At 64.1% G+C, this 898,159-nt stretch carries 876 protein-coding genes, 3 tRNA genes and 20 pseudogenes (2 of these 899 only partly in view); 365 read left to right on the top strand and 534 right to left on the bottom strand.

Annotation, left to right across the window (positions count from 1 at the left end; genetic code table 11):
• The 4 genes from ACVI1L_RS34230 to ACVI1L_RS34215 form a co-directional block, all read right to left on the bottom strand.
• Positions 1–1,426: the 5' portion of an adenylate/guanylate cyclase domain-containing protein gene (locus ACVI1L_RS34230; protein WP_456784918.1), read on the bottom strand. 350 nt of this gene lie to the left of the window's left edge; the window shows 1,426 of its 1,776 coding nt (coding positions 1–1,426); its start codon is at positions 1,424–1,426; the stop codon falls past the left edge of the window.
• Between the two features lie 169 nt (positions 1,427–1,595).
• The gene (gyrA, locus tag ACVI1L_RS34225; RefSeq protein WP_076828593.1) at positions 1,596–4,322 is read right to left on the bottom strand and encodes a DNA gyrase subunit A; all 2,727 of its coding nucleotides are present in this window, start codon (positions 4,320–4,322) and stop codon (positions 1,596–1,598) included.
• A gap of 223 nt (positions 4,323–4,545) precedes the next feature.
• Positions 4,546–4,944: a DUF2306 domain-containing protein gene (locus tag ACVI1L_RS34220; RefSeq protein WP_456784917.1), complete on the bottom strand. Its 399-nt coding sequence runs from the start codon at positions 4,942–4,944 to the stop codon at positions 4,546–4,548.
• 259 nt (positions 4,945–5,203) lie between these two features.
• A complete protein-coding gene (locus ACVI1L_RS34215; protein ID WP_057018508.1) occupies positions 5,204–5,698 on the bottom strand; it encodes a single-stranded DNA-binding protein in 495 nt (164 codons plus the stop codon).
• A gap of 449 nt (positions 5,699–6,147) precedes the next feature.
• On the opposite strand from ACVI1L_RS34215, the gene ACVI1L_RS34210 reads away from it, so the two are divergent.
• The 4 genes from ACVI1L_RS34210 (at position 6,148) to ACVI1L_RS34195 (ending at position 11,586) form a co-directional block, all read left to right on the top strand.
• The gene (locus tag ACVI1L_RS34210; protein WP_076828596.1) at positions 6,148–6,894 is read left to right on the top strand and encodes an outer membrane protein; all 747 of its coding nucleotides are present in this window, start codon (positions 6,148–6,150) and stop codon (positions 6,892–6,894) included.
• A 259-nt stretch (positions 6,895–7,153) separates the two neighbouring features.
• Positions 7,154–7,813 (top strand): outer membrane protein, encoded by a 660-nt coding sequence (locus ACVI1L_RS34205; RefSeq protein WP_076828598.1) that lies wholly within the window; start codon positions 7,154–7,156, stop codon positions 7,811–7,813.
• A 373-nt stretch (positions 7,814–8,186) separates the two neighbouring features.
• Positions 8,187–11,174: an excinuclease ABC subunit UvrA gene (gene uvrA / locus ACVI1L_RS34200; protein WP_456784916.1), complete on the top strand. Its 2,988-nt coding sequence runs from the start codon at positions 8,187–8,189 to the stop codon at positions 11,172–11,174.
• A gap of 10 nt (positions 11,175–11,184) precedes the next feature.
• Positions 11,185–11,586, top strand: a complete 402-nt coding sequence (locus ACVI1L_RS34195) for a barstar family protein (RefSeq protein WP_456784915.1) — start codon at positions 11,185–11,187, stop codon at positions 11,584–11,586.
• 88 nt (positions 11,587–11,674) lie between these two features.
• Here the strand turns inward: ACVI1L_RS34195 and ACVI1L_RS34190 are convergent, their stop codons facing one another.
• The 5 genes from ACVI1L_RS34190 to ACVI1L_RS34170 form a co-directional block, all read right to left on the bottom strand.
• The gene (locus tag ACVI1L_RS34190) at positions 11,675–11,974 is read right to left on the bottom strand and encodes a VOC family protein (protein WP_456784914.1); all 300 of its coding nucleotides are present in this window, start codon (positions 11,972–11,974) and stop codon (positions 11,675–11,677) included.
• 186 nt (positions 11,975–12,160) lie between these two features.
• On the bottom strand, positions 12,161–12,493 hold the full coding sequence (locus ACVI1L_RS34185) for a PRC-barrel domain-containing protein (RefSeq protein WP_141340418.1): 333 nt from the start codon (positions 12,491–12,493) through the stop codon (positions 12,161–12,163).
• A 262-nt stretch (positions 12,494–12,755) separates the two neighbouring features.
• A complete protein-coding gene (locus ACVI1L_RS34180) occupies positions 12,756–13,694 on the bottom strand; it encodes a YVTN family beta-propeller repeat protein (protein ID WP_456784913.1) in 939 nt (312 codons plus the stop codon).
• A 2-nt stretch (positions 13,695–13,696) separates the two neighbouring features.
• Positions 13,697–14,236, bottom strand: coding sequence for an SRPBCC family protein (locus ACVI1L_RS34175; protein ID WP_456784912.1), 540 nt, complete (start codon positions 14,234–14,236; stop codon positions 13,697–13,699).
• 158 nt (positions 14,237–14,394) lie between these two features.
• The gene (locus ACVI1L_RS34170; protein WP_456784911.1) at positions 14,395–15,159 is read right to left on the bottom strand and encodes an AAA family ATPase; all 765 of its coding nucleotides are present in this window, start codon (positions 15,157–15,159) and stop codon (positions 14,395–14,397) included.
• 81 nt (positions 15,160–15,240) lie between these two features.
• On the opposite strand from ACVI1L_RS34170, the gene ACVI1L_RS34165 reads away from it, so the two are divergent.
• On the top strand, positions 15,241–15,564 hold the full coding sequence (locus ACVI1L_RS34165; protein ID WP_057018517.1) for a hypothetical protein: 324 nt from the start codon (positions 15,241–15,243) through the stop codon (positions 15,562–15,564).
• A 292-nt stretch (positions 15,565–15,856) separates the two neighbouring features.
• On the opposite strand, the gene ACVI1L_RS34160 is transcribed toward ACVI1L_RS34165, so the two are convergent.
• From ACVI1L_RS34160 to ACVI1L_RS34145, 4 genes are all read right to left on the bottom strand, one after another.
• On the bottom strand, positions 15,857–16,732 hold the full coding sequence (locus tag ACVI1L_RS34160; protein WP_253590296.1) for a DNA-binding protein: 876 nt from the start codon (positions 16,730–16,732) through the stop codon (positions 15,857–15,859).
• A gap of 4 nt (positions 16,733–16,736) precedes the next feature.
• Positions 16,737–18,377, bottom strand: coding sequence for an acyl-CoA synthetase (locus ACVI1L_RS34155; RefSeq protein ID WP_456784910.1), 1,641 nt, complete (start codon positions 18,375–18,377; stop codon positions 16,737–16,739).
• A 210-nt stretch (positions 18,378–18,587) separates the two neighbouring features.
• On the bottom strand, positions 18,588–18,989 hold the full coding sequence (locus ACVI1L_RS34150; RefSeq protein WP_456784909.1) for an SPW repeat protein: 402 nt from the start codon (positions 18,987–18,989) through the stop codon (positions 18,588–18,590).
• Positions 18,990–19,169: 180 nt separating this feature from the next.
• Positions 19,170–20,114: a tetratricopeptide repeat protein gene (locus ACVI1L_RS34145; RefSeq protein ID WP_456784908.1), complete on the bottom strand. Its 945-nt coding sequence runs from the start codon at positions 20,112–20,114 to the stop codon at positions 19,170–19,172.
• A gap of 100 nt (positions 20,115–20,214) precedes the next feature.
• Between ACVI1L_RS34145 and ACVI1L_RS34140 the strand changes: the two genes are divergently transcribed.
• A complete protein-coding gene (locus ACVI1L_RS34140) occupies positions 20,215–20,487 on the top strand; it encodes a GNAT family N-acetyltransferase (protein WP_229189821.1) in 273 nt (90 codons plus the stop codon).
• 11 nt (positions 20,488–20,498) lie between these two features.
• On the opposite strand, the gene ACVI1L_RS34135 is transcribed toward ACVI1L_RS34140, so the two are convergent.
• Entirely contained in the window at positions 20,499–21,290 is a 792-nt protein-coding gene (locus ACVI1L_RS34135; protein WP_141340426.1) for a fumarylacetoacetate hydrolase family protein, read from the bottom strand.
• Between the two features lie 101 nt (positions 21,291–21,391).
• Entirely contained in the window at positions 21,392–21,805 is a 414-nt protein-coding gene (locus ACVI1L_RS34130) for a DUF3597 domain-containing protein (protein ID WP_057018523.1), read from the bottom strand.
• A gap of 287 nt (positions 21,806–22,092) precedes the next feature.
• Between ACVI1L_RS34130 and ACVI1L_RS34125 the strand changes: the two genes are divergently transcribed.
• The 3 genes from ACVI1L_RS34125 (at position 22,093) to ACVI1L_RS34115 (ending at position 24,050) form a co-directional block, all read left to right on the top strand.
• Positions 22,093–23,004, top strand: coding sequence for a DUF2189 domain-containing protein (locus ACVI1L_RS34125; RefSeq protein ID WP_076828616.1), 912 nt, complete (start codon positions 22,093–22,095; stop codon positions 23,002–23,004).
• Between the two features lie 82 nt (positions 23,005–23,086).
• On the top strand, positions 23,087–23,227 hold the full coding sequence (locus tag ACVI1L_RS34120; protein ID WP_156436338.1) for a hypothetical protein: 141 nt from the start codon (positions 23,087–23,089) through the stop codon (positions 23,225–23,227).
• A gap of 7 nt (positions 23,228–23,234) precedes the next feature.
• Positions 23,235–24,050, top strand: a complete 816-nt coding sequence (locus tag ACVI1L_RS34115) for a lytic murein transglycosylase (protein ID WP_076828618.1) — start codon at positions 23,235–23,237, stop codon at positions 24,048–24,050.
• Positions 24,051–24,195: 145 nt separating this feature from the next.
• On the opposite strand, the gene ACVI1L_RS34110 is transcribed toward ACVI1L_RS34115, so the two are convergent.
• Complete coding sequence (locus ACVI1L_RS34110; protein ID WP_057018525.1) at positions 24,196–24,480, bottom strand: hypothetical protein; 285 nt, start codon at positions 24,478–24,480, stop codon at positions 24,196–24,198.
• A 723-nt stretch (positions 24,481–25,203) separates the two neighbouring features.
• Here ACVI1L_RS34110 and ACVI1L_RS34105 point away from each other — a divergent pair.
• The 4 genes from ACVI1L_RS34105 (at position 25,204) to ACVI1L_RS34090 (ending at position 28,380) form a co-directional block, all read left to right on the top strand.
• On the top strand, positions 25,204–25,356 hold the full coding sequence (locus ACVI1L_RS34105) for a DUF1127 domain-containing protein (protein ID WP_016846063.1): 153 nt from the start codon (positions 25,204–25,206) through the stop codon (positions 25,354–25,356).
• Positions 25,357–25,466: 110 nt separating this feature from the next.
• Positions 25,467–26,900 carry a methylenetetrahydrofolate--tRNA-(uracil(54)-C(5))-methyltransferase (FADH(2)-oxidizing) TrmFO gene (gene trmFO, locus ACVI1L_RS34100; protein ID WP_456784907.1) on the top strand — a complete coding sequence of 478 codons (1,434 nt, stop codon included), beginning with the start codon at positions 25,467–25,469 and terminating at the stop codon, positions 26,898–26,900.
• Between the two features lie 5 nt (positions 26,901–26,905).
• Positions 26,906–28,009, top strand: coding sequence for a serine/threonine protein kinase (locus tag ACVI1L_RS34095; protein WP_456784906.1), 1,104 nt, complete (start codon positions 26,906–26,908; stop codon positions 28,007–28,009).
• A gap of 86 nt (positions 28,010–28,095) precedes the next feature.
• Positions 28,096–28,380 (top strand): DUF1488 family protein, encoded by a 285-nt coding sequence (locus tag ACVI1L_RS34090; RefSeq protein WP_456784905.1) that lies wholly within the window; start codon positions 28,096–28,098, stop codon positions 28,378–28,380.
• Here the strand turns inward: ACVI1L_RS34090 and ACVI1L_RS34085 are convergent.
• Genes ACVI1L_RS34085 through yajC form a run of 5 tightly spaced genes read right to left on the bottom strand, consistent with a single transcriptional unit; the run spans position 28,377 to position 32,669 of the window.
• The gene (locus ACVI1L_RS34085; RefSeq protein ID WP_229193121.1) at positions 28,377–29,240 is read right to left on the bottom strand and encodes a phytoene/squalene synthase family protein; all 864 of its coding nucleotides are present in this window, start codon (positions 29,238–29,240) and stop codon (positions 28,377–28,379) included. The two genes, ACVI1L_RS34090 and ACVI1L_RS34085, sit on opposite strands and share 4 nt — an antisense overlap.
• Positions 29,237–29,620, bottom strand: coding sequence for an Mth938-like domain-containing protein (locus ACVI1L_RS34080; protein WP_018271534.1), 384 nt, complete (start codon positions 29,618–29,620; stop codon positions 29,237–29,239). The genes ACVI1L_RS34085 and ACVI1L_RS34080 overlap by 4 nt, the downstream gene beginning before the upstream one ends.
• Before the next feature lie 6 nt (positions 29,621–29,626).
• Positions 29,627–30,661 carry a protein translocase subunit SecF gene (gene secF, locus ACVI1L_RS34075; protein WP_168858627.1) on the bottom strand — a complete coding sequence of 345 codons (1,035 nt, stop codon included), beginning with the start codon at positions 30,659–30,661 and terminating at the stop codon, positions 29,627–29,629.
• Between the two features lie 10 nt (positions 30,662–30,671).
• The gene (gene secD, locus ACVI1L_RS34070) at positions 30,672–32,273 is read right to left on the bottom strand and encodes a protein translocase subunit SecD (protein ID WP_016846892.1); all 1,602 of its coding nucleotides are present in this window, start codon (positions 32,271–32,273) and stop codon (positions 30,672–30,674) included.
• 39 nt (positions 32,274–32,312) lie between these two features.
• Positions 32,313–32,669, bottom strand: a complete 357-nt coding sequence (yajC, locus tag ACVI1L_RS34065) for a preprotein translocase subunit YajC (protein ID WP_026192737.1) — start codon at positions 32,667–32,669, stop codon at positions 32,313–32,315.
• A gap of 190 nt (positions 32,670–32,859) precedes the next feature.
• Between yajC and ACVI1L_RS34060 the strand changes: the two genes are divergently transcribed.
• Both ACVI1L_RS34060 and ACVI1L_RS34055 read left to right on the top strand, forming a co-directional pair.
• Positions 32,860–33,843: an ATP-binding protein gene (locus tag ACVI1L_RS34060; protein WP_456784904.1), complete on the top strand. Its 984-nt coding sequence runs from the start codon at positions 32,860–32,862 to the stop codon at positions 33,841–33,843.
• A 191-nt stretch (positions 33,844–34,034) separates the two neighbouring features.
• Entirely contained in the window at positions 34,035–35,063 is a 1,029-nt protein-coding gene (locus ACVI1L_RS34055; RefSeq protein WP_057016162.1) for an IS110 family RNA-guided transposase, read from the top strand.
• Positions 35,064–35,518: 455 nt separating this feature from the next.
• Here ACVI1L_RS34055 and ACVI1L_RS34050 read toward each other — a convergent pair whose 3' ends face one another.
• Both ACVI1L_RS34050 and ACVI1L_RS34045 read right to left on the bottom strand, forming a co-directional pair.
• The gene (locus ACVI1L_RS34050) at positions 35,519–36,910 is read right to left on the bottom strand and encodes a LysM peptidoglycan-binding domain-containing M23 family metallopeptidase (RefSeq protein WP_076828627.1); all 1,392 of its coding nucleotides are present in this window, start codon (positions 36,908–36,910) and stop codon (positions 35,519–35,521) included.
• Positions 36,911–37,020: 110 nt separating this feature from the next.
• On the bottom strand, positions 37,021–37,677 hold the full coding sequence (locus ACVI1L_RS34045; protein WP_057018533.1) for a protein-L-isoaspartate(D-aspartate) O-methyltransferase: 657 nt from the start codon (positions 37,675–37,677) through the stop codon (positions 37,021–37,023).
• A gap of 536 nt (positions 37,678–38,213) precedes the next feature.
• Between ACVI1L_RS34045 and ACVI1L_RS34040 the strand changes: the two genes are divergently transcribed.
• Entirely contained in the window at positions 38,214–38,591 is a 378-nt protein-coding gene (locus tag ACVI1L_RS34040; RefSeq protein WP_026192734.1) for a response regulator, read from the top strand.
• A 108-nt stretch (positions 38,592–38,699) separates the two neighbouring features.
• Here ACVI1L_RS34040 and surE read toward each other — a convergent pair whose 3' ends face one another.
• The 12 genes and pseudogenes from surE to ACVI1L_RS33980 form a co-directional block, all read right to left on the bottom strand.
• Complete coding sequence (gene surE, locus ACVI1L_RS34035; protein ID WP_028332131.1) at positions 38,700–39,467, bottom strand: 5'/3'-nucleotidase SurE; 768 nt, start codon at positions 39,465–39,467, stop codon at positions 38,700–38,702.
• 79 nt (positions 39,468–39,546) lie between these two features.
• Entirely contained in the window at positions 39,547–40,575 is a 1,029-nt protein-coding gene (locus tag ACVI1L_RS34030) for a flagellar biosynthesis protein FlhF (RefSeq protein ID WP_316398359.1), read from the bottom strand.
• A 13-nt stretch (positions 40,576–40,588) separates the two neighbouring features.
• On the bottom strand, positions 40,589–41,920 hold the full coding sequence (gene serS, locus ACVI1L_RS34025) for a serine--tRNA ligase (protein ID WP_141340436.1): 1,332 nt from the start codon (positions 41,918–41,920) through the stop codon (positions 40,589–40,591).
• Between the two features lie 202 nt (positions 41,921–42,122).
• Positions 42,123–42,920, bottom strand: coding sequence for a twin-arginine translocase subunit TatC (tatC, locus tag ACVI1L_RS34020; RefSeq protein ID WP_038381092.1), 798 nt, complete (start codon positions 42,918–42,920; stop codon positions 42,123–42,125).
• Positions 42,917–43,438, bottom strand: a complete 522-nt coding sequence (gene tatB, locus ACVI1L_RS34015) for a Sec-independent protein translocase protein TatB (protein WP_229192060.1) — start codon at positions 43,436–43,438, stop codon at positions 42,917–42,919. The genes tatC and tatB overlap by 4 nt, the downstream gene beginning before the upstream one ends.
• Before the next feature lie 160 nt (positions 43,439–43,598).
• Positions 43,599–43,832, bottom strand: coding sequence for a twin-arginine translocase TatA/TatE family subunit (locus tag ACVI1L_RS34010; RefSeq protein ID WP_016846882.1), 234 nt, complete (start codon positions 43,830–43,832; stop codon positions 43,599–43,601).
• A gap of 156 nt (positions 43,833–43,988) precedes the next feature.
• Positions 43,989–44,879, bottom strand: a pseudogene (gene scpB, locus ACVI1L_RS34005) (SMC-Scp complex subunit ScpB); the annotation flags it as partial.
• Positions 44,880–44,901: 22 nt separating this feature from the next.
• Complete coding sequence (locus ACVI1L_RS34000) at positions 44,902–45,723, bottom strand: segregation and condensation protein A (protein WP_050420355.1); 822 nt, start codon at positions 45,721–45,723, stop codon at positions 44,902–44,904.
• Positions 45,720–46,742 carry a beta-N-acetylhexosaminidase gene (nagZ, locus tag ACVI1L_RS33995; protein ID WP_456784903.1) on the bottom strand — a complete coding sequence of 341 codons (1,023 nt, stop codon included), beginning with the start codon at positions 46,740–46,742 and terminating at the stop codon, positions 45,720–45,722. The genes ACVI1L_RS34000 and nagZ overlap by 4 nt, the downstream gene beginning before the upstream one ends.
• Before the next feature lie 46 nt (positions 46,743–46,788).
• Positions 46,789–48,255, bottom strand: coding sequence for an SPOR domain-containing protein (locus ACVI1L_RS33990; protein ID WP_456784902.1), 1,467 nt, complete (start codon positions 48,253–48,255; stop codon positions 46,789–46,791).
• A 118-nt stretch (positions 48,256–48,373) separates the two neighbouring features.
• On the bottom strand, positions 48,374–50,170 hold the full coding sequence (argS, locus tag ACVI1L_RS33985; RefSeq protein ID WP_456784901.1) for an arginine--tRNA ligase: 1,797 nt from the start codon (positions 50,168–50,170) through the stop codon (positions 48,374–48,376).
• A gap of 9 nt (positions 50,171–50,179) precedes the next feature.
• On the bottom strand, positions 50,180–51,388 hold the full coding sequence (locus tag ACVI1L_RS33980) for a deoxyguanosinetriphosphate triphosphohydrolase (protein WP_456784900.1): 1,209 nt from the start codon (positions 51,386–51,388) through the stop codon (positions 50,180–50,182).
• 138 nt (positions 51,389–51,526) lie between these two features.
• Between ACVI1L_RS33980 and erpA the strand changes: the two genes are divergently transcribed.
• Positions 51,527–51,856, top strand: coding sequence for an iron-sulfur cluster insertion protein ErpA (erpA, locus tag ACVI1L_RS33975; RefSeq protein WP_016846874.1), 330 nt, complete (start codon positions 51,527–51,529; stop codon positions 51,854–51,856).
• Between the two features lie 63 nt (positions 51,857–51,919).
• Here erpA and ACVI1L_RS33970 read toward each other — a convergent pair whose 3' ends face one another.
• Positions 51,920–55,048, bottom strand: coding sequence for an efflux RND transporter permease subunit (locus ACVI1L_RS33970; RefSeq protein ID WP_456784899.1), 3,129 nt, complete (start codon positions 55,046–55,048; stop codon positions 51,920–51,922).
• A gap of 3 nt (positions 55,049–55,051) precedes the next feature.
• Positions 55,052–56,185 carry an efflux RND transporter periplasmic adaptor subunit gene (locus tag ACVI1L_RS33965; protein WP_057018545.1) on the bottom strand — a complete coding sequence of 378 codons (1,134 nt, stop codon included), beginning with the start codon at positions 56,183–56,185 and terminating at the stop codon, positions 55,052–55,054.
• A 236-nt stretch (positions 56,186–56,421) separates the two neighbouring features.
• On the opposite strand from ACVI1L_RS33965, the gene ACVI1L_RS33960 reads away from it, so the two are divergent.
• Positions 56,422–56,847: a GNAT family N-acetyltransferase gene (locus tag ACVI1L_RS33960; RefSeq protein WP_057018546.1), complete on the top strand. Its 426-nt coding sequence runs from the start codon at positions 56,422–56,424 to the stop codon at positions 56,845–56,847.
• Positions 56,848–56,892: 45 nt separating this feature from the next.
• Entirely contained in the window at positions 56,893–57,690 is a 798-nt protein-coding gene (gene xth, locus ACVI1L_RS33955; RefSeq protein ID WP_316398364.1) for an exodeoxyribonuclease III, read from the top strand.
• Positions 57,691–57,711: 21 nt separating this feature from the next.
• Here the strand turns inward: xth and ACVI1L_RS33950 are convergent, their stop codons facing one another.
• The 3 genes from ACVI1L_RS33950 to ACVI1L_RS33940 all read right to left on the bottom strand — a co-directional run bounded on the left by ACVI1L_RS33950 (position 57,712) and on the right by ACVI1L_RS33940 (position 62,135).
• A complete protein-coding gene (locus ACVI1L_RS33950; RefSeq protein ID WP_026192730.1) occupies positions 57,712–58,548 on the bottom strand; it encodes a tetratricopeptide repeat protein in 837 nt (278 codons plus the stop codon).
• Positions 58,535–60,259 (bottom strand): dihydroxy-acid dehydratase, encoded by a 1,725-nt coding sequence (gene ilvD, locus ACVI1L_RS33945; RefSeq protein ID WP_018271516.1) that lies wholly within the window; start codon positions 60,257–60,259, stop codon positions 58,535–58,537. Before ilvD ends, ACVI1L_RS33950 begins: the two co-directional genes overlap by 14 nt.
• Positions 60,260–60,518: 259 nt before the next feature.
• Complete coding sequence (locus ACVI1L_RS33940) at positions 60,519–62,135, bottom strand: diguanylate cyclase (protein WP_456784898.1); 1,617 nt, start codon at positions 62,133–62,135, stop codon at positions 60,519–60,521.
• Positions 62,136–62,613: 478 nt separating this feature from the next.
• Here ACVI1L_RS33940 and ACVI1L_RS33935 point away from each other — a divergent pair, with 478 nt between their 5' ends.
• The gene (locus ACVI1L_RS33935; RefSeq protein WP_016846867.1) at positions 62,614–62,796 is read left to right on the top strand and encodes a hypothetical protein; all 183 of its coding nucleotides are present in this window, start codon (positions 62,614–62,616) and stop codon (positions 62,794–62,796) included.
• 252 nt (positions 62,797–63,048) lie between these two features.
• On the opposite strand, the gene ACVI1L_RS33930 is transcribed toward ACVI1L_RS33935, so the two are convergent.
• The 4 genes from ACVI1L_RS33930 to ACVI1L_RS33915 all read right to left on the bottom strand — a co-directional run bounded on the left by ACVI1L_RS33930 (position 63,049) and on the right by ACVI1L_RS33915 (position 68,903).
• On the bottom strand, positions 63,049–63,963 hold the full coding sequence (locus ACVI1L_RS33930; protein ID WP_076828643.1) for a hydroxymethylglutaryl-CoA lyase: 915 nt from the start codon (positions 63,961–63,963) through the stop codon (positions 63,049–63,051).
• A complete protein-coding gene (locus tag ACVI1L_RS33925; RefSeq protein ID WP_456784897.1) occupies positions 63,960–65,969 on the bottom strand; it encodes an acetyl/propionyl/methylcrotonyl-CoA carboxylase subunit alpha in 2,010 nt (669 codons plus the stop codon). The genes ACVI1L_RS33930 and ACVI1L_RS33925 overlap by 4 nt, the downstream gene beginning before the upstream one ends.
• Before the next feature lie 14 nt (positions 65,970–65,983).
• Positions 65,984–67,588 carry a carboxyl transferase domain-containing protein gene (locus ACVI1L_RS33920; RefSeq protein ID WP_057018551.1) on the bottom strand — a complete coding sequence of 535 codons (1,605 nt, stop codon included), beginning with the start codon at positions 67,586–67,588 and terminating at the stop codon, positions 65,984–65,986.
• Positions 67,589–67,730: 142 nt separating this feature from the next.
• Positions 67,731–68,903: an isovaleryl-CoA dehydrogenase gene (locus ACVI1L_RS33915; protein ID WP_028332150.1), complete on the bottom strand. Its 1,173-nt coding sequence runs from the start codon at positions 68,901–68,903 to the stop codon at positions 67,731–67,733.
• A gap of 191 nt (positions 68,904–69,094) precedes the next feature.
• Here ACVI1L_RS33915 and ACVI1L_RS33910 point away from each other — a divergent pair, with 191 nt between their 5' ends.
• Positions 69,095–69,748 (top strand): TetR/AcrR family transcriptional regulator, encoded by a 654-nt coding sequence (locus tag ACVI1L_RS33910; protein ID WP_057018553.1) that lies wholly within the window; start codon positions 69,095–69,097, stop codon positions 69,746–69,748.
• 2 nt (positions 69,749–69,750) lie between these two features.
• Positions 69,751–70,245: an Lrp/AsnC family transcriptional regulator gene (locus ACVI1L_RS33905; protein ID WP_057018554.1), complete on the top strand. Its 495-nt coding sequence runs from the start codon at positions 69,751–69,753 to the stop codon at positions 70,243–70,245.
• A gap of 34 nt (positions 70,246–70,279) precedes the next feature.
• Here the strand turns inward: ACVI1L_RS33905 and ACVI1L_RS33900 are convergent, their stop codons facing one another.
• Positions 70,280–70,585 carry an ETC complex I subunit gene (locus ACVI1L_RS33900; protein ID WP_016846428.1) on the bottom strand — a complete coding sequence of 102 codons (306 nt, stop codon included), beginning with the start codon at positions 70,583–70,585 and terminating at the stop codon, positions 70,280–70,282.
• 243 nt (positions 70,586–70,828) lie between these two features.
• On the opposite strand from ACVI1L_RS33900, the gene ACVI1L_RS33895 reads away from it, so the two are divergent.
• The gene (locus tag ACVI1L_RS33895) at positions 70,829–71,992 is read left to right on the top strand and encodes an OpgC domain-containing protein (RefSeq protein WP_050384313.1); all 1,164 of its coding nucleotides are present in this window, start codon (positions 70,829–70,831) and stop codon (positions 71,990–71,992) included.
• Positions 71,993–72,179: 187 nt separating this feature from the next.
• On the opposite strand, the gene ACVI1L_RS33890 is transcribed toward ACVI1L_RS33895, so the two are convergent.
• From ACVI1L_RS33890 to ACVI1L_RS33865, 6 genes are all read right to left on the bottom strand, one after another.
• Positions 72,180–73,997 (bottom strand): carbamoyltransferase family protein, encoded by a 1,818-nt coding sequence (locus ACVI1L_RS33890; protein ID WP_456784896.1) that lies wholly within the window; start codon positions 73,995–73,997, stop codon positions 72,180–72,182.
• 987 nt (positions 73,998–74,984) lie between these two features.
• Complete coding sequence (locus tag ACVI1L_RS33885) at positions 74,985–75,761, bottom strand: cyclase family protein (RefSeq protein ID WP_092083424.1); 777 nt, start codon at positions 75,759–75,761, stop codon at positions 74,985–74,987.
• Between the two features lie 799 nt (positions 75,762–76,560).
• Positions 76,561–76,637 (bottom strand) — tRNA-Pro (locus ACVI1L_RS33880).
• A 119-nt stretch (positions 76,638–76,756) separates the two neighbouring features.
• Entirely contained in the window at positions 76,757–77,236 is a 480-nt protein-coding gene (locus ACVI1L_RS33875) for a DUF192 domain-containing protein (RefSeq protein WP_456784895.1), read from the bottom strand.
• A 122-nt stretch (positions 77,237–77,358) separates the two neighbouring features.
• Positions 77,359–78,021 (bottom strand): cold-shock protein, encoded by a 663-nt coding sequence (locus tag ACVI1L_RS33870; protein ID WP_057018559.1) that lies wholly within the window; start codon positions 78,019–78,021, stop codon positions 77,359–77,361.
• 209 nt (positions 78,022–78,230) lie between these two features.
• Positions 78,231–78,992, bottom strand: a complete 762-nt coding sequence (locus ACVI1L_RS33865; protein ID WP_076828654.1) for an SIR2 family NAD-dependent protein deacylase — start codon at positions 78,990–78,992, stop codon at positions 78,231–78,233.
• Positions 78,993–79,243: 251 nt separating this feature from the next.
• On the opposite strand from ACVI1L_RS33865, the gene ACVI1L_RS33860 reads away from it, so the two are divergent.
• Positions 79,244–79,405 carry a hypothetical protein gene (locus ACVI1L_RS33860; protein ID WP_162832435.1) on the top strand — a complete coding sequence of 54 codons (162 nt, stop codon included), beginning with the start codon at positions 79,244–79,246 and terminating at the stop codon, positions 79,403–79,405.
• A gap of 435 nt (positions 79,406–79,840) precedes the next feature.
• On the opposite strand, the gene ACVI1L_RS33855 is transcribed toward ACVI1L_RS33860, so the two are convergent.
• Together ACVI1L_RS33855 and ACVI1L_RS33850 are read right to left on the bottom strand one after the other, a co-directional pair.
• On the bottom strand, positions 79,841–80,026 hold the full coding sequence (locus ACVI1L_RS33855; RefSeq protein WP_057018561.1) for a hypothetical protein: 186 nt from the start codon (positions 80,024–80,026) through the stop codon (positions 79,841–79,843).
• A 254-nt stretch (positions 80,027–80,280) separates the two neighbouring features.
• A complete protein-coding gene (locus ACVI1L_RS33850; RefSeq protein WP_456784894.1) occupies positions 80,281–80,724 on the bottom strand; it encodes a GrlR family regulatory protein in 444 nt (147 codons plus the stop codon).
• A 75-nt stretch (positions 80,725–80,799) separates the two neighbouring features.
• Between ACVI1L_RS33850 and ACVI1L_RS33845 the strand changes: the two genes are divergently transcribed.
• From ACVI1L_RS33845 to ACVI1L_RS33825, 5 genes are all read left to right on the top strand, one after another.
• Positions 80,800–80,973 carry a hypothetical protein gene (locus ACVI1L_RS33845; RefSeq protein WP_018271496.1) on the top strand — a complete coding sequence of 58 codons (174 nt, stop codon included), beginning with the start codon at positions 80,800–80,802 and terminating at the stop codon, positions 80,971–80,973.
• 68 nt (positions 80,974–81,041) lie between these two features.
• Entirely contained in the window at positions 81,042–81,269 is a 228-nt protein-coding gene (locus ACVI1L_RS33840; RefSeq protein ID WP_076828658.1) for a hypothetical protein, read from the top strand.
• Positions 81,270–81,482: 213 nt separating this feature from the next.
• The gene (locus tag ACVI1L_RS33835) at positions 81,483–81,689 is read left to right on the top strand and encodes a hypothetical protein (protein WP_456784893.1); all 207 of its coding nucleotides are present in this window, start codon (positions 81,483–81,485) and stop codon (positions 81,687–81,689) included.
• Between the two features lie 814 nt (positions 81,690–82,503).
• A complete protein-coding gene (locus ACVI1L_RS33830; protein ID WP_016844600.1) occupies positions 82,504–82,956 on the top strand; it encodes a VOC family protein in 453 nt (150 codons plus the stop codon).
• Positions 82,957–83,302: 346 nt separating this feature from the next.
• Complete coding sequence (locus ACVI1L_RS33825) at positions 83,303–83,944, top strand: glutathione S-transferase family protein (protein ID WP_456785644.1); 642 nt, start codon at positions 83,303–83,305, stop codon at positions 83,942–83,944.
• A gap of 18 nt (positions 83,945–83,962) precedes the next feature.
• Here the strand turns inward: ACVI1L_RS33825 and ACVI1L_RS33820 are convergent, their stop codons facing one another.
• Both ACVI1L_RS33820 and ACVI1L_RS33815 read right to left on the bottom strand, forming a co-directional pair.
• Positions 83,963–84,211 (bottom strand): hypothetical protein, encoded by a 249-nt coding sequence (locus tag ACVI1L_RS33820; RefSeq protein ID WP_456784892.1) that lies wholly within the window; start codon positions 84,209–84,211, stop codon positions 83,963–83,965.
• A gap of 130 nt (positions 84,212–84,341) precedes the next feature.
• On the bottom strand, positions 84,342–84,599 hold the full coding sequence (locus ACVI1L_RS33815) for a PilZ domain-containing protein (protein ID WP_057018566.1): 258 nt from the start codon (positions 84,597–84,599) through the stop codon (positions 84,342–84,344).
• A 297-nt stretch (positions 84,600–84,896) separates the two neighbouring features.
• On the opposite strand from ACVI1L_RS33815, the gene ACVI1L_RS33810 reads away from it, so the two are divergent.
• The 8 genes from ACVI1L_RS33810 to ACVI1L_RS33775 all read left to right on the top strand — a co-directional run bounded on the left by ACVI1L_RS33810 (position 84,897) and on the right by ACVI1L_RS33775 (position 90,417).
• Entirely contained in the window at positions 84,897–86,240 is a 1,344-nt protein-coding gene (locus ACVI1L_RS33810; RefSeq protein ID WP_456784891.1) for a molecular chaperone, read from the top strand.
• Positions 86,241–87,266: 1,026 nt separating this feature from the next.
• Positions 87,267–87,506: a hypothetical protein gene (locus ACVI1L_RS33805; protein ID WP_456784890.1), complete on the top strand. Its 240-nt coding sequence runs from the start codon at positions 87,267–87,269 to the stop codon at positions 87,504–87,506.
• Between the two features lie 289 nt (positions 87,507–87,795).
• Positions 87,796–88,059 (top strand): hypothetical protein, encoded by a 264-nt coding sequence (locus ACVI1L_RS33800; protein WP_456784889.1) that lies wholly within the window; start codon positions 87,796–87,798, stop codon positions 88,057–88,059.
• A gap of 242 nt (positions 88,060–88,301) precedes the next feature.
• Positions 88,302–88,580, top strand: coding sequence for a hypothetical protein (locus ACVI1L_RS33795; RefSeq protein WP_456784888.1), 279 nt, complete (start codon positions 88,302–88,304; stop codon positions 88,578–88,580).
• A 181-nt stretch (positions 88,581–88,761) separates the two neighbouring features.
• On the top strand, positions 88,762–88,893 hold the full coding sequence (locus ACVI1L_RS33790; RefSeq protein WP_456784887.1) for a hypothetical protein: 132 nt from the start codon (positions 88,762–88,764) through the stop codon (positions 88,891–88,893).
• Positions 88,894–88,993: 100 nt separating this feature from the next.
• Positions 88,994–89,167 (top strand): hypothetical protein, encoded by a 174-nt coding sequence (locus ACVI1L_RS33785; RefSeq protein ID WP_456784886.1) that lies wholly within the window; start codon positions 88,994–88,996, stop codon positions 89,165–89,167.
• 454 nt (positions 89,168–89,621) lie between these two features.
• Complete coding sequence (locus ACVI1L_RS33780) at positions 89,622–89,813, top strand: hypothetical protein (protein ID WP_456784885.1); 192 nt, start codon at positions 89,622–89,624, stop codon at positions 89,811–89,813.
• A gap of 16 nt (positions 89,814–89,829) precedes the next feature.
• The gene (locus tag ACVI1L_RS33775) at positions 89,830–90,417 is read left to right on the top strand and encodes an ATP-dependent DNA ligase (RefSeq protein ID WP_456784884.1); all 588 of its coding nucleotides are present in this window, start codon (positions 89,830–89,832) and stop codon (positions 90,415–90,417) included.
• Positions 90,418–90,632: 215 nt separating this feature from the next.
• Here ACVI1L_RS33775 and ACVI1L_RS33770 read toward each other — a convergent pair whose 3' ends face one another.
• The 14 genes from ACVI1L_RS33770 to ACVI1L_RS33705 form a co-directional block, all read right to left on the bottom strand.
• A complete protein-coding gene (locus ACVI1L_RS33770; RefSeq protein WP_456784883.1) occupies positions 90,633–91,010 on the bottom strand; it encodes a DUF1515 family protein in 378 nt (125 codons plus the stop codon).
• Entirely contained in the window at positions 91,007–91,270 is a 264-nt protein-coding gene (locus tag ACVI1L_RS33765; RefSeq protein ID WP_456784882.1) for a hypothetical protein, read from the bottom strand. The genes ACVI1L_RS33770 and ACVI1L_RS33765 overlap by 4 nt, the downstream gene beginning before the upstream one ends.
• Before the next feature lie 49 nt (positions 91,271–91,319).
• Positions 91,320–91,721 carry a hypothetical protein gene (locus ACVI1L_RS33760; protein ID WP_456784881.1) on the bottom strand — a complete coding sequence of 134 codons (402 nt, stop codon included), beginning with the start codon at positions 91,719–91,721 and terminating at the stop codon, positions 91,320–91,322.
• Positions 91,718–92,968 (bottom strand): peptidoglycan-binding protein, encoded by a 1,251-nt coding sequence (locus tag ACVI1L_RS33755; RefSeq protein WP_456784880.1) that lies wholly within the window; start codon positions 92,966–92,968, stop codon positions 91,718–91,720. The genes ACVI1L_RS33760 and ACVI1L_RS33755 overlap by 4 nt, the downstream gene beginning before the upstream one ends.
• Before the next feature lie 107 nt (positions 92,969–93,075).
• A complete protein-coding gene (locus ACVI1L_RS33750; RefSeq protein ID WP_456784879.1) occupies positions 93,076–93,336 on the bottom strand; it encodes a hypothetical protein in 261 nt (86 codons plus the stop codon).
• 342 nt (positions 93,337–93,678) lie between these two features.
• Entirely contained in the window at positions 93,679–94,041 is a 363-nt protein-coding gene (locus tag ACVI1L_RS33745) for a hypothetical protein (protein ID WP_456784878.1), read from the bottom strand.
• Positions 94,042–94,046: 5 nt separating this feature from the next.
• A complete protein-coding gene (locus tag ACVI1L_RS33740; protein WP_456784877.1) occupies positions 94,047–95,903 on the bottom strand; it encodes a hypothetical protein in 1,857 nt (618 codons plus the stop codon).
• A gap of 49 nt (positions 95,904–95,952) precedes the next feature.
• Positions 95,953–96,321: a hypothetical protein gene (locus ACVI1L_RS33735; RefSeq protein ID WP_456784876.1), complete on the bottom strand. Its 369-nt coding sequence runs from the start codon at positions 96,319–96,321 to the stop codon at positions 95,953–95,955.
• A complete protein-coding gene (locus tag ACVI1L_RS33730; protein ID WP_456784875.1) occupies positions 96,318–96,884 on the bottom strand; it encodes a hypothetical protein in 567 nt (188 codons plus the stop codon). Before ACVI1L_RS33730 ends, ACVI1L_RS33735 begins: the two co-directional genes overlap by 4 nt.
• The gene (locus ACVI1L_RS33725; protein ID WP_456784874.1) at positions 96,881–97,285 is read right to left on the bottom strand and encodes a hypothetical protein; all 405 of its coding nucleotides are present in this window, start codon (positions 97,283–97,285) and stop codon (positions 96,881–96,883) included. Before ACVI1L_RS33725 ends, ACVI1L_RS33730 begins: the two co-directional genes overlap by 4 nt.
• On the bottom strand, positions 97,282–97,722 hold the full coding sequence (locus ACVI1L_RS33720) for a hypothetical protein (protein WP_456784873.1): 441 nt from the start codon (positions 97,720–97,722) through the stop codon (positions 97,282–97,284). Before ACVI1L_RS33720 ends, ACVI1L_RS33725 begins: the two co-directional genes overlap by 4 nt.
• Positions 97,723–98,160 (bottom strand): hypothetical protein, encoded by a 438-nt coding sequence (locus tag ACVI1L_RS33715; RefSeq protein ID WP_456784872.1) that lies wholly within the window; start codon positions 98,158–98,160, stop codon positions 97,723–97,725. It abuts the gene before it with no gap.
• Between the two features lie 6 nt (positions 98,161–98,166).
• Positions 98,167–101,673, bottom strand: a complete 3,507-nt coding sequence (locus tag ACVI1L_RS33710) for a host specificity factor TipJ family phage tail protein (RefSeq protein ID WP_456784871.1) — start codon at positions 101,671–101,673, stop codon at positions 98,167–98,169.
• Positions 101,658–102,107, bottom strand: a complete 450-nt coding sequence (locus tag ACVI1L_RS33705) for a hypothetical protein (RefSeq protein WP_456784870.1) — start codon at positions 102,105–102,107, stop codon at positions 101,658–101,660. Before ACVI1L_RS33705 ends, ACVI1L_RS33710 begins: the two co-directional genes overlap by 16 nt.
• 1,401 nt (positions 102,108–103,508) lie before the next feature.
• Between ACVI1L_RS33705 and ACVI1L_RS33700 the strand changes: the two genes are divergently transcribed.
• Positions 103,509–103,817: a DUF1330 domain-containing protein gene (locus tag ACVI1L_RS33700; RefSeq protein ID WP_456784869.1), complete on the top strand. Its 309-nt coding sequence runs from the start codon at positions 103,509–103,511 to the stop codon at positions 103,815–103,817.
• 122 nt (positions 103,818–103,939) lie between these two features.
• Here the strand turns inward: ACVI1L_RS33700 and ACVI1L_RS33695 are convergent, their stop codons facing one another.
• The 15 genes from ACVI1L_RS33695 to ACVI1L_RS33625 form a co-directional block, all read right to left on the bottom strand.
• Positions 103,940–104,464: a DUF1833 family protein gene (locus tag ACVI1L_RS33695; protein WP_456784868.1), complete on the bottom strand. Its 525-nt coding sequence runs from the start codon at positions 104,462–104,464 to the stop codon at positions 103,940–103,942.
• A 2-nt stretch (positions 104,465–104,466) separates the two neighbouring features.
• Positions 104,467–104,838, bottom strand: a complete 372-nt coding sequence (locus ACVI1L_RS33690) for a hypothetical protein (protein ID WP_456784867.1) — start codon at positions 104,836–104,838, stop codon at positions 104,467–104,469.
• A gap of 1 nt (position 104,839) precedes the next feature.
• Positions 104,840–107,050 (bottom strand): hypothetical protein, encoded by a 2,211-nt coding sequence (locus ACVI1L_RS33685; RefSeq protein ID WP_456784866.1) that lies wholly within the window; start codon positions 107,048–107,050, stop codon positions 104,840–104,842.
• Positions 107,050–107,415, bottom strand: coding sequence for a phage tail assembly chaperone (locus ACVI1L_RS33680; RefSeq protein WP_456784865.1), 366 nt, complete (start codon positions 107,413–107,415; stop codon positions 107,050–107,052). Before ACVI1L_RS33680 ends, ACVI1L_RS33685 begins: the two co-directional genes overlap by 1 nt.
• A complete protein-coding gene (locus ACVI1L_RS33675; protein ID WP_456784864.1) occupies positions 107,412–107,873 on the bottom strand; it encodes a hypothetical protein in 462 nt (153 codons plus the stop codon). Before ACVI1L_RS33675 ends, ACVI1L_RS33680 begins: the two co-directional genes overlap by 4 nt.
• A 108-nt stretch (positions 107,874–107,981) precedes the next feature.
• Positions 107,982–109,196: a phage tail tube protein gene (locus ACVI1L_RS33670; RefSeq protein ID WP_456784863.1), complete on the bottom strand. Its 1,215-nt coding sequence runs from the start codon at positions 109,194–109,196 to the stop codon at positions 107,982–107,984.
• Between the two features lie 20 nt (positions 109,197–109,216).
• Positions 109,217–109,672, bottom strand: coding sequence for a hypothetical protein (locus ACVI1L_RS33665; RefSeq protein ID WP_456784862.1), 456 nt, complete (start codon positions 109,670–109,672; stop codon positions 109,217–109,219).
• A gap of 11 nt (positions 109,673–109,683) precedes the next feature.
• Positions 109,684–110,151, bottom strand: coding sequence for a hypothetical protein (locus ACVI1L_RS33660; RefSeq protein WP_456784861.1), 468 nt, complete (start codon positions 110,149–110,151; stop codon positions 109,684–109,686).
• Entirely contained in the window at positions 110,151–110,441 is a 291-nt protein-coding gene (locus ACVI1L_RS33655) for a hypothetical protein (protein ID WP_456784860.1), read from the bottom strand. Before ACVI1L_RS33655 ends, ACVI1L_RS33660 begins: the two co-directional genes overlap by 1 nt.
• Complete coding sequence (locus tag ACVI1L_RS33650) at positions 110,441–110,818, bottom strand: hypothetical protein (protein ID WP_456784859.1); 378 nt, start codon at positions 110,816–110,818, stop codon at positions 110,441–110,443. Before ACVI1L_RS33650 ends, ACVI1L_RS33655 begins: the two co-directional genes overlap by 1 nt.
• The gene (locus ACVI1L_RS33645; RefSeq protein ID WP_456784858.1) at positions 110,815–111,210 is read right to left on the bottom strand and encodes a hypothetical protein; all 396 of its coding nucleotides are present in this window, start codon (positions 111,208–111,210) and stop codon (positions 110,815–110,817) included. The genes ACVI1L_RS33650 and ACVI1L_RS33645 overlap by 4 nt, the downstream gene beginning before the upstream one ends.
• Positions 111,211–111,217: 7 nt before the next feature.
• Complete coding sequence (locus tag ACVI1L_RS33640; protein ID WP_456784857.1) at positions 111,218–111,577, bottom strand: phage fiber-tail adaptor protein; 360 nt, start codon at positions 111,575–111,577, stop codon at positions 111,218–111,220.
• Entirely contained in the window at positions 111,577–112,197 is a 621-nt protein-coding gene (locus ACVI1L_RS33635) for a head-tail connector protein (protein WP_456784856.1), read from the bottom strand. The genes ACVI1L_RS33640 and ACVI1L_RS33635 overlap by 1 nt, the downstream gene beginning before the upstream one ends.
• 66 nt (positions 112,198–112,263) lie before the next feature.
• Positions 112,264–112,713, bottom strand: a complete 450-nt coding sequence (locus ACVI1L_RS33630) for a hypothetical protein (RefSeq protein ID WP_176531140.1) — start codon at positions 112,711–112,713, stop codon at positions 112,264–112,266.
• Between the two features lie 98 nt (positions 112,714–112,811).
• Entirely contained in the window at positions 112,812–114,125 is a 1,314-nt protein-coding gene (locus ACVI1L_RS33625) for a phage major capsid protein (protein WP_456784855.1), read from the bottom strand.
• 192 nt (positions 114,126–114,317) lie between these two features.
• Here ACVI1L_RS33625 and ACVI1L_RS33620 point away from each other — a divergent pair, with 192 nt between their 5' ends.
• Positions 114,318–114,518: a hypothetical protein gene (locus ACVI1L_RS33620; protein ID WP_456784854.1), complete on the top strand. Its 201-nt coding sequence runs from the start codon at positions 114,318–114,320 to the stop codon at positions 114,516–114,518.
• 14 nt (positions 114,519–114,532) lie between these two features.
• Here the strand turns inward: ACVI1L_RS33620 and ACVI1L_RS33615 are convergent, their stop codons facing one another.
• The 5 genes from ACVI1L_RS33615 to ACVI1L_RS33595 all read right to left on the bottom strand — a co-directional run bounded on the left by ACVI1L_RS33615 (position 114,533) and on the right by ACVI1L_RS33595 (position 119,345).
• Positions 114,533–115,402 carry a S49 family peptidase gene (locus ACVI1L_RS33615; RefSeq protein ID WP_456784853.1) on the bottom strand — a complete coding sequence of 290 codons (870 nt, stop codon included), beginning with the start codon at positions 115,400–115,402 and terminating at the stop codon, positions 114,533–114,535.
• Positions 115,395–116,741, bottom strand: a complete 1,347-nt coding sequence (locus ACVI1L_RS33610) for a phage portal protein (RefSeq protein ID WP_456784852.1) — start codon at positions 116,739–116,741, stop codon at positions 115,395–115,397. Before ACVI1L_RS33610 ends, ACVI1L_RS33615 begins: the two co-directional genes overlap by 8 nt.
• Positions 116,741–118,495, bottom strand: coding sequence for a terminase TerL endonuclease subunit (locus ACVI1L_RS33605; protein ID WP_456784851.1), 1,755 nt, complete (start codon positions 118,493–118,495; stop codon positions 116,741–116,743). The genes ACVI1L_RS33610 and ACVI1L_RS33605 overlap by 1 nt, the downstream gene beginning before the upstream one ends.
• Positions 118,495–118,986 (bottom strand): hypothetical protein, encoded by a 492-nt coding sequence (locus tag ACVI1L_RS33600; protein WP_456784850.1) that lies wholly within the window; start codon positions 118,984–118,986, stop codon positions 118,495–118,497. The genes ACVI1L_RS33605 and ACVI1L_RS33600 overlap by 1 nt, the downstream gene beginning before the upstream one ends.
• Positions 118,987–119,063: 77 nt before the next feature.
• Complete coding sequence (locus ACVI1L_RS33595) at positions 119,064–119,345, bottom strand: HNH endonuclease (protein WP_456784849.1); 282 nt, start codon at positions 119,343–119,345, stop codon at positions 119,064–119,066.
• Between the two features lie 265 nt (positions 119,346–119,610).
• Between ACVI1L_RS33595 and ACVI1L_RS33590 the strand changes: the two genes are divergently transcribed.
• Entirely contained in the window at positions 119,611–120,618 is a 1,008-nt protein-coding gene (locus ACVI1L_RS33590; protein ID WP_456784848.1) for a PAS domain S-box protein, read from the top strand.
• A 94-nt stretch (positions 120,619–120,712) separates the two neighbouring features.
• Here ACVI1L_RS33590 and nusG read toward each other — a convergent pair whose 3' ends face one another.
• The 12 genes from nusG to ACVI1L_RS33530 are packed head-to-tail and all read right to left on the bottom strand — an operon-like array spanning position 120,713 to position 126,787.
• On the bottom strand, positions 120,713–121,423 hold the full coding sequence (nusG, locus tag ACVI1L_RS33585; RefSeq protein WP_456784847.1) for a transcription termination/antitermination protein NusG: 711 nt from the start codon (positions 121,421–121,423) through the stop codon (positions 120,713–120,715).
• Entirely contained in the window at positions 121,372–122,625 is a 1,254-nt protein-coding gene (locus ACVI1L_RS33580) for a helix-turn-helix domain-containing protein (protein WP_456784846.1), read from the bottom strand. Before ACVI1L_RS33580 ends, nusG begins: the two co-directional genes overlap by 52 nt.
• A 55-nt stretch (positions 122,626–122,680) precedes the next feature.
• Entirely contained in the window at positions 122,681–122,917 is a 237-nt protein-coding gene (locus ACVI1L_RS33575; RefSeq protein ID WP_456784845.1) for a hypothetical protein, read from the bottom strand.
• Positions 122,914–123,165 carry a hypothetical protein gene (locus tag ACVI1L_RS33570; protein ID WP_456784844.1) on the bottom strand — a complete coding sequence of 84 codons (252 nt, stop codon included), beginning with the start codon at positions 123,163–123,165 and terminating at the stop codon, positions 122,914–122,916. Before ACVI1L_RS33570 ends, ACVI1L_RS33575 begins: the two co-directional genes overlap by 4 nt.
• Entirely contained in the window at positions 123,162–123,467 is a 306-nt protein-coding gene (locus ACVI1L_RS33565; RefSeq protein WP_456784843.1) for a hypothetical protein, read from the bottom strand. Before ACVI1L_RS33565 ends, ACVI1L_RS33570 begins: the two co-directional genes overlap by 4 nt.
• On the bottom strand, positions 123,464–123,658 hold the full coding sequence (locus ACVI1L_RS33560) for a hypothetical protein (RefSeq protein ID WP_456784842.1): 195 nt from the start codon (positions 123,656–123,658) through the stop codon (positions 123,464–123,466). Before ACVI1L_RS33560 ends, ACVI1L_RS33565 begins: the two co-directional genes overlap by 4 nt.
• The gene (locus tag ACVI1L_RS33555; RefSeq protein ID WP_456784841.1) at positions 123,655–125,064 is read right to left on the bottom strand and encodes an MT-A70 family methyltransferase; all 1,410 of its coding nucleotides are present in this window, start codon (positions 125,062–125,064) and stop codon (positions 123,655–123,657) included. Before ACVI1L_RS33555 ends, ACVI1L_RS33560 begins: the two co-directional genes overlap by 4 nt.
• Complete coding sequence (locus ACVI1L_RS33550; RefSeq protein WP_456784840.1) at positions 125,061–125,450, bottom strand: ABC transporter permease; 390 nt, start codon at positions 125,448–125,450, stop codon at positions 125,061–125,063. The genes ACVI1L_RS33555 and ACVI1L_RS33550 overlap by 4 nt, the downstream gene beginning before the upstream one ends.
• A gap of 41 nt (positions 125,451–125,491) precedes the next feature.
• Complete coding sequence (locus ACVI1L_RS33545) at positions 125,492–125,977, bottom strand: HNH endonuclease (RefSeq protein WP_456784839.1); 486 nt, start codon at positions 125,975–125,977, stop codon at positions 125,492–125,494.
• Positions 125,977–126,243, bottom strand: a complete 267-nt coding sequence (locus ACVI1L_RS33540; RefSeq protein WP_456784838.1) for a DUF2312 domain-containing protein — start codon at positions 126,241–126,243, stop codon at positions 125,977–125,979. The genes ACVI1L_RS33545 and ACVI1L_RS33540 overlap by 1 nt, the downstream gene beginning before the upstream one ends.
• Positions 126,240–126,392 carry a hypothetical protein gene (locus ACVI1L_RS33535; protein WP_456784837.1) on the bottom strand — a complete coding sequence of 51 codons (153 nt, stop codon included), beginning with the start codon at positions 126,390–126,392 and terminating at the stop codon, positions 126,240–126,242. Before ACVI1L_RS33535 ends, ACVI1L_RS33540 begins: the two co-directional genes overlap by 4 nt.
• Entirely contained in the window at positions 126,389–126,787 is a 399-nt protein-coding gene (locus ACVI1L_RS33530) for a hypothetical protein (RefSeq protein ID WP_456784836.1), read from the bottom strand. Before ACVI1L_RS33530 ends, ACVI1L_RS33535 begins: the two co-directional genes overlap by 4 nt.
• Positions 126,788–127,018: 231 nt before the next feature.
• Here ACVI1L_RS33530 and ACVI1L_RS33525 point away from each other — a divergent pair, with 231 nt between their 5' ends.
• Positions 127,019–127,720 carry a S24 family peptidase gene (locus ACVI1L_RS33525; protein ID WP_456784835.1) on the top strand — a complete coding sequence of 234 codons (702 nt, stop codon included), beginning with the start codon at positions 127,019–127,021 and terminating at the stop codon, positions 127,718–127,720.
• Here the strand turns inward: ACVI1L_RS33525 and ACVI1L_RS33520 are convergent.
• Complete coding sequence (locus ACVI1L_RS33520) at positions 127,717–128,151, bottom strand: hypothetical protein (RefSeq protein ID WP_456784834.1); 435 nt, start codon at positions 128,149–128,151, stop codon at positions 127,717–127,719. The two genes, ACVI1L_RS33525 and ACVI1L_RS33520, sit on opposite strands and share 4 nt — an antisense overlap.
• Before the next feature lie 123 nt (positions 128,152–128,274).
• Here ACVI1L_RS33520 and ACVI1L_RS33515 point away from each other — a divergent pair, with 123 nt between their 5' ends.
• Positions 128,275–128,559: a hypothetical protein gene (locus ACVI1L_RS33515; protein WP_456784833.1), complete on the top strand. Its 285-nt coding sequence runs from the start codon at positions 128,275–128,277 to the stop codon at positions 128,557–128,559.
• Positions 128,560–128,767: 208 nt separating this feature from the next.
• On the top strand, positions 128,768–128,983 hold the full coding sequence (locus tag ACVI1L_RS33510) for a hypothetical protein (RefSeq protein WP_456784832.1): 216 nt from the start codon (positions 128,768–128,770) through the stop codon (positions 128,981–128,983).
• On the opposite strand, the gene ACVI1L_RS33505 is transcribed toward ACVI1L_RS33510, so the two are convergent.
• The 4 genes from ACVI1L_RS33505 to ACVI1L_RS33490 all read right to left on the bottom strand — a co-directional run bounded on the left by ACVI1L_RS33505 (position 128,980) and on the right by ACVI1L_RS33490 (position 131,230).
• On the bottom strand, positions 128,980–129,729 hold the full coding sequence (locus tag ACVI1L_RS33505; protein ID WP_456784831.1) for a hypothetical protein: 750 nt from the start codon (positions 129,727–129,729) through the stop codon (positions 128,980–128,982). The two genes, ACVI1L_RS33510 and ACVI1L_RS33505, sit on opposite strands and share 4 nt — an antisense overlap.
• Positions 129,723–130,175 carry a hypothetical protein gene (locus ACVI1L_RS33500; RefSeq protein ID WP_456784830.1) on the bottom strand — a complete coding sequence of 151 codons (453 nt, stop codon included), beginning with the start codon at positions 130,173–130,175 and terminating at the stop codon, positions 129,723–129,725. Before ACVI1L_RS33500 ends, ACVI1L_RS33505 begins: the two co-directional genes overlap by 7 nt.
• A gap of 243 nt (positions 130,176–130,418) precedes the next feature.
• Positions 130,419–130,493 (bottom strand) — tRNA-Glu (locus tag ACVI1L_RS33495).
• Positions 130,494–130,885: 392 nt separating this feature from the next.
• On the bottom strand, positions 130,886–131,230 hold the full coding sequence (locus tag ACVI1L_RS33490) for a hypothetical protein (RefSeq protein WP_229189471.1): 345 nt from the start codon (positions 131,228–131,230) through the stop codon (positions 130,886–130,888).
• A 153-nt stretch (positions 131,231–131,383) separates the two neighbouring features.
• Here ACVI1L_RS33490 and ACVI1L_RS33485 point away from each other — a divergent pair, with 153 nt between their 5' ends.
• On the top strand, positions 131,384–132,616 hold the full coding sequence (locus ACVI1L_RS33485; RefSeq protein WP_456784829.1) for a hydantoinase/carbamoylase family amidase: 1,233 nt from the start codon (positions 131,384–131,386) through the stop codon (positions 132,614–132,616).
• Here the strand turns inward: ACVI1L_RS33485 and ACVI1L_RS33480 are convergent.
• A complete protein-coding gene (locus tag ACVI1L_RS33480) occupies positions 132,613–133,494 on the bottom strand; it encodes a sulfite exporter TauE/SafE family protein (RefSeq protein ID WP_347340168.1) in 882 nt (293 codons plus the stop codon). The genes ACVI1L_RS33485 and ACVI1L_RS33480 overlap by 4 nt on opposite strands.
• Positions 133,495–133,881: 387 nt before the next feature.
• Here ACVI1L_RS33480 and ACVI1L_RS33475 point away from each other — a divergent pair, with 387 nt between their 5' ends.
• The 4 genes from ACVI1L_RS33475 (at position 133,882) to ACVI1L_RS33460 (ending at position 138,841) form a co-directional block, all read left to right on the top strand.
• Positions 133,882–134,919 carry a PrsW family glutamic-type intramembrane protease gene (locus ACVI1L_RS33475; RefSeq protein ID WP_028342108.1) on the top strand — a complete coding sequence of 346 codons (1,038 nt, stop codon included), beginning with the start codon at positions 133,882–133,884 and terminating at the stop codon, positions 134,917–134,919.
• 79 nt (positions 134,920–134,998) lie between these two features.
• The gene (locus ACVI1L_RS33470; protein WP_456784827.1) at positions 134,999–136,858 is read left to right on the top strand and encodes an acyltransferase family protein; all 1,860 of its coding nucleotides are present in this window, start codon (positions 134,999–135,001) and stop codon (positions 136,856–136,858) included.
• Between the two features lie 88 nt (positions 136,859–136,946).
• Positions 136,947–137,519 (top strand): HdeD family acid-resistance protein, encoded by a 573-nt coding sequence (locus tag ACVI1L_RS33465; protein WP_092083436.1) that lies wholly within the window; start codon positions 136,947–136,949, stop codon positions 137,517–137,519.
• A 236-nt stretch (positions 137,520–137,755) separates the two neighbouring features.
• A complete protein-coding gene (locus tag ACVI1L_RS33460) occupies positions 137,756–138,841 on the top strand; it encodes a 3-deoxy-7-phosphoheptulonate synthase (protein ID WP_057018573.1) in 1,086 nt (361 codons plus the stop codon).
• A 66-nt stretch (positions 138,842–138,907) separates the two neighbouring features.
• Here the strand turns inward: ACVI1L_RS33460 and ACVI1L_RS33455 are convergent, their stop codons facing one another.
• The 4 genes from ACVI1L_RS33455 to epmA are packed head-to-tail and all read right to left on the bottom strand — an operon-like array spanning position 138,908 to position 141,557.
• Positions 138,908–139,153, bottom strand: coding sequence for a hypothetical protein (locus ACVI1L_RS33455; RefSeq protein WP_225644401.1), 246 nt, complete (start codon positions 139,151–139,153; stop codon positions 138,908–138,910).
• Positions 139,154–139,196: 43 nt separating this feature from the next.
• A complete protein-coding gene (locus ACVI1L_RS33450; protein ID WP_225644190.1) occupies positions 139,197–139,448 on the bottom strand; it encodes a hypothetical protein in 252 nt (83 codons plus the stop codon).
• Positions 139,417–140,508 (bottom strand): lysine-2,3-aminomutase-like protein, encoded by a 1,092-nt coding sequence (locus ACVI1L_RS33445; protein ID WP_057018574.1) that lies wholly within the window; start codon positions 140,506–140,508, stop codon positions 139,417–139,419. The genes ACVI1L_RS33450 and ACVI1L_RS33445 overlap by 32 nt, the downstream gene beginning before the upstream one ends.
• Positions 140,505–141,557 carry an EF-P lysine aminoacylase EpmA gene (gene epmA / locus ACVI1L_RS33440; RefSeq protein ID WP_456784825.1) on the bottom strand — a complete coding sequence of 351 codons (1,053 nt, stop codon included), beginning with the start codon at positions 141,555–141,557 and terminating at the stop codon, positions 140,505–140,507. Before epmA ends, ACVI1L_RS33445 begins: the two co-directional genes overlap by 4 nt.
• Positions 141,558–141,973: 416 nt before the next feature.
• Here epmA and efp point away from each other — a divergent pair, with 416 nt between their 5' ends.
• From efp to ACVI1L_RS33425, 3 genes are all read left to right on the top strand, one after another.
• Positions 141,974–142,540: an elongation factor P gene (efp, locus tag ACVI1L_RS33435; protein WP_016844580.1), complete on the top strand. Its 567-nt coding sequence runs from the start codon at positions 141,974–141,976 to the stop codon at positions 142,538–142,540.
• A 128-nt stretch (positions 142,541–142,668) separates the two neighbouring features.
• Positions 142,669–144,273, top strand: a complete 1,605-nt coding sequence (locus ACVI1L_RS33430) for a M23 family peptidase (protein WP_456784823.1) — start codon at positions 142,669–142,671, stop codon at positions 144,271–144,273.
• Positions 144,274–144,601: 328 nt separating this feature from the next.
• Positions 144,602–145,024: a DUF805 domain-containing protein gene (locus tag ACVI1L_RS33425; RefSeq protein WP_159109549.1), complete on the top strand. Its 423-nt coding sequence runs from the start codon at positions 144,602–144,604 to the stop codon at positions 145,022–145,024.
• Between the two features lie 21 nt (positions 145,025–145,045).
• Here the strand turns inward: ACVI1L_RS33425 and ACVI1L_RS33420 are convergent, their stop codons facing one another.
• The 3 genes from ACVI1L_RS33420 to ACVI1L_RS33410 form a co-directional block, all read right to left on the bottom strand.
• Entirely contained in the window at positions 145,046–145,939 is an 894-nt protein-coding gene (locus ACVI1L_RS33420; RefSeq protein ID WP_141341095.1) for a dihydrodipicolinate synthase family protein, read from the bottom strand.
• A 146-nt stretch (positions 145,940–146,085) separates the two neighbouring features.
• A complete protein-coding gene (locus tag ACVI1L_RS33415; RefSeq protein ID WP_229162440.1) occupies positions 146,086–146,592 on the bottom strand; it encodes a cupin domain-containing protein in 507 nt (168 codons plus the stop codon).
• Positions 146,593–146,633: 41 nt separating this feature from the next.
• Positions 146,634–147,113 carry a carboxymuconolactone decarboxylase family protein gene (locus tag ACVI1L_RS33410; RefSeq protein WP_057018579.1) on the bottom strand — a complete coding sequence of 160 codons (480 nt, stop codon included), beginning with the start codon at positions 147,111–147,113 and terminating at the stop codon, positions 146,634–146,636.
• 206 nt (positions 147,114–147,319) lie between these two features.
• Here ACVI1L_RS33410 and ACVI1L_RS33405 point away from each other — a divergent pair, with 206 nt between their 5' ends.
• Complete coding sequence (locus tag ACVI1L_RS33405) at positions 147,320–147,784, top strand: MarR family winged helix-turn-helix transcriptional regulator (protein ID WP_245311608.1); 465 nt, start codon at positions 147,320–147,322, stop codon at positions 147,782–147,784.
• 55 nt (positions 147,785–147,839) lie between these two features.
• The gene (locus ACVI1L_RS33400) at positions 147,840–149,075 is read left to right on the top strand and encodes a lytic murein transglycosylase (RefSeq protein WP_057018581.1); all 1,236 of its coding nucleotides are present in this window, start codon (positions 147,840–147,842) and stop codon (positions 149,073–149,075) included.
• 98 nt (positions 149,076–149,173) lie between these two features.
• Here the strand turns inward: ACVI1L_RS33400 and ACVI1L_RS33395 are convergent, their stop codons facing one another.
• The 7 genes from ACVI1L_RS33395 to ACVI1L_RS33365 all read right to left on the bottom strand — a co-directional run bounded on the left by ACVI1L_RS33395 (position 149,174) and on the right by ACVI1L_RS33365 (position 157,001).
• The gene (locus tag ACVI1L_RS33395; protein ID WP_076828684.1) at positions 149,174–149,992 is read right to left on the bottom strand and encodes an SDR family NAD(P)-dependent oxidoreductase; all 819 of its coding nucleotides are present in this window, start codon (positions 149,990–149,992) and stop codon (positions 149,174–149,176) included.
• Positions 149,993–150,010: 18 nt separating this feature from the next.
• Positions 150,011–151,852 (bottom strand): single-stranded-DNA-specific exonuclease RecJ, encoded by a 1,842-nt coding sequence (gene recJ, locus ACVI1L_RS33390; protein WP_456784821.1) that lies wholly within the window; start codon positions 151,850–151,852, stop codon positions 150,011–150,013.
• A 153-nt stretch (positions 151,853–152,005) separates the two neighbouring features.
• Positions 152,006–152,725 carry a haloacid dehalogenase type II gene (locus tag ACVI1L_RS33385; protein ID WP_057018584.1) on the bottom strand — a complete coding sequence of 240 codons (720 nt, stop codon included), beginning with the start codon at positions 152,723–152,725 and terminating at the stop codon, positions 152,006–152,008.
• Positions 152,726–152,852: 127 nt separating this feature from the next.
• Positions 152,853–153,851 (bottom strand): class II fructose-bisphosphatase, encoded by a 999-nt coding sequence (glpX, locus tag ACVI1L_RS33380; protein WP_050420275.1) that lies wholly within the window; start codon positions 153,849–153,851, stop codon positions 152,853–152,855.
• A 79-nt stretch (positions 153,852–153,930) separates the two neighbouring features.
• Positions 153,931–155,250 (bottom strand): homoserine dehydrogenase, encoded by a 1,320-nt coding sequence (locus ACVI1L_RS33375; protein ID WP_456784819.1) that lies wholly within the window; start codon positions 155,248–155,250, stop codon positions 153,931–153,933.
• 38 nt (positions 155,251–155,288) lie between these two features.
• Positions 155,289–156,509: an LL-diaminopimelate aminotransferase gene (locus tag ACVI1L_RS33370; protein ID WP_016842955.1), complete on the bottom strand. Its 1,221-nt coding sequence runs from the start codon at positions 156,507–156,509 to the stop codon at positions 155,289–155,291.
• A gap of 216 nt (positions 156,510–156,725) precedes the next feature.
• Positions 156,726–157,001: a hypothetical protein gene (locus ACVI1L_RS33365; RefSeq protein WP_057018586.1), complete on the bottom strand. Its 276-nt coding sequence runs from the start codon at positions 156,999–157,001 to the stop codon at positions 156,726–156,728.
• A gap of 291 nt (positions 157,002–157,292) precedes the next feature.
• Here ACVI1L_RS33365 and ACVI1L_RS33360 point away from each other — a divergent pair, with 291 nt between their 5' ends.
• Complete coding sequence (locus tag ACVI1L_RS33360; protein ID WP_456784817.1) at positions 157,293–159,101, top strand: PHA/PHB synthase family protein; 1,809 nt, start codon at positions 157,293–157,295, stop codon at positions 159,099–159,101.
• Positions 159,102–159,174: 73 nt separating this feature from the next.
• Positions 159,175–159,573, top strand: coding sequence for an MAPEG family protein (locus tag ACVI1L_RS33355; RefSeq protein WP_316397214.1), 399 nt, complete (start codon positions 159,175–159,177; stop codon positions 159,571–159,573).
• Positions 159,574–159,623: 50 nt separating this feature from the next.
• On the opposite strand, the pseudogene ACVI1L_RS33350 reads toward ACVI1L_RS33355, so the two are convergent.
• The 6 genes and pseudogenes from ACVI1L_RS33350 to ACVI1L_RS33325 form a co-directional block, all read right to left on the bottom strand.
• A pseudogene (locus tag ACVI1L_RS33350) lies at positions 159,624–160,201 on the bottom strand (class I SAM-dependent methyltransferase).
• A gap of 14 nt (positions 160,202–160,215) precedes the next feature.
• Positions 160,216–161,196 carry an N-acetyl-gamma-glutamyl-phosphate reductase gene (gene argC / locus ACVI1L_RS33345; RefSeq protein ID WP_456784815.1) on the bottom strand — a complete coding sequence of 327 codons (981 nt, stop codon included), beginning with the start codon at positions 161,194–161,196 and terminating at the stop codon, positions 160,216–160,218.
• Between the two features lie 120 nt (positions 161,197–161,316).
• Positions 161,317–162,363, bottom strand: coding sequence for an N-acetyl-gamma-glutamyl-phosphate reductase (gene argC, locus ACVI1L_RS33340; protein WP_057018591.1), 1,047 nt, complete (start codon positions 162,361–162,363; stop codon positions 161,317–161,319).
• Complete coding sequence (locus ACVI1L_RS33335) at positions 162,360–163,034, bottom strand: FMN-binding negative transcriptional regulator (protein ID WP_456784813.1); 675 nt, start codon at positions 163,032–163,034, stop codon at positions 162,360–162,362. The genes argC (ACVI1L_RS33340) and ACVI1L_RS33335 overlap by 4 nt, the downstream gene beginning before the upstream one ends.
• Before the next feature lie 342 nt (positions 163,035–163,376).
• On the bottom strand, positions 163,377–164,366 hold the full coding sequence (locus ACVI1L_RS33330) for an MBL fold metallo-hydrolase (RefSeq protein WP_057018593.1): 990 nt from the start codon (positions 164,364–164,366) through the stop codon (positions 163,377–163,379).
• Between the two features lie 148 nt (positions 164,367–164,514).
• Complete coding sequence (locus tag ACVI1L_RS33325) at positions 164,515–165,045, bottom strand: DedA family protein (RefSeq protein ID WP_028332199.1); 531 nt, start codon at positions 165,043–165,045, stop codon at positions 164,515–164,517.
• A 185-nt stretch (positions 165,046–165,230) separates the two neighbouring features.
• Here ACVI1L_RS33325 and ACVI1L_RS33320 point away from each other — a divergent pair, with 185 nt between their 5' ends.
• The 4 genes from ACVI1L_RS33320 (at position 165,231) to ACVI1L_RS33305 (ending at position 169,772) form a co-directional block, all read left to right on the top strand.
• Complete coding sequence (locus tag ACVI1L_RS33320; RefSeq protein ID WP_456784811.1) at positions 165,231–165,599, top strand: hypothetical protein; 369 nt, start codon at positions 165,231–165,233, stop codon at positions 165,597–165,599.
• A 126-nt stretch (positions 165,600–165,725) separates the two neighbouring features.
• The gene (parE, locus tag ACVI1L_RS33315) at positions 165,726–167,786 is read left to right on the top strand and encodes a DNA topoisomerase IV subunit B (RefSeq protein ID WP_316397211.1); all 2,061 of its coding nucleotides are present in this window, start codon (positions 165,726–165,728) and stop codon (positions 167,784–167,786) included.
• Between the two features lie 226 nt (positions 167,787–168,012).
• The gene (locus ACVI1L_RS33310; protein WP_028332202.1) at positions 168,013–168,804 is read left to right on the top strand and encodes an outer membrane protein; all 792 of its coding nucleotides are present in this window, start codon (positions 168,013–168,015) and stop codon (positions 168,802–168,804) included.
• A 197-nt stretch (positions 168,805–169,001) separates the two neighbouring features.
• Positions 169,002–169,772 (top strand): SDR family NAD(P)-dependent oxidoreductase, encoded by a 771-nt coding sequence (locus ACVI1L_RS33305; protein WP_016842941.1) that lies wholly within the window; start codon positions 169,002–169,004, stop codon positions 169,770–169,772.
• Between the two features lie 39 nt (positions 169,773–169,811).
• Here ACVI1L_RS33305 and ACVI1L_RS33300 read toward each other — a convergent pair whose 3' ends face one another.
• Positions 169,812–171,056 carry an FAD-dependent oxidoreductase gene (locus tag ACVI1L_RS33300; protein WP_456784809.1) on the bottom strand — a complete coding sequence of 415 codons (1,245 nt, stop codon included), beginning with the start codon at positions 171,054–171,056 and terminating at the stop codon, positions 169,812–169,814.
• Between the two features lie 72 nt (positions 171,057–171,128).
• The gene (locus ACVI1L_RS33295; protein ID WP_456784807.1) at positions 171,129–172,625 is read right to left on the bottom strand and encodes a caspase family protein; all 1,497 of its coding nucleotides are present in this window, start codon (positions 172,623–172,625) and stop codon (positions 171,129–171,131) included.
• 225 nt (positions 172,626–172,850) lie between these two features.
• Between ACVI1L_RS33295 and ACVI1L_RS33290 the strand changes: the two genes are divergently transcribed.
• The 4 genes from ACVI1L_RS33290 (at position 172,851) to ACVI1L_RS33275 (ending at position 177,974) form a co-directional block, all read left to right on the top strand.
• Positions 172,851–173,804 (top strand): helix-turn-helix transcriptional regulator, encoded by a 954-nt coding sequence (locus tag ACVI1L_RS33290; RefSeq protein WP_456784806.1) that lies wholly within the window; start codon positions 172,851–172,853, stop codon positions 173,802–173,804.
• A 251-nt stretch (positions 173,805–174,055) separates the two neighbouring features.
• Positions 174,056–174,748 (top strand): helix-turn-helix transcriptional regulator, encoded by a 693-nt coding sequence (locus tag ACVI1L_RS33285; RefSeq protein WP_456784805.1) that lies wholly within the window; start codon positions 174,056–174,058, stop codon positions 174,746–174,748.
• A gap of 251 nt (positions 174,749–174,999) precedes the next feature.
• A complete protein-coding gene (locus ACVI1L_RS33280) occupies positions 175,000–176,493 on the top strand; it encodes a DEAD/DEAH box helicase (protein WP_057018600.1) in 1,494 nt (497 codons plus the stop codon).
• A 413-nt stretch (positions 176,494–176,906) separates the two neighbouring features.
• Positions 176,907–177,974: a GGDEF domain-containing protein gene (locus ACVI1L_RS33275; RefSeq protein WP_038386764.1), complete on the top strand. Its 1,068-nt coding sequence runs from the start codon at positions 176,907–176,909 to the stop codon at positions 177,972–177,974.
• A 119-nt stretch (positions 177,975–178,093) separates the two neighbouring features.
• On the opposite strand, the gene ACVI1L_RS33270 is transcribed toward ACVI1L_RS33275, so the two are convergent.
• From ACVI1L_RS33270 to ACVI1L_RS33235, 8 genes are all read right to left on the bottom strand, one after another.
• A complete protein-coding gene (locus tag ACVI1L_RS33270) occupies positions 178,094–178,561 on the bottom strand; it encodes a TfoX/Sxy family protein (protein ID WP_456784804.1) in 468 nt (155 codons plus the stop codon).
• Positions 178,562–178,738: 177 nt separating this feature from the next.
• The gene (locus tag ACVI1L_RS33265; RefSeq protein WP_456785643.1) at positions 178,739–179,128 is read right to left on the bottom strand and encodes a HesB/IscA family protein; all 390 of its coding nucleotides are present in this window, start codon (positions 179,126–179,128) and stop codon (positions 178,739–178,741) included.
• A 158-nt stretch (positions 179,129–179,286) separates the two neighbouring features.
• Positions 179,287–179,658 (bottom strand): SUF system Fe-S cluster assembly protein, encoded by a 372-nt coding sequence (locus ACVI1L_RS33260; RefSeq protein WP_016845787.1) that lies wholly within the window; start codon positions 179,656–179,658, stop codon positions 179,287–179,289.
• Entirely contained in the window at positions 179,655–180,902 is a 1,248-nt protein-coding gene (locus tag ACVI1L_RS33255; RefSeq protein ID WP_092083469.1) for a cysteine desulfurase, read from the bottom strand. The genes ACVI1L_RS33260 and ACVI1L_RS33255 overlap by 4 nt, the downstream gene beginning before the upstream one ends.
• Positions 180,899–182,221, bottom strand: coding sequence for a Fe-S cluster assembly protein SufD (sufD, locus tag ACVI1L_RS33250; protein WP_456784803.1), 1,323 nt, complete (start codon positions 182,219–182,221; stop codon positions 180,899–180,901). Before sufD ends, ACVI1L_RS33255 begins: the two co-directional genes overlap by 4 nt.
• Before the next feature lie 17 nt (positions 182,222–182,238).
• The gene (gene sufC, locus ACVI1L_RS33245; RefSeq protein ID WP_076828722.1) at positions 182,239–182,991 is read right to left on the bottom strand and encodes a Fe-S cluster assembly ATPase SufC; all 753 of its coding nucleotides are present in this window, start codon (positions 182,989–182,991) and stop codon (positions 182,239–182,241) included.
• Between the two features lie 57 nt (positions 182,992–183,048).
• Positions 183,049–184,545 (bottom strand): Fe-S cluster assembly protein SufB, encoded by a 1,497-nt coding sequence (gene sufB, locus ACVI1L_RS33240; protein ID WP_038380064.1) that lies wholly within the window; start codon positions 184,543–184,545, stop codon positions 183,049–183,051.
• A gap of 94 nt (positions 184,546–184,639) precedes the next feature.
• Positions 184,640–185,797: a cysteine desulfurase family protein gene (locus ACVI1L_RS33235; RefSeq protein ID WP_456784802.1), complete on the bottom strand. Its 1,158-nt coding sequence runs from the start codon at positions 185,795–185,797 to the stop codon at positions 184,640–184,642.
• A gap of 460 nt (positions 185,798–186,257) precedes the next feature.
• On the opposite strand from ACVI1L_RS33235, the gene ACVI1L_RS33230 reads away from it, so the two are divergent.
• Positions 186,258–186,905: an alpha/beta hydrolase gene (locus ACVI1L_RS33230; protein WP_016843213.1), complete on the top strand. Its 648-nt coding sequence runs from the start codon at positions 186,258–186,260 to the stop codon at positions 186,903–186,905.
• Positions 186,906–187,003: 98 nt separating this feature from the next.
• Here ACVI1L_RS33230 and ACVI1L_RS33225 read toward each other — a convergent pair whose 3' ends face one another.
• The 3 genes from ACVI1L_RS33225 to ACVI1L_RS33215 form a co-directional block, all read right to left on the bottom strand.
• Positions 187,004–187,333 (bottom strand): DMT family transporter, encoded by a 330-nt coding sequence (locus ACVI1L_RS33225; RefSeq protein WP_028332217.1) that lies wholly within the window; start codon positions 187,331–187,333, stop codon positions 187,004–187,006.
• Positions 187,334–187,336: 3 nt separating this feature from the next.
• Positions 187,337–188,014, bottom strand: a complete 678-nt coding sequence (locus ACVI1L_RS33220) for a glutathione S-transferase family protein (protein WP_229159502.1) — start codon at positions 188,012–188,014, stop codon at positions 187,337–187,339.
• Positions 188,015–188,096: 82 nt separating this feature from the next.
• On the bottom strand, positions 188,097–189,200 hold the full coding sequence (locus tag ACVI1L_RS33215) for an anhydro-N-acetylmuramic acid kinase (RefSeq protein ID WP_456784801.1): 1,104 nt from the start codon (positions 189,198–189,200) through the stop codon (positions 188,097–188,099).
• 152 nt (positions 189,201–189,352) lie between these two features.
• Between ACVI1L_RS33215 and tyrS the strand changes: the two genes are divergently transcribed.
• Both tyrS and ACVI1L_RS33205 read left to right on the top strand, forming a co-directional pair.
• Positions 189,353–190,606 carry a tyrosine--tRNA ligase gene (tyrS, locus tag ACVI1L_RS33210; RefSeq protein WP_057020016.1) on the top strand — a complete coding sequence of 418 codons (1,254 nt, stop codon included), beginning with the start codon at positions 189,353–189,355 and terminating at the stop codon, positions 190,604–190,606.
• A 56-nt stretch (positions 190,607–190,662) separates the two neighbouring features.
• Positions 190,663–191,910, top strand: a complete 1,248-nt coding sequence (locus ACVI1L_RS33205) for an MFS transporter (RefSeq protein WP_057020015.1) — start codon at positions 190,663–190,665, stop codon at positions 191,908–191,910.
• Positions 191,911–192,585: 675 nt separating this feature from the next.
• Here the strand turns inward: ACVI1L_RS33205 and ACVI1L_RS33200 are convergent.
• Entirely contained in the window at positions 192,586–196,290 is a 3,705-nt protein-coding gene (locus tag ACVI1L_RS33200) for a hypothetical protein (RefSeq protein WP_456784800.1), read from the bottom strand.
• A gap of 227 nt (positions 196,291–196,517) precedes the next feature.
• Between ACVI1L_RS33200 and ACVI1L_RS33195 the strand changes: the two genes are divergently transcribed.
• Positions 196,518–197,243 (top strand): peroxiredoxin, encoded by a 726-nt coding sequence (locus ACVI1L_RS33195; RefSeq protein ID WP_199805340.1) that lies wholly within the window; start codon positions 196,518–196,520, stop codon positions 197,241–197,243.
• A gap of 100 nt (positions 197,244–197,343) precedes the next feature.
• The gene (locus ACVI1L_RS33190; protein ID WP_057020011.1) at positions 197,344–198,699 is read left to right on the top strand and encodes a M23 family metallopeptidase; all 1,356 of its coding nucleotides are present in this window, start codon (positions 197,344–197,346) and stop codon (positions 198,697–198,699) included.
• Between the two features lie 70 nt (positions 198,700–198,769).
• Here the strand turns inward: ACVI1L_RS33190 and ACVI1L_RS33185 are convergent, their stop codons facing one another.
• Together ACVI1L_RS33185 and ACVI1L_RS33180 are read right to left on the bottom strand one after the other, a co-directional pair.
• Positions 198,770–198,973 carry a hypothetical protein gene (locus ACVI1L_RS33185; RefSeq protein WP_076832286.1) on the bottom strand — a complete coding sequence of 68 codons (204 nt, stop codon included), beginning with the start codon at positions 198,971–198,973 and terminating at the stop codon, positions 198,770–198,772.
• A complete protein-coding gene (locus ACVI1L_RS33180) occupies positions 198,970–199,845 on the bottom strand; it encodes a DUF6502 family protein (protein ID WP_057020009.1) in 876 nt (291 codons plus the stop codon). Before ACVI1L_RS33180 ends, ACVI1L_RS33185 begins: the two co-directional genes overlap by 4 nt.
• Before the next feature lie 308 nt (positions 199,846–200,153).
• On the opposite strand from ACVI1L_RS33180, the pseudogene ACVI1L_RS33175 reads away from it, so the two are divergent.
• Together ACVI1L_RS33175 and ACVI1L_RS33170 are read left to right on the top strand one after the other, a co-directional pair.
• A pseudogene (locus ACVI1L_RS33175) lies at positions 200,154–201,376 on the top strand (glycosyltransferase family 4 protein); the annotation flags it as partial.
• 6 nt (positions 201,377–201,382) lie between these two features.
• Positions 201,383–202,705 carry an O-antigen ligase family protein gene (locus tag ACVI1L_RS33170; RefSeq protein WP_456784799.1) on the top strand — a complete coding sequence of 441 codons (1,323 nt, stop codon included), beginning with the start codon at positions 201,383–201,385 and terminating at the stop codon, positions 202,703–202,705.
• A 221-nt stretch (positions 202,706–202,926) separates the two neighbouring features.
• Here ACVI1L_RS33170 and ACVI1L_RS33165 read toward each other — a convergent pair whose 3' ends face one another.
• Positions 202,927–204,162, bottom strand: a complete 1,236-nt coding sequence (locus tag ACVI1L_RS33165) for an ABC transporter substrate-binding protein (protein ID WP_456784797.1) — start codon at positions 204,160–204,162, stop codon at positions 202,927–202,929.
• Positions 204,163–204,322: 160 nt separating this feature from the next.
• Between ACVI1L_RS33165 and ACVI1L_RS33160 the strand changes: the two genes are divergently transcribed.
• The gene (locus ACVI1L_RS33160; protein ID WP_456784796.1) at positions 204,323–206,476 is read left to right on the top strand and encodes a carbamoyltransferase C-terminal domain-containing protein; all 2,154 of its coding nucleotides are present in this window, start codon (positions 204,323–204,325) and stop codon (positions 206,474–206,476) included.
• Here the strand turns inward: ACVI1L_RS33160 and ACVI1L_RS33155 are convergent.
• From ACVI1L_RS33155 to ACVI1L_RS33135, 5 genes are all read right to left on the bottom strand, one after another.
• Positions 206,436–207,371 (bottom strand): DMT family transporter, encoded by a 936-nt coding sequence (locus tag ACVI1L_RS33155; protein ID WP_076832278.1) that lies wholly within the window; start codon positions 207,369–207,371, stop codon positions 206,436–206,438. The genes ACVI1L_RS33160 and ACVI1L_RS33155 overlap by 41 nt on opposite strands.
• Before the next feature lie 83 nt (positions 207,372–207,454).
• A complete protein-coding gene (locus ACVI1L_RS33150; RefSeq protein WP_057020005.1) occupies positions 207,455–208,324 on the bottom strand; it encodes an NAD(P)-dependent oxidoreductase in 870 nt (289 codons plus the stop codon).
• 3 nt (positions 208,325–208,327) lie between these two features.
• Positions 208,328–209,459, bottom strand: a protein-coding gene (gene prfB, locus ACVI1L_RS33145) for a peptide chain release factor 2 (RefSeq protein WP_143029616.1) whose coding sequence is annotated in 2 segments (ribosomal slippage) — positions 208,328–209,389 and positions 209,391–209,459 — 1,131 coding nt in all. Because the reading frame shifts where the segments join, the coding sequence is not laid out codon by codon here.
• Positions 209,460–209,565: 106 nt separating this feature from the next.
• Positions 209,566–212,067: a penicillin-binding protein 1A gene (locus ACVI1L_RS33140; protein WP_456784795.1), complete on the bottom strand. Its 2,502-nt coding sequence runs from the start codon at positions 212,065–212,067 to the stop codon at positions 209,566–209,568.
• A gap of 237 nt (positions 212,068–212,304) precedes the next feature.
• Entirely contained in the window at positions 212,305–213,615 is a 1,311-nt protein-coding gene (locus ACVI1L_RS33135) for an N-acetylmuramoyl-L-alanine amidase (protein WP_057020002.1), read from the bottom strand.
• Positions 213,616–214,320: 705 nt separating this feature from the next.
• Here ACVI1L_RS33135 and ACVI1L_RS33130 point away from each other — a divergent pair.
• The 3 genes from ACVI1L_RS33130 (at position 214,321) to ACVI1L_RS33120 (ending at position 219,800) form a co-directional block, all read left to right on the top strand.
• Positions 214,321–217,503 carry an Rne/Rng family ribonuclease gene (locus tag ACVI1L_RS33130; protein ID WP_456784794.1) on the top strand — a complete coding sequence of 1,061 codons (3,183 nt, stop codon included), beginning with the start codon at positions 214,321–214,323 and terminating at the stop codon, positions 217,501–217,503.
• A 106-nt stretch (positions 217,504–217,609) separates the two neighbouring features.
• Entirely contained in the window at positions 217,610–218,842 is a 1,233-nt protein-coding gene (locus ACVI1L_RS33125) for an NAD(P)/FAD-dependent oxidoreductase (RefSeq protein ID WP_253623917.1), read from the top strand.
• Positions 218,843–219,039: 197 nt separating this feature from the next.
• Positions 219,040–219,800, top strand: a protein-coding gene (locus ACVI1L_RS33120; RefSeq protein ID WP_210185730.1) for an IS5 family transposase whose coding sequence is annotated in 2 segments (ribosomal slippage) — positions 219,040–219,385 and positions 219,385–219,800 — 762 coding nt in all. Because the reading frame shifts where the segments join, the coding sequence is not laid out codon by codon here.
• Positions 219,801–219,813: 13 nt separating this feature from the next.
• Here ACVI1L_RS33120 and ACVI1L_RS33115 read toward each other — a convergent pair.
• Both ACVI1L_RS33115 and ACVI1L_RS33110 read right to left on the bottom strand, forming a co-directional pair.
• A complete protein-coding gene (locus ACVI1L_RS33115; RefSeq protein ID WP_057020000.1) occupies positions 219,814–221,148 on the bottom strand; it encodes a dicarboxylate/amino acid:cation symporter in 1,335 nt (444 codons plus the stop codon).
• Between the two features lie 219 nt (positions 221,149–221,367).
• Complete coding sequence (locus ACVI1L_RS33110) at positions 221,368–222,555, bottom strand: pyridoxal phosphate-dependent aminotransferase (RefSeq protein WP_310879403.1); 1,188 nt, start codon at positions 222,553–222,555, stop codon at positions 221,368–221,370.
• 227 nt (positions 222,556–222,782) lie between these two features.
• Here ACVI1L_RS33110 and ACVI1L_RS33105 point away from each other — a divergent pair, with 227 nt between their 5' ends.
• From ACVI1L_RS33105 to ACVI1L_RS33060, 10 genes are all read left to right on the top strand, one after another.
• A complete protein-coding gene (locus ACVI1L_RS33105) occupies positions 222,783–224,189 on the top strand; it encodes a M48 family metalloprotease (protein WP_057019998.1) in 1,407 nt (468 codons plus the stop codon).
• A gap of 87 nt (positions 224,190–224,276) precedes the next feature.
• The gene (locus tag ACVI1L_RS33100; protein WP_057019997.1) at positions 224,277–225,044 is read left to right on the top strand and encodes a DsbA family protein; all 768 of its coding nucleotides are present in this window, start codon (positions 224,277–224,279) and stop codon (positions 225,042–225,044) included.
• A 391-nt stretch (positions 225,045–225,435) separates the two neighbouring features.
• The gene (locus ACVI1L_RS33095; RefSeq protein ID WP_229163207.1) at positions 225,436–226,254 is read left to right on the top strand and encodes a DUF1236 domain-containing protein; all 819 of its coding nucleotides are present in this window, start codon (positions 225,436–225,438) and stop codon (positions 226,252–226,254) included.
• Positions 226,255–226,589: 335 nt separating this feature from the next.
• On the top strand, positions 226,590–227,063 hold the full coding sequence (aroQ, locus tag ACVI1L_RS33090) for a type II 3-dehydroquinate dehydratase (protein ID WP_057019994.1): 474 nt from the start codon (positions 226,590–226,592) through the stop codon (positions 227,061–227,063).
• Between the two features lie 52 nt (positions 227,064–227,115).
• Entirely contained in the window at positions 227,116–227,613 is a 498-nt protein-coding gene (gene accB, locus ACVI1L_RS33085) for an acetyl-CoA carboxylase biotin carboxyl carrier protein (RefSeq protein WP_057019993.1), read from the top strand.
• 24 nt (positions 227,614–227,637) lie between these two features.
• On the top strand, positions 227,638–228,996 hold the full coding sequence (gene accC, locus ACVI1L_RS33080; RefSeq protein ID WP_028344933.1) for an acetyl-CoA carboxylase biotin carboxylase subunit: 1,359 nt from the start codon (positions 227,638–227,640) through the stop codon (positions 228,994–228,996).
• 99 nt (positions 228,997–229,095) lie between these two features.
• Positions 229,096–230,625: a sensor histidine kinase gene (locus ACVI1L_RS33075; RefSeq protein ID WP_246786695.1), complete on the top strand. Its 1,530-nt coding sequence runs from the start codon at positions 229,096–229,098 to the stop codon at positions 230,623–230,625.
• The gene (locus ACVI1L_RS33070) at positions 230,622–231,062 is read left to right on the top strand and encodes a response regulator (protein WP_057019991.1); all 441 of its coding nucleotides are present in this window, start codon (positions 230,622–230,624) and stop codon (positions 231,060–231,062) included. The genes ACVI1L_RS33075 and ACVI1L_RS33070 overlap by 4 nt, the downstream gene beginning before the upstream one ends.
• Positions 231,059–232,150 (top strand): sensor histidine kinase, encoded by a 1,092-nt coding sequence (locus ACVI1L_RS33065; protein WP_076832255.1) that lies wholly within the window; start codon positions 231,059–231,061, stop codon positions 232,148–232,150. The genes ACVI1L_RS33070 and ACVI1L_RS33065 overlap by 4 nt, the downstream gene beginning before the upstream one ends.
• Positions 232,151–232,386: 236 nt before the next feature.
• On the top strand, positions 232,387–233,001 hold the full coding sequence (locus tag ACVI1L_RS33060) for a hypothetical protein (protein ID WP_141342711.1): 615 nt from the start codon (positions 232,387–232,389) through the stop codon (positions 232,999–233,001).
• A gap of 25 nt (positions 233,002–233,026) precedes the next feature.
• Here the strand turns inward: ACVI1L_RS33060 and ACVI1L_RS33055 are convergent, their stop codons facing one another.
• From ACVI1L_RS33055 to ACVI1L_RS33025, 7 genes are all read right to left on the bottom strand, one after another.
• Positions 233,027–233,341: a BA14K family protein gene (locus tag ACVI1L_RS33055; protein WP_456784793.1), complete on the bottom strand. Its 315-nt coding sequence runs from the start codon at positions 233,339–233,341 to the stop codon at positions 233,027–233,029.
• 11 nt (positions 233,342–233,352) lie between these two features.
• Positions 233,353–233,661, bottom strand: a complete 309-nt coding sequence (locus ACVI1L_RS33050; protein WP_141342709.1) for a hypothetical protein — start codon at positions 233,659–233,661, stop codon at positions 233,353–233,355.
• An 8-nt stretch (positions 233,662–233,669) separates the two neighbouring features.
• Positions 233,670–235,142: an efflux transporter outer membrane subunit gene (locus ACVI1L_RS33045; protein WP_076832244.1), complete on the bottom strand. Its 1,473-nt coding sequence runs from the start codon at positions 235,140–235,142 to the stop codon at positions 233,670–233,672.
• A complete protein-coding gene (locus ACVI1L_RS33040; protein WP_456784792.1) occupies positions 235,143–238,427 on the bottom strand; it encodes an efflux RND transporter permease subunit in 3,285 nt (1,094 codons plus the stop codon).
• A gap of 3 nt (positions 238,428–238,430) precedes the next feature.
• The gene (locus ACVI1L_RS33035; RefSeq protein ID WP_057019984.1) at positions 238,431–241,538 is read right to left on the bottom strand and encodes an MdtB/MuxB family multidrug efflux RND transporter permease subunit; all 3,108 of its coding nucleotides are present in this window, start codon (positions 241,536–241,538) and stop codon (positions 238,431–238,433) included.
• Positions 241,535–242,842: an MdtA/MuxA family multidrug efflux RND transporter periplasmic adaptor subunit gene (locus ACVI1L_RS33030; RefSeq protein WP_375166486.1), complete on the bottom strand. Its 1,308-nt coding sequence runs from the start codon at positions 242,840–242,842 to the stop codon at positions 241,535–241,537. The genes ACVI1L_RS33035 and ACVI1L_RS33030 overlap by 4 nt, the downstream gene beginning before the upstream one ends.
• A 177-nt stretch (positions 242,843–243,019) precedes the next feature.
• Positions 243,020–244,465, bottom strand: a complete 1,446-nt coding sequence (locus tag ACVI1L_RS33025; RefSeq protein WP_018271403.1) for a DASS family sodium-coupled anion symporter — start codon at positions 244,463–244,465, stop codon at positions 243,020–243,022.
• A gap of 223 nt (positions 244,466–244,688) precedes the next feature.
• Between ACVI1L_RS33025 and aat the strand changes: the two genes are divergently transcribed.
• Complete coding sequence (gene aat, locus ACVI1L_RS33020; protein ID WP_076832236.1) at positions 244,689–245,369, top strand: leucyl/phenylalanyl-tRNA--protein transferase; 681 nt, start codon at positions 244,689–244,691, stop codon at positions 245,367–245,369.
• 137 nt (positions 245,370–245,506) lie between these two features.
• Here the strand turns inward: aat and ACVI1L_RS33015 are convergent, their stop codons facing one another.
• Complete coding sequence (locus ACVI1L_RS33015; protein WP_168857922.1) at positions 245,507–246,508, bottom strand: DUF2155 domain-containing protein; 1,002 nt, start codon at positions 246,506–246,508, stop codon at positions 245,507–245,509.
• A gap of 257 nt (positions 246,509–246,765) precedes the next feature.
• Between ACVI1L_RS33015 and ACVI1L_RS33010 the strand changes: the two genes are divergently transcribed.
• From ACVI1L_RS33010 to ACVI1L_RS32995, 4 genes are all read left to right on the top strand, one after another.
• Positions 246,766–247,545 carry an SDR family NAD(P)-dependent oxidoreductase gene (locus tag ACVI1L_RS33010; RefSeq protein WP_253608832.1) on the top strand — a complete coding sequence of 260 codons (780 nt, stop codon included), beginning with the start codon at positions 246,766–246,768 and terminating at the stop codon, positions 247,543–247,545.
• Between the two features lie 111 nt (positions 247,546–247,656).
• Entirely contained in the window at positions 247,657–248,598 is a 942-nt protein-coding gene (locus tag ACVI1L_RS33005; protein WP_168857920.1) for an alpha/beta hydrolase, read from the top strand.
• Between the two features lie 164 nt (positions 248,599–248,762).
• Positions 248,763–249,986 (top strand): SLC13 family permease, encoded by a 1,224-nt coding sequence (locus tag ACVI1L_RS33000; protein WP_076832228.1) that lies wholly within the window; start codon positions 248,763–248,765, stop codon positions 249,984–249,986.
• A gap of 114 nt (positions 249,987–250,100) precedes the next feature.
• Complete coding sequence (locus ACVI1L_RS32995; protein ID WP_229193149.1) at positions 250,101–250,535, top strand: hypothetical protein; 435 nt, start codon at positions 250,101–250,103, stop codon at positions 250,533–250,535.
• 247 nt (positions 250,536–250,782) lie between these two features.
• Here the strand turns inward: ACVI1L_RS32995 and ACVI1L_RS32990 are convergent, their stop codons facing one another.
• Positions 250,783–251,001 (bottom strand): hypothetical protein, encoded by a 219-nt coding sequence (locus ACVI1L_RS32990; protein WP_076832225.1) that lies wholly within the window; start codon positions 250,999–251,001, stop codon positions 250,783–250,785.
• Between the two features lie 122 nt (positions 251,002–251,123).
• The gene (locus tag ACVI1L_RS32985; protein WP_076832223.1) at positions 251,124–252,062 is read right to left on the bottom strand and encodes a GlxA family transcriptional regulator; all 939 of its coding nucleotides are present in this window, start codon (positions 252,060–252,062) and stop codon (positions 251,124–251,126) included.
• Positions 252,063–252,202: 140 nt separating this feature from the next.
• Here ACVI1L_RS32985 and ACVI1L_RS32980 point away from each other — a divergent pair, with 140 nt between their 5' ends.
• Positions 252,203–252,889: a DJ-1/PfpI family protein gene (locus ACVI1L_RS32980; RefSeq protein WP_456784791.1), complete on the top strand. Its 687-nt coding sequence runs from the start codon at positions 252,203–252,205 to the stop codon at positions 252,887–252,889.
• 373 nt (positions 252,890–253,262) lie between these two features.
• Here ACVI1L_RS32980 and ACVI1L_RS32975 read toward each other — a convergent pair whose 3' ends face one another.
• Positions 253,263–253,673 carry an NADH:ubiquinone oxidoreductase subunit NDUFA12 gene (locus ACVI1L_RS32975; RefSeq protein ID WP_456784790.1) on the bottom strand — a complete coding sequence of 137 codons (411 nt, stop codon included), beginning with the start codon at positions 253,671–253,673 and terminating at the stop codon, positions 253,263–253,265.
• 268 nt (positions 253,674–253,941) lie between these two features.
• Here ACVI1L_RS32975 and ACVI1L_RS32970 point away from each other — a divergent pair, with 268 nt between their 5' ends.
• The gene (locus tag ACVI1L_RS32970) at positions 253,942–254,502 is read left to right on the top strand and encodes a BA14K family protein (protein WP_456784788.1); all 561 of its coding nucleotides are present in this window, start codon (positions 253,942–253,944) and stop codon (positions 254,500–254,502) included.
• 67 nt (positions 254,503–254,569) lie between these two features.
• On the opposite strand, the gene ACVI1L_RS32965 is transcribed toward ACVI1L_RS32970, so the two are convergent.
• Positions 254,570–255,466 (bottom strand): DMT family transporter, encoded by an 897-nt coding sequence (locus ACVI1L_RS32965; RefSeq protein ID WP_456784787.1) that lies wholly within the window; start codon positions 255,464–255,466, stop codon positions 254,570–254,572.
• A 180-nt stretch (positions 255,467–255,646) separates the two neighbouring features.
• Between ACVI1L_RS32965 and ACVI1L_RS32960 the strand changes: the two genes are divergently transcribed.
• On the top strand, positions 255,647–256,051 hold the full coding sequence (locus ACVI1L_RS32960; protein WP_028332273.1) for a response regulator: 405 nt from the start codon (positions 255,647–255,649) through the stop codon (positions 256,049–256,051).
• 19 nt (positions 256,052–256,070) lie between these two features.
• Positions 256,071–258,308: a CHASE3 domain-containing protein gene (locus ACVI1L_RS32955; RefSeq protein WP_456784786.1), complete on the top strand. Its 2,238-nt coding sequence runs from the start codon at positions 256,071–256,073 to the stop codon at positions 258,306–258,308.
• Between the two features lie 6 nt (positions 258,309–258,314).
• On the opposite strand, the gene ACVI1L_RS32950 is transcribed toward ACVI1L_RS32955, so the two are convergent.
• Complete coding sequence (locus ACVI1L_RS32950; RefSeq protein ID WP_456784785.1) at positions 258,315–259,208, bottom strand: DMT family transporter; 894 nt, start codon at positions 259,206–259,208, stop codon at positions 258,315–258,317.
• An 807-nt stretch (positions 259,209–260,015) separates the two neighbouring features.
• On the opposite strand from ACVI1L_RS32950, the gene ACVI1L_RS32945 reads away from it, so the two are divergent.
• On the top strand, positions 260,016–263,789 hold the full coding sequence (locus ACVI1L_RS32945) for a vitamin B12-dependent ribonucleotide reductase (protein WP_456784784.1): 3,774 nt from the start codon (positions 260,016–260,018) through the stop codon (positions 263,787–263,789).
• Between the two features lie 332 nt (positions 263,790–264,121).
• Positions 264,122–264,697, top strand: coding sequence for a Swt1 family HEPN domain-containing protein (locus ACVI1L_RS32940; protein WP_456784783.1), 576 nt, complete (start codon positions 264,122–264,124; stop codon positions 264,695–264,697).
• Positions 264,698–264,843: 146 nt separating this feature from the next.
• On the opposite strand, the gene ACVI1L_RS32935 is transcribed toward ACVI1L_RS32940, so the two are convergent.
• Positions 264,844–265,551: a L,D-transpeptidase gene (locus ACVI1L_RS32935; protein WP_168859022.1), complete on the bottom strand. Its 708-nt coding sequence runs from the start codon at positions 265,549–265,551 to the stop codon at positions 264,844–264,846.
• A gap of 352 nt (positions 265,552–265,903) precedes the next feature.
• Between ACVI1L_RS32935 and ACVI1L_RS32930 the strand changes: the two genes are divergently transcribed.
• Positions 265,904–266,599 (top strand): hypothetical protein, encoded by a 696-nt coding sequence (locus tag ACVI1L_RS32930; RefSeq protein ID WP_456784782.1) that lies wholly within the window; start codon positions 265,904–265,906, stop codon positions 266,597–266,599.
• 283 nt (positions 266,600–266,882) lie between these two features.
• Positions 266,883–267,137: a hypothetical protein gene (locus tag ACVI1L_RS32925; protein ID WP_063790162.1), complete on the top strand. Its 255-nt coding sequence runs from the start codon at positions 266,883–266,885 to the stop codon at positions 267,135–267,137.
• A 206-nt stretch (positions 267,138–267,343) separates the two neighbouring features.
• Here the strand turns inward: ACVI1L_RS32925 and ACVI1L_RS32920 are convergent, their stop codons facing one another.
• The gene (locus tag ACVI1L_RS32920; RefSeq protein ID WP_456785642.1) at positions 267,344–268,468 is read right to left on the bottom strand and encodes a metallophosphoesterase; all 1,125 of its coding nucleotides are present in this window, start codon (positions 268,466–268,468) and stop codon (positions 267,344–267,346) included.
• Between the two features lie 181 nt (positions 268,469–268,649).
• Between ACVI1L_RS32920 and ACVI1L_RS32915 the strand changes: the two genes are divergently transcribed.
• Positions 268,650–269,735, top strand: a complete 1,086-nt coding sequence (locus tag ACVI1L_RS32915) for a hypothetical protein (RefSeq protein ID WP_456784781.1) — start codon at positions 268,650–268,652, stop codon at positions 269,733–269,735.
• Between the two features lie 13 nt (positions 269,736–269,748).
• Here ACVI1L_RS32915 and ACVI1L_RS32910 read toward each other — a convergent pair whose 3' ends face one another.
• Positions 269,749–269,889 (bottom strand): hypothetical protein, encoded by a 141-nt coding sequence (locus ACVI1L_RS32910; protein ID WP_156436497.1) that lies wholly within the window; start codon positions 269,887–269,889, stop codon positions 269,749–269,751.
• 84 nt (positions 269,890–269,973) lie between these two features.
• Between ACVI1L_RS32910 and ACVI1L_RS32905 the strand changes: the two genes are divergently transcribed.
• Positions 269,974–270,969, top strand: coding sequence for an LLM class flavin-dependent oxidoreductase (locus ACVI1L_RS32905; RefSeq protein ID WP_229192674.1), 996 nt, complete (start codon positions 269,974–269,976; stop codon positions 270,967–270,969).
• Between the two features lie 38 nt (positions 270,970–271,007).
• On the opposite strand, the gene ACVI1L_RS32900 is transcribed toward ACVI1L_RS32905, so the two are convergent.
• Positions 271,008–272,225: a S1C family serine protease gene (locus tag ACVI1L_RS32900; RefSeq protein ID WP_456784780.1), complete on the bottom strand. Its 1,218-nt coding sequence runs from the start codon at positions 272,223–272,225 to the stop codon at positions 271,008–271,010.
• Between the two features lie 274 nt (positions 272,226–272,499).
• On the opposite strand from ACVI1L_RS32900, the gene ACVI1L_RS32895 reads away from it, so the two are divergent.
• On the top strand, positions 272,500–272,850 hold the full coding sequence (locus ACVI1L_RS32895; protein WP_076832150.1) for a zinc ribbon domain-containing protein YjdM: 351 nt from the start codon (positions 272,500–272,502) through the stop codon (positions 272,848–272,850).
• Positions 272,851–272,861: 11 nt separating this feature from the next.
• Here ACVI1L_RS32895 and panD read toward each other — a convergent pair whose 3' ends face one another.
• The 7 genes from panD to ACVI1L_RS32860 all read right to left on the bottom strand — a co-directional run bounded on the left by panD (position 272,862) and on the right by ACVI1L_RS32860 (position 279,190).
• Positions 272,862–273,251, bottom strand: coding sequence for an aspartate 1-decarboxylase (gene panD, locus ACVI1L_RS32890; RefSeq protein ID WP_456784779.1), 390 nt, complete (start codon positions 273,249–273,251; stop codon positions 272,862–272,864).
• A 242-nt stretch (positions 273,252–273,493) separates the two neighbouring features.
• Entirely contained in the window at positions 273,494–273,796 is a 303-nt protein-coding gene (locus tag ACVI1L_RS32885; RefSeq protein ID WP_057019963.1) for a putative quinol monooxygenase, read from the bottom strand.
• Positions 273,797–273,908: 112 nt separating this feature from the next.
• Complete coding sequence (locus tag ACVI1L_RS32880; RefSeq protein WP_076832148.1) at positions 273,909–275,192, bottom strand: cystathionine gamma-synthase family protein; 1,284 nt, start codon at positions 275,190–275,192, stop codon at positions 273,909–273,911.
• A 183-nt stretch (positions 275,193–275,375) separates the two neighbouring features.
• On the bottom strand, positions 275,376–275,636 hold the full coding sequence (locus ACVI1L_RS32875; RefSeq protein ID WP_057019961.1) for a PepSY domain-containing protein: 261 nt from the start codon (positions 275,634–275,636) through the stop codon (positions 275,376–275,378).
• 128 nt (positions 275,637–275,764) lie between these two features.
• A complete protein-coding gene (locus ACVI1L_RS32870) occupies positions 275,765–276,502 on the bottom strand; it encodes an ROK family protein (RefSeq protein ID WP_456784778.1) in 738 nt (245 codons plus the stop codon).
• 228 nt (positions 276,503–276,730) lie between these two features.
• Positions 276,731–277,468, bottom strand: a complete 738-nt coding sequence (locus ACVI1L_RS32865) for a DUF6065 family protein (RefSeq protein ID WP_456784777.1) — start codon at positions 277,466–277,468, stop codon at positions 276,731–276,733.
• A gap of 9 nt (positions 277,469–277,477) precedes the next feature.
• Positions 277,478–279,190: an autotransporter domain-containing protein gene (locus ACVI1L_RS32860; RefSeq protein ID WP_456784776.1), complete on the bottom strand. Its 1,713-nt coding sequence runs from the start codon at positions 279,188–279,190 to the stop codon at positions 277,478–277,480.
• Positions 279,191–279,195: 5 nt separating this feature from the next.
• On the opposite strand from ACVI1L_RS32860, the gene ACVI1L_RS32855 reads away from it, so the two are divergent.
• A complete protein-coding gene (locus tag ACVI1L_RS32855) occupies positions 279,196–279,381 on the top strand; it encodes a hypothetical protein (protein ID WP_456784774.1) in 186 nt (61 codons plus the stop codon).
• A gap of 1,095 nt (positions 279,382–280,476) precedes the next feature.
• Here the strand turns inward: ACVI1L_RS32855 and ACVI1L_RS32850 are convergent.
• Positions 280,477–281,199, bottom strand: a complete 723-nt coding sequence (locus ACVI1L_RS32850; protein ID WP_309143568.1) for a substrate-binding domain-containing protein — start codon at positions 281,197–281,199, stop codon at positions 280,477–280,479.
• A gap of 81 nt (positions 281,200–281,280) precedes the next feature.
• Positions 281,281–281,415 (bottom strand): annotated as a pseudogene (locus ACVI1L_RS32845) (helix-turn-helix domain-containing protein); the annotation flags it as partial.
• Positions 281,416–281,531: 116 nt separating this feature from the next.
• Between ACVI1L_RS32845 and ACVI1L_RS32840 the strand changes: the two are divergent.
• Together ACVI1L_RS32840 and ACVI1L_RS32835 are read left to right on the top strand one after the other, a co-directional pair.
• A complete protein-coding gene (locus ACVI1L_RS32840; RefSeq protein ID WP_456784773.1) occupies positions 281,532–281,939 on the top strand; it encodes an alpha/beta fold hydrolase in 408 nt (135 codons plus the stop codon).
• Positions 281,940–281,969: 30 nt separating this feature from the next.
• Entirely contained in the window at positions 281,970–282,335 is a 366-nt protein-coding gene (locus tag ACVI1L_RS32835; RefSeq protein WP_456784772.1) for an alpha/beta fold hydrolase, read from the top strand.
• A gap of 272 nt (positions 282,336–282,607) precedes the next feature.
• On the opposite strand, the gene ACVI1L_RS32830 is transcribed toward ACVI1L_RS32835, so the two are convergent.
• Both ACVI1L_RS32830 and ACVI1L_RS32825 read right to left on the bottom strand, forming a co-directional pair.
• Entirely contained in the window at positions 282,608–283,276 is a 669-nt protein-coding gene (locus tag ACVI1L_RS32830; protein WP_456784771.1) for an FMN-binding negative transcriptional regulator, read from the bottom strand.
• Between the two features lie 86 nt (positions 283,277–283,362).
• On the bottom strand, positions 283,363–283,605 hold the full coding sequence (locus tag ACVI1L_RS32825; protein ID WP_057019953.1) for a hypothetical protein: 243 nt from the start codon (positions 283,603–283,605) through the stop codon (positions 283,363–283,365).
• A 589-nt stretch (positions 283,606–284,194) separates the two neighbouring features.
• On the opposite strand from ACVI1L_RS32825, the gene ACVI1L_RS32820 reads away from it, so the two are divergent.
• The 7 genes from ACVI1L_RS32820 (at position 284,195) to ACVI1L_RS32790 (ending at position 287,354) form a co-directional block, all read left to right on the top strand.
• Positions 284,195–284,368 carry a hypothetical protein gene (locus ACVI1L_RS32820; RefSeq protein ID WP_016840760.1) on the top strand — a complete coding sequence of 58 codons (174 nt, stop codon included), beginning with the start codon at positions 284,195–284,197 and terminating at the stop codon, positions 284,366–284,368.
• A gap of 10 nt (positions 284,369–284,378) precedes the next feature.
• A complete protein-coding gene (gene pdxY / locus ACVI1L_RS32815) occupies positions 284,379–285,251 on the top strand; it encodes a pyridoxal kinase PdxY (RefSeq protein WP_456784770.1) in 873 nt (290 codons plus the stop codon).
• A gap of 18 nt (positions 285,252–285,269) precedes the next feature.
• Positions 285,270–285,896 carry a LysE family translocator gene (locus ACVI1L_RS32810; RefSeq protein ID WP_076832123.1) on the top strand — a complete coding sequence of 209 codons (627 nt, stop codon included), beginning with the start codon at positions 285,270–285,272 and terminating at the stop codon, positions 285,894–285,896.
• Entirely contained in the window at positions 285,896–286,240 is a 345-nt protein-coding gene (locus ACVI1L_RS32805; protein ID WP_456784769.1) for a tRNA-binding protein, read from the top strand. The genes ACVI1L_RS32810 and ACVI1L_RS32805 overlap by 1 nt, the downstream gene beginning before the upstream one ends.
• Before the next feature lie 140 nt (positions 286,241–286,380).
• Positions 286,381–286,611: a DUF6894 family protein gene (locus tag ACVI1L_RS32800; RefSeq protein ID WP_028332292.1), complete on the top strand. Its 231-nt coding sequence runs from the start codon at positions 286,381–286,383 to the stop codon at positions 286,609–286,611.
• A 9-nt stretch (positions 286,612–286,620) separates the two neighbouring features.
• Positions 286,621–286,794 (top strand): hypothetical protein, encoded by a 174-nt coding sequence (locus ACVI1L_RS32795; protein WP_229193178.1) that lies wholly within the window; start codon positions 286,621–286,623, stop codon positions 286,792–286,794.
• A 323-nt stretch (positions 286,795–287,117) separates the two neighbouring features.
• Entirely contained in the window at positions 287,118–287,354 is a 237-nt protein-coding gene (locus ACVI1L_RS32790) for a hypothetical protein (RefSeq protein WP_016840755.1), read from the top strand.
• Positions 287,355–287,443: 89 nt separating this feature from the next.
• Here ACVI1L_RS32790 and ACVI1L_RS32785 read toward each other — a convergent pair whose 3' ends face one another.
• Positions 287,444–287,629, bottom strand: a complete 186-nt coding sequence (locus tag ACVI1L_RS32785) for a hypothetical protein (RefSeq protein ID WP_016840754.1) — start codon at positions 287,627–287,629, stop codon at positions 287,444–287,446.
• A 128-nt stretch (positions 287,630–287,757) separates the two neighbouring features.
• Here ACVI1L_RS32785 and ACVI1L_RS32780 point away from each other — a divergent pair, with 128 nt between their 5' ends.
• Positions 287,758–288,486 carry a class I SAM-dependent methyltransferase gene (locus ACVI1L_RS32780; RefSeq protein WP_456784768.1) on the top strand — a complete coding sequence of 243 codons (729 nt, stop codon included), beginning with the start codon at positions 287,758–287,760 and terminating at the stop codon, positions 288,484–288,486.
• A 104-nt stretch (positions 288,487–288,590) separates the two neighbouring features.
• Here ACVI1L_RS32780 and ACVI1L_RS32775 read toward each other — a convergent pair whose 3' ends face one another.
• The 3 genes from ACVI1L_RS32775 to ACVI1L_RS32765 form a co-directional block, all read right to left on the bottom strand.
• Complete coding sequence (locus tag ACVI1L_RS32775) at positions 288,591–288,797, bottom strand: hypothetical protein (protein ID WP_057019948.1); 207 nt, start codon at positions 288,795–288,797, stop codon at positions 288,591–288,593.
• Between the two features lie 104 nt (positions 288,798–288,901).
• Positions 288,902–289,126 (bottom strand): hypothetical protein, encoded by a 225-nt coding sequence (locus ACVI1L_RS32770; protein WP_456784767.1) that lies wholly within the window; start codon positions 289,124–289,126, stop codon positions 288,902–288,904.
• Between the two features lie 392 nt (positions 289,127–289,518).
• Positions 289,519–290,100 (bottom strand): septal ring lytic transglycosylase RlpA family protein, encoded by a 582-nt coding sequence (locus ACVI1L_RS32765; RefSeq protein ID WP_143271147.1) that lies wholly within the window; start codon positions 290,098–290,100, stop codon positions 289,519–289,521.
• Between the two features lie 379 nt (positions 290,101–290,479).
• On the opposite strand from ACVI1L_RS32765, the gene ACVI1L_RS32760 reads away from it, so the two are divergent.
• Complete coding sequence (locus tag ACVI1L_RS32760) at positions 290,480–291,556, top strand: hypothetical protein (protein WP_456784766.1); 1,077 nt, start codon at positions 290,480–290,482, stop codon at positions 291,554–291,556.
• A 75-nt stretch (positions 291,557–291,631) separates the two neighbouring features.
• On the opposite strand, the gene ACVI1L_RS32755 is transcribed toward ACVI1L_RS32760, so the two are convergent.
• On the bottom strand, positions 291,632–292,261 hold the full coding sequence (locus tag ACVI1L_RS32755; RefSeq protein WP_016843930.1) for a L,D-transpeptidase: 630 nt from the start codon (positions 292,259–292,261) through the stop codon (positions 291,632–291,634).
• Between the two features lie 175 nt (positions 292,262–292,436).
• Between ACVI1L_RS32755 and ACVI1L_RS32750 the strand changes: the two genes are divergently transcribed.
• The gene (locus ACVI1L_RS32750; RefSeq protein ID WP_016843931.1) at positions 292,437–292,820 is read left to right on the top strand and encodes a hypothetical protein; all 384 of its coding nucleotides are present in this window, start codon (positions 292,437–292,439) and stop codon (positions 292,818–292,820) included.
• 85 nt (positions 292,821–292,905) lie between these two features.
• Here ACVI1L_RS32750 and ACVI1L_RS32745 read toward each other — a convergent pair whose 3' ends face one another.
• Together ACVI1L_RS32745 and ACVI1L_RS32740 are read right to left on the bottom strand one after the other, a co-directional pair.
• Entirely contained in the window at positions 292,906–293,688 is a 783-nt protein-coding gene (locus ACVI1L_RS32745; protein WP_456784765.1) for an SDR family NAD(P)-dependent oxidoreductase, read from the bottom strand.
• Between the two features lie 34 nt (positions 293,689–293,722).
• Positions 293,723–294,313, bottom strand: coding sequence for an NADPH-dependent FMN reductase (locus tag ACVI1L_RS32740; RefSeq protein WP_057019944.1), 591 nt, complete (start codon positions 294,311–294,313; stop codon positions 293,723–293,725).
• Positions 294,314–294,509: 196 nt separating this feature from the next.
• Between ACVI1L_RS32740 and ACVI1L_RS32735 the strand changes: the two genes are divergently transcribed.
• The gene (locus tag ACVI1L_RS32735; RefSeq protein WP_057019943.1) at positions 294,510–294,761 is read left to right on the top strand and encodes a hypothetical protein; all 252 of its coding nucleotides are present in this window, start codon (positions 294,510–294,512) and stop codon (positions 294,759–294,761) included.
• Between the two features lie 164 nt (positions 294,762–294,925).
• Positions 294,926–297,007 carry a methyl-accepting chemotaxis protein gene (locus ACVI1L_RS32730; protein WP_456784764.1) on the top strand — a complete coding sequence of 694 codons (2,082 nt, stop codon included), beginning with the start codon at positions 294,926–294,928 and terminating at the stop codon, positions 297,005–297,007.
• Between the two features lie 149 nt (positions 297,008–297,156).
• On the opposite strand, the gene ACVI1L_RS32725 is transcribed toward ACVI1L_RS32730, so the two are convergent.
• Together ACVI1L_RS32725 and ACVI1L_RS32720 are read right to left on the bottom strand one after the other, a co-directional pair.
• Positions 297,157–298,320: an acyl-CoA dehydrogenase family protein gene (locus tag ACVI1L_RS32725; protein WP_310884735.1), complete on the bottom strand. Its 1,164-nt coding sequence runs from the start codon at positions 298,318–298,320 to the stop codon at positions 297,157–297,159.
• Positions 298,321–298,552: 232 nt separating this feature from the next.
• Positions 298,553–299,230 (bottom strand): nitroreductase, encoded by a 678-nt coding sequence (locus ACVI1L_RS32720; protein WP_310884736.1) that lies wholly within the window; start codon positions 299,228–299,230, stop codon positions 298,553–298,555.
• Positions 299,231–299,380: 150 nt separating this feature from the next.
• Between ACVI1L_RS32720 and ACVI1L_RS32715 the strand changes: the two genes are divergently transcribed.
• The gene (locus tag ACVI1L_RS32715; RefSeq protein WP_021079659.1) at positions 299,381–299,629 is read left to right on the top strand and encodes a hypothetical protein; all 249 of its coding nucleotides are present in this window, start codon (positions 299,381–299,383) and stop codon (positions 299,627–299,629) included.
• Between the two features lie 126 nt (positions 299,630–299,755).
• On the opposite strand, the gene ACVI1L_RS32710 is transcribed toward ACVI1L_RS32715, so the two are convergent.
• Positions 299,756–300,001 carry a hypothetical protein gene (locus ACVI1L_RS32710; protein ID WP_076832093.1) on the bottom strand — a complete coding sequence of 82 codons (246 nt, stop codon included), beginning with the start codon at positions 299,999–300,001 and terminating at the stop codon, positions 299,756–299,758.
• 71 nt (positions 300,002–300,072) lie between these two features.
• Complete coding sequence (locus ACVI1L_RS32705) at positions 300,073–301,041, bottom strand: AraC family transcriptional regulator (protein ID WP_168857006.1); 969 nt, start codon at positions 301,039–301,041, stop codon at positions 300,073–300,075.
• Between the two features lie 312 nt (positions 301,042–301,353).
• Here ACVI1L_RS32705 and ACVI1L_RS32700 point away from each other — a divergent pair, with 312 nt between their 5' ends.
• The 3 genes from ACVI1L_RS32700 to ACVI1L_RS32690 are packed head-to-tail and all read left to right on the top strand — an operon-like array spanning position 301,354 to position 302,697.
• Positions 301,354–302,148, top strand: a complete 795-nt coding sequence (locus tag ACVI1L_RS32700; RefSeq protein WP_456784763.1) for a DUF2336 domain-containing protein — start codon at positions 301,354–301,356, stop codon at positions 302,146–302,148.
• 4 nt (positions 302,149–302,152) lie between these two features.
• Positions 302,153–302,455 carry a PilZ domain-containing protein gene (locus tag ACVI1L_RS32695; protein WP_057019938.1) on the top strand — a complete coding sequence of 101 codons (303 nt, stop codon included), beginning with the start codon at positions 302,153–302,155 and terminating at the stop codon, positions 302,453–302,455.
• A gap of 50 nt (positions 302,456–302,505) precedes the next feature.
• Complete coding sequence (locus ACVI1L_RS32690; RefSeq protein ID WP_057019937.1) at positions 302,506–302,697, top strand: hypothetical protein; 192 nt, start codon at positions 302,506–302,508, stop codon at positions 302,695–302,697.
• 25 nt (positions 302,698–302,722) lie between these two features.
• Here ACVI1L_RS32690 and ACVI1L_RS32685 read toward each other — a convergent pair.
• Positions 302,723–303,598, bottom strand: a pseudogene (locus ACVI1L_RS32685) (MBL fold metallo-hydrolase).
• A 109-nt stretch (positions 303,599–303,707) separates the two neighbouring features.
• Between ACVI1L_RS32685 and ACVI1L_RS32680 the strand changes: the two are divergent.
• The 3 genes from ACVI1L_RS32680 (at position 303,708) to ACVI1L_RS32670 (ending at position 306,368) form a co-directional block, all read left to right on the top strand.
• Complete coding sequence (locus ACVI1L_RS32680) at positions 303,708–304,619, top strand: dienelactone hydrolase family protein (protein ID WP_456784762.1); 912 nt, start codon at positions 303,708–303,710, stop codon at positions 304,617–304,619.
• Between the two features lie 65 nt (positions 304,620–304,684).
• A complete protein-coding gene (locus tag ACVI1L_RS32675) occupies positions 304,685–305,659 on the top strand; it encodes a glycerophosphodiester phosphodiesterase family protein (RefSeq protein ID WP_168857004.1) in 975 nt (324 codons plus the stop codon).
• 76 nt (positions 305,660–305,735) lie between these two features.
• On the top strand, positions 305,736–306,368 hold the full coding sequence (locus ACVI1L_RS32670) for a DapH/DapD/GlmU-related protein (protein ID WP_168857003.1): 633 nt from the start codon (positions 305,736–305,738) through the stop codon (positions 306,366–306,368).
• 1 nt (position 306,369) lies between these two features.
• Here the strand turns inward: ACVI1L_RS32670 and ACVI1L_RS32665 are convergent, their stop codons facing one another.
• Entirely contained in the window at positions 306,370–307,992 is a 1,623-nt protein-coding gene (locus ACVI1L_RS32665; protein ID WP_456784761.1) for an ABC-F family ATP-binding cassette domain-containing protein, read from the bottom strand.
• 159 nt (positions 307,993–308,151) lie between these two features.
• Between ACVI1L_RS32665 and ACVI1L_RS32660 the strand changes: the two genes are divergently transcribed.
• Positions 308,152–308,595: a DMT family transporter gene (locus ACVI1L_RS32660; RefSeq protein ID WP_310884743.1), complete on the top strand. Its 444-nt coding sequence runs from the start codon at positions 308,152–308,154 to the stop codon at positions 308,593–308,595.
• Between the two features lie 10 nt (positions 308,596–308,605).
• Here ACVI1L_RS32660 and ACVI1L_RS32655 read toward each other — a convergent pair whose 3' ends face one another.
• Positions 308,606–309,310 carry a GrlR family regulatory protein gene (locus tag ACVI1L_RS32655; RefSeq protein WP_057019933.1) on the bottom strand — a complete coding sequence of 235 codons (705 nt, stop codon included), beginning with the start codon at positions 309,308–309,310 and terminating at the stop codon, positions 308,606–308,608.
• A 285-nt stretch (positions 309,311–309,595) separates the two neighbouring features.
• Between ACVI1L_RS32655 and ACVI1L_RS32650 the strand changes: the two genes are divergently transcribed.
• The 4 genes from ACVI1L_RS32650 (at position 309,596) to ACVI1L_RS32635 (ending at position 314,757) form a co-directional block, all read left to right on the top strand.
• Entirely contained in the window at positions 309,596–310,687 is a 1,092-nt protein-coding gene (locus ACVI1L_RS32650) for a hypothetical protein (protein WP_229191687.1), read from the top strand.
• Positions 310,688–310,832: 145 nt separating this feature from the next.
• Positions 310,833–313,607, top strand: coding sequence for a xanthine dehydrogenase family protein molybdopterin-binding subunit (locus tag ACVI1L_RS32645; RefSeq protein ID WP_456785641.1), 2,775 nt, complete (start codon positions 310,833–310,835; stop codon positions 313,605–313,607).
• The gene (locus ACVI1L_RS32640; protein WP_456784760.1) at positions 313,604–314,128 is read left to right on the top strand and encodes a (2Fe-2S)-binding protein; all 525 of its coding nucleotides are present in this window, start codon (positions 313,604–313,606) and stop codon (positions 314,126–314,128) included. Before ACVI1L_RS32645 ends, ACVI1L_RS32640 begins: the two co-directional genes overlap by 4 nt.
• A gap of 11 nt (positions 314,129–314,139) precedes the next feature.
• A complete protein-coding gene (locus ACVI1L_RS32635; protein ID WP_456784759.1) occupies positions 314,140–314,757 on the top strand; it encodes an Isoquinoline 1-oxidoreductase subunit in 618 nt (205 codons plus the stop codon).
• 16 nt (positions 314,758–314,773) lie between these two features.
• Here the strand turns inward: ACVI1L_RS32635 and ACVI1L_RS32630 are convergent, their stop codons facing one another.
• From ACVI1L_RS32630 to ACVI1L_RS32610, 5 genes are all read right to left on the bottom strand, one after another.
• Positions 314,774–314,923: a hypothetical protein gene (locus ACVI1L_RS32630; protein WP_092086355.1), complete on the bottom strand. Its 150-nt coding sequence runs from the start codon at positions 314,921–314,923 to the stop codon at positions 314,774–314,776.
• A gap of 63 nt (positions 314,924–314,986) precedes the next feature.
• Positions 314,987–315,808 (bottom strand): tetratricopeptide repeat protein, encoded by an 822-nt coding sequence (locus ACVI1L_RS32625; protein WP_076832067.1) that lies wholly within the window; start codon positions 315,806–315,808, stop codon positions 314,987–314,989.
• A gap of 32 nt (positions 315,809–315,840) precedes the next feature.
• Positions 315,841–316,527, bottom strand: a complete 687-nt coding sequence (locus tag ACVI1L_RS32620; protein WP_456784758.1) for a substrate-binding domain-containing protein — start codon at positions 316,525–316,527, stop codon at positions 315,841–315,843.
• Between the two features lie 5 nt (positions 316,528–316,532).
• Positions 316,533–317,237 carry a hypothetical protein gene (locus ACVI1L_RS32615; RefSeq protein ID WP_057020062.1) on the bottom strand — a complete coding sequence of 235 codons (705 nt, stop codon included), beginning with the start codon at positions 317,235–317,237 and terminating at the stop codon, positions 316,533–316,535.
• Positions 317,238–317,419: 182 nt separating this feature from the next.
• Positions 317,420–318,454, bottom strand: coding sequence for a glutamine synthetase beta-grasp domain-containing protein (locus tag ACVI1L_RS32610; RefSeq protein ID WP_024581543.1), 1,035 nt, complete (start codon positions 318,452–318,454; stop codon positions 317,420–317,422).
• A gap of 539 nt (positions 318,455–318,993) precedes the next feature.
• On the opposite strand from ACVI1L_RS32610, the gene ACVI1L_RS32605 reads away from it, so the two are divergent.
• Positions 318,994–319,200, top strand: a complete 207-nt coding sequence (locus tag ACVI1L_RS32605) for a DUF2735 domain-containing protein (RefSeq protein ID WP_456784757.1) — start codon at positions 318,994–318,996, stop codon at positions 319,198–319,200.
• Between the two features lie 90 nt (positions 319,201–319,290).
• Here ACVI1L_RS32605 and ACVI1L_RS32600 read toward each other — a convergent pair whose 3' ends face one another.
• Complete coding sequence (locus ACVI1L_RS32600) at positions 319,291–319,602, bottom strand: MliC family protein (protein WP_057019926.1); 312 nt, start codon at positions 319,600–319,602, stop codon at positions 319,291–319,293.
• An 85-nt stretch (positions 319,603–319,687) separates the two neighbouring features.
• Between ACVI1L_RS32600 and ACVI1L_RS32595 the strand changes: the two genes are divergently transcribed.
• Entirely contained in the window at positions 319,688–320,431 is a 744-nt protein-coding gene (locus ACVI1L_RS32595; protein ID WP_076832061.1) for a tyrosine-protein phosphatase, read from the top strand.
• Between the two features lie 84 nt (positions 320,432–320,515).
• On the opposite strand, the gene ACVI1L_RS32590 is transcribed toward ACVI1L_RS32595, so the two are convergent.
• Both ACVI1L_RS32590 and ACVI1L_RS32585 read right to left on the bottom strand, forming a co-directional pair.
• Positions 320,516–320,722, bottom strand: coding sequence for a hypothetical protein (locus ACVI1L_RS32590; protein WP_035634033.1), 207 nt, complete (start codon positions 320,720–320,722; stop codon positions 320,516–320,518).
• 134 nt (positions 320,723–320,856) lie between these two features.
• Complete coding sequence (locus tag ACVI1L_RS32585) at positions 320,857–321,546, bottom strand: SGNH/GDSL hydrolase family protein (RefSeq protein WP_456784755.1); 690 nt, start codon at positions 321,544–321,546, stop codon at positions 320,857–320,859.
• A gap of 125 nt (positions 321,547–321,671) precedes the next feature.
• Here ACVI1L_RS32585 and fabG (ACVI1L_RS32580) point away from each other — a divergent pair, with 125 nt between their 5' ends.
• Together fabG (ACVI1L_RS32580) and ACVI1L_RS32575 are read left to right on the top strand one after the other, a co-directional pair.
• Positions 321,672–322,352 (top strand): 3-oxoacyl-ACP reductase FabG, encoded by a 681-nt coding sequence (gene fabG / locus ACVI1L_RS32580; protein ID WP_456784754.1) that lies wholly within the window; start codon positions 321,672–321,674, stop codon positions 322,350–322,352.
• Positions 322,353–322,401: 49 nt separating this feature from the next.
• Entirely contained in the window at positions 322,402–322,611 is a 210-nt protein-coding gene (locus ACVI1L_RS32575; RefSeq protein ID WP_456784753.1) for a hypothetical protein, read from the top strand.
• Positions 322,612–322,888: 277 nt separating this feature from the next.
• Here ACVI1L_RS32575 and ACVI1L_RS32570 read toward each other — a convergent pair whose 3' ends face one another.
• Positions 322,889–323,233 (bottom strand): hypothetical protein, encoded by a 345-nt coding sequence (locus tag ACVI1L_RS32570; protein ID WP_168856996.1) that lies wholly within the window; start codon positions 323,231–323,233, stop codon positions 322,889–322,891.
• Between the two features lie 133 nt (positions 323,234–323,366).
• Between ACVI1L_RS32570 and ACVI1L_RS32565 the strand changes: the two genes are divergently transcribed.
• The 3 genes from ACVI1L_RS32565 to ACVI1L_RS32555 all read left to right on the top strand — a co-directional run bounded on the left by ACVI1L_RS32565 (position 323,367) and on the right by ACVI1L_RS32555 (position 324,855).
• Positions 323,367–324,050, top strand: coding sequence for a DUF2161 domain-containing phosphodiesterase (locus ACVI1L_RS32565; protein ID WP_456784752.1), 684 nt, complete (start codon positions 323,367–323,369; stop codon positions 324,048–324,050).
• Positions 324,051–324,157: 107 nt separating this feature from the next.
• Positions 324,158–324,457, top strand: a complete 300-nt coding sequence (locus ACVI1L_RS32560) for a putative quinol monooxygenase (protein WP_168856994.1) — start codon at positions 324,158–324,160, stop codon at positions 324,455–324,457.
• 89 nt (positions 324,458–324,546) lie between these two features.
• On the top strand, positions 324,547–324,855 hold the full coding sequence (locus ACVI1L_RS32555) for a hypothetical protein (RefSeq protein WP_016843036.1): 309 nt from the start codon (positions 324,547–324,549) through the stop codon (positions 324,853–324,855).
• Between the two features lie 136 nt (positions 324,856–324,991).
• Here ACVI1L_RS32555 and ACVI1L_RS32550 read toward each other — a convergent pair whose 3' ends face one another.
• Positions 324,992–325,615, bottom strand: coding sequence for a GNAT family N-acetyltransferase (locus ACVI1L_RS32550; protein ID WP_168856993.1), 624 nt, complete (start codon positions 325,613–325,615; stop codon positions 324,992–324,994).
• A 140-nt stretch (positions 325,616–325,755) separates the two neighbouring features.
• Positions 325,756–326,154: a PaaI family thioesterase gene (locus ACVI1L_RS32545; RefSeq protein ID WP_057019919.1), complete on the bottom strand. Its 399-nt coding sequence runs from the start codon at positions 326,152–326,154 to the stop codon at positions 325,756–325,758.
• A 149-nt stretch (positions 326,155–326,303) separates the two neighbouring features.
• On the opposite strand from ACVI1L_RS32545, the gene ACVI1L_RS32540 reads away from it, so the two are divergent.
• The gene (locus ACVI1L_RS32540; RefSeq protein ID WP_057019918.1) at positions 326,304–327,089 is read left to right on the top strand and encodes a cobalamin-binding protein; all 786 of its coding nucleotides are present in this window, start codon (positions 326,304–326,306) and stop codon (positions 327,087–327,089) included.
• A gap of 193 nt (positions 327,090–327,282) precedes the next feature.
• Here ACVI1L_RS32540 and ACVI1L_RS32535 read toward each other — a convergent pair whose 3' ends face one another.
• Together ACVI1L_RS32535 and ACVI1L_RS32530 are read right to left on the bottom strand one after the other, a co-directional pair.
• The gene (locus ACVI1L_RS32535; RefSeq protein ID WP_456784751.1) at positions 327,283–328,560 is read right to left on the bottom strand and encodes an ArgE/DapE family deacylase; all 1,278 of its coding nucleotides are present in this window, start codon (positions 328,558–328,560) and stop codon (positions 327,283–327,285) included.
• A gap of 54 nt (positions 328,561–328,614) precedes the next feature.
• Entirely contained in the window at positions 328,615–329,307 is a 693-nt protein-coding gene (locus ACVI1L_RS32530; protein WP_371852173.1) for a pyridoxamine 5'-phosphate oxidase family protein, read from the bottom strand.
• Positions 329,308–329,412: 105 nt separating this feature from the next.
• Between ACVI1L_RS32530 and pdxR (ACVI1L_RS32525) the strand changes: the two genes are divergently transcribed.
• Genes pdxR (ACVI1L_RS32525) through ACVI1L_RS32515 form a run of 3 tightly spaced genes read left to right on the top strand, consistent with a single transcriptional unit; the run spans position 329,413 to position 331,380 of the window.
• Positions 329,413–330,927: a MocR-like pyridoxine biosynthesis transcription factor PdxR gene (gene pdxR, locus ACVI1L_RS32525; RefSeq protein ID WP_456784749.1), complete on the top strand. Its 1,515-nt coding sequence runs from the start codon at positions 329,413–329,415 to the stop codon at positions 330,925–330,927.
• A gap of 46 nt (positions 330,928–330,973) precedes the next feature.
• A complete protein-coding gene (locus tag ACVI1L_RS32520) occupies positions 330,974–331,123 on the top strand; it encodes a hypothetical protein (protein ID WP_167350431.1) in 150 nt (49 codons plus the stop codon).
• An 11-nt stretch (positions 331,124–331,134) separates the two neighbouring features.
• Positions 331,135–331,380 (top strand): DUF6719 family protein, encoded by a 246-nt coding sequence (locus ACVI1L_RS32515; RefSeq protein WP_210262764.1) that lies wholly within the window; start codon positions 331,135–331,137, stop codon positions 331,378–331,380.
• A gap of 51 nt (positions 331,381–331,431) precedes the next feature.
• Here the strand turns inward: ACVI1L_RS32515 and ACVI1L_RS32510 are convergent, their stop codons facing one another.
• Both ACVI1L_RS32510 and ACVI1L_RS32505 read right to left on the bottom strand, forming a co-directional pair.
• Complete coding sequence (locus tag ACVI1L_RS32510) at positions 331,432–331,839, bottom strand: hypothetical protein (RefSeq protein ID WP_057019915.1); 408 nt, start codon at positions 331,837–331,839, stop codon at positions 331,432–331,434.
• Positions 331,840–331,878: 39 nt separating this feature from the next.
• Entirely contained in the window at positions 331,879–332,256 is a 378-nt protein-coding gene (locus ACVI1L_RS32505) for a hypothetical protein (RefSeq protein ID WP_143271143.1), read from the bottom strand.
• A gap of 212 nt (positions 332,257–332,468) precedes the next feature.
• On the opposite strand from ACVI1L_RS32505, the gene ACVI1L_RS32500 reads away from it, so the two are divergent.
• Positions 332,469–332,693, top strand: coding sequence for a hypothetical protein (locus tag ACVI1L_RS32500; RefSeq protein ID WP_076832039.1), 225 nt, complete (start codon positions 332,469–332,471; stop codon positions 332,691–332,693).
• A 43-nt stretch (positions 332,694–332,736) separates the two neighbouring features.
• On the opposite strand, the gene ACVI1L_RS32495 is transcribed toward ACVI1L_RS32500, so the two are convergent.
• Positions 332,737–333,294 (bottom strand): CreA family protein, encoded by a 558-nt coding sequence (locus ACVI1L_RS32495; RefSeq protein WP_028332339.1) that lies wholly within the window; start codon positions 333,292–333,294, stop codon positions 332,737–332,739.
• Between the two features lie 223 nt (positions 333,295–333,517).
• Here ACVI1L_RS32495 and ACVI1L_RS32490 point away from each other — a divergent pair, with 223 nt between their 5' ends.
• The 5 genes from ACVI1L_RS32490 (at position 333,518) to ACVI1L_RS32470 (ending at position 338,121) form a co-directional block, all read left to right on the top strand.
• Complete coding sequence (locus tag ACVI1L_RS32490; protein WP_456784748.1) at positions 333,518–335,248, top strand: L,D-transpeptidase family protein; 1,731 nt, start codon at positions 333,518–333,520, stop codon at positions 335,246–335,248.
• Between the two features lie 102 nt (positions 335,249–335,350).
• Entirely contained in the window at positions 335,351–335,920 is a 570-nt protein-coding gene (locus ACVI1L_RS32485) for a glutathione peroxidase (RefSeq protein ID WP_057019911.1), read from the top strand.
• Between the two features lie 171 nt (positions 335,921–336,091).
• Entirely contained in the window at positions 336,092–337,099 is a 1,008-nt protein-coding gene (locus ACVI1L_RS32480) for a polysaccharide deacetylase family protein (protein ID WP_076832034.1), read from the top strand.
• 17 nt (positions 337,100–337,116) lie between these two features.
• The gene (locus ACVI1L_RS32475; protein WP_456784747.1) at positions 337,117–337,674 is read left to right on the top strand and encodes a dihydrofolate reductase; all 558 of its coding nucleotides are present in this window, start codon (positions 337,117–337,119) and stop codon (positions 337,672–337,674) included.
• 18 nt (positions 337,675–337,692) lie between these two features.
• Complete coding sequence (locus tag ACVI1L_RS32470; protein WP_456784745.1) at positions 337,693–338,121, top strand: hypothetical protein; 429 nt, start codon at positions 337,693–337,695, stop codon at positions 338,119–338,121.
• A gap of 109 nt (positions 338,122–338,230) precedes the next feature.
• Here the strand turns inward: ACVI1L_RS32470 and ACVI1L_RS32465 are convergent, their stop codons facing one another.
• The gene (locus ACVI1L_RS32465; protein ID WP_057019907.1) at positions 338,231–338,683 is read right to left on the bottom strand and encodes a DoxX family protein; all 453 of its coding nucleotides are present in this window, start codon (positions 338,681–338,683) and stop codon (positions 338,231–338,233) included.
• Positions 338,684–338,839: 156 nt separating this feature from the next.
• Positions 338,840–341,149 (bottom strand): NADP-dependent malic enzyme, encoded by a 2,310-nt coding sequence (locus tag ACVI1L_RS32460; RefSeq protein WP_057019906.1) that lies wholly within the window; start codon positions 341,147–341,149, stop codon positions 338,840–338,842.
• A gap of 232 nt (positions 341,150–341,381) precedes the next feature.
• Here ACVI1L_RS32460 and ACVI1L_RS32455 point away from each other — a divergent pair, with 232 nt between their 5' ends.
• A complete protein-coding gene (locus tag ACVI1L_RS32455; RefSeq protein WP_456784744.1) occupies positions 341,382–343,373 on the top strand; it encodes a hypothetical protein in 1,992 nt (663 codons plus the stop codon).
• Positions 343,374–343,550: 177 nt separating this feature from the next.
• Here ACVI1L_RS32455 and aspS read toward each other — a convergent pair whose 3' ends face one another.
• Positions 343,551–345,326, bottom strand: coding sequence for an aspartate--tRNA ligase (gene aspS / locus ACVI1L_RS32450; RefSeq protein ID WP_456784743.1), 1,776 nt, complete (start codon positions 345,324–345,326; stop codon positions 343,551–343,553).
• A gap of 200 nt (positions 345,327–345,526) precedes the next feature.
• Between aspS and ACVI1L_RS32445 the strand changes: the two genes are divergently transcribed.
• Positions 345,527–346,993, top strand: a complete 1,467-nt coding sequence (locus tag ACVI1L_RS32445) for a protein adenylyltransferase SelO (RefSeq protein WP_456784742.1) — start codon at positions 345,527–345,529, stop codon at positions 346,991–346,993.
• A 109-nt stretch (positions 346,994–347,102) separates the two neighbouring features.
• Here ACVI1L_RS32445 and ACVI1L_RS32440 read toward each other — a convergent pair whose 3' ends face one another.
• A complete protein-coding gene (locus tag ACVI1L_RS32440; protein ID WP_456784741.1) occupies positions 347,103–348,092 on the bottom strand; it encodes a zinc-dependent alcohol dehydrogenase family protein in 990 nt (329 codons plus the stop codon).
• 101 nt (positions 348,093–348,193) lie between these two features.
• On the opposite strand from ACVI1L_RS32440, the gene ACVI1L_RS32435 reads away from it, so the two are divergent.
• The 6 genes from ACVI1L_RS32435 to ACVI1L_RS32410 all read left to right on the top strand — a co-directional run bounded on the left by ACVI1L_RS32435 (position 348,194) and on the right by ACVI1L_RS32410 (position 353,518).
• Positions 348,194–349,093 carry a LysR family transcriptional regulator gene (locus tag ACVI1L_RS32435; protein ID WP_456784740.1) on the top strand — a complete coding sequence of 300 codons (900 nt, stop codon included), beginning with the start codon at positions 348,194–348,196 and terminating at the stop codon, positions 349,091–349,093.
• Positions 349,094–349,210: 117 nt separating this feature from the next.
• Positions 349,211–349,414 carry a hypothetical protein gene (locus tag ACVI1L_RS32430; protein ID WP_253590428.1) on the top strand — a complete coding sequence of 68 codons (204 nt, stop codon included), beginning with the start codon at positions 349,211–349,213 and terminating at the stop codon, positions 349,412–349,414.
• A gap of 25 nt (positions 349,415–349,439) precedes the next feature.
• Positions 349,440–349,934, top strand: a complete 495-nt coding sequence (locus ACVI1L_RS32425) for a YciE/YciF ferroxidase family protein (RefSeq protein ID WP_028344824.1) — start codon at positions 349,440–349,442, stop codon at positions 349,932–349,934.
• A 280-nt stretch (positions 349,935–350,214) separates the two neighbouring features.
• Positions 350,215–350,736, top strand: coding sequence for an OsmC family protein (locus ACVI1L_RS32420; RefSeq protein ID WP_456784739.1), 522 nt, complete (start codon positions 350,215–350,217; stop codon positions 350,734–350,736).
• A gap of 333 nt (positions 350,737–351,069) precedes the next feature.
• Positions 351,070–352,293, top strand: coding sequence for a chromate efflux transporter (gene chrA / locus ACVI1L_RS32415; protein ID WP_456784737.1), 1,224 nt, complete (start codon positions 351,070–351,072; stop codon positions 352,291–352,293).
• Between the two features lie 112 nt (positions 352,294–352,405).
• Positions 352,406–353,518 carry an acyltransferase family protein gene (locus ACVI1L_RS32410; RefSeq protein ID WP_310879481.1) on the top strand — a complete coding sequence of 371 codons (1,113 nt, stop codon included), beginning with the start codon at positions 352,406–352,408 and terminating at the stop codon, positions 353,516–353,518.
• A 151-nt stretch (positions 353,519–353,669) separates the two neighbouring features.
• On the opposite strand, the gene ACVI1L_RS32405 is transcribed toward ACVI1L_RS32410, so the two are convergent.
• Together ACVI1L_RS32405 and ACVI1L_RS32400 are read right to left on the bottom strand one after the other, a co-directional pair.
• Positions 353,670–357,137, bottom strand: coding sequence for an ATP-binding protein (locus tag ACVI1L_RS32405; RefSeq protein WP_456784736.1), 3,468 nt, complete (start codon positions 357,135–357,137; stop codon positions 353,670–353,672).
• A 382-nt stretch (positions 357,138–357,519) separates the two neighbouring features.
• The gene (locus ACVI1L_RS32400; protein WP_456784735.1) at positions 357,520–358,242 is read right to left on the bottom strand and encodes a hypothetical protein; all 723 of its coding nucleotides are present in this window, start codon (positions 358,240–358,242) and stop codon (positions 357,520–357,522) included.
• A 733-nt stretch (positions 358,243–358,975) separates the two neighbouring features.
• Here ACVI1L_RS32400 and rnd point away from each other — a divergent pair.
• Positions 358,976–360,124 (top strand): ribonuclease D, encoded by a 1,149-nt coding sequence (rnd, locus tag ACVI1L_RS32395; RefSeq protein ID WP_057019895.1) that lies wholly within the window; start codon positions 358,976–358,978, stop codon positions 360,122–360,124.
• A gap of 356 nt (positions 360,125–360,480) precedes the next feature.
• Positions 360,481–360,684: a cold-shock protein gene (locus tag ACVI1L_RS32390; protein WP_016847412.1), complete on the top strand. Its 204-nt coding sequence runs from the start codon at positions 360,481–360,483 to the stop codon at positions 360,682–360,684.
• A 77-nt stretch (positions 360,685–360,761) separates the two neighbouring features.
• Here ACVI1L_RS32390 and purN read toward each other — a convergent pair whose 3' ends face one another.
• Both purN and purM read right to left on the bottom strand, forming a co-directional pair.
• Entirely contained in the window at positions 360,762–361,412 is a 651-nt protein-coding gene (gene purN / locus ACVI1L_RS32385) for a phosphoribosylglycinamide formyltransferase (RefSeq protein ID WP_229190833.1), read from the bottom strand.
• Positions 361,409–362,482 (bottom strand): phosphoribosylformylglycinamidine cyclo-ligase, encoded by a 1,074-nt coding sequence (gene purM, locus ACVI1L_RS32380; RefSeq protein WP_141340454.1) that lies wholly within the window; start codon positions 362,480–362,482, stop codon positions 361,409–361,411. The genes purN and purM overlap by 4 nt, the downstream gene beginning before the upstream one ends.
• 160 nt (positions 362,483–362,642) lie before the next feature.
• Between purM and ACVI1L_RS32375 the strand changes: the two genes are divergently transcribed.
• The 4 genes from ACVI1L_RS32375 to ppx all read left to right on the top strand — a co-directional run bounded on the left by ACVI1L_RS32375 (position 362,643) and on the right by ppx (position 367,801).
• A complete protein-coding gene (locus tag ACVI1L_RS32375; protein ID WP_028332358.1) occupies positions 362,643–363,185 on the top strand; it encodes a CDP-alcohol phosphatidyltransferase family protein in 543 nt (180 codons plus the stop codon).
• A gap of 87 nt (positions 363,186–363,272) precedes the next feature.
• Positions 363,273–363,950: a P-loop NTPase family protein gene (locus ACVI1L_RS32370; RefSeq protein ID WP_168856980.1), complete on the top strand. Its 678-nt coding sequence runs from the start codon at positions 363,273–363,275 to the stop codon at positions 363,948–363,950.
• 131 nt (positions 363,951–364,081) lie between these two features.
• Positions 364,082–366,286: an RNA degradosome polyphosphate kinase gene (locus ACVI1L_RS32365; RefSeq protein ID WP_310884760.1), complete on the top strand. Its 2,205-nt coding sequence runs from the start codon at positions 364,082–364,084 to the stop codon at positions 366,284–366,286.
• Between the two features lie 12 nt (positions 366,287–366,298).
• The gene (ppx, locus tag ACVI1L_RS32360; RefSeq protein WP_057019891.1) at positions 366,299–367,801 is read left to right on the top strand and encodes an exopolyphosphatase; all 1,503 of its coding nucleotides are present in this window, start codon (positions 366,299–366,301) and stop codon (positions 367,799–367,801) included.
• Positions 367,802–367,804: 3 nt separating this feature from the next.
• On the opposite strand, the gene ACVI1L_RS32355 is transcribed toward ppx, so the two are convergent.
• Complete coding sequence (locus ACVI1L_RS32355; RefSeq protein WP_057019890.1) at positions 367,805–368,644, bottom strand: TerC family protein; 840 nt, start codon at positions 368,642–368,644, stop codon at positions 367,805–367,807.
• Positions 368,645–368,756: 112 nt separating this feature from the next.
• Positions 368,757–369,179, bottom strand: coding sequence for a nucleoside-diphosphate kinase (ndk, locus tag ACVI1L_RS32350; protein ID WP_016847423.1), 423 nt, complete (start codon positions 369,177–369,179; stop codon positions 368,757–368,759).
• A 346-nt stretch (positions 369,180–369,525) separates the two neighbouring features.
• Here ndk and ACVI1L_RS32345 point away from each other — a divergent pair, with 346 nt between their 5' ends.
• The 3 genes from ACVI1L_RS32345 to ACVI1L_RS32335 all read left to right on the top strand — a co-directional run bounded on the left by ACVI1L_RS32345 (position 369,526) and on the right by ACVI1L_RS32335 (position 372,152).
• Positions 369,526–369,789 (top strand): hypothetical protein, encoded by a 264-nt coding sequence (locus tag ACVI1L_RS32345; protein ID WP_018271306.1) that lies wholly within the window; start codon positions 369,526–369,528, stop codon positions 369,787–369,789.
• A 210-nt stretch (positions 369,790–369,999) separates the two neighbouring features.
• Positions 370,000–370,182, top strand: a complete 183-nt coding sequence (locus ACVI1L_RS32340) for a hypothetical protein (RefSeq protein WP_038377182.1) — start codon at positions 370,000–370,002, stop codon at positions 370,180–370,182.
• Positions 370,183–370,289: 107 nt separating this feature from the next.
• Complete coding sequence (locus ACVI1L_RS32335; protein WP_076831987.1) at positions 370,290–372,152, top strand: ABC-F family ATP-binding cassette domain-containing protein; 1,863 nt, start codon at positions 370,290–370,292, stop codon at positions 372,150–372,152.
• 268 nt (positions 372,153–372,420) lie between these two features.
• On the opposite strand, the gene ACVI1L_RS32330 is transcribed toward ACVI1L_RS32335, so the two are convergent.
• The 3 genes from ACVI1L_RS32330 to ACVI1L_RS32320 all read right to left on the bottom strand — a co-directional run bounded on the left by ACVI1L_RS32330 (position 372,421) and on the right by ACVI1L_RS32320 (position 375,056).
• Positions 372,421–372,975, bottom strand: a complete 555-nt coding sequence (locus ACVI1L_RS32330; RefSeq protein WP_083715152.1) for a hypothetical protein — start codon at positions 372,973–372,975, stop codon at positions 372,421–372,423.
• 101 nt (positions 372,976–373,076) lie between these two features.
• Positions 373,077–373,529 (bottom strand): DNA polymerase III subunit chi, encoded by a 453-nt coding sequence (locus tag ACVI1L_RS32325; protein WP_028335176.1) that lies wholly within the window; start codon positions 373,527–373,529, stop codon positions 373,077–373,079.
• Positions 373,530–373,544: 15 nt separating this feature from the next.
• The gene (locus ACVI1L_RS32320) at positions 373,545–375,056 is read right to left on the bottom strand and encodes a leucyl aminopeptidase (protein ID WP_456784734.1); all 1,512 of its coding nucleotides are present in this window, start codon (positions 375,054–375,056) and stop codon (positions 373,545–373,547) included.
• Between the two features lie 369 nt (positions 375,057–375,425).
• Between ACVI1L_RS32320 and lptF the strand changes: the two genes are divergently transcribed.
• The 8 genes from lptF (at position 375,426) to ACVI1L_RS32280 (ending at position 385,561) form a co-directional block, all read left to right on the top strand.
• Positions 375,426–376,592 carry an LPS export ABC transporter permease LptF gene (lptF, locus tag ACVI1L_RS32315; RefSeq protein WP_016847429.1) on the top strand — a complete coding sequence of 389 codons (1,167 nt, stop codon included), beginning with the start codon at positions 375,426–375,428 and terminating at the stop codon, positions 376,590–376,592.
• Entirely contained in the window at positions 376,589–377,686 is a 1,098-nt protein-coding gene (gene lptG, locus ACVI1L_RS32310; protein WP_168856977.1) for an LPS export ABC transporter permease LptG, read from the top strand. The genes lptF and lptG overlap by 4 nt, the downstream gene beginning before the upstream one ends.
• A 77-nt stretch (positions 377,687–377,763) precedes the next feature.
• Entirely contained in the window at positions 377,764–380,181 is a 2,418-nt protein-coding gene (locus ACVI1L_RS32305) for an LPS-assembly protein LptD (protein ID WP_456784733.1), read from the top strand.
• Between the two features lie 73 nt (positions 380,182–380,254).
• Positions 380,255–381,211, top strand: coding sequence for a SurA N-terminal domain-containing protein (locus tag ACVI1L_RS32300; protein WP_456784732.1), 957 nt, complete (start codon positions 380,255–380,257; stop codon positions 381,209–381,211).
• 17 nt (positions 381,212–381,228) lie between these two features.
• Positions 381,229–382,230, top strand: coding sequence for a 4-hydroxythreonine-4-phosphate dehydrogenase PdxA (gene pdxA, locus ACVI1L_RS32295; RefSeq protein ID WP_076831975.1), 1,002 nt, complete (start codon positions 381,229–381,231; stop codon positions 382,228–382,230).
• Positions 382,231–383,085: a 16S rRNA (adenine(1518)-N(6)/adenine(1519)-N(6))-dimethyltransferase RsmA gene (gene rsmA / locus ACVI1L_RS32290; protein ID WP_057019884.1), complete on the top strand. Its 855-nt coding sequence runs from the start codon at positions 382,231–382,233 to the stop codon at positions 383,083–383,085.
• Positions 383,086–383,104: 19 nt separating this feature from the next.
• A complete protein-coding gene (locus tag ACVI1L_RS32285; RefSeq protein WP_028344804.1) occupies positions 383,105–384,163 on the top strand; it encodes an alcohol dehydrogenase in 1,059 nt (352 codons plus the stop codon).
• A gap of 291 nt (positions 384,164–384,454) precedes the next feature.
• Positions 384,455–385,561: a hypothetical protein gene (locus ACVI1L_RS32280; protein WP_141343073.1), complete on the top strand. Its 1,107-nt coding sequence runs from the start codon at positions 384,455–384,457 to the stop codon at positions 385,559–385,561.
• A 59-nt stretch (positions 385,562–385,620) separates the two neighbouring features.
• On the opposite strand, the gene gmk is transcribed toward ACVI1L_RS32280, so the two are convergent.
• The 9 genes from gmk to ACVI1L_RS32235 all read right to left on the bottom strand — a co-directional run bounded on the left by gmk (position 385,621) and on the right by ACVI1L_RS32235 (position 394,638).
• Positions 385,621–386,274: a guanylate kinase gene (gene gmk, locus ACVI1L_RS32275; protein ID WP_076832200.1), complete on the bottom strand. Its 654-nt coding sequence runs from the start codon at positions 386,272–386,274 to the stop codon at positions 385,621–385,623.
• Positions 386,275–386,277: 3 nt separating this feature from the next.
• Positions 386,278–387,165, bottom strand: coding sequence for a YicC/YloC family endoribonuclease (locus tag ACVI1L_RS32270; protein ID WP_141343071.1), 888 nt, complete (start codon positions 387,163–387,165; stop codon positions 386,278–386,280).
• A gap of 212 nt (positions 387,166–387,377) precedes the next feature.
• A complete protein-coding gene (gene mltG / locus ACVI1L_RS32265) occupies positions 387,378–388,628 on the bottom strand; it encodes an endolytic transglycosylase MltG (protein ID WP_076831963.1) in 1,251 nt (416 codons plus the stop codon).
• Between the two features lie 226 nt (positions 388,629–388,854).
• Complete coding sequence (fabF, locus tag ACVI1L_RS32260; RefSeq protein ID WP_057019881.1) at positions 388,855–390,120, bottom strand: beta-ketoacyl-ACP synthase II; 1,266 nt, start codon at positions 390,118–390,120, stop codon at positions 388,855–388,857.
• Positions 390,121–390,216: 96 nt separating this feature from the next.
• The gene (locus ACVI1L_RS32255; RefSeq protein ID WP_002716125.1) at positions 390,217–390,456 is read right to left on the bottom strand and encodes an acyl carrier protein; all 240 of its coding nucleotides are present in this window, start codon (positions 390,454–390,456) and stop codon (positions 390,217–390,219) included.
• A 289-nt stretch (positions 390,457–390,745) separates the two neighbouring features.
• Positions 390,746–391,483 (bottom strand): 3-oxoacyl-[acyl-carrier-protein] reductase, encoded by a 738-nt coding sequence (gene fabG, locus ACVI1L_RS32250; RefSeq protein WP_141343070.1) that lies wholly within the window; start codon positions 391,481–391,483, stop codon positions 390,746–390,748.
• A 21-nt stretch (positions 391,484–391,504) separates the two neighbouring features.
• The gene (fabD, locus tag ACVI1L_RS32245) at positions 391,505–392,458 is read right to left on the bottom strand and encodes an ACP S-malonyltransferase (RefSeq protein ID WP_225159083.1); all 954 of its coding nucleotides are present in this window, start codon (positions 392,456–392,458) and stop codon (positions 391,505–391,507) included.
• Between the two features lie 441 nt (positions 392,459–392,899).
• On the bottom strand, positions 392,900–393,925 hold the full coding sequence (locus ACVI1L_RS32240) for a fatty acid desaturase family protein (protein WP_456784731.1): 1,026 nt from the start codon (positions 393,923–393,925) through the stop codon (positions 392,900–392,902).
• Positions 393,922–394,638: a TetR/AcrR family transcriptional regulator C-terminal domain-containing protein gene (locus ACVI1L_RS32235; protein WP_456784730.1), complete on the bottom strand. Its 717-nt coding sequence runs from the start codon at positions 394,636–394,638 to the stop codon at positions 393,922–393,924. The genes ACVI1L_RS32240 and ACVI1L_RS32235 overlap by 4 nt, the downstream gene beginning before the upstream one ends.
• A gap of 337 nt (positions 394,639–394,975) precedes the next feature.
• On the opposite strand from ACVI1L_RS32235, the gene rpsF reads away from it, so the two are divergent.
• The 4 genes from rpsF (at position 394,976) to rplI (ending at position 397,435) form a co-directional block, all read left to right on the top strand.
• Positions 394,976–395,440 carry a 30S ribosomal protein S6 gene (gene rpsF, locus ACVI1L_RS32230; RefSeq protein ID WP_029083529.1) on the top strand — a complete coding sequence of 155 codons (465 nt, stop codon included), beginning with the start codon at positions 394,976–394,978 and terminating at the stop codon, positions 395,438–395,440.
• A 6-nt stretch (positions 395,441–395,446) separates the two neighbouring features.
• Complete coding sequence (gene rpsR, locus ACVI1L_RS32225; RefSeq protein WP_016844287.1) at positions 395,447–395,686, top strand: 30S ribosomal protein S18; 240 nt, start codon at positions 395,447–395,449, stop codon at positions 395,684–395,686.
• Positions 395,687–395,812: 126 nt separating this feature from the next.
• Entirely contained in the window at positions 395,813–396,781 is a 969-nt protein-coding gene (locus ACVI1L_RS32220; RefSeq protein WP_456784729.1) for a hypothetical protein, read from the top strand.
• Between the two features lie 51 nt (positions 396,782–396,832).
• Complete coding sequence (gene rplI, locus ACVI1L_RS32215) at positions 396,833–397,435, top strand: 50S ribosomal protein L9 (protein WP_057019875.1); 603 nt, start codon at positions 396,833–396,835, stop codon at positions 397,433–397,435.
• 49 nt (positions 397,436–397,484) lie between these two features.
• Here rplI and ACVI1L_RS32210 read toward each other — a convergent pair whose 3' ends face one another.
• The 3 genes from ACVI1L_RS32210 to ACVI1L_RS32200 form a co-directional block, all read right to left on the bottom strand.
• Complete coding sequence (locus tag ACVI1L_RS32210) at positions 397,485–397,946, bottom strand: PaaI family thioesterase (protein WP_028344793.1); 462 nt, start codon at positions 397,944–397,946, stop codon at positions 397,485–397,487.
• A complete protein-coding gene (locus ACVI1L_RS32205) occupies positions 397,943–398,548 on the bottom strand; it encodes a TetR/AcrR family transcriptional regulator (protein WP_456784728.1) in 606 nt (201 codons plus the stop codon). The genes ACVI1L_RS32210 and ACVI1L_RS32205 overlap by 4 nt, the downstream gene beginning before the upstream one ends.
• Before the next feature lie 89 nt (positions 398,549–398,637).
• The gene (locus ACVI1L_RS32200) at positions 398,638–399,597 is read right to left on the bottom strand and encodes a hypothetical protein (protein ID WP_456784727.1); all 960 of its coding nucleotides are present in this window, start codon (positions 399,595–399,597) and stop codon (positions 398,638–398,640) included.
• Between the two features lie 258 nt (positions 399,598–399,855).
• Between ACVI1L_RS32200 and ACVI1L_RS32195 the strand changes: the two genes are divergently transcribed.
• Positions 399,856–401,109, top strand: a complete 1,254-nt coding sequence (locus tag ACVI1L_RS32195) for a class I SAM-dependent methyltransferase (protein WP_456784725.1) — start codon at positions 399,856–399,858, stop codon at positions 401,107–401,109.
• A gap of 20 nt (positions 401,110–401,129) precedes the next feature.
• On the opposite strand, the gene ACVI1L_RS32190 is transcribed toward ACVI1L_RS32195, so the two are convergent.
• Complete coding sequence (locus tag ACVI1L_RS32190; RefSeq protein WP_168856966.1) at positions 401,130–401,300, bottom strand: hypothetical protein; 171 nt, start codon at positions 401,298–401,300, stop codon at positions 401,130–401,132.
• 185 nt (positions 401,301–401,485) lie between these two features.
• Between ACVI1L_RS32190 and ACVI1L_RS32185 the strand changes: the two genes are divergently transcribed.
• The 4 genes from ACVI1L_RS32185 (at position 401,486) to ACVI1L_RS32170 (ending at position 405,557) form a co-directional block, all read left to right on the top strand.
• On the top strand, positions 401,486–401,608 hold the full coding sequence (locus tag ACVI1L_RS32185; RefSeq protein ID WP_256520498.1) for a hypothetical protein: 123 nt from the start codon (positions 401,486–401,488) through the stop codon (positions 401,606–401,608).
• 292 nt (positions 401,609–401,900) lie between these two features.
• Complete coding sequence (locus ACVI1L_RS32180) at positions 401,901–403,403, top strand: replicative DNA helicase (protein ID WP_057019871.1); 1,503 nt, start codon at positions 401,901–401,903, stop codon at positions 403,401–403,403.
• A 48-nt stretch (positions 403,404–403,451) separates the two neighbouring features.
• A complete protein-coding gene (gene alr, locus ACVI1L_RS32175; RefSeq protein ID WP_456784724.1) occupies positions 403,452–404,756 on the top strand; it encodes an alanine racemase in 1,305 nt (434 codons plus the stop codon).
• Between the two features lie 30 nt (positions 404,757–404,786).
• Positions 404,787–405,557 carry an exodeoxyribonuclease III gene (locus ACVI1L_RS32170; protein WP_456785640.1) on the top strand — a complete coding sequence of 257 codons (771 nt, stop codon included), beginning with the start codon at positions 404,787–404,789 and terminating at the stop codon, positions 405,555–405,557.
• 63 nt (positions 405,558–405,620) lie between these two features.
• Here the strand turns inward: ACVI1L_RS32170 and ACVI1L_RS32165 are convergent, their stop codons facing one another.
• Complete coding sequence (locus ACVI1L_RS32165; RefSeq protein ID WP_229193590.1) at positions 405,621–406,865, bottom strand: IS4 family transposase; 1,245 nt, start codon at positions 406,863–406,865, stop codon at positions 405,621–405,623.
• A gap of 445 nt (positions 406,866–407,310) precedes the next feature.
• On the opposite strand from ACVI1L_RS32165, the gene ACVI1L_RS32160 reads away from it, so the two are divergent.
• The 9 genes from ACVI1L_RS32160 to ACVI1L_RS32120 all read left to right on the top strand — a co-directional run bounded on the left by ACVI1L_RS32160 (position 407,311) and on the right by ACVI1L_RS32120 (position 417,125).
• Positions 407,311–408,036 (top strand): sulfite exporter TauE/SafE family protein, encoded by a 726-nt coding sequence (locus ACVI1L_RS32160; RefSeq protein ID WP_028335150.1) that lies wholly within the window; start codon positions 407,311–407,313, stop codon positions 408,034–408,036.
• A gap of 442 nt (positions 408,037–408,478) precedes the next feature.
• Entirely contained in the window at positions 408,479–408,766 is a 288-nt protein-coding gene (locus ACVI1L_RS32155) for a hypothetical protein (RefSeq protein WP_057019868.1), read from the top strand.
• A gap of 172 nt (positions 408,767–408,938) precedes the next feature.
• Positions 408,939–409,553: a hypothetical protein gene (locus ACVI1L_RS32150; protein ID WP_456784723.1), complete on the top strand. Its 615-nt coding sequence runs from the start codon at positions 408,939–408,941 to the stop codon at positions 409,551–409,553.
• 96 nt (positions 409,554–409,649) lie between these two features.
• On the top strand, positions 409,650–411,119 hold the full coding sequence (gene radA / locus ACVI1L_RS32145) for a DNA repair protein RadA (RefSeq protein ID WP_057019866.1): 1,470 nt from the start codon (positions 409,650–409,652) through the stop codon (positions 411,117–411,119).
• A gap of 188 nt (positions 411,120–411,307) precedes the next feature.
• Entirely contained in the window at positions 411,308–411,943 is a 636-nt protein-coding gene (locus ACVI1L_RS32140; RefSeq protein WP_026192677.1) for a CvpA family protein, read from the top strand.
• Positions 411,944–411,968: 25 nt separating this feature from the next.
• Positions 411,969–413,519, top strand: coding sequence for an amidophosphoribosyltransferase (gene purF / locus ACVI1L_RS32135; RefSeq protein WP_430641119.1), 1,551 nt, complete (start codon positions 411,969–411,971; stop codon positions 413,517–413,519).
• 156 nt (positions 413,520–413,675) lie between these two features.
• A complete protein-coding gene (locus ACVI1L_RS32130; protein WP_057019864.1) occupies positions 413,676–414,416 on the top strand; it encodes an SDR family NAD(P)-dependent oxidoreductase in 741 nt (246 codons plus the stop codon).
• Positions 414,417–414,609: 193 nt separating this feature from the next.
• On the top strand, positions 414,610–415,749 hold the full coding sequence (locus tag ACVI1L_RS32125; RefSeq protein ID WP_456784722.1) for a hypothetical protein: 1,140 nt from the start codon (positions 414,610–414,612) through the stop codon (positions 415,747–415,749).
• A 149-nt stretch (positions 415,750–415,898) separates the two neighbouring features.
• On the top strand, positions 415,899–417,125 hold the full coding sequence (locus ACVI1L_RS32120; RefSeq protein ID WP_076831917.1) for an ABC transporter substrate-binding protein: 1,227 nt from the start codon (positions 415,899–415,901) through the stop codon (positions 417,123–417,125).
• A 124-nt stretch (positions 417,126–417,249) separates the two neighbouring features.
• On the opposite strand, the gene ACVI1L_RS32115 is transcribed toward ACVI1L_RS32120, so the two are convergent.
• A complete protein-coding gene (locus ACVI1L_RS32115; protein ID WP_456784721.1) occupies positions 417,250–417,825 on the bottom strand; it encodes a DUF2147 domain-containing protein in 576 nt (191 codons plus the stop codon).
• A 51-nt stretch (positions 417,826–417,876) separates the two neighbouring features.
• Positions 417,877–418,541, bottom strand: a pseudogene (locus ACVI1L_RS32110) (DUF3313 domain-containing protein).
• A gap of 236 nt (positions 418,542–418,777) precedes the next feature.
• Here ACVI1L_RS32110 and ACVI1L_RS32105 point away from each other — a divergent pair.
• The gene (locus ACVI1L_RS32105; RefSeq protein WP_256520504.1) at positions 418,778–419,014 is read left to right on the top strand and encodes a nuclear transport factor 2 family protein; all 237 of its coding nucleotides are present in this window, start codon (positions 418,778–418,780) and stop codon (positions 419,012–419,014) included.
• Between the two features lie 33 nt (positions 419,015–419,047).
• On the opposite strand, the gene ACVI1L_RS32100 is transcribed toward ACVI1L_RS32105, so the two are convergent.
• From ACVI1L_RS32100 to ACVI1L_RS32060, 9 genes are all read right to left on the bottom strand, one after another.
• Entirely contained in the window at positions 419,048–420,295 is a 1,248-nt protein-coding gene (locus tag ACVI1L_RS32100) for an MFS transporter (protein ID WP_057019856.1), read from the bottom strand.
• Entirely contained in the window at positions 420,292–421,674 is a 1,383-nt protein-coding gene (gene der, locus ACVI1L_RS32095) for a ribosome biogenesis GTPase Der (protein WP_076831908.1), read from the bottom strand. Before der ends, ACVI1L_RS32100 begins: the two co-directional genes overlap by 4 nt.
• 153 nt (positions 421,675–421,827) lie before the next feature.
• The gene (locus ACVI1L_RS32090) at positions 421,828–422,385 is read right to left on the bottom strand and encodes a hypothetical protein (RefSeq protein WP_456784720.1); all 558 of its coding nucleotides are present in this window, start codon (positions 422,383–422,385) and stop codon (positions 421,828–421,830) included.
• A gap of 37 nt (positions 422,386–422,422) precedes the next feature.
• Complete coding sequence (locus ACVI1L_RS32085) at positions 422,423–423,079, bottom strand: tetratricopeptide repeat protein (protein WP_028335134.1); 657 nt, start codon at positions 423,077–423,079, stop codon at positions 422,423–422,425.
• Between the two features lie 359 nt (positions 423,080–423,438).
• Positions 423,439–425,037 carry a class I adenylate-forming enzyme family protein gene (locus ACVI1L_RS32080; RefSeq protein WP_456784719.1) on the bottom strand — a complete coding sequence of 533 codons (1,599 nt, stop codon included), beginning with the start codon at positions 425,035–425,037 and terminating at the stop codon, positions 423,439–423,441.
• Positions 425,038–425,047: 10 nt separating this feature from the next.
• A complete protein-coding gene (gene panB / locus ACVI1L_RS32075; protein ID WP_456784718.1) occupies positions 425,048–425,869 on the bottom strand; it encodes a 3-methyl-2-oxobutanoate hydroxymethyltransferase in 822 nt (273 codons plus the stop codon).
• A 2-nt stretch (positions 425,870–425,871) separates the two neighbouring features.
• Complete coding sequence (locus ACVI1L_RS32070; protein WP_057019851.1) at positions 425,872–426,456, bottom strand: NnrU family protein; 585 nt, start codon at positions 426,454–426,456, stop codon at positions 425,872–425,874.
• Positions 426,457–426,648: 192 nt separating this feature from the next.
• Positions 426,649–427,260 carry a hypothetical protein gene (locus tag ACVI1L_RS32065; RefSeq protein WP_456784717.1) on the bottom strand — a complete coding sequence of 204 codons (612 nt, stop codon included), beginning with the start codon at positions 427,258–427,260 and terminating at the stop codon, positions 426,649–426,651.
• A 99-nt stretch (positions 427,261–427,359) separates the two neighbouring features.
• Positions 427,360–428,046 (bottom strand): TetR/AcrR family transcriptional regulator, encoded by a 687-nt coding sequence (locus ACVI1L_RS32060; protein WP_456784716.1) that lies wholly within the window; start codon positions 428,044–428,046, stop codon positions 427,360–427,362.
• A gap of 79 nt (positions 428,047–428,125) precedes the next feature.
• On the opposite strand from ACVI1L_RS32060, the gene ACVI1L_RS32055 reads away from it, so the two are divergent.
• Positions 428,126–429,271 carry an FAD-dependent oxidoreductase gene (locus tag ACVI1L_RS32055; protein ID WP_456785639.1) on the top strand — a complete coding sequence of 382 codons (1,146 nt, stop codon included), beginning with the start codon at positions 428,126–428,128 and terminating at the stop codon, positions 429,269–429,271.
• A gap of 61 nt (positions 429,272–429,332) precedes the next feature.
• Here the strand turns inward: ACVI1L_RS32055 and ACVI1L_RS32050 are convergent, their stop codons facing one another.
• Entirely contained in the window at positions 429,333–430,952 is a 1,620-nt protein-coding gene (locus ACVI1L_RS32050; RefSeq protein WP_456784715.1) for a peptide chain release factor 3, read from the bottom strand.
• A gap of 153 nt (positions 430,953–431,105) precedes the next feature.
• On the opposite strand from ACVI1L_RS32050, the gene sugE reads away from it, so the two are divergent.
• A complete protein-coding gene (gene sugE, locus ACVI1L_RS32045; protein ID WP_016839884.1) occupies positions 431,106–431,420 on the top strand; it encodes a quaternary ammonium compound efflux SMR transporter SugE in 315 nt (104 codons plus the stop codon).
• A 60-nt stretch (positions 431,421–431,480) separates the two neighbouring features.
• Here sugE and ACVI1L_RS32040 read toward each other — a convergent pair whose 3' ends face one another.
• The 7 genes from ACVI1L_RS32040 to ACVI1L_RS32010 all read right to left on the bottom strand — a co-directional run bounded on the left by ACVI1L_RS32040 (position 431,481) and on the right by ACVI1L_RS32010 (position 438,034).
• The gene (locus tag ACVI1L_RS32040) at positions 431,481–432,485 is read right to left on the bottom strand and encodes an inorganic phosphate transporter (RefSeq protein WP_057019847.1); all 1,005 of its coding nucleotides are present in this window, start codon (positions 432,483–432,485) and stop codon (positions 431,481–431,483) included.
• Positions 432,486–432,584: 99 nt separating this feature from the next.
• Positions 432,585–433,229: a DUF47 domain-containing protein gene (locus ACVI1L_RS32035; RefSeq protein WP_456784714.1), complete on the bottom strand. Its 645-nt coding sequence runs from the start codon at positions 433,227–433,229 to the stop codon at positions 432,585–432,587.
• A gap of 145 nt (positions 433,230–433,374) precedes the next feature.
• The gene (locus tag ACVI1L_RS32030) at positions 433,375–434,343 is read right to left on the bottom strand and encodes a branched-chain amino acid ABC transporter permease (protein WP_057019845.1); all 969 of its coding nucleotides are present in this window, start codon (positions 434,341–434,343) and stop codon (positions 433,375–433,377) included.
• 1 nt (position 434,344) lies between these two features.
• Positions 434,345–435,208: a branched-chain amino acid ABC transporter permease gene (locus ACVI1L_RS32025; RefSeq protein ID WP_016839880.1), complete on the bottom strand. Its 864-nt coding sequence runs from the start codon at positions 435,206–435,208 to the stop codon at positions 434,345–434,347.
• Between the two features lie 64 nt (positions 435,209–435,272).
• On the bottom strand, positions 435,273–436,502 hold the full coding sequence (locus ACVI1L_RS32020; protein ID WP_057019844.1) for an ABC transporter substrate-binding protein: 1,230 nt from the start codon (positions 436,500–436,502) through the stop codon (positions 435,273–435,275).
• Between the two features lie 40 nt (positions 436,503–436,542).
• On the bottom strand, positions 436,543–437,286 hold the full coding sequence (locus tag ACVI1L_RS32015; protein WP_076831885.1) for an ABC transporter ATP-binding protein: 744 nt from the start codon (positions 437,284–437,286) through the stop codon (positions 436,543–436,545).
• Positions 437,279–438,034 carry an ABC transporter ATP-binding protein gene (locus ACVI1L_RS32010; protein ID WP_016839877.1) on the bottom strand — a complete coding sequence of 252 codons (756 nt, stop codon included), beginning with the start codon at positions 438,032–438,034 and terminating at the stop codon, positions 437,279–437,281. The genes ACVI1L_RS32015 and ACVI1L_RS32010 overlap by 8 nt, the downstream gene beginning before the upstream one ends.
• A 340-nt stretch (positions 438,035–438,374) precedes the next feature.
• Between ACVI1L_RS32010 and ACVI1L_RS32005 the strand changes: the two genes are divergently transcribed.
• Together ACVI1L_RS32005 and ACVI1L_RS32000 are read left to right on the top strand one after the other, a co-directional pair.
• Positions 438,375–438,530 (top strand): hypothetical protein, encoded by a 156-nt coding sequence (locus ACVI1L_RS32005; protein WP_253587048.1) that lies wholly within the window; start codon positions 438,375–438,377, stop codon positions 438,528–438,530.
• 3 nt (positions 438,531–438,533) lie between these two features.
• Positions 438,534–439,151 carry a hypothetical protein gene (locus ACVI1L_RS32000; protein WP_456784713.1) on the top strand — a complete coding sequence of 206 codons (618 nt, stop codon included), beginning with the start codon at positions 438,534–438,536 and terminating at the stop codon, positions 439,149–439,151.
• Between the two features lie 45 nt (positions 439,152–439,196).
• On the opposite strand, the gene ACVI1L_RS31995 is transcribed toward ACVI1L_RS32000, so the two are convergent.
• The 3 genes from ACVI1L_RS31995 to ACVI1L_RS31985 form a co-directional block, all read right to left on the bottom strand.
• Positions 439,197–439,565 (bottom strand): ArsC family reductase, encoded by a 369-nt coding sequence (locus ACVI1L_RS31995; protein WP_085967190.1) that lies wholly within the window; start codon positions 439,563–439,565, stop codon positions 439,197–439,199.
• Positions 439,566–439,663: 98 nt separating this feature from the next.
• Positions 439,664–440,173 (bottom strand): cytochrome P460 family protein, encoded by a 510-nt coding sequence (locus tag ACVI1L_RS31990; RefSeq protein WP_076831881.1) that lies wholly within the window; start codon positions 440,171–440,173, stop codon positions 439,664–439,666.
• A gap of 20 nt (positions 440,174–440,193) precedes the next feature.
• Positions 440,194–441,234: an alpha/beta fold hydrolase gene (locus ACVI1L_RS31985; RefSeq protein WP_168855625.1), complete on the bottom strand. Its 1,041-nt coding sequence runs from the start codon at positions 441,232–441,234 to the stop codon at positions 440,194–440,196.
• Positions 441,235–441,398: 164 nt separating this feature from the next.
• On the opposite strand from ACVI1L_RS31985, the gene ACVI1L_RS31980 reads away from it, so the two are divergent.
• The gene (locus tag ACVI1L_RS31980) at positions 441,399–442,952 is read left to right on the top strand and encodes a winged helix-turn-helix domain-containing protein (protein ID WP_141342296.1); all 1,554 of its coding nucleotides are present in this window, start codon (positions 441,399–441,401) and stop codon (positions 442,950–442,952) included.
• Between the two features lie 36 nt (positions 442,953–442,988).
• Here ACVI1L_RS31980 and ACVI1L_RS31975 read toward each other — a convergent pair whose 3' ends face one another.
• A complete protein-coding gene (locus ACVI1L_RS31975; RefSeq protein ID WP_456784712.1) occupies positions 442,989–443,753 on the bottom strand; it encodes an SDR family NAD(P)-dependent oxidoreductase in 765 nt (254 codons plus the stop codon).
• 42 nt (positions 443,754–443,795) lie between these two features.
• Between ACVI1L_RS31975 and ACVI1L_RS31970 the strand changes: the two are divergent.
• A pseudogene (locus ACVI1L_RS31970) lies at positions 443,796–444,654 on the top strand (LysR substrate-binding domain-containing protein).
• 156 nt (positions 444,655–444,810) lie between these two features.
• Here ACVI1L_RS31970 and ACVI1L_RS31965 read toward each other — a convergent pair.
• Positions 444,811–445,452, bottom strand: coding sequence for a glutathione S-transferase family protein (locus ACVI1L_RS31965; RefSeq protein ID WP_456784711.1), 642 nt, complete (start codon positions 445,450–445,452; stop codon positions 444,811–444,813).
• 411 nt (positions 445,453–445,863) lie between these two features.
• Positions 445,864–447,192 carry a dicarboxylate/amino acid:cation symporter gene (locus tag ACVI1L_RS31960; RefSeq protein WP_076831866.1) on the bottom strand — a complete coding sequence of 443 codons (1,329 nt, stop codon included), beginning with the start codon at positions 447,190–447,192 and terminating at the stop codon, positions 445,864–445,866.
• Between the two features lie 140 nt (positions 447,193–447,332).
• Between ACVI1L_RS31960 and ACVI1L_RS31955 the strand changes: the two genes are divergently transcribed.
• Positions 447,333–447,491 (top strand): DUF5993 family protein, encoded by a 159-nt coding sequence (locus tag ACVI1L_RS31955; protein WP_016842788.1) that lies wholly within the window; start codon positions 447,333–447,335, stop codon positions 447,489–447,491.
• Positions 447,492–447,499: 8 nt separating this feature from the next.
• A complete protein-coding gene (locus tag ACVI1L_RS31950) occupies positions 447,500–448,045 on the top strand; it encodes a disulfide bond formation protein B (RefSeq protein ID WP_456784710.1) in 546 nt (181 codons plus the stop codon).
• 5 nt (positions 448,046–448,050) lie between these two features.
• On the opposite strand, the gene ACVI1L_RS31945 is transcribed toward ACVI1L_RS31950, so the two are convergent.
• On the bottom strand, positions 448,051–448,755 hold the full coding sequence (locus ACVI1L_RS31945) for a glutathione S-transferase family protein (protein ID WP_168855628.1): 705 nt from the start codon (positions 448,753–448,755) through the stop codon (positions 448,051–448,053).
• Between the two features lie 79 nt (positions 448,756–448,834).
• Between ACVI1L_RS31945 and ACVI1L_RS31940 the strand changes: the two genes are divergently transcribed.
• Positions 448,835–449,716, top strand: a complete 882-nt coding sequence (locus ACVI1L_RS31940) for an SDR family oxidoreductase (protein ID WP_141342291.1) — start codon at positions 448,835–448,837, stop codon at positions 449,714–449,716.
• A gap of 32 nt (positions 449,717–449,748) precedes the next feature.
• Here ACVI1L_RS31940 and ACVI1L_RS31935 read toward each other — a convergent pair whose 3' ends face one another.
• Entirely contained in the window at positions 449,749–450,093 is a 345-nt protein-coding gene (locus ACVI1L_RS31935; protein ID WP_026192671.1) for a Lin0512 family protein, read from the bottom strand.
• A 62-nt stretch (positions 450,094–450,155) separates the two neighbouring features.
• The gene (locus ACVI1L_RS31930) at positions 450,156–451,352 is read right to left on the bottom strand and encodes an MFS transporter (RefSeq protein WP_456785638.1); all 1,197 of its coding nucleotides are present in this window, start codon (positions 451,350–451,352) and stop codon (positions 450,156–450,158) included.
• Positions 451,353–451,469: 117 nt separating this feature from the next.
• Between ACVI1L_RS31930 and ACVI1L_RS31925 the strand changes: the two genes are divergently transcribed.
• A complete protein-coding gene (locus tag ACVI1L_RS31925; RefSeq protein WP_456784709.1) occupies positions 451,470–452,411 on the top strand; it encodes a LysR family transcriptional regulator in 942 nt (313 codons plus the stop codon).
• A gap of 48 nt (positions 452,412–452,459) precedes the next feature.
• On the opposite strand, the gene ACVI1L_RS31920 is transcribed toward ACVI1L_RS31925, so the two are convergent.
• The 5 genes from ACVI1L_RS31920 to ACVI1L_RS31900 form a co-directional block, all read right to left on the bottom strand.
• Positions 452,460–453,164, bottom strand: a complete 705-nt coding sequence (locus tag ACVI1L_RS31920) for a PA1136 family autoinducer-binding transcriptional regulator (protein WP_141342288.1) — start codon at positions 453,162–453,164, stop codon at positions 452,460–452,462.
• A gap of 155 nt (positions 453,165–453,319) precedes the next feature.
• The gene (gene hchA / locus ACVI1L_RS31915; RefSeq protein WP_076832194.1) at positions 453,320–454,195 is read right to left on the bottom strand and encodes a glyoxalase III HchA; all 876 of its coding nucleotides are present in this window, start codon (positions 454,193–454,195) and stop codon (positions 453,320–453,322) included.
• Positions 454,196–454,295: 100 nt separating this feature from the next.
• On the bottom strand, positions 454,296–454,991 hold the full coding sequence (locus ACVI1L_RS31910) for a GNAT family N-acetyltransferase (RefSeq protein ID WP_456784708.1): 696 nt from the start codon (positions 454,989–454,991) through the stop codon (positions 454,296–454,298).
• Positions 454,992–455,114: 123 nt separating this feature from the next.
• On the bottom strand, positions 455,115–455,759 hold the full coding sequence (locus ACVI1L_RS31905; protein WP_456784707.1) for an O-methyltransferase: 645 nt from the start codon (positions 455,757–455,759) through the stop codon (positions 455,115–455,117).
• Between the two features lie 26 nt (positions 455,760–455,785).
• Positions 455,786–456,418, bottom strand: a complete 633-nt coding sequence (locus ACVI1L_RS31900) for a PadR family transcriptional regulator (RefSeq protein WP_456784706.1) — start codon at positions 456,416–456,418, stop codon at positions 455,786–455,788.
• A 192-nt stretch (positions 456,419–456,610) separates the two neighbouring features.
• On the opposite strand from ACVI1L_RS31900, the gene ACVI1L_RS31895 reads away from it, so the two are divergent.
• Entirely contained in the window at positions 456,611–456,964 is a 354-nt protein-coding gene (locus ACVI1L_RS31895) for an MmcQ/YjbR family DNA-binding protein (protein ID WP_057019824.1), read from the top strand.
• Between the two features lie 21 nt (positions 456,965–456,985).
• On the opposite strand, the gene ACVI1L_RS31890 is transcribed toward ACVI1L_RS31895, so the two are convergent.
• Together ACVI1L_RS31890 and ACVI1L_RS31885 are read right to left on the bottom strand one after the other, a co-directional pair.
• Entirely contained in the window at positions 456,986–457,552 is a 567-nt protein-coding gene (locus ACVI1L_RS31890) for a hypothetical protein (protein WP_018271230.1), read from the bottom strand.
• 90 nt (positions 457,553–457,642) lie between these two features.
• Positions 457,643–458,608, bottom strand: a complete 966-nt coding sequence (locus ACVI1L_RS31885; protein ID WP_456784705.1) for a GlxA family transcriptional regulator — start codon at positions 458,606–458,608, stop codon at positions 457,643–457,645.
• A gap of 205 nt (positions 458,609–458,813) precedes the next feature.
• Between ACVI1L_RS31885 and ACVI1L_RS31880 the strand changes: the two genes are divergently transcribed.
• Entirely contained in the window at positions 458,814–459,455 is a 642-nt protein-coding gene (locus ACVI1L_RS31880) for an HD domain-containing protein (protein ID WP_456784704.1), read from the top strand.
• 7 nt (positions 459,456–459,462) lie between these two features.
• Here the strand turns inward: ACVI1L_RS31880 and ACVI1L_RS31875 are convergent, their stop codons facing one another.
• Positions 459,463–459,921: an SRPBCC family protein gene (locus ACVI1L_RS31875; protein WP_057019819.1), complete on the bottom strand. Its 459-nt coding sequence runs from the start codon at positions 459,919–459,921 to the stop codon at positions 459,463–459,465.
• 77 nt (positions 459,922–459,998) lie between these two features.
• Between ACVI1L_RS31875 and ACVI1L_RS31870 the strand changes: the two genes are divergently transcribed.
• Complete coding sequence (locus ACVI1L_RS31870; RefSeq protein WP_456784703.1) at positions 459,999–461,090, top strand: adenylate/guanylate cyclase domain-containing protein; 1,092 nt, start codon at positions 459,999–460,001, stop codon at positions 461,088–461,090.
• A gap of 5 nt (positions 461,091–461,095) precedes the next feature.
• On the opposite strand, the gene ACVI1L_RS31865 is transcribed toward ACVI1L_RS31870, so the two are convergent.
• Positions 461,096–461,281: a hypothetical protein gene (locus tag ACVI1L_RS31865; RefSeq protein WP_050386687.1), complete on the bottom strand. Its 186-nt coding sequence runs from the start codon at positions 461,279–461,281 to the stop codon at positions 461,096–461,098.
• A 155-nt stretch (positions 461,282–461,436) separates the two neighbouring features.
• Here ACVI1L_RS31865 and ACVI1L_RS31860 point away from each other — a divergent pair, with 155 nt between their 5' ends.
• Together ACVI1L_RS31860 and ACVI1L_RS31855 are read left to right on the top strand one after the other, a co-directional pair.
• Positions 461,437–462,657: a helix-turn-helix domain-containing protein gene (locus ACVI1L_RS31860; RefSeq protein WP_456784702.1), complete on the top strand. Its 1,221-nt coding sequence runs from the start codon at positions 461,437–461,439 to the stop codon at positions 462,655–462,657.
• A gap of 133 nt (positions 462,658–462,790) precedes the next feature.
• Positions 462,791–463,438 carry a Vgb family protein gene (locus ACVI1L_RS31855; RefSeq protein ID WP_057019817.1) on the top strand — a complete coding sequence of 216 codons (648 nt, stop codon included), beginning with the start codon at positions 462,791–462,793 and terminating at the stop codon, positions 463,436–463,438.
• A 12-nt stretch (positions 463,439–463,450) separates the two neighbouring features.
• Here ACVI1L_RS31855 and ACVI1L_RS31850 read toward each other — a convergent pair whose 3' ends face one another.
• The 3 genes from ACVI1L_RS31850 to ACVI1L_RS31840 all read right to left on the bottom strand — a co-directional run bounded on the left by ACVI1L_RS31850 (position 463,451) and on the right by ACVI1L_RS31840 (position 466,459).
• Positions 463,451–463,783 carry a hypothetical protein gene (locus ACVI1L_RS31850; protein ID WP_456784701.1) on the bottom strand — a complete coding sequence of 111 codons (333 nt, stop codon included), beginning with the start codon at positions 463,781–463,783 and terminating at the stop codon, positions 463,451–463,453.
• A gap of 159 nt (positions 463,784–463,942) precedes the next feature.
• Entirely contained in the window at positions 463,943–465,160 is a 1,218-nt protein-coding gene (locus ACVI1L_RS31845) for an MFS transporter (protein ID WP_456784700.1), read from the bottom strand.
• 132 nt (positions 465,161–465,292) lie between these two features.
• Positions 465,293–466,459, bottom strand: a complete 1,167-nt coding sequence (locus tag ACVI1L_RS31840) for an ABC transporter substrate-binding protein (RefSeq protein ID WP_456784699.1) — start codon at positions 466,457–466,459, stop codon at positions 465,293–465,295.
• 213 nt (positions 466,460–466,672) lie between these two features.
• On the opposite strand from ACVI1L_RS31840, the gene ACVI1L_RS31835 reads away from it, so the two are divergent.
• Positions 466,673–467,239 (top strand): AAA family ATPase, encoded by a 567-nt coding sequence (locus tag ACVI1L_RS31835; protein WP_057019814.1) that lies wholly within the window; start codon positions 466,673–466,675, stop codon positions 467,237–467,239.
• Between the two features lie 8 nt (positions 467,240–467,247).
• Here ACVI1L_RS31835 and ACVI1L_RS31830 read toward each other — a convergent pair whose 3' ends face one another.
• The gene (locus ACVI1L_RS31830; RefSeq protein ID WP_076831821.1) at positions 467,248–467,799 is read right to left on the bottom strand and encodes a carboxymuconolactone decarboxylase family protein; all 552 of its coding nucleotides are present in this window, start codon (positions 467,797–467,799) and stop codon (positions 467,248–467,250) included.
• Between the two features lie 136 nt (positions 467,800–467,935).
• The gene (gene bamA / locus ACVI1L_RS31825; protein ID WP_456784698.1) at positions 467,936–470,446 is read right to left on the bottom strand and encodes an outer membrane protein assembly factor BamA; all 2,511 of its coding nucleotides are present in this window, start codon (positions 470,444–470,446) and stop codon (positions 467,936–467,938) included.
• Between the two features lie 284 nt (positions 470,447–470,730).
• On the opposite strand from bamA, the gene ACVI1L_RS31820 reads away from it, so the two are divergent.
• Together ACVI1L_RS31820 and ACVI1L_RS31815 are read left to right on the top strand one after the other, a co-directional pair.
• Positions 470,731–471,453, top strand: a complete 723-nt coding sequence (locus tag ACVI1L_RS31820) for a response regulator (RefSeq protein ID WP_092089826.1) — start codon at positions 470,731–470,733, stop codon at positions 471,451–471,453.
• Positions 471,450–472,790 (top strand): ATP-binding protein, encoded by a 1,341-nt coding sequence (locus tag ACVI1L_RS31815; protein ID WP_456784697.1) that lies wholly within the window; start codon positions 471,450–471,452, stop codon positions 472,788–472,790. Before ACVI1L_RS31820 ends, ACVI1L_RS31815 begins: the two co-directional genes overlap by 4 nt.
• Before the next feature lie 32 nt (positions 472,791–472,822).
• Here ACVI1L_RS31815 and ACVI1L_RS31810 read toward each other — a convergent pair whose 3' ends face one another.
• Positions 472,823–473,320 (bottom strand): MarR family winged helix-turn-helix transcriptional regulator, encoded by a 498-nt coding sequence (locus ACVI1L_RS31810; RefSeq protein WP_371852172.1) that lies wholly within the window; start codon positions 473,318–473,320, stop codon positions 472,823–472,825.
• 119 nt (positions 473,321–473,439) lie between these two features.
• Here ACVI1L_RS31810 and ACVI1L_RS31805 point away from each other — a divergent pair, with 119 nt between their 5' ends.
• Both ACVI1L_RS31805 and ACVI1L_RS31800 read left to right on the top strand, forming a co-directional pair.
• A complete protein-coding gene (locus ACVI1L_RS31805) occupies positions 473,440–473,841 on the top strand; it encodes an Ohr family peroxiredoxin (RefSeq protein WP_456784696.1) in 402 nt (133 codons plus the stop codon).
• A 96-nt stretch (positions 473,842–473,937) separates the two neighbouring features.
• Positions 473,938–474,342, top strand: coding sequence for a cupin domain-containing protein (locus ACVI1L_RS31800; RefSeq protein WP_456785637.1), 405 nt, complete (start codon positions 473,938–473,940; stop codon positions 474,340–474,342).
• Positions 474,343–474,393: 51 nt separating this feature from the next.
• Here the strand turns inward: ACVI1L_RS31800 and ACVI1L_RS31795 are convergent, their stop codons facing one another.
• Positions 474,394–475,911 (bottom strand): MFS transporter, encoded by a 1,518-nt coding sequence (locus ACVI1L_RS31795; RefSeq protein WP_076831810.1) that lies wholly within the window; start codon positions 475,909–475,911, stop codon positions 474,394–474,396.
• 214 nt (positions 475,912–476,125) lie between these two features.
• Here ACVI1L_RS31795 and ACVI1L_RS31790 point away from each other — a divergent pair, with 214 nt between their 5' ends.
• Positions 476,126–477,034: a LysR family transcriptional regulator gene (locus tag ACVI1L_RS31790; protein ID WP_456784695.1), complete on the top strand. Its 909-nt coding sequence runs from the start codon at positions 476,126–476,128 to the stop codon at positions 477,032–477,034.
• 181 nt (positions 477,035–477,215) lie between these two features.
• Here the strand turns inward: ACVI1L_RS31790 and ACVI1L_RS31785 are convergent, their stop codons facing one another.
• On the bottom strand, positions 477,216–478,127 hold the full coding sequence (locus ACVI1L_RS31785; RefSeq protein ID WP_456784694.1) for a LysR family transcriptional regulator: 912 nt from the start codon (positions 478,125–478,127) through the stop codon (positions 477,216–477,218).
• 125 nt (positions 478,128–478,252) lie between these two features.
• Here ACVI1L_RS31785 and ACVI1L_RS31780 point away from each other — a divergent pair, with 125 nt between their 5' ends.
• Complete coding sequence (locus ACVI1L_RS31780; protein WP_456784693.1) at positions 478,253–479,692, top strand: MFS transporter; 1,440 nt, start codon at positions 478,253–478,255, stop codon at positions 479,690–479,692.
• Positions 479,693–479,712: 20 nt separating this feature from the next.
• On the opposite strand, the gene ACVI1L_RS31775 is transcribed toward ACVI1L_RS31780, so the two are convergent.
• Positions 479,713–480,906 carry an MFS transporter gene (locus ACVI1L_RS31775; protein WP_456784692.1) on the bottom strand — a complete coding sequence of 398 codons (1,194 nt, stop codon included), beginning with the start codon at positions 480,904–480,906 and terminating at the stop codon, positions 479,713–479,715.
• Positions 480,903–481,685: a GNAT family N-acetyltransferase gene (locus tag ACVI1L_RS31770; RefSeq protein ID WP_456784691.1), complete on the bottom strand. Its 783-nt coding sequence runs from the start codon at positions 481,683–481,685 to the stop codon at positions 480,903–480,905. Before ACVI1L_RS31770 ends, ACVI1L_RS31775 begins: the two co-directional genes overlap by 4 nt.
• A gap of 103 nt (positions 481,686–481,788) precedes the next feature.
• Here ACVI1L_RS31770 and ACVI1L_RS31765 point away from each other — a divergent pair, with 103 nt between their 5' ends.
• Complete coding sequence (locus ACVI1L_RS31765; protein WP_253587073.1) at positions 481,789–482,688, top strand: LysR family transcriptional regulator; 900 nt, start codon at positions 481,789–481,791, stop codon at positions 482,686–482,688.
• A gap of 129 nt (positions 482,689–482,817) precedes the next feature.
• On the opposite strand, the gene ACVI1L_RS31760 is transcribed toward ACVI1L_RS31765, so the two are convergent.
• Entirely contained in the window at positions 482,818–483,615 is a 798-nt protein-coding gene (locus ACVI1L_RS31760) for a DUF899 domain-containing protein (protein ID WP_456784690.1), read from the bottom strand.
• 217 nt (positions 483,616–483,832) lie between these two features.
• Here ACVI1L_RS31760 and ACVI1L_RS31755 point away from each other — a divergent pair, with 217 nt between their 5' ends.
• From ACVI1L_RS31755 to ACVI1L_RS31725, 7 genes and pseudogenes are all read left to right on the top strand, one after another.
• Positions 483,833–484,342 carry a MarR family winged helix-turn-helix transcriptional regulator gene (locus ACVI1L_RS31755; protein ID WP_456784689.1) on the top strand — a complete coding sequence of 170 codons (510 nt, stop codon included), beginning with the start codon at positions 483,833–483,835 and terminating at the stop codon, positions 484,340–484,342.
• Positions 484,339–484,680 (top strand): annotated as a pseudogene (locus tag ACVI1L_RS31750) (EamA family transporter); the annotation flags it as partial. The gene ACVI1L_RS31755 and the pseudogene ACVI1L_RS31750, both read left to right, overlap by 4 nt.
• A gap of 190 nt (positions 484,681–484,870) precedes the next feature.
• A complete protein-coding gene (locus tag ACVI1L_RS31745) occupies positions 484,871–485,233 on the top strand; it encodes an EamA family transporter (protein WP_456784688.1) in 363 nt (120 codons plus the stop codon).
• A 165-nt stretch (positions 485,234–485,398) separates the two neighbouring features.
• Positions 485,399–487,495, top strand: coding sequence for a YncE family protein (locus tag ACVI1L_RS31740; RefSeq protein ID WP_456784687.1), 2,097 nt, complete (start codon positions 485,399–485,401; stop codon positions 487,493–487,495).
• 91 nt (positions 487,496–487,586) lie between these two features.
• Positions 487,587–488,054 carry a carboxymuconolactone decarboxylase family protein gene (locus ACVI1L_RS31735; RefSeq protein WP_057019801.1) on the top strand — a complete coding sequence of 156 codons (468 nt, stop codon included), beginning with the start codon at positions 487,587–487,589 and terminating at the stop codon, positions 488,052–488,054.
• Positions 488,055–488,219: 165 nt separating this feature from the next.
• Complete coding sequence (locus ACVI1L_RS31730) at positions 488,220–489,092, top strand: GNAT family N-acetyltransferase (protein WP_456784686.1); 873 nt, start codon at positions 488,220–488,222, stop codon at positions 489,090–489,092.
• A gap of 70 nt (positions 489,093–489,162) precedes the next feature.
• Positions 489,163–489,660 carry a peptide deformylase gene (locus ACVI1L_RS31725; protein ID WP_456784685.1) on the top strand — a complete coding sequence of 166 codons (498 nt, stop codon included), beginning with the start codon at positions 489,163–489,165 and terminating at the stop codon, positions 489,658–489,660.
• Between the two features lie 124 nt (positions 489,661–489,784).
• Here the strand turns inward: ACVI1L_RS31725 and ACVI1L_RS31720 are convergent, their stop codons facing one another.
• The 5 genes from ACVI1L_RS31720 to ACVI1L_RS31700 all read right to left on the bottom strand — a co-directional run bounded on the left by ACVI1L_RS31720 (position 489,785) and on the right by ACVI1L_RS31700 (position 494,738).
• The gene (locus ACVI1L_RS31720; RefSeq protein ID WP_456784684.1) at positions 489,785–491,047 is read right to left on the bottom strand and encodes a serine hydrolase domain-containing protein; all 1,263 of its coding nucleotides are present in this window, start codon (positions 491,045–491,047) and stop codon (positions 489,785–489,787) included.
• Between the two features lie 189 nt (positions 491,048–491,236).
• The gene (locus tag ACVI1L_RS31715; protein ID WP_057019799.1) at positions 491,237–491,710 is read right to left on the bottom strand and encodes a VOC family protein; all 474 of its coding nucleotides are present in this window, start codon (positions 491,708–491,710) and stop codon (positions 491,237–491,239) included.
• Between the two features lie 115 nt (positions 491,711–491,825).
• Positions 491,826–492,950, bottom strand: coding sequence for an MFS transporter (locus ACVI1L_RS31710; protein WP_456784683.1), 1,125 nt, complete (start codon positions 492,948–492,950; stop codon positions 491,826–491,828).
• Between the two features lie 47 nt (positions 492,951–492,997).
• Positions 492,998–494,026, bottom strand: coding sequence for an adenosine deaminase (locus tag ACVI1L_RS31705; protein ID WP_456784682.1), 1,029 nt, complete (start codon positions 494,024–494,026; stop codon positions 492,998–493,000).
• A 175-nt stretch (positions 494,027–494,201) separates the two neighbouring features.
• The gene (locus ACVI1L_RS31700; RefSeq protein WP_057019797.1) at positions 494,202–494,738 is read right to left on the bottom strand and encodes a helix-turn-helix domain-containing protein; all 537 of its coding nucleotides are present in this window, start codon (positions 494,736–494,738) and stop codon (positions 494,202–494,204) included.
• A gap of 423 nt (positions 494,739–495,161) precedes the next feature.
• Between ACVI1L_RS31700 and ACVI1L_RS31695 the strand changes: the two genes are divergently transcribed.
• Positions 495,162–495,815, top strand: coding sequence for a glutathione S-transferase family protein (locus ACVI1L_RS31695; protein ID WP_456784681.1), 654 nt, complete (start codon positions 495,162–495,164; stop codon positions 495,813–495,815).
• 77 nt (positions 495,816–495,892) lie between these two features.
• On the opposite strand, the gene ACVI1L_RS31690 is transcribed toward ACVI1L_RS31695, so the two are convergent.
• Positions 495,893–497,068 carry a serine hydrolase domain-containing protein gene (locus ACVI1L_RS31690; RefSeq protein ID WP_456784680.1) on the bottom strand — a complete coding sequence of 392 codons (1,176 nt, stop codon included), beginning with the start codon at positions 497,066–497,068 and terminating at the stop codon, positions 495,893–495,895.
• 382 nt (positions 497,069–497,450) lie between these two features.
• Between ACVI1L_RS31690 and ACVI1L_RS31685 the strand changes: the two genes are divergently transcribed.
• Positions 497,451–498,596, top strand: coding sequence for an NAD(P)/FAD-dependent oxidoreductase (locus ACVI1L_RS31685; RefSeq protein ID WP_456784679.1), 1,146 nt, complete (start codon positions 497,451–497,453; stop codon positions 498,594–498,596).
• A gap of 370 nt (positions 498,597–498,966) precedes the next feature.
• Positions 498,967–499,206 carry a hypothetical protein gene (locus ACVI1L_RS31680; RefSeq protein WP_456784678.1) on the top strand — a complete coding sequence of 80 codons (240 nt, stop codon included), beginning with the start codon at positions 498,967–498,969 and terminating at the stop codon, positions 499,204–499,206.
• A gap of 253 nt (positions 499,207–499,459) precedes the next feature.
• Here the strand turns inward: ACVI1L_RS31680 and ACVI1L_RS31675 are convergent, their stop codons facing one another.
• Positions 499,460–500,356 carry a LysR family transcriptional regulator gene (locus ACVI1L_RS31675; RefSeq protein ID WP_456784677.1) on the bottom strand — a complete coding sequence of 299 codons (897 nt, stop codon included), beginning with the start codon at positions 500,354–500,356 and terminating at the stop codon, positions 499,460–499,462.
• A 286-nt stretch (positions 500,357–500,642) separates the two neighbouring features.
• On the opposite strand from ACVI1L_RS31675, the gene ACVI1L_RS31670 reads away from it, so the two are divergent.
• Together ACVI1L_RS31670 and ACVI1L_RS31665 are read left to right on the top strand one after the other, a co-directional pair.
• On the top strand, positions 500,643–501,377 hold the full coding sequence (locus tag ACVI1L_RS31670; protein ID WP_456784676.1) for an SDR family NAD(P)-dependent oxidoreductase: 735 nt from the start codon (positions 500,643–500,645) through the stop codon (positions 501,375–501,377).
• A 36-nt stretch (positions 501,378–501,413) separates the two neighbouring features.
• Positions 501,414–502,016: an NADPH-dependent F420 reductase gene (locus ACVI1L_RS31665; protein ID WP_456784675.1), complete on the top strand. Its 603-nt coding sequence runs from the start codon at positions 501,414–501,416 to the stop codon at positions 502,014–502,016.
• 167 nt (positions 502,017–502,183) lie between these two features.
• On the opposite strand, the gene ACVI1L_RS31660 is transcribed toward ACVI1L_RS31665, so the two are convergent.
• Positions 502,184–502,840, bottom strand: a complete 657-nt coding sequence (locus ACVI1L_RS31660; protein WP_456784674.1) for a glutathione S-transferase — start codon at positions 502,838–502,840, stop codon at positions 502,184–502,186.
• A gap of 109 nt (positions 502,841–502,949) precedes the next feature.
• On the opposite strand from ACVI1L_RS31660, the gene ACVI1L_RS31655 reads away from it, so the two are divergent.
• Positions 502,950–503,513 carry a TetR/AcrR family transcriptional regulator gene (locus ACVI1L_RS31655; protein ID WP_456784673.1) on the top strand — a complete coding sequence of 188 codons (564 nt, stop codon included), beginning with the start codon at positions 502,950–502,952 and terminating at the stop codon, positions 503,511–503,513.
• 958 nt (positions 503,514–504,471) lie between these two features.
• Here ACVI1L_RS31655 and ACVI1L_RS31650 read toward each other — a convergent pair.
• Both ACVI1L_RS31650 and guaA read right to left on the bottom strand, forming a co-directional pair.
• Entirely contained in the window at positions 504,472–508,533 is a 4,062-nt protein-coding gene (locus ACVI1L_RS31650) for a HigA family addiction module antitoxin (RefSeq protein ID WP_456784672.1), read from the bottom strand.
• 111 nt (positions 508,534–508,644) lie between these two features.
• A complete protein-coding gene (guaA, locus tag ACVI1L_RS31645; RefSeq protein WP_456784671.1) occupies positions 508,645–510,255 on the bottom strand; it encodes a glutamine-hydrolyzing GMP synthase in 1,611 nt (536 codons plus the stop codon).
• Between the two features lie 137 nt (positions 510,256–510,392).
• On the opposite strand from guaA, the gene ACVI1L_RS31640 reads away from it, so the two are divergent.
• Positions 510,393–510,764, top strand: a complete 372-nt coding sequence (locus tag ACVI1L_RS31640; RefSeq protein WP_057019785.1) for a nuclear transport factor 2 family protein — start codon at positions 510,393–510,395, stop codon at positions 510,762–510,764.
• 180 nt (positions 510,765–510,944) lie between these two features.
• Positions 510,945–511,277, top strand: coding sequence for a DHCW motif cupin fold protein (locus ACVI1L_RS31635; protein WP_057019784.1), 333 nt, complete (start codon positions 510,945–510,947; stop codon positions 511,275–511,277).
• Between the two features lie 200 nt (positions 511,278–511,477).
• Here the strand turns inward: ACVI1L_RS31635 and ACVI1L_RS31630 are convergent, their stop codons facing one another.
• Positions 511,478–511,927 carry a winged helix-turn-helix transcriptional regulator gene (locus ACVI1L_RS31630; protein WP_057019783.1) on the bottom strand — a complete coding sequence of 150 codons (450 nt, stop codon included), beginning with the start codon at positions 511,925–511,927 and terminating at the stop codon, positions 511,478–511,480.
• A gap of 114 nt (positions 511,928–512,041) precedes the next feature.
• Between ACVI1L_RS31630 and ACVI1L_RS31625 the strand changes: the two genes are divergently transcribed.
• Positions 512,042–513,316 carry an MFS transporter gene (locus ACVI1L_RS31625; RefSeq protein WP_063790159.1) on the top strand — a complete coding sequence of 425 codons (1,275 nt, stop codon included), beginning with the start codon at positions 512,042–512,044 and terminating at the stop codon, positions 513,314–513,316.
• 137 nt (positions 513,317–513,453) lie between these two features.
• Here ACVI1L_RS31625 and ACVI1L_RS31620 read toward each other — a convergent pair whose 3' ends face one another.
• Together ACVI1L_RS31620 and ACVI1L_RS31615 are read right to left on the bottom strand one after the other, a co-directional pair.
• The gene (locus ACVI1L_RS31620; protein WP_057019782.1) at positions 513,454–514,752 is read right to left on the bottom strand and encodes an RsmB/NOP family class I SAM-dependent RNA methyltransferase; all 1,299 of its coding nucleotides are present in this window, start codon (positions 514,750–514,752) and stop codon (positions 513,454–513,456) included.
• 22 nt (positions 514,753–514,774) lie between these two features.
• Positions 514,775–515,197, bottom strand: a complete 423-nt coding sequence (locus tag ACVI1L_RS31615; protein WP_057019781.1) for an MAPEG family protein — start codon at positions 515,195–515,197, stop codon at positions 514,775–514,777.
• A 392-nt stretch (positions 515,198–515,589) separates the two neighbouring features.
• On the opposite strand from ACVI1L_RS31615, the gene ACVI1L_RS31610 reads away from it, so the two are divergent.
• The gene (locus ACVI1L_RS31610) at positions 515,590–516,426 is read left to right on the top strand and encodes a metallophosphoesterase family protein (RefSeq protein ID WP_456784670.1); all 837 of its coding nucleotides are present in this window, start codon (positions 515,590–515,592) and stop codon (positions 516,424–516,426) included.
• A 6-nt stretch (positions 516,427–516,432) separates the two neighbouring features.
• Here the strand turns inward: ACVI1L_RS31610 and ACVI1L_RS31605 are convergent, their stop codons facing one another.
• On the bottom strand, positions 516,433–516,780 hold the full coding sequence (locus ACVI1L_RS31605) for a hypothetical protein (protein WP_456784669.1): 348 nt from the start codon (positions 516,778–516,780) through the stop codon (positions 516,433–516,435).
• A gap of 53 nt (positions 516,781–516,833) precedes the next feature.
• Positions 516,834–517,856: an NADP-dependent oxidoreductase gene (locus tag ACVI1L_RS31600; RefSeq protein WP_076826615.1), complete on the bottom strand. Its 1,023-nt coding sequence runs from the start codon at positions 517,854–517,856 to the stop codon at positions 516,834–516,836.
• Positions 517,857–518,558: 702 nt separating this feature from the next.
• Between ACVI1L_RS31600 and ACVI1L_RS31595 the strand changes: the two genes are divergently transcribed.
• The 6 genes from ACVI1L_RS31595 (at position 518,559) to ACVI1L_RS31570 (ending at position 525,718) form a co-directional block, all read left to right on the top strand.
• The gene (locus tag ACVI1L_RS31595; RefSeq protein ID WP_456785636.1) at positions 518,559–520,529 is read left to right on the top strand and encodes an AMP-binding protein; all 1,971 of its coding nucleotides are present in this window, start codon (positions 518,559–518,561) and stop codon (positions 520,527–520,529) included.
• Positions 520,526–521,311, top strand: coding sequence for an ABC transporter ATP-binding protein (locus ACVI1L_RS31590; RefSeq protein WP_057019778.1), 786 nt, complete (start codon positions 520,526–520,528; stop codon positions 521,309–521,311). Before ACVI1L_RS31595 ends, ACVI1L_RS31590 begins: the two co-directional genes overlap by 4 nt.
• A gap of 9 nt (positions 521,312–521,320) precedes the next feature.
• Positions 521,321–522,250 (top strand): branched-chain amino acid ABC transporter permease, encoded by a 930-nt coding sequence (locus ACVI1L_RS31585; RefSeq protein ID WP_082653982.1) that lies wholly within the window; start codon positions 521,321–521,323, stop codon positions 522,248–522,250.
• Positions 522,251–522,265: 15 nt separating this feature from the next.
• Complete coding sequence (locus ACVI1L_RS31580) at positions 522,266–523,393, top strand: branched-chain amino acid ABC transporter permease (protein WP_456784668.1); 1,128 nt, start codon at positions 522,266–522,268, stop codon at positions 523,391–523,393.
• Positions 523,394–523,475: 82 nt separating this feature from the next.
• A complete protein-coding gene (locus tag ACVI1L_RS31575) occupies positions 523,476–524,801 on the top strand; it encodes an ABC transporter substrate-binding protein (protein WP_057019777.1) in 1,326 nt (441 codons plus the stop codon).
• 74 nt (positions 524,802–524,875) lie between these two features.
• The gene (locus ACVI1L_RS31570; RefSeq protein ID WP_057019776.1) at positions 524,876–525,718 is read left to right on the top strand and encodes an ABC transporter ATP-binding protein; all 843 of its coding nucleotides are present in this window, start codon (positions 524,876–524,878) and stop codon (positions 525,716–525,718) included.
• 76 nt (positions 525,719–525,794) lie between these two features.
• Here the strand turns inward: ACVI1L_RS31570 and guaB are convergent, their stop codons facing one another.
• The gene (gene guaB / locus ACVI1L_RS31565; RefSeq protein ID WP_028344677.1) at positions 525,795–527,285 is read right to left on the bottom strand and encodes an IMP dehydrogenase; all 1,491 of its coding nucleotides are present in this window, start codon (positions 527,283–527,285) and stop codon (positions 525,795–525,797) included.
• Between the two features lie 184 nt (positions 527,286–527,469).
• The gene (locus ACVI1L_RS31560; protein WP_018271177.1) at positions 527,470–527,721 is read right to left on the bottom strand and encodes a hypothetical protein; all 252 of its coding nucleotides are present in this window, start codon (positions 527,719–527,721) and stop codon (positions 527,470–527,472) included.
• Positions 527,722–527,860: 139 nt separating this feature from the next.
• Here ACVI1L_RS31560 and ACVI1L_RS31555 point away from each other — a divergent pair, with 139 nt between their 5' ends.
• On the top strand, positions 527,861–529,348 hold the full coding sequence (locus tag ACVI1L_RS31555) for a DHA2 family efflux MFS transporter permease subunit (protein ID WP_028344675.1): 1,488 nt from the start codon (positions 527,861–527,863) through the stop codon (positions 529,346–529,348).
• Positions 529,349–529,414: 66 nt separating this feature from the next.
• Here ACVI1L_RS31555 and ACVI1L_RS31550 read toward each other — a convergent pair whose 3' ends face one another.
• From ACVI1L_RS31550 to ACVI1L_RS31540, 3 genes are all read right to left on the bottom strand, one after another.
• Positions 529,415–529,696 (bottom strand): hypothetical protein, encoded by a 282-nt coding sequence (locus ACVI1L_RS31550; protein ID WP_156436486.1) that lies wholly within the window; start codon positions 529,694–529,696, stop codon positions 529,415–529,417.
• Between the two features lie 246 nt (positions 529,697–529,942).
• Positions 529,943–530,632 carry an RlmE family RNA methyltransferase gene (locus ACVI1L_RS31545; RefSeq protein WP_456784667.1) on the bottom strand — a complete coding sequence of 230 codons (690 nt, stop codon included), beginning with the start codon at positions 530,630–530,632 and terminating at the stop codon, positions 529,943–529,945.
• A 166-nt stretch (positions 530,633–530,798) separates the two neighbouring features.
• Positions 530,799–531,842 carry a Ppx/GppA phosphatase family protein gene (locus ACVI1L_RS31540; RefSeq protein WP_310882393.1) on the bottom strand — a complete coding sequence of 348 codons (1,044 nt, stop codon included), beginning with the start codon at positions 531,840–531,842 and terminating at the stop codon, positions 530,799–530,801.
• A 217-nt stretch (positions 531,843–532,059) separates the two neighbouring features.
• Here ACVI1L_RS31540 and ACVI1L_RS31535 point away from each other — a divergent pair, with 217 nt between their 5' ends.
• Complete coding sequence (locus ACVI1L_RS31535) at positions 532,060–534,432, top strand: xanthine dehydrogenase family protein molybdopterin-binding subunit (RefSeq protein WP_456784666.1); 2,373 nt, start codon at positions 532,060–532,062, stop codon at positions 534,430–534,432.
• Positions 534,433–534,598: 166 nt separating this feature from the next.
• On the opposite strand, the gene ACVI1L_RS31530 is transcribed toward ACVI1L_RS31535, so the two are convergent.
• Positions 534,599–535,402 (bottom strand): hotdog family protein, encoded by an 804-nt coding sequence (locus ACVI1L_RS31530; protein WP_168855677.1) that lies wholly within the window; start codon positions 535,400–535,402, stop codon positions 534,599–534,601.
• A gap of 135 nt (positions 535,403–535,537) precedes the next feature.
• Between ACVI1L_RS31530 and ACVI1L_RS31525 the strand changes: the two genes are divergently transcribed.
• The 3 genes from ACVI1L_RS31525 (at position 535,538) to ACVI1L_RS31515 (ending at position 539,067) form a co-directional block, all read left to right on the top strand.
• Positions 535,538–536,038, top strand: coding sequence for a YaiI/YqxD family protein (locus tag ACVI1L_RS31525; protein ID WP_168855678.1), 501 nt, complete (start codon positions 535,538–535,540; stop codon positions 536,036–536,038).
• A 4-nt stretch (positions 536,039–536,042) separates the two neighbouring features.
• Complete coding sequence (locus tag ACVI1L_RS31520; protein ID WP_456784665.1) at positions 536,043–537,860, top strand: ABC-F family ATP-binding cassette domain-containing protein; 1,818 nt, start codon at positions 536,043–536,045, stop codon at positions 537,858–537,860.
• 127 nt (positions 537,861–537,987) lie between these two features.
• Complete coding sequence (locus ACVI1L_RS31515; RefSeq protein WP_028335030.1) at positions 537,988–539,067, top strand: D-TA family PLP-dependent enzyme; 1,080 nt, start codon at positions 537,988–537,990, stop codon at positions 539,065–539,067.
• 111 nt (positions 539,068–539,178) lie between these two features.
• Here ACVI1L_RS31515 and ACVI1L_RS31510 read toward each other — a convergent pair whose 3' ends face one another.
• Complete coding sequence (locus ACVI1L_RS31510; protein WP_057019769.1) at positions 539,179–540,081, bottom strand: LysR family transcriptional regulator; 903 nt, start codon at positions 540,079–540,081, stop codon at positions 539,179–539,181.
• Positions 540,082–540,174: 93 nt separating this feature from the next.
• Here ACVI1L_RS31510 and ACVI1L_RS31505 point away from each other — a divergent pair, with 93 nt between their 5' ends.
• A complete protein-coding gene (locus ACVI1L_RS31505) occupies positions 540,175–541,392 on the top strand; it encodes an MFS transporter (protein WP_057019768.1) in 1,218 nt (405 codons plus the stop codon).
• A gap of 98 nt (positions 541,393–541,490) precedes the next feature.
• Here ACVI1L_RS31505 and ACVI1L_RS31500 read toward each other — a convergent pair whose 3' ends face one another.
• The 9 genes from ACVI1L_RS31500 to ACVI1L_RS31460 form a co-directional block, all read right to left on the bottom strand.
• The gene (locus tag ACVI1L_RS31500; RefSeq protein WP_316396974.1) at positions 541,491–542,711 is read right to left on the bottom strand and encodes a BaiN/RdsA family NAD(P)/FAD-dependent oxidoreductase; all 1,221 of its coding nucleotides are present in this window, start codon (positions 542,709–542,711) and stop codon (positions 541,491–541,493) included.
• A 2-nt stretch (positions 542,712–542,713) separates the two neighbouring features.
• Positions 542,714–543,631 carry an SDR family NAD(P)-dependent oxidoreductase gene (locus tag ACVI1L_RS31495; protein ID WP_028344663.1) on the bottom strand — a complete coding sequence of 306 codons (918 nt, stop codon included), beginning with the start codon at positions 543,629–543,631 and terminating at the stop codon, positions 542,714–542,716.
• Between the two features lie 259 nt (positions 543,632–543,890).
• Positions 543,891–544,037, bottom strand: a complete 147-nt coding sequence (locus ACVI1L_RS31490) for a hypothetical protein (protein ID WP_229191194.1) — start codon at positions 544,035–544,037, stop codon at positions 543,891–543,893.
• Positions 544,038–544,229: 192 nt separating this feature from the next.
• On the bottom strand, positions 544,230–544,709 hold the full coding sequence (locus ACVI1L_RS31485; RefSeq protein WP_456784664.1) for a MaoC family dehydratase: 480 nt from the start codon (positions 544,707–544,709) through the stop codon (positions 544,230–544,232).
• 13 nt (positions 544,710–544,722) lie between these two features.
• Entirely contained in the window at positions 544,723–546,447 is a 1,725-nt protein-coding gene (locus ACVI1L_RS31480; protein ID WP_456784663.1) for an AMP-binding protein, read from the bottom strand.
• A 130-nt stretch (positions 546,448–546,577) separates the two neighbouring features.
• Positions 546,578–547,465, bottom strand: coding sequence for a 3-hydroxyisobutyrate dehydrogenase (gene mmsB / locus ACVI1L_RS31475; protein ID WP_076826580.1), 888 nt, complete (start codon positions 547,463–547,465; stop codon positions 546,578–546,580).
• 25 nt (positions 547,466–547,490) lie between these two features.
• The gene (locus ACVI1L_RS31470) at positions 547,491–548,573 is read right to left on the bottom strand and encodes an enoyl-CoA hydratase/isomerase family protein (RefSeq protein ID WP_456784662.1); all 1,083 of its coding nucleotides are present in this window, start codon (positions 548,571–548,573) and stop codon (positions 547,491–547,493) included.
• Positions 548,570–549,715 carry an isobutyryl-CoA dehydrogenase gene (locus ACVI1L_RS31465; RefSeq protein WP_229191190.1) on the bottom strand — a complete coding sequence of 382 codons (1,146 nt, stop codon included), beginning with the start codon at positions 549,713–549,715 and terminating at the stop codon, positions 548,570–548,572. Before ACVI1L_RS31465 ends, ACVI1L_RS31470 begins: the two co-directional genes overlap by 4 nt.
• 125 nt (positions 549,716–549,840) lie before the next feature.
• Positions 549,841–551,337: a CoA-acylating methylmalonate-semialdehyde dehydrogenase gene (locus ACVI1L_RS31460; protein ID WP_057020030.1), complete on the bottom strand. Its 1,497-nt coding sequence runs from the start codon at positions 551,335–551,337 to the stop codon at positions 549,841–549,843.
• 121 nt (positions 551,338–551,458) lie between these two features.
• On the opposite strand from ACVI1L_RS31460, the gene ACVI1L_RS31455 reads away from it, so the two are divergent.
• Positions 551,459–552,373, top strand: coding sequence for a LysR family transcriptional regulator (locus ACVI1L_RS31455; protein WP_225641331.1), 915 nt, complete (start codon positions 551,459–551,461; stop codon positions 552,371–552,373).
• Between the two features lie 164 nt (positions 552,374–552,537).
• Here the strand turns inward: ACVI1L_RS31455 and ACVI1L_RS31450 are convergent, their stop codons facing one another.
• Positions 552,538–553,149 (bottom strand): TetR/AcrR family transcriptional regulator, encoded by a 612-nt coding sequence (locus ACVI1L_RS31450; protein ID WP_057019760.1) that lies wholly within the window; start codon positions 553,147–553,149, stop codon positions 552,538–552,540.
• Between the two features lie 60 nt (positions 553,150–553,209).
• Positions 553,210–553,761: a PaaI family thioesterase gene (locus tag ACVI1L_RS31445; RefSeq protein ID WP_168855686.1), complete on the bottom strand. Its 552-nt coding sequence runs from the start codon at positions 553,759–553,761 to the stop codon at positions 553,210–553,212.
• Between the two features lie 221 nt (positions 553,762–553,982).
• Between ACVI1L_RS31445 and ACVI1L_RS31440 the strand changes: the two genes are divergently transcribed.
• Positions 553,983–554,753 (top strand): enoyl-CoA hydratase, encoded by a 771-nt coding sequence (locus ACVI1L_RS31440; protein ID WP_316396978.1) that lies wholly within the window; start codon positions 553,983–553,985, stop codon positions 554,751–554,753.
• A 182-nt stretch (positions 554,754–554,935) separates the two neighbouring features.
• Here ACVI1L_RS31440 and ACVI1L_RS31435 read toward each other — a convergent pair whose 3' ends face one another.
• From ACVI1L_RS31435 to ACVI1L_RS31425, 3 genes are all read right to left on the bottom strand, one after another.
• Positions 554,936–556,348, bottom strand: a complete 1,413-nt coding sequence (locus tag ACVI1L_RS31435) for a sensor histidine kinase (RefSeq protein ID WP_253587112.1) — start codon at positions 556,346–556,348, stop codon at positions 554,936–554,938.
• A 141-nt stretch (positions 556,349–556,489) separates the two neighbouring features.
• On the bottom strand, positions 556,490–557,749 hold the full coding sequence (locus tag ACVI1L_RS31430; RefSeq protein WP_057019756.1) for an MFS transporter: 1,260 nt from the start codon (positions 557,747–557,749) through the stop codon (positions 556,490–556,492).
• A gap of 229 nt (positions 557,750–557,978) precedes the next feature.
• The gene (locus ACVI1L_RS31425) at positions 557,979–558,641 is read right to left on the bottom strand and encodes a hypothetical protein (RefSeq protein WP_233475336.1); all 663 of its coding nucleotides are present in this window, start codon (positions 558,639–558,641) and stop codon (positions 557,979–557,981) included.
• Between the two features lie 177 nt (positions 558,642–558,818).
• Between ACVI1L_RS31425 and ACVI1L_RS31420 the strand changes: the two genes are divergently transcribed.
• The 3 genes from ACVI1L_RS31420 to ACVI1L_RS31410 all read left to right on the top strand — a co-directional run bounded on the left by ACVI1L_RS31420 (position 558,819) and on the right by ACVI1L_RS31410 (position 562,364).
• Positions 558,819–558,986, top strand: a complete 168-nt coding sequence (locus ACVI1L_RS31420) for a hypothetical protein (protein WP_168855689.1) — start codon at positions 558,819–558,821, stop codon at positions 558,984–558,986.
• Between the two features lie 635 nt (positions 558,987–559,621).
• Positions 559,622–560,818, top strand: coding sequence for an acetyl-CoA C-acyltransferase (locus ACVI1L_RS31415; protein WP_456784661.1), 1,197 nt, complete (start codon positions 559,622–559,624; stop codon positions 560,816–560,818).
• A 241-nt stretch (positions 560,819–561,059) separates the two neighbouring features.
• Positions 561,060–562,364, top strand: coding sequence for an MFS transporter (locus ACVI1L_RS31410; RefSeq protein ID WP_168855690.1), 1,305 nt, complete (start codon positions 561,060–561,062; stop codon positions 562,362–562,364).
• Positions 562,365–562,391: 27 nt separating this feature from the next.
• Here ACVI1L_RS31410 and ACVI1L_RS31405 read toward each other — a convergent pair whose 3' ends face one another.
• The 3 genes from ACVI1L_RS31405 to ACVI1L_RS31395 all read right to left on the bottom strand — a co-directional run bounded on the left by ACVI1L_RS31405 (position 562,392) and on the right by ACVI1L_RS31395 (position 565,704).
• A complete protein-coding gene (locus ACVI1L_RS31405) occupies positions 562,392–563,708 on the bottom strand; it encodes a carbohydrate porin (protein WP_456785635.1) in 1,317 nt (438 codons plus the stop codon).
• 48 nt (positions 563,709–563,756) lie between these two features.
• Positions 563,757–564,776 carry a transporter gene (locus ACVI1L_RS31400; RefSeq protein WP_456784660.1) on the bottom strand — a complete coding sequence of 340 codons (1,020 nt, stop codon included), beginning with the start codon at positions 564,774–564,776 and terminating at the stop codon, positions 563,757–563,759.
• A gap of 142 nt (positions 564,777–564,918) precedes the next feature.
• Complete coding sequence (locus ACVI1L_RS31395) at positions 564,919–565,704, bottom strand: acetoacetate decarboxylase (RefSeq protein ID WP_456784659.1); 786 nt, start codon at positions 565,702–565,704, stop codon at positions 564,919–564,921.
• Between the two features lie 221 nt (positions 565,705–565,925).
• Here ACVI1L_RS31395 and ACVI1L_RS31390 point away from each other — a divergent pair, with 221 nt between their 5' ends.
• Positions 565,926–567,089: a patatin-like phospholipase family protein gene (locus tag ACVI1L_RS31390; RefSeq protein WP_456784658.1), complete on the top strand. Its 1,164-nt coding sequence runs from the start codon at positions 565,926–565,928 to the stop codon at positions 567,087–567,089.
• Positions 567,090–567,198: 109 nt separating this feature from the next.
• Here ACVI1L_RS31390 and ACVI1L_RS31385 read toward each other — a convergent pair whose 3' ends face one another.
• Positions 567,199–568,758 (bottom strand): acyl-CoA carboxylase subunit beta, encoded by a 1,560-nt coding sequence (locus ACVI1L_RS31385; RefSeq protein ID WP_057019749.1) that lies wholly within the window; start codon positions 568,756–568,758, stop codon positions 567,199–567,201.
• The gene (locus ACVI1L_RS31380) at positions 568,688–569,662 is read right to left on the bottom strand and encodes an IclR family transcriptional regulator (protein ID WP_057019748.1); all 975 of its coding nucleotides are present in this window, start codon (positions 569,660–569,662) and stop codon (positions 568,688–568,690) included. Before ACVI1L_RS31380 ends, ACVI1L_RS31385 begins: the two co-directional genes overlap by 71 nt.
• A gap of 129 nt (positions 569,663–569,791) precedes the next feature.
• Between ACVI1L_RS31380 and ACVI1L_RS31375 the strand changes: the two genes are divergently transcribed.
• The 4 genes from ACVI1L_RS31375 to glsA all read left to right on the top strand — a co-directional run bounded on the left by ACVI1L_RS31375 (position 569,792) and on the right by glsA (position 575,419).
• On the top strand, positions 569,792–570,013 hold the full coding sequence (locus ACVI1L_RS31375) for an acetyl-CoA carboxylase biotin carboxyl carrier protein subunit (RefSeq protein ID WP_076826552.1): 222 nt from the start codon (positions 569,792–569,794) through the stop codon (positions 570,011–570,013).
• A gap of 153 nt (positions 570,014–570,166) precedes the next feature.
• Positions 570,167–571,330: a TAXI family TRAP transporter solute-binding subunit gene (locus tag ACVI1L_RS31370; protein ID WP_057019746.1), complete on the top strand. Its 1,164-nt coding sequence runs from the start codon at positions 570,167–570,169 to the stop codon at positions 571,328–571,330.
• Positions 571,331–571,473: 143 nt separating this feature from the next.
• A complete protein-coding gene (locus ACVI1L_RS31365; protein WP_057019745.1) occupies positions 571,474–573,537 on the top strand; it encodes a TRAP transporter permease in 2,064 nt (687 codons plus the stop codon).
• A 22-nt stretch (positions 573,538–573,559) separates the two neighbouring features.
• Positions 573,560–575,419: a glutaminase A gene (gene glsA / locus ACVI1L_RS31360; protein WP_456784657.1), complete on the top strand. Its 1,860-nt coding sequence runs from the start codon at positions 573,560–573,562 to the stop codon at positions 575,417–575,419.
• A gap of 189 nt (positions 575,420–575,608) precedes the next feature.
• Here glsA and ACVI1L_RS31355 read toward each other — a convergent pair whose 3' ends face one another.
• From ACVI1L_RS31355 to ACVI1L_RS31285, 15 genes and pseudogenes are all read right to left on the bottom strand, one after another.
• Positions 575,609–576,136, bottom strand: a complete 528-nt coding sequence (locus ACVI1L_RS31355; protein ID WP_057019743.1) for a carboxymuconolactone decarboxylase family protein — start codon at positions 576,134–576,136, stop codon at positions 575,609–575,611.
• 578 nt (positions 576,137–576,714) lie between these two features.
• On the bottom strand, positions 576,715–577,074 hold the full coding sequence (locus ACVI1L_RS31350; protein ID WP_057019742.1) for a Zn-ribbon domain-containing OB-fold protein: 360 nt from the start codon (positions 577,072–577,074) through the stop codon (positions 576,715–576,717).
• The gene (locus ACVI1L_RS31345; RefSeq protein ID WP_057019741.1) at positions 577,071–578,207 is read right to left on the bottom strand and encodes a thiolase family protein; all 1,137 of its coding nucleotides are present in this window, start codon (positions 578,205–578,207) and stop codon (positions 577,071–577,073) included. Before ACVI1L_RS31345 ends, ACVI1L_RS31350 begins: the two co-directional genes overlap by 4 nt.
• Before the next feature lie 124 nt (positions 578,208–578,331).
• On the bottom strand, positions 578,332–579,498 hold the full coding sequence (locus ACVI1L_RS31340; RefSeq protein ID WP_028344637.1) for an acyl-CoA dehydrogenase family protein: 1,167 nt from the start codon (positions 579,496–579,498) through the stop codon (positions 578,332–578,334).
• 11 nt (positions 579,499–579,509) lie between these two features.
• On the bottom strand, positions 579,510–580,709 hold the full coding sequence (locus ACVI1L_RS31335) for a CaiB/BaiF CoA transferase family protein (RefSeq protein ID WP_057019740.1): 1,200 nt from the start codon (positions 580,707–580,709) through the stop codon (positions 579,510–579,512).
• 163 nt (positions 580,710–580,872) lie between these two features.
• Positions 580,873–581,082, bottom strand: a complete 210-nt coding sequence (locus ACVI1L_RS31330; RefSeq protein ID WP_057019739.1) for a hypothetical protein — start codon at positions 581,080–581,082, stop codon at positions 580,873–580,875.
• Between the two features lie 143 nt (positions 581,083–581,225).
• On the bottom strand, positions 581,226–582,764 hold the full coding sequence (locus ACVI1L_RS31325; RefSeq protein ID WP_456784656.1) for a class I adenylate-forming enzyme family protein: 1,539 nt from the start codon (positions 582,762–582,764) through the stop codon (positions 581,226–581,228).
• Between the two features lies 1 nt (position 582,765).
• Positions 582,766–583,935 carry an acetyl-CoA acetyltransferase gene (locus ACVI1L_RS31320; RefSeq protein WP_028344634.1) on the bottom strand — a complete coding sequence of 390 codons (1,170 nt, stop codon included), beginning with the start codon at positions 583,933–583,935 and terminating at the stop codon, positions 582,766–582,768.
• A 45-nt stretch (positions 583,936–583,980) separates the two neighbouring features.
• Positions 583,981–584,631: a bifunctional 4-hydroxy-2-oxoglutarate aldolase/2-dehydro-3-deoxy-phosphogluconate aldolase gene (gene eda / locus ACVI1L_RS31315; RefSeq protein ID WP_456784655.1), complete on the bottom strand. Its 651-nt coding sequence runs from the start codon at positions 584,629–584,631 to the stop codon at positions 583,981–583,983.
• The gene (locus tag ACVI1L_RS31310; protein WP_057019736.1) at positions 584,628–585,584 is read right to left on the bottom strand and encodes a sugar kinase; all 957 of its coding nucleotides are present in this window, start codon (positions 585,582–585,584) and stop codon (positions 584,628–584,630) included. Before ACVI1L_RS31310 ends, eda begins: the two co-directional genes overlap by 4 nt.
• A gap of 156 nt (positions 585,585–585,740) precedes the next feature.
• Positions 585,741–586,727 (bottom strand): D-erythronate dehydrogenase, encoded by a 987-nt coding sequence (gene denD / locus ACVI1L_RS31305; protein WP_028344631.1) that lies wholly within the window; start codon positions 586,725–586,727, stop codon positions 585,741–585,743.
• A gap of 52 nt (positions 586,728–586,779) precedes the next feature.
• A complete protein-coding gene (locus ACVI1L_RS31300) occupies positions 586,780–587,703 on the bottom strand; it encodes a carbohydrate ABC transporter permease (protein ID WP_057019735.1) in 924 nt (307 codons plus the stop codon).
• Positions 587,696–588,656: pseudogene (locus tag ACVI1L_RS31295) on the bottom strand (carbohydrate ABC transporter permease). Before ACVI1L_RS31295 ends, ACVI1L_RS31300 begins: the two are co-directional and overlap by 8 nt.
• 109 nt (positions 588,657–588,765) lie before the next feature.
• The gene (locus ACVI1L_RS31290; RefSeq protein ID WP_057019733.1) at positions 588,766–590,085 is read right to left on the bottom strand and encodes an ABC transporter substrate-binding protein; all 1,320 of its coding nucleotides are present in this window, start codon (positions 590,083–590,085) and stop codon (positions 588,766–588,768) included.
• 76 nt (positions 590,086–590,161) lie between these two features.
• Positions 590,162–591,229, bottom strand: a complete 1,068-nt coding sequence (locus ACVI1L_RS31285; RefSeq protein ID WP_028334988.1) for an ABC transporter ATP-binding protein — start codon at positions 591,227–591,229, stop codon at positions 590,162–590,164.
• Positions 591,230–591,435: 206 nt separating this feature from the next.
• On the opposite strand from ACVI1L_RS31285, the gene gntR reads away from it, so the two are divergent.
• From gntR to ACVI1L_RS31265, 4 genes are all read left to right on the top strand, one after another.
• The gene (gene gntR / locus ACVI1L_RS31280; protein ID WP_168855702.1) at positions 591,436–592,464 is read left to right on the top strand and encodes an HTH-type transcriptional regulator GntR; all 1,029 of its coding nucleotides are present in this window, start codon (positions 591,436–591,438) and stop codon (positions 592,462–592,464) included.
• A 210-nt stretch (positions 592,465–592,674) separates the two neighbouring features.
• The gene (locus ACVI1L_RS31275) at positions 592,675–594,513 is read left to right on the top strand and encodes an IlvD/Edd family dehydratase (protein ID WP_141339954.1); all 1,839 of its coding nucleotides are present in this window, start codon (positions 592,675–592,677) and stop codon (positions 594,511–594,513) included.
• Between the two features lie 111 nt (positions 594,514–594,624).
• On the top strand, positions 594,625–595,359 hold the full coding sequence (locus ACVI1L_RS31270; protein ID WP_057019730.1) for an SDR family oxidoreductase: 735 nt from the start codon (positions 594,625–594,627) through the stop codon (positions 595,357–595,359).
• Positions 595,360–595,371: 12 nt separating this feature from the next.
• Positions 595,372–596,118, top strand: coding sequence for an SDR family NAD(P)-dependent oxidoreductase (locus ACVI1L_RS31265; protein ID WP_057019729.1), 747 nt, complete (start codon positions 595,372–595,374; stop codon positions 596,116–596,118).
• Here ACVI1L_RS31265 and ACVI1L_RS31260 read toward each other — a convergent pair.
• The gene (locus tag ACVI1L_RS31260; protein ID WP_456785634.1) at positions 596,115–596,975 is read right to left on the bottom strand and encodes a LysR substrate-binding domain-containing protein; all 861 of its coding nucleotides are present in this window, start codon (positions 596,973–596,975) and stop codon (positions 596,115–596,117) included. The two genes, ACVI1L_RS31265 and ACVI1L_RS31260, sit on opposite strands and share 4 nt — an antisense overlap.
• Before the next feature lie 105 nt (positions 596,976–597,080).
• Between ACVI1L_RS31260 and ACVI1L_RS31255 the strand changes: the two genes are divergently transcribed.
• From ACVI1L_RS31255 to ACVI1L_RS31240, 4 genes are all read left to right on the top strand, one after another.
• Positions 597,081–597,983 (top strand): DMT family transporter, encoded by a 903-nt coding sequence (locus tag ACVI1L_RS31255; protein ID WP_456784654.1) that lies wholly within the window; start codon positions 597,081–597,083, stop codon positions 597,981–597,983.
• An 85-nt stretch (positions 597,984–598,068) separates the two neighbouring features.
• Complete coding sequence (locus ACVI1L_RS31250) at positions 598,069–598,749, top strand: site-2 protease family protein (protein WP_038384092.1); 681 nt, start codon at positions 598,069–598,071, stop codon at positions 598,747–598,749.
• Positions 598,750–598,851: 102 nt separating this feature from the next.
• Positions 598,852–599,259, top strand: a complete 408-nt coding sequence (locus ACVI1L_RS31245; RefSeq protein WP_057020029.1) for a hypothetical protein — start codon at positions 598,852–598,854, stop codon at positions 599,257–599,259.
• A gap of 194 nt (positions 599,260–599,453) precedes the next feature.
• Positions 599,454–600,689 carry an ABC transporter substrate-binding protein gene (locus tag ACVI1L_RS31240; RefSeq protein ID WP_456784653.1) on the top strand — a complete coding sequence of 412 codons (1,236 nt, stop codon included), beginning with the start codon at positions 599,454–599,456 and terminating at the stop codon, positions 600,687–600,689.
• Between the two features lie 139 nt (positions 600,690–600,828).
• Here ACVI1L_RS31240 and ACVI1L_RS31235 read toward each other — a convergent pair whose 3' ends face one another.
• From ACVI1L_RS31235 to ACVI1L_RS31205, 7 genes are all read right to left on the bottom strand, one after another.
• Complete coding sequence (locus ACVI1L_RS31235; protein WP_057019725.1) at positions 600,829–601,620, bottom strand: TonB family protein; 792 nt, start codon at positions 601,618–601,620, stop codon at positions 600,829–600,831.
• A gap of 11 nt (positions 601,621–601,631) precedes the next feature.
• Complete coding sequence (gene exbD, locus ACVI1L_RS31230; protein ID WP_456784652.1) at positions 601,632–602,096, bottom strand: TonB system transport protein ExbD; 465 nt, start codon at positions 602,094–602,096, stop codon at positions 601,632–601,634.
• Between the two features lie 3 nt (positions 602,097–602,099).
• Positions 602,100–603,146 (bottom strand): tonB-system energizer ExbB, encoded by a 1,047-nt coding sequence (exbB, locus tag ACVI1L_RS31225; protein ID WP_456784651.1) that lies wholly within the window; start codon positions 603,144–603,146, stop codon positions 602,100–602,102.
• Positions 603,147–603,149: 3 nt separating this feature from the next.
• Positions 603,150–603,839 (bottom strand): Fe2+-dependent dioxygenase, encoded by a 690-nt coding sequence (locus tag ACVI1L_RS31220; protein ID WP_028334318.1) that lies wholly within the window; start codon positions 603,837–603,839, stop codon positions 603,150–603,152.
• A 20-nt stretch (positions 603,840–603,859) separates the two neighbouring features.
• Positions 603,860–606,427 (bottom strand): TonB-dependent receptor, encoded by a 2,568-nt coding sequence (locus ACVI1L_RS31215; RefSeq protein ID WP_456784650.1) that lies wholly within the window; start codon positions 606,425–606,427, stop codon positions 603,860–603,862.
• A 259-nt stretch (positions 606,428–606,686) separates the two neighbouring features.
• A complete protein-coding gene (locus tag ACVI1L_RS31210) occupies positions 606,687–606,926 on the bottom strand; it encodes a hypothetical protein (RefSeq protein ID WP_028344615.1) in 240 nt (79 codons plus the stop codon).
• Positions 606,927–607,053: 127 nt separating this feature from the next.
• Positions 607,054–607,515: a MarR family winged helix-turn-helix transcriptional regulator gene (locus ACVI1L_RS31205; protein WP_016841339.1), complete on the bottom strand. Its 462-nt coding sequence runs from the start codon at positions 607,513–607,515 to the stop codon at positions 607,054–607,056.
• Between the two features lie 182 nt (positions 607,516–607,697).
• On the opposite strand from ACVI1L_RS31205, the gene ACVI1L_RS31200 reads away from it, so the two are divergent.
• The 3 genes from ACVI1L_RS31200 (at position 607,698) to ACVI1L_RS31190 (ending at position 612,627) form a co-directional block, all read left to right on the top strand.
• Positions 607,698–608,867: an efflux RND transporter periplasmic adaptor subunit gene (locus tag ACVI1L_RS31200; protein ID WP_456784649.1), complete on the top strand. Its 1,170-nt coding sequence runs from the start codon at positions 607,698–607,700 to the stop codon at positions 608,865–608,867.
• Complete coding sequence (locus tag ACVI1L_RS31195; RefSeq protein WP_310884787.1) at positions 608,864–612,016, top strand: efflux RND transporter permease subunit; 3,153 nt, start codon at positions 608,864–608,866, stop codon at positions 612,014–612,016. The genes ACVI1L_RS31200 and ACVI1L_RS31195 overlap by 4 nt, the downstream gene beginning before the upstream one ends.
• A 104-nt stretch (positions 612,017–612,120) precedes the next feature.
• Positions 612,121–612,627 carry an invasion associated locus B family protein gene (locus ACVI1L_RS31190; RefSeq protein WP_225160697.1) on the top strand — a complete coding sequence of 169 codons (507 nt, stop codon included), beginning with the start codon at positions 612,121–612,123 and terminating at the stop codon, positions 612,625–612,627.
• A gap of 10 nt (positions 612,628–612,637) precedes the next feature.
• Here ACVI1L_RS31190 and ACVI1L_RS31185 read toward each other — a convergent pair whose 3' ends face one another.
• The 3 genes from ACVI1L_RS31185 to ACVI1L_RS31175 form a co-directional block, all read right to left on the bottom strand.
• Positions 612,638–613,045, bottom strand: a complete 408-nt coding sequence (locus ACVI1L_RS31185) for a GNAT family N-acetyltransferase (RefSeq protein WP_018271115.1) — start codon at positions 613,043–613,045, stop codon at positions 612,638–612,640.
• Positions 613,046–613,219: 174 nt separating this feature from the next.
• A tRNA-Gln gene (locus ACVI1L_RS31180) sits at positions 613,220–613,293 on the bottom strand.
• 181 nt (positions 613,294–613,474) lie between these two features.
• Positions 613,475–615,955, bottom strand: coding sequence for a penicillin-binding protein 1A (locus tag ACVI1L_RS31175; RefSeq protein ID WP_456784648.1), 2,481 nt, complete (start codon positions 615,953–615,955; stop codon positions 613,475–613,477).
• Between the two features lie 557 nt (positions 615,956–616,512).
• On the opposite strand from ACVI1L_RS31175, the gene ACVI1L_RS31170 reads away from it, so the two are divergent.
• A complete protein-coding gene (locus ACVI1L_RS31170) occupies positions 616,513–616,848 on the top strand; it encodes a hypothetical protein (RefSeq protein WP_456784647.1) in 336 nt (111 codons plus the stop codon).
• Positions 616,849–616,966: 118 nt separating this feature from the next.
• Here ACVI1L_RS31170 and ggt read toward each other — a convergent pair whose 3' ends face one another.
• The 8 genes from ggt to ACVI1L_RS31130 form a co-directional block, all read right to left on the bottom strand.
• Positions 616,967–618,703 carry a gamma-glutamyltransferase gene (gene ggt / locus ACVI1L_RS31165; RefSeq protein ID WP_456784646.1) on the bottom strand — a complete coding sequence of 579 codons (1,737 nt, stop codon included), beginning with the start codon at positions 618,701–618,703 and terminating at the stop codon, positions 616,967–616,969.
• A gap of 84 nt (positions 618,704–618,787) precedes the next feature.
• Complete coding sequence (locus ACVI1L_RS31160) at positions 618,788–620,287, bottom strand: amino acid permease (RefSeq protein ID WP_456785633.1); 1,500 nt, start codon at positions 620,285–620,287, stop codon at positions 618,788–618,790.
• A 146-nt stretch (positions 620,288–620,433) separates the two neighbouring features.
• Entirely contained in the window at positions 620,434–620,742 is a 309-nt protein-coding gene (locus tag ACVI1L_RS31155) for a BA14K family protein (protein ID WP_141340573.1), read from the bottom strand.
• 136 nt (positions 620,743–620,878) lie between these two features.
• Positions 620,879–621,376, bottom strand: a complete 498-nt coding sequence (locus ACVI1L_RS31150; RefSeq protein ID WP_225641599.1) for a c-type cytochrome — start codon at positions 621,374–621,376, stop codon at positions 620,879–620,881.
• A 34-nt stretch (positions 621,377–621,410) separates the two neighbouring features.
• Positions 621,411–622,688 carry a sulfite dehydrogenase gene (gene soxC, locus ACVI1L_RS31145; protein ID WP_456784645.1) on the bottom strand — a complete coding sequence of 426 codons (1,278 nt, stop codon included), beginning with the start codon at positions 622,686–622,688 and terminating at the stop codon, positions 621,411–621,413.
• A gap of 221 nt (positions 622,689–622,909) precedes the next feature.
• Positions 622,910–623,380: a DUF1801 domain-containing protein gene (locus tag ACVI1L_RS31140; protein ID WP_310884792.1), complete on the bottom strand. Its 471-nt coding sequence runs from the start codon at positions 623,378–623,380 to the stop codon at positions 622,910–622,912.
• Between the two features lie 157 nt (positions 623,381–623,537).
• The gene (locus tag ACVI1L_RS31135; RefSeq protein ID WP_229189745.1) at positions 623,538–624,494 is read right to left on the bottom strand and encodes a catechol 2,3-dioxygenase; all 957 of its coding nucleotides are present in this window, start codon (positions 624,492–624,494) and stop codon (positions 623,538–623,540) included.
• Between the two features lie 181 nt (positions 624,495–624,675).
• Positions 624,676–626,568 carry a putative bifunctional diguanylate cyclase/phosphodiesterase gene (locus tag ACVI1L_RS31130; protein ID WP_309249272.1) on the bottom strand — a complete coding sequence of 631 codons (1,893 nt, stop codon included), beginning with the start codon at positions 626,566–626,568 and terminating at the stop codon, positions 624,676–624,678.
• A gap of 397 nt (positions 626,569–626,965) precedes the next feature.
• Between ACVI1L_RS31130 and ACVI1L_RS31125 the strand changes: the two genes are divergently transcribed.
• The 3 genes from ACVI1L_RS31125 to ACVI1L_RS31115 all read left to right on the top strand — a co-directional run bounded on the left by ACVI1L_RS31125 (position 626,966) and on the right by ACVI1L_RS31115 (position 629,912).
• On the top strand, positions 626,966–628,714 hold the full coding sequence (locus ACVI1L_RS31125; protein WP_137479616.1) for an ATP-binding protein: 1,749 nt from the start codon (positions 626,966–626,968) through the stop codon (positions 628,712–628,714).
• A 98-nt stretch (positions 628,715–628,812) separates the two neighbouring features.
• Positions 628,813–629,391, top strand: a complete 579-nt coding sequence (locus ACVI1L_RS31120; protein WP_456784644.1) for a peroxidase-related enzyme — start codon at positions 628,813–628,815, stop codon at positions 629,389–629,391.
• 8 nt (positions 629,392–629,399) lie between these two features.
• Positions 629,400–629,912 carry an MgtC/SapB family protein gene (locus ACVI1L_RS31115; RefSeq protein ID WP_057019712.1) on the top strand — a complete coding sequence of 171 codons (513 nt, stop codon included), beginning with the start codon at positions 629,400–629,402 and terminating at the stop codon, positions 629,910–629,912.
• Here ACVI1L_RS31115 and ACVI1L_RS31110 read toward each other — a convergent pair.
• Entirely contained in the window at positions 629,873–630,499 is a 627-nt protein-coding gene (locus tag ACVI1L_RS31110; RefSeq protein ID WP_057019711.1) for a ParB-like protein, read from the bottom strand. The two genes, ACVI1L_RS31115 and ACVI1L_RS31110, sit on opposite strands and share 40 nt — an antisense overlap.
• A 436-nt stretch (positions 630,500–630,935) precedes the next feature.
• Between ACVI1L_RS31110 and ACVI1L_RS31105 the strand changes: the two genes are divergently transcribed.
• The 6 genes and pseudogenes from ACVI1L_RS31105 (at position 630,936) to ACVI1L_RS31080 (ending at position 635,759) form a co-directional block, all read left to right on the top strand.
• Positions 630,936–631,277: a hypothetical protein gene (locus tag ACVI1L_RS31105; protein ID WP_057019710.1), complete on the top strand. Its 342-nt coding sequence runs from the start codon at positions 630,936–630,938 to the stop codon at positions 631,275–631,277.
• Between the two features lie 181 nt (positions 631,278–631,458).
• The gene (locus tag ACVI1L_RS31100) at positions 631,459–631,758 is read left to right on the top strand and encodes an acyl carrier protein (RefSeq protein ID WP_024582229.1); all 300 of its coding nucleotides are present in this window, start codon (positions 631,459–631,461) and stop codon (positions 631,756–631,758) included.
• A 9-nt stretch (positions 631,759–631,767) separates the two neighbouring features.
• Positions 631,768–632,244, top strand: a complete 477-nt coding sequence (locus ACVI1L_RS31095) for a 3-hydroxyacyl-ACP dehydratase FabZ family protein (protein WP_057019709.1) — start codon at positions 631,768–631,770, stop codon at positions 632,242–632,244.
• Positions 632,237–633,421, top strand: coding sequence for a beta-ketoacyl-ACP synthase (locus tag ACVI1L_RS31090; RefSeq protein WP_057019708.1), 1,185 nt, complete (start codon positions 632,237–632,239; stop codon positions 633,419–633,421). Before ACVI1L_RS31095 ends, ACVI1L_RS31090 begins: the two co-directional genes overlap by 8 nt.
• 106 nt (positions 633,422–633,527) lie before the next feature.
• Positions 633,528–634,805 carry a beta-ketoacyl-ACP synthase gene (locus ACVI1L_RS31085; RefSeq protein ID WP_028344597.1) on the top strand — a complete coding sequence of 426 codons (1,278 nt, stop codon included), beginning with the start codon at positions 633,528–633,530 and terminating at the stop codon, positions 634,803–634,805.
• A gap of 17 nt (positions 634,806–634,822) precedes the next feature.
• Positions 634,823–635,759: pseudogene (locus ACVI1L_RS31080) on the top strand (lipid A biosynthesis lauroyl acyltransferase).
• A gap of 102 nt (positions 635,760–635,861) precedes the next feature.
• On the opposite strand, the gene ACVI1L_RS31075 reads toward ACVI1L_RS31080, so the two are convergent.
• The 7 genes from ACVI1L_RS31075 to ACVI1L_RS31045 form a co-directional block, all read right to left on the bottom strand.
• Positions 635,862–636,971 (bottom strand): polyamine ABC transporter substrate-binding protein, encoded by a 1,110-nt coding sequence (locus ACVI1L_RS31075; RefSeq protein WP_456784643.1) that lies wholly within the window; start codon positions 636,969–636,971, stop codon positions 635,862–635,864.
• A 6-nt stretch (positions 636,972–636,977) separates the two neighbouring features.
• The gene (locus tag ACVI1L_RS31070) at positions 636,978–638,147 is read right to left on the bottom strand and encodes an aminotransferase (RefSeq protein WP_456784642.1); all 1,170 of its coding nucleotides are present in this window, start codon (positions 638,145–638,147) and stop codon (positions 636,978–636,980) included.
• An 8-nt stretch (positions 638,148–638,155) separates the two neighbouring features.
• On the bottom strand, positions 638,156–638,485 hold the full coding sequence (locus ACVI1L_RS31065) for a rhodanese-like domain-containing protein (protein WP_016848419.1): 330 nt from the start codon (positions 638,483–638,485) through the stop codon (positions 638,156–638,158).
• 136 nt (positions 638,486–638,621) lie between these two features.
• Positions 638,622–640,547 (bottom strand): potassium transporter Kup, encoded by a 1,926-nt coding sequence (locus ACVI1L_RS31060; protein ID WP_456784641.1) that lies wholly within the window; start codon positions 640,545–640,547, stop codon positions 638,622–638,624.
• A 155-nt stretch (positions 640,548–640,702) separates the two neighbouring features.
• Entirely contained in the window at positions 640,703–642,601 is a 1,899-nt protein-coding gene (locus ACVI1L_RS31055; protein ID WP_456784640.1) for a potassium transporter Kup, read from the bottom strand.
• 112 nt (positions 642,602–642,713) lie between these two features.
• Positions 642,714–643,544 carry an OmpA/MotB family protein gene (locus tag ACVI1L_RS31050; RefSeq protein ID WP_016848417.1) on the bottom strand — a complete coding sequence of 277 codons (831 nt, stop codon included), beginning with the start codon at positions 643,542–643,544 and terminating at the stop codon, positions 642,714–642,716.
• 28 nt (positions 643,545–643,572) lie between these two features.
• A complete protein-coding gene (locus tag ACVI1L_RS31045) occupies positions 643,573–644,346 on the bottom strand; it encodes a motility protein A (RefSeq protein WP_016848416.1) in 774 nt (257 codons plus the stop codon).
• Between the two features lie 373 nt (positions 644,347–644,719).
• Here ACVI1L_RS31045 and ACVI1L_RS31040 point away from each other — a divergent pair, with 373 nt between their 5' ends.
• Together ACVI1L_RS31040 and ACVI1L_RS31035 are read left to right on the top strand one after the other, a co-directional pair.
• Positions 644,720–645,700, top strand: coding sequence for an NADPH:quinone oxidoreductase family protein (locus ACVI1L_RS31040; RefSeq protein WP_456784639.1), 981 nt, complete (start codon positions 644,720–644,722; stop codon positions 645,698–645,700).
• 297 nt (positions 645,701–645,997) lie between these two features.
• Positions 645,998–646,186, top strand: coding sequence for a hypothetical protein (locus ACVI1L_RS31035; RefSeq protein ID WP_016848414.1), 189 nt, complete (start codon positions 645,998–646,000; stop codon positions 646,184–646,186).
• Positions 646,187–646,192: 6 nt separating this feature from the next.
• Here ACVI1L_RS31035 and ACVI1L_RS31030 read toward each other — a convergent pair whose 3' ends face one another.
• Positions 646,193–646,504, bottom strand: a complete 312-nt coding sequence (locus tag ACVI1L_RS31030) for a hypothetical protein (protein ID WP_229189756.1) — start codon at positions 646,502–646,504, stop codon at positions 646,193–646,195.
• A 42-nt stretch (positions 646,505–646,546) separates the two neighbouring features.
• Between ACVI1L_RS31030 and ACVI1L_RS31025 the strand changes: the two genes are divergently transcribed.
• On the top strand, positions 646,547–646,780 hold the full coding sequence (locus ACVI1L_RS31025) for a hypothetical protein (protein ID WP_057019701.1): 234 nt from the start codon (positions 646,547–646,549) through the stop codon (positions 646,778–646,780).
• Between the two features lie 20 nt (positions 646,781–646,800).
• Here ACVI1L_RS31025 and ACVI1L_RS31020 read toward each other — a convergent pair whose 3' ends face one another.
• A complete protein-coding gene (locus ACVI1L_RS31020; protein ID WP_456784638.1) occupies positions 646,801–648,072 on the bottom strand; it encodes an NAD(P)/FAD-dependent oxidoreductase in 1,272 nt (423 codons plus the stop codon).
• Between the two features lie 42 nt (positions 648,073–648,114).
• Positions 648,115–649,778: pseudogene (locus tag ACVI1L_RS31015) on the bottom strand (thiamine pyrophosphate-binding protein).
• A 137-nt stretch (positions 649,779–649,915) separates the two neighbouring features.
• On the opposite strand from ACVI1L_RS31015, the gene ACVI1L_RS31010 reads away from it, so the two are divergent.
• Both ACVI1L_RS31010 and ACVI1L_RS31005 read left to right on the top strand, forming a co-directional pair.
• The gene (locus ACVI1L_RS31010) at positions 649,916–650,065 is read left to right on the top strand and encodes a hypothetical protein (RefSeq protein WP_456784637.1); all 150 of its coding nucleotides are present in this window, start codon (positions 649,916–649,918) and stop codon (positions 650,063–650,065) included.
• Positions 650,066–650,659: 594 nt separating this feature from the next.
• Entirely contained in the window at positions 650,660–652,150 is a 1,491-nt protein-coding gene (locus tag ACVI1L_RS31005; RefSeq protein WP_225160670.1) for a methyl-accepting chemotaxis protein, read from the top strand.
• Between the two features lie 151 nt (positions 652,151–652,301).
• Here ACVI1L_RS31005 and ACVI1L_RS31000 read toward each other — a convergent pair whose 3' ends face one another.
• The 5 genes from ACVI1L_RS31000 to ACVI1L_RS30980 form a co-directional block, all read right to left on the bottom strand.
• Positions 652,302–653,447 carry an acyl-CoA dehydrogenase family protein gene (locus tag ACVI1L_RS31000; RefSeq protein WP_456784636.1) on the bottom strand — a complete coding sequence of 382 codons (1,146 nt, stop codon included), beginning with the start codon at positions 653,445–653,447 and terminating at the stop codon, positions 652,302–652,304.
• 12 nt (positions 653,448–653,459) lie between these two features.
• Entirely contained in the window at positions 653,460–654,287 is an 828-nt protein-coding gene (locus tag ACVI1L_RS30995; protein ID WP_456784635.1) for an SDR family NAD(P)-dependent oxidoreductase, read from the bottom strand.
• Between the two features lie 217 nt (positions 654,288–654,504).
• Positions 654,505–654,909, bottom strand: a complete 405-nt coding sequence (locus ACVI1L_RS30990; protein ID WP_076826486.1) for a MaoC family dehydratase — start codon at positions 654,907–654,909, stop codon at positions 654,505–654,507.
• Positions 654,906–655,361, bottom strand: coding sequence for a MaoC family dehydratase N-terminal domain-containing protein (locus tag ACVI1L_RS30985; protein WP_028344581.1), 456 nt, complete (start codon positions 655,359–655,361; stop codon positions 654,906–654,908). The genes ACVI1L_RS30990 and ACVI1L_RS30985 overlap by 4 nt, the downstream gene beginning before the upstream one ends.
• Before the next feature lie 7 nt (positions 655,362–655,368).
• On the bottom strand, positions 655,369–656,553 hold the full coding sequence (locus tag ACVI1L_RS30980; protein ID WP_253587148.1) for a lipid-transfer protein: 1,185 nt from the start codon (positions 656,551–656,553) through the stop codon (positions 655,369–655,371).
• 95 nt (positions 656,554–656,648) lie between these two features.
• Between ACVI1L_RS30980 and ACVI1L_RS30975 the strand changes: the two genes are divergently transcribed.
• The 3 genes from ACVI1L_RS30975 to ACVI1L_RS30965 all read left to right on the top strand — a co-directional run bounded on the left by ACVI1L_RS30975 (position 656,649) and on the right by ACVI1L_RS30965 (position 659,719).
• Positions 656,649–657,443 (top strand): TetR/AcrR family transcriptional regulator, encoded by a 795-nt coding sequence (locus tag ACVI1L_RS30975; RefSeq protein ID WP_456785632.1) that lies wholly within the window; start codon positions 656,649–656,651, stop codon positions 657,441–657,443.
• On the top strand, positions 657,373–658,929 hold the full coding sequence (locus ACVI1L_RS30970; RefSeq protein WP_456784634.1) for an acyl-CoA synthetase: 1,557 nt from the start codon (positions 657,373–657,375) through the stop codon (positions 658,927–658,929). Before ACVI1L_RS30975 ends, ACVI1L_RS30970 begins: the two co-directional genes overlap by 71 nt.
• Positions 658,930–659,122: 193 nt before the next feature.
• On the top strand, positions 659,123–659,719 hold the full coding sequence (locus tag ACVI1L_RS30965; protein WP_057019693.1) for a DUF2889 domain-containing protein: 597 nt from the start codon (positions 659,123–659,125) through the stop codon (positions 659,717–659,719).
• A gap of 116 nt (positions 659,720–659,835) precedes the next feature.
• Here ACVI1L_RS30965 and ACVI1L_RS30960 read toward each other — a convergent pair whose 3' ends face one another.
• Both ACVI1L_RS30960 and ACVI1L_RS30955 read right to left on the bottom strand, forming a co-directional pair.
• Positions 659,836–661,449 carry a winged helix-turn-helix domain-containing tetratricopeptide repeat protein gene (locus tag ACVI1L_RS30960; protein WP_456784633.1) on the bottom strand — a complete coding sequence of 538 codons (1,614 nt, stop codon included), beginning with the start codon at positions 661,447–661,449 and terminating at the stop codon, positions 659,836–659,838.
• Positions 661,450–661,528: 79 nt separating this feature from the next.
• Entirely contained in the window at positions 661,529–661,792 is a 264-nt protein-coding gene (locus ACVI1L_RS30955) for a hypothetical protein (RefSeq protein WP_456784632.1), read from the bottom strand.
• A gap of 25 nt (positions 661,793–661,817) precedes the next feature.
• On the opposite strand from ACVI1L_RS30955, the gene ACVI1L_RS30950 reads away from it, so the two are divergent.
• Complete coding sequence (locus ACVI1L_RS30950; protein ID WP_456784631.1) at positions 661,818–662,831, top strand: methyltransferase; 1,014 nt, start codon at positions 661,818–661,820, stop codon at positions 662,829–662,831.
• A 92-nt stretch (positions 662,832–662,923) separates the two neighbouring features.
• Positions 662,924–664,264, top strand: coding sequence for an MFS transporter (locus ACVI1L_RS30945; protein WP_456784630.1), 1,341 nt, complete (start codon positions 662,924–662,926; stop codon positions 664,262–664,264).
• Between the two features lie 15 nt (positions 664,265–664,279).
• Here ACVI1L_RS30945 and ACVI1L_RS30940 read toward each other — a convergent pair whose 3' ends face one another.
• Together ACVI1L_RS30940 and ACVI1L_RS30935 are read right to left on the bottom strand one after the other, a co-directional pair.
• Entirely contained in the window at positions 664,280–664,750 is a 471-nt protein-coding gene (locus tag ACVI1L_RS30940) for a carboxymuconolactone decarboxylase family protein (RefSeq protein ID WP_225641455.1), read from the bottom strand.
• Entirely contained in the window at positions 664,747–665,100 is a 354-nt protein-coding gene (locus tag ACVI1L_RS30935) for a cupin domain-containing protein (protein WP_456784629.1), read from the bottom strand. The genes ACVI1L_RS30940 and ACVI1L_RS30935 overlap by 4 nt, the downstream gene beginning before the upstream one ends.
• Positions 665,101–665,243: 143 nt before the next feature.
• Between ACVI1L_RS30935 and pdxR (ACVI1L_RS30930) the strand changes: the two genes are divergently transcribed.
• A complete protein-coding gene (gene pdxR, locus ACVI1L_RS30930; protein ID WP_456784628.1) occupies positions 665,244–666,698 on the top strand; it encodes a MocR-like pyridoxine biosynthesis transcription factor PdxR in 1,455 nt (484 codons plus the stop codon).
• Here pdxR (ACVI1L_RS30930) and ACVI1L_RS30925 read toward each other — a convergent pair.
• Positions 666,676–667,503 (bottom strand): SDR family NAD(P)-dependent oxidoreductase, encoded by an 828-nt coding sequence (locus tag ACVI1L_RS30925; protein ID WP_057017274.1) that lies wholly within the window; start codon positions 667,501–667,503, stop codon positions 666,676–666,678. The two genes, pdxR (ACVI1L_RS30930) and ACVI1L_RS30925, sit on opposite strands and share 23 nt — an antisense overlap.
• A gap of 267 nt (positions 667,504–667,770) precedes the next feature.
• Here ACVI1L_RS30925 and ACVI1L_RS30920 point away from each other — a divergent pair, with 267 nt between their 5' ends.
• Entirely contained in the window at positions 667,771–668,124 is a 354-nt protein-coding gene (locus tag ACVI1L_RS30920; RefSeq protein ID WP_082653787.1) for a hypothetical protein, read from the top strand.
• 178 nt (positions 668,125–668,302) lie between these two features.
• Positions 668,303–668,935: a TerC family protein gene (locus ACVI1L_RS30915; RefSeq protein WP_057017273.1), complete on the top strand. Its 633-nt coding sequence runs from the start codon at positions 668,303–668,305 to the stop codon at positions 668,933–668,935.
• A 63-nt stretch (positions 668,936–668,998) separates the two neighbouring features.
• Here the strand turns inward: ACVI1L_RS30915 and ACVI1L_RS30910 are convergent, their stop codons facing one another.
• From ACVI1L_RS30910 to ACVI1L_RS30895, 4 genes are all read right to left on the bottom strand, one after another.
• Positions 668,999–669,718: an RraA family protein gene (locus ACVI1L_RS30910; protein ID WP_028344569.1), complete on the bottom strand. Its 720-nt coding sequence runs from the start codon at positions 669,716–669,718 to the stop codon at positions 668,999–669,001.
• A 403-nt stretch (positions 669,719–670,121) separates the two neighbouring features.
• The gene (gene pssA, locus ACVI1L_RS30905; protein WP_057017306.1) at positions 670,122–671,003 is read right to left on the bottom strand and encodes a CDP-diacylglycerol--serine O-phosphatidyltransferase; all 882 of its coding nucleotides are present in this window, start codon (positions 671,001–671,003) and stop codon (positions 670,122–670,124) included.
• Positions 671,004–671,080: 77 nt separating this feature from the next.
• Positions 671,081–671,779 carry a phosphatidylserine decarboxylase gene (locus ACVI1L_RS30900; RefSeq protein ID WP_016846296.1) on the bottom strand — a complete coding sequence of 233 codons (699 nt, stop codon included), beginning with the start codon at positions 671,777–671,779 and terminating at the stop codon, positions 671,081–671,083.
• Between the two features lie 53 nt (positions 671,780–671,832).
• A complete protein-coding gene (locus tag ACVI1L_RS30895; protein ID WP_456784627.1) occupies positions 671,833–673,821 on the bottom strand; it encodes an ABCB family ABC transporter ATP-binding protein/permease in 1,989 nt (662 codons plus the stop codon).
• A gap of 213 nt (positions 673,822–674,034) precedes the next feature.
• Here ACVI1L_RS30895 and ACVI1L_RS30890 point away from each other — a divergent pair, with 213 nt between their 5' ends.
• On the top strand, positions 674,035–674,640 hold the full coding sequence (locus ACVI1L_RS30890) for an LOG family protein (RefSeq protein WP_456784626.1): 606 nt from the start codon (positions 674,035–674,037) through the stop codon (positions 674,638–674,640).
• A 160-nt stretch (positions 674,641–674,800) separates the two neighbouring features.
• Here ACVI1L_RS30890 and ACVI1L_RS30885 read toward each other — a convergent pair whose 3' ends face one another.
• From ACVI1L_RS30885 to cysS, 4 genes are all read right to left on the bottom strand, one after another.
• Positions 674,801–675,178: a VOC family protein gene (locus tag ACVI1L_RS30885; protein ID WP_456784625.1), complete on the bottom strand. Its 378-nt coding sequence runs from the start codon at positions 675,176–675,178 to the stop codon at positions 674,801–674,803.
• Positions 675,179–675,287: 109 nt separating this feature from the next.
• Complete coding sequence (cimA, locus tag ACVI1L_RS30880; protein ID WP_076826463.1) at positions 675,288–676,886, bottom strand: citramalate synthase; 1,599 nt, start codon at positions 676,884–676,886, stop codon at positions 675,288–675,290.
• Positions 676,883–677,389, bottom strand: a complete 507-nt coding sequence (locus ACVI1L_RS30875) for a GNAT family N-acetyltransferase (protein WP_168859235.1) — start codon at positions 677,387–677,389, stop codon at positions 676,883–676,885. Before ACVI1L_RS30875 ends, cimA begins: the two co-directional genes overlap by 4 nt.
• Positions 677,386–678,801: a cysteine--tRNA ligase gene (gene cysS / locus ACVI1L_RS30870; RefSeq protein WP_168859234.1), complete on the bottom strand. Its 1,416-nt coding sequence runs from the start codon at positions 678,799–678,801 to the stop codon at positions 677,386–677,388. Before cysS ends, ACVI1L_RS30875 begins: the two co-directional genes overlap by 4 nt.
• A gap of 294 nt (positions 678,802–679,095) precedes the next feature.
• Between cysS and ACVI1L_RS30865 the strand changes: the two genes are divergently transcribed.
• Positions 679,096–679,419: a hypothetical protein gene (locus tag ACVI1L_RS30865; RefSeq protein ID WP_057017266.1), complete on the top strand. Its 324-nt coding sequence runs from the start codon at positions 679,096–679,098 to the stop codon at positions 679,417–679,419.
• A 143-nt stretch (positions 679,420–679,562) separates the two neighbouring features.
• Entirely contained in the window at positions 679,563–680,729 is a 1,167-nt protein-coding gene (locus ACVI1L_RS30860) for a DUF2865 domain-containing protein (RefSeq protein WP_076826456.1), read from the top strand.
• A gap of 7 nt (positions 680,730–680,736) precedes the next feature.
• Here the strand turns inward: ACVI1L_RS30860 and ACVI1L_RS30855 are convergent, their stop codons facing one another.
• The 3 genes from ACVI1L_RS30855 to ACVI1L_RS30845 form a co-directional block, all read right to left on the bottom strand.
• A complete protein-coding gene (locus tag ACVI1L_RS30855) occupies positions 680,737–682,488 on the bottom strand; it encodes an NAD+ synthase (protein WP_456784624.1) in 1,752 nt (583 codons plus the stop codon).
• A gap of 149 nt (positions 682,489–682,637) precedes the next feature.
• A complete protein-coding gene (locus ACVI1L_RS30850) occupies positions 682,638–682,991 on the bottom strand; it encodes a diacylglycerol kinase (RefSeq protein ID WP_028334253.1) in 354 nt (117 codons plus the stop codon).
• Positions 682,992–683,040: 49 nt separating this feature from the next.
• Positions 683,041–684,429, bottom strand: a complete 1,389-nt coding sequence (locus ACVI1L_RS30845; protein ID WP_028334252.1) for a class II 3-deoxy-7-phosphoheptulonate synthase — start codon at positions 684,427–684,429, stop codon at positions 683,041–683,043.
• A 155-nt stretch (positions 684,430–684,584) separates the two neighbouring features.
• On the opposite strand from ACVI1L_RS30845, the pseudogene ACVI1L_RS30840 reads away from it, so the two are divergent.
• Positions 684,585–685,509: pseudogene (locus ACVI1L_RS30840) on the top strand (alpha/beta hydrolase family protein).
• 186 nt (positions 685,510–685,695) lie between these two features.
• On the opposite strand, the gene ACVI1L_RS30835 reads toward ACVI1L_RS30840, so the two are convergent.
• The 6 genes from ACVI1L_RS30835 to ACVI1L_RS30810 all read right to left on the bottom strand — a co-directional run bounded on the left by ACVI1L_RS30835 (position 685,696) and on the right by ACVI1L_RS30810 (position 690,585).
• Positions 685,696–686,049, bottom strand: coding sequence for a cupin domain-containing protein (locus tag ACVI1L_RS30835; protein ID WP_057017263.1), 354 nt, complete (start codon positions 686,047–686,049; stop codon positions 685,696–685,698).
• Positions 686,050–686,106: 57 nt separating this feature from the next.
• A complete protein-coding gene (locus ACVI1L_RS30830) occupies positions 686,107–686,316 on the bottom strand; it encodes a DUF2934 domain-containing protein (RefSeq protein ID WP_057017262.1) in 210 nt (69 codons plus the stop codon).
• 473 nt (positions 686,317–686,789) lie between these two features.
• Positions 686,790–688,175 (bottom strand): glutathione-disulfide reductase, encoded by a 1,386-nt coding sequence (gene gor / locus ACVI1L_RS30825; RefSeq protein WP_456784623.1) that lies wholly within the window; start codon positions 688,173–688,175, stop codon positions 686,790–686,792.
• 215 nt (positions 688,176–688,390) lie between these two features.
• Positions 688,391–688,921, bottom strand: coding sequence for a DUF2059 domain-containing protein (locus ACVI1L_RS30820; RefSeq protein ID WP_057017260.1), 531 nt, complete (start codon positions 688,919–688,921; stop codon positions 688,391–688,393).
• A 23-nt stretch (positions 688,922–688,944) separates the two neighbouring features.
• Complete coding sequence (gene rpiA, locus ACVI1L_RS30815) at positions 688,945–689,643, bottom strand: ribose-5-phosphate isomerase RpiA (protein WP_456784622.1); 699 nt, start codon at positions 689,641–689,643, stop codon at positions 688,945–688,947.
• A 108-nt stretch (positions 689,644–689,751) separates the two neighbouring features.
• A complete protein-coding gene (locus ACVI1L_RS30810; protein WP_057017258.1) occupies positions 689,752–690,585 on the bottom strand; it encodes an SDR family NAD(P)-dependent oxidoreductase in 834 nt (277 codons plus the stop codon).
• A gap of 76 nt (positions 690,586–690,661) precedes the next feature.
• Between ACVI1L_RS30810 and ACVI1L_RS30805 the strand changes: the two genes are divergently transcribed.
• The 6 genes and pseudogenes from ACVI1L_RS30805 (at position 690,662) to ACVI1L_RS30780 (ending at position 697,250) form a co-directional block, all read left to right on the top strand.
• Positions 690,662–691,342, top strand: coding sequence for an HAD hydrolase-like protein (locus ACVI1L_RS30805; RefSeq protein WP_168858326.1), 681 nt, complete (start codon positions 690,662–690,664; stop codon positions 691,340–691,342).
• Between the two features lie 161 nt (positions 691,343–691,503).
• Positions 691,504–691,980 (top strand): hypothetical protein, encoded by a 477-nt coding sequence (locus tag ACVI1L_RS30800; RefSeq protein WP_456784621.1) that lies wholly within the window; start codon positions 691,504–691,506, stop codon positions 691,978–691,980.
• Between the two features lie 255 nt (positions 691,981–692,235).
• Positions 692,236–693,271, top strand: a pseudogene (gene moaA, locus ACVI1L_RS30795) (GTP 3',8-cyclase MoaA).
• 342 nt (positions 693,272–693,613) lie between these two features.
• Complete coding sequence (locus ACVI1L_RS30790; RefSeq protein ID WP_028334243.1) at positions 693,614–694,153, top strand: TRAP transporter small permease subunit; 540 nt, start codon at positions 693,614–693,616, stop codon at positions 694,151–694,153.
• Entirely contained in the window at positions 694,150–695,751 is a 1,602-nt protein-coding gene (locus tag ACVI1L_RS30785; protein WP_057017254.1) for a TRAP transporter large permease, read from the top strand. Before ACVI1L_RS30790 ends, ACVI1L_RS30785 begins: the two co-directional genes overlap by 4 nt.
• A gap of 299 nt (positions 695,752–696,050) precedes the next feature.
• Positions 696,051–697,250: a M20/M25/M40 family metallo-hydrolase gene (locus ACVI1L_RS30780; protein ID WP_456784620.1), complete on the top strand. Its 1,200-nt coding sequence runs from the start codon at positions 696,051–696,053 to the stop codon at positions 697,248–697,250.
• A 33-nt stretch (positions 697,251–697,283) separates the two neighbouring features.
• Here ACVI1L_RS30780 and ACVI1L_RS30775 read toward each other — a convergent pair whose 3' ends face one another.
• The 7 genes from ACVI1L_RS30775 to ACVI1L_RS30745 all read right to left on the bottom strand — a co-directional run bounded on the left by ACVI1L_RS30775 (position 697,284) and on the right by ACVI1L_RS30745 (position 704,472).
• The gene (locus ACVI1L_RS30775) at positions 697,284–698,612 is read right to left on the bottom strand and encodes a sensor histidine kinase (protein WP_456784619.1); all 1,329 of its coding nucleotides are present in this window, start codon (positions 698,610–698,612) and stop codon (positions 697,284–697,286) included.
• Positions 698,613–698,614: 2 nt separating this feature from the next.
• Positions 698,615–699,289, bottom strand: a complete 675-nt coding sequence (locus tag ACVI1L_RS30770; RefSeq protein ID WP_057017251.1) for a response regulator transcription factor — start codon at positions 699,287–699,289, stop codon at positions 698,615–698,617.
• Between the two features lie 388 nt (positions 699,290–699,677).
• Entirely contained in the window at positions 699,678–700,766 is a 1,089-nt protein-coding gene (locus tag ACVI1L_RS30765; protein WP_028334238.1) for a TRAP transporter substrate-binding protein, read from the bottom strand.
• A 240-nt stretch (positions 700,767–701,006) separates the two neighbouring features.
• Positions 701,007–702,095, bottom strand: coding sequence for a TRAP transporter substrate-binding protein (locus ACVI1L_RS30760; RefSeq protein WP_092084399.1), 1,089 nt, complete (start codon positions 702,093–702,095; stop codon positions 701,007–701,009).
• 308 nt (positions 702,096–702,403) lie between these two features.
• Entirely contained in the window at positions 702,404–702,553 is a 150-nt protein-coding gene (locus tag ACVI1L_RS30755; protein ID WP_229160782.1) for a hypothetical protein, read from the bottom strand.
• Positions 702,554–702,846: 293 nt separating this feature from the next.
• The gene (locus ACVI1L_RS30750) at positions 702,847–703,977 is read right to left on the bottom strand and encodes an Mrp/NBP35 family ATP-binding protein (RefSeq protein ID WP_057017247.1); all 1,131 of its coding nucleotides are present in this window, start codon (positions 703,975–703,977) and stop codon (positions 702,847–702,849) included.
• A gap of 57 nt (positions 703,978–704,034) precedes the next feature.
• Complete coding sequence (locus ACVI1L_RS30745; RefSeq protein WP_016843272.1) at positions 704,035–704,472, bottom strand: VOC family protein; 438 nt, start codon at positions 704,470–704,472, stop codon at positions 704,035–704,037.
• A 203-nt stretch (positions 704,473–704,675) separates the two neighbouring features.
• On the opposite strand from ACVI1L_RS30745, the gene ACVI1L_RS30740 reads away from it, so the two are divergent.
• The 4 genes from ACVI1L_RS30740 to ACVI1L_RS30725 all read left to right on the top strand — a co-directional run bounded on the left by ACVI1L_RS30740 (position 704,676) and on the right by ACVI1L_RS30725 (position 708,526).
• Positions 704,676–705,548, top strand: coding sequence for an NAD(P)-dependent oxidoreductase (locus ACVI1L_RS30740; RefSeq protein WP_076826435.1), 873 nt, complete (start codon positions 704,676–704,678; stop codon positions 705,546–705,548).
• A 294-nt stretch (positions 705,549–705,842) separates the two neighbouring features.
• Positions 705,843–707,450 (top strand): sensor histidine kinase, encoded by a 1,608-nt coding sequence (locus tag ACVI1L_RS30735; protein WP_057017245.1) that lies wholly within the window; start codon positions 705,843–705,845, stop codon positions 707,448–707,450.
• Between the two features lie 256 nt (positions 707,451–707,706).
• A complete protein-coding gene (locus tag ACVI1L_RS30730; RefSeq protein WP_028334232.1) occupies positions 707,707–707,910 on the top strand; it encodes a DUF1289 domain-containing protein in 204 nt (67 codons plus the stop codon).
• Positions 707,911–707,935: 25 nt separating this feature from the next.
• Complete coding sequence (locus ACVI1L_RS30725) at positions 707,936–708,526, top strand: TIGR02281 family clan AA aspartic protease (protein WP_253587164.1); 591 nt, start codon at positions 707,936–707,938, stop codon at positions 708,524–708,526.
• 22 nt (positions 708,527–708,548) lie between these two features.
• On the opposite strand, the gene catC is transcribed toward ACVI1L_RS30725, so the two are convergent.
• Together catC and ACVI1L_RS30715 are read right to left on the bottom strand one after the other, a co-directional pair.
• Positions 708,549–708,839: a muconolactone Delta-isomerase gene (catC, locus tag ACVI1L_RS30720; RefSeq protein WP_253587165.1), complete on the bottom strand. Its 291-nt coding sequence runs from the start codon at positions 708,837–708,839 to the stop codon at positions 708,549–708,551.
• 87 nt (positions 708,840–708,926) lie between these two features.
• Positions 708,927–710,504, bottom strand: a complete 1,578-nt coding sequence (locus ACVI1L_RS30715; RefSeq protein ID WP_456784618.1) for a 4-hydroxyphenylacetate 3-hydroxylase N-terminal domain-containing protein — start codon at positions 710,502–710,504, stop codon at positions 708,927–708,929.
• A 252-nt stretch (positions 710,505–710,756) separates the two neighbouring features.
• Here ACVI1L_RS30715 and ACVI1L_RS30710 point away from each other — a divergent pair, with 252 nt between their 5' ends.
• The 5 genes from ACVI1L_RS30710 to ACVI1L_RS30690 all read left to right on the top strand — a co-directional run bounded on the left by ACVI1L_RS30710 (position 710,757) and on the right by ACVI1L_RS30690 (position 715,162).
• Entirely contained in the window at positions 710,757–711,317 is a 561-nt protein-coding gene (locus ACVI1L_RS30710) for a hypothetical protein (protein ID WP_456784617.1), read from the top strand.
• A 52-nt stretch (positions 711,318–711,369) separates the two neighbouring features.
• Positions 711,370–711,894: a flavin reductase family protein gene (locus ACVI1L_RS30705; protein WP_456784616.1), complete on the top strand. Its 525-nt coding sequence runs from the start codon at positions 711,370–711,372 to the stop codon at positions 711,892–711,894.
• A 70-nt stretch (positions 711,895–711,964) separates the two neighbouring features.
• Positions 711,965–712,834: a dioxygenase family protein gene (locus ACVI1L_RS30700; RefSeq protein WP_456784615.1), complete on the top strand. Its 870-nt coding sequence runs from the start codon at positions 711,965–711,967 to the stop codon at positions 712,832–712,834.
• Between the two features lie 66 nt (positions 712,835–712,900).
• Complete coding sequence (locus ACVI1L_RS30695) at positions 712,901–714,079, top strand: muconate/chloromuconate family cycloisomerase (RefSeq protein WP_456784614.1); 1,179 nt, start codon at positions 712,901–712,903, stop codon at positions 714,077–714,079.
• A 165-nt stretch (positions 714,080–714,244) separates the two neighbouring features.
• A complete protein-coding gene (locus ACVI1L_RS30690; protein ID WP_229191310.1) occupies positions 714,245–715,162 on the top strand; it encodes a LysR family transcriptional regulator in 918 nt (305 codons plus the stop codon).
• 9 nt (positions 715,163–715,171) lie between these two features.
• Here the strand turns inward: ACVI1L_RS30690 and dusA are convergent, their stop codons facing one another.
• Complete coding sequence (dusA, locus tag ACVI1L_RS30685) at positions 715,172–716,167, bottom strand: tRNA dihydrouridine(20/20a) synthase DusA (RefSeq protein WP_456784613.1); 996 nt, start codon at positions 716,165–716,167, stop codon at positions 715,172–715,174.
• 135 nt (positions 716,168–716,302) lie between these two features.
• Between dusA and ACVI1L_RS30680 the strand changes: the two genes are divergently transcribed.
• Positions 716,303–717,403 carry a site-specific integrase gene (locus tag ACVI1L_RS30680; RefSeq protein WP_456784612.1) on the top strand — a complete coding sequence of 367 codons (1,101 nt, stop codon included), beginning with the start codon at positions 716,303–716,305 and terminating at the stop codon, positions 717,401–717,403.
• Positions 717,404–717,412: 9 nt separating this feature from the next.
• On the opposite strand, the gene ACVI1L_RS30675 is transcribed toward ACVI1L_RS30680, so the two are convergent.
• The 12 genes from ACVI1L_RS30675 to ACVI1L_RS30620 form a co-directional block, all read right to left on the bottom strand.
• Positions 717,413–717,643 carry a DUF2274 domain-containing protein gene (locus ACVI1L_RS30675; protein WP_456784611.1) on the bottom strand — a complete coding sequence of 77 codons (231 nt, stop codon included), beginning with the start codon at positions 717,641–717,643 and terminating at the stop codon, positions 717,413–717,415.
• Positions 717,644–717,646: 3 nt separating this feature from the next.
• Entirely contained in the window at positions 717,647–718,846 is a 1,200-nt protein-coding gene (locus ACVI1L_RS30670; protein WP_456784610.1) for a TrbI/VirB10 family protein, read from the bottom strand.
• 86 nt (positions 718,847–718,932) lie between these two features.
• Positions 718,933–719,958: a P-type conjugative transfer protein TrbG gene (gene trbG / locus ACVI1L_RS30665; protein ID WP_456784609.1), complete on the bottom strand. Its 1,026-nt coding sequence runs from the start codon at positions 719,956–719,958 to the stop codon at positions 718,933–718,935.
• Entirely contained in the window at positions 719,955–720,659 is a 705-nt protein-coding gene (trbF, locus tag ACVI1L_RS30660) for a conjugal transfer protein TrbF (protein WP_456784608.1), read from the bottom strand. The genes trbG and trbF overlap by 4 nt, the downstream gene beginning before the upstream one ends.
• Positions 720,660–720,662: 3 nt before the next feature.
• Positions 720,663–721,820, bottom strand: a complete 1,158-nt coding sequence (gene trbL, locus ACVI1L_RS30655) for a P-type conjugative transfer protein TrbL (protein WP_456784607.1) — start codon at positions 721,818–721,820, stop codon at positions 720,663–720,665.
• A 9-nt stretch (positions 721,821–721,829) separates the two neighbouring features.
• Positions 721,830–722,582: a P-type conjugative transfer protein TrbJ gene (gene trbJ, locus ACVI1L_RS30650; RefSeq protein WP_456784606.1), complete on the bottom strand. Its 753-nt coding sequence runs from the start codon at positions 722,580–722,582 to the stop codon at positions 721,830–721,832.
• 26 nt (positions 722,583–722,608) lie between these two features.
• Positions 722,609–725,194: a conjugal transfer protein TrbE gene (gene trbE, locus ACVI1L_RS30645; protein WP_456784605.1), complete on the bottom strand. Its 2,586-nt coding sequence runs from the start codon at positions 725,192–725,194 to the stop codon at positions 722,609–722,611.
• Complete coding sequence (locus tag ACVI1L_RS30640; RefSeq protein WP_028343946.1) at positions 725,188–725,445, bottom strand: VirB3 family type IV secretion system protein; 258 nt, start codon at positions 725,443–725,445, stop codon at positions 725,188–725,190. The genes trbE and ACVI1L_RS30640 overlap by 7 nt, the downstream gene beginning before the upstream one ends.
• Entirely contained in the window at positions 725,445–725,804 is a 360-nt protein-coding gene (locus ACVI1L_RS30635; protein ID WP_456784604.1) for a TrbC/VirB2 family protein, read from the bottom strand. Before ACVI1L_RS30635 ends, ACVI1L_RS30640 begins: the two co-directional genes overlap by 1 nt.
• A gap of 19 nt (positions 725,805–725,823) precedes the next feature.
• Entirely contained in the window at positions 725,824–726,807 is a 984-nt protein-coding gene (gene trbB / locus ACVI1L_RS30630; RefSeq protein ID WP_456784603.1) for a P-type conjugative transfer ATPase TrbB, read from the bottom strand.
• On the bottom strand, positions 726,800–727,357 hold the full coding sequence (locus tag ACVI1L_RS30625; RefSeq protein ID WP_456784602.1) for a CopG family transcriptional regulator: 558 nt from the start codon (positions 727,355–727,357) through the stop codon (positions 726,800–726,802). Before ACVI1L_RS30625 ends, trbB begins: the two co-directional genes overlap by 8 nt.
• A 12-nt stretch (positions 727,358–727,369) precedes the next feature.
• A complete protein-coding gene (locus ACVI1L_RS30620) occupies positions 727,370–729,397 on the bottom strand; it encodes a conjugal transfer protein TraG (protein WP_456785631.1) in 2,028 nt (675 codons plus the stop codon).
• Between the two features lie 626 nt (positions 729,398–730,023).
• Here ACVI1L_RS30620 and ACVI1L_RS30615 point away from each other — a divergent pair.
• Positions 730,024–730,542, top strand: coding sequence for a hypothetical protein (locus ACVI1L_RS30615; RefSeq protein WP_456784601.1), 519 nt, complete (start codon positions 730,024–730,026; stop codon positions 730,540–730,542).
• Positions 730,539–731,156, top strand: coding sequence for an RES family NAD+ phosphorylase (locus tag ACVI1L_RS30610; RefSeq protein WP_456784600.1), 618 nt, complete (start codon positions 730,539–730,541; stop codon positions 731,154–731,156). The genes ACVI1L_RS30615 and ACVI1L_RS30610 overlap by 4 nt, the downstream gene beginning before the upstream one ends.
• Here ACVI1L_RS30610 and rlxS read toward each other — a convergent pair.
• Together rlxS and ACVI1L_RS30600 are read right to left on the bottom strand one after the other, a co-directional pair.
• Entirely contained in the window at positions 731,153–733,120 is a 1,968-nt protein-coding gene (gene rlxS, locus ACVI1L_RS30605; RefSeq protein ID WP_456784599.1) for a relaxase/mobilization nuclease RlxS, read from the bottom strand. The genes ACVI1L_RS30610 and rlxS overlap by 4 nt on opposite strands.
• Positions 733,121–734,336: 1,216 nt before the next feature.
• Positions 734,337–734,648: a DUF736 domain-containing protein gene (locus tag ACVI1L_RS30600; RefSeq protein ID WP_456784598.1), complete on the bottom strand. Its 312-nt coding sequence runs from the start codon at positions 734,646–734,648 to the stop codon at positions 734,337–734,339.
• A gap of 265 nt (positions 734,649–734,913) precedes the next feature.
• On the opposite strand from ACVI1L_RS30600, the gene ACVI1L_RS30595 reads away from it, so the two are divergent.
• Both ACVI1L_RS30595 and ACVI1L_RS30590 read left to right on the top strand, forming a co-directional pair.
• Positions 734,914–735,252, top strand: a complete 339-nt coding sequence (locus ACVI1L_RS30595) for a hypothetical protein (RefSeq protein ID WP_456784597.1) — start codon at positions 734,914–734,916, stop codon at positions 735,250–735,252.
• Positions 735,253–735,316: 64 nt separating this feature from the next.
• Positions 735,317–735,565, top strand: coding sequence for a hypothetical protein (locus ACVI1L_RS30590; protein ID WP_456784596.1), 249 nt, complete (start codon positions 735,317–735,319; stop codon positions 735,563–735,565).
• Positions 735,566–735,648: 83 nt separating this feature from the next.
• On the opposite strand, the gene ACVI1L_RS30585 is transcribed toward ACVI1L_RS30590, so the two are convergent.
• From ACVI1L_RS30585 to ACVI1L_RS30565, 5 genes are all read right to left on the bottom strand, one after another.
• Positions 735,649–735,900 carry a PilZ domain-containing protein gene (locus tag ACVI1L_RS30585; RefSeq protein WP_225641530.1) on the bottom strand — a complete coding sequence of 84 codons (252 nt, stop codon included), beginning with the start codon at positions 735,898–735,900 and terminating at the stop codon, positions 735,649–735,651.
• Positions 735,901–735,955: 55 nt separating this feature from the next.
• Positions 735,956–736,366, bottom strand: coding sequence for a hypothetical protein (locus ACVI1L_RS30580; RefSeq protein ID WP_456784595.1), 411 nt, complete (start codon positions 736,364–736,366; stop codon positions 735,956–735,958).
• Positions 736,367–736,790: 424 nt separating this feature from the next.
• Positions 736,791–737,330, bottom strand: coding sequence for a S26 family signal peptidase (locus tag ACVI1L_RS30575; protein ID WP_456784594.1), 540 nt, complete (start codon positions 737,328–737,330; stop codon positions 736,791–736,793).
• Positions 737,320–737,538, bottom strand: a complete 219-nt coding sequence (locus ACVI1L_RS30570) for a helix-turn-helix domain-containing protein (protein WP_035633119.1) — start codon at positions 737,536–737,538, stop codon at positions 737,320–737,322. Before ACVI1L_RS30570 ends, ACVI1L_RS30575 begins: the two co-directional genes overlap by 11 nt.
• 157 nt (positions 737,539–737,695) lie before the next feature.
• Positions 737,696–738,505, bottom strand: a complete 810-nt coding sequence (locus ACVI1L_RS30565) for a DNA -binding domain-containing protein (protein WP_456785630.1) — start codon at positions 738,503–738,505, stop codon at positions 737,696–737,698.
• A gap of 274 nt (positions 738,506–738,779) precedes the next feature.
• Here ACVI1L_RS30565 and ACVI1L_RS30560 point away from each other — a divergent pair, with 274 nt between their 5' ends.
• Positions 738,780–739,085: a hypothetical protein gene (locus tag ACVI1L_RS30560; protein WP_456784593.1), complete on the top strand. Its 306-nt coding sequence runs from the start codon at positions 738,780–738,782 to the stop codon at positions 739,083–739,085.
• A 204-nt stretch (positions 739,086–739,289) separates the two neighbouring features.
• On the opposite strand, the gene ACVI1L_RS30555 is transcribed toward ACVI1L_RS30560, so the two are convergent.
• The 10 genes from ACVI1L_RS30555 to ACVI1L_RS30510 all read right to left on the bottom strand — a co-directional run bounded on the left by ACVI1L_RS30555 (position 739,290) and on the right by ACVI1L_RS30510 (position 752,430).
• Positions 739,290–740,300 (bottom strand): ArdC family protein, encoded by a 1,011-nt coding sequence (locus ACVI1L_RS30555; RefSeq protein ID WP_456784592.1) that lies wholly within the window; start codon positions 740,298–740,300, stop codon positions 739,290–739,292.
• Between the two features lie 266 nt (positions 740,301–740,566).
• Entirely contained in the window at positions 740,567–741,103 is a 537-nt protein-coding gene (locus tag ACVI1L_RS30550) for a hypothetical protein (RefSeq protein WP_456784591.1), read from the bottom strand.
• 143 nt (positions 741,104–741,246) lie between these two features.
• Positions 741,247–741,882 (bottom strand): acyl-homoserine-lactone synthase, encoded by a 636-nt coding sequence (locus ACVI1L_RS30545; RefSeq protein ID WP_456784590.1) that lies wholly within the window; start codon positions 741,880–741,882, stop codon positions 741,247–741,249.
• A gap of 191 nt (positions 741,883–742,073) precedes the next feature.
• Positions 742,074–742,865 (bottom strand): autoinducer binding domain-containing protein, encoded by a 792-nt coding sequence (locus ACVI1L_RS30540; protein WP_456784589.1) that lies wholly within the window; start codon positions 742,863–742,865, stop codon positions 742,074–742,076.
• Between the two features lie 90 nt (positions 742,866–742,955).
• Complete coding sequence (locus ACVI1L_RS30535; RefSeq protein WP_456784588.1) at positions 742,956–746,042, bottom strand: alpha-mannosidase; 3,087 nt, start codon at positions 746,040–746,042, stop codon at positions 742,956–742,958.
• A complete protein-coding gene (locus ACVI1L_RS30530) occupies positions 746,039–747,292 on the bottom strand; it encodes an AGE family epimerase/isomerase (RefSeq protein ID WP_456784587.1) in 1,254 nt (417 codons plus the stop codon). The genes ACVI1L_RS30535 and ACVI1L_RS30530 overlap by 4 nt, the downstream gene beginning before the upstream one ends.
• 136 nt (positions 747,293–747,428) lie before the next feature.
• Positions 747,429–748,319, bottom strand: a complete 891-nt coding sequence (locus ACVI1L_RS30525) for an SDR family oxidoreductase (protein ID WP_456784586.1) — start codon at positions 748,317–748,319, stop codon at positions 747,429–747,431.
• A 52-nt stretch (positions 748,320–748,371) separates the two neighbouring features.
• Entirely contained in the window at positions 748,372–749,592 is a 1,221-nt protein-coding gene (locus tag ACVI1L_RS30520) for a serine hydrolase domain-containing protein (protein WP_456784585.1), read from the bottom strand.
• 52 nt (positions 749,593–749,644) lie between these two features.
• The gene (locus tag ACVI1L_RS30515; protein WP_456784584.1) at positions 749,645–751,027 is read right to left on the bottom strand and encodes an MFS transporter; all 1,383 of its coding nucleotides are present in this window, start codon (positions 751,025–751,027) and stop codon (positions 749,645–749,647) included.
• Between the two features lie 185 nt (positions 751,028–751,212).
• Positions 751,213–752,430 carry a carbohydrate porin gene (locus tag ACVI1L_RS30510; protein ID WP_370144979.1) on the bottom strand — a complete coding sequence of 406 codons (1,218 nt, stop codon included), beginning with the start codon at positions 752,428–752,430 and terminating at the stop codon, positions 751,213–751,215.
• Positions 752,431–753,100: 670 nt separating this feature from the next.
• On the opposite strand from ACVI1L_RS30510, the gene ACVI1L_RS30505 reads away from it, so the two are divergent.
• Both ACVI1L_RS30505 and ACVI1L_RS30500 read left to right on the top strand, forming a co-directional pair.
• Positions 753,101–754,612: an AMP-binding protein gene (locus ACVI1L_RS30505; RefSeq protein WP_456784583.1), complete on the top strand. Its 1,512-nt coding sequence runs from the start codon at positions 753,101–753,103 to the stop codon at positions 754,610–754,612.
• A 4-nt stretch (positions 754,613–754,616) separates the two neighbouring features.
• Positions 754,617–755,825 (top strand): TetR/AcrR family transcriptional regulator, encoded by a 1,209-nt coding sequence (locus tag ACVI1L_RS30500; protein ID WP_456784582.1) that lies wholly within the window; start codon positions 754,617–754,619, stop codon positions 755,823–755,825.
• Positions 755,826–756,231: 406 nt separating this feature from the next.
• Here the strand turns inward: ACVI1L_RS30500 and ACVI1L_RS30495 are convergent, their stop codons facing one another.
• From ACVI1L_RS30495 to ACVI1L_RS30485, 3 genes are all read right to left on the bottom strand, one after another.
• On the bottom strand, positions 756,232–756,423 hold the full coding sequence (locus ACVI1L_RS30495; protein ID WP_028342770.1) for a hypothetical protein: 192 nt from the start codon (positions 756,421–756,423) through the stop codon (positions 756,232–756,234).
• Between the two features lie 244 nt (positions 756,424–756,667).
• Positions 756,668–756,913, bottom strand: a complete 246-nt coding sequence (locus ACVI1L_RS30490; RefSeq protein ID WP_456785629.1) for a thermonuclease family protein — start codon at positions 756,911–756,913, stop codon at positions 756,668–756,670.
• Between the two features lie 661 nt (positions 756,914–757,574).
• Positions 757,575–757,820, bottom strand: coding sequence for a LuxR C-terminal-related transcriptional regulator (locus ACVI1L_RS30485; RefSeq protein ID WP_456784581.1), 246 nt, complete (start codon positions 757,818–757,820; stop codon positions 757,575–757,577).
• Between the two features lie 641 nt (positions 757,821–758,461).
• On the opposite strand from ACVI1L_RS30485, the gene ACVI1L_RS30480 reads away from it, so the two are divergent.
• Together ACVI1L_RS30480 and ACVI1L_RS30475 are read left to right on the top strand one after the other, a co-directional pair.
• Positions 758,462–758,668 carry a hypothetical protein gene (locus ACVI1L_RS30480; RefSeq protein ID WP_456784580.1) on the top strand — a complete coding sequence of 69 codons (207 nt, stop codon included), beginning with the start codon at positions 758,462–758,464 and terminating at the stop codon, positions 758,666–758,668.
• A gap of 10 nt (positions 758,669–758,678) precedes the next feature.
• Positions 758,679–759,350 carry an SOS response-associated peptidase gene (locus ACVI1L_RS30475; protein WP_456784579.1) on the top strand — a complete coding sequence of 224 codons (672 nt, stop codon included), beginning with the start codon at positions 758,679–758,681 and terminating at the stop codon, positions 759,348–759,350.
• Between the two features lie 8 nt (positions 759,351–759,358).
• Here ACVI1L_RS30475 and ACVI1L_RS30470 read toward each other — a convergent pair whose 3' ends face one another.
• On the bottom strand, positions 759,359–759,571 hold the full coding sequence (locus ACVI1L_RS30470) for a hypothetical protein (protein ID WP_080686856.1): 213 nt from the start codon (positions 759,569–759,571) through the stop codon (positions 759,359–759,361).
• Between the two features lie 343 nt (positions 759,572–759,914).
• On the opposite strand from ACVI1L_RS30470, the gene ACVI1L_RS30465 reads away from it, so the two are divergent.
• The 3 genes from ACVI1L_RS30465 (at position 759,915) to ACVI1L_RS30455 (ending at position 762,042) form a co-directional block, all read left to right on the top strand.
• Positions 759,915–760,805, top strand: a complete 891-nt coding sequence (locus tag ACVI1L_RS30465) for a 3'-5' exonuclease (protein WP_456784578.1) — start codon at positions 759,915–759,917, stop codon at positions 760,803–760,805.
• Positions 760,806–760,976: 171 nt separating this feature from the next.
• Positions 760,977–761,201 carry a hypothetical protein gene (locus tag ACVI1L_RS30460; protein WP_456784577.1) on the top strand — a complete coding sequence of 75 codons (225 nt, stop codon included), beginning with the start codon at positions 760,977–760,979 and terminating at the stop codon, positions 761,199–761,201.
• A gap of 445 nt (positions 761,202–761,646) precedes the next feature.
• On the top strand, positions 761,647–762,042 hold the full coding sequence (locus ACVI1L_RS30455) for a hypothetical protein (protein ID WP_245311447.1): 396 nt from the start codon (positions 761,647–761,649) through the stop codon (positions 762,040–762,042).
• Between the two features lie 336 nt (positions 762,043–762,378).
• On the opposite strand, the gene ACVI1L_RS30450 is transcribed toward ACVI1L_RS30455, so the two are convergent.
• Positions 762,379–762,501: a hypothetical protein gene (locus ACVI1L_RS30450; protein ID WP_456784576.1), complete on the bottom strand. Its 123-nt coding sequence runs from the start codon at positions 762,499–762,501 to the stop codon at positions 762,379–762,381.
• Positions 762,502–762,523: 22 nt separating this feature from the next.
• On the opposite strand from ACVI1L_RS30450, the pseudogene ACVI1L_RS30445 reads away from it, so the two are divergent.
• Positions 762,524–762,872 (top strand): annotated as a pseudogene (locus tag ACVI1L_RS30445) (SOS response-associated peptidase family protein); the annotation flags it as partial.
• Positions 762,873–762,956: 84 nt separating this feature from the next.
• Here ACVI1L_RS30445 and ACVI1L_RS30440 read toward each other — a convergent pair.
• Positions 762,957–764,549, bottom strand: coding sequence for a recombinase family protein (locus ACVI1L_RS30440; RefSeq protein ID WP_456784575.1), 1,593 nt, complete (start codon positions 764,547–764,549; stop codon positions 762,957–762,959).
• 510 nt (positions 764,550–765,059) lie between these two features.
• Here ACVI1L_RS30440 and ACVI1L_RS30435 point away from each other — a divergent pair.
• Positions 765,060–765,860, top strand: coding sequence for a TetR/AcrR family transcriptional regulator (locus ACVI1L_RS30435; protein WP_456784574.1), 801 nt, complete (start codon positions 765,060–765,062; stop codon positions 765,858–765,860).
• Between the two features lie 7 nt (positions 765,861–765,867).
• Here the strand turns inward: ACVI1L_RS30435 and ACVI1L_RS30430 are convergent, their stop codons facing one another.
• On the bottom strand, positions 765,868–766,653 hold the full coding sequence (locus ACVI1L_RS30430) for an enoyl-CoA hydratase/isomerase family protein (RefSeq protein WP_456784573.1): 786 nt from the start codon (positions 766,651–766,653) through the stop codon (positions 765,868–765,870).
• Positions 766,654–766,681: 28 nt separating this feature from the next.
• Between ACVI1L_RS30430 and ACVI1L_RS30425 the strand changes: the two genes are divergently transcribed.
• Entirely contained in the window at positions 766,682–768,697 is a 2,016-nt protein-coding gene (locus tag ACVI1L_RS30425; RefSeq protein WP_456784572.1) for an AMP-binding protein, read from the top strand.
• A 102-nt stretch (positions 768,698–768,799) separates the two neighbouring features.
• On the opposite strand, the gene ACVI1L_RS30420 is transcribed toward ACVI1L_RS30425, so the two are convergent.
• Complete coding sequence (locus tag ACVI1L_RS30420; RefSeq protein WP_456784571.1) at positions 768,800–769,609, bottom strand: enoyl-CoA hydratase/isomerase family protein; 810 nt, start codon at positions 769,607–769,609, stop codon at positions 768,800–768,802.
• A 132-nt stretch (positions 769,610–769,741) separates the two neighbouring features.
• On the opposite strand from ACVI1L_RS30420, the gene ACVI1L_RS30415 reads away from it, so the two are divergent.
• The 10 genes from ACVI1L_RS30415 to ACVI1L_RS30370 all read left to right on the top strand — a co-directional run bounded on the left by ACVI1L_RS30415 (position 769,742) and on the right by ACVI1L_RS30370 (position 780,996).
• The gene (locus ACVI1L_RS30415; protein WP_456784570.1) at positions 769,742–771,283 is read left to right on the top strand and encodes a class I adenylate-forming enzyme family protein; all 1,542 of its coding nucleotides are present in this window, start codon (positions 769,742–769,744) and stop codon (positions 771,281–771,283) included.
• Complete coding sequence (locus ACVI1L_RS30410; RefSeq protein ID WP_456784569.1) at positions 771,280–772,461, top strand: thiolase C-terminal domain-containing protein; 1,182 nt, start codon at positions 771,280–771,282, stop codon at positions 772,459–772,461. The genes ACVI1L_RS30415 and ACVI1L_RS30410 overlap by 4 nt, the downstream gene beginning before the upstream one ends.
• Positions 772,461–772,877: a Zn-ribbon domain-containing OB-fold protein gene (locus tag ACVI1L_RS30405; protein WP_225648255.1), complete on the top strand. Its 417-nt coding sequence runs from the start codon at positions 772,461–772,463 to the stop codon at positions 772,875–772,877. Before ACVI1L_RS30410 ends, ACVI1L_RS30405 begins: the two co-directional genes overlap by 1 nt.
• Positions 772,878–773,044: 167 nt before the next feature.
• Positions 773,045–774,652 (top strand): carboxyl transferase domain-containing protein, encoded by a 1,608-nt coding sequence (locus ACVI1L_RS30400; protein WP_456784567.1) that lies wholly within the window; start codon positions 773,045–773,047, stop codon positions 774,650–774,652.
• 15 nt (positions 774,653–774,667) lie between these two features.
• A complete protein-coding gene (locus ACVI1L_RS30395) occupies positions 774,668–776,668 on the top strand; it encodes an ATP-binding protein (protein ID WP_456784565.1) in 2,001 nt (666 codons plus the stop codon).
• 31 nt (positions 776,669–776,699) lie between these two features.
• Positions 776,700–777,470, top strand: coding sequence for an enoyl-CoA hydratase/isomerase family protein (locus ACVI1L_RS30390; protein WP_063790085.1), 771 nt, complete (start codon positions 776,700–776,702; stop codon positions 777,468–777,470).
• A gap of 93 nt (positions 777,471–777,563) precedes the next feature.
• Positions 777,564–778,766 (top strand): ABC transporter substrate-binding protein, encoded by a 1,203-nt coding sequence (locus ACVI1L_RS30385; RefSeq protein WP_456784564.1) that lies wholly within the window; start codon positions 777,564–777,566, stop codon positions 778,764–778,766.
• A 108-nt stretch (positions 778,767–778,874) separates the two neighbouring features.
• Positions 778,875–779,669 carry an enoyl-CoA hydratase/isomerase family protein gene (locus ACVI1L_RS30380; RefSeq protein WP_456784563.1) on the top strand — a complete coding sequence of 265 codons (795 nt, stop codon included), beginning with the start codon at positions 778,875–778,877 and terminating at the stop codon, positions 779,667–779,669.
• A gap of 4 nt (positions 779,670–779,673) precedes the next feature.
• The gene (locus tag ACVI1L_RS30375) at positions 779,674–780,492 is read left to right on the top strand and encodes an SDR family oxidoreductase (RefSeq protein WP_225648249.1); all 819 of its coding nucleotides are present in this window, start codon (positions 779,674–779,676) and stop codon (positions 780,490–780,492) included.
• 84 nt (positions 780,493–780,576) lie between these two features.
• Positions 780,577–780,996: a DUF2000 domain-containing protein gene (locus ACVI1L_RS30370; RefSeq protein WP_057017218.1), complete on the top strand. Its 420-nt coding sequence runs from the start codon at positions 780,577–780,579 to the stop codon at positions 780,994–780,996.
• A gap of 209 nt (positions 780,997–781,205) precedes the next feature.
• On the opposite strand, the gene ACVI1L_RS30365 is transcribed toward ACVI1L_RS30370, so the two are convergent.
• On the bottom strand, positions 781,206–782,000 hold the full coding sequence (locus ACVI1L_RS30365; RefSeq protein ID WP_456784562.1) for an enoyl-CoA hydratase/isomerase family protein: 795 nt from the start codon (positions 781,998–782,000) through the stop codon (positions 781,206–781,208).
• Between the two features lie 189 nt (positions 782,001–782,189).
• Between ACVI1L_RS30365 and ACVI1L_RS30360 the strand changes: the two genes are divergently transcribed.
• A complete protein-coding gene (locus ACVI1L_RS30360; protein ID WP_456784561.1) occupies positions 782,190–782,699 on the top strand; it encodes a ParB N-terminal domain-containing protein in 510 nt (169 codons plus the stop codon).
• Positions 782,700–782,918: 219 nt separating this feature from the next.
• Here the strand turns inward: ACVI1L_RS30360 and ACVI1L_RS30355 are convergent, their stop codons facing one another.
• From ACVI1L_RS30355 to ACVI1L_RS30320, 8 genes and pseudogenes are all read right to left on the bottom strand, one after another.
• A complete protein-coding gene (locus ACVI1L_RS30355) occupies positions 782,919–783,320 on the bottom strand; it encodes a Zn-ribbon domain-containing OB-fold protein (RefSeq protein ID WP_225648246.1) in 402 nt (133 codons plus the stop codon).
• 83 nt (positions 783,321–783,403) lie between these two features.
• On the bottom strand, positions 783,404–784,600 hold the full coding sequence (locus tag ACVI1L_RS30350) for a thiolase C-terminal domain-containing protein (protein ID WP_456784560.1): 1,197 nt from the start codon (positions 784,598–784,600) through the stop codon (positions 783,404–783,406).
• Positions 784,597–785,115, bottom strand: coding sequence for a CoA transferase (locus tag ACVI1L_RS30345; protein WP_456784559.1), 519 nt, complete (start codon positions 785,113–785,115; stop codon positions 784,597–784,599). Before ACVI1L_RS30345 ends, ACVI1L_RS30350 begins: the two co-directional genes overlap by 4 nt.
• Positions 785,116–785,185: 70 nt before the next feature.
• Positions 785,186–785,758, bottom strand: a pseudogene (locus tag ACVI1L_RS30340) (CaiB/BaiF CoA transferase family protein); the annotation flags it as partial.
• 176 nt (positions 785,759–785,934) lie between these two features.
• On the bottom strand, positions 785,935–787,158 hold the full coding sequence (locus ACVI1L_RS30335) for an ABC transporter substrate-binding protein (RefSeq protein ID WP_168858314.1): 1,224 nt from the start codon (positions 787,156–787,158) through the stop codon (positions 785,935–785,937).
• A gap of 27 nt (positions 787,159–787,185) precedes the next feature.
• Positions 787,186–788,115, bottom strand: a complete 930-nt coding sequence (locus tag ACVI1L_RS30330; RefSeq protein WP_456784558.1) for a PDR/VanB family oxidoreductase — start codon at positions 788,113–788,115, stop codon at positions 787,186–787,188.
• Positions 788,116–788,147: 32 nt separating this feature from the next.
• Entirely contained in the window at positions 788,148–789,467 is a 1,320-nt protein-coding gene (locus ACVI1L_RS30325) for a Rieske 2Fe-2S domain-containing protein (protein WP_057017212.1), read from the bottom strand.
• 13 nt (positions 789,468–789,480) lie between these two features.
• On the bottom strand, positions 789,481–789,807 hold the full coding sequence (locus ACVI1L_RS30320; protein WP_168858313.1) for a hypothetical protein: 327 nt from the start codon (positions 789,805–789,807) through the stop codon (positions 789,481–789,483).
• 206 nt (positions 789,808–790,013) lie between these two features.
• Between ACVI1L_RS30320 and ACVI1L_RS30315 the strand changes: the two genes are divergently transcribed.
• Complete coding sequence (locus ACVI1L_RS30315) at positions 790,014–790,508, top strand: MarR family winged helix-turn-helix transcriptional regulator (RefSeq protein ID WP_057017211.1); 495 nt, start codon at positions 790,014–790,016, stop codon at positions 790,506–790,508.
• Between the two features lie 21 nt (positions 790,509–790,529).
• Here the strand turns inward: ACVI1L_RS30315 and ACVI1L_RS30310 are convergent, their stop codons facing one another.
• The 4 genes from ACVI1L_RS30310 to ACVI1L_RS30295 are packed head-to-tail and all read right to left on the bottom strand — an operon-like array spanning position 790,530 to position 795,862.
• A complete protein-coding gene (locus ACVI1L_RS30310) occupies positions 790,530–791,723 on the bottom strand; it encodes a CaiB/BaiF CoA transferase family protein (protein WP_057017210.1) in 1,194 nt (397 codons plus the stop codon).
• A gap of 10 nt (positions 791,724–791,733) precedes the next feature.
• A complete protein-coding gene (locus ACVI1L_RS30305) occupies positions 791,734–793,971 on the bottom strand; it encodes an acyl-CoA dehydrogenase (RefSeq protein ID WP_057017209.1) in 2,238 nt (745 codons plus the stop codon).
• Between the two features lie 13 nt (positions 793,972–793,984).
• Positions 793,985–794,794: an enoyl-CoA hydratase/isomerase family protein gene (locus ACVI1L_RS30300; RefSeq protein ID WP_225648237.1), complete on the bottom strand. Its 810-nt coding sequence runs from the start codon at positions 794,792–794,794 to the stop codon at positions 793,985–793,987.
• Positions 794,795–794,851: 57 nt separating this feature from the next.
• Entirely contained in the window at positions 794,852–795,862 is a 1,011-nt protein-coding gene (locus ACVI1L_RS30295; protein ID WP_156436202.1) for a FadR/GntR family transcriptional regulator, read from the bottom strand.
• Between ACVI1L_RS30295 and ACVI1L_RS30290 the strand changes: the two genes are divergently transcribed.
• From ACVI1L_RS30290 to ACVI1L_RS30275, 4 genes are all read left to right on the top strand, one after another.
• Positions 795,800–796,939, top strand: coding sequence for an acyl-CoA dehydrogenase family protein (locus ACVI1L_RS30290; RefSeq protein ID WP_057017207.1), 1,140 nt, complete (start codon positions 795,800–795,802; stop codon positions 796,937–796,939). The genes ACVI1L_RS30295 and ACVI1L_RS30290 overlap by 63 nt on opposite strands.
• Before the next feature lie 71 nt (positions 796,940–797,010).
• Positions 797,011–798,195, top strand: coding sequence for an ABC transporter substrate-binding protein (locus tag ACVI1L_RS30285; protein WP_456785628.1), 1,185 nt, complete (start codon positions 797,011–797,013; stop codon positions 798,193–798,195).
• Between the two features lie 232 nt (positions 798,196–798,427).
• Entirely contained in the window at positions 798,428–800,218 is a 1,791-nt protein-coding gene (locus tag ACVI1L_RS30280) for a thiamine pyrophosphate-requiring protein (protein WP_057017206.1), read from the top strand.
• Between the two features lie 12 nt (positions 800,219–800,230).
• The gene (locus tag ACVI1L_RS30275; RefSeq protein WP_456784557.1) at positions 800,231–801,049 is read left to right on the top strand and encodes an SCO family protein; all 819 of its coding nucleotides are present in this window, start codon (positions 800,231–800,233) and stop codon (positions 801,047–801,049) included.
• A 168-nt stretch (positions 801,050–801,217) separates the two neighbouring features.
• Here the strand turns inward: ACVI1L_RS30275 and ACVI1L_RS30270 are convergent, their stop codons facing one another.
• Complete coding sequence (locus tag ACVI1L_RS30270) at positions 801,218–801,436, bottom strand: DUF3606 domain-containing protein (RefSeq protein ID WP_082653783.1); 219 nt, start codon at positions 801,434–801,436, stop codon at positions 801,218–801,220.
• A 196-nt stretch (positions 801,437–801,632) separates the two neighbouring features.
• Here ACVI1L_RS30270 and ACVI1L_RS30265 point away from each other — a divergent pair, with 196 nt between their 5' ends.
• Complete coding sequence (locus ACVI1L_RS30265; RefSeq protein WP_057017204.1) at positions 801,633–801,998, top strand: PRC-barrel domain-containing protein; 366 nt, start codon at positions 801,633–801,635, stop codon at positions 801,996–801,998.
• 356 nt (positions 801,999–802,354) lie between these two features.
• Here ACVI1L_RS30265 and ACVI1L_RS30260 read toward each other — a convergent pair.
• The 7 genes and pseudogenes from ACVI1L_RS30260 to ACVI1L_RS30230 form a co-directional block, all read right to left on the bottom strand.
• Positions 802,355–802,603: pseudogene (locus ACVI1L_RS30260) on the bottom strand (HEAT repeat domain-containing protein); the annotation flags it as partial.
• Between the two features lie 244 nt (positions 802,604–802,847).
• On the bottom strand, positions 802,848–803,798 hold the full coding sequence (locus ACVI1L_RS30255; RefSeq protein WP_456784556.1) for a sensor histidine kinase: 951 nt from the start codon (positions 803,796–803,798) through the stop codon (positions 802,848–802,850).
• Positions 803,799–804,471: 673 nt separating this feature from the next.
• Complete coding sequence (locus tag ACVI1L_RS30250; protein WP_076826395.1) at positions 804,472–804,858, bottom strand: response regulator; 387 nt, start codon at positions 804,856–804,858, stop codon at positions 804,472–804,474.
• 79 nt (positions 804,859–804,937) lie between these two features.
• Positions 804,938–805,300: a PRC-barrel domain-containing protein gene (locus tag ACVI1L_RS30245; RefSeq protein WP_057017299.1), complete on the bottom strand. Its 363-nt coding sequence runs from the start codon at positions 805,298–805,300 to the stop codon at positions 804,938–804,940.
• Between the two features lie 329 nt (positions 805,301–805,629).
• Positions 805,630–805,959, bottom strand: coding sequence for a hypothetical protein (locus ACVI1L_RS30240; protein WP_430641130.1), 330 nt, complete (start codon positions 805,957–805,959; stop codon positions 805,630–805,632).
• A 36-nt stretch (positions 805,960–805,995) separates the two neighbouring features.
• Complete coding sequence (locus tag ACVI1L_RS30235) at positions 805,996–806,196, bottom strand: hypothetical protein (protein WP_057017201.1); 201 nt, start codon at positions 806,194–806,196, stop codon at positions 805,996–805,998.
• Positions 806,197–807,088: 892 nt separating this feature from the next.
• Positions 807,089–808,516 carry a TAXI family TRAP transporter solute-binding subunit gene (locus tag ACVI1L_RS30230; RefSeq protein WP_057017200.1) on the bottom strand — a complete coding sequence of 476 codons (1,428 nt, stop codon included), beginning with the start codon at positions 808,514–808,516 and terminating at the stop codon, positions 807,089–807,091.
• A gap of 79 nt (positions 808,517–808,595) precedes the next feature.
• Between ACVI1L_RS30230 and ACVI1L_RS30225 the strand changes: the two genes are divergently transcribed.
• Positions 808,596–808,754, top strand: a complete 159-nt coding sequence (locus ACVI1L_RS30225; RefSeq protein ID WP_156436199.1) for a hypothetical protein — start codon at positions 808,596–808,598, stop codon at positions 808,752–808,754.
• 103 nt (positions 808,755–808,857) lie between these two features.
• Here the strand turns inward: ACVI1L_RS30225 and ACVI1L_RS30220 are convergent, their stop codons facing one another.
• Positions 808,858–809,175, bottom strand: coding sequence for a hypothetical protein (locus tag ACVI1L_RS30220; RefSeq protein ID WP_057017199.1), 318 nt, complete (start codon positions 809,173–809,175; stop codon positions 808,858–808,860).
• Positions 809,176–809,199: 24 nt separating this feature from the next.
• Positions 809,200–810,309 carry a DUF1236 domain-containing protein gene (locus ACVI1L_RS30215; protein WP_456784555.1) on the bottom strand — a complete coding sequence of 370 codons (1,110 nt, stop codon included), beginning with the start codon at positions 810,307–810,309 and terminating at the stop codon, positions 809,200–809,202.
• Positions 810,310–810,532: 223 nt separating this feature from the next.
• On the opposite strand from ACVI1L_RS30215, the gene ACVI1L_RS30210 reads away from it, so the two are divergent.
• Positions 810,533–810,760 carry a hypothetical protein gene (locus ACVI1L_RS30210; RefSeq protein WP_057017197.1) on the top strand — a complete coding sequence of 76 codons (228 nt, stop codon included), beginning with the start codon at positions 810,533–810,535 and terminating at the stop codon, positions 810,758–810,760.
• A gap of 254 nt (positions 810,761–811,014) precedes the next feature.
• Here ACVI1L_RS30210 and ACVI1L_RS30205 read toward each other — a convergent pair whose 3' ends face one another.
• The 5 genes from ACVI1L_RS30205 to ACVI1L_RS30185 all read right to left on the bottom strand — a co-directional run bounded on the left by ACVI1L_RS30205 (position 811,015) and on the right by ACVI1L_RS30185 (position 814,549).
• On the bottom strand, positions 811,015–811,527 hold the full coding sequence (locus ACVI1L_RS30205) for a PRC-barrel domain-containing protein (protein WP_057017196.1): 513 nt from the start codon (positions 811,525–811,527) through the stop codon (positions 811,015–811,017).
• 147 nt (positions 811,528–811,674) lie between these two features.
• Entirely contained in the window at positions 811,675–811,881 is a 207-nt protein-coding gene (locus tag ACVI1L_RS30200; protein WP_156436198.1) for a hypothetical protein, read from the bottom strand.
• A gap of 21 nt (positions 811,882–811,902) precedes the next feature.
• Complete coding sequence (locus tag ACVI1L_RS30195; protein ID WP_057017194.1) at positions 811,903–813,003, bottom strand: glycosyltransferase family 4 protein; 1,101 nt, start codon at positions 813,001–813,003, stop codon at positions 811,903–811,905.
• 129 nt (positions 813,004–813,132) lie between these two features.
• A complete protein-coding gene (locus ACVI1L_RS30190) occupies positions 813,133–813,342 on the bottom strand; it encodes a hypothetical protein (protein ID WP_057017298.1) in 210 nt (69 codons plus the stop codon).
• A gap of 934 nt (positions 813,343–814,276) precedes the next feature.
• A complete protein-coding gene (locus tag ACVI1L_RS30185; RefSeq protein WP_456784554.1) occupies positions 814,277–814,549 on the bottom strand; it encodes a hypothetical protein in 273 nt (90 codons plus the stop codon).
• A gap of 330 nt (positions 814,550–814,879) precedes the next feature.
• On the opposite strand from ACVI1L_RS30185, the gene ACVI1L_RS30180 reads away from it, so the two are divergent.
• Both ACVI1L_RS30180 and ACVI1L_RS30175 read left to right on the top strand, forming a co-directional pair.
• Complete coding sequence (locus tag ACVI1L_RS30180) at positions 814,880–815,134, top strand: hypothetical protein (RefSeq protein WP_244558747.1); 255 nt, start codon at positions 814,880–814,882, stop codon at positions 815,132–815,134.
• Between the two features lie 136 nt (positions 815,135–815,270).
• Positions 815,271–815,711, top strand: a complete 441-nt coding sequence (locus ACVI1L_RS30175) for a hypothetical protein (protein ID WP_057017192.1) — start codon at positions 815,271–815,273, stop codon at positions 815,709–815,711.
• A gap of 136 nt (positions 815,712–815,847) precedes the next feature.
• Here the strand turns inward: ACVI1L_RS30175 and ACVI1L_RS30170 are convergent, their stop codons facing one another.
• Positions 815,848–816,492, bottom strand: coding sequence for a response regulator transcription factor (locus ACVI1L_RS30170; RefSeq protein ID WP_026192607.1), 645 nt, complete (start codon positions 816,490–816,492; stop codon positions 815,848–815,850).
• A gap of 72 nt (positions 816,493–816,564) precedes the next feature.
• On the opposite strand from ACVI1L_RS30170, the gene ACVI1L_RS30165 reads away from it, so the two are divergent.
• The 4 genes from ACVI1L_RS30165 to ACVI1L_RS30150 all read left to right on the top strand — a co-directional run bounded on the left by ACVI1L_RS30165 (position 816,565) and on the right by ACVI1L_RS30150 (position 820,127).
• Entirely contained in the window at positions 816,565–817,911 is a 1,347-nt protein-coding gene (locus ACVI1L_RS30165) for an ATP-binding protein (protein WP_307720384.1), read from the top strand.
• 462 nt (positions 817,912–818,373) lie between these two features.
• A complete protein-coding gene (locus ACVI1L_RS30160) occupies positions 818,374–818,658 on the top strand; it encodes a hypothetical protein (protein ID WP_141340134.1) in 285 nt (94 codons plus the stop codon).
• A gap of 699 nt (positions 818,659–819,357) precedes the next feature.
• Positions 819,358–819,660, top strand: a complete 303-nt coding sequence (locus ACVI1L_RS30155; RefSeq protein ID WP_456784553.1) for a hypothetical protein — start codon at positions 819,358–819,360, stop codon at positions 819,658–819,660.
• A 131-nt stretch (positions 819,661–819,791) separates the two neighbouring features.
• Positions 819,792–820,127: a nuclear transport factor 2 family protein gene (locus tag ACVI1L_RS30150; protein WP_057017189.1), complete on the top strand. Its 336-nt coding sequence runs from the start codon at positions 819,792–819,794 to the stop codon at positions 820,125–820,127.
• A gap of 1,220 nt (positions 820,128–821,347) precedes the next feature.
• On the opposite strand, the gene ACVI1L_RS30145 is transcribed toward ACVI1L_RS30150, so the two are convergent.
• The gene (locus ACVI1L_RS30145; protein ID WP_076826379.1) at positions 821,348–821,533 is read right to left on the bottom strand and encodes a DUF3606 domain-containing protein; all 186 of its coding nucleotides are present in this window, start codon (positions 821,531–821,533) and stop codon (positions 821,348–821,350) included.
• A 124-nt stretch (positions 821,534–821,657) separates the two neighbouring features.
• Between ACVI1L_RS30145 and ligD the strand changes: the two are divergent.
• Together ligD and ACVI1L_RS30135 are read left to right on the top strand one after the other, a co-directional pair.
• Positions 821,658–822,576 (top strand): annotated as a pseudogene (gene ligD / locus ACVI1L_RS30140) (non-homologous end-joining DNA ligase).
• Positions 822,577–823,035: 459 nt separating this feature from the next.
• The gene (locus ACVI1L_RS30135; RefSeq protein WP_233475604.1) at positions 823,036–823,233 is read left to right on the top strand and encodes a hypothetical protein; all 198 of its coding nucleotides are present in this window, start codon (positions 823,036–823,038) and stop codon (positions 823,231–823,233) included.
• A gap of 896 nt (positions 823,234–824,129) precedes the next feature.
• On the opposite strand, the gene ACVI1L_RS30130 is transcribed toward ACVI1L_RS30135, so the two are convergent.
• A complete protein-coding gene (locus ACVI1L_RS30130; RefSeq protein WP_076826377.1) occupies positions 824,130–824,405 on the bottom strand; it encodes a photosystem reaction center subunit H in 276 nt (91 codons plus the stop codon).
• A 1,283-nt stretch (positions 824,406–825,688) separates the two neighbouring features.
• Positions 825,689–826,417: a Crp/Fnr family transcriptional regulator gene (locus ACVI1L_RS30125; RefSeq protein WP_057017186.1), complete on the bottom strand. Its 729-nt coding sequence runs from the start codon at positions 826,415–826,417 to the stop codon at positions 825,689–825,691.
• Positions 826,418–826,618: 201 nt separating this feature from the next.
• Here ACVI1L_RS30125 and ACVI1L_RS30120 point away from each other — a divergent pair, with 201 nt between their 5' ends.
• Positions 826,619–826,873: a hypothetical protein gene (locus tag ACVI1L_RS30120; protein ID WP_057017185.1), complete on the top strand. Its 255-nt coding sequence runs from the start codon at positions 826,619–826,621 to the stop codon at positions 826,871–826,873.
• Positions 826,874–827,200: 327 nt separating this feature from the next.
• Here the strand turns inward: ACVI1L_RS30120 and ACVI1L_RS30115 are convergent, their stop codons facing one another.
• The 6 genes and pseudogenes from ACVI1L_RS30115 to ACVI1L_RS30090 all read right to left on the bottom strand — a co-directional run.
• Positions 827,201–827,557: a hypothetical protein gene (locus tag ACVI1L_RS30115; protein ID WP_076826375.1), complete on the bottom strand. Its 357-nt coding sequence runs from the start codon at positions 827,555–827,557 to the stop codon at positions 827,201–827,203.
• A 503-nt stretch (positions 827,558–828,060) separates the two neighbouring features.
• Positions 828,061–829,203 carry a nucleotidyltransferase family protein gene (locus ACVI1L_RS30110; RefSeq protein ID WP_076826373.1) on the bottom strand — a complete coding sequence of 381 codons (1,143 nt, stop codon included), beginning with the start codon at positions 829,201–829,203 and terminating at the stop codon, positions 828,061–828,063.
• 208 nt (positions 829,204–829,411) lie between these two features.
• Positions 829,412–829,702, bottom strand: a complete 291-nt coding sequence (locus tag ACVI1L_RS30105) for a DUF3363 domain-containing protein (protein WP_283805961.1) — start codon at positions 829,700–829,702, stop codon at positions 829,412–829,414.
• Between the two features lie 52 nt (positions 829,703–829,754).
• Positions 829,755–830,099, bottom strand: a complete 345-nt coding sequence (locus ACVI1L_RS30100) for a DUF3363 domain-containing protein (RefSeq protein ID WP_082653780.1) — start codon at positions 830,097–830,099, stop codon at positions 829,755–829,757.
• 21 nt (positions 830,100–830,120) lie between these two features.
• Complete coding sequence (locus tag ACVI1L_RS30095) at positions 830,121–830,501, bottom strand: hypothetical protein (RefSeq protein WP_057017180.1); 381 nt, start codon at positions 830,499–830,501, stop codon at positions 830,121–830,123.
• 122 nt (positions 830,502–830,623) lie between these two features.
• Positions 830,624–831,274: pseudogene (locus ACVI1L_RS30090) on the bottom strand (4-hydroxyphenylacetate 3-hydroxylase C-terminal domain-containing protein); the annotation flags it as partial.
• Positions 831,275–831,314: 40 nt separating this feature from the next.
• Between ACVI1L_RS30090 and ACVI1L_RS30085 the strand changes: the two are divergent.
• On the top strand, positions 831,315–831,920 hold the full coding sequence (locus ACVI1L_RS30085) for a MarR family winged helix-turn-helix transcriptional regulator (RefSeq protein WP_076826370.1): 606 nt from the start codon (positions 831,315–831,317) through the stop codon (positions 831,918–831,920).
• 637 nt (positions 831,921–832,557) lie between these two features.
• On the opposite strand, the gene ACVI1L_RS30080 is transcribed toward ACVI1L_RS30085, so the two are convergent.
• Positions 832,558–832,923: a helix-turn-helix transcriptional regulator gene (locus ACVI1L_RS30080; RefSeq protein ID WP_076826368.1), complete on the bottom strand. Its 366-nt coding sequence runs from the start codon at positions 832,921–832,923 to the stop codon at positions 832,558–832,560.
• Between the two features lie 470 nt (positions 832,924–833,393).
• On the opposite strand from ACVI1L_RS30080, the gene ACVI1L_RS30075 reads away from it, so the two are divergent.
• Positions 833,394–834,428 carry a helix-turn-helix domain-containing protein gene (locus ACVI1L_RS30075; protein WP_456784552.1) on the top strand — a complete coding sequence of 345 codons (1,035 nt, stop codon included), beginning with the start codon at positions 833,394–833,396 and terminating at the stop codon, positions 834,426–834,428.
• Positions 834,429–834,651: 223 nt separating this feature from the next.
• Here ACVI1L_RS30075 and ACVI1L_RS30070 read toward each other — a convergent pair whose 3' ends face one another.
• From ACVI1L_RS30070 to ACVI1L_RS30060, 3 genes are all read right to left on the bottom strand, one after another.
• On the bottom strand, positions 834,652–835,083 hold the full coding sequence (locus ACVI1L_RS30070; RefSeq protein WP_143270785.1) for a hypothetical protein: 432 nt from the start codon (positions 835,081–835,083) through the stop codon (positions 834,652–834,654).
• Positions 835,084–835,144: 61 nt separating this feature from the next.
• Entirely contained in the window at positions 835,145–836,254 is a 1,110-nt protein-coding gene (locus ACVI1L_RS30065) for an HlyD family secretion protein (protein WP_076826714.1), read from the bottom strand.
• Between the two features lie 126 nt (positions 836,255–836,380).
• Positions 836,381–837,820, bottom strand: coding sequence for a DUF1254 domain-containing protein (locus tag ACVI1L_RS30060; RefSeq protein ID WP_076826366.1), 1,440 nt, complete (start codon positions 837,818–837,820; stop codon positions 836,381–836,383).
• 382 nt (positions 837,821–838,202) lie between these two features.
• On the opposite strand from ACVI1L_RS30060, the gene ACVI1L_RS30055 reads away from it, so the two are divergent.
• Together ACVI1L_RS30055 and ACVI1L_RS30050 are read left to right on the top strand one after the other, a co-directional pair.
• A complete protein-coding gene (locus tag ACVI1L_RS30055; protein WP_456784551.1) occupies positions 838,203–839,633 on the top strand; it encodes a DUF1254 domain-containing protein in 1,431 nt (476 codons plus the stop codon).
• Positions 839,634–839,831: 198 nt separating this feature from the next.
• Entirely contained in the window at positions 839,832–840,269 is a 438-nt protein-coding gene (locus ACVI1L_RS30050; RefSeq protein WP_076826362.1) for a DUF2721 domain-containing protein, read from the top strand.
• A 196-nt stretch (positions 840,270–840,465) separates the two neighbouring features.
• Here the strand turns inward: ACVI1L_RS30050 and ACVI1L_RS30045 are convergent, their stop codons facing one another.
• From ACVI1L_RS30045 to ACVI1L_RS30025, 5 genes are all read right to left on the bottom strand, one after another.
• Positions 840,466–841,122 carry a hypothetical protein gene (locus ACVI1L_RS30045; RefSeq protein WP_194295334.1) on the bottom strand — a complete coding sequence of 219 codons (657 nt, stop codon included), beginning with the start codon at positions 841,120–841,122 and terminating at the stop codon, positions 840,466–840,468.
• 88 nt (positions 841,123–841,210) lie between these two features.
• Complete coding sequence (locus ACVI1L_RS30040) at positions 841,211–841,957, bottom strand: outer membrane protein (protein WP_076826360.1); 747 nt, start codon at positions 841,955–841,957, stop codon at positions 841,211–841,213.
• A gap of 129 nt (positions 841,958–842,086) precedes the next feature.
• Positions 842,087–842,929, bottom strand: coding sequence for a helix-turn-helix domain-containing protein (locus tag ACVI1L_RS30035; RefSeq protein ID WP_076826358.1), 843 nt, complete (start codon positions 842,927–842,929; stop codon positions 842,087–842,089).
• A 237-nt stretch (positions 842,930–843,166) separates the two neighbouring features.
• Positions 843,167–843,520 (bottom strand): HdeA/HdeB family chaperone, encoded by a 354-nt coding sequence (locus ACVI1L_RS30030; protein ID WP_076826357.1) that lies wholly within the window; start codon positions 843,518–843,520, stop codon positions 843,167–843,169.
• A gap of 199 nt (positions 843,521–843,719) precedes the next feature.
• On the bottom strand, positions 843,720–844,439 hold the full coding sequence (locus tag ACVI1L_RS30025; protein ID WP_057017172.1) for an outer membrane protein: 720 nt from the start codon (positions 844,437–844,439) through the stop codon (positions 843,720–843,722).
• Between the two features lie 48 nt (positions 844,440–844,487).
• Between ACVI1L_RS30025 and ACVI1L_RS30020 the strand changes: the two genes are divergently transcribed.
• A complete protein-coding gene (locus tag ACVI1L_RS30020) occupies positions 844,488–844,715 on the top strand; it encodes a hypothetical protein (RefSeq protein ID WP_057017171.1) in 228 nt (75 codons plus the stop codon).
• Positions 844,716–844,725: 10 nt separating this feature from the next.
• Here ACVI1L_RS30020 and ACVI1L_RS30015 read toward each other — a convergent pair whose 3' ends face one another.
• The 4 genes from ACVI1L_RS30015 to ACVI1L_RS30000 all read right to left on the bottom strand — a co-directional run bounded on the left by ACVI1L_RS30015 (position 844,726) and on the right by ACVI1L_RS30000 (position 847,559).
• Positions 844,726–845,667, bottom strand: a complete 942-nt coding sequence (locus ACVI1L_RS30015) for a hypothetical protein (RefSeq protein ID WP_244558743.1) — start codon at positions 845,665–845,667, stop codon at positions 844,726–844,728.
• 228 nt (positions 845,668–845,895) lie between these two features.
• A complete protein-coding gene (locus ACVI1L_RS30010; RefSeq protein WP_194295333.1) occupies positions 845,896–846,198 on the bottom strand; it encodes a hypothetical protein in 303 nt (100 codons plus the stop codon).
• Between the two features lie 59 nt (positions 846,199–846,257).
• Positions 846,258–846,743, bottom strand: a complete 486-nt coding sequence (locus ACVI1L_RS30005) for a helix-turn-helix domain-containing protein (protein WP_076826353.1) — start codon at positions 846,741–846,743, stop codon at positions 846,258–846,260.
• Positions 846,744–847,148: 405 nt separating this feature from the next.
• Complete coding sequence (locus ACVI1L_RS30000; RefSeq protein ID WP_229189072.1) at positions 847,149–847,559, bottom strand: helix-turn-helix domain-containing protein; 411 nt, start codon at positions 847,557–847,559, stop codon at positions 847,149–847,151.
• A 235-nt stretch (positions 847,560–847,794) separates the two neighbouring features.
• Between ACVI1L_RS30000 and ACVI1L_RS29995 the strand changes: the two genes are divergently transcribed.
• Positions 847,795–848,610 (top strand): AraC family transcriptional regulator ligand-binding domain-containing protein, encoded by an 816-nt coding sequence (locus ACVI1L_RS29995; protein WP_244558742.1) that lies wholly within the window; start codon positions 847,795–847,797, stop codon positions 848,608–848,610.
• 2 nt (positions 848,611–848,612) lie between these two features.
• A complete protein-coding gene (locus tag ACVI1L_RS29990; RefSeq protein ID WP_229189074.1) occupies positions 848,613–848,789 on the top strand; it encodes a helix-turn-helix domain-containing protein in 177 nt (58 codons plus the stop codon).
• Between the two features lie 156 nt (positions 848,790–848,945).
• On the opposite strand, the gene ACVI1L_RS29985 is transcribed toward ACVI1L_RS29990, so the two are convergent.
• Complete coding sequence (locus tag ACVI1L_RS29985; RefSeq protein WP_076826352.1) at positions 848,946–849,431, bottom strand: DUF992 domain-containing protein; 486 nt, start codon at positions 849,429–849,431, stop codon at positions 848,946–848,948.
• Positions 849,432–849,871: 440 nt separating this feature from the next.
• Here ACVI1L_RS29985 and ACVI1L_RS29980 point away from each other — a divergent pair, with 440 nt between their 5' ends.
• Positions 849,872–850,507, top strand: a complete 636-nt coding sequence (locus ACVI1L_RS29980) for a hypothetical protein (protein WP_371852119.1) — start codon at positions 849,872–849,874, stop codon at positions 850,505–850,507.
• Between the two features lie 1,009 nt (positions 850,508–851,516).
• On the opposite strand, the gene ACVI1L_RS29975 is transcribed toward ACVI1L_RS29980, so the two are convergent.
• The 4 genes and pseudogenes from ACVI1L_RS29975 to ACVI1L_RS29960 all read right to left on the bottom strand — a co-directional run bounded on the left by ACVI1L_RS29975 (position 851,517) and on the right by ACVI1L_RS29960 (position 855,670).
• Positions 851,517–852,197, bottom strand: a complete 681-nt coding sequence (locus ACVI1L_RS29975) for a cupin domain-containing protein (protein WP_253623980.1) — start codon at positions 852,195–852,197, stop codon at positions 851,517–851,519.
• A 90-nt stretch (positions 852,198–852,287) separates the two neighbouring features.
• Positions 852,288–853,598 (bottom strand): tetratricopeptide repeat protein, encoded by a 1,311-nt coding sequence (locus tag ACVI1L_RS29970; RefSeq protein ID WP_253623981.1) that lies wholly within the window; start codon positions 853,596–853,598, stop codon positions 852,288–852,290.
• On the bottom strand, positions 853,595–854,470 hold the full coding sequence (locus ACVI1L_RS29965) for a glycine reductase (RefSeq protein WP_456784550.1): 876 nt from the start codon (positions 854,468–854,470) through the stop codon (positions 853,595–853,597). Before ACVI1L_RS29965 ends, ACVI1L_RS29970 begins: the two co-directional genes overlap by 4 nt.
• Before the next feature lie 19 nt (positions 854,471–854,489).
• Positions 854,490–855,670, bottom strand: a pseudogene (locus ACVI1L_RS29960) (MFS transporter).
• A gap of 34 nt (positions 855,671–855,704) precedes the next feature.
• On the opposite strand from ACVI1L_RS29960, the gene ACVI1L_RS29955 reads away from it, so the two are divergent.
• Entirely contained in the window at positions 855,705–856,730 is a 1,026-nt protein-coding gene (locus ACVI1L_RS29955; protein ID WP_456784549.1) for an AraC family transcriptional regulator, read from the top strand.
• Positions 856,731–856,864: 134 nt separating this feature from the next.
• On the opposite strand, the gene aspT (ACVI1L_RS29950) is transcribed toward ACVI1L_RS29955, so the two are convergent.
• Together aspT (ACVI1L_RS29950) and aspT (ACVI1L_RS29945) are read right to left on the bottom strand one after the other, a co-directional pair.
• On the bottom strand, positions 856,865–858,559 hold the full coding sequence (gene aspT / locus ACVI1L_RS29950) for an aspartate-alanine antiporter (protein WP_456785627.1): 1,695 nt from the start codon (positions 858,557–858,559) through the stop codon (positions 856,865–856,867).
• Positions 858,560–858,585: 26 nt separating this feature from the next.
• Positions 858,586–860,277: an aspartate-alanine antiporter gene (gene aspT / locus ACVI1L_RS29945; RefSeq protein ID WP_057017161.1), complete on the bottom strand. Its 1,692-nt coding sequence runs from the start codon at positions 860,275–860,277 to the stop codon at positions 858,586–858,588.
• Between the two features lie 363 nt (positions 860,278–860,640).
• Between aspT (ACVI1L_RS29945) and aspD the strand changes: the two genes are divergently transcribed.
• A complete protein-coding gene (gene aspD, locus ACVI1L_RS29940) occupies positions 860,641–862,266 on the top strand; it encodes an aspartate 4-decarboxylase (RefSeq protein WP_168856808.1) in 1,626 nt (541 codons plus the stop codon).
• 105 nt (positions 862,267–862,371) lie between these two features.
• Here the strand turns inward: aspD and ACVI1L_RS29935 are convergent, their stop codons facing one another.
• The 12 genes from ACVI1L_RS29935 to ACVI1L_RS29880 form a co-directional block, all read right to left on the bottom strand.
• On the bottom strand, positions 862,372–863,109 hold the full coding sequence (locus tag ACVI1L_RS29935; RefSeq protein ID WP_057017159.1) for an outer membrane protein: 738 nt from the start codon (positions 863,107–863,109) through the stop codon (positions 862,372–862,374).
• 215 nt (positions 863,110–863,324) lie between these two features.
• Positions 863,325–863,570 carry a hypothetical protein gene (locus tag ACVI1L_RS29930; protein WP_157343962.1) on the bottom strand — a complete coding sequence of 82 codons (246 nt, stop codon included), beginning with the start codon at positions 863,568–863,570 and terminating at the stop codon, positions 863,325–863,327.
• Positions 863,571–863,800: 230 nt separating this feature from the next.
• Entirely contained in the window at positions 863,801–864,094 is a 294-nt protein-coding gene (locus ACVI1L_RS29925; RefSeq protein WP_456784548.1) for an HdeA/HdeB family chaperone, read from the bottom strand.
• Between the two features lie 23 nt (positions 864,095–864,117).
• Positions 864,118–864,414 carry an HdeA/HdeB family chaperone gene (locus tag ACVI1L_RS29920; RefSeq protein ID WP_229189089.1) on the bottom strand — a complete coding sequence of 99 codons (297 nt, stop codon included), beginning with the start codon at positions 864,412–864,414 and terminating at the stop codon, positions 864,118–864,120.
• A gap of 53 nt (positions 864,415–864,467) precedes the next feature.
• Complete coding sequence (locus tag ACVI1L_RS29915) at positions 864,468–864,896, bottom strand: universal stress protein (RefSeq protein WP_456784547.1); 429 nt, start codon at positions 864,894–864,896, stop codon at positions 864,468–864,470.
• 187 nt (positions 864,897–865,083) lie between these two features.
• Positions 865,084–865,506 carry a hypothetical protein gene (locus tag ACVI1L_RS29910; protein ID WP_456784546.1) on the bottom strand — a complete coding sequence of 141 codons (423 nt, stop codon included), beginning with the start codon at positions 865,504–865,506 and terminating at the stop codon, positions 865,084–865,086.
• A 29-nt stretch (positions 865,507–865,535) separates the two neighbouring features.
• Complete coding sequence (locus tag ACVI1L_RS29905) at positions 865,536–866,420, bottom strand: DUF2950 domain-containing protein (protein ID WP_456785626.1); 885 nt, start codon at positions 866,418–866,420, stop codon at positions 865,536–865,538.
• Positions 866,421–866,464: 44 nt separating this feature from the next.
• Complete coding sequence (locus tag ACVI1L_RS29900) at positions 866,465–868,195, bottom strand: DUF3300 domain-containing protein (protein WP_456784545.1); 1,731 nt, start codon at positions 868,193–868,195, stop codon at positions 866,465–866,467.
• A gap of 87 nt (positions 868,196–868,282) precedes the next feature.
• A complete protein-coding gene (locus tag ACVI1L_RS29895) occupies positions 868,283–869,593 on the bottom strand; it encodes a TAXI family TRAP transporter solute-binding subunit (protein WP_210262741.1) in 1,311 nt (436 codons plus the stop codon).
• Positions 869,594–869,696: 103 nt separating this feature from the next.
• Entirely contained in the window at positions 869,697–870,110 is a 414-nt protein-coding gene (locus tag ACVI1L_RS29890; protein ID WP_057017153.1) for a hypothetical protein, read from the bottom strand.
• Positions 870,111–870,134: 24 nt separating this feature from the next.
• Positions 870,135–871,367, bottom strand: a complete 1,233-nt coding sequence (locus ACVI1L_RS29885; RefSeq protein ID WP_253587210.1) for an HlyD family secretion protein — start codon at positions 871,365–871,367, stop codon at positions 870,135–870,137.
• Positions 871,360–871,797 (bottom strand): hypothetical protein, encoded by a 438-nt coding sequence (locus ACVI1L_RS29880; protein ID WP_194295332.1) that lies wholly within the window; start codon positions 871,795–871,797, stop codon positions 871,360–871,362. Before ACVI1L_RS29880 ends, ACVI1L_RS29885 begins: the two co-directional genes overlap by 8 nt.
• Positions 871,798–871,952: 155 nt before the next feature.
• Here ACVI1L_RS29880 and ACVI1L_RS29875 point away from each other — a divergent pair, with 155 nt between their 5' ends.
• Complete coding sequence (locus ACVI1L_RS29875) at positions 871,953–872,408, top strand: hypothetical protein (RefSeq protein WP_057017151.1); 456 nt, start codon at positions 871,953–871,955, stop codon at positions 872,406–872,408.
• A 22-nt stretch (positions 872,409–872,430) separates the two neighbouring features.
• A complete protein-coding gene (gene ppk2 / locus ACVI1L_RS29870; protein WP_456784544.1) occupies positions 872,431–873,231 on the top strand; it encodes a polyphosphate kinase 2 in 801 nt (266 codons plus the stop codon).
• A gap of 42 nt (positions 873,232–873,273) precedes the next feature.
• Here the strand turns inward: ppk2 and ACVI1L_RS29865 are convergent, their stop codons facing one another.
• The 3 genes from ACVI1L_RS29865 to ACVI1L_RS29855 form a co-directional block, all read right to left on the bottom strand.
• Complete coding sequence (locus tag ACVI1L_RS29865) at positions 873,274–873,708, bottom strand: hypothetical protein (protein WP_057017289.1); 435 nt, start codon at positions 873,706–873,708, stop codon at positions 873,274–873,276.
• Between the two features lie 91 nt (positions 873,709–873,799).
• Entirely contained in the window at positions 873,800–876,550 is a 2,751-nt protein-coding gene (locus tag ACVI1L_RS29860) for a decarboxylase (protein ID WP_456784543.1), read from the bottom strand.
• Positions 876,551–876,735: 185 nt separating this feature from the next.
• Complete coding sequence (locus ACVI1L_RS29855; protein ID WP_456784542.1) at positions 876,736–878,430, bottom strand: SulP family inorganic anion transporter; 1,695 nt, start codon at positions 878,428–878,430, stop codon at positions 876,736–876,738.
• Positions 878,431–878,592: 162 nt separating this feature from the next.
• On the opposite strand from ACVI1L_RS29855, the gene ACVI1L_RS29850 reads away from it, so the two are divergent.
• Positions 878,593–879,480, top strand: coding sequence for an alpha/beta hydrolase family protein (locus ACVI1L_RS29850; protein ID WP_168856815.1), 888 nt, complete (start codon positions 878,593–878,595; stop codon positions 879,478–879,480).
• Between the two features lie 27 nt (positions 879,481–879,507).
• Positions 879,508–880,089, top strand: coding sequence for an invasion associated locus B family protein (locus ACVI1L_RS29845; protein WP_456780919.1), 582 nt, complete (start codon positions 879,508–879,510; stop codon positions 880,087–880,089).
• A gap of 16 nt (positions 880,090–880,105) precedes the next feature.
• On the opposite strand, the gene ACVI1L_RS29840 is transcribed toward ACVI1L_RS29845, so the two are convergent.
• The 3 genes from ACVI1L_RS29840 to ACVI1L_RS29830 all read right to left on the bottom strand — a co-directional run bounded on the left by ACVI1L_RS29840 (position 880,106) and on the right by ACVI1L_RS29830 (position 883,164).
• Positions 880,106–880,525 (bottom strand): response regulator transcription factor, encoded by a 420-nt coding sequence (locus tag ACVI1L_RS29840; RefSeq protein WP_456784541.1) that lies wholly within the window; start codon positions 880,523–880,525, stop codon positions 880,106–880,108.
• A gap of 124 nt (positions 880,526–880,649) precedes the next feature.
• A complete protein-coding gene (locus ACVI1L_RS29835) occupies positions 880,650–881,282 on the bottom strand; it encodes a response regulator transcription factor (protein ID WP_253640141.1) in 633 nt (210 codons plus the stop codon).
• A 118-nt stretch (positions 881,283–881,400) separates the two neighbouring features.
• Complete coding sequence (locus ACVI1L_RS29830; protein WP_456784540.1) at positions 881,401–883,164, bottom strand: sensor histidine kinase; 1,764 nt, start codon at positions 883,162–883,164, stop codon at positions 881,401–881,403.
• A 332-nt stretch (positions 883,165–883,496) separates the two neighbouring features.
• On the opposite strand from ACVI1L_RS29830, the gene ACVI1L_RS29825 reads away from it, so the two are divergent.
• Positions 883,497–884,165 carry a helix-turn-helix domain-containing protein gene (locus tag ACVI1L_RS29825; RefSeq protein WP_456784539.1) on the top strand — a complete coding sequence of 223 codons (669 nt, stop codon included), beginning with the start codon at positions 883,497–883,499 and terminating at the stop codon, positions 884,163–884,165.
• 6 nt (positions 884,166–884,171) lie between these two features.
• Here ACVI1L_RS29825 and ACVI1L_RS29820 read toward each other — a convergent pair whose 3' ends face one another.
• Both ACVI1L_RS29820 and ACVI1L_RS29815 read right to left on the bottom strand, forming a co-directional pair.
• Positions 884,172–884,441: a potassium channel family protein gene (locus tag ACVI1L_RS29820; RefSeq protein WP_456785625.1), complete on the bottom strand. Its 270-nt coding sequence runs from the start codon at positions 884,439–884,441 to the stop codon at positions 884,172–884,174.
• Between the two features lie 171 nt (positions 884,442–884,612).
• Positions 884,613–885,689: pseudogene (locus ACVI1L_RS29815) on the bottom strand (AI-2E family transporter); the annotation flags it as partial.
• Between the two features lie 404 nt (positions 885,690–886,093).
• Between ACVI1L_RS29815 and ACVI1L_RS29810 the strand changes: the two are divergent.
• Positions 886,094–886,513: a hypothetical protein gene (locus ACVI1L_RS29810; protein WP_456784538.1), complete on the top strand. Its 420-nt coding sequence runs from the start codon at positions 886,094–886,096 to the stop codon at positions 886,511–886,513.
• Between the two features lie 36 nt (positions 886,514–886,549).
• Here the strand turns inward: ACVI1L_RS29810 and ACVI1L_RS29805 are convergent, their stop codons facing one another.
• Together ACVI1L_RS29805 and ACVI1L_RS29800 are read right to left on the bottom strand one after the other, a co-directional pair.
• The gene (locus tag ACVI1L_RS29805) at positions 886,550–886,867 is read right to left on the bottom strand and encodes a hypothetical protein (protein WP_456784537.1); all 318 of its coding nucleotides are present in this window, start codon (positions 886,865–886,867) and stop codon (positions 886,550–886,552) included.
• Positions 886,868–887,307: 440 nt separating this feature from the next.
• Positions 887,308–887,952 (bottom strand): ATP-dependent Clp protease proteolytic subunit, encoded by a 645-nt coding sequence (locus ACVI1L_RS29800; protein ID WP_141342514.1) that lies wholly within the window; start codon positions 887,950–887,952, stop codon positions 887,308–887,310.
• Between the two features lie 619 nt (positions 887,953–888,571).
• Here ACVI1L_RS29800 and ACVI1L_RS29795 point away from each other — a divergent pair.
• Positions 888,572–888,694, top strand: coding sequence for a hypothetical protein (locus ACVI1L_RS29795; RefSeq protein WP_256520575.1), 123 nt, complete (start codon positions 888,572–888,574; stop codon positions 888,692–888,694).
• Positions 888,695–888,724: 30 nt separating this feature from the next.
• Here the strand turns inward: ACVI1L_RS29795 and ACVI1L_RS29790 are convergent, their stop codons facing one another.
• The 10 genes from ACVI1L_RS29790 to ACVI1L_RS29745 all read right to left on the bottom strand — a co-directional run bounded on the left by ACVI1L_RS29790 (position 888,725) and on the right by ACVI1L_RS29745 (position 897,892).
• Entirely contained in the window at positions 888,725–889,717 is a 993-nt protein-coding gene (locus ACVI1L_RS29790) for a formate dehydrogenase subunit gamma (RefSeq protein ID WP_057017138.1), read from the bottom strand.
• Positions 889,718–889,758: 41 nt separating this feature from the next.
• Complete coding sequence (gene fdh3B, locus ACVI1L_RS29785) at positions 889,759–890,355, bottom strand: formate dehydrogenase FDH3 subunit beta (RefSeq protein ID WP_011088224.1); 597 nt, start codon at positions 890,353–890,355, stop codon at positions 889,759–889,761.
• 13 nt (positions 890,356–890,368) lie between these two features.
• Positions 890,369–893,311 carry a formate dehydrogenase subunit alpha gene (locus ACVI1L_RS29780; protein ID WP_200844576.1) on the bottom strand — a complete coding sequence of 981 codons (2,943 nt, stop codon included), beginning with the start codon at positions 893,309–893,311 and terminating at the stop codon, positions 890,369–890,371.
• 2 nt (positions 893,312–893,313) lie between these two features.
• Positions 893,314–893,532, bottom strand: a complete 219-nt coding sequence (locus ACVI1L_RS29775; protein ID WP_028345027.1) for a twin-arginine translocation signal domain-containing protein — start codon at positions 893,530–893,532, stop codon at positions 893,314–893,316.
• A gap of 29 nt (positions 893,533–893,561) precedes the next feature.
• Positions 893,562–894,341: a Cro/CI family transcriptional regulator gene (locus tag ACVI1L_RS29770; protein WP_253623993.1), complete on the bottom strand. Its 780-nt coding sequence runs from the start codon at positions 894,339–894,341 to the stop codon at positions 893,562–893,564.
• Positions 894,342–894,470: 129 nt separating this feature from the next.
• The gene (locus ACVI1L_RS29765; RefSeq protein ID WP_456784536.1) at positions 894,471–895,088 is read right to left on the bottom strand and encodes a DUF3306 domain-containing protein; all 618 of its coding nucleotides are present in this window, start codon (positions 895,086–895,088) and stop codon (positions 894,471–894,473) included.
• Positions 895,085–895,600 (bottom strand): DUF3305 domain-containing protein, encoded by a 516-nt coding sequence (locus tag ACVI1L_RS29760; RefSeq protein ID WP_456784535.1) that lies wholly within the window; start codon positions 895,598–895,600, stop codon positions 895,085–895,087. Before ACVI1L_RS29760 ends, ACVI1L_RS29765 begins: the two co-directional genes overlap by 4 nt.
• A complete protein-coding gene (locus tag ACVI1L_RS29755; RefSeq protein ID WP_456784534.1) occupies positions 895,597–896,604 on the bottom strand; it encodes a DUF6352 family protein in 1,008 nt (335 codons plus the stop codon). Before ACVI1L_RS29755 ends, ACVI1L_RS29760 begins: the two co-directional genes overlap by 4 nt.
• A complete protein-coding gene (locus ACVI1L_RS29750; protein WP_456784533.1) occupies positions 896,601–897,140 on the bottom strand; it encodes a DUF6505 family protein in 540 nt (179 codons plus the stop codon). Before ACVI1L_RS29750 ends, ACVI1L_RS29755 begins: the two co-directional genes overlap by 4 nt.
• On the bottom strand, positions 897,137–897,892 hold the full coding sequence (locus tag ACVI1L_RS29745; protein WP_229189510.1) for a biotin/lipoate--protein ligase family protein: 756 nt from the start codon (positions 897,890–897,892) through the stop codon (positions 897,137–897,139). Before ACVI1L_RS29745 ends, ACVI1L_RS29750 begins: the two co-directional genes overlap by 4 nt.
• 152 nt (positions 897,893–898,044) lie before the next feature.
• On the opposite strand from ACVI1L_RS29745, the gene ACVI1L_RS29740 reads away from it, so the two are divergent.
• A protein-coding gene (locus ACVI1L_RS29740) for a 4Fe-4S binding protein (protein ID WP_456784532.1) crosses the window boundary here: on the top strand, positions 898,045–898,159 show its 5' end (the start). Its footprint extends 1,856 nt past the window's final position; only the first 115 of its 1,971 coding nucleotides appear in the window; the start codon lies at positions 898,045–898,047; its stop codon lies beyond the right edge, outside the window.

The following is an 898,159-nucleotide window of genomic DNA, read 5'->3' as shown; positions in this document are numbered from 1 at the left end:
CGGGAAGCCCGGCAACTCTGTAGACGCTGCCTCTGGCGGTCCATGCGCGATATGAATTCGGATTGAGAGCGACCGCCCGGTCGGCCAATTCGATCTCACTCTCACAATCGCCGACCATGTACGCCGAGGTGAGGGAAACCCAGGCTAATGTTTCCGCATCACCATCGTCGATGCTCAATGCCAGGCGAAGCAGCCGGACCGCTTCCTTGCGGTCAAATTGAGGATCGACGGCATGCCCCCAAAGGATGTTCTGCATGTGGGCGAGACCTGCCAGAGCGGCGACAAAGCCGAACCGGGGGTCAAGCTCCAAAGCACGATGCGCCAGCCTGATCGCCTCGGCCAACCCGTCGGCGGTCATCAGGTAATGCTGCTGCATGGCGCGGAGATAGAAATCATAGGCGGTGAGGTTCTCCGGTCGCCGTGCCGACAGGCCGATTTCGATCTGCAGCAATTTTGGTTGAATGGCCGAAACGACGGCGACGGTCACCTCGTCCTGGAGAGCGAATATGTCCGTCAGGTCACGCTCGAACCTGTCTGCCCAGATGTGCGTTCCGGTAACCGCATCGATCAACTGCCCGGTGATGCGAACCTTCCCCGCGGCCTTGCGCACAGACCCCTCAAGGACATAGCGGACGCCGAGCCTGCGGCCGACCTCCTTGATATCGACCGCCCGGCCCTTGAAGGTAAAACTCGAATTTCGGGCGATCACGAACAGCCATTTGAAGCGCGACAGCGCCGTGATGATTTCCTCGACCATTCCGTCCGCGAAGTATTCCTGCTCGGGGTCGCCGCTCATATTCTCGAACGGCAGCACGGCGATCGACGGCTTGTCAGGGAGCGCCAGAGCTTGCGCGCTGTCGACCGGCGGCTCGGTCGGGGCGCTAGCGGGATGGCCCGCGTTTATCCTCAATCGCCACGCGCGCATCGGCTCAGCAATGTTCTTCAGGTTCTGCGAGCCCATGTCCTCGAACACGGCATCGACCTTGCCGCGGATTTGACGTTGCGCATCGTCCGAGATGCAGATCCCGCCGGGCTCCGCGATCCCTTCAAGGCGGGCGGCGATATTGACGCCGTCTCCAAAGATATCGTTTTCATCGACGATGATGTCGCCGACGTGGATGCCAATGCGGAATTCGATCCGCTTGAGTTGCGGCACCGTGGCATTTCGCCCGGCCATTGCGCGCTGGACCTCAATGGCGCAACGCACCGCATCCACGACACTGCCGAACTCGGCGAGCACGCCGTCGCCCGTGTGCTTGACGACCTTGCCACGGTGTTCGCTGATCTTGGGATCAGCGAGTCCATGCTGACACTCCCTCAGCCGGACGTGTGTCCCTTCCTCGTCCAGGCCGGTCAGCCGACTATATCCGGCCACGTCAGCCGCCAGGATAGCTGCAAGCCGCCGCTCAACGCGATGATCGGTCACAACGGCCTCCCGAAATCGGTAGATCCGCCGGACCCCATCAAAGCATAGGGCGTTGCCCTTGGGCTAGGGGCGTACGGCAGGCCCGCCGGATTTCGCGGGCCCGTCAACGGGCGCGCCTGTTGCGCGCCCGTTGGCTGCATTCGGGCTGGGGTTCTCCGAAACGGCGGCGCTAGCCGCCGTTGCCGTTTTCGCCGTTTTCCTCTTCAGGAATGTGCTCGACCGAGACCACGTGCTCGTCCTCGGCGGTGTCGAACACGATCACGCCCTGGGTCGAGCGGCCGGCGACGCGGATATCGGCCACCGGGCAGCGGATCAGCTGACCCTTGTCGGTGACCAGCATGATCTGGTCGGCGTCCTCGACCGGGAACGACGCCACCAGGTTGCCGTTCCGGTTGTTGACGCTCATCGCGACGATGCCTTTGCCGCCGCGGCCGGTGGTGCGGTACTCGTAGGACGAGGTCCGCTTGCCATAGCCGTTGACGGAGACGGTCAGCACCACCTGCTCGGCCGCCGACAGTTCGGCATAGCGCTCCTGCGACAGCTGGATCGCATTCGCGGTCTCCTCGCCCTCGGCCTCGACCGGCTCCTCGGTCGCGGCCTCGCCGGCCACGGCGCGGCGCATCTTCAAATAGGCCGAGCGCTCGTCCGAGGTGGTCTCGACATGGCGCAGGATCGCCAGCGAGATCAGCTTGTCGGCCTCGGGCAGCGCAATGCCGCGCACGCCCATCGAGGTGCGGCCGGTGAAGACGCGCACATCGGTGACCGGGAAACGGATGCACTGGCCGCCGGCGGCGGTCAGCAGCACGTCGTCATGCTCGGTGCAGATCTGGACGTCGACGATCGCCTCGCCTTCCCCGAGCTTCATGGCGATGATGCCGGAGCGGCGCACGTCGACGAAGTCGGACAGCTTGTTGCGGCGAACGGTGCCGCCGGTCGTCGCGAACATCACGTCGAGATTGGCCCAGGAGGATTCATCCTCCGGCAGCGGCATGATCGTCGTGATGCGTTCGCCCTGCTCCAGCGGCAGGATGTTGATCAGCGCCTTGCCGCGCGCGTTTGGCGCGGCCATCGGCAGCCGCCAGACCTTCTCCTTGTAGACCTGGCCGCGCGACGAGAAGAACAGCACCGGCGTGTGCGTGGAGGCCACGAACAGGCGCGAGACGAAATCCTCGTCGCGGGTCTGCATGCCGGCGCGGCCCTTGCCGCCGCGGCGCTGCGCCCGATAGGTCGACAGCGGCACGCGCTTGACGTAGCCCGCATGCGACACGGTGACGACCATGTCCTCGCGCTGGATCAGGTCCTCGTCCTCGACCTCGCCTTCCTGCTCGATGATCACGGTCTTGCGCGGGGTGGCGAACTGCTGCTTCACCTCGGCCAGTTCGGTCTTGACGATGCCCTGCACGCGGGCACGCGAACGCAGGATGTCGAGATAGTCGGCGATCTCGGCCGCGAGCTTGTCGAGCTCTTCGGAAATCTCGTCGCGCCCCAGCGCGGTCAAGCGCTGCAGGCGAAGGTCGAGGATGGCCCTGGCCTGCTCCATCGACAGCCGCAGCGTGCCGTCCTCGTTGATGCGATGCCGGGGATCGTCGATTAGCGTGATCATCGCCTCGACGTCGCGTGCCGGCCAGTCGCGCGACATCAGGGCCTCGCGCGCGGTGTTCGGATCGGGCGAGGTCCGGATCACGCGGATGATCTCATCGATGTTGGCGACCGCGATCGCAAGGCCGACCAGGATGTGGGCGCGGTCGCGCGCCTTGCCGAGCAGGAACTTGGTCCGCCGGGTCACCACCTGCTCGCGGAACGCGACGAAGATGGTGAGCAGGTCCTTCAGATTCATCGTCTGCGGACGGCCGGAATCCAGCGCCAGCATGTTGGCCGGGAAATTGGTCTGCAGCGGTGTGAATCGGTAGAGCTGGTTCAGCACCACGTCGGGCACCGCTTCGCGCTTCAGCTCGATGACGACGCGATAGCCGTCACGATCGGACTCGTCGCGCAGGTCCCCGATGCCCTCGATCTTCTTCTCTTTGACGAGATCGGCGATACGCTCGACCATCGTCGCCTTGTTCACCTGATAGGGAATCTCGGTGATGATGATCGCTTCGCGATCCTTGCGGATGGTGTCGATCGTCACCTTGCCGCGCATCACGATCGAGCCGCGGCCGAGGTGGTAGGCGCTGCGAATGCCCTGACGGCCGAGGATGACGCCGCCGGTCGGGAAGTCCGGTCCGGGAATGATGTCAATCAGTTCGTCGATCGTGAGCGCCGGATTGTCGATCAGCGCCACGCAGGCGTCGACGACCTCGCCGAGATTGTGCGGCGGGATATTGGTCGCCATGCCCACGGCGATGCCGCCGGCGCCATTGACCAGAAGGTTCGGGAACCGGGCCGGCAGAACCGACGGCTCTTTCTCGGAGTTGTCGTAGTTCGGCTGGAAATCGACCGTCTCCATGTCGATGTCAGCCAGCACTGCGAGCGCCGCCCGGGTCAGCCGCGCTTCGGTATATCGATAGGCGGCCGGCGGATCGCCGTCGACCGAACCGAAATTGCCCTGGCCGTCGATCAGCGGCACGCGCAGTGAGAAATCCTGCGCCATGCGGACCATCGCGTCGTAAATCGACTGGTCGCCATGCGGGTGATATTTACCGATCACGTCGCCGACGACGCGGGCGGATTTGACGTATTTCTTGTCCGGCGTATGTCCCTGCTCATGCATCGAATAGAGGATGCGCCGGTGCACCGGCTTGAGCCCGTCGCGCGCATCGGGCAGCGCACGCGACACGATCACGCTCATCGCGTAATCGAGATAGGACTTCTTCATCTCGTCGAGGATGGAAACGGGACGAATATCTGAGGGTCCCGGCGGCTCGCCGGGCTTGTGGTCGTCGTTATCGGACAAAGGGGAAATCCGGTCGGTTCTACTGGGGAATCATATAGCCCATCGGAGGCCTGATAACCACCCTTGCGCGGCTCCGGCAAGCCGTTTTTCCGTTCGTTTTTTCATGCACTTACGGGGGAGCGCCAAGGTTCCCACGGCTTGGTCGGGAAGCGCGTGGCGAATGGCGAACAGCAATGGAAAAATCCCCTATTCGCCACCCGCCATTCGCTACTTGTCTCTCCCGTCAGTGGCCGAAGACCACCGCGTGCATGATCCGCCCGGGGATGAAGGTGAACAGTCCGGCGATGAGCAGTGCGCCAAAGAAGATGCCGATCATCATGAACCTGTGGCGGCGGACATTGTGGCTCCGTGCGGCCGTGACGCCGAGCGCCAGCATGGCGAGCGAGAAGATCGACAGCAGGTGGATCGGGCTCCAGGGACCGACCAGCTGGATCTGATGGATCCAGAACGAGCTTCCGGCGACCACCAGCATCAGGATCACCCAGATCCAGCCCAGGGTCCGGTGCGGCAGCGTGCCCTTGGGGGCGGCGAGCTGGATGGAGCCGAGCACGAAGGCGGCCATCGCGGCAAAGGCGTGGAGCGGGATCGCAGGCGCGGTGTCGAGCAATGGCGCGAGGCTCATGATGGCCGGCCCTCGGGTGAAGCTCGCGGCCAAGCATCAAATGCCGCAGGCCAATGTAAATATCATTTACATCAGGCTGTGTCAAAGTCCAGGGAACCCGCATCCCTTTACGTCGAACCACCGACGTTCTGACAGAGAGTTACCGGGTTATCCTCATATTCCACACGAGGAAATTGCTGGTGCCGATCGCAACGACCGTTCCGGGAAATGATCTTCACGGAACGGCGCCTGACGGAATCGACGGAAGCGCGACCGCTGCTCAGAACGGGATGTCGTCGTCCATGTCGCTGTTGCGGCTGCTGCCACCACCCGCGGCGACGGCGCGGCGCGGCGCCGAGCTGACCGGTCCGGCCGAACCGAAATCGCTGCCGCCATCATCGGAGAAGCTGCTGCCCCCACCGCCACGCCCGTCGAGCATGGTGAGGTTGGAGTTGAAGCCCTGCAGCACGACTTCGGTCGAGTACTTCTCGACGCCGCTCTGGTCGGTCCATTTGCGGGTCTGCAACTGCCCCTCGATGTACACCTTGGCGCCCTTCTTCAGATACTGCTCGGCGACCTTGCAGAGGCCCTCGTTGAAGATCACGACGCGGTGCCACTCGGTCTTTTCCTTGCGCTCGCCGGTGCCCTTGTCGCGCCAGGTTTCCGAGGTGGCGATGGAAAGGTTTGCGATCGGACGGCCGTCCTGCGTCCGCCGGATTTCCGGATCCTTGCCGAGGTTTCCCACCAGGATCACCTTGTTCACGCTTCCCGCCATCGCATCATCTCCACTCAAAAACCGGGCGTCCGGACATTCGGCCGCCACTCTCAACCTTCGCCACTTACGTCGCAGGCGTCGTGGATGACCCTATACGCCGGTGCCGGCTCGCCGCCTTTGCCGTCGCGCCGGTTATCCACGATATTCGAGATATAGCATCGGATCCGGCGTCGTTCCAGTTTTGTTCGCCACAACCATCCGTAGAAGCGGCCAGTGCCGTCGGAGCGGCAGTCGATCTCGGTGCAGGCCGACGCTCGGCAGCAAGATTTAGGAAAACAACAAACAAATCAGCAGCTTGCCTTATCGATACTTCTCCCGCGAGTGTTGCATTTGGGAGACTGCGTTTGCGGTTGAATCAGCGTATAGCTCCAACCATGGCGCGGGCGCTCGCGTCTGGGATCGTGCTTCGGGACCGTTTGGAAGCCGATCGGGGTGCTGGGGGATTGATAATGAAGAAGTTTTTGCTCGGTACGGTTGCTCTGATTGCGTTTGCTGCGCCTGCCGCGGCTGCCGATCTCGCTGCGCGCCCGTACACCAAGGCGCCGCCGCCCGTGGTTGCCCCGATCTATGACTGGACCGGCTTCTACATCGGCGCCAACGGCGGCTGGGGCTCGAGCCACAATTGCTGGGACCAGCTCCCGGCCGGCATCTTCCTCGCATCAGATGGTTGCCATGATGCAACCGGCGGCGTCGCCGGTGGCCAGATCGGTTATCGCTGGCAGGCTGGCGCCTGGGTGTTCGGCCTCGAAGCGCAGGGCGACTGGGCTGACCTGAAGGGCAGCAACAACAGCGCGATCTTCCCGGGCCTGTTCACCAACCAGTCCAAGATCGACGCGTTCGGCCTGTTCACCGGCCAGATCGGTTACGCCGTCAACAACGTGCTGCTCTACGCCAAGGGCGGCGCGGCGCTGACCGACAACCGCTTCAACACCTACTTCACCCCAACCGGCGTGCTGGTCGGCAGCGCCAGCGACACCCGCTGGGGCGGCACCGTCGGCGCCGGCATCGAGGTCGGCTTCGCGCCGAACTGGACCGCGGGCATCGAATACGACCACCTGTTCATGCAGGACAAGACCTATAACCTGATCGCCCCCAACGGCACGCTGAACAGCACCATCCGCGATCGCCAGGACGTCGACCTCGTTACCGTCCGCGTGAACTACAAGTGGGGTGGTCCGGTCGTCGCGCGCTATTGATCGCGCCAGGCCGATTGATCCAGACGAAAGGCCGGCCTCGCGCCGGCCTTTTTGTTTGCGCGCCTGTTTGTGCGCCGGCTTTTTCGTTGCGTGTGCACGCGCACCTCACCGGGGGCCGTTTTCGGTGCGTTGTGGTTTCGCGGATACACACGTTCCGGCATTTCTCTGTAGAAGCACCAGCACGTCACGCGACACTGCTGTGACGCTCTCTTCAAGATATCTGAAGGGACAACAAGAAAATGGGACTGGGACTTTGAAAATGAGGACTGTTTTGCTGGCCTCGGCCGGCATGTTTGCACTGAGCGCTTTTGCACCGGCAATGGCCGCCGACATGGCGGCACGCGCGCCTTACGTGAAGGCTCCGCCGCCGGCCGCGATCTACAACTGGACCGGCTTCTACGTCGGTGGCTTCGGCGGCTACGCCAGCGAGAACTCCGGCACCCCGAGCATGGAAGGCGGCTTCGGCGGCGGCACCATCGGCTACAACTGGCAAGCCGGCAACATCGTGTACGGCCTCGAGGTCGACGCCGCAGGCGCTGACATCGACGCATCGGTCTCCGCGCTCGGCGTCACCGCCCGCAGCAAGATCGACTCGCTCGGCACCGTGCGCGGCCGCCTCGGCTTCGCCGTCGACAAGGTGCTGTTCTATGGCACCGGCGGTTACGCCTGGGCCAACAACGAGGTCAGCGTCACCGCGCTCGGCGTGACCGCCTCGCAGAGCAACTTTCACTCCGGCTGGACCGTCGGCGCCGGCGTCGAGGCGTTCATCGCGCCGCAGTGGTCGATCAAGGGCGAATACCTGTATCGCAGCCTCGACAGCGAGAACTATTTCGGCGTGCCGTCCGGTACGCTCGAGCTGCACAGCGCCCAGTTCGGCGTCAACTATCACTTCGGCGGCCCGATCGTCGCCAAGTACTGAGACAAGTACTGAGCGAATTACTAACCGCCATCGGCGGTCAGATCGCACTGAAAGGCCGGCCTAGCGCCGGCCTTTTTGCGTAAGCGCGTTTTCGAGCGAAGTGGATTCCGGTTCGTGTCAAGAAAACGCGTCACAGCAGGAATCCAGAGCTCCCGTTCCGATCCCATCGAAGCGGGAAACGGCTCTAGCGGAACCGGCGCTGCTGACGGCTGCTGCCATCAGGCAAACTATCCGTTGATGGACGCGACTCAGCACTGGAAATTGTCCACCGTTCTTCCTACGTTCCAGTCTTCACACCCCATCGGCGCAAGGTCCCGGCATCACCGGCGATGCGCGCCCAAAAGGCGCCAAGCATGCGCCCGGAACTGTCGCTATGGATGAAGTGCTCAAGGCGAAGCGCCAACAGAACGCCAGCTCCTCATCGCGCGCCATCACGATCCGTGGCGCGCGCGAACACAATCTGAAGAACATCGACGTCGAGATTCCCCGCGACAAGCTCGTGGTGTTCACCGGGCTGTCCGGCTCCGGCAAATCGTCGCTCGCGTTCGACACCATCTATGCCGAGGGCCAGCGCCGCTACGTCGAATCGCTGTCGGCCTATGCGCGCCAGTTCCTCGAGATGATGCAGAAGCCGGATGTCGACCAGATCGACGGCCTGTCGCCGGCGATCTCGATCGAGCAGAAGACCACATCGAAGAACCCGCGCTCGACCGTCGGCACCGTCACCGAGATCTACGACTACATGCGCCTGCTCTGGGCGCGCGTCGGCGTGCCCTATTCGCCGGCCACCGGCCTGCCGATCGAGAGTCAGATCGTCTCGCAGATGGTCGACCGCGTGCTGGCGCTGCCGGAAGGCACCCGCCTCTATCTGCTGGCGCCGGTCGTGCGCGGCCGCAAGGGCGAGTACAAGAAGGAGCTCGCCGAGTACCTCAAGAAGGGCTTTCAGCGCGTCAAGATCGACGGCACCTTCTACGAACTGTCCGAGGCGCCCGCGCTCGACAAGAAATTCCCGCACGACATCGACGTCGTGGTCGACCGCATCGTGGTGCGCCCCGACCTCGCCCAGCGCCTCGCGGAAAGCTTTGAGACCGCGCTGAAGCTCGCCGAGGGCCTCGCCGTGATCGAATACGCCGATGCGCCGGCGGCGGCCGCCCAGGACGACAAGAAAGAGGACAAGAAGAAGACCGCGAAGATCCACGACAAGAGCGGTCCCGAGCGCATCCTGTTCTCGGAGAAGTTCGCCTGTCCGGTCTCCGGCTTCACGATCCCCGAGATCGAGCCGCGCCTGTTCTCGTTCAACAACCCCTATGGCGCCTGTCCGGCCTGCGGCGGCCTCGGCGTCGAGCAGCATATCGACGAGGACCTGGTCATCCCCGACAAGGAGCTGACCTTGCGCAAGGGCGCGATCGCGCCCTGGGCGAAATCGTCCTCGCCCTACTACATCCAGACCCTGACCGCTCTCGGCAAGCACTACAAGTTCACGCTCGACACCAAGTGGAAGGACCTCACCAAGAAGGTCCAGAACGCGCTGCTGCACGGCTCCGGCGACGACGAGATCAAGTTCTCCTATGAGGACGGCGTCCGCTCCTACGACACCAAGAAGCCGTTCGAGGGCGTCATCACCAACATCAACCGCCGCTACCGCGAAACCGAGAGCGAGTGGGCGCGCGAGGAGCTCGGCAAGTATTTCTCCGACGTGCCCTGCGAAGGCTGCAACGGCCACCGGCTGAAGCCGGAGGCGCTGTGCGTCAAGATCGGGGCCAAGCATATCGGCGAGATCTCCGAGCTCTCGGTCAAGCGCGCCGGCGAATGGTTCGAGACGGTGCCGGAGGCGCTGAACGCGCAGCAGAACGAGATCGCCGCGCGCATCCTGAAGGAAATCCGCGAGCGCCTCACCTTCCTGCTCGACGTCGGCCTGAATTACCTGACGCTGTCACGCTCCTCCGGCACGCTGTCCGGCGGCGAGAGCCAGCGCATCCGCCTCGCCTCGCAGATCGGCTCGGGCCTGACCGGCGTACTCTACGTGCTGGACGAGCCGTCGATCGGCCTGCACCAGCGCGACAATGCCCGCCTGCTCGACACCCTCAAGAGACTCCGCGACCTCGGCAACACCGTGGTCGTGGTCGAGCATGACGAGGACGCCATCCGCCTTGCCGATTACGTGCTCGACATCGGGCCCGGCGCCGGCATGCATGGCGGCCACATCGTCGCCGAAGGCACGCCCGACCAGATCATGCGCAACCCGAAATCGCTGACCGGCAAGTATCTCACCGGCGAGCTGTCGGTGCCCGTGCCCGACCGGCGGCCGCCGAACCACCGGCGCACCATCAAGGTCGTCAACGCCCGCGGCAACAACCTCAAGAACGTCTCGGCCGAAATCCCGCTCGGCCTGTTCACCTGCGTGACCGGCGTCTCCGGCGGCGGCAAGTCGACGCTGCTGATCGACACGCTGTACCGCGCCATCGCCCGCAAGCTGAACAACGCCAGCGAAGGCGCCGCGCCGCACGACCGCATCGAGGGCCTCGAGCACATCGACAAGATCATCGACATCGACCAGTCGCCGATCGGCCGCACGCCGCGCTCCAACCCCGCGACCTATACCGGCGCCTTCACGCCGATCCGCGAATGGTTCGCCGGCCTGCCGGAGGCGAAGGCGCGCGGCTACGAGCCCGGGCGCTTCTCTTTCAACGTCAAGGGCGGCCGCTGCGAGGCCTGCCAGGGCGACGGCGTCATCAAGATCGAGATGCACTTCCTGCCGGACGTCTACGTCACCTGCGACACCTGCAAGGGCAAGCGCTACAACCGCGAGACGCTGGAGGTCCTGTTCAAGGGCAAGAGCATCGCCGACGTGCTCGACATGACGGTCGAGGAAGCCGCCGAGTTCTTCAAGGCGGTGCCGCGCGTGCGCGAGACCTTCCAGACCCTGCACCGCGTCGGCCTCGACTACATCCATGTCGGCCAGCAGGCGACGACGCTGTCGGGCGGCGAAGCCCAGCGCGTCAAGCTGGCGAAGGAATTGTCAAAGCGCGCCACCGGTCGCACGCTCTACATCCTGGACGAGCCGACCACCGGCCTGCACTTCCACGACGTCGCAAAACTGCTCGAGGTGCTGCACGAGCTGGTCGCCCAGGGCAACACGGTGGTCGTGATCGAGCACAATCTCGAAGTGATCAAGACCGCCGACTGGGTGATCGACCTCGGCCCCGAAGGCGGCGACGGCGGCGGCGAGATCGTCGCCTGGGGCCCGCCCGAGGACATCGTCAAGGCCCCGCGCAGCTACACCGGCAAGTTCCTGGCGCCGGTGCTTAAGAAGGCGAACAGCAAGCCGAGGAAGAGCTCAGCGAGCGAGGCGGCGGAGTGACACAGGCCGGGTGAGCGAGCCGCAAACATTCATCTCGTTCGAAGATGAGGGCGCGTCGTCCCCTGCAGCGGTGCGCGCCAGCATCCTTGAAAATGTGACGAGCAAAGCGGCGCTCTTGGCCACGCTCGCTGCACAGCTCGAATTTCCCGGTTACTTTGGGAGCAATTGGGATAGGTTCGAGGAATGTATCCGCGATCTCTCGTGGTTGCCGCACGGTCCCGTGCTTGTAATGCATGCTGATGTGCCGCTGGTTGGCGACCTGCCGAACGCGATGACCTACGTTGCGATACTGAATGACGCTGCTCGCAAAATGTCAGGATCGAAAGACCATCCGCTTTCGGTTGCATTTCCCCTCAGATATCGCGACCAGGTCATGTGGCTGCTTCGAGCAGACCAGGCCCGTAGCAAGTAGCCTGGATGAGCGAAGCGATATCCGGGGCCTCTCGCGGCCAACAATGTGACCGGTCCCGCATATCGCTTCGCTCATGCGGGCTACACACTTAGCTCCCACGGTAGGTGGCGATCTGCCAGACGTTGGCCCAGGCATCCCGCACCATCGCGCGTCTGTCGCCATAGGGCGTATCCGCAGGCGGCTCGATCGATTCAGCGCCTGCCGCGATCGCCCGCCGATAGGTCTCGTCCGCGTCTCGAACATAGACGTAGAGAAAGGCCGACATCGCCTCGCGGACGCCTCCGCCGTCGCTGATCAGGATGATCGAGTCTCCGATCCGGATTTCCGTTGGCGCGCCGGAGCGGACTTCGCCCTGCGCATCGAAAACGTCTCGAAGAAATCTGGCCAAGCCAGTGAGGTCGCGGGTGACAATTCGCGGTATGACGGAAGGCCAGCCTGCGGGCTTGAATTGGGGCATGTGCCTGACTTAGTAGCCCGCATGAGCGGAGCGATATGCGGGGTCTATCAGCCGAGCAAGTTGACCGCTCCCGCATGTCGCTTCGCTCATGCGGGCTACGGTCTCTCAACCGCTCTGCTACACCGCCCAATAGTTCGGGTGCGTGTACGATCGCGAGCGGTCGCCCCAGTCGAATTCGTCGCCGTCGAATTCGGAGGGTCCTGACCGCAGATCATCCAGCGTCACCTCGGCCTCGAAGGCCTGCCGCACAGGATCGAATCGCAGCGCGGTCCATCTGACGGGATAGTGGTGGTGGGTACTCAGCACGCCTCCGGTCTTGATGATGGCATAGGCCACCGTTCCGCTCACCTTGTCGAGCATCAGCCGCTCGATCGACCCGAGCTTGGCGCCATCGCGCCCGAAGACGCAGACATGCTCGACCCGGTCACTGGGCACCAAGGTATGATGCATGGCATCCTCCCTGTGTTCCGCTTATTTGCCCGATAGTATATGCCTGCCGCGCTGGCGAGCCAATGGGGCGCGGCTCGGCGACAGGCCGCAGGGGCCGGTTGGCTCTATCCTGCGGCGGCGGACGCTTGCACAATTTCGGAATAATAAAAACGTACCGCTGATTTGCCCGACGCGTCAAGTCGCTTTTCCGAGTCTCGACGGCAGCCTGCTCCTTTGCATGGGGTTGTTTTCGATATTTTGGGACACCCCACGCACCTTCCCCCTACTCCGTCCGTCTGAGGAACGCCCCGAACGCGCGCGGGCCGTCGCCGACCTTGACCTCGCCAATCACCTTCAGCTCGGCGGCGTCGATCATGCTCAGCGTGTTGCTTTCCCAGTTCGCGACCAGGATACGCTTGCCGTCGGCGGTCGCCTCGATGCCTTCGGGGTAATCGCCGACCGTGATCCGCTTCACGGGCTGCAACGTCGCGAGGTCGAACACGCTGACCTTGCCGTCATACTGATCGGTGACGAAGCCGCGGCCCTGCGCCAGCGCAACCGCATAGGGGCGCAGACCGACATGGACGCGGCCGATCTCACGGGCGGTCGCGATGTCGATCACCGAGACGTCGTTGGTGCCGACATTGGCGGTGTAGGCGCGCTTGCCATCGGCATCGATGGTGACACCAAACGGCCGACTCCCGACCTTCACGATCCCCCTCCGCTCGCGCGAGGCGGTATCGATGATGGAGACGCTGTCATCGTCGCGATCCGCCGACAGCAGCAGCAGCCCATCCGGTGTCACCGCCAGCCCGGACGGCGATGCACCGACTGCGATACTTGCGACGACACGCCGCTCTCTGGCATCGATCACCCGCACCGCGGCGGCGTACCAGTCGGCGACATAGACCATCGCGCCGTCGGGCGCGACCGCGATGCCGAGCGGCCCGCCGCCGACATCGACCCGGCCCACCACCTTTCGCGCCGACGCGTCGACCACCGTGACCGCCTTGGCATCCGGGCTGGTCACATAGGCGAAGCGGCCGTCATTGCTGACAGCAACGCCGGCGGGCTTGCCGCCGATCGCGATGGTCGCAACCGGCTTCGAGGTCGCGAGATCGACCACGGTAAGGTCGTCGCTGAGCTGGTTGGTGACGAACGCCTCTTCGGCGCGCGCGGCGCCGAGGCTGGCAAGCAGCGCGACGAGCGCAATCGCGCGCACGCTCAGGTCCCGCTCTCGATCTTCTTCTTCAGCGCTTCGAGCCCGGCCTTGTAGAGCCCGCTCACCGCCTTCACCGCGGCCTCGTCGCTCAGCTCCGGCGGCGGGTCGTTGTTGGGAAAGCCGCGATAGAACGCGCCGTTCCATTCCAGCTTCGACTTGCCGTCGGGCGCCGGCGACACCGTCAGCGTCGAGGAATAATTGGTGACCGGCAGCACCTTCACGTCGACCGCCGTGATCCGGTACGAATAGCTCATCATCTCCGGCTCGTATTTGTAGAGCTCCTCGTCGACGGTGGCGCCCGGCCCGAGCGTCAGCCGCCGCTTGGCGCCGATCTCGTTGCCCTTCTCACCCTCGGTCTTGGTGACGCCGGCGAGCCAGCTCATGTCCTGGAAATTGCCAATCACCGCCCACACCTTGGCCTGCGGCGCATCGATCTCGATGGATTCCCGCACCTTCTGGCGGGTCGGCCCATGGGCCCAGGCGGCCCCCAATACGGCCAATGCCGCCACCACCACGAAAGTCCGTGCGATCGTCCGCCTCATCCTTGGTCCTCTCCCGATGTGTGTCGGCCCTGCGCCGCCTGGCGCATGCCGCAGTTTATGATTGGAGGTTCTAGACTAGACCGGCAACCTGCTTCTTGCACCAGAGCGAACTCGCACCCGCCGGCTTCCCCGGGAGGCAAGCCTGCCGGGCGGTGGTCTCAGTCCTCGATCGCCGCCTCGACGAACCCCTTGGGGTCGTCGCAGAACTCGCGCATCAGCCGGTAGTGATCGGTGTCCTTCAGGCCCACCGGCTCCAGCCCACATTTGGTAACCCGCAACAGCGTCGCGTTCGGATACGCCATCAGCATCGGCGAATGCGTCGCCATGATCACCTGGCAGTGGCCGGTGCCGTTCATCTGGTGCAACAATTTGAGGAATTCGACCTGACGCGACGGCGACAGCGCGGATTCCGGCTCGTCGAAGATGAAGATGCCCTGCCGCTTGCAACGCTCGTTGAAGAAGCGCAGGAAGCCCTCGCCGTGGGAATAGGACAGGAAGTTCGGCGGCACGTCCCCGACATCCAGCGCGGCCTCGTCGACGTAGCGCGCCACCGAGAAAAAACTCTCGGCGCGGAAGAACCAGCCATTCGTGATCTTAGGTAGCCAGCTGGCACGCAGCGCCGACGCAAGCGAGCCGCCCATCTTCTCAACGGCATTGCCGTGGTCGACCGCGCGATAGCCCTTGCCGCCGCCGGCGTCATCATAGCCGGCCATCACGGCGATGCCTTCGAGCAGCGTCGATTTGCCGGTGCCGTTCTCGCCGACGATGATCGTGATCGCCTTGTCGAAGCTCAGCTCGAAATCGTCGCGCAGCAGCGGCAGTACGAACGGATAGGCATCGCGGTTCGGAATTCGCGCAGGATCGAGCCAGACCCGCTTCAGATACGGCGCAGGCATGTTGATCGGGCGGTTTCGTCTGGCCATGTGCGCGGATCCGGGGAAACAATGGCGGGCGGCCCAGTTTATGATAAGAGCCCGCAACAATCCTAGATGGCCGGATGCCCCATGCCCAGCAAGTCTTACGCACTCTTCCGCAAGGCGATCCTCAACGAACAGCAAGCGGTCTGCATCTATGACGGCCGGCCGCGCGAACTCTGCCCGCACATCATCGGCCACAACAAGAGCGGTGAGGAGGTCGTGCTGGCCTGGCAGTTCGCCGGCTCGAGCTCGGGCCAACTGCCGCAATGGCGCTGCCTGCGGCTCGCTCACGTCACCGACATCAGCCTGCGCAACGGTCCTTGGCACGAGGGCGGATCGCACCGCACCGAGCAGACCTGCGTCAGCGAGATCGATCTCGACATCAACATCGATGTCCGCAAGCGGCGGTGAGCGGCCCATGCGCCCCCTGGTCAAGAGAGGGCGGCGAAGGCGGCAAGCCTCGGACAATTCATGTCGCGAGAATGCGGATATGTGACTCGCAGATCGCGCAACAAATTAGGTGTCGTCCCGGGCAAGCGAAGCGCGACCCGGGACCCATAACCACCGAAGGTCATTATTGCATAACGCTGGAGCCACAGCTCGCTTCGACAACGAATGTCTGTGGTTATGGGACAGCGGAGGCCGCGGCGCGATATCGGCTCCGGCGAACGCCAGGACGACCGCCGGGAGAAAGCACCCGCCCCTACGGCTGCTCCGCCTCCTCCAGCACTTCCAGCGCCAGCTCCATCGTCATCAGCACCGGATTGTCGCCGCGCACCAGGCGTCCCTCGGCGATGCCGCCGAGATAGTCGACCAGTGCGATGTCGAGTTCGGCATGCAGCCGGCCATCCGCGTCCGGTGCGATCTCGCCCGCGGTCACCGCGAGCTCGGTCGCGAAGGGCACCACGCTGTGGCCTTCGGTGAAGACGGCGCCGATGGTCGAGCCGACGCCGCCATGCAGCCGCGCGCGCAGGATGCCGTGCTGGCGGCAGAAGCCTTCCAGCGCGCAGGCAAAATCCTGGTTCGGCCTCAGCCGCAGCGCGAAGGCATGGCTCGTGGTCCTGGCCCCACGCGGCTCGGCTGCGACCGGACCGAACAGCTTGAAATTGGTTTCGCTGTCCGCCTCGGCCAGGAACGTCGCGCCGTCAATCCCGAACGCGTTCACCTCGAACGGCTCGGCGACAATGGTTTCATCCGGCAGCATGTGGCCGCCATTGAAACGGCCGTCGGCCTCAGTCCACAGGCCGTGGCAATGAAAGAACGGCGCGCCGTCGCGTTCGCCGAAGGTCAGCGCCGCGAGCTTGAGCCGGGTCACGCCGTCGGGACGGAACGTGTCGCTGTAGAACGCAGCGTTGACGCCATCCTTCGACAGCGCCGGCATCACATAGGCGAACGGCCCGAGCGCGCCGCTTTTCGCGCTCAGGACGCCGCTGCAAAAGCCCTCCGCCGCAAAGCCGCGGCGCACGGCTTCGAGCAAGGGAATGCCGGCCTCGAGCACGAATGAAAAGGCGCGGCCGCGCGCGCTGACCCATTGGATGCGCTCTGGATGCGGAGCGCCAGGCTGGGCGATGCTGCGCATCGCCTCACGCTCCCGTCGATTTGGCGATCACCTCGAGCAATCCGCGCGCCTCGAGTTCGTCGCGGATCAGCCGCTTCGGCACCTTGCCGTAGCCGGACTTCGGCAGCGCCTCCCAGAAGAAGAAGCGTTTCGGCATCTTGTAGCGCGGCACTTTTGGCGCGAGATAGGCGGCAAGCTCCGCCTCCGCGACCGCCTCGGCGCCCTCGCGCGCGACGCAGACGGCGACGCCGACCTCGCCCCAGAAGGGATCGGGTACGCCGAGCACCGCGACCTCGCCGACCGCGGGATGGGTCAAGAGCTTCTCCTCGATCTCGCGCGGATAGATGTTGGAGCCGCCCGAGATGTACATGTCGGAGGCACGGCCGGTGATGTAGACGAAGCCCTCCTCGTCCATGTGGCCGAGGTCGCCGGTGCGGAACCAGCCGTCGCGAAACGCCTTCGCATTGGCCTCGGGGTTGTCGTAGTAGCCCGCGAACACGCCGGGACCGATCACGCAGATCTCGCCGGTCTCGTGCGCTTTCAGCTCGCTGCCATCGTCGCCCTGGATCGAGACCTGCATCCCGGTGCGCTCGAAGCCGCAGGTGCCGATCCGCGCATGCGGCCCGTCCTCTGGATCGTGCAGGCCGGGCGGCAGCACGGTGATGTTGCCGGTGACCTCGCCGAGACCGAAATACTGCACCAGCACGCCACCGAGCTTGTTCAGCGCCGCCTTCTGGTCCTCGCGATACATCGGCGCGCCGGCGTAGATGATGTAGCGCAGCGAGGAATGGTCGTGCTGGTCGGCGGCGGGATGCTCGACCATCATCTTCAGGATGGTCGGCACCGTGAACATGTTGCTGACGCGATGCTTGGCGATCAGCCGGAAGGCTTCGGCGATGTCGAACTTCTCCGACGGCAGCAGGATGGTCGGCACGCCGCGCGCGGTCTGCACCAATTGATGTACGCCGGCGCCATGCGACAGCGGCGCCACCACCAGCGAGGCGTCCTCTTCCGTGGTGCCGGGCATCAAGTCGGCGAGATGGTTGGTGATGACGAAGGCCATCTGGCCATGGGTCAAGACCGCGGCCTTGGAGCGGCCGGTGGTGCCGGAGGTGAAGAAGAACCAGCAGGGATCGTCATAGTCGACGGCAACGTTCTCGACCACAGCGCCGGCGTGCTTGGCGATGACGTCGCCGAGCGTCGCCTCGCCGAACGTGCCCTCCTCCCCGATCCGCCAGACGAATTCGAGCGCGGGATTGGCGGCCGCCTTGGCATGTTCGGGGAAGTCGGCGTGGCACAGAAACGCCTTGGCGCCGGAGGCCGCCGCGAGATAGGCGACCTCGTCCGGCATCAGGCGGAAATTGGTCGGCACCCAGACCGCGCCGAGCCGGAAGGCCGCGAACATCGACCAGAACATCTCGTCGCAGTTCTTGGAATGCACCAGGATGCGGTCGCCCTTGACGATGCCGCGCGCCGCCAATGCCGCCGCCAGCGCCGAGACGTTCTGGTCGATGTGACGCCAGGACCAGGCCTTCTCGTTCCAGACGAAGCCGGGGCGATCGCCGTGGCGGCGGGCGTTCTGGGTCAGGATGTAGGCGAGGTTCATCACCCGGCGCGACACCCGCGCGATCCCGCCGCGCGGCGCGGCAGCAGCCGTCCCGCTCATTGCCGCCCCGCCGATACGCACAACAGACAGGGCAAGGTCAGGACGATCATCGGGTATTTCCTCGGTCAGAACCGGGCGTCTTCAAGCGCCGCAAGGGATTGGTACCGCCCGGTTTATCGCCAAGCCGCCGCCTTCGGCAAGGCCCGCCGGGCGCGGCCCGATGATACCGCGCGCCGGCGGCGGTCAACCCGTTGTTTTCTGCCCAGCCCGCTACTGCGTGTGCTTGGCAAGTTCCTGCTCGCTCAGGTTCCAGTCCTGCCACAGCTGCAACGCGCCTATAAAAGCGACCAGCGCGCCGAGCAGGATGTGCCAGAACTGCAGCGCGTGGTCCTCGGCGTAACCAAAGACCATGGGCGATGCCATCAGCCAGATACCGAGCAGGATGCTGGCCACCTCCTCCCAGCGGTGCAGCGCGACATATTCGAGCTGGGCGATGCCGAGCACCAGCATGCCGACGATGAAGCTGTTGAGGACGAGGTGGCTGCGCTCGATATCGACGGCGCCGCTCACCTGCATCGGAAACCAGGGCGAGACCATGATCAGCACGCCGAGCAGCATGCCGAGCCAGTCCTCCCAGGGACGGTGTGTGTTGAAGAAACGATTGTCCGACATGACGAACCTCCTCCGACAAGAGGCATACGTCGGCGGCCGGCTCCGCCACTCCGTACCAGACGACCATCCAGCCGCATCAGGGGCGTATGTCTGTCATCAAACGTAATCGAACTGCATCCATCCGCAAGGCCCGTCCCGCGTATGTGCGACGCGGCAGGTGCGATCGTTGCCGGCAGGATGTCACCGCGCTCCGCCGAGCCGCGCCAGCGCTCCCTTGGCGCTCTGCAAATCGGGCTGCAGCTCGAGCGCCTTGCGGAAATCGGCCGCCGCGCCCTTCTTGTCGCCGAGCCGCAGCTTGGCCTGGCCGCGATTATTCCAGGAATAGACGTCGTTCGGATCGTATTGCAGCGCCTTGTCGTAATCGGCGAGCCCGCCCTTGTTGTCCCCTTGAAAGAGACGGATCATGCCGCGGTTGCGCCAGCCGCGCGCATCGGTCGGCGCGATCCTCGCAGCCTCGCCATAGTCGGCGGCGGCGCGATCGAGCTGCTCGGTATCGCGATAGACATTGCCGCGGTTGATGTAGGCGAGCACGTTGGGCTCGAGCTTGATCTCGGTGGTGAAGTCGGCGATCGCATGCGCCGCGTCGCGCTTGCGGTAGTAGACGAAGCCACGATTGCCATAGGCGGTGGCGAGCTGCGGATTGTATTTGATGGCGAGGCTGAGATCGGCCAGCGCGCGGTCGAGATCGCCCTTGTTGAGCCAGGCATCGCCGCGATTGTTGTAGGCCAGCGCAAATGCCGGATCGATGCGGATCGCCTCTTCGTAATCGGCAATCGCATGATCGAGATCGCGCTTGAAGGCGTAGACGCGGCCGCGATTGGTATAGGCGCAGGCGTAGGCGGGATCGAGCTTGATGGCCTCGTTGGGGTCGGCGAGCGCTGCATCGAGCTCGCGCTTCTCGGTCAGCCCATGGCCGCGATTGCAATAGGCCCCGGCCAGCCGCTTGCCGGTCTCGGTCTTGCCGTCGATCACCGTGGTGCAGGCGGCCACGCGGTCGCCGGGCGCCGTCGTCATGCCGACGCAGGTCTGCCAGCTCGGATCGTCGCCGGCGGCGGCTTGCGGCGGGTCTGGAAGCGTCAACGCGGCGCCGAGCAACACGGCGGTCAGGCAGGCCAAAATGCGCATATCGTCAATCCGCAAATGCCAATTTGCGGGTTGGTCGCGGCTTTGCATCGGCGGGTTCACACGCTTACATCAGGGCCTGCGAATCAACCGGGATTTTGCGATGGCCGCCGTCCGCGACAACAGGGACCAAAACCGCTTCGAACTCGACACCGAGGGCGGCCTCGCTTTTGCGAATTACCGGCGGACGCCCGCGGCCGTGATCATCACCCATACCGAGACACCGCGCGCCCTGCGCGGCCGCGGCATCGCATCGGAGCTGGTCAGGGGGGCGCTGGAGCTGATCCGCACCGACGGCCACAAGGTGATCGCCGGCTGCGGCTTCGTGGTCGACTACCTCAACAAGCATCCGGAATACGCGGATCTTGCAGGTTAGAGCCCTGCCCCTCAGACGATCTTGATCGACATATCGGGCAGGCCCTCGAGCTTGCACAGCAACACGTCGCCCTTGACGACCGGGCCGACATTCTCCGGCGTGCCAGAATAGATGATGTCGCCGGCCTTCAGCTCGAAGGCCTCGGAAAGCTTCGCGATCTGCTCGGCGACGCTCCAGATCATGTTCTTCAGATCCGAGCTCTGCCGCACCGTGCCGTTGACCGCGAGCGATATCGCACCTTGCGTGAAGTGGCCGGTCTTATCAGCCGGATGGATCGGCCCCAGCACTGCGGCATGATCAAAGCTCTTGCCGATCTCCCACGGCTTCTTTTCCGCCGCCATGCCGTTCTGCAAATCGCGCCGCGTCATGTCGAGGCCGAGCGCGTAGCCATAGACGTGGTCGAGCGCCTTGTCGGCTGGGATGTTGGTGCCGCCGGATTTCAACGCGGCGACCAGCTCGACCTCATGGTGATAGTTCTTGGTCAGCGACGGATAGGGATGATCGGCGACCGTGCCGATCGCGACATTCTGGATCGCGTCGGTCGGTTTCTGGAAGAAGAACGGCGGCTCGCGGGTCGGATCGGAGCCGCGCTCGATCGCATGCGCCGCGTAGTTGCGGCCGATGCAGTAGATGCGGCGGACCTGGAACACTTCGCTGGCGCCAACGATCGGGATCGTCACCGCCGGTACCGGAAACATCGCCTTCGACGCGGTCTCGGCATGGGCCGGCGCGGATTGCGCGGCGGCGCCGGCCAGTGCGAGGGCGCCGGTCGCAAGCATCGTCCGGCGATCGAGATCAGTCATGAGCGTTCTCCTTCTTGTTCGCCGATCTATAGATGCTCGCCGATCGATAAAAAAGGCCCGCGCTGGCGCGGGCCCTGGCCGTGGGCGGGATGATGATCCGCTCAGTGCTTGATGTCCGGGGGCAGCTTGCCGCCATTGGCCGCGAGCTTCGTCATCACCTGCTTGTGCAGCCAGATGTTCATGCTGGCGGAATCGCTGGTGTCGCCGGAGTAGCCGAGCTCCTTGGCGAGCTCCTTGCGCGCCGACAGGCTGGAGTCGATGTCGAGCGCCTTCATCAGGTCGACGATCGAGGTGCGCCATTCGAGCTTCTCGCCCTTCGCGGCCACCGCCTTGTCGAGAATGGGGGCGACGTCAACGGACTGCGCGGGCGCTGCGCCGGCCGGCACCGCTGCAGGAGACGACGATGCACTGCCGGATCCACCGGCGGGAGCTGCGCTTGTGGCCGATCCGCCTGCGGGCGCGGCGCTGGCGCTGCTACCGAAGATCGCGCCCATGATTTTTCCGAAAATGCTCATCGTTCGCTCCCAAGACTGTTGAGATGTGAAAGCCAGACGGCGCTGGGACGCCTGACCGCGGTCGCAGTTGAAGTCTATAGCCCCCTCCATAGCTTGCCAATGCGACATTCACTTAAGCGTGAGTGCTTTTGCCACGGTTTGGGAGTAGCCTTGCCGAACAGTTCGCGACACGGCCAGTTCCCTGCTCTGTCTTTCGCGTCTGGCTTGCTCGTGATCGCTTCGAGAGGCGGTACGTTTGTGCCCTGTTGCGGGCGCAGAATGCGACCGCCCAGAGGGAGACAACGACCATGGCCACGTCATACCAAGGCAATGTCAGTTCGATGACGCAGAGCGGACAAGGCGCCGCGTCTGCGCCGGTCATCCGCACCATCGGCCTGTCCGATTTGCATCATGCGCTGCGTCTCGGCTGGGAAGACTTCAAGGCGGTGCCAAGTCACGCCATCGTCCTCTGCCTGATCTATCCGGTGCTCGGCCTCGTGCTTGCGCGGACCGTGCACGGCTATTCCGTGCTGCCCCTGCTGTTTCCGCTGGCCGCGGGCTTTGCCCTGCTCGGCCCGTTTGCCGCCATCGGCCTCTACGAAATGAGCCGCCGCCGCGAGGACGGCGGGGAAGCATCTGCGTGGGATGCCATGGAGGTATTCCGCTCACCGTCATTCGGCGCGATGCTTGGGGTCGGAACGCTGCTTTTCGCACTGTTCGTGACCTGGATCGCCACCGCCCAGGCCATCTACACGGCGGTGTTCGGCTATGAGACCGCGGCCAACATTCCCGATTTTGCCGCGCGCGTGCTGACCACCCAGCAAGGCTGGTGGCTCATCGTGGTCGGCTGCGGCGTCGGCTTCCTGTTCGCGCTCGTCGCGCTTTGCATCAGCGTGATCGCCTTCCCCATGATGCTCGACCGCCAGGCGACCGCCGGCGAAGCCATGGTGACGTCGATGCGCGCCGTCGCACAGAACCCGGTGCCGATGGCGGCCTGGGGCCTGATCGTGGCAGTGCTGCTGGTGCTGGGCACGATCCCGTTCTTCCTCGGGCTTGCCGTGGTCATCCCGCTGCTTGGTCACGCCACCTGGCATCTCTATCGCGAGGTCATCGTCAAGGATCCGAATGCGCGGCCGGTGATCCCCGAACCGCGCGAGCGCAAGCCCGCCGCGGACTTCCCGGCCAATCTGTTTCCGTGGCGGCGCAGCGATCGCGGCTAAGCGCCGCTAACCGGATTCGTAAACGTCAAAGCAACCGCCGGCCGATATGTTCGGCCGGCGGTTTGTCGTTCAGGATCGTCAAATGGGTGTGAAACTGGCGTGGCATTTGCAGCGCGGCCTGAGAAAAAGCGGCTCGGTCACGAGCCTTGTTTTGGCCGCTGTTGCCGCGAACATACCCGCCGCCTTGCGCGACCAATCGATGACATCGCAGACTCCGGAGTGAATTGCCTATGACCTCTCGCTCTTGCTTTCGTACGCTCGCCATCGGCGCGTGGCTCCTGACCTCGACAGCATCGGCGCTGGCCGCTCAATGCGGCACGGGCACGTTCGAATCCTGGCTCGACGATTTCAAGAAAGAGGCTGCGACGAAGGGCATTTCGCAGAACGCGATCCAGGCCGGGCTGGCTGGCGTCACGCAGGACAAGGCGATCCTCGCCCGCGACCATTCGCAGCAGGTGTTCAGCCAGACCTTCGAGCAATTCTCGGGCCGCATGGTGCCGCCGCGGCTCAATCGCGGCTCCGACATGATGAAGCGCTACGGCTCGGTACTGTCGCGAATCGAGGAGGCCTACGGCGTACCGGGCGAAATCCTGGTCGCGATCTGGGGACTGGAGACCGATTTCGGCGTCAACACCGGAAAGTTTCCGACCATACGTTCACTGGCGACGCTCGCCTATGATTGCCGCCGCTCCGACATGTTCAAGGCCGAGTTGATGGATGCCTTGCGCATCGTCGAGCGCGGCGATCTGCCGCCGCAGGAGATGCGCGGCGCCTGGGCCGGCGAGATCGGCCAGACTCAATTCATGCCGTCGTCCTACATCAAGTTTGCGGTCGACTTTGACGGCAACGGCAAGCGCGACCTCCTGCACAACGTGCCCGACGTGCTGGCGTCGACGGCGAACTATTTGAAGAGCTATGGCTGGAAGAAGGGCAAGGGCTGGGAGCCCGGCAGCGAGAATTTTGCGGTGATCCAGCAGTGGAACAAGAGCGAGGTGTACGCCAAGACGATCGGCTACTTCGCCACCCAGCTCGCCAAGGCTCCGTAGCGCTTTCACACCAGCTCGCGTGGCGCAGCGAGCCAAGGACGAGGCCACCCTTCTGCTCTGACTAGATCAAAGCCGGTCCAGCTACGGATGAATCAAAAAGGGCCGACTGCCCCAGGCAATCGGCCCCTATCGCCATGATCAAAACCTACTTCGCCATGCTGGCTTCGGCAGCCTTGCTGAGATGCGCGCCGCAAGCACCCCACTGGTTGTTCAGCATCGCGTCCTGAGCGAGCGAGACTTCCTTCTCCGCCGCGAATTTGACCTCATTGTCAGCCATAGCTTCGACTGCAGCTTCGGTCTTGCCGAGATTAGCACCGCTGCAGCCGAGGCCCGCGTGATGACGATGCGCGGCCTGAGCGGGAGCGACAGCGTAGGCAACGGCAGCCACGGTGGCTGCTGCGATCAATGTCTTAATCATGGGATGATCCATCTGTTGTTCTTGGACAGATCCCAGCGTGATTGCGGAATCTGCGGAACGATTATTCGCTGTTCCCGACACCGTTCAGAATGAACTTCGCGCGATACAAACGTGATGAGCGCTGCGCGCGCATCGCGCATGCGTTGCATAGTGTTTTGATTACATGTCGGTAAGGAAGCGGCGCCGCAATAGCTTTGCTCGACGTGTTCACTTCAATCGAGCTGCACTTCCGATAATCAGCAGCGCGCTCGCGCGGCAGGCGAAAAATCTGAGCGGGCGGAAGGGCCGAACTACCTCCGAGGTCAATGCGACTGATTGACGCTGCGTCCGCCTAGGTGCCAACCCTATCATGCTATGAATATTAAATCATTCATACAGCAATATTCCGCATGCGAATCACGCATGGAACACGCCGCCGTGATCTGGCGTCAGCCGAGCGCCATCCCTTGACCGAACGGTCTGTAATTACCATATGAACGGCGTAGTTCAAGTCACCGCCATTCTCCTAACACACTGATCTCAAGAAGATTTTGACGCCGTCGCCCGGCTCTGCGGAACTTTGGTCCACTGGACCTGGCTCGATGCGCCAAACGGTTAACCGGAACTTACTGCCGCTATGCGTTTTGAGCTTAGCTGCATCGCAACATCGGAACTACCGCACTGCACTATATCATCTATATTCACTTCAACGATGAGGCTTTTGAAAAGCTGAATCAGAATTACTAGGAGACTACCATGTTGCTCTCGCTCATCCGCATGATCCAGGCTTTCCGGGATTATCAGCGCAATGTCAGCGAACTGTCCCAGCTCAGCGATCGCGAACTCGCCGATATCGGCCTCGACCGCTCGGACATTCCGCGCGTTGCCGCCGGCACCTACAACGGCTAATCGGCCGCAAGCCATCTGCTAAACGGATAACGCCCGCTTCCACAGCGGGCGTTGTCGTTTGTGGTGCGGTTTCAGATGCATATGAGATCAAAACGCGCTAACGCTGCGCGATGACACCGCATCAATCCCCTTCCCAACCCGTGCACATCGTGGGCGCGGGGCTCGCCGGCTCGGAAGCCGCCTGGCAGGTCGCCAATGCCGGCGTCCGCGCCGTGCTGCACGAAATGCGCCCGCACCGGATGACCGAGGCGCATCGGACCGAAGGCTGCGCCGAACTGGTCTGCTCGAACTCCTTCCGCTCCGACGATGCCGCCAACAACGCGGTCGGGCTGCTGCACGCGGAGATGCGGCGGCTGGGCTCCCTGATCATGCGCTCGGCCGACGCCAACCAGGTGCCCGCCGGCGGCGCGCTGGCGGTCGACCGCGACGGCTTTTCGGCCGCCGTCACCAAGGCGCTCAACGAACATCCGCTGATCGAGATCAGCCGCGAGGAAGTCGCAGGGCTGCCGCCGGCCGACTGGAGCAACGTCATCGTCGCGACCGGCCCCCTCACCTCGGCACCGCTTGCCGACGCCATCAGGCTTCTGACCGACGAGAGCGCGCTGGCATTCTTCGACGCGATCGCGCCGATCGTGCACAAGGATTCCATCGACATGTCGGTGGCCTGGTTTCAGTCGCGCTACGACAAGGTCGGCCCCGGCGGCACCGGTGCCGACTACATCAACTGCCCGATGACGAAGGAGCATTATGACGCCTTCGTCGCGGCGCTGCTCGACGGCGAGAAGGTCGACTTCAAGGACTGGGAGACCAACACGCCCTATTTCGACGGCTGCCTGCCGGTCGAGGTGATGGCCGAGCGCGGTCACGAGACGCTGCGCCACGGGCCGATGAAGCCGGTGGGATTGACCAATCCGCATAACCCGACCGTCAAGCCGTATGCGATCGTCCAGCTGCGGCAGGACAACAAGCTCGGCACGCTCTACAACATCGTCGGCTTCCAGACCAAGCTGAAGCACGGCGCGCAGCAGCGCGTGTTCCGCACCATCCCCGGCCTCGAGAACGCGGAGTTCGCCCGCCTCGGCGGCCTGCATCGCAACACCTTCCTGAATTCGCCGAAGCTGCTCGACGGTCAGCTGCGTCTGCGCGCGCAGCCGCGGCTGCGCTTCGCCGGGCAGATGACAGGCTGCGAGGGTTACGTCGAGTCGGCCAGCGTCGGCCTGATCGCCGGCCTTTGTGCCGCCGCCGACATGCGCGGTGCCGCGCTGACGCCGCCGCCGGCGACGACCGCGCTCGGCGCGCTGCTCGGCCACATCACCGGCGGCCACATCGAAACGATCGAGGCCGGTTCGCGCTCGTTCCAGCCGATGAACATCAATTTCGGTCTGTTCCCGCCGCTGGCCAGTGCGCCGACCAAGAAGCCGGACGGCTCGCGGCTGCGCGGCAACGAGAAGACCGTCGCCAAAAAGCAGGCGATCAGCGCGCGCGCGCTCGCCGATCTCGACCACTGGATCGCAGAGCATCTGCGCGTTGCGGCAGCGGCCTGACAGTCATGAGCTTGCCGAAAGACGATGACGCCACCCTGTCGGTGCGGTGGAGCCAGGGCGTGCTGCTCAAGCGCGACGTGTTCTCGACCGTCGAGCGCGGCCGCTTCCGCGCCGATGACGGCGAGGTCGACGGCGTGCTGCGCCGGCTCGATCAGGTGCCGTTCTGGTCGTTCGCCCTGGCGCTGCATCTGTTCTCCCGCGAGCGCCGCGCGCTGACCTTGGCGCGCGACCTCGACGTCGGGCCGAAGCTGTTGTGGGCCGGCCGTCGCGCGCTGGTCCGTGGCTTCATCGACGGCGCGGCGCTGCATCTGGCGAAGCCGCACGGCGACGTCGCCTATTTTCGTTCCGCCAAGGCCGCGTTGCGCAAGCTGCATCGCGCCGGCATCTGCCACAACGATCTCGCCAAGGAGCAGAACTGGCTGGTCGGCCGCGATGGCTGCGCCTACCTCACCGACTTCCAGCTTGCCGCCTGCTTCAAGACCCGCAGCCGACTGTTCCGCATCGCCGCCTATGAGGATCTGCGGCATCTGTTGAAGCACAAGCGCAGCTACGCGCCGGAGGCGTTGACGCCGAAGGAGCGCAAGGTGCTCGCAAAGAAGTCCGCGGTCGCCAGCATCTGGCTCAAGACCGGCAAGAAGGTCTATCAGGCGATCACGCGCGGCATCTTCAATTTCACCGACCGCGAAGGCGGCGGCCGGAGGCTGGTCAACGACGCCCCGGTATTGATCGATCTGATCCGCAAGAATCCGCAGGTGCGCGACACGGCGATCGTCGCCTTTGCCGACCGGCGCGTCGGCGTCGGACTCTACGCCTTCGTCGAGGCGGACCAGTCCGCGCTGGAAAAGACTCTGCGCAGTGAGCTTACCGCAGCCGGGGGCGTCAAGCCGCCCGAACACATCCAGGTCGTGCATGCGCTGCCGCGCGATGCCGCCGGCAAGCCGCGCACCGAAATCCTGCAGCTCGTCGCCATGAACCAGATCGACCTGATCGAACCGATGATGCGCAGCGACGCCGATCGCGAGTTCCTCAAGGATATCCTCGAGCAACGCAAGAATTTGCGCGACCGCTTCAATTTTGAAGTCGCCGAGATGGACCGGCCGGCAGGTTAGAGCGCGCTTCTCGGCGCGTGGCCCTCGACAAACGCGGCGCGAAGCTTCACTCTTTGCGAGGGGTAGCGCGTCGAGGGACAAGTTTAATGCCACTCACCCGTGGCCGGATCGGGGGATACGATTCCGAACGACTGGCGTTCGGATTCACCATGATGAACGGCGACCATGAAATCGAATGCCAGATCAGCGACGCCGCACTGGACGAGCTGGCCGGCACGCGCGGAACGGCGAGCATGGCGCGGCAAGCCCAGTTCGTTGCGCTGCGCGACGCGGTCGAACAGATCGCATCCGACGTCTATGACAGCGGCCCGATGGTCAAGGGCAGAACGATCCGGATCTTCACCAAGCACATCTCGAAGGAGCAGATCTAGCGACCGAACTCCTCCGTGCGCGCGGCTCGCCACAACGTCCAGAGCGTGCGCAGGCGCGAAACCGGCTTCGGCGAGAACGGGTCGTAGTCCTCCCTCCTCGCCCGGTTCAACTCTCGCCTCACGCAAGCGAGCGGCAGGAAGATCGGCCTCACGCCGGACGGGACATCCGCAAGCAGCCCGAATGCGGTCTTGAGATGGCCCTGGGCCTCGTCCGCAAGCTGATCGATCGCGGCACGGATGTTCGGCGTCACCTTGCCGGCAAACACCTCCTCCTTGCTGCCGCCGTGCTGCTGCAGCAGCTGTAACGGCAGAAACAGCTGCTGCCGTGCGGCGTCGCGTCCGAACGAAGCGATGACCTGCGCCATGCCCTGGGCAAGACCCGCATGACGGGCCAGGTGATCAATCGCCTCCGACGGTCGCGCCACCACGCGCGTAGCCTGCGAGAACAGCACTGAGGCCGTGGCGTCGAGATAGCCCTCGAGCGCGGCCAGCGACGGCATCGGGTCGTTGTAGAGATCGAACTGGTGCTCCTCGACCAGCTGCGAGAATGGTGAGACCGGCAGACGGTGATTGCGGATCGTGTGCAGCAGTTCTGCCGCGACCGGATTGCCCTCGACGCCGCCATGGCCCGCGCCGGCCAGCATGTCGGTCCACCATTGCAGCCGCATCTCGCCGGGCAGCGGCTGGCTGACCTGCTCGTGCACGCGCGAGACCTCGATATTGAAGGCGTAGATCGCAAGCATCGCGCGCCGTTCCGGACCTGGCAGGAACAAGGTCGACGCGTAGCGCACGAAGTCATGGCTCCGCACCAGATCGGCGCAGAAGGCCGCGCCGTCCTTCGGCGCCTCCGTCGCGCTCATGGCACCGCGATCAGCGCCGCCGCGACGCGACGCCGCTCGCCCAGCATGATGTTGTAGGTGCGGATCGCAGGTCCCGTCTGCATCGGATCGAGCACCACCCGCACGGCCCGCAGGGCCTCGCGCAGGCCCTTCGGCGGGACCCAGACGTCGGTGCCGGTGCCGACGATCAGCGTGTCGATCGCATTGGCGGCCGCGAACACCTTTTGCAGCGAGTACTCGTCGATCTCCTGCGGCCTGGTGACCGGCCAGGCCCAGATCGAGTCAGGCAGGCACAAGAGCGAGCCGCGGTGCGACATATCGGCAAACGCGAAGCCGCCCTTGCCGTAGGCCTCGATCGGCGCCGACCTCGGAAGATGGGGAGCGTCCGAGGAGTTGCTCATGACCGGCTACTTCTTGGCTGCCGCCGTGTCCGGCTTCTTGGCCGGCGCGTCCTGCGCCGCCTCTCCACCCCGCGTGGTGTGAACACCGAGATAGATCAGGATCGGCGCCGCGATGAAAATCGAGGTGTAGGTGCCGACCAACACCACGCCGAACATCATGACCGCGGTGAAGCTGTGGATCGCCTGGCCGCCGAACAGCAGCAGCGCGAGCAAAGCCAGCGTCACCGTGACGTGGGTGATGATCGAGCGCGACAGCGTCGAATTGATCGATTCGTTCAGCAGCTGCGGCATCGGCATCTTTTTGTAGCGCCGCAGCATCTCGCGGATGCGATCGTAGATCACGACGGTGTCGTTGAGCGAGTAGCCGAGAATCGTCAGCAGCGCCGCGATGCTGGTGAGGTCGAAATCGACCTGGGTGATCGACATGAAGCCGATCGTGAGCACGATGTCGTGGACATTGGCGATCATGGCGCCGAGCGCGAACTGCCATTCGAACCGGAACCAAAGGTAGATCAGGATGCCCATGATCGCGAACATCAGGCCGATCATGCCGTAGGCCAGCAGTTCGCCGGAGACGCGCGGTCCCACCACCTCGACGCGACGGTAGTCGACGGATTCGCCGAGCGCGCCGCGCACTTTCGTCACCGCATCCTGCTGCGCCTTGTCGCCGCCGGGCTGCTCGGCGACGCGGATCAGGACTTCCGCCGGACCGCCGAACTGCTGCAGCTGCACCTCGCCGAGGCCAAGACCGTTCAAGGTGGTGCGCATCGCGGCGATGTCGGCGGTGCCGGATTTCGCCTGCACCTCCAGCAGCGTGCCGCCCTTGAAGTCGATGCCGAAATTCAGGCCGTGGGTGAAGAACAGCGTGATGGCAAGGATCGAGAGCAGCGCCGAGATCGGGAAGCTGATGCGGCGAAAGCGGGTGAAATCGAAATGGGTGTCGTCCGGCACGATGCGCAGCGGCGGCAGCAGGCCGAGCGCCGCGACCACGGTCAACACGGCGATCAGGATGCCAAGGCCAATGAGAACGGTATGAGTCACAACAGGCCTCTCAGATCGGCACGGTTTGCGGCCGCTTCCACCGCACCCAGCCGGCGACGATCAGGCGCGTCAGGGTAAAGGCGGTGAACACCGTGGTGATGATGCCGATGCCGAGCGTCACGGCAAAGCCGCGGACCGGTCCGGTGCCGATGTAGAACAGCACGGCGGCGGCGATGAAGGTGGTGATGTTGGAGTCGAGGATGGTCGCCAATGCCCGCTTGAAGCCGGCGTCGATCGCCGAGATCGCGTTGCGGCCGCCGCGCAGTTCCTCGCGGATGCGCTCGTAGATCAGCACGTTGGAGTCGACCGCGATGCCGACGGTGAGCACGATGCCGGCGATGCCCGGCAACGTCAGCGTGGCGTTGAGCAGCGACAGCAGTCCGAAGATCATGGCGACGTTGATCGCCACCGCGATGTTGGCGAACACGCCGAACAGCCGATAGGTGATCAGCATGAACACGATGACCAGGATCGAGCCGACATAGGCCGCGAGCTCGCCCTTCTCGATCGAGTCCTGCCCGAGGCCGGGACCGACGGTACGCTCTTCGATCACGGTCAGCGGCGCCGGCAGCGCGCCGGCACGCATCAGGATCGCCAGATCGTTGGCCGACTGCACCGTGAAGCTGCCGGAGATCTGGCCCTGTCCGCCGGTGATCGGTTCACGGATCACGGGTGCCGAGATCACCTTGTTGTCGAGCACGATCGCAAACGGCTGGCCGACATTTTCGGCCGTCGCCTGGGCAAATTTGCGCGCTCCCGACGTATTGAACTTGAAGCTGACGATCGCCTCGCCGGTGCGCTGGTCAAAGCCGGGCTGGGCATCGGAGAGCTCGCCTCCGGAAACCAGAACCTGCTTCTTGACGACATACGGAACCGGCGGCGGTGACGCGCTCATCAAGAGCTCGGAGTCCGGTGGCAGGCGGCCCTGCTGGGCCTGGTCCGGCGACACCGAGCTGTCGACCATGCGGAATTCCATCTTGGCGGTCTTGCCGAGCAGCTCCTTCAGGCGGGTCGGATCCTGCAGGCCCGGCACCTGGACCAGGATGCGGTCGGTGCCCTGACGCTGGATCACCGGCTCGACCGTGCCGAGCTCGTTGACGCGCCGTTCGACGATCTGGATCGATTGCTCGATGGTCTGCCGGATGCGCTCGGTGATCGCGGCCTGCGGGACCGTCAGGCGGATCAGGCCGCCGCCGGCGTCGGCAACCTCGAGGCTGCGCTGGCCGCTGGAGCCGAGCAGGCCGCCGAGCGGCTGCGACAGCTCGCGGAGCTTCGACAGCGCCGTCGCCTGGTCGCCTTCCTTGGAGATGCGGACTTCCACCGCGTCGTTACGCGTGTTGAGGCCGGTGTAGCCGATCTTGGCTTCACGAAGCACCTTCCGGACATCGTCGCGGATCTGGTCGAGCTTCTCCTTCTTCACGTAGTTGGAGTCGACTTCGAGCAGCAGATAGGAGCCGCCCTGCAAATCGAGGCCGAGGACCAGGCGCCGCTGCGCCCAGGCCGGCCAGGTCTTCACCTGCGCTTCGGGGAAGAAATTGGGCACGGCGCACAGGCAGACCACCAGCGCTGTCAGGATAATCCCCAGCGCTCGCCACCGCGTGAAATACAACATCGAGTTGACCCGTCAGATTCCAAAAAGGCGCCGCGGCAATCAGCTCGCGGACGCCTCGTCCTTGGCGTCGCCCTTCGCCGGCTCACCCTTGGTACGCACACCCGAGATCATCTGGCGCATCTGGCGCACGCGAACGCCGTCCGAAATCTCGAACTCGATCTGGTCGTCGTCGACCACCTTGGTCACCTTGCCGACCAGGCCGCCCGAGGTCACCACGGTGTCGCCGCGGCGGATGTTCTTCACGAGGTCCGCATGGTCGCGCACCTTCTTCTGCTGCGGGCGCAGAATCAGGAAGTACATGATGACGAAGATCAGCGCGAATGGCAGCAGCGACATCAACATGCTGTTGGTGTCACCAGTCGCTCCAGCCTGGGCAAACGCAGGAGTAATCAGCATTCGGACGATCCTCGGATAAGACGGGAAAGAACCGGCAGCGCCCTCGGATTCGGGGCGGTATGGCGGTCCGGACAAATTCGCGCGGACTATAGCGGCCGCGGTCCCAATTGCAACGTTAACGGACCCTCATTTAGGGCGCTTGCGGGACCGCCGCCAGCCCGATAAGGCTGCGCCGTCAGGAACTGGACAAATGCCGAAAAAAGCCAAGAAAACGACCAGTAAAACAACCCGCAAAACCACCCCCAAGGCTGCCGCCAAGCGCGCTGAAAACGCCGCGACAAAACGCCCGGTAACGGCGCTCGACGGCGCAGCGGCCGAGCGGATCGCAAACGCCCTGGAGGTCATCGCCGGCCGCCTCGCGGACGCCTCCCCGGCCCTCGATCCGGCCGAGAGCTTCGGCGCCGCGGACGCCTTCGTCTGGCATCCGGACGGGCGCCTCGCCCCGGTGCCGCGCGTCAGCCGCGTCGAGATCGGCCTGCTCAAGGGCGTCGACCGGATGCGCGATATCCTGATGGAGAACACCGAGCGCTTCGCCGACGGCCTGCCCGCCAACAATGCGCTGCTCTGGGGCGCCCGCGGCATGGGCAAGTCGTCGCTGGTCAAGGCCACCCATGCCAGCATCAATCTCGACCGCAAGCCGGCCGACCGGCTGAAGCTGATCGAGATCCACCGCGAGGACATCGAGAGCCTGCCCGGCCTGATGGAGCTGCTGCGCAGCTCGTCCTTCCGCTTCATTGTGTTCTGCGACGACCTCTCGTTCGACGGCAACGATGCCTCATACAAGTCGCTGAAGGCCGTGCTGGAAGGCGGCATCGAGGGGCGCCCCGACAACGTCATCCTCTATGCGACCTCGAACCGGCGGCATCTGCTGGCGCGCGAGATGATCGAGAACGAACGCTCGACCGCGATCAATCCCGGCGAAGCGGTCGAGGAAAAGGTGTCGCTGTCGGACCGCTTCGGCCTCTGGCTCGGCTTCCACCGCTGCAGCCAGGACGAATACCTCGCGATGGTGAGGGGCTATTGCGACCATTACGGCATCAAGATCGCCGAGGACGAACTCGAGCGCGAGGCGCTCGAATGGTCGACCACCCGCGGCTCGCGCTCGGGCCGCGTCGCCTGGCAGTACACGCAGGAACTCGCAGGCCGGCTCGGCGTGCGGCTTAGTGGCAATTAACAGGAATGGGAGGCATAGCCCTCCCGTCATCGCCTGTGTAGATGGGGTAACGGGCCGGCCGCCCGCTCGCTACGGCGCAATTTGGAAGCGCGCTCGCGAGCGGCCTGTTGGTTGGAAGGCGGTCGTCCCTCAAACTGATGGTGTTCAACGGAGTCGGGCAAGCCCGCTCCAAGCATCATTAAGGGACGACCATGTACCACTATGCAGGAATTGACGTGTCTTTGGAATGCTCGAGCGTTTGCCTTGTCGATGGGACAGGCAAGATTTTGCGCGAGACGAAGGTTGCGAGCGAGCCGGCGGCGCTGATCGCCTGGTTCCGGTCGCTGGGTCTGGTACTGGAACGGATCGGGCTGGAGGCAGGCCCCTTGTCGCAATGGCTGTATGCGGGTCTGCGAGACGCAGGGCTTGCGGTCGAGCTGCTGGAAACGCGGCACGTTCGCGAAGCCTTCAAGTCGATGCCGGTGAAGACGGACCGCAACGATGCCCGCCGGATCGCGCAGTTGATGCGGCTCGGCTGGTTCCGGCCGGTGCACTGCAAGTCGGTCGCGGCGCAGGAGACCCGCGCCATCCTGACGGCGCGCAAGCTGCTGCAATCCAAGCTTCGCGATGTCGAGAACAGCCTGCGCGGCATACTTCGCGGTTTTGGCCTGAAGGTCGGTGCGACCACCGAGCGCACGTTCGCCGGGCGCATCCGCGAGCTCGTGACCGGCCATCCCGGACTGGAGTTGGTCGCGGCGGCGCTGCTCCAAGCCCATGCGGTGCTGCTGCGGGAGTTCAAGAGCCTGGACAAGCACACCCAGAAGCTCGCCAGGACGCATCCATCCGCCAAGCTCCTGATGACAACGCCGTCCGTTGGTCCGATCGTGGCGCTCACCTATGCCGCGGCGATCGACGACCCGAAGCGCTTCCGCTCCTCGAAGGCCACGGGAGCCCACTTTGGGCTCACCCCGAAGAAGTACCAGTCCGGTGAGACCGACTACACCGGCCGCATCAGCAAGATCGGGGATGCCTCCGTGCGCGAGGCGCTCTACCAGGCAGCTCACGTCATGCTGACCAAGCCGGTCAAGAATTGCTCGGCATTGAAGAGCTGGGCGATGCGGATCGCCCGGCGCGCAGGCATGCGCAAGGCCAAGGTAGCGCTGGCTCGCAAGCTCGCCGTGATCCTGCATCGCATGCTCGCCGACACCAAACCGTTCAACCCGATGACCAAGGCCATCTAGCCAGGAGCAGCAATCGGTTCCGGGCGGGCCACGACACCAGGCTCTCCCCGAGCGAAGTCCCTCCGCTGGGACGATGGATCCGGTCAGGCCGCCATCCGGGAAGTGGCTCACGACCACGCAATCCGTAGATTGGCCGGCCGGCTCCTCAATGCACCCCATCAGGCGACGGCCTTCGCGCCGATCCCGTACAGAAGCAAGTGCCCGGCGAGTGGATGACGCGAAAAGGGATTGACTAACCAAGGCCCGTTACAGAAGCCCGGATGAAGCGCAGCGCAATCCGGGATCGGTGCACGCCGCGGGTGAGCTCCCGGATTTCGCTTCACTCCATCCGGGCTACGCGGCTGAGCGGCAAGTAATCGTCGCTGCAATCGTCAAAACAAAACGGGGGAGGCTTGCGCCTCCCCCGCTGTCTTTGTTGTGAGACTTGGAAGTCCCTTGAAGTCCCGACGCGTAGCTTACGCGCCGTTGAGGAACTGGAGCGGATCGACCGGCGACGATCCCTTGCGGATCTCGAAGTGGAGCTGCGGCGAACCCGCCTCGCCGGACTGGCCCGACTTGGCAATTACCTGACCGCGCTTGATGGTATCGCCGCGCTTCACCAGGATTTCGCTCGCATGGGCGTAGGCGGTGACGTAGCCATTGGAATGACGGACCAGCACGAGATTGCCGTAGCCCTTCAGCTCATTGCCCGAATAGGCGACGACGCCGTCTTCGGCAGCTTTCACCGGCGTACCCTCGGGCACCGCGACGTTGATGCCGTCATTGACCTTGCCGTTGGTCTTCGAGCCGTAGGCGGTGATGACCTTGCCGCGCACCGGCCAGCGGAACGTCGGCAACGCGCCGGTGGCCTCGCTCGACTTGGTGACGACGGGCGCTTCAGCGGCGGCCGCCGGCTGCTCGACCGTCGCGGTTGGCTGGACCAGCCGCGCGCTCTGCTGCGGCAACGCGGTTGCAACAACCTTCGGGGCCGCGACCGCCGGCGCCGGAGCCACGGCAGCAACCGGCGCGGCGGCAACAGGTTGCGCAACGGGCGCGGGTGCCGCCATCGCCGTCTTGGCGCCGGGCACCACGAGCTTCATGCCGAGGCTCAGCCGGGCCGACTGGTCGAGGTTGTTGGCGCGGGCGAGCTCGGCCACCGGGATGTGGTGCTGACGCGCGATGCTGTGCAGCGTGTCGCCGCGATTGACATAGTGGACGCCGGCGGGCGCGGCTGCCACGGCGACAGGGCGCGCGGCCGGTGCGGCCATTGCCGGCGCCGCGGCCGATGCGGTCGGACGCGGAATGACCAGCTGCTGGCCGGGCGACAGCGCGCGCGGTCCCTTGTAGCCGTTGGCGCGCAGGATCTCGGCGGTCGAGACGTTGTAGCGGCGTGCCAGCACTTCCAGCGTATCGCTGGTGCCGACGATGATGGTGGTGCCGTTGTGCCCGGCAGGGGCTGCGGCGACCGAATGCGGAACGGTGCCGGTGGATTCGATCTGCGGACGCGCGGGCGGCGGCGTGTAGGACGAGACCCCGCGCCCTCCTCCGGAGACGCCGGCATTGCCATTGGCGACCGGATAGGACTGCGGCGCCGCTGCGACCGGCGGCGGCAACGGCTGTGACTGGTATTGCGAATACTGCGGTTGCGTTCGCGGCCGCGCGTATTGCGGCAACTCGCGCGGCGGCGGCGCCTGCTGCACGGTGCCGGTCGGCTGCGGATCAAACGCAAACGGATTTTGCGAGTAGGAGTTTTGCGAGAAGCGCGACGACATATCGGCGCTGCAACCGGCAAAAGCCATGGACATCAGCGTCAGCACCGCAACCTGCGGTACGCGACGCGAGCGAAGCAACTCAACAACCCCAGACATGGTTACTCACTCGTACGCAACAAAAGACTGTTTTGAGTAAACACGTACCGAGTAAATAACCGCTTAACCCTGCGAATAAGGCGTTGGTGCCAAGCAGCAAATCGCCAAATTTACAATTCGCGCGCGATTCCCGGCAACGCCGGCACAAAGCGGACGTCGACCAATTCCTTGCGGTCGAAGCGGTTCTCGGTCCGCACCACGCGGACGAGGGTCTGGATACCCTGATGCGGCCCGACCGGGGCGATCAGGATGCCGCCGGGTTCGAGCCGCTCCAAGAGCTTCTCCGGGATCTGCTCCATCGCCGCGGTGACGATGATGCGGTCGAAGTCGCCTGCCCCGGCCGGAACGTCGAAACCGTCCCCGAGCAGCACCTCGATATTGTAATAACCCAGCTTTTCGAGGCGCTTGCGGGCGCCGTCGGCCAGCGTCCGGTAGCGCTCGATGGTCAGCACCTGCTTGCACAACCGGGACAGCACGGCCGCCTGATAGCCCGAGCCGGTGCCGATTTCGAGCACGCGATGGTCCTTCTGCAGTTTCAACTGCTCGGTCATGTAGGCCACGACGAAAGGCTGGCTGATGGTCTGCCCACAGGCGATCGCAAGCGCGCTGTCGCGATAGGCCTCGTTGCGATCGCGCGGATCGACGAAGACCTCGCGCGGCACCTCCTCCATCGTACGCAGCACCGCCTGATCGCTCACCCCACGCCGCCGCAGGGTCAGCTGAAACATCATCTTCTCGGTCGGATCGGGGTTCACGGCCATGTTCATCAGCGTCTCTGGGCGGCAGCGCGGAATCTTGCCCTCTAGTGTGCTGAATGCGAAGTTCGTGCGATTTCGCGGCAGCCACTTTCACGAACTTCGCATTCATAAAGCACACTAGAATCATAAGTTTGCTAGTGTCCTTATCGAATCCGAAGTTCGCTCCGAAGGTGCGGCAAATGATGCGAACTTCGGATTCGGGACACTAGATGCCATTGAAATCCGAAATACCGCGTTAAGGAAAAATTTCCCGTCGCGTTTTGTTCCCGGCCAGGAACCATCGCCAGATTTGGCATTGGCGCCGGCCCGGCCCCCTCACATATAATTGGCGGCGATGCGCAGTTAACGTCTGGGTGGCGCAGATCAGGGCGCTCGTAGGGCCAACACACCTCGTTGGCTGTTGGGCAAATCTTGCGCAGCAAAGCCCGCCAGCGCGATGCGGAAAACGCTGTGGCGCGCCGGAAAAGGACCAATTCCCGAACGTTTGCATTGCGCGCTGTAATGTTATTTGCGAGCCTGATTCAGGGAAGGGCAAGGATTCCATCATGACAGCGATACGGCCGGCGGGCTGTTCAGTTTTCCTCGTAGAGGACGAGGTCATGATCCGGATGATGGTCGCCGATATGCTGGAGGAACTCGGCCATAGCGTTGCGGCCGAGGCCGGCGAGATCGGCGAAGCGGTCAAGCTTGCGCAATCGACCGAATTCGACCTCGCGATCCTCGACGTCAACGTCAATGGCAAGGTGATCACCCCGGTCGCCGAACTGATCAACGCCCGCAACCGCCCCTTCATCTTCGCGACCGGCTATGGCTCGTCCGGCCTGCCTCCGGAGTATCGCGACCGTCCGGCGCTGCAAAAGCCCTTCCAGCTGGAAACGCTGGCCCAGGTGATCTCCAGCGCGATGAAGGGCGCGCCGGTCTAGCCGCAAGTTGCGCGCGTAGCCCGGATGGAGCGAAGCGTAATCCGGGGACTTCACAATACGGGTTCCGGATTTCGCTTCGCTCCATCCGGGCTACAGATTCCCCGAGGATTACTTCAGCGTATCAATCAGCGTTTCCGAAAATGCTTCATCGGTGCGGTCGAGCCGCAGCGGTGTGACCGAGACGTAGCGCGCCGCAAGCGCGGCGAGATCGGTGCCTTCGGCCGGCGCATCCATCATCGCCGCGCGCTCGAAGCCGATCCAGAAATACGGATTGCCGCGTCCGTCGTGACGGCGATCGATCTTCAGGAACCCCTGATTGCGCTTGCCCTGCCGCGTGATCCGGATGCCCTTGACGTCATCGGGCATGCAGGACGGGAAGTTGACGTTGATCACGGTGTTCCTGGGGACGCCGGCGCCGATCACCTTGCGGATGATGTCGGGCCCGAATTTCAGCGCGGTGTCCCACAGCGGCGCATTGCGCGTCTCAATCGAGAATTCCTGCGACAGCGCGAATGACGGAAAGCCCAGAATGGTGCCTTCGAGCGCGCCGGCGATGGTGCCGGAATAGACCACGTCCTCGGCGACGTTGCGGCCCTTGTTGACGCCGCTCAGCACGAGATCGGGCAGCTTGTCTCCGAGAATGTGGCGCGCGCCCATGATGACGCAATCGGTCGGCGTGCCGCGCACCGCGAAGTGACGCGGGCTGACTTCGCGGAGACGCAGCGGATCGTTGAGCGACAGCGAATGCGAGACGCCGGACTGATCGAGCTCGGGGGCAACGATCCAGACGTCGTCGGACAACGCGCGTGCGATCTGCTCGACGACCTGCAGGCCTGGAGCATGGATGCCGTCATCATTGGTGCAGAGAATTCGCATCCGTCAAAGTGCCTTTTGTTCCGATTCGGCGCGGGTATCTTACGCTGCGGCTTCTTGAGTTGACTGCCGTCTTAACCGGCTAGGGCCGCGGAGGCAAACCTGGCGATGGCCCGCGCCATCGTGCCGACGTCACGCGCCATGGACGGACAAATCGCGCGCTGCCGGCGATCTTGCGCTCGAACACCGGCCAGGCTGCTCTGGCCGGCCGCCGAACAACCGCGATCACGGGCGTTGGCCGCGGCGCCTCCGGCACTTTGACCCGTGGGGTCTGACGCAGTTCGGCCCCGAGCCCCCGGGACGCGACAGCTTCTGACCTTGGAGGCTCGGGCTTGGCAGGTTCAGGCTTTGCTTCAACCTTGGGAGCTTCAGATTTGAGAGCTTCAACCTTGGGAGCTTCAACCTTGGGCGGCTCAACCCTCCGAGCTTCCGGCCTGGCCGGCTCAAGAGCAATTGGTGCGGTTTGGCGAGGCTCAGGCTTGGGAGGCTTCGGAAGCTCCGATGTGGGGAGCTCGGACTTGATGGGATCGGCCGTGATGGGATCGGCCTTGGCCGGCGCGGTCGTGAGCGACTCAGCCTTCGGAGCTTGTAACGCGCGAGACTCAGCCCTGGACGGTTCGGGGGCGACCGAAGCCGCTTGGGGGAGCTCGGACCGCGCCGGCTCGACCTTCCGAGGCTCAACCCCGAGCGGTTCGGGTTTGGGCGGCACCGGAGCGAGCGCTTCGCCCGGCGCCGTCGCAGCCGATTTCGATTTCAGCCTGGCCAGCAGCTCCTCGATCGAGGGCACCGATGTCGCGTCAAGCGGCGCGCGCGGCGCGGCCGGCGGCGTCGCCCGGACCGGCGGTGGCGGCGACGCAATCGGTGCAGGTGGTGGCGGCAGATCTGCCGGCGCCAATTGGGCGAACTTGCCGCGCGCGATCTCCAGCGCCTTGTCGAAGTCGGGCCTGTCGATCCAGGCCTTCGATTGCACCTCGGTCACGCGCGCGTCCCACAGGCGCGCGGCCTCGATGTCGTAATAGCCCATCTGCTTCTGATTGATCAGCTGCAGACCGTGGCCCGTGACGGCCCATTGTCGACCTAGCCAGTGGATGTCACGGTGCAGCGGCATCACACTGGCCCTCGCCTCACATGCCGTGCTCGATGACCTTGAGCCCGCCCATATAGGGCTGCAGCACATCGGGCACCGCGATCGAACCATCCTGCTGCTGATAAGTCTCCATGACGGCGATCAAGGCCCGCCCGACCGCCGTGCCGGAGCCATTCAGCGTATGCACGAAGCGCGGCTTGCCGTCGGGGCCGCGATAGCGCGCGTCCATGCGACGGGCCTGGAAATCGCCGCACACCGAGCAGCTCGAAATCTCGCGATAGGCGCCGCCATCGCCCTGCCCCGGCATCCACACTTCGATGTCGTAGGTCTTCTGCGCGGAGAAGCCCATGTCGCCGGCGCACAGCGTCATTACGCGATAATGCAGGTCGAGCTTTTGCAGAACCTGCTCGGCGCAGGACAGCATGCGCTCGAGCTCATCCTTGCCGGCTTCCGGCGTCGTGATCGACACCAGCTCGACCTTTGTGAACTGGTGCTGGCGGATCATGCCGCGCGTATCGCGTCCCGCCGCGCCGGCTTCGGCACGGAAGCAAGGCGTCAGCGCGGTGAGCCGCATCGGCAGCTCCTTCTCGTCGAGGATGGATTCGCGCGCGAGGTTGGTCAGCGAGACTTCGGCGGTCGGGATCAGGCCGAGGCGCTCGCTGCGCAGATCGGCATTCGGCGACGCGAGCAATTCGCCCTTGATCGCCCAGAACTGGTCGTCCTCGAATTTCGGCAGCTGTCCGGTGCCGAACATCACGGCGTCGCGCACCAGCAGCGGCGGATTGATCTCGGTATAGCCATGCTCGCCGGTGTGCAGGTCGAGCATGAATTGCCCAATCGCGCGCTCGAGCCGCGCCAGCCCCTTCTTCAGCACGACGAAACGTGCGCCGGACAGTTTCGCCGCCGCCTCGAAATCCATATAGCCGAGCGCGGTGCCGAGATCGTCATGCAGCTTCGGCGCAAAGCCGTAGTCGCGCGTCTTGCCGTACACATGGTGCTGGACGTTGCCGTGCTCGTCGGTACCGTCGGGCACCTCGTCGAGCGGCAGGTTCGGAATCGACGACAGCTCTTTGGTCAGCTGTTCATCGGCCGTCTTCGCCGCCGCCTCGAGTTCTGGCATCGTGGTCTTCAGCTCGGCAACTTCAGCCATCAGCTTGGCCGCGCGCGCCTCGTCCTTTGCCTTCTTGGCCTCGCCGATCTCCTTCGAGGCCGCATTGCGCCGCGCCTGGGCCTTCTCCGACGCCAGGATCGCCGCCCGCCGCTTCTCGTCAATCGCCAGCAGCGACGGCGACAGGGCCTCTAACCCGCGGCGCTTCAGGCCGGCGTCGAAGGCTGTCGGGTTGTCGCGGATCGCTTTGATGTCGTGCATAAGTCAGTCCTGGCAGGCTATGCGTAAGCAACCAACATTGCGTTGGCAAACTACGGTTTGCAGTTCCACTACCACGACCGTCATCGTCAGCGAAAGCGGGTGATCCAGCATTCCAGAGACGTCGGCGTGTCACCGAGAAGCCGCGGCGTACGGGATACCCCGCTTTCGCGGGGTATGACACCGACTGTGAGGTGAAATCACCCTATTCGGCCGGATTGGTCGCCCCGGACGACGCATTCGAGGTCGCGGCCTTCTTCTCCACGATCCGGACCGCGATAATGGCGCCCTCGTAGAGCGCGAGCAGCGGGATCGCGAGCGAGGCCTGGCTCAGCACGTCGGGCGGCGTCAGCACGGCGGCGATGATGAAGGCGATCACGATGAAGTAGCGCCGCTTCTCCTTCAGCATCTTCGAGGTGACGATGCCGATGCGGCCGAGCAGCGTCAGGATCACCGGCAGCTGGAACGCGATGCCGAAGGCGAAGATCAGCGACATCATCAGCGAAAGATATTCGCCGACCTTGGGCAGCAGCTGGATCTGCGCGGTCTCCGCGCCGCCGGCCTGCTGCATGCCGAGCGAGAACCGCACCAGCATCGGCAGCACAACGAAATAGACGAGCGCCGCGCCCATCACGAAGAACACCGGAGTGGCGATCAAATACGGCAGGAACGCGTTGCGCTCATGCCGGTAGAGACCGGGCGCGACGAATTTGTAGATCTGGGTGGCGACGATCGGAAACGAGATGAAGCCGGCGCCGAACAATGCGAGCTTCAGCTGGGTGATGAAATATTCCAGCAGCGCGGTGTAGATGAACTTCGAATTCTCCGGCCCCGCGATCCAGACGAACGGCCAGACCAGCACGTTGTAGATCTGCTTGGCGAAGAAGAAGCAGATGATGAAGGCCACGCCGAAGCCGAGCAGCGCCTTGATCAGCCGCGAGCGCAGCTCGATCAGGTGATCCATCAAGGGGGCCTTGCTGGCCTCGATGTCTTCGGCGCTCATGACGCCCTCGCGTCCTTGAGCGCGTCGGGCTGTACCGGCGTCACGTCCTGCGGCGCAGGCTCGGCCTTCACCTCATTGGTGATCGCAAGCGGCTCGCTGGCTGCCGCGTGCGCCTCGGCCTCGACGAAGGTTTCCGGCGTCGGCTCGACGGGAGTCGTGGGCGTCACCGGTGTGTCACTTGACGCCACCGGTGCGTCGATTGCGGACGCGACCTGCGCATCGACCGGCTTGTCGATCTGCAGGGCGTCGCTGACGTCCTTCTGCAGCGAGGTCATAATGTTGCCGCTGGTGATGCCGGTTGCGGCCTCCTTGACCTCGTCAAAGCTCTTTTTGAGGTCGGCCATCTCGGCCTCGCGCATGGCTTCCTGGAATTGGCCCTGGAATTCGGAGGCCATCTTGCGGGCCTTGCCCATCCATTGCCCGACCATGCGCAGCACGCCCGGCAGTTCTTTCGGGCCGATGGCGATCAGCGCGACGACCGCGATGACGACCAGTTCACTCCACCCGATATCGAACATGAATTCTTCCGCCTAAGCGCGCCGCCATCGGCCCCATCGCTCCTAACAGGATCTGGGGCTGCCGGCGCCTTTTCTCAATCGGCGTCCATAGCGCGTCTGTGCGACGGCGTCACCGTTTCGCGCAAGAAAAAACGTCGAAATATGCGTCAGTACAAGCGCGTTAGACGGCCTTGCTGCCGACGTCCTGGCGCGCGGCCGACGTCGCCGCATTGTGATCGATCGACTTGGTGGGCTCGGTCTTCTCGGCGACCTTGTCGTCGTCCTGCATGCCCTTCTTGAAGGCCTTGATGCCCTGGGCGACGTCACCCATCAGATCGGAAATCTTGCCGCGTCCGAACAGCAGCAGGACCACTGCGATCACGACGATCCAGTGCCAAATGCTCAACGAACCCATCCTGCAACCCTCCAGAAATGGCCGGCGGACCGGCCTGAACTTTGCCGGAAGGTAGGCCCGCGGGGTGTCAAAAACAAGGACCTCGGCCGCGGCAAATCGCTGTCGCGGCTACGTAATATTGCTAGGCTTAACCGGGAATATTCAGGCCTTCTCGCCCTTGTCCTCGGTGGCGGCGTCATCACCCGCGTGGTCGGCGCGGTCTTCCGGCTCGCCGGTGTCAGGTTCGGCCGCATCCGCGTCAGAGGGAACGTCCGCCTCGACCTCCGCTTGGGCGGTCGTTTCGACCTCAGCAGTCCCGACCTCATCAGTCGTTTCTGCGTCGGCCTTCGGTTCCTCGGCTTCCAGCTCGACGGCCGGCGCCAGCAGCAGTTCCAGCGTATCACCCGGCTCGAGCGGCTCCTCGTCCTCCCGCAGCGTCGCGTCATCCGACGGCGACGGAACGGAAAATCCGGTCGGCAGACGCGAGTCGAGCAGACCCGTGCCCTTCAGCTCCTCGAGCCCCGGCAGGTCGCCGAGCGCTTCCAGGCTGAACTGCGACAGGAACGCGTCGGTGGTTCCGAAGGTGAGCGGACGGCCCGGCGTCTTGCGCCGGCCGCGCGGGCGGATCCAGCCGGTCTCGAGCAGCACATCGATCGTGCCCTTCGACGTGACCACGCCGCGAATCTCTTCGATCTCGGCGCGAGTCACCGGCTGGTGATAGGCGACAATCGCAAGCACCTCGATCGCGGCACGCGACAGCTTTCGGGTTTCGGTGCTTTCGCGCGTCATCAGCCACGACAGATCGCCGGCGGTGCGGAACGTCCACTTGTTGGCGACACGCACCAGGTTGACGCCGCGCGGCGCGTATTCCGCCTGCAGCTGCGCGAGCGCCGCCTTGACGTCGACGCCGTCGGGCATCCGCTTTGCCAGCGTTGCCTGATCGATCGGCTCGGCCGATGCAAACAACAGGGCTTCCAGGAGCCGCAATTCCTCAGGACGCGCCACCGGATCCATAGGAGAAACCTCCTCCTCGGGCTCTTCTCTGCGCACTTCCGCCAAGCTTGCCATGGGCTTGCTCTCCTTCTTCCACTTACTCAACCGACAGGTCCGGCGCTGCCATTGCGGCCTGCGCTTGACGCTTTCGGAAATAGATCGGCGCGAACGCCTGCTTCTGGTTGATCTCCATCTCGCCCTCGCGAACCAGCTCGAGGGCGGCAGCGAAGCTCGATGCGAACACCGTCGCCTTCTGGGTGGGATCGGCGACGTAATTCATCAGATACTCGTCGAGGCAGCTCCAGTCCTCGGCGATGCCGACCAGCCGCTCCAGCGACGCACGCGCTTCGGCCAGCGACCATACGGTACGCTTTTGCAGATGAACCGTCGTCAGCACGCGCGACTGGCGCTGCGTGGCGTAGGCCGACAGCAGGTCGTACAGGGTCGCGGTGAACTTCGGATGCTTGATCTCGGCGATCGATTCCGGATTGCCGCGCGGAAAGATATCGCGCTGGAACTGGGGCCGGTTCATCAGCCGGTTCGCCGCCTCGCGGATCGCCTCCAGCCGGCGCAACCGGTTGGCGAGCGCGGTCGCCATTTCCTCGGCGCTCGGCCCCTCCGCGCTCGGCGGCTCGGGCAGCAGGAGCCGCGACTTCAGGAACGCCAGCCACGCCGCCATCACCAGATAGTCGGCCGCAAGCTCGAGGCGAATCTTGCGGGCAGCCTCGATGAACGAAAGATACTGGTCGGCAAGCGCAAGGATCGAGATCTTCGACAGGTCGACCTTCTGCTGCCGCGCCAGCGTCAACAGCAGGTCGAGCGGGCCCTCATAGCCCTCGACGTCGACCACCAGCGCCGGTTCGCCCTCGGCGAGGTCGGCCGGCCGCCCGGTATCAAACGAAAGAATTTCAGCGGTCATGCCGTCCCTACCCGATCCAACAACGCATCCAGTTCAGCCCGTGCCGCCTGCCGGTCGAGCGGCTCAGGCGGCTTGCGCGCGGCGAGCGTCGCCTTGGCGCGCTCAAGCGCCTTGCCGGTCAGTTCCGGCGTTTCGCGTGCGACCTCGCGCATCTCGTCAATATTGCCGTTGCAGTGCAGAACCATGTCGCAACCGGCGGTGACGATGGCGCGGGTCCGCTCGGCAATCGATCCGGCCAGCGCATTCATCGACACGTCATCACTCATCAACAAACCCTGGAACCCGATCAGGCCGCGAATCACCTGTTCGATGATTGTCGCAGAAGTCGTCGCCGGATGGACGGGGTCCAGCGCGCTAAACACAACATGTGCAGTCATGGCCATCGGCAGGTCCGCAAGCGGCTGGAACGCGGCAAAATCGGTCCGTTCCAGCTCGGCCCTGGCGGTATCAACGGTCGGAAGCCGGAAATGGCTGTCCGCCGTGGCCCGGCCATGGCCGGGAATATGCTTGAGAACCGGCAGTACCCCGCCCTGTTCCAGCCCGTCCGTGACCGCGCGGGCGATTGCCGCGACCTTGCCGGGTTCAGTTCCATAGGCCCGGTTGCCGATCACCGCGTCCGCCCCGGCCACGGGAACATCGGCCAAGGGCAGGCAATCGACGGTGATTCCGAGATCGGTCAGATCGGCCGCAATCAGCCGTGAACTGAGCCGGGCTGCCGCAAGCCCGAGCTTCGGATCGATGTCGTAGAGCGCCCCAAAGCTCGCGCCCGGCGGATAGGCCGGCCAATGCGGCGGGCCGAGCCGCTGCACCCGCCCGCCTTCCTGGTCGATCAGGACCGGGGCATCGGCGACGCCGACTGCGGACCGGAGTTCCCCAACAAGAGCCGCCACTTGGGCAGGACTCTCGATGTTGCGCTTGAACAGGATGAAGCCCCATGGCCGCTCGGCGCGAATGAATTCGCGTTCGGCGTCGTTGAGGATCAGCCCGGATATGCCCGTGATGAATGCGCGGTTCGTCATTCGGCCGATTAGGCCGTATGCAGCTCACGGGTCAAGGAAACGGCCTTTAATTTCTTTGGATGAGGCACTGCGGTCCACCCGCCGACATCAGGCTCTTGCACACTTGGCTCGCCTCTTCCGAGGACGCGAACGGGCCCGCGAAGGCGCGGTAGTAGACGCCTTTCTCTCCGAGATCGACGCGCTTCACCACCAAGGGCTGCGAACCGAGCACGTTGCGATACTTGCCCTGCAGCGTCCGGTACGACGCCTGGGCGTCTGCCTCGTTCTTCTGCGAGGAGACCTGGACCAGATATCCGCCGCCCCCAACCGGAGCCGCCGAGGTCGAGGCCACCCGGGTCGGAGGTGCGGCCGGAGCCGCCTCAGCCTGGCCGGGAACAAGCGACATTGGCGAGTTGACGCTGGCGTTGGCCGCAGCCGGGTTGCCGCGCGACACCGGAGACTTCGCCGCCGCCGGAGGTTTCGCCGGCACGGTTGCGGTGGCCTGCGTGCCATCGGGCGTATCGCCCTTGACCGAAAGCGTGCGGACCTTGCGCGGCTCGTTGTTCGGCAACGTGCCGTTCGCGGTGATCGGCGCCGGCGCCGGCTGTGCCGTCTGCACGCTGGCGGGCGGCGGCGGATTCGCATTGGCGTTCAGCGGCGGAAACACGACGCGCGGTCCGGCGGTCTTCGAATTGACGTCGACCGGCGTCTCTTCGCGCGACACGATCTTCTCGGTGCTGTCGCCCGTCGCCATGCGGTCCGGCGTCTTGGCCGGCGCGTCGGCCTGGGCCGGGATCACCTTGGTCGGCGTGTTGTCAGCCTTGATGATCGGCGGCTCACCGCTGCGGGGCGAGCCGACATAGGTCCGGTAGGCATACGCGCCACCGACACCGAACACGCCGAGCGCCAGCACCGCGGCGACCGTTATCAGGCCGCTGCGCCGCCGGCGGGGCTCGGGTTCTTCCTCGTAGGCCTCCTCATAGGCGTAGGGATCGTCCGGATAGGCGGGATCGCGCTGCAGGTCCTGCTCGCCGGCTTCCAGCTGGCCGTAGAGCGCGTCGTCATAGCGCGACGGATCCTGACTCTGACCGCCACTCTGATAGTGCGGCTCCTCGTCAAATGCCTCCGGCTGCCGAGGGGCCTCGACCGGCCGATACTGCGCCACCGGCGCGGGCGCGGGCTGCGCCTGCTGAGCCGCGTAGCGATGCAACGGATGCACTGGCTTCGGCTGGTAGTCCTGCTCGGGCTCTTCGTCTTCGATGTTCTGCACGGGAGGCGGAGCGACAGCCTCCTGCCGCGCGCGCTGCATCCAGGGCGGCGGGCCCGCGGCCGGCGCATCCTCGTCCGCGGCCTGCGGCTCGTATTGTTGCGGCCGCGCGTTGGCGCGCGACTGCAGCGGTCGCGGCGGCGGCTTGTTCGCGCTGCCGAAGGGATCCGTCTGGCCGATCAGCCGTGCCAGTTCGGCAAGCGGATCGCTGTCGGCCTTGGAAGCCGTGTCGGCGGGAAAATGTCGGTCCTGATATCGATCAGCCATTGTGATCATGCATCCCCTTCGGGACAGCGCCAAGATCGCCGGCACAGCCGGTCCGAACGAGTTGGCCCCTGCCAGATGCCCTCACAAATCCCCACTCGTGAGGGCCTAATGCCCCTGCCTACCGCATCTCGGTCGGAGCGTGGACGCCTAGAACAGCTAAGCCCGATGCCAGAACCGAGACGACGCCCTGAACCATTGCCAGTCGCGCCCTCGTGATCTCTGCATCATTATTGATAATGAAGCGTAAATAGGGCAAATCGCGCCCCTTGGTCCAAAGCGCATGAAATTCACTGGCCAAATCATAGAGATAAAAAGCGATTCGGTGCGGCTCATGTGCCACCGCGGCAGCCTCGATTATCCGCGGATAAAGCGCAAGCCGCTTGAGCAGCTCGAGCTCGGCCGGGTCGGTCAGCCGCTCGACCGTAGCATTACGGAGATAGGCCAGCCGGGCCTCATCGGTCTCGGGCAGATCGGGAACCGCTTCCTCCCGCGCGTTGCGGAAGATCGAATGGCCGCGGGCGTGGCCGTACTGGACGTAGAACACCGCGTTGTCTTTTGACTGCTCGATCACCTTGGCGAGGTCGAAATCGAGCACCGCGTCGTTCTTGCGGAACAGCATCATGAATCTGACAGCGTCGGAGCCGACCTCGTCGACCACGTCGCGCAGCGTGACGAATTCGCCGGACCGCTTCGACATCTTCACCGGCTCGCCGTCGCGCAGCAGCTTCACGAGCTGCACGATCTTGACGTCGAGCACAGCCTTGCCCGCGGTCACCGCCTTCACGGCGGCCTGCATGCGCTTGATGTAGCCACCATGATCGGCGCCGAACACGTCGATCAGATTGGTGAAGCCACGCTCGAATTTGTAGCGGTGGTTGGCGATGTCGGATGCGAAGTAGGTGTAGGAGCCGTCCGACTTGATCAGCGGACGATCGACGTCGTCGCCATAGGCGGTGGCGCGGAACAGCGACTGCTCGCGGTCCTCGTAGTCCTCGACCGGCTTGCCCTTCGGGGGCGGCAGGCGGCCCTCGTAGATGTCGCCCTTGGCGCGCAGGAAATCGATCGTCTCGGCGACCTTGTTGTTGCCTGACGTGATAAGCGAGCGCTCGGAGAAGAACACGTCGTGATGGATATTGAGCGCGGCGAGATCGCCCTTGATCATCTCCATCATCATCGCGATCGCCTTGTCGCGCACGATCGGCAGCCACTCGGCTTCGCTCATGTCGAGCAGCTTCTTGCCATATTCCTTGGCGAGTGCCTCGCCGACCGGCACGAGGTAATCGCCGGGATAGAGCCCTTCCGGGATCGCGCCGATGTCCTGGCCCAGCGCCTCGCGGTAGCGCAGGAACGCCGAGCGCGCGAGCACATCGACCTGAGCGCCGGCGTCGTTGATGTAGTATTCGCGGCAGACGTCGAAGCCCGCGAATTGCAGCAGGCTGCACAGCGCGTCGCCGAACACGGCGCCGCGGCAATGGCCGACATGCATCGGTCCGGTCGGGTTGGCCGAGACATATTCGACATTGACCTTCTCGGCCTTGCCGATGTCGCTGCGCCCGTAAGCCGAGCCGGCGGCCAGCACGGCACGCAGCGCGTCCGCCCAGACCTGCGGCTTCAAGGTCAGGTTGATGAAGCCGGGCCCGGCGACATCGACCGAGGCCACCAACGCATCGGCGCGCAGCCGGTCGGCGATCTTGTCGGCGAGTTCGCGCGGCTTGGCCTTGGCATCCTTGGCGAGCACCATCGCGGCATTGGTCGCCATGTCGCCATGGCTGGCGTCGCGCGGCGGCTCCACCACGACGCGGGACAGATCGATGCCGGCGGGCCAATTGTCCTCGGCTGCGACAGCGGCACAGATCGCGTGCACGCGCGTCAGCATGTCGGCAAAAAGGTGTGGTGAAGCAGTGGTGTCGGCCATGGCAGGGCGCTAACGCAAATCCGGGGTCGAGTCAAAAAGCCTTTGATGCTCGATCAGGGCGAAACGGTCGGTCATCCCGGCAATGAAATTGCCGATCCGCCTGTTCCGAGCGCTCCCGGTCTCCTGCACGCTGCCCTCGATCCATTCCGCCGGCAGGTCTTCAGGCGATTGCAGGTAGCGCTCGAACAGGTTGCGGACCACCTCCTCCGCCTCCCCCATCACCAGCATCACCCGCTTGTGGCGATACATCCGCCGGAACAGGAACGCCTTGATCGCCGCCTCCTGCTCCGCCACCTCGGACGGAAACGCAATCAGCGGGGCATTGTGGTGGCGCACGTCGTGGGCCGATTGCGGCTGCGCGGCCGCGAGGCGCCGGCTCGCCTCGTTGAAGACCGCGCTGATGAAGTGTGAGATCAGCTCACGCACCAGTTCGGCGCCGCGCCGGACCTCGTCGAGCCCGGGATAGTGGCGGTCGATCTCGGCGATGATGTCGGCGGTCAGCGGCATCTCTTTGAGGTCGTCGACCGCGAAAAGACCGGCACGCAGGCCGTCATCGATGTCGTGCGCGTCATAGGCGATGTCGTCGGCGAAGGCCGCGATCTGCGCCTCGAGCGAGGCATAGCTCCAGAGCTCGAGGTCGTGGCCCTTGTTGTAGTCGGCAATTCCGATCGGGATTCCACTCCCTAGGTAGCGGCCGGCCGGTGCGCCACCGCGTTCGGTCAACGGACCGTTGTGTTTGACGATCCCTTCGAGCGATTCCCAGGTCAGGTTCAGCCCGCCGAATTCGGGGTAGCGATGCTCCAGCGAGGTGACGACCCGCAGCGCCTGCGCATTATGGTCAAAGCCGCCGTCATCCCTGAGGCATTCGTCGAGCGCCCGCTCCCCGGCATGGCCGAACGGCGGATGGCCGAGGTCATGCGCCAGCGCCAGCGTCTCGGTCAGGTCCTCGTCGACCCCGAGCTGGCGGGCCAGCGCCCGGGCGATCTGCGCGACCTCCAGCGAATGGGTCAGCCGCGTGCGGTAGTGATCGCCTTCGTGGAAGACGAAGACCTGCGTCTTGTGCTTGAGGCGGCGGAACGCGGTGGAATGAATCACCCGGTCGCAGTCGCGCCGGAACGGGCTCCGGGTCCGGCTCGGCGGCTCCGCGACCAGCCGGCCGCGGCTGCGATCGGGGTCGCAGGCATAAGGCGCGCGGGGGGCAGCCATTCCGACCGACACTGTATTTTAGTCCTTATCCATTTGATTCCATGGTCCGACGCACTTAACTATGACTGAGGCGGCCGACCAAATGAATTGGGGATGACGCCGGGCCTGATCCGGATCGGATCATGCTCAAATAGGGTTTCGGAGACCGACATGACTGCTGCCATCACCGTCAGCGAACGGGCCGCCCGCCGGATCGGGCAGATCCTCAGCAAGGAAGGCGAAGGCGCCAAGCTGCGCATTTCGGTCGAGGGCGGCGGCTGCTCCGGTTTCCAGTACAAGTTCGACGTCGAGCGCACCCAGGCCGATGACGACCTCGTGATCGAACGCGACAGCGCGGTGGTGCTGATCGATCCCGCCTCGGTCCCGTTCCTCGCGGGCTCGGAGGTCGACTTCGTCGACGACCTGATCGGCGCCTCGTTCCGCGTCGTCAATCCGAACGCCACCGCCTCCTGCGGCTGCGGCACCAGCTTCTCGATCTAACGCTTCGCGATCCCGGGCGGTTTCTCCCGGCGCGCCGGTTTCCGGCTCGCGCCGAATGCTCGGCTATTCCGCCGCGACCACCTGCGGCCGCTCGACGTCGCCGCCCGCCTCGGCTTGCGGGTCGAGCTTGCGGCGCAGCCTGCGGTCGATGCGGTCGAGATAGATGTAGATCACCGGCGTGATGAACAGCGTCAGCAGCTGCGACACGCAGAGGCCGCCGACCACGGCGACGCCGAGCGGTTGACGCAGTTCGGCGCCGGCACCCGCGCCGAGCGCGATCGGCAGCGTGCCGAAGATCGCCGCGAACGTCGTCATCATGATCGGACGGAAGCGCAGCAGTGCCGCCTCGCGGATCGCGTGCTCGGCGCTGAGGCCGACCCGGCGACGCTCCAGCGCGAAGTCGACCATCATGATCGCATTCTTCTTGACGATGCCGACCAGCATCACGATGCCGATCATCGCAATCACAGACAGCTCCATCCCGAACATCATCAGCGTCAGGATCGCGCCGATACCGGCCGACGGCAGGCCGGAGATGATGGTGATCGGGTGGATGAAGCTCTCATAGAGAATGCCGAGGATCACGAAGGCTGCGAACACCGCGGCGAGGATCAGCACGCCCTGCCCGCGCAGCGAATCCTGGAACACCTGCGCGGTGCCGGAGAAGCCGGTCACAATCGTCGGCGGCAGGTTCGCGGTCTGCTCGAGTTCGGTGATCTTGTCGACCGCGTAGCCGAGTGAGGTGCCCGGCGCGAGGTTGAACGAGATCGTCACCGCCGGCTGCTGGCCCTGGTGGTTGATCTGCAACGGCCCGACCGTCGGCACCAGCCTCGCCACCGCATCCAGCGGAATGGTCTGGTTGTTCGCGGTCTTCATGTAGAGCTTCGAGAGGTCGGACGGATCGACGCGGAACTGCGGCTGCACCTCGAGGATGATCTGGTAGTCGTTCGACGGCATGTAGATGGTGCCGACCTGCCGCGCGCCATAGGCGTTGTAGAGCTGGTTGCGGACCTGATCGACGGTGACGCCGTAGACCGCCGCCTTCTCGCGGTCGATGTCGACCGTCATCTGCGGGTTCTTGATGTACAGGTCGGTGGTAACGTCGAGCAAGCCCGGAATCTTCTCGATCTTGTCGCGCATCTCGGGCGCCAGCCGGTACAGCGCCTCGGTATCGCCGCTCTGCATCACATACTGATACTGGCTCTTGGAGATGCGCCCGCCGATGCTGAGGTTCTGGATGCTCTGGAAGAACGCCTGCATGCCCGGGATCTCGCGCGCCTTCTGCCGCAGACGGCCGATCACCACGGTGGCGTTGTCACGCATCTTCTGCGGCTTCAGCGCGATGAACAGACGGCCGTAATTCGCCGTCGGATTGGGACCGCCGGAGCCGACCGTAGAGTTGATGTACTCTATCGCCGGATCGGTCCGCAGCACCTCGACCAGCGCCTGCTGGCGCACCTTCATCGCCTCGAACGAGGTGTCGGTCGCAGCCTCCGTCACGCCGATCAGAAAGCCGGTGTCCTCCTGCGGGAAGAAGCCCTTCGGCACGATCATGTAGAGGTAGATGGTGCCGCCCAGCGTAGCCAGCGTCACCACCAGCATCAGGGCCTTCTTGGCCAGCACCCAATCCAGCGCCCATTCATAGGCCCGCAGCCAGGCCTCGAACATCGCCTCGAACGCCCGCAGCACGACGTTCGGCCGCTTGGTCGCGTCATGCGCGCGCAGCACACGGGCGCACAGCATCGGCGTCAGGGTCAGCGACACGAAGCCGGAGACGATGATCGCAACCGAGATCGTCACCGCGAATTCGCGGAATACGCGGCCGACGATGCCGCCCATCAGCAGCACCGGGATGAACACGGCGATCAGCGAGAAGGTGATCGAGATGATCGTGAAACCGATCTCGCGGGCACCCTTCAGCGCCGCCTCGAACGGCTTCATGCCGTGCTCGATGTGGCGGACGATGTTCTCCAGCATGACGATGGCGTCGTCGACCACGAAGCCGACCGAGAGCGTCAGCGCCAGCAGCGTCATGTTGTTGATGGAGTAATCCAGCGCGTACATCGCCGCGCACGTGCCCAACAGCGAGATCGGCACCGCGAGCGCCGGGATGAAGGTGGCAGAGGCCGAGCGCAGGAACAGGAAGATCACGAGGATCACGAGGCCGATCGCGATCAGCAGGGTCTCCTCGACGTCGCTGACCGCCTGGCGGATCGAGACCGAGCGGTCCATCATGACCTGCATGGTCACCGAGGGCGGGATCGCGGCGCGCAGCGCCGGCAGCTTGGCCAGCACGGCGTCGACCACCGCCACGGTGTTGGCGTCGGGCTGCTTCTGGATCGCGAGCACGATCGCCCGCTCGTCGTTCATCCAGGTCGCGATCTTGTCGTTCTCGACGCTGTCATAGACCTTGGCGATCTCGTCGAGCCGGACCGGCGAGCCGTTGCGCCAGGCGACATAGATCTGGCGGTAGTCGGCCGCCTTGTCCATCTGGCCGGAGGCCTGCAGCGCGACGTCCTGCTTGGGGCCATTCAAGGTACCGACCGGCGTCGACGAATTGGCGCGCGACACCGCGGCGCGGATATCCTCCATCGAGACGCCGCGCGCGGCGGCGGCCTCCGGATCGGCCTGAACGCGGATGGCGAATTTCTGCGCGCCGTAGATCAAGACCTGGGCGACGCCCGGCAGCTGCGACAGTGCCTGCCCGATCGTGATGTCGCCGTATTCGTTGACGCTCGACAACGGCAGCGTCGCCGAGCCGAGCGAGACGAACAGCACCGGGAAGTCCGCCGGGTTCACCTTCCGGAAGCTCGGCGGGATCGTCATCTCGATCGGCAGCCGGCGCTGCGCGATCGTCAACGCGGTCTGCACGTCGAGCGCGGCGGCATCGATGTTGCGGTTGAGGTCGAACTGGATGGTGATGACGCTCGTGCCCTGCGAGGAGTTCGAGGACATCGAGGAGATGCCGGCAATGGTCGAGAGCTGGCGCTCGATGATGCCGGCGACCGAGGCCGCCATGGTGTCGGCGCTGGCGCCGGGCAGGGTCGCGGTCACCGCGATGGTCGGGAAGTCCACCTTGGGCAGCGCCGAGACCGGCAGCAGGCGGAAGCCGAACACGCCGAATGCGATGATCGACGCCGTGATCAGCGTCGTCATGACCGGGCGGCGGATGCAAAGCTCGGAGAGCGTCATCGGTCAGGCTCCGGCCTTGCGCGCCCGCAGTTCAACCCGCGATCCCTCCGAGAGCAGCAGCTGGCCGTCAACGACGACGCTTTCATCGCCCGCCAATCCGTCTGAGATCACCGATGAGCCCTGGAAGGTGCGATCGACCTTGACCGGCCGGACCTTGGCAACGCCGTCCTTGACGACGAAGACGAAATTGCCGTTCTGGCTGCGCTGCACCGCGACCGTCGGCACCACGACCGCGTCTTCGCTGCGGATGATCAGCTTGGTCTGCACGATGGTGCCGGGCCAGAGCGTCTCGCTCTCGTTGTTCATGATGCCGCGCACGGTCACCATGCCGGTGGTCGCGTCGACGGCGTTCTCCACCATCGCGACCTTGCCGCGCTCGGAGCGCTGGTGGCCGGGAATGGTCGCGATCACCTTTGAATCGCCCTTCCCCATGGCGTCGCGCAGATCGACCAGCGCCCGCTGCGGAATCGCGAAGGTGACGTAGACCGGTGCCATCTGGTTGATGACCGCGAGCGGCTGGGTGTCGGCGGGGCGGACGAAGTTGCCGACCTTGACGTTGGCGGCGCTGATCCGTCCCGCGAATGGTGCGCGGATGACGGTGTAGCTCTTCTGGACGCGGAGGTTCTCCAGCGCGAAGCGGTCGGCCTTGATGGTGCCGATCAGGACGTCGGACTGGGTCTTGGCGTTGTCGAGGTTGACCTGGGTGGTCGCACCCTTGCCGACCAGTTCGGTGTAGCGGCGGAGGTCGCGCTGCGCGCCCTCGAGCTGGGCCTGGTCTCGGGCCAGGACGCCCTCGGCCTGTTCGATCTGCGCGTCGATCTGCCGCGCGTCGAGGGTGAACAGCAGGTCGCCTTCATTGACCCTGGCGCCGTCCTCGAAATGCACCGAGACGATGGTGGTCTCCAGCCGCGACTTCAGCGCCACGCTGGAGATCGGCGTGACCTGTCCAATGGCATCGACATCGACCGGAACCGATTTGCGTTCCGCCTTAGCGAGATCCACGGACACCACGCGCGGCCGCGCCGTCCCTTGCGCGGTGGCGGCGCCGCCACCCATCCATGAAGTGCGGGTCATGTAAGCCGCCCCGGCCGCAATGCCGAGAACAGCGACAGTCAGAACCAAATTGCGTTTTTTCATAAGTTTTGCACGTGCGCCGCCGGCTTCCCTTGAAGGCCGGTGCGCGTCGTCACTCCCCCATCGGCAATTGTTGCGCCTTGTTTCCTGCGAGGGTTAGCACAGGCGGACCGCCCATGGTATGCCACCTAAGTGAAATAGTGCGGCTTCAATCCGGTGATTTGCATGCGCATCGCCGGACGTTTTGAGTAACCGGGCCGCATCCGTTCTGCTTCATTGAGCTTTCGAATCGCGACCTTATGTCCACCTCCGTCCTTGTCTGCCCCTGGGAAGAAGCTCGCGAACGCTCCCGTGCCATCCGCTACAGCGTCTTCGTCGAGGAACAGCGGGTGCCGGTAGAACTGGAATGGGACGACATGGACGCATCGAGCTGGCATGCGCTGGCGTTCGCCGACGACGGTGCGCCCTTGGCCACGGGCCGGCTGCTGCCGGACGGTCATATCGGCCGCATGGCCGTGCTCAAAGCGGCGCGCGGCACAGGCGTAGGCGCCCGCGTGCTGGACGCGCTGATGGCCAAGGCGGCCGAACTCGGCTATCCGGAACTGATCCTCAACGCGCAGACGCACGCGGAGCCGTTCTACGCACGCGTCGGCTTCGAGCGGATCGGCGCGGAATTCGAGGAGGCCGGCATCCCGCACATCGAGATGCGGAAGCGCCTGGTCTAAGCGGGGCGGCGCTCGGTCACGTGCCCCCACAATGAAGGAAGTCCGATGGCAGTTCGCATCGCTACGTGGAACGTCAACTCGGTCCGGCAACGGATCGAGCTTCTGGTCAGCTGGCTGAAGGAGTGCTCCCCCGACATCGTCTGTCTGCAGGAGATCAAATGCGTCGATGATGCGTTTCCCCGCCTCGAGGTCGAGGCGCTCGGGTACAATGTCGTCACCCACGGCCAGAAGACCTTCAACGGCGTCGCGCTGCTGTCGAAGCTGCCGTTCGACGAAACCAAATCGGGCCTCGCCGGTGACGACGAGGACGCCCATGCCCGCTTCCTCGAGGGCGTCGTCACGCTGAAGCAGGGCGTGATCCGGGTCGCGTGCCTTTATCTGCCCAATGGCAACCCCGCCAATACCGACAAATATCCGTACAAGCTCAAGTGGATGTCGCGGCTTCTTGAGTACACGCGGGAACGGCTGAAGGCCGAGGAGCCGTTGATCCTGGCCGGCGATTTCAACGTCATCCCGGCCGCGCGCGACGTCTACAATCCCGCCGCCTGGGCCGATGACGCCCTGTTTCGGCCTCAGACCCGCGAGGCCTTCCAGTCGCTGCTCGGCCTCGGCCTGACCGACGCGCTGCGGGCGGTCAATGACGAGCCGGGCCAGTACACTTTCTGGGACTACCAGGCCGGCGCCTGGCAAAAGAACTGGGGCCTGCGCATCGACCACCTGTTGATGTCGGCACAAGCGAGCGACCGGCTGATCGACGTCGGCATCGACAGCTATGTGCGGGCTTGGGAGAAGCCGTCCGACCATGTCCCGGTCTGGGCCGATCTCGATTTCGAGATCGCCTGACCCCGCCGGCCGGCGGGAAGATCAATCCCGGCGGCCCTGCACCCAGTGCTCGAGCATCTGCAGCGCCATCGCGCGATCGTCCTCGGAGGCCTTGGCGATCGCCCGGTTGTAGCTTTCCTTGATCCAGGCCTCATCCGGCGTCGCGCTGTCGCGCGCCAGCGTCAGCCACATCAGGCCGCGGGCCCGCTGCGGCGGCAGGCGGTCGCCGTTGAACAGCATCTGGCCGAGCAGCGCCTGCGCCTGATGCTGGCCCTTCTGGGCGGCAAGCCCGAGCCAGCGCGCGCCGTAGCGGAAGTCGTCCCGCGAGGCGTCCGGCGTCTTCAGGTAGAGCCGGGCAAGGTCGTATTGGGCGTCGGCATTGCCGAAATAGGACGCGGCATAGGAGAACATCTCCCGCGCCCGCTCGGTGTCCGCCTTCACCTTGGAATTGGGAATGCCGCTCAGATAGTAGCGGCCGAGCGCGACGAAGGCGTTGGCCACGATCGAGGCCTGCGGTGCCGACGGCGAATCCTCGGCATGCGCATTGGCGATCCGGCTGAAATATTCGAAGGCGCGCATGTCGTCCTGGATGACGCCGTCGCCCTCGGCGTACATCTTGCCGAGCTTCCACTGCGCGACGGGGTGGCCGCCTTCGGCCTGGTACTGCAGCGTGCTGAACGACGAGGTCGGCGAGGTCGCCGCAGGCGCCACTGGAGTGGCGGCCCGTTTCAGCGCGCCGGCGGTCCCCGGCTGCGGGGAAACCACAGGAAGAACCGTATCTTGTGGGTTGACCGGTGCGCCGTCGAATCCGAATCCGGGGCCCGCCACCGGGATGGCCCCTAACGCAAACGCCAATATCGTACGCCTAAACGTCCGCATAACACTGTTTCTCGTACGCGCCACCCGGATGGGTGACTGCGCCATCCACCGCCGGCCCCACTTGCTCGGCGTACTTCCACAGCGCACCAGATGTATGGTTCGTCGCGCGAGGGGCCCATTTGGTCTTACGATTTGCGAGTTCGGCGTCGCTCAAATTTACGTTAAGGGTGCCGGCGACCGCATCGATCTCGATGATGTCGCCGTCTTGCAACAACCCGATCGGCCCGCCGACGGCCGCTTCAGGTCCAATATGTCCGATGCAGAAGCCACGGGTGGCGCCGGAGAACCGGCCATCGGTGATCAGCGCAATCTTGCCGCCCATCCCCTGCCCGGTCAGTGCCGCCGTGGTCGCCAGCATCTCCCGCATGCCGGGACCGCCCTTCGGCCCCTCGTAGCGGATCACGATAACCTCGCCTTCCCTGTAGGTGCGCTTCTGCACCGCCTCGAAGGCGTCTTCCTCGCGGTCGAAGCACCGGGCCGGACCGGTAAACCTCAGGTTGGACATTCCCGCGACCTTCACGATCGCACCCTCCGGAGCGAGATTACCCTTCAGCCCGACAACCCCACCCGTCACGGTGATCGGATTGTCGGCGGGCCGCACCACATCCTGGTGCGGATTCCATTTCACGCTTTTGAGGTTTTCGGCGATCGTTCGGCCAGTGACGGTCAGGCAATTCCCGTGCAGGTGGCCATTGTCGAGCAGCGTCTTCATCAGCAGCGGAATGCCACCTACTTCAAACATGTCTTTGGCAACATAACGGCCGCCCGGCTTCAAATCCGCGACGTAAGGAGTCTTTTTGAAGATTTCGGCAACGTCGAACAAATTGAATTTAATGCCGCACTCATGGGCAATCGCCGGCAGGTGCAGCGCAGCATTGGTCGAACCACCTGAGGCTGCAACCACGGCCGCAGCATTTTCAAGGGCTTCGCGGGTGACGATGTCGCGGGGCCGGATGTTTTTCTCGATCAGCTCCATCACCTTCTCGCCGGCGGCGGCGCAGAAGGAGTCGCGGATCTCGTAGGGCGCCGGAGCCCCGGCGGAATACGGGAGCGCGAGGCCAATCGCCTCGGAGACGGTCGCCATGGTGTTGGCGGTGAACTGGGCGCCGCAGGCGCCGGCCGACGGGCACGCCACCCGCTCGATCTCGTCGAGGTCCTCGTCCGACATGGCGCCGACCGAGTGCTTGCCAACCGCCTCGAACATGTCCTGGACGGTGACCGGCTGGCCGCGGAAGTTGCCGGGCAGGATCGAGCCGCCATAGATGAAGATCGACGGAACGTTGAGGCGGACCATCGCCATCATCATGCCCGGCAGCGACTTGTCGCAGCCGGCGAGCCCGACCAGCGCGTCATAGGAGTGGCCGCGGACCGTCAGTTCGACCGAATCGGCGATGCATTCGCGCGACGGCAGCGACGAGCGCATGCCGTCATGGCCCATTGCGATGCCGTCGGTGACGGTGATGGTGCAGAACTCGCGCGGCGTGCCACCGGCCGAGGCCACGCCCTTCTTCACCGCCTGCGCCTGGCGCATCAGCGAGATGTTGCAGGGAGCGGCTTCATTCCAACATGAAGCAACGCCGACAAAGGGTTGATGAATCTGGGCTGTCGTCAGCCCCATCGCGTAGAGATAGGACCGGTGCGGAGCGCGTTCGGGCCCTTCCGTCACGTGACGGCTGGGCAGCCTGCCCTTGATGTTCGTCTTGGCGTCCATCGCGACCCTGTTCCCGGCGCTCTTTCCTCCATCAACGCCGGAACCCGAAAAAATGTCCCGCCGTCGGAGCGCTGGCTATTCAGCTACGTGAATATCCTTTCATGTCGGGGTGTGGCTAAAAAGCGGCGCGACTACGGACCGGGTGCTTTTAAGGTTAAATGTTCAGGCACCGTTGCAACATCGCAACAATCGTGGCCGCCGGGCAACCATGTATTATCAGTCCTTATAGGGACCTGACGGGGACCCGACCGCCTGCAATTTACCCGGCGGCCAGCTTCGGTGGCGACGGAGGTGACCAGCACTCCGTGCGATTCCTGCCGTGCTCCTTGGCCTGGTAGAGCGCCGCATCGGCAGCCTTCATTAGGGCATCGATCCCCGGCATGCTTGTGAGCGCCTCGGCAACGCCGATGCTCACCGTGAGTGATACCGGCCGATCATCCGCACCCACCGTCAGCGCTTCCGCCCTCTTGCGGATGCGTTCGGCGACGGTTCGGGCGCGCGACAATGTGGTCTCCGGCAGCAGGACGGCGAACTCCTCGCCTCCAACGCGGCCGACGACGTCGGACTTGCGCTTGCCCCGAATGCATATCCCGGCAACAGCCTTGATGGCCTCGTCACCGACCGCATGTCCGAAGCGGTCATTGATGCTCTTGAAGTGATCGATATCGACCATCAGCACGGATACCGAACGATAGTAGCGCTGGAACCGGCTCCACTCCGCATCCAGCGTCGCCAGGAAGTGCCGACGGTTGAACAATCCGGTGAGCGGATCGGTGGTCGCGAGCACCTCCAGCTGCCGTGCGTTGCGTACGAGATCGGTCACGTCGACGAAGGTCAGCATGCGACCGCCGTTTGCCATGGTCGAGCAATGGATCCTGATATGGCGGCCGTCCGGCGTCTGCACGTCGCGCTTGTGATCGCCTGCCTTGATCTCCGCAATCCGCTTCGCAGGAAAGGCCCTGATCTGCTCCGGGGTCGCGCCCGTCGGAACGGCGCGGCGGTTGCGCGTGAGCAGTGTGATGTATGCCGGATGCCGCGCGACCTCCTCCTCGCTCACTTCCCAGAATTCCCGCATTCGCCGATTGAGGAAGATCGCATTGAGATCGCGGTCGAGCAGGACGACGCCGTCTTCGACGTTCTCGAGCGCGCCGGTCAGCACCTTCAGCTTGTCGGATGCGCGCACGATGTCGGTCACGGGCGTGTAGCTCACCATCCGGCCGCCGTCGGGCAGCGGCGTGCACTGACATCGAACCACGTCGCCATTGCTGCGCCTGAGATCGATCGGGCTCGGGTCCCCGACGTTCACGAGGCGGACGCGCTCGGCAACATAAGCTTCGAGCTGCGCGGCCGGCAGCTCGTAGGCCATGGTCTTGCAGCCGTGATGCATCAGGTCGGTGAAGCTGGGGTTGCGGTCGGCCACCTCGTCCGGAAGCCGCCACATGTTCCGAAACGCGCGGTTGATGAACTGGGCCTTCAGCTCCACGTCCAACAGCAGGATGCCGACGGGTATCTGATCGAGCGCCGCGCGCAGCGCCAGCATGTGCCCGCGCAGAATATCGCCGCTGCGCCGCTCCGGAATGGCGGCCGGCGCAGGAGCGGCAGGCGTGGGCGCCGCAGCGTTGGCCTGCTGCTCTTCAAAAACCAGGCCGAGCTGGCGGTCCGATTGCCACAGCCGTTTGCATGGCTTCACCTGATTGCTGCCGACGAGCAACAGTTGAATGTGATCGGGAATGCCAACGACACTTTCGAGTTCCACGGTGGCGCCCGTCTCCGTGAGCTGGCGGACCGTGCAGTCGAAGGCCGACCGGCCGAAGTTGAAGACGATCTTTCCGGCCAGAAACGTTCGGCCGCGGGAAGCTGACACCTGTCCGGACATAGCGAGAATCCACCTGGAGCAATTGCGAGCCCCTCACCTCAGCACGTTTGAGTCACCAAGCCATGAACGCTTTCGGGAGGGTTTAATCGGGAGCCGAGCCGATGACGCCGGCTGTGTGCGCCGCAAAACGGGTTCCATCCGGCGGAAGGACCTCGCTCGTAGGGAGGAGCGAAGCGATACCCATCATTTGCGCCGCGGATACTGAATTGATGGGCTTCGCTGCGCGCTACCGATCCGATTACGGCTCCGCCGCATCGTCCTCATATCCGAGCGCTTCGATTTGCCTCCGGAATTCCTCGACACGCTCATGCGCTTCCGCCTTCGCTGTTCGAGCTACGGCGGACAAGTCGCTCCCATCAATCGGTCAAAGTCACTGCCGGGAAGAATTTAGTTCTACCCTATAATTATGCTGTGTTAGACGCAGTCCGAGTAGTAGCGTCGCAACTCCCTCAGTAACAGTGTCAGGGAAACGCCCGCCATGTCTGCTCTCCAAGCAAAGCTGGAACGATTTGAGATCCTCGCCGACGAATGCGAGCTGATCGCTAGCAGGACGCTGGATGGGAGCAACCGCGAGCTATACCAGCGGTTGGGGGGGCATTATCGCGAGCTGGCGACCGATATGAGGGCCGTGATCGCGACGATCAATGCTCCGGCGGCGTAAGAAAAAGGGCCGCTCGAAACAACAAGCGGCCCAAGTCTAGGGAGGAAACGCCCTCAAGGAGGGCGGCGATAGCGCGAGGCGCTGTCGCACGATATGCATATGGGTTGAGAGTCCAGCTTCGGGAGCCCAGACTGCGCAAGCCAGGGGCGCGACTATGTGCCTTGAATCTGCGCTTCGCAGCGCATAAGTCCGAGCGCGACCGCCGAAGATTGAGGCGGCTGCAATCCCAAATCGCTCCAAGCATCCCACAATTTACGATTTGGCGAGCCGCGTGCGCTTCGCGTTGAGCGCGGACGCAACACGGCTGACCGGCGGACGGCCGAGCAAGCCGGCCATCTCGTTGGTCGCGGCCAGCAGTCTGTCCATATCGATCCCGGTCTTCACGCCCATGCCCTCGAGCATGTAGACGACGTCCTCGGTCGCAACGTTGCCGGTGGCGCCGGGGGCGTAGGGGCAGCCGCCGAGCCCCCCGGCGGCGGCATCGATGACGCGAACACCCTCTTCCATGCCGGCATAGAGATTGGCCAGCGCCTGGCCGTAGGTGTCGTGGAAGTGCATCGCAAGGTTGCCGACCGGCAACTCGGAACCGACCGCACGCAGCATCTGTTTGGCCTTCAGCGGCGTGCCGACGCCGATGGTGTCGCCAAGCGAGATCTCGTAGCAACCGAGATCCCACAGCGTCACCGCGAGGTCGGCGACCGCCTTCGGCTTGATCTCGCCGTCGAACGGACAGCCGAGCACACAGGAGATATAGCCACGCACCTTGACGCCGTCGGCCTTGGCGCGCGCCAGCACCGGCTTGAAACGCTCGATCGATTCCGCGACCGAGCAATTGATATTGGCGCGGGAAAAACCTTCGGAGGCCGCCGCGAACACCGAGACCACCGCGGCGCCGGCCGCGCGCGCGGCGTCATAGCCCTTCTCGTTCGGCACCAGCACGTGGAATTCGGCGCCCTTGATGTGACTGACGCCGCGCAGCACCTGGTCGGAGCTCGCCATCTGCGGGATCGCCTTCGGCGACACGAAGGCGCCGACTTCGACGGTATTGAGCCCGGCCGCCACCAGCGCCTCGACGAAGGCGATGCGCGCCTCGACGCTGACCGGCGTCTTCTCGTTCTGCAGGCCGTCGCGCGGCCCCATCTCGACGAGTTGGATCTGATCGCTCATGACGCGGCCGCAGGTTCGACTTCGGCAAGCTCGACGCCCTCGCCGACGATGTCGCCGACCCTGCATTTGAGCTTCTTCAGCAGCCCGGCATAGGGCGCGCGCAGGGTCTGCTCCATCTTCATCACTTCCAGGGTGAGGATCGGGGCGCCCTTCTCCAGTGTCGCGCCCTCCTCGGCCAGCAGCGCCACCACGGTGCCCGGCAAGGGCGCCACGATCTTGTCCTCGCCGACCTGCTCCTCGCTCTCGCCGCCGAACGGATCGACCCAGTGCAGGTCGAAGCGGCCGTTGCGGGTGCGCAAGTAAAGCTCGTGGCCCTCGATGACCGAGGCTATACGCGACTTGAGGCCGTTGAGCGTCAGGTCGAAGCCGTCATCGCCGGCTGACGAGATGGCGAAGACGAGTTCGCGCCCGCCGACGGAGAGCGTCGACGGTCCGTTGCCATAGTGCAGCGTGATGGTCTGGGCAGGCTCATGGCCCTGCCGGAACGAAAACACCCGCTGACGGCGGCCGACCGGCATCCAGCCGAAGGCCTGCCAGGGCGAGTTGGCCTCGCGTCGCGCCGCCTTCTGCTCGTCGTTGACGATCGCGGCCACCGCCGCGCAAAGCTCGAACTCGCCGGCCGTGCCCGTGCTCGATGTCAGGTTCTTCAGCTCGCGCTCGATGAAGCCGGTGTCGATCGCATTGGCTCGCGTATCCTTGTGCGTCACCAGCGCCGACAGGAACGGGATATTGGTGACGATGCCGCGGACATCGGTCTCCTGCAGTCCGCGATTGAGCTTGTCGATCGCGCCCTCGCGCGTCGGCGCCCAGGCGATCACCTTGGCGAGCATCGCGTCGTAGTACGGCGAGACGTTATCGCCGCTGCGATAGCCGGCATCGATGCGCAGGCCGTCGCCTTCCTGTGGCGTGCGCCAGGTCTTGATGCGGCCGACCGAGGGCATGAAGTTCTTCTGCGGATTCTCGGCGTAGACCCGCGCCTCGATGGCGTGTCCGTTCAGCCTGATCTCGTCCTGCTTCAGCGGCAGCGCCTCGCCGAAGGCGACGCGGAGCTGCCATTCGACGAGATCGACGCCGGTGATCAGCTCGGTGACGGGATGCTCGACCTGCAGGCGGGTGTTCATCTCGATGAAGAACACGTCCTTGCCGTCGGAGACGAACTCGATGGTGCCGGCGCCGATATAGTTGACCGCGCCGGCGGCCTTGCGGGCGGCCTCGCAAACCGTCTCGCGTTGCGCGGCGTTCAGCGTCGGCGACGGCGCCTCCTCGATCACCTTCTGGTGACGGCGCTGCAGCGTGCATTCGCGCTCCCACAGCGAGAGCAGATTGCCGTGGCTGTCGCCGATGATCTGCACCTCGATGTGGCGCGGGTTCTGCACGTATTTCTCGATCAGCATGCGGTCGTCGCCAAACGCCGCCTTGGCCTCGCGCTTGGCGCTGGTGATCGCGGCCGTGAGCTCAGCCGCCGAATTGACCACGCGCATGCCGCGCCCGCCGCCGCCGGCGGACGCCTTCACCAGCACCGGGAAGCCGATCCGGTTGGCGGCTTCCGCCAGCGTCGCCTCGTCCTGGGCCTCGCCGTGATAGCCCGGCACCAGCGGCACGCCGGCCTTCTCCATCAGCGCCTTCGAGCCGGACTTCGACCCCATCGCCGTCATCATCTCGGCGGTCGGACCGACGAACACCAAACCTGCTTCAAGACAGGCATGCGCGAACTCGGCATTTTCAGACAGGAAGCCGTAGCCGGGATGCACCGCCTCGGCGCCGGTCTCCTTGGCGGCCGCGATGACGCGCTCGATGTTGAGATAGCTGTCGCGCGCCCGGGCAGGCCCGAGCAGCACGGCCTCGTCGGCGAGCGCGACATGCATCGCGTCGCGGTCGGCCTCGGAATAAACAGCGACGGTGCGCAGCCCCATGGCGCGCGCCGAGCGGATGACGCGGCAGGCGATCTCGCCGCGGTTGGCGATCAGAAGGGTGCGGAAACGCCGGGTGAGTTTTGAGCGGTCCATGGTCAGTTCCTGGGTCACATCCTGAACAGGCCGAACTTCGTCGGCTCGATCGGGGCGTTGGCTGCCGCCGACAGGCCGAGCCCGAGCACGAGGCGCGTATCAGCCGGATCGATCACGCCGTCATCCCACAGCCGCGCCGTCGCGTAATAGGGATTGCCCTGCTTCTCGTATTGCGCGCGGATCGGCTCGCGGAACTTGTCTTCCTCTTCCGCCGACCAGCTCTCGCCCTTGGCCTCGATGCCGTCGCGCCGCACCTGGCTCAGCACCATCGAGGCCTGCTCGCCGCCCATCACCGAGATGCGTGCATTCGGCCACAGCCAGAGGAAGCGCGGGCTGTAGGCGCGGCCGCACATGCCGTAATTGCCGGCGCCGTAGGAGCCGCCGATCACGACGGTGAATTTCGGCACCCCGGCGGTGGCGACCGCCGTCACCAGCTTGGCGCCGTCGCGCGCGATGCCGCCCGCCTCGTACTTCTTGCCGACCATGAAGCCGGTGATGTTCTGCAGGAACACCAGCGGAATGCCGCGCTGGCAGCACAGCTCGATGAAATGCGCGCCCTTCAGCGAGCTCTCGCTGAACAGGATGCCGTTGTTGGCGATGATGCCGACCGGATAGCCAAAGATATGGGCGAAGCCGCAGATCAGCGTGGTGCCGTAGAGCTTCTTGAACTCGTCGAATTCGGAGCCGTCGACGATCCGCGCGATGATGTCGTGCACGTCGAACGGTTTTCTGCCGTCGGCGGAGACCACGCCATAGATCTCCTCGGCCGGAAACAGCGGCTCCTGCGCAGGGCGCATGTTGAGCTGTGCCTTCACCGGCTGCTTCAGCGTGCCGACGATGCGGCGCGCGATCCCGATCGCGTGGGCATCGTTCTGGGCGTAGTGATCGGTCACGCCGGACTGCCGGGAGTGGACATCGGCGCCGCCGAGTTCTTCGGCGGTGACGACCTCGCCGGTCGCGGCCTTCACCAGCGGCGGACCACCAAGGAAGATCGTGCCCTGGTTGCGTACGATGATGCTCTCGTCGGACATCGCCGGCACATAGGCGCCGCCCGCGGTGCAGGAGCCCATCACGATCGCGATCTGCGGGATGCCCTGCGACGACATCTGGGCCTGGTTGTAGAAGATGCGGCCGAAATGCCGTTCGTCGGGAAAGATCTCGTCCTGCAGCGGCAGGAAGGCGCCGCCGGAATCCACCATGTAGACGCAGGGCAGATTGTTCTGCCGCGCGATGTCCTGGGCGCGCAGATGCTTCTTCACCGTCATCGGGTAATAGGTGCCGCCCTTGATGGTGGCGTCGTTGGCGACGATGATGCATTCGCGGCCCGAGATGCGCCCGACGCCGGTGATCACGCTGGCCGAATGCACGTCACCGCCATAGAGCCCGTTGGCGGCGAGCGGCGACAGCTCGAGAAATGCGGTGCCGGGGTCGACCAGGAGATCGACGCGATCGCGCGCCAGCATCTTGCCGCGCGAGGTGTGCCGCTTGCGCGAGGTCTCGCCGCCGCCGCCGGCCACCTGGTTGAGCTTGCCGCGGAGCTCCGCGACCAGGCCGCGCATCACCTCGGCGTTGCGGGCAAATTCAGAAGATGTGGGATCGATCGTCGAATGAAGCGGCATCGGTGTTTGCACGTTTCGTTGGAGTATCGGTGGGGTTCAAGGTCAATCATCGTGCCGGGGTGAGCACAACTGCCACCACTGGTGCGGTGACAGCCCCTCACCCCGCCCCTCTCCCCGCAAGCGCGGGGCGAGGGAGAAGACATCAGGCTGTCTTGGCGAACAGTTCGCGGCCGATCAGCATGCGGCGGATCTCGCTGGTGCCGGCGCCGATCTCGTAGAGCTTTGCGTCGCGCAGCAAGCGGCCGGTGGGATAATCGTTGATGTAGCCGTTGCCGCCGAGCAGCTGGATCGCATCCAGCGCGCATTGGGTGGCCTTCTCCGCGGCATAGAGGATGGCGCCGGCGGCGTCCTCGCGCGTGGTCTCGCCGCGATCGCAGGCCTTCGCCACCGCGTAAACATAGGCGCGCGAGGCGTTCATCGTGGTGTACATGTCGGCGACCTTGCCCTGCACCAGCTGGAACGAGCCGATCGGCTCGCCGAACTGCTTGCGCTCGTGCACGTAAGGCAGCACCACGTCCATGCAGGCCTGCATGATGCCGATCGGCCCCGCCGCCAGCACCGCGCGCTCATAGTCGAGACCGCTCATCAGCACGTTGACGCCGCGGCCGACCTCGGAGAGCACGTTCTCCTCCGGCACCTCGCAATCCTCGAACACCAGTTCGCAGGTGTCGGAGCCGCGCATGCCGAGCTTGTCAAGCTTCTGCGCGGTGGAAAATCCCTTCATGCCCTTTTCGATGATGAACGCGGTGATGCCGCGCGGGCCGGCGTTCGGATCGGTCTTGGCGTAGACCACCAGCGTATCGGCGACCGGGCCGTTGGTGATCCACATCTTGTTGCCATTGAGGACGAAGCGGTCGCCCTTCTTGTCGGCGCGCGTCTTCATCGAGACCACGTCCGAGCCCGCCTGCGGCTCCGACATCGCGAGCGAGCCGACATGCTCGCCCGAGATCAGCTTCGGCAGGTATTTGCGCTTCTGCGCCTCGTTGCCGTTGCGGCGGATCTGGTTGACGCAGAGGTTGGAATGCGCGCCGTAGGACAGGCCGACCGAGGCCGACGCCCGCGAGATCTCCTCGACCGCGATGCAGTGCTCGAGATAGCCGAGGCCCGAGCCGCCATACTCCTCCTCGACGGTGATGCCGTGCAGGCCGAGCGCGCCGATCCTGGGCCAGAGGTCGCGCGGAAACTGGTTGCTGCGGTCGATCTCGGCGGCGCGCGGCGCGATCTCGTTGGTCGAGAAATCATGCACCGTCTCGCGGATCGCATCTGCGGTCTCGCCAAGGTCGAAATTGAAGATTGCCGCCTGGTTCGAGGCCATGATCCCTCCCGTGAGATTCATCTTGCAATTAAACGATCATACGTTTTTTTCTTGGCTTCGCAAGCAATCGTGCTATGGTTTGCGCGCGAAATCCGCAGTTCATTGAATTCACTGGGATTTCATGCGATATACATACGGTCGTTCGCTTGTTTCCTGGTCTCCCTGGCAAGCCAACACCCTCCGAGGCCCCGATGGCACGCACGATCGGCTCACACGGCCCCACCACGCTGGAGGCGATCCGCAAGGCCGGCGTGCGCCTGATCTTCGAGCACGGCTACGAGGCCATGAGCCTGCGCCAGCTCGCCGCCGAGGTCGGCATCCAGGCGGGCTCACTCTACAACCATATCTCAACCAAGCAGGACCTGCTGTTCGATCTGGTCCAGGACCATATCAACGACTTGCTGCGCGAGCTTGACCTTGCGCTGGAGGGCAAGGCCGATCCGGTCGAGAAGCTGCGCGCCTTTGTCGCGTTCCACGTCACCTACCACATGACCCGCAAGCGCGAGGTCTTCATCGCCAATTCCGAGCTGCGCAGCCTCGATGCGAAGAACTACGACGCGGTGGTGGCGCTGCGCGGCGCCTATGAGCAGCGGCTGGCGCAGATCCTCACCGACGGGGTGGCGGACGGCGCGTTCGAGGTGGTCGACATCCAGGTCGCGACCTTCGCGATCCTGGCGCTGCTCACCGGGCTGTGCACCTGGTACCGCCCCGGCGGCCGGCTGACCCGCGACGCCATCATCGCGGCGCATGAGAAGCTGGTGCTGTCGGGCGTCGCGCCGCGGGCTGCGATCGGCCAGGCGAGCCACGGCAGCGACAGCCGGCGCGCCGCCGTGGCGGGCTCGTAGCCGTGACCGAGCGCCCACAGCTCGATGACATCGATCTGCGGATCCTGTCCGAGTTGCAGCGGGACGGCCGGATCAGGATCAACGAGCTCGCCGAACGGGTCGGCATCACCGCCCCGCCCTGCCTGCGCCGGGTTCGCGCCCTGCGCAGCCGCGGCGTGATCCAGGCGATCCGCGCCACGCTGGACGAGCGGCTGCTCGGCTATGAGGTGACGACCTTCGTGCTGATCCAGCTCGACAGCCAAACCCTGAGCGCGATCGAGGCGTTCGAGGCTGATGTGGCGGCCGTGCCGCGCTTCCTGCAATGCTGGCGGATCTCGGGCGATGCCGACTTCATGCTCCGATGCGTCGCGCCCAGCGTCGACGAGATGCGCCAGCAGCTGCTGCAATTCGCCGGCCTGCCCAATGTGCGTAAGATCAGAAGCTTTCCGGTGCTCGGCGTCTCCAAGGACGCGCCGCTGCCGATCCCGGGCGCCCTCGCCGCGCCCGCGGCGAGCTGATCGGGGCGCTAGTCTGGACTTAGTGGGTCCAACCTTAGTGGGTCCAAGGCTCCCAGCGGCGGAACGCGAAATTGTCGGCATAGGCGATCTGGCGGTGCGCCGAATCCTTCGGCTCGATCACCTGGTAGGCGATGCCCTTGCGCTCGCAATAGGCGACCGCCTCTTCCTTGGTCTCGAACTGCAGCGTCAGCTGCTGCTTCATGTCGGTGGACGAGGTCCAGCCCATCAAGGGCTCCACGGAGCGCGGCTGCTCCGGCTCGTAGTCCAGTTGCCACTCTTTGGTCTTGGCACGTCCCGATTGCATCGCGTTTTTGGCGGGCTTAAAAATGCGTGCGGTCATGGATGGTCGGCCCCGTGGGATGTGCGACATGGAAGCGATTTGAAGGAAACCGCCGGGATAGTATAGAGACACCTATCAACGATCTGATCGGTGATTCCTCGATCTCGGAGGCAGCCTTCGCCGGACCGGTATAGTCATTCTACCGCGCTGTGACAATCTGGCCTCGGGAGGCTTCCCTTAGCAGTCCCCCGGTCCCGCGGCGCGATCTTCTCGACAAGCATCACCTCGAGGAAACGGCGCGCCATGGAAATCCACGCTACCCTGCCCGAAAAAGGACGTGACCTCCGGCTCGACCTGTTCCGCGGGGTCGCGAACTGGGCGATTTACCTCGATCACATCCCCGACAACGTCGTGAACTGGATCACGACGCGGAATTACGGCTTCAGCGACGCCGCGGACCTGTTCGTCTTCATCTCCGGCTACACCGCCTCCTTCGTCTATGCCCGCATGATGCTGGAGCGCGGCTTCATCGTCGGCGCCACCCGGCTGACCAAGCGGGTCTGGCAGCTCTATGTCGCCCACATCATCCTGTTCGTGATCTACATCGCCTCGATCAGCTATCTGGCGCTGCGCTTCGGCGATTCCGAGATCATCAACGAGTTCAACGTCGCCGGCCTCGTCGACAACGCCACCGAGACGCTGCGCCAGGGCCTGTTCCTGAAATTCAAGCCGGTCAATCTCGACGTGCTGCCGCTCTATATCGTGCTGATGGGCCTGTTCCCCCCGGTGCTGTGGTTCATGCTGCGGCGGCCGAACTGGACCATGGCGGCCTCGCTCGTGCTGTGGCTGGTGTCGCGCCACCAGGGCTGGAACCTGCCGGCCTACCCGGCCGGCAGCTGGTACTTCAATCCGTTCGCCTGGCAGGTGCTGTTCGTGTTCGGCTCATGGTGCGCGATGGGCGGCGCCCGCAACAACATGCGCATCATCAACTCGCGCTACACGCTGTGGTTTTGCATCGCCTATATGATCTTCGCGCTGATCATGACGATGGCCGGGCGCTTCCCGGACTTCGGCGCCATGTTCCCGGACTGGCTCTATTCGGCCTTCAACCCGAACGACAAGACCAACCTCGCACCGTATCGCTTCCTGCACTTCGTGGTGATCACGGTGCTGGTGATCCGCTTCATCCCGAAGGACTGGGCGGCGCTGGAGTGGAAGGTGTTCGATCCCCTGATCGTCTGCGGCCAGCAGTCGCTGGCGGTGTTCTGCGTCGGCGTGTTCCTGTCCTTCGTCGGACATTTCGAGCTCTCGATGAGCTCGGGCTCGCTGTTCGCGCAGATCTTCGTCAGCATCTCCGGCATCGCGATCATGACGATCGTGGCCTATTACATCTCGTGGTCGAAGCGGCAGGACAAGCCGGTCAAGCCGCCGGCGGCAAAACCCACGGCGCCGGCGAAGGCGGCGTAAGTCCCTTATTTTTGAGCAAGGCCGCGCAAACGCTTCGCGTTTGTCGCGGGGAAAACCGCTTCGCACTTTTCCGGGCCATGCTCTAGAGCATTTTCGGTTCTGATTGAATCAGAACCGAAGCTCTAGATTCTTGTTTTGACGCGTTTTCTTCACGCGAACCGGTGCCCACTTCGCTCGAAAACGCTCTCTAGCCGGCGCGACTGGTGTCCTGGGTGGTCGAGGAGACGATGGTAGCGACGTCGCCGAACGTCGTCATCACGGGCGTGACGACCTTGTGCATGGCGGTCTTCGACACCAGCGTGTCATGCATCACGAGGTTGTCGATCCCGGTGGTGAGGAAGCAGCTCACCGCGTCCTGCGGCGTCTCGATGATCGGCTCGCCCTTGACGTTGAACGAGGTGTTGATCAGGACCGGCACGCCGGTCAGCGCCTCGAACTCCTTCAGCAGGCGATAGAGCATCGGGTTGGTCTCTTCCCGCACGCTCTGCACCCGCGCCGAACCGTCGACATGCACGATCGCCGGGATCTTGTCGCGCCATTCCGGCCGCACCGGCTTTGCGATCAGCATGTAGGGCGAGTCCTCCTCGCCTTCGAAGATCTCCTTCATGCGCTCGGCCAGCACGATCGGCGCGAACGGCCGGAAGGCCTGGCGGTGCTTGACCCGGCTGTTGAGGATGTCCTTCATCTCGGCCCTGCGCGGATCGGCGATCAGGCTGCGGTTGCCGAGCGCGCGCGGACCGAACTCGGAACGGTCCTGAAACCAGCCGATCACGCGCTGGTCGGCGAGCAGCTTTGCGGTGTCGCGGCAGATATTGTCGCAGCGCTTCGCGTCGATCTGGATGCGCACCAGGAAGCTTTGCAGCGCGGCGGCCACCTCGGCGTCGCTGTAGCGCCGCCCGACATAGGCGTGGTCCATCACGAACGAGCGGCGCTGCTTGAGCACCTCGAGCCAGCCGTAATAAGCGCAACCAATCGCGATGCCGTCGTCGCCGGCGGCGGGCTGGATCCAGATGTTTTCGAAACCCGACTCGCGCGCGATGCGCCCGTTGGCCACGCAGTTCAGCGCGACGCCGCCGGCGATGCAGAGATTTTTCGCGCCCGTGGTCTCGCGCAGCCAGCGCGCCCGCGCCAGCAGCACGTTCTCGGTATCGTCCTGCACCCGCCAGGCGATGTCCTCCCAGTGCCGCATCGTCGGGCTCTTGTCCCAGCTGCCGCTGTCGAGCACGAAGGGCTGCTGGTTCTCGGCGCCCCAGAACGGCACGTGCAGCTTGCCGTCCTTCATCTCGAGCAGATGGCCGACCTGCTCATGGCGGCCATAGGGCGCCAGCCCCATCAACTCGCCGCACTTGTTCCAGTCGCCGAACACATAGGTCGAGACCCGGCTGTACAGCGCCCCCAGTCCCGGCATGTTGTAGAACTCGTCCGACAACAGCCCCCGCGCCGGCTCCATCCAGACCTTCTTCAGGCATTCGAGCCTGGCGTCGTCGAACCTGTAGTAGCTCTCGGACTCGCGGGCCAGCGGCGACGCCTCATCTTCGGAGCAGGACTCCATCGCGTCGGCCCGATAATTGCCGACGCCGTCGACGATCATCACGACGCCGTCCTTGAATGGGGACACCGCGAACGCGCTGTAGGCATGCGCGAGGTGGTGCGAGATCGACACCACCTTGTCGGATTTGGAACGAAACAGCGGGTGCTTGATTGCCTCGTTGCGTTCGGCGATCGGCAAGAAGCCCGGCATATCCTGGTGGAGCATCCGCTCCTCCATCTCGGGCACCGGCAGGATGTAGCTGTTGCGCACCACGAGATCGACGTCGTCGAGGGTGATGCCCTCGGCCGACAGGCAGTAGTCGACGACTTCCTTGTAGAAGCCGGAGGCGTGCTTCTCGCGGGTGATGCGCTCCTTGGAGATCGCGTAGGCGATCGCGCCGTCACGCAGCAGGCAGGCGCTGACGTCATGGTCGTAGACGTTGAGACCAAGGACGTAAGTGTGTTGTTTCGGCATGGGCACTCTTTGGAAGGATACAGCAACGCTCAGAGAACAGGATCGTGTCGACTTCAAGTTCTCGCCGGCATTTTCCGAGGTTCTCATACCTCTGCTTCTGCGATGCACAAATCAAATCGGCGCAACGCAAGATGAACAGAATGAACGGCGGATGAACGACAAGATGAGCGCAGCAACGACAGCATCCTCTGCAGGCGGGACTGTAACTTGACCTTACCTGTTGGTCTCAATAGAGTCGTTAAAGCTCGCAAGAACCTTAGTGAAAATATTGTCTTAGCATGCACGAACCGAATGCCGGTGTCGCGCGTCTAAGCGAGACAGCCAGCATCAGTTCAGATGTTTGGAAGTGGACTGGAGATCTTCAGAATGACTAAACGCTACAATATCCTGACTCGTTGCCTGGCAGCAGTCGCTTTGTTGTTCGTCTATGTCGCAAGCACCTCCGCCATCCTGGTCGGCGCCACTACGTCGTCTGCGCAAGCGCAATGGCGCGGACGCGGCGGCTGGGGCTATCGCGGCGGCGGCTGGGGTCGCGGCCGCGGATGGGGTTATGGTCGCGGCTATGGATACGGACGCGGCTATGGCTACTACGGTGGTGGGCCCCGTTGCTGGTGGACCCCGCGTGGCGTTCGCGTTTGCCGGTGGTAACAACCGCCCGGTCGACACAAGCGATATTAAAGACATGAAATCAGGTGCGTCGGTCCCGACGCACCTGATTTGCTTTTTGGGGTTGGTTCACCTGCCGGGCTTGGCTCAGCTGCGGCACGCAAGAAAGAGCCCCGGAGACGCCGGGGCTCTAGTCACGGGAGAGAACGCTTCCGAAATCGGGACGCGAGGACGAGCCGGCGGCCCGATCACCCAATGCATCTACTGCGTGCATTAAAGCAGATTCGGCTGCCTCAGGCTGTAGCCGTGCCCCAACAACCCTCCGTAATGCACAGCCTGTCCACCGGTTCCCGAAGCTGGCCGATCACAACCCCGGCGCGCCTAGCCGTCGAGGATGGCGACCGCCCTCGTCCAGCCCGCCGACGCGCGCTCGATCTTCACCGGGAAGCACGACACCATGAATCCGGTCGACGGCAGCTGCTCGAGATTGTGCAGCTTCTCGATGTGGCAGTAACCGATGTGCCGCCCGGCCTTGTGGCCTTCCCAGATCAGGCTGGCGTCCCTGGTCTCGGCGTATCTCTTCGCGGTGAAGACGAACGGCGCGTCCCAGCTCCAGCCGTCGATGCCGGTCAGCCGCACGCCGCGCTCGAGCAGATACATCGTCGCCTCGTAGCCCATGCCGCAGCCCGAATTGACGTAGTCGGGCTGGCCATATTTCGCGCCCGCGCTGGTGTTGACGACGACGATCTCGAGCGGCGACAGCGTGTGGCCGATGCGCTTCAGCTCGGCTTCGACATCCTTGGCGGTCGCGACATAACCGTCAGGCAGATGGCGGAAGTCGAGCTTCACGCCCGGCTGGAAGCACCACTCCAGCGGCACCTCGTCGATGGTCCAGGATCGCTCGCCGCGGTTCATGGTCGGATGGAAATGCCAGGGCGCATCGAGATGCGTGCCGTTGTGGGTGGAGAGCGAGACCTGCTCGACGGCCCAGCCCTGTCCGTCGGGCAGGTCCTCCGCCTTCAGTCCATCGAAGAACTGCAGCATGCGCGGCAGCCCCTGCTGGTGATCGATATACTGGATGGTCGGATGGTTGCCGGGCGGATCGGCCGGAACGTCGTTCTGCAGGGGAACGGAGATATCGATCAGTCTGCGCGCCATGGTGCTTTTCTCGCGGATTGGTCTTGTCGGGCCGAACTACCCTGCCAGCGCGCGCGCGTTATCGGCAAGCCACATCCGCTCGAGTTCGCGCAGCTCACGATGTCGTGGCTTGGGCTGCGGCAAGGCGGCGCAACGTTGAACCTATCCCCCGCCGGCACGACCCATTGGCACTGGGGATTTCAGGGCCCAGTATTTCGACGGCGCCGTCTGGACGAGCATATTCCGTCCAGGCGGCGTTGTTGCCTCAGGCGAGACAATCCGGCCGAAGCTTGGTTACCCGTGCCGGAACGCTGTTCACGCACAGAGAGCCACGGAAACAATACGTGTGCTGATGTCGTGCGGATTGCTGGTGGTGTTGCCACGCCGATACAGAGATACCCCCGCAACGATGCTAACCAACCTGCATCTGAACCAAGACGGGGTTGCGTCGTGTCGGGATTTGATCACTGGAACGGTGCAAATAGAGCCTACTCGTCCGCCGAAGCGCCACATCTGCGCGATGAGCAGCAGCAGTTCGACCGCTATCACAAATTCGACGACCCCATCTCGCGACCGCCGGAGAGTGGCTCAAGAACCGTGATCCTAGATCGCTACAACCCGCCGGCTCGTTGATCTGGTCAGCGCCCGGGCGGCTGAAGTTGCGAGCAGTGGAGCGCGGGCGCTTCGGTCCCGCGCTTGCTATTTCAGGGTGCCAACCGACCGCGATTTGCGGACCAGGTCAGGCGCGAATGCCGAGCATGCGCCAATCATAAACATCGCGTCTACCGACGGAGCGTCTCTGTTAAGTCTTTGATTTGGATGGTCGGGGCAGCTGGATTCGAACCAACGACCTGCAGTACCCAAAACTGCCGCGCTACCAGGCTGCGCTATACCCCGACATTTCCGAGAAGCCCCGTGGATACACGCTTCAGCCATCGCCAGCAAGGCACCGGTGCGGGACTTCGTGCGGCGAATCCGGCACCGGTTTCCGCCGGAAATCGCCTCAAAACCGGCTGCTAACGGCCGCCGAACAGCGGATGGGCAACCCGGTCGCCGGGCTGAATGCCGTATTTCTGCGCGGTCCCGGCAATCACCTCGAGCACGCCCTTGGCGAGCCCGCGCGACGGAATGATCCGGGTCGAGAGCGGCTCGGTGTTTTCCGCGATCCGCAGGATGCGCCCGTCGGCGCGGATGAAGATCATGTCGAGCGAGATGTAGGTGTTCTTCATCCACATCGACACTTCCTGCTCCGGCGAGAAGTCGAACAGCATGCCTTTGCCGTCCGCGAGCTCCTTCCGGTACATCAGGCCGGTCTCCTTCTCCTGCTCGGTGGTTGCCATCTCGACCGAGAAGACGTGCACGCCCGATTTGGTGACGATCTCGAGCGGCTGGACGCTGGCGGCCCGCGCGGCCGGAGCCAGCAGTGCAGCGAACATGATCACGAGGCAGGCCATCAGCCACGAACGATGGCGTCCAACAATGCGAACGAAATTCATCGACAAATACTCACACCGGGGAAGATTTTCCGGCGGACCCTAACCCGACGATTGCGGCAAATGCCAGAGCCGAGACGGCTCGCCGGCGGCTCACGTTTCCGTCAGGGAGGATCAGACCCGGATCAGTGCGACGACAGCGCCGACGGACCGGTCTCCGGGTGGATCTCGGCGGCCATCATGCCCTTGGAGCCGGGCCCGAACCGCACCAGCACGTATTGGCCGGGGCGCAGTTCGGTCATGCCGAAGCGACGCAGCGTCTCCATATGCACGAAGATGTCGGGCGTGCCCTCGCCGCAGGTCACGAAGCCGAAGCCGCGCAGCCGGTTGAACCACTTGACCTGCGCGCGCTCGAGCCCGCTGGTCGCGGTCACCGTGACATGGGTGCGCGGCGGCAGCATCTGCGCCGGATGGATTGCCGTCGATTCGTCCATCGAGACGATGCGGAAAGCCTGGTAGCCCTTCGCGCGCTGCACGCATTCGACGACCAGCCGCGCGCCTTCATAGGCGGTCTGATAACCGTCGCGCCGCAGCACGGTCACGTGCAGCAGGATGTCGGGCCAGCCATTGTCGGGGACGATGAAGCCGTATCCCTTCGAGGCGTCGAACCATTTGATGACGCCGGAAACTTCGACGAGGTTGGCCGCTGCGTCGCCGAGGCCTGAGAAAGCATCCATCGCCGGATCGCGTGGCGCGCTTCCATACTCGCCTTGACCAATCCTGCTTTGCCCAACTCCGCCCATCGGCGGTCCGCCGAGCTTCTTGGACTCAAATCCGTCCGACCCCATGACCCCGGACCCCACACATCAAATGCAGATCGCCGTCGTTGCGGCGCACCCTGTACACGCTGCTCTCCATGACCAACTCACTCGGACTGATTTGGACGCGGCGCGAATCTCTCAACCAAAAGATAACACTCCCGCTTGCGGGGCATAGCTAAAAAACGATTCTTGCGGGAACTATGAACAGACTTGCAGAGCCGCGAATCAATCAGGCATCAATTGCCTACGAAAGGACCAAGCGTGTCGCCGATGTCGTGGCGGATCACCAGATCGGCGATGTCGTCCTGATCGGTCGGCTCGTTGTTGATGATCACGAGCCGCGCACCGCTCTCCTTCGCCATCATCGGAAAGCCTGCGGCGGGCCACACCACAAGCGATGATCCGATCGCCAGAAACAGGTCGCAGTGCCGGGAGAGTTCCGCCGCGCGGCGCATCGCATCCTCGGGCATCGATTGCCCGAACGAGATCGTCGCGGTCTTCACCGGATCGCCGCAGTCCGCGCAGTCGGGGGCGCTGCCCGTCTTGTCGAACTGCTGCTTCACCCACGACAGCTCGTAGTCCTTGCCGCAGCCGATGCAGCGGCCATAGGTCGTGTTGCCGTGCAGCTCGATCACGTCGTCGGCCTTGAAGCCCGACGCCTGATGCAGATTGTCGATGTTTTGCGTGATGATGCCGGGAACCTTGCCGGCCCGGTAGAGCGACGCAAGCGCGCGATGCCCACGACCGGGTTTGGCCGCCGCAAACGTCTGTTCCATCGCAAAGCGGCGCCGCCAGGACTCGTCGCGCGCGTCCTGGCTGGCGACGAACTCGTCGAACGGAATTGGTCGGTTGCGGGTCCACAACCCGCCGGGCGAGCGGAAATCGGGAATGCCGCACTCGGTGGAGATGCCCGCCCCGGTGAAGGGCACGATGGACGACGCCTCCGCAATCATGTTGCCGAGCTGCTCGACGCCGCTGCGCAAGTCTTTTGCGATCACTAAAAACAATCCGGTTGGCCGCAGCGACTATAGCACGGCCCGACCGATTGCGAGCTCAACCGTTGCGCGAGCGATCGGCTGCGAGCGGCGTGTCTTGATCGATCGGCTTGCGATCAGCTGCGTCGGCGCCCCGCTTGGTCGCTCTTCCAGCGCCTCAGCATCATCACATTCCTGCACTGGCTGCTCCGCATTGACGCCCAATTCGCCGACGCCAATGCGCCCGGGACAGGACCACGGCCAGGAGGATGGGCATGACCGATCAGGAAGACCGCGTCGCGCGCGAGCGCGAGGAGATCGTCGCACGCGTTGCCAGCTTCAGGGCGACGCAGCAGAAGTTCGAGCGCGATCGCCAGGAATATTACGACAACACGCTCGGCAATGCCTGGAGTGGATTTCAACGCAAGACCGCTTGACGCAAGACCGCTTGATGCCCTTGCCAGGCGACCGCGTTCATGGTCCGGGCGCCATGAGGCGCAAGTGAGAAAGCCCCGAGCGGCGTGCTCCGGGCTTACGGCTATTGCCAGTGCCGCCGTGCGATGGTTGCCGCAAACGCAGTTCCGGTTCCCTCGAGCGTTTTCCGTTCCGATCGGATCGCTCGAAAACGCGCCAGCCATACGATAGCGCAAAGCTACCATCGGTTAGCGCTGGAACAAAAATACAACCTCAGAGATTAGCTTGGCGGTGAACGAGGTTGGCATCAATGCCGGCATGGATGGAACTGCTGCTTAACGTGATGGGCTTTGCCGGCTTCATCGGCATCGCGATGTATCACAAGCATCCGAATGGGAAGCTGCCCGACTGAGCGTCGGCGGCGCGTCTCGGCTTGCCGCTCCCCCGGCTTGCCGTCTTCAGTTTGCCTTCCGGGCCTCTCCCGCGGTCCGGACCAGCCGGTCCGACTTCACCAGCACTTTGCCGCTCTCCGGCTGCGGCCGCAGCCAGAAGCTGATCACGACAAAAGCCGAGCAGAACAGCAGCCCCACCACCATCACGCGCCGGTGGGTCGGTCGATCAGCACTGTGGAACGATGGCATCATGGCTGTCACCCGCAGCCATCCCAATCGCAATCGCAGGTGGAGACAACACGATGCTGCTCTTAACCTAACCAGGTAGGGTTAGCGGTGGCCGGGTAACGCCTCGTCCGGATCTCCCGATCGGCGGCCGCAGCGGGATTCACAGCGATATCCCCTGCTTGTCCGCAGCAAATCCACAACGCCAGCGGGTCCAATTATCCAACGAAATACGCATCTTGCTGCGCGCTTGTCCACAGCCTCGCGCCGCGTGCGCGCATTCAGGCATCGGCGAGCCATTTCAGGGTGGCCCGGAAACCCAGGCTGCGGGTTCCAACCAGCACGGTTCCGAACACCTCAGCCTCGTCGCCGCTGAATGTGCCGGAGAACCCGCTCGTCACTTCCTGTCCGGCGAACAGCGGACGGGTGAACGGGTCCGCGAAGGGCGAATGCTGGTTGGTGCTGAGATGTCCCTTCCAGGTGCCCTCGCCGGCCGTATAGGCCCCGATTGACCAGAAATATGGCCCGCCGCCGATCAAGAGGCCGTCGCGCAGGATCAGGATGCCGCTGTCGCGACCCTTCACGCCGTCGGTCATGTGGATGTGGATCGAATAGAGCCCGTTCTTCATCGATCGCGCCGCCCGGTCCTGGCGGCCCGCAGTATGGCTCCAATCCGGCCGGCGTGCGAGCAGGCCGATACCGCCCGGCCCTCCGAATCGGCGCAAAAAGGCAGCTCCCCGGGCGCTTACAAATCGTTAAGAAACCCCTGACAAGGTTCGATCCTCCGGAGGGAGAGAGCCATGCTCGTATACCCCGTACCTGTCGAAGTGACGCAAGCCAGAGTGCAGCTCGTCGTCGACCAGACGGCGAAGGAGCAGCCGCGCATCATCAATGAGGATGTGCTGGATGTCTTCGCCGCGAAGAACCAGGCCGACCGTGAAGCGGTCGAGACCATCCTCGACATCAAGGTGTGAGAGCGGCAGTAGCCGACAGGAACCTCTCGACTGCGCACGGGTCATCCTGGTGACGCCAGGAGGCACCCATGTGCAAGCTGATCGCGGTCACCGTCTTCACCCTGATATGCGGCGGGGCCTTTGCCCAGGATATTGGTCCAGCGCCGCAGAGCGGCATGGAACGGCCTGAAAACACCAACGGAGCCACTCAGAGCGGCGCGATGGACACCACGGGGATGGATGTGAAGCGGGCCAACAAATCCGAGATGAAGAACACGGCAAAGGGCGCGGCAAAAAGGGACGACGCAAAAAAGTAGGTTCCCACGACGGAACGTCCGGGAAGCTGCGACCTTAAAAAACGACCTTGAAAAAAAGACGCGACCATCAAAAAAAGGAAGGAACGAGTCTCTCGTTCCGCCGTTATTTTGGCGAGCGGTACAACGAGGGAGAAATCCACCGGAAATATCAGCTCAACAAGCCCCGTCAGCTTACTTCGGTAACTGGCGGGGTTTTGTTTTGTGGAGGCGCCCATGTACGCCCTGTTCCGCGGCAAGACTCAGCTCGGAAGATCGTTCGCGACAGAGAAGGAAGTTTGGGAGGCGGCGCTGATCGACGGTCTTGTCGAGGATGTTCCGGTCGCAGACGAACTGGGTGGCCAGATCCTGCCTGCCGGACATCGCGTCGAGCGGGTCGATGAATACGAGCCGCAGCCCGATTGGAAACCCGGACGTTCCTGACGCCGGTCAGCCAATTGGAGGAACCAGCCGGCCGAAACGACATGCACATCGCGCGTGGTGCCGACAGCTCACCGCCCTGTCGGCTTTGGAAGGCCCCGCGAATTCCCCTCGCGGGGTCTTTCCTTTGAACCTTTCGCTCGCCGCGAAGACATAAAGGGCGCTGGGGGATTTCAGGGCCCAGCATCCGGCGCAGCGCTGTGGGACGAACATACTCCGTCTACGCGGCGCTGTTGCATTTTACAAATTCAACCTTAAGTTTGGTGTCCAACAGTTGACGGCTCACGCCCTGAGAGATCCCCAGTCCGTCAGCTGGGAAAGCCCCGCATCCAGCCTGCGGGGCTTTCTATTTTCCGGACCCAGGAACCTTCCGCGCGCAGCGACATTGTCTGCCCGGTTGCCGGCACGATCTCCCCAAGGCCGGTCGGCATAGACCTCGCGAGCCCACTCGCGGGGTTTTGCGCTTTAGAGGCCGTCCAACCTCGCGCGTCCTTGATTGGCCGTGATCGGCAATCGGTGCGATAGAGGCCGCGCCTCCAAGGCTCGACCACAAGCCCCGTCCCAGAAATTTCGCTGGGCGGGGCTTTCTTGCATCCGCTGCTGCGCAAGCGTGTCGCGGCACGTCCCGTCCATATCCGGCCGCGTGATCGCGCGGCGCAACCGGAGCCAACGCTCGCGAAGGCGTGAGCATGCAAAGGCGAAATGCGATCGGCAAAACTCGCGCTAACCCCTGCCCCGCGTCGCGTTTTGCTGCTATTCCTTGCCCCGTCTCGCCCGAGCCCAAACAAAATCTCTGAATCTGCAGGAGGATAAGAAAATGCGCTATCTGCACACCATGCTGCGCGTCCGCAATCTTGATGTCGCGATGAAATTCTATCAGGACGCGCTGGGGCTGAAGGAAGTGCGCCGCATCGACAATGAGAAGGGCCGCTTCACGCTGGTGTTTCTCTGCGCAGAGGAAGACCTCCATCTGCTCAAGTCCCTACCGCAGACCCGCGGCGCGCCGCTTGTCGAGCTGACCTACAATTGGGATGAGGAGAAATACGGCGAGGACCGCCATTTCGGCCATCTCGCCTACGAGGTCGACGACATCTACGCGACCTGCGAGAAGCTGATGAAGATGGGCGTCACCATCAATCGTCCGCCGCGCGACGGCAACATGGCGTTCGTGCGTTCGCCCGACCTGCACTCGATCGAGATCCTGCAAAAGGGCGAGCCGAAAGCTCCGGCCGAGCCGTGGGCATCGATGCCGAACACCGGCCATTGGTAAACACCGCGCCCGCTCCTACGTTCCTGTCGGCGTTTCGCCCTTGCTGAAGCGCCGAACGATCGCGAGGAACGCGACACGATCGTTGACGTTGCTCCCTCACAAGCATGCGAGGAGGCAACGATGGGAAGAGGAATTTTGCTTTGGCTGTTGGGTGTGCCGATCCCGGTGATCATCGTGTTGTGGTTGTTGTTCGGTCACTGACGGCGTCTTGATGCATCGCTATCAACAAGGCTCTGCCGCTATGCGGCGGAGCCTTTTTTTGCTCTCGGTACAATTCACCCCGCGCTTTTCCCCGACGCTTCAGCTATGAACGCGCGCAAAGCACAACAGCGGGAAGAAACGCGTGATGGACGGTAAGCCGCAACTGACGATCTGGGGTCGGGCCAACTCGGTCAACGTGCAGAAGGTGCTCTGGTGTCTCGCCGAGCTCGACCTCCCCTATCAGCGCATCGATGCCGGCATGCAGTTCGGCAAGAACGATCAGCCCGACTATCTCGCGATGAATCCGAATGGCCGTGTCCCGACGCTGGTCGACGGCGACTATGTGCTGTGGGAATCCAATTCGGTGATGCGCTATCTCTGCATGGCCTATGGTCATGGCGCGCCGCTCTATCCGCAAACGCCCAAGGCGCGCGCCGCCGTCGACCGCTGGCTCGACTGGACGCTGTCGACGCTGCAGCCGGTCGACCGGCCGGTGTTCTGGGGGCTGGTGCGCACGCCGCCGGAGAAGCGCGATATGGTCCAGATCCAGAAGGACGCCGATGCCGAGGGCGTGGTGTGGCGCGTCGTCGAGGCGCAGCTTGCAAGGCGCCGCTTCATCGAGGGCGATCAGTTCACGATCGCCGACATCGCGCTCGGCGCCTTTGCGCGGCGCTGGCTCGGCGTCGAGGGCGTCACCAAGCCGAAGCTGCCCCATCTCGAACGCTGGTTCGGTGAGATCGCGGGGCGGCCGGCCTTCGTGCGCTTCATCGCGCCGCCGATGTCGTGAGCGCGGGCGGCAAGCCGCTCAACGCCCGCCGCTGGACATCCCGCCACCGACGCTGACGGCACCACCGAGCTTCACGCAGGTGTCGGAGCCTTCCACCTTGACGAAGCCGGGTCCGTACGATGCGCATGGAATACTCCGCGTCGCGGATTTCGACGGCAAGGTTTTGCCGGCGTCAGCGGGCGTCTGGAAATTGCGGCGGTCGCCCTGCTGGGCGAACGCGGCGGCGGGAAGCAGGACGGCGATGATGGCAATGCAGATCTTGCGCATCCGGCCTTTTATCCCACGCCGCCGGACGAGGCTAGCTCATGATGCGATCGGGAAGGATCGCAGCATGAGCTAGCTCTTTTCTTGAGCATGATCTGTTCGGAAAACCGGATCCACTTTTCCGGATCATGCTCTACCGCACGAACTTGACGCCGAACGTCCTGCCCTCGCGCCACACCACTTCGCAGGCGCGCCCGGTGCGGGCGTCGCGCGAGAACGCCAGCCGCAGCTTTGCCGGCAGCGTGTTGTTGTCCTGGACCGTGATCTTGGCGCCCGACGAGGACATGTCCTCGACCACGCAGGGCCGCGCGGCAAATCCGCCGTCGAGCGTGATCCAGCCGGATTGCCGCAGCGATTTGCGCGTTTCGCGCTTCCTGGTCCCTGGAGACATCACATCATCCCGAGCCTAGCCGTATCGCCGCTAACTTACCAAAGGGTTGCGAAACAGCTGCGGATTGCAGCGATCCGCCGACCCGTGCACAACGGACGAGACGGCGCGGCGAAAGCGTCCGTCCGAGCACAATGCGTTGAGTTGGCTGGATTTCCGGCTGGCCATGATGGCGCTCCCTAGCGGCGCGGCGAGCCCGTCAGGCGATGCTGTTGATATCTCGGGATAATCCGTAATTTATTGACTTCGGCCGGCCACTCCTCCGATGCTGGCGTGCAACAAAACGTCCAACAGGGTCCGATGCCGGAGCGTCTTACCAAGCGAAACGGGTACTGGCATTTCGTGCGTCGCGTGCCGCCGGAATTCGCCGCGGTTGACCCACGCGGCATCGTCAAGCAGTCGACCAAGATCCGCATCGCAGACGATCGGTCGGGCATCCGTGCCGGCCGTGTCGCTGATCAGCTCAATATCGACCTGGAGGCCTCCTGGAGAGCGGCCGCCGGCCAGGGAAGCCGGAACGCCCTCGTCGCGCTCGAGGAGGCCCGGCAGCGGGCACAAGCTCTACAGCTGACCTACAGGCCGGTTGATGACGTTGCCAAGGAAGCCCTCGCCGAGATCCTCCGCCGGATCGACGCCTTGGCAGTGGGCGATCGACGGCATGATCCTGCCACGGCCGCGGCGACCCTCGGCGGCGTCGAACTCCCCGAAATCATGCTGTCCGGCCTGTGCGATGAATTCGAGGTCGCCAAGAAAACCACGATCGCCAGGATGTCGCCTGGCCAGTTCAAGAAATGGAAGAACGGCAAGAAGCGCGCGATCGAGCTGCTGATCACCGTCGTTGGCGATAAAGCCATCACGCGGCTGACGCGCGACGACGCGCTGAAATATACCGACCACTGGACCGAGCGTGTTGTCGATGGCGAAGTCCTGGCCGCGACTGCAAATCGCAACCTGACGCACATCACAGGCATGTTGTCGGCCGTCTCCAAACGGCACCGGCTCAATCTGGATCGCGTGTTCGCCGGCGCCAGGCTCGAGGGTGAGGCGTCGCGGCCTCGGCCACCCTTTTCGCCTTGGTGGATTGTCAACCGCCTCCTCGCGGCCGGCGCCCTTGAGACCATGAACGACGAGGAACGCGCCGTAGTCATGGTGATGGTCAATACCGGCGCTCGGCCGAGCGAGATCATTAACCTGCGCCGCAAGCACATCGTGCTCGACGCGCCGATTCCGTTCGTCCGAGTGCGGCCGGACGATCGCGTCCTCAAGACGGTATTCTCCGATCGAGATATTCCGCTGGTCGGGATCTCGCTTGAGGCTATGCGGCAGTTTCCCGATGGCTTCCCGCATTACCGAGATAAGGGCGATACACTCTCGGCCGCGGTGAATGCTTATTTTTCTGATCATGGACTGCGCGAGACGGACAGCCACACGCTCTATTCGCTGCGGCATGGCTTTAAGGACAGGCTGCGCAGCGTCGAAACGCCTGACGAGCTCAAGGACGAGCTGATGGGCCATGACACCAAAAAGCCAAAGTACGGCGACGGTCATGGGCTCGATCTGAAGTGGAAGTATATTCAGCTCATAGCGCTGGCGCCGGGGATGCATGTCCCCGCTCCGCTGCAGCTGGTGGCGGCAGCAAGTTAGGCCGTCCAATGCCAGACCGGCCGTCTTAAGCCCGATGCCCGTCTCTCTCAGGCCGGCGGCCGAACTGCTGCAAGTCTGGCAGCACCGCCCTCTTGGCAGAGGCGACCGATCTCACCCGCGGGTGCGCAAGCTGAGCCGAAGTTTGCGTGTCAGCCGATCAGCAGCCACCAAGTGGCGAGAGCAAATGCAATGAATGACACTCCGACTAATCCGAGAAAGCTATAGTCTAACGCGTCCAAATGGCTCGGCTTGAGCATGGGCTCCCCCACTTCCGGAGAAACCGGCCCCAGCGCCCCGGGGAGAGCGCTTAGGCCGATAGGTTGGTCCCACTCCTCGTCGTACCGATCTAAACTACGTTAATTGCAAGTTGTTCCCGAACGGAGACGGCCCCAGCGCTTGGGAGCACGCTGGGGCCATCGGCCTTCCACTCACACTGTCCGAATGCGGTTTGGTCGGCGGGATGGTGAGAGCTGCATTCGGATGACAGACGAACAAAGCTCGGCCACGTTCGTTCCTAGCTGCCATATAAAACAGATGCTTAACGGGCGCGCCCGCAGGCTCGCCCTGCGGCGAACTGTGATCGGCGGCGACAACTCAAGAACGACTTCGTTGTTATCCATCGGGGAGAGCACGATGGGATGTTCGACGTGCCTGACGTCTGCGACAATCCTCAAGGCAAAAACTACCGATGCCCGGTTTGCGGTGAGATTGCTGTGACCGTCTCTGCTCAGGGGGCCGCGTTTTTGTCTCGCGCGCTATCTGACCTCACCTGCCCCAATGGACACAGACTCATAATTACACCAGGGGGCAAAGTCGTGGCTGCCCGAAGCTCGAGAACAGACCAATGTTAGACCCCACTGCAGAAACGGCGCGTCTGATGAAGGTAACGGAGGCGATCGTCGCTGAGCTGGACCGCCAGGGCGTTGCCGAAGCTGTCGCCGACCTCGGTTTCGACCCACTCGAGCTGGCCCGGGTAGTAATCCGCGCGGCGGACGGTGACGTGGTGCCTTTTCGGAGGCCCTAGACATGGTCGAGCCCAAGATCACCCTGGGCGAGATGCGCCAGTCCGGCGCCCGCGGCCTCCTCGTCTTCTGCTCGGACCACCGCTGCAGCCATTCCGTCGAGCTGCCGCCGGGCAAGGTCGATCAGTGGCCGGACCGCGTGCGCCTCTCCGACCTCGAGCCCCACTTCACCTGCATCGCCTGCGGCAGGCGCGGCGCCGATGTACGGCCGCACTTCTCGCAGGCGAGGATGGGGATGCGCTGAGGCATGCCAAGAAAGACGCCGTTGAAGGGCGGTTTGGGCAACCGAGGAACACTAAGCGGGCTTTATTGTTATGCTGCCATTATGACGCCAACCGTCACTGTTCATTTTACCTGTCCCGGCTGCCGCATCGTCTATTCGGCGATCCAGGAACGCAGCGCAACCCATACGAACACTTCTGGGAGCTTCGATTGCCGGCAATGCGGAATGCTTGTTCACCACTGGGCCGGGCTCTACGACTATAACGAATGGAGAATCGTTTCCCTTGCGACCAAGCAACCCAAGATGAGAAATGAAATACGTGGGTGACCGCCCCTACTCCGACCCTGAGAAAGCCGCCCGCAGGATCATGGAGCACGCCCGCGCATTCGAGCCCGTGCAGGACGGCCGGATCTACATCGAGAAGATCAACTATCCGATGCTGTACCAAGACAAGGCGACGCCGGCCGAGTATTGGGCTGGCCTGGAGTACGCCAAGGATCAGGGTTGGCTCGAGTACCACGAGAGCGGGACGTTCATCAGGATGACCCAGGCCGGGAAAGACCTATTCGCCTAGCCCAAAAACGGGTGCTGTCCGTATTCATTGCCCCCGCGTCCTAGTTGTCCTAGTTCGGATTGGCTACCGAGGGGGCCAACACATGTTCCGGTCCCATCATTTTCCATGCGACACCATCCGTTCTCGGCCTTGAGCTAGATCAAAGGCTCCGTGGTTCTCTGTGGGTGAACGGAGTTCCGAAGGTCTTATTGCCCGGCGAGTTCCATGTGTGATGATCTCCCTGATTTCTGGGAGGACTGCCCATGAAGGACATGCAAGCCCACTTGGAAAAGCTCCGTACCGAGGCTGAGGAGTGCGAGCTAATCAGCAAGCTGGCGACCAACGCCTCCAAGAAGGAGCTGTTCGCCAAGATGGCCGCACATCACAAAGCGCTAGCCGATGAGGTCGAGCGGGCCATGCTAGATCGAAAGATTGAGGAACTTGTAACTTACACGAAACTTACATTCCCGTTCCGCAGGAACCCTAGCCGGGAGGGGATATATGGGAAAGAAACGTCGTCGTCGTCGCGTCATTCAAACTAGTTCGCTTGAAGCGCGCCTCGTAGAGCGCGCCCAAGAGTTGCGCGATCGGGCCGCAGCAATGGCCCCCGGTATCGAGCGAGAAGCGCTTATGAAGCTGGCGCGGCAAGCCGAAGCTGGGGCGAGCATGAGCGAGTGGCTACGCGCTCCCGCGATTCAATCATCGACCTAGAAGGGATTTCAAGTGAAAGGATTATTGATCGCCGCTGGCATTATTTTTGTTCTTTACGTCATCGATCAGCATTTCAATCACGGTCAATACACCGATGCCGTTCAGCGCATGGCGGCCCAGATGAGGCATTCTTTTGGATTGTAGGCTGCCTCGGTTGGAGCGCGGCTGAGAGATTCTCATAGTTCAATGCACGCCCCCATGGAACCCGTTTGATATGCGTCGTTGCTGACAACGGGAGACGACGATGCCCCATCGTAAATTCCGCGCATTGGAGCGCGAATGCCATTTACAGGCCGCCCTTACGGGGCATAAAGAGACCAGCGACGAACTCCGAAAAATGGAGCGCGAGTACAAGGTTATCGCTGATTGGTTAGAGGCGCGTCAGCAAGCGGACCAACAACCGCCCTCCGAAGAGTAAGGCCGCCTGAGTTGGCGGCCCTAAAGGGCGAACGCGCTAGCCGCCGTCAACACTGACAGCAAAAGCAACAGCAAGATTACGCGCTCTGTCCGCTCCATCATGAGGCCCTGTGTTAGCGGGCTCTTTCATTTTAATGGAGCTACCTATAGGCGCCCCGCGGCTTACGCGCCGAAGAAGTGACCTCCCAAAGAAACGGCCCCAGCGAGGGGTCCAGCTGGGGCCTAGTTTAGACTTATCGGGCGCGCGTGAGCTGCCCCTAGCGGCAACCACGCGAATGGACCGCATAAATATGGTACCGGACATAGTTGCCGGGACAACTGCACGCCCGCGCATGGGCCTATGCTTTGAGAACCGTTCGACTAAAGTTGATGGGGCCGATTCACATGGTTCAATGCCTGGCGACGCTATCCTGTAAGTCTATTGCTCGATTGGAATTCGCAGATGGTGGTTGCAAATGGAATTTATTGGACGCCCGATGCGAGGCCGCTTCCTCGTTCGGCAAGGTGGCAATGGTTGGATGGTCTACGACAGCGAGCTCAAAGGACCAGCCCAGATAGAAAAGAACGGGGCATTCGCCGAGAAGCTGACAAAACAACAAGCTGAGATTCTCGCGGAGCGACTGGCGACTCGCAAACCCGCCTCATGATACCTACCTTCGGGGCATGCCAAAATTCGAGTTCTGCTTGCCGACCGTTGGAAAGGCGGTCCCGGCCGGCCCGGAGTGGTTCCACGAGATCAAGTACGACGGCTACCGCCTGCGCCTCGAGCGTGACGGAGATCGCGTCCGGCTGATCACCAAGGGCAGCCACGACTGGACGAAGCGCTTCCCGTGGATCGTGGAAGCTGCCCTCAAGAACCGCCAGAAGCAGTTCGTGATTGACGGCGAGGCCGTAGTCCGCGGCGTCGATGGCTACTCGGACTTCAACGCCCTGCACTCAGGCAAGCACAATGCCGAGGTCGAGATGCTGGCTTTCGATATCCTCGCGATGGACGGCGACGACCTGAGGGATCTACCGCTCTCGATGCGCAAGACGAACCTGCAGCGGTTGCTTGCCCGCCGGCCGGAGGGCATCTTCCTGTCGGATTTCGAACAGGGCGAGATCGGACCTGACCTCTTCCGAAAGGCCTGCGAGTTCGGGTTCGAGGGTCTGGTGTCAAAGCGATCGGATCGCCCCTATCGCGGCGGTCGGTGTCCGCACTGGATCAAGGTCAAGAACAGGACGCATCCGGCGATGTCGCGGGAGTTTTGAGTGGCCAAAGACGCATTTGACCAATGGTGGGAGTGGGCCAAGAAACCACGAAATTCAAACTTGGAGATCGACGTTAGCATCTGGCGCCCTGTCTCCATGCTCTCCCCCGCAGATCGGCTTGACCGTCGGAAGGTCAATGAAGCCGTGGCGCGGCACAAGGAGCCCGACGCCGGTTAGGGCGCCGGGCTCAGGTCTGGTGTTCTCACGCCGCCTCATCACCGTTTAACGTGAAAGTCGACGAAGCTCGTCAAAATCCAGCCAACGCCACCACTCAACAGAACAGCCAGCCAATAGAGCCACCGACTAGCATTGCGCACGCCAGTGGCCTGCACCTGAACATTCTGGACGGCCTGGACGGTCGGCTTCATGTCGGCGATATCTTTGGTCGCAGTCGCGAGCTGCGCGCCCATGGTTGTCATCTCGGCGCGCAGCGCATCGACCTTTTGATGCAGATCCTTTCGTCCGTCCGAGGCCTTCGCCTCCATCTGCGTCCAGGTATGCAGCAGGGTCGCGACGGTCGACTCGAGGCCGCCGATCTTCGCGGCCATCTGCAGCAGGGCAGCATTCACGCTGCTAGCGTCATCACCGCTCATTTCGGCTTCTTCCACTTCAACAGGCTAAGGCGCGGCGCCAACTTTTCCGCCGGCGCGATGTTCTCGCAGGCCACGCCGTCAACGCGGCCGATCCGCTCGCGGACGTCCTGGTATTGGCAGACGGCGCGACGCAGGCAGGCATTGACCTTTGCCAGCGCCGCGCGGTCGGTTTTCCAGAGCCGCTCGATCTCGCCGGCGTCGAGATCGCGATCCGGCGTATCGACCGGCGCGCGCTCGCAGGCCGCGACGTCCGCCGGCATCGGGGGAATGTTCGGCGCGTCCGGAGGCGGAGGCTGCAGCTTGTCGACGCTACCTGACGCCACGCACCCGGCGAGACATGTCGCGAGTAAAACACTTGTTAGGATTAGCCGGCGTTGCATCGATTGCCCCCTGGTTGGATTTGAACTGCTCCTCGGCCGCCGCGGCACGCTTGGCATCGCGCTGCTGCAGAGCGTTGGCGAAAACGAGCTGGCGATTCTTCTCCTCGAGGCGCGCCTGCAATTGAGCATTCTGCGCGGCGACCTGCGCCGCCCCGCACTTGGCATCGGCCGAGCTAAAGCCGACGTTGTAGAGATGCGCACCGCCGGCGATCACGGCCCCCCCGGCGATGACAGCCAGGCTGCCGGCGAACAGCGCGCCGGCGGCAAATGGCGAGAGGTTGACGCCGGCGAGGCCCGCCAGGCGCATGAGGATTGCGACGATCCAGCTCATGCGTGTTTCCCCGCGCGATAGTCAGCCAGACGACGCTGCTCGAGCTGGTGCGCCACGAACCAGACCAGGACGCCGAGGCAGGCGACGACGGCCAGGGCAGCGACGCCGATCGCGATCGCCTGGATCGCGCCAGGCGTCAGGCCGAGGGCGCCGACCGCGTCCTTTGCCGCCGACACCTGCGTCGCGCGATCGGTCAGCCAGGCGAGCACGCCGCCGCCGGCGAGGCCGCTCGAGCTACCGAAGATCTTGCCGGCCCATTTCTTGGCCCGATCGGTCAGAGCGATTGTCTGCGAGCCCTCGCCGCGGAGATCCTCGACGGTCGCGCTCGCCCGCGTCTCGGCGACCTGGCGCGCTGCCTGCGGTTTGCCGAGCTCGGCGATCAGCTGCTCGTCGATCGCGGGCGTCAGCGGCAGGCCACGCGCGTTGCGATAGGCCAGGATCATTCCCTCGGTCCGGCCCTGCGGCGATTGCTCGCCGTCGACCTGGCCGACGTCGTAATAGCCGAGCTCACGCAGCCGCCGCTGGACATAGGCGACGGCGTCCGGATCGACCGGCGCCGGCGTCGTTGCGAGCTTGGCATGCTCATGCGGATGCGAGGCAGCGAGGCCATGCTCGAATAGCGCCGCCTCGTCGTCGCGACGGATACGCAGGCCCTTGCTGTCGGGCCATAGCCGTTTCATCGACCGGATCAGGCCGGGGATCTTGGCGAGATCGCCGCTACCGATCGCCGCCTTGATCTGGCGCATCTCCGACCAGCGCGCGCCAGGCTTGTTAAAGCCGCCGGCGTCGCGATTAAACGCGAGCGAGAGGATGACGCCTTTGCAATCTGGCGAGAGCTCGTCGAAGCCCGGCAGCAGGCGCCGGCAGATCGCCAGATAGCGCGGGATGTCATGGCTCGAGAAAACCTCGAGCGCGACGTCCCACGGGATATCGACGACGCCGCGCAGCTTCCGCGCCAGCGCGGCCGCGGCCTGCCCCGTAACGCCGCAGCACTTCTCCAGCGCCTTCAACATCGCATCCGGGATCTTGCCCGACCAATCGGCCAGGAACTGCTGCCGCGTCGTCTGGCCGACGTCATAGCCACAGGCGATCGTCACGCCGGACTGTTCGCCAGGCCAGGTTGGCCACCGCAGATGCTTTGAATACCAGGCCTCGCCGGTAACCTCGGCGCTGACGATCAAGTCAAACGCCGCACGGGAGATCCCATGCAAATCGATAGCGCTCGCAGAAATGACTGCGTTGGTCATCGTGGTAGTCCTTTTGTTTCAGAAGAAAGCGCCTTCAGCGAAGGTTTTCGCTAGAGCAAGAAGGTCGCCGACGTTGTGCGGAGTGGTAGAGCGGACGCGAGGAACTTCTAACTTGCTAAATGCATATCTTGCTGGGCATCACTTGGCAGCGTGAAGCGATGTACAGAGAAAGTATCATAGATCAATTGAGGGAGATCGAACGTCAGGTAGTCGAGGGAGAGCGTCAGCTGGCCGAATGCGAGGCACGCCTTGCTGAACTGAAACGACAGAATCAAGACATAGCCGGCACGCAGCGCGAGCTTAAGATGCTGCGCAACAACCACAGCCAATTCGAACAAGAGCGGCAGCGTCTGCTGTTCCTGCTTCACCCGTAGTGATTTAAGAGCGGAAGCGTCGTAACACCTCAGGGGCACTGGGCTTCGGCAAGCCATATTGCTCGGCGCGCTCCTCTGCCAAGTGTCTGTACGCAGCAGCTTGGTTCAGTAGCACTGATCTGAACGATTCATTCTCTTCAGAGGCTGCTAACCGCTCGAACTCAACAGCCCGATCCAAGTATTCCGTAAGCATCTTCATAACTGAAAACCACCGCACGAGCGCCCTCAGAGCAAGTGTCGCGCTTTCGAACAAGACCTGTCAATCACATCGACGCGGTGGGTAAGTCGAGCCTCTGCCTTCAAGTTAGTCATTTTAGTTTTTGTGCTGCGGCCCGGTCAGACCAGGGCATTTGCGCGTATCAACAGTTGGTCGACTTGTGCGTCGGAGAGGCCGACGACCGCGATCATGTGCTGCACCAGAGGATCTGCGCGCCGGATCTCGGTCGCGAGATCCCATTCCTCCTGGACGTTCGCATCCGCCGCGATCGCGGCCTTGACCGCAGCCCATGTGCCGAGCTCGTCGAAGGCCCGTTTCAGGCCGAGCTTGGTGCAATAGGACGGCACCGGCGCCGGCGGATTAAGAAATGCAATCACCGCCGGGTCGTCGTCGGCGACCAGTTCGGTCACCATCGGCGCCGGTTGCTCACAGGCAAACCATCCGACGATGGCGCCATCGCTGTTTCGCTGTACAAATCCCATCTGCTTCATCCCTCCAATGGATCGAACCAACCGCGCGTAAAGCAGCGGTAAGACGTGTTCGCATTGGATGATCGCGCGGCGATCTGCGCTGATGTATCGGTCCAGATGCGCAAGTCGTTTGCGTTGCCGGAAGTGGCCGTTGATGCTTCCAAACCGTTCCCGCCGACCGAATAGCTAGGTGCGTTGTCGGTAAGGCCGGTTTCGTGCGTCCACCAAACGGTGTTTTGCGCGGGGTTCCACGCAATGACGTTCAGCAGGGCTTGCACCCTGACGCCGGTCGGACAACTGGCGAGCGCGAACGTCTGCAACGTCGTTCCGATCGTCGTGGTTACATCCAGCGCCGAACCGGGCCAGAAAAACTCCCTGCCCCGCTGCAAAAGTGCCGAGAAATTGACGCCGCTATTGAACCACACGACGCCAATGCGACGGAATAACGTATATCCGGCAGGCATCGTCGGCGCGGTCGCGCTCTTTGACATGAGCGCGTCGACGGTCGACGTCGTCGGATTCTTTATCACGAAGACATGGTAGAAGCCGTTCGCAAGCGACCCGGTATCGAGGCAGCCATTGTTGTTGCCCGCCGCCCATGCCGAACTCGACTTAATCAGCGCAGCACTGAGGACGATCATGTCACCCGCGTTTCGATCGCAAGCGACACCGGCGCTGACGCTGAACGTCGAGACGGCGCCTGGCGATGTAATCTTCAAGCCGGACAGATGGCCGAGCATCAAACCGGGAATACCGAGATTGACGATCGCAGCAGGCTTGTTGGTCAGATCGGACAGGTTAGCTGTCGATGACAGGTCGCCGGCGCCGGGCTGACCAACCCGGTTGAAATTCCAATCGTTGAACGTGCCGGCGCCGGCAAACTTATCCCTGAACATGAGCAGAGCGCCGGTCGACGGATCGTAAGTGCAGACACCCTCCTGCCAGTTGCCAATGTTGGCATTGGACGAAGCGCGAAGGCGAACGCCGTTCTGGTATGACAGGTCCGTCTGCGTCGTAAACCCGACGCTGCCGGCGCCGATCGTGATCGAGCTCGTGCTGGTGCCCTCGGCCGTGCTCTGGCCGATCAGCCGCCATTTACCCGCCGCGACATCAGTCGCAAACGTTCCCGATACGTGCGCGACCAGGCACTGATAGATGTTTTTATTGATCGGATGCACCACGACGCTCGCCGGAGGGCCAGCAACGTAGTTCTGTCCCGTCGCCCATGTCGCCGTTTGCAGCCACGGCAGCGGACCTGTTGGGCCGGTATCGCCTTTGCTGGCGAGCAACGCCCAATAGGTCGGATCTGGCGGCGCATGACCGGAGCTCGAGGCCGCCTGAATCCAGACGTAGGACGAACCGCCGATCGTGGCGACGTCCATCAGGTTGTAGGCCTTGGCATTGTCGTAAGGCGCCGGGATGCCGAGACCCCGATAAATCCCGAGGTAGGTCCATGCGCCGGCGACATGAACCCACATTTTTCCGGTCGAAGGCTGCAGCGCGAATTGACCGTCCGAGCCGAGCGAGGGATCAGGCGCAGCGAGCGCCGCGTCGACGAACCAGAAAAAGCCGGTCGTGTTCAGCGCCGCGACGAGCGTCGAAACATCAGCCATCGCCTGCGCGCCGGCGATGCGCTGCGGCGACATTTTCCAGACGACATAAGCGACGTCGGCTTGCGCGCCGCCGCCCCACGGCGGAATGACGAGATGCGTCGGATCGGTAACATCGGCGATGATCGTCTGAAAATTGCCGATCTGCAGGACGTCGCCAGGCCGAACATTCGTGCCTGACCAGATCGTCGCTGAACCGGAAACAATCGTACCGCCGGCCGCGACAGAAACCGTCCCGGTCGAATAACTGGCAAGTGCCGTCATCTCGAGAAACCCCTCGAATGCAGTTTGTTTGGCTGGTTGAGTGTTGAGGCTACGGCAGCAGCGCGAGCCGCTGGTCCTCGTAATGCGCTGGAACGTTGTTATCCGCGAGGATCTTGGTCAGCTCCTCCAAGGTCCGCGCATTGCGCACGGCGACGACGAGGCCCCTGCGCCGGTTTTCCTTGACCATGAGATCGTCAGGCTTGGCGAGGATGATCGCCGCGAGCTCCTGCGCGGTCTTGCCCTCGATGCGCGCCGCCTCTTCGAATTCTGCGGTCGGCGCGGCGCCGCCCAGGACCGACAGCGCCAGCATATGCTTGCGGGAATGCGCAATGTCGTGGCCGTCGACCATCAGGAATGTGTTGATCCGGCGCTCCGCGCGCTTCTTCTCCTGGACGAGGGGCGAGATGCTGATTTTCATCGCGCGACCACCTCGAAGGCGCCGACCTTGTACGGCTGCGCGGCAACGATGGTTACCCGGAACGTGCCGGCCTGGTCGATCGCGAACTCGAGGCCGCCGTCGACAACGTCCTCCTGATGCACCAGCCTGTTCTCAAACCAAACATAGACCGTGAACGCTTCCGGCTGGACCGTCAGATGCAGCGCATCGACGCCGTCCGCCTCGATCGGCCGGATCTCGCCGCTGATGACGACCTCCGGCTTAGGCCGGATCTCCGGCGGATCAGTCGACAGGTCGACATAAGCCTCTGTGATGTCGACATTGCCGTCATACAGAATGTGATCGATGCCGGCCTCCGTGAACGATTTGGCGATTTCGTCCATCGGCCTCGCGGCGTCGAGAATGACCTGCGTTATAAATCCGGTCTCGTCGTGCCGGATGAGCGTCTTGGTCTTATTGACCGCCTCCGGCTCGTCGACCGTGACCGTCACGGCCTCCGGACTGACCGTGACCGCCTGCCCGCCGACCGTCGCCGGCGTATAGCCATGCACGGCCCATGCCGCGTCGAGTGTTACCCCCGTCACCCTGCGATCCTCCTGAACAACGAGAAATAGAGCCGTCCCTGTTGGTTGCCGAATTTGAACCGAAACACGATGGACGAGGTCGTCACGGCCGCGTAGATCCAGAAATCAGTGCCGCCGCCGCGGTAGGCTTCGCACTGCAAATATTGCGTGCCAGGGTTTAGAAGGATGCTCGGATCGCAATAGCCCAGCATGAACGGCGGCGCGTCGAGCGTCTCTCCGAAATTCAATTGAGCGGTGCTGTCGTTGATGCTGTCCAGCGTGCCACTCAAATAGAACTGGTGACCGGACCAGCGGGAATCGAAAACGGTCTGGTCCAGATTGGCGAGCGCTGCATCAACGCCCGGCTTGCTGACCACCAGCCTGGCGCTCGGTCCGCCCTGCATAAAAATCCGCTGCGTCACCCGAGGCTCCGATTGAAGATCATGTAGTCGACATAAATGCCGTAGGACTCGGACAGCGAGTTGTTGAAAATCATCTGGTTGTTTTGGATGCGGAAGCCGTTCGATATCTCGTAAAACACCGTGCCCCCTATGGTGATGTCCCTCGGCACCGCCATATCCAGGCGGTAGGGATACGACACCACTCCAGAGTCAATGTAGGTCCGGAACGCGACGAACGGATTCTGCGGCAGCGTCGCCGGATAAGGTACCGCAACATCACCGCTCAGTGCCGGCAGGAAGATGCTGCCCGACATGATGACCTGCTCGTTCTTGACGTCCGATTTCAGCAGGAACTGCGCTGCAGCAGTCGCCGTAACGACGTCGACGCCAGGCACGGAAAGCCAGGCGCCATATTGCCCAAGGCTCGGATGCAGGCCCATCAAAAAGCGGCGAGCCACTTACCAGACCTTCCAGGCGACATAGAACAGGTTGAACGCCAACCCATGCAGCCGAGAATATCGGGCGAACACCAGGCCGGAGTCATCCGGAGTAAAGCCATCCCTCGCGCACAACACGGCGAAGGGCGATCGCTGAATTGCGGTTGAGCTGTTGGCGTCCCGCATGACGAGCGTCTGCCCGTATCCTGCAGTCCCTGACGTGATGCTATAGGGGACAATGTCCACAGCTGGCGGCGTGGGGTAACTGCCGGAGTAAAACACCTTTGCACCGCTCAGAAACGTGTAAGCCGGAATGAGACCGACCTCGAGCGGCCTGCCCTGGTTCAACCGACTGTCCAGCGACAGGTATTTGTAGTCGACGGCCGGCGGAAACCGCGCGTCAAATCCCGACTTCGACACTGTGACGCGAGAGGCATCGATATAGATCCGGACCGCCATGTCCGATCACTCTGAAATAATCAGCGTGCCGGCCGTCAGGTTGATAACCATCTTGCCGTCCGAGCTCTGGATGATGCCGGCTGTCAACGTGCCGACATTGGCCGTGATCGCGCTCAAAACGCCGATATTCATCATGCGCGCGGTAACCGTGCCGTCGAGGTACATATTCCCGGTAAAGCCGATCGACGCGACGCCGTTGATTGTGCCGATCGTCCAGACCGGCAGCGGCGCCCCGCCGTTCACGCTCGGCAGCTGGACCTGGAATTTATCGGCAACGAAGATGACGGCGGACGTGCCGGCGCCGCCGTTCACCAGCTGGATGCCGGTCACGTAGCCGTTGACATTGAGCTGCAGCGACCAGGCCGCCGCAGCATAGCCGTCCAGCGTCGCGATCGCCGTTGAATGCTGGTCGATCGACGCATTGACGTCGCCAAACTCGGCCGTGACCGTCGTCTCGAGATCCGCGACGGCCTGCTGCGCGTTGACCGCAACCGTCTGTACGGTAGCGATCTGCGCGAAGGCCGCGCCGACGCGCGCCGACATTTCCGAGCGGATAGTCTTTTTGTCGAGCCAGTTGCGTGCGTCCTGGTCCGCCGCGGTCGACGCGATCAGCTGCAGGGCGGCATTGATCTCGTCATTGTCCTGGTCGGTGACCGCCGTGACCTGATTTTTCAGGGCCGTATTGAAGGACTCAAGCGTGACCATGCCAGGCGATAGCTTGACCGTCGGCGCCTCGAGGTCGACGGTCGAATAGGCCCCGCGCATCGTCGCATTGACCGCCTGGACGCGCAGGCGCACAGCGGCCAGGCTGATGACCGTATCGAACTGGTTTTCGGCCCCCTCATAGACCTGCGTCCAATTCTTGCCCTCGTCATAGGAGACGCCGGCGACGTAGTAGATCGCGCCCGCGGTCGGAAACCAGCTGGCGAACAGCCGCGGCTCGGCCGTGCCCTGGCTGATGTAGGCATTGAGGCCGAACACCAGCGGGACCTTGTCGTTTGACGGATATTGCGCGCTCGGCAGCACCGGCGGATTGCCGAGATCCGTCGCATGAACCCGCTCGTCATCGACCACCATGTTGAGCGTGAACTGATCGCCGTTCGGCGAGCCGTCCAGGACAACGCAGAGCCGCGATTGGCTGACGCCCGTGCCGAGGTCGAATGACGGATACTCGGCACCATCCTCGCGCGCCAGGACGGCCGCCAGTGTGGTCGCCTGCGCGGCCTCGGCCGTCGCCAGGCTGGCGGCATCCAGAACGGCATGCCCATTGTCGACGCCTCGGCTGCACAGCACCGGGCCAAAGAATTTCCCGTTCGGTTTCCGCAGGCGGATATAGAACGGACCGCTATCCCAGACCGGCGCCGGATTGAGCGCCAGTGTCGCGCCGGCGACGCCCACGACGGCGCCGCCGAAACCATAGTTTTCCGGCAGATCGGACTGCACCCTGACGACAGATCCGCGCGTGATCGCCCTGCCCTCATACTCCGAGCCGAGCGCAACGTTTTCGCGCCGATAGATCGACTGCAGGTAATAGAACGCGCATTCCCGAAACGCCTGGTCACGGTTGACGATGCCGTCGACGCGCTTGGTCTCGGCATTGACCGACGTGAACGTGTCGCTATCCGGCGGATACTGCACCTGCGCCGGCCGCCATGTGCTTTCGTCGACATACTCGACCACGACGGCGTCGGGATCTTCCTCGCCGAGCATGGTGAAACTGACCTGCATCGAATCCCGCACGATCTCGCGATCGGTCAGCAGCATGGTCGGCACGTCGCGCCACTCGTCGCGGACGATCGACACGGTATCGCCGAGCCAGAAATGCTGCGCGCGAGACGGCGCGAGGATCTTGTTCAGCGCATCCGGCACGGCGACGGCCGTCGTAAACCGATAATCGAACGTGTCGCCGCGCGCATCGCAGCCGGCGGCATGGGTCACGACGGCATTGAAATCGACCTTGCCGATCGACAGGCCCGATCCGTATTGCCCGCTCGTCACCGCGTCGAGAAACGCCCATGCTGGGTTGCGGGTCGCCTGCGTCACAAACGCCGCGCCGTTCCAGACCGGCAGCTTGCGAGTGCCCAGCACGCCGAACTTGTAGGAGCCTTGCGTCGACTGCGAAGCTTTCAACCGGATCGCGATCGTCGAGACGTCCGCAAACGAATTGTCCCCCTGCAGAAACGACCGGAGGCCCGCCCAGAGCACCGAGTTGCTGCCGCCGGTTCCGGACAGCTCGCCGTCCTCGCGGCGAAAGCGGACGAGATAACGGCCAGGGACGACGTCGACCTTGACGCTGTCGCGAACCGGCGCCTGCGAGGCGTACTGGCGCACGATCGAAAACAGCGTGACGAAAGGCCCGGTCTGCGCGCCGGCATTGTCGCAGGTCGCATATTCCGCCGTCAGACCGACGTTGGAGTAGCCGATCGTGCCATCCTTGCCGTTGACCGTGAAGCAGCCCGCCGCGAACACGAAATCGACGGCCAGGGATTGCGCCAGCGTCCCGGCCGGGTTGGCGGCGAACGGTCCGATCCAGTCACCAGGCGACCGCGCCGAGGCGCCGAACGGGTTGCCGTTCGCGTCAAACTGGCCGCCTGACGTGCCAGTCCCCGAGGGCAACTGTTGACCGCTGACCTCGGCCGACTGGTCGACGTTGGTCGGAAACAGCGTGACCGGATCACCAGGCCCATAAAAGGCGATCTGCGCATCCGTGAACGCCGCTGCGATTCCGTTGGTCTGATCCCAGAACACGGTATCGTCGACATAGACCGCCTCATATTCGATGCTGCCCATGGTCGGCGACAGCAGGACGTTGAGGTATTGATCGTTGGCGACGAACTCGCCCCAAGGCGTCACGGCGAAATCCGGGTAGTCCTTTAAGCGGCCATACCAAACCGGCAAGGGCTGGCCGAGCTTGGCTACGTTGCCCTGCGCCGCGACCGAATAAATCTGGTCCTGCGTCGCGGTCGGCGTATTGGTCGCGCCGGCCTTTGGCGCCACCAAGGCATTGACCAGCAGCGAGCCGCCGATGCCGATCGCCGCCGTCGTCGCGAGCGCGCCAAACGTGCCGGCGCCGAACAGCGCGGGACCGGCCCAGATCGCAAAGGCCGAGACCGCGACGAGCGCGACTAGGCCGATCACCTGCTTGACCGCATTGCCGCCGCCCTGGCCGCCGCCGAGCGGATAGGACATGAAGCGGACCGCGTCGGCCGACCCGATGCGCCGCGACCGCCAATCCCGGCGCAGCACGGCCTCGCCGTTGATCTCGAGCACGGTCGGCAGGCCTTTCTTGAACTGCCAGCCGAAATCCCGATCGCGCTTTGCCCAGCCGGTTCGCCGCAGAAAGGCCGTGACGGTCTCTCTCGGCCGCGGCTCGGCCCGGCCGACCTCGAGGCCAGGCATCACCAGATGCAGCACCGGCTGACGCGCCGCGTCGCTGCGCCGCTCGCGACGAGCTCGCGGACGCTCCGGCGAGCTCGCCGGCGGCTTTGGCAATCGTTTCACAGATCCGTGCATGGCACCGGCTCAAAGAACATAAGCTTTTTCCAACCCACCTGGCGCAGCGCCAGGACAGTCTCGCAAGCGACGCCCGTCAGGCCGTCGCAATGAATTACCCGACCCTCCTGGCGCAGCCAGACGCCGATATGCGCGGGAAAGCGCGCATGGGCCATCAGCACCAGCGCGCCGTCAGCGGCCATCACCAGGCCGCCAGGGCCGTCCGGCGCCTGGCGCCAGCGCGCGCGCTCCGGATGCCCGGCGATCTCCTCGAGCACCCAGCGCCGGCTGAAATCGGCCGGCACCGCGATTTGCGGCAGCTCGCGGCCGAACAGCTCGCGCTGGACATGGCAGGCGAAATCCCAGCAGTTGCGGGACTGCCAGGCCCACGGCTCGCCGATCAGGGGCGACAGGAATGAAGAACGGTTAATGGACAAGAGCCCGTAGCCTTCCAAACGGCTTGGCAGGTAACTTGACGATAGGTCAGTTCATTGAGAAAGAGCGGACGTCGGTCGGTTGACCGCGATCGGCGGCTTTTGACCCTACCCGGACATCGCCGGGCGTTCGGCGACGAGTATCGGACACACGCTCGAAATCACGCTCGCGAAGGGGCGGCAGCCCTGATTGTTCGGCATCCGCAGCAGATCCTTCAAGCCCTGCGCATCAATCAACGATGAAATTTGGCGCTGGCGTTTGGCCAGTGGAGCGTGGTGCGTCTGGGGTCCATCACGTAGGGTCCTGCCGCGCGCGGAGATACCAACCGAGGGGCACCGACGATGACGGGAGGGCGCAGTGGCGTTTCGAAACTCGCTGCCATGGCCAGTGCCATCGATGGCGCCGCGATCAGGCTCGCGAGAATGAGAGCAGTAAGTAACTTATGAGTTCGCATGAAGCTTCCGACAAAGGAGTTACTATGCACACGCTAAGGTGGGAAGCGCGGACGAAAGTTACTACGTTAACGCTTGCATGACTGGTGCGACGTCCGACCACCGGCCTGAGACTAAACGTAACCTCTGCGCAGCCCCTCTCGCCGTATGCTGGTTTGCCATCTGCCTGCGTGCGGGTGCGGGTCACGCAACGGTGAGCATACCGATTTGCCGTTCGCGCAGCCGTGATTTTTCACTGAGTGTCTTTTCCCAAGCGCATACCTACGTAATTCTTGTCCAAAAAAGAATTCAAAGGAAACGCTTTCAACAGAGCAGCCGATTCTAGCCAGCGCGAATGCTCCGCACGAAAACAACAACCGTTCCGGAGTACGACTGTGAGTGGATTCAGGACTTCTATTATTGCAGCGATTATGTCGATTGGCGTGATAAGTTCTGCAAGTGCCCAGTGCCCGACGTGGGCGAATTCAAATCCGGCTTCGTTTCAGGCGCAATACCCAGATAGGGATGTGCTAAACGATTGCGAGTTAACGCCAGCAGGCAGAATGGGCCTGGAACTGCCTGGCGGCGCGGCTCCGTTGTTTGGGCCCAACAGGGCTTATGGGGCAATGCTTGGCGTTGCTCAACACCACAGCTTTCGGCACGGATCGCGGTGAGTATCTGAAGATAAACCCGAATGGTCGGATTCCGGCTCGTCTCTCGTGATCTTCGACCGCCGCTTGTGGCCCGCTGCTAACCTTCACGGGAGCCACCGCAGCGTCCGGTATCCGGCGTATAGCGGACCAGCCCTGAAACAGGGTTGAAGTCGCAGTTTGACCCTGAACGGACCTCGACGCTCGATTAGCTTGGCCCCGCTGCGCCACTACCCTCAAGCTCAACGGTGTCGTCAATCCAACGGAACCATCGGCACGCAGAGCAATTCAACTGCCAGTGGCCCCTTTTGATTTCAGAATGCAAGATGAGGAGGACAACATGCCGAACGGGTATTGGATCGGGCGCATCGATGTGATCAAACCCGAATACACCAAAGCCTACGGCCCCGCCCTCACGGCGGTGCTCCGTAAATACGATGCGAAATTCCGGGTGCGCGGCGGCACCTTCGAGGCGGTGGAGGGCAAGGCGCGCGAGCGCAACATCGTAATCGAGTTCAAGGACTACGAAACCGCGCTCGCCTGCTACCGCTCACCTGAATACACCAAGGCAAGGGAACTGCGCGCGGGAGCCGTGGACATCGATATCATCGTGATCGAAGGCTACGACGGCCCGCAGCCCACGGATTGAGCCCCGCTTTGGCGGCGCGGTCGTTCGCATCGCTGAAAGTCTCCCAACTCTGACACTGCCCAACTCTGTTGTAACGTCGCCTTTCGAAGGGAGAGCCGACCTTCTTGCCGGACGTCCCGCCATTAGGGCAGCAGGCTCGGAAACTTGATATAGTCGTAATTCTTTGTCAGCCGCGGAAACCGCTTGTTCTGCAGGTTTTTGACCATGACCGTCCCGGTTAGCGACGCAGCGACCATCTGGACGCTGCGCAGCTCGAATTCGATCGGCCCATAGGCCGGCTCGGTCAGGTCGCTGCCGAGGTACTCGCGATAAAGCACCTGGATATATTCGCGCGTGCCCTGCGCCGCGCGGATCTTCGGCACCAGCTCGCGGTTGACGTTATCGATCTTGATCGTCGTCGACGGCGGCTGGCCTTCCTTTTGCTCCGGATAACCGGCCTCGAATGGGCAGGCGATAAAGGTCACGCTCTCGCCGCCGTTGCGCGGCGCGCCGGCCTCGAGCCCAAAGGTCATATCGTCGCCGACATTGGCGACAACCCGCGCCGGCTGGTCGAATGACGACTGCCAGAGCTCGAGCGTGTAATAGATCCGTGCGCTAGGCGGACAGGAGGCATAGGCCTCGAGCAGCGCTTCATTGTGTGTCGGCATGGCTAGACGTCGTAAACCCGGAGCGTCATGCGAACGTCGACCAGGTCCGGATTCGGCCAGCTCGCGACCAGGTTGGTTCCCGGCTTGATGAACTGGCAGACCTTGTTCGCCAGTGACGTTCCGAGCCAAACGTCGATGGTGAATCGAGCGGTCCCGAGGTTCAGCGTCGTCTTAACCCACTCGACAAACGTGTCGTAGTCGGCCGCGTAGAAGCGAACCGTCTGCGTCACCGTACCGACATTGTCGCCAGGCCGCGCACGCTGCCGCGTGTTGCCTTGCTCCATATCGGTCGAGATCGGATCGCGCATGCGCTGCAGGCCGAAACCGTCTTTGAGGATGACGGCGTTTGCGATCGGGAATGCCGGCAAAGCCATCTTATTGCCCCGTGAAAGGTTTGACGCCGTACTGGCTGCCGAGCACGCGCCGGCCAGTCCCGGTCGACAGCGAGTCGCCGACCGCGCCATCGACCATCTTGCGCAACGTCACGCTGATATCGCCACTCGGCGACTGCTCGACGGTCGGCGTCGCATCCGTATAGTTGTTGATGGTGACCTGCGGCGGCCGGCCTCCGCCGGCGCTGGCGCCGAGCGCAGCCATCTGGCCCGGCGTAAAGACGCCCTCGCCGCGCTGCGCGATGATCGGCACCTCGTTTCCGGCGATGCCCCCAGTGTGGAAACGCGGAGCGTCGTCGAAATAGGCGCGATGGACGTAACGCATCGACGTCGGCTCCGAGCCGATGATGCCGCCCGTGTGGTAGAGGCCGCCGAGGCCGCCGCTAAAGCCCGTCGACGACGTTGCGCCGCCGCCGGCGCCGCCGAACGAGAAGCCGCCGAGGCCAGACGACGCCATCTGCAGCGACCGCATCAGCGGCTCGACGATCGTGATTTTAATAATCATCTGCTCGATCGCCTTGACGATCGCATTCGACATATCGGTAAAACCCTGCCCGGCTGACTTCGCGCCGGTCGTGATATCGGTCAGGCCATTGACCAGGTCGCTCTCGATCGAGGACGAGATCCCCTTAAAGGCATTGTTGGTACGGATTGCCGCCGCATAGGTGCTATCCAGCGCGGCCGGAACATCGTTCCCATAGATGCCTTTGAGCTGCGAGGCGATCGCGACGTCGTCGGACGACAGAAACGCCGTCTTGCTGCTGAAATCGATCTGTGAGCTCGCCTTGGCCCGCGCCAGGGCATCCGCAGCAGCAGCGGCGCGATCGCGCAGCTCGGCAAACCGCGCGGCCTGTGCGGCCGTTTCTTTGCCGCCGTTAGCCTGCACCGCTGACGTCTCGGCGGCCGTCGCGCGGAAAGCGGCGAGCGCGGCGTCGCCGAGCCCGACCGCCCTCGTATCGGCCTCCTGGACCTCGGTATGCTTGCGCAGTGAGTTGATCGCCCGGTCTACCGGATCTTCCCCCGTGTCTTTGCTCGCAACGTTGGACCGCGAACCGAACTGCAGGCCCGTCAGGCCCGCCTGCATCGACTTGAGCGATGCCGCCTGGTTCTGCCAGGCCCAATCGCTTTGCGCGGTGCTCGTGTCAGTGATCGAGGCGCCCGTCCCGGCGTACCATTTGATCTCATCCGGCGAGAGAGATCTAAATTTCGCTAACGGCTGGTTGGCAGCGACGACGCCGAGCAACTTGACCCAACCGTCCCAGAGCGAGCCCGCATTCGAGAGCTCGTCAACCGCCTGCTTGGCCTCCGGCGTGATATCGATCCTAAGCCCGACCGTTTGATCCGCGTTGGGTCCGCCGACGCTGTTGGACAAGGCGCTCAGCTGCTCGTTTGCAGCCTTCTCGATCGAGTCACGGTCGAGCGACTTGAAGAATTTCGCCGCCCGCTCGATCAGGTCATCCATGACCGGCAGCAGGCTCGCGGCAGCCTCTTTCATGTAGAGCGACCACTGCACCGAACTCTTACGCCACTCCGCATCGAAATCGGCGGCCCTCTTGACCGTCTCGTCGTCGATGACGACGCCGGCGGCCTGTGCCTGGTTGCCGAGATCCGCCATTGCGCCGGCGCCCTGCTGCAGCAGCGGCACCCATTCCTTGGTAAAGCCAAGCATCTGCGCGATCGCGGTCGCGTCCTGCGGATTGCGCGCGCGGCTGACCAGGTCGGCCGAGATCTGCAGCAGCTGGTTCTGGCTAATCAGCTGCCCGTTTGCGTTGCGCAGGCTGACGCCGTTGGCATCGAACTCTTTCGAGAGCGAATTTGCATTGCGCTGTGCATCGTTGAGCAGCTGCGAGGACTTCTCCAGCCCGGCGTTGACCTGGCTCTCGGTCAGGCCGGCGATCTGGCCGCCGAACTGGATACCCTGCAGATCCCTAAGCGACAGGCCGACGCGGTCGGCAAGCGTCCCCATATCGGCGAGCGACTTGTTAAAGCTGACGATATAGTCCAGCGCCTTATTGACCGTCGCGGCAGCCGCGACAGCGCCGGCGCCGAGCGCGATCAGACCGACGTTAAAATCGGTCGCCGCGTCCGTGCCGCGCTGCGCGGCGCCGGCGGCGCTGTCCATCGCCCGCTCGTAATCGGATGCGCCCTGCGTGTTCGCATCAATGACGAGCTCGGTCACGACCTGGTCGGCCATCACTCCTCCGTTTGCAGCTTTGAGTAATCGACCAGATAGAGATCATCGAGCATTTCGAGGATCTCGAGCTCCCAGGGAGCCAGGTCGGTTTGTGTCCGACGCAGGAAAGCGTCGATGTCCTGCCATTCGATCGGCGACAGCGCGAAGCCGTTGCCGCCCTTGCGGCGGCGCAGCCGGTCATAGATGCGCCAGAGGTAACTCAGCGCCCGCGGAATCGGCGGGATCGTTAGGATCGCTTCCCGCTCGGCCTTGCGCTTGGGATCTCGTGTGCGCTGGACCAGGCCCTCGAGGACCTGGCGATAGGTCTCGCCGGCGTCGCCGGCCCTCGAGGACAGCAGAAAGCTGCGCTCGGCGAACGCCCTCAAGTCTGACTTGAGGGCCTCGTAAAAGCCCGTTCGCTCGTCAGGTAGTCGGTCACCTGGACGAAGAAACTACCGAGCTCCGGCCGCAGGAAAAGGTTGACGGCGTTCTCGAGCGTGAACGGGATAGGATCTGGCGAAACGATCGTGAAGGTCGGATTTGGCGACCAGCCGACAATGCGCCGGCAGACCTTGGTCACGTTCTGCCGGCGCCGATCGGCGACCGTCTCATCCTCGGTTTTCCACTTGCGGCCGTTGACCTGCGCGAACTCGATCGCCTTCTCCTTCTCGATCGCGTCGCGGCTCGATTCATTGTTGAGCGCGATCGTCTGCGGATGCGCGGGACCGGCGAGCTCGATCACCCAGCCGATCGGCGTATCCGTGCCGGGCTTGCGGATCTGTAGCTTGAACGTGTCGACGGGCAAATGTGCCGAGAGATCGAGGATTGCGGATGCTTCAGTCATTGTCGGTTGCCTTTTGTCGGAAAGGTTGGCCGCAGGGTCCGACAACCCTGCGGCCGGTTCTCGCGAGAACATTCCATCGGCGTATGGTCGGCGCCAATCACTCAAACGCTACGCTGCAGTGGTCTGGAACGAGATCATGCTGTTATTGCCGGTCGCCGAGGTATCGATGCCGACCAGCGCCGGCGGGATCTGGATCGTCTGCGTGCGACCGCCGCCCTGCTTGGAGAGCGCCGAGGGATCGACGCCGCCGAGCGTGAAATTCGGCACCGTGATCGACATGAAATCTTTCGGCTCGCTCATATTGTCGACGGCCAGGATGTTGAGCGAATACTGCGTTTCGTCGACGAAATCGGCGAGCAGCTGCAGATCCTTGCGCAGCATGGTCAGATTGATCGAAACCCGCAGCGGCCCCGTGAACACGTCAGGCGCATATTTGATGTTGCCGGAGCCGAACGTATCCGGCGCGCTCGGCTGGATATCGAGCGACACATCGAACGAGGTCAGCTCGACCAGGTCGACGCCGCCGAGCCGGATCGTCGCGTCGACGACAGCGAACGGCGTTCCGGCCGCCGCCGCCGGATTGGTGAAGTATGCGGCATCCAACGGCCGGATCTTGCCGGTCCCGATGCCGCCCGGATCGAACGTGATGATCCCGTTCGGCGTCATCGAAAACTTGCCCGTGCCCCACACGAAATCGTCGAGCACGGTCGCCTTGCCGATGTCGCTCTCGAATTCCTCGAGCCCGAAATAGCGCCGGACCAAGGCCGCCGGGTTGGTCAACCGCTTGCCCGGCCGCGTGAGCGTGCAATTCGTATCCGGCGCCGCGTTGACGATCAGCGTCTCCGGCACCGTGATCTTGTTCGCGGAGAGCGCCGAGATCCGCAGGTTGCGATTATTGTTGCCGGCATCCGGCAACCCTGCGCCGCGGATGATATCGCCGACCTTGAACCCCATGTCGATCGGCGAGCCCGCGCCGAACACGAAGCCGTCAGCGACGGTCGTCAATGACGTGAAATCGGCCTGCGTCTTGCTAAACGGCGTCGCATCCCAGGTACCGCGCATGATCGCCTCGAGGATCGCGTCATGCGAGCCGAGCCACATTTCCGCGTTGTAGCTCGACGAGGTTTTCTGCGTGCCGTGACGGCCGCGGATCGACATGCCGTCGTTACGAATCGTCTGTGATTCCGTGGCAGCTTTCGAGAGCTTGGCACCAGTACCGCCGGAGATCGGCAGCACGGTAGCGCCGGCGCCGCCGGCGGCGACCTGGCCGAGGCCGGCCTGCGCCTTGTAGGCGATGCGGCCGGCGGAATTGCTTTGATACATGCGTCAGTCTCCTGTTTGGGTCAGCCGATGAAAAAGAACTGGAACGGAATCACGACGACGAGGCCGAACCAGTTGCCATCGTCAGAGGCGCTGTCGCCGCCCTGGACGGTCGGCCCCTCGCCGTTCTCGCCCCAGCAGCGCACGCACGCGCCCGGCCCGTCGTTGTAGAACGTCGCATCCTTGAACAGGTCGCCAGCCTGGCCGGCGAGCGCGAGATGCGCGGCGAACCCGTAACCCTTCGGCACGAACACGTGCACGAAGATGTTGCCGGTTATCAGCCAGGTCTGGTTGCCGGGCGTGCCGACGCCGCGCTTGCGCCGCAGCGTCTCGACGACCTCGAAATAGCACCAGGGCACGCCCTGCGGCGGCCAGGGCGTCTGCGGCGGATCTTCATTCTGGAACGAGCTCGGCGCCGCATTGAAGCCAGCTTCATAGCGCGCGCGCATCGCTGCGACGGCGCCGGCATAATCAGCCATGGGATTGACCTCTAGCGTGCACGGATCTCGAGGGCCGGCTGACGAACCAGCCAGGCCTGCCGCGCCTTGTCCGACATGCGGCGCCGGCCGGCCTTGATCTGCCGCGAGAATGCAGCATAGGCCGCGATGTCGCCGAACCGGACCGGCATGAACGTGAATTTGACCGCGGCGCGATTGCCGTATCGCGCGGCAACGATCAGCGCGGTCTCTTGGTAGATCTTCGGCGCGACCTTCATTTTCATTCGGCCGATCTCGATTTTCCGCGCGTAAGGGACCGGGTTGGAAATGTTGATCTGGTCGCCGCGCCGGAAGGCGGAAACGTCGCTGACGACATGACCATTTAGAAAAACTGTGTGGCTATCCCGGTAGAGACCGGGATGCGGATCGCCGACCGAACCAACCGGCGACCGTTGCCGCAGCGTCTCGAGCGCGAAATCGACGATGTCCTGCATCGCCAGATAACGGAAAACGATCCGCATCAGCCGTCGACCGAAACGATCTCATCATGCGGCCCGGTAACGATCTCCTCGACCTCGGTCGGAACCAGATCGTTGAGCGCATGGTCCTGCTGCTCCTGGTTGATCCGATCGAGCATTTTTTTCCGTGCCTTCAACAGCGCCCGCTCTTTCGCCGCCTGGAACGCCTTGCGCGCGTTGAGCCCGGCCAGGTCGCCCGTGATGACAAATCGGGCCTCTTCGCCGGTCGAGATCCCGTTGCGCGCAGTGTCGAGCTTGCGCTGGTAGTCGGCCTCGTCGAACACCTTGCCCATCAGCCGCGGACCTGAATCTCGAGAGCGATGATCTGCCCCTGAATCCGCCTGGTCGCGTCGTCGACGCCCTCGATACTGACCTCGGCGCCGGCGATCACCAGAAAATCGCGCTTCGACAACGGCAGCATGGTCGACAAGGCAACCTTGCCGTCCGGCACCGGCGCCGAGGGATCATTCAACAGGATGACGTGTCGATCGCCCTGCTGGATCTCGCCGACGATATCCTCCGGCTGATAGCCCTTGACCTTCGCCAGGACGGCCGCCTCTTTCGCAACGGCGCGCGCCGGCCCGACGCCGGCGTAACGGCGGACCAGGACGGTCTCGCCGTTCTCCTCGAGCGCGCGGATATGCTGGTGGAGGGACTCGTCCGGCGTCACTGGCCGTCAACCTGGCTGGTAATGACCTGGCCGACCTCGGAGCCGCTCGAGCCGGCCTCGCCATCGTTTGGGCCGCCGTTGTCCCCCGCGATCATCGTGCCGAGCAGCTGCTCGAGCTGCGCCGCGTTGTTCTCGAGCTCGCCGGCGTGCCCCTGCAGCGCCCTATGTTGCTCGTCGATCTTGTCCAGCACGCGGTCATAGCGCTGGCCCGTGACGCCGATATCCGCCTCGAGCTTCTTCGCCCGCGCCAGGCGCGAACGCATGCCGGCGAGCTCGATCGGCCGTTTGATGTCGATCATGTCGATTCCCTCCAGGATCTCCGGATGCCGCTCGAGCAGCTCGAGCCGCAATTTCAGATGCGCGATCGCGACCAGCGCCGTGACGCGGTCCATCGCGAGCTCATTTCGCGTGAATGCGCAGCTTGACGACGCGCTCGAGCTGATGCCCCCTCGCCGTCTCGATCCGGTTCGCAATGCTGTAGACGCGGCCGAGCTCGCCGCCGGTCAGCGTCACCAGGGCGACGGTCGCCGAGCTGCTCGAGGCGCTGGCGACGATGCCCTGCGGCAGCACGTAGCTCGAGGCCTTGATCCCGTCCGCCGGCGTCACGGTCTCGCCGGCCGCCAGGCGTGCGCGCTCGGCCGCCGAAAGCAGGACGTCGGACCAATCGAAACCGCGCTCGACGACCTCCTCCGGCGCCTTGGCAGGCCAGAACAGCAACGTCCGCGCGTTCCGCGGTGCCTTGAGGACGCGATCGGCCATCACCAGACCTCCGACAGCATCAGCAGCGTGACGGCGTCAGGGATCAGCGTCTTGACGTCCGGCGACAACTGCCAGGCCTTGTCGCTGACGCCGATGACGAGATCCCGCACCAGCGCCGGATTCGTCTCGCCGACGCTGTAGAGATGCCGGATCTGCAACAGGATGCAGGTTTTCACGACCGCCGGCAGATCCTCGAGATCCTCGTAACCGGCGTCGAATTCGATGACGATCGGCTCCGGCGCATGCGAGAACGCGAGCGGCCAGGACATGCCGAATTTCGGAAAGATGCGGACGCTATCGCCGGCGGTTTGCACGACATAGTTCGCGGGATCGAGCGTCTGCTGCGTCTCGGTCGCCCAATCGACAAACTTGATCGAATGGATCGCGTCATAGACGACCGGCGCGATCGGGATCTCGATCATCGGCCGCCAGCATGGCAGCACCCATTGGAACGTCCGCGGCACAAATGCGCGCTGGACCAGGGCCTCACAATGCCCCGTCGCCGCGCCGATCAGGCCGGAGATCAGGGCGTCATTTTTCGTGCTCGATACGCGCAGCTGCGCCTTGGCCTCGTCGAGAGTGACGGGATAGCCCGCCGGACGCTGAGAGATGCGGAGCATGTCAGGAAGCCCTGCCTGAAAAGGGAGAAGCGCCTCGGCCTGGTGCGGCCGAGGCGCGAGGCTGGATCAGCCGACGACCTCGTCGACGGTTGCCGCATCATTGTCGGTTGCGAAACCGTACCGCGCATCGAAGCCCAGCACAGAACAGCCGACCAGGCTCGCGGCGACGGCCGGCGTCACCGACACCTGGAAAAAGCCGAAGCCGTTATTGATGTCGAGGTCCTCCTGCTTGAGGTTGACCAGGACCTGCTTGTTATCGTCGGCACCGGCTTTCGTCAGCTGCGTGATCGCCTTCCCGACGATGTCCTTTGCGCCGGCGCCGGCGGCCGAGGTCGCCTGCTGGATCTTGGCATCGACGGTCGCCGCAGCGCCGAGCGCGCCAACCGAGATCACGGCCATATAGTTGTGGAATTTGCCGGCATCGATCCAGCCCGTGGTCAGCGCAGCAGCCGACGATTGCGGGTTGATCGAGTCGACTACGCTGACGCGCTGCGACGGTTTGAGATTGGTGTGCATTTGCACCCTCATGGTTTCAGGAACAGGAAACGCGGCCGTTACTCGCGCCGGCCAGGTCAGGCCGGCGCGCCGTTGTTATCCGACGAGCTCGAGCTCGATCAGCGCGCCTCGAGGGCGACGAAATGCGACTTGGTGTTGACGCCCTTGGCAGGCTGGACCGGCGCCGACAGGTAAGGCTGGCCGCCCATCCGGAAGATCCAGCGGAAGGCCGCCAGGTTGTAGTCAAAGAACAGATGGATCGAGGCGGCGAAATCGATGCCGCCGCCGGACTTGGTCGCGAGCGCATAGCCCGAGAGGTCGACGCAGGTCAGATCGCCGAGGTCGCCGAGCGTCGCACTGTGCTCGTTGAAGATCAGCGGACGGCCGAGGAAAACGCCGCCGTCCGGCGCGCCGGCAAGTGGTTGATTCAGCGGCAGCCAGGCCGGCACGTTGCCGATCGTCAGCTGACCGATCTGCGGCAGAATGTCGGAATTGCCGAGCCACATCGGCCGGCCGCCCATCCGCAGCAGACGTGAATACATCTTGAGGACGTTGGGGACCGTGATCGTATCGGCCGCCTGCCCGCCCTCCTTTGCGACGGTCACCAGCGCCGGCGCGTTCATGAAGCCGAGCGGCTTGCCCTTGCCGTCGCCGGTCATGACGGCCTCGAACGCCTTCCAGCGGATCGCGTTGGCGGCCTGGTTGAAGATCCGGTTCTGCAGCCGCGGCGCATCGTCGAGGACCTCCTGCGAGGCCAGCACGAAGGCGTAGAGCTCATGCAGCTGGACGATTTCGCCGGTCATCGCGGCCTTGTCCGCGATCATCTGCGTGCCCTCAGAGCGCCAACGCGCCTGGACGCCGGAGGCACCCCAAGGCGTGGTCTCATCCCTTGCGATCGCGATCGAGTTGCCCTGCGTCGGCTCCGGATTGCAGAAACCGAGGAGGTTCTGGTCGTCAAAAACGAGCGCCCAGATCTGTTCGCGATACTCGGTCGGCACCAGGAAGCCCTCGCCGCTGCCGCCCTGGTTCTGCTGGAAATTGGTCGGCGCCGCGCCGAGACGCGGATCGAGGCCACCGCCGGTCATCGCGGTCCGAACGGAAACCGCAAATTCCGCGACGCTGCGGAAACCGCCGGTCCGCTCCGGATTGATATCGTTGACGACCGTCGCGAGCGCCGGACCGCCGAGCGTGGTCGAGGAGCCAAACAGCGCCGTGCGGCGCAGCTTCTTTTCCTCGACCGCGATCTGCTTGTCGAGCTCGGCGACCTCCGCCTCGAGCGCGTCGACCTTGGTCTCGAGCTCGCCGACCTGCGCGGTCTCGGCGTCGGTCAGGGTTGCCTTGCCCTGCAGCGTATTGAGCTGCTCGAGCGCGGTTTTGCCATCCTTTGCCCTATTGGCGCGGGCCTGACGCAGCTGCTTGATGTCCACTCGCATGGATCAGTGACTCCTGGTTGGTTAGGTGGCTTGCCTGGACGGAGAAAGAGCCCGCGTTCCCGCTGTCCAGGCGACGGCGCGGGTCGAGCAACTCAGGAACTGAAACGGGAACGTAGCCTTGGCAGATCGCCTAAAATGGGCGCCCTCTGCTCGGCGCCAGGAACGATCGGGTTACCTGGCGCATATGCTGTTATGAGTGCGGAAGACTATTTGGAAATGGCCGAACATTACCGGCGCGCCAAGGATGCGGCCGAAGACGATTTCACACGGTACTATCTAGAGCAGATGGAAAAAAGCTACCGGGTCTTGGCTGCGAGTGAAGCTGTGTTGGTGACCTCCGAAAAGACGCTTGGATCACTAAAGAGCCCAAATGACCCATCGGACCCGCAGTAACAACGCGCCCTCTTCTAGTCGAACGCCAGCGCCGATCGCCGGCGGGAACTCGAGCGCGGCGCGCGCTGCTGCAGCATGCCGCTGATCACCTGGTCGAGCGTCGCGATCCGGTCGGCCATGCCGCGCGCAACAGCCTCGCGCGCGCCGACCATGCGGCCTTGACCAAACTCCTCGCGGACCTTGGTCTGCGTCACGCGCCGGCCGCTCGCGACCGCCTTGATAAAATCGGCGCCAGCCTCGTTTGCGCGGCCCTGCAGATAGGCCTTGGCGTCATCCGACAGCGGCGCGAATGGATGCGCCTCGTTTTTCAGCGGCGACTGTTCCGACCGGACGATCGTCATCTTGAGGCCGACCTGGTCGAGCCATCCGGAAATGTCCTGGTGCATAATCATCGCGCCGATCGAGCCGACGTCGGCAGACGGCGCCATGACGAGCTCAGTGCCTTGCGAGCCCAGCCAATAGGCCGCCGAGCCCATCAGCGTGTTTGCAATCGCAACAACGGGCTTTTTGGCAGCCGCGGCGGCGACCGCATTCGCGGCCTCGACGGTGCCGGCGACAGTGCCGCCAGGACTGTCGACGTCGAGGATGATGCCGGCGACGTCCTGGTCATCGGCGGCGCGTGTGACCTGCGCTGCAATGCTGGAGAGGCTCGAGCCAAACCAGCTGCCGCGCGGCGTCAGGCCGCCGGCGACCGAGACCAGTGCGATTTTGCCCGCCGAGCTCGAGGCCTGCGCCGCCACGGCTGCAGCCGCCGCCTGGCGCTGCTCGGCGCGCGCGAGGCAATCGGCCAGCGCCGAGACCTCAAGCGCGACCAAGGCGTCGATCGACGTCAGCTGCGTCAACACCTGGCGCAGATCCGGCGCCGCGGATTCGATCTTAATCATTGTTGCCGTCCTCGCTTGGAGAGCTCGAGCCGCCGCCGGCGCCGGTCTTGTCGTCGACGCCCTGCGCGCCGCCGGCCGAGTCCTTTGTCAGCGGGTTTTTGTAGTCATTGCCGCCGGGATCAGTCCGCGGCGACATGTTCTCAAACCGCAGGATGTCGTTTGCAGACAGCCATTCGCCCTGGCGGCCGATCAGATAGGCCCGATAGCGATTCAGTAGATCGCCGCGCAGCAGGCCGAAAAAGTTGAACTCGAAAAACAGATCGCCGTTTTCGTTGTCGAGCAGCAGATCCCGCTCGACGCCCTGCTCGATCTCGATCGCGAGCGGCGCGACGCAGCCGACGACGAAATCGAGCGACTGCTGCTCGACGTTGTTATTCGTCGCGCGCTTGAGGCGCGACGCGCGATGCAGCGGATAGCTCCAAAGGCCGAAAACGGCAGTGTCGGCGGCGTCCTCGGTCTCGAGCAGCTGCGCCTCGGAATTCGTCACCTTGATCGGGTTATATTTGACGCCATGCGTCAAAAGCCGGTCCTTGTGCCGGTTCATCCCGGTCCCGGCAGCGCGCCAGTTTTCCAGAAACTGGTTTCGATCTTCCTTGTCCTTAAACACGCCGGGATGCTCGAGAGTGCCGCCGGACTGGCCGTTGTTCTTAAACCAGATGTCGCCATACTCATGGACGGCGATCGCGCGCGCAAAGACATGCTTCGCGCTACGGAAAATCGGCTCGCCGAGTAGGCCATCCTCGCGCAGCGGATTCGAGCGGATATGCCAGAGCTCGTCGTCGCGATAGGTCGTCTGTTTGAGCTGCGCGCCGTGGACGACCGTCGTCGGCGGATTGAACGTGTAATACAGCCGGCCGTCGATCCCGCGCTCGACCATCGCCAGGCGCCGCGGATGCAGCCACTCGAGGCCGCCGACGGCGTAATATTCCGACGCGCGCGGATCGCCAGGCGGCAGGATCGCGCAATAGGAATTCCGATAGTAAGAAACGTTCCAGGCGAGCTCGCCGACGAGCTCGGCCGGCGTCTGACGGGCGTTCGGATTGGCGGCAAACAGCCTGGTGACCGGATGATCCGGCAACGCCTCGCGCGCGCCGTTCGCGCCGCGCCGATAGACAGACGCCGGCAACGATTTCATGGCCGACGAAAGACCATGACGGACGGCCTGGACGGCGCCGAGCTGGCTGACGTTGCCGTCAGTGACCTCGACGCCGGCGAGCGACATGCGACCGCCAAAGTCCGCCCAATACTGCGGATCGCTCATGTCGCGCGGCGCGCCAGGATCAAACGCATTCGCGACAGCGCGGAACGCCGAGCCAAGCCCGCTCCTCAAAATTCCCATCAGACCACCGTCAGGATATCAGCGCCGGTCACCAGCAGCCCGGCCGTTGGATTCCAGCTCATGAGGATCGCGGCCTCGAGCAACGCGATAAACGGGTCGATCTTGGCCCGGCCGGCGACCTGTTTGGTCACCATGTCCGCGTTGCCTCGGCGCTCGGTCTTGGCGTTGCCGACAACCCACGACATGAGACCTTGCCCGGCATGCCAGAACGTCGCATCGGCGAGTTTGAAATCGAGGCCATAGACCGCCGGCGCGAGTGCCGACCCCTGCAGCAGGCGCCGCAGCATGTCGTCGGTCACGCCGACCGCGGTCAACGCCTCGATAATCGCAGCAGCCTGGTTCGGATCAATGCCGACGCCGTTTTTCTGCGGCAGCAGGCCGCTCGCGACGATGCGCGCGACCAGGACGCCGAGATCCGCGATCGCGTCCGCCATATCGACGATCGTCAGCGACCCTTCCTCGACAAAATCATTCAGTTGGCTTGCGATATCCTTGCGCCGTTCCAGGACGATCGGATCTGCCCACGCATAGGACCAGGACAACCAATGGCGCGTACCGCGCTCGCGGCCGATTACCGCCAGGCCGAGCAGGTCGTCGCGACCGCCGGAGTCGATTCCGATCGTGACGACTTCGCAGCGCGTCAGGATCGCGTCGAGATCGAGGCCCTGGATAACCTGCGCATCCCAGAGATCCGCGCCGCCCCAACCCTCGTTATTGATGCCCTGGCCGATCTCGATATTGAGATGCTGCGAGGCCCAGATCCGGATCGCCTCCTCGCCCTTGTCGCGCTCGCCTTCCCAATCGGCGACGAGCTCGGCCAGCGCCGGACCGGAGCGGCCGAGGTTCGGCATCACCATCGGCCAGTTGACCGGGTCCATCCAGCGCGGCTCGACGCCCTTTTTCCGCTCCTCGCGCGTCAGCGTCGCGATGTCCGGCGGAAATTCGTACAGCAGCGGCAACATTGGCCGGATGACCTTGCCGCGATAATTACCGTCGCGGACGTTGCGCGCGAATTTCAGCTCGGATTTGAAAATCCCGGCCGGAACGTCGTCGCTTTGCGTCGTCGTCATGACGAGCAGGCCTTCCGGTGTCTTGTCGAGGCCGCCGCGGATCTGGCGCAGCACCTTGGCGCCCTTTGCGTTGAATCCGAGCAGATGGATCTCGTCGAGCAGCACGAAAAACAGGCCCATCGCGCCAGTAAGGATGTTGACGTCGAAGGTTTTGACCTGCGCCTCGGCCTTGGTGACCAGGTCCTCGATCATCATCTCATGATCGTGCGTGCGGAAACGCCGCTTGAGATCCGGCGACTCCTCGATCATGCCGACCGCCTGGTCATATGCGCGCGTCGAGATCGCCTGCGTCGGACCGACAAACAGCGCTTTCCCGCGCGGTCGGCGGTTCATCAGCATCGAGACGATCAGCAGCGCGGCCGAGTTGGTCGTTTTCGACGATCCTTTCGGCACCAGCGCGAGAATGTCGCGGATATAGCGGACTTGGTTGGCTGCATCCCAGCTCCCGAACGCGGCCCGCACCAACTCGCGAAACCAAGGGCCGGAGGCCGTTCGCATCTTTGGCTTGCCTGGAACGTCAGGCAGCTGGATCTCGTCATAGAACGCCTGCGCGATGTCCGCCTCGCCGGCGAACAGCGGCAGATCAGGCATCAGCGAGCGGCCGTCGCGGATGCGCTCGGTCCAATCGACGCGGGACAGATCCCACGGCACGATGCTAGGCGCCGCGACGGCCTCGATCGGCATCAGTGCGAGGTCCCTTCCTGCTGGCGGCGCATCATGAGCTCGCCGAGCGGCGTGCCGACGTCGGGGTTATGCGCCGCAGCGAGCGCGGCAGCCTTCTTGCCGACCTTCTCGGCCGGCGCCGGCTTGTCGGCGGCCTTCGCAGGTTTCTGCGTCTGGCCGTACAGCATGAGATCGTTGCGCTCGAGATACTTCCAGAATTCTCGGATCGCCGAGATGTTGCCGGCGTTGACGCCGTCCATCAGCTTGACGCCGACATGTGCGACCAGGCGATCGCGCGCGACTTCCTTAAACTTGAGCTCTGAAAAATAATGCTTGCGCAACGTCGGCTGCGTGATGAACAGCGCCGCTGCGATCCGTTCATTGCTCCAACCGAGCGCGACTAACAGGCTGACGCGATTCCGGTTTTGCTGGTTGGCAACATGCTCCGGCCGACCACGCCCGCCCCAGTTGGCCGGCACAGGATCGCCGAACAGGTCGAAAACTTCGGCCATGATGAAAAAAAACCGTCAATGTGAGATGGGCCGGTCCGGGGAGGCGCATCGGCGAAGGAATTGCCCACCCCCCACCCTCAGTCCCAGACGCCGCGCGTGTGCAGGCTAATCTGCTCCTCGCGCTGCTTGTCGCGATTGTGACAAGCCTTGCAGAGCGTCTGCAGGTTGGTCTCATCCCAGAACAGGCGCTCGTCGCCACGATGCGGGATGACATGGTCGCAGACCAGCTGTGACGTGTTCGGTTCGACCCTGCCGCAGGCCTTGCGCTGGCACGTGTAGCGATCGCGCAGAAAGATACGGAGACGTAGCGCCTGCCAGCGCGCGAGCTTGTACCAGGCTTTCCAAGATGGCCGCGGCATTCCACAAAAGGAAAAGCCGACCACCTTGCGATGATCGGCCTTGAGTCTAGCGAGGAGATGCCGTCCTTTGGAGGACTCACGGCCGCTTTCGGGTCGCTAACAGTTGACGGATAGGTTAAACGCGGATGATGGGGCCTCAGTTGGGGTCTCTTTGGTTCCAGCTCAGGTCGACTTCCGCTGCTGGCCCACCGGAGGCATTTAGGCCTTTTTGGTGCTATGATTGGTCGCTAACGGCAGTGCAGCATCTACATTTCGGGAATTCTCATTGACATCCAAAGACCAGTCGGGACTTCAACGCAGGCCTCCCGTCAACGAGCCGGCTCGCGAACGCGCCGAGCGCTTGGCCAATTTGCTGGCCTCCATAGTCGAATCCAGCGACGACGTGATCGTTAGCAAAAATCTAGACGGCATTATTACAAGCTGGAACAAGGCGGCCGAGCGCATCTTTGGCTACTTGGCCTCCGAGGCGATCGGTCGGCCCATTACGATTGTGATCCCGGAGGACCGACTGAGCGAAGAACGTGAGATCCTAACGCGCATCCGACGTGGTGAACGGATCGACCACTTCGAGACGGTTCGGCGACGTAAGGATGGTAGCTCAATCGTCGTTTCGCTCACTGTTTCTCCCGTCAAAGATGCCCACGGCAACATCGTTGGCGCATCGAAGATTGCTAGGGATATCACCGAGCAGAAGCGGGCTCAGGAGCAGATTGGCATTCTCGCTCGCGAGGCGGAGCACCGAAGCAAGAACATCCTCTCGAACGTACAGGCGATCATCAATCTTTCTCAGTCCGACACTTCCGAAGGCCTCAAGGAGGTGATCAGCGGGCGCATCCAAGCGATGGCAAATGTTCACTCGCTGTTCGTTGAAACGCGCTGGATAGGCGCCGAAGTCTCGGCGATCGCCAAGCAAGAACTCGCCCCCTATCTCGATGAACACGGCACGCGGGTTCGGATGGACGGTCTGCAAACCGTGTTAGAGCCTACCGCCGCGCAAGCGGTTGCTGTTGTCCTGCATGAGTTGGCGACCAATGCTATCAAGTATGGAGCGCTATCCAACAAAAGCGGCCGGATAGAATTGGACTGGTCGCGCGCCGATGATGGACAGCTGGTGCTCCGCTGGACCGAACTAGGCGGGCCCAGGGTAGAGGCGCCCCAACGCAAGGGCTTTGGCAGTCGCCTCATCGAAGGAACGATCAAACCACTCGGCGGCAGGTTGCGCTTTGACTGGCGCTCGGAAGGGCTCAATTGCGAAATCGCCGTTCCGACGTGACATACCAACCAAACTTGCGGCGCGCTTCGCGCGTCCGCCTGGAGTCAGGCTCCGCACTTTTAGCCAAGCTGCCGCGCATGCACCGCACCGCGAATTAGATCAGCTCGATCTGCGCCTCGGTCAAACCGCTTACCTTGACGCCGTGCTTTCCGTCGCTGACTAAGACGCTGAGTCGGCCTTTTGAGTCAATTCGCTCGATCAGCGCGCGAAAGCCGGAGAACAGGCCCTCGGCGACGCGGATCTCGCGCCCTACTCTCATTTCGGTTTGGTCTTTGACCTCGGCGACACTGATGAAGCCATAGCGCAGGAAGAGCTGCGCCAGAGCCCATCGACGTCGTGACGGCAGCATGTTCTCGATTTTGACAATGTCACGCAGCAGCTGCATCTCGGTCGGGTTGAGCCACGATCGAAGCTCTCCGAACTCGAGTAGATTGTCGACGTCAGGAATGCTGCGGATCTCACCGAGACGACCGAGCTCGAAATCAGGCAGGAAGATCAAGCCAGGCAGAAACGGCTTTTCGATCCGCCTGCCGAGATGCGGCCGCCGAGCCGGCTGGCCGCTACCGCGTTCGACGAAATGAACGACAGTCGGCGACCAACCGCTGATGCAGCGCTCGCCGAAAGCCTTGATGACCTTTGCGTCGCGACCAGGCATGACCTGCAGCACGCGCCAGCTCTCCGGCGTCGCCGGCACTGACAATCGACCGGAGGCCTCGACATAGCCGACGATCTGCCCCTTGCGGTATTGCATGTTCATTCGCTCTCCCCTGCGACTTGCCACGTCCCATCGCGGCGCGGCGGCCACGGCGCCGGCACGCGAAAGCCCTGTTTTGACTTCCTCAAACGGAAATTCGGGTTCGACGCCGAAACGCCGTGAACGCTCGGATCAAACGGCTCGAGGAAGATTCGCTCCGTCTGCGGCTCGGCGCCGGTCCAGAGCGCCAGGCGATCGCGCCAGGCGGCGAACTGCGGCGTCCCGAGGTCGACGACCTGCCAGGCCTCGCGATCGGCGCCGGCAAACTCAGCCATCGCGACCAGGTCAGCGCGCTCCGAGAGCCGCGTCCAGATGCCCTCACCGAGACCCTGCTCGCGGATGATGCGCAGCTCGCGCCGCTCGGCGATCAGCATCGCCACCGCCAAGCCATTGAGCTCGTCGCCCTGCACGAACCGTCGTTGCGGCGGCGCAGCCTTTGCCGGCGTAGCGCCAGGCGCCGGGAATTCGCGAAAGCCTCGCGTCCGCACCCAGAGATGAAAATTCATCGGCCTGCGCTGTTTGAGCTCGCGCAGTTTCGCCATGTAGAGCGGCACGGCATGACCGCACCAGGCGCGATCGTCCTGCGTCAGCTGGCGGAACTCCTCGAGCGCCAGGTCGCGCCGCATGACCTCGTGGCCGACATAGCCCTCGAATGCTGTCGCGAACTCGATCGGCTCGCTTTCCTCGATTGCCTTGTGATCGTCCGGAAATCCCCCGGAGGGGGACTTAGGGGGATCTTCCGGTTCAGGTTCAGAGATTAGGTGGTCGCACAGCTGCGAGGGCTGGCCGAGGGCTAACGGAGTCCTGACCGTTTCGGCCTCGGAATTTAGCCCTTGCTGCCAGCTAGGGCTAATCACCCTTGAATTTGTAGGCGATTCGTCAACACAGCGCCCGGCGGCCCTCGCCTCGATCGCATCGGTATCGGCGTCGACCAGCAACCGGATCAGATCCGTGGTGCGCTTGCCGCGACCTTCGCCATTGCGGCGGCCGTTCTCGTCGAGCCATTGCGCCGCCCGGCCAATCGCGCCGACCTCCTCGAGCCAGGCAAGCCGCCGACGAACCGTGTCCTGCGACAGATCGCAGTCCGACGCCAGCGACGGAATGCCGACCCAACAGAGACCATCGCCGTCGACATACTGCCCGATCGCGCGCAGGACGCTTTTTGCGTAAGGGTTGCCGAGCTCGAGATTGCGCGCCCAGGCCGTCGCCTCGTCCGAGGCGATGCGTCGCGCCCGCTTTTTCGCGGTCGTCATAACTTTGATTCCTGATGAAAGAGTCGGTTCGACGCGACGCAACAGCACTGAATTTTCACGCTGCAGGCGCCTGCAGGATGCGATCGGCGATCTCCTCGCCGGTCATGCGCGACGGCGCGCCGACCTCGACCGCACGCGCCAGGCGAACAAGCCATTCCGGCCGCAGGCCGCGCGGCGACAGTTCGCCGAGCTCTTTGCCCTTGACGACCAGCCAGCAGATCGCGTCCGCGAGCCGCATAGCCTCCGGAGTTTCCGCGGTCAGCGCCCGCAGCAAGGGCCGGGCGCGGCTCATGTCTGCACCTCCAGTCGCGCGTCACAAGACGGCGTCGCATCGCAGTGGATGCGCTCCTCGTCACGCCAGTATTCCGTCCAGTACTGATCGCGCCCGCCCTCAAATTCGCGCCGGCCAACCTTCACCATGTCGCAGCGAACGCAAGATTGCTCGGTTTTGAGCGGAAATCGGACCTTCTGGCCCCAACGGTGCCGGGTCGAGCCCGGATTGATGTTCGCAACTTGCGAAGTTTCCACCGCTGGGGTCATCGCTCCGCCTCACCCAGCAGATCGCCTTGCTGTTCGATCTCGGCGCCGCCGGCATAGCGCGTGGCGATCAGCGCACGTGCCACAAGGTGCCAGACGTGGATTCGCAGCCGCGGGTAGTCCCTCACCTCGCCGGAACGCTGGCAAAGACCGCGATCGAGATCGTCTCGCGACCGGCCGCGCAGCGTCTCGACGGCGTAGCGGCCAATGATGCGCGTACCGCCATTATTGCGGATGCGCATGCGCGCGATCTCAGTCACCTTGTTCGTGATGGCGGAATGCAGCTCGACCCGAACGACGATCATTGCCTCAACGCCCCTTTAATGCGCGCCTCGTTCTGCTGCAGCCATCGCAGCGTGTTCGCAGCGGCCTCTAGGCCATCGCGTTGGTACTGCGCGGCGGATGGATTCAGCTTGGTCCTCGCGCCACTGCGTCGATCTTTGATCTCGGTCTCGACGGCGGAGATTTGGCGGGTCAGCGAGATTCTGTCCGTCATACGCGCGGCTCAAGCCTTGGCTGCCCCGTGCGCTGGCCCGATATTTCGGCCGTCACCCGCTGGCGGCGCAGAAACGCCGGAATGTCGAGACCATCGTCGTTTGAATTGACTCCAGGTCGGTTCGCCGGCGGCTCGGCTGTATCGGCGCGGCCGGCAGCGACGGCGACGCTCGAAACGACTTCCCCGATCGGCAACGAGGCAACGTCGGTCGGTCGGGCTGGAGGATCGCCGGCGTGAGCTCCGGCGTCCGCAAACTGAGAGGCGGTAGCGGCCTGGTTGCCCCACGCATCCCAACCGGCCGGCAAGGGGTTCTCGGCATCGATGCGCGCGAACAGCTCGAGCACTGGCACGCCGCCGCCCATGGCAGCGATGATGTGCCGGTAATGCTCCGGCTTGCGCGAATGGCCGAGCGGGCGCGAGCGTTCGCGATGGTTGGAGCCGAACTTCTCGCCGGCCGCCGGTTTCGGCAGGCCCTTGCCGCGCTTGAACAGCAGCAGCAGCTCGTCCTGGTCGCGCACCAGGACGGCGCCGCCGGCCTCGTCAGGATGATCGTCGTCGTTTTTGGTCCAGACGAACGCCGTCGAATAGGCCTCAAAGCCCCATGCCAGCGCGACGGCCGAGGCTAGCGGCATCTGCGCGCGAACCTTGATGACCTCGCCGGTCCGCAGATCCGTCGCCTCGATCTCGGCCTCATGCCAGGCGAGCAGATGCGCGCGCGGAATCCAGAGAAACAGCCAGGCGTCCGGCAGGGCCATGTCCTTAACCGGCAGATCGCAGATCTCCGACCACGCCATGGTCGGATAGTGGTTTTCATAGGAGCGGCTGGTCACGCCTTGGTTTCGATGCCAGGGCGGATCGGCGTAGATGATCGGATACTTGCGGCCGGTCGGCTGCAGCGCCGAGGCGTCGGAGAGCGCCCTCGCCAGGCCGCGGCGATGCTCCCTGCCCTTTTCCTCGGCGGCGATCTTGGTCAGATCCATCGCGACGCGACTGGCACCGGCGCGCATTTCCTGCTCATGCCGGCCGAGCGCCGCCTCGAATTCGGCCGCATCCATCGCAGCCAGGCGTTGCGCCTTGGACGATAGCTTGCGGTCGATCCCGGCCTCCGCCAGCGTCGCCGGCCGCTCGGTTACCTGTTCCTCATCGGAACAGGTAGAACGCGACTGGTAAGGCCGGCCGCCCTTGGCGAGGCCGACAGTCGCTTTCTGCTCGGCAACGAGCTCGCCGAGGCGACGCTCCGCCCGAAACCGGATCTGCGCCGCCTGGATCTCGAGGTTGAGGTTTTTCGCGACCTTGGCGGCCAGGCGCATGGCCTCGGCCTGGTCGCGGACCGTCATGACCTCGTCAGCTGCAACCGCTTCGGCCAGCGCGCGACAGGCTGCCTCATATCGGACGAGCTCGGTCACGATGCGGCGTCCTCCTCATCATCGACGATGATGGCGACGCCGTCGCCGCATTGGGCGATGGCGGCGACGCTGCCCTCGAGCATATCGAGGTGAAGGTTGATCGCGTCCTCGGCGATAGCGGTCACCTTGTCGCGCGTCGCAACGGAAAAGGCGGCCAGACGCGCCGCCGTGCTTGGCCGGACCGAGATCAGCACGCCCTCGCCGCCGAACCCGGCGAGCATGCCGCCCTGCGTCACGGTTGACAGCTCGCCGCGCTCGACCAAGCCCTGCATCAGCCGGTTCGCGTTGTTTGGCGAGCAGTCCATTGCCTCGGCCAACGTGCGGCGCGACGGCATCACGCCATGTCGGCCGACAAACTCGGTAATCGCGGTCAGCGCGTCGACCATGCGACGCGTCAGCCCCATGCCTTCTGATGCGGGAACGTCGGTCAAAACGGAACCTCCTGCGGAAACGGAATGTCGTGAACGCGCATCAGCTCGAGGACGATCTGCTCGAGTGAAGGGATCGCCGAGCGCGGCCGGCGGTTCTTCATGTTTTGCTTGTGGGTGCACCAGGCGAGATTGTCGTCGCGGTTGTCGAGCGTTTGCCCGTTGCCGTGGTCGACGTGATGCGTCCGCATGAACCGCTCGGAGCGCGGATCTCGGACGATCTTGATCTCGCGATGTTGACGCAGCGTCGCGCGATCAGGCCCGACGTTGCGCTTCGCGTAGAGCTGCCAAGGCGTGCGCGAGCCCCAAGACACGTTCCAGGTATTTCTCGACAGCCAGTCGTAATCGCAGGCGTCGACCAGCGACCAGATGTTATCCCGCGCCGACAGGATGATCCGGCGCCAGGGCGTCAGTCCGGAATCGAGCAGCTGCTCGATCGAGACGGTCTCGCTCGGCCGCACAGCGCTGGCGAATGAGCCGTGCATCACAGCATCCCCAGCGCCTGCATGTAGGTCTCGAGGATCGCCTCGTCGGCCTCGCGGTCAATCGGGTCCTGCTGTCGGATTCTGATGATCGCGCGCAGCGCCTTGACGTCGAAACCGTTGCCCTTTGCCTCGGCGAACACGTCGCGGATATCGTCGGTGATCGTCTTTTTCTCCTCGGTCAACCGCTCGACCCGTTCGATGATCGATTTCAGCTGGTCCTTGGCGATCGTCGTCGCGCGGGTTTCTGCCGCCGGTTTCCTGGTCATCGGCGCACCCAGCGAAAGCCGGCGCCGATATCAACCTGTGCGTCCCGCTTCGGCCAAGCGATGGCGCTCAGAACAGCCGCTAGACCGAGGCCGAGAAAGATGCCCATCAGCGTGTAGAGCTGCGGGTCTGAAAGCCGCTCGGTGATCATGGAATAATCCCCCTCTCCAGCGCGGCAAGCCGACGCTGCGCCGCCTCCATGTCCACGCGTACCTTGGCGATTTCGTAGGTTCGGCGCATGGCGACCGCCCACGGCTGATTGCTGCCCCTTGTCATGGTCAGGAGCACGAGGTCGCCAACGTCGCTGTTGATCAGCCGGTCCAGCGCCTCGAAATCCGGCGCCGCCTTTCCGGTTTTCCACCGGTAACAATCGCGCTCGGACCGCCCCGTCCGAACGTGCATTTCCCATATAAAATCAGCCTTGAATCGCTTTTGCAGCACGTCGAGTACGCGCAGCCAGGACTGACGACTTCGTCGCGCTTTACTGACGACTTTGTCAGTGGCGGGATTTGACTGTTCCCGCGCGGGTTTTACGCTGCGGGTCATGTGTTCAGTTGCTCTGCGTTTTCTGTGCGGGGACCGACCCCGACCCAATCGTTCGGCGTTACGGCACCGGACGTCAGCTCAAAGATCGTGGCCATCGCTCTGGCGGCGGGCTCACGCTCGCCAGCCCGGTAGCGTCGCACCGTCTCACCGGACCAGCCTGCCCTTTTGCCAAAGGCAGCATTGGTCTCCCCCGTCGTCGTCATCCAGGCAGCGAATCGCATGAGGACGAGCATGCACCATTATGGTGCCAACACAATGGAAATATGCACCAATCCGGTGCGTTCTCTGTGCACCAATTCGGTGCCAAACCCCTTTTCCATGAAGGGGAAATATCCAAACGGCCTTGAAGGGGCGATGGCCCGAGCCAACCTGTCATCGGTCAAATTGGCCGAACTGGCCGGCACGTCACGCCAGCAGATCAACAAGCTGACGAGCGGCGAACGGGAAATGACGGCCATCTGGGCCGAGCGTCTGGCGCCGCTCCTGAAAGTCCCGCCGGAGAACTTGGTATTCCCTAACCTTCGGCGCTCGCGCGTCCCCCTAATCTCGTGGGTTAGCGCTGGCCGGGCTTTTCAGCAGGAAGGCGTCCGCAAGAGCGACGTCAAGAAATACATCACCACTGCGGATCTGCCCAAAGGCGAGTGGTATGCCCTTGAGGTCGATGGCGATAGCATGAACCTGATCGCGCCGGAGGGCAGTTATATTTTCGTCAATCGGGCCGACCAGAACCTGGTCAACGAAGGCTTTTATGTTTTTACCATCGGCGCCGGCGAGACGACCTTCAAACGTTACCGCGCTGCCGAACGTGGACGTCCCGCTCGGTTGCAACCATATTCAACGAATCCCGATCATGAAACGATGATTCCGACCGAGCAGACACTCGTATTCGGCCGCGTTGGGCTCGTCCTCAACGACCTGATTACGCGCCGCTAGGCTGCTGGAGGCGGAGCATTGATCGACCGCTTGAACCGGTCGATGTCCCTGAATTTCACTGTCGTTCCTTGCATGACCGCCTCGACCGAACCATCGGCCGTGACGCGATAAGGAATGCCTGCGAGCACGCCATCCGGCTCAAACAGCTTTGGTGCGCGATCAATGACGACAGTGCTCGTTCTTCCGCCCAGCCAGGACGAGTGACGCAACTTGCGAGGATCAGTATCCCTTAACGATGCCGGCCCAGGGGTCTCGCGCGACGCGAGAAGCCGTTCCATCCGCAGATCTCGCGAGCAGAGTACCAGGACGAGCGCGATCAGCGGAGAAATCACGAGCGCGATTAGGAACCAGATACCCGCATTGCGGCCACGCTTATCGGCAGCAACGGCCGGTATAATCGCAAGCAAAAGCCAAATGATCAAAATTGCCATTCAGCGACTATAGGTTACGCATGACCTCTAGTTGTACGCACCAAATTGGCGTCAAGCAGGCATTGACCACGCACCATTTTGGTGCATGATCGCTTCCCGTGAAAAACAAATGGGAAACCAACAATGCGACGTACGTCCTGCAACCGCCTTCCCGCCGCCAGCCGCGCACCAACCATTCAGGCAACCGTTCCAGACTACATTGATACCGCGCTCGTAAAGCCACGTTCACCACTTTCGCCGAGCGAGACGGTCCAGCGTATGGCCGATGACATGCGCGCCGCCTCCTATCGCGAAGGCGGCATCACCGAGGACGATCTCGAGCGGCTGGGCTTCACTCGTGCGCAGATCAAAGCCCACGCCGCTGATGCGCGCGCGCTGGCCCATCAGCTCGCCGGCCCGTGTCTTTGAGCACGGCCGTCCTGATGAGGCGCCTTCAACGCAATCACTACATCGCGCTTGCGCTGCTCGAATACAGCCCATTCAAGCGGCACCCGCGCGGTGGCTGGCGGTTCGGCGCCCGGAGGATCACCAGCGAAATGGCCGACCGCCTGATCGCCTGCGGTCGCGCGCAAATCGTGGGCGACAGGCTGCAGCTAGTAAGGCCGGAGCCTCGTGCATGAGCGCGCAGGTCACCGAGAAACGACTGCTCGACGCTATCGCGCTCGTCTCCGAGGTGATCATTCTGCATGGGGAAAAATACGCGCCGCTACTTGATCGCCTCGAGCAGGAGCTCGAGGCGATCAAACGCTATGAAGATCCGGTCAGCCGCGCTCGGCGATACCTTGAACAGCATGCATCGGAGCGACGAGGCATTCAGCGGGCGGTTCTTTAGGCATGGCCAGCTATCGCGCGGAATCGCAACGGGGCTTCCATCAGAGTAAATACGTCGGCTCCAACCGAGGCGATTAACGCCCGGTCCTCTTCTCTGATATCCGCGTTTTCATCGTAAACAGCCTCGCGTTTCACGTCAGGGAACGGAGACATGAGGTCATAGAACATAGCGAAGTGCTGCGTTACTACCTGACGATGAGCAAGGGTCGCCAAGAAGTGTTCCGGTCGGCTTTGCGTTTGGTCCAAAATAACTGGAAGGCGATAGCGACGACCGCTCTTGCCGAGGAATTCTTCAGTCGGACGCAAACGAGCACCAACAATCTCGCGCGCTCTTTCAAACACAACCGTCCGAAAATCGTATTCGTTCTGACGCCGCAGCTCATAAACGTAATCAGCCACCGAGCGAGACGCGTTGGCGACTAAGCAAATCACCTGCGGCAAAGCCTCCTGGCTATCTGCTGTTGCCGACACTCTCCCATTGGAAAAGACGCAGCGGTATCGGTGGCAAAATTCGTTCAGCCTTTGGCTGACGTGTCGGCTAAGACTGACGCCAGCATTTGTCAGACGCATTGCCGCGAAGCCTGCGTCATGGGCAAGAAGGTGGTCGCCCACGGCTTCAATCACAACCGATGTGAGTTCGCCGTCGCCGTATGCAACGGGCACGGTGACTTCATAGCCCAGACTTGTTTCTTGGGCTGAGACCAGTGACCTTACCGCCGCTTCAATTTCGGAAGCCTTCATCACCATTTCGAAAGCTCCAACTGAATCCCCCGAGGAGGAGATAATACGCGAAATCGGCAACCGACATTAGCCGTGACCAAAAATTCGTGCAGCCAGTGGTTAAATGGGCGCACGCGATTGTCGGCTTCCGCTTCCATCTTCGGCCACCTTTGCCAGTGGGTGCCACCGATCTTGGCGGGCGCCAAGAGGTTGCGATGAAAACGGGCCGGATTGACGTCCAACGCCAGAAGCCGTTCATTCCGGAACACAAGCGAGAACCCGTATTTTGGTGGCTCTCGCAGCTTATGTGCCGTGACGATGACGCGCCCCCTTAAGCGGAGCGAGCCGGGCACATGAACGCGCATGTAAGCCTGAGAATAGTCGGCTTGATTCGCAGAACGCCAGCGGGGCGCGTGGGAAGCGACTTTTTCCGACGTAAGGAACTCACTCACCAGTTCGTCAAAGGTCGCCATTACACCAGCCCCGCCGACTATCGGCGTGATTTTGCAGCACAACCAAAAGTTAGCCTAGACTGGTCGCGCTAGCGAAGATCGGTTGCGGTGTTTAGCCCTTCGTAGACCCTTCGGTTTCCAACCTTGCCGGAACATGCAGGGAACAGATGTACTCTGGCCGCGTCCAACAAAACGTGCAACAAGCAAACAGCAAACCACGTAAGCTGTTAATATCATTGCATGATTTTGGTGGATATAGCGCAATGGCGCTCCCTAGCGGAATCGAACCGCTCTCTCCACCGTGAAAGGGTGGCGTCCTAACCGATAGACGAAGGGAGCAAAACTCCCGGCAAATCAATACGTTAGACGTGAGATGCGCCGGACTGGCCACAGCCCTCAAGCCGCGACGGGCGAACGTATAGTGGCGATTGGCCGGGCGGGCAAGCGTTCAGAACGCTTTTCCCGGCTTGCAGGTCACAGGGAAGGACATCTGGAGATCACCTGCAGGACAATCCGGCCTCGATCGAGGTCCAGAAGCCGCAATGCGTCGGCACATGCGCATGCGCCCGCGAGCCCCCGACGTGAATCAGGATTGCGGCAGCAAGCGCGACGACGACGACGGGAACAATAAATCTTCGGATCGACATGGGCCTGCGCATCGACCGACATCGTGGCCTAACTAAGGCCTGCGAGCCGGCTGGATGTCCAGGAACAGCGCTCAGCGCCAGCCGCTAGTGATTGCTGGCGACGTCCTGACGATTATTCGGCTGCGCCGCCACAGGCGTCCGCTTGATGCAGGTGCTGCAGATCACGAGCTTGCGCGCCAGCCGGTCGTCGGCATCCGCTTCCGACAGTTGCGCCGGCGATGCCTCCGCCACCGCAGGCGACGCATTCCGCGCATGGCGCCGCGGCTGCGGGAGATTGGGATCCTGTCCGGCACCGTCCCAGGCCAGCGGACCTGTCCCCGGCGGCGGCGTGGTCATGCTGTATTGCTGCGAGACCTGCGCGCAGGCGCCGACAGCGATCGGAAGAAACAGCACAGCGGCCTTGCGAGCCCAGTTCCGGAATGCAGACATGATCACACTCTCACGCTATTCGTACTGCGACCTAAGAGCAGAACCGCTAAGAAATCGTTTGCCCTGATTGTTCCGTCGCATCCAACCGCGTCGGCATCAAGACGGGATTGAGGCGCCAAGGCGCAAATCAAGACGGCAATCCGGAGTCCAATCATGCCAGGCATCAACGGTCGCTTCGACGGCAAGCGCGTGCTCGCCGATCTCAACGCGCTGCGCGCGATCGGCGCCTACAAGACCGGCGTGCACAAGCCGACATTCTCGGAACCGCATCTGCGCTCGCTCGACTGGCTCGCGACGCGTTTGCCCGACGCCAATCTCACCGCAACGATCGACGGCATCGGCAATGTGCTCGGCTCCAGCGCGAAGGCGGGGCCAAAACTGCTCGCCGGCTCGCACCTGGAGAGCCAGAACCATGCGGGCTGGCTCGATGGGCCGCTCGGCGTGATCTACGCGCTCGAGGCGGCGCGCGTCATCAACACCGACCCGGACGCGAACGGCGCGGTCGAGGTCGCCGCGTGGTGCGACGAGGAAGGACATTTCGGCAGTTTCCTCGGCAGCCGGTCGTTTGTCGGCGCGGTGACCGAAGCCGACATCGACGCAGCCCGCGACCGCTCCAGCGATCGCACCATGCGCGATGCATTGCGCGACGCAGGCTTCGCCGGCCGCCCGCGCCTTAATGCCGAGGCCAGCCGCCATATCGGCTATCTCGAAGCGCATATCGAGCAAGGCGACACGCTGGAGAGTAGCGGACTCAAGATCGGCGTCGTCACCTCGATCGTCGGCATCTGGCAGTACCGCATCACGTTCGCCGGCGAGCAGAACCACGCCGGCACCACGCGGATGGCGGTGCGCAGGGACGCCGGCCTCGGGCTGGCGCGGTTCTGCGTCGCGATCGACGACAGCTTCCCTGCCCTGTCGGGACCGCGCACGGTGTGGACCACCGGCCGCATCACGCTGGACCCAGGCGCACCGAGCATCATTCCAGGCGGCGCCGAGATGCTATTCCAGATTCGCGACGACAATCCCGAAGTGATCGGCCGCCTCGAACAACAGCTGCATCGCCTGGCGGCCGAGGCCACCGCTCAGGGCCGTTGCGGTGTGAAGGTTGAGCGCATCCGCACCGGGGTGCCCGCGATGATGACGCCTGCATTCCAGGATGCGATCGAAGCCGCGAGCGCAGCCTGCGCCGGCGGCAAATCGATCCGCATGCCGAGCGGCGCCGGCCATGACGCCCAGGTCCTCGCCACCATCATGCCGGCGGCGATGCTGTTCGTGCCGTCGATCGGCGGCATCAGCCATCACTGGAGCGAGAACACCGACGACGCCGATATCGTCACGGGTGCCGAGGTCTTTGTCGAAACCTGCCGGCGCCTGCTCGCAGGTTAGAGCACCTTCAGGTCGGACCGCCCCCGGTTGCCCGACTTCAGCGAAGCCAACGCGTGCGAGTCCTGCACGGTGCTTCTCCTCGCGGTGAAGAAAACGTACAGCAAGCAGATGTCGATCAGGATCGTGCCGGCCATGACGCCGTAGGCCCACGGGCTTTCCATCAGCTTCACTTCGATCAATACGCGCGACAGGCCGAATCCCACGACCCACGCATCAAAGCTCATGCAGATCCGGCGAAACGTCTCGGCGTCCAGCCGCCGGATCAGCCAGGCACCGAGCGGTATGCCGAGGACAACGCAGGGAACCAGCACAAACAGGATGCTCCGGCTCTCGTCGATGAACAGACCGAGCTTGTAATACGCGATTGCAGTCAGGCTGGACTCCGTCACCCGAACCAGTGCGAGACCGGCCCGAAACTCATCTTTGACGAGGCCCTGATTGTTGAAGAGGATCGCCAGCGGCGGGCCCGAAATGGTCGTGACCGAGTACAAGATCCCGAGCATCGTTCCGAAAGGCAAACCGACCAGCCATTTCGACTGGATCGGCCTCCGCCAACCGGCCGCCTGCAGCAGAATGAGCGGCAGAATGATCGAGTAGGTGGCGAACTTGGTCCAGCCGGGCTGAAGCGACGTCAGCGCAAAGGCTCCGACCGCGATGCCGGGCAGCATGCCGATGAGAATAGGCAGCACGCGCCGCCACACGGCCGGAACGCCGCTCAGATTGATGCACAGGACATACAGATTGACGAAGACTTCGACGATGACCACCGCGGGATTGAGGACGCGGTTGGTGTAGAAGACGAGTGCGACCGGCACCGTGAGCGAGGAAAACCCGTAACCAAGCGCGCCATTTACAAACGCCGCAAACAGCGCGATCACGGCAAGAACGATCGCAGCAAAATCAATCGAAAGCATCTCTGGCTTTTACCGGATCAGTCGCCTTGCCCACGGCATTATAGCCCAACGACGGGGACGCGGTGCCGAAAGCTGATCGGACCCACAGGCCGCGATCCCGGAATCGTCGGGCTACCAAAGCTCCTGCGCCTGGAACGCCATGGACCTGGCGCTTGGCAGGAACCTGTCCGGGAGCCGCCCTAGGCCCTTAGCTGATCAAGGTCCGCAACGGCACTTTCCAACCCGCTTTCGTAAGGCACCGTGGCATATTGGTCACGAGAACGGCATCAGACCGATTTGCAATCCGCTGAACTTGCTGCCATTTCTTCGGCACGCATCGCTTTGGTGCCATTAAAGGGGCCCGTCCGGCTCATGTTGTTGCTTGAGTCGCTTCCAACCGTCATCGGCGCCGCCGCCATTGCCCCCGCATTGCTGGTGTTGTGGCTGGTCATCGCCGCTGACGAGCGCCCCGGACCGCCGGTTCAGGTGTGGCTCGCCTTCGTGCTCGGCGCGGCCAGCATCTCCCTGCTCGGCTTGGCGCGAATTCCGTTCAATGCGCTGCTTGCCATTCCCGACAATCCCTGGGCGACGCAGGCGGTGCGTGCAGCTTTCGGAGTCGCGGCACCGGAGGAGATCGTCAAGGTGCTCGTCATCGTCGTCATCTCGACGCGGCGCCGCGCCTTCGCCGATCCGATGGATACGGTGGTCTATGGCGCGGCCGCCGGACTTGGATTTGCCGCCTATGAGAACCTCGCCTATCTGGTCCAGCACAAGGACATGTGGCGCGCGCTCGCGGCATTGCGCAGCGTGCTCACGGTGCCGTTCCACGGCGCGCTCGGCATCATCGCCGGCGCCTATCTTGCGATCGCGCGCTCCGGTGGCGCGCTCGGCGCTTACCGGGGTCACCGCGACTGGGCGCGCATGACGAATTGGGCGCTGGTGCTGGTCGCGCCGGTCGCGCTGCACGCGGCGTTCGATTTTCCGCTGCTCGCGCTCCAGCGCATCCCCGATCTCGGCTCGACCACGCGGCTGCTGCTCGGCTCGGCCAGCGTGCTGATCGGCTTCTCCTCGATCGGCTTTGCAATCCGCCTGGTGCGACGCCTCGGCAAGCATCATGCGCCGCGCACCGACGTTGCGCGCGAGCGGCTCAGCCAGCTCCGGCGGATGTGGGCGCTGCTGCTGATCGGCGGCGGCGCCGGCTTTGCCGGCGTCTCCTTCCTGCTCACCTCGCTGCATCATTGGTACGTCAATCCCGAGCGCAATGCGTCGTTCATCCTGGTCCCGATCGGCTTCACCTCGATCCTGATCGGACTGGCGCTGCTCATCGCGACCACCGCCGTCTACTTCCTCGGCCGCAACCGGATGCGGACTGCCTCGGAGGGCTTTCCGTCCGCTCCCGGTCAAAGCTAGCGCCCCGGCCGGCACCGCTCCCCTTGCAAAACAACCTCGGCGGGTTCAGGGAGAGACACAGACCAGGCGCGAGAGGACGATGGGGCACAACTACAAGAATTATCGGCCGGATATCGACGGCCTGCGGGCCGTTGCCGTCTCGTTGGTCGTGCTCGGCCACGCGTTCCCGCAATATGTTCCCGGGGGTTTCGTCGGGGTCGACATCTTCTTCGTCATTTCCGGCTACCTGATCACCGGGATCATCTATGGCGACATTCAGAACGGGAGCTTCAGCCTTGCGACGTTCTATGCGCGTCGCATTCGCAGGATTTTTCCCGCCCTGATCGTCGTCTTGATCGCCGCCTTCATCGCCGGATGGCAACTTCTGATGCCGAGCGAGTTGGTGGCCCTTGGAAAGGAGATTGCGGCAGGCGCGGGTTTCTCGGCAAACCTGCTGTTCTATTCGGAGGGTGGCTATTTCGATGCGGCCGCGCAAACGAAGCCGCTGCTCCATCTCTGGTCGCTCGGCATCGAGGAACAGTTCTATCTTGTCTGGCCTTTGCTGCTGTGGGCGCTGATGCGATGGCGGATCGCCGCCGCCGCTCCCCTTGCCCTGATCTTCATCGCATCGCTTGTCGCAAATATCCTGGTCGTTCGAACCAACCCTGAAGCCGCATTCTACCAGCCGTTCACGCGGGCGTGGGAGCTCGCGGCCGGAGCATTGGTGGCCGTCTGCCTGCCCAACGGATTCTCCGCGGCGCGCGACCTTCTCGGATGGTTCGCGCTCGCGGTGATCGCTGCGGTAACCGCATTCTATTCGCCCTCCATGACCTACCCCGGGATCGCAGCGGTGGCGCCGGTCGCCGCAGCTGCCGCCCTCATCATGTCAGGTCGCAATCGATTTCTCTCGACCCGTACCGCGGTCGCGATCGGGCTGATCAGCTATCCGCTCTACCTCTGGCATTGGCCGATCCTGGTTTTTGCGGCGAGCTTCAAAGGTCGTCCCCTGACTTTGGCCGAGAACGGGCTGGCCGTTGGGGCCAGCTTCATTCTGGCCTGGGCAACCTATCGCTACGTCGAGCGCCCAATCAGGTTCGGGCAGTGGCGGGTGACGCCGGTCCTTGCGGCATCGATGGTGGCCGTTGCATCGGTGGGAGCATTGGCGATCGTCGACGGCTTTGCCTTTCGGCTTCCGGCGATCGTTCGCGAAGCCGGCGCCATGACCGTATCCAGGGACTTCCTGAGATACGGCGAATGTCATATCTCCGCTTCCGCCGATCCCGCGTTTGATCCGAGTTGCGTTGACGCCAGCAAGCGCCCGCTTGTTTTCGTATGGGGCGATTCGACCGCCGGCATGCTTGCCGCCGGGCTGCGGCAAGTCCAGGGCGATCAATTCGGGTTAGCCCAGTTCACCGTCAATTCCTGCCCGCCACTCTTCACCGCGCAGGCCGAGACCATTCCGTTTTGTGTTCAAACCAATCGCCACATCGTTGCTGCGGTTGCCCGCTCGCACCCCGATGTCGTGCTTCTGCACCTGGCGTGGAGCAAAGAACCCACCGCCGACGATCTCCGCCCGACGATTGTCGCCCTCAGACAGGCCGGCGCCGCCCGTGTCATCCTGGTCGGCCCTGTCCCGGTCTGGACCGACACGGTGCCCCATCTGACGGTGCAATATTTCCTGCGCCATCATACATTGATCCCGGAACGCAGCCACGATGTGCGATCGACCAAGCAGACTGACGACAGGATTGGGCAGATCGCCGCCGATCTCGGGATCGAATATCTGTCGCCCTATGACGAGCTCTGCAACGCGGACGGATGTCTGACGAGGGTCGGGACCAGCGCAAACGACCTGGTATCGGCCGACTTCCTGCATCTGTCGCCGCGCGCCTCGCGATATCTGGCGGCCAGGCTTGTGCCAAGGATTCTGGCTGTCGAAAACCGCCATGCAGAAAGATGAGCGCACAGCTATTGCCGCCGCAACTGACGGGCTGACCATTTATAACCGGTTAGGATAGACTGCACACGCGCAGATCCGGAGAGCCGCGATGACCCTGTCCAACGACCTCGACAAGCTGCGATCGGAAATGCAGGCCGCGGTGAAGGCGCACTGGAAGGCGTTCCTGTTCGAAGGCATCCTGCTGGTGATCCTCGGCATCGCCGCGATGATCGTGCCGACCTTCGCAAGCCTCGCCGTCACCATCTTCCTCGGCTGGATGTTCCTGATCTCAGGGATCGGCGGGCTGATCGTGACGTTCTGGGCGCGCAACATGCCGGGCTTCTGGTGGTCGCTGATTTCGGCCGCGCTCGCCGTGCTGGCCGGCATGGTGCTGCTCGCCCGTCCGATGCAGGGTGTGCTGACGCTGACCATCGTGGTCGGCGCCTATTTCGTCGCCGAGGGCGTCGCCACCGTCATGTACGCGCTGGAGCACCGCCGCGAATTGTCGGGACGCTGGTCCTGGCTGCTGATCGCCGGCCTGATGGACATCGTGATCGCCTTCTTCATCATCGCGGGCTTGCCGGAATCCGCGGGATGGGCGATCGGCCTCCTCGTCGGCCTCAATCTGATGTTCGGCGGGGCGACCCTGATCGGCATGGCGTTGGCGGCGCGCAACACCTGACGCCGAACCGCGGGGGGCTTGCATTTGGGGGGTGACAGCCCCAAATCCCTGCGCTATAGAGCCGCCCCATGATCACCGTCGCCACCAGCTATTTTTGGTACTTTAGCTACGACAGCTCGCTGGCGGCAGGAGGATCGCGCTCAATCTGAAGAATTGCAGCAAACGTCCAAAACAAGCCGCCAGACCTGGCGGCTTTTTTGTGTGCCGGCAGGTCCCGAAATCCAAAGGAGCCAGCCGTGTTGAGTACGACAGACGATCTTCGCATCAAGGAATTGAAAGAGCTCAGTACGCCCGAGGAGGTGATGCGGGAGGTCCCGCGCACCCTGACGGCGACCCGGGTGGTGATGGGCGCCCGCAACGCCGTCCACGCGATCCTGAACGGCACCGATGACCGCCTGCTGGTCGTCGTCGGCCCCTGCTCCATCCACGATCCCGCGGCGGCCGTCGATTACGCCGAGCGCCTCGCCAGCCTGCGCGAACAGCTCGCCGACCGCCTCGAGATCGTGATGCGGGTCTATTTCGAGAAGCCGCGCACCACCGTCGGCTGGAAGGGGCTGATCAACGATCCCGATCTCGACGGCAGCTTCGACATCAACAAGGGCCTGCGGCTCGCCCGCAACGTGCTGTCGGCGGTGAACAATCTCGGCCTGCCGGCCGGCACCGAATTCCTCGACATGACGACGCCGCAATACATCGCCGATCTGGTTTCCTGGGCCGCGATCGGCGCGCGCACCACCGAGAGCCAGATCCATCGCGAGCTGGCTTCCGGCCTGTCCTGCCCCGTCGGCTTCAAGAACAGCACCGACGGCGGCGTGCGGATCGCGGCGGACGCGGTGAAGTCGGCCTCGCACCCGCATCACTTCATGGCGGTCACCAAGGGCGGCCGTTCAGCGATCGCCGCGACCAGCGGCAACGAAGACTGCCACGTCATCCTGCGTGGCGGCCGGGCGCCGAACTATGATGCCGCGAGCGTCGATGCTGCCGCCGCCGAGCTCGGCCGCGCCGGTGTCGCGGCGCGGCTGATGATCGACACCAGCCACGCCAACAGCAGCAAGAAGCCGGAGAACCAGCCAGCGGTTGCCTCCGACATCGCGCGCCAGGTCGCAGGCGGCGAACAGCGCATCATCGGCGTGATGATCGAGAGCAATCTTGTCGCGGGACGCCAGGACGTCGTGCCAGGCAAGGCGCTGACCTACGGCCAGAGCATCACGGATGGCTGCATAGACCTCGGGACGACGGCTGACGTGTTGAAGCAGCTGGCCGATGCCGTCGACGCAAGGCGCAGCGTGCGGCGTGACGGCCTGCAGGAGCGTTCGGCCTGACGCGGCCGAACGGATTGAGCGTTGCCGGCGGGGCGAATATCGCGCCTCGCCGGTCAGCTGCGTGGGTTAGCAACCGCGGCAGATGCTCTTGATCTTCCTGTCGAGCGCCGCGTCTTCCTTGTTGGCCTGACTGTTCGGATCGCTGATATTCTTCTCGCTGCCAACGTCGCCGCGGCGCGGCTGACGATGTCCGATCGGCGCCTCCGGGACCGTCCCGCCCTTCTGCATGGAGGACGATCCGCCCTGTTGCTGCGCCCAGGCTTGGGAGATGCCAAGCTGGGGCGCTCCGGCCGCAACCATCATCAGAGCCATCAACAAAACTGTCTTCCGCATCTCGCGTCTCCGCTTCTCAACCCTATCGCGCCCGTTCCGGCACCTCGACGGTAGCACAGTTGCGTCGCCCCTGCGCTGCGCAATCCTGTACCTTCCGTATATCGGCCATCGTGCCAAGGAGCCAGATTCCCGCGGCGACCAGCACCACAAAGAAGCCGAACATCACAGCATTTTCGATGCTGCGGTTGCCCTCATCCTCGGGCGGCTCCTGCCGTCCGTCCCCGGCCCCGCTCATCGCCGCCTCAGGATTGCGGCGGGTAAAGATGAACGTCACCACAATAATCGACGATACGGTAGCGCCGTTCCATCGGATCTTCACGTTCGCGGGAAGCCGGCTGCGACAAATAGCTCGGGCCGATCGGCGCCTTGCCGTGGCCGCCGGGGATGTCGAGCACATAATCCGGCTGACAAAGTCCGGACACACGCCCGCGCAACGCCCGCATCAGTTCCTGCCCGGCTTCGATCGTGGTGCGCAAATGCGCTGTGCCGGGCGCAAGGTCGCCGTGATGCAGATAATAGGGCTTGATCCGGCACTCGACGAAGCCGCGCATCAGCGCCTCGAGCGTCGCAGCATCATCATTGACGCCGCGCAGCAGGACGGACTGGCTTACCAAGGGAATGCCGGCGTCTGCAAGGCGCGCGCACGCTGCGCGGGCATTGTTGCTCAGCTCACGCGGATGGTTGGCATGGATCGCAATCCAGGTCGTCGCGCCTTCGACCCGCAGTGCCGCGATCATCTCGGGATTGATACGGCCCGGATCGGCGATCGGAACACGGGTGTGGAGGCGAACGATCTTCACATGATTGATGTCGGCGAGATCGGCCATGATCTCGGTCAGCCTGCGCGGCGACAGCATCAAGGGATCGCCGCCGGTCAGGATGACTTCCCAGATCTCCGGATGGCTGCGGATGTAATCCAGCGCCGCACGGTAGGCGTCATCGGACAAGGCCGAGGCCTTTCCCGGCCCGACCATTTCGCGCCGGAAACAGAACCGGCAATACACCGCGCAGACATGGACGAGCTTGAACAACACCCGATCGGGATAGCGATGCACGATTCCGGCGACCGGCGAATGCGCATCGTCGCCGATCGGATCGGCGTTCTCGCCCGGCTGCTCGACGAGTTCGTCGGCGCTCGGGATGAACTGCCGCGCGATCGGGTCGGCGGGATCGGCCGGATCAATCAGCGCGGCGAGCTCCGGCGTCACCGCGACCGCGTAGCGCGCAGCAACCCGCTCGAGCCCGGCCAGTGCTGCGACCGGCGCGAGCCCGGCATCGACCAGCTCGCGCGGCTGTCGCAGCGTCGCCGCCAGTTTTGCATCGATCCTGTTCATGTCTCTCCCGCAGGCGGCGTCCAGACCACCTGATCAATTCGTGGCGCGCCGCTCGCCAACATCACCAGCCGGTCGAAGCCGAGCGCGACGCCGCTGGCCTCCGGCATCTGGCCGACCGCGGCAAGGAAATCGTCATCGAGCGGATAGCGCTCGCCATAACGGCGGGCCTTCCCATCCATCGCTGCGGTGAAACGATGGCGCTGCTCTGCCGCGTCGGTCAGCTCGCCGAAGCCGTTGGCGAGCTCGACGCCGCAGGCATAGACCTCGAAACGCTCGGCGACGCGCTGATCGCCGGCCTTGGTGCGCGCCAGCGCGGCCTCTGGCGACGGATATTCGAACAGCACCGTCAGACGGCCCTGTCCCAGATGAGGCTCGATATGATCGACCAGCACCTTGCTGAAGATATCGGACCAGGTGTCGTCATCTGCAACCCGCACCCGCGCTGCTGCAGCCGACGCCAGCGCTTCGCGGTCGCCTTCGCCGCCTGAGATCGTCGCCAACAGATCGATGCCGGCGAAGCGCTCGAAACCTGCCGCGACCGTCAACAACTCCGGCTCCGCAAACGGATCGGCCGTCCTGCCGCGGAATGAAAACCGGCCGATCCCGGTCGCCTGAGCCGCATGGGCGATCACCACGATCGTGTCGGCCATGATGGCGTCATAGCCGGCATTGGCGCGGTACCATTCCAGCATGGTGAATTCGGGCAGATGCAGGTCGCCGCGCTCGCGGTCGCGGAACACCCGCGCGAACTCGTAAATCTTCGGCTCGCCGGCCGCGAGCAGCTTCTTGCAGGCGAACTCCGGCGAGGTGCGCAGATAGCGGGGCGCATGTGAGCCATCGGCCTGCCTGAGCTCGGTGCGAGGAGCGTGCAGATGGGTCTCGTTGCCCGGCGAGATCTGCAGGATCGCGGTCTCGACCTCGGCAAATCCCTGCTCCTCGAACCAGGCGCGCAGCGCTCGCGTGATCGCCGTCCGCGCCTGCAGGAACGGCCTGCGGTCGGCATAGCGCTGCGGCATCCACCAGGGCGACGGCCGGTCATGAGCTGTCATCGCCAGAGCATCCTCACGGATTCAACATCAACGAGCCGCCATCCGCACTCAAGAGTCCCGCGCAACCGATTGATTCCACACAAATTCATAAGCCTACACAGCCCGAGCCTCCGCGGAACGCAGCGAGGCTGATCCCTTCTTGTCGAAAGACGCGCACCTTGTCCATGCGCGCGCGTGGCTGAACCTGAACCACGGCTCGCGCGTCCCATCCGCAGATTCGATGAAACGGATGAGCCCATGGCCGAAAAATAGGGCCGATCGGGACGGCCGGGACGGTTGGCAACCTTGCGAATTCGGCCGCAAAAGACTGGCATCTCAGGGACAAATCAGTATGTTGCAGCCCGAAATCGCCGCCATGGCCGAGGGGCTGCCGATCCGGTTGGCGCCCTTAGGCTCTCAAATTCAGGAAAACACCTTTGAAAGTCATCGCCAGTTCCATCCGCAAGGGCAACGTCATCGAGCAGGACGGCAAGCTCTATGTGGTCCTGTCCGCCGAGAACATTCATCCCGGCAAGGGCACCCCGGTCAGCCAGATCGAAATGCGCCGCATCGGCGACGGCGTGAAGGTCTCGGAGCGCTACAAGACCACCGACCAGGTCGAGAAGGCCACCGTCGAGGACCACAACTACAACTACCTCTATGAAGATGGCGACGGCTTCCACTTCATGAACAACGACAACTACGACCAGGTCCAGGTCTCCAAGGAGATCGTCGGCTCGTCCGCGCCGTATCTGCAGGAGAACATGACCGTGAAGCTCTCGATGCACGAGGGCAACCCGGTCGCGATCCAGCTGCCGCAGCGCGTGACGCTGGAAGTGGTCGAGACCGAGCCTGTGACCAAGGGCCAGACCGCCTCCTCGTCCTACAAGCCGGCCATGCTGTCCAACGGCCTGCGCACCGGCGTGCCGCCGCACATCACCACGGGCACGCGCATCGTGGTCATGACCGAAGACGGTTCCTACGTCGAACGCGCCAAGGACTGAGCGCTTGAGGCGCGGTGGGATTTGAAATGAATCGTCACCGCGCCTCAACTTGTTGGTTAAGCGTCAACTTTACCGAAAACCGCTACACACTTTTCCGGAACTTGCTTTAGTCTTACGGGCGATCAGACATGAGCCCGGGGTGTGCAGTGAACAGGAAGGTGGTCAGCTTCGTCAGTTGCTGGCTGGCAGCCCTGCTCTCGCCTCTTCCCGGCGCCCATGCCGACGAATTCCGAACGCCATCGATCTCGGCCACGCGGGTCGAATGGCGCGCCGTGCTCGACCAGCTGCGGCAGGAGATCGGCAGCCGCCCGGCCATCGCCGCCGGCTTCACTTTCGCAGGCCAGCGCCGCGTGCCCGCCACCGATCCGCGGGCGACGCCTGCGCTGGTGCAGTTGAACGCGGTGACAGCGCCGCTGTTTCCCGGCATTGCGCAGAGCCCGATCCCGGTGCTGCTGCCGCTCGACCCCGCAAGCTATCTCGACGCGCGGCAAAACGGTGCGCTGGACAGCCTGTCGATCGCGCGCTACCAGGCCGACTTCCGCGCGGTCGATTTCTTCCATGCCGGTGCATCGGGCTACGATGCCGTGTTCTCGCTCGACCCCGGCGCCGGCGACGGCCTGCCGCCGCGGACATTTGCAAAGCCGGTCGAGGTGCAGATTTCCGGCTCGATCCTGGTTTACGACCTCGCCGACCGGCTCGGCGGCAAGGGCGAGCCGGTCAGGACGCTGGCCGCGCAGTTTCCGGACCTGCGCCGCTTCATTCGCGAGGGCTATGTCCGCTACGCCTTCACCCGCTTCGGAATTCCCTATGTCGTCTCGATCCAGTGCCTCGACAGCGCGCCGCGGCCGAAGCGGCTGGCCTGCCGCGAGGCCTATCCGGTCGCCGAGCGGTTTCTGAGGGCCCTGCGCATTGTCGGCGGCCAGCCGTCACGGCCACGCAGCGACGTCGCCTCCGACATCGCCGAGCGGCCGGCCGCGCAATCCGCCGACTTCACCTACCACCCGAGCGGCGACATCGTCGCGGGCAGCGGCGGCCGCAGGCAACAAGGCGGCCACGCCGACTTCACCGTCTATTCGCAGATCCGCTTTCCGCTCGAGAAGGCGCCGGCCTTCGCCCACTCGCAATCCTTCGCCAAGCGCAAGCCCGGCGCGGCCATCGACACGTATCCCTGGCAAGACAATTTCTGCGAGGCGCGCAGCTTCGAGGTCGGCCAATGCGCCAGCGGCTACGGCCATCAGGGCCAGGACATCCGCCCCGGCGCATGTCCTGTCGACAGCAAAGATGGCTGCGACCCCAAGCAGCAGGCGGTCGTTGCGGTGCGCGACAGTATCGTGATCCGCTCGGCGCAGCAGCAGGCCGCGACGTTGCAGGTCAACACCCGCACCGAGCATGTCCGCTTCCGCTACATGCACATGAACCCGTCAGTGATGGATGCAGACGGCCTGCTCAACGGACGCCGCGTCAGCGAGGGCGAGAAGATCGGCGTGGTCTCGAACTATCTCGACCACCCCAACGGCACATCGCGGCATCTGCATTTCGACGTCCAGCTGTTTACGCGCGACGGCTGGCTGTGGGTCAATCCCTACACCACGCTGGTGTCGGCCTATGAGCGGCTGATCCGTGGCCGCGGCCGCGAGATCGGACCGGAGCCCGGGCTTGCAGCCGCCGTGGCCCATGCCCTGCCCGACGACGTCGTGCATCGCATCGACACCCAGGAAGGCGGCGGCAATTAGAGTGTTGTCGAGCGAAGGGGACACCGGTTCGGGGCGCACTGCCAAAATATCGAAAACAACCCCATGCAAAGTAGCCGGCGGCTGCCGTCGTTCGACACGACAACTTGACACGTCGGGCAAATCAGCGGCATTATTCCATTATTCCGAAATTGTGCAAACGCCCACCGCAGGTTCCATTCGGAATCGCATCGATGCGCGCCATGTCGCGGCGACAATTGCCAGCTTGAATGATCATGATGGAAGCAGCAATCCGCGGGAACCTGTCCCGCTTTGACCGTCGGACGCAAGTCTCTATCAGATGCCCATTCAGGCTGGACCACAACCAAGCATGCTCTCGACCTTCCGCTGGTTCTTTCTTTCGGTGAAAGGCCGCATCAGCCGGCAGGAATTCGGCCTGGGATTTTTCGGTCTCGTGCTGGTCGACATGCTCATCATTCGCATCGGCGTAAGGCTCGACCACGGTCCGCGGTATTATGACAGCAGCCCGCCCGCCGACGACCTGTCCGTCCTGCGCTTGCTGCTCATGTTGTCGTTGTGGCCGTTCGCCGCGATCCTGGTGAAGCGGCTGCACGACCTCAACGTCTCGGGCTGGTGGGCGCTGACGATCCTCGCCGTTCCCCACCTCGCCGCCGCGCTGCACGTCAAATACTGGGTCCCCTATCTGGCGCTCGTCGCAACGCTGAGCGTGCTGCCGGGATCGAAGGGTGACAACCGGTTCGGCCGCGACCCGCTGGCGCGCGCCGGCATCTAGCGCCCTCCGCCGTGGTTGCGATCAGTCGATCTCCATCGCAGCCAACGCCTCCTTGACGCGCCTCTGAGCGTCCGCGGGCAGCGGCAATATCGGACGTGGAGGCTCGGCCGCGCAGACCCCTCTGAGATTGGCAAGTGCGTAGACAACACGCAGACTGGAATATGTCCTGAACAGATCCCAAATCGGCTGCAGACGCGCGTTGAACTCTCGCGCCCGGGCCGCATCGCCGCTCCTCGCGGCGCGAACGATGTCCACGCAGACCTTCGGGAAGATTCCTGCGACAACGCTGTACCAGGTATCTCCGCCCGCCAGCAGCGCCTCGGTGCAATTCCAGTCGGCGCTGTAACCCAACGCAACGCCGTCCGGAACCACAGCCCGCAATTCCCTGAGATGGCCCGCCACGGTCGAAGCATCCAGCGCCGGACTTTTCACCGCGACGATTCCCTCGACCCGGCTCAGACGGCCGATGAGAGCCGGCGTGAATTGAAAATGAGTCGTTCCGGGATTGTCATAGATGCAGATCGGCAACCCGCTCTCGCGGGCCACGGTTTGAAAATGCTCAAAGACCTCGTCATCGGTTAGCGGGGTATAGGAAACCGCCGCCAACAGGCCCGCCGTCGCGCCGGCATCACGCGCATCTTGAGCCAGCCGCACCGCATCGTCGGTGCGCAGTGCGCCGATGCCAACCAGTATTGGTGTGTTGCCGGCCGCCGAGGCGATGGCCGCTTGCACGGCGCGCCGCCGCTCATCACGGCTGAAATAGGGATATGAGCCGGTACTTCCGAGCAGCCCGACCGAATCCACCTTCGCCGCAATCAAGGGGTCGAGCAAGGCGCGGAGCGCGCCTACATCGACCCGCCCATCCCGGCTCGAAGGTGTTATCGGGAAGGCAGAGAGCCCCTTCAGGCTGATCATCGATTTGTCCCTCGTCGGCAACCGTCGCCGCAACCTGTCGTGCAATCAATCGACACGCCCCGTTGCGCGCAAGGTCCAGTTTCACGCGAACTGGGCCCCAAACTGGTCCAGTGCGCACGTCTTGCAGAGCGAGCGCCCACCGATCGCTATTCGAGCATCGTGGTCAGCTGCGCGCCCTCGTCCGCCACGAACACCGCGATCAGTTCCGCCGGCTCCGTCGTGCTCGCATTGGCCGAGACCATGTGGGTCGAGCCCGGCGGCTCGAAGAAGGACTGGCCGACCTTGAAGGTCTCGACCGGCCCGCCACCGAGCTGGGAGCGGATTTCACCCTTGGTGATGTAGGCCGTCACCGAACCGGAATGGCGGTGCGGCGGCGTGAAGCCACCGGGACCATAGAACACGCGCACCACCGTGACACGCTTGCCCGCCACATTGGGCAGCGCGTGCGAGGTGATGACCTCGACCTTGTCGAGCGGTGACGCCGCATTGGCGCTGGCGCACAGCGGCGCGATCACAGAAGAGATCGCGTCCATCGGGGTCGGCACTGCCTTGCCGATCACGAAGGCGGAGGCCAGTCCCGCGATCACGGCCAGCGCGACCGGCCGCGGCGGCCGCGCGAATGGAAGGGATGGTGTCATTGCCATCGAGGTCATTGCTTTTCTCCCTGTCGGTTGCCGTTTGATCCGCCTCGACGTTACGAAGCCGCCGCGTCTGCACGCTGCCGGCGCGGCGGCGGCGTCCAGCGATAGGCCGCGCCGAACCGGTTCCAGACATTGATCGATGCGATCGCCGAGGTCAGGTAAGTCAGCTCCTGCTCGGAAAATTCGGTGGTGGCCTGCGCATAGACCTCGTCGCTGACGCCGTTCGGCAGGGTCGTCAACGCTTCGGTCCAGGCCAGCGCGGCGCGCTCGCGCGGCGTGAACTGCGGCGCCTCGCGCCACACCACGACGAGGTTCAGCTTGTCGGCGGGCACGCCGAGGCTCTCGCCCTGCAGGATGTGATACTGCACGCAGAACGCGCAGCCGTTGATCTGCGAGGCGCGCAGCTTGACGAGTTCGAGCAGCTGCTTGTCGAGGCCGGCCTTCGCCGCGAACTGGCCGAGCGCGCGCACCGCGGCGAAGACGTCGGGCGCGAGCTTCTCGAAGTCGGTGTATTCCTTGCGGGCATGTGACATTGGCCTAGCCTCATGTTATCAGTGTACTGAGATATTATCAGAGCTCTGATATCGTCGGCAAGATGCGGACATCGGCAAAGGCGGCAGCACGCGACATGGCGGCAATGCGGAAACGAGGCAAATCGGGCACCGCCGAGCGGCGCCCGGTCGGAAAAGCCGCCGGTCGACGGGCCGCAGCGAATGCGGGATCGAGCGCAGGCGACGTCATGTTCGCCCCTTCCGTTCCGGCGCCGGGCGAAGGCAAGCGCGGCGAGCAGGGCTATCTCGCCTATCTGCTGCGTCAGGCCCACGCGGCCTCGCGGCTGTCGATGGAGCGCCAGCTGGGACGGCTCGGCGTCACCTCGCCGCAATTCGTCGTGCTGACGATGCTGAAAGCCTATCCGGGGCTCTCAGGCGCCGATCTGGCTCGCGTCGCGCTGCTGACGCCGCAGACCGTCAGCGTGATCATCCGCAACCTCGAGCGCGACGGCGCGATCGGCAAGACGCCGCACCCCGTCCACGGCCGCGTGTTGCAATGGACCCTGACCGGCCATGGAACCGCGCTGCTGGAGAAATGCCGGCAGATCGCCCAGGCCCAGGAGCGGCGGCTCGCCGCTAGCCTCGACGCGAGGTCGGAGCAAATTGTCCGGCAATGGCTGTCAAAAATCGCCACAGATTTGCAAGATACATAGCTCCTGCGGCGGCGTGGCTTTTGGCTCACCCGATCGGCGCCGCTACACTGGCCCGATGAAACAGCCTGATTCTCCGAAATCCCCTGCCCGCCGCGCCGTCCTGATGGCTGGGCTCGCGGCCGGCGTGGCGCTCGTCAATCCGCTCGGCGCGCTCGCCGCCGCCCCTCCGGGCTTCGACCAGTGGCGCGACAATTTTCGCGCCCGCGCGCTCGCAAAAGGCATTTCGGAGGCGACCTGGAATCGCTGCATGGGGCGGATCGAGCCCGACATGAGCGTGTTCAGGCAGATGCGTAACCAGCCTGAATTCCACGAGCAGATCTGGCAGTACATCAATCGCCGCGTCTCCGACTGGCGGGTCATTCACGGCAAGGAGGCGCTGAAGAAGAACGAGGCGCTGTTCGGCCGGATCGAACGCGACTTCGGCGTCGAGCGCGGCACGCTGCTCGCGCTGTGGGGCGTCGAGTCGGCCTATGGCGATCCGCTGGTGCAGCAGAACCACATGACGCCGGTGTTTCCCTCGCTGGCGGCGCTCGCCTGGAACGAGCCGCGCCGCAAGGCCTATTGGGAGACCGAGCTGATCAACGCGATGAAGATCGTGCAGCGCGGCTGGAGCACGCCTGAGGAGATGAACGGCTCCTGGGCCGGCGCGATGGGTCATTCGCAGTGGATGCCGGAAGTCTGGCTCAATGTCGGCTTCGACTATGACGGCGACGGCAAGGTCTCGCCGTTCGGCCGGCCCGACGACGCGCTGGGCTCGACCGCGAAATATCTCGTCAACCGCGGCAAGTGGCACCGCGGCGAGCATTGGGGCTACGAGGTCCGCGCGCCCGGCGGCGGCACCGGCGGCAGCCGCACCTATGCGGCCTGGGCCAGCGCCGGCGTCGTCAGAGCCGACGGCCAGCCGTTTCCGCAGCCGAACGCATCAGCGCAACTGTGGATCCCGGTCGCGGGGGGCCCGGCCTTCCTGCTCGGTCCGAACTTCAATTCGGTGAAGAGCTACAACCCGTCGATGAACTACGCGCTGGCGATCTGCCATCTCGGCGATCGCTGCCTCGGCGGGCCGCCCTTCATCCAGCCCTTCCCGGGCTCGGAGCGCGCGCTGACGCTCGCCGAGGTGCAGGAGATGCAGACGCGGTTGACCAAGGCCGGCTTCGACACCGGCGGCACCGACGGCCGCGTCGGCAACGACACCATGAAGGCGATCAAGGATTTTCAGATCAAGATGGGCCTGTTGCCCGCCGACGGTTACGGCGGGCTCAAGGTGCTGGCGCGGCTACGGCAAGGCGGGTAGCCATCATGCGATCCGCGTAGCCCGGGTGAGCGAAAGCGATACCCGGGGACGCATTTCCCGCATATCGCTCCGCTCATGCGGGCTACGACAGTTCGCTCCTACCGGCTCGCAGGCTGCCGCACGACGCCGCCGGCATTCATGCCGCCGTCGATCACGAGCTCGCTGCCTGTGACGTAACGCGACGCGTCGGAAGCGAGATAGAGCACGCCCTGGGCGATCTCGATGGCCTGGCCGGCGCGGCCCAGCGGTGTTGCGAACCTCGCGCGCTCCTCCGGATCGATCGGCGCGTTCTGGCCGGCGCCGGTCGCGCCGGTCGGGATCTTGCCCCAGATCGGCGTGTCGATGATGCCGGGATGCACCGAGTTGACGCGGATGCCGTCGCCGATCTGCGCGCATTCCATCGCGATCGACTTGGCGAACAGCCGCACCGCGCCCTTCGTCGCGCTGTAGCCGGAGAGCGTCGCCGCGCCGCGCAGGCCGGCCAGCGACGACATCATGATGATGGAGCCGCCGCCATGCTTGCGCATCAGCGGCAGCGAGTGCTTCACCGACAGGAATACGCCGTCGATATTGATGGCGGTCTGGCGGCGCCAGTCCGCGAGCGACATCTCGACAATCGAGGGCGCTCCGATGCCGATGCCGGCATTCGAGACCATGATATCGAGGCGGCCATGGCGCTTGCCGATCTCACTGATGATTTCGATCCAGCGCTCCTCGCTGGTGACGTCCTGCGGCAAGAAGGTCACGTTCCGCCCGGCCTTGGTGAGCCGCGCGGCGAGCTCGGGTCCCCTCAACTCATCGATATCGGTCGCAATAACGGTCGCGCCTTCCTGCGCGAGCAATTCAACGATGGCCTCGCCAATGCCCGATGCGCCGCCGGTCACCAGCGCGACCTTGCCTTCAACCTGTCCTGACATGTCCTCTCCCAACGTTTCTTATCGGATCACCGTCGGGCCCTGATCCGGCACCGCGACGTCGAGGACACGGAATTGCACACGTTCGGTGCCTTGCCAACGGTCGACCGCAAGAGAGCCCGCCACGTGCAATTGCTGGCCGCGATTTTGCGTCAAGGCGCTGCCGAGCTTCTGTCCGACGGAGCGGAAGGCGATACCGTTGACGATGGAGCCGTCGCCGGACTTGAAACGCAGCCGCAGATGCGCCTGCCCGACCTCGTCGGCATAGACCAGCTGATGCGACGGCAGCGCGATCACCGGCTCCGGATTGGCGCTGCCGAATGGACCCGCGCGATTGAGCGTCGCGGCGAACTCCGGCGTCACCGCGCGCGCGCTCACGGCGCCATCGATGAACAGCTCGTTCTCGTGCCGCGAATTGGCGACGTCGGCCGCCAGCGCGCTCTCCATGTAAGCGCGGAATTCGGCGAGCTTCTCCTTGCGCAGCGTGACGCCGGCCGCCATCGCGTGCCCGCCGCCCTTCATCAAAAGGCCGTCGTGCACCGCCTGCCGCACCGCCTTGCCGAGATCGACGCCGCCGATCGAGCGGCCCGATCCGGTGCCGATGCCGCCGGGCTCCAGCGCGATCGCGAACGCAGGACGCGCGAACTTCTCCTTCAGCCGCGCCGCCACAAGCCCGACCACGCCGGGATGCCAGCCTTCCGCCGCGGTGACGATGACAGCGCCCTTGTCCTCGAGCCCGAGCGAAGCCAGCGCCTCGGCCTCGGCCTGCGCCTCGGCCGCCTGCTCGATCACGCGCCGTTCGGCATTGAGGCGATCGAGCTCGGCCGCGATCCGCGCAGCTTCCGAGATATCGCCTTCGAGCAATAGCCGCACGCCGAGATCGGCGCGCCCGATCCGGCCGCCGGCATTGATGCGCGGTCCCAGCATGAAGCCGAGATGCCAGGCCTCCGGCGGGCCGTTCAGGCGCGCGACATCCATCAGCGCGGTGTGGCCGACATGGTCGCGGCGACGCATCGCGATCAGGCCCTTGGCGACGAAGGCCCGGTTGAGCCCGATCAGCGGCGCGACGTCGGCCACGGTGCCGAGCGCGACGTGATGCAGCACGCTGAGCAGGTCCGGCTCCGGCATCTCGCCGGTCCAGAAGCCGCGCTGGCGCAGTTCGCGATTCACCGCGACCAAGGTCACCAGCACGAGGCCGACCGCTGCGAGATGGCCGAGCCCGGAGAGATCGTCGGGCCGGTTCGGATTCACCAGTGCATCGACCTCGGGCAACACATCGCCGGTCTGGTGATGATCGATCACGACGACCGACATCCCGAGCTTCCTGGCTTCCGCCAGCGGCTCGATGCTGGTGGTGCCGCAATCGACCGTGACCAGCAGCGTCGCGCCCTTCGCCGCCAGCGCACGCACGGCGTCGACGTTCGGCCCGTAGCCTTCGAAAATGCGGTCGGGAATGTGGATCAGCGGGTCCAGCCCGCAGTGGCGCAGATGCCAGGTCAGCAGCGCGGCCGACGTCGCACCGTCGACATCATAGTCGCCGAAGATCGCAACCTTCTCAACGCGCACCGCGGCATCCGCGATGCGCTTGGCCGCGTGCTCCATCTCGGTGACCGTGTGAGGATCCGGCATCAGCTTGCGGATGGTCGGGTCGAGGAAGTCGGGAACCTCGTCGATCCCGACGTCGCGCCCCGCCAGCACGCGCGCCAGCATTTCCGGCAATTGATAGCGCTGCACGATCGCGAGCGCCCGCGCCGCCCCGCGCGCATCCAGCCGGTCGCGCCAGAGTTTTCCGGTCAGCGACCGCGTCACGCCGAGGAACGCCTGTGGCGCCTCGACGGGCAGTGCGGATGCGTGCAGCGTCATGAGCCCTTCCGAACAGAGCGTTTTCAAGCGAAGTGGGCACCGGTTCGCGTGAAGAAAACGCGTCAAACAAAAATCCGGAACATCGGTCCTGATCCAATCAGGGCCGATGCGTCCGGCAGGAATCGTAACGCTTCGATGATTTGTGGACCAGTTCTAGCAGCCCATTCGGCTGGCGATTTCCCCGAAATCCTTGGCCACGATGTCCCACTCGCCGGTGGCCTCGAAATCGTACTTCTGCAGCGGACCGTATTCGGTCGGACGCGCCACGAAGGCGGTCTTCAGGCCGAGCTTCTGCGCGTGCTTCAGGTCGTAATTGTGGGCGGCGACCATCATCACCTGCTCCGGCGGCAGGCAGAGCAGCTTCGCGGCGCCGAGATAGGTTTCCGGATCGGGCTTGTAGTGCTCGAACAGTTCGGCCGACATCACGAGGTCCCAGGGTAGGCCTGCGAACTTCGCCATGTTGGTGAGCAGCGCGACGTTGCCGTTGGAGAGCGGCGAGATGATGTATTTGGTCTTCAGCCGGGTCAGGCCGGCGACGCTGTCGGGCCACCCGTGCAGGCGATGCCAGCCCAGCGTCAGATGCTGCAAATCGGCCTCACTCAGCCCCTTGATGTCGAATTGCGCGACGAGTTTTTCCAGCGAGCGGCGGTGCAATACGTCGAGGATGACGTAGCCGTTCTGCGGGTTCTTGCGCACCTCGTCCATCGAGGCCGCATAGACCGCGCGCCAGCCATCGACCAGCGCGGTCCAATCGGCCTTGATGCCGCGCGTCTCGCCCCATCTGGTGAAGTCGTTGATCAGGCTGGTGCGCCAGTCGACCACGGTCCCGAACACGTCGAACACCAGCGCCTTGACCCCGGACAGATCGGACATGCGCGTCTCCCTTGTTGTTGTTTTTGGTCCGTCGTTCCGGGGCGATGCGAAGCATCGAACCCGGAACCTCGAGATTCCGGGTTCGCGCTTCGCGCACCCCGGAATGACGGTTGTTGTAGGCTCGTCCTCAGTCCAGGTGGAATTTCTCGAGCTGCCGATGCTCGGCCTTGATGTAGCGCACGGTGCCGGTGACCGAGCGCATCACGACCGTCTCGGTCTCGATCACGTCCTTCTTGAATTTCACGCCGGTCAGCAGCGAGCCGGTGGTGACGCCGGTAGCGGCGAACAGGCAGTCGCCCTTGGCCATGTCCTCGATGCCGTAGATCATCTTCGGATCGGTGACGCCCATCTTGTGCGCGCGCTCGCGCTTCTCCTCGGTGTCGAGGATCAGGCGGCACTGCATCTGGCCGCCGATGCAGCGCAGCGCGACCGCCGCGAGCACGCCCTCGGGCGCGCCGCCGGTGCCGATATACATGTCGACGCCGGTCTCATCGGGCTTGGCGCAGTGAATGACGCCGGCGACGTCGCCGTCGGTGATCAGCTGCACGGCAGCGCCGGTCGAACGCACGCTGTTGATGATGTCGGCATGGCGCGGACGATCGAGCACCAGCACGTTGATGGCGGTCGGGTCGACGCCCTTGGCCTTGGCGAGCCGGCGGACATTGTCGGCCGGCGGCGCGTCGAGTTCGATCACATTCTTGGCGTAGCCCGGGCCGATCGCGATCTTCTGCATGTAGACGTCGGGCGCGTGCAGCAGCGTGCCGCCATCGGCCATCGCCATGGTGGCGATCGAGCCCGGCATGTTCTTGGCGCACAACGTGGTGCCCTCGAGCGGGTCGACCGCGATGTCGACCTTGGGGCCGGCATTGAGGCCGACCTTCTCGCCGATGAACAGCATCGGCGCCTCGTCGCGCTCACCCTCGCCGATTACGACCGTCCCCTCGATCGGCAGCTTGTTGAGCTCGCGCCGCATCGCGTCGACCGCGGCCTTGTCGGCGGCCTTCTCCTGGCCGTGGCCACGCAGCCGCGCGGCCGACACCGCAGCGCGCTCCGTCACGCGCACGATTTCGAGCGTCAGGATGCGCTCGAGCAGCATCTGCGGCGGAACGGAAATATGGGTCGACATCGGCGTACTCCTTAAGCCTCTGGGACAGGCCAGCCTGCCCGCATCAATCGTCTCACGCCCGACCCGTTCAGGCCATGCGCTAGTTTTTCTCGATCCGGATCACCTGCGGCCGGCCGCTGATGACCTTATCGCGCTGCACTGCGGCCAGCGCACGATGCACGGCATCCTCGCTGGTCGCATAGGTAATCAGAATGACCGGGACCGGTGAAGGTTTTTTGGCCGCACCGTTCACATCGACGCCATCCGGGTGCCGTTGCACGATGGATTCCAGAGATATCTTCTGTTCCGCCAGCCGGGTGGCGATTGTTGCGGCAGTGCCTGCAAGATCACGCGCCATCAGGCGGATATAATAGCCGCCTTCATGGCGTTCCATCGGCGCCTTGGTGGTGTCGCGCAACCGCTCCACCGGACGGCCGAACGGCTTGGCGCGGATGCCGCGGGCGACGTCGGCGATGTCGGCGACCACGGCGGAGGCCGTCGCGCCGCCGCCGGCGCCCGGCCCCACCAGCGTGATCGGCGGAATCCCCTCGCCGTCGATCGCGACAGCGTTGGTGACGCCCATCACCTGCGCGATCGAGGATGATTTCGGCACCATGGTCGGATGCACGCGCTGCTCAATGCCCTTTGCCGTGCGCACCGCGACACCGAGCAGCTTGACGCGGTAACCGAGTTCCGCGGCGGCCTTGAGGTCTTCCGGCGTGATCGAGGAGATGCCTTCGACGTAAACCGCGCTTTCCGCGACCTTGGTTCCGAAGGCGAGGCTGGCCAGGATCGCGAGCTTCTGCGCGGTGTCATGACCATCGACGTCGAACGACGGGGTGGCTTCGGCATAGCCGAGACGCTGGGCGTCCTTCAGACACTCCTCGAACGACAGGCCCTCCTGCTCCATCCGGGTCAGGATGTAATTGCAGGTGCCGTTGAGGATGCCGTAGACGCGGTTGACGCTGGTGCCGGCGAGGCCCTCACGCAGCGTCTTGATGACCGGGATCGCCGCACCGACCGCCGCCTCGAAATTCAGCGCGCCGCCGTGCTTCTCGGCAGCCGCGGCGAGACGCAGTCCATGCTTGGCGATCAGCGCCTTGTTGGCGGTGACGACCGACTTGCCGGCCTTCAGCGCGGTCTCGATCGCGGACAGCGCGGGATCGCCGGCGCCGCCCATCAATTCGACGAAGCAGTCGATATCGGGATCTTCGGCGAGCGCCTCGGGGCTCTTCGCCCAGGCGATGCCGCGCAGGTCGAGGCCGCGCTTCTTGGCTTTCGAGCGCGCCGTGACCGCGACGACGCGAACGCCGCGGCCGCTGCGCTCGGCCAGCGCACGTCCTTGCGTTTCGATGAGGCGGACGACATCGGCACCGACGGTGCCGAGCCCCGCTATGCCCACGTTCAGGGGTGCGACCATGGATTTAAGGGACCTGGAGATTAAGCAACCTGGAAGGATTAGCGTCGGTTGGCGAGAGGAACGACGTTGTGCAACGTTTCGATGCCGCTTTCAAGGAAGCGGCGCACGCCGCGCGCGGCCTGCCGGATGCGCTGCTCGTTCTCCACCATCGCGATGCGGACATAGCCCTCGCCATGTTCGCCGAACGCCACGCCGGGCGACACCACGACGCCGGATTTCTCCACCATCAGGGTCGCGAACTGCATGCTGCCGACCGCCTCGAACGCCTTGGGCAGCGGCGCCCAGGCGAACATCGAGGCCTGCGGCGGCGGAATGTCCCAGCCGGCGCGACCAAATGACTCGACCAGCGCATCGCGGCGCTTGCGGTAGGTGTCGCGCATCTCGCGGATGCAGTCGTCGGGACCGTTCAGCGCCGCGGTCGCCGCCACCTGGACCGGCGTGAACGCGCCGTAATCGAGATAGGATTTGACCCGCGCCAGCGCCGCGATGATCCGCTCATTGCCGACCGCAAAGCCCATGCGCCAGCCGGCCATCGAGAACGTCTTCGACATCGAGGTGAACTCGACGGTGACGTCGATCGCGCCGGGCACCTGCAGCACCGACGGCGGCGGATTGTTCTCGTCGAAATAAACCTCGGCATAGGCGAGATCGGACAGGATGAAGATGTCGTGCTTCTTCGCGAACGCGACGAGATCCTTGTAGAAGTCGAGGTCCGCGACGTAGGCGGTCGGGTTCGACGGATAGCAGACGATCAGCGCGATCGGCTTCGGGATCGAATGGATGATCGCCCGCTCGACCGCCTCGAAGAACTGCGGCGTCGGCTCCGAGGGCACCGAGCGGATCACGCCGCCCGCCATCAGGAAGCCGAAGGCATGGATCGGGTAGCTCGGATTGGGGCACAGCACGACGTCGCCCGGCGCCGTGATCGCCTGCGCGACGTTGGCAAACCCCTCCTTCGAGCCAAGCGTCGCAACCACCTGGGTGTCGGGGTTGAGCTTGACGCCGAAGCGGCGCGCATAATAGGCGGCCTGGGCCTTGCGCAGGCCGTTGATGCCGCGCGAGGCCGAGTAGCGGTCGGTCCGCGGCTTGCCCAGCGTCTCCTTGAGCTTCTCGATCACATGCGGCGGGGTGGGCAGGTCCGGGTTCCCCATGCCCATGTCGATGATGTCGGCCCCGGCGTTGCGCGCGGCCGCCTTGGCCTGGTTGACCTTCTCAAAGACATAAGGCGGCAGACGGCGAATGCGGTAAAAATCTTCCATGGGACCCTTGCTCCGACAACCGCGATGCCAGAATCGACCCCCTTGGCGTAGTTTGCGGAAGCCGGCTCGGCCTCTGACAGAAATCGCACTGAATCAATGACTTAGAGCGAATTCAGGCGCACGATCTGGGGGCTACTGCCGGATCTGCGGTTGAACTGGGTTTCTTTTAGCACGGACACCGGGCGGCGCCAGCGCTGATCGGCCGTTTGTCGGGCGCTACTTCCCGCTTTGGGCAGCCGTCGAGGCCTGGCGCGCGCGCGCGGCAATCAGCTCCTGCTCGATCTTGGCCTGGTCCGCCGGCTTGATCGTCGGATCGGCGCGGTCGGGCGGAAGATCATGGACCGGCAGGTAGCCGGCGGCGTCCTTCTCGCGCGCCGGCGCATCGGCCGGCATCGTCATATCGGCGATCGTGCTCGAGCACCCGCTCAGCGCCACCAACGACGCGAGCAGCACTGCGGCCGCGAGCCCCCTGTTCATTCGATCGATCGGCATGCGCCGAATTGTCCCCAACAAGCTAGCGCGCACGTCGCACGTTGCCGACACGGGTCGCACTGGTACGAGCCTTGCAGCGTCCCCGCTGCGTTAATTTCGACTTTAGCGTTTCAAACCATTGTCGCCCGAAACGCTTAAAGCGGAAACACCAAAAGCGACCCCTGAGGCTTCAATATGACGGAACAAAGATTTTTTCTCGCACCGCAACAGAGCGAAATGCTGGATTTTGACTGATTTGCGTTGCCGCACCGCGCGATGACGCCCTCCAAACGACGCGATATTGTACCTCAGATGAGCAACGTTAGTACCGACACCCAGGCCACCCCGAAATTCAACGCCGAAGCCTTCGCCATGAACATCGCGCGGGCGATGGAGAGCAGCGGCCAGGCGCTGGCAGCATATCTCAAGCCGCGCCAGACCGGAGAAGTCCGGGACAAGCCGCCGAATGAGCTCGGTGAGGTCATCAAGACCTTCAGCGTGATCGCCGAATACTGGCTGTCCGACAAGGAGCGCGCCTCGTCGCTGCAGATGCAGCTCGGCAAGGACTATCTCGATCTCTGGGGCGCGGCGGTGCGCCGCATGGCAGGCGAGGCCGATGCCAAGCCGGCGATCGCCCCGGCCCCGCGCGACAAGCGCTTCCAGGATCCGGAATGGAAGTCGAACCAGTTCTTCGACTTCATCCTGCAGCTCTATTTGCTGACCGCGAAATGGGCGCAGCAGCTGGTCCATGACGCCGACGGGATCGATCCCCACACGCGCAAGAAGGCCGAATTCTACGTCCAGCAGATCACCAACGCGCTGGCGCCGTCGAATTTCGTGCTGACCAATCCGGAGGTGCTGCGCGCCACCGTCGAGACCAATGGCGACAATCTGGTGCGCGGCATGAAGATGCTGGCCGAGGATATCGAGGCCGGCCACGGCACGCTGCGGATCCGCCAGTCCGACTCGAGCAATCTCGAGGTCGGCGTCAACATGGCGACGACGCCGGGCAAGGTGATCTTCCAGAACGAGCTGATGCAGCTGATCCAGTATTCGCCGGCGACCGAGAACGTGCTGCGCACGCCGCTGCTGATCGTGCCGCCCTGGATCAACAAGTTCTACATCCTCGATCTGCGCCCCGAGAAATCCTACATCAAATGGTGCGTCGACCAGGGCATCACGGTGTTCGTGATCTCCTGGGTCAATCCGGACAAGGAGCTCGGCAAGAAGACCTGGGCCGACTACATGACCGAAGGCCCGCTGACGGCGATGGACGTCATCGAGAAGGTCACCGGCGAGATGAAGGTGCATACCGCCGGCTATTGCGTCGGCGGCACCCTGCTCGCCTCGACGCTCGCCTATCTCGCCGAGAAGCGCCGCCAGCGCGTGACGTCGGCGACGTTCTTTGCCGCGCAGGTCGACTTCACCCATGCCGGCGATCTCCTGGTGTTCGTCGACGAGGACCAGATCTCGGCGCTCGAACGCGACATGCAGGAATCCGGCGTGCTCGAGGGCAGCAAGATGGCGATGGCCTTCAACATGCTGCGCTCGAACGACCTGATCTGGTCGTATGTCGTGAACAATTATCTGAAAGGCCAGACGCCGTCCTCGTTCGACCTGCTGCACTGGAATTCGGATGCGACGCGGATGCCGTCGTCGAACCACTCCTACTACCTGCGCAACTGCTATCTGGAGAACCGGCTGTCGACCGGCACCATGGTGCTGGACAACACGCTGCTCGATCTGTCGAAGGTGAAGGTGCCGGTCTACAACCTCGCCGCCCGCGAGGATCACATCGCGCCGGCGGAATCGGTGCTCTACGGTTCGCAGTTCTTCGGCGGCCCGGTGAGATATGTGCTGTCCGGCTCCGGCCATATCGCCGGTGTGGTCAATCCGCCCGCGTCGAACAAGTACCAGTACTGGACCAACGACAACATCAAGGACATGAAGCTCGCCGACTGGCTGAAGGCCGCCGAGGAGCACAAGGGCTCGTGGTGGCCCGACTGGCGCGGCTGGCTGGAAAGCCATGACCCGGAGACGGTCCCGGCGCGCATGGTCGGCTCCAACGGCACGCAGGTGCTCGAGGACGCCCCGGGCAGCTATGTCCGCGTCCGCGCGTAGCGCCAACTCTTCCGCTCAGCTATAAACAGACGGTCCCGACGGTCGGGAATCGAATTCACGTGAGGGGGAGACGATGACGCGCGAACTGTTCTGGCTGTCACTGACGGTGATCCTGACCGGGCTGTTGTGGATCCCCTACATCATCAACCGCTGCCAGGTGCGCGGCCTCTCCGCCGCCATGGGCAACCCCTCGCGCAACGACAAGCCGCACGCGGAATGGGCCAACCGGCTGATGTTCGCCCATGACAACGCGGTCGAGAACCTCGTGATCTTCGCGCCGCTGGTCCTGATCCTCAACGCGGCCGACTATTCCACCAAATGGACCGTGCTCGCCTGCGCCGTCTATTTCTGGGCCCGCCTCGCCCACCTGATCGTGTACACGCTCGGCCTGCCGGTGTTCCGCACCCTGGCCTTTACGGTCGGCTTCCTCGCCCAGGCGGTGCTGGCGCTCGCGATCTTCAAAGTCGTCTGAGCTCCGACTTCCCGCCGGTTGCGGCGACAGCCGCGCCGGCGCGGCATCAACTAGCCGCCCTTGCGCACCACGATGTGCAGCATCGTCGCGGGCGCCTCGTCAAAGCTCTTGATCTCGCTGGTGTCGGACGAGACTTGCGTCCACGCCCCTGACGCGGCGTAGGTCGCAGCGAGCCAGTCCGCCGCGGGATAATTGTAGTAGCGGCCGATGCTGTCGCGGCCATCGCCATGGCCGATCTTGTAGCTCGCGTAGAAAACGCCACCGGGTTTCAGCGCCCGATGATGCCGGCCAATTCGTCGCGCGGCACGTGCAGCAGGCAGGCGCTGGCCCAGACGCCGTCATAGGCTTCGCGGTCCTCGAGCTCATCGAACAGCATCGCCTCGACGGGATGTTTGATGCGGCGCGCCGCGACCTCGGCCATCTCGGGCGACCCGTCGGTCGCACGCAGCACAAAGCCTTCGGCGAGCATGACGGCGGCATGATTGCCGGCGCCGCAACCGAGTTCGAGGATCGCGCCGCCCGGCGGCAGCAGCTTCAGAAAGCCGATCAGCCGGGTGGACGGGGCTTTCGCCCACCCGGCATAGGCCTCGGCATTGCGCCGATAGAACTGCAGCGTGGCGTCGTCCACGATCCGCGTCGCCGTCAGCTGTCGGCCAGCCCGAGCATCAGCCGCATGTTCTGGACCGCGGCACCCGAGGCGCCCTTGCCCAGATTGTCGAGCCGCGCGACCAGCACCGCCTGGCGGTGCTTGTCGCTGGCGAAGACGTAGAGCTCGAGCTGGTTGGTCTCGTTGAGCGCCTCCGGCTCGAGCCGCCCGCCCTTGGCGGCCTCGTTCTGCAGCGGCATCACCGAGACATATTTGCTGCCCGCGTACCACTTCGCGAGAACAGCCTGCAGGTCGGCACCGGTCACCTTGCCCGGCAGCGCGTCGAGTTGCAGCGGCACCGAGACCAGCATGCCCTGCCGGTAGTTGCCGACCGACGGGATGAAGATCGGCCTTCGCGTCAGATGCGAGTAGAGCTGCATCTCCGGCACGTGCTTGTGCTCGAAGCCGAGGCCGTAGAGTTCGAAGGCCGGCGCCGAGCCGTCCTCGAAGCTGGCGATCATCGACTTGCCGCCGCCCGAATAGCCGCTCACCGCGTTGACGGTGACGGGATAATCCGCCGGCAGCACGCCGGCATCGACGATCGGCCGCAGCAGCGCGATCGCGCCGGTCGGATAGCAACCCGGATTGGAGACCTTCTTCGCGTTACGGATCTTGTCGGCCTGGTCGGGCGCGAGCTCGGGGAAACCGTATGCCCAGTCGGGCGCAACGCGATAGGCCGTCGAGGCGTCGAGCACTTTCGGCGCGGCATTGCCCATCGTGTCGATCAGCGCCACGGTCTCCTTGGCGGCCTCGTCAGGCAGGCAGAGGATCACGAGATCCACCTCCTCCATCAGCGCGCGCTTTGCGCCGGCGTCCTTCCGCTTGTCCTCGGCGATGTGCTTCACCGCGACGTCGCCGATCGCGTGCAGCCGTTCCTGGATACCGAGGCCGGTGGTGCCTGAGCCGCCATCGACGAACACGGTGGCCTTGGTCGCACCGCTCCTGGTTTTCGGTTGGTTGGTGTCGGTGAGGGTCATGGCACGTTCCTTTCGAGCTCGTTCGTTTCGTTTAACACATCTGGCCGCGCCTGCGCCGCCAACGGGGATGAGCAGTTATCCTTAGATTGAGCGCCCCTCGCCAGCGACAACAACCCCCGCTCATGGAAACAGCGCGATCTGCTCCAGTCCGGTGGTTTCGGGCAAGCCGAACATCAGGTTCATGTTCTGGATCGCCTGTCCGGCCGAACCCTTCACAAGATTATCGAGCGTCGAGAGCACGATGGCGCGGTTCTTGATCCGGTCGGCGACGACGCCGATCTGAACATAATTCGAACCACGCACGTTCTGCGTCTGTGGCAGCACACCCTTCTTCGTCACATATACGAACGGCTCGTTGGCGTAGGCCCTTTCCAGCTCGGCGCGCAAATCGTCCGGCGTAGCCCCGTTGAGCTTGACATAGGATGTGCAGAACTCACCCCGCGCCATCGGAATGAGATGCGGGGTGAAGTTCACCGTCACAGCCGAGCCAGCGGCCGCGCCAATCTCCTGCTCAATCTCCGCCGAGTGTCGATGGCTTCCGATCGAATAGGGCGACAACCCTTCGCCGGCCTCGCTGAACAGCGTGTTCTGCTTCAGTCCGCGTCCGGCGCCGGTGACGCCCGACTTTGCGTCGATGATGATGTCGTCGACGTCAATCAGCTTTGCCTTCGCCAGCGGAACAAGCGCCAGCAGCACCGCCGTCGGATAGCAGCCGGGACAGGCTACCAGCCGCGCGGCCGTGACCTCCTCCCGGTAGAGTTCGGTCAGCCCATAGACCGCCTCGTCCTGCAATTCGAGCGCCCGGTGCTCATGCCCGTACCATTGCGCGTAGCTGTCTTTGTTGCGCAGCCGGAAATCCGCGGACATATCGAGGATCTTGATTCTGGGATTGGCTTTCAGCACCGCGGCGATGATCTCTTGCGTCGTCCCGTGCGGCAGTCCGCAGAACACGGCATCGAGCCGCGTCCAGTCGACCTTTTCCCATTCCACGAGTTTTGGCAGGTCGAGCATGAAGAAGTGAGGAAACACCTCGCTCATCGTCTTGCCGGCATGGGTGTTAGCGGTAAGCGCGGTGATTTCGGCATTCGGGTGCCGCGCCAACAGGCGCACCGCGTCGGCGCCGGTGTAGCCGGACGCGCCCAAAATTCCGATTTTCTTCTTCGTCATTGCTCGCTCCTCGGAAGCGTAGTCATCTCGGTCTGTATCAGCGCGAAAGCCTGCGGGCGCACCTCGCGCATCAAGGCCGCGATGTCCTGGGCACCGGCTTCGGCCTGCAAAGCGAGCGTGTTGCCGACCGCCGCGAAATCGGTTTCAGACTTGTGCTGGTTCAGCTTGAAGCTGCCCTCCACCTCTTCCACCATCATCTCGAGACCCACGATGGCCTTCTTCATGGTTTCCAGCCTCGCGGCGGTCATCTTGCCCGACACCCACGGCTTTTTCGGCAGCAGCCGGTCCTCGAACTTGGCGCTCAGCGCGTCGATCTGAACGGCAAGCTCGTCATCCGACAACGTCCGCACCGGCCCGGTCAGATGCACCGCCTGATAGAGCCAGGTCGGCACCTGATCGGGTGACACGTAACAGTCCGGCGAAACATAGGCGTCGGCGCCGGTAACGGCCAGCAGCCAAGGTGACCCGCCCGCCAGCTTTACCAGCGGATTGTGACGGGCAACATGAAACAGCGCCCGCGGCGTCCCGTCGGCGGCGTAAGTCAAGTAGAACGGGAGCGCGGAGGCGATCGGCTTGCCGCCGTCCCACGCGCAGGCCATGCCGAAACCACGCGCTTCCGCGAAGGCAAGGCTCGCGGCACGGTCAGGCTTGAAGGGCGGTGGCGTATACATTGTCAAAGCTCCTGCATGACGAAGGAGCCGCCAGATCGAACCGCGTGTCTTTTTCAGGAGAGCGCCGCGGGATCGGGTCCGGCGGCAGAGGCGATGGTCTTAAACGCGAGCGACCGCCCATACCGCGATAATGCGGCGGCGGCGGGCAATGATGATGGTCGCGGCGTTGATCATGGGCGCGGCTATAAGGCCGCGCCCCCTTGACGTCAAGATTTGCTTTCGTCATTCCGGCGCGCGCGCCTTGCGCGCGAACCACAGATGCGCAATTGCGCATCGGGGAATCCAGAGGTTGCGGCGCGAGATTCCGGGTTCGATGCTTACGCATCGCCCCGGAATGACACCTTAAATCGCCGGATTCCACGGTGCCGGCACGACGCGATAGCCGCTGCCGTCCTTCACCACATGGCCGAGGCCCGGGAACGGATAGTGGAAGCCCTGCACCTGGAGCCGCTCGGCAACCACCATGTCGTAGATGCGGCGGCGGGTCTTCTCCGCCACGTCGCCGTCCTGGTCGAAGAACGCATGCCAGCCGGGGTTGGTCGCGAACAGGTTCGGATTGTTGGTGACATCGGACTGGATGAAGACCTTGTCCGGGCCCGAGGCCAGCACGTAGGAGGTGTGGCCCGGCGTGTGGCCGACGGTCTCGACCGAGGTCAGGCCCGGCGCGATCTCCTTGCCCCACTCGTACGGCGTGACCTTCTTCTTCAGGCCGGCTTCGAAGATATTGCGGTTGTTCTTGAACAGGCCCTGCATGCGGCCGGCCGGCGCCCGGCTCATCTCGCCGTCGTCCATCCAGAACTTCCACTCGGTCGCCGGCACCAGCACCTCGGCATTCGGGAATGCCGGCGTGCCTTCGGCGGTCAAGAGGCCGTTCACGTGGTCGCCGTGGAAGTGCGAGATCACGACCATGTCGACATTCCTGGGATCGAAGCCGGCGGCGACGAAATTGTCGGCGAACAGGCCATTGGCGCCCTTCGTGCTGGCCTTCGCCAGCGCGCCATTGCCGGTGTCGATCACCACCAGCTTGCCGCCGGTGTTGAGCACCAGCGGTGCGAACCAGATCGTCATCATGTCGCGCGGCATGAACGCCTTCTCCAGCGCCGCGTTGACGTCGTCCCGCTTCGCATTGGGGATGAAGGAGTCTTCCAGCTTGAAGACATTCTTGCCATCGGACACAACGGTGACGAGGATGTCACCGACCTTGTAACGATAGAAGCTCGGCGCCTGCTTGTCGGCAACCGGCGCCACAGCGCCCGCAGGAACGGTTGATAGCAACGGTGCGGCGGCGATGCCGGCAGCGCCGGCGAGAGCATGACGTCGTGTCAATTCCATGTGCTGTCCTTCCCAGTGAAACTGCGCCCGATGAATTCGCGCCCGGTGGGCGCGGTTGTATCAGCGTTTCGATACTCGCGCGATGCCGACAGCGCGAGCGGTTACCCTCCCGCCTAACCCCTGCAGGTCGGCCTTATTCCGGAGCTTGCTACACCACCCGCCACACCCACTCGATGGCATGGGCAATGACGTCGCCGAACAGCAGCAGTGCCGCCGACCAGACCAGCGCGGAGACGAAATTGGCGATCTGGAATTGCCAGTACGACATCTCGAAAATGCCGGCCGCAAGCGGCACCGAGGCGCGCAGTGGACCGAAGAAGCGGCCGATGAAGATGCTGGGCACGCCCCAGCTCTTCACGAAGGCCTCGCCCCGCGGCAGGATCTCCGGGTAGCGCGACAGGGGCCACATCTGCGCGACCTGCTCCTTGTAGCGATAGCCGAACCAGTAGGAGACCCAGTCGCCGAGCGCGGCACCAACGCCGCCCGCGATCCAGATCGGCCAGAAGCTGATCCCGCTGACGCCGATCAGGGCGCCGATCGCGACCAGCGCGCCCCAGGCCGGAACCAGCAATGAAATGAAGGCGAGCGATTCAGCGAACGCCAGCAGCATGACGATCGGAGCGGCCCAGGCCTGGTGGTGCCGCACGAATTCGGCCAGGGCCCGCGCAAGGTCTTCCATCTCGTCGTGTGCCTTCCCGCTCCGTTGAACCTCGAATGAACCTTTCTAGCGGCACGCAGCCTAAGAACAGGTAAGCCAGCCGATTGCGTGACATCAAGTCACAAAGGCGGGGATCGACCGTGATTTCCCGTAAGGCCCCTGAGGTCCAGGTTGGCATCTCCCTCACAAGAAAAAGGAATGACTGGATGATCGGATCGCTGATGATGTGCGTGAGCGTTCTCGTCCTGCTGTTCGGAATGCTCGCGGGCATCGCCATGGGTATCCAGCACGACTTCACGTTGGGACCGGCGCATGCGCATCTCAATCTGGTCGGCGGCGTGCTGCTGTTCCTGTTCGGCCTCTACTACCGGCTGGTGCCGGAAGCGGGCAGCATGCTGCTCGCCAGAATCCAGGGCTGGCTGCATATCGTCGGCGGCGTCCTGTTCCCGGCCGGCGTGGCCGCCGTGCTGCTGAAGGGACCGTCGTTCGAGGCGGCGCCGATCGTCGGGTCACTGCTGGTGGTCGCCGCCATGGTTCTGTTCACGGTCATTGTAATCCGCACCTCGCAGGCGTAATCGCGGTTTCCTATCTATGGGGATGGCCGGGCTCCAGGGCGCGGCCGTCCCCATTGGCAGCCCATCCGTGGCATAGTCAGAGCAACCGATTCGCCGCGCCGTGACCGGCGCGCCACTTGAAGAACCATGGCCAAATCATTGAAGTCGAACGCCAAAAGTAAATCTGCCGACGATCTGTTCGGAGCCCCGGAACTGAAGGGACGCGCCCCGGCGAAGGCTGCTTCGCGATCCGCTGGAAGCGCCGAAGCCGGCTATACGGCGGCTGACATCGAGGTGCTGGAAGGGCTGGAACCGGTCCGCCGGCGCCCCGGCATGTATATCGGCGGCACCGACGAGAAGGCCCTGCACCACCTGTTCGCCGAGGTGATCGACAACTGCATGGATGAGGCGCTGGCGGGCCACGCCACCTTCATCGACGTGGAGCTGACCGCCGATGGCTTCCTGACCGTGACCGACAATGGCCGCGGCATTCCGGTCGACCCGCATCCGAAATTCCCGAAGAAGTCGGCGCTCGAAGTCATCATGTGCACGCTGCACTCGGGCGGCAAGTTCGACTCCAAGGTCTACGAGACCTCGGGCGGCTTGCACGGTGTCGGTGTCTCCGTGGTCAACGCCCTCTCCTCGCGGCTCGAGGTCGAGGTTGCGCGCAGCGGGCAGTTGCATCGCATGACCTTCGAGCGCGGCCACCCCAAGGGCAAGCTCGAAGACCTCGGCAAGGTCAACAACCGCCGCGGCACGCGCATCCGCTTCAAGCCGGACACCGACATTTTCGGCGCCAAGGCGGCTTTCAAGCCGCAGCGTCTGTTCAAGATGACGCGCTCGAAGGCCTATCTGTTCGGCGGCGTCGAGATTCGCTGGCACTGCGACCAGGAGCTCCTGAAGGGCGTCGAAGACGTCCCGTCGGAAGCCAAGTTCCACTTCCCCGGCGGACTGAAGGATTATCTGGCCGCGGCGATCCACGCCGATACGCTGGTGCATCAGGATATCTTCTCCGGCAAATCCGGCCGCAGCGGCGCGCATGGCGCCTGCGAATGGGCCGTGGCCTGGACGGCCGATGCCGACGGCTTCCTGTCGTCCTACACCAACACGGTGCCGACGCCCGATGGCGGTACGCATGAATCCGGCCTGCGCAGCGCATTGTTGCGCGGTCTGAAGGACCACGCCGAACGCGCGGGCCAGGGCAAGCGCGCGGCGTCCATCACCTCGGAAGACGTGATGGTGGGCGCGGCCGTGATGCTCTCGGTGTTCGTGCGCGAGCCTGAATTCCAGGGCCAAACGAAGGACCGCCTCGCCACCGCCGAAGCGCAGCGCATCGTCGAACAGGCGATGAAGGATCCGTTCGACCACTGGCTGTCAGGCAATCCGAACCAGGCCAACCGGCTGCTCGATTTCGTGATCGATCGCGCCGAGGAGCGGCTGCGCCGCCGCCAGGAAAAGGAGACCGCGCGCAAGACGGCCGGCAAGAAACTGCGTCTGCCCGGCAAGCTCGCCGACTGCTCCGACGCCGGTACCGAAGGCTCTGAGCTCTTCATCGTCGAAGGTGACTCGGCCGGCGGCAGCGCCAAGCAGGCGCGCGACCGCAAGACGCAGGCCGTGCTGCCGCTGCGCGGCAAGATCCTCAACGTCGCCTCTGCCGGCAAGGACAAGCTGACCGCCAACGCGCAGCTCTCCGACCTCGTGCAGGCGATCGGCTGCGGCACGCTCGCGCATTACCGCGAAGAGGATCTGCGCTACCAGCGCATCATCATCATGACCGACGCCGACGTCGACGGGGCGCACATCGCATCGCTCCTGATCACCTTCTTCTACCGGCAGATGCCGCGGCTGATCGACGAAGGGCACCTCTATCTGGCGGTTCCGCCACTCTACAAGCTGAAGCACGGCACCAAGTCGATCTACGCCCGCGACGACGCGCACAAGGACGAGCTGCTGAAGAGCGAGTTCAACGCCAACGCCAAGGTCGAGGTGAACCGCTTCAAAGGCCTCGGCGAGATGATGCCGGCGCAGCTGAAGGAAACCACGATGGATCCGGCCAAGCGCACGCTGCTGCGCGTGGTGCTACTGGCCGACGATCGCGAGGGCACCGCCGACTCGGTCGAGCGGCTGATGGGCACCAAGGCCGAAGCCCGCTTCGCCTTCATTTCCGACAAGGCCGAATTCGCCAGCGACGACCTACTCGACGTCTAGGCCCAACCGATTGATCTGAAATGAATTTCCGGCCGCCCCCAGATTGGGGCGGCCGTTGCCATTTTGCCCGTTCGGAGAGCCCCAGTGGCTTCGTTTTCGGCCGGATGTGTCTCACCAGCAACAGCATTTCCGGCGGAACCACGTATAGTTCGACCATGAGTTTCGGGAATCGGTGCCAGCGCACTCCCCTGAGCGACCTGATCGAACGCTAGTCGAGGATTTGGATATGAAGAAGATTTTGCTCGCTCTGACCGCGGTTGCTGCGATGACGGCATCGGCGTCGGCTGCCGATCTGGCCGCCCGCCCCTACACCAAGGCTCCTGCCCCGGTTCCGGTCGCTCCGAGCTGGACCGGCTTCTACATCTTCGGCGGTGGCGGCGGCGGCGTCTGGGATGCTGACACGGGCGTCCAGTCGACCGTGACGGGTGCGCCGATCCTCGGCTTCAACCAGCGCCAAGGCGGCGATGGCTGGTACGGCACCGTCGGCGCCGGTTACGACTGGCAGACCGCCAACAGCTGGGTCATCGGCGTGTTCGCCGACGGTCAGTTCGGCAGCCTGAAGGGCACCATCCAGGATCAGGGTCCGTTCGTCGCCGGCAACATCAAGAACGACTACAGCTGGGCGGCTGGTGCGCGCCTCGGCTACCTGATCGCGCCGAACGTCCTGTCCTACGTCAACGCCGGTTACTCCAGCTCGCACTGGAAGGGCACCACGCTGTTCAACACCGCGAGCGCGCTTCCCTCGGGTCTGCACACCAACGACTTCGATCGCGGCGGCTGGTTCGTCGGCGGCGGCGTCGAGAACAACCTGAACATCTTCGGCATCACCGCGCCGGGCTGGTTCATGAAGACCGAGTATCGCGCCGCTTACTACGACAACAAGAACATCTCGGAGCTGGTCGACGGCACCAACATCTCGAACGGCCGCGACATCACCTTCAAGCCGCTTGTCCAGACCATCAGCACCTCGCTGGTCTACCGTTTCAACTGGACCGGTCCCGTTGTCGCCAAGTACTGAGCTGCGTACTGATCCCTGCTGAGATAGCAGACCAAAAGCCCCGGCATTGTCCGGGGCTTTTTTGTTGCCCGAACGTCATGGAAATCGCCCGACGCGCAAGCCCGCCGGCGCAGGGCGGACCGGCTGTAGCCGATCTGGTCAGCGCCGTGACGATCGGGCACTCTCGCGCCCGGTTCAAACCTCAGCGGACAACAACAATGAAAAACGGACAGTTTGATCTCTCGGGCCGGGTCGCCATCGTCACCGGCGGCAATGGCGGCATCGGGCTTGGCATGGCGCGCGGCCTGGCGGACGCCGGCGCGGCGGTTGCCGTGGTCGGCCGCAACGAGGCGAAGTCAAAGGCCGCCGTCGAGGATCTCGGCAAGCGCGGCGCCAAGGCGATCGCGGTGGCAACCGACGTGACCGACAAGGCCGCCGTCGCGGCCATGGTCGAACGGGTCGTTCGCGAGCTCGGCCGGATCGACATTCTCGTCAACAACGCCGGCATGAGCATCCGCAAGCCTCCGCACGAGCTCGAACTGGAGGAGTGGAGCAAGGTGATCGACACCAACCTCACCAGCGCGTTCATGTGCTCGAAGGCGGCTTATCCGGCGCTCAAGGCGTCGGGGCACGGCAAGATCATCAATATCGGCTCGATGATGTCGATCTTCGGTGCGAGCTTCGCCGCGGCCTATGCCGCGAGCAAGGGCGGCATCGTGCAGTACACCCGCGCCTGCGCCAACGCCTGGGCTCCCGACAACATCCAGGTCAACGCCATCCTGCCCGGCTGGATCGATACCGACCTGACCAAAGGTGCGCGCCAGCAGGTGGCCGGGCTGCACGAGCGCGTGCTTGCGCGCACGCCGGCGGCACGCTGGGGGGCGATCGACGACTTCGCAGGCATCGCTGTGTTCCTGGCATCGCCCGCGTCGGACTTCGTCACCGGCACCGCGATCCCCGTCGACGGCGGCTATTCGGTGATGGCCTGAAAACACAGCAACCCGGCGCTTGCGAGCGCGGCGCGCAGTTCAGCCCGCGGCCGGCGAATGCACGTGCTCCGGCCGCACCCCGACGGCGACCAGACGTGCGGTGAGGCCCTGCAGCCAGGGCATTGCCGTGATCAACCGCAGCGCCAACGGCACCGGCTGATCGCCGGCCTTCAGCGCCGCGCTGATGATGTTGTTCTGCGCGATCACCTGCATGCGCTGTGTCACGCGCACCGGGAATTCGCGGCGCCGCCGCACCGCATCGAGCTCGTCTTCCGACGGCACGCCGTGAACGAGCTTCGCCGCCAGGATGTTGGCGGTCGCGACGGCATCCTGCACCGCGAGGTTGACGCCGACGCCGCCGATCGGCGACATCGCATGCGCGGCGTCGCCGATGCAAAGCAGGCCGGGACGGGTCCAGCGCGTCAGGCGATTGATCGCGACCGTGAGCAGCTTGACGTCGTCAAAGCTCTTCACGTCGGCAAGGCCGGCCTTGAGGATCGGCGCCAGCCGCAGCACGTCGTCGAGCAGCGCCGGCAATCCCCTCGCCTTCACCGCCTCGTATTGGCCCTTGGCGATCACATAGGCGCATTGCCAGTAGTCGCCGCGATCGAACGTCACCATCATCTTGCCGTGCTCGACGCGGGCGAACAAATTCTCGGTCTCATGCGGACGCCGCCCGACGCGAAACCACAAAACGTCCATCGGCGCGCCGATCTCCTCGACGTCGAGGCCGGCGCGCTCGCGCACGATCGAATGACGTCCGTCGCAGCCGACGGTGAGATCCGCCTCGATCTCGACCGGGCCGTCGGGCGTGTTCGCGCGCACGCCCGCGACAGCATCGCCGCGCCGGATCAGATCGGTCGCCTCGGCCTTCATCAGCACCTTCAGCGAGGGGAAGCGCTTGCCGCTCTCGCGCAGGTAATTGAGGAAGTCCCACTGTGGCATCATCGCGATGAAGGGGTATTTGACGCTGAGGCGGCGGAGGTCGGCGATCCGCACCGAGGTGCCGCCGAACATGCCGTCGAGCGTCTGGATGTCCTGATGCGGCAGCCTCAGGAAGCCGTCGATCAGGCCGAGTTCGTCCATCACCTGCAGGGTCGACGGATGCACGGTGTCGCCACGGAAGTCGCGGAAGAAGTCGGCGTGCTTCTCCAGCACCACGACATCGACTCCGGCGCGTCCGAGCAGATAGCCAAGCATCATGCCGGCCGGCCCACCACCGACCACGCAGCAGCGCGCCCTGATCTGACGCGTGTTCGGCCCTGCCGGATTGCCTGCATCCATGATGCCGTCCTCACCGCTGCCTCGCCCCTCAGAATCCGATTGTAACGCGGATCTGGCGGCAAGGATGCAAGGCTAACGCCTGAAGGTCTTGATTTCCGACACGCTGCCGTCGCGATAGGTCAGCTCGACCGAGACCGCCCTGGTCTGCGGCGCAAGCTTCAGATAGGGCTGCGCGTCAGACGGGATCGCGCTGGGATCGCGCGAATTGCAGGATGGCATCTTCAGGACCTTGTCCGGCACCGCGGTGTCGATGCCGATGCGCACCTCGCGGATCGCGCAGCGATACGACATCAGGTGCGTATAGTAGACCAGCAGCCCGTTGAACTCGCGGAATGACAGCCAGCTGGTCGCGGTCATGTCGAGGATCTTGCGCTGGTCGCGGATCAGCGCGGCGTCGGGATCGAACTTGATCGGGAACGGCCCCTGCATCATGCCTTGCGTATCGACATAGCGAATCTCGATCGTGGCGGCCGGCGCATCGGCCGGCAGCTCGACCGACGGATTGGGCATCCGCTTGCGCGTGCGCGGATCGAGCGTGTCGATGAAGCCGGTTTCGCGGAAATCGCCGCTGTCGCCGATCCGCCAGGAAATCCCGAGCGTCGGATCGGCGATCGAGAACACCACGGTCCAGCCGCCATTGTGCCGCGAGAAGCTCGCGATCGGCGCGTTGATCGAATCCTCCTTAGGCAGCTTCGGCACCGCGACCGGCGGCAGCGCGGCCACCTGCTGCAGCGACGCGGACGGCTTGGCCGCCTCGGCCTGCCCCTTCGCGATCCCGTTCAGGAAGACATCGTCGACCATCTGGTCGAAATAGACCGGGATCTGCTTGTGCTTCACGGTCTCGGCCATCTCGCTGACCAGGCGCCGCGTGCGCTGCGCGACTTGCACGAGATTCTCGCCGGGCTGCAGCAGCTCCTTGGCGAAGGTCCGCGTGAACACCGAATTGGGATTGGCATCATCGTTCGAAAGACGGTCGAGCGCGGTCTGGCGCGGCCCCGCCGAGAACACCGAGAACACGCCCTCCGGCAGTTGCGTCATCGGCGCGAGGCCACCGCCGCCGGCGACCGCGCGCGTGCCGGCGCGCTCGAACGGATTGTTGCGGCAGGCGTCGAACACCAGGATCGAGGTGCGCGCCTTCTTGTTCTGCAAGCGCTCGACGATGCGGTCGGCGAGAACAGAGGCGTCGCGCACCAATTCCTCCTGCCCTTCGGTGGCGGCCGGGACGTCGGTCGGCAGCAGGAAATTCTGGCCGGCGATCTCGAAGCCGTGGCCGGCATAGAAGAAGAACGCGGTATCGCCGGGTTCCACGGAGCGGTCGAACGCGAGCAGCGTCTCGGAGAACGCCTGCCGGTTGAGGTTCTCGGCTACCATGACGCTGAAGCCGAGCTGCTTCAGCGTGTCGCCCATGGTGCGAGCGTCGTTGACCGCCTTCTGCAGCCTGGGCACGTTCCTGTAGTCATTGTTGCCGATCACCAGCGCGACGCGCTTTTCGGCCTGGGCGGGTGCGGCCGATGCGACAAATGCAACCGCCCAAAGGATCGCCGAAAGTCTCGAAAGCCAGCTCTTCATCCCGTTTCCCCGCCTGCACGACAAATGCGCCGCCCGTGCGACCGCCGTCTAATAGTCGGACCAGCCGTTTCGCCGGTTCAAGGCCGGCCGCGGACGGCCGTTCCGGCCGGCCACGCCGAAATGAGGGATCCGATTTGTCTTAGGTCAAGTTTCTTTTTACGGCCCGCGTGATAGATTCGAGCCTCCATCCGGTTCGAGCTCTCCGCACGTCGCAACGGCTTTTCCGTGCACACATGGTCTACTGATCAAGTCGATCCCAAGGATCGCTTCGACTATTGGCGCGAGGTCCGCGCCAAGGGGCTGTTCGGCGTCACCGCCGAGCTGGAAGCCGACCGGCGCCGCGACTTCTTCGGCGAGTTCTCGCTGCGCAAGCTCGGCGATGCCGGGCTGGTCGAGCTGCGCGCCTCGCCGTACCGTGTCGAACGGCGCACCGGCGACATCGCCGACGCGGCCAGCGACAGCCTGTGCATCTATCAGCAGCTTGGCGGCGGCGGCTGGTTCGGCGGCGCGCGGCTCGATGAATTTGCCGTTCGCGACGGCATGTTCGCGACCAGCTACTCGGACCTGCCCTATCGCACTGTCCCCCTGCACGACGACGGCTTCCACCTGCGCATCATCAAGGTCCCGGTCGCGAACATCGTCCCGCCGGGCGCCGAGCTCGGCGAACTCGTCCCCAGGCCGGTGCAGGATGAGACTGCGCTGCGGGCCCTGCTGGAAGCATGCTTCCGCGACCTCATCGAGAGCAACGATGCCGCGGCGGCGGGCACGGCGCCGACGGTGCAGGCGCTGGCGCATATCGCGCTGATCGAGCGCGGCATCATGCGGCCGAAGAGCCGGCTCGCGCAGCAGGCCTTGCGAACCGCCCATTTGTCGCTGGCCCGGCGCCTGATCCGGCGCCACCTGGCGCGTGCGGCGCTGTCGCCAACCCTGATTGCCGGCCTGCTCGGCATCTCGGTCCGTCATCTGCACATTCTGTTCGAGGAAACCTCGATGAGCTTCTCGGAGACCGTCACCGCGCTCCGGCTCGAACAAAGCCGCCGCCTGCTCCGCGAGCAGCCCAGGCAGACGATCGCCGAGGTCGCCTTTGCCTGCGGCTTCGAGAGCCTTGCGACGTTCTACCGCCTCTTCAATGCATCCGAATCCATGACGCCGGGCGACTATCGCGCACAAACGGCCTGAGCGCCCGTCCGGACCGGCCGGGACACCGCGCTCGCAATTCGCCGAAGCTTGGCCGCGCCCCCTTCACCTCCTTGAACTTCACATCGCCGCGCGATCCGACTTTCGCTGAACCGAAGTGATCAGCCTGCGCGCATTGAGAAGATATTTTCCGGCCATTTCGCCAAACCACTGCGGCGCTTCGCCCGGGTTCGGCACCGCAAATTTCCTTACCGGCGACGCGCGCGCTCATGCAGAGCGAGGGATCAGTCACGATGCGCGGTAAGCACGGGGATCACAGCCAGGAAACGCCAGCTACAGGCGCGACGCGCATTTATCTCGATGCCGCGGACCTGCGAGAGGATCAAATCCCGGCATCTGAGCCAGCCCGTCAGGGCTCAGCGGCGACCGGCAATCACGGCTGGACGCCGCTGCTCGAAGCTTGCCTCGCCGACTTCAAGGAAGCCACGGAGGCCGGTGATACCGCTTGCATTCCTGCGCTGGTCAAGATCGTGGCGGACCTTGCGCTGATCGAGCGCGGTGTGATCAGGCCGGGCAGCCGCCGGGCGCAGCAGGCGCTGCGCGTCGGCCGGCTCAGCCTCGCGCGCCACCTGATCACGCGCCATCTTGCCAAGCCAAGCCTGTCGCCAGGGATGGTCGCCGGCATGCTCGGCGTCTCGGTCCGCTACCTGCACGTCTTGTTCGAAGCGACCGGGACGAGCTTTTCGCAGACCCTCACCGCCCAGCGCCTGAGCGAGAGCCGAAGGCTGCTTTGCGAGAAGCCGCCGCGGCCGATCGCCGACATCGCCCTCACCTGCGGGTTCGGCAGCCTCGCCACCTTCTACCGGATATTCGGCGCTTCCGAAGGCCTGACGCCCGGCGGATTCAGGATGAAAAGCAGCGCGGAAGCCCCCGCTGTGGCCTCGCCGTCCGGGGCGGGGGTCGTGATTCATTTGACCGCCAAATGACGAAAAGACGCGTATTTCAGTCAAAACGTTAAGCTTTTTCGGCCATCCGGCCGGTTCCAAGATTGACTTTACCGCTTTCGCCCCTATGTTGCGGGCAACGCGGCCCTCGGATCGAAACGCGATTCGTCAGGTTTGCCGTCCGTCGGCGTTAGTCAGAGCCCCCGAGCTTTATAGAAAAGCGAGCCGTTTCGGGGCCGAACGCGACAGCCTTTTACCTGCGATGCCGAACGGCGGTTTCGACCAGAGGCTCAATGTCTTTTTCCAATCTAGGCCTGTCCGATAAGGTCCTCGCCGCAGTTGCGGCCACCGGTTACACCAATCCCACTCCGATCCAGGAACAGGCAATCCCGCACGTTCTCGCCCGGCGCGACGTCCTCGGCATTGCCCAGACCGGCACCGGCAAGACCGCTGCCTTCGTTCTCCCGATGCTTACCCTGCTCGAGAAGGGCCGCGCCCGGGCACGGATGCCGCGCACCCTGATCCTCGAGCCGACCCGCGAGCTTGCCGCGCAGGTGAAGGAGCAGTTCGACAAATACGGCGCCGGTCAGAAATTGAACGTGGCGCTCCTGATCGGCGGCGTCTCGTTCGGCGACCAGGACTCCAAGCTGATGCGCGGCGTCGACGTCCTGATCGCTACGCCCGGCCGCCTGCTCGACCACACCGAACGCGGCGGATTGCTGCTCACCGGCGTCGAGCTGCTGGTGATCGACGAAGCCGATCGCATGCTCGACATGGGTTTCATCCCCGACATCGAGCGCATCTGCAAGCTCGTCCCGTTCACGCGGCAGACCCTGTTCTTCACCGCGACGATGCCTCCGGAGATCAGCCGCATCACCGAGGCCTTCCTGCACAATCCTGCGCGGATCGAAGTCTCCAGGCCCGCGACCACCGCCGTCACCGTGACGCAATTGCAGGTCCCGGCCGGTCGCGAAGCGCATGACAAGCGCGAGATCCTCCGCCGCCTGCTGCGCGATGCCAAGGATCTCAACAACGCGATTATCTTCTGCAATCGCAAGCGCGAAGTCGCCGTCCTTCACAAGTCACTCCAGAAGCACGGCTTCAGCGTCGGTGCCCTGCACGGCGATATGGATCAATCCGCCCGCACCGCGGCCCTCGATCAATTCCGGAAGGGCGAGATTCCGCTGCTCGTCGCCTCCGACGTCGCCGCCCGTGGTCTCGACATTCCCGCGGTGAGCCACGTCTTCAATTTCGACGTACCGCACCACCCCGACGACTATGTCCACCGCATTGGCCGTACTGGCCGCGCCGGACGCACCGGTACTGCGATCTCCATCGTCACCTCGCTCGATAGCAAGTCGATGACCGCGATCGAGAAGCTGATCGGCCAGCCGATCCCGCGCGCTGAGGGCGACTACACCGTTCACAGCGAAGCCTCCGACGAGGACGCCGCGCCGCGCCGCTCGCGTGGCCGCGAAGGTTCGCGCGATGGTGCCCGCGGCGGCCGCAAGCCGCGCCGCGAGCGCGAGGCGCGCCACGGTGAACGCGAGCCGCGTCACGGTGAACGCGAAGCGCGTCACGAGCGGGAGCCCCGCGAGGAGCGCGCAGCGAAGCCGGAGCGTGAACCGCGCCACGGCCGCAATTCGGCTCCGCAGGCCGCTCCGTCGCACGTGCCGTCGATCGGGCGTGCCGAGCCACGGCGGCCGCAGCGCGAGGTGGACCATGAGCCCGCCGATCATTCGCACCTGCCCGCCTTCCTGCTACGACCTGTGCGCGCACGCGCATAAGGCCTGCTCTGATGCCGCCGCGCCAGCGGCGGTATTCCGGACACTTCTGTTACCGCCCACGACCGGCGCACGCGCTGATCCTCAGCGTTTGAAGCAAATGCGCCCAGTTTGCGCCTCGCACCAAAGCGCGATGAGATTTGCGCGAAGCGTCATCGCGCCTTAGCTCGTTGTTTGAGCATGATCTTTTCGGAAAACCGCTGCGCACTTTTCCGGATCATGCTGTAGCGAGCAAACGAAAAGCGCCCGAAAGTGGCGCTCAAGGCGGACAAACATCGGGCGCGCCGCATGGTCGCCGCAGCCGGCTTCCCCGTACACTGTTTACCTTGCCTTCACTCTCGTCCCGTACCCTCGCCCCAATAGTTTAGTCATTGCTGCCGGGTTTAATCGGCATTGCGTGCATTGAGGACGTGACAGTGGTCAAGCTGCTGGACGAACACGAACGTACGTTGGCCTTTGCCGAAGTCGCGCTTGGCCAGATCCGCTCGCTTCGCCAGACCGCAGTCCCCCGCAACTATGAAATCTGGTACGTCTACGCGACCGGATACAACGCGCCGCTCAACAAGGTCATCAACGAGACGCTGGCGCGCAGTGGCAAGCTCTCTGAATCCGATCTCGAGCAGATCTACGAAACCTACCTTTCGCACATCAAGACCTCGGACCGCATCGACAAGGTCGGCGCGCGCGTCATCGGCGAGATCGACGCCGTCATGAAGCTGATCACCGATGCGCTCGGCGTGTCCGCGACCTATGACGCCAGCCTCGTCGGCGCCAGCGATAAGCTTGCGAGCGCGACCACCCGCGATCACATCAAGGCAATCGTCGATAGCCTGGCGAAATCGACGCGCGAGATGCGCGAGACCAATCAGGCATTGGAGAACCGGCTCGCGCTGTCGAAGTCGGAGATCAGCGACCTGCAGCATAGCCTCGAGGCGATCCGTGCCGAGAGCCTGACCGATCCGCTCACCGGCCTCGGCAACCGGAAATATTTCGACCGCTCGATCGACATGGCGGTGCAAGCCGCGCTCGCCAGCGGCGAGCCGCTGTCGCTCCTGATGTTCGACATCGACCACTTCAAATCGTTCAACGACTCCTACGGCCATCTCACCGGCGACCAGGTGCTGCGGCTGGTGGCACAGTCGCTGAAGCAGAACATCAAGGGCCAGGACATCACCGCCCGCTATGGCGGCGAGGAATTCGCAGTGGTGCTTCCCAACACGGCGCTGCGGCAGGCGCTGACGGTCGCCGACCACATCCGCCGCGCCGTGATGGCCAAGGAGCTGAAGAAGAAGTCGACCGGCGAGATCCTCGGCCGCGTCACGATCTCGGTCGGCGTCTCCATGCTGAAGCCGACTGACGACACCGACTCGCTGATTGAGCGCGCCGACGCCTGCCTCTATGCCGCCAAGCGCGCCGGCCGCAACCGTGTGATCTGCGAGGCCGATCCGGAATACAGCACCGAGATCCAGACCCGCGTGGCGTGATCTGGTCGCTCAACTGCCTCCACCGTCATTGCGAGCGAAGCGAAGCAATCCACCTGCCGCATATGCGGATCCATGGATTGCTTCGCTTCGCTCGCAATGACGTGGATGGATTGGCTGCCTCAGGATGCGGATCGCTTCTTTGCCGATCGCTTCTTCTTGGCCGATGGCCTCTTCGCGACCGCCTTTTCTGCCGTAGCTTTCTTGCCTGCAGTCTTCTTCGCAGGCGCCTTCGACTTTCGCGCAGCCGCTCGTTTCCTCGGCCGCTTGCGCAGGGCGGCGCGCAGGGCGGCGCCGAGTGCCGACCGTGCCCAGACCGCGAGTTCTTCCGAATCATCGAACAGCCGTGCCGGCAGCTGCCAGTAGGAGTTCACCGTGACGGTCTTCGACCGTGTCTGATACTGGAATGGCCCGCAGCCCTCCGCCTCAAATTGCGGGATGGTCTGCTCGTCGGCGCGGAAATAAAGCCCGGCCCGCAGGGCCAGCGCGAAATTGGTGCCGTCAGCCGAGATGCCATAGCCGGAGAACATCCGGCGCAGCGTGACCGGGCCGAAATCGGTGAACAGGTCGGTGAGGAATTCGCGGTCCATGTGCCAATCGCCCCCGTTTCTGTCGCCTCATGGTAAGGAGCACGTCTCCATCCATGTCATTGCGAGCGTAGCGAAGCAATCCATCGCGCAACAAGCGGAAACATGGATTGCTTCGCTACGCTCGCAATGACGGGCAACACAGGTGCCGATCACACAACAATCGATATGCGGACGTCTCTAGACCGTGGCCGGCTTGAGCTGCACCGATTCGCCGCAACCGCAGGCGGAAACCTGGTTCGGGTTGTTGAACACGAACTGGGCCTGCATCTTGTCGGCCACATAGTCCATCTCGGTTCCAAGCAGGAACAGCACGGCCTTCGGATCGACCAGGATCTTCACGCCCTTGTCCTCGACCACTTCATCAGTCGGACGGATCTCGTGAGCGTATTCGACGGTATAGGACTGTCCGGCGCAGCCGCCATTCTTGATGCCGACGCGCAGCCCGACGATCTCGGAATCCGCGCGCTTGGTCAGCTCGGTGATCCGCTCCGCGGCGGCATCGGTCAGTTTCATGACCTGCGGGCGCGGCCGCTTCGGCTTGGCTGGGGTTGGTGAAGATTGCGTCATGTCACTCATGTGGTCAGTCCCAGCGGCAAATCAATTGCCGATCTTCTTGAGCCTAAGTCCAATCCGTAAAGGTTCTTGATCAGAACCTTTACCTCTTGTTCTGACGCGTTTTCTTCACGCGAACCGGCATCCACTTCGCTCGAAAACGCTGCGACGCATCACCACATATTGAGGACGAGGCGTGCCTCGTCCGACATCCGGTCCGGCGTCCAGGCCGGATCCCACACCAGATTGACGTTGACGACGCCGACGCCGGGAACGCTGGCGACCGCGTTCTCCACCATCTGCGGCAGCTCGCCGGCGGCCGGGCAGTTCGGCGTGGTCAGCGTCATCATGATGTCGACCGAGCGATCATCCTTGAGATCGACCTTGTAGATCAGGCCGAGTTCGTAGATGTCGGCCGGGATTTCCGGGTCGAACACCGTCTTCAGCGCCGCGACGATCTCGCCGCTCATGCGCTCGGTCTCCTCCGCCGGCAGTGCCGAGGTGGTTTCCATGGTGGCCGTCTTGACTTCGGCTGTATCGGTCATGCGAACAATTCCCGCGCCTTGATCAGCGCCTGCGCCAGATGGTCGACTTCTTCCCTGGTATTATACATCCCGAAGGATGCACGGCAGGTGGCCGTCACGTTGAACCGCTCTAAAAGCGGCATCACGCAATGCGTGCCGGCGCGCACCGCAATACCCTGGCGGTCGATCACGGTCGCGACGTCATGGGGATGCGCCCCCTTCATCTCGAACGAGATCACCGGTCCCTTGTTGCGGGCGGTTCCGATCACACGCAGCGAGTTGATCTCGCGCAAGCGCTCCTGCGCATAGGTAAGCAGTTCATGCTCATGCGCGGCGATGCGCTCCTTGCCGATCGAATTGACGTAGTCGATCGCAGCCCCCAGCCCGATGGCCTCGACGATCGGCGGCGTCCCGGCCTCGAACTTGTGCGGCGGATCGCCATAGGTGACCCAGTCCTTGGCCACCTCACGGATCATCTCGCCGCCGCCGTTGAACGGCCGCATCGCCACCAGATGCTCGTGCTTGGCATAGAGCGCGCCGATGCCGGTCGGTCCGTACACCTTGTGGCCGGTGAAGGCGTAGAAATCGCAATCGAGGTCCTGGACGTCGATCGGCAGGTGCACCGCACCTTGTGCGCCGTCGACCAGCACCGGGATGCCGCGGTCGTGCGCCAGCCGGATCACGTCCTTGACCGGAACCAGCGTGCCGAGCGCGTTCGACATCTGGGTGATCGCGACGATCTTGGTGCGCGGGGTCAGGAGCTTCTCGAACTCCTCGATCAGGAAGTTGCCCTCGTCGTCGACCGGTGCCCACTTGATCACGGCACCATGGCGCTCCCGGAGGAAATGCCAGGGCACGATGTTGGAGTGGTGCTCCATGATCGAGAGGACGATCTCGTCGCCCTCCTTGATGTTCACCCCGCCCCAGGACGACGCCACCAGGTTGATCGCCTCGGTGACGTTGCGGGTGAAGACGATCTCTTCATTGCGGCGGGCGTTGATGAACTGCGCGACCTTGCCGCGGGCGCCCTCATAGGCCTCCGTCGCGGCATTGGCGAGGTAATGCAGGCCGCGATGCACGTTGGCGTATTCGCTCTTGTAGGCCTCGGTCATGCGGTCGAGCACCGCATTCGGCTTCTGCGCCGAGGCCGCGTTGTCGAGATAGACCAGCGGCTTGCCGTAGATCTGCATGGCGAGCGCCGGGAAATCCTGCCGCACCAGTGCGACGTCGTAACTGCCGTTGGCGACCGCCTTGTGCATGCTCACGCCCTCGCCTGAAGCCAGCGCTGCGCGGTGGCAATTGCGACCTCGCGCAATGCGTCGCTGGCGATGGTCTCGATCGCCTCGCCGACGAAGGCCTGGATCAGGAGCGCCTGCGCTTCCTTCTCGGGCAGTCCGCGGGCGCGCATGTAGAACAGCAGGCTCTCGTCGAGCGCGCCGGTGGTCGCACCGTGACCGCAGGTGACGTCGTCGGCGAAGATCTCGAGTTCGGGCTTGTTGTCGGCCTCCGCGTCGTCGGACAGAAGCAACGCACGGGTCATCATCTTGGCGTCGGTCTTCTGCGCGTCGGGGCGGACGATGATGCGGCCCTGGAACACCGAATGGGCGCGGTCGTCGACAACGGCACGGAAGATCTCGCGGCTCGCGCAGTGCGGCACCGCGTGATCCATGAACAGCGTGGTGTCGGCGTGCTGCTTGCCGTTGATCAGATTGACGCCGTTGGTCTCGACCGTCGAGCCCTCGCCGGCGCAGGTCACCGCCAGCTGATAGCGGCTGACATGACCGCCCGAGGTCAGGCCGAAGGTGTTGAAATGGGCATGCGCGCCGAGCGACACCGTCGCCGAGGAAATGTTGAAGGCATCGACGCTGTCTTCGACCAGGCGCACGTGATCGAGCCGTGAATTGTCACCGATCGCAACAACCAGTCCGTCATGGGTCTGGTAGGCCTTGGCGCCGTCGGCGGCGAGATAGCTCTCCACCAGCGTCACGCCGGTATCGCGGCCGAGCCGGAGCAGCGACCGCGTGAACGTCGAGGCCGGCGCAGTGCCGGATGCGACATGCACGATGTGCAGCGGCCGGGTCAGCACCGTGCCGTTGGCGACGTCGATGACGACCCCGTCGGTCGCCATCGCGCCATTCAGCGCGATCATGGGGTTGGCAACATCGGACGCGAGAGCCTGCGTCGCGACGATCTCATCGCCGGCTTCCAGCGCAACGCGCAGCGGATTGATCGAGAGCCCTTTCTCCAGATCCTGCCAATCGGAGAGATCAGGCGCGAACGCGCCGTCAACCAGCACCAGGCGCCGGACGCCTTCGATCGCGCGGGCCTGTACGACCGCCCTGGCGCGGCTCAGCGCGGCATCATCCGGGGCCGCCGCGAGCGGCAGCACCTCGCGCATCAGCGCGCGCAGGTCGGTGTATTTCCAGTCCTCGATCCGGCGATGCGGCAGGCCTGATCGTTCATAAGCCTCGAAGGCCTGGCGCCGCTGATCGGCGATCTTGCCCTCGCCCGGCAGACGGTTGCGCACCACGGCGAATGCATCGCCCAGCGCGCGCCCGGTCTCGGTCTTTGCAACAACGTTCATCACAAAACCCGCGTTTGTCAGGCAGCGTCTTCGAACTGCGCGTAACCGGACTCTTCCAGCTCCAGCGCCAGTTCCTTGCCGCCGCTCTTCACCACCCGGCCCTTCGACATCACGTGCACGAAGTCCGGCACGATGTAGTTGAGCAGCCGCTGATAGTGGGTGATCACGACCATCGCGCGCTCCGGCGAGCGCAGTGCGTTGACGCCGTCGGCCGCGATCCGCAGCGCGTCGATGTCGAGGCCGGAATCCATTTCGTCGAGGATGCAGACGGCCGGCTCGAACAGCGCCATCTGCAGAATCTCGTTGCGCTTCTTTTCGCCGCCGGAGAAGCCGACATTGACGCCGCGCTTCAACATGTCCTGCGGAATGTTCAGCGACTTGGCGACCTCGCGGACCTTCTTGAGGAAGGCCGGCGACGAGATCTCCTCCTCGCCGCGCGCCTTGCGCTGGGCGTTGAGCGCCGCGTGCAGGAAATTCCAGGTGGTGACGCCGGGGATCTCGACCGGATACTGGAACGCCAGGAACACGCCCTTGGCGGCGCGCTCGTTGGGCTCCATCTCCAGCAGGTCCTCGCCCCTGAACAGGATCTGCCCGCCGGTGACTTCATAGCCCGGCTTGCCGGCGATGACGTGGGAGAGCGTCGACTTGCCGGAGCCGTTCGGCCCCATGATCGCGTGCACCTCGCCCGGGTTCACCGTGAGCGACAGCCCGTGGAGGATCTCACGCTCCTCGACACGAACCTGCAGATCTTTCACTTCAAGCAGAGACATCTGATTTTTCCTGAGCATCACCCCGAGGCGCGTCGGCCGCGCCGTTGGCGGGATGGATTAGCCAACCGAACCTTCAAGGCTGATCGAGATCAGCTTCTGCGCTTCCACCGCGAACTCCATCGGCAGTTGCTGCAGCACGTCCTTCACGAAGCCGTTGACGACGAGGCCGACGGCTTCCTCCTGCGAGAGCCCGCGCTGGATGCAGTAGAACAGCACGTCCTCGGAAATCTTCGACGTCGTCGCTTCATGCTCGAACGTCGCCGAGGAATTCTTGGCCTCGACATAGGGCACGGTGTGCGCGCCGCATTTGTCGCCGATCAGAAGCGAGTCGCAGGCGGTGTAGTTGCGCGCGCCGGTGGCCTTGCGGTGCGCGCTGACCAGGCCGCGATAGGTGTTCTGCGACTTGCCGGCGGCGATGCCCTTGGAGATGATCCGGCTCGACGTGTTCTTGCCGAGATGGATCATCTTGGTGCCGCTGTCGACCTGCTGGAAGCCGTTCGAGATCGCGATCGAGTAGAACTCGCCGCTCGAATTGTCGCCGCGCAGGATGCAGCTCGGATATTTCCAGGTGATCGCCGAACCGGTCTCGACCTGGGTCCAGGAGATCTTCGAATTGCGACCACGGCAGTCGCCACGCTTGGTGACGAAATTGTAGATGCCGCCCTTGCCTTCCGAATTGCCCGGGTACCAGTTCTGCACCGTCGAATATTTGATCTCGGCATCGTCGAGCGTGACGAGCTCGACCACGGCGGCGTGCAGCTGGTTCTCGTCGCGCTGCGGCGCGGTGCAGCCCTCGAGATAGGAGACGTAGGAGCCCTTGTCGGCGATGATCAGCGTGCGCTCGAACTGGCCGGTGTTGCGCTCGTTGATGCGGAAATAGGTCGACAGCTCCATCGGGCAGCGCACGCCCGGCGGCACGTAGACGAACGAGCCGTCGGAGAACACAGCCGAATTCAATGTCGCGAAGTAATTGTCCGAGGTCGGCACCACGGTGCCGAGATATTTCTGCACCAGCTCGGGATGCTCGCGGATCGCCTCCGAGATCGGCATGAAGATCACGCCGGCCGCCTTCAGCTCCTTCTGGAAGGTGGTCGCAACAGAAACCGAATCGAACACGGCGTCGACCGCGATCTTGCGGTTCGGCGTCTGCTCGCCACCGGGCGGCGGCTCGACGCCCTCGAGGATCGCGACCTCGCGCAAGGGGATACCGAGCTTCTCGTAGGTCTTGAGGATTTCCGGATCGATCTCGTCGATCGAGGACAGCGTCTTCTTCGGCTTCGGCGCCGCGTAGTAGTAGATGTCCTGGTAGTCGATCTTCGGATAGTCGACGCGCGCCCAGGTCGGCTCGGTCATGGTCAGCCAGCGGCGATACGCCTCCAGGCGCCATTCCAGCATCCAGGCCGGTTCGTTCTTCTTTGCGGAGATGAAGCGGACGGTGTCTTCCGACAGCCCCTTCGGGGCCTTGTCGGACTCGATCAGCGTCTCAAACCCATATCGATACTGGTCGACGTCGATGCGCCGGACGCGCTCGACCGTCTCTTGTACAGCAGGCATTCAATCCTCCGCTCGCGGTTTCAAGGACCGCGGTGGATCTCAAGTTCCGAAAATCTCTTACGATGCTTTGATGACGAAATCCGCTTAGAACAGTTCAAGCTGTGTTTCGTCGTCCCCCCTTAACTAAGGTATCGGCGAGCTTTCGCCAAGCCTTGAGGGTCAAATCCACGTCTGTCTCCGTGGTAGACCAGCCAAGACTGAGCCGCACCGCTCCCTGGGACACCTCCGAACGGTATCCCATTGCCTCTAGCACGTGGGATGGCTGGACCTTGCCCGACGAGCAGGCGGAGCCGGACGAGACCGCGATTCCCCCAAGGTCGAACCCGATGACCGCCGTCTCGGCCTTCATTCCGGGCGCCGTGAACAGAACGGTATTAGGCAACCGCTTGACGTCATCGGAGAACACCAGCACGTCCGGCGTCTGCCGCAGCCCGTGCTCGAGCCGGTCGCGCAGTCCCCTGACGCGGGCTGCATCGGCCTTCAGCGCCGCCATCGCGGCCTTGGCGGCCGCACCGAACCCGGCGATGCCGGCGATATTCTCGGTCCCTGCCCGCCGCCCGAGCTCCTGCCCGCCGCCGCGCAGAAACGCCTCAAGGCCCTCGACGCCCTCGGCGAGCACCAGCGCGCCTGCGCCCTTCGGTCCGCCGATCTTGTGCGCCGACAGCGTCACCAGGTCGGCCTGCGTCGAGGCCAGATCGAACGGGATCTTGCCGAACGCCTGGATCGCATCGACATGCAGCAGCCCGCCAGCCGCATGGACGATTTCGGCGACATCAGCCACCGGCTGAATGGCACCGGTCTCGTTGTTCGCCAGCATCACCGAGACCAGAGCCGGCGGACCATCGGCCAGCAGTGCGCGCAGATGGTTGAGATCGATCACACCGGCCCGCGTGACATGGATTGCGGAGGTCGCCTCCGTCGCAAACCGACCGCCCGCGAGCACGGACGCGTGCTCGATCGCCGACACCAAGAGCCGCTGCACCGGCGCGCCCGCAGCGCGGCGCAATCCCGGCGTCAGTGCGAGCGCATTGGCTTCGGTCCCACCGGAGAGAAACACGACGTCCTGCGGCCGTCCGCCGACCGCCTTCGCCACGGCATTGCGGGCATCCTCAAGCAGCCGTCGCGCCCGCCGTCCCTCGCTGTGCACCGAGGACGGGTTGCCGATCAACTCCCACGCCGCAGCCATCGCCGCCTTCGCCTCCTGGCGAAGCGGCGTGGTGGCATTCCAGTCGAGATAGACGCGATCGTCCATGGAGCTATCCGCGGCAACCACCATGGTTGCGGCCTTCACTGCGAGATAACGACAGTTAACGACCGAGACCAGATCAGACGTCACCGGCACGGGAGATTTTTCCCGCGCGGCGGGAGCCTCGCTGCCGCGAGACACGGCGTTCGTGATCCCTTGAGCACGATAGCATTATGACAGGCTGAAACGTCAGGTAGCCTCCGAAGCAATCCGGCCGTGTCGATCCGGATCGCCGTCGCCGCGTCGGCAACGTGCGCGTCGCGACGCGGATTCGCGACCGCCAAGCGGCACAATTTCCTTGATTTTTGCCCCTTGCGTCATGCTAGAAGGCCTCCAGCGTGCCGCGCGGCGGTGCCTGCGCCGATTTCATCACGAGCTGCTCTGTTCGCGAACCGTCGCTGAAGATGGCTCCAACCGGTTGATTGATCGACGTCAATCAAGGGAACGCGGCAATCAAGGGAACACAATGCCTGAAGTCATTTTCACCGGCCCTGCTGGCCGTCTCGAGGGCCGCTACCACCCGGCCAAGCAGAAGAACGCGCCGATTGCGATGATCCTGCATCCGCATCCGCAGTTCCACGGCACGATGAACCACCAGATCGTCTATCAGTGCTACTACGCGTTCGCGCATCGCGGCTTCTCGGTGCTGCGCTTCAACTTCCGTGGCGTCGGCCGCAGCCAGGGCTCGTTCGATCACGGCACCGGCGAATTGTCCGACGCCGCGAGCGCGCTCGACTGGGCGCAGGCGATCAATCCGGAGGCCCGTGCCTGCTGGGTTGCGGGCTTCTCGTTCGGCGCTTGGATCGGCATGCAGCTTCTGATGCGCCGGCCGGAGGTCGAGGGATTCATCTCGATCGCGCCGCCCGCCAATCTCTACGACTTCTCGTTCCTCGCGCCCTGCCCGTCGTCGGGCCTGATCGTGCACGGCGACAAGGATGCCGTGGTGCCGCCCAAGGACGTCAACACGCTCGTCGAGAAGCTGAAGACGCAGAAGGGCATCGTGATCGACCAGCAGGTCATCCCCGGCGCCAACCACTTCTTCGACGGCAAGCTCGAGCCGCTGATGGAGACGGTGACCGGCTATCTCGACATGCGTCTCGCCAACGTGCGCTGACGACGCCGACCTTGTAGCCCGCATGAGCGAAGCGACGTGCGGGTCGCGGCCGACAAGACCCCGGATATCGCTGCGCTCATCCGGGCTACGGCACTGACCTATTCCGGCGCCAGCTTCAGCGCCGCAATCCCGACCAGCACCAGCGCAATCCCCGCGACCTTCATCGGGTTCAAGGCCTCGTTGAACAGCAGCACGCCCATGGCCAGCGTGCCGGCCGCGCCGATGCCGGTCCACACCGTGTAGGCGACGCCGACACCGAGCACCTGCAGCGCGCGTCCGAGCAGGAACACGAACGCGGCGAGCAGCAGCAGCGAGACCAGCGTCCAGCCGAGCCGCGTATAGCCTTCGGCATATTTCATCGAAATCGCCCAGCCGACGTCCAGCAGGCCGGCGACGACGAGCGCGATCCACGCAACCGAATGCGACATGGCTTACGCGGCGAGCTTCAGCATATGCGCGCGGTGGCCGACCAGGAACGCATGCAGCAGCGCCGGATAGTCAGGCGACACCGCACTGCGTACGCTCGGCCGCTGTGCCAGCGCGCTGCGCCAGGCGCGAAGTTTTGGCGTGTGCGTGAAAACAGCGAGATCGGTCAGCTGGTCGAACAGATCGAAATAGCGGAAGATCGGCGCGAACACCGCATCCACCAGACTGAAATTCTGGCCAGCGAAGAACGGACCAGCGCCGAGTGCGGCCTCGACGCGCGCGAATTTTGCCACGACCGCCTGCCGCTTGCTCTCGAAGGCCGCGGCATCGGTGGCAGTCTCGAGCCCCCAGAGATCGCCGAGAATGGCCGAGCCGAACTCCATCCAGGCGCGATGCTCGGCGCGCGTGAGCGCGTCCTCGGGATGCAGCTTGGCGCCGGCCTGCGTCTCCTCGATGTACTCGCAGATCACATTGCTCTCGAACAGCGCGACCTCCTTGCCGTCGTCGCGCGTCACCACCAGCACCGGCACCTTGCCGAGCGGCGAGATCTTCAGGAACCAGTCCGGCTTGCTGGCGAGATCGATGTCGATCCGCTCGAACGGCACGCCCTTCTCGCGCAGCGCGATCACCGCGCGTTGCACATAGGGGCAGAGCTTGTGGCTGATCAGTTTCAGGGCGGCCATGACGAATCTCGCGTTCAATGCAACTGCATCGAATTAAATGCAACGGCATGGAACTGTCAAGGTAGATGCATTTGCATCTAAATCACGGTCGCGCGATAATGCCCCCGGTCATCGGGATCGGCACCCCCGTTGTGGAAGGGTAGCTCAGAGGCAGGCCCTTCATGCCGCGCGCGGCAAGGAAGCCGAACGCCTGCGCCTCGATCGCATCCGCCGCCCAGCCGAGCGCCTCGGCCGGCTCGACGGTCGCCGGCGCGAGGCGCTCGCGCAGCATCCGCAGCATCGTGAGGTTGGAGGCGCCGCCGCCACAGATGATCCAGCTTTTCGGCTGTTTCGGCAGCAGCGGCACGACGCGGGCGATGGCCGCGGCCGTGAAGGCGGTCAACGTCGCGGCGCCATCGGCCGGCGCCACGGCGCCGAGCTTGAGACTGGCGAAGTCGTTGCGGTCGAGCGATTTCGGCGGCGGCAGCGCAAAGAACGGCAGCTTCAGCGCCTGTGCGATCCAGGCGTCGTCGGGCTTGCCCATTGCGGCGAACTTGCCGGCGGTGTCGAACGGCTGATGCATCTGACGGAACATGAAGTCATCCAGCAGCGCATTGCCCGGCCCGGTGTCGCAGGCGATCAGCGTGTCCGTGCCGTCGATATAGGTGATGTTGGAGACGCCGCCGATATTGACCACGACGATCGGCCCCTCGCGGTTCAGCGATTGCGCCAGCGCGCGGTGGTAGACCGGCACGAACGGCGCGCCCTGCCCGCCGGCCTCGACGTCGGCGGCACGGAAATCGTGCATCACCGGAATGTGGATCACCTTGGCGAGCGCCAGGGCATCGCCGATCTGCACCGTCAACCTCCGCTCGGGGCGATGCAGCACGGTCTGGCCATGGAACCCGACGATGTCGATGTCCTGGGCCGAGATCCGGTGCTGTGCCGTGAAGCTGGCGACTGCCTCGGCATGGGCCGTGGTGACGGCCTGCTCGGCCTGCCGCAAAATCCCCGGCCGGGCGTCGCGCCGCGACAGATGGACCGCCTCCGTCAGCGCCTGGCGCAGCAGGCTGCGCTCGCCTTCGGTATAAGGCCGATAGCCCGAGGGGCCGAAGGCCTTGATCTGGCGGCCGTCGGTCTCGATCAATGCCACGTCGACCCCGTCGAGCGAGGTGCCGCTCATCAGACCGAGTGCCGTTAACATCATGCTGGAAGCGCCCCAGCCGGGAACCCCCGGCTTGTCTCAAACAAGTACATCCTATAATGCCACTGCGCGTCCGCCTGCGGCAGCCTCAAGCATCAAGGTTCCGCAAATAGATGCAAAAACCGTAAAACAAGAATGATCTGGCTCGCCGACAAATGACTGCATTTAAATCGGATTTCCTGAACACTTTACAGGAACGCGGCTTCGTCCACCAGTGCTCCGATTTCGAGGGCCTCGACGCGCTTGCCGCGAAGGGCCAGGCGACCGCCTATGTCGGCTATGACTGCACCGCGCCGTCGCTGCACATCGGCAACTTCCTCACCATGATGATGCTGTACTGGCTGCAGCAGAGCGGCAACAAGCCGATCACGCTGATGGGCGGCGGCACCACGATGGTCGGCGACCCCTCCGGCAAGGACGAGACGCGCGCAATGCGCACGGTTGCGGAGATCGAAGCCAACAAGGTCTCGATCCGCGGCGTGTTCGCCAAGGTGCTGCGCTATGGCAACGGGCCTTCCGACGCCATCATGCTCGACAATGCCGAGTGGCTGACCAAATTGAACTGGATCGAGATGCTGCGCGACATCGGCCGGCACTTCTCGGTCAACCGCATGCTGACCATGGACTCGGTGCGGCTACGGCTCGAGCGCGAGCAGGAGATGAGCTTCATCGAATTCAACTACATGGTCTGCCAGGCCTACGACTTCGTCGAGCTGTCGCGCCGCGCGGGCTGCCGGCTGCAGATGGGCGGCTCCGACCAGTGGGGCAATATCGTCAACGGCGTCGATCTCGGCCGCCGCATGGGCACGCCGCAGCTGTTCGCGCTGACCACGCCGCTGCTCACCACCGCCTCCGGCGACAAGATGGGCAAGACCGCCAAGGGCGCGGTGTGGCTCAACGCCGACCAGTTCTCGCCCTACGATTTCTGGCAGTACTGGCGCAATGTCGAGGACGCCGACGTCGTCAAGTTCCTCAAGCTGTTCACCATCCTGCCGATGAGCGAGATCAGCAAGCTTGCGGCGCTGGCCGGCGGCGAGATCAACGAGGCCAAGAAGGTGCTGGCGACCGAAGCGACCGCCCTGCTTCATGGCCGCGATGCAGCGAACGAAGCCGCCGAGACCGCGCGCCGCACCTTCGAGGAAGGTGCGCTGGCCGAAACCTTGCCGACGGTGGAAATTCCGCGCGGCGAATTTGAAGCCGGCGTCGGCGTGCTGGTCGCCTTCGTCAAGGCCGAGCTCGTCGCTTCCAACGGCGAAGCGCGCCGGCAGATCAAGGGCGGCGGCCTGCGCGTCAACGATGCAGCCGTGACCGATGAGAAGATGCTGCTGACTTCGGCCAATCTCACGCCGGAAGGCGTGGTGAAACTGTCGCTCGGCAAGAAGCGCCACGTCCTGCTGAAGCCTGCATAGGCGCATTCGCATTTGTCGGTTGTCGGGAGCGCGGAAAGCGCGCTCCCATCTTTCCGATGGACCAGACCACGCCTCCGAACGACACGCTTGCAACGCCGGCGAAGCAGTCCCGCGTCGCGCTGAACGTGCTCGCGCTCTGCTTCGTGCTGTCGGTGCTTGGGCGCGGCCTTAGCGACAGCTTCACCGTTTTCCTGAAACCGATCTCGGAAAATTTCGGCTGGGACCGCGCCTCTGTGGTGTCGGTCTACTCGCTGACCTGGCTCGCCAGCGGCCTGACCGCGCCACTGGTCGGACGCCTGTTCGACCGCTCGGGTCCGCGCCTGGTCTATGCGCTCGGCCTCTCGCTGCTCGGTTGCGCCTTCCTCGTCGCCTCGCGCGCGCAAGCGCTCTGGCAATTCCAGCTCAGCGTCGGCCTCTGCGTCGGTTTCGGCACCGCGCTGATCGGCAATGTGTCGAATTCGATCCTGCTCGGCCGCTGGTTCGGACCACGCCTGCCGACCGCGATGGCCGTGATGTATTCGGCGACCGGCGCCGGCCTGTTGCTGCTGTTGCCGCTGTCGCAGGTTCTGATCGACCGGATCGGCTGGCGCGAGGCCTATCAGGTGTTCGGCGTCGGCGCGCTCTGCCTGCTTGTTCCGCTGGTCTTTCTGCCGTGGCGGCTGCTCGCCGGCGGATCGCCGCATATCGTCCGGAAAGCGGAAAGCAGCTTGGCCGACGAAGGCTGGACACTGCTCAGCGCGATGCGCCACCACGCCTTCTGGGCGCTGTTCTCCACCTTCTTCTTCACCGCGATCGCGATGTATGCGCTGACCGCGCAGATCGTCGCCTATCTGATCGATGTCGGCTTCCCGCCGCTACAGGCGGCAACCGCCTGGGGCTTCTCCGGCGTCGCGCTGTTCGTCGGCATGCTGGGCGTGTCCACCCTCGACGGCATCATCGGCCGCCGGCCCTCGGTCTTGTTCAGCTACGGCGTCTCGATCCTCGGCATCATTCTGCTCTGGCTGTTGCAGTGGTATCCGAACTACTGGCTGCTGACCGGCTTCATCATCTGCTTCGGCAGCATGATCGGCTCGCGCGGCCCGTTGATCACCGCGACCGCGCTGAAGATATTTCGGGGCGAGCGCGTCGGTACGATCTACGGCACGATCATGATCGGCAGCGGCCTTGGATCAGGGCTAGGCTCATGGGGCGGCGGCCTGATCCACGACTGGACCCACAGCTACAATCCGCTGATCGCCTTCGCGCTGGTCAATGTGGTGCTCGGCCTGATCCCGTTCCTGGTGGTGCCGGCGCTGCGACGGTGAGTTCGGACGCGTCCGCTTGCCCCTGCGGAGGCGATGTGGAATCCGACACGAACGCATGCCGGCCTTGGGCCAACGCCTTTGGGCCGACAGGCGGCATTCGCGAAATGAAACAGGCCGCCAACAGCAGCGGCCCTAGTCGATGGCTCCAATTCCTTGATTGCGAGAACCGACTCGAGCAGGCTTGTAAGCCCGGAAGTCGATCCTCTGGTCCGGTACTGCTAGCCGCAGCGACGAACTCTCCGGACCGATCCGTCGTCACGCTCGATCGTGACGGTGCGGCATCCGCGATATCCGCGATCATACCCGTAGGCGCGATAAGCGGGTCGATCGTAGTCTCGGTAGTAACGGGGCTCCGGGCCCACTCTCACGCCGCCGAGCGGAGTATCAACGGCAACCTGAGCTGACGCGGGTGCAATGGAGATCGGCGTGGCCATAGCGAAACCGGCGACCGCCAGTACACCAGCCAATAACAGGGCTCTCATGAGAGTTCCTCCTGAGTTGTTGAATTGCTCTCCAACATCCCAGACAGGGCAAGGTTCCTGCGCGAACTTCATCCGGGCGGCGGGCCGCTCGGACTTGGTCGCAGCCTCGGATGAATGCGGACAGGAACCCGCCGCTGCGCGTCAGCGCGCGAGCTCGACCGACCTTGAAAGCAGGCGTCGATGAGCGAGCGTTCTAGTTGTTCGTCGTCGGCAGATCGTTCGGGCCGTACTGCTTGAACTCGAAGATCTTGCGCGTCAGGCCGGGCGCCAGCGCGGAGATCGGGTTGACGCGCAGCACCGGCGCGCTCGGCGTTCCCACCACTTCATACGTCACGCCGATCAGGCCTTCATTGCTGCCGGCGCCGAGGAAAATCCCGAAGAACGGGATCTGGCCGAACATGTTGTTCAACCCGTACATCGGAATGAAGGTGCCGTTCATCCGCACCTGGTTTCCGATATAGTCGATGCTGCCTTCGATGGTCGCGCCGATGGTCGGTCCCTTGACCACACCATTGCGGATCGAAAGCTGGCCGCTCTGGCGCGTGAATTCGGCGCGCAGCGCGTCGAACCCGATGCCGTTCTGGGTGCTGACCGGCCCGCCGGCAACGGCGCGATCGAGTTGGGTTTCGCCCTTCACCGAGAATCCGGTGATATTGATGAGCCCCTCCCTGGGGCTCGGCTCGGGGATCGGCGGCTCCATCGCGAGCGTAAGCTGGCCGCCGACCACCTTCGAATAAGTATCGATGAAGCGCAGGAACGCACCGGCGTCGCTGGTCTGCAGATAGATCACCTCGCGGCCCTGCTGGCGTCCGCGCATATCGACCGTGACGGGGGTGTCGCGGCCGACCTTGCCGCTCAGCGTGAACGCCTTGAAGAACCCGTTGCGGCGCGAGACCTTGGCGTCGACGCTGCGCAGCGCTTCGCCGTTGAATCCTGCGACCGCGCCGAGTTTCAGATCGACATCGAAATCGGTGGTCCTGGTCTTGCTCTTGGGATCGCTATCGCGGCCGGAGATCGCGGACTTCAGGAAGCCGCGACCGTCGAACACGTCGCCGCGCATCGTGACCTTGATCACGCCGTCGGGACCGCGATCGGCCCGCAGCGAGGTCTTGTCGCCTTCCGACGGCGCGTAGGTCGGGAAGTACGCATTCATGAGATCGCCGTTCTGGTCGACCTCGAGCGCCCCCTTGATCGACACGCCTGCGCCGTCGATCGAGATATCCTCGAACCGGGTCGATTGCCCCTTCGGCACCACGTTGAAGGTCGCTTTGCCGGCACGGCCCTGCGCCTTGACCCAGCCCGGCAGGATGTTGTCGAGCTTGAGCTGGGTCAGGTCGGCCTCGACGCCCATCTTGGTGGTGGGATTGTCGCCGCTGCCAATCTTGCCGCTCAGCTTGATCGGGATCGCGCCCGAGACCGCGGGACCGAGATCAAGCCCGAGGCGCGCGCGGCTCGCATCATCCAGCGTCGCCTGCAGCTTGACGTCAGCGTCGCCTTCGGCCGGCTTGCGGTAGTCGAGCGAGGCCGCCTGCCCGTTGATCTTGACATCGCCCTTGACCTGGAAACCGGCATTGCTGGCGATCACCTTCAGCGCGTTGGCTTCGAGCTTCTGGTTCATCACCAGCTTGTCGACGGCAACGCCGGCGATGTCGGCGGTGACCGAGTAGAGCGTATCGGCCTTGGTCAGCTCGCCCTTCACGGGCATGCCGAGGTTGATCGTCGCGGTGACGTTGCCCTTGCTGGCGTTGGGATCGATCGGCGGACCGGAGAGATCGCTGAGCCGGTCGGAGGCGAGGATTTCGGCGGCAGCCGGCACCGGACAGTCGACCCGGAACTTGACCTTCGACGGTGACGGCTTCGGCGCCATGTCCGGCACCTCGAAGGTGAAGTCCGACAGCGTGATCTTGCGGCCCGCCGGCGTGTCGGCAATGCCCTGGTTGATGGTCACGGTCGCGCTGCGTCCGGTCACCCTGGCCTTCAGATCCGCGTCATGCACCGCGGGCATCTGGTCCACCGGACGCACTGTGACACCGGAGGCGACAATGTTGACCGAGAGGCCGTCATCCGGAATCGGCGGTCCCTTGCGCGACAGGTTGTGCACCGGCGAATTGACGCCGACATCGATACGCTGGAGCGTGCCGCGGTCGATCCGCTCGAGCACCCATTCGCGAACCTCGGGCACGATGATGACCGGCCACATCCGTTTCAGGGCCGAGGCCGACATCGGCGTGCCGGCGAATCCGAGCTGCAGCCGCGGCTCGCCGGAATAGTCGATGCTGCCGGTTCCGGCGACGCCGATCTCGCCATTGGAGATGTCGGCCTGGGTCAGCAGCACGCGCTTCTTGTCGGTGTCGAACCGGAAGCCGATGTTGATGCGATTGAAGATCAACGGCGGTTCGTTCTTGTCGGCGCCGGCCAGCACGATGGTGCCGCCCGACAGGCCGGCCTGCCAGTCGGTGACGTTGTCGTTCGGCGGCTCGAGATGGCCGAGCAGCGTGATGCGATTGGCGCCCGAGACGACCTTGATCGGCGCCAGCAGTACGCGCCGGCCCGAATCCCATTCCACGCTCATCTCGGCGGAATCGATCGGCATCGGGTAGTCGGGCGTGTCGGTGTCGATGATGTTGCCGGCGCCGACATTGATCTTGCCGCGGAAGTAGGTCGGCAGGCCGTCGCGGCCGAGCTCACCCTTCATCTCGCCCGACAGCGGCAGGTCGGCGGTGTAGGTCAGATCCTTGGTCCTGAGCGCGAGCAGGATGTTCCGGGTGGAAACCTTGTCGGCCTTGATGTCGACCGAGCGCACGCCGTTCTGCTGTGGTCCGACCAGCACGCGCACCGACCAGGGCTTTGCGCCCTCCTCGCCGAAGCTGAGCGCGACGCCGCCGCCGCTCGGGCGCCGCAGGCTGAGGCTGATGTTCTCGAAGCTCCATTTGTTGCCGCGCTGCTGATCGTCGACGACGAGATTGCCGTTCTTCAGGCCGATCTCGTTGAGGTTCTGCCCGTCGAGGCCGGTCATGCTGAGGCTGTCGAGCCAATCGAGACCGGCGAGCAGGCCGCTCTGGGCCGAATCGGGCGCGCCCGCGGAGGGCTCGGCGGCAGCTGGCGGCGAGGCAACCGGCGGCGGCGGGGCTGCGGGTGTCGGACGCGGGAATGTCGGCGGCATCCCCGCCTCCCGCTTGGAGGCAACGCCGGTGGCCAGCGGTTTTGCGGTGTCGCCGGCGGACACGGTGACATTGCCGTCGGGCGTGATGCGCACCGACAGCTCCGCATCGACCAGATTGAGGCTCTCCGCCCGCAACTGGCCCATCAAGAGCGCGGTTCCCGACAGGCGCACTTCGGCCTTGGGCGCGCTCGCAACCACCGCATGGTCGCGGTCGCGGACGATGATGTCGCGGATGCGCACCGCGATCCTGACGCGGCCGGCGCGCTCGATCTGCGTTCCGCCGACCTCGACCGTGTTGCCGTGGCCGATATTCTCCTCGATCGCCGCGGCGAGCCACGGCGTCGCCATGTCGAGATTGATCGGGCCGGCGCCGAGCCGCCACCACAGCCCGCCGAAGCAGGTCGCGAACATCGCAACCAGCACCACGAGGACCAGTCCGATGCGACGGATCCAGCGCTCGCCGTTCAACCAGCGCCGCATGCCGGAGCAGAAATCGGTGAAGCGATGCAGGTTGGTGTGGGAACGCGCCAGCAATTGCCGCGCACGGTTGCCCGCCGCCTCATCCTGCTCGTCCCACGCAGCGTCGTCCTCCCATTGCGAGAGATCAGCCCCGGCGCGCGGATTTGGACCCTGCGGCGACGTGTTCCTTGCCATTGCCTCTCGGTGCTGACGGCGAAGCTGATCGCCGCCATCGGGGCGCCCGTCGATCCGTATCGAGCGCTCCTGTGCCGGCATCGCCGCCTATCCTCGCCTAATCATGTTACTCGCCGATGGCCCCCAGAGCGGACCAAACCAACCAATCAAAAGCCAATTCAGCAAGCGGACGGGTCACGCGTCGAATTCCTTGTCACCATACTCCGTGGCCATCAAACTTGCCCAGCGGCCGGTGCGAATCCGGCCGCCGCCAATAAGACCGCAATACCCCAATGGTTGAGCTTCGGAAAGCGACGAAAGGAAGGCGTATGTCCAAGAAAACGCGCAAGAAATCCTCCAACACAACCGGGAAGCGGGTCGCAACAAAGGTTGCGCGCGCCGCAAGCGCAAGCACTGGGAAGTCCGCGACGAAAACCCGCACAGCGGTTGCGAAGAAGGCAGCGGCCAAGAAAACAACTAAGAAAACGACCAAGGCGACCGCAGCGGGTGTTCGAAGCAAAGCCTCGCACAAGGCGGCATCGAAACCGTTAAAGCGAGAGCCGGCCGCGACCGTGACCAGTTCGTCCGCCGTCACACTTGCCGAGGGCGCCGCGGCGCCTGGCTTCAACCTGCCGCGCGACGGCGGGGACAGCGTTTCGCTGAAGGATTTTGCCGGCAAGAAGCTGGTGCTGTTCTTCTACCCCCGCGCCGACACCCCCGGCTGCACCCGGGAGGCGATCGATTTCACCCGGCTCAAAAGCGAGTTCGTAGCGGCAGGGACCGAAGTGGTCGGCATTTCCGCCGACACGGTTAAGGCGCAGGAGTCATTTCGAAACAAACACCAGCTGTCGGTGCCGTTGGTCTCGGACCCAGCCCACCAGATGCTGGAGGCCTATGGCGCCTGGGGCGAAAAATCCATGTATGGCAGGACCTTCATGGGAATTATTCGCACGACGGTTCTGGTCGATTCCGGTGGAAAAATTGCCCGGATCTGGCGTCATGTGAAGGTCGACGGCCACGCCGAAGCGGTATTGGCGGCTGCCCGGGCGCTCTGATCGGACGGGTTCCGTTTCCTGAAAATTAACCATGACGGGCTCAAATCGGCCCCGCAAATTAGCCGTACGGAGCTTGGTCCGACCGGCCGCGGGAGTACCGATGTCGAGCCGGTCCGGACACCACAAACACCATCATCCGCAGGACCATGGCCGGACGCCGGTACGCCGTCCGGCAGCCCATCACCCCGCACCTGCCGCCGCGGCGGTGGCGGCCTCCGGCGAGGGCTATACACTGGTCCATGCCGGCAAGCAGGTCCGGTTCGGGCCGGTGGTGTTCTGGATCATCGTCGGCACCGTGGTGCTGCTCGGCATGTGGTCGGCGGCGACCGCGACCTATTTCGCGTTCCGCGACGACGTACTGACCCGGCTGATCGCGCGCCAGGCCGAGATGCAATACGCCTATGAGGACCGCATCTCGGAGCTGCGCGCCAAGGTCGACCGCACCACCAGCCGCCAGCTGCTCGACCAGGAGCAGTTCGACCAGAAGCTCGACCAGATCATGAAGCGGCAGTCGACGCTGGAATCGCGCGCCACCGCGCTCGGCGCGATGCCTGACGTCACCAGCACCGGATCGATCAAGCCGCAGGGCCGCGCCGAGGCGGCGCCGTCCTCGGGCACCCTGAAACCCTCCCCGATCAGCGACACCGTGATCTTCGTGGCGCCGCCGGATCGCGAGGCACGGCTGGAATCGCGCGCGCCACTGATCGCCAAGACGCAGCCGAACCAGTTCGCCAAGGCCCAGGGCGTCGACAACGTGCTGGTCCGCCTGCAGACCTCGCTTGACCAGGTCGAGCGGCGCCAGGTTGCCGCGCTCGCCTCGGTCGAGGACAGCATCGATTCCAGGGTGCGCCGGATGCGCGGCGTGATCTCCGATCTCGGCCTCAACATGGCGCAGCTCGAGGCGGCGACGCCGCGCTCCGGCATGGGCGGGCCCTTTGTCCCTGTGAAACTCTCTGCCGACGCCGGCGCGTTCGAACGCCAGCTCTATCGCATCAACATCAACCGGGCACAGATGCAGCGACTGAACCAGACGCTGGCGCTGGTGCCTTACCGCAAGCCGGTGGTCGGTGAAGTCGAATTCACCAGCGGCTTCGGCGTGCGCTCCGACCCCTTCCTCGGCCGGCCGGCAATGCATACCGGCCTCGACTTCCGCGCCGCGCAAGGCGATCCGGTGCGTGTCACCGCCAACGGCAAGGTGGTGTCGGCGGGCTGGGCCGGCGGCTATGGCCGCATGGTCGAGGTCGATCACGGCAACGGGCTCTCGACCCGCTACGGCCATCTCTCCGAGATCGGCGTCAAGGTCGGTGAATACGTCAAGATCGGCCAGGTGATCGGCGCCGTCGGCTCGACCGGCCGCTCCACCGGTCCGCATCTGCACTATGAAACCCGCATCGACGGCGAAGCGGTCGATCCGCAGAAATTCCTCCGCGCCGGCGTCCGGCTCAGCGCCGGCTAGCTCAATCTCACGATGATCGATCTGAAGATCGGCGCAAGCGGTCTCGCTTGCGCCGATCTTGTTTGTGGTTTCAGCGGCGGCCGCCGCCCATGCCGCCGGGCGGTCCGCCACCGCCGAATCCGCCGCCGGGCCCGAACGGACCACCACCGCCGCCGCCAGGGCCGTTGCCCTGGTCGTTGCCGCGCTTCTTGACCTGCGCGCCCGCGAGCGACGTTCCGGCAAGCCAGAACGCTGCCAACAGCGCGCGGCGCGAAATGACCGGCGGGCGCTTCACGCTGCACCGCCTTCGTCGGCATCGTCATCGACCGGACCATCCGGCCCCTCGCGGTAGATGTAGATGCCGAAATTCAAGCGATAGTCGCCGCCCTTGTCTTTTGCGAGCGCGCGGTTGGCCTCGCGGTTGGCGACCTTGAGCGCCTCCATCGCCAGCTCGCGCGAGCGGCCCTCGAGCCGTTTCGCCAGCTTCGCCGACAGGCCGTCGTAATGCACCGCGCGTTCGAGGAAGCGCGGCGCGGCCGACGACACGTTCATCTCGGCGGCCGCCACGTGATCATGCAGGTTGCGGCCGAGATAGTGCCATTTGCGGTCGTCGTCGCCATGCGGCACGAAGGCCTCCTCGACCAGCATGATCTCGTCGTCGTCATTGATGGTGACGAGCTTGCGGTCGAGCCATTCGTCCAGCACGGCGCGCGGCCGCACATCCTTGGTGATCGATTCGACCAGCGTCTCGAACGACGGCGCGCCTCCGTCCGCGGTGCGCGGCAGCGGCAGTGGATCGCCCTTGGCATCGGTGAACTCGGGCCCGGCCAGCCAGCGCGCGATGATCGCGCTGGTGCGCGACAGCGTCGCCGGCACCGCATTGACCGGCGCGCCGGCGCCGCGCAGCCGCGCCACCTCCTTGCGGTGGATGCCGGTCAGCAGGCTGACGCGGCTGTCGGTCTGCTCCTTGCCCTCGAGCGCGAAGTCGTGCTCGGCGACGTTGACATAGAGCTCGCGCAGCAGCTGGGTCAGCGCCGGAAACGTCATGCCGCCGCGGATGCAAAGCCGCACCAGCGGGCGCAACATCCGCGCCAGCGGCGCATGCAGCTTCGCTGCGGCGATCGGAGCGAACGATCCCACCTTCGACTTCGGGGCCTTGGCATTCATGCCTAACTTTTAGCCGTCCGCGCCGTGGGACACAATCCCACCTCACTTGACGTGTGATATTTTCCCACTTGAAACAAAATCATCTCCGGACAAGGTTCGCGCGCTCGCCAGCGGGTGTCACGGAGTCCGGCACCGCCGCCATCGCCACGGACCGCTCCATGACGTCTGCCCGATTCGACCTTGCGATCGCGGAAGCCTGCCGGATCGCCCAGGTTCCGTTTGAGGAGTTCGTGTCGACGGTGATGGCGGGCGGCTATCCCCGCCTGCCGGGCGTTGCGCCCGGAACGCCGCGCCGCTTCGACGAAACCGACCTGCTCGCGCTCTATCGTTACCTCGATGAAACAGACATGAACTCGCCGATCATGCGCGGCGGCCTGCGCCGCACCGTCGACTGGTTCAAGCACAAGCTCAACGCGGCGACCTCGCTCGAATTCATCATCGCCTTCCTGCGCTCGATTTATCTGCTGCCGACCAGCGTTAAGCTGATCGAGAACCGGACCGAGGGCCTCGAATACATTCCGACCGACTTGCGCCATCTCGAATTGTTCGGCGATTTCCTGCTCGAGCCCGGCTTCTACAGCTATCAGGACACCTCGGCCCTGACCCGGTTGCCGCCGCCGCGGGTCGATGCGCGCGACTACGACGTCATTCTCGTCGACACTCCGACCCGGGTTGCGATCCAGCGCCGCCCGGGCGCAAAGGTGATTTGCGTCGTGCACGACCTGTTGCCGATCACCGATCTCAAGCTGGACGACATCGCGACACGCCTGTTCCTGTCGCGTCTTTACACCAGCGTGAATCAGGCTGACGAGCTCGCCTTCGTCTCGAACTACAGCATGAACCGCTTCCGCGCCCTGCTCCCGCAATATGCGCACATTCCGGCGCGAGTGGTCTATCCGCGGACCCGTTTCGACGTCGCGGAAGCGCCGCTTGCGGCGGCGCCAACCGCCGTCCCGGCACGGCCGAGCTTCGTCGTCATCGTTTTCAAACGAGCCCCGCAAGAACCTCGCCGCCGTCATCCGCGCCTTCCGCAAGTTGCCGGAGGCCGATCTCGTCGTGATCGGCTATGCCGGTGGCGCCAACCAGGCGCGCAACCTGCCGAAGAACGTCCGTTTCTCCGGCTATGTCGACGAGCACGAGAAGGCGGCATTGATCGCGGACGCGCACGGCCTGATCATGCCGAGCCTCGCCGAAGGCTTTGGCGTCCCGATCATCGAGGCATTCGCGGCCAACACTCCTGTGCTGTGCTCCGAATGCCGTGTTCCGTGAGGTCGCGGGCGAGCTTGCCGACTATTTCGATCCGTTCTCGACCGACTCGATCTGCGCCTCGGTGCGACGCGTGCTGGCGCAGCAGGAGCAATGGCGCGACCGGATCCGCGCGCGGCGGGCCGAGCTGGCCGAGCGCTTCGGCCACCACACCCAGGCGCGCGACCTGCTGTCGCATCGTGCTGCCCCGGACGTCGCGGCCGCTGCTGCGGCGCTCACCGCCGCGATGGCGACCTTCAACGGTGCAACCGCGCACGGCGTGTAACCGGTCATGAGCACCGATTCCGACGCCATTGGTCTCGCAATCGAACCGCCAGCACGATGGCGCGATCGCGTCCGCACCTGGTCCGCCTCAGTCGCCTATGTCCGCGCCACCGATACCCTGATCGCCTTGGCCACGGCGTCGCTACCCTGGTCGACCACGGCACTCGCCGTCTTCATGCTGCTCTGGCTTGTCGCCGTGATCCCGACCATCGACTGGGAGCAGTTCGTGCTCGACCTCGCGCGGCCTTCCTTTGCGTTGCCGATCGCGCTGGTCGCACTCGCCGTGATCGGTGTGGCGTGGTCGGAGACGAGTTGGGCCGAGCGGCTGCAGGGCATCAAGCCGCTCGGCAAGCTGCTGCTGCTGCCGTTCCTGCTCGGCTACTTCCAGCGCTCGCAACGCGGGCTCTGGGTGTTCCTGGCCTTCCTGGTGCCCTGCACGGTGCTGATGATCCTGTCCTGGATCGTGCTGGCGCTGCCGCAGCTCAAGCTCGCGCACACCGCATCCGACGGCGTGCCGGTCAAGAACTACCTCGACCAGAGTCAGGAGTTCGCGCTCTGTGCGTTCGCGCTGGCACTGCCGGCATTGACGACGGTGCGGGCCCGGCAATGGCGCTTCGCTGCCGGCGCCATCGCGCTGATGCTGCTGTTCGTCGCCAACATGCTTTATGTCGTCTCGGCGCGGACCGCGCTGGTCTACATGCCGGTGCTGTTGATCCTGTTCGCGTCGCTGCATCTGTCGCGGCGCGCCACGCGGCTGCTGTTCGCCGGCGTCGCGGTCACCAGCCTCGTGGTCTGGACCACGTCTCCCTACCTCCGCCAGCGCATCGCCGACGTCGGCATCGAGTATCGGGCCCACGATACGTCAGGCATCGCTTCCACGGCGCAGCGCCTGACCTATTGGCGGAAGTCGGTGAAGTTCATCGGCGAGGCGCCGTGGCTCGGGCACGGTACCGGCGCGATCAGGCGCATGTTCACGCAGGATGCCGTCGGACAAGCCGGCCTTGAGGCCGAGGTGATCAACAACCCGCACAACCAGACCCTTAATGCGGGGGTCCAGTGGGGGCTGATCGGCATCCTGCTGCTCTACGCGATGTGGATCACCCATGTCAGGCTGTTCGCCGGGCGCGATCTCGCGAGCTGGATCGGACTCGCCGTGGTCGTGCAGAACATCACAAGCTCGCTGCTCAATTCGCATCTGTCCGATTTTCACGAGGGCTGGATGTACGTGATCGGCGTCGGCGTCGCCGGCGGCAGGGCGCTCCGCGCCCGCCGGCTGGAAAGGATTTTGGCGGACAGTGCCGCGGCAGGCGGGTTGAAGCGGCTTGTATAATCCGGAGCTGCATCTGCTCGCGCCGTGTGTGACTCACCGGTGGCGCAACAAATTCAGCGTCGTCCCGGCGTAGGCCGGGACCCATTACCACCGAAGACGATTGTTGCGCGACGCTAGGGCCACAGCTTCCTCACCAACCCAATCCTGTGGTTATGGGTCCCGGCCTACGCCGGGACGACCGTGGTGTTTGCCGAGCGAGCATCGGCTTCATCACTCCCCGCCTACCGCGACGCCTCGTGCCCGACCTCGCCGGTGATGACGTCACCGAACAGCTCCCACGCATCGCCGTTGAAGCGCATCAGCTGCATCTGCTCGATCGGGAAGTAGTCGTCGGGAGAGGTGTTGACCATGACGCCCGGCAGCATCAGGTCGGAGTGGAAGTTCTTCAGGTTGGCGGCCTGCTTCATCACGTTCTCGCGCGTGAGATTGTCGCCGCATTGCTTCAATACCTGCATCATCGCCTCGGCCTGGACATAGCCATAGAGGTTGTTGGCATTGGCCTTGTCGCCGTCGGCGTAATACTTGTCCATGAAGGCACGCCAGCTCTGCACCGCCGGATCCTTGTCCCAGGTCGGATCGGTCGGGTCCTTCAGATAGGCGGTCGAGATGATGCCCTTGGAGAACTCGAGCCCGGCCGGCTTCAGCACCGAGGCAACCGAGGTCGCGGTGTTGGCGAGGAAGAATTTCGGCTTCCAGCCGAGCTCGCCCACCTTCCGGATCGCCTGCGCCGAGCCTTTCGGCGCCGCCCAGGAGAAGAAGATGTCGGCGCCGGAATCGTGCAGCGCGACGATCTGCGAATCGATCGAGGGATCGGAGACCTCGTAGGACTTGTCGGCGATGATCATGCCGACCTTGTCGCCGAGCCCGTCCTTCAGGCCCTTGAACTGATCCTTGCCGGCATCGTCATTCTGCCAGAACACCGCGATCTTGCTGTCGGGGAATTTGTCGCGAATGTACTTTGCGTAGATGCGGCCCTCGCTCTGGTAGTTGGGCTGGAAGCCCATCGTCCAGGGAAAGTTCTTGGGATCACCGAACTTGGTGCCGCCGGAGGCGACGAACAATTGCGGCACCTTCTTGGCATTCATGTATTTCATGATTGCCGAATTGGACGGCGTGCCGAGCGGCTGGAAGATCAGCAGCACCTCGTCGCTCTCGACCAGCTTGCGCGCCTGCTCGATCGCCTTCGGAGGCGAATAGGCGTCGTCGTAGCTGATAAAGTTGATCTTGCGGCCGTTGATGCCACCCTGCTCGTTGGTCATCTTGAAGAACGCGGCCTCGGTCTTGCCGATCACCCCATAGGACGACGCCGGGCCGCTGTATGGCATGATGTTGCCGATCTTGATTTCGCCATCACTCGCCCCGGGATCGTATTTCTTCTGCGCGGTGGCCGAGGTCGCGATCAGTGCCGCACTTGCGAACGCCGCGATTGCGCCAATATATCCGAAACGAGCCGGCATCGTTTTCTCCCGATTTTTGTCGTTGGTTTTGGCGGCAAGTCTCGCAAGAGACGCATGTGCTGGCAAGCGCTGGGTTTTTCCGTTGGGCGAAACGGCATTGTTGCCTGGCGCTATTTATGATTGAAGGTCGATCTGGGGATCACGAGTCGAGGCGTTCTGATTGCGTAAACCGGACATCCGTACCGGTCCGCGGCATCCGCATCTTGCGGCCGCGGGCTATGAGATCACGCGCCGCCTCAGCGAGTCTGCGCTGGCGAAGCGTGGCCTGCACAAGGCCAATGGCGCGTTCGCGCAGCGCACGATCGCCTCGATCCGCGAAAAGCTGCAGCGCGGCGAGACCGTCTATATCGCAGGCCTCGCCTGCCCCGGCACGCACAATACCGGCGTCGCGCTGGTCGAGATCACCCAGAAGGACGGACCGCGCCTGATCGTCAACAACGAGGAAGAGCGCTTCTCCGGTAACAAGCACACCAACGAGTTCCCGCAACACGCGCTCGACGACATGCGCAAGGTGTTGCAGCGGATGGGCCGCGACATCGGCGATATCGCCGCCTTCGTCACGACATGGGACTATCCGGCGCTGCTGGCGATGCTGATCCGCACCTCGCTCGAGGAAGCGCCGGCCAGCCTCAAACTGCTGCGCGCCCCGATCGCACCGGCGATCAATCTGCGCCAGCTGGATCAGGTGCGGCGGCTGTCGCACCGGCTCGGCAGGATGTACGGGCTCGACAAGCAATTGCCGCTGATCTGCATGCCGCATCACGACAATCACGCCTGGTACTCGTTCACGGCCTCGCCATTCGCCGATGCGCGCGAGCGTGTCGCGATCGCGGTGCTCGACGGTACTGGCGACGTCGGCTCGATCTCGCTCTATGTCGCCGAGAACGGCGAGATGAAGCAGCTCTATTGCAACGAGAGCCTGTTCGACTCGCTCGGTGCTTTCTACACCGTGATCTCATCCAGCCAGGGCGGCTGGACTTGGCTGTCCAGCGAGGGACGCTACATGGGCGCCGCCGCCTGGGGCGACATGAACCGCGCCACCAATCCGTATTATCAGCGCTTGAAGGCGGTGCTGCAGCTCGGGCCCAACGGCAGCGTGCAGCTCAATCGCGCGATGGCCAATTGGTACGCCGATCCCGCCGACAATCCCTATCGTCAGCCGCTGATCGACATTCTCGGCCCGCCGCTGCGCCCGGACCAGCTCTGGAATCCAGACGCCGTGCTGCGCGTCGAGGACATCAATCACCGCCCCGACACCAAGGACCGCGTTGATAAGGCAGCCGCGACGCAACTGGTGTTCGAGGACGCGATGATCCATGTCATCGACCATCTCCTGCGCACCACCGGCACCGACCGCCTGGTGCTGACCGGGGGCGTCGCGCTGAACGCGCTCGGCAACATGCGGCTGCTCGAGCATTTCGACGAGGCGTGGTTCGAGCGGGCGCAGCAGCGCAAGACGCGACTGCATATGTGGGTGCCGCCGGTGCCCGGCGATCCCGGGGTGCCGATCGGCGCCGCCTGGCTGTTCGCGCATATGGCGGGCGCGCCGCGCGGCGCGCCGCTGTCGCACGCATTCTATTGCGGCCTGCCGCCCTCGAACGCCGACATCACCGCGGCGCTGCATGCCGACGACATCGCCTCGACCGAGATCGGCAATGTGGCGACGTCAGAAGGGCGCGATGCGGTTGCCGACCTGATGGCGTCCATGGTCGCGCAAGGCGGTGTGATTGCGATCTATCAGGGCGCCGCCGAAACCGGCCCGCGCGCGCTCGGCCATCGCTCGATCCTCGCCAATCCCTGCGATCCCGAGGTGCGCGAGCGGCTGAACGAGCGCGTCAAGTATCGCGAGGCGATCCGGCCGCTGGCGCCGATGGCGACGCTGCGAGCTGCGCGCGATTATTTCGAGCTGGAAGACGGCGCCTCCGACGCTGACTACAACGCCTATAACTACATGGTGCTCACGGCGCATTCGAAGCCCGAGGCGCGCGCGAAGATTCCGGCGGTGGTGCATGCCGACGGCACCGGCCGCATCCAGATCGTGCGCGAGGCCGACGATCCCCTCACCTATGCCTATCTGAAGGCGCTCGGCCGTCATATCGGCGTCGAGATGTCGGTCAACACCTCGTTCAACGTCGCAGGTCCGATCGCGCAGACGCCGGCGCAGGCGATGGACACGCTGCGCCGCTCCAAGGGGCTCGATGCCGTGGTGTTGGTCGCCGACGACGGCACCGCCTACGCCGCCTGGCACGGCGGCGAGCACGACAGCGGCCGCTTCAGCGGATGGTATGCGGCGTGGAAGCAGGCGCGCGGCTGAACCAAACCAGCACGCGGCCGTCGATCAAGAGCAGCGCGCTCGCGATCACCAGCGCGCCGATCACCTCGCGCAGTGCGATCGGCTCGCCGAGCACGAGATAGCCGAGCAGCATCGCGGTGACCGGAATCAGCAGCGTCACCAGCATCACATTGGTCGCGCCGGAGCGCTGCAGGATCTGAAAGAACACGATATAGGCCAGCGCCGTCGACAGCGCCGCGAGCCCGAGCACGGCGAGCCATGTCGCGGGATGCGGCATCGGCAACAGCCACGGCCGATCGACGACGGCGGCGATGGGCGCCATCAGCACCGCCGAGGCCATCATCTGGAACGTCGCGGTGCCCAAGGGCGGCACGCGCTGCGGCAGCCGCCGTCCGACCAGCGCCGCGATGCCGTAGCTGAAGGCGCCTGCGAGGCACAGCAGGATGCCGATGCCCTGCCGGCTCTCGAAGCCGAGCGCATCGCCATGCAGGATCGCAACCCCGATCAGCCCGACCAGAACGCCCGCCACGCGGCGCGCTTGCAACCGTTCCTCGCCGGCCGCCGCCATCACGACCACCGCGAACAGCGGCGTCGTCGCGTTGAGGATCGAGGCCAGCCCGCTCGGAATATAGGTCTGCCCGAACACGATCAGCGCGAACGGCAGCACATTGTTGAACAGCCCCATCGCAACGAACGGCGCCCAGCCGGACAGGCTGCGCGGGAATTCGATTCCGGCGGCCCGCAGCAGCGGCAGCAGGATGATCGTGCCGAGCACGACGCGCAACAGCACCAGGGTCAGCGGCGGCAATTCGCGCAGGATCACGCCGTTGAAGAAGAACGAGCCGCCCCAGAGTACCGACAGCAGGACAAGCAGCCCCCAGTCGCGGCGATCGATCCAGTTGTCGGCGGAAGGCATGTCGGGCACTCACCTGCAGTCGGACAGGTGACTAGGGCAGCGCCGCGAATATTCCCACCCGATTTCCGACAATGGCGGCCCGCCTATTTCGGCCGCGACACGATCTCGATCATCTGGCCCTCGTCGGCGTCGGGCGCATGGGCCTTCGCCTTGTCGTAGGCGGCGAGCGCGGCGCGGCTCACGGGCACGCCGGGCAGCAAGGTCTCGGCGAGCCGCACGGCGTAGTCGGCATCCTTGTGGCGCAGCGCCGCGGTGAACGATGCGCCGGAGAAGTTGCGGTCGATCATCCGCTTGGAGTGGCGGATCACCTGCGGGCTCGCCACCGCGCCGGTCGCCAGCGCCTCGGCCACCAATTGCATGTCGAGGCCCGCCTGCTCGGCGATCGCCACGCCCTCGGCGAGGCTTGCGATCTGCACCGCGCCGATCAGGTTGTTGATCAACTTGAACACAGTGCCGGTGCCAACCGCGCCGAAATGGCGGATCGTGCTGCCAATCGGCGCTAGGAACGGCCGCGCCCGATCGAGATCGGCGGGATCAGCGCCCACCAGCAGCGTCAGCTTGCCGGCCGCCGCCGCCTCCGGCAGGCCGGTGACCGGGCAATCGATGTAGACCAAGCCACGGCTCTGCAGTTCGCGCGCCATCTCGACCGTGTGCTGGTACGAGACCGTGGAGCATTCGATCGCGAGCGTGCCGGCCTTCATGTTGGCGGCGGCGCCGTCCCTGGTCAGCCAGACCGCGCGCGAGGCTTCGTCGTCGGCGACCATGGTCACGACAGCATCGGCGTCGATTGCGGCATCCTCCGGCGAGGTCGCCCACAGCGCGCCGCGAGCGATCAGGTCCGCGGCCTTGGCCTTGCTGCGGTTCCACACGGCGACCGTGAAGCCGGCATCGAGGTAACGGCCGGCCATGCCGTGGCCCATGCGTCCCAATCCGATGAAAGCGACGCGCGGCATGGGCTAATCCACATCCTCAACGGAGCCGGGCCCGGTGCCGAAGGCACGCTGCGCCAAGGTCGCCGCCATGAATTCATCGAGGTCGCCATCGAGCACCCCCGACGTGTCGGAGGTCTGCACACCGGTGCGCAGGTCCTTCACCATCTGATAGGGCTGCAACACATAGGAGCGGATCTGGTGACCCCAGCCGATGTCGGTCTTGGCGGCCTGATCGGCGGCAGCCTGCTCCTCGCGCTTCTTCAGCTCGATCTCGTAGAGCCGCGCGCGCAGCATGTCCCAGGCCTGCGCCCGGTTCTTGTGCTGCGAGCGGCCGGCCTGGCAGACCACCGCGATGCCGGTCGGGATGTGCGTCAGGCGCACCGCCGACTCGGTCTTGTTGACGTGCTGGCCGCCGGCGCCGCCCGACCGCATGGTGTCGGTGCGAACATCGGACTCCTTGATCTCGATCTTGATGGAGTCGTCGATCACCGGGAAGATCTGCACCGACGAGAACGAGGTGTGCCGCCGCGCGTTGGAATCGAACGGCGAGATGCGCACCAGGCGATGCACGCCGGCCTCGGTCTTCAACCAGCCATAGGCGTTGTGGCCGGAGATCTGGATGGTGGCGGACTTGATGCCGGCTTCTTCACCCTGGGACTCTTCGAGGAACTCGATCTTGAAACCGTGCTTCTCCGCCCAGCGCGTGTACATGCGCAGCAGCATCTGCGCCCAGTCCTGGCTCTCGGTGCCGCCGGCGCCGGCATGGACTTCGAGATAGGAATCGAACTTGTCGGCCTCGCCCGACAGCAGCGCCTCCAGCTCGCGCCGGGCGACCTCCTTCTTGAGGTCCTTGAGCGCCTTCTCGGCCTCGGTGACCACGCCCTCATCGTTCTCGGCCTCGCCGAGCTCGATCATGCCGATATTGTCCTCGAGCTCGCGCTCGACCTTGCCGATGCCTGAGAGCGCGTCCTCCAGTGAGGTACGCTCCTGCATCAGCCGCTGGGCCTTCTGGGGATCGTTCCAGAGATTGGGGTCTTCTGCGAGCTTGTTCAGCTCAGCGAGGCGTGCCGTCGATTGTTCGACGTCAAAGATGCCTCCTCAGCAGCCCGACTGACTGCTTGATCTCTTCAACAAGGCGTTCGATTTCCGCGCGCATGGTCTTTCAGGTGTTGGCTAAAAAGGTTCCGGGGGATGTAGCGACCGGCGCGGCAAAGCGCAATCGACTTGGCCGCACTATCCCGGCGATTTGGCCGGACAGGCCGTTAGTAAAGCCCCCCGGTTCCCGGACGCATGAAGAAGCCGCCATCCGGCTGCGCCCCATTCTGCGACGGCTGCGGGCCAGTCGCAGGGCCGCGCCCATCGGCATCGGCGACGCCGATGACCGAATAGTTCTCCGGCGGCGCGGTGCCCGGCTTGAAGGCTTCGAGGATGGTGTTGCCGCCGTCGCCGGGACCGGCGCGCATGCCGGACTTGGCGTCGACGCGGATCAGCTTGATGCCGGCCGGAACCTTGAACGGCGTCGGCGGCTTGTCGGCCAGCGCAAGCTTGAGGAAGTCGCGGGCGATCGGCGCTGCGACGTGGCCGCCGGTGGCGGCGCGGCCGAGATTGCGCGGCTTGTCGTAGCCCATGTAAACGCCGACTGCGAGATCCGGCGAGAAGCCGACGAACCAGACGTCCTTCTCGTCGTTGGTGGTGCCGGTCTTGCCGGCGATCGGCTTGCCGACCTCCTTCACGACGGTTGCGGTGCCGCGCTGGACCACGCCTTCCATCATCTCGGTGATCTGGTAGGCGGTCATCGGATCGAGCACCTGTTCGCGACGGTCGACCAGCTGCGGCTCCGGCTGGCTCTTCCATCCCCCCGGCGCGTCGCAGCCGCGGCATTCGCGGGTGTCGTGCTTGAAGATGGTATGGCCGTAGCGATCCTGGATGCGATCGATCAGCGTCGGCTTCACCCGGCGGCCGCCATTGGCGAACATCGAATAGGCCGTGACCATACGCATCACCGTCGTCTCGCCGGCACCGAGCGCATACGACAGATAGTTCGGCAATTCGTCATAGACGCCGAAGCGCTTGGCGTATTCGCCGACCAGCGGCATGCCGATGTCCTGTGCGAGCCGCACCGTCACGGTGTTGAGCGAGCGCTGCAGCGCGTTGCGCAGCGTGGTCGGGCCGTAATACTTGCCGGTCGAATAGTTCTCGGGACGCCACACGCCGGCGCCCTGCCCCTGATCGATCTCGATCGGCGCGTCGATCACGGTGGTCGACGGCGTATAGCCGTTGTCGAGCGCCGACGAGTACACGATCGGCTTGAACGACGAACCCGGCTGCCGGTAGGCCTGCGTCGCGCGGTTGAACTGACTCTGGTCGAACGAGAAGCCGCCGACCATCGCGAGCACGCGGCCGGTCCACGGATCCATCGCCACCATCGCGCCGGACACTTCAGGCAATTGCCGCAGGCGATACTGGCCTTCGACCGCGTTGCCTTCCTTGGTCACCAGCGGATCGGCGTAGATCACGTCACCCGGCTGCAGCACCTGCGAAACCGCGCTCGGCGCCTTGCCCTTGGTCTTGGCCCAGCGCACGCCGTCCATCGTGATGATGCCGGTCTGCCGCTCCTTGCTGACCGCGCCGCCGAGCTCGCGGCCCGGCTGGAAGCCGATCCGCGCCGACTGATCGCTGGTCTCGAGCACGACGGCCATCCGCCACGGCGAGATGTCGGACAGCGACTTCACGTCGGCAAGCTTGACGCCCCAGTCACCGGAAATGTCGAGCTTGTGCAGCGCCCCGCGCCAACCCTGCGCCTCGTCGTAATTGACGAGCCCCGCGACCATGGTCTTGCGCGCCATCACCTGGATCTTGGGATCGAGCGTGGTGCGCACCGACAGACCACCCTCGTAGAGCTTCTTTTCGCCGTAGCGCTCGAAGATGTCGCGACGGACCTCCTCGGCGAAATATTCGCCGGCGAAGATATGCGCGCCGTTCGAGCGGCTGGTGACGTTGAGCGGGTCCTTGCGCGCCTTGTCGGCGTCGGCCTGCTTGATCCAGCCGTTCTCCAGCAGACGATCGATCACATAATTGCGGCGCTCGATCGCGCGGTCACGGTTGCGCACCGGATGCAGCGCCGCCGGCGCCTTCGGCAGCGCGGCGAGGTAGGACGCTTCCGCGATCGTCAGCTCGTTGACCGACTTGTCGAAATAGACCAGCGACGCCGCCGCGATGCCGTAGGCACCGAGGCCGAGATAGATTTCGTTCAGATAGAGCTCGAGGATGCGGTCCTTGGAATAGGCGCGCTCGATGCGCATCGCCAGCAAGGCTTCCTTGATCTTACGGCTGAACGAGACCTCGTTGGTGAGCAGGAAGTTCTTCGCGACCTGCTGGGTGATGGTCGAGGCGCCCTGCGGGCGACGGTTCGAGCCGTAGTTCTGCGCATAAAGGATCGCAGCGCGCGCCATGCCCTGATAGTCGATGCCGCCGTGCTCGTAGAAGTTCTTGTCTTCGGCGGCGAGGAAGGCGTTGATCACGAGCTTCGGCACCGCCTGGATCGGCAGATAGAGCCGGCGCTCCTTGGAGTATTCGCCAAGCAGCGCGCCGTCGGCGGCATGCACGCGGGTCATCACCGGCGGCTCATAGTCCTGCAGCTGCGAGTAGTCGGGCAGATCCTTGGAGAAATGCCAGATGGCGCCAGCGACGGCGGCGACACCGACCAGGAACACGACGGTTCCGGCGGCGAACAAGAAACCCATAAACCGCACGAGCAGTCGCATTATCGACGTTCCGTTCCTACCCTCCGGCGCTCAGTCGTCAGAAGCGCCTGTCCAAAAGTGCGAAAGCCTCACACAACGAAGCTTTGGCCCAGCGAGCCACCTTGCGCACGCGAGTATACAAGAGCCGCCGGACAATATGGTCGATTCTGCGGACCTGCGGTCCATTGTCTATACCGTCGCGGCTGTGGCCAAACTAGGGCTTCGGCGCAACGGCCCCGGCTTTTCAGCGAGCCGATTTCACTTTGCCGACCCGGCAGTTGCCAGCCGTTTGGCGAAGAACGTGTCGATCGCCTGCACCATCGAGCCGACCGCCTTGTTCCGCCAGCTCTCCGAGACCAGGTGCTCGAGGTCCCCCTTGTTGGAGACGTAGCCGATCTCGACCAGCACGGACGGCACGTCGGGCGCCTTCAGCACCCGGAAGCCGGCCGATTTGAGCGGATGCTTGTGCATCCGCACCGTGGTCTTCATCTCGTCCATCAGAAGACGGGCGAAGCGATTGGAAAACGTCTTGGTTTCACGCTGCGCGAGGTCGATCAGGATGTCGGCGACCTCGGTCGGTTCGTCGGTCAGGTTCACCCCGCCGATGGCGTCGGCCTTGTTTTCCGCCTCCGCCAGCCGTTCGGCCTCGGCGTCGGAGGCCTTGTCCGACACCGTGTAGATCGTGGCGCCCTGGGCATCGCCCTCGCGGCGCGGCAGGGCGTCGGCGTGGATCGAGACGAACAGCGCCGCGGACTGGGAGCGCGCGATCTTCACCCGATCGTTGAGCGGGATGAAGGTGTCGTCGGACCGCGTCATGACCACCCGATACTTGCCCGACTTCTCGATCCGGTCGCGCAGGGCAAGGCCAAAGCCGAGCACCAGGTTCTTCTCGGTCTGGTCGCCGGATTGCGTGCCGTTGTCGATGCCGCCGTGACCGGGATCGATCACGATCAGCGGGCGCGCGTCGGTGACCGCGACCGGCGGCAGCGCCGCCGAGGTGACGGCCGGAATGGTGGCGGTGGTGGATTCGGAAATCGCCGGTTTCGATTCGGGCCGGCTCGCGGGCGCCAGCGACTGCACGAAGCTGGTGCGGTCGACCTCCTCGAAGTCCAGCACAAGCCGCGGCGGCTGGCCGTTGGCGGCGTCGAGCACGTAGGAATTCGCGATCTTCACCGGTCCGGTCAGGTCGAACACGATCCGCGAGCCGCCGGGCATCACGAGGCCATAGCGGAACGCCTTCACCAGGCCCCGCCCCGCCGAGCCGGTGCCGGCCGCGAGCTGAAAATCGACCTGCGGGATATCGACCACGACGCGGTAGGGGTCAGCCAGCGGGAAGGCGCGAAATTCGATCTTGCGGTCGAGGTCGAGGATGAATCGGGTCTGCTTGGCGTCGCCGGCGAGCCTGGCGCCGGATGCGACCGGGAAATTCGGGGAGCTCGCGGCCGGCGCAGGCGGGCTGTTCTGCGGGCCCTCAGCGGCGCTCGGGGCGCCGGCAATGGCAAACACCGATGTTGCGGCGCAAAATAGCCCGCATCCCAGAAAAACAAGGTGTTTTGCGCGGTTCGCCACCCGATTCGTAGCCTCCCAGCTGCTTCTTACCGCATTAGAACCACACGGTTAATCGCCCCCTAATGACGCTCCGGCGAAAAGAACCGAGTGTTGCGGCGGCGTGACGCTTCCCTTGCACGCGGCGGTCAATCCACGTATGTACGAGGTGCTGACGGCTAGTACTCCCGGTTGTGTCGCGTTCAGCCTCCCGGTGCAGCGGTGGAACCTTCCTGATCGAAGATCCCGCCGTGTTTTTCCGGTCCCTCCCCAGCCAGCGCCGCGCGCGGCTGACACGGAGTGGCGGATTCAAGCCCGAGCGGCGTCCGGTCCCAGGCACACTCCCTCGCCAGAGGGACGGTTTGAGACACGGCATAACCGATTATCCGGTCCCTTGGGGCCTCGATATGCGATGGCCGGCAGGCGCTTCGGCGCCAGACGGGGCTTTCAGCAAAAGATACGGCGGTATTTTTCGCCGCCAACATGTTTAGACGGGCCGACGCTTAATGCGCCAGACTGCATTGCCGACCAGGATCCCCCGAATGATCGCGCTGACGCGAGGTGAAAACTTCGCCCGTCGCATCATCCCGGTGAGTTCCCGTCCGGCGCTGCGCCGCGAGATGCGTTTCGGCCTTCCCCTCACCCCCGAATCAGGTGGACCGTCGCGTCACCGGGCGGCGCAGTTTGCGCGCGCCATGATCCGCGCCCGCCGCCGTCAAGAGCTCCAAAATGCCCAACAAGATGTTGATCGATGCCACCCACCCGGAAGAGACCCGGGTCGTCGTGGTCCGTGGCAATCGCGTCGAAGAGTTTGATTTCGAGACCGCCCAGCGCAAACAGCTGCGCGGCAACATTTATCTCGCCAAGGTTACGCGCGTAGAGCCGTCGCTGCAGGCCGCCTTCATCGAGTATGGCGGCAACCGGCATGGCTTCCTGGCCTTCAGCGAAATCCATCCCGACTATTACCAGATCCCGGTCGCCGACCGTCAGGCGCTGATCGAGGCCGACGAGCGCGCCCATCGCGAGGCCGAGGAAGAGCACGAGAACCGCGGCCATCGCCGCCGGTCGCGCCATCGCAATGCCCGTCGCCGCGGCCATGGCGAGCGCGTCCAGAGCGAGGTGATCGAGGGCGCGAACGACACCCAGGCGCTGCCCACCATCGAGGCCCACGAACATCCCGTCGATGCCGAGCATCATGAACATGATGCCGGGCACCACGATCACGGCGTGGTCGCCCACGAAGGCCACGAGCATGAGGCGCATGATCATGCGCATCACGAGGACCATGAGCATCACCATGATCATGACCACGACGATCATGGCGACCACGATCATGGTCACGACGACCATCACGATCATGCCCATGATCACGACCACGCCCCCGAGGTGAGCGAGGCGGCGGTTGCCGACGCCCCCTCCGACCCCGTCGTTGCGGTGGTCGAAGCCTCCGCCGCGTCGGCCGCGCCCGAGACCGTCGAGACGGTCGAGGTCAATCATGAGCCCGAGCGCGCCCATGAGGAGCAGATCGAGGAAAACGCCGCGCATGCCGACGACGCGCCGCATGTGGCTTCCGACGAGGTTCACGCCGATGAGCACGCGGTCGCCGAATATGGCGCGCTCGCCGAGGTGGTCGCGCCCGAGACCGGGCCTGGCGACGAGGCCGGCGAAGATGACGAAGAGGATGACGGCGAGGAAGGCGAGGAAGAGGACGTCGTCGAGTCGGTCGGCGGCGACGACGTGCTCGAGGAGGTTCCGGAGCGCCCGTTCCGTCCGCGCCGCCAGTACAAGATCCAGGAAGTGATCAAGCGCCGGCAGGTGATGCTGGTGCAGGTCGTCAAGGAAGAGCGCGGCAACAAGGGCGCCGCGCTGACCACCTATCTGTCGCTCGCCGGCCGCTACGCCGTGCTGATGCCCAACACCGCGCGCGGCGGCGGCATCAGCCGCAAGATCACCTCCGCCCAGGACCGTTCGCGGCTGAAGGAAGTGGTGCAGGATCTCGACGTGCCCGAGGGCATGGGGATCATCCTGCGCACCGCCGGCGCCTCCCGCAGCAAGCCGGAGATCAAGCGCGACTTCGAATACCTGATCCGGATGTGGGAAACGGTGCGCGACCTAACGCTGAAGTCGCAGGCGCCGACGCTGGTCTACGAGGAAGGCTCGCTGATCAAGCGCTCGCTGCGCGACCTCTACAACAAGGAGATCGACGAGATCCAGGTGGCGGGCGAAGCCGGCTATCGTGAAGCGCGCGACTTCATGAAGATGCTGATGCCGGCCAATGTGCGGGCGGTGAAGCAATATCGCGACGGCCAGCCGCTGTTCTCGCGCATGGGCGTCGAAAGCCAGCTCGACGCGATGTTCTCGCCGACCGTGCAATTGCGCTCCGGCGGCTACATCGTGATCAACCAGACCGAGGCGCTGGTCTCGATCGACGTCAACTCCGGCCGCGCCACGCGCGAGCACCATATCGAGGACACCGCGCTCAAGACCAATCTGGAAGCGGCGGAAGAAGTCGCGCGCCAATTGCGCCTGCGTGACCTCGCCGGCCTGATCGTCATCGACTTCATCGACATGGACGAGAAGCGCAACAACCGCGCGGTCGAGCGCAAGCTGTCCGACTGCCTGCGCCAGGACCGTGCGCGGATCCAGGTCGGCCGCATCTCGCATTTCGGCCTCTTGGAAATGTCGCGCCAGCGCATCCGTGCCAGCGTGCTCGAAAGCTCGACGGAGCCCTGCCCGCAATGCGGCGGAAGCGGTCACGTCCGTTCGGTCTCGTCGGTGGCGCTGCAGCTCTTGCGCGGCATCGAGGAGATCCTGATGAAGGGCGCGACCCACAATCTGGTGGTCCGCACCCGCACCGACGTCGCGCTCTACGTGCTCAACCACAAGCGCGGCCATCTGCGCGATCTCGAAGACTCCTTCCGGGTTTCGCTGTCGATCGTCGCGGATGCCACGGTGCATGGCCAGCAGTCCTACATCATCGACCGCGGCGAGCAGGTGCATACACTCGAAGCCGCCAAGGCGCTGCTCGCTGCGCAGGCTGCCGCTGCGCCGGCCCAGGCCGAAGAGGCCGATGACGAGGAAGAACTGTTCGAATACGAGGCCGAGCTCGAAACCGACGAGACCGAGGGCCTCGCCGACGAGCGGGCGGCCGGCGATGAATCGGGCTCCGCCGAGGGCGAAGGCGACGGTCAGCGCCGCAAGCGGCGCCGCCGGCGCCGCGGCCGCGGTGGCGGCAGCGAGGCGCGTGAAGGCGCCCAGCAGCCGCGCGAGGACGGCGATCTCATGCATGTCCTGCCCGAAGGCACCGAGGCGGTTGCCGCCGCCGATGCCGAAGGTGATGAGGACGAAGGCGACGAGCAGCAGAGCGCTGCCCGCGACGACCAGGCCGGCAATGGCGATCGCCGTCCGCGGCGCCGCGGACGCCGTGGCGGCCGGCGCCGGCGCGGCAGTGGCGGACCGGATGACGGTCTCGCCGGATCGATCTCCGATGAGTTGAGCCCGGCGGCGACGTCGGAGGCCTCCGACGCAGTCGCCGATTTCGATAGCCATGATATGGAGCCGGCTCCCTCGCTGGCGCAGCCCGAACTGGTCGCCGAGCCGCCGGAGTGGCAGCCGACCGAGGTCGCGCCTGTCGAGCCGGTCGCGGCACCCGAGCCCGAAACCCCCGCGGCGTCTGCCGCCGAGGACACTGCCGAAGGTGACCGCGCGCAGCGTCGCCGCTCGACGGTGCGCGAAAAGGTCAACTTCGCATCGCCCCCTCAGCCCGAGGCATCAGCGGCGCTGGTTCAAAGCCCGCCGGAGGAAGCTGCCCCTGAGCCGGCCGCGGCTGCTCCGGAGCCGGCACCGGCCGCTGCGGCCGAGGCTCCGGCCCGCAAGGGCTGGTGGTCGCGCCGCTTCGGCGGCGGCAACTAGCACCACCTGCAAGTCAGAACGCCCGGCTCACGCCGGGCGTTTTTATTGAACAGGCAATCCGTTCGTCAGACGCCGGCGTAACGAAGCCTGACGGAGACGGATCCCAATGCAAAGCGCGATCGTTCTTGGCGGCGGCATGGTGGGCGTCAGCACGGCGCTGCATCTGCAGCGCCGCGGCTGGTCGGTGACGCTCGTCGACCGCAAGGATCCGGGCCGCGAAACCAGCTACGGCAATGCCGGCATCATCCAGAGCGAGGCGGTGCGGCCCTACCCGATGCCGCGCGATCCTGCCGTCCTCGCCCGGATCGCGATGGGGCGCACCAACGACGTGCGCTACCGCCTGGCTTCGCTGCCGCAGCACGCCGGTCCGCTGCTGCGCTATTGGTGGAACTCGACGCCCGAGCGGCACCGTGAAGCCACCATCGCCTGGGCGCGCCTGATCGCCTACGCCACCGCGGAGCACGACACGCTGATCCGCGATGCCCATGCCGACAATCTGATCCGCCGCGCCGGCTATCGCCTGCTACATCGCGACCCGGCCGCGCTCGAACAGGCCATTGCGATCGCCGAGGAGAACCAGCGCGACTTCGGCGTGACGTTTCGCGTGCTTGATGGCCGCGAGCTCGCCAAGGCGGAGCCGTTGCTGCGCGACGACCTGCCCGGCGCCATTCACTGGCTTGGGCCCTGGACCGTGTCGGACCCCGGCGGGCTTGTTTCCGCCTATGCCGGACTGTTCGAGCGTCTCGGCGGCACGCTGTTGCGCGGCGATGCGCAGACGCTGACGGAGACGACGTCCGGCTGGTCGGTCGACACCAGTGGCGGCCGGATCGATGCCGCCCATGTCGTGGTCACGCTCGGCCCGTGGTCACCGCAATTGCTCCGCAAGTTCGGCTACCGGATCCCGCTGGTGCGCAAGCGCGGCTACCACATGCACTACCAGGGCGGCCGCTCGCTCGACCTGCCGCTGGTCGACACCGCGAACGGCTATGCGATGGCGCCGATGGCCAAGGGCATCCGCATCACCACCGGCGCGGAGCTGACCAGTCCCGACGCACCGGCGACGCCGATCCAGCTCGGCTACGCCGAAGTGGCCGCGCGCGAGCTGATCGAGATCGGCAGCCGCGTCGAGCCCGAGCCGTGGTTCGGTACCCGCCCCTGCACGACCGACATGCTGCCTGTGCTCGGGCCGGTGCCGCGGCATCGCGGGCTGTGGGTGAATTTCGGCCACGGCCATCAGGGCTTCACGCTCGGCCCCGCGACCGCGCGGGTGCTGGCCGAAACGATGAACGGCGAGGCATCCGCAGTGGACACCTCGCCGTATCGGCTGGACCGGTTCTGAGACGTCGAAGCAGACTTAGAGCGTTTTCGAGCGAAGTGGATACCGGTTCGCGTGAAGAAAACGCGTCAAAACAAGAATCTAGAGCCCCGTTCCGATTCCATCGGAACCTGAAAAGCTCTAGGACCGATCGACATTCAGGATTCCCAAGCGGTTTGATCGCTGATTCATAGAGTTCCGTGATTCGAGACACGGAGCAGATGGTGGCGGCGAAACGATATGAGCTGACGGAGGCGCAATGGGCGAGGATTGCGCCACTGCTGCCGGGGAAAGCTGGCGACCCGGGACGTACGGCTGCGGACAATCGACTGTTCGTCAACGGATGTTTGTGGGTTTTGCGATCGGGCGCACACTGGAGCGACCTGCCGGAACGGTACGGCAAGTGGAAAACGGTGCATCAGCGCTTCAGCCGCTGGTGCCATGCCGGCGTCTGGGAGCGCGTGTTCGCTGCTCTGACCGCCGATCGCGACAACCAGTATCTGATGATCGACAGCACCATCGTTCGCGCCCACCAGCAGGCGACGAGCGGAAAAGGGGGGCCAAAGATCAGGCGCTGGGGCGTTCCCGAGGTGGACTGACCACCAAGATCCACATGCTGGCTGATGCGCTCGGCCGTCCGCTCCGCTTCATCGTCACGGCTGGGCAAGTTAATGACATCACCCAGGCGCCGGCACTGCTCCACGGCCAAAGCGGCGATGCCGTGCTCGCCGACAAGGCCTATGACAGCAACGCCCTGCGTGCGATCATCGCGGAAATCGGCGCAACGGCGGTGATCCCGTCAAACCGCACCCGCAGGATCATCATTCCGCACGACGCCGACGCATACAAACAGCGCAACCGCATCGAGCGCTGCTTTTGCCAGCTCAAACACTTCCGACGCTTGGCAACCCGTTATGACAGGCGATCTGACAACTTTACCGGCTTCATCCATCTCGCTGCCGCAATGATCTGGATGCAATGAATGTCGATCGGTCCTAGTCCGTCGTCAACGCGGTCTCCATGTCGGTTGGGTCGACCTGTTTGGCGAGATTGGCATTGAGCTTGTCGCGGTCGAGCTCACCCTCCCACCAGGCGACGATCACGCAAGCCACGCCGTTGCCGCACAGATTGGTCAGCGCGCGGCACTCGCTCATGAACTTGTCGATGCCGAGCACGATCGCCATGCCCGGCACCAGCCGCGGATCGACCACCGCAAGCGTCGCCGCCAAGGTGATGAAGCCGGCGCCGGTGATGCCGGAGGCGCCCTTCGAGGTCAGCATCGCCACGATCAGGATGGTGATCTGCTGGCTGAAGGTGAGATCGAAACCCAGCGCCTGTGCGATGAACAGGGTCGCCAGCGTCATGTAGATGTTGGTGCCGTCGAGGTTGAACGAATAGCCCGTGGGCACCACGAGGCCGACCACCGATTTCGAGCAGCCGAGCCGTTCGAGCTTCTCCATCAATGACGGCAGCGCGCTCTCGGAGGACGAGGTGCCGAGCACGATCAATAGCTCGTCCTTGATGTAGGCCAGGAACTTAAAGATCGAGAACCCCGCGATCCGCGCGATGATGCCGAGCACCACGAACACGAACAGCGCGGCGGTCAGATAGAACGTCGCGATCAGCCCCATCAGGTTGAGGATCGCGCCGGTGCCGAACTTGCCGATGGTGAAGGCCATCGCGCCGAACGCGCCGATCGGCGCCGCCCGCATCACGATCGAGATGACGCCGAACACGGCGTGCGCGGCGTCGTCGATGAACGAGCGGATGGTGTGGCCGCGCTCGCCGAGGCCCATGATCGCGAAGCCGAACAGCACCGAGAACAGCAGCACCTGCAGGATCTCGCCCTGCGCGAATGCACCGACCACGGTGTCGGGAATGATGTGCAACACGAAGTCGACGCTCTTCTGCGCCTCCGCCTGCTTGGCATAGCCGGCAACCGCCTGCGCATTCGCCGCCGCATTGCCGAAGCCGGCACCCGGCCTGACCAGATTGCCGACGAGCAATCCGATCACCAGCGCGAAGGTCGAGACGACCTCGAAATACACCAGCGCCTTGACGCCGATGCGGCCGACCTTCTTGGCATCTTGTATATGGGCGATGCCCGACACCACGGTGCAGAAGATGATCGGCGCGATCACCATCTTGATCAGCTTGATGAAGCCGTCGCCGAGTGCCTTGATCCACTCGTTGGTGGCAAGGCCCGGCCACAACCAGCCGACCAATGCGCCGAGCACGATCGCGATCAGGACCTGGACATAGAGAACTTTATACCACGGCTTGCTGCCGGCGCTCGCCGGCGCAGCCGTGACAACGGTTGCCGTTGCCATGTGTCACTCCCCCTCAGAAATGGCGGAAACAGCCAAGATCAACTTGGCGGTTCAAGTCAAATGGAACTGTGTGGGCCCTGCCGCTTATCCGCGATGATCCGCGCGCCACAGTGCCGGCGAAACCACGGCACTGCGCTGCGAAACCGATCCGAAAGGCAAAGCGAACGCCGGAAGGCTCTTGATGGCTCTTGGAGTTTGAAGGCTCCTGGAGTTCGCGGGCTATTTAAGCCAATGCGCGATCCGTGCAACTGCTTCCTGCATCTCCGCGGCCGAGCGTGCATAGGAAAAACGGATGAAGGCGCGGCCGTGGATCGGATCGAAATCGACGCCGGGGGTCGCCGCGACATGCGCCTTCTCGAGCATCTCGCTGGCGAAGGCGAAGCTGTCGGAGGTGAAGTCGGAGACGTCGGCATAGAGGTAGAACGCGCCGTCAGCGGGAAGGAATTTGGTCAGGCCGGCCTTCGGCAGCCCTTCGATCAGGATGCGGCGGTTCTCCTGATAGCCGCGCTTGATCGCCTCCATCTCCTCGCGGCCTTCGAACGCCGCTTCGGCCGCGATCTGCGACAGGGTCGGCACCGAGATCGACAGGTTCTGCTGCAGCCGCTCGATCGGCCGCACCAGCACGTCGGGCACCACCATCCAGCCGACACGCCAGCCGGTCATGCAGAAGTACTTCGAGAACGAGTTGATCACGAGCGCGTTCGGCGACAGTTCGGCGGCCGTCACCGCAGGGAACGCGTAGTCGAGCCCGTGATAGATCTCGTCGGAGATGAAGCGGATGCCGGCGCTGTCGGCGGCTGCCATCAGGGTCGACAGCGCCTCGCGCGACATCATGGTGCCGGTCGGGTTGGCAGGGCTGCCGACCAGCACGCCCTTCAGCGGCGCCTTGCGATGGGCGGCGAGCAGCGCCTCGCCGGTCAGGGCATGGCGGGTGTCGCCGGAGGTTTCGATCAGCACCGGCTCGCAGCCCAGCGCGGTCAGGATATGCCGGTACGGCGGATAGCCCGGCACGGTCACGGCGACCCGGTCGCCCGGCTCGAACATCGCAAGAAACGCCAGGATGAATCCACCCGACGAGCCGGTCGTAACGATGATGCGTTCCGCGTCGACCGCGCAACCATACGTGTCGCTGTAGTGCCGGGCGATGCGCGCGCGCAGCGAGGGAATGCCGAGCGCCGAGGTGTAGTCGATCCGCCCGTCCGCAAGCGCGGCCTGCGCGGCCGCGATCGCCGGCTTCGGCGCGCCTGCGGCGGGCTGCCCCACCTCCATATGGATGACATGGCCGCCGGCGGCCTCGATTCGCGCGGCGGCCGCCATCACGTCCATCACCATGAACGGCGGAACATCGCTCCGTCCGGACGCTGTCAACAGGCTGCTTACACGGTCTCTCGGTGTCGCTTCACGCATGGATTTCTGCTATTGCACGGCCGCTGCCGAATTCGGGTTCCCGTTACCGGCTGCCGCCCAAGACTGGCCGCATTCGGTGGCTCCTTATAACGCTTTCAGGCCTAGTGAATACCCGGTTCGCGTGAAGAAGAACTGCAAAAACAACAGACTGCGCCACGCGCCTGATCCGGTCGGGCCCGGAACACGGACTTGTGCCGGCGCGTCCAGTCATCGCCGATAGATCGCCCATGCTGTTCCGCCTCGCGCTTCGCACCAGGACCTTCAAGCTGACCGCGCTCATGACCGCGGTTGCGCTCGCGGTCGGCCCCGTGGTCCCTGCGCGAGCCCAGCAAAAAGGCCCGCCGGTGCTGCGCGACACCGAGTCCGAGCAGCTGTTGCGCGAATACACAAGGCCGATCCTGCGCGCCGCCGGTCTGGAGAAGCAGAACATCCAGATCGTGATCATCAACGACGGCTCGTTCAACGCCTTCGTCGCCGACGGCCGGCGCATCTTCGTCAATTACGGCGCGCTGCTGCAATCGGAGACGCCGAACCAGATCATCGGCGTGCTGGCGCACGAGACCGGCCACCTCGCCGGCGGCCATCTCGCCAAGATGCGCGAGCAGCTGGCGCAAGCCCAGACCCAGATGATCATCGCGATGCTGCTCGGCGTCGGCGCGCTTGCCGCGGGTGCGGGCGGCCGCGGCGGCGGCAATGGTCTCTCCAGCGCCGGCGCCGCGGCGATCTCGGCGCCGCAAGCGGTCATTCAGCGCACGCTATTGTCCTATCAACGCCAGCAGGAAGAGAACGCCGACCGCGCCGGCGTCAAGTTCCTGAATGCGACCGGACAATCCGCCAAGGGCATGTACGAGACGTTCAAGCGCTTCACCGACGAGAGCCTGTTTGCCTCGCGCGGGGCCGATCCCTATCTGCAGTCGCATCCGATGCCGGTCGATCGCGTCTCCGCGCTGCAGGAACTGGCGCGCTCCAGCCCCTATTGGGACAAGAAGGACGATCCGGCGCTGCAGCTGCGCCACGACATGATGCGCGCCAAGATCTCGGGCTTCATGGAGCGGCAGGACACGGTCTACCGCCGCTATCCGCTGTCCAACACCAGCCTGCCGGCGCGCTATGCACGCGCGATCACGACCTATCTGCACGGCGATCTGCGCTCGGCGATCGCGCAGATCGACGGCTTGATCCAGGTGCAGCCCAACAATCCCTATTTCCATGAATTGCGCGGCCAGGCGCTGCTCGAAGGCGGCCGGCCGGCCGAAGCCATCGCGCCGCTGCGCCGCGCAGTGCAGCTCTCCAGCAATTCGCCGTTGATCGAGATGCTGCTCGGCCAGGCGCTGGTCGCCTCGGACAACAAGGCCTACACCGACGAAGCGATCAACATGCTGCGTGCCGCGGTGGCGCGCGAGCCCGAGGCGCCGCTCGGCTATACCCAGCTCGCGATGGCCTATGGCCGCAAGGGCGACTATGCCCAGGCCGACCTCGCCTCGGCGCAGGCCGCCTATCTCCGCGGCGACACCAAGACCGCCCGCGATCTTGCGTCACGCGCCAAGACGCGGTTCGCGATCGGCACGCCCGGCTGGGTCAAAGCTGACGACATTGTGAGCGCCAAGCCCATGCCGGGTCAGAAAAACAACTAGAAATAAACCGTAGTTCCATACAACGATCACCTAAACCGGCTCACGGCCCCGCCGTTTTTTTGAGCCACCGCGAACAAGGATTTTGTCATGCCAGCGCTTCGTTTTCTTGCCCCTGCCCTGCTCGCGCTCGGCGTTTGCGCCGCGCCGCTTCCGGCGTCCGCGCAGAGCTTTACCGACACCCAGCGCGGCGACATCGAGACCATCGTGCGCAACTATCTGATCGCGCACCCGGAGGTGCTCGAAGAGGCGATGAACGAGCTGAGCAAGCGGCAGGCCGCCGCCGAAGCCGAGAAGCATGAGCAGAGCGTCGCCAAGAACGCCGACACCATCTTCAATTCGCCGCGCGGCGTCATGCTCGGCAACAAGGACGGCGACGTCACCTTCGTCGAGTTCTTCGACTACAATTGCGGCTACTGCAAGCGCGCGATGTCCGACATGCTCGATTTGATGAAGGCGGATTCGAAGCTGAAGGTCGTGCTGAAGGAATTCCCGGTGCTGAGCCAAGGCTCGGTCGAGGCCGCGCAGGTCGCGGTCGCCGTGCGCATGCAGGATCCGACCGGCAAGAAGTATCTCGATTTCCACCAGAAGCTGCTCGGCGGCCGCGGCGCCGCCGACAAGGCGCGCGCGCTGGCGGTCGCCAAGGAGGTCGGTCTCGACATGGCGAAACTCGAGAAGGATATGGCGAGCCCCGAGGTGAAGGCGACCATCGAGGAGAACTTCCGCCTCGCCGAATCCATGGGCATGAACGGCACACCGAGCTACGTGATCGGCAAGCAGGTCGTGATCGGCGCCGTCGGCGTCGACAACCTCAAGGAAAAGATCGGCATCGCCCGCTGCGGCAAGGCGACCTGCTGATCGCCGCTCCGACAGCGCGCATCGCGTACAAGATCCGGCTGCGATGCAGCCGGATTTTTTGTGGCCGCCACCGAACCGATTCCGCGCGGGTCGCAACCAAGGGCCGTCACCAACGACGCAAGTCGCGCGAGGCCGAAAATATAGCGCGACCTAATCTCGAGATCGAAGAGCATTTCGGCGGCTTCAATTTCGGCGGCGGCAACGGCCAGCTCGATCATGCGGGCGCGGAGTTCGACTGGGCCTGCGGTTGAAGCATCCGCGCATTCATCTCGCGCGTTCATCGCGCATTCACCTCAAGAACAAACCGCAAGGAACCGCAAATCAACAGGAACATCGCACATGCTCTCCCGTTGTCGGCGCGGGCAATGCTGAAAAACGAGGAGGAATTGCGATGTCTAACCGCTTTCTGATTTCGGTCGCGGCGGCGGCTTTGATCGCCGGCACCGGTTTCGCGAACGCACAGGGCGCCGGCGGCGCCAACAAGGAAACCGGGGCCGGTGGTGGTGCGACCACGCAGCAGTCTGCACCGTCCGGTGGTGCGTCATCGGGCACCATGCAGCATGACAAGAGCGGCATGAAGGGTTCCGAGCATTCGACGACCGGTGAGTCGAGCACCAAGGGTGCGGAGTCCGACAAGTCCGGCACGGCCACCAAGGGCGCGCAGGACAGTACCCAAAAGTCGAAGGGCATGAGCTCGGAGAACGAAGCGACCAAGGGCTCCAAGGAGGGCTCGAAGGACATGAAGGCCGAAGGTCGCGACAAGAGCGGCAACATGAAAGCCGAGGAGCGTGACAAGAGCGGCAAGATGAACGCCGAGGGCCGCGACAAGAGCGGTGCCGGTGCCACGACCAACCAGAACGCTCAGACCAAGAGCCCGGCCGACCCCAACCGCGCGCAGACCAACGACACGAGCCGCACGCAGACCACGACCGGTAACGCGGCAACGTCGGCCACCGCGGCTCCGCCGCCCGAGAAGCGCACCCAGATCACGACCGCGATCAAGTCGGAGCACGTGACCGAAGCCACCAACGTGAACTTCAATGTGGCGGTCGGCACCCGCGTTCCGGCTGACGTTCACTTCTACCCGGTGCCGGAGCGGGTCGTGACGATCTACCCGCAGTGGCGCGGCTATCAGTTCATCCTGGTCAAGGGCCGCTACGTGATCGTGCAGCCTGAGACCCATGAGATCGTCTACATCATCGAGGGCTAAACCGGCCTCGGTGCGAGGGCGCCCAAACGGGCCCTCGCCTTCATCTCGACCCCGCCCCTTCGGGGCGGGGTCTTGCTTTCGGCCGCACCCCGCATCGCGCCGGTGGATGGCGGGCCGGAGCGCCCGCTGAAGGCAGCTTCCGCAAGATTTGGTTAATCAGCATTTTCCGCAGGTTAGGGCAGGCACCTAACAGGGTGGAGGAAGTTGTTGAAGACGTTCCGATTTCACCTAAAGACTTCCCCTTCGGCCGGTTGTTACCTATAACCCGGCCCACTCCACCCCTTGTCGGACCCCCTCTCGGAACCTTTGGCCGGAACTTGGCAGGAAACTCTGGAATGGCTGCTGCCGGAACGATCTATGTGCTGAACGGCCCGAACCTCAATCTGCTGGGGACGCGCGAGCCGGAGACCTACGGCCATGCGACCCTCGCCGATGTCGAGAAGCTGTGCGCGGACACCGCGCGCCAGTTCGGGCTGAGCGCCGACTGCCGGCAGTCCAACCGCGAGGGCGAACTGATCGACTTCATCCATGAGGCCCACGCCAAGAAGGCGGTCGGCATCATCATCAACGCCGGTGGCTACTCTCATACCTCGATCGCGCTGCATGACGCGCTGATCGCGGTCAAGATCCCCGCGGTCGAAGTTCACGTCAGCAACATCCACGCCCGCGAAAGCTTCCGACACCACTCGTTCACTGCTAAAGCCGCCTTCGCGTCACTTTGCGGCTTCGGCATCGACGGCTACCGGCTTGCGATCATCGGCCTCGCCACCAGGATCGGCGTCAAGATCGACGCCAAGCCAAAGACTTAATCGTCAATCCTGACGTTCCCCGTCACCAGACAAAGATTTTGGATCACAGAGCATGGCGCGCCAGCCAGACGACAAATCAACCGCAAAAAAGAACGACTCCAAGAGCGACGACAGCGCCCTCATTCGCGAACTCGCGCTGCTGCTTGCGGAAACCAATCTGACCGAGATCGAGATCGAGCGTGCCGGCCTGCGTGTCCGCGTCGCGCGCAACATCAGCATCGCGGCCTCGGTGCCCGCCGCCTCCGTGGCGGGCGTTGCCGCACCGGCCGCCATTGCCGTCCCGGTGGCTGCGGCTGCGACCGATCTCGCCAAGCACCCGGGCGCCGTGCCGTCGCCGATGGTCGGCACCGCCTATTGGGCGCCCGAGCCGGGCGCCAAGCCGTTCATTGAAGTCGGCACCAAGGTCTCCGCCGGCCAGACGCTTCTGATCATCGAGGCGATGAAGACGATGAACCAGATCCCGTCGCCGCGCGCGGGCACCGTGACGCAGATTCTCGTCGAGGACGGCCAGCCGGTCGAATTCGGCGAGCCGCTCGTCATCATTGAATAGCTTCCGTCAACACCAGGCGCTGCGATGTTCGACAAGATCCTCATAGCCAATCGCGGCGAGATCGCGCTTCGCGTGCTGCGCGCCTGCAAGGAGCTCGGCATCTCGACCGTCGCGGTGCATTCCACCGCCGACGCCGACGCCATGCATGTGCGGCTCGCCGACGAGAGCGTGTGCATTGGCCCGCCGCCGTCGAAGGATTCCTATCTCAACGTGCCGGCGCTGCTCGCGGCCTGCGAGATCACCGGCGCCGACGCCGTGCATCCCGGCTACGGCTTCCTGTCTGAGAACGCGCGCTTCGCCGAGATCCTCGCCGACCACAATCTGGGCTTCATCGGACCGAAGGCCGAGCACATCCGCCTGATGGGCGACAAGATCGAAGCCAAGAAGACCGCCAAGCGCCTCGGCATTCCCGTGGTGCCCGGCTCGGACGGCGCGGTGACCTCGGAGGCCGACGCGCTCGCGATCGGCAGAGACATCGGATTCCCGGTGCTGGTCAAGGCGGCGGCCGGCGGCGGCGGCCGCGGCATGAAGGTCGCCCATACCGAGGCTGACCTCGCGCTCGCGCTCTCGACCGCGGCCAACGAGGCCAAGTCGGCGTTCGGCGACGCCTCGGTCTACCTGGAGAAATACCTGCAGAAGCCGCGCCACATCGAGATCCAGATTCTCGGCGACGGCCGCGGCGGCGCCATCCATCTCGGCGAGCGCGACTGCTCGCTGCAACGCCGTCACCAGAAGGTCTGGGAGGAAGGCCCCTCGCCCGTGCTCGCGGCGGCGGCGCGCGCCAGGATCGGCGAGACCTGCGCCAAGGCGATGCGGGACATGAAATATCTCGGCGTCGGCACCATCGAATTCCTCTACGAGGACGGCGAGTTCTATTTCATCGAAATGAACACGCGCATCCAGGTCGAGCATCCCGTCACCGAAAGCATCACCGATATCGATCTCGTGCTGGAGCAGATCCGGATCGCCGCCGGCGGCGACCTTCCGGCCAAACAGGACGACATCGCGATCATCGGCCACGCCATCGAGTGCCGCATCAATGCGGAGAACCCGCAGACCTTCCGTCCCTCGCCCGGACGGATCACGCAATTCCATCCGCCTGGCGGCCTCGGCGTGCGGATCGATTCCGCCGTCTATCAGGGCTATGTGATCCCGCCCTATTACGACTCGCTGGTCGGCAAGCTGATCGTGCACGGCAAGACCCGCGGCGAATGCCTGATGCGGCTGCGCCGGGCGCTGGACGAGATGGTGGTCGACGGGATCGAGACGACGCTGCCGCTGTTCCGCGCGCTGGTGCGCGAGCCCGACATCATCGAGGGCGACTACCACATTCACTGGCTGGAGCAGTACCTCGCCGGCCAGCCATCCGACGCCGCAAAATAGTTCGGAACTCCGTGGAACCCAGCCCTTCCTCAAACGTACTATAGGGTTATTGGCTTTCCACGGGGACGCGTTGAATCCCACTCCCATAGCGAGATCGTCGTGACGCTCGTTTCACGACGCCGGTCGACGTTACAGATCCTCCTGCTATCGGCGGGATTTTTCGTGCTGGTCGCGGTCAGCGTGGCGTCCGTCCTGCTGGTCAACAAGGCGCGCGAGGACAACGCCTGGGTGATTCACACCGTCGAGACCGACAGCCAGATTGCCAACCTGCTGCTCGACATCAGGCGCGCCGAAAGCGCGACCAGGGCGTATCTGCTGACATCAGCACCACAATACCTGTCCGAGTACCAGTCCGCGGCAGCAGGAGTCCCGGCCGCGCTCAACCATCTCCAGATGATGACCGTGGATAATCCGGCGCAGGTTGCCAATGCCGCGAAGCTCAAGGCCGCCGTCGAGCAACGGCTGGCCGAGTTCGCGCTCAGCATCGAGCGCGTCAAGAACAACGACACGGCGACCAGCATCGACGTCCTGCGCAAGACCACATCGACCGATGCGGTCGAGGCGATCGTCCGGATCGCCCGCGACATCCGCACCGAGGAGGATCGTCTGCTGGTGCTGCGCACCGCGACGGCGGACAAGACCCAGGTGCTGGCCTCCTCCGTCACGATCGCCGGCTCCTGCATGGTGCTGGCGCTCGCCGCTCTCTCGGTGGTGCTGCTGCGGCGATCGTCGCGGGCGCGCGACGAGGCCGAGGCCAGGTTGCGCGACAGCAACGTCAATCTCGAAACCATCGTTGACGAGCGCACCTCCGACCTGCGCGAGGCCAACGAGGAAATCCAGCGCTTCGCCTATATCGTCAGCCACGATCTGCGCTCGCCGCTGGTCAACATCATGGGCTTCACCAGCGAGCTCGAGGAACTGCGCGGCGACATCTTCAAGCGGATCGCCACGCTCAATCGCGCCGCCTCGCTGGCGCCGGCGATGCCGGAAGACGCGACCGATGTGGCCGAGCCAGAGCTCGAAGGCTCCGACAAGCAGCTATCCGACGACTTCAATGAATCGCTCGGCTTCATCAAATCGTCGATCGCCAAGATGGATCGCCTGATCAGTGCGATCCTCAATCTCACCCGCGAGGGCCGCCGCGAGTTCAAGCCCGAACGCATCGATCTGTATGAGCTGATCGACGGCATCGTCAAGACGATGGCTCACCAGGCCGTCGAGGCCAACGCGACCGTCGAGGTCGGCGCGCTGCCCAATATCGTCAGCGACCGCCTCGCGCTGGAGCAGATCTTCTCCAATCTGATCGACAACGCCCTCAAGTACCTCAGGAACGGCGTTCCCGGCGAGATTTCGATCGAGGGCCGCACCAAGCTCGGCTTCGCGATCTTCGAGGTCACCGACAACGGCCGCGGCATCGATCCGAAGGACCACCAGCGCATCTTCGATTTGTTCCGTCGGGCCGGAACCCAGGACAAGCCCGGTCAGGGCATCGGGCTTGCCCATGTCCGCGCACTTGTGCGCAGACTGGGCGGCACCATGTCGGTAGCATCGGAACTTCACAACGGCAGCACCTTCACGATCACGCTGCCCATCAATTGGTCAGGCAAGAACCGGGACAAAGTGACATGAGTGATCCAGTCACCATCATCATGATCGAAGACGACGAGGGCCATGCCCGCCTGATTGAGCGGAATATCCGGCGCTCGGGTGTCAACAATGAGATCATCCCGTTCACCAACGGTACAGAGGCGGTCAACTACCTGTTCGGCAAGGATGGCAGCGCCGTCGAGCGCAAGGGCCAGGCCCTGCTGATCCTACTCGATCTCAATCTGCCCGACATGACCGGCATCGATATTCTGAGGCGGGTCAAGGAGAACAAATATCTCAAGTCGACGCCGGTGGTCGTGCTGACCACGACCGACGACTCCCAGGAGATCAAGCGTTGCTACGAGCTGGGTTGCAACGTCTACATCACCAAGCCGGTGAACTACGAAAGCTTCGCCAACGCCATTCGTCAGCTTGGCCTGTTCTTTTCCGTGATTCAGGTGCCGCCGGCTGCCGTATGACCAGCGCAACGCCGACACTGCTCTACATCGACGACGACGCGGCGCTGGCGCGCCTCGTCGAACGCGGGCTGACGCGCGCAGGCTACAAGGTCGTGCACGCCGCAAGCGGCCAGGAAGGCCTCGATCGGCTCGCCCAGGGCGGCATCGACGTCGTCGCGCTCGATCAGTATATGCCCGGCCTCGACGGGCTGGAGACGCTGGAGCAGATCCTCAAGATACCGGACGCTCCGCCGGTGGTGTTCGTCACCGCGTCGCAGGATTCGGCGATCGCCGTCACCGCACTGAAGGCCGGCGCGGCGGACTATCTGGTCAAGGACGTCAGGGGCGAATTCATTCCCCTGCTCCAGGTCGCGGTGAACGGCGCGATCCGGCAGGCCGCGCTCCAGAAGGCGCGCGACGAAGCCGAGGCCGAGGTGCACGCCTCGCGCGACCGCTATGCCGCGCTCGCCGCGGAGCGTGAGGTCCTGCTCCGCGAGGTCAACCATCGCGTCGGCAATTCGCTGCAGATCATCGCCTCGTTGCTGCATCTGCAGGCCAACTCCGCAAGCCAGCAGGATGTGAAGGCCGCGCTCACCAACGCGATGGGGCGCGTCGCGGCCGTCGCACAGGTGCACCGCCGCCTCTACACCTCGCACGACTTCAAGACGGTGATGCTCAACCAGTATCTCGAGGCGCTGCTCGAGGATCTCCGGCGATCGGCCGAAGGCAACAAGATGTCGCGGCTGACCTTGAAGGCCGACCCGATCGAGATCGATCCCGACCGCGCGGTAGCGATTGGCATCATCGTCAACGAGCTGGTCATGAACGCCGTGAAATACGCCTATCCCGACGGCGCCGGCCCGATCCATGTCGAGCTGAAGCCGCAAGGCGACGATCTGCAGCTCGCGATCAGCGACGACGGGGTCGGCTTTTCCGATAAGGCCGATCCGCGCGGCACCGGCATGGGCCAGCGGATCGTCAGCGCGATGGCAGCCAAGCTCGATGCCAGCGTCGAGCGCGACCCCGGCCACAAGGGCACCCGCTTCGTGGTGCGGTTCGCCCGCGTCAGCCCGGCGCTCGACAAGTCGACAAGCGCCGCCGCCAGCTAATGCCGCCAATTTCAGCAAATTCGATTGATTTGTCCGGTTCGCTTTAACGACTGCGTCATGCTGTTGATGAATCGCGGCGCGCCAAGCCTGACCGATTAAGGAAGTTCTGGGCGTCCCTTGCGATGCTTGTGCCGACTGCTTGGCAGGAGCGGCACGCGATGTTCGGGCGCAGGCCAATTTTTGGAAAGAAGCAAGAGACGACCCAAGAGACAAACTCGGGCGAGCTCAAGGAGACCGTGCGTCCGGCGCCGGGCGCCGAGGGCGCGACGCCGGCTTTTCACAAGCAGCAGTGGGATCACCCGCTGATCGGGTCGATGCTGCGCGATGCAGGCTTCGCGCCTGCTGACGAAGCCAGCATCGTGCCGACGGCAGACAATCGCCTTGCCGTGTTCGCGGCGGCCAACAAGCGATTGCAAGACCGCACCGAGACCTTCAACCGCGACATGACGGCGCGGCACGGCCACTGCCACGCGGTGCCGTTCCTGGTCATCGACCAGAAGATCTGGGATGGACCGCATGGCGCGTTTCTCTACGCGCAGATGGGGCTGATCGGCTACGACGAGTGGAACGTGATCATGCTGGCAGGAGATCCGCAGACCACGGCGTCATGCGGCCTCGCAGGCCATCCCGGCTTCCTTCCATCCGTGACGCAAGTCATGACCGAGCATGTGATCACGTGGAAGGCGCGGCACAACGCTCTGCTCGAGACGTACGGAATCACCACGACCGGTGGCCGGGATATCTCGCACGAACAATACGAGATGGAAAAGGACACCTTGCGCAACGAAATCATCGACAAGGCCGGCTGGATGAAGCTGCGCATCATCGACAAGCTCTTGCGCAAGGCCTAGAGGCATCAAGCCTTTGCGAAGCGCCTCACTCGTGCCTGCCGCGGTGCCGGCGTGCGCGGTGCGGACGGCAGTCCTGGCACGGCGCGCCAAACACAACCTGCGACGGATAGGGTCGCGCGGAATGCCACGGCGTCGAGCCGAACAGGCCGGCCGCGCTGAAGGGATCGGCCGCGAAATTGCCGGGGAAATAGCCGTTGCTGCGAAAATCCCGGTCGTCGTCCCTGCCGTCGAAATACGCGCCGCCGGCGCTGCCGTAGCGCAACGGCCGCTGCTGGGCCGATGCCGCGGCTACGCTGAGCGCGATGGCGGCGCAGGCGATCAATCCTCTCATGGCGATCATGGCCAGAACCCTCATTGCGGAAGGGTGCCCCAGTCGCCCTTCCAGGCGATCAGGCGTCCCTTGCCGAATTGCAGATAGAGCCCGTCGCTGCGCCTCGACAGCACGCTGCCCCTGACATTGGGCAGCGCGACGAACAATTCATTGCCCGGCGTGCCGCGCACGTAATTCAGGGGAACGCCGAGCGACCGGCTGGCCTGGTCGGCGCTCATGCCGAAGGCGAGCGGAACGCTGTTCGGTGGCCGCTGCTGCGCGCGGGACGCGCCGGTCGATGCGCCGAGCCCGATGACGAGGGCAACGAGGAGTGCCGCGAAACGCTGCATGGCTGACCTCATGGCACTGCCGCCGCCAGCGTACCGGCGGGCGTCCAGCCGCCGCCGAGCGCCTGGAACAGGCTGCTCGCCGCGAGCAGCTTGTTGAGCCTGACCGTGACCAGATTGTTCTCGGCGGTGAACAGCGTCTGCTGCGCCTGCAGCACCGTGATCAGGTTGACCGTGCCGCCGCGCAGCTGCGTCTCGGCGACCTCGAACGCCTTGCGCGAGGCGGCGACGACGTCGGACTGCAGGCGCTCCTGCAATGTGTACTTCTGCAACGCGATCAGCGCCTTCTCGACATCGGCGAAGGCCGACAGCACCGCCTTGCGATAGGCCTGCAGGTTTTGCAGCTGCTGCCCCTTGGCGAGCTTGAGCTGGCTCTCCAGCAGGAAGCCGTCGAACAGCGGCTGGGTCAGCCCGGCGGCGAGCGTGTAGTACCAGGCGCCGGGCGCGAACAGCGCGGCGAGCGCCGCGCTCTGGAAGCCGGTAGTGCCGGTCAGCTGGATCTGCGGAAAGAATGCCGCGCGCGCCGCGTCGACGCTGAAATTGGACGATGCCAGCTGCGCCTCGGCCTCGCGGACGTCAGGCCGCTGGTAGAGCAATTCCGACGGCAGTCCCGGCGTGACGCGCGGCACCGCGATCTGCGTGGTGGACCCGCCGCGCACCTTGAAATCGGCCGGCGCGCGCGCCACCAGCACGGCGAGCGCCGCGGTGTTCTGCCCGACCGTTACCTCGAGCGGCGGGATCGCCGCGCGCTGCGTGGCGACCAGCGCCTCCTGCTGCGACAGATCCAGCTGCGAAGCGGTGCCGCCCGCAAATTGCGACTTGATCAGCGCAAGGATGCGCTCGGCCGCCGCGAGGTTGCGGCGGGTGACCTTGATCTGGTCCTGCGCCGCCAGCAGCTGGAAATAGGTATTGGCGACCGTCGCCATCGTGGTCAGCGCGACCACCTCGCGATTGTAGCGCGCGACGGTCGCGCTCTCCTCCGAGGCCGACAGCGTCGCGCGGTTCTTGCCCCAGAAATCGACGATGTAGCTTGCGCTCAGCCCCAGGCTGTACTGCGAGAAAGTGCCGCTGGTGCCGAACGACGAACTGGATCCCGTTGCCACACGCTGACGCTCGGCGTTCGCCGATCCGGAGATCGACGGCAGCAGCGCGGCGCCGGACACGCCGACCTGGGCGTCGGCCTGCACGATCTGGGCGATCGCCACCGCGATGTCGAGATTGTAGAGCTGCGCGGACTCCATCAGCCCGGTCAGCTCGGGCGAGCGGAAGCCGCGCCACCAGGCAAGCGCCGGAACAGCCGCGTCGGCATCGCCTTTGGCCGCAGTCTTGTAGCTCGCCGGCACTTCGAGGCTGAGCTCCGGCTTCTCCGCCCCGGGAATACAGCCGGACAGACCGAGGCTGAGGCCGCCGAACGCCGCCACGCGCAGAAACCGGATCGGCTTGCGCATCAACTGAAGATTTCGCAACGCTGTACCTGTCGGCATTTACTCGCCCGGTTGAAGTGAGGAGCCCGGCGTCCGCATCGCGCCGCCACGGCGCGCGCGCTGGGCCCACAGGCGGAACCGGTCGAGATAGAGGTAGATAACCGGCGTCGTGTAGAGCGTGAGGACCTGGCTCAGGATCAGGCCACCGACGATGGCGATGCCGAGCGGCTGCCGCAGCTCGCCGCCGTCGCCCATGCCGATCGCCAGCGGCACCGCCCCGAGCAGCGCGGCCATCGTCGTCATCATGATGGGGCGGAAGCGCAGCAGGCAGGCCTCCCGGATCGCCTCGAGCGGCTCCAGCCCGCGCCTGCGTTCCGCCTCCAGCGCAAAGTCGATCATCATGATGGCGTTCTTCTTCACAATGCCGATCAGCAGGATGACGCCGATCAGCGCCATGATACTGAACTCGGTCTTGAATGCCATCAGCGCCAGCAAGGCGCCCACACCCGCCGAGGGCAATGTGGACAAGATGGTCAGCGGATGGATGTAGCTCTCGTAGAGCATGCCCAGCACGATGTAGATCGCCACCAGCGCGGCCAGGATCAGGAACGGCTGGTTGCTCAGCGAGTCCTGGAACGCCTTGGCGGTACCCTGGAAGGTGCCGCGGATCGTGGCCGGGACCCCAATCCGGTTCATGGTCGCCTCGATGCTGCCGACCGCCGTGCTCAGCGACACGTTCGGCGGCAGGTTGAACGAGATGGTGTTGGCGACCAACAGACCCTGGTGATTGACCGCAAGCGGCGTCGCGCCCTGCTTGAATGCTGCAACTTCCGACAGCGGGATCATGGTCTCGCTGCTGGTGGAGACGGCCGATCCGGTCGAGGCAACGCCCTTCCCGGTCGAACCGATCGAGTTGGTGGCCTGGTTGCGCGCGGCCTGGGCGTTGGCTGCACTGGCCGCGCTGGAGTTGCCTGGGGCGACGACCGTGCCTGCCACCGCGTTGGTCGATTGCGAGCCGCCGACCGATCCGCCGGACGTGCTGATATAGACGTCCTTCAGCGTCTCCGGGTTCTGCCAGTAGCGCGGCGCGACCTCCATGATGACGTGATACTGGTTGCGCGCGACATAGATCGTCGACACCTGCCGCTGGCCGAAGGCGTCGTAGAGGGTGTTGTCGATCTGGCTCACCGTGATGCCGAGCCGGGCCGCGGCGTCGCGGTCGATCACGAGATCGGATTCCAGGCCCTTGTTCTGCTGGTCGCTGTTGACGTCGGCGAGATCAGGATCGCGCTGCAGGGCCGCCGCGATCTTCGGCGTCCATTCATTGAGCTCCTCCAGCGTCGATCCCTGCAGCGTGTACTGATACTGCGCGTTCGAGGCCCTGCCCCCGACCCGGATGTCCTGCACCGCCTGCAGGAACAGGCTCGCGCCCGGCACCACCGACATCTCGCGGCGCAGCCGCGCGATCACGCCGTCGGCGCCGATCTTGCGCTCATCAAGCGGACGAAGCGAGACGAACACGAAGCCGGAATTGGTCTGCCCGCCGCCGGTGAAGCCGACCGCCGTCTCAACCGCCGGATCGCGCTTGATGATGCCGACGAACCGCGCGAGCTTCTGCTGCATCAGCTGGAACGACACGCTCTGGTCAGCCTGGATCGAGCCGACCAGCCGGCCGGTGTCCTGCTGCGGGAAGAAGCCCTTCGGGATCACGTCGTAGAGATAGAAGTTGAGGCCGAACACCGCCGCCAGGATCAGCATCACCGACAGCGGATGCGCCAACGCCGCGGTCAGCGTTCTGCGGTAGAAATTTAGCATCGCCTCGAAGAAGCGCTCGCTCGCCCAATAGAGCCGGCCATGGCTGCCGGCGTTGGGCTTGAGCAGCACGGCGCACATCATCGGCGTGGTCGCCAGCGAGACCGCGAGCGAGATCAGGATCGAGATCGAGATCACCATCGCGAACTCGCGGAACAACCGCCCGACGATGCCGGCCATCAGCAGGATCGGGATGAACACCGCGATCAGCGAGATGCTCATCGACAGCACGGTGAAGCCGACCTCGTTGGCGCCCTTCAGCGCCGCCTCGAGCGGGCTCAGACCGTCCTCGATGTAGCGGGTGACGTTCTCCAGCACCACGATGGCGTCGTCGACCACGAAGCCGGTCGCGACCGTCAGCGCCATCAGGGAGAGGTTGTCGAGGCTGTAGCCGAACAGGTACATCGCCCCGAAGGTCGCAACCAGCGACACCGAGACCGCCACCACCGGAATGAAGGTGGCCCGCGCATTGCGCAGGAAGGCGAACACCACGATGATGACCAGCAGCACCGCCAGAACCAGGGTTCGTTCGACGTCCCGGAGCGAGGTGCGGATGGTGGTCGAACGGTCGACCGCAAAGCCTATATCGATCGCCGGCGAGACTGACGCCTGCAGCTGCGGCATCACCCCCTTCACGAGGTCGACGGTACTGATGATGTTGGCGTTCGGCTGCCGGTAGAGGATGATCAGCACCGCCGGCTTGCCGTTCGCGAGACCGGCATTGCGCAAATTCTCGACGCCGTCGGCCACCTCGCCGACGTCGGAGAGATGAACCGGCGCGCCATTGCGGTAGGCCACGATCAGCGACTTGTAGTCGCCGGCCTTGTTGGCCTGGTCGTTGGCGTAGACCTGGTAGCGCTGGTCGCCGACGTCGATGCCGCCCTTCGGGCTGTGGGCGTTGGCGCTCGACAGCGCCGCGCGGACGTCTTCCAGACCGATGCCGTATTTGTAGAGCGCCTGCGGGATCAGATCGACGCGCACGGCCGGCAGCGAGCTGCCGCCGACCACGACCTCGCCGATGCCCTCGACCTGCGACAGCTTCTGCGCCAGCATCGTGGAGGCGGCGTCGTAGAGATCGCCGCGCGTCAGCGTATCCGACGTCAGCGTCAGGATCAGGATCGGCACGTCGGCCGGGTTGACCTTGCGGTAGGTCGGATTGCTGCGCAGGCTGGTCGGCAGGTCGGCCCGCGCCGCATTGATCGCGGCCTGCACGTCGCGCGCCGCGCCGTTGATGTCGCGGTTCAGCCCGAACTGCAGCGTGATGCGGGTCGCGCCCACCGAGCTCGACGACGTCATCTCGGTGACGTCGGCGATCTGGCCGAGATGTCGCTCGAGCGGACTTGCGACCGTGGTCGCGACATCCTGCGGGCTGGCGCCGGGCAGCGTCGCCTGCACCGAGATGGTCGGGAAATCCACCTGCGGCAGCGGCGACACCGGCAGCTTGAAGAACGCGACAATGCCGGCCGCCGCAAGCCCGAACGTCAACAGCGTCGTTGCCACCGGCCTACGGATGAAGGGCGTTGACGGATCCATGGCTCAACGCGACCCGCTCGCCTCGCCGATCTCGTCCGCCCGCCCGGCAAACCGCAGCGCGAGGCGATCGAACCAGAGGTAGATCACCGGTGTCGTGAACAGGGTCAGCAGCTGGCTCACCAGGAGGCCGCCGACGATCGAAATGCCGAGCGGATTCCGCAGCTCGGACCCCGCGCCGCTGCCGAGCATCAGCGGCAGCGCGCCGAGCACAGCTGCCATCGTCGTCATGATGATCGGCCGGAACCGCAGCAGGCAGGCCTGATAGATCGCCTCCCGCGGCGGCTTGCCCTCGTTGCGCTCGGCATCGAGCGCGAAGTCGATCATCATGATCGCGTTCTTCTTCACGATGCCGATCAGGAGGATGATGCCGATGATCGCGATGATCGTGAGATCCTGTCCGGCCATCATCAGCGCCAGCAGCGCGCCGATCCCGGCCGAGGGCAGCGTCGAGAGGATGGTTAAAGGATGGATGAAGCTCTCATAGAGCACGCCGAGCACGATATAGACCGTGATGATCGCGGCGAGGATCAGGAACAGCTGGTTGGACAGCGAGGACTGGAACGCCAGCGCCGCGCCCTGGAAGCTCGTGATCATGCCGAGCGGCTGGTTGATGTCGGCCTGCGCCTGCTTGATCGCCGTCACCGCCCCGCCGAGCGAGGCGCCGGGCGCCAGGTTGAACGAGACGGTCGCCGACGGGAACTGGCCGAGATGCGAGATCTGCAGCGGCGCGGTCTCCACCCGCATCTTGGCCATCACCGACAGCGGCACCGGCGTCGAGCCCACCGATGACGGCAGGTAGATCGACGACAGAGAGTCCAGCGAAGTCTGCAGCGACGGATCGGCCTCGAGGATCACGCGGTACTGGTTCGAATTGGTGAAGACGGTCGAGACGATGCGCTGGCCGTAGGAATCGTACAGTGCGTTGTCGATCGTCGCCGGCGTGATGCCGAATCGCGCCGCCTGGTCGCGGTCGATGTCGACGAACACCGAAAGCCCCTGCGCCGAAATATCGCTCGTGACATCGCTGAGCTGGGGCAATTCCCGGAGCTTGTCGACCAGCTTCGGCGTCCATTCCGCAAGCTCGTTCGGATCGGCATCCTGCAGGATGAACTGGTACTGCGTCCGGCTCACCGTGCCTTCGATGGTGAGGTCCTGGACCGGCTGCATGTAGAGCGTGATGCCGGTCAGCGCCGCCGTGCTCGCCTTGATCCGGTCCATGATCGTCGAGACATTGGCCTTGCGCTGCTCATGCGGCTTCAGATTGATCAGGATGCGGCCGCTGTTCAGCGTGGTGTTGGTGCCGTCGACGCCGATGAACGACGACAGGCTCTGCACGTCCGGATCCTTCAGGATCGCGCTGGCGAGCCGCTGCTGCCGCTCGGCCATCGCCGCATAGGACACCGATTGCGGCGCCTCGGAGATCGCCTGGATCACGCCGGTGTCCTGCACCGGAAAGAAGCCCTTGGGGATAACGACGTAGAGCAGCGCCGTCAGACCAAAGGTGGCGAGCGCGATCAGCAGCACGAAGGTCTGGCGATCCAGCACCCAATTGAGCATCCGGGCGTAGATCGCAATGACGGCATCGAAGCCTTCGCGGCTGAGCCGCTGGAAGGTGTTTTCCCGCGCCATGGCCTCCGGCTTCAGTAGCTTGGCGCAGGCCATCGGCACCAGGGTCAGCGACACCACGGCCGAGATCAGGATCGTGACCGACAGCGTGATGGCGAATTCGCGGAACAGGCGGCCGACGACGTCGCCCATGAACAGCAGCGGGATCAGGACCGCGATCAGCGATACCGTCAGCGAGATGATGGTGAAGCCGATCTGCTCCGACCCTCGCAGCGACGCCTCGAGCGGCGACTCGCCCTCCTCGATGTAGCGCGAGATGTTCTCGATCACGACGATGGCGTCGTCGACCACGAAGCCGGTCGCGATCGTCAGCGCCATCAGCGACAGATTGTTCAGGCTGAAGCCGAACAGATACATCGCGCCCAGCGTGCCGACCAGCGAGAGCGGCACCGACAGGCTCGGGATCAGCGTGGCGCGGGTCGAGCGCAGGAACACGAAGATCACAAGCACGACCAGAATCACGGCGAGCGACAGCTCGTATTCGACGTCGCGCACCGAGGCCCGGATCGTGACGGTGCGGTCGGTCAGGATATTGAGGTCGATCGCGGCCGGCAGCGTGGCCTGCAGCTGCGGCAGCAGGTCCTTGATGCCCTGCACCACCGAGATGACGTTGGCGCCGGGTTGGCGCTGGATGTTGAGGATGATCGCCGGCGTCTCGTTCATCCAGGCGCCGAGCTTGTCGTTCTGCGCGCCGTCGACGACGTTGCCGACATCGCTGAGGCGGACCGGCGAGCCGTTCTTGTAGGCGATGATCAGCGAGCGGTAGTCGCTGGCATTGCGGATCTGGTCGTTGGCATTGATGGTGTAGGCGCGCATCGCGCCGTCGAAGTTGCCCTTCGGCGTGTTGACGTTGGCGTTGCCGAGCGTGGTGCGGAGATCGTCGATGTTGAGGCCATAGGCCGCGAGCTTGCGGATATCAGCCTGGATGCGCACCGCGGGCCGCTGGCCGCCGCTGATGCTGACGAGGCCGACGCCCGGCAGCTGCGAGATCTTCTGCGCCAGCCGCGTGTCGACGAAATCCTGTACCTGGGTCAGCGGCATGGTCTTCGAGGTCAGGCCGAGGGTCAGGATCGGCGCATCGGCCGGATTGACCTTGGCGTAGATCGGCGGCGCCGGCAGGTCCGACGGCAACAGATTGCCCGCGGCATTGATCGCGGCCTGCACCTCCTGCTCGGCGACGTCGAGCGAGATCGACAGGCCGAATTGCAGCGTGATCACGGACGAGCCCGCCGAGCTCACCGAGCTCATCTGGGTCAGATTCGGCATCTGGCCGAACTGCACCTCGAGCGGCGCCGTCACCGACGAGGTCATCACGTCGGGGCTCGCGCCCGGATAGAAGGTCTGCACCTGGATGGTCGGGTAGTCGACCTCCGGCAGTGCCGCGACCGGGAGAAATCTGAATGCCAGCATGCCCGACAGCATGATGGCGATCATCATCAGGGTCGTCGCTACCGGCCGCAGGATGAATGGCCGCGACGGGTTCATTTCTTCTGCCCGTCCTCGGACCGCTTGTGATGGCCGCCTCCGGGATCAGCGCCGTCCTTACTATCTCCCTTGCCGTCTCCCTTCGCCGCCCCCTTGGCCGCAGCGGCAGGGTTCGCGGCATCGGCGGCGGAGCGCACCACCACCTTCGCACCCTCGCGCAGCTTGTCGGCGCCGTCGATCACGATGCGATCGCCGGCCACGAGCCCGGACAGCACCTCGACCCGGTCGCCGTCGGTGACGCCGAGCTTGACCGGCCGAACCGAGACCGTGCTGTCGGCGTTGACGAGATAGACGAAGGTGCCGGGGACACCGCGCTGGATGCCGGCGGTCGACATCGTCGTCGCATCCTTGTGGGTATCGAGCAGCAGGCGGACGTTGACGAACTGGTTCGGAAACAGCGTGCGCTTGTCGTTCTCGAACTGCGCCCGCAGCTTGATGGTGCCGGTGGTCGCATCGATCTGGCTGTCGAAGGTCTGCAACGATCCCTCGGCGAGCTTGTTGGCGCCGCTGCGGTCATAGGCCGCCGTCGGCAGCACCGCGCCCTCCCTCAACCGCTTCGAGACCGCCTGCAGATTGTCCTCCGGCAGCGTGAACAGCACGCTGATCGGCTCGAGCTGCGTGATCACGACGAGGCCGTTGGTATCGCCGGGCGTCACATAGTTGCCGAGATCGACCTGGCGCAGTCCGACGCGCCCGTTGATCGGCGACACGATGTGACAATATTGCAAATTCACCTCGGCCGACTTCACCGAGGCGCGATCGGCCTCCACCGTGCCCTGGTACTGCGCGACCAGCGCGACCTGGGTATCGAGCGTCTGATGCGGCACGGCGTTCTGCGCGGCGAGGTTCTGGTAGCGGGTGAGATCGACCTGGGCGCCCTTCAGCTGCGCCTCGTCGCGGGCGAGCTGGCCCTTGGCCTGCGCCAGCGTCGCCTCGTAGGGGCGCGAATCGATCTCGGCGATCAGGTCGCCCTTCTTGACCTCATCGCCCTCCTTGAAATCGATCTTCATCAGATAGCCGCTGATCTGGCTCCTGATCGTCACGGTCGCGAGCGACGTCACGGTGCCGAGCGCATTCAGGCTGACGCCGATATCGCCCTTGCCGATCGTCTCCGGTACGATCGACATCGGCCCGGCGTTGCGCCCGCCACCGGCCTGCGGCGGCGCGGCCTGCTGCCGCGTCCACCAGACGATGCCGGCAAGCACCGCCAATACGAGACATCCCGTCAGAAACCCCCGCCAACGCGATCCTCGCCTGGTTCGCTCGGGCGCCACAATCGACGGGTCTTTGATCTGCTGGTCCATAACCTGCCCACGAAGAAACACGAATGAGCTCGCGCGGCTCTATGTGTCCCCTGAACTCCGCGCGCGCCACATCCGACGAAGCATTTTGAAGGCTTCTGCCGGACAAAGCGCGTTAAGAATTGTAAGGATAGCGGCTCTTCCCGGTCGGCCGCTGTTTCTCGCTGGATTGTGGCTATTTTACCCGATCATTTGTAACCAGGGCAACACGATCAGCAACAATCCGGCAAAGTAGATCAGGCCGAAGATCAGCCCGAATTTCCAGAAGTCGCCTTTGCCGATATAGCCGCTGCCGTAATACATCGGCGCCGGTCCCGTGGCATAGGGCGAAATCACGCCCATCAGGCCCAGCGAATAGACGCAGAGCAGCATCAAGGTCTGCACCGACAGGCCGGGAATGCTGGAGCCGACGGCGAGCACCACCGGCAGCACCGCGGCGGTATGCGAGGTGATGCTCGAGAAGAAATAGTGGATCCAGAAGAAGAAGGTGACGAGCAGGATCATCCCGACCAGCGGCGACGTGCCGGAAAGCGGCTTGGCATAGCCCTCGGCGACCCATTTGATGAAGCCGATCTCGTTGAGGCCGGACGACAGCGTGAGCAGCGAGGTGAAATAGAAAAATACCTCCCACGCACTCTTCTCCGCGACGATGTCCTCGAACGCGATCACGCCGGTCAGCAGCATCAGCGAGATCACGACGAACACGACCGTGGTCGCGTTGATGAAATTCGAGCCGAGCAGCGGCACGCTGATGTTGGGATTGGAGCCGCAGATCCACAGGAACATCGCGAGCACCACCAGCACCGCCATGATCCATTCGTGCCGCGACGGCGGCCCCATCTTGGCGAGCTCGCCCTCGCTCCAGGTCACGATCTCGGGGCTCTCCTTGATCTCGGGCCGGCAGACCAGATAGCTGAGCAGCGGCACCAGCAGCAGCAAGAGGATCCCGAGCGGCGCGAAGCCGATGAACCATTGCGACCAGCCGACCTCGATGTTGACGAGCTTCTTGGCGATCGAGAGCGCGGCGGCGTTCGGCGCCAGCGCGGTCAGGAACAGCGAGCTGGTGACGGCCGTGGTCGCGAACGCGGTCCACATCACGAAGGTGCCGATCTTGCCCGCGGTCGGGCCGGGCTCGGAGCCGTAGATGCGCGGGATGTTGCTGACGATCGGATAGATGGTGCCGCCGGAGCGCGCGGTGTTGGACGGCGTCGCCGGCGCCAGCACGAGATCGGAGAACGCCACCGCATAGCCGAGCCCGATGGTGCGGCGGCCGAGGCCGCGCACCAAGAGCAGCGCCAGCCGGCGGCCGAGCCCGCTCTTGCGATAGCCGATCGAGAACACGAAGGCGCCGACGATCAGCCACACCGTGCTCTCGGAAAAGCCGCCGAGCATCCAGCGCAGCGATTTGTTCGGGTCGTGCTCGACATAGCCGCCGATGCCGGCGACCGTCAGGCCGATCAGACCGACCGCGCCGACCGGCATCGATTCAAGGATCAGCCCGGTGATCACGGCGGCGAACACCGCGAAATAGTGCCACTGATTGGCGTTCAGCCCCGAAGGCACCGGGACCAGATAGATCACAAGCCAAACCAGCAACGGCGCAAACGTCCGCCATGACCATTTCATGCAGCGTCCCCCTCACCTGTGTCGATTGTCGGGCGCGCAAGCCGCCGTGTCCCGGCAGCGCCGCCATCTTTTTGTTGCAATCTAGCACGACCGCGCAGTCCGTCTCGGGAAACTGCTGCGGAACGGCGCGGCTTGTGGAGGAACCAGCGCGTTTCGTCAACACGTAGCGTCCCGGTGGCAGCCCCCATCGCAAGACCGCCCGCGCTTTGCTATCCTTGGCGGTATGACGTCACGCGACTCCGCCTCCTCCGAGATCACGCCCGAGGTGCTGCTGCGCGCCTATGCCTGCGGCATCTTCCCGATGGCGGAGAGCGCCGACGATCCGACCCTGTTCTGGGTCGAGCCGGAATTGCGCGGCGTGATTCCGTTCGACGGCTTCCGTGTCGCCTCCCGCCTGGCGCGCACCGTGCGCTCGGATGCCTTCACCGTCACCGTCGATACCGCGTTCAAGGCCGTGATCGCCGGTTGCGCGGCGCCGCAGCCCGGCCGCGACGACACCTGGATCAACAGGCGCATCCGCGATCTCTATGTCGGGCTGTACGCGTCGGGCCATTGCCACAGCGTCGAGGTCTGGCAGGACGACAATCTGGTCGGCGGGCTCTACGGCGTCAGCCTCGGCCGCGCCTTCTTCGGCGAAAGCATGTTTCACACCACGCGCGACGCATCGAAGGTCGCGCTGGTGCATCTGGTGGCGCGGCTGATCGCGGGCGGGTTCGAACTGCTCGACACGCAATATGTGACGGAGCACCTGAGGACGTTCGGCGCGATCGAGATCTCGCGGCGCCGCTATCGCGCGCTGCTCGACAAGGCGATCACGGGCGCGCCGGCGGATTTCCGCAAGCTCGACGCCACCCAGCCGGTCAAAGGTGCCGACGCGCTGGCAATCATCGCCGAGCGCAATTGAACGGTTGATCGCGTAGCCCGGATGAAGCCAACGGGTCGCGCGAACGCGCGCCCGATGACAGGCTCCGCGCAATCCGGGACAAGTCTCTCCGCGGAGAGAAACCCGGATTTCGCTGCGCTCCATCCGGGCCGTGCTTGCTAGTTCCCAAACAATCCGCCGAACAACCCGCCCGGCCGCTGCTGTTGCTGGGGCGGCGGAGGTGGCGGCTGCTGCTGCTGGTATTGCGGCTGTGGCGGCGGACGCGGTGCGGCCTGCTTCGGCGGCGCGCGCTTCTGGGCCGGCGGCGGCGGAGGCGTCGGCGCCTTCGGCGGATCGGGTGCGGCGGTCACGATGGTCTGGTCCGGCCCTTTGCAGTCGGTAAGCCAGATGTCGTAGATCGGATGCTCGACGCCGTGCAGGCCGGGGCTTGCCGCGAACATCCAGCCCGAGAAGATCCGCTTCACCTCGCCCTGCAGCGTGATCTCGTCGACCTCGACAAAGGCATCGGTGTTGGCGGCTTCCGTCGATGGCCTCGTGTAACAGGCATCGGTCTTCACCCGCAGCGCGCCGAACTGCACGGTCTCGCCGATATCCTCGTCGAAATTGATGATGCGCCCGGTGATCTTGTCGAGACCGGAGAAGCTCGCCTTCTTGTTGGTGATCTTGGTCGACGGCGGCTCCTGCACGACCTCGTCGCCCGGCTGCAACGTGGCAGGCGTCTGCGGCGGGGTGCCTGGGGGCGTGCCCTTGGGACGCTGCCCCGGCGGCAGCGGGTTGGCGCCGGGCGGCGTATTGGCGACGGCGGGACCGCCGGGTTGCGGCGGCTGCACGGCGACACCGGGCTGGGTGCCCTGCGGAGCCACCGTCGAGCCCGGCGGCGGCGCCAGCGGCTGCGACTGCACGCTGCCGGGCGGCGGCACCGCCTGGCCTGGCGGCAGCGCCCGCGGCTGTGTCGGCAGTAGACGGCCGCGCGGCAATTCCGGCACTTCCTCGTCGTCGTCGCTGGGAGGAGCCGGCTGACCACGCGGGATCGAGCCGGGCGGACGCGGCGCGGGATCGGAGAAAATCGTTCCGATCTGCGCGCGCGCGGGCGGCGCAAGCGAGATGGTTGAGGCGGCAACCAGGGCCGCAAAGCCAGTCAGGGCAACGGTTCGAAGCATCTCGCGCGGCTTTAAAGGGCGAATCGGGCTCGCGACAGTCTACCTTGATATCGGCCGCTCGCAGGCCACCGGTTAACACGCCGAATACGGCGGGGAAAGGGCACCCGGCCACCTCTCCCCGGTCCACTGGGCAGCCTCAGGTCACCCTCTGGTCACTCCTGGGAACACGTGTGATAGTCCTCACGCTGAAGCCACGCCGCCGCGCGTGAAAACCAGGAAAATCCGGATCGAACCGGACCAGCCAGAGGAAACCCACCATGCCCGATCGCATCAGGCTCGACGGCCGGGTCGCCGTCGTCACCGGGGCTGCCGGCGTCATCGGAACCGCCTCGCTTCAACTGCTCGCCGAACGGGGTGCGCGGATTGTCGCAGTCGACCGCAAGGGCGCCGATCTCAAGGCCGCCATCAAGGACCTGCCCGCCTCGGCCGAGGCCCTCGCAATCGAAGCCGACGTCACCGACGAGAACGAGGTCAAGGACTATGTCCGCGCCGCCGTCGACCGCTTCGGCACCATCGATGCCTTCTACAACAACGCCGGCGTCGAGGGCGACATCAGGCCGATCCCCGAATATTCGCTGGAGAGCTTTCGCCGGGTGCTCGACGTCAATGTGGTCGGCGTCTTCCTCGGCATGAAGCATGTGCTGCCGGTCATGCTGAAGCAGAACAAGGGCAGCATCATCAACACCGCCTCGATCGCCGGCCTTGTGGGATCGCCGATGATCGCGGTCTACAGCGCGAGCAAGCACGCGGTGATCGGGCTGACCAAGAGCGCGGCCTGGGAATGCACCGGCACCGGCGTGCGGGTCAATTGCGTCTGCCCCGGCATGATCGAGAGCCGGATGCTGAGCACGATCCTGCAGGGCCGCTCCGGCGGCAACGCGCCGCCGCCGATCGAGAAGATCGTCGACCGCATCCCGGCGCGCCGGCTCGGCCTCGCAAGCGAGGTCGCCTCCATCGTCGCTTTTCTTGCCTCCGACGAGGCGAGCTACGTCTCCGGCTCCGCCTACACCGTCGACGGCGGCCGCACCGCCGCCTGACACGACCGTCATTCCGGGATGGTGCGCAAGCACCAGACCCGGAATCTCGAGATTCCGGGTTCGATGCTTCGCATCGCCCCGGATTGACATCACCAAAAGAAGGTCCTCCCAATGCCCGTCGTTCTCGATCCCGATGCCGCTGCCGTCTACAAGGCGTTCCAGGAGGCCGGCCGTCCCGCCTATGAGACGCTGACCGCGCCGGAAGCGCGCGACTATTATCGAGCCGCCCGCGTCGTCTCCAATCCCGAGCCTCCCGCGTTGGAATCGAGCAAACCGCTCGCGATCCCGGCGCCGCACGGCACGATCCCTGCCCGCATCTACACGCCGAACACGCTGCGCAAGAAAGACGGGCTCGCGCCCTGCCTGGTGTTCTTCCACGGCGGCGGCTGGGTGATCGGCGATCTCGATACCCATGAGGTGGTTTGCCAGAAGCTTGCCCATGAGGGCGAGCTGATCGTGATCTCGATCGATTACCGCCTCGCGCCCGAGCATCGTTTCCCTGCCGCGGTCGATGACGCCGTCACCGCGACCCGATGGGTCGCCGCCAATGCCGGGGATCTCGGCATCGACGTCGCGCGCCTGATCGTCGGCGGCGACAGCGCCGGCGGCAACCTCGCGGCGGTGGTTGCCCTGACCGCCCGCGACGGCGGGCCGAAGCTCGCGGCCCAGCTGCTGATCTATCCCGCGACCGATTTCTCGCGGAAGCATCCCTCGCATCGCGAGCCCGAGACCAGCATCCTCCTGACGCATTCGGTGATCGGCTGGTTCGCCAACCATTATCTCGGTGACGCCGACAACAACGACTGGCGTGCCTCGCCGGCGCGCGCGAAGGACTTTGCCGGCTTGCCGCCGGCCTATGTGCTGACCGCCGGCGCCGATCCGCTCCGCGACGAAGGCGACGAGTATGCGAAATTCCTCAAGGACGCCGGCGTGCCGGTGACCTATCGGCATTTCCCCGGCCAGTTCCACGGCTTCTTCACCATGGGCAAGCTGCTCAATCAGGCCAATATCGCGGTGACCGAGATCAGCGCCTGGCTGAAGACGCTGGGCTGAGCAATCGGACCCGCGGCGACGTGGCTGGCGTCGTTCCCGATCGGGGCTCGCGAGCGCATCGCGAGCCTCTTGCGGCGTTAGTGCGCCTTGAAGTTCCCCACGCCGCGCGATAGTGCCGCCGTCAGCGCTTCACGCCGCCGGGCACTCCAGCCATCGAGATCGACTTGCTCACGCCACTCCTCGTCTACGGTATCCCGCTCGATTTCATCCTGTTCGCGCTGACGCTGCTCGGCGTCGCGATCTTCCATCACCACACGCTCGCGGTGGCGCTGACGGGCCTTGCCGCGATCGTCGCCTACAAGCTGCTGTTCGCGGGCTTTGCGAAATTCGGCGCCGGCCTGCCCGGTCTCGCGCATCACATGGAGCATGAGTGGGTCACGCTCGCCAACCTGTTCCTGCTCCTGATGGGCTTTGCGCTGCTGTCGCGCCATTTCGAGGAGAGCCGCATTCCCGACGAGATGCCGGCGCTGCTGCCCGATGACTGGAAGGGCGGACTGATCCTGCTGGTGATCGTGTTCGTGCTGTCGGGCTTCCTCGACAATATCGCGGCCGCGCTGATCGGCGGCACCGTGGCCCGCCACGTGTTCCGAGGCCGCGTCCATATCGGCTATCTCGCGGCGATTGTCGCCGCATCGAATGCCGGCGGCGCCGGCAGCGTCGTCGGCGACACCACGACGACGATGATGTGGATCGACGGCATCAGCCCGCTCACGGTCGTGGAGGCCTATGTCGCAGCCATCGTCGCGATGCTGGTGTTTGCGGTGCCGGCCTCCCTGCAACAGCACCGCTTTTCCCCGATCGTGAAGGATGCACCGTCCGGCCTTAGAATCGACTGGGCGCGGGTTGCGATCGTGGCCGTGATCCTGCTCGCCGCGCTGACGGCCAATGTGACGGCCAATCTGAAGTTCCCCGCGCTGCTCGATACGCTGCCCGTGCTCGGGCTCGCGGTCTGGGCCGCGATCCTGGTCACCTCGGTGCTGCGGCGGCCGGACTGGTCGGTGATGCCCGAGACGCTGAAAGGCACCGTCTTCCTGCTCGCGCTGGTGACGGCGGCCTCGATGATGCCGGTCGAAAAATTGCCCACCGCATCGTGGCAGACCGCGCTCGGGCTCGGCTTCGTCTCGGCGGTGTTCGACAATATTCCCCTAACCGCGCTGGCGCTGAAGCAAGGCGGCTATGACTGGGGCTTCCTCGCCTACGCGGTCGGATTTGGCGGGTCGATGGTCTGGTTCGGCTCGTCGGCGGGCGTTGCGGTGTCCAACATGTACCCGGAAGCCAAATCGGTGGTCCGCTGGATCACCCAGGGCTGGCCGATCATGGCGGCCTATGTCGTCGGCTTCTTTGTGATGCTCGCACTGCTTGGCTGGCATCCCGACGCGCCACATTGACGCAACACAATGCTGCAGTGCACAATTGCGCTTGCCTCAAAACTGTGGAAAATCGAGACAATTCCGTTGACATTGCTAAACTCCATTCGCCGTAACAAGTTATGGAGAGTTCGCATGAGTGTTAGTGCAGAAGTCCTCGCCCGCGCTCCGTCGGAGCAGATGGAGGACGAAATCAACACGGTGACTTCGCATCGACCACGCAGCAACATCCGGCCCCTCTCGCCGATGCCGGACTATGTCGAGCACCGCAACGGCGTCAACGAGGTGGGCAAGCTGTCGGCCGAGGCGGTCGTGCGCGAATATGAAGCGGCGGTGAAAGAGATCGAGGCCCTTGGATCGGAACTGCAACTGGCCGCCAAGAACTGCGAGGTCATGGTCGCAGGCGTTCATGACATGATCGCGGAGATCAAGGAGTTCGCTGCCGGTTACCGCGATCAGGGCAAGCGCTTCTTCCTGCAGATCGAAGCCGTCTCGCTGATGACCGCGGAGGTCAGGGATACCTGCGAAGCACTCAAGAAGAAGATCGCAACCGATACATTGGGCCAGTGATCTTTCGGTTGAAGCACGGTTCGCGATCAGAGCATCCGTGGATCTCTGCGATCGTGGGCTGATCCTGTATTGGTGAATGACTGCGCTATTCCGGCGCGGCGGAACCGTTAGTTCTATTCAAGACCAAGTCGCTCAAGACTAAGTCGTTCAACATCTTGCCCCGCTTCGGCGGGGCATTTTTTGTTGCGAGACGAGTGATCTCTGCACGAGTTGCGTCCTCGAACCGGCCGGACCTCCGTCCATGCCCTTAACGTGCGTCAGTTGCACGCCCGGTCATGTCCGTTGCCGGAGGCAAATCGGATATCGCGGACCAGCGATCGCTGAAATCCTTGGCCGGGAGTGTGTCCGTGCCGGCGACGGCAATGCCGTCGGTCCGGGGCGCGTGCGACTTGATGGTCGCGGCGGTCGCGGTGACAGCCAGCAGGGCGACAGCCACGAACCCGGTAATCGTTCGATGCTTTGTCATTAGAACCTCCTCGGGTCCCCAATGCCCACTTAACGTGGGTCACGGGAACCCTCGTCAGGTTCATCACTGCAAAGACGACATGGATCGCGTGAAATCGGACAACGAGCTTGTCCCAAACGCGCCTACCCGGCCCGCGCCGCACGCCGTAGCGATTGCGGCGGCTGGCCGAAGGCGCGGATGAAGGCGCGGCGCATCCGCTCAGGATCGCGGAAGCCGGTGATCTCGGCGACGCGCTCGATCGCCTCGCCCGACGACTGCACGCGCTGCCGCGCGACTTCGATCCTGAGCCGCTCGACCGCTTTCGACGGCGTCGTGCCGGTCTCCGCGATGAAGGCGCGGGTGAAATGCCGCGAACTCATCCCGGCCTTGTCGGCGAGGTTCTCGACCGTCAGCGGCGCATCGAGATGCTCGCGCGCCCAGGCGAGCAGCGGCCCGAACCGGCCGTTCGGCGTCTTCAATTCCAGCAGCGAGGAAAACTGCGACTGCCCGCCGCTGCGCCGATGATACAGCACGAGTTGCCGCGCGGTGTTCTGCGCGACCTCGTCGCCATAGTCCTCGGTGATCATCGCGAGCGCGAGGTCGATGCCGGCGGTGATGCCGGCCGAACTCCAGATATTGCCGTCGCGGACGAAGATCTGGTCCGGCTCGAGCTTGATCTTCGGATAGGTCTTCACGAAATGCGGCGTGCGCTGCCAATGCGTAGTGGCGCGGCGGCCGTCGAGCAGGCCCGCCTCGGCCAGCACATAGGCGCCCGAGCAGACGCTGGCGACGCGGATGCCGCGGCCCGCCATCCGCCGCACGAATGACAGCGTGGCCGGACAGGTCGCCGGCGTGCGCACGCCGTTGCCGCCCGCGATGATCAGCGTCGTGATCGCCGTCGATGGCTTGAGGCCGCGCGCGAGCATCTCGACACCGGACGAAGAGCGCACCGGTCCCGCCTTCACCGCAAGCGTCCTGATCGCCGGCGCGTTGTTGGCGAAGCGCGCCGCGATCTCGAAGGCCGCGATCGGGCCGGCCGCGTCGAGCAGCTGGAAGTCGGGAAAGATCAGGATGCCGATCATCGCCAAATCCTCGCAGGTGGCGTTACTTTCCTGGCAGCCCTCTCTCAGGAGCCTTCGTCCGAAAATGAGGGAAATACGCCATTTTGGACGAGAGGCCATCATGACATCGTGGTTCCGTCAAGCGCTATTTGGAGCCCCCGATGACCGAACCCCTGCAGATTGGATTGCTCGTCTTCCCGAAGGTGACCCAGCTCGACCTGACCGGTCCGCTGCAGGTGTTCTCCTCGGTCCCCGGCGCCAAGGTGCATCTGATCTGGAAACGCATCGAACCCGTTCCGACTGATTCCGTCATGGTCCTGACGCCGACCACGACCTTTGCCGATTGCCCGCAGCTCGACGTGATCTGCGTGCCCGGCGGCTTCGGCACCGACGACATGGTCGGCAACGAGGAGATGCTGGCCTTCCTGCGCAAGCAGGCCGAGGGTGCGAAATACGTCACGTCGGTCTGCACGGGATCGCTGGTGCTCGGCGCGGCCGGCCTGCTCAAGGGCTATCGCGCCACCACGCATTGGAGCTCGATTGATTTCCTGTCGGGCTTCGGGGCCATTCCGACCAGGACGCGCGTCTGCGTCGACCGCAACCGCTTCACCGGTGGCGGCGTCACCGCGGGCATCGACTTCGCGCTGACGCTGGTGTCGGAGCTCGTCGACCGCAAGACCGCGGAAGCGATCCAGCTCAGGCTCGAATACAACCCGGCCCCGCCGTTCAACGCGGGCTCGCCGGATACCGCACCGGCCGAGATCCTCGCTTTCATGAAAGAGCGGATCGCGCCGTCGCAGGCGCGCCGCGCCGACTTGATGGGCCGTGCCGCGGCACGGCTGTCCTGACCTGATCGCCGCAAAGAAAAAGGCCGCCCGGTTTCCCGAGCGGCCCTTCCTGTCTCACGGTAGCCTCACATTTGCGGGCGATTTCAGGACGTCTGTACCGGGGGCCTATCTCCCGGCCGCATCCAACTCGGAGGCCGCTGCACATCGGGACAGTCGCGATCTGGAGCCCGATCCGACGCGATGGTTTCCCATCTCCGTAAGATGGCCCTATTGAGCCGCGAACCCGCGCCCGGCGCAAGCGGGCAGCATCGGCTGCAGCCCACCTGTCCCCGCTGTTACCGTTGTTCACAGGCGCGCGCTTGCGCTGCCGGGCGCGTGTGCGATGCACGCGCGTCGTTACGCACGTGCACGTCAGGACAACAATGCGTGAAAGTCAGCTTCCCGGCGTCCAGGCGTGATAGTCGCCGGTCGCCTTGGGGCGGCGGCCGCTCGCCAGCGTCGAGCCGGACGGGCGGTAAGCCTGCGCGGTGCCGGTCAGGTTCGGCAGATGCGGCTTCTCCCATTCGCGCGCCTTGTAGCTCTCCTCGGTCGGCGGCACATCAACCGTGTGATGCAGCCAGCCGTGCCAGCCGGCCGGAATGCGGGAGGCTTCGGCGTAGCCGTTGTAGACCACCCAGCGGCGCTCGAAATGCAGCGTCGGGTCGATCTCACCGCCCTTGGTGCGGTAATAGCGGTTGCCCTGCTCGTCCTCGCCGACCAGTTCGCCGAATCGCGAGGTCCACAATTGCGTGCCAAAGGTCTGGCCATTCCACCAGGTGAAGAATTTCAGCAGGAATTGTTTCATGCGTGGCCGGCCGTCGGTTCGAGGCTATGGGCTCTGATGCCACCTCATTCCCCAAATGTCCAGCCGCCGCCAAGGTAGCCCCGCACCCCTCGGACAGCTCCCGGTTTATGCACCCGTTTGGCGACCAAATGACGCGCTCACGAGGAGTTTTGTTCAGCTGCCATACATGAGCCGCCGGCTACGCGAAGATGACCCACAATCAATGTGGAGCACGGGAACGTCCGACCACAGAGATGGTTAGACATTCACCGTTTTGATGGAGTCCAAAATGATCAATATGAAGGTTCTGAGCACCGCCGCGGCTCTGGCGCTTGCGCTGCCGTTGGCTGTGGCGCCGACCGTTTCGTTCGCCCAGTCTGCCGCACAGATGGGCGCGATGGGCGGCGGCGGCGGCCACGTTGGCGGCGGTGGTGGTGGTGGCGGCGGCTTTGGCGGCGGCCGCGGAGGCGGAGGTGCCATGGGCGGCGGCGGTGGCGGCGGCTGGCACGGCGGCGGTGGCGGTGGTCACTGGGCCGGTGGTGGCGGCGGCGGTTGGCGCGGCGGTGGCGGCTGGCACGGCGGGTATCATCGTGGCGGCGGATTCTGGCCCGGCGCGGTGGCCGGTGCGGTCGTCGGCGGCGCCCTCGCCTCGGGCGCTTATTACGGCTCCGGCTATGGCTACGGCCCCGGCTATTATGACGACAGCTACGGCTATTACGATGAACCGTCTGTTGCCGTGGAGGTGCCGAGTGGCGGCGGCGCCAGCTACTGCGCGCAGCGCTACAGGTCCTACGATCCGGCCTCGGGCACCTATCTCGGCTATGACGGCCGGCGGCATCCCTGCCCGTAATGAAGGCCTGAATTCTTGATTGCAAAAGGGCGGCGCCAGCGCCGCCCTTTTTTCATGTACGCAAGTCTTATGTGCGCAAGGCGACCGCGACGGCCGCGAACGTCACCACGAGCGCTGCGATGTCGCTCGTGCTGAGCGGCTCGCGCAGCATCGCCGCTGCCGCAAGCACGCCGACGACGGGGACCAGCAGCGTGCCGATCGACGCGGTCGCCGCCGGCAATCGCTCGAGCGCCGCAAACCAGCAGACATAGCAAAGGCAGAACTGGATCAGCGTCATGTAGATCATCGACGCCCAGCCGAACTGCGACAGCGTGGCGAGCTGCGGCTGCTCGATCATGATGCCGATGATTGCGATCGGCACGCAGCCGATCGCAAGCTGCCAGGCCGCGAGCGACAGCGGCGGCATCGCGAGCTTGAACGATTTGGTCAGCACCGTGCCGAGCCCGACACAGACCGCGCCGGCGAGCGCGAACAGAATCCCCGGCAGCTTGCCGAGGCTTGCGTCGATGCCGCCGCCGCCGATCAGCACCGCGATCCCGGCGAGCGCCACCGCAAGCGCAAGCGCACGCGGCAGCGACACGCGCTCGCCGAGCACCGGCCAGGCCACCAGCGCGACCCACACCGGAATCGATATCCCGAGCACGGCCGCCTCGCTGGCCCGCAGCCAGATCAGCGCGAGGCCCATGGACGCGACCCAGCCGCCGATCGACAGTGTCGACACCAAAGCAAGCCGCAACCACATGCCGTCGGGCACGCGCAGCGTCTGTCCCCGCACCAGCGCGACCAGCCCGAGCGCAACCGCGCCGACCACGCCGCACAGCCCGCGCGAGGACAGCGGCGGCCACTCCGTGAGCAGGAACTTCATGATCGGGAAGTTGAGTCCCCAGCCGATCGAGGCGACCACCAGGAATGCGACGCCAAGCGGTGACAGCGGGGCGCGGCCGGCGATGGGAACTGCGGTCATGGACCTGTCGTAAAGGGGATGGACAAATACAGGTGATGTGTCACGGCTAGCTGGAAATCTGCTTGTCAGCAAACAGCATATGCATTCTATGATACAGACTTTCCGTCTAGGTTCCGCCTTAATTGACGAACAGGCCAAGCGAGTCGCCGGCACGCGAGGCCGTTAGAAAGAGGATGCATCGTGCCGAGCGTTCTCGTGGTTGATGACGACCCGATGGTGTGCGTTGCCATCGAGGTGTGTCTGCAACGCCAGGGCTTCGAGGTCACCGTCGCCGATGGCGGCGAAGCCGGCATGCGCGCGCTCGAGCAGGCCACCTTCGACGTCATGCTGGTCGACGTCTTCATGCCGCATATGCGCGGTTTCGAGGCGATCCGCGTCTTCCACGAGCGCGCCCCCGAAATTCCCGTCATCGCGATGTCGGGCTATGCCTTCGCCAATGCCGACCGCGCGCCGGACTTCCTGCGGATGACGATCGAGCTCGGCGCGTCCGCCTGCCTGCGCAAGCCGTTCACCCCGCAGGCGCTGATTGCCGCCGTTAACGAATGTCTTGCGAAGTATGCACCTTCCGCTCGTCTTTCGAAATAATTGCTCGTACTAATCGTCGATGGCTTCCCAGCGTCTCATTCTCGGCAGCGGCCTTGCGATCCTCCTCGTCATCAGCGCGGCGTCGATCGGGTTGGACGTCAAGTCGCGCAGCGAGATTGATTCGGTCGATCGCACGCTCAGCATCCTGAAGCGCATTTCGGACGCGCGTCAGCTGCCGCGCAGCGTCGAGAGCGCGGCGCGCGGTTTCGCGCTGACCGGCGATGCGTCCTTTGCCGACGAGTTTCGCGAGCAGAGCGCAGCCCTCACCGCGGCCTTCGACGATCTGATGGCGGCGGTGACGTCGGCCCCCGAGGAGGCGCAGCTGATCACGGGCACCAGGGTCGAGGTCCAGCGTGCCATTGCGCTCGGCGCCGAGCTGATCAGGTTGCGCAGCGCGGGCGACACGGCCGGCGCCGCGGCGCTGGTCTCCGCCGGCGAGAGCCGCGCGCTGACCGACAAGGTCGGCGCGGCGCTCGACCGCCTGGTCACCGAAGAGCGCCGCCTGCTCCGGATTCGCACCGACCAGTCCAAGACCAATGGACGGCTGCTGCTGATGATCGATCTCGCCGGCGTGGCGATGATCCTGCTGCTCGCGATCGCGCTGACGGTGACGGCCCGGCGCGCCAGCCGCGAACTGCAGGGCGCGCTCAGCGCGACCAAGGCGACCAATCTGTCGCTCGAGGGCAAGGTCGCCGATCGCACCAAGGATCTCGGTGCCGCGCTCGAAGAGCTCCGCCGTTCCACCTCGGTGATGGAAACCACCTTCCGCACCATGGCGGAGGCGGTGCTGGTGATCGACAGCACCGGCACCGTGCTGCTGTCGAACCCGGCCGCCGAGAAGATGCTGCGCTACAAGCCAGGCATGACGGTCCGGCAGCTGCGCGCCATGAGCAACGTGTTCCAGTCCGACGGCGTCACGCCGATGCAGGCCGACGACATGCCGTCGGCCAGGACGCTGCGCGGCGAGGAATTCGACGGGCTGGAATTCGTCGCCAAGCCGGTGCGCGGCGCGCCGGAGATTCACCTCGTGGTGTCGGGCCGGCCGCTGCGCGACGGCGACGACACCATCACCGGCGCGGCGCTGATCTATCACGACATCACCGCCTCGCGCGAAACCGAGCACAAGCTGCAGCAGGCACAGAAGCTCGACGCCATCGGCAAGCTGACCGGCGGCGTCGCGCACGACTTCAACAACATGCTGACGGTCATCACCGGCACCACCGAGACGCTGGTCGACAGCCTGCGCGCCCAGCCGCAGCTCGCGAAAACCGCCGAGCTGATCGACCGCGCCGCCGAGCGCTGCCGCGAGCTGATCCAGCATCTGCTCGCCTTCGCGCGCCGCCAGCCGCTGGAGCCGCGCACCGTCGACATCAACGGCACCGTGGTCGACATCGCCAAGCTGCTGCGGCCGACGCTCGGCGAGCAGATCGAGATCAGTTCGGTGCTGGCGCCCGATGTCGCCAGCGTCCATATCGATCCGTCGCAGCTTGCCAACTCGCTGCTCAACATGGCGATCAACGCCCGCGACGCGATGCCGAACGGCGGCAAGCTGCTGTTCGAGACCAGCAACATCGTGCTCGACGACGCCTATGCGGCTGTCAATCCCGACATCACGCCGGGCCGCTACGTGCTGCTCGCGGTCAGCGACACCGGCACCGGCATGTCGCACGCGGTGCAGGACAAGGTGTTCGAGCCGTTCTTCACCACCAAGGAAGTCGGCAAGGGCTCCGGCCTCGGCATGAGCATGGTCTACGGCTTCGTCAAGCAGTCCGGCGGACATATCAAGATCTACAGCGAGGAAGGCCACGGCACCACGATCAAGCTCTATCTGCCCCCTGCCCGCGGCCAGGTCGAGGTCGAGGCGCCCCCGCCGGAGCCGGTGCGGCGCGGCAGCGAAGTCATCCTGGTGGTGGAAGACGACCAGCTGGTACGCAACTACGTCGTCACGCAGCTAGGCGCGCTCGGCTACAAGACCATCGCCGTGCCCGACGCCCGCGCCGCGCTGGCCCTGGTCGACAAGGGCGAGAAGTTCGACCTCCTGTTCACCGACGTGATCATGCCCGGCGGCATGAACGGCCGCCAGCTCGCCGACGAGGTGCAAAAACGCCGCCCCGGCATCAAGGTGCTCTACACCTCGGGCTACACCGAGAACGCGATCGTGCATCACGGCCGCCTCGACCAGGGCGTGCTGCTGCTGGCCAAGCCCTACCGCAAGGCGCAGCTCGCCAGCATGCTGCAGCAGGCGCTCGGCGAGTGATGTGAGCTACCTCGTCGCCAGCGCGACGCCGGCGAGGGTGAACAGCAGCGCGACGATCTGGCTTGGCCCCAGCGGCTCGTGCAATGCGACCGCGGACGCCACCACGCCGATGACAGGCACCGCCATGGTGCCGATCGCCGCGACCGAGGCCGGCAGGCGGGCGAGCGCGGCGAACCACGCGACATAGGCGACGCAGAACTGGATCAGCGTCGAATAGACCAGCAGCCACCAGCCGACCGTCGTGATGCGGTCGAGATGCGTGGTCTCGATCATCATGCCGACGATCGCGATCGGCACGCAGCCGAGGCCGATCTGCCAGGCCGCGGCCGGGATCGGCGGCATCACCAGCGGATATTTCTTCGCCAGCACCGTGCCGAGCGCAAAGCCGAAGGCGCCGCCGAGCGCCATGATGATTCCCGGCAGCTTCTCCTTGCTTGCGGTGATGCCGCTGCCGCCCATGATCGCGGCGAGGCCTGCAAAGGCCATCACCAGCGCGATGGTCCGCAGCAGCGTCGGCCGTTCGCCGAGCACCGGCCAGGCCAGCAGCGAGGCCCATACCGGCATCGTGTAGGCGATCAGCGCGGCCTCGCTCGCCGGCAGCCAGAGCAGCGCCAGCCCCATCAGCACCATCCAGCCGGTGACGTTGAGCGCCGCATAGAGCACGAGCCGCGGCCACAGCCGGCTCTCGACATGCAGGCTCTGGGCGCGGATCAGCGCCAGCGCCGCGAGCAGCACGGCGCCGATCACCCCGGTGGTGCCGCGCAAGGTCAGCGGCGGCAGCTCGCCGAGCAGGAACTTGGTAGACGGCCAGTTGAACCCCCAGCCCACTGAGGTGATGGCGAGGAACATCAGGCCGGCGGGCGCAAGGCGCGGCCGCGCGGAAGGCTTCTGGACTGTCATGGAACCCGGCGGGGATGTGAGTCGGCCTCACCTTGCCCGCGATTTTGTCGCCCGACCATCACGGCTCTGACATGCCTGATCCGTACTTTGCCCGTAGGCCTACGTGAGTCCCCAAAATTCAATCCGGGACCGCGAATAAAAACTTCGCCTGTGAACAGCGGGGCGAAGCTCCGATCCACAGGCGATAGGAATATTTTTGGCTTGGGAATCCCTGAGGACTCACCGATAGTTGGCTCGATCACAGGCGCGGCACCGACCCCTGTTATCCCCCTCTTTCCACCATATTTAGTGTTTGATTCAGAAACTCGTACTAGTCCTTGACGGGCGTGACGGACATGGCCTAGCTTTCAACCTGTTCGGCGCGAGTGTGTTTGGGTCCCCGCCGGTCGCTCCCACAAGGGTTCCAAAATGACCACTCCGCCAGGCCCTCGGGCCGCGGGTGAAGGGCTTTTCTGCCCTGATTTTGGGGCCGCCGTCGGGGACGACAAACGGGCCGCGAAGGACCCGGAAACAGAGGCCGTAACCGGCCCGCAAGAAGCGTACGCGTGACGTGTCGCGTGAAGCGTTTTGGGGCGTTGAATGCATGACCCGGAGCACCCGACCAGTCGGGCGCCGCGCCGGGACGATGCCGCCGCAGGACCGGTCATACCGGTGCCCAGCGGATGAGAGAAAACAGGCCGGATCCACCGGCTGAGCTGCGGATGACGGGAGGCGTGCTGACGCGTGTTCCGAAGTCCGCGAACAGACAACATTCCGGCACCTGCGGGGAAACGTGGGGCCGGGCAGAAGAAGAGACGGGGCTCGACCATGCGAATCGAACGACGCAACACAACCAGCGGACAATCTCCCTATGCCGGGATCAATTTCCGCCTGACCACCTCAGAGATCCGCAATCCGGACGGCTCGGTCGTGTTCCGCGCCGAGAACGTCGAGGTTCCGGAGTTCTGGTCGCAGGTCGCCTCCGACGTGCTGGCGCAGAAGTATTTCCGTAAAGCGGGCGTTGCCGCGCGCCTGAAGAAGGTCGAGGAAGAGACCGTGCCGTCCTGGCTGTGGCGTTCGGTGCCGGACACCGAGGCGCTTGGCCTCCTGCCGGAGAACGAGCGCATCGTCGGCGAAACCTCGGCCAAGCAGGTGTTCGATCGCCTCGCCGGCTGCTGGACCTATTGGGGCTGGAAGGGCGGCTACTTCTCCACCGAAGAAGACGCCCTCGCCTTCTTCGACGAGCTCCGCTTCCAGCTGGCAAAACAGATGGTCGCGCCGAACTCGCCGCAGTGGTTCAACACCGGGCTGCACTGGGCCTACGGCGTCGATGGCCCCGGCCAGGGCCACTATTACGTCGACTGGAAGACCGGCAAGCTGACCAAGTCGAAGTCGGCCTATGAGCATCCGCAGCCGCATGCCTGCTTCATCCAGGGCGTCGGCGACGACCTCGTCAACGAGGGCGGCATCATGGACCTCTGGGTGCGCGAGGCGCGCCTGTTCAAATATGGCTCCGGCACCGGCTCCAACTTCTCGAGCCTGCGCGGCGAAGGCGAGAAGCTGTCCGGCGGCGGCCGCTCAAGCGGCCTGATGAGCTTCCTCAAGATCGGCGACCGCGCCGCGGGCGCGATCAAGTCGGGCGGCACCACGCGCCGCGCCGCCAAGATGGTCGTGGTCGACGCCGATCACCCCGATATCGAGACCTATATCGACTGGAAGGTGAAGGAGGAGCAGAAGGTCGCCGCCCTCGTCACCGGCTCCAAGATCAACCAGAAGCACCTCAAGGCCGTGATGAAGGCCTGCGTCAACTGCGAAGGCAGCGGCGACGACTGCTTCGACCCGGAGAAGAACCCAGCGCTCCGCCGCGAGATCAAGCTCGCGCGCCGCGCGCTGGTGCCGGACAACTACATCAAGCGCGTCATCCAGTTCGCCAAGCAGGGCTACAAGGACATCTCGTTCGACACCTACGATACCGACTGGGATTCCGAGGCCTACCTCACCGTCTCCGGCCAGAACTCCAACAACTCGGTGTCGCTGAAGGACGATTTTCTGCGCGCGGTGGAAACGGACGGTGACTGGAATCTGGTCGGCCGCACCACGAAGAAGGTGACCAAGACGCTGAAGGCCCGCGACCTCTGGGAGAAGATCGGCTACGCCGCCTGGGCGAGCGCCGATCCCGGCCTGCACTTCAACACCACGATGAACGACTGGCACACCTGCAAGGCGTCCGGCGACATCCGCGCGTCCAATCCGTGCTCGGAATACATGTTCCTGGACGACACGGCGTGCAACCTCGCCTCGGCCAACCTGCTGACGTTCTACAGCACCACCACCAAGCGGTTCGATATCGAGTCCTACGAGCACCTCTGCCGGCTCTGGACCATCGTGCTCGAAATCTCGGTCATGATGGCCCAGTTCCCGTCGAAGGCGATCGCCGAACTGTCCTACGAATTCCGAACGCTCGGCCTCGGCTTCGCCAACATCGGCGGCCTCTTGATGACCATGGGCCTGCCCTATGACTCGAAGGAAGGCCGTTCGCTGTGCGGCGCGCTGACCGCTGTGATGACCGGCATCGCCTACAAGACCTCGGCCGAGATGGCGGCCGAGCTCGGCACCTTCCCGGGCTACAAGAAGAACGCGGCGCACATGCTGCGCGTGATCCGCAACCACCGCCGCGCCGCCCACGGCAACGCCACCGGTTACGAGGCGCTCTCGGTCAACCCGGTGCCGCTCGATCACGCCTCCTGCCCGCAGGCGGACATCGTCACCCATGCCAGGCTGGCCTGGGATGACGCGTTGGCGCTCGGCGAGGTCAACGGCTATCGCAATGCCCAGACCACCGTGGTAGCGCCGACCGGCACCATCGGCCTCGTGATGGATTGCGACACCACCGGCATCGAGCCCGACTTCGCGCTGGTGAAGTTCAAAAAGCTCGCCGGCGGCGGCTACTTCAAGATCATCAACCAGGCGGTGCCGTCCGCGCTGCGCGCGCTCGGCTATCGCGAGAGCGAGATCGCGGAGATCGAGGCCTACGCCGTCGGCCACGGCTCGCTGTCGAATGCGCCCGGCATCAATGCCTCGACCCTGAAGGCCAAGGGCTTCACCGATGAAGCCATTGCCAAGGTGGAAAAGGCGCTGCCGACCGCGTTCGACATCAAGTTCGCCTTCAACAAGTGGACCTTTGGCGAGGACTTCATCCGCGACCAGCTCGGCATCGGCGCCGAGGCAATCTCCGCGCCCGGCTTCGACCTGCTCCAGGCCGTCGGCTTCACCAAGCGCGAGATCGAGGCCGCCAACGTGCACATCTGCGGCGCGATGACGGTCGAAGGCGCGCCTCATTTGAAGGCGGAGCACTATCCCGTGTTCGACTGCGCCAACCCCTGCGGCAAAATTGGAAAACGTTACCTCTCGGTCGAGAGCCACATCAGGATGATGGCGGCCTCGCAGCCGTTCATCTCGGGCGCGATCTCCAAGACCATCAACATGCCGAACGACGCCACGGTTGAGGACTGCAAGTCCGCCTACCTGCTGTCGTGGAAGCTGGCGCTGAAGGCCAACGCGCTGTACCGCGACGGCTCGAAGCTGTCGCAGCCGCTGAACTCGCAGCTCATCGCCGACGATGAGGACGAGGACGATGCGGTGGAAGCGCTCTACGAGAAGCCGATGGCGGCGCGTGCCGCCCAGGTTTCGGAGAAGATCGTCGAGAAGCTGGTCGAGCGCATCGTCGTGATGCGCGAGCGCGAGAAGATGCCGGACCGACGCAAGGGCTACACCCAGAAGGCGGTTGTCGGCGGCCACAAGGTGTATCTCCGCACCGGCGAATATGACGACGGACGGCTCGGCGAGATCTTCATCGACATGCACAAGGAAGGCGCGGCGCTGCGCTCCTTCATCAACAACTTCGCGATCGCAGTGTCGCTCGGTCTGCAATACGGCGTGCCGCTCGAGGAATATGTCGACGCCTTCACCTTCACCCGCTTCGAGCCTGCGGGTCCCGTGCAGGGCAACGACTCGATCAAATACGCGACCTCGATCCTCGACTATGTCTTCCGCGAGCTCGCGGTGAGCTACATGGCGCGCTTCGACCTCGCCCATGTCGATCCGAACGAGTCTGGCTTCGACGCACTCGGCAAGGGCGTCGAGGAAGGCAAGGAGCCGGATGAGGCCCCCGCCCAGCACCAGGCGACCAAGTACCTGTCGAAGGGCCTGACCCGGTCGCGCACCGACAACCTCGTCGTCATGCGCGGCGGCTCGGCCGCGGTGAGCCAGGGCGCCGACAACGCGCCCGCCGGCAACCGCGTCACCGCCCTCGCCTCCCACGGCGCAACCTCGCGCGGCGCCTCCGACACCGTCGAAGGCGCGGTCGCCCTGAAGCAGGAAGTCAGCCACGACCTCTCGCCGACCGAGAAGCTCGAGGCCCTGAACTGGAGCAAGCCCGGCACCGCCGCAGCCGCCGCCCCAAGCAAGGCGGAACGTCGCGCCGAAGCGAAGGCCAAGGGCTACGAAGGCGAGATGTGCTCGGAGTGCGGCAACTTCACGCTGGTGCGGAATGGGACCTGCATGAAGTGCGATACGTGCGGGTCCACGACGGGGTGTTCGTAGCAACAATCGCATTTACGCAGGTAAAGAAGGCCGCTCCAAGCGGCCTTCTTCTTGGCAAGGAACTCAATCTAACGTTGGATACGCCCCTATGACACTTCCTGATAGCTATACTATTAAGCCCAATTCTATACCGGCCTACTTCGATGCAATGCTTGACGCCCAACCGCCGGAACGCTTCTCGGTGAAATTTTTGGAGAATCTGGGGTTCAACCCGCTTCCTTCGGAAAGATCAAAGTCGCCGCTATGCAGTACCATGTAAATATCGTTCTTCCGGACACCCGCGATCAGGCGGTCTACGACGCAATCTTCAAGAGTCTTCGGGATCATCTCGGATGAAAGAAATCGACCTGTATTCGTTCGTCTACCGAGGGGTTCTCACCGACGAGGCTCTGGATCGCGTAGGAAGGCGACGTCGACACCATTTCGGAGCCGATGAAGCAAAAGATATTCAAAAATCTCTTTCGTATGATTTCCTAGATCCAGATCTGCTGGCTGAAGCTCAACGCATGGCCTCTGTCTACGCCGCCGTTCACGCCTTCGAAAATACCGTGAGACAGATGACCATAAAGGCAATGGCTGAGGCCCACGGAGAAAATTGGTGGGATAAAGTACCCGAAAGAATTCGTAAGACTTCGAACACGCGTATGGAGGAGGATGCAAAATCTCGCTGGCACGGAGCTCGCGGAGCTGTTGACATCAACTATTGTGATTTTGGTGACCTCTCATCGATCATCGTAACAAACTGGAATGTTTTCGAAGATCTCTTGGGCAATCTCGAATGGGCGAAGGCAACGCTCAACAGCCTAGAAAAATCGCGAAATATTATCATGCATGGTGGAGCACTTGCCAAAGAGGACATTGAACGCATTGGGATGAACATAAGAGACTGGATAAGGCAGGCCGGCTAGCCCGCCTACTCGCGGCCTGCTTACGGCAGCAAGCGTAGCCCGGAAGAGCGAAGCGACATCCGGGGCCGACACGCAGGTCCCAAAGATCAATCCCGCATATCGCTTTGCTCATGCGGGCTGCTTGCTGGCAGTGCCTGCGCCGTTGCCTACGCCGGCAGCACGATCACCTTCGTTTTGAGGGGCGTTCGCGAATAGAGGTCGATCATGTCCTGACTGAGGAGGCCGGTACAGCCGCTCGTAATACCGTTCCCGATCGTTTCGGGGGCGCTGGTGCTATAGATCGTGTAAAGCGTGTACACCCCATTTTGGTAGAGGTAGAGCACGCGCGCGCCAAGTGGATTGTCGAGACCCCCCGCCATGCCGCGAGCATATTTGCCCGCCTCCGGCTGGCGCGCGATCATCTCCTTGGGTGGCGTCCAGGTCGGCCATTCGGCTTTGCGCCCGACATAAGCCTCCCCGCTCCACCGGAACCCATCGCGGCCGACATTGGCGCCATAGCGGGTCGCGTTTCCTTCGCCTTCGATGCGGTAGACATAGTATTTGCTCGGATCGACGATGATCGTACCGGGCGCCTCATCGCTGTGGTACTTCACGGTCTTGCGAAAATATTTCGGATCGACCTTACTGACGTCGACCGCGGGGATCGGGAATTTCTCGTCGGGCACGGGCCCGTAGACCTTCTCCGCCTCGGCCAGGCTCATGTAGTCGGACGCACAACCGGCCAGGCTCAGTGCGGCGAGACCAGCAGCAGAACCGACCAGAAACGCCCGGCGGTTGAGAAGCCGCGACCGAGGCCCAGGCAGAGCGCCCTCGCCCATCGCACCGGCGTCGGCAATTCCACGGTCCATGATCATGATTTCTGATTTTCCCTTGTCCCGTTGCGCGGCCGAAGCAGACTTTGGCATACAGTAGAAGGGAAAAGAAAAGTTCTTCGTCATTGTCTGAGGTTGACCAACAGATGGTCTTGTGAATCCTTCCGAGAACAATGCGAGAACTTCGGCGGATTACGCTTCCGCCTTCGCTCCATGAGCTAAAGGTCGGCGGGTTACGCCTTCGGCTAATCCGCCCTACGCGATGGCAACAACTGATTGATCACGTTTTCATGCGATTGATCTGCGGCGCTTTGTCGGACCAAATTAGTATGGAATCACCGCCCCGCTACCCTGCCGCATTCCATGCGGAAAATGAATCGAAGGTGAAAACCCAATGAGACGCGTTGTCCAGGCTTCGCTCGGACTCCTCGCATGGAGCATTCTCCAAACCTCGCCCGCATCCGGCCAGCTCAAGGGCAACGCCGACAACATTTGTCGGAACGGATATTTCCCGCGCGAGAGCACCGACTACAGGCTGGCGAAGATCAAAGGCGCAGCCGGCGACAGGATCTATTTCCGCGGCGACGGCAACGAGCGTTGCCCCGACGACCAAGCCTGTCGTCTGAAAACTTATGTCGTTCGCAACGATGAAGTCATTGTTTCCCGGACGTCAGGCAAGTTCGCATGCAGTTGGTTTCAACCTCGCAAGGGCACTGAGACGGTCGGCTGGATCGAGATCGAAAGGCTTGCGTGGCAGGAGGACATACGAGGACCGGCAGAACGGGGTTGGCTCGGCGAATGGCGTGCCTACGACAACGTCATTCGCATCTCGAAATCGAAAGAGGCAGGTCGGCTGGCCATCAAGGGCGAGGCCATTTGGGGTTCGGGCAGCCGCACCCATTCCGGCGAGCTTGATTACGAAGCAAAACCTTCAGACGATAAGATGAAATTCGGTGACGGGACGGACGAACTCGACTGTCAGGTCACGATGCAGCTCGTCGGCAAGTTACTGGTTGTCGGCGACAACCTCCATTGCGGCGGGACAAACGTCTCATTTTCAGGTGTCTACCAAAAGAGACCGACGCGATGAGCATCTCGCGGCTCGTAGGGCGGATTAGCGCAGCGTAATCCGCCCTTCGTCGCGGTAACGCCGAGCGGCGGGTTACGAGGAGTCTATCATCGGACACGCGCTCCGCGCGATCCGTTGGCGAACCCACCCTACTCGCTACGTGCTTGTTCGTTTCGCTCAGGCCGCCTTCGCTGCACCTCGATCGCGAAGAGATTGGTGTGAAGCTGGCAAGATCATTGCCGCTGTCAGACCGAGATCGGCGGGACGAAATCGACCCGTTGCGGACGTAGATGGGTCGGCCATAATGTCTTCTTTTCAAGGCAATTCGGTCGGAGGCGAGATGGTCGATCCGTGGCCCGCAGATGCAAAGTTTCAAATGGGTGACTATGCCGCCAAGAAAGGGCGAGCATCATGGCGCGGTCGAATCGTTGGTTGGTATCGTACGGATTTGACCAGGCTCGGATATGCGATCGAGAGCTACTTCGAGCCCGGCTCGGTGCAGATTTACCCGGAGACGGCGATCGACGCATGGCAGCCGCCGGCCTTGGAACGTGAGTGACCGATTCTCACCCTCCTGCGACCTTCGGAACGTTTGCTCGTGCACGAATCGGAAGCCTCGTAGCCCGGATGAGCGAAGCGATATCCGGGACCGGCATCGCCATACGCACGACCGACCCCGCATGTCGCTTCGCTCATGCGGGCTACCGCTGCCGCCCTGGCCGAGAAACAGACCGGATACCGCGCATCGCATGCGCAACAAATCGATCAGACGCCTTCAGCCACGCGCAACGTGATCCGGGTCAATTCCGACGGGCGGCCGAGCCGCAAGGCAAAGCCCGGCCAGAGCGCGGTACCGTTGTTGACGTAGAGCGTCATCCCGTCGACGTCGTAGCGGCCCGAGACGAAGCCGGCATTGGCGCGCGCGGCGAGGCGATCGATCCCCAGGATCAATCCGCCATGGGTGTGTCCGGAGAGCTGCAGGGCGACGCCGAGCCGGGCTGCCTTTCGTGCGTCGCTCGGCTGGTGATCGAGCAGAATGACGGGCGCGCCTTTCGGGGCGCCGTCGAGAACCGCGGCAAGGTCGCGGATGGAATGCCCCCGGTGGCGCGACGCGCGGTCGGTAATCCCCGCGATCACCAGGCGGCCGCCGCCGCGTTCGAGCACGATGTGCCGGTTCTCGAGCGAGCGCAGGCCGAGCGCTTCGTAGTGCGCCATCCACCCGTCATAGCCGAAGATATATTCGTGATTGCCCGAGATCACGTAGACGCCATCGGCCGCCATCAGGTCGCGCAGCGGCGCGATGTCGTTGCGCCGCGCATCAATGGTGCCGTCGATCAGATCGCCGGTAATCGCGATCAGGTCGGCGCCGAGCTTGTTCGATCGCTCGACGACGGCGCGCGCCCATGGCGCAGGAAACAGCCGGCTGATGTGAAGGTCGGTCAGTTGCAGCATGGTGTAGCCGTCGAACTGTAGCGGAAGTCCCCTTATGCCGACCTCGACATCCCTGAGCGGCGGAATCCGCATCGCCTGATGCACGCCGATCGCGGCGGCTGCGCCCGCGAGCGCAGCAAGTGCGTAGCGGACGCCGTCGGGCGCGCCGACGAAGCCGCCGTGGATCAGCGCGGCCACCAGCAGCCCGGCATCGAGCGCCAGTTGCAGCAGCGCCAGCAGCATGATCGCGCCGAACGCCCAGTTGAACAGGACGACCACCGGACGCGGAAACTCCGGCGAGAATTCCGATCCCGACGACAGCCTGTTCCAGCGGTGAAACTGCAAGGCGACCAGCACCAGCAACGCGGCGACGATCTTTGCCGGCAGCGGCCAGTCGAGCGGCCAGATGAAGCGGGCCAGGATCAGCAGGCTGGTCAGGCCGAAGATGAGCTGGGGAATAGGTCTCGCTCCGGATCGGTGGGACTGTGCGGGTCGGCGCCCGGCGAAGGTAGGGTGGATCAGCCGCAGGCGTAAGCCGCCATCGTCAGCACATTTTCGGCAAGTTGCGCTTCGCCGAAACGCCCTGCGCTTTTGTCCCAGTAGCCGGGATGAGCCAACGGGTCGCGCGAACGCGCGCCCGATGACAGGCTCCACGACATCCGGAATCCGCCTCGCACCGGCCCCCGCATATCGCTTCGCTCATGCGGGCTACGGGCTGCACGCCTTGCTGCGGAGCGCAGCCGGAGGCCGCGTTGACGCCTCGGGTCTCCTGGCACCTTCCCCATTAGCATTATCGGCCCTCCCGAAAAATGAACTTGAACGTCGCTCATTTCCATGCCAGATACTTGAACATTGCTCATTTTGTTTGGAGCCGACGATGCAAACGACCTTCCGGATGGACGGATTGACCGGTTCCGAACGGCCCGTGAAACCGTGGATGAAAGTCGCCCCGACGATCATCACGATCGGCATCATCGCGGCATTCGCGGCGCACGGACGCATCGCGCAGCCGGCGGGCTACAACGATTTCGCCGACCACTCGGCCCTGTCAGGCATTCCCCACGCAGCCGATGTCCTGTCGAACATCGGCTTCGCCCTGGTCGCGATCTGGGGCTGGCTGGCGCTGCGCCCTCACCGCAACAGCGACCAGCTGCGCCCCGGCTGGCCGGGCTATCGCCTGTTCCTGATCGGATTGTTCCTGACCGCGTTCGGGTCCGCCTTCTTTCACCTTGCTCCCGACAATGGCCGGCTGACCTGGGACATGCTGCCGATCGCGCTTGCCGGCGCGGGCCTGCTGGTCGGCGTCCGCGGCGACACCCGGCCGGAATCGAAGACGAACATCGAAGCGATCGTGCTCGGGCTTTACGCCGCCGCCAGCGTCGCGTGGTGGGTCGCTACCGACCGGCATGGTGCGGGCGACCTGCGACCGTATCTGCTGCTGCAGGTCCTCCCGCTCATCCTCATTCCGCTCTGGCAGTCGATCTATCGCGCGCCGCGCGCCGACCGCATCGCATTCGCCGCCGCGATGATGTTGTACGTGCTGGCCAAGATCAGCGAGGTGCTCGACCATCAGATCGCGAACACGCTCCATTTCGTCAGCGGACACACCTTGAAGCATCTGCTCGCGACGGCAGCCACGGCCGCAATCGTCTGGGGTCTGACGCGACGAATCTCCGATGGCGGCGGGCGACGGGGTCATTTCGGAATAATGGAAAAGTATCGCTGATTTGCCCGACGCGTCAAGTCGCTTTTCCGAGTGCCGGCGGCAGCCTGCACCTTTGCATGGGGTTGTTTTCGATATTTTGGACGGGCAGCCTTGCTTCCTCGATCGCATCGGGCGGATTGACCGGCATGGCGACCGCATCCATATGCATCTGCATGAACCGGCTGTTCCCCGCCGTTTCGCATCCACCTGGACACAGCCAAATACCATCGGCTCCCGTCCCTAACGCTCCGGAGTCGCCGTGGCCGCCCTCTCCATTCTCGATCTCGTCCGCGTCACCGAGGAAACCGACGCGCGCGGCGCGCTCTATAACGCGCGCGATGTCGCCGCGCATGCGGAGGCGCTCGGCTATCGCCGCATCTGGGTGGCGGAGCATCACAACATGGCGGGAATTGCGAGCGCGGCGACGTCGGTCGTGATCGGGCACATCGCGGCGGGCACCAAGACCATCCGGGTCGGCGCCGGCGGCATCATGCTGCCGAATCACGCGCCCTACGTCATCGCCGAGCAGTTCGGCACGCTGGCGCGGCTGTTTCCTGACCGTATCGACCTCGGCCTCGGCCGCGCCCCGGGCACCGACCAGCTCACGCTGCGCGCGCTGCGCCGTACGCCGGAATCCGCCGAGAACTTTCCGCAGGACGTGCTCGAGGTGCAGGCCTTCCTCGCCGCCGCCGGTCCCAACCAGCGCATCCAGGCGGTGCCGGCCGCCGGCACCGACGTGCCGCTGTGGATTCTCGGCTCGAGCAATTTCGGCGCGATGCTGGCCGGCGAGCTCGGCCTGCCCTACGCCTTCGCCTCGCACTTTGCCCCCGAGCTGCTGATCCAGGCGCTGCAGATCTATCGCGCCCGCTTCAAGCCGTCGGAGCAGCTCGACCGCCCCTACACCATGGTCGGCGTCAACATCATCGCCGCCGACACCGACGAGGAGGCGCGGCGGCTGGCGACCACGCAGCAGATGTCGTTCACCAACATCTTCCGCGGCGCGCGCGGCCTCAGCCAGCCGCCGATCGACGACATCGAGAGCTACTGGTCGCCGGCGGAGAAGGTGCAGGCGATGCGGATGCTCGCACGCTCCATCATCGGCTCGCCCGCGACGGTGCGCGCCGGCATCGACGCGCTGGTCGCCGAGACCGGCGCCGACGAGCTGATGATCGTGTCCGACGTCTACGATCACCAGAAGCGGCTGCGATCGTTCGAGCTGATCGCCAAGGCCGGCGGGATCACACCGCAGACGTAGCCTGCAGGATGGGCAGTAGCCGACACACTAACGCAGCCTCACTTCGGCGCGCCGGCGGGCGCCTGCGACTGCGCGAGCTGGCCGAGCGTCACGCTCAGCGAATTCGGCGCATTGTCCCGCAGCATCGAAAGCTTGACCGAACTGCCGGGCGCGCTCGCATAGACCTTCTTGGTCAGTTCGTTGGCGCTCTTGATCGGCTCGTCATTGACCGAGGTGATCACGTCCCCTCGCCTCAATCCGGCCTTCGCTGCCGGACCGCCGGTCTGCACGCCGACCACGACCGCGCCGTGCAGATTGTTCGCACCTAAGCTTTCGGCAATGCCGGGGGTGATCGATTGAATCTGGGCGCCCATCCAGCCGCGCGTGACCGAGCCCTTGTCCTTCAGCTGCGGGATCACCGTCTTCACGGTATCCGCGGGTATCGCAAACGCGACGCCGACCGAGCCGCCGGAGGGCGAGAAGATCAGGCTGTTCACGCCGATCACCTCGCCATGCGTGTTGAAGCTCGGGCCGCCGGAATCGCCGCGGTTGATCCGCGCGTCGATCTGGACGAAATCTTCCGACGACCCCGTTTCCAGGTCGCGTGCACGCGCCGAGACGATCCCCGCGGTGACGGTGTTTCCGAGGCCGAATGAATTGCCGGCCGCGAGCACCCAATCGCCGGTGCGCGGCGCTTGATCCGCGAACTTGACATAGCTGAAGTCGGTCCGCCCATCGACCTTGAGCAGGGCCAGGTCGCTGACCGGATCCTTGCCCAGGACTTTCGCCTTGTAGACCTTGTTGTCGCTGGTGCGGACATCGGCGCGGTCGCTGCCGCCGAGGACGTGATTGTTCGTCACTGCGTAGCCGTCCGCCGAGATGAAGAAGCCCGAACCGATCGAGGTCATCTCACCCAACTTCGGCAGATTGCCCGGTCCGCGCCTGCCGGGATCCGGAACGGCCCTTCCCGGCGTGTCCTGATCGGGAGAGCCGTCCGGCCCGAGAGAACCGCCGGGGGAGTCACCGGGAGACGAGTCGTCGTCATCCGCTGCAGCCGCCACCTTGGCGTTGACGCCAATCACGGCCGGCCCGACCTTCTCGGCAAGGTCGGCGAACTCGCCGGGACCACCATTGCCGTGATCCGCGCGCGAATTCCCTGGCTGTGCGTGGGCAAGACTTGCGCTCACAAGACTAGCGCCCACCAGCAACGCCGACGTGAAGGCGGCGGTGACGAGCGACGTGCGAAGGCAGACGAAAGCCGGATTTCTCTGATTCATCTTCCGCGTCCATGTTTGGGATCAGCCGATTGCTCCTGGATGAATTGCCGACCCGGACGCGACGATCAGTGAACCGTTCCCCGCAAGCACAGGGGCGCAATGCCGAGCGACGGACGGCAACGGATAGAGGCGCAGACCGTTCCATCAGCATCCGCGGGTGGACGAGCGGCTCGCCACCTTTGCGCCGCTTTGCGCATCAAATCGCCGGGTTTTTGCTTGCTTTGGCTGCCTGTGCCTCTACGGTGCGCCCGCAACGACGGAGACGATCTCGACCATGGACGCCGCAATGAACTGCCCGAAATGCAATTCCGAGCATGCCTATCAGGACGGCGTTCTCTGGGTTTGCCCGGAATGTGCCCATGAGTGGAGCAGCGATGCGGCCGCGGCCGCCGAGACCGCCCAGCAAGCGGGCGTGCGCGACGCGCATGGCAACCCGCTGACGGACGGCGACAGCGTCATCGTGATCAAGGACCTCAAGGTCAAGGGCTCGTCGTCGGTGGTCAAGGGCGGCACCAAGGTCAGGAACATCCGCCTCACCGAGGGCAGCGACGGACACAACATCGCCTGCAAGATCGACGGCATCGGCGCGATGAATCTGAAATCGGAGTTCGTCAAGAAGGCCTAGCGTAGCCCAGCTTACGCATCCGCCAATGCTTTCGCCGGTGAGGCGGCAGCCTTCGCGACGTGCCGGTTCTTGTCGTCGACCAGCACGACCCGCGGATGAAACTTGCGCGCCTCGTCGGCGTCGAAGCTGGCATAGGCGACGATGATGACCTTGTCGCCGGCCATGGCGAGCCGTGCGGCCGCGCCGTTGAGGCCGATGGTGCCCGATCCCGCCGGCGCCTCGATCACGTAGGTCGAGAAGCGCGCGCCGGTGTCGACGTTATAGATGTCGACGCGTTCATTGATGAGGAAACCGGCGGCCTCGATCAAATTGCGGTCGATCGCAATCGATCCCTCGTAATGCAAGTCCGCTTCGGTGACGTGCGCGCGATGAATCTTGCCCTTCATCAAAGTCACTTGCATCGAGACCATCCCGTATCGTTGCGTCGGAATTTTCCGCGCCGCCAATAACGGCGCGCCGCCTCCGCGTCAACGTTGTCCGGGTGTACGCTCGCTTCGAGCGCAGTTCCGCGACGATGGGTTTGTCCTGAAATCGTGGACCGCGCCGGGCTGCAATGCTCCGCGCCACCGAAATCGGAGAATGAATGCGCTGCGGCGGAGCCTTTCCGGAGCAGGCTATTATTTGTGACCCGGTAGCGAACGCCCTACTCTCGCTTGCTCGCAATCTCGTTCGCCAAGACCACTATCACCTCGCCGTCGAGGATCGGCTTCGCGACCTCAAAGAAGCGCGCCACAGCCGGCGAATTGTTGTGCCGGTCCATCGCCGCCTGATCCAGGTATCGCTCATACGTCGAAAATATCCGCGGACTGTCGACATCCTGCGAGACGTAGTAGCCGACGGTGGACGGCTCGTTGGCGCGGACATGCTCGACGACGTCGAGCAACGCCTGACGCATCGCCGCCTCATGGCCCTTCTTCGCGCGGATGATCGCCGTGATTGCCAGCATGCACTCTCTCCGGAGGTTGGTAGCCCGTAGGACGGGTTTCGTGGAGTTTATCATCGGGCCGCGCGACGCGCGGCCCCGTTGGCTCGACCCATCCTACACGCTTTTGACTGGCTCACACCCGGCTCAACGCCTGCGCGATGTCGGCCACCAGGTCGGACGGATGCTCGATCCCGATCGAGAGCCGGATTGTCGAATCCAGCACGCCGATCCGCTTGCGTATGTCGGCTGGCACGCCGGAATGCGTCATGGTGGCCGGCAGGCTCGCGAGCGACTCGGTGCCGCCGAGGCTGACTGCGAGCTTGAAGATCTGCAGCGAGTTGAGGAATTTCTCCGCCGCCTGCTGCCCGCCGACGATGTCGAACGAGAAGGTCGAACCGGCGCCGCTGCTTTGACTCGCGAACACGCGCCCCGCAGGCGACGCCGGATCGTGATGGCCGAGATAATGCACCTGCGCCACCTTGGGATGGTCGCGCAGATAGTCGGCGACGATCCGCGCGTTGCGGTCGGCCTTTTCCATGCGCAGACTGAGCGTTTCCAGCGAACGGCTGATCATCCAGCAGGAATGCGGATCGAGCTGGGTGCCGATCGCGCCGCGCAGCGCCTTGATGTCCTTCATCAGCTTCTTCGAGCCGAGCGCCGCGCCCGCGATCAGGTCGGAATGGCCGCCGACATATTTCGTCAGCGAGTACAGCGAGAGATCGGCGCCGTGCTCGATCGGCCGCTGAAATACCGGCCCGAGCAGCGTGTTGTCGCAGGCGATGATCGGCGTATGGCCCTGTGCCTTGCCGATCGCATCGGCGATGCGCCGCGTCAGCGCGATATCGACCAGGCCGTTGGTCGGATTGGCCGGCGTCTCGATGAAGATCATCGCGACACGGCCCTTCTTCATCGCCTCGTCGGCAGCGGCGCGGATGACACTCTCGTCGAGGCCGTCGGCAAAGCCCACGGCGTGAATCGAGAAGCCCGCCAGTGTCCTGGTGAACAGCGTCTCGGTGCCGCCATAGAGCGGCTGCGAATGCAGGATCACGTCGCCGGGCCGCGCGAAGGCCAGCACCGTGGTCGAGATCGCCGACATGCCGGAGGAGAACAGCGCGCAGCTCTCGGTGCGCTCATAGATCGCAAGCCGGTCCTCGACGATCTCGCTGTTCGGATGGTTGAAGCGCGAATAGACCAGCCCCGCCCCCATGCCCTCCGGAGGCTCGCGCCGGCCCGCGACAAAGTCGAAGAAGTCCTTGCCGTCCTCGGCGGTGCGGAACACGAAGGTCGAGGTCAGGAACACGGGCGGCTTGACGGCGCCCTCCGACAGCTGCGGGTCGTAGCCGTAGTTCAGCATCTGGGTTTCCGGATGCAGCAGGTGATTGCCGATATGGGTTTTGGACGGAAACGGTTTTGTCATGGCCGGTCTCCTGTTCACGGGCCGCCGCGCTGGCGGCGATTCCCGGAATGATGGGACCAGCATACCCCAGCTTTATGCCATTCAGCCAAAGCACGGCATCAGACAGTTCTGGATAACGAACGGCCGGCGTGCGCCCTGCTCCGCCGGCCGTTCCGAATTTTCACGCAGCGGTGAAGACGCGGGCTACCAGCCGCGATCCACGTTGCGCACCTCGCCGGTCCGCGCGTCGACATCGACCTTCATCCAGCGGCCGAGGCGGTCACGCCCCTCGACCTCCCACTCGTCGCCGAGGAACTGGGTATTGGACACCGTCACGATGCCGAGACCGGTCGCGACATCGAGCGCGGCCTCCATCGAGACCTGGCTGCCGGAATCGTAGGCCATCGCCGGCGTCGCTGCGCCGATCGCCAGGGCCGCGATCGCGGGAATAATGAAACTTCGCATGGCTCACTCCTCATGGAACAGGATGTTATGCCGCATAAAACGAGCGGCGCACCCATCAGTTCCGACAACAGGAGTGCGAAGCAGCGCGAAACTTCGGCAGTTGCGGCGATTTGGTGGCGGTTCCGGTTTCATCGACGCGCGCTGCTCGCCTTGCGCGCTCTCTTCTTCCACATTCGAAATCCGCCCTCGAATGCGTTGGCGTTGTCGCCGAACCTCACCTTGGGCGGCGGGTTGTCGACCTTGTCGGCATTGCCACCGCCGAGCACGATGTACTCGGGCTCCAGCGCGGCGGACAGCCGCGCGATGACGTCGTCGACGCTCTTGCGCCATTTCTTCCGGCCGCGGCGCTCGAGACCCGCGGCGCCGACATAATCCTCGAACGTCGCGCCCTTGCGGTACGGCAAATGACCAAGCTCCATCGGCTCGTAAACACCGTCGACGATCATCGCGGAGCCGAGGCCGGTGCCGAGGCCGAGAAACAGCATCCGCCCGCCCTGATAGCTGCCGATCGCCTGCATCAGCGCATCGTTGACGACCCTGGTCGGGCGGCCGAACGCGTGGTGAAAATCGAAGCCGGCCCAGCCGCGGCCGAGATTGTGCGGCTCGGTCAGCGGACGGTTGTGAACGACGGGTCCGGGATAACCGACCGAGATCACATCATACGACCAGTCCTTGGTGAGCAGCTTGACCTGCCGCACCATCTCGGTCGCGGACAGAGTTGGACCCGAGTCGAATTCGCGCTTGATGCGCTCCTTGTCGGTCATGACCTTCACATGCGTGCCGCCGACGTCGATCACGAGCACCGTGCGCCGCGGCGCGGGCCTGTTCGCTTTCTTGCTGGTCTTGTTGCCTGCCTTCCTGGCCATCAATCCGCTCTCCTATGCGCGCCGAGTGGAGCAGAGAAACGCATCGCGCACCACAGCGACGTTCTGCATTTGACTCCAATTTGTTCGCCAAGAACGAATCGGAATCGAACAAGTCAGGAGAGTCCAAATATTAAGAAGTCGTGTGCATCATCAACGGCGCGTAGCGATTGCGCTGCGGGGCGATGTGGGGCCGTGCGCTGCCCGCACAAATTCGGCCCGTCGGCCGGACTAATCCTTTGACACGAAGTCCTTCAAGCGAAGCCGGCTCCGGTGATCCGCATGCGTTTCCTCGCCCGAGGGATTGAGGCCCCGAAAATAGGTCTTTTGCCACCGCTGCTGCGTTGCCCCCGATCCCGAGTCCTGCAAGTCGGTATTGAAGGCGTTGCGGCCTTCGGACCACAGTCTGTACTCGCGCTCGATGTCGGGCGCTTTCGATAATGGCAACGTCTCCGGCTCGATCCGCTCAAGACTGCCACGCTCAATCGGAAAAAGATGGCAATAGGGCTCCCCCCGCTCAAATCGTATCTTTGTGTTTGAACGCGTGAATCGCCAGTTCATCGTGAAGGTGTACGGTGACCAATCCGTCTCGATGACCCCGCTCAACGGCGCAATGGCGTCTTTCGGCCTGTTGATGGGTCCGGTGACAAAAAGGTCGAAACCAGGATCGGTGCGGAACAGGCACGGGACGTGGAAGGTCAATACACCATGTCCGAAGTGACTCACAGCCGGCGCGTCGGTGCCGAGATCAGCCTTGACCCGAATGGTCTCCTTATGATTGAGCCCGTCCCAACGAGCCGAGAAGCCTGACGGACAGAGCAGTTCCCAGCCATGGGCGTTTGCAATGTTGAGTGGCAGGCAGCGGTACGCATAGCGCTGGTCGGAAGCATCCATCCAATCGCGCTCCGGCGATGCAGGCCGGATGTGAACCGCATGGCCGTCCATCGTATAGGCAATGAGCTTTGGCATCACCCAGCCTTATCGCGAGAACCAGCTGCTGCCGCTGCTTGGCGGACCAGTCAACTTATAGCTCAACCCTACGCGAACAATGTTTTCAGTCAATTTCGCCGAGTGGTCCCAAGCGTACGCGCTGAGCCCACCGATGTTCTGCGGTGCCGGGGCCGTCCGATCGCCGAGATCGACATAGAGATATTCGAACTTCGCGGTCCAAGGGCCGCTCACGACGGCCTCCCAGCCGACGCCCGCCGTCCAGCCCGGCTTCACACGGCAGTCGGAGCCCGCAAATCGAAAGCCACTGAAGCCGGGAAAATCTGTTGCCGTCGAAAATGCATAATCCGCATAGGCGAGGCCCGCGGTCACGTACAGCATGTTCGATTGATTGGCCAGGAATCCCAGACGCCCACGGACCGTGCCGAGGTAATTCGAGCGAAAACTGTTCTCCCAGGTGGTTGATACGCCGGCCGCGAGCGGAAACGGCCCGCGCAGCTGGGACGATTGCAGATCTGTGTAGTTGATGTCGGTTTCTAGTCCGATGACCGTCTTGTCATACTGCACGTTGCAGGAAAGGCCGCCGCCGGCAGTCAGCCCTCCCGCGTTCCGGGTACTGATCGAGCCCGCCTGTTGAGCGGCGATTTCGGGAAGGACGCCGTTACGTTGCGCGAAATCGATGATGGCACCATTTGGATCGGAAGAGAATTGCGCCTTGGCTGAACCATACCCCGCATTCACGCCGACACTGCAGCCAGTCCAGCTGAACGGGGCGACTGGCGGCGGCGCCTTGACCGGCATATAAGCGGCCAACGCCGAGTTCGTCTCGTCGAAGCGCATCCGGAAATGCGCTTTCGCCTCCCAGGCATCGATCCCGGGTGTGAAGAATGACAAATAGCCGCCCGATAGCCATAGTTCGGCTTGCGATCCAAGTTGGGCGCGAACGCCGCCACGCAGCTGTCCATGCCAGCGCGTGAGCCCAATGTCGGTGCCGTCGATCGTGGTAACGGTATCGACAAGCTGTTGCGTGTCGTATCGCAACGTTGCCTGGACGAACGGCTGCAGTAGGAAACGCTGGTCGACCACGAAATCTCGATTGACCTCCACAGAACCTTCGACGTGGCCCCAGCTGTAGGCTTGGCCGGGGATGGGAAATCCCTGGCCGCTTGTAACGCCCCCGACGTCGTCGTGAGCATGAAAAAACGTGAACCGGGGCACGACGCGCGCCCATGGCGTATCGACAATCTGGGTCAGGCTCGCCGATAGAAACACGCGGTCGACAGGCATATTGGCACCATGGCCGAAAACGTCGAAGGCACGATCAAGCCGTGCGTAACCGAGCCAGGCATCAAACAGTGTCGTCGGGCTGACGAGCCATCCCAGGTAGGGTCCGCCGCCGATTCCCGACTGGTAAATCGATGCATTCAGTCCGTCGTAGGTGACTTTGGTGCTTTCAGGATTGAACGCAAAGCCGGCAACGAGATCCGGGCTGACACGGTAGTCGAGCCCGTATGTGAGTTCAGACAGCGTGCCGTACGACGTGAGTCCGACGATGCGGTCGGTGAAATTGACCTGGCGCGGTGTTACCCAAGCATGCCAACCGTGGCCGATCGACGCATAGGAAGGATTGGTGGCGATGCTTGCGTACTGGTTGAACCCCGCAAGGATCGCGTCCGAGATGAAGTAGCTGCGCGCAAAGTCCGTCCCCAACGCGCGTGCGAGGTTCGCATGCGGCACCGGCATTGGCGATGGCGGCGGAGGTGGTGGCGGCGCCGGTGGTGGTGGTGGCGGCGGTGGCCCCGGCGGAGGCGGTGGCGGCGGTGACGGTGGAACCGGAGTGGGTGGAGGTGGAGGCGGAGGTGACCCCGGCGGCCCTGGTGGCGGTGGCGGCGGCGGCGGCGATATCGAACAGACCTGGTCACGGAACGCATTGACATCGTTTGATATGGATTTTTCGCCGATCAGAGGTCCTAGGACGCTGCCCCAGGCCCTGAACTTCTCATGATCGTCGAACGATGGCGGAAACACCTCGGTTGCAGTGTCCGTTCGCAGATCGAGGAAGGTAGGTCCTCCGGTAAGCGTTCCGCTCTTGCTGAAGCGCCACATGAATCCAGTCTGCGGATCGCCCTGCACGCTGCTCGCATTGATGCAATAGTCATTGGTCGCGGAGCGATAGCCGTCGAAGCCCAGATGGATTCGGTCCGCGGCGACCGCGACGTTGCCGGAAACGAGCGACGCCGCGGTCCCCAATAAGAAGGGACGAACTCGCGTCTGCCAGTATCGCTCCGTCGGAGCGGAACATGCGTGCTGTCGGTTGGATCCTACCGAGGCTTCGGTTGGCATCGTTGATGGAATCAAGGCCGAACGAGTTCGCGGTGCATCCATCCGCGGTCTCCACAAATCGGCCCCACTGCACGCTAACGCTTGGGGATGAAATATTCAGTCACATAATTGCGGCGTGATGAATTGCTACCTGAAATAGTTCCTTGATGTTGCCGCGTGGCAACGATTCACTACAATTTCCACGATAGTTCCTCGCAACCTCGCGCGATCGGCGCCGAACTCTCCGCATCGTCGCGCAAGCTATGGCATAAACTGCACCTTGCTCCCGTGGGCCGCACAACGATCGCGTTCGCGATCCGACTCCAGTTTGTTCGCGCAGAACGAATCGGAATCAGGAAAATCGGCGCGATCCAGATGTTAACAACGCACATACATCGACCGCATCCGAACAATCGATGTTGTATCATGATGGGATTATTGCTCTCGGCGTGCAACACCGCGGCGCATCTCAGGCACACTGCGTTCTCCCGCATCACTGATCGATCGATGAGTCGCACCACGGCCACGTTCCCGATCCGACTCCAGTTTGTTCGCGAGGAACGAATCGGAATCGAAAAATCGACGCAAAACAATACTTAACAAGAGGTTTGCGCGATTCGATGCCGCGGCGCTTCGTACGGCGGATGAGCGCAAGCGTAATCGGACATCCACCGACGACATCACCGCGTCGGGTTACTCCGCGCCCATTATCGGCCGCGCTTCGCGCGGACCGGTCGGGTCGCCCGCCCTGCACGCTGAGCGAGCCGCCAGCCTTTGAGGTGAAGCCAGAGCGCTTCGGCGACCGGTCCGTGCGAATGCTGGCGATGACGGACTGCCGCAAGATTTTCCTCGCGGCCCGGAAAATTCGGTCCGGCGATGCTGATCAGCCTGCCGTCCCGCAGCTCGTCCTCGATCAGCCATGCGGGCAGATGGCCCCAGGCAAGACGATGCAGGATCAGCTCCTTCTTCATCATCTGGTCCGGCACGCTACACTGATGCGCACCTTCGATCAGGAAGAAGTTTTCCGGCGACGCTCGCCGCGCCGTGTCGCGGATGACGCACTGCGCGAAGGGGCGCATCTGCTCCGGCGTGACTTTCTTCGTCCACGCAAACGGCAGAAAGCCGGGAGCGACGACCGGCACCATGGTCGTGCGCGAGAGCCTGATCTGTTCGAAGCGCGGATCGGAGGGCTCCGCGCGATGAAACACCAGATCGGCGTTATCATCGATCAGGCGCTCGAGCGGTCCGCCGACCGCCTCATATTCCAGGTGCAGGCGCGTGTTGGGATAGCGGGCAAAGAACGCCGAGAGCATCTGCAGCACCGGCGGCCGCGGACACAGGTCGCCGATGACGATGCGCAGGACGACTTCTTCTCCGCCTGCAAGCTGCTCCGCATAGCCCCGCAGCAGATCGAGCTCGCGCAGCGTCACCTGCGCGCGTGCGTGAAACGTCCGGCCGGCGTCCGTCAGCCCGATACGGTATCCGCTGCGATCGAACAGCGTAAGGCCGAGTTGCTGCTCGAGCCGGGCGACAGCCGCAAACACCGACGGGTGCGACCGGTTCAGCGCCGTGCCGGCGGCCTGAAAGCTTCCCTCGGTCGCGACAGCGTCAAAGCAGCGCAAATCGTGCAGCTTGATCCGATCCATTGTCCATAAAATCTACAGAGATTGATCAATCTTAGTAATTTTTCTTCGAAGGCGCGAGTCCTAGCCTGGGTCGACGCGAAGCCTGCCGGCTTCCACCAGCACAAGGGACTGACGAGATGAGCGGCGATCGACACTTCACCACGGCGGATGGCTGCCGGATTGCGTACCGCATCGACGGTCCCGACGATCGGCCGGTGCTCGCGCTGTCGAACTCGATCGCCACCAACCTGCACATGTGGGATCGTTCGATGCCGGCCCTCAGCCGGTCGTTTCGGGTGCTCCGCTACGACACCCGCGGTCACGGCGGTTCGGACGCGCCCACGAGCGCCTACTCGATCGACCGGCTCGGCCGCGACGTGGTCGAACTGCTCGACGCCCTCGGCATCGATCGCGCACATTTCCTCGGTCTGTCGCTCGGCGGGTTCGTCGGGCAATGGCTCGGCATCTTCGCGCCTGACCGCATCGACCGCCTGATCCTCTCGAACACCTCGTCCTATCTGGCGTCCGAACTGCCGTTCGACTAGCAGATCCGCGCGGTGCTTGCGGCCAAGGACATGAATGGAATCGCAGACGGCTTCATGCGCAACTGGTTTCCGGCGACGATGCTGGCCGCGCCGAACGAGGTCGTCGACGAATTCCGCAACATGGTGTTGACCACGCCGCCGCGCGGTCTCGCCGGATGTTACGCCGCACTGCGCGACGTCGATCTCCGCCGCGCCATCTCGCTGATTGCGGCGCCGACCCTCGTCATCGGCGGCGAGAGCGACACGGTCACGCGGGCCAGCCACAGCGCTGATATCGCCGCGACAATCACCGATGCCAAGCTCGTCCTGCTGCCCGGCGTTCACATCCTCAATATCGAGCAGCCGGATCGATTCAACAGCGAGGTCGTGAGCTTCCTGGCGCTCTCCACCACATGACTGCGTAGCCCCGATGAGCGAAGCGACATCCGGGACCGCTCCAAGAATACGTGATCAGGCCCGCATATCGCTTCGCTCGTGCGGGCTACATGGATCACGCACCACATGTTCCCCATTCGACTCCATTTTGTTCGCAAAGAACGAATCGGAATCGAACAAATCAGCGCGGAGCGATTCTTAACAACACGTTTGCGGATTCGATGCCGATCGGCTCTATGGCGCGAATTAGCGCAAGCGTGATCCGCCCTCTGTCGCGTAGAGACAGCGCCGGGTTACACGGAGCTGACCAGCCTTCCGCACGGTCCAATGTCGTATTCAAGCTCCGGCCGCAGCGCGCGCATCTTCTCCGCCAGCCTTTGGCTTGCCGTCTCCTCCGCGCGCGCGAGGCGATTGACCAGCGCGACATAATCCGCATCGCTCTTGTGCTGGTTCAGCTTTGACTGGCCCTCGATCTCGTCGACGACGATGTCGATCACCCTGATCCCCGCCAGCATCGCTTCGCGCTTGCCGGGCTCCATCTGCGTCAGGTCCCAGGGTTGCTTTTGCAGCCGCGCCTCGGAGACCGCGAGCAGCGCATCGCCATGGCCGCGGTTCTCGCCGTGATCGCGCAGATGCGCGACGCCGGACAAATGCACCGCCTCGTAGAGCCAGGTCGAGACGTTGTCGGGTGAGACATACCAGTCGTTCGAGATGTAGGCGTCATCGCCGGAGACGATCAGGAGGAAGCGCCTGACACCGTCGGCGAGCTCGACCAGCGGATTCTTCGCGGTGAGATGGATCTGCACGATCACGCGATCGTCGCGCCGCTCGATCACGAACGGCACGTGGGACGCGCGCGGGCCGCGTGCATCGGCGGCGACGATGGCGCCGAAGCCGCGCGCCGCCGCAAAGGCGAGCGCGCGGTCTTGCTCAATGCGAAACTGGGGACGGAGGATGTGCATGGCGGCGGCGCTCGCGAGCTGGAGGGAGACGACCCAGCAAGGCTAGCGCAACTTTCGCCGGAGATCACCGCCATGCACGATCCGGCTCAGCAGATCATGGCATTGTCGCCGTGATCGCAGACGCCGCCGGGCTGGTCGCGCGGCAGCGCCTCGGACTCGCCGAAATGCGGGACCGCCATGCGCGGCGGACCGCCGCTCCAGCGGCCGGCGGCGGCATGGCTCTTCACGAGCGCGGATGGGCCCGCCGCCGGCACTTCGTGTGCCATGGCCGACGCCGTCAGCATGGCGAGCGCGGTCAGCGCGGCCGCAATCTGTTTGATCCCTGACATCAGTTGCTCCTGTTGGATTCGGCGCGCCGGCGCATTGTTCGCCGACCGCCGATCGGTTCGCGCTCACATCATGATCGATCGCTCTGCCGTCTTGTTCCGACGCCATGAGGCAAGCGTTTGGATGCAAGACAGTCCACCCGTGCATCTTCTTCCACGTCGATCCGACACGATCGGTTGATCGCAGCGTGACAGACGAGGTCCCGACGCGAACCCGCAAATCAAACCCGGCTGCGCCGCCTGCGACAAAACAGCCCCACGGGCAACTCAGCAAAACCTGTCGATATCAGAATAAGAAAATATTCCGCTTACTGCCCTTTGCTCGCGGCCCATGGGTGCGATCAGACAAAACATGTCGCGAGAATGCGGATGTATGACTCGCAGCGCACCACACGTTCGATGTCGTCCCGGCGAATGGAGAAAGATGCGCGCGCCGACTCCATCACCGTCATGCCGGCAGTAAAGGCGAGGGCTTTGCCCAGGAATGATCGAGCTTAGCAATGCCGCGGAATCCCAATCCGCCGTTGAACTGACGGCAACTGGCAGGTTACGCTGTCTCCACGCTCACGCCCTCCCGCTGGAAGGATTCCCCATGAACGGCAATCGATATTATGGCGTCCGCGTCGAGGGCGCGAAATACGGCGTGGGGTTCGGCTCGGCGCTGGCGATCGCGATCTCCTACACCAAGAACCATTCGATCCTGTGGGCCATCATCCACGGTATCCTGGGCTGGCTCTACGTCATCTACGCCGCACTGTTCGGATGATGCGCACAAGATGACGATCATCTCAATCCAGTCACAGGTCGCCTGGGGCCATGTCGGCAACAGCGCCGCCAGCTTTCCGATCCAGCTGCACGGCATCGATGTCGTCGCCGTGCCGACCACGCTGCTCAGCAATCGGCCGGGCTATCCGACCATCCGCGGCCGGGTGCTCGACGTGCAGCTGGTCGCTGACCTGCTGCGCGGCATCGAGGAGCGCGGCGCGGTCGAGGCCGCGCGGCTGATCCTGTCGGGCTATCTCGGCTCGGCCGACATCGCGATGGACGTGGCCGACTTCGTCGAGCGCGCGAAGGCGACGAACCCGGCCCTGCTCTATTGCTGCGATCCCGTGCTCGGCGACCGCGACCGCGGCATGTTCGTGCGATCGGACATTCCGCCGCTGGTGCGCGACCAGCTCTGCCCGCTCGCCGACATCATCACGCCCAACCATTTCGAGTTCGAATTCCTCTGCGGCGCGCGCGTGACGACGATCGATGACGTCGTCGCGCAGGCGAGCGCGCTGATGGCGCGGGGACCTGCGACCGTCGTCATCACCAGCGCCGAGCTGGCCGGCACGCCGCACAGCGAGATCGAGACGCTGGCGATCGAGCGCACTCAATCCGACAAGACTTGCGCCTGGCGCGTGCGCACGCCGCGGGTTCCGATCAGCCCGTCCGGCACCGGAGACCTGTTCGCCGCGCTGTTCGTCGCCGCCCGCGCGCGCGGCCTTGCGACGCCGGATGCGCTCAGCCACGCTGCGTCAGGCATCCACGGCGTGCTGGAGCGCACGGCGCAGCGCGGGACCGAGGAAATGCGCATTGTCGAAAGCGCCGGCGTGATGCTTGATCCGAAGCCGCGCTTCGCGGCGGTTACCATCGCCGCATCCTGACATCCGGGACAGGTCTTCATGATCGACATCACCACCCTCCTCACCTACGCCGCCGTCGTGCTCGGCCTGTTCCTGATCCCCGGGCCGGCGGTGCTGCTGGTGCTCGCGCGTTCGGTCACCGGCGGAGCGCGCGTCGGCGTCGCGACCGGGTTCGGGATCGCCCTCGGCGATCTCGTCCACACCGCGATGGCGACATTCGGCCTCTCGGCCGTGTTGATGACCTCGGCGCTGGCGTTCTCGGTCGTGAAATATGCCGGCGTGATCTACCTGATCGTGCTCGGCGTCCGCGCCCTGTTCGAGAAGAACGACGAGCTGGATTTGCCGGCGGCGCAGCCGGTCGATCCGCGGCGTGCGTTCCGGCAGGCGATCTGGGCGGAAATGCTCAATCCGAAGACCGCGCTGTTCTTCCTCGCCTTCCTGCCGCAGTTCGTGCACCCCGGCCACGGCTCGGCGGTGGCGCAGTTCGCGACCCTCGGCCTGATCTTCGTCGTGATGAGCGCGGTCTACACCTCGCTGCTGGCGCTCGCCGCCGGCCAGATCAGCCCGTGGATCAGTCGGCATCGCCGCATCGGGCAGTGGCAGGGCCGCGTGGTCGGCACGATCTATATCGCGCTCGGTGTCCGCCTTGCGTTCCAGGAGCGCTGATGTCCCCGCTCAAGCCGCAGGCCAGCTACGACGACTTCGCCCGCCTCGATATCCGGATCGGCGAGGTCGTCGAGGTGCAGCCGTTTCCCCGCGCCCGCAATCCGTCTTACAAGGTCGGCGTCGACATCGGCGCCGGGCGAATCATGTGGTCGAGCGCGCAGATCACGAATTACGAGCCGGCGGCGCTGGTCGGCGCGCTGGTCGTGTGCATCTGCAATCTCGGGCCGAAGAACATCGCGGGTTTCACCTCGGAACTCCTGATCCTCGGCGCCAAGGACGCCAGCGGCGAGGTGATCGTGCTCGGCCCGCGCAGCGAGGTTGCGATCGGCGAGCCGATCTTCTGACATCGGGCTGATCACGGCCGCGTGATTCAAATCGTCTGAATTCCCCGTAGTTTACCGATGGGGGATCACCCGGATTCTCAGTGCCCGCGCGCGCTGCTATTGCAGCGCGCGAGAATCGCTTCGGCATGGGAATCGGAAGAATGTCCGCAGTTTTCTTTCACTGCTCCGACGACAAGCACGTCATCCTGGATCGCACCGGCGCGGCGATGGATCTGGCGGAGGCGCGCGTGTATGCGGAGCAACTGGCGCGCAGCTTTGTCATGACACCGAGCGTGGAGGACTGGCGCAACTGGGCGGTCCACGTCACCGACGACATCGGAACCGAGATCTTCGAGCTGCCGTTCACCGCCATCCTCGGCGAGCTGCACTGAGGGCATGCCATGAATGCGATGGAACTTGCCCTGCAGCCGTTGCGACGCCGCCTCGCCCGCCTCATCGCGCGCTGCGTCGCGCTGATCGATGGCGTCATCAATCCCTATCGCCCCGAATTGTACTACATGCGCGGACCAGGCCCGAAATGCCGCGCCCGGCGGCAAGCCGCACTGCGCGACTAGCTTCGCGGCATCCACAGCGAGAAAAGGCCGGCGGGCGTTACGCCACCGGCCTTCTCCTGCAGCTGCCGGTTCCCGGAGTCCGGTTCCGCTGCGATTCCACTTGGTCCTGAGCTTGCGACGACTGTTTTAATCAAATCTTAACGGCATGGCGGTGAGCTGGTTCAAAGGACTCCTTCGCCGTGCGGCGTGGCTTGTTCGTTCGTCGTGCTTGATGCGCTGCACATCGTTTTTGCGCCGATCGCACGTTGATTGTGCGCCACGCATCTTAGGGAATGCTCGACTCAGTGTTACCCTGTGATGCAAACCGAAACGGAGACTTCGGAATGCCGTACTACACCTTCGATCTCGTGGTGGGGGACGAGTTCCGCAATCAAGGAACCATCATCCTCGAAGACATCAGCCTCGCCTCCGACCGCGCCGACCAGCTCGCCAACGAGCTGTCGCAGGTCAAGCCGGAGCTGAAGGCGCGCGGCTGCGCGGTGCGCGTCACCGACATCGACCGGCGCGAGCTCTACCGCACGCCGCTCGATCCCGTGCCGCGGTGGCGCAGGGCGGGCTAGCGTCCGTCGGTTAGATCTGCGGCGACCGCGCTCGCCTCGCGCGGTCCCAGTGTTGTTGCGCGACGGCGGGGTCGCTGCCCCGCCCGCCGTCAGCTCTGATGCGGTCCGCGCATCATCTTCAGCGCGTCCTCGATATGGCGCCAGTCGCGCGCGTCGTCGGTCTCGCCCTTGCTCTCGCAAGCAACGGCGTTCTGCGCGGCCTGGGCGATCGCCTCCGGACCGTGCTTCAACAGCATCTGCCGCGCGATGGTGTGGATTTGCATCTCGGCTAACATGGCGCTCTCCTCGGCTGTCGACTGCTGACATCAGAAACCACTGAGCGCCGCGTCTGGTTCCAGCAGCGCGCCGGGCGCGACACAATCAGCGGTTCCCACACGGTGCGGCGGCGGTTACAGAAAGAGCCATGGCGCAGAACATCTACGACGATCCCGGCTTCTTCGCCGGCTACAGCCAGCTGCCGCGGCAGGTCCGCGGACTGCTCGGCGCGCCCGAATGGCCGGCGATCCGCGCCATGCTGCCCGATGTCGCGGGCAAGCGCGTGGTCGATCTCGGCTGCGGCTTCGGCTGGGTATCGCGCTGGATGCGCAAGCAAGGCGCATCCGACGTGCTCGGCATCGACCTCTCGCAGAACATGATCGCCCGCGCCGCGGCCATGACGCAGGATGCGGCGATCACCTACGAGATCGCCGACCTCGAGACGCTCGAGCTGCCGAAATCGACATTCGATCTCGCCTACTCCGCCCTCGCCTTCCACTACATCAGGGATTTCGATCGCCTGGCGCGCATGCTGTATCGCGCGCTGGTCCCGGAGGGGCATCTGGTCTTCACCGTCGAGCATCCGGTCTACATGGCGGCCGTCCATCCGGACTGGGGGCAGGACGTAGACGGCCGCAAGACCTGGCCGGTCAACCGCTACTTCATCGAAGGCGAACGCCGGACCGACTGGTATGTGAAGGGCGTGCTGAAATATCACCGCACCATCGGCACCACGCTCAACGTGTTGATCGGCGCCGGCTTCACGCTGCGCCATGTCGAGGAGTTCTGCCCGACGCGGGAGCAGGTCAAGGCCGCGCCCGAACTGGCCGACGAGCTCGAACGGCCGATGATGCTGCTTGTGTCAGCGCAACGCTAAAGCATGATCCGGAAAAGTGCGAAGCGGTTTTCCGAGGAGATCATGCTCTAACTGAAGGGCTAAAGCGCGATGAAGCTTCAACCCGAACTCATCGCGCTTTGGCGTTAAGCCGCGAGCAGCTTGTCGAACTCCTCGGGCGGGTATGATTTCCCGTCCTTGTCGGTGATCACCACCTGCCACCCTTCGCTCGCCCAGACCTTGGCCTTGGCGATGATGATGAAGGTGCTCTCGCGCTCGATCCTGACCGTTTCGTTCTCGCGTTCTGCGATCATCTTGTAGGCCAACGCTTGTCCCTCGCCGACTTGGTCCATCCGGCGTTTGTTGGCAGCGGCTTTGGGCCGGATTTCGCTGGGACTGTGACAATTTGGTGGAACCGCCGGCGCAGGATCCGCCAGCGCGCAACGTTCGGTCGCGCCTAGGCGAGCTTTCCCATCAAGGTCGGCATATCCAGCGCCAATGAGTTGACGCTGCGCGCGAATCGCATTTGCGGCCCCTCGAAGGTGCAGGTCACGGTGTCGCGAAACGCCGATTCCACGCAGGTCCAGGTCGTCACGAACGTGCGCAGGTCGCGCCAGCTGCCGCTCGCGACCACGCGCATCAGGTCGGGCTGGTACTCGTGATGCAGCTTGTTGCCAGTCATCGTCGCGGTGCCCTCGCGCGGCGCATCGAGGCCGACCTCGATCCGGTGCGTGCCTCTGCCGTCCTCGAGCGTGCGAAGCCGTCAGTTTCTTGATAGTTGTTTGGCATGGCCGCCCTCCAAAGCAGAACGGAGGTTATGGCGCCGGCTCGCCCTGTCGGCGCATGCGGCGCGCATGGCGGCCACAAGAAAAACCCCGCCCTGGAGGGACACCAAGGCGGGGAAGGTTCATTGGGTAGAAATCCACGCGCCTGGAAATGGAGAGCGCGGGGAAGTAGCGGCAACAATTCTATTTGCCGCCGTCATTCGGACAACAGGATTAAAGCGCGCGCAACGCCGGGACTTTTTCCCGATCGAGCTGGCAAAAATCCCGGACCTCGCCTGTGCGGCGCGGTTCACTGCACCACGTCGAGCCTGACATTCGTGATGCCCTTGCCGATCATGCCGAGCGATTGCGCCGCAGAATGCGAGACGTCGACGATGCGCCCGGGGACGTAGGGTCCGCGGTCATTGACGCGCACGGTGACCGAACGACCGCTCTTGACGTCGGTCACGCGCAGCTTGGTGCCGAATGGCAATGTCGGATGCGCGGCGGTCAACTCGCGCCCGTCGAACTTCTCGCCGCTCGCGGTCGGCTGCTCCTCGCTGTAGAAGCTCGCGACGCCCTGCGACGCAATCTTGGTGTGGCCGGTCCTGCGCGAGGCATACGGCGTATGCTTGCGCGCCGTGGCGACACGTGTGCGTGTCGCAGAGGACGCAGCCCGCGTCGGTTCGATCGACGCAGGCCGGCTCGCTAGCGCCTGTGAGCGCTGGCTGACAACGGAGGACTGCGCGCACGCCGCGAGCGACGCCGCGCCGATCATCACGGCAAGTAGCCGGAGCGGCTTTTGGGCATGCGCAAACGGGATCGGGGCCGCAGCACCATGCGCGCTGCATTTGACGCCGACGTACGAGTTGACTGCATCGTCGCGTGACATGTTGCACCCCCAACTTGCGCCCCCAGCCCAAGCCGAAAATCCAACGGCCTATCAGCCGAATCCAATCGGGGCGGAACGGTGGCGGAGCACGGTCGGAGGTGCCGGACGCCATGCGATTTGCCCTCGGGTGTGGTGGATGCGCCACACAACCCAGGGAGCTTTCATCCGGAATGCGGTAGGGGCGCTGCGCGAGAGGCCGTGGACGTTCGTGCGCTTCGTCCCCGGCTTGGGTTCCCGAAACTCCCCAACCTCTCCACCCTCTCGCCTTGCTTTGGTCAAACCGGACTGGAGTCGTGGGGACAGGGTCAGGGGTCAATACAGAGCGTAAATTTGCCGGCCGCCCATTTGCGGTTGACCTTGGAATGAAACGGGGACCGCCATGCAATCGACACTGAAAGACGCAGATCCACACGATATTTTCGCGATCGAACCCAGCTTCGCTCCGGTACGCCCGGACAACGCCGCTGCGCCTGCCGGAAGGGCAGCGCCGGGGCAACGCGAGCCCTATTTCGGCTCGAGCCTCGCGCCTTCGTCCACACCCCCGGTCGCGGCCGTCGCCTCGGTGCCGCCGGTCACGACAATGTCAGTAGCGGCCGAGCCGGCCTATAGCGCGCCAAGCCATGACGGCCGACTGGACGACATCAGATTGGACCGCGCGCCGCGCCCCACCAGCAAATGGGCGATCCGCGCCTTCTGGTTCTGCTTCGCGATCGCTGGCGCCATGGGCACCGCGGCGTGGCAGCACTACGGCGATCGCGCCAAGCAGATCGCCGCCGAGTGGGCGCCTCAGATCGCTGCACTGACTTCGCTGATCCCAGGCAAGGCAGCCTCCGCCTCGGATCAGGTGAGTGCGCCGCCAGCACCGGCGGCGACAGCCGATCAGGCGGCAGCTGAAGCTGCACCGGCCACTCCGCCACAGGACGTCGCCACGGCCGTGCCCGCCACGGCCGCGCCGGCGCCCGCCCCTGCCGCGGCACCGGCTGCCGCAGGAGCGCCGGTTGCGCCCGCTACCGCGGCGGCACCAGCCGCAGCGGCACCCGACCAGACGCAATTGCTGCAATCGATGGCGCGCGATCTCGCGTCGATGGGACAGCAGATCGAGCAGTTGAAGACCAGCATCGATCAGCTCAAGGCCGGCCAGGATCAGTTGGCACAGCGCGTCGCTAAGACGACCGAGACCAGGGCCGTCGAGCCGCGGCCGGTCGCTCCGCCGCGCCCGCGCGCCGCGGTCACGCCGCAGGCGGCGCCGCATGCCGCCGTTGCGCCGCCGCCGGTGCGCCGGCCGGCGCAGGCCTATATCCCGCCGCCTCCACCGCCCGCTTCAGCAGCACCGCTGCCGGCTCCCGCCGCCGCCCCGCAGGCGGTTGCGGCACCGCGGCCGGTGCAGCAGCAGTCCTCGGTTGTTGACGCGGATGATGGCGGCCCGGTGGTTCGGCCGCCGATGCCGCTGCGCTGAAGCCTGACCGACCTTTAAAAAAGCTTGCGGCCGATCGCGATGACGCGATCGGCCGCAATACACTTTGTATTCGAATTACGCGCTCTGTCCCGGCGGCAGAACGACCACGGTCGCGCCCGGCTTGACCCGCTGATAAAGGTCGATCACGTCGCCATTGGTCATGCGAATGCAGCCCGACGAGATCGCCTGCCCGATATATTCGGGCTGGTTGGTGCCATGTATGCGATACAGCGTGTCCTTGTTGCCCTGGTAGAGGTAGATGCCGCGGGCGCCGAGCGGATTGGCCGGTCCACCGGCGACACGCTTCGGATACGGCCCGAGCCGCTCCTGGATATCCTGGGTCGGAACCCAATCCGGCCATTCGGCCAGGCGGCCGACGGTGGCGACGCCGGAGAAGGCCATCGCCTCCTCGCCGACGGCGACGCCGTAACGGATCGCCTTGCCGCCGGGCAGCACGTAATAGAGGTAGCGCGCGTCGGTATCGACCAGGATCGAGCCCGGCTGCTCCCGACGGGTGTACTCGACAATGTGCCGCTGGAACTGCTGCGGGATCTTGGCATCCGCATAGGGCGGATGCGCCAGCAATTGCCGATCGCGCGACGTCATCGCGACATCCGTCGCCGGCGACAGCGTCGCCTGCATGCAGCCGCCAAGCGCAAGCGATCCCACCAGCACCGCAGCAAGCCCCAACTTTGACACGATCATTCTCCCCTGCGTCAACTTGTGCCACATGCTGCCGAAATCGTGCTCAAATCGTGGCAGCGCAGGTTGGAACACGTCCGTTTGATCGGTTCTTTCCGTGAGTGTGTCCTGGCGGTTGCACTCGGTTCCCTTGGACGCTAGCTTCACAAAAAACGTCCAAAACCTCCGGAGGAAATTCATGCGTTACGCCCTGCTGATCGGCGGCCTGATTGTCGCAGCAACCCCTGCCCATGCCGATCCGCGCGCGGCCTATGTCACGATGGTGCTGCAGGCCTTCGCCGCCAAGGTCGAGTGCCCCGGCACCGATCTGGTCTATCAGGACCTCGTGCAGCGGGCGCAGGACATGCATCTGCCCGACGGCACCACCGAGAAGGTGCGCAAGGCGATCGCCTTCATGCATACCGGCGGCAAGATGGGCGAGAAGCAGGCCGACGACCTGATGACGGAAGTCGCGATCGCAACCCAGACCACCGACCTCGATCAGCGCCGCGCCGGCAGCATGACGACCTGGTGCCAGGACCAGAAGACGCGGCTCGCGGGTTACATCAGGACGAAGGAATAGAACGCGTTTTCGAGCGAAGCCTGTCCCGCACTTGATGCGGGATGGGCACCGGTTCGCGTGAAGAAAACGCGTCAGACAAGAATCCTCAATCGAGCTCCGGCGGCGCGAACCAGTTGGTCAGCGACAGGCCGCCGTCGACCACGATCGACGCCCCGGTGACGTAACCCGAGAGCTTGTGCGAGAGCACGGCAAGCGCCATCGGCGCCAGATCGTCCGCCTGGCCAAGCCGCCCGAGCGGAATGTGCTTTGCCAGCGCGGGATCGGCGACGAAGCCGCCGGCCGCGATCGCGCCGGGCACCAGCGCATTGACGCGGATGCCATAGCGGCCCCAGCTCTTGGCAAGCTCCTTCACCAGCATCGCCATGCCGGCCTTCGTGGTCGAGTAATGCGGCAGGTTGCGCGGCGTGCCGGCATGCAGCGAGGTGAGCAGCAGGAACGAGCCCGGCGTCTTCGCCGCGATCAGCCTGCGCGCCAGTTCACGCGACAAATGAAAGCCGGCATCGAGATTGACCGCATGCATCTGCCGCCAGGTCTCTTCGTCGACGGCCATCGCATGATCGGCTTCGCGGCGCGGCGGCGAAGCACTGTGGACGAAATGGGTGACCTGTCCGAGCGAGGCTTGCGCATGCGCCAGCAGGGCGTCGCACGCCGCGCGCTGCGCGAGATCGCCGACCCAGCCGACTGCGAGTTCGGGACGCGGCGCGGCCTTGATCGCCGCCAGAACCCTGTCCTCATGCAGATCGGCAAACACCGTCCGCACACCTTCGCCGACCAGGGCCTGCGCAATGGCGCGGCCGATGCCGTTGCCCGCGCCGGTCACCAGGGCTGTCTCGCGCGCGGGATCGAACGGCGATGTGAAGAGGCTCATGATCGCGAAACTCCCGGGATTGGCAGACCTGCGCTCAGTAGGGCGGCGCCTTGCGCGCCCGCTGTGCCTTGGCGGCTTCGATCCACCAGGAAAAATCCTCGGCAAAGCGCGGAAAGGCGCGTTCGAGCGCCTTGCCGCCCTCGCCGATCGGCTTGCCCTCGGCCGACAGCGTCTGCGCGATCGGCCCCGCACCGATCGTGCTCGATACCACCACCATGCCCATCTCGGACAGCGTACCGTGCCAGGCGGTCGCGGCACGCACGCCGGCGAACCGCCCGGCCGAATAGCTTGCGATCGCCGCGGGACGCCAGAACCATTCCTCGAGGAAATGGTCGGTCAGGTTCTTCAGCCCGGGCTGAATGCCCCAATTGTATTCGCCGGTGACGAACAGGAAGCCGTCGGCGTCGCGGATTTTTCCGGCGAGCGTTTCGAGCACGGCCGGCGCCTGCCCCTTGGGATGTTCCTTGTACATCCGGTCGAGCATCGGCAGGCCGACCTCCTTGGCATCGATCAACTCGACATCGTTGCCGCGGGCACGAAGACCGTCGACGACGAAGTGTGCCAGCCGGATGCCCATGCGATCCGAGCGGTAGGAGCCGTAGAACACGAGAATGCGGTGGGTCATGACAAGCCGATCCTAGCACGCTGCGGCAACAGCGTCCTGCGGTGCGGCGCGCGGCCAGCCGCCTCGCGCAAGTGTTAACCGGCATTCCGGCTCGCTTCGCCGGCATTAAGCAATTCGTCGCAGGCCCTTCGCCGTGGCCAAAAATCGCCAGATTTGTTTTCTGGATATGTTTTCGCTTCGAGAAGGAGGAACCGACATGCGGATCGCAAAGCTGGTTTTCGCAGGCTCGCTCGCAGCCATCGCCGCCGTTGCCACGCCCGCGCTGGGCAAGAGTACCGAGCGGCAGAAGGCCGACGACAAATCCACGACCACCACTTCGTCCGGCTGCCAGGCCTATCAGCAGGCCGCCGATGGCACCTGGAACCAACTCCCCTGCGGCGAAGCGGGCTCGAACGGCGCCACCCAGCACCGCCCCGCGGCCAAGGGCGCTGACGACGACGAGCACTGACGTGTCACGCCCGCCGCCACGCGCGGCCGGGCGACGCGGCGCCTTCGACTTTCGGACCAAACGGCCGGGGCCGTTGCGGCGGCTCCCGCATCATAAACCCAAGCTTAATGCACGCCCGCTACGGTTGAGGCCTCCCCTCTCTCGTCAAGAATGGCGCGCATCCCATGAAAATCGGTACTCTCCTGACGGCCGCGATCGTCTCATTGTCCGCGGTCGGTGGCGGACTGGCGGCCTATGTCGCGGTGACCAAGTACCAGACCATGGACAAGATCTCGACCGCGCAGAGCCGGCTCGAAATCGTCCGCGCCGTCGGCGACATCCCGCGCTACATGAACTCCGAACGCGGCATGTCCACCAACCTCTTGTTCAGCACCGGTGCGATCGACCAGAAGCAGATCACCGATCTCGACAAGCTGCGCAAGCTGACCGACGGCGCGCTCGCCAAGGTCAATCAGGTCCGCGCCACGCTGCCCGGCTCGCTCGACGACGGCGAAGCGGTTGCGAGCGCGATCGATGCGCTGAAGGCCAAGTTCGTCGCGCTCCGCGACGCGATCGAGAAGGCGATCGCAGGTCCGGTCGATGCCCGCCGTCCGGCGGCAACCAAGATCGTCGCCGACAACTCCGTCTTCAACGCCGGCGTCACCGTGCTGCTCGACGAGCAGGTGCGCCGCCTCGCCGGCCTTGACGGCAACGCCTACCGCCAGGCCAGCTACGCCAATGTCGCCTGGACGCTGCGCGACACCGGCGGCCTCAATGCCAGCTTGCACAAGGCGCTGGTCGGCGCCAAGCGCGTCGCGACCGAACAGGAAAAGCTGGAGCTGTTCCGCAGCACCGGCCGCACCGAGCAGATCCTCTCGACGCTGCAGGAGTTGCGCAACAATCCGGCGACATCAGCCAATGTCCTGACGGCGCTGGGCAAGATGCAGGCCGACTATGTCGAGCGTTTCGGCAAGGCGCTGAAGCTCGCCAAGGAAGGCGCGATCTCCGGCAAGTATGAGCAAGACGTCGAGACCTATTACGCCGAATCCCAGATCGGCCTCGCCTCCATCATCACCGTGCGCGACGCATTCTACGAGAATGCCGAGCAAGGCCTTGCGGGCGCCTATTCGTCGGCGCGCTTCAGCTTCGTGGTGGCGCTGATCGGGCTGCTCGCGGTCGTTGCCGTCAGTGCCGGCCTGATCGTCATGGTCCGCCGCCGCATCCTCAACCCGATCGCGGCCCTCACCGGCCGGATGTCGCGTCTTGCCGCGGGCGAAGTTGCCGAGACGATCCCGGGCGCCGCGCGCAAGGACGAGATCGGCGCGATGGCCGCCGCCGTGCAGGTGTTTAAGGACAACAAGATCGAAGCCGATCGCCTCGCCGCCGAGAAGGAAGCCGAGAACGACGTCAAGATGCGCCGCGCCCGCGTGCTCGACGACCTGACCCGCACCTTCGAAGCCAAGGTCACCGAGCTGGTCGGCGGATTGTCCGCGGCATCCTCGGTGATGGAGGAGACGGCGCAATCGATGTCGGACACCGCCGCCGCCACCAACCGCCAGGCCGCAATCGTCGCCGCGGCGTCCGATCAGACCTCGACCAACGTGCAGACGGTGGCGAGCGCCACCGAGGAGCTGACCTCCTCGATTTCGGAGATCGCCCGCCAGGTCGCGACCTCGACCGAGATCGCCGCGCGCGCGGTCGACCATGCCCGGCGCACCGGCGACACCGCGCGCTCGCTGGCCGAGGGCGCGCAGAAGATCGGCGACGTCGTGACGCTGATCCAGAGCATCGCGGCACAGACCAATCTGCTCGCGCTCAACGCCACCATCGAGGCGGCCCGCGCCGGCGAGGCCGGCCGCGGCTTTGCCGTGGTCGCGTCCGAGGTGAAGTCGCTGGCCGGCCAGACCGCGAAGGCAACCACGGAGATCTCCGAACAGATCACCGCGATCCAGACCGCGAGCGACGAGACCGTGACGGCGATCCGGAGCGTCATCGACGTCATCACCGAGATCGACCAGATCGGCACCGCGATTGCCGCCGCGATCGAGGAACAGGGCTCGGCGACCAAGGAGATCTCGCGCAGTGTTCAGGAAGCCGCGCGCGGCACGCAGGAGGTCAATTCCAACATCTCCGGCGTGCAGCGCGCCGCCGACGACACCGGCGGCGCCGCGAACCAGGTGCTGGGCGCGGCCGAACAGCTCTCGACGCAGTCCAAGGACCTCGCCGGCCAGGTCAACCGCTTCCTGTCCGACGTGCGAGCCGCGTAATCGAGAGCACGTGGCGACCACGTGGCAGGTTTTCTCCTCGTCATTGCGAGGAGCGACAGCGACGAAGCAATCCATGTCTCCACTGCGGCACGATGGATTGCTTCGCTTGCGCTCGCAATGACGGGTTTGCTTGAGGGCCGCGCGCCCTGCTAGCCGCCGCGCAGGCCGAGCACGCGGCGGGCAATCGCCTGGCGATGCACCTCGCTCGGCCCTTCGTAGACCCGCATCAGGCGCGCCTTCTGCCACAGCGCGTTCAGCGGCAATTCCAGCGTCACGCCGAGCGCGCCGAGCGTCTGCATGGCGTGGTCGCAGGCGTCATAGGCCATCTCGGTCGCGAACACCTTGATCATCGAGGCCTCGTGGCGGATGTCCTCGCCGCGGTCGGTCTTGTCGGCGGCCTCGCGCACCATCAGCCGGCACGCATGCATGCGCGTGGAAATATCGGCGATCCACCACTGGATCGCCTGGCGCTCGGCGAGCTTGACGCCGAACGTCTCGCGCTGTTTGGCGTGCTCGCACATCATGTCGAGCGCACGCTTGGTGATGCCGACGCAGGTCGATCCCATCTCCAGCCGCCGCGTGCGCAGCCGCAGCTGCATCGGCGCATAGCCCTTGCCGACCTCGCCCAGCACGGAGTCCTTCGGGATGCGGCAATCCTCGAACACGATCTCATAGGTCGAGCCGCCGCCGACCATCGGAATCTCGCGCTCGATGATGAAGCCCGCCGTGCCCTTCTCGACGATGAAGGAGGTGATGCCGCCCTGGCGCTGATCGTTGCCGACCCGCGCCATCACGATGATGAAGTCGGCGGCGCGCGCATTGCTGATCCAGATCTTGCGGCCGTTGAGCACCCACTGTTCGCCTTCGAGCACCGCGCGCGTCTTCATGCCCGCGGGATCGCCGCCGGCTCCGGGCTCGGAGATCGCGATCGCCGAGGCCATCCGGCCTTCGATATAGGGCTGCAGATATTTCTTCTTCTGCGCGTCGGTACCGACCGCCTGCAGCATGCGCAGGTTCGGCGAGTCCGGCGGCAGCACGAACGGCACGCAACTGCGGCCGAGTTCTTCGTGCACCGCAGCCATCGTGCGCGTCGGCAGGTCGTGGCCACCGAGATCCTCGGGCGCATCGAGGCCCCAGAGGCCGAGCTCCTTCGAGACGTCGCGCAGCCGCTTGCGCTGTTCCGACGTGAACTCGGGGTGATCGCTGCCGGGCAGCTTCGATTTTAGATAGTGCGGCTCGAGCGGGATCAGTTCGCGATCGACGAATCTCGCGACGGTCTCGCGGATCATAGCTGTCTGTTCATCGTCGCTCATCTGGGATTCCTCGCCCGCGCTGTTGTGCTTCAAAAAACCAGTAGCGCATTTTTTACCGGCGAGAATAGCGGAAACGCGCAGCCGTGCTCACGCTCGCGCGATGGTTTCACGGCGCGGAATTCAATATCCCGCGGCGTGGTCGGCGCGTACGCAAATGCGCCGGACACGCCCGTGCATCGCGCAACCGAGCGTGCCGCACGAGGTTGTTCCCCTGAGCAAGCGAACGACGCGGCTAATCGGCAAAGCCGACGTAGCGGACAAAATCGTTGTTGGCCTCGCGGTCGGAGCGTACCGCATTGGCGGCAAAGCTGTCGTCGGGATAGCCCATCGCGACGCAGGTCATGATCACCTCATCTTCCGGGATGTCGGCGACCTCGCGCACGATGTCGGAGCGCATGATGCCCTGGCCGTTGATCACGCTGCCAAGGCCGCGATCCCAGGCTGCCAGCACGATGCCGTAGCAGAGCGCGCCGAGATCGAAATGGCAGACCGCGCCCGGATCGAGGATCCGGTCGTAGGTCAGGACCAGCGACACCGGGGCGTCGAACTGGCGGAAGCCGCGAAGCACCCAGTCCTGCCGCATCGGCTTGTCGTCGCGGGCGATCCCCATCGCCCCGAACAGCTTCTTGGCGATGTCGACCTGGCGGCCGCGGTGCACGCCCTGGTATTCGCCATGGCCGACGATGTCGCGCTTCACCTTGGCACCGGCGACCATCTCTTCCATGTTGCGGCGGCGCACTTCCTCCAGCGGCGCCCCGGTCAGGACGTGGACGTGCCAGGGCTGGGTGTTCATCGAGGACGGCGCGCGCTTGGCCACCTCGATGATCTCCTCGACCGTCGCCCGCGACACCGGCTGCTTCTTGAACCCGCGCACGCTTTTGCGTGACTGTACCAGCGTCTCGAATTCCATTCCGCGCTTCCCCGATTTTGTTCCGCGCTGCGCGCGGAATTTCCTTGATCTGATCGGGGTATTTTATCGACAAAATCGGCCATGGGAACTTGATCGGGCCAAGAATCCCGTATCCAATCCGGCCACTGGTTTGGTTTAGGGAGAACCCAGATGAAGCGGATTTTCTTGGCGGCCGTGATCGCGACCTTTGCCGCCGGTTCGGCATTTGCACAGGACGCCTCCTGCGAGACGAAAGCCGTCGGCAAGGACGGCAAGCCGCTGGCCGGCGCGGCCAAGACCTCGTTCATGAAGAAGTGCACGACGGATGCCTGCGAGACCAAGGCGGTCGGCTCCGACGGCAAGAAGCTCGCCGGCGCGGCCAAGACCTCGTTCATGAAGAAGTGCCAGAGCGGCGCCTGAGCCCCTCGCCGACGCCTTTTCACCCCTCATCGGGACAGACTTCAATCGGGACAAACCATCGGGTCGCGCAGGGCGCGGCCCGAACGGCTATTGGCCGGTGGATCTCCCCTGATCGGCGGGCCGCCCTCAGAACGAGACGCCGACCCGCACGCCCCTGCTCCAAACCCGCCGGCAACGCTTCCGGGTGTTGCCATGAAACATTTCGAAACGTTCCGGCAACTGGGTCGGCTTGGCAAATTCCAGGCAGGCCCCGCCGGCGGAATAGTCCACCAGCCGGCACTCGATCAGCGGCGCCTTCGGTTCAAGCTGGAGCTTGACCACACTGGACACGCATCCGCTCGGACGAACACGCGCAAATCTCCGGGGATGCATTGCCGTCGCCTCTGGTGAAATCGTACCCACAGGCTCGTCGGCGGCCGTTAAGATTCCGTTCAGATCGATGGTTACGAACCGTGTCCGCGGGACGGATCGGCGCGGGTGGCGCCCGGACGGCGCGAGGCGGCCAGTGTTTCGGATGGCGCTTCCCCGAACTGCGACCGATAGCTGCGCGAAAAATCGCTCAAGTGCCAAAATCCGTAGGCCAGCGCGCACATCTTGACGCTGGGCGCACCGGCCAGCAGTTGCTGGCGCACCAGCCAGAGCCGGCGCAACCGCAAATAGCGATGCAGGCTGACGCCCCGGTAGCGCTGGATGGCGTCATGCAGCGTGCGCACCGACACGCCGATCTGCCTGGCCAGTTCGCCGCTGTAGATCGGGTGCGCCACGTCGCCTGCCAGAATTGCGCGCGCGTCGTTGAAGACCTTGAACTGGCGCGTCGTGTTGGCCCGCGTCGTCCACTTGGCCGGCACGATCTCGGCGAAGGCGTTGTCGATCGCCGCAAGCAGCGTCTCCTTGATCGACTCGCCGCTAGCGAACGGGGCATCCTCGGTCGGCTGCGAGGTCACGAGCAGGATGTGCCTCACCACTTCGCGCAGCCGATCCTGCGCGCGTTGAGAAATTTCGTGAATGCTGAAATGGAGACCCGCCTGCGGCCAGCCGCGGTCGACAATCTCCGGCGTAAACATCACCGAGGCATATTGGCGGGGCGTCTCCTCCACCGACGAGTAGAACGCGCCGCCGCCACCGAGCACAATGACCGCGCGATCGCGCTCGACGCCGTTGAAGCGAATCGGGACCCCGTCATCCATCGTGAAGCCGACCGCAGTGGTGTGCGGCGCAAGCTGTGCGTCGACGATCCGCGGAAAGGACTGCGTGTAGTTGAGCTCGCATCCCGGCAAACTCAGGATGACCTGCTCGGCCGAAATCTTCCGCGCGAGTGGCGTGAAATCAACATCCAGATTTCGGATCGAACTCCGAAATGCATCAACATCGTCAAAACGAAAGACTCTCGGCACCGGTAATGGCGCCGTCAAATGACCGCTCCCGTGAAATGCTCTTGAAAAATTGCGCGCGACGCGGCGCCTTGCGCGCCGGCCGCATCAATAAATTTCATGCACAAAATGCGAATCGTCCAATAGGTTCAATCAGGAAAAATGCGGTCCGTTCGTCGAACCGGACAATCCGCCAATGTAACGCGGCTGCCGAATTTCGATAGTCTTTAGCGAGATATCCACCGCCGCGATCGGCCCTCCCCATCAATTTCTATACCCCTATTAAAGATTCGAGGAGCAAATTGGCATCGGGAACGATGATGTTCCTCGTCGCGGACCATTTTAGAGACCGCAATGACAGTTATTGCCTCGCCCGATCTTATTGCCAAACTCGACCATGTCTTGAAAGCTGGCTCGCCCGACCTCCGCACGCGCATGCTGCAGGAGGTGGCCGGGTTGTTTCTCGAAGACGCTCACCGCCTCAGCGCGCACCACGTCGAGATGTTCGACGGCATCCTGGTCCGCCTGACCGAGAGCGTCGAACTGCGGACCCTGACCACGCTCAGCCGCTCGTTTGCCGATTTGCGCCTGGTGCCGCGGGAACTCGCGCGCCGTCTTGCCAACCATGACGACGCCGATGTCGCCGCTCCGATCCTGCGCAAATGCGAATGCCTCCCCGATGCCGACCTGATCGACATCGCCTGGATGCGGGCCGAGGGACACCTCTGCGCGATCGCAGGACGCAAGGCCGTCAATGCGGAGCTCACGGACATTCTCCTGATGCGAGGCGACAGCAGCGTGCTTCGAGTCCTCGCGCGCAATCCCGGCGCTGAACTGACCGGCGCGGGCCTCGCCATGATGGTCGATGCTGCCGAGCGCGACGACGACATCGCCGACGGATTGATCTCGCGCAAGGATCTACCTCGCCGCGTTCTTGCCGACCTCGTGATGCGGTCCACGCCGCGCCAGCAGGCCCGGCTGCTCAAGCTTGCGCGGCCCGATCTTCAGGACACGATCCGCGCCGCCATCGACGCCGGCGCAGCCCGCGCCTCCGCGACCCCACCAGCCACAATCGACGATGCGGAGGCGCGGGCCACGGTAACGACGAAGCGCTCCCGGGCAGGAAGCGCTCTCAGATCGTGCGAGTGATGCAATGACGTATGGCGACCGCAGGGCGGAACGCGTCAGGCTCGAGACGCGCTATCCTGTCAATCTCATGGGTGTCGACGGCACGTGGCGGCGGAGTTGCATCCTGCTCGACGTCTCGCAGAGCGGGGCCCGGCTCGAGGTCGACGGATCGCTCGATGTGCTGAAGGCCCAGGAGTTCTTCCTGGTGCTGTCCTCGCGTGGACTGGCCTTCCGCCGCTGCGAGCTCGTTCGCGTCGACGGTGCCGAGATCGGCGTGAGGTTCATCGAAGAGAGACGGCGAAAGGGACGCCCCGTCATTCCAAGGTGAGGATTGCAAAATGAGGATTGGCGCAACCGGCCCGAAGGGAAGTTGACGACATGACCGTACAGAGAGCGACCAACATCAGGGTATCGACCGCCTCCGCCGCACCGTTGCGCGGGACCATCGAGATCGACTGCGCCGGCAGCGTCGCGACGTTTGCGATCGACGAGGAAATGGCGCATCGCCTGTGCGCCGATCTGGAACGGTTTCTGACCCAGGTCCCGCGCCGGACCCGCGCAGCGCGGTGACCTTGAGCTACCGACTGTCGCGCGCCTACTCCCGCTTGAAGCGATAGTCGAAGCGATCGCCATCCGCCTTGATCAGGCCGACCGTCGGGGCCGGAAAATGGATCGGCAGGATCAGCGTGTCGGTCTCGGCAACGGAGGCAAAGAATTTCCGCCGCGATATCGCCGACTGCTTCGGGTCCCAATCGGGCTTGGCCGACCATTCCGGTTCGCGGCACTGGATTGCATGGTGCATCAGGTCTCCGGCGACCACCGCGCGCTGCCCCTTCGAGAAGATGTTGATGCAGCAATGGCAGGGCGAATGGCCCGGGGTCGGCGTCAGCGTCACGGTGTCGTCGAGCGCGTAGTCGTCGTCGACCAGGAGCGCCTACCCGGCCTCGACGATCGGCAGGCAATTGTCGCGGAACACCGTACCGGGCGGATTGGCGCCCTTGGCGTTCTCGGCCTCCCAGGCCGCATACTCGCCCTTGTGGAAGACGTATTTCGCGTGCGGGAAGGTCGGCACCCAGCGCCCGTCGCGCAGCGTCGTATTCCAGCCGGTGTGGTCGATGTGCAGATGGGTGCAGAACACATAATCGATCTGCTCATAGGAGATGCCGAGCGCGAACAGCTCGTTGCGCCAGCGCTCCTTGCCCGGGAAGTCGAACGGCGGCGGGTGGCCCTTGTCCTCGCCGGTGCAGGTATCGACCAGGATGGTGTAGCGCGGCGTCCGCACCACGAAGGTCTGATAGGTGATCACCATCATGCCGCGCGCGGCATCGAAGACCTCCGGCTCCATCGTCTTCAGATGATGCTTGAACACATCGTCGTTGTAGGTCGGGAAGAAATCCTGCGGCCGCCGCCACGGTCCTTCGCGCTCGATCACCGCGTCGATCGTGATGTCGCCGATCCTGATCTGCTTCATGGTTGTTTCGCTCCCGGTTTTTTGTAAAGCGTAGCGGGCGGCACCTCACCTCACAAGCCGAGCGCCGTGCAGCACGCCATGCGGCTTTGCATTGCTGGAGGGAAACACCATGCCGCAATTCATCCGAATTCCTGCTCATGCTGCGGGAATGACCCATTGCGCGATTCCGATCGTCCTCCTGATGCTCACGACATTGCCGACAGCGGCGGCAGCCGCGCCCGACACCGTTTTCTTTCCGAGCGCCGACGGCAAGACCGAGATCGTCGGCTACCTGTTCAGGCCGCAAACGCCGGGCCCGTACCCTGCCATCGTGCTGCTGCACGGCCGCGGCGGCCCCTATTCGACCAACGTCAACAAGGACTGCACGCTGGTGTCGCGAACCAATCCGTCGGCGGCCTGCAATGCCGGCAGCCTGTCCAAGCGCCACGCGATGTGGGGACAGTATTGGGCCGACCACGGCTATTTCGCGCTGCTGCCGGACAGTTTTGGTCCGCGCGGCAAGGCGCACGGCTTCGGCCGCTACACGCATGACGATCCTGATCGCAGCGACGTCAATGAAAAGACCGTGCGGCCGCTAGACGCCGAGGGCGCGCTGAGCTGGCTGCGCAGCCAGCAGGAGATCAGCGGCAACCGCATCTTCCTGCAGGGATGGTCGAATGGCGGCAGCACCGCGCTGAACGTGATGCAGCGGCAAGGCGCGACGACGTCGGGGTATCGCGCCGCGCTCGTGTTCTATCCGGGCTGCGGGCCGGCCGCGCTGCTGGCGCAGACGCTCGGGTCGGCAGCACCGATCACGATGTTGCTCGGCACGGACGACGAGGAAGTATCGCCCGACCGCTGCCGGGACGTCGCCAGCCGCTCCGTTGCTGCCGGCAGCAAGATCGACGTCGTGGTTTATCCGGGTGCCACCCACGATTTCGACGATCCCGGCCGTCGCCGCCAGTCGAATCCCGCCAACAGCGCGGCGCTCCAGGACGCGATGGTGCGGGCGATTGCCGCAATCGACGGCTTGAAGGATTAGGCCGCCGCAAATCGACCAGAAAGCACCCCTACCCGGGCCGGCGATCCAGCAAGGAACCGAGTCGCTTGGGCAGGAAACTGAAATACGCGGCAGCGGCGATCGTTGCCGTCGCCGCCGCAATCTACCTCAACAACACGAGCCTTCTCGCAACGCATGCCGGCGGCAAGCCGGTGCTGCTCGCCCATCGCGGCATGGCGCAGCGCTTCGACGAGCGCGACCTCAAGAACGACACCTGCACCGCGGCGCGCATGCTGCCGCCGACCCATGACTATCTCGAGAACACGATCCGCTCGATGCGGGCGAGCTTCGAGCGCGGCGCCGATATCGTCGAGCTCGACGTCCATCCGACGACCGACGGCGAGTTCGCGGTGTTTCACGACTGGACCGTCGATTGCCGCACCGATGGCCAGGGCGTCACCCGCGAACAGCCGATGGCGCGGCTGAAGATGCTCGATATCGGCTATGGCTACACGGCCGATGACGGCAAGACCTTCCCGTTCCGCGGCAAGGGCATCGGCCTGATGCCGTCGCTGGACGAGGTGCTTAAGACCTTTCCGGATCGCCGGCTCCTGATCAACGTCAAGAGCCGCGATCCCTCCGAAGGCGAGAAGCTCGCAACGGTCTTGAACCGGCTCGCCGCCGAACGGCGCAAGCTGATCATGGTTTATGGCGGCGACGAGCCGATCGAGACGATCCGGCGGCTTGCGCCGGAGACCCGAACCATTTCGCGCGCGACGCTCAAGAGATGCCTCGTCCGCTATATCGGCTATGGCTGGACCGGCATCGTGCCTGATGCCTGCCGCAACGCCATCGTGCTGGTGCCGATCAACTACGCGCCCTGGCTATGGGGATGGCCGGACCGCTTCCTCAACCGCATGGCCGCGGCCAACAGCGCGGTCTTCGTGCTCGGGCCTTATCAGGGCGGCGAATTCTCGACCGGGGTCGACGATGCCGACCTGTTCCGGCGCCTGCCCGAAAGCTATTCCGGCGGGATCTGGACCAACGAAATCGAGACCATCGCCCGCCTCGCCGGGCGTTAGATCCGGCCTCCTCCTGTCATCTCTCCGTCATAGAAATTGTGCGACTGAAGCGGCTCGTCGCATCGAGGACAACGCTATGAACGCACCGAGCCTGACCCGCCCCAAGATCGCCGAAACCGTCATCGAGCCGACGGTCAAGCTGCGCGAGGTCAGGGTCGGACGCTGCTGTGAGGTTCTCGGCGACACCGCGATCGAATACACAGAGCTTGGCGACTACTCCTATCTCGGCAGCGGCTGCATCGTCGCCGACGCCGTGATCGGCCGCTTCTGCGCGATCGCGGCGCAGGTCCGGATCGGCGCGCCCAACCATCCGCTCGAGCGCCCCTCCCAGCATCGCTTCACCTATTGTCCGGAATATTACACCGCCTCAGCCGAGCGCGATCATGACTTCTTCAGGAACCGACGCGCGGATCGCGTCGTGATCGGTAACGACGTCTGGATCGGCCACGGCGTGATCGTGCTGCCCGGCGTCACTGTCGGAGACGGCGCGGTGCTGGCGGCCGGCGCCGTGGTCTCGCGCGATGTCGCGCCCTACACCATCGTCGGCGGCGTGCCGGCCCGCCCGATCAAGGAGCGGTTCAACCGCAAGATCGCCGCCGAGCTGTCGCAGATCGCCTGGTGGAACTGGCCGGCCGAAACCATCTGGGAGCGCCTGCCGGAATTCCAGTCCGGCGACGTCGAGGCGTTTTGCGCGCGATGGCGGACTTGAGCTAGCTCCGCAGTCCCGGCGCTTCCCGGCCGGTACGCGCGACATACTCAGTGTAGCCGCCGCCATATTGGTGGATGCCGTCAGGGGTCAGCTCCAGCACGCGGTTGGAAAGCGCGGCGAGGAAGTGCCGGTCGTGCGAGACGAACAGCATCGTGCCTTCGAACTCGGAGAGCGCTGATATCAGCATTTCCTTCGTGGCGAGATCGAGATGGTTGGTCGGCTCGTCGAGCACCAGGAAGTTCGGCGGATCGAACAGCATCTTGGCCATCACCAGCCGCGCCTTCTCGCCACCCGAGAGTACCCGGCACTTCTTCTCGACGTCGTCGCCGGAGAAGCCGAAGCAGCCGGCCAGCGCGCGAAGGCTGCCCTGGCCGGCCTGCGGAAACGCGTCCTCCAGCGACTGGAACACGGTGCGCTCGCCATCGAGCAGGTCCATCGCATGCTGGGCGAAATAGCCCATCTTGACGCTGCCGCCGACCGCGACCGCGCCGTCGTCGGGCTCGGTTGAACCGGCGACCAGCTTCAGGAGCGTCGACTTGCCGGCACCGTTGATGCCCATCACGCACCAGCGCTCCTTGCGACGGATCATGAAGTCGAGGCCGTCATAGATGCGCTTGCTGCCATAGGCCTTGTGGACGTTCTTCAGGCTGACGACATCCTCGCCCGAGCGCGGCGCCGGCTGGAATTCGAACGCTACGGTCTGCCGTCGCCGCGGCGGCTCGACCCGCTCGATCTTGTCGAGCTTCTTGACCCGGCTCTGCACCTGGGCGGCGTGCGAGGCGCGCGCCTTGAAGCGCTCGATGAACTTGATCTCCTTGGCGAGCATTGCCTGCTGCCGCTCGAACTGCGCCTGCTGCTGCTTGTCGGAGAGCGCGCGCTGCTGTTCGTAGAACTCGTAATTGCCGGAATAGGTGGTGAGCTGGCCGGCGTCGATCTCGACCACCTTGTTGATGATCCGGTTGATGAACTCGCGGTCATGCGAGGTCATCAGCAGCGCGCCCTCATAACCCTTCAGGAACTGCTCGAGCCAGATCAGGCTTTCGAGATCGAGATGGTTGCTCGGCTCGTCGAGCAGCATGACGTCCGGACGCATCAGAAGAATACGCGCAAGCGCGACGCGCATCTTCCAGCCGCCGGATAGTTTGCCGACGTCGCCGTCCATCATCTCCTGGCTGAAGCCGAGACCCGCCAGCGCCTCGCGCGCGCGGCCGTCGAGCGCGTAGCCGTCGAGTTCCTCGAACTGGTGCTGCACCTCGCCATAGCGCGCGATGATGTCGTCCATCTCGTCGGCCTTGTCGGGGTCGGCCATCGCGGCCTCGAGTTCTCTGAGCTCGGCCGCGACCACGCTGACGGGCCCTGCCCCATCCATCACCTCGGCGACCGCGCTGCGGCCGGACATCTCGCCGACATCCTGGCTGAAATAGCCGATCGAGATGCCGCGATCGAGCGAGACCTGGCCCTCGTCCGGGATTTCCCGGCCCGAGATCATCCGGAACAGCGTGGTCTTGCCGGCGCCGTTCGGCCCGACGAGGCCGATCTTCTCGCCCTTCTGGAGCGCCGCGGAGGCTTCGATGAAGAGGATCTGGTGGCCGACTTGCTTGGAGACGTTATCGAGGCGGATCATGCTCTAATACTGGGGAACTGAGGGTTTGCGGCCTCTTATTCGATCTGGGACGTGGGTGGAAGCCCATTCCGCAGGTTCGTGCCGCGTTTCGTGCATGCCACGATCGTTGCCAATCGAATATGACATGAAGCGGTTCGACGATCGGTTTTGGGGCATCTTATGCAAGTCTGGTTTCTCTATCTGCTCGCGCTCGGCGCCGGCATCTGCGTCGCCGTTCAGCAGGTCCTGAACGGCAATCTCAGGTCCGCCCTCAACTCGCCGGCCTGGGCCGGGCTCGTCAGCTATCTCGGCGGGCTCGTGACGATGGCGGTCGTGCTGGTCGCGACGCGCGAGCCGGTGCCGCCCTGGAAGCTGGTGACGGCGGTGCCGTGGTGGGCCTGGAGCGGCGGCGTCCTCGGCGGCATCTTTATCCTGCTGATGATCCTGCTGCTGCCGCCGCTCGGCGCCGCGACCCTGCTGGCACTGGTGGTTGCGGGTCAAATGCTCGCGGGCATCGCGATGGACCATTTTGGCCTGTTCGGGCTGGCGCAGCACCCGGTGTCGGTTTCACGGCTGGCCGGCATCGCGCTGATCATCGGCGGCGTGCTTCTGATCAAGGATTGACGGGCTCTCGTCAGGCGCGGCGCATCAGGCGCAATTCGGCGGACAGGCGAAGGCTGCGCTTGCCGGCCAGCGCGATGCCTTCGAGCTCGGCACCGTCCGCACGGCACGAACCGGCAAAACCGATGCCGACTTCATAACCGCCGAACACCGGGTACTCGCCCTTCGCCGGCGTATGCTCCTGGTTGACGATCTCGCCTCGCCAGCGGCCATCGGCCGACGAATACGAACCGAGATAGTAGAAGAACGCATCGCCGCCGAGGATGCGGCCGTCCATCAGCAGCATGACCCCGGTGAGCCCGGCATCGACACCGTCGAGCGCGCGCAGATGGATCGAGTACAGTCCGTTGACGATGCCGCCGGGACCGACCGCCCCGCGCGGCGGCAAGGCCTCGTCGTCGAGCGGCGCCAAATTCGCCCAGAACACGCCGTCCGGCATGGCGTCGGCCTTGCCCTCGAGCAGGATGGTGGAACCCTCGCTCCTGCCGCGCACCTTGATGACGGTGACGTCGGCGCCCATCAGCGGCTTGAAGTTCGGATCGTCATTGTGGCGCTCGGTGATCACCTCGGCGGCGATCTCGCCTTCCGTCACCTGATAGGTGCCGAGATGGGCAAAGGCCGAATTGCCGCCCAGCATCCTGCCGTCATGCATGCACATGATGCTGCGGCCGAATGCGCCGTTGATGCCGTACTCGACCTTGTAAAGTCCGTTGAGCACGCAAAAATCCAAAAAATAAAATTGATTCTATTCGCCCCATAGCACCAGGCCGAGCGCCGCACCATTGCGTCTTTTGGCGCAGGCACGCCCGCAATGTCCGGGTGTGGACAGCAGCCGATTCGTCGCTTAGCTGTAGGCACCGCCCGCGTCGTGCTGCGTCACGCGGGATCCGGTCTGCCGGTTCTCTGATCTCCCAGTTCATTGTGTCCAAGCATTTGCGCATTCCGCCAATGGTCGCGCGGCCGCACCCGGCCTCGACACAGGCGAGGCTTCGAGGAGCATCACATGATCAATCGCTTTGGCCTGGCCGCCGCGCTGGCGCTGCTGCTCGGCGGCGACGGCACAGCCCTGGCCCAGTCACTTCCCGACTATATGGGGCCGATCTCCGGTAAGACCTCATCAACGCCGGCCGACGTCGCGACCAAGGACGTGCTCGCGCTCAACACCGGCATGTTCGAGCTCTACGGCGATGCGGCGCGGATCTTCCAGAAGAACATCCTCGACAAACACCCGGTGATCCTCGGCCTGTTCTCCGGCGCCGGCGGCCGCCTGATCCTGTACCGGCCGGGCAAGCCGCCGACCGAGGCGCCGCAGGTGCCGATCGTCTATCAGCTGCTCAAATCGGTCGGCCACAGCACGATGGCGCTGGCCGAGGTGGTCGGCCCCTATGTCAACAATCCCGACGACAAGGCATGGCGCGGGTCGATGCAGGCCTATCGCAGCCGGATGCAGTCGGCGCTCGACGGGCTGGATGCCACGCCGATGCAGGCGGACTGGCGCGACAACAACCGTGCCATCCTCAAGAACAACATCGCCTTCATGGATGAATGCCTCACCGCCGGCGCGATCCCCTTCGCGACGCTCGAGGCGTTCGGCAAGAAGCAGGCGCCGCTGCTCGCCAAGAACGTCGCCTGGGCCGCGCAGACCCAGGTTGCGCACTGGATGACGGTCATGGCCGACTGGAAGTCGCAACTCGGCGCCGACTGGGACAAGACCTACGGCGCGAGCAACACGATCTATGTGGCGCGGCAGAACAACGTGATCTTCAGCGTGCTGGCGCAGTTCTTCGGGCCCGACGCCATCAACAGCCGCCTGATGCTGATCGAGACGATCTCCTTCACCACGACGCCGTCGGACATGCTGGAATCGCTGACCCGGATCATCGCGGACCGCTCGGTCGGCGCGCTGTTCTTCGGCAGCTATCACCTGATGGACTATGAGCTGATGGGGGGCGACGCGCGTGAGGCGATCATCGCCGAGACCAAGAAGCGCGGCATGACCGCCTTCCTGCCGCCGCTGGTGCCGTTCGGTTCCAAGCAGTGGCCGACGCTGATCACGCCGGGTCCGGGACCGGCCACCATCGCCGACCTGAAGTGAGACCAAAGCTACGAGTGAGGCAGCTACGACCTATTGCGGCGTTGCGGTTGCGCTCGCTTTGCCGCAATACTTTCACGTGCATTGCACCAATTGTTAAACCCCGGCGCGATATGCCGTCGTCGAGGTGTCGATGAAAGATCAGACCATGCGGCCTTCGCGACGCGAATTCGTGAAGTGGTTGTCGGCAGGCGGCATCTCGGTCAGCCTGTCGCATCTGGCGCTGGCGAAGGAACCGGCTTTCGCGACCCGCGAGACGCTGCCCGGCCGCGGCTATTTCAACCCGGCGGAAAAGGGCGCCGGCCGTGTCGACGGCGTGGCCAAGGTCACCGGCGCAAAACTCTACGCGTCCGACTTCCGCGCCGCCGACATGCCGGGCTGGCCCGCGACCACCGCGCACGCCATCCTGGTCCGCGCCGATGACGCGACGCATGTCTATGCCGGCATGGACCTCGCCCGTCTCGATGGTCCGGCAAAGCCGTCGGTTATCGTGACCGCTGCCGATCTCGACCGGATCGGCACGCGGGTGCCGGAATTCTACACCGGCGACCTGTTCTGCCCGGTCGGCAAGACGCCGCTCTATCTCGGACAACCGGTCGCGCTGTTGATCTTCGAGCAGTTCGACGCCTTCGACCGCGCGCGCCTCGCGCTGCGCGACGGCGGCTTCGTCAAATTCGGCGACGAGACCGGGCCGGTCATCCTGCCGAACTACGGCGCGTATCGCTTCACGCGCGTGGCGGGCGCCTCGCCTGACGCGCCCGACGTCTATTCGCCGATCCAAGCCGGTTGGGTTTCGCCGAGCCGCATCCAGAACGCGGCGCTGCCGGTCTGGCTGCCGCTCGCCAAGGAGACCAAGGCCGACTACGCCAAGGCCGCAGCCCATGGCGAAGCGATCCGCGCCCAACTCGCCAAGGACGATCCGACACAGCTCGTGCTCGACCGCGAGTTCGAGACCCAGTCGGTCGATCCGATGTTCCTGGAACCGGAGAGCGGGCTCGCCTGGTACAGCGACAACAGCGGCAATCTCGAACTGGTGCTCGGCGTGCAGTCGCCCTATGAGGCGACCGAGTCGATCGCCTTCATGCTCGGCAAGGCTCGTCCGCCGTTCCGGCCCTCGCACATCAACGCGCAGTTCGCCCATGTCGGCGGCGGCTTCGGCGGCCGCGACCATACCCCGTTCGTGCTTTACGTGGCGCTGGCGGCGATGTTCTTCCCGGGCCGGCCGGTGCGGCTGGCGCAGGACCGCTACCAGCAATTCCAGGGCGGCATCAAACGCCACCCGATCAAGATGCGCTCGCGGATCGGCATCGATCGCGCCAGCGGCAGGATCACGGCATTTGCCGCCGATCATGTGCTCGACGGCGGCGGGCTGGCCAACTTCTCGGCCAATGTCGCGGTCGTTGCCGCGACCGCCGCGATCGGCATCTACGACATCCCGAAAGTCGACGTCACCACCGTGGCGCTGCACTCGCGCGGCGTCACCGCAGGCTCGATGCGCGGCTACGGCACGCTGCAGACCATGACCGCGCTCGAAGTCCTGGTTGACGAGGCGGCGAGCGAGCTCAAGGTCGATCCGATCGCGTTCCGGCGCAACAATGCGCTGAAGCAGAACGGCCGGACCATGACCGGCAATCCCTACATCGTGTCGGTGCGCACGCCAGACATCCTCGACAAGCTCGAGAAGCATCCGATCTGGCAACAGCGCGCTGGCTTCAAGCAGAAGGCGCCGGAGGGACGCCTGGTCGGCACCGGCGTCGCCTGCGTCACCAAGGATTACGGCTCGGGCGCGGATTGCTCGCTCGGCCGGGTCGAGATCGACCCCGAGGGACGGATCGCGATCCACTGCGACCACGTCGAGATGGGCAACGGCGTCGGCACCGCGCTCGCCAACCGGGTCGCGAGCCATCTCGGCGCCGTCGCCGACGAGGTCGCGGTCTCCCGGGTCGACAGCTACGACGCGCTCGGGCTCGTCACCTCGGGCGATCCCTACACGATGGATCAGAAGACCCAGGATCTCGCCGAGAAGAACCCGCGCTGGGTGCCGGCGATCAGTTCGGCAACCAGCGCGTCGATCGGCGCCCATGTCGGCACGCACTCGTCGGCCGAGGCGGCCCGCGTCATCTTCCGCTTCGGCCTGTGGCCGGCGGCGCTCGAGCTCTGGCACATCGCCAAGGCCGATCCCCGCACCCGCCAATGGGACAAGGCGCACTGGAAGGATGGCCAGCTGGTGCTCGACGATCTCGCGCCGCTACCCTTGCCAAAGCTTGCCGCGACCGCGCATGCGCGCGGCTTCGTCACCGGCGCCATCGCGCACAGCTTCTCGCGCTGGGCCTGGTCGCGCGCCCGCTTCCCGCTGTTCGGCGAGCAGTACCGCGCCGAGATCGACGCGCTCGCTATTCGTCGCGGCCGGAGCCAGTTCGAGCGGATCGACCGAACAAGCGTGAAATTTCCACCGACCGACAACAACCGGATCGGCACCGCCTACACCTCGATGTGCGGCACGCTGGTCCGCGTCGAGATCGAGCGCGCGACCGGCAGCTTGCGCATCGCCAAGGCCTACAGCGTGTTCGAATGCGGCCAGGCGCTGGTGCCTGAACTGGTGCTCGGCCAGTCGCATGGCGGGTTCGCGATGGGCGTCGGCTACGCCCTGCTGGAAACCCTGCCGCCGTTCGAGGGCGGGCCCGGCAACGGGCAGTGGAATCTCGGCCAGTACCTGATCGCGCGCGGCTCCGACCTGCCGCTGCACGATCTCGAGATCGAGATGCTGCCGCCGCTGACGCCGGACGAGCCGCCGAAGGGCATGGCCGAGGTGGTGATGATCCCGATCGTGCCGGCGCTGCTCAACGCCATCAACGATGCCACCGGTCACCGCTTCCGCTCACTGCCGGTGACAACGAGCCTGCTCAAGGGAGCGCTGGCGTGACGACGCTCAACCTCACCATCAACGGCCAGAAGCACGGCCCGATCGAGGTCCGCGACGACCTCTCGATGAACGATTTCCTTCGGGAAATACTCGGGATGACCGGCACCAAGTTCGGCTGCGGCGCCGCGCAATGCCTGAGCTGTGCCGTCATCATCGATAATCCCGACGGCACGAGCTACACCACCCCGACCTGCGTGGTGCCGGCCGCGAATTTCGACGGCAAGGCGATCCGCACCGTCGAGGGCCACGCCAGGGACGGCGAACTCTCGCCGTTGCAGCGCGCCTTCATCGAGCACTTCGCGTTCCAGTGCGGCTATTGCACGGCCGGTTTCCTCAACGAAGGCCAGGTGCTGCTCGAACGGCTGGCGAAGGCGCCGGTGGCGCGGGACCAGCTCGAGAGCGTCATTGCGGATGCGCTCGACGGCCATCTGTGCCGCTGCACCGGCTACATCAAGTATCACCAGGCGGTGCGCGACGTGATCCTCGCCGATGCCAAACGCTATCTGACCGCCAGCAAGTGAGCGCGCGAGCAATGCCATCGCAAACGCGGTTTCGGATCGTTGCGGTGCTGACGGCGCTCGTGACCAGCCTGTGCGCAGGCTACGCGGCGTCGGAAAGCGCGAGCCACGCCCTCGCCTCGCCGGAAAGCTTTGCCGGCATCGAGAATGTCGAGCAGCGCTCGGCGGCGATCTTCACCGAGCTCGGCAAGGTGTTGACGCATCCGCGCTGCACCAATTGCCATCCCGCCGGCGACAGCCCGCGGCAGGGCGACATCAGCCGCATGCATCAGCCGCCGGTGACACGCGGTGCCGACGGCCACGGCAAGGACGCCATGCGCTGCTCGATCTGTCACCAGCACGCCAATTTCGACCCCGGTCGGGTGCCGGGACACCCGGAATGGCACCTTGCGCCGCGCGAGATGGCATGGGCCGGCAAGACCGTCGGCGAGATTTGCGCGCAAATCCGCGACCCGGCACGCAATGGCGGCCGCAAGGTCGAGGAGCTGATCGAGCATATCGGCAAGGACACGCTGGTGGGCTGGGCCTGGCATCCCGGCTTCGGCCGCGCACCGGCACCGGGCACGCAGGCGCAGGCCGGCGTGCTGGTCGAGGCCTGGGTGAAGACCGGCGCGGCCTGCCCAGTGCCTTAAGTCGCGCAACTCCGAACTAGTGGCGCTTGAAATACTGCACGTCGCGCTCGTGCTTCTCCGCCGCCGCGCGCGACTTGAAGGTGCCGAGATTGCGGCGCTTGCCGGTCTTCGGATTGACCTTGCGGGAATAGAGCCGGTACTCGCCGGAACTTAGTTTGCGGATCATCGCAACGCCTCGCCAATGCCTTTCGCATGTCAACGACATGCCGCGGAGAGCGTTCCAGTTCGGTTAGAAGCAGAGATTGGTCACGGCATTGCCGCGCTTGTCCTTGATGACATAGGGACAGCGGGCCCGCTCCAGCGCCTTCTTGGCATCCTCGTCGCCGAGCGCCGCCGCCCGCTCGTAATAGGCTTTTGCGGCATCGCTGTCCTTCGGCCCGCCGCGACCGGCCTGCGCGAAGGCGCCCATCCGCTCCAGCGCGCCCGGATGGTTCTGCGCAGCGGCCTTCTCGAACAGCGCCCGCGCGCCGACATCGTCCTGCGCGCCGCCCTGGCCTTCGGCCAGCATCATGCCGAGCTGGTACTGCGCTTCGGCATTGGTCTCGGCGGATTTGGCGAGCAATTCGCGCGCGCGTGCCGGATCAGCTGCCGCGCCGCCGCCGCCGAGCGCGGCGAGATTGCTGACGCCGCGCGCGTTGCCGGCCTGCGCCGCGCGCTCGAACAATTTGCGGGCCTGCGCCTCGTCTTTGGCAACGCCGGTGCCGTTGCCGTAGAGCACGCCGAGCTCGACCATCGCCGAGGTCGAGCCCTTGTCGGCGGCCTTGCGCCAAGCGCTTGCGGCTTCCGCCGTCTGCCGGTTGGCGGCATAGGCCCGGCCGAGCTGGTACATCGCGCGGCGCGACGATCTTGCGGCCACCGCGCAGTACTTGATCGCGGTCGCGATGTCGGCCGACGCGATGTCGGGCACGCCCTTCACGTCGGCCGGCTTGTCGGGATCGGTGGGATCGGCGGCAAGCCGGTCGCACAGCACGAGGTCGGCCGATTGCGCATGGGCAAGCACGGGCGCGGCCAGCGCCACAGCGAAGACAATCGCGTGAAGTGGTTTGAACATGACCAGCAGGTTGCGTCGCGGTGCGGGCGAATTCAAGGCTCGAGCCCGGTCTCGCGCAGCACTGGCGCGACGTCAGCCGACGACAGATAGCGCAGCAGGTGATCGGCGGCCGCCGCGCGCTGCGACGCTGCCATGCGGCCGGCGGAGAACACCGCCGGCGTCTGCAAACCCAGCGGAATTGGCCCGACCACCTCGATGCCATCGATCTGCTTCAACTCGCTGATCTGCTGGATCGCCAGGTCGGCTTCGCCAGTGACGAGCTTTTCCGCGGTGAAGCCCATCGGAATGATCACCGCCCGCGCGTTGATCGCCTCCACAATGCCGAGACGCTCGATCAGCTGCGCGAACAGGATGCCGCTGGCGCCGAGCCGCGAATAGGCCACCGCCCGCGCACCGAGCAGCGCCGCACGTAGCGCGGCTTCAGTCGCGATGTCGGGATGCGCGGCTCCCGCCTTCACCGCGACGCCGACATAGGAGCGCGCAAGATCCACTGCGCTCTCCCGCGCAACGCGGCCCTCGCCGATCATCTCATCGAGGCCCTCGCGGGTCAGGATCACGAGATCGGAGCCCTCGCCGCCGCGCAGGCGTTCGAGTAGTGCCAGCGTCGGGGCGAAATCGGCGTCGATCGCAACGCTGCTCGCCGCCTGATAGGCAGCGGCGAGCCGCGCGACCGCGCCCTTCAGCGCCAGTGTCGAAAGAACGCGAACCGAATTGCCCATATGGCCTATGCCCGCCGCATCAGCTTGAGCGCGGCCGTGAGGCGCAGGCTGCGCTTGCCGGCAAGCGCGGTCGCCTCCAGCACGGCGCCCTCGGCGTCGCAGGTGCCGGCAAAGCCGATGCCGACCTCGTGGCCGCCAAAGATCGGGTTCTCGCCCATCGCCGAAGTGTGCTCCTGATTGAGGATCTGGCCCTTCCAGCGGCCTTTCTCGGAGGTGTAGGTGCCGAGATAGTAGAAGAAAGCGTCGCCGCCAAGGATGCGGCCATTGTTCAGCAGCATCACGCCGGTGAGGCCGCCGTCGACCCCGTCGAGCACGCGGATGTGGATCGAATAGAGCCCGTTGATGACGCCGCCCTCGCCGACCCCGCCGGCGAGCGGGATGTCCCCCTCGGTGATCGGCGTCATCACCGACTGGAACGGCACGCCGGGCAACTCCTTCAGCTCGCCCTTGAAGCGGTAGAGGTCGCCGTCCGGCCGGCCTTTGGCAATCAGCGTGGCGTCATCGGTACCGGCCATCGCGCGGTAGTTCGGATCGGGGTTATGGCGGACGGTCTGGATCTCGACTGCGACCTCGTCGCCGGCTTTCTCGTAGGTGCCGATATGGGCGAACGCCGAATTGCCGCCCAGCATCTTGCCATCGCCGACATACATCACGCCGCGGCCGACGGCGCCGCCGAGTTCGAACCGGACCTTGTAAAACCCCTCAAACAAGCGCCGCATCCCCGGCAGCCAAGATGCACCCGTTATCTAGCGCGGTTCATAACGCAGCGAAACCGGTTTCGGTGGAGAGCCGCCTGCAAACGCTGTCGTTAAAATGCAAAGGTCCGCCAAGGCAATCGCCCCAGCGGACCCTATTGCGGTACCGGATGGCTCCATCCGGGTCCGATAGCAGCTTAGGCCGCAGCCTTGGCGCCGGTCGGCACTTCGGAGATCGTCTTCAGGATCTGCGAAGCGATCTGGTAGGGGTCGCCTTGCGAGTTCGGGCGACGGTCTTCCAGATAGCCCTTGTAGCCGTTGTTGACGAAGGAGTGCGGAACGCGGATCGAGGCACCACGGTCAGCCACGCCGTAGCTGAACTTGTTCCAGGGCGCGGTCTCGTGCTTGCCGGTCAGGCGCTTGTCGTTGTCCGGGCCGTAGACGGCGATGTGATCCATCAGGTTCTTGTCGAAGGCCTTCATCAGGCTCTCGAAGTACTCCTTGCCGCCGACTTCGCGCATGTACTTGGTCGAGAAGTTGGCGTGCATGCCCGAGCCGTTCCAGTCGGTGTCGCCGAGCGGCTTGCAATGGAATTCGATATCGATGCCGTAGCTCTCGGTGAGGCGTAGCATCAGGTAGCGGGCCATCCACATCTGGTCAGCGGCGGTCTTGGAGCCCTTGCCGAAGATCTGGAATTCCCACTGGCCCTTCGCCACTTCAGCGTTGATGCCTTCGTGGTTGATGCCGGCGGCGAGGCAGAGATTGAGATGCTCTTCGACGATCTTGCGGGCGACGCTGCCGACGTTCTTGTAGCCGACGCCGGTGTAGTACGGGCCCTGCGGCGCCGGATAACCCTCTTCCGGAAAGCCGAGCGGACGGCCGTCCTTGTAGAAGAAGTATTCCTGCTCGAAGCCGAACCAGGCGCCTTCGTCATCCAGAACGGTGGCGCGCTTGTTCGAGACATGCGGCGTCTTGCCGTCGGGCATCATGACTTCGCACATCACCAGCACGCCGTTCTCGCGCGCGGCGTCGGGATAGCAGGCGACCGGCTTCAGCACGCAGTCAGAGCTGTGGCCTTCAGCCTGCTGGGTGGACGAACCGTCAAAGCCCCACAGCGGAAGCTGTTCGAGGGTCGGGAACGACGCGAATTCCTTGATCTGCGTCTTACCGCGCAGGCTCGGCGTCGGCGTATATCCGTCGAGCCAGATATACTCGAGCTTGTACTTGGTCATTGAACCTCTCTGTTGATGATGCAAAACCGTGAGGAACCGAAAGCCAGTCGGCCGCCGCACGCGTACCCGGCCACCATCGGCCGGCTCTTACTAAGCAATTAAAATGCCAGTCGCTGCACTGCGGTGCTCGCCCGGCCGCGGATGTCCACAGCGGAGATCGCATTTTTTTCTGCGACATAGCAGCGCGGCTGGCATGCGCCGCGGTCAGTCAAAATCTTCTCCCAGCGCCCTCGGCCGCCCGTTTCTGCAGCAAATTCGGCTACGGCATCGCCTGCCGCTTAATGCGGCGGCAGCGCCATGTGACAGTTCGTGTCCAACGATCGGGTGCCCCGCAACCATCGTCGCGGCTCAAGCGTTGGTCAGCTACATCCTGCCTCACAGGAAGCAAACCCGAATCTGCCCACGAATTAGCCAAACAATGACTATTTCTTGTTCACTTGCACCCCGCCCAGCCCGGGCCGATATCGAAAACACGGTAACCACACGCGAATGAGTCGGGCGCACCATGGAGGCTCGCTCCGGCCAAAGGAGACTTTGACATGATCACCACGGGCCAAAACCAAGGACCGATCCAGGGATCGGCAACGATCTATCAATTCCCAGCAGGAGGCCGCGCGGCTCTCGGCGGACGCCGCTACGGCGAGATGCGGACGGCGCTCGAACTCGAGGTAGAAACCTCGGCCTGCAGCGAGAGCTGGTACCATCAGGCGGCCATCGACGACGCCAAGCCGGGCCGCGATCACTGATGCCGATGCGATCGAGGGGCGCGACGCAAAAACGTCAGACAGCAGCAGAACAATAACAAGGGTCGGAACGCGAGCGTTTCGGCCCTTTTTTCATGCCAGCTCGCAGGCCGTCGCCGGCCGCCTTGCATGCCGGAGCCTGGCAAGCCCGGCCCGGCTGATCTCGAGCGTGACCCCGCCGCCCTTGTAGCGCGTGCCCGTCAGCGACAGGCGCTTCTTCAGCGTCACCGCCTTGCCGTCGAGTTGCAGATGCGCGCGCGTATCCCCGTTGAAGAACCCGGCAATGAATTGCGTGCCGTCGGCGCAGCGATAATTCCGGAAGGCGGACTGCGCCGACACGTTCGAGGAACCAAAGAGTTCGAAAAGAATTGCGCCGATGACAATGGCGCCCCCGCGATAAGTCATATTCTCCCCCCAACGGGCCGGTTATAGACCTGTCTGCGCCGCTATTCCTGCGCCAAGACCTCATCAGCTGCAACAGGCCCGCCCGATGTCCGAAGCCCCTGCCCGTCATCTCAATCTCGCCGGCGCCAGCAATTTTCGCGACCTCGGCGGCTACCAGACGCGCGACGGGCGGACGGTGCGCTGGCGCCAGATCTTCCGCTCCAACCATCTTGCGCATCTTACCGAGCAGGACGTCGCCGTGGTGCGCTCGCTCGGGGTCAGAAGCGCGTTCGATTTTCGCGGCGTCGCCGAGCGCGCCGAGGCGCTATGCGGCATGAGCGACGTCACCGTGCATTCGCTTCCCGTCGAGCCGACCGTGGTGGCTTCGCTGCGCGAGATCGCCAGCAACCGTCAGCTCTCGGAAGCCGATGCGATCGACGTGATGCGGGACTCCTACCGGGGCTATGTGCAGGACAACACGGCGCGTTACCGCACGCTGTTTGCTCATCTGCTGGAAGACCGCGCGCCGCTGGTGATCCACTGCACCGCCGGCAAGGACCGCACCGGCTTTGCCTGCGCGCTGATCCTGCACGCGCTCGGCGTATCCGATCAGGTGATCGCGGACGACTATCTCCTGACCAACCGGTTCTACAAACGCGACCCGGCCCACAGCACCGAGCTGCCTGACGACGTCAAGCAGGTGCTCGGCACCGTGCGCGCGGCATTTCTGGAGGCTGCATTCGAGGCGATCGATGCCGACTATGGCAGCCTCGACGGTTATTTCCGCGAAGGCCTCGGGCTCGGCCAGGCCGAGCGCAAGGCGCTTGAAGGCCGCTATCTGCAGGCCTGATCAGTTCGCCCGACTTTTCGCCCGACTTTTCGAGCGACGTGCACACCGGTTCGCGTGAAGAAAACCCGGCTGAACCAAAAAAGCTCAGGCCGCTGCGGCCTCGAGCTCGAGTTCCGCATCGAGGTCGGCAATCACATCCTCGAACGCCGAGATCGCCTGCTGGATCGCGGCGATCTGCATCAATTCCCAGCTGCCCACTGGTCCCTTGCGGTTTTGCAGCGCCACCACGAGATCGCGCCGCTGCTCCTTAAGCTGAACCAGCGGTAAACCGTGATCCGGAAGATTTCCCATTCGCATAACCCCTACCTTGGCTGGAGTTCCGCTTCTAAGGAAAGGGTTCTGCAAACGACTTACAGAACTGCTGCAAATTTTACCCAACAGGCCCTACCCCGTAGTCTTACGTAGTCGGGCCGACGTCGTTGGGCTTACGTGATCGCCTCCGGCTTCAAGGCGTCGTCGATCGCGCCGAACAGCGACTGGGTTACGCAATTGGTCGCCCATTCGCTGGTATGAAGCTGCCCGCCATCGTCGAGCTCGGCGAGTGGAATCCCGTCATCGGTCCAGCGCTTCATCAGCGCGAAGCGGCTGAACAGATTCACCTTCTTGCTTGCGGTCACTTCGGCGATCATCGGCATGATCACGTTGGCGAGATTGAGCGCAGCTTCCGTGCCGACGATCGCCTGCGTGTACTGGGAATCCATCACGACCACGTCAAGCGGAAGCGCAGCGAGCACGTCGAGCCCGGCCTCCAGCGCCGCACGCACCTCGGCCGGATTGTAGCTCTTGTAGACGGCGTTGGTGCCGACCTGCCAGATCACCAGCACCGGCGCCTCAGCCGTCACGTCGGACTCGATGCGCGAATACTCCTCCGGCGCCTCCTGCCCGCCGATCCCGCGATTGATCACGTCGATCATCCGGCCGAAGAAGCGTTGCCGCAGCAGCATCTCGAGCCGCGGCGGAAACGGCAGGATGTTGTCGGCGCCCGCGGTCGAGGACGATCCAAGCGCCACCAGCTTGATCTTGCGCTGATGCCGCAGCGCATCCGCGAAGTGCGGCAGCTTATGTCCAAACCTGATGAGATCGGGATGGGTTTCGCACGGTCTGGGTGTCGGCATAGCAAACATCCTTGAGGTGAATGAATTGATGAATGCGCGCAGTAGGCGGCGAAATTGGCGGCATTGCAAATGAATTCCGCCTGATCATAGTGGGCATTCGTTTGCTCGCGAATGCGGAGACCGCCATGCACGGAAAAGCCATCGTCATCACGGGCGCCCTTGGCGCGCTTGGCAAAGTGGTCGCCACAGAGGCGCTGGCGCGCGGCGCGCGCGTCGCCGGCATCGATCATGCCGCGTCAACGCTTGCGGCGACGGCCGACCATATGGAGCTGGGCGGTGTCGACCTCACCGACACGGCGCAGGCGACCGCCGCGATCGACAAGGCGGCCGCGCATTTCGGCCGGCTCGACGGGCTGATCAACATCGCCGGCGGCTTTACCTTCGAGGCGGTCGGCGACGGCGACCCGGAGACCTGGCAGCGCATGTATGCGATGAACGTGATGACGGCGCTCAACACCTCGCGCGCCGCTATCCCGCATCTCACCAAATCGGGCGCCGGACGGATCATCAATATCGGCGCACTCGGCGCCTTGCAGGCGGCCTCCGGCATGGGTCCCTATGCCGCCTCGAAGGCCGGCGTGCACCGCCTTACCGAGTCGCTCGCTGCGGAACTGAAGGGCAAGGTCACGGTCAACGCGGTGTTGCCCTCGATCATCGACACCGCCGCCAATCGCGCTGCGATGCCGCAGGCCGACATCTCCAAATGGGTGACGCCGAAAGAGCTCGCCCAGGTGATCCTGTTCCTCGCCAGCGATGCCGCGAGCGCCGTCACCGGCGCGCTGCTGCCGGTGAACGGGCGGGTTTAGATGCGCTCCCTCTCCCGGATGCCTTTCGGGTCGATCTGGCCGATGCCATATGCTCGTGATGACTACTGCAGAAGACATCGAAAAGGCCGTCGAACGGCTGCCTCCTCGTGAGCTGGCCCGCTTTCGCGACTGGTTTGAAACGTTCGATGCCGAGCGTTTCGATGCAGCGATCGAACGGGACGCAAAGGCCGGGAAACTCGACGCCTTGGCGGACGAGGCCTTGGCAGCTTATCGCGCCGGACAGTCGCGCGACTTGTGAAGCACTCGGCCTCCCCCAAATTTTGGACTGCCTACGAATAACTACCCGTTCCAATCCGTGAGCTCGCCGACGCGAACTTTGCGCTGTTGAAGCGCAATTCACGTCATCCATCTCTACAATTCAAGAAGATGGGCGATTTTGGTCCGTTCGGGCTGGCTTGCGCTATCGCGCGCTTGCCGTCGAAACAAACGAGGATACCTCTGGTTCTGGATCGGCTCGCACGCAGAATATGATCGCCTGATCAGCTGAGGCCGCGAGCGCGACTAGCATCGGCAGTTCAGTCCGCAACCAGCAGCCGCAGCTTCGACCGGAAGCGGATGCTCTGCTTGCCGGCGAGCGGCATGCCGTCACCTTCGGCTGTCTGGTCGGTGTAGGTGCCGGTAAATCCGATCGTGACCACCTCGCGTTCCCACACCGGGCGCTCGCCATAGGTCGGCGAATGCTCCTCGTTGGTGACCTCGCCCTTCCACTTGCCATCGGCTGCGGTGTAGCTGCCGTAGGCAAAGAAAAACGAGTCGCCGCCGCGCATCTGTCCGTCGCGCAGCACCATGACGCCCTGGTTGCTGCCAGAGACGCCGTCGAGAAATTCGACGGTGATGTGATCGAGCCCGTTCCGGATCATGAGCTGCGCCTGGTCCCGGTTCCGACAATAGCCGCTCGGCCGTGTCTTGGGCAAATTCCAATCGCATCGGCGGGCGCAATTCCGCGCTATGCTGGCGCACCGAGTCGCGGCCGATGCCGCAGGAGCCTGCCTGTTGGAAACCGCGCTTTATCTGCCCGTCAAACGCTTCCTGGAAAAGCTCGGCTTCACGGTGAAGGGCGAGATCGGCGGCTGCGACCTCGTGGCGCTGAGCGGCGATGATCCACCGGTCGTCGTGGTTGGTGAACTCAAGCTCGCCTTCAATCTCGAACTGATCCTGCAGGCGGTCGATCGCGCCGGCGCCGCTGACGAGGTGTGGATCGCGGCCAAGGTGTCGGCCCGCGGCAAGGGCCGCGAGAGCGACGCGCGCTATCGTAATCTGTGCCGGCGGCTCGGCTTCGGCATGCTCGGTGTCACCGACCGCGGCGACGTCGAGGTGCTGGTGCCGCCGCCGACCGCGGCGCCCCGCCGCAATCCGAAGAAACGTTCACGGCTGATCACCGAGCACCAGAAGCGCAAGGGCGATCCCGCAATGGGCGGATCGACGCGGGCGCCGATCATGACCGCCTACCGGCAGCAGGCGCTGGCCTGCGCCTGTGCGCTTTCGGATGGGCCGCGGCGGGTGCGCGACCTCCGCGCGGATATTCCCGACGCCGGCAAGATCCTGCTGCATAATGTCTATGGCTGGTTCGATCGCGCCGAGCGCGGCATCTATGTGCTGACCGATGCCGGTCGCGCCGCGCTGAAGCGCTGGCCGCAGCAACAGATGAGTGCACCCGGGGCAGAAGCCATCCCGTAGAGCATGATCCGGAAAAGTGCGAAGCGGTTTTCCGAAAAGATCATGCTCAAACAAGAACCTAAAGTGCGATGATGACTTGGCTTCATCGCGCATTGGAGGGGGAAATCATGATCGTCGTCACCGGCAGCGTCACCGCCCGCCCCGACTCGTTCGACGAGGTGCGGCGGCTGAGCCTTGAACATGTTCATCGCTCGCGCACCGAGCCCGGCTGTATCTCCCACGCGGTCAATGTCGACTGCGAGAATTCGCTCAGACTGGTGTTCTTCGAGCAATGGGCCGACCGCGCCGCGCTGGCGGCGCATTTCGCGGTCCCTGCGTCACGCGATTTCGTCCGCTCGCTGCAATCTCTCGCGGCCGCGGCGACCACCATCGAACTTTATGACGCTCACAAGATTGAGAGACTCTAGCTGCATGGCTGGATTGCCATCTCACATTCATATTGCAATGCAACATTGGGGACCTTACGTATCTCTCGCGATTCAATGATGAGGCGGCGATGAGCGGAGACTGGAACACCAAGTATGGCACCCGGCGCGTGCGGCATGATCCGCCGACGCTGGAAGAAGCAATCTTCGCTGCCATCGGCATCACCGATGACGTGGAGGCCCAAGCCGAGATCGCGTCGGCCCTCATGGGGCTGCCCTATGACGACGTGCTCGCCGAGGTGAAGAAGACCGCGCGCGTCAGTGCCCGCACCGGCACGGCAACCCGTGTCATCGCCGGCGAACAGGGCGCGCAGCGCTCCGTGGTAGTCGAGCGCCGCGTGGTCCGCCGCTTTGCGACCGACAAGCGCACCGGCACCTGAGACGCACCATCCAATTGCTGAAAGAAAAAGGGCAATCCATTGAGTGGATTGCCCTTTTTCGTTTGATCTGGGATTCTTGTTGGACGCGTTTCCTTCACGCGAACCGGTATCCACTTCGCTTGGAAACGCTGCCGATTCAGGCCGCCCGGCCCCAGCCGGAGATCTGCATCACCATGCGCCAATACGCGCGGTTCATTTCGACGATCGCGTGCGCAGCCTCGACCGGCGTCACCGCGGTGACAGCCGGCGCCGCTTCGGGCTGCTGCTGCTCGCTCAGGTCGATGCTGCCGGTCGACTCGCCATGACGGAAGGTCAGCTGGGCACCGAACTTGGTGGCGAGCGCCCGCATCGCATCGTTCTGTGCGCCAGTGGTGATGCGCAGGCTGCCGTAGCCCTTGGCGTGCGCCTCGGCGATCAGCTTGCGGAACAGGGTGCTGCCGACGCCCTTCCGCCGCGCCGACCGCTCGACGCTGAAAGCGATCTCGGGCTGGGCATCCGGTGACTGCTCCGGCGGATGCAACTCGGCCGCGCCGCGGACCACGCCGTCCTCGAAATAGGCGATGATGACCGTGCCGTCATTGGCGCAGCGCTCGGCGTAGCGGCGGATGAAACTGTCGTCGATGAAGCCATGAAAACGATCATGACGGCTGGTGCGATCCAGCCGCAGCAGGTGATCGCGCAGCAGCGGAAGCTCTTCCTGCTGGCTCAACGTCCGCACGGTGCCCTTGGCGGCCGTCGAACGAATCGAATCATAGTTCATTTCATAACTCCTCTTGGTAGCCCTCGAGGAGGCGTCGAGTCCCTAGCAACCCCTATATTGTGCGACGCACCATAAAATTCAAGCGCCGAGATTCATTCAATTAAGGCATGTGGTGATTGTTAAATCACATTATCGCCCCATCATAGTACCAGCTGTGTCTGGGTCACCACCGCGACCAGCTTGCCGTCTTCGGTCTCCAGCCTGGTCTGCCACACCTGGGTCCGCCGCCCGCGGTGAACCGGTGTTGCGGTCGCAATCACGGTCGTCCCCTCCTTGGCGCCGCCGATGAAGTTGGTCTTGCTCTCCAGCGTCGTGGTGCCCTTGGCGTCCCCAGGCAGGTTGATCACGGTCGCGGCGGCGCCGACCGAGTCCGCAAGGGCCATCACCGCGCCGCCATGGATCGTGTTGCGGAGGGTGCAGAGGTCCGGCCGCACCACCATTTTCGCGACCACCCGGTCCTGATCGGCCTCGATGAACGTAACGCCCTTCAGTTCCGCAAACGGCATCTTCATCGACTGGATCTTTTCGAGCGGCGTCATGGGCACTCCCTGCTTTGTGGCCTTCTTCGAGGTTGATATCGGGCATGATGGATTGCCAGAGCGGGCCCGGCAATGACGTCTGAGGTAATGGCGCGAATGACGTCATGACATCAGTGACAATGTGCCTCGGAGCCTGCATACCGCCTGCCATGCGCGACTTCCCTCCCCGTCGGATCGTCTGCCTGACCGAAGAGACGGTCGAGACGCTCTATCTGCTCGGCGAGCAGGACCGCATCGTGGGCGTCTCCGGCTACGCGGTGCGGCCACCGCAGGTCCGCCGCGAGAAGCCGCGCGTGTCGGCGTTCATCTCCGCCGACATGCCAAAGATCCTGGCGCTCGACCCCGATCTGGTGCTCGCCTTCTCCGATCTGCAGGCCGACATCGTCGCCGATCTCGTGCGCGCCGGCGTCGCCGTCCACGTCTTCAACCAGCGCGACGTCGCCGGCATCCTCGCGATGATCCGCAGTCTGGGCGCAATGGTCGGTGCCGCCGACCGCGCCGATCGGCTCGCGCAAAACCTCGAACAACGGCTGGCGACGATCGCGGCAACGCCGCGTCCGGCACCGCGGCCAAAGGTCTATTTCGAGGAATGGGACGATCCGCTGATCAGCGGCATCGGCTGGGTGTCCGAACTGACCGAGATCGCCGGCGGCGAGGACGCGCTGCCGCATTTGCGCGTTCACAAGGCGGCGAGGGATCGCATCGTCACGCCTGACGCGGTGCGCGCGGCGATGCCCGACGTGATCCTGGCGTCCTGGTGCGGCAAGAAGGTCGTGCCCGACCGCATCCGCAAGCGTGAGGGCTGGAGCGAAATCCCGGCGGTGCGCAACGACCGCATCGTCGAGATCAAGTCGCCCATCATCCTGCAGCCCGGCCCCGCCGCGCTGACCGATGGGCTCGATGCGATCGTGAAGGCGTTGTGGGCGGAGCGCTGAAACCTCCAGCGTCGTCCCGGCGCAGGCCGGGACCCATACTCCGCGGCTAATGTTGTGATCGGGACTCGTCCTCGCAGCGCTGCACAACAAGCAAGATTTGTGGTTATGGGTCCCGGCCTTCGCCGGGACGACAGCGAATTTGTTGCGCAATCACGCACAACACTATGATTGCAATGGCATAGGGAGAACGAAGCTACGCCTTCTCTACGCCGCACCATTCCGCGATGAACAGCGCCATCGCCTTGGTCGCTTTCCGCAGCGACTCCAGTTCGACATATTCGTTGAAGCCGTGCATCGCCGCGCCGGTGGCGCCGAAGCAGAGGCTCGGGATGTTGTGGTTCAAACCGTAGAAGCGCGTGTCGGTCAACGCGGTGAAGGCGCGGTCTTCCACAGCGCCGCCATAGACGACCGAGTGCGCCTTGGCGAAGGCAGCTTCCGGTGCCTCGGAGTTCACCAACTCGTAGCCTTCCGACAGGAAGCCCGACCATTCGACCTGCGGCGGATTGTTGGAGAGGAAGCGATGATCGCGCGCCGCCGCCGACACGCAGGCCAGAATCTCCTTCTGGCACTCGGCGATCGACCAGCCCGGCAAGACCGCGATGCGGCAGTCGACGTCGCACCAGGCCGGCACGCTGGAGGCCCAGTCGCCTCCCTTGATGATGCCCGGATTGAAGTTGATCGGGTGATTGACGCCCTTGAAATGGCGGTCGGCCTTGGCGCGCTCGTTCCAGGCGATCTCGAGCTTCTCCAGCGCATGCACCAGATGATACGCCGCCATGATCGCGTTCGAGCCCGCGCCGGCCTCGAACACATGCACCGGGAAACCGCGCACCTTCAGGCGGAACCAGATCACGCCGACCTGCGAGCGGATCATCGTGCCGTTGGTCGGCTCCGGGATAAAGCAGGCATCGGCGCGATAGCCGCGCTGCAAGGTCGAGAGCGCGCCGACGCCGGTGCTCTCCTCCTCGATCACGGACTGGAAGTGAATCCGCGCCGTCGGCTTCAGGCCGGCCTTCCCGATCGCATCCAGCGCGTAGAGCGCGGCGATCGTGCCGGACTTCATGTCGCAGGCGCCGCGGCCATACATCCTGCCGTCCTTGATGACGGGCGAGAACGGCGGCGTCTCCCACATCTCGAGCGGACCGGTCGGCACCACGTCGCAGTGGCCCTGCAGGATCAGCGATTTGCCGGCATTGCTGGCCGGGCGGTAGGTGCCGACCACCGTGCGTGCCTTCGAGAAATCATGCTCGATCGGGCCGAAGCCGCGCAAATCCTTCAGCTCGTCGAGATTGATGTGCCAGTCGTCGACCTCGTAGCCGCGCTCGCGCAGGAGATCGCCGATCATGTCCTGGCACGGCCCCTCGGCGCCGCGGGTCGAGGGGATCGCGACGAAGGCCTGCGTCGTCGCAAGCTGCGCATCGAATCCCTCATCAACAGCGGCAAGGATTCGTTGTTGCGTCTCGGCAGTCATGCTTTGGCTCCATCGGGAAAACAGATCAGGCGGGAGCCGCAGCGTAGCCCGATTTCACTCCGCGGGGTATTGCGCAAAATAGGCGTCCCGCAATGCATCTTCGAGCAGCCGGCCCTCCGAATAACCATCGAGCGTCTTCGGCCGCGTCACGCCGTCGAGCAGCCGCGGGCACGGCTCCGGCGCGCCGAGCACGGTGCGCACCGGAATGCGCTCGGCATAGATCGGCAACTCGTAATCCTCGTCATCGTCGGCGACGCCCTTGGCGCGAATTTTTGCCGAGGCCTCCTCGATCTCCATCGCGATGAACGAGGTCGCCTTGATCTCCTGCTTGTTGCTGGCACGCAGGCTCGCGGTGCGCTCGGGAAAGAAGCGGTCGACCATCGCGACGATCGCGCGTTCCTTCTCTGCGGGGTCGGTGACGAGATAGGCCGACCCGAACGCCATCACCGCGCGATAGTCGGCCGAGTGGTTGAAGCCGCAGCGCGCCAGCACCAGGCTGTCGAGATGGGCGACCGTCAGGCACACGCGTTGCCCTTCGGACTGGTTCTCCAGCATCCGGCTCGCGCTCGAGCCGTGCCAGTAGAGCCTGGTGCCCTCGCGCCAGAAGAAGGTCGGCGTGCAATAGGGCTGGCCGTCGATCACGTAGGAGACGTGGCACAGCATCGAGGCGTCGAGGATCTTGTGCACGGTGGCGTGGTCGTAGAAGCCGCGGTCGTGGCGGCGCTTCACGCGGCTGCGGGACGACATGGGATAGGACGGAGCGGATGCGCCTTCGGTCACGGTGAGCCTTTCGAAATCTGGAATCTGTCCAGAGTTGTAGCGGCTCATTTGGTCTGCGATAGTGCCAATTCCATGCGAAAAATTCCGACCAATTCTCGGGAGCCCGCGGCGCGCAAGGCCGAGCTGCCGCTCGATCTCGCCGGCCCGCACGTCACCCCCGGCGCGGCCTCGCAGCAGCGGCTCTATCAGGCGCTGTGCCACGCGATCGTCGGCGGCCTCGTCAAGCCGGGCGAGCCGCTGCCGCCGTCGCGCGCGCTCGCCAAGCAGACCGGCTTCCGCCGCAACGCGGTCACCACGGCCTATGAGCGGCTGATCGCCGACGGCTTTGCGGTGGCAACAACGGGCGCCGGAACCTTCGTCGCGGCGCGCATTCCGGCGCAGGCCGCCGCGCCGCGCCGTGCAAGGATCGCGATCGAACCGCCGCAGCACAACGCGCTGTCGCTCGGCTGCACCCATATCGACGAGCGCGCGCTGCAGCGCTTCCGCGCCTTCGCCGGCCGCAGGCTGCGCGCGTTCGGGTCCGAGCATCTGCATTACGGTGATCCCCGCGGCAGCAGCGAGCTGCGCGCGGCGATATCGGACCATCTGCTGTCGGCGCGCGGGCTGCGCTGCGACCCCGACCAAATCATGCTGGCGTCCGGCACGCTGCATGCCCTGCGCATCGTGCTCGGGGCGATCCTCAAGCCCGGCGACCAGGTCTGGTGCGAAGACCCCGGCTATCCGGCGGCGCGGCGCGCGATCGAGCATTGCGGCTATCGTCCGGTGTCGGTGCCGGTCGACATGTCGGGCATGCGCATCGACAAGGGGCGCGCGTCCGCGCCGCAAGCGCGCGCTGCCTATGTCACGCCCTCGCACCAGTTTCCGCTCGGCGTGCAGATGTCGATGCCGCGCCGGCTCGAGCTGCTCGACTGGGCACGGGATGCCGGCGCCTTCGTGTTCGAGGACGACTACGACAGCGAGTTCCGCTACGACGGCGCGCCGCTGTTGTCGCTGGCCGGCATCGATCATCTGCGCCGCGTGATCTACATGGGCACGTTCGCGAAGACGCTGTTTCCCGGATTGCGGATCGGCTATTGCGCCCTGCCCGAAGCCTTGATCGGCCCGGTGACGGCGGCGCGCGCCGCGCTCGACCGCTTTCCCGCCACGTTGATGGAAGGCGCGGTCGCCGACATGCTGAACTCCGGCGCCTTTGCGGCCAACTTACGCAAATCGCGCAAACTCTATCGCGAGGCGCGCGACATCCTGGCGTCGACGCTTGTGAGCGCATCCGAAGGCGAGCTCACGGTTCCCGTGCCCTCGCAGGGCCTGCACCTCGTGGCGCGGCTCGATCCCGCGACCGATCCGCTGATTGCCGCGCAGGCAAAGGCTAATGCCGGCGTCGGCGGCTGGCTGCTCGCCGAGACCTATCATCGCGCGCCGCCTCTGCCCGGCTTCGTGCTGGGATTTTCCGGCCATCCGGTTCCGCAACTCGTTGCATCGGCGGAACGATTGGCGAAGACAACGCTCGCCGCGCTGCGCGCGACGCGCAAGACATCGGTCAAGCCATCCGCCAAGCCGCAGCCCTCTAGGAGAATCGCAGTCACCTGACTAAGGTCGCCCGCGTTCAGTCAGTGTCCGCTTACGGAGATACCGGATGCCAAATCGCAACGTCCTGTATCTCGTGATCGCCGCGCTGGTCGTGATCGCAGGCATGCTCGGCTACAATCTTTATCAGGCGAACAAGCAGCCCGAAGGCCTTCAGATCAATGTCGGCCCCGACGGGCTCAAGATCCAGAACAAGTGAAGGAGGCTGCGATGCTGCGCTTGGGATTCGTCGCGCTGGTCAGCGTCGCTGCTCTTGGCGCGATGACTCAATCCGCCGCAGCAGAGCAGTCCTACATGCGCGAGGGCGACATCGTCGATCTGCGGGTCGGCCAGCGCGTCCTTGTCGATGACGGCTCGTGCCCGGCCGGGCAGATCAAGCAGGTGGTCGGCTCCAGGCTGAGCCAGAACGGCGTGGTGCGGACCAGCAGCTGCGTGCCCCGCCTCGCCAAAAAGTAAAACGCCCCGCTGTCGCGAGGCGCTGCGGTCCTCATTGCTTTGAGGCGCGGCTCAGTTCGAGACCGGCTCGAACATGCATTGCAGGGTCGGCTTGGCGATCTTGGTGAAGGTCGGGCCGATCTCACCCTGCTTGGACGGCGGCACCCAATCGGTCTCGATGGTCGGCACGCCGGTCTCGCTGATACCGCGCAGCAGCGCCTGGCGCAGGTCGGGATCGTCCACGGTCGCGGCGGCGTGGTCGTGCAGGCAGCCGCACACCGCCTCGGGATGCGCCCAGCGGCCGAGCATATGCGGCGCGCATTGCCGCACGAACTCGTCGCGCGGTTCAGGCACGCGGTACAGTGAGCGGATCTGCATCGATTCGAGGGGGAGCTGGGATTGGGCCTGCGCGGCGCCCGCCAAAGGCCCCATCAGGACGAGCGATGCCAACATCGCGGCGGAACAGATACGGAGCAGCATGGGGAGCCTTTACCGGCAGTTCTATTTTTTGCGTCGCGCTCAGTTGGCCTGCGCCAGCACCATCGGGGCCGGGGTGACCACCGGCGAGCCGTTATAGGAGAAGGTGCCGATCCCGGGCAAACCGCTGTCCGGCGAGCCTGCCATTGACGAACCGGCCATCACAAAGGCGAGGGCGAGGATCAGGCTCATGGTTCGCATCTGACAGTCTCCGTTATTCCGCTCGGCATCCGGCGCCGTTGTGTGACGGTCTGATAACGATCTGCCGTTTCCGGAGTTCTGCGGAACAAGCCGAAAATGGTTTCGTCGGAACTCGAATTGTTTCGTCGACCAGCGGTCCACGAAACATTCGGCGGAAAACACCAATGATTTCAGCGGCAGAAGCGTGACTGAAAAGCTGTTGAAAACTTCGCGCGACAATGCCGGACCTCGGCCACTGCCGGAGCGACGGCCAATTATGCGTGCAAACTGAACGAGCTACCGCGCTTTGTTAACTTTCCTCTGCTGAGAGGAGAAGCAGCACAGCAAGGGCGGCGGTGAACCGGGCGGCGGTTTCGTCGACTCATGTCTGCGTGCCGTGCAACCATCTTCGCGGTGGCACGTTGTCGTGATCCCTCCCGATCCAACGAAGGATGTCAGTCGTGGGCAATGGCAACATTGGTGTTGGCAATGAATCCGCGGCGAGCAAATCCGGCCAGCAGCAGATGACGGCCGCGATGCCGCAGCAAGGCGCCTACGTGATGGGCGACAATGAGTGCGCGCCGCAGAAGCTGGTCCGCCTCGTCGGCTGCCGCGACTCGAAGGTCAAACCGGGCCTTGGCATCAGCGCGAAGCAGTTCGGGCAAACCGAGCGCTAGCTCGCCCACCGCCTCAGCCGCCTGGGCCAAGCCCCTGCTCCAGCTATTGAATGAACTCGCCGCACTTCTGCACGGCAGCATCGGCCGCGCCCCACGGCATGATCGGCACCGACGACGTCGAGTTCTTTGGCGAGCCCTCGATCAGGCGGTCCGAATAGACCATGTAGACCAGCACGTTGCGCTTGGCGTCGCAGCCGCGCACGATCTGCATCTTCTTGAAGAACAGCGACCGGCGCTTGCTGAACATGTCATCGCCCTGCCCGAGCTTGGTCTTGAAGCGGATCGGCCCGATCTGCCGGCAAGCCAGCGAGATATCGGAGACTTCCTCGGCAAGGCCAAGCCAGCCCTTGAAGCCGCCCCTCTCCGGCACCGTGAAGTGACAGGCGACGCCCTCGACCTCGGGATCGTCGACGCCATAGGTCGCGAGCTTGTCGTTGGGGCTCACCCATTTGAACACGGTGGAGCGGCGAAAGATCAGGTCCGGCTCGTCGGCCGCGACCGCAGGACCCGCCTGCCCCAAAGCCAGCAACATCAGCAGCACCGCGCATCCCCATCGAGACAACCGTCGCAGGTCACACAAGCTCACAGTTCTCGATGTCATTGAGGTCTCCGCGGGGTGGGTCCCGCCTATGTAGTGCGCAAACGCCGCACAGGAAGGCGCTGACAGTTCGGTGATCGAACGCGGCGCTTTAACCTCTTGTGAGGCTTTTTTGTTACTCTTTCGTCGAAAATACCGCCCTCACGGAAGGGTTAGATCGCTTGCGCTGGTGAACGCTTTGTGCGTCTGCGACAACCAACATGTAGTTTGGACTGGGATTCGGAATATGCGCGCAGGTGGACGGCGGATTTCGGTTTTTGACTTCGCGAATGAGCGGTTCTGGCAGCTGGCAATTCTGACGACCGCCGGCACCGTCGCCGCCTCCACGCAGGCCGATGCAGCGCTCTATTACTGGAACCGCGACTCCGCCTTCTACGGCGACTACGAGCCGATGCCGCAGCCGCACCGGCAAAAGCCGAAGCGCAACACAGCCAAGAAGAATCCGGCGATCGAGAAGGAGGCCGGCAGCAAGCCGCAAGGTCCCCTGATCATCTCGGTCTCGATCGACCAGCAGCGGGTCAGCCTCTACGACGCCAACGGCCTCTATGCCGAGAGCCCGGTGTCGACTGGCATGAAGGGGCATTCGACCCCCATGGGTGTCTTCAGCGTCATCCAGAAGCAGAAGTATCACCAGTCCAACATCTACAGCGGCGCGCCGATGCCGTATATGCAACGCATCACCTGGTCGGGCATCGCAATGCATGCCGGCGTGCTGCCCGGCTATCCGGCGTCCCACGGCTGCATCCGCATGCCGATGTCGTTCGCGGTCAAGATGTACAATTGGACGCGGATGGGCGCCCGCGTCTTCGTCACGCCGGGCACGATCTCGCCGGAAAGTTTCTCGCACCCGCTGCTGGTCACGCAAAAGGTGGCGCCGCAGCAGCCGGTCGCCGACGACATTCTGAAGATGGATGCGCCGCTCGGCGTGAAGAGCGACAAGGGCGCCGACAAGCAGTCCAGTCTCGATTTGCGCAGCAGCGTCGGCCATGCCGCCGCGTCGCTGCGCGACAACACCCACACCGCCGACGCCAGCAGCGCGATGCCGGCAGCGAGTGCGTCAGTGACAATGTCCGATGCATCCTCTTCCACGGCGCGCGACGCCATCGCGGAGAAGATCGCAGCCGACAAGTCCGAGACCGTGAAGCCCGAGACGGCCGCCGCCGACAAGCCGGCCGAGACCAATTCCGCCGGCCACGACAGCAACGCGACCACAGATGACAAGACGGTCGGCGAAACCACCGCCAGCACCGACACGCCAAAGAGCGAGGTCTCCGCAAGCGATCCGGCGAAGGCGGAAGCCAAGGCCGACGAGCCGAAGGCGGACGCCGCCAAGCCTGGTGTTGCCGAGGCGCCCAAGATCGATGCACCGAAGACCGACGCACCGAAGGCCGATGCCTCGAAGGCCGCTGACAAGCCCGCCGAGGCAGCGACTGCAGCCGATGCGCCCGACGCCAAGAAGGATCCGGCGCGGCTGCCGGGCACCGCCAGGATCGACGTGCCGAAGCGCGCCGGCCAGATTGCGGTGTTCATCAGCCGCAAGGATTCCAAGCTCTACGTGCGGCAGAATTTTGCACCTCTGTTCGAGGTGCCGGTGACGATCGCGGCAAGCGACCGGCCGCTCGGCACCCATGTGTTCACCGCACAAGCCGACAAGACCGATACGAACCTGCTGCGCTGGTCGGTGGTGACGCTGCCGACCCGCAACGTCGCCCGCATCGACGTCGAAGAGCGTACCTCGCATCGCCGCAAGGTCGCGGCCGCAGCGGTGGCCGAGGCCAAGCCGCAGCCGGTGACCAACAGTCCGGCCGAGGCGCTCGACCGCATCTCGATTCCGGCCGACGTGATGGCGCGGATCAGCGAAGCGCTCGGCACCGGCGGATCGATCATCGTCTCCGACCTCGGTGTGAACCAGGGCGAGACCGGCGAAGGCACTGACTTCATCCTGCCTTTGCGCTGAGGCCATCCGGGCGACCCGCTTCCGGCAATAACGCCTTCTTGAAAGCCTGCGCGTCCCCTCCGGATTATGATCCCGACGAACATCTGTTCTGGGGACGAGACCATGATGGACCGCAGGACCCTGATCGTGACCGCGATCGCCGCAGCCGCGGCATCCCGCCCGCTGCATGCCGAGCAGCCCGCGATAAGCCGGATCACCGCCTACGCCTTCTCATTTCCGGCACTCGGCGGCGGCGATATCAGACTTGCCGACTATGCCGGCCGTCCGCTGATGATCGTGAACACGGCCTCGCTTTGCGGCTTCACGCCGCAATATGCCGGCCTGCAGCAACTCTGGACCGAATTCCGCGATCGCGGCTTCGTCATCATTGGCGTCCCCTCCAATGATTTCGGCGGCCAGGAGCCCGGCGGCCCGACCGAGATCGCCGAGACTGCGCAGCATCAATATGGCGTCACCTTCCCGATCGCGGCGAAAGCAATCGTCCGCGGAGCGAGCGCGCATCCGTTCTACCGCTGGGCGGCGGAGGCTCGGCCAAAGGACGTGCCGCGCTGGAATTTTCACAAATACCTGATCGGCCGCGACGGCTACATCGCCGACGTTTTCGCTGAGTCGGTTGCGCCCGACGACACGCGCATCAAGACCGGGATCGCACGGGCATTGGCGGCCGCCTGAGATATGACGATAATCCCCGGAATTAACTGATCCGACGAGGATTTTGGACACGCGCTCGCCACGTTCATTGCCTTGGCGTCGCCACTGCGACTAGGGTACGATCGGTTGGGGGCGAAGCGACCCGGTCGCGGCAATGCCGGCGCCGGGAGCGCGAGCAGCAGGGAACACGCCATGCGCATTGCGACAGGTCTGATTTTTGCGGGGACCGTATCGTTGCTCGCGTCGAGCGCAGCTTGGTCGCAGACGTCGCCCCCCAAGGGCGCTACTGCGGCACCGACAGCACCAGCACCAGCGGCCGCGGCTCCCGCGCCCGCCGCCGCAGCCCCGGCAGCGGCCACTGCAACCGCAGCCCCGGTTCCGCCGAAGCAACCGCCACAGCCGGCGCGCGCCGCCTGCAACAATCCGAACGCGCTCGGCGTCGGCCGCACGGTCGAGATCGATACCACCGGCGGTCCGGGCTTCGGCTTCGAGCATTTCAAGCAGCTCGATTTCCTGCGCGACCATGAGGTGGTGCTGACCTTCGACGACGGCCCGTGGCCGGGCAACACGCCGGCAGTGCTGAAAGCGCTCGCGGATGAATGCACCACGGGCATCTTCTTCCCGATCGGCAAGCACGCGACCTATCACCCCGAAATCCTGCGGCAGGTCTATGCCGCCGGCCACACGGTCGGCGCCCACACCTGGTCGCACGCCAATCTGAACAACAAGAAGCTGACCGAGGATCAGAAGAAGGACGAGATCGAGCGCGGCTACGCTGCGGTCAAGTGGGCGCTCGAGACCTCACCCTCGCCGTTCTTCCGCTTCCCGGCGCTGCAGCATCCGCCGGAGATGGTGACCTATCTCGGCAACCGCAACATCGCGATCTTCTCCTGCGACCTCGACTCCTTCGACTTCAAGGCGAGCAAGCCGCAGCAGGTGATCGACACCGTGATGAAGAAGCTGAACAAGCTCGGCAAGGGCATCATCCTGATGCACGACTTCCAGAAGCACACCGCGGAAGCGCTGCCCACGCTGCTGACGCAGCTCAAGGCCGGCGGCTACAAGGTGGTCGCGATGCGCGCCAAGTTCCCGGTGACGGTGCTGCCGCAATACGAGCAGGAGCTCGCCAAGGACGTCAAGCTGCCGACCGTAAGCTCGCGCCCGGTGAACAGCGTCGTCACCACCGTCGATCAGCAATAACGCCGGCGACAATCCTGGTGCCGGCGCTGCGTATCGAAGGCTTCGTCATCGTCTCCGCCGATGGCCGGCTGGCGAATGCGCGGAATGTGATGCCCGACGACCTCAAGATCGAGGGCGACAAGCGGTTCTTCACCGCGGCCCTCGACCGCGCCGACCTCGTCGTGCATGGCCGTCACTCCCAGGAAGAGCAGCCGAACGCGCCGAAGCGGCGGCGGCTGATCCTGACCAGCAAGGTCGCGGCCACCGCGCCCGACCCCGACAATCCGAAGGCGCTGTTGTGGAATCCCGCCGGCTGTCCGTTCGAGACGGCGAGCCGCGAGGCCGGCGTGACCTCGGGCATGGTCGCGATCATCGGCGGCCCCGGCGTGTTCGGCATGTTCATGGACCGCTACGACACGTTCTGGCTCTCGGTCGCCCCGAAGGTGCGCATCCCCGACGGCGAGCCGTGCTTTCCGGGCGTCCCTGCCCACACCCCGCAACAGGTGCTATCAGCGCACGGCCTGCACGCCGGCCCGCCGCAGCTGATCGATGCCGCGCAGGATGTCAGCGTGACGCCGTGGCGGCGAAGCGCATAGATCCCGAGCCAGCTTGCGATGAACAACGGCATGACCTCCCTGGCGAACGCCGTAGCTCTTGTGGCGATGGCGTCGCTGGTCGCAACCAGCGCAGTCGGCGCCTGCAAAACCACCCTGCGCGGCGAACTCGTGCAAGCGCCCGGCGACCGCAAGGCCTCTGTCGGGGAATTCCTGTACTTCTATCTCGTCGAAATAACGCCGGAGAGCCCGACGGGCTCGGAGAAGCTCTTCCAGTCCTTCGTGGTTCCCAACATGAGCAAGACACTTCCAATTCCGTTCGCCCTGGAGATCGAACAGCCCAAAGACTGCCCAGGCAAACTCGAGCTGCGCGTCGATACCAAAGACCGAGACATCATGCGACTTGGCACGGATGCGTCGTCGGCTGGCAGGAAAACGGTCCGCCTCGAGAGGTTTGAAAGCGTACCTATGTGGGGACCATCTTTCTGAACGTCGCAGAGGGGGTTAGCGCCAGCGTAACCCGCCACCCCTCTTGCCGAATGCGCAGGTCGGCGGGTTACGCCTTCGGCTAACCCGCCCTCCACAGCTGCGTATCGTCCTACACGTCCCCATAGGCCGGGTCGTCGCGGCGCGGGCCGCGGCCGTAGCCGGCGATGATGAACAGCGCGCCGATCAGCGACAGGTTCTTCAGCGCATCGATCAGCGTCCTGAGGTTGTCGGGCGCCGGCTGATTCCAGAAGTCATGGAAGTAGAAGGTGGCGAAGCACACGAAGATGATCAGGAGAATCGCGAAGAACCGCGCCAGCACGTTCACCGCGATCATCAGCCCCGCGACGATCTCGAAGCCGCCGATCGTGACCGCCAGCAGCTGCATGAAGGGCATGCCGACGGCGGTTTCGATCTGCTGCGTATAGGGCGCGACCACGGCCGGGATCGTCACCTTGGCCGCCAGCAGATCCGCCGTCGCCTGGATGCCGAACAGCTTGCTCGCTCCCGAATAGAGGAACAGCACGGCGAACAGGATCCGCCCGAAGGTGATGAACGCTGGCATGGGTCGGCCTCACTGGATGGCGGAAATCGGACGAAGCAGGCGAAGCGATTATGGTCGCTCCGCCTGCCTCGATCAAATCGAATCCATCTCGGTTCAAACACGATGCGGAAAACCGCGCTGCGGTTTTCCGAACATAACGTGCTCAAACAACGGCCGTCAGCCGAACAGCGTCGGCTGCGCGCGGCCGGCGCGCTCCTGGGCTTCGACGGCGGCAACCGCCGTCATGTTGAGGATGCCACGCGCCGTCACGCCGGGGGTGAGGATGTGCGCCGGGCGCGCCGGACCGATCAGGATCGGCCCCACCGGCAACGCGTTGGCGAGCGATTTGATCATCTGGTAGGCGATGTTGGCGGCATCGAGGTTCGGCATGATCAGGATGTTGGCCTCGCCTTCCAGCCGCGACTGCGGCAGCACCAGGCGCCGCGCCGCCGCCGACAGCGCGGTGTCGCCCTGCATCTCGCCGTCGGCCTCGATCTCCGGATGCTTGTCCTTCAAGAGCTGGGTCGCCCGCCGCATCTTGCGCGAGGAATCCGTGTCATAGCTGCCGAAGTCGGAATGTGACACGAAGGCGACCCTCGGCTTGAAGGCGAAGCGCTGGACGTGGATCGCCGCGAGCGATGCCACCTCGGCGAGTTCCTCCGCGCTCGGGTTCGGCCGCACCTGGGTATCGGCGAGGAAATGGGCTCCGGTGGAGGTGATCATCAGCGCCAGCGCGGCATAGTCGCTGACCCCCGGCAGGAAGCCGATGATCTCGCGGACATGGCGCAGATGGCTCATGTAGCGGCCCTCGACGCCGCACAGCATCGCGTCGGCCTCGCCACGCGACACGGCAAGCGCCGCGATCACGGTATTGTTGGTGCGGACCACGGTCCGCGCGGCCTCCGGTGTCACGCCGCGCCGGCCGGCGACGTCGATATAGGACTGCACATAGGAACGGTAGCGCGGATCGTCCTCGGGATTGATCAGGTCGAAATCGCGGCCGGCCTTGATCGACAGGCCGAAGCGCTTGATCCTGGTCTCGACCACCGACGGCCGGCCGACCAGGATCGGCCGCGCCAGCTTTTCCTCGAGCACCACCTGCGTCGCGCGCAGCACACGCTCGTCCTCGCCTTCGGCGTAGATCACGCGCACCGGCTGGGTCTTCGCCTTGGCGAACACCGGCTTCATGGTGAGGCCGGAGCGGAAGGCGAAGCGTTCGAGATTGGCGGCGTATTCGTCGAAATTGGTGATCGGCCGGGTCGCGACGCCGGACTCGATCGCGGCCCTGGCCACCGCCGGCGCGATGCGCAGGATCAGGCGCGGATCGAACGGGCTCGGGATCAGCGAACCGGGGCCGAACCCCTGGGTCTCGCCGCTCTCGAAACCATGGGCCACCGCATCCGACGGCGGATCGCGCGCGAGCTGCGCGATCGCGTCCACCGCGGCATGCTTCATCGCCTCGTTGATCGCGGTGGCGCCGACGTCGAGCGCGCCGCGGAAGATGAAGGGGAAGCAGAGCACGTTGTTGACCTGGTTCGGAAAGTCCGACCGCCCCGTGCAGATCATCGCGTCGGGACGCGCCAGACGCGCCTCATCCGGCATGATCTCCGGCACTGGATTGGCCAGCGCCATCACCAGCGGCTTGTCGCCCATCTGCTTGACCATTTCGGGCTTCAGCACACCCGGTGCAGACAGTCCGATGAAGATGTCCGCGCCGGGAATGACGTCGGCGAGCACGCGTGCGTCGGTCTTCTGGGTATAGACCGCCTTCCAGCGATCCATCGTGGTGTTGCGGCCCTCATAGACCACACCGTCGATGTCGCAGACCCAGATGTTCTTGCGCTGCGCCCCCATCGAGACCAGCAGATTGAGGGTTGCGATCGCGGCGGCGCCGGCGCCCGAGCAGACGATCTTCACGTCAGACAGTTGCTTGCCGTTCAACAACAGCCCGTTGACGATCGCCGCGGCGACGATGATGGCGGTGCCGTGCTGGTCGTCGTGGAAGACCGGGATCTTCATGCGCTCCTTGAGCTGCGCCTCGATCTCGAAGCACTCAGGTCCGCGGATGTCCTCGAGATTGATGCCGCCGAAGGTCGGCTCCAGCGCGGCAACGGTCTCGACTACGCGCTCGATCGTGTCGGCCTTGATCTCGATGTCGAACACGTCGATGCCGGCGAATTTCTTGAACAGCACCGCCTTGCCTTCCATGACGGGCTTCGAGGCCAGCGGACCGATATTGCCGAGACCGAGCACCGCGGTGCCGTTCGAGACCACGGCGACCAGATTGGCGCGCGCGGTCAGCGTCGCCGCCTCGGCCGGGTTCTTGGCGATCTCGGTGCAGGCGGCGGCCACGCCCGGCGAATAGGCCAGCGCCAGGTCACGCTGGTTGGCAAGCGGCTTGATCGCCTGGATCTCGAGCTTGCCCGGCCGCGGCAGCCGGTGGTAGGCGAGCGCCGCGTTGTGGAGTTCTTCAGACGATGACGACATGCGTGCTCCCCGCGTTTCCGGCCCAAATTTCTTGTTTCTGTGCTAATCCAGGCAAAAGTCAGTTGTCCGGCAAATCGAGCCGGATGTGAAGCATGTCCAACCACTTGGATGCAACATCCGATAATATCCCCGTCAACAGGTCCGGGCCGGCCGTTCATCGACGCCTGCCCCTCCCCGCGCCATTCGGCCGGGATTGGCAATTTTTTTCCCTTGATGATCCGGAGTTGACCGAATGAAGAAAATTCTGCTCGGCCTGATCGCCGTGGTTGTGATCGCGGCCGCCGGCTTCTTCGGTTTCGACTTCTACGCCCAGCGCCGGGTCACGCGCGACGTCGAGGCCGCCTTCGAGCAGGTCCGTGCCACTGGCGCCAAGGCGAGCCACGGCAAGATCACGTTCGACGTCAAGAGCCGCACCCTGACGATCGCGGACGTCGCCACCGAGTCGGGGACGCAATCCCCGGTCAGCGTCAAGATTGCCAGTCTCACGATGACCGGCCTCGGTCAAACCGACGCGGCACGGGTCTCCGCCGGCAATGTCGAGTTCAGCGATGTCGAGATCGGCATGTCGGGACCGACCCCGACGATCGCCTCACTGACCTACAAGGCGCCGCGGATCACGGTGAAGGATTATTCCGGCCCCGCCAGCCTGCCCCAGCTTCCGGCGTCGTCGTCGATCTTCGAGCTGTACCGGTCCGCGTTCGGACTGCTCGCGAGCATCAACGCATCATCGGTCGCTGCGCCTAGCCTGACCGGAACGATGACCTTCAGCGCCGCCGCAAAAGCCGGCGACGGCGCCGGCGGCGAATTCGCCTATTCGGGCATCGCCATTGAAAACATGAAGGACGGAAAGGTCGCGTCCAGCAAAACCGACAAGGTTGTGTTCACGATCAACCAGCAGGCGGCCGGCAAGCCGATCAAAATGACCGGCGAGCTAGCCAACATCGCCGCGACCGATATCGACGTCGGCGCGATGGCGGCGATAGTCGATCCAGGCAAGGCCAACGATGACAGGGAGTACCGGATCCAGGGACACGTTTCGGCCGGTCCTTATGTCATTACCGCCGCGCCCGGTGTGAACATGCGGATCGAGGGAGTGACCGTCGACGACACCAGGATCAATCCGTCACGGATGCAACTGCCGGCGCTACTGGCAATGATCCCGCCGCAAGGGAGTCCGCCGCCGTCTGCCGCCCAGGCACGCGAACTGCTGGACAAGGTCGCCGGCCTCTATTCGGGCATCGGAATTGCAGATGCCGAGATGCATGGGCTCTCGGTCGAGACGCCGCAGGGCCCGCTCAAGCTCGCCTCGATGCGGTTCAACTTCGAACACGGCAAGATCGGCGAGCTTGCGGTCGAGGGACTCGATACCCGTGCGCCGAACGGTCCCATCAAGGTCGGACGCTTTGCGCTGAAGTCGCTCGACGTCGCCAACTTCATGCGGCTCTCGGCGCAGTTCGCCGCGCAGAAGCCGTCGGCCGAACAGGCGCTGGCGCTATTCCCGCTGATCGAAGGCGTCGAGGTCAAGGGCGTCGCGTCGCCCTACAAGGCCACCGGCAAGCCGGTCAACATCGACGTCCTCAGCCTCGACTGGGGTCAGTTCGTCGGATCGATCCCGAGCAAGCTGCGGCTGACCGCGAAGCTGGCGGCGCCGCTCGATGCGGCCGATCCGCGGCAGCAACCGCTCGTCGCTGCCGGGATCGACCGGATGGCCGTCGATGCCGATCTCGGCGCCGTCTGGACCGAGACCTCACGCGCGTTCGCGCTCGAGCCGGTCAAGCTCGACATCGCGGGCCTGCTGAACGCGTCGGCAAAGGTCACGCTCGACAACGTGCCGCGCGAGGCATTCTCGACCAGCGCCGCGGAAGCGATGGGCGCTGCCGCGCAGATCGAAGCCGGCACGATCGAGCTCACGGTCCACGACCTCGGCGTCATCGATCTCGCGGTCGCTCAATTTGCGCTCACCCGGAACATCAGCCGCGACGAGGCGCGCAAGGTCATCCTCGACGCCATCAAGGCGCAGGGCGGCGAGATCGGCGGAGCCAATCCCGACGCCACCGCGCTCGTCACAGCGATCGGCCAGTTCATCGAGACGCCGGGGCAGACGCTGGTCATCAAGCTGACTCCACGCGCGAAGGCGCCGGCGCTTCAGCTGATGCAGCTGCTCAAGACCGATCCGCAATCGGCGCTGGCGCAGTTCCGGATCGAGGCCTCGACGGGGTTGTGATTGCTGGGCCCTTACCTGCTTTTCCCTCTCCCCGTTCTTACGGGGAGAGGGTCAGGGTGAGGGGCTGCTTCTGCAAAATTGCTGTCGAACGGACTCGCGGAGGCTCCCCCTCACCCGGATTGCATCTAACGATGCAATCCGACCTCTCCCCGCAGGCGGGGCGAGGTGAAGGCCCGCCTAACCCTTCGCCGGCAGGTTGGTGCGGATGTGCAGCTCCTTAAGCTGCTTCGGCGTTGCTTCCGACGGCGCGCCCATCAGCAGGTCCATGGCCTGCTGGTTCATCGGGAACAGCGAGATCTCGCGCAGATTGTTGGTGCCGCAGAGCAGCATCACGATACGGTCGAGGCCGGCCGCCATGCCGCCGTGCGGCGGGGCGCCATACTGGAACGCACGGTACATGCCGCCGAAGCGGTCGATGACCTCCTGCTCGCCATAGCCTGCGATCTCGAACGCCTTCACCATCGCTTCCGGCTTGTGGTTGCGGATGCCGCCGGAGGCGATCTCGTAGCCGTTGCAGGCGATGTCGTACTGGAACGCCTTAATGGTCAGCGGGTCCTGCGTCGTCAGCGCGTCGAGGCCGCCCTGCGGCATCGAGAACGGGTTGTGCGAGAAGTCGACCTTCTTGTTCTCCTCGTCATACTCGTACATCGGGAAGTCGACGATCCAGGCGAGCTCGAACCGGTCCTTGTCGATCAGGTTCAATTCCTCGCCGAGCTTGGTGCGCGCGAGACCCGCGAACTTCCAGAATTTCTCGGGATCGCCGGCGACGAAGAACGCCGCATCGCCTTCCTTCAGTCCGAGCTGGTCGCGGATCGCAGCGGTGCGCTCGGGGCCGATGTTGTTCGCCAAGGGGCCTGCGCCCTCGCCGCCCTCGCGCCACATGATGTAGCCGAGGCCGGGCTGGCCTTCGCCCTGCGCCCACGAGTTCATGCGATCGCAGAACGCGCGGCTGCCGCCGCCGGTGCCCGGGATCGCCCAGACCTGGTTCTTCGGGTCTTCGAGCATGCGCGCGAACACCTTGAAGCCGGAGCCGCGGAAGTGCTCGGAGACTTCCTGCATCACGATCTTGTTGCGCAAATCGGGCTTGTCGGAGCCGTATTTGCGCACGGCCTCCGCAAACGGAATCCGCGGCCAGTTCTTCGTGACCGGCCTGCCCTTGGCAAAATCCTCGAACACGCCGGTGATCACAGGCTCCATCGCCGCGAACACGTCGTCCTGGGTGACAAAGCTCATCTCGACGTCGAGCTGATAGAACTCGCCCGGCAGACGGTCGGCGCGCGGGTCCTCGTCGCGGAAGCACGGCGCGATCTGGAAGTAGCGGTCGAAGCCCGACATCATCAACAGCTGCTTGTACTGCTGCGGCGCCTGCGGCAGCGCGTAGAACTTGCCGGGATGGATGCGCGAGGGCACCAAGAAGTCGCGCGCGCCTTCCGGCGAGGATGCCGTCAGGATCGGGGTCTGGAATTCGAAGAAGCCCTGCTCCTTCATCCGCTTGCGCATGGAATCGACCACCGCGCCACGGGTCATGATGTTCTGGTGCAGCTTCTCGCGACGCAGGTCGAGGAAGCGGTATTTCAGCCTGATATCTTCAGGATATTCCTGCTCGCCGAACACCGGCAGCGGCAGCTCGGCCGCCGGGCCCAGCACCTCGATCTCCTTGATGTAGATCTCGACCATGCCGGTCGGCAGCTCCGGATTGTCGGTGCCGGCGGGACGGCGGCGCACCTTGCCGTCGATCCGCACCACCCATTCGGAGCGGAACTTCTCGACCTCGACGAATGCCGGCGAGTCCGGATCTGCCACGCATTGGGTGATGCCGTAATGGTCGCGCAGATCGACGAACAGCACGCCGCCATGGTCGCGGACCCGGTGAACCCAACCCGAAAGCCGGACCGTCTGGTCGATATCGCCCTCTCGGAGCGCGCCGCATGTGTGTGACCGGTAGCGATGCATAGTCGTTCCAAAAACTGATGTCGGAGGAGAATCGCGATAGGAAACTTCCTATCCGAAGGCGCTGGGTTTACCCGAGCCCGCTCGGGGCGGCAACCAAGGGAACGCCCGCTTTTGGCCCGAAACTGCAGATTTTGCTGCGATCCGGCGCCAGATGGGCGCCAATCGTTTGCCTATTCGGCCCGCAGGCCTATCTTCGGGATATGACCATTCATTTCCCGTTCCAGAACACCTATTCGGCGCTGCCGGCGAACTTTTTCGCCCGTGTCGCGCCGACCCCGGTCGCCGCCCCCCGGCTGATCAAGCTGAACCGGCCGCTCGCGGTCCAGCTCGGGCTGGACCCGGACCTGCTGTCGGCGCCGGAGGGCGCCGAGATCCTTGCCGGAAAGCGGCTGCCTGACGGCGCCGACCCGATCGCCATGGCCTATGCCGGCCATCAATTCGGGCACTTTGTTCCCCAGCTCGGCGACGGCCGCGCCATCCTGCTCGGCGAGGTCATCGACAAGGACGGCGTCCGCCGCGACATTCAGCTCAAGGGATCCGGCCCGACCCCGTTCTCCCGCCGCGGCGACGGCCGAGCTGCGCTCGGTCCGGTCTTGCGCGAATACATCGTCAGCGAGGCGATGTTCGCTTTGGGCATCCCGACCACCCGCTCGCTCGCCGCCGTCGTCACCGGCGAGCCCGTGATGCGCGAGACCGCGCTGCCCGGTGCGGTGCTGACCCGCGTCGCCGCGAGCCACATCCGCGTCGGCACCTTCCAGTTCTTCGCCGCCCGCGGCGACACCGACGGCGTGCGCGCGCTCGCCGACCATGTCATCGCCAGGCACTATCCCGAGCTGACGGACGCCGCCCAGCCCTATCACGCGCTGCTCGCCGGCGTCGTGGCGCGGCAGGCCGCGCTGGTCGCGCGCTGGCTCCTGGTCGGCTTCATCCACGGCGTGATGAACACCGACAACACCTCGATCTCGGGCGAAACCATCGATTACGGTCCCTGTGCCTTCCTTGATGCCTACAACCCGGCGCAGGTGTTCTCATCGATCGACGAGATGGGCCGCTACGCCTATGCCAACCAGCCGCGCATCGCGTTGTGGAATCTGACCCGGCTCGCCGAATGCCTGCTGCCGCTGTTCGCGGAGGAGAAGGCCATCGAGCAGGCGCAAGTGATCCTCGGCGAATTCCCCGAAAAGTTCACCGCAGCCTATAACGCCGGCCTGCGCGCCAAGGTCGGCCTGTTCACCGTGCGCGACGGTGACGAGGCGCTGATCCAGGACCTGCTCGACGCGATGGCCAAGAACGCGGCCGACTTCACGCTGACCTTCCGCCATCTCGGCGAGGCCGCAAGCGATGACGCCGCGGACGTCCGCGCGCAGTTCACCGATCCCGCGGCGTTCGACGAATGGGCCGCCCGCTGGCGCACCCGCCTCGCGCTGGAGCCGCAAGCGCCGGCCGAGCGCAAGGCCGCGATGCAGGCGGTCAATCCGGCCTTCATCCCGCGCAACCACCGGATCGAGGCGGTGATTGCGGCTGCGGTGAACTCGGATGACTACGCGCCGTTCGAGGAATTGCTGACGGTGCTGGCAAAACCCTATGAGGACCAGCCGCAGTTCGCGGCCTACGCCGATCCGCCGCTCCCCGAGCAGCGCGTGACGCAGACGTTCTGCGGGACGTGAGGTCTTTCCGCCGTCATTGCGAGGAGCGCAGCGACGAAGCAATCCATACCTCCGTGCATGCGAGCCGATGGATTGCTTCGCTTCGCTTGCAATGACGTTGGTGCGACCCTCACACCGTCACCACGATCTTGCCGAACTGCGTGTTCGACTCCAGGTACCGGTGCGCCTCGACGATCTCCTCGAACGCAAACGTCCTGGCGATGATCGGCCTCAAGGTGCCATCGGCAAGCTCGTCGAGGATGAACGCCTTCGCCGCGGTAAGCCGCGCGGGATCGCGCACGATCTCGTGCACGAGGTAGCCGCGCAGGGTCAGGCTCTTGCCGAGCACGTTGGCGAGCGGAAACAGCGTCGGCTCAGGACAGAGTCCACCATATTCGATCAGGATGCCGCCGGGTGCCATCGCCGCCGTCAGCGGCACGAAGGCGGGGCCGCCGACGGCATCGAGCACCACGCGCACGCCGTTCGGTCCCGCGATCTGCTCCAGCCTTGATTGCAGATCCTGCTCCGCCGACGCGATCACGTGCGCCGCGCCGGCCTCGCGCAGCGCCTGCGCCTTGGCCGATGTCCGCGTCACCGCTATCGGGACCGCGCCGATACGGTTGGCGATCTGGATCGCCGCGAGCCCGACGCTGCTCGACGCCGCTGTGATGACGACGAACTCGCCTCGCCCGAGCCTTGCAAGATCGACCAGCGCACCGAACGCGGTGAGATACTGCATCCACACCGCAGCGGCCGTTTCAAAATCGAGCGCGGGCGGATGCTTGACGACAAGCTCCGCCGGAAAGGTCGCGAGCTCGGCATGGGCCGGCCAGCGCACCATCGAGACCGGCGGCACGATGCTCACGGCATCGCCCGGCGCAAATTCTTCGACGCCTTCGCCGATCGCCGCGACAATCCCGGCGGCTTCCAGCCCGAGGCCGGACGGCAGCGTCGCGGTCTCGATATAGCTGCCCCGGCGCAGCGAGGCCTCGGCGCGGTTGAGCCCGAGCGCCTTGACTCGGATCTGAACCTCGCGGGGCGCCGGCGGCGCAACCGCGATCTCCTCGATACGCAGCACCTCGGGACCACCATGCTGGTGAAAGCGGACGCCGCGGGCCATGGGCGAACTCCAAAACAATTGAATGGAATGCCGCTATGCCCGGCGGCGATCGCCGGATAAATCACCCGGTAGCTCCGACAATCGAAACCAGGAGTTTTGAATTGGATCGCCTCACCAGCATGGCCGTCTTCGTCAGGGCGGTCGATCTCGGCTCGTTCGCGGCCGCCGCCGATGCGCTCGAGATGTCGGCCCCGATGGTCGGCAAGCATGTGCGCTTCCTCGAACAACGGCTCGGCGTCCGCCTGCTCCATCGCACCACGCGGCGGCAGAGCCTGACCGATTCAGGGCAAGCCTATTACGAGCGCTGCCGCATCGTGCTCGGCGAGGCCGAGGCGGCCGACGCGCTCGCCTCCGATCAATCGTCGCAGCCGCGCGGGCGGCTGCGGGTGACGATGCCGGCGCTGCTCGGCCGCTACTGCATCGTCCCCACGCTGCTGAAGCTCGCGCAGAAATATCCCGCGCTCGAGCTCGATCTTTCGTTCGGCGATCCGATCGCCGATCTGATGGAGGGCGGTCACGACCTTGCGATCAGGACCGGCGAGCTCAACGAGCAATCCGGCGTGATCGCGCGGCGCATCACGCGCCAGCGCATGGTGGTGTGCGGCTCGCGCGCCTATCTGAAGGCCCATGGCAGGCCGCGCACGCTCGACGAGCTCGGCCGGCACCAGGCGATCGTCTACCGCCGCTCGGGCCGCGTTCGCCCCTGGCTGTTCCCGCGCGCCGGTCTTGCGCCGCACGAGGTCTGGCCGGCCGGGCGGCTCAGGCTCGACGACCTCGAAGCCATCGCGGATGCCGCAGCGCGCGGCATGGGGCTGGCGTGGCTGCCCTCCTGGCTGGTGCGCGAACGCCTCGACACCGGCGCGCTGGTCCGCGTTCTCGGCGACAGCGGGGAATTTCCCTACGATTGCCACGCGCTGTGGCTGCCGACGCCGCGACTGCCACTCAAGATCCGCTTTGCGGTGGATGCGCTCGCGGCCGCGCTGCCGAAGCTCGTGGCGTAGCGCCGCGCCCCCGATTTGTTTGCAACGATTTCGCGCGCGCATCGTTGGCCGTGCAGCGCGGAACGTGCCGCCTCGTCCGATCCAGGTTCCGTGCCGCCGTGATGATGGAGCGCCAGCATGAACCAGCGCGATGACGACCTGAAAACCGCGATCGAGCGCAGCAACCCGAACGGCGTCGAGCCGCCCTTCTCCGAGGACGATCTGCAGCGACAGCAACTCGGGCCGCGCGGCGTGCCCGGGCAACCGGACCCGGCGAAGATGACGCCACAACGCGCCAAGAAGACGCCGGTCGATTCCGGTTCCGGCGGCCACACCGCTTGAACGCCGAAACAAGAAAGGATTCACGATGAGGATCACCAGCTTCAAGGACATGTATGTCGCCGAGCTTCAGGAACTCGCAAGCGTCGAGGAGCAGCTCGCCGTGGCGCTGGCGCGGATGGCGGAGATCGCCTCGCATCCGTCGCTCAAGGATGCGTTCAGCCGCCATCACCGCGAGACCATCGTGCAGGGCGAGCGGTTGAAGTCGCTGCTGCGGATGCACGGGGCCGATCCGCTGGAGCACACCGACCAGGCCATGCAGGCGCTGATCCACGAGACCGCCAAGATGGTCTCGCTGCTGCCCGACGACAATCTGCGCGATGCCGGCCTCGTCGCGTCGGCGCAGAAGCTCGCGCATTACGAGATCGCCGCCTATGGCAGCGCGGCCGCCCTCGCAGGCCAGCTCAACCTGCGCGACGACCAGCGGCTCCTGCACGACAGTCTCGACGAAGAGCGGCACGTCGACACGCTGCTGACGGCGCTCGCCAAGGGTGAGATCAACCAGGACGCCCTCGCCGCGTGACACGGCAGGATGGGTAGCCCGTAGGATGGGTAGAGCGCAGCGAAACCCATCAGCTCATCTCGCGAACGGCACCACTATGGGTTTCGCGGAGTTCTATCATCTGGACGCGCCTTGCGCGGCCCCGTTGGCTCTACTCATCCTACGCATCGACGCGCGCGGGAAAAATGCTGCTGCAAATTTCGCGCTTCGCGGAGCTGCTGTCGTTTTTATCTCGCGACTATTGCCCTGCATGGGCCGTTCGATCAGCCTCTCATGATCGATGCCATGGGGGAGACGAACGATGAGCTTCAGGTTCAAGCAGGTTTTCGCAGACACCCAACAGGCGCTCGGCGCCGATCCGGCGCAGGCGCAGGCCGTGTTCCAGGCGACTTCGCAACTCGGCGACGGCGTCAATAGCCGCGTTGCCGTGCGGCAATTCAACGTCAGCGTCGACGAGCCGCCGGCGCTGGGCGGCAAGGACACCGCACCGAACCCGGTCGAGTACATCCTCGCCGCGCTCGGCTCATGCCAGGAGATCACCTATCGGCTCTATGCCGACGCGCTCGGCATTCCCCTCAACGGCGTCTCCGACAAGCTGTCGGGCGCCATCGATCTGCGCGGCTTCTTCAGCGTCGATCCAGACGTGCGCGCCGGCTTTCAACAGATCGAGGCCGAGGTCGCCATCGACAGTCCGGCCTCCGCGGCTGACATCGCCCGGCTGAAGGAAACCGTCGACCGTCATTGCCCCGTGCTGGACATCCTGCGCAACCCGACGCCGGTGGATCTGAAGCTGCGCACCGGACCGCTCAGCGTGGCCGCCTAACGCGCCATGTGAGCGTTAACTCACTCTCTACCATGCGCCGAGGCCGGCTGCGGTAACCATAAGGCTTAACAGCGCGTCAACGCTCCCCCAACAAGTCTAACTGTTTCTGATGGGGAGAATGGCCCGTGGACGCATTTGCATTCGAATTTATGGGATTGGCGATGATCGCGCTCTGTCTCGTCGTGCTGGCGATGCCCGCCGCGCGCCGGCCGTCGAAGAACATCCGCTACGAGTGAGAGCCGCGAGAAATAAGGCGCTCAAACGTCATCGAATGGCGATATACTCGCGCTGACAAGTCCTGACCTGGACACAAGTTGCGGGAATTGACGACGCTTGAACAACACCGACGTCCCGCAGCCCGGCACACCGCCCGCCACCGCGAGCTCGACGCACTCGCCGCTGGAGGTGCTGCTCATCTTCTTCAAGCTCGGCGTCAGCTGCTTCGGCGGCCCGATCGCCCATATCGGCTATTTCCGCGACGAGTTCGTCACCCGCAGGCGCTGGCTTGACGAACAGGCCTATGCGGATCTGGTCGCGCTCTGCCAATTCCTGCCGGGCCCTGCGAGCAGCCAGGTCGGCTTTTCGCTCGGCCTGATGCGCGCCGGGTACCTGGGGGCGCTGGCCGCCTGGACCGGATTCACGCTGCCCTCGGCGATCGCGCTCGTGCTGTTTGCCTTCGGCGCCAGCGGATTGAGCGGCCCTGCGGGTAGCGGCCTGGTGCATGGCCTCAAGCTGGTTGCGGTGGCGATCGTCGCCCAGGCCGTCTGGGGCATGGCGCGCTCGCTTTGCCCCGATCGCGAACGCGCCTCGATCGCGACGGTCGCAGCACTCGTCATCCTCGCCAGTTCGTCGTCGATCGCGCAGATCGGCGCGATCATTCTCGGCGCTGTCGCCGGGCTTTGGTTCTGCCAGGCGCAACAGGCCAGCGGGGTCACCCATATCGCGATGCCGGTATCGCGCCGCGTTGGCGGCGCAGCGCTGATCCTGTTCGTCGCGCTGTTGGTCGGACTGCCGCTGCTGTCGCGGACATGGCCCGGCCTCGGCCTGTTCGAGGCCTTCTACCGCTCGGGCGCGCTGGTGTTCGGCGGCGGCCACGTCGTGTTGCCGCTGCTGCGCGAAGCCGTGGTGACGCCGGGCTGGATCGGCGACGATGCGTTCCTGACCGGCTACGGCGCCGCGCAGGCGGTGCCGGGTCCGCTATTCACCTTTGCCGCCTATCTCGGCGCCGTGATCGGCGGCCTGCCGGGCGCGATCGTCGGCCTCGTCGGCATCTTCCTGCCGGGACTTCTCGTGCTGCTCGCGGCGCTGCCGTTCTGGGATAGCTTTCGCAAACGGCCGGCGGCGCAGGCCATGATGCGCGGCGTCAACGCCGCCGTCGTCGGCATTCTGGGGGCCGCGCTCTACAATCCGGTGTGGACCAGCAGCGTCCACCGTCCGCTCGATTTCGGCATCGCGCTGGCCGGCTTCGTCCTGCTCACGGCATGGCGCGCGCCGCCGCTCGTGGTGGTCGTGCTCAGCGCGGCCGGCGGCATCGCCACGGGGCTCCTGCAATCGTGAACGACCGCGCGGTCGTCTCGCCGGGTGGATTAAGAACGCCTTCATGCCTCGCCGCCACGATAGCGGATATATGCCGAGCGCTTCTAAACAACCGGATCCGACCCGGGTTCCCATGCTGGACCTGCTGCGGCTTGCCGCGGTCGGGGCCGTGATCCTGTATCACTACGGCTTCTGGGGCGTGGCATCGAACGGCGTGCAAAAGGTGGCAATGCCGTACCTCGCCCCGGTCGCGCAATACGGCTTCCTCGGCGTCCCCGTGTTCTTCGCGATCTCTGGCTTCGTCATCGCCTATTCCGCCGAAGGCCGCACGCCGGTCGGTTTCGCGATCGCCCGCTTCAGCCGGATCTATCCGACCTTCGTCATCTGCATGACGCTGACCTTCCTCGCGACGCTGCTGTTGGGCCACGCGTACTTCCACGTGACGTGGGGGCAATGGCTGACAAACCTGTTCATCGCGGCCCCGATGCTCGGTCAGCCCTACATGGACGACGCCTACTGGTCGCTGGTGATCGAGGTCGTGTTCTACGTCTGGATCGCGCTGTTCCTGACCTGGGGCATCTTTCCGCGGCGCATCGACACGATCATCGTGGCGTGGATCGCAATCACCTTCGCCAACGAGCTGACCCTCGACGTTCCGCTGTTCGAAAAGCTGTTCATGGCCGACGACAGCGGCTTCTTCGCCGTCGGGCTCCTGATCTATGAGCACTACCGGGGACGGCGCGACACCAGGCTGTACAGCCTGCTGACGCTGGCGATCGGCACGGCGACGTTCCAGGCCGTGCACAAGCTGGAGCGGCTCGGCGTCCACACCCATGGCAGCTTCGATCCCCGCGTCGTGACGGTGATCTGCATCGTCTCGCTCGGCATCGTGTTCGCCGCCACTCGCATCAAGTCGGTAGCCCTGCCTGCAGGCCTCGTCAGGGCCGTCGGCGGCATCACCTATCCGCTCTATCTGCTGCATCTGCAGCTCGGCTACGTCATCCTGCTCTTGATCACACCAACGCCGGACGCGCTGTCGACCGCGCTGGTCGTGACGGGCATGGTGGTGCTGGCATGGCTCGTCTGGCGCTTCCTCGAAGGCCCCGCGCATTATCTCGTCAGGGACAGGCTGACGACCCTGGCCTCGCGGCACGGATGGCCGTCACGCATTCGCGCGAACGAAGCCCGGATCGAACGGGACGACGTTGCCTCGCCAATCGAGGCCAGCAGCATCGCCAACCGCTGATCAATCCGGCGCAAACCGCCGGAACAGCATCCACCCAACGTTGCCGCCCTAGCGAACCTTGGGCCGAAGCGAACACCATCATTCATCTGCGATGCGTGGTGACGACGATCAGGCGTAAGGGGGCGGATGGCGCCGGGGCGCCTCGCTATCCTCAGACCCGCCCGCTCCATTCATGATCTCCGGGCATTTCCATCGCCAGTTCATTCGCCAGCTCGAGCGCTTCCTTGACGTCAGGCGTACCTAGACCTTCCGTGAATGTTCGGACAACGGGTAGCAGCAGCTCGGCTGCTCGCGCCTGTTTGCCGGAATGTCGCCATAAGCGCGCCAGGCTGACAGCTGACCGTAATTCAAAGGACCGCGCGCTTTGCCTGCGCGCCAGCTCGATCGAGGCGAGGAACATTCGCTCGGCGGATTCAACGGACGATGATCTCGAATCATTGAGCGTCATCTCACCTTGCAGACGATAGATCTCGGCTTCGTAAAAATGCTCTCCCGTTCTTCTCCCGATCGCCAGTGCGCTGTCGAGTTCGTGCAAGGCAGCATCCGGCAAGCCGGCACTTGCATAAGCCTTCGCGAGCAGGCTTCTGAACCAGCAACTGGCTAGCCGGGCGCTCATGCCCTCGTAACCGTCGATAGCCATTCGCATCTGGTTCAATCCCTCATCGACATTCCCGAGCTCGGTCATCGCCCATCCTCGCAGGATGGTTGTCTGATGCTTCCAATGCAGGAAGCCGTGTTCCGATGAGAGAGCCAGTGCCCTGTTGGTGTAGTCGTGGGTCCCTTCGACATCGCGGAGATGCTGGCAAACGTAAGCGCCGAATGTCAGCGCAAATGACAGCGTGAAGGGGTGGCGAAGGTCTTCCGCTTCCGAAATAGCCTGCTGGCTATATCGGCGCGCCGCGTCAGGACGGCCCAGAAACCACGACACGTACCCGAGATACGAGAGCGAGACGATGCCAGGATGGATGCCATGCGTTGCCGTCAGGGCGCCGTGTAGATCAGGACTGTACAGATTCCTGAAGCGATGAAGGTGATGTTCGGCGGCGACAAACCGCCCGCGGTACAGCATGGTCATCGCGATCGCCCGATGCGCCTCGATCAGATATCCCGTCTGTTGCGTCGCGGACGAACTTTGGTTCGATGCCTCGCGCCTTGCGAACTGCAGGAGCTCCGCGCTCAGCTCATGCGCCCGTGCGAGATCGCCGCGGATGAAGTGGCACACCCAAAGTCCGCGCGTCGCCGCAAAGACCTTCGCCATGTTGCCAAGATTCCGGCCGAGTTCGAGTGCGCGAACATAGTTCTCCTCGACTTCCCGCACGGCGTATCCCTTTGCCGCGATCAGGGCGGTGCCCAGGGCGATGCGAAGCTCAAGCTCGGACTCGTTTCGGCCCTGCATGCCGGGTGAGGCTTGCAGAACCCCGAGCCCACGACGCAAATGACCGATCGCCTCCAGAGTCGCACCCTTCATTGCGGCCTGCTTTCCGGCCTTGAGCCAGAAACCCGCAGCCGGCTCGCTTTGTCCAGACTCGGTCAGGTGGTAGGCGAGAAGCTCCGGTTCGCGCTCGATCTTTTCCGGATATTTTTCGGCCAGCACGCGTCCGATCTTGGCGTGCAGCGTCCGTCTTTCCCTGTGCAACAAGCTTTCATGCGCCGCATTCTGGATCATCACGTGCTTGAACGAGTACAGCGCCTCCGGCAGAAAGCCGAAGCGGACGATTAATCCGGCTGCCTCCAGATGGTTCAGGGCGGCTTCGATCTGGTCCGCCGGCGCTTCGGCAACCTCGCGAAGGATCTCATAAGAAAACTCGCGGCCGATGGTAGCGCCGATCTGCGCGATTTTCTTGAACGATCCCATCCGGTCGAGGCGGGCCATCAGGGAATCGTTCAATGTCGCGGGAATAGCGAGCTGATGCCACGGACCGGACAAGACGTAACGTCCATGTTGCTCAGTCAAGACGTCGGATTCGAGAACGGCCTTGGTCAGCTCTTCAAGGAAGAGCGGCACGCCATCGGTTTTGACAATGATGTCCTCAATCACCTCTCGGGGAAGCTCCTTTTCTCCAGCCACACGTTCGACCAATATCGTGCGGACCTGTCGGCCGAGACGCTTGAGGTTCGCACTGATGGTGTGCGCGTGATCCTTCCAGCCCGGCTGAAACTCCGGACGACAGGTGATCACGACAAGGATCGACGTGGTGCGAACGTTCTCCACCAGCAGATCGAGCACGGCCCGCGAGGTGGGATCGATCCAATGTGCGTCCTCAAAATCGATCAGGAGCGTCTGCTCGCGCGCTTGCGCGAGCAGATGGTTGACGAGCGTGGCGATCGTCGCATCCTTCAGCTGTTGCGGCGAGAGATCCAGGGCCGCGTAGCGGTCCCCGGTGGGAATTGAAAGCAACGCCGCAAGGATCGGCACCACTGTGTCCGCCTCGCCGTTCGAGGCGGCGACACCAGCTTCAAGCTTTGTCAGCCAAAGCGCAGACGCGTTCTCGCCGTCAAGGCCGAGCGAGAATTTGAGATGCTCGATGAAGGGGTGAAAAGCGGTGCTGCTGTAATAGGGAGAGCACTGGAACGAAACTTGTCCGTGCTGATCACCCGCGATCCGCTCCCGCAATTCCTGAACGATCCTGGATTTTCCAATTCCCGGCTCGCCCGTCAGCAGCACGACCTGCCCCTCATGGGCTTTCGCTTGCTGCCAACGCGTGAGCAGCAACGCCACCTCTTCGGTGCGGTTGACCAGCGGCGTCAATCGGGAGCCCATGGCTGCGGCAAATCGCGTCTCGGCGCGGCAGGGCCGAACCACGAGCCAGGCCTGGGCCTTCGCGGATATCCCCTTCAGCGCGTGAAATCCGAAGTCCTGGTAGTCGAACTTTCCTCTCAGCAGGGATTGCGTCGAAGACGCAATCACGACGCCGTCCGGAGGCGCCAAGGCCTGCAGACGGGCAGCCAGATTTGGCGTCTCGCCGACTGCGGAATCGTGCTCCTCGGTGTCCTGTCCAACCAGGTCTCCGACGACAACAAGGCCGGTCGCAATCCCGATGCGCACACTGGGCCCATGACTTGCAACGTCGCGGGCGTCGCTCGCTCTCGCCGACGACAGGCTCCGTACAATTTCGAGCGCCGCACGCACCGACCGCTCGGCGTCATCCTCATGCGCATTCGGATAGCCAAAATAGACCAGAATGCCGTCCCCAAGGTAGCGGGCCGCGAAGCCTTCGTACCGCTTGACCACGCTGACGCACTTTTCCCTGAAGCTCGCGATCACGTCGCGGACGTCTTCGGGATCGAACTGCTCGGACAGCGAGGTCGAACCGACCATGTCGCAGAACATCACGGTCAGCTGGCGCCGCTCGGCGCTCACCGCCGCGCTTTCCGCGACGCTCCTACCGCCGGCGGGACCTTTTGCCGAACGGGTCAGGGAAGCAACCGCGCGCTGCAAGCGCTTGCGGTCTCCCAGCGGAAGTCCAAGTTCGACCAGATCCTGCTCGGTCAAATCGGGCAGGATGTCCAAACCGATGCGATGCAGGACAAAGAGGTCGCTATACTGGCCGAGATCAACGGTTTCGAGCCAGTGCTTGAGAGCAGCCTCCATATCGGCGCTTGGCTGTTTCTCCGGCATTGTGATCCGTCCGACTGCGGGCCATTGGCGACAATGGGCCTCGTTCGACGATGCCAAGGGACCTGTTTACCCCAGACTGGACGCGTTCACAAAGTGCGAAAACAAGGAGCAGACCGATCGAAGACGCACTCTGCCCTCGGTCACTCGGATATTCGAGATAGCGCACGCGCTGGTATTTTGGCCCTTCGCCGACTGCGATGGCGCTGTAGGCGAAACCAGAGTCGCCCCCTCGGGCGCCATCATCCAACCTCCGGCATGTTCGGTACTCGGCGCGACAAAGGCGCCCGGCGAACGACGGCGTGACTCACGAATTTGCGCGCGGAGCCATTCGATTTTGCGCGCTATGACAGGCAGCGCCTGCCACCGAGTTGCCCGTCTGGGGCTATCCAGTCCTTGGCAACGCTGCCCGGTGCCGTGACCAGCGATTGCTCGCCAATCCGGCACAGAACACCGCGTCAGCGCTGTTGGGGATGGTCTGCGCGAACCATCGGTCGACATCCGGCGAGGTTTGGGTCGTCGGCTCATCGCGATAGCGAAGCCGGCCATAGGCCCCCCGCATCACCATCGTCGTCTTCTCGACGGTTTGACGAGGGTACAGGGTTGCAGCCAGTTTGAGACAGAGATCGTCGAGATCATCCGCGTGCGTGTCCTCCGAGATAGCGGGCACGACGCTGCGGCACTGCGCGCGACCCAGCACGTAGATGACGGGATTTCTCGTCCGCCAGCACAAGCAGAAGTCAGCCGGTGCCGCCGGGTGACCGAACTCCGCCGTCATAGCGGCATCGAACATCCGCTTGAAAGAGCCGCGACCACGATGCGTGTCTCTGACGGCGGTACCCGAGAGATAGATCACCGACGTGCTGGCAACGGCGAGGCGCTGAATGATGAGGTAAGCCACGCATTCACCGCCGTGGTGGAGCAGGACAATGCCGTGGTCGGGCTTGAACGGAGAGTGTTCGCGGGACCAGAACTTTTCCTCCGTCAGCCAATTCGTGTCGATGATGCTGTTGATGCTCTCGAGCACTGCATCGCGGCGCTGTTCCGGGACTTCAGAGGCGATTTGAAACAGCTCGCTGGTGACAGCCCCGGGCTGCGTCGCGATCACGATAGCGGCTCCTCGTTGGTCATCAACTTCAGGTTGCTTTGGCAGAATACGGCACCCATGATCGGCCAGGCAAGCCGGCCCCGAGAAAGCTCAGCACTCCGGTTGACCCAAATCGCCATCCCGACGGCGCAAGCTCCCGCAGCGGCGCGCCCCACTACGACTGTCATCGTCCGCGAAAGCGGGCGATCCAGTACGCCGCGGTCTCTCGGTTCGAGCACAACTGTCTCTGGGATTCGACCGGTCGAGCCGGGCGATCAAAGCCGCAAGTGGGGACGCAACGACGGCGCGGTGCGCCTCGTCACCATGAGGGTCGGTTGCAGAAGTCCGCAAATGTCACAGCCCCAAGCGTGGCGGCGCATGACTTCGGAATAATGGAAAAATATCGCTGATTTGCCCGACGTGTCAAGTTGCCGTGTCGAACACCGCTAGCTGTCGGCTCCTTTGCATGGGGTTGTTTTCGATATTTTGGTCGTGTGTCCCGGCGCCAGCGGGCTATCACCTGTGGCGCTCAGCCCCCGTTCGTCATGCCCGGTCAAGCCGGGCGGTGACACCGAAGATGGCGGACGACCGACGAACTGCCGGCACGACCGGGCCGAAAACACCCTCGAATCACGCCCAATCAATTCAAAAACGGCCCGTCCCTCACCCCGCGCAGGGCCAAAATCCCTGCAAGACCCTTGACATAGCTGCCCTTTCGGCAGAACGCGTGTGGTCAAGCCGTTATGGACACTTCATGGATTTGATTAGCACGACCTCCGACCTCGCCGCCGCCTGCGACCGGCTCGCCAAACACAAGGTCATCACTGTCGACACCGAGTTCCTGCGGGAGACGACCTACTATCCGCTGCTCTGCGTCGTGCAGATGGCGAGCGCGGACGAAGCCGTCGTGGTCGACGCGCTGGCACCCGGCATCGACCTCAAGCCGTTCTTCGACCTGATGTCGAACGAGGCCGTGCTCAAGGTATTCCACGCCGCGCGGCAGGACATCGAAATCGTCTGGCACCTCTCCGGCACGATTCCGCATCCGATCTTCGACACCCAGGTCGCCGCCATGGTGCTCGGCTATGGCGACAGCATCGCCTATGACCAGCTCGTCGACCGCGTCACCGGCCACCGCCCCGACAAGACCCACCGCTTCACCGACTGGTCGCGCCGGCCGCTGACCGACGAGCAGCTCCACTACGCCGTCTCCGACGTGACGCATCTGCGCGAAGTGTTCGCAGCCCTCGATGCCGATCTGAAGAAGCGCGACCGCAGTGACTGGGTCAGCGAGGAGATGGAGGTCCTGACCTCGCCGAAGACCTACGACTTCCATCCGGAGCGCGCCTGGGAGCGGCTCAAGACCCGCGTCCGCAAGCCGCGCGAGCTCGCGGTGCTGATCGAGGTCGCGGCCTGGCGCGAGCAGGAGGCGCAGAGCCGCGACGTGCCGCGTTCGCGCGTGCTCAAGGACGATGCGGTCGGCGATATCGCCACCCATGCGCCGACTTCGCTGGAGAAGCTCGGCAATCTGCGCTCGCTGCCGAAGGGCTTTGAGCGCTCGAAATGGGGCGCTGACATCATTGCCGCCGTGCAGCGCGGGCTCGCCCGCGACCAGGCCATGCTGCCCAAGCTGGAGAAGCCGAGAAACAATTCCAACGGCGCGGCGACCGTCGAGCTGTTGAAGGTGCTGCTGCGCATGACCTCGGAGCGCCACGGCGTCGCCAGCAAGGTGATCGCCACCGTCGACGACCTCGAGCAGATCGCGGCCAGCGATCAGGCCGAGGTCGGCGCCCTGCACGGCTGGCGCCGCGAACTGTTCGGCGAGGCCGCGCTCAAGCTCAAGCACGGCCAGCTTGCGCTGGCGATCGACAAGGGCCGCGTGGTGCGGGTGGACCGGGGTTAGCGCGTCCGCCTGGTGCCCGCCAGGTTCCACCGGCAGTCGGCCAGTGGCCGAACGTGTTGCCCCGGAGTTCGACCGGCACAGGCTGAGGTTGCGTCACGCAAAACCACCGCGCTTGCTAAGGCGCAATTTTCGTGTTGCAATCCGTTCACAATCGGATTTGCGGCCGTTCGACTGTGCGTTTCGCGACGTTGATATCCAAGGCTTCGATGTACAGGGCCTCGAGAGGCGAAACTTCGGACTTGAAGACTTTGGATCTGACGACCCGGGAAGTGAACAGACAGCGCAAAGTCCGCTTGTGGCGTGGCACGTGGAAAACGTGGCCGCGTCTTTTTTATGTCTAAACTGGGAGAGAGACGATGCCGAAGGGTACCGTCAAATGGTTCAACCCGACCAAAGGTTACGGGTTCATCAAGCCAGCCGTCGGCGACAAGGACGTGTTCGTCCACATCTCGGCGGTCGAGCGCGCGGGCCTCAGCACATTGAACGAGAACCAGTCCGTCGAGTACGAGCTGGTGGAGAACCGCGGCAAGGCGTCGGCAGAGAACCTCAAGGTTCACTGAACGCCGCTGCCAGCGGAATTCATCCTGATGCCTCCCCCGGCCGCATCACCCCGGGGGATGTCTCCTGCAACCGCGCGCTAAGGCGCCGGCGCGATCAGGGTATGGTCGGTTGCGCCGCTGCCCAGGGTCTTGCAGAGATCGCCTTCCAGCTCGAGCCGGCCGCTCGCCAGCAGCCGCAGCGCCTCCGGATAGATGCGATGCTCGATGGTGATCACGCGCGCGGCGAGCGTCTCGGCCGTGTCGTCGTCAGCGACCGTGACCGCGCCCTGCATCACGATCGGTCCGGCGTCGGTCTCCGGGATCACGAAATGCACCGTCGCTCCGGACAGCTTGACCCCTGCACGCAACGCCTGGCCGTGCGGATCGAGACCCGGAAAGCAAGGCAGCAGCGAGGGATGGATGTTGAGCATCCGCCCGTACCAGTGCCGCGCGAACTCGGCGGTGAACAGCCGCATGAAGCCGCCGAGGCAGATCAACTCGACCTGCCTGTCGTCGAGCGCCCGCTGCAGCACGGCCTCGAAGCCGGCGCGGTCCTTGCCGAACGGCTTGCTCTCGATGACGATGGTCGCAATGCCGCTCGCGGCCGCCTTCTCGAGCCCGGCGGCATCGGCACGGTTCGAGATCACGGCCACGATCTCGGCCGGGAAATCCTCAGCCTTCGCAGCCTCGATCAGCGCGGCCATGTTGGAGCCGCGGCCGGAGATCAGGATGGCGACGCGGCGCTTCATCGCGAGAGATCGAGATGACCGTTATAGACCACGCGATGCTCGCCTTTGGCCTCGATCACCTCGCCGAGCAGTGTCACCGTCTCGCCGCCGGCGGTAAACGCCTCGGTCACGGCGTCGACCGCATCAGCCTTGACGATCGCGATCATGCCGATGCCGCAGTTGAAGGTGCGCAGCAGCTCGAGCTCGGCGATGCCGCCCTGCTCGGCCAGCCATTTGAACACCGGCAGCACCGGCAGCCGCGCCAGATCGATGCCGACGCCGAGATGCTTCGGCAGCACGCGCGGAATGTTGTCGGTGAAGCCGCCGCCGGTGATGTGGGCGAGGCCTTTCACCGCGCCGGTGTCGCGGATCGCGCGCAGGCAGGATTTCACATAGAGCCGGGTCGGCGTCAGCAGCGCGGCGCCAAGCGTCATGACCGGCGCGAACGGCGCCGGCGCGTCATAGGCAACGCCGGACTGCTCGACGATCTTGCGCACCAGCGAATAGCCGTTGGAGTGCACGCCGGAGGAAGCCAGCCCGATCACGGCATCGCCCGCCGCGATATCCGCGGTCGGCAGCAGCGTGCCGCGCTCGGCCGCGCCGACCGCAAAGCCGCCGAGGTCGTAATCGCCATCCTTGTAGAGGCCGGGCATCTCGGCGGTTTCGCCGCCGATCAGCGCGCAGCCGGATTCGCGGCAACCCTCGGCGATACCAGCGACGATCTGCGCGGTGGCCTCCGGGTGCAGCTTGCCGCAGGCGAAATAGTCGAGGAAGAACAGCGGTTCCGCGCCCTGCACGACGAGGTCGTTGACCGACATCGCGACCAGATCGATGCCGATGCCGCCATGAATGCCGGTCTCGATCGCGATCTTCAGCTTGGTGCCGACGCCATCGGTCGCGGCCACCAGGACCGGATCCTTGAAGCCGGCGGCCTTGAGGTCGAACAGCCCGCCGAAACCACCGATCTCGGCGTCCGCGCCAGGCCGCGCGGTGGCCCGCACCATCGGCTTGATCAGATCGACCAGTCGATTGCCGGCGTCGATATCGACACCCGAATCCGCGTAAGTGAGCCCGTTTTTGCGCTCGGTCATGCCCAATTCCAGATGATCAGGGGCTGGTTACGAGGAATTCCGCCCCCGCGCAATGGCTCGCGGCGCTGCTGCCGCGATACTATGTAGATAACACAAGGCGGCTGCGCAAAAGAGCCGGATATCGAGTAAAATCAGGCTTCTAGCCGGGAAGCGATCCAAGTTGAGCATTCCGAACATCATCACCCTCGGCCGCATCATCCTGGTGCCGGTGATCGTCTGGGCCATCGTGTCCAGCCAGATGGAGATTGCGTTCGCGATCTTCGTGATCGCCGGCGTCTCGGACGCGGTCGACGGTTTCCTCGCCAAGCGCTTCAACATGACGAGCGAGCTCGGCGCCCTGCTCGATCCGCTCGCCGACAAGGCGCTCCTGGTGTCGATCTATGTCGCGCTCGGAATCTGGGGCGCGGTGCCGCGCTGGATCGTGATTCTCGTGGTGTCACGCGACATCATGATCGTCTCCGCCGTGATTGTGTCATGGTTGTTCGACAAGCCAGTCGAGATGAAGCCGCTGATGGTGTCGAAGCTGAACACGGTGGCGCAGGTCGCGTTCGCAGCGCTGGTGCTGGCCTCGCTCGGCTTCGGCTTTCAGCCACACCCTTACGACCTGATCCTGATGGGCCTGGTCACGATCTTTACTTTGGGTTCGGTGTCCCTCTATCTCGTGGAGTGGGTGCGGCACATGAGCACGATCGAAGCTCGGTAGGCGGGATCCGGAAAAGTGGAAGCCGGTTTTCCCGCGACAAACGCAACGCGTTTACGCATAGCTAGATAAAGTGGTTTGGAGACCTGCGTGGCCAGTAGCGTTCAACCTCGTCAATTGGCCTTGGCCCTGCCGCACGAGGAGAAGCTGACCCGCGACGATTTCCTTGAGGGCCCTGCCAATGAGGCGGCGCTGGCGCTGATCGACGGCTGGCCGGACTGGCCAAACCGAATCATGCTGCTGGTCGGGCCTGACGGCTCCGGCAAAAGCCACCTCGCCGCGATCTGGGCCGAGAGCGCCGGCGCGCGCTCGACCGCGGCGCATGCGCTGACCGCCGACACGGTGCCGACCGCGCTTGCGACCGGTGCGCTCGTCGTCGAAGACCTGAGGCCGGCGGATTTCGACGAGCGCGCGATGTTTCATCTTTTAAATCTGGCGCGCCAGGACGATGCCTACGTGCTGATCACGGCGCGCATTCCGCCCTCGGCGTTCGAGATCGAATTGCGCGACCTGCGGTCGCGGCTCCGCGCGGTGCCGACCGTGACGCTGCTGCCGCCGGACGACCAGCTGTTCCGCGGCCTGATCGTCAAGTTCTGCGCCGACCGCCAGATGAGCGTGGACGAACCGCTCGTCAGCTATCTGAGCAACCGGATCGAGCGTTCCTACGTTGCCGTCCGGCAGGCGGTCGAGCTCCTGGATACCGAGGCACTCCGGCTCGGCCGTCCCGTCACGCGGGCGCTGGCGGCGGAGCTGTTGCGCGACGCCTGATCCATCCCGCGGCTTGACGGCGCAGGCGAGCGGAACATCAATGTCATCGAAACGTCATCGCAATATCACATGGTCTCTGCGGCTCTCGGCTACACCGCCCCGGCCCCTGCCCTGAATTGGACCAGCACTTTATGGACTCGGCACAAGCTACTGAAATCAAAGAAAAAGAGGCGGAGTTTCCCGCCATTCCCGCAATCGCGACCAGCCCCGAACGCTTCATCAACCGGGAGCTGTCCTGGCTGCACTTCAACCGGCGGGTGCTCGAGGAATCGGTCAATCTCGGCCATCCCGTGCTGGAGCGGGTCCGCTTCCTGTCGATTTCGGCGAATAACCTCGACGAGTTCTTCATGGTCCGTGTCGCCGGCATCAAGGCGCAGGTCCGCGAGGGCATTACCGAGCGCAGCCCGGACGGCCTGCTGCCGGCCGATCAGCTCGTGATGATCAACAAGACCGTCTCGCAGCTCGCCTCCGACCAGCAGGCGATCTGGAGCGACCTGCGGGATATCCTGGCCAAGGTCGGCATCCAGCTGGTCGACGGCCGCGACGTCACCAAGTCCGAGCGCAGCTGGATCGAGGATCACTTCCTCCACAGCATCTTCCCGCTGCTGACGCCGCTGGCGATCGACCCGGCGCATCCCTTCCCGTTCATCCCGAATCTCGGCTTCACGGTGGCGCTGCAATTGTCGCGGATCTCCGACGGCAAGGCGATGAACGCGCTGATCCGCATGCCCGGCAAGATCGACCGCTTCATCCGCATCCCCTCCACCAAGGAAGGCGCGCCGGCGCGGCTGATCACGCTGGAGCAGGCCACCGGTCTCTTCATCGGCCGCCTGTTCCCCGGCTACACCGTCAAGGGCCAAGGCGCATTCCGCATCATCAGAGACTCCGAACTCGAAATCGAGGAAGAGGCCGAAGACCTCGTTCGCCTGTTCGAGACCGCGCTCAAGCGGCGACGCCGCGGGTCGGTGATCCGGCTCGAGATCGAGGCCACGATGCCAGAGGAGCTGCGCATCTTCGTGCAGCACGCCTTGTCGGCCGCAGACGACGAAGTGATCCTGGTCGACGGCGTGCTGGCGATGAACGAGCTGTCGCAGCTCACCCGCCTCAATCGCCCCGACCTCGAATTCCCGCCCTATGTGCCGCGCCACCCCGAGCGGGTGCGCGATCATGGCGGCGATATCTTCGCCGCCATCCGCCAGAAGGACCTCGTGGTCCATCACCCCTACGAATCCTTCGACGTCGTGGTGCAGTTCCTGCAGCAGGCGGCACGCGATCCCGACGTGGTCGCGATCAAGCAGACGCTCTATCGCACCTCGAACAATTCGCCGATCGTGCGCGCGCTGGCGGAAGCCGCCGAGGCCGGCAAGTCGGTGACCGCGCTGATCGAGCTGAAGGCGCGCTTCGACGAGGAAGCCAATATCCGCTGGGCCCGCGACCTCGAACGCGCCGGCGTGCAGGTGGTCTACGGCTTCATCGAATTGAAGACGCATGCCAAGCTGTCGATGGTGGTGCGCCGCGAGGGCGGCAATCTCACGACCTATGTGCACACCGGCACCGGCAACTATCACCCGGTCACCGCGCGCATCTACACCGACCTCTCCTACTTCACCTCGGATCCGATCATCGGCCGCGACGTCGCGCGGGTCTTCAACTACATCACCGGCTATGCCGAGCCGAGCGACATCGAGAAGATGGCGGTGTCGCCGCTGACGCTGCGCAAGCGGATCATCGAGCACATCCACGGCGAGATCGCGCACGTCAAGCACGGCCGGCCCGGCGCGGTCTGGATGAAGATGAATGCGCTGGTCGACCCTGATATCATCGACGCGCTGTACGAGGCCTCGCAGGCCGGCGTCTCGGTCGAGCTCGTGGTGCGCGGCATCTGCTGCCTGCGGCCGGGGCTGCCGGGACTGTCGGAGAACATCCGCGTCAAATCGGTGATCGGCCGGTTCCTGGAACACGGCCGAATCTATAGCTTCGGCATGGGTCAGGGCCTGCCGAGCACAAAAGCTGCTGTGTATATCTCGTCCGCTGACATGATGCCGCGAAACCTCGACCGCCGCGTCGAGGTTCTCTGTCCGCTGCAAAATCCCACGGTGCATCAGCAGGTTCTCGAACAGATCATGGTCGCGAACCTGAAGGACACCGAGCAAAGCTGGCAATTGTTGCCGGATGGGTCGTCAACGCGTATGAAGGCCGCGAAAGGCGAAGAGCCCTTCAATCTGCATGACTACTTTATGACAAATCCGAGTCTGTCCGGCCGTGGTAAGTCTCTCAAGGAATCTTCACCGCGCCGTCTCACGCGTCGCAACGAGCGTCAGCAGCCATCGTCTTAAGGGGGTCTTACGGTGAAGCGGCCGCGGAAGCGCGCTTCCAGCGTCGCTGTCATCGATATCGGCTCGAACTCGGTTCGTCTCGTGGTCTACGAGGCGATGGCGCGCAGCCTCATCACAATCTTCAACGAGAAGGCGCTGTGCGGGCTCGGGCGCGAGGTGCAGAGCACCGGCCTGCTCGCAACCGATGCCGTCAACAAGGCGCTCACCGCGCTGCGCCGTTTTCGTGCACTGTGCAGGATCCAGCAAGTCGGCCGCGTCTACGCGATCGCGACCGCGGCCTGCCGCGACGCCAAGAACGGTCCGGACTTCATCGCCAAGGCCGAGCGCATCTGCGGCGCCAAGATCGAGATCCTCACCGGGCCGCGTGAAGCGAAGCTATCCGCGCTCGGCGTCGTCTCGGGCGTGCACAATCCGAACGGCATCGTCGGCGATCTCGGCGGCGGCTCGCTTGAACTGATCGATGTCAAGGGCAGCCGCGTGCGCAGCGGCGTGACGCTGCCGCTCGGCAGCCTCGCGCTGCAGGACCTCTCCAACAAATCGCTCAAGCGCGCCGAACGCATCGTCAAGAACGAGCTGCTCGGCGTCGCCCAGCTCAAGACCGGCCGCGGCCGCACCTTCTATGCCGTCGGCGGCACCTGGCGTGCGCTGGCGCGCATTCACATCATCCAGAGCGGCTACCCGCTCAAGGTGATGCACGGCTATTCGATCCCGGCGGCCGACGCACTCGACTTCGCGCAGCGGCTGCGACGGCTGGCGGCCACCAACATGCTGGCCAATATCGAGTCGGTCGCCGACGCGCGGCGGCCGCTATTGGCCTATGCCGCGCTCGTGCTCGAATACATCATCCGCGTAGCCCAGCCGAAGACCATCGTGTTCTCGACCTTCGGCGTACGCGAGGGCCTGCTCTACGAGATGCTGCCGCAGGCCGAACGCGCCAAGGACGGACTGCTCTGCGCCGCGCAAAATCTCAACGAATTGCTGTCGCGCTCGGCCCGCCACGCCCAGGAGCTGACGGCGTGGACCGACCGGCTGGTGCGCGTCGTCAGGCTACGCGAGACCGAGGAAGACCGCAGGCTGCGGCACGTCGCCTGCCTGCTCTCCGACATCGGCTGGCGGGTGCATCCCGATCATCGCGGCGAGGAAACCCTCAGCCTGATCATGAACGGCAATTTCGGCTCGATCACGCATCAGGGCCGCGCCTTCGTCGCGCTCTCGGTGTTCTATCGCTACGCCGGGCTCAGCGAGGAAAACGAGCCGCCGCCGCAGATCCGCGCGCTGGTGACGCCGGCGATGGACGAGCGCGCCCGCGTGCTCGGCGCCGCATTTCGCGTCGCGCATCTGATCACGGCGGCGCGCACCGGCGTGCTGCCGGCAACCCATTTCCGCACCCAGGGCCGCAAGCTGATGCTGGTGTTCGAGCACCGGATGGTGGATCTGGTCGCCGACCGCGTCGGCAGCCGCTTCAAGCAATTGGCGCGGCTGGTCGGGCGCGCCGGCTCGATCGTGCGGCGCTAGACCTCACGCCGCCTTGGCGGCGTGCTTGGCCTTGCGGAGTGCGTGGCGGCGCCAGATCGACCCCACGACCAGCACCACGATGATGCCGAGCACCGCGAGCGCGATCTCGCCGCCATTGCCGCCATGGGCGAATTGCGGCGACATCCCGACCGACGTCAGCCAGGAATCGAGCTTGGTACCGAGCGGTCCGGCGAACAGCGCGTCCAGCTTCGGATGCACGGCGGGATCGGTCGCGATGACGTCGCCCGCGATCCAGCCGAGCAGCGCGGCGCCGGCCCAGACCAGGACCGGCAGCTTGGTGAGCAGCGCCATGATCAGCGCCGCGCCGGCAACGATCAGGGGAACGCTGATCGCAAGTCCGAGCACCAGCAGCGGCACGCTGCCGTTGGCGGCGGCGGCCACCGCGATCACATTGTCGAGGCTCATCACGATGTCGGCGACGACGACGATCTGAACCGCGGCCCACAGATGCGAGGCCGCGTGCACGCTGTCCTCGTCCTCCTGCTCCGGCACCAGCAGCTTGGCGGCAATCACGATCAGCGCCAGCCCGCCGACCAGCTTCAAATAGGGAAGCTCCATCAGGCTGGCGACGATGCCGGTGAAGATGACGCGCAGCAGCACCGCCGCGGCGGCGCCGAGAATCATGCCCCACAGGCGCTGGCGCGGCGCGAGCCCGCGGCAGGCGAGCGCGATCACGAGCGCGTTGTCGCCCGACAGCAGGACGTTGATCCAGATGATCTTGCCGACGGCGACCCAGAACGTCGGCGTCGCCATCTCGTTCTTGAATTCGGTGAAGAACGCGCCGATGTACGCCGGATCAAAGATCTGCCACAGCCAGTCCACAGCGAGTCCTATTCGGCCTTGCGGCCGCCCCTGGCGGCGGTCGTCCGCCGCTCCCCGGTTCTACTTCGACGCGGTCTCCTCGGGAGACCGCGCCACTTTCAGCAATACGGTGTCAGCCGACGATCTCGTTGCCGGCGAAGAACTGCGCGATCTCGATCACCGCGGTCTCCGGCGCATCCGAACCGTGCACCGAGTTCTCGCCGATCGACTTCGCATAGAGCTTGCGGATGGTGCCTTCAGCGGCCTTCGACGGGTCGGTCGCGCCCATCACGTCGCGATATTTCAGGATAGCGCCCTCGCCTTCCAGCACCTGGACCACAACCGGGCCCGAAGTCATGAAGTCGACCAGCTCGCCGAAGAACGGACGCGCCTTGTGGACGGCGTAGAAGGTCTCGGCCTGGCCGCGGGTCATGCGGATGCGCTTCTGCGCCACGACGCGCAGGCCCGCCTTCTCGATCACCGCATTGACCGCGCCGGTCAGGTTGCGCTCGGTGGCGTCGGGTTTGATGATCGAAAAGGTGCGTTCAATCGCCATGATTTCGTCCTTGTAAACTTGGCTGGGAGTTGCCGGGGCTTATATCGGCGCGACGGGATAACGGCAAGCGACCCTGTGACGCGTTAGCCTTTAGTTTTGACGCATTTTCACGACGAAAACCGTCGTTAGCGCGCCCTCCGGACAGCGGCCGGCTCGGCCAACTTACCGCGATTTCACCTAGGTGAACCCATTCTGTCAGCGCCGTGCCGCTGCCGTTCAGCTCAAGTCACATAGGCTCTGCAGCGATCGGACGCCTTGCTGGCCCCCCATCCGCAAGCCTCACAGGACGTCTCGGGAAATGTCACCGCGGGCGCGTCGCGCGCGCCCATACCTCGAGGAGACGATCATGTTACGCAAACTCTCGCTTGCCGCCGTCGCCGCGGTTTCGCTCGGTGCCGCCGCGCTCGCCCCGACCTCCGCTTCTGCGTGGGGTGGTTGGCATGGCGGCTGGCACGGTGGATGGCACCACGGCTGGTGGGGCGGTCCGCGCGTCATCGTCGGCGGCCCGGCCTATTACGGCGGTTATGGCTACGGCGGCGGCTGCTACGTGCGCCGCGTGGTGCCGACCCCGTGGGGGCCCCGCTGGCGCCTGGTCAACCGCTGCTACTGATCCATCGAATCTACGACTGCTCCCCTGACTTGCTTCTCGCCCCGGCCCTCGCGCCGGGGCTTTTTTCGGGTCCGCCGGGGGAACCCGGGCATATATGGGACCCACTACCTCAAGGCGAGAGCAAGGCGCGGAAACCAAATTCGGGGTCGCGACTTGTCATGGCGAGGAGCTACTCGAACATGCGAGGTGGAACTCGCCAAGAGACATGCCATGACGATGACAATGAGCAAGATCGACAAGGACGCCGATCAGATTGATCACAAGACCTGCCGTTACATCTGCGATGCCGTAGGCGAACGGCTTCAGCAAAGCATGCGGCCAGAGCCCGCACTTTCGTCTCGCCTGCAGCAACTCCTCGATGAGATGCAACGACGGGAAGGCGATCGCCATTAGATGTTGAGGGCTGACCAGCAGCCCAATTGCGTTTTTGCAACAGCTCCGGGAGAGATTTTACGAACAGACGGGGTTGCGTTTGGCGGCGGGTCCGGTGACAACGCTGCATGCTCTCCATCACTGACATCTCGGTCCGGATCGCCGGACGGCTGTTGATCGATCACAGTTCGGTGCAAATTGTACCCGGAGCCCGCGTCGGATTTGTCGGCCGCAACGGCGTCGGCAAATCGACGCTGTTTCACGCCATCCGGGGCGACATCCCGACCGAGAGCGGCAGCATCGCGCTGCCGCCGCGCTGGCGTATCGGCAGCCTCGCGCAAGAAGCGCCCGACGGGCCCGAAAGCCTGATCAACGTCGTGCTGAAGGCCGATCTCGAGCGCGACGCGCTGCTGCGCGAGGCCGAGACGGCGCACGATCCGCACCGGATTGCCGAAATCCAGACCCGGCTGGTCGACATCGACGCCCATTCCGCGCCCGCCCGTGCCGCGGCGATCCTCTCCGGCCTCGGCTTCTCGACATCAGACCAGGCGCGGCCGTGCGCGGAATTTTCCGGCGGCTGGCGCATGCGCGTGGCGCTGGCGGCGACGCTGTTCTCCGCGCCCGACCTCCTGCTGCTGGACGAGCCGACCAACTATCTCGATCTCGAAGGCACCTTGTGGCTCGAGAACCACCTCGCCAACTATCCGCGCACCGTGATCGTGATCAGCCACGACCGCGACCTGCTGGACACCTCGGTCGATCAGATCCTGCACCTCGATCGCGGCCGGCTGACGCTCTACAAGGGCACCTATTCCTCGTTCGAGGACCAGCGCGCCGCGCGCGAGTTGCTCGACGCCAAGCACGCCAAGCGGCAGGCCGATGAGCGCAAGCGCCTGCAGGATTTCGTCGACCGCTTCAAGGCCAAGGCCTCGAAGGCGCGGCAGGCGCAGTCGCGCGTGAAGATGCTGGAGCGGATGAAGCCGATCACCGCGCTGGTGACCCAGGATGTTCATGAGATCTCGTTCCCGGCGCCGGAGAAGCTGCTGTCGCCGCCGATCATCGCGGTCGATGACGTCTCGGTCGGCTACGAGCCCGGCAAGCCGGTGCTCAATCGCGTGACGCTGCGCGTCGATACCGACGACCGCATCGCGCTGTTAGGGGCCAACGGCAACGGCAAGTCGACGCTGGTCAAGCTGCTGGCGGGCAAGCTCGCGCCGTTTGCCGGCCGGATCACGAGGGCCGACAAGCTGTCGGTCGGCTATTTCGCCCAACACCAGGTCGACGAGCTCAATCTCGACGGCTCGCCCTATGATCACATCCGCAAGCTGATGCCGGAGGCGCCGGAGAGCAAGGTGCGCGGCCGCGTCGGTGCGATCGGCTTCTCCGGCAAGGCCGGCGACACGCTGGTGAAGAGCCTGTCGGGCGGCGAGAAGGCGCGGCTGCTGCTGGGGCTTGCCACGTTCTACGGCCCGAACATGATCATCCTGGACGAGCCGACCAACCACCTCGATATCGACAGCCGTGCGGCGCTCGCGGAGGCGATCAACGAATTCCCCGGCGCCATCATCATGGTCTCGCATGATCGCTATCTGATCGAGGCCTGCGCCGACCGCCTGTGGGTCGTGGCCAACCAGACCGTCACGGCCTATGACGGCGATCTCGACGAATATCGACGCATGATCCTGTCGGCCAATGACGGCCGGCCGGCCTCGCGCGAGCGCGTCAAGGAGGCCGCGAAGCCGGAGCGCATCCGCAACGAGAAGCGTGCTTCACCCAGGCAGCGGGTCGCGCAAGCTGAGGCCGAGATCGAGCGCATCAACGCCATCATCGCCAAGATCGATACCGCACTCGCATTGCCCGATATTTTTACCCGCGACCCCAAGCAGGCCGCGCAACTGACCAAGGCGCGCGCCGGCGCCGAGAGCGCGTTACAGCGCGCCGAGGAAGACTGGCTGGAAGCCAGCGCCGAACTCGACGAAGCGGCGAGTTAGACCGGGCGGAGCCACATATCCGATGTCGTCCCTGCGAAAGCAGGACCCATAACCACAGATGGTCGTTGCTGCACGATCGTCGAACGACGAGTCCCCATAACCACATCCGCCGCGGCGTATGGGTCCCTGCTCCCGTGCGCAATTGCGCACTAGGCAGGGACGACCCGTGGAGGGAGCCGAGGCTCTCATTCTATCCGGTGTGATGTCCGCGCGTCCGGTATCATGCCCGCGCATGCAGGCATTGGCCTGCCGCTGCGGCGAAAACGCTCTAGCCGTGCGAGGTCTTTTTCTTCTTCGGCTTCGCCTGCTTCGGCTCGGGCACGGGATCCGGGCCGCGCTCGACGGACGACAGGCGCCCCGAGGTAAAGGTGTAGATGCCGGCGCGCGCGCCGCGCGACCAAGTCACGACCGCAACGCGCCCGCCGCCCGGAGCACTGGACAGGTTGACGCTGTCGGGAGCGCCGATGCCGCGCACGACGTCGCATTCAGTGTGGCCGAGTGCAACGCTGCCGCCCGTTGGCTGCGGCGGTGGTGCACCGCCGGCCTGTGCGTTGGCATCGGTGGCGCCCGGCGGCGGTGCCATGCCTGGACAGCTGCCGTCGGCACTGACGAGATCGTCGTTCGTCACCGGCTTGTCCGGCGTCAGTGGCGGCGATTCGATCGAGATGTTGCGGATGAACACCCGCCCGGGACGCGAGAACCATTCCGCATCGCGCGAAAACAAGTCGGATCCGGCGCCCGAACAGCCGGCAAGTCCCGGTGCAAGCACCAGCAACGCCAGCAGCGACTTCCGACTGAATGTTCCGTCCCGCACGATCGACAAAGCTCCTACCCCTTACCTAAGGGCTTGTCCGAACATCACTTTGCGGCATGACCGTGGCCCGCCCCAAGAAACGTCGAATTATCATTAATTCGTAGCTATCGCTATTGGCGCCGCTGCCAGCGTCCCCGCTCGTCGGTCTGCCAATAGGTGACCTCGAAGCCGCGCGCCTTGCAAGCGGTCCAGCTTTCCCTGGCCGAGGCCACCGCGTCGGGGTCGTCGCCGTTGAACACGAGGACCACCCGCTCGTAGCTGTCGCAGTCGGCCGGCAGCGCCGCATTGTCGACCAAGAAGCGGACATTGGCCCGATTCGGGTTGCCCTCCTCGATCGACAGGATGATCGGCTGGTCCTGCGCGTCGGCAACGCGCGAAGTCGCGTGCGGTAGGAACGAATCGTCGCTGTAGGTCCACAGATGCGCGTCGAGCGTCTCGGCACGCTCCTGTGACGTCGATTGCACGACCACGCGCCAGCCGCGCTCGAGCGACTTCTCGAGCAGTGGCGGCAGCACGCTCTCCAGCGTCATGTTCTGCAGGTGGTAGAACAGAACCTCGGTCATGCGCCGGCCGACACTCTATTTCCTGGATTTCCTGGCTTCATAATAGTCGGAGACCAGCCGCTCGAGCAGCCGGACTCCATAACCCGAACCCCAGCTCTGATTGATCTCGGTCTTCGGCGCGCCCATCGCGGTGCCGGCGATGTCGAGATGCGCCCACGGCGTGCCGTCGACGAAACGCTGCAGGAATTGCGCTGCCGTGATCGAGCCGCCGTTGCGCCCGCCGGTGTTCTTCATGTCGGCAAATTGCGAATCGATCTGCTTGTCGTATTCGGGACCGAGCGGCATGCGCCACACCTTCTCGCCGGTCTCGAGCCCGACCTTGGCCAGCCGCTCGGCGAGCTCGTCGTTGTTAGAGAACATGCCGGCGTGATCGGTGCCGAGCGCGACCATGATCGCGCCGGTCAGCGTGGCCAGATCGACCATGAATTTCGGCTTGAACTTCTTGGCGACATACCAGAGCACGTCGGCGAGCACGAGGCGTCCCTCGGCGTCGGTGTTGATGATTTCGATGGTCTGGCCGGACATCGAGGTGACGATGTCGCCCGGACGCTGCGCATTGCCGTCGGGCATGTTCTCGACAAGGCCGATGGCACCGACCGCATTGACGCGGGCCTTGCGCGCCGCCAGCGCGTGCATCAGCCCGACCACGCAGGCCGCACCGCCCATGTCACCCTTCATATCCTCCATGCCGCCGGCCGACTTGATGGAGATACCGCCGGTGTCGAAGCAGACGCCCTTGCCGACGAACGCGACCGGCGCCTCGCTCTTCTTGCCGCCGTTCCAGCGCATGATCACGGTGCGGCCGGGTCGCGCCGATCCCTGCGCGACGCCGAGCAGCGCGCCCATGCCGAGCTTGGTCATCGCCTTGACGTCGAGCACCTCGACGCTGACGCCGAGCTTGCGAAGCTGGCTGGCGCGGCGTGCGAATTCCTCGGGATACAGCACGTTCGGCGGCTCGTTGACGAGCTCACGCGCCAAATACACACCGTCGACGACGGACGCTTCAGGCGCGTAGGCCTTCCTGGCGGCGGCAACATCGTCGACGGCGATCGAGACGTCGGCCCGCAGGGCGCCGTCCTCGCCGTCCTTCTTCTTGGTCTTGTAGCGGTCGAACTTGTAGGCGCGCAGACGGATGCCGGTGGCGATCGCGGCGGCCTGGCCGGCGGCCATCGCGGCATCGGGCAGTTCCGCGACCACGGTCATCGAACCGCTGCCGGCATTGAGCTTGCCGGCCGCCACGCCGCCAAACTTGAGAAAATCCTTCTCCTTGAGGTCGGCCGCCTTGCCAATGCCGATCACGATCAGCCGCTCGACCTTGATTCCCTCCGGCGCCAGGATGTCGAGGACCGCCCCACTCTTGCCCTTGAACTGGTTGGCGGCCGCGGCCCGCTTGACCGTCTCGGCGGCAACTCCCAGCGCCTTCCGGGTGGCGGCTCCCAGCTTCAATTGGTCGTCGCAAAAGACCACCAGAATACCGCGAGCGGACGCGGAGATCGGAACAAAGCCGACCTTGACGGCGTCGGACATAGGAAAATCCTCCAGAACTCAGGGTGTTGCTCGGACCTGAGGCGGTCCTTCCGGCACGCGGGGTGAGCATTGCATGGCGGTCCGAAACCAGCCCGGACCGGGCTTGTCATACACTATGACCTGCCGGCTGCGCCGCTGCCAAGCGCCGGAGTGGCCGGAAGGCCACAAAAGCGATTAATTAACCATAAATTAAGCGTGCCTTGGCCCGGCCATTTTGCTGACGGATCAAAGGGATGGTAGTGAGAGAGTGTCTAGAGAGTGAGCCGGACGGGTCCGCGGCTCGACCATAGGGGAACCCGGGTTGACGGGGATGGTCGAGAGCCGTGCGTTTGGTTGCGTGCAGGGGGCCTTGGGGGTCGTGCGGTAGCGATGGGGTCGATCGACAAGTACATCTTTAAAACGACGCTGGCGTCGTTTGCGCTTGTCCTGGTCAGCCTCACCGGCGTGATCTGGATTACGCAAGCGCTGCGCGGCATCGATCTGATGACCAGCCAGGGTCAGACCATCCTCACCTTCCTTGGCATCACCGGTCTCGTGATTCCCGCCCTGGTGCTGATCATCGCCCCGATCGCGCTGATGATCGCGATCTCCCATACGCTGAACAAGCTCGCGACCGATTCCGAAATCATCGTCATGAACGCGGCGGGCTTCTCGCCGATCCGGCTGTTCCGGCCGTTCTTCCTTGCCACCTGCGTGGTGGCGGCGCTGGTCGCCTTCATCGGCGCCTATCTCGCCCCCGACGGCATGCGCCGAATCAAGCAGTGGGACGCCGAGATCACCGCCGACGTGCTGACCAACATCCTGCAGCCCGGCCGCTTCGCCCAGCTCGACCAGAACTTGACGATCCGGATCCGCGAGCGCCTGCCCGGCGGCGTGCTCGGCGGCGTCTTCGTCGACGATCGCCGCGATCCGCAGGAGCGCGTCACCATCATCGCCGACCACGGCACCGTGCAGAAGACCGACCGAGGCTCGTACCTCGTGCTCTATGACGGCAATCTGCAACGGTTCGAGGTTGGCAAGCGTGATCCGGCGCTGGTCGCGTTCGCCCGTTACGCCTTTGACATGTCGAAATTCTCGCAGGGCCGCGACGTCACGCTCGGGATTCGCGAGCGCTATCTCTGGGAGCTGATGTGGCCGGACGAGGAAGACAAGACCTATCAGCAGCTGTCGGGCCAGTTCTTCGCGGAGCTGCATGATCGCTTCATGGCGCCGATCTATCCGTTTGCGTTCGCTGCCCTTACCTTCGCCTTCCTCGGCGCGCCGCGCACCACGCGCCAGAGCCGCAATTTCTCGATCGGCGGCTCGGTATTCGCGGTGTTCGGCCTGCGCATGGTCGGGTTCGCCTGCTCGGTTATGGCGGTGAAGACGCCGCTCGCGGCGCTGGTGCAGTATCTGATGCTGTTCGGCGGCATCGGCATCGGCATCTGGATGATCGTCGGCGGCGTGGTCGTCGAACCGCCGCCGCGGCTGATGGAAGCGATCAACAGGAATAACGAGCGCATTGCGCGCCTCTTCCGGAGGCCGGCAACCGCATGAGCATGGTCACAAACACGCTCGGGCGTTATTTCGCCGGCCGCTTCGTGGTCGCGGCGGTGGGCGTGTTCGCGGGCATCTTCGTGCTGCTCGTGCTGGTCGACTACATCGAGATGGTGCGCAAGACGTCGGGCCTCGTCTCGGCCTCCGCGATCACGGTCGCGGAGACTTCGCTATTCCGGGTGCCGCAGCTGCTCGAGAAGCTGATGCCGTTCTGCGTGCTGATCGGCGCCATGACCTGCTACCTCGCTTTGTCGCGTCGGCTGGAGCTCGTCGTGGCCCGCGCCGCCGGCGTCTCGGCCTGGCAATTCATCTCGCCGGCGCTGGCCAGTGCGATCATGCTCGGCATCTTCGCGACCACTGCCTACAATCCGGTATCGGCCAATCTGCGCGAGCTGTCCAAACGGATGGAAGCCGAGCTGTTCGGCTCGGCGCCCGGCGGCGGCATTCAGGACGCGTCCGGCTTCTGGCTGAACCAGATCAACGACGAGGGTCAGGCGATCATCAATGCGGCCCGCAGCGAGCAGCAGGGCGTCCGGCTGACCGGCCTCACCGTGTTTCGATTCGATACGGCGCTCCAGTTCAAGGAGCGAATCGAAGCGCGCGAAGCGGCGCTCGAAGACGGCCGTTGGGTGTTCAAGGGCGCGCGCCGATTCACCCTCGATAAGCCTCCGGTGGATCAGGACACCTTCTACCTGACCACCACCCTTACCCCGGCACAGGTGCGCAACAGTTTCTCCACCCCAGAAACTGTGTCCTTTTGGCAACTGCCGAACTACATCCGTTCGTCGGAGAGCTCAGGGTTCGCGACGGCCGGCTATCGCTTGCAGTATCACAAGCTCATCGCACAGCCGTTTTTGCTGGCTGCGATGGTGATGTTGGCGGCTTCTGTGAGCCTCCGCTTCTTTCGGATGGGCGGCGTGCAGAAGATGGTTTTGAGTGGCGTGGGCGCAGGCTTTCTGCTCTACGTGCTGTCGAAAGTAACTGAAGATTTGAGCAAGGCTGAGTTGATGCATCCCATCGCTGCGGCGTGGTTGCCTGTCGTTGTGGGCAGCCTCACCGGTTTCTTAGCCTTGCTGTACCAGGAGGACGGGTAGTGGCTATCGTCGCCGCCCGCCAGTTGAGGTCGCCTGCTCTCGGGCGGCGCAGTGTCCTGCGCCGTCAACGGAGCCGCATGGCCGCGTTTGGCGTTTCGATCTCAGCTCTCCTCGCCGCGTTCGTCGTGGTCAGCGCGCTCGATGTTGTCGCGTCGACGCCGGCTGCCGCGCAGGCCTTCACCTACAATCCGCGTCCGCCGAAGCCGCCCCGCCCGCCGGCCAAGAATGACGGGCAGATGCTGGTTCAGGCGACCGAGGTCGATTACGACTACAACAACCAGCGCGTCTCGGCCGTCGGCAACGTCCAGATGTTCTACAACGGCACCAGCGTCGAGGCCGACAAGGTCATCTACGACCAGAAGACCAAGCGTCTTCATGCCGAAGGCAACATCCGCATGACCGATGCGGAAGGCAAGATCACCTACGCCAACATCCTTGATCTCAGCGACGACTACCGCGACGGGTTCGTCGATTCGCTGCGCGTCGACACCGAAGACCAGACCCGCATGGCGGCGACCCGCGCCGATCGGTCCAGCGGCAATTACACGGTGTTCGACAACGGCGTTTATACCGCCTGCGCGCCCTGTAAGGATGATCCGAAGAAGCCGCCGCTCTGGCAGGTCAAGGGCGCGCGCATCATCCATAACCAGACCGAGAAGATGCTCTATTTCGAGAACGCCCAGCTCGAATTCTTCGGCGTTCCGATGGCGTATCTGCCCTATTTCTCGACGCCCGATCCGACCGTGAAGCGCAAGAGCGGCTTCCTGATGCCGGGCTTCACCACGTATTCGGCGTTCGGCGTCGGCGTCGAAATCCCCTATTACTTCGCGCTCGCGCCGGACTTCGACGCGACGTTCAATCCGCGCATCACCTCGAAGCAGGGCGTGCTGTTCCAGGGCGAATTCCGTCAGCGCCTGTCGAACGGCGCCTATCAGATCCGGCTCTACGGCATCGACCAGCTTGATCAAGGCGCCTTCGCCGGCCAGCCCGGTGACCGCCAGTTCCGCGGCGGCATCGAGACCAAGGGTCAGTTCGCGCTGAACGACAAATGGACCTGGGGCTGGGACGGCGTGCTGCTGTCCGACTACTACTTCATGTCCGATTACCGGCTGGCCCAGTACAAGGATCCGTTCGGATCGTTCCTGTCGCTGCCGACCGAGGCGATCTCGCAGCTCTATCTGACCGGCGTCGGCAACCGCAGCTTCTTCGACGCACGCGCGATCTATTATCTCAGCTACTCCGGCAACCAGAACCAGGTTCCGGTGGTCGCGCCCGTTATCGACTACAACAACGTGATCAACAGCCCGATCTTCGGTGGCGAGTTCAGCTACAAGGTGAACTTCACCAACCTGACCCGCGAAACCGCGGTGTTCGACCCGATCACGACGACGGCCAACACCAACGGCCTGTGCCTGACCACATCCGCGGACCCGATGGCGCGCACGCCGTCGCAGTGCCTGCTGCGCGGCATGCCGGGCACCTACACAAGGCTGACCGCCGAGGCGCAGTGGCGTAAATCCTATACCGACCCGCTCGGCCAGATCTGGACGCCGTTCGTCGGTGTCCGCGCCGATGCCATCAACGCCGACATCTCGAACCAGCCGGGCGTTTCCAACTTCCTGCCGGTCGGCGACACCCAGACGGTCCGCCTGATGCCGACCGTCGGCTTCGAGTACCGCTACCCCTTCATCAACGTGCAGCCGTGGGGCACGACGACCATCGAGCCGATTGCGCAGGTCATCATCCGGCCCGACGAACCCAGCGCCGGCAAGCTTCCGAACGAGGACGCGCAGAGCCTGGTGTTCGATACCTCGAACCTGTTCGCGATCGACAAGTTCTCCGGCTACGACCGCGTCGAAGGCGGCAGCCGCGCCAATGTCGGCGTGCAGGCCACCACGCAGTTCGATCGCGGCGGCAGCGTCAAGGCGATGTTCGGACAGTCCTACCAGATGTTCGGGTTGAACTCGTTCGCAGTCGCGGACGTCACCAACACCGGCATCGATTCCGGCCTGCAGAATCCGCGCTCGGACTATGTCGCGAGCCTCGCCTACTCGCCCAACCGCACCTACACGTTCAGCGTCCGCTCGCGGATGGACGAGGCGACCTGGAACATCAACCGGTTCGAGGCCCAGGCCAGCGCGAACTTCGACCGCTGGTCGGTCAGCCTGATGTACGGCGACTATGCCGCGCAGCCGGAGCTTGGCTATTTGACGCGCCGCGAAGGCATCCTCGCCAGCGGATCGATCAAGGTGGCGGCGAATTGGGTGGTTCAGGGCGCGGCGCGCTGGGACCTTGAAGCGAACAAAATCAACCAGTACGCGTTCGGCGCGGGCTATGTGGACGACTGCTTCGTGCTGGCCGCCAACTATGTCACGTCCTATACCTATCAGGCTGGCTCGACGCCGCCCGTCCTCAGCCACGCGTTCATGTTCCAGATCGGGCTGCGGACGATCGCGCAGACCTCCACGTCCAGCAGTTCGGCTGGCATGCAGTAGCGAGCGGTCTGGCGGGGTGCTTGGATTGCCTGCGGGCCTGTGGCTCCGGCTTGAATTGGTTTAAACGGCTGACATGACGATAATCACGACCGGTAGCCTGCCAACGCGCCGCCATCAGCTAGTGTTGAGTTCCCTGCTGGCTCTTTTCCTCCTGCTCGGAGGCGGTGCGCGACTGCATGCCCAGACCATCGCCGTGATGGTCAATGGCGAGCCCATCACCAATTACGACATCGAGCAGCGCGCCAAGCTGAACGCCCTGACCGGCGGCAAGACGCCTGATCGGAAGACCGTCCTCGACGAGCTGATCGATGAGAAGCTGAAGATCAAGGAAGCCAAGAAATTCGGCGTCGATCCCTCCGCCGGCGATATCGACCAGTCCTTCGGCGGCATGGCGCAGCGGATGCGGCTTTCCGGCGACCAGCTCACCAAGGTGCTCGAGGGCAAGGGCATCCGCCCGGATACGCTGAAGCAACGCATCAGGGCCGACATGGTCTGGACCAGCCTGGTCCGCGGCCGCTTCAAGGAAAGCCTGCAAGTTGGCGAAAAGGACGTGGCCAACGCGGTCAAGGAGGCCGGAGGCGCGGCTGAGGCCGAGGCATTCGAATACAGGATGCAGCCGGTCGTTCTGATCGTGCCCCGCGGCGCGCCGCAGTCGGAGTTCGAGGGACGCCGCAAGGAAGCGGACAGCCTGCGCGAGCGCGTCACCAGTTGCGAGGAAGCCAACACCTTCTTCAAGTCGATGCGCAACGCCGCGATCCGCGAGATCGTCGTGAAGACCTCGGCCGACCTGCCGCAGTCGCTGCGCGACATCCTGGACAAGACCCCGGTCGGCCACCTCACCCCTCCCGAGGTCACCAAGCAGGGAGTTGAAATGGTCGCCCTCTGCGGCAGGAAGGCAACCACCGTCGACACGCCGAAGAAGCGTGAGATGCGCGACAAGATGTACGTGCAGAAGTACGAGGCGAAGTCGAAGGCCTACCTGCAGGAAGTCCGAAAAGCCGCGATGATCGAATATCCAGGCGGGCGATGATCGACTATCGTTGACGCATGGCTCAACCTCTCGCACTTACATCCGGCGAGCCCGCAGGCATCGGCCCCGACATCACGCTCGCCGCATGGCTGCGCCGCCGCGAACTCGATCTCCCGCCGTTCTATCTGCTGGGCGACCGCGCCGCGCTTGCCGAACGCGCCAAGACGCTCGGGCTTGCCGTCGAGTTGGCCGAGGTCAGCGCCGCGGAGGCATCCACGACGTTCGCACGCGCCCTTCCCGTGGTTGCGACCGGCAAGACGGTGACGGCGCGACCGGGCCAGCCCGACGGCACGAGTGCCGATGCGGCGCTGGCATCGATCCGGCAGGCCGTCGCCGATGTCGCCGCCGGCAAGGCCAGCGCCGTCGTCACCAATCCGATCGCCAAGAACGTGCTGTACCGCGCCGGCTTCCGACATCCCGGCCATACAGAGTTCTTGGCCGAGCTTGCCGCAAACGGCGGGCGCGCGCCGCAGCCGGTGATGATGCTGTGGTCGCCGGCGCTCGCCGTCGTCCCGGTGACGATCCATGTGTCGGTCCGCGAGGCGCTGGCGCAATTGACGACCGACCTGATCGTGTCGACCGCGCGGATCGTGGTCGCGGACATGAAGGCGCGGTTCAGCCTCGCGGCGCCGCGGCTCGCCATTGCCGGCCTCAATCCGCATGCCGGCGAAGACGGCACGCTCGGCATGGAAGACGTCGAGATCGTCGCGCCCGCGGTCGAGATCCTGCGCCGCGACGGCATTGCCGTCCGGGGCCCGCTGCCGGCCGACACCATGTTCCACGCAGCCGCGCGCAAGACCTACGACTGCGCGATCTGCATGTATCACGACCAGGCGCTGATCCCGATCAAGACCGTCGCGTTCGAGGACGCCGTCAACGTCACGCTGGGGCTGCCCTTCATCCGGACCTCGCCCGATCACGGCACCGCATTCGATATCGCCGGCACCGGCAAGGCCAATCCGTCGAGCCTGATCGCCGCCCTCCGGCTCGCCGCGCGCATGGCCGCGGCATCAAGCTAAGTGAGCACGATCGACGATCTGCCGCCGCTGCGCGACGTCATTCGCGAGCATTCGCTGTCGGCGCGCAAATCGCTCGGCCAGAATTTTCTGCTCGATCTCAACCTCACCGCGCGCATTGCCCGCGCCGCGGGCCCGCTGGAAGACTCCACCGTGATCGAGGTCGGCCCCGGTCCCGGCGGCTTGACGCGCGCGCTGCTTGCGCTGGGTGCCAAGCGCGTGATCGCCATCGAGCGCGACGAGCGGGCGCTGGCTGCGCTCGACTATATCGCCAAGCGCTATCCCGGCCGCATCGAGATCGTGCATGGCGACGCGCAGCGCTTTGACCCGCGTCCCTTGCTCGATGGCGCCAAGGCCAAGATCGTCGCCAACCTGCCCTACAACATCGCGACCCAGCTGCTGGTCGACTGGCTGTCGATCGAGCCGTGGCCACCCTGGTACGACATGATGGTCCTGATGTTCCAGCGCGAGGTCGCCGAGCGCATCGTCGCCCATGAGGACGAGGAGGCGTATGGCCGGCTCGCGGTGCTCGCCAACTGGCGCGCCGAGACCAAGATCCTGTTCGACATCTCGCCCGCGGCCTTCGTGCCGCAACCGAAGGTCACGTCCTCGGTGGTACGATTGATACCGCGCGCCGCGCCCGAGCCGTGCGACCGCCGCATGCTCGAGCAGGTCGCAGCCGCCGCCTTCGGCCAGCGCCGCAAGATGCTGCGCCAGAGTTTGAAATCGCTGTCGGTCGATCCGGCGCGGCTTGCTGCCGCAGCCGATATCGACGCGACACGGCGCGCCGAAACCATTCCGGTCGCGGGCTTTGTTGCCATGGCCCGGGAATTGGCCGATATACGGGCCACAAAATAGAACAACAGGAGAAAACGTAATGGCGCGTATGGTTCGCCAATCCCTCGTCAAATTCGATGCACCGCTGTGCGAAACCATCGTCGACACGCCGAAGCCCCAGGGACGCGAAGTGCTGGTGCGCATCGAGCGCTGCGGCCTGTGCCATTCCGATCTCCACATCCAGGACGGCTACGCCGATCTCGGCGGCGGCAAGAAGCTCGACACCACCCGCGGCATGACCCTGCCCTTCACGCTCGGCCATGAGATCGCGGGCGTGGTCGACGAGGTCGGCCCCGATGCGCCGAAGGATCTGATCGGGACGAAGAAGGCCGTCTTCCCCTGGATCGGCTGCGGCCAGTGCCGCGACTGCCTCGCCGGCGACGAGAACCTCTGCGTCAAGCAGCGCTTCCTCGGCGTCTCGATCGACGGCGGCTTCGCCACCCACGTGCTGGTGCCCGACGCAAAATACCTGCTCGATTACGATCCGCTGCCGGTCAACCAGGCCGCCACCCTGATGTGCTCCGGTGTCACCGCCTATGGCGCGCTGAAGCGCCTGGTCGATCGTCCGCGCCAACGCAATTTGCTGCTGATCGGCCTTGGCGGCGTCGGCATGATGGGCCTGTCATTCGCGCAGGCGATGTTCAAGCAGCCGATCACGGTTGCCGATCTCAGCCCCGCGGCGCGCGAGACCGCGCTGAAAAACGGCGCGGCGGCCGCCTATGACCCGGCAGAGCCCGATGTCGTCAAGCGCATGCTGAAGGAGAGCGACGGCGGCTTCGACGGCGTCGTCGACTTTGCCGGCAACGAGAAGTCGATGGCGTTTGCGGTGTCGACGGTCGCGCGCGGCGGCAAGATCGTGGTGTCCGGCCTGATGGGCGGCCAATTCACGCTGCCGATGGTGCAGTGGGTGTACAAGCGCATGACCATCGAAGGCTTCATGGTCGGCACGCTGGCCGAAGGTCAGGAATTGATGGCGCTCGCCCGCGCCGGCAAGATCAAGCCGACGCCGATGAAGGAAGAGCCGATGGCCGACGTCCAGAAATGGATCGACGAGCTGCGCGCCGGCAAGGTCGTCGGACGCATCGTCCTGAAGAACTAGAGCATGATCCGAAACAGTGTGACGCGGTTTTCCGAAAGGTCATGCTGAGACATGACGTCCCGTCGGTGCTGCTACCGCCGGCGGGACGCGGCCGCTCCGATGGAACCTGACAGTCGAACCAGGCCATCGTTCTGTTCGTGTTCCGCGGCCTTCGGCCCGCCGCAATTGCGGCACGCCGCGAGCCCCAATTAAGCCCCACCCGTTCCGGATTTGCGGCGCATTGCGACCCAACTCTTTGCCGAGATTGGGATCTCCAGCGTTTGCGTTAAAAAAGAGATACCGGGGACGCGTATGTCAAATCGTTCAGCGAAATTCGCTGCGGCGCTTGCCGCCAGCATCCTGGCCGGCGCCAGTTGCAGCGCCATGGCCCAGACCGCCGCCAATACGGCCAATAGCACCAACAACACGGCGGACACCTGCCTGGCCGCGCCCAAGGGAACCGCGCCTGCGGGAAGCCACTGGTTCTACCATCTCGATCGCAGCAAGAAGAAGTGCTGGTATCTCGGCGAGGCCAAGAACGAGGCCAAGAACAAGGCCGCCAAGACGGCGACGACGAGCACGCAGCAGCCGCCAGCGGCAGCAGCGCCCGATACCACAACGGCCGACGCGACGCCGCCACAGAGCCAGCCGACGCCGCAGAGCCAGCCCGCGCCGCAGCAGCCGGCGATGCGCAGATCAGTCGCCGATGCCCATGCCGAATGGCCCTCGCCCCAGGTCGCAGCCGTACCTGCGCCAAGCGCCGACGCCGGCCAGGCCGGCGGAACGGCAGCGACGCCCGACCCGGCAGCCACGCCCACCGGTACCAACGCGCAGCCGTCCGACGTGAACGCCAGGTGGCTGGATGCATCGAGCATGGCCGGAACCAACGGAACCAGACGCGCCGCAGACCAGCCGACCGCGGTTGCGCAGGCAGACACGACGCCGCAACCGGCGGCCGCGCCGGCGCCTGCCGCCCCCGCCACGGCCGAAGCGTCCGTGGAGAAGTCACCGTCGTCGACGCAGATGCTGCTGATCGTGATGGTTGGAGCCCTGGCGCTGGCCGGCCTGGTCAGCACGCTGGTTTTCCGGCTGACCCGCACGCGTACGCCGCCTTACGAGACCGAGGATGAGTGGCAGGCGCCGTGGGATTCGCTGCACACCGAGCCGGCGCCCCCGATGGCAGTTGTCAGCCGGGATCGTCCGCTGCGGCTGTCCGAGGCTGCGCCGCGCCGCGCCGAGACGCCCGTTCCGCGCCGTGCGGAGACGCCCGCTCCACGTCGCGCGGAGACGCCCGCTCCACGCCGCGCCGAGAAGCCTGCTCCACGTCGCGAGACTGCGCGTGATCGGGATCAAAGGGAGCAGGACAACAAGCAGATCGCCGCGATGCTGCAGCGGCTTGCGCGCAGCGCGACGAACTAAGGTCCGCTTAGGAAAAAATGCAAACGGACGTGATGCGCTCGCATCACGTCCGCAACGCGCTACTTCTCGAGCTGACGCTGCAGGCCGCGCACGAATTCGGTAAGGCCGGTGCGGCGCTCGCGCTTGAGGCGCTCGGCCTTCAGGATCGACTGCACCTCGGCAAAGGCATCGTCGACGTTGTGGTTGACGACGATGTAGTCGTATTCCGCCCAATGGCTCAGCTCATGACTGGCGCGGCTCATCCGTCCGCGGATGACCTCTTCCGAATCCTGCGCCCGGGTATGCAGCCGCCTCTCGAGATCGGCGGCCGACGGCGGCAGGATGAACACCCGCACCACATCGGCGCTGGCTTTCTGGTGGAGCTGTTGCGTGCCCTGCCAGTCGATATCGAACAGAACATCCTGCCCCACCGCTAGGGCGGCCTCGACCGGCGCACTCGGCGTGCCGTAGCGGTTGTCGAATACGGTGGCCCATTCGAGCAGTTCACCCTGCTCGACCATCTTCTCGAATTTCTTCTTGTCGACGAAGAAATAGTCGCGGCCCTCGACCTCGCCCGGCCGCATCGGCCGCGTGGTCGCCGACACCGACATCTTCAGGCCCGGCTCGCGTTCAAGCAGCATGCGAGACAGCGTCGTCTTGCCGGCGCCCGACGGCGACGACAGGACGAACATCAGTCCGCGCCGCTCTACGCCGTCAAAACCCTGCGCCGTCATCATTCACTCCAGATTCTGGACCTGTTCGCGGAACTGCTCGACCACGTTCTTCATTTCAAGCCCGGTGTTGGTCAGCTCGACGTCGTTCGACTTCGAGCAGCAGGTGTTCACCTCGCGATTGAATTCCTGGGCGAGGAAGTCGAGCCGGCGCCCGACCGGACCGCCCTTGCCGATCATCTCGCGCGCCTGGGCGATGTGCGAGGCGATGCGGTCGAGTTCCTCGCGGATGTCGGCCTTGGTGGCGATCAGGATCGCCTCCTGGTTCAGGCGGTCGGCATCGAAGCGGTCGGACGTCTCGAGCAGGGCCGCGATCTGCTCGGCCAGCCGCGCCTTGATCGCCTCGGGCTTGCGGCCGGGAGCGGTCTCAGCGCGCCTGGCGAGCCGCTCGACCTCGTCCATCCGCTGCATCAGGATCTGCCCCAGCGCATCGCCCTCGCGGCGGCGCATCTCGACAAGGCTGCCGAGCGCCTGCTCGAAGGCCATCGCCGCCGCCTCGCGCGCCGCCTTGTCCTCGTCCTCGTTGCTCTCGGGCTCGACCACCTCAATGACGCCCTTGATGCCGAGCAGTCCGTCGATGCTCGGCGCCACCGCGTCGATCCGCTGCGCGAGCGTGCCGGCGACCTTCACCACGGCGGCGAGCACGTCCTCATTGATCCGGATCGTCTGCGCCGCGTCGGTGCGCTTGACGCTGAGATTGGCGTAGACCGTGCCGCGCGACAGCAGCTCGCCGGCCCGCTTCTTGGCAAGCGCTTCCAGTTCGTCCCAGCCCGGCGGAAGCCGCAACCGCAGGTCAAAGCCCTTGGCATTGACCGATTTCAGCTCCCACTCGAACGTATAGGGACCGCTTGCGCCATGGCTTCGGGCAAAGCCAGTCATGCTCGACAGCGCCATCGCGTGAACTCTCCAACAGAAGGATATGGGACTCACCCGGAGCCTGCGAGACTCGTGGGGAGCCGGTGCGACCTTAAAACGGATTCCGTGAAAGTGGAATTACGTTCCACCACCGGAAAATGCAGAGCTACAGCATGATCCGGAAAAGTGTATGGCGGTTTTCCGAAAGATCATGCTCAAACAAGAAGCTAAAGCGCGATGACGATCGCGCTTTAGCGCTGCACCACCGGCGGCGAATTGGTCTGTTGGGCTGCGCCCTGCCGACCGCGCGGCGGCTTCTTTTGATTGGTGGGCTTCGGCGTCGTCGCCGTGGGATTGGTGTCGGCGCCGGGCGTCGCGGCGGCGGGCGCCGGATCATCCGCGGGCTCGACGGTGTCGTTCTGGATCTGCTTTTCCGACGCGCGCAGCTTGGCGACGTTCTTCGCGTGCTGGTCGTAGGTTTCGGTGAAGGCGTGGCCGCCGGTTCCGTCAGCGACGAAGAACAGGTCGCGGGTGCGCGCCGGATTGGCGGTCGCCTCCAGCGAGGCGCGGCCGGGATTGGCGATCGGTCCGGGTGGCAGGCCGTCGATCACATAGGTGTTGTAGGGCGACGGCTGCGTGATTTCGCTGCGCTTGATCGGACGGCCCAGCGTTCCCTTGCCGCCCACTAGTCCGTAGATGATGGTCGGATCGGACTGCAGCTTCATCCGCTGGCGCAGGCGGTTCACGAACACGGCGGCGACGCGGCTGCGCTCGTCGGCGCGGCCGGTTTCCTTCTCGACGATCGAGGCCAGCGTGACCAGCTGGTCCGGCGATTTCAGCGGCGTGTCGGTGTTGCGGCGTTCCCAGATTTCGGCGAGCACGCGCTTCTGCGCCTGCTGCAGGCGCTGGATCACCTGGTCGCGCGTGGTGCCGCGCGGGAATTTGTAGGTCTCCGGCAGCAGCGTGCCCTCGCGCGGGATCTCGCGCACCGAGCCGGTGAAGATGTCGTTGTCGGAGAGCCGCGTCACGATCTGCTCGGACGTCAGGCCTTCCGGTATCGTGATGGCGTGCTGCACCACCTTGCCGTCGACGATGGTGGCGATGACGTCGCGCAGGCTGGCATTCTTCTGGAACGAATATTCGCCGGGCTTGAGATCGGAGCTTGCCTTCAGCGCGAACACGCCGCCGATGAAGACCCACGGATTGACGTTGATCACGCCCTCACGCGAGAGCACGTCGGCGATGTCACGCTTGCCGGCGCGCGCCGGGATGTTGACGATCTTGTCTTCCTGCAGCGGTCCCGGCGATTCCAGCGCCTGCTTGCCGTAGTAGTACGTCGCTCCGGCGCCGATCATCAGGATGATCAGGATGGTGAAGATGGCATTGCCGACGATCACGAAGGGATTGCGGGCGCGATCCGAGCGCTTGGGCGGCGGCGGAAGCTGTTCGGGCTCCAGCGCGGCGCGTGGACTCCTCGGTGAAATGGGCGGCCTCTCACTCATCGATGCAAACCAATATCCTGCCGGTTGAATCGTGGCCGGGCAAACCCCTGCCCTGCCAATAGCATACGCCCGCTATTAGGAGTCACCGCGGAATACGGCAAAACGGTGGACTAGTTCTAAAGTCCCGTCCCGATCGAATCGGAACGGGACTTTGGATTCTCTTTTTCGACGCGTTTCCTTCACGCGAACCGGCACCCACTTCGCTCGAAAACGCTCTAACGACCTACTAATTGGTCACGCGCTGCACGATCACGGAAGCGTTGGTGCCACCGAAACCGAAGGAATTGGACAGCGCCACATTGACGTCACGCTTGCGCGACGTATGCGGCACAAGATCGATCGCCGTTTGCACCGATGGGTTGTCGAGATTGATGGTCGGCGGCACCACGTTATCGCGAATCGCCAGGATCGCGAAGATCGCCTCGATCGCGCCGGCCGCACCGAGCAAATGTCCGGTCGCGGACTTGGTCGACGACATCGAAACCTTCGAGGCCGCATTGCCGAGCAGACGCTCGACCGCGCCGAGCTCGATCTCGTCGCCGACCTGCGTCGAGGTGCCGTGCGCATTGATGTAGTCGAGGTCGGATGCCGCGAGGCCGGCGCGCTTCAGCGCCATGGTCATGCTGCGGAAGCCGCCATTGCCGTCCGGCGGCGGCGAGGTGATGTGGAAGGCATCGCCCGACAGGCCATAGCCGGTGACCTCGGCATAGATCTTCGCGCCGCGGCGCTTCGCGTGCTCGTATTCCTCCAGCACGAGGACGCCGGCGCCCTCGCCCATCACGAAGCCGTCGCGATCCTTGTCGTACGGCCGCGATGCCTTTTGCGGGGTCTCGTTGAAGCCGGTGGACAGCGCACGCGCCGCGCAGAAGCCGGCGATGCCGATGCGCGAGATCGGCGATTCGGCGCCGCCGGCGACCATCACCTCGGCGTCGCCGAGCGCGATCAGCCGCGCCGCGTCGCCGACCGCATGCGCGCCGGTCGAGCACGCCGTGACCACTGCATGATTGGGCCCCTTCAGGCCGTGCTCGATCGAGACGTAGCCGGAGGCCAGATTGATCAGGCGGCCCGGAATGAAGAACGGAGAGACCCTGCGCGGTCCGCGCTCCTTCAGCAGCACCGCAGTCTCGGCAATGCCGGTGAGGCCGCCGATGCCGGAGCCGATCATCGTGCCGGTGGCGAACTGGTCCTCGTCCGACTTCGGATGCCAGTCGGCATCGTCCAGCGCCTGCTTGGCCGCGCACATCGCATAGACGATGAAGTCGTCGACCTTGCGCTGGTCTTTCGGCTCCATCCACTGATCGGGATTGAAGGTGCCGCCAGTGCCGTCGCCACGCGGAATGTAGCAGGCGACCTGGCTCGGCAGGTCGGACACGTCGAACGTGTCGATCTTCTTGCCGCCGCTGTCTCCGGCGAGGATGCGCGCCCAAGTTGCGTCAACGCCGCAGCCGAGCGGTGTAAGCATGCCCAGCCCCGTGACGACAACTCGTCTCATTTCCACCTCTCCGGCCAGCAATGCGCGGCTGATAATAAGAAGCCGGGGGACCGCTCGATCACGGTCCGTCCGGCCCCGTCAACTTCGCGATCGGCGTCAGCTCTTCGCGTTCTTCTCGAGAAACTTGGTCGCGTCGCCAACGGTCAGAATCGTCTCCGCCGCGTCGTCGGGAATCTCGCAACCGAATTCTTCTTCGAATGCCATCACGAGCTCGACGGTGTCGAGGCTGTCGGCGCCGAGGTCATCGATGAAGCTCGCGCTATCGACCACCTTCTCGGGTTCGACACCAAGGTGCTCGACCACAATCTTCTTAACCCGCTCGCCAATCTCACTCATCGTTCAACCTCGTTGTTCCATTGGACCCGACCCCAAGACGATACGAGCCATCGTGGTCGTCTCGATTACTCAGTCGCGCATAGTCTTGATTCGGCCCGGTCGTAGCCGATTAAAGCCCCGGCGAACGGCAGGCGTCGCCACGCCAATATACAGGGTTTCAAAATCCTGCAATGGCGTTCTTCGCCCATCCACGGGGGCTTCAGCTACCATACTTCCAAAGCCTTGACTACACGCCTGAACCGGCTCCCGAAAACGGCTTTTCGCCGCATTGCGAGAGGCGGCCAGTAGCTCAAATCATAGCCATCCCGCCGTTGACGTGGATCGTCTGTCCGGTGACGTAGGCGGCCTCGTTCGAGGCCAGATAGACCGCCGCGGCCGCGATGTCCTCGGGCGTTCCGAGCCGCGCCGCAGGAACCTTCGCCAGGATGGATTCGCGCTGCTTGTCGTTGAGCGCATCGGTCATCGGCGTCTTGATGAAACCCGGCGCGATGCAATTGGCGGTCACGCCGCGCTTGGCGTATTCGGCGCCCAGCGTCTTGATCAGGCCGATGATGCCGGCCTTCGACGCGGTGTAGTTGCCCTGCCCCGGATTGCCGGTGACGCCGACGATCGAGGTGATCGCGATGATGCGGCCGAAGCGCTTGCGCATCATCAGTTTGGTCGCCGCGCGCGCCAGGCGGAACGTCGCGGTCAGGTTGACCGCGATCACGTCGTCCCAATCCTCGTCGCGCAGCTGCACGAACAGGTTGTCGCGGGTGATGCCGGCGTTGGCGATCAGGATGTCGACCTGTCCCATCGCAGCTTCCGCTGCCGGCACCAGCGCCTCGACATCATCCTTGCTGGAGAGATTGCACGGCAGGACATGCACGCGCGCGCCGAGCTTGGCCGCAAAGCCGTCCAGCACCTCGCGCCGCGTCCCCGAGATCGCTACCGTTGCGCCCTGCGCATGCAGCGCCTGCGCAATCGCGCCGCCGATGCCGCCGGTTGCGCCCGTGACGAGCGCCGTCTTGCCAGTCAGATCAAACATCGAATTCTCCTTCCGGCTGCTTCAAGCCGAAGCCGCGAGCGCGTCCTTGGCCGCAGCGATATCGTTCGGACCGCCGACGGACACGCCGACCGCGCCGTCGGCAATGCGCTTGACGAGGCCGCTCAGCACCTTGCCGGCGCCGATCTCGAAGAACCGCGTCACGCCCTGCCCTGCCATATAGGCAACCGACTCGCGCCAGCGCACGGTGCCCGTGACCTGCTCGATCAGGCGGCGGCGGATCTCGTCGGGATCGGTGATGGCGGAGGCCAGCACGTTGGAGACCAGCGGCGCCGCGGGCGCCTTGATGGTCACCCCCGACAGCGCCTCTGCCATCGCATCGGCCGCCGGCTGCATCAGCTTGCAATGGAACGGCGCCGACACCGGCAGCAGCATGGCGCGCTTGGCGCCCTTGGTCTTGGCGATTTCGACCGCGCGATCGACGGCGGCCTTGTCGCCGGAGACCACCACCTGGCCGCCGCCATTGTCGTTGGCGGCCTGGCAGACTTGTCCCTGCGCCGCCTCGTTGGCGACCGCCACGGCGGTTTCGTAGTCGAGACCGAGCAGTGCGGCCATCGCACCGACGCCGACCGGCACCGCCTTCTGCATCGCGAGCCCGCGGGTGCGGAGCAGCCGCGCGGTGTCGCTGACGGAGAGGCTCCCGGCGGCGGCCAGCGCCGAATACTCGCCGAGCGAGTGTCCGGCAACAAAGGCCGCGTTGCGGCCGACCGAAAAGCCGGCTTCGCTCTCGAGCACGCGCAATGTGGCGATCGACACCGCCATCAGGGCGGGCTGGGCATTTTCGGTGAGCTGCAATGTCTCGCCGGGACCATCCCAGATGATCGCGGTCAGCTTCTCGCCCAGCGCGGAATCGACCTCGTCGAACACCGCCTTGGCCGCCGGAAAGGCGTCGGCCAGGGCCTTGCCCATGCCAACCGCCTGCGAGCCCTGCCCGGGAAACGTAAATGCTGCCGTCATCGGCGATCCCTACCTTGTTGAGCGTGATCTCCGCGCAGGCGCTTTACGCCTGCCGCAGGGGAAAACGGTATCCGCGTCGCGCAAAACGCGCCACAGCGGGTCCGGGCCAATCCCTTGCAACCAAGCCTTGGCAATCAGGCCTTGGCAACCAAGCCTTGGCAGCCCAGGCTTGGCAGCCCAGCCTTGCAACCGGCCCCGGACCGGGCCGTAAGACACTGACGGAGGCGGTGCTGTCAAGCCGCGCCAGAGGAACCCTGGGGATGCCGGTCCCGGCTCCGGGCTAGTGTCCCGAATCCGAAGTTCGCATCATTTGCCGCACCTTCGGAGCGAACTTCGGATTCGATAAGGACACTAGCAAACTTATGATTCTAGTGTGCTTTATGAATGCGAAGTTCGCGAAAGTAGCTGCCGCGAAATCGCACGAACTTCGCATTCAGCACACTAGAACCCGCCGGCATTCTGGTCGGCGTTAACCTCGGCGCCGGCCCTCGCCCGGCGCGCGCTGTTGACCAGCTGGCCCGGACGATCCTCGCTGGCGGGCCTGGCGGTCGCCAGCCGCAGCACGGCGGCGTAGCCCGGCTGCACTTCCATCCGGCCGGCATGGCGGCTTTCGCTGAGGATGCGGTGGACGCGCGGCAGGTTGTAGCAGGGCACGTAGAACAGCAGGTGATGCTCGAGGTGATAGTTCACGTAGTACGGCGCGATGAAGAGACGCTCGAGGACATTGGCCCGCGTGGTGCGGGTGTTGCGCAGGGGATCGGAGCTGTCGGGCACGACGGCGTGTTCGGCAATGTTGCGGATGCGCGTGATCACCATCATCCAGGTCAGCAGCGGCACCAGCCACAACAGCGGATAGGCCCACCACACACCGGCGGCGGCGAGGCCCGCGAACAGCAAGGCGTTGGTGACGCATTGCGGCCCGAGCTTCTGCCGGAAGTTGGCGGCGCGCCGCGACAACGGCCACTCCTTCGGCCCGATCGCATTGAGCAATTGCGCCTTGCGCTGCTGGTAGCCGGTCTGCCCGGTGATATCGCGGAAGAACTTCCGGCGGTAGCTCAGCTTCGTGATCGGAAACGGCGCCGACAGCACGAGATCGGGATCATCCTCCTGCTGCGTCCGCGCATGATGCTGCAGATGATAGCGGCGATAGCCGCGGGTCTCCGCGAAGATCGGATAGGCGCAGAACCACTGGCTCAGCGTCAGGTTGGTCCTCTCGTCCGCCGACAGACAGCCGTGCGCCCCGTCATGCATCAGGATCGCAAGCCCGAGCTGGCGCGAGCCGATGATCGCAACGGCGAGCAGATAGGTCAGCGGATTGGGCCACCACGCGACCAGCGCGATCGCGCCCAGGATCAGCGCCCAGGCATGCACGATCAGGGCTGCGCCCTTCCACGTCGTGCGCTCGCGCACCGCAACCAATTCGTCCTCGGTGAGGAAATCGCGGGCTCGCATGCGAAGCGCGGTCATGTGCCTGTCTCGCCGTCCGTTGAGGATGAAGTGTCGTGATCGCCGACCAGGCGCAGCCGCGTCCCGTCATTGGCCGACGTCGAAGTTGATGTCGCCTGCTCGCCGAGCGCGCGCAGCAATTCGCGGCACATCTCGTCGGCAGCGCGGCCCATCGCAAAACCTTCGACGATCACGCCGATCGCGATCGCCCAGAACCGCCGCGAGCTCTCCTCGGGCGCGCGCAGCGAGCGCCAGCCGTGCCGCTCGACCTGGCCGGCATAGGCGCGCGCGCCCTCGCTGTGCAGACGTTCGATGGTGCGCTCGACAAGGGGCGCGAGGTCCTGCCGGCGCCGCGTGAGGGTCAAGGCCTCCGCGAAGAAAGCGACCGTGTCGGTCGCGGTCACGGTCTCGGCCAGGGCGTGGGTGTAGTCGCGCGGGGTGTGGGCATTCAGGGCGGCCTGCTCGGTCGCGCGCGCGAGATAGAGCATGTCGCGGCCGGCCGCTTCGACGAACAGCGCTTCCTTGGTGCGGAAGTAATAGGTGATCTGGCTCGGAAAGGCGTCCGCGGCCGCGGCGATATCGGAGATCGATGTGCCCGAGAGCCCGCGTTCCTTGAACAGGCGGCTGGCGGCATCGAGCAGCAACGAGCGCATCTTGCGCCCCGCCGATCGCGTCGCGCGGACCGCATGCTTCGGATCGGGCGCAGACATGCCGCTGGCGGTCTCCGAACCCATATCTCGTCCTCCCAAAGATGTTTGTATGATATACAAACAAAGAAATCAACGGTAAATCACCCGAGGTTGCGTCAAACGGCCTGGAGGGCCACGACACCTCGCACATCCGGGGCCGAGAACCCTTGCTTTCGCGGCCAAAATCCGTATAAGCGCGCCATTCGTGGGCTCCGGCCGGGAGCTGAACGGACGGTCTCAGCAAATTCACCCGTTGATTTTGATGTGGCAGGGCCAGTCGGCCCGTCGTCCCGTGCTCCCGCCTTCTGAGCAGCTCGAGTCCTTTCCGAAGGTCTCGAAGGGCTTGTCGCCGGAACCCGCGCCAACACAGGAAAGGACAACCATGCCTCTTTACGAGCATGTTTTTCTCGCGCGTCAGGATGCGAGCACCCAGCAGGTGGATGAACTGACGGCCCAGATGACGGGCATTGTCGAACAGGGCGGCGGCAAGGTCACCAAGACCGAGAGCTGGGGCGTGCGCTCCCTCACCTACCGCATGAACAAGAACCGCAAGGCGCATTTCGTGCTGATGAACATCGACGCACCGTCGGCTGTCGTCACCGAGATCGAGCGCCAGGAGCGGATCAACGAAGACGTCATCCGCTATCTCACCGTGCGCGTCGAAGAGCACGAGGAAGGCCCGTCCGCTATGATGCGCAAGGCCGACCGTGATCGCGAGCGCGACGACCGTGGCGGCGGCTTCCGTGGCGACCGCGAAGGCGGCTTCCGTGGCGACCGCGAGGGTGGTTTCCGTGGCGACCGTGGCCCGCGCCGTCCGCGTGAAGAAGAAGCTGCGACCGAGGAGTAATGAATCATGGCTGATGCTGGTGCCCGCCGTCCGTTTTTCCGCCGTCGCAAGTCCTGCCCGTTCACGGGCGCGAATGCGCCGAAGATCGACTACAAGGATTCCAAGCTGCTGATGCGTTACGTCTCCGAGCGCGGCAAGATCGTGCCGAGCCGCATCACGGCCGTGTCCGCTAAGAAGCAGCGTGAGCTCGCCCGCGCCATCAAGCGCGCGCGTTTCCTCGGCCTCCTGCCTTACGTCATTCGCTAATTGACAACGGCCGGCGGCCCGCGCCGCCGGCCGCTCATTCTCATAAGGCTTCCGGGTCGTCCGGTCGCCGATGGTTGGGGTTCTCGATGCAGGACCCCTAACCGCTCGAAGGGGGCGGGACAGCTGATGATCGGAATATTCACCGTTGCACTCGCAGCCGGCGCCGCGTCGGCGCTGATGTTCGCCTCGATCAGTTCGGGCGCGGCGATCTCGATATTGCTGTTCTATCTCGCACCGCTGCCGATCATGGTGGCGGCGCTCGGCTGGGGCCCCCTCGCCGCCGCTATGGGTGGAGTGGGTGCGGCATCCGTGCTCGGCACGCTCTTCGGCCTTCCCTACAGCATCGCGTTTGCCATGATGGTCGCCGTGCCCGGCTGGTGGCTCGGCCACCTCGCCCTGCTCGGACGGCCGATCGCGGGCGCAGCCGGCGACAGCGCCAAGCAGCGGCCGCCTGCGATTGAATGGTACCCCGTCGGCCGCATCCTGCTCTGGATTGCAGCCTTCGCCATCGTTACCACGACCGCCGCGCTGCTCACGCTCGGCACCGATACCGACACGATCACCGGCACGCTGCGGCGCGGCCTGCTCAAGATGCTCAGCGCCGGCGAAGCGCAGCCCAGCGGTGACATCGAACGGCTGGTCGACGCGTTGGTGATCTTCGCGCCGCTCGCGGCGACGGTCATCTCCATGGTGACGCTGACGCTGAACCTTTGGCTCGCCGGCAAGATCACGCAAACCTCCGGGCGGTTGAATCGGCCGTGGCCGGATTTCCGCACCACGGCGCTTCCCGCCGTGACGTTGGTCGCGCTGCTGGCGGCGGTCGCCGTCAGCTTCATCGGCGGCATGCTTGCGCTGCTGGCGCAGATCGTCACCGCGGCACTCGTAATCGCCTATGCGCTCGTCGGCTTCGCCGTTCTGCACACCTTGACGCTGTCGCTCACCAATCGCGGCTTCTGGCTCAGTGGCATCTATGCGGTCGTCGTCATGTTCGGCTGGCCGATCGTGGCGATGTTCGCGCTCGGCATCGCCGACGCCGTGTTCGGGCTGCGCCAGCGCTATCTGCAAACCAGACCGCCGCCTTTGCCGGCGGCTTGAGATTCGATCCAACCACTTAAACCCGTACTTTGCATCTAAAGGAGAACGAAAATGGAAGTCATTCTGCTCGAACGCGTTGCCAAGCTTGGCCAAATGGGCGAAGTCGTGCGCGTCAAGGACGGGTTCGCCCGCAACTTCTTGCTGAAGCGCGGCAAGGCGCTGCGCGCCACCGAGGCGAACCGCGCCAAGTATGACGGCATGAAGGCCGAGCTCGAGGCCAACAACATCCAGGCCAAGGGCGAAGCCGCCAAGGTCGCCGAGAAGATCGACGGCCGCGACATCGTCATCATCCGCCAGGCCTCCGAATCCGGCCAGCTGTTCGGCTCGGTGACGGTGCGCGACATCGTCGCCGCGCTGGCTGCCGACGGCGTGACGGTGTCGCGCCCGCAGGTCTGGCTCGACTCGCCGATCAAGGTGATCGGCGCGCAGAAGGTGACGATCGCCGTCCACCCCGAGGTCGAGACCAGCGTCACCGTGACGGTCGCCCGCTCCGCCGAAGAGGCCGAGCGGATCAAGCGCGGCGAGGACATCTCGACCCGCCAGGAAGACCAGGACGCCGCCGCCGAGGCGCTCGCCGCCGCCGGCGAATTCTTCGATCCGGAAGCCCAGCACGACGAGGAAGCCGCGCCGGCTCCGGCCGCCGAAGAGAAGTAAGCTTCTCTCCATCGTCCAACCGACTAAACGCTACGAAGCCCGGCCTCGATCAGGCCGGGCTTTGGATTCGTGCCGCCGCCTTGTCGTCGAGCATGGCGATCGACGCCAATGCGGTCGCGGTGTGCTTCTCCTTGCCGTCGATGACGCAGAACACGTCGGCTGCAACGACAGCGACCTGACGTCCCGGCTTGATCACGCGCGCCCGGCAGATCAGACGATCGCCCGAGGCCGGCGACAGCAGGTTCAGCTTGTATTCCGCCGTCAGCGCCGGCTGGCCGCGCGACGTCGCCGCTGCGATCGTGGTGGCGTTGTCGACCAGAAACGCCGTCACTCCGCCGTGAAACAGGCCATGCTGCTGCAACAGCTCCGGCCGGCGGTCGACCGCGAGCGTGCAGGTGCCGCGCGACAGCTCGGCTACCTCGGCACCGACAAGACCCATGAAGCCCTGCCGGCCGACATTGTCGCGAATTCGCGTCGCGATCGGTGCAAAGTCCGGATCGGTCTCGCTCATGAAGTCTCTCCTGTTCGTTCTGGCGCACCCGGCGCCACCACCGCGCGGATCGCGCAGGCGATCAGCGTCTCGACCTGTTCGCGCGGATCGCCGGTGTGGCGGCCCGACAGCCACGCGCGGCAGAAGATCTGTGCCGGTCCGATGATCTGGCTGAAGAACAGCACGGCGCTCATCGGCAGCAATTCGCCGCGCGCGAGCAGCGGCGCACGCCAGCGCTCGATGCCGTCGGTGAGCCGCGAATTCTCGCTGCGCTGCGCGCCGCGCACCTCCTCGCCCCACTCGCTGCGCGAAATCTCGAACAGGAAGCGCGCCTCGCGCCGGTTGCTCACGACCCAATCGAGATGGGCGTGGATCAGCCGCTCAACGCCCTCGCCCGCCCCGCAGCTGGCGTCGACCGAGCTGATGATGGCGGCGTGATAGGCCTGCAGGATTTCCAGGAACAGGGTGCCGGCGAGCGCCTTCTTCGAGGTGAAGAAGTGGAAGAAGCTGCCGTTGGACGCGCGGGCGCGGGAGCGAATCTCGGCCACCGTCGCGCCCTCAAATCCGTCGCGGTCGAACACCGCCAGTCCCGCTGCCAGCAGATCTTCGCGCGCCGTGCTCAAGTCGTCCTCCTGACTAGATTAACACTCTAGAGCACTACTCTAATGATGGTCAAACAAATACGCCGGACCTTGCGGCCCGGCGTTGGCGATTACTTCGAGGTCGGAGCTTCCGGCGGGCCGGAGCCTGGCGTCGTGGGCGGTGGCGGCGGCGGCGCCGTCGCAGTCACCGGCGGCGCGGCTGGCGCCGGAGCGGGAGATGCGGCTGCTCCCGGCTCGGACGCCGCAGGCGCAGCCGCGGCAGGCGCCGGTGTGACCTGCGGAACCGGATCGGATCGCACGGCAGCCGGCTCGCCGCCGCCATTGCTCTTGGGCGCGTCGACCTTTGCCGTGTCGGGCTCGGCGGCAGGCTTCGCCGGCTTCTCGGCTTCACCCTTGTCATCATGCCGGGTGGATGTCTTGGGGTCTGTCTTGGGCTCGTCGCTGGTCGCCGCGCCCTTGGGCACCTCCTCGGACTTCGGCTCCTCGACGGGCTTACCGCGACGACCGTGCTTCTGACGCGACGGCTTGCCCTCGCCCAAGGCCTGCGGCGTCTGGCCGTCGTCCGGCTTCGCGCCCTCCGGCGCCTCGCTCGGGCGGGCCATCCGCTTGCCGCGGTGAGCTGGACGTCCTTCGGGATTCAAGCCATCGCCATCGAGTTTGGCCCCTTCCTGCGGCGCGGCATCCTGGTGCCGTCGGCGGGCCGGACGCTCGGACGGCTGCTCCGGGGACTGGTTCGCCTCCTGCCTGCCTTCCCTACCGCCCTTAGTCCCCTTGGGCTGATCCTTGGCCTGGTAGCGCGGGTCGTTGGCACCATTCGAAATCAGATAGGACGCAAGCACGCCGGCCATGTCGCTGGACGTCGTATAGTGCTGGCGCAGGAAGCCCGGCAGCGAACCGGCCGGCACCGATTTCAGCAGGCCGCGCGGGCTCTTGTGGCAAGCTGTGCAGGTGCTTGCGAAGATCTGGGAGGGGCTCTTGCCGGCCTCGAGGTTTTGCGCCTGCGCCGATACGGCTGACAGGCAGCCAATCAGAAGCGCCACCGTCGCCAGACTGAGGGCTCGGCTCAACATTCCTTAAGTCTCCAGATTCCGGAAAAATCGCCGCCAGCGCCTGATGGATCGGCCGCGGCGGTCACCTTTTAGCCGATTATCGCGCGAATGGAAGCGCGCCCATGACGCATCCACGCAATTGTCACATTTTGGAATATCGGCTTTGACCACAACGCTATAGCGCGATCTAATTCCCTGCCTATCTTGAGGTTGGGGACACATTGGAGTGATCAACTCCGGTGGTGTCGGTGTGCAGCTTGCCGTTCCGTTGGTGTTTCGATGGACCGATTGTTGCGATACTTCTTGGGGCGCTTCATCCGCCGCGGTTCGATCACGTTCACGACCGCGAGCGGCGCTCAGTTCATCTGCGGTGATGGCACGGGTGTACCGGTCGCCGTGCGCTTCATGACGCGAGGGGCGGAACTCCGCATCCTAGTCGATCCCGAACTTTATCTCGGCGAAGCCTTCATGGACGGCACGTTCGTGGTGGAGCAAGGCACCGTCGCCGACGTGCTGGCGGTCCTGATGGGTCAGGCAGCCATGCTGCCGAACTTTGCCAGGCTGCAGGCCTGGGTACGCTTCCTCGGACGCCGCGCCCAGCAGATCAATGTGCGCGGCCGATCCAGAAGCAACGTCGCCCGTCATTACGATCTCGACGGCCGCCTCTATTCCCTCTTCCTCGACGCGGACAAGCAATACAGCTGCGCCTATTTCGAGACGCCGGACGCGACGCTGGACGATGCCCAGCTCGCCAAGAAGCGTCACCTCGCCGCAAAACTCCTGATCAAGCCCGGGCACCGCATCCTCGATATCGGTTCCGGCTGGGGCGGCCTTGGGCTCTATCTCGCCGAGATGAGCGGCGCCGACGTCACCGGCGTCACGCTGTCGACCGAGCAGCTGCAAATTTCCAACGCCCGGGCGGCGGAGCGGAATCTGGCGCAATCGGCGCGCTTCCTGCTGCAGGACTATCGCGACATCCCCGGGCCGTTCGACCGCATCGTCTCGGTCGGCATGTTCGAGCATGTCGGGGTCGCCTACTATGAAACCTTCTTCGCGCGCTGCGCCGAACTGCTGAGCGACGACGGTGTCATGGTGCTGCACTCGATCGGCCGCTCGACCGGCCCCGACGTCACCAGCCCCTGGATCCGGAAATACATCTTCCCCGGCGGCTACATTCCGGCGCTGTCCGAGGTCATGCCGGCGATCGAGAAGGCCGGATTGCTGATCTGCGACATGGAGATCCTCCGCCTGCACTATGCCGAGACGCTGAAGGCATGGCGCGAGCGCTTCATGGCGCGGCGCGAGGAGGCCGTGCGGCTCTACGACGAGACCTTTGCCCGGATGTGGGAATTCTACCTGGCTGCGTCGGAGATGTCGTTCCGCGTGCAGAACATGATGAACTTCCAGCTCCAGCTCACCAAGCGCCAGGGCATCGTCCCGATAACCCGCGACTATATCGGCGGCGAAGAAGCCCGCCTGCGGCTGAAGGAGGCCGGCGCGACCAAGCCCCGGCTGCAACTCGCCGGCGAATAGGTCTGAAGGAACGGGTACTGCTAGTTGCGCAGGCTGTAGGCCGACCCGCAATGGCCAAAGGTCGGCGCCGGACGCGCCAGATGGGCCGCGGCGGCCGAAATCAAGCTGGCATCGCAGGGAACATTGCGAACCTCGGGACGCGCCGCCTGCTCCATCGCATCGACAAGCGCCGCCAGCCAGCGGCAATCCATGCCATCTGCCCGGCCAAGCCTTGATCGCGCTGTCTGAAACTCTCGAGCCATCGCCGCCGTATCTTGCCTGAGCGTAGACAACCTGGAATCCGCCGGGTCGTTCCCGCGAACCTGCCGCAAAAAAAAGTGCGGCGCATGTGATCTGCTTCACAGAGGTCTGTCCCGGACTGTCGTAGTGGTCCGGAATGACCCGAGAAACACACCAGACGATGTTGGACCCGCAGCGCGATATCGCGACTGACTACGCCCTGATCGCCACTGGCGTGGTGGCCGCCTTGATCGCGCTGGCCTTCCTCATCCTGGTCTGAGAAATCGACGCCAACAGCCGCCTCGCCTCTCCATGGGTCCGCTCGCCTGGCAAAAGGTTCAGGCGGCGTCCAATTTTTGCCAACGACCGTGCTGATCGGCCGGCTCCCGCCCGGTTTCGGACAAAACCCCAGTCAAGCGGAATGCATCCGGCTGTTTCGGATTCACACCTCGCGTTGTGTGAATCGTGCATAAGAAACATCCGTCCTTTCGCTTCGTGCCGGGCTGGCGCTTCATCGCCGCCCCACAGCCAAAAATCTCAGTAACGACGAAATCAGAAGAATAAGCTCGTCCATGGCCTTGATTGATTCGAACGTCCACAAGCTCGCGCCCGACGCCGCATCCCCGGCCTACCGAAGTGCGCCGCACAACATCGAAGCGGAACAGGGCCTGCTGGGCGCGATCCTGGTCAATAACGACGCCTTCTACCGGGTCTCCGATTTCCTGGAGCCGAAGCACTTCTTCGAAACCATCCATCAGCAAATCTATGAGACCGCCGGAAGCCTGATCCGGATGGGCAAGGTCGCGAACCCCGTGACCCTGAAGACGTTCCTGCCGGCCGAGCTCGACATCGGCGGCATGACGGTCGGCCAGTACCTCGCCCGGCTTGCCGCCGAAGCGACCACCATCATCAACGCGCAGGACTACGGACGCACCGTTTACGATCTCAGCCTGCGCCGCAACCTGATCCAGATCGGCGAGGACATCGTCAACGTCGCCTATGACGCGCCGGTCGACTTCGCGCCGCGCGCCCAGATCGAGGATGCCGAGCGGCAGCTCTACGGCCTTGCTGAAACCGGCCGCTATGACGGCGGCTTCCAGCGCTTCGCGCAGGCACTGACGATCGCCGTCGACATGGCGGCGAAGGCGTTCCAGCGCGACGGCAAGCTGTCGGGCATTTCGACCGGTCTGCGCGACCTCGACGCCAAGATGGGCGGCCTGCAGCCGTCCGACCTCATCATCCTCGCCGGCCGTCCCGGCATGGGCAAGACATCGCTCGCCACCAACATCGCCTACAACATCGCCAAGGCCTATGTGCCGGAAGTCCAGGCGGACGGCACCACCAAGGCAGTCAATGGCGGCTGTGTCGGCTTCTTCTCCTGCGAAATGAGCGGCGAACAGCTCGCCACCCGTATTCTCGCCGAGCGCACCGGCATCCCCTCGAGCTCGATCCGTCGCGGCGGCATCTCCGAGCTCGATTTCGAGAAGATCCGCGACTGTTCGATCGAGCTGCAATCGCTACCGTTCTACGTCGACGAAACCGGCGGTCTCTCGATCTCGCAGCTCACCGCGCGGGCGCGACGGCTCAAGCGCCAGAAGGGCCTCGACCTGATCGTGATCGACTATATCCAGCTGCTGCAGGGCTCGGGCAAACGCGGCAACGACAACCGCGTGCAGGAAATCACCGAGATCACCACCAACCTGAAGGCACTTGCCAAGGAACTGAACGTTCCGATCATCGCGCTGTCGCAGCTGTCGCGTCAGGTCGAAAACCGCGACGACAAGCGGCCGCAGCTGTCCGACCTGCGTGAATCCGGCTCGATCGAGCAGGACGCCGACGTCGTGATCTTCGTCTATCGCGAGGAATACTACCTCGCCAACAAGGAGCCGCGCGCGGGCACGCCGGAATATGAGAAGTGGCAGATGGACATGGACCTTGCCCACGGCAAGGCCGAAGTCATCATCGGCAAGCAGCGACACGGCCCGACCGGCACGGTCGATCTGCACTTCGAGGCCAGCGTCACGCGCTTCGGCGACCTCGCACCCGACGGTCAGGTTCCGGATCACGGCCACTGAGATCCGGACTCGGTTGAACGACGCAGGGCACCCGCGTACAACTGAGCCATGAACATCGTGACTGACGCGAAATCGCAGCTGACATCCGAGGCCAGTTTGCTGGCGGCCCACCCGACCGCCAGCGGTATCCTCACCATCGACCTCGACGCCATCATCGCCAACTGGCGCAAGCTCGAGAAGACCGCGGTGCCGGCCGAATGCGCCGCCGTGGTCAAGGCCAACGCCTATGGCTGCGGCGCCGAGCAGGTTGCGCGGGCGCTGGCCAAGGCCGGCTGCAAGACCTTCTTCGTCGCCAGCGTCGAGGAGGCCGCCGCGGTGCGCGCGGCCGCTCCCGAGGCGACGGTGTATTCGCTCGGCGGTTTTTTCCAGAACACCGGCGACGCCTACGCCAGGATCGACTGCAAGCCGGTGATCGGCGATCTCAACGAGCTCGCCGAATGGGACGTGTTCTGCCGCCGCTCCGGCTGGTCCGGCGGCGCCGGCATCCATATCGACACCGGCATGAACCGGCTGGGGCTCACGGTCAGCGAGGCACAGGGCATCATCCCGCGGATCAATGCCGGCGATCACGGCATCACGCTGGTCATGAGCCACCTCGCCTCCGCCGAATTGCTCAACAATCCCGCCAACGCCAAGCAGCTTGCGAGCTTCCGCGAGATCGCGAGCCTGTTCACTGGCGTGCCGGCCTCGCTGGCGAATTCTTCCGGCGTGTTTCTCGGCGCGCAATTCCAGTTCGAGATGGTGCGGCCGGGCTGCGCGCTCTATGGCGTCAATCCGACGCCGGAAGCCGACAACCCGATGCAGCAGGTGGTCGATCTCAAGGCGCGCGTCGTGCAGATCCGCAACATCGATCGCGGCGAGACCGTCGGCTATGGCGGCACCTGGACCGCGCGCCGGCCGACCCGGCTTGCGATCGTCGCCGCCGGCTATGCCGACGGCTATTTCCGCGCCGCCAGCGCCAATGACGGCACCCGCGGCGCCGAGGTCGTGGTCGCCGGCAAGCGCTGCCCGATCGCCGGCCGCGTCTCGATGGACCTGATCGCGGTCGATGTCACCGACCTCGACAAGAATGCCGTGCGGCGCGGCCACATGGTGACGCTGATCGGCGAAGGCATCACGGTCGACGAGGTCGCGCATCATTTCGGCACCATCGGCTACGAGGTGCTGACCAGCCTCGGCCGCCGCTTCGTGCGCATCTACAAGGGCGGCGATGCCGTCGCCGCGAGAAGCGACGCGGTCGCCGAGACGAGCGAGCCGGCTGCCACGCCCGCAGCACCGCCAGCCTTGCCAACAGCAGCGCCCGCTGCGCCGCCGCCACTGCCGGCCGCCGAGCCAACAGCGACGTCCACCTGACATGATCAAGGTTCGCGATTGCCGGTGCGCATGAAGATCGCGACCTTCAACATCAACAACGTCAACCGCCGCCTGCCCAACCTGTTGCGCTGGCTGAAATCAGCCAGGCCCGACATCGTCAGTCTGCAGGAGCTGAAGGCCAGCGACGCCGAGTTTCCCGCGGCCGCGATCGAGCAGGCCGGCTACGGCGCGGTGTGGCAGGGACAGAAGACCTGGAACGGCGTCGCCATCCTCGCGCGCAAGGCCGAGCCGGTGCTGATCCGCACCGCCCTGCCCGGCGGTGCCGGCGATCACGAAGCGCGCTACATCGAGGCCGCGGTGCGCGGCATCGTCGTCACCAGCCTCTATCTGCCGAACGGCAATCCGCAGCCCGGGCCGAAATTCGATTACAAGCTCGCCTGGTTCAAGCGGCTGCGCGCCCATGCCGCCAAGCTGCTCAAGCAGGACGTCCCGGTGGTGCTCGCCGGCGACTACAATGTCGCGCCGACGCCGTTCGACATCTACCCAACGCGGTCCTGGGACAAGGATGCGCTGATCCAGCCGAAGAGCCGCGCCGCCTTCAAGGCGCTGGTCGATCAGGGCTGGTGCGATGCGATCCGCGCCCTGCATCCGGACGCGCCGATGTTCACCTTCTGGGACTACAAGCGCCAGCGCTGGCCACGCGATGCAGGCCTGCGGCTCGATCATCTCCTGCTCAGCCCCGCAGTGGCGCCGCGCCTCGTGAAAGCCGGCGTCGACCGCGCCATCCGCGGCGAGGACGGCGCCAGCGATCACGCGCCGGCGTGGGTGGTGTTGAGGTGACGGGTTTGCGTGTCGCGCTCGCGCCACAATCACTCTGTCGTCCCTGCGAAAGCACTAGTGCATCTACACGTTTGTCGGGCCATTTGCGAGGATTTGGAAGCGGGCCATTCCGGTGTGGAAGGTGATTGGTCCAGGTGGACGGTGGGAGGCGTAGCCGGTCCATCCGCCGAGTTTTGCGATGATCCATGCCGCCCAAGCAAGGGTGTTGGGGCGATGGTGGTTTTTCTGAAGCTCGGTGCGACCTTTCATGGTTTTGTTGATGGCCCTGAGCGTCTCGATCTCTTCTGCGGTGAAGACAAATTCAGCCGGCAATTCTTCGCCACTGTTGCGGGCCTGAACGAGTTGAATGACGATACATGCCGCTCTGGTGGCGACCGCCACGAGCTTGATCAGGCCTTCGGCGCTCTCGATCTGACTATCCTCGATGCGCAAACCCTGGCTCTTCAGCGAGCGAAAGAGTTGCTCAATGATCCAGCGCTGGCGGTACCAGGAGACGATCTGCCAGGCGTCTTTAACGGTGGCGACCGGATGAGTGGTCAGGAGCAGCCAGCGAATGGGCTCCGCACCTCTCGGCGGATGCAACTCGACCACTTCTACGAAGCTGAGTTTGATGCCCTCCGCCAAGTCGGTGACGCCGGGCCTCTGCGGCCGCTTGAGCACGACGGTTCCGAAGCGCATCGAGAGATGGGCCTGCCGGCCGCGCCGATCCATTCGCTGCGGCAGATCGATCACCGCGTTGTCGCAGAAGCGGCTCCGCTCGACCGCCTGATAAAGTGTGTCGCCATCGACCAGCGCATGGTCGTGCATGGCACGCGACAGAAGATGGACATTCTCGGCTGGCGTCAGCGCCCAGTGAGCAAAGAAATCCCCCTCGCGGTCGTTGACGACGGTGATCATGCGGGCATCTGCCAGGACGTCGCGGCCTTGCTCGGCGGCCGTCACCCAGCGCGCCGACTCCTTGTCGGCCAAGGCGCGCCGCTCATGCGGGATTTTTACCTTGCCTTTGCGCGTCCAAACGTTGCCGCCAGTAAGGCCAAGACAGACCCCGCTGTCGGCATCCACCGCCATCATCGCATGCAACAGCACGCCGCGAGCATTGCCCTTGCCGACTTTGCCCAGCCCGCGCCGCCGTCCCGCCTGGGTCTGGAACTTGACCTCGCTCGTATCCTGGATCGCCAGCACATGACGCCCGCTGACCGCAGTCCGCGTCTGCGCGCTCCAGCCCTCAATCAATTTATCGATCGTGACTTGGGGGTTGTTCACAAACCGCCAGAACGCCATATTGGCAGCCCAATCGCCCCGGGCCATCTGGCGCAAGCAGACGCTGCGCGTGCAAAGCATAGCCCGGAGAAGCGTCGCCCCCTTTTGTCGAGACGAACGTCCCCGAACTCACCCAAAGACAAATCCGGCTGCATCGCTGGCGCTCCTTCGAATCAAAGCGCCAGTGAGAGAATCATACAACATGCTGCAGAGACGCCACTTCTTGCTGCACCGAGTCAATCTGTCGCGCCCCAAAACCGTGTAGACACGCTAGTGCGTTCGCAGGGACGACATAAAATGTGTTGCGCGGTCTATGAGTCATACCACCGCATTCTCGCGACATGATTTGTCCAAGTCTTGCTGCGCTGCGCACGATGGCGTGTCGATGGCTCGGCGGCGCCCTTGCGCCGTCTCGAACCATGAGGTCACACTGAGCCCCTCTCCCGGGACACGCATTCAGCATGGCTCGGGATCACCTCACCGGAGCGCGCAGGTGGGCTTTCTCTTCGTCCTCATCGTCGGCCTGGTCGCCGGCACCATTTCCGGCATCGTCGGCACCGGCTCGTCGATCATGCTAATGCCGGTGCTGGTCTATCAGTACGGGCCGAAGCAGGCGGTGCCGATCATGGCCGTCGCCGCCGTGATGGCCAATCTGTCGCGAATCCTCGCCTGGTGGCGCGAGGTCGACTGGCGTGCCTGCATCGCCTACTCGATCACCGGCATCCCGGCCGCCGCGCTCGGCGCGCGCACCCTGCTCGCGCTGCCCTCGCATGCGGTCGATATAGCGATCGGCGTATTCCTGATCGCGATGGTGCCGGTGCGGCACTGGCTGGCGCGGCACAGGCTGAAGGCCAATCTCTGGCATCTCGCAATCGGCGGTGCGCTCATCGGCTACCTCACCGGCATCGTGGCCTCGACCGGCCCGCTCAGCGTGCCGCTGTTCCTGTTCTACGGTCTCAGCAAGGGCGCGTTCCTCGCCACCGAGGCGGCGAGCTCGCTCGGGCTCTATGTCAGCAAGTCGGTGACGTTCGAGCGCTTCGGCGCACTGACGCCGGACATCGCACTGAAGGGCCTGATCGCCGGCGCCTCGCTGATGGCCGGCGCCTTCATCGCCAAGCGCTTCGTGCTGCAGCTGAAGCCGGAGTCGTTCCGCCTGATCATGGACGGCATCATGCTGGCGGCGGGCACGGCGCTATTGTGGTCTGCAATGACGCAGTAAAATTCCGACATCGACCAGGCCCTGGGCAAACGGATTTCACCGTGACGAACACCAACATCCTCCCGATGGTGTCGTAATTCTACGGGGCTTTGCGCATCGGGTGGCGCGTACCCCGAAAGAGTTTTGTTGAGCGCTCACCTTCCGTTGTTATCCGGATTGCCATCGTCCGGCCGCTGCGTTTATGACAATCTCATTACTTGCACTTGATCGTTTGCGGAAAAGAACTTTGCTCCAGCAGGCATCACAGGGTTGATCGACGACCCGGATGCGAGTCCCGAGAGTTCAGGCGACACGAGTTCAGCGAAACATGGCGTGCAGATCGGGCGCAGAGCCCGGCGCCTGATGTCGCCGATGTCGGCCTGACGAATGCGGGATCGCAAGTCGAAGCATTGGGAGTCGCGGGTCGTCAAAGCCCACGACAGGCGGGAAAGGCAGGCGCGCGATGCGCAAGATGATGATCACGACTGCGGCGATTGTGACGTTCGCCGTTGCCGGCTCGGCGTTCTGGCCGACGGCAAGGCCCGATGTCGCGCAGTTCGGAGACAGCGTCTACGAGACGATCTGGGTCTGGCGCATTCCGGCCTACGCCAACAATCCGTCGTGGCGGGTTCGCTGGAGCTGGAGCGATCCGTTGCGCGCGCAGGCGAGATGCTGCCGCGCTCTGCCGACGAGTCTGACGCCGCGCGAGAATCCGCCGCTGCTGCTGTCGAGGCGGGACATCCACGTTTGACCGCGCGTACAAACGAGAGCAGTTCCCTTGCGCGAAGCGCATTTGATTCAAATTCGCGCTGTAGTTGAACTTACTTTTTATCCTTAACCAGAAACCTGATCTTTGATTTACATCTGCAAGATGCGGTTTACCTTGTCTCCGCGAGCACAGCGGATTCAGGGACAACAACAATATGCGCCAACCAAGCTTCACCCTGTGGTTGACCGTTGTTCTGGCGACGCAGGGTTTGAGCGTCGCGGCAGACGAGACAAGACCGGGCCAACCGGGTGCCGTTGCCGCCGCTGACCGCGTTGCATGTTCCCTGCAGCCGAAAAGTGAGGAACCGTCCGATCCGTCGTCGACCTCGGCAATTCCCCACGCCGAAAAATTCGTCGCGCGGGAACATTTCAAGGAGGACATCGCCTCGAGCGCGCCGGTCAGGATTTCCTGGTTGGGCGCGACCTTCGCGCAGCGCTTCACGAACAAGATCGAGGACGATAGCGGCGGCGCATCGTTGCAGACCTTCGTCCTGAGCGCCGTCTCGAGCGACAAGGAGATCCTCGCCAAACTGGGGCAGAGCCACGAGAGCAGGCTGGCCGACGTCTGGTGCGCGTTGAGGCGACAGCCCAGCGGCAGCAACGGCCCGCTGGAGGTCAACGCCAAGCCGAACGTGTTTTACGTCCGCGACAGCGCCGGAGAGCTTGGCGCCGTCGACGTGCTGTGGGGCGGCGTCGGCTGGGAAATCGGCGCAAGTCCGGTCGGCGACAAGCCGCGCTGGCCGGGCGGAACGCGGGTGTTCTCGCGCTGAGCCGGCCCCGCCATCTGGCACTCCGTCTTCGATGGATCGCGCGCGGCGGCCGAACCGTGTTATGCATCGTGCTCGATAGCGCGACTCACCTGCTCCATGGCCAAATCCACCCTCTCCTTCGTCTGCCAGAACTGCGGCGCGGCGTATAATCGCTGGCAGGGCAAGTGCGATTCCTGCGGCGAGTGGAACACGCTGGCCGAGGAGGACACCACGGGCTCGGTGCCGGTCTCGATCCGCAGCAAGCGCAAGGGGCGGACGTTTGCGCTGGAATCGCTGTCCGGCAAGACCCAGGACGCGCCGCGGCTGTCGTCCGGGATGGCCGAGCTCGACCGCGTCACCGGCGGCGGCTTCGTCCGCGGCTCGGTGCTTTTGGTCGGCGGCGATCCCGGCATCGGGAAATCCACGCTGCTGACCCAGGCGACCAGCATGATGGCGCGCGCCGGCCACCGCGCGGTCTATATCTCCGGCGAAGAGGCGGTCGCCCAGGTGCGGCTGCGCGCCGAACGGCTCGGGCTCGCGGACGCGCCGGTGCAGCTGGCTTCGGAAACCTCGGTCGAGGACATCGTCGCGACGCTGTCGGAAGGCGCGGTGCCGCGCCTGATCGTGATCGACTCGATCCAGACCATGTGGACCGACACGGTGGAATCCGCGCCCGGCACGGTGACCCAGGTCCGCGCCTCGGCGCAGGCCCTCATTCGTTTTGCCAAGAAGACGGGTGCCGCGATCATCCTGGTCGGCCATGTGACAAAGGACGGCCAGATCGCCGGTCCCCGCGTGGTCGAGCACATGGTCGATGCGGTGCTGTCGTTCGAGGGCGAAGGCTCGCAGCAGTTCCGCATTCTGCGCTCGGTGAAGAACCGTTTTGGCGCGACCGACGAGATCGGCGTATTCGAGATGACCGGCCTCGGCCTGCGCGAGGTCACCAACCCCTCGGAATTGTTCCTCTCCGAGCGCGAGCTCGGCAGTCCCGGCACGGCGGTGTTCGCCGGCATCGAGGGCACCCGTCCGGTCCTGGTCGAGTTGCAGGCGCTGGTGGCGCCGACCTCGCTCGGCACGCCGCGCCGCGCCGTGGTCGGCTGGGACCCGAGCCGGCTGTCGATGGTGCTCGCGGTGCTCGAAGCGCATTGCGGCGTCAAATTGTCCGGACATGACGTCTATCTCAACGTCGCCGGCGGCCTGCGCATCCAGGAACCGGCCGCGGACCTTGCCGCGGCGGCCGCGCTGGTCTCATCGCTGGTGAACGCGCCGCTGCCGACGGATGCGGTCTATTTCGGCGAGATTTCGCTATCGGGCGCGATCCGCCCGGTGGCGCAGACCCCGGCCCGGCTCAAGGAGGCCCTCAAGCTCGGCTTCGCCCGCGCCATCCTGCCCGAATCGGCCCGCGGCGAGAGCGGCGGCGATTCAGGGCTCACCCTCAACAGCGTCGGCAACCTCACCACGCTGGTCGCCGAAATTGCGGCACGCGGAACGCCCCGGGGCGGCCGGCGCGACCAGGACGGCTCCGGAGGCCCTGATGCGGCTGAGAAAAATGCCACACCGGCCCGATTCCGTCGCGAGACCAGCTAAAGCGGGCGTGACGTATCAACCCCCCGCCGCTATACATCCGCCGCGCGGGACAGGTGGCGCTCTGGCCTTGCCGGATGCCCCCAATGCGCCTCAGTTAGGACGGCACCGACTTCGCCGATTCGCGAGAGCACTTAGCAGCGTAAGCCCTTAACAGCGTACCGAAACGTACCAGCGGACCTGACCAGCCGATGCCCATAACGATACTTGATCTCGTCCTGCTCGGCGTGATGCTGATTTCGGGCCTGCTCGCGATGGTGCGCGGCTTCATGCGCGAGATCCTGTCGATCGCGGCCTGGGGCGCCGCCGCGCTGGTCACGCTGTATGCGTTTTCGAAGCTTCTGCCGACCGCCAAGACCTACTTCAACAACGACACGGTCGCGGCCGTGGTCGTGGTGGCCGGCGTCTTCATCGGCACGCTGATCGTGGTCTCGATCGTCACGGTGCGGATCTCGGACATGATCCTGGATTCCCGGATCGGCGCGCTCGACCGCACCCTCGGCTTCCTGTTCGGGCTCGCCCGCGGCCTCCTGATCGTGGTCGTGGCGTTCATGTTCTTCACCTGGCTGGTTCCGGACAAGCAGCGGCCCGATTGGGTGACCGGGGCAAAGTCCCGCGTGGTGCTGCAGGGAACCGGGGATTGGCTGATGTCGCTCTTGCCTGACGACCCCGAGAACACCATCTTAAAGAAGTTCAAGAAGAATAAGCCAGACGACGATTCTGCGGCCGATACCAATGATCAGGCGACGCCGGCGTCGGGTGATGGCTATAGCAAACCTGCGCGTGACAGCTTGAAGAAGCTGATCGAGAAACCCGCGGGCCGATAAACTATTTGGGCCCTTACGAGAGGCGATGAACGAGATGCAGACCCCTTCGGATCATACCGACCAAATGGATCTCGACCTCGGCCCGATCGAACTGCAAGACGACCCTAAAAACGACCCTCTCAGATACCACCCCGACCTCGATGGCGACACGCTCCGCGAGGAATGCGGCGTGTTCGGCATCTTCGGCCATCCCGAGGCCGCCGCGATCACCGCACTCGGCCTGCACGCCCTGCAACACCGCGGCCAGGAAGCCGCCGGCATCGTCTCCTTCGACGGCAGCCGCTTCCACAGTGAACGCCGCCTCGGCCTGGTCGGCGACGCCTTCTCACGCCGCGAGGTGATCGAGCGCCTGCCGGGCAACGCCGCGGTCGGCCATGTCCGCTACTCCACCACCGGCGGCACCATCCTGCGCAACGTGCAGCCGCTGTTCGCCGAGCTCAGCGCCGGTGGGTTTGCAGTCGGCCACAACGGCAACCTCACCAATGGCCTGACCCTGCGCCGCGAGCTGGTCAAGGGCGGCGCCATGATGCAGTCGACCACCGACACCGAGGTGATCCTGCATCTCGTGGCGCAGTCCAAGCGCACCCGCTTCATCGACCGCTTCATCGAGGCGCTGCGCACCATTGAGGGCGCCTATGCGCTGGTCGCGCTGACCAACAAGAAACTGGTCGGCGCGCGCGACCCGCTCGGCATCCGCCCGCTGGTGCTCGGCGATCTCGACGGCTGTCCGATCCTGACCTCGGAGACCTGCGCGCTCGACATGATCGGCGCGAAATACGTCCGCGACATCGAGCCCGGCGAGATCATCGTGTTCGACGAGCGAGGGGCTCACAGCCACAAGCCGTTCCCGCCGAAGCCGGCCCGGCCCTGCATCTTCGAATACATCTATTTCGCGCGCCCGGACTCGATCGTCGGCGGCCGTTCGGTCTACGACGTGCGCAAGGCATTTGGCGCCCAGCTGGCGCGCGAGAGCCATCCCGAGGTCGACGTCGTGGTGCCGGTGCCGGATTCCGGCGTGCCCGCCGCGGTCGGCTACAGCCAGTATTCCGGCGTGCCGTTCGAGCTCGGCATCATCCGCAACCACTATGTCGGCCGCACCTTCATCCAGCCGACCCAGAGCGTGCGCGAGCTCGGCGTGCGCATGAAGCATTCGGCCAACCGCGCCGCGATCGAAGGCAAGCGCATCATCCTGATCGACGACAGTCTGGTTCGCGGCACCACCTCGAAGAAGATCGTGCGCATGATGCGCGATGCGGGCGCCCGCGAGGTGCATTTCCGCCTCGCCTCGCCGCCGATCCTCTATCCCGACTATTACGGCATCGACCTGCCGGACCGCGGCGGCCTGCTCGCCGCGACCCATTCGCTCGAGGAGATGCGCGACATCATCGGCGCCGACTCGCTCGCCTTCCTGTCGATCGACGGCATGTACCGCGCGATGGGCCATGAGGGGCGCGACCCGGCAAATCCGAGATTCGCCGACCATTGCTTCACCGGCGCCTACCCGACACACCTCACCGACCAGAGCGAAACCGAGGCCCCGCCGCGCCAGCTCTCGCTGCTGGCGGAGGCGAGCTAGCCACATCCGCGCTGTCGTCCCTGCGAAAGCAGGGACCCATAACCACCGGCCTATCTGGCTGGGCAGCGTTAGACACAAGCACCGTTTTCCATTACCGCCGTCACGGCGTATGGGTCCCTGCTTTCGCAGGGACGACGATTTGTTAGAGTCCCTTCCATGACAAAACCCCTCGCCTCCCGTATCGCCCTCGTGACCGGCGCCTCGCGCGGCATCGGCCATGCGACCGCGGTCGCACTGGCCAAGGCCGGCGCGCATGTCGTGGCGGTGGCGCGCACGCAAGGCGGGCTGGAAGAGCTCGACGACGAGATCCGCACGGCCGGCGGCAGCGCCACCCTGGTGCCGCTCTCGCTCACCGATTACGACGGCATCGCGCGGCTCGGCCTTGCGCTGCATGAGCGCCACGGCAAGCTCGATATCCTGGTCGGCAATGCCGGCACCGCAGGGCCGTCGTCGCCGCTCGGCCATATCGAGCTGAAGCCATGGAACGACGTGTTCGCGATCAACGTCACCGCCAATTTCCAGCTGATCCGCTGCATGGACCCGCTGCTGCGGCAATCCGACGCCGGCCGCGCGGTGTTCGTGACGTCGGGCGTGGCCCACAAGGCCAACGCCTATCTCGGCCCCTATGCGGCCTCGAAGGCCGCGCTGGAGGCACTGGTGCGCTCCTGGGCCAACGAGACCGCCAACACAAAGCTCCGCGTCAACCTGTTCAGCCCCGGCCCGATCCGCACCCGGATGCGCGCGCAGGTGTTTCCCGGCGAAGACCCGATGACGCTGGATACGCCCGACATGGCCGCCGAATTCATCGTGCCGATGTGTTCGCCCGCATGGACCGAGACCGGCAAGCTCTACGACTACAAGGCGCGCACGCTGCGCAGCTTCCAGCCGCCGGCGTGAGCGCGGCTCTCTCTCCCGTAGCCCGGATGGAGCGAAGCGCAATCCGGGATAATCTCTACGCGGAGAAACCGGCCCCGGATTTCGCTTCGCTCCATCCGGGCTACGCACCTCCTTGCGATTGACTCGCTCGCGTCCCCACGATTGACTGCCCTTCCCAGCGGGACGCCCGCCAAGAAAAATTTCGGGAGGCAACATGACGCCGACGTTCAATCGCGCGCGCTCCATTCTGTCCGGATTGTTTCTCTCCGCCTGCATCGCATCATCAGCCCTCTTCGCTACACCAACCCCCGCGAAAGCCGGCGACATCCCGACCTTCACCGTGGATGCATCATGGCCAAAGCCGCTGCCGAACAACTGGATCCTCGGCCAGGTCGGCGGCATCACGGTGGATTGGCAGGGCCACATCTGGGTGATCCACCGGCCGCGCTCGCTGACCGACGACGAGAAGGGCGCGAGCCTCAATCCGCCGCGCTCGAAATGCTGCGTCTCGGCGCCGCCGGTGCTCGAATTCGACGCTGACGGCAATCTACTGCGGTCCTGGGGCGGTCCGGGTGACGGCTATGAGTGGGTTGGCCGCGAGCACGGCATCGAGGTCGACGAGCGCGGCTTCGTCTGGATCGGCGGCAACGCCGACAATGACAATGCGATCCTCAAGTTCACCCTCGACGGCAAGTTCGTCGCGCAGATCGGCTCGATCGCACCGAGCAAGGGCAGCAACGACACCACCCAGCTCGGCAAGCCCGCCGAGACCGCGATCGACAAGGAGGCCAACGAGATCTACGTCGCCGACGGTTACGGCAACCGGCGCGTCATCGTGTTCGATGCCACCACCGGCGCCTACAAGCGGCACTGGGGCGCCTATGGCAACAAGCCCGATGATGCCAAGCAGCCGCCCTACGATCCGAAGGCGCAGGTCGCGCAGCAGTTCGGCAATCCCGTGCACTGCGTGAAGATCGCCGATGACGGACTGGTCTATGTCTGCGACCGCATCAACAACCGCATCCAGGTGTTCAGGAAGGACGGCAGCTTCGTGAAGGAGTTCTTCTTCGAGAAGAGCACGCTCGGCAACGGCGCGGTGTGGGACATCGCGCTGTGGCCCGATCCCAAGCAGACCTACCTGCTCTCCGCCGACGGCGAGAACAACGAGATCCGCATCATCAGGCGTGACGACGGCGCGGTGGTCGGCAGCTTCGGCCGCAACGGCCGCAACGCCGGGCAGTTCCACTGGGTGCACGCGCTCGCCGTCGACGCCAGGGGCAACGTCTATACCGCCGAGGTCGACACCGGAAAGCGGATCCAGAAATTCAAGCTGACCTCCGACGCGCTCAAGTAAGGGTTTCACCGGATGACGCTTCGACGCAGGCCCACCCGGCTTTAGGCGGATTGCCGCCTCCCCCCGGAAAGGGTAAGCGGGAACCTGAGCGACCGGCAAAAAGGCTCCGCAAGAGGGCTGCCCGGGCTTTAGACAGTGGAGGGAATTTCATGACAATGACGTTTGCGCGGCGCTGCGCCGCGCTTCTTGCTTGCGCCGCACTCGGCCTTTCAACTTCTGCGTTCGCGCAGGACAAGACCGTCAAGATCGGCGTGCTCAACGATATGTCGAGCCTCTATGCCGACATCGGCGGCCCGAACTCCGTGGTCGCGATCAAGATGGCCGTGGAGGATTCCGGCCTGCTCAAGAAGGGCTGGAAGATCGACGTCCTCAGTGGCGACCACCAGAACAAGCCCGACGTCGGCGTCAACATCGCTCGGCAATGGGTCGACAACGAGAAGGTCGATGCGATCGCCGACACGCCGAACTCCGGCGTGGCGCTTGCGGTCAACAATCTCGTCAAGGAAAAGAACATCGTCCTGCTGAATTCGGGCGCGGCGACCGCCGACCTCACCGGCAAGGCCTGCACGCCGAACACGATTTCATATACCTACGACACCTACATGCTGGCCAACGGCACCGGCAAGGCCCTGACGAAGGCCGGCGGCGACACCTGGTTCTTCCTGACGGCCGACTATGCATTCGGCCACGCGCTTGAGCGTGACACCACCGCGGTCGTCAACGCCAATGGCGGCAAGGTGCTCGGAAGCGTCAAGCATCCGATCAACACCGCCGATTTCTCGTCGTTCCTGCTGCAGGCACAATCGTCCAAGGCCAAGGTGGTCGGCCTCGCCAATGCCGGCGGCGACACCACCAACGCGATCAAGCAGGCGGCCGAATTCGGCATCGTTTCCGGCGGCCAAAAGCTCGCGGCGCTGCTGCTGTTCATCAACGACGTGCATTCGCTCGGGTTGAAGACCGCGCAAGGCCTGACGTTCACGGAATCCTTCTATTGGGACATGAACGATCAGACCCGCGCCTGGTCGAAGCGGTTCGCCGCCCTCGCCAGCAAGAACGCGATGCCGTCGATGACCCAGGCCGGCAACTACGCGATGGTGCTGCACTATCTCAAGGCGATGGAAGCGCTTGGCGGCAATCCGCATGACGGCGCCAAGGTCGTCGCCAAGATGAAGGAATTGCCGACCGACGATCCGCTGTTCGGCAAGGGCCCGCTGCGCGCCGACGGCCGGCGCCTGATTCCGGCCTATCTGTTCGAGGTGAAGAAGCCCGAAGAGTCCAAATATCCCTGGGACTATTACAAGCTGATCGCCACGATCGCGCCGGAAGACGCCGCAAAGCCGCTTGAGGCCAGCGACTGTCCGCTGCTGAAGAAGTGACCGCGTAGCGGTCATTCCGGGGCGCGCAACGCGCGAACCTCAGATGCGCAATTGCGCATCGGGGAATCTCGAGATTCCGGGGTTCGATGCTGCGCATCGCCCCGGAATGACTTTTTGCACCTTCTTACTTCGCCGCCGACTTCGCCTTGACGGGCGGCGGCAGCGATGCCCATTCCCTGTCGGCGCGCGGGCCGCCGACGTCGCCGGTCAGGCCGACGAGCTGGCCCGGCTGCACGTCCAGCGTCTGCGTCCAGGTCTGGGTCTGGGTCTGGCACATCAGCTTGAGCAGGCATCCCTTGAGCTTCAGCCGGTCGGACTTGTCGCGCCACAGCGAGACCGCATAGGACTTGCCGTCCTCGGCGTTGTAGATGTCGCCGTCGAACCTGCCCTCCGGCGTCAGCTTCAATCCGAGGATCAGCTGATGGCCGAGCAGCGCACGCGTCCGCTTGTCGGGTTCGGGATTGAAGCTGTCGCGGAGCGGCTGGCCGTGTGAATCGAGCGGATCCTTCATCCACACGATGAAGCCGCAGATGCGGTCATGCGCAGGGCCGCAGCGCTCGAGGCGGATGCGTGCGCGGCCGTCTTCGGTCAGCCAGGTGCCGCTGGGATCGGCTGGGGCAATCGTCTCGGCGCGGCCGGTCGAGCTCATCAGCAAGGCAGCGACGAGGCTGCGCAGAAACATGCGAACCAGAAAGTTCATGGTAAAGGACCTTTCAGCGTCGGGATGGTTTGCGGACGCGCGCGGCGCGCGTCACTTCAATTGCGCCATGAAAGCATCGGCACCCTTGTCGATGCCGGCGGTGGCCGCGGCGAGATCGCCGACGCTGGCCTTGATGTCGTAGGCGTTGGGATATTGCTTGCTGACATAGGCGCCGAGCAGCCGCGAGGTCGAGCTGTCGAACATCTCGACGGCATAGATGACGGAGCCGGTCATCGTGCCCTCGCCGTCGCGCGCGGCCTGCACGCCGTTGTAGACCGCGCCCGCCACAGATCGAAACGCGACAGCGTGCCGAGCACCGGCGTGTTGGCGACCGCGCCGGTCAGCGTCAGCCGCAGGCGGAACGTGTTCGGCCCGCGCGTGTTCACCAGCGTGAAGCGGCCGCGCAGCTTGTCGGCGAAGCGGGTCTGCATGTAGGCGGCGAGCGTCTGCTTGTCCTTCTCGGACACGTCGCCGAACTGATGATCCGCGCCGCGATAGATCACGACCGGATCGATCATCACCTTGTTGTAGCTCCACCAGTCGACCGGCGGCGCATAGCGATACGGCACACGCCCCGAAGAATCGGACGTGTCCGGCGTCATGTAGGCCGACGATGCCACATCCGAATGGGCCACCGGCGTGACGGCGGCACATCCTCCCGCGAGGACGCAAAGCGCCATCGCTCCCAGACCGCGCGCGGCGATCGAGCTCTCCATTCCAATCTCCTCATCCGACCTGGGCGGAAAAGCAGCTCGGCCGCAGCCGCGTCCGGGGCTGAAAGTACGGCTGCGGCCGTCACTGGTCTGACTCGCCGTCGCGGCACCGCCAGACCTTGGCGCTCATCGACGCCTGGACGGACGCCGTCCGCCGACCCGACTATCGCGGCATCTTCGCCCATCACGATCAGGACATCGTGATGTTCGACGTTCCGCCGCCATTGTAGTCACGCGGATTGGATGAATACCGGAAGACGTGGGACTTGTTCTTCAGGTATCACCGCCCATCCTACGCCTTCGATGTCGAGGAGATCGCGATCACGGCCGGCGATGATGTGGCCTTCGCGGTCGCGGTGATGCGGTGCGGGCCACCTGATGCCACGTTCCAGTTCAGGCTGACGATCGGATTGCGCAAGGTCGACGGCGAGTGGCGCGTCACGCACGAGCACCATTCGGTGCCGGCGACGGAATAGAGCGTCTCGTGGTGGATCCGTCGGCGGCCCGCCCTACGCTCTCTTTGCCGCCGTCGTGCGCCAGGCGATGGCGAGCGCGAGCAGCAGCAGCGCGCCGGCCAGATAGAACGGCGCGCCGGGCATCTTCACCGGCACGGTATCGCCGATGAAATACGCAAACGTCAGCGTGAACAGGAACGGGCCGATCAATTCCGACATGCTCTGCACGCTTGAAGTCGCGCCCTGCAACTGGCCCTGTTGATCGGCGGCGACGAGCTGCGTCGTCAGCGCCTGCGTCGCAGCGCCCGAGAGGCCCCACAGCGCCATCACGGGAATGCCGATCCAGAACAGCTGGCCGGTCGGCGCGGCGCCGAAGATCACGAAGCCCAGGGCGCCGCAGACGAGGCCGAGGAACAGCGCGTTGCGCTCGCCGAGGCGCTGCACGATCGGGCCGATCGCCGCGCCCTGCACGATCATGCCGCAGAGCCCGACCAGCGCCAGCGTCGCGCCGACGGTGCCGGTGTCCCAGCCATAGCGATAGGTGGCGTAGAGCACGAACACCGAGGGCAGCACGACATGCGCGAGCTGGCCGAAGAACGTCGCCAGCGACAGGCCGGCGAGCGTCCGGTTCGAGCGCAGGAAATGCAGCGCGCCGATCGGATTGGCGCTCTTCCATTTGAACGGCGCGCGCCGCTCCACGGGCAGCGATTCCGGCAGGATGAACAGGCCATACAGCCCGTTGACGAAGCTCAAACCCGCCGCCGCCCAGAACGGCAGCCGCGGATCGATCTCGCCGAGCAGGCCGCCGAGCGCCGGTCCGAGGATGAAGCCGGCGCCGAAGGCGACGCCAATCTTGCCGAACATCGCGGCGCGCTGCTCCGGCGCGGTGACGTCGGCGATATAGGCGAACACGGTCGAGATGCTCGACGAGGTGATGCCCGAGATCGCCCGCCCGATGAACAGCCAGATCAGGTTCGGCGCCAGCGCCATCAGCACATAGTCGGCGGCGAGGCCGAAATTCGACAGCAGAACCACCGGCCGGCGGCCGAAGCGATCGGACAGCGCGCCGAGGATCGGCGAGCAGACGAACTGCATCAAGGCCCAGATCGAGCCGAACACGCCGAAGATGCGCGCCGCATTTGCGGTGTCGTTGTTGACGAAGCCCTCGATCAGCTTGGGCAGGATCGGGATGATGATCCCGAGCGCGAGCATGTCGAGCAGCAACGTGATGAAGATGAAGATCACCGCGCCGCTGCGCGGTTGCGCTACAGCAACCGTGTCGCCCTCCGACCTTTCGCTCACGACGGGCGTTTGCGCTTGTGGGCGAACGGATTGGCCTTCTCGCGCAGCGTGATCCGGATCGGCGTGCCCGGCAGATCGAAGGTCTCGCGCAGCGAGTTGATGAGGTAGCGCAGATAGGATCGCGGGATCGCGTCGGCGCGCGAGCAGAACAGCACGAAGCTCGGCGGGCGCGCCTTCACTTGCGTGATGTAGTTCAGCTTCAGCCTGCGGCCCGAAACCGCCGGCGGCGGGTTGGCCTGGATCGCCTGCTCGAACCAGCGATTGAGCGCCGAGGTCGGCAAGCGCCGGTTCCAGACCGCGTAGGCCTCCTGGATCGCCGTCATCAGGCGGTCGATGCCTTCGCCCATCAGGCCGGAGACGGCGACGATCGGCGCGCCCTTGACCTGCGGCAGCCAGTGGTCGGCATCGGTGCGCAGTTGCGAGATCTGGTTGGGCTTGCGCTCGACCAGGTCCCATTTGTTGACCGCGAGCACGATGGCGCGGCCTTCGCGCTCGACCAGGTCGGCGATGCGCAGGTCCTGCTCCTCGAACTTGTTCTGCGCGTCCATCATCATCACGACGACTTCGGCAAAGCGCACCGCGCGCAACGCGTCGGCGACCGAGAGCTTCTCCAGTTTCTCCTCGATCCGCGAGCGGCGGCGCAGGCCGGCGGTGTCGAACACCCGGAACTGGCGGCCCTGCCAGGTGATCTCGACCGCGATGGAATCGCGCGTGGTGCCGGCCTCGGGGCTGGTCAGCAGCCGCTCCTCGCCCAGCAGATGGTTGATCAGCGTCGACTTGCCGGCATTGGGCCGGCCGACGATGGCGACGCGGATCGGGCGCTGCGCGGCCTCCTCCTCCGAGATGTCCTCATCGTCCTCAAGCTCGTCGTCTTCCTCCGGTGTCTCCGGCACCAGCGCGCTCAGCGCCTCGTGGAGGTCGCCCATGCCCTCGCCATGCTCGGCCGAGATCTGGACGGGATCGCCGAGCCCGAGCGCGTAGGATTCCATCGCGCCGATCTCGCCATGCTTGCCCTCGGCCTTGTTGGCGACCAGCACCACCGGCTTGTTGGCCTTTCGCGCGAAGTCGGCGAAGGCACGGTCGGTCGGCGTCAGGCCGACGCGGGCGTCGATCACGAACATCAGGGCGTCGGCGAGTTCGATCGCGGTTTCGGTCTGCTCCTGCATCCGCGCCGTCAGCGAACCCTTGGCGCCTTCGTCCAGACCTGCGGTGTCGATGATGGTGAAGTCGAGGTCGTAGAGCCTGGCCTGGCCCTCGCGACGGTCACGCGTCACGCCGGGCTCGTCGTCGACCAGCGCGAGCTTCTGGCCGACCAGCCGGTTGAACAGCGTCGACTTTCCGACATTGGGCCGGCCGATAATGGCGATGGTGAAAGACATGGATCATCCAGGCGCCGCGTTGCGGCGCGCGTCAATGAATTGAATTAGGAGCCTAAAGCGCGATGAGATCGGATTGAATCGTCATCGCGCCTTAGATTCTTGTTTTAGCATGATCTTTTCGGAAAACCGCTTCGCACTTTTCCGGATCATGCTCTAGCGGCTAAATCCGCCGCTCGGTAGCGGTGCGGGGAAGGCGCCGCCGGATTGTTGCGTGGTCTGGGTCTGCTGGGCCGGCGCCGCGGGCTGTGCCTGCTGGTCGTCGGCGGGCGGCGCGGTGGCGCGGCGGCGGACGATCTTCTTCGGCTTCGGCTCCGGCGGCAGCGCGGCGGGCGCGCCCTCCTCGGCTGCGGCATCGGGAGCAGCCGCTTGATCTGCGGCCGGCGCTGCCCTGCCCTTGGCGTGCTTCTTGGCGCCCTTCGGCGGCTCGGGCGGCGGGGCCGGCTGGGCGGCAGCGGCTGCCGCGGCGTTCTGCTGATCGAGCTGTTCCTGCTGCGAGCCCTTGTACAATTCCTTCGGCACACCCTGCTCGAGGCCGGGCACGCCTTCGGGGAAGACCGGCTTGCGGTCGCCGGCCAGCTTCTTCTTGGTGTCAAGGAAGTCGAGCAGGTCGCTCGGATCGAAATTGGACATGCCGCCACCGCCGCACCCCGCCAGCACGCTGCAAAGCGCTGTCAGAACTGCGGCTGCGATCAGGCGTTGCGAGCGGCGCATGGTCGATCTCTCACTCAAACCCGGGTTTCGCGCCAAGTCAGCTCTTCGCGACCGGCGGCAACAAGGCCTGCAGCGCTTCGGCACGCGAGCGCAGGCTCGGCGGCGTCTCACCGTCATTGGCAATCTGGTCGAGCCACTGCCGCGCGGCGGTGGCATCGTTGGCGCGCCAGGCCGACAGCGCCAGCAGCTCGCGGGCGGAGTGACGGAACGTCGAGTCCTTCGCCGTTGCCGTGGCCTCGAGCCGTTGCAGCATGTTCGGATAGGTGGTGGTTTCCATCGCGAGCTGCGCGGCGCGGATCCGCGCCAGGTCCTGCTCGGGACCGCCGACGCTGCGGTCGGCTGCGATCTCGTCATAGAGCTTCGCGGCAGCCGGCTGATCGCGGGTCGCGACCTCGGCGGCCATGCGCAGCCGCGCCAGATTGCGGTAGCCGGACGGTGCCTTGGTGATGAGAGCGGCGAACGCAGCCTCGGCCTCGGCGTGCTTGTTCTGATCGGACAATTCGACGGCACGGTCGAACGCCGCACCGGCCTCGGCGGCCTTCTTGGCCTCAAGATACTGGTAGCCGCGCCAGCCACCGACGCCCGCAACGATCAGGATCGCCAGGGCGATGATAAAGAGCGAGTACTTGTCCCACAGCTTCTTGAGCTGATCGCGACGGACTTCCTCGTCGACTTCGTCAAATAATTCAGACACTTAAGGCTATCCCATCCCCTCGGGACCGCTGCTATCGGTGGGGCCCAGCCCTACCCGATCCCCACATCGCGGCGGCGTTACCCTAATGGTGTGGCGGAGGCAAGGCAAAGCGAGGCGGATCAAAGCGTTAACGGGGGACGTTTGCGACTGGCCGCAACGGCGGCGGGCTCCCTCTCCCGCTTGCGGGGGAGGGTCGGGGTGGGGTGTCTCCACGAGTCGGATCAGTGAGAAAGTCCTTGTGCGGACAAAGCCCCCACGCGCCGCGCTGCGCGCGTTGACCTAAGAGCGAGCTTCGCTCGTCTCGACCCCCGCAAGCGGGAGCGGTGCACCGAATTCGCGGATGGTACGTCCACGCCTCGCTACGCGCCTATCGCGGACAGGCTCTCCCTGATCTGGCGCTTGATCACCTTGCCGTTGGCGTTGCGCGGCAGCGGCTCTGATGTCAGCGCCATGGTCTCCGGCACCTTGTAGTCGGAGAGCCGCTCGGCGCACCAGGCGCGCAGGCTCTCCGCATTCACGTCCGTGCGGGTCACGATCACGGCGTGCACGCGCTCGCCGAGCACCGGGCACGGCTTGGCGATGATCGCGCTCTCGACCACGGCGGGATGGCCGGCCAGAACAGACTCGACCTCGGCGGAATAGATCTTCAGGCCGCCGCGATTGATCATGTCCTTCTGGCGATCGAACACGTGGACGAAGTTTGCCGCGTCGATCGAACCGAGATCGCCGGAATGCCAGAAGCCGGCGGTGAAACTCTCCACGGTCGCCTTCGGATTGTTCCAGTAGCCCTTGATGACCGAGGCGCTGCGGATCCAGAGCTCGCCGATCTCGCCGCGCGGCAGTTCGCGGCCGTCAGCGCCCATCACGATGATCTCGGCGCCCGGGCACGGCAGGCCGACGCTGTCGATATGGGCGGCGGTCAGTTCGCCCGGCATCAGCGTCGAGGGCGACGTGGTCTCGGTCGCGCCGTAGCAATTCGCAAGCTTCAGCCCGGGAATCTTGGCGTCGAGTTTTTCGATGGTCGCGACCGGCATCGGCGCGCCGCCGAAGCCGCCGATCCGCCAGCTCGACAGATCGTAGCTGTCGAAGTCCGGCTGCATCAGGCAGAGATTGTACATCGCCGGCACCATCACCGTGTAGCTGACGCGCTCGCGCGCCGCGACCTTCAGATATTCCGAGGCCTTGAACTCCGGCATGATGATCAGCGCGCCGGCGCAGCGTGCCATGGTGGTGATGTTGGCGACCGCGCCGGTGACATGCGCGAGCGGCACCGCGGCGATCGAGCGATCCGACTTGGTCAGCTTCAGGCACGACACGAACACCATCGAGGAGTGGATGATGTTGCAATGGGCGAGCATGGCGCCCTTCGGCCGGCCCGTGGTGCCCGAGGTGTAGAGGATCATCGCGGTGTCCTCTTCCCTCACCTGTGCCGGCGCCTGGGCCGCAGCGTTGTCGGCGAGACCGGCGAATTGCGATGCGCCGTCGTCGCTGACCGAGATGCGATGCTTGAGGCCGGGAACGTCGGCCGCATCAGGGATGCGGTCGGCAAGCGTGGCCTCCTGGACCAGCAGCGTCGCACCGCAATCGTTCAGCACATAGGCGATCTCGGGCTTCTGCTGGCGCGTCGAGAGCAGCACCGTGACCAGCCCGGCATGCGCGGCGGCGAACATCGTCAGCACGAATTCGATGCGGTTGCCGAGCAGGATCGCGACGCGGTCGCCGGGCGCAAGGCCGAGTTTTACAAAGCCCGCCGCGACCTTGGCCGATTTCTCCGCGACCTCGCGCCAGCTCAGGCGCGTCGCGCCGCAGACCAGCGCCTCGCCGTCGCCGTTCTGCGCAACGGCGTCCGCGATCATCGCCCAAAGGCTGCCGGGCCGCTCCGGGAAAGCCGGCACGACGCGGTCGCCGAACCGCGGCTCGAGCCGCATCGGTGTAATTGCGTGCTGCGACCAGTCCATGCGCGCCCCGTCAGCTCTTCTTCATGCCGTAGACGTGCTCCGGCCCCGGGAAGGCGCGGCTCTTCACGTCGCGCGCATAGCCGGCGATCGCCTCCTCGATCATCGGCCCGAGATTGCCGTAGCGGCGCACGAATTTCGGCGCCCGCGGCGACAGGCCGAGCATGTCCTCCAGCACCAGCACCTGGCCGTCGCAGGCCGCGCTGGCGCCGATGCCGATGGTCGGCACCGCGATCGACTGCGTGATCTTGCGCGCCAGCGGCTCGGCGACCGCCTCGACCACGATCGAGAACGCGCCCGCCTCCGCGATCGCCCTGGCGTCGTTCTCGATCGGCGCCCAGCTCTCTTCCTCGCGGCCCTGCGCGCGGAACGAGCCAAGCGTGTTGATCGACTGCGGCGTCAGACCGATATGGCCCATCACCGGAATGCCGCGCTCGGACAGGAACGCCACCGTCTCCGCCATCCGCGCGCCGCCCTCGAGCTTGACCGCGCCGCACAGCGTCTCCTTCATGATCCGCACCGCGGATTGAAACGCCTGCTCCTTCGAACCCTCATAGGAGCCGAACGGCATGTCCACCACGACGAGCGCAGCTTGCGAGCCGCGCATCACCGCGCGGCCTTGCAGGATCATCATGTCGAGCGTGACCGGCACCGTGGTCTCGAAGCCGTGCATGACGTTGCCGAGGGAATCGCCGACCAGGATGGCGTCGCAATGACGGTCGACCAGCGCCGCGGTGTGCGCATGATAGGACGTCAGCATCACGATCGGCTCGCCGTTCTTGCGGGCGCGGAGATCGGGCGCGGTCTTGCGCTTGATGGCGGATTGAACAGACATAGTCAGGCTCCCATGACAGGCACGCCGATCACGACCGGGTGGAACGCAAACGCCAGCGCCAGATAGACGATGACACCGACCGCGATCGCGATCAGGTCGTTGGTTGGGCCGCCCACCGGAATCGGCGGCGCGCCGGCATCCGTGCGGCGCTTCAGCGAGATGCGGTCATAGACCGCCCAGCCGAGAAACGAGCCGAACAGGATGATCGAGCCGAGGTCGCCGTTGGCGAGCAGATGCGCGAACGCCCACAGCTTCACGCCGGCGAGCATCGGATGCTTCAGCGTGGTGTAGATGCGGCCGCGGATATAGGAGGCGACGACGAGGATGACGGCGGGCAGCATCAGCGCGACCGTGATGTGCTTGAGCGCCGTCGGCGGGGTCCAGACGTCGATCCATCCGCTCGCGCGATAATGCGCAAAGCCCCAGATGATCAGCACGAGCCCGGCCGCGGAGGCGAGCGAATAGGCGATCTTGTAGCCGCCCTCGCCCATCGCCTTGATCAGGCCGGCGCGCATCTCGCGCAGGCTGGACAGCACATGGACGCCGAGGAACAGCACGAGACCCAGGATCATGACGAGCAGTCCCACGATGTTCCTCCCCTGATCGATCAATGCCTTCGCGTATCACCTTCGCCGGGCGGGTGGCAATGCGTCACGCCACGACTCCGTCATTCCGGGATGGCCCGCAGGGCCGGACCCGGAATCTCGAGGTTGCCGGGCGCGCAAGCCAATCCCGGGATTCCGGGTTCGCGCTTCCAGCGCGCCCCTGAATGACGTGTCTCACGGCTTGTTGGCCGATTTGGCCAGCTCCCGGTTGTCGACATAGCGGATCATGATCGGCCGGCCGGCCAGCGCGCCGCCCAATCCGCCGGTGAATTTCAGCGGCAGGCAGGCATCCAGCGAGGCGTTGATCGCATTGAGGTAGGTGGTGCGGGTGTCGGCCGGGATGCCTCGCGTCGAAAACGTCAGGCGCGGCGCGCCGATCATCTCGCCCGATCGTTTGAAGCTGAAACGCACCGACATCTGCATGCCCGCGCGCGCGTCGTCCGGCGGTGGCGGCGCCCAGCAGGCGCGCAGCGCGGCGAACAGATCGCCGATGGTATTGAGATCATGATCCGGCTTGCGGTACTTCTCGACCTGATCCTGCGGTGGCACGGTCAGGATCGTGAGCTGGAGATTTTCGCCGTACGGATAATCCATCTCGGGCAGGCATGGCCCGTGGTTGAACACGCTGCAATAGGACGGGATGCAAGGCCCTTCGTCGAGCACGCTGCAAGGCGTGTGTGCGAAGGGCGCCGGGTTGGTTTGTTGCCGCTGCTGCGCAGAGGCCGCGCTCGCGAGCGCAAAGGCCGGCACGGCAAAAGCGAGGCAGATGGCGACGCGTCGGAGCATGCAGGCGGACCCGGATTGCACTCCGGAGAAAATGGGTCCGCGGCCGGACCGCATCAAGCGGGGCGGCGTTCAATTCCTCGCGCTTGTCAATACTAAAACCTAGGTTCGGCCGGTTCGTGTCCCCTTGATACCGGCGAGGATGAGATCGATGCCGGCGAGATAGTCGACACGGTCGTCGTGGTCCCGCATCGCGCCGGCCACGCTGCGTGCAAACGGGTAGTCGCTTGCGTCGAGCGCGGACCAGTCGGTCGCCACCGCATCCAGGAAGCTCGATCGGTCCAGGCCATGCGTCCGCGCGAACTGCGCGTTGGCTGCGTTCTGGCCACCGACGCCAAGGATGTAGTTCAGCAGGACCGAGACGATCGTCCACTGCGTGTCGGCAGCCACGCCAAGCGCGCGAACCTGCTGGCCGATGCATTCCAGAACGCGCACGGTCGGCAACTGCCCGGCAGCACGGATCAGCGCTGTCCCGACCCACGCATGCGCCTCCATTGCGTCGAACATGCCGAGCGCAAGGGCGCGAATGGTGGCCTTCGGCGATCCGCTGACCGCGTGCTCATCGACCATGCGCGCGACAATGGCATCGCAGGCGGCGACCAGCAGATCACTCTTGTTGGCGATATGCCAGTAGATCGCGCCGGGACCGGTCGCGAGCCGTTCGGACAGGGCGCGGAACGTCAGACCGTCCTCGCCGCTTTCGTCCAGGAGCTCGATCGAAGCCTCGATGATGCGATCCCGCGAGAGCGAGTCCTCGCGTCGCTGGCTGCTGCGCGCCTTCTTGACCATGCCGCATCTTGACACGTCTGGAACGGCATTCCAAGTATTGGAACGACGTTCCATAACTCTCAGCCCGGAAGGACTCCGCATGAAATCTCCCGTCACGATCGTCGGTGCCGGCCTCGGCGGCCTGACGCTTGCCCGCGTCCTCCACGTCCACGGGATCGCAGCGATCGTCTACGAAGCGGAGGCCTCCGCAGAGGCACGAACGCAGGGCGGCATGCTCGATATCCATGAGCACAACGGCCAACGCGCGCTGAAGGCCGCAGGCCTGTTTGAGGAGTTCCGCGAGCTGATCCACCCCGGCGGCCAGGAAACCCGCGCGCTCGATACCCAAGGCAATGTCCTGCTGCATCATCCGGACGACGGCACGGGCGGGCGCCCCGAGGTGCCGCGGGGCGAGCTGCGCCGGATCCTGCTCAATTCGTTGCCCGAAGGCACGGTGCGGTGGGGACACAAGGTCATAGCGGCCTCACCGCTCGGCGGCGGGCGGCATGTATTGAGCTTTGCCGACGGCACGACGGTGACGACCGACCTTCTGGTCGGGGCCGACGGTGCCTGGTCGCGCGTGCGATCGCTTCTCTCCGCAGACAAGCCGACCTATGTCGGCACTTCGTTCATCGAGACATATCTGTTCGACGCCGATGTCCGTCACCGAGCGAGCGCGGAAGCGGTTGGCGGCGGCGCCATGTTCGCGCTGGCGCCGGGAAAGGGCATCGCCGCGCATCGTGAGCCGAACGGCGTGCTGCACACCTATGTGGCGCTGACCAAGCGTGAGGAATGGTTTGCCAACCTCGACTTCTCCAACCCTGCGAGCGCCCTCGCCCGCGTCGCCGAGGAATTCGATGGCTGGGCCCGGGCGCTGACCGCGCTGATCACCGATGGCGAGACGGCGCCGGTGCTGCGCCTCATCCATGCGCTTCCGGTCGCACATCAATGGGACCACGTGCCCGGCGTCACGCTGCTCGGCGATGCAGCGCATCTGATGGTTCCATCGGGCGAAGGCGCCAATCTCGCAATGTACGACGGTGCCGAACTCGGCGCGGCGATCGCTGCCAACCCAGGTGACGTCGAGGCCGCCCTCGCCGCCTATGAAAAGGACCTGTTTCCCCGCAGCGCGTCCGAAGCGGCTGATGCGGAGGAGCTCCTCGAGTTGTGCTACGGCGCTAACGCGCCGCAGAGCCTGATCGACTTTTTCGGCAGTCACCTCCCCGCCGAGAACCGTAGCGAGTAACGGAGAAGCCGCGGCGTACCGGGTCCCCCGCCTTCCAGGGGGACGACACCGGAGCGAGCGCCTACGCCTTCTTCTTCACGTCCTTGACGTTGGAGAAGGTGATGCCCTCGGCGCGCTCGCGGGTGTAGCCGAGATAGAACTCGTTCTTGGCCATGAACACGGGATCGCCGTCGACGTCGTCGGCGATGCCGGAATTGTTGGCGGAGATGAAGGCGTCAAGCTGCTTACGGTCGTCGGACGAGATCCAGCGCGCCAGCGAAAATTCGCTGATCTCGAACTCTACCGGCAGCGAATATTCCGCATCGAGCCGCGCCTTCAGCACATCGAGCTGCAGCGGGCCGACCACGCCGACCAGCGCGGGCGCGCCGTCGCGCGGGCGGAACACCTGCACGACGCCCTCCTCCGACATCTGCTGCAAGGCTTCCTTCAGCTTCTTCGCCTTCATCGCGTCGGTCAGCCGAACGCGGCGGACGATTTCCGGCGCGAAGCTCGGCACGCCGACGAAGGTCAGATCCTCGCCCTCGGTCAGGGTGTCGCCGATCCTGAGCGTGCCGTGGTTCGGAATGCCGACGACGTCGCCGGCAAAGGCCTCGTCGGCGACCGAGCGGTCCTGCGCGAAGAAGAACTGCGGGCTCGACAGGCTCATGTTCTTGCCGGTGCGTACCAGCTTGGCCTTCATGCCGCGGCTGAGCTTGCCCGAGCACAACCGGGCGAAGGCGATGCGGTCGCGGTGGTTCGGATCCATGTTGGCCTGGATCTTGAACACGAACGCGCTCATGCGCGGCTCCGATGCCTCGACCTTGCGCAAATCCGAGTCCTGCGCGCGCGGCGCCGGTGCGAACTTGCCGAGGCCTTCCAGCAGATCGCCGACGCCGAAATTGCGCAGCGCGCTGCCGAAATAGACCGGCGTCAGGTGGCCCTCGCGGAACGCAGCGAGCTCGAACGGCTTGCAGGCTTCCGAGGCCAGCGCGAGCTCGTCCTTGACTTCGGCGACGTCGAGATTGGGATTGCGCTTGCCGAGATCGGCGATGTCGATCTGCTCGGTGGCGCCGGTCTTGGCGCCGCCGCCCTCGAGCAGCCGCACGCCGCCATTGACGACGTCATAGGTGCCGAGGAAGTCGCGGCCACGGCCGACCGGCCAGGTCATCGGCGTCGTGTCGAGCGCCAGCGTCTTCTCGATCTCGTCCAGAAGCTCGAACGTGTCGCGGCTCTCGCGGTCCATCTTGTTAATGAAGGTGATGATCGGAATGTCGCGCAGCCGGCACACCTCGAACAGCTTTCGGGTGCGCGCCTCGATGCCTTTCGCCGCGTCGATCACCATCACAGCGGAATCGACCGCGGTCAGCGTGCGATAGGTATCTTCCGAAAAGTCCTCGTGGCCCGGCGTGTCCAAGAGGTTGAACACGAGGTCGTTGAACTCGAAGGTCATCACCGAGGTGACGACCGAGATGCCGCGCTCGCGCTCGATCTTCATCCAGTCCGAGCGCGTGTTGCGCCGCTCGCCCTTGGCCTTGACCTGGCCCGCGAGATTGATGGCGCCCCCGAACAGCAGCAGCTTTTCCGTCAGCGTGGTCTTGCCGGCGTCCGGGTGCGAGATGATCGCAAAGGTGCGCCGTCGCGCCACTTCCGCTGAAAGCGGCGAGCGGGACGGCGATTCGGCTGAAACTGAAATGTCGGACATGGCGGGGCATTTGGCAGGGAAAACGGGCGCAATCAAGGGCGTTTTGTCGCAATGCGGAACGCCCGCACCATCCCCATATGGGCACCGGAAGGACGACCTTCTCCTCACCATACCATTCGCGGGGACGACCCTGCCTTATCTGGAGGGTTCGTGATGGCTTGGACCATTCTGTTCACCGCTGGCCTGCTCGAGATCGGCTGGGCGATCGGGCTGAAATATACCGAAGGTTTCTCGCGGCTGGTGCCGTCGGTGCTGACGCTGGCGGCGATGGCCGGCAGCGTGATCCTGCTCGGCCTCGCGCTGAAGACGCTGCCGATTGGAACCGCCTATGCGGTCTGGACCGGGATCGGCGCGGTCGGTACCGCGGCGCTCGGCATCATCCTGCTCGGCGAACCCGCGACCGCGATGCGGCTTGCCAGCATCGGACTGATCGTTGCCGGCATCGTCGGGCTGAAGCTGGTCGGCTGATTACTCCTTTTTGGGAAGCGTCTTCTTAACGCGAACCGGCTTCCACTTCGCTCGAAAACGCTACTTCAGAATCTGCACCGCCCAATAGCTCGCGGCTGCGACCGCGGCCGACGCCGGGATCGTGATCACCCAGGCGTAGACGATCGAGCTCGCCACATTCCAGCGCACGGCGGAAAGCCGCCGTGCGGCGCCGACGCCGACGATGGCGCCCGTGATGGTGTGCGTGGTCGATACGGGAACCCCGAGATAGGTCGCCATGAACAGCGTCACGGCGCCGCCGGTTTCGGCGCAGAAACCCTGCATCGGCGTCAGCTTGGTGATCCGCAGCCCCATGGTGCGGACGATCCGCCAGCCGCCCATCAGGGTACCCAGCGCCATCGCGCCCTGGCAGGCCAGCACCACCCAGAACGGAATTTCGAAGGTGTCGCCAAGATGGCCCTGCGAATAGAGCAGCACGGCGATGATGCCCATGGTCTTTTGCGCGTCGTTGCCGCCATGGCCGAGCGAATAGAGCGACGCCGAGGCGAATTGCAGGATGCGGAATGCGCGATCGACCGCGAACGGCGTCGAGCGCACCGAGAGCCAGGACACGATCGCGACCAGCACCAGCGCCAGCAGGAAGCCGACCAGCGGCGACAGCACGATCGCGAGCAAGGTCTTGGAGAGCCCGCTCCACACCGCCGCCGAAATCCCCGCCTTCGCCATGCCGGCGCCGACCAGGCCGCCGATCAGCGCGTGCGAGCTCGACGACGGAATGCCCAGCGCCCAGGTGATCACGTTCCAGACGATCGCGCCGACCAATGCTGCGAAGATCACGGTCGCATCCACCACCGACGGCTCGATGATCCCGGTGCCGATCGTGTTGGCAACGTGCAGGCCGAACACCAGGAACGCGAGGAAGTTGAAGAACGCCGCCCAGAACACCGCATATTGCGGCCGCAGCACGCGGGTCGAGACGATGGTCGCGATCGAGTTCGCGGCGTCGTGCAGGCCGTTCAGGAAGTCGAACAGCAGCGCGACCGCGATCAGGATGGTCAGAATTGGAAGACCCAGCGTGGCGTCCACGTGATGCCCCACTCTATTGTGCTTTGTTGAGCATGATCGCCGCGCAAACGCTTCGCGTTTGTCGCAGGGAAAACCGCATCACACTTTTCCGGATCATGCTCAGACTTGCTCGATCACGATCGAGTTGATCTCGTTCGCCACGTCGTCGAAACGGTCGGCCACTTTCTCGAGATGGTCGTAGATCTCCGCGCCGACGATGTAGTCCATCGCGTTGGCGTCGCGGTGCTTCAGGAACAGCTCCTTGAGCCCGATATCCTGGAGATCGTCGACCCGGCCCTCGAGCTTGGTCAGTTCCTCGGTGATCTGGGTCAGCATCGAGACGTTGTGGCCGATCGACTGCAACAGGGGCAGCGCGCGGCCGACCAGATTGGCGCATTCGACGATCAGGCCGCCCATCTCGCGCATCGGCGGCTCGAACTCGCGCACCTCGAACAGCATGACCGCCTTTGCGGTCGCCTGCATCTGGTCGACCGCGTCGTCCATCGAGGTGATCAGGTTCTTGATATCGCCACGATCGAACGGGGTGATGAAGGTGCGGCGAACCGCGGTCAGGACCTCGCGGGTGACGCTATCGGCGTCGTTCTCGAACTGATTGACGCGCTGGCAAAAGACCGGAGTCTCCTCCCCGCCCTTCAGCATGTCCTGCAACGCCAATGCGCATTGCACGGAGGTCTGGGCGTGTCGGGCGAACAGGTCGAAAAACCGCTCTTCCTTGGGCAGGAAGGCGCGAAACCAGCGCAGCATGTCTCAGTTCCATCATTCCGGGACAGCCCTTTTAGCGACTGTCACAGAACTGTCATAGAGCATCTGGCGGGGAAAGCATCGGGATCGACCGCCCGAGCGGGCGGTCGTCCACCGCTAAGTCGGCCGAAAGTCGCCGAGGTCTGCCCTACAGCGACCGCCGCAACAAATGGGCCAGTTCACCGACCAGGCCGCGCCGGAACAGCAGCACGCAGGCCACGAAGATCACGCCCTGGATCACCGTCACCCACTGGCCGAAACCGGCGAGATATTGCTGCATGGCGATGATCACGAAGGCGCCGACCACCGGGCCGAAGATGGTGCCGAGACCGCCGACCAGCGTCATCAGCACGATTTCACCGGACATCGACCAGTGCACGTCGGTGAGCGAGGCATTCTGCGCCACGAACACCTTCAGCGAGCCGGCAAAGCCCGCCAGCGTGCCCGACAGGATGAAGGCGAGCAGCTTGTACTGGTCGGTCTTGTAGCCAAGCGAAATCGCCCGCGGCTCGTTTTCGCGGATCGACTTCAGCACCTCGCCGAACGGCGAGTTGATGGTGCGGTAGATCAGCAGGAACCCGGCGAGGAAGCCGACCAGCACGACATAGTAAAGCACCAGCGGCTTCGAGAGATCGAAGATGCCGAGCAGGTGGCCTTGCGGAATGCCCTGGATGCCGTCTTCACCATGGGTGAACGGCGCCTGCAAATAGAGGAAGTAAAGCAGCTGCGACAGCGCCAGCGTGATCATCGAGAAATAGATGCCCTGCCGCTTGATCGAGATGTAGCCGGTGACCAAGCCGAGCAAGGCCGCGGCCGCGGTGCCGACCAGGATGCCGAGCTCCGGCGTCAGCCCCCACACCTTCAGCGCGTGGGCCGAGACGTAACCGGCGGTGCCGAGGAACATCGCGTGGCCGAACGACAGCAGGCCGCCATAGCCGATCAGGAGGTTGAAGGCGCAAGCGAGCAGCGCGAAGCACAGCGCCTGCATGACGAAGAACGGATAGATCCCCGTCCACGGCACGATCGCCAGCAGCAGCGCCATCGCGGCGAATACGATCATCTCGTCGCGCATCGCGCGCGGCGTGATCGGAAGTGTATCGTCGGTCAATGCTGACATATCAAGCCGCCCGTCCCGTCAGTCCCGTTGGCTTCACCAGCAACACCACCACCATCAGGACAAACACCACGGTGTTGGAGGCCTCGGGATAAAAATACTTGGTCAGTCCCTCGATCACGCCTAGCGCGAAGCCGGTGATGATCGAGCCCATGATCGAGCCCATGCCGCCGATCACGACCACCGCGAACACCACAATGATGAGATCGGCGCCCATCAGCGGGCGGACCTGGTTGATCGGCGCCGACAGCACGCCGGCGAGCGCGGCAAGACCGACGCCGAGCCCGTAGGTCAGCGTGATCATGCGCGGCACGTTGATGCCGAACGCGCGCACCAGCGTCGGGTTCTCGGTTGCGGCGCGCAGGTAGGCGCCGAGCTGTGTCTTCTCGATCAGGAACCAGGTGGCAAGGCACACCACGAGCGAGAAGATGACGACCCAGCCGCGATAGATCGGCAGGAACATGAAGCCGAGATTGACGCCGCCCTTGAGCTGATCCGGGATCGAGTAAGGCAGGCCCGAGGACCCGAAATAGTTCTGGAACACGCCCTGCACGATCAGCGCGATGCCGAAGGTCAGCAGCAATCCGTAGAGATGATCGAGGCCGGTCAGCCATTGCAGCATGGTCCGCTCGAGGATCATGCCGAAGATGCCGACCACGACGGGTGCGATGATCAGCGCCCACCAGTAATTGATGCCGCCCAGGTTGAGCAGGAAATACGCCACGAAGGCGCCCATCATGTAGAGCGCGCCATGCGCGAAATTGATGATGTTGAGCATGCCGAAGATGACGGCGAGCCCCAGACTGAGCAGCGCGTAGAACGAGCCGTTGATCAGTCCCACCAGAAGCTGTGCGTAGAGAGCCTGCATCGAATGAGCTTTCGCTAGATAGATGAAGCCCGCCGGCCACGCGCATGGCCGGCGGGCATGATCGTCACTTCTTCAGAAGCGCGCAGGCGCTCTTGTCGAGCGGCGTGAAGGCCTGGTTGCCCGGCACGGTGCCGACCAGCTTGTAGAAGTCCCACGGTCCCTTGGACTCCGAAGGCTTCTTCACTTCGAACAGGTAGGCGTCGTGGGTGACGCGGCCGTTGGCCTCGACCTCGCCCTTGCCGAACAGCGGATCGTCGGTCGGGATCGTCTTCATCTTCGCGACCACCTTGGCGCCGTCATGCGGATTGCCGCCGAGCGCTTCCAGCGCCTTGAAGTAATGCATGAGGCCCGCATAGACGCCGGCCTGCACCATGGTCGGCGGCGCGCTGTTCTTCATCCGCTCCGAGAAGCGCTTGGAGAAGGCGCGGGTCTTGTCGTTGAGGTCCCAGTAGAACGTCTCGGTGAAGTTGAGGCCCTGCGCAGTCTCGAGCCCGATCGCCTTGACGTCGGTGAGGAACAGCAGCAGCGCCGCGAGCTTCTGGCCGCCCTTGACGATGCCGAACTCGGCCGCCTGCTTGATCGAGTTGGTGGTGTCGCCGCCGGCATTGGCGAGACCGATGATCTTGGCCTTGGAGGCCTGCGCCTGCAGCAGGAAGGAGGAGAAGTCAGCGGTGTTGAGCGGATGCTTGACGCCGCCGACCACCTTGCCGCCATTGGCGGTGACGACGGACGTGGTGTCGCGCTCGAGCGCGGCGCCGAACGCGTAATCCGCGGTGAGGAAGAACCAGGTGTCCCCGCCCGCCTTCACCAGCGCCTGGCCGGTGGCGTGGGCGAGCATGTAGGTGTCGTAGGTCCAGTGCACGGTATTCGGCGAGCACTGCGCGTTGGTGAGATCCGAGGTGGCGGCGCCTGAATTGATGTAGACGCCGTTCTTTTCCTTCACGACGTTGTTGACCGCGAGCGCGACGCCGGAATTCGGCACGTCGACGATGGTGTCGACCTTGTCGACGTCGAACCACTGGCGGGCGATGGTGGTGCCGATATCGGGCTTGTTCTGGTGATCGCCGGAGATCAGGTCGATGGTCCAGCCCTTGGCCTTGAGGCCGGAGTCCTCGATCGCCATCTGCGCCGCCAGCGTCGAGCCGGGGCCGGCGAGATCCGCGTAGAGGCCGGACTGGTCCGACAGCGCGCCGATCTTGACCGTCTTGTCGAGCTTTTCCTGGGCGGAGGCGACGCTTGCGGCGGACAGCACCATCGCGGTGCCGAGCAAGAGCGCCGAAATCTTGTTCTTCATGTCGTATTCCCTCGTCCTAAATTTTCTGGTTCTGGCGATATCAGACGCCGAGATAGGTATGGAGCTTGTCCATGTTGGCCGACAGCTCCGAATTCGCGAAGCCGTCGATCACCTTGCCGTGCTCGACAATGTAATAGCGGTCCGCAACGGTCGAGGCGAAACGGAAATTCTGCTCGACCAACAGGATCGTGAATCCCTGCGACTTCAGGCGCGCAATGGTGTGCCCGATCTGCTGGATGATGACCGGCGCCAACCCTTCGGTCGGCTCGTCCAGCATCAGGAAGCGCGCGCCGGTGCGCAGGATGCGCGCAATCGCCAGCATCTGCTGCTCGCCGCCCGAGAGCTTGGTGCCCTGGCTGGTGAGGCGCTCCTTCAGGTTGGGAAACAGCGTGAAGATCTGGTCGAGCGGCAGGCCGCCCGGCCGCACCACCGGCGGCAGCAGCAGGTTCTCGCGCACGTCGAGGCTGGCGAAAATGCCGCGCTCCTCGGGACAGAATGCGATGCCGAGCCGCGCGATTTTGTCCGAGGTGGCGCGGATGATTTCCTGATTGTCGAAGCGGATCGAGCCGGAGCGCTTGTTGATGACGCCCATCACCGACTTCAACGTGGTGGTCTTGCCGGCGCCGTTGCGGCCGAGCAGCGTCACCACCTCGCCGGCCTTCACGTTGAAATTGATGCCGTGAAGGATGTGGGATTCGCCGTACCAGGCCTGCAGATCCTTGACCGTCAGCACGTCGGCGCCGGCCGCAGCGACGGGCTTCTCCGCCAGTTTTGCCTCAGCCATGACCCGCTCCCAGATAGGCTTCCTTCACGCGCTCGTCCTTGGAGAGGTCGGCGTAGTTGCCCTCCGCCAGCACCTGCCCGCGCGTCAGCACCGTGATGATGTCGGAGAGGTTGGCCACCACCGAGAGGTTATGTTCGACCATCAGGATGGTGTATTTCGCGGAGATCCGCTTGATCAGCGCCGCGATCTTGTCGATGTCCTCGTGGCCCATGCCGGCCATCGGCTCGTCGAGCAGCATCATCTCGGGGTCGAGCGCGAGCGTCGTTGCAATTTCAAGTGCGCGCTTGCGGCCGTACGGCATCTCGACCGCCGGCGTGTTGGCGAATTCGCTCAAGCCGACGTCGTTCAGGAGCTCGTGGGCGCGCGGATTGAAGCGGTCGAGCACGCTTTTCGAACGCCAGAAATCGAACGACGAACCGTGCTGCCGCTGCAGCGCCACGCGAACGTTCTCGAGCGCGGTCAGATGCGGAAATACCGCCGAAATCTGAAACGAACGGACCAGCCCGAGGCGCGCCACGTCGGCCGGCGGCATCGCGGTGATGTCGTGGCCCTTGTAGCGAATCTGGCCTGCCGACGGCTTCAGGAATTTGGTCAGCAGATTGAAACAGGTCGTCTTGCCGGCGCCGTTCGGCCCGATCAACGCATGGATACTGCCCCGACGCACTTTCAACGCGACGTCGCGAACGGCGAAGAAACCCGCGAATTCCTTGGTCAATCCGCTGGTTTCGAGGATGAACTCATCTGCCAAATAGATTCCCCCATACGCCATCGCTGCGAAGCCCCTCGCCCGCGTGGCCAGCTTTTTTCGTGTCCGACAGGCGTCCGATCCGTCTTGGAAACCGTCCGGGGGCCCGTCGCCTCCGGGCCGGAATATGCCGTCATCTGCGGCAGTTACGCAAGGTGGAAAGCTGTGCAGTGCGGCATCAGCGTGACCGGTTCCGGTTGATCCTTAGTCGAATGGCATTTCGGTGCGCTTTGCGCCTCGGGAAAGCGGTCGTTAACGGTGTTTTGCTCCGGACTCCCACTTTCATAGAATATTTGCGCCTCTCGCCGAAGCTCCGGCTATTGCATGATGAACGGCTAGAGCCTTGCATTTCGAGCGCGCCAATCCTTCAGTCGTCAAATCGATCCCACAACGTGATTTCCCCGGCACGTGGCTGCGACTTTATGCCCGCAGCCAAACCATCCCGCAGATCGATGAACTTGTCTTTGGCCGCATCCCCTTTGTGCCTGAGTTCGGCTAGCCGATGCAATTCCGAAGCGCCGATCCATCGGTGGTCAAATCGATCACGCAGCGTGTGCTGCTGAACGCCTGGCTGCGCGCGCTGCGCATGCCGGACGCGCTTCCCCTGCTGTGCGACTTCCACACCGAGGGCACCGCCGACGAGCGCGCCGACATGATGGGCTTTGACGTGGTCGGCAGTGGCGAGGCCGCCCGTTTCCTGATCACGCAGGAAGGCGCGAGGCTGACGACGGCCTATGGCAACGAGCACGTCGAGCCGCGGCTGCGCACCAACCGCTATCTCGATGACGCGATCGGCCCCGAGCGCTATGCCGGCGTGATCCTGTCCTATCGTGCTTGCCTCGCGCGCAAGCGTCCGACCTATACAGTTGCGGAGGTCACGGACGCCGACGGCAAGGACGTGTCCTATGAGCGGCTGCTGCTGCCGTTCGGACGCGGCGACAGCGTCGAGCACATCATCGGCTCCTACAAGGCGATCAGCATCGACGGCGGCTTCCGGCTGCACAATCTGATGGGCGTGGCTGCGAAGTCGGCCCCGGTGGTCACGGAGCGGGCCGTGATCGACCGCAGGTTCGTGCCCGCGGATCGTCCGGCAAGTCAGGATTCAGTCGAGCTGATCTAGACTCGTCACTTCTCGCGAAGCGGTCGCGGCATCGCTGGAAGCGCCTTAGCCCTTCTTGCGCGCCTTCGCCGGCACTTCCTTGGCGTAGATGTCCGGCTTGAAGCCGACCACGCGCTTGCCCCCGAGATCGAGCACCGGGCGCTTGATCATCGAGGGCTGCTCGGCCATCAGCGCCAGCGCCTTGCGCTCGTTCAGGCCTTCCTTGTCGGCATCGGGCAGCTTCTTGAAGGTGGTGCCGGCGCGATTGAGCAGTGTCTCCCAGCCGACCTCGTCGCTCCACTGCTTGAGCTTATCCTTGGCGATCCCGGCGGTCTTGTAGTCGTGGAAGTCGTAGGCGACGCCGTGATCGTCGAGCCAGGCCCGCGCCTTCTTCATGGTGTCGCAGTTCTTGATGCCGTAGATGGTGATGGTCAATGCCGTTCCCCGCACGCGATTGCGGCGGGAAATTAGCCTCGCGGCAATCCCGGCGCCAGATCGGAGCCATCAGGTCTCCACACCGATATTGCCGGCATTCAATGCGCATAGTGCGTGAAGACGAAATCGTGATCGCTGGCATGGGCCTCGTGGCAGGCGAAACAGGTCTCGTGCTGAGCGGCATCGACCGGCTTGCCGTCGACGAAGCGGCCGAACCCCCAGCCTCCGGTCGATGCATATTTGGCCGCGTCCTTGACCATGACCTGGACCGTGGTCGCCGGCCCCGCGATGAAGGCGCCGTTGAGGCCATCAACGGGCTTGCGCTTCCAGGCCAGCTTGACCAGCACGGTGCCGTCGGGGAAACGCGCGGCGCCGTCCTGATAGGCCTTCACGGCGGTCGCGTTGCCGAGCACGCTGCGCAGTTCGTCGAGCCCGGTCTCCTCGCCGACCGCGATCAGCTTCCAGTCGCGATAGCCGTCGGGGATTTTCACGCCGAAGATCGGCGATGCCAGTGCGGCGTCATCGGCATGTCCGACGGCAAACGGCAATGACGCGCTGATGCAGGCTGCCGCGATCGCGGCAGCTGCCCATTTCAAAACCTGTCTCATGATCCTCGATCGGCTCCGTCTCAGACCTTGCTGACGTCGATGATGGCCTGGACGAAGGCCTGCGGCGCCTCCTGCGGCAGATTGTGGCCGATGCCGCCGGTCAGGAGCCGATGTTCGTAATGGCCGGAAAACTTCTTGGCATAGGCCGCGGGCTCCGGATGCGGCGCGCCGTTGGCATCGCCCTCCATCGTAATGGTCGGGATCGCGATCACGGGCGCCTGGGCGAGCGTCTTCTCGAACGCGTCGTACTTCGCCTCGCCCTCGGCGAGACCAAGCCGCCAGCGGTAATTGTGGATCACGATATCGACGTGATCAGGATTCTCGAAGGCCGCCGCGCTGCGGTCGTAGGTGGCGTCGTCGAACTTCCACTGCGGCGACGCCAGCTGCCAGATCAGCTTGTTGAAATCGTGCCGGTTCTTGGCATAGCCCTCGCGGCCGCGCTCGGTCGCGAAATAGAACTGGTACCACCATTGCAGCTCGGCCTTCGGCGGCAGCGGCATCTTGCCGGCCGCCTGGCTGCCGATCAGATAGCCGCTCACCGAGACCATGGCTTTACAGCGCTCGGGCCAGAGCACCGCCATGATGTTGGCGGTGCGCGCGCCCCAATCATAGCCGCCGAGCACGGCCTTCTCGATCTTCAACGCGTCCATCAGCGCGATGATGTCGGCTGAGACCGCGACCGGCTGGCCGCTGCGCATGGTGTCGCTGGAGAGGAAGCGCGTGGTGCCATAGCCGCGCAGATGCGGCACGATCACGCGGTAGCCGGCCTCGGCCAGCGCCGGCGCGACGTCGGCATAGCTGTGGATGTCGTAGGGCCAGCCGTGCAGCAGGATCACTGCGGGACCGGACGCAGGACCCATCTCGACATAGCCGGTATCAAGCACGCCGGCATTGATCTGCTTGACCGGACCGATCGTGGTGTGGGCGCCGGCCTTGATCGCAGGCAGCGCCGGCTTGGACTGAGCCTGAGCGGAACCGACGAACCCGAACCGGGAAGCGGCAAGGATCCCGCCGGCGATGCCAAGGAAGCGGCGGCGCTGCTGATTGATGGACTGCGACATGGCGATCTCCTTAAGTCTGGTGTCGGGATTGAATATTGCAGAGACCGCCCCCGTCCGCTTTCAGAGGACGTGGATTTGTCCTTCAGAGCGTCGTGATTTTGGCTTCACCCAGCCTGTGCTAGGTTCCGCCACGAACTCAGCCGCCGGCCGCCGGACTCTTCGATTTGACTTACCATTTCAACGACTTGACCCTCGATTCCGAGCGCCGTGAGCTGCGCCGCGGCGATGCTCTGGTGGCCGTCGAGCCGCAGGTCTTCGACCTCATCGAGTTCCTGATCCGCGCCCGCGATCGGGTGGTCAGCCGCGACGAGGTGCTGGCCGCCGTCTGGCACGGCCGGATCGTCTCGGAAGCGACGCTGAGCAGCCGGATCAACGCCGCGCGGACGGCGATCGGCGACAATGGCGAGGAGCAGCGGCTGATCCGCACCCTGCCCCGCAAGGGTCTCCGCTTTGTCGGCGATGTCCGCGAGGTCACCGCGCACGATCGCCCTGTTGCAGACAATGCCAGCCCGCCGCGGCCGAGCGAGGGTCCGTCGATCGCGGTGCTGCCCTTCACCAATATGAGCGGCGATCCCGAGCAGGATTATTTCGCCGACGGCATCGCCGAGGACATCACCACCGCGCTGGCGCGTTGCAGCCGCCTCACGGTGATCGCGCGCAACTCCGCCTTCACCTACAAAGGCAAGGCGGTCGACATCCGCCAGGTCGGCCGCGATCTCGGCGTCGGCTATGTGCTCGAAGGCAGCGTCCGCCGCGGCGGCGATCGGTTGCGGATCACCGGGCAGTTGATCGACGCCAGCTCTGGCGCGCATCTGTGGGCCGACCGCTTCGACGGCGCGGCCGCCGACGTGTTCGACCTGCAGGACCGCATCACCGAGAACGTGGTCGGCGCGATCGAGCCGACCCTGCTCGTCGCGGAAGCCGAACGGCTGCGGGCAGCGCCGCCCGACAGGCTCGACGCCTACGACCTGCTGCTGCGCGCCTACAGCCTGCGTTACGAGTTCACGCCCGAGAGCATGGAAGCGGCGCTCGATTGCCTCGACCAGGCGCTGGCGCTCGACCCCGCCTACGCGCCCGCACTGGCGGCCTCCGCCTATTGTCATGCGATGCGCCATGTCCAGGGCTGGCTGAAGCTGAACGATGCCTACCGCGAACGCGCGGTCGCGCAGGCTTGGCGCGCGGTCGAGCTGGCGCCCGGTGACCCGCAGGTGTTGTGGATGGCGGCGTTCGCGATCTGGAACATGGCCGACGAGATTGAGCCTGCGCGCGACCTGTTCGAGCGGTCGCTTGCGATCAATCCGAACTCGGCGATGGCGCTCGTGCTCGGCGGCTGGATAGAGGCGATGCGCGGTAATCAGAAAGCCGGCCGCGCCATGATCGAGCGCGCGCAACGGCTGAACCCGCGCGACCCGCGCGGCTGGTTCGCCGCCGCGGCGCTGGCGATCTGCGCAGTGCTCGACCGGAATTTTGCCGAAGCAGTGATGTGGGCCGACAAGGCGCTGGCGCAGAACCGCCGCTTCGCGGTGGCGCTGCGCGTCCTGATCGTGGCGCTGGTCAGGACCGGCGACACCGCACGCGCGGCCCAGATCGCGCGCGAGCTGCTCAAGGTCGACCCGGAGTTCACGATCTCCGGCTTCCTGTCGCGGATTCCCTTTCCGGTGGAAGCGATGTCCGCGACCTATCGCGAGACGCTGAAGGCGGCCGGCGTCCCGGACTGATGCTGCTCTGGCGGCGCGACGTCATTCACCCGCTGGTCAGGCCAAAATACCTCCATCGACCACCAAGGCATGGCCGACCACAAAGCTTGCCGCCGAACCGCATAACCATAGAACAGCGGCAGCGATTTCTTCAGGTTCACCAAGGCGTCCGATCGGTTCGGCTGCTACGAACGCCTTGACGATCTCTGGATCGTTGTTCCTTGTTACCCGCTTCGCCATCGGAGTATTGCCGATAATGCCCGGGCATACTGCGTTGATACCGATGCCCTTCCCGGCATAATCGAGTGCGGAGGCGCGGGTGAGACCTATCACCCCGAATTTGCTGGCGGAATAGGCGGCGCGCCCTTTGGAGCCCCTCATCCCGCCGATCGACGAGCAGTTGACGATTGCGCCGCTTCCTTGTGCGGTCATGTGGCGAAGCTCCGCCTTCATGCAGTTCCACACACCGCGCAGATTGACATCGATGATGTTGTCAAACTCGGCATCTTCCGTTTCAACCAATGGCGCAGCATCGCAGTTGATGCCCGCATTGTTGAAAGCTGCATCGAGCTTCCCGTAAGTCTCGATCGCCTGCTCGATCATTGCGTTCACCTGGCCCCGATCCGTTACATCGCAGCCGACGGCAAGGACGTCATGACCCGCGGATCGCAGTTCAGCAGCGGCAGTTTCGAGCAACGCTGTGTTGCTGTCTGCAACGACCACGGACGCGCCTGCAACACCAAATGCCCTGGCTGTCGCCAGACCAATGCCACCAGCGGCGCCGGTAACAAGCGCAACCTTTCCTTCGAAGCTCTCTACCATTGCTGACCTTTCAAAATGCTGGATCTCGTCGAATAGGCGGCGCTGCTCAGAGTGACGGAATTGGCTTACTCAGCTTGCTCAGTGTCATCACACGCGCATGCGGGTGATCCAGTATTCCAGAGACGCCGATTGTTGAGCCGAGAGGCCGCGGCGTACAACCGCACCACGCGAAGCGTTGCGCCGACTCCGGCGGGAGAGCGCCTGCTCCGAAGCGTCGGGCCGAAATTTGAGGAAATGGACGCCGAGCTGTCGGCCCTTGGCGAGTTGCGGGAGAAACCGGCCGGCAACATCCGGATCACGGCGACCGAACACGCCGCCGAAGCGATCCTGCTGCCCGCCCTGGCGAAGATGCTGCCGAATTACCCGGACATCAGTGTGGAAGTCATTGTCGACTACGGCCTCGCGAACATCGTTGCGCAGCGATACGACGCCGGTACCCGATCTGGCGAGCTGGTCGCCAAAGACATGACTGCCGTTCGCGTCGGACCGGATTTGCGGTCCGCGGTCGTGGGCGCTCCGTCATATTTTGCCAACCGAAAGAGGCCGCGCCCCCCCCCAGGATCTGACCAGCCACAACTGCCTGAACCTGCGCCTGCCGACCCATGGCGGGCTCTACGCTTGGGAATTCGAGAAGGACGGGCGCGCGCTCAACGTGCGGGTCGACGGCCAGCTCGTCTTCAACGGCGCAGGCCCGCTCCTGCAAGCGGCGTTGAACAGCTTTGGCCTCGCATACCTGATGGAGCGTAACGTGCAGCCCTACGTCTCCGACGGACGGCTCGTTCGGGTACTGTCGGATTGGTGTCCTCCATTTTCCGGATACCACCTGTACTACCCTAGCCGTCGTCAACCTTCACCGGCATTCTCGCTGCTGGTTGAAGCTCTTCGGTATCGAGGGAAGTAGGCGGCACTCCCGCTTGCGGCCGTTCGGCGATCTCGGGAGATGACCGCTTTTTCGCCGCTGTGGGGGTTGAGCGCACATCAGCGCCAGCCGCTAATGAGTACACAGCCCGGGCAGTGGACTTGTAAGCGTGGAGCCACAGCCGGCTTGAAGCGAGCACTACAATCCCGGTGATCTCGCCGCCCAAGCCTTGGTGGCCTGGCAGCTTTCCATCGCTCGCGTGTAGGCAGGGCGTGCCGTCGTGCGGGCGAGATAGTCCCGCTCGGTCGGACCTGGGACGTAGTTGCCGGTTCGCAGGCCGAGCAGGAGGGCGTAGCTCACCGAGATATCGGCAGCCGTGAATCGGTCGCCGGCGAGATAGGGGCCATCCGCGAGACGGCGGATAACCAGCCCCAGCCGGCTCTCGAAGGTCTCGAATGCCCAGCAAGTAACCCGAGCATCTCGCTCGGCTTCGGGCGCCAGTTGGCGACCGACAATGACGGCGTTCATCGGCCCGGCGAGCCCGGCCTCGCCCAGATGGAGAAATTGCAGATAGGACGCGAAGGCGGGATCATCAGGAGCGACGGCAAGCGAACCTGAGCCGTGCCGGGCGAGCAGGTACTCGAGAATCGCGATCGATTCGACCATGATCGTCTCGCCGTCCTGCAGTACCGGAATGAAGCCGGCAGGGTTGATGGCGAGGAAATCGCGATCATTCTCGACTGCGAACAGGTCGACCGGGCGCAGCCGATAAGCCAATCCCAATTCCTCGAGCAGCCAGACAACACGGAAGCCGCGACCTTCGCCATAGACGGTGAGCATAGTTGAGTGTTCCTGGATTGGGCTGGATGGACGAACTCGCAGAGGCGAACCGGTCCCGCCACGGACTATCGATGGCGCATCATGCACGCAAGGCTTGGCGCATAGTCGTCATCCTACAGTGCGGGCCCTTCCCACTTCATGAGTTCACGACCTGGGCTGCGGCCGCGAACGAGACGCGTTCTCCTCTCCCGCCTGCGACGCAGTCAGTTGCAGAGGCCCGCAGATGCCATATGCGACAGCCTTGGGACGAGCGGACACCTGCGCAATTTCGGAATATTAGAAGGGTATCCCTGAGTTGCCCGACATGTCAAGTTGCCTGCTCGAACACCGGCCGCCGCCGGCTGCTTTGCATGGGGTTGTTTTCGATATTTTGGCAGCGCCCATCCGACGGCCCCTTAACTTCATATTGCTCTAGCCTGAGCCGCCCGGCTCCAGCGCCTCGCCGAGCTCGAGCGGATGCGCCATCGTCTCGTGCAGCGCCTGCTTGTCGAGCTCGCCTTCCGACAGGCTGATCACGACGCAGGCGACGCCGTTGCCGATCAGGTTGGTGAGCGCGCGGCACTCGCTCATGAACTTGTCGATGCCGACCAGGATCGCGATCGACTGGATCGGAATATCGGGCACGATCGACAGCGTTGCGGCGAGCGTGATGAAGCCGGCGCCGGTGACGCCGGACGCGCCCTTCGAGGTGATCATGGCGATGCCCAAAATGCCGAGCTCCTGCCAGATCGTCAGATGCGTGTTGGTGGCCTGCGCCAGGAACAGCGTCGCCAGCGTCATGTAGATGTTGGTGCCGTCGAGATTGAAGCTGTAGCCGGTCGGCACCACGAGGCCGACCACCGAGCGCGAGGCGCCGAGATGCTCCATCTTCTGGATCATCTGCGGCAGCACCGTCTCCGACGACGACGTGCCGAGCACGATCAGGAGCTCGTCCTTGATATAGGCGATGAAGCGGATGATCGAGAAGCCGGCGAGCCGCGCGATGGCGCCCAGCACGATCAGCACGAACAGGATGCTGGTGAGGTAGAAGGTCGCGATCAGCGCTGCCAGATTCAGCAGCGAGCCGAGGCCGTAGGCGCCGACCGTGAAGGCCATCGCGCCGAATGCGCCGAGCGGCGCGACGCGGACGATGATCCGGATGATGCCGAAGAACATCTTGGCGGCCGTGTCGATCGCTGACGCAATCGGCTCGCCGACCTTGCCCATGAGAGCGATGGCGAAGCCCGAGAGGATCGAGATCAGCAGCACCTGCAACAGGTCGCCGCGCGCGACCGCGCCGAGATAGCTGTCCGGAATGATCGCCATCAGATGGGCAACGATGCCCTGCTCTTTGGCCTGCGTGACGTAATTGGAGACCGATTTCGGATCGATCGTGGAAGGATCGATGTTGAAGCCGTGGCCGGGCTGTAGCAGCTCGCCGACCAGAAGACCGACCGCAAGCGCCACCGTCGACACCGCCTCGAAATAGATCAGGGTCTTCAACCCGACCCGGCCGACGCGCTTGAGGTCGCCCATCGAGGAGATGCCGTGCACCACGGTGCAGAAGATGACCGGCGCGATCATCATCTTGATCAGCGCGATGAAGCCGTCGCCCAGCGGCTTCAATTCCTTGCCGAGATTCGGATAGAAATATCCGATCAGGACACCTGCCACGATCGCGATCAGCACCTGGACGTAGAGGATCTTGTACCAGGGCTGATGACGGGGATGGGCAACGGGCTTGATGGCGGCTGTGGTCATGAGGTGCCCCGGCTGGGATGAACTCAACTGGTGATGCCATCTTGGCGGAGCCGCGCGCAAGCGACAATGCCCATTCGCACCGTCGCGAGCGCACACGAATCTGTCATAGACTGCGGCCGGCTCGCATCGGGAGGCTGGGAATGGAATTCACGGCATTGTTTCTCGCCATCACCATCGCCATGCTGGTGGCCTGGCGTGGCCCGCGTCCCGTCGCGATCGGTCTGTTCGCGGTGATCCTGATCGCCTGCGTCGCGACCTTGCTGCACCACGCCACCGACCGTCTCACTTTGTCGTTCTGAGGCCGGCCATGAACGACACGCAGGCCGTCACCCTCAATGCCGTCGCGCTCTATGGGCTGGCGCTGGTACTGGCCGCCGCCTTTGCCGCGCAGCTGCTGCTCCACGAGCTGCCCTGCCCGCTCTGTCTGTTGCAGCGCATCCTGTTCGCCCTGCTGGCGATCGGGCCGATCCTCAATATCCGCTTCGGGCCGCGGCCGAGTCATTATGCGTTGTCGCTGCTCACGGCCGTCCTTGGCGCCACGGTCTCGACCCGGCAGGTGCTGCTGCACATCCTCCCCGGCGACGCCGGTTACGGTTCGGCGCTGCTCGGCTATCGTTATTATACGTGGGCGCTGATCGGATTTGTCGTCGCGATCGTGCTGCTCGCGGCGATGCTGCTGTTCGACCGCCAGTTCGAGCACCGCGCGGCGCCGGGCAGCTCGCCCGGCAGGTTCGCGCAAGGTGCGGTGTGGCTGGTGGTCGGGCTGACGGCACTGAATGTGTTCTCCACCCTGCTCGAGTGCGGCTTTGCCGCCTGTGCCGACAATCCCATCGTCTATGAGCTGCTGAAGTAGGTTGCTTAGGGCCGCTTCGGAATGTTCAATCCGCGCTCGACTGCCGGCCGCTTGAGACCGCGCTCCAGCCAGGCCGCGACGTGCGTGAACTGGTCGAACCCGACGAGCTCGCGCGCGCCGTAGAAGCCGATCAGATTGCGCACCCAGCCGAGCATCGAGATGTCGGCGATGCTGTATTCATCGTCCATGAACCACTGCCGTCCGGCGAGATGCGTCTCCATCACGCGGAGCAGGCGCTTCGACTCAGCGACGTAGCGCTGCAGCGGCCGCTTGTCCTCGTAATCCTTGCCGGCGAATTTGTGGAAGAAGCCGACCTGGCCGAACATCGGTCCGATGCCGCCCATCTGGAAATGCACCCACTGGATGGCCTGATAGCGGCGCGCGACGTCCACCGGCAACAGCTTGCCGGTCTTGTCGGCGAGATATTGCAGGATAGCGCCGGATTCGAACAATGGCAGCGGCTTGCCGCCGGGGCCGTTGGGATCGAGGATCGCCGGAATCTTGCCGTTCGGGCTCAGCGACAGGAACTCCGTCGTCTTCTGGTCATCCTTGTTGAAGTCGACGAGGTGGACCTCGTAGGGCAGCCCGATCTCCTCGAGCATGATCGAGACCTTCACGCCGTTCGGCGTCGGCAGCGAATAGAGCTGGAGGCGGTCCGGATGCTGGGCGGGCCAGCGTTTTGTGATGGGAAAGGCAGACAAGTCGGTCATGTCGACATTCTTTTGCAGGGTTGTTGTTGGACGGCTAATGTACGGAGCTCAGTGAAAGCCGCAAGGTCTGCAACCGGCCATGAACGATCAACAGACGGGCGCAACGACAGGCGCAATGCTCGGCCTCTCCGACGACGAACTCGCAACGCACCCGACCGTGTTCGCCCCCGATGCGCTCGCCGGTCGGGTGGTCGTGGTGTCCGGCGGCGCCGGCGGCATCGGCCGCGCCATCGCATGGCTGTTCGCGCGGCTCGGCGCGCATGTCGTCGTCGCAGGCCGCAATGCCGGCAGGCTCGACGCACTGGTCGATCGTCTCGTCCATCGCGGGCTCAAGGCGTCCGCGCATGTCGCCGACATCAAGGATCCCGACGCGGTCGATGCAATGTTCGAGGCGCTGTGGACCGAGCACGGCCGTGTCGATCATCTCGTCAACAGCGCCGGCGGCCAGTTCCCGCAACCCGCGATCGACGTCTCGATCAAGGGCTGGAATGCGGTCATCAACACCAACCTCAACGGCACCTGGTACATGATGCAGGCCGCGGCGCAGCGCTGGCGCGACCGCAAGCATCCCGGCAGCATCGTCAATATCGTCGTGGTCACGACGCACGGCCTCTACGGCATTGCACACTCGATCGCGGCACGCTCCGGCGTGATCGGCCTGTCGCGCGCGCTCGCGGTCGAATGGGCGCCGCTGAACATCCGCATTAACTGCATCGCGCCCGGCGCGATCGAGACCGAGGGCTGGAACGTCTACAGCGAAGCGGCGCGCGCCGCCTACCCGCGCTCCAATCCGATGATGCGCCCGGGCACGCCCTGGGACATTGCGGAGGCCGCCGTCTACCTCGCCGCGCCCTCCGGCAAGTTCATCACCGGCGAGACGCTGACCGTCGACGGCGGCGGCCAGCATTGGGGCGAGACCTGGACGACCGGCAAGCCCGACTATTTCAGAGGCGGCGAATAGCGCACGCATGCCGGTCGCCCGACGCGCTTCCCTCACTTGCCGTCGTCGAAGCTGACGATGACGGCGGCGTTCGCGATCAGGATCGGGTCGTTGCCGAGATCGGACGGAATCTCGAGCCCGCCTGCGATCGCCTTCACGGTCTTGGTGCCATAAGGCAACTCCTTCGCGACCGCTGCGGTATCGACATCTTCGGGATTCGGCACGGCGATCGTGACGTCGACGAACATGTCGTTGGCGGTCTTGCCGAGCATGCGGAAGAAGCCGAGGCTGGAATGGCGGATGGCGTCCGAGACGGCCCGCTTGGCGGCCTTGGTGGCGTCGCGGCCGTGGACGTCGACGCCCATGCCCATTTCGGTGATACAGCGCACGCGTGTCATGAAGGTTCCTGTTGTCGTTGGCGTGAGAGACCTTCACTCCTTCGGCTCCTGCGCGCGCGGCGTCAAGCCGGGTCCGTCGCCTCGCTTACGCGCTTGTGATCGCCGCGCGCCAGCATCCATGCCGCAATACCGGCAAGGATCGCCGCAGCCACCACCATGATGCAGGCCGCGCCCCAGCCCCATGCCGAGACCACGGCGCCGACCGCGATTGGACCGGTGACCTGGCCGAAATTGCTGCCCGTCATCAACAGGCCCATCATGACAGGCACCATCGCCGCCGATGGCGCCGCGGCGGGTGCGGTTGCAAGCAACGTCGCCGGGATCAGGCCGCCGATCGCGGAGAACAAAAGGCACAGCCAGAATGCGCCCCAGCCGCCGAGCACCGGCAGGAAGATTCCAAGCGCGGACGCGCCCATCACGAATGCCGCCACGGCAATCAGCAGGTTGCGGCTGACGCCGCGCGCGAGCAGATGACCGGCGGCGAGATTGCCGACGATGTTGCCGGCCAACGCACTGAGCCCGCCGGCGCCTTGGCTGGACACGCCGAGCCGCTCGGTCAGCAGGATCGGCAGGAAGCTGAACAACGCAAAGAACATCAGGCTGTAGAGCGCAAACAGCACCATCAGAAGCGCCGGGGTGCGGCGCCGCGCCAGCGCGGTGGCTTCCTGCATCAGGCCGCTCCGCGCCGGGCCGGTCCGCGATGCCACATCAGGCACAATGACGCCGGCGAGTACGAACAGCAGGGCGACAAAGGCAGCACTGGCCCACCAGATCGTGCGCCAGCCATCGAAGATCGGGCCGGCGACCAGCGCCAGCGCGATCCCGAACGGCATCACGCAGCTCCACACCGCCATGGTGACGTCGCGCGCGCTGACATCGACGACACGATCCAGCAATGCAGGAGCCGCGACCATCACCAGCAGGAAGCCGAGCCCTTCCAGCAGGCGCGACGCCAACAGCACCGCTAGCTGTGGCGCGAGCGCGCCCGAGGCTGCCCCCAGCGTGATGGCCGCGAGCCCGCACAGCAGCACCTTGCGAGCACCAACCGCGGCAATCACCACGCCCGCCGGAACGCTGCCGACAAGCCCGAGGACCGCAAAGATGCCGGCGATCGTTCCGACCGCGGCAAGGTCGATGCCGAGGCTCTGTTGCAGCATCGAGGCGGCAATCGGAACCTTGCCGACCTGCAGCGCCGCGCCGATCCCGCAACCGATCACGATGGCGACCGTGGCCCATCGCTTCGCCTCGCTCTGCTGCATCACGGCGTCTCGATCGTCATGCGTCCACTCCGCCCTGGGTCAGAGCACAGAGATAGCGTTTCCCGACCATCGACAGGAGTGATATGCTTTGCATCCGATTGATCGATTTCATAGATCATGCTCGACAACCTCACGCTCGATCAGATCCGCACCTTTGTCGCCATCGCCGAGCGCGGCAGCTTCCGCGCCGCCGCGGCCAAACTGGCGCGGGTGCAATCCGCGGTCAGCCATGCCATCGCGAACCTCGAGGCCGAACTCGGCCTGACGCTGTTCGACCGCTCCAGCCATCGCCCGGCGCTGACGGCCGAGGGCAAGGCACTGCTGGGCAACGCGCGCGACCTGCTGCTCCGTGTCGACGCGATGCGGGCGCGGGCACGCGGCCTGGGCGATGGCGTGGAATCGGAACTGTCGCTGGTGGTCGATACGCTGTTTCCGATCGCCGCCGTCGGCGCGGCGCTGACGGAAATGCGGGCGGCCTATCCGTCCGTCAGCGTGCGGCTCGCGGTCGAACCGATGGGCGGTCCGATCGCTGGCTTGACCGAACGGCGCAGCACGCTCGCGGTCACGGTCGGCGAGGATTTTCGCGATCCGCGTCTTGCGCTCGATGCGATCTGCGCGGTGCAGATCGTCGCCGTCGCCTCCGCCGGCCATCCGCTCGCGCGCCGCGGCCGCAAGAGCGTGGCGGATCTCGCCGATCATCTGCAGATCGTGCTGTCGGATCCGACCCCGCTGTCGGAGGGCCGCAGCTTCGGCGTGCTCTCGCCGCAGATCTGCCGGGTGAGCAATCAGGACACCAAGCACGCCATGATCCTGGCCGGGCTCGGCTGGGGCCGGCTGCCGCTCTGGCAGGTGGCGCGCGACCTGAAGGAGCGCCGCCTGGTGCGGGTCGAAACCGGCGCGCTCGGCCGCAACGCCGCGCTCGCGATGGAGGCCTATCTCGCCCACCGGCTCGATGAACCGCTGGGACCTGCGGCACGTGCATTTGCCGATGCATTGACGCGGATCGCTGCGGGCACGCATGCGCCGAAGATCAGGGCGAAGACGGCGAAGAAACACTGAGCCGCAGCTATCGCTCGCCCGGCCCTGTGGCGGCCGACCGCAAGCGCCTCAGTCCTCGATCTCGCCGCTGCGGATCGCAAGCCGGATGGCCTGCGCGGTCGTGGCGACGCCGAGCCGAAGCCGCGCACGCCGCAAATGGTTCTCGACTGTGCGTTCGGACAGGCCGAGCGATGCCGCGATGTCGGCCTGGCGTCGTCCCGCCGAAATCCAGCGCAACACCTCGCGCTCCCGCGGCGACAGGCTCGACGCACCGTTCGGCTCGTGCGCTTCCATCAGCCCGCGGGCGGCGCGGAAGGCCGCGGCGCCGATCATCGTCAGCGCCGCACGCGTCCGCGGCGACGCATCGATCCGCGTTCCGGCGAAGCTCATCGCGCCTTCAAGGCCGCTGCGCCCGAACACCGGAACCTGCAGCCCATGGAAACCGGGCCCGCGCGGCGTGCGCACCACGCGATACTTCTCGCCGCGCGCCGACATCACCTTGGACCAGAAAAACGCCTGGTCCACATTGAGGAAATTGCGCGTCACCGGACAATGCCGGACATAGGTCTCGGCATCGACGGTCACGCCTTTGCCGAACCAGTCGCCTTCGACCCAGTAGATCCGGTCAACCAGGTCCTCACGTGCCGGCGACGCCGAGAACATCACGAACCGGTCGTAGCCGAGCGGCACGCTCGCGGACCGCACCGCCGCCTGGATCGCGGGCAAGCTCTCGCTGCCCTCGATCGCAACCACGGCTTCGATGTAGCGGTCCATGCGGTGCCATCGTGTCGTGCGGAAGGCCGGTCGCGCGCGGCCGAGCGCGTTGAGGATTTTCCCTCAAGCGAGGTCGGCCTGCAAGGCGCGCGACATTGAGCCGCCACCGGCGGCGGGGCGAGGTTCGCCCGCCCGCAGGTTGAGCCGCCGTCCGCTCAACGCCCGCCGAGCGTATCGAGCAGAGCCTTTGCGGCTGCCTTGCCGACATTATTGGCGGCGAAGGGGCTGTCACCGGTGATCAGCTTGCGATCCTGATGGGTCTTGCCGGTGATGTCCTTGTTCAGGATCTCAACCCCGAGCGCCTGCAACTGTTCGCCGAACGCCCAGGTCAGCGCGCCCGGCATGTAGCCGATATCGGGCGTGGTCCGATCGATGGCGTCGGGAAATGCGCAGATCTTGTAGCCCTTGAAGGGATAGTCGCCCTTGGCTTCGCCGACCGCGGACGCCAGCAGCGCCGCCGGGCCATGGCAAAGCGAGATGATGTGCTTGTCGTTGTCGAGCGCCCATTTCAGGGCGGCCTTCACGTCGGTGCTTTCGGGCAAGCCGATCAGCGCACCATGGCCGCCGGGAATGAACACCGCGATGTAATCGGAATCCTTGCCGAGTTTTTTTTCGATCACGTCGGAGAGCTTCAGCGGCTGCTTCAGCCTGGCGAGATATTTCTGGTAGATGCTCTTGACCGCGTCATCCTCCTTCGGAAACGCCCAGAGCTCGAATTTGACCGGATTGCCCGACACGGTCGCGATATCGAATTCGAAGCCCGCCTTGTCGAGATGATACATCGGCAACAAGGTCTCGACGGGATGGTTGCCGGTCGAGAACATCGTGCCGTTCTGCAACAGCAGATAGCGCTCGTCCGCGGCGATCATCAGAATTTTCCAGCGGCCGCCCCTGTAGGCGTTGGGATAGTCTGCGCCGGAGAGATCCGACTTGGGCGAGGTGAATTGCCCAAGCGAATAAGGCGACGGAAAGTAAGCATTGTTCTCCGCCGGATCGGGTACGGGACGCTTGTCCTGGGATTGCTCGGACATCGAGATATCCTCTCTCATCGTGTTGCGATCCGGCAAAGGTAAGCACGAGATCCGCGATGAGGAATGAGGGATTTCCCTCAACCCACTTTGCCGCGCATCCCTACCCCTGCTTCTGCAACACCGTGATGTGCAGGCGGCGGCGAATCTCCATGCCTTGGCGGCGATAGAGCGCGATCGCCGAGACGTTGCTGGTGAAGACGTGCAGGAATGGAATTTCGCCGCGCGCCACGATCTGGCGGGCGACCGCCGACAGCAGCGCCTGCGCGTAGCCATGGCCGCGATGCTCCGGATGCACGCAGACGGCGGTTATCTCGGTGTAGTTCCCCGGCTTCATCCGTTCGCCGGTCATCGCGACCAGTTCGCCATTGATGCGGATGCCGAGAAAGCTGCCGAGCTCATGCGTCCGCACACTGAACGGGCCGGGCTTTGTCAGCTCCGTCAACGCCATCATCGCAGGAACGTCGGCAGCGCCGAGCGTGACGATCTCGACGCCGGGCACAGAATGGTCCGCGGGCACGCCGATCATCTGCTCGCCGGTCTCGGCCAGCAGCACCTTGAACTCCGGCGGCACCGGGACAGGATCGGGCGTGAACAGCACCGCGATGTCAGGTCCCGACAGCAGTGCACCGAGCGCGGCAAAGCTCCTTGGCGACATGTCGACCATGTCGGCGAAGGGTGCGATCGCGAGCGGAAAGCGCCGCGCATCGGTGCCGCCTTCCGCCAGCTCGCGTTGTCTCGTGGTCAGCGCGCTCCAGATTGGGCGATCGAGCGGATGATTGGGCGGGACTTCGGACATGCGGCGCTTCGCTCCTGATTTTCCTCGAACAGAGCAAGAAGCGCCGGCAAAATCCAGCATGGCATGGTGTGGTTGCGGCTCACAATCACGACAGCAGTCGATCAGGAGATGCAGTCCACCGGGTCAGGCCACCTTCAGGCAGAGCTCGGTGCCCCCCTTGAGCGGCAGCGTGATCGACACGAAGCCATTGTCGCGATCGCGCACGAACTCCAGGAAATCCGCCTCGGCATTGTCGTTCATGACGTAGCCGCCGACCCGAAGCTGCGGCGCGACGATCTCGATCACCTGGCGCGCCAGCGTCGGCCCCTTGTCGCCCGGCCAGCCGTCGATCAGGATGAAGTCGACGAGACCACCGAGATCGCGCAGCGTCTTGCGCGCATCGCCCTCGCGGATGTCGGCGTAGTCGGCAAGGCCGGCCTCCGCAAGATTGCGCTTCGCCGCTGCGACCTTAGCCGGCACGATCTCCGACCCGATCACGGTGCCGCCGCCATTGTCGCGCATCGCGGCGGCGAAATAGAGCGTCGACATTCCGACCGAGGTCGCGAACTCGGCGACGCGCTGGGCGCGCAGGCCGCGGCACAACAGATAGATCAGCTCGCCCTGCTCCGGGTGGATCGAGAATCCCTGCTCGGCATAGTCGTGCGGGTCGCGGCTGCCGCTCTGCGTCGGATTGCCCCTCACGGGCGCCCGGCGGGTGGCCTGCAGGCGCTCGATGACGGCGGTGACGCGGGCATCACGGATCGCGCTGTGCGGTTCGGCGTTGTACATGAAAGGTCTCCTTTGCTGCGACGGCGTCATTGCTGCAGGATCTCAGCGGCCGCGCGGTCGAGGATCTTTGCGATCCGCCGCGCCTCCGCGGCATCGCAGCCGCGCTTCTGGCGCAGCGCGCTCTTCAGCGCGTGACGGGCGCGGTGCACCTCGTCGGACGCCTCGCCGTCGAGATCGCTCACGCCGGCGAAGGCTTCGCGCACCTCCTCCATGCGGCGGCCGATCCGCGACAGCGCCTCGAGGATGGTATCCGCGGTCGTGCGGTTCTCGCCGAGATACGCCCTGCCCTGCTCGGTGATGTTGTAGAGCTTGCGCGCCGCGTCCTGGGTGACGCTGGCATGGCCGATCTCCTCGAGGAACGTCAGCGCCGGATAGATCACGCCCGGGCTCGGGCTGTAGAAGCCGTCCGACCGCTCTTCGATCCTCTTGATCAGCTCGTAGCCGTGCGCCGGCTGCTCGCCGAGCAGCGCCAGGATGACCAGTTGCAGATCCTGCGACGAAAGCCGCCGCGATCCCGGAAAATCACCGCCGCCACCCCGCCCGAAGAAGCCATGGCCGCCGCGGCCAAAGCGGTGACCGCCCCTGCCATGCCGGCCCATGGCGAAGAACCCAAACCGGAAGCCGTCATCGTCCCGGTCGCGAAACATCGATCGTCTCATTTGTGCATTCCTTACTGAAAACATATCTTACGATATATCTACAGATGGAGGGACAACAACCACATTTTCGTGAAATTTCCGAAATGGACGGCGACGACTGCTGGCCGAGGACTGGCCGGGCTCTCAGTCCGGGGCTTGCCGACCTTCATGCGGCTGGCCTATGGCTTTGAACGCCTTCCAGCCCCGCGACTCATGCGCCCCAAGACCTTCGAAGCCCATTGCCTGCGCCTGCCCGCCGCCACCAAGGTGGTGCAATGGGAAGGCACGTCGGTGTTCAAGGTCGGCGGCAAGATGTTCGCGCTGGCCGGCGGCTACATCGAGAGCACCGGCGGCTTCATGTTCAAGACCTCGAACATGGCCTATCACCTTCTGATCGAGCAGGGCCTGGCGCGGCCGGCGCCGTATCTGGCGCGCGCCAAATGGGTGCAGTTGATGGCGAACGACTCCCTGCCCGACGCTGAGCTCAAGGCCTATCTCGACCAGGCGCATGCGCTCATCGCCGGAAAGCTCACGCGGAAGTCGCGCAAGGCGCTCGGGCTCGACTGATCGCCGGAGCCGCGACGCGGCTCAACCACCCAGCGGCTTGTCGGAATCGCCCGACAGCAATTTCGGGAACAGTTCCTTGAAGGCGAACTTGTCGTCGCCCTTGGCGCGGTCGAAGCGCAGCACGACGTCGAACCGGCTGCCCTCCCATTTGGTCGGCGGGGTGCCCTTGCTGACCGGGATCAGCGGAAGGATATCGGAGATGATCGCCTTGTGCTCCCAGCACAGCAGCACGACGCCCTTCAGCGCCAGCACCGCAGGCACCAGCCTCGGCTCATCGCCCTTGCCAAAGCTTTCGTTCGGGGTCAGGCCGCGCCGTGCGGCAAGCGCCGAGATCGTCTCGGCCGGACGGCTCGACGGCGGCTGATTGGCCGTGGTGCCCGGTGTCGCGGCATAGATTGCATCGGGCTTGGCATAGTCACCGCCGGTGAGATCGGTGCCGAACAACGCGGTCCACGCGCCCGCACGCTCCCACCCACGGAGCACAAGCGACTCGGTGTCGGAGACGCCATCCGCGGTGAAACCGGGTCCCGGCCAGGAATCGCCCGGCTTCTCGGCATGACGGATGATGAAGAGCGTGAGCGCGTCCATGGGCGGCCTCTCGGGAGAAGATGTGTGGCAGGATCCGGCGTCGGCGACGTCGATCCTATCCCCGATACAGCCTCCGGTTGATGAACCGCATCACAGTTTGCGAAAACTCGCGCGGTATTGCGCCGGCGACACACCGAGCCGCTCGGTGAACACGATCCGCATCCGGTCGGCCGAACCGAAGCCGCAGTCGAACGCAACCGCCTTCAGCGGCCGGTCTGAGCTCTCGAGCAGCTGGCGCGCGGCGTCGACCCGCGCCCGCTCGACGAATTCGTGCGGCGTGATTCCGGTCTCCTGCGCAAAGGCGCGGCCGAAATTGCGCACGCTCATGCCGACGGCTTCCGCCAGCGACTGCAGCGTGTGGCGCTCGCCGACATGCTGCATGACATGCGCCTGCGCGCGCGCAATCGGCGAATCCTCATCGACCGGCGCGGTGAGATAGGGACTGAATTGCGACTGCCCGCCCTGGCGCTGCGCCACCACGACCAGGCGCTTGGCCACCGCGACCGCAACCTGCGGCCCGTGCCGCTCGGCGACCAGCGCGAGCCCGAGATCGATCCCCGCGGTCACGCCGGCCGAGGTCATCAGATGTCCGTCACGAATGTAGATGCGGTCGAAGATCACCTCGGCCGCGGGAAAGCGCGCCGCCAGCCGCTGCGCGTTCTGCCAATGCGTCGTCACCTTGTGGCCGTCGAGCAGCCCGGCATGGCCGAGCGCGAAGGCGCCGGTGCAAATCGAACCATAGAGCTCGGCGCGCGCGGGCGCCCCACGCAGCCACTGTGTCAGTTCGGGATCCGGCGCGGCATCGGGCAATGCCGGCCCGCCCGCCACCAGCAGGATATCGAACCTCTCTTGTGCCTCGGCGAAGCTGAGATCGGCCGATATCTTCATGCCGTTCGACGCGCGGAGCGGTTCGCAGTCGGCACCGACCAGCACGGTCTCATAGCCATCGCCCGCTGGCACAAAGCCGTTCGTCTCCGCGAACACGTCGACGGGACCCGCGACATCGAGCGCCTGAACCCCTTCGTGAATCGCGATCGCGACCCTCTGAACCGCCATGCCTTCTCCCTGCCCGCTGGCGCGAAACGACGTCTGGTTGGCCCGATCCGGCGGCGCGCGATCGTTGCGGGATCGGGCCAAAACGGGCGACAAGCACCCCACGGATCGCGCCATCCGGCGATCCGCACACACCGCAGAGACAAGCGCCGGGCTCGCGTGTTCGCACGCCACGGCATCGTCTTGCCACATCGAGGAGCGTCTTGAAATGACCGAGATCATCGCCGGCATCCGCGTACCCGACAGCGCGATGGCCCGCGCCGCCACCCAGCTGGTATGGGATACCGAGGACGCCCTGCTCTACAATCACAGCCGCCGCGTGTTCTTCTGGGGCGCGCTGACCGGCAACCGCCGCAAGCTGAAATTCGATCCCGAACTGCTCTATGTCGGCGCCATGTTCCACGACATGGGCCTCACCGCTGCTCACGCGAGCCCCGATCTGCGCTTCGAGGTCGACGGCGCCAACGCTGCACGCGACTTCCTCAAGGGCTATGGCGTTCCGGAGCGCGACATCGAGGATGTCTGGACCTCAATCGCCCTGCACACCACGCCTGGCGTCCCCGAGCATATGCGTCCGACCATTGCGCTGGTCACCGCCGGCGTCGAGATGGACGTGCTCGGCATCGCCTACGACGATTTCTCGCACGAGCACCGCGACCATGTCTGCGCGCACCATCCGCGCGAGGCGAACTTCAAGGAGAACATCATCGATCATTTCGCCGCCGGCACCATCAGGAAGCCGCTGACGACCTTCGGCAACGTCAAGGCCGACGTGCTGGCGCTGAAGGACATGAACTATACCAGGACGAACTTCTGCTCGATCATCCTCGGCTCGAAATGGCCGACATGACGCGACGTCAATGGCGGTTGGCAGGACCGTGGTCGGGGCCGGGATCCCGACCGGCGGCCGCGTGGGAGAGCCGGCCCATGTAATGCGCCCAACCCTTGTCGTGGCTCTCGCACTGCGCGGCGTTCGGCAGGCCGCTATGGGTCATGCGGAGCAGCGTGCCGTTGTCCTGCTCCATCAGGTCGATCTCGATCAGGCTCGATCCTGGCGGCACTTCCTCGCTGCCCTCCCAGCCGAAGCTGTAGGCGAGACGATGCACCGGCACGACCTCGCGGAACGCTCCGCGCGCGGCGCGGCTGCGATCACTGCCGAGCCCCTTGAGGAAGTAGAGGCCCCCGGGATGCGTCTCGGTCGCGGCTTCCAGCCCCATCCAGCTTACGATCTTTTGCGGATCGGTCAGGAAGGCGAACACGGTTGCAGCCGGGGCTGCGATCTGGATCTCGCGTTGAACGATGAAGGCTTCAGTCATAGATCCATGCTCCATTGACAGTCGGCGCTCAGGGATAATTCGTGACAAGGGTGGTGCGTCAACCCCATGATGGTGTGATGCAATTGTCCTCGACGTTGAGCTGGCTGGTCGACGCCGCCGCCGAAACCGCGGGCGCCAACCGGTTGCTGGCGGACCTCGGTAGCCACCTTATCACGGATGGCCTGCCGCTTGCCGGCGGCGCTCTGACGCTCGAGGTTCCGCACCCCCTGATTGCAAGACGAACCTGGCTGTGGCGTGCCGACAATGGCGAGGTCATCGAAGCGCTCGGATTCGCGCCGGAACAACCTTTTGCGATGCCCGATATGGTGGGATCCGGCGACGCCGGCCGGCGCTGGCTCGGAACTCTCGCGCCCGGCCCGATCCACGAGGGCACGATTGGAACGCGGCCGGATGGCCCGACCCTCGGCTGGATCGGGACACGCGCCTTCACACCTGCCGAGGCGGATCAATTGCGCGAGGCGGCGCGGTTCATGGCCGCGCCGCTCGCCGCGCTCGCGGCGCGCGCGACACTGACGGCGGCGCTGGAGGCGTATCTCGGCCGGCGCAGCGCGGCGCGCGTGCTGGCATCGCCATTGCGGCGTAATACCGGCGAAACCATCCGGGCCGCGCTGCTGTTCGCCGACCTCCGCGGCTTCACCGCGCTGTCGGAAAGCCATCCGCCTGCCGAGGTGATCGCGGCGCTCGATGCCTGGTTCGACCGCATCGCGGGCGCCATCCACGCCTTCGGCGGCGAGGTGCTGAAATTCATCGGCGACGGCCTGCTTGCGATCTTTCCGGTCACGACCAGCGCGCGCAGCGCATCCGAGGCGGCATTGCGCGCGGTGTCGGCGGCGCGCGTCGGCATGGCGCATCTCGATGCAGAGCGACGCAAGCAGGGCTTGCCGCCGTTGCCATTCGGCTCGGCGCTGCATCTTGGCGAGGTGCACTGGGGCAATATCGGCGCCGCCGACCGCCTCGACTTCACCGCGATCGGCGCCGCGGTCAATCTGGTGAGCCGGCTCGAAGGGCTCTGCAAGCCGCTCGAGCAGACCGTGCTGGTTTCGGGCGCCCTCGCCGCCGAGACCGAGACGCCGCTGGTCGCGCTCGGCAGTCATGAATTGCGCGGCATTGCGCGGCCATGCGCGGTCTTCACTTTGCCGGAGACTTGAGCCGGTCATCTGAACAGGCGCAGCCATGGCGCCAGATGAAATGCGCTCATCAGCGCGTACATCGGGACCATGCCCTGCAATGACAGCGGTCCCTGCATCGCGCCGCAGATCATGTCGGCCGGCGCCATCGCGGCAATCAGCGCCATCACGGCGAAGGTCGGCGCCGCCGCCAGCGACAGAAAGCGCGCCACGATGGGCCCGCGTCCGCTGAACCGCCCCCTCACCCAACCTTCTCGTGTTTCGAAACCGGTCATCGTTCGATCTCTCTGGAGATGATCCATGTCGTCATGTGCTAGGTTAGGACCGGGCCTCGGAGGGTGAGAGTGACAAGTGTGTCGGGATTCGAATGGACTCGCTGATCATAGCTGCGGCGCGCGCGCTCGCGGCGGGTGATCCCCTCGGCGCACTGAAACGGGTGGCCCTGCGCGACGATGCGCCGGCGCTGGCGCTGCGCGGCATCGCGATGGCCCGGCTCGGCGATTTCGCCCGCGCCAAGGAGCTGCTGCGGCGCGCCGGCCGCGCCTTCGGCCCGCGCGAAGCCGTCGCGCGGGCACGCTGCGTGGTGGCGGAGGCCGAGATCGCGCTGGTGTCGCGCGACCTTTCCTTTCCCGGCAAGAGCCTCGCCGCGGCGCGCGCAACGCTCGCGGCACGAGGCGATGCACTCAATGCCGCCCATGCCGGCTATCTCGAAATCCGCCGCCTGATGCTGATCGGGAGCCTCGATGCGGCCGAGCGCATGCTTGCTGGCCTCGACCCGGCACCGTTCCCGCCGGCGCTGCGGGTCGGCCATGAACTGGTCGTCGCCGGAATCGCGATGCGGCGGCTGCAGACCAAGCCGGCACGCGAAGCGTTGGCCCTCGCAAGGGAAGCCGCGCGCCGCGCCGGCATCGCCGAGCTCGCGGCCGAGGTCGAGAATACCGCGCGCCTGCTCGCCACGCCCGCGGCGCGCCTGATCGCGCGCGGTAGCGAGCGGCCGCTCCTGCTCGAGGAGGTCGAAGCCCTGATGGCGTCGAAGGCGCTCGTCGTCGATGCCTGCCGCTACGTCGTGCGCGATATCGGCACGACGGTCTCGCTGACCCGGCGGCCGGTGCTGTTCGCGCTTGCCCGCGCGCTGGGCGAAGCGTGGCCGCAGGACGTGTCGCGCGGCACGCTGATCGCGCGGGCGTTTCGCGGCAAGCACGCCGATGAATCACACCGGGCGCGGCTGCGGGTCGAGATCGGACGGCTGCGCCGGGCGCTGCGGCCGCTGGCCGATCTCAGCGCCACGCCTGACGGCTTTGTGCTCCAGCCGCATGGCCGGCGCGAGGTGACCGTGCTGGCGCTGCCGGTCGAGGAGGAGCATGCCGCGGTGCTGGCTTTTCTCGCCGACGGCGAGGCCTGGTCGAGCTCGGCGCTGTCGGTCGCACTAGGGGCGAGCCAGCGCACCGTGCAGCGTGCGCTCGACGCGCTGGCCGCCACCGGCAAGGTGCAATCGGTCGGCCGCGCCCGCGCCCGGCGCTGGATGACGCCGCCGGTGCCGGGATTCACGACGACGTTGTTACTCCCTGCCCCGCTGCCGAACGGCTAGCATCGGGGCGCAATCGGAAGCGTTTTCGAGCGAAGCGGATACCGGTTCGCGTGGAGAAAACGCGTCAAAGCAGGATTCTGGAGCCTCGATTCTGATTCAATCAGAATTGAAGCTCCAGGCGACAGGAGCGCACATGAAAAAGGCCACGGCCGAGATCATCCGGGAATACGGCCCCTTCGACGGCGTCGAGAACGTCGGCGGCGTCAGCTTCGACGGCGAGCAGGTCTGGTTCGCGGCCGGCGATCGCCTGGTCGCCTTCGATCCCGACAGCGGCAACACCACCCGCACCCTCGAGATCGCGGCTCATGCCGGCACCGCCTTCGACGGCAAGCACCTCTATCAGATCGCCGAGGACCGCATTCTGAAGATCGAGCCGAACAGCGGGCGCGTGATATCCACCATCCCCTCACCCGGCGGCGGCCGCGACTCGGGCCTCGCCTGGGCGGAGGGCTCGCTGTGGGTCGGCCAGTATCGCGACCGCACCATCGTTCAGATCGATCCGGAAACCGGCAAGGTTCTGCGCACCATCGAAAGCAACCGGTTCGTCACCGGCGTCTCCTGGGTCGATGGCGAACTCTGGCACGGCACCTGGGAAGGCGATGAAAGCGACGTGCGGCGCATCGACCCGCAGACCGGCGAAGTCATGGAAAAGCTGGAGATGCCGCAGGGCGTGTTCGTCTCTGGCCTCGAGTCCGACGGCGCCGACCGCTTCTTCTGCGGAAGCGGCTCCGCCAACAACAAGGTGCGTGCCATCCGGCGACCGAAGCGCAGCCGCACGTGAAGCGATTTGCGATCACCTTTCGGCCAGTGAAAGAATAGAGCGGATCACCTGGCGCTTCTCGTCCGACAAACCCGCGAGCAGCGTCTCGTCGAGATGCTGTTCTCGGATGAGCCGTGCGAAGACAAGCGGGAGCTGCGAGTATCGATAGTCGAACATCTCATCGAGCTCCCTCCTTCGCTGATGCAGATACTCGCCAACTTCCCACATCTCCAACGGCGTCGCTGCCGCAACGGCCCTGCTCTTGAATTCGACCATCACCTTGGCGAGTGCGCACTCCACCGCCGAATCATAGGCCTTGCGCGCAATCTTCTTCTCGGCCGGGGACCATTGGAGATCACGGTACATAGTGGGCTCTCATGCGCCTGACGTCGTGCCAACAGTCATGGCATTCAGCCTTGGACGCCCGACCGATGCAATGACACCACAACGTTGCCCCTTTTGCCCGCCGCTCGGCAAGAACAATGCGTCTGTCCGAGCGGCGCGCTGCATGACGGAGGTCAAACCTCACGCCGGCGCCGGCACCGCCGTGGGCCGCGCCGCCGGCATCGGGCGGAACGTCATCATGATCAGGAACGCGCCGATGCCGACCGCCCAGGAGCCGACATAGAGCCACGTGTAGCTCGCGAAGGTGTCGTAGATCAGGCCGCCGGCGAGCGGTCCGGTCGCCATGCCGAGGCTGCCGGCCATCGCGGTGCCGCCGATCACCGTACCCATCATCCGCAGCGGAAAATTCTCGCGGATCAGCACGGAATACAGCGGCATGGTGCCGGCATAGATGAAGCCGAAGATCGCGGCGACCGCGTAGAATGCGGCGAGCTCGCGCACGAAGACGTAGCCGAGCGCGCCGAACGCCTGCGCCAGCAATCCGAGCACCAGCACGCGCTTGGCGCCAAAGCGGTCGCCGAGCAGGCCGAAGGCGATGCGGCCGCCCATCCCGGCGAGCCCTTCGACGCTGTAGATCGTCACCGCAGCAACCATCGGAATGCCGCAGGTGACCGCGTAACTCACGGTATGGATGATCGGGCCCGAATGGGTCGCGCAGCAGAAGAAATTGGTCACAATCAGGATGATGAATTGCGGCGAGCGCAGCGCCTGCGCCAGCGACATCGGCGGTTCGCCGTTTTCGGAGACCGCTTCAGCGTGGTCGCCCTGCAGCGCCGGCGGGCGGCGCACCAGGAATGAGACCGGGATCATGATCGCGCTGACCACGCCCGAGACGATCAGCATCGCGGTGCGCCAGTCGTGGTGGGAGATCAGCCAGGCCGCAAGCGGCGACATCGTCATCGGCGCCATGCCCATGCCGGCCGACACCAGCGAAACGGCGAGGCTTCGATGGGTGTCGAACCAGCCGGTGACGCAGGCCATCATCGGCGCGAAGATCGCCGCCGTTGCCGCGCCGACCACCGCGCCGAACACGAACTGAAAGGCCAGCAGCGATGTTGTCTGGCTGGCCAGCGCGAGGCTTGCCGCCAGCACGACCGATCCGGTCAGCACCACCGGAAGCGGCCCGAAGCGGTCGGACAGCGTGCCCCAGATCATGCTGGTGAAGGCCATAGCGAGAAAGCCGATCGTCATCGCGCTGGAAATGCCTGTCACCGACCAGCCGGTCTCGCGCGCCATGGGCTGGAGGAACACCGGCAGCGAGAACATGCCGCCGATCGCGACACAGCCGAGCAGGCCGCCAGCCGCGACGATCACCCAGCGATAGGTTGAATTGCTCATTCCGGAACTCCTATGCAGCTCGTTCTGGCTGCAAGACGAACGGACCGGAGTGGAACCGACAGCTGGCGCGCCCGCCAGCTCACTTTTTTGCGAGCGTGGCGTCTGGCGCGGCTACCGAGATATTCCTTCTGGTCAGCGGCCAGCCAGACTGCACCCCGGCTTCGGTGTGATCTCGCCGAGTGCTCGCACCTGCACGAGTTCCGAACCCTGCGTCCTGGCGATGAACATGCTCATCGCCGCGTGATGATCCTGACCGAGCGTGACAGGGCCGGTCGGCGACGGAATGGCAAGGCCCGCCATCGCGTCGACGATCGCCTCCTTGTCGAGCTTGCCGGCCTTCTCGGCCGCCGCCTTGAGCGCGATCAGCGTGTTGTAATGCGTCATCACATAGTTCGACACCGCGACACCCGGCTCTGCGGCGGCGCGCGCCTTCGCCACGAACGCCTTGACGGCCGGATCCTCGCTCGCCGCGACCGCCGGCACCACTGTGACCATGTTCTGGCCCTTGCCGCGGAAGATGCCGAGGTCGACCTCGGACAGTCCGAGGAATGCCACGGTGATGTCCTTTAGCAATCCGGCCTCGTCGGCCTGCCGGATGAAATCCATCCCGTCGCCCTTCAGCGCGAACAACAGCACCTTGGCCTTGCTCGCCGCGACCTCCCTGATCAGCGGTGAAAAGTCGGTCTCCGTCCCCAGCGTGTATTTGGTCGCGACCACCTTGCCGCCGAGCTTCTCGATCAAGGGCTGCGCGATGCCGAACATCTGGTGCGGCCAGACCCGGTCGGCGCCGAGCAGGAAGTACGTGTTGCCGAAGGTTTGCGTCATGTAGGGCAGCAGCTGGCCGAGCTCCTGGTTCGGCACCGCGCCGAACGAAAACAGATAGCGGCTGCATTTGCCGCCCTCGTAATTGGTGGCATAGAGCAGCGGCGTCTTCGAGCTCTCGGCAAGCGGCACCAGCGCATTCAGGTTGCGCGAGGTGATCGGACCGACCACCGCCAGCACGCCCTGCTTCTCGACCAGCGAGCGCATCGCCTCAGCGGCCGAACCCGGCCGGGTCTTGTCGTCGACATAGATAACCTCGACCGGCCGGCCGAGAATGCCACCCACCGCGTTGATATCCTTGGCGGCGAGATCGAGCCCGAGTTTCGCCTGCTGGCCGTAAAGCTCGACCCCGCCGGAAAACGGCAGCACGGCGCCGACGCGGATCGGTTCGCCGGATTCCGCTGCGCACGAAGGCTGCAGCACCGCGGCGCAGACTAGCAGCGCGAGCGTCGTGCAGATGATCGAGCGTGATGCCATGTACGTCGTCCCTTCAAGCTTGATACAACCATGCTTGATCGAGGTTATCGGCGCGGCACTGAAGAATTCGTCAAGCGCGCCCCCATTTGCGTCACATTCGAGGCTATGCTCACTCCGCGCGTCGAGAATTTCCGCGCGCCTTCTTCCCCAAGATTTCAAGCCTATCGGGCAACCCGCGTTTGCGGAGTGCTCGTTCATGCGGTGTGACGATTGATGAAAGGATACCTCTTGCAAAACCGCTTCGTCCTGATCTCCGGCTGCTCCGGCGCCGGAAAATCGACGCTGCTGGCCGATCTGCGTGCGCGCGGCTATCCGGTCGTCGAGGAGCCCGGCCGCCGTATCATCGCCCATGAGCTCGCGTCCGGCGGCAAGGCGCTGCCGTGGGTCGATGCGGCAGCATTCCTGCATCGCGCCATTGACGTCGCACTGAAAGATATGGAGATGGCCAAAGCCCATTCCGGATGGGTGTTCTTCGATCGCGGCCTGGTCGACGCGGCGTCGGCGCTGCAGGCATTGACGGGCGAGCCGGTGCTGCACCCGACCTGCTCCGTCCATCGCTACCACAGATGCGTGTTCATGACGCCGCCGTGGCCCGAGATCTACCTCACCGATCCGGAGCGGCGGCACGGCTTCGAGGCCGCAATGGCCGAGTATCGGCGGCTGATGGAGACGCTTCCAACGCTCGGCTACGACGTGATCCACCTGCCGAAGGTATCGCCGTCCGCGCGCGCCGATTTCGTGCTGGCGACGCTCGGCGGCGGCATCCTGACTGAGGCCTGATCAGGCCGTCACTCCGCGGCCTCGCGCTGCGGAACGCCCTGCTCGACGTCGAGCTGCAAGATGTCGTTGAAGCGATTGAAGGCGCCGCACAGCGCGATCCGCCAGGTCAGCTCGACGATCTGCGCTTCCGAGAAATGTTCGCGCAGCCGTGCGAAGATCTCGTCGCGGGTCTTGTTCCAGTTGTTGGTTACGGCGATCGCATATTCGACCACGAGCTTGTCGAGCGCATCGAGCTCGGGATGATCCTGATAGTCGAGCAGCCGTTCGGCGCCCGCTTCCGAAACTCCCTGGATCGCGAGCTTCGGCGCATGGTGCGACACGCAATAATCGCACTTGTTGAGCAGCGACACCGTTACCAGCGCGAGCTCGAGATGCCGCTTCGAGACCACCGCCTCGTCGGCGAGATCGACCAGCAGCGACCACATGTGCTTGAAGATCGGCGGGCGCTGCGCCATGACGCCGGCCTGGTTCTCGAACGCGCCATAGGTGGTCATCTTGTCCCACAGCGGCTTGAGCTCGCCCGGCAGGTCGTTCCTGGTCTTGATTGACACGCGTGACATGGATTGCCTCGGATCGGAAATTGAACCAATGCAGCCTGCCCCGCTTCGCCTGATACCGCAAGCCGCAGGGCGGCATGGCAGGCGTCACGCTGGCCGCAACCCGCGGCGCGGTCCGGCAAGCGGAGCAACCGTCGGCTCAGAACGACGCCCCGCCTCCGAACCGGAACTCCTGCACGATGTCGTATTTACCCTTCGTGAGCGGCACGGCGTAATCGAAGCGCAGCGGGCCAAACGGCGAGGCCCAGATCAGGCCGACACCGACCGAGGTTCGCACCACGTTCCCGTCGTCGTATTGGAGGCCGCATTTGCAAGCAGCCGTATTCACCTCGCCGGTCGCGGCCCACGACGTCGGGCCTTGATAACCCCAGAGCGAGCCGGCGTCCGCATAGACAGTCCCCTTCAGCCCAACCTCAGAGGGCAGGAACCAGAACGGCATCTGCAGCTCCATCGACGCACCCCAGTATTTGGTGCCGCCGAGCGCATCCCCGACCGCGCCAAGGCTCGCATAGGTGATGTCGCGCGGGCCGATGCCGTTGGTGGCAAAGCCGCGCACCAGATTCGGCCCCATCTGGAAATGATCCAGCATGCGCAGATCGTTGTCGCCGACCTTGGTGAGCAGGCCGCCCTGCAGGTGGATCAGTCCGACCAGGTCGGACACCAGCGGCGTATAGTATTTCGCGTCGACCGCGCTCTTCAGATACGTCACGTCGCCGCCGACGCCGGCAAAGTCCTGCTTGAAGTCGATCAGCAGGCCATCGGTCGGGTTCTTGTTGTTGTCGACGGTGTTGTAGCTCAGGGCGTAGCCGATCTGCGAGGTCCAGGTCGCCCCTGCGGCCAGCTCCTTGCGCACCGGCAAGGTGGATTCGCCGTCGCCGTAGCAGCCATATCCATACAGCCCCGACGAGACCGAGTTGGTGGGATCGACGCCGCCGAGCACACTCTGGATGTAGGCAGGCGTCGGATTGAACGCGAGCAACGGGTTGGACGGATTGTTGTTGCAGTTCGCGTAGGCGCTATCGAGCGAGATTTCCTGCTGATAGAGCGAGTATCGCAACTGGAGGGTCAGGTCTTCGCGCAAGGCCAGGCCGAGCCGCGGCGAGAACCCGATCGTCTTCACGCCATAGGTCGTGTAGTCCGTCGGCAATTGCTCCTTGTAATACGCATCGAGCCCGAGCGCGACGCGATAGTCGAGCAAATACGGTTCGACAAAGGACAGCGACAGGCCGCGCGAGTACTGGCCGTAGCTGACCGTTGCCTTGGCAAACAGGCCGCGGCCGAGCAGATTTCGCTCCGAGATGCTGACCTCGGCGAGCGCGCCGTCCGTCGTGGAATAACCGCCAGACACGGAGAAGTCGCCGGTCGACTTTTCCTCCAGGTTGACGATCAGAACGACGCGATCGCTCGTCGAGCCGGGCTCGGTGGTGATCTTGACCGTCTTGAAATAGTCGAGATTCTTCAGCCGCCGCTCGGCGCGATCGACCAGCGCACGGTTATATGCATCGCCCTCGGAGAGATCGAACTCGCGCCGGATCACGTAGTCTCGGGTGCGGTCGTTGCCGCGAATGTCGATCCGCTCGATATAGGTGCGCGGCCCCTCCTCCACGCGAAACATGATCCCCACCGTGTGGGCCTCGAAATTCCGGTCACCGTCCGGACGGACCACCGCGAAGGCGTAGCCGCGGCGCGACGCTTCGATCTGCATGTCCTCGACCGATTTCTCGACCGCCTCGACATTGTAGAGCGAGCCTTCGCTGACGCGCGACAATGAACGCAGCGTCGTCGGATCGAAGCCCGCAATATTCGAGCGGAAACCGACCGTCGCAACGCGGTACTGCTGCCCCTCATCGATCTTGAACGTCACCTGAAAACCCTTGCGCTCCGGATCATACTCGGCGAGTGCAGCCACGACCTGGACGTCCGCGTAACCGTGCTTCAGGTAGAAACGGCGGATCAGGTCACGGTCGGCCTCGACCCGATCCGGGTCATAGATGTCGGCATTGCCGAGAAAGCTCAGGAAGTTCGTCTCATGGGTCTTGATCACGTCTTTCAGGCGCGCCGCTGAAAAACTGTTATTGCCCATGAACGCGATGGTCTTGATGCCGGTCTTCGCTCCCTCGTCGACGGTGAAGACGAGATCGACGCGATTGTTCGAGCGCTCGATGATTTCCGGCGTGACGTGCACGTCGTAGCGGCCTGAGCGCCGATAGATCTCGGCGATCCGCAGTGCATCGGACTGCACCATCGGCCGCGACAGGGTGCCCCGCGGCTTGGACTGCATTTCGGCCGAGAGCTGCTCGTCCTTGATCTTTTTGTTGCCCTCGAACGCGACGCGGTCGATCACTGGATTCTCGATCACGGAAACGACGATCCTGCCGCCCGCCCGATTGATCTTGACGTCCTGGAACAACCCGGTCCCGACCAGCTCCTTGAGGGCGTCGTCGATGGCAGCCTGATCGAGATGGCCGCCGGGCCCCGGCCTGAAATAGGAGCGGATGGTCTCCGCCTCTACCCTCCGGTTGCCTTCGACCGTGATCGCATCAAGCGATTGGGCCGCCGCCGGAGCCAACAATGGCCATATCACCGGCGCCCCCGGAATCGAAAAGCCCGACAGCACGATCGCCGCGACAAAGCCCCGCCACGTCTTCATTCCACACCTCGCGAACAAGCCCGCCGTTGTGTCGGGATGGTGATGGCTGCGGTGTGGCTGCAGGATTGCGGAATTATTTCCAGTGGTTTGGGACTGTTAGCGCGACGCGATGCAGCCAGCATCGCGGATTGTTTCGGGCTGCGAGCGACGCTTACAGTTCAGAAACACTATGCTTACGAAAAGGCGCAATGCCGCCCACAAGCGACGCCTATGCTGGTCGATTGGTGGCTGAGCGCGCACCAGATCGCGCACAACATGACTTTGACAGGACCTAGTCGCTGACCATGCTTGCACACACTCCAAAGATCCTGGTCGTCGAGGACGATCTGCCGACCAGAGACTTGATCGCCCGCTACCTGCGCGACCAATCCTGCCTGGTGGCCACGGCCTCGAACGGCAGGGAAATGGATCGTTACCTCGCCGGGCATTCGCTCGATCTCGTCATCCTCGATCTGATGCTGCCCGGAGAGGATGGATTGACCCTGTGTCGCCGCCTGCGCGGCGACTCGACGATCCCGATCATCATGCTCACGGCGAAAGGCGAGGACCTCGACCGGATCCTCGGGCTCGAGATGGGCGCGGACGATTATCTCGCCAAACCGTTCAATCCGCGTGAGCTGCTGGCGCGGATCAACGCGGTGCTGCGCCGCCAGGCCCAGGCCGGCCTTGCCGGGCGCTCGGGCCAAAGCGCCGCGCGCCTGCGCTTCCAGGACTGGACCATCGATCTTCGCCTGCGCGAACTGCGCGATCCCGACGGCGCCCAGGTCCCGTTGACCAGCGCGGAGTTCGACCTGCTGCAGGTGTTCTGTGAGCGACCCGGCCGGATCCTCACGCGCGATGGCCTCTTGACCATGACGCGCAGCCGGCCGGCCAGTCCATTCGGGCGCAGCATCGACGTCTTGGTCAGCCGGCTTCGCCGCAAGCTCGATACGAGCGAAGGATCGTCGGTGATCCGGACGGTACGCACCGGCGGCTACATCTTCACACCGCATGTGGAGGACGCATGAGCTGGACCCGCAGGATTGCCGCGCTTTTCAGCTTCCACCGGATCAGTGGCCAGATCGCCGCGCTGATCCTGCTGTCGCTGGTGCTCATCCATGCGCTGATCGGGCTTTATTTCGTCAGCCAGAAGCCGAGATCGTTGGCGGACAGGCCGATCCATCAGTTCCAGCTGGTTGCCAAGCTTCTGGCCGAGGCCCCTGCGGCCGATCGCGCAACGCTGTTGCGCGCGGCCGATCGAGCCTTTCCTCGCCTGCACCTCACATTGCGCGACGCAGGTCCGGGCTCGTCTGACGGTGCTTCGTCAGAGCCGCCCGGCGTCGACGATATCGACGAGTTTTCCTCGAAGACCGCGCCGGCGGCGGCTCGGTTGCCGGACGGAGCCCTGTTCGAAGCGACGATCGGCCCGACTAAAATGCCGCCCTTCTTCGGCGGATTCTGGGTCAGCACATTCCTGTTCCTGTTCGTCAGCGTCACGCTGCTCGGCGTGTGGGCGGGCCGCGCGCTCAGCGCGCCGCTGTCCGCGTTCGCCCGCGCCGCCGAGAATTTCAGCATCAGCCAGGCGGCCGCGCCGCTGCCGGAGACCGGCCCGGAGGAAATCCGCGCCGCAGCAGTCGCGCTCAATCGCATGCGCGAACGCATCACCACGTTGATGAATGACCGCACGCGCATGCTCGCCGCCATCAGTCACGACCTGCGCACGCCGATCACCCGGTTGCGGCTCAGGTCCGAATATATCGAAAACGATGCCCAGCGCGCGGAGACCCTGCACGACCTCGATCAGATGCAGGCGATGCTGGAATCCGTGCTGTCATTCCTGAGCGGCGGCAGCGCGGCGAAGCCGACGCTTGTGAACGTCGCTGCGCTGCTGCAGACGATCTGCGAGCAATTCTCCGATTGCGGTCACGTCGTGCGCTACCAGGGCCCGAACAGGGCTTCGCTCCTGATCCGCCCGAGCGAGATCAGCCGCACCGTGACCAACCTGGTGGAGAACGCCCTGAGGTTCGGTAGCGAAGTCGATATCCGGCTGACCGCGTCAGCCGATCAGGCCACCATCGATGTCTCGGACGACGGTCCGGGGATTCCAGAGCACCGCCGGGCCGAAATGCTGAAGCCGTTCGTCCGCGGAGACGAGGCCCGCACCATGGACGAGACAAGCGGCTTCGGACTTGGCCTTTCGATCGCGCAGGCCATGGTGTGCGGGCATGGCGGCCAGCTGTCGCTGCACGACAACACGCGGCACGGCCTTCTTGTTCGCATCAAATTGCCGGGGCCCGTGCACCCTGGATCGGATCGAAGTGGGACGAGCGCGTCGCGACCCGCAGTTCCTGAGCTCGTTGGCTAGAGCAAATTCAGGATCGGGTTTGGCCCGCAGGATCATCCCTTCCTCGGATCGGCGCGTGTGTTGCGCAGCAGATTGTCGCGCAGCCTCGCGACGGTCTTCTGCACGACGGGAAATTCGTCTCCGAGCCCGGTGGCTTCGACCAGGGACACATTGATGTCCTTGTCGAGCAGGCGCCGGCCCGCCGCCGTCAGGCTCACGCGAACCTGCCGCTCATCGGCGGGATCTCTGACGCGGCTGATATAGCCGCTCTGCTCCAGCTTCTTGAGGATCGGCGTCAGCGTGTTGGATTCCAGAAACAGCTTTTCGCCGAGCGCGCTGACGGTCTGCTCGTCCGCCTCCGACAGCGCCACCATGGCGATGTATTGGGTGTAGGTCAGGCCGACCGCATCCAGGATCGGCTTGTAGGCGCGGCCGAAGGCCAGATTGGCCGAATAGACCGCAAAGCACAGAAAATTCGAGAGTTTTCGGCCCTTGGTCTCGGCCTTGGAGGTGCGGGTCACGGGCGGCTCCGGAGTTTGTGATGTCGCGATCCATATAAATCGTATCCGATTAAATCGGAAGTGCTTGACACGATCAAGCCTGAAGCCTATTTCGACGCGCACACGATTAGATCGGATACGATCTATATTTCATCCCAAAGGAGCTCGCCATGACCGCCAATGCAAAGGTTCTCGTCACCGGAAAGACCCACGTCACCGCCGGCCCGAACGGCGCCGCCCGCTCGCGCGACGGCTTCCTCGACGTCAAGCTGCCGCAGCCGCACCCCGCCGCGGAAAACCTGTTCGCGGCCGCCTGGTCGGCCTGCTACATCGGCGCGATCCAGCTCGCCGCCGGTCAGCGCAAGGTCAAGCTCGCGAGCGAGCCCGAGGTCGACGCCGAGATCGATCTGAACCAGGCCGGCAGCGCCTTCTTCCTGAACGCCCGCCTCAACGTCCACGTCCCCGGCGTCGAGCGCGAGGTCGCGCAGGAGCTGATCGAAGCCGCGCACGGCATCTGTCCCTACTCCAAGGCGGTCCACGGCAACATCGATGTCACGACCACCCTCGTCTGAAACGAGCACATGACGATCTCCGACGCGGGCCGGCCGCTTGCCGGCTCGCGGTCGGGCAAGTCCAGAAGACTGGAGTTCAAGATGACCAGCAAGCTGATGAAGGCAACGCGCCTGCTCGCAAGGACGGCCTTGTTCACCGCCAGCCTCCTGACCATACCGAGCGCACAGGCGCAGCAACCGACCGGTTTCACGCGAACCGACCTGCAGCGCCACGACCTCAGCGTCGGCGGGCATGAAGCCGTGCAGGTGCGGGTCGACATCGCGCCGGGCAAGGCCTTCGGCCGCCACACGCATCCGGGCGAAGAAATCATCTACGTGCTCGCCGGCCCCCTCGAATACGACGTCGACGGCAGGCCGCCGGCGAGGCTGAAGGCCGGCGACGTGCTGTTCATTCCCGCCGGCACGGTCCATGCGGCGAGGAATGTCGGCGACGTCACCGCCAGCGATCTTGCGACTTACATCGTCGAGAAGGACAAGCCGCTGCTGACCCTCGTGAAGTGACCGGTACCGCCTGCCCGCCCCGGCGCCTGGGCAGGCACGGCGACATCGTGTTCACTTCGTGCCGTGAGCCTCGGCCTGCCGCACCGGCCGCGCATTGAAGATCAGGAAGCTGAGCGCGGCCATGATCCACACCCCGATGCCGCCATAGAGCATCACCCAGCCGAAGCCGCTCGCGAGTGCCTGATGCACGACCGGGCCGGTCAGCTCCGGCGCGGCTGCGACGTCGCCGGCCGCGATTCGCTCGCCGATCGCGCGAAGTTGCGCGCCGTCCAGCGCCGGTAGCACCGCCTTCAGATGCGCCAGCACGCCGCTTGCCAGGATGAAGCCCATCAGCGCGATGTTGACCGAAAGCGAAACCATCCGCGCGCTCATGTCGATGCCCGAGGCCATGCCGGCGCGGTCGCTCGAGACCGAGCCGGTCGTCGTGTTGGTGACCGGCGTGTTGGTGATGCCGAGGCCAATTCCGGCGAGCAGGCAGCCGGGCAGCATCGTCAGCCAGTCCGGCTGCGCGGCGGCGCTGGCGAATTTCATCAGCATGAATCCGGCGCCGATCGTGAACAGCCCCACCGGAATGATCAGTCCGGGCTGATAGCGCAGCGACAGTCGTTCGGCGAACGGCGGCATCACCAGCGTCGGCAGCGTGTAGGCCAACAAGGCAAGTCCCGCGGACACGCTGTCATAGCCGAGGCCTGCATGAAACCAGATCGGCAGATAGATCATGAAAGGCCAGTAGCTGAGGTTCATCGCCGCCGAGCCGACGATCGAACCGGAGAAAGCCGGGATCCGAAAGACAGAGAAGTCGAACATCGGCCGCCGGCTGATTCTCTCGGCAACCAGGAACGCGGCGAAGCTCGCCGCGGAGACGCCGAGGATCGCAAGCCCCTTCAAGCTGACGAAGCCGAGATCCGGCCCCTGCGTGATGTAGAAGGCGAGGCAGAACACCGCGACCGACATCGTCACGATACCGGCGACGTCGAGGCTGCTGGCCTTTGGGTCCCTCGATTCATGCACACCGCCGATCGTGAGCACGAACGCCGCGGCCGCGAACAGCACGTGGACGAGGAACACCCACTCCCAACTCAGCACCGCGACAACGGCGCCGCCGATGATCGGGCCGAAGCCGAGGCCGATGCCGAAGATGACGCCCCACCAGCCCCAGGCGACGGCGCGCACCCGGCCGCCCTGGAATTCGTGCGAGAGCACGGCGATCTGGCAGATCAAGAGCGCGCCGCCGCTGAGGCCCTGCAGGAACCGGGCGAAGATCAGCATTTCGACGCTCGAGGCAATGCCGCAGATCAGCGAGGTGATGCCGAACGCCGCGATCGCGACCAGGAAGATGCGCTTGCGTCCATAGCGGTCCGCGACCGTCCCGATCGCCATCAGCACCGTGGTGACCGCGATCGTGTAGGCGTTCATGATCCATTGCAGTGCCTTGAAGTCGGCATGCAGCACTCGCTCCAGCGTCGGCAGGATCGCGGGGATGCTGGAAATCTCCAATCCGAACATCAGGCAGGCAAGGCATACGGCAGACAGCACGACAGCGCCGCGGCGGCTCAGTTCAGTAGACATGATCAGGCCTTTTGTTGTGGCAAGCCAACGGCATACCGCACGCTGTTGCCAGGGTGCTGGCAGCAGCCTCGGTCGATCGACTCACGATGTATTGAGGCAGCAGCGGCAGGAATCGGGTGGCCACGGCGCTTCACAACGCAAAGCTAGTCATGGCTTGAGCATTGGTGAATTGGATGACTAGATATTTCAGAGACAACAAATCCGGATGACTGACATGACCACGCTCGACGTCGACACCGTGAAGACATTCGTGACCATCGCCGACCTCAAGAGCTTTACGCGCGCCGCTGAAACACTCGGCACCACGCAGGGCGCGATCAGCGTCAAGTTGAAGCGGCTGGAAAGCCAGCTCGGCCACAGGCTGATCGAACGGACACCGCGCCGGGTGCGCCTGTCGGCGGAGGGCGCAGCTTTCCTCGCCCCGGCGCAGGAATTGCTCGGCGCGCATGATCGCGCCGTCGCGGCGTTGTCGCCCGTGCGCCCGCGTCGCTTCTCGCTCGGCATTGCCACCCATGTCGGAGGCGCGGAGGTTCCGACCTTGCTGGCGCGGCTGCATGCGCACGACCCGGCGCTCACCATCGAAGTCCGGCTCGAGGATTCCCGCGACCTGCTCGACGCCTTCGATCGCGGCGAGATCGATGCCGCCATCATCCGCCGCGAGGACGACCGCCGCGACGGCGAAATGCTGGCGACGGATCACTATGGCTGGTTCGCCACGCCGGACTTCGTCCATCGCGCGGGCGAGCCGCTGCGGCTCGCCGCCTCCTCGCCGTCCTGCGGCGTGCTCAACATCGCGACGCGCGCGCTGGCGGCGGCGAACATCCCGTGGACGGAAACTTTCCTCGGCTGCGGGTCCTTTGCCGTCGCCGATGCGGTCGCCGCAGGCCTCGCTACGTCGGTATTCTCGCGCCGGCTCGCCCCGGCCGGGACCATCGAGGTCAGCGGGCGGCTCGGCCTGCCTGCCCTGCCGCCGTCCGAGATCATGCTGCTGTCGGCGCTGTCAGATGCAAAATCACGCGCGGTGCTGAAGACGATCGTTGGTGCCTTTCGCGAGCATCATCGGATGCCTGCCAATCGCGCGACAGAGGAAATCCATACCGTCACGGAAGTTGTCGGCTCCTGAACGATCTGTGCGCCGGCCCTCTAGTGTGCTGAATGCGAACTTCGTGCGATTTCGCGGCAGCCACTTTCACGAACTTCGCATTCATAAAGCACACTAGAATCATAAGTTTGCTAGTGTCCTTATCGAATCCGAAGTTCGCTCCGAAGGTGCGGCAAATGATGCGAACTTCGGATTCGGGACACTAGCGGCGCGCGCTTCCGGCGCGCTTTCCCTCGAACAGCGCACGCTCCGAGGCGAGCGCCCTGGCGAGAAAATCGAGCGTCGCGCGGATGCGCGCGGTGCGCTTGAGATCGTCATGGGTCAATAGCCACAGCGCCGAGCGCGGCTCCGCGAGTGCTTTCGGCGTCAGGCGGCGCAGCGTGGGCGCGAGATCGCCGACATAGCAGGGCAGCAGGGCAAGCCCCAGTCCCGCTGCCGCGGCATCGCGCAGCGCCGGAAGCGCATCGACCCGGCAGGTGGTCCGCGCCGAACGCAGGTTCTCGCGCATCCAGCCGGCGATGACGGTCCCCGCCAGCGCATCGTCGAGCCCGATCCAGTCGTGCACCGACAAATTCCTGTCGACGCGGCGGGCGAGATAGGCGCGCGATCCGTAGACCGCATGGGCAATATCGGCAATGCGCCGTCCGACCAGCAGTTCGGATGGCGCCGGTGTCGGCCGGATCGCGATCTCGGCCTCGCGGCGCGTCAGGTTCGCCATCGCATTCGAGAAGATGATTTCCGGCTGGATCTCTGGATGCGCGGCGCGCATCGCCGGCAGATGCCGCATCAGCACCGCGCCGAGCGTGTCCGTCGTCGTGATCCGCACCGGTCCCGACGGCCTGAGGTCCCGTCCCGCCAGCTTGCGCTCGAGCGCAAGCACCTCGTCCTCGAGCCGGGCTGCCGAAGCCGCCGCGATCTCGCCGGCCGGTGTCGGCGCGTAGCCGTCGCGGAAACGCTCGAACAGCCGCGTTCCGATCGCATCCTCGATCGTGCCGAGGCGGCGAAACACGGTGGAATGCGTGACGCCGAGCCGGCGCGCCGCCCCCGAGAGGCTGCCTTCCCGCGCGACCGCGAGGACCAGCCGAAGGTCGTTCCAGTCGAGGACACTGTGCATTTTTGCAAGCTCCCTTCGCAGGGCTGGATAATATCTTATCACAAACGGACAGGCCATCTTTCCCGGACGTTCAACCGACGGCCCCCCTCGTGAGGGCGCCGTCGATTACCGAGAGGAGCTGGCAGGTGACGAGCGAGACCACCGAGACGTTGCGATTGCACGCCGCGCGCCCGGCGACGGTCGACCCGCGGCGATGGCGGGCGCTGCCGGTGCTGCTCACCGGCGCCTTCCTGCCGATCCTCGATTTCAATGTCGTCAACCTCGCACTGCCAGCCATTCGCGACAATCTCGGCGCCAGCTCGAGCGACGTGCAGTTCGTGATCTCGGCCTATGCCGCAACCTACGCCGTGTTCCTGATCACCGGCGGCCGGCTCGGCGATCTCCTGGGGCGGCGGCAGATGTTTTTGACCGGCGTCGCCGGCTTCACGATCGCATCCGTGCTGTGCGGCATCGCGTGGTCACCGGCCATGCTGGTCGCCGGACGGATCTTGCAGGGCCTCACCGCCACTGTAATGGCCCCGCAGGTGCTCGCCTCGATCCGCGTGCTGTTTCCGGCGACCGAACAGGGCCGCGCGCTCGGCTTCTATGGCGCGACCTTCGGCCTTGCTAATATCTGCGGCCAGCTGCTGGGCGGCGTGCTCGTCTCGGCGCAACCGTTCGGACTGGCCTGGCAGGCGATCTTCCTGATCAACGTGCCGATCGGCCTCGCCGCCTTCGTCGGCGGCCTGCTGTACCTCGCCGACTCGCGCGCCGCGCGCGCGCAGAGGCTCGACGTCGGCGGCGTCATCCTGCTGTCGCTCACGCTCGGCCTTCTGGTCTATCCGCTGATCGAGGGCCGGGAATCCGGCTGGCCTATCTGGATCGTCGCGATGCTGCTGGCATCTCCGCTGATGCTCGCCGCCTTCGTCCGCTTCGAGGCGCGGCTCGAAGCCCGTGGCGGCGATCCGCTGGTCGCGCCGCATCTGCTGCGCAACAGCGATTTCGTGATCGGGCTGGTGATGGCGCTCGCCTTCTACATGCTGTCGTCGTTCTATTTGACCTTCGCGGTCTACCTGCAAAATGGCCTGCACCAATCTCCGCTGGAAGCCGGCCTTGCCACCCTGCCCTTTGCCGCCGGCTTCTTCGTCAGCTCGCTGGTATCATCGCTGGTGATGCAATGGCTCGGTGCCCGCACGCTGACGCTGGGCTTTGCGCTCCAGATTGTCGGCTTCGGTGTCGTGATGCTGTCGGTCGGCGGTGCGCTTCCGCAAAGCCTCGAATTCGGCCTGATCTGCGGCGGGCTCGGCTTCGGCACCGTGATGCCCTCGGTGATCAAGGCCGTGATCGGCAGCATCGATCCGCGCCATGCCGGGCTGGCGTCGGGCATGATGATCTCGACCTTCCAGATCGGCGCGGCACTCGGCGTCGCGATTATCGGCGGCGTCTTCTACAGCCTGCTCGGGCCGCATCCGCTGGCCGATGACTACGCGCACGCCTTCACGATCGCGCTCGGCTGCAATGTCGCGCTGCTGGCGCTCGGCGGCTGGCTGTCGCTGTGGCTGCCGCGCGAGCCGGCGGCGGGTTGAGATCGACACCGCCGACGCGGCTATTGCTTCGCGGCCGCGAGCGGCGGCGGAAACAGCAGCTTGAGCGGGATGGCGGCAAGCAGCGTCACCAGGGCGAGACCGGTGGAGAGATAGAGCGCGCTCGCATCGCCGAACCGGTCGATCACGATTGCATAGATCAGCGGCGCCGCCGCCGGCAGGATGAAGGTCGGGACAATGAGCCGGCCGACCAGCGTGCCATAGCTGCGATGATCGAACAGGATGAGCGGCAGCGTTCCCCTGGTGATGGTCAGAATGCCGTTGCAGGCGCCGTAGAGCAGCGCAAACGCGATCCCCATCTCCCGCGCTGATCCGCTGAACAGGCCGGCGATGAAGGAGAGCGGCATGATCAGGCAGGCCATCAGGTTGAGCGCGAGCGGATCGAGCCGGACGCCGAACAGGACTTCGCAGAGACGCGCGGCGGATTGCCCGATCCCCCGCAGCGTTGCGATCCAGACCGCAACGGTGACGGTGAGCCCGAGGCCGGTGAGCACCGCGATCATGTGCGCGGACATGCCCGCGTTCAGGAAGTTCGCGCCGGTCATGATTACGGCATAGAGCCCGCTCGCCGCTGCAAGCTGCCGCCGCCCCACCGCGCGCGGTTGCCTCGATGCCACCGCAGCAGCGCCCGGCACGCCGGCAAATCGCTGGTTCGGAATCAGCAGATGCAGCGGGATCGTCAATAGCGCAATGCCGGCATAGGCCAGCACCGCGCTGCGCCAGCCGAAATGGTCCGATAGCGTATGGCCGAGCGGCCAGAACACGGTGGCGGCCAAGCCACCAAGCAAGGTGATCCCGGACATCGCACGGCGCGCTTCCGGCCCGCCGATCCGGGCCAGCGCCGCGAAGGCCGCATCGTACAGCGTCAGCCGCATGCCGAGGCCAAGAACGATCCAGGATGCGAAATAGCTGCCGATCTGGTGCGAGAGCGCGAGACCCGCGCAGCCGAGCGCGTTGATCACCGCCCCCGCGACCATGACCTGCCGGCCGCCGCTTTTGTCTACCCACCTGCCCGCAAGGGGCGACGTCACGCCCATCACCAAGAGCGCCGCGGCAAATCCGCCGTAGACGATGTCGCGGCTCCAGCCGAGATCCGCGGCGATCTGCTCGCCGAACCCGCCGATCAGATAGTAGGTCGCGCCCCACGAGATCAGTTGAGCCAGCCCGAGGGCAATCACGACCCGGCGTGCGATCACCGGGCCGTTTCCCTGTCTGACGGAAGCGTGGAAGCGCCGGGCCCCAGCGGCCGCTGCATCAGCACGGTGTCGACCCATTGCCCGAGCTTGAAGCCCACCGACCTCAACGTTCCGACCATCTCGAAGCCCATGCGACGGTGCAGCGCGATCGATCCGGCGTTGCCGCTGTTGCCGATCACGGCGATCATTTGCCGCCACGGTCCCTCCTCCGATCGTTCGATCAGCGCCCGCAGTAGCGCCGCGCCGACGTGGCGGCCACGCAGGGCTTCCGACACGTAGACCGAGTCTTCAATGGTGTTGCGATAGGCCGGCCGCGGCCGGTACGCTGTCGCGTAGGAGTAGCCGGCCACCCGTCCGTCGATATCGGCCACGATATATGGCAGCCCAGCGGCCAGCACGGCGGCACGGCGCTCGAGCATCTCGTCGAGTGTCGGCGGCACTTCCTCGAAGGTCGCCAGCCCGTTGAGCACGTGGTGCGCGTAGATGCGCTGCACCTCCGCCATGTCGACCTCTGTGGCGTCGCGGATCAAGGTGTCTTCGTTGTCTCTCATCCTTGCCTCGTCTTGCGGCATCATGCCCGTGCTTCGACGGCGCGTCGGTGCACGCTGCGGGCACCACGGGCTCATCTCGACATCGCTGCGCGACAGTCCGACATCCGCCAGCAGGCGATCATCGAGCTCGCGCAGCGCCTGCCGGCGGAGGATGCGCGAATGCGGCGAGACCGCAAGATAGCGCCCCAGCTCGACGATGACACCGCCAATGGACTTGAGGCCGGACAATGCCTGCTCCCGGTCTGCCGAAGCCGTCGCTTGCCGGACTATGCGCCCCGGCGTTATATAAGTGAAGCTTTGACAGCTTATGCACGGCATAAGAGATACTTTGATGAAGAACCTCGACCTCGATTATCTCGAAAGCTTCGCTGTCGTGATCGACTGCGGCAGCTTCTCGGCGGCAGCCGAGCGGCTGCAGCTCACGCAGCCCGCGGTGAGCCTGCAGGTGCGCCAGCTCGAGCGCAGCCTGAATGCGACGTTGATCGAGCGGGTCGGACGCAAGGCCAGACCGACCGCCGCCGGCGTCGCGCTGCTCTCCCATGCGCATCAGATCAATGCGGCGGTGGCGTCGGCGGTCGACGCCGTTGCACAGCAGACGACCGGAACGGCAGGCCGCGTGCGGCTCGGCACCGGTGCGACCGCCTGCATCTTCCTGCTGCCGCCGATCCTGAAGGAGCTGCGCGCCGCGCTGCCCTCGCTGGAGATCACCGTCACGACCGGCAACACCGCGGAGATCGCCCGGGCGGTCGAGGACAACACCATCGACATCGCGCTTGTCACGCTGCCGGTGTCGGGGCGCAGCTTCGAGATCACGCCGGTCATGAACGACGAGTTCGTGCTGATCGCGCCCCGCGACATGCAACTGCCGGCGCGGATCACGCCGGAGGTGCTGGCGACCAGGCCGGTGCTGCTGTTCGAGCCGGGCGGCAACACCAGGCGCACCGCGGACGAGTGGCTGGCCCGCGGCGGCGTGTCCTTGAAGCCGTTGATGTCGCTCGGCAGCGTCGAGGCGATCAAGGAGATGGTGCGCGCCGGGCTGGGCTGTGCGGTGCTGCCCGGCATGGCCGTCCCCGCCAGGACCAAGCAGCGCGACCTGGTCGTCCGGTCGCTGTCACCAAAGCTCTACCGCCGGCTCGCGGTGGTGATCCGCCGCGACAAGCGCCTCGATCGCGGGCTGCGGCAGACCTTGTCGGCGCTGAAGGCACTCTCGGCCAAGGACAATGGCCGCTAGAGCGTCGAGCGAGGCGGACGCCGGTCCGCGTCAAGAAAGCAGGCAAGACAAGAAGCGGAAGCTTCGGTTCTGATCCAATCAAAACCGAAGCCCTCGGAAGCACGCCGCGCGTTCTCCCCGTTCTACCCCTTACGTCGCTTTGCGCTCCTGCTCCGCGATCTTGCGGAACGCGGCTTCGCCGGCATCGGTCACCGCCGCCCATTTTGCGTTCGGCGTGGCCTCGGCGTCGTAATTGTCGTGCCAGTTCCACCATTTGTAGGTCGGGCTCTGCGGATAACCCTTCGGCGAGTCCTCCCAGAGTTCCTGACGGCCGAGCGGCGTGATGTCGAGATAGCTCCACACCGTACCCATCGCCTCGTCGCCGCGGCTGTTGACGAAATAGGTGCGGAAGATCCGCTCGCCGTCGCGGATGAAGACGTTGTGGCCGTGCCACTCGGCAACGCCGAAGTCGGTATCAAAACTGTCGGTGATCGTGTACCACGGCATGTCCCACTCCATCCGCGCCTTCAGCCGCGCGATGTCGGCCTGCGGCGCGCGCGAGGCGTAAGCTAGCGTGGTGTCGCGCTGGTTCAGATGGGAGAGGTGACTGACCTGATCGGCGCCGAGCGAACAGCCACGGCAGCCATGGTCTGGCCAGCCGAACACGCCGGGCTCGAAGAAGGCGCGGTAGATGATCAGCTGCCGGCGGCCCTCGAACAGGTCGAGCAGGCTCGCCTTTCCGTTCGGTCCTTCGAAGACATACGGCTTCTCGACCGTCATCCAGGGCATCCGCCGCCGCTCCGCCGCAAGCGCGTCGCGTGCCCGCACCTGGGCCTTTTCCTTCACCAGCATCTCCAGGCGCGCCGCCTCCCACGCCTCCCGTGACACCACCGGCGGCGTCTGCATCGCTGCCAGTCCGCCACGATCGTTTTCAGCTGATTTATTCATGATGGTCTCTCCATCTCCGATTTGGACGAACTCCGCTCCCCGAGCGCGGTTCCAGCGCCGGCGGCCGTTCGTCATTGGCCATGCCGCAATCTGGCTCGGCAGCGCTAGCGAGCGGGAGTGACAAGTGTGTCGGGATTTTTCGCGCAGGTGGTCAGACCGCATCACCATATTTGTGATATGCTTGCACTTTGCAATTAACTATGCGAACCTCGCCGGCATGATGCAAACCGCTGCCCCTGCGTCCGATGATGGCCTCAAGCTAAGCGCCTGGCTGCCTTACCGCCTGTTCCTGGTCGCAGCGCAGGTCGCCCGCCCGCTCGAGCGCTTCTACGGCGAGACGTTCGGATTGAGCCAGGCGGGCTGGCGCATCCTCGCCGTCATCGCCGAGCGCGACGCGGCCAACGCCTCCGATATCGGCCGCGCCTGCGCGCTCGATCCGTTCGCGGTCAGCCGCGGCATCGGCCAGCTCACAGAGCTCGGCTTCGCGGTGCGACGCTCCGGCAAGTCCGACCGGCGCTTCGCCGCCGTCAGCATCACCCGCAGCGGCCGGGCCGCGTTCAACCGGATCGCCGCACTCGGCAGCGCGATCGAAGCGCGGCTGCTGGCGCGGCTGTCGGAGAGCGAACGCGCCACGCTCGATTCCGCCCTCACCCGGCTTGAGGGAGAAAGCGCGCGGATCGACGCCGACGGCTGGCGCGCACTGCGCGATGACGCCGGCGCGCCATGACGGCCCTGCTGTTCGCAGTGACCGCGCTGCTCTGGGGCGGCGGCGCGCTGGCAACGGCAATGCAGGCCGGCGTGACGCCCGCGCCGTGGTCGGTCGCGCTGCGCATGGTGCTCGCGGGCGTCATCCTGCTCGGCTACGGCCGGATGCGCGGCGTGCCGCTTGCGATCCCGCGCAAGGACCGGCCGGCGGTCGCGTTGCAGGGCCTGCTGTTCTTCGCCATTGCCTTCATCGCCTTCTATGAGGCGACCGCACGCATGCCGAGCGGGCTTGCGGCGCTCGTGCTGTCGACATCGTCGCTGTTCGCGGCCGTGATCGCGCGTGCCGCACTCGGCGTGCCGATCTCTTCCGGATTCGTGTGGGGCGCGCTGTGCGGCATTCTTGGACTGGCGATCATCTTCCTGCCCGGTGCCGCCGCGCAGGGAGTCGCACCGCTTGCGGGATTCGCCTGGGCGCTCACCGCGGCCATCGCAACCGGCGCCGGGACAACGGTCGGCGTGCGCAACCAGCGCGCCGGACTGCCTGTCCGGCGTGCGCAACCAGCGCGCCGGACTGCCTGTCGCCTCCGTGCTCGGCTGGGGCGCGTTCGTCGGCGCGGCGGCGAGCGCGCTGTGGGCCGTCGCGACGGGCACGCCGTTTGTAGCCGACATTTCGCCCTCCTACGTGACGAGCTTCCTCTATCTCGCGATCGCCGCGTCCTGCATCACCTTCACGCTCTATTTCGAGCTGGTGCGCCGGCTCGGTCCCGGCCGCGCGGCCTATACGCTCGCGCTGGTGCCGCTCGTCGCGCTCGTGCTGTCCGCGCTGTTCGAGCACCTCGCGCTGGGCTGGCCGGTGCTCGCCGGCGCCGCCGCGATCCTTGCCGGCAACGTGCTGGTGCTGGCGCGCGCTTGACCGGCTCGTCGGCGCACAGCAAGAGGCATGCGGCAAGTTGTCCCGCGCCGGCGATCGCCGGCCAGTCAACCTCTTATTTCCCGATCGCATTAATCGGACGTTGTCCGGCTCGCATATAAAGAAGCAACCCGGGACGACGAGGCGGCTTCGCAGGGTTACCCGATCGTGAATTCCATCCGCAGAATCGGCAACACCGAGTACTTCGCAATCCAGGTCGACGGCCAGGATGACTGGATCATGCGTCCTGCCCTCGGCCAGCGGCCCGCGCGGAATGCCGGGCCGCTGCCGGATGGCATCGCCTGGTTCTTCAACACCGACGCTGGATTCATCTTCTATGATCTCGCGCGTCGCCAACTCGTCGATCGGCTGCAAACGCCCTGGGCGCGCGGCCACGACGGAAAGGACGCGCGCGACGATTATCTGAGTTACGGATTTCTGCAGAGCAAGGATGGCCGGTTCGTCTATCTCCTGCTTTATCACGCCGCGAACGCGACTGACCTGCATGTCATCGACCTCGAGCGCAGGGCGATCGTCCGCTCGGTTCTGGACATGCCGAGCGGCAACTCGCTGTGCCCGCCGGTTCTGGACCAGGCTGGCCGGATTCTGGTTTCGGCGTTCCGGCACGACAATGGAATTATCGCGCTGCTGCTGCGCATCGATCCGCAGACAGGCGCTTACGATGTGTCGAGCTGCGAGGGATCGCGGGCGAGGTCGTTCCTGATCCGCTCGAGCCCGTGCGGCCGCTATTGGCTGCGCGCCGACAATTCCCGGCTCCCCATGATTACCGAGGAGAGCTCGCTCGTCTCCCGGTTGCTGGGCAGAGACACCACGGCGCGGCGGGAGTATTTCAGCTTTGCCGTCGAGATATGGCAGGCCTTTCCGCTCCGGCGGCTGCACTCCGTCGCACCGATGTGGATGCAGGCGGAAGGGTTGCCCGACACGGCCCAGCTCGACCTCGACAGACGGAAGCAGGGATTGCCGCCTCGGCGAGGCGAGATCTACCGCAAGGTGTCGCAGTTGCTCGATCGCGAGGCCACGCTGACGACCAACCAGATCAACGCGAAATCGCATCCCGATCTGTGGCCGGATCCGAATAGCCACTACGCCAATGTCAGCAGCAATCTCCGCGACTTCGAACTCTCCGAGCGCGACGTGATCGGCTGGCAAGGCGATAGCCAGGCTTTCTGGTTGAAGCGGCATGACTTCGTCGCCTGCGTCGGTGTGGACGGGACGGTTTCGCCCAAGATCATGCTGGAGCGGTTCGGGATGGACGACCGTCCCTGGCTGGCACGCGCCCGCGGCTGGTCGAAGGCGACGCCCCTGCCCGACCGTCGCCTCGATATGCGGTTCACGGAGGGGATGGTGACGGTCTCCGGCGCGCCAGGCGATCCGGTACACCGCGTCCGGGCGGTGCCCGTAACCGAGGATCATTTCAGGCCCGCGCCACCCGAGCCGCAAGAAGAGGACAAGGATGCCGCGCTCGCCAAGAAGGCCGAGACGCTCGCCAGGCGGTTCAGCACCTACACCGTCGATCTCGCCTCGATGAGCGAGCCCGATTGTGTCGCAGCCATCGATGCGCTCACGGCGCAGATCGGTCCCGATATCAACGAGCGTCCCTACGACAACCACCTGCAGGCGGTGTTCCGTTGCGACGGCAAGCGGCTCAACGAGAAGAAGTTCTTCTCGCATGTTGCGAAGCACTGCCCCGGCGCCGCACCTGCGATCCGCGAGCTGATCGACGCGGCGTGCACGCACATCGGACCGCATGCCAACGCCTGGTACGATCCTTACGGAGACGAGATTCCGACCGCGCTGTTCGGCTACGCCGCCTGGTGCCTCGCGCGCCTGGACAAAACGAGCAACGATGTCCTGCTGCGCTACTACGGGCTGGTCGATACCGATCACGAGAACTTCTTTTTCGAGAAGATCGCTCCGTTGATGCTGGAGAACGCAGGCGACGCGAGTCCTCGCCTGGAGCTCGCGGAGCAATTCTATTTCGGCGACCTCGGCAATGCCATCGATCACGCCTTGCTCTGGCGAATGGCGAAGATGGCCGAGCATGCGGCGAGCCTGATGACGGCGCAGCAGTACGCGGCGCGATTGCTGGCGCGCGCAGCCGCGACCTCCGCCGCGCGATCGAAGTCGGAGTTCGGGTATTATTGTTTCGACAATCTCGCGCGGTTCCTGACGGATCCTTCGCGATGGGAAACAGAGCTGCTGCAAGAACTCCGCCAAGCGGCGAGCGATCTCGCGCCCCAATAGCGCCGCGGCAGATGAAAATATCACGCCGGCATGTCACATTCGCCGTTCCTCGTTCGTCATGATGTCGTCAACCAACCCAGGGAAACCGACCATGACTGTCAGACTTGATCCGCTCGCCGCCGCCCCCAAGATCATGAAGATCTGGTTCGACGCGTCGGTCGCGATCTCCTCCAGCCTCGAGCCGAAGCTCGCCGAGCTCGTGAAGATTCGCGCCTCGGAGATCAACGGCTGCGCCAATTGCATCAATTTGCACACGACATTCGCCCGCGACGAGGGTGAGACCGAGCAGCGCATCTACCTGCTGTCGGCCTGGCGCGAAGCGCCCTGCTACACCGATCGCGAGCGCGCCGCGCTCGGCTGGACCGAGGCCCTGACTCGGATCTGCGAGCAGCACACCCATGTCGCGGCCTACGAGGCGCTGAAGGCGCATTTCACGCCGGAGGAGCAGGTCAAGGTGACCTTGCTGATCAACATCATCAACGGCTGGAACCGGATCGCGGTCGGCTTTGGCGGCTTCGTCGATCCGCACGTGATCAAGGCCAGGATGGCCGCGGCGTGACCGCGGAAACGGCACGAGACGACGCAGCGGCTGACTTCGCGCCGCTGCGTCCCAGGCTGATGCGCGTCGCCTATCGCATGGCCTCTGCACTAGGCGGCAGGGCTCCGTTCGGTCTGGATCGCCGGCCGATTGACGCGGCGACGATATCTGACTAAAGTCAGATATATGCTCGACCCCGTGTCCCGCGTCCGTCGCTTCAACCGTGCCGTGACCTCCGCCGTCGGCGCGCTCGACACCTCGTTCCTCGGGCGCGGTCGGCCGCTCGGCGCGGCGCGCGTGCTGAACGCGATCGGGCACGGCCGCGCCGATGTCGGCGAGATCAGGGACTATCTCGGGCTCGATTCCGGCCTGATGAGCCGCCTGCTACGCAGCCTCGAAGACGAGGGACTGATCGAGACCACGGCGCATGGCGACGATGCGCGCCGCCGCATCGCACGGCTGACGGCGGCGGGTAAGCGCGAGTTCAGCGCCTATGAAGCGATCTCCAATCGGCAGGCCAAGGACTTTCTCGCCCACCACAGCCAGCGCGAGGCGCTGCTGGCGGCGATGGACCTGATCGCCTCGGCGCTTGGCCGCGACGGCACCGCCCTCGATGAGATGGATCCGCGCAGCGACGAGGCGCGCTACTGCCTGGGCGAATATTACGCCGAGCTCGCGCGGCGGTTCGAGAAAGGCTTTGACGTCAGGCTGTCGCGCGACCCCGAGGCCAAGGACATGGTGCGCCCACGCGGCAGCTTCATCGTGGCGATGTCGGACGGGTTGCCGATCGGCTGCGTCGGGCTGAAGGGCACCAGCAGCGAGTTCGCGGAGATCAAGCGGCTCTGGGTCGCACCTGGCGCGCGCGGCCTCGGCCTTGGCCGCCGCCTGATGGACGCGGCCGAGAAGGCCGCACGCGAGCTCGGCATCGCGGTGTTGCGGCTCGACACCAACAGCGCGCTGCCGGAAGCCGGCCAGCTCTATCGCAGGACGGGCTGGACCGAGATCCCGCGCTTCAACGACGACCCCTACCCCGATCTGTTCTTCGAAAAGCATCTCTGAACGGCGCGCCGCACGCGGTGCCCGCACTCGGCATGTTGTCCGGCGCGATGCGCTGGCCTAAGACACGAGCATGACCATTCGCCCCATCGTGCGCTATCCCGATCCGCGCCTTGCGCTGCCGGCCGAGCCGGTGACCATGTTCGACGACGCGCTGCGCGAACTGGCGCAGGACCTGCTCGAGACCATGCATGCGGCGCCGGGCATCGGCATCACCGCGCCGCATATCGGTGTGTCCCTGCGCGTCGTGGTGCTCGAGCTCGATACCCGCGAGGGGCCGCGGACCTATGTCAATCCGGAGATCATCCGGACCTCGCCCGAGATGACCCTGCACAAGGAGGGCAGCGTCTCGATGCCCGGGGTCAATGACGAGGTCGAGCGCCACGCCCGCGTCCGCATCCGCTATCAGGATCTCGACGGCAACATGCAGACCGAAGAGTCCGACGGCCTGCGGGCGGTGTGCCATCAGCACGAGATCGATCAGCTCGACGGCGTGTTCTGGATCAGGCGGCTGTCCCGCATCAAGCGGGAGCGCCTGATCAAGCGCTACGACAAAATCTCGCGGACGTGATCGTAGCCCGCATGAGCGAAGCGACATGCGGGACAAGCCGCGATCAGCAGACGGAAAGGCCCCGGATATCGCTGCGCTCATCCGCGCTACGCGTCTTGCGCGAGCGAACCAACCTGCCTTCGTTCTACCCTCCCGCCATCAGATCCTTGGCCAGCGCCATGTAGGCCGGCAGCGTTACGGGGTCGTTGGCGGCGTTGCCGGCGGCCGGGTGCGAGGCGTAGCGCGCGATCACTATCTCGGCCTTCGGATCGATATAGAGGCCCTGGCCATAAACGCCGCGCGCCATGAAGGCGCCGTGCGCATTGTGCGTCACCCACCATTGATTGCGGTAGGACGCTCCCGGCAGTGTGGTGTAGCCGGCAGGCTTGAATTTCTCGGGATCGCCGCCGCGCGCGATGTCCTCGACCACTTGGGACGGTACGATTTGGCGGCCGTTGAAGCGGCCATGATTACGGATCGTCTCGCCGAACCGGGCGAGATCGCGCAGCGTCGTCGACAATCCGCCGCCGCCGCTTTCGGTGCCGATGCGGTCAACGTGATAATGCGCATCCTCCTCGGCGCCCATCGGCGCCCAGATCCGCTCGGAGAGCAGGTCCGATAAGGTCATGCCGCTGGCACGGCGGCAGATCCAGGCCAGCACGTCGGTGTTGACGGTCTTGTAGGCGAACGCCTTGCCGTGCTCACCCTGCTTCTGCTGCGCGCAGAGGAAATCGAAGATATTGGTCGCGCCCTCATAGCCCGGCTCGATCGGCGCCATGCCGTTGGCGCGCCGCAGCCCCCACACGTCGGAATTCTTGTCGGTATAGACCTCGGTGTATTTGAGGCCGGTGGTCATATCCATCGCCTCGTGCACGCGGGCATCGCCGAACGCGCTTGCCTTCAGCTCCGGCACGTAATCGGTGATCGGCGCCTGCGGATCGATCTTGCCCTCGGCGATCAGGATGCCGGCAAGCGTGCCGGTGAACGATTTGGTCACCGACATCGCGATGTGCGGCTTGTGCGGCCTCAGGGCGCCGAAATAGCGCTCGTAGATCAGCTTGCCCCGGTGCAGCACGGCGATGCCGTCGGCATAGGTTTCCTCGAGCATGCGCGCGAAGGTCATCGGGCGACCGTCCATCGTCACCGATGCCGACGCGCCGATATCATGGTCTTCGCGCGGCAGCACCGACGCCGGCCCTGCCCCGCGCCAGACATTCACGGTCGGCACCAGTTGGCGGATGTTGCTCCAGGCCCAGCGCAATTCGGGGAAGCTGCGGAACGAGCCGTTCTGGAAGGTGATGGTCCTGTCCTGCGGCGGCGGAAAGCCCTGCATCCAGCCAAGCGTCTGCGGGTCGGATTCGGCGGCGGTGAGATTTTGCTGTTGATTGGCGGCGGCTGCGACGGACATCAGGGCTGGCTCCAGAGCTGCGAATGCGAATTTCGTATCACGCGACAGCACCAGGCACATCCCGCGTTTGCGCCGGGGTGATCGTTCGCGGCGAGCGCACGCCGCAACGCGAATGGCCGCGTGCCGCACACGCCAGCTCGATCGGACACCTGACTATCGAGCCCGGGCCAAATCATTCCACCACGCGGATTACCCCGCCGCCGCGCGCTCGATCGCGGCGATGTCGATGTTCTTCATCGTCATCATCGCCTCCATCGCGCGCTTGCCGGCGGCGCGGTCGGCGCTGTTGACGAGCTCGAGCAGCCGCCGCGGCGTGATCTGCCAGGCAAAGCCCCAGCGATCCCGGCACCAGCCGCACGGCAATTCCTTGCCGCCGTTGGAAGTGACCGCATTCCAGTAGCGGTCGGTCTCCTCCTGGCTGTCGGTGAGCACCATGAAACTGACCGCCTCGTTCGGCGTGTAGTTGGAGCCTCCGTTTAACCCCACGAAACGCCGGCCGAGCACGGTGAATTCGACCGTCAGTTCCTCGCCCTGCCCGATGCCCGGTATCGGAGATTGATGGCCCGCGCCGACATGGCTGTCGGGAAACGTCGCGGCATAAAACTCCGCCGCTTCGCGCGCCCGGCCCTGATCGAACCAGAGGCATGTGACGAGATCGGTCATGGCAGTCTCCTTCCAGGGATCATCGAGCAGAATGGAGAGGGGAATAATCCGTGATTATGGTCCTGGTTCGACGCGGCGCAGGCTTTCGTTCCACAACGTGTTTCGCCATCGCGGATCATGTTTCGCCACTTCGGCTCACGCGCATGATCAACAGCGGCACGATGACGATCACTCCCGCCATCAGCATCACTCCGGATAGATCCGAGAGATTCAGCATCCGGGCACCAAGAATGGCTCCGACGCCGATCGCCGAATTGATGACCGCGGAGTGGACCGCGGCCGCGGACATCGCCATGGAACCGGCCGCGCGTAAGATCCAAGTCTGGAGGCCCGCGAACAGCGCCGCGACGGCGGCGCCCCAGACGATGAGCAAGGTAACAACCGCGCCGGCCCCCAGTCGCGGGCCAAACCATCCAAGCCCGACAAGCGCGCCCGCGAGGGCCAGCAGTCCCCACGTGATGACAGATGTCATGAAGCGATCGATCAGAACGCCGGTCAGGATGTTGCCGACAAATCCTGCTCCGCCAAAACCGAACAGCATCACACCGATCATGAAGGGCGGCACATCCGCGATCTCGCCGAGGAAGGGTTCGATGAACGTATAGGCTGCGAAATTCGCTGCCGCCATGAACGCCGTTACGGAATAGATTCTCCGCAGGTCCTGTCGGCGCACCACCGCTGCCAGCGCTTGCCATCCCGCCGGCGATCCGGCCCGGAGCCGCGGAAGAACGCCGACCATCAGGGCGGACGTGCACAATCCGACCCCGCCGATCACGCCGAAAGCCGCGCGCCATCCGTTGTTCTGTCCGATGAGGTTGACGAGCGGCACGCCGATGACGGTTGCCATCGAGATTCCGCCGAACACGATCGCTGTCGCAACACCCATGCGATGAGACGGCGCGATCTGCGTTGCGATCGCGGCCGCCATCGCCCAGAAGAAACCGTGAACGACAGCACCGACCGCGCGCGCCAGCAACAACCCCGTGAAACCGTCGGAGAGCATTGCCGCAAGGTTGGTCGCAGACAACACCAGCATCAGAACAACGAGCAGCGGTTTGCGGGGAAAACGTTGCAGCAGAACGGCGGACAACAGACCGCTTGCAGCGCCGATCCAGGCATAGAGCGTGACCGTGAGCCCGACCGCGGCCTGGTCTCGACCAAGATCGAGGGCGATTTGGGACAACAGCCCGACCGGCGCGAACTCGCTCGTGACCATCGTGAACGAAGCAACGCCGAGCACGATGACGGCGAGCCAGACGCGGAGCCCGGGACTGGAAGTGTCAGTCGTCATGCAGGTGACCGGTGTGGCGGCCTGATGTCCCTGATGACGCGCCGATAGTCCTGACGTCGCCTTTCATCCACGAACGCAGCCTTGAGGCTGTTGTCGGCGAGGCTCAATTGCTCCTCGGCAGTCAGGCCCAACGCCGCTGCCGCACGGACGAAGTTCTCGTTGACGTGACCTCCGAAATACGCGGGGTCGTCGGAGTTGACCGTGACGCAGAGGCCGGCGTGGAGCAGCCGGCGCAGATTGTGACGTTGGAGATCGGGGAAGATCCGCAGCGCCACATTCGACAACGGGCACACCGTGAGCGGCGTCCCCTCGTCGGCAAGCCGCCGCATCAGTGCCGGATCGGCCTCGCATTGGACGCCGTGATCGATGCGGTCGACGCGTAGCCTGTCGATCGCTTCGGTCACGTAAACCGGCGGCCCTTCCTCACCGGCATGCGCGGTCGTCTTCCAGCCAAGCGCGCGGGCGCGGGCGAAGACCTGGTCGAAGGGTCCGGGCGGGTAGCCTTTTTCCGGTCCACCAAGTCCGAGGGCCAGCACGCCGTCGCGCCAGCGGCGCGCTGCCTCGATGGCGGCGAAGGCCTCTTCAACAGGCTTATGCCGGCGAACGCACAGGATCACGCCTCCGGTGATATCGCGTTGTAACCGCGCGTCTGCATAAGCGGCGGTGATGCCGTCCATGACAGCATCGAACGGCACGCGGCGCTCGGTATGGTCGGCAGGGGTGACGTAGATTTCCGCATGAACGACGTTGTCTTCCCGCGCGCGGGTCAGGTACGCGCGTGCCAGCTCATAGAAGTCGCGCTCCGTCCGAAGCACGGTCAGACCAGCCCAGTAGATCTCCAAAAATGACTGGAGATCGGAGAAGCGATACGCCGAGAGGATATCGGTCATCGAGCGGTACGGGATCGCCACGTCGTTCCGGCGGGCAAAATCGAGCAGCATGCCCGGCTCCAGCGTTCCCTCGACATGCACGTGAAGCTCGGCCTTCGGAACGGCCTTGATGTCAAACAAGGGAACGGAATTCATTGAACGCGATCTCTGGCCTCGGCGTGTTCCGCTTCAGAGCTTTTTCCCGCGCGTCCAACCGGATGCGCGTGCCGAAGCTCGTCCGCCGTACGAGCCCGACCTAGCAGCCTTTGTCGAAAGGTCGCCACGCATAAAATATGCGGGCGTTATCCGGCTCAGGCAGCCTCCCCGTGCATTAGGCAATGGTGGTGACCAGCCGCGCGGGGGCACCGTCGGCGAGCATGATGCGCTCCCACAGCATGCGTCCCGGAAGGATCACGAGATCCGCATCGGAGTTCGGACCCGTATTGACCTCGAGCGAGCTGAGTTGCCCGTCATACCAGCCGAGATCATTGAGGGCGGTGTCAGCCGCGAGGATTTCCGGAGAGGCATAGACACGTAGCGATTTGCCCAGGAACTCGGATAAGCCGGTTCGCCATTCGGCCTGCCTGGGCGCCGACGCGGCAAGCAGCCGATGCGTCAGGTCGCACACCAGATGGACCTTGCGCGTCGAGGATTCGACGAGACGCTTCAGAGCGGCATCCTGGGCCGGCTCGAACGGACCCATGAGCAATCGGCGCGCCGAGATCCACTGGGTTTCCGACAGATCGAGAATGCCGCGCTCCCAGCGCGACACGGTCGCCTGATCCACACCCATCAATTCAGCGAGGTAGCTTTGCTTCATCTGACGAAGCAATCGCATTCGTCGCAATCCGCGGCCTTGATCACCCATCAACATTCACCCAACTTTGTTCTGCAACTCGTGGCGCGGGGTCAGCGAATATATACCCCGCGGACACCGCTACCAGGAACGGCTGCGGCGCAAACTCCGCAGCCGTGCGCGCCTGGCGCTGGTCGAACCACAGGCATGTCACGAGCCCGGCCACGGCAGCCTTTCTTTTTTCGCATAGGGTGGTTGGGGAAACCGCACACCGCCATCACGATCGCAAAGCCTGTCCGGATCGGCCAATTCGGCCGCTATCGCGGCGATGACTGCCATTGAGCAGCGAAATCCGGGGTTCTCGCCTTTGGCAGGACCGGCCCCGGATCTCGCTGCGCTACATCCGGGCTACGCTTGGCCAAACGATTCCGGAATCAGCTGTCGGGGCGCGCGCCGCCCGCTCGTCCTCAGGACGCAAGGACATGGAGAGAAACGATGACGCCCATCATTACCGCCTTCGAACGGTCGCCCGATGGCGGCAAGGGATTGGCACGCGATACGCGCGTTCGCTGGGCACTCGAGGAAGTCGGCCAGCCCTACGAGGTCCGCCTTGTTTCGTTCCAGGCGATGAAGGAGCCCGCGCATCTGGCGCTGCATCCCTTCGGCCAGATTCCGACCTACGAGGAAGGTGATCTCGCGCTGTTCGAGGCCGGCTCGATCGTGCTCCATATCGCCGAGCGTCATGCGGGCCTGCTGCCCGGCGATGCCAATGCCCGCGCCCGCGCAATCACCTGGATGTTTGCCGCGGTCAACACGGTGGAACCGCCGATCCTCGAACTCATGACCGCCAGGATTCTGGAGAGCGGCAAGCCTTGGACCAAAGACCGCCTGCCGCTGGTCATGGATCGTATCCGCGACCGGCTGAAGCAACTCTCCGCCCGCCTCGGCGACGCCGACTGGCTCGACGGCGCGTTCAGCGCGGGCGACCTGATGATGGTGTCGGTGCTGCTCCGGCTGAGAGCATCGGGCATTCTCGACGAATATCCGAGCCTGTCCGCCTATGTCGCCCGCGGCGAGGCCCGGCCGGCTTACCAGCGAGCTTTCGAGGCTCAGCTGGCGGTCAACACGGGTAAGCGACCGACCGGCTGACGTTGGCGACATCAGGGACGGCGCTCGCGAAGACGGCAAAGCTCCAGACATCGCTGCGCTCGTCCGGGCCAGGTTTGCTAGTCGAATGGATCGTGTTCTGGCAGCGGTTCGGTCAGTTCGAAGCCTGGATGAAGCTGCGAAATAATCTCCAGTGCGGTGCGGCCGGGTGCGATCCCCGCGGGGTGCACGCCCGACGCATCGAAATACTGGTTGCTCAGCACCGCGACACCGCATTGCAGTTCCGGCACGACGATCACGATCGCTTCGAATCCGCCCCTGCTCGTCGCGCCGTTCTTTGTGAAAACGGTATGGCCCTGCGTGTCCGTGGTGATCTGCCAGGCAAGGCCCATCGTGACACTGGTCTTCTCCCCGCAAACGGGGAATGTCCCCTGGTTCTGCTGCGTCAGCGCGATCTGCGACCCGAGCGGCCCCTTCGGCGCCGCGATCTGCGCCGCAAGGAACTTGATCATGTCGTCGCCGGTGGTCTTCAGATCAAAGGCCGTGCCGCCGGTCGGCGTGTTGCGGTCGAAGACGATCGGATATGGCGGCTCAGAGCTCTTGCTCCAATGCCCGATACATCCCTGCGCGATCTTCCACGACGAATTGAGCACGGCTCCGGTCTGCTTCATGCCGAGCGGACCGGTGACGTATTCGGCCAAAATTTCGTTGTAGTTATGGCCCTTGTCTTTCGCAAACATCTGCGTGACCACAAAGCCCAGGGTCACGAAGCCGATGTTGGAATACTGCCAGCAGCCCTGCGGCGGCGTATCATATTGATTCCACCAGTTGATGAGTTCACTGGAGGGCGGCTCGTCCGCAAACAGCTGCTCGCTGTAGCCAGTCAAGCCGTCCCCCGGCTGCTCCGGCATGCCGGAGGTATGGGTGGCGAATTGCACGAGCTGGATGGCGTCCAGCACCGGCGTTCCCACCGCGTTCGCGCTGAAGAGGTTCAGATAAGGGCCGATAGTATCGTCAAGAGTGGGTCCACCAGCCTTGACCGCCACCGCCAGCAATGTGCTGGTGAACACCTTGGTCACCGATCCGATCTCGAACACCGTGTCGGTCGTGACACTGAATGGCGCGGGCGAAGAGCCGGCCACGCCTGACAGTCCCTTGGGGTAGACGTAGCCCTTTGTGCCGAACGACTTTTCGTCATAGACCGCGATGCAGCAGCCAGGGGCGTTGCTGATGTCGAGATATTTTTTTGCCGCCTGCTGAACGATCTGTGCCGGACTTGTCGTCGCGTCGATCATTTGGTCGCTCATTTCGCCCTCCTGCCGGTGAAGATGCACCATGTTGACCTTTGGTTGCATCATTTCATAGATCGCCGTTCAGCGCGAGTGAAATCACCGTGACCATTTGTTTCAAGTTCGCTCGGTGGAACGTTTGCGCGGAAATCAGCATCGTTAGACGCCGGCTTGCGCCGACTTCCCGGCAGTCGCGAAAAGTCTGGCGCACCTCGCAGGGCGGGTTAACGACGCGCAATCCGCCGCCTCGCGCGTGGCTTCAAGATGCGGCGGATCACGCTTCACCGGTCCGCCTGCGCGCTCGGCTGGATTATGCTTGCTGCCGGAGCATCGGAAATGACATGGTCGATCTCACACCGCCGATGCAGGCAGAGCGCAGGACTTCTTCGTGAGCAACAATCAAGCGATCAAACTTGCGGTGATCGGACGCGGCCTGATCGGATCGGCAGCTGCGCGGCATCTGAGCAAGATGGGCCACGATGTTGCGCTGATCGGGCCCGATGAGCCGGCGGATTTTTCGCGCCATGGCGGCGTCTTCGGCAGCCACTATGACGAGGGCCGCATCACGCGGAGTTACGATCCAGGGCCGTTCTGGCGGCAATTGAACCGCGCTGCGATTTCGCGCTACGGCGAGATTTCAGCGGAGAGCGGCGTGGAGTTCTACCGGGAAGCCGGTGCGCTTCACATCGGCCGCAGCGAAACTACCGATGTTGCTTCGATCGGCAGGATCTGTGCCGAAGACGGGATCCGGTGTGAAGCCTATCATGATGCGGGGCTCGCGGAGCGCTTTCCGTTTCTGAAATCGACGGCGGGAATGCAGGGTTATTTCGAGCCACGCAATGCCGGATACATCAGCCCGCGCCGTCTGGTCCGCGCGCAGACGATCGCGGCCGAGCGCGCCGGCGCCCGGATTATCGACGAACCCGCGCTGGGGATTTCGGAAAGCGGCTCCGGCGTGACGATCCGGACGCAATCGGGCAGCGTCGAGGCCGAGCGCGTTCTGGTTGCGGCGGGCGGGCACACCCAATCGCTGCTCGGCCGCTCCCTGAGCTTTACGGTCTATGGGCGGACCGCAGCGCTGTTCCGGCTTGGTGCGGCGGAGACCCAACGCCTGGCCGGAATGCCATCGATGCGTTGTCTCGGGCCCAAGGGTGACAATCCCTACATCCTGCCGCCGATCCGCTATCCGGACGGCCAGACCTGGCTGAAGCTCGGCGGCGATCCGGTCGATCTTCCGCTCGGCAGCGAGGCCGATATCAAGGACTGGTTCCGCTCGGGCGGATCGATTGAAGTCGCCGATCGGCTTCAAGGACAGATCCTTGAACGCATTCGCGACCTCGCTTTCGAGGAACGCCGCGTCGTGCCCTGCATGACCACCTTCGGCGACAGCGGCCTGCCCTGCATCGGACCGCTTTCAGAGCGCGTCACGGTCGCGTTCTGCTGCTACGGCAAGAGCGCAAAATGTTCGGACGAACTGGGCCGGCTCGGCGGCATGGCGCTGCTCGGCGAGGTCCGAGCCGAGCTCGCGCCGTGACGGAGTTTTGTGCGGCGTTTGCGTCCGAAAGTTCCAATGGTAGCCCGCATGAGCGCAGCGATATGCGGAACGCCACGACACGCCCCGGATGTCGCTTCGCTCATCCGGGCTCCGCTTGCTGAACCCGTAGGAGTGCCAACGCGGACGTAACGCACCCTCACGATCATCACCCGAAGACGTGATGGATTACGCTTCGTTCATCCGGACTGTCGGTGATGGTCTGCATCGCGTGACACAACGGCGAGGATCTCGTTGCTCACGCAGCGTTGAGCCGGCGTGAGTGATGATTGCATTCAAGTCCGCCGATGCCGCGCACAAATATCTGACGAGGCCAGACTCCTTGGCCCCATAAACAACACGGAGAAACTCCATGACCAACGTCAAACTCCTGTCGGCTTCCTTGATCGCGGTTGCCATGATCGCGTCGCCGGCAATGGCGCGTGAAACCCACGCGATGTCCCGCCACGTCGCGGAGGCGAGCGCCGCCGCGCCGACCGACCACGTCTATGTCGACGGTCGCGCCTGCATTCCGGCGCCGCGCGTCGGTTCATTCGCCACCGCGCCCTGGACCGGCAACAATGTCCCCTGCGAGCCGGGTCCATATTATTGATCGCGTGGCGCGCATCGATCGGTCAAGCGGCCTCCTAGCCGCTTGACCGGCGCGATGTGCCATCGCTCCGCTGAAACAGTGAGTAGCCCGCATGAGCGCAGCGATATGCGGGACACCACGCGACACACGATAGAAAATGCCCCGGATATCGCTTCGCTCATCCGGGCTACGCTTGCTCGATGGTTCTCATTGCGCCCAATGAGTTGATTTGTCGTTGCAGAAACGTTTCTTCGTCTTGACTCCTGCCCGCGCGTCAGTCGCGTGATACGGACAGCCCGGCGAGAAGCGGAGCGTATGCGGTGAGCCTGCGGGATACGAACTCGGTGAAGAGCCGCACGCGCTTCGTCTTGCGTGTCTCTCCCTGTGTGAGAAGCCAGAGCGTTCCGTACATGTGCAAGTCGGTGCCCGGCACTCTCACCAGCAGCGGGTCGGCATCTCCGACGAAGCACGGCAGCGTCGTCATGCCGATCCCCTGCTGCACCGCGACGATCTGCGCCGCGGCATCTGTGGCCCGGAACGGAACCTCGGCGGCGCGCACCTCACCCTCGTGAGCCCAGTCCGGAATTCCGTGAATACTTATGACGATCCACCTGACGGGATCAGGCGCGCCCGCACGCCATGCGGCCAGTCGATCGCGAGATATGTAGATGCCGCCGAACAGCTCCGGTCCCTTCAGGCCGTGAAGATTGAGCGGCAGGGTTTTGCGGTCGTAGACGACGCGGATCGCGACATCGGCCTCCCGGTTGGTCAGATTTGCCAGCTCACCGGACGACAGGATTTCCATCTCGATGTCCGGATGCAGACGCGCGAAATCGGAGAAGTCCGGCATGAGCAGGTGTGTCGCGAGGGTCGGTGCCAGCGTCACCCGCAGAAGCCCGCGCACGCCCTGGTCGCGGCCGAAGACGCGCGTCTCCAGCTGGTGCGACGAGGCTTCCATCTGGTCCGCGAGTTCGAGGACCTCCTCCCCCGCAGCCGTCAGGCGGTAACCCGAAGGCAGCTTCTCGAACATCTGCGCTCCGAGCCGCTCCTCCAGCTGGGCGACGCGTCGCAGCACGGTCGAGTGGTTCACCCCGAGGCGCTCGGCGGCAGCCCGCACCGAGCCTCCGCGCGCGACGGCAAGAAAGTAGCGAACGTCATCCCAGTCGATCATGGTGCAATCCGGCACCGCTGGGGTGCGCCTTCCAAAGCCCGTCTCCAGTACATCGAACAGCATCTCGTATGTGGGTAGCACGGGCGATCATGATAGCCCAAGCCGAATAGCGGCGGACACCGATCGTCGCGGCTGGCGTCAGTCATCCGGCCGGATCGATTTCGCACCACCGATGTGCGCGCTTCCGCACTCAACGCCTGACGCCGGCGGAGCTACGTCGAGGTTCTCGGGGGCCATCCCGCAAATGGGACCAGAGACGCTGTCCGACACGACGAAAGGAGAAGTCATGGGAAAGCTTGAGGGTAAGGTTGCAGTCATCACGGGTGGATCGAGCGGCATGGCGCTGGCGAGCGCCAGGCGGTTCGTTGAAGAAGGCGCCTATGTTTTCATCACGGGCCGAAGGCAGGAAGCGCTCGACGAGGCCGTCAGGCTGATCGGCCGCAACGTAACCGGCGTGCGCGGCGACGCGGCCAATCTCGACGACCTCGACCGTCTGTTCGACACGGTCAAGCGGGAAAAGGGCAGGATCGACGTCCTGTACGCGAGCGCCGGCATCGGCAACGCCGTCCCACTGGGCGAGATTACCGAGCAGCATTTCGATGCGACCTTCGACCTGAATACGCGCGGCACGCTGTTTGCGGTTCAGAAGGCATTGCCGCTGTTCAACGATGGCGGCTCGATCTTCATGACCGGGTCGGTCGCGTCCGTGAAAGGCTTTCCCGGTTACGGCGTATATGCGGCGAGCAAGGCGGCGTTGCGCTCATTCGCACGCACCTGGCTCAACGAACTGAAGGGCAGGAATATCCGTGTGAACGTGCTGAGCCCTGGGCCGATCGCCACACCGATGCAGGACCAGGTTCTCACCGAGGAAGCGAAGCGGATGTTCGAATCCCTGATCCCGCGGGGAAAGATGGGTCGTCCCGAGGAAATTGCGGCGGCCGCGCTGTTTCTTGCCTCAGACGATTCGAGCTTCGTGAATGGGGTGGAGTTGTCTGTCGACGGCGGTTTTTCGGCCATCTGAAATCGAATCAACACCAACACGGATCGGAGAAGCACCATGAGCTACGCGATTGTAGGATTCGGTAAGGTAGGCCAGGCCCTCGCCCACGCCTTCGCCCGTAAGAACATCAACGTGACCGTCGCGAGCCGCCGGCCGCCCGAGGCGTTGGCGCCGCAGGCGCGGGCGATTGGACCCACGGTCGTCGCCAAGTCGTTGCGGGAAGCACTCGAGGCCGACACAATCATCCTGGCGGTCCCGTTCGGGGAGCATCGCGAGGTTGCGAAGGCCCTGCCGAGCTGGAAAGGCAAGACGGTCGTCGACGCGATGAACGCGTTTCCAGTCCCTGAAGAGCTGGACGGCCTCCCGTCCTCCGCCTTCGTCGCGAAGGCGTTCACCGGCGCCAGCTTCGTGAAAGGGTTCAATCACCTGGTTGCGGCCAAGCTGGCGGCCGATCCGATCGTCGAGGGTGGCCACCGGGTCGTCTTGCTGTCGAGCGACGACGAGGACGCCGCGATCGCTCCCGTGGCGGCCTTGGCGAAGCAACTCGGGTTCGCGCCCGTCAAGCTGGGAAGGCTCAACGAGGGTGGCGCGCTGGTGCACGCACGCGGCCGCACTTGGGGCCCGCTCATCTTCCAGGATTTGTTCAAGAAGGAGCAGTAACGGATTTGCGACCCGTAGCCCGCATGAGCGGAGCGACATGCGGGACAAGACGCGGAGCGCCGATCGGAAAACCCCGGATGTCGCTGCGCTCATCCGGGCTACGCTTGCTATCTTGGCGATCCGCCCTCGCGTAGGACTCGCGAGGGCGGTGTTCGCAAACGACGATCTCAATCAAGTGCCTTGATCGGCTCGGACATCGCTATCCGGTTCTTCACGCTGGGACGCTCCTGCATCGCTGCATACCATGCCAAGAGAGCCTCGCACTCGACCGGCACCGGCACGTTCACCAGTCCCGCGAAGATCAAGCCGCCGATAAGGGTGATATCGGCCATCGTGAACGCCTCGCCGGCGACGAACGGCTGTCCTTTCAGAATGCCGTCAAAGTAGTGCATCCCCCTGAGGGCCTTGTCGCGCTGACGGAATCCCCATTCGGGGTTCTGATAGATCTCGACATGAGGCCCGAGACCCGGCGTGGCGTGGTGGAAATAGACGCTGACGGCGTCGAGCAGTTCCAGTTCGGCGCGCTTGCTCATCATGTGGATCACACCCTTGTCGCGCGGCGTCCTGCCGGTCAGCGTCGGCGCGCCATCGAGTGCGTCAAGGTATTCGGTAATGGCCGTGCACTCGCCAATGAAGGTCCCGTCGTCGAGTTCGAGCACCGGCAGCGTGCCGGAGTAGTTCTTGGCCAGGAATTCGGGCTGCTTGTGCTCGCCCTTGTAGAGATCGACCAATACGAACTCCACTTGCGACCGCAGGTTCTTCTCGGCCAGGGCGATGCGAACGCGGGCCGGATATGGGCCAGTTGGCCAATCGTAAATCTTCATCATGACTCCTGTGTCTACCTGTCACTTGGTAGGTTAAAATTAGCCTTCAAATCCGGCCGGTCAACGCCTATCTGTCACTTGGTAGATAACGAAGCGGTGAGGCAATGAAGTGAGTTCGAGCTCTCGGGAAGCCATCCTGGCGGCAGCAAAGCGGACCGCGCAGGCACGCGGCTATGGCGGCTTGAATTTCCGCGATCTCGCGGACGAAGTCGGGATCAAGGCCGCCAGCATCTATCACCATTTTCCGAGCAAGGCCGATCTCGGCGTCGCCGTCGCGCAGCGCTACTGGGAGGACACTGCCACCCAACTCGAGTCGATGCTGGCAGAAACGGCCGATCCTGTCCGCTGCCTGCGTCGATATCCCGATGTGTTTCGCAAAGCGCTCGAGAGCAACAACCGCATGTGCCTCTGCAGCTTCATGTCGGCGGAAGTCGACGACCTGCCGGACGCAGTGAAGAAGCAGGTCCAGACCTTTGCCGACGTCAACGTGGCGTGGCTGAGCAAGCTGTTGGTGGCCGCGGGCCTGGTCAGTTCGAGAAAGAGCGAACAGCGGGCCCGCGCCATCTTCGCCGCCGTCGCCGGCGCGCAGCTCGTCGCCAGAAGCCGCTCCGATATTTCGCTCTACGACTCGATGATCGACAGCTATCGCGCCGCGGGTCTTCTGCCGGCATAGATGGCCCGAACGTCGGATCGAGATGAGGCGGCGACGCCCTACTCCCACTCGATCGTTCCAAGCCATGGTAGCGCGTAGCCCGCATGAGCGAAGCGATATGCGGGACACCACGCGACACGCTGACAGGAGTGCCCCGGATATCGCGGAGGCCGTCATCGGGCGCGCGTTCGCGCGACCCGTTGGCTCATCCGGGCTACGCTCGCTGGTGCACGCACGCGGCCGCGTTTGGGGCCCACTCATCTTCCAGGATTTGTTCAAGAAGGAGCAGTGATCGGCGCACGGGCGCCGTTCGAGGGGCGGGGAGACGCCCTAGCCGCGCCGGATGGGCAGCGCGCAGTTCGGTTCAACGGTTTCAAACAGCGTCAGATATGACACCACGTTCTCGCGACGATAGTCGTCCGAGCTTTGCTGCTGGTTTCACCCTCTTCGATCAGAGGGCGCAGGGAAGACCGGGTGCCGATCGCACCCATGGGCCCCGAGCAATGGGTAGGAAGCTCGGGGGTAGGACCACAGGTGTAACCGGAAACATCCGGCCTTCCCTGCGCGATGGTTGTGCGGCTTACTTCGTGCTCTCCCCGGCGAGACTGGGCTTTTTTGTCACCGTTTCGCGAAGATGCTTCGCATCTCGCGGAAGACACCTACCACTAGGGCGTCAGGACCACACGACTTCGCCGTCCACTTCATGCGCACTCGTCAGTCGCGCACTCGGCGTCCACCGCATCCCACACCACGTTCGTGACGACCGCGATCCGCCCCTCATGTCGGGTGGGATGCGCATATTGAACATCTGAGTTGGGTCAAACGCCAAGCGGAATATTTTCTTATCGCGGGATTGACAGATTTTGCTGAGTTGCCCGTCGGGGTGATTTGTCGCAGGCAGTGCGAAGGAATTTGACTTGCGTGGAGGCAAATCGTGGGGACGCGTGCGCGAGCGAAGCAACATCTGGGCCACGCTTGTTTAGCGGCCCAGCCGTCGATTAATCTTGGCGTCGATGTCCTCCCGTTCAGCATCGCTCAGATATGAACGTTCCATTCCGCGAAGCATCGCGGAGACTCTCGGGTGGGAATATTCCATAGCCTGTGCCCACCGGCCATACTTGGCCGCAAGTTCGCGCTCCTCGCCGCCGCCCACGCCGCGCCAATGGACTCCGCGCGAATTGAAAAGCGCCACAGCAATCCCTCTCTCGACCTCTTCGGTCATAACATGCTCCAGCGCGTCGCGAACCGGCAAGCATGGCCACACGCCGTCGGCCTCAGCAGGCGCGTGCGACAACAACTTTCCAATCATCTGATCGCCGATCTCTATACGAGCGAGCGAGGCGTTACGAGCCCGCACCTGCTCAACCCAGGCGATCAGCGCAGCCTGATCGACAGCTCCCTTGTCGTCCGTGCCAGGTATCCGTGTGATCGACTGAAGTAACTGATAACAGGCACGAGCACGGTTCGACAGCTGAGTCTCGTCAGCGCGTAATTCAGGCGGGTCAACCGCATCATCACTGCGCTTGAACGAAAACGCGACCGCTTGGACGAACAGTTCCGGGTTCTGACCGATCTGCCGCTCAAGATTCTCAGGTCGAGCCTCTTCATCGTCAAAGATGTCGATGAACTGAAATTCAAGGCCCGCCATCGCATCTGTCCCCACCTCGCCGCTGGCGGTCAGCACGCGAAAAGCCTCGCGGAGGTCATGCCTATCCAACTGATAAGTACCCGACGCCTCGGTCGAGGCGGCAATGGCGACCATCAAATCGAAAAGTATTAGTGGCGGCAATTCCTTGAGATCGAAGTGCGCGAACCTGAATGCGGCACGCGGACGGCGAGCCTTAATTAACTGTTTGACGCCCTCAACCAGATCGGCCGCGTCACGATTCCATCCCGGCTGCACCTCACGCCAATATTGCTCCTGCGTCATCAAGCCGAGCTTATCGACCACGGACCATGTCGCGCTATCAAATGGCGCAGCGATCAACAGCGGCGTGACTTTGCCGGCGCTGACGCGACTCGTCGCCAGAGCCAGAATCCCCCGCGCGTTGACGGCGCTTCGGCTCAAAATTCCACTAACGACTGCCCAGCGGACGCCGACAATTTCACCGCCCTCGACGATCTCGACGAGCGCCTCTGTTAAGGTCGCGTTGTCCACGGTGACCGCTGCGAAAGACCAGCCCAAGCTGTGGCCAGCCTCCCCTGTCTCGGCCAATTTCATTAATGCCGTTATCCCGCCGCCGGCGAAGACGTCCCTTACGGCCGCCTCGCGAAGATCACTAATACGTGCTTCTCGTGCACGATGGTCAAATTCCTCATTGACGAGTTCATCGGCTGATTCATCAATCCACGTTTGCTTGAATAGCCACGCATGTTTCAGGACTGGATCGCTCGACTTGAGACGATCATATGCGCTCCGCGCGCGCGCCTTGACTTTCTGGGCCCCGCTCCCGCCTTTCTGCTTGATAGCCCGGCGAGTCATCGTGGTGGTACGGATATGCTCGCGCAGTATCGACTTATCTGCGTCAGACGCTGTGTCGATCCATTTGTCGATCACATCCCACAGCTTGAGTTGTAGGGCTTCGACCACGCCGCTCATATGGTTCAGGAGGTCTCCGATCATCTCCCGGGTGAATGAAGGCCAACCGATCGTTAGCTCGAACGCAAACAAGGCAAAGTCGTTGTTCTCTTGGGCTCCCACGGGGTCGCCGACACCGTGACCGTCAGGGCGCCACCGCGGCTTATGGCTGTGATAACCGATGCGCGAGTAAGGAGAGAACTGATCGAGGCAGATTGGCCAAGCTACGGCCGGAAACTTCTCGACGAGCTTCTTCAGCGCAGCTTTCCGCGCGCTTAGATGGGCGCTGGTCTGAGGCATCCATGATCGAAATATCGCGGACAAGCTGCCTGAAGGCTTATTGGTAAGGTTGTCGTCGATCGAACGCTCAGCCAGACGAGCCAGCACAAGAACTGTTCGCAAGAATAGCTCTTCAGACCACGCAAGTCCTTCAAGGGCCCAGAGCAGGCCGGTTCGCGGCGAGCCGCCGAACATCGTATCGCTCACCGGCCGCATCAGAGCCATCGCCGCCGAATCGGTCGATTGAAGGTCGGCCTCAATGAGGGATAGAAATTCTTCTGGCGCCGCCTCGGCATAAAGCGAGAGATTGTCGACCTGAGACTCCAGAATTTTTACCGTCATCGGCGCAAGCAGCGAGCGAACAAGGTTTGCCGCTTTCGATGCTGTATCGACATTCGTCCGCCCCCTAAACAGGTTCGGCCCATAAACCGCGAGCATCACAAGCGTCTCGGCTAGACCGTTGCGAACCGCTCCGGAGATTTCTCGCTTCTTGCCGTAGATGATAGCGGCCCAGCGATCTTCTTCCGGAAGCTCAAGCGCAGGATCGTTTTCCCCGAGCACCACAGCCGCGACGTCGAAGAAACGCTCAAGGTCCTGGGGCGTGATCACGCTGCTAATCGCGAACAAGACGTCGATCTTGGATATGACTCCGCGCAGTACACCAGCAGACCAAAGTGGCGTACCGTCTAGAGGCAACAACGTCGCGACGCGCCGCTCAAGGTCGGGATAAGGCACGTCCCCAGCCAATAGCTCGAGCATCGCCTGATCCGCCTCGTTGTCGGATTTCCAGACGCCGACCAGCATGAACGGGATAAGACTGGCGGCAAGCGCCGGATCGTACGCCCAATCGGGTTGATTTATGGCTCGCGTCTTGGAAAGTCGGCGCCGCAGAACTGTAGGCGACCGGCCGGACTCCCGACCAAGCTGCTCGATACGGTCACGCGTGAGGCCCATCGCCCGAAGCGCGGTTTCGAACGTTTCCCGATTCACGGTCTCAAGTTCGATGTCGGGAGCGTCCGACGAGGCGTTGCGCGGATAGATTACGAAGGACGGCATCGCGTTCCTAAAGGGCGCGAACTCAAGCTCCACTTCACGCGATGCAATGACAGGAATGAAGTTCGATACCTGCGACGCGAGCCTGCTTAGCGGGCCGGGTTGCCGAAACACGATGATCCGGTCGCGATATATCCCAAACTTTTCGTTGTCCGGCGCGAACGCCGCGCTCAAGAACGCAAGCGCCTCATCCCCAGAGTCCGCCGTGATGGTCGTTGGGCGCTTACGATCTTGCGTCAGCCCCCGCTCAATCGTCAAAACAGTCGATCGCAGCGCATCGGCGAACAGGCCAGAATCGAGCGGTGGCTCGCAATCCGCTACCCAATTTTTCCACGCTTCATCTAGCGAGATGACACCCTCGGTCGGCTGACCCGTCTCGTTCGCAAACCAAGCTTGACCCGGCAGCGACTGTTCAAGCCATTGCTCGAGATCCTGCGCGTCATAGGCGCGCACTTCCTTCCAAAGCTTCTTCTTGTTCTGCTCGCGTACCCAAGCAGCCTTACCCGACCAGTCGCTCGGGGTAACAAACACGAAAGTCATGCCCCGGCGCTGGGTTTCATCGTCTATGGCGTCAACGCTCTTGCCAAAGTCGTGATCCGCCTTGCGTTTGACATTCTCATTGACTCCGAATTCCCATCCTGAGTGCCCAGCCGGAATCCAAGGTGTGGCCTGCTCAGCCATGACCTCGCCGTCCCACCCAGACTGCTCGCTGTCATCGTTACCTGGGAAGTCGACCTTGGTGAGAAATGCCCCTGTCGAGTTGATCAACGTGCGCAGGAACACAGAAAGCCGGCTGCGCGGAGCGATGCCCGAGGCTGCCCACTCTTCGATGCGTGCGGCCTTGATCTGCAAGAACGGCGGAACATACGACTTGATTGTTGGGGCAAGCTTTGAGCCGGTCGCCTTTGCTGCATCCCACGCGCTCTGCCGATCGAGAAGATCGCGCGGGGAGACACCGAAAGCTGCTTCCAGACGAGCCGCCATTTCGGGTGACAGATCGGCATTGCCATTCAGCAGGTTTGAGAGCGCTGGACGGCTCACCCCGATCTGCACGGCCGCTTTGGTGACGGTCATCTCGGCGGGGATAACGCGTTGCCGAATGTATTCGCCTGGATGCTGAACATGCTTCATAGAATCACTATACCACAGCGATTCCGAATCGCGTAGCGTTACACGCTACACCATGGCAGCTAATTGTATTTTATAGAGTATTTCGGCCTATTCGCACCAAGTCGCGCAAATCTACTCCCACTCAATCGTCCCCGGCGGCTTGCTGGTCACGTCGTACACCACGCGGTTCACACCCTTCACCTCGTTGATGATGCGCGTCGCGGTCTCGGCGAGGAATTTCATGTCGAACTGGTAGAAGTCGGCGGTCATGCCGTCGGTCGAGGTAACGGCGCGCAGGCCGACGACGTATTCGTAGGTGCGGCCGTCGCCCATCACGCCGACGGTCTTGACCGGCAGCAGCACCGCGAAGGCCTGCCAGATCGCATCATAGAGGCCGTGTCTGCGGATCTGGTCGATATAGACCGCATCGGCGTTGCGCAGGATGTCGAGCTTTTCCCTGGTGATATCGCCGGGGCAGCGGATGGCGAGGCCGGGGCCCGGGAACGGGTGGCGGCCGACGAAGACTTCGGGCAGGCCGAGCTCGCGGCCGAGCACGCGCACCTCGTCCTTGAACAATTCGCGCAGCGGCTCGACCAGCTTCATGTTCATGCGCGCCGGGAGGCCGCCGACATTGTGGTGCGACTTGATGGTCACCGACGGGCCGCCGGTGAAGGAGACGCTCTCGATCACGTCGGGATAGAGCGTGCCCTGGGCCAGGAATTCGGCGCCACCGATCTTCTTGGCCTCGGCCTCGAACACGTCGATGAACAGACGCCCGATGGTCTTGCGCTTCACCTCGGGATCGGTGACGCCTTCGAGCTCGCCGAGAAACTCCTTCGACGCGTCCACATGGACCAGCGGGATGTTGTAGTGGTTGCGGAACAGGTCGACGACGGTCTTGGCCTCGTCGAGCCGCAGCAGGCCGTGATCGACGAACACGCAGGTGAGCTGGTCGCCGATCGCCTCGTGGATCAACACCGCCGCGACGGCGGAATCGACGCCGCCGGAGAGGCCGCAGATCACCTTGCCCTTGCCGACCTGCGCCCGGATCTTCTCGATAGCCTCCTCGCGGAACGCGCGCATGGTCCAGTCGCCGGTCAGCCCCGCGACCTTGCGCACGAAGTTGCGCAGCAGCTTGGCGCCGTCGGGCGTGTGCACCACCTCGGGATGGAACATCAGGCCGTAATACTTGCGCGTCTCGTCCTGGATGATCGCGAACGGCGCATTCGGCGAGGTGCCGGCGACGGAGAAGCCGGGCGGCATCCTGGTGATGCGGTCGCCATGGCTCATCCACACCTGGTGCTTCTCGCCGTGGCCCCAGATGCCGTCGAACAGCCGGCTGTCGGTCTTCACTTCGACATCGGCGCGGCCGAACTCGCGGTGGTGCCCGCCCTCGACCTCGCCGCCGAGCTGGGCCGCGAGCGTCATCTGGCCGTAGCAGATGCCGAGCACGGGAACACCCGACTCGAAGATCAGCTGCGGCGCGCGCGGCGAGCCGGTCTCGTGCACCGATTCCGGGCCGCCGGAGAGGATCACCGCCTTCGGCTTCATCTCCTTGAAGGCGGCCTCCGCCTTCTGGAACGGCACGATCTCGGAATAGACACCCATCTCGCGGACGCGGCGGGCGATCAGTTGCGTCACCTGGCTGCCGAAATCGACAATCAGAATCTTGTCATGCGCCGAGGCCACGGAGGGCGTCGACGGTGCTTGAACTGTGTCTTGGGCTGTGTGCTGGGCTGTCATGGCAAGCAGATACGCGACGGCGCCCGCCCCCGCAACCGCGCTCGAAGGGGCGCCCACATTCTTCTTTGGGCATGGACAAATCCGTATAGGTCAGTATTATTGACCTAATTTGGCCATAAGCCACATGGAGGAAACCAATGCCGGATTTTCACGACCCGCCCCGCCTTGCCGCGCTCGGCCGCGACTGGATCGCCGCCTGGAACGCGCGCGACCTCGAGCGTGTGCTGGCGATGTATGCCGAGGATGCCGAGATGACCTCGGACCGGATCCCGCCGCTCGGCTTCGGCGCGTCAGGCACCGTGCACGGCAAGGCGAGCTTGCGGGCCTATTGGAGCGCGGCGCTGGCGAAATTGCCCGAGCTGCATTTCGAGCTGATCGACCTCTATGTATCGCCGGACAGCGTCGTCGTGTTCTACCAGAACGAACGCGGCAAGAAGATCTGCGAGTATCTGCGGCTGGATGCCGAGGGGAAGATCCGGCAAGGCTCGGCGAACCATCTGGTGGGGTGAGGCTGCTTCTCAGCCGTCATTGCGAGCCACCCGGTCGGCGCGAAGCGCCGCCGGATGACAGGCTCCGCGAAGCAATCCATTTTGTCCGCATATGCGGAACGATGGATTGCTTCGTCGCTTCGCTCCTCGCAATGACAGTAGAGGACTCCTGGGTTGAACAGAACGTCAGGAACCACGCGCATGAAAATCCCGACCCTGCCCTTCACCGTCACCGACTGGAACATGCTCGAGCCTTCAGTGCATCCCGGCGAGACCGGACAGGCGCTGTGGCGCACGCTCAACATCGGCGAGCTGCGGGTCCGGATGGTGGAATATTCGCCCGGCTACCTCGCCGATCACTGGTGCGATCGCGGCCATGTGCTCTACGTCGTCGCGGGCGAGCTCGACACCGAGCTGCGCGACGGCCGCAGATTCACGCTGAAGCCCGGCATGAGCTACCAGGTCTCCGACTTCGGCGACGCTGCGCACCGCTCGTCGACCAAGACAGGTGCGACGCTGTTTATTGTGGATTGAACACACGTCGTCCGTCACCCCCGCGCAAAGGCTTCGCCTTTGTCGCTGGAGGAGCGCGTAGCGCGTCTCGAAGGGCGACGGCCCGGCTCCATCCCCGTCATTGCAAGCGTAGCGAAGCAATCCATCGCGCCGCTTGCCGAGACATGGATTGCTTCGTCGCTTCGCTCCTCGCAATGACGTGGAGAGAGTTCGCCCTTCGCTCACCGCCGCCGCGCCACCTTCCTCACCTTGGTGTCCGCCCAGCCCAGCGGCTTGCCGCTCTTCGACGGCAGCACGAGCTGCCCGACCGCCTGCCCGGCCTGGTCGAGCAGCACCGAATGCGGCTCGCCGCGCGCAAAGAGATGCGCCTCGCCCCATTGCCGCAAGCCGACCACGATCGGGAACAGGTCGTGGCCCCGCCTGGTCAGCACATATTCCTGATAGGCGCTGCCGTCGGAGGCTGCGACCTGCTCGAGCACGCCGAGCTCGATCAGCGTGCGCAGCCGCGTCGTCAGCATGCCTTTGGCGATGCCGAGATTCTTCTGGAAGTCGCCGAACCGGCGCAGGCCGTCGAACGCGTCGCGCACGATCAACAGCGACCACCAGTCGCCGATCGCGTCCAGCGCGCGCGCCACCGGGCATTCCGCTTTTGCAAATGCGGTCCGCTTCATCGCGCTCCGCCTCCCTCGATCACGATTCCGAACTGGTCTTAAAATAGGACTAGACAGCGTCCGGCGCAACTGGTCTCATGATGAGACCAGTTTGCGAATTGCAGCGGAGGCAAGATGACGAACCAGACCATGGCTGAGGCCCGGCCGGCCGAGGGCCATCACAAGACGAACGACAATCCCGGCGCCACCACGGCTCGCGCTCTGTCTCCCGCCGTCGTGCTGCTGTTCGCCGTCGCCTGCGGGCTGAGCGTCGCCAACATCTATTTCGCGCAGCCGCTGCTGGACACCATGGCGCAGGATCTCTCCATCGCGCCGGCGGTGATCGGCGGCGTCGTGACGCTGACCCAGATCGGCTATGCCTTCGGCTTGATGCTGATCGTGCCGCTCGGCGACCTCTGGGACCGCCGCAGGCTGATCGTCGGCCAGACTGTGCTGTCGGCGATCGCGCTCACCATCGTCGGCGCCGCGCCGAACGCCGCGGTACTGCTTGTCGGCATGGTGCTGGTCGGGCTGCTCGCCGTCGTGATCCAGGTGCTGGTCGCCTACGCCGCGACGCTGGCGGCGCCGGCCGACCGCGGCCGCACCATCGGCACCGTCACCAGCGGCGTGGTTTCGGGCATTCTGCTCGCACGGTTTGCCGCCGGCGCGCTGGCCGATCTCGGCGGCTGGCGCGTTGTCTACCTCACCTCGGCCACGCTGACGCTGGTGCTGGCGGCGCTGTTGGCACGCGCACTGCCGCGGCATGCACCGCAGCCGATGGCCGGATCATCCTACGCCAAGCTGCTGCGCTCGACGCTCGCGCTGTTCGTCGAGGAACAAGTCTTGCGCGAGCGCGCGGTGTTCGCGCTGCTGATCTTCGCGAGCTTCAGCGTGTTCTGGAGCTCGGTCGTGCTGCCGCTCGCGGCACCCCCGCTCTCGTTGTCGCATACCACGATCGGGATGCTCGGGATCGCCGGCCTCGCCGGCGCGCTGGCGGCGCGCAATTCCGGCCAACTCGCCGATCGCGGCTGGGGGCAGCGCACCACCGGCCTGTCGCTGCTGCTGATGCTCGCGGGCTGGGTGCCGATCGCCTGCCTCAACACATCGCTATGGCTGGTCGTGGCCGGCGTCCTGATGATCGACTTCGCGGTGCAGGCGATCCATGTCACCAACCAGAGCCTGATCGTCGCCGCGCGCCCCGACGCGGCGAGCCGGCTGGTCGGCGGCTACATGGTGTTCTACTCGATCGGAACGGGTTTTGGCGCGATCAGTTCGACAATGGCCTATGCCGCCGCCGGCTGGTCCGGCGTCTGCGTGCTGGGTGCCGCGATCAGCGCCTGCGCGCTGCTGTACTGGGTCATCGTGGTGAGCCGGACGCCGGTGCCGATTGGTGCGTGCTCCGAAGCGTAGTGGACACGCCCGTCATTGCGAGCGAAGCGAAGCAATCCATCGTGCCGCAAGCGGAGAAATGGATTGCTTCGTCGCTTCAGCGCAAAATTGCTCTGCAATTTTGTCGCGAGCTCCTCGCAATGACGGCGGGGGAAGCGTTACGCCTTCTTCAACACCGAGACGAAGAACCCATCCGTGCCGGTGCGGCGCGGCGTCATCAGCAAGCCCTCCGGCGACAGCAATGCAGCCTCCGCAAATTGCTCGGCCTTGTCCCACAGCACCGCTGCGGTCTGCTCCGGCGGCTGCACGGAAAACTCAGGATGCCGCGCGATGAAGGCCCTGACCTGCTCGCCGTTCTCCTCCGAGAGCACCGAGCAGGTGATGTAGGCGATGCGGCCGCCGCCCTTCACCAGCGGCGCGGCGCGCTGCAGCACCTCGGCCTGATCCTTCAGCCGCACCTCGAGCGCGCCGGGGCGCATGCGCCATTTGGCGTCGGGATTGCGGCGCCAGGTGCCGGTGCCGGTGCACGGCGCGTCGATCAGCACGAGGTCGGCGGAAGCCTTGATGTCGGACAGCACCTCCTCCTCGCCGCGCGGCGTGCGCACATCGCAATTGTGCACGCCGGCGCGCGACAGCCGTTCATGGATCGGCGCAAGCTGCCGCTTGTCGCTGTCGGTCGCGATCAGCCGGCCTTTGCCCTGCATCATCGCCGCCACCGCCAGCGTCTTGCCGCCGGCGCCGGCGCAGAGGTCGATCACCTGCTCACCCGGCTTGGCCGCCGAGAACAGCGCGGCGAGCTGCGAGCCCTCGTCCTGGATCTCGATGGCGCCCTTGATGAAATCCTCCTCGGCATGGATGCCCGGATTGCGCGCGTCGGCGCCGAGCTCGATGCGCAGGCCGAGCGGCGACCAGGGCGTTTCCTTCGCACCGAGATGCGACAGCCGCGGCAGCACCTTCTCGCGCTTGCCGCGCAGCGTGTTGACGCGCAGATCGAGCGGCGCGCGGCTCGCCATCGCGGTCGCTTCCGCCGCGCGGTCGTCGCCGAACACCTTTGCCAGATGCGGGTCGAGCCAGTCCGGATAGTCGCCCGCGACATGCGCCGGCGCATCCTTGAGCGAGCGCGAGGCCAGCGCCGCCTCCTCGCCCGCGGTCAGCGGATCCGGCGCGAACCGGCCGCCGTCGCACAGCGCCTGGATCGTGGCGATGTCCATGCCGCGTTCGAGCTTCAGCATGCCGAGCACACGCGACCGGGCGCTGGCGTCATCCATCAACCAGGCCGCAGAGGATTGCCGGCGCAGCACGTCCCAGATCAGGCCGGAGATCGCGGCGCGATCGCCGGAGCCGGCATAACGGTGCGCGGTGCCCCATTCCTTCAGCGCTTTCGCCGCGGGAATGCGCTGTGCGTCGATGGTGGCGATCAGCTCGATCGCGGCGGAAAGCCGGGCAGCGGGGGTCATTGATCTCTTTCGGTTGGGCGCATCAGATCAGCAGCAGCAGTCTGAGCGCGAAATACAGCCACATGGCTGCCAGCACCAGCGCGCCGGCGAACCAGACGAGCGAGCGCGGCCGCACGTCGTTGGAGGTGACGAACACGCCGGCATGGGCAAATCGTGTCACCACGAACACCCAGGACATCAACACGATGAACAGATCGGCACGGCGCAGCGGCAGCGCAATAGCGATCAGGACATAGAACAGGATCGGCAGCTCGAACTGGTTGGCGAAGCAGTTGCCGAACTTGGTGGCTTGGGCCGGCCAGTTCGGCTCGCGCAGCGCGATATCGCCGATCTTGGTCTCGCCGCTCGTCAGCGCCCTCGTGCGCGTCGTCGCCATGGCGAACAACAGCGCGAAGGTGATCCCGATCTGGATGAAGACCGGTAACAGAACCATTTGAACCGACATCAAAAATCTCCCTCAGCCGCGGGCGCCCGCCGCCCTCTTAGCCGCCACTCGCCCCCAACACAATGAAGCGTGCGCGGTAACCCGTTGAACCATGATCCGAGCCCGGGTGACCAACTCCCAGGACCAATGGCGGTTTCAGTCCCTCACGGTTGGCCCGATCAGCATCATCACCCCATCCTCGACAGCGCGCCCCCCGGCAGCGGCCTGCCCGGCATGGTGACGGCGGGCTCGCCGGCATCGGTGCGGCAACTGGCGATCCAGCGACCGCCCCAAAAGGCGCAAAGCCAAACAACACATCAAACAAGGCATCAAACAGAGCATCGAATAAGACGGCGAAATCGTCATCGTTCCGACTTCGCGCCGACCTATGCTCCGGCCGAAAGGAGCGATGCATGCCCCAATTTCGCCTGACACAGATCTCCGACACCCATCTCGCGCGCCGCTTCAAGCCGCTGATCGACAACTTTCGTCGCGTCAGCGAGCACATCGACGCTGCGCGTCCCGATCTCGTGCTCAACTCCGGCGACGTCTCGTTCGACGGGCCGACCAGCCGCGACGACTTGGCGTTCGCCAAGGAGCTGCACAACGCGCTGCCCGTCGATTGCCTCTATCTGCCGGGCAATCACGACATCGGTGACAATCCGACCGCGGTCGGCCCCACGCCTTCACAATTGCCGACCGAGGAGACGCGCGGCGCCTTCACCTCGGTGCTCGGCGAGGACCGTTGGCATTTCGACGCTGCCGGCTGGTGCTTCATAGGGCTGAATTCGCTGATCATGAACACCGGCCTCGACAGCGAGGCCGAGCAGTTCGACTGGCTCGCGGGCGCGCTCGACAAGGCCGTCGGCAGGCCGGTCGCGCTGTTCCTGCACAAGCCGCTCTATCTCGACCTGCCCTACGATGCCGAGCGCGCCGAGACCGCGATCCGGTTCGTGCCGCAACCGGCGCGCCGCCGCCTGATCGAGATGCTCGGCAAGGTCGATTGGCGTCTGGTCGGCAGCGGCCATGTGCACCAGCGTCGCGACTATACGTTCGAGCATGTCAGACACATCTGGGCGCCCTCGGCCGGCTTCGTCATCTCCGACGCGCGGCAGGAGGTGATCGGCATCAAGGAAACCGGTCTCGTCGAGTACCGCTTCCAGCCCGACAGTTTCGAGGTCCGCCACGTCAGGGCGAAGGGCCAGGTCGATGTCGACCTGGACATGCTGCTCGGCAAGCAGCCGGCCTGAGCCGCGTCAGCTCCGCGCCGCGTCGTGCAGGTCCTGCTTGATCACGGTGAGCAGCGCCTGCAGCGAGTCCCTGTCGGGCTGTGGTGCCGCCGGCGCGGGGCGTGCGCGAGCTACGTGCGGCATGAAGCGGACCGGCGTCGTGTCCGGCTGCTCCTCGACGAATTTTCCATGCAAGACGTCGTCGCGGCGGCCCATGACGAACATCGTCGCCCAATAGCCGACGGCGAGGAGAATGACCCCGAAAACAATAGCTTCAAAAATCATGGCTACACCTGAAATATAGCCATATTGAATCAACTGCTGCGGGTCTCCGTCAAGCAAATGGGGGCCAAAAGGCCCCCAAATCCCCGCCATTGTCGCGCTTTTGATACCTTGTTGCGCGGAATGGGAGCTTCCGGGCCTTCAACTCAAGCCTTGTCCGGCCCGACCCGGACCAGCTGCTTGCCGAAATTGGCGCCCTTGAGCAGACCCATGAAGGCCTCCGGCGCGCTGTCCAGGCCCTCGGTCACGAACTCCTTGTACTTGACCTTGCCCTCGCGCACCCACTGCGACATGTCACGGAGGAAGTCGCCGTGCATGGCGGCGAAGTCGCTGACGATGAAGCCGCGGAAGGTCAGCCGCTTGGTCAGGATGTTGCGCATCATCGCGCCGGCCCATTTCGGGGCATGCGCTTCGGTGTCGTTGTAATGCGCGATCAGACCGCAGACCGGGATGCGCGCGAACGCGTTGAGCAGCGGAAACACCGCGTCAAACACCGCACCGCCGACATTCTCGAAATAGACGTCGATGCCCTTCGGGCAGGCTTCCTTCAGCTTGGCCGCGAGATTGGGATCGCGGTGGTCGAGACACTCGTCGAAGCCAAGCTCGTTCTTGACGTAGGCGCACTTGTCCTTGCCACCGGCGATGCCGATCGCCCGCGCGCCCTTGATCTTGGCGATCTGGCCGACCGCCGAGCCGACCGCGCCGGACGCCGCCGCGACCACCACCGTCTCGCCCGCCTGCGGCTTGCCGATCTCGAGCAGGCCGGTGTAGGCGGTCATGCCGGGCATCCCGAGTACACCGACCGCGGTAGAGATCGGCGCGATCTTCGGATCGATCTTGGCAAGGCCCTTGCCGTCGGACAGCACATGCGTCTGCCAGCCCGCGCGCGACAGTACGATATCGCCCTTGGCAAAGCCGGGATTGTTGGAGGCGATCACCTCGCTCACCGTGCCGCCTTCCATCACGCCTCCGACCGGCACCGGTGCGGCATAGGACGGACCGTCGGCCATGCGGCCGCGCATATAGGGATCGAGCGACAGCCAGATGGTGCGGAGCAGCACCTCGCCCGCACCCGGTGCCGGCGGCGTGTAGTCCTCGAGCCTGAAATTGGCCGACGTGGGCTCGCCGTGCGGGCGCGAAGCCAGAACGATGCGCTTTCCTTGGGACATGATTTCCTCTTGGGATGATTGGTTCGTGGCGCACACGTAGTCATGCAATCCACCTCCCCGCAAGGGAAATGGATTTGCTGTCTTCGCGTTGCGTTGTTTGAAATGTTGTTTGAAATGACAGCCATCATGCCAGGCACATTGGCGCCAACGCGATACCGTCACGTCGCGGCGGTTCGCAGGGCCCCCTGGTGTCGGCAGTTTGTCACGGCGCGCCACCGGCAAACGAAGCGGCCATCGTCAAGTCGCCTGACCCGACCTCGCGATCCGGCACGGCGAAGCCAGGCGGTCAGGCGGCCCTCCATGGTCGGAACGAGGGCGGCCGCCCAGCTGATCGGCAATCGGTTTCCGGTCGCCCTCGAAACCTGATGGCGCAGGACTTCGGTCCGCTTCGCGGGACCGTCCGACGAACGTGAGGCTCTCCGAAGCATTGGGGTTACCTCTTGAGAGCCGATCAGCGTCTTCGCGCCGCAATGTCCGTCTGGTGGCGGCCGGATTCACCTTCGGCGAATTGGCAGCCGGTAGACCTATCTCTGCCGGGCGCGCCCGCGGCAAAAACGCGACCTATCAATCTGGCACTTGTCGGACTTTCGATTCGCTGTAATCTCGGACCATGCGGCACTCGCATGTCTGCTACCCAAAAATGGGGCAGGCATCACCATAACAGGAGCGAACCAACGCTTCGGTTTTTGGATCGAGACCGACATGGCCGGCGACGGATCGTATGATACGTTTCCCAAATTGCTGCTGCGAAACACGGCACAATTTGGCACGCGGCCAGCGTTCCGGCACAAGGATCTTGGCATCTGGCAGAGCTGGACCTGGGCTGAGGTTGCCGAGATCATACGTAGCTACGCTGCCGGCTTGCATCGCCTCGGCTTGCGGCCTGGCGAGACAATCGCGGTCGTCGGCTCCAATCGGCCCAAGCTTTACTGGACCATGATGGCAGCGCAGACGCTGCGCGCAATCCCCGTTCCGGTCTACTCCGATGCAGTGGCTGATGAGCTTGCTTTTGTTCTCGCTCACGCCGAGGTGACGCTGGTCGCGGCGCAGGACCAGGAGCAGGTCGACAAGGTCCTCTCGGTGTCCGACCGACTGCCGCAACTCAACAGGATTATCTACGACGAACCGCGCGGAATCGACGGCTACGACCACGGTCGACTGATCGCAATCGGCGATATCATCAATGACGGCCGCGCCGCGCTTGCAGCCGACGCAGCACTTGGCGAACGGATCGATGAATCCATTCGGGCCGGCAACGGTTCGGACATCGCGATCATCCTCTACACCTCGGGAACGACCGGCGCGCCCAAGGGCGTCATGCTGTCGGCACGAGGCTGCATCGATGCTGCAACCGACACCACGCGGTTCGACAAGTTGACCGACAAGGACGTGGTGCTGGCCTATCTGCCGCTGGCTTGGGCGGGCGATCATTACGTCAGCTATGCGCAAGGCTTGGTGGCCGGATTCTGCATGGCGTGCCCCGAGAGCAGCAACACAATCGAGCAGGATCGGCATGAGATAGGACCAACCTTCTACCTCGCCCCGCCACGCGGTTACGAGGCCATGCTGACGCGGCTGATGGTCAGGATGGAGGACGCAGCGCCAATCAAGCGGCACTTGTTCAGCTACTTTCTGGACGTCGCGCGGCGGTATGGCGAGCAAGTCTTGACGGGACGTCCGGTGCCGCTGTCGGGCCGATTGCTCTATGCGCTCGGGCGCTGGCTGGTCTACGAGCCTCTCAAGAACGTTCTTGGCCTGTCTCAGGTGCGCGTCGCATACACCGGAGGCGAAGCTATCGGTCCGGATCTGTTCGCGTTCTACCGCGCCATCGGACTGAACCTGAAACAGCTCTACGGCCAGACCGAGGCGTTCCTCTATGTAACGTGTCAGCCCGATGGCGAGATCTATCCGGATACGGTTGGTCCGCCGGCGCCCAACGTCGACATCCGCATCGCGGACTCGGGCGAAGTGCAGTTTCGCTCGCCCGGCATGTTCCTCGGATATTTCAAGGATCAGGCAAAGACCGCGGAAGCGACGACGTCCGACGGATATGTCAGGACCGGTGATGCGGGCTTTTTCGACGAGAAGACCGGGCATCTGAAGATCATCGATCGTGCGAAGGACGTCGGTCGATTGGCTGACGGCACGATGTTTGCTCCCAAGTACCTTGAGAACAAGCTGAAGTTCTATCCCAATATCAAGGAAGCGATCACGTTCGGTGACTCCAGAGAGTTCGTATGCGCCATGCTCAACATCGACCCGGTCGCGGTCGCGAATTGGGCGGAACGCAACAACGTCGCCTACGGGTCCTATCAGGAGCTTGCCGGGCATCCGCTGGTCTACGACATGGTCGCCAGAGACGTTGCCGCGGTGAACCGCTCCCTGGCAGGGGAAACGGTGCTTGCGGGCGCCCAGATTCGCCGCTTCCTCATTCTGCACAAGGAGCTCGACGCGGATGACGGCGAGCTGACCCGCACGCAGAAAGTGCGCCGCCGCTTCATTGCCGAACGCTATGCGTCGCTGGTCACGGCACTCTACAACGGAGCGCATGACGCCGACATTTCCACGGAAGTGATGTTTGAGGATGGCCGGAAGGGCACGATCGCTGCACGAGTCGAGATTCGCGACATGCAAATCATCGGTCCGGCAGAATCGCTGGGAAGAGCGGCATGAGAGCCCCAAACACCAACGAAATCCTGCTGCAGGTCGAGGGCGTGGCACTGGCCTTCGGCGGCGTCAAGGCGCTGCGGGACGTCTCGTTCAACGTCAAAAAAGGCGAAATTCGCGCCATCATCGGCCCCAATGGCGCCGGCAAAACCTCAATGCTGAACGTCGTCAACGGGTTCTATCACCCCAACCATGGCGCCATCACCTTCAAGGGAAGCACCCGGTCCAAAATGCAGCCGTTCGAGGCGGCGCGCGGCGGCATCGCGCGCACCTTTCAGAATGTCGCCCTGTTCAAGGGCATGAGCGCGCTCGACAACATCATGGCAGGCCGCACCTTGAAGGTGCGCCGGGGGCTGTTGTGGCAGCTGCTGCGTTATGGCCCTGCCCTCGCAGAGGAGATCGAGCATCGGCGCAAGGTCGAGGAGATCATCGACTTCCTGGAGATCGAGACAATCCGCAAGGTACCCGTCGGGCGTCTGCCATACGGCTTGCAGAAGCGTGTCGAACTCGGTCGTGCCCTGGCGATGGAGCCCGACCTTCTGCTCCTGGACGAGCCGATGGCAGGCATGAACCTCGAGGAGAAGGAGGACATGTCGCGGTTCATCATTGATGTGAACAACCATTACGGCACGACCATTGCCCTGATCGAGCACGACATGGCCGTGGTCATGGATCTGTCGGATCGCGTAGCGGTGCTTGATCACGGCGTGAAGATCGCCGACGGCACGCCTGATGAAGTGAAGAGAAGCCAAGCTGTCATCGACGCATATCTTGGCGTCGCGCATTGAGGTGCGTCCATGATCGCACTGGGTCAGTTTCTCGAGGTCCTGATCGGCGGATTGATGTCCGGCGTGCTCTATTCGCTGGTCGCTCTCGGCTTCGTGCTGATCTTCAAGGCATCCGGCGTATTCAACTATGCGCAGGGAGCAATGGTGTTGCTCGCGGGATTGGCGTTGGTTCGCGCCCTCGACCTCCTGGTCGCCAACGGCCTTCCGCTTTGGGTCGCGGTCATCCTCGCTATCGGCTTTGCCGCCGTGATCATGGCAGCAACCGCCTGGCTCATCGAGCGGTTCGTGATCGGACCTCTGGTCAATCAGGATGGCTTGACGCTGTTCATGTCGACGATCGGCGTGACATTCGTTATCGAGGGCGCCGCGGAGATGATCTTCGGATCGGATGTCTACCCGCTGCGGCTGTTCCCGACCGACGCCTGGTTCTTGTTTGAAGGCCTGTTCCCGGGCGGGATTCTGGTCAACAAGCTGGATGTCTGGGGCGCATTGATCGCGGGCGTCCTGGTCGCCGGCCTCGCGGTCTTCTTTCAGCGCACCAAGACCGGTCGCGCGCTCAGAGCCGTGGCCGACGACCATTTGGCCGCGCACTCGATCGGGATTCCAATCAGTTGGATTTGGTTCGTGGTCTGGCTCGTTGCCGGACTCGTTGCACTCGTCGCGGCGACCGTGTGGGGAACCAAGCTTGGCGTGCAGTTCTCCATCACGTTTCTCGCGCTGAAGGCTTTGCCGGTCCTGATCATCGGCGGCCTCACCTCCATTCCCGGAGCGATCGTCGGCGGGCTGATTGTCGGGTCCGGTGAGAAGCTCGCAGAGGTATATCTCGGGCCATCCATCGGCGGCGGCATCGAATATTGGTTTGCCTATGTGCTGGCGTTGGCGGTGCTGCTCTTGCGGCCGCAGGGCCTGTTCGGCGAACGCATCATCGAACGTGTCTGAGGCAGGGAGGTCGTTGTGCTCTATCGCGAAGCTGGCCAGTTCAAGGCGACCTATGCGGAGGATATGGCGATCTTCCCGATCCGGCAGGATCGTATCGCCCTCGCCGTCTTGCTCGCGATTGCTTTCATTGGCGTGCCGCTGTTGGCCACCTTCCGGATCTGGCCGTTCGGCACCGACTATCTGTTGTGGGCCATCCTGCTGCCCTTCCTCATCCTGGCGCTCGCCGCCATCGGGACGAACATTCTCGTCGGCTATTGCGGCCAGATTTCGCTCGGCAGCGGCGCGTTCATGGCCATCGGCGCCTATTCCGCCTACAAGCTGGCGACCGGCGTTCATATCCCGCTTGCCTGGCTTGGCTTCGCGATCGCGATCCCACCGTTGCCCGTGCTGGCATCCATTCTGCTTGGCGGGCTCATGGCGGCGGGTGCCGGAATCCTGTTCGGCATTCCCAGTCTCCGGATCAAGGGTCTCTACCTGGCGGTCGCAACGCTCGCCGCGCAGTTCTTCTTCGATTGGGCCTTCCTGCGGCTCCCGTGGTTCACCAACTACGCCCCGTCGGGATCAGTGAATGCGCCGGAACTGGATTTCTTCGGTATGGTCGTTCGCTCGCCGGTCGAGCGCTACCTGCTGTGCCTGCTCTTCGCGACCGTGATGGCGGTGTTGGCGAAAAATCTCGTGCGCGGCAATCTCGGCAGGCAGTGGATGGCGATCCGCGACATGGATATCGCCGCCGAGCTGATCGGCATCAGGCCGCTTTATGCAAAACTGACGGCTTTCGCGGTCTCTTCGTTCATCATCGGGGTGGCGGGTGCGCTCTGGGCGTTCGTCTACCTCGGTTCATGGGAGCCGCTCGCGTTCTCGATCGACCGCTCGCTTGAGCTTCTGTTCATGGTCATCATCGGCGGGCTCGGCTCGATCATGGGTTCGTTCATCGGAGCAGCGTTCATCCTCATCGTGCCGATCATGCTGAATGTGATTCCGACCAAGCTCGGCCTGCCACTGTCGACGCAAACGATCACTCACCTCCAGTTCATCATCTTCGGATCCTTGATCTGCTATCTGCTCATCAAGGAACCCCATGGCTTCGCCCGGCTGATCTCGATCGGCAAGGAGAAGCTCAGGCTTTGGCCGTTTCCCTATTGAGGCAGTGATCGTGCCTTGATCGCAATCGGGTGACGGCCGCCGACAACGGAGAGGAAGGAAGTACCGCAAGGAGGATATCAATATGGCAAGTATTGCACGCAGGTTACTGATACTCGCGATCGCCTTGGCCGGCGCGGCGCTTAGCGCACCGGCCGCAGCGCAAAACGAACAGTTCATCCCAATTCTGTCCTACCGGACCGGACCGTACGCTGTGAACGGCGCGCCCTACGCAAACGGCGTGGTAGACTATTACAACCTGATCAATGAACGTGACGGCGGCATCAACGGCGTCAGGATTCTGATCGAGGAATGCGAGACGGGCTACGCGACCGACAAGGGAGTGGAGTGTTACGAGCGTCTCAAGAGCAAAGGACCAACCGGCGCGGCCTTCATCAATCCGCTGTCGACCGGGATCACCTTCGCACTCACCGAAAAGACCGCGGCTGACAAGATCCCGATCATTACGATGGGGTATGGCCGTGCCGATTCCAAGAACGGCGCGGTGTTCGCATATAATTTTCCATTGCTCGGCACGTATTGGTCCGCGGCCGACATCGCGATCCAGCACGTCGCCAAGGAACTCGGCGGCTTCGACAAGCTGAAAGGCAGGAAGATTTCGCTGCTGTACCATGACAGCCCCTACGGCAAAGAGCCAATTCCGATGCTGCAGGTGCTGGCGCAGAAGTACGGCTTTGAGTTCACGCCGATTCCCGTCACGCATCCCGGCGTCGAGCAGAAGTCGCAATGGCTGGCGATCCGCCAGCACCGGCCGGACTATGTCCTGGTCTGGGGCTGGGGCGTCATGAACAGCACGGCAATCAAGGAAGCGGCCGCCGTCGCCTATCCGCGCGACAAGATGATCGGTGTTTGGTGGTCAGGCGCGGAGCCGGATGTGACGCCGGCGGGCGATCAGGCCAGCGGCTACAAATCGTTGATGCTTCAGCATGGCGCAGGAAAATTCCCCGCGCACGCCGACATAGAGAAGTACGTCTACGCCAAGGGAAAGGGTTCGACAGAACCTGGCAAGATCGGCGAAGTTCTCTACAACCGCGGCATCACGAATGCCATGCTCGGCGTAGAGGCGATCCGCAAGGCGCAAGAAAAATTCGGCAAGCAACCGCTGACGGGCGAGCAGGTCCGTTGGGGGCTTGAGAACCTCATACTCACCGATGCACGAATCAAGGAGCTCGGCTTTGAGGGAATGTTGAAGCCGGTCAGCATTTCCTGCTCCGACCACGAAGGCGCGCGCTACGGGCGCGTCCAGCAATGGGATGGCAAGGGTTGGAAAGTGATCTCCGACTGGTACACGGCTGACGAATCGCTCATCGAACCGCTCGTCGCCGACGTGTCCGCGAAGTATGCCGCGGAGAAGAAGATCAAGCCGCGCGACTGCGCGAAAGAAACCTGACCCGTGCGAGTGATCCGGGAGGCAGGATTGCCTGCTCCCGGATCGCAGCCCCTGCTCGGTTTGGAGGTCTGCGCATGTCAATCGCCAAGGTCGTCACCGCTGCGACGGAAGCGGCAGCGCTGATTTTATCGGTCAACAATATCGAGGTTGTCTACGATCACGTCATTCTCGTGTTGAAGGGCGTCTCGCTGGAGGTCCCGCGAGGCGGCATTGTTGCGCTTCTCGGCGCCAACGGCGCCGGCAAGACGACGACGCTGAAGGCGGTCTCCAATCTGCTGCACGCAGAGCGCGGCGAGGTCACCAAGGGCTCGATCCTGTTCAACGGCGTCGAGGTGAAGTCCCTGTCGCCAAACGAGGTGGTGCGACGCGGCTGCATCCAGGTGATGGAGGGGCGGCGCGCCTTCCCTCATCTGACGGTCGAGGAGAACATCCTGACCGGCGCCTTTACACGGACGGACGGCAAGCTCGCGATCGCGCAGGACCTTGAACGTGTCTACGCTTATTTCCCCCGCCTCAAAGAGCGACGCAGTTCCACCGCCGGCTATACGTCGGGCGGCGAACAGCAGATGTGCGTGATTGGCCGCGCGCTGATGTCGCGCCCGAAGATGATCCTGCTCGACGAACCATCGATGGGCCTCGCGCCGCAGATCGTCGAAGAGATCTTCGAGATCGTGAAGGATCTCAACGCCAGGGAAGGTGTGTCGTTTCTTCTCGCCGAGCAGAACACCAATATGGCGCTCAGATATGCAAGCCACGGCTACATCCTCGAAAACGGCCGCGTGGTGATGGACGGCGAAGCGCACGCGCTCGCCGCAAATGAGGACGTCAAGGAGTTCTATCTTGGCGTCGCCGGAGAGAAGCGAAAATCATACCGCGATGTGAAGCACTACAAGCGACGCAAGCGCTGGCTCGCCTAGCGGATGATGGCATCCCGGAAATCCCGAGACTCCGGGTTCGGTCTTTCGGACCGCCCCGGAATGACGGTGCTGGGGCTTACACCCCGCCCGGATAGTTCGGGGCTTCGCGCGTGATGGTCACGTCGTGGACGTGGCTCTCGCGCAGGCCGGCGCCGGTGATGCGGACGAATTCGGCCTTGTCGTGGAAATCCTTGATGTCCTTGGCGCCGACATAGCCCATCGCCGCTCTGAGGCCGCCAGCGAGCTGGTGCATCACATTGCCGACCGGGCCCTTGTAGGGCACCTGGCCCTCGATGCCTTCGGGGACGAGCTTCAGCGTGTCCTTGATGTCCTGCTGGAAGTAGCGGTCGGCCGAGCCGCGCGCCATCGCGCCGACCGAGCCCATGCCGCGATAGGCCTTGTAGGAGCGGCCCTGCCACAGGAAGACTTCGCCCGGCGTCTCGTCGGTGCCGGCGAGCAGCGAGCCGACCATGGCGATGTCGGCACCGGCGGCGAGCGCCTTGGCGAGGTCGCCGGAATATTTGATGCCGCCGTCGGCGATCACGGGCACGTCGGCCTTCTTCGCCGCCGCGACCGCATCCATGATCGCGGTGAGCTGCGGCACGCCGACGCCGGCGACGATGCGCGTGGTGCAGATCGAGCCCGGGCCGATGCCGACCTTGATGCAGTCCGCGCCGGCATCGATCAGCGCCTGCGCGCCGCCCTCGGTCGCGACGTTGCCGGCCACCACCTGCACCGCGTTGGAGAGCCGCTTGATGCGGTTGACGGCATTGAGCACGTGGCGCGAATGGCCGTGCGCGGTGTCGACCACGACGACGTCGACGCCGGCATCGATCAGCCGCTCGGTGCGTTCATAGCCGGTCTCGCCGACCGTGGTGGCAGCGGCGACGCGCAGGCGGCCGTGCTCGTCCTTGCAGGCGAGCGGATGGGCGACCGCCTTCTCGATGTCCTTGACGGTGATCAGGCCGACGCAGCGATACTGGTCGTCGACGACGAGCAGCTTCTCGATGCGATGCTTGTGCAGCATCCGCTTCGCCTCGTCCTGGCCGACGCCCTCGCGCACCGTGACGAGGTTCTCGTGCGTCATCAGCTCCGAGACCTTCTGCCGGGGATCGCTGGCGAAACGCACGTCGCGGTTGGTCAGGATGCCGACCAGCTTGCCCGGCACGTTCTTGGCGGCACCGGTGACGACCGGAATGCCCGAGATGCCGTTCTCCTTCATCAGGGTCAGCGCATCGGCCAGCGTGGCGTCGGGGCCGATGGTCAGCGGATTGACCACCATGCCGGACTCAAACTTCTTGACCTGCCGCACCTGCGCGGCCTGCCCTTCCGGATCGAAGTTGCGGTGGATGACGCCGAGACCGCCGGCCTGCGCCATCGCGATCGCCATGCGCGCCTCGGTGACGGTGTCCATCGCGGACGCCATGATCGGAATGTTGAGCGAGATCGCGCGGGTGACGCGCGAGCGAATATCGACTTCCGAGGGAAGCACGTCGGACAAACCGGGCTTCAGCAGCACATCGTCGAACGTGAAGGCTTCGCGGATAGCCGGAAATCCCGTGGCCATTGCCAACTCCTTATATCTGCGGCCCAGCCGCGATGGTCTTACGGATGAACGCCGCCTGCGGCGACGCTCGCTGCGTCACCGTCGAATCGGCGCCCATCGGTGGGGTTGACGCTGGTCGATAGCATGGCGGCATGACGAATCAAAGTGTTTGCCAGCCATGCACAGGCCTTTTTAGGGGGCCGGTTTAGGGCGCCCGGTAACCCGGCGGCGGCCCATGGCGGCGGATCGCCTCGACCATTTCGCGATGGCGCCGGTCCTCGCGCTTCATGTGGACCGCGATCACGGCATGGGCCGACGGCACCAGCAGCAACACGTGGAAAAACAGCCCGAAAACCGCGCAAAACACGATCAGGACCAGATTAAAGATGGCCGAAAACGGCTGTCCGTTCAGGAGCAGTCCGATCGGCGGCAAGAGGGCGGCAAGGACGTAGATCACGGCGAACCTTTGGACACGGGCGGATGCATACCAGCGTCACGCAGGATTTAGGGCGTTTGGCCGGTTCCGCAATAGCGTGGCCGAGGGCAGGATGATATGGCCCGCTCGCCCGCCTTTTCAGCACAGCTGTCCTGTTTTGATGAACAAGCAACGCCTGATCCCGCTCATCGTGGCCACCGCCCTGTTCATGGAGAACATGGACTCCACGGTGATCGCGACCTCGCTGCCGGCGATCGCCGCCGATATCGGCACCAGCCCGCTGACGCTGAAACTGGCGATCACCTCCTACCTGCTGTCGCTCGCGGTGTTCATCCCGGCGAGCGGCTGGACCGCGGACCGCTTCGGCGCCCGCATCGTGTTTGCCGGCGCCGTCGGCGTGTTCATGCTGGGCTCGATCGGCTGCGCACTGTCGTCCTCGGTGACCGATTTCGTGTTCGCCCGCATCCTGCAGGGCCTCGGCGGGGCGATGATGACCCCGGTCGGTAGGCTGGTGCTGCTGCGCTCGGTCGACAAGAGTGCGCTGGTCAACGCGATGGCCTGGGTGACGGTCCCGGCGCTGATCGGCCCGGTGATCGGGCCGCCGCTCGGCGGCTTCATCACCACCTATTTCTCCTGGCACTGGATCTTCCTGATCAACATCCCGATCGGGCTGCTCGGCATCTTTCTGGCGCTGAAATACATCGACCCGATCAAGAGCGAGGATCCCGAGCGCTTCGATCTCGTGGGACTGGTGCTGGCCGGGATCGGCCTCGCCGGCATCGCCTTCGGGCTGTCGGTGGCCGGGCTCAATCTGCTGCCGTGGCCGATCGTCGCCGCGCTGGTCGGGGTCGGCACGGTATCGATGACGCTTTACGTCATCCACGCGCGGCGAACCGGCTCGCCGGTGCTCGATTTCGGCTTGCTGCGGCTGCCGACCATGCGCGCGTCGATCGTCGGCGGCTTCATGTTCCGGCTCGGCATCGGCGCGCTACCGTTCCTGCTGCCGCTGTTGATGCAGGTCGGCTTCGGCCTGTCGCCGTTCCAGTCCGGTCTCGTCACCTTTGCGTCGGCGGTCGGCGCCATGGGGATGAAGACGCTGGCGGCGCGCATCATCCGCGCCTTCGGCTTCCGCAACATGATGACCGTCAACGCGGTGGTCAGTTCGGCCTTCCTCGCCGCCTGCGCCTTGTTCACAATCTCGACGCCGCTGATGCTGATCTTCACCATCCTGGTGGTCGGCGGCTTCTTCCGCTCGCTGCAATTCACCGCGATCAACACCGTGGCCTATGCCGAGGTCGAGGCGCCGCAGATGAGCCGGGCCACCACTCTGGTCAGCGTCAACCAGCAGCTCGCGGTGTCCGCCGGCGTCGCGGTCGGCGCGTTCTCGGTTGAAACCACGCTGGCGCTGCATCACCAGACCGAACTCTCCGCCGACGTGTTCGCGCCCGCCTTCATCGTGGTATCGTTGATCTCGGCGGCCTCGGCCTGGTTCTTCTGGCAGATGCCGGCTGAGGCCGGCAACGAGATCGCCGGCCGCAAGGCGATCGACATCTCGAGCCGCAAGGGCGCCGAGAAGCGCGCCGCGACCGAAGCCGTCAAGGTCGCGACCGAGGACACCCAGAACGCGCGCGATCAACGCCTCGGCTAGTCGATCGAACGAGCCGTTCCCGAGGCACGGACACCGCGAGTCGCCGTCAGGGTCACGACCAGACCATCAGGGGTGGCCGGTCATTCCGCCTGGCTGTTTTCGATCCGGACGTTCGATCAGTTCGTATGTGGGAACGTGGGTCGCTTCCAGCCACGATTCCAGCGCTGCTCCGCAGACCGTGCAGATCGCATCACCCGTATGCGGCACCAAGAACTTCTCTTCGGTGCGTCTGTACTCGGCGCCGCAATTGCATTGAACAATGGTCGCCATGTGGGAAATATGCGCTTGCGTCGGCCGATTTTCTAGTCCGGCGCGAAACGGCCCCGGTGCGCGAAACTGACGCTGCATCAAGGCCGCCAACCCGTGGGGGGTTTTCTCCCGGTGGGCTTGGGGGGCATTGGCCGGGAGCAAAGGAGTCGACTCCAGCCGCGCGCCAAGGTTCCCGCCCGTCACTATGAAATGTATTTCTATGTGCTCGGTCTATCACCGTCATCCTGCGGTGGCCGCTTCTTCGGCGGCCCTCGAAGGATCGACGGGCACCAGCCGGGCCGCGCACCCTTCGAGGGCTCGCCCAGCGGCGCAAAGCGCCGCGATTTATCGCTCGTTCACCTGTCCGCGAAATCCCGTCGCCAGCACATAGCGCTCCGACGAATCCTGCCGGCTGGCGGCCGGCTTGACGTGGCGGACGGTGGCGAAATCGCGCTTCAGCTGCGCCACCAGCTCGGCGTCGGCCCCGCTCTGGAACACTTTTGCCAGGAACGTGCCGCCGGGATTGAGCACTTCGCCGGCGAAATGCGCGGCGGTCTCGACCAGGCCGATGATGCGGAGCTGATCGGTCTTGCGATGGCCGGTGGTGTTGGCGGCCATGTCGGACATCACGATGTCGGCGCGGCCGCCCATCATCGCGATCAGCTTCTCCGGCGCGTCGTGGTCGAGGAAGTCGAGCTGCGCGAAGGTGACGCCGGGAATCTCGCCCATCTCCAAGAGATCGATCGCGACCACCTTGCCCTTGCCGTCGGCTGCTCCTGTCCGCTTGGCCGCGATCTGGCTCCAACCGCCGGGCGCCGCGCCGAGGTCGACCACGGTCACGCCCGGCTTGAGCAGACGATATTTGTCGTCGATCTCGAGCAGCTTGAAAGCTGCGCGGGAGCGGTAGCCCATCGCCTTGGCCTTGGCGACATAGGGATCGTTGAGCTGGCGCTCGAGCCAGAGTTTTGACGAAAGCTTGCGCTTGCCGCCGCTCTTGACCGTGACGTGCAGCCGCCCGGTAGTGTCTTTCGCCATACTGCTTCTCTACTCCCTCGCCCCGCTCTTGCGGGGAGAGGGTTGGGGTGAGGGAATGTTTCCGCAATGAAGATGAGAGATGCGCTCGTGGAGAGTTCCCCTCACCCGGATTGCATTGACATGCAATCCGGCCTCTCCCCGCAAGCGGGGCGAGGCAAGGGAAGCTTTAGCACGCCCGCAGCGCGCCGTCCTCGCGCATCATCTCGACCAGCATGCCTTCGCGCAGGCCGCGATCGGCAACGCGGAGCCGCGGCATCGGGAACGCGTTGCGGATCGCATCGAGGATCGCGCAGCCGGCGAGCACCAGATCGGCGCGCTCGACGCTGATGCAGTTGTTGTTGACGCGAGCCTCATAGCTCATGCCGAGCAGCTTCTGGATCGTCGCGGTGACGTCGCAATCGTTCATCCAGATGCCGTCGATGCGGCGGCGGTCGTAGCGCGACAGGTTGAGGAACACGCCGGCGAGCGTGGTCACGGTGCCGGAGGTGCCGAGCATGTGCATGTCGCGCAGATCCTTGCCGTGCTCGGCCGCGAACGGCGCGACGTGCCGCGCAACCTCATCGATCATTCGCGCATACATATCCCTGGTGACGTTCTTGCCGCCGAAATGTTCGGCCAGCGTGACGACGCCGAGCGGGATCGACATCCATGCCTTGATGCGTGGCGCCGCGTCGGGCGCGTTGGGGTCGCGCTCGATCCGCACCAGCTCGGTCGAGCCGCCGCCGATATCGAACAGGATGGCGCCCCGCCCCTTCGGATCGAGCAGCGGCGAGCAGCCGATCACCGCGAGCGTCGCCTCGGTCTCACGATCGATCACCTCGAGCTTGATGCCGGTCTCGGCCGCCACCCGCGCGCGGAAGCTCTCGGCATTGCCGGCGGCGCGGCAGGCCTCGGTGGCGATCAGGCGGAGCCGGCGCGCCTTGCGATAGCGAATCTTGTCGCTGCAGATGGCCAGTGCGGCAATCGCCCGCTCAATCGCGGCCTCGCTGATCGAGCCCGTGGCGGCGATGCCTTCGCCGAGCCTGATGATCCGCGAGAATGAATCGACCACGCGGAACCCGTCGCCAGTGGGACAGGCGATCAACAGCCGGCAATTGTTGGTGCCAAGGTCCAGCGCGGCGTAGACGCCACTTTCCGCCGCCGCCGCAACCAACCCTGGCGGAGCTTCGCTGGCCAGGGGGCCGTCGCAAAGCCGCACATGGTCGTTCATCAAAACTGTCTTTCCGCGGGACCCCAGGGGATCCGTAGGATCCTTTAGGCCCGCCGAATAATTATCGTTCACGGAAACTTTAGCAGCGTCAAAGCCCTACGCAAACTCCGTTCACATTGGGTCCATGCCCAATCGGGCGTTGTCGTTAAGGGGGGTGTGCGTTATCTCCTCAGCGCCCCCAAACTCCAGCAAATCCGGGCATTTCAGGTCATTTTCGATGCAAGATCACACGCCGCCTGCCTCCCTCGAAAACGCTATCGCACTGCAAAAATACGGTGTCGGACAGCCTGTTCGACGAAAGGAGGACGACACCCTGGTGCGGGGCAAGGGCAAATACACCGACGATTTCTCGCTGCCCGGCCAGGCCTATTGCTGGATGGTTCGCTCCTCGCATGCCCATGGAATCATCAAGGGGGTCGATACGGCGGCCGCCAAGGCGATGCCCGGCGTGCTCGGGGTCTGGACCGGCGCCGACCTTGCGGCCGCCGGCTACAACCCCTTCACCTGCGGCCTGCCGCTGAAGAACCGCGATGGCTCGCCGCTCAAGCAGACCAACCGCCCCGCGCTGGTGACCGACAAGGTGCGCTTCGTCGGCGATCCCGTCGCCTTCGTGGTGGCGGAGACCGCGGCGCAGGCGCGCGATGCCGCCGAGGCCGTCGAGGTCGATATCGAGCCGCTGCCCGCGGTGACCGACGCAGCTGAAGCCGCCAGGCCCGGCGCGCCGCAGCTCTACGACGACATCCCCGATAACGTCGCGCTCGACTATCACTATGGCGACGCCGCCAAGATCGAGGCGGCGTTCGCCGGCGCGGCGCACGTCACCAAGCTCGACATCGTCAACACCCGCGTCGCCGTGGTCTCGATGGAGCCGCGCGTCGCCCTCGCCCATTACGACAAGAAAACCGAACGCTTCACGCTGCAGGTGCCGACCCAGGGCGTCTCCGGCAACAAGGCGATCCTGGCACGCCTGCTCAACGTGCCCGCCGACAAGGTCCGCATCCTCACCGGCAATGTCGGCGGCTCGTTCGGGATGAAGAACCTCAACTATCCCGAATACACCTGCATCGCGCATGCTGCGCGTGAACTGGGCCGCCCGGTGAAGTGGCTGGACGAGCGCTCGACCAGCTTCCTCTCCGACAGCCAGGGCCGCGCGCAGCTGATCCATGCCGAGCTCGCGCTCGATGCCGACGGCAAGTTCCTCGCGGTGCGGCTGTCCGGCTACGGCAATCTCGGCGCCTACATCACCGGCGTCGCGCCGGGCCCGCTGTCGCTCAACACCGGCAAGAACCTCGCCAGCGTCTATCGCACGCCGCTGCTCGGCGTCGACATCAAGACGGTCCTGACCAACACCACGCTGATGGGCGCCTATCGCGGCGCCGGCCGGCCCGAGGCCAATTACTACATGGAGCGGCTGATCGATGCGGCCGCCGACGAGATGGGCATCAACCGCTTCACGCTGCGCAAGCGCAACTTCATCAAGCCGTCGCAGCTGCCGTTCCCGGCGGCGTCCGGCGTCACCTATGACAGCGGCGATTTCGCCGGTGTGTTCCAGAAGGCGCTGGAGATCTCCGACTATGAGAACTTCGCCAAGCGCAAGAAGGAGAGCAAGAAGAGCGGCAAGCTGCGCGGTATCGCCGTCGGCTCCTATCTCGAGGTCACCGCGCCGCCGAGCGGCGAGCTCGGCAAGATCAGCTTCGAGCCCGATGGCTCGGTGAAGCTCACCACCGGCACGCTGGATTACGGCCAGGGCCACGCCACGCCGTTCGCGCAGGTGCTGTCTGACCGGCTCGGCGTGCCCTTCGAGAAGATCACCCTCGAACAGGGTGACAGCGATCTGGTGCGCTTCGGCAACGGCACCGGCGGCTCGCGCTCGATCACCGCAACGGGGCAAGCGATCGTCGAGGCCTCGGCGCTCGTCGTCGAGAAGGGCAAGAAGGCGGCCGCGCACATGCTGGAGGCCTCCGAGGCCGACATCGAATTCGGCGCCGGCCGCTTCACCATCGCCGGCACCGACCGCTCGATCGGCATCATGGAGCTCGCCGAGCGGATGCGCGCCGGCAAGATGCCGGAAGGCACGCCGGAGACGCTCGACGTCGATCACGCCACCAAGGAGACGGCGTCGACCTTCCCGAACGGCTGCCACGTCGCCGAGGTCGAGATCGATCCGGACACCGGCGTGACGCGGATCGTGCGCTACTCCGCGGTCAACGATTTCGGCGTCGTGGTCAATCCGATGATCGTCGCGGGCCAGCTGCACGGCGGCGTCGCGCAGGGCATCGGCCAGGCGCTGATGGAGGAAATCAGCTACGACGCCTCCGGCCAGCCGATCACCGGCTCATTCATGGACTATGCGCTGCCGCGCGCCGGCGACGTGCCGTCGATGCTGGTCGGCGATCATCCCTCGCCGGCGAAATCCAACCCGCTCGGCACCAAGGGCTGCGGCGAGGCCGGCTGCGCCGGCAGCCTCGTCTGCATCGTCAACGCCGTGGTCGACGCGCTGTCAGAGTACGGCATCAAGCATATCAACATGCCGCTGACGCCGGAACGCGTCTGGCGCGCGATCCAGGACGCCAAGGCGAGCGTGGCATAAGGGCCCTCCTGCTCCCTCGCCCGCTCTTGCGGGGAGAGGGCTGGGGTGAGGGGCTCCATCCGGCGAGCAAGGTCGTTGTAACTGGAATTGTGCCTTGCCCCTCAACCGGATCGCATCTGCGATGCGATCCGACCTCTCCTCGTGAAGAACGGGGAGAGGTGGAAAGTTACGCCGCGGCCTGCTCGCGCGGCTGGGTGATCGCGATATGCCAGCAATGCGCGAGCGGGGTGCCATTGCCGAGCACCAGCGCGTCGAGCTCGACGAAGCGGTGGCCCTTCTTGTCGTAATTGCCCGTCACCTTGGCGCGCGCGGTCAGCTCGTCGCCGATCTTGCCCGCCGACAGCAGCTGCATGCGGGTGCCGACATGGATCCAGGGCCCGAGGATCGCGTTGTCGACCAGGACCTTGTTCATCACCCGCGGCAGCAGGCCGGGATGGCCGAGACCTTCGCGCAGGTAGATCGGGTCGGTCTCCCGGATATCGGCGAGATACTCCTTCGCGGCATCACCCGACCAGTCGCGCGGGATGGTGCCGAGCCACTTGCCCTCTTCATAGGACGACGCGCTGACCGGCTTGCGCTCGGCGACAGCTGCGACCTGCTTGTAGTCGCCGAGCACGAATTTCGGCGCGGATGCCGGCAGCGACGCGGTGCCGGTGGCGCAGAGCTCGCCGCGGCTGTGGAGCTCGATCGTCAGCCCATTGCCGGTCTCCTGTCCGGTCAATTCCGCGATCTCGCCGTCATAGACCGGCTTGACGAAGCGCGCCTCGATCAGGCCGCGCGCGAGGAAATCGCGGCCCCATTTCTCGACCGGCAGATGCATCATGTAGGCCATCACGTCGACGCCTGGCACCAGTCCGCCGGAAAAGCCGAACTTCCGCGCCACCGTGTCGTCGTGGATCTTGTTCTCCGACAGTTTCGAGGTGTTGTACGCCGAGACGCGGTAGGTCAGCGAAGCCGTCTTCGAATCCATGGGGTTTCCCCTTATTTCCGTTGTTTTTCTCAGGCAATCGTAGTCGAACCGGTCAGCCTGACAAGCCTCTCGTTTTGCTCGCAATTTTCCGCCCGATGGAGTACACGCAGGCCGCGCCTGCCAACCCTGGAATCGATGACTGAAACCCCTGCTCCCACCCGCATCTATGTCGACGCCGACGCCTGCCCGGTGAAGGACGAGATCTATCGCGTCGCGATCCGGCTCGGCGTGCCCGTCAGCGTGGTCGCGGGCAATTTCATCCGCGTGCCGCAGGATCCGCTGATCGAGCGCATTGCCGCCGGTTCCGGCATGGATGCCGCCGACGACTGGATCGCGGAACGCGCGCATGAAGGCGACGTCGTGATCACGGCGGACATTCCGCTGGCGAGCCGCTGCGTCAAGGCCGGCGCCGATGTGATCGCGCCGAACGGCAAGCCGTTCACCGAACAGTCGATCGGCATGACGCTTGCGGTGCGCAATCTGATGACCGATCTGCGCTCGTCGGGCGAGATCACCGGCGGGCCGAAATCATATTCGCCGCGCGACCGCTCGACCTTCCTGTCGACGCTCGACCAGACCATCCGCCGTATCCAGCGCCGCCGCGCCGAGCAGGCGCAGGCGAGCGAGCCGGGTTAGCGCAATGGCTCCGCCTCCTCTCATCCAGCTCAAGGACATCAGCCTGACCTTCGGCGGCACGCCGCTGCTGACGGGCGTCGAGCTCTCGGTCTCCGCCGGCGAGCGCGTCTGCCTGATCGGCCGCAACGGCTCCGGCAAGTCGACTCTGCTGCGGATCGCGGCCGGCCTGGTCGAGCCTGACGCCGGCAGCCGCTTCGTACAGCCCGGCGCCACCATCCGCTATCTGCCGCAAGAGCCGGATTTCGGCGAGCACAACACGACGCTCGCCTATGTCGAGGCCGGCCTCGGCCCCGGCGACGACCACTACCAGGCCCGCTATCTGCTTGAGCAGCTCGGCCTCAGCGGCGAGGAAGATCCCGCGCTTGTCTCCGGCGGCGAGGCGCGCCGCGCGGCGCTGGCGCGCGTGCTGGCGCCCTCGCCCGATATCCTGCTGCTCGACGAGCCGACCAACCATCTCGACCTGCCGACCATCGAATGGCTCGAGGGCGAACTGGAAAGCCGGCGCTGCGCGCTGGTGCTGATCAGCCACGACCGCCGCTTCCTCACCAATCTGTCGCGCACCACGGCCTGGCTCGACCGTGGCCAGATCCGGCAGATCGAGCGCGGCTTCGGCGCCTTCGAGGCGTGGCGCGACGAGGTGCTGGCGGAGGAAGAGCGCGAGCAGCACAAGCTCGACCGCAAGATCGTCAACGAGGAGCACTGGCTGCGCTACGGCGTCTCCGGTCGCCGCAAGCGCAACGTCAAGCGGCTCGGCAATCTGCATGCGCTGCGCGACCAGCGCCGCAACTATCGCGGCGCCACCGGCAATGCCACGCTCGCCGCCGCCGAAGCCGAGAAGTCCGGCCGCCTGGTGATCGAGGCCAAGAACATCGCGAAGGCGTTCGGCGAGCGCAAGATCGTCGACGGCTTCTCGACCCGGATCCAGCGCGGCGACCGGCTCGGTATCGTCGGCCCGAACGGCGCCGGCAAGACCACATTGGTGTATCTGTTGATCGGCAACGATCCGCCCGACTCCGGTTCGGTGCGACTCGGGGCCAATATCGAGATGGCAACCCTCGACCAGCACCGCGAGAGCCTCGACCCGAAGCTGACGCTGGCTGAAGCCTTGACCGGCGGCCGCGGCGACCACGTCATGGTCGGCGACAAGTCGAAGCACGTCATCGGCTACATGAAGGATTTCCTGTTCGCGCAGGAGCAGCGCGGCACGCCGCTGGAAGCGCTCTCCGGCGGCGAGCGCGGCCGCCTGATGCTGGCGCGCGCGCTGGCCAAGCCGTCGAACCTCTTGATCCTGGACGAGCCGACCAACGACCTCGATCTCGAAACCCTCGACGTGCTCGAGGACATGCTCGGCGATTACGAAGGCACGGTGATCCTGATCAGCCACGACCGCGACTTCCTCGACCGCGTCGTGACGTCGGTGATCGTGCCCGAGGGCCAGGGCCGCTGGATCGAATATGCCGGCGGCTATTCCGACATGCTGACGCAGCGCGGCGCCGACGTGAAGCGCGAGACGGTGAAGGCGGATACCGCGACCGAAGAGAAGAAGGAAGCCAGGGCGGCAGCGCCCGAGGCAGCACCGCGGCGCCGGCTGAGCTTCAACGAGAAACACGCGCTGGAAACCTTGCCGAAGACCATCGACAAGCTGCACAACGAGATCGCCAAGCAGCAGAAGCTGCTCGACGATCCCGATCTCTATACGAAGGATCGCAAGACATTCGACGCCGCCTCGGCCGCGATCGCAAAGGCGCAGCAAGAGCTCGCTGCCGCCGAGGACCGCTGGCTCGAGTTAGAGGTGCTGCGCGAAGAGATCGAGCAGGCATGAACACAATGATTCTTGCCGTCATTGCGAGGAGCGGAGCGACGAAGCAATCCATGCATCTGCAAACGCGGACAGATGGATTGCTTCGCTCCGCTCGCAATGACGGAAACTCTGCAATGGAGCCACCCCGATGACGACGCCCCTCGCCGCCAAGATCGCCAAGGAATACGGCACGCCCTGCGCCGTGATCGACATGGACCGGGTCGAGCGCAACATCGCACGCATCCAGAAGGCCTGCGACGAGGCCGGCGTCGCCAACCGTCCGCACATCAAGACGCACAAGAACCCGATGCTGGCGCAGCTGCAGATCAAGGCCGGCGCCAAAGGCATCACCTGCCAGAAGCTCGGCGAGGCCGAGATCATGGCGGACGCCGGCATCGACAACATCCTGATCAGCTACAATCTGCTCGGCGATGAGAAGATGGCGCGGCTTGGCGCGCTGCAAGGCAAGGCCAACGTCACTGTCGCGGCCGACAATTCGGTCGTGGTCGGCGACCTGCCGAAGGCGGCAGCCGCCTCCGGCAGGTCGCTCTCGGTGGTGGTCGAATGCGACACCGGCCGCAAGCGCGCCGGCGTCGAGACGCCGGCCGAGGCGATCGCGCTGGCGCGCGAGATCGCAGCCTCCAAGGGCCTCAGCTTCGCGGGCTTCATGCTGTATCCGACCGAGACCGGCTGGGCCGATGCGCAGAAATTCTATGACGAGGCGCTAGCCGGCGTGCGCGCCCATGGCCTCGACGCGACCATCGTCTCCACCGGCGGCACGCCGAACCTGAAGAATCTCGGCAAGCTGAAGGGCGGCACCGAGCATCGCTTCGGTACCTACATCTACAACGACCGCATGCAGGTCGCGGCCGGCGTCGCGACCTGGGACGATTGCGCGCTGCATATTTATTCCACCGTCGTCAGCCGCGCCGGCCCCGAGCGCGGCATCCTCGATGCCGGCTCCAAGACGCTGACCTCGGACACCGGCGGCCTCGAAGGCCACGGCCTGATCCTCGAACATCCGGAGGCCAGGATCGCGCGCTTCGCCGAGGAGCACGGCTTCCTCGATCTCTCCCGCAGCAACACCCGCCCCAATGTCGGCGACGTGGTGCGGATCGTGCCCAATCACGTCTGCGTCGTCGTCAATATGATGGACGAGGTCGTGATGGTGCGCGGTGACGAGATCATCGGTGCGTTGCCGGTGACGGCGCGGGGCAAGCTGCGGTAGCCGCATACACAGACCTTGTAGGATGGGTAGAGCGTAGCGAAACCCATCATGTCACTGCGGATCGAAGTTGATGGGTTTCGCTTCGCTCTACCCATCCTACGAACTCCGCATTTACTCCCGCATCAGCGCCTGCAGCTCGCGGTCCAGCGCCGCGCGAAACACCTCGATCGGCCGCGCCAGGCGGCCGGCCGGCGGGCGATGCACGATCCAGGCGCGGACTGCGGGATTGAAATCCGCGATCTTCACGGCCTTGAGCCGGCTACGGATCGGGCTTCGTTTCAGCGCCACCGGCGTCACGAGGCCGATGCCGAGCCCGCGCGCCACCAGCGACAGCCGCAGCTCGCTGTCGAGCGCCTCGACCGCGATGTTGAACGGCAGATGCGCCGCATCGAATTGACGCTTCAGCGTCTGGCGAAAGCCGCAGCCGTCCTGGTTGATCACCCATCCGGTCCGCGACAGCCATTCGAGATCGACCGACTTCGGCGTCTTCATGTCGCGCGCGACGACGAACACCACCGGCTGCGCGCCGAGATCGTCGGCCACGAGATCGTCGGGCGGCGCGGTGCCGTCAGGCAAACAGATTGCAGCGGCATCGAGCTCGTTGCGGCTGACCCGCTCCATGTGGTTGGGCGACCAGCCGGAGACGACGCGCACCGCCAGCGCCGGAAATTCGCCGCGCACCGCATCGAGCGGTCCGGTCAGCCCGGCCTCCGACAAAAACGGTGTCAGGCCGAGCCTGAACTCGCCGCGCACCACGCCGTCATTGGCGACGCCTGACTTGAGGTCGTCGAGCATGCGCAGCAGCCGGCGGCCCTGCTCATAGGCTTCGATTCCCGCCGCCGTCGGCTTCAGCGGCTTGGATAGCCGGTCGAGCAGCTGCGCGCCGAGCATCTCCTCGAGATTCTGGATCCGCCGCGTCACGCCGGGCTGGGTCAGGTTCAGCCGCGCCGAGGCCGCGACGATCGATCCGGTCTCGACCACGGCGACGAACGCCACGAGGTCATGGGTGTTCATAATAATCTCGCATATTCTTCATCATCTTATTTGAATTGTAGCATATTATCCCGATCCCCTAAAGGGGGCCTCGCCACTCCATCGCGAGGTCCCATGACCATCTCCGAAGCCACCAAACTCTCCCCGGCGCGCACCGTCGCCGTGCGTCCGCTGATCTGGATCGGCGCCATCACGACCGGCACCGTCGTCACCAATCTCTTTGCGCCGCAGATTCTCGTCGGTCTGATGGGCCGCTCGCTCGGCATGACCGCGCTAGAGGCCGGCCTGATCTCGACGTTGACCCTGCTCGGCTACGCGCTCGGGCTGCTGCTGCTGGTGCCGCTGGTCGACCTCGTCGAGAACAAGCGGCTGATCCTGCGCACGCTGGCCTGCGCTATCGTCGCGGCGATCGGCACCGCGATGGCGCCGACGCCGCTGATCCTGCTGGCCGCCACCTTCATCCTCGGCGCGTCGTGCGCCGCGATCCAGATGGTGGTGCCGCTGGTTGCGTCGATGGTGCCGCCGGAGCGCCGGGGACAGGCGATCGGCGATGTGATGAGCGGCCTGATGATCGGCATCCTGCTGTCGCGGCCGATGGCGAGCCTGATCGCGGACAGCTGGAACTGGCGCGGCTACTATGTCACCTCGGCCGTGCTGATGACGGTGCTCGCCGCAGCACTGGCGCGCACCCTGCCGACGCTGCAGCCGGCGGCGAAGGTCAGCTACGGCGCGCTGCTGCGTTCGTTCCCGACACTGCTGCGCGAGGAGCCGGTGCTGCGCGTCCGGTCCTGGACCGCGGCGCTGGTGATGGCCTCGTTCACCGCGTTCTGGGCCGCCGTGGCGCTACGCCTGCCGGACGCGCCGTTCAAGCTCGACGCCAGGGGCATCGCACTGTTCGCACTGATCGGCGTTGCCGGCGCCGTCGCGACGCCGCTGGCCGGCCGCTGGGGCGACCGTGGCCTGGCACGGCCGATGCTGATCGGCTCGCACCTGCTGATATCCGCATCGCTCGCGCTGTGCGCTTGGGCCGGCGTACTGGAGTCGCGGATTGCAGCACTCGTCGCGCTGAGCCTCGGCACCATCCTGCTCGATCTCGGCATCACCACCGACCAGACGCTCGGCCGCCGCGCCGTCAACCTGCTGCGCGCCGAGGCGCGCGGCCGGATCAACGGCCTGTTCGTGGCGCTGTTCTTCATCGGCGGCGCGGTGGGCGCGGCAGCGGCGTCCGCGGCGTGGAGCTTTGGTGGTTGGACCGCGGTGTGTGCGGTGGCTGCGGCGTTCGGTGTGCTTGGATTCATCACCGACCTCGCCACGAAGACCGGCTCGGAATGAGCCTATCCCGTAGGATGGGTAGAGCGCAGCAAAACCCATCATGCTTCCGCTGGGAAAAAAGTTGATGGGTTTCGCTTCGCTCTACCCATCCTACAGAGCTACGATTTCTGCACGAGCCATCGTAACACGCCCTTCCCAGCGGCGACGCCCGTTGCAAACGACGCCTGCAATAGATAGCCGCCGGTCGGCGCCTCCCAATCGAGCATCTCGCCGGCCGCGAAAACGCCGGGCAGCCGCCGCAGCATGAAATGCGCGTCGAGTTCGTCGAACCTGATGCCGCCAGCGCTCGAGATCGCGCGTGCGATCGGTGCCACGCCGGTGATCCGGATCGGCACCGCATTGATCAGTTCGGCCAATTCGGCCGGCGGCAGCGCGGCCAGCGAACGGCCGACGGCGACGGCCGCCTCCTGCAACAGCCCGATGCCGACCGGCGAGAGCTGCGCGGCCTTGCGCAGGAAATTGGACAAGGATTGCTTGCCCTTCGGCGCCGACAGACGCGCGACCAGTTCGTGGCGCGCGGCATCGGGCCGCAACGCCACCGTCAGTGTCGCCGTTCCCTTCGCGAGCACCGCCTCGCGCAATTCCGCCGACAGCGCATAGATGGCGCCGCCCTCGATGCCGGCGCGGGTGACGATCGCTTCGCCGCGCACCGTATGCGGACCAATCGTGAGCGCGACGCCCTTGAGCGGCTGGCCCTCGAACCGGTCGCGGAAGATATTCGACCAGGCAACCGTGAAGCCGGAATTGGCTGGCTTGATCGGCGCCATGGCAACGCCCTTTGCGGCGAGGATCTCCGCCCAAGCGCCGTCCGAGCCGAGTCGCGGCCAGCTCGCGCCGCCGAGTGCCAGCACGGTCGCATCGGCATTGACCACGCGCGGACCGCCTGAAGTCTCAAACAGCAGTCCCCCGCGCGCGTCCCATCCGGTCCAGCGATGCCGGAATGCGAATGCAACGCCCGCGGCATCGAGCCGCCGCAGCCAGGCGCGCAAGAGAGGCGACGCCTTGAACGCCTCGGGGAACACGCGGCCGCTGCTGCCGACGAAGGTCGGCTGCCCCAGCGCCTCGCTCCAGACGCGCAGTGCTTCAGGCGGAAAAGCCTCGACCGCAGCCTTCAGATGCGGCATCGCCTCGCGATAGCGCGCAAGGAAATCCGGCAGCGGTTCGGAGTGGGTGAGATTGAGCCCGCCACGGCCGGCCATCAGGAATTTGCGGCCAGCCGACGGCATCGCGTCGTAGACAGTGACTTGTGCGCCACCTTGCGCGAGCACCTCCGCCGCCATCAGGCCGGCAGGTCCGGCTCCGATGACGGCGACGCTCATGCTCAGAGCTTGATCCCGGCCCGCGCGGCGGCCTGGGCGACATACTTCTGCGTCTGCTCGAACGCGCCCTGCAGCGCCTTCGCGGTCGACATGTCGCTGATCGCGTTGAAGTGCGCGGCGACGCCGTCCGGCGTCCATTCGGACTGCGGCAGGTTGACGCCTTCGGTCTCCAGCACGCGGATCACGGCAAACGAGCCGGCGCCGGCGCCCATGATGGTGCGGGTCGGTGCGTCCTCCGAGAGCAGGAATTCGACCGCGGGCGTGATCGCTTCCGGCTTCATCAGCGCCAGCGCCTGCGGCGGCAGCAGTTCCTCGGTCATGCGGGTCGCAGCGGTCGGCGAGATGGTGTTGACCTTGATGTTGTTCTTGCGGCCCTCTTCGGCGAGCACGTTCATCAGGCCGACCATGCCGGCCTTCGCCGCGCCGTAATTGGCCTGGCCGAAATTGCCGAACAGGCCGGACGACGAGGTCGTCAGCACGATGCGGCCGTAATTGCGCTCGCGCATGCCGGCCCACACCGCCTTGCAGCAGTAGAAGGTGCCGGTGAGATGCACGTCGAGCACCTTGGCCCAGTCGGCGACCTCGAGCTTGGTGAACGACTTGTCGCGCAGGATGCCGGCATTGGCGCACAGGAGATCGACGCTGCCCCACTCCTTGGTGGCGCGCTCGACCATCGCGGTGACCTGCTCGAAGTTCGAGACGTCGGCGCCGTCGGCCATCGCGGTGCCGCCGGCTTTCCGGATCTCCTCGACCACGGTCTCGGCCGGCGACAGCGACCCACCGGTGCCGTCGCGCGCGCCGCCGAAATCGTTGACCACCACCTTGGCGCCGCGGCTGGCGAGCCCCAGCGCATGCGCCCGTCCGAGACCATTGCCCGCGCCGGTGACGATAGCGACGCGTCCGTCAAACCTGATTGCCATGCCGTAAATTCCTGTTCTTCCCTTCTCCCCTTGTGGGAGAAGGTGGCGCGCGCCAGCGCGCCGGATGAGGGGTCTGTCTCCGCGAGCTCAAGCGAGAGTCTTTGCGTGGAGACAGACCCCTCACCCGGCTTCGCGTGCCGCGAAGCCACCCTCTCCCACAGGGGGAGAGGGTGGAGACGCTCGCGATTGGCAGCTTTTGAGCAGCGATGGATGGCCGGGTCAAGCCCGGCCGAGACTGGCCAGGCGGCCACCGGGCGCGCTAGACCGAAGGGGTCATCGACCCGCAGGGTTTCAGGCTTTTGAGCACATGCCCGCTCCAGCACTCGTGATGCTCTTGAGCGTAGCTAATCGCACCGATCACAATCAAAGCGACTACGACAATTCCGGCGACGATGTTTTGCACCATGGCTGCCACTCCCGGGACCGCACCGCCTAAAGCGGGCATCATGGACACCGGGGAACACAGCCGTCAATGCGCTACATGGGCCAGAGCAGCGCACCGCCTGAAAAACAGATTGAGGTGGCTCGCTGCACCTCCCCGCTTGCGGGAGAGGTGCACAACCCTTCGCGGTTGCAACACAACCGTGTCTTGTGATCCTCAGCTGAAATAGATCAGGCCGAGCCAGTCGGCGACCAGCGCGGGCTTTTCCTCGCCCTCGATCTCGACCGTGACGTTGGTGCGCGACAACAACTCCTTCGGCTTGCGCAGCGTGGCTTCGGCCAGCACGAAGCGGCCGCGGACGCGTTTTCCGGAGCGCACCGGCGAGATGAAGCGCAGCTTGTCGAAGCCGTAATTGACGCCCATCGCGGTGCCCTCGAGCACCGGCATCACCTCGTAGGACATGATCGACATCAGCGACATCGTCAGGAAGCCATGCGCGATCGTGGTGCCGAAGGCGGTCTCCTTGCTGGCGCGCTCGGGATCGACATGGATGAACTGGTGATCCTCGATCACGTCGGCATAGGTGTCGATGCGGCCCTGATCGAGCAGGTGCCACGAGGACACGCCGATCTCCTTGCCGACCATGCCCTGGTAGGTTTCCAGCGACACCGGCGGCTTCTTCCAGACTTCGTTCATTGGCTAACCTCTGCTAACCGGAGGTCCGCACCTTCTGCAGCTCCGGAAATTCTTCCTCGCGGAACTCGATCCCGCGCAACGCATCGCTTCTGACATCGTCGTGTTCGAGCCGGCGCAACTGCACGCGACGGATTTTTCCAGAAATCGTCTTCGGCAGTTCGGTGACCAGCTCGATCTTGCGAATGCGTTTAAACGGTGCGAGCCGCGTGTGCAAATGTTTGAAGATCGACAGCGCGGTCTCCGGCGTTCGTTCGACGCCTGATACCAGCAGCACATAGGCCTTCGGGACCGCCAGCCGGATCGGGTCCGGGCTCGGCACCACGGCGGCTTCGGCCACCGCGTCATGCTCCAGCAGCACGCTCTCCAGCTCGAACGGCGAGATCCGGTAGTCGGAGGATTTGAACACGTCGTCGGTGCGGCCAACGAAGGTCAGATAACCCTCGTCATCGGTGAACACGACGTCGCCGCTGCGATAGATCTCGCCGTCGGTGCCGATCAGCTTGCCGTCGTCGCCCTGATAGCCCTGCATCAGGCCCGCCGGCCGGTCTGCGCCGAGCAGCAAGGTCACCTCGCCTTCCTTCGCGGCGTGGCCGTCATTGTCGGTGACCTGCACGCGATAGCCCGGTAGCGGCCGGCCCATTGAGCCGACCTTGACCTTCTGTCCCGGCGAGTTGCCGGCCAGCGCGGTGGTTTCGGTCTGGCCGTAGCCGTCGCGGATGGTCAGCCCCCAGGCAGATTTGACCTGGTCGATGATCTCCGGATTGAGCGGCTCGCCGGCGCCGCACACCTCGCGCAGCGAGACCTTGAAGCTCGCAAGGTCCTCCTGGATGAACATCCGCCACACCGTCGGCGGCGCGCACAGCGTGGTGACGCCGCAGCGGCCGATGATCGAGAGCAGTCCTTTCGCCTCGAAGCGTGGCTGGTTCGCGATAAAGATCGTTGCGCCGGCGTTCCACGGCGCGAAGAAGCAGCTCCAGGCATGCTTGGCCCAGCCGGGCGAGGAAATGTTGAGATGGATGTCGCCGGGCTGCAGGCCGATCCAGTACATGGTCGAGAGATGGCCGACCGGATAGCTGCGCTGGCTGTGCCGCACCAGCTTCGGCTTTGCCGTGGTGCCCGAGGTGAAATAGAGCAGCATCGGGTCGTCGGCCTTGGTCGGGCCATCGGCCGTGAATGCGTCGGACTGCTTGGCGGCATCCTCGAACGGCAGCCAGCCGTCCTGCGCCTGTGTCGCGCCGACCACGATGCGGACGAGCTTGTCGCTGCCGAGGCCTGCGAATTTCGCGACCTGATCCTGCGTGGCAACCACCGCCCTCGCCTTGCCGCGGTCGAGCCGGTCGCGCAATTCATCCGCGGTCAAGAGCGTGGTGGCGGGGATCACGACGACGCCGAGCTTCATCGCCGCCAGCATGGTCTCCCACAGCGGCACGACATTGCCGAGCAGCAGCAACAGATGATCGCCGCGCTTCAGCCCCTGCGCGCGCAGGAAATTTGCAACCTGGCTTGAGCGGCGCGACAGCTCGGCGAAGGAAAGCTTGGTCTCGTTGCCGCTGGCGGCATCGACGATCCACAGCGCCGGCCGGTCGCGGCTGTCAAGATTTCGCGCCAGTTCGGCATCGAACCAATCGAGCGCCCAGTTGAACGGCACCGGATCGGGCCAGCGAAATCCCTTCACCGCGGCGTCGTAGTCGGTGCGGTGCTTGAGCAGAAAGGCGCGTGCGTCCTGAAATGTGGTCATCCGGCTTCACCACGTATTCTGTCGTCATCCTGAGGAGCCGCGCATTGCGCGGCGTCTCGAAGGATGGCCACGGACACCATCTTTCCATCCTTCGAGGCTCGCTCCGCTCGCATCTCAGGATGACGGCGATTTACTTCGGGGCAAGGGCCCTAACGTGCTGGATAATTCCGGAAAAGTCGACCCCACCGTGGCCCGACGCGTCGAAGGTCTTATAGATCTCCTGCGCGTGCTTGCCGAGCGGCGTGACCGCGCCGGCGGCATTGGCGGCGTCCTGCGCCAGGGTCAGGTCCTTGACCATCAGGTTCGAAGCAAAACCCGGCTTGTAATCGTTGTTGGCCGGCGACGTCGGCACCGGGCCGGGAACCGGGCAATAGGTCGTCAGCGACCAGCACTGTCCCGACGAGGTCGAGGCGACGTCGAACAGCGCCTGGTGCGACAGGCCGAGCTTTTCGGCGAGCACGAAAGCCTCGCCGACCGCGATCATGGAAATACCGAGGATCATATTATTGCAGATCTTGGCTGCCTGCCCTGCACCGCCCGCGCCGCAATGCACGATCTTCTTGCCCATGTTTGCCAACATCGGCTGGGCCGCCGCGAATGCCTTCGGCTCGCCGCCGCACATGAAGGTCAGCGTCGCGCCCTTGGCGCCACCGGTGCCGCCGGAGACCGGCGCGTCGACCGAGGCCATGCCGTGCTTGGCAGCCAGCACATGCGCCTGCTTTGCGCTTTCGACGTCGATGGTCGAGCAGTCGATGATCAGCGCGCCGTTGGCCATCGCGGGCAGCACCTCGTTCCAGACACCGAGCACGTGCTTGCCGGCCGGCAGCATGGTGATGACGACATCGGCGCCCTTCACCGCAGCAACGCTGCTCTCAGCGATCGCGGCGCCATCACTCCTGGCCTGATCGCGAGACGCTGCGACCAGATCGAACGCGGTCACCTTGTGGCCGGCCTTGACCAGATTGGCGGCCATCGGCCCGCCCATATTGCCGAGCCCGATGAATGCGACGTTTGCCATGGGAAGTCCTCCGCTTGCGACGTTTCTATTTGCTGTCGGGAAATTTCAATTCGTCAGCGCCGATCTCGGCGAAGTAAGGCGTGAGCATCTCCGGCGTCACCTGTTCGATCCGGGCCGGCGACCATGTCGGATTGCGATCCTTGTCGATGACGGCTGCGCGCACGCCCTCGCGGAAATCGTCGCTGGCGAACACCTCGAGCGCGGCGCGATATTCGCGCTTCAGGCACTCTTCCAGCGTCGCGGTCGCGCGCGCCAGCCGCAGCAGTTTCAGCGTCACCACCATGCCGCGCGGCGACTTCTCACCGAGCGTCTTAAGCGTGGCCTGCGCCAGGTCGGAGCCGTCGGCCCTCAGCGCGGCGACGACGTCCTCCATCCGGCCGTGTGCGAACCAGCCGTCGATTTTGGCCTGCATCGCGGCGACAGGGCCAGCCCTCTCGCTAGTGGCGAAGCCTCCGATCAGCCGATCAATCTCGGCCGAACTCGTACCCGGCGTAACCTTGGTCAGCGCCTCGCGCAGCGCCGGCAGCTTTGCGCTCGGCACCACGGCGTCGGCGAATTTGGCGTAGATCGCATCGGGTCCGTTCATGGTGGTGCCGGTGAGCCCGAAATAGGTGCCGATCTCACCCGGCGAGCGCGACAGCAGATAGGTGCCGCCGACATCGGGGAAGAAACCGAGGCCGACCTCGGGCATCGCGAGCTTGGTCCGCTCCGTCACCACGCGGTGGCGGCTATGCGCCGACAGCCCGACGCCGCCGCCCATCACGATGCCGTCCATGAAGGCGACATAGGGCTTTGGGAACTTCTTGATCCGCGCGTTGAGGATGTATTCGTCGCGCCACAGGATCTTGCCGAGATCGCCCTTGACCTTCGAGCTCTCCCAGAGCGCGCGGATGTCGCCGCCGGCGCACAGGCCACGCTCGCCCGCGCCCTCCAGCACGATGACAGCGACATCGGGATCGGCCTCGAACGCGTCGAGCGCCCTGTCAATGTCGTGGAACATCTCCAGCGTCACGGCATTGATCGCCTTCGGCCGGTTGAGCCGGATAATGCCGGCAGAACCTTCCTTGCGCGCGATCAGGTCGCCCTCGGCTGCTGCCGCATCATTCATCGCGCGCCCTCGATCAACTTGCGCGACACGATCAGCCGCATGATTTCATTGGTGCCTTCGAGGATCTGGTGCACGCGCAGATCGCGCACGATCTTCTCGACGCCGTATTCGCTGAGGTAGCCGTAGCCACCATGCAGCTGCAGCGCCTGGTTGGCGACCTCGAAGCCGACATCGGTGCCAAACCGTTTTGCCATCGCGCACAGCATGGAAGCGTCCGGATCCTTGCGGTCGAGCGCGGCGGCCGCCCGCCACAGGAAGGTGCGTGCGGCTTCCAGCTCGGTCGCCATGTCGGCGATCTTGAATTGCAGCGCCTGGAATTCGTCGAGGCGTTTGCCGAATGCCTTGCGGTCCTTCATGTAGGCCAACGCCTTGTCGAGCGCCGCCTGCGCGCCGCCGAGCGAGCACGCCGCGATGTTGAGGCGGCCGCCGTCGAGGCCGGCCATCGCGATCTTGAAGCCGATGCCCTCCTCCCCGAGCCGGTTCGCGACCGGCACGCGCGCGTTCTCGAACATCACAGCGCGGGTCGGCTGCGCATTCCAGCCCATCTTGCGCTCGTTAGCGCCGAACGACACGCCCGGCGTCTTGCCGTCGATCACCAGCGTCGAGACGCCGCCCGGACCGTCGCCGCCGGTGCGCACCATCGCCACCAGCAGGTCGGTGCTGCCGGCGCCGGAGATGAACTGCTTCTGGCCGTTGAGCACGTAATGATCGCCGTCGCGCACCGCGCGGGTGCGCAGCGCGGCCGCGTCGGAGCCGGCGCCCGGCTCGGTCAGGCAGTAGCTCGCGATCAGCTCCATGGTGCAGAGCTTCGGCAGCCATGTGTGGCGCTGGATGTCGTTGCCGTAGGCATCGATCATCCAGGACGCCATGTTGTGGATCGAGATGAAGGCCGACGTGGTCGGGCACCCCGTCGCCAGCGCCTCGAAGATCAGCGCCGCGTCGAATCGCGTCATCGCCGAGCCGCCGACATCGTCCTTGATATAGATGCCGCCGATGCCGAGGCCTGCCGCCTCGCGCATCACGTCGACTGGAAAGTGCTTTGTCTCGTCCCATTCGAGCGCGTGCGGCGCGATCTTCTCCGCCGCAAACGCCCGCGCCATGTCGCGAACCGCGATCTGGTCCTCGTTGAGAGCGAACTGCATCTCGCCGCCTAGCCCTGAAGGTTACCCCACCGTCATTGCGAGGAGCGAAGCGACGAAGCAATCCATTCTTCCACGCGGGGGATAGATGGATTGCTTCGCTGCGCTCGCAATGACGTTCCCGGAAATCACTTCATCGTCGGGATCGAGAACTCCGCGCCTTCCTTGACGCCGGACGGCCAGCGCGAGGTCACCGTCTTGGTCTTGGTGTAGAAGCGGATCGAGTCCGGACCGTGCTGGTTGAGGTCGCCGAAGCCGGACTTCTTCCAGCCGCCGAAGGTGTAATAGGCGATCGGCACCGGGATCGGCACGTTGATGCCGACCATGCCGACATTGACCTTGGCGGCGAAGTCGCGCGCGGCGTCGCCGTCGCGGGTGAAGATCGCGACACCGTTGCCGTAGTCATGGTCGGACGGCAGCGCCAGCGCCTCGTGATAGTCGTGGGCGCGCACCACCGAGAGCACCGGGCCGAAGATCTCTTCCTTGTAGATCCGCATGTCCTTGGTGACGTTGTCGAACAGCGAACCGCCGAGATAGAAGCCCTTCTCGTAGCCCTGCATCTTGAAGCCGCGGCCGTCGACCGCGAGCGTCGCGCCTTCCTTGATGCCGATGTCGATGTAGCTCTTGACCTTCTCGACCGCCTCGCGGGTCACCAGCGGGCCGTAATCGGCCGACGGATCGACCGAGGTGCCGATCTTGAGCGACTCGACGCGCGGGATCAGCTTCTCCATCAGGCGGTCGGCGGTGGTCTTGCCGACCGGCACCGCGACCGAGACGGCCATGCAGCGCTCACCGGCGGAGCCGTAGCCGGCGCCGATCAGCGCATCGACCGTCTGGTCCATGTCGGCATCCGGCATCACGATGGCGTGGTTCTTGGCGCCGCCGAAGCACTGGCAGCGCTTGCCGGTCTGCGCGGCGCGCTCGTAGATGTACTGCGCGATCGGGGTCGAGCCGACGAAGCCGATCGCCTTGATATCGGGATCGTCCAGGATGGCGTCGACTGCCTCCTTGTCGCCGTTGACGACGTTGAGGATGCCGGCCGGCAGGCCCGCCTCGATCATCAATTCGGCGAGCATCATCGGCACGCCGGGATCGCGCTCCGACGGCTTGAGGATGAAGGCGTTGCCGCAGGCGATCGCCGGCGCGAACTTCCACATCGGGATCATCGCCGGGAAGTTGAACGGCGTGATGCCGGCGACCACGCCGAGGGGTTGGCGCATCGAATAGATGTCGATGCCGGGGCCGGCGCCCTCGGTGTACTCGCCCTTCATCAGATGCGGGATGCCGCAGGCAAACTCGGCGACCTCGAGGCCGCGCTGGATGTCGCCCTTGGCGTCGGGAACGGTCTTGCCGTGCTCGCGCGCCAGCAGCTCGGCGAGCTTGTCGTAGTCGCGCTGCACCAGCTCGAGGAACCTCATCATGACGCGGGCGCGGCGCTGCGGGTTGGTGGCGGCCCATTCCGGCTGCGCGGCCTTGGCGTTCTCGACCGCGGCGCGGAGCTCGGCCTTGGAGGCCAGCGCCACCTTGGCCTGGACCTCGCCGGTCATCGGCTCGAAGACGTCAGCCGTGCGGCCCGACGTGCCCTTGACCTCCTTGCCACCGATGAAATGTCCGATTGAGCGCATGGAAAAACCTCCCTGAAGCACCTGAATCGCCGCTCCTCGCGGCGGGATCGCTTTACAAACCCTATTGACCCTGCATTTTATGGGATTCAAGTCCGATAAATTGCACCATAGATGTGCGGAAATGCTGGATCAAGGCGGCGGCACAATCGACTGGGACGACTTCCGTTTCGTGCTTGCCATCGTGCGCGGCGGGTCGGTTTCGGCTGCCGCCAAGCAGCTCGGCGTCGATCATGCCACAGTGATCCGCCGTGTCGACCGGCTGGAGCGCCACCTCTCCGCAAAACTGTTTGATCGGCGCAAGACCGGCTATCTGCTGACCGAGGCCGGCCAGCGCGTCGCCGACAGCGCGGAGGCGATGGAATCCACCATCGTCGCCAACCAGGAGGCGGTCGGCGGCTCGCGCGCCCACCTCACCGGCACGGTGCGGATCGGCGCGCCCGACGGCTTCGGCAGCCACTTTTTGGCCTCGCGGCTGGTCAAGTTCACCGAGCGGTATCCCGATCTCGATCTGCAGCTCGTCGCCACCGCGCGGCTGTTCTCGCTCTCCAAGCGCGAGGCCGACATCGCGATCAGCCTGACCATGCCGAAGGAAGGCCGCATCGTCGGCCGCAAGCTCCTAGACTACACGCTCGGGCTTTATGCCGCACCCGCCTATCTCGCCCAGGCGCCGGCAATTGTTGCGCGCGCCGACCTGCCGCGGCACCGCTTCGTCGGCTACATCGAGGAGCTCCTGTTCACGCCGGAGCTCGACTATCTGCCGCAGGTCTCGCCGAAGATCTCGGCGAAATTCCGCAGCGCCAATCTGATCGCGCAGCTCAACGCCACCATCGCCGGCTTCGGCATCGCCGTGCTGCCGCACTTCATGGCAACGGCCCACCCCGAGTTGCAGCCGGTGCTGCCGGACGAGGTGCGGATCTCCCGCACCTTCTGGCTGCTGATGCACGCCGACAGCAAGGACCTCGCCCGCATCCGCGCGGTGGCGGACTACATCTACGAGACCGTGGAAGCCGAGCGCGCGCTTTTTAGCGGGGTGTGAGGCGGACACCGTGTTATTCCCGTCATCCCGAGGAGCGCGTAGCGCGTCTCGAAGGATGCACGGCCCGGCTGGTGGCCGTCGACCCTTCGAGACGCGCGCGATGCGCGCTCGTCAGGGTGACGGATCGAGTATTGGGCGCGCTGCACCAGTTGGCGCTCTAAGCGCTAATTCACCTTCTTCTTCGCCGGTGCCTTGGCCGCGGCGGCGCGCCCCAGCACCGCCTCGCGGCCCGCGCTCAGGATCTCGTCGGACATTTCGCCGCTGCCGGCGATGCGCGACATTACTATGGTGCCCATCATGGTCGCCAGCGTCGCCATCGCCTGCTTGCGGGCGGTCTTGCGCGGCACGTCGATGATCTGGTCGGCCATCATGTCGATCATCTGGTCGAGCTTGAGGGCAAACGCCTTGCGGGTCTTCGGGCTCTCGCGGGCGATCTCGGCGCCGAGCGCCGGGATCGCGCAGCCCTGGCCGGGATCGTCGCGGTGCACCGCCGAAAGATAGCCGTCGATGATGGTCGAAAGTCGCTTCTCCGGCGGCGTGTCCGCGGCGACCTTGCGCCAGCGCTCGATGGCGCGGTCCATCGCGTAGCTGAAGGCCTCGATCACCAGCGCCTCGCGCGAGTCGAAATGCGCGTAGAAGCCGCCATGGGTCAGGCCGGCGTCCTTCATCAGGTCGGCGACGCCGATGCCGTGGGCGCCCCGCTCGCGCAGCCGCGTCGCGGCCTTCTTGACGATCCGCGCGTGGGTCTCCTGCTTGTGTTCTTTCGAATAGCGCATACCGGTCTCATGGAATGTTTCTAATCATATAATAGCAGATTTGCGGCCGGAATGCTGCAGTTATTTCGCCTTGTCGGCCACTTTCGGTTCCCCGCCGAGCATCGAAAACATCGCGGTCGCGTGCACCGCAAGATTGCCCTTGCCGTCGCGGACGAAGCCCTCGGTGTAACTGGTTTGGCGCCCGAGCTTGATCACCTTGCCTTCGGCGCTGATGGTGCCCGACCGTGCCGACAGCGGCCGCAGATAGGTCAGCTTGAGGTCGAGCGTCACCGAAGTCTGCCCCGCCGGCAGCATGGTCGAGATCGCACAGCCCATCGCGGTATCGAGCAGCGCCGCGGCGGTGGCGCCGTGCAGCAGGCCGATGGTGTTTTCCAGGCTCTCATGCGGCTCGAGTTCCATCACGATGCGCCCCTGCTCGACCACGGCCATGCGGAAGCCGATCAGCTTGGCCATCGGCGGCGGCGGCAACCGGCCGTCGCGGATCGCGCGCATCGCCTCGATCCCGGACATCGGCAGCGCCGCTTTCGCCACCGGTCCGGGCGCCTGCCATTCCACCACGCGGGTGCGCGTTAGATCGGGCGAACGAAGATCGATGCTTTCGGCGGCGGTCATGACGGCTCCATTTATATGACGCATATAATTCTATAGATCCGCATCCCTCGGCGCAACCGCCGCACCCGGTCCCTTGACAGAGCCATGCTTTGTCCGGGACATGGCGCAAGTCATTCCGGGGCGACGCAAGCACCAGACCCGGAATCTCGAGATTCCGGGTCTGGTGCTTGCGCACCATCCCGAAATGACTTGTCGATCCATTCCTGCGCCGGGGCTTTTCCATGGACATGCTCAATCCCCACTGCGGCATCGCCCGCGACGACAGAGGCGTCGTCCGCCTCACCATCTGCAACGCCGGCAAGCTGAACATCGTGAGTTCCGCGGTCACCAACGGCGTGCGCGAGGGTTTTGAGCATCTGGCCGCCGATCCGAGCATCCGCGCGGTGATCCTGGCCGGCGAAAGCGAGCGCAGCATGATCGGCGGCGCCGACATCAAGGAAATGGCGACGCTCGACCAGACATCCGCCGAAGCATTCATCAGCCGGCTGCGCGACCTCTGCGAGGCCGTGCGCAAATTCCCGGCGCCGGTGATCGCCCGCCTGCCCGGCTGGTGCCTCGGCGGCGGCCTCGAGGTCGCGGCCGCCTGCGACGTCCGCGTTGCCGCACATGACGCGATGTTCGGCATGCCCGAGGTGCGCGTCGGCATCCCCTCGGTGATCCACGCCGCGCTGCTGCCGCGCCTGATCGGCTGGGGCCGCGCCCGCTGGCTGATGATGACCGCGGAGAACCTCGACGCCCAAACCGCGCTCGCCTGGGGCCTGGTCGACACCGTGGCAAAGCCCGGCGGCCTCGACGACGCCGTCGAGCACACCGTCAAGGCGCTGCTGGAATGCGGCCCCGAGGCGCTACGCATCCAGAAGGACCTGCTGCGGCAATGGGAAGAGCTGCCGCTGACCGAGTCGGTGAACCTCAGCGTCGGCGTGTTCGGAAAGTCGTTTCAGACCGGCGAGCCGCAGCGCCTGCTGCAGGGATTTTTAGATCGCAAGCGGTAGCGGTTCAGCACCTGTGGCCCGCGTGAGCGCCGCAACATGTCATCTGTAGCCCGCATGAGCGAAGCGACATGCGGGGCCGGATGCCCCGGATATCGTTTCGCTCATCCGGGCGACGCTTGCTGCGTCCTCGCCACACATTCGCCGATGCGTCGATCGGCCAGAGGCCGGGCTACCACCAGCGGCTAGCTCGAGACCGGGATCTCGATCAGCACCAGCGTGCCGCGGCCTGGTTCGCTTTCCAGCGCGATCCGGCCGCTGAGCGACGACACCACGGTATTGAAGGCGATGTGCAACCCGAGCCCGATATTGCCCCGCTCCCGCCCGGTGGTGAAAAACGGATCGAACACGCGGGCCTGCAAATCCTCGCGGATGCCGACGCCTTGGTCGGCGCAGGCGATCCGGGCCAGCGCCTGATCCGGCTGCGTCACCGTCATGGTGAAGCGTCCGCCGCGGCCGTCGGGATAAGCGTGCGCCGCCGCGTTGAACGCCAGGTTGCTGATCACCTGCGCCAGCGCGCCGGGATAGCTGTTCAGAACGATGCCTTGCGGGCAGTCGAGTTCGACGATCAATCCCTGACGGGACAGCAGCGGCCCGAGCTTTGCGATCAGCTCGGACAGCCATCCGCCCAGCTCGAACGTGTGACGCTCTTCGTCGGCCTGATGGATGGCGACTTGCTTGAAGCTGTGCACCATCTCGGATGCCCGATGCAGGTTTTCCGAGGTCAGTCGAAGGCCGTTCTCGATCCGTGCAATGCCCCTTGTCAGGTCGGAGCGCCGGACAGCGGTGCCGTTCAGCGCCTCGCCCATCGCGCGAAGGTCCGCCTCCATCGTCGTCGACGTGGTCAGCGCCAGGCCAAGCGGTGTGCTGACCTCGTGTGCGACACCGGCGACGAGCTGCCCGAGCGAGGCCAGCTTCTCGGCCTGCACGAGGTGCGATTGCGTCGCGTGCAAATCGCGCAACGAGGCTTCCGAGCGCTCCTTTTCCTGCTTGAGCGCCTGCGCCGTTCGAAACTGCTGGCGCGCGCGGAACTCGCGGGCGGCGACGGCGTAAAGCGACAACGCATAGGCATTGATGACGAGGGAATGATTGATGAAGCGCAAGCCCGGCGGCAGCGCAGGCCCGAGCGATTCAGCGATGCACAGGGCAATCCATGTCGTGAGACAGAACACCGCCAGTGGCCCGATCCGCAGCGGCAGCATGGTCGAGACGAACAGGATCACCATCATCACGCCGGGTGCCGCATAGGTGAATCCCGAGGGCAGCACGAGGTAGACGCTCGGCAGCACGCAGCCTGGAACGACGCAATAGACGAGGAAGATCGTCTCGGCCCACGGCTTCATCGCCGGCACCGAGAGCAAGGCGGTGAGCGGCAGCAGGACCAGCACGGCGACCCCGCCGCGGATCGCCAGCGTGGTCGCCACGACGTCGGGATAGAGCACCCAATCCCAGAACGCATATCCAGCATAGGTGAAGGCGCCGAGCAGCATCGCGACCTGCGTCCAGCCGATATTGCCCCGCACGTACTGGTCTACAAATCGGCGCTCCTCGACGATGTCGTCGAAGCGCAGTCCAAGGCGGGTCAAAAGACGGAGCATTACAATATCAAACGAAAAAGGCCTGGCACTGGAACTTGGCACTGGAAATGGGAGCGTCGAAAATGATCTACGACAGCTTGCCCGCGCTGTCGCGTCCTTTTGGCGCATCGGCGACCGCGGCGCGGCATCGCGCCGCGCCCCTCACCGGGCGTTGGCCGGGGCGTGGGTCGGCCAGAGATCGGCGCGCCAGTGCAGCGCGATTGCCAGCATGGCGATGAAGCCGGCGGCGGCGAGCAGCGTGCCGGTCGCGGTGTAGCCGATCAGGTCGATCAGGCTGCCGGCGGCGAGCAGCCCGAGCGGCAGGCCGTAGATCACCATCATGCGCACGCCCATGACGCGGCCGCGCAGATGCGCGCTGGCGTTGCGCATCAGCATCACGGCGGCCGAGATCATCGACATGCTCTGCGCGATGCCGGCGAGCAGCAGGCAGGCCATCGCGACCGGCATGGTCCGGAGCTCGACGAACACCAGCAGCATGGCGTACCAGGCGAGCGTCGCGCCGATCAGGAGCCGCGCGATGCGTACCCCGCCGGCCATGCTGAGCGTGATCGAGCCGATCAGCGAACCCACCGCAAAGCTTGCCGAGAGATAGCCGAGCCCGGTCTGGTCGGTATGGAAGATGTCGCGCGCGACATAGGGCAACAGGCCGTTGGTGAGCGGGAACGCCGTGAGGTTGGCGAGGAACGCGACGCAGAGCGCGGCGCGCATGCCCGGACCGCTCCAGGCATAGACGATGCCCTCCTTGAGGTCGCGCAGCAGCTTTGAACCCGGCGCGTCGCCGGAGGCGAGATCGGTCGTGCCATGCGACTTGGGGCGGCTCATGCAGAGCATCAGGATGGCGGCGACGAAATAGAAGCCGGCGATCCCGACATAGACATAGCCGATGCCGAGCGCCGCGAACAATCCGGCCCCGGTCAGGGCTCCTGCGATGCGCGCGGAGTCCTGCGTGGTGCGCGCCAGGCTGATGGCGCCGACCAGCTGCTCCGGCGGCATGATGTCGGCGAGCAGCGCGCCGCGCACGCCGAGATCCGACGGGCGGATCACGCCCATGATCGCGACGATGATCATGACGTTCAGCGGGGCGAGATGCCCGGTCAGCGCCAGCGTCATGATGGTGCCGGCGAGCGCCGTATAGGCAAAGCGCATCACGGCGAGGAGATCGCGGTGCCCCATGCGGTCGCCGATCATGCCGACGACCGGCGCGACCAGCGTGCCGACATATTGCAGCGACGCCAGCACGGTGAGCAGCAGCACCGAGCCGGTCTCGACCATGATGTACCAGCCGAGCACCAGCGTCTCGACCTCGAACGCCCAGGAGGTGAGCAGATCGGACGGCCATTGAAAGCGATAGCTGCGGATGCGAAATGGCGCGAGCGCGGAGGTCCGCGTGGTCCCGCTCAAGACGCGATGACGCGTGTCACGGCGTGTCCTGCCCTTTTTCCTTGTTCTTCTGGGTCTTGCTTCTTGGTCGTGCTTGCGGCGCTTTGAATTCGTCTCGAGTCGCTTGGGAGAACGCTCTGTTCCGTCAGCGTAGCGCCGAGTCGATTGGTGTCAATCGAGGCCGCCGCATGCGGCCATGCACGATGGTATCCGCAGCGACGTGATGGCGTAGCCTCGCGAATCGCAGGCCCTACATCGGCGGCGCGGCGCGCCGCAGCATGAAATGGGTGGGTATGAAGGCGAGCAGTGGCAGGCCGATCATCAGGCCGGCCAGCCACACCAGCGGCGGCACGAAGCCTTGCGCCGCCCTGTCGCTGGTGCCGAAGACGTAGTTGATGTTGACCGGGGTCATGCCCGGGTCCGGCCGCGGTCCCGGCATCACAAAGTAGCAGATCAGCAGCAGCGCCCATGCCAGCACGCCCCAGGCGATCAGCGCGCGCTGGTCATAGCCGAGCCGCCAGACCAGGAACAGCAGCAGGAACGGCAGCCAGCCGTGGAAGCCCGACAGGAACCGCAGGAACAGCGACAGGTTCTGGTCGAACATGTAGTCGGTCATTCCGGTGAGCGAGCAGCCGGCGACATGGGCGAGAAAGTCGATCACCCAAAATGTTTGCGGCACAAGGAGTCCGACGGCGCACATCGAAATCAACAGCGCGCTCTCGGTCCAGACCCCGATCAAGGTGAGGATCAGGCAGACATCGCAGAAATACAGAAAGTTGGTCGGCCCGTAGCAGTAGGTGTACACCGGCACCAGGACAGCCATGAAGGCGCTGAAGCCGATCTTGACGGAGAGCGGAATGCGGGCGGACGGCTGCTCGACGGCGATCACGGACATTGCGGTGGGACTTTCCATTGCACAATCCGCCAGCCCTAGCGCCGGATCGGTAAACAGACCCGTATTCCGCAACCTTGAATTGATCGGCGTCCGGGAATTCGGTTAACGCCAACTCAGCGGCGCCGGTACAGTTTTAGCCGCCCGCGCGCGCGATGATCGTACTAGCATGTCTGTTCCGAAGCCGCGGAGGACGACATGAACGCCTTCGAAGTTTTCGCGATCTACCTGGCGCCCTTTGTAATCATCGCGATCGCAATCCGCCTCCTGATGCAGCGCCATGCCGTCGACCTGCCGGACGTGCAGAAACAAGCGGGCTCCGCGCCGAAGCGACGATTTCTGCTCGGCGCCTGGCGGTCGGATTAGGTCAGGTCGCAGACAAGCTCGGATGCGCCGCCGCCCAGCGAAAATTCTCAATCACTGATTTGCCCGACGGCGCAAGCGACGACCAAGCGAGTGTATGGTTTGTCTGTCTCACCCGATCGAGGGACGAATCGCGATCGTCACGAACGGTCGAGATGCGGACACCTATTCGGTGTCGTCCCTGCCTAGTGCGCAATTGCGCACGGGAGCAGGGACCCATAACCGCAGGCCGTCATTGTTGAGCGACGCCCGAACAACGAGTCCCATTCACAATATCCGCTGCGGAGTATGGGTCCTGGCTTTCGCAGAGACGACGCCTGGGAAGCAACCGTGCGCTCTCATTCTCCCCGGCATCATCATGAATCGAGGACCATCCTCGTCGTCCTAGCGAAGGCCAGGACCCATTACCCCGAATGCGAATTGCCTCGCTATGCTGGGGCCGCTACCCTCCAATAACACAAGTCGGTGGTTATTGGTCCTGGCTTTCGCCAGGACGACATTGGTGATGGCGGAACGATCCCATCCCCAACTCATGCGAACACGACATTTTGTCATGAGAGCCGCAGTTGCATTTTTTGCATTGCATCATATGATGACAATAATTCAATCAAATCCCCGGCATTGAAGGGACTCCTGCCATGGCAACCAGCACCGATCCCGTCGTCATTCTCTCCGCCGCCCGCACTCCGCTCGGCCGCTTCATGGGCGAGCTCGCGCCGCTGCCGGCGCACAAGCTCGGCTCGCATGTAATCGGGGCTGCGCTCGAACGCGCAAAACTTGCGCCCGAGCGCATCGACGAGGTGTTCATGGGCAACGTGCTGCCCGCCGGCCAAGGCCAGGCCCCTGCCCGCCAGGCCGCGCGCGGCGCCGGACTGCCGGATGCCACCGGCGCCACCACCGTCAACAAGGTCTGCGGTTCCGGCATGAAGGCGACCATGCTGGCCCACGACATCATCAAGGCCGGCTCGGCCGAGATCGTGCTGTCCGGCGGCATGGAGAGCATGAGCAATGCGCCGTATCTGTTGCAGAAGGCGCGCGGCGGGTATCGCGCCGGCCACGACCGCATCATCGATCACATGATGATGGACGGGCTCGAGGACGCCTATGAGACCGGCCGCTCGATGGGCGATTTCGGCGAGGCGACCGCGGAGGCCTATCAGTTCACCCGCGCCGACCAGGACGCGTTCGCGATGGAGACGCTGAGCCGTGCCCGCAAGGCGGTCGAGGGCGGCGCCTTCAAGGCCGAGATCGCGCCGATCACGCTCGCCGAGAAGGCCGGCCCGCGCATCGTTGCCAATGACGAGCCCCCGCTGAAGGTCGATCCGGCAAAAATCCCCGGCCTGAAGCCGGCGTTCCGCGCGGGCGGCACCATCACGCCGGCCGCCTCCTCCGCCAATGCCGACGGCGCCGCAGCGCTGATCCTCAGCCGCCGCTCGCTCGCCGATCGCGATGGACTGCCTGTGCTGGCCGAGATCAAGGGCCACGCCACCCACAGCCAGGAGCCACAGTGGTTCACGACAGCGCCGATCCCGGCGATCAGAAAACTGCTCGACAAGGTCGGCTGGAGCGTCGGCGATGTCGACCTGTTCGAGATCAACGAGGCGTTTGCGGTGGTCGCGATGGCGGCGCAGCGCGATCTCGGCATTCCCAGGGACAGGCTGAACATCAACGGCGGCGCCTGCGCGCTCGGCCATCCGATCGGCGCCACCGGCGCGCGGCTGATCGTGACGCTGCTGCACGCGCTGGAGGCGCAGAACCTGAAGCGCGGCGTTGCCGCGCTGTGCATCGGCGGCGGCGAAGCCACCGCGATCGCCGTCGAGCGGGTCGCGCACTGATCCGGTATGCCGTCATTGCGAGCGAAGCGAAGCAATCCATCTCTTTTCACAAACCGAACGATGGATTGCTTCGTCGCTTCGCTCCTCGCAATGACAGTTAGTTATGAAAGGCGTCCGTGAGGCAGTACGACGGCCTGGCGCCTGAGTCCGAAAACGAGGGAACTATGGCATTTTAGCCATGGCTCCCCTGTGCTATATTGCGCATCACGCAAAGCTTTCACCGCAATCGATCCGGAACACAATGATCTCGAACTGGCTTGCTTCCGCCCTCGCCCGCCGCAACATCCACTACGGCTGGGTGATGGTGGCCGTGACTTTCCTTGCCGCCCTGATCTCCGCCGGCACCGTCGGTGCGCCCGGCGTGTTCATCGTGCCCCTGCAGAAGGAGTTCGGCTGGTCCACCGCCGAGATTTCCTCCGCGCTGTCAATCCGCTTCATCCTGTTCGGGCTGATGGCGCCGTTCGCCGCCGCGCTGATGAACCGCTACGGCCTGCGCAACGTGACGCTGGCGGCGCAGCTGATCGTGGTCTCCGGTCTATTGGCCTCGCTCGCCATGACCCAGGTCTGGCAGCTCATCCTGCTGTGGGGTGTCGTGATCGGAATTGGCACCGGGATGACCGCGCTGGTTCTCGGCGCGACCATCGCTGCGCGCTGGTTCGTGGCGCGGCGCGGCCTCGTGGTCGGGATCCTCACCGCAAGCGTCGCGACGGGACAGCTCGCCTTCCTGCCCCTCCTCGCGACACTGACCGAGCGCTACGGCTGGCGCGTCGCGCTTGGGCTGGTCTGCGTCATGCTCGGCGTCGCCGCCTTTGCCGTGCTGATGGTGATGCGCGACCGGCCGAGCGACGTCGGCCTGCGTCCGTTCGGCGACGAGGGCACCGCGCCGCTTCCCGCGCCGCCGCCGGCCAATGCGCCGATCGTGGCCGCCGCGCTCGGCACGCTGCGCGATTCCGCGAAATCCTCGGTGTTCTGGATCCTGTTCGCGACCTTCTTCGTCTGCGGCGCTTCCACGAACGGCCTGGTCCAGGTTCACCTGATCCCGATGTGCCTCGACTACGGTATCCCGCAGGTGCAGGCGGCAAGCCTGCTCGCCGCGATGGGGATCTTCGATTTCTTCGGCACCATCGTCTCGGGCTGGCTGTCGGACCGCTACGACAACCGCTATCTGCTGTTCTGGTATTACGGCCTGCGCGGCCTGTCGCTGCTGTTCCTGCCGTTCTCCGACTTCACGTTCTACGGGCTGTCGCTGTTCGCGATGTTCTATGGCCTCGACTGGATCGCGACGGTGCCGCCGACCGTGCGCCTCACCGCGCAGCGCTTCGGCGCCGAGCGTGCCAACCTGGTGTTCGGCTGGATCTTCGCCGGCCATCAGCTCGGCGCTGGCGCCGCCGCGTTCGGCGCCGGACTGTCGCGCACGATCTATCAGAGCTACCTGCCGGCGTTCTTCATTGCCGGCGCGCTGTGCATCTTTGCCGCGCTGATCGCTCTGGCGATCGCGCGGCCGCAGCCGAAATCGGTGGCGGAGCCGAAGCCGGTCGCGGCCTGAGGCCGCTTCCCGCGCGACGTGCGCCGGTCAGTACGACAGAATGGTGCGCATCCCGAACACCACGCTGTCCTTGATCCGATGCTTTTGCGTCGGATCGTTGGGATCGACGGCGCCGCCGCCGGGATGGGCGATGTATTGAAACATCGGCTGCATGGTGAAATTCGGGTTCACCACGTGCTGGTAGGTGATCTCGAGAATCGCCTCGTAGTCGCGGATCGGATACGGCGTGCCCGTGAAGATCTGGGTGTCGCGGTCGAGCGCACGCGCGGCGTCCGAAATCCTGGCATAGATCGCGGCGATGCCGAACCGATCGTCCGGATATGTCTCGCTGAAGCCGGTGAACAGGAAGCCGCCGTCGACATAGGTGCTGATCAGATTGCGGTCCGATGGGCTGACCGAGGCGCGCATGAAGAACGCCACGCCCTTGTCAGCGTCCGGCCTGGCGCGCGCAAGCAGCTGCTCGTAGACCATGAAGATGCCGTTGTCCCGCCGCAGCCATCGCGTGTCGCCGGAGCTGTCGGGATCAGCGAGCGACAGCCCGTCGGCCGAGAAGCGCTGGTCAGCAAACGAGCCCATGTGATACCAGGCGCCGCCGGTGATGGTCGCCGGCAGCCTGCTCTCGCCGATCTCGAACTTGTATTTGAGCTGGCCGATCCACCATGGCGGATCGTTGACCCGGAAATTCAGCCCGTGGGCGTTCAAGATCTGTGGATCGTCGACCCCCTGCGGCGGCGAAGCCGAGCCGTCGAACAGTGCCAGATAGGCGGTGATGCGGTCGGACAGATTGGCCTTGAACCGGATGCCGGGCACCGCAAGTGGCGGCGACGGTCCGCCGGCCGGCAGGATGGTGCCGACAATGCCGGGCCAGCCCAGCGCCGAATTGATGAAGATGTCGTCGTACTGGCTGTCAATGAACTCGACGTCCGAGCCCTGCTGGCCGACGCGAACCGAGAGTTTGCCGCCGAGCAGCTTCTGCTCGATCCAGAATTCATAGAGCCGCGTCGCCGGCAGCGACTCGACACCGGACACCAGGAACAGGTTGCCGACATAGCTCCGCGAAAGCCCGTCGCCGTGAATCTGGTACATGTTGGCGTGGAAGGTCGCGCCGGTCCAGCCCATCGCCTTCTCGAGGTCGATGGTGGTGCCGAGATCGAGACGGCCGGTATAGGCCGCGCCGTTGCTGACGCCGCCGGAGACGTTAGCAAAACCCTCCCCGATATAGGTCAGGCTGAACTGGTAGCCGGCCTCCTCGAGCGCAGCCCGCGTATCCGCAATCCGGTCGGCGACGGGCTTGTCTTCCGCATGCGCCGGCGAGCCGAGCGCGAGGGCCGCGGCCACCAACATCGCGCGGGAAAGAACTCTGCACATCGGGAATGCCGCGGTGCACTCGCGCTATTTGACGATGCCGAGCCGCCGCATCAGCAGATAAGCCAGCAGCGCCGACCCGATCAGAAGGCCGGCCGCAACCAGGAACCCGCTGTCGACGTCGGTCAACGGCAATCCCTTGGTGTTCATGCCGAAGATGCCGGTGACGAGCGTCGGCGGCAGCAGCATCATGGTGACGACGGACAAGGCATGGAGGTGCTTGTTGCTCTCCTCCTCGAGCTTGAAGCGCAGCTCCTCCTCGAGCAGGCGGCTGCGCTCGTGGAGTTCGACGATATCGTGGTCGAGACCGTCGAGCCGCTGCGCGAGCTTGCCGGCCTGCAGCCGCAGCGCCGGGCTGAGATTGTCGGTGTTCTTCTGCTCGAGCCGGTGAAACAGCACGCGCAGGCCGGCGAGCTGGCGATGCAGTCGCACACAGGTGCGGCGCATCCGGCTCAGATTCTTGCGCAGCTCCGATCCGGTATCCTCGGCGAGCACCCGCTCCTCGATCGCATCGATATCGGTGCCGATCTTGTCCGCCATGCGGTCCATGGTATCGGCGATCTCGTCGACGATCTTCTCCAGCAGCGCCGCGACGCTGCCGACGCGATGGCCACCCTCGAGCACGCGGCGCGTCGCATCGGCGGAGCACAGCGCCTGATGGCGGCCGCTGACCAGGAGGCGTTCGGTCATCGCAAAGCGGAGAAAGCCGGTCTCCCGGGTCGCGGCGTCGATATCCCGCACCAGATCGGAAAACACGCCGTAGACGCAATTGTCGACGACGTGGATCTGCTGGAAATTGTCATTCGACAGCAAGAGGTCCCGCGCCAGCTGCGGGATGTGCATGTTGGCGAGCCATGCCCGGGTGCGGACGTCGGTCAGGTTGAAGTGCAGCCACAGCCTTCCGTCATGGCTCGGCTCGATCGGCGCATCGATCGGAAGCGCCTCGGCACGGCCGTCGTGATACAGGCGGAACGCCCAGACCAGACCGGGGACCGCCTCGCGGGTCAGCAGCGACCCGACCGGAGCGGGAGGTGGATCAGCCAGCATGGCCCGCCCCCAAGGCAATCGATAACGCAACCGCGCGAAATGACATGTTCAAGGCCTCGCCCACGCGCAACGCTGAGCAAGCGCGTCCCTTCGACGGAACATAGGAGGACGCGCCTGTTACAGTTTTATGTCAGCGACCGCCCTACTCCGCCGCAAGACCGGTCGGCGCCGCCGCCTCCGCGGCCTCCTTGTTGTAGTCATGCACGACGCGGCCGAACGGCAGCGTCAGATCGGCGAGGAAGTGGTGCGCGCCGACGACACGCTTGACCGGGAAATCGGCGACCGGTGCATTGACATGCGGCACCAAATGCAGCCGGCCCGGTCCGATCCAGGAGCCCTTGACGACGATGTCGGTCAGGTTGATCGCGACCAGCTGGCAGACCTCGAGATGCCCGTCGACGCCGGGGATCATCTTCAGATTAACTTGCGTCTTCGACAGCGTGGCGCGGGTGACGTCGCCATTGCCCGCCATGCTCTCGTGCTTGTAGCCCATCGTGCCCATCGCAACGAGCTGGCCGGCATATTCCAGCGTGCCGGTCAGCGTGTCCTTGACGATCTCGAGCTTGGGATGAGCGTACTTCTTTGGAAAGCCCCAGATCTCGCGGCCGGCCGCGATCGGCGGATCGTCGTCGAGGTACATCTGGCAGACGAAGTTGACCTCTTCGCCATGCAGGCGCGCAGGGATCACGAGGCCGGACTCGGTGTAGCTGCCGAAGCCGGAGCTGTCGGGCATCTTGATCCATTCGTAATGCACGAACGCCTGCTCGATCGGCTCCAGCGGCTCGGGCAGGCCGGCGCGGATCAACTCCGGATCGGTCTCATAGGTCATGACGAGGAATTCGCGATCGATGAAGCGATACGGACCGGCGGGATAGCTCGGGCCGGCGGCCGGCATCGACGGAAGCTTGAGCAGATATTCCCTGCGCATCGCAATAACCCCCTGTTTGAAAAGTTTGCCCGAAAGCTAGCGGCCGAGATTGACAGCGATGTGAGGAATTTCCGTCAGGCGCATGACCTGCGTTTCGTGGTGGAGCCCAATGCTAACCATGCAGGCGGGCATGCCGGATGCGCCGTGCGCGGGCGCCGCAATTGTCATCACGGCGTCATCGGCGCGCTGAATTCTCGCCGCGAATTTTTGGAGTGTCTGATATGGACGCGCGAACCCCGCATTTCGACAACATCGATCACGCGACGCCGGGCTGGCGTCCGGAAGGCTGCGATCGCGTGGCCCTGGTCCTGCAGGGCGGCGGCGCACTCGGCGCCTATCAGGCTGGCGTCTATCAGGCGCTGCATGAATCCAACATCGAGCCCGACTGGGTCTGCGGCGTCTCGATCGGCGCGATCAACTCGGCGATCATCGCCGGCAATCCGCCCGAAAAGCGGCTGGAGCGGCTGCACACATTCTGGGATCGCATCACCAGCCGCAAGATCTGGCACTACACCCCGGACGGCGACGTCTTCCGCAAGGCGCGCAATTTCACCAGCTCATGGCTGACGACCACGCTCGGACAACCCGGCTTCTTCACCCCGCACCAGGCCAATCCGTGGTTCAGCCCGGCCGGCGCGCGCACCGCCACCAGCTACTACGACACCACGCCGCTGCGCGAGTCCTTGCTCGAGCTGGTTGATTTCGACCGCATCAATTCCAAGAAGACACGCTTCGCGGTCGGCGCAGTGAACGTGCTGTCCGGCAACTTCATCTATTTCGACAATGCCCATGACGAGATCATTCCCGAGCACATCATGGCGAGCGGCGCGCTGCCGCCGGCGCTGCCGATGGTGAAGGTCGGCACCGATCATTTCTGGGACGGCGGCATCGTGTCCAACACGCCGCTGCAGCATCTGCTCGACCAGGAAGACAACATGAATTCGCTGGTGTTCCAGGTCGACCTGTTCTCGGCGCGCGGCGCGCTGCCGCGGGACATCCAGGACGTGATGGCCCGGCACAAGGACATCATGTATTCGTCGCGTACCCGCTACAACACCGACGTCTATCGCAAGACCTACAATCTGCGCACCGCCCTGCACAATGCGCTGGGAAAAATCCCCGACGATCAGCTCTCGGACGGGGAGCGCCAGCTCAAGAAGGCAAACGCCCGGTTGCCGGGCATCACGCTGTTGCAGCTGATCTATCAGCAGAAGGCCTATGAGGGCGACGCCAAGGACCACGAATTTTCCGGCACCTCGATGCGCGAGCACTGGGTGAGCGGGCACGAGGACACCAAGCGCTCGCTGAAGCGGCGCGAATGGATCAAGATGCCCGAGAACGGCATGGGCATCGTGATCCACGACGTGCATCGGGAGGCGGAGTAAATAAGGCCGTCATTGCCGGGCTTGACCCGGCAATCCATCCCGCTTCGGATGACTCATTCGATGGATGCGCGGGTCAAGCCCGCGCATGACGCGTTGAGTCTGAGGGCCCTTACGGCCGCGTCGACATGTTGCTCGGCGGACCAGCCTTGCGGATCGGTTCGGCGAGGCGCGCGAACTCGCAGAGCAGCGAGCGCGTCTTGCGCGGATCGATCACCTCCTCGACCCAGAACTTCTCGGCCGAGCGGAATGGCGAGCGCAGCTTGTTGAGGCGATCCTCGATCTCGCGCAGTTTGGCGGCGGGATCGGCGGCCGCATCGATCTCGGCGCGATAGGCCGCCTCGATACCGCCTTCGAGCGGCAGCGAGCCCCAATAGGCCGACGGCCACGCATAGCGCATCGAGAAGCGGTTGGCCGGCTGATGCACCACGCCGGCGACGCCGAAGGCGTTGCGGATGATGATGGTGCACCACGGCACCGTGCTCTGGTTGACCGCCGCCATCGCCCGCACGCCGTGGCGGATGGTCGCCGTCTTCTCCGCCTCGAGCCCGATCATGAAGCCCGGGCAGTCCATCAGATAGACCACCGGCAGATGGAAGGTCTCGGCGAAGTCGACCCAGCGCACTACCTTCTGGCAGGCGTCCGCGGTCCACGAGCCGCCATAGTGGAACGGATCGCTGGCGAGCAGCAGCACCGCCCTGCCCTCGATCCGTGCCAATCCGGTGATGATCGGGCGGCCGAAATTGGTGCCGACCTCAAAGAACGAGCCCTTGTCCACGACGGCATCGATGATCGGCCGCATCTTGTAGACCTGCCGGCGGTTGCGCGGCACGGCGGTGAGCAGCGATTCCTCTGCACGTTCCGGATCGTCGGTGCAGGGAATGGTCGGCGGCAGGTCGTAGACCGACGACGGCAGATAGGACAGGAAACGCCGCGCATAGTCGAACGCCTCCTCTTCGGTCTCGACGGCCTGATCGATCGCGCCGGCGCGGGTCTGGATGTCGGCGCCGCCGAGCTCTTGCTTGGTCAGATCCTGACCGAGGCGCTTCACCACCGGCGGGCCGGCGACGAACATCGCGGAGCTCTTGGTCATGACCGAGTAGTGCGTGGCGGCAAGCCGCGCGGCACCGAGGCCCGCGACGGAGCCGAGCCCGAGACCGACCACCGGCACGCGGGCCAAATTGGCGGTCGTGTACCAGTACCAGCGCGTGCCGCCGACGCCGCCGGGCAGATTGGCGGCGCCCCTGGTCTCGATCGTCTTCACCGAGCCGCCGCCGCCGGAGCCCTCGATCACGCGAACGATCGGCAGGCGAAAGTCGTGCGCCATCTCCTCCGCCATCAACGGCTTGGCGGAAATCGATGCATCCGCCGAGCCGCCGCGCACGGTGAAGTCGTCGCCGACCACGACGACGGTGCGGCCGTCGACCCTGGCGCGGCCGAACACGCAGTTCGCCGGCGTCAGGTGCTTGAGCTCGTTGCTCTCGTCATATTCGGCGATGCCGGAGATGGCACCGACCTCGTGAAAGCTGCTCTGGTCGACGAGCTTGTCGATGCGCTCACGAACCGTGAGCCGGCCCTGGTCGCGTTGCCGCTTGACCTTGTCAACGCCTCCCATCTCCCGCGCGAACGCTTCGCGGCGGGCGAGGTCGTCGAGTTCCGGCTTCCAGTTCATTCACTGCTCCCGTCTTGAGGATTTTGTTGTTGTTATGGGCGGTCACCGGAAGCGACTTGCGCTCGATCCGATTGCTGAAGATGTCGCCGTCGGCGCCTTCGAGCAGGCTGCCGAGCGCGGCCGCGAGCTCGACCATTTGCGGCGCGACCTCGCGATGCAGCCGCGCCTCGTCATACATCGCCGAGAGTAGGCCGATCGTGGTGACCACATAGGTCTGATACTGCGGCGACCACAGCGGCACCGCGACGCCGTTGATGTGCGGGCTCCACAGGCCGCAGGCGACGACGTAGCCGTGCTCCTGCAAATGCCGGCGGTTGGCCTCGATGCGCGGCGTCAGCATCTTGGCGCTGTCGGGCAATTCGCCTTCCATCTCGGCGATCAGCGCGTCGCCGACCGCGGGATCGAGCGCGGCCGTGTAGGCGTGGCCGGCCGCGGTGGTCGCCATCGAAATCCGGCTGCCGGTGGCCTCATGCAGGCCCAGCGCGTTCGCCGCGCGGGCGAACTCCAGATAGACCAGATGAAAGCGGTCGGGGATGACGAAGCCCACCGTGCCGGGCAACTGATCGGCGACATCCTGCAGGCGCAGCCGGATCAGATTGCGCAACTGCAGCCCCTTCATCATCGTGGTGCTCATCGCGACCGCGCTCGGGCCGATGCGATATTTCTGGTCGCGCGGCAGATAGACGAGCTGTCCCATCCGCGTCAGCGTGTGTGTCAGTCGCGACACCGTCGAACGCGGCAGGCCGCAGCGGTTCGAGATCTCGAGATTGCCGAGCCGGGCCTCGTGCCCCTCGAAGCACCGCAACACATCGAAGGCGCGCGACACCACCTGGATGACATCGCCATCGCCTGTCTCGCTGGCGAGCATTCCCTGCCTGCTAAGCCGTTCCGAGCGCCTTCCCATCTGTTTGGCTCCATTCCGTCCTGCGGAATAAAATTCCACTTGCAGAAGAAGCTACCTCAGGCAATCTGCCGCCACAACAAAAAGCCGTTCGCCGGATGAAATTTCCGCAAGACGGTATCGGAGAGTGGAATGCCAGAGATCAAGGTTGTGACCGAAGTTGCCGGGCGCGTTTGCGCGCTTCCTGTCGAGACCGGCAGCAGCATCGGCAATGGCGACGAGATTGCGTTCGTCGAAGCGATGAAGATGGAAATACCGGTCACGTCGACGACAGCAGGCAAAATCAAGTCGATTCTGGTCAAGATCGACGATGTCATCGCCGAAGGCCAGGCGGTCGCGATCGTCGAGACCTGAGATCCCACCCCTGCCATCCGGCCGCGACAATCTGTCCGGTGATGCAGCGGCCGAAATCGCCGGCTTGCGCCGGAGGTAGCGTTGCCATCGCCGGATCACGATGCAATCATCCCGCCCGGAAAAGTTTCGCACAGCGAAACAAAGGGAGGAATTATGATCCATCGGCTGATGGCGCTCGCGCCTGCCGCTCTTGCCGGCATTTCGATCTTCGCTGCCCTGCCCGCCTCCGCCGAGGACATCAAGCTGCCGCCGACCATGGCGGTGACCGCCTACGACACCGGCACCGCCGGCTTCAACATCGCGGTCGGCGTCGGCAAGATGATGAAGGACAAATACGGCACCGACGTCCGCGTGCTGCCGGCCGGCAACGACGTCGCGCGGCTCGCGCCGCTGCGCGCCAAGCGCGCGGTCTCCTCGGCGATGGGATCGGGGACCTATTTCGCGCAGGAAGGCGTGTTCGAGTTCGGCGCCAAGGAGTGGGGCCCGCAGCCGCTGCAGCTCATGCTGTCGTCGGTCGACTGCAATTGCGGCGCGCTTGGCGTGGCAGCCGATGCCGGCGTCAAGGAAATGAAAGACCTTCGCGGCAAGCGCGTCGGCTTCGTGGTCGGCTCGCCGGCGCTGAACCAGAATTCGCTCGCGATGCTCGCGTTCGGCGGCCTCACCCAGAAGGACGTCAAGATCGTCGAGTTCGCAAGCTATGGGGCGATGTGGAAAGGCCTGATCAACAACGACACCGATGCCGCCTTCGGCACCACGATCACCGGCCCCGCCAAGGAAGCCGAGACCTCGCCGCGCGGCCTGATGTGGCCGCCGCTGCCCGCCGACGACAAGGAAGGCTGGGCACGGGTGAAAAAGGTCGGCTCGTTCTTCTTCCCGCAAACCGCAACCTGCGGCGCCGGCATCTCGCCGGACAAGCCGATCCAGCTCGGCAATTACCCCTACCCGATCTTCGTCGCCTATGCGGCGCAGCCGGTCGACCAGATCTACGCGATCACCAAGGCGATGATCGTCAACTACGACGCCTACAAGGATTCGGCGCCCGGCGCCGCCGGGCTCGGCGCCGACCGGCAGACCAAGAACTGGGTCGTTCCCGTGCATCCCGGCGCGGTGAAGGCGCTCAAGGAAACCGGCCACTGGAGCGACGAGCAGGAGGCGCACAACAACACGCTTTACAAGCGCCAGGAGGTGCTGGCCGCCGCCTGGACGGATTACGGCAAGTCGAGCCCGCCGTCGGACGACAAGGCCTTCCTCGATGGCTGGATGAAGGCGCGCGCTGCCGCGCTTGCGAAAGCCAATATGCCCAATGGCTTTGAGTGAGACCCGCCAACGCGCGATGAGATCGCGTTAGTCGTCATCGCGCTTGCGCCCGTTTGAGCATGGTGCTTCCGGAAAACCGCTTCGCACTTTTCCGGATCATGCTCTAGGCTACGGGCAAAACGGACAACATTGGGGGATGCGTAATGCCCGAGAACGCCGCGGCTGCGCCTGCGAAAAGAATCGAGTTTGAAGATCCGCATGCTGGTCTCGACAACCTGCAGGAGGCCGAGGTCACGCGCGTGCGCACCCTGCGCGGGGTGTGGCGTTGGGCGCTGGTGGTCGCAACCGCCGCAACCATCCTGCTCTGCATCAACCAGCAGTTCTCGCTGCGCTTCTTCATCGACTACACCCAGCTCAACACCGAATATTTCTATCTCTTGATCGCGCTGATGCTGCCCTTCACGTTCCTGATCTTCCCCGGATCGGAGCGCGCGCCGCTGAACCGCATTCCCTGGTATGACCTCGCGCTTGCCGTCGCGACCTTCGCCGCCTCGATCTGGCTGATGCTGAACGTGCGCAAGGCGGCGCAATATGGCTGGGAGTCCGACGGCGCCCCGAGGAATGTCATCATCGCCGGCCTGGTGATGTGGGTGATGCTGATGGAGGCGCTGCGCCGGACCGGCGGCTGGAGCCTCCTGCTCAGCGTGCTGCCCTTCACCGTCTATCCACTGTTCGCCGAGGCCAGCTGGCTCGGCCCGTTCCGCGGCTCGCAGCTGACGCTCGACCAGACCACGGCCTATCACGTGCTGTCCGGCGAGAGCCTGCTCGGCATTCCGATCCAGGCCTTCGCCGACACCGTAATCGGCTTTTTGGTGTTCGGCACCGCGCTGATGATGACCGGCGCCGGAAAATTCTTCATCAACCTCGCCTTCGCGCTGTGCGGCACGTTCCGCGGCGGCGCCGCCAAGGTCTGCATCTTCGCCTCCGGCCTGCTCGGCATGATGTCGGGCTCGATCGTCTCCAACGTGCTGACCGCCGGCACGATGACGATCCCGGTCATGAAGAAGAGCGGCTTCCGCGCCTCCTATGCCGGCGCGATCGAGGCCTGCGCCTCCACCGGCGCCGTGCTGGCGCCGCCGGTGATGGGCGCCACCGCGTTCGTGATCGCGCAGTTCCTCAATATCAGCTACGCGGAGGTCGCGGTGGCCGCGATCATCCCTGCGGCGCTCTACTATGTCGGCCTGTTCATGCAGGTCGATTCCTACGCCGCGCGCCACGGGCTGAAGGGCATTCCGCGCGCCGAGCTGCCGCGCGTGATGGATACGATCAAGGACGGCTGGTACTACGTCTTCGTGATCGCGCTCCTGATCGTGATGCTGCTGTATTTCAAGCGCGAAAGCCACGCGCCGTTCTACGCCACCGCGCTGCTGCTGGTGCTGAACCAGATCTTCTCCAAGGAGAGCCGCTGGACGCTCGGGACGATCGCAAAATTCCTCGAGGTCAATGGCCGCACCTTCGTCGAGCTGGTCGGCATCCTCGCCGGTTGCGGTCTGCTGATCGGCGCGTTCTCGATGACCGGCGTGGTGTCGAGCCTCGCCAACGATCTGTTGACGCTTGCGGGCGACAACGCGTTCCTGCTGCTCGTGATGTGCGCCTTCACCAGCCTGATCCTCGGCCTCGGGCTGACCACCACCGCCTGCTACATCTTCCTCGCCATCCTGGTTGCGCCCGCGCTGGAGAAGCTCGGGCTGAACCGGATGGCGGTGCACATGTTCATCTTCTATTGGGGCATGCTGTCGTCGATCACGCCGCCGGTGGCGATCGCCTCCTTCGCCGCGGCCGGCATCGCCGGCTCGCCCGCGATGAAGACCGGATGGGAATCGATGTGGGTCGGCAGCATCATCTATTTCATCCCGTTCTTCTTCGTGCTGAACCCGGCGCTGGTGATGCAGGGACCGAGCCCCTATCTCGCCGGCCTCGGCCTGATGGCGCTCGCGGCCTGCGGCACGCTGTTCATCTGCGGCGGCATCCAGGGCTATCAGGCCTTCGTCGGCGACCTCCGCGGCGCCGGTGCCCTGGAATGGCCGCTCCGGGTGCTGCTGGTGATCGGCGGCTTCGTGCTCGCGACGCCCGGCGGCGGCATCAACCCGCTGTCGCAGCTGCAGGTGTCGCTGCTGGGGGTCGCGATCCTCGCCCCGACGGTGTTGATCGCCTTGATGCTGGTCCGCCGTCAGGCGCTGGTTCCGAACCAGTTGCGCGCGCCCTGATTGCGATGCACAACAGGAGGCGATGAAACGATCGCCTCCTCCCGTCACCGCCACCACCACGGCCTGGTCCAGCTCGAAGCCGCCGCTGCTGCGGTTTCTGCACACTTGTTACGCAGACTTCCTGCCGGAGGCCGCGGGCGCCGTTGCCGACTACATCCCCGAGCTCGGCAAGGCCGACCCTGCCCATTTCGGCATCAGCCTGGCGACGCTCGACGGCCACGTCTACGAGGTCGGCGACACCAGGGTGCCGTTCACCATCCAGTCGATGTCGAAGCCGTTCGTGTTCGCGCTGGCGCTGGACACGCTGGGCGCCGAACGAGTGGAAAGCGTGATCGGCGTCGAGCCGTCCGGCGACCCCTTCAACTCGATCCGGCTCAATGCCGAGAACCATCCGTTCAATGCGATGGTCAATGCCGGCGCGATCGCCTGCTCCGGCCTGCTCCACGCCGACAAGGGCGACGGCGCGTTCGACTACATCCGCCAGGCGCTCGGCCGCTTCGCCGGACGTGAGCTCGATATCGACGAGGCGGTCTATGCCTCCGAGAGCGCCACCGGCGACCGCAACCGGGCGATCGGTTATCTGCTGCGCACCAACAGCGTGATCACCGAGAACGTGCCTGCGGTGCTCGACGTCTATTTCCGGCAATGCTCCATCCTGGTCACCGCACGCGACAGCGCCGTGATGGCGGCGACGCTCGCCAATCGCGGCATCAACCCGCTGACAGAGGAGCAGGTGGTGACGCCCTACGCCATCGCGCGCACGCTATCGGTGATGACCTCGTCGGGCATGTACGACTATGCCGGCGAATGGATCTACCGCGTCGGCATTCCCGCCAAGAGCGGCGTCGGCGGCGGCATTCTGGCGGCACTGCCGGCGCGGCTCGGGCTCGGCAGCTATTCGCCAAAACTCGACAAGCACGGCAACAGCGTGCGCGGCATCAAGGTGTGCGAGACGCTGTCGGCGCATTACGACCTGCATATGCTCAACCGCAGCGACGACGCACGCCACAGCATCATCGCCGACTACAATATCGGCAAGAACCCGTCGCGGCGGGTACGCCGGCCGCAGGAGCAGGAGATCCTGGCAAGGCACTTCCAGGAAGTCCGCGTGATCGAGCTCGTCGGCACCCTGTCGCTCTCCAATGTCGACTATGTCTCGCGCCGCCTCGCCGGCAGCCCGCGGCCCGAATTCGTGATCTTCGATCTGCGCCGCGTCACCTCGACGACCCGCGCCGGCGCAAGGCTGGTGGCCGAAGCTTTCCAGGAGCTCGCCGAGCTCGGCGTCACCGTGATCCTGTCCGGCATCAAGCGGACCTCGCGCGAATGGGCCACGATCAGCGAGTGGACCAGGCGGCTCGGCAATATCAGAGATTTCTATCTGCTCGACACCGCGATCGAGTGGGCCGAGGACCAGATCGTCTACCGCTATGGCGGCTCGATCGACTTCCTCGAGACCACGGAGCTTTCCGAGCAGCCGCTGCTCACCGGATTGAGCGAAGCCGAGATCGCCGATCTCACCTCGCTTTGCACGGTCCGGACCTACCAGCAGAATGAAAAGGTCATCGCCGCGGGCAGTGAGGCCACCTCACTGTTCTTCCTGCGCAGCGGCGTGGTTCACGTCACCCTGCCGGACGGCATCCGGCTCGCGACGCTGACTGCCGGCATGGCGTTCGGCGAGATGGCGCTGCTGGAGCCGAAGCGGGTCGCGGACGTGGTCGCCGATATGTCGGCGACCACCTACGAAGTGACGATCGAGGATTTCGAGCGCTTCCGCGAGCGACATCCGCGCGCCGGCGAGCGGATCATGCGCAACCTCGCGCAGATCCTCGCCGAACGGCTGATCCTGGCGAATGCAAAGGTGGATCTGCTGACGTCGGGGTAGGTCTCTCTGTTCTCCCTCTCCCCGCCCTTCGCGGGGAGAGGGTCGGGGTGAGGGGCTGCATCCGCAAAATAACTTCGAGTTAGACTCGCGGAGATTCCCCCTCACCCGGACCACATTCCGCTTCGCTGCATGCGCTCCGGCCTCTCCCCGCAGGCGGGGCGAGGCGAAGGACTCCGCGACGCGATCCGCTCAGCTTACCACTTCCGTCACCGGCTGCATGTCGATCTCGAAGGTCTCGAGAAATTTCGACGTCATGATGTAGAAGCCGACCGAGAGTTGCAGCTCGATCAGCGCGGCCGGCGTCAGCTTCGCCGCGATGGTCTTGAAGGTCGCGTCGGTCGGCTTCTTGAGCTTGACGATCTCGTCGGTGAAGGCGAGCGCAGCGCGCTGCACCTCGTTGAAGCAGGTCGCGGACCGCCAATCCTCGAGCGCGGCGTTCTGCTCGTCGGTGACGCCGACATTCTTGCCGATCCGCTTGTGCGCGACGATCTCGTAGGGCGCCTCGCAGAGAATGCCGGTGCGCGTGATCGCAAGCTCGCGGACGATGGGATCGAGCTCGCCCTTGTGGCGGATCGCGCCGCCGAGCCGGCAATACTGTTCAAAGTAGCTTGGCGAATGCGCCATCATGCGAAAGATATTGGCGTTGCGGTTCTTGTCGAGGATCTCGCGGGTCCGCGGGCTTGCCTTCGCGGGATCGGAGTAGTCGATACGGGCCATTTCCTAACCTTGATCTTGCTGTCGTTTCTGTCGGGTTCCGAAACACTAGAGCCTTTTCCGTTCCGATGAAATCGGAACGGGGCTCTAGATCCTTGTTTTGACGCGTTTTCTTCACGCGAACCGGCATCCACTTCGCTCGAAAACGCTCTGTACGGGCTGCTGTCGCAGGAGCAACACGCGCGAGTCAAATTGCCGCCGCATTCCCAGACAACGCTGTCACAGTCGATATTCGCTGAGTGGGGACTCGTCAAAAGCGAATACTCGACGCGGGGTGTTCCGAGTAAAAAATCCGGCCGTCTTGCGCGCAATTTGCGCAACGATGAGTCACGCCCAAGTCTAGGGGAAACGCATGAAGGAAGCCACCAAGAGGGCGGCCTCGGAAGCGCTTGCGCAAATGCTGGCGGTGACGGCAATGCTCGTCATCGCCAGCGTGATCTTTTATTGGCACTGAGGCATGATCCCGAAAAGTGTGTAGCGGTTTTCCGGAAAGATCATGCCCAAAATGATCCGCAAACTATGAGGGGCAAGAGCGAACCTGTTCAGTCTGGTCTTGCGTTCTGATTGGATCGTTCAGCCCCTCATTTCGCCTTTGCGAAATACGGAACCAGCCGTCCCGCGAATTGCGTGAAGCGCGCCGCGACCTTGTCGCCGATGGCAAGGTCGTTGTCGCCATGGGCCATCATGCGAAAGCCCTCGTCGGCATCGACAAGCACGATGTTGTAAGGCACATGCGCCCGCGTCTCCGGCGTCGCGGCGCGGCAGACCAGCGAGGTCGCATACACCGTCCCTGCCCCACTGGCGCGATGCTCGGCAAGATCGGGCGAACCGCATGCGGCGCAAAAGCTGCGGCGGAAATATTGCCGCGCGCCGCAGCCGTTGCAGGACTGGTAGACGATGGCTTCCGCGCCCTTGGTCCAGTCGGCGATCGGTCCGCTCATCGCACGCGCTCCAGGAACATGCTGACATGTGACGACAGCACCCCGCCGTCGCCGTGCAGCAGCGCCACCGAGGCGTCGCGCACCTGACGATTTTCGGCGCGGCCGGTCATCTGCAGATGGGTCTCGACCAGGTGCGCCATCGCGCCGCCGACGCCGCAATGGCCATAGCTGAGCAGGCCGCCATGGGTGTTGAGCGGCATCTCGCCGTCCTGATTGAAATAGCCGGCGCGCACCCGCGCCGCCGCCTCACCGCGCCTGGCAAGGCCGAGATCCTCCAGCAGCATCGCGAGCGTGATCGTGAAGCTGTCATAGACCGCGGCGTAGCGCACGTCCGGGATCGCGACGCCCGCCGCCTGCTTCGCTTTCGCGATCGAAATCTCGGCGCCGAGTTCGCTCAGCGCAGGCGCTGCGGTGACATGTTGATGGGTGTGTGCCTGGGCGCAGCCGCGGACGCGGACCTGCCGCTCGCCGGTCGGCTCGCGGCTGATCACGCAGGCCGCACCGCCGTCCGACACCGGGCAGCAGTCGAGCAATTTGAGCGGCATCGCCACCGGCTTGGAGGCCATCACGTCGGCAACCGTGATCGGCTCGTGGAATTGCGCGCCGGGATGCGTCAGCGCGTGCTTGCGCATCAGCACCGCGAACTCGGCGAGGTCTTCCTGCGTGAGGCCGTATTCATGCATGTAGCGCGCCGCGACCAGGCCGTAATAGGCCGGGATCGTCGGCCCCAGCGTCACCTCGTAGTCGGGATGCCCGACCTGGGCCAGCGCCTGGATCGAGGCGTCGCGGCTCTGCCCGGTCAGCCGGTTCTCGCCGCCGACCACCAGCACGTGTTTTGCAACACCGGCGTCGACCAGGTGATGCGCCAGCATGGTCATCGCAAGCCCGGTGGCGCCGCCGACCTGAACGGCGTGCGCATAAGACGGGCGAATGCCGAAGTGCTCGGCGAAGACCGTGGCCAGCATGATATGCGGCGAGACCGTGGAGTAGCCGCAGAGGATGCCGTCGATCTCGGAGCGCTTCAGCCCGGCATCCGAGATCGCAAGCTCGGCCGCCTTGCTCATCAGGTCGAGCGAGGACAGGCCCTCATGCTTGCCGTAGGACGTGAGGCCGACGCCGGTCACGAAGCTCATTTCAGCGCACCTATCTCAGAGCGTCATTCCGGGGCGATGCGAAGCATCGAACCCGGAATCTCGAGATTCCGGGTCTGGTCCTTCGGACCATCCGGAATGACAACCTACAATGACTTGCGTCATCTCAATACGACTTCGGAAGGCCGAGCACCTTCTCGCCGATGAAGCTGAGGATCAGCTGCGGACTGATCGGCGCGATGCGCGGGATCAGCGATTCCCGCAAGTAGCGCTCGACGTGGTACTCCTTGGCGTAGCCGAAGCCGCCATGGGTCATCACCGCTTGCTCGCAGGCATGGAAGCCGGCTTCCGCCGCGAGATATTTTGCGGAGTTCGCCGCGGGGCCGCAGGGCAGGTTCTGGTCATACTGCCAGCCGGCGCGCAGCACCATCAGCCAGGCTGCCTCCAGTTCCATCCAGCACTTCGCCAGCGGATGCTGGATCGCCTGGTTCATGCCGATCGGCCGGTTGAACACGATGCGGCCCTTGGCATATTCCGACGCCCGCTTCAGCGCTATCTGGCCGAGGCCGACCGCTTCAGCCGCGATCAGGATGCGCTCGGGATTCATGCCGTGCAGGATGTATTCGAAGCCGCGGCCCTCCTCGCCGATACGGTCTTCGACCGGGATCTCGAAATTCTCGAAGAACAGCTCGTTGGAATCGACCGGCTTGCGGCCCATCTTCTCGATCTCGTGCACGGTGACGCGCTTGCGGTCGAAATCGGTGTAGAACAGGCTGAGGCCATGGGTCGGGCTGCGCACCTCCTCCAGCGGCGTGGTGCGCGCGAGCAGCAGGATCTTGTTGGCGACCTGGGCGGTCGAGATCCACACCTTCTGGCCGTTGACGATGTATTTGTCGCCCTGGCGCACCGCGCGGGTCTTGAGCTGCGTGGTGTTGAGGCCGGTGTTCGGCTCGGTCACCGCGAAGCAGGACTTGTCGCGGCCGTCGATGATCGGCGGCAGCATGCGCTGGCACTGCTCCTTGGTGCCGAACACCACCACCGGATTGAGCCCGAACACGTTCATATGCACCGCGGACGCGCCGGACATGCCGGCACCGGATTCGGAGATCGTGCGCATCATGATCGCGGCATCGGTGATGCCGAGCCCAGAGCCGCCATATTCCTCGGGGATGCAGATGCCGAGCCAGCCGGCATCGGCCAGCGCGCGGTGGAAGTCGGCCGGATAGCCGCCCTCCTTGTCCTTCTTCAGCCAGTAGGCTTCGTCAAAGCGCGAGCAGATCTTGGCGACGGCATCGCGGATCGATTCCTGGTTGGCGGAGAGTGCGAAATCCATCTGTCGTGCTCCTATGCCTGCACCGCTTTGGCCGCGCCGTCGCGCACCATCGCCGCGATCTCCTCGGTGGAGAAGCCTGCCTCCCGCAAAATCTCCGCGCTGTGCTCGCCGAGCCGTGGCGCCAGCCGGCTCGGCTCGACCTTGGTCTCCGACCACCGCGCCGACGGCGTCATGCTGCGGATCCGCCCCTCGGTCGGATGATCGACCACGGGGAAGACGCCGGTCGCGACCATATGCGGGTCCTCCAGCAGGCTCTCGAGATCGTGCATCGGCATCACCGGCACGTCGGCCTTTTCGAGGATTCCGTTCCACTCGGCGGTCGTCTTGGTCTGCAGGATGCGCGCGAGCTCGGCGTAGACGACATCGATATTGGTGGCGCGGCCGGCGAAGGTCGCGAATTTCGGATCGCTGCGCAGATCGTCGCGGCCGGTCGCCTTGAAGAAGTTCTCCCACTGCTTGTCGTTGTAGACGATCACGCAGATATAGCCGTCGAGCGTCTTGTATGGCCGCCGGTCCGGCGACAGATGGCGCGCATAGCCGCCCTTGTCGAGCGGCGGATCGTAGGTCAACCCGCCCATGTGATCGCCCATGACGAAGCCGGCCATGGTCTCGAACATCGGAATATCGACGCGTTGGCCCTGCCCGGTGCGATCGCGATGCACAAGGCTCGCACAGATCGCGCCGACCGCGGTGAGGCCGACGATGCGATCCACCAGCGCGTTCGGCACATAGCGCGGCACGCCGTCCGAGGTTTGCGCCATCAGCGCCGGCAGCGCGGTCGCGCCCTGGATCAGATCGTCATAGGCGGGCTTGGCGGCATAAGGTCCCTCCTGGCCGAAGCCGAACACGCCGGCATAGATCAGCCGCGGGTTGACCTTGGAAACGACGTCATAGCCGAGCTGCAGCCGCGCCATCGCCTGCGGGCGCACATTGTAGACCAGCACGTCGGCCTTCGCGATCAGCCGCAGCACCGCCTCGCGCCCCGCCGGCTTCTTCAGATCGAGGCAAACCGAGCGCTTGCTGCGGTTGGTGTTGAGGAACACCGGTCCCATGCCGGGATGCCGCGTTGGGCCAATCTGCCGCGTCACGTCGCCGTCGGGCGATTCCACCTTGATGACGTCGGCGCCGTAATCGCCAAGCATCTGCGTGGCGTAGGGTCCCATCAGCACGGTCGTCATGTCGACGACCTTGATACCCTGCAGTGGTCCCATCGTCCTGTTCGCTCCCGGATGTCGTGGTTATAGAGCTAGTAACGGGAGCTATTCCAAGAGATCAAGCTGCGCCGGGCGTATGGGCGTATGCATGGCTGCGGCCGGGCCGCTTCCGTGCGGCGGAACGCAGGCTGGGCAAAACGAAGCGGATTCACCGCCGCCCTTATGCCGGCGACTGCCCCGTCATCACCTCGCGCGCCTTCAGGAGCTTTTCCAGTTCCGCATTCTGCTGCTCGAGCCGCTCGGCGATGCGCTCCTCGACTTCGGCGCCGGCTGCGCCTGCGGCCTGCTCGATCAGCTGCCTGATATTGTCCCGGAGGATCGCGATGCGATCGTTCACTTCCGACAGCGACAGAGACGTCTCGATTCCCATGGTCCGTTCTCCCGGTGACAAGCGCAGGCAGCTTAGCGCGGCGGGAGGTCCGGGCATATCCCTTAACCGCCTTAGTGACCCCAATCCCTACTGTGCATGGGGTTGTTTTCGATGTTTTCGATTCAACCCAGCCTCGCCCCGCTTTAGCCCATGCCTTTGGCCAGCATCTCCCGCAGCGCGGTCTTCAGCACCTTGCCGTAATTGTTCTTCGGCAGGGCATCGAGATAGACATAGCGCTTCGGCCGCTTGAAGCGGGCGATCGAGGCAAGGCAATGCGCGTCGAGCTTGCCGTCGTCGGCGGTAGCACCGTCCGTCAGCACGACGCAGGCGACGACGATCTCGCCCCATTCCGGATCCGGCACGCCGATGGCCGAGACCTCGCGGACATCGGGATGGGTCAGCAGGGCTTCCTCGACCTCGCGCGGATAGATGTTTGTGCCGCCGGAGATGATCACGTCCTTGGAGCGGTCCGACAGCGTGAGGAAGCCGTCGGCGTCGAGCCGGCCGACATCGCCGGTGCGCAGCCAGCCGTCCTTCAACGTCTCGGCATTGGCCTCGGGATTGTTCCAGTAGCCGAGCATCACGGTCGCGCCCTTGACCTCAATCTCGCCGGTCTCCCCGGCAGGCAGCGACTTGCCGTCCTTGTCGGTGATGCGCACGGTGACGACGCTCTGCGCCAGTCCGACCGAAGCCAGCCGTTCGAGATAGCGCGGGTGATCGCTCCGGGCGTGCCAGCCGCGCGACAGCGCCGTGATGGTCATCGGCGACTCGCCCTGGCCATAGATCTGCACGAAGCGCTGGCCCATCGTCGCCATCGCATCGGTGATGTCGGCCGTGTACATCGGACCACCGCCATAGATGATGGTGCGCAGCCCCTCGCCGTTCTCTCCGCGCTTCTTCGCGGCATCGACCAGGCGGCGCACCATCGTGGGGGCCGCGAACATCACGACATTGTCGAGCTGGCGGCCGAGGTTGAGCACCTCGTCAGGATCGAAGCCGCCGGACTCCGGCACGACGTGGCGGCCGCCCATCCGGACGTGCGGGAAATTGTAGAGGCCGGCGCCATGCGAGATCGGCGCGGCATAGAGCGAGGCATCGTGCGGCGTCGCCGGATCGACGTCGGCGAGATAGCACAGCGACATTGCGACCAGATTGCCGTGGCTGAGCATCACGCCCTTGGGACGGCCGGTGGTGCCCGATGTGTAGAACAGCCAGGCAAGATCGTTGCTCTCGCGCGGCAGCGGCGCGGGTCGGCCCTCGCCGCTTCGCATCGACTTGTAAGCGTCGCTGTCGACCGACAGCGTGGTCATGCCGGCGGGGCAGTCGTCCTTCGCCTCGTTCAACGCACCGATCGTATCGTCGGAGACGAAGGCGAGCTTGGCACCGCCATTGCCGCAGATCCATGCCGCCTCGCGGCCGTGCAGCTTGGCGTTGATCGGAATCGCGGCGGCGCCGATCCACCAGATGCCGTAGAGGCATTCGAGATATTGCGTGCAGTTCGACGCAAACAGCGCGATGCGGTCGCCGGCGGCAATGCCGTGATCGCGCGCCAGCGCCGCCCCGATCGAGGCGGCGCGGCGGGCAAAGGTGGCGTAGTCGGCGTCGAGATCGAAACCGGTCAGCAGCGCCGGCGCGTCGGGACGCGCCCGTGCCGTCGCCGCCAGCCATTCGGCAATGTTCAAGCTACTTCGCCGGCTCGAGGATCGAGACGTAGTTGGCGACCGCGGCGCCGCCCATGTTGAAGATGCCGCCGATCTGCGGGTTCTTGAGCTGCATGCCCTCGGGCGCTTGCCCCGTGAGCTGCATCGCGCTCATCACATGCATGGAGACGCCGGTGGCGCCGATCGGGTGGCCCTTGGCCTTGAGGCCGCCGGACGGATTGACCGGCAGCTTGCCGTCCTTCTGGGTCCAGCCTTCCATGATCGCGCGCGCGCCCTGTCCCTTCGGCGTCAGGCCCATCGCTTCATATTCGATCAGCTCGGCGACGGTGAAGCAGTCATGGGTCTCGACGAAGGACAGGTCGGAGAGCTGCAGGCCGGCCTTCTGCAGCGCGCGCTGCCAGGCGGTGGTGCAGCCTTCGAACTGCAGGATGTCACGCTTGGACATCGGCAGGAAATCCTGCGCATGCGCGGTGGCACGGATGTTCACCGCCTTGCCCATGGTCTTGGCGGTCTCGGCATCGGTCAGCACCAGTGCGGCGGCGCCGTCCGAGACCAGCGAGCAGTCGGTGCGCTTCAAGGGACCGGCGACGAACGGGTTCTTGTCGCTCTCGGCGCGGCAGAACTCGAAGCCGAAATCCTTGCGCATCTGCGCATAGGGATTGGCGACGCCGTTCTTGTGGTTCTTGGCGGCGATCATCGCCAGCGCATCCGACTGGTCGCCGTATTTCTGGAAATAGGCCTGCGCGATCTTGCCGAACACGCCGGCGAAGCCGCCGACCGTGTCGCCGTCCTCGGGCAGATACGACGCCTTGAGCAGGTTCTTGCCGATCTCCGGGCCCGGCGTCTTCGTCATCTGCTCGACGCCGACCACCAGCACGATCTTCGCGGCGCCGGCTTCGATGGCGCGGATGCCCTGATGCACGGCGGCCGATCCGGTGGCGCAGGCATTCTCGACCCGGGTGGTCGGCTTGAAGCGCAGCGCCGGATTGGCCTGCAGCACCAGCGAGGCCGTGAAATCCTGGGGCGAGAAGCCGGCGTTGAAATGGCCGAGCATGATCTCATCGACGTCGGACGCGGCGATGCCGGCGTCAGCCAGCGCCTCGTTGGCGACCTTGACCACGAGACCCTCGACGGTCTCCGCGTCGAACTTTCCGAATGGCGTGTGCGCCCAACCCACGATGCTGGCGGTCATGGCTGTATCTCCCTGTTCCTGTTCGGAGAGTTATGTAGCGTATCTTCAGGCGGCTTTCAGCGTTTTCATCGCCGTCGCGCACATGGCGGTTATGCCCGCCCAATTGCCGGCGCGGATATCGGCCGCCGGGCACAGCCAGGAACCGCCGACTGCCAGCACATTCGGCTCGGCGAGCCAGGTCGCCGCATTGGCCTCGCTGACCCCGCCGGTCGGGCACACCCTGACCTGCGGAAATGGCCCGGCCAGAGCCCGCAGTGCCTTGATACCGCCCGCCTGCTCGGCCGGGAAGAATTTGACGACGTCGAAGCCGTGGGCCAGCGCCTGCATCAACTCGGAGGCGGTCGCGATCCCCGGCGCGAAGGGCAGCCGGCTGGAGGCTGCCGCCGCCAACAGCTCGGGCGTCGCACCCGGGCTGATGCCGAATTTGGCGCCCAGTGCCTCGGCGCGCATCAGGTCGTCACCATTGAGGATCGTGCCGATCCCGACGATCGCCTCCGGCACACCGGCGATGATGGCCCTGGCCGCGTCGACCGCGACCGCCGTCCGCAGCGTCACCTCGAGCGTCCGCACGCCGCCGGCGACCAGCGCCTTTGCAAGCGGCACCGCGTCCTCGAGCCGCTCGATGGTCAGCACCGGGATCACGGTGGCCTGGCGGATCAGCTCGGCGATCCGGTCCTGCTTCGATGTCGTTGTCATTGCGAGGCCTTGCGGGATGGTGGGAGACGAAGCGCCTTTTTCGGCGGCATGGCGTAGCGCGGAATGATCGCGCCGGGATAGCACACCACGACACCGGCCAGCCGATGGCCGGCGCGCGCCGCCTCCTCTGGCTCGGCGCCGCCGAGCCGCGCGGCGAGATAGGCGGCGGCAAAGCTGTCGCCGGCCGCGGTGGTATCGACCACCGGCTTGGTAAGCTGCTCCGCCTTCACCTCGCGCGTTCCGCCGGCCGAGCGCACGATGCAGGCCGGCTCGGCGAGCTTCAGCACCACCTCGGGGCTCGAGATGCCGGCCAGCAGCGCCGTGTTGCTCTCGCCGGGATAAAGCGGCGCCAGATCCTCGGTCGAGGCAAGCACGATATCGGCCGTCTCGAACGCGCTGCTGAAGACCTTCCGCGCGACGTTCAGGTCCGGCCAGCCGCGGGCGCGGAAATTGGTGTCGAACGCAAACCGCGTCCCCAACAGCCGCGCACGCTTCAGCGCCGCCAGCAATCGCTCCTGCCCGTCCTCGCGCAGGATCGAGAGCGTGATCGCCGAGAGATAGACGACGTCATAGGTCGCGAGTGAGTTCAGGATGTCTTCCGTTTCGGGCAGATCCATCAGGTCGCGGGCGGCGGCGCTGTCACGCCAGTGGAAGAAGCGCCGCTCGCCCTTGTCGTCGGTCTGGATCAGATAGAGGCCGGGCAGCTTGCCCGCCGATCGCGCGACATGCTTGGTGCCGATGCCTTCGCTCGCCCAGCCCGCGATCATCTCATCGCTCAGCGCATCATCGCCGAGCGCCGTGAAGTAATCGACGTGGATGCCGAGCCGGGACAGATAGACCGCGGTGTTGAGCGTGTCGCCGCCATAGGAGCGCGAATACAGCCCGCCGAGCTGGCCGCCAGGAGCCTGGCGCAGCTCGATCATGCATTCGCCGATGCTGGCAACTCTGGTCATCTCAAGCGCCGCGCTAAAGCGCGATGAAGCCTGGTTGAATCATCATCGCGCCTTAGCCCCTTGTCTGAGCATGATCTTCGCGCAAACGCGTTCCGCGTTTGTCGCGAGGGAAACCGCTTCGCACTTGTCCGGATCATGCTTTAGCTCGGACGTTGCTCAGGCGGCGAACTTGCCGCCGAGTTCGTCCTCGATATGGATCCGGATGATGTCGTCGAACGTCTTCTCGGCCGTGGTGAAGCCGAGCTTCAGCGCGCGGTCGGTGGCGAAATCGCGCGGCCAGCCCGAGACGATGCTGATGATGGTCGGATCGGGCACCCGCTTGATCCGCGCGGTGACGTTCTTGCCGGCGACGCGCTCCAGCGACGCGATCTGCTCGCCGACGGTGACGGACATCCCGGGCATGCTGAGATTGCGCCGCGGCCCCATCGCATTGAGATCCATCGTGCCGGCGTGAACCAGAAAGCCGACCGCCGATTTCGGCGAGGCGTGCCAGTGCCGGACGTCCTCGGAGACCGGCAGCACTGCCTCCTCGCCCGCCAGCGGCTCGCGGATGATATTCGAGAAGAAGCCGGACGCCGCCTTGTTCGGCTTGCCCGGACGCACGCAGATTGTCGGCAGGCGGATCGAGATCCCGTCGAGCAGACCCTTGCGGGTGTAGTCGTTGATCAGGAGCTCGCAGATCGACTTCTGCGTGCCATAGCTCGTCAGCGGCGTATGGAAGAACTCGTCGCCGATCTTCTCGGGGAACGGCGCGCCAAACACCGCGATCGAGGACGTGAACACCAGCCGCGGCTTGTAGCCGCCGCCGACGGCACGGATGGCGTCGATCAGATAGCGGGTGCCGTCGAGGTTGATCCGGTAGCCCTTGTCGAACTCGGCCTCGGCCTCGCCCGAGACGATCGCGGCGAGATGGAAGATCACCTCGGGACGCTCGGCGATCAGGGGCGCCGCGGCGCCGGCATCGGCGAAATCGGATGCGACCACATTGACCGGGATCGAGGCATTGGCGGGCTTGGCCGGCGCGACCACGTCCTGCAGCGTCATCCGGGTGATCTCTTGCTTGCCGAGGCGGCCCTCGCGCAAGAGACGCTCGGTCAGCTTGCGGCCGACCATGCCGGCGGCGCCCAGAATCAGAATGTGCACGACCCTGCTCCTTTTCTTGTCTTGTTCGAATTCAGCTGCGGGCCTTGCGCGCTCATTCCTTCACGGCACCCGTCATCGCCGAGACATAATGCTCTACGAAGAACGCGTAAAGAATAACCAGCGGCAGCGAGCCGCATAGCGCCCCTGCCATCAGGGACCCCCAGCGATAGATGTCACCGTCAACGAATTCGTTGACGATGGCGACCGGCACGGTCTTGTTCGGGGTCGATTGCAGGAACGTCAGCGCATAGATGAATTCGTTCCAGCACAGCGTGAAGCAGAAGATGAAGGCCGAGATCAGGCCGGGGACGGCGAGCGGCAGCACGATCTTGATCAGTATCTGCCAGCGGCTGGCGCCGTCGATCAGCGCGCATTCCTCGAGCTCGAACGGGATGGTCTTGAAATATCCCATCAACAGCCAGGTCGAGAACGGAATCAGGATCGTCGGATAGGTCAGGATCAGCGCCAGGGGCGAGTCGAACAGGCCGTACTGAAACACGACGGTCGCGAGCGGAATGAACAGGATCGACGGCGGCACCAGATAGGCCAGGAAGATCAGGCCGCCGACGACGTTGGCGCCCTTGTAACGCAGCCGCACGATCGCATAGGCCGCGAGCACACTCGCGATGATCGACAGCACGGTGGCACCCACCGCCACATACATCGTGTTCCAGAGCCAATGCGGATAGTAGCTCTCGAACAGCAGCTTGTGGACGTGCTTGAAGGTCGGATTCCAGGTCCAGAACGGATTGTACTTGTCGAGATCGAGCAGTTGCTCGTCCGGCTTGATCGCCGTCAGCCCCATCCAATAGAACGGGAACAGCAGGATGATCACGATGATCGACAGCGGGATGTAGAGCGTCACGATCCGCCGCGGCACCGACTGCAGGTAGCTCATGCCCTCGCTGTTGTCGACGCGCGACGGCGTCGACAGGATGCTCTTGAGGTCGACCTTGGAGGCGGGAAGATCAGTCATTGCTCTCTCCCTGCTGCCACTTCCTGCGTTGCAGGCCGAACCATGACACCATGATCGCGGCGAGCAGGAACGGGATCATCGCGCTCGAGATCGCGGCGCCCTCGCCCAGCTGCCCCGCGATGATCGCGCGCTGATACGACAGCGTCGCCATCAAATGAGTGGCGTTGACCGGGCCGCCGCGCGTCATCGCCCAGATCAGCTGGAAGTCGGTGAAGGTGAACAGCACCGAGAACGTCATCACGACGGCGATGATCGGCGTCAGCAAGGGATAGGTGATGTAGCGGAACATCTGCCAGCGCGAGGCGCCATCCAACGTCGCCGCCTCATACAGCGACGGCTGCACGGTCTGCAGGCCCGCCAGCAGCGTGATCGCCACGAACGGTACGCCGCGCCAGATATTGGCGAAGATCAACGCAGATCCGGGCCCAGGTGGTGTCGCCGAGGAAATTGATGTTCTGGGTGATCAGGCCGAGATGCTTGAGCGACCAGGAGATGATCGAGAACTGGGAATCGAAGATCCACCAGAACGCCAGCGCCGACAGCACGGTCGGCACGATGAAGGGGATCAGCACCGCGGCCCGCAACAGCGCCTTGAACGGCATGCGCTCGTTGAGCAGCAGCGCCAGATAGAGTCCGACCGCGAACTTCACGGCGCTCGCGATGAAGGTGTAGAGCAGCGTGTTGAAGACCGACAGCCAGAAGATGGCATCGTCCCACAACCATTCATAGTTCTCAGTGCCGATGAAATGACCGACGCGGCCGATGCGGGTGTCGGTGAAGGACAGCCAGATGCCGAGCCCGAGCGGATAGGCCAGGAAGAAGATCAGGAACGCCATCGCCGGCAACATGAACCAGAAGCCGAGCCAGTTCTTGTTGTGGCGGAGCTGATCCCAGGTGGTCGCTTCGCGGATTTCGGTTTTCGCACGTCGCGGCGCAAGGGCGATGTCAGCCATAGGCGATGTCCCGATTGCTCAACGGATTGAGCATGACTACGCAATATTCCAATGATGGCATTCCAATGATGACGCGGGCGGCGGCTCTCCGCCGCCCGCGGCCATCACATCAGCGATAGATGCGCTTCAGCTGCCGTTCGGCTTCCGCCATCGCGGCCTTGCCGTCCTTGGCACCGGTGCAGTAGTTCGCGAACATGTCGACCACAATGAAGTCGGCGATCGCGGTCGCGGCCTTCTCGCCGGGCGTGCCGATGCCGGAGGCCGGCAGCGCGCGCTTCGAGGCCTGGCCGAACACCGCGTTCTTCGGATCGGCGGTCCACACCGGAGCCGAGTCGTAGGCATTGAGCGTGTGGGTGAGATAACCCCGCGCGCCCGACAGCCACTTCTCGAAATTCTCCTTCTCCAGCATGAAGGCGATGAACGCCTTTGCCGCGTTCGGATATTTGCAGAAGTTGAAGGCGAGGATCGGAACCGCGAGTTGCAATTCGGTCGGCTTGCCGATCGAGCCGACCGGCCACAATGCGTGGTCGATGTCCTCGGCGAGCTCCTTCTTGCTCGGATCGTCCTTGGCCGCGACGTAGATCGAGATGCCGTTCGAGGTCAGGAACAGCTCGCCGGACAGGAAGGCCTTGTTGTTGGAGGAGTCGTTCCAGGACGCGACACCCGGAATGAAGGTCTCCGACAGCGCCTTGGCATATTCCAGCGCCTTCATCGTCTCCGGCGAGTTTATGATGACCTTGTCGTCCTTGTCGACAGTCCAGGCGTTGTGGCCCCAGAGGATGTTGTGCACCCAGGCATTGGCGTCGCCGGTGGCGTGGCCGAGCGCGAAGCCGGCCGGCGTGTTGTTCTTCTTCAGCGCCTTGCACAGTTCGAGATAGGCCGGGAAATCGGACGGCACCTGCTTGAAGCCGGCCTTCTCGACCGCCGACTTGCGATAGGTCAAATAGCCGCCGATGGTCGCGACGGGAATGCCGAGCCAGTCATTGCCCTGCTTGCAGGTTTTGGCCGCGGCTTCGGTCCAGCCGCCATACTTGTTGCCGAGATAATCGGCAACGTCGTTCATCTTGAGAACCTTGGTCGGGAACAGCTGCGGCAGCGTGTGCAGGCCCCAGGCGAGGTCGAGACCCGAGCCGGTGTTGGCGGCGACCGAGGCCTTCGGCTGCACGTCCTCGAAGGACTCGCTGAACACGTTCATCTCGGTGCCGGTTGCCGACTTGAAGGCCGCGACCATGGCGTTGAATGCATCGTCTTCCGCGGGCACGAAGCGCTTCCAGCGCATCACGGTGAGCTTGGCGCCGGGCTCCGCCTTCCAGGGCGCGCTCTGCGCCCAGGCCTTGGCGAAGTCAAACAGCGCCGGCCCGGTGAGCATGCCGGTTGCAGCCAGCGCCGTGCCGCCCTGAAGTAGCGAGCGGCGAGTAAAATCGTGCATCGTCCTTCTCCCTATGATTGTGTTTTTGTTGTTTTTGATCTGGCCTGTTGGTCGGCCATTAAGATCGATCGGTCCGTCAGCTGTTCAGTCGCTTCCCCGTCGAATCGTCGAACAGATGGACCAGCGACGGATCCGGCTTGAGCCGAACCTTGTCGCCCGGGTTGAACAGATGGCGCTCGCGGAACACGGCGACGACCTGCTCGCCGCCGAGCTTGGCGAACACCTGGGTCTCCGACCCGGTCGGCTCGACCACCACGATCTCGGCCTCGGCGCCGTCATCGGCAATGGTGAAATGCTCGGGCCGCACGCCGTAGACCGCGGGCTGGCCGTCGGAATTGGCCGGCGCCGATTTCAGCGGCAGCTTGACGCCGTTCGGTCCCTCGAAATAGGCGGCGCCGTTCACCTTCACATTGCCCTTGAGGAAATTCATCGCCGGCGAACCGATGAAACCGGCCACGAACTGGTTCGCCGGCGTGTCATAGAGTTCGAGCGGCGAGCCCATCTGCTCGACGATGCCGTCATGCATCACGACGATCTTGTCGGCCATCGTCATGGCCTCGATCTGGTCGTGGGTGACGTAGACCGTCGTGGTCTTCAGCCGCTGGTGCAGCTCCTTGATCTCGGTGCGCATTGCAACACGCAGCTTGGCGTCGAGGTTCGACAGCGGCTCGTCGAACAGGAACACCTGGGGATCGCGCACGATGGCGCGGCCCATCGCGACGCGCTGGCGCTGGCCGCCCGAAAGCTGGCGGGGATAGCGCTCGAGCAGCGGCGTAAGCGCAAGGATTTCCGCGGCGCGCTTGACGCCGGTCGAGATCTCCTCGGGCTTGGCGCCGCGCAGCTTGAGCGAGAAGCCCATGTTGTCGGCGACCGTCATGTGCGGGTAGAGCGCGTAGTTCTGGAACACCATCGCAATGTCGCGCTCTTTGGGCTGGACATTGTTGACGACGCGGTCGCCGATCGAGATCGTGCCGGAGGTGATGTTCTCGAGCCCCGCCAGCATGCGCAGCAGGGTCGACTTGCCGCAGCCGGAGGGGCCGACCAGAACGACGAACTCGCCGTCCTCGATCGGGATCGACACGCCGTGCAGGACCTCGAAATTGCCGAACGATTTCCGCACGTCGCGAATCTGGACCGACGACATCCACTTCCCTCCCTCAAGTTCCCGACGACGTACGACGAGTGCCGCCACCGCTCTGTTTTGTTCCGGCCGCGCTGGGTGCGCGGCGCTGTTGGACTGACGTTATTGTCCGCAGTTTATCCGGTTTTGGCAATCGTTCGATTAGCAATCGCTTGGTAGCGCTGTCAATATCAGTTTGTCTGCGACGAACGTCGTGATATGAGCGGCAAATGGCCCGAAAGCGCATCACGCCAGGCAAGATCCGGCTCGCCGAAGTCGCGAAGCTCGCCGGTGTCAGTCCGATTACGGCCTCACGGTTCTTCAGGAATCCGGAAGCACTTTCGGCCGGCAAGCGCGCGCGGGTCGATAGTGCGGCAAAAGAACTCGGTTACGTGCCCAACCTCGCGGCACGCGCGCTTGCGTCGCAGCGCACCGAGGTGATCGGTGTCCTGATCCCGTCGCTGACCAACAACGTGTTCTCCGACGTGCTGCGCGGCATCTATGACGCGCTCGACGGCAGCCGCTACAGCATTCAGCTCGCCAACACCCGCTACAGCATCCTGCAGGAAGAGCGCCTGCTGCGTCTGTTTCTGGCACAGAAGCCGGCCGGGCTGATCATTACCGGCATCAACCAGACCGCCGATTCCCGCCGCATCATGGAGACGGTCGATTGTCCGATCGTCCAGATCATGGAGGTCGGTCCCTCCCCGATCGACATGATGATCGGATTCTCGCATTTTGACGCCGCAAAAGCGGCCATTGCCCACCTGCTCGCGCAGGGCTACCGGCGGATCGGCTTCCTCGGCGCGCGGATGGACCCGCGGGTGCAGCGTCGGCTCGACGGCTATCGCTCCGCGATGACCGACGCTGCGCTGTTCGATCCACAGCTTATTGTGACAACGGCGATCCCGACCTCGGTCACGCTCGGCGGGACGCTGTTTGCCGACCTGCTCGCCAAGGCGCCCGACATCGACGCCGTGTTCTGCGTCAATGACGACCTTGCGCTCGGCGCGCTGTTCGAATGCAAGCGCCGGCACGTGGCGGTGCCAGAGCAGATGGCGATCGTCGGATTCAATGACCTCGAATTCATGGCGTCGAGCGAGCCGACCTTGAGCAGCGTGCGCACCAATCGTTACGAAATGGGCAGAAACGCTGCCGTGATGGTGATCGAGACGCTGGAAGGGCGCCGGCCCGCCGAACCCGTCGTCGATCTCGGCTTCAGTGTCATGGAACGGCAAAGCTCGGCGCGACGCAATTGACGTCGCCCGGCAGCTGCCTGTCATAAGGGACGCGAAAAATGATAAAATGATAGCGCTAGCAAGACCCTTCAACTAAGGTCCAATCCATCACACGAAACACCTGTGCGTGATCGGTCGGGTTTGTAATGCACGACGATTTGCGCAAGGTAGAAACGACCTTGAACCAGAGCCCTTGAATGGGCCCACAAGTTTGCATTGCGGGAGAAACCAATGACAAAACCCCCCACCAACGGGCACGACGCCGCAGGCGCGACCAGCAAGGGCAAGGGCCGCAGGCTCCGCTCCCAGGAATGGTTCGACAACCCGCACAATCCGGGCATGACCGCGCTCTATCTCGAGCGCTATCTCAATTACGGCCTGACGCGAGAGGAATTGCAGTCGGGTAAGCCGATCATCGGCATCGCGCAGACCGGCAACGACCTCTCGCCCTGCAATCGGCATCACCTCGAGCTCGCACACCGCGTCCGCGAGGGCATCCGCGCCGCCGGCGGCATCGCGATGGAGTTTCCGACCCATCCGATCCAGGAGACCGGCAAGCGCCCGACTGCGGCGCTCGACCGCAACCTCGCCTATCTCGGCCTGGTCGAGGTGCTGTTCGGCTATCCGCTCGACGGCGTGGTGCTGACCACCGGCTGCGACAAGACCACGCCGGCCTGCATGATGGCGGCGGCGACCGTCAACCTGCCGGCGATCGTGCTGTCGGGCGGCCCGATGCTGAACGGCTGGCACGAGGGCCAGCGCACCGGCTCCGGCACCGTGGTGTGGAAGGCGCGCGAACGGCTCGCCGCCGGCGAGATCGACTATGAGCAATTCATCGAGATCGTGGCCTCCTCGGCCCCCTCGGTCGGCCACTGCAACACGATGGGCACCGCCTCCACCATGAACTCGCTCGCGGAAGCGCTCGGCTTCTCGCTGCCGGGCTGCGCGGCGATCCCGGCGCCGTATCGCGAGCGCGGCCAGATCGCCTACGAGACCGGCAAGCGCATCGTCGACATGGTCTGGGAGGATTTGAAGCCGTCGGACTTCCTGACGCGCGAGGCGTTCGAGAACTGCATCGTGGTCAACTCCGCGATCGGCGGCTCGACCAATGCGCCGATCCACATCAATGCGCTGGCGCGCCATGTCGGCGTCGAGCTGTCGATCGACGACTGGCAGAAATACGGCCATGACGTCCCGCTGCTGGTGAACATGCAGCCGGCCGGCTTCTATCTCGGCGAGGAATATCACCGCGCCGGCGGCGTGCCCTCGGTGGTACGCGAGCTGATCAAGCACAAGCGCATCCACGAAGGCGCCCTCACCGTCAACGGCCGCACCATGGGCGAGAACTGCAAGGAAGCACCTGCGCCCGACGGCGACGTGATCTGGGGCTACGACAAGCCGCTGGTGAAGGACGCCGGCTTCATCGTGCTGCGCGGCAATCTCTTTGATTCCGCGATCATGAAGACCAGCGTGATCTCGAAGGAATTCCGCGACCGCTATCTGTCCAACCCGAAGGACCTCAATGCCTTCGAGGGCCGCGCCATCGTGTTCGAGGGGCCGGAGGATTATCACAACCGTATCGAGGATCCCGCGCTCGACATCGATGAGCACTGCGTCCTGTTCGTCCGCGGCACCGGCCCGATCGGCTATCCCGGCGGCGCCGAGGTGGTGAACATGCAGCCGCCCGCCGCGCTGATCAAACGCGGCATCCTGTCCCTGCCCTGCATCGGCGACGGAAGGCAGTCCGGCACCTCGGGCTCGCCCTCGATCCTCAACGCCTCGCCCGAGGCCGCCGCCGATGGCGGGCTCGCAATCCTGAGGACCGGCGACAAGGTGCGCATCGACCTCAACAAGGGCAGCGCCAACATCATGATCTCGGAGGATGAGCTGCGCACCCGCCGCGCCGAGCTGAAGGCTAAGGGCGGCTTCCCGCATCCGGCCAACCAGACGCCGTGGCAGGAGCTCTACCGCAAGACCGTCGGCCAGCACGCGACCGGCGCTTGTCTCGAGCTCGCGACGCGCTACCACGACATCGCCGGCAAGGTCGGCGTGGCGCGCGACAATCACTAGGACGCAAACCGTCATTGCCGGGCGCGGCCCGGCAATCCATCGTTCTTCGAAAGATGGATGCGCGGGTCAAGCCCGCGCATGGCTGCCAATCGCCAAAGAAGGAAGAAACGCATGTCAGACCGCCTGAAGGGCAAACGCGCATTCGTAACCGCAGCGGCCGTCGGCATCGGCCGCGCCTGCGCGCTGGCCTTTGCCCGCGAGGGCGCGACCGTGTTCGCGACCGATATCGACGAAGGCAAGCTTGCGCTGCTCAGGCAGGAAGGCGCCGCCGAGGTTGCGAAGCTCGACGTGCGCGACACCGCAGCGGTCGAGGCAATCGCAAAGCGCGCCGGCAAGACCGACATCCTGCTCAATGCCGCGGGCTTCGTGCATCACGGCACGGTGCTGGAGTGTTCGGACGACGACTGGGACTTCTCCTTCGACCTCAACGTCAAGTCGATGCACCGCACCACGCGCGCTTTCCTGCCGGGCATGCTGGCGCAGGGCGGCGGTGCCATCGTCAACATCGCCTCCGCCGCCGGCGCGGTGAAGGCGGCGCCGAACCGCTACGTGTATAGCGCCACCAAGGCCGCGGTCGCGGCACTGACGCGCTCGGTCGCGGCCGACTTCATCACCAAGGGCATCCGCTGCAACTGCATCTGCCCCGGCACCATCGAGACGCCTTCGATGCTTGAGCGTGCGGCGGCTGCCGGCCCGCAGGGACGCGAGATGTTCGTTGCGCGCCAGCCGATGGGCCGGCTCGGCACCGCCGAGGAAATCGCCGCGCTCGCCGTCTATCTCGCCAGCGACGAAAGCTCGTTCACCACAGGCGTCGCCCATGTCATCGACGGCGGCTGGACGCTTTAATCGGGAGGCAGCATGAACAAGATCGATCTCAACGGCCGCTGTGCCGTCGTCACCGGCGGCGCGCAGGGATTTGGCCGCGCCATCACCGAGCGCTTTGTCGCGTCGGGCGCCAAGGTCGCGATCTGGGATTTCGACCAGCCGCTGGCCGAGAAGACCGCGCGGGCGATCGGCGAGAACGTGATCGCGATCAAGACCGACGTCACCAATCCCGACGCGGTCGACGCCGCGCGCGATCAAACTCTGCGGGCGTTCGGCAAGATCGACATTCTCGTCAACAACGCCGGTATCACCGGAGCCAACAAGCCGGTATGGGAAACCGATCTCGACGACTGGCGCAGGGTGATGCGCATCAATCTCGAGGGTCCCTTCATCTGCTGCAGGGCGATCGTGCCGACTATGATCGGCCAGAAATATGGTCGCATCGTCAACATCGCCTCGATCGCCGGCAAGGAAGGCAATCCAAACGCCGCGCATTATTCGTCGTCGAAGGCGGGCCTGATCGCGCTCACCAAATCGCTCGGCAAGGAGCTCGCGCAGCACGACATCCTGGTCAATGCGGTGACGCCGGCCGCGGCGAAGACCGCGATCTTCGACCAGATGACCCAGCAGCACATCGATTTCATGCTGTCGAAGATCCCGAAGGCCCGCTTCGTGCAGGTCGAGGAACTCGCTTCAATGGTGGCATGGCTGGCGTCGGAAGACTGCGCCTTCTCCACCGGCGCGGTGTTCGACATCTCCGGCGGCCGCGCGACCTATTAACTCGCCGCCCGCCTCGCCGGCTGCCGCAGCGCCGCGACGAGATGATCGGCCAGGAGTGATGCCGCGTGCGACAGTTTTTGCGCGCGATGCAGCCGGATCTCGGCCCGCGGCAGCCGCGGCATACCATCGCGCGCGGTCAGCCGACGCAGCGTCGGCGGAAATGTCCCCGACTTGACCACGGTCACGGCGAGGCCCTGCGCCGCGATCGCCTCGACCGCGGACAGGCTGTGGCTGACAAAGGCGAGCCGCCACGGCCGGTTCGCCTGGTCCAGCGCCTGCATCGCCCAGCTCCGGAACAGGCAGCCCTGCGGATAGAGCGCGACCGGCAGCGGATCGAGCTCCTCGACGCGATGCGCAGCGCTCGCGGCCCACACCGCCTGCTCGGTGCGCAGCAACTCGCCCTCGCCGCGTCCCTCGGGGTGCATCGCGATCACGAGGTCATAGGCTTCGCCGAGCCGATCGATCATTGTCGACGTCAGCCCGGTCTCCATCTCGACATGGATCAGCGGATAGCTGGCGATGAAGTCCTTGAGCAGCGGCGGGACGAGCATCGTCCCATAGTCGTCCATCACGCCGAGGCGAACCCGTCCATCCGTGCCATGCTCGCGCACCCGGCCGACCGCCTCCGCGTTGAGGCTCAGGATGCGGCGGGCATAACCGAGCAATCCCTCGCCGGCTGCACTCAGGTCGACACTGGACGTGCTGCGGTGAAACAGTTCGGCCTGCAGCCGCTCTTCCAGCCGCTTCACCTGCATGCTGACGGCGGATTGGGTCCGGTTCAGCGCCGAGGCCGCGCGGGTGAAGGAGCGATGCTCCGCCACCGCGACAAAGGCCTGCAGAAGATCCGGGTCCAGTATGGGCGCACCTCATAACGATCTGTGATTTAGTCAATCACATCTATTCCATTCCCTGATTATGTCCCCTTCCCTAGATTGCGCAAGCAAAACCGAGGGGCGAACGGAATGGGCGAGATCTGGGGGGTATTGGCGGCGGTGGCCTCGAGCGCGCTCGGCGGCACTTCGATCGGGGCGACGCGGTTTCTGGTCGGCGCCATCGACCCGCTGGTGATCGGCGCGTTCCGCTTCGGCATCGGCGTCCTGCTGCTGCTGCCGCTGGCACTGCTGCAACGCCGGAACTGGCCGACGCGGCACGATTGGCTCGGCGTTGCCGGCCTCGGCCTGCTGTTCTTTGCGGCGTTTCCGGTCCTGTTCAATGCCTCATTGATCTTCACCACCGCCGCGCGCGGCGCACTCGCGCTGTCGACACTGCCGCTGTTGACCATGCTGGTCGGCGCGGTGCTGGGCGCCGAAGCGCTCACCGCGCGCAAGACCGCAGGCGTCCTGATCACCATCCTCGGCGTCTCGATGGCGCTGCTCTCCGGCCTCGCCACGGCGCCGCCTGGTGCCTGGCGCGGCGACCTCTTGATGATCGCAGCCGCGCTGTGCATGGCGCTCTACAGCATCTGGTCAAAACCCTATATCCGCCGCTCCGGCCCGATCCCCTTCACCACGCTCGCGATGGCCGCCGGGGCGGTGGTGCTCATTGTCGCCTCGCTGCTGCGCGGCAGTTTTGCGCCGGTTGCCGATTTCGGCGCGCCGCAATGGTCCGGCGCGATCTATCTCGGCGCCTTCGGCGCTGCGCTTACCTTCTATCTCTGGGCCTTCGCGCTGGAGCGGACGACGCCGACCCGGGTGGCGATCTCGGTCACCGTCAATCCGATCGCGGCATCGCTGGTCGGCGCAGCCCTGCTCGGCGAGCCGCTGAGCTGGAATCTGGTGGCCGGCATCGTCACCGTGTTCGCCGGCATCTGGATCGCGACCACCCAGCCGCCTCTGGCGCACGCGGTCGCCCCCGACATGCGCTGACCTGCGGCAACGCTCGCCAGCAAGGCCTTCCGCGAATCCGTGCTAGCCTGAGGTCCGGTCCCAGCGAACCCGAGGCGGCAGGCCATTGAACATCTCCCTCTATGACATCTCCGTCTGGGTATTGCCGGTCGTCATTGCGATCACGTTTCACGAAGCCGCGCACGGCTTCGTCGCTCATCGGCTCGGCGACGACACCGCCTGGCAGCTCGGCCGCGTCAGCTTCAACCCGCTGAAGCACATCGATCCGTTCGGCACGCTGATCCTGCCTGCAGTGCTGCTGTTCGCGCATTCGCCGTTCCTGTTCGGCTACGCCAAGCCGGTGCCGGTGAACTTCCGCAAGCTCAATCATCCCAAGCTCGACATGGTGTGGGTGGCGCTGGCCGGCCCGGCCACCAACATCATCCTGGCGATCGCCGCGGCGCTGGCATTCCACGCGCTGCCATTGGTGCCGGCCGATGCCGCAAAATGGACCGCGGACAATCTGAAAAACGCCTTCCTGATCAATATCGTGCTCGCGATCTTCAACATGATGCCGATCCCGCCGCTGGACGGCGGCCGGGTCGCGGTCGGGCTGTTGCCAAGGCCGCTGGCGATCCCGCTCGCCCGGCTGGAGCCCTACGGCATGCTGATCCTGATCGGGCTGTTGATCCTGCTGCCGGTGATTGGCCAGCAAGTCGGCCTAAATCTTGATGTTATTTCAACGATACTGCGAACTCTGACCGGCTATGTAATCAACGCCCTTCTCCTCATTACCGGAAACACATAGCCTTGATCTGCGCACGACCCGACCGAAAACCGGTAGCCATTTTTCCGGGTCGCGCGTTGAGGACAGGAACGCTTCGAGGCCATGGTGATCAAAGCTGCCGATATGCTGATTGCACGACGCGCCGACACCCGAGCGCGGGCCGACTTTGCGACCTGGAAGATGATGGCCAAGCTGAACGGCGCCTCCGCCTTGCCGCCTGAGGCGCAGAATTTCCTGGCCATTTACAACAAGCTGCTGGGACAGATGAGCGAAGCCGACGCCGGCGAGGCGACCATCCAGGAGATGTACCGCACCTACTATGTCGAGATGGGCGGCGCCGGCAAAGCGCCGGAGGTTCCGGCGCGCGCGCGCGAGCCGGTCGCCGACAATGGCAACGTCACGACGTTCCGCCGCCTGCCCCCCAAGAAGACGAGCACCTCCGACCCGAACGCCAAGCGTTCGATGCCGGTGGCACTGATCTTCGCCTGCCTCGTCGTGGTCTACGTCGCGATCCGGTACTACTGGAAATAGCGCCGTCCGCGCTTCACCCTATCCGCGTCCGATGATCGAACTCCGCGCACCGCGGCATCCCGTCGCGCGTCACCGGCTGCGCAATCGCCGCGGCGCGGAATATAGCGCACGATGAAACGCGCCGGCGCTCTAGGCGATGCACCCGATGCCGGGCATAATCCGGAACTCAAAAGCAAAATCATACTGGAGGGAAGATGAAGCGTTCCATTGCAGCCTCGGTCACGACGGCCTTGGTCATGGCCACGAGTCTTGCGTTCTGCGGCGGTGCGTCGGCGCAGACGATGGACAAGGTCGCCAAGGTCGGCGCGCTCGGCGATCAGTCCGGCCTCTATCAGGATATCGGCGGTCCCGGCTCGACGGTGGCGGCGCAGATGGCGATCGAGGATTCCGGGCTGCTGGCGAAGGGCTGGAAGATCGATCTGATCTCGGCCGATCACCAGAACAAGCCCGATGTCGCGGTCAATATCGGCAAGCAGTGGATCGACGTCGAGAAGGTCGACGTGTTCGTCGATCTCGCGGCCTCCAATGTCGGGCTCGCGATTGCCAACCTTTCGAAGGAGAAGAACGTCGTCAACCTGAACTCGGGCTCCGCCTCGTCCGATCTCACTGGCGCGCAGTGTTCGCCGAACACGGTGCACTGGGTCTATGACACCTACATGCTCGCCAACGGCACCGGCAAGGCGCTGGTCAAATCCGGCGGCGACACCTGGTTCTTCCTCACCGCGGACTATGCGTTCGGCCAGGCGCTCGAGCGCGACACCTCGGCGGTGGTCACCGCGAATGGCGGCAAGGTGCTCGGCAGCGTCAAGCATCCGCTCAACAATGCCGACTTCTCGTCCTTCCTGCTGCAGGCGCAAAGCTCGAAGGCCAAGATCGTCGGGCTCGCTAACGCCGGCGGCGACACCACCAACGCGATCAAGCAGGCCGCGGAATTCGGCATCGTCTCGGGCGGCCAGCGGCTTGCCGGCATGCTGCTGTTCATCACCGACATCAACGCGCTCGGCCTCAACGTCGCGCAGGGGCTGAACTTCACCGAGACGTTCTACTGGGACATGAACGACCAGACCCGCGCCTTCTCCAAGCGCTTCATGGAGCGCTTCAAGAAGAACCCGCCGACCATGGTGCAGGCCGGCGTCTATTCCTCGCTGATCCACTATTTCAAGGCGCTGGAAGCGCTCGGCGGCAATCCGCATGACGGTCGCGCCGTGGTCGCCAAGATGAAGGAGATGCCGACCGACGATCCCCTGTTCGGCAAGGGCTCGATCCGCGTCGACGGCCGCAAGATCCACCCCGCCTATCTGTTCGAGGTGAAGAAGCCGTCGGACGCGAAATATCCGTGGGACTATTACAAGCTGGTCGCCACCATCCCCGCGGACGAGGCCTTCCTCCCGCTCGAGAAGAGCGTCTGCCCGCTGGTGAAGAAGAGCTGAGGCAACGTCGTTCCGGGCCGCGTGAAACGGCGAACCAGGAATCGACCAGCGGCACATTCAATGGAGAAATGGATTCCGGGTTCGCGACTTGTCGCGCCCCGCAATGACGCCGGGTCTGATCGCAGCCAGCCGCGGCGCGCTACTTCTTCGGCTTGTTGTAATTGACGTCGAGGCTGAACGAGAACTGATCGTCGGTCAGGTCGGCCGGCGGCGCCGGGACCGGATCGGACCGGTGGACCATCGAGATCGCCGCGTCGTCAAAGGCGGCATCTCCGGACGATTCCAGCACGGCAACCGACAGCACCTTGCCCAGACGATTCAGCACCAGGGCGACCTTCACCTTGGCCTCCTTGGCCTTGCCCTTCTCCGGGAATTTCTTGTGCAGGTCGAGATAGGCGCTGATCTTCTTGCCCCACTTGGCGGTCAGCAGCAGCTTGTCCTTGCCGATGCCTGGGTTGGGTGCCTTGGTGGTTTCCGACTGACGCGCGTCCTCCAGCTTGGTCGGCGCGGCCGCCTCCGAGGCCTGCTGCGCTTCCTGCGCGTTGGTCTCGACCTTGGCGACCTTGGCCTCCTCCTCCTTCTGCTTCTTGGCAGTGTCTTCCGTCACGATGCGATCGGGGTCGTCGGACTCCACCGGCTTTTCCTGAGGCAGGTCGGTGTCCTTCACCTCGGCCTTCTGTTGCGCCATTTCCTGCACGGCCTGCTGCTCGTCAGCCGGCGCGCCCGGCGGTGCCGCATCGTCGGGCACATCCGCCGAGGCGAGCTCGACGGCGTATTCCGCGCCGGCAGCGCCGAGCCCCTCGCCATCGTCGCCGCGCAAATTGGTCAGCGCCAGCGCGGCGCCGCCCAGATGCAGCCCGACCGCCGTCACGGCAGCGATCACCCAGAGCCGCTTCGAGGTCCGCAGGTCGAGATCGGGGTTGGTGGACATCGCGTTCGCCGTCAGGGTTTGGCAGGATCGGCCTGCGCCGCCGCGGGCGCTCCCGGAACGCCCTCGAGCGCGACCAGCTTCACGTGCGTGTAGCCGCCGGCGCGCAGCAGCTCCATCACGCCCATCAGCTCGCCATAGGGTACCATCCGATCGGCCCGCAGGAACACGTATTTGTCCCGGCTCATGTCGGGCACGGCATCCAGCGAATTGACCAGGTCGACGCGCTTCACCGCGTTCTCCCCGATCGCCAGCGTCAGATCGGGCTTGATGCTGAGATAGGTCGGCTTGTCCGGCTTCTTCTGCGGCGTCGCGCTGGAGGTCGGCAGATCGATCGGAAGATCGACGGTCGAAAGCGGTGCCGCCACCATGAAGATGATCAGCAGCACCAGCATGACGTCGATGAACGGCGTGACGTTGATCTCGTGGGATTCCGCGAAATCGTCGTCGGCATCGTTCTCGGAGATCGAGACTGCCATCGCCTACTCCGCCGCCGCGGCGCGCGCATGCGCGTTGCGCGGAACGTCGCCATGGGTGCGGTCGAGATCGCGCGACAACAGCCGTCCTGCGGCACCCGAGGCGCGGTTGACCAACTCGAGATAGACCTTCGTGACGCGCGAGAAATGGTTGTAGATGATGACCGCGGGGATCGCCGCGACGAGGCCGATCGCGGTCGCGAGCAGCGCTTCCGCGATGCCCGGCGCCACCACGGCAAGGTTGGTCGTCTGCGACTTCGAAATGCCGATGAAGCTGTTCATGATGCCCCAGACGGTGCCGAACAGGCCGACGAAGGGCGACGTCGCGCCGATCGTCGCGAGCAGGCCCATGCCGATGCGGATCTTGCGGGCTTCGGCGCGCACGATCTCGGCGAAGCTCGACGCCGCGCGCTCCTTGACGCCGCTGTCGCTCGAGATGCCCGCCGACAGGCGCCCCTCGCGCATCGCAGCAGCGATGAACGACGACAGCACGCTGCCCTTGGCGCCGAGCGCGAACTGCGCTTCGGCCAGCGAGCGCGATTCAGCGATCTTGGCCAGCGCGCCACGCAGCTTACGCTGCGCTACCGTCAGCTCGACCATCTTGGCGATGAACACCGTCCACGTGACGAGCGACGCGAATGCCAGACCGAGCATCACCGCCTTCACGATGATGTCGGCGTTCAAGAACATATTCCACGGCGACAATTCGTGCAGGCCGGTCGACGTCGACTTCAGCGACTTGCCGTCGCCGCTCGCGGGCGCGGCCAGGGACGCCTCGTTCGCCGTCGGAGCCGGAGCCGCCGCGGCAGGGGCCGGCGCGGCCTGTGCCTGCGGCGCCGCTTGTGCCGGCTGGGCGGCCACCGGCGCGGCCTGGGCAGCCGCCGCAGGCTGGGCTGCCGCCGGCTGGGCCGCGGGTACGGGCTGAGGCCGGGTCACGGGTGCGGGCTGCGCTACAGGCGCCGTTTGCTGCTGCGCCGAAGACGGCGCGGCCAGCATCAGCATCGCCAGCGAGGCGATCATGGCGGATGCAGCGGGGAACTTGAATGTCATCATTAGTTACACTTCAGCCCAGTGACGGATCAGGTTGTGATAAATCCCGGTCAATTTGACCGTTTCGGGGTCATCGCGCCCCAGCCGCTCCACCAGAGCCTGGATCGCGGTATCGAGATCAAAGATCAGGCTGCGCGCGTGTGCATCCCGTACCATGCTCTGCAGCCAGAAAAAAGACGCTACCCGCGTCCCCCGCGTGACCGGCGTGACCAGATGCAAACTGGAAGCAGGATAAACTACCAGATCGCCCGCCGGCAGCTTGATTTCATGGGATCCGTAGAGGTCTTCGATGACGAGCTCGCCGCCGTCGTAGTCCTCCGGCTCCGATAAAAACAGCGTGACCGAGAGGTCGGTGCGGATCCTCATGCCGGTCAGCCTGTCGCCGCGCACCGCATTGTCGACGTGCAGGCCGAAATGGTGCCCGTCGCTGGCGGCATAGCGGTTGAACAAGGGTGGAAAGATTCTAAGCGGGATCGCCGCCGAGATGAAGCGCGGGCTCGCCGACAGCGCCGACAGGATGCGGTTGCCGAGCTGCCGCGCGACCTCGCTGTCGGGCGGCAGCTGCTCGTTGCGCTTGACCATCGCGGACGCGGCGCCGGCGGTCGAGCGGCCGTCCTCCCATTCGGCTTGCGCCATGATGCGGCGGAAGTCCGCCACATCAGCCTTGCTCAATACGTTGGGAACACAGACCAGCATCTCGTGCCGCGAAGCCTCCGTCAGTAACGCGCAGAAACAACCAGATACGCGGCGCGTCCCGGCGCTTCGAGCACGAACGGCGCCGCGCTCTGGTACAGCGCGTCGTAGTAGCGCTTGTCGAAGATGTTGTTGACGAACAGCTTCATGGTCCAGTGCTTGTCGATCTTCGCTTCGGCAAAGGCGTCGAAGCGCCAGTAGCTCGGGATCGAGGTACCCTGGTTGGCCGCGAGCAGCGTGCCGCCATAGACCTTCGAGCGATACACCGCCTGCCCGCCAAGCTCCCACATGTCGGTGAGCTGGTACTTGGTCAGCATGCTGAACGACTGATGCGCGACGTTGGCGAGCGGCAGTCCGACATTGCTGGAATACAGGATGGTGTTGGCCGGCGGCGCGAGCGACCTCGTCACTGCCGACTGCATCAGCACGAGACCGCCGAACACACTCCATTTGTCGGTGATCTTGCCGCCGACGCCGAAATCGATGCCGCGGATGCGGTAGGCCGCGCCCGCGGTGATGCAGGAGATATTGCCGGTCGTCCCGGTCGGATAGGAGCAGCCGAGCGCCGCGGCCGCGGTTGCGTTGTTCACGTTCTGCGATTCGCGCGCATTTTCCTTCTCGGTCTGGAACAGCGCCGCCGTCACCAGCAGATGACGATCGAACAATTCCCACTTGGTGCCGACTTCGATCGCCTTGTTCTTTTCCGGCCCGAAGATCTGGGTATTGCCGCCGTTCAACACCGGAGACAGGCCGCCATACGCAGTGCTGGTACCGTCGAACTCGGCGCCGACAGGGTTCGACGAGGTCGCATAGGCCGCATAGACGCTGCCGTTCGGCAGCGGCTTCAAGGTAAGGCCGAGGTTGAAGTTCGGCATCCCGAAGTCAGCCGACTGACTGCCGAATGTGGTCCTATTGCCCGACGTCAGATATCCTGACGTGTTGATCTTGTAGTCGTCGTAGCGGATGCCGCCATTGAGGATCACGAAGTCATTGTAGTTCGCGGTATCCATGATGTAGCCGCTGGTGGTGTCGATCCCGATCTTGGTCGGCATCCCGGACAACCCCGACGGAATCGGGAACGGAATGTTGGTGTATTGCGGATTGAACACGCTGACGCCGGAGAGCGATCCGCTTCCCGTGAAAGCCGATGTGCCGGTCGTTATTTCCGAGCTCAGGCCGAGATATCTGTCGATCGAGGACCGCTCGTTGTCGTATTCGACGCCGGCCGTCGTCGTGTGCTTGAAGCCGAGGCCGTCGACCGATTTGTAGGTCGCCTCGGTCTGGTTGGCGAACACGTCCGTGACCTGGTAGCGGCTTTGCGGATTGGCGCTCAGCGTATACGCCGTGAACGGAGCGCCGGCGGCCAGCGTCGGCGCTTCCGGCAGCGTGCCGATGTAGTTCTGGGTCGAACGCGATTCCCGGATCTTGTTGCTGACCACGAGGTCCGGCGTGATCTGCACCTCGGCATTGATCGTGCCGATGTCCTGCCCGGTCCTGAAGAAGTCGCGGTTGACGAAGCCGTAGAAATTGTTGCGGTTGACGCCGAAATCCGGGAACGGACCGCCGGCCGTGCTCGCGGTGCTCGGCCGATAGTACGGCACGCCGAAATCCGGGATGCCGGTGAGCTCGGTGTGGATGTAGTTGCCGGTGATCTTCACCGCGTCGACCGGCTTCCACGTGCCGGCGACGAACGCGCCGTTGCGGTCGTCGGTGACATAGCTGCGGCCGGCGACGCCGGCATCCTGGAACAGGCCGCCGGCGCGGATCGCCAGTGTCGGGCTGATCACCTGGTTGACATCGAGCGTCACGCGCTTGGTGCGATCGGTGCCGAACGTGGTGTCCATGTTGTAGAAGCTGTTCTGCGTCGTCGCCTGTTTGGTGACGATGTTGATCGCGCCGCCGGTGGTGCCGCGGCCGGCAAAGGACGAGCCCGGGCCGCGCAGGATCTCGACCTGCTCGGTGAAGAAGTTCTCGCGGACGCTGACGCCGGAGTCGCGCACGCCGTCGATGAAGATGTCGTTGCGCGCATCGAAACCGCGGATGAAGAAGCGGTCGCCGAAGGCATTGCCGCCCTCGCCCGTGCCGAGCGTGACGCCGGCCGTCGACAGGATCGCCGACTTCAGCGAGGTGGCGTTCTTGTCTTCGAGCACGTCCTTGGTCAGCACCGTGACCGATTTCGGCGTGTTCAGGATCGGCTCGGGATATTTCCCGGACGACTGCAAACGGTCGCCCTTGTACGGCGCGGCCGGATCCGCGTACGGATCGCGGTCGGCGGGAAGACCGCCGGCGTTGGGAAATGGCACCGGCGCCTGCTGTGCCTGCTGGTTGTTACGTCGCGCGGCGCGGCGCAGCGCGTTGCGGGCGCGGACCTGGTCCGCAGTGGGCCTTGACGTCACGGGCCGCGGGCGAGCGACCGGGGCATCGACGTTCACCGGCGGCAGGTTGGATTGCTGCGCTTCGGCCCCCGAAAACGACGCCACCGCGATCAGGCTCGCGACTGCGGAGACCTTCGTGGCGGAATAACCGGTGTCATCAGCCGAACCGATCGCTGCATCGAAGCGCAGCGATCTCGGCGCCTTCACATTGCTCATGTCTTGCTCGCCCCAGAAAAATCAGCTCGTTCGCGAAATGAAGCTGCGACGAACTGTCTCCATCGGTTATCGAGCGTGACCTTTTTTATCAATGCGGTGAGCGCAACAGTCGGCTTGAATCGCCCCAATTCAAAGCGATTCTAATCTACGGTTTGAAATCGTTCTAAAGTAAAGTTTTTAAGCGTTCTAATAATCGTTCTAAATCAGAGCTGCCCGTCATTGATCGCCGCTTGCGGGCGCTGTCCATGCGTCCACGCGATTACTCGGCGCTTGGCGGCTTCATCAGCGAAAACAGCTCGTCGATCGTCCGCTGCGCGACCTGCCGCACGCGGTCGCTGTTCTCGAGGCCGGCGATGTTGACGCCGTTGACGACCGCTTTGATCTCGTCGCGGAAGTCGGTGAGAAAGCGCAGCGGATCCCGCTGCTCGTTGGCGACGCGCGCGATCAATCCGGTGACCAGGATCTGGCATGCCATCATGCGCCCGTTCAACTCATCCATCGCAGCCCTCGTCCTCTCGCATCGTTGCCGCGCGATATGAACGACATCCCGCGACGATTCAACCGGCTCGCGCACGCTGCGACGGTTGAATGGATGGAGCGAAGGAAGCTGCGCGCGATGAGATGCGCTATTTCGCAGCGATGCGCTCCGCCTCCTCGCCGAGCGCCTTAATGCGATCCTTGACCTCGCGCAGCGTGGCGAGGCCGCTTTCGACATGCTTGTCCGAGACGTCGCGCAGCACATCGCCGGCGATCGCGTCGCGCAGACTGTCGAGATCGTCGACGAGGCGGCGCCCGCTCCTGGTCAGGAACAGGCGATTGGCACGGCGATCCCTGGGATCGGGACGGCGTTCGAGCAGGCCATGCTCGACGAGGCGGTCGAGCAGCCGCACCAGCGAGATCGGCTGCAATTCGAGGACGTCGGCGAGATCGACCTGGGACAGTCCCTCCTGCTCGCGCAGGCGGAACAGCACGATCCATTGCGCGCGCGTGGTGCCTCGCGCCTTGGCGCGATGATCGATATAATTGCGCAGCAGTCGGGAACTCTCGACGAGCTGCGCGATAAATTGGCGTTTGAGATCGAGCGACATAGGGGTCCTCGGTGCGTTTCCCAGGCGAATTGTTTCTGCTCGTTTCTGACCTAAACCTTTCCAAATGTTTAGGATTCTCAAGCCTTGGTGTGTTTACACATTAAGTGCACGCATATTATATCCGCAAGCTCTGTGAACCGTTTCGATCAGCCTTTATTGTTATGTCGAACCCAAGAGTCCGCATGCCAAAGTCACGCACCATCGGTTGGGTTTTAGTGATCGCTGCGGTCGGCGCCGCCGGTTATTTCGGCTGGCAGAAACACACGAGCAACCAGCAGGCGATCGAAGCCGCGCAGAAGCGATCCGCCCAACGCCCGGCCGTTCCGGTCAAGATCTCGCCGGTCGAGAAAGCCGACTTCCCGGTCTATCTCACCGGCCTCGGCACCGTGCAGGCGTTCAACACGGTCCAGGTCCGCACCCGGGTCGACGGTCAGATCACCAGGATCGCTTTCAAGGAAGGCCAGTTCGTCAAGGCAGGCGACACGCTGGTCGAGATCGATCCGCGGCCCTATCAGGCGACGCTCGACCAGGCCAAGGCCAAGAAGGCGCAGGACGAAGCCAATCTCGCCAACGCCAATCTCGACCTGCAGCGCACCACCAGGCTCGGCGAGTTCGCGACACGCCAGCAGCTCGACACCCAGCGCTCCACGGTGGCGCAGCTGACCGCCCAGATCTCGGCTGACGAGGCCGCCATCTTCAACGCCCAGACCCAGGTGGACTACACGACCGTCAAATCCCCGATAGACGGGATTGTCGGCCTGCGACTGGTCGATATCGGCAACATCGTCAATGCCTCGGCCCAGACCGGCATTGTCACGATCACCCAGATCGAGCCGATCACGGTGATCTTCACCGCGCCGGAAGACCAGCTGCCGGATATCAAGGCGGCGCTGGCCGTGGCGCCGCCCAAGACCATTGCCCTGACCACCGACGGCAAGCGGGTGCTATCCACGGGAACCCTGGCGCTGATCAACAATCAGGTCGACACGTCAAGCGGGACTGTCCGGCTGAAGGCGGTGTTTGATAACAAGGACCACGCGCTGTGGCCAGGCCAGTCGGTCTCGACCCGCCTTCTGGTCAGGACCTTGAAGGATGCCACCGTCGTCCCGGATGACGCGGTGCAGCATGGCACCGATGGCCTCTACGCGTATTCAGTCAATCAGGAGAACAAGGCCGAGCTTCGCAAGATCAAGGTCAGCCAGTCGATCGACGGCAAGTCGGTGATCGACGAGGGCCTGTCGCCCGGACAGCAGGTGATCACCGCGGGGCAGTACAAGGTCTCGCCGGGAACCCCGGTGACAACGGCAGTGGCGAGCTCGGATCCGTCCCAGTCGAAGGTTGCGCAGGAATGAGCGTCGGCGCCGGAATTTCCGCACCATTCATTCGTTTCCCCATCGGCACCTCGCTGCTGATGGCGGGCATCCTGTTCGTCGGTCTCGTCGCCTATCCCCTGCTGCCGGTCGCGCCGCTGCCGCAGGTCGACTTCCCCACCATCCAGATCACTGCGACCCTGCCCGGCGCCAGCCCGGAAACGATGGCGACATCGGTCGCCCAGCCGCTGGAACGCCAGTTCGCGCAGATCCCCGGCATCGCGCAGATGACCTCGACCAGCTATCTCGGCACGGCGGCGGTCACCATCCAGTTCGACCTCAACCGCAGCATCGACGGCGCCGCCAACGACGTGCAGGCCGCCATCAACGCGGCCAGCGGCCAGTTGCCAAAAACCCTTCCCTCGCCGCCGACCTACCGCAAGGTCAACCCGGCGGACTCGCCGATCATGCTGCTGTCGGCGACATCGGACACGCTGCCGCTGACGACGGTCAGCGATGCCGTCGACGCCCAGCTGGCGCAGCAGATCAGCCAGATCTCGGGCGTTGCGCAGGTCATCATCGGCGGCCAGCAGAAGCCGTCGGTTCGCGTCCAGATCGACCCCGCCAAGCTCGTCGCCAAGGGCCTGTCGCTGGAGGACGTCCGCGCCGCGATCAACATCGCCACCGTCGACAGTCCGAAGGGCAACATCGACGGCGCCACCCGCGCCTATACCATCTACGCCAACGACCAGCTGCTCACGGCGAGCCCGTGGAACGACGTCATCATCGCCTACCGCAACGGCGGGCCGCTGCGGATCCGTGACATCGGCCAGGCCGTCACCGGGCCCGAGGACGCCAAGCAGGCCGCCTGGGCCAACGGCAAGCGCGGCGTATTCCTGGTCATCTTCAAGCAGCCCGGCGCCAACGTCATCGACACCGTCGACAAGATCAAGGCGGCGCTGCCCCGACTGGTCGCCGCGATCCCGCCGGCGATCAAGATCGACGTGATCAGCGACCGCACCACCACGATCCGCGCGGCGGTCGAGGACGTCCAGTTCACCCTGCTGCTGACCATCTTCCTGGTCGTGATGGTGATCTTCGTCTTCCTGCGCAGTTTCTGGGCGACCGTGATCCCGACGGTCACGGTGCCATTGGCGCTGCTCGGCGCCTGCGCGCTGATGTGGGTGTTCGGCTACACGCTCGACAATCTGTCGCTGATGGCGCTGACGATCGCGGTCGGCTTCGTGGTCGACGACGCCATCGTGATGCTGGAGAACATCAGCCGCTACATCGAAGAGGGCGAGAAGCCGATGGCTGCCGCCTTCAAGGGCTCGCAGGAAATCGGCTTCACCATCGTTTCGATCAGCATCTCGCTGGTCGCGGTGCTGATCCCGCTGCTCCTGATGGGCGGCATCATCGGCCGCCTGTTCCGCGAATTCGCGGTCGTGCTCGCGATGACCATCTTCGTCTCGATGTTCGTGTCGCTGACGCTGACCCCGATGATGGCCTCGCGCTTCCTGCGCGCCCACAATGACGAGAAGCACGGTCGGTTCTACCAGCTCAGCGAGCGCGGCTTCGACGCCATGCTGCGCGGCTATCAGAGCGTGCTCGACCTCGCATTGCGCTGGAAGTTCACGACGCTGATGATCTTCTTCGGGACGCTGGCGCTGTCAGTCTACCTGTTCGTCGTCATCCCGAAGGGCTTCTTCCCGCAGCAGGACGTCGGCCTGATCACCGCGACCTCGGAAGCCAACCAGGACATCTCCTTCGCCGACATGAAGCGGAAGCAGGAGGAACTCGGCAAGATCGTGCAGCAGGATCCCGCGGTGGCGACGGTGGCGATGGCGATCGGCGGCAGCGGCCGCGCCGGCAACAACGGCGCGATGTACATCACGCTGAAGCCGCTGAAGGATCGCGACGCCAACGCGCAGCAGGTCATCGCCCGGCTGCGGCCGAAGCTGGAGAAGGTCGAGGGTGCCCGGCTGTTCATGCAGGCGGCGCAGGACGTCCGCCTCGGCGGCCGCCCGACCCGCACCCAGTTCGAATTCACGCTGCAGGATGCCAACCTCGCCGAATTGAACGAATGGGCGCCGAAGATTCTCGGCAAGATGCAAACGCTGCCGCAGCTGCGCGACGTCGCCACCGACCAGCAGACCAACGGCACCACGCTCGAATTGAAGATCAACCGCGACACCGCCTCGCGCTATGGCATCCAGCCGCAGCTGATCGACGACACGCTCTATGACGCGTTCGGCCAGCGCCAGGTGACGCAATATTTCACCCAGCTCAACAGCTACCACGTCATCCTCGAGGTGTTGCCTGAGCTGCAGGGCGCGATCGACACGCTGAACAAGATCTACATCAAGTCGCCGCTGACCGGCGAACAGGTGCCGATCTCGACCTTCGCGACCTGGACCAGCGTGCCGGTACGGCCGCTCTCGATCAGCCATCAGGGCCAGTTCCCGGCGATCACCATCTCGTTCAACCTGGCGCAGGGTGTTGCGCTCGGCCAGGCGACGGAAGCGGTGCAGAAGGCGATGGTCGACCTCGGCGCGCCGCCGACACTGAGCTCGAGCTTCCAGGGTACCGCGCAGGCGTTCCAGCAATCGCTGTCGACCGTCCCGCTGTTGATCCTCGCGGCGCTCGTGGTCGTCTACCTGATCCTCGGCATTCTCTATGAGAGCTACATCCACCCGATCACGATTCTGTCGACGCTGCCGTCGGCCGGCGTCGGCGCGCTCGCGATCCTGATGGCGGCCGGCTTCGACTTCTCGCTGATCGCGCTGATCGGCATCATCCTTTTGATCGGCATCGTGAAGAAGAACGGCATCATGATGGTCGACTTCGCGATCGCGGCCGAGCGCGACCAGCACATGGAGCCTGTGGCGGCGATCCGCCAGGCCGCCCTGCTCCGCTTCCGCCCGATCATGATGACGACGATGGCCGCCTTGCTCGGCGGCGTGCCGCTGATGTTAGGGACCGGCACCGGTTCGGAAATCCGCCAGCCGCTCGGCTACGCCATGGTCGGCGGCCTGATCGTCAGCCAGGCGCTGACGCTGTTCACGACGCCGGTCGTCTACCTCTATCTCGACAGGCTCTCGAATGCGTTTGCGAACTGGGGCCGCTCGCCGCGCACCGACCACGATGCTGACGACGACGAGCATGGATCGGTCAAGGAGGCCGCCGAGTGACTTGACTTTGCTGGCATCCCGGCACATCCGAAAGATGTCCATTCGGAGCCGGTACCGTGAAGATTGTCGCCAAGTCGCTCTTCGTCCTGCTGACCGCGTTCGGCATGGCCCACTCTGGCCACGCCCAGACGGCCAAGAGCAAGAACGCGCCCGCTCCGGCAGCTGCGCCCGCGGCTCCTCAGGGTGATACAGCAGCCCCCAACAATTCCGGCTGGATTGCGCGCTGCACCAGTGCGAGCCGCGACGCTCCGCTCGAATGCGCGATGGAACAGACCGCGGTGCTCACCAAGACCGGCCAGCTCATCGTGCTGGTCAATATCCGCGTTCCCGGCGACACCCGCACGCCGGTGGCGCTGATCCAGCTTCCACTCGGATTGAACCTGCCTGTCGGCGCCAAGCTGCAGGTCGACGACGGCAAGGCCGTCGACGTGCCGATCCAGACTTGCGAGGCGCGCGGCTGCTACATCAATACGCCGATCGCCGCCGATGTCCTGACCCAGCTGAAATCGGGCAAGCAGCTCAAGGTGTCGTTCCAGAATCTCGGCAAGGAAACCATCTCCATCCCGATGCCGCTCGCCGACTTCGCGACGGTCTACGACAAGATCAAGTAACGCCGCGCAGTTATCGCTCCCGCTTGTAGAGGAACGCGTTGTCCGGCTGCGGCATGCCGATGGTCTTGTAGAACCCGATCGAGTCAGGCGCCGACAACAGCAGGCACATCGATTCAGGTCCGGCGAGGCGCCGCGTTTCCGCGATCAGACGCTTGCCGATGCCATGTCCCTGGTATCCGCGATCGACCGCAAGGTCCGACAAATAGCAGCAATAGGCGAAATCGGTCAGCGCGCGCGACACGCCGACCAACTTGCCCGCCTTCCGCGCCGTCACGATCAGATTCGCATTGGCGATCATGCGCTCCATCCGGTCGGTATCCGCCAGCGGTCGCCGCTCGCCGAGGCCCGACTGCCGCAGCACCTCGATGAACTCATCGACGCCGATCGACGCTTCGCGGGCATAGAGAATTTCGTCCATCAGCCTAAACCTCTGTTGCAACGAGCCGGACCACACGCGCGAGACCATGGTGGATTACGCCGGACCAATCCACCCTCATGCCGTGATGGCACACATACGAATGGTCCTCCGTCGGCAACTGCAGCCCGCTATCTCGTCGGGATTTGAGAGGATGATCACGCCACCGAGGCGGACTGGCTGGGGAACCTGGATTCGAACCAAGACAAACAGAGTCAGAGTCTGTTGTGCTACCGTTACACCATTCCCCAAGAATCGTCCGTGGTATCAACAGCTTAGCTGGATGACTGGACATCTCGGTGCAGCGGGTTCGCCTGCCAAACCAGCGCCCGCGCGAGTGCGACCTTCTACCCGCTTGGTCCCACGCTTGGCAAGCATTGTTGGCGAGGAATGGGCGTGAAAATCGCGGCCCGAAGGCCTGCCCACCAAGCCTCAGTACAGCCCGCCTGTCCCCGACCGCATCACGGCCCGATCGGCGTCCGGCGAAATGCCCTGCTGGGTGCCGTCGATCACATCGGTACCGGCGACCATCCCGGGATCATTGACCGGCGGCGCCTGGCCCGGCTTGAAGGCTTCGAGCACCACGCCCCTGTTCTGACCGGGCGCGGCGCGCTGGCCGGTCTTGGCATCGACCAGGACCAGCCGGATGCCGACCGGCTGCTTGAACGGGGTGGCGGGCTTGTCGGCCAGCGCGAGCTTCAGGAAGTCGCGCGCGATCGGCGCCGCGGTATGGCCGGCCTGCGCGTTGCGGCCGAGCGAGCGCGGCTTGTCGTAGCCGACATAGAGACCGACCACGAGGTCCGGCGAGAAGCCGACGAACCAGAGGTCCTTGGCCTCGTTCGAGGTGCCGGTCTTGCCGGCAAGCGGCTTGCCGACGTCCTTTAGCGCGGTGCCGGTACCGGCCTGAATCACGCCCTCCATCAGCGAGGTGATCTGGTAGGCGGACATCGCGTCGAGCACCCGCTCGCGGCGGTCGACGAGCTGCGGCTCCGGCTGGTTCTTCCAGCCCTCCGGCGCGTCGCAACCGCGGCATTCGCGCTGATCGTGCTTGAAGATGGTGTGGCCGTAACGGTCCTGGATGCGATCGATCAAGGTCGGCTTCACGCGGACGCCGCCATTGGCGATCATCGAATAGGCCGTGGCCATCCGCATCACCGTGGTCTCGCCGGCGCCGAGCGCATAGGCAAGATAGTTCGGCAACTCGTCATAGACGCCGAAGCGCTTTGCATACTCGCCGATCAGCGGCATGCCGATTTCCTGCGCCAGCCGCACGGTCACGGTGTTGAGCGACAGCCGCAGCGCGTTGCGCATCGTCACCTGGCCCTGATACTTGCCGGTGGAGAAGTTTTCGGGCCGCCAGATGTTGCCCTGCCCCTGGTCGATCTCGATCGGGGCGTCGATCATCATGGTCGATCCGGTGTAGCCGTTGTCGAGCGCCGACGAATAGACGATCGGCTTGAAGGTCGAGCCGGGCTGCCGGTAGGCCTGCGTCGCGCGGTTGAACTGGCTCTGGTCGAACGAGAAGCCGCCGACCATCGCCAGCACGCGGCCGGTGTGCGGATCCATCGCCACCATCGCACCCGACAGCTCAGGGATCTGTCGCAGCCGGTACTGGCCTTCGACGCGCTGGCCGTCCTTGCTGAAGAGCGGGTCGGCGTAGATCACGTCGCCTGGCTGCAGCACCTGCGCCACCGATGTCGGCGTCTTGCCCTTGCTCTTGGCCCAGCGCGCGCCGTCCATCGTGATGATGCCGGTCTCGCGCTGCTTGCTGATGGCGCCGCCGAGCTCGCGGCCCGGCTGGAAGCCGATCCGTGCCGACTGGTCGTTGCTCTCCAGCACCACCGCCATTCGCCACGGCGAGATGTCGGACAGCGATTTGATCTCGGCGAGCGGCACGCCCCAGTCACTGGTCAGGTCGAGCTTTTGGATCGCACCGCGATAGCCCTGCTGCTCGTCATAGTTCACGAGCCCAGCCACCATGGCCTTGCGCGCCATCACCTGGACCTTGGGGTCGAGCGTGGTGCGCACCGACAGGCCGCCCTCATAGAGCTTCTTCTCGCCATAGCGCTCGAAGATGTCGCGGCGGACTTCTTCCGAGAAATATTCGCCGGCGAAGGTGTGCGCGCCATTGCTGCGGTTGGTGACGGTCAGCGGCTCCTTGCGCGCCTTGTCGGCGTCGGCCGCGGTGATCCAGCCGTTCTCCTGCAGGCGGTCGATCACGTAGTTGCGGCGCTCGACGGCGCGCGCGCGGTTGCGCACCGGATGCAGGCTGGCCGGCATTTTCGGCAGCGCCGCCAGATAGGCCGCTTCCGCGACCGTCAGCTCATTGACGGACTTGTCGAAATACACCAGCGAGGCCGCCGCGATGCCGTAGGCGCCAAGGCCGAGATAGATTTCGTTGAGATAGAGCTCGAGGATCTTGTCCTTGGAGTAAGCCCGCTCGATTCGCATCGCCAGCAAGGCTTCCTTGATCTTGCGGGTGAACGACACCTCGTTGGTCAAAAGGAAGTTCTTGGCGACCTGCTGGGTGATCGTCGAGGCGCCCTGCGGCCGCCGGTTGGAACCGAAGTTCTGGATGTAGGCGACACCGGCGCGCGCCATGCCGGTGTAGTCGACGCCGCCATGCTCGTAGAAATTCTTGTCCTCGGCGGCGAGGAACGCGTTGATCACGAGCTTCGGCACCGCCTGGATCGGCAGATAAAGCCTGCGCTCCTTGGCGTATTCGCCGAGCAGCGAGCCGTCGGCCGCGTGCACGCGGGTCATCACCGGCGGCTCGTAGTTCTGGAGCTGCGAATACTCGGGCAGGTCCTTGGAGAAATGCCAGAACAGCCCTGCGACCGCGGCCAGACCAGCCAGGAACAGGATGGTGCCTGCGGTGAACAGGAACCCGAAGAACCGCAACAGAAATTTCATCGACCAGATTTCCGTGGCGAATACGTCGCTCGTTCTGAGCGCGCTGCGTGCCACTTAGGCCGCCCGGTATATCGGTCGCTCCATGGACCTGCAATTCAACACCGGAGAATTAAAGCAAGCCAGGCGTCAAACTTATGCCATAGAGCCCGGCTCGCGCCCGCAGCCAAATCGGCAGACCTCGCCGACTGGCGGTGCCCGCGGGGCTGCATCGATCTTCGCTGCAGCGCTGCGCGGTTCGCGCGCCGCGCCTGATAGCGCTGCGGTCCCGATACGCTTGCGCGGAGAGCACGTTACGAAAGAAAAGCGCGGGCCGGACGGATCGATTCCCCGATCCGGCCGACGATTTGGGTGCTGCGACATCAGAAACCGGTGGACAGCGCCGGCGCGCCAATCACATTAAGGATTTGTTAACTATAACTACCGCAAGTTGTTGGCGTACACCGACTCGCGACGGGCTGATTTGGATGGCACTGCGCGGATTTAAACGGCCATTTACGGCCGACCCTAACGTTCTTGGATTTCCAAGACCACCCGCATCGGCCATGGGCACAGAAGCCTTGGACCTCGTCTACCAGGCGGCGGATTTGTTCCGCAGCATCGAGGACAGGGCTCGCGCCGGCGAAGCGCGCGCCGAGGCCGCCGAACAGGCGCAGCTCGAAATCATCGCCGCCACCGAGCGCAAATTGAGGGATGCGTCGCGGGCGCTTGAGGAAGCCCGACGGCGCATCGAGTCCCAACAGGAGCAACTCGATGCGGCCGAATTCCGCACCCAGGCCGCCGAAGCCGAGGCGCGCGAAGCCAAGCAATCCCTGGCTCTGATCGAAGACGCGATCCGCCAGCGCTTGCTGCTGACCAGCGGGCAAAAGGACGGCAGGTCGACTGCCGTCGCCTGACCGCAGCGCGGATCAATTGGAGCGGCAGCCCGCACGAGCGGAGCGACATGCGGGAGCTCAACAAGACCCGGATATCGCTTCGCTCATCCGGGCTACGGATTGTCGCTAGCCGTCACGATCAATAGCCCGCGGCGAGCCCCGAATTGCGCCGCGGGTCGTTCGCGCCATAGAAGCGGTTGTTGCCGACCGGCTTGCCGCCCAGCGACGGCGCGCCGATGATGATCACCGCGAGGTGGTTGGCCGGATGCGGCGGGCCGAATTTGTGGCCCATGCCCTCCAGGATCTTCCGCGTATCCGGCGACAGCGTGTAGTCCTCGAGGTTGGTCACCTCGGGAAGCCACTGCTGGTGGAAGCGCGGCATGTCCACGGCCTCCTGCGCGTTCATGCCATAGTCGATCGCGTTGATCATCGTCAGCAGCACGGCGGTGATGATGCGGCTGCCGCCCGGGGTGCCCATCACGATGACCGGCTTGCCGTCCTTGGAGACGATGGTCGGACTCATTGAGGACAGCGGACGCTTGCCGGGGACGATCGCGTTGGCCTCCCCCTGCACCAGCCCATACAGGTTCGGCACGCCGACCTTGGCGGTGAAGTCGTCCATCTCGTCATTGAGCAGCACGCCGGTCCTGGCCGCCGTCACCTTGGCACCGAACCAGTCGTTCAGCGTGTAGGTGACCGACACCGCATTGCCGTCCTTGTCGGCAATCGAATAGTGCGTGGTGTTGCTGCCCTCATGCGGCGGAACGCCGGGCTTGATGTCCCTGGACACACCGGCCTTGGCCGGGTCGATCGCGGCACGGATCTTCGCGGCGTAGGTCTTGTCGAGCAGGCGCTCGAGCGGATTTTTCACGAAGTCCGGATCGCCGAGATAGCTGTTGCGATCGACGTAAGCGTGGCGCATCGCCTCGATCTGGTAGTGCACCGCTTGCGCCGAGTGGTAGCCGAGCTCCTTCAGCGGATAGCCCTCGAGGATGTTGAGCATCTCGCAGATCACCACACCGCCCGAACTGGGCGGCGGCGCCGAGACCACGTGGTAACCGCGATAGTCACATTCGACCGGCGCCAGCTCGCGAACCCTGTAGTTGTCCAGATCCTCCTGCGTCAGCAGTCCCTTGCCGGCCTGGCTCGCGGCGACGATCGCAGCACCAACCCAGCCCTTGTAGAAGCCATCACTGCCGCGCTTGCTGATCTCGCGCAGCGTCTCGGCGAGCTCATGCTGCGTCAGCCGTTCGCCGACCTGGAACGGCTTGCCGTTGTTGAGGAAGATCGCGGCCGAGGCCGGATCGTCCTGAAAGTCCTTGGTCGAGGTCTGCAGCATGCTGACGTCGCCCTGGTCGAGCACAAAACCATCCTCCGCCAGTTGCAGCGCCGGCGCGATGACGTCAGCGCGCTTCATTGTGCCGTATTTCTCGCGCGCATACTCCATCCCGGCCACCGAGCCCGGTACGCCGACAGCGAGATGCCCCTTGGTCGAAAGGCCGGGGATAACGTTGCCGTCCTTGTCGAGATACATGTCGGCTGTGGCGCCTTTCGGCGCGGTCTCGCGGAAATCCAGGAAGGTCTTGCGGCCGTCGGCGAACTGGATGGTCATGAACCCGCCGCCACCGAGATTGCCGGCCGCGGGATAGGCCACCGCAAGCGCGTAACCAACGGCGACCGCCGCATCGACCGCATTGCCGCCCCGCTTCAACACCTCGACGCCGACCTGGGTCGCGAGATGCTGCGCGGAGACCACCATGCCGTTCTCGGCAGCGGCCGGCGCAACCGAGGCTGCGCGACCGGGCGCAGCCGACGCGATGCTGATCGAGACGAGCGCGGCGACCATCCATCGCGCGCCTGCCGTTGGATTTTGCATGGAAGTCTCCCCGGGGAATGCCGGCCTGTGGCGGCTTGCGGTGCTATCTCAACGCGTACATCTAGCAGGCCGCACGCGCGCGCACTATAGGCCCGCGCGGTCCCCGCCGCCTGCCCGCAGCCGGCTGTGCCGTCTGCCATAGGCCGCATAGATCACAAGCCCGATCACGAGCCACACTGCGAGCCTGATCCAGGTGTCGAGCGGCAGGCCGAACATCAGGAACAGCGAAGTTCCGGCGGCAGCCGGGGCCACCAGCCAGATCGCCGGCGCCTTGAACGGACGCGGCAATTCCGGATCGCGCACGCGCAGCACCAGCGTGCCGATCGAGACCACCGTGAACGCGAACAGCGTGCCGATCGAGACCAGTTCGCCGACCAGCCCGATCGGCAACAGCCCACCGAGAAGAGCGGCCACGGTGCCGGCGAAGATGGTCGAGACATAGGGGGTCTGGAAGCGCGGATGGATTTTGGCGGCAAAGCCCGGCAGCAATCCGTCATGCGCCATGGCGCGAAAGATCCGCGGTTGCGCCAGCAGCATGATGAGGATCACCGATGTCAATCCGAACAGGATGCCGAGCTTGATGAACGGACCGAGCCAGCCGATACCGATCGCATCGATGCCGACGGCGATCGGATCGGGCACGCTGAGCCGGTCATAGGGCACGATGCCGGTCAGCACGAATCCGACCGCGACATAGAGCGTGGCGCAGATCACGAGCGAGCCGAGAATGCCGATCGGCATGTCGCGCTCCGGCGTCTTCGCCTCCTGCGCCGCGGTCGAGATCGCGTCGAAGCCGATATAGGCGAAGAACACCACCGCCGCGCCGCGGACCACGCCGGACCAGCCGAACACGCCAGGACCGGCATTCGGCGGGATCAGCGCGCCCTCCGGGTTGCTCGCCGTTACCCAGTTCGCCAGGGTCACCGAGGAAGCCGCGGTAGCGAGGAACAGCGCGATCACAACGAGCTTGACCACGACGACGAAGCTGGTGAAGCGCGCGGACTCGCGAATGCCGACCACCAGCAGCGTGGTCACGAAGGCGATGATCGCCATCGCCGGGATGTTGATGACCGCACCGGTCGATGACCACGCGCCGGTGTTGACGTCGTAAGCGAGCGGCGCCGAGGTGAATTGCTGCGGCAGGTTGATGCCGAAATCGCGCATCAGACTGACGAAATAGCCGGACCACCCGACCGAGACCGCGATCGCGCCGACCGCGTATTCGAGGATCAGGTCCCAGCCGATGATCCAGGCGATCAGCTCGCCGAGCGTGGCGTAGGCATAGGTGTAGGCGCTGCCGCAGATCGGCACCGTCGACGACATCTCGGCGTAGCACAGGCCGGCGAAGGCGCAGGCCACCGCACCAAGCATGAAGGAGAGCGTGACCGCGGGACCGGCATTGGCGGCGGCCGCGTGGCCCGTCAGCACGAAGATGCCGGCGCCGATGATGCCGCCGATGCCGAGCGTGACCAGTTGCAACGCCGACAGCGAGCGCCTGAAGATCGGCGTCTCCGCGTCGCCATCGGCCCGCGCCGCCTCCCGCAACAGGTCCGAGGTCGACTTTCGGTCCCAGAAACCGGCCAGAGCGTCTGTCACGCCGGGTGTCCTCCGCTGCTCGGGTCCGGCGGGACCCGACACGATCGGCGGACTATAACGCGCCTAACGTCCAGTCGTTCGCGCGCCGGGCGAATGCCGGCGCCCTTATCCACCGCCAAGCGCGGTGCAGGGCCTTATCGGCAGGGATGGCGGCGGCCGTCGCGGCCAAGGAAGGTGCCGGACGCCGGATCGAATGAACGGTAACGCGCGCAGGCGGAAGATGGCTCCACCGCAGGCATGGCGGCGTAGGCGTTCGCCGGATTGCCGCGGCGCTGCACGGCCTCCTGGGCCTCACCCCATGGCGTCAGGGCGCCGCCGTTGATCGCGCTGCGCCCGGGATTTTGCGCGTCGAAATATGCCGGCTCCGACATCTGGGCCGCGACCGGCGTGAACGTCATTCCCACGAGCAGCATGGCGGCTGCGACTGCCCATGACCTGGTCATGCGGCCTCTCCTATCGATCATAAACGTGTGCCGGATGACGGCCGAGCCGCCCCCAAACGGAGATAGGGACGGCAATCCTCCGGGCACAGGGGCCACGACGTCACGATGCTGCGAGCCAGCCGGCCGTGCCTGCCGCTCAGTGGTTGTGCACGTCGGGCCGCGGATCGGAGACGAAGCCGTCGCGGTTCGGCATCTTGATGGCGGCGAGCGACTTGGCGTCGAGCACCGCATTGGCCGGCACGATGCCGTTCAGGCTGAGGATGTAGGCGGACACCGCGTAGACGTCCTCATTGCTCAGCGATTGTGGCGCGTTCTGCGGCATCGCGCGGCGGATGTAGTCGAACAGCGTCGGGGCATAGGGCCAATAGCTGCCGACGGTGCGGATCGGTTTTGGGCTCGCCAGCGTGCCCTGTCCGCCGACCAGGCGGTCGCCGACGCCGCCCTGCCCGTTGTCGCCGTGGCACGCCGCGCATTGCTCGCTGAACACCGTGCGGCCGCGCTCGACGCTGCCGTTGCCTGGCGGCAGGTTGGAGCCGTCACGGCCGATATCGATGTTCCAGCCGGCGATCTCGGCAGGCGTCGCCGCACGCCCGATGCCAAAGCGATCCTCGGCCTGCCCGGCAGTGGCGAGCATCGCGATCGCACTCACAACGAACGCCGTCTTGAGCTTACGCCTGGCCATTGCTCACCTCACCATTCGCATCGATGCGCCAGGGCCAGATCGCGTTGTTGTGGTAGAACGAGTTGAGACCGCGCACCTTGACCAATTCCGCCAGCGTCGGCTGCACGTATCCGGTCTCGTCGATGGCGCGGCTCTGGATCACGGCAGGTTTGCCGTCCCAATGCCAGGGCAAGCGAAAGCGCGTGAGCGCGCGCGTCAACACCGGCTCCTGCAATTCGGCCTGCTGCCAGCTTTTGCCCTCGTCGAGCGAGACCTCGACGCTCTTGATCTTGCCGTGACCGCTCCAGGCGATGCCGGTAATCTCGTGAAAGCCCTGCGCGGTCAGCTTCTGCCCGCCGGACGGCCGTGTGATGATCGACTTGGCTTCCATGTAGAAGGTGAATTCGCGCGACGTGCCGTCAGGCATCGGGTCGGTGTATTTCGAGGTCTCCTCGCGCGAATAGGCCGGCTCGGCGACGACCTTGAGCCGGCGCAGCCACTTCACGTTCATGTTGCCCTCGAAGCCGGGCAGCAACAGGCGCAGCGGATAGCCCTGCTGCGGGCGCAGCCGCTCGCCATTCTGGCTGTAGACCAGCATGGCGTCGTCCAAGCATTTCTCGATCGGGATCGAGCGCGTCAACGCCGCCGCGTCGGCGCCTTCGGCCACGATCCATTTGGCACCCGCCTGCAGGCCCGCCTCGTCCAGCACCGTCTTGAGCGGCACGCCGGTCCATTCCGCACAGCTCAGCAGGCCGACGAGGTCGGAGGCCGTCTTGCCGTACGGCTTGGTGTAGACCGGATTGCCGGAGCACTCGAGGAAGTGGATGCGCGACTGCGACGGAAAGCGGCGGATGTCCTCCATCGTGAACACCAGCGGGCGATCGACCATGCCATGCAGCACCAGCCGGTGCTCGGCCGGGTCGATGGTCGGCACGCCGCCATGGTGGCGTTCGTAGAACAAACCGTTCGGCGTGATGATGCCGTCGAGCTCCTGCAGCGGCGTGCGGCCCGAAGCGGAGATGTATTGCGGCAGCGTCTTCGAGATGTTCTTGACGACAGCCTTCTCGTGAACCGACGGCGTGCCATAGGGCTGGCTTCCCATCGGGTCGCCGGGCGCTTTCATCCATTCCGGCACATTGGGCGGAAGATTATTCCCCTGTTCGGCAAGCGCGGTAGAACCGGCAACTCCCGATATGGCGGAGCCACCGGCCAGTGTTGCGCCGGCCTGAAGGAATCGCCTGCGAGACGCCTCTCGCACGCGCTTGTCCGTCGTGTGTTCGCTCATCGACGTTTTCCTCTGACGTTACCAGAGCATGATCCGGAAAAGTGCGAAGCGGTTTTCCGAAAAGATCATGCCAGGACAACAATCCAAAGCGCGATGGCGATTCATCGGGCTTTGGTGCAGCCTAACACCAAAGGGCTGAGGCGAGGCAATGCTCTATCGCGCAGAGCTGCATCGACAGCGCGTCGTGGCCGCTGCTTACCGGTCCTGACCTGCGTTGCCACTCACATCCGTTCGCCGGGCAATTGACTGGCTTGCTTCACCCACGCGGTGAACTGGGCTTCGTCGAGCTCGTCGTTCTCGTGAATGTCGAGATAGCGCGTGTGCTGCTGCTTGGACTCGCCCGGCGGCACCGGATGCAGCGACGCACCGCGAAAGAAAGCCACCTTGACGTAGCGCGTGAAGACATGGATGCCGAGGAACCAGCCGTCGCCTTCCATGCCGTAGAGCGGCGAGTTCCACTTCACCGCCTTGTGCACGCCGGGGACGGCACGCACGATGAGCGCGTCAAGCTTGCGCCCGACGTCGCGCTTCCACCCGGGCATCGCGGCGATATAGGCTTGCACCGGAGCATCGCCATAGCCTTTTGCGATCTGCGGATTGCCGCCCGCGAGCAGGCGCGGCTTTGCAGAGACACGCTTCGCGGCGCTCTTTTTCGCCCCCTTCGCCGACGTCTTTCGCGTCTTGCCAGCCATTGTGCCCGCTCTCACCGGTTCAAATTTCGCGCGGCGCAGCGTCCGCCGCCGCGAACCGGATCATATCGGTTGCGCGTCGGCGCTGTCGTCAGCGACCGCGGGTGTTCGCGGCGGCGTATCGACGCGCTCGGGCGGCCTTCGTGCGGCGGTCTCGCATCTAGTCGATCACGGGCGGGGTGCCGTGGGTGTGAAACGACTCGATCGTCTTCAACCCCCACGCCTGTCCCTTCCTGCGCTCTTCCTCGGTCCACACGATCGGCTTCCAGTCCGGCGCAAGGATCAGGCGTGCGCCGGCGTTGGCGACCTCGACGCGGTTGCCGCCGGGTTCATAGACATAGAGGAAGAAGGTCTGCTGGATCGCGTGCTTGTGCGGCCCGGTCTCGATATGCACCCCGTGCTCGAGAAAAATATCCGCGGCCCGCAGGATCTCCTCGCGGCTGTCGAGCGCGTAGGTAACATGGTGAAACCGGCCGCGCTTGCCGTAATGGTCGCGCGTATAGGCGAAGTCGTAGCTCTTGTTCGACATCGTCATCCACATCGCGGCTTCCGTGCCGTCGTTGAGTACGATCTGCTCGGTGGTGCGGCAGCCGAGGTAGTCTTCGAAGAACAGACGGTTGGCCTTGATGTCGACCGCGAGGCAATTGAGATGGTCGAGCCGGCGGACATTGACGCCGCGCGCCGGAAAGCGCTGCGCCTGGTTTTTCAGCGCGGGCTTCAGCTCGGCCGGCGCCTCGTACCACTCGGTCTCGTAATAGAGCTCGATGACATGGCCGTCGGGATCGCGGCAGCGGAATGCCGGCCCCTGCCCCATGTCACCGTCGATCCAGCCGATATCGAAGCCCGAGCCCTTCAGCGCGGCAACGCGGCGTTCGAGCGCCTGCGGGCTGCGCGCCCGCAGCGCCATGTGCTCCATCCCCGAAGTCTTCGACGCCGTCAGCTTCAGCGAATAGCGCTCGTAATCGTCCCAGCCGCGCAGATAGACCGACTTGCCCTTGCGGCCGCTGACGGTCATGCCCATGACGTCGACAAAGAATTTCAGGCTCTCGTCCGGCTTCGGCGTCAAAAGCTCGATGTGCCCGAGATGCGCGAGATCGAAGATCGGTTCCGGCTGCATGGACGGTCTCCCTCCGCGACGACGCCGGATCGACGACTTGCGGTTGGACAGGTGAGCGGCGCGCCGATTTGTACTAGTGTACAAATGATTAGGTCCCGTCAACAAATTACTGGCGACGGCAATTGCGCTCGCAGGGCATTCCATGGCCGGAATCACCTCGTGAAAGCGGTCAAGGCAGGCGTCAGGCGACCGAGACGGCCTTCTCGTGATCCGACGACAGGAGCTTGCGGATTTCAGCCGATGACACCGGCCGGCTGAACAGATAGCCCTGCATCTCGGTGCAGCCGAGGATGCGCAGCAGGTTGCGCTGCTGCTCGGTCTCGACGCCCTCCGCGGTCGTGGTCATGTCGCTGGCAGCGGCGATGTTGACGACGGCCTGGACGATCGTGGACGACGCGCCGGTCCCGGCGAGATCCTTGATGAAGGCGCGATCGATCTTGATCTTGTCGAAGGGGAAGCGCTGCAGATAGCTCAGCGAGGAATAGCCGGTGCCGAAATCGTCGAGCGCGATACGGACGCCGAGTTCGCGCAGCTGATGCAGGATATCGAGCGCAGCCTCGTCGTCGCGGATCAGCACCGCCTCGGTGATCTCGAGCTCGAGCCGCGAAGGTGCCAGACCTGTCGCGGCGAGCGCGGCGGCGACGTTGAGTGCCAGCGTCTGGCTCTTGAACTGGATCGGAGACACGTTGACCGCGACATGAACATGCTCCGGCCAGTTCATCGCCTCGCGGCACGCGGTGTTGAGCACCCAGTGACCGAGATCGTTGATCAGGCCGGTGTCCTCGGCGATCGGGATGAAATCCGCCGGCGAGATGGTGCCGCGTTCGGGATGACGCCAGCGCACCAGCGCCTCGCAGCAACTGACCTGGCCCTCCTCGAGATGGAGCAGCGGCTGATAGTGCAGCTCGAAGCTGCCGTCAGCGATCGCCTGGCGCAGCTCGAGCTCGAGGCTGCGCCGCGCCTTGGCGCGTGCATCCATGCCGGTCTCGAAGAACCGGTAGGTGCGGCGGCCGTCGCTCTTGGCCCCGTAGAGCGCGAGGTCGGCATTGCGCAGCAATTGATCGATGTCGAGGCCGTCGGCGGGCGCAACGGCGATGCCGATGCTGGCATCGGTGGTGATCAGATGCCCGCTGCAGTCGATCGGCCGGCGGATCGACTGATAGATCGCAGCGAGGAGCTGCATGGTCTCGGTCTGATCGCGGACGGTGGTCTGGATCACGGCAAACTCGTCGCCGCCGAGCCGCGCCGCGACGTCGGTGTCCCCAACGCAGCCGCGCAGGCGGTCGGCGATCGCCCTGAGCAATTCGTCGCCGATCTGATGGCCGAGCGCGTCGTTGACGGCCTTGAACTCGTCGATGTCGATATACATGACCGCGAGCTGCTGATCCGGCCGGATCGCCTTCAGCGCCCGCTCCAGGCGTTCGCGGAACAGCACGCGGTTCGGCAGGTCGGTCAGCGCATCATAATGCGCCATGTGGGCGATCTTGTTCTCGGTGCGCGCACGCTCGGTGACATCCTGGATGGTCGCCACCCAGCCGCCTTCCGGCAGCGGCTTGTTGACGATCTCGATCGCGCGCCCGCCCGGCGCCTGCGTCAGCTGACGCGTGGCGCGGCCAAGCTTCACGTTGCCGATGATGGCGTCGCAGAAGTCGTCGACATCGCCGTCGAACGAGCCCGTCTCCTGTCTATGCGCAATCAGCCGGTGCATCGTGCAGCCGGGCTTGGCGACGTCGGGCGAAAGCCCGAACATCTCGATGTAGGGGCGGTTGCAGATGATGATGCGCGCCGATGCATCGTAGAGCACGAGGCCCTGCGGAATGTTGTTCACGGCGGTCATGAGATTGCGACGTTCGGTGGCGAGCCGCTCGTCGGAGATTTCGTGCCGCTTGAGCAACAGGAAGACGATCACGGCCATGATCGCGAATGCCGCCATCAGCAGGCCTTCGCGCTCACTCCATTGCGCGGTCGCGCTTCCGAGCAGGCTGCCGACCAACAGGCCGGCACAGAACGCCAGCCCCTTGGTCGAGCCAGCATCGGCATTTCCTGACGATGAATTGCGGTGTTCGATGCGCACGCTGATCTCTCCCAGGGCGCGGCATCGTTACGCAGCACAAATGGAAAGGTCGTTACAACTCGCAGTTAGCAATCGGTTACGCGATACCGGGCGACAGCGTATGACAAATCGCGCCCATTGCCCCGTAAACCTACGGAGCTGCCGATGCACTCCTCGGAGATGGTGAATCCCGCCTTAACGGAAAAACCGGGAAACAAAGGCGGCTGTGCCGGAAAGCGACGATTCCACCGCCGATGCGCGCGACAGCGCGTAATCTCCCGGTACGATAGAAACAAATCGTCACCGGGAAGGTGTAGATTTAGCCGATGCGGAACCCCGGCGATTTAACGGTTTTTCCAATCCCGGGCGGGCATATTGGTCCGGACATTTAGATTTTGAGAACGAGCCAGGCGGAACTGTGACACCCTTCGGACGTGTGATCTCTGTGCGCGGCTCGCAGGCCCGGGTTGGGCTGCTGGCGGGCGGCCAGATGCAACTTTCAGAGATGCGAGCGACCGTCGGCCGGTTCGTCAGTATCCGCTGCGCGAGCTCGGTCATCGTCGCCATGATCACCGAAGTGACGTGCGAGAACCTGCCGGCATCCGACGAATACATGGCGACCGCCTCGGTCGACCTGCTGGGCGAGATCCTGGGCGGCGACCGCCCGAAATTCCAGCGCGGCGTCACCCACTATCCGACCATCGGCGACAGCACCGATCTGATCACGAACCAGGAGCTGCGCACGGTCTATGCGCCGAGCGGCTCGGACCAGATCAATGTCGGCACGCTGCAGCAGGATCGTTCTGTCATCGCCTATGTCGACGTCGAGGAGATGCTGTCCAAGCACTTCGCGGTGCTCGGCTCGACCGGCGTCGGCAAGTCGACCGGCGTGTCGCTGCTGCTCAACGAGATCCTGAAGTCGCGGCCGAACCTGCGCATCTTCCTGCTCGACGTGCACAACGAATATGGCCGCTGCTTCGGCGAGCGCGCGCAGGTGCTCAACCCGCGGAACCTGAAGCTGCCGTTCTGGCTGTTCAACTTCGAAGAGATCGTCGACGTGCTGTTCGGCGGCCGGCCCGGCGTGCCCGAGGAGCTCGACATCCTCGCCGAAGTGATCCCGATGGCGAAGGGCATCTACACCCAGTACCAGAACTCCGACCGGGTCGGTCTCGGGCTGAAGCGCATCGACCCCAAGCAGGTCGGCTACACCGTCGATACGCCGGTGCCCTATCGCCTCGTCGACCTGATCTCGCTGATCGACGAGCGCATGGGCAAGCTGGAGAACCGCTCTTCGCGCATCATCTATCACAAGCTGATCTCGCGCATCGACGCGGTGCGCAACGATCCGCGCTACGCCTTCATGTTCGATAATGCCAATGTCGGCGGCGATACAATGGCCGAGGTGATCAGCCATCTGTTCCGCCTGCCCGCCAACGGCAAGCCGATGACGATCATGCAGCTCGCCGGCTTCCCCGCCGAAGTCGTCGATTCCGTGGTGTCGGTGCTGTGCCGCATGGCGTTCGATTTCGGGCTGTGGAGCGACGGCGTCTCGCCGATGCTGTTCGTCTGCGAGGAAGCGCACCGCTACGCCTCGGCCGACCGCAATATCGGCTTCGGGCCGACCCGCAAGGCGGTGTCGCGCATCGCCAAGGAAGGCCGCAAATACGGCGTCTATCTCGGCCTGATCACCCAGCGTCCGGCCGAGCTCGACGCGACCATCATCTCTCAGTGCAACACGCTGTTCACGATGCGCCTCGCCAACGACCGCGACCAGGCGCTGCTACGCTCCGCGGTCTCCGATGCCGCCGCCAACCTGCTGTCCTTCGTGCCCTCGCTCGGCACCCGCGAGGTGCTGGCGTTCGGCGAAGGCGTGGCGCTGCCGACCCGGCTGCGCTTCAAGGAGGTGCCGCCGCACCAGCTGCCGCGCGGCGAGGCCACCATCGCCACGGTACCGTCGGTCACCGCCGGCCATGACATGCATTTCGTCAGCGCCGTGCTGGAGCGCTGGCGCGGCGCCACCTCGCATCGCGATAGCCCGAGCGGCGACGCCAACTTCAACTCTCCGGCGCCGGCGCGCACCATGGCGCCGGCCGAGGCGCCGATGCTGCAGCCCTCGCTCGGCCTCGATCCGGACCGCTTCTCGCTGCTGAAGAAGCCGCTGCGTTAGCCGAATTCCGCCAAGGCGCCGATGCGCCTTGCGCCCAAGGCGTCATCCATTATGGTCTCGCGTGACGCCGCATCCAGGCGGCACGCCGGAACCATCTCATGACGCAGCCGACCGCAAAACGCTTCCCGACGCCCGCTCTCGACAAGCTCCCCGAGGACATCCGCGCCCGCCTCCTGGCGGTGCAGGAGAAATCCGGCTTCGTGCCGAACGTCTTCCTCACCTTGGCCTATCGCCCCGACGAGTTTCGCGCCTTCTTCGCCTATCACGACGCGCTGATGGAAAAGGACTCCGGCCTCTCGAAGGCCGAGCGCGAGATGATCGTGGTGGCGACCAGCGCCGCCAACCAGTGCCAGTATTGCGTGATCGCCCACGGCGCGATCCTGCGCATCCGCGCCAAGAATCCGGAGATCGCCGACCAGATCGCGGTCAACTACCGCAAGGCCGACATCACGCCGCGGCAGCGCGCGATGCTCGACTTCGCCATGAAGGTGAGCCGCGCCGCTGAGGAAGTCTCGGAGGCGGACTTCGCCACGCTTGCGGCCCATGGCTTCAGCGACGACGACGTCTGGGACATCGCCGCGGTTGCGGCATTCTTCGCGCTGTCGAACCGGCTCGCCAACGTCACCGGCATGCGGCCGAACAGCGAGTTCTACATGCTCGGCCGGCAGCCGAAATAGAGGACGCCTTGGCGGACTGGAGCGAGATCGTCCTGCGTCTCGGCGCGGCCACCCTTGCCGGTTGCGCGATCGGGCTCGACCGTGACCTGCGCGGCAAGCCGATCGGCCTGAAGACGCTGGGTCTCGTCAGCCTTTCGACGGCCATGGTCGTGCTGTTGGCATTGCAGGCCGTCGAGCCCGGCAAATTCACCGACGCGGTGAGCCGCGTGATCCAGGGCGTGCTGACCGGCATCGGATTCCTCGGCGCCGGCGTGATCGTGCGGCAGGGCGACCGCTTCCAGGTCCGCGGCCTGACCAGCGCCGCATGCGCTTTCTTCGCCGCTTGCGTCGGCATCGTCTGCGGCGCCGGACATTGGCCGATCGTCGTCACCGCCGTCGCGCTGGCGTTCCTGCTGTTGACCTTCGGCAAGCGGACCGAGCGGTGGCTGCACCACTTGCTCGGCGGCAGGGAGGATCAACACGGGCCGGCGGTCGCGGCAGATCAGTCGTCCGATGCCGGCCCGCACCAGCCGGGCAAATAGACCGCGTCCTTGCTGCGGCCGAGCGCCAGTCCCTTCTCCAGCGCCTTGGCGAAATTGTTCTCCACCGTCTTGCGCGGGATGTGGCGGCGCAGGAAATCGGCCCACAGGAATTCGCTGAACGGCGTCGTGTCCTTGGCAAAGCCGCCCGCCCGGCGCATCTCGCCGGCGAGGCTGCGGAACGGATCGTCCCTGAGGTCCTTGATCGATTTCGGAATGTCTTTGAAGTGGCGGCGCTCGCCCTTGGAATCGTAGGGATAGACCCAGCGCTTGTTGTCCATCACGCCCCAGAACACGTCACGCTCGACCATCGTGAGATCGCCGATCACCGTGACCAGGATGTCCTTGACGCCCTCGTCGTGCAGCGCCCGCGCCATGTGATGGTGATCGACCACGTAGTAGCGATCGTCGGGACCATGGACGACCGGGATCATGTGCTTGCCCAGCAGTTCGGCGCGCTTCTTGTCCGACTTGTGCTCGCGCCAGCGCTTCCGCTTCTCCGTCACCTCCTGCATGCCGACCGTCATCTGGGTCGGCCGCAGCGACAGGATCGGGACCGGTTTGACGTAAGGCTCGCGCGTGTGGGCCATGACTTATGCTCCCTTTTGACCGGCACTCCGGAACGGGTTCCACTATGTCATGAGCCCGCAGGCGGGTGAAAGAGTCCGGTGTGCCGGAATGGCTTCACGAAGCGGTGGGGGCCGATGGCCGGATGGTCCGCCCTCGGCTGTCGATGCTCCCGGGCTGTCAATGCCCGGGCTGCCAATGCCCGGGCGCGCAGCCTCAACCTCCGTGACGGCGTTGCAGCGCAAACTGTGCATGCGCGAAGGTCGAACGAGTGTGTCGACATCGGCTTGGTCATCGCAATGCCGAGCATCCCGCGCTCCGCAGCAGCCGCCTCGACGGCAAGCCAGTTCCTGGAGGTGATCGACGCATGAATACCACCTCTGCGCGCACCAAGATTTTAGGTGTGAAGTGCAGCGAACATGCTAAACATAACCGGCGACGCGACCGGACTGACAAACAGTGAAGACGCAGCGGCCAATCTCCTCGGATGCCGAGCACGTGGTGCTCAAATTCCGGCCGCGTACCTCGGCGCAGCCGCCCGGCAAGCGCGAGGAGCCGCACCGAACGACGCGCCCGGCTTCCGTTGCCAACGATCTCTCTCGCTATGAGAAGCCGCGCGAGGAGCCCGACGATTTCCGCCAGCGCATGCTCGCCAACATCGCCGCCTTCGCCTTCACGGTGGCGCTCACCGCGATCGGCATCTGGCTTGCCATGAGCATCGCCGATTTGCGCAAGACCCAGGATTGCGTGCTGATGGGCCGCCGGGATTGCGCGAAGATTACGGTGATGCCGCGCAGCTAGGCTGGCCGGAACCCTGCCCAAAAACCGTCCTTGCGATGCCGGCCAAGCTCCATTGAACTAACGGCCCTGCTCCGATATACGGGCACACGACTCCGGCACCAGCAATCGGGCATTCCGGGGCAACGCGCCCGCCTCCTCTGAGCCGACCCGGAATTACCTTCAATATATCAAAGGCTTAATGATGTCCTCCACATTCGAGCAGATCGCCAACATTATCGCGGAGACCTGCGACATCCCGCGCGACACGATCAAGCCGGAGAGCCACGCGATCGACGATCTGGGGATCGACAGCCTCGACTTCCTCGACATCGCCTTTGCCATCGACAAGGCCTTCGGGATCAAGATGCCGCTCGAAAAGTGGACCCAGGAGGTCAACGACGGCAAGGCCACGACGGAGCAGTATTTCGTGTTGAAGAATCTCGCCGACCGCATCGACGAGCTGGTTGCAGCCAAGAACGCGGGCACGGGCACGGGCTCGTAATCGCCCATCATGCAGCTCGAGATCTTTCAGCTGATTGATCGGATCGTCGACCTCAACCTCGACGCAAGGACCATTGTCGTCGAGGCGGATGTTCCGCCCGACAGCCATTCGGTGTTCGCGGGGCACTTCCCGGGCTACCCGATCATGCCCGGCGTGCTGCTGACCGAAGCAATGGCCCAGAGCTCGGGCTGGCTGATCCTTGGTCTGACCAAGTTCGAGCGCATGCCCTTCCTCGCCATGGTCAAGGAAGCCAAGATGCGCGGCTTCGTCAGCCCCGGCTCGGTCCTGACCATCGAGGCCAAGATCGAGCACGAAGGTTCAGGCTTCGCCGTGACCTCGGCGAAGGTTCGCGTCGGCAAGGAGCTCAAGTGCAATGCCGAGCTGACCTTCCGTCACATCCCCTTCCCCAGCCCGGACTTGCGCGTGCACATGGATGCGATGGCCGCCAAGATCGGGTTTCCGCAGCAGGCAATGAGTAATGGCTGAGAAGGAAGTCTGGATCACCGGCGTAGGCCTGCTCTCCTCGCTTGGCGAGGGACTGGATGCGCATTGGGAGGCGCTCGGCGCCCGGCGCGTCAATGCCGACGAGAAGCGTCTCGCGCCATACGTCATCCATCCGATCGCTCCCGTCAGCTTCGACGCCCAGATCCCGAAGAAGGGCGATCAGCGTCAGATGGAAACGTGGCAGCGGATCGGCACCTATGCCGCCGGGCTGGCGCTCGATTCCGCCGGCGTCAAAGGCAATCAGGAAATCCTGTCGCGGATGGACATGATCATCGCAGCCGGTGGCGGCGAGCGTGACCTCACTGTCGACCTCGCGATCATGAACGCCGACGCACAGGGCAAGTTGCCGCCAGCCCTCCTCAACGAGAAGCTGATGAACGAGCTGCGCCCGACGCTGTTCCTGGCGCAGCTCTCCAACCTGCTCGCCGGCAACATCGCGATCGTTCACGGCGTGTGCGGGACCTCGCGTACCTTCATGGGCGAGGAAGCCTCGAGCATCGACGCGGCACGGATCGCGGTCGCCCGCATCGGGGCCGGCCAGAGTGACATCGCCTTGGTCGGCGCCGCTCATAACGGCGATCGCGGCGACCTCTTGATGCTCTATGCATTCGGCGATCTCGCCCTCAAGGACCAGCATAGCTCGGTCTGGGCCCGCAGGAACAACCCGGGCTTTGCCATCGGCTCCGCCGGCGCCTTCCTCGTGATGGAATCGCGCGAACATGCCGAGGCCCGCGGCGCAAAGCCGTACGCCAAGCTGACCAAGGTTGTCGCCGACCTTGCCCGACGCAAGGAGCCGGGCGCCGTGACGAAATCGCTGCAGGCGTTGTGGCCGCAGCTCGGCGTCAGCGGCGACAACGGTATCCTGATCACGGGCGCGACCGGCGCCGAGCCTGCGACCGCCGAAGAGCGCGCATTCCTCAGCCAGCATGCCGGCTTAGCCGTCCGCGCCACCGGAACGACCTTTGGCCACACCATGGAGGCGCAGTTCCCGCTTGGGCTCGCGCTGGCCGCGTTGTCGATCTCGCGCGGCGCGCTCTATCCGGCCAACGACCCGACCGGGCTGGAGGTTGAAAAGACCGAAGCACCAACCCAAATTGTGGTGTTGGGGGTCGGCCACTGGCAGGGCGAAGGCATGGCACTGGTCGAGGCCGTCAGTTAGAGCATGATCCGGAAAATTGTTTCCGAACATCATGCTCGAACAAACAACTAGGGTGCGATGAAGCTCATCGCACTTTAAGTCCGGCGCAAGCACCGACGGGGACACCATGACAGCACCACGCGATAAATTCGGCCGACCGATCGTTGTCGTGACCGGCATGGGAATCGTGACGTCGCTCGGCGGCGGCAAGACCGATAATTGGAAGCGCCTCACCGCGGGTGAGTCCGGCATCAAGACCGTGACACGCTTCCCGCTCGACAGTATGAAGACGACGATGGCCGGCGCCGTCGATTTCGTCACCGTCGACCCGTTCTCCTCGACCAGCCTGTCGCAGCGTCTGGCGGAGATCGCGACCGAAGAAGCGCTCGAGCAAGCCGGCATCGGCAGCAAGGGCGACTTTCCCGGCCCGCTGTTTCTGGCAGTCGCCCCGATCGAGACCGAGTGGCCGCAGCGGCTCGAAGTCGCGCGCGAGGTTCCGACCAAGGACTTTGGAATCATCGAATACTTGGCGACCTGCAGTGGCGGGAAGTTCGCGCACTTTCACCGGCGCTTCACCTTCGGCTCCGTCGCGCTCAACCTCGCCGAGACCTTCGGTACCAAAGGGTCCCCGATTTCGCTGTCGACGGCTTGCGCCTCCGGTGCGACCGCGATCCAGCTCGGCGTCGAGGCGATCCGCCGCGGCGAAACCGATGCGACGCTGTGCGTCGCAACCGACGGCTCGGTGAACCCGGAAGCCATGGTGCGCTTCTCGCTGCTGTCGGCTCTCTCCACCCAGAACGACCCGCCGCAGGCCGCCTCGAAACCGTTCTCGAAGAACCGCGACGGCTTCGTGATGGCCGAAGGCGCCGGCGCGCTGGTGCTCGAGAGCTACGAGGCCGCGATGGCCCGCGGCGCGCGCATCCTCGGCGTCGTCGCCGGCTGCGGCGAGCTCACCGATTCCTTCCATCGCACCCGCTCGGCCCCGGACGGCAAGCCGGCGATCGGCTGCGTGCGCAAGACACTCGCCGATGCCGGAATGGAGCCCGAGCAAATCGATCACATCAACGCGCACGGGACCTCGACGCCGGAAAACGACAAGATGGAGTATCTTGCGACGTCTGCCGTGTTTGGCGAACACACCAAAAACATTCCGGTGTCGTCGAACAAGTCGATGGTCGGCCACACAATCTCGGCCGCCGGTGCAGTCGAGGCGATCTTCTCGCTGCTCACGCTCGAGCATCAGCGGATTCCGCCGACGATCAACTACGAGGTGCCTGATCCCGCGATCCCGTTCGACGTGGTCGGCAACAAGGCGCGCGATGCCAAGGTGACCGCCGTGATGTCGAACTCGTTCGGGTTCGGCGGGCAGAACGCCTCACTGATCTTGACGCGCGAGCCGGCCTAGCGCCCTCGCCTCATCAGATGAAACGTCTGCTCCTTCGCACCAGGGCGCACCTGCGTGACGCCGCGAAGCCCGTGACCGACGCGGCGATCGGCGGGCTGACGATCGGCCTGTTGCGTACGACGCGCTACTTCGATCCCGAGAAGACCGCAAGATTCTTCGGCCGCGCCGCGCATTTCATCGGCCGCCGGCTGCGCGAGGATCGCATCGGCCGCGAGAACCTCACGGCCGCCTTCCCGGAAAAGTCACCGGAGGAGATCGAGGAGATCCTGACGGGCGTCTGGCACAACCTCGGACGCATCGGCGCTGAATTCGCGCACATCGACCGCATCTGGGACCACGACCCCCAGAATCCCGATAAGCCGGGTCGCGTCGAATTCTCGGCGCGCAGCAAGCAGCTGTTCGACCAGTTGCGTGACGACGGCAAGCCGGCACTGTTCTTCGCCGCACATCTCGGCAACTGGGAGCTCTCTCCAATTGCCGCCGCAGCGCATGGGCTCGACGCCACCATCCTGTTTCGGCGACCGAACATCGAAGCCGCCGACCGCGCCATCGAACGCATCCGCGCGGTCAATCTGGGCACGCTGGTGCCGGCTGGCCGCGACGCGCCGCTCAAGCTGGCGCAAGCACTGAAGAACGGCCAGCACGTCGCGATGCTGGTCGATCAGTATTTGACCAACGGCGTTCCCGTCACCTTCTTCGGCCGCAAGACCACGGCGAATCCGCTGCTGGCGCGCCTGCGCCGGCAGATCGATTGCCCAATCCACGGCACGCGGATCATCCGCCTGCCCGACGGCCGCTTCCGCGGCGAGGGTCACGGAGGAAGTCAAGCCGGTGTTCGACGCATCCGGCCAGATCGACATCCAGGGCACCATGCAGGCGATCACCGACGTGGTCGAGGGCTGGGTCCGCGAGTATCCCGATCAATGGCTCTGGCTGCACCGGCGCTGGCGGTAGGCCCGACACTCGTCATTGCAGCGAAGCGAAGCAATCCATTTCTCCGAGCATACGGAGCGATGGATTGCTTCGTCGCTTCGCTCCTCGCAATGACGGATAGACCTACTTCCCGGTCTTCACCCGCGTCCACAGGCGATTGATGATCCGCTGCGTCGCCGGATCGCGCGCGGTGATCACGAACAGCTTCTTCTGCATCGCTTCGTCGGGATAGATATTCTTGTCGTTGAAGATCTTCGGGTCGATCAGCTTCTGGCTCGCCAGATTGCCATTGGCGTAGGACAGGAAGTTCGAGTTCTTCGCCGCGACCTCGGGACGGTAGAGGTAGTTGATCAGCTCGTAGGCCTCGGCGACATTCTTCGCATCCGCGGGGATCGCGAGATCGTCGAAGAACATCTGCGCGCCCTCCTTCGGGATCGTGTAACCGATCTCGACGCCGGTGTTGGCTTCCGCCGCCCGGCTGCGCGCCTGCATGATGTCGCCCGACCATCCGACCACGAAGCAGATTTCGCCAGAGGCCAGCGCGCTGAGATATTCGGACGAGTGGAATTTGCGCACATAGGGCCGGATCTTGATGACGAGATCGGCGGCCTTCTCGAGGTCGGCCTGCTTGGTCGAGTTCGGATCGAGGCCGAGATAACTCAGCGCCGCCGGCAGGATGTCGTCGGCGGAATCCAGCATGTGGATGCCGCAATCCCTGAATTTGGCGAGGTTCTCCGGCCTGAACACCATGTCCCAGCTGTCGATCTTCGCGTCCGGACCGAGTATCTTCTGCGCGATCCTGACGTTGTAGCCGATGCCGGTGGTGCCCCACATGTAGTTGGCGCCGTAATTGTTGCCGGGATCGTAAGTCGCAAGCTGATCCGTCACCACAGGCCATGCATTGGCGAGGTTCGGCAGCTTCGACTTGTCGAGCCTGAGGAACACCTTCGCGGTGATCTGGCGCTGCAGGAAGTAGCCGGTCGGCACCACGACGTCGTAGCCCGACTTGCCGGCGAGCAGCCGCGTCTCCAGCGTCTCGTTGGCGTCGAACGTATCGTAGACCACCTTGATGCCGGTTTCCTTGGTGAAGTCCTCGAGGACTCCCGGCGCCATGTAGTTCGACCAGTTGTAGAAGTTGACCGTGCGCTCCTCGGCGTCGGCGGAGGCCGAGAGCAGCAGGACCGTCGCGACCGCGCCGACGAAGCTGACGAGACGACGGTTCTGCTCTCGCATTCTGGCCTACCTCTTGCGGCGGTGAACGGCGTCCGACAACCGCTCCAGCGCGGCGTCGAGCGTTGAGTCTTTCTTGGCGAAGCAAAAACGCACGACCGATGTCACCGCATCCTGCTCGTAGAACGCCGACACCGGGATCGCCGCGACCTTGTAGTCGTGCACGATCCGCCAGCAGAACTCCGCATCGGTCTCGTTGAGCCCGAGCGGCGACAGGTCCACGGTGAGGAAGTAGGTCCCCTGCGACTTCAGCACCGGAAAGCCGATGCTCTCCAACCCCTTGGTCAGGCGGTCGCGGCTCCGCGCCATGTCCTTGCGCATGTCGAGGAAATAGTCGTCGGGCTTGCCGAGGCCATATGCCACCGCCGCCTGCAGATTGGGCGCCGTCGTGAAGGTAAGGAACTGGTGCACCTTCGCAGCGACGCGCAGCAGCGGCGGCGCGGCGCAGACGAAGCCGATCTTCCATCCGGTCAGCGAGAAGATCTTGCCGGCGCTGCCGACCTTGATGGTGCGGTCGCGCATGCCCGGGATCGTGATCAGGGGGATGTGCTCGCGGCCGTCGAACACCACGTGTTCCCAGACCTCGTCGCAGATCGCGACCGCGTCGAATTCCTGGCAGAACCGCGCCAGCAGTTCGAGGTCCTCGCGCGGATAGACCACCGCCGCCGGATTGAGCGGATTGTTGAACAGCACCGCCTTGGTCTTGTGATTGAAGACGCTGCGCAGCATCTCCTCGCTCAGCCGCCACTCCGGCGGTTCGAGCCGCAGCAGCCGCGGAATGCCGCCGGCCTGGCGGATGATCGGCAGATAGGAATCATAGACCGGCTGGAAGCACACCACCTCGTCACCGGGCTCGACCACGGAGAGGATCGAGGCGGTCAGCGCCTCGGTGCCGCCGGAGGTGACCATCACCTCGGTCATCGGATCGAGCTTGAGTCCGTGCCAGTGGCCGTAATGCGATGCGATCGCCTGACGGAGTTCCGGGATGCCCATCATCGACGGATATTGATTATAGCCGTTGATCGAGGCGTCCGCGGCGGCGCGGCGGATGTCCTCCGGACCGGGATCGTCGGGAAAGCCCTGGCCGAGATTGATGGCGTTGTTGTCGCGCGCGGCCTGCGACATCGCCTCGAAGATGGTGACAGGAAGGTCCGCGAAGACCTTGTTCATGGAGGTCATGTCAGGGATCAGCCGCCGGTCTTGGTCGGCAGTCCCGCCGCCTTCCAGCCGATGATGCCGCCCGCCAGGTGCTTGTCGTAGGGCAGGCCCGCGGCCTGGGCGGCCAGCGAAGCCGTCACCGAGCGCTTGCCGGAGCGGCAGGCGAACACCACCTGCTTGCCCTGCGGATCGGGAATCGCCGCCGGATCGAACGTCGACAGCGGCACTACGACGCCATCGGGATAGGCCTCGACGGCGACCTCGTTGGGCTCGCGGACGTCGACCAGCAGATAGCGGCCTTCCGCTATGCCCTTCGACACCTCGTCCGGAAACAAATCTTCCACCTTGTGGTCCGCCACGGAAATATCCTCCCGATATCAGCTTGGCGAGCGTCGCGCGGCCCGCCGTTCCGGGCCGCAAAGTCGCCTCTTGCGCAGAGAAAATCAAGCGTCCGAAACGGGTTAGATGACTCGCAGGATGTGACTGGCAGGACCGCTAGATCGTGACCTGCGTGCCGACCTCGACCACCCGCCCGGTCGGGATCTGGAAATAGTCGGTGGCGTCGTTCGAGGAGCGGCTCAGCGCGATGAACAGATGGTCCTGCCAGCTCGGCATGCCCGAATGCGCCGCCGGCTTCAGCGCACGGCGGGACAGGAAGAACGAAGTCGACATGATGTCGAACTGCCAGCCGAGCTTGCGGGCGATCGCCAGCGTCTTCGGCACGTTCGGCTGTTCCATGAAGCCGAACTTCAGCGTCACCTTGGAGAAGGTCTCGCTCAGCTGCTCCATCCGCACCCGCTCGGACGGATCGATCCGCGGCGTCGGCGCCGTCTCGATGGTCAGGATGACGTTCTTCTCGTGCAGCACCTTGTAGTGCTTGAGGCTGTGCATCAGCGCGGTCGGCGCGCTGACGGGGTCGCTGGTCAGAAACACCGCGGTGCCGGTGACACGCTGCGGCGGCCGCTTCTCCAGCATCGCGACGAGATCGGCGAGCGGGAATTCCAGCTTGCGCGACTTCTCGAACAACAGGCGGCTGCCGCGCCGCCAAGTGTACATCACCACGATCATGGCGCCGCCAAGCGCGAGTGGCACCCAGCCGCCCTCGAACACCTTGAGCAGGTTGGCGGCCAGGAAGGTGATGTCCAGGAACAGGAAGGGCGCGACCAGCGCGGCGGCCGCGATCGGCGACCAGCGCCAGACCTTCCAGATCACGACAAAACCCATCATCGCCGTCACCACCATGGTGCCGGTCACCGAGATGCCGTAAGCCGATGCCAGTGCGCTCGACGAGCGGAACATCAGCACCAGCACGATGACCGCGATGAACAGGAAACGGTTGATGCGCGGCATGTAGATCTGCCCGGAATGCGCCTCCGAGGTGTGGCGGATCTCGAACCGCGGCAACAGGCCGAGCTGGATCGCCTGCCGCGTCAGCGAATACGCGCCGGTGATGACGGCCTGGCTCGCGATCACGGTCGCCATGGTCGCCAGCGCAACCATCGGGATCAAGGCCCAGTCCGGGAACATGAGGAAGAACGGGTTCTCGATGCCCTTGGGATTGCCGATCAGGAGCGCGCCCTGCCCCAGATAGTTCAGCGCCAGCGACGGCAGCACGATGAACAGCCACGCGGTCTGGATCGGGCGTTTGCCGAAATGGCCGAGGTCGGCATAGAGCGCCTCGGCGCCAGTCACCGCGAGGAAGACCGCACCGAGCGTGATGAAGCCGATCACGCCGTGATGCAGCATGAACGACACCGCGAGAATCGGATTGAGCGCGTATAGCACTTCGGGATGCCGCGCGATCTGCGGCAGCGCCGCGACCGCGATCAGGGCGAACCATACGCACATCACCGGGCCGAAGAAGGCCGCGACGCGCGCGGTGCCGCGCGACTGCACCGCGAACAGGACGACAAGGATCACCACCGTGAGCGGCACGACATAGGGATCGAATGTCGAGGTGACGAGCTTGATGCCCTCGATTGCCGACAGCACCGAGAGCGCCGGCGTGATGACGGCGTCGCCATAGAACAGCGCGCCGCTGATGATGCCGAGCAGCACGATCGCGGCGCCGCCCTTGGTCGCCCCGCGCTGCGCCAGCGCCATCAGCGCCAGCGTGCCGCCCTCGCCATTGTTGTCCGCGCGCAGCAGGATCACGACGTATTTCAGCGTGACGACGACGATCAAAGCCCAGAGGATCAGCGAGAGCACGCCGAGCACCGCATGCGCCGTCACCGCGCCCTCGCCGCCGGCGGCGGCAACGACGGCCTCGCGCAAGGCGTAAAGCGGGCTGGTGCCGATGTCGCCATAGACGACACCGATGCCGCCGAGCATCAGGGCCTTGAAGGTGGCGGTTGAATGCGCCTCACCATTGCCGTTTGCCGCCGGCGTTTCCGCCGCGGTGATCGCACTCTCGGATGACATGGGGAAGCTGTGCCTCTGTCTTCTGCCGCACCGCACAATGCCGGGTCGCAGCGCTATACTCCCGGCAGGAATGCATAGGTTAGCCCGGATTCAGGCCTCCGCCATGCACATCACGCATGGGTCACGGCCGATCAATGTCAGAATCCTGCGCCCGGTCAGATAGTTACCTGGGTACCCACTTCAACCACCCGGCCGGTCGGGATCTGGAAATAGTCGGTGGCATCATTGGCGGACCGGCTCATCGCGATGAACAGGTGGTCCTGCCATTGCGGCATGCCGGACTGGGCCGACGGCTTCAGCGAGCGGCGCGACACGAAGAACGAGGTCGACATGATGTCGAACTGCCAGCCGAGCTTGCGCGCGACCGCCAGCGCCTTGGGCACGTTCGGCGATTCCATGTAGCCGAAGCGCAGCCGCACCGCGGTGAACTTGCCGCTCACCTTCTCCATGTTGACGCGCTCGGATAGATCGACGCGCGGCGTCGGTGCGGTCTCGATGGTCAGGATCACGTTGTGCTCGTGCAGCACCTTGTTGTGCTTGAGATTGTGCAGCAACGCGGTCGGCACGAAGCTCGGATCGCTGGTCAGGAACACCGCGGTGCCCTTGACGATATGCGGCGGCCGCTTCTCCAGACTGTGGATCAGGTCGCGCAGCGGCACCTCGATGCGTCGGGTCTTGGCGACCAGGATGGCGGCGCCGCGGCGCCAGGTCCAGATCATCGTCGCCATCACGACGCCGAACAGCAGCGGCACCCACGCGCCCTCGAACAGCTTCAGGAGATTGGCGCTGAAGAAGGTCATGTCGACGATCACGAACGGCAGGATCAATGCCGCCGCCGACGCCACGCGCCAGTTCCACAGCTTCCAGATCACGATGAAGCCCATGATGCCGTCGGCGACCATCGTGGTGGAGACGGCGATGCCATAGGCCGACGCCAGCCCGCTCGAGGTGCGGAATAGCAGCACCAGCAGCAGCACGCCGATCAGCAGCAGCCGGTTGACGCGCGGCAGATAGATCTGACCGGCATGGGTCTCCGAGGTGTAGCGAACCTCGAAGCGCGGCAAGAGCCCGAGCTGCACCGCCTGGCTGATCAGCGAATAGGCGCCGGTGATGACCGCCTGGCTTGCAATCACCGTCGCGGCGGTGGCTAGCCCGACCAGGGGCAGCAGCAGCACGTCGGGCACCATGCGGTAGAACGAGTTCTCGATCGCGCTGGGATCGGACAGCACCAGCGCGCCCTGCCCGAAATAGTTCAGCAGCAGCGACGGCAGCACGAAGAACAGCCAGCCGGACTGGATCGGCTTGCGGCCGAAATGCCCGAGATCGGCATACAGCGCCTCGCCGCCGGTCACCGCGAGGAATACCGCGCCCAGCGTCACCAGGCCGATGGTGCCGTGGGTCAGCATGAACTGGAGCGCGTAATAGGGATTGATCGCCGCCAGCACCGACGGGTCGTCCATGATGTGAACGAGCCCCATCACCGCCAGCGAGGCGAACCACACCACCATCACCGGACCGAAGGCGGAAGCGACGCGCGCGGTGCCAGAACTCTGCACAGAGAACAGCACGACCAGGATCAGGATCGTCAGCGGCACCACATAGTGCTCGAGATGCGGGGTGGCGAGCTTGAGGCCTTCGACCGCCGACAGCACCGAGATCGCCGGCGTGATCATGGAATCGCCGATGAACATCGAGGCGCCGACCACGCCGAGCGCGAGCAGCGGCCAGCTGCGCCGACCGATCGCGCGCTGGCCGAGCGCCATCAGCGAGAGCGTGCCGCCCTCGCCATTGTTGTCGGCGCGCAGCAGCAACAGCACGTATTTCGCGGTGACGACGGTGAACAGCGCCCACAGGATCAGGCTGAGCACGCCCAGCACCATGATGCGGGTGACCGGTTGGCCGTGCGCGGCGCCGCCGACCGCCTCACGGAATGCGTAGAGCGGCGAAGTTCCGATATCGCCGAACACCACCCCGATGCTGCCGAGTGTCAGGGCCCAGAAGCTGGAGGTCGGTTGTCCTTCCTGAGCTTCGGTAGATGAGACGCTGACAGCCATGGCGAGGTTGGAACGCCCGATCGGTTGATTTGATCCGCGCGGCTATCGACGCTTCCGCATCGCGTGTCAACCGCGCAACAATGGTAGTTGACGGTAGTATGGTAACCCAGAGCTACGGCTTCAGATCCGGCGGCAGCGGCGGATTTTCCCGCATCAACGTGATGGTCACGCGACGGTTGGCCGGCAGCGTCGGATCGTCGGGAAACAGCGGCTGGCCGTCGGCCTTGCCTGAAACCGCGAAAATATGCGACGGCGGCAGCCCTTCCCGCTCCAGGATCTGCCGCACCGCGTTGGCGCGGTCCGCGGACAGGTCGAAGCCGTCATAATCGCTGCGCGCCGGCACGAAGCCTGCGGCTGTATGCCCCACGATCGCAACCCTCAGCGGCGTCGCCTTCAGCGGCGCGGCCAGCTTCTGGATCAGCCGGCGGGTGCGGTCGTACGGCTCCCTGGAACCGTCCGCGAACATCGAGCGGCCGTCCTGGTCGACGATCTCGAGGTTGAGCCCCTCCTTGGTCTCCTCGAACATGATGTTCTTGGAGATCTCGGTCAGCTCCGGCATGTCCTGCAGCGCCTGGCGGAGCGAGGCCGAGGCGAGCGCAAATTCGCGGTCGATCTTCAGCCGCGCGCCGTTGATCTGGCTGCGCTCCTTCTCGTCCGGTGTCGGATTGGCCGAGGAGTCCTCCGGCGAGATGTGCTCGACGTTCTTCAGCTTCGGCCGGGTCGGCAGGCCGTCGGATTCGACGATGCCGGAATAGCGCACATTGGTCTGCACGCCGAAGGCATCGCGCATCGAGCCGGCGACGATCTTCAGCTTGTTGTTGTCCATGGTGGAGAACGCGACGAGCATCACGAAGAAGCTCATCATCAGGCCCATCAGGTCGGCGAAGGTCACGAACCAGCCGTGACCTCCGGTATGGGCGTCGCCGCGCTTTTTCTTGGCCATCGCTGCGTTTCCCGAAAGCGCGGTCCGGTCAGGCCGGAACCGGCTCGCCTTCCTCCTGGCGATGCTTCTCCGGCAGATAGGCCAGCAGCATCTCGCGCACCAGCGCCGGACTCTTGGAGTCGCGGATCATCAGGATGCCGTCGATGATCAGCGTGCGGTTGGTCTCCTCGTCGAGCAGCTTGCCGTGCAGCTTGTCGGCGATCGGCAGGCAGAACAAATTGGCGACCAGCGCGCCGTACAGCGTCGCGAGCAGCGCGGTCGCCATGAACGGGCCGAGCTTGGAGGGGTCGGTCATGTTGGCGAACATCTGCACCATGCCGATCAGCGTGCCGATCATGCCGAACGCCGGCGCGCAGTCGCCGATCGCGCGATAGATCTTGCTGCCCTCGTCGAGGTGCATCAGGAAGTTGTCGCGGTCGCGCTCCATGTTGTCGCGGATGAATTCGAGGTCGTAACCGTCGGCGACGTAACGGATGCCCTTGGCGAGGAACGGCTCGTCGGTCTCGACCTTTTCCAGGCCGACCGGCCCCTGCTTGCGGGCGATCTCGGCGATGCGGGCGAGCTCGTCGACGAGGTCGCGGGCCGACAGCCGGCTCATCGTGAAGGCGAATTTGGCGCCGAGCGGCAGCCCATGCAGCATCACGCCCAGCGGGAAGCGGATCATCGTCGCCGCGATCGAGCCGCCGAAGATGATGATCATGGCGTGTTCGGAGATGAACATGTGCAGGTCGCCGCCCATGAACATCATCACCGCGATGACGATGATGCCAGCCAACAGCCCGGCGCCAGTCATGATATCCATAGGAGACTCCAACGCGTACGCAACCTGCCCGTCCTGGACGGCGCGCAGCCCAAGGCGGGCCGCGTGGAAAACCCTAACGTTAACGCCATTAAGGACGCGTTACCGAATTTGGTAGGGATAACAACGGGTAAACGCCGGTCTTTTCGCGATGTCGTTGAAGATGCTGGCTTTCCGCATGCGAGCCTGCCGTCGCATGCGCAAATCCCCTCCCCGTAGAACAACGGACATGGGATAGGTTTGCCCGAAGCCATTCGCGCGAACTGGCTACCGGCTCGCGTGAAGAAGACGCGTCAACACAAGAATCCGGGGCCCCATTCCGATTCAATCGGAGCGGAAAAGGCTCTCGAGGAAACCAACCAATGAGCAGGACAGGATGAAGGCCGTCGTCGTCGAGCAATACGCGCCCATCGATCAGATCGGGCTGAGGGAGATCGCCACCCCCGAACCCGGCCCCGGACAGATCCGAGTCCAGGTCCACGCCGCGAGCATCGGCTTCGTCGATGGGCTGAAGGTCGAGGGCCGCTACCAAACCAAGGATGCCCTGCCCTTCACGCCGGGCGCGGAATTCGCCGGCGTGGTCGATGCGGTCGCAGGCGACGTCGCCGGCATCGCGCCGGGCATGCGGGTGATGGGCGCGGCGCGCTCGGGCGCGCTGGCCGAGCACATCGTGGTGCCACGCGACGCCGTCGAGATCATGCCCGACGGACTGTCGATGGAGGCCGCCGCGGCCTTTCGCACCAATTACCTCACCGCGCTCTATGCGCTCGGCGAGCGCGGCTCGCTCAAGGCCGGCGAGCAGTTGCTGGTGCTCGGCGCCGCCGGCGGCACCGGCATCGCCGCCATTCAAGTCGGCAAGCTGCTCGGCGCGCGCGTCGTCGCCGCGGCCTCGACGGAGGAGAAGCGCAACTTCGCCGCAAGCTTCGGTGCCGACGCTGTCGTCGACTACACGAAACCCGACTGGCGCGACGCGCTGAAGGACGCGACCGGCGGCCACGGCGCCGACGTGATCTTCGATCCGGTCGGCGGCGGGGTCTCGCTGCAGGCGTTCCGCTCGATCGCCTGGAACGGCCGCCATGTCGTGGTCGGCTTCGCGGCCGGCAACATTCCCGCTTTGCCGTTCAATCTGCCGCTCCTGAAAGGCGGCTTCCTGATCGGCGTCGATGCCGCCCAGATCGCGCGGCGCGAGCCCGACGCGCAGGCACGCGTGATGACGCAATTGTCGGCATGGCTGAACGATGGCCGACTGACGCCTGTTGTCGGTAAGGTGTTCGCATTCGACGATTTTCGCGCGGCCTTCACCACCATGCAGACCCGCGCGGCGCTCGGCAAGATGGTGGTGCGGATCGGGTCGTGAGAGAGGCAGCGCTATCGCCTCATCCTCGCTGCGTCCCTGCTTTCGAAAGCAGGGACCCATACGCCGCGGCGGACGTCGTGAACAGGGCTCGTCATTCCAGCGAAACACACCAATCAGCGCTTGTGGTTATGGGTCCTTGCTTTCGCAGGGACGACACTGAATGTCGCAAGCCAAGCTTGCCTTGAGGGTCAGAAAAATACGCGACCCTCGCCAAGGTTCGCGAAAATTATCACAGGTTATTGTTACGCGGTTCTGTGCCGCCTTAGCGTTGCGGAGTACGGCATTCGGGGACGAAAAATGCAGGACATGCTGACGCATCTCGAAAAGCTTCGCCGCGACGCGGCGGAATGTGCGTTGATCCGAGACCTGGCGACTGACATGCGCAAGCGCGAGTTGTTCAGCAAGCTCGCCGAACATCTCACGGCCCTTGCCGCCGAGGTGGAGGAAACCATCAACGCAGCCCGCAAGGAGGACCAAGTCATCTAGCGAGGCCTACGTCGAGCGTTCAAAAGTATCGACACTTGTCGTGACGGCTCGCCACCAGTTCACGGGCTTCAGGGCCGCCGCTTCGCCCTCGCGGACCGCGACCAGCGCCTCGTCCGACATGGCAATTTGCCGGATGGAACCAACGTCGCAACGGCGCATTGTCATTTCACCCATCGGTTGACAGGTAATATGCCGCCAGTATCGGTAGACGTGCCGATGCTGTAGCATTGCTGGTTCGCCGAGGAGCCTATTCGCCGCAATGTGTTGTATTTCAGGATTCTTTGTCTTGGCACTTTTTGCACATCGAGCATCGAGCATCACGTCGCGATCGCGCGGGCGGATTACCACCAAAGAGGCGCGATGAAGACCGACAAGGCCATCTGGTACGTCTCGTTCGCCATGCGAAATCCTGACGCCGGACATCACCGCTTCGCGCGCCAGACCCGTACCTTCACGACCGAGCAGGACGCCAAGGCGTTTGCGCGCACGCTGCTCGTTCAGACGCAGGACGTCAGCGCCGGAACGATCAATCCGCACGCACCGCGACGCGTGATCGCACCGGCCGCGATCACGGCCTGGGCCGGCGACAGCTGAGGCTTCGCCGCCGTTGCTTCCTACAGGAAGCGCGAGGGCGCAAACGGGGCGAGCGGAATCTCCGGCGCCTTGCCGCTCAGCAGTTGCGCGACCAGCCGGCCGGTCCGGGCCGATCCGACCAGGCCGACATGGCCGTGGCCGAAGGCGTAGACCACATCGCGCGTGGCACGGGCATAACCGATGCAGGGGCGCCCGTCCGGCATGCTCGGCCGATGGCCGAACCAGGTCTTGATCCGCGATGGCGGAATATCCGTCGGCAGCTTCGGGAACATACTGAAGAGGTGCTCGCGCAGGATTTCGGCGCGCTTCCAGTTCGGCGCGGCGTCAAGCCCCGCGATCTCCACCGTGCCGGCGGCGCGCAGGCCCTTGTCGGTCCAGTTGACGACCATCTTGGCATCGGAGGCCATCATCGAATTGCGCGGGCCGGATTCCGGATTTTCGATCATGACGTGATAGCCGCGCTCGGTCTCCAGCGGCAGCGGATCGCCGATCGAGGCGGTCAATTGCCTGGAGCGCGCGCCCGCGGCGACGACGGCAGCGTCGCAGGCGATCTCGCCGCTCTCGGTGATCACAGCGACAAGCCTGTCACCGGCAAGCCTGAGGCCCGTTGCCTTGGCGGCGACGCGTTCGGCGCCGTTCGCGACGGCGTGCGCGGCAAGCGCCGCGACATAGGCGCCGGGATCGCGGCAGCGGCCCGCCTCCTCCACCACGACGCCGAATTTGTAGCGCGGATGCAGATCGGGCTCGCGCTGGCGCATCTCGTCTTCATCGAGCTCCAGCCATTCGATGCCGACGCGCTTGCGGATGCGCCAGCCGAGATCGCGGTCGAACGGCGCGCGTGAGGGAAACACATGCATCACCCCGCGCCGCTCGATCAATTCGCCCACGCCGGCTTCCTCGGCGAGCTGCCAGTGCAGCAGCGGTGCATCCTTCAGGAGATCGCGCATCGCCCGCGCGGTGGCCTCGACCTGCGCCTCGGTCCGGCTCGACAGTAGATACTTGACCAGCCACGGCAAGGCCTTCGGCAGATACGACCAGCGGATCGCCAGCGGCCCGAGCGGATCCATCAGATAGCCCGGCACCTTCTTCCAGGTGCCCGGCTCGGCCGGCGGGATCACCGAATGCGACGACAGCCAACCGGCATTGCCGTAGCTCGCCGCCTGGGTGCCGCCGGGCTCGCCCGGATCGATCAAGGTTACGCTGTGGCCCGCACGCAGCGCCTCGATGGCGCTGATGACGCCGACCGCGCCGGCCCCGATGATCGCGACGTGACGGGACTTTTGTTTGGGCATGATCTCCTCGGAAAACCGCTTCGCACTTTTCCGGATCATGCCCTAGCGCGTGGCCTGCGGCGCAAAATCCTTGCCGACCGACAGCGCACGCTGATCGACTAGGCAGTGCAGGATCGCGGGCTTGCCGGAGGCCAGCGCGCGCTCGAACGCGGGCGCGAAGTCTTCGGTGCGCTCGACCCGCTCGCCATGGCCGCCGAACGCCTTGGCGTAAAGCGCGAAGTCCGGGTTCTTGAGCTGGGTGCCGACGACGCGGCCCGGATAGTCGCGCTCCTGATGCATGCGGATGGTGCCGTATTGCGCGTTGTCGATGACGATGACGATCAGCGGCGCGTCATACTGCACGGCGGTGGCGAACTCCTGCCCGTTCATCAGGAAGCAGCCGTCGCCGGCGAACGCCACGACGACCCGGTCCGGATGATGCCGCTTGGCCATCACAGCCGCCGGCACGCCGTAGCCCATCGAGCCCGAGGTCGGCGCGAGCTGCGCGGCGAAAGCGTGGAAGCGATGGTGGCGGTGAATCCAGCCGGCATAATTGCCGGCGCCGTTGCAGACGATGGCATCCTTCGGCAGGCGATCGCGCAGCCAGGTCACGACCTCGCCATACTGGAAGCTGCCCGGCAGCTCGCGCGGCTTGTCGGTCCAGGCGAGGTAATCCGCGTGCGCCTTGGCCGCCTCGCCCTTCCAGGCCGGCACTGCCGCCGGCATCATGGTCTCGACCGCGGCGGCAAAGGCCGCAGGCGTCGCCTGGATCGCCAGCGCCGGCTGGTAGACACGGCCGAGCTCCTCGGCGCCGGGATGGACATGGATCAGTTTCTGGCTCGGCACCGGAATGTCGAGCAGCGTGTAGGACGAGGACGGCATTTCCGACATGCGGCCGCCGATCAGGAGGATGACGTCGGCGCCGGTGATGCGATCCCTGAGCTTCGGACTCGGGCCGATGCCAAGATCGCCGGCATAATGCGAGTGGTCGGCGTCGAACAGCGAGGCGCGGCGGAACGAGGTGGCAACCGGCAGGTCGAAGCGCTCGGCGAAGCGCGCGATGCCCTTGGCGGCCTCCGCGGTCCAGGCCGAGCCACCGAGCACCACGATCGGCGCCTTGGCGCCGGCGAGCATGCTGCCGAGGCGCTCGAGATCGGCCGGCGCAGGCCAGGTCGCTGCAGGCTCGACCTTCGGCGCGTCGGCGACCGCGGCGGCTTCAGTCAGCATGTTCTCCGGCAGCGAGATCACCACCGGACCGGGCCGGCCCTGCAGCGCGACGCGGAAGGCGCGCGCGACCAGTTCCGGAATGCGATCCGGACGATCGATCTCGACCGCCCATTTCGCCATCGTGCCGAACACCGCCTTGTAGTCGAGTTCCTGGAATGCCTCGCGCTCGCGCATGCCGGTGTCGACCTGGCCGACGAACAGGATCATCGGGGTGGAGTCCTGCATCGCGATGTGCACGCCATGGGCGGCATTGGTCGAGCCCGGACCGCGGGTGACAAAGCAGATGCCCGGACGTCCCGTGAGCTTGCCATAGGCCTCCGCCATCATCGCGGCCCCGCGCCCTCGGCGCGGCAGATCACGACGTCGATCGGGCTGTCGTGCAAGGCGTCGAGCGCCGCCAGATAGCTCTCGCCCGGCACGCAGGTGACGCGCTCCACCCCTTGCGCGACCAGCTGGTCGATCAGGATCTGGCCTCCGGTGCGGGCATTGCTTTTGGTCATGAGGGCTCCATGCAAGTACTGGCGCGCGTTTGAGCTTCGCGCGGATCGTCGTCCCACGGGGTATGATAGACGGAAATAGGGTGCAAGGCCGAAGCTGCGTCTCCCGCGCGCAGCGGCGCCAAGCCATGCGGTAGGCAATGGGCGACGCCGTTTCGTCATCGATTTCCGCAGAGCGGACGATCGCCGGCAGGATTGAAGCCGCCGGCCGGCAAGCAACGCAGGTCACGATCGTCCGGCTCGAGGGCGATCTCGTTGCGCTCGCGCGGGACCACGACGCCGGTCTGTGACCCCGATCGGGTCTCGCGCGGCATGATCAACCTGCGCGGGCTTCTTTCATGAACACCCGCATCGACGATGCGGCCGCCCTGTCATCACGAGGCGCCGATCGACTCAACAGAGCGCAGGCGAAAGAATGCTCGCACGCCACATCGCCAAGACCGACAGCGCGTGGCCGCCGAGACGATTGCAGTCAAGAGCTCTCCGCTGCGCGCGATGGCGTGGCACAATCTGCATGAGCCACACGTTATGTGCACGATAACAATCATTAGGAGCGCACGCGTGTGCTTCCGTAAGATTACGGTGCAGCGATCGGCCGCTTCACATCTTCGTCGCCGGATCGCGCGGATTTCACGGCAAATCGCGGTGTTGTGCGACGTTTTCGTCTGCGCTCATCGCGAGCATCGCGCGTTCGACCTGCGCGAGCGCACGCGGCGCATTGCGCGCCCTTCTTGGTGGAACTCGAATCGCCTACCGTTCCACGCAGTCAGAAATTGTAAATCGTGTAGCGCACCTGCGTGGGGCCGGCGGTGGAAGGCATTCCGTCGCCGATCAGGTGCAACGTTTCAATTCACCAAGATCATTATCAAGGCTGGAGGCAATGCATGTTGGGGATGAAGAGCGTCGCAAGCGTGATCGGCTCGGACAGTTCGTACCGGCTGTTCGACGACATGCCGATCAGTGTCATGCTCTGCGAGCTGGACAATTTCAAAATCACCTACATCAACGAGTCGACGCGGCAGAACCTGAAGAAGATCGAGCATGTGCTGCCGGTGAAGGTCGACGCGCTGATCGGGCAATCGATCGATATCTTTCACAAGAACCCGCAGCATCAGCGCCGGCTGCTGTCCGACCCGAAGAACCTGCCGCACAAGGCGCGCATCACCATCGGCGGCGAGACGCTCGATCTCACCGTGACAGCCATGACCAATTCGCGCGGCCGCTACACCGGCCCGATGCTGACCTGGGAGCTAGCGACCGAGAAGGCGCGGCTTGAAACGCAGACCGAACGGCTGTTGCAAATGCTCGACAACATGCCGATCAACATCATGATGTGCGACACCGACTTCAACATCACCTACATCAACCAGACCAGCCTCAAGACGCTCGACACCGTGAAGCACCTGCTTCCGGTGGCGCCGGACAAGATCCTCGGCAACTCGTTCGACATCTTCCACAAGAACCCGGCGCACCAGCGCCGCATCGTCGGCGATCCCAAAAACCTGCCGCATGCGGCCAAGATCAAGCTCGGTCCGGAAACGCTCGACCTGCGGGTCTCCGGGCTGACCGACAAGCGCGGCAACTACACCGGCGCGATGCTGAGCTGGTCGGTCGTGACTGGCAATGTGAAGCTGGCGGACGATTTCGAGAAGGACGTGAAGGGCCTTGCCGGGATGCTGGCGTCGGCGTCGACGCAAATGCAGGGCACTGCGCGATCGCTGACGACGACCGCCGAATTCGTCAATCAGCGCTCGGCGAGCGCGGCGTCCGCGTCCGAGGAACTGTCGTCCTCGGTCAACGAGATCAGCCGCCAGGTGGCCGAGGCGAGCCGCATTGCCCGCATGGCGGTCGACGAAGCCGAGAAGTCCGACAAGCTGGTCGCGGGTCTCGTGACCATGGCGCAGAAGATCGGCGACGTCGTCGCCCTGATCAGCCAGATCGCCGGCCAGACCAACCTGCTTGCGCTCAACGCAACCATCGAATCCGCGCGGGCCGGTGAGGCCGGACGCGGCTTCGCCGTCGTCGCCTCCGAGGTGAAGGCGCTGGCCAACCAGACCGCCAAGGCCACGGAAGACATTTCGGCGCAGATCAACGAGATGCAGGCCGCGACCGGCAACACCGCCACGGCGCTGAAGGCGATCTCGCAGGTCATCGTCCAGATCAGCGAGATCTCGACCGTGATCGCCAGCGCGGTCGAGGAACAGGCCGCGGCCACCAAGGAGGTCACCGCAAACATCAACGGCACGACCAAGGCGATCGACGATGCCAGCAAGGCCGCCGAGAACGTGCTGGCGGCCTCCGGAGAGCTCGCCAGCAACGCCTCAGAGCTGGAAGTTCAGGTCGACAAGTTCCTCAAGAACGTACGGGCGATGTAGCGGCGCACGGCCGAAGGAGATGAGCGCGCACTCACCCCTCCGCGTCATTGGGGCGATGCGCGAGCATCGAACCCGGAATCTCAAGCCGCAACTTCGAGATTCCGGGTTCACGCTTCGCGTGCCCCGGAATGACGGCCAAAGACGCGCCCGCCTACAGCGAACGCGCGATCAGGAGCTTCATGATTTCGTTGGTGCCGCCATAGATCTTCTGGATGCGGGAATCGATGAACATGCGCGAGATCGGATATTCCTGCATGTAGCCGTAGCCGCCATGCAGCTGCAGGCATTCGTCGGCGGTCTCGACCTGCTTCTGCGAGCACCACCATTTCGCCATCGACGCCGTCACGGTGTCGAGGTCGCCGGCGACCAGGCGCTCGACGCACCAGTCGACGAACACGCGGGCGATCATCGCCTCGGTCTTGCGCTCGGCAAGCTTGAAGGCGGTGTTCTGGAATTCGAGCAGCGGCTTGCCGAACGCGGTGCGCTCCTTGGTGTATTCGGCGGTGATCCTGACCGCGCGCTCCATCGAGGCGACCGCGCCGATCGCGAGCGACAGCCGCTCCTGCGGCAATTGCTGCATCAGCTGTACGAAGCCGTTGCCCTCCTCGGCGCCGAGCAGGTTCTCCGGCGGCACCGTGACGTTATCGAAGAACAGCTCCGACGTGTCTGATGCGTGCAGCCCGATCTTGTCGAGGTTGCGCCCGCGCCGGTACCCCTCGGCGCCCGCGGTCTCAACCACGATCAGCGAGATGCCCTTGGCGCCCGGAGCCCCGGTCCGCGCCACCACGATGACGAGATCGGCGGCCTGGCCGTTGGTGGTGAAAGTCTTCTGGCCGTTGATGACGTAGGAATTGCCCTGCTTCTTCGCCGTGGTCTTGACGGCCTGCAGATCCGAGCCGGTGCCGGGCTCGGTCATCGCGATGGCGCCGACCATCTCACCCGACGCCATCTTCGGCAGCCAACGTTTCTTCTGCTCCTCCGAGCCATAGTTGACGATGTAATGCGCGACGATCGCGCTGTGCACGGAGACGCCGGTGGTCAGCTCCGGCACCGTGCTCTCGAGGTCATCGAGCACGGCGGCGTCATAGGCGAAGCTGGCCCCTAAGCCGCCATAGGCCTCGGGCACGCTCGGCAGCAACGCGCCCATCTCGCCGAGCGCGCGCCAGGCCGAGCGATCGACCAGCTTCTGCTCGCGCCATTTTTCGGCGTGCGGCGCCAGATCCTTGGCGAGGAATTTGCGGAACTGGTCTCGGAAGGTGTCCAGCTCCTCGGTCATCCAGGACGATCGGTAGTGCATTCTGCCCTCGTATTAAATCAGAAGACCGCCGCCGGCGACGATCACCTGACCACTGATGTAATTCGATTCCGGAGCGCAGAACAGATAGACCGCATCGGCCGCCTCCTCCGGCGTGCCGCCGCGGCCGAGCGGGATCATGCGGCCCATCGCCTCCAGCATCTGCGGCTGGACGCCGACCTTGATGTCGCGGCCGGCGACGTCGATGGTTTTCTGCTGGGTCTCGATCGGCTGGGTCAGGCGGGTGTTGATCAGGCCGAACGCCACGCAATTGACGTTGACCTTGTAGCGGCCCCACTCCTTGCACATCGTGCGCGTCAGCCCGATCAGCGATGCTTTGGCGGACGAATAGCTCGCCTGCCCGGCATTGCCGTAGAGGCCCGCGATCGAGGAGATGTTGACGACCTTGCGGAACACCTCGCGGCCCGCCTCGGCCTCCCTCTTCGCCATCACTCGGATCGGCTCCGACGCCGCGCGCATGATGCGGAACGGGGCGACCAGATGGACGTCCAGCATCGCCTGGAACTGCTCGTCGGTCATCTTCTGGATCGTCGAGTCCCAGGTGTACCCGGCATTATTGACGATGATGTCGAGACCGCCGAACCGCTCGATCGCGGCGCCGACGAAGCGATCGGCAAAGCCGGCTTCGCTCACGCTGCCATTGACCGCGATCGCCTCGCCGCCCATGGCCTTGATCTCCGCGACGACCGCATCGCCCGGCTCGGCATCGAGGTCGTTGACCACGACGCGCGCGCCCTCGTTCGCGAGCTTCAGCGCAATCGCGCGCCCGATGCCGCGGCCGGAGCCTGAGACGAGCGCGACTTTGCCTTGCAGCTTTGACATTCAAACCTCCCTCAAACAACGTGATCTTTGCGGTATGCCCGCCTCACCTCGCCCCGCTTGCGGGGAGAGGTCGGAACGCATCGTCAGATGCGTTCCGGGTGAGGGGGTACAGGTCTCACCACCTCCAGAGTGCGCGGAAGCAGCCCCTCACCCCAACCCTCTCCCCGCAAGAGCGGGGCGAGGGAGCGCACAATCCTTCGTGGCGAGACCTTTCGCGCTACAGCGCGATAACCGCCTCGCCGGCGAGCTTGATCTCGCCGTTCTGATCCCTGGTAGTCAGCGCGAGTATTGCGCGCCTCTCACCGCCCTGCTCGACCAGCTCGGTCACCGTGCCCTCGCAGGTCAGCTTCGCGCCGAGCTGGGTGATCGCCGCAAAGCGGGTCGAGAACGAGCGGATGCGCGACGGCGCCACCGCGTCGGTCAGCGCCTGGCCGAGATAGCCCATCACCAGCATGCCGTGCGCGAACACGTCGGGGAAGCCGGCCGCCTTCGCGAAATCGATGTCGACATGGATCGGATTGTGATCGCCGGAGGCGCCGCAATACAGCGCGAGGCGATGGCGGGTGATCGGTGGAAACTCCTTGTGGACGATGCGGTCGCCGACAGAGGGAGAGCTGCTCATGACGGCCTCGCATTGCGTACCACGACGGTGCGCGAGACATCGGCGACATGGACACCGTTCTGGTTGGTGACCGGGGTGTCGACCACGATCAGCGTCATCGCCCCGCCCTTCTTGTCGGTCACGCCAGTGACGCGCGGGCGGAAGGTCAGGGTGTCGCCGACCACGACGGGCGCATGATAGTCGAAGCGCTGCTCGCCGTGCAGCACGCGCGCCAGATCGATGTCGAGCGCCGTGAGGAACTCGAACGGGTCCGGCGCATCCATCATCTCGAGGCAGAACAGATAGGTCGGCGGCACCGGCGCCGCCGTGAAGCCGGCCGCCTGCGCGGCCGTCTCGTCGCGATAGACGGCATTCGTCTCACCGAGCGTATCGAGGAAGAAGCGCAGCCGCCCCGGCTCGACGCGCGCGGTCACGGGCGTAAATGTACGCCCGACAGCGGATTGATCGACCATGAGTACCTCAAGCGCGTTCGTAGAGCGTCACGACGCAGGCGCCGCCGAGGCCGAGATTGTGTTGCAAGCCGACCCGCGCGCCCTCCACCTGCGTCGCCGCAGCGGTGCCGCGCAACTGCCGCGTCAGCTCATAGCACTGCGCAAGCCCGGTGGCGCCGAGCGGATGACCCTTCGACAGCAGCCCGCCGGACGGGTTGGTGACGATCCTGCCGCCATAGGAGTTGTCGCCGTCGTCGATGAATTTCGCGGCCTCGCCCTCGCCGCACAGGCCGAGCCCCTCATAGGTGATCAGCTCGTTGTGCGCGAAGCAGTCGTGCAGCTCGACGACGTCGAGATCATCAGGCCCGATGCCGGCGGCCTCATAGACCTTGCGCGCGGCATCCCGCGCCATGTCGTAGCCGACCACCTGCATCATGTCTGACGCACCGAAGGTCGAGGGCGTGTCGGTCGTCATCGCCTGCGCCGCGATGCGGACCTGCTTGTTGAGGCCGTGCTGGTCGGCGAATTTCTCCGAGACCAGGATCGCGGCGGCGCCGCCGCAGGTCGGCGGGCACGCCATCAGCCGCGTCATCACGCCAGGCCAGATCACCTGGTCGTTCATCACGTCGTCGGCGGTGACCTCTTTGCGGAACAGCGCCAGCGGATTGTTCTTGGCATGACGGCTCGCCTTGGCGCGCACTTTTGCAAAGGCGGAGAGCGGCGTGCCGTATTTCTTCATGTGGCTGAGGCCGGCGCCGCCGAAATAGCGCAGCGCCAGCGGCACGCCGGGCGCGTCGACCAGCTTGTCGGCCGCGGCGTCGAAATCGTCGAACGCACTGGGACGGTCGGTGAACACGGCCCCGAGCGCGCCGGGCTTCATCTGCTCGAAGCCGAGCGCCATCACGCAATCGGCCGCGCCCGACTCGATCACCTGCCGCGCCAGGAACAGCGCGGTCGAGCCGGTCGAGCAGTTGTTGTTGACGTTGACGATCGGGATGCCGGTCATGCCGACCGGATAGAGCGCGCGCTGCCCGCAGGTGGAGTCGCCATAGACGTAGCCGACATAGGCCTGCTGCACGCGGCCGTAGTCGAGCCCGGCGTCGGCGAGCGCCAGCTTCGCCGCTTCGGCGCCCATCACGTGATACGGCGCATTGGCGCCGGGCTTGACGAACGGGATCATGCCGACCCCGGCAATATAGGTGCGTGACGTCATCGCGTGTCCTCCCGGAAATTACCCACTGGACTATTTGTTACCCATGGGTAATATACGGGCGATCTTCCGGAGTCAATGCGACAACAGCCGACGCGATGGACGCCCACTCCCCCTCTTCCAGCAACGAGTCGCCGTGGCTGCCATTCGAAAGCCGGCGCCGCGCCCGCGACGAGAAGCGCGAGGCAGTGCTGCGCACGGCCGTAGCCCTGTTCCTTGAACAGGGCTATCACCGTGCCACGCTGAACGACGTCGCCAAGCGGCTCAACATCACCAAGCCGGCGCTCTACAACTACTTCCGCGGCAAGGACGAGATCCTGTTCGAGTGCTGGTCGATCGGCAATGAGCTGGTCGACGAATGCATTGCCGAGACGTCGGCGGGCGGCGGCTCGGGGCTCGACAAGCTGCGCAAGCTCACCGTCCGCTATGCCGAGCTGATGACCGCGGACTACGGCAAGAGCCTGGTCCGCTTCGACATCCGCGATCTCAGCGAGGACAACCGCAAGATCGTGCAGACTGCCAAGCGGCGGATCGACCGCGCCTTCCGCGACTATATCGCACAGGGCGTCGAAGACGGTTCGGTGAAACCGTGCGACCCGAAGCTCGCGGCTTTCGCGATCGCCGGCTCGCTGAACTGGATCGGCCACTGGTTCCAGCCGGGCGGCGAGCTGAGCGGACGTGCCGTCGCTGAGGAATTCGCGATCCGCCTCACCGAAGGCATCGCCAAAACAACAACGCAAATGACATCAACGCGCAAGACAACGGCGCACGAGAAGGCGGACAAACCGCCTCACAAGGGAAACGCATCAAGGGAGGAGACGAGTGAACATCACGCACGGACTGCGGCGCGCGCTGCAGGTCAATCCAAACGGGCTCGCGGTCGTCTGCGGTGAGCGGCGGCGCAACTGGCGCGAGGTCGGCGAACGCGTCGCCCGCCTCGCCGCCGCGATCCGCGGCCTCGGCGCCCAGGACGGCGACCGCGTCGCGATCCTGTCGCTGAACTCCGACCGCTATCTCGAGCTCTACCTCGCCGTCGGCTGGGCCGGCGCCGTGATCGTGCCGCTCAACATCCGCTGGTCTCCGATCGAGAACGAGGACGCGCTGCGCGACTGCCGCGCAACGATCCTGTTCGTCGACAGGGCGTTCGCGCCGGTCGGCACGGCGCTGGCAGGCGCCGTCCCCGGCCTGCGGCTGGTCTATGCCGACGAGGGCGACACGCCTGCCGGCATGGCGAATTACGAGACGCTCATCGCGCGCAGCGCGCCTGTTCCGGATGCGATGCGCAGCCGCGACGACCTTGCCGGCATCTTCTACACCGGCGGCACCACCGGCCGCTCCAAGGGCGTGATGCTGAGCCACGGCAATCTGATGGCCAACGCGCTCAACGCGCTCGGCGAAGGCCTATGGCCGAGCAGCACGATCTATCTGCACGCGGCGCCGATGTTCCACCTCGCCAATGGCGCGGCGATGTATTCGGTGCTGCTGTCCGGAGGATCCAACGTCGTAATCCAGGGCTTTACGCCTGACGGCGTCGCGGCCGCCGTGCAGAAGGAGCGCATCACCGACGTGCTGCTGGTGCCGACCATGATCCAGATGTTCGTCGATCACCCAACGCTCGGCAATTACGACCTGTCGTCCTTGAAGCGGATCTCCTACGGCGCCTCCGTGATCAGCGACGCCGTGCTGATGCGCGCCATGAAGGCGCTGCCGCATGTCGAGTTCACGCAAGCCTACGGCATGACCGAGCTGTCGCCGATCGCGACCCTGCTGCACTGGAAGGAGCATATCGGCGACGGCCGCGCCAAGGGCCGGCACCGCGGCGCCGGCCGGGCGACGCTTGGCGCCGAGGTCAAGATCGTCGATGCGGAGGACAAGGTCGTACCGACGGGCACCGTCGGCGAGATCGCGGTGCGTGGCGACATGGTGATGATGGGCTATTGGGAGCGTCCGGAGGAGACCGCGCGCGCCGTGATCAACGGCTGGATGCACACCGGCGACGGCGGCTACATGGACGAGGACGGCTTTGTCTACGTCGTCGACCGCGTCAAGGACATGATCATCTCCGGCGGCGAGAACGTCTATTCGGCCGAGGTCGAGAACGCGCTCGCCCAGCACGCGGCGGTGGCGCAATGCGCCGTGATCGGGATCCCGAGCGAACGCTGGGGCGAGCAGGTTCACGCCGTCGTGGTGATGAAGAGCGGCGTCAGCGCCACGCCGGAAGAGCTGATGGAGCACTGCAAGATGCTGATCGCCGGCTACAAATGCCCGCGCAGCGTCGACATCACCGCGACGCCGCTGCCGCTCTCCGGCGCCGGCAAGATCTTAAAGCGCGAGCTGCGCAAGCCGTATTGGGAGAACCGCGAACGGCGGGTGAGCTGAGGGATGCTCTCAACGTCACCCCCGTCATTCCGGGGCGATGCGAAGCATCGAACCCGGAATCTAGAGATTCCGGGTCTGGCGCTAACGCGCCATCCCGGAATGACGACCTCTCATGACGCCATTCGACCGCGAGCGTTGACATCGGAGCGCACGGCCGATTGGATCAGCTCTAGATTCAATCCAGCGAGTTCCGATGTCCGCACCCGATACCAATGCCGACGGCAAGCCCCGCCGCCTGATGCACCGCCGCTCCGTCGAATGTCTCGGCTATCTCCGTGACGACGGATTGTGGGAAGTCGAGGCGCAGCTGGTCGACACCAAACCCTATGCCCGACAGGACAAGCATCGCGGGCTGCAGCAGCCCGACGATCCCGTGCACGACATCCGCCTGCGGCTCGCGGTCGACGACAGTTTTACGATCCGCGAGACCGGCACCACGATGGCCTCAACGCCCTACCCGTCCTGCCTCGACGTCGAGGGCATCTTGCAGCGCCTGGTCGGCGAACGCATCGGCAAGGGCTGGCGCGAACTGGTCCGTCGCAAGATTGGCAAGCTCGAAACCTGCACCCATCTCGCCGAGCTGCTGGGTCCCGCGGTGACGACGCTGTTCCAGACCGCAACCTCCGGCAAGGACCCGCAGGGCCGCGGCGCGCTCGATCATCAGCGCGATGTCACCGAGCCGCCATTCTTCGTCGGCGGCTGCTATTCATGGCGGCTGGATGGGCCTGTCGTCGCCGAGACCTTTCCGCAGTTCGCGCAGAAGCCTGTCGAGGCGAAGCCGGGTTCGTGAGTGGTGCTCCTGCTCCGCCGCTGACCAAGACGGGAGTATGGCGCGCCGCTGCTGGAGCTCAAATGTAGCTCCTCGTCGCAGCTTTATCCCATTCACGCAGATGATCGAACGCGGCACTAGCTCTCCGGCACGCCGGCCATGCGCATTCCCTCATAAAAGCGCTTACGCTTGGCGAGCCATACCGGATTGTCGGACAGGAAGACGACATTGACGTCGTATCGACGAATGCTGAAGTTGGGATCGAGCGCCAGTCCGGCTTTGGCACTGGATTGTGCTTCCTCGAGGTCTCCCATCATGGCCAACGCGCCAGCCAAGTGAAAGTGAGCGAGCGCAAAATTGGGATTAGCCTCAATGCTCCGGCGAAGCCAGTCCAGCGCCTCGAGGTCTGCATTGGTGCAGGACATCAACTTGGCCATCCCGACAACCATGATCCAGAGAAAGGCACGCGTATCGCGAGGGGACAGTCGTAACGCCTCTTGAATATGCCCCTCGACTTCCTCACCACGCCCCAGCGCATGCTTCCCGAGGCCAATAAACCCATGCGCATCGGCCAAATTCCGATCGAGCGCCAGCGCCTGGCGACATTCAGCGATACCCTTTGCAGCGCGGTGCGTCCGAATTTGAACCGCGCCGAGCAACATGTGGGCTCTGGGGTGATTGGGCGCACGCAACAACACGCCATTCAGCGCCTTCTCCGCGGCCCTGAAATATGCCGGTCCGTCATCGGCCATGGAGGAAGAACCGATCGCAAAATCGACCTGAGCCGCGGCAACCGCTGCTTCAATATTGTCGGGATCAAGCGCGAGGGCGCGCATGAAGAAATCCCTTGCTCGCGCCATAACCGCTGGCGCTATTCCTTTATTCAGGACAGCCCCGCCCTGAAAATAGAGATCCATCGCGTCCGGCTGGGGCAACCGTTCTGCCCGTCGTGCTTCGGCCTTGATAAGCTCGGCGTTCAATGTATTGGCGAGCCGGGATACGATCTCATCCTGCATGTCCAGCAAGTCGGCAGCGGGCTTGTCGAAGCGCTCGGCCCACACATGGGCTCCGGTTTCCGTGTCAGTCAACTGAACGTTCAGGCGAAAGCGATTGCCGCCGCGTTGCACCGACCCTTCCAGCGCGTAACGGACATTCAATTCGCGACCGATCTCCCTCACGTCCACCGCCTTTCCCTTGAAGGTGAACGCAGTGCCCCGGCCGATGACGAACGCGCCGGCGATGCGCGACAGGTCGGTAGTCAGACTGTGAGTCACGCCATCGACAAAATATTCCTGCTCCAGATCGCCGCCAATATTTGTGAATGGTAGAACAACAATGGACAGGTGTGGGACCGAAGATGAACCCGCTGGCCTTCCGGCGTTGTCCGGCATCGACGAGGTCGTGACACTGGCAGAAGCCGGGCGGTCGGCCTGCTCGCCATCCACGACCAGCATGTAGCCGCGGCGAGGCAAGGTTCTCAGGGCCAATCGGCCCGCCCCTCCCAAGGCCTGCCTGATGTCGCCGATGGCCTGGACAAGCGAGTCTTCCGTGACCTCGCAGTCCGACCAGACCTCATCCAATATCTCGTCCTTATGCACCAGGCGCCCGACACGTTGCGCGAGGAGCCGCAGCACCGCCCAGGCTTGAGGACGCAACGGCACGATGTCGCCGCGCCCGTCGAGCAGCAATTCGCGGGCCAGGTCCAAGGTCCGGTCGCCGATCACAATCGAAGGCTGCGATGACTTAAGCAAGAACGCCTCGTTGGGCCATTTCGGAAAATATCGGCAGAATATCGGCGAGGTTTCGGGACCTGGCGGCAATTGTACAGCATCATCTTGCGGCGCGGGATAGCAAAACCGTCCCGAGCAGCGATTCACCAAAAGCGGTCAGCGCCAGGCAGGCCTCCATGATCAGTTCTGTCATCCATACTGCGCTAAGTATTTCAGGTTTCAACCCTTCCCCAATTGCGGGGACGGACCGGCGATGCGGTCCCGGCGTCAGCGACACCGAGATCAGGGTCGGCCAATCAATGCCGCGCAGCGCGCCGCTTTCGAGCCTGAGCAGGTTTGCCCGGGAGTGCTGGACCGGCACCAACGAGCAACATGAGGGGGAATGATCGATGGCCTCTGTCCAAGCATCCGCAAGATTGCTGCACCTTATTCAGTCGCAGCGCGTGACCGCGGTCATCTACGTCGCCGCGAAGCTGGGGATCGCCGAGCTCCTGCGCGATGGATCGCGGCCCCTTGGCGAACTCGTCGAGGCGACCGGTGCGAACAAGCAGGCGCTCCGCCGCCTGCTGACCGCGCTTTCGACCATAGGCATTTGCACGGTCGCTGAAGAGCGATACGCATTGACCGAACTGGGGGCTTGCCTTGACGGGGCCGCAACCCAGTCCCTCAAGAACTGGACGATCTTTGAAGGCCAGTTTCTGACCGAATCGTGGACCGGGTTGCTGGACTCGATCATGACCGGCAAGACCGCCGCGCAACTGCTTGACCATGAAAACAGCTTTGATCTGATGGCGCGCGATCCGGAGATGGTCAGCATATTTAATGCGGCTATGACGGAGGGGACCCGTCTGGCGATTCCGGATATCCTGGGGGCCTACGACTTCGGTGCGTTCGCTCATCTCATGGATGTCGGCGGCGGCTCCGGCGAACTCGTTGGCGCCATAGCCGGGCAGCATCCGCATATCCGAGGGACTATTTTCGACCTTCCGCGCTGCGCCGAATCCGCGACTGGCCATCTGAGGCGCAGCGGGCTCAGTGATCGCGTCGAATTCATGGCCGGCGATTTCTTCCAGACGATTCCATCGATCGCGGATGCCATCGTCATGAAGAACATCATTCACGATTGGAACGATGAGCGCAGCATGGTCATCCTCGCAAACTGTCGAAGGGCGCTCCCCGGAGGGGGCGTGCTCCTGCTTATCGAACGGGTCATGCCGGAATTCCCGAGCGTAAGCGATGCGCACAGGGAACAGACGCTGACCGATCTGCTCATGCTTCGCGGTCCTGGCGGTCTCGAAAGAACGGAAAAGCAGTACGCCTGGCTGTTTCGCGAATCCGGCTTTACTCACACCGCGACCTGTCCGGCCGGGCGTCTCAGCGTCATCGAGGCAAAGGTCACCTGAGCTTTCGAGGTCAGACCATTACTCGCGCGCAATGGAGCAGCGACTGGTTTGAAGGACATCATAGGCAAAAGCATACTTTGGAAGGAACAAGAATGCATCTGCCTGCTGCAAGCAAGTCGTCGTCGCCGATATTGGAGAACCCGGCGTACAAGGCAGTGTTCGCCAAGGTCGACTGGCGCCTTATGCCTTTGCTACTGATCGCCAGCATGGTCGCCTTTCTCGACCGCATCAACATCGGCTTCGCACAGCTTCAGATGAAGCAGACACTGCCGTTTGATGATGCAGTCTACGGACTCGGCGCAGGCATCTTCTTCGTCGGATATTTCCTGTTTGAGGTGCCCAGCAATCTTCTTCTGGAAAGGATCGGCGCGCGCAAGACTCTGTTGCGGATCATGGTGCTCTGGGGATTGGCGGCGACCGCCATGATGTTCGTATCGACGCCGCTCCAGTTCTATGCGGCGAGGTTCTTCCTTGGTGTCTTTGAGGCCGGCTTCGCCCCGGGCGTGCTGCTGTACTTGACATACTGGTACCCGTCGGTGAGGCGCGGGCAGGTCATCGCGATCCTCGCGTCGGCGCCCCCCATTGTGATGTTCATCGCGGGTCCGCTGTGTGGTTCGATCCTGAAGTATTTCGACGGCGTCAGCGGTCTTTACGGCTGGCAATGGCTGTTTCTGATCCAGGGGTTGCCCGCGCCAATCCTCGGCGTTCTCGTGTATTACCTGCTCAAGGACAAGCCGTTCCAGGCCGCGTGGCTCTCGAAGGGGGAGAAGGCGCTGCTGGACGATGCTTTACAGCATCACGAAGAGAACATCGTGAAGGCGACCTCGGGGACGTTCCGGCAGCTGCTGCGAGACCCGAAGGTCTACCTGTTGTCGCTGGCCTGTTTTTGTCTGCTGGGCGCCAACTACACGATGGTGTTCTGGATGCCGACCCTGATCCATAGCTGGGGAGTAAAGGATCCGCTACTGGTCGGCGTCTATCACGCAGTAGCCAACGCTACGGGTATCGTCTGCATGATCCTGATCGGTCGTCATTCGGACAAGCGGCGTGAGCGCCGCTGGCACTATGCGACCTGCGTCACGATTGCCGCCGGCGGCTTGTTCTTTCTCATGTTGCTCCACGGCACTTTTGTTGGTTCGATCCTGGCTCTCTCCTTCGCCGTCATCGGGTTTGTGTCAGCGCCGCCGCTCTTCTATGCGTTGACCAGTGAGTATCTCTCAGCAGGCGCGGCGGCCGGCGGCCTTGCCCTCGTCACCAGCCTCGGAAATCTCGGTCCGGCGGTAAGCCCGTCGATCACCGGGTTCATCGTGCGGAACACCGGCGACAACATCTATGGCATGTACTTCGTCATGGCGCTGTACTTGCTCTCCGGCGCACTCCTGCTGCTGAGCATGCGGCCCGCAACGAATGAGTTGCTCCTGTCGAGGAGTTGACCCATCCTGCCAAGATCAAGCCGCCGCAGCGGAATGCTCGACCACAGCCTGCGGCGGGTTGCGGAAGCCGATGGCGATCCGGTTGTAGGTGTTCATCAGGCCGATCGCGATGGTCAGGTCGACCAGTTGCTTCTCGCTGAAGGTTGCGCGCGCCGCTTCATACGCGTCGTCCGGAATCGCGGTCTCCGCCACGCGGGTGACGGTTTCGGCCCAGGCCAGCGCGGCGCGTTCCTCGGCGTCGAACAGCTCCCCCGCCTCGCGCCAGACCTGCAGCACCGCAAGCTTCTCGACCTTGACGCCCATCTTCAGCAGGCTGCGGGTATGCGAGTCCAGGCAATAAGCGCAGCCGTTGATCTGCGATATCCGCAGATAGACCAGTTCGACGAGCTGCGCGGAAAGCCCGCTTTGCGTGATGTAGCCATAGACGCCACCGAGCGCCTTGATGCCCGCGGGGGCGACCTTGTTGTAATCGATCCGCATGCTCATTGCTTGTGTCCTTCCTTGTCGAACACAGTCAGCGCCTTGTCGTTGCTGTCGACGACGAACACCGCAAGCAGCTTCGCCGGTTCGGTCGCGCTGGCGTTGCGCCCGAGCACGTGATGCGCGCCGGGCGGCTCGAAGAAGCTGTCGCCGGCCCGATAGACATGCGCGGCCTCGCCTTCCAGCTGGCTCTCGATCGCGCCCTGGAGCACGTAGACATAGAGAAACGCCGATTTGGCGTGATGATGCGGCGCCGACGGCTCGCCCGGCGGGAAGTTCACCTCCACCGCGATCAGCGACTTGCCGGGAATGTTCGTGATCATATGCTCGAACTTCGGCGTCACCGATTGCGCCATCGCCGGAGTCGCAAGGGCCCGCGCAGGCCAGCAGCGTTGTCATCAAGGTCTTCATCTCGTGCCTCCATTGCTACCGGATAGATGCGGGCACGCATGGCCAAAAAGAAGCACCAAGAATGAACCGAATTGGTGTACCACGAGCCATGCCCAACCCGCTTCCCATCGCGCTCGACCGGTCGGCCAGGACGCCGCTCTCCGAGCAGATCCGCAAGGCGATCGCGGCGGCGATCGACAACGGCGTGCTGGTGCCGGGCGCCCGGCTGCCATCGTGGCTCGACCTTGCCGCGCAGCTCGGCGTTGCGCGCGGCACCGTGCGGGCGGCCTATGACAAGCTGTCGGACGCCCAGCACATCGTGTCGTCGAAGGCGGGCGGCACCACCGTCGCGAGGCGGCCCAGGAAGGCCGCCAAGCCCGATGCGCCGGTCGCTCCCGGATCGGTCGTGGAGATGTTTCGCGATCTGAGCGGTCAGGGACACTTTCGGATGGGCGTCCCCGCGCAGGATACCCTCCCCGCCAAGCTGCTGGCGCGAATCCGCGCGCGCGCCGTCCGGGCGGAATTGAGCGCGGTGATGCGCTATGTCGATCCACGCGGCGAGCTCGAATTGAGACGCGAGATCGCGGCGCATCTCGCGATCGCGCGCGGGCTCGAATGCTCGCCCGCGCAGATCGTCATCACCTCGGGATTCAGCGGAGGACTCGGCCTCGCGATGCGCGTGCTCGGCCTCGAAGGCCGCCGCGCGTGGATGGAAGACCCGGGATTTCCATTGACGCGAAAGGGCCTCGAGCTCGGCCGGCTGGAGGTCGTCCCGATGCCCGTCGATGCCAACGGCATCGATGTCGAGCACGGTCTCAAGCACGCCCCCGACGCGGCGCTCGCGGTCGTGACCCCGGGCCAGCAGGCGCCGCTCGGCCCGCCGCTGTCGCCGCAACGTCGCGCGCAGCTGCTCGACTGGGCCGCCCAAACCGGAGCCTTCATCATCGAGGACGACTATCTCGGCGAATTGCAGCTCGATGGCCGTGCCGCGCCGGCGCTCGCCTCGCTCGATCGCGCCGGCCGGGTGATCCATCTCGGCTCCTTCAGCAAGACGATCTCGCCGACGCTGCGCCTCGGCTTCCTGGTTGCGCCAGAGCCATTGGCGGCGCAGTTCGCCGATGTCGCGACGTGCCTGGTCCCCGCTCCCGGCCCAGCGGTGCAGCTGTCCACCGCGGAATTCATGCGCGACGGTCACTACATCCGCCATCTCAGGCGAACCAAGCGGGCCTATTGCGACAACCGCGATGCGCTAACGACGGCGCTACGGAGCTGGAGCAACGACGTGCAGGTTGCCGGCCTCGCCGTCATGCTGACGCTGCCGGACAAGACCGCCGATGTCGAGATCGTCAGGGCACTGCTCGCGCACGGGCTGGCGCCCGCCCCGCTCTCGCCCTGGTATTTCTCACCGAAGCGCGCGCAGCCGGGTCTCTTGCTCGGCATTGCAACGGTGCCGGATCGCGGCGTTCCGGCCGCATGCAAGCGCCTGTTCGAGGCGATCCGCGCCCAAGGTCGCGTCCAAAGTGCGCCGGTCTCGCGCCGGATCAGGAAGCCCGCAGCCCGGTGAGCGTCAGGCTCAACGCCTTGAGCCGCTTGCGCGCCTCGGCGTCATAGGCCTGGGCATGGGCGCGCGCCTCGCGCTTGCCGTCGAAGAACAGCCCGCTCCGGCCTGCCACATCGTCGTCCTGGACCAGACGCAGGATGGCATCACCGCCCTGCTCGACGGTCGAGATCGGCGTCGCGCCGCTGGCGCGCACCATGGTGGTGTTCATGTAGGTCGCGGGGTGCAGCGAGTTGACGGTCACGCCGGAGCCTTCCAGCTCCGTGGCCAGGTCGATGGTGAACATGATCTGCGACAGCTTGCTCTGCGCATAGGCGCGCGCACCGCTGTAGTTCTTCGTGATCATCACGTCGCCGAAATCGATCGGGTGCTGGCCGAGCGACGCGACATTGACGATGCGCGCCGGCGCGCTCGCCTTGAGCCGCGGCAGCAACAGATGCGCGAGCAGGAAGCCGGCGAGATAGTTGACCGCGAAGCGCAGCTCGTGGCCGTCCTTGCTGGTCTGCCGCGCCGGCCCCTCGTTTTGCGAACCGATGCCCGCGTTGCTGACGAACACATCAAGGCGTTCCTGGTCGTCGAGCACCAGCTGGGCGAACTCGCGGACCTCGGCGAGCGAGGACAGATCGGCCTGGTAGAACATCGGCTCGCGGCCGCTGAGGCGCTTGATCTCGTCGGCGAGCGTCTGCGCCCGCTTGGTATCGCGGCCGTGGATCAGGACCCGGGCGCCAGCAGACGCCAGCTTCATCGCGACGTAGCGGCCGACGCCGTCGGTGGAACCGGTGATCAGCACCGTCTTGCCTGCCATATTCATCGAAATTGCCTTTCGATCGTTCGCCCAGCGCTGTCAGCAAAGATAAAGGCGCCGCACGGACTTTGCCATGGCATGCCACCGCGCTGGCGGTGCCAAAATGGCGTCCAAGATCACCCCCCCCCCCCGGGGGCTCGGGCCTTCTCCGGAACCGCATAAGTACATCTTGTCGCGCGGCCGGCGGTCGCGCGGCGCCGCGTCGCGCGTCAAGGAGATCGCGTTCTGATATCCTCGACGTGAACGACAAGTCAGGATCGGTAAAGGACCGGAATGTCCTCGATCATTCCAGACACGATGCTGCGAAAGACTCCCTCTCTGGAGCCGTTCGGCATGCTGCTGTTGTTCGGCGCGCTGACCGCGCTGCCGATCGTCCTGACGCTCCGTCTGGTTGAGCCTGCACTCGTGCTGCCCGTTCTCAGCCTGTTGTTGTTCGTCCAGGCAGCCATTGCTGCGATTGCGGCGCGCGTGATCCACGCACGCTCAACCGTGGCGAACCTCACGCTGTGGGATTTTGCCGGCGCGTTCACCTTCATGGGGTGCGCAGCGGCGATCCTCGGCGAACCGGATCAGGCGGCGCTGTTCTTCGAGGAAGAAGCAGCAATGCGTCCGGTGTCACGACCGTAATCCCAGGCCGGGCCCCTCTGGCAGCCACAAGCTGCGATGTCGGACTGGAACTCAGTTGGAGTGGCCCTGCTTCGACCCGTGACGCGATAAGTGTCGCGGTGGATTTGCCGTCCGCATGACGGCAAGAGCCGGTTTCGTCGAAAGGGTCCGCTCCCCGACCTCAAGGGGAACATGACCCATGTCCGAACTATTTTCGCCCGAGTTGTTTTCACTCGACGCCCTCAGCGCATTGCTGCAGGTCGTCGTCATCGACCTCGTGCTGGCCGGTGACAACGCCGTCGTGATCGGCCTTGCCGCGGCCGGCCTGCCGGAGAAGCAGCGCGGCAAGGCGATCCTGATCGGCATCGGTGCCGCGACACTGCTGCGCATCCTGTTCGCCCTGGTCACCACGCAATTGATGCAGATCGTCGGCCTGCTGCTGGCCGGCGGCATCCTGCTATTGTGGGTGTGCTGGAAGATGTGGCGCGAGCTGCGCGCCGACGCGCACGAGACCACGGCCGAACACGCCGATGGCGCAAAGGGCCAGCGCAAGACGCTGTGGCAGGCCACCACGCAGATCATCGTTGCCGACGTCTCGATGTCGCTCGACAACGTGCTGGCGGTCGCGGGTGCGGCGCGCGAGCAGCCGATCGTGCTGGTGTTCGGCCTCGCGCTCTCGATCGCGATGATGGGCGCGGCCGCCTCCTTCATCGCGCGGCTGCTGCAGAACCACCGCTGGATCGCCTATGTCGGCCTCGCCGTGATCCTCTATGTCGCCATCGACATGACGGTTCGCGGGGCGAACGAGATCGCGAAGGTGGCTCCGGCCTGACACCGAAAGCAAAACGGCGGGCCCTCCGGCCCGCCGCTCTGCAAATCGACAACGCGTGCTGCCTCAGTGGATCTCCGCCGAACGCTTCAGCGCGTCCTTCAGCTTCTCCAGTGAGAAATCCTTGCTGCGCGCGATGTCCAGGATCGGGGTCTCGCGGCGGCCGCAGAGTTCGGCGGCCTCGGGCAGCTTCGCCGCGACCTCATAGGGGATCACGATGGCGCCGTGGCTGTCGGCGTGGATCAGATCGTCGGATCGCACCGTCATGCCGGCGACGCGGACCTCGCCGCCAAAGCTCTCGGCATGCACCCAGGCGTGCGACGGGCCGATCGAGCCGGCCAGCGCCTGGAAGCCCGGCGCCCATTGCGGGATGTCGCGGATCGAGCCGTCGGTGATGACGCCGAGGCAGCCGAGCGCCTTGTGCACGTTGCTCTGCACCTCGCCCCAGAACGCACCATAGCCGACGTCCGGGCCGTCGATGTCCTGGATGACAGAGATGCGCGGGCCGAAGCCGGTGCCGACATATTCGTAATATTCGATGCGGCGCTTCGACTGCTCCTCGGCCGAGAGGCCGGATTTCAGCACCGAGCGGATCGTCGTGGTGCGGGCGTAGCCGACCATCGGCGGCAGCGTCGGGAACGGGCAGACCAGCGGCTTCACGGTGTAGCCGATCAGACGGCGCTCCGGCGCGACGATCTCCATCGCGTTGCAGATCGTCGGCGTGTCGTAGCGCGCCAACGCTTCAAGGACGGAAGCAGGAAGCGGGGCGGAAGCGGATGTCGTCACGGCGTTTCTCTCCTGATTTTTGGCGTCAGATCATGATGCGTTTCCAGGGAAACGCATCATGATCTCATTTCTTTGTTTGAGCATGATCTTTTCGGAAAACCGGTCTCCACTTTTCCGGATCATGCTCGAGCGGGCCGTCTCAGCCTATAGCCGAGATCGCAGGCGAACCCAACCGAGGCACGCTCATGGCTGATATTTGCTGGAACGAAACCACTCTATCACCGTCACCCCCGCGCAACGGCGAAACCGTTGTCGCTGGAAGTGGCCGCTTCTTCAGCGGCCCTCGAAGGGTCGACGGCCCCAATCTCGGAGCCGGGCCGTACATCCTTCGAGGCTCGCCCGGCGGCGCAATTGCGCCGCAAGGCTCGCACCTCAGGATGACGGTCGACTACCGAGGGCGCACTCAGTGCAGATGCGTCGGACGATCGTCGTGGTCACTCTCCGCGACCGGCGCCGTATAGGGAGCAGCGGCCTGCGCCGCCACCGGCGCGCCCGCAGCTTGCGTCTGTGCGGCAAGCTGGCGCTCCTGGTCGCGGTAGGACTTCCAGCCCCAGGGCAGGCTGATCAGATAGAGCACCGAGCCCGCCGACAGGATGTGCCAGGGATAGCCGATCAGCAGCGCGACGATGAACACCACCGACACGAACACCGGCAGCACCATTTCCGGCGGCACGCGCATCTTCACGGTCTTGCCGGAGAACACCGGCAGCCGCGACACCATCAGGAAGGCGATCAACAGCGTGTAGAACGCCGTCAGCGTCGCCGGCGGCATCGGCACGCCGAGGAAGGCGAGATAGATCGGCAGCAGCACGGTGATCGCACCGGCAGGCGCCGGCACGCCAGTGAAATAGTTGGCGGCGAAGGCCGGCTTGTTCGGATCGTCGATCGAGGCGTTGAAGCGCGCAAGCCGCAGGCCGCCGGAGATCGCGAACACCATCGCGGCGATCCAGCCGCCATTGTTCAATTCATGCAGCTGCCAGAAATACAGGATCAGGCCCGGCGCGACGCCGAAATTGACGAAGTCGGCGAGGCTGTCGAGTTCGGCGCCGAATTTCGACTGGCCCTTGATCATGCGCGCGACGCGGCCGTCGATGCCGTCGAGGATCGCGGCGAACACGATGGCGGCGACCGCCAGCTCCATCCGCCCTTCCGTCGACAGCCGGATCGCGGTGAGGCCGGCGCAGATCGCCAGCAGCGTGATCATGTTCGGCACCAGCATCCGCACCGGGATCGGGCGGAACCGCCGGCGGCGATACTCGGTGGAATTCGGATCGAATGGCGTCATGGCCTGATGAATATAGCAAGCGCCGCCCGGCTCCGCCATTGCGGCGGGAACCGGCTGATGGGGCTGGCGAAACAGAGTTAATCGGCGCGGTAGGTTCGGCCCGGATCGGCGTTGCGGAAATCCGCCAGAATCGTCTCGCCGGCGACCGCGGTCTGCCCCTCGGAGACCAGCGCCTTCGTGCCCTCGGGCAGATAGACGTCGAGCCGCGAGCCGAAGCGGATCAGGCCGAAGCGCTCGCCGGCGCCGATCGACTGGCCCTCCTTGACGAAGCAGACGATGCGCCGCGCCACGAGGCCTGCGATCTGGACCACGCCAATGCGCCCGTTGGAGGTCGAGATCACGAGCGAATTGCGCTCATTGTCCTCGCTCGCCTTGTCGAGCTCGGCATTGATGAACGCGCCGGGCCGGTAGGCGATGCGGTCGATGCGGCCGACCACCGGGCTGCGGTTCACATGGCAGTTGAACACGCTCATGAACACCGAGACCCGCGGCAGCGGCTTGTCGCCGAGCCCGAGCTCGGCCGGCGGCAGCGCCTGCACCACCATCGAGACGCGGCCGTCGGCCGGCGATACCACGATGCCGTCGCGCAGCGGCGTCACCCGGACCGGATCGCGGAAGAACAGCGCGCACCAGACGGTCAGCAGCGTCCCGATCCAGCCCAGCGGGGTCCAGATCCAGAACAGGATCAGGCTCGCCAGAGCGAAGCCGCCAATGAAGGGATAGCCCTCGGGGTGGATCGGCGGGATCTGCGCGCGGATGGAATTGGCGATCGACATCAGAGCTCGCTTGCGTTTCCCCGCCCCATTTGGCGGGAGAGGCCCTAAATCGACTATTCCGCGGCGGTCGGCAAGGGTTTCTCACCCGCATCAGGGCTGGAATCCTCCGACGTTTCGGTGACCGCCGGCGGCAGCCGATTCGGCGCGGTGCCGTCGTCATCGACCTGGGCGAGCCGTTCGCGGGCCTCCTCGGCCTCGCGTTGCCGGTTCCACATGCTGGCATAGAGGCCGTCGGCGGCCAAAAGCCGCGCGTGGGTGCCGCGCTCGGCGATCCGGCCCTGGTCCAGCACGATGATCTCGTCGGCGCCGACGATGGTCGACAGCCGGTGCGCGATCACCAGCGAGGTGCGGTTGCGCGAGACCCGCTCCAGCGCGCCCTGGATCTCGTGCTCGGTGTGGCTGTCGAGCGCGGAGGTCGCCTCGTCCAGCACCAGGATCGGCGGCGCCTTCAGCACCGTGCGCGCGATCGCAACGCGCTGCTTCTCGCCGCCGGAGAGTTTCAGGCCGCGCTCGCCGACCTGCGTCTCATAGCCCTGCGGCGACATCCGGATGAAGCCGTCGATCTGCGCGAGGCGCGCCGCCTCCTCCACCTCGTCGTCGCCGGCATCCCAGCGGCCATAGCGGATGTTGTAGCGGATGGTGTCGTTGAACAGCACGGTGTCCTGCGGCACCATGCCGATCGCCGAGCGCAGCGAGGCCTGCGTCACGGTCTTGATGTCCTGGCCGTCGATCAGGATGCGGCCGCTCGAGACGTCGTAGAGGCGGAACAGCAGCCGCGAGATCGTCGACTTGCCGGCGCCGGAGGGACCGACGATCGCAACCGTCTTGCCGGCCGGCACCTCGAAGCTCAGGCCCTTGAGGATCGGCCGGTCCGCCTCGTAGGAGAAGCGGACATCCTCGAACCGCACGCTGCCGGATGACACCGCGAGCGGCTTGGCCCCCGGAATGTCCCTCACCTCGGGATCGCGCGCCAGCACGTCGAACATCTTCTCGATGTCGATGATCGCCTGCTTGATCTCGCGATAGACCATGCCCATGAAATTCAGCGGCTGGTAGAGCTGGATCATCATCGAATTGATCAGCACGAAATCGCCGACAGTGTGGGTGCCGTTGCGGATGCCGAACGCGCACATCAGCATGGTCGCGGTCAGCCCGGCGGTGAAGATGATCGCCTGCCCGGTGTTGAGCACCGCGAGCGAGGTATAGGTCTTCACGCTGGCCTGCTCGTAGCGCTCCATCGAGCGATCGTAGCGCCGCGCCTCGCGCTCCTCGGCGCCGAAATATTTCACCGTCTCGTAGTTGAGCAGCGAGTCGATCGCCTTGGTGTTCGCCTCGGTGTCGGAATCGTTCATCCTGCGGCGGATCTCGATCCGCCACTCGGTCGCGATATAGGTGAAGTACATGAACACGACGACCGTGAGCAGCACCGCGAGCACGTAGCGCCAGTCGAACTGCCAGAGCAGCACCGCCGCCAGCAGCGCGACCTCGACGATGGTCGGGATCAACTGCAGGATCACCATCCGCACGATGGTCTCGATGCCGGAGCGGCCGCGCTCAAGGACGCGGGTCAGGCCGCCGGTCTTGCGCTCGAGATGGAAGCGCAGCGACAGTTCGTGCATGTGCACGAAGGTGATGTAGGCGAGCCGCCGCACCGCATGCATGGCGACGCGGGCGAAGATGCCGTCGCGCCACTGCGTCAGCACCGCCATGATGATGCGCACCGCGCCGTAGCTGATCGTCATCAGCACCGGCGAGGCGATCAGCCAGACCACCCAGTTCGAGGCCGCGACCGGCGCCGAGCCGGTGCCGTTCAGCGCATCGATCGCCCATTTGAAGGTGAACGGCACCGACAGCGTCGCGAGCTTGGCGAACAGCAGCAGCACCACCGACCAGATCACGCGCGTCTTCAAATCGGCGCGATCGCCGGGCCAGATGTAGGGCCAGAGATGAACGAGGGTGCCGAGCAGCGTCCCCTTCTCGGCGGCCGGCGGCGTGGCCGAGGGCTGTGCGGCGCCGGTCACACTCTGTTGCGGCGGCACCATCAGGCGCCCGCCCGCGCGGTCACGGCGCGGCGGTCCGCTGCCACATCTTTTCCACGGTTTGCCATTGTGCCCGTCATATAGATCGTTTGAACGCGGCGTACAGGCTTATGACGAAAATTGTTCGCGATTCGCGGGAATTTACGGGATTTTTTGGCCCTCCATCCCCATATGCGAGTCTTGACCCTGTTTACGCTGCAGTGCCACAAGGAACGTATGAACCAAATCAAGACTGTCTGTGTTTATTGCGGCTCCGGCCCCGGTAACAATCCCCGTTTCGTTGAAGCTGCCGTCGCGCTCGGCAAGAGCTTTGCCGAAAACAACGTGCGCCTGGTCTATGGCGGCGGCTCGATCGGCCTGATGGGCGCGGTCGCGAAATCCACGCTCGATCACGGCGGCTCCGTCACCGGCATCATTCCCGAATTCCTGCGCGCGCGCGAGAACGCGCTGACCTCGGTTCAGGAGATGATCGTCACGCCCGACATGCATGAGCGCAAGCGCCTGATGTTCGAGCGCTCGGATGCGTTCGTCGCGCTGCCCGGCGGCATCGGCACGCTCGAAGAGCTGGTCGAGCAATTGACCTGGCAGCAGCTCGGCCGTCACCACAAGCCGATCCTGCTCGCCAACATCGACAATTTCTGGGAGCCCCTGCTCTCGCTGCTCAACCACATGCGCATGACCGAGTTCATCCGCCCGACGCTGCCGATCAACGTGCTGATGGCCGATCGCATCGACGAGATCCTGCCGCGGCTGCGTTCGGCAGTGGCACGCACGCCCGAGGCCGCGAAGGAACTCGCGCCCGAAGTCGCGCGTCGGCTGTAACTGTTCGCCGCACTTTCGGCTCCATGACCGTCATGCTGAGGAGGCCGCGGAGCGGCCGTCTCGAAGCACGATCGCCCCGCTGGTGGCCGTGCATCCTTCGAGACGCGCTACGCGCTCCTCAGGATGACGGGTCGAGACAAGTGCTAGCCTGAAATCCTTACTACTCGCTCGGAAACGTCACGGCCTCGATGCGGTTGCCGTCGGGATCGAGGACGAAGGCCGCATAGTAGCGCACGCGGTCGTGCGGGCGCAGGCCCGGAGGACCATCGGAGAGGCCGCCGGACGCCAACGCAGCGGCGTGGAAGGCGTCGACCTCGGCGGTAGTCTTCCCGCGCAGGCAGATATGGGTGCCGCTCTCATGCGGCACCTGCGCCATCGTGGCGCGCAGATTGATCCAGAATTCTGGATAGGCCTTGCCGAAGCCGACCGTCGCCGGCCGCGTGACGAGGCGGCTCAGGCCAAGCGCGGCCAACGTCGGCTCGTAGAACCGCGCGGCCCGTTCCAGATCGCGAACGCCGACGGAGACGTGGTCGATCATGGATACTTCCTCCCCGTTGTCATTCCGGGATGGTCCGAAGGACCAGACCCGGAATCTCGAGATTCCGGGTTCGCTGCTTCGCATCGCCCCGGAATGACGGCTCAATCACTCACGCCTGCGCGCCCGACTTCACCAGCTTGTAGAACACCGAATCCATCAGCGCCTGGAACGAGGCGTCGATGATGTTGGGCGAGACGCCGACCGTGGTCCAGCTCTCGCCGGTCTCGTCCTCGCTTTCGATCAGAACGCGCGTGACCGCCTCGGTGCCGCCATTGAGGATACGCACGCGGTAGTCGATCAGCTTCAGGCCATCGATATATTTCTGGTATTTTCCGAGGTCCTTGCGCAGCGCGACGTCGAGCGCGTTGACCGGGCCGTTGCCTTCGGCGGCCGAGATCAGCCGCTCGCCGTCGACATCGACCTTCACCACCGCGAGCGCCACGGTGACGCGCTGGCCGTTAGCGTTGTAGCGCTGCTCGACATTGACGTCGAACTGCTCGACCTTGAAATATTCCGGCACCTTGCCGAGCGTGCGGCGCGCCAGCAGGTCGAAGGAGGCGTTCGCCGATTCATAGGCAAAGCCCGCGGCCTCGCGCTCCTTCAATTCCTCGACCAGCCGCATCAGCCGCGGATCGCTCTTGTCATAGGCGATGCCGGCACGGTCGAGCTCGGCCATCACGTTGGAGCGGCCGGCCTGATCGGACACCAGCACCTTGCGGTGATTGCCGACGGAATCCGGCAGCACGTGCTCATAGGTCTGCGGATCCTTCATGACAGCCGAGGCATGGATGCCGGTCTTGGTGACGAATGCGCTTTCGCCGACATAGGCCGCATGGCGGTTGGGCGCGCGGTTCAGCATGTCGTCGAGCGTGCGCGACACCTTCATCAGCGTCGCCAGCTTCTCCGTGGTGACGCCGATCTCGAACTTGTCGGCAAACTCCTGCTTCAGCTTCAAGGTCGGGATCAGTGAGCAGAGGTTGGCGTTGCCGCAGCGCTCGCCGAGGCCGTTGAGCGTGCCCTGGATCTGCCGCGCGCCGGCCCGCACCGCGGCGAGCGAATTCGCCACCGCCTGCTCGGTGTCGTTATGGGCGTGGATGCCGAGATGGGCGCCGGGCACCTGCTTGATGACTTCGCCGACGATGGTCTCGATCTCATGCGGCATGGTGCCGCCATTGGTGTCGCACAGCACCACCCAGCGGGCGCCGGCCTGATAGGCCGCCTTGGCGCAGGCGAGCGCGTAGTCGCGGTTCTCCTTGTAGCCGTCGAAGAAATGCTCGCAGTCGACCATCACCTCGCGGCCGAGCGCCTTCGCGGCAGCGACGCTGTCGCGGATCGAGGCGAGGTTCTCCTCATTCGTGGTCTCGAGCGCGACGCGGACCTGGTAGGCGGAGGATTTCGCGACGAAGCAGATCGCGTCCGCCTTGGCCTCGAGGATGCCGGCAAGCCCGGGATCGTTCGACGCCGAGCGGCCCGGCCGCCGCGTCATGCCGAAGGCGGTGAAGCGTGCGTGGTCGAACGCAGGCTTCTTGCTGAAGAACTCGGTGTCGGTCGGATTGGCGCCGGGATAGCCGCCCTCGACATAGTCGATGCCGAGCGCGTCGAGCATGCCTGATATCACCTGCTTGTCCTGCAGGGTGAAGTCGACGCCATTGGTCTGCGCGCCGTCGCGCAGCGTGGTGTCGAACAGATAGAGGCGCTCGCGGCTCACGCGTGGCCTCCCGGGGTCGCGACACCATCGAGCTGCTTCTGCATCGTGGTGTTGGCGAGCCACTCGTCGTTGATCGTGACCGAGTTGCGCTGCTGAGCGACGTAGCCGCGCTTGCGGAAGAATTCCAGCGCGGTGTCGCTGGCATCGACCTTCAGGGTCTTGGTGCCGCGGGCACTCGCGATCTTCTCAAGCGCATCGCACAGCGCGCTGCCGACACCCTGCCCGACCGCGCTCGGATGCACATAGAGCATGTCGATGAGATCGGCGCCCTTCAGCGAGGCGAAACCGACCGGGGCGCCCTGCAAGGTCGCGATCAGCGTGAGCTGGCCGGCGAGCTTCTTGCCGAACGCCTGCTCGTCGTCGGCGGCCATCGCCCAGGCTTCCTGCTGCGCCTCGCTGTAGTCGTCGCCGGTCAGGTCCATGATCGAGGCCGCGAAGATCGCCGCCAGCAGCGGCGCGTCGTCGGGCAGATACGGGCGCAAGGCGGGCGCGGAGCGGCTCATCGCGCGACCTCCCAGGTGGTGATCGGCTTTCCTTCGGCATCCTTTCCGTCCTTGATCGCCACGCCCATCGCGGCGAGCTGATCGCGGATCCGATCCGACTCCTTGAAGTCCTTGCGGGCCCGCGCCGCGGTGCGCTCGGTGATCAGTGCTTCCACCGCGGCGGCATCGACACCGCTCGCCTGCTGCTTGCGGGCCTCCCACGCGGCCGCGCTCTCCGACAGGAAGCCGAGCAGCCGGAGCGAGCCGGCAAACTCCCTGCGGCTCTGTTCGCTGCTCGACGCAGCACCGCGCAGGCCGTGCAGCACGGCCATCGCCTGCGCCGTATTGAGGTCGTCGTAGAGCGCCTCGACCATCGCCGGCGACGGCGCGCCGGGATCGGCGTCGGCCGCGACCGCGTACCAGTCGTCGAGTGTCTTCGCGGCCTCCTCGGTGGCCTTGGCGGTCCAGTCGAGCGGCGAACGATAATGCGTCTTCAGCATGGCAAGCCGCAGCACCTCGCCGGGCCAATCGGCCAACAGATCGCGGATCGTGAAGAAGTTGCCGAGCGACTTCGACATCTTCTCGCTTTCGATCTGCAGGAAACCGTTGTGCATCCAGACATTGGCCATGCGGTCGGAGTGGAACGCGCAGCAGGTCTGGGCTACCTCGTTCTCATGGTGCGGGAACACCAGGTCGATGCCGCCGCCGTGAATGTCGAACTTCTCGCCGAGATGCTTCCAGGCCATTGCCGAGCACTCGATGTGCCAGCCGGGGCGGCCCTCGACCTTGATGCCTGCGGGCGACGGCCATGACGGCTCGCCCGGCTTCGACGGCTTCCACAGCACGAAATCGGTGTTGTCGCGCTTGTAGGGCGCGACATCGACGCGGGCGCCGGCGATCATCTCGTCGAGCGAACGCTTCGACAGCGCGCCGTAACGCGGCAACATCGAATTGGCCGCGTTCATCGCCTGCGGCGAGAACAGCACATGATCCTCGGCGACATAGGCAAACCCGCCGGCAACCAGCTTCTCGATGATGGCGCGCATCTCCGGGATGTGCTCGGTCGCGCGCGGCTGCACGGTCGGCGGCAAGCAGCCGAGCGCCGTGACGTCGTCCTGATACTGCTGATAGGTCTGCTCGGTGACCTTGCGGATCGCCTCGTTCAGCGGCACGCCGGGATAATCCCGCGCGGCGCGGACGTTGATCTTGTCGTCGACGTCGGTGACGTTGCGGACATAGGTCACGTGATCGGCGCCATAGCGATGGCGCAGCACGCGAAACAGCACGTCGAAAACGATGGCGGCGCGGCCGTTGCCGATATGGGCGAAGTCGTAGACCGTCGGTCCGCAGGCATACATGCGGACGTTTTCGGCATCGAGCGGCACAAACGGCCGCTTCTCCCGGGTCAGCGTATCGTAGAGGCGCAAATCCATGGAAACCGTTCCCTTGCGGCCGGGCGGTCCAATGCTCTCATGTGTTGAGAAAAGACGGCCTCAGCCAGCGAATCGCTAGCTCATAATCTCGCGGCAAATGCTGCAGATGGCGAGGTGGCCGTTCATGGTTCCACCATGTCTCACGGCCCCATTATTGCGTCAAGGGGCTGTTTTCGGGCAGTTAGCCACCCGCTCCGCACCGAAATCACGTCAACGCCCTCATGGTTAATCATTATTAAGGATTTGGGCGTATCCGGTCGCTTGCGGATTCCCCGCCATTTTCACTGGTGCACCATGCGGCCTGTTTCAGCATTGATTGCCTGCACGCTCTTTGTTGCTCCGTCCTTCCTTGTTTCCTCGGCCGCGCTGGCCGACAGCCGCGTCTTCATCGTCGCCAACCAGGCCGACGGCTACGGCATCGACCAGTGCCTCGCCCGCGGCGATCGCTGCGGTGCCTCCGCCGCCCGCGCCTATTGCCGGTCACGCGATTTTGCGCAGGCCACCAATTACCGCCGCGTCGATCCCGACGAGATCACCGGTGCGGTTCCGCACGCCGCGAATGAAAAATGCAACGGCAACAGCTGTGGTGAATTCGTCGCCATCACCTGCCAGCGCTGAGCCAAGCCGCTGGCCAGACGGGGTTATTGCCACACCGGCGCCCCGGAAACGACGTGACGCTGCCCCGAGAAACGGCTATTGCAGCGGCCTTGCCCGCGCGCTTTGGCGTTGATCGCCGCGCGGCGTCGTTTTAATGGCCGGATATGCCCAATAGCTCCCGTTCTCGCTTCTCCCGCTGGTTTCTGAGTTGCGCCGTGCTGGCCGGCATGTCCCTGCCCGCCACGCATGCCCTGGCGCAAGTGCCGCCCGGCCCGCCCGGTCCGGCTCCGCAAGGCGCGCCACAGCCCAATCCGCAGGCCAATCCGATGTGCGGCCGGCTCGAAGGCCAGCTGGCGGCGATCGACCGCGGCGGCGGCTCCGGCGACCCGGCCAAGGACGAGCAGATCCGCCGCTATCAGGACGCGGCAACCCGCCAGCAGGGCGAGCTCGATCGCGTGACGGCGCAGGCCCGGCGCATGGGCTGCGACAGCTCCGGATTCTTCTCGCTCTTCAACAACAATTCGGCGCAGTGCGGTCCGGTCAACACCCAGATCCAGCAGATGCGCGCCAATCTCGACCAGATCACCGCCAATCTCGAGCGGCTGCGCTCGGGCGGGCTCGGCGGCGCCGACCGCGAGAACCAGCGCCGTTCGGTCCTGACCGCTCTGGCGCAGAATAATTGCGGCCCGCAATATGCCGCGGCCGCGCGTGGCCCCGGCAACTTCCTCGAGAACCTGTTCGGCGGCGGTGGCGGCGGCAATCCCAACAATCCGCTGCCCCCGCCCGATGCGCAGTATGGCGCCCAGTCCGGGACCTTCCGCACCGTCTGCGTCCGCACCTGCGACGGCGCCTATTTCCCGATCTCGTTCGCGACCGTGCAGGCGCGCTTCGCCGCCGACGAGCAGATCTGCAAGGCGCAGTGCCCTGCCGCGGATGCCAGCCTGTTCACCTACCGAAATCCCGGCGAGGACATCAACCAGGCGGTCTCGATCAGCGGCGTGTCCTACTCGTCGCTGCCGAACGCCTTCAAGTACCGCACCGAGTTCAATCCGTCCTGCTCCTGCAAGCCGGCCGGCCAGAGCTGGGCCGAGGCGCTGAAGGCGGTCGACGACAAGGCGTCCGCCGAGCAGCAGGGTGACATCATCGTCACCGAGGAGAGCGCGCGGAAGATGCAGCAGCGCGCCCAGACCAAGGCCGCCGCCGGCAAGAAGGGCGCGCCCGCAGCCGCAGCTCAACAGCAGCCCGCCGCCGCTGACGCCGCGGCACCGGCCGCGCCGGCGAGCGACGGCCAGATCCGCACCGTCGGCCCGACCTTCATTCCCAAGCGGTAAGAAGAGTTCAGCCCTCGAACGCTTCCGCCGACGCGCGCGAGGTGCGCGCCACCAGCGTCTCGTCGGGCGCCGGCAGCGCCTTGCCGAAATCGCGGAAGCGGTTGGTGATGGGATAGCGGCGGTCGCGGCCGAAGTTCTTCCGCGTCACCTTCACCCCCGGCGCCGCCTGCCGCCGCTTGTATTCGGCGATGTTGAGCAGGCGATCGACCCGGGCCACCACGTCGCGGTCGAAGCCGGCTTCGATGATGGTCGCCAGCGGCTCCTCGCGCTCCACCAGCCGCTCGAGGATCGCGTCCAGCACGTCGTAGGGCGGCAGCGAATCCTGGTCGGTCTGGTTCTCGCGCAACTCGGCGGTCGGCGGCCGGATGATGATGTTGACCGGGATCACCTCGCCTGACGGCCCGCGCGCGCCGTCCGGCTTCCAGCCATTGCGCAGGCTCGACAGGCGAAACACCTCGGTCTTGTAGATGTCCTTGATCGGATTGAAGCCGCCGTTCATGTCGCCGTACAGCGTGGCGTAGCCGACCGACATCTCCGACTTGTTGCCGGTGGTCACCACCATGGCGCCGGTCTTGTTGGAGATCGCCATCAACAGCGTGCCGCGGGCGCGCGCCTGCAAATTCTCCTCGGTGATGTCGCGGTCCAGCCCCTTGAACACCGGCGCCAGAATCGTCTCGAAGCCGTTCACGGCATCGGCGATCGGCAGGATCTCGTAGCGGATGCCGAGCGCCGCGGCGAGCTTGGCGGCATCGTCGAGCGACACCTGCGCGGTGTAGCGGAACGGCAGCATCACGCCGCGCACCTTGTCGGCGCCGAGCGCATCGACCGCGATCGCCGCGCACAGCGCCGAGTCGATGCCGCCGGAGACGCCGAGCAGCACGCCGGGAAAACCGTTCTTGCGGACATAGTCGCGCAGACCGAGCACGCAGGCCGCGTAATCGGCCTTGTCGCCCTCGAGCTGCGCCGTGATCGGCCCGTTGCAGCGCCAGCCGTCGGCGGTCTTGCGCCAGGTCAGCGTCGTGATGTTCTCCTCGAACGCCGAAAGCTGCGCCGCGACGGAAAGATCGGCATTCAGCGCGAACGAGGCGCCGTCGAAGATCAGCTCGTCCTGGCCGCCGACCTCGTTGAGATAGACCAGCGGCAGCCCGCTCTCAGTGACGCGCGCGACGACGATCGACAGCCTGAGGTCGGCCTTGTCGCGGGCATAGGGCGAGCCGTTCGGCACCACGAGAATCTCGGCGCCGGTCTCGGCGAGACATTCGACGACGTTCTCGTATTCTTCGGACTCCTCGAGCCAGATGTCCTCGCAGATCGGCACGCCGATACGCACGCCGCGCACCGTCACCGGGCCCGGCGCCGGGCCGCGCGCGAACAGCCGCTTCTCGTCGAACACGCCGTAATTCGGCAGATTGGCCTTGAAGCGCAGCGCGGCGATGCGGCCGCCGTCGAGCAGCGCGCAGGCATTGTAGAGCTTGCCGTCCTCGACCCACGGCGTGCCGATCAGCATCGCTGGGCCACCATCCCTGGTCTCGCGCGCCAGTTCCTCGATCGCGGCGCGGCAGGCCGACTGGAACGCCGGCTTGAGCACCAGATCCTCCGGCGGGTAGCCGGCGATGAACAGTTCCGACAGCACCACGAGGTCGGCGCCGTCGGCCTTGGCTTTCTCGCGCGCGGCGCGCGCCCTCGCGGCGTTGCCGGTGACGTCACCGACCGTCGGATTGAGTTGCGCCAGGGTAATCTTGATCTGTTGTTCGCTCATACGCTTAAGTTGTCCTGCACAACAGCAAACTTCAATCATCTTCCAGTCATGGTGCGATTGCAGAAATCGCGCCATGACCGGCGGGAGCTTCTTTTGAGCATGATCTGATCGGAAAACCGGTTCCCACGTTTCCGGATCATGCTCGGGAATCAGAACGCGCCCATGCGTTCGGCGAGGGCGAACAGCCAGAACAGCCCGGCCATGACGAGCGCGACGCCGACCGCGGCCGAGCCCATGTCCTTGACCCGCCCGATCTGCGGATCGTGATCCATGGTCAGGCGATCGGCTAGCTTCTCGATCGCGGTGTTGAGCAGCTCGATGACGAGCACCAGCACCACGGTCGCAACCAATTCGACCCGGCGCATCACGGTGGCGCCGACCAGCCAGGCCAGCGGCAGCGACAGCGCCAGCGCCACCACCTCCTCGCGAATCGCCTGCTCCGAGCGAATGGCGAATGCCAGCCCGTTGCGCGAGTTGATGGTGGCTCGCCAGAACCTCAGCAAGTCACGGCCCCCAAGTCCAAGTCACTGCCTGCCCAAGCCACAGCCCCAATCACAACCCCGCAGCGGCCGGCATCGGCTTGACCTTGCCGGCGCGCTCCTGCTTCAGGAGTTCGGCGATCAGGAAGGCCATGTCGATCGACTGTTCGGCATTAAGACGGGGATCGCAGACCGTGTGGTAGCGGTCGTTGAGGTCCTCATCGGTGATGGCGCGCGCGCCGCCGATGCATTCGGTGACGTCCTGTCCGGTCATCTCCAGGTGCACGCCGCCGGCATGGGTGCCTTCGGCAGCGTGGATCTGGAAGAACGACCTCACCTCCGACAGCACGCGATCGAACGGCCGCGTCTTGTAGCCCGAGGTCGAGGTGATGGTGTTGCCGTGCATCGGATCGCACGACCACACCACCTTGCGCCCTTCTCGCTGCACGGCGCGGATCAGGCCTGGCAGATGGTCGCCGACCTTGTCGGCGCCGAACCGGTTGATCAGGGTCAGGCGCCCGGGCTCATCGTCGGGATTGAGGATGTCGATCAGCTTCAACAGTTCGTCCGGCTTCAGCGACGGGCCGCATTTCAGGCCGATCGGGTTCTTGATGCCGCGGAAATATTCGACATGGCCGTGATCGAGCTGACGGGTTCGGTCGCCGATCCAGATCATGTGGCCGGAGGTCGCGTACCAGTCGCCGGTGGTGGAATCGACCCGCGTCATCGCCTGCTCGTAGCCGAGCAGCAGCGCCTCGTGGCTGGTGTAGAAATCGGTGGCGCGCAGCTCGGGATGGCTCTCGAGGTCGAGGCCGCAGGCGCGCATGAAGTTCAGCGCATCCGAGATACGGTCGGCCAGCTCCTTGTAGCGGCGTGATTGCGGCGAATCCTTCAGGAAGCCGAGCATCCACTGATGCACGCTGCCGAGATTGGCGAAACCACCGGTGGCGAACGCGCGCAGCAGGTTCAGCGTCGCGGCGGATTGCCGATAAGCCATCAGCTGGCGCTGCGGATCGGGAATGCGCGCTTCCGGGGTGAAGGCGATGTCGTTGACGATGTCGCCGCGATAGCTCGGCAGCTCGACGTCGCCCTGCTTCTCGGTCGGCGACGAGCGCGGCTTGGCGAACTGGCCGGCGATCCGGCCGACCTTCACCACCGGCAGCGCGCCGGCATAGGTCAGCACGACCGCCATCTGCAACAGGACGCGGAAGAAGTCGCGGATGTTGTTGGCGCCGTGCTCGGCAAAGCTCTCGGCGCAGTCGCCGCCCTGCAGCAGGAAGGCCTCGCCGGCGGCGACCCGTCCCAGCGCCTTCTTCAGGCTGCGCGCCTCGCCCGCGAACACCAGCGGCGGAAAAGTCGCCAGCTGGGCCTCGACATCGGCCAATGCCTTGGCATCGGGATAATCGGGCACCTGCAGCACCTTCTTGGCGCGCCAGCTATCGGGTGTCCACCGCTCGGACATGAGGTCAACTCCTGAGCAAAAACCGCAACTTAATCACGGCATGACGAAAGCCCGGCTTATACACAGGGCCCCGCTTTCCCGCTAGAAGGATTCCTGCAATCTGGTCAAACCCTTGCAGGGAAATCCGAATTCGCATTTGGTAGAGCATAGCATGAATGCCGGGAGAAATCGCCGTGGCCTCCGCCGCGCTGGACGACGTTTTTAGCGACGACATCGTCGTGCCGGCCGCGGACGGCTATCCGCTCGCCGCGACGCTGTTCCTGCCGCGCGGCACGCGGCGTCAGGCCGTGCTGATCAATTCGGCGACTGCCGTGCCCCGCAAGGTCTATCGCGGCTTCGCCGGCTACCTCGCCCGCCGCGGCGCCGCGGTACTGACCTACGACTACCGCGGCACCGGCGGTAGCCGGCCGATGGCGGCGACCGGCCTCAACAAGCCGAAATCACTGGCCGGCTTCAAGGCCACGATGGCGGACTGGGCTGCGCTCGACGCCACCGCGGCGGTGAGCTGGATGCGCGAGCGCTATCGCAGCCTCCCCTTCGCCTATGTCGGCCACTCCTTCGGCGGCCAGGCGCTCGGGCTGCTTGCCAACAATGCCGAGATCCCGCGCGCGCTCCTGATCGCATCGCAGGCTGCCTATTGGAAGCTGATGGCCTCGCCCGAGCGCTACCGCGTCGTCGCCTTCATGACCGGCGTCGGCCTGCCGCTGGCGCGCACGCTCGGTTACCTCCCCGCTTGGGCCGGCCTCGGCATGGACCTGCCGAGGGGCGCGTTCGAGCAATGGCGGAGCTGGGTGATGCGGGAGCGCTATCTGCTCGATGATGCCACGCTGACAGCGCGCGAGAATTTTCCGAAGTTCAAGGGCAAGCTCCGCGCGCTTGTCATGACCGACGACACCTGGGCAACGCGGCCGGCGGTCGAATTGCTGTGCTCCGCCTTCACGTCGATCACGCCGGAGATCATCTCGATCCGTCCCGCCGACGCCGGCGCAAAAGCGATCGGCCATCTCGGCTTCTTCCGCAGCGACCACCGCGACGCGCTGTGGCGCGGTGGTCGCGGAGTGGATTGAGGCGGAGGGATAGACGCGGCACTCTCCGTCGTCGTCCCTGCTTTCGCAATGCGAAAGCAGGGACGACGCCGCATTTATTGCGCTGCTGGTGAGTCATAATTTCGCATTCTCGCGACATGAATCGCGCGAGCTTTGCTCTTCAACTCGGATTCGCGGTCAAGATGATGGGTATCGCTTCGCTCCACCCATCCTGCCAGCCTCACACCACCTTCCGCGGCGCCGCCGTCGCAGCATCGCCCGTGTTCGGTGTCCCGGTCGGCTCGATCAGCAGCAGATGCACCTCTTCCCGCGCGACGGGGCGATGCTCGACGCCTTTCGGCACGATGTACATCTGGCCGGGCGTTAGCGTCACGGTGCGGTCGCGCAGCTCGATGTCGAGGATGCCTTTCAGCACGAGGAAGAAATCGTCGGTGTCGTCGTGCTTGTGCCAGACGAATTCGCCCTGCACCTTTACCACCATGACGTCGCAGGCATTGAATTGCGCCACGGTGCGCGGCGACCAGTGATCGCTGAATGTCGACAGTTTCTGCGAAAGATCGATCGCGCCGCTCATGATGCCTCCGGGTCCGGGCCAGCCTGCCGGACTCGTTAGCTCAGCCGCGCGACGCACTCAATGCACGCCCCTCAGCCTCTCCGGATATGTACTCGGCCCATTGTGCCCGTTGATGTCGCAAGGCGCTTCGCCGTTGGTGGCCCGCCGCGCCAGCAGTTCCTTTTCGGCCTGATACCAGAGCTGATCCATCTTGCCCGGCGGCTCGCCGGCGTCCTTCCATAATTCGTAGGCGCGGGTCCGGATCTCCTGCTCGGTTGGGCCTCTCATGCGCGGCTCCCTCAATTTGAGACATCAAACTGTTTGAGAGTGGAACGGACAGCATAGCGCAAGGTTCCAGGGTGCGCGAGACGGCCGCGCGCCGATGGCGCATCGCCTGTGCACAAGCGCCGTTGCGCAGACCATTCGCCGGAAACCGCGTTCGATTTGAGCGCGCGAAGCGGCCCTGAGGAAAAGTCCCGGGTGGATGTGCATGTCAACAAGGGTGCCCTAATTCCCGGGCACGAAGCGCGGCCGTCGGCGCCGGTCTTGCGGAGGCGCGCTACCCCTTCCGAGGTATGAAACCTTTGCCCCGCTTCCGCAGACAAAAACTCATCAGGATTTTGCCAACCTTCCTGGGGCTAGAGACAGCGCCGTCCGCATGTATTTTAAGCGGGCGGCGTTGGGCTGTCAGGCAGGGCTCATTCCCCGTTCCCCATCGCCAGGAGAACACCAGGACGGCAGCGCCGGCCTGCGGGCTACCGCTACTCCGCCGCCTGGCGCACGTGGCGCGCGGTGGGCGTCCGCATCGTCACCAATTCTTCGGAAGCGGTCGGATGCAGCGCGATGGTGGCGTCGAAATCGGCCTTGGTCGCCTTCATCTTGACGGCGATCGCGACGGCCTGGGTGATTTCGGCGGCGCCATCGCCGACGATGTGGCAGCCGAGCACGCGGTCGCTCGCGCCGTCGACCACGAGCTTCATCAGCACGCGGGTGTCGCGGCCGGACATCGTCGCCTTGATCGGGCGGAAATCGGTCTTGTAGATGTCGACGTGGCTGAACTGCGCCCGCGCCTCCTCTTCCGTCAGACCAACGGTGCCGACCTCCGGCTGCGAGAACACCGCGGTCGGGATCGTGGCGTGGTCGACCTCGACCGGGCGCTTGCCGAACACCGTGTCGGCGAAGGCATGGCCCTCGCGGATCGCAACCGGCGTCAGATTGGTGCGGTGGGTGACGTCGCCGACCGCATAGATGTTGTCGACCGAGGTCTTCGACCAGCCGTCGACCTGGATGCCGCCATTGGCGGGATTGATGGCGACGCCGGCGGTCTCAAGCCCGAGATTGGCGACATTGGGATGCCGGCCGATCGCGAACATCACCTGGTCGGAGGCGATGCTCGAGCCGCTCGACAGATGCGTGGTGAAGTCACGGCCGTGCTTGTTGACCTTCGCCACCGTGCAGCCGGTGATGATGGTGATGCCGCGCTTCTCCATCTCGGCGCGGACATGCTTGCGCACGTCCTCGTCGAAGCCGCGCAGGATGTTGTCGCCGCGATAGATCACCGTGACGTCGGAGCCGAAGCCGGCGAAGATGCCGGCGAATTCCAGCGCGATGTAGCCGCCGCCCTGGATCACGATCCGCTTCGGCAGCTCCTTGAGGTGAAAAGCCTCGTTGGAGGAGATCACGTGCTCGATGCCGGGCACGATCGGCCCGTGATTGGGCGCGCCGCCGGTCGCGATCAGGATGTACTTCGCCGTCACCTTCTCGCCGGTGGCGAGTCTGATGGTGTGGGCATCCTCCAGCACCGCGCGGGTCTTCGCGATCCGTGCGCCCGACTTCTCGACGTTGGTGGTGTAGGCGCCTTCGAGCCGGGCGATCTCCTTGTCCTTGTTGGCGACGAGAGTGGCCCAGTCGAACGAGACCTGCCCGATGCTCCAGCCGAAGCCGGCCGCGTCCTCGATCTCGTCGTGGACGTGGCTGCCGATCACGAACAGCTTCTTCGGCACGCAGCCGCGGATCACGCAGGTGCCGCCCATCCGGTACTCTTCGGCGACCATGACCTTCGCGCCGTAACCCGCGGCGATGCGGGCAGCACGAACGCCGCCCGAACCACCACCGATGACAAACAGGTCGACGTCAAACTCGGCCATGGTAAATCTCAACTCTAATCGCCGGAATTCGGCTTGATCAACTGCTTTCCCTCATCTTGAGGGCATCTAGTCTTTCACCGCCGTCATTGCGAGGAGCGATAGCGACGAAACAATCCATCTCTCCGCTTTTGGGACAATGGATTGCTTCGCTTCGCTCGCAATGACGTAGATAGTGCGGCGCACTCAACTTGACGCCCGTCATGCTGAGGCGTCGTTTAGATATCCTTGCCGCGCTTCTTCATCTCGGCCTTGAACTGGGCGTTGACGATCACGCCAAACTGCTGCGCCCACTGCTGCATATATTGCAGCGAATCGTTGATTGCCTTGGGCTCAGAGGTCAGAAGCTTCTGACCGAGCGGCGTCTTGTAGAAGATCACGAGATCCTTCAGCTCCTGCTCGGTGAACTCGGCGGCGTAGAGCTGCGCCATGCCTTCGCCGATTTCCTTCTCACTGCCACCCAGGTTCTTGGCGATGACGAGCGCGACCTCGTTGAGGTCCTTCTGGTAGTTGAGGTATTGCTGGAGCAGACCGGTCTTGGTCTTCTCGATGATTCCAGGAACGGCGCCGGCATACATCACCTGCACGTTCTTCATCTGAAGGATTTCCTTGGCGTACCCAATCGCCGCGGGGGTCGACTGCTTGACCTGGGGCATGGGAGGCAGCTGCGGCTGCTGCGCCATCGCCGGTGCGAGCGCCAGTCCAGCCGCCAGGGCCGCAGCCGACAAAAGTCCCGAAAAACGATTCATTCCAAGTCTCCTTGCTTGCGGCCTCATGGCCGTTCAACAACCCGAATTCCCTGCGCGCCGGCCAGCACGGCGACGCTGCCAAGCCCGATGAACAGGCCGTGTTCGACCACGCCCGGAATCACGCTGAGCAAATCGGCAAGACGCGGCGGATCGCCGATCCGGCCGAGATGGGCATCGACGATCCAGTGGCCGCCATCGGTGACAAAAACGTGACCGTCCTTGCCCTGACGGACCAGCATTTCGCCGGATACGCCGGCCTCTGAAAACGCCCGCGCCATCGCGGCCTGGGTCGCGGCGAGCCCGAACGGGATCACCTCGACCGGCAACGGAAAGCGGCCGAGCACGTCGACCCATTTGCTGTCGTCGGCGATCACGATCATGCGATCACTGGCGGCCGCGACGATCTTCTCGCGCAGCAGCGCCCCGCCGCCGCCCTTGATCAGGTTGAGCGCCGGGTCGATCTCGTCGGCGCCGTCGATGGTGAGGTCGAGATGGTCGATCTCGTCCAGCGTGGTCAGCGGAATGCCGCAGCGGATCGCATCCGCGCGGGTCGCTTCCGAGGTCGGCACGCCGATCACCTTCATGCCCGACCGGACCTTCTCGCCGAGCAGCTCGACGAAATGCTTCGCGGTCGATCCGGTGCCGAGCCCGAGCTTCATGCCGTCGCGCACCTCTTCGAGCGCGCGCGCCGCCGCCTGGCGTTTCAGTGCGTCCATGTCCACGTGCCGATAGCCCCTCGATTGGTCCGTTACGGGCCGCCATCGGGTGGCCCGGCGGGCGCATATCTAGCGTCGTTTTGCAGGCAGGAATAGCGGCAAGCGGACCAGTCTTTAGGCCGAAACGGCGTCCATCGCGGCCAAAATCGCCGAAAAGCGCTGTTCGACCTCGGCCCGCATCCCGGGGTGGGTGAAAATGTAGAACTGGTCGTCGCGGATCGCGGCCAGCACATGTCCTGCAACCGACGCCGGATCGAGACCGGCCTCCAGGCGTCGCGCGATCTCGGCGACGACAGCGGCCATCGGGCTTGCCGGATCGAGCTGACGGGTCGGGCCGTACTGCTCCGGGCGGTTGCGCCCGCTCTCGCCGATCCGGGTCCGCACAAAGCTCGGACAGAGCACGCTGACGCCGATCCCGAGCGGCCTGAGCTGCATGGCGAGCCCTTCGGACAGGCTGACGACGGCGAACTTGGTCGCCGAATACGGGCTCAAGCCAAGCCCGGCATTCATCCCGGCCATCGAAGCCGTATTGACGATATGGCCACCCTCGCCGTGCCCGCGGATGTGCGGCAGGAAGCTCCTGATGCCGTGCACGACGCCCATCAGATTGACGTCGATCACCCAGCGCCAGTCGTCGACCGAGATCGGGTCAATGCCGCCGCCGGCCGCGACGCCGGCATTGTTGCAGACGACATGGACCTTGCCGAAGGCGCGGAACGATGCCTCCGCCGCGCGATCGACGCTTAGGGGATCGGCAACGTCGCAGACCACGCCATGAGCATCCGCGCCGCCGGCGCGCAGCGCATCGACGGCCTTGTCCAGCGGACCGGCTTCAATGTCGGCGAGCATCACCTTCATGCCCTCGCGAGCAAAGGCGGTTGCCATCGCCAGTCCGATTCCGCTGGCCGCGCCGGTGACGAAAGCGGCTTTTCCGGCAAGTTCCCGCATCTCAGCCTCCCCTATCTCATGACGTGCCCACATCTACTCTTGCATCGCAGCGCCCGGCCCGATAGCCCAAAGCATCATGTCCGCCTCCTCTCCCCCCATCGTCGTATTCGATCTCGACGGCACGCTGGTCGACACCGCGCCCGATCTGATCGGCGCGCTGAACCACGTGCTCGACCGCGAGGGCCTGCGGCCGGTGCCGCTGGCGGCCGCGCGCAACATGATCGGCGCCGGCGCGCGCAAGCTGCTGGAACGCGGGCTCGAGGTGGAAGGACGCGCGGTCAGCGTCGGTGACCTCGACCGCTTGACCGCGGATTTCGTCGACTATTATGCCGAGCATATCGCCGACGGCTCGCGCCCGTTCGACGGGCTCGAGGCCGCGCTCGACCGGCTCGAGGCAAAGGGCCATCGCTTTGCGGTGTGCACCAACAAGCTGGAATGGCTGTCGAAGCTGCTGCTCGACCGGCTCGGCCTGACCAAGCGCTTCGCCGCGATCTGCGGCGCCGATACCTTCGGCATCGCAAAACCCGATCCGACGTTCCTGCGCGAGACGGTGGCCCGCGCCGGCGGCCGGCTGCCCGGCGCCATCATGGTCGGCGATGCTGGCCCCGATGTCGGGGTCGCAAGGCGCGCCCAGGTCCCGGTGATCGGCGTCGATTTTGGCTATACCGACGTTCCGATGACCGAGCTGAAGCCGGACCGGCTGATCAGCCATATGCGCGATCTGCCGGACGCCGTCGCCAGCCTGAGCGCGGCATAAACTTTCCGCAACACACTGATATCGCTTGGCAATATTTAGCCATGCGATTCCACCATTAACCATCCTTTAACGAGCAGGGCCCCCGCTGTTGCGCCTCTGTTCCGACGCACCTATGGTCCGCTCCGGGGATTGTGGCTGATTGCCGCAGTAGAGTGTGGATCATGCGTCGTATCATCGTAATTGCGGCCGCCGGGCTGAGCCTGGCCGGCTGCTCCTCTTTCTCATTGGATTCGTTCAAGTCGGCGCCACCGCCGATGCCGGTGCAGCTGGATTCAAACCCGCCGGGCGCCGACGCCGTGACCTCGCTCGGACCGGGCTGCAAGACGCCCTGCACTGTGTCGATCCCGGCGCCGGAGACCAACTTCTCCGTCACCTTCAACATGCCGAAGTTCCAGCCGGCGACCGTTCCGGTCACCGTGACCCGCGTTCCCGGCGACTTCACCACGCCGGCGACCACGACGCTGGATCCGAGTCCGGTGTTCGCTGAGCTGCAGCCGGCCGCACCGCCGCCGCGCGCGGCGAAGATGCGGCCGAAAAAGAAGAAGCCGAAACCGGCTGCCGCTGCGGCGCCTGCCGCCGCCGCTGCGGACTCCGCGTTCCCCGCCCCGAGCGCGGCTGCGCCGGCGCCGTCGCGCTAGCGCGGGCGGCCGAACCGCATTTGCACTGCACAAGAGCCCGGCCCAAAGCCGGGTTTTTGCATTTGGTCGAGACACATCCGCGATTGCGATCATGCATCGCGCGATCTGCCTCGCCTATCGCTTTGCATGCTGCGGATCATCCATACGATCATCCCTTGGGACGCATTGTGACAACGCGCCAACATGCATAGATTGCGGATGCCGGAGCCGATCACGGCGCGGCAGGCAGGAAACAGATTGCAAGGCCCGAACTGAATGAACGGATCCACGCAAGCACATTCCGACACGCTGTTTCGTCCGATGACCGATCCGTTCGGCCGGACCATCCGTTATTTGCGCGTCTCCGTCACCGACCGCTGCGACCTGCGCTGCTTCTACTGCATGTCGGAAGACATGACCTTCCTGCCGAAGGCCGATCTGCTAACACTGGAAGAGCTCGACCGGCTCTGCTCGGCGTTCGTCGCCAAGGGCGTGCGCAAGATCCGCCTCACCGGCGGCGAGCCGCTGGTCCGCCGCAACGTGATGGGCCTGGTGCGCTCGCTGTCGCGGCATCTGACCACGGGCGCACTCGACGAATTGACGCTGACCACCAACGGTTCGCAGCTGGCGCGCTTCGCCCAGGAGCTGGCCGATTGCGGTTGTGCGCCGCGTCAACGTCTCGCTCGACACCCTCGACCCCGTAAAATTCCGGGCCATCACCCGCTGGGGCGACATCGACAAGGTGCTGTCGGGCATCGAGGCGGCGCGGTCGGCGGGACTCGCGGTCAAGATCAACGCGGTCGCGCTGAAGAACCTGAACGAGGACGAGATACCGGCGCTGATGGAATGGGCGCACGGCAAGGGCATGGGCCTCACCTTGATCGAGGTGATGCCGATGGGCGACATCGGCGAAGGCCGGATCGATCAGTACGTGCCGCTGTCCTTGATGCGCGCGCGGCTCGAGAAGCACTACACGCTGACCGATCTGTCCGACGACACCGGCGGCCCCGCCCGCTACGCCCGGGTCGCCGAGACCGGCGGCAAGCTCGGCCTCATCACGCCGATGACCCATAATTTCTGCGAATCCTGCAACCGGGTGCGGATCACCTGCACCGGCACGCTGCACACCTGCCTCGGCCACGAGGACGCCTCCGACCTGCGCCGGCCGCTGCGTGCCTCCGCCGACAACGATTTGCTGGCGGCGGCCATCGACCGGGCCATCGGACTGAAGCCGAAGGGGCACGATTTCATCATCGACCGCCGCCACAACCGTCCGAGCGTCAGCCGCCACATGAGCGTGACCGGCGGCTAGTCTTCAAGCTCCCTCCCGACGCGCGGCCTGTCCCCCGATTACCAAGGCGGGACAACAGTTTGCCGCGGCGTCAATTTGTCCATTTTCCGATTGACGGCGTTCCATGGCGCTGATTTGGTGAATCAGCTTTCACGCTAGTCTGGCCAGCATAGGCCGCTGCCCTCCGTCGGCTCCTGTCGACGATTCCCGGCAGCCAAGAACGGCTGAAGCGGATTTCGGGGGAGGACGAACGTTTGCAACTGCTCCTGAAAGTGAGCCGTGGCTCCGTGCGCATGCGCGCGGCGGCCAGATGATGCTTGAAGAGATATTCGGCGCGCGGATGGCGCGACCGTGGAGATCGTGATGCGCCCATTGTTGGCATTAAGTCAGGCCATCGACCAACTCAACGAGAAGATCGGCTACATCTGCAACCTGCTGGTGCTGATCTCGTGCCTGGTCAGCGCCGGCAACGCCATGATCCGCTACGCGTTCAGCTACTCGTCGAACGGCTGGCTCGAGGCGCAGTGGTACATGTTCGCGATCCTCGTGATGTTCGGCGCCTCCTACACCTTCAAGCGCAACGAGCATGTCCGCGTCGAGATCATGTATCTGATGCTGTCCGAACGCGGCCAGCTCTGGCTCGACCTGATCGGAACGCTGTTCTTCCTGATCCCGGCCTGCCTCCTGCTCGCCTATCTGTCATGGCCGTTCTTCTACCAGGCCTATGCAGTCGGCGAGATGAGCGGCAACGCCGGCGGCCTCTTACGCTGGCCGATCAAGTTCGTTATCCCGTCCGGCTTCGTGATGCTTGCGCTGCAAGGCGTCTCAGAGGTGATCAAGCGGATCGCCGCGCTGCAGGGCTACGTGACCATCGACGCGAAGTATGAGAGGCCGACTCAATGATCACGCTGGAGATGATGCCGCCACTGATGTTCGGCGGCCTGATCGTAGCGATGCTGATCGGTTATCCGGTGGCGTTCACGCTCGCCGCGGTCGGCCTGTCGTTCGGGTTCCTCTCGATCTATCTCGGCTTCTTCGACCTCAACTTCCTGCAGGCGATCCCGGGCCGCATCTTCGGCAGCGTGCTGTCCAACGAGCTGCTGCTGGCGATCCCGTTCTTCACCTTCATGGGCGCGATATTGGAGAGATGCGGGCTCGCCGAGGACATGCTGGATTCGATGGGCCAGCTGTTCGGCCCGATCCGCGGCGGCCTCGGCTATTCCGTGATCATCGTCGGCTTCATCCTCGGCGCCATCACCGGCACGGTGGCGGCGCAGGTGATCGCGATGGCGCTGATCTCGATGCCGGTGATGATCCGCTACGGCTACAACATCCGCTACATCACGGGCGTGCTCGCCGCCTCCGGCACCATCACGCAACTTGTCCCTCCCTCTCTCGTCCTGATCGTGCTCGCCGACCAGCTCGGCAAGTCGGTCGGCGACATGTATCTCGGCGCCTGGGGCCCATCGGTGTTCCAGATCCTGCTGTTCGCCGGCTACACCTTCCTGCTCGGCATCTTCAAGCCGAGCCATGTGCCGGCGGTGCCGATCGAGGCGCGCACGCTGACCGGGTGGGCGCTGTGGAAGAAGTGCCTGCTCGGCATCATCCCCTCGGCGGTACTGATCTTCGTCGTGCTCGGCACCATGATGATGGGCCTTGCGACCCCGACGGAAGCCGGCGCCATGGGCGCGGTCGGCGCCATCGTGCTCGCCGCCATCCACCACAAGGATTTCAGCGCCACCGGCAACAAGGTGCTGATGGTCGGTGTGATCGCCGGCGGCATCGGCACCATCATCGCGATGCTCTACAGCGAGAACCTGCTCTTCAAGCTCGCCTTCGCGATCACCTACGCCGCGGTGGTCTGGATCTGCCTCGAGGCCGTCAAGATCCCGGACCTGCGCGACCTGATCAAGCAGGGCTACGAGACCACCATGCGGATCACCTGCATGGTCACCTTCATCCTGATCGGCTCGACCTGCTTCTCGGTCGTGTTCCTCGGCGTATCCGGCGGCACCTGGCTGGAGCACCATCTGACCTCGCTGCCCGGCGGCGTCTGGGGCTTCCTGATCTTCATCAACCTGTTCATCTTCTTCCTGGCGTTCTTCCTCGACTTCTTCGAGATCGCCTTCATCATCCTGCCGATGGTCGCGCCGATCGCGCAGAAGGTGCTGGCGCCGGTGGTCGGCCCCGACGCCGCGCTGATCTGGTTCGGCGTGATGCTCTGCGTCAACATGCAGACCTCGTTCCTGCATCCGCCATTCGGCTTCGCGCTGTTCTATCTGCGCGGCGTGGCGCCCAAGGAAGTGAAGAGCTCGGACATCTACTGGGGCGCAATGCCGTGGATCGGCTTGCAGGCGATCATGGTGGCGCTGGTGATCGCGTTCCCGGTCGTCGTCACCGGACTGCTCGACAAGCCGCTCGATGTCGACCTCAACAAGGTCAAGATCGAGGTGCCGCAGATCGACCTGCCGCCGCTCGACTTCGGACAGCCGAAACAGTAGCCCGGCATCAGCGCATTCGGCGTGCCCAGAGCATTTCGGTTCTGATTAAATCAGAACCGAAGCCCTGGATTCTCGTTTTGTCGCGTTTTCTTCACGCGAACCGGCGTCCACTTCGCTCGAAAACGCTCGCGGGCGCGAGGCACGCCGCTGTTGACGGCACCGGCGAGGCCTGTGAAGACGGGGATACGGATCGTCCTCCAACTCACAGATCGCCGCCATGCCCCAATTGCATCCCGCCCGCTCGCTCATTCGCCCGCTGATGCTGTCGCTTGGTCTGGCGCTTGCCGCGCCCGCAGCGCATGCAGCCGACATTCGCGCGCTGGCGCAACAGGAACAGCAGCCGCTGCTCGACACCCTGCGCGACCTCGTGCAAGATCGAATCCGGCAGCAAGGACATCGAGGGCCTGAACCAGCTCGCCGAGCGCGTCGCCGGCCAGCTCAAGCAGCTCGGCGGCACGGTCGATATCCTGCAGACCACCGATATCTACCGCCTCGACGACACGCCGGAGAAGATCGGTCCCGCCGTGCAGGCCGTCTTCAAGGGCACGGGCAGCGCGAAGATCATGCTGATCGCGCACATGGATACGGTGTATCTCAAGGGCATGCTGAAGGACCAACCCTTCCGCATCGATGGCGACAAGGCCTATGGGCTCGGCATTGCCGATGACAAGCAGGGCGTCGCCACCATCCTCCACGCCGTGGCGTTGCTGCAGAAGCTGAACTTCAAAAATTACGGCACGCTCACCGTGCTGATCAATGGCGACGAGGAGATCTCTTCGCCCGGCTGGCGCAGCACCATCACCCGCCTCGCCGCGGAACAGGATGCCGTGTTCTCGTTCGAGGGCGGCGGCACCGACGGCACGCTGCGCCTCGCCACCAGCGGCATCGGCTCGGCCTACCTCACGGTGCACGGCAAGTCGTCGCATGCCGGCGCCAGGCCCGAAGGCGGCGTGAATGCGCTCTATGAGCTGTCACACCAGGTGCTGCAGATGAAGGACCTGTCCAAGCCGGAGCAGGGCCTGAAGCTGAACTGGACGGTGTCCAAGTCCGGCACCAACCGCAACGTGATCCCCGCCGAAGCCACCGCCCAGGCCGATGCGCGCGCGCTCAAAATGGCGGATTTCGACGAGCCCGAGAAAGCCCTGCAGGACAGGATCAAGAACCGCCTGCTGCCGGACTCCAGGGTGGACGTGAAGTTCGAGGTGCGCCGCCCCCCGCTCGAAGCCAGCGACGCCTCGCGCCGCGTGGCCGGCCACGGCAAGACGATTTATCAGGAACTCGGCATGGCGCTGAACGTGGCCGAGCGGGCAACCGGCGGCGGCACCGACGCGGCATTTGCCGCCCTCAAGACCAAGGGCGCCGTGGTGGAAGGCATGGGCCTGTCGGGCTTCGGCGCGCACTCCAACGATGCGGAATACGTGCAGATCAACAGCATCGTGCCGCGCCTCTATTTGACCACGCGCATGATCATGGATCTGTCCGACGGCAAGGTGAAGTAGACCGGCAAGGCCGCGGCACGTTCGCGGGCCGGCTCAGGACGCCGCCGGCTCCGCCTTGGCGAGGCGGAAGCGCAGCGTGAACTGGGCGCCGCCGGACGGCAGGTTCTCCACCCTCACCGTCGCATCGTGATCGTCGACGACGCCGCGCACGATCGAGAGCCCGAGCCCCGCGCCGTCGGTGCGCTGGCGATCGCTGCGCCAGAAGCGCTGGAAGATCAGGCCCTGCTCGGCGGGCGCAATTCCCGGCCCGCAGTCGCGCACCTGCACCGAACCGTTGTCGTGCACCTCGACATCGACCGAAGTCCTCTCGGCGGTGTACTTGATGGCGTTCTCCGCCAGATTGAAGATGGCACGCTGCAGCATCTCCGCATTGCCCCTGACCTGCACCGGACTGTCGGTGCCGCGCAACGCGATATCTTTCCGCTGCGCCAGCGCGTAGGGCGCGATCGAGCCGACCACCTCGGCGCACACCGCGCGCAAATCCGCGGTCTCGCCGGGATCCAGCACCAGCGTGTCGAGCTCGGCGATCTCGAGCAGCTGGCTGACGATGCGGCTCATGCTCTCGATGTCGGCATGCAGCTCCCTGGTCCCCTTGGCCGCATCGAGCGTTTCGATTCGGGTCCTGAGGATCGCAAGCGGCGTGCGCAGCTGATGCGCGGCATCGGCCGTGAACTGGCGCTGCACGTGAAAGCCTTCCTCAAGGCGATCGAACGCCTGGTTGACGGCGGTCACCAGCGGCAGGATCTCGCTTGGAATCCCCTCCGTCGGCAGGCGGATATCGGTCCTTGCCGGTCCGATGCTTCTCGCCTCCTCCGAGGCCCGCAACAGCGGTGTCACCGCGCGGCGGAAGATCAGGATGTCGGTGGCAAGCAGGATCAGAAGGATCGGGATGGTGATCCAGCCAACCCGCCGGAAGAAGTTGGAGACGATGTCGTCGATGATGACGTCGCGATGCGACAGGTCCTCGGCGACCAGGATGCGCAGCGTCTGGCCGCCGAGCAGCTTGGTGACGCTGGCACCGGAAATCCGGTTGGCGGACGCCGGCAGTCGCGGCGCCTCGCGATGCGACGAGAACAGCAGATGACCGTCGGCATCGTAGATGTCGTAGCGGTAGCGGCCATAGGCGTCGGAATAGAGCCCCCTCAGGCTGTCCGGCAGGCTGAGCTGCACCTTGCCCGCGGCATCGACCGAGAGGTTCTGGCCGAGATCGGCGGCCTGGTCGCGCATCGCTTCGCGATGCAGCTGATTGATCTCCGAATTCAACAGCCACAGCAGCAGCAGCGGCAGGAAGATCGCCGCGACCGCGACCGCCACGATGTGCAGGAACACGATCCGCGACGTCAGCGACTTGAAGCGGAACACGCCTACTTCTCCTCCGCCATCAGATAACCGACGCCCCGAATGGTATGGATGATGACCCTGGCGCGGTGCTCGGTGAGCAGCTTGCGCAGCCGCGACACGTAAACCTCGACCGCGTTCGAGGCGACCTCGCCGGCGAGGCCGAAGATGTGGTCCTCGACATTCTTCTTCGGCACCACCCGCCCCTGCCGCCGCAACAGGATCTCCAGCACCGATGTTTCGCGCGCCGAGAACACGTGCGGAGCGCCGTCGACGAACACCTGCTTGCTCTCGGTGTCGTAGACCAGATTGGCGAGCTTCAGCGAGGAGCCGAGCAGCTGGCCGGGTCGGCGCAGGATGGCTTCGAGCCGCGCCACCAGCTCTTCCAGCGCGAACGGCTTCGCCAGATAGTCGTCCGCGCCGCTGCGCAGGCCACTGACCCGATCCTGCAGGCCGCCCCGCGCAGTCAGTACCAGGACCGGCAGCGGGTCGGTCTTGCGGCGAAGCTCCGACAACACCGACAAGCCATCGCCGTCGGGCAGACCGAGATCGAGGATCATGGCGGCATAACTTACGCTGCGCAGCGCATCGCGCGCCTCGGCAACGCTGTTGACGACATCGGACTCATATCCCGCCGCCATCAGCCCGCTGGCGAGCAGCCGCGAGAGCTCGACATTGTCCTCGACGATCAGAAGGCGCATCGCAGCAATCCTGACTTCATTCAATCGATCTTCTGCTTGCTGTCGTCAAAACAAGACGCATGCGAAGGTGACGTCTCGATGGCGACACAAGCGCATGTTGCTCCAGCTCGTGTTACTGCCCTGAAAACAGATACCGCCTCCCCGCTGCAATCAAAATCTACGCCAGGCGCCTTTGATTGCTCCCGTGTAAGGCTGACGTCAGCTAGCCATGATAACATAACGGATTGCGCGTTCGCGCCCGGAGATCGAGAACTGGCAGCTGCCGCCACGGCCAGCGACCGGCGGTCATGCGTCTTCGCAAGCCGCGTCGCGCCGCGGCCGCGATCGCGGCATGGAAAAGCCCCGGCGCTTTCGCTCCGAGGCTGATTTCCTGTCCAACTCGCAGCAATCACGCCTGCGAGTGGCGCGCCATGAAATTGTCGTAGCCGACCTCGGCGACCTGGAACCATTGATAGCCGTTGTTGGAGAACGAGGTCAGCGAGTCATAGACCTTCTTGAAGTTGGCATTGGTCGCGGAAACCTCGGCATGCAGCTCCTTGGCGGCCTTGAAGGAAGCTTCCATCACCGCAGGCGGGAACGGGCGCAGCTTGGTGCCGACCGCGAGCAGCTTCTTCAGCGCGATCGGATTGGCCTGGTCGTAGCGCGCCATCATCCAGTTGTTGGCGAGATGGCCGGCCTGCTCGAGCACGAACTGATAATGCTTCGGCAGCGCGTTCCACTTGTCGAGATTGATCATCGCCACCAGCATGGGGCCGCCTTCCCACCAGCCGGGGAAGTAGTAGTTCGGCGCGACCTTGTAGAAGCCGAGCTTCTCGTCGTCATAGGGACCAACCCACTCGGCCGCATCGATGGTGCCCTTCTCGAGCGCCGGATAGATGTCGCCGCCGGCGAGCTGCTGCGGCACCGCGCCGAGCTTCTGCATCACCTTGCCGGCAAAGCCGCCGATGCGGAATTTGAGGCCCTTGAGATCGTCGACGCTGTTGATCTCCTTGCGGAACCAGCCACCCATCTGGCAGCCGGTGTTGCCGGCGAGCAGCGAGGTGACGTTGTAGCTCTTGTAGAACTCGTTGAGCAGGTCCTTGCCGCCGCCCAGCATGAACCAGGCCTGGTTGAGGCGCATGTTGGGCCCGAACGGCACCGCCGAGCCGAAGGTGAAGGTCGGGTCCTTGCCGAAATAATAATAGGGCGCGGTGTGCCCCATCTCGACGGTGCCGTTCTGCACGGCGTCGAGCACCTGCAGGCCCGGCACGATCTCGCCCGCGGCAAAGGTCTGGATCTGGAATTTGTTGTCGGTGGCTTCACCGACCGCCTTCGCCATCAGCTCGGCGCCGCCGTGCAGCGTGTCGAGCGACTTCGGCCAGCTCGTCGTCAAGCGCCACTTGAGCTCCGGCATCGACTGCGCGATCGCGGGAGCTGCGACCGTGGCGGCGCCGGCGACGCCCAGACCCGTGACCTTGATGAAATCTCTTCGCTTCATTTGAATCCTGCCCTGTTCGATTGTGTTGTCCGAGCGTCGACTGCTTTCGATCGTCGCGCCGCTTTTCTTTTTGCCGTCATGACCGGTGACCGATCACACGCCGCCTTCGTGCCGAGGCTTCGGATGCGAGCATGGAGCATCCCCTTCACGAATGCCAGACGCAAAAAACCCGGCCTCCTTGCGGAGGCCGGGCAATGCGTTCGCGTCGCGCGAACGCTCGTCCAAAAGGCTAGACGCCGATCAGCCGCGGGTGCGCGAGCGGATCATGAAGCTGTCGAAGGTGTATTCGGCGACCTGCCACCACAGATACTGGTCGGAGCGGTACGCCTGCATGGCCTCGATCGATTTCTTGAAGTCGGCATTCTTGGCCGAGATTTCACCCCACAGCTCGTTGGTCGCCTTGAGGCAGGCCTCGAGCACCTCGTTGGTGAACGGACGCAGCTGCGTGCCGCCGGCAACCAGCCGCTTCAGCGCGGAGGGGTTCTGCATGTCGTAGCGCGCGGCCATCCAGCTGTTGGCGTTGGCGGCGCCGTTGGCCAGGATCGCCTGGTAGTTCTTCGGCAGCGCGTTCCACTTCTCCAGGTTGACGAAGGAGTGCACGGTCGGACCGCCTTCCCAGAAGCCCGGGTAGTAGTAGTACTTGGCGACCTTCTGGAAGCCGAGCTTCTCGTCGTCATAGGGACCGACCCACTCGGCCGCGTCGATGGTGCCCTTTTCGAGCGCCGGATAGATGTCGCCGCCGGCGAGCTGCTGCGGCACCACACCGACCTTCTGCAGCACCTGGCCGGCAATGCCGCCGATGCGCATCTTCAGGCCCGACATGTCGGCGACGGTCTTGATCTCCTTGCGGAACCAGCCGCCCATCTGGGTGCCGGTGTTGCCGGTCGGGAAACCGATCACGCCGAACTTCTTGAAGAACTCGTTGCCGAGCTCCTGGCCACCGCCCTGATACCACCAGGAGTTCTGCATGCGGGCATTGAGACCGAACGGCACCGACGCGTAGATCGCGAAGGTCGGGTCCTTGCCGACATAGTAGTAGGCGACGGTGTGCGACATCTCGACCGTGCCGTTGGAGGTCGCGTCCAGCGCCTGCAGGCCGGGGACGACCTCACCCGCCGCGAACACCTGGATCTGGAACTTGTTGTCGGTCATTTCGGCGACGTACTTCGACAGCTCGACGGCACCGCCATAGATGGTGTCCAGCGACTTCGGGAAGCTCGAGGTCAGGCGCCACTTGATTTCAGGCGAGGACTGCGCGATCGCCGGCGCGGCAACCGCCGTCGCGGCAGCACCGGCCGCAGAAACTTTCAAAAAATCACGACGCTTCATCGTAAGACTTCTCCTTCAGGGGCGTTTCCCAGTGACCGCAAGCAGTTCTCCGGCAGGCGCTTGAAAGGCTTGCCGAGGCGCTCTGGGTCGGCCCTTTAACACGGAAGGCGGCGTCACGGAAACGCGACAATGGCATGACCGCGCCAATTAAACGAAAGTCTGATGAGGCTGGAAATCAGCCGGAAAATGCGCCTTCAGGCAGCGACGATGGCGCCTGGCAGGTGGCCGCGGAGCTGCCGCCGACCGCGCGGTAAATCGCCGCGTGCGGACCGTCCGGCCCGCTCTCAACCACCGGGTTACGGGAGCAATCAGCGCCGCGTCGTCGCCCGCGCCTTCTTGGCTTGATCAGCCAAATACCGCCCGCGCCGGATCCAGCTTTGCGCGGTTGTCTTGCTGACACCATACGTCTTGGCGATCACCTCGGCAGCCTCGCCGATCGAGTCGGATTTCTTGGCCATGTTGAATGCCAGCCGGGAGGCCTCTGCGCGCTTCTCCCGCGTCAGATGTTTGCGGTGCTGCTTGTTTGCTTCGCGTGATGCTGCCATGTCGATGGTCGCCTCACGGCCCCTTCCCGCAGTTTTGGCTTCACCCGTGGCCGCCTTCCGCTGATCGAAGGGTGGTACGATTCGGCCACTCCTGCATAAACATACAGGCCGGAACCGATTCAGCAATCGTCCAAAGGCCACGGGCCTGTGAAGAAAGCCCGCCGGGCTCCCGACGCTTCGCGACCAATCGGCCCAGCAGCGCAGGCTCAGGCAGCCGCGATGACGCCTTGCAGCTGCTCACGGACCTTGCCGCCGATCGCGCGGTAGATCGCCGCGTGCGGGCCGTCCGGTTCGCTCTCGACCACCGGGTTGCCGGCATCGGAGGCGGTGCGGATCGCGATGTGCAGGGGGATCTCGCCGAGGAACGGCACCCCCAGCTTCTCGGCTTCGTGGCGGGCGCCGCCATGGCCGAAGATATCCGAGCGGGTGCCGCAATGCGGGCACTGGAAATAGCTCATGTTCTCGACGATGCCGAGCACCGGCACGCTGACCTTCTTGAACATCGCAAGCCCGCGCCGGGCGTCGATCAGCGAGAGGTCCTGCGGGGTCGAGACGATGACGGCGCCCTTGAGCGGAACGTTCTGCGCCAGCGTGAGCTGGGCATCGCCGGTGCCGGGCGGCATGTCGACCACGAGCACGTCGAGCGTGCCCCAGGCGACGTCGCGCAGCATCTGGGTGATCGCCGACATCACCATCGGCCCGCGCCAGATCATCGCGGTGTCCTCCTCGACCAGGAAGCCGATCGACATGATCGACAGGCCGAAGCGCTGCAGCGGGACCATCTTCTTGTCGTCATTGAGCTGCGGCTTCTCGCGGATGCCGGTCAGCCGTGGCACCGACGGGCCGTAGATGTCGGCGTCGAGCAGCCCGACGCGCAGGCCGAGGTCGCGCAGGCCGAGCGCGAGGTTGAGCGCCGTGGTCGACTTGCCGACGCCGCCCTTGCCGGAGGCGACGGCGATGACGGCGGAGATGCCGGGGATCTCGGCCTGCCGGGCCATCGGCGATTGCCCGCCGGGCGGATGCGGATGGCGATGGGCGGACGCCGGCGGGACGCCGCCGGCCGGCCGCGGCGCCGGTGCCGCAGCGCCCGCCTTGCGCTCGGCGGTCAACGCGATCATCGCGACGCTGACGCCGGGGATGGCGCGCACGGCATTCTCGGCCTGCGCACGCACGCTCTCCCAGGCGCGGGCCTCCGCGGCGTCGACATTGATCGAGAAGAACACCTTGCCGTCGGTGACCGTGATCGCCGACAGCACATTGGCGTTGGTCAAGGCTGTGCCGCGTGGCGACATCACCTTGGCAAGGCAATCGAGGACCTGTTGCTGCGTCACGCTCACCGCGCATCTCCTGGAAAGTTCAAGAGACCGACCCATAGAGCGTTGCAGCGCAAAAGGCTACCTCGCTCCGACGTCGTCCCGCCGCTCGGCCGGCGCGGCGGAGCCGCCTTCCTTGGCGGCCTCGTAGTTCAGCTCGATCATGACCCCGTTGGGGTCGTTGACGAAGATCTGCCAGAGATCGCCGCCGGGAACCTGGCGCGAGTCGAATTCCATGCCCTTGGACTGAAGCCGCTGCCGCATCCCATCGAAGCCCTGGCTGGCAAAGGCGACGTGATGGACGACGCCCGAGTCAGGCTTTTGTGCCTCGTCGGTCGCCGAAATATCGACCAGATGCACGACCGCCTTGCCCTCGCTGTACATCCACGCACCGGGGAACGCGAAGTTCGGCCGCGCGCCCTTTTCCAGGCCCAGGATGTCCTCATAGAACCGCACCGTGGCGGAGAGATTCCGGGTCCGGATATTGAAATGATCGAGCACACCGACGCTCATGCCCATGCGATACACTCCCTTTTTTGTGAAGTTCGTTGGTGGCCCAATCCTAGCACAAAACCGGGTTCTGCCATCCCACCAAGGCCGTTGCCCTCCGCTGCACAGGGGGTATGGTGCGGCTCCTTCCATGGACGGAATGCCCTGCCCGCCGCGACGTTTTCCGGCGGTCTCAAGGGGCGATCACCACGGCAAATCACAAGGTAACAGATATGGCTAAAGTCGCTTTCCTCGGTCTCGGCGTGATGGGTTTCCCGATGGCGGGACACCTCGTGAAAAAAGGCGGCCATGAGGTCACCGTGTACAACCGGACCGCGGCGAAGGCGAAGGAATGGGCCGACAAGTTCGGCGGCAAGACGGCGCCGACCCCGAAGGCCGCCGCCGAAGGCCAGGATTTCGTGATGTGCTGCGTCGGCAACGACAACGACCTGCGCGCGGTCACGATCGGCCCCGACGGCGCCTTCGCCGGGATCAGGAAGGGCGCGACCTTCGTCGACCACACCACCGCCTCCGCCGAGGTCGCCCGCGAGCTCGATGCTGCCGCCACCAAGGCCGGCTTCAAATTCGTCGACGCGCCGGTGTCGGGCGGCCAGGCCGGCGCCGAGAACGGCGTGCTGACGGTGATGTGCGGCGGCAGCGAAGACGCCTACGCGGGCGCCGAGCCGATCATCACCGGCGCTTACGCGCGGATGTGCAAATTGCTCGGGCCGGCGGGCGCCGGCCAGCTCACCAAGATGGTCAACCAGATCTGCATCGCCGGTCTGGTTCAGGGCCTGTCGGAGGGCATCCACTTTGCCAAGAAGAGCGGCCTCGACGTCGCCGCCGTGATCGAGACCATCTCCAAGGGCGCGGCGCAGTCCTGGCAGATGGAGAACCGCTACAAGACCATGAACGAGGGCAAGTACGATTTCGGCTTCGCGGTCGAGTGGATGCGCAAGGACCTCTCGATTGCGCTGGCGGAGGCCCGCCGCAACGGCGCCACCCTGCCCGCCACCGCGCTGGTCGACCAGTTCTATGCCGAGGTCGAGAAGATGGGCGGCAAGCGTTGGGACACGTCGAGCCTGCTGGCGCGGCTGCAGCGGTAACACTTCCCACCATTTCGTCATGCCCGGGCTTGTCCCGGGCATCCACGTCTTTGGATCCACGAGAAGCAAGACGTAAATGGCCGGGACAGCCCGGCCATGACAACATGGAATTTGTCGGACCGGCGTGCGCGTGTGCGCCCGCCATCGCACAACAGCGGGACCCCCGCGCAAAAGTTAATTTAACTCCCCGTTTACGCTTTTCCTTAGCTCTTTAAGGCAACGCTTAATGATTTAGCGTCACAGATAGACAATGCAAAAAGCCCGCGCGGTTCGTGGGCAGGATTTGTGTTGTTGATGAGTAATCCCGCAGAAAAGCCTGAAGTTGTAGCGCTTCCGGCAGGACCTCAGGTGACGGTGCCGGTGAACAGCCGGCGCGTCGCCGCGCAGCGGGTGCGCGAGGCGCGGGATCGGTTAACGTCAACCAGTGGAACCCGCCCGGCGTTCGACGCCGAACTGCTCCGTCAATACGCCCAGACCCGGATCTCGGCGTCCTACGTCGTGATGCTGCTCGTGGTGGCAACCGGCGTGCTGTTTGGCCTCTGGATGAAGCCGATCGTGGCCGGCGCCTGGACGGTCGGCATCCTCTGCGTCCATCTCGCGATCATCCGCAGCTGTTCCCGCTTCCTCGCCGAACCAACCTCGGTCGCGGTCACCCGCAAATGGCGGACCCGCTTCGTGCTGCTCGACCTGCTCTACGGCCTGTGCTGGACCGCGATCCTGATCCACCCCGCCGGGCGCGATCTCGCCTCCAACACGCTGATGATGTTTTTGATGCTGCTGGTGATCGCGGTCTCCAGCATGCTGGCCGCGAGCCTGCCGATCGCGGCCCTTGCGGCAACGGTTCCGGTGACGGTCGGGATCGCGCTCGACCTCGTGCTCAATGGCGCGTTCGACAATTACGTGCTGGCACTGCTGGCGCTTGCGGCCGAAGGTTATTTCGCCCTGCTCGCGCACCGCCTGCATTCGACCACGCTGGCGACGCTGGAGGCCCGCGCCGAAAAAGATGCGCTGATCGGCGAGCTGGAACAGGCCAAGGCGATCTCGGACGAGGCGCGGCACCGCGCCGAGTCCGCCAACGTCGCCAAGTCGCGCTTCCTCGCCCAGATGAGCCACGAACTGCGCACGCCGCTCAATGCGATCCTCGGCTTCTCCGAGGTGATGAAGAGCGAGATTTTCGGCGCCCACACCGTGCCGGTCTACAAGGAATATTCCGCCGACATCCATAATTCCGGCGTGCATCTGCTCAATCTCATCAACGAGATCCTCGACCTGTCGCGCATCGAAGCCGGCCGCTACGAGCTGAACGAGGAGGCCGTGGCGCTGGTGCATGTCGTCGCCGATTGCCACCATCTCCTGAAGCTGCGCGCCTCCAGCCGCGGCATCACCATCCACGAGGTGTTCGAGCACGGCATGCCGAGGATCTGGGGCGACGAGCGCGCCATCCGCCAGGTCGTGCTCAACCTGCTCTCCAACTCGATCAAGTTCACCCCGCAGGGCGGCGAAATCTGGCTGAAGGTCGGCTGGACCGCGTCGGGCGGGCAATATCTGAGCGTCAAGGACACCGGAAGTGGCATCGCCGAGGACGAGATCCCGGTCGTGCTGGCCTCCTTCGGCCAGGGCTCCAACTCGATCAAGTCGGCGGAACAGGGCGCGGGCCTTGGCCTGCCGATCGCGAAAAGCCTGATCGACATGCATGGCGGCACCTTCACGCTGAAGTCGAAGCTGCGCATCGGCACCGAGGTGATCGTGACCTTGCCGCCGGAACGGGTGATGAGCGCGCTGGCGCCAATGGCGGAAGAAGCACCGCCGATGCAGCCGCCGGAGCCCGTCGAGCCCGCGATGGGCGCCGACCGGAAACGCGTGCGCCGCAAGTCGATCATGAGTGCCGGCACCGGATTGTAGAGCATGTCGCGGAAGATCGTGACGCGGTTATCACTAGAGCCCTTTCCGTTCCGATGGATTCGGAACGGGGCTCCAGATTTTGGCTCTGACGCGCTTTCTTTACGCGAACCGGTATCCACTTCGCTCGAAAACGCTCTGGCAATAAACCCAAGGCGTTCGCGCCGGGACCATGCTCGCGACAAAAAGCCGAGGCGTGATGCAGCATCCCACGTCAACCGGCTTGCACCGGCCGCCGAAACCGTTCAACACTTGAACAATGAGCTCAGAGACGCCGTGTATCGCAGTCTGCATGATGGACCCCAGAACGAAGCTCTGCTTCGGCTGTGGCCGCACGCTTCCGGAGATCGCGCGCTGGCACAAGATGGACCGCGCGGAGCGGCTGTCGGTGATGGCGACGCTGCCGGCACGCATGGCCGAGGCTGGGCTCGAGCGCATGGAGCCGCGTCCGAAGCGCGCGTGATCGGCGTTGCGGCGGGAGTTGCGCCGTGACCCGTATCCTCCTCGTCATCGTGCTGCTGATGGCAACCGCCGGCGCGGTCGTCGCCTATGGCGACCCCGAGCAGATTGCGCGCGCCAGGGAGAATCTGACCCAGATCTTCGGCCGCAGCATCACCGCCTCAGCCTCGACCTCCAGCTCCGTCCCCGCGGTGCAGATCGCGCGCGGCCAGGGCGGCGAGTTCGCATTCCGCGCCAAGATCAACGGCGTCAGCGCCCCGATGGTGATCGACACCGGCGCGACTTCGGTCGTGCTCACCTGGGAAACCGCGAAAGCGATCGGGCTGCCGATCGATATGCTCGAATACAATGTCGACCTTGAGACCGCCGGCGGTCACACCAAGGCGGCGCGACTGACGCTCGACCGGCTCGCGGTCGGCAAGCTGGTCGAGAAATCGGTGCCGGCGCTGGTGGTGCAGCGCGGGCAGATGAAGACCAACCTGCTCGGCATGAGCTTCCTCGATCGGCTCGAGAGCTGGGGCGTCCGCGCTGACACCTTGAGCCTGACCGGCTACCCTGACGTCACCGGCAGCATCAACACCTCAAGCCGCCACCGGCGTCCGCGGACGGCCGTCGACTAGCGGGACGGCGCCTACCCCACCGCTACCGGTCGTCGTCGTGGATCGACGACGGATGCCGGCACAGCGGCGTGACCTGGATCTCCATGAACGGAAACAGCGGCAGGCTCGACAGGATGTCGTGCAATTCCTGCGCGCCTGACACGTCGAAGATGCTGACATTGGCGTAGCGCCCCGCCACCCGCCACAGATGGCGCCAGGCCCCCGTGCGCTGCAGCTCCATGGCGCGGACGCGTTCCGCCTGCTTCAGAGCGTCGACCTTCTCGACCGGGAGATCGTGCGGAATCCGCACATCCATTTCGACGTGGAACAGCATGGCAAGTGAACCCCTTCTGCGACAAGATGGAACGGCGTGGAACCGCCACGCAACTGTGGCGGCTCCATTGATCCGTCTAACAGATCGTCAGCCCTGCACCAGACCGCGGCTGACGAGGTTGATGTCGTCGGGGTTGACGAGGTCCTTCGCCGTCCAACCGGAGACGTCGTAATCGCTCATGCAATTGCGGACGAAATCCTGCATGGCGCCGAGATCGCCGGTGGCGCTCGCGGCCATCAGCGTCTCGACGCGCAGGTTCTCGTAATTGCCCGCATAGTTGCGCTCATAGAGCTCATGCCGGCCGCCGAACTCGGAGCCGACCGCGTCCCAGAGCAGCTTCAGCAGCTTGATCCGGTCGATCGCGGCATAGCCGTTGGAGCCGCGCACGAAGCGGTCGAGATAGGGCCGGATCGCCTCGCTCTCCAGATCGGCCGAGCTCGACGGCAGATAGATCAGGCCGCTCGCCACATGACGCTCGATCAATTCCTTGATCCGCGGATAGGCCATCGGTGCGAACACGCGATAGGCCAGCCCGTAGTTCAGATTCGGCAGATTGTAGCCGTCGGTCCCCTGCCAGGCGATCGGCGACTTCACCATGGCGTCCGCAATGCCGTGGAACAGATTGCGCCAGGCGATCACCTCGCCCACTGCCGTCTGCACGCCGCGAAAATCCTTGGACCCGGTCGCCTCGACGGCCATCGAGAACAGGCCGGCGATGAAGTCGAGCTTGACGGCAAGCCGCGTCACGCCGTGCAGCGTGAACCGCGGGATGAAACCCGAGGCCGGGAAGAACTGGTTGATCTTGTCGACATCGCCATAGATGAAGACGTTCTCCCAAGGCACCAGCACCTTGTCGAACACGAGGATCGAGTCGTTCTCGTCGAAGCGGCTGGAAAGCGGATAGTCGAACGGCGAGCCGGTCGCCGCCGCCGTGAATTCGTAGGACGAGCGGGCAATCAGCTTGATGCCCTTGGCATCCATCAGCGCCGTGAAGATCAGCGCGAACGACTTATCCTTGATCGGAATACCGTAGTGGGCGATGAAGTTGTAGTGCGTCAGCGCCGAGCCGGTCGCGACCACCTTCGCGCCCGAAACGATCAGGCCGGCGTCTGTCTCCTTCTCGACATGCATGAAGACGTCGCGCACCTCCTCGATGGCGCGGTCGCGATCGATCGGCGGATTGACGATGGCATGATTCCAGAAATCCAGACGCTCCTGGGTCCGGGCATACCACTTCTTCGCATTGCCGGCGTAATCGCCATAGAAGCTTGAATTCGCCCCCAGCGTGCCGAGGAACGACGCCTTGTAGTCCGGCGAGCGGCCCATCCAGCCGAACGCAACCTTCTGCAATTCGGCAATCGCATCGCGGCCCTTGACGAGGTCGTCGGCCGTCTTCGAGCCGAGGAAGAACGGATGGGTCAGCTGTCCCGAGCCGGTGTCGGTCAGGACGCCGATCTGATCCTTCTTCTCATGGAAACGGTCGTACCAGCGCGCCACCATCCGCGCCGAATTGCGGAAAGCGGGATGCTGGGTGACGTTCTTGACGCGCTCGCCGTAGATGTAGATTTCCCGGCCGTCCTGGATGCTGTCCAGGAATTCCGCACCGGTATAGACGCTGGTGGTCGACGCTGGCACGTCGGCCCGTAGGGCAGCTGCAGTAGTCATGGGCTTCTCCTCCGCTTGTGTCGTTGGACCGGCGGCGTTGCCACACCGGCCTTAAGACCATCTCGTCACGCTCTTGGACGGCGTGACATCGGAGGAAACGCTACGCGCTCACCCGAAGCGGGCGAAAGGTATCACACCATACCGCGCTGACCGGCCCGGCTCGGGCTATGACTCGATGGCACGGACCGGATGGCAACAATCGTTCGGCCAGCGCAACGCCGCAGCTAATGCAGCACGGCAAGGGAGCGAACCATGGGCAGGGGTTTTGACAGCAGCGCTGTCGCTTTCCATCGCGATGGGGAATTGGCCCTCGACGCCTGCGTCGTGACCATCGGCGCATTTGACGGCGTCCACCGCGGCCATCAGGAACTGCTGCGGCAGACCATCGCGGCAGCGCGGCGCCGCGGCATTGCAGCCGTGGTCTACACCTTCGATCCGCCGCCAAAAGTGTATTTCGGCCAGGCCGAGCCGCTGATTTCGCTTCGCGAAAAGCTCGAGCGCATCGCAACCTTCGCGCCCGACCACGTCGTCGTCGCCGATTTCAACCAGATCTACGTCCGGCGCACCGCGCTCGATTTCCTCGCCGAATTGCAGCCTCTGCGCCACGCCAAGTCATCGTCGGCGAGGATTTCCGCTTCGGGTCCTGCAAGGGCGGCAGCGCGCTGCTGCTGCGGCAGCACTTCAACACCCGCATCCTTCCGCCGGTGCGCTGCGGCAATGGCGAGATCGTCTCCAGCAGCCGGATTCGCGCCTTGCGACGATCCGGCCTTGCCGCCGCCGCAGCGACGCTGGAAAACTGGCGAGATATCGTGACCGCGCCACCGGCCAACCGATCCGGTTTGGCCCAACTGGAGGTCGCAAGCCAATGACCGCCATCGATCCGCGAGAGTTGCGCAACGCCTGTGGCCAGTTCGGCACCGGCGTCACCATTATCACGACGCATTGCGAGGGCCGCGATCACGGCATGACGGCCAACGCCTTCATGTCGGTTTCGCTCGATCCCCCGCTGGTCGCGATCTCGATCGCGAAAAGCGCGAAGATGCTTGGCAACATCCAGAACACCGGCCGCTTTGCCGTCAGCGTCCTCGCCGAGGGGATGGAAGATCTCGCCTGGCATTTCGCGGGCAAGCCCAAGCTCGACCTCTGTGACGTGTTCGAGCGCCGCAACGAGTTGCCCGTCATCGCCAACGCGGCAGCGTATTTCGTGACCGATCTCGCCGATGAGATCGTCGCGGGCGACCACACCATCTTCCTCGGCCATGTTCGCGAGATGGCGCTGGAGCCCGGCAAGAAGCCGCTGCTGTTCTGCCGCGGCCGCTTCGGCGGCCTTGCCGATCCGCACCCTGCGCCCGCGACGCTGGAGAATGCCGCTTACGAATTTGTCTGGTGAGACCAGCAATCGATATTCCCGAGAACGGGAATGCAAGTTTGAGGAAAATGCAAAAAAAGGAGGAACGACCATGCTGAACGTCAACAAGGACACCATCTCCGACCACGTGATCGCCGCGCTCTCCAAGGACATTCCGGATCGCAACCGGCAGATCATGACGAGCCTGATCCGCCACATGCACAACTTCTGCAAGGAGGTCGACCTGACCTTCGCCGAGTGGTTCGCCGCATGCGAATTCCTGCGCCGCGCCGGCGACATCTCGGACGAGAAGCGCAACGAGTTCATCCTGATCGCCGACATCCTCGGCGTCGAGGTGCTGGTCGACATGCTCGATCATCGGGTCACCGACGGCGAGAGCGAGTCGACCGTGCTCGGACCGTTCTACCGGGAAAACCCGCCGGTGCTGCCCAAGGGCGCCTCCATCATCAAGAAGACGTTCGACAACGCGCAGACCGTCAAGGTCTCAGGGCGCATCAGCGACACTGCTGGGCGGCCGATCGAGGGTGTCACGATCGACGTCTGGGAAGACGCGCCGAACGGCCTTTACGACCTGCAGGATCCGGAACAGCCGGCCTACAATCTGCGCGGACGCTTCACGACCGACGCCAACGGCGAATATGCCTTCGTGGCGCTCCGCCCCGAACCCTACCCGATCCCCTATGACGGCGCCGGCGGCGAGCTGCTGAAATATATGGGCCACCATCCCTGGCGTCCGGGCCACATCCATTTCATGCTTTCGAAGGACGGCTATCAATCGCTGATCTCGCAGATCTACGATTCCGAGACCAAGTATCTCGACAACGACTCGGTGTTCGCCGTGAAGCAGAGCCTGATCGGCAGGTTCGCCAAGGCCCCCGCCGGCGCCGACACCGATCTGGTTCTCAACTTCGACTTCAAGCTCAAGAAAGCCGCCGCCGAACGGCTCGTCGCGGCCGAGTAATACCCGTTACGTCCTGCCAAGCCATCGGCCTGGCAGGGCTCATTCTGAACTGACCTGCGAGGACATATGAGTCGTGCCGTGATCGAAATCGCCGAGCCCGTGGAGCGCGTGCAGGCTCACGCAAAGGACACTGCGATCCGCAGCATCCGCGCGACCATCGTGGAGGCACCGACCCGCCGCCGGCACAAGCTCTCGAACACGGAAGTCACGCATCAGGGTTACGTGCTGGTGCGCGTCCTGCTCGATAACGGCGTGACGGGCATCGGCGAAGCCTCGACGCTCGGCGGGCCGCGCTGGGCCGAGGAGAGCGTGGAGTCGATCAAGGCCACGGTCACGAATTATCTGGCGCCGGCGCTGCTCGGACAGCCCGCCCTCGCCTTCGAAGCCAATGCCTTGCGCATGAGCAAGGCCGCCACCCGCAATTTCGCCGCCAAGGGCGCCATCGAGTCCGCCCTGCTTGACGCCGCCGGCAAGACGCTCGGCCTGCCCGCCAGCGCGCTGCTCGGCGGCGCCGTGCGCGAACGCATGGAGGTGATCTGGGCGCTGGCGTCGGGCGACAGCGGCCAGGAGGTGGAAGAAGCGGAAGAGAAGCTGCGGCGCCGCGAACACCGTCAGTTCAAGATCAAGTTCGGCTTCAACCGGCCGCAGGTCGATCTGAAGCGGCTGCAAGCGCTGCGCGCCGGCCTCGGCGACGAGGTGCGCCTGATCGTCGATGTCAACCAGGGCTGGACCGAGGCCGAATGCATCCGTTTCATGCCCGCGCTGGAGGAGCTGGATGTTGCCCTGATCGAACAACCGGTGTCGGCGCTGCAACTGGAAGCGATGGCGCGGGTCGCGGCCCGCACTTCGATCCCGTTGCTGGTGGACGAAGCGGCTTTCACCAAGGAGGAAATCGCGCGCGCGGGCGCGATGGGCTGCGGCAGCGTCTACTCGCTGAAGCTCGTCAAGAGCGGCGGCCTGTTCGAGATGAAGCGCGCCGCTGCGGTCGCGGCCGCGCACGGGCTCGAGCTCTATGGCGGCTGCCTGCTGGAGAGCAGCATCGGCGCGGCGGCGCATCTCGCCGCCTTCGCCACCCTGCCCAGGCTCGAATGGGGCACCGAACATTTCGGTCCGCGAATCCTGGTGGAGGATCTGGTCGTCAACCCGATCAGATTCGACGAGTTCGAGATCTGCGTCCCTGATGGCCCCGGTCTCGGCGTAGAGGTCGACGAGGACAAGATCCGCACCTTCGCCCGGAAGGACTAACCGGATGGCGTCGTTCCCGCGGACAATTGACAATCCACGGACCCACGCCCAGTCTTCGCGTCGGAACCATCGTCTCGATCGTGCGCACATGACCACGCGATATCGAACCCGGCAGGGTTTTTCCGCCGCTTCCGCGGAAGCGCGCGAGCAAGCGTTCGGCTAGCCGTGACCGATCGCGACGATGTCATGGATCTCAGGCGGCTGGTCTATTTCGTCGCCGTCGCCGAGGAATTGCATTTCGGCCGTGCTGCATCGCGGCTCGCGATCGCGCAGCCGCCGCTCAGCCGGCAGATTGCGCAACTCGAGAGCGATCTCGGCGTCATGCTGATCGACCGAAGCCGCAGCCAGATCCGGCTGACCCAGGCCGGCAGCGTTCTGCTGGAGCGGGCTCGCGACGTGCTGGAGCGGCTCGACCGCACGCACCGCGAGATCAAGCGGATCGGCGAAGGCTTTTCCGGGCACCTGCGCGTCGCCTTCGTCGGATCGGCGACCTATGGCGTGCTGCCGAGCGTGATCCAGGCGTTTCGGTCGGCCTATCCTGACGTCGAGCTCGCGCTGTCGGCGATGAACAACGCCGAGCAGAAGCGCGCGGTGATCCAGCGCGAGATCGATATCGCCATCGCCCGCCCCTCGCTCGACGACGAGGAGCTAAAGTCGGAGCCGTTGCTGCAGGAACCGCTGATCCTCGCGCTGTCAGATACTTCGCCCCTGCTCGAGCAAAAGATCCCGCGGCTGGCGGCGCTGAAGGCCGAGACGTTCGTCCTCTACCCGCGCAAGCCGCGCCCGAGCTTCGCCGACCACATCCTCAACATCTGCCTCGAAGAAGGCTTCATTCCGAAATCGCAGGTGCTGGCCCAGGACTATCAGACCGCGATCAGCCTGGTGTCGGTCGGCGTCGGCATCGCGCTGGTGCCGAAATCGGTCTCGGAGGCGGAGCGGCCCGGCGTCGCCTACCGCGCCTATGAGGGACACAATCCGGGCACCGCGCTGTCGCTGAACTACCGGCGCGACAACCGGATGCCACATCTGTTCAATTTCCTGAAGGTCGCACAGGACGTCACGCGGCGTCAGCGCAAGCCGTAACGATCGCCCTCAGGCCGCGACCGCCGCCGGCGCGCGATCGTCGACGCATGCGATCGCCTCGCGCAGCACATCGATGTCAGCCGCCGGCCGAACGCCGTTCTCCGCGAGGTGCCTGCGGAACGCACGCGCGCCCGGGACGCCATGGAAGGCGCCGACGAAATGCCGCGTGATCGAATGCAGTCGCGTGCCTTCGGCAAGCTGCCGCTCGATATAGGGCAGCATCGCCGCGAACACGTCCTTCATCGTCACGTGCGGCGCAGTCTCGCCGAACAGCTCGGAATCGACGGTGAGCAGCCGCCACGGCTCCTGATAGGCCGCCCGCCCCAGCATCACGCCATCGACATGCGCCAGATGCTGCTTCGCTTCGGCGAGGCTCGTGATGCCGCCGTTGATGATGATTGGCACATCCGGCAACGCCGCCTTGAGGCGATAGACCCGATCGTAGTCGAGCGGCGGGATGTCGCGGTTCTCCTTCGGCGACAATCCGTTGAGCCAGGCCTTGCGCGCGTGCACGACGAGCGCGGCCGCGCCCGCGGCAATCACGGCGCGCGCCAGCGTATCGAGCGCGACTTCCGGATCCTGGTCGTCGATGCCGATCCGGCATTTCACCGTGACGGGAATCCGCACCGCCCGCTTCATCGCCGCAACGCCTTCGGCGACCAGCGCGGGCTCGGCCATCAGGCAGGCGCCGAAGCGGCCATCCTTCACCCGATCGGAGGGACAGCCGACATTGAGATTGATCTCGTCGTAACCGAACTGCTCGCCGATCCCTGCGGCGGTCGCCAGATCGCGCGGGTCGGAACCGCCGAGCTGCAACGCCACCGGATGCTCGCTGGCATCGAAGCCGAGCAGCCGGGCCCGATCGCCGTGGATGATGGCGCCGGTCGTCAGCATCTCCGTATAAAGCCGCGCCCGCCGCGACATCAGCCGATGGAAGACGCGGCAATGCCGATCGGTCCAGTCCATCATGGGTGCCACAGAAAAGCGATAGTCTTGCGATTCCAATGATTTACCTTAAGCTCTCAATGGGATGTAACAAGAACGAGTACCCGCCAAATTTGCCGAATTTGCACACGTTTGTACCCGTTTTGACCTCTCGACGCACACGTATCGCACACCATTTGGGAAAGGCACACGACAATGGCCACCTTCACTCAGTTGCCGTCAGGGAACTGGCGGGTCCAAGTTCGCCGCAAGAACCGTTATGTGGCAGAGACCTTTCGCCGCCGCAAGGACGGCGAGGAATGGGCGCTCGACGTGGAGCGCAATATTGATCGTAGCGGGTCACCCAAACCGCGCGCTGCCGTAAAAGCGAAGACCTTCGGCGACATCATTGATCTGCACATTCAAGACATGCGCGACGTCGGACGCCCCCCTCGCCGATCCAAAGCGGCCGTACTGAAGGCGCTCAAGGAGGAGCTCGGATGCACCAAGATACCTCGGCTCGACCGAGAACGGCTTATTGAATATGGCCGAAAGCGAGCGAAGGAAGGCGCCGGGCCGGCGACCCTCGCAATCGATATGGCTTTCATCAGGACACTCGCGACGCACGCCGCGGCCGTCCACGGAATTGAGGTTTCTGCCGAGGAGGTTCGCCTCGCGCGCTTCGCGTTGAAGCATTTGGGTCTCGTCGGAAAATCAGACGAGCGAGACCGCCGGCCAACGCAGGATGAGCTCGACGAGCTCATCGAATACTTCGAGACCAATCCACGACAGGTCATCCCCATGGGCCGCATCGTTCGCTACGCCGTTGCGACTACGATGCGGCAAGAGGAAATCTGCCAACCGGACTGGCCACATGTCGATATGAAAACGCGGATTCTAACGATTGTCGATCGCAAGGACCCGAGAAAGAAGGACGGCAACGACCAGAAAGTCCCTCTTCTCAACCTCACCGGCTATGATGCCTGGGAGATCTTGCTCCAGCAGCGCATTATCACCAGAGGTCAGGGCCGGGTATTTCCATATAACCACCGCTCAGTCAGCGCGGCATTCACGCGGGCCTGCGATGAATTGAAAATTGACGATCTGCATTTTCATGATCTACGCCACGAAGGCACCAGCCGCCTTTTTGAAGCGGGACTACCGATTGAAAAAGTCGCACTGGTCACTGGTCACAAGGACTGGCGTACGCTGCGACGTTACACAAAACTAAAGCCGGAAGAACTCCACAAGCTGCAAACTGCGCCGCAGCCAACTCTCGAGGAATATCTCCAGACGCTAGCTACTGCACGGGCGTAACCATGGTGACTACTCACGACCCGACGAAGAGCTGGCGCCACCGATTCTTATTTTCTTGAATGCTGCGTCGCTATCGAGGAACGCCGCGAGCATAAAGGGTATCAGCTCCGCAACTTCCTCCCGACTGCCGTACGTCTCGGCGTAAAAATCAGCGTATTCACGCAACCGTTTGGCAAGGCTCGGCGCCAGGACAATGCTCATCTTTGCGGGAGTCCGATCGGGCAGTTTCGCAAGCTTCATATTTCACCTGCCCTTCGCGACCGTCTGAACGTCCTCGTACGGCTTTAGCACCAGATCCTTAGAAACAATCACCCGTAGCGGCCATCCCGGTCGGACCGTGATTGTCGGCTGCACGTCGAGCTGGCGCTCCACCAGGCGCTGGCCCGCACGATTGGTTGTCTGCTGCGTGCTTTCCCGCAACGCCTTCACGAGATCGCTCTCGTCATTTCCGATCGAGAGCTGTGTACCCACCCCGATCAGCGTCGCCAAAGCCACGCCCTTGAGCAGTTGCCAGGTATGGAAATCCACCTCATCCTCGAGCCCGGCATAGCCGGCAACATCCGTGGCCGGAAGGTTCTCGATCACGATCGAATTTCCGTTCGGCAAGATCAGTCGCGTCCAGACGACCAGTGCCCGCTTCTGTCCGAAGGCGACGACGCTATCGTACTTGCCGACGAGCCTTGTCCCCTGCGGGATCAGCAGATGCTCGCCCGTTACCGTGTCATAGATGTTCTCCGTGACCTGACCGATCGTCGCGCCCGGCAGGTCCGAATTCAGCCCCGTCACCAGGCTCGCTGGGATGATCGAGCCCGCCATCACGGCATAGCTGGAGGGCGCGGCGACCAACGCGTGCGGATTGGTGGTCTCGGTGTCGGCCTTCGCTCCCACAAAGGCGAGCTTTCGTGCCTGCGACGAGGGTACGATCTCGTCTGATCGATCAACCATTGCCCGCGCGGTTTTCGCAAGCTCCGCCGCGGACGGCCCGGAATCGGCCGCGTGCGGCCGAAACGGGGACGGCTGGCTGGCAGCCACGTCCGTGACAGCGGCCTGCTTTCGCCTGTCCTGCTTTTCCGACAGTCGGAAGAACAAGCCCGATTCCCTCGCCTGCTGCGCGATGCGCACCTGCCGAATGCGCTCCGCCCTTTCTGCGTCCTCTTCCGGGTTGCTGCGGAAGCCTGGATCCGATGACGGCGCGATGCCGACTTTCTTTTCGTTCTCGGCGAAAGCTCGTCCAATATCGCCCGGGGATGGCGGTCCAAGCCGCGGCGTTGACGGCGGAAGCTCTTCATAAGATGCCGGCAGCTTGTTCAGGCCCTCTGCCGTTTGCTTCCGGTCGGTGTTGTAGAGCTCTGCGCGATCGGCATGCTTCAAAGGCCGCAGCGGCCGCAGCGCAACTATCGTCGCTCCGGCGATGAACAGTGCAGTGACAGCGCAGCCGATCATGAGCGCGCGCCTGTTCAACCGCCGGATGGATCGCGGCCGTGCCCGCAGCTCCAGAGGCTCCGGTGGCTCCCGATCCAACCCACTCGTCATGAGGCGCTCCCACTGCTGATGGCCTGCGACAACGGCCGCGCATCGATGCGGATGATCCGGACGATACGTTGGGGACCCTCGCCGAGACGGAGCTCGGCGGCGCCAAACATGCGGTCGACGATGTAGTAGGAGCCCCTGACCCGATAGTTGACCAGATTTGGACGGCCATCGGCGCCCGCGACGAACAGAGGCGGCGCCTCGCCCTGCGACAGGCCGGATGGCATCTGGATATAGACCTTGCGGCCGTCATCGAACGCACGCACCGGTCGCCACGGTGGGTCATCGCCTTCGATACGGTAGCGGAAGTTCAGGCTATCGAGCCGCACGCCGCGATCGGCAACCCGCTCCTCGTTTGCCTGGGCGATTGCATTCTGCTTGTGAAGTGCAACCAGCGTATCCGTTGGGTACGTCCAGGAGATCGATGCCATGTAGGTCTGCTTGGTTGAGACCAGCTCGAGGTGGTAGGCGCGCCGGTCGGTAAGGACCACCAGATTGGTCTGGATGTCCGGCAGCGTCGGTTTGACGAGGATATGAACACGCCGGTTGCTACCCTGACCGCTCGCGGTATCGCCGACCACCCAGCGAACCGTGTCGCCCGTCGAGACATCGATCAATTCCTCGCCGGCCTGAAGCGCGATGGTCGAGACCTTCTCGGGGCTCGCATAGAGCCGATAGAGGGCTCCTTCGGTCCATGGATAGACCTGGATCGCATTGATGTAGCCCGCCCGGGTCGGCTCCATCCGCGCAGCCTTGTTCGCCTTGGCGATCGCCTGCTCCGGTGGCAGCTTTTCTTCCTTTCCGCCCTTCTTTGGATAGGGCATGAGTTGGCCAGGCAGAGGCAAGACCTTGGGCCTTTCAACAATCTCGACGGGCTTCGGCGGATCCGCCTCGGGGAGAGCCTGCTCGAATGTCATCTCGTCATAGGGCGCTTCGAGGTTGAACTTTGTGGCGCATCCTCCGAGCACAAGCGACAGGGTCAGGATGCTGGCCGATGCACGCCTTGTTGAAGCAGCAGAATTCATTTCGCATCTCCGATGAGGTCGCGCGACCAGTTGAGGGAATGGACGTAGAGGCCAAGCGGGTTCTTTCGCAGCGTCTCGGCGTCCGCCGGCGGCTTGAGAACCGTGGTTACGAGACCCGTGAACCGCTCGGTCTTAGCAATCGAGCCATTCTCGAAACTGTTCTCCTTCCAGCGAATTTCGAAACTGTCGCTGGACGCACGCACCACCGAGGTCACCTCTGCGGTGATCGTCCTGGAGCCGATTTTCGCGAACGGATCGGTTTCGCGCGCGTAGTCGTTCAGAACTTGCGCGCCCCGATCGGTGACGAAGTCGTAGGCCCGTAGCCAGTTGCTGCGGACGATCACGGGATCGATCGACAACGAACGCACGTTTTCGATGAATCGCGCCAGGAAGTGCGCGATCTGCGCATCCGACGGCTGATACGCCTCTAGCGCAGGTCCAACTGCGCGGACCTCACCCAACCGGTCGACCTCGACCACATAGGGAACGATCCCTGAGCGGCCGATCACGGTGAGCAGGGTCAAGCCGAGAACACCGCACACTGCAGTGATACCCAGCGCGGCGAGCCGCCAGTTGCTCGCCTGAACTCGCGCGGACCCGAGCCGCTCGTCCCAGACCTGTCCCGCTTTCTGGTAAGGCGTCACGGGCTCCGGCGTTTCTCCGTACCGAACCGAAACGCGTTGAAATGGAGGGCCGGCCATATCTCAGTCCTCCCCAAGCTTGGGACCCGAGGAATGGCCGCCCTTGTCCCCTTCTTTCAGGGTATGGGCAGCAACCTGTGCGGCTTCCCTGGCGTGTCGGGCGGGGGTCGCGGTTGCGCGCGAAGGGCCGGCGGCCGCGGCTCCGTCCGCTCGTCCAACGCCTCCGCCTGCCGGCTGCTCGGCCGCGGCCGCGCGGGCCGCACCGTCGCCAATCGACGATGTTCCACTCAGCGACGCCGCGGAACGGACCGCCGTCATCGACCCGCCGGCGGCCATGCGAAGGCCGCCCATCGCGACCGCTCCGCCCCCGATTGCGACAGCAGCAGCACCGGCGACCGTACCCGCCGCCGACCCGGCCCCCAGTTGAGGCGCACCGGATACGAGACCCGCAGCAATGCCCGGACCGAAGATTCCAAGTCCAAACAGAGCGAGCGCCGCAAGCAACAAGCTCATGGCCGACGCAATATCGACCGGCCGTGTCAAAGTGCTCGCGAGTTGACCGAAGATAGTCGAGCCGATGCCGACGATAATCGCCAGCACCATCACCTTGACGCCTGAGGCAACGACATTGCCGAGCGTCTTTTCGGCAAGAAAGGCCGTCTTGCCCCAGAGCGCGAACGGCACCAGGATGAAGCTTGCGAGTGTCGTGAGCTTGAACTCGATCAGGGTCACGAACAGCTGGATCGACAGCACAAAGAACGCGAGCACGATCACGATCCAGCAGAACAAGAGGATCACGATCGTCGGCAGGTTCGTCAGCACATCGAAGCCGGAGAACTGGCTCGCTTCCTCGAGAAGCGGATGCGCCGCGGTGAACCCGGCGGCGGCAACAAAACCCGGCCGGGCCAGATCAGCCGGGCTCAATGTGCCGCCGGACGCTTTCAGGCCGATGCCAGAAAACGAGTTGAAGATGATGTCGGCAAGGCCCTTGAAGTTGCCGATGATGAAGGCGAATGCACCAACGTAGAGGATCTTCTTGGCAAGCGTCACCAGGATCTGGTCGTCGGCCCGCACGCCCCAGGCAAGCCCGGCAAGCGTGAGGTCGATGACGACGAGTGTCGAACTCAGGAACGAGACTTCGCCTGACAGAAGACCAAAGCCAGAATCGATATAGCGCGAGAACGTCTCGGTGAAGCGATCGATGACGGAGAGATCAGTCATGGCCCCCTCCTATCTGCCGCCGGCGTAGGCATGGCCATCGCCGATGAAGCGGATAAAGCGCTCCTGGGCGGCCGCCGCGGACGCGCGCTCCTCAGCCGCCCTCAACGTCTCGGCGCGGGCTTGAGTTGCCAGCAGCGCCTGCGTCAGCAGTGCCTGCTTGATCTGCAAAGCCAGTAACTCGTTGCCGGACTGCTGGGCCTGCAAGGAGCCGACCGCAGCTGATGAATTCGCCATCAGAGTGCGAAGCGTCTGGCCGTCCTGATCCAGGTTGCTGACAATGGCCGACTGGATCATCAGCGCCTGATTGAGCCCCTCATAGCTGTTGTTCCAGCGTGCGGTTGCATCCTGGACCATCCTGTCCGACGAGGTGGCGGCGCCATACTGCCGAGGATAGAGCTGCGCAAAATCCTGCTGGGTCTTTTGAACGTCGAACGAGATGCCTTTTGCCTGTGTAATGAGGCTGTTCATCCGACCTATGGTCGAAGTGAGCTGGCCGAGGACACTGGTCGGGAGGCTTGCCAGATGCTTTGCCTGATTGAGAAGCGACTGAGCCTGATTTTCGAGGCTCCTGACCTGGTTATTGATCTGCTCGAGCGCGCGAGCGGCAGTCAGAAGATTCTGGCTGTAGTTCGAGGGGTCGAACACGATATCGAACGCCCCGACCCGCCGCGATCCATTCACAGCGATGACGACAGATAGCGCTACCGTCACGATAATTCTTGTAGTTGTACGCGCGCCCAGGCGGCCGACACTTTCGAGCATGGAAGACTCCGGAGATTGAGATCGGGTCAGGCCCTGTGGGCCTGTTCAAAGGTGCTGATCAGGTTGGCCGCCCAGTGCAGATCGCGTTCAGCGAAATAGCGTTCGGCAAAATGGTAGGGCCCCGAACGGGCCAGGACCTCGTCAATGATGCGCTGATCGTCCGGCGAGGAAGCTCCGACGAGCGCAAGGGCCACCGGTCCGAGACCAAGTTCGAACAGGCGGTCGCCGGCACGAGACTGCAGATAGTAGTCCCGCTTGGGAAAGGCTTCGGCGATCAGGCGCACCTGCGTGTCGTTCAGGCCGAAGCGCCGATAGGTCTCGGTCTGGGTCGGCTCAAGGGCCCGGGGATTGGGCAGGAATATGCGGCTCGGACAGGACTCGATGATCGCGGGCGCGATTTCGCTGTCCGCGATGTCGGCAAGCGACTGCGTGGCAAAGACCACCGCCACGTTCTTCTTGCGTAACGTCTTCAGCCATTCGCGAATCCGGCTCGAAAACAGCGGATCGTCAAGGAAGACCCAGGCCTCATCGAGCACCAGCAGGGTCGGCCGCCCATCGAAACGCGACTCCAGAGTGTGGAACAGATAGGTGAGCACCGGTGCGACCAGCGCCGGCAGCGCCATCAACTCTTCCATCTCGAAGGTCAGGACATCGGCGCCCGAAAGGCGGTCGGCGTCCGCATCGAGGAAGCGGCCGTAAGGTCCCTCCAGCGTGTAGGGCTGGAGCGCCTGACGCAGGGCGTCCCGGGTGAGCAAGGCCACGAGCCCGGTCATCGTGCGCTGGGACACCGGCGCCGTACCCAGGCTCTTGAGTGCCGACCAGATGGTTTCCTTGACCTCCGGCGTCACGCTCACCCGCTCGTGGGCAAGGACGCCGCAAAGCCAGTCGAGCGCCCAAAGCCGCGCCCCCTCCTCCGCAACATCCTTCAGGGGCTGGAACGCGATGCCACCCTTGGCGCCAAGCTCGTACCACGCGCCCGACAGCGCAAGCGTTGTCGCGCGCGAGGAGCGGCCCTTGTCGAATGTGATCAGCTGGGCATTCGGATAGCGCCGGAACTGCAGGCCCAGCATCGAGAGCAGCACAGACTTGCCGGCGCCGGTCGGCCCAACAACGATGCAATGCCCAACGTCCCCGGCGTGCAGTGAAAGCCGGAAAGGGGTTGCGCCCTTGGTCTTGGCGATCAGAAGCGGCGGTCCATCGAGATGCTCGCATCGCGCTGGGCCAGCCCACACCGCCGACAACGGGCACATATGCGCCAGATTGAGCGTGTGTACGATGGGTTGGCGGATATTCGCATAGGCTTGTCCTGGCAGACTGCCAAGCCACGCCTCGACCGCATTGACACTTTCCCGGATCGTGGTGAAGCCCCGACTGTTGATCACCCGTTCGACGAGCCGGATCTTGTCGTCGGCGGCGCGCGCGTCCTCGTCGCTGACAGTGACGGTCGTCGTGATGTAACCGAACGCGACGAGATCATCGCCGAGCTCCGTCAGCGCAGTGTCCGCGTCGGCAGCCTTGTTGCTGGCGTCCGTGTCCACGAGCGCCGCCTGCTCGTTGAACATGACCTCCTTCACGATTGCTCCCAGCGATTTGCGCTTGGCAAACCACTGGCGGCGGTACCGCGATAGCGAGGAATGCGCCTGCGTGCGGTCGAGCGGCAGAAATCGGGTGGCCCAGCGATAGGCAACGCCAAGCCGGTTCAGCTCATCCAGCAATCCGGGAAAGGTCACGTGCGGGAAGCCGAGCACGGTCAGCGCACGAAGATGGCTTCGGCCGATCGCCGGCGACAATCCACCAGTCAACGGCTCGTCGCTGAGGAAGCAATCGAGATAGGCCGGAATCTCGGGCACGGCGACCGGGTGCCGCTTGGTCGAGATGCAACTATGTAGGTAGGTCAGTATCTCCTCGTCATCGAGCGGCCAGATCTCGGGCAGGACCGAAGACAGAAGATCAATCGCCCGGTCCGTTTCCTGGACAAAGCGCTCGAGATGATCACGATAGCTGTGCTCCCGCGACGGCAGGGGCTGGTCAGTCTCACGAGCCGACGTGCCGGCCCGATCGTCCGGCCGGCCGCTTTTTCGATCAGCCTCGGAAGCATGCTGCACATGGCGCTGACGGCGTGATCGTCCCGGGCCCCGCTCGTCTCGCGAACGCTCGAGGAATAGTCCCTCCAGCCGCGACACGCGCTCGGCCGGCGGCAGGTACATCAAGGTGAGATGCAGCACGCTCTCAAAATGCTGTCCGCGCGGACGCGACGGATCGTCCCAGGAGGCCTCGGACACGCTTTCGAAGGCGGCCCGCCGCTCCTCATCGACAAGCCACGATACCGCGTCCGGAAAGCGTGAGCGCGGATACTCCGACGCCGCAATTCGCGTGGCGTCGAAGAACAAGGCCCAGCCCGAGCCAAAGCGCTTTAAGACGTTGTTCACCCGCGAGGTCACGCTCATGAGCTCGGCCTCGGTCGCGCTGTCGAGATCCGGGCCCCGGTAGCGGATGGTACGCTGAAAGCTGCCGTCCTTGTTCAAGACCACGCCGGGCGCGACGAGGCACGCCCAGGGCAACCAGTCGGCCAGACGATAGGCATGAGGACGGAATTCTCTCAAGTTCAGCATGCGAGCCAGCCCTTGTGCTTGGTGTGACGGATTGCGACCTCGACAAAGGCGGGATCGCGCCTGGCAAGCCACACCGCGATGGCATGCCCGACGATCCAGAGCACGACGCCTGCGAGCCAGAGCCGCAGCCCGAGCGCCAGCACGGCCGACAGGGTGCCGATTAGGATGGCCGCAGAACGCGGCGCACCGCCGAGCAGAATGGGCTCGGTCAACGAGCGATGGAGCACGAGTTCAAAGCCGTCGGGACGCATCAGATCAGCGCTCCGCCGCCGAATGAGAAGAACGACAGGAAGAAAGAACTCGCCGCGAAAGCGATGGAGAGGCCAAAGACGACCTGGACCATCTTGCGGAAGCCACCCGAGGTGTCGCCGAACGCAAGCGAAATCCCGGTTACCGTGATGATGATGACGGCTACGATCTTCGCGACCGGTCCCTGCACCGACTCCAGGATGCGCTCGAGCGGCGCTTCCCACGGCATGCCCGAGCCTGCGGCGTGCGCAGCCGGGCCCGTCAGGAGTATGCAAGCGAAGCCTCCTCCCAGCTCGATGAGGAAACGCTTGTAAATTCGGCGAAAGCAGAAATGCGCCGTTGAACGGGGCAAACCAGACATGTCGTATTCTCCGTGTAGATCAGGGACGATGCGAACCGTTTGGAAGGCCTGGCGGGTTCTCCAGGAGGTAATCGCCGGCAGGATCGAGGCCCTTGAGCTCGGCGATCGCCTCGATCCGGCGCGCAGGACCCCGTCCCCTGATGAAGACGACGAGGTCGATCGCCTCGGCGATGAGCCGGCGCGGCACTGTGGCGACAGCCTCCTGGATCAATTGCTCGATCCTATAGAGCGCGGCGCGCGCCGAGTTGGCGTGAACCGTGGCGATCCCACCGGGATGGCCCGTATTCCAGGCCTTCAGCATGTCGAGGGCCTCGGCGCCCCTCACCTCGCCCACGATGATTCGATCGGGACGAAGGCGAAGCGTTGAGCGCACGAGATCGGCAAGGCTCGCGACGCCCGGCTTGGTGCGCAGTGTCACGACGTCCTTGGCCTCGCAGCGCAGCTCGCGGGTATCCTCGATGATGACGATACGCTCATCGAGGCGTGCAATCTCGGCCAGGAGCGCATTGGCGAGTGTCGTCTTGCCCGATCCGGTGCCGCCCGCAACCAGGATGCTGCGGCCTTCGACTACGGCCGCCGCCAGCACCTTGGCCATCAGTGGCGAGGCAATCTGCGCCCTGACATAGTCGGAGAGAAGAAACGTCGTCGTAGCGGGCTTGCGGATGGCAAAGCAGGGCGCGAGCGAGACCGGCGGCAGCACGCCTTCGAACCTCTCGCCGGTCTCGGGAAGTTCGGCCGATATGATCGGGAAGGATGCGCTGGCCTCGGCCCGGACATGGCTTGCGACCAGTCGGATGATCCGCTCCGATTCCTGTGGCGTCAGAATGACGCCGGTATCAGTGCGTCCGGACCGGTGCCGCTCAAGCCAGAGCCTGCCGTCCGGGTTGACGATCACCTCGACAACCTCGGCCTCTTCCAGCGCCAGCGCGATCGCCGGCCCCATAGCGGTCCGCAGCATGCCGCGGCGGCGCTCGCGGGTTTCGGGCGAGAGAAGGTCAGACATTGCCGACCTCCTCTCGCCCAGCCGGAGACGGCTCCGGCTGCTGGCCCGCCGCGTGGTGCGAGCGGGATTCTGTTGTCGTGGTCTGCGCCTCGCCGGCGCCGAGTGGAGCGCCCTCCTCCAGATGCCGCATGAAGAGGTCCGGATTTGCTGTCGAGACCTGTTCCATGACGTCGGCAACCAGCCGGCCGCCCGAGGCGATACGCTTGCCGACCTGCGCGACGAACATCTCGAACCGCTCGCGCCCGAGCGCACGCGCGGCGTCCTGGTCTCCAGCGGGCAGCGGAGGCGTGGTCGTCAGGTAGTAGCGAACGAACAGTGCGATGGTTTCCGCCATGATCGAGAGATCACGGTCTGCCCGATCGAGCTGCCGGCTCATCCGGTCGAGCCTGCGGATCAGGGCTGCGTCTCCGCTTGCATCCCGCTCCGGATTGAGAAAGCGGTCGAGGGCGGCGTCGACGATCGCCGACTTGTTGGTGCCAGGCCGCCTGGCCGCGAGTTCGAGCCGTTGCGCCACGCTGTCGGAGACATAGGCGGATAGCTTTGGTTTCATTGCGAGTGCCCCTCAGAATGCGGGAAGGAGATCGTCGTCATCGCGCGTGGCGGCATGAGCGCTGCGGATGGCGCTGGAGGCATTCGCCGCCCGCTGCATCTGGTTGCGATCCGCCGCCACATCTGCGTCGTCGTCGAGCAGCCGCTCCTCGGCAAACCGCGTCGCCTCGGCTTGGGGAGCTGTTTCCTCAAACAGCGGCAGTTGCTGTTTGAGCCCGCCCTCCTCCGCGCCCGCCTGCATGAGGTCGCGGTATGGAAGCGTTGCCAACCGGAGATCGACCGCCCGGATCTGGCGCCCCCAATCGCTCGGACGTGCAGCCGGGCGATCGCGGTATTCGCCGGCACCGACGGGCGGTGACGGACGCAAGCGCGTCACAAAATTTGAGTCCTCGTAGTGCCTGAGCTTGCGGGCCCGAACCGGCGCAAGCCCCGAGACAAGCACGATGGCCTGATCTTGGGGCAGCTGCATCACCTCGCCTGGAGTGAGCAGCGGCCGGGCGGTTTCCTGGCGGCTGACCATGACATGGCCAAGCCAGGGTGCGAGCCGGTGACCGGCATAATTCCGCTGTGCCCGAAGTTCCGTTGCGGTGCCGAGCGCATCCGAAATGCGCTTCGCAGTTCGCTCGTCATTGGCCGCAAAGGCGATGCGGACATGGCAATTGTCCATGATCGCGTTGTTATCGCCATAGGCCTTGGCGATTTGATTGAGCGATTGGGCGATCAGATAGGCCCGGATGCCATAGCCGGCCATGAAGGCGAGCGCGCTCTCAAAGAAATCAAGCCGGCCGAGCGCAGGAAATTCGTCCAGCATCAGGAGCAACTGGCGATGCTTTGCATCGCCTGCCCTGACGTTTAGGGACTCGGTCAATCGGCGGCCGATCTGGTTGAGGATCAGCCGGATCAACGGCTTGGTGCGGCTGATGTCTGACGGCGGGACGACCAGGTAGAGCGTGACCGGCCTGTCCGCACCGACGAGGTCCGCGATGCGCCAATCGCAGCTCTCGGTATTCCGGCTGACGACCGGATCGCGATAGAGGCCCAGGAAACTCACGGCGGTGGACAGCACGCCGGAACGTTCATTTTCAGACTTGTTTAGCAACTCCCGCGCGGTCGCGGCGACGACGGGATGGACCTTCGGCTCGGCTTCTGTTCCGAGATGGTTGGTAGCCAGCATGATCCGCAGCGTCTTCTCGAAGGACTGCGCCGGGTCAGCCAGGATCTCGGTGACCCGTGTCAGCGTCTTCTGTTGCTCTGCATAGAGGAGGTGGAGGATGACGCCGACGAGCAGCGAGTGGCTGGTCTTCTCCCAGTGGCTTCGACGCTCCAATGCCCCTTCCGGGTCAACCAGGATGTCGGCAATGTTCTGAACATCGCGGACTTCGGCCGCGCCCTTGCGGACCTCGAGCAGCGGATTGTAGCGCGCGCTTGCTGGATCGGTCGGATTGAACAGCAGACAATGCGAGAAGGTCGAGCGCCAGCCGGACGTCAGCTCCCAGTTCTCGCCCTTGATGTCATGCACGACCGCCGATGAAGTCCAGGACAGCAGTGTCGGAAGCACCAGCCCCACGCCCTTGCCCGACCGCGTCGGTGCAAAACACATGACGTGCTCGGGTCCATCGTGACGCAGGTAGTAATTTTCAAATCGCCCGAGGAACACACCCCTGCCCGCGAGCAGGCCGGCAGCGCGGATCTCCTTCACATTGGCCCAGCGCGCGGAGCCGTAGGTCGTGACCAATTGGTTTTGCCGCGCCCGCCACACCGAATTGACGATTGCAAACAGCGCGCCCGCAATGCCGCCAGCCGCGGCGATAGCCCCGCCCTCCTCAAATATTTCGGGCGCATAGGCCTCATAGGCGAACCACCATTCGAACAATCGCCAGGGCAGATAGACCGGGTAGCCGCTAATGGCGAACCACGGCGCGCCAAGCCGCGCCTGAAATCCGAGCGCCGCCGCCGTCCATTGCGTCGCTCCCCATGTCGACGCGATGACGATGCCGAAGACAACCGTGATCTGACCGACGTAGATTTTTGCCGGAAACATTGTCCGCCCCACTCGACGCTCGCAACGAGCGCGGCGAGATGAAAAGCGGGATGACGGCTCGCATTCAACCTGAATAAAAATCGCCGTCGGCAACGAGATCCGGCTCGATCAAACCCATCGAAGCAAGATCATTGTCGCGGCAGTCTCGGCGTGGGTGAGGAAGCTCCTCAATTGAAGGTGAATGGCATGATCAAACTGGATCACCGGTTCGGGCTTGCCCAGGATTGGTGATCGCGCATGCGCACACCCAGCGAATGAACGAATCGAACGAAGGCCGCTTGTGCCTTCAACGTCGATGGTCGCATCGACCGTCAGCCTGAAAAAGGGCGCACGGGGACGAAAGCACTATCGCCGCGCGACGGGCTGCGCGATGGCAGCGATCTCGTACACGGATCAATTATACTACTATAATACCTCTGTTGTGGTTTGTCAAAGTTGACAAAGTTGCATTTACCGATATTGAAGGCGGAGTTCAGCTCATGTCCAAGGCACAGTCAAAGCCCTCCGGTACCGAGGATCTGTCCGTCCACGAGGACGGTGTGATGATGGTACTTAAGTAGAAACCCGCGGCCCTGAAGAGCCTCGCGCTCCCTGCCGGCGCGCAGGTCGCCATCGTTTCCAAAAGCGTGACCGCACTGCAGAAGGTGCGTGAGCAGAACAAGCAACTAACGGGGCAAGCATTCCGGTTCTTCTCCGAGGCGGCGAAGAAAACCGCTGTCGTCAACAAGGACGCATTCGCGCCCGATGCCCGCGCGCTCGCCGTTCTCGAGGGCGTCCGCATTGCGCAGGAGGATCTTCGGCGATCCGGCGGTGCGTATGATCTGGACCAGGTCAGAACGCTCCTGCGGGGCATCTCGCGGCAGGCCGTCGACAAGCGCGTGCAGGAAGGCAGCCTCCTTGCGGTACCGGGTCCCAGCAACCACCGAAGCTTTCCGACGCTTCAGTTCAACGTCGACGGCACCGTCGTCGAAGGTCTCAAGTCCGTCCAGGAGGCGCTGCCGACCAACAACCCCTGGACGGTTCTGAACTTCCTCGCCCAGCCTGACGACCGGTTGGGTGGCCGCAAGCCGATCGACCTCCTGAGGGAAGGCAAGGTTGAACTTGTGGTCGAGGCCGCCCGGCGCATGGCTCAGCAAGGCGCGTGAGCGCTCCGCTGCGGCCGGACGATCTCGATCGCCGCCGTCCCCGCCAGGTCCGGCTGCGGACGGGTACGATTGTTCACCGGTTCTACACCGCCGGGTACGATCCGATCTTCTTCGACACATCGCGTCTCGGCCGGCTGAACGCGCCCGACGGGAGCTATGGCGTTCTCTATGCCGCCCGGGAGCCTTTTGGCGCCTTCGCGGAGACGTTCCTGCGCGTGCCGGGACGGACCCTGCTCGATCCCCGCCTGCTCCGTCGCAAGGCCTATGCTCGCCTCGAGATCACATCAGATCTTTCGCTGGCCAGACTGGCCGGCCCCTCGCTCGCCATTTTCGGCGCGACCGCCGAGGTGGTGCATGGCGGACTGCCTTACGACGTACCGCAGGCCTGGTCGAAGGCGCTTTTCAATCATCCGTTCAGTCCCGACGGCATCGCCTATTACGCCCGCCACGACGACGAAGGTCTTTGTTATGCGCTGTTCGATCGCGCACGCAGCTCAGTCAGAGAAATCGATCGACTGACCTCGATCAGGACTGGTTCTGGCGCCTTGCACAGCGGTACAGGGTCGGGCTTGCACCCGGCTAGCCCCGTCGAAGTCGGGGAGGCTCTGGACTAGCGTCCGATGCCGCGCTTCATTCCGATCGACCAGGAAATGCCCGCTCCGCCGACGCTGCCGCTGACGAGTTGGTCACGCGCGCGCTCCAGAACCGGCCGCCAGGGCACCAGGACGAATTCGCGCGACTGCTCGATCAGCGCGTACCGTCCGCTACTGAGCGTGAGCATTCGCTTGTAGACGCCGCTGAGGCTGTCGCCGGCCCTGACGTTGCGATATTCGCGCCCCGTACGAGCGGAAATGTCCGCCGCCGTTTTCGCCAGCTCGCGCTCTTCAAGGATATGCAGCATGTTCCGCGCATAGCGCGCCCGCCCTCCTTCTTCTCGCGCCAGCCCCTGTTCGATCAGCCACTGTCGTCTCGCCCGCAATGCCGTCTCGACCTCCGCGCCGAAACCGGTTGACGCGAGCCCATCGGATTCCCTTGCGAGGAGCTTCCGGTCGAGCCAGGTCGCACCGACTGCCTGCGGCAGCTCTTCGAGCTTTTGCCAAGACAACACCGCAACGCGCAACGGATTGCGCGAGCGCTCGAGTTCCTCATACCGAAAGGCCCGATCGAGATAGTCCTGGCCGACCTTCCAGCCGCCGTCGGCAAGGCGGCTGACCGTCCCTTGCCGACGCATCGCCTCCAGTCGCCGGACATGGGTTCCGATATATTCGGCCGATGCTTGCGGATCCGACTCCCGGTGCAGGCGCTCGCTGTAAAAGCCGTCATTGGCCGCGGCCACTTCGGCAATCGTTCGATCCACCGGGCGCAGCTGCGCCGAACGCGGCCTAAGCTCCACAATCGTGTTCCGCGCGGGCAGCTCTTCGTTGGCGCCGAGAGCGCCGACCTCGGCATAGTGCGCCAGCCCGTCGACCCCATCGATCACCACATAGCGGCGCTCCGTCAGCTCGTCCGCAAACCCTTCGCCAACGACCCGCCCGATCAGGTGCCGGCCCTCGCTCCGCGGATCGAAGATCGCATAGCTGGCTGCCGCCCGCGAGATACCCGCCGCACGCAGTTCGCGATGCATGGTCTTGATGATGTCGCCGCGCTCGCCCATCCGCCGGAGCTTCAATTCGAGCTCCCCGTCAAGACGCCAGCGGCCGGGACTGTCTTCCTCCGCCAATCCCATCCGCTCGAGCGTCCGCAGCCGGCCCATGCGCATCGTGTGCCAAACCGGATCCCGCGCGGCCTGTGCAAGCTCAAGGACACCATCACGGGCATCGCGCAGGATAGCCCGGTCAATCCGCGTGAACCGCTCGGCCGTGACTTCCTGCTGAAGCTTGCGCGCGGTCTCGATCTCGGTCTCAGGGCCGAGTTCGCGGGTGACGAGGTCGGAAGCCCGTGCCCGAAGACCGTGGGCGATATAGTCCCGTGCGATCACGAGGTCATGCCCCGCGGCATCTTTGCCGCGGAGCACGACATGGCTATGCGGATGGCCCGTGTTGAAATGATCCGCCGCGACCCAGTCGAGCCTGGTACCGAGGTCACTCTCCATCTGCCGCATCAGGTCACGGATAAAGGGTTTCAGATCAGAGAGCTCCGCGCTGTCCTCCGGTGCCACGATGAAGCGAAACTGGTGGCGGTCTCCGGCGCTTCGTTCAGTGAACGCCTTGCCGTCGGCGCGATCGTTGGCTGCATCATAGAGTTCGCCAGGTTCACCTGTGCGCGTCACGCCGTCGCGTTGCACATAGCGCAGATGCGCCCGGACGGCGCCTGCGTCGCCGGCCTTGATGCGCACGATCCGCGCCTTGACCACGACCCGGCGCTGCCTCTTGTTCCGGCCCCGACCGGCAAGCACCGCACCTTGCGCGTATCCGCGGCCGATCCGGCCGCCCGAGAAGTTCGACGCGTGATGAGCCGTGTGGCCGGCGCGTTCTGCGGCCTGCCGAACACGTCGAAGGTATCCGGCAGGCTTTCTGGCCTTGCGGTTGCCGATGCGGCCGAGCTTCGGTTCGAGTTCGTCGTCATCGATGTCATGCATGACACGGGCTCCCCTTGAGAAGACCGCGGATATGTGAAGCCAAAGATCCCTCGCCAAGTCGCAGACGCGAACGACGAGCACTGGCATCGCCTTGAAGCCTGATTGGCGACATCCCGTTGCGCCGTATCGCCAACTCCTTGATGTGCAGACAAGGACTTGGAGCTCGTCGAACGCCGGTGCTTTAATCTTGCCTTACGCCACACTCTGCTCCGCCCTCAGCCCTGCTGTCTCTCACTTTGCTTAAATCGCCACAGGTCCGAAGGTGCAAGTCCCGAGGGATTGGATTTCAGCAATCGGCCGAACAGCAATTCGGGCTCAGAGAGCAATCGCGCGCAGGGCGCGGCCGGTGTTCGAACTGGCGAGACAGCGCGCGCAATCGGAGCCTTAAGCGACATGGAATTCCGGGAAATCAGCGCGGAACGCCGCGCACGAAATCCGTCCGACTGATCGTATTTGGCCGGCGGAAAAGCCCTCTACTGAACGTGAAAATACTGCTCTGCTCTTTGCAAAGCGACGCGAGAAATCGGGATAGGGGGGAGCCTCGCAGCCCCTCCCCTCCCACACCACCGTACATACGGGTCCGTATACGGCGGTTCGCTGGATTAAGCGGCAAGAGTTGTTCTGTTGCCGCCGTAGTTTGGGTGTCAGCAATCGTCGCGCCAGCTTCGACTCCTCTGATCAGCGTCAGTCAGGGTTTCACCCCTTCCCGCCGTTCCGAGGCCAGTTGCCCGGAATTCAGTCGCATGGCCGATGCGATATCGCTGCATCTACTCGTCACTTCCAGCGTTCAGGCCTTCGGCGAAACTCGTTCCGCCTACTATGCCCTCTGCTGACTTCTGCACTGCGGTCAGATCGCCTTACGACGACCTCAGTCTCGTTGCCGAGACGCAGCGCAGATCTCCCGAGGTAAGATCGACCGCCTTCGCCGCACGCCCGCCGGATTTACCACCCCGGCCCTTGATGACCGTGGACTTCGCGATCACGTGCTCGCTCGTCCGGCCGGGTAGGCCTCGTTATCCGGTTTTTGTCCATCGGGCCGCGGCTTTGGTCCACGCTTCCTTCAGACCCCACCTCGCGATGACGCCCTTGCGCTTCGCTAATCCTTCACCGTCATCAGGCTGGATAGAGGACTTCCACCTCCAAGCTGCCGGTCATGCTCGGCACACACGCAAAAAGGCCCCGCCTCCGGGGAGGCGGGGCCGATGATCCGACAGGGTCAGTCGCCGTTGCGACGCGACCAGATCAAGCTGAAACCCTCCTCGCCTTCGACCTTCACCAGCGAGGCGTAGATCGGTGCTGGGAAGCTCGGATCGTCGAGCTTGACCGAGAGATATTCGCGCTCGCTGTCGCGGGCGGTTTTCTTCCAGGCGGCGCCGAACTCGGTGCTGCCCGCAAAGATCCGGTAGTCGGGAGCCTTGTCGTTGTCCGTCTCGGATGCGACGAGCTTGGCCTTGATGTTGAGCGTCAGCGTCTTGATCGAGCCGGTGTAGCCGTTGTCGGAAGCCGTGAAAGTGCCGATGGTCGCCATGATAATCTCCGTCTGTTTTGCTCGGGCCGCGTCCATCGCAGCCTCGATGGCGATCCCTGGCCCGGGGAGCGATCGGCCCGCAGCCATAAGGCCCGCAGCGCCAGCGGAGGACGGCGACAAGCCTGCTTTTTTGTGCTTCGCGAGGAATGCCGCCGCTTCGCGGCAGGGGAAAAAAGCAGACGCAGCCGTTGCGGGAAGGCGATCGAGGCTCTTGCCGTCCCTCGGGCTTGATCAGCCCAATCGAGACTGCGTTGGACGCGAGCTCATGACGGAACCGACGGAGATGACCTTGGCGACCGCCGCCTGCGCAGCACGAGAACACGGCCGGATCGGCCGAAGACAAGCCGATGCCCGTGCATCAATCGCAGGCAGGACGCAGACGGACCAGGGTAAAGAACCCGGCCGCATTTTTGCGCAAATGAACCCGCAGCACCGCCAGAACATCCGTCAGAGCGCGCTCTCGAAGCGCGGCGTCATGACAGGATCAACCCGTCCGGCCTGGCCGCCTCGCCACGTAAAAGGAGGCGCGACACAGGCACTCTGGCCGCAGCAATTGGCGTGGATCGGACGGATCGTGCCCCTGAAGGGCTTGCGTTGGGAGTAGCCACTTTAATCTATGAAATCGGCCGCGCTCCACCAGGCGCGCGGCCGGTTCTTGGAGCCTACTCGTGCCGCTCACGTGGCCCCTGCGGTTCCACTCCGCAGCCTGCGAACGTGGTTCGCTGTCCTGCGCCTTCCCTTGGATCGCGATCGGCGCCATCTGGCTGAATCACGAGGCGCCGTTCGTAGTGATCGGCCAGCTGCAACAGACGCTTCCTGATGAAAGGATCAGCCTGTTCGGCGAGCGCCCGCACAGTCCGTGCTCTCTCTTTGCAAAAGTCGTCGTCCATGGCGTCCCGCTGAAATCAGCAGGATAGTGCCAGTTAGGCAGGACCAATGTGACGTAGATCATATTGCCATGGGTTTTCCACGCAATTCACGTGCATTTGGGAAGCAGTCGTCACACCACGAACGCGACGCCGACCCAGTCGTCTTCACGCCAAACGACATTGCACGAGTAGGTCCTGCTGGGCGGAACGATAAGGGTGAATTGGTCGGGAAGCGAGGATGGCGGATCTTCTGCCCTGAGCGCTGCGCCACTCTCTGTGATATCGCGCACGACACAGCATAATGACAGGTCTCCAAACCTGATCAACGCATTGTCCAGCGATGGATTACGCACGGACTTTCGCCTGTCCGGAAGAGCATTCATGTCCATGTCCATCAATAACTAATGCAAAAAAGATCGGTGCTTTGTGAGTAATGCTTCACGCTGTACGCCGGTTGGATCGACCTTTCCCGCGACGGCGCCGCGGCCCGTTGCGACGGTGCCCGCGCGGAGGATCAGGCAATTTCACCGCGTTCCTTACGGCGGGCTCGCTCGTTGGCGGATCGTCGACTGGGCGAAGCGACGACCTTCGAACAGCGACCGCCGTTTGAAGCGCGGCGAGGAATTGCCGTCCCTCTTCCGTGATCTCCCAACCGTCCGCATCGCGAACCACAAATTTGGCCAAGAAGATATTCAGGTCAGGCGCATGTTCGGCCAATCGCTTCATGCGATCAGTCCAATCTTTTCCACTGTTCATCAGTATTTCGACCGCGTGCCGAACTTCGGCAACGGAGGCTCGCCCGGCGGGCTGGCCGGCCAGCACTTTCAGGACGGTCAGCTGGAAGGACAACTTCCACGTCTCCGGTCAGGCTGGATACAAAGTCTCGGCCAGAGAGGTTAACCTCCGATCAAAGATCGCAATTACCAAATGACTAATGGCGAAATGGATCAGGCATGGCCCGCGGATGTCGACCACTGCGCGAGACTGCTCTGAACCAAGACTGGCTAATTCGAGTAGCGAAGTGCCGGATCTGACCTCGCCGCTCGATATCAAGCTCAGCCAGCGAGTTCGATGGCTTCGATTTCGACAGACGATCAGAAATTGGATAAGTGCATTTTGCTGTCCATCGGGGTCCACCATAGCGAAGCGGTCGACACTGCGATCGGCGTGGGATCTCATTGAAAGAGCGTGGCTGGACGCCGCCGATCGTGCCAGGCCTAAGAAACGGAGGAAGGGCGCGCGCTCCGCTGGAACGCGCACCGTTACCCACCACTCATACGTCCGGCTTCCACGTCCAGAGCGGACGAGCGACGCCAAGGATATCGCAGCGCAGGACCGGACCGAAATACCTAGAATCGAACGAGAGAGGATGCGGCTGCAGCAGGAAATACTCCCCGTCGACGAGCCGCATGCAGCCCTCCCAGGACGGCAACGGCCGGCCTGCATGGTCCTTCGCCTGCACTTCGGCAATGACCTTGCCGCCCATCGAAATCGCGTCCGTCGGGTCCTTTGAGCGGCAGACCTCATCGCCGCGAACCGCAACCACCTGCTTGAGCAGCGGCACCGCCTGAGGCGCGACCTCGTGCGCCACGATCAGAAGCTCGATCGAAGGCGGCGGCCTCAGCACCGCAAGCTCGCCCCTCACCGGCAAGCGCTGCTCGAGCACGTAAAAGCCGAGCGGCGCGCTGCCGGAAGCATTGTAGATCAGGAGCGGCGCGCGGTCGGCAAAGGCCATGCACAGCGTGACGATGCCGCCGCACATGACTACGAGGATCGCGGCCCTTCTGAAACGACGGCGTGAATCAATCCGCATCTGAGGTCGACCTCCGCTTGCTGGCCTGCGAGAATTCGACGAGGTCCTCGATGTGATAGCGGACGTAGCGGCCGTGCTTCCGGTAGGCGGGTCCGCGCCCTTGCACGCGCATTTTCTCCAGCGTGTTCTTGGTGAGCCTGAGCCAGGCTGCCGCCTCCGCCGTATTCAGGAACGGCTTGTCAGGCTGCTTGTCTTCCATTTTCGTCATGTTGTCCGGCACTCCTTCTCGCGAGAGCCCGCGCAACGCGCAGGATGCGAGAAGAAGCGTCGTCAGATCGCGCTCAAATTCGAGTGGCGAAGATCAGCGAGCGCGGTTTGCCACCCCGTGCGGGCAGGTCTCGTCCACCGTGAGGCAGGCCGCCCGCTCAGCCGAGCAGATCGCGGTATCCGCCCTTCATCAGCTCGGTGCCCTTGGCGACCAGCCGCCGAGTCCGGTCTTTGAGAAACTGGCTCGGCCCCTGCCATTCATTGGCAACCATCTTCGCGCCGAAGATCGTGGTCGCGATCTGCCGATAGGTCTTGCCGTTCAGGCTTTCGTCCAGCGCAAGCAGCGCCTGGCGCAGCCGCTCGTCGGCGCCAAAGGGTGATGTTTCGGGCGGCGCCGTCTCTTTGACCATGAAACGTTGCAGGCGCTTCAAGAGTTCGGTCTGGGCCGCAAGCTCCGACAGTCTTTCGAGCTCGAACACCGGCCGGAACCTGCGGGTCAGAACCGGGAGATCATGGAGCTCGACCGCGACGTGGACACCGTGGCCCTTCAACAGCACGAGCGGCCGGCCGTCAGCGTCGATGACCGCATGGCGCTCGACCTTGAAGTCGGCGAGCACGTTCGGCGGTTCCTCGTCGCCCTCGCGCGGCGGCAACGCCTTGAGCCGCGCCACGCGTTTCAGCGCGCGCGCATGCCAGAACACCGGCGCGTCACGCGCGGCGAGCGCAGGGTCTGAAAAAGCCAGCAGGCCCCATTTTTCGGCCTGCGGGAACCGGCGCGGCAGCCGCAACAATAGCGTGCCGTCGCTCAACGCGAGGCACGGAAGATGACGCGGGACGGAGCGCCGCCAGTCTGCGGCATAGTCGGCGTTACGCCGCAGGAACTCCCATGCCCAGTCGGCGGCGTCGAAGCGGACCTGATTTGAAGCCGCTTCGCCGCCGTCGCGCCGAGCTCGCCTGTGATGCGACATATTCAAGAGAGCCCACCACGCCTTGAGGTTGCGCTTATGATCGTTCCGGCCGATTGGGGCAAGAGCACGGCTCCCGGGCCTTGGCATGTCGAACGCAAGGCACGCTCGAGGGGCCTGCGGCTCGTCGGCAAATCGGCGCGCCATCTCGCCGGCAAGGGAATATGAAAACATCTGCGGAGCAAGAGCAGCACGCGGGCATCGCTGCTCGGTCCGCAACGCCAGGCTACGCGTTAACCCAACGTGGTATCAATCTTGCTAGTTTCAGATTAGCTTGATGGTGCGCACGCAGATTCACGGCGTTCGCATATTCCTCGAGCCAACCGAACCAAGAGGACGACATGGCCAAGAAAGCGAAGAAGGCGAAGAAGACGGCGAAGGCGACCAAGAAGGTCGCCAAGAAGACCAAGAAGATGAAGAAGTAAGCGCGCGGTTTTCCGCGCGCCCAAGCCGCCGCGGCATCCGCCGGTCGCGCCGATCATGGCGACGAGGCGACCGGATGCATCGCAAGATGCTCTTGCGAGGCTGCGGCGACGATCAGGCCGGCCCCATGTGCACACGGCTCGAGCAGCCACTGGATTGATGCACATGGGTCCGGTTTCTTTGCGCTGGCGGTCCTTTTGCAGACTGCCGTTCGCGGCGATCCCGCCGATCAGCACCTGATGCGTCGGCGCCGGGGGCCGGCCAAATGATTGCTCCGGCCGCACGCAGCGTCCAGGCGGCTTCACGAGTTGGGGCTGGAGGGCCATACGGGACAGCCCCCGCTCCTGCTCCTTGCCATCCTGCGTCAGCCGGGCTGCCGCGGGTGATCCTCAATTGCATCCGGGATCATGTCAGACGAATCGACGGCCGCCGCCGGGGGAGCGAGAACAGGCGGGCGGAAGGCCAGCAGGAAGTCTGCAGCCTTTGAAGCCCTGCTTGCGGCGCGGAAGATCGCGCGGTTGTCCGCGCGGAGGACCTCGATCCAGTTGCCGATATAGTCGGCGTGTCGAACCGTCGGAGATATGGAGAGGGTTGCGCAAACGAATGCGGCCGTCATCTCCGCGACCAATTCTTCGCTGGCATAAGGCCTTGAGCCGAAACTGCCGGTCTGGTCGCGGTCCAGACGGCTGCGATGTCCTGTCCAGTGCCCGAGTTCGTGGAACAGGGTGCGATAGTAGTTGATCTGATCGAAGAACGCCGGCTGCGGCGGCAGCTGGATGCAATCACGGTCGCACTCATAGTACGCCTCGGCCCCGTCATGGCGGATGTCGGCAAGCGTTGCTCCGGCAAGCGCCTCGGCCTCCGGCACGATCTCGCGTTCCGGCAGAACTGATGGCGCGTCATGACAATAGCCTGGCAGGCCGTCGCATTGCGCGACGTTGAATACCGTATAGCGCCGCAGAAAGGCGACGGTCTCCGGCCCGCTCGCCTGGTCCGGCGTCGATGGCAAATCATCCTGCGATTGCGTCTGCCGGTCGCTCGGAACGAACCTGTCGGCGTAGCAGATGGCGGAGCCCTGCTCACCTTTTCGAACCGTGCCGCCGAGAGTGTTGGCCTGGCGAAAGGTGAGCCATTGCTGCGTGCGATACCCCGCATCGAACAGCCTGCCCCACAGGATCAGGACGTTGATCCCGGAATAGGCCCGGCCGGTCGCCGCATTGCGCGGCAACCCAACGACGGACTGCTCCTTGCCGCGGCCCCAGGGCTGCACCCACGGCACGATGCCCTGTTCGAGTTCGGAGACGATCCGGGCGGTGATTTCTTCATAGAGCGTCGTGCGCGGCTTGGCCGCGTTGCGGCTTCGTTTGTGTAACATGATGCTGTCCCTTGCTCACTTCCCCGCACCGGTCCCCGCTGGCGGGGTGGGCGGCGAAGAGCGACCGGATAGCCGCGAACGCTCGAGGCACGGCGCACCGCAACGGCCGGAGCGACAGCGGAGGACCGCGCTCAGCGGCAAGATGGTCAAGCAGAAGATCGATGGGGCGCGGTTGCGGCTTGCCGGTTCGCGGCTACAAGGGAGCGCCGCCCACACCGCCGTTCGGAGCCGATCAAGGAGCGCCGGCCGCAGCCGGCCGGCTCATATCAGCCCAGCAAGCGCATGACCTTGTCTCTCAGATCACGATTTCCGGTATGAACCGTCCATTCCAGCAGCATCTGGCGCACGTTTGTCGGGATGACGCCGTGAAGCATAAGGCGCTGGATCACCAGGAACAGGTCCCCATCCTGCCTCGGCCATGAGAGATCGAGCAGTAAACGGATATCATAGCCAAGCCAAACACCCTCCAGGGCCAGTATCAGGACGTCCTCGTCGAGCCAGAATCCGCCGAGGAAGATGCAATGACCTGCCGACGCCTCCAGATCCGAAGTAAATTGCGTGTCCGACCAAAGATCCAGCGCTTGACCGCCGAGATGACAGACGCCGGCGCCGAACGTGACGGGCATGGCATCAGAGTCATATTCCCCGATGGCAAAGGTCGGCACGGCAAGCCATTCGCGGCATGTGGAGAGCAGCTCAAGACGCTCAGCAGCTCTCGCCGCCCGTTCGCCGGTTGCCCCCAACGACAGGGTCCGCGCGGGATTCACAAGAACGACGCGGCTCCTCTGGGGATCTGCCAGCATCCTTACAACCCATAGCGTTATCGCCACGACCGCTACCATTCACCGCTGCGAAGCGCCCGGACGGCGGCGGGCCCTACCGCGGATAAGAGTTACCATCGAGTCATCGAAGGCTCGCGTCGTCCTGCGGCTCGAATGCGCACGCATCAGACGCATTCCGACCGAGCGAGGGTTTTGAGGACGGGCGGCGAGATCTCGGCCTGCCGACACAGGGTCGAGAAAGCCGCAGTGTCACCGTGGAGGTAACCGGCAAGCGCCATTGTTGTGCCAACAGGTCTGGGGGACGAAATCCGCTCGAGCGGCCATCCGGCGCGGCGCAGGATCCGCTCCATGCGAACGTCGGTCACGGTGACAATCGACCTGGATTGGGTGCACTTCAAGTACTCGATCATTGCAGCAAACAACATGAAGGTCGCGCGACTCAATCCCCCAGTTGGCGAATGTCCGAGCCGCTCCGTATCGACGCAGAAGCGTGAGCTCTCCAGGACCTGCTGATCCCGCGGCATTGGCTCCCCCTCAAGCAACGAGCTGAACACCTCGCTGAGCATGGTCGGCCCTGTGGTTGGCAAAAGACGCACACATCCCAACACGTCCTTCCGATTGGAGAGCATCACGAGGTACGATGGATTGAGCGTGTCGAAGATATCGAGTTCCATATTGTTGCCGATCGACACTTCCCATCCGAGGCGATCCTTGAATACTCGACGTCGGAGTCCATACATTTGCCTCAGCACGTCGAAGTGCTCACTGAACTGATGGCTCTCGATGGCAACGATCTGCACGCCTGACCTCCGCATTCCGTAGAGGCCGTCACACAATCAGAGCGTGTTGTTCGCTTCACCTGTTGAATCTTACAGGAGGCAATTTCAAAGGGAAACGTGATCCATCAACGTCAAGCTAGGACCAGCCGATGACATCCGTTTTGGAATTATTCTTGGAAGAGCTGGCGCTGTCCTAATTCATCCGCATGAAATCACTGGAGCAGTCCTCGGCGCAACGCCTCGCCGACACACTGCGCAATCGACGCCGCTCCGAGCTTGGCGCGTGCGTTCTCCAAATGGAAGGAGACGGTTCGTGCCGATATCCCGACCAGCACCGCAATGTCCGTCATTGTCTTGCCCTGCGCAGTCCAGGTGAGGCACTGCCGTTCTCGTTGGGTTAGGATGTCCTGTCCATCTGAAATCCTTGGACATCGGCGTCGTTCGGCAGAAAGGTGCGCGTGAAAATAAACTGCGATCACGTGAACGATCTCGAGCAGCTCCGTAGCCGGACGCTCAATCACCATCGCCTTCTCGTCCACAGCAAGCGTAAAGGCCACCGTTCGCCCAAATCCGCCCCTGATTGGAATCGTAAGACCGGACTTGATGCCGAAGGTACTGGCTTCATCAAAGAACTGGCGTTCTGCCTGACTCACCGATCGATCGCGCGCGCTGCTGCTCCAGCTGAATATCTTCTTGTCACGTGACACGCGGCGGACCACCGGGTCCAGCCGCTGATAGTCGCGTTCGGCATATCGCCGTGTCCATGCCTTGGGATAGGATGAGACGATCGCGGGCTGGCCGCTCACAATATCGAGATAGGCAAACCACCGAAATCCCAATTGCTCAGCCGTACGCCGCGCGACCTTCTCAAAGCCGCTCGCTCCTTCAGCCGTGTTGACGGCATCGGCAAACTCCTCGAGCAGACGTTCAAAGGCTCCCATGAGCTTGCAGCCTGGTTCGCTGAAGTTGCTCAGCCCTGTGCAACCGACGCCCATACCGGACATTGGCAGGGCTTTTCGATGCGCGCACGCGCCAATGTGCGGCGGCCATTCCCTCCAGTCTTCGACGGCTGCAAGCAGGTTGATGCATCGCCGCTACTCGCGATTCAACGGCGCCGGAAACACGCGAATGGTCATGACCTGGAACGCGCGCAGCGACAGGCGGCAGGTACGACCGTCCATCCTTAACTGCTCAATTCGATCTTCGAGGATGTTGCTCGCCCACACCGACGATACGTCGACCCTGAACTCCAGCATCGCGCGCACCTGAACACCTGAGCTTTCGTAGAGCCGGACGACCCACCCTCTTCCATCTTCCGCCGGCTTGATCGTATCGACGATCACGCTGGACGGAGACGCCCGCAGAAACGATTGTCGCAGCGGTTCATGCGGTTGCCCCTTGGTCCAAAGCACCGGACGCGCAAAGCACAGGGCGTGCCGGACCGTGCCGGCGGCGCGCCAATCGCCCTCATGAGGATAGATCGCGTAGCGCATGCAGTGGCGTCCAAGATCGGCGTTCGGGTCGGGAGATACAGCGCCGCGCAGCAGTGTGAGGGCAAGCTGGTTGCCAAACGTCGAATACCCGTGTTTGGAGGCGCTGAACAACGACACGCCGAAATCCGGCTCCGACAGATCCGACCATCGATGGCCAGGAACCTCGTACCTGGCCGCGTCAGCATCCGTATTGGCGTGCGTCGGCCGCTCGGTCGCACCGAACATGGTTTCATAGGTCGCACGCGATGCGTGGCAGGCGACAGGAAACATCACCTTCAGAAGGGTCCGGCGCTCCTTCCAGTCGACGGAGGTCTCGAACTCGAGGTGGCGTGCTCCGGCGTCCATGCGGATGACCTGCGCAAGCTGGCTCGCTTTCCCGAGCGCCCGCTCGAAGCGGATCTCGCCCCTGACGCCACCATCCGACAGAATGCTGAAGCTCACCTCTCCGGTCAGCTCCCGCGCCGTCTCCAGCGCGAACGGATCGATGTCCCATGCCTCGAAGTCGAGCGGCCTGTCATCATACAGCAGAAACCGGGCACCCGCCGATGCCAAGGCTTCGCGGCCGGTCGGCAGATGGACCAGCGACTGGACCAGGCCGTTGCGGTCGATTCGCGCTCTAAGATACAAGTTCGTCAGGACGAACCCGTCCGGACCGGCCGACATCGTGACGCGCTCATCCGTCGCAACCACCTCACCGGCCGCGAACGGTGGCGCAACGACATAGCGGAGTGCGCCTTCTGGATCGGACATGACCTCGGCGCGAGAGACACCGAGGGGGTTAACCGGCGTCCACCAGGCTCCGCCGGCGTCGCACAATGCTGCGAGCAGCAGCTGGCTGCGGCGTTTGGCCTTTGCCTCCACCGCAGCGAGGTCGGCTTCCGCCCTCTCGTATACTTCGCGAATGCTGCTGCCCGGAATGATATCGTGAAATTGGTTGACCAAGACCGTGCGCCACAGATCTTCGATGTCGCCCGCCGACGGCGCTGGCCGCTTCCAGGCGCACATAAGCGCGGCCACGAATTCGAGGGCTTGAAGGGCGGCCTCGCAGGCACGATTGAGGCGCTTGATTTCAGCCTGCGTGGTGAAGGTGCCGCGATGATATTCGAGATAGAGCTCACCCTCGATCGTGGCGAGATCCTCGGCCGACATCGCAAGGCGATCGAAGAACTCGTCCACGGTCCGCATCCGAATCCTTGGAAGCCCCTGCAAATCCCTCACGCGCTGCAGTGTCTCGAGCATCGTCTCATCGGCACCTCCGCCGCCGTCGCCATGTCCAAACAGATAGAGTGCGTCGGCCGACCGGTCAGCGTCCTTGTAGTTGGCCGCGTGATAGCGAAGCTCCGCGACCTCAGCTGAGCCATTGTAGGTATCCGCGGGCGGGAAATGGGTCAGCACCGTGCTGCCGTCGATGCCGCGCCAATGGAAACTGTGATGGGGCGGCGAGGTGAACTTGTTCCAGGACAGCTTCTGAGTCAGGAATCGAGACATTCCCGCCTGGTGCATAAGCTGGGGCAATTGGCCGTCATAGCCGAAGACATCCGGATTCCAGAATACGGCCGAGCGTCGCCCGAATGTTGTCTCGAAGTAACGCTGACCGTACAAGAACTGGCGGCAGATCGACTCTCCCCACGGCAGGTTACAGTCGGGTTCCACCCAGCTGCCGCCCACGGGGATCCATTGTCCGGCGGCTGCCTTGGCGCGGATGCGCGCGAACAGGCCAGGATCGTTCTGTTCGATGACGGCGTATTGATAGGCTTGAGAACAGGCGAACTTGAAGTCGGGATAGCGGTCCATCAGCGCAACGGCGGTCGAGAAGCTGCGTTGCGCCTTGCGCTGCGTTTCGTCCAATGGCCATAGCCAGGCCGTATCGAGGTGAGCATGCCCGATCGCCGATAGTTCGTGCGCGACGGTGCCGTTGCGTGCGTTGAGCAGGCCGTCGAGAATCGCTCGCGCCGCGGGCCAGGTCGCGCGATCGTCGGGATCAGCGATATTGCACACGCGGTTCAGCTCGTGCAGCAGCCGGCCGGCCCATGTTCGGTCCAAGGCAGGTTGTACGACCTCACCTACGCCGCCGTAGGAGCGGGACCTGTTCGAAGGATCCCTGTCTGCTTCGAGCTGGCGAAGCACGCTGTAGTCGAAATAGAACGCCGACGCCTCTGGATCAAAGCGACGCAGTTCGCAAGCGGCCAACGCGTAGCCTTGCGGCTTGCTGCCGAACGCGCCGAACAGGCCGTTGCAGGCTACTTCGACGTAGAAGGTGAGCTGCTCCCCGCCGCATGCCGACTGCAACAGCGGCGCGGTGTGGCGACCGGGATTGAGACCTTGCGACGAGCGTCCGTCCAGCCAGAGCAAGGCTTCCGAGTGGCTATCCCAATGGAGATCTATTCTCGCACCCGCCCAGGTCTTCGGTACTTCGGCCACGACGCGGACCCAATAAGTCGCCCAAAGCGGCCCGAGCTTCTCGCCCAGAGCGACTGGCCGATAGTCCAGCCGGAGGGCCTCTTCCAGACTGATGCGCCCGGTCGGTCCGGCAAGCTGGAGAGAAACCACCGGCACCCGATCGGAGTGAACCCTGCGCAGCAACCTTTGCGCAAAGCGTTGCAACCGACCGCGGGTGTAGCTCGGGTAGCGCCCGCGAGCCCGTGCGACTGGCGGATCGTTCGCAGGTTGGTCTGCTCTGTCGATCATTCCTCACCTGCACCGGCGCTGGCATTGCGGCCGGCGCCGGATCCGATCACTGCAATCTCCGAAGACCTGGATTCCAGCAGCGCCAAACGCCGATGGATGGCCTTATCGAGAGCATCGATCGCGCATACCAGATGGTAAAGTGAACTCGCAGTAGCTGCCCCTGTAAGTTCGCCGTTCCCTGACATCTGGTCCCACCATAGCCCTCTGATGGGCGTCCGGAGAAATCGCTCGAGGGTTTTGCCGGCTTCGGCAGCTATCGCCCACCACCCATCCCCCTCGCGCGCGGCGCGCGCAACCGCCGCCTTGAGCCGTTCCGTTTGGGGCCAGAGACGGGCCGTGTCCTCAAGCACCGTGAAGTCGTCAAGAATAGCATCGACCACGACAGACCGAGGGCGGGCAATGCCATGCTCTTCGCCGATTTTCTGCAGTTGATCGACGATCGGGTAAACCGAGTCATTCCTCGTCAAATTGGCCCATTTGGTCAGAAGCCACGCCCACTCGAATTGATGTCCGGGTTCAACGATCCGACCGGCAATACCGACCTGAGGCGACCAGTCAGGGTTGAAGCATTCGTAAAGCGCCCCTCCGCGTCCGACGAAGCGTGTAAGCGCCAAGTCAACAATGTCATGCGCCAATTGTTGCCAGGTCCCGCTGTCGTCGAGCTCGATCCAGGCGAGACAGGCCTCAAGCAAATGCATGTGTGGGTTCGAATATCGCTGGGTGGTTGGCCGGTCGCTTTCCACAAAGCCGCCACCGCGATGCCGATACGAGCCGATCAGACAATCGCGTACCGAATACGCAAGCCGTTCAGCTCGCCGCCGGGAATGCCTCGACACGGCAGCGCCAGCCAACATGGCAAACGCCTGATCGTAAAGTGCAGCGCCCTCTGACAGGATCATGCCATCGTGAGAGAGTAGACTTCGAAAGAGCCCATCTGTGCGCAGAAAATCGACGAAGTACCTGTCAACGCCGCGCAGCAGCCGCTCGACGTCCAACCGAGCGCCAAGTCGATAGGCCGTAAGGAGAGCGTAAATCTGTCGTGCCGGTACTCTTGCTCTCCGAGCAGCCACCACCGGATGCCCTCCCTGGGAGATCGCCTCCGAGAAGATGCCGGCCACATCGAGACCGATCCTCATCCACAACGGAACGGCTTCATCCAGTAACCAGGCCCTCAGTCTCTTGTGCACGTGCCGGGCTGCAGTGAAACCGGGCGATTCCGTCGACCACATCGAAGATGCCGGACCTTCCATTGTGTGAGATCTTTCGCGTGAGGAGAAGGAGATGCAGTCACACCAGCGTGCCCGCGAGAAACCGGCTCAGCCCAAATGGCTTACGTCCGGTCAAAGGAACCACGGAGATGCGGGACTAGGTTCGCCTGCAAAAACATCATGGCTCTGCCGGCTTGGATCCATCGGCTTTGAGGCGGTCGGGCCCGTTCGCCCGCTCGGGTACCGCGTGCGAGACGTCGATCGCGTCCGCAGAGGCGTCTCCGAGGCTGACACCCCCATCGCAGTTAAGAATTGCCCCCGTAACGTAGCTTGCCAGGTCAGATGCCAGAAATAGCGCAAGATTCGCCACGTCGTCCTTGGTGCCGTAGTCCCGCAAGGGAATTCGCTGTTTCGCTTGTGCTTCGAGCTCGGCCGTAGGCGCAAGCTTTGCCATGCCGACGGTCTCTGCGATCGGCCCCGGTGAGATTGCATTCACGCGCACACCGGCGGGCCCCCACTCCATGGCAAGGCATTTCGTCAGCATGTTGATTCCGGCCTTCGCGGCGCAGGCGTGGGCCTGAAACATGCTCGGTGTCGTGCCCTGCGGTGCTGTTATCGAGATCAGAGATGCGCCAGGCCGGCGCAGATATGGAAATGCCGCCCTCAGCACGTTGAAGGTGCCGATCAAGTCAATCTCGACCACTGTCTTGAAAGCGTTGGCAGACATGCCCATCGCCGGAGCAAGGAAGTTTCCGGCGGCTCCGGACACCACGATATCGATGTTTCCGAACCGCTCGACCGTCAGGGCCAGGGCAGACTCAACCGGACCATAGTCCCGTACATCCGCGACGAGCCCGATAGCCTCGTGTCCATCGGCAACCAGATCTCGGGCCGCTTTCGCTATCCTCTCTTGACTACGACTGACAACGGCGATCCTGGCGCCAGCATTGGCGAGCGCTCGGCCGATCGCGAGATTGATCCCACCGGACGCACCGGCGATGAACGCGACCTTTCCCTGCAGAGGTCGCTTCTTGTCGATGGAAGGCCTTAATCGTTGACGCGAATACATGTTGAATGATCCGGAAAGGAGTGGGTTGCAGGAGCGACGATGATTCCGAGTGTTAGATCTTCCAGACGCCTCCGAGATTCGATCGATAACCGAGAGCTCGATAGGTCGCGTCCACCAGCGATTGTCCCCGGCAGTTGAGGAGAATCCCCCTACCCAACCGGTTCATCGTGTATCCAAAGCTCAGGCGCGCCCGGGGGTCGGCGAATCCCAATGATCCGCCGGCTCCCGCGTGGCCGAAGGCCGCGCCGGAGAGAACGCAGCTCTGGTCCGCGCCCGGCAGACTGCGATTATCGATCGACTTCATGAAACCGAAGCTGAACCGGGTCGGCATCAGAAGCGTAGCATCCTCCCGGGTCGTCACCGCTACTTTGTTCAGGCGCGCGATCGCCGGCCGCGCCAATAAGCGTCTGTTTGCGACCAGCGCATAAAGACCGGCAAGTCCGCGCGCATTCGTGACACCGTTGACTGCGGGTATCTCTGCCGCACGCGCCTCACGGCTCGTGAAGTCGAAGCCGCCCGTATTGGCGAGGAACAGATGCGCCGGCGATTCTGGTTGCTGGAGCGCTGCGAGCATGAATCGCGACACCGAAGCCGTCTCGTCGGGCTGCGATTGGTGAAGCTCCGCCACACGGTCTTCGAGATCGATCGGCAGACCGATCCAGAAGTCGAGCCCGTTTGGGATGGCCAGCTCTTCCCGAAAGAATCGACCCAGACTGCGTCCAGTGATCCGCCACACGATCTCGCCGATGATCCATCCGAACGTAAACGCATGGTATCCCAACTGCGAACCTGGCGGCCAAAACGGCTCCGCCCGCGCAACGAGGTCGGTCATGTATGCTGCGTCGTAAAAGCCGCCCCGCCTGACCGGCTCACGCAAGTGCGGCAAGCCCGCGGTGTGGTTGAGCACCATTGCGACAGTCGTTTCCCGTTTGCCGGCCTGCGCATATTCCGGCCAATACCGGGCAACGGGGGCATTGAAATCGAGAAGGCCGCGCTCGGCGAGCAGATGGGCACAGAGCGCTGTCGCCCCCTTCGTCGCCGAAAATACCAGCGAGATCGTATCTCGCGTCCAGCGCGCCCCGTTGGAGCTCGCCTGCCCGCCCCAGAGGTCGACCACTTTCCTGCCTTCGTGCGTGACGCAAACGCTGGCCCCGAGCTCACCACGCTCCGCGAAATTGGCGCAGAAGGCTTGCATAACCGGCTCGAAACTTCGGTCGTAGCGGCCTTCGATCTGACTGCCGCCGACCCTCTTGAGAACATCAAAAACGCCCATCCGTTCCTCAATTCGCGTGATCTCGTTGTCGCGAAGCCACCCATGCGGGCGCTTATTCGCGTGATGCGAGGCGCGCCAGATTCGCTTCGTGGATTGCGCGCGTGATCGGAAACGCGGCGATAAAGGCGATCGAGAGCAGATACAGCGCCGCCTGGATCGGAAGCGCAGTAAGAGCCAGATCTCTCAAGACCTCAGCGCTGACCTGACCGGGCACGGCCCCTTCCGGGAAATGCACAAAGGTCAGGATCATGCCCGACACGAAGAGGCCTACGCCCGACACGCATTTCTGTGCGAAGGTGTTCGCCGAGAAGAGCAATGCTTCGGAACGCCGACCGGTCGACAGCTCACTCGCCTCGCTCACATCGGCAAGCATGGACGCCGTGAGGATCGACGAGCTCACGATCAACGTCAGAGAGATCGTCATCGCGATCAGGAGAACAGGCAGTAGCAGTGGGGATCCGTTGGCGGGAAAATAGCCGGAAAGCCGCAGCACAAACGGACCATAGTAGAAGACGATCGACAGCAGCCAAAGCGCGATGGCCGATCGCTTTTTGCCCAGATGGCGCGAAAGGCGTGGCGCGACGGCTGCTCCGAGGATTGACGCTGCGAGCACTCCGAGCATCAAAGCCGACAATTGATCCGAGTCGAAGCCCCAGAAGTAGGTGTTGAAGTAGGTACTCAGCGTAATCTGGATTCCAGCTGCCATGGCACTGCATACGCCGGCGGCAAGCAGGATCAGGAACGCCCGGTTTGAGAAACTCCCGATCATATCCTTCAAGGCAGCAACAAGACCTCCCGCCCGATGCACGGGCTGCCGAAGCCAGGGAATATGTCGTTGCGTACCGGCCGCAGACACCATGATGGCGACGCACATGACGACGCTGGCGACTACGCCGTAGTGCGCGTATCCATCTGGATTGAGCTGGCCGACGGGATGATCGATGTCCGGACGCAGAAAGACGATGAAGGCCACGAATGCCATGCTGACACCGCCGAACCATGCAAAGAACGTCCGATAGCTGAGAAGGCTTGTCCGGATGTCGTAGTCATCGGAGAGCTCAGCGGCCAAGGCCGAGCTTGGTATCTCGTAGAGAGCCAGAACGCTGCGCACGACAATGATGGTCACGAGCAGGTAAATCGCAAGCGCCGGGTGGCTCCAACTCGACGGCGCATTCCATAGAAGGAGATAGGTTAGACCGGCCGGTATCGCAGCCACATACATGAATGGATGACGCCTCCCCCAGCTGGAGTGCCAACGATCCGAAACGTAACCGATGATCGGATCGATCAATGCATCGAGCAGCAGGGCAATCATCGCGATGGTTCCGACCAATTGGGCGGAAAGCCCCATTACCTGGTTATAGTAAAGCAGCAGAAGGACGTTGAAGCCGTTATCCTTGATGCCGAACGCGAGGGAGCCAACGCCATAGAGCATACGCGTGGCCGGGCTGATCGGTGGTCTTTTCGTCGCTAACGGCAACAGACCTTGCCTATCAAAATTCGCTCTGAGATTCATGTTGGAGACCTTTTTCGGGTGTCTGGCAGGGCTCGTAAGCCCACACCCACGTCTTCGTCACTTCGCCTGAGGGCTTCGACCGCTACGCTCGCGCGCTGAAGAGCTCAGAACGCCGTCGTCAAGCTCGCCATGAAGTTGAGTGAATTCTTAAGCCGCGGCGTCGCACTCGGATGAACGTTGTAGCTCGTCCCCAGCATGAGATAGACGCCGGGATTCAGACGAAACGAGTTACTGACCGTGACCGATGCATAATCACCGAAGGGCCTGATCCCGGTCAGTAGCGCCTGAAAATCGAGAGCTGACTTGCTCAGTGTGGTGTAGCCAAAGATGAGAGCCGTCTGGTCCATCGGTCGTCCGGGAATGATTCCCATGCCGTAGACGCGCCCCTCATAGTAGTTCTGATACATGTTCTTGTCGGGATCGGAGGTCATGTAAAAACCTCCCACGTAGTAGCCTTGATAGGCCTCATAGGGGGCGGACGAGATCTGCGAGACCTGAACGTCTGCCGCCGCGTAAAACCCCCAGTTCGTATCGGTCTTGCGCCCCGCGGAAAAATCGAAGTAGGGCGACGTGTTGTACATGCCGCCAGCGCGGACCCAGACCGATCCCTGCGTGGGTGATGCAAACGTCTTGTAGCCAAACTCATCGATGAACAGAGCCTTGGCGTCCGGACTGGAGAACCCAAGGCCGATTGGGTTGGCCTGCTGCTCGACGTCCGCTCCGTCCGGAGAGATACTCCGCTGCACACCTGCCTTGTTATAGAAATTGTGTGGCAGATTGATCATGAGGTTGGCGCCGGGCGCGGGCACGCCCTGTCGCGAAAGTCCGAGCTCGTATGGGACAAGAGCCTGCGGCCCTGTTGCCATGCTGGCAGCGACAAGCAAGCCGAGGTAGTTCTGCGCATTGTAGAACACACCGGCCTGAAGCTGCACGGTATCGTCCATCAAGGACTGGAAGTAGTACAGGTTCGCAAACTTGGCTCCGGAGGGGCCGAGCGGCTCCCAGGTCGTCCCGGTCAGCATGGCTCCGACGGAGAGCTGCCCGCCTGTCAAGCCAAGCCGGCCAAGGTCGTAGCTGAGCGTCACTTCCGAAAAGGAATAGGTCGTCGGTATCTGCCCTTGATAGGTCTGCGGCTTGGGCGGAGCATTGTTCAGCATATTGGCGGTGAATGTGTTCGTGCTGTAGGCGACGTAGCCGATGCCATATTCGGCGAGCGCCGTTCTCAGTCCGTTGGGATCCTGGAAGATCGATTCCGCGGCGGGTGGAACCGTCGTGATCCAGCCTTTCATGGACAGCTTGTCGAAGGCCGCAAACTTGATCATGTTCGCGACCTCCGGGGACACGGCACCGCCAGCAGATGGCGCCGGCGCTGCGCTTGGACCCGCCGACCAAGCTCGCGACACCGTTGCAGGCGCAGCAGTTCCCGGTTGCGACGGAGCTACGGCTGGCGCTGCCGCCTGTGCCGGCTTCTTGCGCCCTGTTGCTGGCTTCACAGGCGCGCGGGCCATCTTCGCCTTCCCGGTATCGTCATCAGTTGCGGCATGCGCCGGCGACCCGATGAACAGGACAAGCGATGCGCACACGGCAACCCCAGTGTGGGTCCACGCCGTCGCCCGCGCGGTTGCGCCATCGGCCGCAAAGCGCGCCTGACACCCGCCAAACTTGCGCTTCCCACCACCACAATTTCTCTCAAGCCCGTCCATAATTCATCCTCCCTGGTCTTATTTTATGTTTTGAGTACGTTATTTTTTGTTCTGGGTATCCTGTACAGCGCGGGCTGACAGCTCGTCAAGCGTCGACGCAAAATCGTCACATCAACCGAATTTTCTGGCTATTTCCTCAAATTGTCAGGCAAAACCAAACCGATAGCGCGATAGACATTGCAGCACAGTCGGCCTTCACGGCAAACAACCCCTATGATTTTTGTTTTGGGTTTGTTGTTATCCAGCTTATGGTGGGATGATCCGCAAACGACAAGACAGGCAGAGCGCAATGACCGAAATACCCCACGCAATCTCAATCGGAGCGAAGATCTCGAACCTCGCCTGGGATTCACCGTCGGCAGATTGCGTAACCTTCGAAGGCGTCACACTGACGCGGCAGGAGCTACATCTCTCGTCGAACCGGATGGCTCACGCACTGGCAGCGAGGGGCGTCGGGCTCGGCGATTTTGTCAGCATTGCCCTGCCCAATGGGCTCGATTTCGTGGTCGCGACGTTTGCTGTCCTGAAGCTCGGAGCCATACCGCAACCCGTCTCCGGAAAGCTGCCGGAGAGGGAGCTCGAGGCAATCATCTCCCTTGCCCGCCCTCGCGTGGTAATCCGCGCTGCGGCGACACGGCCTTCGGACGTCACACCCGGGATACTGATTGCGGAAACCATCGACGAGACGGATCTACCCGATCGGATCTCCCCTGCCCTGAAGGCTCCGACGTCCGGAGGATCCACGGGACAGCCGAAGCTGATCGTGTCCGGTCGTGCAGGTATCGTCCTGCCGGGTGAGGAGGATTTCTATGGCATCAAGCGAAGCGACATCGCGGTCATGCCGGCTCCCCTCTACCACAATGCCCCGTTCTCCCTGGCGCTCGTTGCAATACTCGCAGGCGCTCATCTTGTGCTGATGCGCAAGTTCGATCCTGAGAACCTTCTGCAAATTATTACGCGCCGCCAGGCTACCTGGCTCTATCTCGTACCCACAATGATGCATCGGATCTGGCAACTGCCCCAGGAGGCTCGAGACAGGAGCGATATTTCTTCGCTGCGCAAGGTATGGCACATGGCCGCGCCCTGCCCTCCGCGGCTCAAGGAAGCCTGGATCGGATGGATCGGCGCCGAGAAACTATGGGAACTATATGGTGGGACAGAGAGCCAGGCAGTAACGGTCATCGGGGGCCAGGACTGGCTAGAGCACCGCGGATCGGTCGGCCGTCCAGTAATCGGCGAGATTGCGATTCTTGATGACGAGGGACGACGGTTGGCGCCAGGAACCGTCGGCACCGTTTACCTGAGAATGCCCAGCAATGCCGCGCCGACCTATCGCTACATCGGCGCCAGCGCCGAGCGGATCGGGGAGTGGGAGACGTTGGGCGATCTCGGCTGGATGGACCAGAACGACTATCTCTACCTGACGGATCGGCGCACCGACATGATCCTGGTCGGCGGCGCCAACGTTTACCCTGCCGAAGTCGAAGCCGCCCTGGAAGAACATCCGCTTGTTACGTCAAGCGCGGTCATCGGCCTTCCCGACGAGGACCTTGGCCATCGCGTTCATGCCATCGTCCAAACCTCCTCGACAATCGATCTGGACGAGCTCAACCGGCATCTGGCTGAACGCCTCGTCAGCTACAAGCGCCCACGATCCATCGAGATTGTCGCCTATCCGTTGCGAGACGATGCCGGTAAGGTACGGCGATTCCAATTGAGGGCCGACCGTGTACCAGGAGCGGCTTCCAGCGAGGCGCCGCGCATGTCAAACGATGAGCGACTGACCCTTGAAGGTAGATAGAGTGATGACGCCTTCCGTTGCAATCGAAGCCAAGCCGAAACGCTTTCGCCGGCGCGAGGCAGTGCTTGGCGTCGCCATCCAGTTGATCAATGAGGTCGGCCTGAGAGGAATGACCTTTGTCGAAGTCGCAAACAAACTTGGCATCGTAGCAACCGGTATTGCGTACTATTTCCGTCGCAAGGAGCAATTGGCGAGCGCCTGCTATATTTCGTCTTTGCAACGCATCCAAGGCTTCATCGCTTCGACGAGCGGCGAAACTGTCGAAGCACGACTTCGGGCCTTCCTGTCCATCTATTGCCGCTACCTTGCGGATGCTACGGCGGGGCGCGCACTTGCGATCGTACGTTTCGACGAAGTGCGGGTACTGGCAGACTCTGCTGTAGACGATGCAATCGCTCAAACGTTCAGCAAATTCCGTCAATTGCTGCGCAATCCTGCAGACAGGAATAGCCGTGTTTCCAACGCCCACGCACACCTGCTCTTCTCCTGGATTTTCTGGATGCCGGCGCTGCTCGAACGGCACTCCGAGGACGAATATGAGGCAATAGCCGGCATCGTCCTTAGACTATGGCTGGAGGGAGTTTCAGCGCAACCTTTGACGGGCGGACGGCCTCGCGCCTTGGCACACCAGTCTCCGCGCAGGGATGATCGGGCCGAGGATTTCCTGAAAGCTGCGACCAAAGTACTCAATGAGCAGGGCTATGCAGGTGCGTCGGTTGAGCGCATATCAGCGATGCTGAACGTGACAAAGGGCTCATTCTATCACCACCATGAGGCGAAGGATGATCTGGTCGTGTCATGCTTCGAGCGCTCCCTGTCGCTAGTACAGTCGGCAAAGCAAGACGCAGCCAGGCTCTCCGCTCCGGGAGCAGAGAAACTCCGGGCGTTGGCCGTCCACCTGATCGAACACCAGCTGCTTGGAGAAGCACCACTGCTGTCGATGTCCGCTCTGATGACGCTTCCCAAGCACATCCGCGCCGACCTGCTGCACAAGTCCGACCGCATCACGAATGGATTTGCTCTACTATTCAGCGAGGGTATGGAGGATGGCTCGATCAGAACTACTTCACCCGTCGTCGCCGCATGGATGCTGTCATCGATGATCAACGCGGCCGTCGATTTGCGCACGTGGGTCCCCGACTTGACCGTCGACAACGTGGCCGATCTATTCGTGCGGCCGTTCTTTGAGGGTTACGTCAGGTCCTCTGTGTAATCGGAACACGCGGCCGGGCAAGGTCAACGAAACTGAGGTACGACGGATCGTGCTGGATGAAATGCAAATTGCAAGCCGACGTAGTGATGCCACTCCGGTAGAAGCTCACTGACAAAGGGCAGCCGACGAAGGCGCAGTGATAGCGACGCGGGCATGCAATGCCCGCGGGCACCGAGGCGACTGCGGTCGCGAAGCCGGTTAACAAGGGACCCGAACGGGGGACAGTGATAACGACGCCGGCATGCAATGACGGCGGGGCCCGCGGGCGAGCGCCTCCGGCGAGCGACACATGATGGCGCGCGAGGGATCGAAGCCGGATGGCCGAGCCGCCACGCGGCTCGGTTCACGAGGGCCCGCCGCGGCGAAGCCTCACGCGCGCAAACTAAATCCTGAGAAGACGCGGGGTTCAGGGAATCCGGATTTCCTCCCGAGCCTTGGTTTCCGCGTCATAGATTCTCACCTGAAGCCTCGGAAAACGCTTCTTGAGCTCTTCGCCACCTGCCCTGGCGCCGGCCTGGGTTGAGAATTCGACTTTCAACCGGCCATCCACTTCGAGCCCGTAACCCGAAGTTGGTAATTTAGGAGTGGCTGCAACCATGTCGTCCCCGTCGTGCAGTGAAGGCAATCGAGGGCGATTTGGTAACGTGAGTCGCCCAAACCAGGCTAGCGTCACTTCCGCCAACAACCGGATTGTCCGCCTGTATCAAGGATGCGCGTTCGCATCGTCCAAGCAGGAGGACGGCTTACCATTCGCCCGGATGCAGGCGCGATACAGCCACGGCTCCACATAGCTCCCCTTCCCGATTCTTCGACCGGCGCGCTCTGCGTCCTGCTGAGCTGCCTCATATCTGCCCTTCGAGTATCGAGGCCAATCCAGTGCAAGGCCACTGCACAAGCCATTCCCCGAGATCGGCACCGCCGACCGAACAGGTCCCCACCGTCCGACCATATGGATCGAGGCTGAGCGGTATGCAGTCGACCGATCGTCGGCCGATAAGGCGTCGAGGTCGTTTGCCGCCTGCGCGCCACAGCGATACTGAAGACTTGTCCTCGCCGCGGCAGAACTGGCTGCTCTCCGGCGCGTCAATTCCCCAGAGACGGATGCGCTCGTCGCGTTCATCGTCAGCCTAGGCAGGCTTCTGATCGCCTGAACTGTCGTACCTCATGGATGTGACTCAAACTTGGTCCCAGCGCTCTCCCGGGCGCTGGGGCCTTTTCTTTGGGCGACATCTCGTCACCGGGATTCTACGGAATCCACCTCTACGTCATTGGGCGCTAATTTTGCTCTTGCCGGGGCTAGATTTCATTCCGAAGCAATTTTCAAATTTCCGGTAGAGGGGCCGTCTCGCGACACGGCCCCTTTTCATTTGGCCCTCGCTGGGGTCGTTTCCTTGGTGCAAAAAAGCCCGCCATCGCGGCGGACTTTCGGATCAGGCAGCTTTCCTTAGCCTGTGGTTGCTTTGGTCAGTGCCATCGATGATGGCGCTGGCGGAGCTGTGCCTGTATGCACCACCCAGAAATCTCTGTGACTTTGGTATCCCAAGCATCTTGACCCACTCGACGGCCCCTTAAGGCCGATTGCGGGATATTCCGGGCTCGCGCCGTGGTGGCGTCGACTTGCCGTTTCTCTTAAGGGCGTTGCCCGCTCGTGGTATGACCGGATCAGACGAAGAGGCCGCCAACTGAGGCGGCCTTACTATTGAGTGGCCCCAGCAACTTTGGGGGCATGGGGGCCGTTGCTGGGGCCATCTACCGAGGCCGATGCTCCGAGCCAGGTTTGTGAAAGGCTACTGCTGGCCAACGAGCCAATCTTTTCGCTGCGTCCACGATCTGAGTTTGAGAATGGATTTCTAGCTTCCTAAGCAAGCGAAGGCGCTGAACCGATACCTGCGCTTCGGTGCCGCCGATCTGCACGGCAATCTCAGCATCGCGCCGCCCGAGAGCCATGCGCCTCAGGAGCTTCTTTTCACGCGGGCTCAGTATCAGCGCCGTCACGGCGCGAACATCACTATGCCGACGATGATGAGTGGACTTAGTCCGAACAGAACAATGCAAGCGCCTTTAAGTGTGTCACTGCCCATGACACAACCCCTCCGGTTGGGGATTAAAATCCTATTCCCGAATGCCGGATGGCCGCTAGTGCAATTTGTGCCATGGCAAGCGCCGTGGGGTGGTAAATAGCTGGTTCTCGGAGCATGTTAGCCTTTATGAGACCGTGGCTAAAAATGGCGCTGATGGTTTTCGGCTTGTGCGCAGGCTGGATGATCGTTGGTCTATTGACCGTCGACGACGATGACGAATTCCACCAAGTCATCGCGGTATACAAACCGCGCTAACTGGGGGACTGGCACTTCGTTCACGCACGGAGAACCCCGGACACCATCGCTGTTCCGCTCGTTGAGCTAAATCAAGAACGGATGGCGTCCCATGGAAACTGATGGGGCCAGAACATCCAATGGCGCTCTCGGTGGTCCTACTGAGAACAGCGGCCAAGCTACGGCTTCCGTTCGCTTAATCCGAACTAGGACACTCCCAAAATCAACTTAGGACACCGGGGCTCAACTACGGACAGCTTGACTCCATGAGAACAAAATAAGAACATGAGTCATCGACGGTCAACCCGGAAACAAGACCAAATGTCCTCGGTTTCCAAGCCGAACGAACAGGACGATGGACTTGAGGCTGCCGTCGATCAGGCTATCGCTGCTTGCGGCGGCGATCTGCGCGCGACCATTCGTACCCAGATCGTTGCGAACAATTTCCTGGAAGCCGAGATTCTAGAATTGAGAAAGGCAGTTTCGCACGCCTTCACGCGGGGGCGGTTTCGGACCCACACGAGATAGACGACGCCGGATGTGCAATCTCTATTCGATCACGACCAACCAGGCGGCGATCGCCGGCCTGTTCAGGCACATGAATCGCTATGTCGGCAATCTTGCGCCGATGCCCGGTGTGTTTCCAGACTACCCTGCACCGGTGATCCGCAATGCCAGCGACGCCGCGGAAATGATGCTGATGCGCTGGGGCATGCCGCCTCCACCCAAGACCGGGGGGCCGCCGGTGACCAACATCCGCAACACCTCCTCGCCGCACTGGCGCGGCTGGCTGAAGCCGGAGCATCGCTGTCTCGTGCCGGCGAACAGTTTCGCGGAGTACGCCCCCGAGCCAATTCCCGAGACCAAGAAAAAAGACGTCGTCTGGTTCGCGCTCGAGCAAAGCCGGCCGCTGTTCTGTTTCGCCGGGATCTGGACCGAGTTCAGAGGCGACCGCGGCACCAAGTCGAAGCCGATCCCCGGCCCTCACCTCGTCTACGGCTTCCTGACGACGTCGCCCAATGCGATTGTCGAGCCGATCCATCCAAAGGCAATGCCTGTTATCCTGACCACCGCGGAGCAGCGTGACGTCTGGATGCGCGCTTCCTGGGATGAGGCGAAGGCGCTGCAGCGCCCCCTGCCCGATGATCTGCTGCAGATCGTAATGCGTGGCCCTGATAAGGAGGACGTCACGCCGCCGCTTGAACTCTAGACCGCAGGTCAGCCACCGCCGCTGCGGCTCTTGATCCACAGGGCCATTGCACCGACCAAGGCCGTCAGCACTCCACTCCACCAGATCGAGCGCGGCCGCGCGGCGCTGATCGAACTGAGGTACAGAAATGCTCCGAGCACGACACCATAGTGCTTGCGAAACTCACCGCTTCTGCGAGCGATTTCAACGAGGTCCGAAGACCTGACTTGCGGATCTGCCATCACGACCACCTAACCGTCCGAAGGCACCATGATAAAAGTGAGTTGGGTGTTTCGTCGAGTCTTATTTCGTCTTTTCCGAATTATGTGATCAAGGCATGCCCGGTTGCGGCGCGAGGCATCGAGGCAGCGACGCCGTGACGCGAAGCGGCACGATCACGAGAGCCGGCCCGCATCCGCCGGCGCTCAAACCGCTCCATCACCAGGCCAATTTCACGCAAGGCCTTCTCTTTGCCGGGTGCCGGCAGTGAGCCAGGACCTATCCACAGGCGCAGCGATGCCGGTTCCGGCTTGATCGGGTAAGCTTGCCCCCCACCACCAGGCCCGACCCCGATCACACTCGATAATGACCGTTCAACCGACCCTCGCTGAGATCGCCGCCATGCTGGAACAGTCGCCCGACTACCGGGTGCTGCGACGACTGGTTCCACGCGCCGAATTCACGCCACACGAACAGCCAGAGAAGATCGCGATCCTGCTCGACGTCGAAACCACCGGCCTCGATACCGCCAAGGATGAGATCATCGAGCTCGGGATGGTCAAGTTCAGCTATCTTGCCGACGGCAGGATCGGCCGGGTCATCGACACCCTTAGCGGCTTCAACCAACCGTCGATCGCAATTCCCGCCCAGATCACCGCGCTGACCGGCATCACCGACGCGATGGTTGCTGGTCACAGTCTCGATGAAGACCGCATCAACGCGTTCGCCTCCGAGGCGGTCGTCGTCATCGCACACAATGCCGGTTTCGACCGCAAGTTCATGGAGCGTTACGCGTCTTTGTTCGTGCACAAGGCCTGGGCCTGCTCGGTCAGCGAGGTCGAATGGCGCAGCCACGGCTTTGAGGGATCGCGCCTGTCCTATCTTTTGATGAAAGCCGGGCTGTTTCACGAGGCACACCGGGCGGTCGACGATTGCCAGGCGCTGCTCGAGATCCTGGCGATGGCCCTGCCCGAGCTCAATCGCACTGTGCTCTCGGTGCTGCTCGAGCGCGCCCGCCGCAAGACGATCAGGATCTGGGCCGAGCAGTCGCCCTTCGAGCTCAAGGACGAGCTCAAGCGACGCGGATACCGCTGGAGCGATGGCGCCGATGGCCGGCCGCGGTCCTGGTACATCGACGTCGATGATGGCAATCAGTCTGCCGAAATCGAGTATTTGCAGGAAACGATCTACCAAAAAGACGTCGAGATCCGGATCCAGACACTCACAGCGTTCGACCGATTTTCCATACGGGTCTAAGGACCAACTGTAGCTTTCACTGGATTCCAACGTACGGCCGACGAATGCTCCTGCCGGCCACCTTCGGAATTGCCCGCTGGCCTCGATCCTGCCGCTAGTCATTCATGAACGATTAGGCCAAAATTACCGGACGCAAGGCGGCAATCGCCCGCCCCCCTGTTGGCTATGAACATGCGCAATCCTTGTCGCGCTCTTTGTCTTCTGGCGGCTTTCAACGCATTGCCGGCAGCATCTTCCCTCACCTTGGAAAATATCAAGGCAAGGCTTGAAGCAGCTGGCTATACGCAAATCCGCGAAGTGCCATCTGGCAAGATCAAGACGTTCAAGGCCACACGGGATGGGAAGGAACGGTCCATTCTCGTCGACAGCACCGGCCATATCCAGGAATTGCGATAGAGTCCTTGAGGCTCGAACCGCAATGGGGATCACCCGCGCAGCTGCAACGAGATCTCGGTGCTCGTGAACGTTCTCTCGGGTGTCAGCACCACCATGTCTACGACGGTCATCGCCGGGTGGCTGTACACATATCTGACGTGCCAAAGCGGCCCGACGTCGGGTGAGATAACAAAATCTCCGGATTCGAGCGCGCGGGCGATCGTTCTGACTGCCACACTATTCTTTATCGGGAGCGAGAAAACTGTGTCGACAAGCGCCGCAAGGGTTACGCATCAGCAAGGAAGGCGCGAGCTACGTTGTCCCCGTGCGCCTCCCGGAGGGCCGACACGATGCGGCGACGGCTTCTGGGTTGTTCACTCTGCACGCCTTGCTGAACCATGAGACGGTCAAAGGTAACCGGGCTTAACCGGTGACCTCGTCCTCTTATAGGCCAGGAGCCCTTCCGTTGGTAACTCAAAGCGGACCGCCTTCACCCAATCCGGAGCCCGCCCTTCGGCTCAATTCTGAAAAAACGCCCTTGCCGCCAGCAGGAGGCGTGAACATCTATCATGTCGAGCAACGCAATATCCCTAACGGTAACAAGATGGACCTGACCGAAATCCAGAACTACGCGATACAGGCGAGAATGGCGTTCATCGTTGGCGCGGGAACGTTTGACCGCGTGTTCGCCGGCATCCGCTTTGCGGAGATCGACGGGCATCTTCTGTATGTCTACGCAAGAGACGAATCGAGCGCAGCCGAAATCGAGGACAATTTCGCCCTGCCGATCGCAATCGTTGCGTCGCAGATCGTCGGCCGGGAAATCAATGTCGTTGTCGTGCTACCGAAGGTCCTCCAGTGAGGGTCCCGCCAAGCGCCTGTTAGGCTTCTGCCGCCGCTGTCCGATCGCCGCATACTGCACTTGTCCCAGCCACGTCTCGTTCGACGGCCAGAACACCGTATTGATCCGGATTTCGGGAGAGGCAGGACGGCCGTAATACAATGCCTGCCGATGTTAACGTAACTTGCAGAGCATTTTTCACCTTTCGAGTTTTTACAGGCCCATTGCAGCCGGCCGGAAAGGACCGCCCCTTGGACGGTCCTTTTCGTTTCCACGGTCCGTTTCAGCGGCCATTGCGGGGATTCACCTTTGACGAAGGAGCAACTCGCTCGAGACGCGGCAGACATCTTCCGACTGCTACGGGCATTCCGCGCGATTAAGGATCGAGCCGCGCGGCGAAACGTTGTCGAGGCTGTCGAGGCAATGGCCGAAGGTTGCGTAGCCGACAAGGTCCTCGACGACAAAGGCGGAAAGCCTCATGCTTGAGCGATGTGCTGCGGGCTGGCTTAAGCCGGAGAACCGCTCCCTAGTGCCGTTCAATAGCTTCGGTGTGCTCCGGAGCCGAGCCTGGAGACCAAGAAAAAGGACACGGCTTGGTTCGCGCTTGACGACGATCGGCCGCTGACGGCCTTCGCCGGCATCTGGACCACGTTCAGGGGGTGATCGGGCGCCAAGTCAAAGTCGATCCCAGGTCCTCACAACGTTTATGGCTTTTTGGCGAGGCCGGCGAACGCTGTCGTTGAGTCAATCCACCTCAAGGTCATGCCCGTTGTCCTCACGCGATGTATGGATGCGGAGCGCCGTGAGATGAGGCAAGAGCGCTGCAACGACCTTTGCGGGACGAAAAGCTTTGCGACTGTGAACCAAGGGACGGAACGAGAACCCGGCTACGTCATGAGTCTTGCTGTTGGCAAGCGCTCCGGAAGCGGCGCCAGCTATTTGACCTTGCGAGTTCCGGTTCGTACAAGCGAAAGCTTTCGATGTATCCCCATTGACAGGGTATGCGGCGACTTGAAGATCTCAAAACCAAGGCGGTCTCGCGCAGCATCGCTTATTCTTACGCCATCTCTCGTATCTGGTTTGACCAAGCCCGTTTTCGGGATCAGCACGTAGTCGAGCACCGACTTGGCGTCGTTGGTCAGCCTGATGACGACGACCCAGCGGCCGATCACCTTTCGAATGAATGGAATGCGGTACTGGTTTAGACACCCGGGATAGCGGTATGCGCGAGCAACGCGAAAGTCCAGCAAGACCTCCCTTCCGATAAGGAGTTGATCGTCCGTTGAGTTTGCTTTTATGCCGAGCGTTTTGAGATCCGCCACGATCTCCCGGCACAGCGCCCCTATCTCCTCTGCCCAATGCTCTTTCGCATCAATGTATGTATGGTCCCGTTCGGAAGTATAACCGATCAACCGGTAAGCTTCTCGAATAGTTCCGAAATGGCGAATGAAAGTGTGGAAGCTCGGCAATCCTACGGTGCTATTGATGATACCGGTGCTCAACCGTCCTCTTTTTTTGAGGGTCCGGCGCAATCGAACTAGCATTTCAGTTTCTGATACCTCGACACGCCGATTAGCAAGAATTTTTTGGACGCGTTCGAAGGTGGACACGCTGATCACCGGGTCAATGCACCGTTCCACGCGAATCCACTGGTCGGGTGGATTGATGACTCTTGGCCCCTTGAGTTTGCGCGAGACTCGATTGTAAAGGAGGTTTCCGATAAAGGCTTCGTTTTTGAGAATGCGATAGATGAGCGCAGGATTCCAAGGGTGCCCCGTGGATGTCTCCACATTGCGGCGGTTCAGCTCTCTCGCTATCCATGCATCGCATTTTCCCTTGAGACATTGCGCGAAAATCCATTTGACGATGGTGACCTGATCCGGAGGCCCCGGCCGGATCTTCACGCGGTCGGATTGCAAAAATTTGACCTCGCCCTTCTCCAGAAACATCTTCGGCCGCTGCTTCTGGTCAACGAGCTCGCGTCTGAGACCGTAAGTCTTCGGAGCGCCTACGGAGAACCCTTGCCGGATAACCCGCGAGTGGGAGGCATGCACCCTGGCGGATAGATCGCGACTGAAGTCGGCGGCCTGCGTTCGCTTGAGATACTTTCCCAATGTAGAGGCCAAACTGAAGTCATTCTTGAATCCCTCGGCGCAATATTCGACCTCCACCCCGGCTTGCCGGCAGAGGAACTCGTAGTGAGCACCTTCGTCTAGATCTTGAAACCGCCCCCACCGGCTCACGTCGTATACGAGAAGCTGACCATAATCGGCTGCGCCTGTTGTGACATCGCTTATCAACCGTCGAAGGCCTGCTCGGTTCTTGATCTGAAGGCCGCTTTTGCCTTCGTCCGCATAGGTCTCGACGATCGCCAGACGGTGCGCGCTGGCGTAAGCCGCGATCACTGCCATCTGGTTTGCGATTGAGTAGACTTGCTTTTCGGTAGACATGCGAACGTACTGCGCCGCTCGCCGTTCCATGTCACCTTTTGGAAGGTGATCCTTCCTTATCGTAAGTGCATTTGCCATGGGCACCCCGACGGGGCCAGCTTACTCCATCTTTGCCATGCCCCAAAATCAACTTTGAAAATATTCTCTTTGCCGTGCGGCAAATCATCGATCCAATCACACAGCCGATCAATTTGCCGGCAGGCGCGAATCTTCTTGCCATATCGGTTCTATTTCCCGCACCGATCGGGGGCTAGCCGAAGCGTGACACCGGCACGCCCAAAGGTGCATCAAAGCGATAGCCGCCCCCGAGCCGGCCACTCCATGCGCTGACATCAGGAACTGGTCACCACCGCGGGATGGTGAAAAGCCGATCTTAAGTGAGTGACAACGTTGAACTTAGCTGAGCGCGAAAGAGGCGGCGACAGAAACGCCGCTTAGCCAGGAATGACTTCTCAACTCCCGCGGCATCGGAGGTTGTGCCTAATGTCGCCTGCCGCCTGTCAGCGAGCCGCCACAGCCGCGCGGCTTGCGGGCCCTGTGTTTTGATGCCGTCAGGTACCATCGGGCTGTTACCTGCCGGATATTGCCATGCTCCGCGGAATCTGCTTCGACAACGATCATTGGTTGCACGATCCGGCAGCCTGGTATGTCGACACGGAGCTTGCGGGAGGTATGAAAACGGTGCGGTCATCCCTGCGTTCCGGTGACCGGTCTGGCCCGAGGCCGGCGGCGCGCCGGCCGAAAGTCCCATCCACCAGCCGAGGGCGCAAGGCCGAGCCTGAAAAAACCTCTGCGATCGCAACCCCTAAGTCCGAGCGGTCGCGAGACCTCATCCTGCATTCCGCGGCCCAGCTGTTCCGCCGCCAGGGATTTTCGGCCACGACGCTGCGCCAGATCGCAGCCAGGGCCAAGATCAAGGCTGGTAGCATCTACTACCATTTCGACTCCAAGGAGCAGATTCTCGACGAGGTGCTGGACCGCGGCCTCCGCCACGTGTTCGAGACCGTGAAGAACTCGGTCGAGCGCGCCGGAAAAGTATCGCACCGGCGCAAGATCGGTCTTGCGATCGAGGCCCACCTCGTCGCGCTCCTCGAGACGAGCGACTTCACTTCAGCCAACATTCGAATCTACGGGCAATTGCCGGAGCAACTGAAGAAGCCGCACCGGCCGCTGCGGCGCGCATACGCAGAATATTGGGACCAGCTCTTCATCGATGCCCGGCGCGCCGGCGAGATCCGCGCCGACATGGAGGTGGTACCATTGCGTATGTTCGTGATCGGGGCTCTCAACTGGACAATCGAATGGTTCAGGCTGGAAAACAGGGATGCCGTGCTTGAATTGGCCCGTCGCACGGAGACGCTGATCTTCGAAGGCGTCAATAAGCCCTGATCCCAATCTATCTGCCCTGCCAGACCGGCTTGCGCTTCTCTGCGAACGCTTTCGGCCCTCCGATCGCATCGAGACTGGCATAGGCTTCCTGATGCAGGCGCTCGGCCGCGACGAGGCCCTGCGCAAGCCCCAGGTCCATCGCGGCAAGCACACTCGCTTTGGCCGCCTTGACCGACAATGGCGCGCCCTCGACGATTTTCCGCGCCAGCTCAAGCGCACGTTCGCGCACGGCCTTTGGTGTATCCTCAAGCGAGTTCACGAAACCATGCTCCGCGAGCCGTTCGATCGCGATCGTCTCGCCGGTCAGAACCATCTCCATCAGCAGGGGTTGCGGCACCATCCAAAGCATCGGCACCGCCCACGGGGACCCGCGCCCCATCTTGACCTCGGTTATTCCCGCACGGGTGCCGCGCAGCCCGATCCTTAAGTCACACTTCAGCGCAAGCATCATCCCGCCGGCCATCAAAGATCCCGTCATGGCAGCAATGATGGGCTTGGAGACCTTCTGCATCGCGTGCTGCATGGGATCCCGCATCAGCGTCAGGATGTCCACGCCGTCCCTCGCCCGGATTTCCGCGGCCTGCTTCAGATCCAGCCCTGCGCAGAATACCCCGCAATCCGCTGAGGTCAGGATGATCGCGCGGACGGAGGCGTCGGTTTCGACCCTGCTCCACGCGTCGGTCAGGCCGTTCATCGCCTCGACCGAGAGCGCGTTCTTACATTCGGGACGGTCGATGGTCACGGTCGCGATGCCCTCTTCGACCGAATAGCGGACTTGCTCTTTTTCAGCCACGATATCTTCTTCCTTTGAATTCTAACATTTGTTAGAATACATCGCCACGCGCCAGATGCAAGAACATGGCGCAGCTCTTGAGGCAGGAGGAAGCAAGATGGCGTATCTCTGGACGCCCCCCGCGGAACTGGTGGAGCAGAGCAACCTGAGCGCGTTTCTTCGCGCCACCGGGCAGCCGAACTACGACACGCTGGCGGCCAAGGCCGACATCGATCCAGCCTGGCTCGCGCAGGAAGTGTTCGGGTTCTGTGACGTTCGCTTCTATCGCAAGCCCGGGAAGATCCTTGATCTTGCACGGGGCGAACCGTGGGCGCGCTGGTGCGTTGGCGGGACCACGAACATCGTCCTCAATTGCATCGACAAGCACCGCGGAACTGAAGTCTGGGACAGGACATTCCTGGTCTGGGAAGGCGAAGACAGGCGCGAGCAGCGGCGACTGAGCTACGCCGAGTTCGCATCCGCTGTCGAACGGCTAGCCTCGGGCCTGCGCAAGCTCGGCATCGGCAAGGGCGACGTCGTCGCGATCTACATGCCCAACCTGCCCGAAGCCTTTATGGCTTTCTTTGCAATCCTGAAGATCGGGGCGATCGTGATGCCACTGTTCTCCGGCTTCGGTCCCGACCCGATCAGGGCGCGGCTCAACCATGGTGAGGCGAAGGCCGTCGTCACCGCGAACGGTACCTGGCGCCGAGGCGCGCCAGCTCCGCTGAAATCGGTTCTCGACGAGGCCCTGGAGACCGCACCAACCGTCCAGCATGTGATCGTGGCAAACCGCGGCGGGCTCGGCATCGACACCCCCATCCAGGTGGGACGCGACCACTGGTGGGATGAGATCGCCAAGGAGGAGGCAAACCGTCCGACCGTCGAGATGGACGCGGAAGATCCCGCTATCCTTCTCTACACGTCAGGTACGACCGGTGAACCAAAGGGATGCGTGTGGACGCATATCAGCTTCATCGGCTCAATGGTGACGCGGGATATGATCATCTGCGGCGACTTCAAGCCAAAGGACCTGTTTTTCTTCTTCAGCGACATGGGATGGATGGTAGGCGCGATGTGCGCCTGCATTCCAAGCTTCGCTGGCGGCAGACTCCTCGTGGCCGAGGGGACGCCCGATTATCCCGATACAGGACGCTTCTGGCGCCTGATCGCCGATCACAAGGTCACCTATCTCGGCGTTTCACCGACCATCGTGCGCGGCATGATGCGCCATGGCGAGGAGGTCGAACGGTACGATCTCTCGAGTCTGCGAATGACTGCTTCAGGCGGCGAGGCCTGGACGGAGGCACCGTGGCGATGGTTCTTCGAACACGTCTGCAAGTCAAAGATCCCAATCATCAATATCTCCGGCGGAACGGAAGTCGGCGGCTGCATCTTTACCGGCACCCCGAACCATCCAATGAACCCATGTTCGTTCTCCCGGCCGGCCCTCGGAGTCGGCGCGGATATCGTCGACATGGCGGGTAACCCTGTCCCCGACGGCGAGGTCGGCGAGCTGGTGCTGCGTCATGCATCGATCGGGCTCACCAAGAGCCTGTGGAAGGGCGATGAGCGCTATCTCGAGAGCTACTGGAAGACGATTCCGGGAATCTGGGTGCATGGCGACTTTGCCATGCGCGGCAAGGACGGTCTCTACTACATTCTTGGCCGCTCGGACGACACCCTCAAGATTTCGGGCAAGCGCGTCGGTCCGGCAGAGCTCGAGGGCGTGCTGACCGCAACCGGCAAGGTCGCGGAAGCTGCCGTCTTCAGCGTCCCGCATCCGGTCAAAGGCTCCGCTATCGTTTGTGCTTGCGTGCCGAGCCCTGGTGCGAAAGACCTCCGCGCGCTGTCGGAAGAGCTTGCCCAGGCCCTGGTGCACGGAATGGGCACCTCGTACCGCCCGGAAAGGGTATTGTTGGTCGATGACCTGCCGAAGACGCGCAACATGAAGATCATGCGCCGCGTGCTTCGCGCAATCTTCGAAGGCAAGGACCCCGGCGATCTGTCGGCGCTCGCCAACCCTGAGGCGATCGACCATATCCGTCAGAAGCTCAAGGGATAGCTGCTGGCCCGGATTGGCCCGGACCAGGCGACGTCGGATGGTGTGAAGCCAGACATCAAGGCAACCACTCAGGTCGGTTGCCTTGACGGGGATCAGACGATCCTAGATCGGGCAATCATTGGGGAAAGCTGGCTTGCGCTTCTCAAGGTGCGAGGCCAGGCCTTCGCGGGCCTCATTGCCGGCAAAGCCAAGGATTTCGAGGGCGGTTGACGTGTCGAACAGCGGCCCGTTGACGCGAAGCCAGTTGTTCAACGCATATTTGGTCCAGCGGATCGCACTCTGTGCACCGGTGGCGAGATCCTGCGCCGTTTCCAACGCGACGCCTTGCAGCTCCGCATCTTCGACGCACAGCGAAACCAGGCCGATCCGCTCGGCTTCCTCACCCGACAGCGGCTTGCACGTGAGCAGATAGTACTTTGCCTTCGCCAGTCCGCAGAGCAGCGGCCAGATGATACAGGCGACGTCGCCAGCGGCGACACCGAGCCGGGTGTGGCCGTCCACGATCCGCGCCGATTTGCCACAGATCGACACGTCGGCAAGGATCCCGACGACGAGGCCGGCGCCCACGGCCACGCCGTTGATCGCCGAGATGATTGGCTTGTTGCAGTTGATGACGTTGTAGACGAGATCCTTGGCCTCTTTCCAGGTCGCCATCCGCGCGGCCGGATTGTCGAGCAGTGACTTGATCAACTCGAAATCGCCGCCGGCCGAGAATGCCTTGCCCGCCCCCGTGACAATCACCGCGCTGATGTCGGGATCGCTGTCGATGTCTCTCCAGATGTGAGTGAGCTGTGTATGGGTCTCGGCGTCGACGGAGTTATAGGTCTCCGGTCGGTCGAAAGTGATCCGAAGGATCCTTTCAGCCGGATAGTCGAGCTTCAACCTCGTGTAGGCCGCGTACCGATTGGACATATTGATCTTCCCGCTTTTGGCGCCTAAGAAGCGCTACCAATTATTTCTAACAGATGTTAGAATTTGTAGTCGGCCGGCGCAAGCGCTGGCTCGAAACAAGACTGTCGAAAGACAGCGCTCAAGGAAACGTTGATGGAAACCGGGCTCAATATCCAGACAGGCGGCGGATCCGGCATCGGAACCGTCGGTGCACTGTTCGAGGCCTGTGCGGAGCTTCATGCCAACAGGCCTGCGATCGAATACCGCGGCCGGCACGTGACTTATGGGGAGTTGCGCGACCGGGTCCGTCGGTTGACTGTCGTGCTTGCCGCGCGGGGCCTGCAACGCGGCGACCGGCTTGGCCTGCTGTCGCGCAACCGTCCCGAATATCTCGAGATCGAGTTGGCGGCCGCCAATCTCGGGATCATCACGGCTTGCCTTAACTGGCGGTTGTCGGAGCGTGAACTCTCCTATTGCATCGAACTGGTGTCGCCCAAGCTGCTGCTGGTCGAGGCCGACCTCGCAGCAAGCCTCCCGCCGGCCGCGAAGGCGAATCCAGTCCTGGAGATCGGATCTCAATACGAAAGCGAACTCGCGCGAGCAGACGGGCGGGCATCCCCGTCTGTCGCTGAACCGGAAGATGGGCTCGTCATTCTCTACACCAGCGGAACGACCGGCCTGCCGAAAGGTGCCGTGATTTCGCACCGCGCGATGGTCATGCGGGCGTTGGTGTTCTCCTCCGAACTCGGTATCGCTCCGCACGACACATTCGTCGCATGGGCCCCCCTGTTCCACATGGCCTCGACCGATCATGCCCTCGCCACCCTGCTGCGCGGCGGAATTGTCGTTGTGATCGACGGCTTCCAGCTTGAACCGCTGCTAACGGCCGTTTCCCAACACGACATCGGCTGGCTGGTCCTCATTCCCGGCATGGTAGAGGCTCTTATCGATGGTCTGAAAGCGCAACGCATCAAGGTGAAGGGAGTGCGGGTGTGCGGAGCCATGGCGGATCTGGTCGCCCCGCACGCCATTGCCGAGGTCACCGAAATGCTCGGCGCCCCCTATCTCAACAGCTTCGGCTCGACCGAGACCGGCCTGCCGCCGGCGACGCGGGCGCTGATTGCGCCAGGCGATGTGCCGGCCAGCCTGTCCAAGCGGCAAAATGCGTTCTGCCAGATCAAGCTGGTGGACACCTCCGACAACGAGGTCGCGCCCGGCGAGCCCGGCGAGTTGGCCATCCGCAGCCCGACACTATTCTCCGGCTATTGGCGCGCGGACGAGACCAACGCGCGCGACTTCCGCGGCGGCTGGTTTCACATGGGCGACGTGTTCAGGCGCAACACCGACGGATCGCTCGATTTCGTCGACCGCGCCAAATACCTGATCAAGTCGGGCGGCGAGAATATCTATCCCGCCGAAATCGAACGCGTCCTGCTAGGCGACGATCGGATCGCGGAAGTCGCAGTCGTCCGCGCTGCCGATCCAAGGTGGGGGGAGGCCCCCGTCGCTTTTGTCGCGTGCAGCGAAGGAGCTGCAGTGACGGAAGCTGAGCTCACCGAACTGTGCCGACGCGAGCTGGCGAGCTACAAGCGGCCACGCGAATTCCGTTTCATTGCCTTGGGTGAATTCCCTCGCTCGACAAGTGGCAAGGTCCAGCGCCACGAACTCGAACGCCTGCTGAAAGCCTCCACATGAGCGACACCAGCCTGAGAGGAAAGGTTGCCGTCATCGGCATCGGATTGTCGGCGGTCGGCAAGGTGCCAGGCCGCAGTCCGCTCTCGCTTGCGGCAGAGGCCGCGGCAAACGCACTCGCCGACGCCGGCCTCGCCAAGAGCCAGGTGGATGGCGTGCTGTCGAGCCATGCCTTCGCCTCCCCGTTCCATCGCTTCAGCGTTGCCTTCAGCGAATATTTTGGAATCTGTCCGACCTTCTCAAACACGTTGCAGGTGTCCGGCGCCACGGCGGCGACGATGTTCAGCATTGGTGCGGCCGCCGTTCACGGCGGCCTCGCCAAGGTGGTGCTGCTGGTCGCAGCCGACAGCCTGATGACGGGGCTGACGCCGGATCTGGCGCTGCGTTCGCTCACCGAAAGCCGGGATCAGCAATACGAGATGCCGTTCGGCATTCCGGTTGCCAACACCTTCGCAATGACCGCGCACCGGCATATGAGGGAGTTCGGCACCACGCCCGAGCAGCTGGCGGAGGTCGCCGTCGTGCACAGGCGTCACGCGGTGCGGACCCCCGGCGCGCAGCAGACGGCGCCGATCACCGCAGCGGACGTGCTGAATTCGCCCATGGTCACCACGCCCTATCACAAGCTCGACTGTTCGCTGATCTCGGACGGCGGCGCGGCATTTGTCCTCACGTCGGCCGAACATGCGAAGGCCCTCGGGATCGAGAAGCCGATTGTCGTCCTCGGTTGCGGCGAATGCTACACCCACGAGCACATCTTCCTGATGCCGTCCCTGACCACGACCGGTGCCGTCGAATCCAGCCGCCGGGCCTATGCGATGGCTGGCTACCAGCCGCGCGATATCGATGTCGCCGGCATCTATGACTGCTTCACAGGCACCGTGGTGATGATGCTTGAGGACCTCGGCTTCTGCCCGAAGGGTGAAGGCGGCCCGTTCGTCGCCGACGGACAAATGAGCTACGGCGGCCAAATACCCTCCAACACCCATGGCGGCCTGCTGTCATTCGCGCATTCCGGAATGCCTGGCGCCCTATTTCACTTCCATGAGGTCATCGCGCAGCTGCGCGGCCAATGCGGTGAGCGGCAGGTCGACAGCGCCGCACTTGGGCTGGTGCACAGCCTCGGAGCGGGATTCGCCACCAATGCCACGACCATCCTGGGCACTGAGGGAACGCTGTGATGGCATCCGAGAATTCCACTCGAAAGCCCCTGCCCGCGCCGGATGCCGATACGACCGCATTCTGGCATGGCTTGCGACAAGGCAAGCTCCTGCTGCAGCACTGCCGCCGATGCCGCAACGTGCAGTACTACCAGCAAACCACATGTCGCGAATGCGGCGGCGATGAGCTCGTGCACAGGCCCGCGACCGGCCGCGGCAAGGTGCACTCCTTCAGCGTGGTCTATCGGGCTCCCGGCCCCGCATTCAAGGCGGATGTCCCCTATGCCGTGTTGCTCGTCGAACTCGATGAAGGGCCGCGCATGATCAGCACCCTGACGGGGAGCGATCCGGCGGACGTCACCTTCGACATGGAGGTCGAGCTCGCATTCGACCAAGTCTCTGACGACATAACTCTGCCGCGCTTCCGGAAAGCCTGAGGGATCCGCATGAGTTCTGCTTGCATCCGCGCGCGATCGATTCTAACAGTTGTTAGAATTTTGCAGCGCCTCGATTTTGTGGCGCTCGCACCGCCGACCCACCGGTCGATTTACACCAGCGGCAGGTCACCGACGGGCTTGCCGCGCAGCCGCCAGGACCACCCGCAATGGCAATCATGAAATCGGATGTCGTCACCTCGACCGAGGACTACGCCCGCAACCGCAGCGCCTACGCCGAACGCGTTGCGGATCTCAGGCGGCGCCGGGCCGCGGCAGCACTGGGCGGTCCGGAACGGGCACGCAAGCTTCACAAGGAACGCGATCAGCTGCTGCCGCGCGAGCGGATCGCGGCACTGATCGATCCCGGATCACCGTTCCTCGAATTCTGTCAGCTGGCCGGCGACGGCCTGTACGAAGGCGTGCCGCCCGGCGGCAGCATCATTACCGGCGTTGGAATGATCTCCGATCGTCCCTGCATGATCATCGCCAACGAGCCCACCGTAAAGGGCGGCACCTATTATGGTATCACCTGCAAGAAGCATGTTCGTGCGCAGCGCTTCGCCTGGCAGCACCGCCTGCCCTGCGTGACCCTGGTCCAATCCGGCGGCGCCAACCTGCCCGACCAGCCCAATATCTTCCCTGACGATGGCCAGTTTGGCTCGATCTTCTACAACCAGGTCAGGATGTCGGCTGAAGGCATCCCGCAAATTGCGGTGGTGCACGGTCCCTCTACCGCAGGCGGCGCCTACATTCCCGCGTTGAGCGATGAGACCGTCATCGTCAGAAACCAGGGCGCCATGTTCCTAGGCGGGCCGCAGCTGGTCTATGCGGCGACCCGCGAAGAGGTCGGCATCGAGGCACTCGGCGGCGGCGAGATGCATAGCCGAGTGAGCGGTGTCACTGACCATCTCGCCGAGAACGACGCCCATGCAATTGCCATCACGCGCGAGATCGTCGCCAGTCTCGGCGAGATCCCCCGGCAAACCCGGACCGTCGCCCCGGTGCGCGAGCCACACTTCGACCCCAACGAGATCTACGGCCTGATCAGTTCGGATCCGCGCATTCCCACCAATAATCGCGATGTCCTTGCGCGTCTCGTCGACGGCAGTGAATTCCATGAGTTCAAGCCGCTCTATGGCGATACGCTGGTGACCGGCTTTGCGCGAATCATGGGCTTCGAGATCGGCATTCTCTGCAACAACGGCGTGCTGTTCTCCGAAAGCGCGCTGAAAGCGACGCACTTTATCGAGCTGTGCTGCAAGCGCGACATCCCGCTGCTGTTCATGGCGGATGTCACGGGCTTCATGGTTGGCCGTGAAGCCGAGGAAGGCGGCATCACCAAGAACGGCGCAAAAATGATCACGGCAATGGCAAGCGCCAATGTCCCGAAATACACGCTCATCATGGGTAATGCCTACGGCGCGGGATACCTCGCGATGTGCGGCCGGGCGTTCCGGCCAAATGCCATGATGATGTGGCCAAATGCCCGTTCCGCCATCATGGGTCCCGACCAGGCCGCGACCACGCTCGCGATGGTTCGCGACGAGGTGCACAAACGCGAGGGCACGAGTTGGACGGACGCCGAGCGCGAGGCCTACATGGCGCCGACCCGGCGAACGTTCGAGGATTTCGCAAATGCCTACAATTTCGCCCGCAACACCTGGTGCGACATGGTGATCGATCCGCTCGAAACTCGCAGCGTGATGGCGCTGTTGCTTGACGTCGCCGGGCGCGTCCCGCGTCAGCACACCGATTTCGGCGTGTTCCGGATGTAGACGAAGGGGCCCGCCATGTTCAGGAAAATTCTGATTGCCAATCGAGGCGAAATCGCCTGCCGAATCGCCCGCACCTGCCAACGGCTCGGCGTTGCGGTCTCCACCGTGCACTCCACCGCAGATGCCGACGCCTTGCACGTCAGGGTTATCGGTGAATCCATCGGGATCGGCGGCGCACCGGCATCGGAAAGCTATCTGCGGATCGATGCCGTCATCGCCGCCGCGAAAACCACCGGCGCGGAGGCGATCCATCCTGGCTTCGGCTTCCTGGCCGAAAACACCGACTTTGCCCGCGCGGTCGAAGCAGCCGGACTGGTATTCATCGGGCCGACGCCGGCTACCATTGAGCGGCTGGGAGACAAGGCATCCGCGAAGCGGGAAGCCGCCGCCGCCGGTGTCCCCACGGTACCCGGAAGCGAAGCTCCGAGCGAGGATCGCCTCGAAGTCGAACGCATCGTCCGCCGGCTCGCACTACCGGTCATGCTCAAGGCCGCGGCCGGCGGCGGCGGCAAGGGAATGCGGGCGATCTCGACCTACGACGGACTTGCCGACGAAATCGAGTCCGCGATGCGCGAGGCAAGGAATGCTTTCGGCGACACAGGGCTGATCGTCGAGAAACTGATCCTGCAAGGCAGGCACATCGAGGTGCAAATCGCGGGTGACGGCGACGGCAACGTGATCCACCTGTTCGAACGTGAATGCACGCTGCAGCGTCGCCACCAGAAGCTGATCGAGGAAGCGCCAGCTGCCAACCTGGCTCCCGCCTTACGCCAGCGTATCCTCGACGATGCCGTCCGGCTCGGACGCAGGCTCAGATATCGTGGCGTCGGCACGGTCGAATTCATCGTCACCGGCACCGACTACTATTTCCTGGAGGTCAATCCCCGGCTCCAGGTCGAGCATCCCGTAACCGAAATGGTTACCGGCATCGACATCGTCGAGGCTATGCTCCGCATCGCCGCTGGCGAAGGCCTGCCTATGAAGCAGGGCGAAGTGTTGTGCCAGGGTCACGCGATCGAGGCGCGCATCTGCGCCGAAGATCCGAATGACAGCTTCATGCCATCCACTGGAGAGCTCGCCCATGTCAGGTTCCCGTCCAGCGGCATTCGGGTCGAGACCGGCGTCGAAAGCGGGTCGATCGTTACGCCCTATTACGATTCGATGCTCGCCAAGCTGATTGCTCATGCCGCCTCCCGCGATCAGGCGCTCGACCAACTTGATCGCGCGCTCGGCGAAACCTCGATCTTCGGTGTTGTCACCAACCGGGATTTTCTCCGTCGATTGATCGCCTTGCCCGCGACCCGCGCCGCGACTTTTCATACCCGCTTGATCGACGAACGGATCGATGCGCTCGCGGCCACCGCTGGCGACATTGACCCGGAGGCGCTGGCGGTTGGCGCGTATTTCTGGATGATGCGCCAGCGCGCTGCCGCTTCCAGCAACCCCTGGCAGTCCAACGGTCTGACCGGCTGGCAGATGGCGGCAGCCGATGACGGCTTGTCACCGATCCCCATTCTCCACCTCGAGGCCGCAGGCGACAGCGCGGAGATCCGCTTTGCGCCCTTGCAGCCAGATGGCTCGATGCTGATCGGTGTCGACGATGACAGGATTCGGGTGCAGCTTTCGCCGCTTGCCGACGACATGTTCGCCGCCGCAGTCAACGCGCGCTGTGAGACCGTGCGGATCGTACAGAACGAACAGGCGATCTTCGTGCACGATCCGCGCCGCGCCCATACCATGACCGCGATCCCCTACCTCAGATACATCAGCACCGACGCCGAGATCAGCGGCGAACTGCGCGCCCCGATGACCGGCGTGGTGTTGAAGATCAACGTCACGGTCGGTGGCCGCGTGAAGGCAGGCGATCCGACCGTTGTCATGGAATCCATGAAGATGGAACTGCGCATTGCCAGCGAGGTGGACGGCGTCGTGACCGCCGTCCACTTCAAACCCGGCGACGCCGTCGAGCGAAACGCCGTCGTCGCCGTCGTCGAGCCTGACCTCATCCCGCAGTAGCCACCTCCTCACGAACCCTTCAGGAACGCACATGTTACGATTGGGAAGTGTAAATTATGATGTTCAGGGCAACATCGCGATCCTGACGCTCGACGAACCCAACAAGCTGAACGCACTGACCAGCGGCATTCGCATGGGCATCCGTGAAGGACTACAGCGGGCCGACCAGGACGATGCAGTGCGTGTCAGCGTCATCACCGGCGCCGGTGGCAAGGCATTCTGCGCTGGCGCCGATATCGGCACCTTCGAATTCGATCCGGAGAAAGCGCGCGCGTTCTTCATCGACGCCATGGAGGTCCTGAGCGCTCCCGAACGGGCCCTCAAGCCGGTGATCGCCGCGGTCAACGGAATAGCCTATGGCGGTGGATTTGAGCTCGCCATTGCATCCGACTTCATCCTGGCGGCCGAGAGCGCTCGCTTTGCCGTACCCGAGATCAAGCTCGGGCTGCTGCCCGGCTTCGCTATCGTTCGGCTTCAGGACATCGTCGGGCGCGCAAAAGCCAAGGAAATGAGCATCCTCGGCGAGCCTGTCGACGCCGCGGAAGCAAGTCGTCTTGGGCTCGTGTCGCGCGTCGTTCCCGACGAACGCCTTCTCGCCGACGCAATCGCGTTCGCGCAACGCATCGCCTCACAGCCTCGCCTTGCCGTGCAGATGGCCAAGTCCTTTTACAATCGCGGTCTTGGCGGCAACGAGATGCGCCATGCGATCGATGGGTTTCCGTTCCTGCTGATGCACGCCGATGCACGCGAAGGCATCGATGCATTCCGGGAAAAGCGCGAGCCGCGATTCGATAAGACGTAGCTGTAACGGCTGCGTTCGGCCCGACCACATCGTCGCGCAGACATCTGGGCGGCCGACCATTCCACTGTACGATAAAAAAATGAGGGAGAACACGTGAAGAGGAATTTCCTGGCCCTGGCCATCCTGGTTGCGACAGCGTCGACCGCCTCCGCCCAAATCTCGAATGACGTGGTCCGGATTGGCGTGCTGACCGACCTGTCAAGCTGGGGACGCGACAACAGCGGTCCCGGCTCGGTCGAGGCAGCAAAAATGGCCGTTGAGGAATTCGGCCCGACAGTACTCGGAAAGCCGATCGAAATCGTCAGCGCCGACCACCAGATGAAGACCGACGTCGGCCTGCAGATCGTTCGCGACTGGTTCGACAACGGCAAGGTCGACGCGGTAGCGGACATTCCGAACTCGGGTATTGCGATCGCCGTTCACAACATGGTGCGGGAGCGCAACAAGATCGCGCTGCTGTCCGGCCCGGGCGCGAGCTCCCTGACCGACGAATTGTGCAGCCCCAACACCGTACATTTTTCTTACGATACCTACGCGCTGTCCAAAGTGACGGCGTCGGCTGTCATCAAGGAGGGTGGCAAGTCCTGGTTCTTTGTCACCGCCGACTACGCGTTCGGCCAGCAACTTGAGAAAGACGCGACGCGCTTCATCAAGGAGCTGGACGGCAAGGTCCTCGGCAACGTGCGGCATCCGACCAACACCGCCGACTTCTCGTCATTTGTACTGCAGGCGCAAAACTCCAAGGCGGATGTTGTGGCCTTTGCCAATGCCGGCCAGGACACCGACAACGCCATCAAGCAATCCGGTGAATTCGGCCTGGTTCAGGCCGGCCAGAAGCTTGTTGGCCTGCTGATGTTCGATACCGACGTGCACGCTGTCGGCCTGCAGGCCGCACAAGGCACTTACATGACGACGGCCTCCTATTGGAACATGGATGACAAGACCCGCGCCTGGTCAAAGAGGTTCTTCGCCCGGACCAACGTCATGCCGACCATGATTCACACCGGCGTCTACGGCTCCGTGCTGCACTATCTCAAGGCGATCAAGGCCGCCGGAACAGATGATCCCGCCGCGGTCATGGCCAAGATGCGCGAACTTCCGGTCGAGGACACATTCGTACATGGCGCCAGGCTGCGCGAGGACGGGCGGGTGATCCGTGACATGTACCTGGCGCGCGTAAGGAAGCCATCAGATTCCAAGGAGCCGTGGGACTATCTCGAGATCGTCAAGACAATCCGGGGTGAAGACGCCTATCGGCCTGTCAGCGAATCGAAGTGCGCGCTTCTCAAGCAGTGAAACGACCTGATCGGCGCAAAGAGCGAGCGAAGGCCACTGCTTGGCCGGGCGGATTTTGGGAAACAAGTAAGGCAAATCATTGCCGAACATCAGAAGGACGATCAGTTCGTGACCACAGCACCATCTCCAATCGAACTCGTCGTTGCCGACAGGATCGGGACGATTTGGCTGAACCGGCCGGAGCGAGGCAATGGGGTCGAGCTCGGGCTGGCGACTGCGCTCAGGGCAGCTGCCTTCGACCTCGAAGGTGACGCCAGCGTCAAGGTTATCGTCATCCGAGGCCGCGGAGCAAATTTCTCGGTCGGCGGAGACCTACGAGCTTTCTCCACTGCCGGCGCCACCTTCCCGCGGCTTGCAATGGACATCATCACTGCTTTCCACGACGCACTCGTTTCACTGAGACGCTCAGGAAAGCCGGCTATCGCCGCGGTGCACGGGGCTTGCGCCGGCGGAGCAATGTCCCTGGCGTTGGCCTGTGATTTCGTTCTAGCCGCCGACACGGCGCATTTTTCAGTGGCCTACCGGCGGCTGGGCGTTCCCGCCGATGGCGGCATGAGTCACTCGCTGACGCGCCTCGCGGGGCCAAGACGAGCGCTGGAGTTGATGCTCCTCTCTGACCGCATAAGCGCAAGCGAGGCACTGTCGCGCGGATTGATCACGAGAGTATGTGCAGAGCAGGAGCTCGAGGCCGAGCTGACCCGAATGGCGCGGGCGCTAGCCGATAACTCGCCCGCCGCAAGCCGTGCGGTGAAAGCCCTGGTCTGGAGCGCCGATACCGCAACGTTCGACGAACAACTGTCGGCCGAGCTAGCTTCATTCGTCGACTGCGCCTCCTCGGCGGACTTTCGCGAGGGCATGAAGGCGTTCAACGATAGGCGGCCGCCGATATTCGCAGGAGAGTGAGAAAATGGGATCCCTGGACGGTAAGGTCGTTTTCATTACAGGCGCGAGCCGCGGCATAGGCCGGGAGATTGCGCTCAAATTCGCATCGGAAGGAGCGCGAGTTGCGCTCGCGGCCAAATCGAGCGAGCCCCATCCAACTCTTCCCGGAACTATCCATACAGTGGCCGAGGACATTCGTAAGCTCGGTACCGCCGCCCTTCCCCTCCGTGTCGATGTACGCGACGCCGATGCGCTCGCAAACGCCATCGAAAGGACGGTTCAGGAATTCGGCGGGTTGGACATCCTCGTGAACAATGCCAGCGCCATCAGTCCGACCGGCCTGCTCGATACTCCGGCCAAAAAGTTCGATTTGCTGAGTGCGGTGAACGGCAGGGCGACCTACATCTGTGCCTATCATGCTGTACCGCACCTGAAGCGGTCGTCAAATCCCCACGTTCTCACGTTGTCACCGCCACTGCCGAAGTCGGCAATCTGGCTCGGCAAGTATCCGGCGTACGCCACCTCGAAGTACAGCATGACGATGTACACTCTGGCGCTGGCCGAGGAATTTCGATCGTTTGGAATTGCCGCTAATGCTCTTTGGCCAAAGACCATGATTGCGACCGACGCCGTGCGTGTGCACTACCAGTCGGATTATCGCCGCAGCCGCTCGCCTTCAATCATGGCCGATGCGGCACACTTCATCGTTACGCAAGACAGTCGCGCATTTTCGGGCAAGACCTTGATCGACGAGGAGGTTTTGCGTGCGCGGGGTGTCGACGACCTGTCGGTCTATGCAATAGATCCTGCCAGCCAGCTAGCGCCAGACATCTTGATCGAATGACTGCAGCAACGATCAGGGAAAGCTTCCCGGCGGGGAAGCATCGAGGTGTACTGGGACTTACCCGGCTGCAGGAATGGTTTCCGAATGAATACCGCCAGCGCGCGCATCGCCATTGTTGTGAATCCAGCCTTGCCGCTTGGGTTGATTGCGAACACAGTTGCGGCCTTGAGCATCGGTATCGGCGCCGCAGAGCCGGACCTCGGAGGAAACCTCTTGACCGACGGTAACGGGCTCACCGTCTGGACCAGTGCAAACCGTCCGGTACCAATTCTGCAAGCCACGCCCGAAGCGCTGTCCGTACTGCTGACGCGCGCGCAGCCATTGGCGAGCGGCGCCGTTTTGGTCCCCTTTCCTCAATTCGCCAGGGGACTCCACCGCTTTGAGGACTATCTCGCCGAATTTCCGCTGCGCGCGCTCTCGAACGAGACGATTGACGGCTTGGGCTTCTACGGGCCCGAGAAATGGGTTCGGTCGCTGACCGGCAATTTGAAGCTCTTGCGCTGAAGATAACGCCCCGTCGTGAACCTGAGGACTGACCTCATCATGAGCATGGTCGTGTACCCTTACGCCATGGCGCCATCCCCGCTCAAGCATAGCTGCTAGGTGCTCTCGTTGGGAGATTAAGACTTTCAGCCCTCGTGAGCCACGTTTCAAGCTCACCGGGAAGCCCTCGCGTGCGAGCGTCCGGCTACCTCAAGGGGAGCCGTGTGACATTAGAGCTTCTGGATTTCGGCTGGTGGTCGGCCGGCCCGCAGGCCTTCCCGAGCCGAAGCTGTCCTCATCACGGTGGAAAAGCTTTTGCGCTCGTCGGCCAGGCCTTCGGCCAACGGACGGTCGAGAGCTGACCGGGTAAGGCGCTTGGCAAAGGCCAGGCCTTCGGCACTTCGGCCCGATAGCTCAGCGCCGATCTCAAGGGAACGCGCGAGCGGGTCGGCGACGACCTCATGCACAATTCCGATTTCGTGCGCGCGCTGTCCCGTCACTGTCAGGCCACGAAGGATCATCTCGAGCGCCCTGGCCTCTCCAACGATCCTGGGCAAACGCTGTGTACCGCCACCACCCGGAAAGATGCCGATGCGCGTTTCCGGAAGCCCGATCGCCGTACCACTGCTCCCGGCGATGCGCAGGTCGCAGGCCAGCGAAAGCTCGAAGCCTCCTCCCATGCACAGGCCATTGATAGCCGCAATGACCGGCTTGTCGACCGCTGCAATCGCATCCGTCAGCGCGTGGAAACCAGGTGGCCGAGGACCAGGCGACGACGCGGCGCGAGACGCTCCGCGCTCAATCGCATCAGCGGCCTCGGAGAGTTCCGCAACGTCGTAGTGACGGATGAAGATGCCAGGTAGCCCCCCTGTAATGACAATGACCCGGACCGATGGGGCCATCCCTGCAGCGGCTACCGCATCGAACATCTCAGCCGCCCCGACGGCCGTCATGGTGCCGAATGGGGCGTTAGCATAGGTGATGACACGGATCGCGTCGTGATCCTGGATGGAAACAAGGCGCATAGCCTACTCTCACTGCAACCGCTCGCCGGACAATCACGCGTTGGCGCTGCACCGCTCAGAATGCGCCCGGCTCCCGCACCGATCAAGCCTCGGCGCGCTAAGATTGCCATTGCAGCCGCGCGGTTCATTCTTAATATCCTGCCTCCCCGGCATACGTTTCGGACGGGCCTGTACAGCGGAGTAGACGTTATGCCCAAGCCGGAAAGCTTCCCAATCGAGAAGATCTACGTTCCCGTGAAAAGAAGGAAGGCAATCAAGCCTCAAGTCGTCGAGGAGATCGCTGGAAGCATTCTGGAAATCGGACAACAAACCCCCATTCTCGTCAGGCCCGACGAAGACCGCTTCGTTCTGGTCGAGGGACTACAGCGGCTCGAAGCTTGCAAGGCGCTTGGAGAGACGACGGTTGTGGGCATCGTGGTCTCGACGGAGGATGCTCAGCAAAGGACGCTCTTGTCCGAGGGACCCGAAGCAGATGCGGAACGCGACAAGATGGCGCGATTGAAAAAGCTGCGTCTTGAGAAGGAAGCTGCAGAAAGTTCGAGTGCTGCCTTGAACCGGACGGATAAGCAGCGAGCCCGCTCGGCAAGGGGCGCGGGCGAGAACCCGAGAACATCGCCAAGCCGGACCTCAGCGCCGACGCCGAAAAAGACGTTGTCGGATTGGATCGCCCAGCAGAAGCGCGACGGTGGCCGTTATTGATTGCCCGCCTTCGGTCCTGCATCCAACGTCATCTAGCTGGCGATGGATTTTTCTTGATCTCTCGCTGCTCAAGCGATCTTCTAAGTCACAGCAATACTTGAACTTTCGCCCCATCCATCCTGCGTTCGTTTGAGCCAGCTTAAGCCAAGAGAAATAACGTCGACACACCGGGTCCGGCTCGTCTGCGTCTGGATTATTCTTGCCAATCCACAAAACTTGTTAGCCGGTCGAGTGACCGTCCACCCGGTCAGCGCCTTGCTTCAGCCGCCATTGCAGCAACGAAAAGGATGGATCGGACTCCGGGTGATGTTCGAAGACTCCTCCAACCTCAGTTCCGATGACCACGGTCTGGCGCGGATCGCCCAGCAGATTACCCACCATGCGCACGCCACCGGCGTGTGGCAGCTCGACGAGCAGCGCGAGATACGGGCCGTGCTGCTTTAGCGCCGGGTGTGACGGATGCCACACGCGTTCCCAACTGTAGATGCGGCCGGTCGGCTCGACGTCCGTCCACCTAAGGTCAAAGGAATGACAATTGTGGCAAATCCATTCAGGCCCGAACTGCCAGGAACGGCAGCGGGCGCAGCGTTGCACCAGCAGGCGGTTTTCCCGCAGGCCCATCCAATACGGTGCCGAAAGCCCATCTGGGTCACTGACCGGAATGGGCAACCCGGCAGGAAGACAGTGCGCACGTGAAGACCCACTCATAGCGTCGCCTCTGAACCCAGAATGAGGTTGCTGGCCGGCGTCACCATCGGGCCGCCGATCACCAGCGCCACATCATTTCGTCGAGCCTGGCTCGCCGACGCGCCACGCACCTGGCGAACCGCTTCCAACACCAGCTCAAAGCCGTGCATGTAGCATTCGGCAAGGTTGCCGCCACTGGTGTTGAGCGGGAGCTTCCCGGATGGAGCGATCAAATTGTCGAAAGTCAGGAAGTCGTTGGCCTTCTCGGGCCTGAAGAAGCCGTGCTCCGCCAGCGCCATCACGACACCGCCGGTGAAGTTCTCGTACGCCTGGACCACACCGACATCTGACGGCCCTACCCCGGCCATGCGGTACAGATCGGGCGCGACGGTGCCGAAGTTCGCGGTGGCGTAGAGCGGCGCATTGTGCGCCGTTGCCGCCGCACGATGCCCGGATCCGAAGGCCGCACCGAGCAGATAGGCCGGCTTGTGCCGGAAGTCGCTGGCGCGCTCTGCCGACACCAGCACCAATGCCGCTGCGCCGTCATTTTCCATGCAGCAATCGTAAAGATGGAAGGGTTCCACGATCCAGCGCGAGGCATCGTACTTCTCGATATCCAGCGGCTTGCCTCGCATCACCGCGCGCGGGTTGGCCTGGGCATGATGATAGGAGGCGAGCGCAATCGCGCGCAAAGCCTCCTGTCGCACGCCATGCTCGTGCATGTAGCGTTGCACCCGCATGGCAAAGCGCTGCGGGGGAGCCAGCACCCCATAGGGCATCAGATAGGACCGTTCGCCCGAAACGGTGTGAATCCCGGCTGCCTGTCCGAAACGGCCATATTGGCCCTGCGCCAATGAGCGGAACACCACGACACAATCGGCAAGGCCCGCGACGATCGAGGCGGCCGCGTTGGCAACCGCCGCGCCGCAACCGCCGCCGCCTCCGCCCCATTGCATGGTCGCGGAGCGCAGTCGATGCGTACCCAGCGCCGCAGCCAGCCGTGACGCCTCGCTGCGATCGTCGCTGTAGGACGAGAAGCCATCGATCTCGCGGGGATCGAGCCCGGCATCCTCGCAAGCCGCCAGGATCGCCTTCAACGCGAGCTTCAATTCCGGATCGGGAGAAGCGCCATGACGATAATATTCGGTTTCGCCGATCCCGATCACGGCCACACGGCCCCGCAGCGTCCGCTCGTCTCGCGCGCGCCCGGTCACGGTTTGGCATCCTGTCGCGAAGCCTCGCTGCCGAAGGCTCCGCCTCCGGCAAGGCGCGCGATCTCCGTCTTGTCGTAGCCGAGCAACTCAAGCAGCACGTTCTCGGTGTGCTGCCCAACTGCCGGTGCCGCAACGGGATCCACGATCGGTGTCCGCGAATACCGGATCGGCAGGTTCACGTTCGGCACCCACCCCACCGTCTCATGCGGGATCCGGGTGACGATCCCGCGCTCCCTCGCCTCGGGCGAACGGATCGCCTCGCCGACGGTGCGCAGCTGGCCGCAGGGCACGCCGGCCGCCCGCATCCGCGACTGCCAGTGCGACCAGGGCTGCCGGGCAAAGGCATCGCCGAGGATCGCGAACAACTCCTCGCGCCGGCGGATTCGATCGGGGCCGGTTGCATAGATTTCGGCCCCCGCGAGATCCTCGCGCTCGAGAACCTGCGCCGTCAGGCGCTGGAAGATCTTGTCGTTGCCGCAGTTGATATAGAAGGAGCAATCGCTGGCCTGGAACACACCCCGACGGACACGTGTCCGGGCTGGTGTTGCCGCTTCGCCTCGGATCGACACCGCTAAAGAGCGACTGCGTGGTCGCGTAGCCGGTCATCAGGACGGCGTTCTCGAACAATGACACCTCGATGGCCTGGCCGTGCCCGCTGCGCTCGCGCGCCAACAGGGCGCCAAGGATCGCATTGCTGGCCATCATCGCAGTGCTGATGTCCATCACCGGCGACAAAGCCCGCACGCCTTCGCGGTCGGCATAGCCGTTCATCGACACGAAGCCGCTCTCGACCTGCGCGATCGGATCAAAGCCAAGCCGGTCCGAAAATGCCCCGTCGCGGCCATAGGCCGACACGGAGCAGTAGATGATCTCGGGTTTGATCTTGCGGCAGCTCTCGTAGTCGAGCCCCAGCCGCGCCATCACGCTCGCGGAAAAATTCTCGACAAGGACGTCCGCCGTCGCGATCAGCTCGCGCGCGATCTTCAGGCCCTCCAGGGATTTGAGATCGAGGGCGACGCTGCGCTTGTTCCGGTTGGTCCACAGGAACGGCGCGCCGTGCCTGAGATCGGGATGCACCGGGGGATAACGGCGCAGATCGTCGCCGCGGCCCGGCGCTTCGATCTTGATCACCTCGGCCCCCATGTCGGCGAGGATCATGGTGGCAAACGGCCCTGCGATGAAATGCGAGAAATCGATCACCCGGATCCCCTCGAGCGCTCTTGGCGCGCCGGCGGGACGAGGCGTGTGCTCGGGGAAGTCGGCTTCAAGCTGATCCAGCATCGGGATATCCGTCAATTTGAGCAGTGTTGATCCAAGGATCGCGGCCGTCGTCGTCAATTGCTCTTCGGCGGGTCGACGAGCGAGCAACCGCCCTGGTCGAGCGGCCGGAAGGCTTCCGGCCCGGACAGCGCGCCGACCTGCTCCAGCAGGTCCCACTTGCTCTTCGAGGCACCCGGGCTCTTCACCTTGAAGATGTACATGTTGTGGATGGCGCGGCCGTCCGCGCGAACCACGACCGGCCCGAACAAGGCGTCGTCGATCGGCTTCTCCTTCAGCTTCTGAACGACCGCCGGCGCGTCATTGGTTCCCGCCGCCAGCGCCGCGTTCAGATAGGCCAGCACGGAGGAATAGACGCCGGCGTGGAAGGCGGTCGGCGACTGCCCATGCTGCCGCTCGCCGAATTTGGCCGACCAGGCACGGCTGGCATCGTCGAGGTCCCAGTAGAACGGCTGCGTGATGATCAGCCCCTCCCCGACCGCAAGCCCGCTAGACTCGACATCGTTGGTGGTGGTCAATAGCGCGGCAAAGGTGCGCCCGCTCTGCTTCAGCCCGAACTCGGCGGATTGCTTGATCAGGCTGACGGTGTCGCCACCGGCGGTCGCGAACGCGATCACGTCCGCGCCGGACCCTTCGGCCTGCAGGATGAACGAGGCGTAGTCCGCATTGTTGATGGGTACATTGACCGATCCGAGAACGGTCCCGCCACCGGCACCGATCACCGCCGTCCCGTCGCGCACCATCGATTTGCCGAGCGCATTGTCGGTGGCGATGAAGTACCATTTCTTGCCGCCGTGATGCACGAGATAGGCGCCGATGGTGTGAGAGGCCGCCCAGGTATCGAAGGTCCACTGAATCGTATTGGGTGAGCAGTATTTCCCGGTCAGGTCGGACGACGCCGCGCTCGATGCGATCAGCGCCGCTTTGGTGCCGCGCATGACCTCGTTGACCGCCAGCCCAACGGCCGAGTTCGGCACGTCGGCGACCGCATCGACCTTCTCCTGATCGATCCAGCGGCGCGCGATGGCGGCGCCGACATCAGCCTTGTTCTGGTGATCCGCCGAGACGATCTCGACCTTGAAATCCGGATGAAGCCGCATGAAGTCCTCGGCCGCCATTTTGGCCGCTGTCACAGAACCTTCGCCGGCATTGTCCGAGTAAGGGCCGGACGCGTCGTTGAGCACGCCGATCTTCAGAGACCGCGCGGCGACCGCCGTCGCCGGCGAACCGGCACAAAAGGCCAGGAGAGCTATTCCGGCTATCTGCGAAAGATACTTCATTGTTTCCACCCGTCGTATGTTGTTGTGTTAGAGATCGAGCACAAGCGTCCGGGACTTGGCGCCCGAGCAGCAGATCATGACGCTCTTGTTCGCCGCCTGCTCTTCGTTGCTCAGGAACTGGTCGCGATGGTCGGGTATGCCCTGGAGCACGCGCGTCTCGCAGGTGCCGCAGACACCTTCGGTACAGGCATAGTTCGCGGCAATGCCGGCATCCAGCAACGCATCGAGGATCGTCTTGCCGGGCTCGACTGCAATCGTGCGGTTGCTTCGCGCCAGCCTGACGTCGAAACCGCCCTCAGTGGCCGGCGCTTCGCGTGCCTGGAAATACTCCACGTGCACGTGATCGGCCGGGCGACCGGCAGTCGCCGCCTTGAGCGCCTCGAGCATGGGCACCGGACCGCAACAGTAGAGATGCGCGCGAGGCGGAGCGTTCCTGACGAGCGCCGGGAGATCGAACACCCGCCCCGATCGCTCGTCGTCGAAATCAAGATGTACCCTCGATCGATACGTGCCGAGTTCGTCGAGGAATGCGGCAGCGGCGCGCGTCCTCGCGGCATAGAACAGCTCCCAGTGACGTCCAAGCGCCTCAAGCCGTCGGATCATCGACAGCAGCGGCGTGATGCCGATGCCCCCGGCGATCAGGACAGAATGGTCGGCTTCCTCACGGAGCGCGAAGTTATTCCGCGGCTCGGAGATCCTTATGATGTTCCCGACCCTGACGGTGTCGTGGACAAAGCTGGACCCACCCCGGCTCTCGCCATCCCTGTTCACCGCGATGACATACCGGTGCCGCTCGCATTGGTCGTTTACCAGCGAATAGCTGCGGATCATGCCGTTCGGCAGATGCAGGTCGATGTGGCTCCCGGCCGTGAACGGCGTCAGTTCGCCGCCCGTCGGGGCAATCAGCTCATACGAATTGATCCGCTCGGCCTCATATCCGATGCGCTTGACCAGCACCTCCAGCGTACCAGCCGTGTGTTTGAATGCGCTCACAGCTCGTACCCGAAATCGGCGCCAAGCTTCGCGCGCATGAACGGCGCGCCGACGTCAACCCACGAATCCTCCGGCGGCAACCGCAGCGAGACCGCTCGCACCATGAACACGTCCGGGTCCAAGACTCCTTTGGGCTTGATCGCGTGATCGCGATAGGCGCCAAGCGCTTCAAGAATGAAACGTCGCGTCATCGCGATGCCGGTATCACTTGAGCAGAGCGTCTCCTTGGTGCGATCAAAGATCGGCGAGACGCCGCTTTGGCAGGCGCCGTCCTGCACCCAGAGCCCCGGCAGGCCCGAGAACCAGGTGGTCCGCTGCGCCTCGTAGTCGAACTGAAAGCCGTTCTGCGGATTGTATTTCGTCCAGTAGCCTGCGTATGGGACCGTCACCGGGTGCTGGACGAGCGCGTGGCGGCTGGCATGACCGCTCTCGCGGCCCTTGTGTCCTTCGGCGAAGACCTGCCGGGTTTTCTCCAGCAGCGGCTCCGATGGATGATAGGAAAACATGATGCAGAGCGTGTTCTCGTCATCGATCGGGACCCAGGCGTGCCCGCTCAAATCCGGGAACGGAGACAGCGGAGGCACCAGCGTATAGAACGGCAGCAGGAACTGGTTGACCCGCCAGTACAGCGTGTTGGCATCGTAATTGCGCCGCGCGGCGATGCTCATGCCGAAATCCTGCTTAATGCATTCGAAGGTCGGGCGCAGGTCGCGCTTCTGGATCCAGGCGCTCGTCGTGCCCTGCGCATCCAGTCGTCCATGAAGCAGCGGCGCGTGCGCTGAATCGATCTCACCCTCGACCGCCTGCAGCCAATTGCACTCCTGGACGCGAACCGAGATGTGCACCTGCTCGGCAGGCACCAGATTCCATTCGAGATTCGGCAGCGGCGGAAGCTCAGCCTGGTCGGGACCCATATAGGTCCAGATCATCCCGTTGCGCTCCTTGCAGGGATAGGCCTTGATCCGCACCCGCTCCTTGAGGCGACTGCGCACAGGCTCTGCCGGCATGTCAGTCACGGCGCCGGTGACGTCGAATTTCCAGCCGTGATAGACGCAGCGCAGCCCGCAATCCTCATTTCGCGCAAAGACCAGCGGCGCTCCGCGATGCGGGCAGGCCTGGTCGACCAGCCCGATGCGCCCCTCGGAATCGCGAAAGGCGACGAGATCCTCGCCCAGCAGCCGGATGCGCTTCGGCTGCCCGTCCGCGGCGAGATCAGCCGACGGCAGGAAAGGAATCCAGTACAGGCGGAAAAGTTCGCCGAGTGGCGTTCCCTTGCCGACCCTCACCAGCCGTTCATTGTCTTCGCGCGAGAGCATGGGGTCGCCTCCTTCAATTGCGTGTGGCCGGGCCTGCCGCGCCGCCGAGAAGCGCGGCGACACGGTCAGACAGTCCGAGATCCTGGGCGGTCCAGAGCGGATCGGATGCGGTGAGCGGCTGGCGTGGGATGGGAGGTTGCTTGCCCTGCTCCACCAGGCCGACAATCAATTCGATGCGCCGCCGCTCGAGCTCGCGCAGAGCGTCCTCGACGACGGCGGCTTCAGCCGTGCACCCCGGCAGCTCCGGATAGGCAAGGCGAACCCGCCACTGCCCCGGCTCGGTTTCGACTGCCTCCGCCTCAAGCAAATAGGGAATCGACAGCAGCTCACGCAGGTCCAAGTTTCAACCTCCCTGAACGACGTCTTCGCATCGCATTTGATACGTATACGTACTACATTTTCGGAAGGCTGACAAGAGCCGAGGGCGACCCTGTCTCCCTCAGAAGAGGCTGGTGACGTGGTTCGCCACAGGGTTGAGGACGATCAGCCAAGCTGCTAACGGCTAGGACGCAATTCGCAGAACGCAGCTGGGATCCAGACAACGGCATGGCAGCCGATAAAGGCAAGCAGACAACCTCGGCGGCAGACGTTGCACGCGACTGGCAGCTCGAGGGTGGTGTCGGATTCTTGTTGCGTCTGCTGGAGGCCCGCTACGATGGGCTCTATCAAAGCATGACGCGCCAGAGCGATATCACGCCGCGGCAGTTCGGTGTGCTGATGGCGCTGTATCAGTTAGGTCCTCTAACCCCCTCCGTGTTGGCCGAACGGATCAGCTGCGACCGCAACACGCTCAGCGAAATGCTGAAGCGCATGGTCGCGCGCAGACTGGTCTCGAAGAAAGACAATCCGGACGACCGCCGCTCGCTCCAGGTGCAGATCACGGCTAAAGGCGAGGAAGCGCTTCTCGCCGTCATTCCGGCCGCCGCCGAGCTGCAAAACATCATGCTGGCCCCCCTTCGCAAGGAGGACCGCGCGCATTTCCTGAAATGCCTGCTGGCGATCGCGAAGGCTCCGCCGCCGGACAGTCCGGCCGATACGTGAAATCGCCGGCGTCCAGCGGCCCTACGCCTGCACCTTCCCGAACGTGCCCGCAGCGGCGAGCGTCGCGATTGCGTCCGGCGACAGGCCCAGGATCCGCGACAGCACATCGTCCCGCTGCGCGCCGATCCCGGGAACTCGACGTCCCATCGGCGTATCGGCCCCGGACATCTGCCATGGCGCATTGACACCGATGAAGTCACCTGCCCCGTCCGAGACGGTCCCAAACACCCCACGTTGGCGCAAATGGGCATCGGTCAGCGCCGCGCCCGGCGTCCGGTACTCGGCGCAGGGAACACCGGCGCGATCCAGCGCCGCGATGCATTCAGCAACGGTGTGGCGTTCGGTCCATTTCTCGATCACCTGCATCATGGCGGTCCAATTGGCGCCGCGCGCTGGAATGGTCGAAAAGCGCGGATCGTTCACCAGCTCTTCCTGCCCGGTCACCTCGCACAGCGCCGCGAAATTACGCGGCGTGACCGGGGCGATCAGAATATCGCCATCGCGCGCGCGGACCGGCCCATAGGTCGGGCGCGGCGAACGGATCGGGAATTGCGCCTCCTGAAGCTCATAGACCAGCAGATTCATCATGCAGTCCATCAAGGCTACATCGACGCGCTGTCCTTTCCCGGTGCGCGTTCGCTGGACCATCGCGGTCTGGATCGCGGAATAGCCGAAGATGCCGCCGAGGATATCGGCGACAAAGATCGCGCCCGGCGCGGGACGCTCCCGGTCACCGGCATAACGCATCAGAGAGTGATCGAATCCGCTCTCGGCATGGACGATCATCGCATAAGCCGCGCGCTCGGCTGCTGGGCCTGACTGGCCATAACCCGAGATCGAGCAATAGATGAGGCGCGGGTTGATCTCGCAAAGCGTCTCGTAACCAAGACCAAGGCGGTCCATCACGCCAGGGCGGAAATTCTCGACGAGAATGTCCGCCTCCGCGACCATTCGATGTACGAGCCTGGTGGCGTCGGCATTCTTCAGGTCCAGCGCCAGGCTACGCTTGCCGGCATTGAGCTGGCCGAAATAGGTGCTGTGGCCTTCGCGCAGCGGCGTTCGCAACCGCATGTCATCGCCTTCCGGAGGCTCGATCTTGATGACCTCGGCGCCGACATCGGCGAGCAGCCGCGCGCAATACGGCCCCGCCACCATGATCGAGAAATCGAGCACGCGCACGCCGGTGAGCGGCGCCCTGTCGCCATCCTTCTGCATCCGATCTCTCCTATCTCGGCAGCCCGAGCGCGCGTTGCGCGATCAGACTGCGCTGAATCTCGTTGGTCCCGATGCTGATGACCCACATCAGCGAATGCCGCAGGTTTTGCTCGAAGCGACCGTTGTCGATCGCGCCCGGCATCTGCTCGGACAGCGCGGCACGCATGCCAAGGATGTCGAGCGCAGCCTCGCCGAATCGCTCCATCAGCTCGCCGGAGAACACCTTGCTGATCGCGCCATATTCCGGCGGCGTCACGCCGTCGGCGGCAAGCTCGGCGCAATGCATCATCAAGAGACGGCCGATCTCGATCTCTGACGCCAAGGTCACCATCCTGTCGCGGATGATTGGATCATCGGCGAGAGACCGATCACCTTGCTTCGCCATCACGTGCGAACGCAGTTGCTCGAAGGCGTGCGCGACCTTCAGGACGATCCCGCCACCAACCAGCCCGCGCTCGAAGGCCAGCGCGCCGGTCAACACTTTCCAACCGCCATTGACCTCGCCGACCAGGTTCTCCGAGGGGATGCGGACGTTGTCGTAAAAGATGTTGGCAAACGAGCCATCATACATGGTTGCTGATGGACTGATCGTGATGCCCGGCGCATCCATCGGCACGATGAACATGCTGATGCCCGCGTGCGGCGGCTTCGCGTCCTTGTCGGTCCGCGCGGCGAGGAACATGTATTTGCCCCACCAGGTGGTGGTCCAGATCTTCTGGCCGTTGATCACCCAGTGATCGCCGTCCCTGGCCGCACTGGTGCGCAGCGCCGCAAGGTCCGACCCTGCCTGCGGCTCGCTGTAGCCCATGCCATGCATCGCTTCGCCACGCAGGATTTCCGGAAGGTATTTCTGCTGCTGCGCTGCCGTGCCGAACATCATCAGCGCATTGGCCTGGATCGCCGCGCCGATCCGCGGCGCCTCGCCCCGCTCCATCGTCTCCATGAAGGCGATCTGCTCCAGCGGCGAGCGCGCCTGGCCGCCGAATTGCTCTGGCCATCCGAGCCCGATCCATCCGGTCTCACCGATGTCGCGGGCGAAGCCGGCATCGAACTCACGCTTGGCGAAGGGCCTTCCGTCGAATGCTTGCTTCGTATCTCCAGTCCAGTGTTGCTCGAGCCAGAGCCGGATCTGCTCGCGAAACGCATTTCCAGCGGCCCCGAGGTCATATTGCGGCAGCCCGACGCCGCCCGCATCCAGCAGGCGCGCTGCCAGCCTGCTCTTGGCATCCGAGGCGCCGCCAAGCGCGATCGTATCGAGATGCACGCGCTTGAAGTGGATTGGCGCCTCGTGCTCTTCGGCATAACCGATCGCACCGAACGTATGCTGGACCTCCAGCGACACCTGCCGTAGCGCATGACCGGAGAACGCCGATGCGCAATCGGCGAAGTAGCGCCAGCCGCCCTCGCCGCCGTCATGCAGTCTGGCGGCATGGTCGAGGATCAACCTGACGCCTTCGAGCGCAATCAGGCAGTCGGCCAGCTTGTGCTGGATGGCCTGGAACCTACCGATCGGCTGCCCGAACTGGTGCCGTTCCTTGGCGTAGTCCACGGCGAGCTCAAAGGCACGCCGCGCCGCGCCATAGGCACGCGCGGTCAACATCGCTCTGCCCTTGATGCGGAGATGGTCGAGATCGACTGTATCTATGGGAATGCGCGTGAGCGGCGCTTCGTTCAGCCGGACCTCGTAGAGTCCCCACGCTCCCATCGCGCGGGTTGCGACGCACTCGACACCGGGACCGTCAAGATTGATCAGCCCAAGCTGGGCCTGGTCAAGAACGACCAGAAGGTGCGTCGCGCCTCCGGCAGCCTCGACAAAACGAAGCACGCCCTTTGCCTTGAGGTCCGTGACCTCAACCGCTCCTGTGCCGGCGTCCGGATCCAGCGCACCAAATGAGAAGGCGACGGTCGCCTCCCCGGACTGCAGCCGCTCCAGCAGATCCACCGCGACGTCGACCTGCGATCCGGAGATCGCAAGATTGGCGAGCGCCGCAGACCACATCGGCGCCGTGCAGCCGGCCCGGCCGAGTTCCGCCATGACGACGAGGATTTCGGCGAGCCCGCCTTCGCTGCTCTCCGCACCAAGCGCGGCGACGCCCTGCCCAACGAGCTTGCGCCAGATCGCCGACACCTCGTCCGGCGAGGACGATGCGGCTAAACCGAGTGGAAGCCAATGCTCGTCCAGGAAACCGCGCAAGGAATCGCGCAGCATTCCTGCGACATCGTCATTCGAGGCTTCGATCGCCGCCATGGTGAGGCCCGCGCTATGCTTGGCCGAATCTGGGCTTCCGCTTCTCCTTGAACGACATAGTCGCTTCCTTGTGGTCGGCAGTCTCGAACGTCACCTGCTCCAGCGCCATCGACGCCTCCAGCAGCATGTTGACGCGCTCCTTGACGATCTGGTTGATCGACAGCTTGGTCCAGCGAATGGCCCAGGTCGGACCGTTGGCGAGCTCGACCGCGATCGCGCGGGCCTTGGCCAACACCTCCGCGCGCGGCGCGACATGATTGACCAGCCCGATCCGCTCCGCCTCATTTCCCTTCAGGAGCGTGCCGCGGATCAGGAATTCCTTGGCCTTGTTGATGCCGACCAGCAGCGGCCAGATCACTGTGCCGCCGTCGCCGGCGACGAGGCCGACACGCGAGACGTGGGTGTCGCCGATCCGCGCGTCTTCCGCCATCACCGTGATGTCGCAAAGCAGCGCATGGGTCGCCGCAAGGCCGATGGCATCGCCATTGATCGCCGCGATGATGGGCTTGTCGAGCTCGAGCTGGCGGGTGACTCCGCGGCGGCTGATCATGGGATCGTGTACCTCGCCCTCTTCGAGCACGTCGCCGCCGGGCCGCTCGGACATCGCCTTGACGTCGCCACCGACGCTGAAGAAGTCGCCCGCCCCGGTCAGCACCACGGCATTAACGGCGTGATCGTCGGCGAGGTCGTCCCAGATCGTGCGCAACTCGCGGATCAGCTTCTGATTGATGGCATTGCGCGCCTGCGGGCGGTTCAAGGTCACGGTCGCGACCTTGTCCGCGACCTCGACCGTCAGGCATTCATATTTGGCGTAATTGGACACGTTTGCCTCCATTGTTTCGCTGTTTGAGTTGTTGATTATTGGCAACGCAGGCGCGCGCTAGCGGCGCATTCCGGGCTGCACATCCGCCAATGCGACGTGAAGCGACATGGCGCCCGGATCCTGCTCGAGCATGCGCTGCACGGATTCCAGATGCGATCGCAGCAATCGGCTTGCCAGATCGACGTTCCGTTCGCTGAGGGCCGCCAGGAACTGCCGCCGCTTCTCGGCCAGCCGCGCCATCGCGACCCCGCTGGAAGCGACCTTGGCATAGACGAAGCGCATGTGGATCTCGGTGACCGAGTCCACGATCATCGCAATCACCTTGTTGCCGGTCGAGGCCGCCAGCAGCTTGTAGAACTCGCGCGAACATTCGACCCGGTCGAGCAGCCGCCCCTCCTTGGTCGCAAGCTCCGTCCGCTCGATATTGGCTTCCAATGCATCGAGATCGGCCCGGCGGGCATTGGCACAAGCCAACTGCACCACGAGGTCGAGGACGTGGACCCGCGCCTCCGACAATTCCCGTACCGAAATCGTCCCGAGGCTCAGCATGTCGCGCATGACCTCGTTCATGCGGCGGGTGTCGCCCTGCTGGATGAAGGCGCCGCCCTTGACGCCCTTCTGCAGCCGGAGCACGCCGGCCATTTCGAGGCTGCGCAATGCTTCCCGCAGCACATTCCGACTGACGCCGAGCTGCTGAGCCAGTTCGCGCTCGGCCGGCAGCTTGTCGCCGGGCTTCAGCACGCCGAGCGCGAGTTGCTCGCGAATGCGCTCGCAGATCTCCTCGAACGTCCGCCTGGTGTGAATCGGCTTGAATGTCGGCGCGGACGGCGAGCCGGCCGCACGATGATCGGTGGCCCGCTCCCGGCGGCTCGGCGAGGCGGCACGGGAGCGCCGCGGCGCGCGAGGGCTTGACTTGATGCTCATGCGGTGAATTATTAAATGGATCACCCATTCAATGGAAGCCCTTTTTTGCTTCCGGCAAAAGAAAACGAAACGGGAGTTCGCATGAGTTTTTCCGAGGAGCAGGTCGCGTTCCGTGACAACGTGCGCAGAATGGTCGCCAGGCACGTGGCGCCGATCGCCGCCGAGATCGACGAAACCGACCGCTTCCCGCTCGAACTGGTCAAGCTGTTCGGCGAGATGGGACTGATGCAGCTCTGGGTGCCGGAGCGCTATGGCGGCCCGAATGGCAACCTGACCATGGCCTGCATCGCGCGCGAGGAGATCTCCAAGGTCTCCCCTGCCTGTGCGTCGATCGCCGCGCTCAACACCATGTTCATCATGCCGCTGCTGCATTTCGGCTCTGAGGAGCAGCGCAAGAAGTATCTGCCGATCATCGCCGAGGGTGGCGTGGTCACGGCAATCGCGATCTCGGAGCCGCAGGCCGGCTCCGACGTCGCCGCGCTCAACACCCGCGCCCGCAAGGACGGCGATAGTTATGTCCTGAACGGCCGCAAGCAGTGGTGCAGCTATGGTGTCGCGGCCGACTACATCGTGGTCATGGCGCGAACCAGTGACGGCGCCGGTGCGGACGGCATCAGCGCCTTCATCGTCGAGCCGAAGAGAATGCCGGGCATCACGTTCGGCCGCCACGAGCGCAAGATGGGCTTTCGCGGCGCGCCCAACACGCCGATCTTCTTCGACAATGTCCGCGTTCCCGCCGAAAACCTCGTCGGTGAGGAAGGCAAGGGCTTTCGCGCGTCGATGCGCGCGCTCGACCTCAACCGGCCGACCATCGGCGCGCAATCCGTCGGCCTCGCACAAGGCGCACTGGATGCCTGCGTCGCCTACGCCAAGGAGCGCAAGCAATTCAAGAAACCGATCGCCGAGTTCCAGGGCGTGCAGTTCATGCTCGCCGACATGGCCATGCAGATCGAGGCGGCCCGCGCGCTGGTCTACGAATGTGCCCGCGCCGGCGATGCCGGCGACTGGAAGCGGCTCAACGTGCTTGCCAGCATGGCCAAATGCGTCGGCAGCGACATGGCGATGAAGGTGACGACCGACGCGGTGCAGATCTTCGGCGGCTACGGCTACACGATGGACTATCCGGTCGAACGCATGATGCGCGATGCCAAGCTGACCCAGATTTTTGAAGGCACCAACCAGATCCAGCGCGTGGTGATCGCCCGCGAGCTGCTGCGCTAGCGCGGATCGATTTCAAGAAGAAGCAATTGCAGGGAGGAACGAACTTGAACCACATCATCAACCGGGCGCTGATGGCCGGCGCGGTGTCAGCACTGCTGGCGGTACCTGCCTATGCTCAGAAAGCCTACGGTCCCGGTGCCAGCGATACCGAGATCAAGCTCGGCCAATCGACGCCGCTGAGTGGTCCCGCATCCGCGTTCGGCGCGGGCGCCGGGCGGGCGGTGGTCGGCTACTTCGAGATGCTGAATGCCAAAGGCGGCATCAACGGCCGCAAGGTCAACTTCACGCAGCTCGACAATGCCTACAGCGCGCCGAAGGCGGTCGAACAATCGCGCAAGCTGATCGAGGACGTCGGCATATTGGCCGAGGTCGGCACGATCGGCACCGCGCCCAACGTCGCGATCCAGACATACCTGAACGCCAAGCAGGTGCCGCAGCTGTTCATCACCGCCGGCGGACGCCGCTTCAACGATCCCAAGGCCTTTCCCTGGACGATCCCGCTCTATCCGGACTTCGAAACCGAAGGCCGCGTCGTCGCCAAATACATCCTCACCGTAAAGCCGGACGCCAGAATCGGCGTGCTTTATCAGAATGACGACTATGGCAAGGACTACCTGAAGGGCCTCCGCGCCGGCCTCGGTCCGAAGGCCGAGCTGATCGTCGCCCAGGCCTCCTACGAGCTCGCCGATCCGACGATCGACTCGCAGATCGTGCAGCTGAAGGCCGCCGGCGTCGACACCCTGATCGAGCAGTCGTCGTCGAAGGCCGCCGCGCAATCGATCCGCAAGGTTTACGAGCTCGGCTGGAAACCCCTGCACGTGATCGGGGGCTCGACCGCATCGGTCGAAACTATCCTGAAGCCCGCGGGCCTCGAAGCATCGAAAGGGCTGGTTACAACGCAATTCCTCAAGCAACCGGGCGACCCGGCGTGGGCCAACGATGAGGAGGTCAAGGCCTACAAGCAGTTCTTGAAGGCATACGCACCTTCAGCCAACCCGGACGACTATTCTGTGCTCGTGGCCTATATGAACGTGCACGCCGTGGAGTTAGCGTTGCGCAAATGCGGCGACGACCTGACCCGCGAGAACCTCATGAAGCAGGCTACCTCGCTGAATGGCGAACGATTGCCGATGATGCTCCCAGGCGTCGCGATCGGCACCCGGCCCGGAGACTACACACCCTTCAGAGCTCTGCGGATTGCGACATTTGATGGAGAAAGCTGGTCCTTGACCGGCGCTCCTCTATCGGCCGACTAGACCAGACTAGACTGCGGGCGGAGAGCCACCAAGGCTCTCGCTAAGCTCGGGTAGGTCTGCTCGAACAAGCAGCTGCGTCCCATCATGTAGCGGCGGATCGTCACACGTTCGGTGACCATTGCGCCTGCCTATCTCTTCTCCGATGCCACCTCCTACTTGAGGGACGGTCGCTTTGGAACGGCTGCCAATCCCCGCCGTTCACCGCTCACATTCAACTTTCGGGATATGCACGATGTCCAAGACCGTTGGCGATTTCGTAGTGCAGCGCCTCCAGGATTGGGACGTGCGGCATCTCTTCGGTTATCCCGGCGATGGCATCAATGGCGTGTTCGGTGCGCTCAATCGCGCCGAAGGCAAGGTCGATTTCATCCAGGCGCGCCACGAGGAGATGGCGGCGTTCATGGCGTGTGCCTATGCCAAATTTTCCGGCCGCCTCGGCGTCTGCATCGCGACGTCGGGCCCCGGTGCCTCACACCTGATCACTGGTCTGTATGATGCCCTCCTCGACCATCAGCCGGTGCTCGCCATCGTGGGCCAGCAGGCGCGGAACGCGCTGGGCGGGCAGTATCAGCAGGAGCTCGACCTGGTCTCGATGTTCAAGGACGTCGCCAGCGCGTATGTCGCGCAGGCTTCCTCGCCCGCTCAGGTCCGTCATCTGATCGACCGCGCCGCGCGCATTGCGCTCGCCCGGCGCACCGTGACCGCGCTGATCCTGCCGAATGATCTGCAGGAAGAGGATTACGAGGATCCGCCGCGCGCACACGGCACGCTGCGGTCCGGCGTCGGATACACTCCGCCGAGGATCGTTCCGGCAGAGGCCGACCTCGATCGCGCCGCCGACATTCTCAACGCCGGCAAGAAGGTCGCCATGCTCGTCGGCGCCGGCGCGCTTGGCGCGACCAACGAGGTCACCTCTGTCGCCGACCGGCTGTCGGCCGGATGCGCCAAGGCGTTGCTCGGCAAGGCCGTGGTGCCCGACGACCTGCCATGGGTGACGGGCTCGATCGGCTTGCTCGGCACCGAGCCGAGCTACGACCTGATGATGGAGTGCGACACGCTCTTGATGATCGGCTCGGCGTTTCCCTATTCCGAGTTCCTGCCCAAGGAGGGCCAGGCCCGCGGCGTCCAGGTCGACATCGACGCCGGCATGCTCTCGATCCGCTTTCCGATGGAGATGGGCCTCGTGGGCGACGCCGGGGAGACGCTGCGCGCGCTGCTTCCGCGCCTGAAGCAGAAGAGCGACGGCAGCTGGCGAAAGACGATCGAGCACAACGTCCGGACCTGGTGGAAGACATTGCAGGATCGCGCGCACCAGCCGGCCAAGCCGGTCAATCCTCAGCGCGTGACATGGGAGCTGTCGCCGCGTATTCCCGATCGCGCGATCATCACGAGCGATTCCGGCTCCTGCGCCAACTGGTTTGCCCGTGATCTGAAGATGCGTCCCGGCCTTATCGCCTCGCTGTCAGGCGGCCTGGCATCGATGGGCGCGGCAGTTCCCTACGCAATCGCCGCCAAATATGCAGCGCCCGATCGTCCCGTCATTGCGCTGGTTGGCGACGGCGCCATGCAGATGAACAACATGGCCGAGCTTATCACGGTCGCCAAATACTGGCGCGACTGGAGCGATCACCGCTGGATCGTCTGCGTATTCAACAATGAAGACCTCAACCAGGTGACATGGGAACAGCGCATCATCAATGCCGATCCCAAGTTCGAGGCATCGCAACGCATCCCCAACGTTTCCTATTCGCGTTTCGCCGACCTGATCGGGCTGCGGGGGATTTATGTCGACGACCCCGCACAGCTCGGCTCGGCCTGGGATCAGGCGCTCGCGAGCGACATCCCCGTGGTGCTGGAAGTCAAGACCGATCCGGAAGTGCCCCCGCTACCGCCGCATATCACGCTCGAGCAAGCCAAGAACTTCTCGATCGCGCTCGCCAAGGGCGACCCGAACGAAGTCGGCGTCATCCGCGGCGCAGCGCGCCAGCTGCTCGAGACCGTGTTGCCCGGCAAGGAGAAGTGAAGGCCAGAAGCGATGCATCGCCAGATGATGCTTGCCGTCTATTTGGTCTGCGCAGGGCTGGCGCCGGCGCGCGCCGAGTTGACCAAGTCCGATGTCGCCGGAGTCGAGGCATCGCCCCGGCTCGGCGCCGTGCTACCGCTGAGCGTCCGCCTGCGCGACGAAAACGGCGTCGCACGGCCGATCCGGGAATGGCTCACCGGCGAGCCTGGCGTGTGGGTCCTCGCAGATTTTACCTGCGATACGTTGTGCGGCCCGGTAGTCAGCACCGTCTCCGATGCGCTCCGGCAGTCCGGCCTGCGTCCCGGTCAGGACTTCGATCTGCACGTCGTGAGCTTCGACCCGCAGGATACCCCGGAGAACGCGAAGGATATGAAGCAGGCGCAAGTCGGCCTCGAAGCGCTGGGCGACGCCACCCACGTCTCGCGCGGCGATGCCGGCGATATCGCGGCACTGACACGAGCATTCGGATTTGAAGCGGTCTACGACCGCGACCACGGCCGCTACGCGCATCCCGCGGCCGCGTTTGTCGTGACGGCAGACGGTCGCATTGCGCGCGTCCTGCCCGGTCTCGGGCTCCATCCCGCCAGTCTGCGCCTCGCGTTGGTCGAAGCCGGTCAAGGCCGCAAGCACGGGGGTCCGCACGACCGCCACACTCGGAGATCCGGCACCTTTGAAGAAGCAAAGGCCCAGCGCCCCGGGGAGAGCACTGAGGCCGATCATTGTCTCACTCGCCACGATCGCCGACGTCAGATAGGCGACAGACTGCGACCAGCCCGCGGCGATTCCGCTTCCGAACGAGCGCGCTTTCGGGATCGAATTAGCACCAGTTGATTGCTGCCGACCAGGCCCTAACTCCGACCGGCACCGCAACTCGGCCGACGATCGACGCGCTTGCGGCCGGGGCCGCTCCAAACTGATCGATGTGCCCCGGGTCTTCGGGGGCAAGAGCCGGGGCACCTTCATTCGTCCAATGCCGCTCTGCCGAGGAGCGACGCATTGCTAACGACGCTTCGAAGGTGCCGTTCCTAACGACTTTTTCATCGCCGACCCGAGCCGGCGCTCAACTCTCTTGCGGCTATTGCCCACCTTCTTGACGGACTTCTTCACCGACGCTGCCGAAGTCCGGGTTTTCTTCGCCTCATAGCTCACCTTTAATCCTACCCGCGCGGCGACGCGCGCACCTTCGCCTCCAGTGTACAGGTTTGTACATACTTCCAAATCAAACCGCCGGCGCTCAGGTGAATAGGATGAGGTACCTTTCCGCCACTCGATGTTTTGAGACGGCCGCTGACCGGTGCGCCTAGCTCAAATTTGGTGAAAGCATTGGCGAGCCAAAGGTCTCTTAGGAACGACCACAACTGCCCAGGGTTGGGCTCCATTATCCAGGGTTGGGCTCCATCATGAGGAGGATCGCATGGCTTACGAAGAACGGGAGACTGGAAACCTGATCGGCAGCGATAAGGTCGAAGGGACCGCCGTTTATGGTGCCGACAATGAACGCATTGGTTCGATCGAACGGGTGATGATCGACAAGATTGGTGGCAAGGTCTCCTACGCAGTGCTGGGATTCGGCGGCTTCCTCGGCATCGGAGACGATCATTATCCCCTTCCGTGGCAGTCGCTCAAATACGACACCAACCTCGGCGGCTACGTTACGGGACTTAACGACAGCCAGTTGCGCGGAGCGCCAAGGTACAGCAACGAGAGCAGTTGGAACTGGTCAGACCCCTCGGTCGCCCGATCGGTCGACGACTACTACGGCCGCATTCCAGCTCCGTGAGCCCGACAACCAACGATCGCCCGACGTGTCCGGTGTGCAAGCACCAAATGGCTCTAGCGCGCGTCTCGGCCGGCAAGCGTGGATTCGAGGAGCGCATGTTCGAGTGCGCCACCTGTGGGCGGGACCGTAAAGGTCTCAGTTGCCGTTGATCCCACGGAGACGGATCGGGTTGGTTGGCTCGCCCGTTCGCTGGAGCCCCCGAGTTGAGGAGCTGGCCGCGCAGCTTCTCTTCAAGGCCGCGACCCACGGCACGCAAGCAAATACTCTGGCCCCTAGCCGACGTACGAACGCTGTTCCACCCACTGCCTCAACCGATTGAGCGCAGTTGCTCTCATTCGCAGAATTCGGGTACAAACCTACGAATTCGCCTTTGCCTTCTTCGCCACGATCTGTTGCAGGGCCCAGCGCGCGTTCTTTCTGACATCTGGATCCGAGTCATCGGCAATGACCGCCAGGAACACTTCGCCATCCGGATGAGCGATCTCGCCCAACGCGGCGGCGGCGGCGACCAACCCACCATTGACATTGAGCCCCAGCGTCTCGGCCGCCATCTCGCGCACCATCCAGTCGTCGTCCTTGAGCGCACGCATGATCGTTTCCGCCGCCGAGAAGCGTTAGTGCTGTCTCGATCTGGGCGATCAGCGCCTCGATTTCCTCCCGCTCGTTCGGTCCGGGATCACGCTGTAGTCGCTGCAGGAGCGCCTGCTTCCGTGCAAGAAGCTTTGCGACGGTCGACATTGGGCCCTCCTCCGTTGCCAGGCAAGCAGGTGCAAGAAGGACTTGGTGCACCGGCTCCTGACGCAATGCCAATTCCCCTTCAGATGGACCTGTCCCTAGCGATAAGGAATGCTAACGCGGATGCGCCCGCACCTGGACGCGCAGACCCGGGTCCAGCCGTTCGTATGTGATTTCGCCCTCGAGCTGCTGAGTGAGCAGGTGCACGATGCGGGAGCCCAGTCCGCCCGGCTCTGCTCCCTCCCGCAGGCCAATGCCATTATCGGACGCCGACAGCTCGATGCCGTCTCCTTTCGACAAAGAAACAACGACGTTTCCTGGCCTGTCGCCAGGAAAAGCATACTTCAGCGAGTTCGTGACCAATTCGTTCGTGATCATGCCGATCGCAAGCGCGTGGTTGTTCGGCAGGAGAATGTCCTCGCAGACCACCTGGAAGGCAACCGGCCCAGATGGAGCCAAGGACTGGAAGACCTTCTCAACCACGTCATTTAGGAAGTAGCGCATGTTGACCGAGCGCGAGTCCTCCTTGAGCGCAAGATGGTCGTAGACCTCCGCCATCACTTGCACCCTGCGGGCGGTGGCTTCCAGCGCAGCCGCGACCTCCGGCCCGCCGTGCCTTGCCTCCAGCCGGATTATGCCGCCAAGGATTGCGAGATTGTTTTTCGTCCGGTGCGCCATCTCCTGCAGCAGCAAGGTCTTGGTCTTGTCCGCCTGCATGACGCGTCGGAGTTCCGCGCGCGGAAATTCGGCGACGATGGCTGTCCCGGCGGCGGTGATCGCGAACAGTGCATTCGTCGCGAGGAAATCGATGCCGAAGCCACCTGCGTAGCTGAGGTAGGCGCCCACGCCGATAGCGATGAAGGCCGCGAATATTCCAGAGCCGCGATCGAAGATCAGGCCCGAGAGAAAAACGCCGGGCAAAAGCAGGAAATATCCAGGCGCCCCGGTCTGAGTCTGCAGCGCCGTCTGCAGCACGGCGCACACCACCATGATGCAGGCGGAGATGCCGTACCGGACCGGGCTTGGAAGCCGGTGCTCCAGAACCAGGGGGTAAAGCCTGTTCATTGGATCCCAACCGCGGGCTTGCCGTTCAGTTGCTCATGCACAGTGTTCCCACCGTCGCTGCATCATCGCAAGCCGAATCGGACCTTGCGGATCTTCAGACTTTCTGGCTGTTCAGGCCTTAGATGTCTCGCTGCCGCCTCGCGGGCCAATCGTTCCGCCTTCAGGCACTCCCGGTTCGCATGGAACGCCTGCTGGGCGCGTTCATACTCGACACCGCCACTTTGGCATCCGCGTCACTAAAGACCTTTCGAGCTTCTCCTTCGGTCGGGGTCGGTATTCTCCGCTCCGATATGCGATTGCTCATTGCTCATTGCCCCTCCTCCGAGGGTCCTCGCCCAATAATGTGCATCAGGACCGCCAACGCTGATGGGCAGGCTTTCTCCCGGCGAAGCCTTAGGGGGAGTGCGCCGGGGGGAAGTGACTCGACGCGCGGTAAGCCCGTTCGTTCCATGGGGCCCGTGACACAGGCAGACTTCCCCGGCCTGGCCGTCGGCTTTTCACTGGGGCCTCATTCGCGGCCTTCTTGCCTTGATCGGCATCAGCATTTCCTTCTGCCCGCTTGATGCCTTGCGCGGCTTCTTGGCGAGGTTGGGCCCCGATCGCCAGTGCCCTCACGGCATAGCCACCATCTGCGGGCTCGATCGAAGGATCGGAAGCTCACAATGATCCCGGTTCAACCCGGCGAGAGGCCGGTATCGAGTAGCTGCGAGACGGCCGCAGCCAATTGCGCAGGCGTAAAGGGCTTCTCGATTAGGACGCTGCCATCGACACTCTGCGATTTCCAGTCTGGCGCGCTGGCGCTCGTCATGTAGATGACAGGAAAGCCAGGCGTGATTTCCCTGATCTGCCGCGCCAGCTCCCATCCGCTGATGCCGCTACCCAGGTTGACGTCCGTCAGCAACGCCCGACACCCCTCTCGCCCATCGCGAAAGGTGGATAGGGCCACCTCCCCCGAATGGACCGAGCAAGCCTCGAAACCGCCGTCGCACAAGGCGTCCTCGATGAAGCTGCAGATCAGAGCTTCATCGTCCACGACCAGAACGCGAATTGCAGCACTCACTTTTAAGTCTCCATCGGGACCAAGGCGGAAAGGCGGGTGGGTCTCGCGTAACGGCAGGGTCGTGGCCCCGAGTGCCGCCTCAAGCCACCGGCACACCGTAATAGGCATTCACCGCCCGCGTGGTCGCGGGGTCACTCCAGTTCCAACTGCTCTCATCGGCATATTTGGGAGCGCCGCGGAGCTGGTCGTGGGTGATGCCGGTGACGTAGCCGCCAAGGTTGGTGTCGTATTTCAGTGCCTGCCACGGCAGCGGATAGTGATCATCACCGATGCCGAGCAGACCGCCGAAGCTCAGCACCGCGTAGGATACCTTGCCGCTGATCTTGTCGATCATGACGCGTTCGATGTAGCCGGCCTTTTCGCCGTCGGCCCCGTACACGTTGGTGCCCTCGACCTTGTCACTTCCGATCAAGCTGAACGTCTCGCGATCTTCCATGGCCATGTTGACCTCCTGAAGTTTGTCTTCAGAAGTCAACCGGACGACCATGGCTCCGTTCCTTGGCTGAAGCCTCGGTGCCGTCGTTCTCGCCCTCCGGCAGCATTCGGCCGGGACGCGACCGCAACGCCTACCCCCGGGTCTAGGATTCCTGCCGCAGCGGAACGACGCACGGCGCGCCGCTCCCACCTTGCGATTGTGGGCCGGTGCGCAGCACGGTGATGAAAGTCTTCGAATTCCCCGAAGCGCCGCCAGTACGGCGGCCCGTGGCGGAGTCAGAAAGCCTTCGCCCGCGCCCGCTCCCGGACGGGTCGACGCCGCTGACGCTGTTGGGTCTAGCCCTCGCGGGTTGAGCCAGGAAGCGGAGATCTGGGCGCTGCAGGCGAAGACTCGGCCCGGGGTCCCTCGCTTCGCAGCTCTACGTCGGAAGGCCGGGCGGCTTCCATGAGCTCCAGCCCCGCGCGGCCCTTCTCTGTGATGCGCCAACCGCCGTTCAGGCGCTCCACCAGTCCTTGCGAGAAGATGTCGAGATCCGGCATGCGTGCGGCCAAGCGCTTGGTCCGCTCGCCCCAGTCCCGTCCGCTCGTCGCAAGGATCGCCAGGTCGCGCTTGAGGTCCGGCATGACGGCGAATCCGTCGGGATAGCTCACCAGGATCTTCAGCACCGTGACCTGGAAGTTCAGGCCACCCGCTCCCGCCCGCTATCGCCACATCGTCGGCGCGCCGTGAAGAGCCTCGCGGCCGACCTGCCTCAGCCGCTCGGGCGAGGTGTCGCCATTCGTCGCGGCTTCCAAAATACTTAAAGCTACGTGGGTGCGTGCGCCGGTCTCATAGCGCGACACGTCTTCGCAGACCTCGTCGAGGACGATACGCAGAAGCGCGGTCATTGCCGGATCGAACATGAGGCCCCCAAAGGAAAAAGATTGTAACGCAATCACAATCACATGGGCGCCAAATTCAAAAGTGTTTAGCGCCCCAATATCCAGCCAAGTCTACACTCGAGATCCGGCTCGGCCAGCTCAGAAAGTGGCCGCACCGCAGTGCAGATTGAACCTGCCTTCGGTCAAGCTGTTGCGCGGGCCCCGGCGCCGAGGCATTGCGGACAACCAGCAACCAATGCCTGGTTTTCCCGTTGTCGAGCCGGGAAAGAAACGAGAAAGGAATGATCCGATGAGGAAGTTTGCAATGGTGGGGCGACCGGAGGCGTGATCGCCGGCGCGGTCATCGGAGGGCTTGCTTCCTCGGCGTATGCCTGGGGACCGGGTCCGGGCTGCTATGACTACGGTCCAAGGTACAATGGCGCCGGGTACTAAGGCGGGCCATACGCCCACGACGACGCATACGATGCTCCGTAATCACGTGCCGAGATCTTTGGTTTCGGCGATGACCCACAACACCGCCCTCGGGCCCATTCGCACTTTTGACGATACGGCCGATGTCGTTCGCGCCGATCTCGAGCTGCGCCGTGGAGTGTGCCCTATCCGATGGGTTCTTTGACAAGCAGGTCGATGGGCGAATCGATGATCCCGCAGCGGGCTGGAAAGGCTGTTCGGGTGGCTTCCGGCAACCGCACACCGTTTCATATCGAGGCTATCGACGCGCCACATCCGGGAGCGACGGACGCCACACTATCGAGCCCCCTGGTGGTCCAGTTCCAGCTTCGTCGGACGCGTTGGCCCCCTAATCCGCTGGTGACGCACACGCCCGAGTTCGAGTACTGTCTACTTTTCAAGGTACCGAAAGAAGGCAGCCGCAGAATCATTTTCCCAAGGTGCAGTCTTCTCATACGAGACCTTATCCCCGAGGCGCAAGGCTGTGACTCACTGCCGCGCCTCGAACCGGTTCAAGGGGACCTCGTTGCAACGCAGCTCGCCTTTCGACGATGGCATGGTTCAACAGTTCGAGCACCAGGCCAAAGGCTGCCAGCTCTTCTTCGTCGATGGCGGCATCATCGTAGCTTTCGAGCGTTTCCGCGATGATTGCATCAGCCTCGCGCTGCAGGGCTAGCAGTTCCTGGTTGGTTTCCGCGGTCCGCGCGCTGGAAACCATGGCCAGGAGCCTGTTGCGATGGCTGGTGTTTTCCTCCCTTTCGTCCCGATTCAAATAGCGACGCAACCAGGCGCCGGCCGAACCGATCGCGGAGAGGAGCAGGAGAGCGAACCAGAAGTAGTCGCCGTATCTGTCAAGAAAGCTGCGTTCGTTACCTTCGATGACGGCCGAAGCTCCCCGGTGCACGGGCAGCTCGGCATCTTTCTCGGTGTCAGGCTTGGTAATGTGTGCAGCCCCCGGCACTTGTCTGGCAATCGCCTGACGGACAGCGAATAATTGCCGGAAAAAGGCCGCCACCGTCGCTTCAGACAATGTCTTTCGCGCCACGATCAGATGGCTGACGCTGACCGTCTCAACCTTGTCATCAGGCCAAGCCGGATCGGCATTGAAGACGCCGGGCGGAATTTCCTCGGATTCATACCGCGGGTGCTTCAGGGCGATGGCTTCCGATGTCTCGATCGCGAGAAACTTCGGCGCGCCTCGCACGCGGGTCGTTGCAGCGATGGCGTCGGAGGTGATTTTGCTATCGAGGGGACCGACCGCCATGAATGCATCGAGGGTCGGGTCGCGTGCCAGCTCCTCGATGTGGTCCGTTCCAAAGTGCATAATGGCGACCTTGTCCGCCTGCACGCCGGAGGCGCTAAGGATAACCCGCAGGAAAGCAGCATTCGCCTGGGTCCGCCCGATTACGCCGACACGATGCCCTGCGAGATCGGCGATCTCCTTGATTTTCGGCGCGTGCTTTCTTTTGGAGGCCTTGCCCGCAAGTCCGGAAGGCGCCCACAGCACAACGAAGTTCTTACGCAGCGTGGCGACGGTCTGCGCGTCGGCGGGCATATCCAGGTCGCCGCGACCGACCGCAAGGTCGGCCTTTCCAGCACGAAGCAACGCGAGGGATTCGACCGCCCCGTCGGCTTTGATCGGGGACAGCTTGACAGTTCTGCTTTCGCTGGCGAAGGCATCGGCCATCGCCTCAACTACTTTGTGATCATCGCTTCCGGGAGGTCCAACTGCGATCCGGAGAACTTCCGGCCGCAGCGCATAATACAGTGCGCCCGCTGCGGCGCCAAAGACTAGAAATCCAACGGCCAGGACAAGCAGCAATGAATTGCTCCTTCTCCGCCGTCGGCGGGCAGCGTCATTGGTTTTATCTGTATCGCTTGGCGAGGACATGTGCCGCTGCCAGCCAGAGATCAAAGCGCGTCCTGCTTCCTAGGATATCTGCCGCTAGCGCTTGGTGGAAGAGCGAGTGATGAACAACAACCACGACACGCGCCGTCTTTCTTCGCCTGCAGCGGCGGAATCCTGGGTGCCGAGCAACTTCAGCGCAGTCTCGATCTTGGCGAGGAGCGAGCGCCTGGATTTCGGCTCGCTCGTTCGGGCCGAGACCGGCTTCGAGCCGCGCCGGTAATTGCTCTTTCTGTCCCAGGAGCTTCGCAATAGCAGACATCTCATCACCGCGAAAACGTAATCGACGGCGAAAGGGCCGCTCAGAGAGCGGCCCCATTTCTAGTTCACCAGCTCCGGGTGCCGAAGCTGAAACCGATGCTTGGGCCACCGCCGTAGTAGCCGTAGCCGCGATCGTAGTAGCCTGGACCATTGTAATAGCCGTAGCTGCGGCGAACCACGTAGCCGTCGTCTCCGCCGTAGTAGCGTTGGACATAGCGGGGACCGCGGGTCCGGTAGCAGCGGCCATACTCGTTACAGACAAGACGGACTTGCTCGATGCCCGCAGCCTCAGTCGACGCGATGGCTGCAGGTGCAAGAGGTGCCGCACTCGCAGACGACGCCATCAAAGTCGCGGCGAGAGCTCCAAGCGCGATGTTCTTCATGGATATTCTCCTTCCTTGGCGAGATCAGTCGATCTCTTCGATGATGCGACGCTCATGGGGTTCGACGATGTAGGTCCGGCTGTCCCGGTTGATGTACCGGTACTCGCGAAGGCTCGGAGCATCCCGATAGACCTCTTCGGGAAACGCTTCGATCTCCACGCCTTCCGGCACGCGCTCTCCGGTGCGGATCTCGGTACGAACCGAGCTGCCGGTGGTGGTGCGACGCTCGCGCTCGACCGGCCGCGCTTTGGCGTGCTTGCGGATGACCTCGCGGTCCTTGTCGCTGAAGGTCGTCTTCTGTTCGGTGCGCGCCGGCGCGGCCGCCGTGGAGCGGCCCGAGTACGGCAGGACCGCGACGATCTTGTAGCTGGAGGGCTCCACGATCACGATCTCGTCCCTCACCAGCACGAAGTTGTAGCCCCGGTACTGGGGTACGATCTCGACGACCTCCGCAGGCAGCGGCTGCAGATGTACATCGCGCGGCACGGCCGTGCCGATCGACAACGAGAAATTCACGTTGTTGAGCGGTTGCACATTCAGGTGTGAAATCGACGTGCTGATCCGGGTCTGCTGCTGATCGTTGATGTTCACGGACGCGTTCACGTTAGTGCTCGACGAGCGATTGGCCGTGTTCTGCTGGCTGCTCGGCTGCTGGGCCGTGGTGGTCGGATTGCTACCCGTCGGAGACTGAGCCTGATTGGTGCCCGAAGCCGGTGGGTTCGCGCTCTGTGTCTGATTGTTCGCAGGCGGATTGGTCTGCGCCTGGTTCGAAGGCGGATTAGTCTGGTTGGAGGGCTGGCTCGTCTGCGCCTGGTTGGTAGAGTTGTTCGACGTGGGCGCCTGCGTGGTGTTGGTGCCCGTGCCGGAGTTGGACGTTTGGCCTGCAGCGCTCTGGCCGGTCGCTGGCGGAGGCTGCGTCTGGGCCGCATTCGTCGAAGGGTTGGTCTGCGCGGATCCCGGAGCGGAGTTGGACGACGGTGTCGACGTCGAAGAGGACGGCGGCGCCGACGTGGAATCCTGTTGACGCTGCGTAGCCGACGGATTGGAGCTCGACGTGCTCGGAGAAGATTGTGCGAGAGCCGAAGTCGCGAGCGCAACTGCGGCGGTCGTAGCCAACAATAAACGCTTGTTCATCTGAAATCCTCCTAATTGGTCGCCGAACAACACCGGACGAAGGGCCAGGTTCCAGAACGGGAAGTTTCGGCAAATCGGCTGAGACGGCGCCGGTGGAAATTCTTCTCTCCGCGAGAAATCAGTCTCGCGACATGAGCGGTGTGCCTTCCGACTGCCGGGAAGAAACGGAACTTCGCGCCCGCCTGCCCGTTGGCAGTGACTACTTAGACCATTGGAGGAGTTAATGAAGAAGCTGATCGTGTGCGGCGGCCTCGCCGCCTTCGCCCTCGGCACCCAGGCCGCCAGCGCCGCCGAGTTCTACATCGTTCGTGATGCAACGACCAAAAAGTGCACCGTTGTCGACACCAAGCCGACGACGACCACGACGACGGTCGTGGGCGACGGCGTCTACAAGACCAAGACGGAAGCCGAGTCCGCCGTGAAGACCACCAAGGTCTGCACCGAACAGTAAACGGCCATCGCAGGGCCGAGCCGGCCTCGCGAAAACGTTCTGAAGGCCATTGGAGGAGAAAATGCTTGTACTGACTTTATGGGCCGTTCCCCCGTGCTCGTTGTTGGCGGCGTCGGCTATTGGATAGTTCACATGCACTGAGCGAACAGTCCGCATGAAAGGCTCGCCCGCAAACCGGGCGATTTTTTTGGACCATTGGGCCCGGCAGAAAAAAGGGCCCAGCGGGGGCCCTTTTTCCGTGAGTTCTCGCCGCACTAATTGTAGTCCGAGTATTTGAACTGCGGGAGCGCCTTCAATTGCTCCTTGTTGCCGCTCATGACCGCGTGGTCCGGGACCCAATCGTTCGCGTTGCGGTTCGTCGTATTCGTCGAAGCCGCGCCGGTGGTGGTGTCGCGCGAGTTGGTCGACGTGCTGCTCGAGCTGGTCCGGACCGGCTCTTCGACGAACTTCAGCTTGTCCATCGAGACGGCGATGTCGTGCTCGCCCATGCCCAGAAAGCCGCCGATACCGATCACCACCGCGTTGATCTTGCCGCTCTTGTCGACGAGCAGCTCGTTGATGTCTCCGAGCTTCTCGTTGGCCTCGTTGTAGACGTTCAGGCCTATCAGCTTCGAAGCGCGCCAATTTCCCTTGAGCGCCATCTTCGCATCGGCCGGCTGGGCCGTGACCGCCGGCGCGGCGCGATCGGCGGGCTGGGTGGATTGCGCGAACGCGCCGCCGCCGATCACGGCAGTGCCAAGCAGAGCGACGGCAAGAAAGCTTTTCATCGATTATCTCCTCCAACGTGAGCCGCACCCGTTCAAGATGCCGGGCCCCAACGCCCGCGATTGCCACTTGTTCCTGATCGCTCCTTTCAGTCGAAACGGGGCGCAAAGGATTCTACCCATGCTTGATGGGGGTCAGGATCCGGTCCACTAACGATGTTCGATGCTCACGAGCCGGACGACAATTCCTTTGCCTTGGGAGTGAAGGCAAAGCTGCCAAACCTCATTCGAACAGTCTTCCGCTTGCTTTGCGGAGTCGCCGGCCTGCTGGACCTCCGGCTGTGGAGGAGGCACTTCGTCCGCAAGGGCGGCCGTCGCGAGAAGAACAAAAGCCGCCGTGGAAAGAATGGTTTTCATGCGAGCCTCCTGATCGGCGACTCAACGAAGAAACTCTGAAGCCGTGCCGACTTCCGGGCGCGATATGGTTGACCCCGTCTCGAATCCTTCGCGTCCTCCGCGGCCGAGCAGCTCGCGATATCGGCGTTCGTACTCCTTCACCATCCGACTTGCGGCGAAGCGCTCCTCGAACCGGGCGCGGACCACTCTTCTGTCCAGCCGGCCCAGTTCGTTCACTGCCTTGATCGCCTGCTCCTCGTTATCCACGATAAAGCCGGTGACGCCGTCTTCCACCACTTCGGGCACCGAGCCGGCTCGGTAGGCAATCACAGGTGTCCCGCACGCCATCGCTTCGATCATGACGAGCCCGAACGGCTCCGGCCACGCGATCGGAAACAGCAACGCGGCGGCCCCGGCGAGGAACGGCTGCTTCCCGATTTCGTCCACTTCGCCGACAAGTTGGATCTCCCCGCCATCGATGTTCGGCTCGAGCTTCTTCTTGAAGTAGGCCGTCTCCGCGCGCGGTATCTTGGCCGCTATCCGCAGCGGCGTCCGCGCGGCGCGTGCGATGCGTATGGCGGCCTCCGGTCCCTTGTCCGCCGTCAGCCGCCCGAGGAAGGCCAGGTACGAACCACGTTCGCAGGACGGCCTAAACAGATCATTGGGCAGCCCATGCTGGATCGTCGCGATCCAGTTCGCATCCGGAAGCGGTCGACGCTGGTCGTCGGAAATCGCGACGAAGGCCGCGTTTGGGAAAGCCCCGATCACATCGGACAGCCCGGGAAGGTCGAGCCGGCCGTGCATTGTCGTCAGGAACGGCACGCCGGTCCGGCTTAGCACCGGAAGAGGCAACCAGTCGACGTGGGAGTGGATCACGTCGAAATCGCCCGCGCGATCGGCGATGGCTTCGATCAGCAGCGCGCATGCGGCGTTCGGATCCGTTCCCCTTCGCCCCAGGCGCAGCGCACGCGGCCAGACAGGATGGAGCTTTCCCTTTGTCTTCGAATCCCCGCTCGCGAACAGGGTGACGTCGTGTCCGAGCTCGACCAGTTCGTCGACAAGCCAGGCGATCACGCGCTCCGTGCCGCCATAGAGCTTCGGCGGAACGCTCTCGGCCAATGGAGCAAGCTGGGCGATCCGCATGCTAGGCCCCGACCACGGACTGCATGGCAATCACAACGACCGCGGAACTGAGGTATGAAATCGCTAGCGGCGTCCAACTGGGCTTTGTGCTTTCGCAGACCGTCCGCGCGACGAACATCTTCACGCCCGTCAACCTTCGTCTTCGGGAGGCTGGTGCAAGTAGGCTATCCCGAAGCTGGCGAGATCTTCGGCATCGCTCTCTCGCTCTTCCCGTCTCCTGTGCAAATTGCGCTCGAGCAGGCAGCGGCGGCTGTCGTGAACGTCAACGTCAGGGTGCGCCGCCCGGTACACGATCCAGGCCGTCTCTGCCGCCCTTCTCACCGTGACTTCGTCGGCCATCCTCACGCTCCAAGCGACCGCATCCAGTCGCTGCCAACTCAGCGCGATGGCAAAAGTTTCCAATTTTCTCCGAATCTTCGACCTTTGGTGGAGAAGCGCTCGAAAGGCCGATCAGAAAGCTTTCGCCCGCGCGTGATCGCGGATCCGATTCAGCGCAATGATCTGGCCATCACGGCCCCTAAGGACGGCTCCGCAAAAGCCGGTCGACGGCGCGAACAGTGTCATAGACGGTGGATTTCTTGTGACGAAGGCACGCAGCTAGCGCGTCGATTCTCCGCCGCAGGTGATCAACCAGCCGCTTCGCACCGACAGTCATGCAGCCCCCAAGGCACTTGGACACTTCGAGTTGAGAATAGAGGCGCCGTCAATTGCGTCCCTCGTGTTCGGCGGAGTAAGACGCCGCGGAGACCTCGAGCGGTGCCAGAAGATATGGCGCCGTCAAAACTCGTGCGTAAAAAGTAGCGCGAGACGATCGGCTTAATCAGCTTGACGGTCGCTCGGGTCGCCGGACGGCATTGACCGTCGGCGGGTTGATCATCGCGACCATACGAACATTGTTTCCGGTGGCCATCAGTCAGCGAGCGGCTTCGAACGCCACCATGGCGCCCTTGCATTTGCCGCCCAAAAGGAAAGGACCGCTGGCTTGCCGCTCCAGGATAAGCGGAAGGCGAACCAAGGAGCTGGCGCGCGCCCGGGCGGTGACCACGATCCTTGCCACCCGAGCGGCCGAGAAGCGCGCCGCAGGCGAGGCGCTAAGCTGACGTTGAAGCCGACGTGCCGACCAGCACCAGGCAGGCCGGCGCCACTGGCATGGTCCTGACTCGACGAAAACCAAAAGCATCGCATACCAGGCGAGGGTCGTGCCGATCAGGAGCCGCGCCGAGGCGGACGCTGTCGATTCGCGGCTGCCGCATGCGACTTATGGCGGGTTTCATCAGCCGGCCGCCAGCAGCGCCGGCGGCGGCGCCCGCATGTTGCCGGTTTTTCCCGCCTCCAGGAACGAACCGGTTTCTGCAACGTTCACCGTCCGAGGCAAACACGGAGTGGCTGAGATGGGCGCTGGCGACCAGGTCGCATCCATGTCGGTGGTGGCATTCTTCTCGCTTGCACTGATCGTGATATCGAACCAGTTCGTCCAATCGAGGGCGACAAAGAATCTGGCGATGCCTGCCGCGGCAACAGTTGCCGCTCCGTCTAGCGCAGGCAATAGCCCTCATCCCGCTTCAGAGCCGGCAGCCATCGTGTGGTTTGAGAAAGCAGCCGGTTGACTTGTTTGATCAACATTCCCTACCGCGCCAAACGCGCGGTCGGCGCACTTTCCCGTTCGCCGCGACCCGGCACAATGATTGGCTCCGGCGCAGCGGGGAACCGCGCCGGAGCCTTTGGGGAAGTTGATTGCGTACGTTTAAGCAGGTTATCAACCGCCACCGAGGCAAATCGTTCCCAGCCATTTGCATATTTTTCCCGACATAAAGGGACGGCAGCAAAACCGGGATGTTGGCGCAGCGGCAAAGGTTCCGACCTGAGGAGGTATGAGATGAGACCGCTAGGCGAGACGGCCGCGGGCGCCATCCTTGGCGCTGGCTTCCTGACCCCGTCCGCGATCCGCGCATCGGCGGCAATCGCGTGCGCTGGGCGGGTGTGCTGGCACACCCATGAGACCTATGCTTATCCGCGTGAATCCCGCGTCGTGGTTCCGAGGACAATTGGCGCTGGGGGCCGCGAGGGATTCACCTTCCGCGAGCACGAAGGGCGCGGCTATTGGCGCGGCCGCAACTGGGTGACCTGGTGAGCGTACCGACGACGTGATGAGGCCGCCCGCGGGCGGCTGTTTCAGCGCATGCGATCGGCGAGGAACGTTTGCCATTTTCTCCCGTTGATCGGCGCCGGTGCCGATATGCGGTCCGGGATTGCGGTGAAGGTTGTTGATGCCTCTGGTCCGGTACTTTCTGTTCACAGGCGCGACGCTGCTCGGCCTGCTGCTTCTCACCGACTGGTATTTTTCAGCCCCGGCGCCAGTCACCGTCGCTCGCAACGACATCGATCGCACGATCATCCGCATTCGCTCGCAGCACAAATGGCCGGAGGCGATCCGCATGGACACGAGCACCCCGCTCCCTGCCGCCGCGCCTGCCCCCACAGCTTCGGCGGCTGTCGCGGCGCCGGTCCCCGCTGCGCCGCCCGCGACGATTGCGCAGGTTGATGCGTCGCGGGCAGCTCCGCCGGCGCGCCTTGAGCGCAGCGCGCGACATGCAAAGCCCACCCGGCAGGCGCAGCGCGAGAGACGCCAGCGACTTGCACAGCGCGGTCAGCGCTTCGCGAGCTATCGCGAGCCGGAATGGCAGGGCCGGTCGTTCCCGAGCTGGTGAGCCGCAAAGCTCTTGCTTGAATATTGTCGCACCGGTGCGTTCGTCGCGTCGATTTGCCCCGATGAATCCCGCCTGGTGTACGGCAATGAAGAATTGTCCGCATCACTGAACGCGGCCAGTTCAATTTATGCAAGGATCAGCCAAGTTCCATTTCGACGGCGATCCGTACCAGGTCCGAGTGGTTCTTCGCGCCGAGCTTCTGCTTGAGCAGCGACGTGGCATTGGCGACAGTCTTGTAGGAGATGCCTAGCGCTGATGCGACTTCGACGATCTTGTCGCCGCGGCCGAGCAACCGCAAGATCTCTAGCTCCCGCGCCGACATCTGCGAGGCGGGGCTGGCCTTGATCGCGGCGCCGGCGAACGCGATCGCCTCCGCGAGATGCGGCGAAATGAACCGCTCGCCTGCCGCGACCTTGCGCACCGCCTTGACGAACAGGCGCGGATCGTCGCTCTTGGAAAGATAGCCTTGCGCCCCCATCTCCACCGCCCGCACCACGAAGGCGGGATCGTCGTTCATGCTGAACATGATGATCCGGGCGACCGGGTCGTCTTTCCGGATCCTGCGCAGCAGCTCGAATCCGGAGACATCGGGAAGCTTGATGTCGATCACGGTCACGTCCGGCCGCTTCTGGGTAAAGGCGCGCAAGCCGGCCTTGGCATCGGCGGCCTCCTCGATTTTCACCGTCTTGTCGGAAGCAAACAGGGACCGGCAGCCCGACACCACCACCGGGTGGTCGTCGACGATCAATACTCTCATGGACGATTTGGAGGTATCGTGCATCATTCTCTGCCCTGCCTTTGATAGAACTTCGCGCGGAAATTGAAAGAGAAGAATCGCTGAACGGAGCCCGACGTGACAAGACTCTGGAACAGATTCTGGAACCACCTCTCACTTCGTGCCCGGCTGTTGCTGCCGATGGCCGCGATGGTGGTCGGCGCCTTGCTGCTCGGCGGCCTCGCCCTGCAGATCGTCTCCCCCGAGCAGTTCGAGAATGAGAACGCCCAGGCCGCGCGCTCCGCCGAGCTGGTGGCCAATGCGCTGAATGCCGCGCTCGCAGTCGCCGGCAATCCGCCGCAAACCCTCGCCGCATTCGCGGACAAGCTCGGGAGGTCCGAGACTATCGCATTCGTGCCGCCTGGAACGCGGCCGCAGCGCAGCGCGGCAGACCGCCACCACGGCAACATTCCCGCGTGGTTTACTGCCCTGCTCGAGGTTCCGGAGCTCGGCTCCACGCATCCGATCAGGATCGGAGCGACGCATGTCGGGGACATCATCTTCAGTCCCGACCTGTCGCCGGACATCGAGGAGAAATGGGCAGGCTTCGTTGCGATCGTCTCGTCGAGCTCGGCGCTGATGCTGCTCGCCGCGCTGAGCGCCTATTTCACGACCGGCGCGGCGCTTCGGCCGCTGGCTCAACTCGGCGCCGGACTGACCCGGATGCGAAACGGCGATTATGATGCCGCCATTCCGCTGGCCGGCCCTCCGGAGATCCGCAAGAGCTGTGCGGAAGCCAATCAGCTTGCAGTGACGCTGAGGCGGCTTAGCCAAGACAATCGGAACCTGCTGCGCAAGATCGTCGCCGTGCAGGACGAGGAGCGCCGCGAACTCGCCCGGGAGCTACATGACGAGATGGGCCCGCTTCTGTTCGCGATCCGCGCCAACGCTACCGCGCTGTCGGATCCCGAGGCGGAGGGCCCGCCCGAGCCGGGTTCGCCGGCGCATGGCATCCTCAGCGCAGCCGAAGCCTTGCAACAGGCGAATAGGCGCGTCCTCGAGGGACTGAGCCCGCTTTATGTTGCGGATCTTGGATTAGCCGCAAGCGTACAGACGTTGCTGCGAAACGCCCGATCCCAGGCGCCCGGCCTCCGCGTGACATCCCGGCTCGACGATCGTCTGGATGAGCTCGATGCCCTGCTCTCGCAAACCGCGTACCGCGTTATCCAGGAGGGAGTGACCAATGCGCTCCGGCACGCTCACGCGACCACGATGGGCGTCGCCGCGATCGTCGACGGCGATCAAATTCAGCTCGAGATTTCGGACGACGGCATTGGCCTGCCGCCGGACCTGACCTTTGGGAGAGGCCTGACCGGCATGCACGAACGGGTGCGCGCGCTCGACGGAACGCTGCAGCTGGTGCGCGAGCAAGGCCAGACCATCGTGCGTTGCCGAATTCCACTCCAGAACCATGTTGCGCGATAAGGACGCGTCATCACCGCGAGGAAGGGGCGCACCGCATATGCGAAATCTTACCAAGGGTATCGAATACAAAGATGATCCGACCCCCTTGCCTTCATAGCTCAGATAATCCAGCACCCCGTCGTCCTGCGGCGTGATCTCTTCGAGCCCGAAGGCATCCGCGGCCACCGGGACGATAAGCAAACCAAACGAACCCGGCGACAAATTGAGGCCGGCTTCAGTTGGCGACCTCTTCGCAAAAACGGCCCCAGCGCAGTCCGAGCGCGTCGAGGCCGAGTTGGACCTTCGCATCCAGCGCGGCGCTAGCTGATCAGCAAGTTGGCGACCAATCCGACACGGAAAGACCTGTTTGCCAAGCTGGCGGCACACCACCGGAGCTAGCTGATGAGGTCGAGCGGACCATGAAGGCCTCGGCCTAGGAAGTCCGCTAACCAGCGACGCGGGAGATTAAGGCCACCTCCGCAAGTGGCCTTGCATGGCTCCATTCCTACACCGGGACAATTTCCCGTAGCATTCCGGTACAAGGACCGCACATCGATTTGCTATCCTCTGCGTATGCCAAGCACCTTCACCCACAGGGGCGTCACCTTCGACGTAAAACGCCTATATGATGATCAGTTCGAGATCATCATTGAGATCGGCGGAGAAACCACCCGCCATACCGTGCGCACACGATTGGCAGAACTGGCAAAGCGCCGGGCCGAGATGCTGATCGATCGTAAGCTGAAAACAAAAATTAGGCCTGTGTAGGCCGCCCCAGTTGGCGGCCTCTAATAGAAAACGGCCCCAGCACCTTTGGGGGCCTAGAGACTGGCGCGGGGGCCAGTCGTCCTTTGATGAATCGGGACGTGACCCGAGGCTTTAAAACTAACACTGGTGTCAGAAATTGCTACTCCTTCCCGATGCGATTGGATGTCTTAGTTTGTCGTTTGTCGCGGCAGTGCCCTATCTAGACGGCGTGATAAGAAAGGGCCCCAGCAGTGAAGCTGGGGCCAGTGTGCAGCTGGGCGTCTCAGTGCCTGTAGCGGTGCGGCACCGAACAGGGCGACAAATGCCAATGCTTGCGCTTCGTTCCTACTCATAAAAGAAACCCCAGCATCCGGATCATGCTGGGGCCAAGCTGGGTCGCCGAGCCGCTGTCCGCCAGGAAGCAACGGTCGTCGTTCTAGGGCTGAAAAAATACGAGATGAAAATTACCTGCCCTGTTGGTCGGATCATCCCAACGACGCTCCGGTCCGAAAATAAACCATGTGAATCCTGGCGAGACAATTTCCGCTTTTTCCCGAGACTTGACGCCACCTTCGATGGGGGTTTGAATTCACTTCTCGGCTCTCTCCAAGCCGAGAACCCTACCGCACAAGGCGAGGCCCCGGACGCGCCACGCCGGGGCCTCTGCTGCGGATTGGCAACAAGGGGCGAGCCCGCTCCCTTGTTGCGTGGAGTTGCGTCATGCGTCGGTCCCAGCTAGGCACCTCGATCGTTTCATCGACGGATCAGACCATCTACCTGGTCGCCGACGATTTCGGGGCGATCGGCCGCGCGCGGCGCGAGGCCGACATCGTGGCGACCGACCTCGATTCGGCTGATCGGCTTCAACACCGCCGAGCGCTGGTCGGGAGACGTATCCGAAGACGTCGCCCGCGAAATCCAGCGCCGTTGCGATCTGCACAGACCAACGTGCCGACGGCCCTGCGGGGCTTTGTCGTTCGACATCTCGACGATCGGCTGCAACTGCCCCTGCGGCTTGTTTGACGCCTCAGAAATCGCGCAGAGCTGGCTGTTAGAGAACCGAAATAAAAAGTCAGGCTAAGCAGACATCTATTCGTAGGCGGCGCCTCTAGAAACGCTCTAATCTCACCTCTTTAGGCATGTAGGTGAGGAATATGTCCTTTGACCCGATGGCCGCGGCGGTTGATTGGCTTGATGCTTACCGCGCTGGCGACATTGAAGATATCGTTGGCATGTTTGCCGATGATGCGGTGATCCATTGCGATTGTGGAGGCCAGAAGACGCTGACTGGCCGGGAAGCGCTCCGGGCTTATTGGGTCGACAGGCTCAAGCGTTATCCCGCCTTCGGGTTGAACGACATGCAGCCAAACCGCGATTACGTCGCGGTCTCTTACATCACGACCAGTGGCTTAGTTAGCGCGCTTCTGATCTTCAATGCAGCTGGACAGATCAAATCGGTTAGCTGTGGTCCCGGCGCCGCCCGAGATTAGGCTCGAGCATCACAACGGCTTTCCGCTCACTTAGATCGCTTTTGATCTCGGCACCGAGGCCATTTGTCAGCGCGGATCGAATCTGTCGGGCGTGCGTGATGGCGCCTCAGCGGCAACCACGCGTTTGGACTGCAATGCATGGCACTATAGTTGTCGTGACAACTCCGTTCCCGCGCCTGGGCCTATGCCCTTATTCCTGTCGTGCGTTCCGCGGCCGAGCAGGCTTGTCAGAGTTTCAGACAGTTAACGGGTGTTATGGAAACCCAGCTTCCGCGGGGTCATTGTCAGTTCATCACCGCACGGCCCTCGGTAACTATCGGTGACGAGAACGCCGCCACCGCGCTCCCGCCCCACACAAACAGGAACAGCTTTATGACTAGCAAGCGGCGTCGTTTCAAACAAACCCGATCACTGGGAGAACGTCTGACTGACGAGGCCATGCGCCTGCGCTCGAAGGCCAAGGCGGTGCCTCCATTAGCCAAGAAAGAGGCCCTGCTGAGGGGGGCCGGCAAGACGAAGCGGTGGCTCATCTGACCGAGTGGCTGATGTCCCCAAGCTCTGCAGGCGCCAATATAGGCCGCCCATGATCAACCAGCCTCACTTCGACCCCTATTCGAAGGCAGCGCGCATCTGTCTTGGCGTTGCGATATTTAGCGCGACAATGCTTGCTGCGCTGCTGACGAGCATTTTCGCCTAATCAGGCCGCCTCAGTTGGCCGGATAACGGCCCCAGCGCTTCCTGGGCCCGGAGGCTAGTGCCGAGGCAGTTGCCGCGCAACCGTTCCCGCCCCGCGCTGATTCGTAGAACCGCCATCCACTATCTATCTCTCAACGAGCCCCACGGGGCCAAGCCGATGGAAATCGAGGTCTACACGGGCCGCTACGAACGCGAACATGGCCACCCGCCGTCCGGACGCCGGGTCCGGCAATTCACCCTGTCTCCGAGACCGGAGCCCTGCTTTACGAAGTCAAGCTCAACGAGCAGATGATCTAGGCGGCGCTGGAGCGAGCCCATGCGACCGCCTAACAGGAAAGGCATTCCGGATCATGGTGGAACCCTAGGGGCTGCACAGCCATTTCGAGGCGAATTCCACTGTGAGCCGATCGAGAATGTGCCCCGGGTCTTCGGGGCGAGAGGGGGCACCTTCATTGCCACTTCCGGTCTGCCGAGGAGCGGCGATTGCTAACGACGCTTCGAAGGTGTCGTTCCCAACGACTTCTTCAAGGCGAACCGAGCCGGCGCTCAACTCGCTTGCGGCCGTTGCCGACCTTCTTGACGGCTTCTTCACCGACGCTGCCGAGGGTTTTCTTCGCCTCGTAGCGCACCTCGTAATCCTGCCCGCCGACGACGCGCGCTCGGTCCTGCTTGCGACCGCGCGCGGTCTGCTTCTTCGCTTTCCTTGCCATTCTGGCCCCCCTGTTGGAAGACGCCAACGCAGGCTAAGATCAGCGGTTCCAATAGCGGACCCCGCGCGCGGAACGATTGCCAAGTCCTCAAATTTGAATCAGGTCGCTGTTATTGGATGGCGTTGTGGCGTTTCAACGGAGGAAGCCCGAAGCGATCGGGACCAAGGCGCTCTTTCCCGGCTTCATCGCGCCGGCCCGGGCATCGCCGATCGATAAAGTCCCGCGCGGCGCACGCTGGATTCACGAGATCAAGTTCGACGGCTACCGGGTCCAGACTCACATCGCCTATGACGAGGCGAAGATCTACACCCGGCGCGGCAACGACTGGACCAGGCGCTTCAAGAAGGTGGCCCAAGACGCCTGGCCGATTTCAGCAACATCAGCCATCATCGACGGCGAGATTTCCCTCGGCAGACGGCACGACCGACTTCTCTGTGCTGCAGAGCGAGCTGCGCGGTAAGTCGACCAGGATCGTGATGGTGGCCTTCGACCTGCTCTATCTCAATGGCCGCGATCTCCGGAAGCTGCCGCTGAAGGAGCGCAAAGCGCTGCTGAAGAAGCTCGTCGCTGGCACCGAGGTCCAGTTCAGCGAAAGCTTCGAGGTGGACGGCCCCAAGATGTTCGCGCATGCCTGTAGGCTCGGCTATGAGGGCGTGGTGTCGAAGGTGGCGGATAGCGCCTATCCGACCGGCACCCGCAGCCACGACTGGGTGAAGAAGACCTGCGCCCAGCACGAGATGCTGACATCGCGGGCTTTGCGCCCGACGGCGATGAATGGGACGGCATCCATGTCGGCCGACGCAAGGGCGACGAGCTGATCTACGCTCGCAAAGGTCGACCACGGCTTCGACAAGGCCTCGCCCGCCGATCTCCGCAAACGCTTGGCACCGCTGATCCGCAAGAAGCAGCCCTATACCAAGCGCATTGCACACAAGGCGATCTGGGTTGAACCGAAAGTACTGGCCGAGATCGAGTACCGCTCCAAATCCGCCGAGGGCAAGGTACGGCATCCGTTCTTTCGCGGCGTGCGGGAGGACCTATGACCCTACCGCGCTGCAACTGCTGCGATGACACGCGCTGGGATCATTTTGAACGAGCGCAGGCATATTCGAAAGCGAGCGCGGCCCTTGGATCAGCGAAATCCGAACTGAGCCTTGTCGAACAACGGAAGCGGCCTGTCGCCGAGCCACCCTTGTCGACAATTAAGCGAGGCCTCTGTCTCCGGAATTGCCATCTATTCCAAAAAAATGGCTTCAGCCGAAGGCGCTGAAGCCAAGTCTCCGCTTTTTGGTCGTCGCCGGCGACCGTAGCGTTCGACGCCGGCAGAGTAAGACCGCCGTTTCATCCTGCCGTTCCTATTGCAACTTATTCCCACCATGGCCTGCCGAAAAATCCTGCAGCGCAAGGTCGAATTCAAGGAACGGCTAGCTCTTGGAAATGGTTAAGCTCACACGGCTGTAACTGCACGGGTGCGATGGATTAAGATGCACAAAGACTCGATCATGGACGAGTTGCGGCAGATTGAACTTGATGTTGTGGAGGGAGAAAAACGACTCGCGGAGCAGGAGGCGTTGCTGATCGAGTTAAAGAGGTCAAACGAAAGCACCATCAAGGCTCAAGCGCAGTTCGAGATGATGCGAAAAGATCAACTTGACCGCGAGCAACGTCGACAACGTCTGCTTTCTGTTTTGCATCCGTGATCTAGGCAATTTGCTGCATCTTGCGGAACGGTTACAACCTGAAGAAAATCAGCAGCTCCGCCAACGATCCAGAGCGGCGAAAATCCGAGTAACATGAAAATCCGAGTAACATTGACGTCCAGAACCGCAGTTCGCGTTTGAGCCGGCCGCGAAAGACGACACAGGCATTTCGGAGCCGTTGAACCTGGGTTCGGCTAATCAAGCATGGCGCTGAGCCGCAATACTGAGAAATCCGACGATCAGAGTCCAGTCTCGGCGCTCTTCTGTCATAGCTGCCTTCACGAAAGCGAACTGCCCAATGCCCCGGGAGAGCACTGAGACCGATGCCCGTCCCACCTCCCGAGAGCAACCTCCCTTGCAACTCCACAAATTGCCACTTGTTCCTGAAAGTAAAACGGTCTCAGCGCGGTAGGAATCGCTGAGGCCGGGCTTTGCTTACATACTGCGGCGTCAGACGTTGTGGGGCGGGATCAGCGCCTGGCTTCAGAGTAACCCAACTTCGTCAGGCCCGCTCCTATGAAAAGGACGGCCAAAAGGCTTTGGGCGCAATCGGCCTGTGCTGGGAGCGCGTCCTGTTAGGCAGCACAAAAAAGATGGCCCCAGCATCCGGATCATGCTGGGGCCAGGCCAGATCGAGGACCGCTGTCCGCCGAGAAGCAGCGAGCCTGTTTCCAAGGCTGAAACAATACGAAATGAAAGTTATCTACCCTATTGTTCGGATGCCGCTACTTTTCTGGCTCCACTAGCTAAACGCATATGCGGTCAGGCTAGCGACGAGAACCAAGACACTCAGCGCAGTAACAGACGCAAATGTCCGCTCCACTCCATTCATGCGTTCCATGGTTTTAAGCTCGCTCGTAGGAAGCCTATCGTCGCAGTGTGCAGCAGCGGAGTCATTAACCTTCGTGAATCGCACGCCGTAATTTGGTTTTGGCGATTGGCTTTCTTGAGAGATCCCCTTCCAATTGCTTGACCATCGCTATTGGCCATCGACCTTCATGTCCCGCAATTGCAATGCGGAGCCCATGGACATCATCTACAAATACGTGCTCAATTGTGCCGGCTTTCCCATCGGACAAGACGACCCCTTTGCCCACCAACTCTTTTTCGGAAGCATGAAGTTCGGAGAGGATGTTTAAAGCGCGTTTGCTGCAGTCAAAAAACTCGTTCATGGGTACGCAACTATCCTAAATGTAATCTGAAGCTGCGATCGATTTACGCTGGGGTCGAGCGGTAGCCCACGCCATATGAGCGCCACGCGCGAAGACGAGTTTTCTATCATGCGGGCACCGCGTCATTAGCACATGTGAAACGCGCTTATGGGGGCCTGCTGCTTTCTGGCGGGGCGTCTTCGTTCCCCAATTTTCATCACGAATGGAATGAGGAACCTAGAACGCCCATAGCCGACGCATTGATCTTGCAAGTGGCGGGTACGCCTGGCGCCTATAAGGAATAGCTCGCGCTCGAAGACCAATTGATGGGGGCGATGCAAGGACATCGCCATGAGCACCGATCATCTCGCAGCAATTGCGATTGTACCGCTGGTGCGGATTGGCCGCCTCCATTCCGTCGGCTACGACCGCCACCGGCGGCGCGAATAGCGGCATACGTGAATGCTTTCGTGCCTCAGTCCGGCGGCTAAACACCCTCCAATCGAGGTACCCACCGCCCTGCCGCGCCGCAGCATATCCGCAGCGTTCATCGAGCTCGTATCACTTTCGCCCGGCCGTCCTAGTTGACGGCCGGGCTTTTGCGTTAAACCGAGCTGCTAGGTCGCGGGTTCCGATTTCCAGATAAATTGCGACAAAGGCTCAGGCTCGCCGCCGCGACCTGCCTGTTAATTTTGCATTCGGTGCAAAAGAGAACCGCCAATCCGGGTACGGTCGGGCTTGGCGGCTCCGTCCTCTTAGTGGACCGCGAGATCACACCGCGAGGCCGAGCTGGCTTAGATCGGTGGCGACGATAGTCGAGACCGGACGGCTACGGGTTTCCGCGACAATTGCTCAGCGCTGGGGCATGACAGGGCGCGCCTTGTCGTAGTAGTAGACACTAGCGGAGCGCATTTGGCTCCCGGATCAGGTAACCCAATCGTTCTATCGGTTGCTATTTTCCCCGGTACTATGCGGCGGCTGCGGCCCGCTCGGACCAGCCGTGTGGCTTGTACAAAACCTAGAGCACACTCGGCTAAATAAGAATGTGAGATAGACGCCTCTAGTTCGACGACGAGTTGCCGGCTACGCTCCTCATTTCGAATGACCGTCCGTTTGATGATCCCGATGGCGAGGAACTGCTGAACGACGAGATGGCCTGGCAGAAGGCCGTGACGACGGTTCGCGATATCGGGTCCAATCTGGACCTCGACAAATCCAATCGTTGGTCGATCGCGGTCAAGGGAGGAACAAAACGCAATCTTTCAGATCGACGTCACCGCCAAGCGCATCGTCTCCCCTTCGAGCTAGCCAGTCGGCTGCAAGTGAAGATAGGCCGGATCGAATCCGGCCAATTCCTCCAATTTATCGTGGTCCAGAATGCGGTAGTGTGGCCGCTCGACTTGCATGATACCTTCTTGCCGCAGTTCCTGCAGCGTGCGGTTGACGTGGACCGTCGAAAGTCCGAGACAATCTCCAAGATCGGATTGCGTAATAGGGAAGTCGAAATCGCCGTCGCTCGTTCGACCGACAGCCCTCAATCGACGATGAATTTCGGCGAAAAGGTGGGCCATACGCTCGTCCGCGGACCTGCGGCCGACATTGACGATCCATTCCCTAAAAATCGCCGCGTCAATGAGCGTTTCGCGCCAAAGCGCACCTGTCACATTCGGGCGCTGCTTACACAAGGCCTTGATCGCTTCATGAGGGATGAAGCCAAGCGTGCAGGATGTCAGCGTCGTGAAATCGTGGTCCATGACGTTGAGGTAGAGGCTCTGCAGATCCGGTATTTCGCCGGGAATGTGCAACGAGAGGACTTGCCGCTTGCCGTCCTGCGTGATTTTTGCACGGTACGCAAATCCTTCGGCGAGAAGGCAACATTCCTTTGGCCGGCTGCCATCGGCGACAATAATGTGCTGGGCCGGGACTTGTCGTTCCTGGATCGGCAGCTGCTCAAGTGCCTGAATGTCATCGCTGTCGAGCCGGTTGGAGGCAGTTAACTTTGTGATCAGGCTAGTCGCGGTGCTTGAAGCCATCGGCGTTCTCCCCGCATTGGAGGAAATGAGCGTAGCGCCGGCGGTGAAATGCCTGCTTCGCCAGCGAATGATCGGGAGCACGACACTCTCAGCCACCGGCGCCCAATTGATAGTTGCCGATGATGCTTAGATAACAATTGGGGGGACCGCGATGTTCCTCGATAACCTGGCTGAAGCCCGGCAGTCTCAAGGTACGGCCCGATGGAGAAGCCATACTCCAGATTGATCGACCAGCGGCTCGAGCAACTCCAAGCGCACCGCACCAACATCCGCCATTATCGGTGGCTTCTGAAAACGCAGCTTTCCGACTTGGAGCGTCAGTTCATCGAAAGGCGCATCGGCGAGGAACTGGAGGCCACGCAAGGCGTGGCCTCTGACGCTCCGCCTCTCGGCATATGCCGGCTGTCATCCAGCCGCCGGGAGATCGGGAGAAAAACATCCATGATCGAACCTTAAAAGCTACTCATTCGCGTTAGCGAGAAGATCGTCGGCGACTACCAGTATCTCATCGATACGCGACCTCGGAACGGGAGCGCGAGCGCTTTCGCCAGCGCATCAATGAAGAGCAGCAGCTGCTGGATACCCTTCGGCAGCCAGCGCAGATCTCTCGTGCGACGTGACATGGGGATGCACTACCGTAGGATCAAACCAGCTGATGAGTGAGTTGGAGAGCTTGCCCTTGGGCGAGGCTATCCGACTTCGCTGGGTCTTGCGGGACATCAGAGCTAGGCGCTTCATCGTCAGTCCGCTGGATCGGCTGAGTTCAGAATCTCACCAGATGGGCTACGTCGAAACCATGACATGCTTCCCGTTCTGACGGCGGCGGGCATGGGTGAGATTTGAAATCCGAAAGATGACCTCAGCGATCAGGGCACCGCCGCGATAAAAAGCTAAACAGGCGAGGATAGCCGGCGATCGCGAACCAGGTTCACCCAGCCGTTGCTGAAAGCCGAGGGCTGCCGCGGTCCATTGCGTCGCTCCCCAGGTCGACGCGACGACGATGCCGAACACGATCGTGATCTGACCGATGTAGATCTTTGCTGGAAACATTCGCCGCCCCATCCGCCCACGCGACGTGAGCGGCACGATGAGAACGGCGAAATTCGGCGAGCCTTCAATCGAAATAAAAAGTCGCGCCATCAGCGAGCGCGATTTCGATCAAGCCCGATCAAGTGCCGAAGTTGAAGATCAAGATCAGCACAGCGTCATCGAATGCTTCAACAGCGCGTGAACACCTGGCGCAGATTGCATCTCGTTGCCATGTCGCGCTCAGCCACCGGGCGATCGGTTACTCAACAGCGAAGAGATATTGCCTCTGTCGGCAGGCGGTGCGTGGTCGCGCCTCGATTCTGCATGACCAAGCTGCTTCTCATTGTACGCGGGCTTCGGAGTGCCGGATGGATCAGCGATGAGCATGTCGTTCGAGAAATGCCCCGCAAGGCGTGCGCATGCCGACCAACTCAGGCTTGTTGGTCCCGGCGCGCAGGGAGCAGCTTGTTTGACGATCGACATGCTCGGCATTCGATCGTCGTCGGCAGAGCACGCCTGGCCGAGCCTATCTTCTTGCGCCCAGCTTGTGCTGCCGCCGCTGCCGGTCGAGACTGCGTTGCGGCCGCGTCGGTGTTGAGCCTGCAATCCGCGGATCACTGTAGACGAGAGGTTGGCGCGTCGGTAGACTTTTCTGCGAGATCGTAGGCGGCGCGATCGGAGCCGAGCTCGGATACACCCTTCCCTAGTTCGGTCCGGAGCAACGTCTGGAAGCTGTCATCATAGGTCGCGATGCTGGTGCGGATCGCCGCTCTCCACTGATCGCCGCGATCCCATGCCTCCGTATAGGCGGCGGCAAGATCCGCGTGCTGCCTGTTGGCGATCATCGCTTCGATGATCGATCGGGCCTGAAGCCGATCCTTCGCGCTTTTTGCGGTCGCATCGCGGTCCTCCTTGCGGCGGGAGCCGACGATCAGCTTGTGGATGGCGTAGCGTTCGGGCGATGGAATGAGGACCGGCACGCCCGCACCGTGCAACAGCACCGCGCGGATGGGCTGATAGATCAGGTAGTCGAGGAAGCGGAGGGGCAGTGCCGCTGCTCCGCCCAGGGCCGGCATCGGGACCGGCCTGCCTGCCTGGTCGTCCGACCACTGGTTCGGCGTCAGGAATTCAACCTTGAAGTTGCTCCTCGACGTGAATTGGGTGGAGACCCTGCCGTCGGCCTGGCTCGGAACCTCGCGGAAGGTCGGATCGACCTGGCGCAGCACCTCCAGGATGGGAGGCATGGAATCCTTGATCGCCACCGAGATTTCGTGGAATTGCGCAAAGTCGGCGTCGCCGGTCTGCATGGCGGCCGCATCAAGGCGCCGGCCAAGCACGGCGGCGTAGCACTGATAAGCGACAGTGCCGACGAGCACGCCCCTCATGCGGAAGAAGCCCGCCTTCGCCAATTCTTCCACCACCTGGCCAGCCATCGGCAGGGGACGCGGCAGATAGGCCTCGCGCGTCAATGTGGAAACGAGACGGCGACGTCCCTTCAGATCGGCCTTCAGATCCTTGAATGCTTCGACCCGCTTGGTGATCTCTGGATCGTCGACGGGACCGACATAGCGGCGGTGTTGGCCCGCGCCTTCGGGCTTCGGCGTGTCGAAGTACCAGTATTTTTTGCCCTTCACCTCGACCGCTACGAAGCGGCCGCTCGTGGAAAATTCGGAGGTGAAGCTCTCGTCCAGGCTTCGCTGGACAAGCTCCGAATAGAGCGTCTGGTAGCTGATATCGAGGGCTTGGTTCGACGGCATCTTGGAACCTCGCTATACTATTTTCGCGAGAATAGTATAACCACCGGTATTCTGGAACATTTCAGCTATACTATTCTCGCAAAAATAGTATAATACTCATTAATTTCAATTCCTTGGACACACAACAGATGAATTCCACGAACGCTCCTGGATGGAACACGAACGCTCCTGGACGGAAATTGACCGACTTTCCGAGCAATCCGGTCACTTAGCGTCCAATTCCGCGCTTGATGCCGATCGACCAGGAAATGCCCTCCCCGCCGACCTGACCGGTGACCAATTGCCCGCGCGCCCGCTCCAGCACCGGCCGCCAGGGCACCAGCGCGAACTCATGCGATCGCTCGATCAAGGCGAACCGCCCACTGTGCAGCGTGAGCACGCGCCGGTAGACGCCCTCAACCTTGTCGCCGGCCTTGACGTCGACATGCTCAAGCCTGGTGCGCGCGGAAATATCCGCCACAGTCCTTGCCAGCTCACGGGCCTCGAGCGTCTCGAGCATGTTCCGCGCGTACCGCGCTTGCCCCCTTGCTCTCGCGCCAGCCCCTGCTCGATCAGCCATTGCCGCCTGGTCGCAATGCGGTCTCGACTTCCGCCCCGAAGCCAGCCGACACGAACCCATCGGGCTCCTTGCCAATCAGCTTGCGATCAAGCCACGTTGCTCCCAGCGCCTGCGGCAGATCTTCGAGTCTCTGCCATGACAACACCGCGACGCGTACCGGATTGCGCGAGCGCTGCAGCTTCTCGTATCGGAGCGCCCGGTCGAGATAGTCGTCGCCGACATTCCAGCTCCCGTCGGCAAGACGGCTTACCATTGCCTCACGCCGCATCGCCTCCAGACGCCGTACGTGCGATCCGACATATTCGCTCGATGCCTGCGGGTCGAACTCCCGGTGCAGGCGGTTGCTAGCGAACCGGAATCAAACCGGATCGAAGTAGTGCATCTCCAGGAGCAGACAGCCGCCGACGGATTTGAACGGACCGTGCGGCGCGTGCGGAGGCCGGCAGGCGTAAGTGTTCGGCGGGAAGCTCACGCCGCCCTCGCCCTTGTCATCGTTGCCGACGATCAGGTCGCCCGATACGAGATAGACCTCTTCCCAATACTCGTGCGAGAACGGCGCCGTCGTATAGACGTCGGGCGCAAAACGGAGCAGCCGGGTTCTCGTACCGTGCCGATTCTCCTCATCTCGGCCGCCGGCGATGATCTTCTGCTGGATGCCGGCCGGATAGCCCGCGGGCGTTTCCCACCCGGTGGTCTTAACGAGCGTGTAGAATTCGTCGTGCTTCTTGTTGACGGGCATGTGTTTGCTCCCTGATTCAGGCGGCTGCTGGAGGTCGAGACGCCGTTGAGGTCGTAGGAATCGAGCATCGTCTGCACCAACCGATCGGCGCCGGTCCAGTCGTAGGTGCGATAGGAATGGCCCTTGGTAACGAAAGTCGCGCCGGCGTAGAACATCTCGTATTGCTGATGGTGCGACCCGAACTCGGAGCCGACGGCGTCCCAAGCGAGCTTGTAGAATTTCACGCGGTCGTGCGAATTGGCCTTCGGCGACTGCTGCGTCTGGTCGATCAGGGCAGCAATCTCCGGGTTGCCGAAGTCCGCCACCGACGAAGGCAGCATGATCATGCCGCCGCCGGCGAGCTCGCGCAGCGTATTGATGATGTGGGCGTAGAGCTGCTGCGTCAGGACCTGTGCGGAATAGAGCGTGTGCCGATCCGGGATGAAGTAGGGACCGACCTGCGTGCCCTTTGCCTCCATCGCAGCCACCAGCGCATCGACCATGCCGGTCTCGGCTGCGAGCTGACCGAGCATTTCGCGAACCTGCGGGAATTGCGTGACGCCGTTCATTTCGGCGATCCGATGCGCAAGGCCAGTCAGGAACGTGAGCTTCACGCTGAGAGGGACCATCGCCTGGTAGTTTTGGTAGACGTGACAAGGCATGGCGTGGAACTGCTTCTGGCACATCTCGACGTTGCCCTCGATGAAGACGCGATCCCAAGGCACCTTCACGTCGTCGAAGCAGAGAACTGAGTCATCCTCGTCGAAGCGGCTCGACAGGGGATTGTCGAACACCGCGCTCGCAATGCCATGATTTGGCGAGGAGATTGACCGCGTGAACGATGCACTCCTGACGGCGTCGAAACCCGAACTGCTCGACAAGGAAGGAGACCGCACGCTTCGCGGCCTGCTCTACGATTATTTCGCGTTCGGACGCAGTCTTGAGGCCTGCCGCGAAATATTCGCGGGCTTCGTCGACCTGTCGCCCACCCAATATCTGATATTGATTGCGATCAAGAATTCGACTGCGGAAGAACCGATGGGCGTGAATCAGGTCGCCGAGCGGCTATATCTGAGCGGCGCCTTCGTCACTAACGAGATCAACAAGCTGGTTTCCGACGGCCTGCTCGAGAAAAGCCCCCACCCCGAAGACGGACGACGGGTGCAACTTGCGCTCACCCAACGCGGAATGAGCCTACTAATCCGCCTTGCCGCTTTGCAGCGCCCGGTCAACGACGCCTTGTTTAGCATGCTGACGCGTGAGGAGTTCAAAGTGCTGTCCCAGTTGTTGTCACGGCTCGCTTCGAACGCCGACAACGCGTTGAAACTCGCCGAACACGCCAGAGCGACGCTCAAACTTCAGGAGGATCAGAACGCCTCCCGAGCCAAGGCACCTAAGCTTCGTCAGAAGCGGCCAGCAGCACGTCATGGCCCGCTGTAATTCCCGTTCTGCGCCGTGACGGAGCAAATCGTGGCCAATGGTAGCGGGAGTCCGCTACATGAGCAGGCTAGCTGACCTAGTCAGGTCAAGGCCAATTCTTAGGTCCGACCAGATCGCGCCAGACCTCTCGCTGTCGCGACGATACCATATTCAGAAGGTCGGGGTCGATGACGCCTGGACGATCAACCTATCCCATGCGCCAGGCACACCACCGCGATCGCATCGACAATGCGCTGGTCGAGACTGGCGTAAGCGCCCAGATCGGTCTGTGCAGGCACCGACCGGACGATCTCAGGGCTCGCCGACGCCGCGACGAAGGTCGTCTGGCGGATAGCCCTAGCGCCTTCTGTTTGTCGCGAACGGATGGAGCTGATTCGGCGGCTGGCCGCTCGTGCTCGGCGACGTGATTGCATGACGCGATGCCTACCGTGCTCGCCAGCCTGCGTCGCTCTGCTTTTGCTTCGGCCGGGCCATATAGCTTCCCGTAGCGTCCCTGCGCCTGTTGAACGTCAAAAAAAGCAAAATGGCTCCTTACGGAGCCCGGAAATCTCGGCGAACGTTTCCCTCCAATTCAAATCGTACGTCTTGCCATTTCACGCCAATCTTGTGGAATAATTCAGCTATCGATCGCGCAAGGTCATATGCGATGGGACGCGTGCCGACGTTTACCAGCAAGTTGCTGCCGCCTGTAGACAACGGGCTGGACTTTCATCAAACGCGCGAAAGTGCGGCTGAAACTACTTGCACTGGAATAGCCGAGGAATTTTGCGACGTCGGACAGGGGCTTACTCGAGTCTACGAGCAGCCGGCAAGCCAAATTCAAGCGAACCTCCGCAAGCATTGCGCGGTAGCTTGTGCCCATACGACCGAGATGACGCTGCAACGTCCGCGCGCTGATCTTGCAGGCGCGAGCTGTGCCATTTATGGTTGCGTCACCGTGTCGCAGCGACGCGACAATGGCCGCGCGGATCGCCTCGGACGAAGGCAAACGGACGGCTCTCATCTGTTGGTGTGAGGCACGAAGTCTATGCTCCGTCTAGAGAATACCAGATGCTTCGACGCCATGGGCATTCCGGGCCTCCTTCCGGCCGACTGTCCGGGAAAACCGGGGCGCCTTTCGATCACCCAGCGGCTCTCGTTCGACCATTGTCGAGCGCACGTAATGCTGCGAGGGTGCGGAGAGAGAATTCATCGAAACGCAGCACGGGCTCAGCTTTCCTCCATTGCGGTCGTAGTCTTGATCTCAAGTAAGCCTATGCAGCGAATTGTTGGCCGTCTGGCCATAAGCCGCCAAAAAAGCCGGCAAGACCCGCATCGAAGGAGTGGCTCGCAGCCGATCGCTGGGGTGCAGAGAACGGTGCATGCCGGGAGGGGGCAGCGAACTCTTCCATTTTTGCCGGCCGCGCCAACGCCCGGTCCCAGCGAAACTCCCGCCGACATGCAGCATCCATTTTACGATCGAGGGGCGGCCCGGTGGCAAATATTCATTTGACGCGCTGCCAGTTCCTCATTCCCTTCGCTGATATCCTTAGCGAAATCGGCGCGTCGACGGGTTCGTTTCTGGCAAAATTTCATCTTCCGACGTCATTGGAAGAAAAGGCCAATCACTACGTTCCGATTCTGCGAGCAATCGACTTCGCGGAAATCGCCCGGAGATCACAAGGTATTCCGGATTTTGGATTCCTCGCCTCCCAACGTCTGCACTATTGTCACCTGAGCGAGAAAACCCGGACGCTGATCGGCCATGCCCCAACGCTGTTGGTCGCGTTGCAACAGGCTTGCAAATGGGCATCGATCGAGGACTCGAACCTGAAGAACTGGATCGAGCGCCACGACGATCACGTGAGGTTTTGCAGCAGTCTCACTGGAACAAAAGGACTCCTGCATCTCGAGCATTCACAGTGGCTTCAGAATATTTTCCCTATATATATCGTCCGGCAATTCGCCGGACCGGATTGGGCTCCTGCAACAATCGCCTTTGAAGCCCGGTATACGCCGAGCCCTGCATGTCATTCATTCTGGCCAAACACGCGTTTCCTGTCTGGACAGGACGCATCGTGGATCGACGTGCCGATCTCGCTCCTCAGCCTTCCCAATCGCGCAAAGGAGCAAGTGCTCTCCTTGCAAGACGATCAGGCTGGCCCGTCAGGTCATGACATCATCGCAACGCTCAAGTTGATGTTGCCGTCCTACCTCGACCAGGGACTTCCGGCTCTCGCTCAGGTTGCGGAGATGGCTGGCGCGAGCGCGAGGAGCTTGCAACGTAAGCTTGCGTACGCCGGCATGACATACTCGGATCTGCTCGACACCATCCGGTTCGAGAATGCCAGCAAGCTCTTGCGCGACACGGATTCCAAGATCATCGAAATCGCATTCTCCTCCGGCTATACGGATCCAGCGCACTTTACGCGCGCCTTCCGCCGCATTACCGGCGTTACGCCGCGGCAGTTTCGTGCGCAATCGCGGCCGGGACAAGCGCCTGCCTTGGGCGCCATGCTGCCCGAATGATTGAAGGCATCCTTGATTCGACACGACATCAACGTCGATCGATCGGACCCGGCTTCGCTGGATGGGAGCGCCACGACTTCGGACGGGATAGATCCCTCCTCCTTTGCGCCGAGGAGCTGAAGCGCCGGTCTCCATCAACAGAACGCCGCCGACGGTCAGGTCGGTGCGGTGCGTGTGCCGCGAACGCGCGGGGCCCTCGTGCTCGAACGCACATCAGGCAAACCTAAAAGTCCGGACCAAATACGTCATCGTTGAACTGGGCCGAAGCGTCATCGTTTTCCATGCTGTTGATCAGGTTCTCTTCGGGATTCGTAAAGCCGCCTGCCGAGAGCGTAGTTGCCGGCAATGCACCATAACTGGCGCGATATTTGTCCATAGCGGCCACGCTGCCGACATACGCACAGGTACATCCGGAGGGATCCGCGTAAACGTAGTAGGGACGTCCGCTCCTCTGCCGCAGCTGAAATTGATTGGACGGGAACGACATCAGCCGATTCAACAGCTCCGGCGTGGTCGCAGCGACAGGGCTGAATCCCGATGAGATCAACAATTGACCAGTTGATTGCTGGGCGTAACCGCGAGCACCCGAGCACAACTGGACAAGAAGAGTGACCGAAACGAGGGCTGCAATACTGCCTGCAGATCGAAGACCCATTTTTTCTCCGGAGATATCTGGATGAGCTACCAATTGGAGCCGAGAGTGAAATGGAAGGCGGCTATAAATATGCCGTATACGAACCGATCCAGACCAGGATCGACATCAACAGGCCGATGACGCCGGCGTTGTCCGCGAACACGGTGGCGGTGCCCGGCATTCCGAGCCGGAGTTGGCTACGGTCGATGGTCTTCGGGATCGAAATAGCGGCCGGATAAGCCTTCGCGCCTCCGATCGAGCCGACCCGCGCCAGCGTACCTGAGACCGCGATCTGGCCCTGCCCCACGCCTTGGGGGATAGCCATGACCGTCGCTTCGTGGATGCGGCCAGGGTCGTCGTCGAAGACGAGCTTGACCCGCGCGCCGGGCTTGATGGTGCGGAATCCGTTCGGCGGGAACATGCCGGTGATGACGATATCGTTTGCGACGATGAACGACATCACCGAGCGCGCCGGCATGGCGCGGTCGCCGACCGACAGCGCCATGATCGTAACGACACCGTCGCCGATGGCGCGGATCGTCGTCTGCTCGAGCTCCCACTTCGCATGGTCGAGCTGGGCCTGGATCTGTGCGACGGTTGTGTTGACGCCGCCGATTTCCGACTCCATCGCCAATTGTGCGCTCAGCTGTGCGGCCTTGGCCGCCTGAAGCTGAAACTCGACCGTGTCGTATTGCACCTGGACGTCCTGCAGACGAAACGCGGTCTGCGCCTCCTCGCTGACGAGCTTGCGGTAATCGGAAAGCCGCTGGGTGTGAAAGGCGAGCTGCTTGGTCAGTCCATCGACATTCGCCGTCGCCTGCTCGTAACTGGCCTTCAGTTGCTTGACCTGCTGGCGTGCCTGGGCGAGCGATGCCTCGAGCTGGTTGACCTTGTACTGGAACGGTGCCGGATCAATGCGAAACAGCACCGCGCCGGCCTTCACCGGTTCGTTTGGCTTGACCGGGATTTCGATCACCTCGCCGGAGACATTGGGCGCGACCTCCATGACGCGGGAAATCACGACTAAGCTTCCCGACGGGGTCAGGTAGTTGAACATCGCGAGGAATACCGCGAGGATGAACGCGCCAAGCAGCACGGTGACGGTGCCGGACGCCCAGCCCCATCGGAACAGCTTGAGCCTCGAGAAGACGAGCCAGACCAGGACCAAATAGAGCGTCAGGATGATGAGCACGATAATCTCCTGCATCTGTCGTGCACCGGGATTGAACACTCACAAGGGCGGTGCCATGCCCGTGCCGGCCGGATGCGTGCAATTGCGACTCTGTCGCCGCGCATCCGGCCGATAAAAATTCGATCTCTATGACGCGCGCTTGAAGCCGGGAGGCTTCCACGTCCCTTCACCAGCTGGCAGAATCGATGGCGGCGTGGTTTTCGGCCAGTACAGTCGCATCACCACATAGATCGGGCCATCCGGCGCCGGCAGCCAGTTTGCCTCCTTGTCGGCTCCCGGAGACTTGTTCTGGACGTAGATCGTCAGCGAGCCGTCGGAACCGCACTTCATGTGCGGCAGCATCGGCGAGTTGATCAGGTAGCGGTTGATCGGGTTCTTCACCAAAAGCTGCGTCTTGCCGTCATACATCGTCACCGACCAGAAGGCGTTGACCGGCGGCAGCTGCTCCGCCGGGAAGGTAAGCGTGTAGCTCGACTTCGAGCAGTCGAGTTCTTTGCCATCGACATCCACTTTGCCCAAAGGATACATGGCCTCCACCGCGTCGTTGCCATAGATGCCGGCCTTCGCGGCTGCCGCGCGCATAAGCCAGTCGCCATGGAAGAATGCGGCATCGCCGAACGGCGCGCCGACGCGCCAGCCGTTGATGTCCTTGCCGAGGGTCGCAACGGCCTCGCTGACCTTGCGCTCGCCCTCCTTCATGCCAAGCAGGATCTCCGCCTTGTCTTCCAGCGACAGGCTGCGGAAATCGAAGCTCTTCCCTGGCCCCACGCCGATCCGCGCCAGCTGCTCGCGGATCCAGCGATCTTCCGGCAGCGCCGGCGCGAATTGAAGCGCGAAATCAAGGTATTCGAAGAACTCGGTGCGGACGAGGTCCTTCTCGAATTTGGGGAAAGAAGGCGCCGGCGCCGGCGCAGGCGCCGGCTGATTCAGGAAGCTGGAAAGCGGCTGCGCCTTGTAGCCGGCCTGAATCTTCTTGACGGCCTCGATATCGGCCGGGTCGAACAGCTGCGTGCGTAAGAGCCCCAGGCAAAAATCGGTGGTCGACCGGAATACCTTCTTGATGCCGGCCGGTGTCACGCCGGTCCATCGCGGGCCGACGATCATATAGCTTCCGGCATCGCTGCCGGTGGCGCGCGTCCCGACATAGCCGAAATTATACGTGTTGAGGTCGTTCAACTGCAGCGAATAGTAGCGCTTGGGGCCGATCGCCGGCACCGAAAAGACAAGCGGTTCGGCCCGCAGGTCCAGCCAAGCGAACGAATACGGCGTGTCGCTGTTGGGGGTGATCACGGCGGTATCTTCGTATGTGAAGACGCGCGCCTCGTTGAACAGTGTATTGAACGGCGCCTTGTACTGGCCCGACGACTTGTCGACAGCGTACTCGTTCATGACGCCGTAGGCCATCACCATCGGCAGGCCATAGATGAAGCCGGCCTCTGCGATGTCCTTGGCCTTGAAGAATCCCGGACGTTCCGACCACTGGGCCCAAGCCTGGCTTGATTGGGCGCCAGCAGCGGCGACGCCTGCCAGCGCGGCAGATCTCAGCAAATCGCGCTTCGTCAGCATGTTCGGGCTCGATCGCTTTTGCATCAACCTACTCCGTTTCCGTGGTGGACGGGCCTGACACGCCAAGCGTCTTTTCGTCCGCTCGCCAACCTAACGAAAAAGCGGCCACCCACTATGCAAATTCGGCAATCTCCATCCCCGCGCGAAGCAATGGTCTGAAATCGCGCTCAGTTATTGCCAGCGCGTGGTCTTCGACTTCGGCATGCGCCCGCTCGGATCCCCGGCTCGCCAAGCGATTGGTCGGATGGGCCCCCGATCAAGGTCAGAAACTGCATAGCCGATGCTGGGAAGTACGGGCTAGCCTGCCTTGCGCGGCACGAGATGGAGCGCCGCAACGCTGCCAAAAAGCCGGCTTGAACGAAACCAACCCCAGGAAACAACGATGGACATCACCCGCCGTTTTGCGCTGAAGACCGGACTTGCCGCCGCTTCCACTGCACTGACCCCGTCGATCCTCCGAGCGCACGAAGGCCCAGTATTTGATATCGTTGAAGGGGCGGAAGATTTTTGGCTCGCCACCGACGCCTATGTGTTCGGTTATCCACTCGTCACAATCGAGATGACCCGCCGGGTCTTCACCAACGTCGTCAAAGCGGAGGGCACGCGCGCTCCAATGGGGCAAATCATCAAGCTGCGTCAGTATCCGGATGCCTCGTTTCGCGATGTGACAGCACCGAACGCCGATACGCTCTACACCACTGCATTTTTCGACGTCGGCAAGGAGCCATGGGTGTTGAGCATTCCCGACATGAAGGACCGGTATTTCCTGCTGCCGATGCTCGACGGCTGGACCAATGTGTTCGCCGTGCCCGGAAAACGCACAACCGGCACCGGGGCGCAGACCTATGCAATCACGGGTCCGGGCTGGAGCGGCACGCTTCCGTCCGGCGTCAAGGAATTGAAGGCCCCAACCAACATCGTCTGGCTGCTCGGCCGGATCTACTGCACGGGCACTCCGGAAGACTACGCAGCCGTCCACGCCTTGCAGGACCAGTTCAAGCTGGTGCCGCTGAGTTCCTACGGAAAGGACTACACGCCGCCCTCGGGCAAGGTCGATCCGTCCATCGACATGAAGACGGCCGTGCGCGAACAGGTCAACCGCATGGATGCGGCTGAATACTTCAGCCTGCTCGCCCAGCTGATGAAAGTGAACCCTCCCTCTGCTGCTGACGCGCCCGAACTCGCGCGGTTCGCCAAGATCGGTCTTGTCCCGGGCCAGGACTTCGATGCCAGCAAGCTGGACGCGGATTTCGTCAAGCGCATTCCCCGCGCCGCTTTCGATCGCATCATGCTCCAGCTCAAGGTCAACGACGCCATCAAGAAGGTCAACGGATGGATCTACGACACCAAGACCGGCGTCTACGGGACCGACTATCTCAACCGTGCGCTGGTCACCGCGATCGGGCTCGGCGCGAACCGCAACAGAGACGCGGTTTATCCGCTTTCGCTAAAGGATGCAGACGGTAGCGACTATCACGGCTCGAACAAATACGTCATGCGTTTTTCAAAGGGCCAATTGCCGCCGGTGAGCGGCTTCTGGTCTGTTACCATGTACGATGCCAACTACTTCTTCGTCTCCAACCCGATCAATCGGTACTCGATCAGTCCGCGACAGAACCTCAAGGTCAATCCGGACGGCTCAACGGACCTGTACATCCAGAATCAATCCCCGGGGGCCGACAAGGAGTCGAACTGGTTGCCTGCACCGACCGGCAAGTTCATCCTGATGCTGCGCATGTATTGGCCGAACGAGGACGACCCGTCGATCCTCGACGGCACTTGGTCGATCCCGGCGGCCAAAAAAGCGACGTAAGTTTAAGCGACGGGCAAGGGGACGCTTCGCGGCGTCCCCTTGCCCGTCACGCTACGCAGCGATTATCTTGAGCAAACGATCTCACATCGTTGTAAAAAGCTCCCCGTGACCAACGATGCGCTAAGCTTTCGTTGCGAGCGCTCGCCCTGACTCCAATGTAGGCGGCGGCGCAGGTACCGGTCGCGGAGAAAAGTAGCCATGCTGATCGACACACCGACCGCCGCGCACCTGTCGCAGGTCATTTCGCAAGTAGCGGCGCCCGCATTTCTCCTTGGCGCAGTTGCGGCCTTCGTGTCGCTTTTGATAGGGCGCATGAATCGCGTCGTCGATAGGCTACAGGCATTGCATGCTACGGCCGACGACGACCGTTCCGGAACGCACCCTGATATCCCACACCTCAGGCGTCGCGCTGTGCTTCTGAACAAGGCAATCGTTCTCGCGACGGTCAGCGCAATCGTCACCTCGCTGCTGGTGATCCTGGCGTTCGTGTGTACCTTCTTTCGATTCCAGCATGAGTACGGCGTTGCACTGCTCTTTGTTGTCGCTCTCAGCTTCTTCACGCTCTCGCTTGTAGATCTGGTGCGCGAGGCCCGCCTTTCACTGCATGACCTCAGTCACCACAAGCCCAATCCGTAGCAAGCGGCCGGCTCAGCCGGGCTCTTTCGCGTTGTAGCGCCAAGACTCGAAATCGGCTCGTTTCTGGACGGGCCGGCGCTTCCTCGAGTCGAGAGAATCATCGTCCAGTGCCGGCTGGACGCAAATGGTACACAAGGCGCATCAGCCAGAGGCTGGCCCGGCGCAAGGACGCCAGGCCAAACTCCGCGCGGTCCCGCTAGTAGCACGGGGGATAGGGATAGTACCCGCAAACGGGCGGCCGATAGTAATACGGGTGGTACGCGTAGGCAGCCGCAGCGCCAGCCGCCGCGGCGGCTCCGGCATAATACGCACCTCGATAGGCCGTGCGTCGCGCAACGCCCGCGAATGAAAGCGGCGTAAACGGAAGGCCGATGATGTCGATGAAGACAGAGGCAGGACCGTCGGCGCCCTTGATGTCACCTTCGAGAATATCGACATCGAAGGCAAGGTTATCACCTTCGAGCTTGGGATTCTTCAGTGTGACAACGACATCGCGCACGGTGCTGCCGTCCTTCTGGAATACGGACACTGTGGCGTTGGGCGGATTCTTTGCAAAATTGTCGCTGCCGGTTCCCCAGTCTTCGACGATATGGCTGGTCAGATCGTGACCGGCCGAGCGAACCGGCCGATCCGCAAATATGATCGCATTTGGCGCGACGCCAGTGAGGACCAGCTTGCCGGGCTGCACGTTCGCGCCCCTGGAGTTGAAGACGATCAGTGATGGAACGACCTGGGGTTTGTTGGCCCCGATCGTCTTCAGCGGCGCATGGGACGCCGTGTCTTGCGCCAAGACCATGTTTGTGGCCGCCAGAGCACCGAGAAAAGCAATCGCACGCATCGTATTCGACAGCATGATCAACTCCGGAATAGTGGATTACCTGGACCCAGGCATGATGAAACAAGAATGGAGGCCGGCCGAATTGGACGACCTCCTTTCTTCACTAGTAACCGAACTTATAGTTGAGGCGGAGCGCCAGCAGACTCGCGTCCGTCTTGGTGTTGGCGGTGATCGACGTGATGCGCCCGAGTGACGGCGTCAGGAACGTGTTGCTCTCGTTTACCCGCCACAGATAGTCGTACTCGATGCCGGCCGTCCAATTCGGAGAGAAGCCGTACTCGAAGCCGACACCCACGACGCCACCCCAGCGGGTCCGGTTCGCGAAGGCGAGGCCCGTGCCGCTCACATTGTCGATGATGGCAAAGTCCTGGCTGCCAACCGCGCCGCCACCCTTGACGTAGAACAATGCCTCGTTGGCCGCGTAGCCCAGTTGAGCCGTGAAGAGGCCCAGGCCGGCGAGGGTCGACTTGTAAGTACGTGTCGGGTCCTGCGCACTGATGCGCGTGTTGCGGATGTTGGCCCAGTCGCCCTGCGCTTCCAGACCGTACACCAATTGTCCGGCCTGCCAACGATAGCCAAGCTGGCCACCGATGATGCCGCCGCCCTTGCTATTGCAGCCTTCCGCGAAGACGCCGCCAATTCCATTGATTGCGGTGATATCGATGCACTGGTTGCTCCAGCCATATCCGCCGTTGATACCGAGATAGAAGCCGGACCAGTTGTACATCATGGGCGCTGCGATCGGCGCCGCCTTGTACGCCGGCCGCTGCGGAAGATCGGCGGCCTTTGCAATACCCGTGAACGCAACGGACATCACCGCCGCTGCGGTAAGTAAACTGATTTTCTTCATCGCCTGCAAGCCTCATTGAACGTGGAAAACACATGAGCCACTTGCCATCGACCTTGTCTCAGTCGGTATGCAGAAACTGTCACCGCCGACCAATTCTTAGCGCTGTTGCACCAAAACCCCACTTCGAGGTCACGGCACGTTGCCAGACCTCAATGCGCGAGACCGGCGATATGTCTCGGATGGCAACTCGCCGAACAGCGACCGGTAGTGGCCGGCAAATCTGCCGAACTCGGTGACGCCGTGTGCCGACAGGATATCGACGACTCTGATCGATGCACCGTTGTCGCGACTGATCTCGTGATAAACCAGGTTTAGCTGCCGAAGCCTCAGATAGAGCTTTGGCGAGAAGCCGAGATAGCGCTCGAAAGCACGCAGCAAGGTGCGGTATTCCACCTTGGTCGCTTTCACGATGTCCTTGATATGGACGATGCTTTCCGACCTGGTCCCAACGAACTCAAGCGCCTCCAGAACGATTCGCTCGTACGAGAGGGTGTACTTGTTGGGCAGGAAGCTTTGGCTCAGGCGATTATCCCGGATGCAAGCCAGCTGATCCATCAGGGCGTCCTCTGCCTCCCGCGCCATCATAGGCCGGTCAGCGAAGGCAGAATCGGAGAAGGAACGCAGCAGAGCCTGCCTCGACACCTCGATCAGCTTCGATTTGATCGGCTCTGGCAACCGGACGAGATGCTTGGCGGTCTTCGGCGAAGCCTGAGTTGTGGCCGCAGGGAGCATGTTCCTCGCGATGCTCTCCTCATTGGGCAGCGACCACGCCACCCATTCGACATGACCGGAACGGACAAAGGTGAAGTGACAGTTCGGCGGGAAAATGACCAGGTCAGAGGCCTGGCATGGCACACCATCGAGCACGACGCGATCGTCGAAGTTGGAGGACTGGACGATCAACGTCGTAAAATTCGGGTCGGTCACGCCATGCGCAATCCCGGGGCCGCCGTCGGTGCCAAACTGAAGCATCGTCCGATTCAATGCGAGAGACTTCACGCCCCAATCGTGAGAGGACGGAGCGGATTTCAGAAATGTCACCCTCGCGCCTCTAATGGCGTCGGTGTATTGCCCGAAATCATTCAATTCAAGATATCCCGCCCGTCTGAGCGGCAATTCAAGCGAAAAATAGAACCGGCTATGCCGCTCTTAGTAACAGTGCGCACAGCGGATCGGTCGGCAACGTGCGACCGATCCGCCCTCAGACATCTACTTCATCTGGATGCCCATCATTTCCCGCTCCGCCTTGAACACGACGGCAATAGCGTCGATGATGAGCTTTTCGGGATGTGCCTTGCAGTAGACGATGACTTCGTGCTCCACGAGCTTGCCCTTGCGCAGGTCGAGGAAATGCTTCTTGGCAAGGCCGTTGTACCAGCCGCTGTACCAGGCCGTCAGCGCATCGGCGTCCTCCTGGTAGGTCCCGGCGAGTTGCGCGCAGGTCAGCTTCTGAACATCGATGAATCCATTCGCGTCGACATAGGCCGACAGCGGGGTCTGGGCCCTGGCAGACACCATTGTGGCAACCAGCAGAGCTACGGAAAGCAGCAGTCTCGAACGCATTGGGGATCCCATTGTGATGAATCGGATGTAGAAAGATCTCAGACGACTTTCAGAGGCCGGGCGCCTTCGCGCGCGACTGGCATCCGAGCTGAAAAGCATCGGCTCGGATGCACGATCAGGATCAAGACAGTCCTATCGGACGTTCGAGGCGGCGCATCGTCCGTCGAACGGGACCGAATATGTGATCGATGTCCCTTGTTCAGAACCGGTAGTTGATGCCGCCACGCACGACATTCAATTCATCCGTGCTGACTCCGGTGCCGACGACTTTCGTGTAGAGATACTCGGCCTTCACGGACCAGTTCGGTGTAAAGCCGTATTCCACGCCGAAACCCGCGGAGATGCCCGGACGCCAGGACGAGGCTGAGCAATCCGGCAAGACGCCAACCGTGCCGCAGGGCACGCCGGCGATGGTTGATGCGCTGGCGGTCGACTTGACGAAGGCTCCGCCGCCGGTGGCGTAGATCAGGACGTTGTTCATGGCGATACCGACCCGGGCCCTCACCGTCGCCAGCGCGCTGATGTTTGACGAGGTGTTCAGCGTGACGCCCTGTCCGATGCCGAGAATGCTCGGCGTTACGACGGAGGACCCGCTGATGTTGGCCCAGTCGATGTCACCTTCCAGGCCGAGCACGACGTATCCCTGCTGAATCTGCCCACCAAACGTGCCGCCGATCATGCCGCCACTGATGTCAAAACCGGCTCGATCGAACCTGTTAGCGAACAGCACCATCGGGTCCTGGTTGCCCCAGCCGTACCCGGCGTTGCCGCCGACATAGAATCCCGTCCAGTTGTAGACGGCGGCAACCGGAGCCTGCGCCTTGTAGGCGGGCGCCGCCGGCAAATCCGCCGCGGCCGCATAACCACCCATCATCAGCGAGGCCGCGATCGCAACCCCAAACTTTCCAATCTTATTCATTGCCGCACCTGATTGATTGAAGAAATCGTGTAGCGGTGATCGCATCGAATGCGCGCAACCCACTATGCAGAATCTGACGCGCGCGTTCTGTTTTCCCGACTGTGGCCAAGTTGCCGCAGCGAAAGCATCGGCGCGCAGTCGGTGTTGAGCGCCAATGGTCTCTCGGTGTCAGGCGAGCAGGCTGACGAATATGCAAATTCTGACAATCCGGTGGTGTCGAGCGATGACCGGGCGCTCCTGGCCTGGTTCAACCTTGCCGAAATTCCGTCATGCTGACCCGGAAGCCCTAGTTGCGTGCGAAATAGAGCGGCGTCCTGAGCGTGATCTGGTAATCAGGCTTTGGTACCCACATGATCTGCGCGGTCACGCCAAACAGGCGGTTGTCGTTGTCGTCCATCCGGTCAAGGTCCAGTCGCACGATCGGCTGGGTAAAGGAGGAGACCGACGCGCGGCCCAAGAGCTCGGCGCCGCCGAAAACCTGCACGCCCGCGCGGCCCGTAAACTTCCAATTGTTCGGCCATTGGTAGTAACCGCCGACATAGCCCATGATGTCGGGATGGATGGTCGCGAGCGGACTGCCGATGACAACCCGTGTGTCCTGCACGCCCGCCAGCAACCCACGGGTCTCGTCCTGGTTGAACGCATAGTCGAACTCGAAAATGTTTGTAAAACTCGTGGTAGCAAACGGTCCATTCGGAATCGTCTGGGTAATGGTTGATTGCCAACTCAAGGTCGGAATCGAGCCGCCGTTCTGATTGTAGAGATCGGCCTGAAATCCAAGATTCCAGCTCGTAATCGCCACGGACGACCAGCCGGTCATCGGAGTGCTGGTCGAGCTGGCTGATACGCCGGCGTAGAGCGAGACGTTATCGTTCACGTCGATCGTCATGGGAAGATCGACCACGACGCTCTGGGCGCCCGGCAGCGTCGCGCCGCCCGCAATTGCAGCCAGGCTGCCAGCGTTCGAGATGGCAGCGGATTGCAACGCCGGGAGCAAGGACGAATTGCCGAAGCCGACCGCCAGCGTACCGGCGGGCACCCGCGCGTAGATGGTTCTCATGTCGAGATAGACGTTTGGCGCGCTCGACGCCCCGTTCGAGGAATCATCGTCTTCATCTCCAGCACGGGCAATTCCGCTCGAGAGGCAAATCAAGACGGCCAGCACCATTCCCGGGAAACCAACGCAATTGCGCGCGTTCAGCGCTCCAACCTTCCCCGTAACCTGCAAGACACTCTCCTCGAACGGCGTTCTTATCGGCGATGTCTGACAGTAGTGATGCGGCCAAGCTGATCGATCGAGGGAGCGACAGGCACTATCTCGGTCATCGCCCACTATGCGCCATCCGGTGAACCCGGCACATTCCGGGAAAAGATCGTTGAAACGATATTGGCAATTCGTCGGAACGGTCTATGCAAATTCTGCCAATGCACAGGCGCACCGTATCGCGGCAGGCTCCTACGGCAGATCCGGCTCCTTGGTGTCCTCGAAGAAGGCCGGCTCGACCAACGGCGGCGCGGACGTTTCCGCAAGCCAATGGTGAATGACCGCCGAGGATATCGCCCGCCGCGGCGTGCAGGGATTGATGGTGCCCGCGGTCACGATGTATCCTTGCTCGAACTTCTGGCGAGCAAACCTCTGGGCCTCGAGCTCGGTCGGAAAGCTCTCACTCTGTCTCGGCTGTCGTTGCGCGGATGCCTTGCGCACCCGTTTCGGGACCTCGAACGAGACATACCAGGCCTTCGTCAGGTCAATCGACACGGCGCCCGTCCGATTGGTTTTCCCTGTGGGTTCGCCTCATCGCAGTCCGCCCGCTCCCGCTATGCGCTTTCGACGTCACGACCTTGAACCGCGCCCATCACGCTCGCGCCGAAAGCTCTCGACAATGGATTCTGGTAGTCGATCCTGGCGTTGCGCAGTCCAGCCCTGCCATCGTGCGACATCTCGCTGTCCCGGCATGCCGCTCGAAGCGTCTGCGAAGGGCTCTCGCCGAACAGCTTGCGATATTCAACCGAAAACCGTCCAAGCTCGAAAAAGCCGAAGCAGATCGCAATCTCCGTCACCTTTGCGGTCTCGCCGTCCAGCGCAAGAAGCGCCTGCCTTGCCTGATTCAGTCGGAGCACGCGAATTCGGCGGCACGGCGATTCTCCGTAAACGCTCCTGAACGCCTTTCGTAGAGTTCGCTGGCTCACCGAGAGTTGGTGGCAAATCGCGGGGATGCGGGGCATTTCTTCGGCATTGCCCGCAGCGATGGCCTCGGCCCGCGCGACAAGAACGCGATATCGATCGCTGGCACCGCCAATCATTGGCCGGCGCCTTTCGATCGCATCCGAAAAGCCGATGAAGTGAGGAAGCTACCCCGAATATGGCAACGCAACCCGTTTGCATGGTCCCCTGACGGACCGCTTCGCGCGGGCGTGCAGATCAGATCGGCAGCAGCAATGGCAATAAGAGCGGCGCAGTACATAATAATGACCTCAACGTCTGGCTTTACCTCTGCATCTCGCGTCTTTCAGCGCGAAGCGTCTTGCCATTTCGCGCCAATCATTGATGCACGGTCTTCCGGGCCGCTTTGCCGCCGAAAAACACAGCTCGAATACTGGTAATATGCTAGCGCGACGCTCGTTTGCGGGGCGACGCGGGCCGGTACCTGCGTCGTGGCCCGGCGCATTTGCGCCTACCGCGACCGCTCAGTGCAAGCCACCCGTGCGCTAACTTTTGCTGGCGCGGGCCTTGCCATTCCCTTTGGCGGCCTGCTGCTGCCGATATGCAATCGGCGGCATTTTCATCAAACGCACAAAGCTTCGGCTGAAACTGCTCGCTCCGGTGTAGCCAAGACGTAAGGCGATGTCCGAAATGCGCTCGTTGGACTCCGCAAGGAGGCGGCAGGCCGTATCGAGGCGGACTTCGGTGACCAATTCGCTGTAACTTGTCCCCATACCACCGAGGTGTCGCTGCAATGAGCGCACGCTCACGCCCAGTTGGCGCGCAGTGCACCGCACAGATGCAGCATCCTGACGCAGCAACACCGAAATCGCCGCGCGGACAGAATGTCGGGATGGCGAAGAGACGGGTTTCATGTGCACGTCATGAAAGATTGCAAGCGTGATCTCCTTCCTCAAACCGCTGCTTACGATCTTCTTATAATGTGATCGAATTGGTGGGCCCGTCTGGCCATGAGCCGCCTAAATCGCAATTCTGGAATCAAGATCAATTGCACACGTCCCAGCCTCGCATGCACCGCTGCAACGCGACACCCAATTCACCCGGCGAGCAAATTTCGAGATCGCTCCTCATAGTTCCGCGACGACAAAGTACGACCGTAAAAATGAACGCCGCAGGCAGGGGACGAGCAACATGAGCGGAATTCCCCTAACCCGCTGCCAATTCGTGATTCCGTTTGCAGACATTCATAACGAGGTGGGAGCTCCCACCGCGACGCTCCTGTCGAAATTTGGTCTCCCGACAGCGCTGCAAGAAAAAGCCGATCATTATGTTCCGATATTGCCTGCCATATTGTTTGCACAAGCCGCGCAGAGATCGCAGGGCATCACGGATATTGGCTTTCACGCTTCGCGGCGGCTGCAGTTCTGCCACCGGAGCGATAAGCTGCGAACCATCATCAGCTACTCTCCGACGCTGTACGTCGCCCTGCAGCAAGTGTGCAAATGGGCATCGCTCGAAGACACGAACCTGTACATGTGGCTGGAGCGCCGCGATGATCGTGTAAGAATTTGCAGCAAGCTGGGCGGGACTGCCGGCATGCTCCATCTTGAACACTCACAATGGCTGCAGAACGTCTTTGTCGTCCACATCGTTCGACAGTTAGCCGGATCGGAGTGGACTCCCTCAACGATGGCCTTCGAGGCAAATTATGCGCCAGGCTCGGAGGCTCAGGCATTCTGGCCGAATACGCGCTTTCTGCCGGGCCAGGAAGCCTCCTGGATTGATGTGCCCGTGGCGCATCTCGACCTACCCAGCCTGACACGCGATACGGCGCTGAATTTCTCCGAGGACGAGCCTCAGCCGTTCGGCGACGAGCTTGTCCGTGCACTGATGTTGCCTTCTTACCTGGATGAGGGAATCCCGGCGGTCGCGAAAATCGCCGAGATGGCCGGCGCAAGCGTCAGGAGTTTTCAACGCAAATTCTCAAACGCTGGCCTGACATATTGAGCTTGCTCGAATTGATCCGTTTTGAGAATGCCGCCAAGCTTCTGCGTGAGACGGACGCCAAGATCATCGAAATCGCGTTCTCTTCTGGCTATGCCGATCCGGCGCATTTTTCGCGTGCGTTTCGCCGTATGACCGGCGCCACGCCATGCGAATTTCGCGAGAAATGGAGACCGCGGTAGGCGCGGCCGCCCTCGGACAATCGCTTCCGTTTCGACAGCAGCCCCCTCCGATTGGCACGGAGGCAATTTCCCCCGGCGCAAGCCCGCTATGGAAAGCGCGCCACGCATTCGTCGAGCAATTCGGGACTGCACAAACGGCGGTCGGACGGCGGCGCGTCAATAGATCGGACGCAGTTGGAGCCCGGAGAGGCCGAGGGTCACATTGACGGCTACCGAGCCCTCCACCGAGACGGGCTGCAACGCAAATGACCGCCCCGAGCCACCGACAAGAACATTGACGCCGGCGCCTAAGCCGAGGCCGATGTCGCCTGACGCCCCGACATATTCGCCGGCGAGAGCTCCGGGCGGAGGGCCTGCCGTCGGGGCAAACACCGCCCAGGCGAGTGCGCCTCCGGCCGAAACGCCGATATCGATTCCGATGGTGTTGAGGGCACCTTCATAGAGTTGTGTCGGCAATGGCGGGTTTTGTGTAAAGCGACATGACATCGATTGATGGCCGAATATGACAAACCCGACGCTAGGGTCGAGCTTGCAAGCCAGCATGCCGATCTGGGTCCACGATGCCTGTTGGGCGCCTGCGGAGGACACAGAGCCGGACCATGCGCAGACGATGCAGAGAACAACCAGAATTCGTGCACGCATTTCGCTTCCCTATCATCTCGCAAAGACTCGTTGAACGCGGTCGGCGCTTGGTTCCGACCGCGTTCTGTTTTCGTAGATGAGCATGTGCAGAGCCGACGAGGCTATGCAAAATCGGCAATCCGAACCCGCCTTCAGGCCTTTTTGTCGCGTTAATCGGAAGCGGTTTGCGATGTTGGACGCTAGCCCTCCGTTACTTTTCGAAGACGGCGTTACTTGCGAAACCGCGCGAACGTTATTTGCAAGGACATCCCGACACCTGCCGCATGTCGGGCCATCAGCTCAATGCGCGCCGGGCCATGCTGAAAACGTCACAGTTGGACCGCTGCCGATTTTGCATAGGCGACGGGTTTTGCGCTGTCTAGGGTCCGCACCCACCAACCTTCCGGAAGCTTCCGGCCGATCGCAAGGAGAACGAGATCCGCAACAGGAAGGGCGTGCAGATTTGCTTGGCATTGCTGGCGCCGGCGTTACTGCTCGACATCGGGACCGCCCTGGCACAGAGTGATACGCACGGAAACCTGAAGACGATCGGCACGCCTTTTGCCGCACAAGCCCAAATTGTGCCGTCGCTCATCGTTCTCAATTCGCGGGGCGCAATGTTGCAGGGCGACAGCCTTGTCCTCACAGGGATTACGCCGAACTCGATCATATTCGCCGACCGACCCGTGCGCGCTGCGGGCCATCAGCTCACGGCTGATATCATTGCGGACTGGGGCGCAGGCAAGGACAGCTTTGCCAGCGATCCTCCGAACGCGACTGTTTCGGCTTTCAACAGCAAGGACGGCTCCGTCAAGGACGCCGTCGTCGTTCTGAAGAATCCGAAGCTGGACGGAGACAAGCTGACCTTCACCGTTCAGACGCTCGAGGGTGATCTCACCGGCGCGGACGGCGCAGCCTCGATCTTCATCGACATCATCGGTCGCCTCTTTACACCGCTCTCCTATGCGGGCGTCGCGCGACGCACGGCATACCGGGGCGCAATATATGCCGGCGCTGCTGCTGTCGGAGCTGCCGCCGTCGGAGCCGCCTACGCCCGGCCCTCTTGCGGCTATTATCCCTATCCTCCTTGTTACTGAACAGATCTCGCGCCGGGCGGCACCTATCCGGCGCCCGTGCAAGGACCAGCGATCACTCTGCGTCGCAACAGCCATCCCTTTTGGCGTTCCTCCACATCAGCGCGGTTCGCGGAACCGCATCGCCGTCGCGTCCCTCTTAGCTGGGGCCGATGAGACCAAAGCGTTCCGAGCGACGTCGGCGCGCACGGGTTTGCGTGAGGAAAGCGCGTCAGGAACGACAAGCCAGGAATTCCGGTCCTGCGGTCGCACCCCAAAACGAGGCGCGGTGAAAAAGTTGAAAAAGTATTGAGGGGCGAGATTCGGACAAGGACCGGCAGCGGCGCCCCGCGTTGGGCCACTATCGGGCGTGTGAAATCGCGGAAACTCGTAGTTTGGCGCGCAAAATCGTACGATTGGTAGCGGGGAGCGAATCGAACCCTGGTTCTGCAGCAAGCGATAGCCTGCGGCGGCGAGCAGAACAGATTGGCCGTTTTCCTCGCCCTAGTATCCCATTCTACGACGAGCACGTAATCGACCTGTACCATCGGATCTGCGCGCTGTATCGAATGGGGTGAAGGTACAGATATAACCTTACAGCAACCAGAAGCAGCGGAGAGAGTGGGAGTCAAACCCACGGTTTTCGACCATTCCGCGTCGAACAGCTGAGACCGCACTTAAGCACTCGCCTCGCCCTGCCCTCGGAAGTTCAGATCCAGGCACATGCGCCACAGGCCTGCGCACGTTGGCTGTGTTGAGATTTTTCTCGATCTCCCGGTGCACACGTCGTGCACACGCCATCATCTAACCGGTTGAAAAGCTTAAACTCTCGCTCCAATCCATCATCGGGGCGACGGGAAATTTCCATGTTATCTCAATTGCCTAGCCGCAACATCGGTTCAATGCAACATGATGTTTCGGAGCGCTGCCCGGCCGAAACAGGCCCGGCCCAACCAAAATATCGAAAACAACCCCATGCAAAGTAGCTTCGCCATTGCAGGGAGCTCAACGGAGGCGGTCAGAACTGTACCGGCTACCCGGGAAGTCGACAGACATCCGGATGCAGCAGCGGCGCCTCCTTGATCCAGATTTTCGCGCCCTGCGGGCCCACCGTCGCCTTCAGGTCGACGCCGGCGGGTAGCCGACCCCAGCCCGGCGGCTGCAGCGTCTCGTCCCCGATCGTTAGTCCCCCCGATAGAACAAAGAACTCGAGCCCGCGCGCGTTCGCAAGGCTGACGATTTCACCCGGCCGCCAGTCTTCAAGGCGGACCTCTTCGTGGCCGTCGTCAAATAGCACGCTGACGTTGCTTGCACCGGGGCGCGGCGCAACCTGTTGGCCCTCACCTGGCTGACGCACGACCTGGGTCCGGTCCTCGTCCCGGAACTGCCAGAGCCGCACGAAGATTGTGCAGCCGTCCTTCGAGGCGGGAACATGTGACGTCCCCGGAGGGTTGCGGAAGTAGCTGCCCGCGGGATAGTCGCCATGCTCATCCTGAAAGGTACCTTCAAGGACGACAATCTCTTCTCCACCGCCATGCGTATGACGCGGGAAGGCGCTACCGGGAGCATAGCGCACGATCGAGGTGGCGCGCGCGACCTCGGCGCCAATGCGGAACAGCATGCGCCGATCCACGCCGGCCGACGGACTGGCCACCCAGTCCAGCTTCGAGGCGTGAACGATAACAGGCTTCGACAGATCATCGTTGATGCGCATCGTTACTCTCCCTCAGGCTGCGCTATCCGAAACCCACCGCTTCTCCATTTCGGATCTCTTGACCAGCGCAGGTCCTAAACCAGGACACGTTCAGAACCCCGCGAGCGGAACGCCGCTCGCCGCATTCTGCGGTCGTCGTGACGCGATCAGCCGCCGCGCCTCGTCGGCGCGACCACTGCGCAGCAAGGCGCAAGTCACGGAATATTCCAGCAGGTCGCGCTGCGCGCGGCTGCCTCCAACCCTTTCATGGGTTGCCAGGACGGGCGTTAGCTCATCGACGACGCGTGTCCAGTCGCCCTTGGCCAAACCATCGAACCCGCGCGCGATGGGCACCACCATGTCCGCGGCGGGTCCCTTCGGGTTCTCGATGATCCTGGCCAAGGCCTCCGCATCGCCGGCCATTGCAAAGGCGAGCGCGCTGTGCATGTCGGCAAAGATGATCCCCGAGTTGGGAAACCACTTCGCCGCATACTGGCTGATCTCGCTCCACAGTTCCGGATATCGTGGCTCGCCCGCCATCTCGGCGCGCGCAAGGAACGAGGCGCAATCGGTGAGGACATTGATTTGCGGCCCCCACGAGCCGCCCGGATGCAGCGCCTCACGATAGATCTTCCAGGCTTGATCCCGCCTGCCGGTCTCCAGCGACCACAGGGCAAGATGCCAACTGATATGGCAATGCAGTTGCGCCTCGCGCGGGTAAGCGGCGTTCCATTGCTCGAGATAAGCCAGCCCCTCCTCGCGCTGTCCCTTCTCATAGAACAGATGGGCCTTGATATGCGCAGCGTGAGCGTTGCGGGGACAACCACGAAGTGCGGTCTCGATATTCCTGAAACCACTGTCGAGCCTGTGCAGCTCGATTTCGGCAAACGCGAGCACGGTTCGAAACCACCAGTCATCGCCGTAATGGGTTGCAAGCGGCTCCAGCATCGCCAGTTGCTCAACCTCGCGGCCGGACTTGCCCGAGAAGCCGATCAAGCCGAAGACACCGGTGGCCGGTGCCAGCACCATGGCATCGCGCGGCCAGTGCTTGATATGTTCGGCGATCGCCGAAACCGCCGCAGCGCCTTGACCACTCAGGATCTTGGCAAAGATCGCAATATGACCTTGCTCGCGCGAAGTCGTAGCAGGCGCCAGCGCGATCGCGCGTTCGAGCGGCGCTTTGACTTCGTTGCCGCGACCGAGCAGTTGCAGGGTTCGCGCAAGCGCAATGTGCGCCAGAGCAAAACCTTCGTCGGCGGCGATCGCGTCGCGGAATGCCTGGTCAATCCCCGACCCAGCCGAGAGCAGCTTGTCGACGCCGGCGACATATGCGTCGCGGGCGGCGGCAGAGCTTGTGCTCAAGGGGTTGCCGTACCGGTCTTCAAGAACGCCCACCCGATTTCCCATCGAACTCTCGGTCATTTTGATGACACTCCCTCCATGGAAACCTGCTTGGCCTTGGCTTGCCGCCGGCGGCGCTCGTCACCCAGCTTGAGCAGCCGCTCGCGATCCTCTGGATTTACTCTTCCATACCGGGGCCGCCAAAGGGAACCCTCCTCCTTCCACGCAAATGGCGCTTTCACAGTCGTTCGCGGCGCCGTCGCCGTGTCAAAAAGGGCGAGCGCCTGGCGCATGATTTCGCGCTGCATGTCCGGTCGCCAGGGATGCCCGCAAGGATTGCCCAGCGGGAAATCCGTGAAATAGAACCGTGGCACGCCGCAGTGCTCCACGACATCCTGCGCCGAGCCGACAATGACCGTCGGAATGCCGTTCGCTTCCAGATGCCGGGCCACCAAGCTTACGGTCTGATGACACACGGGGCAAAGGGGGCAAAGGATCGCAGCATCAGCCCCGTCTTTTCGAACCCGTGCCAGGATTTCAGGTGCATCCTCCGCGTTCGTTTTCCGTTGGCTGTATTCTGTCGGCACGCCGTGAAAGTGCCGGGGCAGTCCGACAAGGGCGCCCTCGCCGACCAATCCAAAAGCGGCTTCTACCGGCAGGAAGCTGCCCGGATCATTGGTGTGGGTCGATTCCTTGTCCCACGCAACGTTGTCGGTAAACAGCTTCCCGGGCGGCGGCGAAACCTCACCCGACCACACCCGTTTGACGCCGTCAAAATCCGGCGGACTGGCCGTGGTAATCAGTGCGATACGCAGATCCGATGACAGTTTGGCAGGTTTGATGAAAGGGACATCATCAAACCTCGCCCAGACATAGTCGTTGTCGTAACCAAGGGCACGGTAATATTGGCGCGTTCGCTCCATATATTGAACCGGGGTTTCCGCTACGCTCATGTGGATTCTCCTCGAGACGCTAGCTTGGTCGTGCGGTGGGCCGGTATGAAAAGCCGATGAGTGCCAGCAATGCGGCGACGAGTGGTGCGAACGACAGCATCAGGACGGTCGACCAGCCGAAGGACGACAGCAGCCCGCCCGACAGGAAGGAGCCGACGGTCATCGTGCCGAAGACCACGAAGTCATTGAGCGACTGAACGCGCGCCTTTTCCTCGGGACGATGGCACTCCAGAACCATCGCGGAGGCGCCGATGAAGCCGAAGTTCCAGCCGATCCCGAGCAGGCTCAGCGTCGCCCAGAAATGCACGACATCGATCCCGAGCAGGCCCACCGACGAAGAGGCCGCAATCAATACCAGCCCGACCGCGACGATCGCGGATGCGCCGAAGCGCGTGATCAAGCGGCCGGTCCAGAAACTCGGGGCGTACATCGCAATGACGTGCCACTGCAGACCGAGATTGGCCGATTCCTGAGGCAGCCCGCAGAGCTTCATCGCCAACGGGGCTGCGGTCATGAGGAAACTCATGAGCAGGTAGGAGACGACCCCGCAGATCACGGCCAGGATAAAGCGCGGCTGCCGGGCAATGACAGCGAGCGGCCTTCCGGCGTTGAGATGCGTTGCAGTCAGCGGAGGAAGCTCAACGCCCGCCAGAATAACCGCGGAGAGCGCCGCAACCACCGCCTGGCCGACAAACGTCGCGGCAAAGAGGTACGGCGCCCACAGATTCATGGTGTGCGTCACAAGCTGTGGACCGATCACACCGGCGAACACACCGCAGCCATCACGGCCGAGAGCGCGCGCGGACGCCGTTCAGGTGCTGCGCAATCGGCCGCCGCAAAGCGGAACGAGAGCACCACGGCCGCGTAGACGCCGCCAAAGAAGGTCCCGGCGCAGAATAGCGGGAATGACGCGTTGAGTACCGCCAGGACCGCAATCAAGCCTGCGAGGACGCCGCTGCCTGCACCAAGCAGGAATGTCGTGCGCCGGCCATAGCGCTGCGCGACAACGCCCGCCGGCAGCGTGCACAGAGCCATGCCGACGACAAAAACCGAGACAGGCAGCGTCGCAAGTGCCTTGGTGGGCGCCAGCATGTCGCCGACCACGGCCGCCAACGCGGTTGCGTAGACGACCGTGGAGTTGGCGCCTGCGAAAGCCTGGGCGACAACCAGCCTTGCGACATTGTTGCGCTCGCGGCGAATGGCGGTCGGCGCCTCATGGGTGGGAACGGAAAAATTGAAGTTCACGTTGCGGCTTGCTCCGCCGTTAGATGTCCGTCGATGGGACGTCGCCGATCAGACCAGTGGCCGATCCACCGGGCCGTGGATCACCGCGTCGGAGTTAAGGAGAAATCGCTGGACTTTTCTTTCTACAGATTGCCAATTTATGTCGATGAAACGTCACATTTCGCCAGGGAATGCCGGCTGGAAGACGGTCGATGCCCCGCAGGGCCTCGGATCACCGAAGCCTTTGATCGTTCGGGTGCAGTCTCTTCCCGCGAGGAGCTACTTCGCCGAACACAGTCACAGCTGGAATCAGCTGGTCTACGCGATCTCAGGCGCGCTCACCGTGAAGGCGGATGGACGGCGCGTCGTCATTTCTCCGGAACAGGCCGTCTGGCTGCCGGCCGGTACGAAGCATTCGGTCGGCTCGCTGATGGGAGCGGAATTCCGGAGCCTCTGGGTCGCCAATGCTGCCAGCCAAGGCATGACTTCGCGCACGACCGTCATCCATGTGTCCCCGCTCCTGCGGACGCTCATCGTGGAAGCCGCGTCGCTGAAAAGCGAGGATCGTCGCTACGCCGACCGCGTTATCGCGCTCATCCTCGATCAGTTGCGGCGGGCGACGCCGATCTCGGCAGCGTTACCTTGGCCCACCCACCCGGGCTTGCTGGCCCTCTGTGAAACCCTCTACGCCGATCCTGCGAATCCGCGCCACGCCGAGAGATGGGGGCGTGAGATTGGCATGTCGCCGCGAACCTTGACGCGGCACTTCGAGCGCGAAGTCGGCATGAGCTTGCGTGCATGGCGTCAGCGTCTCCGCCTGCTCAAGGCTATCGAATTGTTGGGCAGCGACCTGCCGATCACAGAGATCGCGTTGCGGCTGGGTTACTCATCGGCCTCCGCATTCATATTCATGTTTCGCTCTGAAATGCGCGTTAGTCCCCTGCAACATCGGCGCAGTCTGGGCCACGCGGCCAGCAGAGGGACTTCATCAAGGCATCGATCCGGATCTCGAGATTCGCCCCGCCGGGCGCGCTGACCCTTCAGCCGCAGGGACTCGTTGGAAACCGCGGTTCAGTTCGGAACAGGCGGAATACGGTCGTCCGGACCAGGGGGACGCTCGCTTGTGCGCCGCTCTCAAAGGCGAGGTAGGCGCTAGCCGTCCCTGCCCCGTCATCCAGCGAAAACGACGACCATAATCGATCCCCAGGTCGTCAGCAGAATATTGGAGATCGGATAGGCGGGCGTGTAGCCGAGCACCACCACGGAGCTGCCCGAACGCTCCTGAATGGCGGCCATCGCGGCCGTGACCGTCTGTGCGCCGGTCAAAGCGCCGAGCATGAGGATGGGGTTCATGCGCAACACGAAATGGCCGAAACAGAAGCCGACGATCTGCGGCAGCAGGGTTACAAACATGCCACCCAGCAGCAGGCCGACGCCCGACTCCCGTATGGCGGAGAGGAAGACCGGACCGGCATGGATCCCGGTCAGGCCGACGAAGGCAGCCAGTCCGAGCGACGTCATCAGGCTGATGGCGCCATCGGGGATCCGGCCGAAATACGGCAGACGTGTGCGGAGATAGCCGACAAGAAGTCCAGCGAGCAGCGTACCGACGCTGGTGCTCAGCGAGATCGTGACGCCACCAATCGAAAAGCTCAGGAGCACGCCAACGAGGCCGCCGAAGAAGATCGCGAGCCCCAGCACCACGAAATCGATGCTGGTGCTTGGCTCAACGATGACGCCGATGCTCTTGGCTGCATTCTGCACCACCGATTCAGGACCGACGACGCGAAGCATATCGCCGCGCTGCAGGACAACGCCGGCCGCGATGGGGAGAGCTTCATCGCCGCGGCTCAACGAACGCAAGTAGAGGCCGCGTGCCCAGCTCTGTTCCGACGCCTGCTGCAGACTGCTGCCTGCGAGCTCCCGGTTGATCAGGAACACGTCCGCCGAGATCACGGGGATGTCGAGCAGCTCGCGGTCCTCCACCTCCTCGCCGCGCGGTCCGATCAGTTCGACGATGGTCTGGCGCGGCGCCGACAGCGCGATGATATCGCCGGCCGCGAGCACCGCTCCAGGCTCTGTCTCCAAGATGCGCTCGCCGCGACGAATGCGGTGGATGAACACGCGTTGCCCGGGCACACGAGCTTCGGCGGCGGCCACCGACAATCCGGCGATCGCCGCCTGAGCATCCAGCCGGTAGGCACGCAATTCGAATTTGCGCCAGGCAGACGCCAGGCCGGGCTTGGCGCGCGTGATGCCCAAGGTCTGCTCCAGCTTGAGCGCCTCCGCCTTCAGATCGATCTTCAGCAGCGCCGGAACGATCAGGGTGCAGAATGTGATCACGCCGGCATAGCCGAAGATGTAGCAGACCGCGTCGGCCACCGCGATGTGCGAGACCAACAACGCGCGCTGTGCTTCGGTCACGGCGAGCCCATTGACTGCATCAGTTGCCGTACCCATCGCCGCGCTTTGGGTGAGCGCGCCCGACATGAGCCCGGCTGCAAAGCCGGCGTCGAGTCGCAGCACGCGTGCCGCGACGATCGCTGCCGCAAGCCCGGTGAGGCTGACGACAACGGCCATCAACATCGGCTTCAGCCCGTCGCGCTTCATCGCCAGCATGAATTGCGGACCGACCGAATAGCCCACCCCGAACAGGAACAGCAGGAACAGGAACGATTTGGTCATGCTGGAGACGGGCACATGCGCGAAATCGCCGACCGCGAGTCCTGCGAACAGCGCGCCCGTCACCGGGCCGAGGCTGAAAGCGCCGATCTTGAAGCTTCCGATCCAGTAGCCCGCGGCGATCACCAGGAACAGCGCGAGCTCCGGATACCGAACGAGAAATTGCGCCAGCCAGGTCAACATCGTCTCAACACGGTCCCGCGCCGCGGCTATGTCATCATCATCACCAGCACCATGCCCCAGATCGTCAGCAGCGTGTTTCCGACCGCATAGGTGACGGTGTAGCCAAGACCGGGAATCTGGCTCTTCGCGCGGTCGTTGATCATGCCCAGCGAAGCGGTCGTGGTGCGCGCGCCAGAGCAGCATCCGAGCAGGATCGCGTCGTGGAAGCGGAACACGTATTTGCCGACGAACATCGCCAGGATCAGCGGCACGGTGGTCACGACGACGCCCCAAAGGAACAGGCTGAAGCCGAGCTTTTGCAGGCCGGCGACAAATCCCGGGCCCGAGGAGATTCCGACCACGGCAATGAAGACGTTCAGGCCGACCGAGTTCATGAACCACACGGTGGGTGACGGGATGCGGCCGAAGGTCGGGTGCACGGACCGGAGCCAGCCGAAGAACAGACCTGAGATCAATGCGCCGCCGGAGGTGGACAACGTCAGCGGCACGCTTCCGATCTTGTAGACGAAGGCGCCGACCAGGGCGCCGATCGCGATCGCAGCCCCGATGAAGGCGACGTCGGCAACATCGGTTGCACGGTCCGGCCGGCCCAGCATCTTTGTGGTGGCAGCGACATCGGACGTGCGGCCGACCAGGGTGAGGATGTCGCCCCGATTGATCTTGGTGTTCGGCAGGATCGGAATCTCGGTCGCGATCGCCCCCCGGGCGATCTTGCGCAGGAATACGCCGCGAGCGCCCGGTTCCTTGGCCAGTTGCTCCAGCGTCTTGCCGTCGACGTCCTTGCTGGTCACGTAGACATCGACACCTTCGATCGGCACCGCCAGCAGCTCGCGATCGTCAACTTCCTCGGCCTGCTCGCCGATCAGCTGCACCAGCACATCGCGGCGCCCGGCGACGGCGACGACATCGCCGGCATGTATCACGGTGTCGGAGGTTGCCTCCACGATCTTGCCGGCTTGCCGGAGCCGGAGGACGAAGATGCGATGATCGGGAAGCAGCGCCTCGGCCTGCCCGACGGTCTTGCCGGCGACGGGTCCGCGCTCATGAACGCGATAGGCGCGCACATCGAACTGGTGCCAGGCCGTCCCTGGGCCGCCCAGCTCCTTCTTGCCGCCATGCTCCTCCTCGTATTTCTTGCACGCGGCTTCGAGATCGATCCCGAGCAGCGCTGGTCCGAGCAGCGCCAGCACGATCGCCGACCCAACCGTGCCGAAGATATAGGTCACGGCATAGGCGACCGGCATGGCATCGAGCAGCTTCTTGGCTTCGTCCGCGGGCAGACCAAGGCGATTGATGGCGTCGGTCGCGAGTCCCATCGACGCGGAGATCGTCTGCGAGCCGGCATAGAGCCCGATGGCCGATCCGACGTCGTAACCGGCGACCTTGGCGCCGAGATAGGCGGACAGCAGACAGAAGACGCAGACCACGGCCGCGAAAATCGCCTGCGGGACGCCGTCCTGCGCGATACCGCGCACGAATTGCGGTCCGACGCCATAACCGATGGCGAACAGGAACATCAGAAAGAAGAACGGTTTCAGCGGCCCTGATATGGTGATCCCGATCTGGCCGATGATGACAGCGGCAACCAGTGTCGCGGTGACCGCGCCCAGTCCAAGCCCCTTATAGGTGAAGGAACCGAAATAGTAGCCCAGGGCCAGCGAGAGGAAGATCGCAATTTCGGGATAGGTGCGGAGCGTCTGGAAGAGCCAATCGATCATGATGTCACCCGTTCATGCTGTCCCGGGGCTTCGGCGTGCGACCGCTTCGATCTCGTGCGGGGGGTGCCGAAAAGGGCGAGCAACCGTATCGGTCGACATCAGACGGCGGTTGGCGAGCAGGATGTTGATCTATGTCAACCGCAGCTGCGAGAGCCTCGCGATTTCATGATCTTGCCGACACCACACATGTGCCGCGCACTCGCATCGTGAGCGACTATCCGTCGCAGCATCGCATCGCCTGCGCGTGACCGTTGACATAGATCAAGGCTCGTAACCGGTCGCCGATCATGCTGCGCGCGATTGCGCAGGCAACGGAGCCTGTCGCCTCCATTCCAACAGCACGCATCGCCCCGGGAGTGTCAAATGGCCGATCTTCTGACCCTGAAGAAATTCGAGGCGTTGAGCCCCTTCGAGATCAAGGACGAGCTGATCAACCTCGCCAAGAGCAATTCGAAGCGGAGCCAGATGCCCTTCCTGAACGCCGGGCGGGGCAATCCGAACTGGGTGGCCACGACGCCGCGCGAAGGCTTCTTCCTGCTGGGACAATTCGCCATCACCGAGAGCAAGCGGGTGATGGAGCACCCGGCGGGCATCGGCGGCATGCCCCAGGCAAGCGGCATCGCCGGCCGGTTCGAAGCCTGGCTCAAGCAGCACAAGGACATGCCGGGTGCGAGCTTCCTGACCGAGATGCTGCCCTTTGCGGTCAAGAAATTCGGCTTCGACCCGGACGCCTTCGTCCACGAGTTGGTCGATTCGATCATCGGCGACAATTACCCGGTGCCGGACCGCATGCTGGTGCACAACGAAAAGATCGTGCACGAATACCTGATGTGGGCGGTTTGCGGCGAGCCCCGGCCGGCCGGAAAATTCGACATCTATGCGGTCGAGGGCGGCACGGCGGCGATGTGCTACCTCTTCAAGTCGCTGAAGGCCAACCGGCTGCTGGTGCCCGGCGATACGATCGCGTTGGCGACGCCGATTTTCACGCCCTACATCGAGATGACGCACCTGGAAGACTACGACCTGAAGGTGGTTCAGATCAGGGCTCCGCAGGAGAACAAGTTCCAGTTCACCGACGAGGAGATCAAGAAGCTGGAGGATCCGAAGATCAAGGCCTTCTTCGTGGTCAATCCGTCCAACCCTCCGGGGATGGCGTTGAGCAAGGAGACGGTTGCCAAGCTGGCCAATCTGGTCAGGACCAAGCGCCCCGACCTGATGATCCTCACCGACGACGTCTACGGCACCTTCGTGCACGGGTTCCGTTCGCTGCTGGGCGAGCTGCCGCACAACACCATCGGCGTCTACTCCTATTCGAAGTATTTCGGCTGCACGGGATGGCGGCTCGGCGCGATCGCCATCCACGAGGACAACATCTTCGACAAGATGATCGCCAAGCTCCCGGACGAGGCCGTCAAGGCGCTCGACAAGCGCTACGGGCCGCTCACGCTCGAACCGCGCAAGCTCAAGCTGATCGACCGCATCGTCGCCGACAGCCGCGACGTGGCGCTCAATCACACTGCGGGCCTGTCGTTGCCGCAGCAGGTGATGATGAGCCTGTTCTCGCTCGCGGAGATGATGGACGAAAAGAAGGCCTATCAGGCCGCCTGCATGGAGATCGTCAACAAGCGCCTGTGGTCGCTGCTCGATGGCCTCGGGCTTGCCGACAAGCTGACCCCGAATCCGAGCTATGATGCCTACTACGCCCTGATTGATTTCGAGTTCTGGGCCCGAAAGAATATCGGCGACGAGGCGGTTGAATACCTGAAGAAGAACGTCCATCCGCTGGACCTCGCGTTCAGGCTGGCTGAAGCCCACGGGATCGTGCTGTTGAACGGCGGCGGATTCGATGCGCCCGAATGGTCGCTTCGCGTCTCGCTCGCGAACCTGCCCGACGATGTCTATGACGATATCGGGCGCGGTGTTCGGACCATCGCCAGAGGCTATCGCGACGCCTACGAAGCAGCGAAGGGCGCAGCCGCAAAGCGCTGACAGCGGCGCTTGCCGCACTTCGGACATTTGGTCCGGTAGCCGCCAAAACTAAAAGAAAGGCCCCGGCAAGAATGCCGGGGCCCAAATTACATCCATCCAGGGAGATCAGTATCTGGCGACGACCGGCCCACCGAACCGATAGTTCAGGCGGATCGTCAGCAGATCCACATCCTGTCCGATCCGGTTGGCGGCGCCGGCCACGATGGGATTGACCACCGAGAACGTGTTGTTGGCATCGCCCATGAACAGACGGTCATATTCGAGCCCGACGGACCAGTTCGGGGTGAACCCGTACTCGAAGCCCACGCCGACGGTACCGCCCCAACGGGTCGATGTCGCCGACGCGACCCCGATTCCGCCGACCGTGGTAAAGATGTCATAGCGATTGCTGGTGACCGCTGCACCGCCCTTCACGTAGAACAGCGCGGCATCCCAGGCCCAGCCGAGCTGGCCGGTGAAAAGGCCCAGTCCGTCGGTCTTCGTTGTCGTCGAGAACCTCGGATCGATCAGGCTGAGGCGCGAGCTCTTCAGGTCCGCCCAGTCACCCTGCCCTTCCAGGCCGAACACGAACTGGCCTGCCTGCCAGCGATAGCCGAGTTGTCCGCCGAAAACGCCACCGGAGCGCGAGCTGCACCCGTCGGCCACGACACCTCCCAGGGCGGGGAGGAAATCCCAGCAGGTGCGGCTCTCACCCCAACCGCCGTTCGCACCGATATAGAAGCCGGTCCAGTTGTAGACCGGCGGAGGAACCGGCACAGGCGCCGCCTTGACGGCCATGTCAGCCGACAACGCCGGCGTGGCCATGCCGATAATCGCGGCGACAGAAAGCAAAAATCTCTTCATGGAATGATCTCCGGGTCTCTTCGCGTTAAATCGAGAACAGCAGTCCTTGCGCTCGCCCAATCGGGGCAGTGATCGAAGCCTAGATGTGAGTCACGAAAAGGCGCGTGCCAAAATGGCAACACTCAAGGGCAAACCAACACCGTGCTTGGGCTGTGCTTTCAACATTCGGTGCAGCACGAAGCTCGTGCTGCCGGAGAGGAAGCGCCGGAGCCGACTCACTGTTCGACGAGCCAATCGGCGATGTTCTGCGAGGGGATCAATTGCCTGGGGAGGTGCGGATTGATGGTGCCGGCAAACACGACCAGCCCTTCGTCCAGTTTTGACCGTGCGAACGCCTTGGCTTCCGATTCGCTGGCAAATGTCCTGGTCTCGCGAGGACTGCGCGCCCTTCGAGCCAGCAGACCACGTCGGCGAATCTCATAAGTGACATACCAGATGGCCGACACCGCGACACCGGGCAAGAGCAAACAGCCTTAGCGACACACCATCTGGCCGGTGGCCGCGCCTTGACCTTGGTCAAGGGCCCGGACCGTACAAATACGGGCGCCACGGCCCGAGTTGAGGGACAAGCGATTCGATCGGAAGCGCGAGTGAACCACAAGCCTGCCGACCGTTGGCATCGCCGGCTTCACCTCCGACCCGAGAAGGACAAGGATGCTGTCCGCTGCCTGCGCGATCGCAGCGACGATGGTCAGCGCCAGTTCTTTTGCATCGCATTCATCACGGTGTCTGTCTTGTGCGACTTGCAGTACTTGCCGATGACCTTGCCGTTTCGCTCGACGTAGCGAAAATCGACGACGGTCAGGTTCTTCGATGCGCTGAAATAGCCCGACATCCAGGAGCTGATCAGCATTTGTCTTTCCTGGTCCGACTCCAGCAGTTGCTTGCAGGTAATGAGGGACAGATCGACGACGACTTGGGCTTTGGCCACGACGCTCGTGGCGAGCAGTGCAACGGTCGCAACGGCAAGAATCGATGGTTTCATTGTTATCTTCCAATCCTGTTTGATCACTGGCCGGCCGTAGAGCGCTCAAGGCCGGCCATCACGGTCTGAGTGGGATTGGTCGCGCACCACGCCTTCACGCTTGCGACATTTCGCGCATACGCGTTGAGATCGACGAAGACGTATCCCTTCTTCTGATTGAACCAGCCGCTCATCCAGGCAGAAAATACGGAAGAATCGCCCGGGGACATGGCGAGGTATTGCGAACAAGTTATCCGCGCCATATCGACGCTCGTCTGCGCCTGCAGCGGGCCGGATAGCGTCGCACCGGCAAGAGCCAGGCACACAGCGATTTTGTTCATTCGATTTCTCCCAAGCTCCATGCACAGTACTTTCCATCCAGCGATCTGCACGCTCACTGACAGACAAGGACCGGAGTCTTTGCTTGCGTCAGCACCTTATTTGTCACACTGCCGATGAGCAGCATGGAGAGCCCGCTGCGCCCGTGCGATGACATGACGATGAGATCGCAGCCCTTGTTCTCGGCTGCTGCGATAATGGCTTGATGGGGTTGCCCGCTCTCGACCTGGCTTGTCTCGCAGGGCACACCGGCCTCCCTGGCCGCGTGTGCGGCGCGATCCAGCGCGCTCGTGGCCTCTTCCTTGCGTATCTCGGCAAATCTCGCGAGCAGCTCACGGTACCGTCCTCCGATTTCAGAGAGCGGCTCAACGACGAAGATGACCGATACCTTGGCTCCGAGGGATTTCGCCAGCGCCAACCCGTGCTTCACCCCATGCTCCGCCAGTTCCGACCCATCTGTCGGAATGAGAATGTGCCGGTACATGCTTAGACCTCCCGGTTATCTGGATGACGTATCGCCTCCCGTCAGGTGCAAGCTGCACCTGCGCCTCGGACCCGGCCTTGAGATAGATCAATCCATCGCTCAGTGCCGCACCCCGGACGCCGGTCGTCGCTCGGCGGAGGCACCTTCCACCTGCGGCCATCTGAGGCAGGGCGAATCGAGCCCGAGCTCAGCGCAGCGAAATCGTGAGCCCGCCCAGATTGGCGGCAAATTCCAGCCCTGCCTTCGGCCCTTTGAGCATCAGAACCACGCCGTTTTCATTTCGCAGGCTCACCCCGCCCACGCCACCAGCCCATGCGCCACCTGCTCCGACCAGCGCGTAGCTGCCGGCGAAATCGTTGACGTCCCTGATGCCTGAGGCGGTGCCCTCCAGCCAGGTCACCGACGCACCGGCACTCACGCCGAGGCTGAAGCCGGACGCGATGAACCGATAGTGCCGCCCGCGGTAGGTCAACGTGCCGCTGCCGCCGCCGCCGCCCACGACGAGCGCCGCCTTCACGAACTTGACCTGGACGTGGCCGACGGCCTGCGCGAAGCATGGCGCGACCAAGAGGACCATCGCGACAAGCGCCAGTACGACGGAACGGATCATGGACCGCGTCACTGCAGCCCCCTCCTCGCTCAGGGATTTGTCGGATCCACTTTCTTCCAGGTCTGATCCGGATCGAAAGCGATCATGCGCTTGGCGAGGAAATCGGTGCGTGAGCCGAGATCCTTCTGATAGACCGTGCCTGCGTGGTTGACCAGGAAGGTCATGACGCCGGAATTGCCGTACTCGGCGGGATAGGCGACCAGCGCGAATCCACCGATCATCTTGCCCTTCACGACATAGTTCAGCGCGCCGCCCGGGGCGTCGGAGCCCTGTGCCTTCAGGATCCGATAGTAGTAGCCGTGGTACGGCATGCTCTGCTCGCCGACCTTGTAGCCTTCCGCGGCGGCCTGGGCCGCCAGTTCGCCGAGCGGGCTTGGATCCTTGTCGTCGCGCCAGAACAACCCGTCCGTCTTGCCCGGCCTGCTGACGATGCGCTGCGCATAGGCGCCCACACCCTCGCCGCGATCCTTCTCTGCGTATTCGTTCTGTGCGTCGACATAGGCAAGACTGGTCTGGATCGCGGCCAGCTCATTGCGGCCGATCCTGCGGTAGAGGATTTCGCGCCGCCCCGCGGCGGCGTCGAAACTCCAGCCGTCATTGTTGTTGACGAGCGGGATCGGGAACGGGAAATCGTCCCTCCCCAAAATCAAGGTGGCCTTCTTGTTGCCGTCAGCCTTGATCGAATGCTTGGCGTCGTAGGCAGAAAGAAAGCTCTCTCGCGCATTGGCGTCGGCGACATCGTCGCCCGACTCGATGATATCGGCGGCATCGCGGCCCAGCACCTTCAGCATCGCCCGGCTGGTGCCGGCCTTGACGGCGGTTGCCAAGGCGGACGCCGCGTCTTCCGGATTGGGGAAGCCTTGCTGGGCGCGCGCAGGAGACAGCAGCAAGGCGAGTGCTGTTGCCGCGGCCATGCCGATGGAGGCAATACGATCCAGTCGCGAGTATGAGGGGCCTGTCATCGTGATGCCTCCGACGGGGATGGAATCTTCGCGCCGGCCGCAAGCCAGTCGTTGTAGCTGCGGAACTTGAGCCCAAGCTTGTCGTAATAGACCCTGAGATAGCCGTCGGCGCCGCGCGTCACCGCCGCCGGCATGACCTGCTCGACCTCCTGCGCCATCACGCCGACATAGGCTTTCCTGCTACCGAGATAGCTGAAGCGATAGTAGCCGAGGCCGTTGGCGAGATGTCCGAGCAGCTCGATATCGTGCTTGAGCGCGATGTCGGAGCGTCGTCCACCGCCGCCGCCGCCGCGGAAGCCGCCACCTCCGCCACCACCGCGGAAGCCGCCTCCGCCCCCGCCACGGCCGGCAAAACTTGCGCCGCCGCCGCCGCGCGGCATGCTGGCCATGCTCGATCGCCCGCGCGCCGATGCCGCCGCAGCTGCCCGCCCGGACGATACGTTCATGGCGCCACCGCGACTGCCACCGCCACGATTCGCCGCTGCTGCGCGGTTACCGGCATTGCCGCGGTTGGCGGCCTTGGCGCGATCGCCGCCGCCCTTGGCCTTGTTGCCGGCACCGGCGCGGTCGCCGCCCTTGGCGCGATCGGCGGCACCGGCACGGTCACCGCCTTTGCCGCGATCGCCCGCACGGTCTCCGGCGCGGTCGCCTCCACGGTCTCCAGCGCGATCTCCCGCACGATCTCCGGCGCGATCACCCGCACGGTCGCCGCCGCGGTCTCCTGCCCGGTCACCTGCGCGATCTGCACCCTGGCGATCGCCCGGATTGAGAACCTGCTGACCGTCACGGCCGCGAAAATTCATCCGATCGCTGGCACCGGCCCGATTGGCGTTGCCGCCGAAGCGCTGCTGGACATTGCTGTTGTTGTAGCGAACGCCCTGGCGATGCGCCGGATTGTGCTGCCAGCCATTTGCGATGTTGGTGGTCCGATGATTGACATAGACGTTGCGATTGCCCCAGTTGAAGCCGCCACCCCAATAATTGCCCCAGCGCCCGATCGCCCAGCCGGCGCCGAAAGCAAGACCTGCCGCGACAACACCGGCGCCGATATAGGACGGATAGCCGAAATAGTACGGCGGGTACGCGGCATACGGCCACGCGCCGTAGACCGTGGCGGGATCGTAATAGGGCACATAGACGGTGTTCGGATCGGTCTGCTCGATGACGATGACCTGCTTGTTCTCCTGGGTCTGGACGCTGACCTTCTGCTGCTTGGTCGTCACCAGCTTGTTGTTGGCCTGCGCCTTGCTGCGCAGCCGCTGGATCGCGTCCATGACGTCGGGCTGCTGCGCCAGCACGGCATCGCCCAGGTTCTTCGTCCAATCGATCTTGTCGCTCATCATCGCGAGCACGTCGGCGGTGCTCGTGAGCGCCTTCACGCTGTCATCCCAGGCCTGCTTGTCGACCTCGGCCTTCAGCGCATCCCCTTTCAGGCTCTTGCGCTCCTTGAGCCAGCGATCGGCCTGCACGACCTCGAGCGGATAGGTCGACGCCGCCAGCACGTTGGCGAGCAGCGAGTCCGGGTAAAGCGCGATCGGCGCCACCAGGGCTTCCAGCTGTTCCGGCTTCAGGAGCTGATCGGTCGGCTGGGTTGCCGCAGCCGGCTGGCTAGCCTGGGCGGGCGGGCTGGTCTGGGCGGGCGGCTTGTCAGCCGTTTGCGCGAATGCGGCAACGGACGTCACCGACACCAGCACAACCGCGAGCAGAATCTTGCCCCAACGGAACATCGCGACCTCCATCGACACCAACGGTCGACAGCATCGGCCACGATCCCCTCCCCTCCTTGATCGAGATCAAGGAAACTGTCCTTCGGCTCAGCTTTCGACCTGGCTTCCGGCCTGGCCCGGCTGTCGCGACGCAAGGTGGATGCGGCGGTCGTGAATCAGGTTCTCGAGCCGATGGGCCGCAACGTTCACCGCCGTGACGGCACGCTCGGCCTTGTCGTCCGCGACCGGCTGCTCGCGCTGCGTACGCAGCACCTGATCGATTTCGCGCTCGATCTCTTCGAGATCCGACACACGCCTAGCCATCCGAATTCGCCCTGCCAGTGCATAAAGCGTGTCGAGCGCCTCCTTCCGGCTCGGTGCCTCGCTCGAGCGGAGAAATTTCCACGCCGCCGCGAGCACCGACGCAAGCCCGCCTGCGATCATCGGCGCCAGGAAGATCGCATTGCCCCATTGATCGAGAAAGCTCTCCCTGGTCCCCTCATAGACCGCAGCCGCCCCGGGATGCACGGGAATGTAGGCGCCCGCGTCGGTATCAGGCGTAGCGATCTGGGAGAGCGCCGGCAGTTCGGCGAGCAACTCTCGCCGCGCGTTCATGATCGACTGCGTCAGGTCGCTGATCACGTCATTCCCAAGCTTCTTCTGTGCTACCAAATAAAACGACGTCTGGAGCGTCGTCAGGTCATCAGCAGGAACAGGCGGCGAGCCGCGCAGGGTTCCCTTGGGTACGTCGAAGCTTTCGTAGGCGCGCTCTTTCTCGGCGATCGCTCCGGCGGACTCGATGGCGATCATCACCGGGCCGGCTCGCGTGGTGCGCGCGAAGACATTGCGCAGCAGCGAAAGATATTTTTCAGTCAAAGGCATGACGAGCAGGATCGCCCGTACCTCCTTGGTGTCGAGCGCCCGGCGCGCATCCGCGGGGGCGAGCGGCTTGAACGTCACGCCCGCGCGCGTCAGATCGTATTCGTCGGTCAGCACCTTGATCAGCTTCTGATTGGCTTCGGCGCCGATCACACCGATCGCGACGCGTTTCAACTCCGCCACGTCAGATATCGCAGCGCCGGGCGGCGCGACCAACAGGACGGTGGCGTGGGCCAACACGATCACGGCCTGGGCCTGCGATAGATCGCCGACGTCTCCACGGACGACCGCGAGGTCCACCTTTCCGGACGCGAATGCCTTGGCGGACTCAAGCGGTCCCGGCGTCTGGACCAGGCTGAGCCGGACTGGTGCTTTCGATTGGGCGAACTTTCCTGCGATCGCCGAGACCAGCCTCCCGGCCTCGCCGTCCAGCGACCCAACCGCGATCGTCAGGGTCGTCGGCCGCTCGTACCAGCGATAGGCAAACAGGCTTGCACCCCCCGCCAAAAGCACAAGGCCGGCCACCAGGGCGATGCGCAATGACCTCGGCAACCTGCTGGGATCCACGGCGCATCACTCGATCGGTTCGGCGCCAGCCGACAACGGTCCGGCGGCGCTGAGCCAGCGCGGGGAGCGGATGCCTCTAGATCTTGCAACGATGATAGTTGACCTCCATCCCCTCGATGCCCGGGAATTGGCGCGTAATGGTATCGTCGTCGACGGCCTTAAGGAAGAACTGCACATTCGATACCATGATTCCGGACGCACAACCGACGATGATGTTGATGGTCTGGCCGTCGTCCTTGCGCGATTTGATCTTACAGTTCTCGAACTTGCTCCGGAGGCGATCGGGCTCGGCGATGAATCCGCCGCCATAGACGCCTGAGAAGTTCGTGAAGGTCAGCTGGTTCGCCCTGCCCTTGTGGGCGAACACCTTTCGGCATTGCTCGGCGCTCGTGGCCCAGGCACCCGTGAGATCGAAAGCCTGCGCGTAACCCGGCAATCCGAAGATCACGCCCGTCGCCACGATTGCGCGAAGCTTACGGACCGGTTTCATCTGCTGTCTCCCTGTTCGCACCCGTCAGTGGCCACTAACCACCAGCGTCTTGATCGGCAGCAGCAGAGCCTGGATCCGAAGCAGCAATGCATGAACGAGTGCAGTCGCGTCGACGGCGTGCAGGGCAAAGCCTTTCAACGCCCCGGTTTTCGGATCGGAAATCTCGTCATGGTTGCTGGTGTAGGCATTGACGATGCAAGTGCTGCCCGGCGTCACGCCGTCAAGGCCGCCCTTGTAGAGCGGCTCGAGGAACACGAGGATCGAACCAGGCTGTTGCAGATTCTGCGGGTCGATCAACAGCTCGCTGGCCCGAAACTGGCCGGCGGCGATGAAATCCTGCACGCTGGTGACGACCAGTGGAATGATCACCCAGGGTTTCGACATGCAGGTGGCTTCCGCGACCATGCCGGGCTTCATCACCTGGGCCTCGATCTGCCCGAATCCCGCCTGCAACCTGTTGCGGCCCGCTTCGTCCGGTATCAGGATTCCGGCCGGCCGCATGATCTGGGCGACGAGGTCCCCGGGGCGAACGAGGAATTGCTCGACGCGGCCATCGACGCCGGCACGGACGAAAGTCTTGTCGAGATCCACCTGCGCCTGCGCCCGCGCGGCCTCGGCGCTCGCCTTCTCGGCCGGCAACAGCGTGGAGACCCGCAACGCAGCCGATTCCTTAACGGCGCTGGCGGCATCGACGCCGGACTGCCGCTGATCAACCAGCACCTGCAGCTTCTCGATGTCACGTTGCGGCACGATGCCGGGATTGCGGCGCTGCAACTCGCTCTTCACCTCCAGCTCGTCCTTGGCCTGCTGCAAGGAGGCCTTCGCCTCCCCGATCTGAGCGTCCGCCTTTACGACGTCGGCCTGCGCCGCGATCAACGACGCATCCACCTCGGCGATCTTTCGCTTGGCGGTCTCGAGCGCGGCCTCCTGCTTCGAACTGTCGAGCCGGAACAGAACGTCCCCCTTCTTCACCGGCGCGGTGAAGCCGACATTGACCTCGACGACACGTCCGGAGCCTTCGGGCAGGATCGGCACGGTCCTGAAGTAGATCGCCGCCGAGGTTGTCGAGGGATGAAAGTAGAAGATCATCGTGATCAGCGAGATCGTGAGCATCAGGCAGCCGGTGATCCCCCATCTCAGTTCATACCAGACAGAGAAGAACGTGATCTCCTTGCCGAACCGCTTGCCTTGCCGATAGCGGCGGTAGAGGTAATCCGGCAGGATCGTCACCAGCGAGCAGATCATCAGCTCAAGCATGGTTGTGCACCTCTTGCTTCGCGGGCGTCCGGACATCGGGACCGCCGCCAGGTCCGGATTCGGCTACCGGTTCGGCAGCGCCCGGCGTGGCGTCGGCTATGCGCTCGACGGAATCTGCGATGCTGCGCATCGGCGTGCCGAAATCCGGCAGGTCGATGAGTGCCAGCAACAGGCCGGCGACCCAGAAGATATGCATGTGGGTGAAAAGCGATATCAAGCCGAGAACGGCGACGATCTCAAACTGAAGTTTCTGGCTCTTGTGCGCCATGCGCTCCGGCAGGCTGTGCAGCTTCCAGTACAGAGTGCCAACCCACAAGACGGTGGCTACGAGGAAAATGCCCATCACCACCATCAGGGTGTCCGACCCGTCGGCGCCGGGAATGAAAAACGGCAGATGATGGGGGGCCGCCGGATGCATCTGTTCGCTCAAGCCAAGTCTCCCGGTCGCAATAACACCGCAGGCGAATCCTGATCGACACTGCTGACGATCCTATCGCGCTTGCTTGATCTGGATCAAGGAAGCCGGTCGGCTCATCCCTACCGTTCCGGGGGCAAGGTGGAAGATCGGGTTAGGAGTCCCCAGCCATGCGAAACAAGATCGATGACCTGATCCCGAAGGCGCACGAGATCCAGAAGCAGGCAGCGCTCAAGGAAGCGGAGAAGGCCGAGGAGCATGCCAAGCGTGCGGCTGCTATCGAAGCCGAGAAGCGCGCGTTGATCGAGCGGCTGAGCAAGCCCTCCGGGCTTACCGAGGACGAGAAGGTCAAGCTGGCGTCGACGGTGATTCAGCGGGCGGTCCGCAATGGTTTGAGCGAGGTCCAGGTCTATCGCTTCCCGAACTCGCTGTGCTCCGACAAGGGGCGAGCCATCAATCAGATGGAGGCCGGCTGGGAGAAGACGCTGACGGGTATCCCTAAGGAAATATACCAGCTCTGGGCTGACTACCTGCAGCCGCGCGGCTACCGCATCCGCTATCAGATCGTTGATTACCCCGGCGGCATGCCCGGCGACATCGGCATTGTCATTGCCTGGGGTGATTAGTTGAAACGATGGACGGATATCCATGGCGAAAGACAAGCCGACCGAGAAGATGAAGCGCAAGGACTATGAGGAAGAGCTGCAGAAGCTGCAGGCCCAGCTCTGCCAGCTCCAGGATTGGGTACAGGCGAACAAGCTCAGGGTCATCATCCTGTTCGAGGGACGCGATGCGGCCGGCAAGGGCGGAACGATCAAGGCCCTGACCGAGAAGGTCAGCCCGCGCGTGTTTCGCGTGGTCGCCCTGCCCGCGCCCTCGGATCGTGAGAAGTCCCAGCTCTTCATCCAGCGCTACATGCAGCAGTTTCCGGCGGCCGGCGAGATCGTGATCTTCGATCGCAGCTGGTACAATCGCGCGGGCGTCGAATATGTGATGGGGTTCTGCACGCCGGCGGAACACAAGCGATTCCTTTCCCTCTGCCCGCAGATGGAGCAATACATCATCGAGGGCGGCATCATCCTGATCAAGCTGTGGCTCGAGGTCGGGATGGAGGAGCAGGAGCGCCGCTTCAGGGCGCGGATCGACGATCCGATGCGGCAATGGAAGCTGAGCCCGATGGACACGGAATCCTATCGCCGCTGGTATGATTACTCCCGCGCGCGCGACCTGATGTTCGAGGCGACGAGCTCGAAGCACGCGCCCTGGAACGTCATCCGTTCCGACGACAAGCGGCGGGCGCGGCTGAATTGCATCTCGTTCCTGCTGAAGACAATTCCTCACGGACGGGTCAAGCGCGACAAGGTCAAGCTCCCCAAGCGCTCCAACAAGGGTCGCTACAACGATCAGGCCGGACTGCGCGGAATGAAGTTCGTCGAGGAACGCTACTGAGAGGACAGGCCGCGCAGGGCGCGCGGCCGGCCTCCCTTGGACCTACTTCAAGCGGATGGAAACCCCGCCCACGGCGGCCGAGACTTCGGCGCCGACCTTCGGGCCGCTGAGCTGCAGGATCACGCCATTGGCGTTCTGAAGCTGCACGCCGCCGGCGCCCGCGGCGATCGCCCCACCGGCGCCTGCCGCGCTGTAGGAGCCTTCGATCGAGGCAGGCCCTCTGAGATTGAGGGCGCGCCCGACCAGCTTGGTGGTCGAGGCGCCGATCGTGAAGCCGACGCTCATGCCCGACACCGTGAACGGATAGTGCTTACCGCGCAGCGTCAAGACGCCCTCGCCGCCTCCGACACCAACGATGAATCCACCCTTGGTGAAGATGACGGCGACCGAGCCGGTTTCAGCCAGCGACGGCGTGCTGAAGCCGGCCAATCCAATGGCCAGCATTGCGAGAGCTCCGATCAAACTCACTTTCCTCATCATGTCCCTCCAGGAACCGGTTGCGTTACGCCTCGTTGCGCAAGACTCATCGCCGCAAGAATGCGAAGACGCCTTGCGGACTCTCCTTCGTCTATGATGCAGCCTTGAACTTCGGCGCGGCCGCTCGCGGCTTGCCCATCCTGCCCAATGCCTCGGTCGTCACCAGCTTCAGGCCCTCGGCCGCGTCGTAGCCATGGATCTCCTTCACATCCAGCTTGCGCATGAAATCGATGGTCTCCTGCGTGATGACCTGGCCAGGGACCATGATCGGGAAGCCCGGCGGATAGGGAATCACGAAGTTGGCGGAGACGAGAGCGGGCCCGTTCTTCAGACGCCTGTCGATCTCGGGATCGTGCAGGCGAATATATTCGCATCCTGCCGCGTCATAGGCCGAATAGAATCCGCCGCGGATGTCGCCCTCATTCGTCTTCGCGCCGGCATCGCCGCGATAGGCGTCGTGGAAATGCGAGAAGTTCGGCAAGTCGGGGACATCCTTCATCAGGCTGTTGACCCGCATGTCGAAGTCGACCCTGGCGTTCGCGCCGCCCTTGGTCAGGCCGCGATCGATTTCACCGGAGATTTCGGCCAGCACCCGGACGAGATGCGCGACGTCGCTCCGCGTATTGTTGATATTGGACTGGATCAGGACCGAGTTGCGCGAGGTCTTGTTGACCTGGATGTTGTAGCGGCTGGCGAGCAGCCCCTTGAACGACGTTCCGTCGTACCCGGCGGTGCCGCAGACCAGCGTCATGCGGGTCGGATCGAGGCAGAACTCGTCGTCGTTCAGGCTCTTCAGGGCGCTAGCCCAGTTGGTCCCGGCCGCCAGATAGTCGGTGAATCCGCTCTCGCGGTATTGCTTCGGCACCATGGCATCCGCGCCGAGGACGCGGAAATATCTCGAAATCAACGGATTGGTGTTGACCGCGTTGCGGATGGCGAACGCGATCTCCATGGCATTGGCCACCAGTCCATAGCCCTCGAGTTCCATCTGCCGGCGCGAGACGTCGAGGCTGGCGATCAGCTGCTGGTTCGGGCTGGTTGAGGCGTGCGTGAATACGGCCTCCTTGAACTGCGCTTCGACGGTGTGGAATTCGATGTCCTTGACCGCCAGCATCGAGCCCTGGCGGATCGCCGACATCGACTTGTGCGTCGAGTTGGTCTGGTAGACGCGCAGCCGGATCTGGCGCGGATCGGGGATCAGCCTGGTCTTGAGCAGAACCTCGTCGGACGGATTCTTGCCGAGCTCGGCCTGCTGTTTCTCATAGGCGGCGACCGATTTGGGATCACGCATCCAGGCTTCGATCTCGTTCGCCGCGCCCATCGCGGTTCGCCGCCGCAGGAACGGTGAAAACCGCGCGAAGCCGAACCATGCCTCGTCCCAGAGGAAGATCAGGTCAGGCTTGATCGCGAGGCATTCCTCCATCACCCGCCGCGTGTTGTAGATGTGGCCGTCGAAGGTGCAATTGGTCAGGTCGATCATCTTGACCCGATCGAGCCGGCCATCCGCCTTCGCGTTCAGAAGCGCCTGCTTGATCGTCTGCAGCGGCACCGCGCCATACATCGAGTATTCCGTCATCGGGAATGCCTCGACGTAGAGCGGCTGCGCGCCGGCCAGCACCATGCCGTAGTGGTGCGACTTGTGGCAATTGCGGTCGACGATTGCGATGTCGCCGGGACCCAGCAGCGCCTGCACCGCCATCTTGTTGGATGTCGAGGTGCCGTTGGTCACGAAGTAGACGCGGTCGGCGCCGAGCGCGCGCGCGGCCTTCTCCTGTGCCTTCTTGATGTTGCCGGTCGGCTCCAGCATGCTGTCGAGGCCGCCGGTGGTCGCGCTGCTCTCGGCAAGGAACAGGTTTAGCCCGTAGAATTCGCCCATGTCGCGGATCCAGTCCGACTTGAACACGGACTTGCCGCGCGCGATCGGCAGCGCGTGGAAGGTGCCGATCGGCCGCTGCGCATATTTCTTCAAATTGTCGAAGAACGGCGTGTCGAAGCGATCCTGCACGCCCTCCAGAATTGAAAGGTGCAATTCGAGGATATCCTCGACCGAGTAGAACACGCGGCGCACCACATCGGCCTCGGGATTGCCGGCCAACTCCTCGACGTCGCGGTTGGACATCAGGTAGAGGTCAAGCTCGGGACGCACCCGCTTCAGGATATGGGCCAACCGGAGCGCGGACGCATCGGACTCCTCGCTGAGCCCCATGGCGCCGGTCATGGCACGAAGCACCGGCGCATCGTGGCGCGAGCGCAGCCCGAAGCCTTCATTGATCACCACCGCCGCAATATTGGGGTTCAGCATGGCCGCACAGAAGGCGTCCTCGAGGTTGCCCACGACCACGGGCTCATAGATGAAGGCGTCGACCGGACGCCGCAGCTTGCGCCACTCCGCCAGGAGTCCCGGCCAGTTGCTGGCTGGCACTCCGGTCACGATCAGCGTCTCGAAATACGGCCGTCTCGCCGCCGATTGCCCCAGAGTTGGCGGAAGCAGATCGGGAACGTCGCCATTGCCCTCGTCCTGCGTGCTCCAGTCACCTGCATGCTGGCGGAAGGATTTTGTCTGAAGCGCCTGCGCAATCCGCGTCGCAAGCATATGCGAGGTGGCGGCGTCGCCCGCCGCCGCAGCTTCCTTCAGCGCCGCCATCAAACGAAGGCCCGGATAGCCGTGAAACTCCTCCGTCACCGCAAGCGCCGACAGCGCCGCGTCATACGCCGCACGGTTGCCGCCCCTGCTCCACACCTTCGCGGCCTCGACCAGATCGCGCCAATTGTCGGCTCGTCCGCCGGGCCCAGAGAAGAACTGATCGATGCGCTGCTGTGCTGGCTTCGCGTCGTTGGCCATGAGTGTCTCCCGATCTCGTGATCTCAGCGCTGGTTCTGTCCAATCGTACAAACCGGGCCCGTTGCGCCCTTTGATCCAAGTCAAGCTGCAAGCTGGATTGAGACAGCTCCCCAAGCGCGCATGGTCGCGACGTCTTGCGACGCAACAAGGCTGGAATGTCGCGGCAGTCCGTGCGGCCGCGCACGCTAGATTCCTGCCTGCGGCTTCCTGTTGCTCAATACGCTGTCGAGCGTACGCATCCAGTCGCCGCTATCGGTCTTGTCGGCAAGACCATCCGCCCGAAGCAGATCCCGCAACTGCGCGTGCGCGCCCACGATGCAGAATGTGATCTGGCGCGATGCGAGCTCCTGGTGAAGGTCGTGCAGCATGCGCGACCCCGCAAGGTCGATGAACGGCGAGGCCGACAGGTCACAGGCCACCAGCTTGACGTCGGGCGACATCCGAAGCGCCGCCAGCACCGTTTCGAAGATCGTCTCGGCATTGACATAAAGCAGCGAGGTTTCCGGGCGGAACGCGATGATCCCGGTCAAGGGCTCGACATCATCGTGTCGCGCCCGGTCGGAATAGCGCCCACTGCCGGCTTGACGGCCCAGAAACGCGATATTGGGCTGCGACGCCCGCAACAGCAGCAGGAAGATCGAGGCGACGGCCGCCAGCAGCACGCCCTGCAATATCCCGAGGAACAGCACGGACACCAAGGCGATGATTGCGGCATAGAAATCGATCCGGCTGATCCGCCACATTCTGGCGAGCGCCGCGATATCGACCAATTTGTAGACGGCTGAGAAAACGATCGCGGCGAGCACGGTCTTCGGCAGATTGGTCAAGAGGCCCGTGAAGAACAGCAGGCAGAGCGCGAGGGTTGCCGAACAGAACACCAGCGCCAGCGGCGTGCGTGCGCCGGCGGCGTCATTCACGGCCGACTGCGACAACCCGCCGGCAACCGGATAGCCATGCCCGAAGGCTACGGCGAGATTGGCCGCGCCGAGTCCCAGAAACTCCTGCCTGACATCCAGCGGGTAGCCGTGCTTTGCCGCAAAGCTTCGCGCGGCGGACACCCCTTCGACATAGGCCAGCACGAGGCATCCGGCGGCGATCGGAAAGAGATCGTCAAATTCAAGCAAGCCAAACGTCGGGAACGACATCGTCGGCAACCCGGTCGGGATCGGCCCGGTCACCGGAAGTCCCATTTGCGCGAGCCCGAGCGCGGAGACCATCAGGATCGAGAGCGCGACCACCGCCAACCCGATGGGCTTTCCCGGCAGCCTCTTCTCGCCGAGCAGGAGCAGCACCGTCGCAGTCACACCGACGCCGAGCACCAGCGGCCTGGTATCGCCGAGCTGGCCGGCAAGCTTGATCACGCGGTCGAAGAAGTTGTGGCCGCCTCCAGCGACGCCGAACAGGCTGGGCAGCTGGCTCATGATGATGGTGAGCCCCGCTCCGGCCTTGAATCCCACCAGAATACTGTCGCTGATCAGCCGCACCAGCAGGCTGAGCTTGAACAGCCAGGCAATCAGGCAGAGCACAGCAACGCTGAAAGCCACGAGGCTGGCAATCTGCCCGTAACGGGTGGCGTCGCCGCCGGCCAATATGCCGACGGCGCCGGCGATCATCAGCGAGATCGCCGACGTGGGTCCGACCGCGAGCTGCCGGGACGAGCCCAGCAGGGCGTAGCCCACGCCGCCGAGCAGATAGCCATAGACGCCGATCTGCGGCGGCAGACTCGCGAGCCCCGCATAGGCCAGCGACACCGGGATCGCGTAGGCTGCCAGCGTGACCCCGGCGATTGCGTCCGCCCCGAGCCAGGATGCCCGGTAGTCGGCGAGCCAGTTCGCCGGCGGAAACCAGCGCATCCAACTCGTCTCTGCCTGGATCGACATCAAGCCCGCCGTATGACGAACAATGGTCGCATGTGGTTGCGCCGGCGGGCCCGATGCGCGTTGATTCAGATCAAGCCTCGCAGTCCTCAATGGGCTTCTGATCTTGCGCGGCTCGATCGTCGTGACCTGCAGATTTGCCAGATGACTGCCGGAGCGCATGGCATGCGTCAGCACCGCTTACGGACCCTCGCAACCGCAGCGCTGCTGTTGCTTGGCCTGATCGCTCCGGCGCGCGCGGAGGACCAAGCCACATCCCAGCGCATCCAGGAAGAGATCTGGGCGCTGCCTACCCCGCTGCCGATGTTCGCTTATCTGGTCCGTCCGCTCGGCGATGGCCCTTTCCCGCTGGTCATCATGAACCACGGCGTGTCATTGAACGCCAGGGATCGCAGCTTCTTCCCGCTGGTCGAATTTCGCGATGCCGCAATGTGGTTCGCACGGCGCGGCTATCTCGTGGTGGCACCGGTCGGGACCGGCTATGGCGCGGCGGCCATCGATATTCCCGAACGCGGTCTTTATGGCCCGTTCTTCTCCAAGATCGGCAAGTGCACCAATCCGAATTTCCTCGATGCGGGCCTCGCCGTCGCGCAGGTCGATCTCTGGATCATCGATTACATGGCCGCCGAAAAGCGCACCTTGCCGAAGGATGTCATCGTCGTCGGACAGTCGGCCGGCGGCTGGGCTGCGATCGCGCTGTCGAGCCTCAACCCGCCGCAGATCAAGGCCATCATCACCTTCGCCGCAGGCCGCGGCGGCCGCGTCGATGGCAAACCCAACAACAATTGCGGCCCCGACAGACTGGTCGAGGCCACCGGCATGTTCGGCCATACATCGCGGGTGCCGATGTTGTGGTTCTACATTGAGAACGACACATTCTTCGGCCCGGCCCTGTCGAAGCGAATGCACGAGGCCTTCACGCGCGCCGGCGGTCGTGCCGAGTACCATCTTTTGCCGCCGTTCGGCGACGAAGGGCATTTCCTGATCGGCTCTCCCGATTCCATTCCCATATGGTCGCCTTTGGTCGAACGATTTCTCGACAAGGTTCGCTAGGCGGCCGTTCGCGCTGGAGGAGCATCCATGGTCCGATATGGTGCCTTGGCGAAGTTGGCGCTGTTTGCGGCCGGCATCAGTGCTGCCCACGCTCAACAGACGTCCTCACCGCCTGCTACGGTGAAGGACGGCGGCGAAGTAGCCCCGCGGGGGGCACGTCAGCCGGTGCGGGACATCAAGTATGGCGAGTGGCGAAAGGTCTGCTTCAACGCCGCCGGCGCCAAGACACTATGCCGGACGACGATCACCGGCACCTTCCCCACCGGGCAGACGGCCGTTCGCCTCGATCTGATCGAGCGAGAGGACGGCAGCAGCCGTGTCCAGCTATTCCTGCCGGTCGGGATGTATCTGCAAGCCGGCGTCAAGCTATCGGTCGACCAGAAGGCGGTTCGTCGGCTGCCCTACACCTGGTGCGCGACCAACATGTGCATCGCGGCCGATGTCGCCGATCCCAAGCTTCTCGAGGACATGGATGGCGGAAAGACGCTCTCGATCGAGGTCGTCGACACCAGCATTTTGACGATGACGACATTGGTGCCGCTCGACCGCTTTGCAAGCGTGCGCAAGGGCGCGCCTGCGCTGACGCTCGATCAAGTCATCGATGAATGATTGAGACCGGCTGCCGCTAGACCACGCCGGCCAACAGCCGTTCAATCGGCTGGATCAGCGAGTTGGCGGTGAATGGCTTGGTCAGATAGGCAACGCATCCCGATGCCGTTGCCGCCATGCGCGTCGCCGGATTGTCATTTCCGGTGATGTAGATGACGGGGATTTCGATGCCCTGATCCGCCAGGCGGTGCCGCAGTTCGATCCCGGACCCATCGCTGAGATTGATGTCCAATATCAGACAGACCGCGCTGTCAAAGCTGCCATGTCTCAGTAACGCACCGCCGGTCTCAAATAGCCTGGATGCAAATCCGCACGCCCGCAGCAGACGTCCGATTCCACGAAGCATGGAAGGATTATCATCCACAACGAAAACGAGTTTCGCGGTCGGCAAATCCTGAAGCCTCACCCTATCGCTGAATGACCTTCGCCCACGCATGGATAATGGACACGTCAAGCGGCTACCGGCGCGCAATATTCCCGCGGCCAATATCGGAGATACGCCGCGTCACAGAGCTTTCATATTGTACCATGGGACAGGAGGGGCAGAGCTGCCCGGCCGATCAAGCCTTGACCTCGCCACCGGACGCGCGCGTGCCGAGCTGCTCGGCGATCGAAACCAGCTCGGCAAGCGACTGCACCTGCATCTTCTCCATGACCTGGTGACGATGCGCCTTGATCGTGCGTTCGGTCGTGCCAAGCTCGTGAGCAATCTGCTTGTTGATCCGGCCGCACACAATCAGATCGAACACCTGCCGCTCGCGCGGGGTCAACTTCGCCAGCAGCGCGCGCAGCGAATCGAGCCTGGTTCGCCGGCCGCGGGCCAGTTCGTGCCGCGCAAGGGCGCGATTGATCGCCTCGATCAACTGTTCCGACGCGATCGGCTTGGTCAAAAAATCTTCGGCACCTGCCTTGATCGCCTGGACGGTGGTCGCCGTGTCGGCATGTCCGGTCAGGAATACGATCGGGAGCGTCGACCCCAGCTCGTTGAGACGACGCTGCAACTCCGGACCACTCATTCCGGGAATGCGAACGTCCAGCAGAATACAGCCCGTCCCTTCGTCGTCAGGCAATTGGTCGAGCAATTCCCGGGCCGACGCGTAGGTGACGACGCGATAGCCTGCGAGCTTGAGCCGACGCTCCAGCGCTGCGCGAAACGAGGCGTCGTCGTCGACTATGTGCACGTAAGCGTGCATTGCTGCTCCATCGCCGGGTGATCGCCGCTACCTGTAGAATGTCCATCAGCGGCGATCTGAAAATGCTGCGTTCGTCGTAAATCGAACCTTGCACTGCGGCAAACAAGACCCAAACGCGCTACGCGGCCAGCGGCAGCGAAAGGTGGAATACCGCCCCTCCTCCGGACTGATTCTCGGCCCAGAGCTGGCCGCTATGCGCCAGAACGATCGTCCGTGCGATGGACAGGCCGATGCCCATGCCCTGCTCCTTTGTGGTGAAAAACGGATCGAAGATATCGTTCAGCCTGTCCTGCGGAATTCCCGGCCCGGAATCGCTGATGGAAATCACCGCCGATGCGTCCCCATTGACCTCCGTACGACCGATGATGGTGCGCCCGTAGGGCATTTTGGCCATCGCGTCCATGCTGTTGACCACGAGGTTGAGAATGACCTGCTGCAACTGCACCGGATCGCCCTTCACCCGCAGAGTCTGCGGCGAGGTCTGCAGGTAGATCGCGACGTTGCGCGCCGAGGCCTGCAGCTTGAGGAAATCGAATGCTTCCCGCATGGTCTGGTTGAGGTCGATCTCCTTCTTCTCAAACGGCGCACGCTTGAGCAGGCTGCGCATCCTGCGGATCACCTCGCTTGCGCGCAGGTCATCGCGCTTGATGTCCGAAATGATTTCCCGCACCTCCTGAAGGTCGGGCGTCGGCGAAGCGAGGATCAGCTCCGCGCTCTCGGCATTGGTCAGGATCGAGCCCAGCGGCTGGTTGAGCTCATGGGCGATCGAGGACGAGAGTTCTCCGGCAGTCGCCTGCCGATTGATATGGGCGAGTTCGGACAGGCGACTGCGGGCTTCGACCTCGGCACTCCGCCGCATGTGACGCTCGTGCAGCAGGAAAGCAATGAGCGCGGTTTGAACCAGCAGCGCCACTGCCAGGGCAACGGCACGCCAACGATATTTTTCCAGGAAGGACGGCTCACGGAAGCGAATTTCGCTACCTTTTGGCAGACTGGCTTCGCTGACGTCCCAATGCTGCATCTGCCGCCAGTTGAAGATCGGCTTCACCGCATCGATGACCGACGGTGGCAGGCCTTCGGGCGCCTCGCCATCCAGAATGCGCAGCGCCCTTCCCGCAGCCTCGGCACCGATCAGCGACGGAACTATGACGAATCCGCCGATGCCGCCCGCCCCGAGGAAGGTCTCCGCGGCGACGACAATCGGACGATTGGCTCTTGCCGCGACAAATGTGAGGGCATCCGACGGCGGATAATAGTTGCCTTTGCCGTCGCTATAGAGGCCCGTGTAGATGATCGCGCTATGATCGGGGAGCGCCGCGACCCGCTCAACGATCTCGGGCATCGGACGTCCGATGATCTCGATGATGTCGAGGCCCGGAATGCCGGCCGCTGCCTGGTCTTTCCAATTGCGAAACAGAACTTGCCGGTCCCAGTCCGCGCCAACCAGCACGACGGTCTTGATGCCCGGCAACACGGCGCGGGCAGCCGTGACGGCATCCTTGAGTTTCAAGTTCACGATGCCGCCGGTAACATGGGCCGGCGGCTGCAATCGCTTGAAATCAGCCTCTTCGACCAGCGAAAACACGATCGGCGTGTCGGGCCAGAGCTGAGGGCGCCAGCGGAGCGCAAGCTCAAGCGCAGCCGCGCCAATGGTGACCACCACGCCGATCGGCCGATCGCGATATTTCGCCTCGAGGAATCGCCGGAAATCCTCCTGATAGGCCTCGCCGCCGAAGCGATTGAGATCGAGGCTTTCGGTGTAGACGGTGGTCGGCGCGTGACCGTGAGCGCTCACCGCATCCCTCAAGCCGACGAACACCTGGTAGTAGAAGGGGCCACGTCGATCGGATTGGTCCAGCACCAGCATGGAATGCGGGCGCATCTGTTGCGCCTGGAGGCCGACCGGCGCCAATAACGCAGCCAGGAAGATGACCAGGCCAGAGAGCCGAATTGCCTTGCCCATAGCGTTCGGAGCCGGAGACCAACGAGTTAGAAAGCTAGCACCCGGTTATCATCGTGAAAATTGAAAAGTGATCTAAGACGGTGCGCATCAATTTACGAACAAATTGCCGCATTTCGCGCACCCTGTCCTTTAGGACAATGACCTCAAGACCAATAGAGACCGGCCGGACTCCGTCGTAGTCATTGCGCGCGGGACAAGCATTTCGAGCCGCCGCGGACGCTGCACCAGTCGTTACCCGAGAGAGTTAGTCCATGTTCGCTCGCGTCAATGTCAGACCGGCCAATGCGCCGAGCATCCTCGGTGGGTTGACCGTCCGGCACGCCAACTGCATCACCAGCGAATTCCACTACAGGAAAGGCACCGAGATCTACGGGGAGAAGGAGCCGGCCGAATACGTCTACCAGGTCGTTTCGGGGGCGGTCCGCAGCTACAAGCTGCTTTCCGACGGACGCCGCCAGATCGGTGCCTTTCACCTCGTCGGGGATATTTTCGGCCTCGAGAATGCCGAAACCCATCGCTTTACCGCGGAAGCCATCGTCGACACGAACGTGCACCTGATCAGGCGGATCAGCCTCGAACGCGTGGCCGACTCCGATTTCGCCCTAGCTCGCAACCTGCTGGTCATGACGACCAGCAACCTGCGGCATGCCGAGGAGCACATGCTGCTACTCGGCCGCAAGACCGCATTGGAGCGGGTTGCGGCTTTTCTGCTCGAAATGGATCGCCGGCTGACCGGAGTCGGCGTCGTCGCCTTGCCGATGTGCCGGCGTGATATTGCCGACTATCTCGGACTGACGCTCGAAACCGTGTCACGTGCGCTATCCAAGCTGCACGCCTATGGCGCGCTCAACTTCCTTGGCTCGAACCAGCGCGAGATCATGCTGGTCGACCGCGACCAGCTGTCCAGGCTGGACAACTAGCCGACGTCAGGGAGATTTCGTCAGCGCCGCCTGGCGCTCGATGGTCTTTTGCAACACCTCGAACAAGACCGCGGTCGACCACCCGAACATGAGAATGCCGTTCATGGCCGCCATCGGTCCGATCAACAGCCACTGCTTGACCGGGATGACGTCGCCATAGCCGAGCGTGGTGTAGTTCACAAAGGCGAAATACAGCAGATTGCTGCCGGCGGGCGCGGCGCCGAGCACCCAATAGGCCAGGCTCCACACCACGATCTCGAGCGTGTGAGCCAGCATCAGCGCAAGCGCGGTTGCGACCATCACGCCGCTGAGCTGTAGCCCCGCCCGGCCGGCCGCGCTCAAGGCAACGTTGCGAAGCAACCCGATCGCCGCGACGGTCCACAGCGAATGGATCGCGATATTGATCGCGCTCACCGCCGATCCCACGAGGAGCTGAAACAGCATTATCGCTCTCCCCGCCAGCCGGGCGCGGTCGTCCCGGATCCATGCCGTGAGCAATTCCCAGGCGACCGCGAGAATGATTGGACCGATGAACAGGCCCACGATGCCGTGGGCAAGCGTGCCGCCGATCACGCCGACAAAGATGACGAGCGCCGGCGTGGTCAGGCCCCGCCCCATCACCAGCGGCTTCAGCACATTGTCGAGGACGCCGACGACCAGGAAGAAGAACGTGAGGGCGAGTGCGGTCGTGAAATCCTTGGCCGACCATAGCCAGATGATGACCGGAAACAGCACGATTGCCGCCCCGATCTGCACGATCGCGAGCAGCATCACGACAAACGCCAGCAGCCCCGCGCTCGGGATCCCCGCCAGCTTGAAGCCAATGCCGGCCAGCAGCGATTGCAGGACGGCGACGCCGATGACGCCGCGGGAAACCGCCCGGATGGTCGCACCTGCAAGGTCGAGGAAGTGCTCGCTCTGCTCCGGCACGATGCGGGACAGAAAGCTCCGGCACGCCGCCGCAAGCTGCAAGCCATAGGGAAACAGAAACCCTGCCACGACGACCGCCAGCAGAAACTTCAGCATCCCGATCCCGGCATCGCTGGCAAATGCAAACAGGGTCCCGGCCAACGGCTTCAGTTGCGGAACGACCTCGCGCAGCACGGCACGTAGATTGGTCGACGCCCTATCCCAGATCTCATGGAGTGGGCCGCCGATCAGCGGCCAATCCTTGATCTCGGGCGGCGGCGACGGCACGACAACGTGGCCGGCGCCGAGTTGTTCGGCGAGCTCCCTCACCCCCTCTACCGCTCCAATTCCGAGCCAGGTCGCCGGCCCGATGACGACTCCCAGAGAGATCAAGGTCAGCACGAGCGCCGCGACGCCGGTATGGCCGCCGAGCATTGCTGCGAGCCAGGTGAAGACGGGATAGAGCGCGACCGCGAGCACGACGCTCCAGGCCAGGATCGGCACGAACGGGCTGACCAGAACGAACGACCAGTAGATCAACAGTGCCAGCAATCCGAGGCGAATTGCGAGCTGGACGAACTCGTCTCCGGTCACGAGCTGGCGAAGGGTTTTCAAGATCGTGCTTTCGAATCGAGCATCAGCAGCTACGCGGGAAGCGATGCCATCGCCTTGCTGCGCACGGCTTGATTCAGATCAAGCGTGGCGCGTCCGGACTTTCACCGAGGAAGCGGCCCGGTTCGGGGGCAGGAATCGGGGGCCGCTCCGACTTCGCCGGGATGCATTCGCGGTCGGGATCACGAGCGCGAGCGCGCCCCATCAGGCGGCGTCCTGCCTATCCGCGGCAATTGTCCCAGGCGCAGGATCAATCGTCCGCACCGCCCTCTTGCCACTTTGATTCAAATCAAGCTTCGGGCCGGCCGCGGCTGACAGGCTCGGCGTCCTCATGGATCGGAAAGCCGCTCTCGATTTGGCTGCCTTTCGGTCGCGACTGCCTGTGTCACCCCGATGTGGAGGACGTCATGAAGAACACCAAGACCCTGCCGGCCTTGATCCTGCTTGCGAGCATGGTCGGCATTGGCGCGAGCCAGGCGGCCCCGTTGCCGACCAACGTCGCGGCCATGAAGGGCATGGTCGAGAGCAACACCGCCCTTCAGGTGCGCTGGGGCGGCTGGGGCGGCTGGCGCGGCGGCGGCTGGGGCTATCGCGGTTGGCGCGGCACCGGCGGCTGGGGAGGCGATCGTGGATGGGGCTATCGAGGCTGGGGCGCTGCAGCCGCCGGTGCGATCGTTGGCGGAGCCATCGCGAGCTCGGCCTACTATGGCGGGTATCCCTACTATGGCGGTGGATACGGCTATGGCGGCGGCTATGGCTACGACTATTGCCCGCCGGGCGGAGGCTACGGCTATTACGCTCGGCCACGCTACTATGACGGATGGTAGTGCCGGCTTTACGTGACAGGCCGGCCTTCGGTGATGTCACCGAAGGCCGAGCAGCGAACGCCGATAGCCGCTCTCGCGCGCTTCATTCCTGCACACGAAGCCGCCATCGAAGCCCCTGGCATAGCGGCTTTGCCCTTTGAGGTAGTAGCGTCCGCGCCGAAAATCGAGCCAGACCACGCTATCGCTGGGGCAATGCCGCTGAGCCTGGGCTTCATAGCGGAAAGGCGTCAGCGGCAGCGCGGCCGTCTGTTGCGCGCAGCAAAACAGGAAGGTCGCGGCGCAGGTCCCGACGCCCAACCTGGCCGCCAGACGGTCTCGACGTCCGCTCGATTTTTCAGCTAATTCGAAGTGCATTCATTGCCGCCGGGAATGATCCGTGTCGTGCTGAAGACGATATCTCATCTTGTCAGAGCTTCACGGGCGGAGCACCTCAGAACGACAATTCCAGCATCACGCGCGGCAAACAAGAGGCGCGCTCAGGACGATAGCAATCCAAAGGCGATCGCCGCGGTCGACAGCATCCCGGCCGTCACGACCACGACCTTGAAGGCAATATCGCCGTCGGCCTCTTCAAGCCAGCGACGCAGCCAATTGCGAGGGCCAGCCGGCTGGCTTGCGCCACGCACTCGCCGAAATCTGTCGCTGGTATACCCCATGGCTGCGATTGTAGATCGCGGTGGAATGGAGAGACCAGTGCAGCTTGTGCCAAGCAGTCAGGGTCACGTGCGACGGCTTGACTGACCCAATTGGGCTATACGAGCCGGTTCGGCGCCAAGGCCCGCTCAACCAGCGCCCTAGCTTCCCTTCGAGCCGGCGGCGTTCCGCATCGGACGTTGCTCCTCCGACGCGCTCTTCGAGGGCGCCGCGCCGCACATGGAGCCACTCCTTGATTCCGCGGTTGCTGTGCGATCAAACGGATTCCGCTCCATGACCTTCAGCGAAGCGAGTTCCTCCTTGTTCAAATAGGAGATCTTTCCCGGCGGAGTCATGACCATCCTGCCGATGGCCGACGGAGGAATACGGAGCTTGGCCGACAACCTCGCAAGCTTGATCGTGTCACGAATCGTTCGACTGTCCTCGTTGCCGTGTAAATTGGAAACCGAATGGACGCCGATCTTGGCATTTGGCGCCACATAACGCTTCCTGCTCGCCAGGAAAATGAAAGCGCATGCCGAGTCGCATTCTCCGGAAACGTAACTGGCGATTTGCCTCTGGTGCGCGAGCATGGCGATTCGGAAGCCTTCGTAGAGGGACCCACCTCGGGAATCGAGATCGAGGCCAACGACCCGACGCTCAGTCGCCAGATATCCGCGAAAGCGGACAAAGTCCCCATCCCTGATATCTCCACTGAGCTTCAAGACATCTCCAAAGCACCCCTGGACACGGGAAAACTCCATCGCGAGACAGTTCGTCGAGGTCAGCACGACCGCGATGCTCAAAACGCATCCTGCAATCCGCATCGACCCATGCGTGGCGCTCCGGCTGTTTGCGTCGCCATCGATAAATGTCGCGCGGAGGACCCTCAAAGCGTGCTTCCAGGCTGCCACGGCGCTCCCCATTGGACCCGGTACCTCACACGATAGACAGAGCATCGACGCGCATCGTGGGTTGATCTGAATCAAACCCAATTCAGCAAGCGCGCAGGCGGGAGCGCCATTTTGACGTCTAGAAGCGCACGCTCTGTGCCGAGAGCAAACATCATCTACCGTGACCCTGGGATCAGCCAGTCCAATCCAGCATCGGGGTCACCGACAATCTCCACCTTAAGTCATTCATTTCATTTATTTCTTTTTGCCCCCGATCCTTGAGGGGACCGGACCGCCTGAGGAATCCCATTAAGGCTCGACATGCGCGATCAATCCACGCTCCACGCGACCTGCTGGTCGCCAAGGCAACCTAACGCGGGATGCGGCGTCTCGATGGTGCAGCGTCCCGAAAGCCGCCGCTTGCGCCCCATGGCTTGAGCGATGGCCGCCCACACGCGCCGGACAACGCTGTCCGCGACGCGTCATCTTGTGTAAACTCCCACTGCATCCCGATCGATTTGGGAGAACGACAATGAAAGTCTTCTTGCTCGCCTGCGTGGCCGCCGTCGTCGTGTCGGCATTCGGGGCCCTGGCGCTAAACCGGGTGCAAGAACCGGTCGCACAGGCCTTTGCAACGACGGGCGTACGGCTGTAGCAAGTTCGCGTTCAACGGCTGCGCGCCCCCCTACTCCGCCGCGGTGACGGAGGGCTGGGGTCGAGCATCGCGCGCATTCTCCTCTTCCAGCCAGAGGCTGTGGTGCTCCCTGGCCCAATTGACATCGACGGTGCCGCTTCCCATCGCCTCGAACGCGCCTTCCATGCCGATCGTGCCGATATAGATGTGCGCCAACATCACTGCCGTGAAGAGCATCGCTACGATGGAGTGGACGATCTGCGCGAGCTGCATCCCTTCGATGCCTGACAGGTAGAAGGGGAACATCAGCGCATATCCCGTCGCTGCCACCAGACCTCCGCCGATGACCACGATCCAGTAGATCGCCTTCTGGCCGGCGTTGAAACGATAGGCCGGCGGATGATCGTGCCCGACGATGCCGCCGCCGCGCTTGATCCAGTCGACATCCGCCTTGTTCGGGATATTGCCGGCGATCCACATCAGGAAGATCAGCACGACGCCGATGGTGAACGGGAAGCTGAGATAGTTGTGAACATATTTCGCCCATTGCGACCATTCGGAAAACGCTTCGTGGCCGATCAACGGCAGCAGCAATGGACGTCCAAAAGTGACGTTCAACCCCGAGATCGCCAGAATGATGAAGCAAGTCGCCGTCATCCAGTGCACGAAGCGCTCGAATGCGGAAAAGCGCACGATGGTCCGGCCGGAACGACCGCTCTGCAGCCGCACCATCCCGCGGCTGAGATAGAAGATGACCAGCGCCGCGAGCATGCCAAGAATGGCGATGCCGCCGATCCAGCGCAGCGTCACGTTCCGGAACTCGCGCCATTCACGGCCGGCCGGCTGTTCGAGAACGCCCGAGCGCTGGTCGGGTATGCTGACGCGTCCCTGCACCCGGTTCAGTTCCTGCAGGAGCTGTTGCTCCTTGACCGCGCTTGCGGTCGGGTTGACCTGCTGGGCTACGGACGGGGAAGCCGCGGAGACGAGCAGCAGGAGTCCAGCCACGCCAATGACGAGCCGAACACATCGTGCAAAACACGCCATAAGGTCCTCCCGATATCGACGCGACCCGCGCCAGGTCGTCGTCAGGACTCGATCGTCTCGCGATAGGCGGTCTTCCAGCCCCATGCGCCTGAGCCGTAGCCGCGCTTCAGCACGCGCTCTTTATAGATCTGGGCAATGATCTCGCCGTCGCCGGCGAGCAGCGACTTGGTCGAGCACATCTCCGCGCACAGCGGCAGCTTGCCTTCGGCAAGCCGGTTCGCGCCGTATTTCTCGTACTCTTCCTTGCTGCCATCGGCCTCGGGACCGCCGGCACAATAGGTGCATTTGTCCATTTTTCCGCGCGAGCCGAAATTGCCGACCTTCGGATATTGCGGCGCGCCGAACGGACAGGCGTAGAAGCAGTAGCCGCAGCCGATGCAGAGATCCTTGGAGTGCAGAACCACGCCGTCGGCGGTGGTATAGAAACAATTCACCGGGCACACCGCCGCACAGGGCGCGTCCGTACAGTGCATGCAGGCCATCGAGACCGAGCGTTCGCCCGGCTTGCCGTCGGCGATGGTGACGACCCGGCGGCGGTTGATGCCCCAAGGCACCTCGTGCTCGTTCTTGCAGGCCGTGACGCAGGCGTTGCACTCGATGCAACGGTCGGCGTCGCAGAGAAACTTCATACGTGCCATCGTCGTTGCTCCCTTATGCCGCCGCGATCTGGCAGAGAGTGACCTTGGGCTCCTGCATGCCCGTCGCGGGATCGTATCCGTAGGTGGTGATCGTGTTCGCGCTTTCGCCGAGCACGATCGGATCGGTGCCCTTCGGGTAGTTGCCGCGAAGATCCTTGCCCGCAAGCCAGCCGCCGAAATGGAAGGGCATCCAGGCGACGCCCTTGCCGACCCGCTCGGTGACGAGCGCCTTCATCCTTGCCCTGGAATTGTTCTCGGCGCCGGTGACCCAGACCCAGCCGCCGTCCTTGACACCGCGATCGGCGGCATCAACAGGGTTGATCTCGATGAACATGTCCTGCTGCAACTCGGCGAGCCACGGGTTTGTGCGCGTCTCCTCGCCGCCGCCCTCATATTCGACCAGACGGCCGGACGAGAGGATGAGCGGAAACTGCTTTGCAATGCCCTTCTCCACCGCGGCCTTCTGCACCGAGAATCCGATATTGGGCATCCGGAACTGCTTGGCGTCGGGCAGCGTCGGGTATTTGGCGACGAGATCGACGCGTGGCGTATAGATCGGCTCGCGGTGAACCGGGATCGGATCCGGCAAGCCGAAGGCATTCATGCGCGCCTTGCCGTTGCCGTAGGGTACGCAGCCGTGCGCCAGCGCGACGCGCTGAATGCCGCCCGACAGATCGAGCGACCACGACACCGTGTCCGGATTGGCCGGATTGATCTTGTTGATCACGGCCATTTCCGCTTCGGTGAGCTCGCTGTCCCAGCCGAGCTTCTTCAGGCTCGCCAGCGTGAATTCCGGATAGCCATCCTGGATTCCCGACCCCAACGAATACGAGCCGTCCGCGAGCAGGCTTACCTTCCGCGTCGTGCCGTCCGGCAGCTTCTCCTCACGCTCGACACCGAACCGCGGCCGGAACGTGCCGCCGCCGTCCATCACGTGCAGATTGGTGTTGTAGAGCAGTGGCGTGCCGGGGTGCCTGACCTCGGGTGATCCCCAGCACGGCCAAGGCAGCCCGTAATAGTCGCCGCCAACCTCGGGATCATCCTTTGGCGCCCGCATCGTCAGCATGTCGAACTTCGCCTGGTTCTTCATGTGCGCCTTGAGGCGCTCGGGCGATTGTCCGCAATAGCCGGTCGACCAGCTACCGCGGTTCATCTCGCGCAGCACGTCCTCGGCCTCGGGCAGGTTGTTCTCGACCTTGATCTTCTTGAACATCTGATCGGCGAAGCCGAGCTTCTTCGCCATCAGATAGATGATTTCGAGATCGTCCTTCGACTCGAAGATCGGCTTCACGATCTGCTCGCCCCATTGCAGCGAGCGGTTGGAAGCGACGCGCGACCCCTTGCACTCGAACTGGGTGGCGACCGGGAGAATGTAGACGCCTTCTGTGCGTCCCGCCTCGACCGCGAGCGAGGCCCAGGTCGTCGGATGCGGATCGGCGATGACGAGCAGCTCGAGCGCCTTCAGGCCGTTGAGGGATTCAGGGATACGGGTGATGCTGTTGGAGGCGTGTCCCTGCACGAACACCGCCTTCACGTTGTCCTTCTGCGCAACCTGCTCCTTCGGCAACGTCACCGCCTCGAACCAGCGGGTCAGCGGAATGCCGGGGGTTTCCATGATCTGCTTGGAATCGAACCGCGCCTTCAGGAAGTCATAGTCGACCTCCCAGACCCGCGACCAGTGCTTCCAGGCGCCTTCGGCAAGGCCGTAGTAGAACGGCAGCGTGACGATATCGAGCCCGACATCGGTCGCGCCCTGCACGTTGTCGTGGCCTCGGAAGATGTTGGCGCCGGCGCCGGCCTTGCCGACATTGCCGGTCATCAGCAGCGCGATGCAGCTCGCCCGCACATTGGCGGTGCCGACGGTCTTCTGCGTCTGGCCCATGGCCCAGATCAGCGTTGCCGGCTTCTCGGTGGCGAACATCTTGGCGACGCGCTTGAGCTGCTCGCCGGGAATGCCGGTGACGCGCTCGACTTCCTCAGGAGGCCATTTCTCGACCTCCTTCTTGAGGTCGTCGAAACCGTAGACGCGCTGCCGGATGAACTCCTTGTCCTCCCAGCCGTTCTGCAGGATGTGCCACATCATGCCGTAGAGCACCGGAATGTCGGTACCCGGCCGCATCCGCACATATTCGGTCGCGTGCGCGGCGGTGCGCGTCAGCCGCGGGTCGATGACGATGAAGTTGGCCCTTTGCAGCTCCTTGCCCTCGAGCAGATGCTGCAGCGAGACGGGATGCGCCTCGGCCGGATTGCCGCCCAGGATGACCTGCGTCTTCGCATTGCGGATGTCATTGTAGCTGTTGGTCATCGCGCCGTAGCCCCAGGTGTTGGCGACGCCGGTGACGGTGGTTGAATGGCAGATGCGGGCCTGGTGATCGGTATTGTTGGTGCCCCAGAACGCACCGAGCTTGCGGAACAGGTAGGCGCCTTCGTTGGTCATCTTGGCCGAGCCGAGCCAATAGACGGAATCGGGACCCGACTTCTCACGGACCGCCTGAATCTTGTCGCCGATCTCATTGATCGCGGTGTCCCAGGAGACGCGGGTCCACTGCCCGCCCACCAGCTTCATCGGATAGCGCAGCCGCCGCTCGCTGTGCACGAGCTCACGCACGGAGGCGCCCTTGGCGCAATGCGAGCCGCGATTGATCGGAGAATCCCAGCTCGGCTCCTGGCCGATCCATACCCCGTTCAAGACCTCGGCCGTCACCGTGCACCCAACCGAGCAATGCGTGCAGATGCTCTTGCGCACGGTCGCTCCCGCCGTGAGCGGACCGGCCGCCGCGGCTTCCGCCTTGCGCACGCTGCCGAGCGGCAAGGTGCCGAATGCGGCAAGCGCGCCGCCGGCAAGACCGGATTTGCGCAGGAAGCTGCGGCGGTCGAGGCCACCGGCCTGATCTGCAAGGGAGCTGGCGGCGGAGCCTTGGCGCAGGGAACGCTGGTTTGTTCGCTTGATCAGCACGGTCAACCTCCCTTGGCCGGATAACGATTGACGCGGTAGAACGCCTTGACGTGATCGGTTTCCTTGTAGCGCGCCTTGCGCTTCTCATCGTTGGTTTCGCTGTCAGCCTGCGCAGCCCCGACCAGCGGCGTTGCGAGGGTCGCGCCGGCGCCCACCGTGCCGACGCCGACCTTGCGCAGGAAATCGCGGCGCCCGACTGTGGTTGTCCTGTCTTCACTCATCGCATCTCTCCTGGACCTGCGGATGCAGGTCAGTTCGCGAACGTGAATGCTTCTGTCTCGATCTCGACAAAGGCGCGACCAAGCGCACCGACCGCACGATAGAAGACGGCGCTCTCCGCGCGCTCGATGTCGACGAACAGCCGCCCCATCCAGGGCGCGACGTGTTTGCCGAAGAAGGCACGCTGCGTGTCGAACGGCGCCGGGAAACGCCCTCCCGCGAAACCTGCCATGATCTCGCACAGGATAGCCGCGTGATCTTCCGGCTCGGAATTGTTCGCGATGCGCTCGATCCCGGACGCAGCGAGGTCGGCGCGCAGCCTCGACAGCGGCCGCTCGTTGAGAAAGCCGGTCAGATAGTAGGAGGCGTAGGGCAAGAGTTCGCCGCGGCCGAGACCTGTGAACAGATCGAAATATTCGCGTTCGACCGTCGCCGCGACTGCATTGGCGGCGGATTCGGCCAGCGCGGCATGCGCGCGCCCAAGCGGCGTGGCATCGGCGGTCAACGCAGCCAGTTGATCGAGCAGTTTCTTCGATGGTGCGGCGGACAACAGCGTCGCGAGCAGCAGATATTCCTGCGCGCGCGCGACATCGACAGAATCGATCGGCGCTTCGGCGTGAAGCGGCTCGCTGTACAGATCAGGCCGCAAATTATCGCGCGAGATGCCTGTGGCGGCTTCGACGGCGATCACCCGTTGCGCGGGCACCTTGTTCCAGTTCGAAACAGAGGGCTGGCTGATGCCGATTTTGCGCGCAAGCTCTGCAACGCCGCCGGCAGCGTCAATGGCTCGCTCAAGGCCAGCATCGCGCACGTGGACCTCCATCCAAGTCCCGGGTGCTGATTTTGCTTTTCTTACAAAGCGCTAGCGAAGCCTAGTCCCGGCCCAACGGGGGGTCAATCAGCTCGCATAGTCTGAGGCTATGGCCTTTCGTCGCGGTCCCTAGCGGGGCAGCGCACTGCCGTGCGTGCGGCGCTCAACCGGCACCTGTTCGCCATCGGAGCTTTCGGCGAGCGTTCGTTGCGTTGCAGCAGGATCAGGTGCGGATCCCGTGGTCGCGGCTTCTTCGGCGGCGATGCCCGGCAACTCGACCTCGCGCAATTCCTGCGAAGAATCCGCAACTTCAACCGAACGCTCAGGCGGCGCCTCGGCCAACTTGCCGAGGCCGCCGACGATCCTGTCGATGAGCGCGGTGAGCTCAGCCTCGGAGCAATCCAGCGGGCCAAAACCCGGCATCGCAGTCGGGTCGTTGAAGTCCCAGGCGTTCTCGGCAAGCCCGACAAAGTCGCGGATGGCGGGATCGGCGCTCCAGGCGCGACGAAGCGCCGCACGCGTCAGCTCCTGCGGGATTCCCTTGCGCAGGAACGCGGTGATGTCGGTCGCCGAGGTAATCGTGTCAATCGAAGGCAGGCTCGCAAGGTCGAACTCCGCGTCGTCGTCTTTGACGGCTGGCGGCGGCGACTGCATGTCGTCGCGCATTGCCGGATCCGGTGGCGTGGCGTTCGCCTTTGCCTCCTGCTTGCGGCGGGACCAGCGCGTCAGGAACTTGTCCTCACTCATTCGTGTCCGCCTTCATGCTGCCGGCGCGCGAGCGCCTCGGGATCGGCCTGCCGTCGCTTGCGCTTGAAGAACTCACGTTCGACGTGGTGCTCGGCCACGAAGCTTTCAATCTGCTCACGCAGCATATCCGGCATGGGGACGGCCTCGACCAGATTCGCACCGGCCTCCGTGAACGCCTCGCCCTCCGAAGGATCGGCGGTCGCGGCAGCCACCGAGTAGGGCCAGGCGCCTTCGGCCGGCGACAAGACGGTCCAGATGGCCGGACTGCCCGAGGCGAGATTGTCGCGATAGCGCGCCGTCTCGGAACCATAGAGATCGACCATGGCGCTGCCGGCATAAAACAGCGTCGTCCCATTCTCGTCGCGAAGCACCGTCCAGGGTTTGGTGTCGGGCTCGTCGGGCAGCACGGCGACCGCGCGCCAGACAAAGTCGGTCCACGGCGAATCCGCCTGGTGCCGCTCCACCACGACGCCGACGGGAACGCGCACAAGCGGTAGCGCGGCCGGACTCATGTCGCCATCTCCAGATGTTTGACCGGCAGCCCCGTCAGCAAATTCTGCGGCTTCATCCGCAGCTTCTGATCGGCGTTCATCGACAGAATGAGATAAACCGGCTCGCCCCGCATCTCGTCTGCGGCCGCGCTGGCGTCCGCAAACGTCAGGCGGAACAATGAGAGCACGCGTCCGGCGCTGCGGTCGTCGAGCTGCTCGCCATGCCAGAGACGGTCGCCGAGTCTGGTCGCGTCGGCGTCGAGCCCGACATACCAGGTGAGACGTGCATCACGAAGCTCGCGCAGCGGCTCAATGCTGACGTCGATCCCGAGCAGATGGGAGATCCAGCGCACCATCGCCTGCGCCAGCGCCGCCGGCCCGCGGCCGCCTGCGGTGAGGTCGAATGCCATGTCGAATTGATCGCTCCGGCGCCAGTAGTCGTCGGCATTGTCCTCACGCAAGACGTCGAGCTCGGCATCGGTCACCGCCCCCAGCATCGACATCAGCGAGAGCACCGGGGTCGGACTCTGTCCCCCGACGACCTCTTCATCGCCGAGCAGCAGGGCCTGCTCCTGCGGCAGGATGCGCTGCGGGCGGAAGAACAGTTCGGCTGCGCGCAGCACGAACGGATCATCGCAGCCATCGAGCGCATTGCGCAGGATCACGTGCACGAGCTGATTGACAAACAGCGGCGGCAAATCGTTGGTCCCGGACCGGACGGTTGCAAGATAGGCCTGCTCCAGCGTCGGATGCCGCACGAGGAGGTCGCGGAAGGCAAGCACGAGCCGCCAGTTCTCCCGGGCATCCGCATCGACAATCGCTTCGATTTCTTCCGCGCCGACCGGCCTGCGGGGAGCCGCGAGCAGCGCGCGGTGCAGCCGCCGCTCGACCGGGCATGCTTCGTCCGGCGGAACCAGCTCCGGACGAACAAAATAGGCCTTCAGGAACTCGTCGGTGACGCAAAGCCCCCCGCTCCCGTCGCGATCGAGCAGATGGTGGCCGCACGCGATCCAGAAATCATTCATCGGTGCCGCGACTCCCCACTCATATCGGCAAGCTTGAGATCACCGTCAGGCTCGACATCGTCTTCGACTTCCATGAACGAGAACGCCTTGCTGTGTCCCTGACCCTGGCGCAGTTGCAGCCTGCGGAACGACTCCCGGACTTCGCCGTCGCTCACCGAACGGTGAACGGCAATGAGCGAGCTGACCGGATGGTTGCAGAGCGACTGCGCGAAGGCGACCTCCTCTTCCGCCGCCACCCGCGCGGTCGCCAGATCCGGCGCACCGAAGCGATCGATCAATTGCCTCGCGAGGCGGTCGATCAGCGCGCTGCAATCGTTCTCGGTGGCAGGCACGATCTGCACCAGCGTCGACCAGCCCCAGGACTGCACCCCAAGGAAGCCACTGCGGAACGCGACGCGGGCCTTGCCGGTCAGCTTCATCGGATCCTGATCGCAGAAGCGGAAGGCACCGGAGACGGCCCATTCGCCCGGCTCGGCCGCCACATCGAATACGAAGGTGTCGGAGGGATCGAGCGCGATGCTGCGGAGCAGTTTCATAGCCGCGGCCCTCCGAGCTTCGGATCGAACCAGGACGGCGTTCCGAGTGCCTTGACGAGTACGCTGCGTTCAATCCTGTCGGCACCGACGCGGCGCGTGAGGAGATCGCCGCCGTCATCGATCCGCAGCACGGTTCGCCGCTCGCGGGGGATCCGGCTGAGATAGTCGCGCGCGAGGCTGCCAAAGCCGTCGGTCTGCCAGCTATCGATCGCCCGCATCAGGTGCCGCGCAAAGCTCTCGGTCACCTGCACGGCTCCCGCTTCGCCAAACCCCTCCTCATCCAGCGCGGACGCGAGCGGATGGACGCCCGGTCCCTGATCGGCCATTGCGACCGTCCGGATCATGGCGCCGAACACCAGCCAGGCAGGCGGCTCGTCCTCGCGCGCTGACGTCGGCCATCCCATCCGTCCGCCGCCGACCAGCCCACCGTCGATCGCGACGGTGTCGGGCCAGCCGATCGCGACCGTCTTGTGCGGCGGCGCATAGGCGCGCAGGGCGTCGGTGAGCGCGACCATGCCGGCATAGAAGGCGCGCCGTGCGGTGGCCAAGGGCTCGCCCGGCTCGAGCACCACGGCGAATTCGGCAAGATCGAACCGCCCGACATACACCAGCGTGCCGGCACCGCTTTTGGGTGCAATGCGGCAAGCGTGAGCAAAGGCGTCTCCGCTCTCACGCAACCGGACGAGCGTGAATGGCGGCGGCAGATGGATCGCTTCCGTCACGGAGACGCGGCTGGTCGGGGTCGACCGCAAGGGCCGTCCTCCACTTTCCTTTTCCTTCCGATAGTGAATATCTATACGAGGTGAAGGAATGGCGCGAGTCCGCAAGACGGCGCCGCACCCGCGGAGGGATCGACCTGGAGCAGCCAGCGAAGACCGTCCTGATCTGCTCGTGTGAAGACACGATGCGCCTTGACGTGGCCGCGATCCAGCGTGGATGTCCCAACTGCGAGATCAGGAGCCATCGTCATCTCTGCGGCGCCGACCTCGAAGATTTCCGCAACGCCGCGAAAGCCGACG

The sequence above is a fragment of the Bradyrhizobium sp. USDA 4516 genome (assembly GCF_054055915.1).
Note: the sequence above shows the minus strand (reverse complement) of the source record. Positions and strands in the feature narration are given on the sequence as shown.

Excerpts from the sequence above, each read along its gene's own strand:
- ACVI1L_RS33685 (WP_456784866.1), bottom strand. The coding sequence starts at position 107,050 with ATGGCCGACCAGGTCGTGACCGAGCTCGTCATTGATGCGAACACGCAG.
- ACVI1L_RS32150 (WP_456784723.1), top strand. The coding sequence starts at position 408,939 with ATGCGCCAACCAAGCTTCACCCTGTGGTTGACCGTTGTTCTGGCGACG.
- ACVI1L_RS29775 (WP_028345027.1), bottom strand. The coding sequence starts at position 893,532 with ATGAGTGAAGACAGGACAACCACAGTCGGGCGCCGCGATTTCCTGCGC.
- ACVI1L_RS30245 (WP_057017299.1), bottom strand. The coding sequence starts at position 805,300 with ATGGCCATGGAAGATCGCGAGACGTTCAGCTTGATCGGAAGTGACAAG.
- ACVI1L_RS33025 (WP_018271403.1), bottom strand. The coding sequence starts at position 244,465 with ATGAAATGGTCATGGCGGACGTTTGCGCCGTTGCTGGTTTGGCTTGTG.
- ACVI1L_RS30020 (WP_057017171.1), top strand. The coding sequence starts at position 844,488 with ATGCGCGCAACCCACTATGCAGAATCTGACGCGCGCGTTCTGTTTTCC.
- ACVI1L_RS32760 (WP_456784766.1), top strand. The coding sequence starts at position 290,480 with ATGCAATCGACACTGAAAGACGCAGATCCACACGATATTTTCGCGATC.
- ACVI1L_RS30805 (WP_168858326.1), top strand. The coding sequence starts at position 690,662 with ATGTCCGCCTCCTCTCCCCCCATCGTCGTATTCGATCTCGACGGCACG.
- ACVI1L_RS33860 (WP_162832435.1), top strand. The coding sequence starts at position 79,244 with ATGACCGATCAGGAAGACCGCGTCGCGCGCGAGCGCGAGGAGATCGTC.
- ACVI1L_RS32115 (WP_456784721.1), bottom strand. The coding sequence starts at position 417,825 with ATGAACTTTCTGGTTCGCATGTTTCTGCGCAGCCTCGTCGCTGCCTTG.
- ACVI1L_RS30475 (WP_456784579.1), top strand. The coding sequence starts at position 758,679 with ATGTGCAATCTCTATTCGATCACGACCAACCAGGCGGCGATCGCCGGC.
- ACVI1L_RS32365 (WP_310884760.1), top strand. The coding sequence starts at position 364,082 with ATGGACTCGGCACAAGCTACTGAAATCAAAGAAAAAGAGGCGGAGTTT.
- ACVI1L_RS32980 (WP_456784791.1), top strand. The coding sequence starts at position 252,203 with ATGACCGAACCCCTGCAGATTGGATTGCTCGTCTTCCCGAAGGTGACC.
- ACVI1L_RS31270 (WP_057019730.1), top strand. The coding sequence starts at position 594,625 with ATGTCAGACCGCCTGAAGGGCAAACGCGCATTCGTAACCGCAGCGGCC.
- trmFO (WP_456784907.1), top strand. The coding sequence starts at position 25,467 with ATGACACCGCATCAATCCCCTTCCCAACCCGTGCACATCGTGGGCGCG.
- ACVI1L_RS34170 (WP_456784911.1), bottom strand. The coding sequence starts at position 15,159 with ATGGCCAGACGAAACCGCCCGATCAACATGCCTGCGCCGTATCTGAAG.
- ACVI1L_RS30700 (WP_456784615.1), top strand. The coding sequence starts at position 711,965 with ATGCTGAACGTCAACAAGGACACCATCTCCGACCACGTGATCGCCGCG.
- ACVI1L_RS33930 (WP_076828643.1), bottom strand. The coding sequence starts at position 63,963 with ATGAGCGATCAGATCCAACTCGTCGAGATGGGGCCGCGCGACGGCCTG.
- ACVI1L_RS30170 (WP_026192607.1), bottom strand. The coding sequence starts at position 816,492 with ATGCACGATACCTCCAAATCGTCCATGAGAGTATTGATCGTCGACGAC.
- ACVI1L_RS33410 (WP_057018579.1), bottom strand. The coding sequence starts at position 147,113 with ATGTCACATGCCCGCAAGGAATACACCGACTTCGAGAAGCTCGCGCCC.
- ACVI1L_RS30450 (WP_456784576.1), bottom strand. The coding sequence starts at position 762,501 with ATGAGGCTTTCCGCCTTTGTCGTCGAGGACCTTGTCGGCTACGCAACC.
- ACVI1L_RS32750 (WP_016843931.1), top strand. The coding sequence starts at position 292,437 with ATGCGTTACGCCCTGCTGATCGGCGGCCTGATTGTCGCAGCAACCCCT.
- ACVI1L_RS32645 (WP_456785641.1), top strand. The coding sequence starts at position 310,833 with ATGCGGCCTTCGCGACGCGAATTCGTGAAGTGGTTGTCGGCAGGCGGC.
- ACVI1L_RS31695 (WP_456784681.1), top strand. The coding sequence starts at position 495,162 with ATGACGCCCATCATTACCGCCTTCGAACGGTCGCCCGATGGCGGCAAG.
- ACVI1L_RS30710 (WP_456784617.1), top strand. The coding sequence starts at position 710,757 with ATGGGCAGGGGTTTTGACAGCAGCGCTGTCGCTTTCCATCGCGATGGG.
- ACVI1L_RS33610 (WP_456784852.1), bottom strand. The coding sequence starts at position 116,741 with ATGGGAATTTTGAGGAGCGGGCTTGGCTCGGCGTTCCGCGCTGTCGCG.
- eda (WP_456784655.1), bottom strand. The coding sequence starts at position 584,631 with ATGACAACGACATCGAAGCAGGACCGGATCGCCGAGCTGATCCGCCAG.
- ACVI1L_RS32600 (WP_057019926.1), bottom strand. The coding sequence starts at position 319,602 with ATGACTTATCGCGGGGGCGCCATTGTCATCGGCGCAATTCTTTTCGAA.
- ACVI1L_RS29810 (WP_456784538.1), top strand. The coding sequence starts at position 886,094 with ATGAAGAACACCAAGACCCTGCCGGCCTTGATCCTGCTTGCGAGCATG.
- ACVI1L_RS29875 (WP_057017151.1), top strand. The coding sequence starts at position 871,953 with ATGCGAAACAAGATCGATGACCTGATCCCGAAGGCGCACGAGATCCAG.
- ACVI1L_RS31805 (WP_456784696.1), top strand. The coding sequence starts at position 473,440 with ATGACCGCCAATGCAAAGGTTCTCGTCACCGGAAAGACCCACGTCACC.
- ACVI1L_RS33595 (WP_456784849.1), bottom strand. The coding sequence starts at position 119,345 with ATGCCGCGGCCATCTTGGAAAGCCTGGTACAAGCTCGCGCGCTGGCAG.
- ACVI1L_RS33535 (WP_456784837.1), bottom strand. The coding sequence starts at position 126,392 with ATGATCACCGAGCGGCTTTCAGACCCGCAGCTCTACACGCTGATGGGC.
- ACVI1L_RS33285 (WP_456784805.1), top strand. The coding sequence starts at position 174,056 with ATGCGCGGTAAGCACGGGGATCACAGCCAGGAAACGCCAGCTACAGGC.
- ACVI1L_RS33280 (WP_057018600.1), top strand. The coding sequence starts at position 175,000 with ATGTCTTTTTCCAATCTAGGCCTGTCCGATAAGGTCCTCGCCGCAGTT.
- pdxA (WP_076831975.1), top strand. The coding sequence starts at position 381,229 with ATGGCTCAACCTCTCGCACTTACATCCGGCGAGCCCGCAGGCATCGGC.
- ACVI1L_RS33420 (WP_141341095.1), bottom strand. The coding sequence starts at position 145,939 with ATGATCAGCCTGAAGGGGCTCTCTGCCTTCCCGATAACACCTTCGAGC.
- ACVI1L_RS30715 (WP_456784618.1), bottom strand. The coding sequence starts at position 710,504 with ATGACTACTGCAGCTGCCCTACGGGCCGACGTGCCAGCGTCGACCACC.
- ACVI1L_RS33155 (WP_076832278.1), bottom strand. The coding sequence starts at position 207,371 with ATGCCTTCCGCCGACAACTGGATCGATCGCCGCGACTGGGGGCTGCTT.
- ACVI1L_RS30865 (WP_057017266.1), top strand. The coding sequence starts at position 679,096 with ATGCGGCCTGTTTCAGCATTGATTGCCTGCACGCTCTTTGTTGCTCCG.
- ACVI1L_RS33830 (WP_016844600.1), top strand. The coding sequence starts at position 82,504 with ATGCGCTATCTGCACACCATGCTGCGCGTCCGCAATCTTGATGTCGCG.
- ACVI1L_RS33515 (WP_456784833.1), top strand. The coding sequence starts at position 128,275 with ATGCGACGTACGTCCTGCAACCGCCTTCCCGCCGCCAGCCGCGCACCA.
- ACVI1L_RS32880 (WP_076832148.1), bottom strand. The coding sequence starts at position 275,192 with ATGACAAAACCGTTTCCGTCCAAAACCCATATCGGCAATCACCTGCTG.
- ACVI1L_RS33265 (WP_456785643.1), bottom strand. The coding sequence starts at position 179,128 with ATGACGCAATCTTCACCAACCCCAGCCAAGCCGAAGCGGCCGCGCCCG.
- ACVI1L_RS31665 (WP_456784675.1), top strand. The coding sequence starts at position 501,414 with ATGAGCTACGCGATTGTAGGATTCGGTAAGGTAGGCCAGGCCCTCGCC.
- ACVI1L_RS31410 (WP_168855690.1), top strand. The coding sequence starts at position 561,060 with ATGATCTCGAACTGGCTTGCTTCCGCCCTCGCCCGCCGCAACATCCAC.
- ACVI1L_RS31495 (WP_028344663.1), bottom strand. The coding sequence starts at position 543,631 with ATGGCAATCAGGTTTGACGGACGCGTCGCTATCGTCACCGGCGCGGGC.
- ACVI1L_RS34155 (WP_456784910.1), bottom strand. The coding sequence starts at position 18,377 with ATGAGCGGGACGGCTGCTGCCGCGCCGCGCGGCGGGATCGCGCGGGTG.
- ACVI1L_RS33095 (WP_229163207.1), top strand. The coding sequence starts at position 225,436 with ATGTCTAACCGCTTTCTGATTTCGGTCGCGGCGGCGGCTTTGATCGCC.
- ACVI1L_RS33655 (WP_456784860.1), bottom strand. The coding sequence starts at position 110,441 with ATGGGCAAGGTGTTCGACGAGGCCGACTACCAGCGCAAGCTCGACACT.
- ACVI1L_RS31600 (WP_076826615.1), bottom strand. The coding sequence starts at position 517,856 with ATGTCCCAAGGAAAGCGCATCGTTCTGGCTTCGCGCCCGCACGGCGAG.
- ACVI1L_RS33840 (WP_076828658.1), top strand. The coding sequence starts at position 81,042 with ATGTGCAAGCTGATCGCGGTCACCGTCTTCACCCTGATATGCGGCGGG.
- ACVI1L_RS31025 (WP_057019701.1), top strand. The coding sequence starts at position 646,547 with ATGAAGACCGACAAGGCCATCTGGTACGTCTCGTTCGCCATGCGAAAT.
- ACVI1L_RS34150 (WP_456784909.1), bottom strand. The coding sequence starts at position 18,989 with ATGTCGGACAATCGTTTCTTCAACACACACCGTCCCTGGGAGGACTGG.
- purF (WP_430641119.1), top strand. The coding sequence starts at position 411,969 with ATGAACGAGATGCAGACCCCTTCGGATCATACCGACCAAATGGATCTC.
- ACVI1L_RS32480 (WP_076832034.1), top strand. The coding sequence starts at position 336,092 with ATGCGCATTGCGACAGGTCTGATTTTTGCGGGGACCGTATCGTTGCTC.
- ACVI1L_RS32325 (WP_028335176.1), bottom strand. The coding sequence starts at position 373,529 with ATGACCGAGGTTCTGTTCTACCACCTGCAGAACATGACGCTGGAGAGC.
- ACVI1L_RS30290 (WP_057017207.1), top strand. The coding sequence starts at position 795,800 with ATGAGTTTTTCCGAGGAGCAGGTCGCGTTCCGTGACAACGTGCGCAGA.
- ACVI1L_RS33325 (WP_028332199.1), bottom strand. The coding sequence starts at position 165,045 with ATGGAAGACCTTGCGCGGGCCCTGGCCGAATTCGTGCGGCACCACCAG.
- ACVI1L_RS30525 (WP_456784586.1), bottom strand. The coding sequence starts at position 748,319 with ATGTATTCGCGTCAACGATTAAGGCCTTCCATCGACAAGAAGCGACCT.
- fabD (WP_225159083.1), bottom strand. The coding sequence starts at position 392,458 with ATGACGGCAGCATTTACGTTTCCCGGGCAGGGCTCGCAGGCGGTTGGC.
- ACVI1L_RS31540 (WP_310882393.1), bottom strand. The coding sequence starts at position 531,842 with ATGAACGACCATGTGCGGCTTTGCGACGGCCCCCTGGCCAGCGAAGCT.
- ACVI1L_RS30470 (WP_080686856.1), bottom strand. The coding sequence starts at position 759,571 with ATGGCAGATCCGCAAGTCAGGTCTTCGGACCTCGTTGAAATCGCTCGC.
- ACVI1L_RS32510 (WP_057019915.1), bottom strand. The coding sequence starts at position 331,839 with ATGCTGCTCCGTATCTGTTCCGCCGCGATGTTGGCATCGCTCGTCCTG.
- ACVI1L_RS29965 (WP_456784550.1), bottom strand. The coding sequence starts at position 854,470 with ATGAGCGTAGCGGAAACCCCGGTTCAATATATGGAGCGAACGCGCCAA.
- ACVI1L_RS33785 (WP_456784886.1), top strand. The coding sequence starts at position 88,994 with ATGCCCCATCGTAAATTCCGCGCATTGGAGCGCGAATGCCATTTACAG.
- ACVI1L_RS30415 (WP_456784570.1), top strand. The coding sequence starts at position 769,742 with ATGGAAACCGGGCTCAATATCCAGACAGGCGGCGGATCCGGCATCGGA.
- ACVI1L_RS29830 (WP_456784540.1), bottom strand. The coding sequence starts at position 883,164 with ATGCGCCCGCATTCCATGCTGGTGCTGGACCAATCCGATCGACGTGGC.
- ACVI1L_RS32515 (WP_210262764.1), top strand. The coding sequence starts at position 331,135 with ATGCTGCGCTTGGGATTCGTCGCGCTGGTCAGCGTCGCTGCTCTTGGC.
- ACVI1L_RS30735 (WP_057017245.1), top strand. The coding sequence starts at position 705,843 with ATGAGTAATCCCGCAGAAAAGCCTGAAGTTGTAGCGCTTCCGGCAGGA.
- ACVI1L_RS30945 (WP_456784630.1), top strand. The coding sequence starts at position 662,924 with ATGCATCTGCCTGCTGCAAGCAAGTCGTCGTCGCCGATATTGGAGAAC.
- ACVI1L_RS32860 (WP_456784776.1), bottom strand. The coding sequence starts at position 279,190 with ATGCCGGTGCCGCATGCGAACCTCGCACGCGCGTTGGGGACGGACTTT.
- ACVI1L_RS32735 (WP_057019943.1), top strand. The coding sequence starts at position 294,510 with ATGCGGATCGCAAAGCTGGTTTTCGCAGGCTCGCTCGCAGCCATCGCC.
- ACVI1L_RS29840 (WP_456784541.1), bottom strand. The coding sequence starts at position 880,525 with ATGCGTGGGCGAAGGTCATTCAGCGATAGGGTGAGGCTTCAGGATTTG.
- ACVI1L_RS30465 (WP_456784578.1), top strand. The coding sequence starts at position 759,915 with ATGACCGTTCAACCGACCCTCGCTGAGATCGCCGCCATGCTGGAACAG.
- ACVI1L_RS33870 (WP_057018559.1), bottom strand. The coding sequence starts at position 78,021 with ATGGGGTCGGACGGATTTGAGTCCAAGAAGCTCGGCGGACCGCCGATG.
- ACVI1L_RS29910 (WP_456784546.1), bottom strand. The coding sequence starts at position 865,506 with ATGATCCGTTCCGTCGTACTGGCGCTTGTCGCGATGGTCCTCTTGGTC.
- ACVI1L_RS32950 (WP_456784785.1), bottom strand. The coding sequence starts at position 259,208 with ATGACAGTCCAGAAGCCTTCCGCGCGGCCGCGCCTTGCGCCCGCCGGC.
- ACVI1L_RS31320 (WP_028344634.1), bottom strand. The coding sequence starts at position 583,935 with ATGACCGCCAGCATCGTGGGTTGGGCGCACACGCCATTCGGAAAGTTC.
- ACVI1L_RS32795 (WP_229193178.1), top strand. The coding sequence starts at position 286,621 with ATGAATGCGATGGAACTTGCCCTGCAGCCGTTGCGACGCCGCCTCGCC.
- ACVI1L_RS33780 (WP_456784885.1), top strand. The coding sequence starts at position 89,622 with ATGGAATTTATTGGACGCCCGATGCGAGGCCGCTTCCTCGTTCGGCAA.
- ACVI1L_RS32820 (WP_016840760.1), top strand. The coding sequence starts at position 284,195 with ATGAACGGCAATCGATATTATGGCGTCCGCGTCGAGGGCGCGAAATAC.
- ACVI1L_RS32530 (WP_371852173.1), bottom strand. The coding sequence starts at position 329,307 with ATGTCGTCCCGCAGCCGCGTGAAGCGCCGCCACGACCGCGGCTTCTAC.
- ACVI1L_RS30095 (WP_057017180.1), bottom strand. The coding sequence starts at position 830,501 with ATGCCCGTCAACAAGAAGCACGACGAATTCTACACGCTCGTTAAGACC.
- ACVI1L_RS30985 (WP_028344581.1), bottom strand. The coding sequence starts at position 655,361 with ATGGTCGATCAATCCGCTGTCGGGCGTACATTTACGCCCGTGACCGCG.
- ACVI1L_RS31585 (WP_082653982.1), top strand. The coding sequence starts at position 521,321 with ATGATCGCACTGGGTCAGTTTCTCGAGGTCCTGATCGGCGGATTGATG.
- ACVI1L_RS31040 (WP_456784639.1), top strand. The coding sequence starts at position 644,720 with ATGAAGGCCGTCGTCGTCGAGCAATACGCGCCCATCGATCAGATCGGG.
- ACVI1L_RS30400 (WP_456784567.1), top strand. The coding sequence starts at position 773,045 with ATGGCAATCATGAAATCGGATGTCGTCACCTCGACCGAGGACTACGCC.
- ACVI1L_RS32865 (WP_456784777.1), bottom strand. The coding sequence starts at position 277,468 with ATGCCAAAGCTCATTGCCTATACGATGGACGGCCATGCGGTTCACATC.
- ACVI1L_RS31310 (WP_057019736.1), bottom strand. The coding sequence starts at position 585,584 with ATGACCAGAGTTGCCAGCATCGGCGAATGCATGATCGAGCTGCGCCAG.
- ACVI1L_RS32870 (WP_456784778.1), bottom strand. The coding sequence starts at position 276,502 with ATGGCCAGGAAGGCAGGCAACAAGACCAGCAAGAAAGCGAACAGGCCC.
- ACVI1L_RS33295 (WP_456784807.1), bottom strand. The coding sequence starts at position 172,625 with ATGAAGAGCTGGCTTTCGAGACTTTCGGCGATCCTTTGGGCGGTTGCA.
- ACVI1L_RS33715 (WP_456784872.1), bottom strand. The coding sequence starts at position 98,160 with ATGGCGGTCCGGATCTATATCGATGCCTCTCGCGTCACAGTGTCGAAG.
- ACVI1L_RS32000 (WP_456784713.1), top strand. The coding sequence starts at position 438,534 with ATGCAATTCCGAAGCGCCGATCCATCGGTGGTCAAATCGATCACGCAG.
- ACVI1L_RS31490 (WP_229191194.1), bottom strand. The coding sequence starts at position 544,037 with ATGGTGCAAAACATCGTCGCCGGAATTGTCGTAGTCGCTTTGATTGTG.
- ACVI1L_RS31400 (WP_456784660.1), bottom strand. The coding sequence starts at position 564,776 with ATGCTGGCTGATCCACCTCCCGCTCCGGTCGGGTCGCTGCTGACCCGC.
- ACVI1L_RS31520 (WP_456784665.1), top strand. The coding sequence starts at position 536,043 with ATGGCTCCGCCTCCTCTCATCCAGCTCAAGGACATCAGCCTGACCTTC.
- ACVI1L_RS33050 (WP_141342709.1), bottom strand. The coding sequence starts at position 233,661 with ATGCAGCGTTTCGCGGCACTCCTCGTTGCCCTCGTCATCGGGCTCGGC.
- ACVI1L_RS31075 (WP_456784643.1), bottom strand. The coding sequence starts at position 636,971 with ATGCGAGAGCAGAACCGTCGTCTCGTCAGCTTCGTCGGCGCGGTCGCG.
- ACVI1L_RS31790 (WP_456784695.1), top strand. The coding sequence starts at position 476,126 with ATGACCACGCTCGACGTCGACACCGTGAAGACATTCGTGACCATCGCC.
- ACVI1L_RS33430 (WP_456784823.1), top strand. The coding sequence starts at position 142,669 with ATGAGCCCGGGGTGTGCAGTGAACAGGAAGGTGGTCAGCTTCGTCAGT.
- ACVI1L_RS31455 (WP_225641331.1), top strand. The coding sequence starts at position 551,459 with ATGCTGGATCAAGGCGGCGGCACAATCGACTGGGACGACTTCCGTTTC.
- ACVI1L_RS29985 (WP_076826352.1), bottom strand. The coding sequence starts at position 849,431 with ATGCGTGCACGAATTCTGGTTGTTCTCTGCATCGTCTGCGCATGGTCC.
- ACVI1L_RS29795 (WP_256520575.1), top strand. The coding sequence starts at position 888,572 with ATGAAAGTCTTCTTGCTCGCCTGCGTGGCCGCCGTCGTCGTGTCGGCA.
- ACVI1L_RS32800 (WP_028332292.1), top strand. The coding sequence starts at position 286,381 with ATGTCCGCAGTTTTCTTTCACTGCTCCGACGACAAGCACGTCATCCTG.
- ACVI1L_RS32770 (WP_456784767.1), bottom strand. The coding sequence starts at position 289,126 with ATGACTGGCAACAAGCTGCATCACGAGTACCAGCCCGACCTGATGCGC.
- ACVI1L_RS31690 (WP_456784680.1), bottom strand. The coding sequence starts at position 497,068 with ATGATCGACGCGACGACAAGTCCGGCACAGATCGTTCAGCAGGCGGCA.
- ACVI1L_RS34115 (WP_076828618.1), top strand. The coding sequence starts at position 23,235 with ATGACCTCTCGCTCTTGCTTTCGTACGCTCGCCATCGGCGCGTGGCTC.
- ACVI1L_RS31210 (WP_028344615.1), bottom strand. The coding sequence starts at position 606,926 with ATGGATGAGTTGAACGGGCGCATGATGGCATGCCAGATCCTGGTCACC.
- ACVI1L_RS31730 (WP_456784686.1), top strand. The coding sequence starts at position 488,220 with ATGCTCGACCCCGTGTCCCGCGTCCGTCGCTTCAACCGTGCCGTGACC.
- ACVI1L_RS30995 (WP_456784635.1), bottom strand. The coding sequence starts at position 654,287 with ATGTCAAAGCTGCAAGGCAAAGTCGCGCTCGTCTCAGGCTCCGGCCGC.
- ACVI1L_RS33105 (WP_057019998.1), top strand. The coding sequence starts at position 222,783 with ATGCTGTTCCGCCTCGCGCTTCGCACCAGGACCTTCAAGCTGACCGCG.
- ACVI1L_RS32995 (WP_229193149.1), top strand. The coding sequence starts at position 250,101 with ATGAGTGTTAGTGCAGAAGTCCTCGCCCGCGCTCCGTCGGAGCAGATG.
- ACVI1L_RS32235 (WP_456784730.1), bottom strand. The coding sequence starts at position 394,638 with ATGGGTTCGGAGACCGCCAGCGGCATGTCTGCGCCCGATCCGAAGCAT.
- ACVI1L_RS31965 (WP_456784711.1), bottom strand. The coding sequence starts at position 445,452 with ATGCTCACCGTCTATGGCGAAGGTCGCGGCTTCCGTGTTGTCTGGCTG.
- ACVI1L_RS31005 (WP_225160670.1), top strand. The coding sequence starts at position 650,660 with ATGTTGGGGATGAAGAGCGTCGCAAGCGTGATCGGCTCGGACAGTTCG.
- ACVI1L_RS31880 (WP_456784704.1), top strand. The coding sequence starts at position 458,814 with ATGACCGAGATCATCGCCGGCATCCGCGTACCCGACAGCGCGATGGCC.
- yajC (WP_026192737.1), bottom strand. The coding sequence starts at position 32,669 with ATGCTGATTACTCCTGCGTTTGCCCAGGCTGGAGCGACTGGTGACACC.
- ACVI1L_RS32180 (WP_057019871.1), top strand. The coding sequence starts at position 401,901 with ATGGCCTTGATTGATTCGAACGTCCACAAGCTCGCGCCCGACGCCGCA.
- ACVI1L_RS31440 (WP_316396978.1), top strand. The coding sequence starts at position 553,983 with ATGGACATGCTCAATCCCCACTGCGGCATCGCCCGCGACGACAGAGGC.
- ACVI1L_RS30555 (WP_456784592.1), bottom strand. The coding sequence starts at position 740,300 with ATGTTACACAAACGAAGCCGCAACGCGGCCAAGCCGCGCACGACGCTC.
- ACVI1L_RS31465 (WP_229191190.1), bottom strand. The coding sequence starts at position 549,715 with ATGCAGTTCGCTCTCAACGAGGACCAGATCGCGGTTCGCGACATGGCG.
- ACVI1L_RS33395 (WP_076828684.1), bottom strand. The coding sequence starts at position 149,992 with ATGTCAGGACAGGTTGAAGGCAAGGTCGCGCTGGTGACCGGCGGCGCA.
- ACVI1L_RS31570 (WP_057019776.1), top strand. The coding sequence starts at position 524,876 with ATGTCAATCGCCAAGGTCGTCACCGCTGCGACGGAAGCGGCAGCGCTG.
- ACVI1L_RS34105 (WP_016846063.1), top strand. The coding sequence starts at position 25,204 with ATGTTGCTCTCGCTCATCCGCATGATCCAGGCTTTCCGGGATTATCAG.
- argC (WP_057018591.1), bottom strand. The coding sequence starts at position 162,363 with ATGACGAAGAAGAAAATCGGAATTTTGGGCGCGTCCGGCTACACCGGC.
- ACVI1L_RS30035 (WP_076826358.1), bottom strand. The coding sequence starts at position 842,929 with ATGCTTCAGTTTGGCACCGACGGCGGCCCCGGGATTGCGCATGGCGTG.
- ACVI1L_RS32080 (WP_456784719.1), bottom strand. The coding sequence starts at position 425,037 with ATGGACTGGTCGCAGCACGCAATTACACCGATGCGGCTCGAGCCGCGG.
- ACVI1L_RS30635 (WP_456784604.1), bottom strand. The coding sequence starts at position 725,804 with ATGTCTGGTTTGCCCCGTTCAACGGCGCATTTCTGCTTTCGCCGAATT.
- ACVI1L_RS30670 (WP_456784610.1), bottom strand. The coding sequence starts at position 718,846 with ATGATCGGCTGCGCTGTCACTGCACTGTTCATCGCCGGAGCGACGATA.
- ACVI1L_RS32830 (WP_456784771.1), bottom strand. The coding sequence starts at position 283,276 with ATGCACATCCTCCGTCCCCAGTTTCGCATTGAGCAAGACCGCGCGCTC.
- ACVI1L_RS34055 (WP_057016162.1), top strand. The coding sequence starts at position 34,035 with ATGTACCACTATGCAGGAATTGACGTGTCTTTGGAATGCTCGAGCGTT.
- ACVI1L_RS29805 (WP_456784537.1), bottom strand. The coding sequence starts at position 886,867 with ATGCACTTCGAATTAGCTGAAAAATCGAGCGGACGTCGAGACCGTCTG.
- ACVI1L_RS30130 (WP_076826377.1), bottom strand. The coding sequence starts at position 824,405 with ATGAACGAGTTTTTTGACTGCAGCAAACGCGCTTTAAACATCCTCTCC.
- ACVI1L_RS32300 (WP_456784732.1), top strand. The coding sequence starts at position 380,255 with ATGACGATAATCACGACCGGTAGCCTGCCAACGCGCCGCCATCAGCTA.
- ACVI1L_RS33415 (WP_229162440.1), bottom strand. The coding sequence starts at position 146,592 with ATGACCTCGATGGCAATGACACCATCCCTTCCATTCGCGCGGCCGCCG.
- ACVI1L_RS33005 (WP_168857920.1), top strand. The coding sequence starts at position 247,657 with ATGCCCGTCGTTCTCGATCCCGATGCCGCTGCCGTCTACAAGGCGTTC.
- ACVI1L_RS33305 (WP_016842941.1), top strand. The coding sequence starts at position 169,002 with ATGAAAAACGGACAGTTTGATCTCTCGGGCCGGGTCGCCATCGTCACC.
- ACVI1L_RS30440 (WP_456784575.1), bottom strand. The coding sequence starts at position 764,549 with ATGGCAAATGCACTTACGATAAGGAAGGATCACCTTCCAAAAGGTGAC.
- ACVI1L_RS32575 (WP_456784753.1), top strand. The coding sequence starts at position 322,402 with ATGCTCGTGATGACTACTGCAGAAGACATCGAAAAGGCCGTCGAACGG.
- ACVI1L_RS33620 (WP_456784854.1), top strand. The coding sequence starts at position 114,318 with ATGAGTGCGGAAGACTATTTGGAAATGGCCGAACATTACCGGCGCGCC.
- ACVI1L_RS34205 (WP_076828598.1), top strand. The coding sequence starts at position 7,154 with ATGAGGACTGTTTTGCTGGCCTCGGCCGGCATGTTTGCACTGAGCGCT.
- panB (WP_456784718.1), bottom strand. The coding sequence starts at position 425,869 with ATGTCTGTTCAATCCGCCATCAAGCGCAAGACCGCGCCCGATCTCCGC.
- ACVI1L_RS31380 (WP_057019748.1), bottom strand. The coding sequence starts at position 569,662 with ATGGGAAGGCGCTCGGAACGGCTTAGCAGGCAGGGAATGCTCGCCAGC.
- ACVI1L_RS31675 (WP_456784677.1), bottom strand. The coding sequence starts at position 500,356 with ATGATCGACTGGGATGACGTTCGCTACTTTCTTGCCGTCGCGCGCGGA.
- ACVI1L_RS32090 (WP_456784720.1), bottom strand. The coding sequence starts at position 422,385 with ATGCGCCGCTCGCAACGCCTGATCGCAGCCGCAGTTCTGACAGCGCTT.
- ACVI1L_RS33300 (WP_456784809.1), bottom strand. The coding sequence starts at position 171,056 with ATGGATGCAGGCAATCCGGCAGGGCCGAACACGCGTCAGATCAGGGCG.
- ACVI1L_RS33400 (WP_057018581.1), top strand. The coding sequence starts at position 147,840 with ATGAAACAGCCTGATTCTCCGAAATCCCCTGCCCGCCGCGCCGTCCTG.
- ACVI1L_RS32405 (WP_456784736.1), bottom strand. The coding sequence starts at position 357,137 with ATGCCGGAGAAACAGCCAAGCGCCGATATGGAGGCTGCTCTCAAGCAC.
- ACVI1L_RS30265 (WP_057017204.1), top strand. The coding sequence starts at position 801,633 with ATGGCTTACGAAGAACGGGAGACTGGAAACCTGATCGGCAGCGATAAG.
- ACVI1L_RS30600 (WP_456784598.1), bottom strand. The coding sequence starts at position 734,648 with ATGGCGACCATCGGCACTTTCACGGCTTCCGACAACGGCTACACCGGC.
- ACVI1L_RS31200 (WP_456784649.1), top strand. The coding sequence starts at position 607,698 with ATGCCAAAGTCACGCACCATCGGTTGGGTTTTAGTGATCGCTGCGGTC.
- ACVI1L_RS30210 (WP_057017197.1), top strand. The coding sequence starts at position 810,533 with ATGAAGAAGCTGATCGTGTGCGGCGGCCTCGCCGCCTTCGCCCTCGGC.
- ACVI1L_RS32955 (WP_456784786.1), top strand. The coding sequence starts at position 256,071 with ATGGCTTCCCAGCGTCTCATTCTCGGCAGCGGCCTTGCGATCCTCCTC.
- ACVI1L_RS31535 (WP_456784666.1), top strand. The coding sequence starts at position 532,060 with ATGCAAGATCACACGCCGCCTGCCTCCCTCGAAAACGCTATCGCACTG.
- ACVI1L_RS33950 (WP_026192730.1), bottom strand. The coding sequence starts at position 58,548 with ATGCGGACGTTTAGGCGTACGATATTGGCGTTTGCGTTAGGGGCCATC.
- ACVI1L_RS30495 (WP_028342770.1), bottom strand. The coding sequence starts at position 756,423 with ATGGTTGCAGCCACTCCTAAATTACCAACTTCGGGTTACGGGCTCGAA.
- ACVI1L_RS32730 (WP_456784764.1), top strand. The coding sequence starts at position 294,926 with ATGAAAATCGGTACTCTCCTGACGGCCGCGATCGTCTCATTGTCCGCG.
- ACVI1L_RS31235 (WP_057019725.1), bottom strand. The coding sequence starts at position 601,620 with ATGTCCACCAACCCCGATCTCGACCTGCGGACCTCGAAGCGGCTCTGG.
- panD (WP_456784779.1), bottom strand. The coding sequence starts at position 273,251 with ATGCAAGTGACTTTGATGAAGGGCAAGATTCATCGCGCGCACGTCACC.
- ACVI1L_RS32715 (WP_021079659.1), top strand. The coding sequence starts at position 299,381 with ATGAAGCGGATTTTCTTGGCGGCCGTGATCGCGACCTTTGCCGCCGGT.
- ACVI1L_RS32555 (WP_016843036.1), top strand. The coding sequence starts at position 324,547 with ATGAGCGGAGACTGGAACACCAAGTATGGCACCCGGCGCGTGCGGCAT.
- ACVI1L_RS29760 (WP_456784535.1), bottom strand. The coding sequence starts at position 895,600 with ATGAGTCCGGCCGCGCTACCGCTTGTGCGCGTTCCCGTCGGCGTCGTG.
- ACVI1L_RS34080 (WP_018271534.1), bottom strand. The coding sequence starts at position 29,620 with ATGAGCAACTCCTCGGACGCTCCCCATCTTCCGAGGTCGGCGCCGATC.
- ACVI1L_RS32320 (WP_456784734.1), bottom strand. The coding sequence starts at position 375,056 with ATGTCCGACGCCGTCAAGGTCGGCTTTGTTCCGATCTCCGCGTCCGCT.
- ACVI1L_RS33560 (WP_456784842.1), bottom strand. The coding sequence starts at position 123,658 with ATGACGGACAGAATCTCGCTGACCCGCCAAATCTCCGCCGTCGAGACC.
- pdxY (WP_456784770.1), top strand. The coding sequence starts at position 284,379 with ATGACGATCATCTCAATCCAGTCACAGGTCGCCTGGGGCCATGTCGGC.
- ACVI1L_RS34130 (WP_057018523.1), bottom strand. The coding sequence starts at position 21,805 with ATGAGCATTTTCGGAAAAATCATGGGCGCGATCTTCGGTAGCAGCGCC.
- trbG (WP_456784609.1), bottom strand. The coding sequence starts at position 719,958 with ATGAATTCTGCTGCTTCAACAAGGCGTGCATCGGCCAGCATCCTGACC.
- ACVI1L_RS33670 (WP_456784863.1), bottom strand. The coding sequence starts at position 109,196 with ATGTATCAAAGCAATTCCGCCGGCCGCATCGCCTACAAGGCGCAGGCC.
- ACVI1L_RS31365 (WP_057019745.1), top strand. The coding sequence starts at position 571,474 with ATGCCCGAGAACGCCGCGGCTGCGCCTGCGAAAAGAATCGAGTTTGAA.
- der (WP_076831908.1), bottom strand. The coding sequence starts at position 421,674 with ATGTCTTTCACCATCGCCATTATCGGCCGGCCCAATGTCGGAAAGTCG.
- rpsR (WP_016844287.1), top strand. The coding sequence starts at position 395,447 with ATGGCTGATGCTGGTGCCCGCCGTCCGTTTTTCCGCCGTCGCAAGTCC.
- ACVI1L_RS31190 (WP_225160697.1), top strand. The coding sequence starts at position 612,121 with ATGGCCCACTCTGGCCACGCCCAGACGGCCAAGAGCAAGAACGCGCCC.
- ACVI1L_RS34040 (WP_026192734.1), top strand. The coding sequence starts at position 38,214 with ATGACAGCGATACGGCCGGCGGGCTGTTCAGTTTTCCTCGTAGAGGAC.
- ACVI1L_RS32445 (WP_456784742.1), top strand. The coding sequence starts at position 345,527 with ATGACCATTCATTTCCCGTTCCAGAACACCTATTCGGCGCTGCCGGCG.
- ACVI1L_RS31085 (WP_028344597.1), top strand. The coding sequence starts at position 633,528 with ATGACAGCACCACGCGATAAATTCGGCCGACCGATCGTTGTCGTGACC.
- ACVI1L_RS32590 (WP_035634033.1), bottom strand. The coding sequence starts at position 320,722 with ATGGGAAATCTTCCGGATCACGGTTTACCGCTGGTTCAGCTTAAGGAG.
- ACVI1L_RS33815 (WP_057018566.1), bottom strand. The coding sequence starts at position 84,599 with ATGTCTCCAGGGACCAGGAAGCGCGAAACGCGCAAATCGCTGCGGCAA.
- ACVI1L_RS33775 (WP_456784884.1), top strand. The coding sequence starts at position 89,830 with ATGCCAAAATTCGAGTTCTGCTTGCCGACCGTTGGAAAGGCGGTCCCG.
- ACVI1L_RS33220 (WP_229159502.1), bottom strand. The coding sequence starts at position 188,014 with ATGGCCGCCCTGAAACTGATCAGCCACAAGCTCTGCCCCTATGTGCAA.
- aspT (WP_057017161.1), bottom strand. The coding sequence starts at position 860,277 with ATGATCGATTGGCTCTTCCAGACGCTCCGCACCTATCCCGAAATTGCG.
- ACVI1L_RS33600 (WP_456784850.1), bottom strand. The coding sequence starts at position 118,986 with ATGGCCGAAGTTTTCGACCTGTTCGGCGATCCTGTGCCGGCCAACTGG.
- ACVI1L_RS31060 (WP_456784641.1), bottom strand. The coding sequence starts at position 640,547 with ATGTCATCCGAGAGTGCGATCACCGCGGCGGAAACGCCGGCGGCAAAC.
- ACVI1L_RS32200 (WP_456784727.1), bottom strand. The coding sequence starts at position 399,597 with ATGTTGAGCCGAGCCCTCAGTCTGGCGACGGTGGCGCTTCTGATTGGC.
- ggt (WP_456784646.1), bottom strand. The coding sequence starts at position 618,703 with ATGCAAAATCCAACGGCAGGCGCGCGATGGATGGTCGCCGCGCTCGTC.
- mltG (WP_076831963.1), bottom strand. The coding sequence starts at position 388,628 with ATGAGTGAGAGGCCGCCCATTTCACCGAGGAGTCCACGCGCCGCGCTG.
- ACVI1L_RS34095 (WP_456784906.1), top strand. The coding sequence starts at position 26,906 with ATGAGCTTGCCGAAAGACGATGACGCCACCCTGTCGGTGCGGTGGAGC.
- ACVI1L_RS31000 (WP_456784636.1), bottom strand. The coding sequence starts at position 653,447 with ATGCACTACCGATCGTCCTGGATGACCGAGGAGCTGGACACCTTCCGA.
- ACVI1L_RS32500 (WP_076832039.1), top strand. The coding sequence starts at position 332,469 with ATGTCAGTCGTGGGCAATGGCAACATTGGTGTTGGCAATGAATCCGCG.
- ACVI1L_RS33525 (WP_456784835.1), top strand. The coding sequence starts at position 127,019 with ATGCACCATTATGGTGCCAACACAATGGAAATATGCACCAATCCGGTG.
- ACVI1L_RS32520 (WP_167350431.1), top strand. The coding sequence starts at position 330,974 with ATGCCAAATCGCAACGTCCTGTATCTCGTGATCGCCGCGCTGGTCGTG.
- ACVI1L_RS30040 (WP_076826360.1), bottom strand. The coding sequence starts at position 841,957 with ATGAAGAAAATCAGTTTACTTACCGCAGCGGCGGTGATGTCCGTTGCG.
- guaB (WP_028344677.1), bottom strand. The coding sequence starts at position 527,285 with ATGGCCACGGGATTTCCGGCTATCCGCGAAGCCTTCACGTTCGACGAT.
- ACVI1L_RS33385 (WP_057018584.1), bottom strand. The coding sequence starts at position 152,725 with ATGTCCGATCTGTCCGGGGTCAAGGCGCTGGTGTTCGACGTGTTCGGG.
- ACVI1L_RS33490 (WP_229189471.1), bottom strand. The coding sequence starts at position 131,230 with ATGTCTGCATTCCGGAACTGGGCTCGCAAGGCCGCTGTGCTGTTTCTT.
- ACVI1L_RS31625 (WP_063790159.1), top strand. The coding sequence starts at position 512,042 with ATGACGAACCAGACCATGGCTGAGGCCCGGCCGGCCGAGGGCCATCAC.
- ACVI1L_RS31835 (WP_057019814.1), top strand. The coding sequence starts at position 466,673 with ATGAAAGGATACCTCTTGCAAAACCGCTTCGTCCTGATCTCCGGCTGC.
- ACVI1L_RS33700 (WP_456784869.1), top strand. The coding sequence starts at position 103,509 with ATGCCGAACGGGTATTGGATCGGGCGCATCGATGTGATCAAACCCGAA.
- ACVI1L_RS32900 (WP_456784780.1), bottom strand. The coding sequence starts at position 272,225 with ATGAATCAGAGAAATCCGGCTTTCGTCTGCCTTCGCACGTCGCTCGTC.
- purM (WP_141340454.1), bottom strand. The coding sequence starts at position 362,482 with ATGACCGAGCGCAAAAACGGGCTCACTTACGCGGATTCGGGTGTCGAT.
- ACVI1L_RS32625 (WP_076832067.1), bottom strand. The coding sequence starts at position 315,808 with ATGTTCAAACCACTTCACGCGATTGTCTTCGCTGTGGCGCTGGCCGCG.
- ACVI1L_RS30115 (WP_076826375.1), bottom strand. The coding sequence starts at position 827,557 with ATGGCGCGACTTTTTATTTCGATTGAAGGCTCGCCGAATTTCGCCGTT.
- ACVI1L_RS33810 (WP_456784891.1), top strand. The coding sequence starts at position 84,897 with ATGCCGGAGCGTCTTACCAAGCGAAACGGGTACTGGCATTTCGTGCGT.
- ACVI1L_RS32280 (WP_141343073.1), top strand. The coding sequence starts at position 384,455 with ATGTCAAATCGTTCAGCGAAATTCGCTGCGGCGCTTGCCGCCAGCATC.
- ACVI1L_RS33935 (WP_016846867.1), top strand. The coding sequence starts at position 62,614 with ATGTCTGCTCTCCAAGCAAAGCTGGAACGATTTGAGATCCTCGCCGAC.
- ACVI1L_RS31070 (WP_456784642.1), bottom strand. The coding sequence starts at position 638,147 with ATGACCTCCATGAACAAGGTCTTCGCGGACCTTCCTGTCACCATCTTC.
- ACVI1L_RS33890 (WP_456784896.1), bottom strand. The coding sequence starts at position 73,997 with ATGCCGAAACAACACACTTACGTCCTTGGTCTCAACGTCTACGACCAT.
- ACVI1L_RS32420 (WP_456784739.1), top strand. The coding sequence starts at position 350,215 with ATGAGCTTCAGGTTCAAGCAGGTTTTCGCAGACACCCAACAGGCGCTC.
- ACVI1L_RS29995 (WP_244558742.1), top strand. The coding sequence starts at position 847,795 with ATGAGCGGAATTCCCCTAACCCGCTGCCAATTCGTGATTCCGTTTGCA.
- ACVI1L_RS30675 (WP_456784611.1), bottom strand. The coding sequence starts at position 717,643 with ATGAAGCTTGCGAAACTGCCCGATCGGACTCCCGCAAAGATGAGCATT.
- ACVI1L_RS32035 (WP_456784714.1), bottom strand. The coding sequence starts at position 433,229 with ATGCTGCGCTGGTTTCGCGCCTTCCTGCCCAAGGAAGAGCGGTTTTTC.
- ACVI1L_RS32570 (WP_168856996.1), bottom strand. The coding sequence starts at position 323,233 with ATGATCCGGAACGGGCTCGATCACATCACCGTCGAATTTCTCGACGGC.
- ACVI1L_RS30940 (WP_225641455.1), bottom strand. The coding sequence starts at position 664,750 with ATGAGCATGCGGATCGATTACAACAAGGTCGCCCCCGCGGGCATCAAG.
- trbL (WP_456784607.1), bottom strand. The coding sequence starts at position 721,820 with ATGACTGATCTCTCCGTCATCGATCGCTTCACCGAGACGTTCTCGCGC.
- ACVI1L_RS31670 (WP_456784676.1), top strand. The coding sequence starts at position 500,643 with ATGGGAAAGCTTGAGGGTAAGGTTGCAGTCATCACGGGTGGATCGAGC.
- ACVI1L_RS33545 (WP_456784839.1), bottom strand. The coding sequence starts at position 125,977 with ATGCACGGCTCATTCGCCAGCGCTGTGCGGCCGAGCGAGACCGTCTCG.
- pssA (WP_057017306.1), bottom strand. The coding sequence starts at position 671,003 with ATGACGCCATTCGATCCGAATTCCACCGAGTATCGCCGCCGGCGGTTC.
- ACVI1L_RS29790 (WP_057017138.1), bottom strand. The coding sequence starts at position 889,717 with ATGGCGTGTTTTGCACGATGTGTTCGGCTCGTCATTGGCGTGGCTGGA.
- ACVI1L_RS33565 (WP_456784843.1), bottom strand. The coding sequence starts at position 123,467 with ATGATCGTCGTTCGGGTCGAGCTGCATTCCGCCATCACGAACAAGGTG.
- ACVI1L_RS31275 (WP_141339954.1), top strand. The coding sequence starts at position 592,675 with ATGACAAAACCCCCCACCAACGGGCACGACGCCGCAGGCGCGACCAGC.
- ACVI1L_RS30820 (WP_057017260.1), bottom strand. The coding sequence starts at position 688,921 with ATGAATCGTTTTTCGGGACTTTTGTCGGCTGCGGCCCTGGCGGCTGGA.
- ACVI1L_RS33270 (WP_456784804.1), bottom strand. The coding sequence starts at position 178,561 with ATGGACCGCGAATTCCTCACCGACCTGTTCACCGATTTCGGCCCGGTC.
- ACVI1L_RS33225 (WP_028332217.1), bottom strand. The coding sequence starts at position 187,333 with ATGTCGCATTCGGTTGCGTGGATCGCGCTCGTCGTCGCCGGCCTGCTG.
- exbD (WP_456784652.1), bottom strand. The coding sequence starts at position 602,096 with ATGGCAGTCTCGATCTCCGAGAACGATGCCGACGACGATTTCGCGGAA.
- ACVI1L_RS33690 (WP_456784867.1), bottom strand. The coding sequence starts at position 104,838 with ATGGCTTTGCCGGCATTCCCGATCGCAAACGCCGTCATCCTCAAAGAC.
- ACVI1L_RS32910 (WP_156436497.1), bottom strand. The coding sequence starts at position 269,889 with ATGCAGATGCATATGGATGCGGTCGCCATGCCGGTCAATCCGCCCGAT.
- ACVI1L_RS29885 (WP_253587210.1), bottom strand. The coding sequence starts at position 871,367 with ATGCTTGAGCTGATGATCTGCTCGCTGGTGACGATCCTGCCGGATTAC.
- ACVI1L_RS32720 (WP_310884736.1), bottom strand. The coding sequence starts at position 299,230 with ATGGAATTCGAGACGCTGGTACAGTCACGCAAAAGCGTGCGCGGGTTC.
- ACVI1L_RS31140 (WP_310884792.1), bottom strand. The coding sequence starts at position 623,380 with ATGGCTGGCAAGACGCGAAAGACGTCGGCGAAGGGGGCGAAAAAGAGC.
- ACVI1L_RS32285 (WP_028344804.1), top strand. The coding sequence starts at position 383,105 with ATGGCGCGTATGGTTCGCCAATCCCTCGTCAAATTCGATGCACCGCTG.
- ACVI1L_RS32790 (WP_016840755.1), top strand. The coding sequence starts at position 287,118 with ATGCCGTACTACACCTTCGATCTCGTGGTGGGGGACGAGTTCCGCAAT.
- ACVI1L_RS33740 (WP_456784877.1), bottom strand. The coding sequence starts at position 95,903 with ATGACGGCACTTGCCAGTTATTCGACCGGGACGGTTTCTGTCGCGGCC.
- ACVI1L_RS30120 (WP_057017185.1), top strand. The coding sequence starts at position 826,619 with ATGGAGAAGCCATACTCCAGATTGATCGACCAGCGGCTCGAGCAACTC.
- ACVI1L_RS33770 (WP_456784883.1), bottom strand. The coding sequence starts at position 91,010 with ATGAGCGGTGATGACGCTAGCAGCGTGAATGCTGCCCTGCTGCAGATG.
- ACVI1L_RS30145 (WP_076826379.1), bottom strand. The coding sequence starts at position 821,533 with ATGGCAAGGAAAGCGAAGAAGCAGACCGCGCGCGGTCGCAAGCAGGAC.
- ACVI1L_RS29865 (WP_057017289.1), bottom strand. The coding sequence starts at position 873,708 with ATGAGGAAAGTGAGTTTGATCGGAGCTCTCGCAATGCTGGCCATTGGA.
- mmsB (WP_076826580.1), bottom strand. The coding sequence starts at position 547,465 with ATGGCAAACGTCGCATTCATCGGGCTCGGCAATATGGGCGGGCCGATG.
- ACVI1L_RS30325 (WP_057017212.1), bottom strand. The coding sequence starts at position 789,467 with ATGCTCTCGCGCGAAGACAATGAACGGCTGGTGAGGGTCGGCAAGGGA.
- ACVI1L_RS29845 (WP_456780919.1), top strand. The coding sequence starts at position 879,508 with ATGGTCCGATATGGTGCCTTGGCGAAGTTGGCGCTGTTTGCGGCCGGC.
- ACVI1L_RS33735 (WP_456784876.1), bottom strand. The coding sequence starts at position 96,321 with ATGAAAATCAGCATCTCGCCCCTCGTCCAGGAGAAGAAGCGCGCGGAG.
- ACVI1L_RS29915 (WP_456784547.1), bottom strand. The coding sequence starts at position 864,896 with ATGTACCGGCACATTCTCATTCCGACAGATGGGTCGGAACTGGCGGAG.
- glsA (WP_456784657.1), top strand. The coding sequence starts at position 573,560 with ATGAAACGATCGCCTCCTCCCGTCACCGCCACCACCACGGCCTGGTCC.
- ACVI1L_RS31330 (WP_057019739.1), bottom strand. The coding sequence starts at position 581,082 with ATGGGAATCGAGACGTCTCTGTCGCTGTCGGAAGTGAACGATCGCATC.
- ACVI1L_RS31195 (WP_310884787.1), top strand. The coding sequence starts at position 608,864 with ATGAGCGTCGGCGCCGGAATTTCCGCACCATTCATTCGTTTCCCCATC.
- ACVI1L_RS33920 (WP_057018551.1), bottom strand. The coding sequence starts at position 67,588 with ATGCCGCTTCATTCGACGATCGATCCCACATCTTCTGAATTTGCCCGC.
- ACVI1L_RS29825 (WP_456784539.1), top strand. The coding sequence starts at position 883,497 with ATGTTCGCTCGCGTCAATGTCAGACCGGCCAATGCGCCGAGCATCCTC.
- ACVI1L_RS33960 (WP_057018546.1), top strand. The coding sequence starts at position 56,422 with ATGTCCACCTCCGTCCTTGTCTGCCCCTGGGAAGAAGCTCGCGAACGC.
- secD (WP_016846892.1), bottom strand. The coding sequence starts at position 32,273 with ATGTTGTATTTCACGCGGTGGCGAGCGCTGGGGATTATCCTGACAGCG.
- ACVI1L_RS30855 (WP_456784624.1), bottom strand. The coding sequence starts at position 682,488 with ATGAGCGAACAACAGATCAAGATTACCCTGGCGCAACTCAATCCGACG.
- ACVI1L_RS30530 (WP_456784587.1), bottom strand. The coding sequence starts at position 747,292 with ATGGAAGGTCCGGCATCTTCGATGTGGTCGACGGAATCGCCCGGTTTC.
- lptG (WP_168856977.1), top strand. The coding sequence starts at position 376,589 with ATGAGCATGGTCACAAACACGCTCGGGCGTTATTTCGCCGGCCGCTTC.
- ACVI1L_RS30505 (WP_456784583.1), top strand. The coding sequence starts at position 753,101 with ATGACCGAAATACCCCACGCAATCTCAATCGGAGCGAAGATCTCGAAC.
- ACVI1L_RS31765 (WP_253587073.1), top strand. The coding sequence starts at position 481,789 with ATGAAGAACCTCGACCTCGATTATCTCGAAAGCTTCGCTGTCGTGATC.
- ACVI1L_RS33310 (WP_028332202.1), top strand. The coding sequence starts at position 168,013 with ATGAAGAAGATTTTGCTCGCTCTGACCGCGGTTGCTGCGATGACGGCA.
- ACVI1L_RS30030 (WP_076826357.1), bottom strand. The coding sequence starts at position 843,520 with ATGCGTTCGAGACTGCTGCTTTCCGTAGCTCTGCTGGTTGCCACAATG.
- ACVI1L_RS31395 (WP_456784659.1), bottom strand. The coding sequence starts at position 565,704 with ATGCGCAGGGAATATCTGCTCAAGCTTCCGTCGATGCCGGCCGCCGGC.
- ACVI1L_RS30060 (WP_076826366.1), bottom strand. The coding sequence starts at position 837,820 with ATGCTGACGAAGCGCGATTTGCTGAGATCTGCCGCGCTGGCAGGCGTC.
- ACVI1L_RS32745 (WP_456784765.1), bottom strand. The coding sequence starts at position 293,688 with ATGAGCCTCTTCACATCGCCGTTCGATCCCGCGCGCGAGACAGCCCTG.
- ACVI1L_RS31485 (WP_456784664.1), bottom strand. The coding sequence starts at position 544,709 with ATGAACGAAGTCTGGAAGAAGCCGCCGGTGTCGCTGGAAACCTACCAG.
- ACVI1L_RS34220 (WP_456784917.1), bottom strand. The coding sequence starts at position 4,944 with ATGAGCCTCGCGCCATTGCTCGACACCGCGCCTGCGATCCCGCTCCAC.
- ACVI1L_RS33900 (WP_016846428.1), bottom strand. The coding sequence starts at position 70,585 with ATGACCGCACGCATTTTTAAGCCCGCCAAAAACGCGATGCAATCGGGA.
- ACVI1L_RS34215 (WP_057018508.1), bottom strand. The coding sequence starts at position 5,698 with ATGGCGGGAAGCGTGAACAAGGTGATCCTGGTGGGAAACCTCGGCAAG.
- ACVI1L_RS31840 (WP_456784699.1), bottom strand. The coding sequence starts at position 466,459 with ATGGCATCACGCTCGATCATCTGCACGACGCTCGCGCTGCTAGTCTGC.
- ACVI1L_RS33425 (WP_159109549.1), top strand. The coding sequence starts at position 144,602 with ATGCTCTCGACCTTCCGCTGGTTCTTTCTTTCGGTGAAAGGCCGCATC.
- ACVI1L_RS33365 (WP_057018586.1), bottom strand. The coding sequence starts at position 157,001 with ATGCCGATCGATCGAATGAACAGGGGGCTCGCGGCCGCAGTGCTGCTC.
- ACVI1L_RS32780 (WP_456784768.1), top strand. The coding sequence starts at position 287,758 with ATGGCGCAGAACATCTACGACGATCCCGGCTTCTTCGCCGGCTACAGC.
- ACVI1L_RS31935 (WP_026192671.1), bottom strand. The coding sequence starts at position 450,093 with ATGACACGCGTGCGCTGTATCACCGAAATGGGCATGGGCGTCGACGTC.
- ACVI1L_RS31925 (WP_456784709.1), top strand. The coding sequence starts at position 451,470 with ATGCTCGACAACCTCACGCTCGATCAGATCCGCACCTTTGTCGCCATC.
- ACVI1L_RS30305 (WP_057017209.1), bottom strand. The coding sequence starts at position 793,971 with ATGGCGGCGATCGAAGCCTCGAATGACGATGTCGCAGGAATGCTGCGC.
- ACVI1L_RS32610 (WP_024581543.1), bottom strand. The coding sequence starts at position 318,454 with ATGACCAAGTACAAGCTCGAGTATATCTGGCTCGACGGATATACGCCG.
- ACVI1L_RS31120 (WP_456784644.1), top strand. The coding sequence starts at position 628,813 with ATGACGCAGCCGACCGCAAAACGCTTCCCGACGCCCGCTCTCGACAAG.
- ACVI1L_RS31700 (WP_057019797.1), bottom strand. The coding sequence starts at position 494,738 with ATGGGTGATCAAGGCCGCGGATTGCGACGAATGCGATTGCTTCGTCAG.
- ACVI1L_RS32460 (WP_057019906.1), bottom strand. The coding sequence starts at position 341,149 with ATGTCGTCATCGTCTGAAGAACTCCACAACGCGGCGCTCGCCTACCAC.
- ACVI1L_RS33030 (WP_375166486.1), bottom strand. The coding sequence starts at position 242,842 with ATGGACCAGCAGATCAAAGACCCGTCGATTGTGGCGCCCGAGCGAACC.
- ACVI1L_RS32935 (WP_168859022.1), bottom strand. The coding sequence starts at position 265,551 with ATGATCATGGACCGTGGAATTGCCGACGCCGGTGCGATGGGCGAGGGC.
- trbB (WP_456784603.1), bottom strand. The coding sequence starts at position 726,807 with ATGTCTGACCTTCTCTCGCCCGAAACCCGCGAGCGCCGCCGCGGCATG.
- aspD (WP_168856808.1), top strand. The coding sequence starts at position 860,641 with ATGGCCGATCTTCTGACCCTGAAGAAATTCGAGGCGTTGAGCCCCTTC.
- ACVI1L_RS33645 (WP_456784858.1), bottom strand. The coding sequence starts at position 111,210 with ATGGACCGCGTCACGGCGCTGGTCGCGATCGCGCATCTGAAATTGCGG.
- ACVI1L_RS33330 (WP_057018593.1), bottom strand. The coding sequence starts at position 164,366 with ATGGAATTGACACGACGTCATGCTCTCGCCGGCGCTGCCGGCATCGCC.
- ACVI1L_RS29900 (WP_456784545.1), bottom strand. The coding sequence starts at position 868,195 with ATGTTCCGTTGGGGCAAGATTCTGCTCGCGGTTGTGCTGGTGTCGGTG.
- ACVI1L_RS30360 (WP_456784561.1), top strand. The coding sequence starts at position 782,190 with ATGCCCAAGCCGGAAAGCTTCCCAATCGAGAAGATCTACGTTCCCGTG.
- trbF (WP_456784608.1), bottom strand. The coding sequence starts at position 720,659 with ATGGCCGGCCCTCCATTTCAACGCGTTTCGGTTCGGTACGGAGAAACG.
- ACVI1L_RS30875 (WP_168859235.1), bottom strand. The coding sequence starts at position 677,389 with ATGAGCCGCTCCGCGCCCGCCTTGCGCCCGTATCTGCCCGACGACGCG.
- ACVI1L_RS33540 (WP_456784838.1), bottom strand. The coding sequence starts at position 126,243 with ATGACCAGGAAACCGGCGGCAGAAACCCGCGCGACGACGATCGCCAAG.
- ACVI1L_RS29820 (WP_456785625.1), bottom strand. The coding sequence starts at position 884,441 with ATGCTGGCTCACACGCTCGAGATCGTGGTGTGGAGCCTGGCCTATTGG.
- ACVI1L_RS33615 (WP_456784853.1), bottom strand. The coding sequence starts at position 115,402 with ATGATTAAGATCGAATCCGCGGCGCCGGATCTGCGCCAGGTGTTGACG.
- ACVI1L_RS33910 (WP_057018553.1), top strand. The coding sequence starts at position 69,095 with ATGGCACGCACGATCGGCTCACACGGCCCCACCACGCTGGAGGCGATC.
- ACVI1L_RS31515 (WP_028335030.1), top strand. The coding sequence starts at position 537,988 with ATGACGACGCCCCTCGCCGCCAAGATCGCCAAGGAATACGGCACGCCC.
- ACVI1L_RS31425 (WP_233475336.1), bottom strand. The coding sequence starts at position 558,641 with ATGGAAAGTCCCACCGCAATGTCCGTGATCGCCGTCGAGCAGCCGTCC.
- ACVI1L_RS33940 (WP_456784898.1), bottom strand. The coding sequence starts at position 62,135 with ATGTCCGGACAGGTGTCAGCTTCCCGCGGCCGAACGTTTCTGGCCGGA.
- ACVI1L_RS29750 (WP_456784533.1), bottom strand. The coding sequence starts at position 897,140 with ATGAAACTGCTCCGCAGCATCGCGCTCGATCCCTCCGACACCTTCGTA.
- ACVI1L_RS32065 (WP_456784717.1), bottom strand. The coding sequence starts at position 427,260 with ATGCTCCGACGCGTCGCCATCTGCCTCGCTTTTGCCGTGCCGGCCTTT.
- ACVI1L_RS30935 (WP_456784629.1), bottom strand. The coding sequence starts at position 665,100 with ATGGCGCAATCGGTGACGCCGAAGTTCGAGCATATGATCACGAACATT.
- ACVI1L_RS30070 (WP_143270785.1), bottom strand. The coding sequence starts at position 835,083 with ATGGGTCTTCGATCTGCAGGCAGTATTGCAGCCCTCGTTTCGGTCACT.
- ACVI1L_RS30255 (WP_456784556.1), bottom strand. The coding sequence starts at position 803,798 with ATGAACAGGCTTTACCCCCTGGTTCTGGAGCACCGGCTTCCAAGCCCG.
- ACVI1L_RS32560 (WP_168856994.1), top strand. The coding sequence starts at position 324,158 with ATGATCGTCGTCACCGGCAGCGTCACCGCCCGCCCCGACTCGTTCGAC.
- ACVI1L_RS30150 (WP_057017189.1), top strand. The coding sequence starts at position 819,792 with ATGTCCTTTGACCCGATGGCCGCGGCGGTTGATTGGCTTGATGCTTAC.
- ACVI1L_RS33140 (WP_456784795.1), bottom strand. The coding sequence starts at position 212,067 with ATGCGACTGCTCGTGCGGTTTATGGGTTTCTTGTTCGCCGCCGGAACC.
- ACVI1L_RS32440 (WP_456784741.1), bottom strand. The coding sequence starts at position 348,092 with ATGGCCCGCGGCGTCCGCTTTCACCAGCATGGTGGTCCCGAGGTGCTG.
- ACVI1L_RS32220 (WP_456784729.1), top strand. The coding sequence starts at position 395,813 with ATGATCGGAATATTCACCGTTGCACTCGCAGCCGGCGCCGCGTCGGCG.
- ACVI1L_RS30990 (WP_076826486.1), bottom strand. The coding sequence starts at position 654,909 with ATGAGCAGCTCTCCCTCTGTCGGCGACCGCATCGTCCACAAGGAGTTT.
- sufC (WP_076828722.1), bottom strand. The coding sequence starts at position 182,991 with ATGTCTCTGCTTGAAGTGAAAGATCTGCAGGTTCGTGTCGAGGAGCGT.
- ACVI1L_RS29850 (WP_168856815.1), top strand. The coding sequence starts at position 878,593 with ATGCGTCAGCACCGCTTACGGACCCTCGCAACCGCAGCGCTGCTGTTG.
- ACVI1L_RS31390 (WP_456784658.1), top strand. The coding sequence starts at position 565,926 with ATGGACGCGCGAACCCCGCATTTCGACAACATCGATCACGCGACGCCG.
- ACVI1L_RS30275 (WP_456784557.1), top strand. The coding sequence starts at position 800,231 with ATGCATCGCCAGATGATGCTTGCCGTCTATTTGGTCTGCGCAGGGCTG.
- ACVI1L_RS30695 (WP_456784614.1), top strand. The coding sequence starts at position 712,901 with ATGAGTCGTGCCGTGATCGAAATCGCCGAGCCCGTGGAGCGCGTGCAG.
- ACVI1L_RS32885 (WP_057019963.1), bottom strand. The coding sequence starts at position 273,796 with ATGCTGGCAATCACGGCGATCATCCGCGCGAAGAAGGGCCATGAGGCG.
- fdh3B (WP_011088224.1), bottom strand. The coding sequence starts at position 890,355 with ATGGCACGTATGAAGTTTCTCTGCGACGCCGACCGTTGCATCGAGTGC.
- ACVI1L_RS30105 (WP_283805961.1), bottom strand. The coding sequence starts at position 829,702 with ATGCTCGAGACGCTCGAGGCCCGTGAGCTGGCAAGGACTGTGGCGGAT.
- ACVI1L_RS31800 (WP_456785637.1), top strand. The coding sequence starts at position 473,938 with ATGAAGGCAACGCGCCTGCTCGCAAGGACGGCCTTGTTCACCGCCAGC.
- ACVI1L_RS33505 (WP_456784831.1), bottom strand. The coding sequence starts at position 129,729 with ATGGTGATGAAGGCTTCCGAAATTGAAGCGGCGGTAAGGTCACTGGTC.
- ACVI1L_RS30200 (WP_156436198.1), bottom strand. The coding sequence starts at position 811,881 with ATGAAAACCATTCTTTCCACGGCGGCTTTTGTTCTTCTCGCGACGGCC.
- ACVI1L_RS31830 (WP_076831821.1), bottom strand. The coding sequence starts at position 467,799 with ATGTCACGCGTGTCAATCAAGACCAGGAACGACCTGCCGGGCGAGCTC.
- ACVI1L_RS31245 (WP_057020029.1), top strand. The coding sequence starts at position 598,852 with ATGCTGATTGCACGACGCGCCGACACCCGAGCGCGGGCCGACTTTGCG.
- ACVI1L_RS31175 (WP_456784648.1), bottom strand. The coding sequence starts at position 615,955 with ATGAAATTTCTGTTGCGGTTCTTCGGGTTCCTGTTCACCGCAGGCACC.
- ACVI1L_RS33965 (WP_057018545.1), bottom strand. The coding sequence starts at position 56,185 with ATGAAAAAACGCAATTTGGTTCTGACTGTCGCTGTTCTCGGCATTGCG.
- ACVI1L_RS31885 (WP_456784705.1), bottom strand. The coding sequence starts at position 458,608 with ATGGCGGTTCAGAGGGTCGCGATCGCGATTCACGAAGGGGTTCAGGCG.
- ACVI1L_RS32425 (WP_028344824.1), top strand. The coding sequence starts at position 349,440 with ATGAGGATCACCAGCTTCAAGGACATGTATGTCGCCGAGCTTCAGGAA.
- ACVI1L_RS34125 (WP_076828616.1), top strand. The coding sequence starts at position 22,093 with ATGGCCACGTCATACCAAGGCAATGTCAGTTCGATGACGCAGAGCGGA.
- ACVI1L_RS32930 (WP_456784782.1), top strand. The coding sequence starts at position 265,904 with ATGAGACGCGTTGTCCAGGCTTCGCTCGGACTCCTCGCATGGAGCATT.
- ACVI1L_RS32535 (WP_456784751.1), bottom strand. The coding sequence starts at position 328,560 with ATGACTGCCGAGACGCAACAACGAATCCTTGCCGCTGTTGATGAGGGA.
- sugE (WP_016839884.1), top strand. The coding sequence starts at position 431,106 with ATGGCTTGGACCATTCTGTTCACCGCTGGCCTGCTCGAGATCGGCTGG.
- nagZ (WP_456784903.1), bottom strand. The coding sequence starts at position 46,742 with ATGACGAACCGCGCATTCATCACGGGCATATCCGGGCTGATCCTCAAC.
- ACVI1L_RS32775 (WP_057019948.1), bottom strand. The coding sequence starts at position 288,797 with ATGGACCAAGTCGGCGAGGGACAAGCGTTGGCCTACAAGATGATCGCA.
- ACVI1L_RS32595 (WP_076832061.1), top strand. The coding sequence starts at position 319,688 with ATGTCCGAAGCCCCTGCCCGTCATCTCAATCTCGCCGGCGCCAGCAAT.
- ACVI1L_RS32690 (WP_057019937.1), top strand. The coding sequence starts at position 302,506 with ATGACCGTACAGAGAGCGACCAACATCAGGGTATCGACCGCCTCCGCC.
- ACVI1L_RS32465 (WP_057019907.1), bottom strand. The coding sequence starts at position 338,683 with ATGCCAGCGTTCATCACCTTCGGGCGGATCCTGTTCGCCGTGCTGTTC.
- ACVI1L_RS30055 (WP_456784551.1), top strand. The coding sequence starts at position 838,203 with ATGGACATCACCCGCCGTTTTGCGCTGAAGACCGGACTTGCCGCCGCT.
- ACVI1L_RS31290 (WP_057019733.1), bottom strand. The coding sequence starts at position 590,085 with ATGCACGATTTTACTCGCCGCTCGCTACTTCAGGGCGGCACGGCGCTG.
- ACVI1L_RS31920 (WP_141342288.1), bottom strand. The coding sequence starts at position 453,164 with ATGGACCGCTACATCGAAGCCGTGGTTGCGATCGAGGGCAGCGAGAGC.
- parE (WP_316397211.1), top strand. The coding sequence starts at position 165,726 with ATGGCCAAATCATTGAAGTCGAACGCCAAAAGTAAATCTGCCGACGAT.
- ACVI1L_RS32740 (WP_057019944.1), bottom strand. The coding sequence starts at position 294,313 with ATGACCCACCGCATTCTCGTGTTCTACGGCTCCTACCGCTCGGATCGC.
- ACVI1L_RS31975 (WP_456784712.1), bottom strand. The coding sequence starts at position 443,753 with ATGGTAGAGAGCTTCGAAGGAAAGGTTGCGCTTGTTACCGGCGCCGCT.
- ACVI1L_RS32030 (WP_057019845.1), bottom strand. The coding sequence starts at position 434,343 with ATGTCAGCATTGACCGACGATACACTTCCGATCACGCCGCGCGCGATG.
- ACVI1L_RS30760 (WP_092084399.1), bottom strand. The coding sequence starts at position 702,095 with ATGAAGCGTCGTGATTTTTTGAAAGTTTCTGCGGCCGGTGCTGCCGCG.
- catC (WP_253587165.1), bottom strand. The coding sequence starts at position 708,839 with ATGCTGTTCCACGTCGAAATGGATGTGCGGATTCCGCACGATCTCCCG.
- ppk2 (WP_456784544.1), top strand. The coding sequence starts at position 872,431 with ATGGCGAAAGACAAGCCGACCGAGAAGATGAAGCGCAAGGACTATGAG.
- ACVI1L_RS29925 (WP_456784548.1), bottom strand. The coding sequence starts at position 864,094 with ATGAAACCATCGATTCTTGCCGTTGCGACCGTTGCACTGCTCGCCACG.
- ACVI1L_RS31095 (WP_057019709.1), top strand. The coding sequence starts at position 631,768 with ATGCAGCTCGAGATCTTTCAGCTGATTGATCGGATCGTCGACCTCAAC.
- ACVI1L_RS33855 (WP_057018561.1), bottom strand. The coding sequence starts at position 80,026 with ATGATGCCATCGTTCCACAGTGCTGATCGACCGACCCACCGGCGCGTG.
- ACVI1L_RS30740 (WP_076826435.1), top strand. The coding sequence starts at position 704,676 with ATGGCTAAAGTCGCTTTCCTCGGTCTCGGCGTGATGGGTTTCCCGATG.
- ACVI1L_RS32620 (WP_456784758.1), bottom strand. The coding sequence starts at position 316,527 with ATGGGCAATTCGGTTCGCGTTCTTTCGACACTGGCGCTGAAGGGCGCG.
- ACVI1L_RS32670 (WP_168857003.1), top strand. The coding sequence starts at position 305,736 with ATGAACGCACCGAGCCTGACCCGCCCCAAGATCGCCGAAACCGTCATC.
- ACVI1L_RS31035 (WP_016848414.1), top strand. The coding sequence starts at position 645,998 with ATGCAGGACATGCTGACGCATCTCGAAAAGCTTCGCCGCGACGCGGCG.
- ndk (WP_016847423.1), bottom strand. The coding sequence starts at position 369,179 with ATGGCGATTGAACGCACCTTTTCGATCATCAAACCCGACGCCACCGAG.
- ACVI1L_RS31110 (WP_057019711.1), bottom strand. The coding sequence starts at position 630,499 with ATGGCCCACACGCGCGAGCCTTACGTCAAACCGGTCCCGATCCTGTCG.
- ACVI1L_RS30730 (WP_028334232.1), top strand. The coding sequence starts at position 707,707 with ATGAGCTCAGAGACGCCGTGTATCGCAGTCTGCATGATGGACCCCAGA.
- ACVI1L_RS31630 (WP_057019783.1), bottom strand. The coding sequence starts at position 511,927 with ATGAAGCGGACCGCATTTGCAAAAGCGGAATGCCCGGTGGCGCGCGCG.
- ACVI1L_RS31550 (WP_156436486.1), bottom strand. The coding sequence starts at position 529,696 with ATGCAGCGTCAGTTTCGCGCACCGGGGCCGTTTCGCGCCGGACTAGAA.
- ACVI1L_RS30890 (WP_456784626.1), top strand. The coding sequence starts at position 674,035 with ATGAACCAAATCAAGACTGTCTGTGTTTATTGCGGCTCCGGCCCCGGT.
- ACVI1L_RS31860 (WP_456784702.1), top strand. The coding sequence starts at position 461,437 with ATGGACTCGCTGATCATAGCTGCGGCGCGCGCGCTCGCGGCGGGTGAT.
- ACVI1L_RS30830 (WP_057017262.1), bottom strand. The coding sequence starts at position 686,316 with ATGAGAGGCCCAACCGAGCAGGAGATCCGGACCCGCGCCTACGAATTA.
- ACVI1L_RS31500 (WP_316396974.1), bottom strand. The coding sequence starts at position 542,711 with ATGAGCGTCGCCGTCATCGGAGCCGGACCTGCCGGCCTGATGGCGGCG.
- ACVI1L_RS31930 (WP_456785638.1), bottom strand. The coding sequence starts at position 451,352 with ATGCAGCAGAGCGAGGCGAAGCGATGGGCCACGGTCGCCATCGTGATC.
- purN (WP_229190833.1), bottom strand. The coding sequence starts at position 361,412 with ATGAAGCGCCGCGTCGCCATCCTGATCTCCGGCCGCGGCTCCAACATG.
- aspS (WP_456784743.1), bottom strand. The coding sequence starts at position 345,326 with ATGCATCGCTACCGGTCACACACATGCGGCGCGCTCCGAGAGGGCGAT.
- ACVI1L_RS34135 (WP_141340426.1), bottom strand. The coding sequence starts at position 21,290 with ATGACTGATCTCGATCGCCGGACGATGCTTGCGACCGGCGCCCTCGCA.
- ilvD (WP_018271516.1), bottom strand. The coding sequence starts at position 60,259 with ATGGACGCCAAGACGAACATCAAGGGCAGGCTGCCCAGCCGTCACGTG.
- ACVI1L_RS33465 (WP_092083436.1), top strand. The coding sequence starts at position 136,947 with ATGACCCTGTCCAACGACCTCGACAAGCTGCGATCGGAAATGCAGGCC.
- ACVI1L_RS30860 (WP_076826456.1), top strand. The coding sequence starts at position 679,563 with ATGCCCAATAGCTCCCGTTCTCGCTTCTCCCGCTGGTTTCTGAGTTGC.
- ACVI1L_RS33665 (WP_456784862.1), bottom strand. The coding sequence starts at position 109,672 with ATGGCTGATTATGCCGGCGCCGTCGCAGCGATGCGCGCGCGCTATGAA.
- ACVI1L_RS32060 (WP_456784716.1), bottom strand. The coding sequence starts at position 428,046 with ATGGTCAAGAAGGCGCGCAGCAGCCAGCGACGCGAGGACTCGCTCTCG.
- ACVI1L_RS31150 (WP_225641599.1), bottom strand. The coding sequence starts at position 621,376 with ATGCTCGCCACTGCCGGGCAGGCCGAGGATCGCTTTGGCATCGGGCGT.
- ACVI1L_RS31155 (WP_141340573.1), bottom strand. The coding sequence starts at position 620,742 with ATGACCAGGTCATGGGCAGTCGCAGCCGCCATGCTGCTCGTGGGAATG.
- ACVI1L_RS30280 (WP_057017206.1), top strand. The coding sequence starts at position 798,428 with ATGTCCAAGACCGTTGGCGATTTCGTAGTGCAGCGCCTCCAGGATTGG.
- ACVI1L_RS31100 (WP_024582229.1), top strand. The coding sequence starts at position 631,459 with ATGTCCTCCACATTCGAGCAGATCGCCAACATTATCGCGGAGACCTGC.
- ACVI1L_RS32015 (WP_076831885.1), bottom strand. The coding sequence starts at position 437,286 with ATGGCTGAGGCAAAACTGGCGGAGAAGCCCGTCGCTGCGGCCGGCGCC.
- ACVI1L_RS32825 (WP_057019953.1), bottom strand. The coding sequence starts at position 283,605 with ATGTCAGGGATCAAACAGATTGCGGCCGCGCTGACCGCGCTCGCCATG.
- ACVI1L_RS31900 (WP_456784706.1), bottom strand. The coding sequence starts at position 456,418 with ATGAGACGATCGATGTTTCGCGACCGGGACGATGACGGCTTCCGGTTT.
- ACVI1L_RS32985 (WP_076832223.1), bottom strand. The coding sequence starts at position 252,062 with ATGATCGGCATCCTGATCTTTCCCGACTTCCAGCTGCTCGACGCGGCC.
- ACVI1L_RS30310 (WP_057017210.1), bottom strand. The coding sequence starts at position 791,723 with ATGCAGAAGGATGGCGACAGGGCGCCGCTCACCGGCGTGCGCGTGCTC.
- ACVI1L_RS31620 (WP_057019782.1), bottom strand. The coding sequence starts at position 514,752 with ATGACCCCCGCTGCCCGGCTTTCCGCCGCGATCGAGCTGATCGCCACC.
- ACVI1L_RS33055 (WP_456784793.1), bottom strand. The coding sequence starts at position 233,341 with ATGATCGCCATGAGAGGATTGATCGCCTGCGCCGCCATCGCGCTCAGC.
- ACVI1L_RS30745 (WP_016843272.1), bottom strand. The coding sequence starts at position 704,472 with ATGGGCATGAGCGTCGGTGTGCTCGATCATTTCAATATCCGGACCCGG.
- ACVI1L_RS30155 (WP_456784553.1), top strand. The coding sequence starts at position 819,358 with ATGCGTCGGTCCCAGCTAGGCACCTCGATCGTTTCATCGACGGATCAG.
- ACVI1L_RS33010 (WP_253608832.1), top strand. The coding sequence starts at position 246,766 with ATGCCCGATCGCATCAGGCTCGACGGCCGGGTCGCCGTCGTCACCGGG.
- ACVI1L_RS31845 (WP_456784700.1), bottom strand. The coding sequence starts at position 465,160 with ATGAGCAATTCAACCTATCGCTGGGTGATCGTCGCGGCTGGCGGCCTG.
- ACVI1L_RS30370 (WP_057017218.1), top strand. The coding sequence starts at position 780,577 with ATGAATACCGCCAGCGCGCGCATCGCCATTGTTGTGAATCCAGCCTTG.
- rplI (WP_057019875.1), top strand. The coding sequence starts at position 396,833 with ATGGAAGTCATTCTGCTCGAACGCGTTGCCAAGCTTGGCCAAATGGGC.
- ACVI1L_RS33835 (WP_456784893.1), top strand. The coding sequence starts at position 81,483 with ATGTACGCCCTGTTCCGCGGCAAGACTCAGCTCGGAAGATCGTTCGCG.
- ACVI1L_RS31660 (WP_456784674.1), bottom strand. The coding sequence starts at position 502,840 with ATGAAGATTTACGATTGGCCAACTGGCCCATATCCGGCCCGCGTTCGC.
- gntR (WP_168855702.1), top strand. The coding sequence starts at position 591,436 with ATGGCCCGAAAGCGCATCACGCCAGGCAAGATCCGGCTCGCCGAAGTC.
- ACVI1L_RS30800 (WP_456784621.1), top strand. The coding sequence starts at position 691,504 with ATGCGTCGTATCATCGTAATTGCGGCCGCCGGGCTGAGCCTGGCCGGC.
- ACVI1L_RS31875 (WP_057019819.1), bottom strand. The coding sequence starts at position 459,921 with ATGACTGAAGCCTTCATCGTTCAACGCGAGATCCAGATCGCAGCCCCG.
- ACVI1L_RS30225 (WP_156436199.1), top strand. The coding sequence starts at position 808,596 with ATGAACAACAACCACGACACGCGCCGTCTTTCTTCGCCTGCAGCGGCG.
- surE (WP_028332131.1), bottom strand. The coding sequence starts at position 39,467 with ATGCGAATTCTCTGCACCAATGATGACGGCATCCATGCTCCAGGCCTG.
- ACVI1L_RS31815 (WP_456784697.1), top strand. The coding sequence starts at position 471,450 with ATGAGCTGGACCCGCAGGATTGCCGCGCTTTTCAGCTTCCACCGGATC.
- rlxS (WP_456784599.1), bottom strand. The coding sequence starts at position 733,120 with ATGCATGACATCGATGACGACGAACTCGAACCGAAGCTCGGCCGCATC.
- ACVI1L_RS31265 (WP_057019729.1), top strand. The coding sequence starts at position 595,372 with ATGAACAAGATCGATCTCAACGGCCGCTGTGCCGTCGTCACCGGCGGC.
- erpA (WP_016846874.1), top strand. The coding sequence starts at position 51,527 with ATGACTGCTGCCATCACCGTCAGCGAACGGGCCGCCCGCCGGATCGGG.
- ACVI1L_RS33875 (WP_456784895.1), bottom strand. The coding sequence starts at position 77,236 with ATGAATTTCGTTCGCATTGTTGGACGCCATCGTTCGTGGCTGATGGCC.
- ACVI1L_RS33820 (WP_456784892.1), bottom strand. The coding sequence starts at position 84,211 with ATGCGCAAGATCTGCATTGCCATCATCGCCGTCCTGCTTCCCGCCGCC.
- ACVI1L_RS32545 (WP_057019919.1), bottom strand. The coding sequence starts at position 326,154 with ATGACGCCGCTCGAAAAGATCCAGTCGATGAAGATGCCGTTTGCGGAA.
- ACVI1L_RS32455 (WP_456784744.1), top strand. The coding sequence starts at position 341,382 with ATGAAGAAAATTCTGCTCGGCCTGATCGCCGTGGTTGTGATCGCGGCC.
- ACVI1L_RS31850 (WP_456784701.1), bottom strand. The coding sequence starts at position 463,783 with ATGTACCGTGATCTCCAATGGTCCCCGGCCGAGAAGAAGATTGCGCGC.
- ACVI1L_RS33625 (WP_456784855.1), bottom strand. The coding sequence starts at position 114,125 with ATGCGAGTGGACATCAAGCAGCTGCGTCAGGCCCGCGCCAATAGGGCA.
- ACVI1L_RS31785 (WP_456784694.1), bottom strand. The coding sequence starts at position 478,127 with ATGCACAGTGTCCTCGACTGGAACGACCTTCGGCTGGTCCTCGCGGTC.
- ACVI1L_RS32630 (WP_092086355.1), bottom strand. The coding sequence starts at position 314,923 with ATGATCCGCAAACTAAGTTCCGGCGAGTACCGGCTCTATTCCCGCAAG.
- ACVI1L_RS33675 (WP_456784864.1), bottom strand. The coding sequence starts at position 107,873 with ATGACTGAAGCATCCGCAATCCTCGATCTCTCGGCACATTTGCCCGTC.
- ACVI1L_RS33360 (WP_456784817.1), top strand. The coding sequence starts at position 157,293 with ATGAGCAACGTTAGTACCGACACCCAGGCCACCCCGAAATTCAACGCC.
- ACVI1L_RS31355 (WP_057019743.1), bottom strand. The coding sequence starts at position 576,136 with ATGGCCCGTATCGACTACTCCGATCCCGCGAAGGCAAGCCCGCGGACC.
- ACVI1L_RS33550 (WP_456784840.1), bottom strand. The coding sequence starts at position 125,450 with ATGGTCGACGCGCTGACCGCGATTACCGAGTTTGTCGGCCGACATGGC.
- ACVI1L_RS32840 (WP_456784773.1), top strand. The coding sequence starts at position 281,532 with ATGAGCGGCGATCGACACTTCACCACGGCGGATGGCTGCCGGATTGCG.
- ACVI1L_RS30215 (WP_456784555.1), bottom strand. The coding sequence starts at position 810,309 with ATGAACAAGCGTTTATTGTTGGCTACGACCGCCGCAGTTGCGCTCGCG.
- ACVI1L_RS33990 (WP_456784902.1), bottom strand. The coding sequence starts at position 48,255 with ATGGCTGATCGATATCAGGACCGACATTTTCCCGCCGACACGGCTTCC.
- ACVI1L_RS30975 (WP_456785632.1), top strand. The coding sequence starts at position 656,649 with ATGGACGCCCACTCCCCCTCTTCCAGCAACGAGTCGCCGTGGCTGCCA.
- ACVI1L_RS33695 (WP_456784868.1), bottom strand. The coding sequence starts at position 104,464 with ATGCCGACACACAATGAAGCGCTGCTCGAGGCCTATGCCTCCTGTCCG.
- ACVI1L_RS31220 (WP_028334318.1), bottom strand. The coding sequence starts at position 603,839 with ATGCTGGTCTGTGTTCCCAACGTATTGAGCAAGGCTGATGTGGCGGAC.
- rnd (WP_057019895.1), top strand. The coding sequence starts at position 358,976 with ATGGATTTGATTAGCACGACCTCCGACCTCGCCGCCGCCTGCGACCGG.
- ACVI1L_RS31890 (WP_018271230.1), bottom strand. The coding sequence starts at position 457,552 with ATGGACGCGCTCACGCTCTTCATCATCCGTCATGCCGAGAAGCCGGGC.
- ACVI1L_RS31090 (WP_057019708.1), top strand. The coding sequence starts at position 632,237 with ATGGCTGAGAAGGAAGTCTGGATCACCGGCGTAGGCCTGCTCTCCTCG.
- ACVI1L_RS32140 (WP_026192677.1), top strand. The coding sequence starts at position 411,308 with ATGCCCATAACGATACTTGATCTCGTCCTGCTCGGCGTGATGCTGATT.
- ACVI1L_RS32875 (WP_057019961.1), bottom strand. The coding sequence starts at position 275,636 with ATGCGAAGTTTCATTATTCCCGCGATCGCGGCCCTGGCGATCGGCGCA.
- ACVI1L_RS34145 (WP_456784908.1), bottom strand. The coding sequence starts at position 20,114 with ATGCGCATTTTGGCCTGCCTGACCGCCGTGTTGCTCGGCGCCGCGTTG.
- ACVI1L_RS32210 (WP_028344793.1), bottom strand. The coding sequence starts at position 397,946 with ATGAGCGAGACCGATCCGGACTTTGCACCGATCGCGACGCGAATTCGC.
- ACVI1L_RS30895 (WP_456784627.1), bottom strand. The coding sequence starts at position 673,821 with ATGGTGCCGCCGCAACAGAGTGTGACCGGCGCCGCACAGCCCTCGGCC.
- tatC (WP_038381092.1), bottom strand. The coding sequence starts at position 42,920 with ATGAGCGCCGAAGACATCGAGGCCAGCAAGGCCCCCTTGATGGATCAC.
- ACVI1L_RS32650 (WP_229191687.1), top strand. The coding sequence starts at position 309,596 with ATGATCAATCGCTTTGGCCTGGCCGCCGCGCTGGCGCTGCTGCTCGGC.
- ACVI1L_RS31525 (WP_168855678.1), top strand. The coding sequence starts at position 535,538 with ATGACTGAAACCCCTGCTCCCACCCGCATCTATGTCGACGCCGACGCC.
- ACVI1L_RS33445 (WP_057018574.1), bottom strand. The coding sequence starts at position 140,508 with ATGAACAGGATCGATGCAAAACTGGCGGCGACGCTGCGACAGCCGCGC.
- ACVI1L_RS33570 (WP_456784844.1), bottom strand. The coding sequence starts at position 123,165 with ATGACCCCAGCGGTGGAAACTTCGCAAGTTGCGAACATCAATCCGGGC.
- ACVI1L_RS29855 (WP_456784542.1), bottom strand. The coding sequence starts at position 878,430 with ATGTCGATCCAGGCAGAGACGAGTTGGATGCGCTGGTTTCCGCCGGCG.
- ACVI1L_RS30900 (WP_016846296.1), bottom strand. The coding sequence starts at position 671,779 with ATGTCGATCGCCAATTCCATCCGCGCGCAGATCCCGCCGATCCACCCC.
- ACVI1L_RS33765 (WP_456784882.1), bottom strand. The coding sequence starts at position 91,270 with ATGCCGGCGGACGTCGCGGCCTGCGAGCGCGCGCCGGTCGATACGCCG.
- ACVI1L_RS33885 (WP_092083424.1), bottom strand. The coding sequence starts at position 75,761 with ATGGCGCGCAGACTGATCGATATCTCCGTTCCCCTGCAGAACGACGTT.
- ACVI1L_RS31635 (WP_057019784.1), top strand. The coding sequence starts at position 510,945 with ATGAAAATCCCGACCCTGCCCTTCACCGTCACCGACTGGAACATGCTC.
- ACVI1L_RS33710 (WP_456784871.1), bottom strand. The coding sequence starts at position 101,673 with ATGCACGGATCTGTGAAACGATTGCCAAAGCCGCCGGCGAGCTCGCCG.
- ACVI1L_RS34010 (WP_016846882.1), bottom strand. The coding sequence starts at position 43,832 with ATGGGTTCGTTGAGCATTTGGCACTGGATCGTCGTGATCGCAGTGGTC.
- ACVI1L_RS30045 (WP_194295334.1), bottom strand. The coding sequence starts at position 841,122 with ATGCTGTCGAATACGATGCGTGCGATTGCTTTTCTCGGTGCTCTGGCG.
- ACVI1L_RS34140 (WP_229189821.1), top strand. The coding sequence starts at position 20,215 with ATGGCCGCCGTCCGCGACAACAGGGACCAAAACCGCTTCGAACTCGAC.
- ACVI1L_RS32725 (WP_310884735.1), bottom strand. The coding sequence starts at position 298,320 with ATGAGCGACGATGAACAGACAGCTATGATCCGCGAGACCGTCGCGAGA.
- ACVI1L_RS31755 (WP_456784689.1), top strand. The coding sequence starts at position 483,833 with ATGATGCAAACCGCTGCCCCTGCGTCCGATGATGGCCTCAAGCTAAGC.
- ACVI1L_RS32765 (WP_143271147.1), bottom strand. The coding sequence starts at position 290,100 with ATGTCACGCGACGATGCAGTCAACTCGTACGTCGGCGTCAAATGCAGC.
- ACVI1L_RS34120 (WP_156436338.1), top strand. The coding sequence starts at position 23,087 with ATGGGTGTGAAACTGGCGTGGCATTTGCAGCGCGGCCTGAGAAAAAGC.
- ACVI1L_RS32050 (WP_456784715.1), bottom strand. The coding sequence starts at position 430,952 with ATGTCCGACATTTCAGTTTCAGCCGAATCGCCGTCCCGCTCGCCGCTT.
- hchA (WP_076832194.1), bottom strand. The coding sequence starts at position 454,195 with ATGTCCGAGCAATCCCAGGACAAGCGTCCCGTACCCGATCCGGCGGAG.
- ACVI1L_RS33125 (WP_253623917.1), top strand. The coding sequence starts at position 217,610 with ATGCAAAGCGCGATCGTTCTTGGCGGCGGCATGGTGGGCGTCAGCACG.
- ACVI1L_RS33915 (WP_028332150.1), bottom strand. The coding sequence starts at position 68,903 with ATGGCCTCGAACCAGGCGGCAATCTTCAATTTCGACCTTGGCGAGACC.
- ACVI1L_RS32020 (WP_057019844.1), bottom strand. The coding sequence starts at position 436,502 with ATGAAGAACAAGATTTCGGCGCTCTTGCTCGGCACCGCGATGGTGCTG.
- ACVI1L_RS32605 (WP_456784757.1), top strand. The coding sequence starts at position 318,994 with ATGATCACCACGGGCCAAAACCAAGGACCGATCCAGGGATCGGCAACG.
- ACVI1L_RS31950 (WP_456784710.1), top strand. The coding sequence starts at position 447,500 with ATGAACGACACGCAGGCCGTCACCCTCAATGCCGTCGCGCTCTATGGG.
- ACVI1L_RS31955 (WP_016842788.1), top strand. The coding sequence starts at position 447,333 with ATGGAATTCACGGCATTGTTTCTCGCCATCACCATCGCCATGCTGGTG.
- ACVI1L_RS29905 (WP_456785626.1), bottom strand. The coding sequence starts at position 866,420 with ATGGCCGCGGCAACAGCACTCGCCTTGCTGCTGTCTCCTGCGCGCGCC.
- ACVI1L_RS33260 (WP_016845787.1), bottom strand. The coding sequence starts at position 179,658 with ATGACCGATACAGCCGAAGTCAAGACGGCCACCATGGAAACCACCTCG.
- ACVI1L_RS30390 (WP_063790085.1), top strand. The coding sequence starts at position 776,700 with ATGTTACGATTGGGAAGTGTAAATTATGATGTTCAGGGCAACATCGCG.
- aroQ (WP_057019994.1), top strand. The coding sequence starts at position 226,590 with ATGGCTGCTGCCGGAACGATCTATGTGCTGAACGGCCCGAACCTCAAT.
- ACVI1L_RS31855 (WP_057019817.1), top strand. The coding sequence starts at position 462,791 with ATGAAAAAGGCCACGGCCGAGATCATCCGGGAATACGGCCCCTTCGAC.
- ACVI1L_RS30080 (WP_076826368.1), bottom strand. The coding sequence starts at position 832,923 with ATGAGAGCCGTCCGTTTGCCTTCGTCCGAGGCGATCCGCGCGGCCATT.
- ACVI1L_RS30785 (WP_057017254.1), top strand. The coding sequence starts at position 694,150 with ATGATCACGCTGGAGATGATGCCGCCACTGATGTTCGGCGGCCTGATC.
- ACVI1L_RS31340 (WP_028344637.1), bottom strand. The coding sequence starts at position 579,498 with ATGGATTTCGCACTCTCCGCCAACCAGGAATCGATCCGCGATGCCGTC.
- ACVI1L_RS33045 (WP_076832244.1), bottom strand. The coding sequence starts at position 235,142 with ATGCCGACAGGTACAGCGTTGCGAAATCTTCAGTTGATGCGCAAGCCG.
- ACVI1L_RS29935 (WP_057017159.1), bottom strand. The coding sequence starts at position 863,109 with ATGAAGAGATTTTTGCTTTCTGTCGCCGCGATTATCGGCATGGCCACG.
- ACVI1L_RS31735 (WP_057019801.1), top strand. The coding sequence starts at position 487,587 with ATGACTGTCAGACTTGATCCGCTCGCCGCCGCCCCCAAGATCATGAAG.
- ACVI1L_RS31720 (WP_456784684.1), bottom strand. The coding sequence starts at position 491,047 with ATGTCCGTCGCAGCCGCCGCCAATCAACAGCAAAATCTCACCGCCGCC.
- ACVI1L_RS31445 (WP_168855686.1), bottom strand. The coding sequence starts at position 553,761 with ATGACCGCCGCCGAAAGCATCGATCTTCGTTCGCCCGATCTAACGCGC.
- ACVI1L_RS32710 (WP_076832093.1), bottom strand. The coding sequence starts at position 300,001 with ATGCATCCCCGGAGATTTGCGCGTGTTCGTCCGAGCGGATGCGTGTCC.
- ACVI1L_RS30885 (WP_456784625.1), bottom strand. The coding sequence starts at position 675,178 with ATGATCGACCACGTCTCCGTCGGCGTTCGCGATCTGGAACGGGCCGCG.
- ACVI1L_RS33040 (WP_456784792.1), bottom strand. The coding sequence starts at position 238,427 with ATGGATCCGTCAACGCCCTTCATCCGTAGGCCGGTGGCAACGACGCTG.
- trbJ (WP_456784606.1), bottom strand. The coding sequence starts at position 722,582 with ATGCTCGAAAGTGTCGGCCGCCTGGGCGCGCGTACAACTACAAGAATT.
- xth (WP_316398364.1), top strand. The coding sequence starts at position 56,893 with ATGGCAGTTCGCATCGCTACGTGGAACGTCAACTCGGTCCGGCAACGG.
- ACVI1L_RS34160 (WP_253590296.1), bottom strand. The coding sequence starts at position 16,732 with ATGCGCAGCATCGCCCAGCCTGGCGCTCCGCATCCAGAGCGCATCCAA.
- ACVI1L_RS33660 (WP_456784861.1), bottom strand. The coding sequence starts at position 110,151 with ATGCGGATCGTTTTCCGTTATCTGGCGATGCAGGACATCGTCGATTTC.
- ACVI1L_RS33015 (WP_168857922.1), bottom strand. The coding sequence starts at position 246,508 with ATGCTTCGAACCGTTGCCCTGACTGGCTTTGCGGCCCTGGTTGCCGCC.
- ACVI1L_RS34165 (WP_057018517.1), top strand. The coding sequence starts at position 15,241 with ATGCCCAGCAAGTCTTACGCACTCTTCCGCAAGGCGATCCTCAACGAA.
- ACVI1L_RS30585 (WP_225641530.1), bottom strand. The coding sequence starts at position 735,900 with ATGAATGCTCTTCCGGACAGGCGAAAGTCCGTGCGTAATCCATCGCTG.
- ACVI1L_RS31940 (WP_141342291.1), top strand. The coding sequence starts at position 448,835 with ATGAACGATCAACAGACGGGCGCAACGACAGGCGCAATGCTCGGCCTC.
- ACVI1L_RS33115 (WP_057020000.1), bottom strand. The coding sequence starts at position 221,148 with ATGGCAACGGCAACCGTTGTCACGGCTGCGCCGGCGAGCGCCGGCAGC.
- ACVI1L_RS31615 (WP_057019781.1), bottom strand. The coding sequence starts at position 515,197 with ATGTCGGTTCAAATGGTTCTGTTACCGGTCTTCATCCAGATCGGGATC.
- ACVI1L_RS30810 (WP_057017258.1), bottom strand. The coding sequence starts at position 690,585 with ATGCGGGAACTTGCCGGAAAAGCCGCTTTCGTCACCGGCGCGGCCAGC.
- ACVI1L_RS30375 (WP_225648249.1), top strand. The coding sequence starts at position 779,674 with ATGGGATCCCTGGACGGTAAGGTCGTTTTCATTACAGGCGCGAGCCGC.
- ACVI1L_RS30755 (WP_229160782.1), bottom strand. The coding sequence starts at position 702,553 with ATGGCCAAGAAATCCGACTCGATCGGCGAGGCTGCCGAGGTGATCGCC.
- argS (WP_456784901.1), bottom strand. The coding sequence starts at position 50,170 with ATGGCCGACACCACTGCTTCACCACACCTTTTTGCCGACATGCTGACG.
- ACVI1L_RS33970 (WP_456784899.1), bottom strand. The coding sequence starts at position 55,048 with ATGACGCTCTCCGAGCTTTGCATCCGCCGCCCGGTCATGACGACGCTG.
- ACVI1L_RS33200 (WP_456784800.1), bottom strand. The coding sequence starts at position 196,290 with ATGCCGGCACAGGAGCGCTCGATACGGATCGACGGGCGCCCCGATGGC.
- ACVI1L_RS31010 (WP_456784637.1), top strand. The coding sequence starts at position 649,916 with ATGGGCGACGCCGTTTCGTCATCGATTTCCGCAGAGCGGACGATCGCC.
- ACVI1L_RS33630 (WP_176531140.1), bottom strand. The coding sequence starts at position 112,713 with ATGCACACCAATCTCAAACCGTCGCAGCGCGTCAGCGTAGTCGACTCG.
- ACVI1L_RS30980 (WP_253587148.1), bottom strand. The coding sequence starts at position 656,553 with ATGACGTCACGCACCTATATTGCCGGGGTCGGCATGATCCCGTTCGTC.
- ACVI1L_RS33070 (WP_057019991.1), top strand. The coding sequence starts at position 230,622 with ATGAGTGATCCAGTCACCATCATCATGATCGAAGACGACGAGGGCCAT.
- ACVI1L_RS31985 (WP_168855625.1), bottom strand. The coding sequence starts at position 441,234 with ATGTCGCAGTCCATCAATCAGCAGCGCCGCCGCTTCCTTGGCATCGCC.
- ACVI1L_RS32855 (WP_456784774.1), top strand. The coding sequence starts at position 279,196 with ATGGCGGCGGAGGTGGTGGCGGCGCCGGTGGTGGTGGTGGCGGCGGTG.
- ACVI1L_RS32965 (WP_456784787.1), bottom strand. The coding sequence starts at position 255,466 with ATGACCGCAGTTCCCATCGCCGGCCGCGCCCCGCTGTCACCGCTTGGC.
- ACVI1L_RS33925 (WP_456784897.1), bottom strand. The coding sequence starts at position 65,969 with ATGGACCGCTCAAAACTCACCCGGCGTTTCCGCACCCTTCTGATCGCC.
- ACVI1L_RS31705 (WP_456784682.1), bottom strand. The coding sequence starts at position 494,026 with ATGAATTCCGTTCCCTTGTTTGACATCAAGGCCGTTCCGAAGGCCGAG.
- ACVI1L_RS33375 (WP_456784819.1), bottom strand. The coding sequence starts at position 155,250 with ATGGTCGCACCCCTGAACGTGGGCATAGCGGGGCTCGGCACCGTCGGT.
- ACVI1L_RS30190 (WP_057017298.1), bottom strand. The coding sequence starts at position 813,342 with ATGGCCGACGAAGTCACGGTGAGAAGGGCGGCAGAGACGGCCTGGATC.
- ACVI1L_RS32170 (WP_456785640.1), top strand. The coding sequence starts at position 404,787 with ATGAAGATCGCGACCTTCAACATCAACAACGTCAACCGCCGCCTGCCC.
- ACVI1L_RS31605 (WP_456784669.1), bottom strand. The coding sequence starts at position 516,780 with ATGGCGGGGATTTGGGGGCCTTTTGGCCCCCATTTGCTTGACGGAGAC.
- ACVI1L_RS29765 (WP_456784536.1), bottom strand. The coding sequence starts at position 895,088 with ATGAGTGAGGACAAGTTCCTGACGCGCTGGTCCCGCCGCAAGCAGGAG.
- ACVI1L_RS33520 (WP_456784834.1), bottom strand. The coding sequence starts at position 128,151 with ATGGCAATTTTGATCATTTGGCTTTTGCTTGCGATTATACCGGCCGTT.
- ACVI1L_RS33195 (WP_199805340.1), top strand. The coding sequence starts at position 196,518 with ATGTCCAAGAAAACGCGCAAGAAATCCTCCAACACAACCGGGAAGCGG.
- ACVI1L_RS30420 (WP_456784571.1), bottom strand. The coding sequence starts at position 769,609 with ATGTCCAATCGGTACGCGGCCTACACGAGGTTGAAGCTCGACTATCCG.
- ACVI1L_RS33110 (WP_310879403.1), bottom strand. The coding sequence starts at position 222,555 with ATGCGTGAAGCGACACCGAGAGACCGTGTAAGCAGCCTGTTGACAGCG.
- ACVI1L_RS32345 (WP_018271306.1), top strand. The coding sequence starts at position 369,526 with ATGTTACGCAAACTCTCGCTTGCCGCCGTCGCCGCGGTTTCGCTCGGT.
- ACVI1L_RS33475 (WP_028342108.1), top strand. The coding sequence starts at position 133,882 with ATGTTGTTGCTTGAGTCGCTTCCAACCGTCATCGGCGCCGCCGCCATT.
- ACVI1L_RS32055 (WP_456785639.1), top strand. The coding sequence starts at position 428,126 with ATGAAATCTCCCGTCACGATCGTCGGTGCCGGCCTCGGCGGCCTGACG.
- ACVI1L_RS31405 (WP_456785635.1), bottom strand. The coding sequence starts at position 563,708 with ATGTTGGTGGCCGCGGCCCTCGCGCTCGGCTCGCCGGCGCATGCGGAA.
- ACVI1L_RS31555 (WP_028344675.1), top strand. The coding sequence starts at position 527,861 with ATGAACAAGCAACGCCTGATCCCGCTCATCGTGGCCACCGCCCTGTTC.
- fabG (WP_456784754.1), top strand. The coding sequence starts at position 321,672 with ATGCACGGAAAAGCCATCGTCATCACGGGCGCCCTTGGCGCGCTTGGC.
- ACVI1L_RS32490 (WP_456784748.1), top strand. The coding sequence starts at position 333,518 with ATGCGCGCAGGTGGACGGCGGATTTCGGTTTTTGACTTCGCGAATGAG.
- tyrS (WP_057020016.1), top strand. The coding sequence starts at position 189,353 with ATGACTGCATTTAAATCGGATTTCCTGAACACTTTACAGGAACGCGGC.
- ACVI1L_RS31650 (WP_456784672.1), bottom strand. The coding sequence starts at position 508,533 with ATGAAGCATGTTCAGCATCCAGGCGAATACATTCGGCAACGCGTTATC.
- ACVI1L_RS32700 (WP_456784763.1), top strand. The coding sequence starts at position 301,354 with ATGACAGTTATTGCCTCGCCCGATCTTATTGCCAAACTCGACCATGTC.
- ACVI1L_RS30110 (WP_076826373.1), bottom strand. The coding sequence starts at position 829,203 with ATGCCGTCGAACCAAGCCCTCGATATCAGCTACCAGACGCTCTATTCG.
- ACVI1L_RS32240 (WP_456784731.1), bottom strand. The coding sequence starts at position 393,925 with ATGACCGCGCTTCGCATGCGAGCCCGCGATTTCCTCACCGAGGACGAA.
- ACVI1L_RS34175 (WP_456784912.1), bottom strand. The coding sequence starts at position 14,236 with ATGAGGCGGACGATCGCACGGACTTTCGTGGTGGTGGCGGCATTGGCC.
- ACVI1L_RS33845 (WP_018271496.1), top strand. The coding sequence starts at position 80,800 with ATGCTCGTATACCCCGTACCTGTCGAAGTGACGCAAGCCAGAGTGCAG.
- ACVI1L_RS34210 (WP_076828596.1), top strand. The coding sequence starts at position 6,148 with ATGAAGAAGTTTTTGCTCGGTACGGTTGCTCTGATTGCGTTTGCTGCG.
- ACVI1L_RS29970 (WP_253623981.1), bottom strand. The coding sequence starts at position 853,598 with ATGACCGAGAGTTCGATGGGAAATCGGGTGGGCGTTCTTGAAGACCGG.
- ACVI1L_RS33405 (WP_245311608.1), top strand. The coding sequence starts at position 147,320 with ATGTTCGCCCCTTCCGTTCCGGCGCCGGGCGAAGGCAAGCGCGGCGAG.
- ACVI1L_RS32945 (WP_456784784.1), top strand. The coding sequence starts at position 260,016 with ATGCGAATCGAACGACGCAACACAACCAGCGGACAATCTCCCTATGCC.
- ACVI1L_RS32130 (WP_057019864.1), top strand. The coding sequence starts at position 413,676 with ATGACAAAACCCCTCGCCTCCCGTATCGCCCTCGTGACCGGCGCCTCG.
- ACVI1L_RS31370 (WP_057019746.1), top strand. The coding sequence starts at position 570,167 with ATGATCCATCGGCTGATGGCGCTCGCGCCTGCCGCTCTTGCCGGCATT.
- ACVI1L_RS33165 (WP_456784797.1), bottom strand. The coding sequence starts at position 204,162 with ATGCCGGCTCGTTTCGGATATATTGGCGCAATCGCGGCGTTCGCAAGT.
- ACVI1L_RS32970 (WP_456784788.1), top strand. The coding sequence starts at position 253,942 with ATGATCAATATGAAGGTTCTGAGCACCGCCGCGGCTCTGGCGCTTGCG.
- ACVI1L_RS30765 (WP_028334238.1), bottom strand. The coding sequence starts at position 700,766 with ATGAAGCGAAGAGATTTCATCAAGGTCACGGGTCTGGGCGTCGCCGGC.
- ACVI1L_RS30915 (WP_057017273.1), top strand. The coding sequence starts at position 668,303 with ATGTCCGAACTATTTTCGCCCGAGTTGTTTTCACTCGACGCCCTCAGC.
- serS (WP_141340436.1), bottom strand. The coding sequence starts at position 41,920 with ATGCACGACATCAAAGCGATCCGCGACAACCCGACAGCCTTCGACGCC.
- epmA (WP_456784825.1), bottom strand. The coding sequence starts at position 141,557 with ATGACAGCTCATGACCGGCCGTCGCCCTGGTGGATGCCGCAGCGCTAT.
- ACVI1L_RS33500 (WP_456784830.1), bottom strand. The coding sequence starts at position 130,175 with ATGGCGACCTTTGACGAACTGGTGAGTGAGTTCCTTACGTCGGAAAAA.
- ACVI1L_RS32835 (WP_456784772.1), top strand. The coding sequence starts at position 281,970 with ATGAATGGAATCGCAGACGGCTTCATGCGCAACTGGTTTCCGGCGACG.
- ACVI1L_RS30315 (WP_057017211.1), top strand. The coding sequence starts at position 790,014 with ATGGCAGCCGATAAAGGCAAGCAGACAACCTCGGCGGCAGACGTTGCA.
- aat (WP_076832236.1), top strand. The coding sequence starts at position 244,689 with ATGACGTCACGCGACTCCGCCTCCTCCGAGATCACGCCCGAGGTGCTG.
- ACVI1L_RS31205 (WP_016841339.1), bottom strand. The coding sequence starts at position 607,515 with ATGTCGCTCGATCTCAAACGCCAATTTATCGCGCAGCTCGTCGAGAGT.
- ACVI1L_RS32255 (WP_002716125.1), bottom strand. The coding sequence starts at position 390,456 with ATGAGTGAGATTGGCGAGCGGGTTAAGAAGATTGTGGTCGAGCACCTT.
- ACVI1L_RS31135 (WP_229189745.1), bottom strand. The coding sequence starts at position 624,494 with ATGCAGCCGGAACCGATCTTCGATCTCGCGCATCTCGGGCACATCGAG.
- ACVI1L_RS32155 (WP_057019868.1), top strand. The coding sequence starts at position 408,479 with ATGCGCAAGATGATGATCACGACTGCGGCGATTGTGACGTTCGCCGTT.
- accB (WP_057019993.1), top strand. The coding sequence starts at position 227,116 with ATGGCGCGCCAGCCAGACGACAAATCAACCGCAAAAAAGAACGACTCC.
- ACVI1L_RS32810 (WP_076832123.1), top strand. The coding sequence starts at position 285,270 with ATGATCGACATCACCACCCTCCTCACCTACGCCGCCGTCGTGCTCGGC.
- ACVI1L_RS31255 (WP_456784654.1), top strand. The coding sequence starts at position 597,081 with ATGGGCGAGATCTGGGGGGTATTGGCGGCGGTGGCCTCGAGCGCGCTC.
- ACVI1L_RS30230 (WP_057017200.1), bottom strand. The coding sequence starts at position 808,516 with ATGTCCTCGCCAAGCGATACAGATAAAACCAATGACGCTGCCCGCCGA.
- ACVI1L_RS31050 (WP_016848417.1), bottom strand. The coding sequence starts at position 643,544 with ATGGCCAAGAAAAAGCGCGGCGACGCCCATACCGGAGGTCACGGCTGG.
- ACVI1L_RS31640 (WP_057019785.1), top strand. The coding sequence starts at position 510,393 with ATGCCGGATTTTCACGACCCGCCCCGCCTTGCCGCGCTCGGCCGCGAC.
- fabF (WP_057019881.1), bottom strand. The coding sequence starts at position 390,120 with ATGAGACGAGTTGTCGTCACGGGGCTGGGCATGCTTACACCGCTCGGC.
- ACVI1L_RS32585 (WP_456784755.1), bottom strand. The coding sequence starts at position 321,546 with ATGCCGACACCCAGACCGTGCGAAACCCATCCCGATCTCATCAGGTTT.
- lptF (WP_016847429.1), top strand. The coding sequence starts at position 375,426 with ATGGGGTCGATCGACAAGTACATCTTTAAAACGACGCTGGCGTCGTTT.
- ACVI1L_RS30620 (WP_456785631.1), bottom strand. The coding sequence starts at position 729,397 with ATGTTTCCGGCAAAAATCTACGTCGGTCAGATCACGGTTGTCTTCGGC.
- ACVI1L_RS34050 (WP_076828627.1), bottom strand. The coding sequence starts at position 36,910 with ATGTCTGGGGTTGTTGAGTTGCTTCGCTCGCGTCGCGTACCGCAGGTT.
- ACVI1L_RS30595 (WP_456784597.1), top strand. The coding sequence starts at position 734,914 with ATGACGGAACCGACGGAGATGACCTTGGCGACCGCCGCCTGCGCAGCA.
- ACVI1L_RS31385 (WP_057019749.1), bottom strand. The coding sequence starts at position 568,758 with ATGAACTGGAAGCCGGAACTCGACGACCTCGCCCGCCGCGAAGCGTTC.
- ACVI1L_RS29755 (WP_456784534.1), bottom strand. The coding sequence starts at position 896,604 with ATGAATGATTTCTGGATCGCGTGCGGCCACCATCTGCTCGATCGCGAC.
- ACVI1L_RS30780 (WP_456784620.1), top strand. The coding sequence starts at position 696,051 with ATGCAGCCGACATTCGCGCGCTGGCGCAACAGGAACAGCAGCCGCTGC.
- ACVI1L_RS31575 (WP_057019777.1), top strand. The coding sequence starts at position 523,476 with ATGGCAAGTATTGCACGCAGGTTACTGATACTCGCGATCGCCTTGGCC.
- ACVI1L_RS32895 (WP_076832150.1), top strand. The coding sequence starts at position 272,500 with ATGGACGCCGCAATGAACTGCCCGAAATGCAATTCCGAGCATGCCTAT.
- ACVI1L_RS32165 (WP_229193590.1), bottom strand. The coding sequence starts at position 406,865 with ATGGCCCGGGGCGATTGGGCTGCCAATATGGCGTTCTGGCGGTTTGTG.
- ACVI1L_RS29835 (WP_253640141.1), bottom strand. The coding sequence starts at position 881,282 with ATGCACGCTTACGTGCACATAGTCGACGACGACGCCTCGTTTCGCGCA.
- ACVI1L_RS30570 (WP_035633119.1), bottom strand. The coding sequence starts at position 737,538 with ATGACGAAAATGGAAGACAAGCAGCCTGACAAGCCGTTCCTGAATACG.
- ACVI1L_RS30285 (WP_456785628.1), top strand. The coding sequence starts at position 797,011 with ATGGCCGGCGCGGTGTCAGCACTGCTGGCGGTACCTGCCTATGCTCAG.
- ACVI1L_RS31300 (WP_057019735.1), bottom strand. The coding sequence starts at position 587,703 with ATGACTGATCTTCCCGCCTCCAAGGTCGACCTCAAGAGCATCCTGTCG.
- ACVI1L_RS30435 (WP_456784574.1), top strand. The coding sequence starts at position 765,060 with ATGCTCCGCGGAATCTGCTTCGACAACGATCATTGGTTGCACGATCCG.
- ACVI1L_RS30520 (WP_456784585.1), bottom strand. The coding sequence starts at position 749,592 with ATGGGCGTTTTTGATGTTCTCAAGAGGGTCGGCGGCAGTCAGATCGAA.
- ACVI1L_RS33235 (WP_456784802.1), bottom strand. The coding sequence starts at position 185,797 with ATGGACGATCGCGTCTATCTCGACTGGAATGCCACCACGCCGCTTCGC.
- ACVI1L_RS31185 (WP_018271115.1), bottom strand. The coding sequence starts at position 613,045 with ATGGACGAAATTCTCTATGCCCGCGAAGCGTCGATCGGCGTCGATGAG.
- ACVI1L_RS32305 (WP_456784733.1), top strand. The coding sequence starts at position 377,764 with ATGGCCGCGTTTGGCGTTTCGATCTCAGCTCTCCTCGCCGCGTTCGTC.
- ACVI1L_RS33170 (WP_456784799.1), top strand. The coding sequence starts at position 201,383 with ATGAGCACCGATTCCGACGCCATTGGTCTCGCAATCGAACCGCCAGCA.
- ACVI1L_RS32335 (WP_076831987.1), top strand. The coding sequence starts at position 370,290 with ATGCTCTCCATCACTGACATCTCGGTCCGGATCGCCGGACGGCTGTTG.
- ACVI1L_RS30135 (WP_233475604.1), top strand. The coding sequence starts at position 823,036 with ATGGACGAGTTGCGGCAGATTGAACTTGATGTTGTGGAGGGAGAAAAA.
- ACVI1L_RS31505 (WP_057019768.1), top strand. The coding sequence starts at position 540,175 with ATGACCATCTCCGAAGCCACCAAACTCTCCCCGGCGCGCACCGTCGCC.
- ACVI1L_RS30180 (WP_244558747.1), top strand. The coding sequence starts at position 814,880 with ATGAGACCGCTAGGCGAGACGGCCGCGGGCGCCATCCTTGGCGCTGGC.
- ACVI1L_RS31375 (WP_076826552.1), top strand. The coding sequence starts at position 569,792 with ATGCCAGAGATCAAGGTTGTGACCGAAGTTGCCGGGCGCGTTTGCGCG.
- ACVI1L_RS31055 (WP_456784640.1), bottom strand. The coding sequence starts at position 642,601 with ATGGCTGTCAGCGTCTCATCTACCGAAGCTCAGGAAGGACAACCGACC.
- sufB (WP_038380064.1), bottom strand. The coding sequence starts at position 184,545 with ATGCCTGCTGTACAAGAGACGGTCGAGCGCGTCCGGCGCATCGACGTC.
- ACVI1L_RS30845 (WP_028334252.1), bottom strand. The coding sequence starts at position 684,429 with ATGTCCGAGCGGTGGACACCCGATAGCTGGCGCGCCAAGAAGGTGCTG.
- ACVI1L_RS30220 (WP_057017199.1), bottom strand. The coding sequence starts at position 809,175 with ATGAAGAACATCGCGCTTGGAGCTCTCGCCGCGACTTTGATGGCGTCG.
- ACVI1L_RS32470 (WP_456784745.1), top strand. The coding sequence starts at position 337,693 with ATGAACAACGGCATGACCTCCCTGGCGAACGCCGTAGCTCTTGTGGCG.
- ACVI1L_RS33355 (WP_316397214.1), top strand. The coding sequence starts at position 159,175 with ATGACGCGCGAACTGTTCTGGCTGTCACTGACGGTGATCCTGACCGGG.
- ACVI1L_RS30920 (WP_082653787.1), top strand. The coding sequence starts at position 667,771 with ATGTCCTCGATCATTCCAGACACGATGCTGCGAAAGACTCCCTCTCTG.
- ACVI1L_RS32680 (WP_456784762.1), top strand. The coding sequence starts at position 303,708 with ATGCCGCAATTCATCCGAATTCCTGCTCATGCTGCGGGAATGACCCAT.
- ACVI1L_RS30705 (WP_456784616.1), top strand. The coding sequence starts at position 711,370 with ATGACCGCCATCGATCCGCGAGAGTTGCGCAACGCCTGTGGCCAGTTC.
- ACVI1L_RS31030 (WP_229189756.1), bottom strand. The coding sequence starts at position 646,504 with ATGCTCGATGCTCGATGTGCAAAAAGTGCCAAGACAAAGAATCCTGAA.
- ACVI1L_RS33635 (WP_456784856.1), bottom strand. The coding sequence starts at position 112,197 with ATGCTCCGCATCTCTCAGCGTCCGGCGGGCTATCCCGTCACTCTCGAC.
- soxC (WP_456784645.1), bottom strand. The coding sequence starts at position 622,688 with ATGAGCGAACACACGACGGACAAGCGCGTGCGAGAGGCGTCTCGCAGG.
- ACVI1L_RS33100 (WP_057019997.1), top strand. The coding sequence starts at position 224,277 with ATGCCAGCGCTTCGTTTTCTTGCCCCTGCCCTGCTCGCGCTCGGCGTT.
- ACVI1L_RS33530 (WP_456784836.1), bottom strand. The coding sequence starts at position 126,787 with ATGACCCGCAGCGTAAAACCCGCGCGGGAACAGTCAAATCCCGCCACT.
- ACVI1L_RS32915 (WP_456784781.1), top strand. The coding sequence starts at position 268,650 with ATGACAGGCTCCACGACATCCGGAATCCGCCTCGCACCGGCCCCCGCA.
- ACVI1L_RS29975 (WP_253623980.1), bottom strand. The coding sequence starts at position 852,197 with ATGCGCATCAACGATGATCTGTCGAAGCCTGTTATCGTTCACGCCTCG.
- ACVI1L_RS31760 (WP_456784690.1), bottom strand. The coding sequence starts at position 483,615 with ATGAATAAATCAGCTGAAAACGATCGTGGCGGACTGGCAGCGATGCAG.
- ACVI1L_RS30680 (WP_456784612.1), top strand. The coding sequence starts at position 716,303 with ATGGCCACCTTCACTCAGTTGCCGTCAGGGAACTGGCGGGTCCAAGTT.
- ACVI1L_RS32190 (WP_168856966.1), bottom strand. The coding sequence starts at position 401,300 with ATGGATTGCCGCTGGCTGGCGGCGCTTGTCGATGCGATGGAGCAGGCG.
- recJ (WP_456784821.1), bottom strand. The coding sequence starts at position 151,852 with ATGACGCTGCACGCATCCGCACTGCCCGTCGAGGCGCCACAGGCGTTC.
- ACVI1L_RS30925 (WP_057017274.1), bottom strand. The coding sequence starts at position 667,503 with ATGAATATGGCAGGCAAGACGGTGCTGATCACCGGTTCCACCGACGGC.
- ACVI1L_RS30965 (WP_057019693.1), top strand. The coding sequence starts at position 659,123 with ATGTCCGCACCCGATACCAATGCCGACGGCAAGCCCCGCCGCCTGATG.
- ACVI1L_RS32185 (WP_256520498.1), top strand. The coding sequence starts at position 401,486 with ATGACCCGAGAAACACACCAGACGATGTTGGACCCGCAGCGCGATATC.
- ACVI1L_RS30365 (WP_456784562.1), bottom strand. The coding sequence starts at position 782,000 with ATGCGCCTTGTTTCCATCCAGGATCACGACGCGATCCGTGTCATCACC.
- ACVI1L_RS30560 (WP_456784593.1), top strand. The coding sequence starts at position 738,780 with ATGGTGCGCACGCAGATTCACGGCGTTCGCATATTCCTCGAGCCAACC.
- ACVI1L_RS31215 (WP_456784650.1), bottom strand. The coding sequence starts at position 606,427 with ATGAGCAATGTGAAGGCGCCGAGATCGCTGCGCTTCGATGCAGCGATC.
- aspT (WP_456785627.1), bottom strand. The coding sequence starts at position 858,559 with ATGTTGACCTGGCTGGCGCAATTTCTCGTTCGGTATCCGGAGCTCGCG.
- guaA (WP_456784671.1), bottom strand. The coding sequence starts at position 510,255 with ATGACAGCCCAGCACACAGCCCAAGACACAGTTCAAGCACCGTCGACG.
- ACVI1L_RS31470 (WP_456784662.1), bottom strand. The coding sequence starts at position 548,573 with ATGAATGATGCGGCAGCAGCCGAGGGCGACCTGATCGCGCGCAAGGAA.
- ACVI1L_RS33895 (WP_050384313.1), top strand. The coding sequence starts at position 70,829 with ATGGAAATCCACGCTACCCTGCCCGAAAAAGGACGTGACCTCCGGCTC.
- ACVI1L_RS31530 (WP_168855677.1), bottom strand. The coding sequence starts at position 535,402 with ATGGATTCGAAGACGGCTTCGCTGACCTACCGCGTCTCGGCGTACAAC.
- ACVI1L_RS33605 (WP_456784851.1), bottom strand. The coding sequence starts at position 118,495 with ATGCCGATCGAGGCCGTCGCGGCGCCTAGCATCGTGCCGTGGGATCTG.
- ACVI1L_RS33320 (WP_456784811.1), top strand. The coding sequence starts at position 165,231 with ATGATCGGATCGCTGATGATGTGCGTGAGCGTTCTCGTCCTGCTGTTC.
- ACVI1L_RS31820 (WP_092089826.1), top strand. The coding sequence starts at position 470,731 with ATGCTTGCACACACTCCAAAGATCCTGGTCGTCGAGGACGATCTGCCG.
- ACVI1L_RS30510 (WP_370144979.1), bottom strand. The coding sequence starts at position 752,430 with ATGATCAAGTTTGCGGCCTTCGACAAGCTGTCCATGAAAGGCTGGATC.
- ACVI1L_RS34060 (WP_456784904.1), top strand. The coding sequence starts at position 32,860 with ATGCCGAAAAAAGCCAAGAAAACGACCAGTAAAACAACCCGCAAAACC.
- ACVI1L_RS30025 (WP_057017172.1), bottom strand. The coding sequence starts at position 844,439 with ATGAATAAGATTGGAAAGTTTGGGGTTGCGATCGCGGCCTCGCTGATG.
- ACVI1L_RS31285 (WP_028334988.1), bottom strand. The coding sequence starts at position 591,229 with ATGTCGTCGGTCCAGATTCGCGACGTGCGGAAATCGTTCGGCAATTTC.
- ACVI1L_RS32695 (WP_057019938.1), top strand. The coding sequence starts at position 302,153 with ATGACGTATGGCGACCGCAGGGCGGAACGCGTCAGGCTCGAGACGCGC.
- ACVI1L_RS31045 (WP_016848416.1), bottom strand. The coding sequence starts at position 644,346 with ATGGATATCATGACTGGCGCCGGGCTGTTGGCTGGCATCATCGTCATC.
- ACVI1L_RS32430 (WP_253590428.1), top strand. The coding sequence starts at position 349,211 with ATGAACCAGCGCGATGACGACCTGAAAACCGCGATCGAGCGCAGCAAC.
- ACVI1L_RS32025 (WP_016839880.1), bottom strand. The coding sequence starts at position 435,208 with ATGCAGGCTCTCTACGCACAGCTTCTGGTGGGACTGATCAACGGCTCG.
- ACVI1L_RS30540 (WP_456784589.1), bottom strand. The coding sequence starts at position 742,865 with ATGTCCGGTATGGGCGTCGGTTGCACAGGGCTGAGCAACTTCAGCGAA.
- ACVI1L_RS33580 (WP_456784846.1), bottom strand. The coding sequence starts at position 122,625 with ATGACGACCGCGAAAAAGCGGGCGCGACGCATCGCCTCGGACGAGGCG.
- ACVI1L_RS31415 (WP_456784661.1), top strand. The coding sequence starts at position 559,622 with ATGGCAACCAGCACCGATCCCGTCGTCATTCTCTCCGCCGCCCGCACT.
- ACVI1L_RS33180 (WP_057020009.1), bottom strand. The coding sequence starts at position 199,845 with ATGAATGCCAAGGCCCCGAAGTCGAAGGTGGGATCGTTCGCTCCGATC.
- ACVI1L_RS33455 (WP_225644401.1), bottom strand. The coding sequence starts at position 139,153 with ATGGCTCTGATGATGGTTGCGGCCGGAGCGCCCCAGCTTGGCATCTCC.
- ACVI1L_RS31725 (WP_456784685.1), top strand. The coding sequence starts at position 489,163 with ATGACCATTCGCCCCATCGTGCGCTATCCCGATCCGCGCCTTGCGCTG.
- ACVI1L_RS32805 (WP_456784769.1), top strand. The coding sequence starts at position 285,896 with ATGTCCCCGCTCAAGCCGCAGGCCAGCTACGACGACTTCGCCCGCCTC.
- ACVI1L_RS30575 (WP_456784594.1), bottom strand. The coding sequence starts at position 737,330 with ATGCGGATTGATTCACGCCGTCGTTTCAGAAGGGCCGCGATCCTCGTA.
- gor (WP_456784623.1), bottom strand. The coding sequence starts at position 688,175 with ATGGCCGAGTTTGACGTCGACCTGTTTGTCATCGGTGGTGGTTCGGGC.
- ACVI1L_RS30770 (WP_057017251.1), bottom strand. The coding sequence starts at position 699,289 with ATGCGCCTTCTGATCGTCGAGGACAATGTCGAGCTCTCGCGGCTGCTC.
- ACVI1L_RS30625 (WP_456784602.1), bottom strand. The coding sequence starts at position 727,357 with ATGAAACCAAAGCTATCCGCCTATGTCTCCGACAGCGTGGCGCAACGG.
- ACVI1L_RS32635 (WP_456784759.1), top strand. The coding sequence starts at position 314,140 with ATGCCATCGCAAACGCGGTTTCGGATCGTTGCGGTGCTGACGGCGCTC.
- ACVI1L_RS33485 (WP_456784829.1), top strand. The coding sequence starts at position 131,384 with ATGCCAGGCATCAACGGTCGCTTCGACGGCAAGCGCGTGCTCGCCGAT.
- ACVI1L_RS33065 (WP_076832255.1), top strand. The coding sequence starts at position 231,059 with ATGACCAGCGCAACGCCGACACTGCTCTACATCGACGACGACGCGGCG.
- ACVI1L_RS30550 (WP_456784591.1), bottom strand. The coding sequence starts at position 741,103 with ATGCTGGCAGATCCCCAGAGGAGCCGCGTCGTTCTTGTGAATCCCGCG.
- ACVI1L_RS33510 (WP_456784832.1), top strand. The coding sequence starts at position 128,768 with ATGAGCGCGCAGGTCACCGAGAAACGACTGCTCGACGCTATCGCGCTC.
- ACVI1L_RS31945 (WP_168855628.1), bottom strand. The coding sequence starts at position 448,755 with ATGACCGACTTGTCTGCCTTTCCCATCACAAAACGCTGGCCCGCCCAG.
- ACVI1L_RS33640 (WP_456784857.1), bottom strand. The coding sequence starts at position 111,577 with ATGGCCGATCGCGTCCTCAAGGCACCGCGGAACGCGCGGACGTTGCTG.
- ACVI1L_RS31545 (WP_456784667.1), bottom strand. The coding sequence starts at position 530,632 with ATGGCGAAAGACACTACCGGGCGGCTGCACGTCACGGTCAAGAGCGGC.
- ACVI1L_RS33150 (WP_057020005.1), bottom strand. The coding sequence starts at position 208,324 with ATGCCGCGCGTCGCTTTCATCGGATTGGGACGCATGGGCCACGGCATG.
- ACVI1L_RS33470 (WP_456784827.1), top strand. The coding sequence starts at position 134,999 with ATGGGGCACAACTACAAGAATTATCGGCCGGATATCGACGGCCTGCGG.
- ACVI1L_RS34045 (WP_057018533.1), bottom strand. The coding sequence starts at position 37,677 with ATGAACATGGCCGTGAACCCCGATCCGACCGAGAAGATGATGTTTCAG.
- ACVI1L_RS31480 (WP_456784663.1), bottom strand. The coding sequence starts at position 546,447 with ATGACCACATTTCAGGACGCACGCGCCTTTCTGCTCAAGCACCGCACC.
- ACVI1L_RS31460 (WP_057020030.1), bottom strand. The coding sequence starts at position 551,337 with ATGCGCTCAATCGGACATTTCATCGGTGGCAAGGAGGTCAAGGGCACG.
- ACVI1L_RS33370 (WP_016842955.1), bottom strand. The coding sequence starts at position 156,509 with ATGGAAGATTTTTACCGCATTCGCCGTCTGCCGCCTTATGTCTTTGAG.
- argC (WP_456784815.1), bottom strand. The coding sequence starts at position 161,196 with ATGACCCTCACCGACACCAACCAACCGAAAACCAGGAGCGGTGCGACC.
- ACVI1L_RS31420 (WP_168855689.1), top strand. The coding sequence starts at position 558,819 with ATGAACGCCTTCGAAGTTTTCGCGATCTACCTGGCGCCCTTTGTAATC.
- ACVI1L_RS32550 (WP_168856993.1), bottom strand. The coding sequence starts at position 325,615 with ATGAACTATGATTCGATTCGTTCGACGGCCGCCAAGGGCACCGTGCGG.
- ACVI1L_RS33215 (WP_456784801.1), bottom strand. The coding sequence starts at position 189,200 with ATGATGTTAACGGCACTCGGTCTGATGAGCGGCACCTCGCTCGACGGG.
- ACVI1L_RS31350 (WP_057019742.1), bottom strand. The coding sequence starts at position 577,074 with ATGAGCGGACCGATCGCCGACTGGACCAAGGGCGCGGAAGCCATCGTC.
- ACVI1L_RS30515 (WP_456784584.1), bottom strand. The coding sequence starts at position 751,027 with ATGCTCTATGGCGTTGGCTCCCTCGCGTTCGGCATCAAGGATAACGGC.
- ACVI1L_RS30205 (WP_057017196.1), bottom strand. The coding sequence starts at position 811,527 with ATGAAAAGCTTTCTTGCCGTCGCTCTGCTTGGCACTGCCGTGATCGGC.
- ACVI1L_RS32390 (WP_016847412.1), top strand. The coding sequence starts at position 360,481 with ATGCCGAAGGGTACCGTCAAATGGTTCAACCCGACCAAAGGTTACGGG.
- ACVI1L_RS30405 (WP_225648255.1), top strand. The coding sequence starts at position 772,461 with ATGGCATCCGAGAATTCCACTCGAAAGCCCCTGCCCGCGCCGGATGCC.
- ACVI1L_RS29920 (WP_229189089.1), bottom strand. The coding sequence starts at position 864,414 with ATGAACAAAATCGCTGTGTGCCTGGCTCTTGCCGGTGCGACGCTATCC.
- ACVI1L_RS30410 (WP_456784569.1), top strand. The coding sequence starts at position 771,280 with ATGAGCGACACCAGCCTGAGAGGAAAGGTTGCCGTCATCGGCATCGGA.
- ACVI1L_RS30175 (WP_057017192.1), top strand. The coding sequence starts at position 815,271 with ATGCCTCTGGTCCGGTACTTTCTGTTCACAGGCGCGACGCTGCTCGGC.
- ACVI1L_RS33190 (WP_057020011.1), top strand. The coding sequence starts at position 197,344 with ATGTCGAGCCGGTCCGGACACCACAAACACCATCATCCGCAGGACCAT.
- ACVI1L_RS31910 (WP_456784708.1), bottom strand. The coding sequence starts at position 454,991 with ATGTCCGAAGTCCCGCCCAATCATCCGCTCGATCGCCCAATCTGGAGC.
- ACVI1L_RS31240 (WP_456784653.1), top strand. The coding sequence starts at position 599,454 with ATGAAGCGTTCCATTGCAGCCTCGGTCACGACGGCCTTGGTCATGGCC.
- ACVI1L_RS31610 (WP_456784670.1), top strand. The coding sequence starts at position 515,590 with ATGCCCCAATTTCGCCTGACACAGATCTCCGACACCCATCTCGCGCGC.
- ACVI1L_RS33130 (WP_456784794.1), top strand. The coding sequence starts at position 214,321 with ATGCCCAACAAGATGTTGATCGATGCCACCCACCCGGAAGAGACCCGG.
- ACVI1L_RS32270 (WP_141343071.1), bottom strand. The coding sequence starts at position 387,165 with ATGGCGCTGTCGAGCATGACTGGCTTTGCCCGAAGCCATGGCGCAAGC.
- ACVI1L_RS31590 (WP_057019778.1), top strand. The coding sequence starts at position 520,526 with ATGAGAGCCCCAAACACCAACGAAATCCTGCTGCAGGTCGAGGGCGTG.
- ACVI1L_RS30480 (WP_456784580.1), top strand. The coding sequence starts at position 758,462 with ATGTCCTCGGTTTCCAAGCCGAACGAACAGGACGATGGACTTGAGGCT.
- ACVI1L_RS34085 (WP_229193121.1), bottom strand. The coding sequence starts at position 29,240 with ATGAGCGCGACGGAGGCGCCGAAGGACGGCGCGGCCTTCTGCGCCGAT.
- ACVI1L_RS33035 (WP_057019984.1), bottom strand. The coding sequence starts at position 241,538 with ATGAACCCGTCGCGGCCATTCATCCTGCGGCCGGTAGCGACGACCCTG.
- radA (WP_057019866.1), top strand. The coding sequence starts at position 409,650 with ATGGCCAAATCCACCCTCTCCTTCGTCTGCCAGAACTGCGGCGCGGCG.
- ACVI1L_RS33825 (WP_456785644.1), top strand. The coding sequence starts at position 83,303 with ATGGACGGTAAGCCGCAACTGACGATCTGGGGTCGGGCCAACTCGGTC.
- ACVI1L_RS31905 (WP_456784707.1), bottom strand. The coding sequence starts at position 455,759 with ATGTACAACGCCGAACCGCACAGCGCGATCCGTGATGCCCGCGTCACC.
- ACVI1L_RS33795 (WP_456784888.1), top strand. The coding sequence starts at position 88,302 with ATGAAGGACATGCAAGCCCACTTGGAAAAGCTCCGTACCGAGGCTGAG.
- ACVI1L_RS31345 (WP_057019741.1), bottom strand. The coding sequence starts at position 578,207 with ATGAGCTTCGTGACCGGCGTCGGCCTCACGTCCTACGGCAAGCATGAG.
- ACVI1L_RS30500 (WP_456784582.1), top strand. The coding sequence starts at position 754,617 with ATGACGCCTTCCGTTGCAATCGAAGCCAAGCCGAAACGCTTTCGCCGG.
- ACVI1L_RS31680 (WP_456784678.1), top strand. The coding sequence starts at position 498,967 with ATGACCAACGTCAAACTCCTGTCGGCTTCCTTGATCGCGGTTGCCATG.
- ACVI1L_RS33335 (WP_456784813.1), bottom strand. The coding sequence starts at position 163,034 with ATGTATACGCCACCGCCCTTCAAGCCTGACCGTGCCGCGAGCCTTGCC.
- rpsF (WP_029083529.1), top strand. The coding sequence starts at position 394,976 with ATGCCTCTTTACGAGCATGTTTTTCTCGCGCGTCAGGATGCGAGCACC.
- ACVI1L_RS31020 (WP_456784638.1), bottom strand. The coding sequence starts at position 648,072 with ATGCCCAAACAAAAGTCCCGTCACGTCGCGATCATCGGGGCCGGCGCG.
- ACVI1L_RS32665 (WP_456784761.1), bottom strand. The coding sequence starts at position 307,992 with ATGATCCGCCTCGATAACGTCTCCAAGCAAGTCGGCCACCAGATCCTC.
- ACVI1L_RS31895 (WP_057019824.1), top strand. The coding sequence starts at position 456,611 with ATGCGCCCCAAGACCTTCGAAGCCCATTGCCTGCGCCTGCCCGCCGCC.
- ACVI1L_RS34110 (WP_057018525.1), bottom strand. The coding sequence starts at position 24,480 with ATGGATCATCCCATGATTAAGACATTGATCGCAGCAGCCACCGTGGCT.
- fabG (WP_141343070.1), bottom strand. The coding sequence starts at position 391,483 with ATGTTTGATCTGACTGGCAAGACGGCGCTCGTCACGGGCGCAACCGGC.
- ACVI1L_RS32410 (WP_310879481.1), top strand. The coding sequence starts at position 352,406 with ATGCTGGACCTGCTGCGGCTTGCCGCGGTCGGGGCCGTGATCCTGTAT.
- ACVI1L_RS33205 (WP_057020015.1), top strand. The coding sequence starts at position 190,663 with ATGGACCAGACCACGCCTCCGAACGACACGCTTGCAACGCCGGCGAAG.
- alr (WP_456784724.1), top strand. The coding sequence starts at position 403,452 with ATGAACATCGTGACTGACGCGAAATCGCAGCTGACATCCGAGGCCAGT.
- ACVI1L_RS33745 (WP_456784878.1), bottom strand. The coding sequence starts at position 94,041 with ATGGGATTTGTACAGCGAAACAGCGATGGCGCCATCGTCGGATGGTTT.
- ACVI1L_RS31960 (WP_076831866.1), bottom strand. The coding sequence starts at position 447,192 with ATGACCACAGCCGCCATCAAGCCCGTTGCCCATCCCCGTCATCAGCCC.
- ACVI1L_RS32975 (WP_456784790.1), bottom strand. The coding sequence starts at position 253,673 with ATGAAACAATTCCTGCTGAAATTCTTCACCTGGTGGAATGGCCAGACC.
- ACVI1L_RS34185 (WP_141340418.1), bottom strand. The coding sequence starts at position 12,493 with ATGCATCATACCTTGGTGCCCAGTGACCGGGTCGAGCATGTCTGCGTC.
- ACVI1L_RS30640 (WP_028343946.1), bottom strand. The coding sequence starts at position 725,445 with ATGCGTCCCGACGGCTTTGAACTCGTGCTCCATCGCTCGTTGACCGAG.
- pdxR (WP_456784628.1), top strand. The coding sequence starts at position 665,244 with ATGCCCAACCCGCTTCCCATCGCGCTCGACCGGTCGGCCAGGACGCCG.
- cysS (WP_168859234.1), bottom strand. The coding sequence starts at position 678,801 with ATGGATTTGCGCCTCTACGATACGCTGACCCGGGAGAAGCGGCCGTTT.
- ACVI1L_RS31450 (WP_057019760.1), bottom strand. The coding sequence starts at position 553,149 with ATGCGCTATTCGAAAGAACACAAGCAGGAGACCCACGCGCGGATCGTC.
- ACVI1L_RS33760 (WP_456784881.1), bottom strand. The coding sequence starts at position 91,721 with ATGAGCTGGATCGTCGCAATCCTCATGCGCCTGGCGGGCCTCGCCGGC.
- ACVI1L_RS34090 (WP_456784905.1), top strand. The coding sequence starts at position 28,096 with ATGCCACTCACCCGTGGCCGGATCGGGGGATACGATTCCGAACGACTG.
- ACVI1L_RS32485 (WP_057019911.1), top strand. The coding sequence starts at position 335,351 with ATGATGGACCGCAGGACCCTGATCGTGACCGCGATCGCCGCAGCCGCG.
- ACVI1L_RS31435 (WP_253587112.1), bottom strand. The coding sequence starts at position 556,348 with ATGCTCCGTCTTTTGACCCGCCTTGGACTGCGCTTCGACGACATCGTC.
- ACVI1L_RS31795 (WP_076831810.1), bottom strand. The coding sequence starts at position 475,911 with ATGTCTACTGAACTGAGCCGCCGCGGCGCTGTCGTGCTGTCTGCCGTA.
- ACVI1L_RS31595 (WP_456785636.1), top strand. The coding sequence starts at position 518,559 with ATGGCCGGCGACGGATCGTATGATACGTTTCCCAAATTGCTGCTGCGA.
- accC (WP_028344933.1), top strand. The coding sequence starts at position 227,638 with ATGTTCGACAAGATCCTCATAGCCAATCGCGGCGAGATCGCGCTTCGC.
- ACVI1L_RS30050 (WP_076826362.1), top strand. The coding sequence starts at position 839,832 with ATGCTGATCGACACACCGACCGCCGCGCACCTGTCGCAGGTCATTTCG.
- ACVI1L_RS31335 (WP_057019740.1), bottom strand. The coding sequence starts at position 580,709 with ATGGGACCACTGCAGGGTATCAAGGTCGTCGACATGACGACCGTGCTG.
- ACVI1L_RS33800 (WP_456784889.1), top strand. The coding sequence starts at position 87,796 with ATGAAATACGTGGGTGACCGCCCCTACTCCGACCCTGAGAAAGCCGCC.
- ACVI1L_RS32495 (WP_028332339.1), bottom strand. The coding sequence starts at position 333,294 with ATGACATCGAGAACTGTGAGCTTGTGTGACCTGCGACGGTTGTCTCGA.
- ACVI1L_RS33755 (WP_456784880.1), bottom strand. The coding sequence starts at position 92,968 with ATGACCAACGCAGTCATTTCTGCGAGCGCTATCGATTTGCATGGGATC.
- ACVI1L_RS31510 (WP_057019769.1), bottom strand. The coding sequence starts at position 540,081 with ATGAACACCCATGACCTCGTGGCGTTCGTCGCCGTGGTCGAGACCGGA.
- ACVI1L_RS29890 (WP_057017153.1), bottom strand. The coding sequence starts at position 870,110 with ATGAAACCGGTCCGTAAGCTTCGCGCAATCGTGGCGACGGGCGTGATC.
- ACVI1L_RS31870 (WP_456784703.1), top strand. The coding sequence starts at position 459,999 with ATGCAATTGTCCTCGACGTTGAGCTGGCTGGTCGACGCCGCCGCCGAA.
- sufD (WP_456784803.1), bottom strand. The coding sequence starts at position 182,221 with ATGAACGTTGTTGCAAAGACCGAGACCGGGCGCGCGCTGGGCGATGCA.
- bamA (WP_456784698.1), bottom strand. The coding sequence starts at position 470,446 with ATGAAGACGTGGCGGGGCTTTGTCGCGGCGATCGTGCTGTCGGGCTTT.
- ACVI1L_RS30535 (WP_456784588.1), bottom strand. The coding sequence starts at position 746,042 with ATGATCGACAGAGCAGACCAACCTGCGAACGATCCGCCAGTCGCACGG.
- ACVI1L_RS34000 (WP_050420355.1), bottom strand. The coding sequence starts at position 45,723 with ATGACCGCTGAAATTCTTTCGTTTGATACCGGGCGGCCGGCCGACCTC.
- ACVI1L_RS30395 (WP_456784565.1), top strand. The coding sequence starts at position 774,668 with ATGTTCAGGAAAATTCTGATTGCCAATCGAGGCGAAATCGCCTGCCGA.
- ACVI1L_RS30790 (WP_028334243.1), top strand. The coding sequence starts at position 693,614 with ATGCGCCCATTGTTGGCATTAAGTCAGGCCATCGACCAACTCAACGAG.
- ACVI1L_RS32990 (WP_076832225.1), bottom strand. The coding sequence starts at position 251,001 with ATGACAAAGCATCGAACGATTACCGGGTTCGTGGCTGTCGCCCTGCTG.
- trbE (WP_456784605.1), bottom strand. The coding sequence starts at position 725,194 with ATGCTGAACTTGAGAGAATTCCGTCCTCATGCCTATCGTCTGGCCGAC.
- ACVI1L_RS33805 (WP_456784890.1), top strand. The coding sequence starts at position 87,267 with ATGGTCGAGCCCAAGATCACCCTGGGCGAGATGCGCCAGTCCGGCGCC.
- ACVI1L_RS32540 (WP_057019918.1), top strand. The coding sequence starts at position 326,304 with ATGCGCGACTTCCCTCCCCGTCGGATCGTCTGCCTGACCGAAGAGACG.
- ACVI1L_RS29860 (WP_456784543.1), bottom strand. The coding sequence starts at position 876,550 with ATGGCCAACGACGCGAAGCCAGCACAGCAGCGCATCGATCAGTTCTTC.
- ACVI1L_RS30835 (WP_057017263.1), bottom strand. The coding sequence starts at position 686,049 with ATGAGCGGCGCGATCGATCTTTCGCAGAAACTGTCGACATTCAGCGAT.
- tatB (WP_229192060.1), bottom strand. The coding sequence starts at position 43,438 with ATGTTCGATATCGGGTGGAGTGAACTGGTCGTCATCGCGGTCGTCGCG.
- ACVI1L_RS30335 (WP_168858314.1), bottom strand. The coding sequence starts at position 787,158 with ATGAAGTATCTTTCGCAGATAGCCGGAATAGCTCTCCTGGCCTTTTGT.
- ACVI1L_RS32785 (WP_016840754.1), bottom strand. The coding sequence starts at position 287,629 with ATGTTAGCCGAGATGCAAATCCACACCATCGCGCGGCAGATGCTGTTG.
- ACVI1L_RS31715 (WP_057019799.1), bottom strand. The coding sequence starts at position 491,710 with ATGACCGATCTCGTCACATGCCTCTGGTTCGATCAGGGCCGGGCGCGC.
- ACVI1L_RS30195 (WP_057017194.1), bottom strand. The coding sequence starts at position 813,003 with ATGCGGATCGCCCAGCTTGCTCCATTGGCCGAGAGCGTTCCGCCGAAG.
- ACVI1L_RS32340 (WP_038377182.1), top strand. The coding sequence starts at position 370,000 with ATGACGATGACAATGAGCAAGATCGACAAGGACGCCGATCAGATTGAT.
- ACVI1L_RS30125 (WP_057017186.1), bottom strand. The coding sequence starts at position 826,417 with ATGGCTTCAAGCACCGCGACTAGCCTGATCACAAAGTTAACTGCCTCC.
- ACVI1L_RS32120 (WP_076831917.1), top strand. The coding sequence starts at position 415,899 with ATGACAATGACGTTTGCGCGGCGCTGCGCCGCGCTTCTTGCTTGCGCC.
- ACVI1L_RS32125 (WP_456784722.1), top strand. The coding sequence starts at position 414,610 with ATGACGCCGACGTTCAATCGCGCGCGCTCCATTCTGTCCGGATTGTTT.
- ACVI1L_RS30235 (WP_057017201.1), bottom strand. The coding sequence starts at position 806,196 with ATGTTCGATCCGGCAATGACCGCGCTTCTGCGTATCGTCCTCGACGAG.
- ACVI1L_RS30565 (WP_456785630.1), bottom strand. The coding sequence starts at position 738,505 with ATGTCGCATCACAGGCGAGCTCGGCGCGACGGCGGCGAAGCGGCTTCA.
- ACVI1L_RS32925 (WP_063790162.1), top strand. The coding sequence starts at position 266,883 with ATGTCTTCTTTTCAAGGCAATTCGGTCGGAGGCGAGATGGTCGATCCG.
- gmk (WP_076832200.1), bottom strand. The coding sequence starts at position 386,274 with ATGACGGCGCAGGGTTTTGACGGCGTAGAGCGGCGCGGACTGATGTTC.
- uvrA (WP_456784916.1), top strand. The coding sequence starts at position 8,187 with ATGGATGAAGTGCTCAAGGCGAAGCGCCAACAGAACGCCAGCTCCTCA.
- ACVI1L_RS30355 (WP_225648246.1), bottom strand. The coding sequence starts at position 783,320 with ATGGGCCTGCGGGAAAACCGCCTGCTGGTGCAACGCTGCGCCCGCTGC.
- ACVI1L_RS30460 (WP_456784577.1), top strand. The coding sequence starts at position 760,977 with ATGCGCAATCCTTGTCGCGCTCTTTGTCTTCTGGCGGCTTTCAACGCA.
- pdxR (WP_456784749.1), top strand. The coding sequence starts at position 329,413 with ATGCGAAAAATTCCGACCAATTCTCGGGAGCCCGCGGCGCGCAAGGCC.
- ACVI1L_RS33575 (WP_456784845.1), bottom strand. The coding sequence starts at position 122,917 with ATGAGCCGCGCCCGGCCCTTGCTGCGGGCGCTGACCGCGGAAACTCCG.
- ACVI1L_RS30005 (WP_076826353.1), bottom strand. The coding sequence starts at position 846,743 with ATGATTGGCGGTGCCAGCGATCGATATCGCGTTCTTGTCGCGCGGGCC.
- exbB (WP_456784651.1), bottom strand. The coding sequence starts at position 603,146 with ATGATGACATTCAAGTTCCCCGCTGCATCCGCCATGATCGCCTCGCTG.
- ACVI1L_RS32195 (WP_456784725.1), top strand. The coding sequence starts at position 399,856 with ATGGACCGATTGTTGCGATACTTCTTGGGGCGCTTCATCCGCCGCGGT.
- ACVI1L_RS32940 (WP_456784783.1), top strand. The coding sequence starts at position 264,122 with ATGAAAGAAATCGACCTGTATTCGTTCGTCTACCGAGGGGTTCTCACC.
- ACVI1L_RS30950 (WP_456784631.1), top strand. The coding sequence starts at position 661,818 with ATGGCCTCTGTCCAAGCATCCGCAAGATTGCTGCACCTTATTCAGTCG.
- ACVI1L_RS32660 (WP_310884743.1), top strand. The coding sequence starts at position 308,152 with ATGCAAGTCTGGTTTCTCTATCTGCTCGCGCTCGGCGCCGGCATCTGC.
- glpX (WP_050420275.1), bottom strand. The coding sequence starts at position 153,851 with ATGTCGACCCATATTTCCGTTCCGCCGCAGATGCTGCTCGAGCGCATC.
- ACVI1L_RS33230 (WP_016843213.1), top strand. The coding sequence starts at position 186,258 with ATGCCTGAAGTCATTTTCACCGGCCCTGCTGGCCGTCTCGAGGGCCGC.
- ACVI1L_RS31990 (WP_076831881.1), bottom strand. The coding sequence starts at position 440,173 with ATGAGACAGGTTTTGAAATGGGCAGCTGCCGCGATCGCGGCAGCCTGC.
- ACVI1L_RS32755 (WP_016843930.1), bottom strand. The coding sequence starts at position 292,261 with ATGATCGTGTCAAAGTTGGGGCTTGCTGCGGTGCTGGTGGGATCGCTT.